Here is a 658,247-nt window from a genome sequence, read left to right as displayed (position 1 = left end):
GGCTTCCATCCTGTCGGGCGAACCCCGAATCCGTGGCGGTGCATTCTACCGAATGCGGCGTATCTGTCAACTGCTCTTTCTCAGCGAACCGAGAAAAACCCCAACAGAAACAGCGCCTTGCGCCACCTTCACCGCCAACAACGTGTGCCCGTCGTCAGCAGCGGATGCGTACTTTACGGATCTCGCCCCTCCCTGACAAGCCTTTTCTGCGACTTTTTTATCTTGCCGTTCAGTGACGCATCAGCACGACCAATTCACGCGGCCCATGCACGCCATACGCCAGCGTCTGTTCGATATCGGCGGTCTTGCTCGGCCCCGAGATCAACAGGGCGTTGGTCGGCATCTGGCCGGCCCAACCATGGCGCTCGACCACATCGAAGAAAGTGTCCTCGATGGTCTCTACGTCGAGTACGGCTATATGTAGTGGCGGCACCAGGCTCAGACGACGCGGCTCGTCCGGTGTAGGCCATAGCCATAGACTGCCGGTTTCGGCGATACCGCCGCGGGTCGATGTCAGCCCGGCGTCCAGCGTTTCGAATTGCTCACGCGACCACGTTTCGATATCGCGGTCGGCATCGACAAGCTCGATTGCTGTCCCTTGCAGCCCAGAACGCGCCTCGCGAGCTACGCCATGCTCACGCCCCAGGCCCAGTCGCTTTACGCCCTTGGCCTGTAGCGTCTCACGCAGCGCGGCGACCCACTCGTCTTTGGAGGCATGAATCACTTCACCATGCACGGAGCTGATCCTGGCCTCGAAACGTTGCAGACGCTCTTCCTGCGACCACCCTCGCCCGGTCACAACGGAAAAATCGGTGTCGGGCACCGGCAGGACTCCATCGGTCCGCTCACGCAACCGTCGCAAGATAGTCTCACGCGCGCTCATTGCTCATCCTCCCGGCCCACTTTGCGACGATGCTGCTTCACCAACGCATGCAATGACGTGCCGGCCGGCTTGGGGGCCTCACGACAGTCGGTCCACGTCCCCAGGCGCGAAGGAGACAAGGTGCGGAACTTGCCGGCTACCCCAGTCCCTGCCCGCCAGGCGCCGGGGTGCGTTGCCAGCCACTGCCAGCCTTTCCAGGCCAGCGCTTCCTTGCGGTCGCGCTTGGCACCAGCGCCTTCCACATTGCCGCGGCCTTCGCCAACGGCTTCCTTGCGTAGACGCACCAGCAGGTCGGGAATGGGTATCTTGACCGGACAGACTTCGCCGCAGGCACCGCACAGGCTGGAGGCACTGGGCAGATCCTTGGTCGCTTCGAGCCCCATCAGATGCGGCATGAGGATGCTGCCGATCGGCCCGGGATAGGTCGTGCCATAAGTATGCCCGCCGACGCGGGTATAGACCGGGCAATGATTCATGCACGCCCCACAGCGAATGCAGCGCAGCGTGTCAAGCAATTCATTGTCCTGGTAGATACTGGAACGACCGTTGTCGACCAGCACCAGATGGACTTCTTCAGGGCCGTCGCGCTCGCCGGGCTTGCGCGGCCCCGAGATCATGTTGAAGTAAGTCGTGACATGCTGCCCCGTCGCCGAGCGGGTCAGCAGCGCATAGAGAGGCGGCACATCGCGCAGGTGTTCGACCACCTTCTCTATCCCGGTCACGGCAATATGTACCGGCGGCACCGTCGTGGTCATGCGTCCGTTGCCTTCATTCTCGACCAGGCAGAGCGTACCGGTTTCGGCCACGGCGAAGTTGACGCCGGAAATCCCTACATCGGCGGCCATGAAACGCTCGCGCAACTGCGCCCGCGCAGCCGCAGTAAGATAGTCGACATCGGTGGTGCGTTCGGTCCCCGTCCGATCATGCATGACATCGGAAATCTCCTCGGTATTGAGGTGAATCGCCGGCATGATGATGTGCGAGGGTGTCTGCTCGTTGAGCTGCACCAGGTATTCGCCGAGATCCGATTCCAGCGCCTCGATGCCCGCAGCTTGCAGATGGTCGTTGAGGTGCATTTCCTCGGACACCATCGACTTGCCCTTGATGACATGCCGGGCGCCGCGCGCCTCGCACAGATCACGAATGATCCGGCACGCCTGCTCGCCATCCTCGGCCCAATGAACGCGAATGCCGTTGGCTTGGCAATTGGTCTCAAGCTGTTCGAGAAGGTCCGGCAACTTGGCCAGCGCACGCAATCGGATGTTGGCGCCCAGCTCGCGAAGGGTCTCGAGGTCCCAGTCGCCGAAAGCCTCACGGCGCTTGCTCATCAGGCCGTCCATCGCGCGCCGGAAGTTGCTGCGAATCTGCGGATTGCCCAGCGCATCATGTGCCTGGCGATGAAATGCCTGCGGTGTATAGATCTGGGGAGAGTCGCTCTGAAAGCTCATGACGTACGCCTCCAGAGATAGCTGGCAATATGCTCGCCACCAACCTGCCCGTCCTGGCCATTCTGCCGCTTACGCTCCAGGCGGCCACCGATATTCATCAGACAGCCGCAATCCGAGGTCACGAAGTGCTCCGCGCCGGCAGCCTCGATGGCCTGAGTCTTGTCTTCGACCATAGCGGCGGAGACTTCGGGGTGTCGTACCGCGAACGTACCACCGAAGCCACAGCACTCGCTCGCTCGCGCCTGCTCTACCAGGGAGACGTTGCCCAATTGATTCAACAGTGCCGGCCCGGTGTCCGCCAGCCCCATTTCACGGCGTGCGCTGCATGAGGTGTGCATCGCCACCCGCTGTGGTTGCCCCTTGTCTTCCAGGCGCACATGGCAGACATGCACGAGGAACTCGGTGAGTTCGAAAATTCGCCCCGCCACGTCTTCGGCCTGACTCGCCCGATGGGAACCGGCAAACAGTTGCGGATAATGGGTACGCATCATGCCGCCGCACGATCCCGAGGGCACGATGATCGGCCAGGGTTCGGGAAACAGGTCGAGCTGCGCCTCGGCCACGGCACGCGCCTCGTCGTGATAGCCCGAGGTGTACGCCGGCTGGCCGCAGCAGGTCTGATCGTCGGGAAATACGACCTCGATCCCCTCGCGCTCGAGCAGGCGAATCCCGTCGAGCCCCGCCTGGGGATAAAACATGTCGATCAGACAGGTGCCGAAAAAGTACACCTTGTCCGGCTTGGGTGGGTACAGCTTGAGTGGCGTCATATCGGATCTCCTCGAACCGGCGACAGGGGCTGCCAGCCGGGCGCGCGGCATTCTAAGGATTGTGATCGCCGCGGTAAATTGGTTTTACCAATTTACCCAAAGTCTTGAAGCACCTTAGAGGCAGACATTGCCACTCGTCAAACGCAAACACTCGGCTCATCGAGAAAATCGACATGAACTTTGGTCTATACATTCATTTGTGGCGCAGTAAGCGCTTATTACGTCAGGAAAACCCTACGCCCGGCGAATTCGGCAGACTCGGAAAAAGAGGTTACTATTGGTAATACCAATTTGGCGTTAGCGGCCCTGACGCGACTTTGTCACAATCGGTGAGCGGCAGGTATTCCCCACCGTTCCATTTCCTCTAGTATCACGAGAACAGCGCATGGTCTATCAGCCGGTTCGCCAGCCGCGCATTGCCGATGTCATCACCGAGCGCCTCGAGGCCATGATCCTCGAAGGCAGTTTGTCTCCAGGGCAGCGCCTGCCCCCGGAACGCGAGCTGGCCGAGCGCTTCGGCGTATCGCGCCCGTCGTTGCGCGAGGCTATCCAGAAGCTCTCGGCACGGGGCCTGCTGACCAGCCGTCAAGGGGGCGGTACGTTCGTCAGCGAGGAGCTCAAGAGCGGCTATAGCGACCCGCTGCTGGAATTGCTCTCGCGCCATGGCGAGTTCCATCTCGACCTGCTCGAGTTCCGCGATGCTCTCGAGGGGATTTCCGCCTACTATGCCGCGTTGCGCTCGACACCGGCGGACAAGGAACTGCTGATCCGACGCTACGAGGAACTCGCTGCATCCTATGCCGAACCCTCCCTGCAGGACGACCCGCACCGCGAAGCCAAGGCCGACGCCGCCTTTCACTTGGCAATCGCCGAGGCCGGGCACAACGTGCTTCTGCTGCACACGATTCGCGGCATTTTCCACTTGCTCGAGAAGAGTATCGTCTCCAGTCTGGCACACCTCTTCGAGCGCCCCGGGGCGCGCGAGCAGCTGATGACCCAGCATCGTGCGCTGCTGGATGCCATCATCGAAGGCCGTGCCGAAGATGCCCGCTCACGCGCTCATGAACATCTGGTCTTCGTCGAAGAAGGCCTGCTCGAGCAGGAACGCGCCGAGACCCGAACACAGCGCGCCTTGCGCCGTGCCCAGGCGCTACCCGAGCGCCCTGAGTAGGGGGGGCCATGCAAGCGACTCGCCTTCCCCGCCTGTGGCGCCATCTGCTCCTGCTACTGATTCCGCTGGGCTTACTGCTGAGCGCCTGGCAGGCAGCCCTGTTGGCTCGCGAGGAGGCGCTGGAGTCGCTACATAAAGAAGCCACTAGCGAACTGCGACTCGCTGCAGCCGGGATTTCCTCGTATCTCTCCCGCCATGATTACCTGCCGCGCCTGCTAGCCAGCCGCGAAACGCTCAAGCGTGCACTGGCCAACCCCGACGACCCGGTAGCGGTCATGAACCTCAACCGCATCTTCGATGAGTTTCGGGCCATCACCGATGTATCGGACATTTATCTACTCGACCGAAGCGGTACTACCCTGGCGGCCAGTAACTGGCACCTGCCGCATAGTTTCGTGGGCCAGAACTACAGCTTCCGGCCGTACTTCCAGCTCGCCATGCAAGGCCAAATGGGGCGCTTCTACGGCCTGGGCACGCAATCCGGCGAGCGCGGCTACTATTTCTCCGCCCCGGTTCAGCTCGATGCCAGCAGTCGGCGTGCCGAAGGCGTTGTGGTCGTCAAGGTGCTAGTCGCTCCACTGGAAGGCAACTGGAGCAGCCAAAATGGCGAACTGCTGGTCAGTGACGAAAACGGCGTCATTTTCATGGCCAGCCAGCCCGACCTGCGCTTGGCCAGCCTGACTCCGCTGGACAGCGCCGTCCAACGCCGGCTCCAGCAGACACGTCGCTACGACGGGGTTCCTCTGGATACGGTCTCGCTCGCCACCTTCGACCTGCGTGCCGATGGATCCCGTCTCGTCCGGTTCGAGCGGGGTCCACTGCACGAAATGGCCTACCTTGCGCTGTCTCGCGAACTACCCTCGCTAGGATGGACAGTGCATATGCTCAAGCCGCTGACCTCCCTGGAGAGTGCCCAGTGGCAGGCCGGCATGCTCGCTGCCGGCCTGTATGGCGTAGTGGTGCTGGGCGGTGGCATCGGCTGGCAGCGCTGGCGTCTGCGGCGCGAACGTGAACTGTTCGCGGAGCGCGAACGTCAGACGCTGGCGGAGGGGCAGGCCCGGGTCCGTGGCATCATCGACCGCACCCGGGCCGGCCTGCTGGTCCTCGACGAGCAAGCGTCACTGGCCTACCTCAACCCTACCGCTCAAGCGATCTTCAGCCACACGCCTGCCAACGTGGAAGGACGCCACCTGACCGAGCTGCTGACCCCCGCCGATGCCCGGCGCGTCCTGGCCCTGCGCCAGCCCCACCCCTCCTCAGCCGTCGAAGTACTGGCGGTACGCCCCGGTGGCGATCTCGTTCCGCTCGAGTTGACCATCAGTCCGTTGGTCAGTCCGCATGGCGAACGCTGGCTGGCGACGGTCTTCGACCTTAGCGAGCGCAAGATCCAGGAGCAGGCCCTCGCCCGGGCTCGCGACCAACTGGAGCAACGCGTCGAGGAGCGAACCCGCGATCTGCTCGACTCCAACCGCCGATTGTCGGCCGAAATCGACGAACGTCGCCGCGCCGAGGCCGAATTGCGCCAAGCCCAGGACGAGCTGATCCAAGCCGCCAAGCTTGCCGTACTGGGCCAGATGGCCGCCGGCATCAATCACGAACTCAACCAGCCATTGGCGGCCATCCGTGCCTATGCTGAAAACGCCCGCGTCTTTCTCGACCGAGGTCGCAGCGAGGCCGCTAACGGCAACCTCGCCCAGATCGTTGAGCTGACGGCCCGCATGGCAGAGATCAGTGCGCAACTGAAGCAGTTTTCGCGCAAGAGCGGCGACAGTCTGACTGCCGTATCGGCCCAGGCTAGCTTCGGTTATGCGCTGCGCCTATACCGCTCACGTCTGACCGAGGCTCGTGTCGAGGTGATTCAGGACTGGCCGGTGGAGGATGTCTGGGTACATGCCGACCTGGTACGTCTGGAGCAGGTGCTCGTCAACCTGATAGGCAATGCCCTGCAGGCCATGAGCGAGACGCCGGCGCCACGTCTCGAGCTGTCTATCGTCGAGGAAAATGGCTGGGTACGGCTCGGCGTCCGCGATCACGGGCCCGGCATCGCCGCGTCGCATCTCGGTCGGGTCTTCGAGCCTTTCTTCACCACCAAGGCCACCGGCAAGGGATTGGGGCTCGGCCTGTCCATCTCGGCGCGCATCGTCGATGACCTCGGTGGACGCCTCGAGGCGAGCAATGCCGCCGATGGCGGTGCACGGTTCAGCGTGACACTACGCGCCAGTGGAGCGGCCAATCCCCCTACCGCAGCCCGCCTATCCCAAACCGGTGCGTTATCACTATGCAAGGAGAATCGCCATGCATGAACCGGCTGCCCCACCGGTATTGATCGTCGATGACGAAGAGCACCTGCGCATCACCGCCAGCCAGACCCTGGAACTGGCCGGGTACCGTCCGGAGGCATTGAGCAGTGCCGAGGCGGCTCTCGATGCCCTGAGTCCCGATTATCCGGGCGTGCTGATTACCGATATTCGCATGCCGGGCATGGACGGCATGGCCCTGCTGCGCGAAGTCCACCGCCGCGACCCCGATCTGCCGGTGATTCTGATCACCGGACACGGCGATATTTCCACCGCCGTCGAGGCGATGCGCGAGGGAGCCTGGGATTTCCTCGAGAAACCGTTTGCCGGAGAGCAGTTGGCCGACGTGGTGCGCCGCGCCACCGAGAAGCGCCAGTTGAGCCTGGAAAACCGGCACCTGAAGGCCGAACTCGATGCCCAGCGCGCCGCACCGGGACCGCGTATCGTCGGCCGCACCTCAGCGATACAGCACCTAAGCGCCATGCTTCAGAGGATCAGTCAGGTAGACGCCGATGTATTGCTGTTCGGCGAAACCGGCGTGGGCAAGGACTTGGTCGCACGTTCGCTGCACGAGCGCAGCCCGCGCAGCGGCCGGCCGTTCGTGGCCATCAATTGCGGCGCCGTCCCCGAGAGCATCATCGAATCGGAGCTGTTCGGTCATGAGAAGGGAGCCTTCACCGGGGCCGTGGAGCGCCGCATCGGCAAGTTCGAGCATGCCAACGGTGGCAGTGTATTTCTCGATGAAATCGAGTCGATGCCGCTGGCACTGCAGGTCAAGCTGCTGCGTGTATTGCAGGAACGCAGCGTAGAGCGGCTGGGCGCCAATGAACCGATCCCCCTCGATATTCGCATCATCGCCGCCACCAAGACCGACCTCAAGGCGGCCGCCGAGCATGGCACGTTCCGCGAAGACCTCTATTACCGGCTCAACGTGGTGACGCTGCCGATCCCGCCGCTGCGCGAACGGCGCGAGGACATCCCGCTGTTGTTCCAGCACTTCGCCGTGGTCGCCGCCAACCGCAGCGGGCTCGAAGCGCCGCCACTCAATGCCGCCGACATATCGGTGCTGATGGCCCACGACTGGCCCGGCAACGTGCGCGAACTGCGCAATCTTGCCGAGCGCTTCGTGCTCCTCGGCGCTGCCTACGATTACCGCCTCGACCAGCTGCTCGAGGGCGCCGATATCGGCACCAACGACATGGCCCTACCCCAACAGGTGGAGCTGTTCGAAAGAAGCTTGATCAGCCAGTCGCTGGCCAACCATCACGGGCGCATCACGACCGTCTGCGAGCATCTCGGCCTGCCGCGCAAGACGCTCTACGACAAGCTACGCAAGTACGGTCTCAAGGCCGAGGACTATCGCCACAATCGCGAGCCCTGAGCCAGCAGGTCGACCAGCACCTGCCAGGGCGGCAACCAGGGGGCCAGTCCGGCAGCCATCATCAGCATGATCACCGAGTTGCCCGGCTCGCGATAATCGAACAGCTTGAATGCCGTGCCAAAGGAGCGCTTCAGCCGCGAGCCGACCAGATCGACGCTATACATCTCGTCGAGCAGCAGGTGAATCAACGTACCTATCACTAGCGCCAACCCATGTGCCCAGGCCATCCAGGCATTCTGCTGCAAGAGCTGGTAACTCACGGCAGTAGTGACCAGCCCACACAACATCGCGGCGAGTAACGAATGCCAGATGCCGCGATGTACGGTGAAACGCTTGAACACCGAACCGAAGGCATAGCGCACCCCCACGTAGAGGCCGCCGCAGGCGACGACCAGCGCCCCCGGGCTCAAGCGATTCTGCAGCAGCAGGGCGCCGCCAACCACGGCGAGTACGGCGAACAGCGTGAAGATCAGCCGGATGGAACGGGAATGATCGGAATCGATATCGGGCAGGATACCGCCGAAGGCGGTCAGCGCCGCCAACGGCCCGGCATCGGCCGCCGACCAAAGGGCAGCATGCCAGCCACTGACGGCAAGCAGCGCGCCACCCGCCACGGCGACGCTGAGATGTGTATGAAAATTGGCCATGCTGCGCTCGCGGTTACTGTATGCAAATCCAGATTATCGCGCAGCATCGCCTCAGAAAACAAACGCTTGAAGTGAGGAATCACCTATCCTGGCCGTCAGCCAGGTATTGATCCTTGAGCTTGACGTAGTTGCCTGCCGTATAAGTGAAGAAGGCACGCTCGCTGTCCTTGAGCGCGCGCAGTGGCTTGGCCGGATTGCCGGCATAGACATGACCGCTTTCCAGCGTCTTGCCCGGCGTGACCACAGCGCCAGCGGCAATGATGACTTCGTCCTCGACCACCACGCCATCCATCACCGTCGCGCCCATGCCGACCAATACCCGGTTGCCGATGGTACAGCCGTGCAGCAGGGCCTTGTGACCGATGGTCACGTCATCGCCGATGGTCAACGGATGGCCGCCGGGATTGAAGTCGCTGGCGTGGGTAATATGCAGCACGCTGCCATCCTGAACGCTTACCCGTGCGCCGATGCGAATCCGGTGCATGTCGCCGCGGATGACTGCCATCGGCCACACCGAACAATCGTCGCCGAGCACCACGTCGCCCAGCACCACGCTGAGCGGATCGACGAAAACCCGCTCGCCCAACCGTGGCGTCAATCCCTGAAAGGTTCGGATCGTCATGCCTCTCTCCTCGTTGTCAGCTCGTCATTTACCACAGCCCGGACACCAGCACGATCACCACCAGCGGGATCGAGACGAAGCGCACAGTGGCCTGCCAGAGACGGAAGCCGCGCTGCCCGGCGTCCAGGGCACGCACCGCCGTGTCGCGCGGCATGATCCAGGCGGCGAAGATAGCGATCAGCACCCCGCCCACCGGCAGAAAAATATCGGTCGGCACGCTGGTCACCAGATCGAAGAACGTCATCTCGCCGAACCAGTGCACATCGGCCATGGCCGAAAACGACAGTACCGAGAGCATGCCCGCCGCCCACACGGCGACCCCGACCAGCGCCGTGGCCCGACCGCGGCGCATCCCGACCCCCTGTAGCGTAGCCACGATCGGCTCGGCCAGGTTGATCGACGACGTCCAGGTTGCCAGTAGCAGGAGCAGGAAGAAGATCGCCAGCCACCAGGCGCCGCCCGGCAATTCGGCAAAGGCGATGGGCAACGTGACGAACATCAGTCCCGGTCCCTCGCCCGGGTCCATGCCCTGGGAGAAGACCACTGAAAAGATCGCGATGCCGGCCAGCAGCGCCACGGTCACGTCGAGCACCGCTACCGCGGCGACGGCCTTGGGCAGGCTCTGATGATCCGGCATATAGGCGCCGTAGGCCATCAGTGCGCAGGCCCCGACAGCCAACGTGAAGAAGGCATGCCCCATGGCATTGAGCACCACCGGCACGCTGATGGCCGACGGGTTGGGGGTGAACAGCCAGGCTATGGCAGCCCCGAAGCCATCGGTGGTGGCCGCATAGCCGGCCAGCACCAGCAACAACAGGTAAAGGAGCGGCATCAGCAGATTGTTGAGTTTCTCGAGACCGCCGGAGACGCCTGCCGCCACCACCGACAAGGTCAGCAGCAGGAACAGGGTATGATTGAAGGTCATGCGCAGGGGATCGGCCAGGAAGACATTGAAGCTGGCACCGATCTCGTCGGGCGTCTGGCCCACGAAGTTGCCGTTGACCGATTCGATGAGGTACTCGATCGACCAGCCCGACACCACGGAATAGAACGACAGGATCAGAAAGACCGTCATGACACCGAACAGCCCCAGCCAGCGCCAGTGCGGCGTCGCTCCGGCCTGGCGGGCCAAATGGGCCAATGCCTGCATCGGACTGCGACGCCCCGCCCGCCCGATCAGTATCTCGGCCATCATCACCGGCAGGCCCAGCAGCAGTACGAAAGCGACATACAGCAGCAGGAACGCCGAACCGCCGTTCTCTCCGGTCATGTAGGGAAAGCGCCAGATGTTGCCCAACCCCACGGCGGCCCCGGTCACCGCCAGTATGAATGCGCGCCGGGAACTCCAGCGCTCCAGTGTCTCGCTCATTGCCCTGCCTTCTTCGGTTATGGCGGCACGCCGCCGCGTGCCGAAGGCGCAAGCCTATCAGGCAAGCCGCCCGACACAATAGCCGCGATGCTAACGCTGGCGGCCTCGATCACGCTGACGCCATACTGACGACGTTGAAACCCATCTGCCGCGCCCGCATCTAATGCAGCAGTCTCCACGTACACGACAAGGAAATCCCCCGTCATGTCCAACAATCCGCTGCTTGAGCGTCACACGCTACCGCCGTTCGGTGCCATCCAGCCCGACCACGTGGTACCGGCCATCGAGCAGATCCTCGACGAGAATCGTGCGGCCATCGACAAGCTGGCCGAGCGGGCCGCCCAGGAACCGCCTACCTGGGAGAGTCTGGCGGCACCGCTGGAAGAGCTCAACGACCGCCTGTCGCAGGCATGGTCGCCGGTGTCGCACCTCAACGGCACCATGAACACTCCGGCCCTGCGCGAGGCGTACCAGGCCTGTCTGGCCAAGCTCTCCGAATACGGTACCTGGCTGGGCCAGCACGAAGGGCTGTTCCGCGCCTACCAGGCTCTCCAGGAGTCGTCGGCGTATAACGCCCTCGATCAGGCCCAGCGGCGCAGCGTCGACAACACCCTGCGCGACTTCCGCCTGGCCGGCGTCGACCTGCCCGAAGACGAGAAGCGCCGCTATGGCGAGATCCAGGCCCGCCTGTCCTCGCTGACCAACAGCTTCTCCAACAACGTGCTCGATGCGACCCAGGCCTGGCACAAGGATGTCACGGATGTCGCCGCGCTCGACGGCCTGCCCGACAGCGCCCTGGAAACGCTGAAAGCCAATGCCGAGGCCAAGGACGTCGAAGGCTACCGCATCACGCTGGACTTCCCCAGTTTCTATCCGGTGGTGACCTTCGCCCACGATCGCGAACTGCGTCGTGAGGTTTATACCGCCTTCGTCACTCGCTCCTCGGACCAGGGCCCCAACGCCGGCGAGTTCGACAACGCCGCCAACATCGAGGAAATCCTCGCCCTGCGCCACGAGCTGGCCCAACTGCTGGGCTTCGAGACCTACGCGGACTTCTCGCTGGCGACCAAGATGGCCGATTCGCCCAGCCAGGTACTCGACTTCCTGACCGATCTGGCCAGGCGTGCCCATCCGCAGGCGCAAGAGGAATTCAACGAGCTGGAGGCCTTCGCCAAGGAGACACTGGGACTCGAGGATCTCAAGCCTTGGGACATGGGCTACGCCAGCGAGAAACTGCGCGAGTCGCGCTATGCGATCTCCCAGGAACAACTGCGCCCCTACTTCCCGGCACCGCGTGTCATCGACGGGTTGTTCAGTGTCACCGAGCGCCTCTATGGCGTGAAGTTCGTCGAGGATGAGGACGCGCCACGCTATCACCCCGACGTGCGCTACTACGAGATCCGCGAGAGCGACATTCCCATCGCCGGTTTCTATCTCGACCTGTACGCACGCGAAGGCAAGCGTGGCGGGGCCTGGATGGACGAGTGTCGGGTACGCCGTCAGCGCGAGGATGGCAGTCTGCAGTTGCCGGTGGCCTACCTGACCTGCAACTTCACCCGTCCGGTGGGCGGCAAGCCGGCGCTGCTGACCCACGATGAAGTCACCACGCTGTTCCACGAGTTCGGGCATGGCCTGCACCACATGCTGACTCAGCAGAGCGTGGCCGATATCTCGGGCATCAACGGGGTTGCCTGGGATGCCGTGGAACTGCCCAGCCAGTTCATGGAGAATTTCTGCTGGGAGCGCGAGGGACTCGACCTGATCGCCGCCCATGTCGAGACCGGCGAGCGCCTGCCCGACGAGATGCTCGAAAAACTGCAGGCCGCCAAGAACTTCCAGTCGGCCATGGGCATGTTGCGCCAGCTCGAGTTCTCGCTGTTCGACTTCCGCTTGCACCATGAGCTCGCCGCACCCAAGGCCAGCGACGTCCAGGCATTGCTCGACGAGGTCCGCGATCAGTGGTCGGTGGTGCCGCGGGTCGACTTCAACCGTTTCCAGAACAGCTTCAGCCATATCTTCGCCGGCGGTTACGCGGCGGGCTACTACAGCTACAAGTGGGCGGAAGTGCTGTCTGCCGATGCCTACAGCGCCTTCGAGGAGGCCGGCGTGTTCGACGCCGACACCGGCATCCGCTTTCGCCGCGAAATTCTCGAGCAGGGCGGTTCACGTGACGCGGCAGAACTGTTCCGTGCGTTCCGTGGCCGCGACCCCAGCGTCGAGCCCCTGCTCCGCCACAGCGGCATCCGTGCCGCCTGACAGGAGATCCGATGTCGACACCCAAGCGTTTCATTGCCGGCGCCGTGTGCCCACGCTGCGCCGCCATGGACAGGTTGCGTACCTGGGAACAGAACGGGATTCGCTATCGCGACTGCGTGGCCTGCGATTTCTTCGAGCAGTTACCGATCGAGGAAGGGGCGGCTCCCGAGCTGACCACCCGGGTCAACCAGGCCCGCGAGTCGCAACGCGAGAACGAAGTCCAGACCGTGCGTATTCTCGATCCCAAAAAATAAGCGACGATGGCTCATCGACGTATAACGCGCCCCGCTCAAGCGGGGCGTTTTTTGTGCGGATTTCCGCACATCACGCCAGAGAATCGTGCGGGTATCCGGACATTCCCGCTCACGCCCCCTTCGACCTTTGTCGCAGAAACAGCACGCCAACCATTTGAAAATAAAGATCTTTAAAAAAAAAGGAACACCGCTTGCGCTAACTCTTGGACAACCTCAATTCACCCAACGATAACGAATCAAGAGGAAATCGCATGTCAGCCAACACTCGTCTACCGCTGTCGCGTATCGCCATGACCCTGGCCTCCGGCGCCTGTCTCGGCGGCCTGCTGGTGGCAACCGCCGCGCAGGCCGACCGCTCGGAGTGGCCCGAGAGTTTCACCGTCGGCACGGCAAGCCAAGGCGGTACCTATTTCGTCTACGGTTCCGGCTGGGCCAACATGATCGCCGACGAGCTGGGAATTTCCGGCGGGGGCGAAGTCACCGGCGGCCCGACCCAGAACCTGGCCCTGGTGCATAGCGGCGATGTCGCTTTCGGCCTGACCACCATGGGCCCGGCGAGAGATGCCATGAACGGCGAAAGCCCGCTGGCACCGGGCGTGGTAATGGACAACGTCTGCGCCATGTTCCCTATGTACGAGACGCCGTTCTCGATCACTGCACTGAGCGACTCAGGCATCACCTCGATTTCGGAAATTCCCGATGGCGCCAGCATCGGTTTCGGTCCAGCCGGCTCGACGTCTGACACCTACTTCCCCGCCATCCTCGAGGAGTTGGGCGTCGACTTCGAACGTCGCAACGGGGGCTGGAGCGACCTGGGCGGCCAGCTTCAGGATGGCCTGATCGACGTCATCGCCTTTGCGGCGGGCATTCCGATTCCGGCGGTCAGCCAGCTCGAGGTCCAGACCGACGTCAATATCATCGAGTTCACCGAAGAAGAGCAGCAGCAGACCATCGAGGCCTTCCCGGTCTCCGCGTTCAGCATCCCGGCCAGCACCTATTCGACCCTCGAGGACGATGCACGTGCCGTGTCCATGTGGAACTTCGCGATTGCCGGATGCGATCTGCCGGAAGATCTCGTTTACGAAGCCACCCGCCTCACCATGGAAAACAACGAGCGGATGCGTGAGATCCACCGCAGCGCAGCAACCACCATTCCCGAGAACGTGGACAAGAACCAGGTCATTCCTTTCCACCCGGGTGCCGCTCGCTGGTACAAGGAAAACGGCTACGAAATCGATGAGTCGCTGATCAAGTAAGCCAGCACCGTCCTGAACGGGGCCGGTACTTGGATGCAGGTACCGGCTCCTGTGGCTTTCACCGCTTTTCTCCAGGTAACGTTCCATGAGCAATACCCCCCATCGTCCCGAGGAACGCATCGGCGACGCCCCCGAGGTGCCGACCGTTGCACAGGGGGTCGACGAGGAAGTCGTCGAGGCCAACCGCCGCCTACTCGCCGGCTGGCAGTGGTGGCTGTTCGCCGCCTTCGCCGTCGGCTACTCCTCCTTCCACCTGCTTTCACTCAATGTCTATCCGCTGGAAACGTGGTCGTTCCGCATCATCCACATCTGCGGGGCGCTGATACTCGGCTACGGCTTCTATGCCGGTGCCCAGTTTCTGGAATCGCGCGAGCCGGCAGGCGCGCGCAAGGGAGTCACCTGGCTGGCCGCGGCTCTACTCATCCCGGCACTCTATTCGCTGGTCCAGGTCGGCCTGATGTGGCAGACGATTCAAGCTGGCGCCATGCGTATCGACCCGGCCGTCGAAACCTGGCATTTCGGCGCACCGCTGATCTTCGCCACCGCCTCAGCCATTGTGCTTTCCTGGTTCTACCGTCAGGCACGTGAACGCATGGGCGTCGCCGATCTGGTCCTGATGGTCTGCGCCCTGGCCAGCGCCGGCTACTTCCTGGTGATCTACAACACGCCGTTGCGCATGTCGACAGGAACCTCGTTCGCACCGATAGGCATTTCCTACGCGGCCATCGCGGGTACCCTGCTGATCCTGGAATTGACGCGTCGTGTGGCCGGACTGGCGCTGGTCGTCATCTCGCTGGTCTTCCTGGCCTATGTATTCGCCGGCCCCTATCTGCCGGGCTTTCTCGGCTATCCCGGCCTGTCGGTCAATCGCTTTTTCAGCCAGGTCTACACCGATGCCGGCATCCTCGGCCCGACGACGGCCGTGTCATCCACCTACATCATTCTGTTCATCATTTTCGCCGCCTTTTTACAGGCCTCGAAGGTCGGCGACTACTTCGTCAACTTCGCCTTCGCGGCTGCGGGACGTGCGCGTGGCGGTCCCGCCAAGGTGGCGATCTTCGCCTCGGGCCTGATGGGCATGATCAACGGCACCAGTGCCGGCAACGTGGTTTCCACCGGCTCGCTGACCATCCCGTTGATGAAGAAGGTCGGTTATCCCAGCCGCAGTGCCGGTGCCATCGAGGCCGCCGCTTCCACCGGCGGCCAGATCATGCCGCCGATCATGGGCGCCGGCGCCTTCATCATGGCCGAGATTACCGGTATTCCGTACACCGAGATCGCCATTGCCGCCATCATTCCCTCCATCCTCTATTTTGCCTCGGTCTATTTCATGGTCGATTTCGAGGCAGCCTACAAGGGCATGCGGGGGATGCGCAGCGACGAGATTCCGCGCTTTTCGCGTCTGGCCAAGCAAGCCTACCTGTTTGCGCCGATCATCATTCTGGTCGTCGCCCTGTTCATGGGCTACTCGGTCATTCGCGCCGGCACCCTGGCCACGGCTTCAGCCGCCGTGGTGAGTTGGCTGTCGCCGCACAAGATGGGCATCCGCTCGATCCTCAAGGCCCTCGAGCTGGCCGGCACCATGTCGATTCAGATCATCGCCGTGTGCGCCTGCGCAGGGGTCATCGTCGGCGTCATCTCGCTGACCGGGGTCGGGGCCCGCTTTTCGTCACTGCTGCTGGGCCTGGCCGGATTCAGCCAGCTACTGGCGCTGTTCTTCGCCATGTGCATCAGCATCCTGCTGGGCATGGGCATGCCCACCACGGCGGCCTATGCCGTCGCTGCATCGGTGGTCGCTCCGGGCTTGATCGGCATCGGCATCCAGCCGTTGGTGGCACACTTTTTCGTGTTCTACTTCGCGGTAGTCTCGGCGATCACACCCCCGGTGGCCCTGGCCTCCTACGCCGCGGCGGGGATCTCCGGCGCCAACGCCATGCAGACGTCGGTGACCTCGTTCAAGATCGGCCTGGCTGCTTTCATCGTGCCCTTCATGTTCTTCTACAGCCCAGCCATGCTGATGGAAGGCAGCGCATTGCAGATCCTGCGCGTCGGCATCACCGCGACGATCGGCATCGTCATGCTCGCCGCCGCCGTCCAAGCGTGGTACTTCGGTCCGGTCAAGGCCTGGGCGCGCCTGGCCCTACTTGCCGGTGCGATCTGCATGATCTATGGCGGCATCTATACCGATCTGATCGGTCTCGTGATCGGGGTGCTGCTCTACCTGATGCAACGCCGCCAACCGGCCGACGGGCACGCGAAGCGTACCGCCAACACGTAACCTTGCTCTCGCGACAACCACCAGACGCCGGCCCCAGGCCGGCGTCTGCGCTCAAGGCTGCCTGCCATTTGGTGCACATAAGTTATATTCGAGTTTGAAAAAGAGCGCGCTAACCCCAACAATCATTGCTGCAAGAAGGCAAACGTCGATCAGGATCGGCGCATTGCGATCTGTGTAACGACAAAGGAGAAGTCACCCATGAAACACGAGTTTCCCGACCTGCCGTACGCCTACGATGCGCTGGAGCCGGTCATCGATGAAACCACGATGCGCCTTCACCACACCAAGCACCACAAGACCTACTACGACAAGTTCGTCGATGCCATTTCCGGTACCGACATGGAGAACAAGTCGCTGGAAGAGATCTTTGCCAGCATCTCCCAGCAGCCGGCCGTCGTACGCAACAATGGCGGCGGCCTGTGGAACCACACTCTCTACTGGAACTGCATGACGCCGAACGCCAAGGAGCCTTCCGGTCCTGCCGTGGATGCCATCAAGGCGAAGTTCGGCTCCGTCGACGAGTTCAAGGATGCCTTCACCAAGGCGGGCGTCGGCCAGTTCGGTTCAGGCTGGGCCTGGCTGGTGGTCACCCAGGGCGGCGAGCTGGAAATCACTTCCACGGCCAACCAGGACAACCCGCTGATGGACGTTGCCAGCGTGCAGGGCACACCGATCCTGGGTTGCGATGTGTGGGAACACGCCTACTACATCAGCTACCAGAACCGCCGTCCCGAATATCTCGACAACTGGTGGAAGGTCGTGAACTGGGACTACGTCAACGAGCTGTACGAAGCGGCCAAATAAGCGTCGCTCGGCCTCGTAGACAGCACGAGAAAGTCCCACGCCAAGGCGTGGGACTTTGCGTTTCGGCTGCGCTGTTGCAGTGCGGCCGTTACTGCTCGATCACGCCACAGGCGACACGCGCTCCGCCGCCGCCCAGCGGCGGTTGCGGTTCGTAGGTATCACCGCCTTGGTGAACCATCAGCGCATGCCCCTGCAGGTCCGACATCTCCAGGCGCGGCGCCACTACCGGTGTCGTGGCGTTACCTTCCTGATCGACCATCAATATCGGCAAATCGCCGAGATGGCCCTCCCGATAGGGACCGTGGTGTTCGCCATCGTTGGGGTTGAAGTGACCGCCTGCCGCTGCCGCTGCAGTCATTTCCCCGTCCTGCTCGGCCGGCTCGCAGCTCGGATTCTGATGCACGTGGAAACCGTGCATACCGGGCGACAATCCGGACAGATCCGGCGTCAGCTTCAGGCCGTAATCGGAGTCTTCGACGGTCACCGTGCCGATGCTGTCACCGACGCCTTCGGCGCTGACCTCGTGAATTTCGATATTCTGCGCAGCGTGGGCGGTGCCAGCCAATAGCGAAACGCCCAACCCCAGTGCAAGCATGCCAAAACGTGCCATGTCATTCTCCTATCCATGGTGAGACGTGCACTTTCAGGCTAGCCAACGGCCTCGCAGGCCGCCAAATCCTCACAGGACAGTTTCGTTGCCACTCGGTTACTTGAGGTTACCGAGCACTCTCAGGGTCGGTCCCGCCTGATTCAGCGTGTAGAAGTGCAGGCCCGGCGCCCCGCCATCGAGCAGACGCCGGCACAGGTTCGATACGACCTCTTCGCCGAAGGCCTGGATACTCTCGCTGTCGTCGCCGTAGGCCTCGAGCTGCTTACGCACCCAGCGCGGGATATCGGCCCCGCAGGCATCCGAGAAACGGGCCAGCTTGGTATAGTTGGTGATCGGCATGATGCCCGGCACGATCGGCGTCTCGACCCCCAGGGCGCGCGCCCGCTCGACGAAGTGAAAATACGCCTCGGCGCTGAAGAAATACTGGGTGATGGCCAGATTGGCGCCCGCCTGTATCTTGCGCGCGAAATTCTGCAGGTCATGCTCGAAGCTCGGCGCCTGGGGGTGGGCTTCGGGATAGGCCGCCACGGCGATTTCGAAATGATCCCCGGTCTCGGCGCGAATGAACTCGACCAGTTCGTTGGCATAGCGCAACTCACCGATGCCGCCCATGCCCGAGGGTAGATCGCCACGCAGCGCCACCAGGCTACTGATACCGCATTCGCGATATTCCTCTAGCAGCTCACGCATCTGTCCTTTATCGCTGCCGATGCAGGACAGGTGCGGCGCGGTGTTGATACCGCACTCACGCACGGACTTGACGGTATTGAAGGTCCGCGCCTGGGTCGAGCCGCCAGCGCCGTAGGTGACCGAGAAGAAGCGCGGATTGCGTTCGGCCAAGGCGTCCCGGGCCTGCAGCAGCTTTTCCCGGCCGGCGTCGGTATTCGGCGGAAAGAATTCGAAGCTGATGCCCAGCGGATGCTCTTGTGCACTCATCGGTCTCGGTCCTCATCGGTGGGGGGATTATCGGAAAGCAGCCATTTTGCCTGCCCCCACGCCGAGGAACCAATGAAAGTTTCGTGCCTGATCTTCGATTTCAGTCATAGACGCGACGCCGCGGTCTCGCAGTCGCCCCCGGTCAGGCACGACTCGCTTTCCACCTGCAACGTGGCGTGGGTAATGCCGAAACGCTCGCGCAACAGGGCCGATGCCCGACGCAGCACCTGCTCGTGATCGACATCGTCATGCACCACCAAGTGCAGGCTGAGCAGGGGATCCTGGGGCGTCAACCCCCAGAGATGCAGATCATGCAGGCTTTCGATGCCATCCAGAGCTTCCAGCTCGCGCCGGATATCATGCGCCTCGATGCCCTCGGGCGTGCCTTCGAGCAGGGTGTGTCCCGAACGCCGCAGGATCTTCCAGGCGCCACGCAGGATCAGTACCGCAGCGAGCACCGACAGGATCGGGTCGGCGGCGTTCCAGCCGGTCATCATGATGATCAGCGAGGCGACGATGGCTGCGACCGAGCCGAGCAGATCGCCCATTACATGCAGCAAGGCGCCATGCAAATTGAGGTTGTCCCGGTCGCCCCGGTGAAGAATGGCGAACACCACCAGATTGATCACCAACCCCAGCACGGCAATGACCAGCATTGGCCCGGCCATCACCTCGACCGGCGAATGCAGCCGCTGGATGGCGGCAATCACGATGCCCACGCCAATGGCCAGCAGCGTCAGCCCGTTGACGAAGGCCGCCAGCACCTGGAAACGCTGATAGCCATAGGTACGGTGCTTGTCGGGGGCTTTGGCGCCGAGGCGAAAGGCGAACCAGGCCAGGGCCAGCGAGACGCTGTCGCTGAGCATGTGTCCGGCATCGGCGAGCAGCGCCAGCGATCCCGACAGCCAACCGCCGATCACTTCGGCCAGCATGAAGCTGCCGGTCAGAATCATGGCCCAGCGAACCCGCTTTTCGCTGTCGGCATTCACCTGGGGGACATGATCGTGGTCATGGCCATGCGAGTGGTCATGTGCATGATCGTGCGTATCCGATCGAGGCATCTCGTTCTCCTGACGACGATTTGCCTCTTCTTGTATTGCCTATAGTCACTCCAGGGTCAAGCGCTGCGCGACAGCCGGCCGCTCCCCACCAGCATCCCGGCCGTGATGAGCAGTGCGGCCAGCGCCAGCAGCGGTGTGGGTTCGGCATAGCCAGTGGCAATCAGCACCAGGGTCGAGAGCAGCGGCGTGAAATAGGCGAGCAGGCCGAGCAAGCGCAGGTCGCCATGCTTGACGCCCACATCCCAGGTAAAGAAGGCACTGCCTACCGGGCCCAGCCCCAGGCCGATCACCCCCAGCCAGCCGATGCCCTGGGGCAGCCGGGTCGGCTCGAACAGCACGTGACAGATCGCCGCCAGGATCGCCGTCGCCAGACAGAAGCCACCGACCGCAGCGGTGGGTACGCCCTTGGCTGCCCGGGAAAGCACCGAGTAGCCGCTCCACACGAAGGCGCAGGCAAAGGCGGCCCCATACCCCAGTGCACTGCCACCGCGGCTGGCATCGCCACCCACCAGCAGTGCCGCCCCGGCAAAGCCGAGCAGCCCGCCGATTACATGGATGGCACGCAGCCGCTCGCCCGGCAGTAGGGCGACAAAGATCACGATGAGCAGCGGCCACAGGTAGCTGATCAATCCCGCATTGGCGGGCGGCGCATTTTGCTGGGCAACGAAGTAGAGTGCGTGGTAGCCGAACAGGCCCGCCACACCCATCAGCCAGACGCGTGGCGGCTGATAGAGCGGCGCCAGTAACGACTCGCCACGCACTCCCAGCCACACGGCGAAGCAGGCGAAGGCAATGGCAAAGGCCAGCGCCGTGAGCAGAAACGGGGGCACCGGCCCGGCGAGTTGAGTCAGCGCCGCCAGCAGCGCCCAGTTGAGGATGGTCGTCGCGCCAATCGCCGTAGCGCGTTGAACGGAGGAATTCGCCATGGCAGGCTCCTGCACGGAAATGCACCGAGTATGCCGCACCTCACGGAGCGGAACTTGTCGAATCCTGACCGCTTGGTGCGCTTGCGCCGCCCCCTCTTCGTCGCCCTGTCATTCCGGTGGTCGAGACGGCATGATGACGGTTTTGACATCATGAGCCATCGCGAATATGCCCGACGTCGACCTGACCCAACCGTTATGGATGCTGCTGGCCTTCGTCGGACTGGGCTGGCTATGCGCCCGTCGTCTGGCCGTCGATCCCCGGCCCATCGCCACCCTGCTGATCTACGTCATCGCCCCGCTGACCTTCTTTCGCGGCCTGACGCTGGGCGGCCCCACGCTGGCCTACCTGGGACTCACTGTCGCCATGTTCCTGCTCGCCAGCAGTCTGTGTCTGCTGGTCAGTCGCCTGGCGCGTCCCTTCTTTGCCCCACAAGAAGCCGCGCTGCTGGCCTTTTCGTCGGGCACCGGCAATACCGGGTATTTCGGCCTGCCCATTGCCATGGTGCTGCTGCCGCCCGAGGGCGTGACCCAGTACCTGTTCTGCCTGCTGGGTATCACGCTGTTCGAATTCACCCTCGGCTTCTATATCAGTGCGCGTGGCCAGTTCTCGGTACGCGAGAGCCTGCAGCGGATCGTCCGCCTGCCGTTGATCTACGCCTTCGCCGCGGCACTACTGGTGAGTGCGGTCGACCTCCCGGTGCCAGGCGCCGTCATGGAAGGGCTCGACTATTTCAAATACTGCTACACGGTGCTGGGCATGATGATCATCGGCATGACGCTCGGCCGGGTGGGCCTGCGTGAAGTGGATGGACGCTTCATCGCCGCCTGCATCGCGGCGCGTTTCGTGCTGTGGCCGCTGGTGAGCCTGGTCGCGGTCCTTGCACTGCAGGCCAGCGTAGGTATCGATGAGCAGCTTGCCATGGTGGTGCTGCTGCTCGGCGTGGTGCCGATGGCCGCCAACGTCGTGGTGGTGGCCATGGAGCTCAACATTCGCCCTGAAAAGGGCGCTATCGCCGTTCTGCTGACGACCCTTGCCGCCCCGCTGCTGATTCCGCTCTACCTGAGCGCATTACTGGCCCTGGTGGGGCCGGCATGATCCTGTCGCCACTGGCGAGGCGACAGGCCGTGCTGGGCGCGAAAGGTTCTCGAGAAGTGAGCGGCATCGGCGAACCCACAGGCGACGGCGATCTCGGTCAGCGAGGCCTGCGGCTCCGCCATCAGCCGGCAGGCTCGCTCGAGCCGGCGTTCGGTCAGCCAAGCGTGCGGGGCCTGACCGACCAATGCGCGGAATTGACGAGCGAAAGCGGCCTCGGCGAGGTGGCAGCGCGCCGCCATCTCGCCGACACGCCAGGGCCGCTCGAGGGTCGCCAGCACCTCCGGCAGCAGGCGCATCAGCCGCAGCCGCGGCATGGCGACTTGGCGCCCGCCACACACCAGGGACGCCTCCAGCCACTCTACCAGTGCCAGATTCCCGGCTCCCGCCAGGTGCCGGGCGCGCTCCCGCAACGCTGGCGACAAGCGGTAGGCCCGGCGTTCGACCAGTGCGCCCATTCCCAATGCGTCGCACCAGGCCACCGGGAGGTCGAGCACTAAACACCGATTGTCCCCTGCGGCCAGGTAGTGATGCACCTCGCCCTCGGCGATGGGCGCCAGCACGCCTGGCGCCACATGCACTCCGCCACGCCCGGTTTCCAGCTCGACGGTGCCCTCCAACCCCACCAGTACCTGATGGTAGGCATGGCGGTCCGTGAGCACCTGCGCAGGGTAGGAACGCGCTTCGCCAAGTGGGCGATCGAGCTCGGCCATCACGCGGGTCAAGAGCCCTGGATATCGACCAGCACCGTCGACGCCGCCGGCCGCTGACGCAGCCGTTCGACATACGCTGCCAGGCGGGGCGCACCGGCAACCAGATCCGATGCCGGCGGATGCTTGAACAGGTAGTCGAGCATGGGCGCGGCAATCGCATCGGCCAGGCTGAAGCGGTCCAGCACCAGGTACTCCCGGTCGCCAAGCTGCGCCTCGAGCAGGCCGAGCGCCTTCTCGACCTGGGGCTGTGCCGCCTCGACCTTGTCCCTGCGAATGCTGCCGTCCTCGCCCTTGGGAAACACGAATTCGAGCAGATAGCGACGGATCAGGGCGTCGTCGACATAAAGCGCCAGTATCGACGTCCACTGGTCGACCTGGGCGCGCTGCCAGGCGTCGTCGCCCTGCAGGGAAACACCCGCGAAGTTGTCGTCCAGATAACGACAGATCGTCGCTGTCTCGATCAGCCTGCGCTCGCCATGCAACAGCACAGGCACCTTGCCGAACGGATGGAGTGCCCGATGCTCCGGTCCGTGAAACTCCACACGCTCACCGTCGATGCGCGTCCCGACCGTGTAGGGGATGCCCTTCTCTTCGCAGCACAACTGCACGCTGCGCACGAAGGTACTGAACTGGGGACCGAAGATATGCACGCTGTCGCTCATGGCAGGCTCCCGAGGGTGGTGACTCGTCATGCGCACAGCGTAACCCAACTTCGTTGCATTGACCCGGGGCATGGCTCGCCGTGTTCATCTCGGGGCATTTTCTGGGATTCGTCACCGACTGAGCGGGTTCTCCCAGACCAACCTGGCTTCCAGACCATGCGGTTGGCGGTTGCTCAAAGAGAGCGTGGCGTGCTGGCGCTGGGCCAGCTCCAGGACGATCGCAAGCCCCAGGCCGCTGCCGGTGGTACGCTGATCCGTGGCGCGCCGGAAACGCTCGGTGACCTTGTCGATCAGCGGTTCGGGAATGCCCGGCCCGGTATCGCGAATGATCAACTGTCGTCGGCCTTCGTTCTGGCTTAGTTCGATGCTCACCTGCCCTCCGTCCGGAGTGTAGCGCAGGGCGTTGTCGAGCAAGTTGCGAAGCAGGATGCTCATTTCCACCGCATCGGCATGGACCTCGAGCCGGGTCGGCCCGTGCACCTCGAGCTGTTGCCCCCGGGCGTGGGCCAGCGGCCAGAAGTCGGCCAGCAACTCGGCCACGATGGGATAGATATCGACTGGCCCGGCCCTGTCCCGAGCCGCTCTCGGCCGGTCGAGCCGGGCCAGGATCAGCAGTTGCTCCACGACTCGCTGCAAACGCTCCACGCCGAGATAGGCTTTGTCGAGAGATATGCCTTCGCCCGCCCGAGCGTTATCCAGATGAATGCGCAACGCCGCCAGTGGGGTACGCAATTCATGCGCGGCGTCCGCCGTGAAACGACGCTCGCGCTCCAGGGTTTCGCCCAGCCGCTCGATAAAGTCGTTCAGCGAGTCACGCAGCCCCTCGATCTCACGCGGCACGGCGGTCTCGATACGGCGCAGATCCTGAGCGCCACGACCCTGGACCTGGTCGGACAGCAACGAGATGGGTGCCAGTCCGCGCCGGATAATGCGCCCCATCAGCCATAACAGCAGCGGCAGCATTATCAGCAGGGGGATCAAATTGTTAAGCGCGATCCGCTCGACGATTTCGCTCTGGAACTCATGTCGCAACCCCATGCTGATCCAGGTCCGGCTGGCGACATCGTACAGGCTGAATACGCGCCACTCCTGGCTGTCGTAGATCTCCCAGCGAAAGCCCTCCTCACGAGGGGCGGGAAATGGGCCACTGTCGTTCCACTCGGCACCGAGCAGACGAGGCGAACCGTCGGCATTCCAGAAGCCGAGCGTCAGCTTGCGTTCCTCCTCGTGATAGAGCGGCGCTGGCGTCTCGCCGGATTCGTCGAGCTGCACTTCGCCATCTTCGTACCATCGCGCCTGATGATCGGGAGTATCCAGGCGATGCGCGAGGCGCGCATAGGCCTCTCGCGGCATGTCCGCCTCGATCTGCCCGGCGACGACCCGGGTATGCAAGCTCAGTTGGGTATCGAGAATCTCTTCCAGTTCGTGGTCGGTAATCAGATAGGCCGCAGTCACCGCCAGTAGCGTGGCAATCGCCAGCACCCACATCAGAGCGCGCGCCAGATAGCGACGAATCGAGATCATGTCGCCTGACTGTCCAGGCGATAACCGATACCGCGTACGGTGACGATCAGCGACTTGGCCAGTTTCTTGCGTAGATGATGCACGTGCACTTCCAGGGCGTTGGATTCCACTTCTTCGCCCCAGCCATACAGCAGGCTTTCGAGCCGCGGACGTGACAGCACCTTGTCGGGATGACGGGCCAGCTCCAGTAGCAGTGCATATTCCCGCCGTGCCAAGACGATTTCCTCGCCTTGCCAGGTCACGCAATGCCGAGCTTCATCGATATTCAGGCTTCCCAATGCAAGAACTTGCGTCGCTCGTCCCTCGGCGCGGCGAGTCACGACACGCAAGCGGGCCAGTAGCTCCTGTAGATCGAACGGTTTGAGGACATAGTCATCGGCCCCGGCATCCAGGCCGCGAATGCGGTCCTCCACGGCATCGCGCGCAGTGAGGATCAGGACGGGCAACGATGCGCACTGGCGAACATGAGTCAGGACCTCCATGCCATCCATGTCCGGCAATCCCAAGTCGAGAATCATGACCGAGAAGGCTTCGTTACAGCCAATGGCGGATACCGCCTCACGTCCGCGCATGAACCACTCCACGGCATAATTCTCGCGCTCCAGGGCCGTCTTGATGCCGTCGCCCAGCAGCGGATCGTCTTCAACCAGCAATACTCGCATGCCTCATCCTCAGGCTTGATCCCATCGCCCTGGCCATATTCTCTTACGGCTTGCTTAGCAGTCGCCATACTAGCCTCCGGCGTTATCATTGTATTTCGCGGCTCACTCTTTTTAAGCTGTAATCAAGCAAGCCAAGGCGGGCTTGCTTCTGCTCGCCGAGTTGCGTGCCGACTGTGTCATCCTTACGGCCTCGCCGTCGACATGCACAGGCTCCTCATGGGCCGCCTCGCCTGGCGAGCCCCAGACCAAGAAGAACATTAAGGAATCGGAACTCCATGCCACAACCACTCGTGTCGGTGATCATCCCGGCCAAGGACGAAGCGGACAGCCTCCCCCATCTACTGGACGAAATCGCCGCTGCCCTGGCTGATGTCGAGCACGAAGTGCTGGTAATCGATGATGGATCGACCGATGCGACATGGTCTCTGCTGGTTCAGCGCGCGGCGGAGGATGACCGCCTGCGGCCACTACGTCATCCCGACAACGCCGGTCAGAGTACGTCGATATGGCAGGCTGCGCACCTGGCTTGCGGCACATGGCTGGCGACCCTGGACGGCGATGGACAGAACGATCCTGCCGATCTGCCTCGTCTGCTCGACAAGGCCCGCCGCGAAGATGTCGCCATGGTTGCCGGTCACCGGGTCTCGCGCCATGACGACTGGCTCAAGCGGGTATCGTCGCATGTCGCCAACCGTGTTCGCTCGGCCTTGCTCAAGGACGACACCCCCGACACCGCTTGCGGCCTCAAGGTGATGCGCCGCGATACCTTCGTCATGCTGCCCTACTTCGATCATATGCACCGCTTCCTACCCGCCCTGGTCCAGTCGCAGGGTGAGCGCTGCATCTCGGTGCCCGTCAATCATCGTGCCCGGCAAGCCGGTCAGTCCCACTACGGGCTGAACAACCGCCTATGGGTAGGGCTCATCGACATGATCGGTGTCATGTGGTTACGTCGCCGCTCACGCCTGCCCGCGGCACTGACTACCCAGCGCGACATCGACGCATCGCCGCGGTCGTCCGACGCGCAGTACGTCAAGGAGCAGGGATGAGTAACGAGTGGCTATGGATGGGCATCGGCTTTCTCGGACAAGCGCTGTTCTCGGCGCGGTTCATCGTGCAATGGCTGGCCAGCGAGCGCGCCAAACAAAGCGTCATGCCGATCGCTTTCTGGTTTTTCAGCCTGGGAGGCGGCGCGACCCTGCTCGCCTACGCCCTGTATCGCCAGGACCCGGTATTCGTGGTAGGACAAGCCGCCGGACTGCTCATCTATTCCCGCAATCTGGTACTGATCCGCAAGGAACGCCAGCATCAGACCAACGACGAGGATGCCGATGCTTGACCGGGCGAGCCTTCCGACACGGCAACGCGTGCCGCGATACCGTCCATGTGGAATGAAACATAGTCGTTGAAGGAAAGCTGTAAGCAATTCTTAAGATTCTGCGGTCACACTGCTGGCATCGAATGCCATTTTTCTATGGCAATGGCCATGGAACTGTCGAACAGGACCGCAAATCATGAGAAGAATGCTTCTGCTCTGTTACGAGGCCCTGGTGGTGATGGGTAGCGAACTCCCGCGCAGCGCCATTCGCTATCTCGTCAACCTGTCACGGAGTGACAAGGTGCAGCATTGGCGACAAGGCCAGCCCGCCCTGTATCCCCAGGCTCGCCGCCAACAACAGCGCCGCACTGGCCAGCATCGCCATCCCTGACGACCGGCCCAGGGTGGGAAACTCGCTTCGCCCGGGCTGGAGCATCGTCACGGCGATGACGCGCAGGTAGTAGAACAGCGATAGTACGGTGTTGATGACGGCGGCTACAGCCAGCCAGGTGTATCCGGCGGCCATCATGGTCGTCTCGAACAGCAGGAACTTGCCGAAAAAGCCTACCAGCGGCGGAATCCCCACCAGCGACAGCAGGGCCAGAATCCATCGCCGCCAGGCGAAAGATGCCACTGCGCATCAGCTGGCGCGGGGCGCTCTCGCGCTGCCCCATCATCAGTTCGCGGTGGGTTCGCACCAGCGTATCGATCAACCGGTCATCCCGCTCCACCAGGACCGGCGCACCCAGCGTCATCAAGGGCGCGCCACGCAGCCACACGGCGGCAAACGGCGTAGGCAGCTGGTCATGCACCCGCTGCAGACCATCGCGCAGGGCGACCGGAATCTCGCCGATCACCAGCAGCACGCTGGCATGACGTGGCGAGTCGACCAGTTCGATCTGCGGCGACAGGGCGAGTGTCGCCAACAAGGCATCGTCGTGACGCCCCCAGACGGGAAACACCGGCACGCACGAGCGCGCCGCCAACTGCCGCAACCAGCTCACTGCCACCGGAACACTCCTTCACGCCAGGCGTAGACGATGCCCACCGACAGGATGGCCAGAAACATGCCCATTTCCATCACCGCCATCATGCCCTTCTCGACGAAGACCACCGCCCACGGGACATGAACATCATCTCCATCTCGAAGGCGATGAGCAGCAGCGTCATGGGGTAGTAGCGGATGTGATAACGGTTCCAGGCATGCGTATCGGGCGTGCCGCCGCCCAGAAACGGGGCACGCTGGGAATAGGTGGGCATTGGCTGGTGGCGCTGGGGTAGCCATTGGATCAGCAACCCGGCAGCGAGTGCCAGCGCCAGAATGATCACGAGCGTCAGCAGTTCCATTGCGCCTCTCGTGTGCTAGAACCGATGTTCCTAACATGAAAAGGCCGGCAGGAACCCTTCGCTGCCGGCCACCGGCCTGCCGATGCTATCAAGCCATGGCCTGGCACTCTTCGGCACACCGCATACAGGCTTTCGCGCACTGCTGGCAGTGATCCATCTCGTGCTTGGCGCACTCTTCGCCGCACTTGCGGCAGATTTCCGCACACAGCCGGCAGACTTCTTTCACGTACTCGCTGTTCTGGGCCATGAACGAGGCCGCCAGGCGGCAGATCTGGGCACACTGCATGTCGAGCCGAATGCACTCGGCCATCGCCTTGACGTCGTCTTCCTGCAGGCAGGACGCCGCACAATAATCGCAGTAGGTCGCGCATTCGTTACAAGCATCAATGCAGGACTTGAACTTCTCGAGATCCATCTCGCTCTCCTGTTTCCATCATGGTCGTTTACGAGTAGGGCAACATCCTCGTGGCAAGCCGCCCCTTCAAGGTGTAGTCACGATACCCGCCATGGGCAAGCTGTGCCCGGGACCCAGGTTTGCCCCTGCCAGGAGACGATATCCTTGACACGGATCAATGCTGCGCGCTCTGCAAGCCTTAAGCTCAGCGGTGTCGCTGGGCGTTTCTATGGGCTATCAGCTCGGGAGGAAAAACAATGGACAAGACAATGAAAGCGGCCGTCGTTCGCGCCTTCAAGCAGCCACTGGTCATCGAGGAAGTGGCGGTACCGCGCCCCGGTCCGGGCGAGGTGCTGGTCAAGATCGCCGCCTCCGGCGTCTGTCATACCGACCTGCATGCAGCGCATGGCGACTGGCCGGTGAAGCCGCAACCGCCGTTCATCCCCGGTCACGAGGGCGTCGGCCACGTAGTGGCGCTGGGTGCCGGTGTCTCCCACGTGAAGGAAGGCGACCGGGTGGGCATTCCCTGGCTGTACTCGGCCTGCGGGCACTGCGAGCACTGCCTGGGCGGCTGGGAGACCCTGTGCGAGTCGCAGCAGAATACCGGCTATTCGGTGAATGGCGGCTTCGCCGAATATACCCTGGCCAAGGCCGATTACGTCGGGCGGCTGCCGGACAACGTCGGTTTCATCGACATCGCCCCGGTACTGTGTGCCGGCGTTACCGTCTACAAGGGCCTGAAGGTGACGGACACCCGCCCTGGCCAATGGGTGGTGATTTCCGGTATCGGCGGGCTAGGCCACATGGCCGTGCAGTATGCCAAGGCCATGGGACTGAACGTGGCGGCAGTGGACATCGACGACAGCAAGTTGGCCCTGGCCAAGCGTCTCGGCGCGAGTCTGACCGTCAACGCCAGGCAGACCGACCCGGCGGCATTCATCAAGGAGTCCATCGGCGGTGCGCATGGCGTGCTGGTGACCGCCGTCTCGCCCAAGGCGTTCGAGCAGTCCCTGGGCATGGTCCGCCGCGGCGGCACCGTGTCGCTCAACGGTTTGCCGCCCGGCGATTTTCCGCTGCCGATCTTCGACATGGTGCTCAACGGCATCACGGTGCGCGGTTCTATCGTGGGCACCCGACAGGACCTGCAGGAAGCGCTGGACTTCGCCGGCGAAGGCAAGGTCAAGGCTACGGTATCGAGCGAACCGCTGGAGAACATCAACGACATCTTCTCGCGCCTGGATCAAGGCCGGATCGAGGGTCGTGTCGTGCTCGACATGAGCGCTTGATCCTTAGTGAGGCCAAAAACGAAGAGGATGGCCGGTCGGCCATCCTCTTCGGGACTGCGTAAAGCAGCGAAGCGCATCACTGACTACGCGGAGCTTACATAGAACCGGCGTCTCTCAAGACCATGTTCTCATCGGTCACTACCGTGTAGTCGGCTTCGTTGTACTGCTCCTGTTTCATTTCGTCGACGCTCAGGTCGGTCTGCCATACCAGCTGATCGTTGTTCATCTGCATTTCGTTCAGCGGTATGATGATTTCCTCTTGACCGAAGCCAAGCACACCACCGCGAGTGACCACAACGGCGACCTCATTGGTATCGTTGGAGGTCACCACCTGGTCGACTTCGCCAAGTTCATTACCAGACGTGTCGAAAACGCTTTGCCCTTGGATATCAGTAATCAGCAGCGCATACAGAGCATTTTGTGACCCTGAGTTCTGTTGCTGTTGTTCGCCTTCGGTTACCTGAACATTGGCGCCTTCGGCTTCTTCGACCGATACATTGGCTTCGGCATCGGAGACACTGACATTGGGATCGGCAGACTCGACCTCAACCTGGGCTTGCCCCTCATCCCGCACAGCGACATCGGCCTGCTCTTGCCCATCCACGGCAACGCGCGGCTTGGCCGGCTGGACCGCCACTTCGGGCTCGGACCGCTCGACGTTCACATCAGGCTGGCCTTGGTTGACCGTGACCTCGGGCTTCTGCTGAACCACCTCGACATCTGGCTTGTTGGTGTCGACCTGCACGTTGGGGTCACGCATGACCACCTCGACTTCAGGATCGGGAACCGTGACCTCGACCGTCGGCTTGGGCTGCGTAACGATGACCTTGGGCTTTTGCTGATCGACGGTTACCTGAGGTTCCGAGGGATCCACCTCTACCTGCGGCGGCTGCTGATCCACCGTCACATCCGGCTCGGCAGGGTCGACATTGACATCGGGCGGATCGGTATCGACGACCACTTTAGGCTGCTGGGACTCGACGACCACCTCTTCCGGATCGTCCATGCTCTGGTCGCCTTCAGCTTCTGCGATGACGACCATGAGAGGTTGAAACTCACTGAGACTGAGCGCCTGATCGCTATCGCGATCGTATTCGCTCAATACCTGATCGCGATTTTGCTGTACGTTGGCGTCACTAAGGCGCTGCTCGAGCTCATCCCACTGGAGTAGCTGATCCCCATTCTGGTCGAGTCGATCGAATTCGGCACTGGCCCTTTGTTCCATCTGTCCGCTTGATTGCTGACCGCCCGATTGCTGCGCAAACGCAGGCGTTATCGCCAATGATGCACCGGCGGCACTCGCCGCTGCGATCTGCAGGCTTAGCTTACAAAGCTTCAGCTTCTTTTCCATGTACATATACCTCTCCTTTTTAGTCAGACAGAGTCCTGCTTACTCGCCTTCTCTGACGGAACTTTAAATACCTCTGGGATTTCGTTTATATGCCGAAATCCTATTTACCTTGGCAGCCATGCGAGCAAAACAACTTGCTCAGGCTTGCTATCAATCGAAAGTCACTTGTCCAAAACCAATTGGCGAACCGAAACACTTTCGTCCTCCTTGGAGCAATACGTTCAAGCAGCCAGCCAATCGGCCAAAACCAAGCCTCTGTGCTGAGCGTAGTCTGCCCCGCGACAGCACTCTTGAAAGTTTTGTGTTCATGGGCATCAAAAGGTGTTTTAGCGCGCGACAAGGTAACTAAAAGATATTTATGGTAAGCAGAAATCACCTTAAGAATTCTCCACAACGCAAATTCGCTGGGCAACTTAACTTTTGGTAATTAACGTTCTTGTCAATTCATCGCTCCCAACGAGTAACAGGCGCATTTACTTAACGAGACCGAGCAGAAACGACTAGAGAAACGGCTGCCATTTACAGCAACTGCTCGATCGGCAGCAGGTGCAACGCTTTGGCCTTCAGGTGTCGCCACAGTCCGCCGGGTTCCTGGTCGGTGGTTTTCCACTGCCCATCGCGACGAGTTGTCCAGCGCAGACCGCCGTCCTCGCCCAGCGTGACCTGATAGCTACGTGTTGGACGCATCCCTTGACGGGCCAGGTCCCAGAGCCGATTTCCCAACTCGCGACTGTCGATCAACAGGCCCAGTTCGCTGTTCCACCACAGCGAACGCGGATCGGCATTGAGCGAGCCGATGAATACGCGGTCCCGGTCGAAGGCCACGGCCTTGGTGTGCAGGCTGGAAATTTCGCCAACTGCACGTGCGGACTGATGCGCCGTGTTGCCCCGCAACTCATAGAGCCGGGCTCCCTGCTTCAGCATGGCCGGACGCCACGGCGTATAGGCACCATGCAGCGACGGTACGTCGGTAGCTTCCAGCGAGTTGGTCAGCACGGTCAGCCTGACGCCGCGCCGCGCCAGCTGTTTCAGGTAATCGATGCCGGCCTGCGTGGGTATCACGTAGGGAGAGATGATCAGCAGCTCCTCGTCGAGACGCCGAAAGGCGCCTTCGAGCTGATCCATCAGGGTCAACTCGAACGGCGGATAGCCGGTTACCGCAAGCTTTTCCGGTGGGTCCCACAAGGCAATGGCCGGTGCCCAAACCAACGAGTCGTGCAGCTGGCGACCGGCTTCGCCGGCCATGCGCCGAAAGGCGGGCTGCATAGCCAGTGCGTTGCCTTGGGCGGCATCCTCAGCGAGCTCGATCAATAAGTCGTACCAAGCATCATCCTGTGCGGATGCGAATTGCCGTAGCGGTACCGCCAGCGGATGATTCCAGAAATTGTCGAAGCTACCCGATAGCGTGGCCACCACCGGGCCGACCGCCATCACGTCGAGGTCGTTGAAGTTGAGCTCGTCGTCGACCTCGAAATATTCATCGCCCAGGTTACGCCCGCCGGTAACGGCCACCGCATTGTCCGTCACCCATAGCTTGTTGTGCATGCGCCGATGCTTGCGATCGAAATTGGCCATCAGCGCCAGATAATAAGTCAAGCGTGTGCTTCGCCCAGCCGTGATCGGGTTGAAGACACGCACCTCGATATTGGGGTGGCTGTCGAACGCCGCCAGCATGGCCTGCTTGTTGCGGCTGGTCGGATCGTCCAGCAGCAATCGAACGCGCACGCCCCGCTGGGCGGCCTGCAGCATCTGCTGCAGCAGGGCGCGCCCGGTACGGTCATTCCTGAGAATGTAGGTCTGGATATCGAGCGTCTTCTGGGCATGGGCAGCCAGCGAAGCCCGCAGGGCGAAGGCCGTCGGGCCGTCCGATACCAGCGTCATGCCGCTGACATTCTCCTGGGTATCGTCTGCCTGGCGCGCCCAGGTGCCCAGATAAGTGTCGCGGGCGGCGTCGTACGGCAATGCCTGGGATGGCATTCTGGTCACATCGACCGAGCTGCAGCCGCCCAGCCACAAGAGACAGGCCACTACCCCCAACCAGTGCCAGCCGCTCATCGCAATGATGCTATCCGACTTAGAAAAGTGGAACGTCATGCCGTCCGATCATCGCTCCACATCGGCGTGGCGAGAGTCTCCCAACAGCCAGGTGACCACCCGACCGATGGACAGGCCTTGGACCAGAATCGAGAACAGTACGATCAGGTAGGTTACGGTGAGCAGGATGTCACGTGTCTCGCCGTCCGGCAACGCCAGGGCCAGCGCCACCGATATTCCACCCCGCAGGCCGCCCCAGGTCAGGATGCGTGCCGAGCCGCGCCGAAAGCCTAACTGCTCGCGCAGTAGCATGACCGGCACGCCGATGGTGGTGAAACGCACCGCCAGGATGACCACGATCAGTCCTGCACAGGCCCATAGATGGGCCAGTTCGAAGGGAATCAACAGCACTTCCAGGCCGATGAGCACGAACAGCAGCGTATTGAGGATCTCGTCGATGAGCTCCCAGAAAGCATCGAGATGCTCACGGGTCGTATCGGACATTGCGCTCTGGCGGGCCTTGTTGCCGATCAGCAGCCCGGCGACCACCATCGCGATGGGACCCGAGATGTGCAGGTGCAACGCCAGCGAGTATCCGCCCAGCACCACTGCCAGCGAGATCAGCACTTCGATGCGGTACTCGTCGATGCTGCGCATCAGCCAATAGGCCAGTGTGCCGATCACCAGCCCCAGCAGAATACCGCCACCGGCCTCCTGCAGGAACAGCTTGCCGGCGTGCATGACGGTCAAGGCCTCGTCGCCTGCCGCCGCCCCCAGCAGCAGCGTGAACACGACGACGGCGACGCCGTCATTGAACAACGATTCGCCAACGATGCGCAGCTCGAGATCGACCGGAGCGTTGGCATTGCGCAGGATACCCAGCACGGCGATGGGATCGGTGGGCGAAATCAACGCACCGAATACCAGGCAGTACATCCAGGGCACCGCCAGGCCGAGCGTTCCAAGCAGGAAATAGGCGGCACTGCCGATGGCCAGGGTCGAGATCACTACGCCCAGGGTGGCGAGAAAGCCGATCGACCAGCGATAGCGACGCAGGCGATCGAGATCGATATGCAAGGCGCCGGCGAATAGCAGCAGCGAGAGCATGCCATCCATCAGCAGCTGGTTGAAATCGATCCGCGACAACAAAACCTCGGCTTGGTCCTCGATGGCCGTGAACCCCAGCCATGCCAAGCCATGCAAGCCCCAGGAAAACGCCAGAGCGATTGCCATCACCCCGATGGTGGTCGGCAGACGCACGAATTGGTGATTGAACCAGGCGAGAATCGCCGTCAACGACACGATGATAGCAATCAGTTCCAGCATGGGCCTTCCTTTGCCATGATTGCCGTCCGACGCAAAAATTGGCCAGACGAAATCCGATGACCGCCTCACGACGGCCATCGGGGGCCTTTTTCTGGTTATCCTATGGCGAGCTTACGAGCATGCCGGCCCTACTGCGACGATGGTTCAGAGGCTGCCTGAGAGGTACTCGTCGAGCTAGCCTGGGATACTCCGCTCTCGCCACCGCCGGAGGGGCTGCCTGACGACTGTTGCTCCGGCGTCTGCTGTTCGGGTTGCGACGGCTGGGCGGAGGGGTCGCTCACCGGCATCTGGTCGTTCGGCGACAAGCCTTCGCCCGTGCTCTCATCGGGCTCCCACATGTCCGATCCCGTGACGCCGCTGGTAGTCCCCGTCGTACCGGTGGCCACGGATGCATCGTTGCCGATCTCGCCCTCATCGAGGGTACTTTCAGCCGACGTTTCCTGAGTGAGCTGCTCTTCGTCGTCACCGCAGCCGACCAGAAGCGCTCCCGTCAGTGCCAGTACCGCCAACAGTGATGTCTTGCCTCGTCCCATGATGCTCTCCTTAATCTCCTAGGGTCTTGACACACTACCATCCAGCGTAGCTTTCCTTGGCTTCCCATACTGAACGGCAGACCACTACACGCTCGTCCCTTGGGCCAAAAGCATTCGCTAAAGTACTACACACGAAGCCCGAGCTCTATCAAAGCAAGCCATGACATGGAAAACGCCGCCCGAAGGCGGCGTGACGTGACGAACATCCGGCACTGCTCAGTAGCGGTATTCGTCCGGCTTGAAGGGCCCATCCACCGGCACTCCGGTATACTTGGCCTGGTCTTCGGTCAGGCGGGTGACCACCCCACCGAAGCCCTCCACCATGTAGCGGGCCACCTCTTCGTCGAGATGCTTGGGCAATACGGTCACACCCAGACCGCCGGCCTTCTCATCGTTGCTGAGATCGGCAAAGCGACATTCGAACAGATGGATCTGGGCGAGAACCTGATTGGCAAACGAACCATCCATGATTCGCGACGGGTGCCCGGTGGCATTGCCAAGATTCACCAGGCGACCTTCGGAGAGCAGGATCAGGTAATCGTCGCTGGTGGGATCGAATTCGCCGGGATCGCTGTCGCGGTAGATCTTGTGGACCTGCGGCTTGACCTCTTCCCAGTGCCACTGGCGACGCATGTAGGCGGTGTCGATTTCACTGTCGAAGTGACCGATGTTGCACACCACGGCACCCTTCTTGAGCGCCTTGAGCATCGGGGCATCGCAGGCATTGATGTTGCCGGTACACGTCACCACCAGGTCGATCTTGCCAAGCAGGTCGCGATCGATGCTCTCGGCACCCTTGTTGATGCCATCGAGGTAAGGGGACACCACCTCGTAGCCGTCCATGCAGGCCTGCATGGCGCAAATCGGGTCGATCTCGCTGATCTTGACGATCATGCCTTCCTGACGCAGCGAGGCGGCCGAGCCCTTGCCCACGTCGCCGTAGCCGACCACCAGCGCCTGCTTGCCGGCCAGCAGATGGTCCAAGCCGCGCTTGATGGCGTCATTGAGACTGTGGCGGCAGCCGTACTTGTTGTCGTTCTTGGACTTGGTGACCGCATCGTTGACGTTGATCGCCGGAACCTTGAGCTTGCTGTCGCGCAGCATCTCCTGCAGGCGATGCACGCCGGTGGTGGTTTCCTCGGAAATGCCGTGGATGTTGGCCAGCAGTTCGGGACGCTGGTCATGCAGCAGCGCGGTCAGGTCGCCACCATCGTCGAGCACCATGTTGGGCGTCCAGCCGTCGGGGCCTTCCACGGTCTGCTCAATGCACCACCAGAACTCTTCCTCGGTCTCGCCCTTCCAGGCGAACACCGGAATGCCGGCGGCGGCAATCGCGGCGGCGGCATGGTCCTGGGTCGAGAAGATGTTGCACGAAGACCAGCGCACCGAAGCGCCAAGCTCGATCAGCGTCTCGATCAGCACCGCGGTCTGGATGGTCATGTGAATGCAGCCGGCAATACGGGCACCGGCAAGCGGCTGCTGATCACGGTACTTGGCGCGAATCTTCATCAATGCCGGCATTTCGGTTTCGGCAATGCGAATCTCGCGACGCCCCCAGTCGGCCAGCCCGATGTCGGCGACCTTGTAGTCATTCTGGGTAGCGGGTTTGGCATTGGCCATTGCTGTCATCGTCTTACTCCATTCCTAGGGAATGGGCGCCGTTGCAATTTGCAACCGCCTGCCCGAGCCTCGTACATGACAAGCCATGCACTGCAGCGCCCCTCGGGCAGCAGCAACAGGAAGGTCGATTTCGGTCGACAGTAAGAAAACTCACATGAGTAGGACGTTTTTTCAATCCTGACCGTCTCTCGAGCCAGCCGGATCGGTGCAAGCGAGCGGCGAAAGCCGCTCGCTTGCACTACGCAGCGACGTTACTGAGTGGATTGCTCTTCTTCCGAGCCGTTGCCGTCATTGATGATGACGTTCGCGTCGCTCTCACCATCTTCATTGGCCGAGGCGTTGCCTTGTGCGCCGTCGCCGTCTTTGATGATGACGTTCGCGTCGCTCTCCTGGTTGGCCGGGTCATTGCCATTGCCGTCTCTGATGACGACGTTCGCCTCTTCCGCTTCATCGACGGAGACGTTGGGTTCCGCCTCGTCGACGGAGACATTGGGCTGATTGGTCGCATCAGCGTTCTGCTCCGTATCGGAAACGGGCTCATCGGGCTGGGCCTGCCCCTGCGTATTCGTCTCTTCTGCGACAGGTTCGGCGACCTCCTCCTCAGGGACGTCGGTTACCGGCTCAGGCTCGGTCACCTCGGTTTCCGTCTCGGTGGTAACGGGTTCCTCATCCTCTCCGCAACCGGTCAGTAGCGCACCCGACAGGGCGAGTGCAGCAATTAGGATCGTGCGCTTTTCCATGACTAACTTCCTCATATCCATTGATTTGGCAGGTCATAATTGCCTCCACCAGCGTAGTTCGACTCCGCCACAAATGCAGCTTACAACGTTCACTACGTTCGTAGGCAAGGCGTTCCTACAATAGAAGCCTACCCAGACCTGGCAAGGCCAGGCAGGTCATTCATCCTCTATGCTGGTCCCGGGCTCGCGATCCATCGTCTCTTCTCCGGGAACATCGGAGTCCGTCTCGTTGCTCTCGCCGGTGTCTCCGCATCCGCCCAGCAATGCCCCGATCAGTAGGAGCGTTGCGAATGGCATCATCTTGCGCTTTTCCATGCATCACCTCCTATCACGCTATGCCACCTTCAACGTAGCTGGCCTGATTCGCTCGCGACAGCTCGCCTTTGCTCAGAAACGCCGACGCCCCGCCAAGCGGGGCGTCGGAATGCGACATATCATCTCACCTTCAGATACCGGCTGCCGCCTTGAGCGATTCGGCCTTGTCGGTCTTCTCCCAAGGGAAGGCAGTGAAGGTCTCGGTATGCGTTTCGCCGCTGACATCGGTCCACGTATAGCTGTGTTCGAACGGCTCGCGACCGAAGTGGCCATAAGCGGCCGTCAGTTGGTACATGGGATGCTGCAGGTCGAGCATATGGGTGATTGCGTAGGGACGCAGGTCGAAATGCTCGCGCACCAGCTCGACGATCTTGTCGTCGGCAATCTTGCCGGTCCCGAAGGTATTGAGCGACACCGAGGTCGGCTCGGCCACGCCGATGGCGTAAGAGACTTGGATCTCGCATCTGTCGGCCAGACCTGCCGCCACGATATTCTTGGCGACGTAGCGCCCGGCATAGGCAGCACTACGATCGACCTTGGACGGATCCTTGCCGGAAAAGGCACCGCCGCCGTGGCGCGCCATGCCGCCGTAGGTATCGACGATGATCTTGCGCCCGGTCAGACCGCAATCGCCCACCGGCCCGCCGATCACGAATTTGCCGGTGGGGTTGATGTGGTAGCGGGTCTTGTCGGTCAGCCACTCGGCAGGCAGCACCTGTTCGATGATCTCGCGCTTGACCATCTTGCGAAGATCGTCCTGATCGATCTCGGGATCGTGCTGCGTCGACAGGACCACCGCTTCGACGGCAATGGGCTTGTTATCCTCGCCATAACGGAAGGTCACCTGGCTCTTTGCGTCGGGACGCAGCCACGGCAGCATGCCCTTCTTGCGCAGCTCGGCCTGGCGCTCGACAAGGCGGTGCGAGTAATGGATCGGCGCCGGCATGTACGACTCGGTCTCATTGGTCGCATAGCCGAACATCAACCCCTGGTCCCCCGCCCCCTGATCTTCCGGCTTGCTGCGGTCGACACCCTGGGCAATATCCACGCTCTGCTTGCCGATCAGGTTGAGGACCCCACAGGTTTCGCCATCGAAGCCGACGTCCGAGGAGTTGTAACCGATGTCCAGGATCACCTTGCGCACCAGCTCTTCCAGGTCGATCCAGGCGCTGGTGGTGACTTCCCCGGCAACGATGGCCACACCGGTCTTGACCAGAGTTTCGCAGGCGACGCGTGCCTGCTTGTCACGCGCGATGATCGCATCGAGTACGGCATCGGAAATCTGGTCGGCAATCTTGTCCGGATGCCCTTCGGAAACGGATTCGGAAGTAAACAGGGAATACTCGCTCATGCGTCCTTGACCCTCTTGGCGTTTGCCCGTCTTGAGCGGGATAAGTGAAACGAAGGGGGAAAACCGGCGCCGCAGGCCAGTGTCAGGCAAGGCGACGCACGACCGGCGCAGAAACGCTGGCCTGGGGCGCAAAGTCTACACGCAAGCCCCATCGGTGCCTAGCGAACCGAGACGTACTCTCGCTTCGCTAGGCACCTGTCGCCGCCATCCGAGGACTTGCGGCTTTCCCACCCCCGCTACGATAGGAGAAATCGCCGCGGCGCGCCTCATTTGATGGATGCCGGCAACTCGGCGACAATAAGCGCCCTGACCCGGCGCCCACACCTTTGGGCGTATCCTGAGGTCTGCCGGAAGTCGACAATGTAGGCACTTCCGGGCAGACCGTAGTCGAACAGGTAGCGGCCAACCCACTGGTGGCTGCCATTGCTGATTTGCCCTAGGCGAGGAGCTATACGATGCCGTCCCGTTTCGAGCTGGCGAACGCCATCCGCGCGCTGTCCATGGATGCCGTGCAGAAGGCCAAGTCCGGTCACCCCGGCGCCCCCATGGGCATGGCCGATATCGCTGAGGTGGTGTGGAACGATTATCTCAAGCACAACCCGGCCAACCCGCACTGGGCCGACCGCGACCGTTTCGTACTGTCCAACGGCCACGGTTCCATGCTGCTCTACTCGCTGCTTCATCTGACCGGCTACGAGCTGACCCTGGAAGACCTGCAGCAATTCCGTCAGTTGCATTCCAAGACGCCGGGGCACCCGGAGCTGGGCTACACGCCTGGCGTGGAAACCACCACCGGCCCGCTGGGTCAGGGCCTGGCCAACGCCGTGGGCATGGCCATCGCCGAGCGCACCCTGGCCGCTCAGTTCAACCAGCCGGGCCACGAGATCATCGACCATAACACCTATGTGTTCCTGGGCGATGGCTGCATGATGGAAGGCATTTCCCATGAGGTCTGCTCGCTGGCCGGCACTCAGGGCCTGGGCAAGCTGACTGCCTTCTACGACGACAACGGCATTTCCATCGATGGCGAGGTCGAAGGCTGGTTCACCGACGATACCGCCAAGCGCTTCGAGGCCTACGGCTGGCATGTGGTGCCCAACGTCGACGGTCACAACCCGGACGAGATCAAGGCGGCCATCGAGCTGGCACGCAATCATGACGACCGGCCCAGCCTGATCATCTGCAAGACCATCATCGGCTTCGGCGCACCCAACAAGCAGGGCTCCGAAGAGAGTCATGGCGCCCCGCTGGGCGATGAAGAGGTTGCCGCGGCCCGCCGTCAGCTGGGCTGGCCGCATGCGCCCTTCCATGTGCCCGAGGAAATCTACCAGGGCTGGGACGCCACCGCTCGCGGCCAGAAGGCCGAGGACGACTGGAATGCGCGCTTCGAGCGCTACCAGGAAGCCCACCCCGAGCTGGCCAAGGAACTCAAGCGTCGCCTCAAGGGCGAACTGCCTGCCACGCTGACGACCGAAAAGATGATCGAGGAGGCCCAGGAACGCGGCGAGACCCTCGCCACCCGCAAGGCGTCCCTGACCTGCCTGAACGAATTCGGTCCGCAACTGCCCGAGCTGTTCGGCGGTAGCGCCGACCTTGCGCCGTCCAACCTGACTTTCTGGAAGGATGCTCGCGCCGTCAACCGTGACCATGCGTCCGGCAATTATTTGCACTACGGGGTCCGCGAGTTCGGCATGGGCGCGATCATGAACGGCATCAGCGCGCACGGTGGGTTCATCCCCTACGGCGCGACCTTCCTGACGTTCATGGAATACATGCACAATGCCGTGCGGCTGGCGGCGTTCATGCATCGCCAGGCCATTTACGTGTTTACCCACGACTCTATCGGTCTCGGCGAAGACGGCCCGACCCACCAGCCGATCGAACAGATGGGCGCGCTGCGCTCCACCCCCAATCTGTCGACCTGGCGTCCGGCCGACGCTGTGGAGACAGCGGCCGCCTGGCATGCCGCCCTGCATCGTCGCGGCGCGCCGACTGCCCTGGTCCTGTCGCGCCAGAATCTGCCCCATCAGCAGCGCGACAAGCATCAGTTGGCCGACATCCAGCGTGGCGGCTACGTGCTCAAGGACAGCGACGAACCGGCCGAGGTGATCCTGATCGCCACCGGCTCCGAAGTGGCCCTGGCCATGGACGCCGCCGATGCACTGGAAGCCAAGGGCAAGGCGGTGCGCGTGGTCTCGATGCCGTCCACCGATACGTTCGAAGCCCAGCCGGCGAGCTACCGCGACAGCGTGCTGCCGCCGTCCCAGCGCAAGCGCGTGGCCATCGAGGCCAGCCATTACGCCTACTGGTACAAGTACGTCGGTCTGGACGGGCGCGTCATCGCCATGGACCGCTTCGGCGAGTCGGCCCCGGCCGCGGACCTGTTCAAGTATTTCGGCTTTACCGTCGACAACGTCGTCGAGCAGGTCGAGCAGTTGCTCGCCGAGTAATCACAGCCACGCGGTTCACAACTGCAGACAGAAAAAGCACGGCCTGGGCCGTGCTTTTTTCGTGGGGCGCAGCATGTGGCTTGGCTGCCGTTCAGAATGCCCAATCCTCGTCTTCGGTCCGCTCGGTACGTCCGATCACATAGGACGAGCCGGAGCCGGAGAAGAAATCGTGATTCTCATCGGCGCCCGGTGAAAGTGCGGCGAGAATCGCCGGACTCACCGCCTCGGTGGCACCGGGAAACAGCGCTTCGTAGCCGAGATTCATCAGCGCCTTGTTGGCGTTGTAATGCAAGAACGCCTTCACTTCCTCGGTCAGCCCCACCTCGTCGTAGAGCGACTCGGTGTAGTGCACTTCGTTATCGTAGAGATCGAGCAGCAGATCGAGGGTGGCATCCTTGACCTGCTGCTGACGTTCGGCAGATTCCTTTTCCAGGGCGCGCTGGAACTTGTAGCCGATATAGTAGCCGTGCACCGCCTCGTCGCGGATGATCAGGCGAATCAGGTCGGCAGTGTTGGTCAGCTTGCCGCGGCTCGACCAATACATCGGCAGGTAGAAGCCCGAGTAGAACAGGAACGACTCAAGGAACACGCTGGCGACCTTGCGCATCAGCGGATCGTCGGTGCGGTAGTGGGCGAGGATCAGCTCGGCCTTGTTCTGCAGGTGCGGATTTTCCTCGCTCCAACGGTAAGCATCGTCGACGTCCCGGGTGGCGCACAGGGTCGAGAAGATCGAGCTGTAGGAGCGGGCATGCACCGACTCCATGAAGCTGATGTTGGTGAACACCGCCTCCTCGTGGGGCGTCACGGCATCCTCGATCAGTGTCGGCGCACCGATCGTGCCCTGGATGGTATCGAGCAGCGTGAGTCCGGTGAACACGCGAATGGTCAACTGCTGCTCAGCTTGGTTGAGAGTGTTCCAGGCCGGCAGGTCGTTGGATAGCGGGATCTTCTCCGGCAACCAGAAGTTGCTGGTGAGGCGATTCCACACCTCCAGATCCTTGTCGTCCTGCAGGCGATTCCAGTTGATGGCATCGACCCGGCTCAAGCGGCGGGCGGCGGTAGCGGGCATATTCATGACGTATGTCTCATTCGGTTGACGTGGCAGGCGTACTGCCACGTTTCCAAGATTCGCGGGCGCAGCAGCTTTGAACGTCAGAGGGTGCAGGAGACGCAACCTTCCACTTCCGTTCCCATCAACGCCGCTTGGCGCAGACGCACGTAGTAGATCGTCTTGATGCCTTTCTTCCAGGCGTAGATCTGTGCGCGGTTGATGTCGCGGGTGGTCGCGGTGTCACGGAAGAACAGCGTCAGCGACAGTCCCTGGTCGACGTGCTGTGTCGCCTCGGCGTAGGTGTCGATGATCTTCTCGGGACCGATCTCGTAGGCGTCGCGGTAGTAGTCCTGATTGTCGTCACTCAGGTACGGCGCCGGATAGTAGACGCGGCCCAGCTTGCCTTCCTTGCGGATTTCGATCTTCGCCGCCACCGGATGGATGCTCGAGGTAGCGTGATTGATGTAGGAGATCGAGCCGGTCGGCGGAATCGCCTGCAGATTGCGGTTGAAGAGGCCGTGCTCCATCACCGAGGCCTTGAGCTCGCGCCAGTCCGCCTGGGTCGGGATGTGGATACCGGCAGCGCCGAAAAGTTCACGCACCCTGGCGGTCCGTGGCGACCATTCGCGCTCGGTGTACTTGTCGAAGTAACTGCCGCTGGCGTAGTCGGACTCCTCGAAGCCGGCAAAGCGTGTGCCCCGTTCGATGGCCAACTGGTTCGAGGCGCGCAGGGCGTGGTACGTCACCGTGTAGAAATAGATGTTGGTGAAATCCAGTCCCTCGTCGGAGCCGTAATGGATACGTTCCCGCGCCAGATAACCGTGCAGGTTCATCTGGCCAAGGCCGATGGCATGCGAACGGGCGTTGGCTTCGGCGATCGACGGTACCGAGCGGATGTCGCTCATCTCGGAGACGGCGGTCAAACCGCGAATCGCCGTCTCGACACTGGTCCCGAAATCCGGCGAGTCCATCACCCGGGCGATGTTCAGCGACCCCAGGTTGCAGGAGATATCCTCGCCGATGCGCCGGTAGCCCAAGTCATCGTCATACTCGGTGGGCGTATTGACCTGGAGGATCTCCGAACACAGGTTGCTCATGTTGATGCGCCCGGCGATCGGGTTGGCGCGGTTCACCGTGTCCTCGAACATCACGTACGGGTAGCCGGATTCGAACTGCAGTTCGGCCAGCGTCTGGAACAGCTCGCGCGCATTGGTCTTGGTCTTGCGGATACGCGGATCGTCGACCATTTCCTGGTACTTCTCGGTGATGCTGATGTCACCGAAGGGCACGCCATAGACACGCTCGACATCGTAGGGCGAGAACAGGTACATCGCCTCGTTGCGCTTGGCCAGCTCGAAAGTGATGTCGGGAATCACCACGCCCAGCGACAGGGTCTTGATGCGGATCTTCTCGTCGGCGTTCTCGCGCTTGGTGTCGAGGAAACGCAGGATATCGGGATGGTGCACGTTGAGATAGACCGCCCCGGCGCCCTGACGCGCGCCCAACTGGTTGGCGTAGGAGAAGGCGTCCTCGAGCAGCTTCATGATCGGGATGATGCCGGAGGACTGGTTCTCGATACGCTTGATCGGTGCACCCAGCTCGCGGATGTTGCTGAGCAAAAACGCCACCCCACCGCCGCGCTTGGAGAGTTGCAGCGCGGAATTGATGGCCCGGCCGATCGACTCCATGTTGTCCTCGATGCGCAGCAGAAAGCACGATACCAGTTCGCCGCGCTGCTGCTTGCCACAGTTGAGGAAGGTCGGCGTGGCCGGCTGGAAACGGCCATGGATGATCTCGTCGAGCAACATCGTCGCCAGCTGCTCGTCGCCGCGCGCCAACGACAGAGCGACCATGCACACGCGATCCTCGTAACGCTCCAGGTAGCGACGGCCATCGAAGGTCTTGAGGGTATAGCTGGTGTAGTACTTGAAGGCGCCCAGAAAGCTCTGGAAGCGGAACTTCACCGCATAGGCCCGCTCGAAGAGCCGCTTCACGAAGGCGAAGTCGTACTGATCGAGAACCTCGCGTTCGTAATACCCCTCAGTCACCAGGTAGTCGAGCTTCTCCTCGAGCGAGTGGAAGAATACCGTATTCTGATTGACATGCTGCAGGAAGTACTGGCGCGCCGCCTCGCGATCGGCGCCGAGCTGCAAACGTCCCTCGCCATCGTAGAGGTTGAGCATGGCATTGAGCGCATGAAAATCCAGCGCTTTCGCCGCGCGGGAGGTCTCGGTCACCGGCGCCTCGTCAGGCAGTTCCAGGGTGTCATTCAGCATCGGCGGTCTCCAGGGTCAAACAGTCGCGTACCTTGAGGACGTCTTCGGGCGTCCCCATGAGTTCGAAGCGGTGCAGCAGGGGCACCTGGCACTTGTGGGCGATGACCCGACCCGCCAGCGCGAAGGCGCTGCCGAAATTGGTGTTGCCACCGGCCACCACCCCGCGGATCAGGGCGCGATTGTGCACATCGTTGAGAAAGCGAATCACCGGCCCCGGCACTGCGGTGCGCGGATCGCCATCGCCGTAAGTGGGCACGATCAGTACATAAGGGCGCTCCACCTGCAGCGATTCACGCCGATTCGACGGGATTCGCTGGGCGGGCAGGCCCAGCTTTTCCACGAAACGTCGGGTGTTGCCCGACTGCGTGGAGAAATAGACCAGATCGCTCATGGCCTGCCCGCTCAGGCCAGCTGGCGGATGCGCTCGGGCCGGAACCCGGACCAGTGTTCTTCTCCCACGACAACGACCGGAAGCTGGCGGTAGCCCAGCGACTCGACATCGCGCACCGCCTCTGTCTCCACGCTGATATCGATCACGCTATAATCGAGCCCCTGCTTGTCGAGGGCGCGATAGGTGGCATTGCACTGCATGCAGTTTGGCTTGCTGTAAATAGTAATGCTCATGATAATCGTTCCCGTAATAACAGCGATGCGCAAAGTAAACAAGAAGAAAGCGCTCCGGCCTCAGCAGGCTGCGGACACCACATATGGTAGCCAATAACGGGATGGGGTCAATATCTTGTAATTAGCCGGGCGATATGCCTAGGTCACGCTTCGTCAACGGGCGTCGCGCAGCAAGTAGTGTTCCAGCCCCCAGCGCAGCGGCCCGACCTGACTGGCCAGCCCCAGCGCGGCCTGACGCAGCACGCGGGCAGGCGGGCGCGCATCGCCATACAGCGAGACTATCGCTTGGGATGCCAGCCACAAGGGGCGAATCGCGCGCCGATGAGCGCGCTCGTAGGCGGACAGGACGGCGGGCGATCCGATATCGCGTCCCCGGCGATGCGCCATGGAAATCTCGCGCGAAAGCCGGTGCACACTGGCCAGCCCGACGTTGAAGCCATGCGCGGTGGCGGGATGCAGGCCGATCGCCGCATCGCCGATCAGCGCGAGACGCTCCGCGACCAGGCGCTGTGCATAGCCGACCCACAGCGGATAGCTGTGCACCTCTCCGACACGCTGCATGTCACCTAGGCAATGGTGATAGAAGCCGCTGACCGTCGCCGAAAACGAATCGACATCGAGCGATTCCAGCCGTTCGGCCTCCGCCGGCGTCAGCGTCATTACCACCGATGAGGTCTGGCCGTTCAACGGCAGGAGCGCCAGGGCCCGCTCGTAACCGAACCATGACCAGGTCAGCTCGCTGTGTGGGCGCTCGTGGGCCATGCGGCATACCAGCACCTTGCGCCCGGTGTCCTCGAGATGGGCAGGCAACCCCGCCATTCGACGAGTCGCCGACATCCGCCCATCGGCCGCCACGACCAGCCGGGCGGCAAGCCGGCGGCCATCCTCGAGACGCAAAATCCGTGCGCTGGGCGATGTCTCGAGCGCACTGACTCCCTGACCGGTGATCAGCGTAATGCGCGAATCGGCCAGCGCGGCCTCGAAGGCGGCTCGCCGGATCACCCGGTTGGGAACCAGCTGACCGATGGTTTGCGACGGCGAACGCTCGGCGCCGGCCAACGTCATGGCTTGCGGCGTGTCACCGTCGCCATTGTAGAGCCGCGCCTCGCGGATCGGCGCGGCGCTGCGCTCGTCGATGCGTTGCCAGATACCGGCCCAGGCGAGCTGCCGACGTGACGTATGGGTCAGGGCAATCTCGCGCCCATCGTCGCCCGGCTCCGCCAAGGCGGTATAGGGAGCGCGATCGACGACGCTCACCGTCAGCCCCATGGCGGCCAGCTCGACTGCCAGGCAGAGCCCCGCCGGGCCGGCCCCGACGATTGCCACGTCGGCCATTGCGTCTTCCGGCATGTCACTCTCCCCTTGCAGCATCGGTCGTTAACGGCTGTCAGTATGGCCGCTCATGATACGCCGTGGCCCTCTCAGCGGCCACGGCCGGTGACGATCGGTCGCGTTGCAACGGCAAACGGCCCGGCAGAGCCGGGCCGTTGCAGCCATCTCACGAATCCCTCCCATCTTAGGCGATGGTGATGTCCTTCGAGAGATAGACGTCCTGGATGGCGTTGAGCAGCTCGACGCCCTCCTTCATCGGCTTCTGGAAGGCCTTGCGTCCGGAGATCAAGCCCATGCCGCCGGCGCGCTTGTTGATCACCGCCGTACGCACGGCTTCACCGAGGTCCGAATGGCCCTTCGAGCCGCCGCCCGAGTTGATCAGCCCGGCACGCCCCATGAAGCAGTTGGCAACCTGATAGCGGGCCAGGTCGATGGGATGATCCGAGGTCAGCTCGTCGTAGACCTTGTCATGGGTATGACCGAAGCCGATCGTGCGATAACCGTGGTTGGTCTCGGCCAGCTTCTGCTTGACGATATCGGCCTTGATGGTGGCAGCCAGGTGGATGGCCTGCCCGGTCAGGTCCGACGACACATGATAATCCGTGCCGTCCTTCTTGAAATCGGCGTTGCGCAGATACGACCACAGCACAGTGACCATGCCCAGTTCATGGGCGCGTTCGAAGGCTTCGCTGACTTCCTGGATCTGACGGCGGCAATCGGGCGAGCCGTAATAGATGGTGGCGCCGACGGCGACACAGCCCATCTCATGGGCCTGCTCGACCTGAGCGAACATGGTCTGGTCGTAGATCGCCGGGTAGGTCAACGTCTCGTTGTGGTTGAGCTTGAGCATCATCGGAATCTTGTGCGCATAGCGGCGCGCCACGGAGGACAGCACACCCAGCGTCGAGGCGACACAGTTGCAGCCGCCCTCGATGGCCAGTTCGACGATGTTCTTGGGGTCGAAATACATCGGGTTGGGGGCAAACGAGGCGCCAGCCGAATGCTCGATGCCCTGATCCACCGGCAAGATGCCGAGATAGCCGGTGCCGGCCAGGCGGCCGTGATTGAACAGGGTCTGCATGTTGCGCAGCACATGTGGGCTACGGTCGTTGTCGATCAGTACCCGGTCGACATAGTCGGGTCCGGGCAGGTACAGATCTTCCTTCTTGAAGCCGGTACAGGTGTGATTGAGCAGGCTGTCGGCCTCGTCCCCCAGAAGCTTGGCAAAATCGGTCATTGTCCTGGTCTCCTCCCTTTGAATGAACTTTGCTTCCCGCTACGACCGGCATCGCGTGCCGTCCCTCATCTTGAAGGTAATCGGCGCCGCGCTCAACTCTACGCTCCATGACGACTCCCTGGCACAGCAGCGCTCAGCACAGGGCCGTCAGGCATAAATTATCCGTCGCGAGGCGCCTATTGAGCGTAGCGGATAAACCCTCTCAGAGGCAGGCCGACAGCCCCAAACCGGCAATTTTCATGGCATCAGTCCTCCGCCAAGGCCGGCAGCAAGACCTTGACCTTGCGCGTCAGCGTGTTGCGCCCCCAACCCAGCAACTCGGCCGCCTCGCCCTTGCGGCCCCCGGTATGCTTGAGTGCCGTCTCGATGAGAATGCGCTCGAAGTCGGGCACCGCCTCCTCCAGCAGATGCGTATGCCCAGCGGCCAGTGCCCGGTCGGCCCATTCGCGAAAGGCGCTACGCCAGTCGCCGCTGGCCGTCTCGGTGCCTTCGACGTCGCGCAACTCGGGGGGCAGATCGTCGACCAGCACTTCACGCCCCGAGGCCATTACCGTCAGCCAGCGACAGGTGTTTTCCAGTTGGCGGACGTTACCCGGCCATGGCAGACGGGTCAGGTGTTCCTCGGCATCCCTGGTCAGCACCTTGGTCTCGGTGGAAAGCTCCTTGGCCGCCTCGGCCAGGAAGTGCTGGGCCAGCCGCGGAATGTCCTCGCGGCGCTCCGCCAGGCGCGGCAGGTGGACACGAATGACGTTGAGGCGGTGGAACAGATCCTCGCGAAAGCGGCCGTCTTCGACCAGTCGCTCGAGATTCTGGTGGGTGGCGGCAATGATACGCACGTCGACCCTGACCGGTGTATGGCCGCCGACCCGATAGAACTCGCCATCGGCCAGTACGCGCAGCAGGCGGGTCTGGGTATCGGGCGGCATGTCGCCGATCTCGTCGAGGAACAGCGTGCCGCCATCGGCCTGCTCGAAGCGGCCGCGGCGCTGCGCGGTCGCCCCGGTAAAGGCTCCTTTTTCATGGCCGAACAGCTCGGACTCCATCAGGTCCTTGGGGATCGCCGCCATGTTCAGTGCAATGAAGGGATTGGCGCGGCGCGGGCTGTGCTGATGCAATGCCTGAGCCACGCGCTCCTTGCCGGTCCCCGACTCGCCGTTGATGAGTACGGTGATGTGCGAGTGGGACAGGCGGCCGATGGCGCGGAAGACCTCCTGCATGGCCGGCGCTTCGCCGATGATCTCGGCGGACAGCCCCTCCGGCACAGCGGCCGGCGCCCGGCGTTCACGGGCATGCGCCACGGCACGGCGCACCAGTGCCAGGGCATCGTCCACGTCGAAGGGCTTGGGCAGGTACTCGAAGGCACCGCCCTGGTAGGAAGCCACCGCACTGTCGAGGTCGGAATGCGCGGTCATCACGATCACCGGCATGTCGGGGTTGCTCTCGCGGATCCTGGCCATCAGCTCGAGCCCGCCGAGCCCCGGCATACGAATATCGGTGAGCAGCACGTCGGGGGGATGGCGAACGAGGTCGTCGAGCGCCGTATCGGCGCGATCGAAGCTAGTGACCTCGAGATCCGGCTGCGCCAGGGCACGCTCGAGCACCCAGCGGATGGCACGGTCGTCGTCGACGATAACGATGCGGGCGGTGTCGGTCATAAAGCCTCCAGCGGACGGGCGGAACGCAAGGCAGACAAGCGCAACGCGGTAATGACCAGTCTCATCAGTGCGTCTCCAGCGGAATCATCAAACGGAATTCGGTACATCCAGGGTGCGAGTCGCACTCGATCAGGCCCTGGTGCTGATGAAGGATCGATTGTGCGATGGACAGCCCCAGGCCACTGCCTTCGGCGCGCCCCGACACCATGGGGAAAAACAGCGTCTCGCGCAGGGTGGCGGGAATTCCTGGACCGTTGTCGATCACTGCCACCTCGCAGACCAGTCGGTGGCGCTCGGCGCCCAGGGTGAACTGGCGACGCGCCCGAGTGCGCAGAATCAGTTGCGGATGCTCAGTGTCGCTCTCTTCCATGGCCTGCACGGCATTGCGCGCCACGTTGAGTACCGCCTGGATCAGTTGGGCGTCGTCGCCACGCAGCTCGGGCAGGCTGGGGTCGTAGTCGCGGACGTAATCCACCCGGGGATGCTCCGCCTCGAGCAGGGCACGGACACGCTCGATGACCTGGTGAATGTTGAGCGCCTCGTGATGCACGAGGTTGTTGGGGCCGAGCATGCGATCGACCAGATCGCGCAGCCGGTCGGCCTCTTCGACGATGATGCGGGTGAACTCCGCCAGTTGCGGGTTGGGCAAGTCACGCTCGAGCAACTGCGCTGCGCCGCGAATACCGCCCAACGGGTTCTTGATTTCGTGGGCCAGGCCGCGGGACAGCACCTTGATGGTTTCCTGGCGCGCTATCAGCGCTTCCTCGCGGGAAATACGCATCAGCCGATCGCGCGGCTCGATCTCCAGCAGCAGTTCGCTCTCGCTCAGCGGCGTCACGGTAAAATCCACCGTCGTCGCCTCGCCGCCGGGCAGGATCAAGACCGCCTCACGTTGGGTAAAGGGGTGCTGTTCGTCCAATGCCTTGCCCAATAGCTCGGCAACGGCGCCGTTTTCCCCCTCCAGACTCTCGAGCCGGGCACCCTGCACGCGGCTCAGACTCACGGCCAGCAGCGCCTCGGCGGCCGGGTTCAACCAGCGCACCCGTAATGCCCCGTCCAGAGTCACCACGGCGGTGGTCAAATGTTCCAGCAAGCGTTGATACATGGCCTTGTTCCGCATAATGGCTTCCCTTCGGGTTAGTCATTGCAAGAAGCGCGCCATCTAGGGATGCAGCGTATTTGCGGAGCCCGCGGCAGTCTGCCTGATCATGTGCGCACCATAACGGTGCATAGCACAACGCACCATGCCCCATCACGCACAACCACCTGTCGACGATTGCAACAAAAACGGGCAGCCCTGCGGGAACTCAGCGACCGGAATCGTTCAGCGGCAAGCCACTCAGATCGCTGGGATTGGCTGGCGAATTGACGCTGGCGCGATGTACGTACAGCGTCACCGGCGCACTGCGATGACGCACCTGCCCGGCGGCATCCAGCAATTCAGCCTGAAGCACGTGCTCACCGCGGTTCAAATTGGTGAGCATGAATGCCTTGGTATGCATCGCCGACTGGCTGATTTCGCCCTCGACCAACAGCCGCACGCGGTGGTCCGGGCGCAGGTCGGGATCGATATCCAATTCGACCTGCACATTGCCGCCATAACCGGTCTGTAACGTCGCTTCATCCTGCGGGGACGCGATCTGGAACGTGGAATAGGGCATGAAGGGTGCGCCAGGGCGACTTTCGCTGTTCCTCAAGCGAGACGAGCGCTCGGCCTGACCGGTGTCATTGCGTTGCGGTACGGAGCTGGCCGCCGGGGTTTCGACATTGAGGGACGGGACGACAGTCAGAGGCTCGAGCTTGATCCGCTCGCTGTTGCCGCGAGGCTGGTCGGTAAAGACTACATTGCCCTGCTCATCGGTATAGCGGTAGACCGTTGCCGCCTCGAGACTGGCCCAGGGCAGCAGGATTCCCAGCAATAGGGAAGACAATCGCCACATGACCTTCTCCTCGATGACCGCGAGCCGATGACCGGCGCCTGACGAACGTAGCCGTAGTGTAACGTAAAAAAGGGCCCCGCCAATGCGGAGCCCTTCATTCACGTCATCCCTACGGGAGCGGACGTCGTCGCTGCTTAGCAGCTGTAGTACAGATCGAATTCGACCGGGTGTGTGGTCATGCGCAGGCGTTCGACGTCTTCACCCTTGAGTTCGATGTAAGCATCGAGCATATCGTCGGTGAACACACCGCCTTCGGTCAGGAACGCACGATCCTTGTCGAGAGCTTCCAGCGCTTGATCGAGGCTGTTGGCCACGGTCGGCACCTTCTTGCCCTCTTCCGGCGGCAGATCGTACAAGTTCTTGTCCATGGCATCGCCAGGATGGATCTTGTTCTTGATACCGTCGATACCCGCCATCAGCATCGCCGCGAAGGCCAGGTACGGGTTGGCGGTCGGATCGGGGAAGCGACACTCGACACGCTTGCCCTTCGGGCTGGCGGTATACGGGATACGGATGGAAGCAGAGCGGTTACGCGCCGAGTAGGCCAGCATGACCGGCGCTTCGAAGCCCGGCACCAGACGCTTGTAGGAGTTCGTGGAAGCGTTGGTGAAGGCGTTCAGGGCACGTGCGTGCTTGATGATACCGCCGATGTAGTACAGCGCCATCTCGGAGAGACCGGCATACTCATCGCCCGCGAACTGGTTCTGACCTTCCTTCCAGAAAGACTGGTGAACGTGCATGCCAGACCCGTTGTCGCCGACCAGCGGCTTGGGCATGAAGGTCGCGGTCTTGCCGTAAGCGTGGGCCACGTTGTGAACCACGTACTTGAGTTCCTGAACCTCGTCGGCCTTCTTGACCAGGGTGTTGAACTTGACGCCGATTTCGTTCTGACCGGCGTTCGCCACCTCATGGTGATGGACTTCCACCGACTGGCCGATGGCCTCGAGGGTGTTGCACATCGCGCTACGAATGTCGTGGAAGCTGTCGACCGGCGGGACCGGGAAGTAGCCGCCCTTGACGCGCGGACGGTGCCCGAGATTACCGCCTTCGAGCTTGGTCGCGTCGGTAGACCAGGCACCCTCTTCGGAGGTGATCTTGTACATGGAGCCCTGAATGTCGGACTTCCAGTGCACCTCGTCGAAGATGAAGAACTCCGGCTCCGGGCCGAAGAAGGCCACGTCGCCCAGACCGGTAGTGTTCAGGTAGGCCTCGGCACGCTTGGCGATGGAGCGCGGGTCGCGGTCGTAGCCCTGCATGGTGGCCGGCTCGATGATGTCGCAACGCAGCACCAGCGTCGAGTCCTCGGTGAACGGGTCGAGGAAACCGGTACCGTCTTCAGGGCGCAGAATCATGTCGGATTCGTTGATGCCCTTCCAGCCTTCGATGGAGGAGCCATCGAACATCTGACCGTTTTCGAAGAACTCTTCGTCGACGGCGCTTGCCGGAATCGTCACATGCTGCTCTTTACCCTTGGTATCGGTGAAGCGCAGGTCAACCCACTTGACGTCGTGTTCCTCAATCAGGGCGAGTGTCTTCTCAGACATGATGTCCTCCACTAATGAGCCCAAGGCTCGAATCGATGGCTTGCGTGTCCAGCGTCACTTTGTAGCATGCCGAGTCAATATTGCCCATGACATGCCCAATCTGGCGATTGAGATGCAGAAGGCGTGCCAAATTGGCGCAACGTTTCTGAAAATTAAAATAAGCCTTTGTTTATAAATAAAAACAAGCGAGAGATCCTGCTTCACCAAGTAGCACCGAAAGTGCTCCACCCCGCCTCATGCAGGTGCATTCACTTCTTGAGCGCACTCATTTGAAACATTAAATTCAGCAAATGCACAATATTGGTGCGCAGGGGCGATCGGCACATGTCCTCGTGACTGAAAAAACCCCTTTACGCCTCCCGAGCCGGCGATAATTATCCTACTCATGCGGTGACACATAAGAAAACCAGTCCTCGCGTTTTCAAAAATCAGTCGCGCAAACATTGAAACTCTTTGAAACCAACGACTACCCTTCATTACATAGCCTCGGGCAGGAATCCCAGTGAGGCTCAGGACGTAAGGAAACGTCTATGTCTATCGTGACCCACAGGCGGCCTGTGCCCATGTCACGGCAGCCGGCCCCGTACCGGACTTCAGGTCGCCAAACAATGAAACACCTTTGCGTCATCATCGATGCGCGTCGCGGCTACTCGCGTCTCGGTCGATGCCTGCGAGCCATCGCCAGAGCCATGAACCACGAGCAAGGCGCCGTCGACATCGTCCTGATTGCCGACAGGGTACGCTCACGTCTCGTTACCCTGGCCGAGCAATACGCGGCGCGTATCGTCAAACTGCCTAACGGGCCGCGCGGGCAGCGTTACAACACCATCGCCAATACCGTGCAGGCCGAGGCTCTGATATTCATCGATGCCTCGGCTGAAGTCCCGCCCGGGTGGTTCGTGCATATCGAAGATGCCCTCAACGACCATTGGAATGCCGTCATCCTGACGACACAGAGCCGTCTTCCGCCCTGGCTGGCACGTTTCTATCACCCCACGGGACGCACCATGGCGCTGGCGATCAGGCGCACCTGGTTCGAGCGCGTCGGCGGTTTCGACCCCGAACTGGACTACGAAGCCGAGCGTGACCTGGCCGGCAGGCTCATGGCCTGTCATGCCCGGGTGTTGCAACACCACCCCAACGGGGACATGCAACACGCCAACTAGGCAGGTTGGCATAGAGCGTCTTAAACTGGACCTAGGAAGCGCGTCGGCGCGTGACCGGGAGAAAACCCTGATGAGGGAGACGTTCCCGGCTCAAGGAGAGAGCCTATGAACGGCCTGGATCTTGCCCAGGATCTGGCCCAGCGTTTGCGAGGCCACTGGCGGCGTAGCTTGGCCGAGCCCCTGTGGGGACGCAGCGCCATCATCATGTTGCACCGGGTACTGCCCAGCGAGCAGGAGGCCCGCCTGCCCCATCGGGCGCCATGGTGCCTGGGTCCGGAGAGCTTCGAGCGCCTGCTGGTCGCACTCTGCGACGTGGCCCGGCTGGTCAGCCTGCCCACGGCCATGCAGGCCCACCACGATCCCAAGGCACGCATCGCCCTGACCTTCGACGCGGGCTGGCGCGACAATGCCGACGTCGCCGCTCCCTTGCTGGAGCACTACGCCATTCCTGCCAGCATCTTCGTCAATACTGCCTGGCTGGGGCGCCCCGGCGGCCATTGGCGCGAGGTGATCGGCGAAGGTCTATGGCAGGCAGGCAATGCGCAGCGCATCCGCGAAGCCATGGGCGATGCCGGCCTGCCCTTGCCGCCCATGCCGCCGTCCCATCCCAACGACGCCTACAGTCGCGCTCTGCTGGCTTACTTCATGCAGCTCGGCCAGGTGAATCCGCAACGTCTGAACATGGTCGCTCAGCAACTCTGCCAGGAACTCGACCAACCCCACCTGGGCATCGACGCGTTCAGCATGCGCCGCCTGGAATCGGGCGGTCTGGTTCGCTTCGGGGCGCGTGGTGTCGACTTCACCGCTTTCGAATGGCAGAGCGACGAACGTATCCGCTGGCAGGTCCAGCGCTCCCGACGCACCTTGGCGCGCCTATGTCGCGAACCGCTACCGGTGCTCGCCTATCCCGACGAACGTCCTAGCGCCCGAATCCAACAAGTCGTCCAGCGCTGCGGTATCCAAGCTGCCCTGGCCGGCGACGGCGGCTGGCTGAATCATCGCAGCAATCCATTGGCCTTGCCGCGCATCGCCATCGCTCAGCCGATAGCCCACAGCCCCGGCAGGCTTTTCGATTACCTGCTTGGCAAGTTGTAACCTGCCTGTCGCATCTCTCTGACACGCTATGCTTCGGCATTCGGCGGAACCTTTCCCCTAGCCGCCTGTCATAGGCACCACTCGCTTATCGCCCATCCCTCGTCCGACCTGCGTCGGCACGAAACCCAACGCGCAAAGCCGCATTTTGACTGCGCTTTTGCCATCGATGGGCGACTTTTCCCGCAACTACCCGTCATGGGAGTGGCAGTAGCCATAGCTCAGCCACTATAATGCGCCCCCTATTTCCCAGCAGGATCGCGTCGTGATCGAGAATCTTCGCAACATCGCCATTATCGCCCACGTCGACCACGGCAAGACCACCCTGGTCGACAAGCTCCTCCAGCAGTCCGGAACCCTGGACCGCAAGACCGAGGGCCAGGAGCGCATCATGGACTCCAACGACCAGGAAAAGGAACGCGGTATCACCATCCTGGCCAAAAACACCGCGATCCGCTGGCAGGCCCCCGACGAACGCGCCTACCACATCAATATCGTCGACACCCCCGGGCACGCCGACTTCGGTGGCGAGGTCGAGCGCGTCATGTCCATGGTCGACTCGGTCCTGCTGCTGGTCGATGCCGTCGACGGCCCCATGCCGCAGACTCGCTTCGTTACCCAGAAGGCGTTCAGCCAAGGCCTCAAGCCGATCGTCGTGGTCAACAAGATCGACCGTCCCGGTGCACGTCCCGACTGGGTCATCGACCAGATCTTCGATCTGTTCGACAACCTGGGCGCCACCGACGAGCAGCTCGACTTCCCGATCATCTACTGCTCGGCGCTCAACGGCATTGCCGGTCCCGATCCGGACCAGCTCGCCGACGACATGACCCCGATGTTCCAGTCCATCGTCGACATCGTCGAGCCGCCCAACGTCGAGCTCGACGCACCGTTCCAGATGCAGATCTCGGCGCTGGACTACAACAGCTATGTCGGCGTCATCGGCCTTGGCCGCATCAAGCGCGGCAGCGTGCGCCCCGGCCAGCAGGTCTCGGTGATCTCCCGTGACGGCTCTACCCGCAAGGGCAAGATCGGTCAGGTCATGACCCACATGGGCCTCGAGCGCGTGCAGACCGAGCAGGCCACCGCCGGCGACATCATCTGCATTACCGGCATCGACGATCTGGCGATCTCCGATACGCTATGCGACGTCGCCGCGCCCGAAGCGCTGCCGCCGTTGTCGGTCGACGAGCCGACCGTATCCATGACCTTCCAGGTCAACGACTCGCCCTTCGCCGGGCGTGACGGTAAGTACGTCACCAGCCGCAACATCAAGGATCGCCTGGAACAGGAGCTGATCCACAACGTGGCGCTGCGTGTCGAACAAGGGGATTCTCCGGAGAAGTTCAAGGTCTCCGGGCGTGGCGAGCTGCACCTCTCGGTGCTGATCGAAACCATGCGTCGCGAAGGCTTCGAGCTGGCCGTGGGCCGTCCCGAGGTCATCATCCGCGAGATCGACGGCGTCAAGCAGGAGCCCTACGAAGAAGTCATCATCGATGTCGAGGAACAGCATCAGGGTTCGGTGATGGAGGAGCTCGGCTACCGCAAGGGCGAGCTGACCAACATGAACCCCGACGGCAAGGGACGCGTGCGTCTGGACTTCATCATCCCCGCCCGCGGGCTGATCGGTTTCCGTGGCCAGTTCCTGACCCTGACGTCGGGCACCGGCATCCTGACCAGCCGTTTCGATCACTACGGCCCGCTCAAGCCCGATGCCTCCATCGAGCGTCGCAACGGCGTGCTGGTGTCGATGGTTTCCGGCAAGGCGCTGGCCTATGCGCTGTACGCCCTGCAGGATCGCGGCAAGCTGATCATCGATCACGGTACCGAGGTCTATGAAGGCATGCTGATCGGTATCAACAACCGCGCCAACGACATGGTGGTCAACCCGACCAAGGGCAAGAAGCTCGACAATATGCGCGCCTCCGGCAACGACGAGAACATCGTCCTGACGCCGCCGGTCAAGTTCTCGCTGGAACAGGCCATCGAGTTCCTGGACGACGACGAGCTGGTCGAGGTCACGCCCAACCACATTCGTCTGCGCAAGAAGCATCTCACCGAGAACGAGCGCAAGCGCGCCAGCAAGAACTGAAATCGGTAACGCAAGCACGCTGGAAAGGGGCCTTAGGGCCCCTTTCTTTTTTGCCTCCCATGGCAACCAACCGGGCTTTCCTCAACGCCCAACGCCCGGCTAAGCTGGGAGAGCCAACGTTCAAACCCAAGGAGGGAGCATGCACAAGCACGTCGAATGGGACACGCCCGGCACGCAGAGTGTCCAGTCATACTATGCCAAGGATCCCAACGATTACGTCGAGCCCCACCCCGGCAGCATCGTCAGCGGGCGTTACCGGGGCGCGAACGTACGTGTGCGCGTCGAGGCCTACCGCGACGCCACCAGTATCGGCGAGGTCGTTGCTCTGATCGATAATAGCGGCGAGCGTCTGAAGCAGTTGGGGGACCTATCCCTGGGCGACATCGTCCGTCTGCCCGACGACAAACGGGCCTTCGAGACTTCGTCTGCCGACGAAGACGACGATTGACCGGCGGTGCGACTGAGGGGGTGCTTGCTGCTGCGTTTCTTTTCAGGTCAGTGCCTGTGTCTGCCCTTCGCTGCCGTACAGGAATATGCGTCCCTTGCCGGCAGCCTTGGCGGCATATAGGGCTGAATCGGCGAACGCCATGACCTCGTCCGGCGTTTCCGCCTGCTCCGGCCACAACGCAACGCCGATACTGGCTCCGACGCTCACTTGCTGGCCGTCGGGCAGCATGACGGGGGCGGAGACGGCCTGGATGACGCGCTTGCCCACCATCTGGACCAGCCAGCGGGCTTTGTCGCTATCCGCCTCGACGATCAGCACGAACTCGTCTCCCCCGAAACGAATGGCGACATCCTCACCCCTCAAGCAGTCACGCAGCCGCTTCGCCACTTCAATCAACAGCCAATCGCCGGCGTAATGGCCGTAGGTGTCGTTAACGCGCTTGAAACCGTCCAGGTCCATGTAGAGGAAGGCGATGCTTCTTTGTAACTGGCGAGCCTTGCCCAGGCGTTGCTCTAGGTGTCGAGTCAAGTAGGCACGGTTGGGCAGGCCAGTCAGCGGATCGGCATTGGCAATGTCCTGGAGTTCATCGATGGCCTGACGCTGGTTCAGGATCTGGCCCACCATGCTGCGCAGCGAACGCGACAGCCTGGCGAGTTCCGGGGAGCTGAGTTCCAGGGGGATCGTATTGGCTCCGGCGCCTTTCCTGACCTCATCGGCAGCGCGGGAAAGCCGGGCCAACGGCGCCGACAGCCGTGAGAGCATGCCCCACCCGGCCAAGGCCACGAAAAGCGCGACGATAAGACCGCCTACTGCGATCTCGACCTGCAAGGTGCGCAACGGGGCAAAGGCAGCCTCTACGGGACGACGAGTCAAGACCGTCCAACCCAGGCCGGGAAAGACGCCCTCTCCATCGCTGCTGGCTTGTCCGGTCAGATAGTCCTTGCCGTCCGGCCAGGTTTCAACGGACCAGTCCGAACCGATGCTGCCAAACGTCCCCTCGGAGGCTAACGAAGTCAGTGGTGCTCCCAGCAGGTCGTGTGGGCCCAGCAAGACCGTACCATCACTCGATACGACGACGACCTCGATATCCTGCGACTTTTCACGGGGCGACAGCATGGAAGCCTTGAGCTTTTCTGCCCACGCCCAGCTCAGATGAACGGCCAAGACACCCGCGAATTCGCCATCCTCGCCGTAGAGCGGTGCCGCGACATCGACAAACTTGATCGCCTCACCACTAGGATTGGGCAGCAGCTGCGCCAACATGACCGCTTCATGTACGTCACCGACCCAAAGTGCCTGGCGCCCCTGCAAGAAAACCGGACGGTGAGCGATGTTGTTGCCCTCGAGCAGCCCATCGGTGGCGGCAATTACCGTTCCTGCCGGGTCGGTAATACCGATCCAGGACGCCACCTCATAGCTCGCCTGCAACTGCTCGATGAGCTCACGCATATGTGCATGGTCTATTTCCGCGGTCAAGGCGTGGACGTCCTGAAGCAATTGAACCTCATGGACGCGCGCCGCCATGCTGCGATCCAGCTTGTCCGCCATTTGATAGGCGGTTTCAGCAAGAGATGAGCCGATCAGGTCATGCAAATGATCTTCGACCTCATGGGAAATCGCCCAACCAAGCAAGGCAATGGCACTAATGACGAGACCCGCGCTGGCCAGAGCCAACCGATTGCCCAGTGAGAGACGACGAAGCATGACAGGGCCTCCCCCGGATGGATGAGATAAGGCATAAAAATAAAGGAGGCATTCTAGCGACAAACGAAGCTCGTCATCCAAGAAAATAACCTAGATCAATCCGCTTCCATTTTTTTTGTAACGCGCGCATTGCATGTATTCCTCTGCCAGGCCAAATCGGCACGCATCCACGCATTCGGGCTTTTCCAATCTCCGGCTGAGCTTCTACGCTAAGACCATGTCACGACAGGAGGACATGCAATGACTGATATGGGAACCTGCTCCTGCCCAGGTTGCGAATACACCGTCACCAGCGAGCAGGCCTCGATTTCCGAAGGAGAGGTCTACTGTTGTACCGCTTGCGCGGCCGGTCACCCGGAAGGCATGGATTGCGTTCACGAGGGCTGTGCCTGTACCGAGCTCAACCGGCCGGCATCGGGCGATCTTCCCCACGAACAGTTCTGAACGTTTCGACATTTAGCGACAGCAAGGAGGCATCATGTCCAGACAAGCCCGTATAGAACCCGTTTTCGCCGCCAAGGACCTCAACGACAAGATCACTGGCTGGGTGGTGATCGACGAATCCCAGCCGGAAAACGAAAATGTCGTTTCCGAGCATGAATCCCAAGCCGAAGCGATACGCGCTGCCGAGGAATTCGAGCAACGCGAGGACTGAAGTCTGCCATGTCGACTTCGAGTCAGTCAGTGATGCACCAAAAAGGCGCGGCTTAGTCCGCGCCTTCGATGTCATGTCTTTTGGCTAGTTGGATGCCACACCACTAGCCGCATCGGAGAGAGCGGTATCGCCCTCGACGGCCTGGTAGTCTTCCTCATTGTAATCTTCGGCTGACTGCTGCAGTTCATCCTCGCTTCGGTTGGTCTGGAGTACCAGATGATCCTTCTGTAAGTTCATTTCCTCGATCGGCAGAGCGACACTTTCGTCACCGATCCCCAGGAAACCGCCGACCGAGACGATGGCGTAAACCTGATTGTCCTGGTTACTGATGGCGACACGCTCGACCTCGCCCAACTCCTGACCATCCTGATTGACGACCTGCATACCCTCGATCTCGCTCACCGGCATGGACATGAGATCGCCCTGCTGCCCGCCTTGCTGGCTACCGCTCGGGTCCTGCTGGGTCATAGATTCCTGCTGGGTCTGCTGTCCTTCAGCCTGCCCCATCTGGCCCTGATCCGGCTCCGTCTGACCGCTCTCCTGAGCCAAGATGCCCATTGACAGGCTGCCGCTCAAGGCGCCGATGGCGATGGCCAATGCTGTCCTTTTCATGACGTTCTCCTTTGTGCAGAAACATAAGTCATGCTGCCTGTACCAAGCTAGACCACACCTTGCGACCTGCACAGACAAAAAGCACACGATAAGTAACTGAGATAATTGGAATAGTGTGTTTATATACAAAATTCAACGCATCGATACAAAACAACAAAAGCACCCCTTAAATCGCTGACGCTGCCAGGTGACTCGTAAAATAAAACATTGCCGCTATCTATTTGAGCGTCCCGTTTCGCCCTACACTGCGCGAAGGGCACTTCTTTCACGTCAGAGTTCACCGCCATGCTCAAGGGCATCGTGTTCTGCTTTGTCTTCCTTGCCGCACAACTGTTTCTTCTCGCCCATATCGATCATCGACTCAATCGATCGCGCAGCGAGATCACCTACCAAAGCCATAACCTACCGGCGCAGAATCGGCAGCGTTTACCCACCGACAAGACGAACTCCGATGGGACGCTGCCTAGCTGAAAGAATGCGGGTTGATACCTAGGCATGCGTAACTAATGAAACCCTCTTGCACACCATCTCAATTGAAACGACATCGGCGCCGTCCACCACTGGGTGAACGGCGCCGATACCCCGCCAGTTACGACGCCTAGGCGGGGGGTTGCATGGAGCTATCGGGCATATTGACGTTGCCCGGCGACTCGCGGTTGAGGTGCAGGTAGTGCATGTGCCGCTCGTACTGGTCGAGAATGTCTTCGATCACCTGATCGCGGGTATAGCCCATCAGGTCGTAGCCTTGACTGCCCTCCATCAGGTACACCTCGATCCGGTAGTAACGACTCTTGGCATGCGGGGTGTGCATGGCAAAGCCGGGCGTGGTGAACCCTTGGCTCCAGACCTGATAGGTAAAGTTCTGCTCCTCGCCGAAGTTGACGTTGAGCGAGAGGTAGTCGTCGCCGTTTTGGGTGCCCTCATGGATCTCCACTTCGACGTTTTCCTCGCTCAGCGAATCCCGCACCGCTTCCATGGCCGGCTTGCAGACGTTATTCATGAAGCGCTGGGCCTCCTTGCGATCGGGAAAGCTCATCGCCCGCTTCAGACGCTGCTGCCAGCCCTGGGCGGCGCCGCGTCCACCGCCGGTGCGCCCGGATAGCTGTCCCGCCAGGCTCGCCTGCCGACTGTCTTCCTTGAAGGCCTCGGTCTTGAGCGCCTGGTACAGCCCGGCGATCATGAAGAACAGCACCACCGAGAATGGCAATCCGGTAATCACCACTGCGCTCTGCAAGGTGGTCAGCCCGCCGGCGATCAGCAACGACAGCGTCAGGATACCGATCACCCCCGACCACAGGATGCGCATCCAGATCGGGGCATCGTGATTGACGTCGGTGAGGATCGACGTGAAATTCGACAGCACCAGCGCCCCGGAGTCACCGGAAGTCACGAAGAACACGATGGCCAGGATGCTCACTGCAATGGTGGTGAAGATCGGCCAGGGATATTGTTCCAGAAACAGGTAGATGCCCGAGGGGGGATTGTCCATGACCTGCTGTCCGAACTCGGTAGCGCCATTCATGGCCATGTCGATGGCGCTGTTACCCAGCAGCGACATCCACAACATCATGAAGATGATGGGCAGCGTCAACGTGCCCAGCACGAAGGTACGGATGGTACGCCCACGCGAGATACGCGCCAGGAACAGCCCGACGAACGGCCCCCAGGCAATCCACCAGGCCCAGAAGAACAGCGTCCAGCCATTGAGCCAGGCGGTGGGCGGATCGAAGGCATAGGTGTTGAACGACAGGCTGATGAAGTCGGACAGGTAGTCGCCGATGTTCATGACCAGCGCGTTGAGCAGGAAGATGGTCTTGCCGGCGAACAGCACGAACAGCAGCAGCGCTACCGCCAGCAGGATATTGAATTCCGATAGCCGGCGAATGCCGCGCTCCACACCGGTCACTGCCGAGATCGTCGCGAACAGTACGATGCACAGCACCAGCACGGCCTGGGTCCAGACACTCTCGGGAATGCCGAACATGTAGTCGAGCCCGAAGTTGAGCTGGATGATGCCGATGCCCAAACTGGCGGCAATGCCGAATACCGTGCCCAGTACCGCGGCAGTATCGACGACGTGACCGATGGTGCCGTAGATGCGGTCGCCGAAGATCGGGTAGAGCGAGCTGCGGATGGTCAGTGGCAAATTGTGCCGGTAGCTGAAGAACGCCAGCGACATGCCTACCAGCGTGTAGATGCCCCAGCCCGATAGCCCCCAGTGCAGGAAGGTAATCTTCATGGCATGGCGCGCCGCGGCGATATCGTCCTCGGGCGCGTTGGGCGCATTGTAGAATTGGGTCAGCGGCTCGGCCAGGGCGAAGAAGATCACCCCGATGCCGATTCCCGCCGAGAACAGCATCGCCGACCATGAAAAGATGTTGAAATCCGGCCGGGAGTGTTCCGGGCCCAAGCGGATCTTGCCATAGCGCGACAGCGCCAGCCCGATCACGAAGACCAGATAGATCACCACGGTCAGAAAGTAATACCAGCCAAAGGTGTTGGCGATCCAGCCGAGGATGGCATTGATGATGTTGTTGGCCTGCTCGGTAGCGATCATGGTCCACAGCGAGAAGGCCACGATGCCGATCACCGAACTGTAGAAGACCACCGGATTCAGACGATCCCGCGCTAGCGACTCGCTATTGTCCTGGGAGCTCATGTGAATGTCCCTGATTGGTCAGTATGAGAGATGATTGAATGTCATGACACATTTTGCACTGTGCCTTATAGCGTAGAGCATGAGTGAGCGTTGACTCATGGCGACTTGGCAGGCTACCAGACGACGCGGAATCTTCTACACTTGCCTGCGATCCATTCGCTTGAATCCCCAGGAGTTGCCGATGCCCGCCTTGCGCCCTTTGCTGGTCGCTGTCTCCCTCACGCTGTTCGCTTCGGCCGCTCAGGGCCAGCCAAGGGCTACCCAGGCAGAGGAATGGCAGGCCTACAGCGAGGCTCTGAACCGCGGTGCGACCCAGGGCGAGATCTGGCGCTATGGTTGGAGTGGCGTCTATGCCGTCGGCCTGGGTATCAATATCCACGAGGCCAGTGAAGCGGAAGACAGCGACGATCGCTTCGACGCCCGGGTAGGCACGGTAAAGTCGGCGCTGGCGCTGGGCGGCACCTTGCTGGACGCCCAGCCGCACGTGTCGGCACGCTATGAACTGGCCGATCTTCGCGACGCCGGCGACCTGCGCGAAGCCCGGGAGCTCATGCAGCAAGTCGCCGCCGAAGAGCGTGAGCGTCGTGCCTGGCAAGCCAGGCTGGACTCACTGATCGTCAATACGCTGGGGGGATTGGCAATCGGCCTGGGTGATGACCGGCCAGGCGACGGTGCGCTCAACTTCGCCACCGGCATGCTCGTCAGTGAACTGCAGATTCGCACCCAGCCGACCCAGGCGGGAAGCGCATTGAACCGCTTCCAACCGGCACGCCTGTCGCTGGGCGATGTCAGCCTCGATTACCAGTATGCCTGGATCATGACCCCCAACCGGGTCGGCATCGATATCCATTACTGAGCGTTGCCAAAAAAGCCGGTGGCTTGCCTGACGCCCCCTAGGCGAGGCCATTTTGTTATGTTATAACCTCCGCCTCATTGTCGGAGTCCCATTCATGGCGCATCGTCACCATCACCGGCCCGATGGGCCCTGCCATTTCTCGTTGATGTCACTGTCGGCACGTCGCCGCTTGATGATCGCCGCGGCGCCGCTGGCCCTGCTGTGGCTGACGGTAGCCTGGGCCATGGGAGCGTGGGGCTGATGTCACGTCTGCGTCTCGATGACCTGTCCCTGGCCCAGGGCGCGCGCACGGTCCTCGAAGGGCTGTCGGGCAGTTTTCCCGATGGTGCGATCACTGCGCTGGTCGGCGCCAACGGCGCCGGCAAGAGCACGCTGATCCAAGGCATCATGGGCATTCTGCCGCCCCTGGCTGGGCGTATCGAGTGCGACGTGCCCAAGGAGCGTCGTGCCTGGCTGCCCCAGCAACTGGCTCTGGATCTGAGCTTCCCGATGAGCGTCGAGGAACTGGTGATGACCGGTAGCTGGCCGACCCGGGGCGCACTCAGGGGCTATCGCTCATCGCAGTATCGTCAGGCCCGCGCCGTGATGCAGCGCCTGGGAATCACTCACCTGTCGCACCGGCCGCTCGGCGAACTCTCCGGTGGCCAGCGCCAGCGCGCCCTGCTCGGCCGCACGCTGATGCAGGAAGCCGAGCTGCTGCTGCTCGATGAACCCTTCGCCAATGTCGACAGCGACACCGTCAACGTGCTTATCCAAGTGCTGCGCGACATGGCCGATCAGGGCTCGACCATTATCGTGGTACTTCACGACCTGGAGCATCTGTCGCGTCTGGCCGATTGCGTGCTGACGCTGACCGGCGGCCATGCCCAGTGGGCCACGCCCCACGAAGTGCTGGAACGCCATGGCGCCATGGACCTGACGAGCCAGGCCCCTTTCGCTCCCCTGAACCTTTCGGACTCCTCGTCATGCTCGACCTGATTACCCCTTTGGCCGACTACGGTTTCATGCGCCGGGCGCTGATCGCCGGGCTGGCCCTGTCGCTGGCTGCCCCACCGCTGGGTGTGTTCCTGATGCTGCGCGGCATGAGTCTGATCGGCGATGCCATGGCGCATGCCATCCTGCCCGGCGTGGCGCTGGGCTTTTTGATGGCGGGCTTTTCATTGCCGGCGATGAGCCTGGGCGGCATTCTCTCCGGACTGGTGGTCGCCGGCCTGGCCGGCGGGGTCTCGCAGATGACCGGTCATCGCGAGGACTCGGCGATGGCCAGCTTCTACCTGATCTCGCTGGCCGCCGGGGTCATGCTCGTCTCGTTGGGCGGCAGCAGCGTGGATCTGACTCACGTTCTGTTCGGCTCGATCCTCGCCGTGGACACCACAGCCCTGCTGCTGATCGCGGCGGTGAGCACCGCCACCGTGCTGCTGCTCGCCATCATGTTCCGTGCCCTGGTCATGGAGTGCCTCGATCCGCTGTTCCTGCGCGGGCAAGGCGTGCGCCCCGGCCTGATACAGGGTGTGTTCCTGGGCCTGGTGGTGATCAATCTGACCGCCGGTTTTCAGACCTTGGGCACGCTGATGGCCGTGGGCCTGATGATGCTACCCGCCACCGCCGCACGATTCTGGTCGAAGCGCCTGGAAGGCCTGATGGGCCTGGCCATCGTCATCGCCATGCTCGCCAGCACCGGCGGACTGTTGCTGTCCTATCATCTCGACCTGCCCTCCGGGCCAAGCATCATCCTGCTGGCCGGCATCGCCTACCTGCTGTCGGCACTGTTCGGCCGTTACAACAGCCTGCTCGTCCGCCTGCGCCGCCGGGCCGCCCCCCTGGACACGGTGCGCAACGGCACGTCATCGACATGACCCGTCACCCCTCACAGAAGGAAATGCCCCATGCGTAGATTGCTTGCCCTCGGTCTGCTTGCCGGCACCACCGGCCTTGCCCTGCCCGCCTGGGCAGACCCGCTGCGTGTCGTCACCAGCTTCAGCGTGCTCGCCGACATGGTCGAACAGGTCGGCGGCGAGCAGGTCGACGTTACGCCGTTGGTCGGACGCGACAGCGACACCCATGCTTTCACGCCCAGCCCCGGCGATGCACGTCGTATCGCCGAAGCCGATCTGGTGGTCTTCAACGGCCTTCAACTGGAAGGCTGGATGGAGCGGCTGATCGAGGCCAGTAGCTATCAGGGTCCCCTGGTCATTGCCAGCAAAGGAATCACCCCGCTGGAGGGCGAGGCGCATGACCACGCTCACGATGGCCATGACCATGAAAGCCACGCACATGAAGCGCACGACCACGCGGACCACGAACACGATGCGCACGACCATGCGGGCCACGATCATGACCATGATGCTCATGAGGCACATGACCATGCCGACCACGAGCGCGAATCGCAGGAGGGACACGAAGGCCACGATCATGGCGACACGGACCCACATGCCTGGCTGGACGTGGCGCGGGCCCAGCAGTACGTGACCAACATCCGCGATGGCTTGATCGAAGCCGATCCCGACCACGCCGAGACCTATCGTCAGAATGCCGCGGCCTATCACGACGAACTCAGCGCACTGGATGACGAGATACGTCGCCTGATGGCGGACATTCCTCCCGGCCATCGCCTGGTCGTCACCGGGCATGATGCGTTCAACTACTTTGCCAATGCCTACGACGTACGCTTTCTCTCTCCGGTGGGCCTGACCACGGCCAGCGAACCCTCCGCGGCGCTGATGGGCCGCCTGATCGACACGCTCGCGGCCAACCGGGTCAAGGCGCTGTTCCACGAGAACATCACCAACCCGGCGCTGATCGAGCAGCTCGCCGAAGAAGCCGGGCTGCCGATTGCCGGCACGCTCTATTCCGGCGCCCTGGCCGCCAATGGCGAAGCCAGCACCTATGCCGGCATGATGCGCCACAATGCCACGCTGATTCACGATGCGTTAGCCAAAAACGCCGAATGAGTAAGGTGTCGCTGCACGCGGCGTCGCGCTAAAGTCCCGATGCCTTTTGCCCGATAATAGGGTTAGCGAGACTGTCTCCAGCCATCCTCTGGTTCCTGTGGCCTGCCTCGCCACTCCCACCCTTCGGAAAAAGCCGCGCACCGCCCCAGTGGCGGTGCGCAGCGTCAGCGAGACCCTTTACCAATGTTATCCCTCAAGCAGAGCGTCAAGCGCCGAATCGCTATCAGTCTCGGCGCCTGCATCGTATTGCTGGTCGCCGTCGGCATTCTGGGGCTGTTCAGCGCCAGTTCCGCCAACCACGCCCTCAAACAGACTTACGACGAGAATCTCGTCACCCTGTCAGAACTCGGCAAGATACGTACCGCGCTGCTCAGCAACCGGGTCAAGATCACCGCCGAGCAACGCGACCGCGACCCGGCAGCGGCGGCAGTGACCAAAGGCGAAGTCGCCGAAAACGATGCTCTCGTTGACCAGGCCTGGGCCAACTACTATCCCGAGCGCGTGAGTACCGCCGCAGAAAAGGCAGCCGCAGAAAAGTTTCACGCCGACATGCTCACTCTGCGTAAGAGCATCGGAAAGCTCAACGATGCCATGATCGCCAATGATTACGAAAAGGCCCGCGAGATCGCGACAACTGCGCTACGCGCCGAGTACCCGCCCGTGCTCAACGGACTTTCTGCCATCATCGATCGCAATCTTGTCCAGGCCGAGCGCAATTATGCGGATTCCAACCAGCATTTCGCATGGCTTCGCAATCTGGTGATCGTCGTCATCCTCTTTGCCGTCGCCATGGCGTTGGGCCTGACCCTGTGGCTTACACGCGGCATCATGACACCGCTCGGCAAGGCGCGTGCCCTGGCCGAGTCGATGGCCGACGGCCGTCTCGACAACTCGATCGACATTACCTGCCGGGACGAATTCGGCGACATGCTGCAAGCGCTCAAGTCCATGGAAACCAAGTTTTCCAGCGTCGTGACCTCGGTGCGGCGTAACGCCGAGTCGGTGAACGTCGCCGCCGACGAGATTGCCCAGGGCAACGACGACCTCAATCGCCGCACCCAGGAGCAGGCTGCCAATCTGGAAGAGACCGCCGCCTCCATGGACCAGATCACTGCCACCGTGCGCCAGAACGCCGACAATGCCAGCCAGGCCGACCAACTGGTACGCGGCGTCAGCCAACAGGCCCAGAAGGGCGGCGAAGTCGTCCAGCAAGCGGTTGGCGCCATGGATGAAATCAGTCAGTCCAGCCGCAAGATCGCCAGTATCGTCGGCCTGATCGACGAGATCGCTTTCCAGACCAACCTGTTGGCGCTCAACGCCTCGGTCGAGGCAGCCCGTGCCGGTGAGCAGGGACGCGGCTTCGCCGTGGTGGCCAATGAAGTACGCAACCTGGCCGGGCGCAGCGCCAATGCCGCCAAGGAGATCAAGGCTCTGGTCGGTGAGAGCGTGTCGCGAGTCGAGGCCGGCTCCTCCCTGGTCGACCAGGCCGGGCAAACGCTATCCGAGATCGTCGCCAGCATCCGCCAGGTCACTAGTCTGGTTGCCGAGATTGCCGTGGCTAGCCGCGAACAGGCGCAAGGCATCGATCAGGTCAACACGGCCGTCACACAGATGGATGCGGTGACTCAGCAGAACGCCAGTCTGGTCGACGAATCGAGCGCCGCCAGCCGCTCGCTGCAGGAACAGGCCAGCGCACTGCTGCAAGAAGTGTCCTTCTTTAGAGGCACGGGCGATGTTTCTGCCCCCCGCCTCGCGCCCGCCTCCCGCCAGTCGGCCACCCCCCGCCAGGCGTCTTCCCGCGGCAGCCAGCGCAACGCACTAGCCACGCGTTCGTCCCAGGACGACTGGACCGACTTCTAGGCTATTCCGGCCTGATGCGTCAGGACCGCCCGGTCGGGCGGTCCTCGCAGCTCCGCGACACTCGGCCGCCGGCACGTTATCCCTGCTACCATGCGCAGGATACGCTCGCGTTCAGGCCGTCTTATGCTGCAATTGACCAACCTTACCAAGACTTACCCCACCCCGCAGGGACCGTTACATGTCCTGGACGGTGTCGATCTTCGTTTGGCTGCTGGCGAAAGCCTGGCACTGATGGGCGAGTCGGGCAGCGGCAAGTCCACCCTGCTGCATCTGGCTGCCGGGCTGGATACGCCGGATCGTGGCGACGTGGTTTTCGAGGGACAATCGGTTTCCGCGCTTAGCGAACCGCGCCGCGCCGCATTACGGCGCCAACGCCTGGGTCTGGTATTCCAGCAGTTCCACCTGGTTCCCAGCCTGTCGGTGGCCGACAACCTGACCCTGCAGGCCCGCCTGGCCGGCCGCGCGGATACGCGTTGGACACAGCATCTGCTGGCCCGGCTGGGCCTGGCCGGCCTCAATGACCGCTATCCCGAGCAATTGTCCGGGGGTCAGCAGCAGCGCCTGGCGATCGGCCGCGCCCTGGCCGCCAAGCCGCGCCTGTTGCTCGCCGACGAGCCTACTGGCAACCTCGACGAGGCCGCCGCCGACCAGGTCCTCGAGCTGCTGCGCGAATTGATCGAGGAGAGTGGCTGCGCCCTGTTGATGGTCACCCATAGTGCGCGTGTCGCCGCCCCGCTCGATCGCTGTGTGCATCTGCAACGCGGACGCCTGGCCGAGGCCGGCCCATGACGACCAACGCAACGCATGCCGGACTGCTTCATACCACCTGGGGCACGCTGTCCAGCCACTACCGACGCCATCCCGGCCAGCTCGCCATGCTGCTGCTCGGGCTGTGGGTCGCCAGTGCGTTGTGGAGTGGGGTTCAGGCGATCAACGCCTCGGCCCGCGACAGCTATGCGCGCGCCGAGTCGCTGTTCAGCGCCCAGCTCGACAGTGTCGTGCGCCGCGACAACCAGCCGCTGTCTCTCGATGCCTACCTGACACTGCGCCGTGCCGGTATGCCAGTGTCGCCGCTGGTCGAGGGAGAGATGACCATCGACGACGGAACGCACCTGCGCGTGATCGGCATCGACCCGCTGACCCTGCCCGGCGAGTCGAGCCTGGCCCGCCAGCAGAGCGACGCCGCGGCGCTGCGCGACTGGATACTGCCGCCGCATCGGGCCCGCATCGCCCCGGAGCAGGTCGAGGCTGCCCGAGACGATTCGCGCTTGCCCCCGCTGGAAACCGATCCCAGCCTGCCGCCGGGTACGCTCATCACCGACATCGGCGTCGCACAGCAACTGCTGGGCGTGGACACGCTGAGCCGGCTGGTCGTCGCGCCCGGACAGTCCCTGGACCTGCCACCGTCCTTGGTACGCCAGTCCGCCGCAGCGTTGGCGTCGCCCGGGCAGCTCACCGACAGTTTTCATCTCAACCTGACCGCCATGGGCTTGCTGGCGCTGATCGTGGGGTTGTTCATCGTGCATGCCGCCCTCGGCCTGGCGCTGGAGCAGCGCCTGGGCATGCTGCGCACGCTACGCGCCCTGGGCGTGCCGGGCCGCACGCTGGTCATTGCGCTGGCCCTGGAACTGCTGGCAATCGGCCTGCTCGGCGCCGTGCTGGGTATCGTCAGCGGTGTCGGACTGGCACGCTTGTTACTGCCCGACGTGGCCGCCAGCCTGGATGCCCTCTACGATACCGATGTGGCCAGCCACTTGGCATTGCCCTGGTATTACTGGCTGGGCGGTCTGGCGGTGACCCTCGGCGGGCTGTTTTCGGCCGGCCTCGGCATGTTGTGGCGAGCCGCTCGTCTCGACATCCTCGCCCTCGGCAAGGCCCAGGCCTGGCGGGCCCGACTGCATCGCCAACTGCGACTGCAGGCCCTGGCCGGTGCCGTCCTGCTGGCAGTGGCCGCATGGCTCGGCTGGCGCCTGGGTAACCGACCCAACCCGCAGGAACTGGCACTGGGCTTCGCCATGGTCGCCGCACTGCTGCTGGGTGCATCGCTGTGGCTGCCGCCGCTGCTGGCCGGTGGGCTGGGCCAGCTTTCTCGGCAGTTGCGCTCACGCCCGCGTCTGCAGTGGGCCCTGGCGGACTTGCAATTGCAGCTCCCTCGCCTGCAGTTGCCAATGATGGCGCTGTTACTGGCGCTTTCCGCCAATCTCGGGGTGGGCAGCATGGTCGGCGGGTTTCGCCTGACCTTCCTCGACTGGCTCGATCAGCGTCTACTGGCGGATATGTACGTGCGCCCGACCGAGGCGCAACACGCCGATGTCATTGCCTGGCTGGAAAACCGCGACGAGGTTCGGGTAATACTCGAAGCGCGCCATGCCGAGGCGCCCCGACTCGATGCCGAGGGACAGGCCACCGGGCAGCCGCTGGCGCTGTTCGGTATCACGCCGGCCGCGGTGATGCAGCGCAACTGGCCACTGCTGGAGACCGCCACGGGCCGCATGGCGGCATGGCAGGCGCTGAGTGCAGGCAATGGCATCTTCATCAATGAGCAGCTCGCCCACCGAGACGGCCTGGCGCCCGGCGACACGCTATACTTGCGTGGCCCGCAGGGCCCCGTGACGCTAGCCATCGTTGCGGTCTATCCCGACTATGGCAACCCAAGTGGCGAGGCCGTACTGTCTGCCTCGTACTTGGCCGAGCGGTTCACGGCGTCCCCTGGCTCGCTGGGAGTCGTGCTACGACCGGATGCGACACGTGACGTTGCAGACCTGCAAGCGGCACTGGGCGAACGTTTCGGTCTGAGCGGCGATGCCGCCGTCGACCAACGCGCCGTGAAACGTACCGCCACCGAGGTTTTCGAGCGCACCTTCGCCATTACCCAGGCACTCAATGTCCTGACCCTGGCCGTGGCCGGCCTGGCCCTGCTGACCACCCTGCTGGCCCAGGCCGGGGCACGGCGCGCTCAACTGGCGCCGCTGTGGGCTCTGGGCGTCTCGCGCCAGCAGCTGATCGGGCTGCAGTTCGGCCAGCTGGTTTCCGCCGCGACGGGCACCGCCCTGCTGGCCATTCCGCTGGGTCTGGGTCTGGCCTGGGCATTGGTGGCAGTCATCAACGTCGCCGCTTTTGGCTGGCGGCTGCCGTTGCATATCTTCCCGGACCAGATCGCCATGACGCTCTTGCTGGCCATGCTCGTTGCCGCCCTGGCCGCGCTGCTCCCCACCTGGCGGCTGTGGCGCGTGCCGCCACGCCAGCTGCTACAGGAGTTTTCCGCTGCATGAAACGCTCGACCCTGCTGTTGCTGTTGGCATCGGTGATCATCGCCGGCCTGGGCAAGGCGTTCTGGCCAACGGCTCCATCGACACACGCCGGCTATGCCGGCCTCGGCGAGCAGGCGAGTGGCTTCGCCCAGGCCGGCCCAGGCCACACGCTGGCCTTTCCCGAGGATCACGGCCCGCATCCCGACTATCGCATTGAGTGGTGGTACCTGACCGCCAACCTGGAGAGTGCCGACGGTCGTCCGTTCGGTGTGCAGTGGACGTTGTTTCGTCAGGCATTGGCGCCCGAGACCGGCGATAATCATGCAACCGGCGACGCCCCCTGGCAGGATCGACAGCTATGGATGGCCCACGCCGCCGTTTCGACGCCAGAGGGCCACCGCTTCGCCGAGAAGTTCGCACGTGGCATGGCCCTGCCTGCCGGCCAAGGGCAGGCTGGCGTGACGGCAGCGCCGTTTTCCGCCTGGATCGATGACTGGTCGCTGACTGCCGAATCGGTCGGCTCGGGGTTCGATCGATTGGCGGTACGCGCCGAGGCCGACGACTTTGCCTATCGTCTTGCGCTGATTGCGCAAGGCCCCTTGGTCCGCCATGGCGAGGGCGGCTTCAGCCAGAAGTCTGCCGATGGCCAGGGCTCGATGTACTACAGCCAGCCATTCTACCGGGTCGAAGGCACGCTACGTCTCGATGGCGAGCCAATCGCCGTGACCGGCCGGGCGTGGCTGGACCGGGAATGGAGCAGCCAATTGCTGGGTGCGACTCAGCGCGGCTGGGACTGGTTCTCGCTGCATCTCGCCGGCGGCGCCAAGCTGATGGCCTTCCGTCTTCGCGGCGGCGGCGAAGGCGACGAAGGAGCCTATCTCTCGGGAAGCTGGATCACGCCCCAGGGCGAGGTGACGGCTCTGGACGAAGAATCACTACGACTGACACCAGTCGAAACGCGCGACGTGGCCGGCCGGGAACTGCCTACGACGTGGCGAGTCGAGGTGCCTGCCCGCGGCCTCGCTGTCACTGTAAGCGCGATTCATGCCGATCAATGGATGGGCACATCGTTTCCCTACTGGGAGGGCATGGTCACGGTGCAAGGCAGCCATACAGGCGAGGGCTACCTGGAAATGACCGGTTACTGATCCACATAAGCAAAGAATTCCGACAAAGTTAAACCAGGTTAATTTAATTGCCCTGCAGGACTGAGACCATGTGCGCCATCGGGCAGGGAGAGGCTCGAACAGGGAAGACCGAGCACAGGGAAGGCTCACGTACCAAGGAAGCACAGGCAGGATGCCTGTGATGACGCAAGGAAAGCAGCGCTAGACCGCCCGGCCTTTTGGCCGGGCTTTTTATTGCTTATTGCCTCAAGGCTTCTTCGGTGAGGTGCATATAGCCCGAATCGAAGTCGCCGAACGCCTTCAACGCTTCCCAGTCATGGATGGTTAGTTGTTTATTGTCGTAGGTGATTAGCCCGTCGCCACGCAGCTTCTGCATCACGCGGTTGGTATGTACCACGGTAATGCCCATGGCATCGGCCAGGTCCTGCTGGGTAAGGGGAAAGTCGATGCAACTGCCCCGAGCCAGACCGGCAGCCCGATGACGCAGTTGCATTTCGCAGAGCAGGTGCGCCAGGCGCTTGTCGGCAGGTCGACCAGTATTGTTGACGAACCACTCGCGTTGCACGGACTCATCGACCAGCGATGCCCAGAACAGGGCATAGGCCAGCGTAATATTGTTTTCGAAAATATAATTGACCGTCTCGCGGGGAATCAGCGCGAATGTAGCCTTTGTCAGCGTGCTGACGGAATGATCCATATGATCGAGCAGGGCGATGTGCACGTCGCAGACGTCACCGGGAATTAGATAACCCAGGATGGCGCGACGTCCATCCGATAGATACTTGTAGCGACAGGCCCAACCGTCGACGACCACATGCACATAGTCAGGACGTTCATTCTCGCAAATGACGTCCTGCCCTCTATCCACGACGCCTGTACGCAGTACCGAGTCCTTGAGTCGCTGCTTGTCCTCTTCTTTCAGCTCGATGAAATTACCCAGCCGATAAAGCAGCGGATCCAGAGCATGGGTGTGTTGTGGCTCCTGGGAAGAACGCCCCGCCCCCGCCCCGGGCGACATCGGCTTGTCCCGCTTATCAACGCGACGCGTCATCAATAAATACCCTCGACTCCCGATAGTGGCTCGGTGTGACTGAATGCATCGGTCAAGGCGTTCGCCCCACGCTGGGACGCGCCAAGTTTTACATAAGTCTGGCGGTCGCAGGCTTTTCTGTCGATATCGATCTGCGGTTGGGTCGGACGATGTCGTCGACTGACGGTCGATTTGCGCTTCACGGTGCCTCATTGGCGTGCGAACTCCCTAACCGTCTAACACTAGCCAAGAGCGTGGATCGCGCCAAGCCAGCCGGACAGGATGAGATGTTGCCCCAGGGTGCGCTAAGCTTTCGCCATCATCAGCAAACGAAGAGGCGGTCATGACCCTATTCACCGAAAAACACCCTAGCGTTGAGGCCCACGTTCCTCAGGAAACGTCCGGGTTCACGCTCAATCACACCATGCTGCGTATCAAGGATCCGCAACGCTCACTGGCGTTCTATAGTCATGTGTTCGGAATGCGCCTGCTGCGTAAGCTGGATTTTCCCGAGATGCAGTTCACGCTCTACTTTCTGGCCCGCCTCGAGGAAGAGGACCAAGTGCCCGAGGATCCCGGCGAGCGCACCATGTGGACCTTCAATCAGCGCAGCGTGCTCGAGTTGACCCATAACTGGGGCAGCGAGGACAAGGCCGACTTCGCTTATCACGACGGCAATGCCGAGCCACAGGGCTTCGGGCATATCTGTTTCACGGTGCCCGATCTGACCACGGCGGTACACTGGCTGGACCGCAACGAGGTGGAATTCGTCAAGCGCCCCGATCAGGGCAAGATGAAGAACGTCGCCTTCATCAAGGACCCCGACGGCTATTGGATCGAGATCGTCGAACCGGCACTGATGACCCAGGCAGGTCGCTAGACAATCTGTACCTATAGACGCCCAAGCATGGCTTGGGCGTCTTGAAAAGCCCGTTATCGCTCAAGAACTGCGACGAAATGCCCTTCCTGTGGCTGCGCATAGGCGAGAGGGGGTGCCTGGTAACCGCGCGGCTTGATGGGATCAGGGACCTCGCTCGCCTGTAGCAAGGCCGAGAAATCACGCTTGAGATCGACGTCCGGCATGGGCACCGCCGACAGGAGTCGCTGCGTGTAGGGGTGCTGGGGGTTGTGCAGCACCTGCTCACAACTGCCGGTCTCGACGATACGCCCACAGTACATGACGGCGACCCGGTGGCTGATGCGCTCGATGACTGCCATGTCGTGGGAGATAAACAAGTAGCTCAGATTCAAGCGCTGCTGCAGGTCTTCCAGTAGCTCCAGTACCTGAGCCTGTACTGACACGTCCAGCGCCGAGACGGCCTCGTCTGCAATGATGACCTTGGGATTGAGGGCCAGGGCCCGAGCTATGCAGATGCGCTGGCGCTGGCCACCTGAGAACTGATGCGGATAGCGTTGCGCGGCATCGACCGGCAGCCCCACCTGCCTGAGCAGTTCGGCGACGCTCTGCTTGCGCTGTGCGGCATTCGCCAGCCCATGTACCAGTAGCGGTTCGCCGACCAGTTCACCGATGGTCTTGCGTGGGTTGAGCGCTGCGTACGGGTCCTGGAACACCATCTGGATATCACGCCATACGGCTTTGAGCGCCTCGCCACGCAGTCCGTTGAGCTCCTGCCCCTCCAGCTTTACGCTGCCGCTGAAGTCGAGCATGTTCATCAATGCCTTGCCCGTGGTGGACTTGCCACAGCCACTTTCGCCAACAATGCCCAGCGTCTCGCCGGCATGCAGCGAAAAACTGACATTCTCCACCGCCCGCACTTCGGTGCGCGTCTCGAAAGGCGAGCGGCGTTTAACCGCAAACCGGACATTGAGATTGTTCACCTCGAGCACCCGCGGGCGCGCCTGCTGCGATGACCGCACATCGGCCGTGCCCAGGCGCGGCACTGCACTCAGCAGTTTGCGGGTATAGGCCGCCTGCGGTGCGGTAAACAAGGCTCGTGCCGTGGCCGCTTCCTCCACGACGCCTTGATTCATGACCACGACCTCGTCGGCCATCTCGGCGACGACCCCCATGTCGTGTGTAATCATCAGCAATGCCGTGTCGAACTCGCGCTGAAGCTCGCGCATCAGCTCAAGAATCTGGGCCTGAATGGTCACGTCCAGCGCCGTGGTCGGCTCGTCGGCGATCAGTACACGCGGCTTGCAAACCATGGCCATGGCGATCATCACGCGCTGACGCATGCCGCCCGACAATTCATGCGGATGTTGCTTGAGACGCTTGTCGACGTGCGGCACGCGGACGGCATCGAGAATCTCGCGCGCACGGCGGCTGGCCTGCCTGCCCTCGACTAGCTTGTGGCGACGGATTGTCTCTTCCAGTTGTTGCCCCACCGTCATCAGTGGATTGAGTGAGGTCATCGGCTCCTGGAATATCATCCCGATCTCGCGTCCACGCAGGCGTTGCATGGCGCGTTCCGGCAGGCTCAGCAGATCCTGTTTATCGAAGAGAATGGCCCCGCTGGGCAGGCGCGCTACCTTGGGCAACAGTCCCATGATCGCCAGCGACGACAACGACTTGCCACTGCCCGACTCACCGGCGATGCACAGGGTACGTCCTGCATACAGGTTGAAGCTCAAGTCGTCGACGACGCGCTGGGTGTGATGCTCGTGAGAGATATCGATCGTCAGACGCTCGACGGACAGCAGTCGAGCGCCCTGCTCCTGCGGGGGAACCATTGTTAATCTCCTCTAATGGCTTACTCGAATACGATCCGTGGCATATAAAACGACACCACCCAGTTGGGCATATCCACGATCTCGCTGATGCGCAGGTCACCGCAGACCGAACACAGCATGTACGCTTGCTCGGCGGGCATGTTGCGGGTCTTGGCCAGCCAGTCGATCGCCCCGCTCAATGCCTGGCGTGCGCCCTCCATCAGATCGGGCCCGATACCGGTGAACACTTCGTAGCCGGCGCCGTCGAGATGACGGGTTACCGGCCCCGGTGTGGAAAAGCGCGGCATGGCCAATGGTGTCTGCTTGATCAGATCGAGGGTGACGGTGACATCCATGGCGCTTTCCAGCGCCGTGCCGCACACCTCGCCATCGCCCTGTGCAGCATGCGTATCGCCGATCGAGAACAGCCCGCCGGCGACTTCCACAGGCAGATAAAGCGTCGTGCCTGCTCCGATATCACGGATATCGAGGTTGCCGCCAATTCGGCGCGGCGGCACGATCGAGTGCGTTCCGGCTTCCGCTGGAGCCACGCCAATGGTGCCGGCAAACGGCTTGAGCGGCACTCGGGCATGTTCGCCAAAGGCCGCCGGCGTCATGCGCTCGGTATCGTATTTCCACAGTGCCAGTGCCGGTTCCTTGAACTGATCGGCCAGCAGTCCGAAGCCGGGGATGTTGGCCGTCCAGCCGAAGCCGGACGGCGTAAAGCTGTCAATCCTGACGGAGAGGATGTCACCTGGCTCGGCGCCATCGACGAAGATCGGGCCGGTCACCGGATTGATCCGGTCGAACGGCATGTCGATTACCGACGTCAGGTCGGATTCCGGAGTGAAATGGCCTCCCGACGAGTCATTGCACTGGAAATCCAGGGTGGTCCCCGGCGCGACGTGCGCGACCGGGATATTGGCATTATCCCACCCATGATGGCAGTGGTGGCCATGAATGGTCTTGATCAGTCCGTTGTCACACATTCACTTCACCCAGATATAGTCGTAGTTGACCGGCACGTGGACCGGGTCGACATAGAGTGCGTCCGCGCCTCCCATGCGCGCCGAGTGCACGGTATAGCGCTGCTCATTGAAAACCGGCACCCAGGGAGCATCGTCCATGGTGGCGGTGAAGATGTCGCCCCACAGCTTGGCGCGGGCTTCCTGCTGTTCGGGCGCGACCATGGCATTCGCCTCGTCGGCCTTGGCGTCGAGTTCCTCGTTGCAGTACCACGCCCAGTTCCAGCCACCCGGAACGGCGCCTTCGCACCCCAGGATCGGACCCCAGAAGTTGGACGGATCGGGGAAGTCGGCGATCCAGGCCATGCCACCCGACCAGATCATCGGGGCCTGGTCCTGCTCACCACCGGCAGCGATCACGTTGGCCTGGGCCAGCGACTTGATCTTGGTGTCGATACCGATTTCCGCCAGATCCTGCTGAATAGCCTGAGCAATGCGCGGCTGGGGGGTGGTATTGGCCACGAACATTTCGGTCTCGAAGCCATTCGGGAAGCCCGCCTCGGCGAGCAGCGCCTTGGCCTTTTCGGGATCGTACGGGTAGCCTTCGTAGCTTTCGTCGTAGCCCGGCATGGCCGGCGGCAGGGGTTGATTGGCCGGCGTCGCACGACCATTGATCACACGGATAATACGCTCCTTGTTGATGGCCATGTTGATGGCCTGGCGCACCTTGACGTTATCCAACGGCGGGATAGTGACGTTCATGGTCAGGTAGCCCGTATGCAGCTGGTCACCGACCACCATCAGTTCCTTGAACGCGGGGTCGTTATTTATTGCCACGAACTGAGCCGGGGGGATGCCGTCGCCGGCGATGTCGACCTCACCGCGATGCAGACGCAGCAGCGCCACATTGGGCTCCTGGCCGATCTCGAAGTTGATCGTATCGATATAGGGGATACCGTCGCGGAAGTAGTCCTCGTTCTTTGCAAATGTCAGCCGCTGGCCGAGTGCCCAGCTGTCCAGCTTGTAGGCGCCCGTTCCCACCGGATGCTTGCCGAAGTCGCTGCCCCACTGCTCGACCGCCTCCCTGGGCACGACCGAGGCAAAGTTCAGCGCCATGAGGTGCAGGAACGTCGCATCCGGGGCACTCAGCGTGATCTGTACGGTGCGCTCGTCCGGTGTGGTAATGCCGCTGAGTTCGGTGGCCTCCCCATTGGCCATGGCATCGAAGCCCTCGATGGCCGAGAAGAAACCGGCCCCGGGGCTCTGCGTCTTGGGGTTGACGGTGCGCTCGAGCGAGTACTTGACGTCGGCCGAGGTCATCTCGCGCCCATTGTGGAACTTAACACCGGGGCGCAATGTGAACGTGTAAGTCAGGCCGTCTTCAGAGATTTCATAACTCTCGGCCAGATCGGTCCGCAGCTCGGTAGTACCCGGCTCGTAATCCATCAGCCCGTCGAACAGGCTCTTGATCATCGACCAGTTCTGCCAGTCGTAGCCGATGGCCGGATCGAGCGTGGCCACATCGTTCTGATAAGTGACGATGATGTCACCGCCCGGCTTGGGCGTTTCCTGAGCGATGGCCTGAGCGCTGATCGCCGTGCACAGCGCAGTAAGAGCAAACCCTTTAAGTGTCTTGTTCATGGCAGGTTCCCTTCAGTCGAGTTTCTACGATTTATTCACGTCGATACGCGGATCGACGAACAGCACGGCCAGATCGGCCACCAGATTGCCCAGCACAATGGCGACAGCCGATAGCGTGGTGACCCCGACGATGATCGGGATGTCGACCTGCTGTATGGCCTGCCAGGCGAGCTGACCCAGACCGGGCCAGCCGAAAACCGACTCCACCACCACCAGCCCACTCATGAAGATGCCAATATCGATACCGATCATTGGAATCACCGGGATGATGGCGTTGGGCAGCACATGGCGCAGGAGTACACGAGCCCGTGTCAGCCCCTTGGCCCGTGCGGTACGGATGAAGTCCTGATGCAGCACATCGATCATCGATGAGCGCACCATGCGCGAGTACCAGCCGCTGCCCAGCACGCCCAGCGTGATCGCAGGCAACAGAAGGTGTTCGACACTGCCGTAGCCACCTAGCGGGAACCAGCCCAGCTGTACGGCAAAGAAATAGAGAGCGAGCATCGCGGCGATAAAATGCGGTGACGACACCCCAATAAAGGAAAACGCCATCAATAGTTGATCGAGCACGGAGTTGCGCTTGAGCGCAGCGATGATGCCCAGCGTGATACCGATCAGCAGTTCGAAGCCGATACCGGCCGCCATCAGTTGCAGGGTCGGCCCGATCCGCGCCTCGAGCAGGGTGGCAACCTCCGAGCGCTGTACATAGGAACGACCGAGATCGCCCTGCAGCAGGTTCATCAGGTAGCGGAAGTACTGTTCGTAGAACGGCAGATCCAGTCCCAGCTGATGCCGGATATTGGCGACCACTTCCGCCGTTGCACTGCGGCCGGCAATCTGCCGTGCAGGGTCCGCCGGGATCAGATAGAGCAACAGATAGGTGATGAACGTCACACCCAGCAGGATCAGCAGCGCATAGGCGATACGTTTGACAATGAACCAGGCCATTAGCGTCTTCCTTTCAGCGTCGGGTCGAGTTCATCGCGCAGGGCATCGCCAACCAGGTTGAAGCTCAGCGACAGCGCGATGATGGCGAGTCCGGGGAACAGCACCAGCCACATCGCCGAGGTGAAGTAGGTCTGGCTTTCGAAGATGATGTTGCCCCAGCTCGGCATGGGCGGCTGCACGCCAACGCCCAGGAAGGACAACGTGGCCTCGAGCAGCACCGTGGTAGAAATACCCAGCGTGGCCCAGACCAGAATGGTCGGTAGCAGGTGAGGCAGCAGGTGCGAGAACAGGATGCGTCGGGCGCTGGCGCCGATGGTTCGCTCGACGGCAACGAAATCCTTGGACGCGAGGGAGATAGTTTCCGAGTAGATGACACGGGCGATCTGAACCCAGTTCACCATGGCAATGACCAGCGCCACGATCCATAGGCTCGGGCGCAGGATGGCGGCCAGGGCGATGGCCAGCAACAGCGCCGGGAAGGCCATCATCAGGTCAGTCAGACGCATCAGCAGTGAGCCGACCCAGCCACGCACAAACCCCGCGATCACACCGACCAGCGTACCGATTAGCACGGCAATGCCGTTGGAGACGATGCCAATGATCAGTGAGGTTCGCGCGCCATAGATGATACGCGAGAGCAGATCGCGCCCCAGCAGGTCGGTGCCCAGCATGAACTCATCGTTGGGTGGCAGTGGCGCCCCCTCGATGGTCAGGCCTTCGAAGAACTGCTCGGTCGGATCGTAAGGGGCGAGCCACGGTGCAAAGACCGCCGCCAGTACCACGATCAGTATGTAGAACAGCGAAATGGCCACAGTCTTGCGCCTGAGCAACGCACGTAACAGTGTCATGGCGTGACGCCTCCCTGGCGAGCGAAGATCGACGATGGATCGAGCAGACTTTGGCAGACCCGCTCGATTGACTGCTGAGTCGACATGGCATGACTGCGCAGGCGCTCGTAGGCTTCCTGCTCGCTGAGTTCGAGCTTGACCATCAGGTGCGCGACGGCCTTGGCGATCACGTCTCGCTGAGCCAGCGTATCGGCCAGCTCGCGATTGGCCGACTCGACCTTGTGCAGCTTGGCGTTAAGCGCTCGGGCCATCATCAGCGTCGTGTACACCGTGCTTTGCGTGATCGGCTTGTTGAGGATGGCGGTCGCGCCCAGACGTATCGCCCGTTGGATCTGGGAAAGCGTCTGGTGATGCGTGACCGCAACGATCGGCAGTCCTTGGGCTCTGACCGCGGCCAGGAGCCGTTCGCTATTGAAGTGATCCAGTTCAACGATGACGCCATTGACCGTATCCAACGCAACCTCGCTGTCGTCGGTCACGGTCCGGCAGCACAGCCCCAGCCGGTCCAGGCATTTCTGGAGCATGTCCTGGGTCCGCTCATCGCAATCGATGAGCAGCAGTTGCGTACGCATGTCCTGACGATCGTACTGGTTCATTTGACGACCCTCAGGTTGGGTGCGACCGACGGGCTGTCGGCCAGGGAGTAGAAGCGGGACAGGCATGTGCGGGTCAGGTAGGGATCGGCCTCCAGCACCTTGGGTTCGCGATGTACGACCTCGAATTGCCCTTCTCTGGCTTCGGCAATACAGCACGGTAGCGACAGGTGGTTGTTGGACGCACTGATCTGCAACTCGCCCATCAAGGTTGGCAATGTGTGCGCATGCACCCAGGCCAGTACACGTTCTGGGTCGTCTCCCCCGGTTGCCTGGCAGGCTTGGGCCAACAGATGAACCGCGTTGTAGGCACTGGTATAGCAATGCGAGAAGGATTGCCGGCCATGTTGCACACGCTGGCTAGCAGCAAAGGCATTGCCTGGCGTATCGAACCAGGGCCCACAGGACAGCAGTTGGATATGCGGCAAGGCCTCGATTTCCGGCAACTCGGACTCGGTAAAATTGCAGCTCAGGACTGGCATGCGCTTACCGCGCCGAGCACAGGCAGCGTTGAGCTGGCGCAGGAAAAAGTAGGACGATTCACCGACCAGGTTGTTCAGTACGAATGCGGCATCCCTGGCGAGGGCCTGCTCGACAATACTTAGGAAATCGTCATCACCGAAGCGGTAGTATTTCTCTGCAATGATGTGCCCACCGGCCGCTTCGACCAGTTCCCGGGCGATGCGATTACTTTCCCAGCCCCAGACATAGTTGGAACCGATGAGAAGCGCCTGCTTGCCGAATTGCCTGAGCGCGTAATCGAGCAAAGGCACCAGGTTCTGATTCGGGCAGCCGCCCAGGTAAACGACGTTTTCACTGCACTCGAATCCCTCATACGGGCTGGCATACCACAGCAGGCCACCGGTTTTCTCGAAGTCCGGCACGATGTCCTTGCGGCTGGCCGAGGTGGTCGTGCCAATGACATGATGCACGCCCCGGTCAAAGAAGCGTTCGACCCCCTTCTGGTAGGCATCGAGCTCACCACGCGGATCGAAATAGTCAGGGCGCAGGGTGACATCATACTCACCGCCACGATTGATTTCGTCGACGGCGTGCCGGGCACCTCTCAATGCACTGCTGCTCATGCGTCGGTAGGTGCCCGAACTCGAGTAGAGAATTCCAATAGGAATGGATAGCTTCATTGTGTTTCCTGCACAAAAAAAGCCTGAATATCCATTGGATATTCAGGCTTCATTGCCATGCTTATTCTTCGTATTTGGACAAGGCTTATAGGGCGAGCCGTGCTGGCCCAGGCTTGATGGAAATACTTATGAAATATTCATGCCAAAAATAAGAAAGCGCTGATGGAATCAGGTAAAAATCATGAAGCGGCTCGGCCGCATTCTTACTGCCCCGTCTGGATTTGCTCCAATAAGGAGCAAATCCCTCACTTACGCACCAAGATGACTCGGTAAGCCAAACGCTTCTTGCACTACCGGCCAGGCCGGCTGTCCGTCGCGCGTTGTCACCCCCTCCAGATACGTTTTCACTTTTTCGGCATTATCACGCATCCAGGCTATGGCGACGTCAGACGCCTCCTGCTTCTTGTAACTGAATTCCAGGATTAACTGACTCTGGTCATCGGCGGTAAAGAGCATTTGATCGAGCAGTTGGACGACATTGGGATTTTGATCCGCGAAGCGCTTGCTAAGCAGCGTACGCACATCGCTACGCCCGCCACCGGGTCCGAACAGGTTCTCGGGATCGTCGAGATAGACGATGTCGTATTCGATATTCATCCAATGGGGAGTCCAGCCGTAGAACAGAATCCATTCGTCATTCTGCGTAGCGCTGTTAACGGCGCTGAGCATTGCCGGCGTAGTGGCCTCATTCAGATCCCAGTCGCCCATACCGTAGGTGTCGTTATCAACCGCACCATTGAGAAGATCGCTAGTCGCCGACCCGGGTTCGATGGAGAACATCTCATGATTGAAGCGCTCGGCGAACTCGGGCTTGTCGATATCACGCGCCGAGGTTACTCCCGCTTCGGCCACATAGCGCGGTACCGCAAAGCCCATACGCGCACCGTCGACATTGTTGCCCAAGTCGACGAGATTGCCCTTGGCGTTGACGGTGTCATACATGCCCTGCTGAGCTGGCAACCAGGCGGCCAAGTATGCGTCGATCTCGCCCAGATTGAGCGCTTCGTAGGTGATCTGGGAACCCAGTTGCTTAGTGCTCGGTGCGTAGCCCAGCGCCTCGAGCAGCTGCGATGCGATCTCGGTCTTCATGGTCACGCCAGGCCATGGCGGCGCAGAGAAGCGCACCTCCGCATCCTGCTGTGCCAGACTATTGGCGGACCATGCCAAGGGGGCGAGACATAATGCAGTACCAACGGTCTTGATCCACGACGGGGACATAACGCACCTCCAGAAAAAATCAGTGTTATTTTTCGAGCCTGAAACTATAACACTGTTTTATTCATTCGCTGTAACGTACGTTCCTCAGGCCCTTCTCCCCACCCCGGCCATACGCGCCGCTTCGACAATTTCGATCCAGTAGCCGTCAGGGTCCTTGATGAAGGCGACATCTTTCATCTTGCCCTGCTCCGGGCGCTTCACGTAGGTGACGTCATTGGCGTCGAACCAGGCAATGGCGGCGTCCAGGTCGGGCACTGAAAAACAGATATGCCCGAAGCCCTGCGGCTCGGCATTGCCGTCGTGATAGGCGACGTCGGATTGCGCCTCGGTGCCCCAGTTATGGGTCAGTTCGAGTATCCCGCGCTGCTGGAACGTCCAGACGGTACGCTCGCCGGCATCCTCGGGAATCGCTTCGTCATCGTCCAGGCGTCCCAGGAAGTAGAGCGAGAAGCGCATTTCCTCGAAATCCAGCTTGCGCAGGACGCGCATCGCGAAGATCCGGGTGTAGAACGCCAGCGAACGCTGCGGATCCCGGATACGCAGCATGGTGTGATTGAGACGAAAGCCGTTGGCCTCGCGGGCCGGGGACTCGACGCCGGGATACTGCTCGCCATTGAAGCTCATGCGGCCGTGCTCCTATCGGGAATTACAGGCAAAGCGGGCGGCCCGGCGCCTGCCGGCGCCGCCCAAGGGGGTCGACACAAAACGGGCGGGGTTACACCGCGCGTTCCTTCATCAGCTTGCCGATGTGCTCGGCCTGGCGGATCGCCAGCGTGACGATGGTCAGCGTGGGGTTTTCCGCCGCCGAGGTGGTGAACTGGCTACCGTCGGAGATGAACAGGTTGGGGATGTCGTGGCTCTGACCATACGCGTTGCAAACGCCATCCTGCGCCTCGGCACTCATGCGGCAGGTGCCCAGGTTGTGGGTCGACGGATACGGCGGCACGCGGTAGACGTCGCGGGCGCCTACCGCCGCATAGAGTTCGCTGCCTTTCCGGTAGGCATGCTCGCGCATCGCCTCGTCGTTGGGATGGTCGTCGTAGTGCACGTTGGGGATCGGCAGGCCATGCTGGTCCTTGAGCTCGCCATGCAGGGTTACGCGGTTGGACTCGCGCGGCATGTCCTCGCCGACCAGCCACATGCCGGCCATGTGCGCGTACTGGTCCATGGCACCGGTGAACGTTTCACCCCAGGCACCGGGATCGAGGAATGCCGCCATGAACGGCAGGCCCAGCGACAGGGTCTCCATCTCGTAGCCACCGACGAAGCCGCGCGAGGTGTCGTGCCTGGCCTCGTCGGAGATGATGCCGGCCATGGTCGTGCCACGGTACATGTGCACCGGCTCGTCGAAGGTGGCGTAGACCGACCCGGTCATGTGGCGCATATAGTTGCGCCCTACCTGGCCCGAACTGTTGGCCAGCCCCTCGGGGAACATTGCGCTTGCCGAATTGAGCAGCAGGCGCGGCGTCTCGATGGAGTTGCCGGCCACGGCGACGAGACGCGCTTTCTGGCGCTGCAGGTTGCCGTCCTTGTCGAAATAGGTGACGCCCGTGGCACGGCCCTTCGTGTCGTGCTCGATCTGCGCCACGTGCGCCTGTGTGCGCAATTCCATATGTCCGGTGACCAGCGCCGCCGGCAGTTCAGTATATAGCGTCGACCACTTGGCGCCGAAACGGCAGCCCTGGAAGCAGAAGCCGCGCTGCTGGCACCCCGGCCGACCATCGCGCGCCTGGCTGTTGATCGCCATGTGCCCCGTGTTGCACGCATAGCCCAGCTTTTGCGCCCCGGCATGCATCACCTTGAAATTGTTGTTGCCGGGCAGGCCGGCGATATCGTTGGTGCGCGTCACGCCCATCTTGTCCTCGGCACGCGCGTAATACGGTGCCAGCTCGTCGTAGCCGACCGGCCAGTCGAGCAGATTGGCATCGTCGAGTGCACCGTAGTGGGTAAGTGCCTGAAACTCGTGAGGGTGAAAGCGCAGGCTGGCACCGGCCCAATGCACCGTGGTCCCGCCCACGGTCTTGCAGATCCAGGTGGGCAGGTTGGGGAAGTCCCTGGCGATGCGCCAGCTACCCGACGTCGTGCGGTTATCGAGCCAGGAGAGCTGGCTGAAGGCCGGCCACTCGTCGGCATGAAAATCGGGGCGGTCATGCAGGGCGCCGGCTTCCAGCACCACTACATCGATGCCCTGCTGGGCCAGCTCGTTGGCCAGGGTGCCGCCACCGGCCCCGGAGCCGACGATCACCACGACACTGTCATCGTCGTGGGCAAAGGTCTTGCGATTCTCGAACTGCGCCATGGCGTGTTCTCCTCAGAAAAGCATCGTCTTGTCGTTATGGTTGCCCAGCTCAGGTTGCCCGGCTCAGGCGCCGGGCATCGGCCCGCTATCCGGCAACGCCGGATCGGGCAGCCAGGTCAGGTCATCGAAGCCTTTGAAGAGATACCCCATGTCGCCCTCTCCGCCCTGATAGCCGAAATGGGCGAAGGCCAGCGGGTTGCTGTACAGCGACACCACGGCGGACGAGCGGATCTTCTCGAAGAACGGCGAACCGGCGGATTCGGCCACGCTGGCCTGTCGCTGCGCTGGCTCGAGGGCCAGCCAGTCGCCGCCGGCCTGGCGATCCAGCGCCATCACGCCATCGCGCAGCAGTGTGAGAATGTTCCGATCGGCGTCGGCCTGGCGGTCGAGGTCCTTGACCACCAATGCATAGACGGCGTCCTCCAGATCACGGTGCGGAAAGACATGGCGGGTGAATTGCAGCAGTATCTCGCCCTCATGAGTCGTGAACTGCTCTGTAGTCACCGCCCAACTTCGGCTCGGCGCCAGCAGGGCGATGGGACCGCAGGCGAAGGCCAGCGTCCCGACCAGCGCACCCCCGCTGGCCTTGAGGAACACACGGCGGGATAAGGGGCGTGAGAACATGGCGAAGTCTCCCCATCATCGGGCTGGCCGCGTTGAAACGTTGAGATGCCGGCCGCCCGTTTGTCGTTGTAGGTTGCGATGCCGGGTGGCATCTTCTTCAGAGAATAGGTGCCGGCCGGAGCGAGCGGGTATTAGCGGGTTACTACATAGCCTAAGGTATAAGCGGACGAGGCCTTGCCAGACACAAGTCGGATGGCTCCTCCCGGTCAATAAGACTAGGTTGATAATGAACACATCATGACGGAACCCTGCCATGTGCCATGTCTATGCCTCGACCGATCCGCAACGCTACGAGAGCACCACACGCTCGGTGCGCCTGCAGGGCAGCGTGACCAGCGTCCGGCTGGAGAACGAGTTCTGGGAGATTCTCGACAGCCTGGCTGCCGAGCAAGGCATGTCGGCGGGGGGCTTCATCAGCAAGCTCTACAGCGAGGTCATCGCCGACAAGGGCGAGATGCCCAACCTGGCCTCGATGCTGCGCGTGGCGTGTGCCGTACACCTGCACTTACGTGCCGAATCGGCGCCTGACCGGAATGCCTCGCCGGATGCATCGCGTCGTCGGGCCTGACCCGATGGCATCGGCAAGACGGAAACCATAATGTGAGACTCACGGCAGAATGCTGAACGTTCCTCGCTGCTATCCCCTGCTGTTTACTGTGTTCCTGCTGTCATTGCTGGTCGGTTGTTCCAGCGGTCCGCGCATGCAGGAAACCATCGTTCCCGCGCCGTCTTCGGATCAGGCACTATCCATCGAGCGCGTCATGATCCTGGCCAATGCCCGCCAGGCCTTGGGCACGCCCTACCGATACGGCGGCGCCAGCAGCAACGGCGTGGACTGCTCAGGTCTCGTGCAGATGGCCTATGGCGCAGCCGGCATTTCCGTTCCGCGCACGGCGGACCAGCAATTCTCGCGCCTGCCGAGCCGGGAGCGGGCCCGTCCCGGCGATCTGCTGTTCTTCGGCTCGGGAAACACCGCAACGCATGTGGGGATCTATCTCGGTCGGCAGCAGATGATTCATGCCCCCGGCGCGGGTCGCGAAGTCACCACGACATCGTTGGCTCTCGATTACTGGCGCAATCGCTTCCTGGGCGCCGCCGGGCCCGCGCCATGAGCACCTGCTACGCCAGTGCTACAGGCATGCGCTACGCTGGCGTGCCATGGGCTACCCTCTAGGGGGTCTCTACTAGTGTTACCTTTGCATGGGTGAAATAGCGCTCAAGCATTTTCTTAGCCACAGGCGTTATTTCCCTTTCCCATTGTTGAGGTGCATGATCGAGAGGTTATGAAAAAGCTGCCTGGCAGCGCCCATTCGTTATAAGGAGTGAAGCATGTCTCTGCGACTCGGCGATATCGCCCCGGATTTCACCCAGGAAAGCACCGAAGGTCCGATCAACTTCCACGAGTGGGCCGGGGATAGCTGGGTGATCCTGTTCTCGCATCCCAAGGATTTCACCCCCGTCTGCACCACCGAACTGGGTGAGGTCTCACGCCTCAAGCCGGAGTTCGAAAAGCGCAATATCAAGGCCATCGGCCTGTCGGTCGATCCGGTCGAGGATCACATCGCCTGGGCCGGCGATATCCAAGAGACCCAAGGACACGGTCTCAACTTTCCACTGCTGGCGGATGCCGATCGTAAGGTCAGCGACCTTTACGACATGATCCATCCCAATGCCAGCGACTCGACGACGGTGCGCTCGGTGTTCATCATCGATCCCGCCAAGAAGGTTCGTCTGACCATTACCTACCCGGCCAGCACCGGGCGCAACTTCCCCGAAATCCTGCGCGTCATCGACAGTCTGCAACTGACCGATGACTACAAGGTAGCCACGCCGGTCAATTGGACGGATGGCGGGGACTGCATCATCGTGCCTTCCGTCAGCAACGAGCAGGCCGCCGAAATGTTTCCGCAGGGATGGGAAGAGAAAAAGCCTTATCTGCGCATGGTCAAACAGCCGAACAAGACCTGACGTTCACGGCTCGGCTCGAAACCGGATCTTACAATCATCCTGTATGTATCGCCTCGCTCTCTTGCGGGGCGATTTATTACCGACTCACGTCGGTTTGATCTAGCACTTTTTATTTAGCCTTACTGCGCAGCAATTACTAATTATCGCCATTTATAAAACAACAAACAGATGACCGGCAAATAAATCAAGCCCAACTACAAGCCAGCTATCAGCCAAACTGACCTTTACGACACCCGCTGGCAATGAAAATAAACGATACAGAAAACAACATTTCATTTCGCTAACACACAAACTCTAAAAGAAAAGAAAGTTAACTTCAGGTTATTTGGAAACTTTCTCAAATAGCTTCTACTGTGATCTCCATAATAATGACTCGCACATTTCATGTTAGCGAGTAAGGGGTGGATATCCTTACTGACAACCGCTCAGTTATCAGTAACTTTCAACCGTAAAGGATTACGATATGTTCCATCATTCCGCGAAACTGCAATATCGCGTCAACGTCGACAAACCCGATCCCCAGTTCGCCATGCTGCTGCAACAGGCCATTGGCGGTGTGGAAGGCGAAATTCGTGTCGCCATGCAGTACTTCTTCCAGGCCATGGGCGCACGCGGCGATGACCGCATCCGCGACATGCTGCTCTCGACTGCGACCGAGGAGTTGTCGCATATCGAGATCCTCGCGCATGCCGTTGCGCTCAACCTGGAAGGTGCGCCTCTGTCCGTGCAGGAAGAGTCAGCCAAGGATCCGATCGTCCACGCTATCCTGGGCGGTGCCAACCCCCGTCACCTGCTGTCTTCGGGCCTCTCGGCCATGCCGGTCAACGCCAACGGCGTGCCGTTCGACATGAGCCATATCTATGCCACCGGCAATGTCGGTGCGGATATGCTTGCCAACGTGACGGCGGAAGCCAGCGGTCGCACCTTGGCGTCACGTCTTTACAACTGGACGGACGACAAGGGCATGAAGGACATGCTGTCCTTCCTCATTGCGCGCGATACCTACCATCAGGAGCAGTGGCTGGCCGTGATCGAGGAGATGGGTGGCATGAAGGCGGCGCTGCCGGTCCCCAACTCCACCCCGGAGGACCATGAAGCCATGGAGCACTCCTATTACTATCTCAACACGTTGATGGACAAGGAAGCGCCCGAAGGCCGCTGGTCCAGCGGTCCGTCACTGGATGGGCGTGCCGAGTACTCGGTCAAGCAGCAGCCCGAGCCGCTCGGCGAGGAGCCCAAGCTGGGCCGGGCGCGCGAAAAATCCGGTGCTCAGAAAGAGCAGATGTAAGTCTGATCCAATCGCACTAGCGATAAGCCCCGGTTTCATGCCGGGGCTTTTTCGTATGAGTGCCACTCCTGTCCCGGTTGATCAAGCCGAGGTGGTCGGGCGTGCCTTGATCGCCACCCGCCGCTCGTGGATGGCAATTGCCAATCCACTGGCGATGATCACGCCGCTACCCACATAGACCCACACGTCGGGTATCTCGCCCCAGAACCACCAGCCCAGGATGACGGCCCAGACCATGGCCGTGTAATCGAAAGGTGCCGCCAGCGAGGCGGGAGCATGCCGAAAGGCCAAGGTAATGCAGGTCATCGCGCCTACGCCCAAAATGCCTGCTCCGACGAAGCCGAACCAGTGCACCGGCTGGGGTGGCAGCCAGATGAACGGCAACAAGGCGGCACTGATCAGCCACGGTACCAACGTGACGTAGAAGACCATCGCCCAGAGGTTCTCGTGGGCACCGTAGCGTCGCGCCGTGATCATCAGCAACGCGTAGCACACGGCGGCACCCACGACGATCAAGCCACCGAGTTGAAAGCCTTCCGCCCCGGGCCTCACCACGATCAGCACCCCGACGAAGCCGATCAGCGAGGCGATGAATGGCAGGCGCCCGACGCGCTCGTTGAGCATCGGTGCCGATAGCAGCGTCACGAACAGCGGCGCGGCAAAGGCGATCGCCGTCGTCGTGGCCAGGGGCAACAAGGTCAGTCCCATGACGAAACAGTACATGGTGCCGGTCGCGATCAGGCCGCGCAGCAGATGCACCCTGGGCCGTCGTGTCGCCAAGGTGCGCAGACCGCCATTGAAACTCGCGATCAACGCGATCAACGGCAGCGAGACCAACGTGCGAAAGAAAATGATCTGTACCGGCGCAAAGCTTTGCCCCAGCCACTTGGCCACCGCATCGCCCAGTGCCAGGCACAGGACACCGAGACACATGTAGGCAATGCCGACCAACGACGATGACATGAGCTTCTCCGTGAGCGGTTATGGCAATGGTTAGCCTTGTGCGCACAATGTCTGTGCCAGCATAACCGATTTGCACCGTCCTGGTGCGCGGTAGGCCACCAAGCTCCAGCGATCAGCTCTCGACCTGGGCCTTCACCTGCTCGACGATATGCGCGCCGATGGGAATCGCCGAGGTCGCCGCCGGCGACGGCGCGTTGCACACATTGACCGTACGCCGGGTGTTCACGAACAGGAAATCGTCGACCAGCTTGCCGTCGTTGGATACCGCCTGGGCACGTACCCCGGCCGGGTAGGGCTCGAGATCGTCCAACGTCAGGCTCGGGCAGTACTTGCGCACCTCCTCGAGATAGCCCTTCTTGTACAGCGAGTTTTTCAACTCGATCAGCCCCGGGCGCAGGTGGGTCTTGAGTACCTTGCGAATGCCCGGATGCCGGAACATGGCCAGCGTGTCGGATAGCGATACGTCGGTCTTGTGGTAGCCTTCGCGCTTCCAGGCCAGCACGGCGTTGGGGCCGACCGTGACGCTGCCGTCGATCATGCGCGTCAGGTGCACGCCGAGAAACGGCATCGACGGGTCGGGAATCGGGTAGATCAGATGGTTGACGATGCGGTTATGCTCCGGCGGCAGACGGTAGTACTCGCCGCGGAACGGGCAGATGGTGAATTCCGGCTCGATGCCCAGCATGCGCACCACGCGGTCGGCCATCAGCCCCGAGCAGGACACCAGGTGGCGGGTGGTGAACTCGCCCCGGTCGGTTTCCACTGCCACTTCGCCGCTACGTTCGTCCAGGCCGATGACCGATGTGGCGTAGCGGATCTCGCCGCCGGCGGCCTGGAAATCGCGGCCCATGGCAGCGGCGACCTCGGCGTAACTGACGATGCCGCTGGAGGGCACGAAGATGCCGCCAACGCCGACAATATTGGGCTCGCGTTCGTGCAGCTCGCCGCGACTCAGCCAGGTGCGCTCCAAGCCGTTGGCCGCGGTGCGCTCCCATAGCGCCTGCATGCGCTGCAATTCGAGGTCGCTGGTCGCCACCAGCAGCTTGCCGCACTCATCGTAGGCGATGCCGTGTTCATCGCAGAACGCCTTGGTGGCACGATTGCCTTCCAGACAGAAGCGCGCCTTGAGACTGCCCGGTGTGTAGTAGACGCCAGCGTGGATCACGCCGCTGTTGTGGCCGGTCTGGTGCCGGGCGGGGCCGTCTTCCTTCTCGACGAGAAGCATCTTCTTGTCGGGATAGGCCCGGATGAGCTGCATGGCGGTGGACAGGCCAAGGATGCCGCCACCAATAATGATGAAGTCGTACACGTGCGCGCCTCGATGGTTCGTTGTGGCAAAATGGCGGCGGCCATGGTCAGGCACGACGCCTCTCGGCTTTGCAAACTCACTCTAGTGCCAGCTTACCCTAATGAAAGACATCCGGCTTTTTCGCCATACGTCGATGTTGGGTATGATGGCAGCCTTCCGCCGCCCTGGAGCTCGCCATGTCTTCGCGCGATTCCGATGCCCACGCGACCGATACTGACGGTCCCGACGTGCCACTCGCCGATCCCGATCGCACCCGCGCGCCGAGCGTGGCTCCCTACCCTGGCCCCGCGGGCGGCTGGGGCGCGCTGCACAGCGTCGGCCGGCATGTCGCGCACAGCCGCGCGCCGCTCAAGGGCATGCGTTCGCTACTCGCCACCAACCAGCCCCACGGCTTCGACTGTCCCGGCTGTGCATGGGGCGATGAAACCGCCACGTCGTCGTTCGCGTTCTGCGAGAACGGCGCCAAGGCGGTGGCCTGGGAAGTCACTGGCAAGCGCGTGACCCGCGATTTCTTCGCCCGACACAGTGTCAGCGAACTGCTCGCCTGGGACGACTATCGCCTGGAGGATCAAGGCCGCCTGACCGAGCCGATGCGCTACGATGCTGCCCAGGATCGCTACGTGCCGATCGGCTGGGATGACGCCTTTGCCCTGATCGCCGAACGCTTGGCGGCGCTGGACGACCCGAACCGGGCGTTGTTCTATACCTCGGGGCGGGCCAGCAACGAGGCAGCGTATCTCTATCAGCTGTTCGTGCGCCTGTACGGCACCAATAACTTCCCCGACTGCTCGAACATGTGCCACGAGGCCAGCGGCGTAGGTATGCAAGCCAGCCTGGGCGTCGGCAAAGGCACGGTTCAACTGGAAGATTTCGAACAGGCCGATGCGATCTTCGTGTTCGGCCAGAACCCCGGCACCAACCATCCGCGCATGCTCGGCGACTTGGCGCGGGCCGCCAAGCGCGGCGCGGCGATCGTCACCTTCAATCCGCTGAAAGAACGTGGCCTGGAGCGCTTCGCCGATCCGCAGGACAAGCATGAAATGCTCACCGGCAGTAGCCAGCCGATCTCCTCGCGCTACTTCCAGCCCAAGCTGGGCGGCGACATGGCGGCGGTGCGCGGCATCGCCAAGGCGCTGTTCGCCCTGGAGGCGACCGGCCGCCTTACGCCGGACCGGGAGTTCATCGCTGCCTATACCCGTGGCCTCGACGCCTGGCGTGCCGTCGTCGAGGCCACGCCCTGGACGACTCTCGAGGCCCAGTCGGGACTGACCCAGGGCGAGATGGAAGCCGCCGCCGAGGTCTACGCCGGCGCCGAGCGGGTGATCGCCACCTGGGCGATGGGTATCACTCAGCATCTGCACGCCGTGGATAGCGTGCGCGAGATCGTCAATCTGCTGCTGCTCGGTGGGCACATGGGACGGCCCGGCGCCGGCGCCTGCCCGGTGCGCGGGCATTCCAACGTACAGGGCGATCGCACCATGGGCATCGACGAAAAGGCCCCGGCCTGGCTGATCGATGCGCTGGAAACGCGCTACGGCGTGCCCATGCCGCGCCAGCCCGGCTACAACACGGTGAATGCCCTGCATGCCCTGGAAGCCGGCCAGGCCGAGGTATTCATCGCCCTGGGTGGCAACTTCACCCGCGCCACGCCGGACAGCATGCGCACCGAGGCCGCCATGCGTCGTACGCGACTCAACGTGCAGATCAGCACCAAGCTCAACCGCAGCCATCTGATCATCGGCGAGGAGGCGCTGATCCTGCCCTGCCTGGGACGCAGCGAGATCGACCGTCAAGGCCCGCAGGGGCTGCCTCAGGCGATCAGCGTCGAGGATTCAATGTCGATGGTGCATGGCAGCGCCGGACGCGTGGAACCGGCTTCCGAGCAGTTGCACTCCGAACCGGCGATCGTCGCCGGGATCGCCGAGGCTACCCTCGCCCGGGTCCTTCCAAGGCGTGACATCGATCCGGCGGTCGTCGACTGGCAGGCACTGAGCGCCGACTATGACCGAATCCGCGACGAGATCGCGGCGGTGATTCCCGGCTTCGCCGACTTCAATGCCCGCCTGCATCGCCCGCGCGGCTTCTGGCTGACCAATGCCGCCAGCGAGCGGCGCTTCGTCACGCCGTCCGGCAAGGCTGAATTCTCCGCTGCGCCGCTGCCGGCGGCAGTGCTTCACCAGCAACTGGAGACGCGCCGCGATGACGGCTGGCTGACGCTGCAAAGCCTGCGCAGCCACGATCAGTACAACACCACCGTCTACGGCTACGACGACCGTTATCGCGGCGTCAAGGGCCAGCGCCGGGTGTTGTTCGTCAACCCGCTGGATATCGAGCGCCTGGGGTTTGCCGATGGCGACTGGGTCGATCTGATCGGGCTGGATCATCAGGGCGAATCGCGTTGTGCCCCGGCCTTCCGACTGGTGGGCTACGACATTCCCACTGGCTGCTGCGCCGCCTACTACCCCGAGACCAACGCCCTGGTGCCGCTGGAAAGTGCCGGGGCCGATACCGGCACCCCGGCGAGCAAGGCCGTCGCCGTACGCCTGCAGCGATCGACTCGCATCGTCTAGGCCAAGTTCAGCTACCCGCCTGGAAGGGCCTGCGTCAAATACTCGGCGCTATATAATCCGGGCTGATGCCCGAGTGTGCGATGCTGGCAGCAATATCCATGCCTTGCAGCGCACCATGGGCAGTCACGAGCAGGGTTGCCACGCCCGCACAGCGCCCTCCCAGAATATCCGTATGCAAGGTGTCGCCTACCATCAACACCCGTTCGCGCGGCACATCCGCCAACCTTGTCAGTGCGGCTGCGAAAGACGCGCCGTAGGGCTTGCCGAAAAATGTCGGCTCAATGCCCGTACGATCGGCGAGGCGATGGGCAAAGTACCCCGGTTCCAGGGAAAGGCCGGTCTCCCTGGGGGCGACCAGATCGGGATTGGCGACCAGCACGGATCGGGGGCGGGCCGCCAGGCTCTCCTCCAGCAAGTCCTGGTGGGCCTGTGTCCACCCCTGGCTGCTCAACAGGATCACGCCGCCCACGCGATCCAGCGTTTCGGACAGCGCGCCGTCCGCCTCACCGTGGAGACTCAGCCCCGTTACCGGCAACTGCTCAGGCAGTGCGTCTGGCGGCGCGACGATGCCCCAGGTCAGCGCTGTCGGGTAATCGGCAAGCGCCCGATGCAGGAGCTCCCGGCTGCAGATCAGGTTATCGGCTGTCAGCTCATAGCCCAGGCGCCGGTATTTTGTGAGCAATGCCTCGGGCGTCGCGGTCGCCGCATTGGAAAGGATCAGGCAGCGCTTGCCGGCGTCTTGCAGTGTCCGAAATCGCTCCACCGCGCCGGGAATCGGTGCCTGGCCGACGTTCAGCACCCCGAACGCATCGAAGATAACGGCATCGAACCGCGCCGTTAACGATCCCAGCGATTCCACCGCCTGGGGCGGGTGGACTGGGCCTGTCAGGCCGGGAAGGCGATGGCGGATGCGCTCATATTCCGCGAAGGCCCACGCCGGGCTCGGCTCAGGCAGTGTCTGGAGAGTGGCTGTCACTGGATAGTCTCTGGATACTACTGCGTTTTTGAAGCACCGCCTGACGCACCCTGGCCGAGCCCCGTTCGGATGCGATGACCGTTGCCAATATCACCACGAAGATCGTCGTCACCTGGTTCCAGGCCAATGTATTCGGGGAAGATTGAAGATTCAACCCGAGGCCCCCGGCGGCGCCGAGGCCGAGAATGGTCGATTCGCGACACTACGTGACAGTGTGTCCAGTTATCTGACTCGAGCGATATCGAAGTTGCAGTTCCACATTATGTCTGTAATTCTGGACGTATGGACAATACAGCTACTATCGAAGCGTTCGCTGCGCTTTCCCAGGCGACGCGCCTGGAGACCTTCCGCTTGCTGGTGCGCCATGAGCCGCAGGGCCTGCCAGCGGGTGAGATCGCACGCCTGCTGGACGTGCCTCACAACACCATGTCGACGCACCTGGGCATCCTGGCACGTGCGGGCCTGGTCGTCTCTCGACGGCATAGCCGCTCGGTGATCTATCGCGCCAACCTGGCACGTATGCGGGAAACGGTGAGCTTTCTGGTACGCGATTGCTGCGCGGGGCACCCCGACCTGTGCGAGCCCCTTCTGCAGGACTTACGCCCATGCAACCCATCCAAAGAGGACGATCTTTCATGATCAGCGTGATCTATCACAACCCGGACTGCGGCACGTCGCGCAATACCCTGGCGATGATGCGCCAGTCCGGCGAGGAGCCGCATGTCATCGAGTACCTGAAAACGCCCCCCTCCCGCGAGAAACTCATCGAGATGCTATCCGCCATGGCCATGACGCCCCGAGAGCTACTGCGCCGCAAGGGGACGCCCTACGATGAGCTGGGCCTGGACAATCCGGCGCTCAGCGACGCTCAACTGATCGATGCCATGCTGGCCCACCCTATCCTGATCAACCGCCCCATCGTGGTAACCGAAAAGGGCACGCGTCTATGCCGGCCCTCTGAAACAGTGCTGCCTCTCCTGACAAACCCGGTGACCGAGTTCACCAAGGAAGACGGTGAGATCGTACGGCTTGGGGGAACCGGCTCGTGACTCTGGATCAGCTACCCAACATTGACCCTGAGCGTCTGCATCCCATCGATATCGACGCATTGGTCGGCCCGGACCAGCCCCGGCATCCACCACGTATCCTGGTGTTGTATGGCTCCCTGCGGGAACGCTCCTACTCGCGATTCGTGTCGGAAGAAGCCAGTCGTTTGCTGCGCTGGTACGGTTGCGAGATCCGCACGTTCAACCCCTCCGGCCTGCCGTTGCCGGACGATGCCGAAGCCAGCCACCCGAAGGTGGAGGAACTGCGCGAACTGGCCGAATGGAGCGAGGGCATGGTGTGGGTCAGCCCCGAACGACACGGCGCCATGACCGGCATCATGAAAACCCAGATCGACTGGATTCCGTTGGCCCTTGGTGGCGTGCGTCCGACCCAGGGCAAGACGCTGGCCATCATGCAGGTGTCCGGTGGCAGCCAGAGCTTCAATGCCGTCAACCAGCTGCGCATTCTCGGTCGCTGGATGCGCATGCTGACCATCCCCAACCAGTCTTCGGTACCACAAGCCTTCAATGAGTTCGATGAAGCCGGGCGAATGCGGCTGTCTCCGCTCTATCTGCGTATCGTCGATGTCTGCGAAGAGCTGGTGAAGTTCACTTGGCTGACCCGGGGCCGAGCAAGCTACCTCACCGACCGCTACTCGGAGCGTGTCGAAAGCGCCGGAGCCGTCTCCAGGCGAGTCAACCAGAAAACGCACTGATAGGAAATGTAGACATGCTGGCCTTTGCGATCTTTCTGGTCACGTTGATACTGGTCATTTGGCAGCCCAAGGGGCTCGGTATCGGCTGGAGCGCCCTGGGCGGCGCTGCGGCGGCGTTGCTGACCGGCGTCGTCAATTGGCACGATGTGGGCGTCGTCTGGCATATCGTCTGGGATGCCACCTTCACCTTCGTGGCGTTGATCATCATTTCCCTGATCCTGGATGAGGCGGGCTTCTTTGCCTGGGCCGCCCTGCATATCGCCCGATGGGGCAACGGGCGGGGACGGTTGCTGTTTCCGCTGATCGTCATCCTGGGTGCGCTCATTGCCGCGGTGTTCGCCAACGATGGCGCGGCGCTTTTGCTGACCCCCATCGTGGTGGCCATCCTGGCGCGGCTGGAGTTCAGCCCCGGCGCGGCACTGGCCTTCATCATCGCGACGGGGTTCGTGGCCGACTCGACCAGCCTGCCATTGGTGATCTCGAACCTGGTCAACATCGTCAGCGCCAACTACTTCGAGATTGGCTTTGATCGCTACGCTCAGGTGATGGTGCCGGTCGACCTGGTGTCGCTGGTCGCCACCCTGCTGGTTCTGGGCGTTTACTTCCGCAAGCAGATTCCACCTTCCTATCAGGTCGAACGGCTAGAGGCGCCGGCAACGGCCATTCGCGATCACCAAGTCTTCCGGGCGGCCTTTCCGCTGCTGATCGTGCTGTTGATTGCCCTGTTCGCGACCGGCCAGTGGGATATTCCATTCGCCTTCATCATGGGCACAGCGGCACTCATCCTGATGGCCATCGCCGGACGGTGGTTTTCGCCTGGGCACGTGCATGTCGTCTCGCTCACGAAGGTGTTGAAGAACGCCCCGTGGCAGATCGTTCTCTTTTCCGTGGGCATGTATCTGGTGGTATATGGGCTGGGCAGTGCCTGGCTCACGGCCTGGGCGGCGGACGTCCTGGTGTGGCTGAGCCGGCAGGGTGACTTCGTGGCCACTCTCGGAACGGGCTTTGCCTCCGCCATTCTGGCCTCGCTGATGAACAACATGCCATCGACCCTGGTAGGCGCGCTGGCCATCGACCAGGCACAGGTATCGAATCAGACACAGCAACTCATGGTCTATGCCAACGTCATCGGTAACGACCTGGGCCCCAAGTTCACGCCCATTGGCAGCCTCGCCACGTTACTCTGGCTGCATGTACTGGCCGGCAAGGGCTATCGAATCAGTTGGGGCCAGTACATGAAGGTCGGGCTGGTGATCACGCCACCGGTGCTGCTGGCCACGCTAGTCGCTCTTGCGCTCTGGCTGCCGGTGATAACACCGCAGTGATACCGCCTAAACCAGATCACGCATCAGCAGGGCAAACTCTACCTGTGCCGTGTCGATAGGCTCACCCGGCACCGGCAGGCGCACGACGTGCCCTGAGCCCGGCGCTGTCGAAATAGCTTGTCCCTGGCGGGTTTCCAGCGCCTCGAGCATGAAGCGCCGGTTGCCGCCGGGCAACATCAGTTCCAGCGTGTCGCCTATCGCAAAGCGGTTCTTGACGGCAACCTCCAACCAGCCGCGGTCGGGATCGTAGGCCAGCGCCTCGCCGACGAACTGCTGGTGCACGCCAATCGAGTGGCCTCGCTCGTAGTTCTGGTATTCATCATGGATATGGCGGCGATAGAAGCCCTCCGTGTAGCCACGGTTGGCGAGGTTCTCGAGCTCATCCATGAGATGCATGTCGAATGGCCGCCCCGCCACGGCATCGTCGATGGCACGCCGATAGACCTGCGCAGTACGCGCCACGTAATAGGCCGACTTGGTTCGGCCCTCGATCTTTAGTGACGTCACCCCCATCGCCGTCAGGCGATCCACATGCTGCACGGCACGCAGGTCCTTGGAGTTCATGATGTAGGTGCCGTGCTCGTCCTCATGGATCGGCATCAGTGCGCCGGGACGCGAGGCGTCCTCGATCAGCGCCGCCTTGTTGCCCTGCCCCGCTGCGGCATCCACTGCGATCAGGTCACCGCAGTCATCGGTCGCAGCCGCCAGGGTGTTGTACTGCCATCGACAGGCATTGGTACAGGTACCCTGGTTGGGATCGCGGCGGTTGAAATACCCCGACAGCAGGCAGCGTCCCGAGTAGGCGATGCACAATGCGCCATGCACGAAGGTTTCGATTTCCAGGTCGGGGCATTCGGCGCGTATCTCGGCGATTTCTTCCAGCGACAGCTCCCGTGAAAGGATGATGCGACGAATACCCTGCTGCTGCCAGAAGCGCGCAGCGGCATGGTTGACCACGTTGGCCTGCACGGAAAGATGGATCACCTGCTCCGGCCAGCGCTCGCGCACCATCAGGATCAACCCGGGGTCCGACATGATCAGCGCATCCGGCCCCGCCTCGATGACCGGCGCCATGTCTCGGAGATAGGTCTTGAGCTTGGCGTTGTGCGGGGCGATGTTGGATGCCACGTAGAACGCCTTGCCGCGCGCGTGCGCATAATCGATGCCGCGGCGGAGATGATCGAGGTCGAAGTCGTTGTTGCGTACGCGCAGCGAATAGCGCGGCTGGCCCGCGTAGATGGCGTCAGCGCCATAGGCTAAGGCATATTGCATGTGCCGGTAGGTACCGGCGGGCGAGAGCAGTTCGGGAGCATTGATCGACATGGATTTGTCCTGACAGCACACGGGAGCATTGGCGGCGCCCATGATACCGGCAGGAAGGTAGTGGCATGGCCCGGCATGTCTGATCCAGATCAATGTCGCAGGCTTTAATGGCTCAGGCGGGCTTGGCCACCATCAGGTAGAAGATCACCATGAACGCCGCGAACGCCGGCCAACCCAGCACGAACCAGATGCGCATATAACGCTCCACCAGGGGCGGTGTCGGCTTGCCTTCACGCAATGCCTCGGCGCATAGATTGCGCACCTGTATCTGCAGCCAGACGACCGGCAGCCAACAGGCTCCTGCAAGCACGTATAACCCCAGGCTCCACATCAGCCAGGTCTGGGTCAGCGGCCAGCCGACCATGTGCACCATGGCCAGACCGCTGAGCGGCTGGATGATGGCCGTGGTGGCGATGAACAGCCAATCGGCAGTCACCAGATAGCGAAAGGTCGCCGCCATTACCTCGAGATTCCCGCCACGCCACGCGCGCAGGGTGTAATAGGCCGAGCCCAGCCCGGTGCCAAATAACAAGGTCGACGAGAGGATGTGCAAGGTCTTCAGCAGGATATACAGACTCATCTGGACGACGCCTCCTTGTGCCCGGGTTCGGTCCATAACAGCCACAGCGTGGCGACGATCAGCACGGCATTCTTGCCCACGGCGGCAAAAGGATCGAACCAGTAGTGCGGCACCACTACAGTAATGATGAGCATGTAGGCGAGCATCAACCCGATCTGTGCTCGCAATGCATGGCGACGCCAGCGGCGCCACAACAAGCCGAGCCCCAGAATAGCATCGAGGAGTGCCCCGCTGATCACAGCGGTAGCAGCGAACCCACCTTCGACGCCGGCCTGCGCCATGATACGCAGCCCCCAGTCGTAGCCGGGCCCGAGACACACCAGCGCCGTCCCGAGCCAAATGGCGACAAGCACGGCCAGCATCACAGGGCGCAACGTTGCCGTGACGCTCTCGCCTCGTGTCGGCCAGTCATGCAGGCGCGCCCGCACTGGTGCTGCACGAAAGCCACACACTTCGGCCAATGCCTCCGGCGAGGCAAGATTGTCATGACGTGATAGCCGCAAGGTCTGCGTGTTCAGGGCGCGCCAGCCAAGACGATCCCCCAACCTTGCACCTGTAGACGCTAGTAGGCGAGGTACCTGAACATACCGCGCCGGAGCCCAGCCCTGTACGCCACGCAACGTATCGATCATCTGCGGAAGCGTCATCGGTCGAGGCCCGACCAGGGGAAGCACGCTCGGGTGTGCCGGCCATTGGCGCAATAGCGCCAGCACAGCCGCCACCAGATCGTCGATATGTACCGCTTGCACCCGGGACCGGGTGTCGAGCAGCGGAATCAGAGGCAAGGGCGAAAGCTGTGTCAGCCAGCCACTGCTGCCCCCACCCCGGCCAATCACCATCGAGGGGCGCAGCACCACGGCAGACACATCCAGGCCAAGCAGGTAGTCATCAGCCACCGCCTTGCTGGCCAGGAACGGCACCTGAGCATGCTCACCCGCGCCCAGCGCCGAGAATTGCAGTATCCGAGCATCATGCCTGGCAGCCAGGTCGAACAGGGCTCTGCTGCCGCGGTCCTGTACCGCCTCAAGCGCATTGGCATCGCTCGTCAGCAGGCCTGCCGTATTGATCACAAGTGCGACATCGACCGGCCAGGTGAAATCCTGGCCAGCATCACCCAGCTTCCCCAGGTCCAGGGATTGCCAGGACACACCGGGTAACTCGGGGCCGCGTCCACTGCGTGACGTGGCGACGACCTGATGGCCCTCGGCAACCAGTGCAGTCAGCAGGTGCCATCCGATGAAGCCACTGCCGCCGACCAGCAGGATGCGCATTAGCGGCATGTGCCGTCAGCGGCTGACACGAACCACGACCTTTCCACGTACATGGCCGCCCTGGTTGAGCCGAAAGGCCTCGGCGGCTTGTTCCAGCGGGAAGGTCTCGGCCACGTTGACGGTCACTTTTCCCTGATCGACCAGATCGGCCAGCGCCTGAAGATCCTCGCCATCAGGGTGTACCCACGCCCACAGGCCTCCGGCCTCGGTCACGGACGGGTCGACGATCGAACCATGCCGGCCGCCATCGCGTAGTACCGTGCGGGTCACGTCGAGAACACCGCCCACGAAATCCACAGCCAGATCGACGCCGTCTGGGGCCAGTTCACGGACGCGCTCGGCCAGGCCCTCGCCGTAAGTCACCGGCTCGGCGCCCAGTTCGCGCAGGTAGTCGTGATTTTTCTCGGAGGCCGTGCCGATGACCCGCGCCCCCTGGCTACGCGCAATCTGGACTGCGAAGCTGCCGACACCGCCTGCGGCGGCATGCACCAGTACGGTGTCGTCCTGTGAAAGCTCAAGGCGCGTCAACAACTGGTAAGCGGTGAGTCCGGCCAGCGGCAGCCCGGCTGCCTGGTCCCAGTCGAGCGTAGCCGGCTTGCGCGCCACGGCGCGCGCTGGCACGGATGTGAATTCGGCAAACGTGCCGCCATGCACGAAATCCTTGCGTGCATAGGCGATGACCTCGTCGCCGGGTTGGAACTGTGGCGTATCGAAACCTACCGACTCGACGACACCGGCCACGTCCCAGCCGGGAATTACCGGGAAGAACGTCGGCATGACCTCGTCGAGGTGTCCGCCCATGATCTTCCAGTCGACCGGGTTGACCGCCACGCTACGCACACGTATGCACACCTCGCCCGGCGGCACCTTGGGCATGGGTTGCTCGGTCAGCTCGAGAATGTCACCGGGCTCACCGTAGCGGCCATAGGTGATTGCCTTCATGACGCCTCCTTTTCATGAACACCGCGATACCGGGCGGAATGCCCGTCGCGTGAGACCAGTGTAGCCGGCTAGAGAGGCATGGCCCGGCACTCCATGAATCGGAGTGTTTGGCAGTCAGCCTCCGGCATCAAAGGCGATTAGGCAAAAGCCGTTGTCTGGAGCGGACGACGCTGAAGGCGGTTGCGCAGCAGGACTTCATCGCTGGCTTCTAGAAAGGAGGCATAGGCACCCGCCGCTTTGCCGGTGCGCTGATTATAGACTTCGTAATACTGACCTTCGGGTGCGGCCGGATGACGAACCGTCCGGACGCGATAGATAGACTTGGGCATGCTGTTCTCCCGTGGCGTCTTGACTCAGTTATCGGCGCCGTGGCGCGATGCTTGAGCCAGTCCTCTTCCGTGTTGAGTTTTTCGGCTTCCGCTTCGGCCTCTTCGGGGTAACTGTGCCGCGTCACGATCCACTCGTCCTTGGGATCGTCATCGTAGCGGCTGTCGCCACCAGCCACTCGGGCAACGGTGCGTCAGCATGATGGTTCGCTTGGGAATGAGTACGACATGAAGGAGCATGGTCATCCTTGATACGTAACGTGTCGCCTTCCTGGCGTCGACTGCTGAACGTTGAGCGACAGATTCGATATCTGCCGGCAAAGCCGCACAAAGAGTAGCGCGTTAGTGAAACGTACGTGTCGTTTTTTTGTGAAAAAAACGTCACAAAACGCTTGCGACAACTTCGTCATCCCTGCGTGGGTGACTGTCCTTTCGCGCCTCTTCACGAAGATAGCCGATGAGTTCCTGAGCCGCCGGTGGAAGCATCTCGCCGCGTCGACTGACGATGCCGTAGTAGTCCAATGGCTTGCCGATGACGCGATTCAAGGTGACATACTGACCGCCTTCCAAGGGGCGACGTAACACCGAACGCGGCAACACCGCCAACGAGTCCGAAGTTTGAAGCAATTGCAGGGTCGCCTGGATGGATGTCGTCTCGACGATATTGGTCGGCGTCGGGACGCCCTCCTCGGCCAGTGCCGCCTCGAATACGCCTCGCATGGGACTGCTCAAGGGATGCAGCACCCAGGGCCAGCGACTGAGCTCGGCCAGCCCCGGCACCTTATTCTGTACGGCCAGGGGATGGTCTCGACGGACCACGACCCGCAACGGCTCGTCGAGCAGCGGCTCGAAGTCGAACAGGTTGTGCTGACTGACGTGGGTCAGCCGTCCGATGACCAGATCGAGGCGTTTGTGCTCCAAATCCAGCAGCAGCCGGTCGCTGGTCTGCTCCTGCAGGCTGACCGACAGCCGAGGCCGACGCCGTTTCAGGCAGGCGATAGCGGCCGGCAGGATCTCCGGAGCAGCCGCCGCGATCGCACCAATCAGCAGGTGGCCGTATCCCCCCTCTCTCAGATCATTGATGTCGTCGACCAAGCGCTCGGCGTCGTTGAGCAGGATCCGCGCGTGACGGATGACCTGCTCGCCCAGTTCGGTTGGGTGCATGGCGCGAGGCAGCCGCTCGAACAACGCAAAACCGAAGTAGTCCTCGAGGTCCTTGAGCATCTTGCTGGCCGCCGGCTGACTGAGATGCATGGCGCGTGCCGCGACGTGCATATTGCGGCTTTCGGCCAGATAGGTAAGTAGTATCAAGTGCTTGAACCGCAACCAGCCGCACAAGTGTAACGTGGAAAGCTTATCCATGATGGGTTCCGGAGACGGGGCAACGATAACTCAAGGGAATCACAATGGCACAAACTTCGATTGGATTGTAATTGCATTATCGCCATAGCCTTGAGCTGGACGGATCCACTCAGTATTCACTGGGCAGGTCGTAGAATAAAGAATAATGCCCGCAGGCCGGGTGACGGAGCGATGCATGCCAACCGTAATCAACTACCTGACCAAGATCGTATTCGGCGAAGAGGCCCTCGATAGCCTTGCCGACGAACTCGCCCAACTGGGCGTCACTGCCCCACTCCTCGTCACCGACAGGGGGCTCGTGCAAAGCGGGCTCATCGAGCGGGTCAAACGAGCCATTCCCGACCCGAGCCGGCTGCCTGTCTACGACGAGACCCCGCCCAACCCGACCGAGGACGCCGTGGAGGCGGCACTGGCACTGTTCCATCAACATGGCTGCGATGGCATCGTGGCGGTGGGCGGCGGATCAAGCATCGACCTGGCGAAAGGGGTGTCGCTACTGGCTACCCATGCCGCCCCACTGCGCCAGTACGCCTTGATCGAAGGCGGTGCGTCACGCATCACTGCCGATACGCTGCCGCTCATTGCCATTCCCACCACGGCGGGCACTGGCAGCGAAGTGGGGCGCGGAGCGCTGATTTCCATGCGCGACCAGCGCAAGCTGGGGTTCATTTCGCCGCACCTGATCCCCTCGGTCGCCATTTGCGATCCTGGCATGACGCTGTCGCTACCTCCCTGGCTGACTGCAGCGACAGGCATGGATGCGATCGCGCACTGCGTGGAAACCTATCTTAGCCCGCGCATCAATCCGCCTGCCGAGGCCATCGCCCTGGATGGGCTGCGGCGTGCCACGGACCATCTTCGTACCGCTTTTCGCCATGGCGATGATCTCCAGGCACGCAGCGAGATGATGATGGCGGCCGTGGAAGGTGCGCTCGCCTTTCAGAAGGGCCTGGGGGCCGTGCATTCCCTCTCACATGCCCTTGGCGGCTTTCATTCGCTCAAGCTGCACCACGGCACGCTCAACTCTCTGCTGCTGCCAGCCGTACTGCGCTACAACGCGCCCGCCTGCGAGGAGAAGTATGTCCAGCTGCGCGCCGCCATGGGGCTTGCCCCGGACGCTGACGTTGCTGCGGCTTTCGAGGCGCTTCATCGGGAACTGGAGCTACCGGGCAGCCTGGCCGAATTGGGAGTGACACGGGAGCAGCTCGACCAGGCCGCCCAATGGGCCGTCGAGGATCACTCCACTGCGACCAATCCGAGACCCGCCACTCGGGAAGATTTCCTGAACATGCTGCTGGAAGTTTACGAGGCCAAATAGCGCCTCGCCGCGTCATGCGGCTCAGTTGCAAGACGGCTCGAACAGGACGTTGCGGCCTAATGACTGCAGCAAGGACGCTGCACCCTACGCGCCTGACCTGATGGAAAGCGTACGACGCCATGTGCAGGCAGTAGACCAATGTCTACCAATAATGAATATTGCGCGCAATATCCATTTCGAACTAGGGTGAGACTGCGCACTGTTTCATTTCTACAATAACGAGGACGCCTCCATGACAGACCGCAACCACAAGACCGTACTCAAAGGCACAGCCGCCGCCCTCCTCCTGGCGCTATCCGGCGCGGCCTTCGCCGAGTACCCCGAAAAGCCGATCACCATCATCGTTCCCTGGGCCGCCGGTGGTGGCACCGATGCCACGGCACGCACCATTGCCAGTGCGCTGGAAGAAGAACTCGGCCAGACGATCAACGTCGTCAACCGTACCGGGGGCAGCGGTGTCGTCGGTCACACGGCGATCTCCACGGCCAAGCCCGATGGCTACACCCTCGGCCTGATTACCGGCGAAACCAACATGATGCATTGGTTGGGCCTGACCGACCTGACCTACAAGGATTTCACCCCGATCGGCCAGATCAATTTCGACTACTCGGGCGTTCAGGTTGCCGAAGATGCCCCCTTCGATTCGCTGGATCAGTTGCTCAGCTCCATCAAGGAGCAGCCGGCCGGCACCTATAACGCTTCCGGTACCGGTCTCGGCGGCGTCTGGCATCTGGCCTTCGCGGGTTTCCTGCTCGACCAGGGCATCGAGCCCAACAAGGTGACATGGATCCCCAGCCAAGGGGCGGCACCGGCCATGACCGAGCTCGTTTCCGGCGGCATCGACATCGTCCCCAGCTCGGTCCCCGAAGCCCGCTCCATGATCGAGGCCGGCAAGGCGCAAAGCCTGGGCATCATGGCCCCCGAACGGCTGGACAGCTTCCCCGATGTGCCCACCGTCAAGGAAGCCATCGGCAGCGACTACACCATCGGTGAGTGGCGCGGCATCGCCGGACCCAAGGGGATGGATCAGGAAATCGTCGACAAGCTCGAACAAGCATTGGAAGCGGCCTACAACAGCGAGACCTATCAGGGTTTCATGTCCAAGCAGGGCTTCGGCACGGAGTGGCGCAATGCCGAGGACTTCGAAACGATGATGGGCGAAATGGACCAGGAATACGGCAACATCATCGAAAGCATCGGTCTGAAAAAATAATAGGGCTTGCCCATGAAAGACATAATTCTGGGGCTGTGTTTCATGGTGGCAGGCATCGTCACGATCTATGTCGCCCGACAATATCCCACGATGCCCAGCCTACAGTTCGGCCCGTCTCTGTTTCCCTCCCTCATCGGGGGAGGGTTTTTTCTGGGTGGCCTGGTGCTGGCAGCCACCCAGTTTCCGACGCTGCGGCAGCGCGCCAGTGAAGGCCGCGTCGCCTGGAGTATCGACTACCAGGCCATTCTGGTTTCCCTGCTCCCCTGCGCCCTGATCGTGTTCTATATCCTGGGCAGCGATTACCTGGGGACCGCTATCAGTCTGACCGCCATGATGTTCGTACTGATGCTGGTGCGCAAAACGCCATGGCTTCTGGCACTGGGTGTCTCCGTGGCGGCATCCCTGGTCATCTATTTCATTTTCTCACGCTACCTGTTGATCCCCCTTCCCGAAGGGCTGATGAGCGTAGGGGGTTAACTCATGGATGCATTGCTCCAAGGGCTTCAGCTCGTCTTCAACGGCCAGACGATGCTGGTGATTCTCGCCGCGGCGGCGTTCGGCATCTTCGTCGGCGCCGTGCCCGGCCTGACGGCGACCATGGCCGTGGCGCTGCTGGTGCCGATCACCTTCTACATGGACCCGACGCCGGCGATCGCAGCGATCGTCACCACATCGGCCATGGCTATCTTTGCCGGCGACATTCCCGGCACCTACCTGAACATCCCCGGCACACCGGCGTCGGCCGCCTACGTCGGCGAATCCTCGCAGTTGGCAAAGAAGGGACGCGCCCGGGAAACGCTGGGCACCAATCTGGTCTGCTCGGTATTCGGCGGCCTGTTCGGGACCGTCATCCTGGTCTTCGTCTCGCCTTCGCTAGCAGAGGTCGCGCTGAAGTTCAGTTCCTATGAGTACTTCTGGCTGGCGCTGTTGGGGTTGAGCAGCTCGATCTTCATCTCCGTTGGTTCCAAGACCAAAGCGTTTCTTTCGCTGATGATCGGCCTGCTGCTGTCCACCGTGGGTCTGGACATGATGAGCGGAGCGCCGCGCTTCACCTTTGGCATTCCCGATCTGATGGCCGGGATCAATTTCATCCCGGTAATGATCGGCATGTTCGCACTCAACGAGATAATGAGCTTCTATGGCTCACGCATCGAAACCCGTAACCCGCCGGCCCTCAGCAAGGACAAGGTGTTCGGGCAGGTCCCCACCCATGTGAAGAAGTACTGGCGCAACATGCTGCGCGGCAGTTCGATCGGCACCCTGATCGGCGCGCTGCCCGGCGCAGGCGCGGATATCGCGGCATGGATCGCCTATGCCGCCGGCAAGAGCCGCTCGAAGGACAAGGCGGCTTACGGCACAGGTCACATCGAAGGGATCGTCGACGCCAGCTCCGCCAATAATTCGGGCATCAGCGGTGCCTGGGTACCTGCGCTGGTGTTCGGCATTCCTGGTGACTCGATTACCGCCATCGTGATCGGCGTGCTGTACATGAAAGGGATGAACCCCGGGCCGACGATCTTCATGGAAGGCAGTGGCCTGGTGTACTCGCTGTTCGTGGTGTTCTTCGTCGCCAACCTGATCATGCTCCCGATCGGCTATCTGGCCATCAAGTCCTCGAAGGTCTTCATCCTGACCCCGCGCAAGATCCTGATGCCGATCATTCTGTGTTTCTGCATCGTCGGGGCATTCTCGATCAACAACTCGATTACCGATGTCTGGATCATGCTGCTCGTCGGTGTCGTGGCCTACATCCTGGCGCGCTGCGACTTTCCCATGGCGCCGGCGATTCTCGGCCTGGTGCTGGGCACCACGCTGGAAAACAGCTTCATGAGTTCGATGCTCAAGTCCAATGGCGATCTGCTGAGTTTCTTCTCGCGTCCGATCAGTGCCTCGCTGGGCGCGCTGGTCATCCTGATCTGGTGTTCTCCGCTGCTGGTACGCCTCTATCAGCGTTACAGGACGCCCCATAACAATCACACGCCGAGGTCATCATGACACGCTACCCTGCCGACCAGCTCAACGAGTGGCTGGTCACGCTTTTCGAGGAGAACGGCGCCGCCCGCAACGTCGCCGAGACGACGGCCCGTATCCTGGTCGAAGGCGATCTGCTCGGTCATCATACCCATGGCGTGAAGCTGGCCAACGGTTACCTGAACGACCTCAAGGCCGGCCACGCCTGCGGCGACCCGCAGCGCCTGGTTATCGAACAGAGCAGCCCGGTGGCTGCCTTGTTCGATGGCAACTACCTGCTCGGGCCCTACCTGGTCCAGCGTGCGCTGGACCACTGCCGCGAGGCCGCCAAGGGCTACGGTATCGGGATCGTCAGCCTCAAGCGTTCGCACCATATCGCCTGCCTGGCGTCCTATCTGGCGCCGCTGGTCGAGGAGAATCTGGTCCCGATCATCATGACCTCGGATCCGGCGGTCGCCTCGGTGGCGCCCTTCGGCGGCACCGAGCGGGTCTACACCCCCAATCCGCTGGCCATTGGCATTCCCGGCCGCGAACAGCCGATCCTGATCGATGTCAGCATGTCGACCGTCACCAATGGCAGCGTCAACAAGGCGCGCGCGGCGGGGCAGAAGCTCGATCATCCGGCCATCCTGACGGCCCAGGGCACGGTGAGCGACGACCCCGAGGACTTCTTCCCGGGCGGCAGCATCCTGCCACTGGGCGGTATGGAGTTCGGCCACAAGGGCTTCGCGCTCGGGCTGATGGTCGAGGCGCTGACCTCCGCGCTCAGCGGCTTCGGCCGCAAGGATGTCCCCACCGGCTGGGGGGCGTCGGTGATGGTCATGGTCATCGATCCCGCACGCTTCGGTGGCACCGACGCCTTTCTCGACGAAACCGATCATCTTGCCCGCCGCTGCTTCAATGCCGGCCAGATCGACCCGCAGCAGCCGGTACGTCTGCCCGGCCAGTCGGGCCTGCGCAGACGTGCCGACTATCTCCGCGATGGCATTCCCTTGCCGGAGGACGTGGTTGCGGACTTGCAGAAGGCCATCAGCGATTCGTCCCTGCGGGGTAGTGTCTCGCTGGGCTGACGAGGTGAATTTTCAGGAGACCGCTCATGACTACCAATGTCACCATTGGCCTGCTCGGCACCGGCATCATGGGCGCCCCCATGGCCGTCAGGCTGGCCCGTGCCGGCTACGTCGTACGGGTCTGGAACCGTAGCCGCGACAAGGCAGCCCCACTCGAGACCGAAGGAGTGTCGGTATGCGACGCGCCCACCCAGGCGGTTCGGAGTGCGGACGTTGTCATCGTCATGCTGAGCTCCGGGCAGGTGTGCGATGACATTCTGCTTGGCGACGATGCGGTGCTCGATGCCATGACGCCGGGAAGCACCCTGATCGTAATGAGTTCGATTCCGGTGGAGAACGCCAGACATCAGGCCGACGAGGCCGAAAAACGCGGCATCCACTATCTGGACGCCCCGGTCTCCGGGGGTGAGAAAGGCGCCATCGACGGCACGCTGGCGATCATGGTCGGCGGCGAGCCGGCTACCTTCGATGCCCTTCGCCCCGTGCTGGCCCACCTGGGCAATCCGGTGCACGTGGGCCCGGCGGGCAGTGGCGAACTGGCCAAGCTCGCCAATCAGATGATCGTGGGCAATACCATCGCCACGGTGGCAGAGGCCCTGCTATTGGCCGAGCGCGGCGGGGCCGACCCCATCAAGGTTCGTGAGGCACTGATGGGCGGCTTCGCCGATTCCACCATCCTGCGTGCCCACGGTCAGCGCATGCTGGACGGCGACTTCCAACCCGGCGGCCCTGCCAAGTGGCAGCACAAGGATACCTCCACGGCCATGGCACTGTCCGACTCCCTGCAGCTCGATCTGCCGGTGACCCGGCTGGTCGATGCGCTGTTCCAGGCCATGGTCGAGCATGGCGATGGCGATCTCGATCACAGCGGCCTGATTCGCGAGCTGCGCCGCCGCAACGCGCTGTTGGAATAGCCCTCATGTGGGGCTAAACGAGGCATTCAGTCCCTGTCGTCCCAACGCAGGTAGGCAGGCAGATCGACCTGTGCAACCTCACGAAACGCCGCCAGCCGCGCCTGCACCTTGCCTTCCGAACGCGCCAGGTGTGAATGCAGGGCCCGCCCGGCCTGGTCCGGCCGGCGGGCAAGCATCTTCTCGAAGACGGTGCGGTGTTCGTCGAAGAAAGGATCCTCCGCCGGCATGTCGAACAGTGCGCCCAGCAAGTGCTTACTGACCAGCAGGATGGGGCGTGTCCGGCGTAGCATCCCCAGGATTTCCGGATTCCCCCCGCGGGCAATCGCCTCATGGTGCAGGTCGTTCTCGAGCGCATCGAGAGTTGCCCCCGGCACGTTGGGGTATTGTCGCGCCGCGTCGTCGAGGCGTTCGAGAAACCGTGCGATTTCCACTTCGGACATGACCTGGCTTGCCTGGCCGATCATGAACGGCTCGAGCTGCAGGCGCGCTTCATAGAGGTGATGAAGACGTGACTCATCGAGAGGAACCACGCTCCAGCTAGTGTACTTGGCCTTCTCCACGACCCCCAACGACTGCAGGTGCAGCAGGATCCGGTGCGTCACGGTCCGGCTGACCTCGAGCGTCTTGGCCAGTTGCAGCTCGTTGAGTTCGAGCCGTCCCTTCATCGAGCACAGTACGACATCGCGCTCCACCGTTTCCGCCATCGAACGCCAGGCATCCTTGCGCTCGATGGCGGCCCGTCCACCGGCTACCCGAAAGTCCCCTGCCGTCAGGGTGCGTCGGATGGCATCGCCCGGGTGTCGCCCCACCAGGTAGCCACGCCCCTCGAAGCGACTGATCGCCCCTTCTTCGTGTAGCCGCCCCAACGTTTGACGCACCGGCGAGCGGCTCATGCCGAACACCTTGGCGATGCTGCCCTCGAGCAATACCAGGCCGGGCTCCAGATGCCCCTTCTCGATGCTGTTGGTCAATGCCTGGTAAAGCTGTTCCTGCAAGGTCTTGGTCATGCAACTCCCGTTAGGATACGGTTCGCCTGTTGTGCGCGCTGCGTCAGGCAGACGATCAGGTCACTGCCCCTACCATCCACGGCACGAACTCGTTGCTGCCGTAGCCCAGTGATTCGCTGGCACTCAGCTCACCCGACGCCACGGCGACGATCCGCTCGAATATCTCGACACCGACTTCCTCGACGCTGGCCTGACCGTCGACGATGACCCCGCAGTTGATGTCCATGTCTTCCTGCATCTTCTCGTACATGTGCGTATTGGTCGCGAGTTTGAGGCATGGCGAGGGCTTGAAGCCGGAGACCGAACCACGCCCGGTAGTGAAACAGACCACATTGGCACCCGACGCGATCTGCCCGGTCACCGACACCGGATCATAGCCCGGGCTGTCCATGAAGTTGAAGCCGGCGACCCGGCGTGGCTCGGCATACTCCAGCACATCGTTGAGGCTGCTGGCGCCGCCCTTGGCCACGGCCCCCAGAGACTTCTCGAGAATGGTGGTCAAGCCGCCGGCCTTGTTGCCGGGCGACGGGTTGTTATTCAGTTCGGCGCCATTGATCTCGGTGTAATGCTTCCACCAGGCGATGCGCTCCAGCAGCTTGGCGGCCACCCGCTCGTCGATGGCCCGGTCCAGCAGCAGATGCTCGGCACCATAGATCTCTGGCGTCTCGCTGAGAATGACGCTGCCGCCGTGCCTGACGATCAGGTCGGCCGCGTGGCCCAACGCGGGATTGGCCGTGATGCCCGAGTAGCCATCGGAGCCGCCGCATTGCAGGGCCACGCTCAGGTGGCTCAGCGGCGCCGGCTTGCGCTCGGCAGCGCCGTAGCTGCGCGCCATCTCGAGTATCTTGTCACGGGCCAAGCCAATGCTGGCCCGGGTGCCGCCGGCATCCTGGATGTTGAAATAGCGGATGCGCGAACTATCCGACAGCCCCGATTTCTCGACCAATTGCTTGACCTGGTTGGTCTCGCAGCCGAGCCCGATGATCAGTACGAAGGCAAAGTTGGGGTGACGAGCGTAACCGGCAATGACGCGCTCCAGAAAGGCAAACCCCTCCGACTCGCTATTCATCGCGCACCCAGAACCGTGCGTCACAGGAACAACGCCGTCGTAGCCCAACTGACGAATCTCTTCGGACGCGTTGAGCGTCTCGGCCGCCACCTTTGCCACGGTCGCAGAGCAGTTCACCGTAGAGAGAATGCCGATATAGTTGCGCGTCCCGACCTGCCCATCGGCGCGATGATAGCCATTGAAGGTCCTGTCGCTCGCGATCACAGGCGTCGGCGACGCTGCACGAAAGCCCTCCAACGAGGTGTCTCGCTCCAGCATCGCGACGTTATGCGTATGGACATGCTCACCCAGGGCGATGTCGCGGCTGGCCCGGCCAATGACCTGGCCATACTTGACGATGTCCTCGCCGCTGGCGATATCGATCAGCGCGACCTTATGCCCGGCATCGACGTTCTGCCGGGCCAGGTGCCCCGCATCGTCGACAGGGGTGGATTCCGCCAGAGCGCGGGTAGCTACCCCCACGTTGTCATTGGCGTGCAAGCGAATGACAGCCGGCGAGTGGTGAATGAGTTGCATGGATGCCTCGTCACGGTCAAGAAAACCTGACTCCATATAATGACTTTTGCACGCAAAGTTCAACAAAAAGGGCACAAAAAGTCTCCCTGCCATTCCGATAACCTAATTCGATCAAGGGAATAAAAAATCGATTGGTCGGTTATTGCTCAGAGCGCTAGCCTCTCCTCTAGAGTCGTTCCCTATCATCACGCTTGGACCACCCACCGGACCCGGAAGAGCCGCCATGCCCATCATCACTCACCTGGAAGCCCGCGATACTCGCTTCCCCACCTCGCGCCACCTGGACGGGTCGGATGCCATGAACGCCGCGCCGGACTACTCGGCGACTTACGTCATTTTGTCCACCGATGCCGGCGATGGCCTTGCCGGTCACGGCCTGACCTTCACCATCGGACGCGGCAACGAGGTCTGCGTGGCTGCCGTGGAAGCGCTGGCGTCACGCATCGTCGGCCAGGACCTGGACACCATCACCGCCCACATGGGCCGGTTCTGGCGCGACCTGACCAGCGGCGACAGCCAGTTGCGCTGGCTGGGCCCCGAAAAGGGCGTCATTCACCTGGCGGCAGCGGCGATCATCAATGCGGTCTGGGACCTGTGGGCCAAGCGCGAAGGCAAGCCGATCTGGAAACTGCTTGCCGACATGTCGCCAGAAGCACTGGTCAACTGTCTCGATTTTCGCTTCGTCACGGACGTGCTCACGCCACAGGAGGCCATCGCCCTGCTACGGCGGCACGCCGATACCCGTGGCGAGCGCGAGCGGGAGATGCGCGAGAACGGCTACCCGGGCTACACCACCTCGGCGGGCTGGCTCGGCTACAGCGAAGAGAAGATGCGCCACCTGGCCCAGGAAGCCTTGGCGGAAGGCTGGGAGCACTTCAAGCAGAAGGTCGGTGGCGACCTGGCAGAGGACCGGCGACGCGCTCAGATTCTGCGCGAGGAGATTGGCTGGCAGCGCTCGTTGATGATCGATGCCAATCAGGTCTGGGACATCGACGAGGCCATCGCCAACGTGCGCAACCTGGCCGAGTTCGCGCCGCTGTGGATCGAGGAGCCCACCAGCCCCGATGATATTCTCGGGCATGCCGAGATTCGCCGTCGCGTCGCGCCGATCGGCGTGGCCACCGGCGAACACTGCCACAATCGGGTGATGTTCAAACAGCTGTTCCAGGCCGGTGCCATCGATTACTGCCAGCTCGACGCCGCCCGCCTGGGCGGATTGAACGAGGTGCTGCTGGTGGTATTGATGGCGGCCAAGTTCGGCGTACCGATCTGCCCGCATGGCGGCGGGGTCGGACTCTGCGAATACACGCAGCATATCTCGCTGTTCGACTATATCTGCGTATCGGCCTCGCTGGAGGGTCGCCTGCTCGAGTACGTCGACCATTTGCACGAGCATTTCGTCGACCCGGTACGCATCCGGCGCGGACATTACCTGGTTCCCGAGGCGCCCGGCTACAGCATCACCATGCATGCCGCCTCGCTCGAAGCCCACCAGTACCCCCACGGCGACGCCTGGCGCTGATACTGTGGAGTGCGGCGCCTGGATGGCGCCGCTATCGCTTTGCTACGCCGATCCTGGCACGCCCCTAGAACGTGCCGGGATAGCTGCCCCCATCCAGCAGGATGTTCTGTCCGGTCATGTACCCGGCATGCATGCTGCACAGGAAGGCGCAAAACGCGCCGAACTCGTCGGCACTCCCGAAGCGCTGCGCCGGGATACCTTGGCGGCGCTGGTCGCGAATTGCCTCGACATCCTTACCGGAGGCCTGGGCAGCGCCTTCCAGCGTCTTGTGCAGGCGTTCGGTATCGAACGGCCCCGGCAGCAGATTGTTGATGGTCACGTTATTGCCGGCCAGTCGCGGCTGGCGGGCCAGCCCGGCGATGAAGCCCGTCAGGCCGCTGCGCGCCCCATTGGAGAGTCCCAGGACGTCGATGGGCGCTTTCACCGCGCCGGAGGTGATGTTGATGACCCGGCCATAGCCCCGCGAGGCCATGTCGTCCACCGTCGCCTTGATCAGCTCGATCGGCGTGATCATATTGGCGTCCACGGCACTCAGCCAGTCGTCGCGCGTCCACTCGCGAAAGTCGCCAGGCGGCGGTCCACCATTGTTATTGACCAGGATATCCACCTGCGGACAGGCCGCCAGGATCTCCTCACGAACCTCGGGGCTGCCGATGTCGCCAGCCACGGTATGGACTTCGATGCCGGGATTCTCCGCGCGCAACTGATCCGCCGTGTCTTCCAGCGCCTCGACGCCGCGCGCATTGAGCACCAGATTGACGCCCTCCTTCGCCAGGGCACTGGCGCAGCCCTTTCCCAGCCCCCGGCTAGCTGCCCCGATCACGGCCCAACGGCCGGCGATACCTAGATCCATGGAAAGCTCCTGATTCTTGTCGTGGATGAATGCAGTACAGACACTATACCGAAACCACGCTCCGGTCATGGCCGGATATCTTGCCGACCAGGCCTGCGCCGGATCGCCTTAAAACGACGACGGGGCCCCGCGGGCCCCGCCGAACGCACCTGTTTGCTTCACTCGCCGAAGTACTGCTCGTGCAGCGAGTCGTAGGTGCCGTTTGCCTTGACCTTGGCCATCGCTGCATTGAATTCTTCGGCCAGTGCGGAGTCGCGCTGACGAAAGGCCGCACCGATACCCGGACCGTAGATCGACTCGGGACCGGTCACCAGCTCGCCGACACGGGAGAAGCGCGGGTCGTCGAGTAGCGTTTCCTGGGCCAAGGGGAAAGCGGTGAACACCAGATCCAGGCGCTGCGCTTTCATGTCGTTGACCACGGCCCCCGAATCCCCATAACGACGAATGTCCGCCTCGGGGTAGAACTGCGTGACGTACTCGTCCTGGATGGTGCCCTGCTGGACGCCTATGGCAGCGCCGGCCAGGTCGCCCTCGGAGGGGTTCCATGACTTCCCATCCTGGCCGACCCAGACCGATGGCACCTGGAAGTAGGGGTCGGAAAACAGCACCTGCCGGGCCCGATCCTCGGTAATGTTCATCGAGGACGCAATCAGGTCGTACTTGCGCGCCAGCAGGCCGGGAATGATGCCGTCCCAGGCCTGCTCGACCCACTCGCACTGGCGCTGCATCTGTTCGCATGCCGCACCGACCAGCTCGACTTCGAAACCGGTGATGGTACCGTCGGGCAGTTTGTACTGGTAGGGCGCGTAGGGAATGTCCACGCCGATACGCAGGGGTTCGTCGGCCTGAGCGGCATGACCCAGCACAGCGGCCAGGGACAGGGCAGTGGTTAGCAGTGTCTTTCGCATCGTCGTTTCCTCACATCTTGTTGTGGTTCGTGAGCGTGTCGCGGCATCCATGCGTGGTTCTGGTTATGTATCCTGCTGTGACGCCAGTTCGCCGAGGGTGACCGAATGAACTGGCGGCCGGATGTGGTAGTAACCGATGGTATCCAGGGGCTGAGACGTGCGCCGCGCCAGTAGGCGGGCAATACTCTCACCGCATTGACGACCCTGGCAGGGACCCATGCCGCAGCGCGTGAACGCCTTCAACTGGTTGGGTCCGGCCGCACCCTGGGCAATGGCGTGTTCGACCTCGCCGCGCGAAACGCTTTCGCAGCGGCAGATCAGCGTGTCTTCGGGCTGGAGGTCGAGCCAGTCCACGGGCAGCCGGAACAGGGTTTCCAGCAGACGGCGTGCCTCCAGGTCACGGTGGCGAGCATGCTGCAGCGCCTGACGCTCCCATCCCAGGGCATCGGGCGTTTCGATGTCGAGCGACGCTAAAACGTCCAGCGCCGCCAAGCATCCTTCGCGCTCGGCATTGAGCGCCCCTCCGATGCCACCGCCGTCACCCGCTATCCATAGTCGTTCGTCGGCAGCCAGCGTCTCGCTGCGTGAGGGCAGAAAACTCTGCTGCCCCGTCTCCCAGCCGTGAGGCAGATTGAGACTGCGGGCCAGTTGCGGCTCGGGCACCACACCGAAATGGGTCAGCAAGAGCGATGCCGGCAGCGTCTTCCAGCTACCGCGATGACGATAGCGAACGCGCTCCACCGCGTTCTCGCCTTCGGCCTGCAACCCATCGACGCCCTGCAGTACGGGGATGCCGGCGCGCCGGAGGGCAGCGACCATGCGCAGGCCCTTGAGCAGATATCCGCGTCCGCGCCAGGCATTCAGCGGCTGGCGCAGCAATGCGCGATAGCCTGACTCGGGGGCGAGATCCAGCACCAATGCAGGTGGCTGGCCCGCCCGCAGGTACTGCCAGGCCAATAGGTAGAGCAGCGGACCACTGCCCGCCAACACCGCTGAGGTGCAGGGCACAAGCGCCCCTTGCTTGAGCAGGATCTGCGCCGCTCCGGCGGTCATCACACCGGGCAATTGCCAACCGGAAAACGGCCAGCCGCGCTCCATGGCGCCACTGGCCAGGATCAATCGGTCGACGTGCCAGGACTGTGCGCCCTGCTGTGTTATCACACCCAAGGCATAGCCGGTGCTTTCTCGGCCGAGCCACCACACGCGGCTTAGAGGCCGGTAGTCGATATCGGCCCGGGTGAAGGTCTCGACCAGCGTGCGGCCACGCAGATAGTCCTCGCCCATCACCACGGCATCGACCTGAGGATCGCCGAGCTGACGGTAAACCTGCCCGCCCGGCGTGGCATTAAGATCGAATACCACGGGACGCAACCCGGCCTCTGCCAGACGTACGGCGGCGGCCATGCCCGCCGGCCCGGCACCGACGATAGCGACATCGGCGCGCCGAAGCTCAGTCATGACGCTCGCCCCCCTGCCGCTCGATATGCATGCCTTCGGCCACCGGCACCAGGCAGCCCTGGCGGTTGGGTTGGCCATCGATGGTGATCAGACACTCATGGCATACCCCCATCAGGCACAGCGGCGCGCGTGAACTGCCGTCATGGTGGCGCCGATACCCCTGCCAGCCATGGACTTGCAGTACAGCGGCCGCCACGCTCAGCGTGTCGGGCACCGACATGGTCACGCCATCCACCCTCACCTGCACCTGGCGTGCCGCCTGACAGGCCCGTTCGCTACGCCGGAACATCGAAGCGTTCTCCTGAAAACTGCGGAAAATCCCTGGCCAGACGATCATCGAGGATCGCCTGCGCCAGCTCGCCGGCATGAAAAGCAGCCAGGGTAATCCCGCTATGGCAGTTGACGTTGTAGGCTCCCGGGCAGGTCGTGGAGGCTTCATACAGCGGATTGCCATCCGGCGTCATGACGCGTAGGGCTCCCCAGGCACGAACCAGGCGCGCCCGGGCCAGACGCGGAAAGATGCGCACCGCCTTGGCGGCCAGGGCGTGCATCATGTCCGGGGTGACACTCTTGTCGAAGCCGGCGTCCTCGTGGGTATCGCCGATCAGGTAGCCGCCGCTGGCCGTCTGGCGAACCTGTGGGGTAGGTAACTGGGCGATCAGCGGCAGACGTTCGGTGACGATGATCTGGCCGCGCAGCGGGCGAACCTCGCCCGACAGCCCCAGCATGGGCGCCAGTTTTCGTGCGCCGAGTCCTGCCGCGATGACGATACGCTCCGCCTCGACCGCTCCTTTGGGCGTCGTCGCCACGAAGCGTCCCTCACGGCGCGCCACGCTCGATACCGGCGTGGCCGGCTGGAGCGTAACGCCCAACGCCAGGCTCGCAGCGTAGAGCGCACGCAGCAGGTAGAGAGGGTTGCAATGTCCGTCGTGGGGCGACCAGGTGCCGCCATGGACGCGTTCGCCAAGCCCCGGCAGGTGCTCGGTCAGTGCGTCGCGACGCAAATATTGCCATTCGAATTCCCGGGCCAGGCGCGGCGAGACTTGCTGCAGTGTCCGGTACTCGGCCTGTCGGGTCGCCGCCTCGTCGGCATCGAGGCAAAGGTCTACACCGCCGCGCTGCTCATATTGCAGATCGACGCCGGTCCGTGCCTGCAGCTCTTCGGCAAAGGCGGGCCAGGCCTGAACGGCATCCAGGCTCAGTTCGGCGTAGCGCGGCATACCCACACCCTTGCCCTGAACCCAGGTCAACCCGGCATTGCCGCGTGATGCGCGCAAGGCATCGTCGCTTTCGTCGAGCACGGTGACCCGCTGCCCGGCCCGCGCCAACCCGTAAGCTGTCGCCATGCCGACCACGCCGCCGCCCACGATGAGAAAGTCCTGCCGCATGCCATCACCTATGCCGTGAAACGCCCCTCGACGATACCCAGCGACAGGATATAAGCTCCAATACCATTTCTTCGCTATCCGATGCTTAGATGTTATGCCTTTGCCACGTCTCAGTGACCGTCAGGTCCAAGCCTTCAAGCACGTCATGGAAAGCGGCACCGTGACCGGCGCCGCCCAGCGCATGCTCACCGCCCAGCCCGGCGTCACCCGCCTGCTCAAGCAGCTCGAGCACGATGTCGGTTTCACCCTCTTCGAACGGGTGCGTGGCCGCCTGGTACCCACGCCCGAGGCGCGCATTTTCTATCGTGAAGTGGCCCGAGTGTGGACCGGCACCGATCACCTGCGGGAAACGGCGCGCCGCATCCGCGAGCGCGAAGTAGGCGGGCTACGCATCAGCGCCATGCCGCTGCTGGGCATGACGTTCATTCCCGACGTGCTGGCCGAGTTCGCCACCGACCATCCCGATGCCAGCCTGGAGCTGAGCACCTACCGCTCCGCGCAGGTGATCGACGAGGTCATCACCCAACGCTGCGACGTAGGCTTCGCCATCGTCGCCGAGGGCGATGAACGGGTCGCTCAGGAGACCTTCCGCCTCGAGAGCCTGTGTGTCATGCCGGCGTGGCATCCCTTGGCCGACAAACCGGTCATCGGGCTGCAGGATTTCCAGGATCAGGCACTGATTCGCTTCGAGACACATGACCCACTACGCATGACGCTCGACCGCTTGTTCGAGCAAGAGAGCGTACAGCCCAAGCATTATTTCGAGGTCTCGCTTGCCCTGCAGGCGACTCGCCTGGTGCGCCGCGGTCAGGGCATTGCCATACTTGACCCGATCAATGCCCGCGCCTTCGGCACAGACGGACTGGCGCTGCGCCCACTGGACTTTGCGCTGGGCGAGGATGTCGCCCTGCTGACGCCCCGCGACCAACCGTGTTCCCAACTGACCCAGGCCTTCATCGGCCTGTTTCGCCAGCGATTGGATACGCAGGGCCAGGCGGTCCATAACATTCCGGCATGACTTTGGCCTGAGTTGGCATTATTGCTGACGGGGAGCGCCTGATAGCGTACGTCTTCCCCCATTGACGAGGCCTCCCCATGACTCGGCGCTACCTGAAGACTCCCATCATGCACCGTGCCGTCGAAGCCAACGGCTTCGTTTTCTTCGGCGGCATCGCCGCCGATGACATGTCACAGGACATGGCCGGCCAGACGCGCCAGGTACTGGATAAGCTCGACGCCTACCTGAGCGAGGCCGGACTCGACCGTACCCGAGTCGTCTCGGCCACCGTCTATGTGTCCGACCTGGGCCTCAAGAAAGCCATGAACGATGTCTGGACGGCCTGGTTCGGTCCCGAACACCTGCCGGCACGGGCCACCGTAGGCGTTGCCGACCTGGGCGAAGACACCTTGCTGGAGATCGTCGTCACGGCGGCGAAAGGCACCATCTGAGTTCCAAAGCCGCCCCTCGAGTCGCATGAGAGGAGGCGGTCATTCATTGCCAGCAGGCATATAGCTGCCGACGCTTCAGGCGCTTGCAGTTACTGGTCATTGCGCTACGTTGCCTTCTAATTGACAGGGAATCATGAGCGACACGGAGGACTGCCCGTGGATCCAGTACGCCTACGCTTCGAGGTCATGCGGGACCTGTATCAATCCCAGCGTGACCGCCGCGAACAGATCCGCAGCAGCGTCGCGACGCCGGTCTCGGCGCTGGCTTTCACCGTTTTCAATCTCTCGACGCTGGCCACCCACTATCATCTGGAACATTGGAACTACCCGGTCAACCTGGCCATCGGCGTGCTGTTCTTCATCAGCGTCGTTCTACTGCTCTCCGGCGCAGCCTTCATCATCAACCTGGAACGGGGCTTCATTTATGTCGATCCCCCCGACCTGAAGGAACTGGTCGAGGCGGAGAACAAGCTCAGAGAACAGGGCGACACGAGCGACGAGGTCATCGCCGCACGGATGCATGACATAATGTCGGGCAGCTACGATATCGTTTACCGTTGGTACTTTGCCGCCAACGAACAGGCCGCCCGGGACCGTACCCGCGGGCTGCACCTCATTCTGATGTCTTTGGGCCTGATCGTCGTGACGTTTGCCCTTCTGCCGTTCCAGCGATAGGGGAGGCCGTATGAAGCTGTTCAAGGGACTGTTCAGCCATGTGCGCCTGCACCGCAAGCCACAGGACATGCCGCCTTGGGTACGCAAGCGCCTGTATGACAACCTCCTGCACCTGATGGAAGACGAGCAGGAGATACAGCGTCTTCTCCAGCTACCTATCAAGCCCCGTCTATGCATCGTCGACGAGGAACGCGTCGCGATGATCCGCCCCTACAATCGCAATCAGCTCAATCTCGACGAGCAGATGCGCAAGGCAAGGGAGGAGAAACAGGGCGAAGACCGGGAAGACGACCAACAACCATGATCCACACTACGTCGTCCTGCATACGTTGGTGACATTTGGCCGCTACGCCGCACGCTTCGCGCCTATACCTCATGCGACAAAGGTCAAGGGCTGGCGCGACCGGGTCATGTCGGCGGAAGACGCAGCGGCGCTGATTCAGAATGGCATGACGGTAGGCATGAGCGGTTTCACCCGCGCCGGCGAGGCCAAGGACGTGGCGCTGGCGCGGCGCGCCGTCGAGATTATCGAGAACTGCGCCGATCCCTACTATCGCCCGGCGCTGCGCGCCTACTTCAGGGAAGCCTGCCGACGCGGCGGTCAGACCCCACACTGTTTGGAAAAGGCATTGTCGTGGCATCAGGCAGCGTTGGAGCACGGCTCGATGCATTCGGTGGTCTAGCTTACTCCCATCAGTCCGGCACTTGCCGGGTCGATGGGAGCCTTACCTCATTGCAACGAAATCGTCAGATTATTGAAATCAATCCAAGCTATTACGACTTTAGTCTTACGCTATTTGCGTAACTGGCCGGTTGGCCTAATAATCCCTCCACATCGTTAGCATGCTAAATTTAAGCTTGCTCTTAAGGAGGATTCATGAAAAAGCTGTTTTCACTCAATGCAGTCGCTGCCGCGACTCTGGCCATCGTCCTACCGTTGACTGCCAGCGCCAATAGCGCGGCCCAGGAACAGGCATTCGAACGTCTCAACCAGCCGACGGCATCTCAGCCGGCTCAAGCAACCAACGCTGCTAGCGTTCAAACTGCTATCAATGTCGGAGGCGGTCAGAGTGCTGCCATGGGCGAAGCGCTGGAGCGCACCAATCATACTGACACATCCCATCGTGCCCAGCAGGAAACCGCTTCGGTCGACCTGGACTGGTCCGGTGACAGCGAAGCGACAGTCGACGCACTACGCCGCGTCCACCAGTCAGACGCCTCCTGAGGTTGCCGAACTCTTGCAAGGCATAGTGTTTCACTGAAGCTTGCCCCTGCCCGTCCCCGGGTGGGGGTTTAACTGTTTGGCATCAACGAAACGATGGTAGTCGATCAGCATCGTCAAACCACGTTGACGCTCCAGACAGCCATTGCTAGTTTATGCCCCCTCTCAGGTGCCCTGCGTTTCGGCGGGGTTAAACGGGAAGTCGGTGCCAATCCGACGCTGCTCCCGCAACGGTGATCGAGTCAAGGCAGCCACGACGCCACTGTGCCTTCAGGCATGGGAAGGCGGCCTGCCCGGTACGAACGCGTGCTTCGTCCCGCTCGTCAGCCCGGATACCGGCCTGGGATTGTATGCCGGCGTTGCGGTGAGCGACCCTGGGCAGGTCCGGACCGGTTCCCGCTCATGGTGTCCTTCCGCTTCACGGCCCCACCCACCCTCGCCGTGCGGGAGCGCTCGGCAGGCAGGAACACACCATGACAAGCAAGAACGCCTCCACCCAAGGCCTGATCGCCCTGAGCCTTTGCTGGGTGCCGCTGGCCGCCAGCGCGCAGGACACCATCAGCGAGACCGATGAGTCTCTGGCTCTCAACCCCGTCACCGTTACCGCCACGCTATCGCCGCGTACCGCCAATGAGACGCTCTCCTCGGTCACCGTGATCGACGAGGAAGACCTCGAGCGTCAGGCGCCTACCAGCCTAGCCGAGATCCTGCGTGGCCAGCCGGGAGTGGATGTCACCACCAGCGGCAGCTATGGCAAGGCCACCAGCGTTTACATTCGCGGGCTCAGCAATGACGCGACCCTGCTGATGATCGACGGTATTCGCCTGCGCTCGGCCACGGCCGGCGGAGCCTCGTGGCAATATCTCGACCCCAACATGTTCGAACGCGCCGAGATCGTGCGCGGTCCAACGAGTAGCCTGTACGGCGCCGACGCCATGGGCGGAGTGGTGCAACTGTTCACACCCGAGGGCGACGGCGACGGCCCCCAACCCAGCTTTTCCGCAGGTACCGGTTCTCACGATACCCAACGCTACTCCGCCAGCCTTTCCGGCAGCCAGGACGGCACCCGCTACAGCTTTGCCGGCAGCCGCTTCACCACTGACGGCACCGAGGTCCGCGAAGATGGCGAGGACAAGGCCTATGACAACACCACCGGCTTCGCCCGCGTGTCGCACACCTTCGATAACGGTGCCGAGATCGGTGCCCTGGGCCTGCGTGCCCGCGGCAACACCGAATACGACGGTGGCGACATGGACTTCGTTCAACAGGTCGCCGGTATCCATGGCGAGATTCCGCTAACCGGTAGCTGGCGCAGTCGCCTGACCCTGAGCGAGTCGCGCGACGAACTCGACAACTTCGCCTCGTATGGCACCAGCGCCTTCAACACGCGTACGCAAACCGCACGCTGGCAGAACACGTTCAATCTGGATCGTCATGAGCTGATCGCCGGCGTCGAGCACAGCGAGGACGAGGTCAGCGGCACCTCTGACTATGCCGAGGACAGCCGCGACAATACCGCCGTATTCGTCCAGGCGCTGCTCGACTTCGCCCCGTTCGCTATCCAGACCGGCCTTCGTTATGACGACAATGAAGCCTTCGGCGAGGAAGTCACCGGCAATCTGGCCCTGGGCTACGCGCTGGATGACGTCCATACGCTGCGCGCCAGCTACGCCACCGCGTTCAAGGCACCGACGTTCAACGACTTGTATTATCCGCAGGACAGTTGGGGATATGTCGGCAATCCCGATCTCGAGGCCGAGACATCCGAGACGCTAGAGATCGGCATTCGCGGTCAATATGCTCGCTATTATTGGGACCTGGCCGCCTACCAGACCGACGTCGACGATCTCATCGCCTGGGCGCCCTCAGCGTCCGACACCTCATTGACCATGCCGCAGAACATCGAAGAAGCACGCATCCGCGGCGTCGAACTCGCCTCGGGCACCGAAGTCGGCGACTGGGCCTTGGAACTGGCTCTGACTTACACCGACCCGGAAAGCCGTAGCGGTGACTACGCAGGCAACACCTTGCCGCGTCGCGCCACCCAGAGCCTGCGCTTCGATGTCGACCGCGAGTTGGGCGACTGGGTGCTGGGCGGCTCGCTGATCGCTCAGGATCATCGCTACGACGACGAAGAGAACGACGACCGTCTGGCCGGCTACGGTCTGCTCAACCTGCGCGCCGGCTGGGAGTTCGCCCCGCTGTGGACCGCCCGCCTGACCGTGGACAACGTGTTCGACAAGCAGTACGAGACGGCTGGCGATTACATCAACGCCGGACGCGCCGCCTTCGTCAGCGTCAACTTCAATCAATGAGCTTTCTATCGCGACCTCCTGTGTCCCCCGCCAGGCATGCCCTGGCGGTATTCGGCCTGGCACTGGCGCCACTCGCCGCCCCGGCCCGGGCCGAGGTCTGCGCTGTCGACGACAGCGACCAGCGAGTCTGCCTCGACCGGCCCGCCGAGCGCATTGCCACGCTTTCCCCCGGCGCCACCGAGCTGGCCTATGCGGCGGGCGCCGGTGACAAGGTCGTCGCGGTGGTGTCCTACAGCGACTATCCGCCCGAGGCAAAGCAAGTCACCTCGGTGGGCAGCCATACCCGACTGGATCTGGAACGGCTGATCGCCCTCGAGCCCGACCTGGCGATCGGCTGGGTCACCGGCAACCCCGACGAGCAACTCGCCAAGCTCGACACCCTGGGCATTCCGGTATTCATGATCGAGCCACGTACCTTCGAAGGCGTGTCCAGCGCCATCGAACGATTGGCCGCCCTGGCCGGTACCGAATCCCGAGGCCGTGCCGAGGCCCAGGCCTTCCGCCAGGGCATGGCCGAGCTGGCCGAACGCTATGCCGAGGCCGACCCCGTACCGGTGTTCTACCAGGTGTGGGACGAGCCGCTGATGACCGTCAACGACGCCCACCTGATCGGCGAGGTGATTTCCCTCTGCGGTGGCAGAAATGTGTTTGGCGGGCTGGAGCGACTGGTGCCGCGCATCGGCACCGAGGCCGTGCTGGCCGCCAATCCCGAGGCCATCGTCGCCGGCGGCATGGGTGAGGAGAACCGCGACTGGCTGACCGCCTGGGAAGCGTATCCCGAGCTGACGGCCGTCGAACGCGACAACCTGTTCTTCGTGCCGCCGTCGCTGATCCAACGTCCTACGCCACGCCTGTTGGAAGGTAGCCGATTGTTCTGCGAGAAGTTGGAAGAAGCACGATCGCACCGCTGATCGTTAACCGTCTGGCATACCGAGGCCCCTCGATGCGCTCACTTGCCCTGCCCCTGACCGCTCTGGCCCTGCTGGCAGCACTGGCTCTAGGGCTGGCGGTCGCCCTCGGCAGCGTTTCACTCGGCCCAGCCCAGCTCGGGGCGGTGCTGGTGGGCCAGGGCGATGATCTGTCACGCACGCTGGTCCTCGATCTGCGTCTGCCGCGCGCCCTGGCGGCCTTTGCCACCGGCGGACTGCTGGCAGTGGCCGGTGCACTGATGCAGGTACTGCTGCGCAACCCGCTCGCCGACCCGTACGTGCTGGGCCTGTCCGGTGGCGCGGCGGTGGGCGCCCTGCTGGCCATGCTTGCCGGGCTGGGCAGCGCACTGGTCTCGGGATCGGCGTTTGCCGGCGCCCTGCTGTCGACCTTGCTGGTGTTCGGGCTGGCGCACGGCACCGGTAGCTGGACGCCCTCGCGATTGCTGCTGACCGGCGTGGTGGTCGCTGCCGGCTGGGGGGCGGTCGTCACGCTGATGCTGGCGCTCAGCCCGGCCAGAGCCCTGCCCGGCATGCTCTACTGGCTGATGGGCGATCTGTCCTATGCGCGAAGCCCATTACCTGGGCTGCTGGTTCTGGCTTCGGCCTGCCTGTTGGCGTTCCCACTGGGACGCAGTCTCAATGTGCTGGCCCGCGGATCGCTGCAGGCCGCTGCGCTCGGTGTGGCGGTACGTCCGCTGGAATGGACCGTCTACATCGCCGCCAGCCTGCTCACCGCCGTCGCCGTCACGATCGCCGGCAGCATCGGCTTCGTCGGTTTGGTCGTGCCACACATGCTGCGACTGGTGCTGGGCAATGACCAGCGCCTGATCCTGCCGGCCAGCGCGCTGGCCGGCGGCACGCTGCTGACCCTGGCCGACACCCTGGCACGCACGGTAATCGCCCCCGAGCAATTGCCGGTCGGCGTAATCACCGCCCTGCTCGGGGTGCCCACCTTTCTCTACCTGCTGCACCGGAGCCGCTGATGGGTTACCTGGCATTGGAGGCGCTGGTCATCGACGTGCCGGGACGGGACGACGGGAGACCATTGGATCTCCACATCGAATCCGGGCAGATATGGGGCGTGCTCGGCCCCAACGGCGTCGGCAAGACCACGCTGTTGCATACCCTTGCAGGCCTGCGTGCCCCGCGTGCCGGCACGCTCCACCTGGACGCCGCCCCTCTGAGCGAACTGGGCCGGCGCGCGGTGGCTCGCCGCCTGGGACTGGTCTTTCAGGAACGCGCCGACGGCTTTCCCGCCACGGTGCTGGAAACCGCGATGATCGGGCGCCATCCGTACCTCTCCCCATGGCAGATGGAGAGCGATGCGGATACCCGCCTGGCCCGCGACGCGCTGGCCCGGCTCGATGTGGCTCACCTCGAGCATCGCCTGGTAGGTACGCTGTCCGGCGGCGAGCGCCAGCGCGTGGCCATCGCCACGGTGCTCACCCAGGCCCCGCAACTGTGGCTGGCCGACGAGCCCACCAATCACCTCGATCTGCATCACCAAACCGCCGTCATGGCGCTGCTCGCCGAGCAGGCCGCCAATGGTCGTGCCGTGGTGCTTTGTTTGCATGACCTCAACCTGGCCGCCCAGTGGTGCACTCATCTGCTGTTGCTCTATCCCGACGGCGAGGCCTGCTGGGGCCCGGCCCGACAGATGCTGGTACCCACGGCACTGGAGCGACTCTACGGCCAGCCGCTGGCCACCACCGACATCGACGGCACCCCCGTCTTCGTGCCGAGGAGAACGTCATGACCTCAGAGGCCCTGCGCGCCAGCGTACCCGCCGCGCTGATCACCGCGCCCGGCTCCGGCCACGGCAAGTCGCTGGTCACTGCCGCCCTGGCCCGCCTGCATCGCAACGCCGGACGCCGCGTGCGGGTCTTCAAGCATGGCCCGGACTACCTGGACCCAATGGTGCTGGAAGTCGCCTCGGGCCATCCCGTCTACCAGCTCCATCCATGGATGACCGGCGAGACCGAATGCCGCTGGCGTCTGGCCGAGGCCGCCCAGGCAGCGGATCTGCTTCTGGTGGAGGGTGCCATGGGTCTGTTCGACGGCGACCCATCGAGCGCCGACCTGGCGGTACTCGCCGGAATTCCCGCGCTGCCGGTGATCGATGCCCGAGGCATGGCCCAGACCTTCGGCGCGCTGGCGCTGGGCCTGGCCCATTACCGCGATGATGTGACGGTTCACGAAGTCATCGCCAACCGCGTGGGCAGTGCACGTCACGTCGAGATGCTCGAGCGGGGACTGCCGCCGGGCCTGCGCCTGCTCGGTGCCATCCCGCGCAGCGAGGCAATGGCGATCCCCGACCGCCACCTGGGCCTGGTCCAGGCAAGCGAACTCGATGATCTCGACGCTCAGCTGGATGCCGCAGCCGACGTGCTGCGCGAGGCCGGGCTGGACCGGCTGCCGATGCCCGTCACGTTCACGGCGACACCACCGGCCCCGTTGCCCCGTCTGCTCGACGGGGTGCGCATCGCCATCGCTCGCGACGCTGCCTTCGCCTTTATCTATCCGGCCAATCTCGATCTGCTGCGGGCGCTGGGCGCCGAGCTGCGCTTCTTCTCGCCACTGGCGGATCCTGACCTGCCCGATACAGACGCACTCTGGCTACCCGGCGGCTACCCGGAGCTGCACACCGCGACGCTGGCCGCCAATCCATCCATGCTGGCGTCGATCCGCGAGCATTACCGTGCCGACAAGCCGATCCTCGCCGAATGCGGCGGGTTGATGGCATGCATGGACACCCTGATCGACGGCGAAGGCCGCCCGCACGCCCAGTTCGGCCTGCTGCCCGGCACGGCCAGCATGGCCGGCAAGCTGCAAGCCTTGGGATTGCAGAGCCTGGCCACGCCCCTTGGGGAACTGCGCGGACACACCTACCACCACTCACGCCTCGAGACCTCGCTGTCACCCCTCGCCCACGCCACTCGTCAAGCGGGCAGCGAGGGCGAGCCGGTATTCCGCCAGGGCAGTCTCACCGCCAGTTATTTCCATGGCTACTTCCCTTCGGCACCGTCGCTGGTCACGGCGATATTCCGTGGGCAGGCATGGGAGCAGCAGGCGCCATGAGCAAGAGCGTCACGCTGATGGTGCAGGGCACCACCTCGGATGCCGGCAAGAGCACGGTAGTGGCGGGACTGTGCCGCTGGCTGGCCCGCCAGGGCGTGTCGGTGGCCCCGTTCAAGCCACAGAACATGGCGCTCAACAGCGCCGTCACCGCGGATGGCGGCGAGATCGGCCGCTCCACCGCGCTGCAGGCCCTGGCCTGCGGCCTCGTCCCGCACAGCGACATGAACCCGGTGCTGCTCAAGCCGCAGAGCGACCGCGGCGCCCAGGTCATTCTGCGTGGGCGGGTGCATGGCAACATGGACGCGCTGGACTATCACGCCTACAAGGCCGAAGCCAAGCAAAGCGTCCTCGCCGCCTGGCAGGCGCTGAGCCAACGCCACGAGGTGATCATTGCCGAGGGGGCGGGTAGCCCGGCGGAGATCAATCTGCGCGCCAACGATATCGCCAACATGGGCTTTGCCGAGGCCATCGACTGCCCGGTACTGCTGGTCGGCGACATCGACCGCGGCGGGGTGTTCGCCCAGTTGGTGGGCACCCTGGCGCTGCTCAGCGAGTCCGAGCGGATACGCACCCGGGGATTCATCATCAATCGTTTTCGTGGCGATCCGGCGCTGCTGACGTCCGGTCTCGACTGGCTGAGCGAGCACACTGGCAAACCGGTCGTCGGTGTACTGCCCTACCTGCCCGGGCTGGTGCTGGACGCCGAGGACAGCCTGGGCCTGAGCGGCAGCCACGAGGCGGGGTCGCTCAAGGTAATCGTTCCCGCCCTGCCGCGCATCAGTAACCACAACGACTTCGATCCGCTACGCCTGCATCCCGGCGTCGAGCTTGAGTTCGTCGGTCCCGACCGGCCGATTCCCGCCGCCGACGTGATCATTCTGCCCGGCAGCAAGAGTACGCGCCACGACCTGGCTTGGCTGCGCCGCCAGGGCTGGCCCGAGGCGATCCGCCGCCATCTGCGCTACGGCGGTCGCGTACTGGGCATCTGCGGCGGCTTCCAGATGCTCGGCGATGTCGTGCATGACCCCGACGGCCTGGAGGGCGAGCCCGGCAGCACCTCGGGGCTCGGCCTGCTGGCCATGCAGACGCGCATGGTTGCCGGCAAGCAGCTGCGCAGTGTCAGCGGCCACCTGAGCGGCCAGGGCGGCGCGCCAATACCGCTCGACGGCTACGAGATCCACAACGGCGTGACGACCGGGCCGGCCCTCCGACGGCCGCTTCTCGACTTGCAGGGCCAGCCCGACGGCGCGATCAGCGACGACGGTCAGGTGATGGGCACCTACGTCCACGGCCTGTTCGACCGTGCCGAGGCCTGCCAGGCGCTGTTATATCGGCTGGGCCATGCCGCCGAGCAGCCAGCCATCGACTACCACAGCCACCGCCTGGCCCAGCTCGACCGGCTGGCAGACACTATCGAGACCCACCTGGACGGGGCTTGGCTACGCAATTTGCTGGGCTTGTAGCCCCAACCCACTCGATCTCACTGTCATGAGCAAATAAGGAATACCGATGAGCGACGATACCCAGCAGGACGCCTATCGCCAGCAGATGGCCCGCAAGAAGCGCCTGATCGAAGCGCGCGTGCAGAAGGCCGACCGCGACCAGGGTGTACTATTGGTCAACACCGGCAACGGCAAGGGCAAGAGTTCGGCCGGCTTCGGCGTGATCGCCCGCGCGCTGGGCCACGACATGCAGGTCGGCGTGGTGCAGTTCATCAAGGGCGCGTTCAGCACCGGCGAGGAAACCTTCTTCCGGCGCCTTCCCGGTGTGGAATATCACGTCATGGGCGAGGGCTTCACTTGGGAAACCCAGGATCGCGACCGCGACATTGCCGCCGCTGGCAGTGCCTGGGAGGTGGCGGCACGCATGCTCAGCGACGAGCGTTATCAGGTGGTGCTGCTCGACGAACTCAACATCGTGCTCAACAAGGAACTGCTGCCCCTCGATGAGGTGCTCGACGCCCTGCGCCGGCGCCCGATCATGCAGCACGTGGTCGTCACCGGACGACATGCACCGCAAGCGCTGATCGAGCTGGCCGATACGGTGACCTGGATGAAGATGGAGAGGCATGCCTTCAAGGCGGGCATTCGCGCACAGAGAGGTATGGAGCTGTGACACGGGGAAGAACGACGCCTGCGCAACATGCCCGAGGCGTCGTATGACGGTCAGACGGAAGCGTTACGCGGTGCCAGGGACGGGTGCCTTTCAGGAGCGTTGAGCCACTCGCCGCATTGCGTGCCTGCACCGGCCCAGTCCTGGCTGACCCGGCTGATGAACAACGAGTCGCCGCCACTGAGCAGCGGTAGCAGACGGTCGCGGAGCGCTCCGGCATTGTCACCGGTCTGGACCAGCCACAGGGAATCCATGACATGGACATGCGGAAAAGCCTCGAGACATTCGTAGAATGCCTGGTATTCCTGAGGCTGGAACAGATCGTAGGCGATGGAGTAGATGGCCATGCTTCATTCCTTGCGTATATGTGGTTATAGGCTTCTTATAGAAATGTAATTTATCGTTAGCGCTTGGTGTCGTTAAAGAAGCGTCTCCCCATCCTAAATGACCGTAACCTTGCTATTCATGTCACTGACTAACGCTTCGTCAACGCATGCCTTGCACCAGTCCATTCCACACATACCACACCCGCTCGGCCATCGAGGCAGCATCCTGGGCCAGCCAGCCAGCCAGATCGCGCAGACGTCGCTCGCCAGCATCGAGGGGCACGATGCCGCGCCCCATCTCCAGCACTATCAGCACGACCAGCAGGCCATGTTCGCGTTCGGCACGGGCCAATGCCGCGAGCGTGTCGGCGAATCGCCTGCGCAGCCGATCGTCATCCTCGGTCTCGTCCAGGGCTGTCGCCAGCCAGCGCTCCCAGCCTTCAACCACTAGCGTCGTGCCCGGTATCGCACGCTGCGGCCATGTCTCCAGATCGTCCCCGGCATAGGCGGTAAGCCAGACGGGGTTGTCGAAGCGCGCTCTTACCGCGGCACGCTTGCCGGCGTAGGCGCCACCGATGAAGCACTGCATTGCCACCCTCCCCGATAGATGAACGTCAGCGTATGGGACTGGCCCGGTTCGATGCTGCCCTCCCAGAAGCCGAGCCCTTCATGGCGCTGACGCAGCGCACGGATCACGCCACCATGGGTGACGACCAGCACACGACCATGCCCTTGCGTCTCGGCACGTGCCAGCAGGTCGTCCATGCCCGCCGCTACCCGGGCGTGGAAGGCGGCTGCCGACTCGCCACCCGGCGGGGCCAGCTCGCCCTGGCTGTCGATCCAGGCCCGGTAGCCGGCATCGTGCTTGAGATCGTCATAGCGCAGCCCCTCGTAGGCGCCGAAGTCGAGCTCGCGCAGGCGGGCATCGAAACGCGTCTCGACGCCTCGATCGTTGGGCAACCCAAGCCCGGTCAGGGTTTGTCGGCAACGCTGCAGGTCGCTGCAATAGACGGCGTCGAACGTCAGCCTCGCCAACGCGGCACGCAACGCGTCGAGGCCATTGTCGATATCGAGCAGTTCGATATCGCGATGACCCAGATAACGCCGTTCGCGGTTCCATGCCGTCAGCCCGTGGCGAACGAGCACCACAGCCAGACGCTCAGCAACAGCCATAGCTCTCCTCCCTCGATGGCGGCGCCCAGGATGTCGCCATTGATGCCGTTGAAGGCGCGCCGCGCCCATAGGCCATAGCCGATCAGAAACGGAACCAGGGCGACGAGCAGCCACGCCCAACCCGGCCAAAGCAGGAAAACCAACGGCAGCGGCCACAATGCCAACAGCAGGTCGCGCTGCCCAAGGTGTTGCTGCCAGGCGCGTGCCAGCCCCTCGGGACGGGCCGCCGGTACCTGGACCAGCAATCCCACCGCCCCCAGACGCGCCAGGGCCATGACCAGCGGCAGCCACGCCAGGCCGGCATTGGTGTCGAGCAACGCCAGCAGCAGCGCGCCCTTCCACAGCAGCAGGAAGACCAGCGCCAGGATGCCAAAACTTCCGACATGCGGGTCTTTCATGATCGCCCAGCGCTTTTCCAGCGGGGCATTGCTGCCTACGGCGTCGGCCACGTCCATCCAACCGTCCAGGTGCAGTCCGCCGCTCAACGCCACCCAGGCACTGAGCAGCAGCAGAGCCAACATCGGTATCGGCAGTACTGCCTGCAGCAGCATTCCGACCATGGCCACGATGCCGCCCAGCAGCAGTCCCACCAGTGGATAACAACGCACTGCCCAGCGGCTGGTCTGAGCATGCCACGGGCATTCGACCGGCACCGGCAGACGCGACAGGAACTGCAACGCCAGCAGGAAACCGTACATCACGGCACGCATGGCCGTTCTCCTTTCCAATAGGCCGGCAGGCCAGCGACGACCTGGACGACCACCTCGGCCTCGGCCACGACCTCGCGGTGCAAACGCTGCAGGAAAGCCACGTAGCGCTGCACCTCGGCATCGCGAACCGGCAACCCCTCGTTGACGTCGTTGGAGACCACCACCAGGTCCAATGCTCGGGCGCGGGCCTCATGCATGACGACACGCAACATCGCCACGCCGGCATGTTCGTTCAGCGAACTGGCATACAGCACCTGGCTGGCCCACAGCGTCAGGCAGTCGAGCAGCACGGTGCTCCGGTCCGCCACCTGACCGATCGCCGTATCGATGGCCACGGGTTCTTCCAGCGTCGTCCAGGCCTCGCCGCGCTCACGACGGTGCCGTGCGATGCGCCCGGCCATTTCTTCGTCCCCGGCAGCACCAGCCGCCTTCGCCGTGGCCAGGTAATAAAGACCACCGCCATGTTCGGCCTGCCAGGATCGGGCCAGCGATTCGGCATAGCGGCTCTTGCCCGAGCGTGCACCGCCACTGACGAAGGCGATCATGACGTCCCCTGCCCCTTTTTCCGCGTCTGCCGCCAGGTTGAGAGAACCGCCAGCAGGCGATCGTTGTCCTCGACCGAACGCACCGCCAGACGCAGCCAGCCATCTTCGAGACCAGGAAAATTATGGGTGTGCCTGGCGAGGATGCCAACGCTGGCCAGAAAGCGCAGCAACGCATCGGTGGAGTGCGGCTGGTGACGATCGCGCAACAGATAGAAATTGACCCGGGTCGGCGACACCTCGAACCCCAGGCGTGTCAACGCCGGTGTCAGACGATCCAGTTCCCGACGCAGCCAGTCGTGAGTCCGCGCAACAAACGCCTCATCGGCCAGCAACGGCGCGACGAGGGCGGCGGCCGGGGCATTGACGCTCCACGGCATCTGCAGTTCGGCAGCCCGGGCGACGATGTCGGGTGCGCCCAGCAGGTAACCCAGCCGCAGGCCGGGAATAGTGTAGAGCTTGGTCAGCGAACGCAGGATCAGCAGATTGGGATACACGGCGAGCAGCGGAATCAAGGATTCGGCAGCATCCTCGACGAAATCGATGAATGCCTCGTCGACGACCAGGCAGGTGCCGTGCGTCCGCCCCGCTTCGAGCAGGCGCTCGATCAGCGCACGCGGAATCAGCGTACCGCTGGGATTGTTGGGGCGGCAAAGGAACATGACATCAGCCTCACGCATGACCTCGCAAGCGCGCCTCTCGTCGAGCGAGAAATCGGCGGCCAGGAAGGCGCTGTGAATGGCGAGCCCGTAATGCCGGCAAGCGCGTGCATACTCGTCGAAGGTCGGCTGGACGATGGCAGCCTGCCGTCCGGCATGCAGGGCGGCAGCCAGGAAAATCGCCTCCGCACCGCCATTGGTCAGCAGTACCTGTGAGGCGTCGAGCCCCTGGGCCTCGGCGATCGCACATCGTGCAGTGTAATAGTCGGGATCGGGATAACGATCGATACCGTGCCAGAGGGACGGCAAGTGCTCGTCCAGCCACTCCGGCGGGCCCAGTGGGTTGAGATTGGCGCTGAAGTCCAGCACCTCGCGCCCGGGCGGCAGCCCGAGCCGCTCCAGCAGCGCCCGAGGCTGGCCGCCGTGGCGCGGCCAATCCTGTGCCGGCACGTCGCGTGTCATGCAATGGCCTCCCATAGCAGTGCCACGATGGCCAACAACAGCACAAAGGCCAACCAACCGGCATGCATGTGGCGGATGGCCCGGAACACGTGCGTGACGGACAACACCTCGCGGGGCGTACCCAGCGTGGCGCGCTGCGAGACGCGACCCTGATAATGATTGGTGCCGCCGAGCTGCACACCGAGCAGGTGCGCCATCATCGCCTCCGGCCAGCCGGCGTTGGGGCTGGGATGGCGTGGCGCGTCACGCCAGGTCGCGACCAGCGCGCCGCGCACCCTGGCATTGGGCACGAGCCAGGCGGCCAGCCACAGGCACACTGCGGTCAGCCGGGCGGGGATCCAGTTGGCGAGATCGTCGAGCTTCGCCGAAGCGTAGCCGAAGTCGGCATGGCGCGAGCTCAGGTAGCCGACCATCGAATCCAGCGTATTTACCGCCTTGTAGGCCAGCGCCAGCGGCGCACCGCCGATGAAAGCCCAGAACAGCGGCGCGGTGATGCCATCGACGGTATTCTCGGCGACCGTTTCCACGCTGGCGCGGGTGATCTCGCCCTCGTCCAGCGCCTGGGTGTCGCGACCGACGATCATGGCAAGCCGTGACCGGGCCGTGACCAGATCGCCACGTGCCAGCGGCCGGGCCACCTCGAGTGCCGCATCGCGCAGCCCCTTGATGGCCAGCGTGGTCGTCAGCAAGGCAATCTCGCCGAGCATGCCCAGCCAGGGGTGCAACCAGGTCAACGCCGCCAACGCCAGCCAAGCGGTCGTGTAGGTTCCCAGCACCACCAGAGCTGTCAGCAAGACACCTCTAATCCGCCGGGCCTGAGAGGAACCATGGTTCCAGGCCCGGTCCAGGCGGGAGATCAGGCGTCCGATGATGACCACCGGATGCGGCAGCCAACGCGGGTCGCCAACAAGCAGATCAAGGGTGATCGCAACCAGCAATAATCCTGACCCGGCCAGGCTGAACGGCTCGACGAGCATGGGATCAGCGCGACTCGCTGTCGGTTACGCCGGCCGAGGCAAAGGTCGCCATCTCGGCAAGCATGCGCGTGGCCGAGACCAGCAGCGGATAGGCCAGTGCCGCGCCGGTGCCTTCCCCCAGGCGCAGGTCCAGATCGAGCAGCGGTCGGGCCTGGAGCGTATCCAACGCCACGCCATGGCCCGGCTCCAGGGAGCGATGCCCGAAAATCATGGCGTCGCGTGCCGCCGGGCACAACCGACAGGCCACCAGGGCGGCCACCGTGGCAATGAAGCCATCAACGATAACCGGCAGGCGATGCGCCGCCGCGCCCAGATAGGCCCCGGCCATGGCGGCAATTTCCAGCCCGCCGAGCTTGCTCACTACGTCCAGCGCATCGTCGGCGTCCGCCTGGCGCGCCGCAATGGCCCGTTCGATCACCGCCTGCTTGTGGACGAGATGCGACTCGGCAATGCCAGTGCCCCGGCCAACCAGGCCATGCACCTCATGGCCGGTCAGAACTGCCAGTACGGCGCTGCTCGCCGTCGTGTTGGCAATGCCCATCTCGCCGACGATCAGGCAGCGGCAGCCGGCCTCGGCCATACGCTCGGCGGCTTGGATGCCGGTTTCGACGGCCTGTACGGCCTCGTCGCGAGTCATGGCGTCGGTTTCGACGATATTGCCCGTACCGGGACGGATCTTGGCATGCACGATGCCATCGCCAGCCAGCTCGGCCGCCACGCCGACATCGATCACTTCCAGCCGGGCGCCGATCTGGCGGGCAAAGACATTGATCGCTGCGCCCCGGCTGACGAAGTTGGCAACCATCTGGGCAGTGACTTCCTGAGGAAAGGCCGACACGCCCTCCGCCGCCACCCCGTGATCGGCGGCGAACACCAACACGCCGGGCGGCGTTACGTCGGGAAAGTCCTCGCCACGGATTTCCGCCAGCTCAATGGCCAGCGTCTCCAGGCGCCCCAGGCTACCGGGGGGTTTGGTAAGCGTGTCGAGATGGGTACAGACCCGGTCGCCAACCTGGCGATCCCGGTCACGAATGCGTGTAAGCGTGTGCTCTAGCGTGGGCGACATGCGCAGGGCTTCTATTCGCTGGCTCGTTTAGGGGGCTGGCACAATGTACGGCCAGGGCCACGGAACGCAGCGAGCTTATCACAGCGAGGCGAATGCAGGACGGGGCGGAAGACAAGGGGGCATTGTACCCCCTTGCCTGCCAGCAGTCAGATTACGACTCCAGGAAGGGATAGTCGGTATAGCCTCGCTCATCACCACCGTAGAAGGTGCTGGCGTCCCATTCGTTGAGCGGGGCCCCGCGGCGGAAACGCTCCGGCAGGTCGGGGTTGGCAATGAAGGCCCGCCCGAACGATGCCAGGTCGCACTTGTCCGCCTCGATGCGCTCGCGCGCCTCCTCGGCCGTGTAGTGCCCGTTGCCGATATAGGTGCGCTTGAAGTTGTCCTGAATGGCCTTGATGACTTCTTCGGGACGCCCCTTCACCAGGTTGCCCTGGAACGAGTCCTCCACCACTTCGATAAAGGCGATGCCGGCCTCGTCGAGTCGCTTGGCAAACGCCGCGAAGGTTTCGACCGGGTTGTCGTCGGCCATGTCATTGAAACTGCCGGTCGGCGTGACACGCACCCCGACCCGGTCCGCCCCCCAGACCTCGGCCACGGCATCCACGACCATCATCGGGAAGCGAAGGCGATTCTCCAGCGAGCCACCGTAGTGGTCGGTGCGCTGGTTGCTCTTGGTGCGCAGAAACTGATCGAGCAGATAACCGTTGGCGGCATGAATCTCGACACCATCGAAACCCGCCCGTTTGGCATTCTCGGCCCCTTGGCGAAACTGTTCGACGACGTCGGGGATCTCGTCGGTTTCGAGCGCCCGAGGCTCGGGTATATCGACCATGCCGGACTCGGCACTGATAAAGGTCTGTGCACCCTCGGGCTTGATCGCCGACGGCGCCACCGGCTTCTCGCCGTTCGGCTGCAGCTCAGGGTGAGAAATGCGACCCACGTGCCAAAGCTGCAGAATGATACGGCCGCCAGCGCCGTGAACGGCATCGACCACCTTGCGCCAACCCTCGACCTGCGCATCGGAATGGATGCCCGGCGTGAAAGCATAGCCCTTACCCTGCGGCGAGACCTGGGTCGCCTCGGCGATGATCAGCCCCGCGCTGGCGCGTTGCCGATAGTACTCGACATTCATGTCGTTGGGCACGTCGCCCGGCTGTCCGGCACGTGAGCGGGTCAAGGGCGGCATGATTACCCTGTTGGGCAGTTCCATTCCGCAAAGCATAAACGGACGGAACAGGATATCTTCCTGATTGGCCATGAGTCTCTTCCTCTGAGATCGTCATAAGTTGCATCAAGCAAGGCTGGCAAGCCGTCCTGGCCGCGTCAATGCCAGCCCTGTTGCCCAAGCGTAAAGAGATTTGCGTGCCGGTAACCCGCCAGCACCGCGGTCCGGAACGACCGTCGCAAACGACCCCGGCTACAGCTGCCGGCGCCAACGGCTTTCGATGGTATCCAGCTCGGCCGGGCCGTAGAGGGCCCGCCCATGATCGCCATAATGGGCCCACAGCTGATCGCCGAAGTCGTAATGCCACCATTCGCTGGGCAGGTTGGTGAACCCCTGCTCACGCATGGCATGGAATAGCAGCCGACGATGATCGCGTGCCCGGACCAGACAATCGTCGAGTTCGCCCTGGTTTTCCAGGGCCGCGGTATGCGAGGCCGGCACCGCCTCGTCGAACAATGTGCCCATGTCCAGCATCAGGCCATCCTCATCGCACAGCGTCACATCGACGGCGCCTCCGGTGAGATGCGGACTCGGCGCCTGCGGGTCGCGACTGGGAACGGAAACGAACTCACGAGTGCGCATCAGCAATTGCTCTTCATCAGCTTCACCATGATGCGAGCGGATCGATTCATAGAGGGTATCGAACAGATATTGCTGGACCCGCCAGGGCCGCCAGCCGTCCAGCACGACCAGTTGCAAGCCCGACGGCAGCGAGCGTGCCACGGCCAGTAGTCGCCGGTAGACGTCTTCACGCACGTAGCATTCGGCGACCGCACCGGGAATGCCCAGCTTGGCATAGGCCGGAAAGACTTTTATGGGTAGTGGCGCCAGGCTCATGGGCACGAGCGGCGCATTATCACCCTGAATGGGCAAGCGGCTGACCGTTTCCCAGTGCGGCTCGGCAAGGGTCGGAATGGGTGGCAGCCGGTCAGCGAGAATCGTAGTGGAAGAAGGGTTCGCCATCATTGTTTATCCAAGCAGGGCCGGCAGCCAAAGGGTCAGGGACGGAAACAGAATCAGCAGAATCAGGACGAAGACAGCCGTGAGCACAAAGGGCCAGATCGTCTTGAATAGTTCGACAATCTCCAGCCGACTCACGGCAGCCGCGACGAACACACAGGCGCCCATGGGCGGTGTGATCAACGCGATGGTGATATTCAGGGTAATGATGATGCCCAGATGCACCGGATCGACACCCGCCATCATCGCCACCGGTGAGAGAATCGGCGTAAGCAGCATCAGCGCCGACACCTCCTCCATGAACATGCCGGTGACAAACGTGATGGCGCTGAGCAGTAACAGAATCAGCAGGGAGTTCTCCATGTACGGTGCCAGGAGCTCGACGAACTGGGCTGGCACCTGGGCATAGGACAATAGCCAGCTGATGGTTGCCGACGCGGCCATGATCAGGAAGATCGCCGAGGTCAGCCGCGCCGTGTCGACGATGGCCCGCCATACGTCGGTCAATCGTAAATTGCCGAGCATGAATCCGCACAAGGCGACGTACAGTGCCGTCAGGGCGCCGGATTCGGTCGGCGTGACGAACCCCAGCACGATCCCGGCAACGATGATGAACGGTGCCACGAGGGCCGGCATTGCGGCAAACGTGGCTTTGGCCAGCTCACTGGCCGCAGGCCAGCGGCCTCGCTTGGCCAGCCCCTTGTGCCAGGCGTACCAGGCGTTCATGGCCATGAACGCCATCCCGAGGATCAGGCCCGGCACGACTCCCGCCAGGAACAGGTCGCCTACCGAGGTATTGGTCAGCGAGGCATAGAGGATCATGAAAATGCTGGGAGGAATGATCGGCCCGATCAGCGAACTACCTGCAGTCAGCCCGGCTGCGAACGCCGTGGAGTAGCCCTCCTTGCGCATCGCAGGCACCAGCAATGACCCCAGCGCAGAGGTATCTGCCACTGCCGAACCATTGACGCCTGCAAAGAATACGCTCGAGACCACGTTGACATGTCCCATGCCTCCCCGCAGATGCCCCACCAACAACCGAGCCAGCCCCATCAGGCGCTCGGTCAGGCTACTGACATTCATCAGGTTGCCAGCGAGGATAAACAACGGGATCGCCATCAGGGAAAAGGCATTGATGCCCCCGAAGAATTGTTGGGGCAGCATGCGAGGAATCATCGAAGGATCGATGAACATGAACCCGACCAGGGCCGTGACCAGCAGGGCCAGGAACAAGGGCAGTCCCAACAGGATGTGCACCAGAAAGACGGCCAGCATGGTCAGGGTCATATCGTTTCCTCCACCTGGGTGCGCAGAGGCGCCGGACCGTACCAGAGTACATGCCAGGCCAGCAGTGCGAAGCCCACTGGCAGCGACATCATGGGAATGGTGCGGCTAATGCCCAGTCCGGAGCTGGTGAACATGGATACTGACTGTGCATAGTCATAACTGATGATTGTGCCGGCTACCGCCAGCCCCAGAGTCAGTAACCACTGATACCAGTTGAGAAGCCGGCAAAGCCCAGCCGGCAATAGCTTTTCGATCAGTGCGACACGCATGTGACCGCCTTCGACCCACACGGCGCCGGCCGCCAGCAGGACACTGCCGATGATCAGATAGCGGGCCAGTTCATCGGTCCAGATCGGGGCGCCACCCGCCAGGTAACGCATGAATACGCCATAAAGAATGACGGCCAGATCGATGAATAGCAGGGTACTGGCGACACACAGCGACAGCGGCCGACTGACGGCCAGAACCCGAGAGCGAAGCGAAGTCATGGGCGTTCTACAAGCAGGAATCAGGAGAGGCAGGGAGGCGACTCCCTGCCGTTTCGAGTGTCGGTTACTGAGCCAGCTCGGTCATTCCGGTATCTTTCAGTGCCATATCGATCCAGCGTTGTTCGATCCCCTGCTCCGTCAGCCAGTCCAGATAGGCCGGCTGGCCCTGCTCACGAAATGCTTGCAGATCCTCCTGCGAAGGTCGGATGACTTCCATGCCCTGTTCTTCCAAATAGGCAATGCGTTCGTCGACCTTTGCTTCGTTGTAGTCCCGAGCCATCTCGTTAGCCTCGGCCACGGCGTCCATGAAGGCTTGGCGGGTTTCTTCATCCCAGCTATCCAGCATCTTGCCGTTACCCACCAGGAACTGGTCCGAATATTGGATATTGGCCAGGGTCAGGTAGTCCTGTACCTCGTGGAGACTGCCCAGAATGATATACATCGGCGGGTTCATTTGACCGTCGGCGACACCGGTACGCAGGGCCATGTAAACCTCGGTCCAGGGGATCGGCGTACCTGACGCACCAAATGCTTCGTAGAGGGCGACCTGGCTGGGGTCCATTGCACGAAAGCGCAGTCCCTCGAAATCCTTGGGTGAGTGGATGGGCTTCTCATTGTTGGTGAATGCCAGGAAGCCCCCCTCCTCGACGACGGCCAAGAGCTCGGCGCCGGTACGCTCACGCAGAGCGTTTTCCACTTCTTGCCAGTACTGACCTTCGTCGAAGAAATTGCGTGCCGCCTCGAAATCCTCGAACAGGAAAGGAATCGCGCTGACATAGATTTCAGGTACGAGAGGAGACATGCCGGCAAAGGAGGCAATGTTCAGGCTAGGGGTGCTCATGACCTGTTCCATGCGGGCCTGCTCTTCGCCGAGCATGCTATTGGGGTACAGCTTCAGCTGGATTTCGCCGTTGGTCTTCTCTGCGACAAGGTCTTTCAAGTTGGTCGCGAATACATGGACGGCGTTCTTGTCGGGGTCAGGCGCACCGTTATAACTCAAGTTCACGGTCGTTTCGGCCTGTGCGGAACCTGCCAGCATGGCGAAGCTCAGGACACAGCTAGAAACCAGCGTTCGCAACGGAAGTCGTGCAGAACATGACATGACAATGTCTCCTTGTTGTTGTTAAGGCATAGGGTTAAACAAAGTTACATGAGACTATGCATTGTCGTGTTGCCTATGCAATCACGATTGCGTTGCCTCAAATGCAACACTTGGCGTTTAGCAGTCTCGGCGCGTCGGCATTGAAAAAGCGCAGCCCTCTTCTCAAATGGGTTACGCATGCCTGGGAAGCCACGGTCAGCTCCCGGCCTACCCGGCTGACGATCTGGGCACGTGCCCCACTGAGTACCGGGTAATCCATGGGCAGGACACGGATCTCACCGTTGCGCACTTCTTCCATCACAGTCAGCTCCGGCATGAATGTCACGCCAATTCCCGAGCGTACGAAGTTCTTGAGCACGGCCACCGAATTCGTGCGTAAGCGGGCATGCAAATGCACCCGCTCCTGCTGCTCCACCAAGCTGACCATCTGGCGCATGCCGAAACAGTTATCCATCAGCCCCAGCGGCCATGCAGTCAGATCGTGTAATGTCAGTGGCCTGTCTTTTGCCAAGAGCGGGTGATCTGCCGGCACGATGAGGTCCAGTGGCTGAAGTGTCTCCACATGACAATGCAGGAGGGGATCGACTGGCGGGGCATAGAGCAAAGCGAGATCCACTTCCATGTCTTTGACAAGCGATATCGCTTCATTGACACCGGCCATGCGCACCTCCAGCTCGATACCCGAAAACGCGGTAAGAAAGCTCTGCAGGGGAGCCGACACCAGGTCGGCGATAAAGCCCTCCCCGACGGCAATCCGCACTTCGCCGCGGCGTAACTCTTGTAACGCCATCAGTCTGGAAAGCGCGGCCTCTTCAGCGGCACGCTGGGCGTGATAATGCTCGACGAGTAGCTTGCCTGCCTGCGTGGCATGCATTCCGCTCCCATGCCTCTCGCATAACGTGATTCCCAGGGTTTCCTCCAGCGCCTTGATTTGCCGGCTGAGCGCTGAGGCATCCACATCGAGATAGGCGGCGGCACGACGTAGTGAGCCACGACGAATGACTTCGTTAAGGTAGGCCAAGGCTCGCTGATTAAGCATGTTTTCTCCAACGAGGCACGATAATCAAGATTAGAGTTATTCTTCGGACCGGGACGGGGATCACCCAACCGGTAAGCAGGAATGTTGTGGCAGGCTGCATGCTTCCCTTTCATCTCGCAACGCATTGTCAACAGAGATTGCAAACGAGCAAATTTAGTTGCGGAGCGTAAGGAGTTGTTTTCATAAGCCCAACGCGACACGACAGCCCATACCCATCACTGCCATACGCTGGCGAACGCGGCTGGTCTTTCTTACAGTAAGAGTGCACTTCGATGGAATATCCGTCGAGGACCGCTGTATCCAATAGGCTCAGGGAGGGTGCCTTTCGATGTCGAATCCGGAAATGTTCCGATCATGTCCTTTGCCTCAAAAGGACGAAGCTTGGGCATTGTTTCTCGACTTGGATGGCACGCTGAGTCCCCTGAAGGAAAAGCCGGCGGACGTGGTGTTGGAAAAGCGCCTGCTGGAACTGCTCAAACAGTTGCACCAACGCCTCGATGGCGCTCTTGCCATCATCAGTGGGCGCTCCATCGACGATCTGTCGCGCCTGCTATCGCCGCTGGAATTACCCTTGGCGGGACAACACGGTGCCGAGCGACGCGATGCGGTGAACGGTTATTCGTTGACCGACCCCGACCATGCCACGCTGCAGGAGGCGCGCGAGGAACTGAGCCGTTTTCTCGATGCGCATCCCGAGTTGGAGCTGGAAGACAAAGGGGCCAGCCTGGCCCTGCATTATCGCAATGCGCCCGACAAGCAGTCGACGATCGAGAAGCAGCTGGAAAGCTTGAGGAAACGCTTGGGAGATGCCCTGATCCTGCATGGCGGCAAGTCCGTGTTCGAGTTACGGACAACCTCTTGCAACAAGGGCGAAGCCATCCATCAGTTCATGCAAGTGACGCCATTCGCCCAGCGTACGCCAGTGTTTCTCGGCGACGATTTGACAGACGAGGACGGCTTCGAGGCCGTCAATGCCTTGGGAGGATACAGTATCAAGGTCGGCCAGGGCGAAACCCAGGCAAGGTATCGGTTGGGCGATACCCAGGCCGTGGAAGCCTGGCTGAAGGCCTGCCTGGAACAATGGCCGGCAGGATCAGCATAAACTAGAGTGAAGTCCGGCATGATCGCGACAGATTGTTTCGGCTAGCTTGGATAGCTACCGACCGGACGTCATCCTGGGTGAGTGCGGGCAGGAAGGCTCGCGCCACCCGCCATTAGCCATAGGTGTTCACATGTCCAAGGAACCGGATAACGAGCTGATTGTCGTCTCCAATCGCGTCCCTTCCCCGAAAAGCTCGGGAGGCAGCCAGGGCGGACTCGCCGTTGGCGTCATGAACGCCTTGCAGAAGAACGAAGGATTGTGGGTCGGCTGGAGCGGCGAAATCGATGAGAATCGCGATGCCCAGCTCAATCACTACGAATTCGACTCGGTACGTTTCGCGACGTTTCCGCTTACCGAGAACGATCACCAGACCTTTTACATCGGCTTCTCCAACGAGGTGCTCTGGCCGCTGTTCCACTATCGGACCGACAAGGTGGAATACGATCGTGAAAATCTGGAAGGTTACCTGCGCGTCAGCCAGCGCTATGCCCGGCACGTCGCTACGCTGGTCGAGCCCCATTCGCGTATTTGGGTGCATGACTACCAGCTGATCCCGCTGGGGCACTTCCTGCGTCAGGCCGGCATCAACGTGCCCATCGGGCATTTCCTGCATACACCGTTCCCTCCCTGGGACGTGCTGCGCATCCTCCCCGATTACGAGAACCTGTTGCGCTATTTCAGCGCCTACGACGTGATCGGCTTCCAGACCAAGTGCGACCAGCGCAACTTCGAAGAGTGCATGCGCCACGGTTTCGATGCCACCTTCCATGAAGACGGCACGATCGAGGTCGAAGGTCGCCGCTTCCGGGCCGAGGCCTACCCCATCTCGATCGATATCGAATCGGCTCAGGAAATGGCGCGCCAAGGCGTGGAAAGCAACATCGGCAAGCGTATGGCGCAATCACTGGCCGACCGCACGATGGTGATGGGCGTCGACCGGCTGGACTACAGCAAGGGCATTTTCAAGCGCTTCCAGGCCTTCGAGCGATTGCTGGAAAAGGCCGAGCACCAGCATGGCCACGTCGTGTTCGTGCAGATATCCCCTCCCTCGCGCACCGATGTCCCGGAGTATGCCGAGCTGCGCACGACGCTGGAGCGTATCGCCGGCCACGTCAATGGCCGCTTCTCGGATTACGACTGGACACCGCTGCGTTACCTCAATCGCGGCTACAGCCGGGAATCTATCCTCGGTTTCCTGCGCCTGAGCCGGGTCGGTTTCCTGACTCCGCTGCGCGACGGCATGAACCTGGTCGCCAAGGAGTTCGTTGCTGCACAGGATCCCGAAGATCCCGGCGTACTGGTGCTTTCCCACCTGGCCGGGGCATCCTGGGAGTTGCAGGAAGGCGCCCTGGTCTGCAACCCGTACGATACCGAAGGCGTCGCCGACATGCTGGATCAGGCCCTGAACATGCCGCTGGACGAGCGAAAGGAACGTTGGCAGCGCATGATGGAGGTGATGCGCAAGAACGACATACACCACTGGTGTCGCCAGTTCCTCGGCGCTCTGGGTGCCGTTGAGCATTAATCCGCTCGAAAAGACACCGGCACACGGATGCCGGTGTCTTCGAAGTGAACACTACCTCAACTACGTGGCGGGATACTGGTCCGTCATGCCAGGTTCTTCGTCATTGAGTTCCTGACAGGCTGCCCGCGCCTCTTCCTCGGTGGCATAGACGCCATATTCCTTGCTGGTTTCGGTGTTGTAGACCAAGTATCCCTCGTCGCGCCGTTGCGAGGCATCGCGACGCGTCGTTTCACTGTCTGGATGTGCGGCTCGGTAACTGTACGGCATGGCTCGTCTCCCCGATGAGTGGTCACTAGCGAAGGTAGGCGATGGCTCGGGCACGCACCAGGCCAAGCGCCAGCTACACTAGTCCGTGACTCGACGATAGCGGCCATGCGCATCGCGTGCTGCACTGGTATACTCCGGCACGTTCGCTGGGGATTGTCGACAAACCCGGACCAACCGATACCGTGCGAGATACAGGGCCAGGCAGCGATTACTCGCCCGCCCCCGGCATGGGACAGGCCGGTTGAAAGGGGGCTCCAGGCATCCCGGATTTTCATCTTCACCGCCCAGATTCGTGCCATCGCTGTGACAAGAGAGGTCAATGCAGACATGTCCAAAACGCCAAAGATCATCTACACGCTGACTGACGAAGCCCCCGCGCTGGCGACCTACTCGCTGCTGCCGATCATCGATGCCTTCACCGACCCGGCCGGTATCGAAGTGGAGACCCGTGATATCTCGCTGGCCGGCCGTATCATCTCGCAGTTTCCCGATTACCTGACCGAAGAGCAGCGTATCGGCGATCATCTGGCCGAACTCGGCGAATTGGCCAAGACCCCCGAAGCCAACATCATCAAGCTGCCCAACATCAGCGCCTCCACGCCGCAGCTGAAGGCCGCCATCAAGGAACTTCAGCAGCAGGGCTACAAGCTGCCCGACTACACCGAAGAGCCCAAGAGCGACGAAGAAAAGGCCATCAAGGCACGCTACGACAAGGTCAAGGGCAGTGCCGTCAACCCGGTCCTGCGTGAAGGTAACTCCGACCGTCGCGCGCCGCTGTCGGTGAAGAACTATGCGCGCAAGTATCCGCACCGCATGGGCGAGTGGAGCAGCGAGTCCAAGTCCCACGTCTCGCACATGAGCGAGGGCGACTTCTATGGCAGCGAGAAGTCCACCACCCTCGGCGCCGCTGGCAATCTCAAGATCGAGCTGGTCGGGCAGGACGGCAACACCACCGTCCTCAAGGAAAAGACCCCGGTCCTCGACGGCGAAGTCGTCGACGCTGCGGTGATGAGCAGCAGCGCCCTGCGCACCTTCGTCGCCGAAGCCATCGACGATGCCAAGTCCCAGGACGTGCTGTTCTCGCTGCATCTCAAGGCGACCATGATGAAGATCTCCGATCCGATCATGTTCGGTCTGGTCGTCTCCGAGTTCTACAAGGAGGTGCTGAGCAAGCACGCCGACGACCTCGCCCAGGTTGGCTTCGACCCTAACAATGGCATCGGCGATCTCTACGCGACCATCACGTCACTGCCCGAAGACAAGCAGGCCGAGATCGAGTCCGACATCCAGGCGCTGTACAACGAGCGCCCGCGCCTGGCGATGGTCAACTCGCACAAGGGCATCACCAACCTGCACGTGCCCAGCGACGTGATCATCGACGCCTCCATGCCGGCCATGATCCGCGATTCCGGCAAGATGTGGGGTGCCGACGATGCGCTGCACGATACCAAGGCGGTGATTCCCGATCGCTGCTATGCCGGCATCTACCAGACCGTGATCGAGGACTGCAAGAAGAACGGCGCCTTCGATCCGACCACCATGGGTAGCGTACCCAACGTCGGCCTGATGGCGCAGAAGGCCGAGGAGTACGGCTCCCACGACAAGACCTTCCAGATCCCCGCGGCCGGCACCGTGCGCGTCACCGACGAGCAGGGCAACGTGGTCTTCGAGCACGCCGTGGAGAAAGGCGACATCTGGCGCATGTGCCAGACCAAGGACGCACCGATCCAGGACTGGGTCAAGCTGGCCGTGACCCGCGCGCGCGACAGCGGTGCGCCCGCCGTTTTCTGGCTGGACACCAACCGCGCCCACGATGCGCAGCTGATCGCGAAGGTCGAGCACTACCTCAAGGATCACGACACCAGCGGCCTGGATATTCGCATCATGGCGCCCGAGGACGCCATGCGCTTCTCGCTGGAGCGCATCCGCGCCGGCAAGGACACCATTTCCGTGACCGGCAACGTACTGCGCGACTACCTGACCGACCTGTTCCCGATCATGGAACTCGGTACCAGCGCCAAGATGCTCTCCATCGTCCCGCTGATGAACGGCGGTGGCCTGTTCGAGACCGGCGCCGGCGGCAGCGCGCCCAAGCACGTCCAGCAACTGCTGCAGGAAAACCACCTGCGCTGGGACTCCCTGGGCGAATTCCTGGCCCTGGCCGCATCTCTCGAACACCTTGGCAACACCTTCGACAACGCGAGCGCCAAGGTGCTGGCCAAGACGCTGGACCAGGCCAACGGCAAGTTTCTCGACAGCAACAAGGCGCCGTCGCGCAAGGTCGGCGAGATCGATAACCGCGGCAGCCACTTCTACCTGGCGCTGTACTGGGCCCAGGCCCTGGCCGATCAGGACGAGGACACCGAGCTGAAGTCGCTGTTTACCGAACTGGCCAAGACGCTGGAAGCCGAAGAGCAGACTATCGTCGACGAGCTCAACCGGGTGCAGGGCAAGCCGGTCGACATCCAGGGCTACTATCACCCCAACGGTGAACTGGCCAGCCAGGCCATGCGTCCGAGCGCCACGTTCAACGCCGCACTGGGCAAGGTGTCCAAGGCGTAACTGTCGCTGGGAACACCGGTGACGTTCTGAATCGCCGGCCGTGACATCGCAGCCCCTGCCTCGGCAGGGGCTGCGTGTTTTCACGCCTCCGCGCATCGACTTGTCGGTGTTTAGATACTGACTAACTCATTGAAAAACAAGCAATGTGAGACGCGAATCCTCCAGGTCGTCGTCGTTCGATGACAGGTTATCGGCCCGATGAGCCCGTTTTCCCTCGCCCCTTCGCAGCACTCATCTCAATGGCAAATATAAACCCCTGTTATGTAAAAGTTTTTATAAACATGGCACCTTCCTCGCTATAGTCAGAGTACGACTGACGAGGGTGGCACGTGCAAACGTCGTTCACCCCAGAACTTTCTCCCCCTCGTCAGTCCACGGATGAATCGCCGCGCCTTCGGGCCAGGGATGCCACGGCATCAGGAATGGATTCCCGCAAGGACGCCCCGTTTGGCATGCGCCGTCAGAGATTGACCGACGACGCATCACGAACAGTGTCAAAGGACGTAATCGATGGCCGTCCTTTGACTCTGTGGGGCCTAGCCCCAGCACGACCCTTCAGTTCCCTGCGTACCTTGGACCGCTCTTGCGGTCCATTTTTTTGCGTGCGTATGCGCCTTTCGTTAGCTGGCTAATCCCATCGGGTTAGGCGTAGAATTCCAGCCCGATCACCGAAAGGACACCCATGATCAAGCTCACCTCGCCGATAGCCGTCGTCGTCCTGGCCGCCATGGTGGCAATGGGACCGCTGGCCACCTCCATGTACCTGCCCGCCTTTCCCGCCATGGCCGAGACGTTCGGCGTCGGCGCCGACAGGATTCAGCTGACCCTGAGTGCCTACATGATCGGCCTGGCGGTCGCTCAGTTGCTGTGCGGTCCGCTGGCCGACCGGTTCGGCCGCAAGCCGCTGCTGCTCATCGGCATGGCGCTGTTCTGCCTGGGCAGCGTGGGCTGCATGTTCGCCGATAGCATCGCCGTGCTGTTCGGCTATCGCTTCCTGCAGGCCTTCGGGGCGGCATCCGGCATGGTGCTGGCCCAGGCCATGATCCGCGATACCTTCGCACCGGTCGATGCGGCGAAGAAACTGGCCTACATGGCCAGTACCACAGCCGTCGCCCCGGCGCTCGCCCCGGTGGCCGGCGGGGCGCTGCTGGTGGCCTTCGGCTGGCCATCGATCTTCCTGGCCCTGGCACTGTACGCTGCGCTGACCCTGGCCGTGGTGGGTGTCGGCCTGCCCGAGTCGTTGCCCCGCGAGCGTCGCCAGACCCTGCATCCTCGCACGGTTGCCGGCAATTACCTGGCGGCGATCAGTCACCGCACCTTTCTCGCCCATGCCTTGGCGGTGAGCCTGATGTTCGCCGGTCACTACGGTTTCATGTCCGGCGCGCCGTTCGTGCTGATCGAACTGTTCGGCGTACCGGAGGCCCACTTTGGCTGGTATTTTCTGTTCGTGGTGGCAGCGTTCATCAGCGGTAACCTGCTGGGCGCGCGGCTGACGGCCCGGGTCGGCGGACATCGCCTGATTCTCGCCGGTGGCAGCCTGCTGGTTCTGGCCGGCGTTCTGGTCGTGTCACTGGTGGCGAGCGGCGCCGACACCGTTGCAGCAATTATCGGCCCGCAGGTGCTCTACGCCATCGGTTCGGGAATGATGATGCCGCAACTGATCGCCGGCGCTTTGGCGCCCTTCCACCACATGGCGGGTACCGCCGCATCGACCCTGGGATTCATCCAGATGGGCTCGGCAGCGGCATCGAGCGCACTGGTGGGACGGCTCTATGACGGCACCGCCCTGCCGATGGTGATGATCATTGCCCTGGCCGGTGCCGGCGCACTGATCGTGTATCTGGCGGTGAATCGGCGCCCGGTGCTGGACGTGGCAAGCTGACACCGAACGACGCCGGTCTCTTGAAGAAAAAAGCCCGCAACGGCAAGCATTGCGGGCAAACTCGTCGGCTGACCACACAGGCAAGATAGCCAGCCGACGACGGGACGCGAAATCAGGACGTCGCCGCATCCAGGTGCAGTTTTCGGGACTGACGCTTCTCCACGTAGGCACGGATGAGCACATAGAACACCGGCGTCAGCAGCAATCCGAAGAAGGTGACGCCGAGCATGCCGGCGAACACTGCCACACCCATGGCCTGACGCATTTCGGCACCCGCACCGGTAGAGAGCACGAGCGGGACCACGCCCATGATGAAGGCAAACGACGTCATCAGGATGGGGCGCAGGCGTAGCCGACATGCCTCGAGCACGGCGCTGACCCGATCCAATCCCTCCAGTTGCTTGTCCTTGGCGAACTCGACGATCAGGATTGCGTTCTTGCACGCCAGCCCCACCAGGACGATCAGTCCAATCTGGGTAAAGATATTGTTGTCACCGCCGGCAATGATTACCCCCGTGATCGCGGAAAGCAGCGTCATCGGCACGATCAGGATCACCGCCAACGGCAAGCTCCAACTCTCGTACTGTGCAGCCAGGACCAGCAACGCCAGCAACACGCACAGCGGGAACACGAACAGCGCTGTGTTACCGGCCAGGATCTGCTGATAAGTCAGGTCCGTCCATTCGAAGGTCATGCCGTTGGGCAGTTCCTCTTCCAGCAACCGGGCGATGGCCGCCTCGGCCTGACCGGAGCTATAACCGGGTGCGGCAGCACCATTGATCTCGGCGGTGGGAAAGCCGTTGTAGTGCATGACCCGGTCAGGGCCCGACGAATGCTGCACATTCACGAAGGTTGCCAAAGGCACCATCTCGCCGGCGGCATTGCGCAGCTTGAGCTGACCGATCTGTTCGGGCTCGAGCCGGTATGCCTGGTCGGCCTGGGCAATCACCTGGTACGTCCGACCGAAGCGATTGAAGTCGTTGACGTACAGTGAACCGAGATAGACCTGCATGGTCTCGAAGATGTCATCCACGGAGACACCATGAGTCTTGGCCTTCTCACGGTCCACGTCGGCATCGATCTGCGGCACGTTGACCGTGAAGCTGGAGAATACCCCGGCCAGCTCAGGCACCTGCCGGCTCTTGGCGATGATGTTCTGGGTCTGCGCGTAAAGCTCGTCGTACCCCAGGCTGGCGCGGTCCTCGATCTGCAGCCGGAATCCGCCAATGGTGCCCAGCCCCATCACCGGCGGCGGCGGAAAGATGGCGATGAAGGCCTCCTGAATGCCCGCGAATTCCTGATTGAGCGCCCCGGCGATAGCATTCGCCGATAGGCTCGGGTCCTGACGCTCTTCGAACGGATCCAGCGTGACGAAGACGATGCCGCTGTTGGGACTGTTGGTGAAGCCATTGATCGACAAACCCGGAAATGCCACGGTGCTCTCTACACCGGGATAGTCAAGTGCCTTCTCCGACATTTCGCGGATTACCGCTTCCGTACGATCGAGTGTCGCGGCATCCGGCAATTGGGCGAATGACACCAGATACTGCTTGTCCTGCTGCGGCACGAAGCCGCTGGGCGTGCTGGAAAAGCCTAGCCAGGTCAGCCCGATCAGTCCCGCGTATACCAGCAGGGCAACCGAGCTGCCCCGCAGGATGCGCCGCACGGTACCCACATAGCCATTGCTGGCACGCTGGAAAACGGCATTGAAGGGCCGGAACAGCCATCTACCGAACAGCCAGTCGAGTAGACGCGAGAAACGGTCCTTCGGTGCGTCATGAGGCTTGAGCAGTACAGCCGCCAGGGCCGGCGATAGGGTCAGCGAGTTGAACGCCGAGATCACCGTGGAGATGGCAATGGTCAGCGCGAACTGACGATAAAACTGCCCGGTGAGCCCCGAGATGAAGGCGGTGGGAATGAATACCGCACACAATACCAGCGCCGTGGCGATAATCGGCCCGGTGACTTCCTTCATCGCCTGGAAAGTGGCTTCCATCGGCGACTTGCCGAGTTCGATGTTGCGCTCGACGTTTTCCACCACCACGATGGCGTCATCGACGACGATGCCGATCGCCAGGACCAGGCCGAACAGCGACAGGGCATTGAGCGAAAAACCGAACAGGTGCATGACCGCAAAGGTGCCGATCAGCGATACCGGCACGGCGGCCAGCGGAATGATCGAGGCTCGCCAGGTCTGGAGGAACAGCACCACGACCAGCACCACCAGCAAGATCGCCTCGAGCAGGGTATGCACCACGGCTTCGATGGACCCACGCACGAAGACGGTCGGATCGTAGACGATGCTGTAGTCGACGCCCTCGGGAAACGCCTGCTTCAGTTCAGCCATGCGCTCGCGCACGGCATCCGATAACGCAATGGCATTCGAGCCCGGCCGCTGGAAGATGGGTATGGCCACTGCCGGCTGATTATCCAGCAATGAACGCAGCGCATACTGGCTGGCCCCGAGCTCGATACGGGCGATGTCCTTGAGACGCACGATCTCACCATTCGTCCCGGCCCGTACGACGATATTCTCGAACTCTTCCTCGTCGACCAGACGCCCCTGAGTATTGATCAGTAACTGGAAGCTGGTGGCATCCGGCGATGGCGGCGCACCGAGCGTTCCGGCGGCAACCTGGCGATTCTGCTCGCGCACGGCATTGACCACGTCCATCGCGGTGAGGTTGAGCGACGCGACCCGGCTCGGGTCGAGCCAGATACGCAGTGAGTAGTCGCCTGCACCGAACAGTTGAACATCGCCCACCCCTTCCAGTCGGGCCAGCTCGTCACGGATGTTGAGCGCCGCATAGTTCGACAGGTAGAGCATGTCGTAGCGCTCATCCGGCGACAGCAGATGGACGACCATGGTCAAGTCGGGCGACGCCTTGTCGGCGGTCACGCCGAGCCGTTGCACTTCCTCGGGCAGCTTGGGCAGCGTCCGGGTCACGCGATTCTGTACCTGCACCTGGGCGGTATCGAGATCGGTGCCGAGTGCAAAGGTGACGGTCAGGGTCATCTTGCCGTCGGCGGTGGACTGGGAGGACATGTAAAGCATGTTCTCCACCCCGTTGATCGCCTGCTCCAGCGGCGCCGCTACGGTTTCGCCGATGACCTTGGGGTTGGCGCCGGGATAGTTGGCGCGCACCACCACCGTCGGCGGCACCACTTCGGGATACTCACTGATCGGCAACTTGAACAGCGAGATGGCGCCGGCGATCAGGATCAGCAGGGAGAGCACTGCAGCAAAGATCGGCCGCCGGACGAAAAAATGGGAGAAGTTCATTGTCGTCGTTCCCTCAATGAACCGTGCTAGCGAGACTGGCGCGCCGCGCTGGCCGTCAGTCGGTTGTCTTCCAGCGACCGCGAAGCCGCCAGGGCAGCGTCGACACGACGCTGCATGCGTGACAGGGTGGCCAGCGTCTCGCTATCGGCCATGGGGACGGTCTCGGCCGTGACCGGCATACCGGGGCGTACGCGCTGGAGCCCGTTGACCACGATGCGCTCGCCAGCCTCGAGACCGCTACGCACGATGCGCAGCCCGGCAAGCTGTGGACCCAGCTCGACATTCCGGTAGGCCACCGTGCCGTCCTCGTTGAGCACCAGCACGAACTTGCGACCCAGATCGGTGCCCACCGCGGTATCCTGAATCAGCACGGCATCGTAGCTGGCGCTACCCACCAGTCTGAGACGCACATAAAGTCCCGGCGTAAAGCGCCCCTCGGGATTGTCGAATACCGCCCGGCCACGAATGGTACCGGTCTGCGGATCGACCCGATTGTCGACGAAGTCCATATGCCCCATGTGGGGGAAATCGCTGTCATTGGCCAGGCCCATGTAGACCGGGCTGGCCTGGCCACGCTGGCCCTGCCGGGTCAGTTCCTGATACTTCAGAAAGGCCCGTTCGTCGGCTTCGAAATAGGCATAAACGCGATCGGTGGATACCAGGGTGGTCAGTACGCTCTCCCCGGCAGTGACGAGATTGCCGGCGGTCACTTCCGCCCGGCTGACGTGGCCATCGATGGGCGCCGTCACTTGAGTAAAGCTGAGGTCGAGTTGGGCCGCATCCAGCGCTGCCTCGAGCGCCGCCACTTCGGCGCGTGCCTGTTGGGCCGCGCTGGTGCGCGCTTCGGCGAGTTCGGCCGAAATGGCATTGCTGGCCTTGAGGCGCTCTCCCCGGCGAGCCTCGTTGTTGGCCCGGTCGGCGTTTGCCCGCGCCTGCTGAAGTTGAGCCTCGAGCCGGCGCACTTCGACTTCGTACGGCCGTGGGTCGATGACGAACAACACATCACCCTTTTTCACCCGGGCCCCTTCCTCGAAGGTCACGGCATCGACGAAGCCGGAAACACGTGGGCGTACCTCGACGGTTTCAGGAGCTTCGAGGCGTCCGGTGAACTCGTCCCATTCCGTGATGTGTTGCCGAACGACCTGCGCCACGCTCACTGTTGGAGCGGGTGCCGTACCATCAGCATGGGCACTGGCCATGACTGACAGCACGAGCACGGTCGCAACTACCTGCAACGCGTTACGCAGATGGAAAAGTTGGTAATCCATGATCTGTACCGCTAATCGCTGGGGGGTTAGCGGATTCTGCAACGCAACATACAAGGTGACTAATCGAACGGGGTAAAAGTCACTATCGCTCAGAATGATGTTGTGCCATGCAGATGACTAGCGTAAGGAGTCGGGATCGCCGACGAACATCTGGATACGTGAACGCAGCCAGCGTTCGGCAGGGTCGTTATCCTGAGCCCCTCGCCAAGCCATGGAGAGCTCGAACGAGGGCGCCTCGAAAGGCAGGTCGTCTTCACGCACGCCACCGCCAGCAGTCAGGACAGCAGCGGCGTAGTCCGGCACGGTGGCGATGATGTCCGTACCGGCCAGCAGCGCGCTCAAGCCATTGAACTGCGGCACGGCCAACACCACGCGCCGCTGGCAGCCCAGCGCCGCCAGCCGCTCATCGATGTATCCGCTCAGGTCACCGGCAAACGACACCAGCGCATGCGGCCGGGCGCAATAGTCCTCGAGCGAGAGCGACCCCGGAATGGCATCGGCACGCAGTACACGCGGCTTGCTGCGCCTAAGCACCTTGCGCTTCGCATTGGCCGGAAGTTCCCCCGTGTAGCACACACCGACGGAGATTTCGCCCGAACTCAGCAACTGGGGCATCAACAGGTAGTTGGCGCGTCTGACCACCAGCACGACATTGGGCGCTTCTGCACGCAGACGACGCAACAAGGGGGGCAATAAGCCGAACTCGACATCATCAGACAAGCCGACACGAAAAACGGCATCGCTGGTGGCGGGATCGAATTCGCTGGTATGGCTCAGTGCATTGGAGATGGAATCGAGCGCCGGCTCCAGATGACGAAAGATTTCTTCGGCCCGGCTGGTCGGCTCCATGGTACGGCCGGTACGGACGAAAAGCGGATCGTCGAAAAGCGTTCGCAGCCGGGCCAGTGCGGCACTGATGGCCGGTTGGCCAAGAAAGAGCTTTTCTGCCGCACGCGTCACGCTCCGCTCATGCATCAGCGTCTCGAAAACAACCAGCAGATTGAAATCGACACGGCGCAGGTCATTACGATTCATGATTCTTCCTTGCAGGCAGTGCCCCGAGCGGCAAAAATCCTACATGAGAGGAAGCGAGTCGAGATCGACCCTCTCTGAACTAACTCTCAACCACCACCGAACCTCGCTTCATTATCAGGCTCTATATCGATTATCGATGGGCATGAATGGCGCCGGCAGGTTATCCCCGATAGAGTTTATGTCCATCAGGCTCGTCTGGCGAGGTGAACGATGCCCCGTGTGATACGTTTTCATCAATTCGGTACGGCGGATGTGCTTCGCTGCGAAGAGCAACCCGAAACGGCGCCCGGTGATGGTGAGGTGCTGGTCGCCACCGAGGCGATTGGGGTCAACTGGTTCGACGTGCTCTGGCGCCAGAATCTGGCACCTTCCCACGCCAGCCTGCCCTCGCGGATCGGTCACGAAATGGCCGGGACCGTGCTGGCGGTAGGTAACGGTGTGGAAGACTTGGCGGTGGGCGACCGTGTGGCGTCATTTCCAGGACACGACCCTGGCCAGTACGGCACTTACGCCGACCGACTCGTGCTACCGCGTTGTTCCCTGACACGCTACCCCTCGATACTCTCTCCCATCGAGGCGAGCGTGCACTACTCACCACTATTCGTTGCCTACTTCGGCCTGGTCGAGCTGGCCAAGGTACGCCCCGAACAGTGGGTCCTGATTACCGCCGCCAGCCAGACCGGGGGACCCTACACGGTGCAACTGGCCAAGGCGCTGGGGGCGCGAGTCATCGCTACGACTCGCTTTGCCGACGACAGGGACTACCTGCGCTCTCTAGGCGCAGAACACGTCATCGTCACGGAGGAACAGGATCTGGTCACGCAGGTCGCCAAGCTTACCGACAAGCGTGGGGTGAATGTGGTGATGGATCCCCTGGGCGGACCTCAGATGGGCCTGATGGGCGACGTGCTCGCCCCGCAGGGGCGCCTGGTGCTCTACGGGCTGCTGGGTGGCAACGAGACCCCACTACCCGCCTGCGAGGCCTTCCGCAAGAACATCCAGTTTCATCTGCACTGCCTGACCAACTTTACCGGCAAGCCCGAGCTCGGCATCCCCCAGGACTGCGAGGCCATTCAGCGCGCCCTCTCGTTCATCGACGGTCTGACCATCGACCGGCAGCTGCTTCCGCAGATCGATCGTGTCTTTGCCTTCGAGGACGTGGTCGAGGCCCACCGCTATCACGAGAAACTGTGTCCACGCCGCGGACGTGTCGTGCTCGAGGTATAGCACTGCCAAGTCACTGACCAAGGTAAAGGGCCACCGCTAAATGCGCTGGCCCCTGTCGTTTGCCGAACGGCGGTCAGGCTGCAGCGTGCAGCGGCCGGGACGGCCCGAAGGTCTCGAAATGGCGCCGGGATGCAGGTACGCCCAGGGCTTCCAGATGCCCATCGACGCAGCTCATGAAGCCCAGCGGACCGACGAAGTAGCATTGTGCCTGGTTATCCGGCAGGTAGCGGGCCAGCAGGCTACGGTCGATACGCCCAGTGTGGTCCGGCGTGTCCCCGGGCCTCGGTCGCTCATAGAGCGTGACGACGCGCATCTGCTGCGGATAACGTGCCTCGAGCGCCTTCACTTCATCGTCGAAGGCGTGGTGCGCACCATCCAGTGCCGCATGGAGATAGGTTACCTCGCGTCCTTGCTCCAGCGCCTGGGCGGCCAGCGACAGCATCGGGGTCTGGCCGACGCCGCCGCTGAGCAGCATGACCGGAGCGCTATTCACATCGAGCGTCAGCTCCCCGGACGGCGGCAACAGCTCGAGGCGATCGCCGACCTTCAGCTTGTCATGGAAATGCCGGCTGACCTGGCCGTCCGCTTCGCGCTTGATGGAAATCCGGTAACTGCGACCATTGGGTGCGGCCGACAGGCTGTAATGACGATAGGCCGGTGCCCCATCGATGGTCAGTTTGACGCCGATGAACTGTCCCGCGGCGAAGTCGGCGACCGGCCCGCCATCCTCGGGTTCCAGCACGAAGGAGCGGATCACCGCGCTTTCCTGACGGGTATCGGCAATGCGGAACGTCCGCGTGCCGTGCCAGCCGCCGGGTAGCGCCGCGAACTGGTGGTAACGCTGGTCTTCCAGCTCGATGAGCAGGCCGGCGAGTTCGCCGTACAATGCACTCCAGGCATCGGCGATCTCGGGCGTCACGGCATCGCCGAGCACCTCGCCGATGGCGGCCATCAGGCATTCACCGACGATGGGATACTGATCCGGACGGATGCCTAGCGATACGTGCTTGCTGACCACGGTGCCCAGCACTTCCTTGGCACGCACCGGATCCTGGCGCAGCTGAACGTAAGCCAGTACCGAACCGGCCAACGCCCGCGGCTGGCTGCCGCTGGCTTGGTGGGCGGCGTTGAACAGGGCCTGCACGTCCGGGTAACGCTCGAACATCAGCGGATAGAATCGCTGGGTGATGGCGTCGAGGTGTTCGGCGACGACGGGCGCAGTATCGGCGACGATGCGTTCCTGTTCGGTCGTGAGCATTGGGCGTCTCCTTCAGGGGAATGATAGTTGTCAGCCCTGAGGGAGCAACGCGCATGCCACTCTTCCCCCTGTCATCGCCACTGCGGCACTCTGCCACACATTCGGCCTGGTGCCTTTGCCACACGGGCGCTCCAGGTCCATGGCCGGTCCTGGCCGGACGCACCAGCGGAACCATCCCGTGTAGAATCGACAAGTTTTCAATTGTCACTTCGACACTTCGTCTACCAGACTATCACTATGACATCGTTTCTGATCACCCTGCGGGACCTGCTCGCCCGCCTGGGCGAAGGACAGTCCACCGAGACACTCCACGAGCATTGGGCGCGGCTGCTCGAGGCGCTGGTCGGGACGTACCCCGCCGACGCCAGCACGCTGATGGTTGCCACCGACGACGGTTTGCAGCCGGTCGCCGTGCTTGGCCTACCCGGCGAGGTCTGCGGGCGACGTTTCACGCTCGCCGCCCATCCGCGCCTGGCAGCCATCGCCGCCCATCGCGGCGTGTGCCGCTTTCCACCGGACAGCCCATTACCCGATCCCTTCGACGGACTGATCGACGAGGATCTCAGCGACGTTCACGACTGCCTGGGCGTGGCCCTGCGCGACGGCGACCGGTTGACTGGCCTTTTGACCCTGGACGCCCTGGAGCAGGGCCGCCTGGCCGACCTCGACGAAGACGAGCTGCTCGCCGCCGCCGGCCTGCTCGGCACCTGTCTACGCCTGGCCACCCAGCTCAGCGCAACCCGCTCGCGTCTCAGCGAAGCGCTCGATGCCGAACGCCAGCCACCTGCACCGGTGCACTGGCACAGCCCGGCCATGCGCCGGCTCGACGAGGCCATCGCCCTGGTCGCGCCCACCGACATGAGCGTGCTGCTGCACGGCGAGACCGGGGTCGGCAAGGAGCGCGTCGTGCGCCAACTGCATGCCCGATCCATCCGTCACCAGGGGCCGTTGGTCCAGGTCAATTGCGCAGCGTTGCCCGAGCAACTGATCGAAAGCGAGCTGTTCGGCCATCGCCGTGGAGCGTTCTCCGGCGCGATCAAGGACCATCGCGGTCACTTCGCCATGGCCGATGGCGGCACGCTGATGCTCGACGAAATCGGTGAACTTCCGCTCGCCCTGCAGCCCAAGCTGCTGCGCGTATTGCAGGAAGGCGAAATCCAGCCGCTGGGCAGCGAACGCGTTCAACATGTCGATGTGCGCATCATCGCCGTCACCAACCGCGATCTGGCCGCCGAGGTCGCCGCCGGGCGTTTCCGTGAGGACCTTTACCACCGCCTGGGCGCCTTCCCTCTGGAAGTCCCCGCATTGCGCGAGCGCCGCGAGGACATTCCCCTGCTCGCCGGCAGTTTCCTCGAGGAGAACCGCATCCGCCTGGGTCTGGCCAACCTGCGCCTGGCCGAGGATGCCGAGCTGGCGCTACTGGGCTGGCAGTGGCCCGGCAATGTGCGTGAGCTCGAACACACCCTGAGCCGCGCCGCGCTGCGCGCCCTGGGCGATACGCTGGCCGCCCAGCGCGAGCCCGAGGACGGCCAGCGCCAGCGGCTCACCGTGCGTATCACCCGCCAGCATCTCGACCTGCCGGCTATGGGTGCCGCATCGACATCTGCGGCGGCACGGCAGCCGACGCCACAGGTTCATGCGTTACCGGTACGCGAGGATGAGTGGACCACGCTGCGCGAGGCCACCGAGGACTTCCAACGCCGGCACATTCGCCGCGCCCTGGCCAGTCATGGCGACAACTGGGCATCGGCAGCCCGCGCCCTGGGTGTGGATAGCGGCAACCTGCATCGCCTGGGCAAGCGCCTGGGGCTGAAGTGATGCGACCCTCTGCCGCATTGCAATGGTCACCATAACTATTGGCTATTTCAGTAACTTGTGCAGTTTTGGCAAGATAGGCCGCCTTTTCGGGACCATATGAAAGGGAGCCAATGGTCAAGAGCTATCTGGGCAAGATGAAAGGCGTGCCCATCGAACGCAGCCGGCCATGCTGGCGTGATGCGCTATGGTCATGGTTCGGGGCGTTCGTCGGCATGGCGGGCGTGGGCTGGCTGAGCGGCCTATCGCTCGAGGCGCACTCGATGCTGATGGTCGGCTCTTTCGGAGCCACGTCGGTACTGCTGTATGCCGCGCCGGAGAGCCCGCTGGCCCAGCCGCGCAACGTACTGGGTGGCAACGTGATCTCGGCGCTGATCGGGGTGCTTAGCTGGCAGTGGCTCGGCGACTCCTGGCTGGCCGCCGCGGTGGCCGTATCGACTGCCATCCTGGCCATGCAGCTCACCCATACCCTGCACCCGCCCGGCGGGGCGACGGCATTGATCGCCGTGATCGGCACCGGCGAGCTCCACTCGCTAGGCTGGACCTACGCCTTCATGCCGGTCGCCGCAGGCTGCATGTTGATGCTCGGCGTGGCGATTCTGGTCAACAATCTCGCCCGCCATCGGCGCTATCCACAGCACTGGTGGTAACGCCCTGCCATGCGTCTGCCGGGCCATTTACACCCGGCGACGCTGGAAGACTCGCAGTAACAGCGGCATCACCATGATCAGAACCGTGATACGCAGCAGATGGTGAGACGTCACGAAAGCCGGATCGATGCCCAGTGACAGCGCCACCAGGCTAAGCTCGGGCGCCCCGCCCGGCATGTAGGCCAGCAGTGCCGCGGCCGCCGAATAACCGGTGAGCGCATGCACCAGCCAGGCGGCGGCGATGGCGATCAGCAGCAGCGCCACCGCCTGAAGCACCGCCATCAACAGGTTCACTCCCACCGTCGCCAGCGACGTTCCCCCGAAACGCACCCCGACCGAGACGCCGATGATGATCTGCGCCAGCGCAACGATGGTCGGCGGGATGGCCGCCTCGGTCACGCCGGTCACGTGCAGTGCACCGGACAGCAGGACCGGTCCGAACAGCAACGGGTTGGGCAGGTGCAGGCGTCGCCCCAGCCACATGCCGATCACGCCGGCCCCGATCAGCAGCAAGGTATCGCCGAAGGCCGGCATGGATAGCCACTCGGCCAGGCTCATTGCCCGAGACTGTACGTTGACATGGCCAATCAGGCTAAGTACCGGCGGGATAGCCAATAGCAAGACCAGAATGCGCACCGCATGGGTCAGCCCCACTACGCGCAGGTCGGCCTGTGAATCTGCCGCCATCATGGTCACCGCCGACACCCCACCGGGGACCCCCGAGTACATCGCGGTATCCATGGAGTAGCCGGCAATGCGCCGGCCGAACCATACTGAGAACGCCATCATCACCGCCGTGGTCAACAGCATCAGGACTAGGCTCGTGCTCCATAGGGCCACGTCGCCGGTCATGTCGGGGGTGAACGCCGCGCCGAGCATCACTCCGATCACCACCAGCACTGCCTTGCGCGACGTGGTGGGCGCACGTAGCCGCACGCCGCCCAGGCTGAGTACAGTGGTCGCGATCAGCGCGCCCAACAGCCAGGGCAAGGGAATCTCGAGCGCATAGGCGATGCTGCCACCGACAGCCCCGATGGCGAGTGTAGGAAGCAATTTGCCGGTCGCGACGCACCGGCCTTTGATCGTGCCAATCAAGGCAACCCCTCTGTCATGTGGTCATTGAAAGCACAGAGCCCGGGATCGGAGGCATACCGATCCCGGGCCCAGCGCCGCCAGAGGATGCGGCAAGTATCAGACGCCGTCCAGCGACTTGCGCGGCAACAGCTTCGGCACTAGCCATGGCAACACCAGCAGCAGTACTGCGGCGATCCACAGCCCCAGCGAGATGCCGGACTGCCACAGGATGCCGATATCCCCGCCACTGATCGACAGGGCGCGACGCAGGTTGTCCTCCATCAGCCCGCCGAGCACGTAGCCGAGAATCACTGGTGCCAGCGAGAAGCCCAGCTTGCGCAGCAGATAGCCGAACACGCCGATGATCAGCATCAGGTAGATGGCCATCAGGTCGGAGTGCAGCTGGTAGACGCCGGCGAAGGCCAGGATGGCGATACCCGGTACCAGCACCCAGCGCGGGATGGTCAATACCTTGGCGAACAGCCCCGCCAGTGGCAGGTTGAGCGCCAGCAGCACCACGTTGCCGATGTACAGCGAGGCGATCAGGCCACCGGCCACCTCGGGGCGCTCGGTGAACATCATCGGGCCGGGCGTGATGTTGTAGAGCATCAGCGCGCCGAGCAGTACCGCCGTGGTGCCGGAGCCCGGAATGCCCAGCGTCAGCATGGGCACGAAGGAGCCCGCCGCCGCGGCATTGTTGGCCGCCTCGGGCGCGGCCAGACCGCGCATGTTACCGGTACCGAAGGTACCTTCCTTGTCGGAGAGGCGCTTTTCGGTGGTATACGAGACTGCGCCGGCCACGGAGGCGCCGGTGCCCGGCAACACGCCGACGATGAACCCGATCAGCCCGCAGCGCAGCATGGTCCACTTGCAGTGCAGCACCTCCTTCAGGCTGACCATCACCCGGCCCAGCGGCGGCATCTCGTCGCTGGCGTCCTTGCGATTGGCGTGCTCGAGCATCAGCAGGATCTCGCTGATCGCGAACAGGCCGATGATCATCACCACGAAATCGATGCCATCGTAGAGTTCGGCCATGCCGAAGGTGTAGCGCAGCACGCCGGTACCGGAATCCACGCCCACCATGGCGATCATCACGCCGAGTACCGCACCGATGGCGGTCTTGATCGGATCCTTGCCCATCATCACCGCCATCGAGGCGAAGGCAAATACCATCAGTGCGAAGAACTCGGCGGGGCCGAACATCACGGCCACCCGAGCAAGCAGCGGTGCGAACAGGGTCAGACCAATGATGGCGATGGTTGCCCCGACGAACGAGCTCACCGCAGACAGGCCCAGCGCGGGCCCGGCCAGGCCCTTCTTGGCCAGCGGGTGGCCGTCGAGCGTGGTCATCACCGCACCGGCGTCGCCGGGCACGTTGAGCAGAATGCTCGACATGCGCCCGCCGTACTCCGCGCCGGTGTACACCCCGGCCAGCAGGATCAGCGCCGACTCGGCCGGCAGGCCGAGCGTATAGGCCAGCGGCATGAGAATGGCGATGCCGTTGATCGGGCCGATGCCCGGCAACGCACCGAACAGCGTGCCGAGTAGTGCGCCCAGAAAAGCCAGCCCCAGGTTGAGGGGGCTCAATGCCACGCCGAAACCGTCTATCAGAAAATCGAACATGCCGGGCTCCTCAGATGAAATCGGCCAGCCAGTAGCCGCCTGGCAAGGAAATTCCCAGTCCTTGGGTGAACAGGTAGTAGCTGCCCAGCGACATCAGCACCGCGGCAATCAGCGCCTTGAGCCAGGTCGCCTCGAACAGCCGGGCCAGGGCCAGTACCGCAAAGAAGGTGGTCACGATGAACCCCAGGCGCGTGAACAGCAGTGCATAGACCAGCAGCACGCCCAGCACCGCCAGCAGCTTCAGTGACAGCGCCTTGTCAGGCCAATGGCCGTTCTCGCCCGGGCGAAACACCAGCACCAGGGACAATGCGGCCAGCACCACCGACAACACGATAGGGAAGGCCTTGGGTCCGACGGGTTCGTAGCTGAAAGGGATCTGCAGGTTGGCGGCCTGGGCGGCGGCAAACGCCGCCAGACCGATCAGGGCGAGTCCCAGGATGCGGTCGGCGGCGAGTTTCATTGTGTCAGACCCACTTCGTTGGCGAGTTGCTTGAACTGGGCGACCTGGTCCTTGACGTAGCTGTCGAAGTCATCGCCGAAGCGCGACATCGGGAACAGTCCGCGCGCGTCGCGCAATTCGATGAACTCCTCCTTCTCGGACAGCGTCTCGAGTTTGTTCACCCATTCCTGATAGGCCTCATCGCTGACCTCCGGGCCCATGTAGTAGCCGCGCCAGATCGGCCACTGCACGTCGTAGCCCTGCTCGGCGGCAGTGGGGATGTCGGCATAGGGCCCGCCCAGGCGCTCTTCGGACAGCGAGGCCAGCACGCGGATCTTGCCGCTTTCCAGATGCGGACGCAGTTCCGACATGTCGCCGGTGAAGACCTGGATATGATCACCCAGCAGCGCAGCCAGCGATTCACCGCCACCCTCGAAGGCCACATAGCGCAGATCGCGCGGTGAGATGTCCGCCGCCTTGGCGGTCAGCGCCGCTTTCATCCAGTCCTGGCTACCCACGGTACCACCGGCACCGAAGACGATCTTGCCCGGCTGGCTCTTGAGGTCCTTCATCAACTCGTCGAGGGTCTGCCACGGCGCATCGGCCTTGACCACGATGGCGCCGTAGTCGGCGCCCAGCGCACCCAGCCAGCGCACTTCGTCGGCGTCGTACTGGCCGAACTTGCCCAGCGCCAGATTGACGGCGGCACCGGTACTTGCCGCCACGATCAGGTTAGGATCGTCGCTACGCACACCGTTGACATGGTTGTAGGCCACGGCGCCGATGCCGCCCGGCATATAGCTGACCATCATCGGCTTGTCGATCAGCCCGGTCTCCTGCAGACCGTTGGCCGCGAGGCGGCAGGTCAGGTCGTAACCACCGCCCGGCTTGGCCGGTGCGATACACTCGGAAGCGTCGGATTGGGCCTGGGCCGTGCCGGCCGCCAGCGCGCCGCTGAGCACCAGCAGCGAGGACCAGTGGCGGAATGCCGAGTTGAATTTCATGGCGGACTCCTGTTTCTTTATTGTGAATGCGAGGGGCTTCCCCTCCCTGCCGTCATCGCGTCGATGACACGAGAGATGCTAGGGACCCAACCTTTCATCAACCTGTCATCCACGCCTCATTCCCGTGAGACTTTGGTCCAATGCGCCTGCTTATCGTCGAAGACGACCCGTTGATCGCCCGCTCCCTCGAACAGGCCCTCGGCCCGTTGGGCAATACCGTCGAGACGTTCTCGCGGTTGAGCGAGGCCCGGGCGGCCCTGGCGCATGGCCACTTCGACCTGGTCGTGCTCGATCTGGGCTTGCCCGACGGCAACGGCCTGATGCTGCTCGCCGCGCTGCGCGAACGCAGCGACACCACGCCGGTGCTGATCCTCACCGCCCGCGACGGCGTCGACGAGCGCGTACGTGGGCTCGACCTGGGCGCCGACGACTATCTGGCCAAACCGTTCTCGCTGGCCGAACTCGAGGCCCGGGTACGCGCCCTGCTGCGCCGCAGCCAGCAGCGCACCGACAACCGCCTGCAGTTCGGCCCACTGTGCTTCGATCCGGCCACGGGGACGGCCACACTGCACGGCGAGCCCCTGGCCCTGCCGCGTCGTGAACTCGGCCTGCTGGAAGGCCTGCTGCTGCATGCAGGGCGCATCGCCCCCCGGGAAATGCTCGAGAACCGCCTGTTCGGCTTCGGCGACGTAGGCTCCAACGCCCTGGAGGTGTACATCAGCCGCTTGCGCAAGCGCCTCCAGGGCAGCGGGCTGCGCATCCGTACCCTGCGCGGGCTGGGTTATCGCCTGGAGGATGACCCGACGTGATCGTCGTCGACGGCACGCTGAAGCGGCGCCTGGGCGTCTGGCTGCTGGCCACTGTCGGCGTACTGGGCGCGTTCCTGCTGGTCGAGGCCTATACCAGCGCACAGCGTGCGGCCGACCGCGCCTACGACAGTCAGCTCGAGGCGGCGGGCCTGACCATCGCCGAGGCGATCCAGTGGCAGGACGGCCGCCCGATCGTGGAGATGCCGGCGGCTGCCTTTCAGATCCTGGCTACCGACCAGCAGGAGCGGGTGTTCTACGCCATCCTCGATGCAGCCGGCCACGAGGTGACCGGCAACCTGAACGGCGCCGTCAAAACGGAGTGGCAGCGCCTGGCCCAGACCGCGCCAGTGTCGATGACCGTCCACCACCATGACACGCCCATCCGTCTGCATGGCCGCGAACTGACCTCGGCCGGCTGGGAGTCGCTGGACCCGGTGCAGATCTGGGTCGGGCATACCCTGTCGGGGCGCGAGGCGCTGGCCGGCGACCTGTTCGTGCGGACCCTGACCCGCTTTTTGTCCATGGTACTGGTTGCCGGCCTGCTGATGCTGCTGGCCATCCGAACCGCGCTCGGCCCGGTGCGCCGGCTGCGCCAGTTGCTGCGTCAACGCGATGCCGACGACGTCAGCCCGTTGCATGCGCGCGTACCCGGCGAGCTTTACGACATGGCGGATACCCTCAACGCATTGCTCGCCCGCCAGCGCGAGGGTCGCGACGCCCTGCTGCGTTTTACTGCCGATGCCAGCCACCAGCTCAAGACGCCGCTCGCCGGCCTGCAGAGCACCAGCGAGCTCGCGCTGCAGAGTGAGCAACCCGGCGTCTGGCGCCACGCCCTGGAGACCGTCCACGACAGTGCGGCACGCACCAGCCGCCTGGCCGGCCAGTTGCTGAGCCTGGCCCGTCTGCGCCATGCCAGCGAGGGTACACGGGACACGGTCGATCTGGCGCCCCTGCTGCGCGATACGGTCATGCAGTGGGCCGAGCGCGACGTCGCCCAGCGCCATGACCTGGGCCTGGCGCCACTCCCCGAGGCGCCGGTGTTCATCCAGGGCGAGCCCTGGTCGCTGCAGGAGATGATCGGCAACCTGATCGACAATGCCCTGCGCTACACGCCGCCGGGCAGCGTGATCACCCTGGGGCTGGAGCGCCAGCCCGGCAGCGTGACGCTCAGCATCGAGGACGACGGTCCCGGCGTGAGCGACGACCTGCTCGGTCGCCTGCATCAGCCCTTCGAACGTGGTGGACGTCAGGACACCCAGGGCTCAGGCCTCGGCCTGGCCATCGTCGACTCCATCGCCCGACGCCACGATGCCAGCCTGGACGTGCACAATGCCCCGGGCCATGGCCTGAGAATCGATATCCGCTTTCCGGCGTTGCCCAAGGAGACCTGACATGCTGCACCGCTGGATATTCTGCCTGTTGCTGGCCAGCCTGATGCCGCTCGCTGCATTGGCCCAGGCCAGGACACCCCTGGTGGTCGAGGCCGCCCTGGACCGCCAGGTCATCGCCCCGCTGCTCGAGGCCTTCGAGCGTGTGCACCCCGATATTGCGTTGGAATACAACGACCGTTCGACGCTGGAGGTCGACCGGCGCGCCCGCGAGGTCCGTCCGGCTCCCGACGTGGTGATCAGCTCCGCCATGCCCTGGCAGCTGGCGCGGGTCAACGAGGGCCTGGCCCAGCCGCTGGTCAGCCCGGCGGCCCGCCGCTGGCCGCAGTGGGCCAAGTGGCGCAACGAAGTGTTCGGTTTCACCTTCGAGCCCATCGTCACCGTCTATCGGCTCGACCTGGTACGCCACATGATTCCGCCCACGACGCATGCCGACCTGCACACCATCCTCACCACGCACCAAGAGCTTCTCCGCGGGCGCGTGACGACCTATTCGCCGGGCCGCAGCGGGGTCGGCTACACCCTGTTCCAGCAGGACGCGCGCTACTCGCCACGCTTCTGGGATCTGGTCGCCGCCATGGGCGCCGCCGAGGTCAGCCTGGAGGACAACACCCAGGCGATGCTCGATGGCCTGACCGAAGGCAGATACTGGGTGGGCTACAACCTGCTGGGTTCCTATGCCATGCACTGGGCGCAGACCCATCCGGAAGTGATCGTGCAGGTGCCCCAGGACTATGCGCTGGTGATGATGCGCATGGCCTTCGTGCATCGTGACGCGCCGCACCCGATGGCCGCCAAGGCATTCGTCGACTTTCTGCTCAGCGTCGAGGGCCAGCGCATCCTCGCCGGCAGCACACCGCTGTTCAGCGTACTGCCCGAGGTCATCGGCCCCTACACCGCCCAACGCCTGCGCGATCAGGTCGGCGAGCGCCTCTACCCGATCCCGATCAACGCCTCGCTGTTGGCGTTCGTCGACCCGCTGCGCCGTAAGGTATTCATGACCCGCTGGAATCGCGAGATTCGCATCCTCGAGCCGTGACGAACGAAAGGGCACCGACCGGTGCCCTTTCGAGACTTTCCTAAGTATGGGCAATGCGTTACTGCTCGAGGATCCACTCCGCCAGGGTATTGGCCTCTTCCTCGGTCACGGAGGGATTCGGTGGCATGGGGATCGGTCCCCACTTGCCTTGGCTGCCATGCAGAATACTGTCAACCAGAATCGCAACGGCATCGTCCTGTCCATCATACTTGGCGGCCACATCGGTATACGCCGGCCCGACCATCTTGGCATCGATGGCATGGCAGGCGGCACAGGCCTTGGTCTTGAAGAGCGTTTCGCCATCCACGGCAAAAGCGGTGGACGACATGGCCAGGACGCTGCCCACCGACAGGATGGCAACGAACGATTTCATCATAGGACCTCCTCGATCCAGCTAAGGGGACGCTGCCGTCCGTGTGGCTCGGTATCTGGCAGCCAGCGTGTTGTCGTTGGTCGAAATGTATCGCGTCTTAACTGTATACACTATTTAAAAAAATAGCATACATTAGCAAGTTTAATTGACTTCCTATGGATGACGCGGAGCGAAACACTGCCTGACCGATCACACCGAACATGACCTAACGCAACAGTCGCCCAGCAGGCGTTCGTATAGTGCGGCCACACTCCTTTCGGACGACCGGATCATGGACCAAGGCAGCTAGAAGTAGGACAAGCCGACCTGGAACAATCGCTCTACGTCATGCAGGCGACGCTTGTCGGTAAGGAACAGAATCAGGTGATCGTCCGTCTCGATGCAGATATCTCGATGCTCCATCATGATATCGTCACCGCGAATGACGGCGCCGATAGTGACACCCTCGGGCAACTTGATGGCGTCGAGCCTGCACCCGACGAGCCGGGAGGTCTTGGCATCGCCATGCGCCACCGCTTCGATCGCCTCTGCCGCCCCCCGTCGTAGCGAATACGCCTTGACCATGTCGCCACGCCGGATGTAAGCCAGGATGCTACCGATGGTGACCTGCTGGGGTGACACGGCCACGTCGATATCGCCGCCCTGAAGAAGATCCACATAGGCCGGGTCGGTGATCAACGTCAGCACCTTGTGCGCCCCGAGCCGCTTGGCCAACAGTGACGACATGATATTGTCCTCGTCGCTGTTGGTCAGGGCACAGAAGATATCGCAATCCTCGATGCTCTCTTCCACGAGCAGGCGCTTGCGTGTCGAACGTCCATGCAGGACCACGGTGTGCTTGAGGCGCTCCGCCAGATAACGGCACCGCGCCTCGTCGGCCTCGATGAGCTTGACCTGATGGCGGTCTTCCAGCTTTTCCGCCAGTCGCTCGCCGATATTGCCTCCCCCCGCGATGGTAATCCGCCGATAACCCCGCTCGGCCTTGCCGAGTTCATGCATCACCGTAGGGGTATCCTGACGCGAGGCCAGGAAAAACACTTCGTCATCCTTTTCGACAATGGTACTGCCATGGGGAATGATGGCCTCACCTTGTCGGTAAATGGCCGCTACCCGTGTTTCCACATTGGGTAGATGGCGGCCGATGGTGGCCAGTTTCTGACCGATCAGAGGGCCGCCTTCGACCGCCCTGACGGCCACGAGCTGGACTCGGCCATCCGCAAAGTCCAGAACCTGCAGAGAGCCGGGATATTCGAAAAGACTGAAGATATTGTCGGTGACCAGTTGCTCGGGGCTTATGATTACGTCCACAGGCACCGCCTTAGGCGAGAACAGTGCCTTTTGGCCGAGGTAGTCCTTGTCGCGCACCCGCGCGATCTTGGTCGGGGTCTGAAAGAGCGCGTTGGCGACCTCACAGGCCAACATGTTGATCTCGTCGGAATTGGTCACGGCGATCAGCAGGTCCGCGTCCTCGCACCCGGCTGCCCGCAGCACGCTGGGATGAGAGGCCTTGCCCGCCACCGTGCGTATGTCCAGGCTGACATTCAACTCATCCAGAAGATCGCAGGCGGTGTCGACGACCGTGATGTCGTGCCCTTCCTGCACGAGATGTTCCGCCAGGTTGCTACCGATCTGCCCCGCCCCCAGAATGAGGATTTTCATAAAAGCACCCCAACTTATGTTGGATCCAGCATAGTTGCGGCGCTTTCCTGTCAGCAATGCCCCCGATTGGTCAGCCGCACTTCGACCAGCCGCAGCCAGTACAGGTCGGGCAACCATCCATCATTACCAGTTCGCTTCGACATTCGGGACAGTGGCCGACGGCGGCGGACACTTCGCCAGCTGGGACCGATGCCGGTGCTTCCTTGGGCGCAGCTTCGTCCTGGGCCGGCGGCTGCCAGGGGTGGCCATGGGTCATACGATGCGCATAACGGCGAACCAGCTCGTCGACCGGCACTTGGTGGCCGTCGATATCGAGGAAGCCGCGCCGGTAGAGGATCTGCTGAATCGACCAGGCGATCGCCGCCACCTCGGAATCGTGAAACATGGGCTTGCCCCAGCGGTTCATGCCACAGCGCACCAAGCCCTTGTCCCAAGCCACCTTGCGCAGGTCGGCGACCGCCTGGGTCACGTAGCCGCCGCGCGCAGCCAGCGACAGGCTGCGCATGGTGGCGGTGATCCACTGGTGTTCGCTGGAGAGCTGACCGGAGGGAAAGAAGAATTCCACCGGGCGTTCGATGACCACCCGCTTGCCATTGACCACGCCCTCCACCGGCATGAACGACACCAGCAAATAGACCTTGCGCCGCCCCTCGGCGCCGACATAGGAGATCTTCTCGGATACTGCTTCCAGCGTCCCCTCGGGGCGCGAAGGGATGCGGACCGTGAGCGGATCCTCGTCGGGGATCGGCGGCGCTTCGGGAACCGCCTTCTTGACGCTGTAGGCGATGATCTTGGAGTTGATTTCGACGGCCATCAGTTGGCTTCTCCAGACAATGGTTGAGTGGCGCAACGCTTCCACTGTTCGGGGCTGACCCGGTCACAAGGCTGTTGAGAGAGCATTGGCTCACCACTTGCCATAGGTGCCCTCCTTCAGCGCGTCATACAGATTGGCCGCGTTGTGCTCCTCGCCGTCGTAGATCACCGTCTCGTCGCCCTTGAGTTCCAGCGTCTCGCCGTTTTCCAGCTCGAACACGTAAGTCGTGCCCTTGAGGTCCTCCTCGCGCACCAGCACGCCCTGGAAGGCCTCGGGGTTGAAGCGGAAGGTGGTACAGCCCTTGAGCTTGCTGGCGTAAGCGTCCAGGTAAAGGTCCTTGAACTGCTCGAAGGGGAACTCGGTGGGTACGTTGACCGTCTTGGAGATCGCCGAGTCGACCCAGGTCTGCGCCGCGGCCTGCACCGCCACGTGCTGCTTGGGTGTTACCGCATCGGCGGTAATGAAATAATCCGGCAAGTCGCTCTCCACCGCGTCCGCCGCGATGAAATGGCGGTAGGCCGCCAGCTCGAAGGACACCACCTCGACCTGCTCCTTGGTCTTGCGCCCCGCCTGGATGACGTTGCGGAAGTAGTGGTGCGAGAATGACGGCTCGATACCGTTGGAGGCGTTATTGCCCAAGGACAGGCTGATGGTGCCGGTGGGTGCGATCGATGAATGATGAGTAAAGCGCGCACCATGCTCGGCCAGCGCCGCGACCAGCTCCGGCTCCACCTCGGCGAGCTTCTGCATGTAGCGGCTGTAACGGGCATGCAGGATGCGCCCCGGCACCCGGTCGCCAACCTCGTAGCCGTCCCGGCCCAGTTCCGGCCGTTCGCGCAGCATCTTGGGCGTGATCTCGAACTCCTCGGCGAGGATCGGCGCCATGCCCTTTTCACGGGAAATTTCCAGCGCCTGCTTCCAGCCCTCCACGGCCAGCACCTGGCTGACCTCTTCGGTGAAGGCCAGCGACTCCGGCGAACCATAAGGCATCTTGAGCATGGTCATGGTCGAGCCCAAGCCCAGGAACCCCATGCCGTGTCGGCGCTTGGCCTCGATCTCGCGGCGTTGCCCGGGCAGCGGCAGGCTACTGATCTCGACCACGTTGTCGAGCATGCGGGTGAAGATCGTCACCACCTGACAGTAACGCTCCCAGTCGAAGCGCGGGTTCTCGCCGAACGGATCGATCACGAAGCGGGTAAGGTTGACTGATCCCAGAAGACATGCGCCTTCTGGCGGTAGTGGTTGCTCACCGCAGGGGTTGGTCGCGCGAATCTCCTCGCAGAACCAGTTGTTGTTCATGCGGTTGACTTGGTCGATCAGGATGAACCCCGGCTCGGCAAAGTCATAGGTCGAGCGCATGATGGTGTCCCACAGCGCGCGGGCGCGGATGCGCTCGACGACGCGGCATGCCACGCGGCCCTCGGCATCGACGGTGTAGCCTTCCTCGATCACCGGCCAGTCGCGGTAGATGACATCGTCGGGGCCGACGTCCTCGGTCTCGCCCGGGTGCAGCGGGAAGACCAGCGGCCATTCGGCGTCGTGCTTTACCGCCTCCATGAACTCGTCGGTGATCAGCAGGCTGAGATTGAACTGGCGTAAGCGCCCCGCTTCGCGCTTGGCCTCGATGAACTCGCGCACATCCGGATGACCGACGTCGAAGGTGCCCATCTGTGCGCCGCGGCGGCCGCCTGCCGAGGCCACCGTGAAGCACATCTTGTCGTAGATATCCATGAACGCCAGCGGACCGTTGGTGCCCGCCCCGGCGCCGAACACGAACGCGCCCTTGTGGCGCAGGGTGGAAAACTCATAGCCGATGCCGCAATTATGGATAACCATCAAGCCATTCTTTCCCGCCAAATAGTTATGCTGATGCTCTACTGTGAAATCGTAAAACTTCTCTCCAATTTCTAGGCCTCTGTTTATTTCTTCAATAGGCCTCAGAGTACGAACAAAGGAAATCAGGCTATTAAGATGTGGGAAGCGTTCTTCCCAGCGATCGAGCCAGACTCTGCTGATCACGCTATTGTTATGATATCCATGGTAGAAACCTAGCAACTGGCGTTCTCGGTGGCCTAGCAGAGGAAACTCATTGGCCAAGGCCTTCGTCAAGGCGGAAGTCATTTGGTAACAGTCGTACTGGCCAGCCTGGGCTGCATACGTGCGTATGCGATTCTTCTTGCCACTGTCAGCCATAAAACTAGCAACACAGCAAAGGAAGTCGGAGTCAGAGATTTTCAACGCGACTCCTCCGCTGTCCTTGACTAGCCTACCTTTATAGACATGACTCCGGGCGGACCTATGAGTTAAACCTGCATTCACCCCAAACAGACCTAACAGACTCTTTAACTCATTTGCAAAAGCTGCGCTCTGCGTGGCGATAGTGGCATTTCCGTTCTTGGTGCACACGGTTCCATCAGTATCGATCAAGCCTGCCAGGAAAGGTAAAAAATGACGATCCGGCCGCTGTGCTACCCAGAGTGGAACTTTAGTTCCCTGAACTTTCTTCCCTATCTGGTTATCAATCAAATCTGCTGCACGGCTAGCTTCGAAGCTCGAAACCGTATAATCCCAGACTGGGGTTCCATTGAGTGTTAATGCAGGTACTACTTTTGCTTGTGATCCACAGAAGTCCCGAAAGAAATAAGCATATTGTTCAACTACCTCGCGCTCTGCTGCACGAATCTTGAATACCAACCTAATACCGGCAGCTTTTGCTTTTTCAGCCCATGCAGAACGAGATGGCTTGTACTGCATTTTTTTTTCGTAGGCGCTTCCATCGCCAAGATGGGCTCCTGCAAACCAGGCTTGTAGTGAGGTTGTTTTATCGGCGGTCCAAGGGAACGCATGATGGACTAGCCCGTCAGTCTCACTAACCTTGCCCGCTGGAACATAGATTAGCTCGCCGTCACGATGCACCAGGACTGGATGATGGATAGAAGTGGTTAGCCTGGCCCCGCCTGACACCAGTTCGATATTTTGCTCCCGTGGGACATGAGTCGCCATGTGTTTTTCGACAGGGCGCATTTCGAAACTTCGGGTCTCGATATCGTAGCAGAGCATTTCTTTATGCAGCTCGTTCACTGCAGTCTCAGCTGTCACTACCCCATGCTCAGTGAGCACTAGAGTATCAGGTGCAACACAGCCCGCCTTGAGCGTCATGCCGGCATCCACCACCGCGCCGAGGATGTCGTGCATCGAGTCACGGATGGTGCGCGACACGGTGCAGTTGATCAGGCTCACCGCCGGCTTGTAATCCTCGGCGCCGGCATTGGACATGATCCGCCCGGCGGGGATGGCGCCGTTCTCCAGCGCCCAGCGGAACCTGGGCAGCCAGGCATCGCGCTGCTCGCCCTCGACGTCGGCCAGGGCACGCGCCACCCGCTCCCAGGTATCGGCCACGTCCTTGTCCACCGGCGTGCCGTGGCGATCCTTGAGCCGGTACTTGGCGTCCCATATGGCTTGAGAGGGCGTCTGCATAGGCACCTCGCTGGACGTTCTGGCGGCCTCGGTGGGCGAGTTCATGGTGGGCTCCCCTAGATGAAAGATGGTTCATGGTTCAGCGATTGGCCAAGCGCCCACGAGCAATGCCGTTCTCCTGCCCATTCGGCAGTCGTGTTCGTCAGCCTGAACTCGGTGTCGCCCCTACGGAGAGACGGCCCATCGTGCCATCGAAAAGGCGGTTAGTGTCTGATTCAGGTCAAGGCAACCGAAGGTTCATGCAAAGGGCACACACAATATATAGTACTAATTACACCCCTTGTTCGGCACATATAGTTATGTTTTGTTTTACGAACGATACAGCGCCTGCGCATAGGAGGGATCAGAGGGGGAAGATAGGCCTGAGCAGATGGCGGGAATGACAAGGCAGAAACAAGCTCAGGATGGCCGGCAGCCCATCCTGAAGCAAAGTGAATCAACGCTCAGGCCACCCGCTCGCGAGGCACGTTCCTGAGATGACTGGCCGTCTGTCCGTCCGGCAACGCCGCAATCAGATCGGCCGCCTCGAGCAGGCGCGGCAATGATACGCCGGTATGCACCTTTCCCCCATGCAATGCATAGAGCAGGTCCTCGGTGGCGGTGTTGCCCGTCGCGCCGGGCGCGAAGGGGCAGCCACCCAGCCCCGCCGTGGCGGCATCGAGCGCCGTCGCGCCATGATGGATGGCAAACAGCGCGTTGGCCACGCCCATGCCGTAGGTATCGTGACCGTGAAATGCCCACTTGAGCCTCTCGTCGCCATGCCGCTCGCGCAGCCGGGTGAAGTGATCCGCCACCTGATAGGGCGAGGCCCGTCCGGTAGTGTCGCACAGCGCGACTTCCATCGAGACGTCCCGCACCGCATCCCGCGCCTTGCCGAGCACCGCATCGACCTGTTGCCAGACGATGGTGCCCTCGTAGGGACAATCGAAGCTGGTGCCCAGGTCCAGGCGCAGGCAGACGACATCCTGCAAGTCGCGCTCGTGCAGCAATTCCACGATGGAGGCCAGGCCCGCCACGGACGCGTCGACGCTCTGGCGCACGTTACCCTGATTGTGGGACTCGGACACCGAGACCACATAGACCAGTTCGCGCAGCCCACTGTCCAGGGCCCGTTGCGCGCCCTTCAGGTTGGGCACCAGCGCCGAGAAGCGCATGGCCGGTCGCCTGGTGAAATGCGCTACGATCTCGCCGGCATCGGCCATCTGCGGAATGGCCCGGGGGCTGACGAACGAGCCGATTTCCAGCCGCGTGATGCCGGCCATGATCAATGCCTCGATGCAACGGATCTTGTCGGCGGTAGGCAGCGGTTCGCGGATCGACTGGAAACCGTCGCGCGGTGCGACCTCGACGATGTCCACGCGCGCCGGTGGGGTCAGGATGGTCATGTCCGCCCCTCCACGTTCAGCCAGTTGATGACACCTCCCTGGGAGAGGATCGCCTGCTGCCGGGGACTGAGCTCATGATGCAGGTAGAGCGTATCGGTAGCGTTGAGCGTGGCAATGATCCGCTGGCCCGCCGCGAGCTGCTGGCGCAGGCCGACGATATGCAGGCGGTCGCCCTGCTGCAGCCGGTCGAGGTCTGTCGGTTCCTCGAAGGTCAGCGGCAACACGCCGAAGCACGGCAGGTTCTGCCAGTGGATACGAGCGATGCTCCTGGCGATGACCACTTGCAAGCCCAGGAAACGCGGCACCAGCGCGGCATTCTCGCGGCTCGAGCCCTGCCCGTAGTTGTCGCCGGCGACGATGACGTGCCCCGCATCGCCACGCTCCCGGGCACGGCGCACGTAGCCGGGATCCACCGTCTCGAAGGTGAACTCGGCCGAGGCGTGGATATTGCTCCAGATCGGCAGTACCCGGGCGCCCGCCGGCATGATGTCATCGGTGGAGATGTTGTCGCCGACCTTGAGCAGCACCGGGGCATCGATCGACTCGGGCAGCGCCTCGAGCGCGGGCAATGGCGGGGTGTTGTCGGTCGCGAGCAGCGACACGCCCCGCGCCGTCTCCGGCGGCAGGGGCGGCACGAACATCTGCTCGTTGGCGGTCATGTCCTCGGGCTCGCGCACCCGCGGATAGGTCATGTCCAGCGTGCGCGGATCGGTAATCACGCCATGCAGCGCCGAGGCGGCGGCGGTCTCCGGACTGCACAGGAACACGCTGTCCTCGCGGGTGCCGGAGCGCCCTGGAAAGTTGCGCGGCACGGTACGCAGGCTGTTGCGCCCCGCCGCCGGCGCCTGGCCCATGCCGATGCAGCCGTTGCAGCCCGGCTGGTGCAGGCGAGCCCCGGCCGCCACGAGCGATGAAAGGTGGCCTTCGTCGATGAGCGCGGCGAGGATCTGGCGCGTCGAGGGGTTGATGTCCAGCGAGACGCCGTTGGCGACGCTGCGCCCCTTGACGATCTCGGCGGCCACCGCGAAGTCGCGATAGCCCGGGTTGCCCGAGGAGCCGATGTAGGCCTGATAGACCGGTTCGCCGGCAACCTCGCTGACCGGCACGACCTTGTCGGGACTCGAGGGCAGTGCGATCAACGGCTCGAGCTGCGCCAGGTCGATACGCTCGTCGACGTCATAACGGCAGCCCGGATCGGCGGCCAGCGGCGACCACTCGGCCTCGCGCCCGCGTGAGGCCATGAAGCGGCGAGTGACCTCGTCGCTGGGAAACACGCTGGTGGTCGCGCCCATCTCGGTGCCCATGTTGGCCAGCACGTGGCGATCCATGGCGTCCAGCGTGTCCAGTCCCGGCCCATGATATTCGAGAATACAGTTCTTGGCGCCCGACACCCCATGCCGCTTGAGCAATTCCAGCACGATGTCCTTGGCACTGACCCAGTCGGACAGCCGGCCGGTGAGTTCGACGCCGATGATGCGCGGCATGGGCAGGTACAGTGGCTCGCCGGCCATGGCCATGGCCACTTCGATGCCGCCGGCGCCGATGGCCAGCATGCCCAGCGCCCCGGCGGCGGTGGTGTGGCTGTCGCAGCCCACCATGCTGTCGCCCGGCTTGCCGAAGCGCTCCATGTGCACGGGATGACTGATGCCGTTGCCGGGGCCGCTGTACCAGACGCCGAGTCGCTCGCAGGCGCTCTTCAGGAACAGGTGGGCATCGGCGTTGATATTGTCCTGCTGGATCAAGGTGTGGTCGATGTATTGCACGCTGGGCGAGGTCTTTACCCTCTCGATGCCCATGGCATCGAGCTCGAGCATAACCAGGGTCCCCAGGATGTCCTGCAGCAGGGCCTGGTCCATGCGCAGGGCGATCTCCTGGCCCGGCACCATCTCGCCCTCGACGAGGTGGGCGCCGATCAGTTTGCGGCTGAGTGTCTCAGGCATGCGAGGCCTCCTTGCCGGCGGCGGGATGGACGAGCCGATACGCCGACTGGCAGGTTTCTATCAGGAATTGCAGGGCCAGCGCGCCGAAACCGATGGGCAACAGCGCATAGGGGTAGACCATGGGCGTGCCGAAGGCGCTCGACACCCGTTCACCGTACTCCCAGGACTGGAAAGTCATCAGCCCGCCCCGCCAGACCAGAATGGTGCAGAACAGCATGCCGATCAGGCCGGTCAGCAGGGCGATCAGGGCCTTGACCCGGACGGGCAGCTTGTCGATGAAGAAGGTGATGCGGATATGCGCGTCGTGGCGCTGCGCCTCGGCCGCGCCGATCACGGCCAGGTAGACCAGCAGGAAGGAGTTGATCTCCAGGCTCCAGCTGGTCGGCGCGGCAAAGAAGTAGCGCATGATGGCGTCGTAGCAGATGGTCAGCATCATGAATGCCAGCACCGCCATCGACGTCCAACGCAGGACGGCCAGCAGGCCGTCCCATCCACGCAAGGCTGGCTTGAGCATGGCGGCCACCCTCACGCCTGGCCGAGCGCCAGCGCGATGGCGCGCTCGCCGACCTCCTGCCCCACCTGCTCCTTCCAGTGGTTCCAGACGTCATGCGTGCTGTCGTTGAACGCTGCCAAGTCCTCCTCGCTGGGCTCGACGACCTTAACCCCGGCCTCCTGCACGGCCGGCCAGTATTTTTCCGGATAGACCACGTCGTTGCAGTGGCTGGCGAAGTTGTCGCTGTACCACTGGCTGGCACCCTGCAGGACCTCCTTCGCCCCGTCGTCCAGCGCATCCCAGCGCGAACGCAGCATGAACGGCGCGACGGTGAACGCGGTCAGCGGCAGTTCGTAGCAGGTGCCGAGCTGCTCGTGGAGGCTACGCCCGTAGACGGTGGAAATGTTGGCCACCGCCGCATCCACCGTACCACGCTGCAGCGCCAGGTAGGTCTCGGAGGAGGGAATGCGTACCGCAGCGATATCGTAGGGCTCCAGCGCCTTGGTGGCCTCGAAGCTGACGATGCGCACCTTCTTGCCGCGCAGCGCTTCCAGCGAGGTGATCGGGCTGGCCTGGGTGCTCCAGATGTATTCGGGCTCGAGGATGCCGCCGCCCGACGACAGCATGTAGAGGTTGTCCTTGGCCAGTTCCTCGTTGATCAGTTGGAACAACGGGCTGTCCTGGGCCAGGCGCTCGGGATTGCGGTAGAGCTCGCCTACCACGCCGGGCAGCCCGGTTATACCCAGAATCGGCAGCGAACGGGTGATGTACGAGGTGGTATGGAACATGAAGTCGATACTGCCGGAACGCAGCGCCGGCAGCTGCTCGTCGGCCTTGAGCAACTGGCCGGAATGGTAGAAATCGACGCCCACCGCCTCGCCGCCGTTCTGCTTGAGATAATCGACGAAGCCGTTGGAGCCGTAGCTCAACGCCTCGTAGGAAGGCGTGATGTAGGTCACGCCGGTCAGGGTGGTGGCGGCCATGGCCGGTCGTAAGAACAGGCGGTGGCCGCCGAACAAGGTCGCGCCGGCAGTGGCGAAGGTACCGTACTTGAGCAGTTCGCGACGGGTGATTGGCATGGTGATTCTCCTTGGCTTGTTGTTGTGGGTTATCACACGTTGAGGGGCCGGACTCACATCAGGCCCGGCAACCAGAGGCTGAGGCCGGGGAACAGCACGAACAGCATCAGCACCAGGAACTGCACCGCCACGAAGGGCAGCGCGCTGCGGATGATCTCCTCGATCGACAGCTCGGGGCACACCCCGCGCAGGGCATACAGGTTGAGTCCCACCGGAGGCGTGACCACGGCAATTTCGAGGTTGAGCACCAGTACGATGCCGAACCACAACGGGTCGTAGCCCAGTGCCTGAATCAGAGGCAACAGCACCGGCGTGGTGACCACGATCAGCGAGACTGCGTCAACGATCATGCCGAGCAGCACCAGCAGCACCATCACCGCAAGCAGGATGGCCCATGGCGGCAGCGCACTGGCGGTCAGCATCTCGGTCAGGATCTGCGGCACCCGCACCAGGTTGAGGTAGTCGCCAAAAATCTTGGCGCAGCCGATGATCAGCAGGATGGCGCCACTGATGCGCACCGTGGAGCCGAGGATCTCGAGCAGCCTGCGCCACGACAGCGAGCGGAACACGGCGGTGGCGATCAGAAACGCCCCCAGCGCACCGATGCCGGCGGCCTCGCTCGGCGTGGCTAGCCCAGAGTAGATCGACCCCAGCACGGCGACCACCAGCAGCGCCGCATGCCAGATGTTGGCGAGGCTGCGGAAGCGCTCGCCCCAGCCGAAGGTCTCGGTGGCCCGTGGCGCCTCACCGGGGCGTACCCGCACCCGCAGATAGATGTACAGCGACAGCGCCAGGGCGAGCACGATGCCAGGCACGATGCCGCCGATGAACAGATCGGCCACCGACACGCTGGACACCGCACCATAGATGATGAACGGCACGCTGGGCGGAATCAGCATCGCCAGCGCCCCGGCACTGACCACCGAACCGGCCGCCAGCGAACGGCTGTAGCCGCGTTCGAGCATCTGCGGCACGGCAATCGAGCCGACGGCGGCGACCCCGGCCAGGCTCACGCCCGAGACCGCCCCGAACATCGCCGAGGCGCCCACCGAGGAGATCGCCAGGCTGCCGCGTAGCCAATTGAGCCAGCGCACGGCAGCCTGGAACAGGCTGGCGCCCACCGGCGTCGCGCCGAGGAAGTTGCCCATCAGCACGAACAGCGGCAGGGCGATCAACTCGAAGCTGTTGAGCTGGCCGAACAGCGACGAGGGCGCGAAGAAGAACGCCAGCGAGCCCTTGGCCAGGTACAGCCCCACCAGCCCCGAGAAGCCCAGCGCCAGGAAGATGGGCATGCCCAGGCCGATCAGGGCCACCAGTGACAGCAGGACGATGACGGTATCGTTCATGATCGCGCTCCGTTCAGATCACGCCGCTGTCGCGCAAGGCGGCGATGCCGGTCGTGTCCAGCCTCAGCCATTCCTTGAGCACGGCCTCGGTGTGTTCGCCCAAAGCCGGCCCGACGTGACGTACACGCCCAGGCGTCGCTGACAACCGCGGAAAAACGTTTTGCATCGGCAAGGGCTGGCCGTGACGATCCGCAACCTCGACGATGGCCTCGCGGGCCTGGAAGTGCGGGTCGTCGAGCATTTCCGGGGCACGGTAGACCAGCCCAGCAGGCACGCCGGCCTCGGCCAGCCAGGCGACGATATCGTCGGCATCGTGCTGGTGGGTCCAGGCGGTCACTGCGTCGTCGATGGCCTGTTGGTTTTCGCCGCGTGCGCGATGAGTGGCGTAATCAGGGTGGTCGGCCAAAGCGGGCTGGCCCATCACCTCGCACAGGCGCCGAAACACTGTGTCCTGATTGGCGCCGATGATCACGTCGCGCCCGTCGCGCGCCGGATAGGCATTGGAGGGGGCGATCTTGGGCAGGAAGCTGCCGCTGCGCTCGCGGATCTTGCCGGTGCGGGCATACTCGGGGATCAGGCTTTCCATCATGCCCAGTACCGACTCGAAGATGGCGCTGTCGACCACCTGACCGCGCCCGGTGCGCTCGCGTTGGTGCAGGGCGACTAGCGCACCGAGCGCGCCATGCACCCCGGCCAGGGTATCGCCCAGCGAGATTCCCACCCGGACAGGCGCGCGGTCGGGGTAGCCGCTGAGGTAGCGCAGCCCGCCCATCGCCTCGCACACGGCGGCGAACCCGGCCCGCGAGGCATAGGGGCCGTCCTGACCGAAGCCAGTGACACGGACCATGATCAAACCGGGGTTGCGCCGGGCCAGGTCGTCGTAGCCAAGCCCCCATTTCTCCATGGTGCCGGGCCGGAAATTCTCGATGAGAATGTCGGCCTCGACAGCCAGGTCGCGCAGGATGGCCTGGCCGCGCGGCTGGCGCAGGTCGAGGGTCAGCGACTTCTTGTTGCGACCGATGACATTCCACCACAGCGGTTCGCCGTTGGCGTCGGCCTCGCCCCACTGGCGCATGGCATCGCCCTTGCCGGGGGGCTCGATCTTGATCACGTCGGCACCGAAGTCGGCCAGCACCTGGCCGCAGTAGGGGCCGGCAATCAACTGGCCGAGCTCGAGTACCTTGAGGTCGGTAAGTGGCGTGTCGGGGAGCATTATTGTTGTAACCCTCTCGTTATTGTGTTCGTTGTCGTTCAGGAGGCGTTCAGCCTCCTCCGGCGTCCTCGAATTTCAGGTGCAGGTCGCGCGCCGCCAGCAGATGGGCGCGCATCACGTTTTCGGCCCACTGGGCGTTGCCCGCCTCGATGGCGATCAGCATTTCGCGGTGATGGCGCATGCTGCGCAGCAAATGGTCGTGCTGGTAGTTCTGCAGGTTGCGCCGTGTCACCGAGGTGCGCACCACCATGTCGAGCACTGCGGCCAGGCGCTGACTGCCCGAGGCGCGGATCAACTCGCGGTGAAACTCGTGATTGAGGGCAGCGATCTCGTTGCGGGCCGAGTCGCTGGCCTGTTCGGCCAACAGTTCCATGCGTTTGGCCAGTTGCTGCAGGTGCTTCAACTGGGCCGGCTGGATATGCTGTGTGGCGCGATGGATGGCGAGCGGTTCGAGCAGCAGGCGGATTTCGAAGACTTCCTGGGCATCCTGCTCGGTCCAGGCCGTGACGCGGGCGCCGTGATGGGGAATCGCCTCCAGCCAGCCTTCGGTGACCAGCTCGCGCAATGCCTCACGGACCGGCGTGCGGCTGACCTCGAGTTCCTTGGCCACGCCAGTCTCGCGCACGTACTCGTGGGGCTGATAGCTGCCATCGAGGATGCGACGTTTGATCGCCTCGTAAACCTGCGCCACCGCCGTAGGATAGGGAGTCTGTTTCGTCGTCACGGGCCGCACCTGTTGCATACAACTTAAGCGTAGATGCCCCTGAATTAGGGCGCGTATTGCGCTTTGGTCGTAAAGTTGTATGCAATTTCCTGGACCACACCGCCTCGGCCCGTACACCTAATGCATCGCGACAAGCTGAAGGGACATCGCGTGGACTACTTTCTGATCAAGCACATTCACATGACCGCTGCGGGCCTCAGTCTGGCGCTATTCAGCCTGCGGGCTTGGTGGTCGGTACGCGAATCGCCGCAGCTGCAACGGCGGTGGGTAAAGCTACTACCGCACCTGATCGATACGGTGTTGCTGACGGCGGGGATTACGCTGATGATCATGCTGCGCGCCTGGCCCACGCAGCACCCCTGGCTGGCAGCCAAACTGATCGGCCTGGTGGCCTACATCGTCATCGGCACGCTGGCGATCAAGCGCGGCCGGACGCCGACGATCCGCGCCGTGGCCTCCCTTGTCGCTATCGCGATCTTTCTCTATATCGTCGGGGCGGCACTGTCGCACCACCCCTGGTCGTGGTGGATGCGGTTTTAACCAGCAGCGCATGTCATTCAACGAAAGTGTCATTTCCGGGTATGAGTCGCCTGCTAGGCTAAGCGAACCAGTGTGCGCATAACGCACATTGGTTCGTTAAACGATAAAAAGAGACTCCTGCCCGATGAGAAAACACCACCCCTTCCTGGCGCTCTCCCTCACTGCTCTGCTGACGTTCTTTGCCCACGCCTCTTTGGCAGACACTCAGGTCGTCATGCTCGGCACGGGTACGCCGGTGCCCAACGGCGAGCGCGCCGGTGCCGGCGTTGCAGTCATCTATGAAGGTGAGGCTTATCTCTTCGACGTGGGTGCCGGTGTCGTCGAGCGCGCCATGCAAGCCGCCGAGAGGCTCGGCATCGATGCGCTGTACCCCACGAACATCGAGCATCTGTTCCTGACCCACCTGCACAGTGATCACGTGTTGGACTACCCAGAGCTGCTGGGCACCTATTGGTGGCGACGCGAAAACCCGTTGCAGGTCATCGGTCCCCAGGGAACACAGGGGATGAGCGAAGGCATGTACACCATGCTGGCGGCAGATACCGAGACTCGCCTGAAGGACAAGAGTCCTGTTACCAATCCCAATGCCGCCTATGCCGACGTGACCGAGATCGCCCAGCTCGGCACGGTCTACGAGACGGAGGATATCCAGGTGGAGGCCTTTCCCGTTTCTCACGGCGACTGGGACCTGGCCTACGGTTACAAGATCACCACTCCCGACAAGATCGTAGTGATTTCCGGCGATACCTCGATCAACCAGGAAGTGGAGAAACAGGCCGCAGGTGCCGACATTCTGATCCACGAGGTCATCAGCCGCACGGGATGGGAGGACTTGCCGAAACAGTGGCAAGACTATCATCAGTACGCCCATACGCTGACCAACGAGTTGGCCGAGCTAGCCAACCGGGCCCAGCCGGACCTGTTGGTGCTCACGCACGTGCTACATTATGGAGCGCCCATCGAGACTGCACTGAAGGAGGTCCAGCGCGATTACGATGGCGAGGTCCGGCTGGCCGACGATCTGGACGTCTACGAGTAGCGCTGGCTTCCGCTAGCGGCAACCAGCGCTTCAGTTCCTGTTACTGCCCGCCATCCTTCGAGGCGGGAATAACCCGGCGATTCGGATCCCAGTTACGACGCGTCGAACATGCCGGCAAACAACGCACTGGACAGGTAACGTTCGCCGGAGTCGGGCAGGATGACCACGATGGTCTTGCCCTGCATCTCGGGTTCGTCGGCGACACGCAGCGCGGCGGCCACGGCGGCACCACCCGAGATACCAGCGAGAATCCCCTCTTCGCGCATCAGCCGGTGCGCCATGGCCATGGCCGTGTCGTTGTCGACCTGCTCGACACGATCGACCAGGCTCAAATCGAGGTTCTTCGGCACGAAGCCGGCGCCGATGCCCTGGATCTTGTGCGGGCTCGGCGTCGGCTCCTCGCCGGCCATCGTCTGGCGAATCACTGGTGAGTCGGTGGGCTCCACCGCCACGCTGACCACCGACTTGCCCTGGGTATGCTTGAGGTAGCGACTCACACCAGTAATGGTACCGCCGGTACCTACGCCGGCCACGAACACATCGACGTTGCCGTCGGTATCGTTCCAGATTTCCGGGCCCGTGGTGCTCTCGTGGATGGCTGGATTCGCCGGGTTGTCGAACTGCTGCAGCATCACGTAGCGTTCGGGATCGCTGTCGCGGATCTCCTCGGCCTTGGCAATCGCGCCTTTCATGCCCTTGGCCGCTTCGGTCAGCACCAGCTTGGCGCCCAGCGCCTTGAGAATCTTGCGCCGTTCGAGGCTCATGCTCTCGGGCATGGTCAGCGTTATCGGGTAGCCGCGCGATGCACCGACGAAGGCCAGCGCAATACCGGTGTTGCCACTGGTGGGTTCGATGATTTCCTTGCCGGGGCCAAGCTGACCCTGACGCTCGGCCTCCCAGATCATACCGGCGCCGATACGGCACTTCACCGAGTAGGCAGGATTACGCCCTTCGGTCTTGACCAGCACATTGTCGTAGCCCAGCCGCCCCAGGCGCACCAAGGGCGTATTGCCGATGGAGAGCGAATTGTCGTCGTAGATGCGTGCCATGCTGGCGTCTCCTGCGAGTGTGTCGGTCGAATGAAACCCTCTGACAATAGCCTCGTCGGCATGTCGTGTCAGCCTGAGTCATTCCTTTCTAAGCCCATTAAAACTTCAGTCCGACAGATATCGGCCGATACCTCCAAACGATTTCCAACCACAGCTCGTTTCGGAGAGGCATCATGCTGTCTCGCTTCAAGATAGGAACCCGGCTTGGTGCCGCCTTTGGTGTCATCACTTTATTGCTGCTGGGCACGCTGAGTGCCGGGTGGCTCGGCTTGAACGGCGTAAAGAATACTGCCGATGACGTGTTGAAAGCCGATGTGGCGCTGGCACTCAACGCGTCCGATGTGCAGCGGCTGGCGCTGGAAGAACGCCGGTACGAGAAGGACAGTTTCATCAATATCGGTGATGCCGAGAAAGTCCGCTCCTATCAGCAGAAGTGGCAGCAAACCCGTGAAAATCTCGCCCAAGCACTACAAGCCGGGAAGGCCCTGGCCGGCACCGAGGAGCTTCGAAGCCTCTACACCGAAGCGGAAGGCGCCTTGAAAGAATATGCCACGGGCTACCAAGCCGTCATGGAAGGCGTGCAGAGCGGCCAATTTCTCGAAGCCGCACAGGCCAATGCAGCATTGAGTACCTATAAGGATGCCATCTATCGACTGGAAGACAAGGCCGACGCCATCGAGGCTCATGCCATGGCCCAGATCGGTAAGGCCAGCGAGATCATCGATGCGAACTATCACTACTCCCTGTCGGGCCTGCTGGGCTTCGCGATTCTGGCGCTGATATCTTCGCTGATCCTGGCATACGTCATCACGAAGAGTATCGTCCTGCCACTACGACGTGCACTCCAAGCGGCCCGGCAGGTTGCCGATGGCGACTTACGTCAAAAGATCGATGTTTCAGGTCAGGACGAAATCAGCGAGCTGCTCACCGCTATGGCCACCATGAGCCGCTCCCTCACCCAGCTTGTCATCTCGTTGCGTCACGCCGGCGAGAGCGTCTCGGTGGGTGCGAAAGAAATGGCACAAGGTAGCCAGGATCTGTCCTCACGTACGGAAGAACAGGCCAGCGCACTACAGGAAACGGCCTCCAGCATGGAAGAGATGGCATCTACCGTGCGCCAGAACACCGAGTCGGCCATCACTGCCGATCGATTGTCGGCCGATGCTTCCAAATCCGCCGAGGCCGGAGGGCAGAACGTAGCGCAGACGGCCCAGTTGATGCGCAACATTGCCGACAACTCGCAGAAGGTCAACGCCATCGTTGGCGTGATCGACTCCATCGCATTCCAGACCAATATCCTGGCCCTGAATGCCTCGGTCGAAGCGGCCCGTGCCGGTGAGCAGGGGCGTGGATTTGCGGTAGTGGCCAACGAAGTTCGATCGTTGGCCAGCCGCAGTGCCGCATCCGCCAAGGAAATCCGCGCCATGATCGAGGAAACGACCACGCAGATCACGGCAGGTGCCGAACAGGCGGAGCGAAGCGGCAAGACCATGAACGAAACCGTCGACGCCATTCGTCAGGTGTCTCTGCTGATCTCGGAAGTCGCCACGGCGACGCGGGAGCAGAATGGCGGTATCGAACAGATCAATGCCGCCATCACACAGATGGACTCCGTGACACAGCAGAATGCCTCGTTGGTGGAACAGGCCAGTGCTGCTGCAGCTTCGTTGGAAGATCAGGCGCAGCGACTGGCGTCGCTTATCGCCACCTTCAAGATCAACGAGACCGAAGAGGACGAAGCCCTTACACGCACGATCTCAAGCCTCCCCTTAGCAAGCCGCTCTACTCTGGCGGCCTTGCCTGGCAGTACAAGTCATCGCGAGAAGACCCAGCCTGCCAAAAAAGCGCTTGCCGAAGAGTGGGCGGAATTCTAACGCTCGATTGCTATGTCTGCTGCCCTATCGCCCCGCATGAGCGGGGCGTTTTTTTCGCTATCGGCTGGAGCAAAGGTGCCCATGCCCTCTGTCACGAGCCCCTCGAAATACACCCCGCGTTATCGTTGGAACTGTTGATGATCAGTACGTGGTCATGCCAATCAACGGCTTGGCGTGCCTGTCCGGGTCAGAGCGGGCCCTGCCCCTGCTTTCCACCAACCCGGTGCCACTGACGGCCGTCTCGAGCGATGAACGTTTCAGCGCTGGCGGGACCGTCCTGGCCGGCCTCGTAGCCATCGACGCGAGGATCGTCCTGCCAGGCGTCCAGAAACGGCTGCACGGCTCGCCAGCCATTCTCGATGGTGTCGGCACGCTGGAAGAGCAACTGGTCCCCCGTCAGGCAGTCGTAAATCAGGGTTTCGTAACCCGTCGAGGACGGTAGCTCGAAGAAATCCTCGTAGGCGAACCCCAACTGGATGGTTTCCATGGCCATCAACGGGCCTGGCCGCTTGGCCTCGAAGTCCAGCCAGATGCCTTCGTCCGGCTGAATCTGGATGACCAGGTAATTGGACTGGGGGCGCTGCGCCTCGCTGCAGCGGAACGGCGCACAGGGTGCCGGCTTGAAACAGATGGCGATTTCCGTGTCCCGGGCCGACATGCGCTTGCCGGTACGCAGGTAAAAGGGCACGCCTTCCCAACGCCAGTTGTCGATCATCAGCTTCAAGGCGGTATAGGTCTCGGTGGTGCTGTCCGCATCGACATCGGGTTCCTCACGATAGCCCGGGGCTGGCTGTCCCTGGAAATGACCTGCCTGATACTGGCCGCGTACCGAGTTGTACCGCGCCTCTTCCTTCGACCAGGGCCGAATGGCGCCCAGCAGCTTGGATTTCTCGCTGCGCAGGGCGTCGGCGGTAAAGGCAGCGGGCGGCTCGATCGCCACCATCGCCAGCAACTGGAACAGATGGTTGGGCACCATGTCCCGCAGCGCGCCGTTCTTGTCGTAGAAGCTGCCACGCTTCTCGACACCGACGGTTTCGGCGGCAGTGATCTGCACATGATCGATGTAATGATTGTTCCAGAGCGGCTCGAACAGCACGTTGGCGAACCGGGCAATCAGGATGTTCTGGACCGTTTCCTTGCCCAGGAAGTGATCGATGCGGTAGAGCTGACTCTCTTCCATGACGGACAGCAGCCGCGCATTGAGCGCCTGCGCCGAGGCCAGGTCATGGCCGAACGGCTTTTCGATCACGACCCGCCGATACTGGGTTTCCTTTTCGTCGAGTAGCCCGGCGGCCCCGAGTCGCTCGGCAATCTCGGCGAAAAAGCGCGGCGCGGTGGCCAGATAGAACAGCGCATTGGCGGTCTCGCTCGTCTGGATGACCTCATCGATCCTGCGGTAGGTAGCGGCTTGGGTGAAATCGCCCTCGATATAACTCAGGCGCTGGGCGAATTCGGGCCACTGGCCGAGCTCGACCCCGCCCGCTTCCCCGTCGTCCGCCTGACTGGCGAGAAAGTCGGATAGGTGCCGGCGAAAGCTGGCATCGTCACCGGGGACGACATCGATGCCCACGATGCGCAGCGCAGGATCGAGCAGGCCGGCGCGTGACAGCGAATAGAGGGAAGGAATGAGCAGGCGCTTGACCAGATCGCCACTGGCACCGAACAGGAACAACGTGGCGGGAGGTGCCATTGGGGCCTGTAGAGGCTGGGAATGAGCCATGAATGCTTTCCTTGCTGAAGGCATGAATGTCGCAACCGCCGTGCACGAGGCGACGCTCCTTGCGGTCGAGCGCGCTCAGGGCTTTGCAGAGCGGCTCTGATGCAGCGAATGCTGAGGATTGTCGCGAAGCAGCTTGCGTGTCACTCCGTTGGTCCAGCCGAAGCCATCCTGCAGCGGATACTCTCCCCCACCGCCGCCAGCGGCCCCCGCCGCCATCGGAGTAAGGTCGTACTTCTCGATGAGCTTGTTCTTGCGCTCGTAGAGTCGGCCGACCATCGCCAGCCAGCGATCCGAAATCGCCTGGGCCAACGAGGCTTCATCGTAGTGATTGAGTCCGCGAATCGCCAACCACTGCAGCGGCGCCCAGCCGTTAGGATGGTCCCATTGCTGGTCGGTATCGATCTCAGTGGTCGCGATCCCCCCCGCGCAGAGCAGCCGTTGCCGGATCACCTTGGCGACACGCCGTGCCTGGTCCCGGTCGGCCAGGCCGACATAGAGAGGCGTGACGGTTGCCGCCGTCAGCATCGTGCAGCGCCGCTCCTGCCGCCAGTCGACATCGAAGAAGGCGCCCTCCCGCTCATTCCAGAACAGCCGCCTGATGGCCTGGGCCCGCTCGCTCGCCTTGCGCCGGAACGCCTTGGCGGCCTCGATCTCGCCATTCAATGCACTGAGTCGGGCGATCTGGGCTTCCAGTTTGTACAGGAAGCAGTTGAGGTCGACCGGCAGCAGGGCCGTGGTTCGAATGCTCGACATCTGCCGTGTATCGTCGAGCCAACGCGAACTGAAATCCCAACCCGAGGCGGCGCCGGCACGCAAGTCGCGATAGACCTCGCTCGCCGGGCGCGTCGACTGCCGTGCCGTCAGCACATCCTCCAGGTAGGCTTCCTCGCGCGGGGTATCTCGCTCGTCCCAATAGCGATTGAGCAGCGTGCCGTCGCTCAGGCGCACGCAGCTACGGTGTGCCTCGCCGCGCGGCAGCGTTTCTGCGCCCGCCATCCAGTAGGCATATTCCTTGTGCAGCTGTGGCAGGTAGTCGTGCGCACGCCTGATCACGCCATAGCGTGCGAACAGGTCGACCATCATGGCGAATAGCGGCGGTTGCGAGCGCCCGAGGTAATAGGTGCGATTGCCATTGGGAACGTGCCCGTAGGTGTCGATCAGGTACGCAAAGTTACCGGCCATGGTGCGCATGAGATGTGGCCGGCCGCTCTCGGCAAGGCCGAGCATGGTGAAATACGAGTCCCAGTAGTAAAGCTCTCGGAAGCGCCCGCCGGGCACGACATAGGCATAGGGCAGCGGCAACAGCGAGGAGTATTCGGGATGCTGTTGGGGATAGCGTATGAGCACATCCCATAATCCATCGATATGCGTGACCAGTGACTGCTCGGGCGGCGAGACGTAGTTGCTGACCGGCTCGCATTCCGGCGTGAAATGATCCATGACGAACGTCGTCAGATCGAACTGTGGGTCCGTCTTGCAAGCTCGGTACGCCGCCAGAATTGCCTCGGGCGCCTTGCGCGGAATGCAATCGACGAAGGTCTTGCTGTCCTCGAACACCCGGCTGCACTGCACATCGACGAACAGTTCCGCGTAACGTTCGGCGGGGGTCAGTGGATCGGCGGGTGCGACCTGCGCCGTGTGGGCCTTCGAATCGTCCATGCTCTTCCCTGCTCGGTACTGGCTTCAGCTGACGGCCAGCAGCGCCTATCGGACAGAGGCCGATACGTCATTTCGGTGGCTGCCGTTCATCTATGTAACCACGCTAGCAGCGTAGCTTGCGAAATGCATGGCGTCAGTCCCGCGCCTCGCCGAGCCTGAAACGCAAGGTGTAATTGTCGAGCAAGGCCGGCATCGGCTGGCTGGCATCCAGGCGATGGGGCGGCTCGAGGCGCACGTCACGATGTTCGATCAGCCTGGCCAGCAAGGTACTGGTCAGCAGCATCACCAGATGGCGTCCTGGGCAGATGCCGGAACCGCCACTGAACGGAACGAGTGGCCAGTCCTTGGCATCGCGAGGCTCGAGCCACAGTTCGGGGCTGAACCGATCCGCATAGTCAAGGTGGCGATCATCGCGATGAAAATACGGCGCGAAGACCAGAATGGACGTGCCGGCCGGCATGGCGCCGGCCGCCCAATGGGTCGGCTCGGTGCTCTCGCGCAGGATCATGGGCGAGGTTGGCCATAGTCGCAGCGATTCGAGGACGCAGGCACGCAGAAAGTTCAGTTCGGGGTGTAGCGTCGCCTTGTCACTAGCGATCTCGGCGCGCGCTCGCTCGATGTGGTCTCGATGAGCGGCAAGAAGTCCCAGGGCGCGAAAGGTCGCCATGCCGGCCGGATCGAAGGCGAACAGCCATTGCGGTACCTGATTCGCCGGTGCGGTCTTTTCGTTGGATCGTGTATTGGCCATCAGCGCGGCCAGGCTTCCAGGCTCGGCACGGCCGAGATGACTGTGCAATCTCTCGAAAAAGCGCTCTTTCAACTGCTTGCGCTTCGGTCGTGCAAACCCCCAGTTGGCATCGGCGCGCAGATCGCCCAAGAGAGTCGTCAGTTCATGATCGTCACGTGCCGAGTCACCCAATACGACCCGGCGCACGATACGAAACCAGGTTTCGATGAACCGGTCCCAGTCCAGCATGCCGCCACGCTCTTGAACGTTCTTGAGCAATGCCTGAGCCTCCTGATCGACCACCGGCAGGAAACGATCGGCCATGCAATGTACCGCATGGCCCATATCCAGCACCGCTTCATTGAAGCGGCGGCGCTCGGCACGCTCACCGCCCCGGGAAATCAACGCCACCTCGGGCTCGAAATGTGCCAACGCGCTGCGCTTGGTACGTTCGTCGGTGGCAAACGGCTCAGGTGTTTCCTCCAGTACACGATGAACATGGTCGGGGTTCAGCACGAGAGCCATGGTCTTGTAGGGCGTACGCAACAGCAGCGGTCCGTCGCCATACGTCTCGCTGAGTTTCTGTAACCGACGCACGGCGCGCCGGTCCAGCCCCAGGCGCTCCGACATTCCCACCACCTTGGGGCGGCGAATGATTGCTCCCTTGGCCAAGGTCGGTATCAGTACAGCGCTGAATATCGAGATCGTCTCCTGGACGGTGGCTTTGGGCAGCGTACCATCGGGTGGTGTTCTAGCCATGTCGCTCCTCTCCTTGTCATCGCAGCAGTTCCAACCCCTGTCCCAGCCAATCCTTGCTGGTCAGCCGAAGATGCTTTCAGTGTAAGTGTAATGCGTTAGGGGGAAGCACCTGCCTAATGCCTGCCTCAGGCTGGCGAGTGGAACAGTCCGACCAGGCTGACCACAATCAGCACCACGCCCAGCACGCGGAAGAACACCTGCGAATCGGCAGCGACGATGTAGCGATGCACGCGCTCGCCCAGCAGGTGGCCAACGAAAGCGCACGGCAACAGCCAGAGATGATGGATCAGCTGCAGATCGACCCCGGCGATGACGAACGACACCATCTTGATCACCACCAGGATGAACCACAGCACGAACAATGTGTCGCGCAGTTGATGCTTGGCAACGTGGTTGGCGAACACCGCCACGATCAGCGGCGCGCCGATCAGTGACGTGCCGCTGACGTAACCGCCCAGAATCAGCAGGACATAGTCCACATACTGATTCTTGCTCCTGAAGGGCTTGTTCAGTGCATAGCCCAGGGCATAGACGATGACGATCCCGAAGATGATCTTGGTCATCAGCTCGGATGGCAGACTGAGCAGCCCCACCACACCGACCAGCTTGGGGATGATCATGATCTTCAGCGCCTTGCCCAGATAACGCCAGTCGATGTTGCCCTGCCCTGGCACTTCGCTGTCGGCAGCCTGGGCCTGCCGATGCCCGCGCCAGGCAATCCAACTGGAGAAGATCAGCAGATGAACGGCAATGATCGGCAGGAAAACCAGCGGCTCATTCGACACCAGCAACAGGAACGGCAGCGCCAGTACCGCCCCGCCGAATCCCAGACTGGTGCGAACGAACCCGCTCCAGGCAAAGATCAGCCCGATGAGGGCGTACTGGTACCAGAGTAGATCGGCCATGGATCGGGCTGCGCCTCCTTGGGTCGGTGACAGGACGCTCAAGAATAGCGCATCTGGCATCACGCTAATGGTTTGCGTCGTAACAGCAAAAAGCCACGCCTTTCGGCGTGGCCCTGTAACGCGGTAATCAGATGATCACTGCAGTGCCGCTTCGTCGTAGTCCAGTTCACGAATCAGTGTCTGCAACATCTGCTCGTCGATATGGCGGCGCTTGCGCAATCGGTAGAGCTCCTTGCGCTGAACCTGGATGGCTTGCAGACGCAGGTCAGTCTCCAGCGCATAGCGCTTGCGGGCGTGGTCGGCCTGGTTGTCGCGCTCCAGCGCCATCGCCTGCAGTTCCTGGCGGTAGGATTCGATGATCTGCGCAGTGACCGAACTCTTCATATCGGCGTCGTCGTCGGCATGCGCGCTCGCCCACTCCTCCAACCACGTGACGGCTGCCTGAGTCGCGGCCTGGCGCGCCTTGAGCAGCTCACGCTCATGCTCTTCCAGGTCGTTGAGCGACAGGAACTTCATGAAGTACGGAATACCCAGCGCACCGACGATCAGCGAGAGAATGATCACCGCAGCGGACAGGAAGATCATCAGGTCGCGGCCGGGAAACGGCATTCCTTCGACGAACAGCGGTACCGACAGGACACCCGCCAGGGTAATCGCGCCGCGCACGCCGGCAACCGAGCTCAGTGTCGTGATCAGCAGCAGCGGCTGGCTCTCGCCGCCCTTGCCGCGCAGCTTGAGCAGGCGGGTCTCGATCCAGTGGTAGGCATAGATGAAGGCGAAACGGATCGCCAGCAGCAACGCCATGATCACCACGGCATAGAGTACCAGTGTGCTCATTGCGTAGCTCTGGGTGGCGGAGTCCTGCCAGACACGCTCGACGATGCCGGGAAACTGCAGACCGAGCAGCAGGAACACCACGCCATTGAAGCTGAAATCGAGCATTTCCCAGATGCTGCGGCTGAGAATGCGGGTGCTGGTCTTCACCGGCAGCATGTCGACGCGGCTCTGCACCATACCGGCGGCGACGGCCGCCAGGATGCCCGACATGCCGGCATGCTCGGCGAGAAAGAACGCCGCGAACGGCAACAGCAGAATGGTCACCACATAGGTCGACGGATCATAAAGGTTACGTGCGGTCATCCACTGCTTGATCTTGCCGACCGTCCAACTCAACCCGCCGCCGATCAGCAGTCCGCCCAGCGCCACCACCACAAACTCGCCGGATACCGAGAGCAGCGAGAAGCTGCCGGAGATCACCGCTGCGATGGCGATCTTGAACGAGACCAGGCCCGTGGCATCGTTCATCATCGCCTCGCCTTCCAACTGGTGCGACATGTGCCGTGGCAGGCGGCCCTGGGCGATGGCGATGACCGACAGCGCATCGGTGGGCGACAGGATCGCGGCCAATGCGAAGCTGGCCGCCAGCGGAATCGACGGAATGAGCCAGTGGATGAAATACCCCATCCCCACCACCGTGACCAGCACCAGCAGCAGGGACATGGCGGCAATCTGCCCGCCGTGCTCGGTGAACTCCTTCTTGGGAATCTTCCAGCCGTCGTAGAACAGCAGCGGCGGAATGAACAGCATCATGAAGATCTCGGGGTCCAGCTCGACCTCCATGCCGAACGGTGGCAGGGCCAACAGGCTGCCCAGCAGGATCTGCAGGATGGGCAAGGGAAGCGGAATGATGTTGGCAAGGATGCGACTGGCGCCAACGGCCAGGGTGAGCAGGAAGATGAGATTGAGTATGTCCATGATGGTGGCGGGGCCGGATAGGTAGCGAAGGAATCTTGTTACCAGTAGCTATCGGCGGCAGAACGGGTCTCTGCAATCTTTCTCGTGACGTCAGTGGCCGCTGCTCTACCGGCGTTGCACCGGTATCTCCCCTGGCGCTGTCTCGGGACAGCAAGCGGGAGTGATTGTGCATAGCTTACGCCTAAAACAGTGTTTTGCTATGCCGCCTACGTCGAAGAATCGGCCTGCCTTGATTGGAGCATCTAGGCGAAAAGGACCTGGAGGCTGATCCGCTTGAGGCATCGCAGCTTGATTACGGTTAACGTACCCCATCGAAACATTATGTTATAACATAATATTGAAAGGATTATCGATAGCCCGACTCGTTCTTACCTGCCCTTCCTCTGGCCGCAATCAGCCACGAGCATCATGCCCATGCCTGAAGGAAACTTAAGTTTTATTCACCAAAGTCGCATCCAGGCGCACTACAGCGCGCCGATATAACAACGATAGGAAGCATTCACTTCTCTTTACGCAGGAGATCCGCTTGATGGCAACAACAACACACAAGTCACGCCGCGGTGTTTCACTCAGTCTACAGAGCAAAGTCCTGTTGCTGGTGCTGGCCCCGTTGCTGCTGGTTACCATTACCCTGATCGGGGTGGTCGCCTACGATCTCATCCAGGCCTCGCGCACTGCATTGGCCGAGCAACGCAGCATGCTGATCGAGTCGCGCAAGGCCGCCGTACAGAACGTGATCGAAACGGCGAAATCCGCCATTGCGCCGATCGTCGCCGAGTCCGGCCCCAACGACGCCGAGGCCCAGGCGCGCGCCAAGGAGATCCTGAGTAGCCTGCGCTTCGACGGCAGCAACTACGTCTTCGTCTATGATTACGACGGCACCACCCTGGTCCAGCCGGTGAAGCCGGAGAGCATCGGCAAGAACGCCATCGAGACGAAGGACAAGCACGGCAACCTGCTGATCAGCGACATGATCGAGCTCGCCAAGCGGGGCGGCGGTCATTACCAGTACGCTTGGCCGCATCCGGCCAGCGGCGAGGTCGAAACCAAGTATTCCTATGCCACCGGCATCGATACGTGGGGCTGGATGCTCGGTGCCGGTACTTACATGACCGAAATCGACGAGGCCATGGCCGCCGTCGAGGCCGCGCAGGCTGCCGAACTGCGCAAGGTCATGACCGCCACGATCCTGATCGGGGCCGTGCTGTTCATCGCTGTGGCGCTCGTCGCTTTCTGGCTGACCCGGCGCACCATCCAGCCCATCCGCCGCACCGCCAGCGCCATGCAGGACATCGCCCAGGGCAAGGGTGACCTGACTCGCCGTCTCGTTGTCGAGAGCCGCGACGAGGTGGGCGAATTGGCCAGTCAGTTCAATGCCTTCGTGGCGCGCATGCAGGAAACGTTGCGTGAAGTGCGCGCCAGCACCCTCCAGGTATCACGAGCGTCGAACGACATCGCCCGCAGCAGCGAGGAGCTGGCGGCACGCACCGACCAGGCTGCCGCCAACCTGCAGGAAACCTCGGCCTCGATGGAGGAAATCACCTCTACCGTCGCCCACAGCGCCGAATCGGCCCAGCAGGCCAATCAGCTGGTTCAGGTCACCTCCGACGTGGCGCGTCAGGGTCAGACGTCGATGGATCAGGTCGAGCGCACCATGAACGACATCGACGCCTCGGCGGCCAAGATTGGCGAGATCATCACCATGATCGACTCGATCGCCTTCCAGACCAACATCCTGGCGCTCAACGCCTCGGTGGAGGCAGCCCGGGCCGGCGAACACGGCCGTGGCTTCGCCGTGGTCGCCCAGGAAGTGCGCACCCTGGCCAGCCGCTCCGGCGAGGCATCGCGCGAGATCCGCGAGTTGATCGATACTTCCGTCGCCCATACCCGCTCAGGTGCCGAACTGGTACGCAGTACCGGCAAGACCATGCAGGAAATCGTCGCCAGTGTGGCGCGGGTGACCGACGTGATCGGCGAGATCAGCGCCGGCACGCGCGAACAGAGCAGCGGCATAGGCCAGGTCAACACCGCCGTTGCCGAGATGGATACCATGACCCAGCAGAACGCGGCCATGGTCCAGCAGACATCGTCTTCCGCCAGTGCCATGCGTGAACACGCCCAACGCCTTAGCCAGTTGATCAACGCCTTCGTGCTCGGCGATGACGCGAGAGATACCGTCGCCTCCCCAGCGACGTCGCAGTCAGCGGCACGGCCGGCCCCGGCGCGCATCGAGAAGACCAAAGCGCCGGTGCAAAGCGACGGCGACGACTGGGAAGCGTTCTGAGCGCGGAGACCTGCTAGGGTAAAGGCTCCGCCATGACAGGAGCCTTTATTCCATGACAACGGAGCTGACTCTGCTGGGCTGGACGCTGGTACTGGCCATCGTCCAGATCCTGCTGCCTGCGATGTGGCGCAACCGGGAAACCGGCGTCGATTACAACACCGGGCCGCGCGACGAGCCCGGCCCACCGATGGGCAAGATCACCGGGCGGCTATTCCGGGCCCAGCACAACCTGTTCGAGACCCTGCCGCTGTTCATCGGCGCGATCCTGATCGCCCATGTCGGCGACCAGACCGGGGCACTGACGCTATGGGGCGCCTGGCTCTACTTTCTGGCCCGCGTCGTCTACGTACCGCTATATGCGCTGGGCATTCCGTGGGTCCGTTCGCTGGTGTGGCTGGTCGCGCTGCTCGGGCTGTGCCTGGTTCTGCTGGCGATCCTGTTCTAAAACGCTCGTCTTTCCGGAAATATGTCTAAGTGCCACGTCGAAATCCATCGGCTACAGCTAACGGCCCAACAGCCATCGCCTGAAGGTCAGCATTGCCTCGGTCTGGTGACGGTGTTCCGGTGAAAACAGGGCCAATCGGCCACGGCTGGGCAATGCATGTGGAAGTGCCTGGATCAGGTTACCTTGAGCCAGGTCGGCCTCGAGCAGGCGGGACCAGCCCAATGTCACTCCCTGTCCCGCTAGAGTGGCGTTCATCAACAGCTGGTAGCTATTGGCACGCAACGTACGCTGGGGGATGGACCAGGCAAGGCCCAGTGCCTCGAACCAGATTTCCCATGTCAGCCAATCGTGATAATGATCCTCGACCACTAACAGTGTGTGCCGCTGCAACAGATCGCAGGCGTCCTGCACCGCTCCATAGCACGTAAGGTAAGCTGGGCTGCACACCGCAATCACATCTTCTGCGTCGAATACCGGTTCGGCAGCGAGGCCGGTCGGCTCGACTTCGCTGGGTACGTGATAATAGAGCCCCAGGTCGAACTCGGCGAGATCCAGACGATGGGGATCCTCGACGGTAAGAATGCGAATGCTGATATCGGGATAGTCGCGTTGGAAGCCAGGCAATTGGCGGGCCAGCCAGATCGAAGCAATGGTTGGACTCGAGGCCAGGGTCAGTTGGCGGTCACCGCCACGCCGACGTAAGCGTGCCGACTCGTCGCCCAGCTCTCGCAACAAGCGTTGTACGACGCGATAGTACTGTTCACCTGCGGGTGTCAGACGCAGGCCATCGTAATCGCGCTCGAACAGGGGCCGTCCGAGATCGGTTTCGAGCCGCTTGACCTGACGACTGATGGCGCTCTGCGTCAGGCTCAGCTCCCCACCGGCCTGAGTGAAACTACGATGCCGCCCGGCGGCTTCGAAGGCACGCAGGCAGGATAGCGGTGGCAGCGCGTCGCGGCTAGACATGGCTCTCCCCGGGGACAGAAGGGAACGGCCCCCGAGGATAGCATGTGTATGGCGGCTCATGACGCCAGGATCAAACGGCGCTACGCGGTACCTGCGTCTGCCAGTGCTGACGGTGTACTTCGTCGCTCCCCTCCCAGGCGATTTGCTCCGCCTCGATATAGAAGGTGTCGGCATCGCCACTGAACCAATAGCGGCTCTCGACACTTACGGCGAAGCGTCCCTCACCTTCGTCACGACCGGCCTTGTAGTACCAGACCATCTCGACCTGCGTGGCGTCGGGGTCCTCGGGGTGGGCGGTATAGCTCTCGCGGCAGTGCTGGTCGACCCACAGCCCGTGGTCGCGAAAGCGCATCGCGCCCAGGTCGTTCTCGACGGTCGTGGTCACGATGCCGCTAGCCACGTCCTCGCACACCGTACGCTTTGGCATGCCTTTGCGTAGCATTTCGATATCGGCGGGCGCTGCAGACTCTGGCGGCGCAAACGGACAATCTACCGGCTCGCCGATAAACGTCGGCAATTCCAGCGTCTGGCTGCCGGGCTGCAGGGTCAGTGCAGCACGTCGACGGCTCGGCCACACCAGCGGAAAATTGGCCGATGACACCGAGACGCGCAAGCGATGCCCGGCAGGTAACCGATAGCCGATCATGTCCAGGTCCAGTGCGACATCCACGGGCTCGCCGGGCGTCAGCGGGCGATGTTCGGCAAAATCCTCGGAAAGCGCCAGGTTGCGCACACCATAGGTGATCATCGCGACCTGGCCGTCGGGTGCGATGTCGTTGAGGCGTACCGTGAGTTGTCCGCAATCCTGGCTGCTGGCCAGGCGCAAGTGCAGGCGCGGCCGGCCGAGGATCGAGACGGTCTGCTTCAGCGGCTCGCTATCGAAGCACAATGCATAGGCATCGTCGCGCCGCTGGTCGGCGGGCAGATCGGGACCGAACCAGATTGCGCAGTATTCGCCCTGATGCACACCGGCGGTCAGCGGCGAGTCGACTGTGTGCGGGACGCTCAAGCTTGCCTGCCCAGAGCGTAGCCCATCGTCGCTCAGCGACCAGAGTTGCGTCTCGACCTGATGGCTCGGCCAACCTTCGGTGCGAGCCCAGACGCCGGGACGTTCGCAATACATGGGCTTGGGCGGCAGCGCATCCTGCAAATAAAAGCTCGCCAGCGGCTCGTCCATCACGCCGGTATCGTGGCCCTTGAGCCAGTAATCCCACCAGCGCAGCGCCTCCTGCAGAAAACCGACTGCCGGATTGGGAATCGCGAAATGCGGATACTTGTGGATCCAGGGCCCGACCATCGCCTTCTTGGGCCCCGGCAGGTTGGCCATCAGGCGTGACACGCTATTCTTGTAGGCATCGCCCCAGCCACCCACGCAATACACGGCGGCTTCGATATCGGCGTAGTTCTCACACACCGAACCGTGGCGCCAGTAGTCGTCGCGGGTGGGATGCGACAGCCAGGTCTCGGCAAGCAGCGGCATGGCCTCGAGACGCTGTTTCCAGAGTTCGCGCCAACGTTCGCCGACCAACAGTGGGTCGGGCACGCCCGCCGAGAAACTGAGCATCGTCGACGCCCAGCCCTGGTTGACGTTGAGCAGATTGCCCCCCTTGTAATGGATATCGTCGGCATAGCGATCATCCGTCGAGCAGAGAGTGATGATCGCCTTGAGCGGTTCGGGCCTAAGGGCAGCGACCTGCAGCGAGTTGAAGCCTCCCCAGGAGATCCCCATCATGCCGAGGTTGCCGTCACACCACGGTTGTGCGGCGATCCACTCGATGACTTCCAGGGCATCGGACTGTTCCAGTGGCAAATACTCGTCGGCCATCAGCCCGTCGGATTCGCCATTGCCGCGCATGTCGACACGCACGCAGGCATAGCCGTGGCCGGCGAAGTAAGGGTGGGTCAAGGCATCGCGCACCGCCGTGCCGTCGCGCTTGCGATACGGCAGGTATTCGAGAATCGCCGGTACTGGCTGGGCGTCGGCGTCCTCCGGCAGCCAGATGCGTGCCGCCAGCCGAGTGCCATCGGCCAAGGGAATTTCGAGATGTTCGATTTCGCGGATGGCGTGCGGAAAGTCGTGCTTGATCAATTTCGTCATTCCTTATCGACGGCAGTCGCTAGAGAGGGATTCGTGACGGACTGGTTATGACTCGCTTTCTGTGCCGGAATCGGGTCGCGCAATGGCGCGGGGTCCTTGAGCCAGATCCACAGCGAGCTGCTCGCCAGCAAGATGATCAACATGGCGGGCAACCCGCCCAGGTTGGAAAGCATCTTGACCCCATCGATGCCCACGAAGCTGACCATCACCCAAGAGACGATGCCGACGATGGTTCCCCAGATCACCTTCATCGGCAGACCGGCATTGAGATCCGAGTCGGCAGTCAATCCACGGGTACACAGGTTACCGATGGCATCGGTGTTGGAGTCGGCTGCGGTGACGTAAGAGATGTAGGCGATGAACAGCAGCAGTGGGATCCACAGGCCGGATAGCGGCAACTGGCGGAACAACTCGTAAAGCACATGTTCCACGCCCTGATCGCTGAGAATGGCGTTCAGGTCCACGCCGGTATGCGCCTGAAAGTACAGCGCCGCTCCAGAAAAGATAATGATCCATACGCTAGCGAACAGCGCCGGGTAGAGCAGATTGACGCGCAGGAATTCGCGTACCGTGTAGCCGCGCGAGATCTTGCCCAGGAACAGTGCCGACACCGGTGCCCAGGCGAACCAGATCGCCCAGTAGAAGATCGACCACCAGTAGGGCCATTGATCGTCGCCGGCCGCCCCGGTGAAGAGACTCTTGGTGAAGAAATTGTCCAGATAGACCCCGAACGATTCCACACCTAGCTGGAGCATGAATATCGTCGGCCCAACGACGAACGTGAACAGTCCCAGCGCCAGCAGCAGCCAGGCATTGAGGGCCGACAACCGTGAAATGCCTTTTTTCAAGCCACTGGCTGCCGAAATGACGAAGGTCACGACGATGATCGCCACGATCACGCCCAGACGCAGCGGCGTGGTCTCGCCACCCAGATACTGGCCGACACCTCCGGCTAGGGTCAGTGCCCCGGTCCCCAGCGTCGAGGCCATGCCGGCGACCAGCGCATATAGCGCCACGGCATCGATCAGCCCGGCGAAGCGCCGAATCCCCACACCGAAAAGTGGCTCGAGCATGCTCGAGATCGAGAAACGCAGACGAAGATTGTAGAACGCCAAGGCAAAGATCAGCGCCGGTACCGCATAGATGGCATAGGGGGTGAATGACCAATGCAGGAACATGGTCGACATGGCGAACAGCATGGCATCACTGGAGCCGGCTTCGAGACCCGACGATGCCGGGGGGCCCATGTAATGATAGAGCGGCTCCGCCGTGGTCCAGAACAGCACCCCCACCGCCAGGGTGGTACACAGCGTGATCGAGAACCAGCGCCAGCGTGACAACAGGGGGGTCGCCTGTTCACCGCCGATACGGATGACCCCCAAGGGAGAAAAATAGACTGCTACGGCAAGCAATAATAGGTAGAGGCTACCCAGACTGAACAGCCAGGAAAATCGATCGAGTATCGCATCGTTAAGTGCGCTGGCAGTCGCCAGAAAAGCCTCGAGATCGACATAGCTGGCGACTACTGCCGCCATCAGAATCAGGAAAGTCGGCCAGAAGACCAACGGCCGCAAGGCGGTCTGCATAGTGTATCTCCGATTATCGTTATCAGTTCATCCCATGCGTAAAACTCATGCGTTACCACTCTAACGTCACGCAGGGCTGCACCATCAAACGATCAATCGGCATGTGGCCATGCGCCGAACGCATGGCTAAGCCAACCGCCAGCCCATGCGATCTCGGCCTCGTCGGTACCGGCATAGCCCAGGACCAGACCGGGTTGACCGGGCCCCTGCAGGTAGTAGCGTGACAACGGAGACAGCGCAATGCTCTGCGCCCGTGCCGCCTCGACTAGCCGGCGCTCCACGGCGTGCGAATCCAGCCGGGCCACCAGGTGCATCCCGGCCTGGCCTCGCGATAGCTCCAGCCCTTGCGCCACGGCCGGCGCCAGTGCGTCGCGCAGGGCGGCCTGGCGCTGTCGATAGCAGGTACGCATGCGGGCCACATGGCGGGCGAAGTGGCCCTCGGCGATGAACTCGGCCAACGCTGACTGGACGACATATTGGCCTTCCCGGTGCAGGCGGGCGTTGGCCCGCCGGAAGTCGTCGACCAGCGCCTCGGGCAGCACCAGATAGCCGAGCCGCAGCCCCGGATAAAGCACCTTGCTGAAGGTCCCCACGTAGATCACCGGCGTATGCGGTGCCAGGCCCTGCAACGAGGCCACCGGCGCCGTGGTGTAGCGGAACTCGCTGTCGTAGTCGTCCTCGACGATCCACGCCCCGTGCCGCTCGGCGGCTGCCAACAATGCCAGACGCCGCGCCTGGGGCATGGTCACGCCGCTGGGGTACTGGTGCGATGGAGTGACGTAGATCAGCCGCGGCGCTGGCGACCCGGCCGGCGCGGCTTCGGGTTGTAGGCCATCGTCATCCACCGCCACGGGAACGACATTCAGGCCCGCCGCCGTAAAACACGCCTGGGCGCCGCCATAACCGGGCTCCTCGATCCAGGCCGTGTCGTCGGGGTCGGCCAGCAGCCGGGCAATCAGCTCGAAACCCTGCTGGGCCCCCTGGGTGATCAGGATCTGCTCGGGACGGCAGTTCACCGAACGCGACAGGCGCAGATAATCGCAGAGCGCCTCACGGAGCGCCGGCAGGCCGCCTTGGGATTGATAGTCGAACCAACGCGTGTCGGCCCGGTGCTGATGACGGCGCAGCAGGCGCTGCCAGCGCTCACGGGGAAAGCGGTCCAATGCCGGCACGCCGGGGGCAAAGGCGCGGTGTCCCGTACTCAGCGTGGCGCAGAAGTCCAACAGCCGCTCCCCGCGTCGCGAAAGCCGCACTGCCGCGGCCGGCAACGGCGTGTCGCGCAGCGTCTGCGGTGGTGCAGGCAACTCAGCGACGAACAGCCCGGCACCCTGGCGCGACTCGACGAAACCCTCCGCGACCAGCCGATCGGTCGCAGCCAGCACCGTATTGCGCCCCAGCCCCAGCGCCCGGACCAATCGCCGTGAGGAAGGCAAAGCGCTCCCAGCGGCCAGCTCGCCGTCCTGGATCCAACCGCGCAGGGCTTCGTACAGACATTGCGCCCGAGGCTGTGCTGTGGATTCCGTCAGGCGCATGGCCAACGCCTCGACGATCCATTCACTACGTGCCCGTGTTGCGCCCACTGGTTCCCCTCAATTGACATTAACTGGCCCTTACTGGGGAACCACTATGCCGCCAGACTGGGCTGGCTGTCACCCGTTGCTGGGCTGGCAGTGCAACGACGCCTTCCATGCCTATAGCTTCGCTATCGACTGACTGGAGACCTGACATGCCGCCCCCGACATCCGCCGTGCTTGCCTTTCCGCCGGACATGCCCGAAGCGACCGCTGCCGCCATGGCCGCCAAGCTCAGCCATCACACCGATGCCTGGGATCTGGCCGAGGATCTGGCCAATGGCATCCAGAGGATCGTGGTCATCGATACCCGCAGTTCGGCGAAGTACTTGGCGGGCCACATTCCCGGCGCCATCAGCCTGCCGCATCGCGACATGACGCTGGATCGCCTGGGCGCGCTGGCGATGGATCGCGTCTACATCACTTACTGCGACGGCATCGGCTGCAACGCCTCGACCAAGGGTGCCTGGCAGCTCGCCCGGCACGGGCTACGCGTCAAGGAGCTGCTCGGCGGGCTCGACTTTTGGAAGCGCGACGGCCATCCCGTCGTCAGCGGCGACGCCCCCGGCGACATGCTCGGCCATGTGCCGGGCGACTGTGGCTGTGCTTGAGGCTTGCCGATGACCGCAACAATCAACGCATTTGGCCAGCCAGTCGGCCACACGGTACCCGACTGGCAGCCTCCGTCGCTGCCGGGGGAAACACTGCTGCAGGGACGCTACTGCCGCCTCGAATCGCTGTCTGCCGAGCGGCACGGTGATGCGCTGTGGGCGGCCTGGCGACAGCCCGACCCGACGATCCCCGCCGATACGCAGGGCGAAGCGCGCTGGACCTACCTGGGTGGCAGGCCCTTCGCCGATGCGGCAGGCTGCCATGCCTGGTTACGACAGTGCGGTGCGGGACACGACCCACGTTTCATGGCAGTGATCGAGGCCGCGAGCGGCGATGCCCTGGGGGCGGCGGCCTGGCTCAACATCCAGCCGGCGCACGGTAGCGTCGAGCTGGGTCATCTCAGCTTCTCGCCCCGCCTGGCCCGCACCCCGGCGGCTACCGAAGCGCTGGTGCTGATGATGCGCCACGTCTTCGACCTGGGATTCCGGCGCCTGGAATGGAAATGCGATGCCCTCAACGCCCCTTCGCGACGGGCGGCGCAACGCCTCGGCCTGCGCTTCGAGGGCATCTTTCATCAGCACCGCGTGGTGAACGGCAGAAACCGCGACAGCGCCTGGTACTCCCTGCTCAATCACGAGTGGCGTCAGCTCATGCCGGTCTTCGAACGCTGGCTGTCGCCGGCCAACTTCGATGCCCATGGCCGGCAACACCAGGCGTTGTCGGCTCTGACCGCGGCGGCACTGGCGCCACGCCCCGACCCCGTTTAATCAACGACCGCCGAGGAAGCTCATGTACCTGCCCCGCCACTTTGCCATGGCCGATCCCGATGCCCTGCGGGCCGTCATCGATCGGCATCCCTTCGCCACGCTGGCCCTCGCCTCGGATCGTGGCGTCATGGCAGATCATCTACCGCTGATCTTCGATTCCAACGGGGGTGAACATGGCGTGTTGCGCGGCCACATCGCCCGTGCCAACCCCCTCTGGCGCGGCGAAGGCGATGCCGAGGCACTGGCGATCTTTCACGGCCCGCAAGCCTACATCACGCCCAACTGGTACCCGGACAAGCGCGAGCACGGCCGGGTGGTGCCGACCTGGAATTACCAGGTGGTACACGCCCGTGGGCAACTGCGCTTCATCCACGATCCCGCCTGGCTCCTGAATGTCGTAAGCGCTCTGAGCGAGCGCTTCGAGCACTCGCGTGCCGTGCCTTGGTCGGTCGAGGATGCTCCGGCCGACTACATCGAGAACATGTGCCGGGCGATTGTCGGGGTCGAGCTGACCGTCACACACCTGACCGGCAAGCACAAGGCCAGTCAGCACAAGTCCGACGCCGAGCGCGAGGCGATCTACCGGGGGCTACAAGCGGAAGATGGCGTCGCGGCGGATGCGGCAGCGTGCCTGAGCGGCAGACTGTCACGCTAGCGCCGCCGGGCATCGCCTGGCCGGGTACGGTATGATGCCCCGCTTCACGCCCCACGATGCCATGGCGTCGTGGGGCGATACGTTGCTTTCTCCGCCATACAAGCCATTCAGGAATACCGATGAATGCGATCGTTCTGGCCATCCTGGTGATGGTCGCCTTGAGTCTTGCCCGCGTTTCCGTGGTCTTCGCACTGATCGTCGCCGCCCTGGTCGGCGGCCTGGTCAGCGGCATGAGCGTCTCCGACGTGCTCGTCGCCTTCAACGATGGCCTCGGTAACGGTGCCACCATCGCCCTGGCCTACGCCACGCTGGGCGCCTTTGCCGTGGCCCTGTCGCGCTCGGGCATCACCGAACTGCTCTCCGCCAAGGCCATCGACAGGCTGCAGCTGGATCGCGGCACCCCGCACCGCACCAGGATCTACTTCGCCCTGCTGGGCATTCTGCTGATCGCCGCGATCTTCTCGCAGAACCTGATCCCCGTGCACATTGCCTTCATCCCCATTTTGGTGCCGCCGCTACTCAAGCTGATGAACCACCTGCACATGGATCGCCGCGCCGCGGCCTGTGCCATCACCTTCGGCATCACCGCGCCCTACATGCTGTTGCCGGTCGGGTTCGGGGCGATCTTTCTCAACGACATCCTGCTGAGCAACGTCAACGACGCCGGCGCCGCCATGGGGCTGAACGTGACGCCCGACATCGTGCCGCTGGCGATGCTGCTGCCCATCTCAGGCATGGCACTGGGTCTGGTCGTGGCGCTGACTCTGAGCTACCGGCGTCGGCGCGACTACGAGGACCGCGACCTGTCGCATGCCGACCAGCGCCATGCGCAGGTCGCCGCCAAGGTCGAGACCGCCAAGCGCCTCGCGCCGTGGCAGAAGGCCGTGCTGGTCGTCGCCATCGTCGGCGCCCTGGTCACCCAATTGGCCTTCGACTCCATGGTGCTGGGCGGCATCCTCGGCTTCGCCATCCTTTCGGTCAGCGGGGTGTTTCGCTGGCGCGAGCAGGACGACATCTTCACCGAGGGCATGCGCATGCTGGCCCTGGTGGGGTTCATCATGATCACCGCTTCCGGCTTCGCCGGCGTGATGCAGGCCACCGGCGAGGTCGAGACACTGGTCCAGAGTTCGGTGGAGGTGATCGGCGACAACCGTGGGCTGGCCGCCCTGATCATGCTGCTGGTGGGGCTGTTCATCACCATGGGCATCGGCTCGTCGTTCTCGACCATTCCCATCATCGCCTCGCTGTACGTGCCGTTGGCCCTCAGCTTCGGCTTCTCGCCGATGGCCACGGTCGCCCTGGTCGGCACGGCGGCGGCACTCGGCGACGCGGGCTCTCCCGCCTCGGACTCGACACTGGGACCCACCGCCGGACTCAACGCCGACGGCCAGCACGATCATATCTGGGAGACCTGTGTGCCGACCTTCCTGCACTACAACCTGCCGCTGATCGCCTTCGGCTGGGTTGCGGCCATGATTCTCTAGTCGCCTCCACGACACGCCCGGCCTGAAAGGCCGGGTTTGCCTCACCCGCCACCGGCACTACAGTGAAGTGAACGCATCCATTCAGGGAGGAAGCACCATGCAACGTCACTGGCTTACGTTCATGGCAGGCTCGGCACTGGCCCTATCGATCGCCGCCACGGCCCACGCTCAGGAAAGTGATGAAGGCGATTTCGCCTATTGGGACACCGATGCCTCGGGCGACATCAGCCAGGAGGAGTGGGATGGTGGCATTGCCAACATCCGCACCGGGATGCAGGCCGAGGAAGGCGGCAGCGCAGACGAGGATGACCGCGCCATCTATAACACGTACCGGGACTACAACGAGGCCGACCTGAACGACGACGACCGCATCGACGAAGCGGAATTCGAGCGATTCCAGGACAACCTCGAGGAAGAATAGTCTTCTCAGTCCGGATTATTCGTCAGTCTGACGCCGTTCAGCTTGGAATACCGTAGGCTTCGCGAGTCGCGAAGCCTTTATCGTTCGGTCTGCTCAACGTGGCTGGGCCAATACTTGCGTCCAGTAAGGCGAATACATCGATCCCGGATCGTCGGCCTTGGCCATGCCCATTTCGGTGAAGGCTTCGTTCATGATGTTGCTGCAGTGTCCCGGGCTCTCCAGCCAACCCGAGACCACGGCGGCGATCGATGCCTGACCGGCGGCGATGTTCTCGCCCACCGCTCGCCATACATAACCTCGGTTGCTGACGCGCTGTTGAATACCCACGCCTTCCGGGCCGGTATGGCTGAAATAGTCGTTCTCGGCCATGTCCTGGGAATGCGCCTCGGCAGCGGCTTCGAGAGTGCAATTCCAGGCTAGCGGTTCCACCGCCGCAAAACGCTGGTTGCCGCATTGCCGAGCCTGACTGCGCGCCTCGTTGATTCTCGACAGCATCTCGCGCTTGCGATCGGTCAGTTCGCAAGCGCCCTGGGCCTGCGAGTCACCCTCCGGCGCACTCTCGGCGGCCCATGTTCCAATGGAAATCATGAGTGCCGATACGCCGATCAGCATCCAGGCAGCAGGGCGTGCTGGAGCGCGACTAGCCACCGAACTTTTCATTCTCGCCCATGTCCGGGGTCGCGTCTTTCTTGATGTTGGCCTTGGCAATCTCGTAGAGCTGGAACGTCTTGCTCTCCTTGGCCTTCCAGTGCTCGCCCATCTGTACCTTGATCTCCAGCAGCGCCACATCCGGGTCGTCCTTGCCTTCGGGGAACCAGGCCGCGATGAAGGGGTTCCAGTATTTCTCGATCAGCTCACGGTCATCGGTCAGGTTGGCCTTGCCCGAGAGCGATACGTACACGCCCTCTTCCTGATCGGAGAAGCTGAGGCAAACGTCGTGATCGCTGGCGGTTTCAAAGACCTTCTCGGCACTGCGACGGGTGTAGAACCACAGGGTGCCGTCGTATTCGTCCTGAACCAGGTGCATCGGCCGGGCACGGGGCATGTCGCCGTCCAGCGTGACCAGCATGCCGACCTTGATGTCCTTGATCATTTTCCAGATCTTCTGCTTGTGCTCGGGGCTGGACATGGTTTCAACCTCCTGTCGAAAACGTACGGCAAAAAGGACACGACGATGCCAATGCAGCGTCGTGTGTCCAGAATCAGCCTAGCTACCCGCCTCGACCTCAGCAAATACGCCCGTGGATAGCATCGTTTGGCAATAAACGTGGGGCATTTGTCATTGCGCCATTTTCCTGCGCTAGCTCACACTCATGACACCCAACCTGCAGGAGCGTGTCGATGCCCAACCGCGCCATTGCCTGCCTGCTTTACCCTAATGTGATGAGCCTGGACGTGACCGGGCCCATGCAGGTCTTCGCCTCGGCCAATGTCGAATGCGAACGGCTGGGCTTGCCGCCAATGTACCAACTGCTGCTGGCCGGTACGGCCACAGGGCCGATAGCCACGTCCAGCGGTATCCGGCTGCATGCCGACACGAGCTGGCAGGCGATGGACGCCACCACGCTGGATACTCTGCTGGTGCCGGGCGGCCAGGGCGTCGATGTACAGCGTCGCGACATGCCACTGGTCGCTTGGCTACGTGACGTCGAGCCCAAGGTACGCCGCCTGGGCTCGGTCTGCTCGGGGGCGCTACTGCTGGCCGAAGCGGGTCTTCTGGATGGCCGTCAGGCCACCACCCACTGGGCGGACCTGGATACGCTCTCCAGCGACTATCCGGATGTCCAGGTCCAGGGCGATCGCTTGCACACCTACGATCCAATGGACGCCGACAGTGCTCACCTTTCCACCTCGGCAGGCGTGACGGCGGGTATCGATCTGGCCCTGGCTCTCGTCGAGGCGGATCTCGGCCGCCCCCTGGCGCTGGCGGTCGCTCAACGTTTGGTGATGTTCCTGCATCGCCCAGGCGGACAGGCGCAGTTCAGTCCGCTGCTGACCTTATCCGCCAACGGCTCGCAGCGCCTGGCCGGGCTGCTGAACTGGATTCCTGCGCATCTTTCGGAGGACCTGTCCATTGAGGCACTGGCCGAGCACGCCAACCTGTCGACGCGCACTCTGTGTCGTCTGTTCAAGCAGGACGTCGGCCTGGCCCCAGGACAATACGTCGAGCGGGTACGTCTCGAGGCTGCCCGCAGCCTGCTGCTCGGCGCCCAGACCTCGGTGGCCAGCGTGGCGCGACTGACCGGCTTCGGGCACCCGGAAAACTTGCGACGCACGTTTCAGAAACACCACGCGATCAGCCCCCAGGCTTTCATCGAACGTTTCGGCTGATGCCTGTCGCGCTGGACTACCGCACGCCTCTATCGCCTCTGCCCGGAGCCTTCCGCCATGCCATTGTTGCTACGCCATCCACCCGTTCTGCGCCTGTTCCTCGCTCAGGCGCTCTATTGGTCCTGCGCCATGATCGGCATCCTGCTGACGTCTCTCGCCGGGCTGGCCCTAGCCCCGCGAGAGAGCCTGGCGACCCTGCCGCTCGCCCTGCTGATGCTGGGCAATCTGCTCGCCATTCAGCCCCTTTCGCAACTGATGCAACGCCAAGGCCGACGCCAGGGCTTTCAATTCGGTGCACTCGCGGGTGTCACCGGCGGGCTCATCTGTGCGCTGGGTATCGGGCAGGCCAGCTTTTTTCTACTGTGTCTGGGCAGCATGACGCTGGGCATCTACCAGGCGTCGGCCATGTATTACCGCTTCGCCGCCGTCGAGTCAGTCGATGCCGCCTTCCAGGGGCGGGCAACGGCTTATGTGATCGGTGGCGGTGTCGTTGCCGCACTCATCGCACCCTCCCTGGGCTCGCTGTCGCGCCATGCGCTGGCCACGCCCTATCTCGGCGCCTACCTGCTGATCGCGGTCCTGGCAGTGATTGCCCTAGGCATTCTCAGTGGCATTCCGGGCAACCCTGTCTCCTCCGCCACCTCGGTACCGCGCGTGTCAAGACGCCAACTATTGACCCGGCCCATTGTCCGGGCCGCCATCCTGACCACGGCCATCGGCCATGGTCTGATGATTCTGGTCATGAACGCCACGCCGCTGGCCATGAGCCTGCATGGGCTGAGTCTCGAAGCCAGCGGTCAGGTCATCCAATGGCATATGCTCGGCATGTTCCTGCCGGCATTCATCGCCGGCCCACTCGTCGACCGACTGGGCAGTCGCCGGGTCGCCTGCATTGGGGCATGCCTATTGGCGTGCAGCGCCGCCATCGCCCTGGCGGGCCTGGACTGGGCACACTTTCTACTGAGCAGCTGCCTGCTGGGGGTTGGCTGGAACCTGATGCTGGTAGCCGGCACCACCCTGCTGGGGCGTGGACATACGTCACCCGAACGTGCCAGCGCCCAGGGGCTGATGGAGTTGAGCAACGGTAGCGTCGCCGCCGTCATGTCGTTCGCCTCGGGCGCTCTGGTGACGACACTGGGCTGGACAGCAGTCAATGCCGGCCTACTGCCTTTCGTGGCTCTGGCCCTGATAGTGCAGCTTGGCAGTACCAGTCGACTACCGGCCAGCGGCTCGACCCCTCGTCCGGATCCAGCCGAGTGAGTCTGGCACCCGCCGCGCCTGGACAACCGACGAGGCCTGGCTCAAGGTATTCCTCTTCTTATCCAGTCTGTCAGGGAAACGCATGGCTCTCACGACCTGGTTACTCTTCGTGGCCGTGGCTACGGTCAGCATCCTCAGCCCCGGCCCAGCCTTTCTGGTGGCGGTACGCAACGGCATGGCCGGTGGCATGCCTCGCGTCGCGCTATCGTCGCTGGGTAACATCTGCGGTCTGCTGTTGCTCGCCAGCGCCGCCGTGCTAGGCCTGGGCGTCGTGCTGACCACCTCCGAAGTGCTGTTTACGGCACTCAAACTGTGCGGCGCCGGTTACCTGATCTACCTTGGCGTGCGCCAGTGGCGTCAACCGAGCCTGGTCGTCACTCGCCCCGTCGCACCGACGCGGAGCCGTGTTCGCGTCTTCAGCGAGGGGCTGCTGGTTGCCATCAGCAACCCCAAGGCGATCCTGTTCTTCACCGCCCTGTTCCCGCAGTTTCTCGATCCTCAACTACCGCTCGCGCCGCAGTTTACCCTCATGGTCGGCACCTTCATGGCGCTGTCGTTCGCCACGCTGATGACCTATGGCGGCCTGGCCAGGCAGATCGCCCGCTGGCTTGGCTCCGCGAAGCGGGCACGCTGGATCAACCGCTTCGTGGGGAGTGCCTTCATCGGCCTCGGTGTCTCGCTGTTGCGCCTGCGCCAGCCCGTGTAATTCTCGCCGTTTTTTTGCGGCAGCGCTCTTGGCTTTTCCGAAACGTCGACGAGCGATGGTAAGACAAGACCGAATCGTTACGTGCTGTCCCGCACCATCAGTTCGAAGCCGATATCGCAGCGTAATGCCTCGCCCCGCTCCCCATCCAGGCGTGCCAGCAGAAACTTGGCCGCCTGGACGCCCATCTCGAAGCGCGGCACCGAGACCGTGGTCAGTGCGGGCGTGAGGCACTCGCTGAGCGGCAGCCCCAGATAACCGGCAATGGCAATATCGTCGGGCACGCGAATTCCCCGGCGGTTGGCTTCCAGGATGGCACCGGCCGCCAGGTTGTCATTGGTGAAATGGATGGCGTCGAGATCCGGGTAGCTCGCCATGGCTTCCGTGAACAGCTTGCCTCCGGTCTTGTAGGAGGCAGCCTCGTCATTCTGCAACAGGCGGCTTCCATCGATGCCTGCCGACTCCAATACCTCGCGATGGCCTTCGTAGCGCTGGAAGGTCCGGTAGTCCCGGTCCATGCGCGACCCCACGTAAGCGATTCGACGATACCCCCGATCGATGAGGTGCCGAGCCATGCAGCGGCCCACCTCGGCGTTGTCGACACCGACATTGCTGTCGATACACGACGTTCCATATTCCATGATCTCGACCACCGGGCGATGACATGCCTCGAGGCGTTGAATCGCCCGCTCGCGGTGGCGCAGCCCGGCAATGATGATGCCTGACGGCGAATAGCCAAGGACCGTGTCGATCAGGGCCGCCTCGCGGTCCAGATCGAAATCTGTCGACCCCAGCAGCAACTGATAGCCGGTATCTTCGAGGGTTTGCTGAATGCCATGAATCACGTCGATGTAGGTCAGAATCGACAGCGAGGGCACGATCACCGGGATCACGCGCGTGCCTGCCGAGGCGAGACCGCCGGCGATCAGGTTGGGCACGTAGCCCAGCGCTTCCACGGCGGCCTCGACGCGCTTGCGTAGCTTGTCCGAGACTTGATCGGGATTGTTCATGACCCGAGAAACGGTAATCGGTGCAACACCGGCATGCTTGGCGACGTCTCCCAGCGTCACACGCCCCACTCCCTGGTGGCGCCGGCGTCCGCGCTCCGCTTTACCCATAGCTTGTTATCCTCGCTCGCTCCATGCATGTCGCAGTGTACCCTACGACTAAAGTTTTGGTAGCGCTACCACCGTTTTGGTAGCGCTACCAAAAATGCCCTGCTAGCTTTTTTCTAGTGCCTCTCCCCATCGTCGCACCGACAACAACAAGAGACAGGAGGACGCCATGCCAGCCCCTGAATCTCCTTTATCGGCGATCCACGTCGCCCAGGCCGCTCCCTGCGGTTCCTCGCCCGCCAAAGCACCCAGGAGATAGTTCACATGAAAGTAACGACCACCAAAAAACTCGCCCTTGCCAGCATGATGACGTTGGGGGTGGCCATGTCCGCCGCTGCCCAGGAAATCGCCATCGCCATCCACGTCGACCCGGCACATGCCATGTTCAAGGTTGGCGAACGCCTGAAACAGTCGATCGAGGAGCAGTCGGACGGCGAGATGAGCGTCACTCTGCTCGGCACCGAGGTCGGTGGCGAACGCGACCATCTGGAAGGCGCCAGCTACGGGGAGTATGACATCGCCCTGGGCGGCTCCATGCCCATGACCCTTTATGCGCCGAAGTTCGCGGCCGCCGACCTGCCCTTCGTCTACGACTCGAGCGACGAGGCCCGCCAGGTCTATGAAGGCGAAACCGGGGAAGCCATCAACGAGCAGCTCGTGGCCAACGGCAACATGCGCCTGGTCGGACTGTCGGCACGCAACCCGCGCAACCTGACCTCCAACATGCCGGTGACGTCACCCGAAGACATCCAGGGGGTGCGCATGCGCGTCCCGGAAATCGCGCCATGGGTGAAAGTCTGGGAGCAGGTCGGCGCCCTGCCCAGCCCCATCGCCTGGCCGGAAGTGTATACCTCGCTGCAGACCGGCGTGATCGAGATGCAGGAAAACCCGGTCGACCTGATCTATGCCGGCAAGCTGTACGAGGTACAGGACTACATCAACCGTACGGAGCATGTGTACTCCTTCTTCCACTGGCTGATGAACGAGGATTTCTACCAGGGCCTGTCCGATGAGGACCGGGACATGCTGCTCTCGGCCATCGACGAGGCCACCCAGTGGGGCGATGAGCTCGTCGCCCAGGGGCAGGAAGAGGTGTATCAGACGCTGAAGGACGAAGGCATGGAAGTCGTCGAGCCCGATGTGGCGGCCTTCCGTGAAGCGGCCAAGCCGGCCGTCGAGGAAATCGCCCAAGGCTACGACCCCGCCGTGCGCGACTACGTCATGTCGTTGATCAACCGGTAACGCCTGCCAGCCCGTGTCGCTCCCTTGGGCGATGCGGGCCACCCCATGCCAGCAGGGAGGCTCCCCGTGACTCCTCGATCCTTTTTCGCCAGTTCACTGACCATCTTCTGGTCCCTGTTGACCACCATCGTGGTCGCGGCCTTCTGCCTGATGCTCACGGTCATGGCCATCCAGGTGATTTCACGCTACACGCTGGGCCTCGCCGTGCCATGGACCGACGAGGTGTCGCGCTATTTGTTCCTCGCCGAGATCTTCCTCGGCTCCGTGCTGGCGCTGCGCTATCAGGAACACATTCGCGTGACGATCGTGACCGATCTGCTGCCTCCCAAGGCAGCACGTCTCGTCGCAGCCCTCGCCGACCTGATTGGCATCGCGGTGCTGCTCATGCTCATGGGCGGGGCCTGGAACATGATGGAGCGTACCGCCGGGGTGTTTGCCAGCACGTTCCGGATGAGCTTCTCGTACGTCTATCTGATGCAGTTCATTGCCGCCTTGCTGATGGTGATTCTGCTGGTCGATCAGTGTCAGCGCCATCTGCGCGGCAAGGCGGCCACTCCCCCTGCCAAACCCTGGAGCGACTGAGCATGGAAGTCTTCGTCATCATGTTCGTGGGCCTGATCGGCCTGCTGATGCTGGGGCTGCCAGTGGCCTTGGCAATGATTGCCTCATCGGCCCTGGTGCTGGGCTATACCCGCGGCTTCGACGCCATCCCGCTCGAGATGATCGCCCAGCGCACCCTCTATGGAGTGAATAGCTTCACGCTGTTGGCCATCCCGGCCTTCCTGTTGATTGGCCGGCTGATGAATGCCGCCGGGATTTCCGATCGCGTCTTCGATATCGCACGCTGCACCGTCGGTCACCTCAAGGGCGGCCTGGGGCACGTCAACGTCTTGGCCAGCATGCTGTTTGCCGGCATGTCCGGCTCGGCCGTGGCCGATGCCGGTGGCTTGGGCGCCGTCGAGATCAAGGCGATGCAGGACGACGGTTTCCCCACGGACTTCAGTGCCGCCGTCACTGCCAGTTCGGCCACGATCGGACCGATCATTCCGCCCAGCATTCCTGCGGTGATCTATGGCGCCCTGGCCAATGCCTCGATCGCCGCCATCTTCCTGGGCTCGATCCTGCCAGGGCTGTTCATGGGGCTGGGTCTGATGCTCATGGTCGCCGTGATTTCCCACCGCCGAGGCTATCCGACCCGCGCCCGCGCCACGCTGCAGGAATTCCTGCGCGCCCTGTCGCGGGGCTCGCTGCCGATGCTGACGCCGCTGATCATCATTGTCGGCATCCTGTCCGGCCTGTTCACGCCCACCGAAGCCTCGGTCGTCGCACTGCTCTATTGCCTGATCATTTCGTTCGGCGTCTATCGCTCGATCAATCTGCGTGAGTTCTTCGACATACTGCGCGCCACCGCCATCGACACCGCTGCGCTGTTATTGATCATCGCCGGCAGTGCTCTCTACAGCTGGGTCCTGGCGCGCTATCAGGTCACGGCACTGGTCGCCGATTTTCTACTGGCCACGGTCACCGACCCGTTGATGCTGTTGCTGTTGCTGAGTCTGTTCATCCTGTTGATCGGGCTGTTCGTCGATTCCGTCCCGGCGCTGTTCCTGCTGACACCGCTGCTGGTGCCGGTGGTCGTGCAATACGGCATCGACCCGGTGCACTTCGGCGTGCTGATGATCTTCAATCTGATGATCGGACTGATCACGCCACCGGTAGGCACCGTGCTGTTCACCATCCAGAAGATCACCAACCTGCCGCTTACGGACCTGATCCGGGCCACGCTGCCCTTCTACATCCCACTGCTGGCGGTACTGATTCTGATCACCTGCTTCCCGTCGATCGTCATGTTCCTGCCGGATCTGGTGCTGCGGTAGCAAGGGAGTCGAGCCAACCACGCAAGGCCAACGTCCTTAGGGACCCATCATGAAGGAGACACACCATGGCGGTATTGATTACGGGCGGCCTGGGCCATGTCGGTTCCTGGGTAGCCCAGATGCTGGCCAGCCAGGGCAAGAAGGTCATCATTTGCGACATGGCGGCGAAGCATTTCGACAGCCTGGGACTCGATTATCTGGAAGCGGTCCGCGACAAGCTGGTGCTGGAAGCGGTCGACGTGCTGGATTACCACACCCTGTTCGAGACGCTACTGACCTACCGCGACGAGCTCGAAGGGGTCATTCATGGCGTCTCGGTCATCGCCGGCCCCAGCTTCCAGCAACGTCCCTTCCGCAATATTTCGGTCAACACCCTGGGGACGCTCAATGTCTATGAGACTTGTCGCATCCTCGGCATCGACAAGATCGTCAACATGAGCTCGGGCGCCGTCTATGGCGACGCGTCGGGCCCCCAACAAGAAACCACCCCTTACAAGGCCACCGACCTCTACGGCGCCACCAAGATCTCCGGTGAGCTGTTCGGCGATCAATACACCGACACCTACGGCATGGACATTCGCCATGCTCGCCTGTTCTTCGTCTATGGCCCCGGCAAACGACCCTCGCACATGCATCAGGTCTATCAAGCCTTGTTCGGGCCACTCGAGGGGCTCCGTGACGTCCAGGCACCCAATGGACGGGACCAGGCCCTGGACTGGACGCACGTCCACGACACCGCGAAGGGCATCGTGCTGCTGTTCGAGAAAGCGAGCGTCCAGGCGCGGCATTTCAACATCTCCAGCGGCGTGACAATAGATCACCAGGCTATCGTCGACGAAGTCGAGCAACTGCTGGGCAAGTCGAGTAACATGCAGCTCGGTCCGGGACCGTTCGTGGTGCGGGGCTCGCCATTGGATATTACGCTCGCCCAAGACGAGTTGGGGTTCCAGCCCGTTTATGTGGATATCAAGAAAGGGCTACAGGATTATTGGCAGTGGCTCAGCCATTGAGCCACATGCGACAGAGTGATGGAGGGAGCCCTCCCATTGGCGACTGTCACTCTCTTGTCATCGTGTAACGGCAAGCTGGTTTTTGTAGGCCATGCACGACAATAACGGAGATACCGCATGCAAATGCTGGCCCTTTACAGCATCAAGGGCGGCGTGGGCAAGACCGCTTCCGCTGTCAACCTGGCGGCGGAGGCGGCCCTTGCCGGCAAGCGTGTCCTGCTCTGGGACCTCGATCCGCAAGCGGCGACGACATTTTATCTGAAGAGCAAGGCCAAGGTGCGCGGCGGTGTCGACAAGCTAGTGAAGGGCAAGGCAACCCTCGACAAGGTGATTCGCGCCACCGAGATCGAGCGTCTCGACCTGCTGCCCGCCTCGTTCGGCTCGCGCGAGATGGACCACCTGCTGGAAGACCGCAAGCCGAGCCGGTTGCGCAAGATCCTCAAGCCGGTCAGCGACGACTACGACCTGGTGCTGCTGGATTGCCCGCCCAACCTATCGATCCTATCCGATCAGGTGTTCTCGAGCATCGATGTACTGCTGGTTCCTGTCGTTCCCACCACCCTGTCCATGCGCACCCTGACCCTGCTGCGCGAGCATCTCGACACCCAGAATCAGACCTGTCCGGTGTGGCCCTTCGCCACGCTGGTCGATCGACGCAAGCGACTGCATCGCGACACGCTGGAAACGCTCCCCGAGCAGTGGCCGTTACGCCTCTCGGCCACGATCCCCTACGCCAGCGTCATCGAACGCATGGGAGTGGAGCAGGCCCCAGTGGCCAGCTTCGCCCGGCGTACCCGGGCCGCCCAGGCCTACACCGCGCTGTGGGAAGAAGTGGCGGGGCGGCTCGGCAACGGCTGAGCGCGCTACAGCAGGAGCTTGACTCCCACCAGCAGGATGATCAGCGCAAACAGTTTCCTGAGCAGATCGGCCGGCAACCGGTGGGCCACGACGACGCCCAGCCTGGCCGACGGCACGCTACATAGCACCATGCCCAGAAAGGCCGGCCAGTAGAGGAATCCCGAGGCGTAGTCGGGCAGTCCGGCATGCCGGTAGCCCGTCGTCACGAAGGTCAGCGCCCCAAAGGCGGCAATGGGAATGCCACAGGCCGCCGACGTCCCCACGGCCCGGGTCATGCTCGCCCCGCTGCGCAGCAACCAGGGCACGCTCAGCACGCCGCCGCCAATCCCGAACAGCGCAGAGACCGTGCCGATCACCGTTCCGGCCCCGAGCGTCTGCAGTGTGCCGGCACCCTCCTGCGATGGGCGGGGCATGCGGGAGAGCAGGAATCTCAGCGCCAGCAAAATCAGGAATACCCCGAACAGCCACAGCAATTGCTCTGCCGGCAGCACGCTCGCCAATACTCCGCCAAGGATCGCTCCGACGATCAGTCCCGGCAGCAGGCGGACCAGCAATCCTTTGGCAACCGCACCCCGCCGCCAGTGCCCGAAGGCCGATGACGAGCCCGTCACGGCGATGGTGGCCAACGACGTGCCGATGGCCATATGCGTCGTGAACGTCGGGTCCATGCCCTGCTGGGCGAAGGCAAACAGCAAGGCCGGGACGATCACGACCCCGCCGCCGATGCCGAACAGGCCGGCGACGAAGCCGGCAACGATGCCGACCAGGGAAAAGTACAGGAACGCGAGCAGCATGGCAGGCCCCGGTTTAGCGTAAGTGTTCGGTCGCGTGCGCCATCAGGACCACTCGGGCTCCCTGGCGCGGTTCAGATCCTTGACGCTCGCCACCAGATCGCTGAACCGCTCGCCCTGAACCAGCACATGGCTACGCAGGGCCTGTTCGGCCGCCTCGGTGTCTCCCGCCTCGATGGCCGCCACGATCCGCCGATGCTCTTCCAGCGACGACTGCATGCGATGACGCACCTTGAGCTGCAGGCGCCGATAGGGCTTCAGGCGCATCTTCAACTGGCGGGCCTCATCGGCCAGAAACGCATTGTGGCTGGCGGCGTAGATGCAGCTGTGGAAGGCTTCGTTCTCGTAATAGTACTCGTCGGTATCGCCATTCTGCGCCGCCTGCTCGCAGCGCACCAGGGCGCCCTGCAGCTCGATCAGCTCCTGGGGCGAGATGCGCCGCGCGGCGAGTCGCCCACACATGCCCTCCAGCTCCGCCATGACCTCGAACATCTCGATCAGCCGGTCGATGCCCACCTGAGCCACGAAAGTGCCCTTCTTGGGCTGCACGATGACCAGCCCACTGGCCACCAGCTGCTGGATGGCTTCACGGACCGGCGTGCGCGAGACGTTGAATTCCTGACCCAGAGCCTCGGGATCGAGGCGCTCTCCTGGGGCACGCCGGCCATTGAGGATGTCGTTTTCCAGCGCGTCCCTGAGCCGCTGCGCATTGGATGGCTTCATGCCGCTCACGCTCCACCTCCCACTCCGATCGCCTGCCACTAACGTCTAGTGGTCAAAGAATTGACATAAATATACTAGCACCGCTATTAAAGTATATATCAGCACTCCTGATATATACCTACACAAAAACAAACAATCACATCGGAGACGCCAACATGAAATCCACTTCACTCGTGGCCCTGGCATCGCTCGGCCTGGCCGCCGCCTTCAGTTCCGCCGCTTCTGCCGAGACTGTCCTGCGTGCATCGCACCAGTTCCCCGGCGGCAAGGGCGACGTCCGCGACGAGATGGTCCAGCTCATGGCCAAGGAGGTCGAGGCGGCGGACGTCGACCTGAAGATTCAGGTCTATCCGGGGCAATCGCTGTTCGATGCCCAGGAACAGTGGGGCGCCCTGGTCCGCGGTCGCCTGGACATGACGGCGCTGCCCCTGGATTACGCCAGCGGCCGGCATCCGGAATTCTCCGCCACGCTGATGCCGGGTCTGGTGCGCAGCCACGAGCGCGCCCAGCGTCTCAACGACTCCGAATTCATGGACATGATCAAGCAGGTGATCGAAGAAGCTGGCGCCCGGGTACTCGCCGATGCCTGGCTCGCCGGGGGGTTCGCCTCGAGCGAGCGATGCATCACTTCACCGGACACCGTCCAGGGCCAGGCCATGCGTGCCGCCGGCCCCGCCTTCGATGAAATGCTCGCCACCGCCGGCGCCTCGATCGCCTCAATGCCGTCCTCGGAAATCTACACCGCCATGCAGACGGGCGTACTCGATGGCGCCAATACCTCCTCCGGTTCGTTCGTGTCCTACCGCATCTATGAGCAGGTCGACTGCCTGACGGCCCCCGGCGAGAACGCGCTGTGGTTCATGTACGAGCCCATCCTGATTTCCCAGCAAAGCTGGGACCGGCTCAACGAGGAGCAACAGAAAGCGTTGACCGAGGCCGGCCAGAAGGCGGAGGAGTACTTTGCCGGTGAAGCGGCCGCCCTCGACCAGAAGATGATCGATGTGTTCGAGGAGAACGGCGTCGAGGTCGTTTCCATGTCGCCGGAAGACTACGAGGCCTGGTTGGCGATCGCCAAGGAAAGCTCCTACAAGACCTTTGCCGAGAACGTACCCAACGGACAAGCCCTGATCGACGCGGCCCTGGCCGTGGAGTGACGTCGGTGCCCGGCCGCCGCTGCCGGGTCCCCCGTTCCCTTGAAACCGCCATGCCAGGCGGTTTCCCCACTCACCGATGAGGGAGACACCATGGCCCATATCTCGAGCCACACGTTACGGCCCAACCGTGGTGTGGCCGGCGCCTATATCCGTGTGATGGATGCCGTTTCCGGCGCCACGGCCGTCCTCGCCGCCGCGGCGCTGGCCGCTGGCGTACTTGCCGTCTGCCACATGATCTTCATGCGTTACGCGCTGGACCAGAGCACCGTCTGGCAAACCGAATTCGCGGTGTTCTCCGTGACCGGCGCCATGCTGCTCGGCGCTCCGTACGTACTGATGACCGGCGGCCACGTCGCCGTGACCGTGCTGCCCGATGCCTTGAGCGGATGGCCAAGGAAGCTCATGCTGCTGGCCGCGTCGTTGGTGGGCCTGGGTTTCTGTGTCGCCCTGACGTACGGCGCCTGGCTGTACGTTCTCGAGGCCTGGCATGGCGGCTGGACGACGGGCTCGGTATGGAATCCACCGCTGTGGCCGGCCCTGCTGCCCATGGCCATTGGCGCCAGCCTGCTCTCGCTACAGTACGTGGCGGAAATCCTGCGCGGGGAGGCCAACCATGGATCCAGTCACTAGCGGCATTCTGATCGTCGTCGTACTGATGGTGCTGATGGCCATCGGCACACCCATCGCCTTCGCACTGGGCAGCGTCTCCCTGGGAGCACTGGTACTCGACCGCGGCATGGGCGAATTGACCTACTTCGGCGAGACCTTCTTCGGCAGCCTTGCCACGTTCAGCTTCGTGGCGATTCCCATGTTCATCCTGATGGGGGCCGCCGTGGCATCGTCGCCCACCGGGCGCGATCTGTATCGCTCACTCGACCTGTGGCTGGGCCGCGTTCCCGGCGGGCTGGCGATCTCCAACATCGGTGCCTGTTCGATCTTCGCCGCGCTGTCGGGCTCGTCGCCGGCGACCAGTGCGGCGATAGGCAAGCTGGGCATCCCCGAGATGCGCAAGCGCGGCTATCCGGATGGCGTGGCGGCCGGCTGCATCGCTGCCGGCGGTACCCTGGGCATCCTGATTCCACCCTCGGTGACCATGATCGTCTATGGCATATCCACCGAGACCTCCATCGGCCGGCTGTTCATCGCCGGTGCCTTGCCCGGCGTCATGCTGGCCCTGCTGTTCATGGCCTGGACATTGATCGCCTGCAAGCTCGCCGGTGGTTATGGCACGCCGAACCCGGTGGCCGAGGCGGCAGCCCAGGTCAAGGACAACGTCGAGGGCAATCTCAAGGCGCTGGTGCGGGTGCTGCCGTTTCTGGTGGTGGTCACGGGTATTCTGTTCGCCCTGTACGGCGGGGTCGCGACACCCTCCGAAGCCGCCGGGGCCGGGGCCTTCCTGTGCCTGGCGCTGGCCATCGTGGTCTACCGCATGTGGCGCGCGAAACCACTCAAGATCATCATGCGCGACGCACTGCGCGAGAGCGTGATGATCATGCTGATTATCGCCACCGCCGAGATCTTCGCCTATGCCCTGTCGTCGATGTTCATCACCCAGACCGTGGCCGGCGCGATCGCCGATCTGGAGGTCAATCGCTGGGTGCTGATGGCGATCATCAACGTGTTCCTGCTGGTGGCCGGCTTCTTCCTGCCGCCGGTGGCGGTGATCGTGATGACCGCGCCGATCCTGCTGCCGATCATCACCGCAGCGAATTTCGATCCCTACTGGTTCGCGGTGATCCTGACCATCAATCTGGAGATCGGGCTGATCACGCCGCCAGTCGGCCTGAACCTCTTCATTATCAAGGGCATTGCTCCGGACATCGCGCTGCGCGACGTCCTGCTCGGCAGTCTGCCCTACGCCCTGTGCATGGTGCTGGGCATCGTGCTGCTGTGCTTCTTCCCCGGCATCGCCACCTGGCTACCCGACCTGATGATGAACTGACCGACACCGACAAGAGAAGCGACCATGAACATGAGCTTTCTGCAGGAACTGTTCAGTACCATCACCCAGCGGGACGCCTTGCGCCGGCAGCGTTCCGACGCTCGGGTTCCGGTCGATAACGAGCGGGTGATCGCGGCGTGCCGGGCGCTGCTGGAGAGCGATGGCGAGGCCTCCAGCATCACCCTGGCCAGCCGCGCCCTCGACCTGTACACGCGGCTCGACGAAGCCGAGAAGCTGCGCTTCTTCGAGCGCCTGACCGGGGAGTTCTCGGCCAACCCCGAGCGTATCGACGAGGCTTACCAGCGTTACCAGGCATCGCGCAACGACGGCGACCTGCAGGCGTTGTTCAATGTCTGCGAGCCAAGCCGCCAGGAAGTGTTGAGACGGCTCAACCTGACCACCGATGGCACTCATGAATTGGTGGGCATGCGTGAAGACCTGTTGAACGTGCTCAAGGCGCACCCTGACCTACTGCCCCTGAACGACGACTTCGCTCACCTGTTCGCGTCGTGGTTCAACCGTGGGTTTCTGGTCCTGCGGCGCATCGACTGGAACACCCCGGCAGCGATCCTCGAACGCATCATCCACTACGAGGCGGTGCACGAGATCCAGGACTGGAACGACCTGCGCCGTCGCCTGGATGCCCGCGACCGGCGCTGTTTCGCGTTCTTTCACCCGGCCATCGGCGACGAACCGCTGATCTTCGTGGAAGTCGCGCTCTACAAGGGCCTGCCCGACCAGATCCAGCCCATCCTCAGCGGAACGCACCGGATGATCGAGGATCCCGAGGTGGCCGATACTGCGGCCTTTTTCGGCATCAGCAACTGTCAGACCGGGCTGCGCGGCATCTCGTTCGGCAATTTCCTGATCAAGCAGGTCGTTCAGGAGCTCAAGCAGGAGTTGCCCAACCTGCGTAACTTCGTGACGCTGTCGCCAGTGCCCGGTTTTCGCCAGTGGCTGGACAGCCTGCAGACGCAAGAGGATCGCCTCGACGACGAAGCCAGCGAGACACTGGCCCTGCTCGAGGACCCCGACTGGCATAGCGACCCGACCAAGGCCGACCGTCTGCGCGAGGTGATCAAGCCCCTGGCGGCCCACTATCTTCTGCAGGAGAAGAACGCCAAGGGCCTGCCGCTGAATCCGGTCGCCCGCTTTCACCTGGGCAACGGCGCGGAATTGCATCGCATCAACTGGCTGGGCGATATCTCGGTCAAGGGTATACAGCAAGCCGCCGGGCTGATGGTCAACTATCTCTACGTGCTCGAAGATATCGAGCGCAATCATGAGCAATACACGACCAACGGCACGATTGCGCGCTCCTCGAGCGTACGCGACCTGAAGCGGCGTGCCCGAAAACTGCTCACGGGAGAAACGGAAAAATGAGCGACAACCTGTTCGAGACGTTCGCGGCGCGCATGCATGCCCGTGGAGACGCCACGTTCATCACTACCCGCGATGGCAGGCACTATTCCTACCGCGAGGCGCTCGCGCATACGGCACGCATTGCCGGCGCACTGCACGCACTCGGTGTACGCTCCGGCGATCGCGTGGCGGTGCAGGTCGACAAGAGCCCCGAAACGATTCTGCTGTATCTGGCCTGCCTGCGCCTGGGCGGTGTCTACCTGCCGCTCAATACGGGCTATACCGCCGAGGAGATCCGCTACTTCCTCGGCGATGCCGAACCGGCACTGTTCGTCTGCCGCCCCGAGGATCTCGGAGCCGCCCAGCACGTCGCCGAGGACACCGGCTGTCCACAGGTCGCCACCCTGGGCACCCGGGCCGACGGCAGTCTGTTGGCGCAGGCCGAGCGAAGCACACCGTTCGAGACCATCGAACCGCGCACCGCCGACGATCTGGCGGCGATCCTCTACACGTCAGGCACCACCGGACGCTCCAAGGGCGCCATGCTGACGCACCGCAACCTGGCCTCCAACGCGGCGTCGCTGGTCGAAGCCTGGCGCTTCAGCGAGCGCGACCGACTGATCCACGCCCTGCCGATCTTCCACACCCACGGGCTGTTCGTGGCCTGCAACGTGGTTCTCATGGCTGGCGCCAGCATGCTGTTCCTGCCGCGCTTCGATGCTGACACGATCATCGAGGAGCTGCCCAACGGCACGACGCTGATGGGCGTGCCGACGTTCTACACGCGCCTGCTTCAGGACGCGCGCCTGACCCGTGAGCTCACCGCCAACATGCGCCTGTTCACCTCCGGCTCCGCCCCGCTGACCGCCGAGACCCACCAGGCCTTCGAGCAGCGCACCGGACATGCCATCCTCGAGCGCTACGGCATGACCGAAACCAACATGAACACCTCCAACCCCTACGACGGCGAGCGCATCGCCGGTACCGTGGGCATGCCGCTGCCGGGCGTGGAAGTTCGCATCACCGATCGCGAAACCCACGAGCCGGTCGCGCAGGGCGAGATAGGCATGCTCGAGGTACGTGGTCCCAATGTGTTCATCGGCTACTGGCGCATGCCCGAGAAGACCCGCGAGGAGCTGCTCGACGACGGCTTCTTCATCACAGGCGACCTGGCGATGATCGACGAGCGCGGCTATGTGCATATCGTCGGGCGCGACAAGGACCTGGTGATTTCGGGCGGCTACAACGTCTACCCCAAGGAGGTCGAGCAGATCATCGACGAGCTCGATGGGGTGGTCGAGTCTGCGGTGATCGGCGTGCCTCACCCCGATTTTGGTGAGGGCGTGACGGCGGTAGTCGTGCGCGAGCCAGGTGCGCAGCTCGACGAAGCGCAGATCCTCGACTCACTGGCCGGACATTTGGCCAAGTACAAACAGCCCAAGCGGGTGTTCTTTGCCGACAGCCTGCCGCGCAATACCATGGGCAAGGTCCAGAAAAACCAGCTGCGCCAGCAGTACCAGGACACTTACGCCAAGGCCCGCTGAGGGCCACACTTCGGCCACGCCCGGCAAGCCCAAAACGACACTCGGCGCCTCCCAGGGGAAGGCGCCGAGTGCGTTTTAAGCGGCGTCTAATCCAAGCAGTTGAAAACTATTCAGTCACGACGATAAGTCCCCACCAACCGACTCATGCCGAGAATGTGCGGTTCGAGCTTATTGAGCAGTTCCGGCTGCGTCAGCCCCTCAGGCAGTTCGGTTTGGGCATCCAGCGCCAGCACCCAGAAATAATACTGGTGCGGCCCGTGGCCTTCCGGCGGCATGGGGCCACCGTAGCCGATGGCACCACCATCGTTGATACCGGCGGTACCCAGCGTCGTGCCCTCTTCCAACGAGGTGACTTCCGCCGGCAGGTTGTAGAGCAGCCAATGCACGTAGCCGTAGCTGCCATCCTTGACCAGCGGCGCATCCGGGTCGTGGCAGATCACCGCGAAGCCTTGCGTCCCCGCCGGCGCATCCTTCCAGCTCAGGGCCGGGGACACATCGTCACCTTCCGCCGAATGGCGCTTAGGAATCGCCCCATTCGGCGCGAAGGCGGTGCTTTCCACGTGCATGCTGGACGGTGCAAAGGGCATAAGATTCCTCCCATGAAACGTAGTGAAAGGTGAATCGAGAAGAAATGATGGCAGCAGTGGAGGATTCAACCCGTCACAACATCAATTATCAAGACTAGGGGCCATTCATCCTACTTTGCATAACGCCCGCATTTGCGGCTGGTTTGGAGCGTAGCGGAAAACCAGTCCGGCAACATGCATTTGTTAGATTCTTAATGCCCCCCATACGACGGATGCCTGATAAATTAAAAATATACTAAACGAGAGTAATGACAGCCTATATAACCATAATGAAAGTAATCTAGATAGCGGTCTTTGCCAAGATTGCCAATACGAAAGCTCCTCAACGATAGCATCTAGATATTCTTCTCTAAGTAACAGATCGAGCCCATGCGTATAAGGCTCTATTTGGCTATTTTTATCTATTTGATCTGGAGTTTGTATATATGGGTCGTAAAACTTGATAACAATATCACTATCTGAGTGATCGCCATCCACACGTTCAGGAGTTAATCCTGCAACGTAGTGATCACAAACGCTCTCAATAGATAGATGCCTTGTATATACATTTCCTACAGGATAAGTCGTGCAGGGCCCTAACCTTTCGCGTAGACCAACTTCTCCATCATCTCTCTTGTATTCTTCAAAGACCTTAAATTTCTTTTTATCCGAGAGCTTGTATATGAACCGTTCTATAATCGCTTGGCCTACGGCATCAAAACCAACTTTATAGCAAGAGCCTCCTTGCATTAAAAAGATTCCCGCTGTTTTATAAGCCATTTTGTGATTTTTTAACTCATGTATATTTTGAGGTGTTATTTCGGAAGTCCTTCCAAGTTTTAGAAACTCGTAGAATATAGATGAGCGAATCTCTCTGATTGGAGCAGCTCTATATTTCTTGTTTTCTTCACCCTCCATGAATGCTTTTACAAAATAGGGAGCCCTTTTACTGTAGATAACGCCAGCAAGAACAAAGAGTATGCCTGAAAGGAATATGAAAGCCATTTGTATAGGAAAATTAAAGTTAACAAATAGAGGCTTGCTTATCGCAAAACTAGCTAGAATTGGAGCCGTTACGATTCCAGCGAGCCCTGCTTTATAAGCTTTTTCGTTCTGGAGACGAGAAATGTTGTGCCAAGAATAGGCTTGCCTTATCTTTTCCCGCTTATAGTTTTCTACAACTGTACGAGGCATGATTTTATGTGTCTCGTAAGGGTACGGATCTAAAACCCATATCAACTTAGATTTGTGTATGAAATTCCTAATTTTCTCTCGGCGTCTATTGCGCTTCACCATTTCATATATTTGCTTTTCTCGATCATTCATTACCTAGTTCACTACTCCTGATAATAAATCTAACGCCCGGCTCACGCGCCGGTTTGCAGCCGCGAAGCGGCGGAAAATCGGTCGCCGTGCAGCCGATTGTTATATTTTTATGGTTAGAAGGGTATGCATCCTTTTGACTACCATCAAAATTGTCAATAGCAAATTCATAACCACCATCATGATTAAAGGCGAAAACAAATATAACTTTAAGTCAATGTCAATGTTCATCTGGCTGGTTGATATTTTTAAGGCATCGCCTGGCAAAAATGTATAAATCAAACAGAAAAAAACCAACACAACCGACGCAACAATCGCATAACAAATATTAAAATACAGTTGCTCTAGAAGCTTCTTCTTTAGCTCAATACTATGCTTCTTTGACTCCGCATTTACATCCCTTAGCTTTTCGCCTTGGTCGTATACGAGAACCAAAACACTCAATAACAAAGCGGTAAATATTGCTCCAAAATTCACCAGGAGCGAATTTGCATCGCTAGTTACCTTTATGCCAAGAAACGAGAGAAGAAAAGCAATAGCTAACGGAATTCCATAGAATGTAAAATAATCAACCAGGCTAACCTTTCCAGAAGAGGCATCATTTAAAGTATTAATATGGCCGGTCACTATCGACCATATGTTGATTTTTGAACTCATGAGCTTGGCACCTCGATCTTCAGTCCTGGGTACATAGTATTTGCGTACTCGCCCACAATATCTCTTACCCATGAGTTAATTTTAACGAAATCTGGTACTCCATCATCCCCAATGAGATCTTCTTCAACTTCTATTTCACACAAGGCACTCGTTTTGTTTCGTCCGACATTGAACGTTCTTCGCTTTCCATCCATCTCAACAACAGTTTTTACCTGCGCACCATAGTCACCCATTATTTCTACAGCCTGCATTTGCTCGCTGTTAGGATTTAAATAATCCCTTAATTTTCCCATCCCGCCTCTCCTTGGTGGTTTAATAATGAGCTCCTGCTCACCGTGACCAAGCAGTCTCACTTGGTCGGCAATGTCGTTTAAGCCAACAAACTTGGTCAATTTTACTTCTTTTGCAGTGGCATCAAGCCATGCATTTACCGCATTATCATATGCAAGGGGATTCATCTGGATAACCAGACCTGTAAGGTCCTTAAAATACTGAGAAAATAGTGTGTAAAATAATGTTTTCACCCCAATTCCTCGGTATGAATGCATAAACGCCATCGCTTCATTGAAACCTTTGGGAATAAAATAGTGAATGTAGTGCTTGATTATTTCTGCATTATTCTTTGCTTTCTCGAAATCGACATCACCAGTTTGCACATTGATAATGTCAGTTTTCATTCCATACGTTCCGACATTGAACCACCCAAATATCTCTCGAGTATTTTCGTTAATACTCAGGGACTCAAACTGATAGACTTGCTTAGAATCCTCAACGATTTTGTAAGCACCAGTATTAGCGTTTAAAAAATCACGAAGAATATAGAAGAGGTCTTTGTCTCCCAGATTATCGAGCGTGCTGTACCGTTCTTCGATTCTTCCCTCTAAGCCTTTATTGAAGCATCGAAACAGGTAAGGCGCGACAGCATGCATTTTTACTTCCTTTAATTTTTTAGTTAAACGTTCAACTGCGTGTAAGGCAGAAAATATAACAGGTATTAGACAGCGCGCTCGTTTTCCTACTTGAACGAGCAGGCGCGTTCATTAATCTTATCTAGCCCGCCCCTTAGGGATTAACTCACCGAGTTTAAATAATATTAATAATGATTCGGCAAGCTATGTAGAATTCGTGTGCCTGCTGCATTTGCAGGCTCGGTCACCTGAAGAGCGACGCCAGCCCTCCATTAACCCCGACGCCGTTTCGGCCACGCTACCGCCAGGCGAAGCACTGAACGCTTCACCGTCTGGGTCATCAGGTTGTATCGGCAATCTCTAAACGGACTTAACCTAACGCGAATTAGCGTCACGTGACATAGCGTTACACGAAAGACGTACACACAAGAGCACCCACGCCGATGAGAGGCGCGGGCGTGGGGTCAGCCTTGCGGGGGGCTTAGCTTACTTAAGAGGGGAAGTTGAACTGGGCGCTTTCCTGAGCGGAGCGCTGCGGCCAGCGTTGGGAGATGGCCTTGCGGCGGTGTAGAAGCGCACGGCGTCGGGGCCGTAGGCGTGTAGCCGCAGGCCCGCTGAGCAGGCCAATCCGCCCACCACCCTGGAGCCCTATGGCTCCGGTAGTGCGAAGCCCACCCGAAGACGTTGTCATCGGACTGCCGCATTTTGCGACTAGCCTGAAAGGATCCTATCCATTTCAGGAGAGTGGCCCTTGCACATCGCCGACGTGACCATGTTTCATGCGCCGACCAGCGGCGGCGTCAGGACCTACCTGCAAGCCAAGCACCGTCGACTCGCCCAGCTACCCGGCGTGCAGGCCAGTCTCATCGTACCTGGCGCCGAAGCCATGCAGCTCGGCAATCTGCATACGTTGCCGGCAATGCACCTGCCTTTCGGCCAAGGCTATCGCTTCCCGCTGCATCGTCGGCGCTGGGCACAAGCCCTGGTGCGCATGAACCCGGATCTGATCGAGGCCGGCGATCCCTACATGACGGCCTGGTCCGCGCTGGATGCCGGACAGCGCCTGGGCGTGCCGGTCGTCGGCTTCTATCACTCCGATCTGCCGCGGCTGATGGGCGACCGGCTCGGTGCCGGTGTGGCACGTCGCCTGGAGCGCTATGTCGCCGATCTCTATGGTCGCTTCGATCGCGTACTGGCCCCCTGCCGCTCGATGGCCGAACGTCTCGGGCAATGGGGCGTACCCAATGTGCACCTGCAACCGCTGGGCGTGGACCTGGATACCTTCCACCCCCGGCGTCGCGATCCCATGCTGCGCGACATGCTGGGCTTGAGCGCCAACACTCGCCTGCTGGTGTTCGCCGGGCGCAACTCGCGCGAAAAGAACATTCCCGAGTTGCTGGCCACCGCGCAGCGCCTGGGCGGTCGCTATCACCTGCTGATCATGGGGCCGCACATGCCACGCCGGGTGCCGGACAATGTCACCGTTTTCAATCGCTACTGCGACAGCGACGAAGTGGCGCGCTGGTTCGCCACGGCCGATGCGCTCATCCACGCCGGCACCCGCGAGACCTTCGGCCTGGTAGCGCTGGAAGCCATGGCCAGCGGCCTGCCGGTGGTGGGCGTGCGCGCCGGGGCGCTGCAGGAAAACATTCCGCTGGGCTGCGGCGTTTTGTGCGAGCCGCACTCCCCCGACGCCATGGTCCAGGCCATTCAGGAACTGTTCCTGAACGATGCCAAGGCGATGGGACGGCACGCCCGCCGCCACGTCGAACGCCACTACCACTGGCACGCCGTGGTCGATACGCTGCTGGGGCACTATCGCAGCGTACTCGGTGACGGCGTGTCGTCAGCCGCTCAGCGACACGGCTGACGCCATGCGCCATGCGTTGTGGCTGTTGCCCGTAGCGCTGGCCGTGGCGCTGGCCATTCCGTTCTTCATCGGCGGGCCGGCGCTGCTGGGTACCTTGCTGGTTTTTCCCGCTGGCACCTTGGCGCTCATGCTGGGGATGATCGGCCTGTGCTGGGTCATCAATGCCTGCCGGCTACGCTTGCTGTTGGCGGAACATGCCCATGCCGTGAGCCCATCCCAGGCTCTGGCGACGGTGATGGCCACCGAATTCGCCTTCTGTGCCACGCCTGGCGGCAGTGGCGGGCCGGTCACGCTGTATGGCCTGCTGGTCCGGCGCGGGATTCCGGCACCTCGCGCCACGGCGGTATTCGCCGCCGACCAGTTGACCGACCTGGTATTCTTTTTGGTCGCGCTGCTGCTGGTCGCCGTGTATGCCACGATGGCCTTGCTCGATTCCCGCCTCGAGGGGTTGATCGGCATATCGATCGGTCTGCTCAGCGTCGTGCTGGCCCTGGCGTGGTTGTGGCTGCGTCACACCTCACGCTTTCTCGCGACCAGCGGCCAGTGGCTCGAGCGGCTGCGCCTGCCCTGGCGCCTGCGCTTCGTCATGGCACGCCGCCTGCTGCGTTTTCGTCGCGCCCTGCTCGCCACGCTCGGCCTGTCCCGGCGTCGGCTGGCGCTGATCTTTGTGCTGTGCTGTATCCATTGGCTGCTGCGCTACAGCGTACTCTATCTGGTCATCGAAGGGCTCGGCCATGACGTGGCCTGGGCGTGGACGTTCCTGGTCCAGATGCTATCGATGGCGGCAGGACAGGCCAGCATGCTGCCGGGTGGCCTGGGCGGTGCGGAACTCACTTCGACGGCCTTGCTGACTCCCCTGATCGGCCTGTCACAGGCCTCCGTGGCGGTGCTGATCTGGCGCTTCGTGACCTTCCATTTCTATCTGCTGGCCGGTGCGCCTGTCTTCGCCTGCCTGTTTCACCGCCAGTTCCTCTCCCGTCGACGCCCGTCGTTGCACCGTTAGCCATCAAAGTACCGCGGTCGTCAACGTGACCGGATACAGCCACAGGCTGACCTTGGCCAATACGAGGCCGATCAGGGCGCCAGCCGCCACGTCGCTCATGTAGTGCAAGCCCAGGCCCACCCGCGAGGCCGCGATCAGCGCCGCCAGCGGGGCGACGACGAGCAGCAGCCAGGGCGCGGTGGCAGCGGTCAGGGTGGTGAAACTCACCGCGTGCAGGGTATGGCCGCTGGGGAAGCTATAGCGATCCAGCGGCGGCATCGTACAGGGTATCGCCGTAAAGGTGATGAACGGGCGTTCGCGACACAGGCGCGTCTTGAGCAGACGATAGACGGTGATCGCGACCACGGCCGTCACTCCGAACTGCACGGCGATCTGCCACCCGGCATTGCCATGAATCAAGGGCTGGCAGCCGATCAGCACTACCCAGGCCGGCCAGTCGCCGAGTCGGCTGGCCAGGCGCAGCAAGGCCAGCAGCGGGCGATAGTGGCAGAACACGGCCAGGCGACGGCAGGCTTGCCACTCGACCAGATCGAGGCGTTCAAATACGGGAAAGCTGCGGTTTACCATGAACCGTCTCCAGTGTCTGGCGCAGAATGTCCAGGTATTGGTCGGCGATGTGCGACCAGCGTTGGCTTTCGACGCGCAGCCGCGCGGCATTGCCCAGTTGGGAATAGCGCACCGGCTGCTGACACAGCGCCACGGCGGCGTCGATGAAGGCCCGCTCGTCGCCGAACGGCACCACTATTCCTGTGCGGTCGTGCTCGATCACCTCGGCGGCGGCGGCGTAGTCGAAGGCAACGACACCCAGGGCGCTGGCCATGGCCTCGTTGACCACGTTGCCGTAGGTTTCCGACATCGAGGGAAATACGAACATATCGGCGCTGGCGTAGTGGCGGGCCAAGGTGTCGCTATCGACGAAGCCGGTGAAGATGGCATTGGGCAGGCGCTTCTGCAGGGCGGCGCGCTGTGGGCCGTCGCCGACCAGGACCGGCAGCAGGTCGGGCTGGCAACGTTGCATGGCCTCGAAGGCTTCGGCCAGCAGAGTGAGGTTCTTCTCTTGGGCCAGGCGACCGACATGCAGCGCCACGGGCTGCTGCTCGGTCACGCCCCAGGTGCGGCGCAGTTCACTGTCTCGCCGGTGAGGCCCGAAATGGTCGGCGTCGATACCGCGCCCGAGAACCTCCACATTCTTGAAGCCCAGCATCCTCAACTCGGCGGCGCGCTGCGCAGTGGGCACCAGCGTAGCCTGAGTGCGATTGTGGAAATGGCGCAGCACCGTGCATACCGGACGCTTCATCCAGCCGACGCCATAATCGCCGGCGTAATGGTCGAAGTTGGTATGAAAGCCGCTGACTACCGGAATGCCCAGATGCCGGGCGAGGTTCAGCGCCGACCAGCCCAGTGGCCCTTCCGTGGCGACATAGATGACATCCGGCCTGGCATGACGCCATAGCGCGGCCATGGCCCGGCGCGACGGCACTCCGATCTGTACGTCCGTATAGCGCGGTACGCGAATGCCTCGAACCTGCAGTTCGTGCTCCATGCCTTCCGCTTGCGTGGGTATCTGCGGCGTCGGGCGTATCAACTGGACCTGCATACCTCGCTGGATCAGCTCGCGACTGATGTGTCCCAGAGTATGGGCGACACCATTGATATCCGGGGCCCAGGTTTCGCTGACCATGGCGATACGCATGCCGTTTCCTCACGTCGTTGGCTGTGCTCGACATAGCTTCTCGGGACTTCATGACGGGGAGACGACAGTGGGTTGAAGAGTCGATGACGCTTGGCCTTTCGGCGCTTTTCCGGTCATGGATTCACCACGCCACGGTCATCGATTCGACATCCAAAATGGATAGGCTGTCATTGACGGAAAGCACTGCGGGGGGAGAGTCAAGCCATGCGGCCTGCAACGGCACGATTTATTGGTCAATTTTTAGCCAGACTGGCCGATAACCCAGGAATGTTGCACGCAAGCCCTTAGCCGTAACTGGTTTGCTGCTCCCTGAGCCTACCGGTCGATCACATCACCACAGAGGAATGAAGCATCATGAGCGCGTTGCCCATACTTCTCGTCTGGGCCCACATTGGCTTCGTCATCACCCGAGGCCTGCATGCCCGACGGCGTATTGCGCATCTGTGCCGAACATGGACCGGCCTGCTGGTCATCCTCGCTGCGGGCCCGCTGGTCTGGTTGCTGGCGCTGGGCGAGATAGGCCGAAACAAGCCGCGCCGCGTCTCGTGTACACGTGGCCGGTCGCTGTGAGACGCCTGCATCACGGATCACAGCCAACCAAGCTTCCTGCCTTGGCGTAGCGCCTTGTCCAACTGCTCCTCGGCGAGCCGATCCAGTACAGCGGCCAGCGCCTGACGTGTAGCATCGTCGAGCTTGTCCGTCTCCTTCACCCATGCATTGAGATTCGCCAGATCGTGCTGGCGCCCCAGGCGCTTGGCAAGCTTCTTGAGACGATCATGCGCATCCTTGCCGGGCTTGCCCTCGACGGCTGCGCGCATCTCCTGCTGATAGGTCAGGTATTTCACCCATTTGCGCCAACGGTGGCACTGAGCGACTTCACGGCTTTTTGCACTCCGCTTGGCCAGACGCTGCACCTTGCTGCGAGTCTGCTTGAGCCCTTTCCTGGTCCGCTTCTGCGTCAGTGGTTCGGCATCCCACTGCTGTGTCTCGTACTCAAAGGCGGCCAACAACGCTTGTCGGTCCGCATCGATGGGTTGCTTGTCGAGCTGGGCCGCCATCGACGCCCGTAGGCGCGCCAGGGGCGGACGCAAGCGCGATTCGACACGCGGCATCACCCAGCCCAGCATGGCATGACGAACCGCCGTTTCCCGCGAGCCTTCCAACGACTTGGCAAGCGTCTTGGGGTTCTCTTCCCGGGCCTTCACCGCCTTGCGCGGCAGGTCGATACGCTGTAACTGCCAGGCTGCACGCAGACGCTTGCAGGTCAGACGCAGCGCATGCACGTCTTTGACGTCCAGTGGCGTGGTGAGCCGTTCGCTGGCATTCGCGATCAGTTCATGCAGGTAGTCCTGGTGTGTCATCGCGCCCCCGTTGACAAGTTGGCAATGCGCCCCGGTTGGGCAGGCCTAACAAACCTTAACATTGCCCACTATAGCGCAGACTCAACGCATACCGCCCCACCCGTGAGTATCATAGCTGCGTCGGTTCGAGGATTTCCCGGGCGATGGCACGTCCAGCAGGGGTCAGGTGCAAGCGTTCGCCCTGCAGGAGGATATGCCCCTGCTCACGGCTTCGCTGCACCACGCGCCGCGCCTTGGCGGTATCCCAGTGCAGGTGTTCGCGTAACGCCTGGGTGACGTTCTCGACCGCCTGTTCCGGCTCGCCTTCATGATTGTACAGGTGGACAGCCAGGGTCCGGTTCTCGTTCAAGCGCCGTTGCCCTCGCCGCCTCGCCACTTGGGCGAGCAGGCCATAATGGGGGCCTGCCAGGAAGGCCAGCAGCAGGAATACGCCAGTCATGACAGCCATCATGCCGCCGATCGACACATCCCACATTACCGCCAGGTAGTAGCCGGACACACTCGAAAGCACCGAGACCAGCGTGCCGTAAACGAACATCAGCCATAACCGGTTGGTCAGCAGATAGGCCGTAGAGGGGGGCACGATAACGAAAGCCACGAACAGCACGGCTCCCACGGCATCGAACGCCGCTACGGCGGTGCCACTGGTCAGCATCAGCAGCGCATAGAACAGCACGCCGGGCGCAAAACCCAGCGCCTTCGCCAGGGGCGCATCGAAGGTGGCAAGCTTGAGCTCCTTGTAGAACAGCAGCACGAAAAGCCCGTTGAGCAGGGTCATGCCGCCCATCGACAGCAATGACTGCGGAACGCGATAACCGCCCAACGTTACGGTGTCGAGCCACACGAAGCCGATTTCACCCAGCAGCACGGTATGGGTATCGATATGCACATCGCGGGCGTACAGGTTGAGCAACAGCACGCCGATGGAGAACAGCACCGGGAAGACCAGGCCGATGGCGGCATCCTTTTTCACTCGCTGCGTGCTGACGAGCAACTCGGTCAAGAACACCGTCAGGATACCGGTGAGTGCCGCCCCCACGATCTGGATAGGGCCACTTTGCTGGTGCGTCAGCAGCCAGACGACGACGATACCGAACACGATGGAATGGCCAATGGCATCGGATAGCATGCTGGAGCCGCGCAGGACCAGGAAGGTGCCGACCAATGACGAGGCGATGCCCACCAGCATGCCGACCAGCATGATCATCAAGGGAATGTTATCGAAGACGGCCGTCAGCATCAGATTTCCTCCCGCCCCAGCGTCTCGAGGATGCGCTCGGCTTCACTGATGCCCGCTGGGGTCAGCACCCACTGGCCCGCCCGGCCCGGCTCTTGCGGTGGTGCTGCATGGCGCTCGACGTAGCCTCGGCGATGCAGCTTGTGCAGGGCTCGCTGGGTGCTGGTGCCATGGTAGGTATCGATCATGCCCTGTCCCGAGCGGTAGGCGGAATCGGCATGGTGAGCGGCGAGCTGGTAGAGCGTGGTCAGTACCTGCTGGTAGCGCAGGCGCCGACGGCTTCTCCGCAGCCGCACGGCCTCCCACAGGAAGCCGCGCCCCGGTGCGAACAGTAGCGAGACGATGACCACGCTCGATACGCTGAGAATGATCAACGGCCCGGTAGCAAGTCCGCGCGACAGGGCGCTTAGCAGGGCGCCGAAGACGCCGCCGCACACGCCGATAATGGCCGCCAGGGTGACCATGCCCTCCAGCCGATGACTCCACTGGCGTGCCGCGACTGCCGGCGCGATGACCATGGCCGCCATCAGCACGACGCCGACCATCTGCAGCCCCACCACCACGGCCAGGGCGATCATCACCGTCAGCAGCACTTCCAGCCAGACTACGGGCAGGCCCAGTGAGGCCGCGAATCCCGGGTCGAAGGAAACCAGCTTGAATTCCTTCCACAGCAACGCCACCAACCCCAGGGCAGCGACAGTAATGCCGCCCATGATCCATAGATCGCTGCGTAGGGTGGCGGCGGCCTGGCCGAACAGGAAGGAATCGAGACCACCCTGCGAGGCATTGTTCATGCCCTGGATGTGAGTCAGCAGTACTACACCAAGGGCGAAGAAAGTGCTTAGCGTGATGCCCAGGCCGGCATCGGTCTTGAGCCGACTGTTGCGGGTCAACACCACCATCAGTAGCGCCGCCAGCGCCCCGGAGACGAGAGCACCGAGCAGAATGCTGCCGATGTTGCGGGTACCGGCAATGATGAAGCCAATACATATACCGGGGAGGGCCGCGTGAGAGAGTGTATCGCCGAGCAAGCTCTGCTTGCGCAGCACGGCAAAACTGCCCAACACGCCACTGATCAATCCCAGCAAGGCCGCCCCGATCACGACATTCTGGATGGTGTAGTCCTGCAACCAATCGAGCATCGTCATGGCAACTTCTCGGTCACCGGCACGTCACGCTCCTGCGGCGGCAGAAATGCGCTCTCGTCGAGCAGGGCAATCTGTCCACCGTAGGCCTTGCGCAGGTTAGTCGCGGTATAGACATCAGCGACCTCGCCCTGGGCAATGACGCGCACGTTGAGCAACAGCAGCCAGTCGAAATAGGTCCGCACGGTCTGCAGGTCATGGTGCACCACGATCACGGTCTTGCCCTCGTCACGCAGCCGCCGCAGGATATCGACGATAGCCTTTTCAGTGGTGGCATCGACCCCCGCCATGGGCTCGTCGAGGAAATAGACGTCGGCGTTCTGGACCAAGGCCCGGGCGAGAAATACCCGCTGCTGCTGCCCGCCGGATAGCTGGCTGATCTGGCGCTGCGCAAAGTCCTGCATGCCTACCTTTTCCAGCGCCTGCATGGCTTCCTGGCGCTCGCGCCGGCCTGGGCGCTTCAGCCATCCCAGGCGGCCATAAAGTCCCATGGTGACCACGTCCAGCGCGGTGGTAGGAAAATCCCAGTCGACACTGGAGCGCTGCGGCACGTAGCCTACGCGTCGGCGCTGCTCCTTGTAGGGCCGACCGAACAGCGTGACGTGGCCCGCAACTGCGGGGACCAGCCCCAACACGCTCTTGATCAGGGTGCTCTTGCCGGCACCATTGGGGCCGACGATGGCGGCCATCACACCGGGCGGAACATCGAAGTCGATATCCCACAACACCGGCTTGCTCTGGTAACTGACGGTCAGGTCTTCGACATGCAGCGCCAGGTTCGGCTCATGCAGCTCTGCCATATTCACGGTCCTATGAATGCGCCCCTTTCGCGTCATCAGGCCTCGGGGCGTCCTCATGTGTTTGGTCGATGGCGATATCCCACCGCTGTGCCCAGCCATTCAAGGCGTCGGGCAAGGCAGGCAGCCTGCCACCCAGTGCTTCGACGATGTGCCGGGTATTGAAATAGAGCATGCCCAGGTAGGTCCCGCCGGCCGTACCGGCCTCCCCCATGGCATCCGAGTAGAGCTGCGCTCCGATCGACACCGGCTGGCCCTGCTGCCTGGCGGCGTTGACCACGGCCTGGACGGTCCGCGGATTGATGGTGCTTTCGACGAACATGGCCGGCACCTTGCGCTCGACGACGACATCGGCCATTTCACGAATATCCGCGATTCCGGTCTCGGTTGCCGTACTGATGCCCTGAATGCCGGCCACCTCGATACCGTAGGCACGCCCGTAGTAGTTGAAGGCGTCATGGGCGGTGACCAGGATGCGTTGCGTGTCGGGAATCGTCGCGATACTGGCCTCGATCCACTCGTGCAGCGCCTCGAGCTGGGCGGCATAATCCTTGGCATTGCGCCGAATCAACGCTTCGCAGCTCGGCCGCTGCTCGATCAGTGCCTCGGCAACGGTCGGAATGGTCTGTGCCCACAGGTCGGCGGCCATCCACAGGTGGGGGTCGATACCGTAGCTGCCCTGAACGGTAATCAGGGCGTCTCTGTCGATGGAGGCGGGGGCCACGGCAAGCGTGGGTTTGATCTCACCGAAGCGCTCCAGCACCTCACCGAGCTGGCCTTCCAGGGTATATCCCGAATAAAGAATGAGGTCCGCTTTCTGCAGGGTGTACACATCCCTGGCACTCGCTTGGTAGAGGTGCGGGTCGACCCCCGGCCCCATGAGGGCCGTTACCTCGACGCAATCGCCTCCGACATGCTCGGCCACGTCGCCGAGCATGCCAATGGTAACCACAACCTTGAGTGGCGGCGGTGCCTGCTGCGCCTGACTCGAGGATGCCCCCAGCAACAGGAACACCAATAGCCCCCATACCAACCCTTGCTTCATCGTCTCTCCAGCTGACCCTGGCTAAACTATATAGCCTTTGCTATATAACTAGGCAAAACCGTGTCACACGTCAAGGCCCGCAATCTCAGCCTTAACTGTATGGCTCGATGTCGCTCAGGTTTCTTTCAGGAATTGCTCGAACGCAGCCAATGTCTCGCCGCTGACATGATGTTCGATGCCCTCGGCATCGATACGTGCAGTGTCGGCACTCACGCCCATACGGCATAGCACGGCTTCGACGATCATGTGACGGCGACGGCTCGCCGCTGCCAATCCTTCTCCCGCTTTCGTCAGAAAGAGCCCACGATAGGGACGCTTGACGATCAACCCCTCTTCGACGAGTCGGTTGAGCATCTTGGCCACCGTCGGCTGGGTCACACCGAGACGCCGGGCGATATCGACCTGGCGCGCCTCGCCCTGTTCGCCGATCAGATCATCGATCAGCTCGACATAATCCTCGAACAGCTCCGTGCGACGGGCATCCCGAGCCTTGCGGAACCCCTCGACATGACTGTCGGGTGCCATCAGGGACTCACGGCTGGCATCGAAGTGGGAGGTCATGAGCTACCGGTAACCTTGAGCAGGGAAAGAACTATCGCACTCCATCATGCCCATGAGGAAAAGGATTGCAACTTTAAAGAGTAGATTGAGACGTGTTCCTGTTTCCAGCCGGCCGTTCGAAATGCGTCAAACTGACGCGGCCGGGCATACGTCAAGCCCCGACCTGGGATAGCATGTGGCGTTTCTTCTTGCCGCGTTGGTTTACTCATGCCGCTTCGTCGTCATGCCCGGGCTTACCGCCACGCTGCTCACCTGGCGCTGATCGCCATGCTGCTGTTGGTGACCGGCCCGGTCATCGGTCAGCTCAGCGCGTTCGACAAATCGGGCCACCACCATTCAGATGTCCCGATGGCGGCCATGGCGCCGGCGCCGCATCATACGCTTGGGGGTGTGATCGACTGGCACGAGCAGTGCGGCTACTGCTCGCTATTCCAACATTTCCCCGTGCTCACCGGCGTTCTGCCGCCCATGGCGCGCATGCCTTTGCCGATCGCAGACGAGCCGAGTGCCGACACGCGCTCGGCGCATGGCAGTCTTGCGGTCTTTCCTCACGCCCTCACCCGCGCCCCACCGTCCGCCGACCGCTGAAACAGCGCAACATCATCGCTGCCGCCAGGGCATAGGGTGTATATGCACGACGACAATCGCCCGTACCGTTGGCGACGGCGGCCATGGCTTGTCCCACCGGCGACAAGCCCCAGTGTGTCCCGTGAGGAATTCCTTCATGTCCCGTACCCGACGCGACGTCAACGATCTCTACCGTGCCGTGTGGCGCTGGCACTTCTATGCCGGACTGATCGCTTTACCTTTCTTGATTCTGCTGGCCGTTACCGGCGCCCTGTATCTCTTCAAGGACGAGGTCGAACAGTGGTGGTATGCCGATACGCTGCGCGTGGAGGCTCAGTCGACGCCACCGGCCTCGGCCCAGGCCCAGTTGAACGCGGCACTTGCGGCCCAGCCGGGCAAGGCGTTTCGCTATGTCACCCCCGCCACCCCTGACCTGGCGACCGAAATCGACATCCGAACTGCCGACGGCGACAAGCGCGCCGTCTATGTCGACCCTTACTCCGGCGACGTGACTGGCAGTCTGCCCTATCGGGGCAGCGTGATGTGGACGATCCGCCAGCTGCACAGTCTCAGCTATTTCGGTACCACGGCGAGCATGATCATCGAGATCGTGGCTGGCTGGACGATCCTGCTGGTGCTGACCGGGCTCTACCTGTGGTGGCCGCGAGGCCAGCGCGGCGGCGTGGTCTCGGTGCGCTCGCGCCCGTCAAAGCGGCTGTTCTGGCGTGACCTGCATGCGGTCACTGGTGTCTTCGTGGGGGGCTTCATCCTGTTCCTGGCCGTGACCGGCATGCCCTGGTCGGCGGTGTGGGGCAGCAAGGTCAACGAACTCGCCAACGGCAATAATTTCGGCTATCCCGACGGCGTGCGAGTCAACGTGCCCATGTCCGATGCCCGACTCGCCGAGCGCGAGTTGACGCCCTGGTCGCTGGAGCAGGCACAGCTACCTGCATCCGCGGAGAGCGACACGTCCGCGATCGGCCTCGATCGTGCCATTGCCCGCTTCGATGCACTGGAACTGACGCCGGGTTATGCGGTCAGTTTGCCCAGCGCCGCCAGCGACGTGTATACCGGCTCGATTTACCCCGACGACCTCAGCCAGCAGCGAGTCGTGCATCTCGATCAGTACACGGGCGAACCGCTGCTCGACATGAGTTACGCCGACTACGGCCCGTTGGGACAGACGCTGGAATGGGGGGTCAATGTCCACTTGGGCCAAGAGTTCGGCATCGTCAACCAAGTCGTCTTGGCGCTGGTCTGCGCCGGAATCGTGCTGCTGTGCGTCGCCTCGGGCGTCATGTGGTGGATGCGCCGCCCCACCGGCCGCCTCGGTGTGCCGCCGGCGCCGCAGGATCCCCGCAAGCTGCGCGGCGTGCTGGCTCTGCTCGCCATCGGAGGGGTGATCTTCCCGCTGGTCGGTGCCTCGATGATCGTGATGGCAACGATCGATGCGGGCATTCGCTACCGGTCGACGCATTCGTCGACCAAGGCCGTGGGTTGACCGGGGATAGCCCATCGGCACATACGCACGTAGAGTATGTTGCGCCCGGGCCGGCTCGTGACGAGCGACCCGGGCCTGCTTCATTGGCATTGCCTGGAGAAAGCCTTCCCATGATGTCCCGTCTGTCTCGACATATTGCGCCCTGGCTCATGCTCATCGGCTTCGTGCCCATGACGGCACTGGCCCATCCGCATGGCTGGGTAGATTATCGGGTGGTCCTGCATTTCGACGATCAGGCCCGCGTCGTAGCCCTGGAACAGGTCTGGAAGATGGACCCATTCTACAGCCTGACTCTGACTGAAGAACTGGCCCGGGCTGCAGGCGAGGAAAGCATGGAGCAACGCCTGGACATGCTCGGCGAGGAAATCGCCCAGAACCTGCGCGGCGAGCATTACCTGACGCACGTTGCACACGCTGGCGAGCGCGTCGATCTGGGGGACCTGCGCGACTATTCCATTCGCCAAAACGACGATCAGCGTCTGACGTTCCGTTTCGTGGTCCCGCTGGCCGAACCGCTAGCGCTCGGAGGCTCACCGCTCACCTGGCAGATCTACGACGATACCTATTACATCGAGTTTCTCTACGACCCGGATGCCGATACGCCGATCGCTCTGCACAACGCTCCCACCGATTGCGCCAGTCGCGTCATCGCTGCGGACCCCGACCCGCAGCGGGTCGCCGACGCGGCGGCGCTGGACAGGGATGCCGCCGCCCCTAGCGGGCTGGGGCGCTTCTTTGCGGAAACCGGAGAGGTGACATGTCCCGCCCTTTAGCCCTGCTGATCGCCCTGCTCCCCCTGCTGGGAGTGACCCTGCTGGCCATGACCGACGCCGGCCAGGCCCTGGCGCAAGCCGTCATGGCACAGACGCACGACTGGCAGCGTGAACTGCATCGCGGCCTGACACTCTCGACGATGGCGCTGTCGCGTCATCCCTCGTTCGATACCAGCCTGAGCCTGATGGCGCTCAGTCTGGGCTACGGGGTGTTCCATGCCCTGGGCCCGGGCCACGGCAAGGCCGTGATCACTGCCTATCTGCTATCGCATCCCACCGCTCTGCGCCGCGGCCTGGTGCTGACCGTGGCTGCTGCGCTGCTGCAAGGGCTGGTGGCGATCCTGCTCGTCGGCGTTCTGGTTTGGGGGATGGGCCTGCTGACCCGCGAGGCCATGGCCCGGACGGGGCTGCTGGAACAGGCCAGCTTTATCGTTCTGGCCGGGCTGGGCGCCTGGCTGACCTGGCGCGCCCTGGTCCGGCTCAAGCGCAGTTTCGAGCGCCTGACGTACAAACCTGACGACGTGGAACCACACACGAATTTTCTGCCGATGGATGGCATGGCTTTCAACAGTATGGGCAACGCCTTCGCCCACGCTGCCCCAATGATGCCGTCAGCTACCCTGCATACCGACACGGCATGCGACCATTGTGGCGGCCATCACCACATCGACCCTGGCGTGACACACGATGCCAAGGAGAGCCTGGGCGCCTTGCTGGCCATCGGCCTACGGCCTTGCAGCGGTGCGGTCATGGTTCTCGGCGTGGCCAGTCTACTGGGCTACTGGTGGGCAGGCGTGCTGGCGGTACTCGCCATGTCGGTGGGCACGGCAATCACCACGTCGTGCCTGGCCATGTTCGCCGTTTTTGCCAGGCAGCGGGCGACCCGGTTGCTGGCGCGCACGACGCCGCACTGGCAGGCGCTGGCCGGCCACGGACTCGCGCTCTGCGGAGGCATTCTGATACTGGCGCTGGGCCTCGGCTTGCTGCTCAGTGCTCCAGAGATGGCCGCAACGGGGCTGCCGGGCGGCCTGCGCTGATACTCGACGCGAAGTCTGCACACAGGATGATTTCGACAGCGATCGCGTTACTCGTCGGACGAGGACTCGCTGCGCGCGGGCGGCATGACCGGCTCCAGGGGAAGCACTTGTTTCGAGGCAGGCGCTGGCTCGCGTTCGTCCGGTTGGCGTATACCGTCGTCGCGTGACGACCTGTCAGAACGAGGCCCGTAACGCCGATTGTCGCTTTCGGGCCCATAGCGACGATCCTCGTACTGGGGGCCATAGCGGCGCACTCCGGGACGCGATGGCTCATCCCGCTGTGATCCAAAGGATGGTCGTTCCGGCCCGGCCTGAGCGACCATTGGCATGACAACTGACCCGGACAGGACAGTCAAACATATAGCTACCGCAGCCAAGTGCCTGGGACACGGGAAGAGGCATGAGGGCTGGGCACCGTGCCCGAGCAGTGAGCCGCCTGTCGTACGGCCTGCCTTGTAGGAACTACGCTCCGGATCGTCTCGCATGCTCGAACCCTCCCATCGGCGTTGCCATCCTGCATCAGGAACTTGCAGAACAGACGGACAAGACGCAGTTGTCAATGGTAGCGAGAGTCCTCCGGCACAAACGAACAAGCCGGCCAAAGGCCGGCTCAAGCGTTCACTTACCCTGTTGTGCGAAGGTTTGTCGGGCAAGTGATTGAAGCATAATGATGATGTATTGCTAATATGTGACAGGTGTTAAGAATGTGCCGTTAGCATTGGCTACATGCGAACCCGGTAACGTTCACGCTGTCGAAATAGCTGATAGAATGGCCTGCCCAGAGCCTTCGCAGGAGAGCCCATGAGCGAAAACTTCAAAGATTTCGAAGATGCCCTGATCTCATCACGAGACGATTTTATCGTTCGCCAGAACAAAGCCATTGAGCATGCCAGAGAGCAGTTTGGCAAAAGAAAGGTGAAGGAGAAGAAACTGGAGCGGCCCAAACCTTTGCGCTCGCAGTCAGTGACGTCTTCCGACAGCTTCAAGACCGGGCATATCGTCCGCTTGGCGGTACGCAGAAAACAAATCGCCCTCGATGAGATGTTCGAGCATAAGTCCGACAAGCTATCGAAGCTGGAAGCCCGTCTGGATGCCGAGAAAGCGGCCAAGAAGGCTGGCTACCCCATCATCGGTTATGTCTATTCGATAGACAAACTATAGTTAGAAAGCATTCGCTATTCAGAGTCGCCGGAGCGCAGGTCGTAGAGAGGCCTCTCTGCACTGTTAGTGCGTACCTCGACAAGTATCTTTCAGGCCTAGCGACCAACCATGGCTACATCCAGTAGCGCCATGCGTTCTCAATGTATCGATGTTTCCCTTTGCCGGGTCGTTATAGGCCAACTTAAGGCAATAAAAAACGGCCGCCCCTTGCCAGGGGCGACCGCCGCTTATCGCGCAGCATCGATAGGCTTATTCTTCGATACGAACCAACCAAGACTCGACAGTCTCGTCACCGTGCTCTTCTTTCCACGCCTTTAGGGTCTTCTGGTTGCCGCCACGGGTTTCCACGACTTCCCCGGTATTGGGATTCTTGTAGATCTTCAAACGGCGCTTGCGGCGTCCACCGCCACTGGTCGGCTGAGACACTTTAGTGTCCGCCGGCTTACCCGGCTGGAGTAGTTCGATAACATCGGCCGCGCTCTTGTCGAAATCTTTCATCAGCGCTTCGAGCTTGTTTTTGAACTCCAGCTCACGCTGAAAGTTCTGGTCGCCTTCAATCTGCTTGAGCTCTTCGCTCAGCTGCTTCAAGAGGCGCTCTTTCTCAACATATTTTTGCAGTGTCGATGACATTAACTTACCCTTCCGAGGAATTTCATATCGATTACGGGAAATATAACAGAGAACCAATAACGCAGCCAACTAGAAATATTTCGGACTCTTGTCCCGTCTTACCCACCATGCGACTTGAGCCAAGCCAACCTATCCTTGATAGAGATTAACCTTCCAATGAATAAACCCAATCTGCTCGTTAGCATTCTAAGCGGATGCGCCTGATGATTGCCTATAGGTCCTTCACCTATGATAATGCCACGCCTTTAACGCATAACGGCGTATCGGCTACGCCAAATGGCCGTATCTCAAAGTTATGCGTATCGTTTTGCTTTGACGCCTTGCAGGCAAAGCCCCCTCGAGTGGCCAACGATTGCACTATCGTTGCCGCTACGTTTAAAACACGATGTGAACCGCATGACCCCCAACGACCTAAAGAAGCTGGTGGAATGGAGAATGCCTTTCGGTAAGTACCAGGGCCGCCTATTGGCCGATCTGCCCGGCCCTTACCTCAACTGGTTCGCTCGCGAGGGCTTTCCCAATGGCGAGCTAGGCGCATTGTTGGCACTGATGCATGAAATCGATCACAACGGACTGAAGGATCTGCTCGACCCGTTGCGCTGAAGAGACAAAATAGTGAAGCGTTGCACCTAGTGAGGGCATGTCTTGCGCTATCCTTGTGCTACCTTGTAGGTAAACAAAACCAACAAGCCAGCGCACGGAGGAGCCTATGTTCGAGGCCTTCGAATTTTCCGCTACAAGCCAGCGTGGCGAGCCCGTCACCTTGGTCGCGTTTCTTCAGTTTACCGAAGATGCCCAGGCAGATGGCGAGACCGCCTACCGCCTCGGGCCGATCCAGCTCTCGACGGCGGACGGTCGTGCCGTGGACTATGTCAGCGGCCAGTTTCCGTTTGTCTGTCAGGATGGCTGCGATGCATTCATGACCGATAACGAAGACGTCTTGAACCTGCTGATGATGTCTCCGCCTGCATCCCAAGTTCGGCTGGGACCGTGGACCCGAGGCCAATCCGGCTATCGCTAAGCCAGGCAGTCGCCGATTGGCGGCTGTTCACTTCCCCGTTGGGAGCGGTTCGGCCAGGATATCCTCGCTGAAGCGGTCCAAGCGCTGAACAACGCGGCTCTGGTAAACATAACGCTATAGGTGAGCGTGCCTCGTGAATGCCCCTGATCAGCGCTTTGCCTAGCAAGTTAAGCGAAACCTCTAGTCGCTCTGCTGCCGAATGTCTTCGCAGATGGCCTGGGTGAGCTCCCGGGTCGTCGCGGTGCCCCCCAGATCCTGCGAATGGACACCGGAACGGGTCAGCCGCTCGATGGCCGCCATGAGCCGCTCGGCTGCCGTGGTCTCGCCCAGATGCTCCAACATCATCACGGCCGTCCAGAAGGCGCCGACCGGATTGGCAATGCCCTGCCCGGCGATATCGAAGGCCGAACCGTGGATGGGCTCGAACATGGAGGGAAAGGTTCGCTCGGGATTCAGGTTGGCGGTGGGCGCGATCCCCAGACTCCCCGTAAGCGCCGCGGCCAGGTCAGAAATGATGTCGGCATGCAGGTTGGTCGCCACCACGGTATCCAGGGTGTCCGGCTTGAGTACCATGCGTGTGGTGACCGCATCGACCAGCTCTCTATCGGTCTCGACCTCGGGATAATCTCTGGCAACCTCGAAGAACACTTCATCCCACAGCACCATGCCGTGTCGCTGGGCGTTGGACTTGGTGACCAGGGTCAGCTTTTTTCGCGGGCGGCTTCGGGCCATCTCGAAGGCGAAGCGATGGATGCGCTCCACGCCTTTGCGCGAGAAGATCGAGACTTCGGTGCCGATCTCCTCCGGCAGGCCGCGATGCACCCGGCCACCATTGCCGGAATACTCCCCTTCGCTGTTCTCGCGAACGATCACCCAGTCGATCTTGTCCGCGCCCTGCAACCGGCTGTTGACGCCGGGCAGCAGCCGGGCCGGACGAACGTTGGCATACTGATCGAAGCCTTGGCAGATCGCCAGGCGCAGGTCCCAGAGCGAGACATGATCCGGCACCTGCTGGCTGCCTACCGAGCCGAAATAGATGGCATCGAACCGGGCCAGTTCGTCCAGGCCGCCCTCGGGAATGTAGTGTCCGTGCTCCAGGTAGTAGTCGGAACTCCAAGAGAAGTCGGTAAAGGCGAAACCCAGCTCCCCGCTTTTCTCCGCCAGGGCCTGCAGCACCTGCTTGCCCGCCTCGATGACCTCGATACCGATACCGTCGCCGGGAATCACGGCGATCCTGTGCTGACGCATGGTGTATATCCTTTGCCGTTGGGCCCTGATTCAAAGATGGGCGTGGAAGACTTTCATGAGTTCGGCCTTGTCCTCGAAGCCGATGCCCGGCCTATCCGGGATGGCGACGAGACCGTCTTCGACCGGCGTGGAGTCGGCAAAACCGCCGAAGGGCGCAAAGACGCGCGGATAGGATTCGTTGCCGCCCAGTTTGAGGCCGGCCGCGATGTTCAAAGCGAACTGGTGGCCCCCATGGGGGATGCACTGGCGGGTTGACCAGCCACGGATATGCAGTTCGTCGAGCATGCGCAGGTATTCGACCAGTCCGTAGGACAGCACCGGGTCCATCTGCAGAATGTCGCGATCGGGACGCATGCCACCATGGCGCAGCAGATTGCGTACGTCCTGGTGGGAGAACAGGTTTTCCCCCGTAGCGGTCGGACCGGCATAGTGTTCGCACAACTGACGCTGCAGGGCATAGTCGAGCGGATCGCCAGCCTCCTCGTACCAGCGCACCCCGTAAGGGGCCAGGCCATCGGCAAACTGCAGCGTGGTCTGCAAGTCGAAACGCCCGTTGGCATCCACCGCCAGGCGCGACGCGTCGCCCACTATCTCGAGCGCGGCCTCGACACGCGATAGATCTTCATCCAAAGGCGCACCGCCGATCTTCATCTTGGTGGCCACGTAGCCCATGTCCAGGTAGTCGCGCATCTCATCCTGAAGACCGCGGATTTCCTTACCGGGATGGTAATAGCCGCCGGCGGCATAGACCGAAACGCGACGGTCCGTTTCACCGTCGCCATGGCGCTCGGCCAATAGCTGCGCCAACGGCTTGTTCTCGACCTTGGCGACGATGTCCCAGATCGCCATGTCAATGACACCTACCGCCACCGAGCGCTCCCCGTGGCCGCCCGGCTTCTCGTTGGCCATTACCGTCGCCCAGACCTTGAACGGATCGAGGTTGCGACCGCTGTCATCCACTAGCGAAGCCGCATCGGCCTCCTGCAGGCGGGGCAGAAAGCGCTCACGAAGCAGGCCACTCTGGGCGTAGCGCCCGTTCGAATTGAAGCCGTACCCCACGACCTGGCGGCCATCGACCTTGGCGTCGGTGTAGATCGCCAGGATGGAGACGTCCATCTTGGCGAACGAAATGTAGGCATTGGCGATATCGGAAGCGATCGAGACCCGCGCTTCCTTGATGTCGGTAATTCGCATGCTTGCTCCTTGTCTTGAGGCCGATAGTGATTGTTCGAGGCTCACGACCAGATGCCGGACGGCAATCTGACATTCAGCACCTGCGTGAAGGCCAGATAGAACGCGCCGATCAGCAGGGCGACGATCGGTACCCACTGGGCGAGACGACGCATCGATACCGACCCCTCCACGCGCGCCAGATACCAGGTCAGACCGAAGAAGACGATGGCCGTGGCCAGCAGAAAGCCCAGCAGGCCGATGGCGTACCACCAGGCGAACAGCACGATGATCATGACCGCCAGGCGCACCGGATTCCCTTCGATATTCACTCGGCGCGCCGCCGGCTTGGTAAAGGCCTTGACGATCAAGGCCAGGGAGATCGCCACGGTGATGACCAGGATGGCACGAGGGAAGATGATGCTCAGTCGTCCCATACTCTCGCGCGGAAACCACAGCAAGGCGGCGAACAGCAGGCCGAACAGACCCGCCGCGAGATCGGTGTTGAGTCGCAGGGTCATGGCGATTGCTCCTCGTCTCGATCGACCTTGGCCATGCGCCCGCTGCGCTCCAGCCATCCGGGCAACAAGGTGGTCGCAACACTCAACACCACCAGGCAGGCCAGGACGATGGACAAAGGGTTGGATACCAGACGCAGCCAGGGAATCGGATCCACGACCGCTGCCAGCATGGTCTGCACGTAACCCTTCTCGGCGATGACCCCGAGGATCATACCCAGCACGATGGGCGCCGCCTGGATGCCGATCAGGCGCAGGAAATACCCCACTGTGCCCAGCAGCAGCATGATGAATACATCAACCATGCTGTTGCGCAGCGCATAGGTCCCCAGAATGGTGACCATGGCGATGCTGGGCAGCAGAAAATAGAACGGCGTCTTGACCACGATGCGGTGAATCAACCGACCGCCCATCAGGCCGACCGGTAGCAGGAACAGCGCCGCGAAGCCCATCGAGAGAATGAAGCCGTTGGTCAGCACACCGGTTTCGGTGAACAGATCGAGCCCCGGGCGCAAGCCATGCATGAGCAGCACCCCGAGAATGATGGCGTCCGGCGGCGCGCCGGGAATGCCCAGGGTGAGCAGGGGTACCATACTGCCGGCTACCATGACGTTGTTGCTTGATTCCGAGGCGATCACGCCGTCGACGTTACCCTTGCCGAACGACGCCGGGTCCTTCGAAAAGCGACGAGCCTCGTTATATGCCACCAGGCTGGTGACGTTACCCCCCGCACCGGGAATGATGGCGATGATCTGACCAATGATGCAGGAGCGGATCAGATTGATGGGCTTGCTGAAGATGTGCTTGCCCATCCGCATGATGGCGGAGCCAGCGCCACCCTGTAACTTGCCACTCTCCGGCAGGGCGCCTCGCCCTTGGGCCGCCATCGAGATCAGTTCGGGAACGACAAACAAGCCGATCAGGGCCACGATCAGCTCGATCCCGCCCTGCAGGGCCGGGAAGCCAAAGATGAAGCGGGTTTCGCCGCCGATCGGCGAGACACCGACAGTACTTAGCAGCATGCCGATACAGCCGCCGAGCAGCCCCTTGAGCAGTGAGCCGCTGGATAGGCTGGCGACCAGGGTCAGCCCCAGCATTGCAACCCAGAACATTTCCGCCGGGCCGAACACCACGGCCAGCCGCGCCAGCGGCGGCGCCAGCAACAGCAGGAAGGCCACCCCGACTATGCCGCCAACGACCGAGGCGATGGTAGCAGCGGCCAGCGCCTCATAGGCGCGCCCTTGACGAGCCATGGGATAACCGTCGAAGGTCGTGGCGATGGAAGACGGCGTCCCAGGCGTATTGATCAGGATGGCGGTAAAGGCCCCACCGTAGATCGCGCCCATATAGACGGCCCCCAGCGCCATCAGGCCCTGCAAGGGCGACATCGTGAAGGTGAACGGCAACAGCACCGCCAGAGCCATGGTCGCCGTCAGACCGGGCAAGGCGCCGATAAATAACCCCGCCGTTACACCAGCCAGGATCGTGATCAGTCCTTCCAGCGTCAGGATCGAAAGCAGCGCTTCCAGTAGCATATCCATAAGCCAACTCCACTGATGACATGACGTGCCGCATACGAGCGGCCAGCAACACCCGACCCTGCAGCTGCACAAGCCACAGGATCGGGAGGTATCATGGATTTACTGGTTGGCTTTGGCTTCTTCGAGGATGGGTTGGTAGGCCGACTTGAGCTGTTGAATGATCTGGTCCACCTCGTCGTCAGTGATATCGGTCATGACGAAGCCGAGCGGCTCCTGCTTCTCGGCGATGCGCTGGTTGGTCTTGGCAAACGCCTCTTCCAGCTTGTTGACGATCTCATCCGGCGTGTCCTTGGGCACGGCCACCCCGCGATAAGCACCGCCGACGATGTCATAGCCGAGTTCCTTGAAGGTCGGCACATCCGGCAGAGCCGGCACGCGTTCCTCCGAGGCCACGGCCAGTACCCGGGCGTTGTCCTGCATCTGCACACCGAGCATCGAATAGTTGAAGATGCCCGAGACGTGGCCGCCCTGCACTGCCGCCGGTAGCGGCCCCGTGCCGGTAAACGGAATGTAGGTCACGTCGATGCCGGCTTCACGCTCCAGGCGCAGGGCACCCAAATGGTTGGCACTAAACGTCCCGCTGCCGCCCAGCGTCACAGCCTGGGGGTTTTCCTTGGCGTACTGGACCAGGTCGTCGAGCGTCTCGAACTGGCTGTCCTTGGGCACTATCAAGGCATTGGGCGTAGTGTGGAAGAAGGTCACGATCTTCCAGTCATCGGTCTCGTAACCGGCATTCTCGCGCATGATGGGCTGGGCGATGATGTGCGGTATGTTCACCCCGATCATCTCATAGCCCGTCGGCTCGGCGTTGTTCTGGAACTCACTCCAGCCCACGGCCCCCCCGCCCCCGGGACGGTGGTTCACATTGACGTCGACACCCAGGATTTCCTCTAGGTGGGGTTCCTGAAAGCGCGCCGTGACATCGGATTCGCCGCCCGGATCAAAGGGAATCGTGTAGGTAATGGGTTGTTCGGGATATTCAGCATAAGCGAATCCGGGGAGGCCTAGCGCGGCCAACAGAGACAGTGAGCCCACCCAACGGGTAGTAGCGAGTTTCATTGGCGTACTCCTTGGTTTTCTTGTGGTCTAGCGATGTCTTCCGCTCGATTGTTCTTGTTGCCGACAGGGCGGAGCGGACGAACGGCATACGCATGCCCGGCAGGACGGTCCGTATACGTACTTCACTTTTTGAAACTAGCCAACTTGTAAAATCTGTCCATTCATAGCGTATAGACATTGGTCGAAAGCGATAGGAAAAGGCACACCGAGATAGCTGGCTCAATCCTTATGTCTATGTTTTTAAATGAAAAGTCTTTATAGAGATTTTATTGTGCGGGGAATAAAACTTGTCATATCAGATATAAAACAATGGTTAGAAACCCAGACCGCTTTTACCCTTCGAATACTCGCCGGCGCGAATTGCCGATATGCTGGCGCATCCGCTGGCAGGCCCGTTCAGCGTCGCCCTCGCGAATGGCCTGAAGTATCTGGACGTGTTCCTGCTGGACTTCCGGTAAATGCTGCCCGGGGCGACGCAAGCCCAGGTTGCGCGCCAGATTCTGCCCGAAATTGATCTGCGGCTTCAGTGACAGCAGTGTATCGGTGAAAAAGCGGTTATTGGTGGCCTTGGCGATGGCCAGATGGAAGCCGAAGTCGGCATCGACACCAAGTTCTCCAACCTGGATGCACTCCTCGAGACGCTGCAGTGCCCGTTCGATCTCCTTGAGTGAAGCAGGAGAAGCATGCTGCGCTGCCAGACGTGCCGACTCCCCTTCCAGCGCAGCACGAAATTCGAAGCATCGCTGCATATCCGCCAAACTTTCCAGAGGTGCGAAGTCCAGCATGGCGCGATCCGGACGGCACTCGACATAGCTGCCTGCCCCCCGCTGCGAACGGACCAGCCCATCTTCGCGAAGACGGGACAAAGCCTCGCGCACAATGGGCCGGGATACCCGGTTCATCTCTGCCAGCTTCGCCTCGGAGGGTAGCCGATCACCTTCACCGTATTCCCCCTGCAGGATGCGTTCGACGATGTCACCATAGACGCGATCGCTGAGTTTGGTGGGGGGTTCCTGCGCCTTCGAAGCATCGGCAGGTGAGGAAATGGCTGCAGCGTTCCAGGAGCGGCCAGGGCGTAGCTTGCTTGTCATGTAGCGACTCGGCAAAGGATGCATGCCTACTAACATAACGCATTTCGCCTTGCTTGAGCGATTGCCGCCGACCAGCTCGAACCGTATGACGTATGAGTGGTAAAAGTAATAGCATCAATCGAGACAGGCCACGGGCGTAGCGCGGTGCCAAAACATCAGCGGGCTCGTTGCAGGCGTCAATGCGCTGCGCATGCTGGAGTCGCCAGGTGAGGCCAGATTGGCCATATGTACCGATGAGTAGCTCCAGGAGGGAGACCTCGTCGTACCCAGGCGCCTGGGCTCATCCGGGCACGCATGTCTTGCCAGTTGGATTCCAGGCGTATCGTCATGTGCACTCTGATACGAGGCACATCCCGTGACTGCAAGAATCAGCAGCGCTGCACCAAGTCGCTTGTTCATCGCCGCCTCCACCGAGACGAAGCTATCTACAGCATAGAGCGGTGTTTGATGCAGTGACGCGGTGGCGTCGTTAGTCTTTAGTCATGAGCCGGTGGCTTGGCGAGTCTGCAATCATTCACCGCCTTGCACCGCAAGATGCGATAACCGCTCGGCGACCGTGGGCACGCTTTCGCCAAGCGGTACGATTCCCTCGTCATCCAGGTGGCGCAAGCACATGAGCAGCACGAGCCCGGCATGGCCCATCGAATCGAATTCGGCGCGAAGATCCTCACGCTGACTATCGCTCGGCGTTTCCGGCTGGTTCCCGCTTCCGTCCTGGAAGACCCGTTGGTAATCAGGCTTCAGGCCGACGTAATTCAGGGATTCTGTGACTGCCTTTCCGAACTTTCCCTCTGCCAGAGTGATGCACTCCGCTTGTGAGCGGGCCAGGGCAACACGCGCGTCGGTGATGGCGGCTTGACGATGCATGCTGTCGATATTGGTTCGCTCGGGTCCCTCGGTGCCGGGAAACCAAACCAATAACGCAACGACGAGCCCGGCAAGAACCAGCAATACGGCAGCTTTCATAACAGCCCCTCGAGAGACATCATCACCACAAACTAACAGAGGTCCCGAGCCATTGACGATCCATGCTCTGCGGTTTTCGAGCCGCTCGCTGCGTGGCGAGGGGTGACACCTGCATCAAGAAGGAATACTGCACTCCGGTCTTGCTATTCTCCAGTCTTGCTATTTTAGCCTGACTGGCGGCTAGCTCCTGGGTAAATACATCTCCCCGCCACGAACGTCTGCTGCGGTTGAAACTCACTATCGAGCAGGGCCACGTCGGCATCGAAGCCGATAGCCAGACGCCCCTTGCTCGCCTGTAGCCCAAGTACCCGAGCCACATTCGTGGAAATCAGGCCCAGGGCCGACTCGAGAGGCAATACACCTTCACGAACCAGGCGTTGCCAATCCGCAATCAAGGCCGTGTTTCTTGCCACTTTCATGCCCAGGTACGCGCCATTGGCATCGAATTCAGGCAAGCTGCCATTGCAATCGGAGCTGATGGTAATGTGCGCCGAAGGAACGCCGCGCTCCAGCAATCGCAACACCGCGTCGAAGCTGGAAAGGCCATCGCCGGCCTCTTCGAACGCCGTGACATCCACACTGGCATTGAATGCCAGCGCATAATCTGCTGCCTCCTCGAGCAAGTCACGATGGCGATTCACATGGGTAGGGATCACCTGGTCGGCGGGGATTTCGGTCTCGGAGAGCAATCTTCGCAGCGGCTCCAGACCCCGCTTTCCATCGCCGACATGGAAATGGCAGATACCCCGTTTGCCGGCCAGCATGGCGCCGACACGTGTATCGCTGACGATCCGTTCGATTTCATCCTGGCGTGGCTGGCTCGAACGATGGTCCGAGATAGCGATTTCGCCCAGGCCGATGACTTCGGGAATCCAGGCCAAGTCGCGCTGGATGTCGCCGGTTAGCGTAGGCGGCGGTACGCGATACGCACCGGTATACATGTACGCTGAAATCCCTTCGCCGCGCAGCCCTCGTACCTTGGCCAGCAGGTCGGCCGGGGAGCGGCTGATGCTGTCGGTGCCAAGCACGCCCACCACCGTGCCGATTCCCATTGCGGCGATTTCCCGGGCCGAAATTTCCGGGCAGCGAGTAACACAACCGCCTTCGCCGCCGCCTCCGGTGACATGCACATGCTGGTCGATGAAGGCGGGAACGGCGATGAGATGGCGTGCCTCCACCACTTGGATAGGCCAGCCCTTGGGAATATCGAGCGCGCTGCCCAGAGCGACGATCTTTTCCCCTGCCATGAGGATATCAGTAGCCTCGAGCCGCTCGGGTGAAAAAACATCGCCTACGCGCAACAGTGTCAGTAGCCCGTCCCGGTGATCGTTGGAAGGCGTCATGGTTGTTCACCTGTGGCATCGTCCTGCTGGGTATCCGGCAAAAACCGTCTCCCGCGAAGGCGTTCGGTGGCGCTCTCGATATCCTCGATCAGCAGTACCAGCAGATCACCCTCCCTGGCCTCATCGAACGCTCTGTCGATGGCCTGACGTTCCTTCAAGACCACCTCGACTCGGCAGTCGCCGGGCACCGACTCCGCCCCGGCACGCAGCAGGCTGGCGGTGTCACCGTCGGGGCGACCACGCGGATCGGTCTCGCAGAGAAAGACGATGTCGTGCATGTTGGCAAGCTGGACACCCAGGCTGAACAGGTCCTCGTCACGACGATTGCCCGGGGCGCTGGCCACGCCAATGCGCCGCTGAGCGGGAATACGGCTGACGAGTTCGCCCAAGGCTTCGAGTGCCGGCACGTTGTGGCCGTAATCGATCAGCACTTTCATGTCGCCAGCATCGATGAAATTGGTACGTCCCGGATTCTGCCCGGGCGTCGAGTGGAACGTTTGCAGGCCCAACTGAATGTCGGCGATGCTGAGCCCTAGGGCATATGCCGCGGCGCTGGCGGCCAGAGCATTGGCAATGTTGAAACGCGCATGGCCTTCAAAGGTAATGGGGGCATCCGCCACGGGAATGATGCTGGCTTCGACATTTCCCTGGCGCATCACGATGCGCTCGTCGTGCACCGTGAAGGCCACCCCATGGTGATGCACATGCTGACGGACAGGTTGGGAGTCGGGGTCGAGAGAGAAGTAGATCACGTCCCCCCTGGCCCATTCCCGGCTCGCCAGCACGCGCGGATCATCGGCATTGAGCACGGCCGTCCCTTCCTGGCGGACGGCATCGATCACCACGCTCTTGCAGCGTGCCAGTTCATCCAGGGTACGAATGTCGTTCTCCCCAAGATGATCGCTGGCAATGTTCAACAGCACACCGACCTGGCACTCGTCGAAGCCCAACCCGCGACGCATGAGACCGCCTCGCGCGACCTCGAGCACGGCATACTCGACGGTGGGCTCGCGGAGTACGGTCGCGGCCGCCTGCGGTCCACTGTAATCGCCGCGCATGATCGTGTGATTGTCGATCTCTATCGCCCCCGTGCAGGCCATGCCGACACTGCGGCCCGACTGACGAAGCAGGTGCGCGATCAGGCGCACCGTCGTCGTTTTCCCGTTGGTTCCGGTCACTGCAACGATAGGGATGCGCCCGGCATCCGCACTGTCAGGAAAAAGCATCTCGATCACATGCTGGCCGACATCGCGGCCCGTGCCATGGGTCGGTGAAAGATGCATGCGAAACCCCGGCCCGGCGTTGACCTCGACCACTGCGGCCGACTGCTCCTCCAGGGGGCGAGACAACGTTTCGGCGAGCAGGTCGATGCCGATGATATCGAGCCCGACCAGGCGGGCGATGCGCTCTGCCGTGTACTTCACTTCAGGATGGACATCGTCGGTGACATCCGTCGCCGTGCCTCCGGTGCTCAAGTTCGCCGTGGGCTTCAGGTAGACGACGTCATCTATCGGGATGACGCTTTCCAAGCTCAGATTCTGCTGGGCGATCAGCCGATGCGTCTGCTCGTCGACGTGGATCTGTGTCAGCAGATTTTCATGACCGACACCGCGACGCGGATCCTGATTCTCTCTATCGATCAACGCCTGTAGCGTCGCCTGTCCATCGCCGACCACATGTGCCGGGCGCCGCCTCGCAGCGGCCACTAACTTGCCATCGATCACCAGCAGTCGATGATCTTCGCCCTTGACGAACTTTTCGACGATGACCGAAGAATTCCGCCGGGATGCAATGCTAAACGCTTCCTGCAATGCCGATTCGTCGAGTATGTCCGTGCTGACGCCGCGACCGTGATTGCCGATCAACGGTTTTACGACGAGGGGATAGCCGATATCGGTGGCGGCTTCGAGCGCCTCATCGATCGAATGGCAAACGCGCCCGCGCGGCACGGGGATACCGGCTTCGCCGAGCAGTCGTTTGGTCCAGTGCTTGTCGTCGGCGATGCCATAGCCGATCAGATTCGTACGACAGGTCACGGTCGCCTGGATTCGCTGCTGCCGGTGGCCGTGCCCCAACTGAATGTAACTACTGTCCTCGTCGAGGCGAGCCCAGGGAATCCCGCGGCGCTTGGCGGCCTCCACGATCGAGGCGGTGGAAGGGCCCAGCATATGCGCGTCGCGTACCTGCTTGAGACGAGTCACCACCGACGAAATATCGATATCTTCGCCATTGAATAGTCGAGCGACGATATCGACGGCTTCCACGCCGGCGGCCAGGCCGCAGGCCTCGTCCCGGTAGCGATAGACGACGTTATAGATGCCGGTATCGTAGGAATCCACCGTCTTGCCGTAGCCCACTGAAAAACCGATCACGTTCTGCAGTTCGATCGCCACATGCTCTACCACATGGCCGGCCCAGGTACCGCGTTCGAGGCGTTCCAGAAACCCGCCAGGCCGCCCTACCGAGCAGCGATGTTCGTAGAGGGTCGGCAGAAGCTCGGTGATGCGTGCGACGATGCCGGGAACGGTGTCGCTCGGCCGCGCTTCGAGTTCACCGATATCCAGGCGCATGTAAATGGCAGGATAGCGACTGTAGTAGTTCGGGCCGCGTAGCGCCCGGTGCTCGAGAATGTTCATCGCGCTTGTCTCTCCGCCAGGATGGCGTTGAGCTCGTCGGCGACGAGGTAACGCCGCGCATCGATATCGTAGCCATGGCCACTGACCATGGCGTGCAGGATCATGTTCTCGATGGCGACCGGCTCGCCCATGCTCAGCTCCGCGATATTGGAACTCGCCAGGTCCCGGCTATCGATGATGATGACGTGTCCCGGGCCGATGGTTTCCAGGATGCGGTTCGGATGAATGATGACACCCGCATCTTCGCCGATGCCGACGCCCAACTGTTCGGGATTGCTGGCCCCCACTTCCATGAGCCGTGTGAATCGACCACGCTCGAGGAAGTGGCTGTCGATGACCATGCCGCGGACGAAGCCCAGACCGAAGGTCATGTTGACCGCCCCCTTGCGCAAGGCGTCTGCCGCCGCACCGTTATAGATCATGGTGCTTGGCATGGCTGCGGCACCGGCACTGGTCCCTGCCACGACGGCACCCGCCCGCAAACGCTCGCGGATGGCCCGCAGCGTGGCCGAACCGCCGAAGACATTGGTCAGGCGAAGCTGGTCGCCTCCGGTGAAGAAAATCACGCCGCTTCGCTGGATCAACCGGACATTGTCGGCATCGGCGGCTTGCTTGCGATCCTGAATGTCCAGCGCATGGATCCGGCTCGCGCCCACGCGAGAGAAAGCCGCTTCGTAGCAAGGCAGGAGCTGTTCGGGAATGCTGCTGGCCGTGGCGATGATGGCGACTTCATCGCTGTCTTGAGGAGCAAGCTCGAAAACCCGTCGAAGGATGGCGAGTTCGGAAGTCTTGTCCTCGGCACCGCCAATGGCCACGATGTGGCCGGATACGGTGGGGGGTTGAGATGCCATATCCCCTTCGTCGCCCAGCGACGCTTTTTGAGAAAACGCTGAATCATTACCGCTACCGGCAATGTCGTAGCGCATGATGCGCTAACCCGCGTCTTCACTTATAACAGCCACGCACTGCCCTAGCCAGGTTAATGACCACTCCCCTGCCTGACCACGTCGTTGCTGTGAAATAGTGAGATTTCCGCGCTCCCGCATATTGCCCCAGCGCAGCAGCGATAACCCGCTATGCTTCGATAAACGGCAATTCCCATGCCTGTCCTGACGCCCGGCATGGGCAAGCTGCCCTCCTTGTCTGCGACCCATTGCGCCTCAGTAGCAAGGACTGCAACTGCCGAGCTCGTGCCAGGAGGCGATCATGAGTGTTCGGAACGTGTTTGTTGTCGGGCTGGATATGCGCAACCGTGAACGGCTCGAAGGTTTGCGAGGGGCCGAGAACTACCGGTTCCATGGAGTGATCGAGCCGGCGGAAGTCTACGACACGGAAATCTTTCCGATCGAAGATATGCTGACTAGCGCCGAAACCCGCCTGAACGAGTTCGATGAGCCTATCGATGCCATCGTCGGCTACATGGATTTTCCCGTCTCGACCATGCTGCCGTTGCTCTGCGAACGCTTCGGCACGCGTTCCACCAGCCTCGAGAGCTTGCTCAAATGCGAGCATAAGTACTGGAGCCGACTCGTACAACGTGAAGTGATCGCCGAGTACATTCCCCGCTTTACCGCCTTCGATCCCTTCGATGACCAGGCACTCCAGCATATCGGCGAGGCAGGGTTGTACTTTCCCTTTTTCGTCAAGCCGATCAAATCGTCGGGCTCAAGACTGGGGTTTCGCATCGACAGTCCCGAAGACTTCACCTATGCCGTAACGCGGCTATGTGAAGGCATCGGTACCATCTCTGAGCCTTTCAACTTCGTACTGGAGCATGCCAATCTGCCTGACGACGTCCGCGCGGTCGATGGCGGCCATTGCATGGCGGAAGAGATCATTGGCGGCTGGCAATGCACGGTCGAAGGTTACGTATTCGAGGGCGATGTCGTCCCGTATGGCATCGTCGACTCGATTCGCTATCCACAAGTCCTGAGCTTTTTCTATTATCGCTACCCGTCCCGCCTTCCTTCCGCCATTCAGGACAAGATGCGGCAGCTCACCCGCCAGATCATGGCTCATATCGGTTATGACAATGCCGCCTTCAACATCGAGTATTTCTGGGACGAAGTGCAAGACCGCATCTGGCTGCTGGAAATCAATACCCGCATCGCCCAATCGCATTGCGACCTGTTCGAAAAGGTCGACGGGGTCAGCCACCAGCAAGTGACCGTCGATCTGGCGCTGGGTCAGGCACCTGACATGCCGAGCCGTCAAGGATGTTTCAAGGTCGCTGGCACGTTCTTCTACCGCGTGTTCTTCGTCGATGCCACGGTCAGCCGAGTGCCGAGCAGCGAGGAAATCGAGGCATTGCAGCAGGCGTATCCCGGCACCCGGATCTCGGTGCAGGTAGAGGTCGGTACGCGCCTGTCGTCCCTTCCCGAGCAAGACAGCTACAGTTTTGCCCTGGCTTACGCCTGGATGGGGGCAGACGACGATGCCGCGCTGGAAGAAAACTATGCACGACTTGCCGAGCAGCTGCATTTCGAGTTCGAGGACATCGTTGGCTAACGGCCCTTCTTCATCGAGGTGAAGCGTAAGGAAAACAGGTAACGCTACAGGGAGCAGGCCATGCATATCGTCAGCGATTTCCCCCGCGACGTCCAGGAGGAAGAAGGCTTCATCACGTTGGCCGATGGCTGCCGACTGGGCGTACGTATCTGGCGCCCGGTGGATGCCGAGAGCGATCCGGTGCCGGCGATTCTCGAGTACCTGCCATATCGCAAGCGTGACATGACCGCGATGCGCGATGTGCAAACGCACGCCTACTGGGCCGGCCATGGCTACGCCGGGGTACGTGTGGACATCCGCGGTAGCGGCGAGTCGGACGGCGTGCTGACCGACGAATACCTGCAACAGGAACTCGACGACGGCGTCGCGATCCTGCATTGGCTGGGCCAGCAACCCTGGTGTACCGGCGATGTAGGCATGATCGGCATCTCCTGGGGCGGGTTCAATGGCTTGCAGATCGCGGCACTGCAACCGCCCGAGCTGAAAGCCGTCATCACGCTGTGCTCGACCGACGATCGTTACGCCGATGACGTCCATCACATGGGTGGCTGCCTGCTCGGCGACAATCTGTCCTGGGCCTCGACCATGTTCGATACCAACACCTGCCCGCCCGATCCGCTGCTGGTCGGTGAGCGCTGGCGGGAAATGTGGCAGGAGCGTCTTGAGGGTAGCGGATTATGGCTGGCGACCTGGCTACAGCATCAGCGCCGCGACGACTACTGGAAGCATGGCTCGGTCTGCGAGGACTTCTCGCGCATTCGCTGCCCTGTCTATGCCGTTAGCGGCTGGGCCGACGGTTACTGCAATGCCGTGTTCCGGTTGCTCGCGGGGCTCGACGTGCCACGCAAGGGCCTGGTCGGCCCTTGGGCGCACAAGTATCCCCACCTTGGCGTTCCGGGCCCCGCCATCGGCTTTTTGCAGGAGTCGCTGCGCTGGTGGGACTATTGGTTGAAGGGCCAGGAAACGGGCATCATGGACGAGCCCATGCTGCGCGTATGGATGCAGGAATCGGTGCCGCCGTCGGCCCGCTATGACATGCGCCCGGGGCGCTGGGTCGCAGAACCGAGCTGGCCATCGCCGCGGATCGAATCGCAGCACTTTCGCCTCACCAGCGGTCATGACCTGATGCCGGCCGCCCAGGAAGCTGCAGTTTCTGGAACACACGACGACGGGACGCCTCTCGCGGTACGCTCGCCGCTGTCGGTCGGGCTGTATGCCGGCAAGTGGTGTTCCTACAACGCCCCGCCGGACCTGCCTCACGATCAGCGCGACGAGGACGGCGGCTCGCTGATCTTCCAAACGGCGCGGCTCGAGCAGGCCATCGAGATTTGCGGGCAACCCGTTGTCGAGCTCGACATCGCAGCCGACCAGCCGGTGGCGATGGTGGCGCTACGGCTCAGCGACATTGCCCAAGACGACAAGGCAACCCGAATTTCCTATGGCCTGCTCAACCTGACCCACCGTGACAGCGACGAATTCCCCCAGCCACTGGAGCCCGGCAAGCGCTATCGCGTTCGCGTACCGCTCAAACACATCGCGCAACACTTTCCGGTGGGCAATGCCATCCGGCTCTCGCTCTCGACCAGCTATTGGCCGCTGGCATGGCCGTCCCCCGTCCCCGTCACACTGACCGTTCATCCTGCCGGCTGTCGACTGATCCTGCCGTGCCGCGAGACCCAGCCTCAGGAAGAAGCGGCACTGACCCAGTTTGGCCCGCCCGAGGCCGCACCGCCGCTAGCGGTGTCCCTGATACAACCGAGCCAAGAAGCGTGGCGAGTGATACGTGACCTGGCCAATGATCGGACCACGCTCGAAGTCATCAATGACCAGGGCACCTTTCGCCTCGATGACATCGATCTCGAACTCACGTCGCGGGTCGTCGAACGCTACAGCTATGCTTATGGCAACTATGACAGTCTGAGCGGCTGGACCGAATGGGAGCGCAGTTTCCGACGCGGCGACTGGATGGTACGCAGCGTGACCCGAACCTTGATGACGTCCAATGCAGACAGCTTTCGCCTGCGTGCGACGCTGGACGCCTTTGAGGGCGACAGCCGGGTCTTTGCCAAGAGCTGGGACGAGGAGATCCCGCGCGACCTCGTTTGAAAGAGGCCCTCGCCTCAGGGCAGGGAGGGCCGCAAATGGACGAACCGCACTAGTTTTGCAACGCCTGCAGGACCGACTGGCAAGACGCCCTCTCACGTTCGGCGTAGAGCGACAGCTCATCGAGTACCTTGCCTTCCAGGGCGGCCTCGAAGGCGTCGCGGTTCGCGTTGCCTGCGTAGGCATCGTTGCGGCCACCGCCGAGGTTCGATTGGAAGATACCTGCGGCACTGACCGGCAGGAAGTCTTCGTAGGTGATCGGTCGAGCCTCCACGAGACCCCGCTCGACCAACGCCTCGATATCCGTGTCGCTCACCTTGCCTGACTTGCGCCCGGCCTCGGTCAACCGATATTCGAAGAATGCCAGCTTCTGACGGCGCAGCTCCGCTTGCGTGTCGGGGAAGTCGCTGAAGACCTCGCCCAGGACGCGCTGATGTTCGGCATTGTCCAGCCCTGCCGTTCGACGACGCGATTCGCCGAGCAGCCGGTCGTAGAGTTCACGACCTTTGGCGGTCAGTGCCACGCCGCGCTGCTCGATTTCACCGAAGCGCGCCGTGTGAGTGCCCTGGCGTTCGCCGGCGAAGCGGATCGATTCTTCCAGCGCCTTGAAGCTGGTCTGGCGCAGCAGGATCGGGCAGTCACGACGCGGGGGGCCCTCGATGACCTCCTTGGGATTCATCCCCGCCTGCGGCATGCGCCGCTGAGCCTCGTCGATGTCCAGGGTGCGCGGTGTCAGGTGATTGATGTGCGGCCCCCGGAAGCAGACCACGTCGGCGATCAACCGGTGCTCGGCGTGAAGCGCCTCGTAGGTGTCCAGATCCACCGTGGCATCCTTGTGCCAGCGGAAGGTTTCCAGCGCCTCGCTCACGAAGCGCTCGGCATCTTCATCGGTGAGCCCGCCCTGCGACTCGTGGCGGGAAATCAGCTCACGTACGCCCGCGGTAAAGATGTCGCGATTGGCGAGGATCCTCGCGGCTCGCTCACGTAGGGCGTCGCTTTCGATCAGCTCGAGACGCAGCAGGGACGTGAACACACGGAAGGGGTTGTAGGCCAAGGCGTCATCGTCGATGGGGCGAAAGGCCGTCGAATGCACGGGCACGCCGGCTTCCGACAGGTCGTAGTAGCCGACCGGAACCATCCCCATCACGGCAAAGAGCCGGCGCAGCGTTGCCAGTTCCGAGGCGGTGCCCACCCGAATGGCGCCATGGCGTTCGACCCCCAGGCGATTCAGCTCATCATAGGACGCCAGGTGCTCGGCCAGCGCCGGGTCACGCTCGAGGGTTTCTTGATTGACCCGATCGACCAGCTCGAGCAGGGTTTCGTACTGGGGCACTTCGGCCTGGTACATGGCCGACATGGCCTTGGAAAAGCGATCGCGGATCTCATTTGGGGAAACGAATGTCTGGTGACTCATTGGCTCATGCCTCCCTGGCGCGCGTAATGGCGCTATATCTTGTAATGGGCAAGTATAAAGTTAATTTTTTGCGGGCCTGACATTAAATCCATCTGGAGGTAACGTAACAAAAGTTACGCCGAGTATCCGGCAAAAGAACGCTTACAACGAAATAACAATCGAGGTCGGTAGCATGGCAGAGTCAGTGTCTCATCACGGCGCGGGTCTGACCCCGGACCAGTTGGACGCCTACTGGATGCCCTATACGGGCAATCGCCAATTCAAACGCGATCCGCGGATCATTGTCGGGGCCGAAGGTAGCTATTTCACCGATGCTGATGGGCGCCGCATCTATGATGGTCTGTCCGGTCTGTGGACCTGCGGTGCGGGACATGGCCGTGCCGAGATTGCCGAAGCGGTCGCGCAACAGCTGCGGCAACTGGACTATGCGCCGGCATTCCAGTACGGCCATCCCAAGGCCTTCGAACTGGCTCATCGCATTCGCGGGCTGACCCCGCCAGGGCTGGATCATGTGTTCTTCACCGGTTCCGGCTCCGAGAGCGCCGACACGTCGCTGAAGATCGCCCGTGCCTATTGGCGCAAGAAAGGCAAGCCTGCCAAGACCAAGCTCATCGGCCGGGCCAAGGGCTATCACGGCGTCAACTTCGGTGGTTTCAGCCTCGGCGGTATCGGCGCCAACCGTACACTATTCGGCCAGGGCGTCGATGCGGATCACCTGCCCCACACTCTGCTGAAGGAAAATGCCTTCACGAGAGGCATGCCCGAGCGTGGCGCCGAGCGCGCCGAAGACCTACTGGAGTTGATCGCCTTGCACGACGCCTCCAACATTGCCGCCGTGATCGTCGAGCCCATGGCCGGCTCGGCCGGGGTGATTCCACCGCCCAGGGGATATTTGCAGCGCTTGCGTGAAATCTGCGACCACCACGATATCCTGCTGATCTTCGACGAGGTCATCACCGGCTTCGGGCGCATGGGGTCTATGACCGGCGCCGAGGAGTTCGGCGTGGTGCCGGACATCATGAACGTCGCCAAGCAACTGACCAACGGCGCAGTCCCCATGGGCGGCGTTATCGTGCAGCGCGACATCTATCAGACCTTCATGGAACAAGGGGGAGCTGACTATATGTTGGAGCTTCCCCACGGTTACACCTATTCGGGGCATCCAGTGGCCTGTGCCGCGGCGCTCGCTGCGCTGGATGTGCTCGAAAACGATCGCCTGATCGAGCGTGTCAAAGAGATGAGCCCAGTCTTCGAGGAGGCGATACATAGCCTCAAGGGCACTCGTTATATCAGCGACATACGCAACTATGGGCTTGCCGGCGCCCTGCAGATCGAGAGCCACCCTGGCGAGCCGGCACGGCGCCCCTATGAAATTGCCATGAAGTGCTGGGAAAAGGGCTTCTACGTACGCTATGGCGGAGATACCATCCAGCTCGGCCTACCCTTCATCGTCGAGCGCGCCGAGATCGACCGGCTCATCAACGTGCTTGGCGAGACCATCGGCGAACTGGCCTGAATTCTCAGCGAATCGCGAATCAGAGCCTCTCGACTGACGTCGCTGCGCAGGCAACGCCAGGATGGCAAAAGTAGCTCAACAATCAGACATGCAAAAACACTAAAGCCCGCCTAAGCGGGCTTTAGTGCTCGAAGCCTTACGGCTCGAAAGCGCAGACTAACCGAAGGTTAGAGAGGCTTGATGTTTGCAGCCTGAAGGCCTTTCTTGCCCTGGGTCACGTCAAAAGAGACTTGTTGACCTTCCTGCAGGGACTTGAAGCCGTCAGCCTGAATTTCTGAGAAGTGGGCAAACAGGTCATCACCACCATCGGAGGGAGAGATGAAACCGAAGCCTTTAGAGTCGTTGAACCACTTAACTGTGCCAGTTGCCATGTTCGAAATCCTTACGCGCTAGGCGCTTTATGCGATTGCCGGGTGCTACCCCAGATGAAGTGGGCAAAACAAGGGATATAACCAGGCTACCGAATGACTCGATTACAACTGACGATATACAACTTGCTACCTACTGAGCGCATCATGCCATAGCGAGCTGGCCCAGTCAACAGGAATGCATCGAGAAAGCTCAACGAGAAGGCATGACAGCGTTTGTGGATCGATCCGATCAGGGGACCGAGGCTATCGGTGCGCTCGGTCACCCCCATCCGTTCGTCTCTCACAGGCAACGCGGGTCCCGGTCAGCGTTCCAGCTCAGCGCCCCTGGGCGCCTCGGCGCAGCCAGTCATGCGCGAAGGCGAGCTTGCGGCGCGCGACGTCCGACAGCACGAAAGGATAGAGATCCGAAAGTCCCATCGAGCGATTGACGTTATTGACACCTACCGCAAGAGAAGCCGCGACGAAGATCAGGCGTTCGGCATCCGGTTCCGCATACGGATCCCAGTTGGGACCCGGTAACTGGGGTGAGGACAGACCCGCTGCAACGAAGCTGTCGGCGATGTCGGTCAGGTGCAGCAGGTGCGCCGTCGTTTCGGCCCAGTCTTCGTGAGGATGCGCAGAGGCATAGGTGGTCAGAAAACGTTTTTCCCAGTCGGGGGGCGGGCCGTCATGATAGTGTTTCTGCAGTGCTTTCGGGTAATCCACCCGCTCGTCGCCGAACATGGCACGAAATGCATCGAGAAAATCAGCGCGCAAGCTGAGTCGCCACCAGATCATATGCGCTATTTCATGGCGCATATGGCCGATCATGGTTCGGTAGGGCTCTTCCAGTGCCTGACGACGGGTGGTGCGTAGCACCGGGTCCGCCTCGGCCACACTGATGGTCACTACACCTTCGACATGTCCCATGGGTACCGGAGTCGGCCCCTCGGCGAGCATGTGAAAGAGCGGACGTACGCCAGGATCCTCCGGCCGGAACCAGTTCCAACGCCCCAGGTTATCGAGTACCCAGCGCTTGGCAGCCTCGGTGTGTGCCCAGTTTGGAATGGCGTTGGGAATGGCGGGGTCGGGAGCAAGTGCCGTCATGGCGCAGGACTGGCAGAAGGCTCCCTGTTCGGGAGCGATCCAGTTGCAGCCGATCACTTCACGATTGATGCAGAAGGGCGGCATGGGCAGAAAGGCCCGTGCCTGCGGGTCGTACGCTACGGGCGTGCCATCTGCAGTGGCGAGGTTGTCGAACCAGAGGGAGCCGGAACCGACGGGATTGGAAAAAACGCGCATATAAGGTCTCCATAATAGGGACCGCAAGGAAGACAGATATAAAGGATAGATGCCCTCCCCTTTAAAGCGAGCGCCAACCCCTCAGTTACCGAGCACCACCGTGCGCCCCGCATAAAGGAACACGCGTCGTTCCAGGTGATAGCTGATGGCTCGCGCCAGGGTCAGGCATTCGACATCACGCCCCTTGGCCACCAGGTCCTCCGGGTAATGGGCGTGATCGACCGGCTCGACGCCCTGCGCGATGATCGGCCCTTCGTCGAGATCGTTGTTGATGTAGTGCGCCGTCGCCCCGACCAGCTTGACGCCCTTCTCGTATGCCTGGTGATAGGGTCTGGCGCCCTTGAAGCCCGGCAGCAGCGAGTGATGAATATTGATGGCGCGCCCTGCCAGCCGCTCGCACATGGCCGGCGAAAGCACCTGCATGTAGCGCGCCAGTACCACCAGTTCCGCCCCGGTCTCCTCGATGATTTCCTGGACCTGCGCTTCCTGCTGCGGCTTGGTCTCGGGAGTGATGGGGCAATGGTAGTACGGCAGGCCATGCCATGCTGCCAGCGACTCGAGGTCCGGATGGTTGGAAATGACGGCGCGAATGTCGAGCGGCAACTGACCGATGCGGTAGCGATACAGCAAATCGTTCAGGCAATGATCGGCCTTGGAGACGAGAATCACGGTCCCCATGCGCTTGCCCGGCGAGGTCAGCTCGAACTCCATGTCGAACTCGGCAGCACGCGGGGCGAAGGCGTCGTGAAATGCCTCGCCACCGAAGCCTTCCACCTCGGGACGAAACTCGGCGCGGATGAAGAAGCGTCCACCCAGCCGGTCGTCGAACGAGTTGAGTTCGGTAATGTAGCAGTGCTGTTCCTTCAGAAAGCGCGTCACCACATCCACCGTCCCCAGGCGGCTGGGGCATTGGGCGGCAAGAATCCAGGTATCGGCCGTTCGGCTCATGGTGTCCCCATGTGTTATTGGCTTGTCAGGGATAAGAAAGGCCGGCACTAGGCCGGCCTGCTAGCTCATCGCTCCACGATGACACCGTACTCCGCGGCGGCGTCCAACAGCCAGCGGTAACAGTAGTCGGCGAAGCTTCTGCGGATCACGAGTTCCCATGTGTCCTCGGCCGGCCGGCGCAGCACGACCGAGGCCTTGGCAAACACCGTGGAGACGCCCTTGCCCACCGGGAAGGCCTGCGGGTGCACGTCGTAGGGCGTGGACTTCATGAGCACGTCACGTGCATTCTCGCCGCGCAGCGTCAGTACGGTCTGGCCGCCACTGACATTGACGATGCTGCAGTGCGCCTGACCCAGCACTTGGCGCAGCTGGCTCTCCAGCGTGAATTCCTCGCCGCCGGGCACGATGACCAGCCATTCGTCGGGGGCCAGCCACTGGATCGAGCGCTCCCCGGCGGCATCCTGCACCAGCGCATTGGGGCGGGCCGGCAACGCCAGCCCCAGCGTCTCGCGCACCGCCTCATCCAGGACGATGGCACCGCCACGCAGGATCAAGTGACCGAGAAACGCCTTCTCGCGAAGCGTCACGCCCGGCCTGGCCTCGCGGGGCGGTGTGCCCTGGCGCTGAAATGACCACGCCAGCGGCGACTCGGCTCCCGGGCTGCCGGACGGCCGGGTATTGAATTCTCTGACGTCAGACATGCTGGCGCTCTCCTTTGGGATCGACGAAAACGGGGCTGACGATTTCGGCCTCATGGACGGTGCCATCGACCATCGGCAAATAGACGGTTTCGCCCATGCGTTCGTGCCCCCCTCTCACCACGGCCAAGGCAAAGCCATGACCCAGCGAGGGGCTGTAGTAGCTGGACGTCACATGGCCCACCATGACCATGGGAATGCTCTGCTTGGGATCGAAGACGATCTGCGCGCCCTCTTCCAGCACCACCTTGGGGTCCTTGGGCTTCAGGCCGACGAACTGCTTGCGATCCGTGCGCCGGGTGTCTGAGCGCGACAGGGCGCGCTTGCCGATCCAGGAGAACGGCTTGTCGTAACCGATGGCCCATTGCATGCCCAGGTCCTCGGGCGTGACCGACCCGTCGGTATCCTGACCGACAATGATCAGGCCCTTCTCGGCACGCAGCACGTGCATGGTCTCGGTGCCGTAGGGCGTCAGATCGTATTTCTCGCCGTGGTCGAACAGGGTCTTCCAGACGTGCATGGCGTAATTGGCCTGCACGTTGATTTCGAAGGCCAGCTCGCCCGTGAACGAGATGCGGAAGACGCGCGCCGGCACGCCGGCGACCGTACCCTCGCGCCAGTCCATGAACTTGAACTGCTCCTTGTCGAGGTCGATGTCGGTGACCTCGGCCAGCAACTTGCGGGCATCGGGCCCGGTCACGGTCATGGTCGCCCAGTGGTCGGTCACCGAGTTGAAGTAGACCTGCAGGTCCGGCCATTCCGTCTGGTGCCAGAGCTCCAGCCACTCCAGGACGCCAGCGGCACCGCCGGTAGTGGTGGTCATCAGGAAATGGTTCTCGCCCAGGCAACTGGTCGTGCCGTCGTCCATGAGCATGCCGTCGTCCTTGCACATCAGCCCATAGCGTACCCGGCCCGGTGCCAGCTTGGCCCACTTGTTGGTGTAGACGCGGCCCAGGAACTCACGCGCATCCGGCCCTTGGATGTCGATCTTGCCCAGCGTCGAGGCGTCGAGGATGCCGACGCGTTCGCGCACTGCGAGACATTCGCGGGCCACCGCCTCGTGCATGCTCTCCTTTTTCCCATTGACGGTGCGCGGGAAGTACCACGGACGCTTCCATTGCCCCACGTCCTCGAACTCGGCGCCGTGCTCGACATGCCACTGGTGCAAGGCGGTGTAGCGCTCGGGATCGAACAGCTCGCGGCAGTGACGCCCGACGATGGCCCCGAAGGTGACCGGCGTATAGTTGGGCCGGAACACGGTGGTGCCCACCTCGGGAATCGAGCGCTTCAGGCAGCGCGCGGCAATCGCCATGCCGTTGATGTTGCCCAGCTTGCCCTGATCGGTGCCGAAGCCCATCGCGGTGTAGCGCTTGACGTGCTCGATGGACTCGAAGCCTTCGCGGGTCGCCAGCTCGATGCCCGCCGCAGTGACGTCGTTCTGCAGATCGACGAACTGCTTGGGCGCGCGCATGGTCTGTTTTTCGTGCGGCACCTGATACAGCGCACAGGCCTGGCCGTCCTGGCGGGCAGCGACCTGAGGCAGTGCCGAGGCGTCAGCGGCAGTGTCGATGCCCACGGCCCGTGCCACACGCGTGCCGACGTCGGCGCCATCGCGAATGACGTCGTTGAGCGGATAGACGCCATGCGCACCACCCGCCGGCGTGAGACCTTTCACCTCGCCAGGCACGAAACCCAGGATATCGTCCCGCCATGTCGGCCGCGAGCCGGTATGCGACGCCAGATGAATGACCGGGCTGTAGCCGCCGGAGCTGGCGATGGTGTCACAGGCCAGCTCCTCGACCTTACCAGCCACCTTGAACAGCTTGGCGTCGATTCGGGCGACCCGGGCGCCGCTGACCCGATCGGCGCCCTTGGCCTCGATCACGGCGCTTTGCGTGATGATGCGGATGCCCAACGACTGCGCCTTGTCGACGAGATCGCCCCTGGGGTTGTCACGCGCATCGACGATCGCCACCACTTCGCGGCCCGCTTCGTGCCAATCCAGCGCGGCGCGATAGGCATGATCGTTGGTCGCGGAGAGGACCAGCTTGCGGCCGGGGACCACCCCGTAACGACGAATATAAGCGGATACGGCGCCGGCGATCAGATTGCCGGGCACGTCGTTGTTGGCGTAGACCAGCGGACGTTCATGGGCGCCGGTGGCCAGCACGACCTGCTTGGCGCGCACGCGGTGCAAACGTGAGCGAACCTGACGACGGCTACCCACTGTGGGTGCGCTATCGGCCAGATGTTCGGTACGCCGCTCGTGCAGCGTCACGAAGTTGTGGTCATGGTAGCCATTGGCGGTCGTGCGCGGCAGCAAAGTCACGGTTTGCATTCCGCCGAGCTCGTTGAGAACACGATCGACCCATTGCACGGCGGGCGCATCGTCGATCAGTTCGCGGCTATCCAGCAGCGAGCCGCCCATCTCCTCCTGCTCGTCGCAAAGAATGACCCGCGCCCCGCTGCGTGCCGCCGTGAGCGCTGCGGATAGCCCTGCCGGGCCGGCGCCGACGATCAGCACGTCACAGTGCTGATTGATGTGGTCGTAGCTGTCCGGATCGGGTTCGGTGGGGCTACGTCCCAGACCGGCGCTCTTGCGGATGTACTTTTCGTAGGTCATCCACAGCGAGGCTGGCGCCATGAAGGTCTTGTAGTAAAAGCCCGGCGGCATGAACGTCCCGCTCAGCTTACCCACCATGCCCATCAGGTCGCGCTGAACGTTGGGCCAGCCGTTGGTGCTGCGCGCCGTGAGCCCTTCATAAAGCCCCTGCTGGGTGGCGCGCACGTTGGGCACCTGGGCCGCTTCGCTGGCTCCCAGCTGGACTACCGCATTGGGCTCTTCCGCCCCGGCGGCGACGATGCCGCGCGGACGCGAATACTTGAAGCTGCGGTTGACGACATCGATGCCATTGGCCAGCAAGGCGGAGGCCAGGGTGTCGCCGACGTAGCCTTCATACGACTTGCCATTGAAGGTGAATTTCACTGTATGGGAGCGGTCGATCCGGCCCCCTTGCGACAGTCGATTGACTTGGCTCATACCCGCGCCCCCTGGTTTGATGCATCTTTCAATGCTTCGCTTTCTGGACGGGCACCCACCGTTTGCCAGCCGCCCGAGGCCGCCTGGACACCGGCCTGCTTGTCTTTTTCAGCAAGGCTTGCCGCCGTCACTGCTGGCTGCTCACCCATCTTGTACGTTTCGAGAATCTCGTAGCTCACCGTGTGCCGGGTAATATTGAAGAACTTGCGGCACCCCAGGGCATGCACCCATAGCTCGTGGTGCACGCCGCGCGGGTTGTCACGGAAGAACAGATAGTCCCCCCACTCTTCATCGGAACACGTCTCGGGATCCGCAGGACGCTGAATGTGCGCCTGCCCCTTGGGATGAAATTCCTCTTCCTCGCGGTGCTCTTCGCAGTAAGGACAGTAGATATGAAACATTTTCCCTCCAACACCGTGGATGAGAGCCATCGTTTTTCTGCGCCAGCGAGCGGTGTGATGGCAAGGCGTTCGGCAAAGAAGGAACCGGAATGTACGTGTTTGTACATGAGGATTCCGACGTGTCGAACAACGCCGCCATCGCGCGGCGCAGCTCGCAGAAACTAGTGTGCGACGCCGGCGGCGCCATGCTCGTCGACCAACGCCCCCGTGTGGAAACGGTCGATGGAAAACGGCGCGGCGATAGGATGCATCTCGCCCTTGGCCAGGCTGGCGGCGAATACGTGCCCCGAACCCGGCGTGGCCTTGAACCCCCCGGTACCCCAGCCGCAGTTGAAGAACAACCCCTTGACCGGCGTGGCCGAGAGGATGGGACACGCGTCGGGACACGTATCGACGATGCCGCCCCACTGACGGTTCATGCGTACCCGCGAGAAGATCGGGAACATCTCGACGATGGCCTGCAGGGTATGCTCCACCGTGCTGTAGCTACCGCGCTGACCATAGCCCAGGTAGCCATCGATCCCGGCGCCGATGACCAGGTCGCCCTTGTCCGACTGGCTGATATAGCCGTGCACATGGTTGGACATCACCACGGTGTCGAGAATCGGCTTGAGCGGCTCGGAGACCAGCGCCTGCAGAGGATGCGATTCCAGCGGCAGCTTGAAGCCGGCCATCTTGGCCAGCACGCCGGAGTTGCCGGCCGCCACGCAGCCGACGGTCTTGGCCCCGATGTCACCGCGGTTGGTATGTACGCCCACCACGCGTCCGTCGAGGATCTTGAAGCCAGTGACCTCGGTCTGCTGGAGAATATCGACGCCCCGCGCATCGGCGCCGCGGGCGAAGCCCCAGGCCACCGCATCGTGGCGTGCCACCCCGGCGCGCGGCTGCCAGGAGGCACCCATGACCGGATAGCGTGCGTTCTTGGAACAGTCCATGATCGGCACCAGTTCCTGCACGCCCTTGGCATCCAGTACCTCGCTGTCGATGCCGTTCAGCCGGTTGGCGTTCACGCGGCGCTGGATGTCGCGCATGTCCTGCAGGGTATGGCCGAGGTTCAACACCCCGCGCTGCGAGAACATCACGTTGTAGTTGAGGTCCTGCGACAGCCCCTCCCAGAGCTTCATGGAGTGCTCGTAGAGGGCCGCCGCCTCGTCCCACAGATAGTTGGAACGCACGATCGTGGTGTTACGCGCGGTATTGCCGCCGCCCAGCCAGCCTTTCTCGATCACCGCGACATTGGTGATGCCGTGTTCCTTGGCCAGGTAATAGGCCGTGGCCAGACCGTGACCACCGCCGCCGACGATGATCACGTCGTATTCTTTCTTGGGCGTGGGGTTGCGCCACTGGCGCTGCCAGTTTTCATGATGGCTGAGTGCGTGCTTGACCAACCCGAAGCCGGAATAGCGTTGCATAGACTTTCTCCTCGATCGGCCCCCTGGGAGCCGCTGACGGACAGGCTTAGGCCACGGAGGTTTGGCTCTCGGCAGGCTCGCTGCTCTGGGCGTCGCCATAGACTGGATAGCGCGCGCACAGCGAGGCCACCTTGTCGCGTACGTCGGCTTCCACCGCGTCGGTGCTGCCCTGCTCGGCGAGCACATCGAGGATGTCGCAGATCCAGCCGGCCAACTGTTCGCAATCGGCCTCGACGAAGCCGCGGGTAGTGACCGCCGGCGTGCCGATGCGCAGCCCCGAGGTGACGAACGGGCTCTGCGGATCGTTGGGCACGGCATTCTTGTTGACGGTGATGTGCGCCCGGCCCAGGGCGGCATCCGCATCCTTGCCGGTCACGCCCTGCTTGATCAGCGAGACCAGGAACAGGTGGTCATCGGTGCCGCCGGAGACGACATCGAAGCCACGCTCGACGAAGACCTGCGCCATGGCACGCGCATTGGCAATGACCTGACGCTGGTAGTTGACGAACTCCTGGCTCATGGCCTCCTTGAAGGCCACGGCCTTGGCCGCGATCACGTGCATGAGCGGACCGCCCTGCTGGCCCGGGAACACCGCGCCATTGAGCTTCTTGACCATCGCCTCATCGGCATTCGCCGACAGGATCAGGCCGCCACGCGGGCCGCGCAGCGTCTTGTGGGTAGTGGTGGTCACCACGTGGGCATGCGGCAATGGGCTGGGATAGAGCCCCGCGGCGACCAGCCCGGCGATATGCGCCATGTCGACCATCAGATACGCCCCGACCTCATCGGCGATGGTACGGAAGCGGCGCCAGTCGACCACGCGCGAATAGGCCGAAAAGCCCGCGATGATCATTTTCGGCCGATGCTCGCGTGCCAGGCGCTCGACTTCCTCGTAGTCGATTTCCCCGGTCTCGGGGTTCAGGCCGTACTGCACGGCGTTGTAGTGCTTGCCGGAGAAGTTCGGCGCGGCCCCATGGGTCAGGTGCCCGCCGTGGGCCAGGCTCATGCCCAGTACGGTATCGCCGGGCTTGACCAGGGCCATGAACACGGCCGCGTTGGCCTGGGCGCCGGAGTGTGGCTGGACGTTGGCGTAGTCGGCGCCGAACAGGTCGCAGGCGCGCTCGATGGCCAGCGCCTCGACCTTGTCGACGAATTCACAACCACCATAGTAGCGACGACCGGGATAGCCCTCCGCGTACTTGTTGGTCAGTTGGGTGCCCTGCGCTTCCATGACGAGCCGACTGGCGTAGTTTTCGGAGGCGATCAGTTCGATATGCGATTCCTGGCGCGCCGTTTCTTCAGCGATTGCCGTGGCTAACGCGGCATCGTAGCTGGCTAAGCGGGCCTGGGGGGAAAAACCGTAGTGAAGCATGTCGCCTCCTCGTCATTCATTTGTTGTCCGGTATTGGCCATGTGTAGCGTCGGAGAATCGAATCTGGCCATCTACGAACGCTATCCTGCCGCGATGGTATCGCTGGCCCCGCAGCCCAAGATGCTTAACGACGTCACCGCTCGGTGTATTTGCGACATGCAGGTCGATAAGACGACATAACATCAGGACGACAAATCACTACGTCGTCAATTTATTATCCAATGTCGCCCATGGATAACTCTCCCTCTTGCGCTTGAGCCACGCTTGAAGTCCAAGCGCACGCTTGGCACGGCCGAACACAAGGTGTCAGAGCACCAACCAATCCGACGTGGTCTTTCTCTGCAAATGTGACCATGGCGAAACGCACAAGAGGAATCAGCATGCCAGACAATCGTGGTGTCGTTTATATCGGTCCGGGCAAAGTCGAGGTGCAGGACATTGCTTACCCCAGGATGGAAGCGCCTAACGGCCGTGCCATTGAGCATGGGGTCATTCTGAAAGTCGTTTCCACCAACATCTGTGGCTCCGACCAACACATGGTACGTGGCCGCACCACGGCGCCGTCCGGCATGGTGCTGGGACATGAAATCACCGGTGAAGTGATCGAAAAGGGCAAGGATGTCGAGTTTCTCGATATCGGCGATCTCGTCTCGGTCCCCTTCAACGTCGCCTGCGGACGCTGCCGCACCTGCAAGGAAGGCCACACTGGCGTGTGTCTGCACGTCAACGACGACCGGGCCGGCGGTGCCTACGGCTATGTCGACATGGGCGGCTGGGTCGGTGGTCAGGCACGCTATGTCATGGTGCCGTATGCCGACTTCAACCTGCTCAAGTTCCCCGATCGCGACCAGGCCATGTCCCAGATTCGCGACTTGACCATGCTTAGCGATATCTTACCGACCGGCTTTCATGGCGCGCTCAATGCCAAGGTTGGCGTAGGCTCGACAGTGTATGTGGCGGGTGCCGGCCCGGTAGGCCTGGCCGCTGCGGCTTCGGCCCGTCTGCTGGGCGCCGCCGTGGTCATGATCGGCGACTTCAATCCCCAACGCCTGGAGCATGCCCGCAAGATGGGGTTCGAGCCAGTGGATCTCAGCAAGCACGATCGACTCGGCGAAATGATCGCGGCGATCGTCGGCGAGCCCCAGGTGGACAGCGCCATCGATGCAGTCGGCTTCGAGGCGGTGGGCCATGGCGGCAAGGAACAACCCGCCGTGGTCTTGAACCAGATGATGGAAGTGACCCGGGAAGCCGGTTCCATCGGTATCCCCGGGCTGTACGTCACCGAGGACCCCGGCGCTACCGAAAAAGCGGCACAGACTGGCAACTTGAGCCTACGCTTCGGACTGGGCTGGGCAAAGGCTCACTCCTTCCATACCGGACAGACGCCGGTGGTTCAGTACAACCGTCAGCTAATGCAGGCGATCCTGCACGGACGGCTCAACATCGCCGAGATCGTCAACGCCCAAGTGATATCCCTGGAAGACGCGCCGCAGGGCTATCAGCAGTTCGATTCGGGCGTGGCGAGCAAGTTCGTGCTCGATCCGCACGGCCTGCTGGGTGCGGCGTAACCGGCCAACCCTGGCCGAACGCAAACAGCTTTCAAAAAAGCCGTAGTCAATTCAGCCCTCATGGCGTTAGCCATGAGGGCTGATTGGCTTGCCTAGGCGTTGGACGGGCTGCTCACCAATAGTGCGCGATGCTCGACGAGGGCCCGCTTCACCAACTCATCCAGTTGCGTCTCCACCCCGGCGTCCCGCTCGAGGGCCTCGAACAGGGTGACACGCATGGACGGCGCCCAGAACTTCTTCATGTGCTCGGCAATCTGCCGACGGGCGTGCTCGGGCTGGGGGTCGGTCGCGAAATAGCTGCCAATCTGGTTGGCCATGTCTACCAGTTTGTCGGGGGTCACCGCCTTGCCTCCTCATCAAGAAACTGCGCCCCTCGCCCGGGGGCAACGGGTCCGCCATCCCTGGCGGCGCTCCCTCCCTGCCAACTCGACAAGGCGTCACACGCCCGCATCGCTTTTCGCTACCGGCGCGGCGTCGCTGCCGGCAGGCAGCAAGCCCCATTGGCGTGCCGTGAACGCGTGATGCTCGCGCTGCCAGTCCGACGGCTGCATCACCCTGGCCACCTCGACCGCCGTCACCTTGTACTCCGGACAGTTGGTCGCCCAGTCCGAGTTGTCCGTGGTGATGACGTTGGCCCCCGAGGCGGGATGGTGGAAGGTGGTGTAGACCACGCCCGGCTGGACCCGCTCGGTCACCGCGGCGCGCAGTACCGTCTCGCCGCTGCGGCTGGCGATGGCCACCCAGTCGTCCTCGACGATGCCCCGGCTCTCGGCATCGCTGGGATGGATCTCGAGCCGGTCTTCGGCGTGCCAGTGCACGTTGTCGGTGCGCCGGGTCTGCGCGCCGACGTTGTACTGCGACAGGATGCGCCCGGTGGTGAGCAATAGCGGCCGCTGACGGCTGGTGCGCTCCGGCGTGGGCACGTACGCGGTGAGCATGAAGCGCCCCTGGCCGCGCACGAACGTCTCGCGGTGCATGATCGGCGTGCCCTCGGGCGCGCTGTCGTTGCAGGGCCATTGAATGCTGCCGAGTTCGTCGAGCCGGGCATAGCTGACCCCGGTGAAGGTCGGCGTCAGGCGGGCGATCTCGTCCATGATCTCGCCGGGATGGGCATACGCCATGGGGTATCCCAACGCCTCGGCGAGCGCCACCGTGACTTCCCAGTCGGCCTTGCCCGCCCGCGGGCGCATGACCCGGCGCACCCGCGAGATGCGCCGCTCGGCGTTGGTGAAGGTGCCGTCCTTCTCGAGGAACGACGCGCCGGGCAGGAAGACGTGGGCGTACTTGGCCGTCTCGTTGAGGAACAAATCCTGCACCACCACGCACTGCATGGCCTTGAGCGCCGCCTGGACATGCTGGGTGTTGGGGTCGGACTGCACCGGGTCCTCGCCCTGCAGGTAGAGGCCGTGGAACTGGCCGGCCAGGGCGGCATCCAGCATGTTGGGCACCCGCAGTCCCGGCTCGGGATCGAGCGTCGCCCCCCAGGCCTGCTCGAACGCCTGACGCGTGACGGTGTCCGAGACATGCCGGTAGCCCGGCAACTCGTGGGGGAAGGAGCCCATGTCGCAGGAGCCCTGCACGTTGTTCTGCCCGCGCAGCGGGTTGACGCCGACCCCGGGGCGGCCGAGGTTACCGGTGGCCATGGCCAGGTTGGCGATCGCCATGACGGTGGTCGAGCCCTGGCTGTGTTCGGTCACGCCCAGGCCGTAGTAGATGGCGGCATTGCCGCCGGTGGCATACAGCCGCGCCGCAGCACGCACGGTCTCGGCCGGCACGCCGAGTTCCTGGCTCAGCCGCTCGGGGGCGTTCTCGGGGCGGGCCACGAACGCGCGCCACTGGGCGAAGCTCTCGGGCTCGCAGCGCGCGTTGACGAACGCCTCGTCGACCAGGCCCTCGGTGACGATGACATGCGCCAGGGCATTGAGCAGCGCCACGTTGGTGCCCGGCTTGAGCGTGAGATGATGCGTCGCCGCGATATGCGGGGAGCGCACCAGTTCGATGCGCCGGGGGTCGGCCACGATCAGCTTGGCCCCGTCGCGCAGGCGCTGCTTCATCATCGAGCCGAACACCGGGTGGGCATCGGTGGGATTGGCGCCGATGACGAAGATCACGTCGGCCTGGTGCACCGAGTCGAAATCCTGGGTGCCCGCCGACTCGCCCAGGGTGGCCTTCAGGCCGTAGCCGGTCGGCGAATGGCAGACCCGGGCGCAGGTGTCGACGTTGTTGTTGGCGAAGGCGGTGCGCACCAGTTTCTGCACCAGGTAGGTCTCTTCATTGGTGCAGCGCGAGGAGGTCAGCGCGCCGATGGCGTTGCGGCCGTGCTCGTCCTGCAGGCGCCGGAACTCGCCGGCCGCATAGTCGATCGCCTCTTCCCAGCTCACTTCCTGCCAGGGCTCGTCGATCGAGCGGCGGATCATCGGCGTGGTGATACGATCGGGGTGGGTGGCATAACCCCAGGCGAAGCGCCCCTTGACACAGGAGTGTCCGTGATTGGCCTTGCCATCCTTGTGCGGCACCATGCGCACGACGTCCTCGCCCTGCATCTCGGCGCGGAAGCTGCAGCCGACGCCGCAGTAGGCACAGGTGGTGATCACCGCGCGTTCGGGCTGGCCTTTCTCGACCACCGACTTTTCCATCAGCGTCGCGGTCGGGCAGGCCTGCACGCAGGCGCCGCAGGACACGCACTCCGATTCGGCGAAGCTGTCGTGGGCGCTCGGCGAGACCATCGACGCAAAGCCGCGGCCGTCGATGGTCAGGGCCAGGGTGCCCTGCACTTCGTCACAGGCGCGCACGCAGCGACTGCAGACGATGCACTTCGAGGGGTCGAACTGGAAATAGGGGTTGGAGGTATCCACCTCGGCGGCCAGATGGTTCTCGCCCGGCGCATAGCGCACTTCGCGCAGACCGACCGCGCCGGCCATGTCCTGCAGCTCGCAATTACCGTTGGCCGAACAGGTCAGGCAATCCAGCGGGTGATCGGAGATATACAGCTCCATCACGTTGCGCCGCAGCGTGGCCAGCCTGTCGCTCTGGGTATGCACGACCATGCCCTCGGCGACCGGAGTGGTACACGAGGCGGGAAAGCCGCGGCGGCCCTCGATCTCGACGACACACAGCCGGCAGGAGCCGAAGGCCTCGAGACTGTCGGTGGCGCACAGCTTGGGGATGGCCAGCCCGGCCTCGGCGGCGGCCCGCATCACCGAGGTGCCCTCAGGCACGGTGACCGGCATACCGTTGATCTCGAGCGTCACCGGCGCGCCGCCGTGGGCGGGGGCGGGGGTACCTAAATCGGGTTCGTAGATACTGACCGTCATGATTGACCTCCGTCAGGCGTGGGCGGTTTCGGCCACCAGGCCAAAGTCTGCCGGGAAGTGGTCGAGCGCACTCAATACGGGAAACGGCGTCATGCCGCCCAACGCACACAGCGAGCCATTCAGAAGCGTGTCGCAGAGCTCACGCAGCAGGGCCACCTGGGCGACATCGGCGCCCTTGTCGCGCTCGGCGATGATGCGGTCGAGCAGCTCGACCCCGCGCGTCGAGCCGATGCGGCACGGCGTGCACTTGCCGCACGATTCGACCGCGCAGAAGGCCATGGCGTGACGCGCCATGTGCGCCATGTCGGCGGTGTCGTCGAACACCACGATGCCGCCGTGCCCCACCGTGCCCTGGGCGGCGATGAAGGCTTCGTAGTCCAGCGGGATATCGAACTGGTCGGCAGGCAGGTAGGCGCCGAGCGGTCCGCCGACCTGGACGGCCTTGATCGGCCGGCCGCTGGCCGTGCCGCCGCCGTAGTCGTAGAGCAGTTCCTTGAGACTGACCCCGAAGCCGAGCTCGACCAGCCCGCCCCGGCGGATGTTGCCGGTGAGCTGGATGGGCAGCGTGCCGCGCGAACGGCCCATGCCGTAATCCCGGTAGAACGCCGGGCCCTTGTCGAGAATCGCCGGCACGCTGGCCAGCGAGATGACGTTGTTGACCACGGTGGGTCGCTGGAACAGGCCCTGGATGGCCGGTAGCGGCGGCTTGGCACGCACCTGCCCACGCTTGCCTTCCAGGCTTTCCAGCAGGGCGGTTTCCTCGCCGCAGACGTACGCCCCGGCGGCACGGCGCACCTCGAGATGAAAGCGCTTGCCGCTGCCCCGCAGGTCGTCGCCCAGATAACCCGCTGCCTCGGCACGGGCGATGGCCTCATCGAGGATGGCCTCGGCATGCGGGTATTCCGAGCGCAGGTAGAGGTAGCCCTGCTCGGCGCCCACCGCCAACCCGGCGAGGGTCATGCCCTCGATCAACAGGTACGGATCGCCCTCCATCACCATGCGATCCGAGAACGTGCCGGAATCGCCCTCGTCGGCATTGCAGACGATGTACTTGATGTCGCCCGGTGCCTCCAGCACCGTGTTCCACTTGATGCCGGTGGGAAACGCCGCCCCGCCGCGCCCGCGCAGTCCCGACTCGGTGACGGCGGCGACGATCTCGGCCGGGGTCATCTCGAGCGCCCGGGCCAGGCCGCGGTAGCCCTCGTGGGCCCGATAGTCGTCGAGACTCAGCGGGTCGGTGAGGCCGACGCGCCGAAAGGTCAGGCGCTGCTGGGCCTTGAGATAGGGGATTTCCTCGGTCAGGCCCTGACACAGCGGGTGCGCCCCGCCACGCAGAAAGTCGGCGGCGAAGAGCCCCGGGACAGCGTCCCGGTCGACCGGGCCGTAGGCGACCCGGCCCTGAGGCGTTTGCACCTCGACCAGCGGTTCCAGCCAGTACAGTCCGCGCGAGCCGTTACGGATCAGCTCGACGCGGATCCCGCGTTCGGCCGCCTGGGCCAGGATGGCATTGGCCACCGCCTCGGCGCCGACGGCCAGGGCGCCCGAGTCACGCGGCACATAGACGCTGATCGTCATGCCGCCACCTCCCTGGCCAGGAGCGACGTGAGCTTTGCCGGGCTCATGCGGCCATGGTAGGCATGCGCGATCTCGACATTGGGTGCGCAGGCGCAATTGCCCACGCAGTACACCGGCTCGACGCCGTCGCCGAAGAGCGCCTTGGCGCTCTCCAGCAGCGCTGCCGATCCCATGGACTGGCAGGCCTCGCCCATGCAGACGCGCACCGACGGTCCCGGCACGTAACGAAAGTCGTGATAGAAGCTGATGACCCCATGCACTTCGGCACGCGACAGGTTGAGGCCGTCGGCGATCGGTGTCACCGCATCCTTTGGAATGAAGCCGAAGGATGCCTGGATCTCATGGAGCACGGGCAGCAGCGCCCCGGGGCGATGACGATGCGACTCGACAATGGTTTCCACGAGTGAGTTAGAGCGCTCGATGTTATTAGTATTGGCAGGCATTGCGCTGTTCTCCTTATCATTCTCGCTGGCGTGACGAGAGACATGGGCATGGCACACCAGGAGGATGTGCCATGCCCATGCACGGTCGTTCGAATTTTAAAAATTCCCTAGAAGTCCACTACCAGGTTACCTTTCGGTCGACTGCAGCAAGACAGGATATAGCCTTCTTCGATATCCTCTTCGGTGATGCCCCCGTTGTGATCCATTTCCACTTCACCGGATTTGAGTCCGACTCGACACGTGCCGCATATACCCATGCCACACGCCTTGGGTATATGCAGTCCCAGCTTCGATGCAGCCGCATGCACTGTCTCGCCAGGCTGGATACGTACGCTTTTCCCCGAACCGGCGAATTCGACGCTGATCAGATCTGCGTAATCGATGTCTTCCGCCTCTGCCTCGGCCTGTTCGGCCAACTCAAGCACGTCTTCACGCACATCCAGGGGAGTCGCCCCGAACGATTCTTCGTGATAATGGCTCATGTCGAAGCCATTGCTACGCAGAATATTCTTGATGGCATTCATGTACGGCGTAGGGCCGCAACAGAAAATCTCTCTCTCAAGAAAATCGGGCGCCATCAATTCCAGCATTGGCTGCGTCAGGTAGCCACGGTAACCGGCCCACGCCTCGCCGATGTCCTCTTTGTTTTCGCATACGATATGTAGCTTGAATTCAGGTATGCGCGAAAACATATGCACCAGTTCACGATGATAAATGACATCGCGTGGCGCCCTGGCGCTATGAATGAATTCGACATCGACATTGGCATTGGTGTCGAAAAACCAACGCGTCATCGACATCAATGGCGTGATGCCTACACCACCGGAAAGGAGCAGGACTTTATCGGCAGGAAAATCTATTGAGTTGAAGTTGCCGACTGGCCCGTGCACCACAAGCTCATCGCCAACTTTAAGATTTTCATGCAACCAATTGGATACCTTGCCGCCCGGGATCCGCTTGACGGTGATCGAGAAGCTGTAGGGAATGGATGGCGAACTGGAGATGGTATACGAGCGCATGATCGGCTCGTTCTCGATCTCCAGCTCCAGCGTCACGAACTGCCCCGGTTTGAAAAAGAACAATACAGGCTGCTCTGCCATGAAGCAGAACGTACGTACATCCCAGGTTTCCTGAATCACCTTGACGCAGCGTACCGAGTGGCGACCGTTGGTCCAGGTCTGGGTCGTGACCGGATTGAAGAAGTTCATTGTCATCGTTATCTCTGCCTGGCAGTGCCGTGGCTATGCCTACACCGTCCCGTAATGTTCTCACGGTCCAGCGCCCTCTCATGCTCGCATTCTGGGTACGCGTTGAACGGCCGACTTGTCTGTCAGCGACACGCACATGCCTCCCTCACCCACTACCGGGTAGCACTACGGTCACTAAGTCGCCGTTACGTCACCTGAGGTCGCGAATAGACAATTGACCGGGTTGGGCATGTACCACAATCGGCCAACAAATACAGTCGCCAGATGACGCCATGCGCCAATGCCAGGCCTTGTACGACAACAACATCAACCCTTAACTGCATCGCCGCTCTCGCGGGGAGGCGGCGTTCCAAAAGGATATTTGGTATGGACCTGATAGCTTCTCAAAAATTGGACGATCCCTTGGCCACGGCTCGCGAGGCGACTGCCGACATGCTGCAGAACAGGGCTCGCACCTTTTCTCTTCCCCAACCCTTCTATAACGATGACAGGCTGTTCGCTCTCGACATGCAGGAAATCTTCGAGAAAGAGTGGCTATTTGCCGGTATGACCTGCGAGATTCCCAGCAAGGGAAACTTCATGACGGTGGATATCGGTAGCAATCCGGTCGTCATCGTGCGCGGTGGCGAGGGGCAGATCCATGCCTTCCACAACGTGTGTCGGCATCGCGGTTCGCGACTGTGCGTGAAGGACAAGGGCAAAGTCGCCAAGCTGGTTTGTCCCTACCATCAGTGGACCTACGAACTCGATGGCCGGCTGCTGTTCGCCGGCAGCGACATGGGCGATGACTTCGACCTCGCCAGCTATGGCTTGAAGCCGGTCCATGTTCGGACGGCCGGCGGCTTCATCTTCATCAACCTGAGCGACGCTCCGCCCGCGATCGACGACTTTCTGGTAACGCTGGAGCATTACCTCGAGCCGTATCAGATGGACAACGTCAAGGTTGCCGTGGAATCGAGCATCGTCGAGCAGGCCAACTGGAAACTGGTCATCGAGAACAACCGCGAGTGCTATCACTGTAACGGCGCCCATCCGGAACTGCTCAACTCGCTGCAGGAATTCGACGACACCGAAGATCCACGCGCCACGCCGGTCTACAAGTCGCTGGTCGCCCGCAAGCAGTCGGACTGGGATAACGAGCAGGTGCCCTGGCAGTTGAAGCGCTTCGGCAAGCGCAACCGCCTGACGCGCACCCCGCTGTTGGACGGCATCGTATCGATGACCATGGATGGCAAGCCGGGCTGCAAGAAGCTGATGGGGCGCTTGACGAGCCCGGACATGGGCTCGCTGCGCATCCTGCACCTGCCCAATTCCTGGAACCACTTCATGGGCGATCATGCCATTGTGTTCCGCGTGCTGCCGCTGGGTCCGCAGCAGACGATGGTCACTACCAAGTGGCTGGTACACAAGGATGCCGTCGAGGGCGTCGACTACGATCCCGAGCAGCTTCGCCGGGTGTGGGACGCCACTAACGATCAGGACCGGCAACTGGCCGAAGAGAACCAGCGCGGCATCAACTCGAAGGCCTACCAACCCGGCCCCTACTCCACGACCTATGAATTCGGCGTCATCGATTTCATCGATTGGTACGCTGAACGCATGCTGGAAAACCTGGAACAGGACACGCCGACCCTGCATCTGGCAAAAGGCTGAGATTCTCTCTCGCCCCTTACCTGGCCCACCTTTGTGGGCCAGGCTTTTTAGGCGGAAGCTGTTGTTAACAACCGGCGAGCGAAGGTCAGCGTAACTCGGGGAGCAAAAAGCGCTCGATAGCCTGTCGTACCGACGGCAGCATGATATCGCTCCGCTCCATCAGGTCGTGGACCAACGCCTCCAATCCCGGCACGCCGCTCTCGAGATACTTGCGACGCGCCATGCGTGCACAAGTATCAGGACAGGCGTCCTCGGGAATGCGAATACCCAGCGCCACCAGGCGCGCCCGGAAATCGTCACCATCGATCAATTCGACAATCATCATGGTCGGATCCTCTTGTTATTGTCGCCGTTTGGCTGCCATTGCCGAAGTTTAACGACAATCTCGCGGCAGTGCGTGCTGCGGCGCGCCGGTAACTACGTCGATGTCGGTTTCAAACAACCACAGCATGCCGTCCCACCCAAGAATGCAATGCAGCTGCACTTGCCGCAATGGCGTGTCGCTTGCACAACAACAAAGAGGACAACTTATGGACCATGAAGATCCAGTCCTGGCTCCTGGCCAGGACAACAAGCAAGTCATGGGGCTGGACTTTCATAACCCCGTCTTCCCGCTTTCCGCTGTCGCCATCCTGCTGTTCATCGTCTATGCCCTGGTCTATCCCGATGCCGCCAGCGTTCAATTGGGACTGGCCAAGACCTGGTCGATCGAAAACTTCGATTGGCTATTCATGATTGCCGGTAACATCTTCGTGGTGTTCTGCATCGCATTGATCTGCCTACCGGTAGGGAATATCCGCCTGGGCGGCAAGGATGCCAAGCCGGAATTTTCCCGCATGTCCTGGTTCGCCATGCTGTTCGCGGCGGGTATGGGCATCGGATTGATGTTCTGGAGCGTTGCCGAGCCGGTCGCCTATTACACCGACTGGTACGGCACCCCCTTGAACATCCCCGCCGGTACGCCGGAAGGCGCCAGCGCGGCCATGGGGGCAACGATGTTCCACTGGGGACTGCACCCTTGGGCCATTTATGCCGTGGTGGGACTGTCGCTGGCGTTCTTCGCCTATAACAAGGGATTGCCATTGACGCTTCGCTCGGCGTTCTACCCTCTGCTCGGCGAGCGTACCCGCGGCTGGGCAGGCCATATCGTCGATATTCTTGCCGTCCTGGCGACCATCTTCGGTCTGGCCACCTCGCTCGGCTTTGGTGCCTCCCAAGCGGCAGGCGGCCTGGCCTATCTTTTCGATGTGCCCAATACCATCGGCACGCAACTGGCCATCATCGTTGTCGTGACCGTCATTGCCCTGGTCTCGGTGTGGCGAGGCATCGATGGTGGGGTCAAGCTGTTCTCGAACATCAACATGGTGATCGCCGCAGCGCTACTGCTCTTCGTGGTCATAGCCGGCCCCACCCTGGCGATCATTGCGGGGATTGGCACCACTACAATGGACTACCTAAGCCACCTGTTGCCTCTGTCGAATTGGGTCGGGCGCGATGACGACACGTGGTATCACGGCTGGACGATCTTCTACTGGGCATGGTGGATCTCCTGGTCACCGTTCGTCGGCATGTTCATCGCTCGTGTATCGCGAGGCCGTACGGTGCGCGAGTTTTTGATCGCCGTACTGCTGGTACCGACGCTGGTCACCCTGGTATGGATGAGTACCTTCGGCGGTACCGCGCTATATCAGGCAGCCAACGGTGTCGGTGAACTGTCCAATGGCATCGGCGACGTCTCGCTGGCGATGTTCCATATGCTCGAACAGCTGCCGCTCACCAGCCTGACCTCGACGCTGGCCATCATTCTGGTCCTGGTGTTCTTCATCACCTCGTCGGATTCCGGCTCGCTGGTCATCGATAACATCACCGCCGGCGGCAAGACGGATGCACCCAAGAGTCAGCGCGTATTCTGGGCCACACTGGAAGGCGCTATTGCCGGCGTTCTGCTGTATGGCGGCGGCAGCACCGCCTTGGGCGCACTTCAGGCCGGTGCAGTGGCCACGGGGTTGCCTTTCACCCTAGTGCTGCTGTTGATGTGCTTCAGCCTCTACATGGGGCTTCACAAGGAACACCGGCTACGTGCGACAACGTCGAAGCCCGCTTCTCTGTAAACATTCCCGTAACTTCGAAGGTAAGTAGTAACTAAATAAGGGATCGCCACTCAGGCGATCCCTTATGTCTTGAACAGACCTGTAAGAAGAGTCAATGCAATGCGACAGAACTCCTATCGGCGTGGCCTCGCCATGGTCTTTACCGGGATCGTCTTCCTCAGCTTCGACAGCCTGTTGATACGCCTCGCCGGCACGGAGGGTTGGAACATTGTGTTTTGGCGGGGCCTATTCATGTTCTGCGCGCTTGGGCTGGCAAGTTGTTTTGGCAACAGGCTGGCCACGCTGCGAACAAATGCCAAGGCCTCGCTGGCTTGCGCAGTGCTGCTCGGCCTGATTTCCAGTCTTTTCGTGCTCGCCGTCATGAACGCCAACGTGGCCAACGTTGTCGTCATCTTAAGCTCAGCCCCCTTGTTTGCTGCCCTGTTCTCACGCGCGTTCCTGCATGAGCAGATACCCTTGCGCACCATGCTGGTGATCGGCGTGTGCATGTTTGGCATGACGCTGGTATTCGTGGGCTCGGAAACCGGGGGTATGTTGGTGGGTAACCTCTATGCCCTGGCAGCCGCCGCCGCCGTTGGGGGCAACCTGACCCTGCTGCGTCGCTATCCTTCGATAGACCGCATCCCGGTCATTGCAGGGGGTGGGTTCCTGTCTGCAGCGATCGCATTGCCCATGGCCCATCCCATGGCACTCAGCGGCCACAGCTATAGCGTACTGGCCCTCATGGGATTGCTGCAGATGCCGCTGGCGACCGTGCTCATCAACAATGCGACTCGCTACCTGCCCTCAGCCGAGGTGGCGCTGTTCTATCTCGTCGAGACCGTCCTTGGCACGCTCTGGGTCTGGTGGCTCCTGGGAGAGTCGCCCACGGCATTCAGCATGCTCGGAGGTAGCATGATCATCATGGCATTGCTGGTCCATGCGTGGCTGGGATTGCGCAGGGAAAGCAACAGCGCACTGCATTGTGAAGGCAGTATTCAATGAAAAAAACCCCACCTGTAACCAAGTGGGGCATGATCCTTCATTCCTTGGCCAGGGCCGACGCCATCAACGCAGCACGCCCTCTTCCTTGAGCAGGGCGAATATCGCTTCGGCCCCCTGCTCCGGGGATACATCGCTGAGCAGCTGTCCGCCACCGCTTTCCGCCTTGGCCGCTGCCGCCTTGAAGCGATCACGGGCCGAGGAGGATTTGACGATCTTGAGCCGCTTGGGCCGCTTGCGTGCCGGTTGTACTTGCCACTTGGCCTGTAACTCATCCATCACGCTGGCACAGGCATACGTATCGAACTCACCGCGTCGTGCCGGACCGAACGCGCTTTGGCGCGCGGCCGGTGCGCTGCTATCCACCGTAGCGATGGCCGGCAAGCGGACACGCAAGCGACGGCGTTTGCCTCGCGGCAATGCCTGCAGCACCGTGGCCACACCCTGCTCGATGCTTTCCACTGCGGCCAGTCCGCTGATCACCGGCCATCCCAGCGCCTCGGATAGAAGATACGGCACCAGACCCGAGCCTTCCCCCGTCTCGGCACGCGTACCCGTGAGCACCAGTTGCGGCGCCATGTCTCGCAGTGAAGTGACCAAGGCCGGAACGACATCAGCTCCTGACGCCTGCTTGATCAGGTTCACCTCGCCAATGCCCATGCCGAGATAGCTGCGTAGGGCCGCTTCGTTGTCAGAGTCATCGACGCTGGCGTGGACCAGGCGGACGGCCGCGCCACTCAGGGTCAGCGCCATTTCCACCGCCCGGGCATCCTGATCGGCGCGCCGTGCACGCGCCGTCAACGGATGGCGCCCCACCGATACCAGGACGGCAACGTTGAGCCCAGCATTGTCCGATGACTTGGCGTTATGCGGCATCGCGATTCTCCTGCTGTTGTTCTCGATAACGCTCGATGCGTGCCACTAGGGCGGCAAGAATTTCACCGGCATCGCCAATTACGGCGAGATCGGCGCGCTTGACCATGTCACAGCCTTCATTGAGGTTGATGGCCACGACCTTGTCACAGCTCTGGATACCCTGAAGATGCTGTATGGCGCCGGAGATGCCCACCGCCACGTAGACTCGCGCGGAAACCCAAGTGCCGGTGGCGCCGACCTGGCGATCCCGCGGCATGAAGCCGTCATCGACCGCCACCCGCGACGCGCCCTCGGTCGCGCCGAGTACTTGGGCGGCGTGATGATAGCCATCCCAATCCTTGACGCCATTGCCGGCTGACAGGATGAATTCCGCCTCGGCCAGCGCCACACTGGCCGGATCGACGGCGACTTCGCCCATGTCCTCGATACGACCGAGCACCTCGGGCAGCGCCTGGGTCAGCTCGACCGGCTGGGCGGCATGGCGCGTCTCGCTGACCGGTTCGGCACACTCCGCCAGCGCCAGAGCCACGCGAGGCATGGCGCGTGTAATGTCGCTCGTGCCTGCGGCACCGCGCGCCGTACAGCGCCATCCGGTGTCGCTATCGGCATCTGCCTCGACCTGCCAGACCTGGGTCGCCGGACGTTCGCCCAGCCGCACGGCCAGCCGCCGGCCCAGTTCGGCCCCGCCGAGCGGGGAATCGGGCAGCAGCCAATAGCGCGGCGCCAGCTCGCGTTCGACACTCTGTAGCGCGGCAATGCGCACTTCCGGCAGGTAGCCCGAGAACTCCTCGCCATCCATATGCAGCAAGCGGTCGACACCGGCCTCGCCGAAAACGCTTTCCTTGTGCTCTCCGAATATGACCGCCAGCACCGCGCCGGGCCGCTCAGCGTCGGCATCGGCCAGTTGGCGTGCCAGCCCCAGCAAGTCACGGTCATGCGACGACAACCGCCCCCCCGGTAGGTCGGGTACCACGGCGACCATAAACGCCGGTGTCTCGATCTCGACGCGGCGGCGCGTGTCCTTGGGCTGTGCCTGGCGGCTGCCGGGCTGGTTCGCGGCCTGTTGCGCGCCACTGCGATCGATGCGCTTGATGCCGTTGGGGCCGATGAAACCCACGGCATGCGGATTGCGGCGTGTCAGTCCGTTGGGCCCCATCCATTCGCTGGGCGAAGCGCCGCCGCCCAGTTCCGCGAGCACCTCGAGATGCTCGGGATGCAGGCGATTGCGTGCGATCCATTCCTTGCGCGGATCGCGGCGAATGATATCGCTCATAGCGTCACCTCCTCCGCAGTGCGGCGTGTCCGCCCAGCCGTATCGTCCCGAGACGCCTTCTCCGTCGACACCTCGACAACCAATGCATCGGCGACCAGCTCGGCGATATCCTTGATTTCGGCTCTGGGCTCCACTACGCCTTCGAGCATCGCCGTGCATTGCGGGCAGCCCACGGCAACCAGTTCGGCGCCGGTCTCGCGCACGTCGTTCATGCGCATATCGGGAATGCGCTGCTTGCCGGGAATATCAGTGATGGGTGCGCCGCCGCCGCCGCCGCAACAGCGCGAGCGATAACCCGAGCGAGCCATTTCCTCGACCTCGATACCGAGCGCCTTGAGCACCGAGCGCGGCGCTTCGTATTCGCCGTTGTAGCGGCCCAGGTAGCACGGGTCGTGATAGGTCACGGTGCCGCCCTTCCAGGCTTTCAGTGACAGCTTGCCGTTCTCGAGCAGGCGATTGAGATAGGTGCTGTGGTGGAACACTTCATAATGTCCGCCCAGCTCGCCATACTCATTCTTGAGCACATGGAAACTGTGTGGATCACAGGTGACGATGTGCGCAAAGCGGTACTGCTCCAGCGTCACGATGTTGCGCTTGGCCAGCGACTGGAAGGTCGCCTCGTCGCCCAGGCGACGCGCCACGTCACCGCTATCGCGCTCCTCGTTGCCAAGCACGGCGAAGTCGACCTGGGCGGCACGCAATACCGATACCAGCGCGCGCAGCGTTCTCTGGTTGCGCATGTCGAAGACGCCGTCACCCAGCCACAGCAGTACCTCGGCTTCTTGCTTGTCGGCCATGAGCGGCAGGTTGAGATCCGCCGCCCAGTGCATGCGCGAGCCGGGATCGAAGCCGCCGGGGTTGTCGGTCGCGATCAGGTTGTCGAGCACCTCGGCGCCCTTGTTGGGGGTATTGCCGTGCTCGAGCGTCAGGAACCGGCGCATGTCCACGATGGCATCGACATGCTCGATCATCATCGGGCACTCTTCGACGCAGGCGCGGCACGTCGTGCACGACCACAGCGTCTCGGCGTCGACCAGCGCCGTCCCCTGTCGCGCCACGATCGGCCCGTGCGGCTCGCCGGCGTGCTCGCCTACCGGCTTGCCTGGGTAGGGAGAGCCCGCGTAGTGGGCATCGCTGCCACCGGCCATGCCGACGACCATGTCCTGAATCAGTTTCTTGGGGTTGAGTGGCTGCCCGGCAGCGAACGCTGGGCACGCCGCCTCGCAGCGGCCACACTGCACACAGGCGTCGAAGCCGAGCAGCTGGTTCCAGGTGAAGTCGGCGGGCTTCTCGACGCCCAGCTTTGCCGAGGTGTCTTCCAGACGCAGTGCCTTGAGCCCGGTGGAACGTCCCTCGCCGCCCTGCTTGTCCGAAAAACGCTCGGGACGACGATGAAAGGCCAGGTGCAGGGCACCGGCGAAGGCGTGCTTCATCGGCCCGCCCCAGGTCATGCCGAAGAACAGCTCGGCCAGGCCCCAGGCCACCACAGCGGCCAGCACTACAGCCAGAACCCACGAACCGGCGTCTTCCGGCAGTATGCCGGCCGTCGGCAGCGTGACCAGGAACACGCCCAGCGAAAAGGCGATCAGGCTCTTGGGCAGACGCATCCAGGGGCCTTTCGACAGCCGCGGCGGGGGATTGCGGCGGCGTTTGGCGACGAACAGACTCCCGACGAACATGCAGGTCGTGGCGGCCAGCAGCGCCCAGGCCAGAATCGTGCTTTCCAGTCCGAAGCCATGCACGACGATGGCCAGTAGGGCGGCCAGCACAAAGCCGCCGGCCGTGGCGACGTGAGTGTTGGACATCGCCTTGTCACGCGCGACGACATGGTGCAGATCGACCAGATAGCGCCGTGGCATCGCGGCCAGGCCCTGCATGAGCGGGACCGGCGAGGGCCGCCCCTGGCGCCACAGGCGAACACGGCGCACGGCGCCGATCGCCGCCAGTGCTAGGGCGGAAAAGAAGAGTATTGGCAGGAGGGTATCGAGCATGATGCTCACCTCGTCTCAGGAGCAACCGTTGGCTTTGGCATCGGGGCTGTCCCGGTGGCAGGCCTCTGCGAGGGCGCTGTGAACCCATCCCTGGGCGCTACATTTGCCATCCATGGCAAATGACCCTCGCTGCGACCTGCCCCCGGCGCCCTCATCGTGCAGCTATCGCTCAGTCAGAAGTCTTTGCATAACCGCAGGGCGTCATAGATCGCTGCATGGGTATTGCGTGGCGCCGTGCAGTCGCCCAGCCGGAACAGCAGGAAGCCTTCGCCGCTCTCGGACAGGCATGGCTGCGGCTCGATCGCGTAGAGCGCTTCGATATCGATCTGCCCCTTGTTGCGCGACTGCCCCTTGAGGGCGTAATACAACGCCTCGTCGGGGCGCACGCCATTCTCGACGACGATCTGGTCGACGACGCGCTCTTCCTGGGCACCGGTGTACTCGTTCTCCAGCACTGCCACCAGCGAGCCGCCCTCGCGATACACCTTGTGCAGCGCCAGATCGGAGGTCATGATCACCTCCTTCTCATAGAGGCTGCGGTAATAGGTCGGGAACGTGGTGCCACCCACCGCCGCGCCGGGCTTGATGTCGTCGGTGACGATTTCGACCTTGGCGCCCTTGTCGGCCAGGTAATCGGCCGCCGACACACCGGCGAACTCGCAGATGGTGTCGTAGATCAGCACGTTCTTGCCCGGCTCCACGGCGCCACTGAGGATGTCCCAGGTGCTGACCACCAGGCTCTCCTCGCGCGATTCGGCATACCCCCATTCGGGCACCTGCGACAGGAACGGCTGGCCGCCGGTCGCCAGGATCACGATATCCGGGCGCAGGTCGGCGATCGTCGCGTCGTCGGCACGGGTGCCCAGCCGCTGATCGACACCGAGACGTGCCAGCTCCAGCTGATACCAGCGGGTAATCCCGGCAATCTGGTCACGCTGCGGTGCCTTCGAGGCCAGAGTGATCTGGCCACCGAGCTGCTCGGCCGCTTCGAACAGGGTGACGTCGTGGCCGCGTTCGGCGCTGACGCGCGCCGCCTCCATCCCGCCGGGGCCGCCACCGACCACGATCACCTTGCGCTTGGGCCCTTCGCTCTTCTCGATGATGTGCGGTACACCCATGTACTCGCGCGAGGTCGCTGCGTTCTGGATGCACAGCACGTCGAGCCCTTGGTACTGACGGTCGATGCAGTAGTTGGCCCCCACGCACTGCTTGATCTGGTCGACCTGATCCATCTTGATCTTGGCAATGAAGTGCGGATCGGCGATATGCGCGCGGGTCATGCCCACCAGATCGACGTAGCCACCCTCGAGAATGCGTTGCGCCTGGTTGGGATCCTTGATGTTCTGGGCATGGATCACCGGTACGCTGACCACTTCCTTGATTCCCGCCGCCAGGTGCAGGAAGGGCTCCGGCGGATAGGCCATGTTGGGAATCACGTTGGCCAGCGTATTGTGCGTATCGCAGCCCGAGCCGACCACGCCGAAGAAATCGACCATCCCGGTCGCATCGTAGTAGGCGGCAATCTGCTTCATGTCGTCGTGGGTCAGGCCATCGGGATGGAATTCATCGCCGGTGATGCGCATGCCGACCACGAAGTCGTCGCCAACCTCGGCGCGCACCGCCTTGAGTACTTCCATGCCGAAACGCATGCGGTTCTCGAAGCTGCCGCCCCATTCGTCGGTCCGCTTGTTGACGCGCGGGCTCCAGAACTGGTCGATCAGGTGCTGGTGCACGGCGGACAGCTCGACGCCATCCAGCCCGCCTTCCTTGGCGCGTCGCGCTGCCTGGGCAAAGTCGCCAACGATGCGCCAGATGTCCTCTTCCTCGATGGTCTTGCAGGTCGAGCGGTGTACCGGCTCGCGGATGCCCGACGGCGACACCAGGGTCGACCAGTTGAAGCCATCCCAGCGTGAACGGCGACCCATATGGGTGATCTGGATCATGATCTTGCCGCCGTGCTTGTGTACCGCATCGGCAAGATTCTGGAAATGCGGAATGATGCGATCGGTCGACAGGTTGACCGAACTCCACCAGGCCTGCGGGCTATCGATGGAAACGATCGACGAGCCGCCGCAGATGCACAGACCGCAGCCGCCCTTGGCCTTCTCCTCGTAATACTTGACGTAGCGCTCGGTGGTCATGCCGCCATCGGTGGCATAGACCTCGGCGTGTGCGGTGCTGACCACGCGGTTGCGGATGGTCTGGTTGCCGATCTGGATCGGCTGAAACAATGCCTCGAAAGCCATCTCGACAGTCCTCAGTTCGCGGGCGTGACAACAAACAGGCCATGATCGTGGCCTTCTTCGGCGGCGCTCTGGACCTGCTCGGCGACGGTGCGCAATTCGCTACCCCGCGCACTGAGGATCTGGTCCATGGCGCCCGCGAACCAGCCGGTGAACATGTACTCTACCTTCCTGTCGACTTTACCCAGTTGATAGACGAAGGCGCTGTGCTCCAGGCGCACCTGCGCCGTTCCCGCCTCCAGGTCGATCTGTTCGGTGATGAACCGGCCCCAGCCACGCTGTGACAGGCGCGTCATGTAGTGCTCGAACACCTCCACGCCACTCAGGCCGTGCAGTTCGGCTTCTTTCTCGCACCAGTGCCAGGCGCTTTTGTAACCTGCGGCATAAAGGATCTCGGCGTACTTTTCGGCACCCAGCGCCTCTTCCACGGCGACGTGATTGTTGATGAAGAAGTGGCGCGGCACATAGAGCATCGGCAACGCGTCGGTGGTCCATACGCCGGTTTCCGAGTCCACTTCGATAGGCAGTTCGGGGGCCATCTTGGTCACGGTCTAACTCCTCGAAATAACATTGTTCTTGGTAGCCGCCATTGGCTTGGCAGTTCGGGGCTGTTCCGGCGACAGGCCTACGCGAAGGCGCTGTGAACCCATCCTTGGGCGCTACATTTGCCATCCATGGCAAATGACCTTCGCTTCGACCTGTCACCAACGCCCCGGTATTGGTCTCTGCTCAATCAGGCACCCCATACCTCTCTCAAGATACGCACCCAGTTCTCGCCCATGATCTTGCGCACCTGGGTCTCGGAGAGGCCGCGCTTGAGCAATGCTTCGGTCAGGTTGGGGAACTCGCCAATGGTGCGAATACCCAGCGGGTTGACGATCTTGCCGAAATTGGTGAGACGACGGGCATAGCCCTTGTCGTGGGTCAGCCACTCGAAGAAGTCATGGCCATGCCCTTGCGTGAAGTCGGTACCGATACCGATGGCATCCTCACCGACGATGTTCATTACGTACTCGATGGCTTCGCAATAATCGTCGATGGTCGAATCGATACCCTTCTTGAGGAATGGCGCGAACATGGTCACGCCGACGAAGCCGCCATGATCGGCAATGAACTTGAGTTCCTCGTCGGACTTGTTGCGCGGGTGCTCCTTGAGACCGGAGGGCAGGCAGTGCGAGTAGCAGACCGGCTTTTGCGATTCGAGAATGACTTCCTCGGAGGTCTTGGCACCGACATGCGACAGGTCGCACATGATGCCCACGCGATTCATCTCGGCGACGATCTCGCGACCGAAGCCGGACAGCCCGCCGTCGCGCTCGTAGCAGCCGGTGCCGACCAGATTCTGGGTGTTGTAGCACATCTGCACGATGCCCACGCCGAGCTGCTTGAAGACCTCGACGTAGCCAATCTGGTCCTCGAAGGCATGGGCGTTCTGGAAACCGTAAATGATCCCGGTCTTGCCCTCTTCCTTGGCACGCGTGATGTCAGCCGTGGTGCGTACCGGGCGCACCAGATCGCTGCACTCGGCCATCAGCTTGTTGGAGGCCACGATATTGTCGACCGTAGCCTGAAACCCTTCCCACACCGACACGGTGCAATTGGCGGCGGTCAGCCCCCCCTTGCGCATATCCTCGAGCAGTTCACGGTTCCATTTGGCAATGATCAGGCCATCGATGACGATGGCGTCGTCGTGCAGTTCGGCAGGGGTCATGGCTACGCTCCAAGCGGTGACTTATGCGGGGAGCATAGCCCTGCCTCGCTATCGATCGGCGCTTGGAAGCGACGGTAAAAATCTCAAAAGCGTCATTGTTTCGTAAACGCGACGAACGTGTACTGCACGGCAGAATTCAGTAGTGCGCGCAAGAAAAGCGCGACAGAAGAGAGAAGGTCGAAAAAGCCGAGCTGCCCATGTCTCGGACAGCTCGGCTAGCAGACACTGAGTGGGATGCAGCGCTGGTCAGCTCAGCAGCGGCACGCTGGCAAAGGTAGGCTCGCCCTGAGCATGAACGAGGGCCAACAACGCACTGAATACAGGTTCGTTTATGGGTGCGCTAGCGGGCCTGAACATAGAGCATTCGTCCCGCGGAGGCACACCCTTGCGCGAGTTCAATCATCGCAGGATGACGCTGGCCGGCAACAGCCGCGGGCCACGCCGTGGGACAGCCGGATGTGATCGTCGAGCAACGCTCGTGCGGCAGCTATGTCGCGGCTCAGTGCCAGCTCGACCAGCTCGCCATGCTGACGGTCGAGCACCTTGCGCACCGCCGGGTTGGGCGGCGCCAGGCGCCGGTAGCGATCGAACTGGTCGTGCAGCTGCTCAATGAAGCGCAGCAACCAGTGCGAGCCGCACGAGGCGAGCAACGCCCGGTGGAAGCGCAGGTGCGCCTGTTCCCACTCCTCCACCCGCTCAGGGTGTTCGTCGGCGCGGCGTAACCGATGGTGTGCCGCCAACAACTGCGACTCCCACTCCGGATCGCCAGCCTGGAACGCCTGGGTCAGCGCCATGCATTCGAGCTGGGTGCGCAGCCCGGCGATATCGTCGAGTTCCTCGAGACGCATCGCCGGCACCCGGAAACCGCGCTGATTGACCTGCTCGAGCAGGCCGTAAGCCGCCAGCCGGTTGAGCGCCTCGCGCAGCGGGCTGAGTCCGACCTGGTAATGCTCCTTGAGTGCACTGATGGCGAGCTTCTCCCCCGCCGCGAAACGCCCGCGAATCAAGTCCTGCTTGAGCGTTTCGAAGATTCGACTCGAGGCCATGTCGCGACTGGCGGATGGCGATATGGTCATGGCGTGGTTCCCATACAGATTTCAGGGTGGCGACGACGGGCGGTTTCGACTCGGCCAAACCGACATGGTGTCACGGCACGGTCGAGACACGCGGCGACGCCCGTGTTGACGTTAGCCAAATCGCGCGCCATAGTCATCTCAATAAAATCGATTTTTTTATTCAAAACGATTTATAACACAACAATCGATCGGAGACGGCATGTTGACGCCTTTTTCCCAGGCAACGCCCTACGCTTCACAGCGCAGCGCCACCTACGCCAAACACGGCATGATCGCCGCGTCCCAGCCTCAGGCCAGCCAGATCGGCCGTGACATTCTCGCCCAAGGCGGCAATGCGGTGGACGCCGCAATCGCCACCGCCGCGGCACTCACCGTGGTCGAACCCACCGGTTGCGGAATCGGTGGCGATGCTTTCGCGCTGGTGTGGATCGCCGACGAGGCCGGCAACGGCGAGCTCCATGGGCTCAACGCCAGCGGCACCGCTCCCGCCGAGTTGACGCCAGAGGCGGTCGCCGCGGCCGGCTTCGAGAGCATGCCGTTGTACGGCTGGACGCCGGTCACCGTGCCCGGCATCCCCGCGGCCTGGGCCGAGCTGTCGCGGCGCTTCGGCAAGCTCGACTTCCAGACGCTGCTCGCCCCGGCGATCCGTCTGGCCCGCGAGGGCTTTCCGGTCTCGCCGGTGATCGCCAGCCTGTGGCAGCGCGCCGAGTCGACCTTCCGCGAACACCTCGTCGATGCCGCCACCGCCGGCTGGTTCGAGACCTTCACGCCGACCGGGCGCGCCCCGCGCGCCGGCGAGTGGCACCGCTGCGAGAACCAGGCGCAGACCCTGGAAGCCATCGCCGAGACCCGCTCCGAGAGCTTCTACCGCGGCGAACTGGCCGCGCACATCGATGCCTTCTCCCGCGAGACCGGCGGCTACCTGCGCGCCGCGGACCTCGCCGGCTACCAGCTGGAGTGGGTCGAGCCGATCGCCGCCGACTACCGCGGTCACAAGGTCTGGGAGATCCCGCCCAACGGCCAGGGGCTGGTCGCCTTGATGGCGCTGCGCATTCTCGAGGGCTTCGAGGTCGACAGCCGCGACAACCCCGAAGTGCTGCACCGTCAGTTCGAGGCAATGAAGCTTGCGTTCGTCGACGGCCAGACCCACATCACCCAGCCCGAGCACATGACCCACAGCGTCGAGGCGCTGCTCGGCGACGCCTACACCCGCGAGCGCCGCGCGCTGATCGGCGAGCGCGCGCTCGAGCCGACCCCAGGCACCCCGCAGGCCGGCGGCACCGTCTACCTGGCGACCGCCGATGACGACGGCAACATGGTGTCGTTCATCCAGAGCAACTATCACGGCTTCGGCTCCGGCGTGGTGGTCCCCGGCACCGGCATCGCGATGCAGAATCGCGGCCACAACTTCAGCCTCGACCCGAGCCACGACAACGTGCTCGCGCCAGGCAAGAAGACCTTCCATACCATCATTCCGGGCTTCCTGACCCGCGACGACGGCACGCCGCTCGGGCCGTTCGGCGTGATGGGCGGCTTCATGCAGCCCCAGGGTCACGTCCAGGTGGTGATGAATCTGGTCGACTTCGGGCTCAATCCGCAGGCCGCACTCGACGCACCACGCTGGCAGTGGATGGGCGGCAAGCGCATCGGCATCGAACATGGCTACCCGGCGCCGCTGGTACGAGCGATGGCCGAGCGCGGCCACGACATGCGAGTCGATCACGATCCGCGCGGCTTCGGACGCGGCCAGATGATCATCCGCGATCCGGACAGCGGCATCTACTGCGGTGGTACCGAGCCGCGCACCGACTCCAGCATCGCGGTGCTGTGATCATGCTACGTACTCAAACACAGCTATTCCTCGCCTTTCTGCGCATCGGCCTGCTCGGTTTCGGTGGCGGCCCATCGATGATCCCTCTGGTTCATCAGGAGGTGGTCAAGCGTTACGCCTGGATGGACGACGAGGCGTTCGCCGACGTGCTGGCGATCGGCAACACCCTGCCCGGGCCGATCGCCACCAAGATGGCCGGCTACATCGGCTACCGGGTCGGCGGCGTGTTGGGCGCGCTCAACGCGGTGGTCGCAGTGATCGTGCCGGTGATCGTGGCGATGATCGCGCTGCTCGGCCTGTACGCCCGTCACGGCGATCAGCGCTGGGTGCAGGGAATGGGCCAGGGCGTGGTGCCGGTGGTGATGGTGATGATGGCCATGCTGACCTGGGATTTCTTCGCCAAGTCGCGAGCCAGCCTCGGCTGGCTGCTGACATTGGTCATGGGCGCCGTCGCTGGCGGGTTGATCTACTGGTTCGACGTGCACCCGGGATTGGTGATCGGGGCGATCCTGCTCGCCGCGTTGCTGCGTCCCGAGCCGCGCCGCACGGCCAATGAGGCGAGCAAATGATCTACTGGCAGCTGTTCATGGCGTTCTTCATCCCCAACATCGTCGGCTACGGCGGCGGCCCGGCGATCATCCCGCTGATCGAGAACGAGGTGGTCGGCCGTTACGGCTGGATGAGTCCCCAGGATTTCGCCGAGACCTTGGCGCTGGGCAATGCCCTACCCAGCCCGATCGCCACCAAGATGGCCGGCTATATCGGCTACGACGTGGCCGGCGTACCCGGATCGATCATCGCCACCTTCGCCACCGTTGCACCCTCGCTGCTGCTGATGCTGGTCGCACTGGGCACGCTGTATCGCTACCGCGACTCGGTCAAGGTCAAGTCGATGAGCCAGTGGGTACGCCCGGTGGTGATGACGCTGATGGCCTATCTGACCTGGCGCTTTCTGGCCGAAGGGCTGGACAACGCCGGCATCTTGCACACCGCGATCATCGGCAGCGTGGCCGCGGTACTGCTTCTGGCGACCCGGGTGCACCCGGCGTTCGTCGTGTGTTTCGGGCTCGCCTATGGCGCCCTGCTACTCGGCTAGCGGGCGACCGGGCTTGCCCGTTCGCGGTTCGGCGACATGCCGCACGGATCGCGCAAGTACTCCCGAAAGGGGGCAATAACGACTCAACGAGCCACAACGATAACCTACAAGGACAAAACAGCCATGACATTCCTTCCCCCGCAGTCAAGCGAATCCCGCTCCACACGCCTCAAGCTGGCTATCGGCGGGCTGGTCCTGGGCACCACGCTCGGCGCCAGCGCCGCAACGCTGGCCCAGTCCGAGGATTATCCCAGCAAGCCGGTGGAATTCATCGTGCCCTGGTCGCCGGGCGGCGGCAGCGACACTCTGATGCGGCTGATCTCCAATCACGCCGAGGAGTACCTGGGCCAGCCGATGCCGGTGATCAACATGCCCGGGGTCAGCGGCACTACCGGCCTCAAGGCACTCTCCAAGCGCGAGCCCGACGGCTACACGGTGGGGCAGATCCATGAAGGTCTGCTGGTCGCTCACCACACCGGACTCACGCCCCTGAACTGGGACGACTTCGAGCCGGTGGCGGCGGTCACCCAGTCGCCCCAGTACCTCACCGTCAATGCCGACAGCCCTTACACCACCTATGAAGAGTTCGTCGACTACGCCAAGGAGCACCCCGGCGAGATCCGCTTCGGTGTCACCCTGGGCGGGGTCCCCCATATCCATGCCGCGATGATGGAAGAGGCCGAGGGACTCGAATTCCGCTACGTGGGCTTCGAAGGCACCGGATCGCGCATTCGCGCCCTGGTCGGCGGTCACATCGACGCCGCCATCGGCGACGTCTCGTCGAGTGGTGAGTTCGTCAAGAACGGCGACCTGCGCTTTTTGGCCGTGGGCAGTGCAGAACGCCAGGAGGAGACCCCCGATGTGCCGACCTTCTCGGAACTCGGCCACCCGGAGCTCAAGCTCAACATCGTGCGCGGCCTGATCGCCCCCAAGGGCACCCCCGAGGACAAGATCGCGGTACTCGCCGACGCCATCCAGGCGCTCTCCGAGGACGAGGATTTCATTCAGGAAGTTAAGAACGCCGGCGCCCAGGTGCATTTCGAAGGTCCCGAGGCGTTCGCCGATTACCTCGAAACTACCGACGAAACCATCGAGCGGCTGTCAGGGAAGCTGGCCAAATGAGCTCGCAGGCTTCTTCACAGCAGACCCGGTCGTCGGACCGGGTCGCCGATACCGACACCCGTCGCGCCAACGCCCTCGCCCACCTGCTGCTGAACGGCGCGCTGCTGGTGCTGTTCGGCGCGTTGTTCGTACAGGCGGGGGCACTGCCCTCGTCGATGTGGGAGCCGCTCGGCGCGGGCAGCTTTCCGCGACTGGTGCTGGCCATCCTGATGCTGATCAACCTGGGCATCATGGCCCAGGAGTGGCGTCACTACCGCGGCGCGCCGAGCGCCGCAGCGGGGCTGGTCAAGCGCTGGCTATGGCGCCACCGGCTGGCACTCGGCGTGCTCGCGCTATTCGCCCTGTACATCGTCGGCGTGCCGATGCTGGGCTTTCGCCTGGCCTCGCTGACGTTTCTGATCCTGGTCCAGCTCGCGCTCGGCGTACGTCGCCCGCGCAGCCTGGCGATCGCCGCGGTCATCGCCGTGACGTTCTCGTTCGGCATCGACTGGCTGTTCCGGGATGTCTTCATCATCAGCCTTCCCCGCGGCCCGTTCAGCTGATTCCAAGGCTTCGCGGCTGCCCTCGAGAGGAGATGCAACATGACGGAAGCGCTGTTCGCCGGCATGGACCAGCTGTTCACGCTATCGACGATGGTCACCATGCTGCTCGGCGTGGTCGCCGGCGTCATCGCCTCGGCGATCCCCGGCTTCACCATCACCATGGCCATCGTGCTGACCCTGCCGCTGACCTTCACCATGGAGCCGTTGCAGGGTGTGGCGACGATGCTCGCGGTCTATGTCGGCGGCTACTCGGGGGGGCTGATCAGCGCCGCCCTGCTGGGCATCCCCGGCACGCCCTCGTCGGTGGCCACCACTTTCGACGCCTTCCCGATGGCGCGCAGCGGCCAGCCCGGCCGTGCCTTGGCGCTGGGCATCTGGGCGTCGTTCTTTGGCGCCCTGGTCAGTGCGATCATCCTGATCATCGCCGCCCCGCCGCTGGCGATGATCGCCGTCAAGCTGGGCGCCTGGGAATATTTCTCGCTGATCGTCTTCGCCATGACGGTGGTCGCCAGCCTGGTCGGCAAGTCGATGCTCAAGGGGCTGATGACCGGCCTGCTGGGGTTGTTCATCGCCACCGTGGGGGCCGACCCGATGATGGGCGTGGCGCGCTTCACCTTCGACGTCGACCTGCTCGCCAACGGCTTTCCGTTCCTGGTGGTGCTGATCGGCATCTTCGCCGTCAGCCAGTTGCTCCAGGAGGTCGAGGACGCCGAGCAGACCAAGCACGGCAAGCAGCTGATTCCCGCCAACGTGGCCTTCAAGCCGCTCGATGCGCTGCGCGAGACGCTGGCCCATCCGGTCAACCTGATCCGCTCTTCGCTGGTCGGAGTGTTCATCGGCGCGGTGCCCGGCGCTGGCGGCAGCATCGCCAACCTTCTGGCCTACGATCAGGCCAAGCGCGCGTCCAAGACTCCCGAGAAGTTCGGCACCGGCGCACCCGAGGGAGTGATCGCTTCGGAGTCCGGCAACTCGGCGACCTCCGGCGGCGGGCTGATCCCGATGATCGCGCTGGGCATTCCCGGCAGCGCCGTCGACGCGGTGCTGATGGCCTCGCTGATGGTTCACGGCATCGGCATCGGTCCGCGGCTGATCCTCGACCACGGCGATCTGGTCTACGGCATGTTCATGGCCATGCTGCTGGCCGCGTTCATGGTGCTGGTGGTATGCCTGTTCAGCATGCGTTTCTTCCTGCGCGTCACCGACGTGCCGCGCTCGGTGATCGTGCCGGTGGTGCTGGTGTGCTGCGTGGTCGGCGCCTTCGCCCTCAACAATCGTGTCACCGACATCTACCTGCTGCTCGGGGTAGGGGTCTTCGGTTACATCCTCAGCAAGCTTGACTACCCGCTGGCGCCGCTGGTGCTCGGGGTGATCCTCGGCCCGATCGCCGAGACCAACCTGCGCCGCGCGCTGATGACCGACGAGAACTGGACGCTGTTCTTTACCCGGCCTATCTCGCTGACGCTGCTGATTCTCGCCGTAGTGTCGGTAGCCTTCGCGATTCGCCACCGGCTGCGCCAGCGTCACGCCACGAACCCCGCCTGACCCGGCCCCTACGGGGGCCGCCTTGGCCCCTTCGGCGACCACGGGAAATCGCTGGTGTCGATTATGATCTGCGTCCCGCCTCACGACTGTAACGTCTCGCGCGATACGTAGCGTCACCGGCCGCCGACGACCAGTGCTGGTGGCATCGCGTAACGGTTGGCCGACTCGCCGGGCAGGCAGGGTGCCCGGCTAGCGAGAAGCGCGCCATATCAACTAGGCTAGACTTCGGCTTGATACCCCGAGGCCTATCCGGCCGCGTCTTCTACTTTTCAGACAGCCCTCCATGACTTCAGATCTCCGTAACGGCGTCCATGCACGCGACAACGACCCACTGCCCCCTTCGCGCTGGCCAAGCGCAATGCCCGCCTGGGTCGGCATCGGCATTTTCATCTATCTTTCGGTGTTCGCCCTCGGCTTTGCACAGCTCTTTCTGGTACCGGTGGTCCTGGCCTTTCTGCTGTCGATGGTCTTCAGCCCCATACGTCGATTCTTCGACAAGCGCGGCCTGTCCCAGGGGTTGTCGGCCCTCATCATCATCACGTGCCTGCTCACCGGCTTGTTCGCGATCGCCGCTGCCCTGGCAGTGCCCGTCAGCGGCTGGATCGACAACGCCCCGCAAATCGAGCGTCGCATCGAGGGACGACTCAACGAGATAACCGGCCCGTTCAGCGAGCTGTTCGAAGCCAAGGAAAAGCTCGACTCGATGGCGGACTCCGATTCCTCGGAGGTGCAGCAGGTCGAAACGCAGGACAACAATCTCAGCCAGAAACTCGCGGCACTCGTGCCCACCGTCATGACACAGTTCCTGTTCACCCTGGTGCTTCTGCTGTTCCTGCTCGCCTCGGGCGACATGTTCTACGAGAAACTCGTGCATATCTTGCCGACGCTGCGCGACAAGAAACGCGCCGTGCGAATCACTCACGACATCGAACGAAAGTTGTCGCGCTACCTGTTCACCATCACCGTCATCAACGCCTGTCTGGGCCTCGTCGTGGCGATCGCCATGTGGGCGTTGGGCATGCCCAGTCCATTGGTCTTCGGAATCATCGCTTTCCTCTTCAACTTCGTGCCCTATCTCGGCGCGCTTGCCGGCATCGTCATTGCCGCCATGGTCGCCGTGGTGTCTTTCGACTGGATCGGTTGGGCGCCGATCGTCGCCGGCACTTATTTCGTTCTGACAACACTCGAGGGGCAACTCATCACCCCTTATTTCGTCGGCCGAAGCTTGCGGCTCAACACTGTGGTGGTCTTTCTGACCATCTCGTTCTGGGCCTGGCTCTGGTCCGTCGTCGGCATGATCGTTGCCGTGCCGTTGCTGGTCGCGGTCAAGACGCTCAGCGAGCATATCGACGGCCTCGAGCCGCTCGGCCACTTTCTCAGCGAACGCCATGCCGAACGGCAGGCGGGCTCGATCGCCGGCGAACACTGACAGCCAGCAATGACGACGCCAGGCCCGTATCGTTTACGAGCCTGGCGTCGGCGATCTTCCCCAAGGCGAACGAGCGATCACCGGACGCAGGTCGGCGGCGAAAAAACCGAGCTGCCCGTGTCTCGGACAGCTCGGCTAGCCGACACTGCGTGGGATGCAGCGCTGGTCAGTTCAGCAGCGGCACGCTGGCAAAGGTAGGCTCGCCCTGCGCATGAACGAGGGCCAGCAACGCACTGGAAACAGGTTCGTTTATGGGGGGCTCGGCCGCCCACCCCTTGACTGCGGTCGGCGAGCCGCTAGCGCGTCCGTAGCGGGCCTGGACACCAGAGCGCTCGTCTCGCGGAGGCACACCGAAATACTCGCGATAACACTTCGAGAAATGAGGTGTCGAGACGAAGCCACACACGGAGGCGACTTCGATGATCGACAACGACGTTTGCTTCAGCAGCTGCCTTGCACGCACCAAACGCAACTTGAGGTAATAGCGTGACGGTGAGCAATGCAGGTACTTCTGAAACAAGCGCTCCAATTGGCGCCGCGACACGTTGACGTAATTGGCCAGCTCATCGAGTTCGATCGGCTCTTCCAGGTTGGATTCCATTAACGCGACGATCTCCAACAGCTTGGGTTGGGTCGTGCCCAATACGTGCTTGAGTGGCACACGCTGTTGATCCTGCTCGTTGCGTACACGGTCGTAGATGAACATTTCGGAAATACCCGCCGCGAGTTCACGGCCATGGTCGCGCCCGATCAGGTTCAACATCATATCCAGCGGTGCCGTTCCCCCAGACGCCGTGAACCTGTCACGGTCGATCGAGAACAGCCGAGTGGTCAGGGCGACCTTGGGGTAGGCCTCCTGCATGGAAGCCAGACATTCCCAATGGATGCTGGTCTCGTAGTGATCGAGAAGCCCCGCCTTGGCCAAGGCCCAGCTACCCGTACACACCGCACCCAGCCGGCGCAACTGACGCGACTGGGACTGGAGCCAGTGTATGTGCTCACGCGTGACGCTATGCTGCGGGCCGACCCCGCCACATACGACGACCCAGTCGAGTGACAGCGGAATGGTGATGGAAGCGTCGGGGGTTACCTGAAGACCATCACTGGCACGCACCGGCGAGCCATCCTGCGTCAGCGTGTACCAGCGATACAACTCACGCCCCGCCAACTGATTGGCCATTCGCAACGGCTCTATCGCCGAGGCGAGAGAAATCAGAGTGAAATTGTCCAGCAATAGAAAGCCAAGGGTTTGCGGAGCTCCTGAACGACTGGTTGCCGCTGCCGAGCCTGTTGCCTGGTCTGATACCATCTTCGCCATCTCCATCATCTTGTTACTCTTGTCGTTTAGTCACGTGTCGATAGCGTCGTTGTTGTTGTTGTGTCTTGCAGATTCAGACGTCGCACGTGCCGTGGTGGCCCCCACTATATGTCGCATATTGACATGAATATAGTGAGTTTTGGCGAGGTTACGCTTCATCTCCGACCCTGAATGTCGCAAATGGAACGACGGATGTCGCCTTGATTCAGCGCGGTCTCATCCGTTCGTATCAGTAAACGAGGTAGGGCCAATCAGAAGGAGGACAAATACCGGCCCTTACACACGTCAGGGCCGGCAATGGTAGGCGTTGGCTGTTGCTTCGCTGCGACGATATGCCAAGGGCTTGCGTCAGCGTCTGAATCGAACGGGTTCTGTAAATGATCTTCTAGGCTCAGGATGGCTGCAACGACGCAGCGCAGGACAAAACGACCGTTGCCCTCTGGCTCTACAGTAGCTTTGGATCAACGGTAACGGGCATGCCAAGGAGCAGAAACGATAGCGTCTTGCCATGACCATCGAGATTCAGTGCGCCGTTGACGCCCCCCTGCAAGACATCATCGAGGACCAGGTTCATCCCACCTAGATTGGGCATCAAGTAGCGATTGATCCGGCTAACGCCACGATGAGAAAAAAGCGCATATACGCGCGACTCGGTGACTTGTTCGACAAGGATGGCGTAGATCTCGGGCCGGTACGCGAACAGTGACAGATTGAGCCGATTACCCTTGTCGCCGGCCCGAGCATGCGCCAGTCGATGCAGGGGTACAGTCACGACCCCATCATGAGCATTAGGTGGCATCCGTTGTACTCCCGGATTCGAAGAGGGTAGCCAGCGTTTCCACATCGCTACGCTTGACCAGATAGGACGCAGTACAAACTCGCTGTAGAAGGTTGCGGCGCACCCCACCGCCCCCGGCCGGGCCGGCGCAGTAGAGCGCCAGCAATTCCTGGGTGGCGCGCTCGGCCCAACGTCGTTCGACATGCTCCACCGCCAAGCGCAGCCGATAGTCTCCATCCACATCGGCCGACTCGTGCTGCAGTGTGCCGGCATCATCATCGAAGACGCTGGCGTGACCGATGATGTCTATCCGCTTGCGCAGTTCTTGGGGCGCCCGGAAGGCCAGCCGCTCGCGCAATACCTGTGCTGCCAGACGCGCCCGGGCCAAGGCATTGGGCCCGGCGTAGGAGATTTCCGCCTCGCCCTGCCATCCTCCCGCGTAGCAAACCGTGGTCTTTAAGCGCGATGGCGCTGGCTTGCCACGAATGCCTTTTACCTCGACCCGGTCGGGACCGACCTGCTCGACCTGGACATTGGACAGGTCGACGACAACGTCGGGAGTAAGGTAGGCAGAAGGGTCATGAACCTCGTAGAGCAGCTGTTCCTTGACCGTTCGCTCGGTGACGCAGCCCCCCGTCCCCGGCGGCTTGGTCACGACCAGCCGTCCGTCCTCCTCGACCTCGATGATCGGGTAGCCCAGAGTGGCGAGCCCCTGCACGTCTTTGACACCCGGATCGGCGAAGTAACCGCCACTGACCTGAGCCCCACACTCCCCCAAGTGACCGGCCATGGTGCCTGCCGCCAGCCGATCCCAATCGTCCCAGGCCCAGCCGAAATGGTGGACTAGCGGTGCGAGAAACAGTGCAGGGTCAGCGACGCGACCGGTGACCACGACTTGGGCGCCCAATCCCAGCGCCTGGGCCAAGGGTGCCGCCCCCAGGTAGACATTGGCCGATATCAGTTGGTCAGGGTCGGGAAGGACCTGGGTCTCGGCTTCCCATAACTGCAGATCCAAGTCGGCCAGCCGCGCCCGGATGTCATCCCCCTGGACCCGCCCGATGCGCACCTCCGTATGCCCGACTTGACGGGCCAGACGCGCGATCACTTCGCAGGCCCCTTCAGGGTTGGCGGCACCGAAGTTGCCTAGAATGGCAATACCATGCTCAAGGCAATCCTTGAGCACCGGGGACAGCAGCTCTTCGAGCAACGGCTCGAACCCCATGCCTGGCGCGTCACGCATGGCACGGTGGGCCGCGGCCAAGGTTCGCTCTCCCAGGGTCTCGAAGGCCAGGGCGCAGGGCTGGCCACGGCGGATCAGTTCGGCGACCACCGGGATCGCTGCGTCAGTTCGGTCCCCGGAAAAACCAGCACCGCTGCCTAGCAGAAAAGTCATGGACGAGTCTCCCGAGCACGTATCGCACCCGCCGCTGCCCCGGGCTTTGTACCGGCCTGCCTACGAACGAGCGCCCGATGCCTGGCATAAAGTCCAACCAGCACCAGCAAGGCGGCCAGCGTCGTAAACCAGCCCGGCGTCAGCGCCAGCACGATGACCAGCCCCAATCCCATGATGTCGAGAACGCGCAGTCCGGTAACCGACACTCGCGACATCAGAGCGGCGAAAGCCGTCACGAAGGCAAGTCCCTGGCAAATGGCCAGCACGATGTCGATCCAGCTTCCGAAGCCGGCCAGGGCCGGATAGATCAGCAACAGGAAGGGAATGACATAGATGGCCGCTGCCAGGCGGACCGACTCCCCGGCGGCGGGCAGCCAGTTGGTCTGAGCAATGCCCGAGGCTACGAAGACCGCAATGCATACGGGCGGCGTAATGACCGATAGCGTGGCGAAATAGAATACGAACAGATGAGCGATTAACGGTTCGACGCCGATCTCAGTGAGCGCTGGCGCCAGCACGGAGGCCACCAGCACATAGGCTGCCGTGGTAGGAATTCCCATGCCCAGGATGAGACAGACGCCACCGACGATGAGCGCAACAAGGAACAGCGATTGCCCGCCAACCTCGACAATCAGGCTGGCCAGGGTGACGCCGATGCCGGTCATGCCAATCATCGCGACCAGAATCTGCGCACCTGCCAGCAGCACACCAATGATCACCATTCCCTTGCCGGCATCGATCAGCCCCGATAACAATCGCCCCGCGATGTCGCGCCATGCAGCCCGTGCCAACATGGCAAAACCGACATAGGACAGCGCCGTCATCAATACACCATAGAAAGCTGCCGTCTGAATCGAGCGCCCCGACAGCACGCCATAAAACAGCCCGCCCAACGCGGCCAGGATGGGTACCAGACGCTCAGGCCGCAGGACCGAAGCCCAACTTGGCAGTTCATCGTCAGGCACCACTTGCAGTCCTCGGCGCTGGGCCACCATATGAATGGTCAGGAAGACGCCAAGGTAGAAGATGGCCGGCAACAAGGCCGCCAGCGCGATACGCACATAACTTTCACCGAGAATCTCGGCCATGATGAAGGCCGCCGCCCCCAGAATCGGTGGGGCGATCTGGCCGCCAGTGGAAGCGACCGCCTCGACACCCGCCGCGAAAGGCCGTGGATAACCCAGGCGTTTCATCATCGGAATGGTAAAGTTGCCGGTGGTGGCGACATTGGCCACGGCACTGCCGCTGACCATACCGAACAGCCCGGATGCCACCGTAGCCACCTTGGCGGCTCCACCGGGTGAACGGCCACTGATACGCAGCGCCAAATCCATGAAGGTCTGGCCCCCGCCGGTATGTAGCAGCAGGCCACCGAACAGCACAAAGGCCGCAATCGTCGTGGCCGCCACGCCCACCAACATGCCCCAGATGCCCAGATCGCCAAGAAACAGGGTCTCGGTCATGAAGGCCGGCCCGAAGCCGCGATGCCCCAAGGGGCCGGGGATATAGGCGCCCAGCAAGGCATAACCCAGTCCGATGGCGACCAGTAACGGAAAGATCCAGCCGATGGCGCGCCGGGATAACTCCAGGATCGCCACGACCAGGGCCGCAGTCATCAGCATGTCCCAGGGCGTGGCCCATGGCAGCTCGACCAGGATACGGTTCTGATTGATGGCGACATAACCGCAGGCCACCACGGCACTGGCTGCCAGCGCCAGGTCGATGGTCACCCCCAGGGGCCGCCACCGAGTCCCGACGCCCAGCGGATAGATGGCGAGACCGAGCAGCAAGGTCAGCGCCAGGAAGACGCTGCGCTGGACCAAGCTATCGAAAGGCCCAGCCGCCGAGGTATACAGAATTAGCCCACCTAGCGCCAGAGCCAGCCCCTTGGTCAGGTAATCGCGCATGCGTCATCCTCCTGGCCGTTACTCGGTCGGCTTTAGGGCCTCAGGAATTTCCAGGCCTTGCTCTCGGAAGTAACGCGCAGCGCCGGGGTGAAGCGGTACGGTGCCAACATCGAGTGTCATCTGCGCCATATTGGCCCCTTTGACCGCCGAAAAGGCGTTGGCCTGCGGTTCGGGGTTTTCCATGACGGCCTTGACGATCTGGTAGGCGGTTTCCTCATCGAGTCCTGGGCGGGCATGCACGGCGACTCCGAACGCCCACGTCGTATAAGGAGGCACGCCCTCCGCCGCACCGGCGGGAATATCGACCACACCGATGTCGGGCATCTTTTCGCGCAACGTCTGCGCCTGTTCGTCAGTCAGCGAGAGCACGCGGATCGGCGTGAAGGTTGCGATATCCATGGTTGAGCCGTCCAGGCGGTTGCCCACACCGGACTTCACGTAACCGGCCAGACGCCCGTCCTTGATAGCGCTCACGATATCGGTGGTCGAGCCTCGCACATAGTCGGGCTGGATCCCCAGTGTCTGCATGACGGCCTCGGTAGTCGCCTCGGTAGCCGAGCCGGTGATACCGGGATTGAAACGCGCCCCCTCGAGCCCCTCGATCGAAGCCACTCCCGAATCCTCACGCACCACCGCATTCTGCGGCGCCACGGTGTAAACCCACAGCAAGCGGCTATCGACGGGGCGGCCTTCGAAGTCATCGAGCCCTTCATAAGCATGGTAACCGGTGTTGGTAGTCACCAACCCCAGATCGATCTGGTTGCGACTGAGCCGCCGCAGGTTATCCACCGTTGCCCCAGTCTCAGCGACCGATGAGCTGATACCGTCCAGTTTGTCGTTGATGATCTGGTTGACGGCTACGAAGTAGCCGTAATGACTCGACGAGCTGGACGTCGAGCCTATCAAGAGGCGTTCTTGGGCGTGGACGAGAGGCGAAGCGGCAAGTACGGCGAGGCTAGCCGCCATGGCGGTGAGTAGCGTTTTCATAATGGCTCCATGGGCTGTCGCGCAGCCCTTGTTGTTGTCTGGCATGGCGCCGGGCGTTCAGCGCCCTCATCTGTAGAGTCGCCGCGAAAAATTATTTTGTATATTGAATAGTTTTTAAGTTTTCTTATATTTATTAAATGAATCCCAGCATCAAGCAACTCAAGGCATTCGTGGCGGTTGCCCACGCACGCAGTCTGGCGGAAGCCAGCGAACGCCTGCATCTCTCTCAGCCCGCGCTGAGCATTGCCATTCGTAAGCTCGAGGATACGGTGGGTGGGCCGCTGTTCGCCCGCACCACCCGTCAGCTGTGGCTCACGCCGGAGGGCGAGGCTTTTTTGCCGGTGGCGATCCGCCTGCTCAACGACTGGATGGAAGCGTTCGAGGATCTCAACGAGCGCTTCATGAAGAAACGCGGAAAAGTCACGATCGCCGCCCTACCGACCCTGGCGGCAGGGTTATTACCCGAGGTCATTGCGACATTTCGTCAGCGACACCCACTAATCAATTTGAGTCTGCACGACGTACTCGCCGACCAGGTCAACCAACTGGTACGCGAGGGGCGTGCTGACCTGGGGTTCTCCGTGGCTCCCCAGCAATCCGATGATTTGGTATTTGAAGCGATCCTGACCGATCGCTATGTCGCCGTCTGTCCGCAGGACCATCCATTGCTGGGTCAGGAGCATGTGAGGTGGGCACAGCTTGCCGAATACCCGTTCATCGGCATCAACCGATTATCGAGCTCACGCCAGGATATCGATAAGATCATGGTCGAGATTGGTCTTCCTCTCGATATCCTCTGCGATGTCAGCCAGATCGCCACTGTGGGGCGCATGGTGGCCGCCGGGGTCGGCATCAGCGTACTGCCAGCGCTGAGCTTTCGTCAGATAGCCGATGACGGAATCGGCCATCGCCCCTTGGTCGAACCGACGATAAACCGGGAGCTGGGCGTCATCATGCGGCGTCGTCACCCGCTCTCGGCTGCAGCAACCGCATTACTCGCGCTGATGCGAGAAGCTAATTAGCAAGCAGCTTGCAGCTTTCTGGCATCATCTCGCGGTGTTTGACCATACATTTTACTCTCTGCTCCTGCCGCTCAACGCGCGGCATAGCCGCCATCCACCGGCAGGATCGCACCGGTCACGAATTGCGCTCCCGGGGATGCCAGGAACAGCGCCGGCCCGACCAGGTCTTCCGGCGTTCCCCAGCGGCCCATTGGTGTTCGGTCGACGAGTTCCGCAGAGCGCGCGGGGTCCTGAGTCAACGCCGAGGTCAGGTCAGTGGCGATCCAGCCCGGCGCCAGCGCATTGACACGAATCCCCTCCGGGGCCCAGGCGATGGCCAGTGAGCGAGTCAACTGCGCCACGCCTCCCTTGGAGGCGGAGTAGGCCGGCACGAAGCCACTGCCGAAGAACGCCAGCATGGAGGCAGTATTAATGATGCAGCCTTCGGCCGCTTTCAGTGCCTCATGGGCCGCCTGACAACAGCGCTGGGTCCCGTTGAGATTGATATCCACCACATCGGCGAAGCCCTCCGGGGTGAATTCCTGCCCACCACGGCGGATCACACCGGCGCAATTGACGAGCACATCGATCCGGGAGAACCGAGAAAAGAACCGGGCGACGGCCTGTTCGTCACGCACATCGAGCTGGTGCTTTCCGGCCTCGAAGTTCAGTGCCATGGCTTCGGTGGCCTCGACTCCCGTTACATGCACATCCGCCGCCTGTGCGGCAAAAGCCCCGGCGATGGCCTGGCCAATGCCCGTGCTTCCCCCTACGACAATAACGGTTCTCATCCTTACCTCTGTCAGCCGCTCTGTGTTGGCGTGGCCTTGCGCGACGCATGGCGCACGGACCACAACGTGGAAACGATGATGGCGACCCACACCAGCAGGGCGAGAATACCCAGGGTGGCGGCGATAGGTCGATCGAACAGCATCAGCAGATCGCCATTGGCCTTGATCATCGAGCGCAGGAAATTGCCTTCGACAATGGGACCGAGAATGACAGCGAGGATCATTGGCCCGATGGGGAAGTCATTCTCTGCCATGACGTATGCCAGCAGGCCCAGCCCCAGCATGAGCCAGATATCCAGCATGCTGTTGTTGGTGGCATAGGCGCCGACAATGCAGAACAGCAGTATCAGGGGATAGAGCACCCCGGACGGCACGGAGAGAATATGCCGCGCACCGCGGACGGCTACCAGCCCCAAGGGCAAGAGCAGCAGGTTGGCGAGCAGGAATACGATAAAGATGGCGTTGACCAATGCGGCATCGGTGGTGAAGACATCGGGGCCGGGCGTTACGCCCTTCATCATAAGTACGCCGATGATGATGGCAGTGATGGTATCGCCGGGAATACCGAATACCAGCGCCGGGATATACGCCCCCGATAGCGCAGCATTATTCGCGGAACTCGCCGAGACCAGTCCCTCCGGGTGTCCCGTGCCGAACTTTTCAGGCGTACGCGATAACTTGCGAGCCAGTGCGTAACTGATCCACGACGCGATATCCGCCCCGGCACCGGGAAGAGCCCCTATCAGTGTGCCGAGCATCCCGCTACGGGCCATTCCGCCCTTGTACTTCCACAATATGCCGCCGACGCCCTCGAAGGTTTTTTTCACCGACGGCGGCGTCGGCAAGGAAACCCTGCCGATTTCGGGCATCCGGCGCAGTAGCTCGGCCACCGCGAACAACCCGATCAGCACTGGGAGAATCGAGATGCCACTGAGCAGTTCGGGAATGCCAAAAATGAAACGCATCTGGCCCGACACCGAACTCATGCCGACCATCGAGATCAGCAGCCCCAGCAACATGGAAATGGCGCCTTTGAGCGGGTCCGATCCCGATACCAAAACGGCGCACGACAGGCCAAGCAGGGCCAGCCAGAAGTATTCGTCACTGGTGAACTGGATGGCGAACTCGGCGACCAGGGGGGCGAAAAAGGCCAGAATCGCCACACCGATGACGCCTCCGATCACCGAGCAGACCAGATTGACCCCCAGCGCCTGGCCGATCCGGCCCTGGCGCCCCATCAGGTAGGCTTCATCGGTATAGGCTGCGGAAGCCGGCGTGCCAGGGATGCGTAGCAGGGCTCCCGGTATGTCGCCCGCGACGATGGCCATGGCAGTTGCCGAGACGATCGCGCCAATGGCGGGTAGTGGGTCCATGAAGAAAGTGACCGGGACCAACAGGGCCGTGGCCATGGTAGCCGTCAGGCCAGGTATGGCGCCGATGAACAACCCGAATATGGAAGCCCCGAGGATAACAGCCAACACCTGCCAATCGAGCACGAGTCCCAGCGCTTCCTGTAATACCTCCATCAGTAAATCACCTCTTCCAGGATGCCCAGCGACAGAGGGACCAGCAGCAGTTCAGCGAAGGTCATCCAGATCAGCAGGGTAGCCACCAGCGCGATAGTCAACGCCAGCCACCAGCGCCCCCCGGTCAGCCAGCCGATCAATACCGTCAGCATCACCAGCGACACGATGGGAAAGCCCAGCACCGGCGTCAGCAGCACGTAGCCGACCACCGCCCCGACGACAGCGAGCACGCAGATCATGGCGTGCTTCAGGGCGACATCACCCTGCCAAGCGAACATGGCACCGCGCGCTTGCCAGCCGCGCAGCGAAAGCACCCCACCCAGCACGACCAGCAGGGTACCGATCAGGGTGGGAAAGGTGCCCGCGCCATAATCCTGGCGCGGGAGCGAGGGGAAATCCCGGGAGGCCCAGACGGTGATGGCGCCAAGTAGCGCCATCAGGATTCCGAGGATCAGGTCGTTGATACGCATGTTCGCGCCTGCTTATTGAGCCAACCCAAGCTTGTCGATGATCTCCTTGTTGTTCTTGTCTGCCTCGGCCATGAATTGCCTGAACTCCTCCGGACCGCGCCATTCTGTGCCGAAGCCGCGCTGCTTCATGAACGTCTGGAACTCCTCGGACTCATAGACCTTCTGGGTCGCCTCGGCCAGCGTGGCGACGACATCTTCCGGCAGCCCTTCGGGGCCGGCCAGGCCGCGCCAGGTTCCCGCCGCCCACGGCTCTCCGGTTTGCTCTTCGGCTGTCGGGATATCAGGGAAGGCCTCTAGTCTTTCACCCGCAAATACGGCCAGCGTGTCGACACGCCCTGCCTGACGCATGGATTCGGACTCGGGCAACGAAGAGAACACGAAGTCCACCCCACCGGCGGCCAGCTCCTGCAGGCCCGGGGCGGCTCCCTCGCTAGGCACCAGTGCAACGGAGTTGGGATCGATGCCCTGCTGGTTGAGGAAGCCGGCGAAGGCCAGATGATACGCCGCTCCCGGGGCCGAGCCGGACACGGTGTACTGGTTGGGATTCGCCTTGATATCGGCCAAGGCAGCATCGAGGCTGTCCCAGCCCGAATCGGCGCTGACGTTGAAGGCGGCTGCATCCAAATTGACCAACGCCACCGGTGTCAGGTCCTCATAGGAGATCGGTGACGTACCGATATGCCGATAGGTGGTGATCTCGGCTGTCGGCAGCCCCAGCGTGTACCCGTCCGGCTTGGCCATGGTCATGGCCGTGTGGCCGACGACCCCAGCCCCACCAGTACGATTGACGACATTGACCTGCTGGCCCAGCTCCTTTCCAAGACCGCTGGCGAGCTGACGCGCAACAGCATCGGTACCGCCACCCGCCGACCACGGCACGATCAGTTGAATCGGTTTTTCCGGATAGTCAGCCTGTGCAGCACCTGCCGACAAGACGAAGGCCAACAGGCCGGTAGACAGGGCAAGCGGCGTTTTAGAGAAAGTCATGGCATGTTCCTTATTGCTTGTTTTTAGAGAAGGTGGCCGTGCTCAGTCACTTAACGGATGAACTGGTCGACGTAATCCCCGCCCAGGCCGCAGGCTTCGTAGTGCTTGCGGCACATGTCGACCTTGGTGAAAACGTCTTCGAAGCCCAGGTGCTTGCCCCAGGGGTCGACGTAGTACATCACGCCATTGACCTGAAAGAGCGTGATCATCTCTTCGACGTCCTCGTCCACAACCAAGGTATGAGTCTCGCCAGGAGGCTCGTAGACATAGCTACCTTCGGTAGCGACCCAATCGTGCTCGAGATAGCGCCATTGTCCCTTGAGCACGACACCATGAACCGGGTTGGGATGGCGGTGGCGACTCAGCACACCGGACTTGCGAACACGCAGCAGATTGACCCAATACCCTTGCGACACGTTCAGACACAAGGGGCGGAAATGCACATTCTCGGCTTGGGGGACCCAGATACGCTCGTCCTCAGGAATGGCATGTGGCACGACGATTTCCATCGCGGCCTCGGCCGGCTGCGGGTATTGGTACGGCATGCGTTTTTGTTCTTCCTGGATATCGGCCATCTCTCCTCCGTCCACAATGTGGACTTATTATTCATAATATGGACAATAAGAAGCTAAGTGACGCTTTGGTCTGCGTCAATGTCAGGTCGGGAACGCTGTATTAGACATTCGTCGCGGAGAAGGGATGAGCGAGAAGAAAGGATCCGATACCCAGCGCCCCCAGGTACAAGGCGCTGCGGCCGTCATCAAGGGCTTGCGCTTGCTCCAGGTCATTCCTGAGCTGGGTCAGGATGCCCACGCTCGTCATATTCAGCAGCGTCTGGGTATGCCCCGCCCCACCGTCTATCGACTGCTCAATACCTTGGAGCAGGAAGGCTTTATCGAGCGAAATCCACTGGGAGGCGAATACGTCCTGGGCCGGCAGCTCATTCACCTTGCCCAGCAGTCACTCAATCGCAGCAATCTACGTGAGCGGGTGCGCGGCCTGATGCATCTCATCAGCAAGGACACCGGTGAAACCGTTCACTTGGGCGTTCCCTATGGCTGCCATATGACATTCATCGACAAGGTCGAGTCGGCGGAAGCCGTGCGCATGGCGTCCTACATCGGCATGCCAGTGCCCATGCACTCGACCTCGGTGGGCAAGGCCTACTTAGCGGCACTGGACGAGGAAAACCGTGAGCAGTACCTTGCCCAACTGCAACTCGACGCCGTGACGGAACGGACACTGACGGACCGGGACGCCCTACGCGATGAGTTGCTGCGTACCCGCCAGCGAGGCTATTCCATCGACGATGAAGAGAACGAAGCTGGAATCATCTGCTTCGGTCACGCGGTGCATGGTGTGGACGGGCGCGCCGCTGGCGCCATCAGCGTCAGTGTGCCCCGCTACCGCTTGCACGATGACAGGGCGGCGCACATCGTTCAAACAATTGCCATGCATTTGAAGGCGCTGAAATAACGCCACGTCCAATCCGACCATCCAGCGGCTCAGTACCCGTACGCCTTTAACCAAGAGTTCAAGCCTATCCTTCTCTGCTACTGAGTAGCGCCTGCACCTCGAGCCGGTCCCCGGCTCATCACACCACTTATCCATCTCCTCTTTTTTGCATAGCCCTGGTATTGACAACACGTCACTGATGTAAATTATTATCATTAACTTATGATAACTACACTCTAACGCCAACCATTCTTGTGCAGAGACGAAAAATGAAACCCTACATACCGCACCCTGCCAGCCATTCCGGCTACGCTATCTTCTCCTTGGCCTTCGCCTCGCTTATCACCTTTTCCGCAGCGCAGGCTGACACTACCGCAGCGCTTCCCACCGCAGGGAAAAGTGATAACGAGGACACAACGGTCGATTTACCGCGTGTTCAGGTGACTGCAGCGCGGCCGATCTCGGCGACCGAAAAGACCGCCAGGGAAGAAGGCTCGGTCACCGTGATCGATGCCCAACGCCTAGACAATACGGTGGCTTATTCGGCTGATGACCTATTTCGTTACGATCCCAGCATACTGACCACCGACAAGGGGCGCTTCGGCCTCGCCGGTTTCAATGTCCGCGGGCTCGACGAAAACCGTATCTCGGTTCAGCTCGATGGCGTCGAGATGGCTGAGAGTTATGGCCCTACCTCGAGCTATCTCGATGCCGGGCGCCTGAGCGCCGATATCGCCTCTCTCTCCAGCGTATCGGTGGTCAAGGGCGGCAATGCCCAACGAGGGTCGGGCTTCAGCTCGGTTTCTTTGCAGTTGCACTCGCCACAAGACTTTCTCGCTCCAAGCGGTAACGACTCCTATGCAAGTGTTCAAGCAGGCTATCGCAGCGACAGCGATGGCGTCTTCGAGAACGTCACGCTGGCCGCACGACGAGGCGATTATGAATCGTTGCTGATCGCCACCAACCGCAATGGCGAAGCGACCGAGAACTACAACGGCAGTGGTAAAAGCGACCAAACCAGCGGCGATGAGCGCACCACGCCCGATCCTGGTGAGGTGGATAACTATGATGTTCTGCTAAAACTTCAGAAGCTCAACGACAATGGACGGGTCGGGATGGTGGCACAAAAGTATCGTGCGACGTCTGACCTCCACCTTTATTCGTTGGAAGATTCCCGCTACAGCGACTATTACACCGACGACACGCTGACGCGCACCCGGTTGGGTATTTATCAGGATGCCGAATACCAGACGCCCTTGTTCGATACGTTCCACTGGCAGATCGACTGGCAACGCACCGAGACGGTCAACGACAGCTCGATGGTCTACAACGGCTACAATCGCCTGGTCGATCGCGACTTCGACCAAACCACCTGGCAGCTCAAGACGGATTTCAGCAAGCAGATCGATGCTGGTATTCCACAGCAACTGGCTTATGGAGTGATCCTCAAGCGTGATGACTACCAGAGCCTCAGCAAAGATTACAATCTGGATGCCGATACGGTGGATAAATCGCGCTTTTCGCCACCGGGCACCGCGACACGCGTCGGGCTCTATCTGCAAGATCGGCTATCGCTGGCGGACAAGCGTGGCAGCCTGACCCCCGCCGTGCGATTCGACCATTACGAGTACGACCTCGATAACGATGGCCTTACCTCACAGTCCTACGACGGCGCCGAGGGTCAGGCACTGACCGGCCAGCTCGGCGGAACCTGGAACCTCACCCCGAGCACCGAGCTATTTGGCAAGATCGGCTTCGGTTTCCGTGCACCCTCCTATGAAGAGCTTTACTACGACTACAACGCGGGCAGAGGCTATCGCATCGTGGCCAACCCCAATCTCGATGACGAGCACAGTCGCTTCGTGGAGTTCGGCATACGCCAGCAAGGCGATCTCGGCAGTGCCGAACTCACCGGCTTCTACACCGACTTCCGTGACTTCATCGAGAGCTCGGTCTCGGTGAGCATCGACCCCGCGAACTACCCTGGCGGGGAGTACACCACCGAAAACATAGACCGCGCCATCATCCGGGGCGCCGAATTCAAGGGCCAACTGGACCTGCACCAGGCCATCGGCACCAAGGAAGGCTGGTATGCACGCACAGCGGCAGCCTATATCGAGGGCAAGAATTTGGAGGATGGCGGCGCGATAGAATCCATCCCACCCATTCAGGCCGTTGCTGCCTTCGGCTACCAGGCTCCCGATCATCAATGGGGCAGCGAACTCGCAGGCACGTTCGTCAACCATGTCAGCGACCACGACGCGGATGATAACTACGCGCCCGCCGCCTATCAGCTCTATGACCTGACCGGATACGTGAGCCTGGGTACCCACCTGACACTGCGTGGCGGCGTTTTCAACGTACTGGACAAGAAATATTGGGTATGGGACGACGTCAGAGGTGTCTCGACGAGCTATGCGGGAATCGAGCGTTATACGCAGCCAGGACGCAACTTTGGCGTGAGCGCCGAGTACGTCTTCTAGACCTCGGGCAGACAGTTCAGGCAGTACGAAAGGAACGGCACCAGCCTTTGCTGTGTGCCGTTCCCTTATCTTGACCGTGGGTTTCAGGATACATCGCGGAGATGACCGGCAGCCTGACCTACCCGAGGCCGTCGGTGGGCCGCTCAAAGCTATTCCGTTGAGGCTACACGCTGTCGAAGCGGTACAGTTAACGGTCGAGCAGCAGCGCCTGGCCACGACCGTCGGGGAAACGCAGCGTGGTGAGTTCGGCACCGAAGACCCGGGTGATCGTTTCTGCCGTCAATACTTCTTCGGCACGGCCATGAGCGACACGCTCTCCCCCCTGCAACAGCCAGACGCGATCGGCATAGCGCGCCGCCAGATTGAGATCATGCAGGACGCATACGATTGCCAGCCCATCCTGATGTGCGCAATCCAGCAGCAATCGCATCAGACGCTGCTGATGACCGATATCCAGTGCGCTGGTGGGCTCATCGAGCAGGAGCATGCCCCCGGAACGTGGCCGCTCGCTGTCTTCACTGCATGCTGCCAGCTGGCATAGAGCACGGGCGATCATGACGCGCTGCGCCTCGCCACCCGAAAGGTGCGTGACGTCTCGCGCTGCCAATGACGTCAACTGCATCGCTTCGAGGGTGTCGGCCAGGCGGCGAGGGGACGGCTCACCGCCGAGTGCCACCAGGTCACGCACTTTCCAGGCAAAGCTTGGCACTTCCTGCTGAGCGACGATGGCTCGCCGAGCCGCCAGTTCGTTTGGTAGCCAGTCGCCGAGTGGGAAACCGTCCAATTCGACACTCCCCAGCTCGGCCTGGCGCAAGCCGGCCAGCATCGCCAGGAGCGTGCTCTTGCCGGCCCCGTTGGGCCCGACGATAGCCAACAAATCTCCAGCAACGATGTGATCGCTGATCGGCATCAGCGCAGGCGTCGAAGTCAGCCCCGCTCCATTCAGTCGCAGCATGCCGGTTCCTTACAGACAGAGCTTAGTGAATCTGGCGGCGCAGCAGCAGCCACAGGAAGTAAGTACCGCCGACCAGGCTGGTCAGCAAACCTACCGGAATCTCGGCGGGACTCGCCAGGGTTCGAGCCAAAGTGTCGGTAATCACCAGCAGCAGTGCGCCGCCCAGCATTGAGGCCGGCATCAACAACCGATGGCCCGGCCCCAGCCACAGGCGCAGCGTATGAGGGACCAGAAGACCGAGAAATCCGATGATCCCGGCCAGCGCGACGCTCAGGCCGACACCGAGCGCTGTGGCGACGATCACGCCGCGACGCAGGCGAGTCGTATCCAACCCGGCACCGAAAGCCGTAAATTCACCCAACTGGAGCAGGTCGAGCCCATGTGCACTACGCAGCAGCAAGACCAATGTCGGTGGAATGACCAGTAAAGCGGCGATCACGCCTGGCCATAGCGAATGCGCCAGCGTTCCCATGCCCCACAGGCTGAGTTGGCGCAACTGTTCGTCATTGGCAATGAATGCCAGCAGCCCGCCGGCGGCGCTGGCCAGCGTGTTGAGCACCAGCCCGGTCAGCAATAGTGCCGTCAGCGTGCCTCCCCCTTGAGCCCGCCGCCCCAGAGCAAAGACCAGTACGGTAATTCCCAGCGCGCCGAGAAAGCCCGCCACGAACTGCCCGTACAATCCCCAGGCGTTGCCTGCGCCACCGAGCAGCACGATCCATACCGACACCGCCAGCCCTGCGCCACTGGCAATCCCCAGCAAGGTGGGATCGGCGAGCGGATTGCGGAACAGCCCCTGCATTGCCGTACCGCTTGCCGCGAGGATGGCGCCAATCAGCACGGCGGCAAGTAACCGGGGCAGGCGGAGTTGCCACCACACGTAACCATCCAACGACGATGGCAGTTCGCCAAGCAACAAGCGTGGCGATAGCCCGACCGAGCCACTGAACGCCGCCACGCCGAGTGCCACCAACAGCAGCAGGGCGAAGCCCCACAGCACACGACGTCGGTGGCGTGTGGCACCGTCAGGCGACTCGCCCGGCTCGGTCACGATGGCCGACTCGCTCACTGCAGCGTTTCCAATGCCCGCCTGAGCTTCAACAAGGTGTCGGGTGTGCGCGGACCGAAGCCCAGCAGCGCCAGGTCATCGAAGATCAGCAGACGTTGGTTGCGACCGGCTGGCGTCAGCGCCATCCCCGGCAGCGCCCAGACACCCTCTTCACCGCCCAGTGCCTGCACGCCAAGGGTCGTGGCAATGATAACCTCGGGCTGATGCGACACCAGTCCTTCCGAGCCGACAGGGCGATATCCGTTGAGCGAGGCAAAGGCATTGTCGATGCCCACCGCCTGCATGATCCCTCCGCCGCCGGTGTCCTGACCCGCCACCATGGGAGTCATGCCCGAATGGCTGAGCAGAAACATGCCGCGAAGGTCCAGAGGCGGCAATTCTCGCAGGGCGTCGATCTGTGCGCTCAACGACTCGGCGAGGGCGTCTCCGCGTTCATCGGCGCCCACTGCAGCAGCCACCTTACGCACCTTGTCCGGGATAGCATCGAGGCGCTTCTCTGCGGGTATGGTGACCATGGAGACGCCACTGGCACGCAATTGCTCCAGAACCTCTTCCGGCCCCGCATCGGCGCTAACGATCAGCCGCTGTGGGCGCAACGAGAGTACACTTTCGGCGCTCAGCCGATGCAGATAGCCAATACTGGGCAGGTCTGCCAGCTCAGGTGGATAAAGCACCGTGTCATCACGCCCTACCAGCGAGTCGGTCGCGTCCAGCGACGCCAGTGTTTCGGCGACATCGCCACCGATCACCACCGTGCGTGGCGCTTCCTGTGCTGACACGGCCGGCATGACGCACATCGAAAACACGACCGCCAAGCTCAGCGCCCACCGAATAATCCGCAACAGAGAAAATGTAGGCCGCGAAGCGAAGGTAGCGTTTCGGCAAAGATACGATCGGTTGGCAAGGTACGCAGGCATGGGAAGCTCAGTGTCGATAAATTAATGCAAATAATAATAATTATCTTTAATCAAAAAACAACTACCCTACGCTCCTCGACGCCCGCTCGATTTCGCGTTCTTGGCACAGCAAAAAAGAAAAGGGCCTGCGATTGCTCGCAAGCCCTTGCTATGACTGGCCCGCCCACACGAAGAATCGGAAAGAGCATGACGTTTATCTGAGTGATGCCTCGTCGTGCTTGGTTTTCGTGAAACACCCCGAAAGCAGGCTCGGTGTCCGACTTCCGGGGTGCTGACCGCTTAGCCGTGCTCCCTGATGTACTCACGCAGCGCCTGGTCAATCCGGCTTTGCCAGCCTGGCCCCTGTTCCTTGAAGTGCTCGATCACGTCAGGCGATAGCCGCATGGTGGTCTTCACCTTGGTAGGAGCCTGCTGACGCCCGCGCTGACCCCGTTGCCGGATAGTGCGCTGGAGATCCACAGGCAGCACGTCACCCATCGGACGCATCTGCTCAACGTCCTCGTCTGTCAACTCCCTGATCTCGCCTTCCTTATCTGTCAGTCGCTTGCTCATAGCGCCTTACCTCTCGTGCATTGGCCTTGCGAAAGCTGATGATCCGAACCCCGCCATCTATCGGCGTGAAGCACACCACATGGACACGCTGGCCGATCCTGCCCAGGGCAACGAAGCGCCGTTCAGGATAGTCGTACCGCATGTCTTCCGCGTACAGCGCCCCTTCCCAGTCGAAGCGCTCCGCCACCGTGAAAGGTAGGCCACGCTCCCGTTCGTTCCGAGCGCTCTTGTCGGGGTCGAATTCTATTCGCATGGTTTAATTGTATGGACAAAAAGAGGCGAAGGATAGTTCGGAATGCGTATACCAAAGGAATTGAAGCCGCAACTGGTTGATGCAGGGGGACTAGTGACTACTGGGGGAGAGGATTGGCTCAGAAACCCAACCAAGGAATGCTTTGAATTACAGCGAGTGATTACCAGTGTGATTACAGTATAAAAAAGAAAAGGGCCTGCGATTGCTCGCAAGCCCTTGATATGACTGGCCTGCCCTATGCCATGGCCATCTAGGCTCAGTGCCCCATTCATGCCACCTTGCAGGGCAACTCCATTAACCAGGTTCATGCCTGCCAACGTGGGTAGCATCTAACATTGGTAGCCCCACGATGGGCAAATAGAGCATTTACCCGCGTCTCGGTCACTTGCTCGACAAGTATGGTGTAGGTTTCTGGGTGGTAAGCAAACAACGATAGATTGAGGCGGTTACCCTTGTCCTCGGCCCGGGAATACGCCAGCCGGTGCAGGGGCACGGTTGCTAGCCCGTTATAAATATCAAGTAACGGCATCGGTGAGACTCCCTGTCTCGAAAAGAGAGGCAAATGCTTCAACATCGGTACGCTTGACCAGATAGGACGCTGTACATACATGCCGTTGTAAGCTACGGCGTACGCCCCTCGCCACCAGCCGAGCAAGCAACTCCTAGGTGGCCCGCTCGAACCAACGTTGCTCAGGATGTTCTACCGCAAGCGAAGCCGATAGTCTCCGTCCCCGTTTGCTATCGCTGAGTCATGCTGCATCGATCCGGCATCGTCATCGAAGACGCTACTATGCCCTATGATACCCAAGCGTTTACGCAGCAACTCCGGAGCCCGGAAAGTCAATCGCTCACTCAGCACCTGTCCTGCCAGACGAGCCTGGGCCAGGGCATTGGGACCGGCGTAGCAAATCTCCGCCTCACACTGCCAGCCACCTTCGCAGCAGACCGTGGTCTTGAGCAGCTGTAATGCCGGCCTCCCTCTGATTCCTCTGATCTCAACCCGGTCAGGCCCCACTTCACTTACGGTGGCCTCGGATAGGTCGGCCACAACATCGGGAGTCAGGTAGTAGCGGAATCGTGAACTTCGTATGCTCCTTGGCCGTCTGCTCGGTCATTGCCCTACCTGTACCCGATCGCTTGGTCACGGTCAGCCGGCCACCCGTCTCAACTTCAATATGTGGTACCCCAGGTAGCGAGCCCCTTCACATCCTTGAAGCCGGGATCGGAAATAGCCGCCACGCCGCCACTGACCTGCCCCCCAAGTGGCCAGCCATAGTCTTCTAGGGGCCGGCTGGCTACCATGCCGCCAAGTCTTCTCAGGAGCTACGGTGCAGTCATTGACATTGCCGCCAGTGGCCTGAAAGCAACAGATAGCCCATAAAGGCCTCGACAGAGAGATGGTTCGGATGCCAGCCCTATGAATAGATTTTGCTTACCAATTGGTAAAGGAACCATCCCTACGACTCAGGTGAGGCGGCTCAGAGAATTTGAATGACTGGCGCTTGACGTACTCTTCGTCGACCTCAATGCCGAGGCCCGGCTTGTCCGACACGGGGAAATCCGCACCGTCGAGTTCCGGTTGGACGGGAAACACGTCTGGAGCATTAAAATTGAGTGTTTCTGCAGGCGTGTTTCGCCATTCCAGCCAAGAGAAATTGGTCACCGCTGCCGCAAGATGGATGCTAGCAGCCGTGCAGATCGGGCCGAGAGGGTTATGAGGCATCAGGTCGATATAGTGTGCCTCGCACCATCCCGCGACCTTCATCGCCTCAGTAAAACCTCCAACATTACAGATATCTATACGACAGAATTGGATAATGTCGTCTTCGATATAAGGCATGAATTGCCATTTAGACGAGAACTCCTCACCAACGGCGAACGGGACATTGGTCATTGTGCGCAATGACTTATAGGATTTCGGCGACTCGTCTCGAATGGGCTCTTCAAGGAAATCCAGAGCCCCGTTGGGCAACTTGTTGCAGAAGGAGGCCGCTTCCGCCACGCTCAAGCGATGATGATATTCCAGACCTAGCGTAATATCGCCCCCCAGAGCTTCCCTGGTCTTGATCACCATCGGGACCGTGTCGGCAATGGATTCCCGAGGTTCATAGGTTGAGGTATTCTCCTGACCGGCGGCCACCAGCCGGATGCATTTCCACCCGTGTTCCTGGAGCAGCTTCGCCTTTTCGACAGTCTCCGCCACGCTGTCGCTGACTATCGTGCCAAAGGTCGGCACTCTATCGCGCTGCTTGCCTCCCAGAAGCTGATAGACAGGGACATTCAGGGCCTTGCCCTTGATGTCGTAAAGCGCGATATCAATAGCACTGATGGCAGCCGTCAGCACACGGCCACCCTCGAAATACTGGCTGCGGTACATCTCCTGCCATATCGCTCCGGCCTGGAACGGATCCTTACCGATCAGGAACTCGCGATAGTGCTCGATGGCCCCCTGTACGGCCTTTTCCCTACCCGATAGCCCTGACTCGCCCCATCCATAAATGCCCTCATCGGTGTCTACTTTGACCAGGAGTTGATTCCTGACACCTACCCAAACGATGTATGAAGTAATGGAAGTTATTTTCATGTGCAAAAACTCCGCTTTATGTATCGGTCAGTTGCTGTTCCTGTGGATGCGCATTTGTTCAAGTAGCAACTCGACGGAGCCGCGTACATGCCTTTCCTCTGTCTCAACGGCTAGCTGGCTTTCCCCGCGCTCGATTGCCTCGATAAGTTGATGATGTTCTTGGCAGATGGCCTTTTTGCGTGAGCGAGGAAGCCCGAAGCGCCTGCTCAGACTATGAAGCATGGCTTCTTGCCGCTTGATGATCTGGCGCGCCTCGGAATTGTAGTGATTGGCATAGATGATGTTATGAAAGGTTTCATTGAGCTCATTGAAACGCTCAAGGTCCGTTTCGATTACCTCGTCTATTTCTTTTTGGATGGCACGTAGTTTTCTTATGTCTTCATCGGTGGCGTAATCCACAAACCAGCGCACCAAGTAAGGCTCTATCAGGATCCTGATCTCGTATATGTTCCTGATGAAATCCTCATCGATAGCCCGAACGCGAGCCCCCTGGTTCTGGGTAATGATTACGATGCCCTCTCCTTCCAGTCGATTAAGCGCTTCGCGAACGGGATTCGTACTTGAACCGTAATATGCAGCCAGCTCGCCGACCTTGAGGCGGGTACCTGGCGCAAGCCGCCCTTCGATGATGTCCTCGCGAATCAGAGTGTGAAGCCGGCGTGAACGAGTGTCTTTGCTTCCCCCCTTGGGGAAAGCGCTATCGGCTCCGTTGCGGGGCGTCACATCTGATTGATTGAGCATGTCGGCACCTGCGGTCAAGTATCATGAATACTTTTTACATCATTCTTTGCGCCAAGAAGATACCACTAAAGTTGAGTTTTAGTTTATTCATCTACTATCTAGTGTGTGCTAAGCAACAAAGATAATGTGCTATCTGAAGTGCGTCGTCCAACAATGAGGATAGAGACAATGTCCCATAAAAGCATGCCACTGAAGAAATTCCTGTCTGCCTGTGTGGTCGCGGGTGTGGGTATCCTGCCTGTTCAGGGATGGGCCGAAACGCAGATCAAGTTCGGCTTCGAGATGTTCAAGGGAGACAATCCGGAATACAACGCCGTCAACCGATTCAAGGAGTACGTCGAAAGCAAGAGCAACGGCGAAATATCCGTAAGGCTTTTTCCAGGGGGGCAACTGGGCACCGCGCGAGAAATGATCGAAATGGTCCAGCAGGGGTCGCTTGAAATGTCCCTGCCTTCCGATGGGGCGCTTGCCGGCTTCTATAGCCCGATCCAGGTATGGTCGATTCCCTATTTGTTCAAGTCTGCACCCGTGGCCTGGCAAGTCATGCAGGGCGACTTCGGGCGTAATATGCTCGACGATATTACCCAGCAGACTGGTATGAAAGCCTTAGCCTTTTCGGAAAATGGCTTTCGCTCGTTCGCCACTACGGGCAAGCAGATCATTACGCCTTCCGATATGGAGGGCATGAAGATCAGGACCATGGAGAGCCCTGTCTACATGGAAATGGTGGAGGCGCTTGGGGCTTCGCCAACACCGATCTCCGGCGCGGAGGCGGTCATGGCGGTCAAGCAAGGGGTCGTTGACGGTTTGGAAAGTCCTCCCGCCGTTCACTACACCGGTGGGGCGGGTGATGTCGTGGATTACTTCACCCTGAATGAGCATGTACTGGGGCTGCACATCGTTATCGCCAGTGGCGACTGGTTCAACTCGCTATCGGCCAGCGAACAGCAGATCATCACCGACGGGGCGAAGCTGCTTGCCGCAACGGAGAATGTCCAGAAAACTGAGGGCGACTGGAAATACTCGAAACTTCTCGAAGAGGAAAAAGGTGTCGAGGTTCATGTCTCTACGCCTGAAGAGAAGGAGCTGTTCAAGGAAAAAACTCAGGAGCCCATCAAAGCATACATTGCCAATCAGGTGGGTGAGGGTCTGGTCAATCAGATTGTCGATGCCGTCAACCAAGCCGAAAAGAGTATGTATGACTGAGATGAGCGGGAGGGCTGTGAGCCCTCCTTTCTTCAGGTATGCACAGGTGTAACGAATCATGCTTGGTAATGTCGCTAAATACCTGGCCAAAAGCTGCGAGATCATCTGCGCCGTGTTGTTGATATTCGTAAGCCTGATCAACGTGTCTCAAGTGGTGGGACGTTATTTTCTGGGAGATTCGATTCCCTGGGGGGAAGAGGTCATGCGGTTTTGCATGATCTGGCTAATGATGCTGGGAAGCGTGGCATGCGTGTACCGGGCGGAACATATGGCAGTGAGTGGTCTGCTGGGTACTGTCAAGGCCAGGCATCGACAGCTTATGCGCAGTGCACTCTATAGCGTGGGTGCGGCATTCTGCCTGGTGCTGGTGGTCTATGGCTGGGATGCGGCCATGAGCAACCGCACCCAGACGGCTGCCGCATCGGGCATCCCAATGATATTTCCTTACATGGCCATACCGGTCGGAGGAATGCTCGTTTTCATAGAAATTGTCCTCAGCTGGTTTACCGGTTTCTCTGACGATGCCGAAGCACAAGCATAGTGGCTTAACGATTCAAAGGTGAAGTCATGCTGATAGTAGCTATATTGGGGCTGGGTCTGATCCTGATCGGTGTACCCATTGCTTTCGCACTTGGCGTCGGTGGTGTGGCAGGCATATGGTTGACGGGACTGCCTCTGCAAGTATCGATCACGCGTTTTTTTGCGGGCGTGGACAGTTTCGTGTTTATGGCCGTTCCGTTTTATATTCTGGCTGCGGAAATCATGAACCGTAGCGGGATTACTACCCGTTTGATTAGGCTTTCCTCCATTTTTACGGGAAGATTTCATGGCGGCACTGCCTACGCCAATGTTGGATCCTCGGTGCTGTTTGCCGGCATTTCGGGCTCTGCTGTGGCCGATACCAGCGCATTAGGCAAATTCTTCATCCACGAGATGCCGCGTGAAGGTTACAGCAAGGAGTATACCGGGGCCGTTACGGTGGCCAGCGCGATCATCGGGCCGATCATACCCCCATCGGGGTTAGCTATCATCATGGCTGCCGTGACGGGGATCTCCGTCATCGATTTGTTCGTTGCCGGAGTAATTCCCGGTTTGCTGATTGGCGGCGCCTGTCTGGGGATTATCTTCCTGCATGGCAGGAACGGCGGTTTGCCTAAGTCAACGTTGGAAGTTACAAGAAAGGAAATTCCTCTATTGGCCGTCGAGGCGCTGCTGGTGGGGTTGCTTCCCGTAGTTATCGTGGGCGGCATGATCATCGGGGCTTTCACCGCGACAGAAGGCGGCGGGATTGCCGTAGCTATCGCCTCTATTCTGGGTGTTTTCGTGTTCAGGGAACTGGACCTCGCCGGTTTCTGGGATGCTGTCAAATCGGCGGCAAGGATGTCCGCGAGCATTTACCTGCTAGTGGCGTGTGCCGCCATCCTCTCCTATGCCCTCAACTTGCTGGGCATCTCCGGCCTGGTCTCGTCGATGGCGCCGTTGTTCGAGTCACAACCCTGGCTGTTCCTGCTGGCCGTGATGCTGCTCATGCTGGTGCTAGGAATGTTTCTGGATATCGGGGCGGCCATCGTCATATTCGCGCCCTTGATCATGCCGCTGGGCGATACCCTGGGCATCGATCCCATCCAGACCTCCATCATTATCATTCTGACCTTGGCGGTGGGGCTGATCACGCCGCCGGTAGGTGTCGTGCTGTTCATTATGATGCGCATAGGGCAGATCAAGATGATGCCCTTGCTCAAGCAACTCTTTCCGTTTCTGCTCGCTGAACTCTTTGCCATTCTGTTGCTTATATTCTTTCCCGCCCTGTCGACATGGCTGCCTAATATATTTAAGTAAAGCCTGTCAGGCAGTGGCTCATAACCTGAAGAATCGAATGGCCGGATCTCCGGCCATAATTAGACATACGGTTAGTTAGTAGTAAGAGAATGTCTTCTAACAAGATCGCTCGAGCCGTTTTTCGACGCTCCTCCCACGCAAAAGCAGACAGATTTATTACCGGAGTACCACATGACGCAGCCACTATCCCACACCTGCAACGGCAGGGGCATTGAAAGATCCAACTTTGGGCAACTGGCCGATGGGCGCAAGGTCGATGCCTATCGTATCGTCAATGCCACCGGCATTGAGATGATCGTCATAAGCTATGGTGGCATTATCGCGTCCTTGCGTACTCCCGATCGAGAAGGCTGCTACGATGACATTGTGCTGGGCTTCGATGCTCTCGATTACTACCTTTCGAAGACATATCGTGAAGCCAATCCTTACTTCGGCGCACTGATTGGTCGTTACGGTAACCGTATTGCCCATGGTCGGTTCTCGCTGAACAGCAAAACCTTCACCTTGGCCACCAACGACGGTCAGCATCATTTACATGGCGGAGAGCACGGCTTCGATCAAGCGCTGTGGCAGATGCAGCCCTTCGACAACGAGGCGGGCCTAGGCGTTACACTGAGCTATTCCAGTGCGGATGGTGAGGAAGGTTACCCTGGGCGGCTGAATGCACAGGTCACCTATACCCTGACCGATGCCGACGAACTGGTGATTGATTACCAGGCGACCACCACCCGAACCACGCCCGTCAACCTCACGCAGCACAGCTACTTCAACCTCAAGGGCGAAGGCAACGGCAGCATTTTAGATCATTGTCTGAAAATCAATGCCGACTTTTTCATCCCGGCCGATACCGGCCTGATTCCTCTCGGCGAGATACGATCGGTGGCCGGCACGCCCTTCGATTTCACTCGGCCGACGGCGATTGGTGAGCGCATCGGGCAAAATAATTCGCAATTACGAGGGCTGGGATATGATCATAACTTCGTGCTCACCCGTGAACCGGGGCACGCCGACAGCTTAATGGTTGCAGCCCAAGTCTGGGAGCCCGATAGTGGACGTATGATGACAGTATCAACGACCGAGCCAGGGCTGCAGTTCTACTCGGGGAATTTTCTCGACGGCAGCCTGACCGGCAAAAGTGGCGGACCCTATACACGCCATTCAGGTTTCGCGCTCGAGACGCAGCATTTTCCTGATTCCCCCAACCAGGCGAACTTCCCTTCAACTCTGCTAGAACCCGGCGCTATCTATCGTTCCCGTACGGTTTACGCATTTTCAATTGAGCATTTATAAATAGAGTGCTTTTCAAACCTACCCTGTAGCTTTTCCAAATAGAGCAGGGAATAGCCCAGCAGCGTAAAGGCATGGTAAATATCGATGCGCCGTTCAATGCAAGAGCGAGCCGCCTCATTCACCCAACCAAGTTAAGATCTGCTCGACAACCCAGCAACGCGATAGCGCCCGCGTCGCTTCCTGTCCATGGTCTCAGACAAAGGCTATGACAGCGATCCACTGCGCCGATACTGCATGCGTTATGGCATATGCCCGATCATCGCCCGGCGCAACATGCACGCCATCCACGGCGTGGCCTGCCTCATCAGTTCGACCGGCCGTAGTATCGCCGTGGAGCGGCTGTTCAATTGGCTGAAGGAAAAACGTCGTCTCTGTCCGCGTTGTGACAAGCTGGCCAATAACTGCGCACCCTAGTGACGCTGGTCTGCATCAAGCGTTGCATGCGGGCCAGCTTTTCAGACAGAACGTAGAACATGTGCCGCCGCAAGGTTATATTGAGAGTGAGGTTTCTTAACGTTATTAAAGTAGAACTTTGATGTGACTAAGAAAACGACAGAGCCTGGCACTGAGAAAGATAAAGAATTGTTTGCACGTGGGCGCTCAGGCCGTATGGTTGCATTGGGAGGTAGCAAGGTGCCACCAGACCAACATGCCTCTCTCGAACAGATCTAGCGGGTTTATGATGAAGCCCATCAGACTTCATTAGAGACCATTTGCCGGCATCGTGAAGAACTGCTTAAGCCATAAGCGCAGCCCTGCAGAGATACAAAGTTTTAGTCAGTCTACACCCTGGTGGAATCGCTTCACTACCCTTCTTCAGGATAACGGCGCGCAGCGGTTTGGCAGCGACTATTGCCCTGGTTAAGACCTACTTATGCGACGGAGCGGCTATCAGACTGACGGGCATATTCTTTTAGGACCCCTTCACCCAGCCTTACCATCCTTTCATCAATGGCTGAAAGGTTAAGCCCTAAGGTTTTCCGTTACGATACTCGCTCTGGCTTCTTTTTCTAAACCGTGCATAATTGCTTCAGTAATCTGCATACCTATCCCATTTAAATTCACTAAACATATTCTTGTAATGTTTTAAAAAATCTTCCCAATCCGAATCTTACATCGTCCAATTATCTCCAGTTCGGCCATCTCCTGCGGCTTCACCAGTTCGGGCTGGGAATGCGTGTTGTCACTGATGAGCATCAGCGCCCCATGGCAACACGCTGCACGTGCTTGATCCGCAGCTCATCCCCCATACGCAGCAGGAACACGCCATCCGGCGTGCGCTGCGAGCGGTCGACCAGCACCAGGTCACCGTCGCGCGGGGTCTCCTCCATCGAGTCGCCACGCACTTTGGGACCAACGATCTGCGCCGGTTCCAGGCCCTCGGCTTCCAGCTGGGCAGTCTCGAAATAGAGTGTGCTTTCTATGTTTTCGGCATCGGACAGCCGTCCTGAACCCGCAGCGGCTTCGATGTCATAAATGGGCATGGTGAAACGATAGACGGCGGAAATGTTACTCGAAACCCACATCAGCAACCTACATCGAAGCTAAGCATTTTCGCTTATTCTCTATAAGCACAATGCGATACAAGACAATACCATGCAGTAGAGCAGAAGGTTGGGCTGACTATCCTTCTAGCTGGCAGCTAATCAGGCGCACCGTGCCAAAGCGCGGCTAACGCTCAAACCATGTAGGCCCAGCGTATCTTGAACTCAACGGCTGGCACAGAAGAAAAGAAAAGGGCCTGCGATTGCTCGCAAGCCCCTGATATGATTGGCCCGCCCTATAGGATTCGAACCTATGACCTTTGCCTCCGGAGGGCAACGCTCTATCCAGCTGAGCTAAGGGCGGACACTGACCGGTAGACCGGCCCCGCCTGCGACATGAACGCGCAGACGACGCGCGTCATCCTACCCGTTCCTGCTAGGCACTGTCCAGTGCGGACGCGGCTTTCGCGCCATTGAGTCAACATTCCAGCCCCCAAGTGGCGCGGTTTGTCGCATTTTCTTGCACAAAGGGTTGTCGTTATACTGTCGACGCTTTGCGCCCTCGGGCCAAGAAAAATATCGATGACAGGACCGTACGAGGTGGTGAGAGTGACTTACAAGAAACTGTTCGTGGGGGCTCTGGCCGCTTTGGGCCTGATTGCCGGTATGACGGCCTCGGCGCAAGAAGGCGACATGTCCCGTGAAGCCATTGCCGAACGGCTCAAGCCGGTCGGTCAGCTCTGCCTGCAGGGCGATGAGTGTGGCGCGGCGGCCGTCGCCCAGGCCAGTCCCGCTAGCGAGGGCCAGTCCGGCGAAGAGGTGTACACCAGCGTGTGTGCCGTCTGCCATGCCGCCGGCGTCGCCGGAGCACCTGTGCGTGGCGAAGCCGCCGACTGGACCGCCCGCCTCGAGAAAGGCATGGACACGCTCTACGATCACGCCATCAACGGCTTCAATGCCATGCCGGCCAAGGGTGGCAACCCCAACCTGACCGATCGTGAAGTGAAGGATGCCGTCAACTACATGACCGAACCGGTCCGCGGCGAGGACGTGGCCATCGACACGGGTGAAGGCGAAGCGGCGCCTGCCGCGGAAGACGATGCCGCTCCGGCCCAGGCCGAAGAAGGCCAGCAGGTCGCCGCCGCCAGTGGAGGTAGCGATGTCGACGGCGGCGCCATCTATGACCAGACCTGCATGGTCTGTCATGACGCCGGCATCGCCGGGGCCCCCAAGCTCGGCGATGATACGGCCTGGGCACCGCGCCTGGAGAAGGGCATCGAGACGCTCTACGACCATGCCATCAATGGCTTCAATGCCATGCCGCCCAAGGGGGCCAACCCCAGCCTGTCCGATGCCGAGGTCGAGGCTGCGGTCGATCACATGGTTTCCACCGTCCAGTAACGACTGGCTCGTTCAGCCTTAAGCACGACGGCGCGCCACTGGCGCCCCGTTTGCATTGCATGTCCTAGCCTTTCGCGCTCAGCCGAGCAGCGAGCGCAGCCCAGCGATGGCATCCTTGCCGCGCGCCTGCTTCTTGTCGGGGTCTTCCTTGTCGGCGCGGCCTTCCCATTCGAGATCGTCTTCGGGCAGCTCGTCGAGAAAGCGGCTGGGCACGCAGTCCATCAGCTCGCCGTAGGCCTTGCGCTGGCGCGCCAGAGTCAGCGTCAGGGTCTGACGGGCGCGGGTAATGCCCACGTAGGCCAGGCGGCGCTCCTCCTCCACCGTGCCGGCCTCGATGGAGTTGCGGTGCGGCAACAGCTCCTCTTCCAGCCCCATCAGGTAGACATGCGGAAACTCCAGCCCCTTGGAGGCATGCATGGTCAGCAGTTGCACGCGGTCGGAGTCGTCCTCTTCGGCCTGTTGCTCGAGGATGTCGCGCAGCACCAACCGCGAGATGGCTGACTGGACATCGTCGGTTTCCTCACCCTCTTCGCGCTCCATCGACTTCTCGAGCTGGTCGATCAGCGTCCAGACGTTGGCCATGCGCCGCTCGGCCACGGTCGGCGCACTGGCATTCTGGTGCAGCCAGGCCTCGTAGTCCATGTCGCGCATCATCTCGCGAATCGCGGCAATGGCGTCGCCCTGGTCCATGCGCTTGCGCACCCCGTCGATGAAATGCGTGAAGCGCGACAGACGCTCCACCGCACGCGCCGGTAGCGTCTGTTCCAGGCCCAGTTCATGACAGGCGGCGAACATCGAGATGCTGCGCTCGGTGGCGTAGTTGGCCAGTTTCTCCAGCGTGCCCGGGCCGATCTCGCGACGCGGCACGTTGACGATGCGCAGAAAGGCATTGTCGTCGCCCGGATTGATCAGCAGCCGCAGGTAGGCCATGGCGTCCTTGATCTCGTTGCGCGAGAAGAACGAGGTGCCGCCGGAAAGCTTGTAGGGAATCTGGTAGTGCTGCAGCTTGAGTTCGAGCAGCCGGGCCTGAAAATTGCCGCGGTAGAGCACCGCGAAGTCGCGCCACTCGGCGCGCTCCTTGATGCGCCGGGTGAGAATCTCGCTGGCCACGCGCTCGGCTTCGGCTTCTTCGTGGCGGTTGACGACGATACGAATCGGCTCGCCCGGCCCCATGTCGGACCACAGTGTTTTCTCGTAGACGTGGGGGTTATTGGCAATCAACGTATTGGCGGCACGCAGGATTACCCCGGTGGAGCGGTAGTTCTGCTCCAGCTTGATTACGCGCAGGCGCGGGAAGTCTTCGCCCAGGGTGACCAGGTTCTCGGGGCGTGCGCCGCGCCAGGCATAGATCGACTGATCGTCGTCGCCGACCACGGTGAAGGTCGCGCGCTCGGCCATCAGCAGGCGCACCAGCAGATACTGGCTGACGTTGGTGTCCTGATACTCGTCGACCAGCATGTACTGAAACTTGCGCCGCCAGCGCGCCAACGCTTCGGGATCGCTTTGCAGTAGCACCACCGGCAGCAGGATCAGATCGTCGAAGTCGACGGCGTTGTAGGCCTTGAGGTGGCGGTTGTAGGCCTCGTAAAGGCGCGCCGCGTACTGTTCGTCCTCGTCCGCCGCATGCGACAGCGCCTGGCCGGGCAGCACCAGATCGTTCTTCCAGGTCGAAATCTGGCTCTGCACGCGATTGATCTGGTCGGCGTCGACCTGGGCATCCTTCTGCATCAGGTCGCGCAACAGCGCCTTGGCATCCTCGGGATCGAACAGCGAAAAGCCCGCCTTGTAGCCCAGCGTCTTGAGTTCGCCACGGATGATCGTCAGGCCCAGCGTGTGGAAGGTCGACACCGTCAGTCCGTGCCCTTCCTTGCCCTTGAGCAGCTTGCCCACGCGCTCCTTCATCTCGCGGGCCGCCTTGTTGGTGAAGGTGACCGCGGCGATCTTGCGCGCGCTCATCCCACACTCCTGGATTAGATAGGCAATCTTGGTAGTGATCACGCTGGTCTTGCCCGAGCCGGCGCCGGCCAGCACCAGACAAGGGCCGTCGATGTAGCGCACCGCTTCCTGCTGGCGCGGGTTGAGCTTGGCGAGGCGTTGCTGGATCGACATAAGTTACTCGTGGCCCTGCGGGGCTCCGAAAGGCGTGGACATGTCCAGGGTATCCGGATGGCTGGCCCCGGCGAACCCCAACTGACGCCACGCCTCGAAGACGAGAATCGCGCAGGCATTGGAAAGGTTGAGGCTACGACTGTCAGGCAACATCGGAATGCGCAGGCGCTGAGCGGGTGGCAGCGCATCGAGCATGGCCTGCGGCAGGCCACGGGTTTCCGGGCCGAACACCAGCGCATCGCCGGGCCGATAGGCCGGCTCATGGTAACCGGTCCGTCCGCGGGTGGAAACGGCGAAGACCCGCTCGGGGACGACATCGCGAACGAAGCATTGCCAATCGGCATGCAACGTCACCCGTGCCCACTCGTGGTAGTCGAGTCCGGCACGTCGCAGGCGCTTGTCGTCCAGTACGAACCCCAGCGGCTCGATGAGGTGTAGACGAAACCCGGTATTGGCGCACAGCCGGATCAGATTGCCGGTATTGGGCGGAATTTCGGGTTCAAAGAGAACGATATCGAGCATAGGGGGTAACCGAGTCGGCAAGCAGTGAGGCCGACGTCAATCGGCGCCCCTGCGGGGCGCCGATGTAGAGTGAAATGCATCTTCGCTGGGCAATACGCAGCCGTGCTGGGGCCTGTCAGAAGCCGACGCTGACGCCAAAGGTCGGACCGCTATGCAGCGTATGCTCACCCTCGTTTTCGAAGTCGGTACGATAGTAACGATAGCCGGCGTGCAGATATGTCTGCGACACGAGATTGACGCGGACTTCGGCGCCGTACTGGTAGCTCTTCTCGATATCGCCGTGGCTCAGCCCTTCCGGGGCATAAAAGCCATAACCCCCAACCGAGGTCAGCGGGATCGGCGTATCGACAAAGGCCGAACCACCCAGGCCCAACGCGCCGCCATCGCCATAGTAGGCGTCCTGATACTGATAGCGACCACCCACTGCCAGATCGATGCCCGGCAGATAGGGCGAGAACATCAGCGAGCCGGAGTAGATATCGACATCATGACCGCTATCTTCTGATGTGAAGTAGCCGACACCGGCACGCAATGTCGGGGCAATCGACTGGCTAGCCTCGACACCGAAAGAATCTGAACCACCGGAGGCCGAGAGACTGAGTGCCTGCGCCTGCAAAGCTACGCTTAGCAGGCCCACGGAACCCAGCAGCGCGAGAGTACGTTTCATGTCATGTCTCCAGAGTACCGAACCGAAAGGCAGCCGCTCTGCGGCATCATCACCACGAGCATAGTGCTTAGAAGTTCAGATGTACGCCCACCAACGGCCCGTTATCCAATGTCTCGCTGTCGCCATTGCCGAACTCGGCACTGACCCGGCGATAGCCGACATAAGCCTGTACGTTGTGGGCCACGCGGTAGCGTGCCCGGGCACCGAACTCAGAACCATGATCGAAATCCTGGTAAGTCAGCGCTCCCGGCGTGTAGACGCCATAACCGCCCACCGATAGCTTGGGCACAGCGGGCAGATAGACATAACCGTAACCGCCCAGCCCCAGGCCGCCGCCATCGCCCTGATCGCTGTCGTAGTGGCTCCAGCGCGGCCCCGCACCGACTTCATAGTTGCGGGTGGACTCGGTACCCATGAGTTGGATACCGGCGGCAGTGAGATCGCCGTTATCGTCGCTGCTGAGCAGGCTGCCACCCAATTCGATACCCGGCATGAGCTCGCCGCTGGCCGCGAACCGGGCCGCCTCGTTGTTGATGTTCACGTCCAGGCCGGAGGCCTGTGCCAGGGAGACCGTCAGAGTCAGGCTGGCCACGCCGGCCAAAAGGGAAACTGCTTTCATTGCTGAATTCTCTTGGATACGTTCTTCTACGCGCTGACGACGCCGTAGCGTGCCCGGTAATCGCGAATGGCCGGGGCATAGGGCTTGAGCTCGTCGCCGGCCTGGGTCTCGAGGTACTCGAGGACCTGATCGAGGGTGACGATACTGATCACCGGCATGCCGTAGCGGGCCTCGACCTCTTGGATGGCGCTTTGGCTCTTCATGTCATCGCCAGCTTGCCCGCGCTCCTGGCGGTCGAGGGCGATGACCACCCCTGCGGCCTGTGCGCCAGCCGCATCGATCAGTTGCATGACCTCGCCGATGGCGGTCCCGGCAGTGATCACGTCGTCGACGATCAGCACCTTGCCCTTGAGCTCGGCGCCGACGATATTGCCACCTTCACCGTGCGTCTTGGCCTCCTTGCGGTTGAAGGCGAACGGCATATCGCAATCATGATGGTCGGCCAGGGCCACGGCGGCACTCGCGGCGAGCGGAATTCCCTTATAGGCTGGACCGAACAGGACATCGGCACGGAGGCCGCTGTCGATAATCGCCCGAGCGTAGAAACGCCCCAGACGAGCCAGTGCCGAGCCGCTACGAAACAGGCCGGCATTGAAGAAATAGGGACTGACGCGACCGGATTTCAGGGTGAATTCGCCGAACTTGAGCACGCCCTGCTCGATGGCGAAGGCGATGAACTCACGCTGATATGCTTGCAAGTGGCCGGCCACGGATGCCTCCCTATCACATTTATTAGTCAGGGCCATTTACCCAAACGTCGAAAGCTCGGGTATAATACACGCGCGACGAAAAAGGGACCATGTATGAAAATCGCCAGCATCAATGTTAACGGGATTCGCGAAGCCGTCGAGCGGGGCTTTCTCGACTGGCTGGCCGACCAGGATGCCGACGTCGTCTGCGTGCAGAACCTGAAGGCCAAGAGCTTCGACCTCGACGACAGCATCCTCTACCCCGAAGGCTACGAGGGTTACTTCCTCGACGCCGAGCAGGACAACTTCTCGGGCGTAGGCCTGTATTGCCGCAAGATTCCCAAGGCCATCATGTACGGTCTGGGCTTTCCGGAGTGCGACAACGAAGCGCGCTTCCTGCAGGCCGACTACGACCGCTTCAGCATCGCCAGCTTCCTGATGCCCGATGGCAGCGATTACGCCGCCAAGCAGGAATTCATGGCCCAGTATCAGGAATACCTGAGCAAGATGGCCCGCAAGCGCCGCGAATACATCATTTGCGGCACCTGGCACATCGCTCACAAGACGGTGGACCTGGCCAACTGGGCCGACAACCAGACCACGCCCGGCTTCAAGCCGGAAGAGCGCGCCTGGATGGATCAGATGTTCGGCCCCACCGGTTTCATCGACACCTTCCGTGAGATCAATCGCGACGCCGGCGAGTACACCTGGTGGCCGAAGCTCGACCAGGACGTGCCGCGCAACCGCCAGGAAGGCTGGCGCATCGACTACCAGATCGTCGGGCCCAACTTCCGCCGCCATGTCGTCGACGCCTGGATCGATCGCGAAGCGACTTTCTCCGAGTACGCCCCGCTGATCGTCGAATACGATCTCGATCTATAACCACAACCTCGATCGCCAAGAATCAGGTTCATCGTCGCAGCACGAACAACGCCGGCCCCAGGCCGGCGTTGTCGTATCCGCTGATCAATCGCGCAGGCCCAGCGCCTCGCGCTGATGGGCGAACAGCTCCGCGCCGGCCTTTTCGGCCAGGTCGAGCATGGCATCGAGTTCGCCGCGCGAGAACGCCATCGCCTCTGCCGTGCCCTGCACCTCGATCAGGCCGCCGCTCTCGGTCATCACTACGTTCATGTCGGTGTCCGCGGCACTGTCCTCGGGATAGTCGAGATCGACCACCGGGGTTTGCTTGAACACGCCCACCGACACCGAACTGACCAGCTCCTTGAACGGGTCGGTCTTGATCAGCTTCTTGCGCTGCAGATAGCGGATGGCATCGACCAGCGCCACGCAGCCGCCGGTGATCGACGCGGTGCGCGTGCCGCCATCGGCCTGGATTACGTCGCAATCGACGGTGATGGTGAATTCGCCCAGCTTCTTGAGATCCACCACCGCGCGCAGCGAACGGCCGATCAGGCGCTGGATTTCCAGCGTGCGACCACCCTGCTTGCCACGGGTCGCCTCGCGGCCGCCGCGGGTATGCGTGGCGCGCGGCAGCATGCCGTACTCGGCAGTGATCCAACCCTGACCCTTGCCACGCAGCCAGCGCGGCACGCCGGGCTCGACGCTGGCGTTACACAGCACCTTGGTATCGCCGAACGCCACCAGCACCGAGCCCTCGGCATGGCGGGTATACTCGCGGGTCAGCGTGATCTCACGCAACTGATCGGGCTGCCGTCCGCTGGGGCGCTTGAACTCCGTGGGCATATCGTCTCTCGTAATCGCTTCACTGAAAGGGCGCCATTCTACACACTCCGGCACCATTACGCGGACGAACCTGATTACCGCTGGCGCTCGTCACGCGACAAATCCGTTACACTGGAGCTTTTATCGCTGGGCACCCTGCCTTCAGCCTGAAAGCTGGCTGAACGATCAGCGAGCGAGAGCACACCGGTTCGAGGAAACTGACATGACCCACAGCATGACCGCCTTCACCCGGCAGACCCGCGACGCCGATTGGGGCAGCCTGCAACTGGAACTGCGCTCGGTGAACCAGCGCTACCTGGAACCGCACTTTCGCCTGCCGGACAGCCTGCGCGATCTGGAAACGGCCTTTCGCGAAGCGCTCAGAAACCGCCTGGCCCGCGGCAAGGTGGAATGCCACCTGCGCTTCGAACCGGCGGCCAGCGGCGAATCGCTGAGCGTCAACCGCACGCGCCTGGCCGAGCTGGCCCGCGCCCTGCACGAGGTGCGCGCCGAACTGCCCGATGCGGCCATGCCCAATGCGCTGGAACTGCTCGACCACCCCGGCGTGGTGGAAACGCACGGCATCGACCTGGAAATCGTCCAGCGCGAGGCCAAGGCGTTGTTCGACGTGGCGCTGGACGACCTGATCGCCGGCCGCGCCCGCGAGGGCGAACGTCTGGCCGAGCTGATCCGCCAGCGCCTCGACGGCGTGCGCATCCAGGTCGCCGAGGTCCGCGCCCTGCTGCCGGACATCCTCGCCCGCCAGCGCAGCCAACTGCTCGAACGCCTGGAAACGCTCAAGGCCGAGTTAGAGCCCCAGCGCCTGGAAGCCGAGATCGCCCTGCTCGCCCAGAAGGCCGACGTCGACGAAGAACTCGACCGCCTCGAGACCCACGTCACCGAAGTCGAGCGCCAGCTCAAGCAGAAAGGCCCCGTCGGCCGCCGCCTCGACTTCCTGATGCAGGAACTCAACCGCGAAGCCAACACACTGTCGTCCAAGTCTATCGTCGCCGAAAGCACCCGCTGCGCGGTAGAGCTCAAGGTGCTGATCGAGCAGATGCGCGAGCAGATCCAGAATATCGAGTGAATACTTGCCTTCGGGATGCCTCTGCGCATCCCGATCCACCTCCCTCCACTACGCTGAAAATTGTTTCTTCTCCAATGACTAAAGCTGGCCATTATTTCTAGTAGCCGCTTCATTTGACGGCCATTTGATCGGCCCAGCCTAGGCACATAAGGAAGAGTAAAAAATATAATTGTATCAGCGAGTTAATAAAATCCGCTCATTTGATGGCTAACCGGTAATAGCACATTCTTCCGGAATCCCACGCACACGACCCTTCCACCCCATGCGCTACGCTAAAGGCTGTTTCTTACCGACCAGGAAACGTCCATGCCCATCACCCTCTACGCCCATCGCCTCTCCCAGCCCTGCCGGGCAGTCGAAATAACGTTGCGTGAACTCTCGATCGATTACGACTTCCATGAAGTCGACTTTGCCGGTGGCGAGACCCGTACGTCCGAGTATACAGAGATCAATGCGTTTCAGACCGTGCCAGCGCTGGTGGATGACAACGATAAGGGAGGGCGGCTCACACTCGGCGAAAGCCAGTCCATCATGATGTACCTCTGCCGCACAGCCCCGGGACAGGAGACTGCACGGCAATGGTATCCGGGCGATCAGGACGCGATGCGCACGGCACAGATCGATCAGTGGCTAGCCTGGCACCACGGCAATCTGCGTCGCTTCGATATGTTTCATCACATCATGAACCTGCACCTGACGTTGCCGATGCTCAAGCGTGAGATTCAGAACACCTTGATTGCGCCTTTACAGGCGGGGCTGAACCAGGGGCTTGTCACCCTTGAGGCACATTTCGAACGCCAGCATCACGACGCGCACCCGCCAACGGTGCTGGGCGATGAACATCCCACCCTTGCCGATCTCACCATGAGCTGCGAGCTCTATCAGATCAAGACGGCGGGCTACCGGTTTGGGCGCTATCCACAAGTCACCCGGTGGCTGGAAGGCATGGCCGACCGGGCGCATTTCCGGGACGTGTCGAAGGAGGTCGATACGCTGGGGCAGGAGATTCGTGAGCAGAGTGGTGCCTATCTAGCGCTGGATAAAGCGTTTGGGTGAGATCAAAGGCCAATATCACCAAGTGTGGCGTTAAGCGACTCTATACCGCTACGCTCTCGCAGCGCCCAACTCACCGAGGCCCGCATGGCAGTCACGGAGTCGCCCCTCCCCGCCACATCCAACCTGGCGCGCTACAAGGTCATTCTTGCCGGGATCAGCGCGCTGATTCTGACGGTCGGGCTGGCCCGTTTTGCCTATACGCCCCTGCTGCCCATCATGCGCGACGGCGCCGGGCTGTCCGATGTGGCCGGGGGCTGGCTGGCGACGATCAATTACCTGGGCTACATGAGCGGCGCGCTGCTGGCCTCTTGTATCGGCCGGCTGTCGGTCAAGTTCACGCTCTACCGCGTGTGCCTGGTGCTGGCTGTCGTCACCACACTGGGTATGGGCCTGACCGACAATGTAGTGCTCTGGGCCGCTCTGCGTTTCGTTGCGGGTGTCTCGAGCATCGCCGGGCTGCTGCTGGCTTCGGGCCTGGTGCTCAACTGGCTGACTCGTCACCACCATAGGCAGGAACTGGGGCTGCATTTCACCGGCCTGGGACTGGGGATCGTGGTGTCCGGCCTGGCGCTGGCGAGCATGATCGAGTGGACGAACTGGGCTCAGCAATGGATCGGTCTGGGTCTGCTGGGCCTCGTGTTCTTCGTGCCGGCGTGGCGCTGGCTCCCTGCGCCGCCGCCCATCTCCACCAAGCAGACCGCCAAGGCGCTCCAGGGGCCATCAAGACGCTGGCTGGCGTTGATGATTGCGGTCTATTTCTGCGGCGGGTTCGGCTATGTCGTCGGCGCCACCTTCATTGTCGCCATCCTCGAAAGATTGCCCTTACTGGCTGGCGAAGGCAGTTGGGTATGGGTGATCGTCGGGCTGGCCGCCGTGCCATCCAGTTTCCTCTGGGATCGGGTAGCCAGAGCCCTGGGGCCGGTCATGGCACTGTTGATCGCCTATGGACTGCAGACGGTATCCTTCGTGTTGCCGGTGGTGTCCACCGCCACTTTCGTCAACCTGCTCAGTGCCGTGCTATTCGGCGGCACCTTCGTGGGCGTCGTCAGTTTGACGCTGACGTTGATCGGCAGTCGCTATCCGGCCAACCCGGCCCGCGCCATGTCGCGTCTTACTCTGAGCTACGGCGTGGCACAGGTGGTGGCGCCAGCCATGACCGGCTATATCGTCGCCTTCACCGGCAGCTACCATGGTGCCCTGCTGGTGACGACCGTGGTAATGATCGCCGGAATGGGGCTGCTGCTGGCGCTGCATCGGGTGACGCCGCCTATGCCCGAAGCAGGCTGAGCGCCCTCTTATAGAGACCGCTCCATACCTAGTCTCGGTTTAGCAATTCAATATAAGCGCTGTAGGCGTAGACGCGATTGCGCTTCTGACCGGTGAGCTCACGCACGACCTGTAGCCGGTTTTCCAACGCGTCCAAAACCTTGCCTATAGTGGCATGAGTCAGACCTGTTTCCCGGTGCAACGTGGCGATGTTCGCTACCGGATGACTGAAAAGTGCTTCCAATATCTGATTGGCAGAACCTGCCAGGCGGCCAAGCTCGGTTAGCCTTGCCTTGTCCTGAGCCAGTAGCGCATTCAGGGCCTGCGCCGTTGCCACTGCATGATTGGCGGTATCGGCGATGGCATCAACGAAGAAAAGCAACCATGCCTCCCAATCGCCGGTAAGGCGCACCTTCTGCAGGTTTTCGTAGTAAGTCTGGCGGTGACGTTTGAAAAATACCGAAAGGTACAGCAGCGGCTCCTTCAAGATTCCCGCCTGAACCAGTATCAGAGGAATCAGGAGACGCCCAAGCCGACCGTTGCCATCCATGAAGGGATGAATGGTTTCGAACTGGACATGCGCCAGCGCGGCCTTGATGACTGGTGCAGTAGACGCTGGCTGATCATTGATGAAGCGTTCGAGAGCGCTCCAACAGTCAGCAAGGTAGTTGGCCGGCGGCGGCACGAAGACCGCCTCGTCGGCTCGGTGCCCCCCGATCCAGACCTGATTCTGACGAAGCTCACCCGGGCGGCGATGCGTTCCTCGGCCATGAGTCATCAATGCCGCATGCAGTTCGAGGACGAGGCGGATGGTGATGGGATGCCCCTCACGGATTCGTTGAATGCCGAGGGTCAACGCACGGACATAGCAGGAGACTTCCTGTACGTCGTTCATCGGTACGCCAGGGGTGCCCTCCATTTCATACACCATCAGGTCACTCAGCGACGACTGTGTGCCCTCGATCTGAGAGGACATGACCGCCTCTTTACGTACATAGCTATAGAGAAACAGCTGGGCATCCGGTAACAGTACGGAGATACCATCCAGGCGCCCGAGGGCGACCAGCGCTTGCGACAAGCGTTGCTGCAGTTTGTCATCCAGCCTCAACGGCGGATCAGGCGGCAATGCAGCGGGCACGAACGCCTGGCAATTTACGCCTCCAGCCACACTGGGCACGTAATGTCCGGTGAGTCCACGCTGCATCAGAGATCCCAAGGAAGTTAAAATACTGCGCCTACTATTTCATTTTTAACCGTAAAGTAAAATAGTAGTCTACGTTATTTCAACTTCCAACTTCACTGCATCTCGTAGCCGACATGATTGTGGCTATGCTGATTGAGCATGCCATTGCCAGGGAGGGACTTCATGGCCATCGATTCAGCCACTGCCAGCGAACTCATCGACATCGTGCGCCGCGCCGCCAAAGCGGAGATCCTGCCGCGCTTTCGCAATCTGGACCCCGAGTCGATCCAGACCAAGACCTCGCAGGAGGACCTGGTGACCATCGCCGACCAGCGCGCCGAGGCCTTCATCCAGCGCGAGGTCGCCGAGCGCTTTCCCGAAGCGACGATCATCGGCGAGGAGGCAACCTCCGCAGACGCGTCGATACTCGACCGGATCGCCGAGGCCGAAATGGCGGTGATCATCGATCCCATCGACGGGACGTGGAATTTCGCCAGGAACCTGACCCAGTTCGGGGTGATCCTGGCCGTGGCCAGCCGGGGCGAGACGGTATTCGGCCTGCTCTACGATCCGGTGATGGACGATTGGATCATGGCCCATCGTGGCCAGGGCGCATTCTACGTACGTCCGGACGGTACCGAGCGGCAGCTAAAGGTGTCGGAGCGTGAGAATCTCGCGGAGATGACCGGCTTCACGTCGCTGCGCCTGTTTCCGAAGGAGTTGCAGTATCGGCTGGCGGCGACCTTCCCCGACTTCAGCCGCATGATGAGCATCGGCTGTGCCTGTCACGAGTATCGCACCCTGGCCAGTGCCTTCGGCGAGTTCAGCCTGATCGGCGCGCTGATGCCGTGGGACCATGCCGCCGGCGTGCTCGTGCATCAGGAAGCCGGTGGCTATTCGGCGCTGCTCGATGGGCGGCCTTATCAGCCGACGATCCATCAGGGACGGTTATTGCTGGCCAACAGCCGCGACACCTGGGAGCAGTTGCGCGAACGTTTCGCGTTCATGGTCTGAGCGTGTTTCCCGACACGGCGGCGATGGCTGCCTCCGGGAACAGGCCTGCGTGAAGGCGCTGTAAACCTTCCCTAGGCGCTACATTCGTCATCCCTGACGAATGACCTTCACTTCGACCTGTCCCCCGGAGTCACGCTGGCGGACACTGCTTGCCCGTAATCCACTGGCTTCAAGCCTGCTCGGGTACCGGCGCCGCCTTGGCCCGCTCGATACGCAGCCCCAACAGGAAGATCAGCAGGCCACCCACGGCGAGTACTGCGCCCACCAGGCCGGTGGTCGACCAGGCGAAACCGAGCTTGATCGTGACCCCGGCCAGCCAGGCGCCGAGCGCATTGGCGCAGTTGAACGCCGCATGGTTGAGCGAGGCGGCCATGGTCTGGGCGTCTTCCGCCACGTCCATCAGGCGGGTCTGCAGGGCCGGCCCCAAGGCCATGCCGGTACCGACCAGTCCCACGAACAGGATGCCCAGCCACACTGAGTTGGCGGCGAAATAGAACCCGCCCTGAACGATGACACACCAGATGAGAATCACCGGAATTGCGCGCAGCAGGTTCTTGTCGGCGGCCCGCGCCCCGACCAGGTTGCCGATGATGGTGCCGATGCCGAAGATCGCCAGCACCAGCGGTCCCAGCGATTCCTGCATGCCGGCCTGCTCGGTGAGCGTGGGTACCACGTAACTGAATACGGCGAACATGCCGCCGAAGCCGATGCAGGCCACCCCCAGGGTGAACAGCACACGCTGCTTGATCAGCGCTGTCAGCTCGCGCTTGGGGCTGGCCTGGGTATCGCCGGGCTGCGAAGGCACCCATAGCAGAATCAGCAACGCCGTTATCAGGGCAATGACGCCCACACCGGCGAAGGCGATCTCCCAGCCGAGCAGGTTGCCCGCCCAGGTGGCCAGGGGGGCGCCGGCGAGAATCGCCACGGTAAGCCCTAGAATGACCCGGCTCACGGCCCGGGCGCGCTGTTCGATGGGTACCGCTGCGGCGGCAACCAGCGCCGCTACGCCCAGGTAGGCGCCATGCGGTAGCCCGGCGATGAAACGCAGCGCCACGAAGGACCAGAATCCCGGTGCGAAGGCACTGGCCAAATTGCCGATAGCGAACATCAGCATCAGGCCGATCAACAGCGCCCGCTTGGGCACGCGTGCAGCCAGCGCAGAGATGATCGGCGCTCCCACGACCACGCCCAGCGCGTAGCTGCTGATCGCATAGCCGACATCGGGCACGGCCACCTGCAGGTCGTTGGCCACCCGATTCATGAGCCCCATGATCACGAACTCGCCGGTGCCGATGCCGAAAGCGCCCAGCGCCAGGGCCAGTTCGGCCAGCCGAGGATGAGCGGCGGCAGCGTCGCGCATCGCGCGGGAGACAGCGTTCATGGTATGACCTTTATGTGAAGAATGCTTAGACGCACCCCGGCCTACGAAGCCGACGGCACAAAACGACGATCCGGTCAGCCGTTCGCGTATGACGCAGGCCGTTATGTACCGGAAAAAGCGAGGATACTCTCAGAATACGACGAAAGTATAAAAGAACTTCTGTTTATCGCGCGATTGAAAATCTTTATGTCCAACCGTTGAGGATCGCACCCCAAGGCGGGCGCAGTGGAAATGCGCCCGCTCTCTACCGGGTATCGCTCAGTTGTCGCGCCTCAGGCGGTCCTGATCGACCAGGGCAACGTTTCGCCGGCACGGAACGGTACCAGGCGGTGCGCGTCGCCGATGATGTCCGGCACCTGGCGCGGTTCGCGAACCAGCTCGATGGCGTCCTCGTTGGGCGCCAGCCCGTAAAAGCGCGGGCCGTTGAGCGAGCAGAACGCCTCGAAATGCTCCAGGGCGTTTTCCTCCTCGAACACGCTGGCGTACACCTCCAGCGCCGACGGCGCGTTGAACACCCCGGCACAGCCGCAGCTGGTCTCCTTGGCAGCGACCACATGGGGCGCCGAGTCGGTGCCCAGGAAGAGCCGTGGGTGGCCGCTGGCGATGGCCTGGCGCAACGCCTGCTGGTGGGTGCCGCGCTTGAGGATCGGCAGGCAATAGAAGTGTGGGCGAATGCCGCCGACCAGCATGTCGTTGCGGTTGTGCGCCAGGTGCTGCGGGGTGATGGTCGCGGCGAGATAGTCGTTGCCCTCGCACACGTACTGGGCGGCATCCATAGTGGTGATGTGCTCGAAGACGATCTTGAGTTCGGGGAACTGACGGCGGATCGGCTCCATGACCTCGTCGATGAACGCCTTCTCGCGATCGAAGATATCCACTTCGGCGTGGGTCACCTCGCCATGGATCAGCAGCGGCATCCCCAGGCGCTGCATGGTCTCGAACAGCGGATAGATCGCCTTGACGTCGCGCACGCCATGCGCGGAGTTGGTCGTGGCATTCGCCGGATAGAGCTTGGCGGCGGTGAACACGCCCTCGGCATGGCCGGTCTCGAGCGTCTCGGCGCTCACGCTCTCGTTGAGGTAGCAGGTCATCAGCGGCGTGAAATCGTCACCGGCCGGCAACGCCGCCAGAATGCGCGCCCGGTAGTCGCGGGCCGCGGCGACCGTGGTCACCGGCGGCACCAGATTGGGCATGACGATGGCGCGGCCGTAGAGCCCGCTGGTATAGGGCAACACCGTCGCCATCAGGTCGCCATCGCGCAGGTGCAAGTGCCAGTCGTCGGGGCGGCGGATGCGTAACGTGGTGGCGGGGGCTGTCATAGCGGGCTCCGTGTGAAAACTAAGAAGAGGACGATGCCACGGCCTGGCGTCGTTTTACCAATAATACCAGTGCCACGGCCGCAAGTAGCGCCACCAGCGCGGCGAAACTCACTCCCGTCGTCGCCAGGCCAAGGAATCGTGCGGTCAGCCCGATGCCCACCACCGGGATCGAGATCGCCACGTAGGCGACGACGAAGAACGTCGAGGTCACCGTGGCGCGCTGATCGCCGGGGCTGGCCGAAGTGACCAGTCCCAGGCCGGCGCGAAAGGCAATGCCCTGTCCCAGCCCGACGATGATCGCTCCGCACACGAACAACGGCAGCGAAGCGATACCGATGCCGCCCCCCACCAGAGCCACGCCGAGGATCACCACCGCACAGCCCAGCGGCAACCGCCAGGCCCCGGCAACGCGATCCTGCACACTTTGACCGATCGTGGAGGCGAAGAACACCACGCCGACCACCACGCCGATCAGTAACCGATTATCGTAGCCCAGCACTTGGCTCATGAAGGCCGGCGCAGTGGCGGTAAAGAAGCCGAACACCGCGAAACCGGCGAACGCAGCGATGGCGGCGGGTAGAAATACGCCGCGCACCTCGGCCGGTACGCTCAGGCGTTGCAGACTCAGGCGCGGATGAGCGGGCCGGTTCACCGTCTCGCGGCTCCACCCCACCGCGATCATGGCGAGTGCCAGCAAGCCGATATGCACGGCATAGGCCAAGTGCAACGGCCACGGCGCATACTCGCCAAGCAGCCCGGCGACTACCGGCCCCAGGCCCAGCCCTCCCATGTTGGCGGCGGTGGCCACCAACGTAGCGAGCGACTTGCGCCCCTCGGGTGCCAGCTCGATCACCGCCACGGTCGCCGTACCGGTGAAGATGCCCGCAGAAACGCCCGACATCACGCGCCCGGCCAACAAGGCTGCGAGACCTTCACCGGTGAGAAAGATCACGTCGCTGAGTGCGGCGGCGACGAGACCCGCGAACAGCATCGGACGCCGCCCAAGCTGGTCCGACCAGCGCCCGGTGAGCAGTAGCGCGGCGATCACGCCCACGGCGTAGGCGGCGAAGATCACCGTGATTATCAGCTCGGAGAAACCGAACTGCTGGCGGTAGAGCGGATATAGCGGCGTCGGCAGGGTCGTGCCCAGCATGGTCACCAGGAAGGCGAAGGCTGCCCCGAGAAAGGCCAACCGCGACGAGGTCCCGCCGAAGAAGGAATCGGACATCATGAACATCCTTGTTACGAGTCATCCAGTCGCAACAGTGTAGGGCGAGCGGGACAATATGCGATAATGCGCGTTTCCCTTGTAGCGTCTCAATCGGACACCCGCTCATGTCCCACGGTACTCTCTACATCGTTTCCGCGCCGTCCGGCGCCGGCAAGACCAGCCTGGTGCGCGCCCTGCTCGAACGCGTCGACGACATCCAGGTCTCGGTATCGCATACCACCCGCGCCATGCGTCCCGGCGAGGCCGACGGCGTCAACTATCACTTCGTCGACGAAGCCACCTTCAAGCGCATGATCGAGCGTGGCGACTTCTTCGAGCACGCCCGGGTCTTCGACAACTACTACGGCACCTCGCGTCCGGCGGTTCAGGCCCTGCTTGCCGCGGGCACCGACGTGATCCTCGAGATCGACTGGCAGGGCGCGCAACAGGTCCGTAAACAGATGAACGGCGTGGTCTCGGTGTTCATCCTGCCGCCATCGCGCGAGGCGCTACGCGAGCGCCTGTCGGCTCGCGGCACCGACGACACCGCTGTGATCGACCGGCGCATGCGCGATGCGATCAGCGAGATGTCGCATTTCGACGAGTACGAGCACATCATCGTCAATGACGACTTCGAGGACGCCCTGGCCCAGCTGGTCGGGCTGATTCTGTCCGAACGCTCGCGGCTCGAGCGTGTGCGCGAACGCCAGGGCCCGCTCATTCAGGCGCTCTTGTCACGCATCGAAGGTGTCGAGTAGACTGGCGGGTCCTACCCCGCGATCATGCGTAGCTGTCCCTTCGGACGGATACCGATCACGTTGTCGTATCACGCTTGTACAGCAAACCAGGATATTTTTCCCATGGCGCGAGTTACCGTTGAAGATTGCCTTGATCACGTCGAAAACCGTTTCAAGCTGGTGATGATCTCGACCCAGCGTGCACGCCAGCTGGCGCGCGGCTCCCGCGATGCGTTGCTGGCGTGGGAAAACGACAAGCCCACGGTCATGGCGCTGCGCGAGATCGCTGCCGGCAAGATCGACGAGAACGTCCTCGACGAGCCCATCGAAGCGCCGGTGCGTTCGCGCCCCGAACCGCCTCACATTGCGGATAACGAGGCGTAAAACATCCGCGTGCGATGCCGAACGATAACGCTTATTCGGCAACCCCGGCCCATTGCCGGGGTTGCAGCGCCGGCCGTACGGTTGCAGGATACGTAATAATACGGTCCAAGTTTTCTGGATACGAGGTTTCTGGATAGGCGCGCCGAATGTTCACCATCGATGACCTTGCCGACCGCTTGGCCGGCTACCTTCCCCAAGACGAGATCCAGCAGGTCAAGCGCGCCTTCTATTACGCCGAACAAGCCCACGACGGCCAGCGCCGCCGCTCCGGCGAACCCTACGTCACCCACCCGCTCGCCGTCTCAAATATCCTCGCCAACATGCACATGGACCATCAGAGCCTGATGGCCGCCATGCTGCACGACGTGATCGAGGACACTGGCGTATCCAAGGCCGCGCTGGCCAAGCAGTTCGGCGAACCCGTGGCGGAGCTGGTCGACGGCGTCTCGAAGCTGACCCAGATCACCTTCGAGGACAAGGCGGTCGCACAGGCCGAGAACTTCCAGAAAATGGTCATGGCGATGTCGCAGGACATCCGCGTGATCATCGTCAAGCTCGCCGACCGCCTGCACAACATGCGTACGCTGGGTGCCCTGCGTCCCGACAAGAAGCGCCGCATCGCCCGCGAGACGCTGGAAATCTACGCGCGCATCGCCGGCCGCCTGGGCATCAACACCATCCGCGTCGAACTCGAAGACCTGTCGTTCCAGGCCATCCACCCGATGCGCGCCGAGCGTATCAAGCGTGCCGTCTCCAAGGCCCGCGGCAACCGCCGCACGATGATCCGCCAGGTACAGACCAGCCTGCAGAACTGCCTCGACGACGACGGCCTGCCCGGCACGGTGGTCGGCCGCCAGAAACACCTGCTGTCGATCTATCGCAAGATGCACGACCAGCGCAAGCCGTTCGCCGAGATCATGGACGTGTTCGGGTTTCGCATCATCACCGAGGATGTCGATACCTGCTATCGCATCCTCGGCGCGGTGCACAACCTCTACAAGCCGGTCCCGGGGCGCTTCAAGGATTACATCGCCATCCCCAAGGCCAATGGCTACCAGAGCCTGCACACCACGCTGTTCGGCGCCAACGGCATGCCCATCGAGGTACAGATCCGCACCCGAGAGATGGAGGCGATGGCCAACAACGGCATCGCCGCCCACTGGCTCTACAAGGCCGGCCAGACCGAGCGTCCCATCGCCGCCGGCAGCCACGCCCGGGCCCGCGAATGGGTACGCGGCCTGCTCGAGATGCAGCGCCATGCCGGCAATCCCCTGGAATTCATCGAACACGTCAAGAACGACCTGTTCCCCGACGATATCTACGTGTTCACCCCCAAGGGCGACATCATGGAGCTGCCGCAGGGGGCCACGGCGGTGGACTTCGCCTACACGGTGCATACCGATATCGGCAACAGCTGCATTGCCTGCCGTATCGATCGTCATCTGGCGCCGCTGTCGACGCGCCTGGAAAGCGGCCAGACCCTGGAGATAATCACCGCGCCGGGGGCCCGTCCCAACCTGGCCTGGCTGAGCTTCGTGGTTACCGCCAAGGCACGCTCGGCGATCCGCCATGCGCTCAAGAATCAGCAACGCACCGAATCGATACAGCTCGGCCGACGTCTTCTCAACAAGGCCTTGGCGGACTACGAGACCAGTCTCGAGGAGCTGCCCGGCGAGCGTCTGCCGCGCGTGCTCGAGGAGTTCGATCTCAAGCACGCCGACGACCTGATGGAATCCATCGGCCTGGGGACGCGCATGGCCTATGCCGTGGCCCGACGCCTGACCGAGAGCCAACCCAGCGGAATGCTCTCCGGCGATATCAACGGCCCGATGGAAGGCCCGGTGGTGATCAGCGGCACCGAGGGCATGGTGATCAGCTTCGCCCGCTGCTGCCACCCGCTGCCTGGCGACCCGGTGGTCGGTCACCTGTCGGTGGGCAAGGGCATCGTCGTGCATCGCATCGACTGTCGCAACCTGGAAGAGCTGAAGCGCGACGATCCCGACAAGCTGTTCGCCCTGGAGTGGTCCACCGAGATCAGCGGTGACTTCCCGGTGGCGCTGCGCATAGAAATGGAAACGCGCCGCGGCCTGGTTGCCGAGTTGGCCAGTCTGGTCACCGACGCCGACGCCAATATCGAGCGCATCGGCATCGAAGAGCGCGACGTTCGACTGTCGATCGTCAACCTGACCCTGGCAGTGCGCGATCGTGTGCATCTGGCCCGGATCATCAAGCGGATTCGCAACCTGCCCCACGTCGGCAAGATCCACCGCGTCCGCAATTGAACCCTTGACTCGCCCTGCCGTGATCGCCACGGCAGGGCGAATGTTTTCATCGCTAACGGAACCCGGCCAGACCGGAACAACGACAACGCAAGGAGCTACCCATGAGCAACAAGGCCGTCATTCACACCGACAAGGCCCCCGCCGCCATCGGCCCCTACTCCCAAGCCATCAAGGCCGGCAACACCATTTACCTGTCGGGTCAGATTCCCCTAGACCCGCAGACCATGGAGCTCGTCGAGGGCGATATCGCCGTCCAGGCCCGCCAGGTCTTCACCAATCTACGCGCTGTCTGCGAGGAGGCCTCCGGCTCGCTGCAGGACATCGTCAAGCTCAACCTCTACCTGACCGATCTCGACGACTTCGCCACCGTCAACCAGATCATGGAAGAATTCTTCCAGGCACCCTATCCGGCACGCGCTGCGGTCGGGGTGAAGGCACTGCCCAAGGGCAGCCAGTTCGAGGCCGAAGCGGTGATGGTACTGGGCGACTGACGGCTCGCTGACATCCATGCCTCAGCGCCTGTTCTTCGCCGTGTGGCCCGACGATCCGGTACGTACCCGCCTCGCCGGGCTGGCCGAACAAGCCCGACGCCGCTGCGGCGGGCGGCGGACTGCAGACGACAAGCTGCATCTCACCCTGGCCTTTCTGGGTGACGTCTCTGCGCCCCAGGCCGATGAACTCATTGCATTGACGCAGCGGCTGGCCGGCCCCGAGGGCACCTGGACTCTCGACCGGCTCGGCCAATTTTCACGTGGCGGTATCGTGTGGGCAGGTAGCGAGGCCGTGCCCGAGGGGCTGATGCGTTTCCAGGCCGAACTCTGGGCATCCTTGGCCACGCTGGGCTTTACTCCTCCCCAGCGCGCTTTTTGCCCGCACGTGACGTTGCTGCGCCAGGCCCGCCAGGGTGCGCTCCCGGAGGCCGCCACCGGGTATCTGCCGCTGGCCTGGACATACCGGCGTGCCGCCCTGGTACATTCGCGCATCGACGGCCCAAGGCATCGCTATGTCACGTTGGCGCAGACGCGCGCGCACGACCAATGAGCGATTGCCGTCATGCCATCCTACTGCCACCGTGGCTGCAGGAAACCAGGAATCCGCAGAAGAAAGGAAAGGAATCATGCTAAAATCCATCAGCGCCCGGGCCCTGTTGGGAAGCCTGCTGCTAGGCGCCACACTGAGCATACCCGCACTCGCAGAAGCGGATCTTTATGTGGCGGTGGGCAAGAACAACGAGTCCGAGCCCAGCGTAAAACTCGAACTCGACCGCGAGTACAACCTGGCCCATTGGCAGCCGGGGCTGTCTCTGCGTCTGGCCGGCGGCGTTCTGCTGCTGCCTGGCGACGAGGGCGACGGCAATGCCGCGCTGATCGTCACGCCGGCATTTCGCTACACTTTCGCCGACACGGCCACGCGGCCCTTCGTCGAAGCCGGTGTTGGCGGCGCCCTGTTTCTGGATACGCACTATGAGGGACGCGACCTGTCCACCGCGTTCCAGTTCGAGGATCGCGTGGCAGCCGGTCTGCATGTGGGTCGCGGCGAGGTGGCAGTGGCCTTCACGCACTACTCCAATGCCGACATCAAAAAACCCAACAACGGCCTGGATATCGTCACATTGGGGTATCGTCACCCGCTGTGATGGGGCATGGCAGGTGCAGAGCACCTGCCGCTGGTTTTTCGGCCGCCGCCGTCAGGCCTTTTCCGGCTCGGGCGCGGACTGCTCGCAGGCCAGCACATGGGCGTAACCTTCGCGGTAGGTCGGATAACGGAAACGGTAGCCGGTCTTGCACAGTCGGGTGTTGTCGCACCGCTTGCTGGAGCGACGCCGCAACGGCGACTGGATGGTCTCGAAGGATTCGACCTTGAGACGCTTGGCCAGCCAGCCCATCACGTCATGCAGCGGGACCGGTTCACAGTCGCTGGCCAGATACACGTCTTCCAGCGGCTTGCCGTTCAGCGCCATCTCGATAAGGTGCGCCAGGATGCCCACGCAGTCGTCGCGATGGATGCGGTTGGAGTACATCGGCGGGTTGGACGCCGCCATGCGTCCCTCGCGAACCTGACGGATCAGCCGGTCGCGGCCCGGGCCGTAGATGCCCGAGAAGCGCACGGCGGTACCCGGCAGTGCATGCTTGATGAGCGCCTGCTCGGCCTTGCGCATCAACTGGCCCGAGAAACCGCGTGATTTGGTTTCGGCATTCTCGTCGACGATCTCGCCGTCCTTCTGGGCATACACGCTGGTCGACGACACGAAGAACACCCGGGTAGGCTTGTGCTTGCGCCCGCCCAGTTCGTCGAGTACGGCCTTCAGGCCATCGACGTAGGCTGCCTGATAGGCCTGTTCGTCGAAACGGTCGGCGCTGGCGATGTAGACGACGGCATCCGCATCGGGCAGCGTCGCCAGCCCGGCGGGGTCGGTGAAATCCAGCGCCAGCGGCTCGATGCCGGTGTTGGCGAGGGGCTGAGGGTTGCGACGCACGCCGATAACGCGATGGCCGGCGTCGACGAGCTGTCGGCCGAGCGACGTTCCGATGTCGCCACAGCCGAGGATCAATGTCGTGTTCTTCACCTTTACCTGGCTCCTTGGTAAAACGATCATATCCATATATTTGCGATAGGAAGCCCTTGCGGGCCCAACCATGACTCTAACAGAACTCAGGTACATCGTAACCTTGGCGCAGGAACGTCATTTCGGACGAGCCGCCGAACGCTGCTTCGTTTCGCAGCCGACGCTATCGGTGGCGGTCAAGAAACTCGAAGAGGAACTGGGCGTGGCCCTGTTCGAGCGTTCCAAGTCGACCGTTCAGGTGACGCCCTTGGGGGAAAAGGTCGTCGAACAGGCCCAGCGCGTGCTCGAGCAGGCCAGCGTGATCCGCGAACTGGCCAACGAGGGCAAGGATCAGCTGTCCAGCCCATTGCGTATCGGTGCCATCTACACCATCGGTCCCTACCTGTTCCCGCATCTGATTCCCGAGCTGGCCGAGTCGGCACCGCGCATGCCGCTATACATCGAAGAGAACTTCACCGCCGAGCTGCGTCGCAAGCTGCGTAGTGGCGAGCTCGACGCGATCATCGTGGCGCTGCCTTTCACCGAAGCCGACGTGGTCACACGCCAGCTTTATGAGGAGCCTTTCGAGGTGCTGATGCCCAGCGATCACCCATGGACGGCCAAGGCCACCATCGACAAGGAAGATCTGCTCGGCGAACGATTGCTGCTGCTCGGTGAAGGCCACTGTTTCCGCGAGCAGATCCTCGAGGCCTGCCCGGCCATCAATTCTCATCTCAACAGTCCGACCAACACGCTGACCGCCGAAGGCGGATCGCTGGAGACCATTCGCCACATGGTGGCTTCCAAGCTGGGTATCACCGTGCTGCCGCACTCGGCGATCGGTACCGGCCATTACGAGTCCGGCATGCTCGAAAGCCGGCCGTTCACTCCTCAGGCGCCGAGCCGTACCGTAGCGATCGCCTGGCGGGCCAGTTATCCACGGCCCAAGGCCATCGACGCCCTGATCAACGCCATCGAACGATGCTGCCAGGAACAGCCGGTACCCGCCCCGGCATGACCGATACGCTGCTGTCGCAGCCGGTCACCGCGCTTGCCGGCGTCGGTGAGGCGCTGGCCGCCAAGCTGGCCCGCTTGCGTATCGAGCGGGTCGCCGATCTGCTGTTTCATCTGCCGCTGCGTTATCAGGATCGCACCCGCCTCACGCCGATCGCTACCTTACGTGCCGGGCAGGAGGCCGTCGTCGACGGTGAAGTCTCGGCCGCCGACATCGTCAAGGGCCGTCGTCGCAGCCTGCTGGTGCGTCTCAAGGACGGCTCGGGCATCCTCAGTTTGCGTTTCTTTCACTTCTCGCCGGCGCAGCACAAGCAGTTCGTACGTGGCGTGCATGTGCGCTGCTTCGGCGAAGCCCGCGCCGGCGCTACCGGGCTCGAACTCTACCATCCCGAGTACCGCCTGCTCGGCCAGGGCGATGCGCCGGTAGACGAGCACCTGACGCCGATCTATCCAACCACCGAAGGCCTCGCCCAGCCGCGCCTGCGCGGGCTGATCGTCCAGGCATTGAAAGCCCTCGACGAGGCCCCCGAGACGCTGCCGGACGGCATTCCCGAACCGCTTCGCGAACGCTTTCGCCTGCCCGGCCTGCACGAGTGCCTGCGTTACCTGCACGAGCCGCCGCCGGACGCCGATGTCGAACGCCTGGCGGCCGGCACGCATCCCACCCAGCGGCGCCTGGCGCTGGAAGAGCTGCTCGCCCATCAGTTGAGTCTGCGCCAGGTACGCCTGCGCATCCAGACCGACGGCGCGCCGGCGCTGCCGTCGGGGCGCGGTCTGCAGGCGCGCTTTCTCACTCAGTTGCCTTTCTCGCTGACCGGCGCCCAGCGCCGCGTGCTCGACGAGATCGCGCGTGACCTGGAAACCCCGGTTCCCATGCTGCGCCTGGTCCAGGGCGATGTCGGTTCGGGCAAGACGGTGGTCGCGGCGATGGCCGCCCTGCAGGCAATCGCCGGCGATTGCCAAGCAGCGGTGATGGCACCCACCGAGATCCTCGCCGAGCAGCACTTTCGCAACTTCCGCGACTGGTTCGCCCCGCTGGGCATCGACGTGGCGTGGTTGGCCGGCAAGCTCAAGGGCAAGGCACGCCTGGATACCAAGGCAGCCATCGCCGACGGACGCGCAAAGGTGGTGGTCGGCACCCATGCGCTGTTCCAGAGCGACGTGCACTTCAAGCGCCTGGGCCTGGCCGTCGTCGACGAGCAGCACCGCTTCGGCGTGCACCAGCGCCTGGCGCTGCGCCAGAAGGGCGAGGCGGGGGGACTCACGCCGCATCAGCTGATCATGACCGCCACGCCGATTCCACGCACCCTGGCGATGAGCGCGTATGCCGATCTCGATCTGTCGGTGATCGACGAGCTGCCGCCGGGGCGTACCCCAGTGCAGACCGTCGCGGTACCCGACGAGCGCCGACCCGAGGTGGTATCGCGCATCCGCAATGCCTGTGCCGAGGGCCGTCAGGCTTATTGGGTGTGCACCTTGATCGAGGAGTCCGAGGCCCTGCAATGCCAGGCTGCCGAAGCGACCCGTGACGCCCTGACCGAGACCCTGCCGGAACTTGCCATTGGCCTGGTTCACGGGCGCATGAAGGCTACCGAAAAGGCCGAAGTCATGGACGCTTTCAAGAGCGGCGAGCTCGATCTGCTGGTCGCCACCACGGTGATCGAGGTGGGTGTCGACGTGCCCAACGCCAGCCTGATGATCATCGAGAACCCGGAGCGGCTGGGCCTGTCGCAGCTTCATCAGCTACGTGGCCGGGTCGGGCGTGGCGGTACCGAGAGCTTCTGTGTGCTGCTCTATCATCCACCGCTGTCGGCACATTCTCGCCAGCGCCTGGGCGTGATGCGCGAAACCACCGACGGCTTCCGTATCGCCGAGAAGGATCTCGAATTGCGCGGTCCCGGCGAGGTGTTGGGCACCCGTCAGACCGGTCTGGCACAGATGAAGATCGCCGACCTGGAGCGTGACCGCGACCTGCTCGAGCGTGTCAGCCCGCTGGCGCGGGCACTGCTGGAAGAGGCACCGGACGCCAGCGAGGCATTGATTCAGCGCTGGCTGGGGGAGGAAGCGGGGCGCTACGGCCAAGTCTAGGCGTTTGCTTGGGGCAACAAGGCTACCGGGCTGATGTTGGCTTCCTGTGCCGCCAGGCGGGCGGCAGTATCGCGCAATGGCAATAGCTGTCGGCTGATCAGGGCCAGTTGCGTCTGCACCAGGCGCCGTTCGTCGCTGGGCTCGTCGGCCGCCATGGTCTCCAGCGCCGTCGCTCGCGCCTCGGCCGATTCGAGGGCCGGCATCACGCTGCGTGCTCTCAGCTGCGCGGCGATCGTCTCGACATCGTCGACGATGGCTTCGGCCATGGCCCGCAGTTCAGCATCGTCGGCCAGCGCCCGTGTCTCGCCGCGGTGGGCCCCGAGCGCGGACAAATAGCTGAGCAGGGTATGGGAATTGCCGAGAAAGCGGAAACCCACCTCGGCATCCTTGCGGAAGTGACCCGGTTCGAGACGCACATTGGCCAGCAGGGTCGACAGCGCGGCGTCGGCGTTATGGGCGTTGCGTCGCGCCAGGCGATAGTCGAGGTCGTCCTGCTTGCCGTCGACGTACTGGCTGAGGATCTCGCGCAGATAGCGGCTGCTGGCCTCGAGGGCAGCGGCGCCTTGGCGATGCAGGCGTCGCCCCTGCCAGTCGGGCAGGATCAGCATCACGGTCAGGCCGGCGATCAGCCCCCCCACCAGCGTATCGAACAGGCGCGGCCAGATCAGCCCGAAGCCGTTGCCGACCTGGTTGAAACAGCACAGCACCAACAGCGTGATGGCGGCGGTGGCGATCACGTAATGTCGGGCCCGGTTGGCAAAGAACACCACGCCCGCCGCCACGGCGATCGACAACTGCACCCACTGACTCGGGAACAGCGTAATCAGTGCCCAGCCGGCGATCAGCCCGATCACCGTGCCCAGCACGCGCTGCCACAGAAAGCGCCGCGTGGCACCGAAGTTGGGACGGCACACGAACAGGCCGGTCAGCAGGATCCAGTAGCCCTGCTTGGGATGCACGAGCAGCAGCACCCCATAACTGACCACCAGCGTCACCGCCAGACGCACGGCGTGACGAAAGATCGGCGACGAGGGAGTCAGGTGCGACTGCAGGCGATCGCGGATGTCGCGCAGCCCCTGCGGCGATCGATCGTACAGGCTGTTGTCTTCCTGATCGGGCCTCACGTCGGGATTCTGGGCCCGGGAGAGTTGCTGCTCCAGGGTCGCCAGGTTGTCGGCCAGCGCCTCCAGCGAGCGCAACAGACCGCGCCATTCGGGACGCTGCTGGGCGCGCAGGTAATCGAGCGAGGCGTGCAGGTCGTTGAGTGCCTGCTCGCTCTGGCCGTGATCGAACGCCTGGCGCATCAGCAGCGCCCGCGCCAGGGACCGGCAGGCGTTGCCCTGCTGCTCGAGCAGGCGCTGGCAGCGGAACAGCACGTCATGGTGAAAAAACGTTTCCGCCAGCTTGCCGTAGGGGTAATGCGAAGAACTGGCCCGCTCGTGAATGTCCTGGGCAATGAAGTACAGCCGCAGGTAACGATTGAGCTTGTGCGCGCTGCGCTGTCCCTCCAGGCGTCGAAAGATCATCTCCTTGGCCTGATTGAGCGCATTGACCACCTTGCCGTTCTGCTCGGCCAGCGCCAGCCGCCGGGCCTCGATATCGACGCCGCGTACCGGCTCGAAAAGCAGTGCCTTGAGCTGCAGGTACTTGCCCAGTTCACGAAACAGCAACGCCATGCTCAGCTTGAGCGGCTGCCGCGAGAACAATGCGCTCCAGACGACCGAAATCGCTCCATACCAGGCCGCCCCACTGACCAGCAGCAACGGCTCGCGCCAGAGCTCGTCGAAGGCCACGCCCCCGTGGCGCTCGATGGCGATCATGGTATAGATCGCCAAGATTAGTGTGGCGTAGGAAATCGTGCCGTAGCGCTGGCCCACCGCACCAAGCATGGTCATGCCGAAGGCGGACACTGCCAGTCCGAGGGCGAAGGCCCAGGGATGACCGAACAGCAGTTCCACCGACAGCGAGGCGATAATGAAGCAGGCCAGGGTCACGCCCAACGCCTTTAGGCGCCCCTGCCAGTTGTCGTCGGTCTCGGCCAGGGCACTGGCGATGATGCCCAGAATCAGCGGAATCAGCAGGGAAACGTCGCCCAAATGCCAGTTGACCAGCATGGCGCCCGACAGGGCGATGAACACTCGCAGGCTGTAGGCGAAAGTGTCCAGAGTCCAGAGACGTCTCAGCGGCTGATCGAGCAGGCGAGGCAACATGCGTAGTGGTCAGGGCCTTGTGGCTGGCGAGGAGGATCCCCTTCGGGGGCATTGCGACTTTAGTATAACGCTGCCGGCCGCCGGGCGGGAACGTCCACGGCGCCGCTGCGTCTCAACGCATGACTGCCAGCAGGCGCTGCAGACGCGTCAGGTCACGGGAGTCTCCCACCAGGCGCACGCGGCCGTCCATCAGGCCATCGAGAAAGGCACGCTGGGTTGGGCGACGCAGTATCGCCAGTGCAGCGTCGCTATCGCGAAAGCGCAGCTCCAGGTCGAGATCCACCGGCAAGCCGGGCGCCGTGCTGATCGCCGAAGGCGTCATGCGATAGTGACGGGCGATGCTCAGATCCTCGGTAGCGATTCCCCAGTCCAGCCGCTTGAGGTCGCTGAGCGTTTCACGAAAGCGCCGATTGCCGCGACGGGCACGCTTCAGCATCAGACCAAGCACCCATAGCATCAAGCGAAGTTTCATGCGGCCTCCAGGCATGGCGTAATCGCCCCGCAGCCGACGTGGACACCACGTGAGCCGACGTATGACGAGTGGCTAGGATGGCAAAAGGGGGGAATGCCGGCGTGAACCGCCGGCATGCGCCGAACGTCGGGCCATCCTACCCGATGTCCGGCGCCATCAACCGAGCTTACTTGGACACGGCGTCCTTGAGCGCCTTGCCGGCCTTGAAGGCCACGGTCTTGCTGGCCGGAATGGTCAGCGACTCGCCGGTCTGGGGGTTCTTACCGGTACGTGCTGCGCGCTCACGCACAGTGAACGAACCGAAACCGATCAATGACACGTCCTGACCCTTGGCCACGGATCCGGTGATCTCGTCGAGGATGACGTTGAGGACCTGGCTGGCCTTGTCCTTGGAGAGATCGGCACGCTCGGCAATCGCCGCGGCGAGTTCTGGCTTACGCATAAGAAGGAGCCTCCTGATTGGCTGTAGCAACGGCGGAAAAAGTCCGCCAATTCTTATTCTTCGACAAAGGGATAAAGCTAAGCCTTCGCAGCATGAGAACGCTCACGAAGGTTAAGACGACACTAGACTAGCAATGCCGGCGCGGCTCGCGCCAGTTCGACTTTCCTCCGCACGCAATCGCCTGTCAACGCAAAACCAATCAAACGTCCGTCCTTGTCCTCGGCGAGGGCACTCATGGCATGTCCTTCGCCTTCGATTCGCCAACGTTCCGGAGCGGTCTTGGGCGGCAGAGCCACTACCGGGCAAGCCGGTGTCTTGACCAGAATCGGCCAGGCCCCGTAACTGACCGGTGTCGGCGTGCCGCTCAGGGTCGCCGCCAATGCCCGGGCGCTGGCCTGCAGCGGCTGGACGTACATGGCGTTGACGCCGTCGACGCAGGCCACGTCGCCCAGCGCGTAGATTCCGGCGACCGAGGTCTGCAGGCAACGGTCGGTGTGGATACCCGAGACACTGGTCTCGAGCCCCGCGGCAATCGCCAGTTCACTGCGCGGCGCCAGTCCGGTGGCGACCAGCACCAGATCGGCGTCCAGCCCGTACCCATCGTCGAGCGTCAGCCGAACATCGCCGCCTTCCCCGGTCAGCGTCTGCAGGCTACGTCCGAGGTGCCATTCGATGCCGATATCGGCCAGGCTCTCGCCCAGCACCCGACCCAGCGGCTCGGGCAGCAGGCGCGCCAAGGGCGTGGTTTCGGGTGCGACCACTGCCACTGCATGCCCACCGGCACGCAGATCGTTGGCGAACTCGCAGCCCACCAGGCCGGCGCCGACGATGGCGACGCGCGCCGGGCGCCCCAACTGGGCGAGCGCTGCGTGGAAACGCCGATAGTCGTCGAGATCGTTGATGGTGAACACACGTGACATGAGCGCATCGGGAATGGCGAACGGAGCCCGAGGCATCGCGCCGGTAGCCAACACCAGCTCACCGTAGGCGAGACGTTCGGCGCCGATCGTGAGCTCGCCGGCCTGCGTGTCGATCGCCTCCACCCAGGTATGCGTACGAACCACGGCATTGAGCTGATCGGCGATTTCCAGGGCCGAGCGAGCCGCCAGGCGCTCGGGCGGCATGCGCTTGCCAAAGCCGGTGGACAGCAGCGGCTTGGAATAGTCATCGCCGCTATCGGCGGTGATCAGGGTGATCGGACGCTCGGGGTCGCGGCTGCGCAATTGACGGGCCAGGCCCAGGCCGGCCATGCCGGTGCCGAGGATGGTCAAGGGTGCGCTCATGACGCTCCTGGAGGTGGCTAATGGGTGCTGAATCCGCATGTTACACTACCGCCCGGCGTTTGACCCGGGAGCCCACGGTGCATCATCACGCGTTCATTTCCTTGCCCTCGCTCGCCTGGCGACCTGCCGCTGCCTGGCGGCCGGCCATGAGTCCCGCATGGTGGCGCTGGGTGGCGTCGACCGACTCACTGACGGCACGTCTGGTCGATGCTGCATCGGGCGATTTTCAGGTACGCCTAATTTCGCAGCGTCTCGTTCGGCCTCGCCGCGACGAGGCACTGGCACTGAACGTTTCTCCGGCGCGTTACGTCTGGTGTCGCGAGGTGGCCCTGTGCGCCGGCAGGCGACCTTGGGTCATGGCTCGCTCCGTCGCCCCCCTGGATGCGCTGCATGGACAGCGCATGGGCCAGCTCGGCGAACGTTCGCTGGGTTCCTGGCTGTTCCGCCAGCCGGGCTTGCAGCGTGGCCCAATCAGTGTCACCTCGGCCAGTCCCTGCACGCTTCCCAGCCTGTGGGGGCGACGCTCGGAGTTTCGTCACGGGCGCTTGCGGATATTGGTTCAGGAGTTTTTCCTGGCGCGCATGGCGGATGAATTGGGTCTGCCTTCACGCTAGACTGGCCGCGACCGTTTCCGGAGGCCTCCATGACCAAAGCTACGCATCCCCGCGGAATCGCGCGCTTGCCCGACTTTTTGCACCTGACCCGGCTCGACCGACCGATCGGGACATGGCTGTTGATGTGGCCGACGCTGTGGGCGCTGTGGATCGCCGCCGAGGGCCTGCCACCGCGCGACATCCTGCTGATCTTCGTCGCCGGGGTCTACCTGATGCGCGCCGCTGGCTGCGTGATCAACGATTACGCCGACCGCCATTTCGACGGTCACGTCAAGCGCACCAGGACGCGTCCGCTGGCCACCGGGCGCATCAGTGAGCGCGAGGCCAAGGGCTTGTTCGTCGCGCTGGTCGCTGCCGCCTTCGTCCTGGTCTGCTTCACCAACCTGTTCACCGTGATGCTGTCCTTCGGCGGCGTGGTGCTGGCCTTCATCTATCCGTTCATGAAGCGTTACACCCATCTGCCCCAGCTATTCCTGGGCGCGGCATTCTCCTGGGCGATTCCCATGGCCTTCGGCGCGGTGACCGAATCGGTCCCCACGGAAGCCTGGCTATTGTTCTTCGCCAACGTGGCCTGGACGGTGGCCTACGATACCGAATACGCCATGGTCGACCGCGACGACGATCTGAAGATCGGCATCAAGTCCACCGCCGTGCTGTTCGGGCGTCTCGACTGGCTGATGATCGCCCTGCTACAGGGGGTGACGGTGCTGCTACTGATGATCGTCGGCGGTGAACTGCGTCTGGGCGGCTTCTATTGGGTGGGGCTGGCCGGCATGACGGCGATCTTCGTCTATCAGCACTGGTTGATTCGCGACCGCTCACGGGAGCGCTGCTTCCGGGCCTTTCTCAACAATCACTGGGCGGGATTGACGCTATGCGCCGGGCTGGTGCTGGATCTATGGCCGGCGGTATAGTCGTGTCATATTGCTGTCATATTGTCGCGGTGTAATCGTCACTGTCCTGTCATTGCGGATACGCAAGGAAACGCATCCGTCCACTGCTCGAGGCCAGGTGAATGACTTCGAAGACCGTTCTGATCGTCGATGACGAAGCCTCCATTCGTGAAATGATCGCGGTGGCCTTGGAAATGGCCGACTATCGCGTGCTCGAAGCGGACAATGCGCAAGCGGCGCATGCCATCGTGGTCGACGAGAAGCCCGATCTACTGTTGCTGGACTGGATGATGCCCGGCACCAGCGGCATCGAACTCGCCCGTCGCCTCAAGCGCGAGGAAACCACCGCCGAACTGCCGATCATCATGCTCACCGCCAAAGGTGAGGAAGACAACAAGATCCAGGGGCTCGAGGCCGGCGCCGACGACTACATCACCAAACCGTTCTCGCCCCGCGAACTGGTGGCACGGCTCAAGGCGGTGTTGCGCCGGACCACGCCACGCGGCATCGAAGAGGCCGTGGAGATCGACGGTCTACTGCTCGATCCCGCCAGCCATCGCGTCTCCTCCCACGGCCAGGCATTGGAGATCGGGCCCACCGAATACCGCCTGCTACAGTTCTTCATGACGCACCAGGAACGCGCCTACACCCGTGGACAACTGCTCGATCAGGTATGGGGCGGTAACGTCTACGTCGAGGAGCGTACCGTCGACGTGCATATCCGCCGCCTGCGCAAGGCGTTGGGCGACCCTCACCAGCAGATGATCCAGACCGTGCGCGGCACCGGCTACCGCTTCTCGGCCAGGGTCTGATCGGAGCGCCATGTACTACTGGACCAATGAACTCTGGCGACTGGCCTATCTGGTCGGTGGCCTGGGGCTGTTGGGCTGGGTACTCGGCGAACCGGGCTGGGGATTGGCTGCCGGCTTGGGGCTGTTCGTGTTCATCCATCTGCGCCATCTGCGCCAGCTCTATGTATGGCTGGCACTGCATCCCGGCCAGGAGCCACCGGCGGGTACCGGCGTATGGGGCGATCTGTTCGACCGTCTGTACCGCTATCAGAAGGGCCAGCGCCAGACCCAGGAACGCCTGCGCGACATCATTCGTCGCGTACAGGACTCCTCGGAAGCCATGCGCGACAGCGTCGTCATGCTCGATAGCCGCGGCGACCTGGAATGGTGGAACTCCGCCGCCGAACGCATGCTCGGCCTGCAGACTCGCCACGACCGCGGCCAACACATCACCAACCTGCTGCGCGATCCGCGTTTCATCGAGTATTTCAACGCTCGCGATTATCGTGAGCCTCTCACGCTACCCTCACCGATCCGTGAAGACCTGATCCTGCAGTTCCAGATCACCCTATACGGCGACGACGAACGCCTGGTGATGGCCCGCGACATCACCCGTCTGCATCGCCTGGAGCAGATGCGCCGCGATTTCGTCGCCAACGTCTCCCACGAGCTACGCACCCCGCTGACCGTGCTCACCGGCTATCTCGAGACCTATGGCGAGTATGCCGACCAGTTACCGCCACGCTGGCAGCGTGGCATCACCCAGATGCAACAGCAGACCACGCGCATGCAGAACCTGGTCACCGACCTATTGCTATTGTCGCGTCTGGAAACCGATCATCAGGTCGAGCAGGCCGAGCCCATCGACATTCCCGCCCTGCTGGAGAGCATCCGCCAAGACGCTGACTCGTTGTCCGGCGATCGGCATACCCTACGTGTCGACATCGAGGAAACCGCTCGTCTATCGGGCGTCGCCCAGGATATCCGCAGCGCCGTCTCCAACCTGGTGTTCAATGCGGTACGCTACACGCCAGAAGACAGTACGATTACGCTGCGCTGGCGAGCGTACCGCAACGGCGCGGCGCTGGAAGTCGAAGACGACGGCGAGGGCATCGATCCGGTGCACATTCCACGCCTCACCGAACGCTTCTACCGCGTCGACAAGGGGCGCAGTGCAGAAACCGGCGGCACTGGCCTGGGACTGGCCATCGTCAAGCACGTGCTGCTGCGCCACGGCGCCCAGCTGGAAATCGATTCCCACCCCGGCGAAGGCGCGCTGTTCCGCTGTGTGTTTCCGGCCGAGCGCCTGGTGAAAGAGGACGGCGAAGCGGCTCAGGCCGGCTCGCGGCGCATGGCACAGGCCGCCGGCAGCGGGCAGTTACCGCAGTAATCGAGGCCGGGCAGCTTGTAGCGCACGCAGCAGACGCGACGCAGCGACTCGGTGTCGCCTGCGGCATTCTCGACCTGACGCACCGGGCGATAGAGAGGATTGCGCTCGCCGTCGGCGAAGCAAGGCAGGTTCATCAGATGCGCTCCGTCATTGACGGCGGAAGGCCGCTCGGGCAAGGCCTGGAGCTGGTCGATCAGGTAGGCGTAATAATGGCCGGCATTGCTCCACAACGCCTTTTTTCCGATCCCGGTATGCGCCGTCATGGCCGCAATGGCGGGGCCCAGCAGATCGTCCATCAGCGGACGCAGACGTGCCTCGACATCGCCCTGCGCCACCTCGATACCCTCGCCTTCATGGGCAACCACCAGCCGCTCCGCCAACCCCAGCTCGTCAAGCTGCACGCCCAGCGTGTCGAACGTCACCGGCAGACGCCGGTCGAGCAGCAGGTTGGCAGCTACCGGCAGGGAGACCGTATACGCCAGGAAATACTTCGACCATTGCGACATCAGCGCACGCCGGTCGGGGCGGCGATAAACCGGCGTCATGAACTCGACGGCGTAGCGCTCCAGTACCTCGTCCAACCCCTGCGGGCTGAAAAGCTGCTGCACCGGCACGACCTCGCCCCTGGCCTGTGACGGTAACAGGACCCGGTCGTGTAAGGCGGCAAACGGCCCCTGAAACAGGGCGGACAGTGTGGGCAGCATGGGCACGGCCTGTTAGGCGAATGCTTATGCATGTTAGATGAAAGTCATTCTCGAAACCACCCTATTGAAGCAGCAGAGAAGGTCTTCATGCCGGCATCGGCAGGAAGCCATTGACCTCGAAGCCGGACTTTTCAAGCGTATCGACATAGCCCAGCGTGGCAATGCTCTTCCCGCGTCCGGTCAACCCAAGCATCCACCGTCAGTGTACGGTCAATCCTGCATCGACGACGAACGCCTGAGCGGTACAGCCGCGGCTATCGTCGGCCGCCAAAAACATCGCCATGGCGGCGATGTCATCGGGTAATAGGCGAAACCCGAGGGCCTGCAGGGCGAGGAATTCGGCATCCTGCTCCGGCGTGCGCCACAGCCGCTGCTGCTTATCGGTCACCACCGCGCCAGGGACCAGGCTGTTGACTCGGATGCCATGGGGCCCAAGCTCCCGGGCCAGCGTGCGTGTCAGTCCATGAATGCCCGCCTTGGCAGTGGTGTAACCGCTCATGGCCGGATTGCCACGCATCCATGCCACCGAGCCCAGGTTGATGATCGTGCCGCGTCCACGTTCACGCATGCCATGCGCGGCTGCCTGGGCAGCGAAGAAATGCGCTCGCAGGTTGATGGCCTGGCTGCGGTCCCAGTCCGCCGGCTCGATCTCGAAGAATGCCTGACGCCGGTCGTCGGCGGCATTGCTGATCAATACGTCGATCGGCGCTTCGCGCTCCAACGCCCTCAGCGCAGCGCGCAGCGAGTCGATATCGGTCAGGTCGCAATGCCGATAGCGCAGGTCCGGTAGCCGTTCGCCCAGGGCGCTTGCCGCCGAATCATCGATATCCAGGACCGTGACGCGCGCCTGTTGGGCGGCAAAAGCCATGGCCAGCGCTGCGCCGATTCCCGAAGCGCCGCCGCTGATCACCACGTGGCGCCCGGCCAGCGACGGATAGCGGGCGCGCAGGCTGGCGCTCAGTGGCTCCCACATCAGCCGCGTCCCCGGTCGAGCAGCGCCGCCAGCGGCTTGCCGTCCAGCGATGCCGTGTCGAGACTCAGCAGCTCGGCGAAGGTGGCGCCGGCGTCGTCCATGCGCTGGATGCCGGTGGCAGTGTCTAACGGTAGCTGCGCACCGGCGCGGATGCCCTCGCCATGGAAGATCGCCAGGCCCTGGTTGGAGGCGAACGCCGTACTCGCCGTGGGCACTTGGGGGCCATGATTGGCGCCGGCGCTGGTCACTGGTGCTACGGTATCGCCTCGGCTGTTGGTGCCCCAGACGAAGCCCGGCGCGTAGGCGAACAGCACGTCACCCATGTGCTCGCCCCAGTAGCCCAGCACACTGGCATCCTGCTTTTTGACCGCCAAGGCCACTGCATTGCATTCGCCCTCGGGCGTGTCGACGTACCAGGTGGTCAGTGCCTTGAGAATGCGGGTCTGTACCTGATCGACCTCCGCGGCATCGACGACATCGCGATTGACGAAAATTTCAAGTCCCCCGCGTTCGTCCTTGAGGAAGGCGCGGCTGCGCTCGGCAATCGCCCGACCGTGGGCATCGAGGCTGCACAGGTCGAACTCGGCCAACCGTCGATGGATGTCGCACAGATAGCGATTGGGCACGTCGCCATGATCGGAGGCGAGCACGATCACGGTGTCGTCGCGCCGTCCCGCCAACAGCTTGCCCACGGCGTCGTCCAGAATCCGATAGGAGCGACGGATGACGTCCAGGTAACGCGCCTGCTCAGCCGAGGTATAGAATGCCGACGCGGGATCGCAATAGGCCAGGCAGGTGTGGTGGGTTTCGTCGTTGAGACGAAACACGGTGGCGAACAGTTGGAAGTCTTCTTCGTTAAGCAGTGTCAACGCGCTGTCGGCGAGCCACTCCAACTGATAACGCCCCTCCTCGAAGCTGGTCTCGAAGTAACGGATATCGGGATCGGCCGACACCGTCCACTTGGAGATGAACGGCCCATGACGCTGAGTCAGGCGCGCGGCCAGCGCCGGCTGGTTGCTTGACTTGCCGGGTGCGGTAATCTGCGACTGCAGCAGGTCGAGCCGACCTTCACCGGCATCGTAAGCGAGCAGCTTGAATCGCACATGGCCACTCTCGTCACCGTCTACGACGGGAAGCCATTCGCTCCAATCACCGACACCCAGCTCGGCCTGACTATCTCCCATTTCGAGGGTCAATCGAGTCGAGCCCTGAGGCGTCAGCGTTACCGCCAACGGCTCGCCACGGTTGACCGGGATGAGGGCAAGATAAGCGTCACCGGTACGCTCGATGGCGAATCGGTTGTGCTTGTGATGATGGGCCAGGGTTCCGCTCGGCGGCCAGCCCAGCGCCTCGTTCTGGGGTGATTCCGCCCATTTTTCCAGGTGGGTGCTGTGCAGGCAGGCTGGTGCCAGTTCAATCGGTGCCGGTCCGGCGGCGCTCCAGAACGGCGCGAAGCAGAAGTCCTCATCGCCGGCGGGCAGCAGGCTCTCGGGGAAGTGGACCAGCGCGGCGCGTTGGCCGGCTGTGCGCATCAGCTCGAGCAAATGGCCGGTGCCGCGCGGCGGCATGCGTTGGCCGATCCAACTGGTGCCGGGTGCCTGGCCAGTGAGAAAGGCAACGAAGTTGGTGTCGCCCCAGGTCGAGATGTAGGGTAGCAGCCGGCTCGTGCCTCCCTCGTCACGCAAGCGCCGGATGTTGGGTAGCACGCCCTCGGCACAGAAGCGTTCGACGAGTTCGGGAATCAGTCCATCGACTCCCAGCAGCAATATTTTCTTGGCTCGATTGGTCATACAGCGTCCTTTTTCAGAAGCGGCGATCAAGCGTCGATGCGATAGCGGTCGATGACGCTTCGGTCGATCTCGATACCCAGACCCGGCTTGTCGAGCACCTCGACGCAGCCGTTGGCATTGAGCTGGAACTCACCACCGATCAGTTCCTGACGGAAGGGATGCGCCGATTGGTCGTACTCAAGCATCGGCTCGTCGGGCGTCAACGACAGCGGCTGAGGAGGCAAGCTGGCAATGAACTGCACCGCGGCGGCCAGTCCGATACCGGACCCCCACACGTGCGGGATCAGCGGCACGTGCCAAGCCTGGGCCAGCGCGGCGATCTTCTGGCATTCGGTGAGCCCGCCGGCGGCGCCGAGATCCGGCTGGATGACATCCAGCGCGCCCTCGCTGATCAGGTCGCGGTAACCGATCTTGGTGTATTCGTTCTCGCCAGCAGCGATCCAGGTACGCGAGATGCCCTTGAGCTCGCGGTAGCCATGACGGTTTTCCGGGCTCAGCGGCTCCTCGAACAGATGCACGCGGGTGTCTTCCAGCTCCATCAGGATGCGCCGTGCCGCCGCCACGCTATAGGCGCAGTTGGCGTCCATCATCAGCGTCACGTCGTCACCCACCGCCTCGCGCACGGCGCGCATATCGCGAATGTCCGCCTCGATACCGAAGCCGGTCTTGAGCTTCATCGCCCGGTAGCCGTTGGCCTGATGGCGCAGCGCCTCCTCGACCACCTCCTCGGGGTACTGGCCGTCCTTACGGCGATAGAAGCCGGTGGCATAGGGGCGGATCTCGGTGCGGAACGCGCCGCCCATTAGCCGATGGATCGGCTGCCCCAGCGCCTTGCCGGCCAGATCCCACAGCGCGATATCGACAGCCGCGATACCGAACAGCGCCACACCCTTCTGGCCGTAGGGCCGGGTGTGGTTGTACAGCGTTTCCCATAGCACTTCGCGATCGAAGATCGAACGGCCAATCACTAGCGGCTTTAGCGCATGCTCGACGATTGCCTGAGCGACCTGCGGCGGCTGCAGGCCGTGATTGACGCACTCGCCCCAGCCGACCAGGCCGTTGTCGGTATGGATTTCGACCAGCATCGCAGTACGCTGGTGCACCCAGCCCTGGGAGAAGGCGAACGGCTGATCCAGCGGCGCGGCCAGCACATGAGTCTTGAGGTCGGTAATGATCATGACAACTCGCTCATCGAGGAAGTGGAAGGTTGGGCCTGAGTTATCCAGACTTGGATGCGAGCGGCGCCAAACGCCGATAACGCGCCACGAGCAGGCGATAGAGGCCGTAAAGCACCAACAGCACGGCCAGCGTGACGCCGATCACGGCGGTCAAGGAGCCTGACGACGATGTCAGCCCGAGTGGCGACAGCGCCGCGTAGATCAGCACCAGCAGCGCCACCAAAGCCCAGCTGGCGTGGCGGGCATAGCGCCAGGGAGTCACGTCGACCTCCCGGGTATAGGTCAGCACGAAGGGGGTCGATAGGGGTTTCAGGTAGCGCACAAGGCTCATCACGCCGAGCATCAGGACGAAATTGAGCCCGACCAGCACCAGCCAGTGGACCTGTACGAAGCCCAGATCGTCACCCAGCACGAAGTGCGTGACGTAGAAGAACGCCATGCCGAAGGCCAGGCCGAGATAGCCCGCCAGCGCTGGTGCACGCTTAGAGATCACCCCGAATAGCACCACGGTGAAGATCGGTACGTTGATCACCGCCATGATGGTGCGCATCAGCGTGTAGAGGCTGTCGGCACTGGCGATGAACGGCGCGATGACGATGCACAGCACGATGGTCACGATGGCGAACAGCCGGCCCACGGCGACGGTCTGGCGGTCGCTGGCATCGGGACGAATGAGCTGCTTGTAGAGGTCCAGGCTGATCAGCGTCGACAGGCTGTTAACGCCGCTATTGAAGGAGCTCAGGATTGCGCCGAACATCGCGGCACAGAAGAATCCGGTCAGCCAGGTCGGGAGTATCGCCCGTACCAGCACGGGGTAGGCGGTATCGGCGTTGAGTGCGTCGCTGCCCGGTTTGCTGGGAATGTCCAGCAGACCGTGCTGGAACAGGTGGTAGGCGATGATCCCCGGCAGCACCAGCATGAACACGCCGACGATCTTGAGAAAGCCCGCCGCCAGCACGCCCTTCTGGCTCTCGGCCAGGTTCTTGGCGCCCAGAGCGCGCTGCACGATGGCCTGGTTGGTACACCAGTAGAACAGGTTGATGATGATGACCCCGGAAATCATACCGTACCACGGGATGTTGGCATCGTCGCTCAGGCCCACGGCGTTCATCCGTTCGGGGGATTCGGTCACCAGCGTGTGGAAGCCGGTGCCGAAATCGCCATCGCCCAGCGTGTAGAGTCCCAGGATCGGCACCAGTAGCCCGGCGATCAGCAGCCCGATGCCATTGATGCTGTCCGAAACCGCCACCGCCTTGAGACCGCCGAACACTGCATAGATCCCTCCGATGACGCCGATGGCTATCACCATCAGCCAGGTCGTCGCTGTCTGGCCGGTACCCAGCAGGCCGCTGATGTCGAACAGTTGGCCCAGCGTGATGGCGCCGGCATAGAGCACGAACGGCAGGAAGCCGATGACGATGGCATAGATGAAGATCAGCGACGCCACCACGCGCATGCGCTTGCCGAAGCGGTTTTCCAGAAACTGCGGAATCGTGCTGATCCCCGAGCGCAGATAACGCGGCAGGAACAGGAACGCCAGCGCGATGAGCGCCAGGGCCGCCATGGTTTCCCAGGCCATGACGTTGGCACCGTTGCTGAAAGCGTTGGCGTTCAACCCGGTGAGCTGCTCGGCCGAGATGTTGGTCAGAAACAGCGAGCCGGCGATCACCGTCCAGGTCAGGCTGCGCCCGGCCAGGAAGTACCCGGTAACCTGGCTCAGGTCTTCCCGGCGGGTCTTGAGATAGGCGATGACGGCGACCAGCGCCGTGAAAAATAGAAACGACACAAGCGTCAGCATGGTGATACCTCGCAGGTTAAGCCTTGTAGTTATTCGATGACGCGAGTCGATGTCTGGCGACGGCGCGCTAATTTGGCGCGCCATTGCATGAACGACGACCACAGCGTCCAGACGAGGAACAGGCCTATCAGCACGAACAGCGTCGTGGCGATGCCGCTATGGGTGAAAAAGGACAGGAAGTCACCGCGCGAGATCAGCAGTCCGCGGCGCAGCGAGCTTTCCAGCGCCGGCCCCAGCACCATGCCGATGACCAGCGGTGCCAGAGGATAACCGCCCCGCCGCAGTGCGTAGGCGAGAATGCCGGTCAGCGCGGCGACCACCAGATCGAGCGGATTGCCGCGCACCGATGCCGCACCGATGAAGCTGAACATCACGATGCCGGCCATCACGAAGCCCAACGGCAACTTGAATAGGTAGCGGAACAGCCCGATGGAGGGTTTGCTGAGAATCAACATGACCACGTTGACGATGATCAGCACCACGAACAGCGCATAGACCGTCTGTGCCTGATCCGCCATGAGACGCACGCCCGGCGTGATGCCGTGGATGACCATCGCCCCCATCATCATCGCCGTGACCACGTCGCCGGGGATGCCCAGCGCCAGGGTCGGAATGAAGGCGCTGCCGGTCACCGCGTTGTTGGAGGATTCCGAAGCGATGATGCCATCCGGCTCGCCCTTGCCCAGCTGTGCGCGGCGCGGCGAAAGTTTCTGCGCGGTGGCGTAGCTGATAAAGGCCGCCGCCGCCGCGCCGGTACCCGGCAGCGCACCGACGAAGCTGCCGATGAACGAGCCGCGCATCAGCTCGATCAGGCGTCGGCCGATCTCGCCCAGCGGCGGGAAACGCAATCGCGCCTCGGGAATCACCGTGGCCTCTTCATCACGCGCCGAGAAGCGGACGAATATCTCCGATAGCGCGAAGGCCCCCACCACCACCGGGATCAGATCCAGCCCCGAACTCAGCGCCTGGGTGCCGAAGGTGAAGCGATCGGCGCCGGTGATCGGATCGCTGCCGACCATCGAGAAGAAAAAGCCCATCATTCCGCATAGCAATCCCTTGAGAAGGCTGCCACGCGAAATCCCGACGATGCACAGCATCGCCAGACAGACCAGCGCGAAGACCTCGATCGAGCCGAAGTTGACGGCGAACTTGGCCAATTGCGGTGCACAGAAGATCAACAGCACGCAAGAGAGCACGCCGCCGAAGAAAGAGGCGAAGGTCGCCCACCCCAGCGCCTCGTCGACGCGGCCTTGCTGAGTCATCGGATAGCCGTCGAAGGTGGTCGCCGCCGACTGCGGCGTTCCGGGCGTGTTGATCAGAATCGCCGTGATAGACCCACCGTAGACCGAGCCACAGTAGACGCCGATCAGCAGCGCCATGCTGGTGATGACATCGAGCCCAAAGGTAAACGGCAGGAAGATCGTCAGTCCAACCACCGAACCAAGGCCGGGTAGCCCGCCAATGACAATGCCGGCCCAAGTGCCGATCACGATCGCCAATAGCGCCTGCCAAGTGAAGGCATCACCCGCCGCCGCGAGTATCACGTCCATCTCAGATCACCCCGCTATTCATCATTGCCGGCAGGCGGATCAGCAGCACATGATGGAACAGGAACCACAAGCCGCCGCCGATCAGCACCGTACCCACCAGCAACGGCAGCGGTCGGCGCACCCGAAACAGCCACAGTGTCAGCGCCACCAGCACCAATGCCGGCAATAGAAAGCCGAGCGTGTCCACCGTCACGGCGGCCACCAACACCGCCCCCATCAATAACGGCAGCGGCGACAACGATGGTTTTAGGGGCGGCGCGCGGCGCAACGCTTCGACAATCACCAGCGACAGCGCCATCGCACACCAGATTGCCAACACTACGCGGGGCACCAGCATGGCACCGTCCGGTCCGTTCCAGGCCACGACCGAGAGACCGATGCCGGCGGCCAGCAGCGCCAGCGCGAGCCACAAGCGGGGATGAGTCAGGGATGCGAGCATGGGCTCTCCTCCTGGAGCGAATCGTTACTGGGTCAGGCCGGCGTCCTGCAGTACCTGCTTGTTGGCTTCGAAGCGCCTCTTCACGAAAGCCTCGAAATCGTTCGGACCGAGATAGGCGATGCCGGCCTTGGCCTTCTCGGCGAAAGTCCTGAAGCGTTCGGATTCGACTGTGGCCTTGCAGGCATCGGCGTACTGCGCGGCCCGCTCTTCCGAAATGCCCTTGGGCGCCACCACGCCCTGCCAGACGGCGAAATCCAAGGCAGGCAGGCCGAGCTCGTCGATGGCCGGCACGTTCTCGTAGCCCTTCACGCGCTGTTCGGCGAAGACGGCCAGCGGGCGCAGGTCATAGTTTTCGAGGATGGTCTCGGTGTCGGCCATGATCTGGATCTCGTTGCCGGCGAGCGCGTTCATGGCCGGGCCCGAGCCACTGTAAGGCACGTGCTCGGCCTTCAGATCGCTGTTGACCACCAGCGCCGCCATGGCCAAGTGCGGCAGCGTGCCGGGGCCGGAAGAGCCGTAGAGAAACGGATACTCCTGCGACTGCTCTACGAGTTGCTGAAAGGATTCGATATCGGAGGATTTCGAGACCATCAGGAACATCGGGTTGGAGACGGTACGGCAGATGTAGGTGAAGCTATCCGGGCCGTAGGAGAGTTCCTTGAGCGACGGCTGGATACTCAACGAGCCCGCCGGCGCATATTCGATGATGTTGGGATTGCCCTCGCTGCCGGCGACCTCGGCCGTGCCTACCGTGGCACTGGCACTGGCGACGTTGCGCACCACCGAGGTCACCCCCATGTGCTGCGAGAAGACTGGTTCGAAGCTTCGGGCAACGATGTCTGTCGCTCCGCCGGCGGCGAACGGCACGACGATATCCAGCGTGTCGGCGGCCAATGCCGAATGAGTGGCGCCGGCCAGCGTCAATGCAGCCAAGGAACAACGCAGTGATTTCATGGCGAACTCCGTATTTCGTAGCGCTACGAAATTGATCGTGTTGTTTTCGCCGGCCCGGTCGCTTCTCTTGTACCGAGCGGCGCTATGTAGTGATCCTCTGTTTACGCTAGTTATCGTAGCGCTGCGATTTTTGCTCTACAATCGATCCTCGTCGTCCATTCGTCGTAGTTGCAGTACGTGAACAGGGGTCTGCCATGGCACGATCACGATCGACACATCGACCCCGGTACACTATCGAAGCGGTCACGACGAGAAGCTAAGAAGCGTTCATGCGAAGGAATAAGGACCAAGGCCGTGGCAAGACGCAGGCGCAGTTCACAACGAGTCACCATGGGAGAAGTCGCTCAACTGGCGGATGTGTCGCCGAGCACGGTGTCTCTCTACATGCGGCGCCCGGATGAGGTTTCCCCGCGACGCGCCGAGAAGATCCAGTCGGCGATCGACCGACTGGGGTATCTACCCAACACCATGGCCGGGGGACTGGCCTCGTCGCGTTCCAATGTCATTGGCGTGATTGTGCCGACCATCACCAATTCGTTCTTCTCGGCCACGCTCGAGACCTTGGAACGCCACCTGCGTAACGCCGGGTATCAACTGCTGATCGGCAACACCGAGTTCGACGAGTCGCGCGAAGAGGAACTGATCCGCTCGATCATGAGCTGGAATCCGGCCGGGCTGGTGTTGACCGGTTTCCTGCACAGTCGCAAGTCACTCTCGCTGCTAGCCCACAGCGATACGCCGATCGTCGAGATGTGGGACTACGGGAGACCGGGGCTGGATATGGTGGTCGGGTTCTCACACCACGTCAGCGGTAGTCTGGTGGCCGAGCATATGGTCAACAAAGGCTACCGGCGTACTGCCTTCATCAGCACCAACTTCCAGCGCGATGTGCGCGCCGGCGATCGCTATCACGGCTTTTGCGAGACCGTCGAAGCCGCCGGCGGCCAAGTCGTGCTGCGCCAGCTCTCGGGGCGCAGCGATACCGAGGAAACCGGTCGTCTGGTCGGAGAACTGATGGCCGAACACCCCGAGACCGAAGCGATCTGCTGCTCCAATGACATGGTCGCCCTCGGTGTGATGTTCGAATGCCAGCGGCGGGGCTGGTCGATCCCCGACCGCCTCGCCGTAGCCGGCTTCGGCAACCAGGACTTCACCGCCAGCACCGTGCCGCCGATGACCAGCGTCGAGCCGCCGCGCCTGGAGATCGGCCGGCACATCGCCCGGCTCTTGCTGGCACGTATCAAGGGCGATCTGCCGGAAACCGAGAAACGGCTCGATCTGGGGGTCAGACTGATGGCTCGCGGGAGCACCTGACCGGCCAAGCGACCTGCGCTTGCCCAGCGCTCACGTGCGCATCGGCAACTGGCGATAATGCTGCTGCCACATCAGCACCGAGCCGGCCACCGCCCCGGGCAGGAAGATGAGGTTGGCCAGCGGTATCCAGGTCGCCGCCAGTATCCAACCGCCGAACGTCAGCGTCGGCCACCAGCGGGCACGCAGGCGACGCCGCATGTCCTTGAAGCTGACTTGGTTGTTGTCCATCGGGTAGTCAAGGTAGGTGATCGCCATCATCCAGGCCGAAAATGCCGCCCACAGGAACGGCATGATCAGGTTGAGGCCCGGCACGAAACCAAGCACGAACAGCAGTGCCATGCGCGGCAGGATGTAACCCAGCTTGACCATTTCACGCCCCAGCGAGTCGATGGCAGTCCGCGTGAAGCCGCGATCGTCGCTGGGTGGCTGGCCGGTGACGCGCAATTCGACCTTTTCGGCGAGGAACCCATAGAACGGCGCCGCTATCAGATTGGATACCAGCGTGAAGGTAAAGAACACCACCACGATCAGGCTCAACACCAGCAGCGGCCAGATCAGCCACTCGAGCCAGTTCAGCCAACCCGGCACCTTGAGCATCCAATAGTCTATCCAACCACCGAAATTGTTGATCAGATAGACGACCGTGCCCGCATACAGAACGAGATTGACGAGAATCGGCAGGAAGACGTAACGGCGCAGGCCCTTCGACAGTACCAGTCGGGTTCCCTGCGCCAGGGCGCCAAACGCATTGAGCATAGTGAGCCTTTCCGTTGCAAAAAGGCCTAACTCTTATGCTTGCCGACCTCATCGTCAAGCTTGTCGCTCGCCGTGTGGCGCACATCGAGCCCCTTGACCAAGTAGATGACGTACTCGGCCAGGTTGTCGGCATGATCGCCGATCCGCTCCAGCGCCCGCAGGATCCACATCACGCTGAGGATCGAGCTGATCGAGCGCGGATCCTCCATCATGAACGTCATCAGCGAGCGCATGGCGGTGGTGTACTCGCTGTCGACGGTATCGTCCTCGTGCACCACCTTGATGGCCAGCTCGGTATCGAAACGCGCGAAGGCGGTCAACGCATCGCGCACCATGCGCCGCACATGCTCGCTGATGTGGCGTACCTCGACGAAGCCGCGCGCGTTGCGTCCGGACTCCACCAGGGCCAGGGCGTTGCGGGCGATCTTGTTGGCCTCGTCGCCGATGCGCTCGAGATCCGAGGTGGCGCGGATCACCGCCAGCACCAAGCGCAGGTCGGACGCCGCCGGCTGGCGGCGGGCCAGCACCCGGGTCGCTTCCTCGTCGATCTTGATCTGCATGTCGTTGACGGCCTTGTCGTTGTCACGCACGCGCTCGGCCAGGTGGCTATCGCCTTCGAGGAGGGCCTCGATGGCATCCTGGACTTGCTTCTCGACCAGGCCACCCATCGCCATCAGGTGGGTCTTGAGCTCCTCGAGCTCGTGGTTGAACTGCTTGGAAATATGCTGGCTGTGAGTATCGCTGGTGATATCCATAACTGACTCCTCGACCGCAGGGTTAATTCATACGGCCCGTGATGTAATTTTCGGTACGCCGTAGCCGGGGGTTGGTGAACAGGTTGTCGGTGGCGGCATACTCGACGAGCTCGCCATCCTGCAGGAATGCCGTGTAGTCCGAGACCCGCGCGGCCTGCTGCATGTTGTGAGTGACCAGGATCAGGGTCAGCCGCGACTTGAGCGAGCGGATCAGTTCCTCGATCTTGAGTGTCGAGATGGGATCGAGCGCCGAAGCCGGCTCGTCGAGCAGCAGGACCTCGGGCTGTACCGCCAGGGTCCGGGCGATCACCAGACGCTGCTGCTGACCGCCGGACAACGTCCAGGCCGAACTGTGCAGACGATCCTTGACCTCGTTCCACAAGGCTGCCGACTCGAGCGCCCACTCGACGATCTCGTCGAGAACGCGCTTGCGCTTGATGCCCTGCAGCCGTACGCCGAAGGCCACGTTGTCGTAGATCGACATCGGAAAAGGATTGGGCGTCTGGAAGACCATCCCTACCCGGCGACGCAGCTCCGCCACGTCGACCTCCGGCGCATGGATGTCCTGCCCCGCCAGAACGACCCGCCCCTGGTGGCTGACTTCCTCGTTGAGGTCGTGAAGGCGGTTCAGGACGCGTAGCAGGGTCGACTTGCCACAGCCCGACGGCCCGATGAACGCCGTCACCCGCTGGCATGGGATGCGCAACGTCAGGTCGCGCAGTGCCGGTTTGCCGTCATAAGCCAGTGAAAGCCCTTCGATCTCGAAGCAGCTGGCCTCGCTGGCAAAGTCGGTCACCGCCGACGCCGATGTCGGTGTCACTCGGGAGGACAAGGTGGCTGACAACGTCGACTGGCCTCTTAACGATTCAGGGCACGATGCCGTGCCCGCAGATGATGACGAAGAAATATTGCAGTTAGGTTAAGCACCACGATAACCACGACCAGCAACAGTGCGGTGGCATAGACCAACGGTAGGGCCCGTTCGACGTCGCCCCCCTGAAAGCCGATATTGTAGATATGGTAGCCCAGGTGCATGAACTTGTTGTCAAGATGCAGGAAGGGGAACTCACCGTCCAGGGGCAGCTGCGGTGCCAGTCGCGCCACGCCTACCAGCATTAGCGGCGCCACCTCGCCGGCGGCCCGCGCCACGGCCAGAATCACCCCGGTGAGCATGGCCGGCACGGCCATGGGCAGAACGACCCGGCGCAGCATCTCGTAGCGGGTGGCACCCAGCGCCAGCGCGCCTTCGCGCTGCTGGACGGGAATCCGCGCCAAGCCTTCCTCGGTGGCGACGATCACCACCGGCAGGGTGAGCAGGGCCAGGGTCAGCGATGCCCACAGCAGACCACCGGTGCCGAAAGTCGGCGACGGCAGACGCTCACTGAAGAACCAGCTATCGAGCTGGCCGCCGATGCCGTAGACGAATACTCCGAGGCCGAACACGCCATAGACGATGGAGGGCACCCCGGCGAGGTTACGCACGGCAATGCGCACCAGGCGGATCAGCGGGCCCTGGCGGGCGACCTCGTTGAGGTAGATGGCGGCCAGAACGCCGAAAGGCGTGACGATCAGCGACATCAATAGCACCATCATCACGGTACCGAAGATCGCCGGCCAAACCCCGCCTTCGAGATTGCCGGCCCGCGGCCCCTCGCTGAGAAAGGTCCCTACGCCGCGCGCCCAGTGCAGCAGCTTGTCGACCCAGGACATGGCATTGGGCCGCCAGACGGCCAGCACGCCGGCCAAGGGCTGTTCCAGCCGACGCCCCTCCACGCTCTCCAGAATCAGCGTGTCCCGCTCCAGGGCGGCATCGAGTTCGGCCCGCCGTTGACGGGCCGTCTCCCAACGCTCGATCAGCTCGGCCCGTTGCGTCGGGTCCACTTCGCCCGTGTTACGCAGTGCCACCAACCGTCTCGCAACGGGCTCGACGACCTCGTCGCTCAATTGCCGACGCTGTTCGCGCAGCGCCTCGACGCGCTCGAGCCTGGCGTTCAGGGCCTGCCATGCCTCATCGTTATCCAAGGTCAGCGGTGCTGCAGCGTCCGACTCGCGGATCGCCACCAGGCGTCCCAGGAACTCTCCCCAGTGCTCGCGTTCCATCACCAATACGTCCTCGGGACGCTGGCGACTATCGATCGTCTCGATATCGACCCAGCGCCAATAGCTACCATCGAGGTCGCGATTGCCGGTTCGGTAGAGCGCATCGGCCTGGGGATCGCCGGCCACATGCTCCTGGCGCACCCACTGCCCGGCGAAGCGTTCCCCCGATTCCAAGGTGACGACCTCGACCGGCGCCGGCCAGAAATGCGCCAAGCCGCGGCTACCGAGAAGCACCAGCAGGGCCAGGAGCGCCAACAGGGACAGCGCAACGCTACCCGCCGCCAGCCACGGCCAAACGCCTTCGCCGCGTCGACGCCATAGGCTCATGCGCCGGCCCCCAAGTGACGGTAACGGCGCTTGAGGCGCAGGCGCACCACCTCGGCCAGCGTATTGACGCAGAAGGTGAACACGAACAGCAGCAGGGCGCTCAGGAACAACAGCCGGTAGTGGGTACTGCCCACGGCGGCCTCGGGCAGTTCGATGGCCAGGTTGGCCGACGCCGAGCGCAATCCCTCGAAGGGACTCCATGACATCAGCGCGGTGTTGCCCGTCGCCATCAGCACGATCATGGTCTCGCCGACGGCCCGTCCGGCGCCGATCATCACCGCCGAGAAGATGCCCGGGCTCGCGGCCGGTAGCAACACCCGCCACAGCGCCTGCCAGCGGGTCGCGCCCAATGCCTGGGCACCTTCGCCCAGGCTACGCGGAATACCGGCCAAGGCATCCTCGGCCAAGGCGTAAATGGTGGGAAATACCGCGAAGCCCATCGCCAGCCCCACGATCATGGCGTTGCGACTGGCGTAATCGAGACCCAGCCGGGTTTCCAGCCAGGCCCTCAGGTCGCCGCCAAACACCAGCGTTTCCAGGCCTGGCGCGATCTGCATGGCCAACCAGATAAGCAGGGCCAGCCAGGGTATTAGCCAGAGTCCCGCCCAGCCCAGTGGCAAGCGTGCACGCAATGCGTGGGGCAGACGCACCCAGAGCGCGCTGCCCAGCCACATGCCCAGCGGCAGGATGACGATCAGGGCCAGCGCCCCGGCCAGATGCCTCTCGACGTAGGGCGCCATTACCAGACCGGCGACAAAACCGATGACTACCCCCGGCAGGGCTTCCATCAGTTCGAGGGCCGGCTTGATACGCGAGCGCAGGCGCGTCGACATATACACGGCGCTGTGTGCGGCGGCGCCCAGCGCCAGCGGAATCGCAAAGACCAATGCCCAGGCCGCGGCCTTGAGCGTGCCCCAGGCCAGCGGTGCCAGCCCGAAACGAGGCTCGCTCTCGACGCCGCTGGCGGCGACCTGCCAGCGATGCAACGCGTCGTCATGGCCTTCGTAGTGCACCGGTGTCCATAAGGTGTCCCAGTTCACTTCGGCATGTTCGGCAGCGATGGCGAAGCGGGTCAGGCCGGTGTCGTCCAACCACCAGAGGGCACGGCCATCGGCACGGAAGTCTACCGCCTGAGGGAGTCCATTCGCTGTCTGGCCATGCCAGCGCCGTCCCGCCACGGCCTGATAGAGAGCCAGTTGGCCCTCGCTATCCATGGCCAGCGCCAGGCGTCGCGCGGGAAACGCCAATAGCGCGGCAATCGGTGCATTGCCCACGCCTTGATAAGGCTCGGTGGCGAGCAATGGCATCGCCTCGCCACGTGCATTCAGCCAGCGCCGCACGCCACCTTCACTGTCCCCGACCAGCAGGGTCTCGCCGCCGACCAGGTAGCTCAGGGCAGTGATTCGCCGACCCTCCGTCACGCCTTGTACCTGGCCCAACCTCTGCGGCACGGACGATGCCAGAGACCAGACCGAGAGCTGTGCGCCTTCGGCGAGTACCAGGCGTCCCTCGTCTCCCAGTGCCAGGTGGGATGCCGTCTGCGGAATGGCGTGGCGCGTTGTCACCGCTCCAGCGGATCCGATGAGGGCGGCCACGCGACCTGTCTGGCTACGACCGGCCAGCCGCCAGGGCCCGTTGTCATCGCCTTGCAGGACCAGTTCGGTGACTGGCTGGCCGGCAAACAGGGCGTGACGGGTCGCTTGCGACCACACCGGACGTGCATCGTCGCCACGCGGCACCAGGATGACGTCTCCCTGACTCAGGCCGAGCGCCAGGCGTCGCGATGTCTGGGCCGTGCTGGCAATGGTCTGTCCCTGCAGCAGCGCCTCCGCTAGCGGTGCATCAGGCACGAGCGATTGGCCCGCCGTGCCCTGCCAGGCCTTCCCTTGCCTGTCCAGTAAAGAGACCTGGCCGGCGTCATCGACCTGTATCCAGACCACCCGATCGGCCTGCCCACTGTTCAGGGAAAGCGCTGGTGACTCGCTATCGACTCGGGCCGGAGAGAACAATGGTGCGACTTCCAGTGCCAGAAAAACCCCGATCGCCAGTACCGCTGCAATCACGCCGATGCCTCCGGCGCTGATCAACAGCGTCGCCAGACGGTCGCGCGAGTGCCGCAAGCGACGTCGCAGGCGCGAAGCAGGCGTGGAAAAATCGATCATGACTCAGAGTTCCGGCGCTCAAGCATGGAGCAGCAATTTACGACAGTTTCATGTCAGTCGGATGACATGCGTTCCACGGGCACTTCCAGGCCCAGCGTACGCCGGGCCTGAGCCAATGTCGCCTCGGGTAACGGCACGAAGCCCGACTCGCGTACCAGGGCTTGCCCACCGGGCGATAGCACCAAGTCGAAGAAAGCGCGTTCCAGGGGTGGCAACTGCGTTCCGGGCGGCAGATTGACGTAGAGATAGAGTGGCCGTGCCAATGGGTAGCGACCACTGATGGCGGATGACATGGTAGGCGCGATACGCTCGCCCCGAGCGTCGATCAGCGCCAGCGGTTTCACGGCCTGGGTCAGATACCCCATGCCCGCATAGCCGATGCCGGCCGGGCTTTCCGCCACGGCCGCCACGACGGCCGACGAGCCGGTGTACTTGTTGACCCGCGGCCGGAAATCGCCATGACACAGCACGTCGCGCTTGAAGATCGCGTAGGTGCCGGATGCCGACGTTCTGCCATGCAACTCGATGGGGCGCTCCTTCCAACGTCCCGATAGCCCCAGCCCCCCCCAGTGCGCCAGGCTCGGGCCGCCGCCGCAACGATACGTATCCGAAAACAGAGCGTCCAACTGCGTCAGACTGATGGCTTGCAGCGGATTCGTGCGATGTACGAAAACGGCCAAAGCATCGATGGCGACAGGGACCGACAGGGGAGCGTAGCCGTAACGCTCGATGAAGGCCTCGCGCTCGGACGGCGTCATCCGACGCGACATCGCGCCGATCCGGCTGGTGCCCTGCACCAGCGCCGGAGGCGCCGTTGCCGACCCGGTGGCCTGCAGCTGTACGCTCACGCCGGGATGGCGCCGTTCGAAGCGCTCCCCCCAGGCCATCATCAGCTCGGCCAGGGTGTCCGAGCCGGTAATGTCCAGATTGCCGGCTATGATGTCCTGACGCTCCGCCTGGCCCAGCGCAGGCAACGACACTGCCAGCCAGATCAGCAACCACCACAGGTTCGGAACCCGGCGCCGCTCGGTCATGACTGTCTCCATTGACGTGGTTCGCCATGCCGACCTATGCCGGGGACCATGGCGAGGGTTAAGATGGCCGCACTTCAGCGTGACAATAACAACCGTTTGGAAGCGAGCCGATCATGACCGACCTCGACGACGTACCCGCACCCCAGGGCGACCTGACTCTCAAGCTGCTGGCGACCCGCCAGGACACCAACGTGTATGGCGACATCGCCGGCGGCTGGCTGGTCAACCAGATGGACCAGGCAGCCGAGCTTTGTGCGGGACGTCTGGCCCATGGGCGTACCGCCACGGTGGCCATCGAAGCCATGGATTTCCTGTGTCCGGTGCGTGTCGGGTCCGTGGTCAACATCTTCACGGCCGTTCGCGACGTCGGGCGCAGCTCGATCAAGATCGATGTCGAAGTGTGGATCCGCCCGCCCCACGAACGCAGCCCCGATGAACTCTACAAGGTCACCGAGGCGCGCTTCGTGATGGTGGCGCTGGATGACAACGGCCGCATCCGCGCCGTCCCGGACCGGTAAGCGCCGCTCGCTTTCGCGATGCTCGCCGCTGGCCCTTACTTCACCATTTCGCGGTTCTTGAGATACGCGAACTCGCCCACGTCAGTGTAGGGCTTCACGAACTGCTGGAACTCGCGGTAGGAGTCGTAGATCTTCTTCGAGGCGGGATCGTTGGCGGTCTGCTCCTCGAGTACCGCCTGCGAAGCTTCGGCCAGCGCCTTGACGACATCGTCCGGCAGTTGCTTGAGCTGGACGCCATGCTCGTCGACCAATGCCTTGAGCGCTTCGGCGTTGCGGTAGGTGAACTCATCGATCATTGCCAGGTTCGCCGAACGGGCGGCCTCGGCCACCACCGCCTTGAGGTCGTCGGGCAGCGAGTTCCAGGCGTCCAGATTGACGGTGCCCTCGAGAATCGCACTGGGTTCGTTCCACGCCGTGGTGTAGTAGTAGTCGGCGACCTGATGCAGGCCGAAGGCCAGATCGTTGTAGGGCCCAACCCAATCGGCAGCATCGAGCACGCCGGTCTGCATCGAGGTGAAGATCTCCGAGCCCGGCATGTTGACCGCCGTGGCGCCGATGCGGTTCATGACCTCGCCCGCCAGACCCGGCAGGCGAATCTTGAGCCCCTGCATGTCTTCCATCGAACTGATTTCTTTCTTGAACCAACCGGCCATCTGCGTGCCAGTGTTACCCACGGCGAATGGCTTGAGGTTGTGCTGGGCATAGAGCTCGTCCCACAGCGCCATACCGTCGCCCTGATAAAGCCAGGAGTTGGTCTCGATGGTGTTCATGCCGAACGGCACGGCGGTGAAGAATTGCGCCGCCGGGACCTTGCCACGCCAGTAGTAGGATGCGGAATGGCCCATCTGCGCGGTGCCGCTGGAAACGGCATCGAAAACCTCGAGCGCCGGTACCAGTTCCCCGGCCCCATACACGTCGACCTGCAGGCGACCGCCGGACAGCTCGCCGATGCGGCGGGCGAAATCGCTGGCGCCGGTCCCCAGCGCAGGGAAATTCTTGGGCCAGGAAGTCACCATCTTCCAGCGAATGGGTTCCTGTTCCTGCGCGCGGGCAGTGGTGACGAAGGGGGCAGCGACGGCGCCGGCCGCACCGGCACCGAGAACGGAAAGAAACTTGCGGCGTTGCATGCGAACGTGACTCCTGACAAGCGTTTATTGTGTTCCGAAACGGAAAGCAAGTGTCCAACAAAACGGTTGGCGACGGCCAGGTAACGCCATCGCCAGACTGAAAGCCAAGCCGGAGAGTATGCGCGAAGGCCGAATTGGCCGACAAGTTGCGTCTCGTGACTCAAGGCGATTTTTTATCGCCGTCCCGCTGGCGGTTGCCGCTGCGTACCAGCCAGTAGCAGGCCCCCAGGCCAAGCACGCCGGCAGCCAGGGCGAATATCTTAATCGGCTCGATGGCATCGAGATCCATGACCATGAACTTGCGCACCACCGCCATGATCGCAATCAGCACCACGATCTCGACATGGATGAAACCGCCGCGCTCGCTCATGGTGCGCACGATGGAGTTGTTGAACTCCATGGCGATCAGCACGGTGAGAATCATGTCGAAGACCGCCTGGAAAACCCGGTAATCGAAAGGGTCGCGAGTCTGCACGAACAGCAGATCGAAGACGTGCAGGACCAGATAGTATATCGCTACCAACACCACACCGCTGATGGCGATGGTCAACACCAGCGAGACCAGGCGCTCGAAACGCTGATAACCGGAAAGCTGCGGCCAGTTCTCGAGCAATTCGGGAAACCATTTCTTCATAGTGGACGCCTCATAGCGGTGTCAGCTTGGCGAAGCCCAGCACCAGCCACTTGTCGCCCTCACCCTCGAAACTGACCTGGACCCGTGCACGTTCCCCTTCGCCTTCGGCATTGAGAATAATGCCCTCGCCGAACAGCGGATGGCTGACCCGCTGTCCCAGCGACAGTGACGGCAGGTCGCCACCCGGCGAGACCGAACTCTGCTGTGACAGCCCGCGCCCGGGACGCGTTGCCGTGACAGGCCGCGAAACCTGCCCTCGCAGACGCACCTCCTCCAGCAGTTCCTCGGGCAATTCACGCAGGAAACGCGACGCACGCTGGAAGGTTTCCTTGCCATGCAGCCGGCGCAGCTCGGCATAGGTCAGGTAGAGCTTGTGCATGGCGCGAGTGACGCCGACATAGCACAACCGACGCTCCTCCTCGAGGCGACCGGGTTCCTCCATCGACATCTTGTGCGGGAACAGGCCTTCCTCGACCCCGGCGATGAACACCACGGGAAACTCCAGCCCCTTGGCGGAGTGCAGCGTCATCAGTTGCACGCCATCCTCGAACTCGTCGGCCTCGTGATCGCCGGCGTTGAGCGCCGCTTCGGCCAGGAATGCCTCCAGAGCCGCCATGCCCTCGCCGGCTTCCGGCAGTTCGAAGACATCGCCCTGGGTGAAGGCACGTGCAGCCGTGACCAGTTCCTCGAGGTTTTCGACCCTCGCCTGGCCCTTTTCGCCCTTCTCGCTGCGGTGATGCTCGACCAGCCCGGACACCTCGTTGACGTGATCGATGATCTCGTGAAGCGACATGCCGGCAGTGTCGTTATCGAGTCGCTCGATGAGGTTGGCGAAGGCGGTCAGGGCATTGCCCGCACGGCCCTTGCAGGTGCCGTCGCTGACGCTGTCGTGCAGCGCCTGCCACAGCGAGACGCCCTGGTCACGGGCGCGCTCGCGCAGGATCTCCACGGTACGCGTGCCGATGCCGCGGGCCGGTACGTTGATTACCCGCTCCAGCGAGGCGTCGTCCTCGCGGTTGAGCAACAGCCGCAGATAGGCCAGCGCGTTCTTGATCTCCAGACGCTCGTAGAAGCGCTGCCCGCCGTAGATGCGATACGGCATGCCCTGGCGAATCAGGGTTTCCTCGATGACCCGAGACTGGGCGTTGGAGCGGTAGAGGATGGCGATGTCGCGGCGACTGACGCCTTCGTCGACCTTTTCCTTGATGGTGTCGACGATGAAACGCGCCTCGTCCAAGTCGTTGAAGCCGGCATAGACGGAAATCGGCTCGCCCTTGGCTCCCGCCGTCCACAGTTCCTTGCCCATGCGCCCCGCATTGTGGCTGATCAGGGTGTTGGCGGCGTCGAGGATGGCACTGGTCGAGCGATAATTCTGCTCCAGGCGTACCGTGCGGGTATTGGGGAATTCCTGCTCGAAGCGACGGATGTTCTCGACCCGCGCCCCCCGCCAGCCGTAAATCGACTGGTCGTCGTCGCCGACCACGGTCAGCCCGGCACGGTCGCCGGCGAGCAGCTTGAGCCAGGCGTACTGCAGCGTATTGGTGTCCTGGAACTCGTCGACCAGCAGGTGGGCGAAGCGCTCCCGATAGTGCGCCAGCAGACGCGGATTGTCGCGCAGCAGTTCGAGGCTACGCAGCAGCAGCTCGCCGAAGTCGACCAGCCCGCCGCGCTCGCAGGTCAGTTGGTAGCGCTCGTAGAGCTCGACCATCTGGCCCATGTAGGCGTCGCCGTGGGTCTGTACCTGATGCGGGCGCAGCCCCTCTTCCTTGCAACTGGAGATGAAGTACATCACCTGACGCGGCGGATAACGCTCATCGTCGATGTTGTGATCCTTGATCAGGCGCTTGATCAGGCGCAGTTGGTCATCGCTGTCGATGATCTGGAAGTGCTGGGGCAGGCGCGCATCCTGCCAATGCGTGCGCAGCAGCCGATGAGCGATGGAGTGAAAGGTGCCGACCCAGACGTTGCGCAGCGACAGGCCGAGCAGCGCCTCGAGGCGCGTGCGCATTTCGCGTGCCGCCTTGTTGGTGAAGGTGACCGCGAGAATGGCATAGGGCGAAAGCCGCTCGACCTGCATCAGCCAGGCGATGCGATGCACCAGCACCCGGGTCTTGCCCGAACCGGCGCCGGCCAGTACCAGCATGTTGCCTAGCGGTGCGCTGACGGCTTCGCGCTGGGCGGGATTGAGATCGTCGAGCAGCGACGAAACGTCGCCTGGAGATACGTCGTTCATGGAACGGCTGTCGGCGTGTCGAAATGGACCCTCAGCTTACCATATCCCCTTGGGTGAGATGGCGATGCAGCTCTGCTTCATAACGTTAGCAATGACACTGTGCAGCCAGTGTCACTCGGACTCGGGGAAGCGCAGCGGGTTCAAGCTCCGCTTCACCGCCTTCAATTGCTCGGCCAGCTTGGGTCCACGGGTCTTGGCCACGCCCACCGCCAGTACGTCGATCAATGCCAAATGGGCGATACGCGAACTCATCGGTGTGTATATCTCGGTGTCTTCAAGCACGTCGATGTACAACGGCAGCGTCACTTCGCCGGCCAGCGGCGAACCGCTCGGGCACAAGCCGATCACGGTCGCTTCGGCATCGCGCGCCATGCGCACGCTATCCACCAGCGCCCGGGTGCGTCCGGTCTGTGAGATCGCCACCACCACATCGCCCTCCTTCAGTGTCGCTGCGGACATGTTCTGCATGTGCGGGTCGGCATAGGCCGAGGTGGATATCTGCAGGCGGAAGAACTTGTGCTGGGCATCGAAGGCTACGGCGCCGGACGCGCCGAAACCATAGAACTCGACACGGTTGGCCATGGCCAGGGCATTGATCGCCTTGCTCAGCGACTCGATGTCCAGCCGATCGCGCACCGACAGTAGCGTACCGATGGTGGAATCGAAGATGTTGTGGGAAAACTCGGCCACGCTGTCGCTGTCGTTCATCGAGAACTGGGCGAACTGGCTGCCGGAGGCCAGCATTTGGGCGAGGCGGAGCTTGAAGTCCTGAAAGCCGCTGCAGCCCAATGCACGGCAGAAACGCACCACTGTGGGTTCGCTGACCTTGGCTTCGGTGGCCAGATCGACGATCCGCATGTGGATGACTTCTTCGGGATTTCTCAGCACGAAGCGCGCCACTTTCTGCTCGGAGCGACGAAAGTGCTCCATGCGGCGTCTCATTTCATCGAACAGGGCACGGCTCACGTTTCGCTCCCGGGGCTTTGGAATGGCATGGCGCAACTGCAGTATGCCCAAAACGGGCGCGTGTGGGGTAATTTTGCACGACTTGGCGTCAACGTAATGATTTTGTCAACTGAGTTATAGTAAGTAATGACGTGTCCTCAACGACACCTCTTGGCAGAACAGGAGAGTTGATCATGCGTAACGCCGAACCACTGGTCTCCGTGAAACACGAACTCCTCGACATTTTCATGTCCATGCAAGTCGCCGAACACGAAGCGCGCAAGAAACATGCCGCCGTGCGCCACCTGAGAGCCCGCCGCGGCATCGAACTGCACAAGGAATTCAAGCGTCTGGAACAGGACATCGCCGACCTGAACGACGATCTGCTGGGCTAGCGATGCCCTGAAATGACTACGCCCCGGTATGCCCCGGGGCGCAGTGGCGTCGGTTCAAAGACTGCCGACGAAGACCACGATGACGCCGATCGGTGCGATGAACCGGGCGGTGATCGACCACAGCGTGGCTCCGGTACCGGAGAGTCCCAACTCGCGGTGCACGCTGTCACGGTCCAGGCACCAGGCGGCGAACACGATCGCTCCGAGACCGGTCAATGGCAGCATGAATTTGCTGGTCAATGTATCGAGCAGGTCGAAGGTATTGAGACCGAAGGCCAGCGGATCGCTCCACACGTTGAACGACAGCAGTGCGGCGATGCCCAGCGCCCAGGCGCCTGCCCCCGCCACCAGCGACGATCCGACACGACCCAGCGGAGACCGCTCCTCGACGAACTCGACCACCGGTTCCAACAGCGAAATGGCCGAGGTCAGTGCCGCGAAGGTCAGCAGCAGGAAGAACATCAGCCCCAGGATCGTGCCGCCGGCCATGTTGCCGAAGGCCAGGGGCAGCGTGACGAAGATCAGGCCCGGTCCGGACGCCAGGTCGAGGCCATTGGCGAACACGATGGGGAAGATCGCCAAACCGGCGCCCAGGGCAATGACGGTATCCATGATCACCACGGTTCGCGCCGTCCTGAGCAGGCTGACGTCCTCACCGAGGTAGGAACCGTAGGCCATCATGATGCCCATCCCCAGCGACAGGGTAAAAAAGGCGTGCCCCAAGGCGGCGAGTACGGTACCGCCAGTCAGCTTGCTCCAGTCGGGATTGAACAGGTAGGCCAACGCTTCGCCAAAGTGACCGGTGGTCATGCCATAGCCGACCAGAATCAGCAGCAGCACCGCCAATGCCGGCATCATGGTGCGAACCGCGCCTTCCAGGCCCTTGGTGACGCCGCGGGCAACGATGCCGATGACCAGCAACATGAACATCGAATGCCAGGCCAGCATCATGCCCGGATTGCCCAGCATGCCTTCGAATAGCGCGCCGATGCCATCGGCGTCCTGTCCGCTGAAGCTGCCAGTGACCGAGCCCAGCGTGTAGGACAGCGACCAGCCGCCGATCACGCTGTAGAACGACAGGATCAGGAAGGCCCCCAGCACCCCACTGACACCGACCACGGTCCATAAGCCGCTGCGACCGTTGAGTCGCGCCTGTTCGGCCATGGTGTTGATCGGGTTCTTCTGGCCACGTCGACCGATCAACCACTCGGCGACCAGGATCGGCAAGCCGATGAAGGCGATACAGATCAGGTAGATGAGCACGAAGGCGGCGCCGCCGCTCTCCCCCACCATATAGGGAAATTTCCAGATGTTGCCCAGGCCGACCGCTGACCCCGTTACCGCAAGAATGAAGGCCAGCCGGGAGGACCAATGCGCGTGGAGCTGTTTAGACATAATTCACCCTGAGAGTACGTGACGTCATCGATCGATCGGATGCAATGACGGCTTGTCGTTGTTGGGTCACGTCTTCTGTGTCACGGATCGCGCGAAACAGACAAGGCATGACAGGATCCTGCAGCCCGAGGTCATCGGTAAATCATGGGCGAAAGGCAAGGTAGGACAGCGCCCCATGAATGGAGCCGACTCACTTGCCCCGATTTGCCCATCGGGCTGCCTGCCGCAGGCAGGATCACCGCCGCGTTGCACCGCTTCATACGGGTCCGGGTATGGACGCAGCCTGGCACGGTGCAGCGCGTCTACTGGCCACTGGAAAACGGAGGGAATACCCCACCTTTCCAGCAAGAATCGCCAAATAAACGCAAGAAGCCGACAAAACTATCGGAATGTTGCGTTAATGGCCAGCCTCGATGCCGATAACGTCAATAGATTAGAAAAGCGTGTTCTGGCACTCCCCGGGAAATTCGTTCAGCTCGGGTAGGCCGGTAGCCGCTGACAGCCGCGAATGAAGATGACGAGCCAATTGCGGCGCCAGCCGATTGTCCGGTGTATGCACAAAAAGAAAAGGGGTTTTCCCCTGTTTTATCCACAGATCGAGGCGTTCGATCCACGGCTCGAAATACCGCTCGTTGATCGGCCAGTCGAAGTGACCGATGAAGCGAACGATCGGGTTCGATGCCGTGGAAAGTACGTGTAATGGACGTTTTGGCTTTTCCTGCTGAGCACGGTAGAGGCGTGAATCGTTTTCCGCCGGCGTGGAAAACAGCGGCCTGACATCCAGCATGACTCGATCCACGCCATGAGTTATCAACAGGCGGTTGAGTTGCTGTTCAGCCGACCCCTTGTGGAAAAATTCACTGGCACGCACTTCGACGGCGCAGGGAATGGACTGTGGCCAACACGCCAACAGATTTTCCAGTTGCGGTAACTCATCGGGGCCAAAATCCCGCGGCAACTGGATCATCATCGGACCAAGTCGATCATGCAACGGCGAGAGGCGATCCAGAAACGCCTCGAGATCGTGTTCGATACCGACCAGGCGTCGTTCATGGGTCAGACTGGCCGGCAGCTTGAAACAGAAGCGAAAGTCGGCGGGGGCCTGACGGGCCCATGCATCGACCGTCTCCGGGCGCGGGGCGCCACTATAGAACGTGGTGTTACCCTCGACGCTGGAGAAAACGTGGGCGTAGTCCTCGAGAAATGCCTCCGTTGGGGCGTGGCGGGCGTACAATCCGCCACGCCATTCGGCATTGGCCCACATCGGCAGGCCGAGAAAGAGTTTGGTCATGCTCTGCTCCTGCCCCCTATTACCGAGACATATGCTTAACGGGCCTGTCGCATCGCTTCACACCGCAGGCAAGTGACGACAGGTGACTTTGGCCGCTCTGCGTGAGCCAGGCATCATAGACGCTTCTATCGTTTCGCTCGACAAGGCAACCCATGGCAACCGACTCCCACAACGCCATTCATACTACGCTCCAGCGTGTGTTCGGCTACGACCGGCTACGCCCCGGTCAGGAAGCGACTATCTCGGCGGTAGTTGCAGGTCGTTCGGCGGCGGCGATCTTCCCCACCGGGTCGGGCAAGTCGCTATGCTACCAGTTGCCGGCGCTGCTGCTGCCTCACCTCACACTAGTGATCTCGCCGCTACTGGCGCTGATGCAGGATCAGCTGGCGTTTCTTGCCGGCCGTGGCGTGGCCGCTGCCAGTATCGACTCGGCCCAGAGCCGCGAAGAAGCCAGTGCGGTAATGACGCGAGTGCGACGCGGCGAGATCAAGGTGCTGATGATCTCGGTCGAGCGGCTCAAGAACGAGCGCTTTCGCCAATTCATCGCTCAGGTGCCGATTTCGCTAATGGTGATCGATGAAGCGCACTGCATCTCGGAGTGGGGCCACAACTTCCGACCCGACTATCTCAAACTACCGGATTACCAACGTCAGTTCGCGATCCCCCAGGCCCTGCTGCTGACCGCTACGCCGCAGGTCATTGCCGACATGCAGGCCCGCTTCGCCATCGCTGATGACGACGTGATCGCGACCGGCTTCTATCGTGCCAACCTCAACCTGCTGATCGAACCGGTGGCGAGCGGCGACAAGCAGCGCCGTCTCGTCGAATGGCTCAGTCCCCGCCTGCAGGCGGGACGGGAACAGCCCAGTGTCGTCTACGTTACCCAGCAACAGAGCGCCGAGCAGCTCGCCACCGCACTCGCCCGACATGGTCTCGATGCGCGTGCCTATCATGCCGGTTTGCCCACGGAGACGCGCGATACGATCCAGCGCCAGTTCATGACCGGCGAGGTAGCCTGCATCGTCGCCACCATCGCTTTCGGTATGGGCATCGACAAGGCCGATATCCGCAACGTAGTGCATTTCGACCTGCCCAAATCGGTCGAGAACTACAGCCAGGAGATCGGCCGCGCCGGACGTGACGGCCGTCCCTCCGACTGTCTGGTGCTAGCCAATCGCGATGCACTCAACGTGCTGGAAAACTTCGTTTACGGCGACACCCCTGAGCGCGACGGTATTCGCCGCGTACTCGAAGAGATCGCCGCGGTTCAGGACGGCTCAGGCGAATATCGCTGGGAACTGACGCTCAATGCACTGTCCCAGCACAGCAATATCCGCCCGCTACCGCTAAAGACTCTGCTGGTCCAGCTCGAACTGCGCGGCGTGATCGCCCCACGCTTCAGCTATTTTGCCGAGTACCGCTACAAGTACCTGCGCGAGCCCGAGGCATTGGTCGCAACGTTCGAGGGCGAGCGCCAGCGCTTCGTTCAACTGCTCATCGAGACGTCGAGCCGTGCCAGGACCTGGTGCAGCGTCGATTTCGATGCGCTCTATCAGCGTGGCATCAAGGCTGGCATCAACGCCGAGCGCAGCCGCGTGGTCAGTGCGTTGGAATACTTCAACGACAAGGGCTGGATCATGCTCGAAAGCAAGCAGATGACCGAGGTCTATGCAGTCACGCCGACACCGCTTGGTATCGATGCCTTGAGTGCAGAACTGCACGGCTACTTCAAAGCTAAGGAAGATAGCGAAATCGCCCGAATCAATGCCATGCTGGCGCTGTTCGAAAGCGATGCCTGTCTGAGCCATCGACTGGCGCGCTATTTCGGCGATACGCAGGCTCCCGAGCACTGCGGCCATTGCTCGGTATGCCAGGGGCAAGTCGCTCGGCTACCGCCACCCGTGCCGCTGCCACCGCTCGAAGCGCAGTCATTCGCCGCGTTGTGCGGCGAACTCATAGCGCGTCATCAAGCGACGTTCGGGGGTCGGTTGCCCGGCGTCGAGCTAGTGACGCGCTTTCTCTGCGGTATCGCCACGCCGCTGTTCACGCGCTTGAAGGCCCGCCAGATCAAAGGCTTCGCTCAGTTGGAAAGCTACCCCTACGCCGAGGTACGCCGATGGGTCGCGGGTCATCTCGCAGGCGATCGGTAAGCGAGAAAACGCCCTACCCCGACTGACGAAACCACTACAGTCGAGGTAGGGCGATAACGGTGCTCGCCGCGACACTTACTCCACGGTGACCGACTTGGCCAGGTTGCGGGGCTGGTCGACATCGGTGCCCTTGAGCACGGCGACGTGATACGACAGCAGTTGCAGGGGCAAGGTATAGAGAATCGGCGCCAGCGCCTCGTCGACATGCGGCAGGCGCAGCACGCGGACACCCTCGGTTTCCGTCAGGGACACACGCTCGTCGGCGAACACGAACAGCTCGCCACCGCGGGCACGCACTTCCTGCAGATTGGATTTGAGCTTTTCGAGCAGTTCGTCGTTGGGCGCCACGGAAATCACCGGCATCTCGCTGTCGACCAGCGCCAGCGGCCCGTGCTTGAGCTCCCCGGCGGGATAGGCCTCGGCATGGATGTAGGAAATCTCCTTGAGCTTGAGCGCGCCTTCCAAGGCAATCGGATAGTGCGCACCGCGGCCCAGAAACAGCGCATGGTGCTTTTCCGCAAAGGCCATGGACAACGTTTCGATATCGCCGTCGAGACCCAGCACCTGGCCCATGAGCTGCGGCAGTTCGCGCAGGGCCTGAACGACCCGGGCCTGGAGCGCGTCGTCCATGCCGCGCATGCGGCCCAGACTCAGGGTGAGCAGCATCAAGCCGACCAGCTGGGTGGTGAAGGCCTTGGTCGAGGCCACGCCGATCTCGGGCCCGGCCTGGGTCAGCAGGGTCAAGTCGGATTCGCGCACCAGCGAACTGCCGGGCACGTTGCAGATCGCCAGGCTACCCACATAGCCGCGATCCCTGGCGAAACGCAGCGCCGCCAGGGTATCGGCGGTCTCGCCGGACTGCGACAGGGTCACGAACAGCGTGCCCTCGGGGACCACCACTTGGCGGTAGCGGTATTCTGAGGCGACCTCGACCTGGGTGGGCAGGCCGGCGTACTTCTCCAGCCAGTAGCGCGCCACCAGGCCGGCATGGTAGCTGGTGCCGCAGGCAATGATATGGATCTGGCGCACCTGGGCGAACAGCGCCTCGGCCTCCAGACCGAAACTGCGCACCAGGGCATGGCGTTCGGTCAGGCGGCCTTCCAACGTGGCGGCAATGACCTGCGGCTGCTCATGGATTTCCTTGAGCATGAAGTGCCGGTAGCCGTCCTTCGTGGCCGCACCGTCGCCGTGTTCGAAGGTCTGCACCGGACGCGTCTGGGCGTTGCCCGACGCCTCGTAGATGGCGATGTCGCCGCCCTTGGCAAGACGCACCACGTCGCCTTCCTGCAGATAGATAAAGCGGTCGGTGACCGGCAGCAGAGCCAGTGGGTCAGAGGCAAGGAAAGCCTCCTCGATGCCCACCCCGACGACCAGCGGGCTGCCCTTGCGGGCCCCGACGATCACCTCCGGCTGGTTCTTGTGCATGACCGCCAGGGCATAGGCGCCATCGAGCATGGCCACGGCACTCTGTACCGCCGTCAGCAGATCCTGGCTGCGGTTGAACTCGCGAGCCAGCAGATGCGCGACGACCTCGGTGTCGGTCTCGGAAGTGAACACGTAGCCCTGGCCTTCCAGCTCGGTTCTGAGGGGCTCGTGATTCTCGATGATGCCGTTGTGCACCACCGCCAGGCTTTCGCCGGACTGATGCGGGTGGGCATTGCGCTCGTTGGGCCGCCCGTGGGTCGCCCAGCGCGTATGAGCGATTCCCACCGTGCCGATCAGTGGCGACTCGTCCAGGCACGCTTCCAGTGCCGCCACCTTGCCAACGGCCCGTTGACGGTTGAGGCGTGCATCGCGAGACAGCACGGCCATGCCGGCCGAATCATAGCCGCGATATTCGAGGCGCCTGAGCCCCTCGAGCAGAATGTCCTGAACGTTGCGTTCGGCCACTGCCCCCACGATTCCACACATCGTCTTTACTCCTTGGATTCCTGCTTGGGCTGCTTGCGCGGGCGCGACCAGTCCGCCTTGGTGATCTGTCGGGTGCGGGCTACGCCCAGCGCTCCGGCTTCGACGTCCCGATTGATCGTGGATCCGGCACCGATGGTGGCCCCATCACCGACCCGCACCGGCGCGACCAGCGCCGTGTTGGAGCCGATGAATGCGCCATCGCCGATCTCGGTGTGGTGCTTGTTGGTGCCGTCGTAGTTGCAGGTGATGGTCCCGGCGCCGACATTGACGTCACGTCCCAGCCGGGCATCGCCGACATAGCTGAGGTGATTGATCTTGCTGCCCTCGCCGACCCGGGCATTCTTGGTCTCGACGAAGTTGCCGACCTTGGCCTGGCGGGCCAGCTGCGTACCGGGGCGCAGGCGTGCGAAGGGGCCGACCCGGCAGTCGCCGTCGAGCACGGCGCCATCGAGCAGGCTGTGCGCTTCGATGACGCAGCCCGGCCCGACTCGGCTGTTGCGGATGATAGTGTACGGTCCGATGCGCACCCCAGCGGCCAGTTCGACCTCGCCTTCGAAGACGCAACCGACATCGATCTCGACATCCTGAGCGCAGCGCAGGCTGCCGCGTACGTCGAGCCGCGCTGGATCGGCCAGCGTCACGCCCTCGGCCATCAGTCGTTCGGCCTCGGCCAGTTGGTAGGCGCGTTCCAGACGGGCCAGTTGCAGGCGATTGTTGACGCCTTCGACCTCGGTAGCGGAGGCCGGTTGCGCGGTGGCGATGGCGGTGCCTTCCCCGGCAGCCATGGCAATGACGTCGGTCAGGTAATATTCGCCCTGGGCGTTGTCGGACGACAGACGGGGCAGCCAGCGCCGCAGCTGGTCAGCGGTCATGGCCATGATGCCGGTGTTGCACTCGCCGATGGCGCGCTCGGCCTCGGAGGCGTCCTTGTGTTCGATGATCGCCACCGCCTCGCCCCGGGCGTTGCGCTTGATGCGCCCGTAGCCCGTCGGATCGGCCAATGTCACGGTGAGCAATGCCATGCGCCGCTCATCGACCTCGTCGAGCAGCGCCGCGAGCGTGTCGCGCCGGATCAGCGGCACGTCACCGTACAGTACCAGCACCTTGCCATCGCCGAGGCCGTCCACGGTCTGAGCCACGGCGTGGCCGGTGCCCTTCTGCTCGGCCTGTACGACGAACCGCAGCGGGCATTCGGCGAGACGTTCACGTACCGACTCGCCGCCATGCCCGATCACCACATGCAGCCGATCGGCGCCCAGTTGCGTGGCCGTGTCGATCACGTGGCGCACCATCGGCTTGCCGGCCACGTGATGTAGCACTTTCGGCGTGGCCGAGCGCATGCGGGTGCCCTGACCCGCGGCGAGAATCACTACGTCGAGCGTCATGCCCTACCCTTATCCAGTTCATCGATCATAGGCCATTCTAAACCCGCCACTGCTGCATACCAACGCTGCAGCGATGCCGAAAAAGAAATACCCCGTGGATCGGAGGATCCACGGGGTAAATACTCGTACGACAAGGCAAGCCAGGTCTAGCGCCGGCCGCCTTTCTGACGCAATTTTTCCAGCGTACGCAACTGGGCCACCGCCTCGGCGAGCTCCGCCGTCGCCCTGGAGTAATCCAGGTCCGACTTCTGCTCGTTGATGGAGCGCAAAGCCTCCTTGCGTGCCTCTTCCGCCGATGCCTCATCAATATCATGAGCACGGGTCGCGGTATCGGCCAGCACCGAGACAATGTTCGGCTGCACCTCGATGAATCCGCCGGTGACGTAGTAGATTTCCTCCTCGTCACCTTCGCGAATCACCCTCAGCGGCCCCGGTTGCAACTCGGTCAACAGCGGTGTGTGACCGGCAAGGATCCCCAGTTCTCCCATCACGCCGGTGACGACGAGCTGATTGATCTCTCCGGAGAAGAGCGATTGCTCGGCGCTGACGATCTCGCATTGGAAGCTGTTCGCCATACCTTAGTCCTCTAGCGTGAGTGGCCTCACTTCATGTTGTTGGCTTTCTCGACGGCTTCGTCGATGGTGCCAACCATATAGAAGGCCTGTTCCGGCAGATCGTCGTATTCACCGTCCAGAATGCCCTGGAAGCCGCGAATGGTGTCCTTGAGCGAGACGTACTTGCCGGGCGCACCGGTAAAGACCTCGGCGACGAAGAACGGCTGCGACAGGAAGCGCTGGATCTTACGCGCCCGGTTGACCGCCTGCTTGTCCTCGTCGGACAGCTCGTCCATCCCCAGGATGGCGATGATGTCCTTGAGCTCCTTATAGCGCTGAAGCACGTTCTGTACGCCTCGCGCCGTGTTGTAGTGCTCCTCGCCGACGACCAGCGGATCCAACTGACGCGAGGTGGAATCCAGCGGATCAATGGCCGGATAGATACCCAGTTCGGCAATCGAACGCGCCAGTACCACCGTGGCGTCAAGGTGGGCAAAGGTCGTGGCCGGCGAAGGGTCGGTCAAGTCGTCCGCAGGTACATAGACGGCCTGAACGGAGGTGATCGAGCCGGTCTTGGTGGAGGTGATGCGCTCCTGAAGAACCCCCATCTCCTCGGCCAGCGTAGGCTGGTAACCCACCGCTGACGGCATGCGGCCCAGCAGTGCCGAGACTTCAGTACCCGCCAGGGTGTAACGATAGATGTTGTCGACGAACAGCAGAACGTCACGGCCTTCGTCGCGGAACTTCTCGGCAATGGTCAGGCCGGTCAGCGCCACACGCAGGCGGTTGCCGGGCGGCTCGTTCATCTGACCGTAGACTAGAGCCACCTTGTCGAGAACGTTGGACTCCTGCATTTCATAGTAGAAGTCGTTACCCTCACGGGTACGCTCACCGACACCGGCGAATACCGAGTAACCACTGTGCTCGGTGGCGATGTTACGAATCAGCTCCATCATGTTGACGGTCTTGCCGACACCGGCACCACCGAACAGGCCAACCTTGCCGCCCTTGGCGAACGGGCACACCAGGTCGATGACCTTGATACCGGTTTCCAGCAACTCGTTGGACGCTGCCTGTTCCGCGTAGGTCGGTGCCTTGCGGTGAATCGGCATGCGCTCCTGCTCACCGATCTCTCCCGCTTCGTCGATCGGCTCGCCTAGCACGTTCATGATCCGACCCAGGGTTTCCTTGCCCACCGGCACGGAAATCGCGGCTCCCGAGCCTTCAACCTCGAAACCACGCTTGAGGCCTTCGGTGGAACCCATGGCAATGGCTCGAACCACCCCGTCGCCCAACTGCTGCTGGACTTCCATAATGGTCCCGGTGTCCGAGACCTTCAGCGCGTCGTAGAGCCTGGGCACGTCGTCCCGCGGGAACTCTACGTCAATCACCGCGCCGATGATTTGTACGATACGTCCGCTCATCTTGGTTCCTCTTAACCTGCAAATGAAACCTGCTTAGCCTCACCGGCGCTTATACTGCGGCGGCACCACTGACGATCTCGGAGAGTTCCTGGGTAATGGCCGCCTGGCGGGCCTTGTTGTACGCCAGTTGCAAATCGTCGATCAGGTTGCCGGCGTTATCGGTCGCGTTCTTCATCGCGATCATCCGCGCCGCCTGCTCGCAGGCTGCATTCTCCACCACCGCCTGATAGACCTGGGACTCGACATAACGCTTCAGAAGCGCATCGAGCAGGTACTGGGCGTCCGGCTCATACAGGTAGTCCCAACTCGTCGTGGGACGGGCTTGTTCATCTTTATCGTCGGCCTGCTCAGCGACCAGGGGCACCAGCTGGCGAATGGTCGGACTCTGGGTCATGGTGTTGACGAACTCGTTGTACACCACGTAAAGCCGATCCAGCTCCCCTTCATCGAAGGCATCCAGCATCACCTTGACGCTACCGATCAGGTCCTTGGCTTCCGGCGCTTCGCCTATACCGCTCTTGGCTGCCATGAGATTGCCGCCATACTTGCGAAAGAAGCCACTGGCCTTGCTACCGATAGCAACAAAGTTGACTTCGACGCCCTTGTCTCGCCATTGCTTGACGTCCTTGACCACTGCCCTGAACAGGTTGACGTTCAGGCCACCGGCCAGACCGCGATCACTGGACACGACGATATAACCGACACGCTTGACTTCACGGTCGATCATGTAGTCATGGCGATATTCCGGGTTCGCCTCGGCAATATGGCCTACGACCTTGCGGATCTGCCTTGCATAGGGCTGGCTGGCCGCCATCCGATCCTGTGCCTTACGCATCTTCGACGCAGCGACCATTTCCATGGCGCTGGTAATCTTCTGCGTATTCTTGATGCTCCCAATCTGGGTGCGAATCTCTTTTGCAGCTGCCATAGCGATCTACCTCATTCGTGGCCCTCAGGGAAATCACTGGCCCGGGCAAACCGGGCCAGAAGGATTACCAGGTCTGAGTGGCCTTGAATTGCTCGACGCCAGACTTGAGACCATTCTTGATCTCGTCGCTGTAATCGCCGGTCTGGTTGATCTTGTCCAGCAGCTCGCCATGCTCGGCCTTCATGTAATCGTGCAGAGCCGCTTCGAAGTCGAGCACCTTGTTAACCTCGACGTCGTCCAGGAAGCCTTCGTTGGCAGCGAACAGCGACAGCGCCATTTCAGCCACGGACATCGGCGAGTACTGCTTCTGCTTCATCAGTTCGGTGACACGTTCGCCGTGCTCGAGCTGTTTACGAGTTGCTTCATCCAGGTCGGAGGCAAACTGCGAGAACGCCGCCAGCTCACGATACTGCGCCAGCGCCAGACGCACACCGCCACCCAGCTTCTTGATGATCTTGGTCTGTGCCGAGCCACCTACACGAGAGACTGACAGGCCAGCGTTGATGGCCGGGCGAATCCCTGAGTGGAAAAGGCTGGTTTCCAGGAAAATCTGACCATCGGTGATCGAGATGACGTTGGTGGGAACGAACGCCGAAACGTCCCCCCCCTGGGTCTCGATCAGCGGCAGCGCGGTCAAAGAGCCAGTCTTGCCGGTAACTTCACCGTTGGTGAACTTCTCGACGTAGTCGGCATTGACACGCGCGGCGCGCTCGAGCAGACGCGAGTGGAGATAGAATACGTCACCCGGATAGGCTTCGCGGCCCGGCGGACGCTTGAGCAGCAGAGAAATCTGGCGATAAGCCCAGGCCTGCTTGGTCAGGTCGTCGTAGACGATCAGCGCGTCTTCACCACGGTCGCGGAAGTACTCGCCCATGGAACAACCGGCGTAAGGTGCCAGGAACTGCATGGCAGCCGGATCGGCGGCACCGGCAGCGACGACGATGGTATGCTCCATCGCGCCGTATTCCTCGAGCTTGCGAACCATGCTGGCAATAGTGGACTGTTTCTGGCCTACGGCAACGTAGATACAGGTAACGCCCTTGCCTTTCTGGTTGATGATGGCGTCGATCGCAATGGCGGACTTACCGATCTGACGGTCACCGATGATCAGTTCGCGCTGGCCGCGGCCGATCGGCACCATGGCGTCGATCGACTTGAGGCCGGTCTGGATCGGCTCATCGACGGACTGACGGGTGATGACGCCCGGAGCGACCTTTTCCACCGCATCGGTCATCTTGGCGTTGATCTCGCCCTTACCATCGATGGGGTTGCCCAGCGCGTCGACCACGCGGCCGACCAGTTCAGGGCCCACCGGGACTTCGAGGACACGACCGGTACACATGGCAGTCATGCCTTCTTCGAGCTGCTGATAGTCGCCGAGCACGACGGCACCGACGCTGTCACGCTCTAGGTTGAGCACCAAACCATAGATGTTATTGGGAAACTCGATCATTTCACCGAACATCGCTTCCGCCACACCGTGAATCTGCACGATGCCGTCGGATACGCTAACGATGGTGCCCTGGTTACGGGCTTCGGTCGCGACATCCAGCTTTTCGATACGCTGCTTGATGATGTCGCTGATCTCGGAAGGATTCAGTTGCTGCATGCCATGTCCCTCAGACTCAGACGGAAAGTGTGTCGCGTAGGCGGGCCAATCGACCACGTACCGACCCGTCGATCACGGTGTCGCCGGCGCGCAGGATGACGCCGCCCAGCAGGGCGCTGTCCACCTGAGTGGTAATGGAGATTTCGCGGTTCAGGCGCTTGGCCAGGGCACTCGCGAGCTTGTCTTCCTGCTTGGCATCCAGCGGGAACGCAGAGACGATGGTCACGTCCATGCGTCTTTCCTGCTGGGCCTTGAGCAGTTCGAATTGCTCGGCAATGTCCGGCAGCGCCACCAGGCGGTTGTGTTGGCCGAGGGTCCGGAGGAAGTTCTGCCCCTCCTTGCCCATCGCATCGCCGCAGACCTCGATGATCACATCGGCCTTATCGACGCCGGACAACCGGGGGTTGTCCATCACGCGGGCTCGCATATCGGCATCGACAGCCACCTTCGCTGCCAACGCCAACATGTCGGACCAGGCCTCTAGCGCCCCCTGGGCGTGCGCGAACTCGAACGCCGCCTTGGCGTAAGGTCGGGCAACGGTAGACGTTTCAGCCATGGGTCACCTCCTCAAAGCTCGGTAGCGAGTTTGTCGACGAGCTCGCGGTGTTTGGCCTCGTCGATGGAGGATTCCAGGATCCGCTCCGCCCCCTCGATGGCGAGTCGTGCAACCTGCGCACGCAGCTCTTCCTTCGCGCGGTTGATCTCCTGATCGATTTCAGAACGGGCGCTGGCAATCATGCGCTCGCCTTCCAGACGGGCATTCTCGCGCGCCTCCTCGATCATCTGGTTCGACCGCTTGTGGGCCTGCTCAAGAATCTGCGCTGCCTGCTCCTTGCTTTCACGCAGAGTCTCGTTGGCCTGTTGCTGGGCCAGTTCGAGATCGCGGTTAGCACGGCTGGCAGCGTCCAGACCATCGGCAATCTTCTTCTGGCGCTCCTGCAGTGCCTGGATTAGCGGCGGCCACACATACTTCATGCAGAACCAGACAAAGATCGCAAAGGCGATCGTTTGCCCGATAAGCGTCAAATTGATATTCACAGGAATGTACCTCTGACAGTTTCGTGGCGACCGGATAAGACAGACCGAGCGTCAAAACGCTCGGCATGTCGTATTAACCGGCAACAACGAAGATCAGGTACATTGCGATACCAACACCGATCATCGGCACAGCGTCAAGCAGGCCAGCCATAAGGAAGGTTCGAGTCTGCAGCAGGGGACCCAATTCCGGCTGACGAGCAGTCGCTTCGAGCAGCTTGCCACCTAGAATCGCAAAGCCAATGCCGGTACCGAGTGCGCCAAGACCGATCATGAGAGCAGCGGCAATGTAGATAAGTTCCATGGGAGTAACTCCTAGTTTTTAGTCAAGGTTAAGGTGTAGCTAGGTTATGTTGAAACCGTGTCAGTGTTTCTCGTGCGCCGAACTCAGGTAAACCACTGTCAGCACCATGAAGATGAAAGCCTGTAGTGTGATGACCAGAATGTGGAAAATGGCCCACGGTACATTCAGTGTCCATTGGATCCAGAACGGCAACAATGCAATCAGGATAAAGATGACTTCGCCAGCATACATGTTGCCAAATAGTCGCAACGCCAAGCTGATGGGCTTGACCAGTAGCTGGAGCACTTCAAGAAACAGATTGAAGGGCACCAGCGACCAATGATTGAAAGGAGTGAATGACAGTTCCTTGGCGAAGCCACCCGCTCCCTTGATCTTGAAGCTGTAGAATATGATCAGGCAGAACACGCCTATGGCCATGCCGAATGTCGCGTTGGGGTCGGTCGTCGGAACGACCTTCATGTAGTCGACCCCCAGTTTGGCAAAGACCCCTGGCAACCAGTCGATCGGAATCAGCTTCAGTGAATTCTGGAGAAATATCCACACGAACACTGTCAAGGCCAAGGGTGCAATCAACGGACTACGGGTATGAGGCCCCTGAAACGTGGTCTTGACGGTATCGTCAACGAACTCTACCACCATCTCGACCATGTTCTGCAGGCCACCCGGTACGCCGCTACTGGTCGCGGAGTTGGCAACCTTGCGGAACAGGCCAAGAAAGATGACCCCCATCAGCACGGACCAACCGATGGTATCCAGGTGAATAGCCCAGAACCCCATTTCGCGTGCCTCTTCAGCACCATGGGCGATCGACCAGCCATTTTCTGGATGCAGGCCGAAGGTCAGGTTCTGCAGGTGGTGCTGAATGTACTCAACAGAGGTTACATTTTCGCTTGCCATGGATCTGCCTCAATTCCGGGGGAGCGATCTGCCGTGCATTAGCCAGGGTGCTAACCAATGCACAAACGATGTCGCCACATAAGCACAAAAAAACAAAGCTGGGTTTGAGGGGGGCACTGTGGCAAACACGAGCGCAAACAGAGCCACCGTCAAACCGAACTTACCGGCCTCAGCGGTGTAGAGGCTTCTTGTTATGATGCGGGCATGGCTTACGTTGCTTACCAGGAACATACGCCATGCGAAATAGAGGTTAGGCACGATACCTACTACGCAGCCCGTCAGAGCGGCAAAAGCAGCCTCTCGACCTGCCGCCACAAGGCTAGCAGCGATGAGCATAACCGCCATCAAGCTCTGAAACAGAAGGATCCGATAAAGCCTGGGGCGCTTGTACGCCGCGGGGATCGATTGCTGCGTCCGATGCAATTTTCCGGGCCCGATGTTCACCTCGTTGACCAGGGTCATCCTCATGGTAAATCCCGGCGGATTATAGGGGAGCGGGGATCACCCTTCAACCGATCATGCACCGAAATTGCTCGAACTTTAGCGACCTTACAACCAATAGGTAACGATCTGCATGGATAAATCGTTATCATGCTAAACAGTCATTGGCCTCGCTGGACTAGCGAATATGCGCCAGGATGCCGTCGAGTTCATCGAGACTGCCATAGCGAATGGTCACTCGCCCGTTTCCCTTGCTGCCATGCTGGATGCGCACCGGCGCGCCCAGCAATTCGCCCAGCTGGGTTTCCAGCCTGGCGACATCGGCCGTGGGTTTGTCGGTCGGTTTCTCACTGGGCTTGCCCTGCTGAAGTTGCTTCACCAAGGCTTCGGTCTGGCGTACGGTGAGCTCCTTGGCCACGACCTCATGTGCCGCCCTGCGCTGTTTTGCCGCAGGCAGGGTTAACAGGGCACGCGCATGTCCCATGTCGAGATCGCCCCGCTCGAGCAGCGTCTGCACTTCAGGATCGAGCGCCAGCAAGCGCAACAGGTTGGCGACCTGGGCGCGCGACTTGCCCACCGCATCGGCAACCTGCTGTTGAGTCAGCTCGAACTCATCGAGCAGGCGTTTCAGTGCCATTGCCTCCTCGACCGGATTGAGGTTCTCGCGCTGAATGTTCTCGATCAGCGCCAGGGCCAGCGCAGTCTGGTCGCTGACGTCGCGGACCACCGCCGGAATGTCGTTGAGCTCGGCGAGCTGCGCGGCACGCCAGCGACGCTCGCCGGCGATGATTTCGTAGCGGTCTTCGCCGATCGGCCTTACCACGATGGGCTGCATCACGCCCTGGGCGCGGATCGAATCGGTGAGTTCCTCGAGCGCCTCGGGCTGGATCTCACGGCGTGGCTGGTACTTGCCCCGGCTCAGTTGTTCCAGTGGCAGGCGGACCAGGCGTTCATTGCTATCCTCGACGACGGAAGCGCCTTCGGCGAGTGTGGCACTATCGAGCTGACCATCGGCATCGAGCAGTTCACGGCGGCGGGCACCGGCGCCTATCAGGGCATCCAGACCACGTCCCAGGGCACGTTTACGAGTCATGAGCGTTCCTACGAGGCGTTTCCCGAATCATAACGACAAGCGACGGATCAATTCCTTGGCCAGCACCCGATGGGCCTGGCTGCCACGCGAGAAGCGTGCATACTTGGTGACGGGCAGCCCATGACTGGGCGCTTCGGCCACGCGTACGTTGCGCGGAATGGTGGTTTTGAGCAAGGTGTCACCGAAGTAATCGCTCAACTGCTTGCTGATGTCGCGCGTCAGACTGTTGCGGTTGTCGTACATGGTCCTCACGATACCGAACACCTGCAGCGTCGGATTCACGCTGGCCCGAATCTGCTCGACGGTATCGAGCAGCGCCGACAGGCCTTCGAGGGCATAAAATTCGCACTGCAGCGGGATCAGCACGCCATGCGCCGCGGTCAGGCCGTTGAGCGTGAGCATGTTGAGCGATGGCGGGCAGTCGATCAACACCACATCGTACTCGCGAGCGATTCCGGCAAGCGCATCGTGCAGGCAGCGTTCGCGACCGTCACGGTCGAGTAGGTCGACTTCCGCCGCGGTGAGGTCGGCATTGCCAGGTAGCAACGCGTAGCCGGCCTCGGGGCAATCGAGGATCACGTCGACGGCACGCTTGTCGCCGAGCAGGACGTCGAGCACGCTGCCATCCAGTTCATGCTTATCGACTCCACTGCCCATGGTGGCATGCCCCTGGGGATCGAGGTCGACCAACAGCACGCGGCGATCGAGGGCAGCCAGGGCGGCGGCCAGATTGACTGCCGTGGTGGTCTTGCCGACGCCGCCCTTCTGGTTGGTCAAGGCAATGATCTTGGTCACGAACGACTCCCTTCCCGACTCCCCGTCAAAATGGTTTTCCCGGCGCGCCGTAGACGCAGCAGTTGGCGGCTGGCCTCGTCGCCGGGTACATGCAACTCACGTCGCTCGATCAGCATGATGCTGTCCGGTAACGCCAAACTTTCCTGTTCGGCGGCGCGGCCCTTCATCGCCAGCCATTCGCCATCGTCGGCGAGCAGCGGCTCGGTGAGCGCGACGAAGTCGGTCAGGCTGGCGAAGGCCCGTGAGATGATCTGCTCGAACGGCGCCTCCACGCGATACGCCTCGACCCTGGCCTGTACCGGAGTCACGTTGCCCAGGCCCAGTTCGAGTACCGCCTGGCGCTGGAAGCGGACCTTCTTGCCATTGCTGTCGAGCAGCGTAACGGCCAGCTGCGGATCGAGGATCGCCAGAACCAGGCCAGGCAGGCCGGGACCCGAGCCCACGTCCAGCAGTCGCGGGCCGTGCACCAGCGGCAACACCGACGCACTGTCGAGGAGGTGACGGGTCACCATCTCCTCGGCCGAACGTACCGCGGTGAGGTTATAGGCGCGATTCCACTTGTGCAACAGCGCCAGTAACGCCAGCAGACGATCATGCGCCTGGGCATCGGCGTCGATGCCCAGTTGGGCGAGTCCACTGACGAGACGGCGCTCACACTCCGGCGTCATGCATTCACCGCGCGACGGTCATCGAGCAGACGGCGCTTCTTGAGGTGAATCAGCAGGATCGATACTGCCGCTGGGGTGACACCGGAGATGCGCCCGGCCTGAGCCAGCGTTTCGGGACGCGTCGCGGCGAGTTTCTGGCGAATCTCGTTGGACAGCCCCTCGACCCGGTCATAATCGAGGTCCGCCGGCAGCGGTGTCTGCTCATGACGCTTGAGCTTGTCGATCTCGTCCTGCTGACGATCGATATAGCCCTGATACTTGGCCTGGATCTGGACCTGCTCGGCCACGGCCTCGTCGCTCACCGGCTCGCCCTTGAGTACGGCGACATCGGCATAGACGAGCTCGGGACGCTTGAGCAGCTCGAATAGGCTGTACTCCCGGTTCAGCGGCTTGGGCAGCTTGGCGTTCAACTGATCGGCCTCGGCGGAACGGGGCTGGACCCACGCCGACTGCAGGCGTGCAGTCTCTCGCTCGATGCCTTTGCGTTTGGCCTCGAAGGCGGCCCAACGCCGATCGTCGACCAGGCCCAGCCGACGGCCGGTTTCGGTCAGGCGCAGATCGGCATTGTCCTCGCGCAGCAGCAACCGGTATTCGGCCCGCGAGGTGAACATACGGTACGGCTCCTGAGTACCCATGGTGATCAGATCATCCACCAACACGCCGAGGTAGGCCTCGTCGCGCCGCGGTGCCCAGCTGTCCTGCCCGAGTGCGCGTCGGGCAGCGTTCAGACCAGCGAGTAGTCCCTGGGCCCCGGCTTCTTCGTAGCCGGTGGTACCGTTGATCTGACCGGCGAAAAACAGGTTGTGGATAAACTTGGTTTCCAGCGAATGGCGTAAATCGCGCGGATCGAAGAAATCGTATTCGATGGCATAGCCCGGCCGCGTGATGTGGGCATTCTCCATCCCTTTGATCGAGCGAACCACCTGTAACTGCACGTCGAACGGCAACGAGGTGGAAATTCCGTTGGGGTAGAGTTCGTGGGTGTCCAGCCCCTCGGGTTCGATGAATACCTGATGGCTGGTCTTGTCGGCAAAGCGATGGACTTTGTCCTCGATCGAAGGACAGTAACGCGGCCCGACACCTTCGATGACCCCGGAGTACATCGGCGAACGATCGAGATTGGCAAAAATGATCTCGTGAGTGCGCTCGTTGGTGTGCGCAATGTGACAGCTGACCTGCTGTGGATGCATTGCTTGCGAGCCGAGATACGACATCACAGGTGTCGGCGTATCGCCGGGCTGCTCCTCGAGCATGGAGAAATCGACGCTCTTGGCATCGATACGCGGTGGCGTCCCGGTCTTGAGACGCGCGACACGAAACGGCAATGCGCGCAGTCGCTGAGCCAATGCATTGGCCGGCGGATCGCCGGCGCGGCCACCGGCATGATGGTCCAGCCCGATGTGGATAACTCCACCCAGGAAGGTACCGGTACACAGCACCACGGTCTCACCGAGGAAACGAATCCCGGTCTGGGTAACGGCGCCGCGAACCGTGTCGTTCTCGACGATCAAGTCATCCACACCCTGTTGAAACAGGGTCAGGTTGGGCTGGTTCTCCAGCATGCCGCGAATGGCCGCCTTGTAGCGTACACGGTCGGCCTGGGCGCGCGTGGCACGCACGGCCGGCCCCTTGCGCGCATTGAGCACACGAAACTGGATGCCACCACGGTCGGTGGCCAATGCCATGGCACCACCGAGCGCATCGATCTCCTTGACCAGATGGCTCTTGCCGATTCCGCCGATCGCCGGGTTGCAGGACATCTGCCCCAGCGTCTCGATGTTGTGTGTCAGTAATAGGGTCTGACAGCCCATGCGGGCAGCGGCCAGTGCGGCTTCTGTTCCCGCATGGCCACCGCCGATGACGATGACGTCAAAGCGGTTGGGGTAATCCAAAATGCACCTCGACTTGCGCCTGTCGGCGCGCCGGTTTTGGCAGGTGAGGGTAAATAGCCGCCCAGTATAACGTCCCTGTGGGTAACCGTCAGGGGTTTTCCACATGGCGTTTTCTCAGAGCCATTTGTCATTCATTAATAAAAATAGAGTTAAAGAAAAGAAGTTCTGTTGTGGTTGTTACTACTAGTGTGGATACTTTTTGTGGATAACCTAAAAAACCATAAATATCTCATTGCGTTGCATTGTTAACCAATCGTGGGAAAAGCGGTCAGTGAGCTGCGGAAATCATGCCGTGAGACTGTGGATGGAACATGACCTTATCCACACGCGGCTTTATGCCCCGCTTATCCACCTGTGCCTACCGTGGCTGTCATCAGGGTGATTAACAACACGGATCAAGACGGGGAAAGCCAGGCATGGCGGGGGCAACAGGACGATTTTTGGCTGCTGAAGCGGAAAACTATCCACAGGCCAAAAAAGTGCCTGTGCATAGCGGAAAGAAGCCAGTGACGAGAGGGCTGGATAAAAAATGCCCGCTTCAAGAGCGGGCGTTCGGTCACGAGGAGAAGCGCGAATCAGTGCTTGAGCACGCGGGACAGGAACGACTGAGTCCGCTCATGGCGAGGATGATCGAAGACTTCATGAGGTGGCCCCTGTTCGACGATGCGACCGCCATGCACGAAGATCACCCGATCGGCGACTTCTCGGGCAAAGCCCATTTCATGGGTGACGATCATCATGGTCATGCCCTCGTTGGCGAGTTCACGCATGGCATCGAGTACTTCGCCAATCATTTCCGGATCGAGCGCCGAAGTGGGCTCGTCGAACAGCATAAGACGCGGCTCCATGGCCAGGGCGCGGGCCAACGCCACGCGCTGTTGCTGACCGCCGGAGAGCTGGCTGGGATACTTGTCAGCCTGATCCTCGATGCCGACGCGGGCTAGCAGCTTTTGCGCAGTGTCCAGCGCCTTGTCGCGAGGCCAGTTGCGTACCTTCATTGGCGCCAGGGTGACATTGTCGAGCACCGACAGGTGCGGAAACAGGTTGAATTGCTGAAAGACCATGCCGACTTCGGTACGGATGGTCTGCAGCGTTTTGCCGCTCTTGCCGTTGGGCAGCAGTTCGTTGCCGTCGACCACGATGCGCCCGCCTTGGAACTCCTCGAGACCGTTGACGCAGCGAATCAGTGTCGATTTACCGGAGCCGCTGGCCCCGACGATGACGACTACCTCGCCGGGGGCGACTTCCAGGTCGATGTCCTGCATGACATGCAATTTGCCGAAGTGCTTGTTGACCTTGTCGAGACGGACGATGGGCTCACGGTCGTCGGTCTGGCGCGATGGGGTATGGGTTGCTTCGCTCATGTGTTTTCTCCTCACTGTCCGACCAGGCCGCGGCGTTCGATCTGGCGCAGAGCGAAGGACAGGCTCAGTGTGATGGCCAGGTACATCACGGCGACCATGAAATAGACCTCGAGGGCCGTAAACGTCGTGGCGATGTAGATTTGGCCCTGGCGAACCAGTTCACCGACCCCAATCACCGAGAACAGCGAGGTGTCCTTGATACTGACGATACCTTGATTGCCGAGTGCCGGAATCATCCGCCGGAAGGCCTGCGGCCAGATGATGTAGCGAAATGCCTGGGCGCGCGACAGGCCCAGCGAAAGGCCGGCCTCGCGCTGGCCCTTCTCGATGGACTGAACGCCGCCGCGTACGATTTCCGAGATGTAGGCCCCGGCGTTGAGGGCAATGGCGGCGATGCCGGCGGTCAGGGCGTTGATCGGGCCGCCAATGATCTGAGGCAGCCCATAGAAGATGAACAGTACCTGGACCAGTACCGGGGTGCCGCGAAACACTTCGATGTAAGCGATTGCCGGCCAGCGCAGGATGGCAATCGGACTGATGCGTAGCAGGCCGAAGACGATGCCGATGATGAAGCCGATGGCCAGGCCACCGAAGGAGATCAGCAGCGTCCAGGGTATCCCTTCCAGCAGGTAGGGAATGGAGTCGATGGCCGCCTGCCAATCGAACTGGAAAGTGACGTCCACGTCGGTTCTCCGTACGGGCCCGCCGAACAGGGCCCTGGTTTTTTGGAATGGAAACGCAACGGGGCCGGGCGCTTGGCCACCCGGCCCCGTTCATCGCGGCGAAGTGAGGTTACTGTGAAGCGCCGTCCTCGCTGGGCGCCTCGCCGAACCACTTCTTGTAGATTTCGTCGTAGGTGCCGTCTTCCTTCATGGAGGCGAGTGCCTCGTTGGCAGGCTCGAGCCATTCGCTGCCGGAGGTGAAGGCGATACCGTACTGTTGACCTTCATAGAGCGGCCCAACCACCTTGGCACGGCCTTGCCCCTGGGTCTGGGCGAAATAGCCGACGTTGGGGGCATCGTAGAAGACTGCGTCGACACTGCCGCCCATCAGTGCCATGTACATGTCGGCGCTACCCGGGTAGGGCTTGATGTCCGCTGCGTCGCCGAGGTTTTCCTGCAGGAAGTCATAGCTGGTGGAGCCGATCTTGGTACCGATGCTCATGCCTTCCAGATCGCTGATTTCATCGACGCTGTCGTTGTTGGCGGGCACCAGGATACGCAGGCCGGAGTCGTAATAGGGATCGCTGAAATCGACGATCTTTTCGCGCTCGTCGGTGATGGTGATGCCGGCGATGGCCAGATCGGCGTTGCCGGTCTGCACGGCGGGGATGATGCCGTTGAAGTCCATGGTGCGCAGGTCGAGCTCGAAGCCGGCGCGATCGGCGATCTCGCGCAGGATGTCCATGTCGAAACCGACCATTTCACCGGTGTCCTTGTCCATCATCTCGAAAGGGACGAAGCTGGGATCGGTGACGGCGCTGACGGTTTCCTGCGCGGAAGCGACGGTGGCGATGCCGAGTCCCGCCGCCATGGCAGCGGCCAGAGAGACCCGTTCTAGAACATTCTTTTTCATGGAGTTCCCCACTTAGAAATTTTATTCATGGAACACGCCTTTTACCTTGGCGAGTTCGGGGGAAACCGTCAAGTAACAGAAAGGATGACGCCGGACTGACCGGCGTGAAGAAAAATAGCCAAGTCAGACCATGAACGAGGCGCCGCAACCGCAGGTCGATGTGGCGTTGGGGTTCTTGATCACGAAGCGGGCACCGGCGAGGCCCTCCTCGAAATCGACCGTCGAACCCACCAGATATTGATAGGACAACGGATCGACGACCATGCCGACATCGTCGATAGCGATCACGGTATCGTCGGCAGCGGTCTGCTCGGCGAAATCGAACCCATACTGGAATCCCGAACAGCCACCACCGGTCACGAATACACGCAGCTTGAGGTCGGGATTGCCTTCTTCGGTGGCCAGGGCACGCAGGCGGCGAACGGCCGCATCGGTGAGTAGCAGGGGAGTGGGGGCAAAGGATTCGGCACCGCTCATGAGATGGGAGCCTCCGAAAGTCGACAGAAATAGAACCCGATATTATCCACAAAACCTAGCAAAAGGGTCAACTTTTACCAATGGCACCGGGCCATCGCGAGACAGATTGAGACGCTGATCTACAAATATGATACACAAGGTAAAGGTTAGCGCTCCTCAGGGAAGGGTGACGCGGCGCAGCCAGTTTTTGCAATGATCGTAAGGAACGTGTCTTGTCTCGTCTGCCCTTGCCCGATCTTAGTCTCGAGCGTTTCCGGCGCCAACTGGCCAGCGTCGATGCCCTACCGCAGCTTTGCGTGCTGGGGGTAGTCTCGGGACTGCTGGCCGGCGGCGTAATGGTCATCTTCCGGTTGCTTCTCAGCCTGGGTGCCTGGCTGCTGATGCCGCATGGAAACATCGAATCTTTCGAGATGCTGTCTCCCTTCCTGCGCTCGCTGCTGCCGATAGTGGCTGTCAGCCTGATCGGTCTCTGGCTATGGCGTCAGCCAGCCCAGGCACGCAAGGTCGGTATTGCCCATGTCATCGAGAGGCTCAGCTACCACCAGGGGCGTTTTCCGCTACGCAACTGGATCAATCAGTGGTGGATCGGGATAGTTACCGTGGTGGGTGGGCTTTCTGCTGGGCGTGAGGGGCCGGCAATCCATCTGGCCGCGGCAGCGTCCAGCGGGCTCGGACAGCGTATGCGCCTGCCTCATAACAGCTTGCGGGTACTGGTTGGGTGTGGCACCGCGGCTGGCATATCAGCTTCGTTCAATACGCCTATCGCCGGGGTCATCTTCGCCATGGAAGTGGTGTTGATGGAATACACCACGGCCGGTTTCTTGCCGGTGATTCTGGCATCGAGCACAGGGGCAGTCATCGCACAGCTGGTTTATGGCAGCGATCCTGCATTCCAGGTACCCCCGGTAAGCCTGGGGTCGCTGGTCGATCTGCCGTGGATCCTCCTCACCGGATTGATCGTCGGCCTTCTTGCTGGTTTATTCGTCCACATTGCCCGCAGCGGTCCACGGTTGGAACGTGTACCCGGATGGTTGCGTCTAGCCATGGTCGGTGTGTCCGTTGGCGCGGTGGCCTGGTGGTATCCTCAGGTCCAAGGCATGGGTTATGACACCTTGGGCGCCACATTGACCGGCGATGTGGCCATAGACGTACTTATTGCTGTCGCTATCGGCAAGCTGTTGCTGACTGCCGGCGCCGTAGCTTGTGGGGTGTCGGTCAGTATCATCGGTCCGGTGTTGGTGATTGGTGCGGCGGCGGGAGCCCTATGCGGGATGCTGGGAGGCTGGCTGTGGCCGCAGGTCGCCTCCGAGGCTGCACTCTATGCCATGCTGGGCATGGCGGCGATGATGGGCGCCGTATTACAGGCACCGCTGGCAGCATTGATGGCGCTGCTCGAGCTGACCCATAATCCCAATATCATCCTGCCAGGCATGCTCTCGGTCTCGGTAGCCGTACTCACCTCACGTCAGCTCTGTGGTTGCCAAGGATTCTTCATCACCCAGACGCAACACGGCCTGCATCGTTTACAGCAACCATTGATGCAGGCTCTCTCTCGAGTCGCCGTACCGGCTGTCATGGAACGCAGCTTGGCCCGCACTCAGCGTATGATCAGTCGTGAGCAGGCCCAAGCTCTGCTCGAAGACAAGCCGACCTGGTTGGTGATCACCCGTTCCCAAGAAGAGAAGACACCGATTGCACTGAAAGCAGCGGACCTGGCACGTGTAATGCTCGACGAGCAGTGGGCTGACGAGGAATCCTTCGACCTGCTGGAGATTCCAGGCCAACGCCTGGAACTGGCGCCCATTCACCTGCAGGCTACCCTCAACGAAGCGTTCGAGCGCCTCAACGAGTACGGTGTGGATGCGCTGTACGTACAGCACACGACCGCCCCGCTGATTCAGAAGATTTCGGGTATCATCACCCGCGATGCCATCGAGAGTTACTACCGCTACAAGCGCTGATCCCAAGAATCGAGACTGCTGACTGCAATAAGGAGATGCAATGTACCTGTGGGTAAAAGCGTTTCACCTGGTCGCCATGGTCACCTGGTTCGCCGCCCTGTTCTACCTGCCGCGACTGTTCGTCTATCACGCCATGGCTCGCGACAAGAACGACACTCAGGCGATGGACTACTTCACCGTCATGGAGCGCAAGCTGTTTCGCGGCATCATGACCCCCTCCATGGTTGCCGTCATCGCGCTCGGCGCCTGGTTGCTGTTCATGGCCCCGGGCTTTCTGAGTCAGGGCTGGCTGCATACCAAGCTGCTGCTGGTCCTGTTGCTGGTGGGTTATCACCACATGTGTCTGGCCTACATGAAACGCTTGGCCGCTGGTACCTGCACCAAGTCGCATACTTATTTCCGTTGGTTCAACGAGGCCCCGGTCATTGCCCTGATCCTGATCGTCATCCTCGCCATGGTTAAACCCTATTGATGCACGGTGCCAAACTTCCCGTGGTTCTCGTCTTGGCAGGACACGACCCAACCGGCGGAGCCGGCCTGGTTGCCGATGCCGAGACCGTGCTGGCCTGTGGCGGTTGGCCGGTCACGGTGCCAACCAGCCTCACGGTGCAGAGCACCCACGACGTGTTCAATGTAACGCCCTGCGCCCCCGATGGCATTCGCGATATGGCCTGGGCCCTGCTCGACGAGTTCGACGTAGCAGCGATCAAGGTTGGTCTGATCGCGGACGAGGCGAGCCTGGACGCCATCGAGGATGTGGTACGCGCCTGTCCCGGAATTCCGCTGGTCATCGATCCGGTGCTGCGCGCCGGCGGTGGGAAAGACTTGTCCACAACCGCATTGATCGACGATTTTCGTCATCGGTTACTACCGCTTGTGGATATCCTGACGCCCAACCGTCACGAGTTGGCGAGATTGGCGGGGGAAGATGCCGGTAGCGATGTCGATCGGGTCGTCGCCCTGCTGTCACAGGGCTGCCAGGCGGTGTTGGTCACTGGTACTGACGATCCGCCACCGGAAACGCCGGACGATACCGTAATACATACATTGCATACTCCCGAAACCAGCCGGCAGTGGCGCTGGTCCCGTTTGCCGGGCCAGTTTCACGGTTCGGGCTGCACTCTGGCGTCGGCCGTGGCGACTCGCCTGGCCGTGGGAGAAAGCCTGGTGGCGGCCTGCGAGCAGGCCCAGCAGTTCACTTGGGAAAGCCTGCGACACGGCTGGCAACCGGGAACGGGGCAGGCCTTGCCCAGACGGTGGAGACCATGACCGACAAGCGACACGACTGGACCCGTGGGGTCTATGCGATTACCGATGCCCAACTGCTATCCAACGACAGGCAATTGCTCGCTGCGTGTCGAGCGGCGCTGAACGGAGGACTGGCCCTGCTTCAGTACCGTGACAAGTCCGGCGATCTGAGCCATCGTTTGCGTCAGGCACTGGCGCTGGCCATGATGTGCCGCGACGTTGCGGTGCCGCTGATCATCAACGACGATCTGGCCCTGGCGCGACGTTTGCGCGACGATGGATTTACCGGCGTTGGCCTGCATCTCGGGCAGGAGGATGGTTCGCTGCGCGAAGCGAGGGAAGTGCTGGGTCCCGAGGCGATCATCGGGGCCACGTGCCATGCGAGTCTTGCACTGGCCGAACGGGCAGCCAGCGAGGGGGCCAGCTATCTGGCCTTCGGCCGATTCTTCGCTTCGAAGACCAAGCCCGAGGCACCACCGGCAACGCTCGATCTGCTGGCCGAGGCTGGACGCTTCGGGCTGCCAAGAGTAGCGATAGGTGGCATCGATATCGATAATGCCGGATTGGCGCGCAGCGCGGGAGCCGAGTTGCTGGCCACGGTCCATGGGGTGTTCGGTGGTGACGATCCCGAAGCCCGGGTTCGAGCCATCAACGCACGCTTGGCAGCGTATCCATAGGTTATCCACAGGCCGTCAACGTAAAGTTATTCGACCTGTCCAGAGGTTTATCCACAAATTCGCAAATAGAGGCATCCAATGACCACTTCCGCACAGCTCTTCGAACAGGCCTGTCGCCATATTCCCGGCGGAGTGAACTCACCGGTGCGCGCCTTCAAGGGGCTGGAGCGGCCGCCGGTCTTCATCGAACGCGCCCAAGGGGCCTATCTGTTCGATGTCGAAGGCAAGCGTTATATCGATTACGTGGGCTCGTGGGGACCCATGATCACCGGCCATGCCGATCCCGACGTCCTCGCGGCGGTTCGCGAACGTCTCGATGCCGGCCTGTCCTTCGGTACCCCGACCGCCATCGAGACCACCATGGCCGAGCTGATCTGCGAGATCATGCCGTCGATGGACATGGTGCGCATGGTCAACTCGGGTACCGAGGCGACCATGTCGGCGATCCGTCTGGCACGTGGTCACACGGGACGTGACAAGATCGTCAAGTTCGAGGGTAACTATCATGGCCATTCCGATTCGCTACTGGTCAAGGCCGGTTCCGGTGCGCTGACCCATGGCGAGCCCAGTTCGCCCGGCGTCCCCGCTGCGCTGGCCGAACACACCATCACGCTGCCCTACAACGACAGCGAGGCGGTGCGGGAAAGCTTTGCCGAAATCGGCGACGAGGTGGCCTGCATCATCGTCGAGCCGGTCGCCGGCAATATGAACTGCATTCCCCCCGTGCCTGATTTTCTGGAAACGCTGCGCACGGTTTGCGACCAGTATGGCAGTGTGCTGATCTTCGATGAGGTAATGACCGGTTTCCGCGTAGCGCTGGGCGGCGCGCAGGCGCATTACGCCGTCACCCCCGATCTGACCTGCCTGGGCAAGATCGTGGGTGGTGGCATGCCGGTCGGCGCATTCGGCGGCAAGCGCGAGATCATGGAAAAAATTTCGCCGCTGGGCCCGGTCTATCAGGCCGGTACGCTGTCAGGCAATCCGCTGGCCATGGCCGCCGGCATTACGCTGCTCACCAAGGTAAAGGAACCCGGTTTCCATGCGGCCTTGGCCGAGCGTGTCGAGACGCTATGCAGCGGCCTCACGGAACGCGCCAGGGCGGCAGGCGTGGAAATGATCACACAACAGGCCGGTGGCATGTTCGGCGTATTTTTCACCGGCCAGTCGCGAGTGGAGAACTTCGCCCAGGCCACCGCCTGCGATGCAGCCATGTTCCGGCGCTTCTTTAGCGGCATGCTCGACCATGGCGTCTATCTGGCACCGTCCGCCTATGAGGCAGGATTCATGTCCAGCGCGCATGGCGATGCGGACATCGCCGCGACGTTGGATGCCGCGGAGCAGGTTTTCGCCGGGCTGGCCAAGGCCTGACAGAGCGACGGTCATTCTAGGGAGAGAACGCATTGAGTCAGGCACTGATCCAGGCATTGAACGATGCCGCATGCTACGACCATCCCGTCGACGCTATCGAAATCATCGAAACGCATATCTCGTGGGTGGTGCTGACCGGGGAGTATGCCTACAAGCTCAAGAAGCCGCTGGATTTCGGCAGTTTTCTGGACTTTTCCACCCTCGACAAGCGTCGTCGGCTGTGTGCCCAGGAAGTCCAGCTCAACCGGCGGCTGGCTCCGTCGCTGTATCTGGAAGTCGTGCCCATCTCGGGCAGTCCCGAGGCGCCGCGGATCAACGATGCCTCGGCGCCCTTCGAATATGCAGTGAAGATGCGTCAGTTCAGCAATCGTCTGTTGTTCAGCAACCTTCAGGCCAGCGGCGACCTGTCGCTGGAGCTGCTCGACGATCTGGTCGATCAACTGGTGATCTTCCACGAGGGGGCGCAGCGCCTTCCCGATGACGGTGACGACTGGGGCTCGCATGAGGCCATGCAGCGCATCATGGAGCGCGAGTTCGCGCTGATCGCGCCGCGTCTCGAGGGCGATGCCGATCGCCGCCGGCTGGATGTCCTGCATACCTGGGTGTCGGAGGCCCTGGAGCGCTTCAACGACGAGTTCGTGAGGCGGCGGCGCGAGGGTTACGTTCGTGAAACCCATGGCGACGTGCATCTGGGCAATGCTGTGCGTCACGAGGGGCGAGCACTGATGTTCGACGGCATCGAGTTCAACGAAGAGTTGCGCTGGAGCGACGTCGGTGCCGACCTGGCGTTTCTGCTGATGGATCTCGAGACGCGGGGCGAGGAAGCTTTCGCTCACCATGCCCTGAATCGCTACCTGGAGCTGTCCGGCGATTACACATTGGTGCGCTTGCTGCCATTCTACAAGCTGTATCGTGCCCTGGTGCGTGCCAAGGTGGCCATTCTGCGTTATCACCAGCCGGAGCTTCACCCTGCGGATCGACCGGCGGTCATGGCCAGCTATCGTCGATACATCGATCTGGCCGAGCGCTATACGGAGTTCACCTTCCCCTATCTGGTGATCGGGGTCGGTGTGTCCGGCAGTGGCAAAAGCCGCTTTACCGGAGAAATGGTGCGACGCCTGGGCGGGGTTCGTTTACGTTCCGATGTGGAGCGCAAGCGCCTGTTCGGTTTCGATCCACAGGCTCGTACCGCCGAACAGGGTGTGGATATCTATACCTCCGAGGCGACTCGCCAGACCTACATGAGCCTGGCGCAATTGACCGGTGTCCTGCTCGAATCGGGGTTGCCAGTGTGTATCGATGCGACCTGTCTGCGCCGCGATCAGCGCGATCTGCTACGCCAGCAGGCGGTCGGGCGTGGACTGCCGGTACTAATGGTGAGTTTCGAGGCCGATGAGGCGACACTCAAGGCGCGAATAGAAAAGCGTGCACGGCGCGGCGGAGATCCCTCCGAGGCCGGGTTGGCCGTGCTCGAGCGGCAACTGGCCTGCTTCGAAGAATTCACCGACGAGGAGCGACTGCACCTTATCCATCTGGACACCACGGCCGAAAACGCCAACCTGACATTAGTGGGGATGATTCAGGAACACCTGCGCCTGAATCGGCCGTGAGAAAGCGCGGCCGGTGTCCAGTGTCAGAAAGGGGTAAAGAGTGACGGAGCATCCGCTTTTCTCGATAATATGCCATGCTCCGTGTGCGGATTATTCGCTCTTTCTATGCCGGGAGTGGGAGTGGATGGGCGGCAAGGGGCCTAGATTCTGACGTGCCCAATTCATTGCCTGGATCCTATTGTGCACCTTGATTTTGCGAAAGGTGTTGTAAAGGTGAGACTTGACCGTATGTTCGCTGACGAAAAGCTTGTCGGCGATTTCCGTGTTCGAGGCGCCAGAACCCAGCAGGCTAATGATTTCCTGTTCGCGATGGGTCAAGCTGCAGACCGGGCGATAGGCGTTGAGCTGCTGGCGACGATAGAACTGGATCAGTCGAGTCATCAATGACCGAGACATCCATAGATCGCCCTTGAGTAGAGCGTCGATACCCTTGCAGATCAGCTTAAGACTGTCGCGGCGGTAGAACACGCCGTGCAAGTGCAAGGCGGCGAGGATCTCTGCCGCGTGATCCTCATCGCGCAGATTGAAGGCGGCCAGAATGACGTGTTGGCATTCCACCGTATGGTGGTGCCACTGCTGCATGCTGTTTTCGTCCACATGGTCGGCATCGAGCAGCACCAGTTTGTTCTCACATTCGATGTCATCACTGACCTCGTGGGGCCCGACTGCCGATATCTGAAGTCCCAGCTGTTCCGATATGTAATCCATGAATAGCTGCGACTGGGGATTACAATCAGTGACTAGAAGAATCTTCGCGTTCCCTTGGCTCATGGTCCTGCTCCTGAAGTGTGACTAGTTCCGTTAAGTTACTGCATCCCTACTGCCATGAGGCTGCACTATAAAGGTTGTCGCTTTTTCACTTTTTGTAAAGCAATGTTACTGAAAAAAGGATATGAAAAAAACAACTGCACATCGGCGTTACTATGCATTTTTGTCGTGTAGCCCGAAGCCGCAAGGCACCAGGCCGCTAACCCAACGGTATGACTTATCCTGCCATGATTTCTATCAGCTCTTATCGTGGTAAGAAACTAGTTATTTACCAAATTCATGCATGAGAAATTGCATCTTGGTTTTATGGTTAAATAGTCAAGTACGTGCTCACTGCGGCGCTAGCCCGTAAAATAGGCAGATTTTCGAGGAGGAGTTTCCATGACCGTGACGCAGTCGCTCGTGCTGGCCAGTGGCAATCGTGGAAAGCTGAGAGAGTTCGATGAACTCCTGGGGCCATTGGGCTATGCCGTGCATCCCCAAGCGGATTTCGACGTCCCCGAGGTTGAAGAAACCGGGCTGACCTTCGTCGAGAATGCCTTGCTCAAAGCCCGCGAGGCGGCACGTGTCAGTGGCCTGCCGGCATTGGCCGATGACTCTGGGCTATCCGTCGATGCCTTGCAGGGCGCGCCGGGTATCTATTCGGCCCGTTATGCTGGCGAGCCCAAGGACGACGAGGCCAACAATTGCAAGCTTCTCGAGGCGCTGGCAGAGATTCCCGAAGGTCAGCGAACCGCTCGTTATTGGTGCGTTCTCGTCCTGCTGCGGCATGCCGAGGATCCGGTTCCCGAGATCGTTCAGATGAGTTGGGAAGGGGAAATCCTGGCGTACCCGCGGGGGACGGGAGGATTCGGTTACGATCCGCTGTTCTGGGTACCCGAAAGTGGCATGAGTGCCGCCGAGCTCAGCGCCGAGGAGAAGAACCGCTTGAGCCATCGGGGCAGGGCGCTGCGCCAGTTGGTCGATAGGTTGCGCTGATGTCAATGCTGCCTCCGCTTGCCCTCTACATGCATGTACCCTGGTGCGTGCGCAAATGTCCCTACTGCGATTTCAATTCTCATGGCATCGGACGTGGCGCCACGCTGCCGGAAGAGGCCTATCTCGAGGCATTGCTGGCGGATCTCGATGCTGACGTCGCGCTGGCCGGCGAACGTCCAATCGCCAGTGTGTTCATCGGTGGTGGAACACCCAGCCTGATGTCGCCAGCATTTTACGCGCGGTTCTTCTCGGCCTTGTCGCAACGGTTGCCGTTGGCCGCGGACTGCGAGGTCACGCTGGAAGCCAACCCCGGTACCGTCGAACAACAACGCTTCGCCGGGTATCGAGACGCGGGCATCAATCGCCTGTCGATCGGTGTGCAGAGCTTTCAGCCCAAGCAGTTGGAGGTCTTGGGGCGCATCCATAGCGGTGACGAGGCAAGGCGGGCTGTCGAGAGCGCACGACGGGCAGGGTTCGACAACATCAACCTGGACCTGATGCATGGCCTGCCGGGGCAGACGCTCGACCTGGCACTGGACGATCTGGAGCAGGCACTCGCCCTATCACCTGAGCATCTTTCTTGGTACCAACTGACCCTGGAACCCAATACCGAATTCCATTCGCATCCGCCGCGGCTGCCCGAGGATGATCTGCTCTGGGACATTCAGGATGCCGGTCATGCCCGGCTCGAGCAGGCCGGCCTGACACGCTATGAGATTTCCGCCTATGCCCGGCCGGGGCGCCGGTCGCGACACAACCTCAACTATTGGCGCTTTGGTGATTACCTTGGCGTTGGTGCCGGCGCGCATGGCAAATTGAGTCGCTGGGTCGATGACCAACTTATCATCGAACGGCGCTGGAAGAGCCGCCAGCCCGAAGCCTACCTGCGACGCATGAACGATCCACGCGGTTTCGTGGCTGGTCATCAGCGGATCGAGGAAGACGAGTTGCCTCTCGAGTTCGCCATGAATGCACTGCGCCTGGTCGATGGGGTCGACATGACGACCTGGACCGCGTCGACGGGGCGTTCGGCATCGTCCATGGAAGAACGTCTGACGTCACTGCGCCACCAAGGATTATTGGTGCAAGACGCCGATCGGATGCAGGCCACTCCTCAAGGCCTGTTATTTTTGAACGATCTTCTCGCCCGGCTCGCTCAGCAGAGTGAGGCGTGAGAAGAGGACCCATGCAGGAAAGGAGTTTGCAAAGGATGACCAAACAGTTCTGGCTGGCACTACCTCTGGCTACTGCCGTAGCGATGACCGGTTGTACGACGACGGATCCCTACTCAGGCGAAACTCAGCGTGCCAAGGCGACTACCGGGGCCGGGATTGGAGCGGCTGTCGGGGCCGTTGCCGGGGCACTGAGCGGAGACGGCAGTTCGAGTCGCCGCGACCGGGCCGTGATCGGCGCCGCTGTGGGGGCCGCTGCCGGCAGCGGCATCGGCTATTACATGGACCGCCAGGAAGCCCAACTGCGTGAGCGCCTGCAGGGTACCGGCATCGGCGTTGAGCGTCAGGGCGACAATATCGTACTCAACATGCCAAGCAGCGTGACGTTTGGCTTCGACTCTAGCGAGATCACGCCTGAAGCGCGTCAGGCCCTGAACGATGCGGCGGCCGTCATGCAGCAGTATCCGGAAACGCGCATCACCATTGCCGGACACACCGACAGCAGCGGCTCCGATGCTTACAACCAGCAGCTTTCGGAGCGCCGGGCTCAATCGGTAGGCAACTACCTCATGCAGAACGGCGTCGCTGCGCAGCGCCTGACCATGGTGGGATATGGCGAAAGCCAGCCGGTAGCCAGCAACGCCAACGAGCAGGGGCGTGCGCAGAATCGCCGCGTCGAAATCACGCTCACTCCCATGCAGCAACAGATCCAACAGCAGCAATAAGAACGCCTTCGCGCTACCATCCTGTGTTGCCAGGGCCCGTCGATCTCGGCGGGCCTTTTTCTTTGGAACATCGCCATGCTTGCCTATCAGCACGCCTATCATGCCGGTAACTTTGCCGATGTGCACAAGCACTTGACGCTGTATGCCACGCAGCGGAATTTGTTACGTAAAGAATCATCGGTTACGTATGTAGACACTCATGCCGGTCGGGGTCGTTATCCTCTGGCCGGAAAGGAGACGCAGAAACTCAAGGAGTACCAACAGGGAATTCTTCCCCTCTGGGAAGCGCGACGGGCATTGGGCGATAAGCATGATCTGCTCGAGGCGTGGTTTGCGGGACTGGATCGGGCTCAGGAAAGCCGGTCGGGACATGCGCTGACCCATTACCCGGGCTCGCCGTGGTGGCTAACGGATAGCCTGCGTAAGCAGGATCGACTCAGCCTGTTCGAGTTACATCCCGGCGAACACGATCATCTCGAGGCCCAGCCATGGCCGGTCAACGTGCGGCGCATTCACGCGGATGGCCTAGCGGGACTACGCCGATTGCTGCCGGTATCGACTCCCCGGCTGTGCGTACTGATCGATCCCAGCTACGAGCGCAAGGAAGACTACGCCGAGGTTGCCGACACGCTGGCCTACGTGGCCCGCAAGGCGCGTCATGCGCAGGTGGCGATCTGGTATCCCCTGTTGCCGGCGGGACGCCATCAGACGCTACTGGAACACGCACGAGACGCAGGCTTGCGAAAGTTATGGCGTAGCGAGGTGCGTCTGCACCCCCCCGGGGAGAGTCACGGCATGTACGGCAGCGGCATGCTGCTGTTCAATCCACCCTGGGGGCTGGACGAGACCTTGAATCGGGTATTCTCCGACGTGGTCGGCCTTTGGGGCCGAGAGGCCACCCACCGCGGCGACTGGTGGGTGGAGGAATGAGACCTGGCCCGGCTACTTGCCGATGCAGAACTCGCCGAAGATCTTGCCCAGCAGGTCGTCCGCGCTGAACTCACCGGTGATCTCGCCCAGCGCCTGCTGGGCTGCGCGCAGGTCTTCGGCCAGTAGCTCTCCCGCTCCATGGCCCTGCAACTGCGCTTCACCATTGGTTAGTGCGTCATCCGCCCGGTCCAGGGCATCCAGGTGACGACGCCGTGCGGAGAATCGGCCTTCCGTGGTGGCGCTGTAGCCCATCACGCTTTTTAAATGCTCCTTCAGGTTATCCACACCCGCTCCGGTCTTTGCGGACAAACGCAGGGTCGGCGGGGTTGTGGATAAATCGATACCCGGAGGCTCCTGACTCGCATCTATCTTGTTGCGCACCAAGGTGAGCCGCGACGGATCGGACAGCCTCTCCACGAACTCGGGCCAGATCGCCATGGGATCGCTCGCCTGGTTGGCGGCGGCATCCACCAGTAACAGCACGCGGTCGGCCTTCTCGATCTCGGCCCAGGCGCGGGCCACGCCGATCTGTTCCACGGCGTCGGGCGTGTCGCGCAGGCCCGCCGTATCGATGACGTGCAACGGCATGCCGTCGATATGGATATGCTCGCGTAGCACGTCGCGAGTGGTGCCCTCGATGTCGGTGACGATGGCGGTGTCCTGCTCGGTCAGGGCATTGAGCAGACTGGACTTGCCGGCATTGGGACGCCCGGCGATCACCACGCTCATTCCCTCGCGCATCAGCGAGCCCTGGCCCGCCGCCGCACGCACACCGGCAAGTTCCTGGCGGACCCCGTCGAGCATGGCGGCAACCCTGCCGTCTGCCAGAAAGTCGATCTCCTCTTCGGGAAAATCGATTGCCGCTTCGACGTACATGCGCAGCTCGACGAGGCGTTCGACCAGGGCAGTGATCCGCTGCGAGAACTCGCCCTGCAACGAGCGTAGCGCATTCTCGGCAGCGGCCCGCGAGCTGGCATCGATCAGATCGGCAATGGCCTCGGCCTGGGCCAGATCGAGCTTGTCGTTGAGGAAGGCGCGTTCGGAGAATTCACCGGGCCTGGCCAGACGTGCCCCGAGCTGGACGCAGCGCTCGAGCAACAGGTCCATGATTATCGGACCGCCATGGCCCTGGAGCTCGAGTACGTCCTCTCCGGTGAAGGAGTTGGGGCCGGGAAAGTACAGGGCGATTCCCTCGTCGATGATCCCCCCTTCGTGGCCCGCAAAAGGGCCGTAGTGAGCGTGACGAGGTGGCGGGCAGTGTCCCAGTACCTGGCTGGCGATCTCGCGGCTGGCAGGCCCCGAGACGCGAATGATGCCGACGCCGCCACGTCCGGGTGGCGTGGCCAAGGCGGCAATGGTGTCCTGGGTATAGAGAGGGCTATCGGGCATGAAAATTCTCGACGTTTGCCGACATTGTCGCGAGGAGAGGCCTTAAACGCCAGACCCCCGCACGGGGCGGGGGTCTGGCTAGGCAACAAAACCTACTTGGTCTTGTTGGCTGGGGCCGGGTCGGCCATCAGCTTGCGCGTGATGAACCACTGCTGCAGGATCGAGATAGTGTTGTTGACGATCCAGTAGATGACCAGGCCGGCCGGGAACCACAGGAAGAAGAACGTGAAGACGATCGGCAGCATCTTCATGATCTTGGCCTGGGTCGGATCCGGCGGTGTCGGGTTCAACTGCTGCTGCAGGAACATGGAAATGCCCATCAGGATCGGCAGCACGAAGTAGGGATCCTTCACCGACAGGTCGTCGATCCACAGGATGAACGGCGCATGGCGAAGTTCGACGGACTCGAGCAGCATCCAGTAGAGCGCGATGAAGACCGGCATCTGGATCAGAATCGGAAGACAGCCGCCCAGCGGGTTGATCTTCTCCTTCTGATAGAACTTCATCATCTCCTGGGACATCTTCTGGCGATCGTTGCCGTACTGCTCCTTGATGCGCTGCATCTCGGGTCCGAGCTTGCGCATCTTGGCCATCGACTTGTAGGCGGTGGCGGAGAGGGGGAACAGCACGAGCTTGACGACGACCGTCAGCACCACGATCGACCAGCCCCAGTTGCCGATCACGCTATGGATCTTTTCGAGCAGCCAGAACAGCGGGTTGGCGATGAACCACAGCCAGCCGAAGTCGACGGTCAGCTCGAGATACGGGGCGACTTCTTCCAGGCGCTCCTGCACTTTTGGCCCCAGATACAACGTGGCGTCCAGTGTCGCCTCGCTACCCGGCGCAATGGTATGGGTCGGGCTGGCAAAGGCGGCAACGTTGCGGTCACGGGCATCGGTTGTCGCGTAGTAGAGGTTCTGCTGGTCCTGGCCCGGAACCCAGGCAGAGACGAAATAGTGCTGAATGATCGCGACCCAGCCACCTTGGACGTCCTGATTGTTGAAGCTTCCTTCCTGGATCTCCTCGAAGTCGACCTTCTCGTAGTGACTTTCGGGTGAGGAGTAGGCGGCGCCGAGGAACGAACTCATGCCCATGGAAACGCCACTGGTCGGGTCCGGACTGTTGTCGCGGGCCAATTGGCCGATGAAGCGGGCCGTGACCGGTTCTTGGCTTTCATTGGCCAGGTGATAGCTGACGTTTACCGCGTAGCTGTCGCGTTCGAAAGTGAAGCGTTTGATGATATCCACACCGCTGACTTCAGCGGCGAGATCGACGGTCAGCCTTTCTTCGTTGGGACCGAGTCGGTAAGTGGTCCGCTCCGGCGTGAAAGCGATGCGTCCCTGATGATCCTCCAATTGCAGGCCGGACTTGGCGACATAGCTGCGCACCTGGTTGTCGGACAGCAGCACGAAGGGATGCTCGGAATCCTGGCTGCGCAGATGCTGCGGCAGTGCCGCGTAAACGATATCGCCACCTTGAGGATCGATGCGTACGTCGAGTACGTCGGTGGCGACCTGGACGAGGCTGCGGCGATTATCGGTCGTACCCTCGCCCGGCATATTGCCGCTGGCGGGGCTAGCCGTGGCGTCCGTTGGTGCCGCCAAGCCTTGTTCATCCGTCGCGGCGGCGTCATTGCTGCCAGGCGGTGCTTCGCTAACAGTAGGGGCGCTAGGGACGTTGACGTTAGGCTGGCCGTAATCCTGATTCCATTGGATTACCAGCAGGTAGGCGAGTACCGCTAGCGGTATCACGAGAAGAAGTCGTTTTACATCCATGGGGATCTGCCCGGTGGGGTGATGGATCAATCTGGCGGCTTCGTTCAGCACCGATGACCGGAATGGGCATGACGAGGCCGCGCTGCTGCTGTCCGGTCAAGAGAGTGAGGAGACGGCCATTTGCTTGCGGACATCCTTCTCCAGTCGACGCCACATGCCGTAAAGCTGGCGATGCAGTGTCTCGTTGTCCAGATCGTTAACGCCACGGCGTGCCAAAACGACGATATCCACAGCGGGCAAGCGATGTTGCTGCAGACGAATGGATTCGCGCACGAGGCGTTTCAGGCGGTTGCGATCGACGGCCCGACGAACGTTCTTCTTGCTGAATACCAGCCCCACCCGTGGATACCCCAGCGCGTTGTCACTGGCCAGTGCCAGCAACCCCTTGCCATGGATCTTGTAGGAGGCCTGGTCGAAGACGCGCCGATATTCCCCGGCGGTCAGCAGACGCAGTTGCCGGGGAAATCCCTGACAGGACATTTGCAACCGGGATCAAGCGCTCAGACGCTTGCGACCCTTGGCGCGACGACGCGCAATGACCTGACGGCCATTCTTGGTGGCCATGCGAGCGCGAAAGCCGTGCACGCGCTTGCGCTTCAGAACGCTGGGCTGAAAAGTGCGTTTCATAACTGCTGTTTCCCACGTGGTTAAGTGAACGAGAGGTCAAACGGAGTGCCCGGGTTCCGAACGGGAACCCGGGCGGATTCGGTTCAAGGTCGGGAATTCTAGTGAATTCGCAAGCTGCGTGCAATTTTTACGCGCATTTTATCCACACGTGGTTTTGACACGTCTGGCTCGAAGGCGTTTCAACCGCACGTCGAGCTTGCGTCATCGGAGCGCAATGTAATCCACGCTATCCATACATTCACTACAATAACGTTTGGTTTCTTAATGATGTTGTTATTAATACTGTGAGCAATATATGTGGATAAGCGTTAAAAACAATTTATAATTAATGCGTTACGGCGATAACATCGCTGTGGACGACCTGCGTGCAGGCGGTGTGCCGCACGGGGATATCGGTGTGGATAATTTTGGATTCATCCACAGGCATGACTTATCCTTCCTTATATACCTTACCTGTCCACCTGGCTGAAGAGTAGTTTTCCACAGGGAGAAATGGCTTGGCAGCGTGTGGATAACTCACTCCGAGAGCGATACAATGCCCGGTCATTCGCTAACTGGATGGTGAGGTCGCGTGTCGGTCGCTCTTTGGCAACAATGTCTTGGCTTTTTGCAGGACGAGCTGAGTTCACAGCAGTTCAATACCTGGATTCGCCCTTTGCAGGCGGAGGAAGGTGACACCAACGAGCTAAGCCTGTTGGCGCCCAACCGCTTCGTTCGCGACTGGGTCAGTGACAAGTACCTCAAGCGCATCAACGAATTGCTGCGTGAGCTGTCGCCGGCGAAACCTCCCAAGGTCATTCTGGCGGTCGGCAGCCGGCGTGCGGCACCCAGTCCTCAGCCCCGCGACCTGGGCAGTCCTGTCTCGGCCAGTCGTTTTCAGCAGCCGTCAGCGCCGGCCGTGCATGCTTCACCGCGTGGGGACTATGCCGACGAGCAGGAGATAGAACAGCTGCGTGAGGAAACGCCCCGGCGAGGCGCAGCAGGGGAGCGGCAGGTTCAGGTCGAAGGTAGCCTCAAGCACCAGAGCGGTCTCAATCCCAACTTCACCTTCGATACCTTCGTGGAAGGCAAGTCGAACCAACTCGCACGGGCCGCCTCGCGACAGGTGTCGGAAAATCCCGGCGGTGCCTACAACCCGCTGTTCCTTTACGGGGGCGTCGGCCTGGGCAAGACGCACCTGATGCATGCCGTCGGCAACCAGCTCGCCGGACAGCGCGAAAATGCCAAGGTCATCTATCTGCACTCGGAACGCTTCGTGGCGGACATGGTCAAGGCGCTACAGCTCAATGCCATCAACGATTTCAAGCGCTTCTATCGCAGCGTCGATGCGCTATTGATCGATGATATCCAGTTCTTTGCCGGCAAGGAGCGCTCCCAGGAGGAGTTCTTTCACACCTTCAATGCGCTGCTCGAGGGGGGACAGCAGATGATCCTCACCTCGGACCGCTACCCGAAGGAGATCAGTGGTGTGGAGGAGCGCCTCAAGTCGCGTTTTGGTTGGGGACTGACGGTGGCGATCGAACCGCCTGAGCTGGAAACGCGCGTGGCGATCCTGATGAAAAAGGCCGACCAGGCCAAGGTCGATCTGCCCCATGATGCGGCATTCTTCATTGCCCAGAAGATTCGTTCCAACGTGCGCGAGCTGGAAGGCGCGCTGAAGAAGGTGATCGCCGATTCCCACTTCATGGGCAAACCGATCACCCAGGATTTCATTCGCGAGTCCCTGAAGGATCTGTTGGCCCTGCAGGACAAGCAGGTGGGCGTGGATAACATCCAGCGCACCGTGGCCGAATATTACAAGATCAAGGTTGCCGATTTGCTCTCCAAGCGGCGCTCGCGCTCTGTCGCACGGCCGCGTCAGGTCGCCATGGCGTTGGCCAAGGAGTTGACCAATCACAGCCTGCCGGAAATCGGCGATGCCTTCGGCGGTCGCGACCACACCACCGTGCTGCATGCCTGCCGCAAGGTTCTGGCGCTGCAGGAGGAGAGCGCCGATATCCGCGAGGATTACAAGAACCTGCTGCGATTGCTGACCAGCTGACACACGGCAGTCATCGTCATGCGATGGCACAATGATGCCCAGGAACCCAGTCCAAGAGTGGAGCCTTCATGAAATTTTCCATCTCCCGCGAAGCGTTGCTGCGTCCGCTGACGCTGGTCGCCGGTGTGGTCGAGCGTCGCCAGACTTTGCCGGTACTGTCCAATGTGCTTCTCGAGGTACGCGATAGCCAATTGTCTCTGACCGGTACCGACCTCGAGGTCGAACTGATCGGACGCACCGAGCCCAACACGGTCGACGAACCCGGATCGGCGACCGTACCGGCACGCAAGCTGATGGATATCTGCAAGTCGTTGCCGGATCAGTCCGAAATCAACTTCAGCCTGGAAGAGGGGCGCGCGGTGCTGCGGGCCGGTCGCTCTCGGTTTACCCTGTCGACGTTGCCAGTGGCTGAATTCCCCAATATCGAGGATGGCCAGAGCACTCAGGAACTCAGCCTGCCGCGGGGCACGCTGAAACATCTCATCGACTCCACGGCCTTCGCCATGGCGCAGCAGGACGTGCGCTACTATCTCAATGGTATGCTGCTGGAGCTGGGCCATCATATCGTGCGCACGGTGGCAACCGACGGGCACCGTCTGGCAGTCTGTTCGCGGTCGGCGGATATCGATATCGATCCGGTGCAAAAGCTGATCGTGCCTCGCAAGGGCATCCTCGAGCTGGCCCGTCTGCTGGACAATAGCGATGAACCTGTCAACCTGACGCTGGGCGCCAATCATGTCCGTGCCCACACCGGGGAGTTCACCTTTACCTCCAAACTGGTCGACGGCAAGTTCCCCGATTACGAGCGAGTCATTCCGCGTGGTGGCGACAAGGTCTTCATTGCCGAGCGCGCCGAATTGCGCCAGGTTCTGTCGCGCACCTCGATTCTCTCCAACGAGAAGTACCGCGGGGTACGTCTGAACCTGGATGCAGCAAACCTGCGTGTCATGGCCAACAACCCGGAGCAGGAGGAGGCCGAGGAGAACGTTTCCATCGAGTATGATGGGGCGGCCATGGAGATCGGTTTCAACGTCGGCTACCTGATCGACGTACTCAATGCCCTCGGCGAGGATCGCGTGCAGATGACCCTGTCCGATCCCAACAGCAGCGCGATCATGGAAGAGCCGGGCGGTGGCGATACCCTGTACGTCGTCATGCCCATGCGTCTCTAATCCCTTCCGACCGGCGGCGCCTTCGTGCGCCGCCGCCGAGCGTGACGATGCCTCTCGATCGTTTGACCTTTCTGGGCCTGCGTAATCTCGATTCGCTGGACATGCGTCCGGCGGTTGGAATCAACTTGATCTTCGGCGCCAACGGTAGCGGCAAGACCAGCGTGCTGGAAGGCGTGCACATGTTGGGCATGGGACGCTCTTTCCGCACGCAACAGATCAAGAATGCCATTGGCCATGATAGCGATGCCCTGGTGCTGCATGGTCGCCTGGCGGGGCCGCCTCCGCTGCCTTTGGGCGTACGCAGGCAGCGGACTTCCAGTGAGTTGGAAATGCGCATGGGGGGCGAGCGTGTTGCCCGTGTGGCGCAACTGGCCGAAGCCCTACCCCTGCAGCTGATCAATCCCGATGCTTTCCGCCTGCTCGAAGGCTCGCCAGCCTCCCGGCGCGAGTTTCTGGACTGGGGTGTGTTTCACGTGGAACACGACTTCTTTAGTGTCTGGAAAGGGTTTCGACGGGCATTGAAACATCGGAATGCCCTGCTTAGGCATGATAGAATTGACGTTCAGTCCATCAAGGTCTGGGAGCGCGAACTCGTGCAGTGGAGCGAGCGGCTCGACGCACTGCGTGAGGCTTATGTAGAACGCTTTCTGCCGGTCTTCGAGGAAACGCTGGCAGGGTTGCTGCCGTTGCCCGGTCTGACATTGAAATATCATCGGGGATGGGATCGCAGCCGCCCGCTGGCCGATGTGCTGGACCAAGGGCGCCTCAGCGACACCCAAATGGGGTTTACCCAGCAGGGACCGCAGCGTGCCGATCTGCGTATTCGATTGGCGCGTCGTCCGGCTGTGGAAGTGCTGTCCCGAGGCCAGCAGAAGCTGGTGGTCAGTGCCATGAAGCTGGCACAGGGGCGCCTTCTGGAAGCCATGACAGGGCGAACCTGCGTGTATCTTATCGATGACCTGCCCGCGGAGCTGGATCTCGAGCATCGTCAGGCATTCTGCCGCTGGCTCGAACGCATGCAGTGTCAGGTCTTCATCACCAGCGTCGAGCGCGAAGCGCTTGCCGGTCTGTGGCAGCCGGAAACCTCAGTCGCAACGTTTCACGTGAAACAAGGGCGGCTCGTAGACCATGGACAGTATGACTTCACGACGGAGTAGCCAATGAGCGAACAGGCTTACGACTCATCGAGTATCAAGGTTCTCAAGGGCCTGGATGCGGTACGCAAGCGTCCAGGTATGTACATCGGCGATACCGACGATGGGACTGGTCTGCACCACATGGTGTTCGAGCTGGTGGATAATTCCATCGACGAGGCATTGGCGGGTCATTGCAGCGAGATTCGTGTCATCATCCACCCCGATGAATCGGTCACAGTGAGCGATAACGGGCGCGGCATTCCCACCGACATTCACTCGGAAGAGGGGGTGTCGGCGGCAGAGGTGATCATGACCGTGCTGCATGCCGGTGGAAAGTTCGACGACAACTCCTATAAGGTTTCCGGTGGCCTGCATGGCGTCGGGGTCTCGGTAGTCAATGCGCTCTCCGAGGAACTCAAGCTGACCATCTGGCGCAGCGGCGATGTCTACGAGCAGACCTACCAGCACGGGGTGCCACAGGCGCCGCTGGCGGTGGTCGGCCAGACCGAGCAAAGTGGCACTCGGGTACATTTTCGTCCTTCCCAGGAGACCTTCACGCACATCGAGTTCCACTACGACATACTCGCCAAGCGACTGCGCGAACTGTCGTTTCTGAACTCCGGTGTGGCCATCCGGCTGCTCGACGAGCGTAGCGGCAAGGAAGAGCTGTTTCATTACGAAGGTGGTCTCAAGGCGTTCGTCGACCATCTCAACACCAACAAGACCTCGCTGAATCCGGTATTTCACTTCAATGTCGAGCGTGAAGATGGCGTAGGCGTCGAAGTGGCGATGCAGTGGAACGACACTTTCGCCGAAAACATCTTTTGCTACACCAATAACATTCCGCAGCGTGATGGCGGGACGCACCTGGCCGGGTTTCGTGCGGCGCTGACACGTTCATTGAACAACTACATCGAGGCCGAAGGACTGCTCAAGAAGGCCAAGGTCAACACCACTGGCGATGATGCCCGTGAAGGCCTGACGGCGATCGTCTCGGTCAAGGTGCCCGATCCCAAGTTCTCCTCTCAGACCAAGGAGAAGCTGGTTTCATCAGAAGTCAAGACGGCCGTCGAGCAGGAAATGGGACGGCAGTTTTCCGAATATCTGGTCGAACGCCCCAACGAAGCCAAGGCGATCGTCAACAAGATGCTCGATGCTGCGCGTGCCCGCGAAGCGGCGCGCAAGGCGCGTGACATGACCCGCCGCAAGGGCGCGCTGGACATTGCTGGACTACCCGGCAAGCTGGCCGACTGCCAAGAGAAGGATCCTAGCCTGTCCGAACTCTACCTGGTCGAGGGCGATTCGGCGGGCGGCAGCGCCAAGCAGGGCCGTGACCGGCGTACCCAGGCGATCCTGCCGCTGAAAGGCAAGATCCTCAACGTCGAGAAGGCGCGCTTCGACAAGATGCTCTCGTCGGCCGAAGTGGGCACGCTGATCACGGCCCTGGGCTGCGGCATCGGGCGAGAGGAGTTCAATCCCGACAAGCTGCGCTACCACTCGATCATCATCATGACCGATGCCGATGTTGACGGTTCGCATATCCGTACGCTGTTGCTGACGTTCTTCTTCCGTCAGATGCCGGAGCTGATCGAGCGTGGCCATGTGTTCATCGCCCAGCCGCCGCTCTATAAAATCAAGCGCGGCAAGCAGGAGATGTATCTCAAGGACGAGCAGGCCCTGCTCGACTACCTCACATCGACTGCCCTGGATGGGGCGCGTCTGCATGTGCAGGCCGACGCGCCGGGAATTGGCGGCGAGCAGCTCGAGGGACTGGTCGGGCAGTACCGTGACGTGATGAAGCGCATCGATCGGTTGTCGCGCGTCTACCCCAACGAGGTGCTGCGCAAGATCGTTCATGCGACCACCCTGAAGGGAGAGGAGAGCCTCAAGGATCGCGTGACCATGCAGCACTGGATCGAGTTCCTGCAGGCTGAAATGGATGCGCTGGTGGCCTACGAGGGCGGCCCGCGCCATGTCTTCCAACTTCAGGAAGACATCGAACGCGGCATTTTCCTGCCGAGCGTGGCTCTCACGGCCCATGGCGTGACGACGGATTATGTCTGGGGCCTGGATTTCTTCCAGAGCGTCGACTATCGCGCCATGGCGGCACTGGGCGAGACGCTCAATGGTTTGCTGGAAGAAGGTGCCTATGTATCGCGGGGCGAGCGCAGCAAGCCGGTAAGCAACTTCTACGAGGCCCTTGAATGGCTCATGGCGGAAGCCCAGCGAGGCTTCTCCATCCAGCGCTACAAGGGTCTGGGCGAGATGAACCCGGATCAGCTGTGGGAGACCACCATGGATCCCGATACGCGTCGCATGTTGCGCGTGACCATCGAGGACGCCGTAGCGGCCGATATGATGTTCAACACCTTGATGGGCGACGAAGTCGAACCGAGGCGTGACTTCATCGAACAGAATGCGCTGGTGGCCAACTTGGACGTATAAATCGCCCGACGCAGCATTGGGTGGCTAGCTGGGCCCGGTCTCGCAAGAGACCGGGCTTTTTCATGGTCACTCAGATTGCGGCACCCAGCAGTGCAAATTGCTGCGCAGCAATTTCGCTGGTTTCGTTCGGAAGAGGTATTTATAGAGGGTAGCTCTAGAGCGGGCTGTGCTTATTCAGAATCGGTCCGGTGACAGCCGGCTGAAAGGAATCGGCGTTTTCAGCGTATGTTTCACGTGAAACATACGACGCTCTCGTGACGCATGCAGCTCAGGGGTAGAATGCATAAGCACGTTTTGCTTGGGCAGGGCTCGCAAACGAGCAATTGCTGAGATGACGGCGTCGGGACAAGAGCGAAAGGTTAGAGATGGATGGTCAACCCGGCAGCGTTACGACGATTGCCCCTCGATCCGTAGCAACCACCGTATGTTCATATTGCACGACAGGGGCGAAGGGCTCGCTATAGAGGGTCCAGCCGTCGTCTCCCTCTGTGGCCCAGCGACCGCCCCTCGACAGGAAGGGCTCGATGGTTAGTACGAGTCCCTTGTTGATACGTCGCTTTTCGCCCCGTGTAGGCCAGGTCGCAATCTCCTCGGGGTATTCGTGCAACGATCGACCCACACCATGGCTGGCGAGATTGCGGATCAGCGTATAGCCACGATCCGCAGCAAAACGTCCGATAGCCGTTCCGATGCCCGCTAGTGGCTTTCCACTACCAACCTGTGCAATTCCGATCTGCGTGGCACGCCTGCCGTCACGACAGAGACTGTCTAACGAGGGAGTTACAGGTGCGACACGATAGGTCGCTCCGGTATCTGCAAAGTAGCCGTTTTTCGATGCCGATACGTCGATGTTGACCAGATCACCTGGCATGATCACTCGCTTACCCGGGATACCGTGAGCAATTTCTTCGTTTACGCTGATGCAGGTCGTTCCCGGGAAACCGTAACTGGATTGCGGCGCGGACAAGGCTCCTTCACGCTCCAATAGACCTTTACCGATTTCATCCAATTCCCGCGTCGTCATGCCTGGTTCCATCGATGCCGCCATGGCCTGCATGGTATTGGCGACAATGCGACCGATTTCCTTTAGGCCGTCCAGTTCGCTCTGTTTCGTGACCGTCATTGCTGGGCCGTCCTCCAAGTGAAAGACAGTTAGCGGTAGTGCCGGGGATGTCTACCTAGCTCGTTGCCCGGCATTCGCGCAATGTCAGAATATGGGGCTATGACTTCCCCGAATCGATTACAGATGTTGCGGCGAGCCGGCCGGCTGAAGAAAGTAAGCGAACGCAGCCAGGTCATCGAATATCTGTGCATCGCCAAATCCTCCCTCGGCCTCCGTTCGTTTGCCCTTGCCGGTGCGTACCAGCACGCGATGGCAACCCTTGCTTTCGCCTGCCTGCAGATCGCGCAGGCTGTCGCCAACCAGCCAGGCGCCATTGAGGGTTTCTAGCTTCAACACATTTTGAATCTCGTCGAGTAGACCGACACGCGGTTTACGACAGAGACAGTCATCGTCGGGGCCGTGTGGGCAGTAAGCGATATGCATGATGTCGCCCCCGGCCTCGCGAACGAGCGCCAGTAAGCGCTCATGCATGCGGGCCAGTTCCGCCTCATCGTAGTAGCCTCGGGCGATACCGGACTGGTTGGTCGCCACAGCGACCATCCAACCATGCCGGGCCAGGTGGGCGATGGCCTTGATGGCCTGAAGGTAGGGCTTCCACTCATTGAGGGACTTGATATAGTCATCGGAATCCTCGTTGATGACGCCATCGCGGTCGAGGATCACCACTTTCTGCGGTGCCAGATCGTAGGGCTGTGTTGGCAGCGGCTGCCGGCTCATGGTCAAGAAGCCTCCCGTCATGTTTCACGTGAAACATTAGTGTCTGAGATTTACGTTTCACGTGAAACAACACTTATGAAAAAGGCCGGCAGACGCCGGCCTTCGTCTTTCGCTCAATATAGAGAATGCGTTATTGCTGCAGTTCGGCAATGTCCGCGACTTCGAGGAACAATCCTTGCAGGTTGGCCAGCAGGGCCAAACGATTGCGACGTACGGCCTCGTCATCGGCCATGACCATCACCTTGTCGAAGAAGGTGTCGACCGGTTCGCGCAGCGCGGCCAGGGCATCCAATGCCTCGCTATAGCGGGCCTCGGCGAACAGCGGGGCGACTTCACGGCGACGAGCCTCGAGGGCATCAGCGAGGGCACGCTCGGCATCTTCGACAAGTAACTCGTTAGCTACGTGAGAAGACACATCGCCGCCTTGCTTGGCCAGAATGTTGGAAACTCGCTTGTTGGCCGAGGCCAAAGCAGCCGCTTCCTCGCGCTGGCTAAACGCGTGCACGGCACGGATACGGCGGGCGAAGTCCAGCGGCCGGGTGACCGGACGCGAGCGCACGGCGAGATAAACCTCGACGGCAATGCCTTCGTCCTGGGTCCAGGCACGGAAACGGTCGAGCATGTACTCGAGCACTTCCTCGACCAAGCCCTCGGCCTTGGGCAGGTCGCGATGCTGGGCGGCGGCCTGCGTGAGGAGTTCACGCAGGTCGAGATCGAGCTGGGCCTTGATCAGTATATTGAGAACGCCGATGGCGGCACGCCGCAGGGCGAATGGATCCTTGGCGCCGGTGGGGCGCTGACCGATACCGAAAATACCGGTCAGGGTATCGAGCCGGTCGGCCAGCGCCAGGGCCAGGCCGGTCTTGGTCTGCGGGATAGTGTCACCGGCGAAGCGCGGCAGGTACTGTTCCTGCAGGGCCATCGCGACGTCCTCGGGCTCGCCGTCGTGGCGGGCGTAGTAACAGCCCATGATGCCCTGCAGCTCGGGGAACTCGAGAACCATTTCGCTGACCAGGTCGCACTTGGCGAGCTGGGCGGCACGTGCTGCATGCTCGCTGTCGCCCTCGATGCGTTCGGCGATGTAGCGGGCCACGGCGGCGCTACGTTGGGCCTTGTCGGCCAGGGTGCCGAGCTTCTGCTGGAAGACCACGCTGGAGAGGCCGTCGCGACGCGAGGCGAGGCTACGTTTGAGGTCGGTCTCGTAGAAGAACGCGGCGTCGGCCAGGCGCGGGCGGATGACCTTCTCGTTGCCTTCGATGACTTGCTGCGGATCGCGGCTGTCGATATTGGCGATGGTGATGAAGCTCGGCTTCAGCTTGCCGCTTTCATCGAGCAGGTGAAAGTATTTCTGGTTGGCCTTCATCGACGAGACGAGGCACTCGGCAGGCACCTCGAGGAAGCGTTCGTCGAAGCTGCCGGCCAGCGCCACTGGCCACTCCACCAGGCCATTGACCTCATCGAGCAGGTCCTCGTCGATCACCGCCGTAGCCTCCTGGACTTCGGCTTCGGCCAGTACCTGTTCGCGGATGCGTTCGCGGCGTCGCCGACTATCGGCAAGCACATAGGCATCCTCCAACGCCGCCAGATAGTCGTCGGCATGGCTCAGGGTGATGGCCTGCGGCGCATGGAAGCGGTGACCATGGGTCTCGCGGCCGGCTTTCAGGCCGAGGATCTCGGCATCGATCACGTCATTGCCGTAGAGCATGACCAGCCAGTGCACGGGGCGCGAGAACTCGATGCGCGAGGCCCCCCAGCGCATATTCTTGGGGACCGGCAAGGCGGCAACCGTATTGGCGACGATCTCGGGCAGCAGCGACGTTACCGCTTCGCCGGATTGCTCGAAGCGATAGCCCAGCCAAGTGCCTTTATCGGTTTCGAGATGGATCAGTTCGTCGACGCTTACGCCACAGGAATGGGCAAAGCCCTGAGCGGCCTTGGTCGGCTCGCCATCCTTGAACGCTGCCGCCAGAGCCGGGCCGCGGCGTTCGACCTGACGATCGGGCTGCTTGTCGGCGAGGTCATCGATCTGCACGGCCAGGCGGCGCGGCGTGGCGTAGGCACGTACGTCGCCGAACTCGACCTCAGCGTTGCGCAGTCCGGCGGCAATGCCGGAGGCCAGTGAATCGGAAAGACTGTCGATGGCGCCCGGCGGCAATTCCTCAACGCCCAGTTCGACCAGTAAAGTGTTGGCGGCCATGCTTACGCATCTCCCTCTTCGGCTAGCGGCTCTTGGGCAAGTAGTTCCTGGCGCAGGGCATCGGGGGCCATGGGGAAACCGGCGGCCTTGCGCGAGTCAAAATAGGCGTGGGCCACGTCACGGGCCATGGTGCGCACACGCAAGATGTAGCGCTGACGCTCGGTCACCGAGATGGCGTGACGGGCGTCGAGCAGGTTGAAGGTGTGTGAAGCCTTCAGCACCATTTCGTAGGCGGGCAGGGGCAGGTTGGCCTCGAGCAACTTGGCACATTCGCTTTCGAGGTGGTCGAAGCCGGCGAACAGGGTCGGTACATCGGCATGTTCGAAATTGTAGGTCGATTGCTCGCGCTCGTTCTGCAGGTAGACATCGCCGTAGGTAACCCGAGAACCGTCGGGCGCCAGGGTCCACACCAGGTCGTAGACACTATCGACGTCCTGCAGGTACATGGCGATGCGCTCGAGCCCGTAGGTCAGCTCGCCGGTCACCGGATAGCACTCGATGCCACCGGCCTGCTGGAAATAGGTGAACTGGGTCACTTCCATGCCGTTGAGCCAGACTTCCCAGCCCAGGCCCCAGGCGCCCAGGGTGGGCGACTCCCAATTGTCCTCGACGAAACGGATGTCATGTACCAGCGGGTCGAGACCCAGACGTTCGAGGGAGCCGAGGTAGAGTTCCTGAAAGTCGGCTGGGGAAGGCTTCATTACCACCTGGAACTGGTAGTAATGCTGCAGGCGGTTGGGGTTTTCGCCGTAGCGCCCATCGGTAGGGCGACGCGACGGTTGCACGTAGGCGGCATTCCAGGTTTCGGGGCCGATGGAGCGCAGGAACGTGGCCGGGTGGAAGGTCCCGGCGCCGACTTCCATGTCCAGCGGCTGCATGATCACGCAGCCCTTTTCGGCCCAGTACTGCTGCAGGGCGAGGATCAGGCCCTGAAAGGTTGTCACGTCTGGCGTCGACTGTGTCATTGGTGAAGCACCGTTGGCCCATGAATTCATAAACCGTCGAGTATACAATCAGCGGCTAATCGGTTATAGGCACCGGGGGAGAATGTACCTGCGCTTCGATCATACGGCGTTGAATACCTCCTCAAGATGCACATTCACTAAAGCAAACTCCGCTTTCTCGTCAGTCTTCGCCTTGTCTGACCATCGCTCGAAGACATTCTCTGATCAGCTGCGGAGTGACAACAGAAGAGGGAGAGACATGATCGTAGTGACGGGCGGCGCGGGTTTCATCGGCGCCAATCTGGTCAAGGCGCTCAACGCGCGCGGCCGCAACGACGTGCTGGTGGTCGACGACCTGAGCGACGGCACCAAGTTCGTCAACCTGGCCGGCTGCACGCTTGGCGATTATCTCGACAAGGATGATTTCCTACGTCGCATCCAGGCCCAGATGCATGGCGAGGATGGCGGTCTGCCACCCATCGAGGCCATTTTCCACGAGGGCGCCTGCTCGGATACCACCGAGTGGAACGGCAAGTACATGCTCGAGAACAACTTCGAGTATTCCAAGGTTCTGCTGCACTATTGCCAGAAGCGCGGCATTCCGTTCCTGTACGCCTCGTCGGCGGCTACCTATGGCGGCAGCGAAGTGTTCGTCGAGGCGCCCGAGCATGAGAAGCCACTCAATGTCTACGGCTACTCCAAGCTGCTCTTCGACCAGTACGTGCGTGCGCGCTGGCACAACTTCACCAGCCAAGTGGTGGGTTTCCGCTATTTCAATGTCTACGGGCCGCGTGAACAGCACAAGGGCAAGATGGCCAGCGTCGCCTACCATCACCACACCCAGGTGCGCCAGGGCCAGAATCCGCGTCTGTTCGGGGCCTGGGACGGCTACGAGGCGGGCATGCAGAGCCGCGATTTCATCTATGTCGGCGATGTGGTCGACGTCAACCTGTGGTTCCTCGACCATCCAGAGCGGTCCGGTATTTTCAATCTGGGCACCGGGCGTGCCGAGCCGTTCAAGGCCATTGCCGAGACGGTGATCGACTATTACGGCAAGGGCGACATCGACTACATCGACTTCCCCGACGAGCTCAAGGGACGCTATCAGAGCTACACCCGTGCCGACATCTCGCGCTTGCGCGAAGCCGGCTACAGCGCCGAGTTCCGCACGGTACGCGAAGGCGTGACTGCCTATCTGGAATGGCTCAATGGCTGAGACGGTGACAGCGGTCGGCGAGCGGATTCTGGTCGTGGGGCCGTCCTGGGTCGGCGACATGGTCATGGCTCAGAGCCTGTTCAAGACGCTCAAGATGCACCGCCCCGGCTGTTCGGTGGCGGTGCTGGCACCGGGATGGTCGCAGCCGATCCTCGAGCGCATGGCGGAGGTCGACGAGGCTGTTGGACTCGACGTCAAGCATGGCGAATTCGGCTGGCGGTCCCGTCAGGCGCTGGCCCGTTCGTTGCGTGGACGCTTCGACCACGCCATCGTGCTGCCGCGCTCGTGGAAGTCGGCGTTGGTGCCGTTCCTGGCAGGGGTACCGCGGCGCACGGGGTTCACTGGCGAGCAGCGTGTGCTACTGCTCAACGAACGGCGACGATTGGACAAGACGGCACTCGATCAGACCGTCAAGCGCTTCGTGTCGCTGGGCCTGCCCGAGGCGCAGGCGGCGCGTGGCGACTTTGCGATTCCCCGGCCCCATCTGGAGGTCGATGCCGCCAACCTCGCTACGTTGCAGGCCAAGCATGGCCTGGGCGAACGGCCGGCGATCGCCATGATGCCGGGCGCCGAGTTCGGCCCTTCCAAGCAGTGGCCGCTGGAACATTTCCGCCGCCTGGCCGAACAGCTGGTTGACGCGGGTTTCGAGCTTCGGGTGATGGGCGGACCCAAGGATGCCGAAGCGGGCGAGATCATTGCCGGTGGGTTGGCGTATGCGTTCAATCTGTGTGGTCGTACACGCCTGGCCGATGCCGTCGATCTGTTGGCCGATTGCCGCCAAGTGGTGACCAACGACTCCGGACTGATGCATGTCGCGGCGGCTGTCGGCACTCGAATCCATGCCATCTACGGATCGACCTCGCCGCGTTATACGCCGCCACTGACCGACAATGCCTGTATTCATACCCTGGCGCTGACCTGTTCGCCGTGCTTCGAACGTACCTGCCCGTTGGGCCACACCCATTGCCTGCAGCAACTCGCCCCCGAACGCTTGTTACGTGCCATTCAGGGGTAGCGTCGGGCTAGCCGCTGACGTCGTCGGCCTGCTTCCACAGGCGCTGCTGCAGCGCGCGCTCCTCGAGCAGGCGCTCGTTGAAGCCTTCCAGGCCGTGGCGTTCGACCAGGGTCTGGGCCGGCGATAACAACGATGCGCCCAACCCCGCCCGATGCGAGGGGACCTTGAAACCCATGGCCTCCAGCAGGGTGGGCAGGGTATCGACGGTCGACGCCTCGCGCTGGATCACGCCTTGGGGCAGGCCATTGCCGAACATGATCAGGGTGTTCTCGCGTGGTCCCTCGATCAGGCGCTGCCAGGCGGAATTCTTCATCGACAGGTGGTCGCTGGCCACCACTACCAATGTATTCTCCAGCAAGCCCTCGGCCTCGAGACGCTCTATGAAGCGACGCGCCAGGAAGGCGCTGCATTGCACCGAATAGAGGATGTCGACACCGTCGAACTCGCCCTGATGGTCGTAGCAAGACTGCGCCGGATAACCGTAGGGCGGATGCCCCGACAGGGTCAGTCCGACAAAGGCGAACGGGCCGGTTCCCGCAGCCAGTTGACGAACCTCTTCGAGAGCCATGTCGAGCAGCGAGTCGTCGTTGATGCCCCAACTGTTGACGTACTCCGGATCCTCCAGGCGCTTTTCGAGCTGTTCGCGCCCGAACATGCGATCGAAGCCATGGCCCTTGTAGAACAGGCCTTTGCCGGCGAATGCCAGACTGGCGCCGCCCATGAACGTTTGCCGATACCCCTGTGCATCGAGCAGGTCGCCGAGACAGTTAACGCCGGGCACTACGTGATTTAGCGGCTCGAACTGGTTGTCGTGAATCAATCCCGCCGGCATCAGCGGCGTGCCGCACTGACTGGCGATCATCCCGCCCATGGTCCAGCCAGTGTTCTCGATCTGTCGCACGCCGTGGAATACCAGACCGCGCTGGCCGAGCGCCTCGAGATCGTCGTAGACATCGCCAAAACGGGCTTCATCGGCATAGGTGCCTTCGATGCTTTCCAGATAGAGCAGGATCAGATTGGGCGGGTTTTCCGGTGCCGCCTCGATGGTCGGCGGAAAGTAGCGCCGGTCCAGCCAGGCCCCGTCTTCGGTGACGATGGCGGCCCCTTGGCGGGTGATGCCGAACAACAACGGGTTGAAGGCCAGCAGAAACATCACCAGCACCTTTTCGAGCAGGCGCCAACGGTGATCGACGCGCACCAGCCAGGTGAAGGCGGCCAGCATGAGCAGGCCGGCCAGGGTGTGCACGATGGCGATCAGAATTCGCCCGGTGCCGCCATGGTCGGTCACGCCTGCCTGAAAATGGAAGACGATGGCCGGGAAGTCCACCTTGCCATAACTGTCGGAGACGTAGACGCACAGCCACCACAGCGCCAGGGGAAGCAGCGACCAGGGCCAGACTTTGTCGGGGGCTCGGGCCTGTTTCGGTGCCCCCCAGCGAAACGCCCAGGCCAAGGTCAGCCAGAGCCCCAGGATGGGTAGCGTCAACAGGTGGGGCAGGGCGAGCACGGTGGTTGTGGCATAACCGAGACACAGCCCGAGAAGGGTCAGTGACGGCCATCGATACCCGGGATGACGAATCGACATCGTTGCAGTGTCCTCTCAGCAGTGCCGAAAGAGTAACAAGCCTGTCGTGGAATTGTCATAAGCAAACGGGACGGTCATGCCTCGTCGGGGACCAGCAAACGGCGATACAGCGAGAGGTAGCGCTCGGCCATGGCGGCTGGCGTGAAGCCTTCCAGACGCTGCCGGGCCCCGGTCGTGAGACGTAGGCAACGCTCCGGGTCGTCGAGCAGGTCGACGATGGCCCGGGCCAAGGCACCAGCATCGTTGGCCGGCACCAGCACGCCGCTGCGGTCATCGACGACGATGTCGGGAATGCCGTCGACATCCGCGGCGACGATCGGCACGTCGTGGTCCATGACATCGAGCAGAATCGAGCCCAGCCCTTCGTTACGGGAAGGAAAGGCGAACAGCGCCATGGCCTCGAGATAGTCGCCGACGTTGCTGCGAAAGCCCTCCCAGACGAGGTTGTCCAGGTCGGCGCTTTCCTGCTTGAGCGCCGCCTCGTCCTCGCCTTGCCCCAGGCACACGAACAGCAGTTCGGGATGCGACTCGCGCAGCTGACGGGCGGCGTCGATCAACAGACGCTGGCCCTTGTGGCGGTCGACCAGGGCGCCGATATGACCGACGACACGTCGTCCGGCGAAGCGTTGGCGCAATGCCTCGACCTGTTGTGAGTCGCTGGGCAGGTGCGACAGGGCACTGGGAATGCGCGCGATGGGGCACCAGGCCAGGGCATCGAGATGCTGTTCGATGATCCGGGAGATCGCCACGGCGCAGGCGGCCGAGCGATAGGTGAGTCGATTGAACGGCTTGTTCCTGACCGGCTGCGGTACGCGCCGGGTCAGGAGATATGGCGTGCCGCGCAGCCGCCGGTGCAGGTAGGCCCAGTGCACGGCCTTGGCCTCGTGGGCGTGAACCAGGTCGGCGCGCGCGCCGCGGAAATGGCCGGCCAGCTGATGGTCGGCATGCAGGATGGCGACATCCACATCGGCCAGCGCCTCCGGCAGCGGCGAATCGTGGCGGCAGACCAGGCTCTGGCCGATGCCATGTGCCGCCAGGGCGCGAATCAGCAGCACGGTCTGGCGTTCGCCACCGCGAAAGCCCTTGGCGAGATTGACGTGGCGCACATGCAGTGGCGTGGACGACGTCACCATACCCGGTCGAAGTCCTCGCTCTCGCGCACCTTGCGGTCGCGCTGGTACTCGAGCAGCTTGGCGTACTTGAGGTAAGCGTTCACTGCGGCGGAAAGGGCTACGGAGACGCCATCGATGCCCGACATGAAGCCGCGCTGGAAGACGTACTTGCGCACGAAGGCATTGGCGCCGTGCACGAACGGCGACAGGGCGTTGGCCCGCTTGCCCTTGAGGTACATGATCTTGGCTGCGCGGGTGGAGAAGCGGCCGCTGGCCTTGGTGAACAGCTCGCTCAGGTTGGCGAACGAGTAGTGCTCTATATCGGCATTCAGTCTGTCGACGTCCCGGGTCGTGACCGAGGCGTGCTGGCGGCTGTCGGAAAAGCCGCTGCGCTCGCGGTCGTAGAGGCGGATGCAGTAGTCGGGATACCAGCCGCAGGTCCGGATCCAGCGCGAGCCGACGAAGTTGCGCCGGCGCAGGGCAAAGCCCGCCCGGGTCGTCGTGTCCAGATCGAGCTGCAAAATGGCTTGCACGGCGTCGTCGGTCAGGCGTTCGTCGGCGTCCAGCGAGAGTACCCAGCGATGGCTGGCCCGGGCCGGGCCGACGTTCTTCTGCGGTCCATCGCCGAGGTAGGGCTGGGCGATGACCCGGGCGCCGGCGCGTTCGGCAAGTTCGCAGGTGGCGTCGCTGGACCCGGAATCGACGACGATCAGCTCATCGCAGACGCGTGCCAGCGATGCCAGGCAAGCCTCGATATTGTCGGCTTCGTTGAGCGTGATCACCACGCCGGTAATGGCGGCCATGGGTTCCTCTCGTTGTGTAGCTCGCCGGCTCCGGGCACTTGAGAATCCGGAAGCTTCGGGGTGGAATACGTTTCATCCGGCATGTCGATAGCCATGCAGAAGACGCCGTAGTGTCGCCTCGCCCTGGCCGGGTGCAAAACGCTCCAGGGAACGCTGCAGCCGCTTGAGGTTGGCCTCCTGCCAGTTGCCCGGGGCGCGCAGGCGACAGCGGTCGAGATCGATCAGCCAGACGCGCTCATCGGGGGTGATCAATAGATTGCGTGCATTGAGATCGACGTGATCGAGCCCCGCCTCGTGGAAGCGCCGCAGTGTCTCGCCGACCCGGGCCAGCAGTGCATCGTCGGCTTCCGGGAGCATGTCTGCCAGCGACCGGGCACCCATCAGGCGCTCGGTCAGCAGCCCGGCCTGGTAGGTCAGGCCATGTCGCCACACGCAGCCGGCCACCGGCGTGGGGACCGGCAGGCCACGCTCGTGCAGGGCCGCAGTCAGGCGCAGTTCGCGAAAGGCCCGGGTGCGCTCGAGGCCGGCCCATACGTAGTGCGTCTCGCTGAGGCGGGCGGCGAAACCGCCGCGCAGGTAGCTACGCAACACCCATTGCTCATCGCTTGGCAGGACCGACGCGGCGGAGACGAACAGGCTGGCGCCGCGCCCCGGCGCCTGGCCGGTCACGGCATCGCGGGCCTGCCAGAAGGCGGGGGTGAACCAGGCGGGCGTGATTTGTGGCGCAGCCATGGCGTCACATAGAATGCCGGCATCGTATAGAATGAAAGCTTTTCCCGTCTGGAGCGTTGCCAACCGCATGAAGCGTCCTCTGCCCGAGCGCCCCGCACATATTTGCGTGTTGCGGCTTTCCGCACTGGGCGATGTTTGCAATCTGGTGCCCACCGTGCGCGCCCTGCAGCGCCAGTGGCCGGAAGCCCGTCTTACCTGGATCGTCGGCAAGGGCGAGCACAGTCTACTTTCTGGCCTGTCCGGGGTCGAGTTCGTGGTCTACGACAAAGCCACCGGTCTGGCCGGCATGCGCGAGATCTGGCGCCAGCTCGCCGACACGCCCTTCGATGTCCTGCTGCACATGCAGCAGGCCCTGCGCGCCAGTGCACTGTCGCTGGGGCTCAAGGCCAAGGTGCGGGTCGGTTACGACAAGGCGCGCGCCAAGGACTGGCAGCATCGCTTCACTCATCGCCAGTTGGATCCGCACCCGCGCGCCCATGTCCTCGAATCGTTCATGGACTTCGCTCGTCTGTTAGGGGTCGATCCGGCCTATACCGAGCGTCTCGAGTGGAACCTGCCGGTGCCCGAGGAAGCCTTCGCCGAAGCGGCGCGATTGAGTGGCGACGCGCCCTATGTGCTGATGAGTCCTTGCGCCAACCCACGACTGCGCAACTTCCGCAACTGGTCGCCGGAAGGCTATGCCACCGTTACTGAACACCTCTGGTCGCAGCACGGCCTGAAGACGCTGCTGACTGGCGGCGGCAGTGTCCAGGAGCGTGAGATGGGCGAGCGTATCCGCGCCCTGACGCCTGACGAGGCGGTGATCGACGCCATCGGCGCCAGTTCGTTGAAAGGGTTGCTGGCGCTGATCGCCCGGGCGCGCTTGGCGGTCGCCCCCGATTCGGGACCGGTGCATATGGCCAATGCCCTGGGTACGCCTACCGTGGGGCTCTACGCCACGACCAATCCCGACCGTGCCGCGCCTTACCTGTGGCGTGACTATGTGGTCAATCGCTATCCCGAGGCGGTGCGCGCCTACCTGCACAAGGATCCCGAGGCCATCGCCTGGGGCGAGCGGGTGCGCCATCCCGATGCCATGTCCCTGATCCGTGCCGAGGATGTCATCGCCCAGATCGAGGCGCTGCTGGCGCTTCCTCGCACCGCTACGCCGGAGCCTCCGAATGAAGCTTGATCTTACCGCCCTGGAACAAGCCCGCCTGCTGGTCGTCGGCGACGTCATGCTCGACCGTTACTGGCATGGCGGCACGTCGCGCATCTCGCCGGAGGCGCCGGTACCGGTGGTGCACGTCGGCGAGTCCGAGGACCGGCCCGGCGGCGCGGCCAACGTCGCGCTCAACATCGCTTCGCTGGGCGGACATGCCGCGCTGGCCGGTCTGGTCGGCGATGACGAGAATGCCGATCTGCTCGCGCAGCGTCTGGAAACCGCAGGCGTGAGCACTCACTTTCAGCGTAGCGACGCAGTTCCCACGATTACCAAGCTGCGCGTGATGAGTCGCAACCAGCAACTGATCCGTCTCGATTTCGAAGAGAGGCTCGGCGACATCGATACCGCCGAGCTGCTGGGCAAGGTCGAGGCGGCGCTGCCCGACAGCGACGTGGTGATTCTCTCCGACTACGGCAAGGGCACGCTCAACCGCGTCGAGTCGCTGATTGCACTGGTCCGCGCCGCCGGCAAGCGTGTACTGGTCGACCCCAAGGGCAGCGATTTCACCCGCTATCGCGGTGCCAGCGTGATCACCCCCAACCTCGGCGAGTTCGAGGCCGTGGTCGGCCACTGCCGCGACGACGCCGAGCTGGCGGAGAAAGGCGAACGGCTGCGCGCCGAGCTCGAACTCGAGGCATTGCTGGTGACCCGCAGCGAGAAGGGCATGACCCTGATTCGCGAAGGCCATGCGCCGCTGCACCTGCCGACCCACGCCCGCGAGGTGTTCGACGTCACGGGTGCCGGCGACACGGTGATCGGTGTGCTCGGCCTGGCCCTGGCCGCCGGTCATGCCTATCCCGAGGCAATGACGCTGGCCAACCTTGCCGCCGGGCTGGTGGTCGCCAAGCCGGGCACGGCGACGCTCTCGGTCGCCGAACTCTACACCGCCCTGCACGGCGACAAGCTGGCGGAATTCGGCGTGATTGCCGAGCCGGCGCTGGTCGAGGCGGTGCGTGCCGCCCAGGCGCGTGGCGAACGCGTGGTGATGACCAATGGCTGTTTCGACATCCTGCATGCCGGCCATGTCGCCTACCTGGAGCAGGCCAAGCGCCTGGGTGACCGGCTGATCGTGGCGGTCAACGACGACGCCTCCATCACTCGCCTCAAGGGGCCGCGGCGGCCCATCAATCCATTGGCGCGGCGCATGCAGGTGCTGGCCGGCCTGGGAGCCGTGGACTGGGTGGTGGCCTTCGGTGAGGACACGCCGGCGCGCCTGATCGAGGCGGTGCTGCCCGATGTGCTGGTCAAGGGCGGCGACTACAAGCCCGAGGCCATCGCCGGCGGCGAGGCGGTCATCGCCAACGGTGGCGAGGTCAAGGTACTGGGCTTCGAGGACGGCGTGTCCACCACGGCCATGATCTCGACCATCCTCGACCGTGAACGCTAAGCGCCGCGTGTCGTCGGCACCGCCCAAGGGCTGGGCGCGCTGGCTCTACAGCGGTGCGCTGTATGCACTCTCACCGCTGATCTGGCGGCGGGTGTGGCGTGAGCAAGTAGCCACTCACTCGCGTTGCGAGCGGTTGGGAAGCGTGCCGGGAGCAAATGCTGCCACACTGTGGCTACATGCCGCCTCGGTGGGCGAGGTGATCGCCGCCCGGCCGCTGATCGAGGCGCTGCGCAACCGCTATCCGGCACACCGACTCGTCGTGACTACCATGACGGCGACCGGTGCCGAGCGTGTCGAGGCGCTGTTCAAGGACGAAGTGATTCATCACTTCGTGCCGCTGGACTTCCCCGGTGCCTCTCGGCGTTTCGTGAGTACGCTTGCGCCGGAGCTGGCGATCTTCTTCGAGACCGAACTGTGGCCCAACCTGCTCGAGGCCTGTCATCGCCAGGGCGTGCCGGTGGCAGTGGTCAACGGCCGGTTGTCGGCACGCGCCATGCGCGGTTATCGGCGTCTCGGTGCGCTGATGATTAATGCCCTGGCCAAGGTCGACTGGCTGGCGGCGAAATCCAGCGAGGATGCCGGGCGCTTTCGCGAACTGGGCATGCCCGGGGAGCGTGTCGATGTGGTGGGATCGCTCAAGTTCGATATCGACGTGGATGCGCGGGTGCATGGCGAAAGTGAGCGCTTACGTACATCATTCGGCACGCGACCGGTATGGATCGCGGCCTCGACTCATCCCGGCGAGGACGAACAGGTGCTGGCGGCCCATCGCCGCGTTCGTGGGCAGTATCCCCATGCCCTGTTGATCCTGGTGCCAAGACATCCCCAGCGCTTCGACGACGTGGCTGCGCTGTGTCGGGAACGGGGCGAGAGCCTGGCGCGCCGCTCGCGCAGCGAGCCCGTACAGGGTGAGACGACGGTCTACCTGGGCGATACCATGGGCGAGCTGATGAGTCTCTACGGTGCCGCCGATGTGGCCTTCGTCGGGGGCAGCCTGGTGCCGGTCGGCGGTCACAACCTGCTCGAGCCGGCCATCCTGGGCGTGCCGGTGCTGAGTGGCCCCGAGCTGGCCAATTTCAGCGACGTCGCCGAGGTGTTGCATAGCGCCGATGCCCTGATGGAAGTCGCTGATGCCGAGGCCCTCGGCGCAGCAGTGAGCGACCTATTCGCGTCGTCCGAGAAACGGCTGCGCCAGGGAAAGGCCGGGAAAGCGGCGGTCATGGCCCAGCGTGGTGCGCTGGTGCGAACGCTGGATGGCCTGGAAAGGCTATTGCCGCGCCCATCCCGAGTTACCGACACGGAACGAATGAATTCTCAGTAGCATTGGGCAGAGCCGTCCATGAACCTATTCCACAAGAGCCGCAAGCTTCGCTATTACTCCGCCGGTCTGTTCCAGCTGCTGGCCCCGGACGCGCTTTTTCGCTACCGCCTGGATCGGATTCTTGCCGGCCATCAGGATCTCGACGATGTCCTCGAACGGGTCAATTACTATAACAAGCGCGAGACCCCCTTTACGCTCGATACGCATGCGCAGCGGATCGCCGACTTTCGCTACGAGCGGCGAGGCACCTACTACCTGGACGCGAAAAGCGTGGTGCGTTATTTCGATCCGGCATGTCGCTTTGCCTATCGTTTCGGCGATGTGACCCAGGTGCCCGATGTGCCTTCCTTCGTCAAGAGCCGGCCCATCGTCGGCGACAACGCCAATGCCGTGCTGCTCAAGCTCAATCGCATCCGCCACTACAATTTCATCGACGACCCTCAGCCCTTCGAACGCAAGCGCAACGCAGTGGTATGGCGGGGTAAATGCTTTCACGAGCAGCGCCGCTCGATCGTCCGTCGGCTACACGACCAACCGGCGATGGACATCGGGCAGACCGATCCCAAACTCAAGTCGCAGCCCGACTATCGGCCCTTCATGTCCATTCGCGACCAGCTGCGCTACAAATTCGTGCTGAGCCTGGAGGGCAAGGACGTCGCCACCAACCTCAAATGGATCCTGGCGTCGAATTCGCTGTGCCTCATGCCCCGGCCGCGATTCGAGACCTGGTTCATGGAAGGCCGCCTGGAGCCCTATCGGCACTATGTCCCGTTGCGGGACGACTGTGCCGACCTCGAAGAGAAAATGGACCACTACGCCACGCATACCGACGAGGCGCTGGAAATTGTCGCCAATGCCCAGCAGCACGTGGCACAGTTCAAGGATCGCCGGCGCGAGCGGCTGGTCTCGCTGCTGGTGGCCAGGAAGTACTTCGAATTGTCGGGCCAGCTCTAAGCAAGCGAGGTGTTCCATGCGCGTCACGGTCTACAGTGCCCAGCCCTACGATCGGCAGTTCCTCGAGGAGGTGCGCGCTGCGCACTTCGCCGAGGCCGGGATCGAGTGGCGATTCCAGGCCGCGACCCTGAATGCCGGGACCGTGGCGCTGGCGAAGGACAGCGAGGCGGTGTGCGTGTTCGTCAACGACGTACTGGACGCCGAGGTGCTCGAGGCGCTGGCCCACGAAGGCGTCAGAGCCGTGGTGCTGCGCTGTGCCGGCTACAACAACGTCGATCTGGATGCCGCAAAGCGTCTGGGGCTGTTCGTGGCCCGGGTACCGGCCTACTCGCCGGAGGCGGTCGCCGAGCATGCCATGGCGCTGATCATGACGCTGAACCGCAAGACCCATCGTGCCTACAACCGCGTACGCGAGGGCAACTTCTCCCTCGATGGCCTACTCGGCAGCACCCTGCACGGCAAGACCGCCGGGGTGGTCGGCACCGGACGCATCGGTCTGGTCATGGCCAGGCTGCTGCAGGGCTTCGGTTGCCGGGTGCTGGGCTACGATCCGTTTCCCAACCCGGCCTTCGATACGTGGGGCGAGCGTGTCGATCTCGATACGCTGCTGGCGCAGGCCGACATCGTCTCGCTGCACTGCCCGCTGACCGAAGACACCTATCACCTGATCGATGCCCCGGCCCTGGCGCGGATGAAGCCCGGTGCGATGCTGGTGAACACCTCACGCGGCGCGCTGATCGACACCCAGGCAGTGATCGAGGCGCTCAAGTCTCGCCAGTTGAGTGCGCTGGCCATCGACGTCTACGAACAGGAAAGCGAGCTGTTCTTCCACGATCACTCGGCGGAGTTCATCGACGACGACGTCTTTGCCCGGCTGATGACGTTTCCCAACGTGCTGGTCACCGGGCATCAGGGCTTCTTTACGACCGAGGCGCTGCGCGAGATCGCCGAGGTCACCTGCAGTAACCTGATCGCCTACCGCCAGGGCGAAAGCGGCCCCAACCGTCTGGCGTGATCCCTGGGCCTGTCTGACCTAAGCGATGATGCGTTCCACGCCACGTTCGGTGCCGAGCAGCAGGACATCGGCGCCACGTGCGGCGAACAGGCCGTTGGTGACCACGCCGACGATATTGTTGAGGTCGGCTTCGGTGCGTTGCGGATTCTCGATCAGGAAGTCATAGCAGTCGAGGATCTGGTTGCCGTTGTCGGTGACTACCCCATCACGATAGACCGGCGTGATGCCGCGTTTGACCAGCTCACGAGCCACGTACGAACGCGCCATGGGAATCACCTCGATGGGCAGCGGGAAGCCGCCCAGCACCTCGACGCGCTTTGAGGCGTCGGCGATGCATACGAAGCGCTTGGCACAGGCGGCGACGATCTTCTCGCGGGTCAGCGCGGCGCCGCCGCCCTTGATCATTTCCAGCTTCGGGTTGATCTCGTCGGCGCCGTCCACGTAGACCGGCACGCTGCCGACATGGTTGAGCTCGAATACCTCGATGCCTTGGGCCTCGAGACGCTCGGCGGTGGCCTGTGAACTCGCCACGGCGCCCTTGAAATCGTCGCGTAACGCGCCCAGCAGGTCGATGAAGTGGTTGGCGGTGGAGCCGGTGCCCACGCCGATCACCGTGTCGTTGCCCAGCAGGGGCTTGATTTCGTCGATGGCGGCGGCCGCAACTGCGCGCTTGAGTTCGTCCTGGGTCATAGATGGCTCGTGGCTGAATGGCAAAGATGCCATTATAGGCGAGCCCATCGCCCCGGTTGAATGGTGTCAGGCCAAGACGCTGGACGCCGGGGCGCCGCCTTTGCTACCAATAGGGGTTTTCCCAGCCCCGGTCCCGCGCGATCTCTCAGGACACCAGGATGCTCGAAGACACCGTCAAGAAGATACTCCAGGCCCGCGTTTACGAGGCCGCCCGCGAAACGCCGATTTCCCCGGCCCCCTTCCTTTCCCGCCGTCTCAACAACCGGATCCTGATCAAACGCGAGGACCTGCAGCCGGTTTATTCCTTCAAGGTGCGCGGTGCCTACAACAAGATGGTCATGCTCACCGATGAGCAGAAGGCCAAGGGCGTGATTGCGGCGTCGGCGGGCAATCATGCCCAGGGGCTCGCCCTTGCGGCGAAGAAGCTGGGGGTCAAGGCGGTGATCGTCATGCCGCGTATCACGCCGGACATCAAGGTCCAGGCGGTGCGTGCCCGCGGTGCCAAGGTGGTGCTGCGCGGCGATGCTTTCAGCGAAGCCCTGACCCATGCCCGAGAATTGATCGAGGAGCATGGCTACACTTACATTCCGCCGTTCGACGACATCGACGTAGTCGCCGGCCAGGGTACGGTGGGTATGGAGATCCTGCGTCAGCAGACCGGGCGTCTCGATGCGATCTTCGTACCGGTGGGCGGCGGCGGGCTGATCGCCGGCGTGGCCGCCTACGTCAAGTACCTGCGCCCCGAGATCAAAGTGATCGGCGTCGAGGCCGAGGACAGTGCCTGTCTCAAGGCGGCGCTTGATGCCGGCGAGCGCGTGGTTCTCGACCAGGTCGGCGTGTTTGCCGAGGGCGTGGCCGTGGCGCAGATCGGCGAAGTGCCGTTCGCCATCGCCCGCGATCTGATCGATGGCGTGATCACCGTCAACACCGACGAAATGTGTGCAGCGGTCAAGGATATCTTCGAGGATACCCGCGCCGTGTCGGAAACCTCCGGCGCCCTGTCGCTGGCCGGGCTCAAGAAGTACATCCAGCAGACCGGTGCCGAAGGCGAGACGCTGCTGTGCATCAATTCCGGGGCCAATACCAACTTCGATCGCCTGCAGCATATCGCCGAACGCACCGAACTCGGCGAGCAGCGCGAGGCGATCCTGGCGGTGACCATTCCCGAGCGGCCGGGCAGCTTCAAGAAATTCTGTCGCACCATTGGCAAGCGCATGGTGACCGAGTTCAACTATCGCTATGCCGACCCCGAGGATGCGCACATCTTCGTCGGTGTGCAGGTCAAGCCTGGAGGCGAGGATCGCGCCGAACTGATCCGCAAGCTGGATGACGCCGGCTACCCGGTCGAGGACCTGACCGACAACGAACTGGCCAAGCTGCACATTCGTCACCTCGGCGGTGGCCGGCCCAAGGAGCACTTCGAAGAACAGGTCTACCGCTTCGAGTTTCCCGAGCGTCCCGGTGCACTGATGAACTTTCTCACCCATCTGCCGGCCGACTGGAACATCTCGCTATTTCACTACCGCAATCATGGCGCAGCCTATGGCCGCGTGCTGGTCGGTATGCAGATCCCCAATGGCAATCGCAGCCATGTCGAGGAGTATTTCGACCGGATCGGTTATCGCTACTGGAAGGAAACCGATAACGCCGCTTACCGCCTATTCCTGGCCTGAATCGAAACGTGACGATAACGCCGGAAAAACTTTCGGATATGAAGTGTTTCATCGCGAAAGTTTTTCCGGCGCCTGCCGATAAGTGTTTAAAGGCTGCAAACGACGAAGTTAGTAACCGTTCGCTTACATTGTGGGCGCCGTGTGGTCTGGGCTGGCGTTGAAGCAAACGTTAATTAACCAGTTGTCATTCTTTTTGCGTAGCCCTATAGTCGCCCCTGTTATCTGGGGGTAGGTATAACGACGACTTTTCACGGAGCGGTTAATGAAGCGCAAGCCCGATCTGGTCATGGCTCTGGTACTGATTTTCGGTCTCGGTGTGGTGGCAACCGGTTATGCTCAGACATTCGTAGGCACCTGATCGGTGCCCGGTTCGCGACACTGCATGGGTCACGAGCCGAGGATGGACAACACGATTTCGGACCGGCAGGCGATACGATCGCCTGCCGGTTTTCGTTTTTACGCTCTGCCTGAAAATGCCTGCGCTTGGCCACACGACATTGAAAGCTGGCTCAAAAGGCACGCATCAACGCAGTCGGTCGGGACGTACGACTCGAGCATCGCTGACGATGGCATCGAGCGGGACATCCCATGAAGCCACCGGCAGGCGCTCGACACGCTGGCAGTCATGAGCCACGCCGATCAGGCGGGGACGGGGCCGACGATAACGCACGAAGGCGAAGCTACGGTCGTAGAAACCGCCACCCATGCCCATACGATTGCCGTCATCGTCGAAGCCGACCAGCGGGAGCAGGACCAGATCCAGCGCCCAGGGCGGTAGTTGCCGGGCGCGGTGGGCACCGTGGCGGGTGTGTGGCTCGCGAATGCCGAAACGGTTGGCCACCATGGGGGTGTCTGCATGATAGTGCACGAACCACAGGCGGTTGTCGGACAGCGGACGAAGCACCGGGAGGTAGACCTTGGCACCGCGGCGTTTCAGCCAAGGTAGCAGCACGGTGACGTCGATCTCGCCATCGTTGGGCAGGTAGATGGCGATACGCCGGGCGCGCTGGACTTCCGGCAGGCCGCGTAGGCGCTTGCCTAACGCATTGGCAGCTTGGCGGCGCTGAAGCGGCGACAGGGCGCGACGGCGCTGGCGTAGTTCGCGACGCAGGGCCTTTCGCCGTTGATGCTGGGACAGGCTATCGGTAATGGAAACGGTATCGAAATCCACGGCTGACCGGCAAGGCGTTGAGACGGAACACAGGAAATTCGGCAACATGTGCCGATTCCCATGGTGGGATAGGAGTTCCCCAGAGTGCCGTTGTCGCTCTGGCCCTTGAACCCACTGGTTCAAGGTGGGTGGCCGCAGGCAGGCCGTCAGGCTTTCCGTCGCGCGGACATGCACACAGGCCTGCCTAGCTATTGGCCCCCTGGGTACTGCGCATAGGCTCGAGGGACTTCAGCGACTGGCGCACACCCCAGGGAACGTCTTCATCCTAACAGAGGCTGGAGGCGCTCGCCAAAGATATGTGCCGGGCTGTCACGATGTCGGCTCCTTGGGCCCGGGCATACCGCTGAGCGCCTGGCCGAGGCGCTCGTTGAGTCGGGCCAGGTTCTCTTCGCCGGCGCGATGCTCGTCCTGGATGCGAATCAGGTCATGAGCGATATTGAGAGCGGCCATGATCGCAACCTTCTCCGAGTCCAGCCCCTTGCCGCGGGAATGGATGCCATGCATGGCGCGGTCCAGATAGCGCGCGGCCCGTTCCAGCTGGGGACGTTCCTCGGGTGGGCAGGCGATGACGTAGCTGCGCCCCAGCAGGGTGATCTCCGTCGTCGAACGCTTGTCATCGCTCATGGCTGGCTCCTGAGGGCTGGGGTGGGCCAAGGCAGGGCCCGATACGGTAAGATGCAGATAGTTTCGGCCACTATAGAGAGGCGGTATGGACCGGTCAATGCAGCGGGTCCTGGCACGCCCTGGCCGCCGAAATCCCCCACTCGTCACGGATAACCATGTCGATCATCAACGACCAGCACGACTTTTCCAGCATCGCCAACGTTTTTCTGGTGCACGGCAGCCTGCAGTCACCGGCATTCCTCGACGGCCGCCTGGCGTCCGGCCTGGCATTGCACGATTTATCCGCCGATGCCTGGCTCGAGGAGGTCTGCGCCGCGATGGGCGTCGAACAGCCCAAGGATCGCGAGCAGGGTGAGGTTCTGTTGGGGTGGCGCCGCCAGGTCCTGGAGGCGCTTTCCGCGGCGGAGCTCAACTACGAGCCGCTATTGCCGGACGACATGTTTTCGCTGGCCGAGCGCGCCCGTGGGCTGCGTGAATGGACCTTGGGCTTTCTCGAAGTCGTCGGCGAGGTGAGCGGCGAGACTCGCGATGCCTGGTCGGCCAACCTGCGCGAGGCCATCGAGGACCTGGAGGTGCTTGCCGGCATCGATGATCTGGCCCTCGAGGACGATGCCGAGAACGAGAACGACCTGTTCGCCCTGACCGAACACGCGCGCATGGCGGCGATGCTGCTGTATACCGAGCAGCATCCGGGCCGCCCGCAGGTGGAACAGGTCGATGACGAACCCCAGCAATGAGGAACGCGAATGCCACATGACATTCTGCCGCGTCCCGCGGCCATCGGCCTGGACGAATACCGGCACCGTCGTCAGGCTCTGATGGCGACCCTGCCGCCACGCAGTGCCGTCCTGCTGCCTGCCGCCTCGTTGGTTACGCGCAGCAACGATAGCGAGTATGCCTTTCGTCAGGACAGCGATTTCCACTACCTGACGGGCTTTCCCGAGCCGGATGCGCTGCTGGTGCTGCTGCCCGGCCGCGCCGAAGGCGAGACCGTGTTGTTCTGTCAGGACAAGGACCCGGCCAAGGAAGCCTGGACCGGCATCCGCATTGGCGCCGAAGGCGCCGTGGCGCATTACGGTGTCGATCAGGCGTTCGAGAATGCCGAACGCGACGAGCGCCTGAGTGAGCTGCTGGATGGCCGCGAGGCGGTCTACCTGCCGCTGGACGACGAGGCGGCGGTTGCCCTGGCCGAAGAGGTGCGTCGCGATCTCGGCGCCCGGGCGCGCCAGGGCGCCGAGGCCCCCCGGGCACTATGTGACGTAACGCATCTCATCCATGAACGGCGTCTGATCAAGAGCGAGGCCGAGCTGGTCCTGATGCGCCATGCCGGCGAGATCTCCGCCCGGGCGCATGTGCGCGCCATGCACACCAGCCGACCGGGCCTATACGAGTATCACCTGCAGGCCGAGCTGGAGCATGAGTTCCTATGGCAGGGCGGGCAGGCACCCGCCTATAGCACCATCGTCGGCGGCGGTGCCAACGCCTGCGTGCTGCATTACATCGAGAACGCCAGTCCGCTTCGCGACGGTGACCTGGTGCTGATCGATGCCGGGGTAGAGTTCGACCTCTATGCCGGCGACATCACCCGCACCTTCCCGGTCAATGGCCGCTTCACAGCGGAGCAGCGGCGCGTCTACGAGATCGTGCTGACCGCCCAGGAACGGGCCGTGCAGGCCGTGGCTCCCGGCGTCACGCTGGCCGAAATTCATCAGGGTGTGGTTCAGGATCTCACGGCCGGGCTGATCGAGCTGGGTCTGCTCGAGGGTAGCGTGGAAGAGCGGGTCGAGGATGACAGCTATCGCCGCTTCTATCTGCACTCCACCTCTCACTGGCTGGGACTCGACGTGCACGATGTCGGTGGCTATCGCCGCGATGGCGAGCCTCGGCGGCTGGAGCCGGGCATGGTGCTCACCGTGGAACCCGGCCTTTATCTCCCCGAGGACGACGACATTCCCGAGGCCCTGCGTGGCATCGGCATTCGCATCGAGGATGACGTGGCAGTCACCGCCGAGGGGCATGAGGTACTGACGTCGGGGGTGCCCAAGCGAGTCGCGGACATCGAGGCACTGATGGTCAATAATTGAGCGGCTATCACGAGCATCATTTTTGAATACGTAATATACGTAACAAGGATAATGGCTATGCGAGGCAGGACGTGAATCACTCCGAGCGCGTGGATATCGCCATCGTCGGCGGTGGCCTGGTGGGGGCAAGCCTGGGTTGTGCGCTGGCGCCGCTGGTTCACCGGCATGGACTGCGGGTTGCCGTCATCGAGGCCAACGCGCTGCCCGCCGACGGGATGCAGGGCTACCAGCCCAGTTTTGATGCCCGTGCCAGTGCCATCGCCCAAGGCTCGCGCCGACACTTTCAGACCCTGGGGGTATGGGACGCGCTATCACGCGAGGCCCAGCCCATCGAGACGATCCACGTCAGCGAGCGTGGCCGCCTGGGAGCGACACGCCTCACTGCCGGCGAGCTGGGGGTCGATGCACTGGGCTACGTGCTGCCCAATGCCTGGATGGGACGGGTGCTGCACGACCGGCTGGCGGATATCGACCTCGACTGGCACTGTCCGGCGCAGGTCGAGAATATCGCGGCGGCGGCGCAGGGGTATCGCTTGCAGTTATCCGATGGCAGCGAACTCAGTGCAGGGTTGACAGTCCTGGCCGATGGGGGGCGTTCCGGGCTCAAGGAGCGCCTGGGCATCGCCAGTCATGAAGCGCCCTACGAACAGGCGGCGCTGATCACTACTCTCGAGGTCAGCCAGCCGCATCGCGGCGTGGCGTATGAGCGCTTCACGGCCGATGGACCCATGGCCCTGCTGCCGTTGACCGGCAACCGCATGGAACTGATCTGGACGCATGCCGCCGGTGAAGAGCGCGAAACACTGGCGTTGAGCGACGGCGAGTTCCTGGCCAGGCTGCAGCGGGTCTTCGGCGAGCGGGCCGGGCGCTTTCGTCGCGTCGGGCGCCGCCATGTCTATCCGTTGACGCTGGTCACTGCCGAGGAAAGCGTTCGCCCCGGCCTGGCCGTGCTGGGCAATGCCGCGCATGCCCTGCACCCTGTGGCGGGGCAGGGCTTCAACCTGGCGCTGCGCGGCGTGATGGATCTGGTGGCGGCACTCGACGCTGGCATCGAGTCGGGGCAGTCGCCAGGTGCCATGGCGGTCATGAACGACTTCGAGGCCCGTCGCAATCTCGATAGGCGCAACGTGATCCGCTTCAGCGACGGTCTGATCCGTCTGTTCGGAGTGGCGAATCCGTTGCTGTCGCATGTGCGGGCGGCGGGGCTGGTAGGGCTGAATCTTGCAGGCCCGCTGCGCCGAACGTTCGCAAGACGGGCGATGGGGCTGGAAAGATAAAACCACAGGGGAGTGCCATGAGCGAAACGCAGACACAGGCAGAAGTGATCGTCGTCGGTGGTGGCCTGGTGGGGGCATCGCTGGCGTGTCTGCTGGGCGAGGCCGGGGTGGCGGTGACGGTACTCGATGCACGTCCCGGCCCGCTGGATGGCGAGGCGGTGGGGCGGGGCCAGCCGGCGCAGCGGGTCAGTGCGGTCACGCCTGTCAGTCAGCGTCTGCTCGAGCGACTCGGGGTCTGGCCGGCCATGGCGGCACGTCGGGTGACGCCTTACACCGGCATGCAGGTGTGGGACGCCGAGGGTAGCGGCGAGATATCCTTCGACGCCGACCAGGCCGGGACCGACGTACTCGGCCACATCGTCGAGAACGATGTCATGCTGGCGGCGTTGGAGTCGCGACTGGCCGAGCTGCCCAGTGTCAGCCAGATATTCGGGGCGCGCCTGAACGGGTTGCAGACCACGGCCGTGGGACGGCGTCTGATCCTTACCGACGGCCGGCACTTTTGCGCACCGCTGGTGGTGGCCGCCGACGGGGCGCGCTCGCAGTTGCGCGAACTAGCCGGGATCGACGTAGCGTCCCACGAGACCGGCCATGCGGCATTGGTAACGACCGTGCGCACCGGGCGCGGGCACGGCGGCATGGCCCGGCAGGTATTTCTTTCCGGCGGTCCGTTGGCCTTTCTGCCTCTGAGCGTGGCAGGCGACGACCGCTACTGCTCCATCGTCTGGTCGGCTCCGCCAGCGGATGCTGCCCGGCTGTGTGCGCTGCCACGCGAGGCGTTGGGGCGCGAACTTGCCGCCGCCTTCGAGCAGCGCCTGGGCACGGTAGAGCCCATCGACGATGCCGTGCACATCCCGCTGACCCAGCGCCATGCCGGACACTACGTCGAGCCGGGGCTGGCGCTGGTGGGCGATGCTGCGCACAGCATCCATCCCTTGGCCGGCCAGGGCGTGAACCTGGGCTTCATGGATGCCGCCGTCTTGGCAGAGGAGCTGATCGAGGCGCGGCGGCGAGGCGCCGAACTGGGCGATGTGCGCATCCTGTCGCGCTATGCACGTCGACGGCGGGGCGATAATGCGGCCATGCTGGCGCTGATGGACGGTTTCCGACTCCTGTTCGGGGCCAGGCATCCGGCATTGCGCCTGGTGCGCAATGTCGGGCTGTCCGGCGTCGATCGCCTGGGGCCGGTCAAGCGGCTGTTGATGCGCCAGGCGATCGGAGAGCGCGGTCGATTACCGGCCTCCTGCCGCTAGTCACCGATTATAACGCTCCTGCAGCACGTGCTTCTGCGTGCCCGCCGGGGCAGGACTGCGCCAGGGCGCTGTGAACCCCTCCATGGGCGCTACATTCGTCATCCATGACGAATGACCCTGGCTTCGCCCTGTCCCCGTCGTGGTGGAGTGGCTTTGCCTAGTCGGCCCTGTCGCGCCCCGTGAAACGCGGCTCGAGGACGTTGAGCGCCTTGAGCAGGTTGAGCGCCTCGCCCAACTGATAGTCCTGCACCGGGTCGCCGGAGGGACGCGCCCCGAGGCTTCCGCCGTTGACGTTCTCCAGATGCCCACGCAGGTCCGCTTCGCGGATCTCCAGGCCCGACGACTCGGCGATTTCGAGACGGCCACGCACGACTTCGACATCCGGCTCGATGCCCTGGGCCTGGATCGAACGGCCATCGGGGGTGAAGTACAGCGCCGTGGTCAGCTTGACGCCGTCACCGTTGCCCAGCGGCATGACCTGCTGCACCGAGCCTTTGCCGAAGCTGCGCGTGCCCATGATGATCGCACGTTGCTGATCCTGCAGGGCGCCGGCAACGATTTCCGCCGCCGAGGCACTGCCGCCATTGATCAGCACGACGACGGGCACGTCCGGGGCCGCCCCATTGGGTGTGGCGCTAAAGCTCATGTCGCTGTCGTCGAGGCGGCCTTCGGTGTAAACGATCAGGCCGTCGTCGAGGAACGCGTCGGCCACTTCGATGGCCCCGTCGAGCACGCCACCGGGATTGTTGCGTAGATCGAGAATCAGGCCTTTGAGGGGCGCCTGTTCTTGCAGATCGGTCAGCGCCTGGCGAATCTGCTCACCGGTGCGGTTCTGGAACTGGCTGATGCGCAGGTAGCCGTACCCCGGCTCGAGCATCTCGCTCTTCACACTGTCGCTGCGGATGACCTGGCGCGTCAGAGTCACCGTACGCGGGGTGGACTCGCTACTGCGCAGGATGGTCAGCTCGATGTCGGTACCGGCTTCGCCGCGCATCAGTGACACGGCTTCCTCGAGCGACAGCCGATCGGTGGGCTGATCGTCGATGCGCAGGATGGTGTCGCGGGGCTGTAGGCCGGCCTCGGCCGCCGGGGTGTCGTCGAGCGGCGCAATCACCGTCAGCTGGCCGTTCTGCATGCCTACCTCGACACCGATGCCGCCGAACTCGCCCTGGGTGGATTCACGCAGGGCCTGGAAGTCTTCGCTGTCCAGGTAGGCCGAATGCGGATCGAGCTCACCGAGCATGCCGCGCATGGCGTTGCGCAGCAGGGAGCTGTCGTCGACTTCCTCGACATAGGCGCGCTTGATGCGTTCGAAGACCTCGGCAAAGGTCTGGATATCGGCTACCGGCAGGTCGTCCGTGGCCTCGCTTTCGGGCGCTGCGAGCGTGACGCCCGGCAGGCTGAGCAGCAGCGTCGGCAGTAACCAGGTCAGAAGGGGAAGGCGCATGCTCTCTCCGGGTCATGGCGGTTAGGGGCCCAGCATAGCGTTACGGCTGGCATCAGTTCTACATCATGCGCTGTCAGCGCTTACTTACCCAGGTTCGTGGATCGATCGGCTCGCCGCCACGTCGCACTTCGAAATAAAGGCCCGGGCTGGGGCGGCCGCCGGTATTACCGACCGCGGCGATCACCTGGTCGTTCCCTACCCGGTCGCCGACACCGACATCGAAGCGCTGGACATGGGCATAGAGCGACATGATGTCGTCGCCGTGATCGATGATCAACAGGTTGCCGAAACCGCGCATCCAGTCGGCGAAGACCACGCGGCCGGCATGGATGGCACGTACCGGCGTGCCCTCGGCGGCGGCGATCAGCAGGCCGTTGCGATTGACGCCATCGCCGCTGCCGAAGGTGGAAACCACCTTGCCTTGCACCGGCCAGGGCAGCTTGCCCTGGGTCTTGGCGATCGCCGTGGACGGCGGAGGCTGTTCGAGCCGCTTGAGCTCGCGGCGCACCTGCTCGAGCACGCGCTCGGCGTGGGCGCGGTCCTGACGCAGGTCCTCCAGGCGCGACTGCTCGCTGGCATAGCGGGCGTCGAGTTTGGCCACCAGGGCCTGACGCTCGCGCATGCGCGACGCCAGCGCGGCACTCTGCGCATCGAGCTCGCTGACCAGCGTATCGAGTCGGGCTCGACGCTGGGTCAGGGAGGCGCGGTTGTCGGCCAGTTCCCGGTCGAGACGGGCCAGGGCCTCGATGCGCTCCCGGCGCGCCTCGGCGAGATAGTTGAGGTAGGTCTGCATACGATCGAGACGCGCCGGCTCGTCCTGGTTGAGCAGCAGCTTGAGCTGGGGCGTATCGCCCAGACGATAGAGCGCGGCGACCTGCTCGCCCAAGGCTTGGCGCTGAGCGGCCTGCTGGGCCTGCAACTCGCGTTGCCGGGCCTCGAGGGAAGCGATCTCGTCGTCCAGTTGGCGCCGCTCGGCTTGCAGGGTATCCAGGCGATGGTGAATCTCTCCCAGCGCCGTCTCGACTTTCTCGAGTTGCCGCCCGGCATCGCTGCGTGCCGCACGAGTATCCTCGAGACGCGTATCGAGAGCCTGGATGTCGTGCTTGATGGCATCGACCCGGGCCTTGGCATCGCCCTCACTGGGACGCTCCTGGGCTGCAGGCATGCCCAACGGTGTCAGGACGAGCAGCGCCGCCATCGTGGCGGCGCGCAGTGGACCGGGACCAGGCATGGCGTTCAGCGGTACTCGATCAGCACATTGCCGGTCATTTCGTCGGGGATCGGCTCGCCCATCATGGTCAGCAGCGTCGGCGCGATGTCGCACAGACGACCATCGTCACGCAGGCTGGCCTGGCGGCGAGTGACGTAGACCAGCGGCACCTGGAACGTGGTATGCGCGGTCTGCGGGTTGCCGGTCTCCGGGTGGACCATCTGCTCGGCATTGCCGTGATCGGCGGTGACCAGGCATTCGCCACCGGCGCGTTCGATCGCCTCGACGACCCGGCCCAGGCAGGTGTCGACCGCCTCGATGGCCTTGACCGCAGCATCGAAGTCGCCACTGTGGCCGACCATGTCGCCGTTGGCGTAGTTGCAGACGATCAGGTCGTACTTGCCGGCATCGATGGCATCGACCAGCACGTCGGTGAGCTCGAAGGCGCTCATCTCGGGCTTCTCGTCGTAGGTCTTGACGTCCTTGGGGGAAGGGATCAGTTCACGGGTTTCACCGTCGAACTCCGCCTCGCGGCCGCCGGAGAAGAAGAACGTCACGTGGGCGTATTTCTCGGTCTCGGCGATGCGCAACTGGGTCATGCCACGCTTGGCCACCACTTCGCCCAGGGTATTGTGCAGATCCATCGGCGGGAAGGCGCTCGGGGCGGGAATGTCGGCGGCGTACTGGGTCAGCATGACCAGCCCTTGCGCGGCCAGCTTGGGGCGTGCCTGACGAGTGAAACCGTCGAAGTCGTCCTCGACGAAGGCGCGGGTCAATTCGCGGGCGCGGTCGGCGCGGAAGTTCATGAAGAGAGCGGCGTCGCCATCCTCCATGACCACCGGCGTGCCGGCTGGCCGGATGCTGGTTGCCGCCACGAATTCGTCGCTCTCGCCGCGCTCGTAGGCGGCGTCCAGGCCGGCCTCGGCGGACTCGGCACTATAGTCGCCGACGCCTTCGGTGACCACCCGGTAGGCCTGCTCGACACGCTCCCAGCGATTGTCGCGGTCCATGGCGAAGTAGCGACCCACGATGGAGGCGACGAAACCGTGCTCTTTGCCGACCAGTGCCGCCAGCTTGGCGTTGGCGCGCTCCAGCGAGGGACGGGCGCTCTTGGGCGCGGTGTCGCGTCCGTCGAGGAAGGCGTGGATATAGATGCGCTTGGCGCCGCGCTGCGCCGCCAGCTCGGCGATGGCCAGCACGTGATCCTCATGGCTGTGCACGCCGCCGGGCGAGAGCAGGCCGAGCAGATGTACCGCCTTGCCCGCCTCGACCGCAGCATCGATCGGAGCGGTCAGCGCCTCGATGTCGGCGAGTTCGCCATCCTCGATGGCCTTGGTGATGCGCGTGAAGTCCTGATAGACGATGCGTCCGGCGCCGAGGTTCATGTGACCGACCTCGGAGTTGCCCATCTGGCCGTCGGGCAGGCCGACATGCTTGCCATCGGTATGCAGCAGGCCGCTGGGGTAGGTCTGCTCGAGGCGATCCATGACCGGTGTCCTGGCGGCATACACGGCGTTGTGGTCGGGTGACTCGTTGTAGCCATAGCCGTCGAGGATGATCAATGCCACCGGACGTGGGCGGGTAGCGGTCGTGTCTGTCATTGGGGGCCTCGCTTTGCTGTACGATAGGTTTCGCCTTGGCGGGGTGTTCCGGTGTGTCGCGAAGCGATCGCGCATGACTTGCTGAGTCTTGCACCGGCGTCCCTGCACGGTTTCACGGCATACACTGTCTTGCTGCATCATAACGCAGGCAGGTCGCAGGCGTCATAGCCTGCGCGAGTGACGGACGCATCGCCATGGCTTGTGTATACTGGGCGCGCCCGAAATAAGGGTAGACCTCAACAAGAGTTATCCGGACCCATGATCGATCAGCTGTTCGAATTCGTGCAGAATCACCCGCTTCTGGTGGGCGCGTTTCTGATTGTGCTCGTGGCATGGCTCGCCTACGAGTTCCAGCGCGGCAACCACGGCGTCGACTCCAGCCAGGCAACGACCCTGGTCAACCGCGAGGACGGCATCATCGTCGACATTCGCGACGCCAACGATTTCAAGGCGGGCCACATCGCCGGCGCACGCAACATCCCCCAGAGTCGCCTCGACGACCGCATGTCCGAGCTCGAGAAGTTCAAGGACAAGCCGGTGATCGTCGTCTGCAAGCATGGCCAATCGTCGGGACTCGCCGTGGCCAAGCTGACCAAGGCCGGCTTCAGCCGGGCGGTCAAGCTCAAGGGGGGGATGGCCCAATGGCAGGCCGATAGCCTGCCGGTGGTCAGGAAATAAGCACGCAACGCATCGCATAAGGAATCATGAGCATGGCGGAAGACAACAATCAGGCTGCACAAGGCCAGAACCAGCAGCTCCAGTTTTCGCTGCAGCGCATCTACATCAAGGACATTTCCTTCGAGTCGCCGAACTCACCGGCAGTGTTCCAGCAACCGTTCAAGCCCAAGGTCGGTCTGGACCTGAATACGTCCAGCGAGCAGGTCGGTGAAGACCTCTACGAAGTCGTCATCAAGGTCACCGCCCAGGTATCGCATGCCGAAAGCGGCACTACCTCGTTTCTGGTCGAGGTCGAGCAGGCCGGGCTGTTCCGCATCGCCGGACTCCAGGGCGAGCAGCTCGACCATACCCTGGGTGCGTTCTGCCCCAACGTGCTGTTCCCCTATGCACGCGAGTGCATCGACAACCTGGTCAATCGCGGCAGCTTCCCTCCGCTGATGCTGGCGCCGGTCAACTTCGAGGCCATGTACGCCCAGAAGAAGCAGCGCCAGGCCGAAGGTAGCGATACGGCCCAGTAAATGGCAGGCACCATGTCAGGGCCGCGCATCCATGTCGATGCCGAGCTGACCGCCGACCTCGAGCTGACCCTGCCCGAGGGTGCGGCACGCCATGTCGCGGCCGTCCTGCGCCTGCGCGAGGGCGCGCCGCTGACGCTGTTCGACGGCCGCGGTCACGAGGCGGTGGCCGTGCTCGTCGAGGCTACACGCAAGCGGGTGGTGGCGCGGATCGACAAGGTCGTGCTCGGGCGCGGCGAGTCGCCGCTGGCCGTTCATCTGGGCCAGGCGATCTCCAAGGGAGACCGCATGGATTATGCCATCCAGAAAGCCGTTGAGCTGGGCGTGGCGGCGATCACGCCGTTGTATACCGAACACGGCGACGTGCGCTTGAAGGGCGAGCGCGAGGCCAAGAAGCTCGCCCACTGGCAGAACGTGGCCATCAGCGCCTGCGAGCAGTGCGGGCGCGCCAGCGTGCCGGCCGTACATGCCCCACAGTCACTGGCCGACTGGCTGAAAGCGCGCGACGAAGCGCTGCGCCTGGTGCTGCACCCGGCCACCGAGTCGACCTGGCAGACGGCGGTGAGCGTGACCAGTGCCGCGCTGCTGATCGGCCCGGAAGGCGGGCTCTCCGCCCCGGAAGTCGAACAGGCCGGCCAGGCCGGCTTCATGTCGCTGACTCTCGGTCCGCGCATTCTGCGTACCGAGACGGCGCCGGTCGTCGCGCTGACACTGCTGCAGCACCATTTCGGCGATCTGTAGTCCTACGCTGACTGCCACACTCTACTTCTCTTGCAGGATATTGCCATGTCCCGGACATCCCAAGGGCGTACTGCCGATGGACCGCGGGTTGCCGTCGGTGAAGTCGCCTATCTCACGGTGGTGACGGTCAACGAGACCGGCGCCTTTCTGGATTGGGGCGGACCCAAGGATCTGTTGCTGCCCTACGGCGAGCAGCGTTTCCGACCCGATCCCGGCAAGCGTGTGCTGGTCATGGTCCGCGAGGATGCCCAGGGCCGGCCGATCGCCTCGATGCGTCTCGACCGCTTCCTGCAGGATGTCTCCGAGGGGTTGGCATCGGGGGATGAAGTCGAGCTGATCGTCGCCGAGCGCACCGATCTCGGCTACAAGGCGGTGGTCGATCATCGTTACTGGGGTCTGCTCTATCACGATGCGGTGACCCAGCCGCTGCGTCGTGGCCAGCGCCTGACCGGTTACGTGAGCCGGGTGCGCGACGACGGTCGCCTGGACCTGGCGCTGATGCCGCCGGGCGCAGCGCGCCTGGACGTGGTCGGCGACAAGGTGCTGGCCGCCCTGCGCGAAAGCGGCGGTTATCTGCCGTTGAGCGACAAGAGTTCGCCAGAGGCGATCAAGGCCCGGCTCGGCGTCAGCAAGAGCGCTTTCAAGCAGGCCATCGGCCGGCTCTACAAGCGCCGCCTGATCGTCATCGAGGAGGGCGGCATTCGCCGTCAGTTCGACGAGGCGGGCGACTGACGAGGTCCAATTCGGCCTTGGTCCCGTTCTATGGGCTGCGCCATACTGCGCCCATCGTTTTTTTCTGCCATGGAAGCCCAACCATGAGTCAACCCGCTCTCAAGATCGGCGTGGTGATGGATCCCATCGAGGCCATCGCCTACAAGAAGGACACCACCATGGCGATGCTGTGGGCCGCCCAGGACCGGGGCTGGTCGCTGCATTACATGGAGCAGGACGACCTGTTCCTCGCCAATGGTCGCGCCATGGCGCGCATGCGCGACCTGACCGTCTATCGCGATCCCGACCACTGGTACGCATTGAGTGAGCCAAACGCCAGGCCATTGGCCGATCTCGATGTGATCCTGATGCGCAAGGATCCGCCCGTCGACATCCAGTTTTCCAATACGGTTCATTTGCTGGGGTTTGCCGAGCGCGAGGGTGTGCTGGTGGTCAATCCCACCCGCGCGCTGCTGGAGTGCAACGAGAAGCTGTTCGCCCAGCAGTTCCCGCAGTGCAGCGTGCCGACCACGGTGTCGAGCAACGACAAGGTGCTGCGTGCCTTTCATGCCGAACATGGCGACGTAATCTTCAAGCCGCTCGATGGCATGGGCGGCACCGGAATCTTTCATGTCCGTCCGGAAGGCCGCAACCTGGGCGCGATCATCGAGATGCTCACCGAGCGCGGCAAACACCAGATCATGGCCCAGCGCTACATCCCCGAGATCAGCGCCGGCGATACCCGCATTCTGCTGGTCGATGGCGAACCGGTGCCCTATGGCCTGGCACGCGTACCGATGGCCGGCGAGACCCGTGGCAACCTGGCGGCAGGCGGACGTGGCGTCAGCCGTGAGCTGACCGAGCGCGATCTGTGGCTGGTCGAGCAGGTCAAGCCGACCATCAAGGAAAAGGGGCTGATGTTCGTCGGGCTCGATGTGATCGGCGACTACATTACCGAGATCAATGTCACCAGCCCGACTTGCGTGCGTGAAATAGACGATCAGCGCGGCACCGACATCGCCGGCCTGCTGATGGACGCCATCGTGCGTCGGCTGGGAGCGTAGGCAGGGCCATAGCATGGCGGGATCGCCGGGTAGCCTTGTGCGCCGTGTACCCATCGGGCGTCGGCATCGTCAGCTGGCGGCGTGGGCCGCTGCATTGGCATTGCACGCGCTGGCATTTGCCGGCATTGCCGCCTGGCAGATCGACAGCGAGTGGGCCCCTCGCGAGCCGACCAGTCTCGACGTGGTGCTGGTCACCCAGCCGTCCGTCGATCCCGGCGCGGCCCAGGCCATCGCCGAGGTCGACCAGCAGGCCAGGCACCGCGACCGGGCCGCTACCGAGCCCGATCGGCCGACTGCCCCGTCGGCGCCTGTCGAGGCCCCGGCCCCGCCACCACCTGCGGTGCCTGATGAACCGGCGCCGCCAGCCGCCAGCGAATCACCGGGCGAGCCACCTGCATCGCCCGAACCCGACACGCCGCCGCGTCCCGAGCCCGCCGACGAACCGGTTACGCCGCCTGTGCCGTCGCAGCCCCAGGCACCGGCCGAGCCGGCCAAGGCCCGAACCGCCCCCAGCGGCCAGGCCCTGCTCGCCCAGGCGACATCGAGCATCCGCGAGCGGGGCTTCGAGGCTGCGCCATCCAGCGGCGCGACTGGCGATCGCGATCAGCAGGCCGCCCGGCGGGCCGCCGAGGCACGCTATATTGCGGACTGGACCCGGCGCGTCGAGACCTACGGCAATCGCTTCTACCCGGCGCCGTCCGAGTTGGAGGGCCAACTGCGAATCCGGGTCGTGATCGGCCGCGACGGTCAGATACGCCAGGCAGAGGTGATACACTCATCAGGGTATCCCGAACTCGACCAGGCCGCGTTGAAGACGATTCAGGAAGCGGCGCCCTACCGGCCCTTCGATCGAGGCATGGGCGACCGCGACTCCCTGACCATCACGCGGGTCTGGCGTTTCGGCAAAGGGAATAACTTCGGCGTACGTTGACGCCCAGGAGGCACATGCAAAGCTTGCGCAACCATTTCTTGCTGGCAATGCCTCACCTCGAGGATTCCAATTTTGCCGGCAGTCTCAGCTATCTGTGCGACCATGACGAGAATGGCACCATGGGCATCATCGTCAACCATCCGCTGGATTTGACGCTCGATGTGCTGTTCGAACAGGTCGACATCGACGCCGACGAGTGCCCGGTGCGCGACACGCCGGTGTACTACGGTGGGCCGATCCACAAGGACCGAGGTTTCATTCTCCACCGTGGCAGCAGCGAGCCATGGGATTCGAGCATCCAGGTCGCCGATGACGTGGCGCTGACGACCTCGATGGACATGCTGCATGCCCTGGCCGCCGGCAAGGGGCCGGAGACCTTCCTGATCTGTCTGGGCTGTTGCGGCTGGGAGGCGGGCCAGCTCGAGAACGAGCTCAAGGAGAATACCTGGCTGACCGTCGAGGCCCAGCCGGGCATCATCTTTGATCTGCCGCCGGAACAGCGCCTGAATGCCGCTGCGGGAATTCTCGGTATCGACCTGAACCTGTTGACCAGCCAGATAGGGCATAGTTGATGGCAGGGGCGGGGCAGCGGTTGATCCTGGCCTTCGATTTCGGCACGCGGCGCATCGGTGTGGCGGTGGGCAACGAACTGCTGGCCAGTGCTTCGGCACTGGAGCCGCTCCCGGCCCGTGACGGTATCCCCGACTGGAACGTGGTGACACGGTTGGTCGAGGAATGGCGGCCGGATCTGTTCGTGGTCGGCTTGCCGCTCAACATGGATGGCAGCGAGTCCGAGATGAGCCTGCGTGCCCGCAAGTTCGGCAAGCGGTTGTATGGGCGCTACGGCAAGCCCTGCGAGATGGTCGACGAGCGTGGCTCGACGTCCGAGGCCAAGGCCATCGCCCGCGAGGCCGGCCATCGCGGCAACTACCGCGAGGAAGGCGTCGATGGCCTGGCTGCACAGTTGATCCTCGAAGGTTGGTTTGCGAGCAACGAGGGTCTGCCGTCACGTCGTGAGTGACATGACGTCGCACTCAGAGTTCGCGATCGTCCACGCCCAGCTTGTGCGGCACGAACCATTTGACGTCGCGCAGGCCCTTGTCGATCTGATCCTCGACCTCGAGCAGCGTGGCGAAGATCGCCATGCGCACGGGAATGCCATTGTCGGTCTGGCGGAAGATCGCCAGGCGCGGGTCGCCGTTGAGATCGACGTTGAGGTCGTTGGCGCCCGGGCGGCTGTCGCGCGGTAGCGGGTGCATGACGATGGTGGTGTCGTTGCAGCGCTGGTCGAGAAAGGCACGGTCGATGGTGAAGTCCTGCGACACGCCGGCGAAGCTTTCCATCATCTCCTCGGTGAAGCGCTCCTTCTGGATGCGGGTGGTGTAGATCACGTCCAGATCGCCGAAGTCGCTGGCCAGGCTGTCGCGCAGCTCGACCCGGTGCCCGCGTGAGGCGACCAGATCGACGAGATGGCTGGGCATCTCCAGTCCGGGCGGCGAGACCAGCGTGATGCGCATCGGCGCATAGAGCGACAGCAGCTTGATCAGTGAATGTACGGTGCGTCCGTACTTCAGATCGCCGGTCAGCAGTAGATGGGCGCCGGCCAGCGTCTTGCCCAGCCGGGCGAACTCCTTGTCGATGGTATACAGGTCGAGCAGCGCCTGGCTGGGGTGCTCGCCGGGGCCGTCGCCGCCGTTGATCACCGGCACATTGGTCGCCTGGGCGAATTCGGCCACCGAGCCCTGGTCGGGGTGGCGCATGACGATGGCGTCGCAATAGCCGCTCATCACCCGGCTGGTGTCGTAGAGCGACTCGCCCTTGGCCATCGACGAGAAGGTGAAGCCGGTGGTGTCGCAGACGCTGCCGCCCAGGCGACAGAACGCGGCATGGAAGCTCACACGGGTGCGTGTGCTGGCTTCGAAGAACAGGTTGCCGAGCACGGCGCCTTCCAGCACCCGGGTGATCTTGCGGCGCTGGGCGATAGGCTCCATGCGGCTGGCGACGCGCAGCAGGTGATCGACGTGATCGCGGGACAGGGAATCGACGGAGAGCAGGTGGGAACTCATCGCAGCGGCCTCGGCATGACGGTGGCAATAAAGTGGGGCTAGTGTAACCGTCCTGGCCGCGGACATCACTGCGAGGTACTGCAGGCCTCGCTTGTCGTCGTCGAGTGCGCTTTCTATCTTCAGTAGGCCATGAGAGTCATCGGCGCCGACGGAGAATGGCGCCTTTTCCCACCAGTGCGACACAGGAGTGCATGCACATGGCCGACGAAAAGTTTCCTCCCCAACACCAGGAACAGCCCGGCGACGAATACGAGATGCAGCCGGAACCGGAATTCATCCGTACCAGCTATCGCGGCACGGACAAGCTCAAGGACAAGGTGGCGTTGATCACCGGCGGCGACAGCGGCATCGGGCGTGCCGTGGCCGTGCACTATGCCCGCGAGGGTGCCGATTGCGTGCTGGTGTATCTCGATGAGGATCGCGATGCCGAGGACACCAAGGCGCTGATCGAGGCGGAAGGCCGCCGCTGCGAGCTGATCAAGGGCGATGTCGGCGATCCGGCGTTCTGCCGCGAGGCCGTCGACAAGGCGTTGCAGGCCTTCGGCAAGCTCAACATTCTGGTCAACAATGCCGCCGAGCAGCACGCCTGGGACGACATCACCCAGATTCCCGACGATCAGCTCACGCGTACGTTCCAGACCAACATCTTCAGCCATTTCTATATGATCAAGGCGGTCCTGCCGCACCTGAACGAAGGCGATACGATCATCGGCACTTCATCGATCAACGCTTTCAAGGGCAATCCCTCGCTGATCGATTACAGCGCCACAAAAGGTGCCATTCAGGGACTGGTGCGCTCGTTGGCCACACCGCTGGCCAGCCAGGGCATTCGCATCAATGCCGTGGCGCCCGGTCCGGTCTGGACCCCGCTGATCCCGGCCAGCTTCCCCGAGGAAAAGGTCCAGGGCTTCGGTGGGCAGGTGCCCATGGACCGTGCCGCTCAGCCCAGCGAAATCGGGCCTGCGTACGTTTACCTGGCCAGCGAGGAGTCCTCCTACGTGTCGGGCCAGACGCTGCATCTCAACGGCGGTGTCGTGCTCAATACCTGATGATTCGACGCCACGTGTCGAACCGAAACGGCCTCGGTCATCACCGGGGCCGTTTCATGAATGAAACCTAGGAAGCGTCGTTCAGGCGCGCTTGGAAACCTCTTCCAGCGTGGGCAGGTGTCCTCCGATCTGCACGGTGATTTCGCGAGCGGCACGACTAACCAGCCCTCCCAGCTCGGCCAGGCGAGACTCGGGAATGCGCGCAACCGGACCGGAAACCGAAATCGCCGCGAGGGGATTGGCATGTTCATCGTGGATCGATGCCGCAACGCAGTGCAGGCCGATGGCGTGCTCTTCGCGGTCACAGGCGTAACCTTGGCGACGAATTTCGGCTAGGCCTTCGCGCAGCCGGGAGGGTGTGTCGAGGGTGTTCTCGGTCACCCGGTTGAGCCCGCGTGCCTGCAGTATCTTTTCCACGTCGCGGTCGGGCAGCCAGGCCAGCAGGGCCTTGCCGACCCCGGAGGCATGCAGTGGCGCGCGCGAGCCCAGGCGGGTGATCATGCGCATCATCTGTGGCGACTCGCTCTGGGCGAGAAATACCGCCATGCCTTCGTCGCGAATGCCCAGATTGGCGGTCTCGCCGGTGTCCTGGGTCAGGCGACGCAGGAAGGGACGGGCGGTGGCCACGAAGTCCCGCGCCTCGAGAAAGGTATTGCCGACCTGAAACGTCTTGACGCCGATCTTCCACAGGCCCAGGTCGCTATCCTGGATAATGAATCCCTGCTTGTGAAGGGCCTGGAGCAGGCGGTGCGTGGTCGAGGGTGCCAGGCCAACGATCTGGGCGATATCGGACAGGCCCAGCCCGGACGGCGCTGCCGCCAGTCCTTCGAGGATATTCAGTCCGCGCACCAGCGATTGGCTGTGTCCGCTACTGCTCTTACCGGATCCTGCCGGGCGACCGACCGGTTTGCGTCTGGTTTCCGTCACGCCCAAGTTCTCCTCACAACGCGTTCCACTGGCGTTCAAGAATACACGCTCGCAACACGACTGTCCGCCCTGGCGGAATGGGTTTCCATTTTGCGATTCAACGCCGGCAAGACCTTGAGTGGCAAGGACGGTCTAGTCGGCGACGCGGTCGTCCAGACGAAACCGGGCGATACGATTGATCTGCTCGATGGCGGTGCGGCGCTCTTCGGCAGGCGTATGCTCCAGGCGAGTCTCGAAGGCAGCGAGAATCCTGTGACGATCGCTGCCCTTGACGGCCATCACGAAGGGAAAGCCGAAGCGGGCCTTGTAGGCCTCGTTGTGGCGATGGAAACGTTCGAACTCCTCCGCGGAGCATTGATCGAGCCCGGCACCGGCCTGCTCACGGGTCGAGTCGGCGGTCAGCTCGCCCTGTTTGGCGGCCTTGCCGGCCAGGTCCGGGTGGGCCCGTATGACGTCGAGCTGACGCTCGGCCGGGGCTTCCCGAAGTATCCGACCCATGAGCTCGGCCAGGCCTGCCGGCGTGTCCTGCGCCTGATCCAGGCCGGCATCCCAGGCAAGTTCGGCGACCCAGGGCGAATGTTCGTAGATGTCGCCGTAGTGACTGACGAAAGCGTCCCGGTCCAAGGTGCTGGGGCGGGGAGAAAGACGTGGTTCGGTCATGCTTGTTGTCCTTGGCTAGCGAATGGTTCGAGAAACGTTAATATAAAACTGTATACAAAAAAACTTTGAACTGTATCGCTTTTGGCGTTAAAACGGTCTTCATATAATAGCGGCATCGGAGCATGTCGCTATCGCCCGATATGACCGGAACAAGAGGAGCGCCACCATGGGACGCCTGACGACACATGTGCTGGACACTGCCCGGGGCTGCCCGGGACACGGTCTGCGTATCGAGATCTTCCGTATCGATGAAGGGCAGCGCACCCGGCTCGGCGAGGTGACGACCAACGATGATGGACGCTGCGACGCCCCGATTCTGGAGGGCGACGCCTTCACTGCGGGAGAATATGAACTGCTGTTCCATGCTGGCGAATATCTGGACGCCCAGGGCGACAAGGGCAGCTCGCCGCGTTTTCTGAATCGCATCCCGCTGCGCTTTGGCGTGTCCGATGCCGGCCAGCACTATCATGTGCCGCTGCTGCTCTCGCCCTTCGGCTATTCGACTTACCGGGGCAGCTAGTCGCGCCGGCGACGAATCCAACAATAAACCGCTCGAGACGAGAGCCAATTATGGAAGCGTATCTCCAGGATTTTCTTAACATGCTGCTGCGCTGGCTGCATGTCATTGCCGCCATCGCCTGGATCGGCGAGTCGATCTACTTCGTCATGCTGGATAACAGCCTACGCCCACCCAGGGCGGCCGAGGACCAGCGCAAGGGGATCTTCGGCGAGATGTGGGCGGTCCACGGCGGCGGCTTCTACCATAACCAGAAATATGCCACGAGCCCGGACAAGCTGCCGGACGACCTGCACTGGTCGTTCTGGAAGGCCTACACCACCTGGCTGTCGGGTTTTGCCCTGTTCATCACCCTGTACCTGGCCAATCCCGAGTTCTACCTGATCGACCCTGCTGCCAACTGGGCCTGGGCCGCCAACATGACCGGTTGGCAGGCCAATCTCGTGGCGTTGCTGTTCCTACTGGGAGGCTGGGTGATCTACAACGAGCTGTGCAAGCGTCTCAGCCCCAACATGGAGCGCGACGGCCTGCTCAGCGTGGCGGTGGCCGTGATGATGGTCCTGGTCGCCTACCTGAGTACGCAGATATTTGCCGGGCGCGCTGCCTTCCTGCTCACCGGGGCGGTGATGGCCACGGCGATGTCGGCCAACGTGTTCTTCTGGATCATTCCCGGCCAGCGACGCATGGTGAAGGCCATGAAGGCCGGCGAGACGCCCGATCCGCTCGATGGCAAGCGCGGCAAGCAGCGCTCGGTGCACAACACCTACTTCACGCTGCCCGTCGTGCTGCTGATGCTCAGCAACCATTATTCGTTCATGTATTCGCATGAGCATGCATGGCTGATCATGACGCTGTTCATCTTCGCCGGGGCGTTGATCCGCCAGTTCTTCGTGCTGATGCATGCCGGCAGCATCAAGCCGGCCTATCCCGTAGCCGGGGTCGTGTTAATCCTGCTCAATGTGTGGATCGCCGCGCCCAGCGGCGGCAATGCGCCGGCTGCAGGAAATGACGCTGCAGCCATGGAAGCCGCCGATACCGGGCCCGACCTGGAGCAGGTGCATGCCATCATGGATGCGCGCTGCGTGCAGTGCCATGCCCAGACGCCCGAGCATCCTGGGTTCACTGCCGCACCGGCCGGCGTCGTTCTGGAATCTTCGCAGCAACTGCTCAGTCAGATCGCGCAGATCAAGCAGGTCGTCGCCAGCGGCTACATGCCATTGGGTAACATGACCCAGATGACCGACGAGGAGCGCGAGGCGATTGCCGCCTGGCAGGCGCCGTGAGCCCAACGTCTGTGCGGGGCGAGTCGTCGATTGCCTGCTTATGCATATACAATGGGCCCATCGACGAGAAGAGTGGGAAACCTGATCATGACCGAGCCCCAGCACACGACTGACAGTGTGGGCAACGGCAGCGACGACACGGTGCCCAAGCGACGCCGTGGCAAGAACGGTGACGGGGCCGAGCGTCACGATGCCATCTACCGCACCATCAGCGATGCCATCGTCGAGCACAGGCTGCGCCCCGGTGCGCGCCTGCGCGAGGATGCCTTGGCCGAAGTGTTCGGCGTCAGCCGTACCGGTATCCGCAAGATTCTCCAGCGTCTCGCGCTGGAGCACCTGGTGACGCTGACCCCGCGGCGCGGCGCCAGCGTCACCCGGCCCACCGCCGAAGAGGCGCGCGATGTCTTCGCGGCCCGGCAAATGGTGGAGTGTGGCGTCATGGAAGCCGTGGCGCGGCGGATGACCGCAGCCGACGCTCGCGAACTTCGCGACCTGGCGGCGCGTGAACGCAAGGCATTGAAAAGTGGCGAGCAGAGCACGGCGATCAAGCTTTCGGCCGAGTTTCATGAACGCTTGGCGCAACTATCGGGCAATACCGCGCTGGCCGAGTTCATCGGCCGGCTGTGCTCGCGTTCCTCGCTGATCCTCGCCGTCTATGGCTCGTCGGGTCACCTGGGCTGCGAGTCCCACGATCACGACGACCTGATCAGCTACCTCGAAGCCGGCAAGGCGGATCGCGCCACGGCGTTCATGGGGCGTCACCTCAAGGCCATCGAGGCATCGTTGTCGATCGACGAGCAGGAAGACGAAGTGCCGGACCTGCGCCAGATCTTCGCATTGTAACCCCTGCCTTTCGGACGCATTGCCCCGGTCAATTCCAGCCGGGGCGATGTCGTTTCAGGTGTGGTCTTTGGGAGCGGGGGCAGGAGAGCCAGCCAGGGCGACGTCCTGACGCATCAGCCCGTAATAGAACAGCCCACCCAAGGCCGCGCCGATCAGCCAGGCGTAGCCACCCAAGCTGCCCAGCGCCGGTACCAGCACCGTGGCCAGCGAGAACACGGCGGCCATGCCGAAGGCGGCCAGCGCCTTGCGATTCCAGCCCTTGGTGTAGTGATAGGCGCCGTCGGGACTGGAGGAGAACAGCTGCTCCATGTCGAGTTGCTGACGCTTCACCAGATAGTAGTCGGCGACGATGATGCCGTAGAAGGGGGCAATGATGGCGCCGATGGCGTTGACGAAGCCGGGAATGCCGATCTGGCTGATTACCGCGACCCATAGGCCGCCGATAAAGAAGGCCAGGATCGCCGTGATCAAACCGCCGACACGGAAACTGATCCTGCTGGGGAACAGGTTGGCCAGGTCGTAGGCCGGCGGAATGAAGTTGGCCACCAGATTGATGCCCACGGTTGCCGCGAAAAAGGTCAGGGCGGCGACGATGGTCAGCGGCAGGGAGTCGACACGTGCGACGATATCCGCCGGGTTGGTCAGCGCCTCACCGAACAGCACGATCGTCCCGGCCGTGATGATCAGCGCGATGAACGAGAAGAACGCCACGTTCAGCGGCAACCCCAGCAGGTTGCCGAGCTTCATCTGGCGCTCGCTGGTCACGAAGCGGCTGAAATCGCCGAAGTTGATCACTACCGCCGCGAAGTAGGCGATCATGGTGCCGACGATGGCCAGGAAGGCGCCGATGCCGCCACCCTCCGTGCCACTGCCCTGGAAGATGCCGCCGATGGCGGGGATCAGTTCGCCACCGGCCTGATACCAGACCACGCCCATCAGTACCAGCATGACCACATAGACCAGCGGACCGGCCCAGTTGAGGAAGCGCTTGATGGGCTCGATACCCTGCCAGAAGATCGCCATCTGGAACACCCAAACGATGGCGAAGGACAGCCACGCCACGCCCGACAGACCGAGGAAGGTGGCGCCTTCGCCGCCGCCGAACAGGGCGGTAATCAGCAGCGCCACGGCGGTCGAGGCGAAATAGGTCTGCACGCCGTACCAGAAGATGCCGATGATCGCACGCAGCATCGCCGGCAGGTTGGCGCCCTTCACTCCCATGCTGGCGCGCACCAGGACCGGGAAGGGAATGCCGTATTTCACGCTGGGCCGCCCCGAGAGATTGACCAGGAACATCACCACCACGCCGGCCAGGATGATGGCCGCCATCACCGCCCAGCCGTTCAGGCCATAACTGAGAAACAGCGACGCCGCCAGGGTATAGCCGAACAGGCTCTGGATGTCGTTGGACCAGACGTTGAATATCTCGAAGGCGCCCCAGTTTCTGTCCTGGGGCTTGAGCGGAGCCAGGTCGGCGTTGTACAGCGCCGGGTCGATGTTGCGGATCGCTAGGTCGTTGTCGGACATATCGTTCACTCGTTGTTCTTGGTGAGGCGCCTCGTTCGACTAGGGACGAACGGGGGTGCAGGAGCTGTATATCGTGTCGGGCATCGATTCACTGACAGAAGCGCTGACAGGGCGCCCAGTAGCGCATCAGCAGCAGGTAGATCAGCCCCGCGGGGATCAGGCTGGCATACCAGGAGATCGACGACACGCTCAACGCCACGGCGGCGCCGACCAGCGAGGCGATGATTGCCGCGTAGTTCACGCCCCGGTAGGGCCCGGCTTCGTCGTAGAGCTTGTCGACGTCCAGCGTACGCCGGCGGATCAGGTAGTAATCCACCACCAGCACGGCGAAGATCGGGCCGAGGAAGGCCGAGTAGGTCTGCACGAACAATTGCAGGCCGGCCGCCGACTCGTCCTTGACCAGTTCCCAGGGGAAGGTGGCGAAGGCCAGCAGGCCGACGACGACCGAGGCGGTACGGTACTTCAGCTTGAAGGTGTCCATCAGCACGTAGGTCGGCGGCACCACATTGTTGAGCACGTTGGTAGTGACCTGGGCGAAGGCGATGAACAGCAGCGTGGTCATCAGCAGCGGCGTATTGTCCACGGCGTTGGCGAACACCTGGATGGGGTCGGCCACGCCGGTCGCCTCCGAGACCATGAAACCGATCAGGCCCATGAACAGGGTGCACGGCAGGATCGACATGGAGTACAGCGTGGTCAGCAGGCCCGGGCCGCTGCCGTGCTTGAGCTCGCGGGAATAGTCGCTGACGTTGAGCATCATGGTGCTGTAGATACCCAGAAACAGCATGGTCGCGCCCCAGAACGGCAACCCCCAGCTGCCTTCCATGGTCAGCAGGCTGGCGGAAAGCTCGCTGCCGTAGCGCTCGACGGTGCTATAGAACATGTAGACCAGCGAGCAGAGGATGAAGCCGCTACCGATGTTCTCCAGCCACTTGATGCCCTGGAAACCCAGTACCGACAGGCCGATCTGCAGCAACTGGAAGGCAATGAAGTAGAACACCAGGTTGTCGAAGCCGAACAGCGTGGCCGAGACCATGTTCAGCGCGCCGGCGCCGATCCAGCTCTGGAAGCCGTACCAGACGATGGCGGGCACTGCGCGCACCAGGCCGGGAAAGCGCGTGCCACTGAAGCCGAACGCGCTGCGCGCCTGGACCATGAAGGGAATGCCGTACTTGTAGCCGGCCGCGCCATTGAGGGTCAGCGCTATCCCGATCACGAAGCAGCCGATGGCGATGGCCAGGGTCGCCTGCAGCAGGTTGAGCGTACCCACCACGCTCGAGCCCATGGTGAAGGTACCGATCGAGACGCACCCGCCGAACCACGCCAGCAGGTAGGAGAAACGCCCCATGATGCGGGTTTTCTGAGGTGCCAGCGATTCTTCGCCGGCGGCCTTGGTGGCGGTGGGTGATTGCAGGGCTGCAGTCACCCCCGGAGCCGCCCGGGGAGGAAGGGACGGGTCATGCATGATAGTTACCTCGCAAGGGATGGTTATCCATGTTGTTGTCACTTACCGGGACTACCGGTAAATGTTCTTGCGGCGTGCTGCATGTCATTGTTTTTATGGATCGCTCAAGCGATCTCAGTCGTTCTTCAGGTGCGAAAAGCGCTCGAATTCCCCACTGAACGGCTTGGGCCGCGGAAAGGCCAGGTCGCCATGCTTACTGGTACCCAGCCCCAGCCCGACCAGCGCCTCGGCCAGCTTGACCGCGGCAGTGACGCCTTCGACGACGGGCAACCCCACGGCCTCGCTGATTTCTTCGGTCAGGTCGGCCATGCCGCCACAGCCCAGCACGATGGCGCCGATGCCGTCCTCGTCGCGGGCGCGACGGCACTCGGCGATCACCCGGTCCAGGGCGCTGGCCCCGTTGTTCTCCAGGTCGAGCACCGGAATCTCGGCGGCACGCACCCGGCGGCAGTGATGGGCAAAGCCGTAGCTCTGCAATAGATGCTCGGCGATGATGCCGGTGCGCCCCAGCGTGGTGACGATGGAGAAGCGCGTACTAATCAGCGTGGCCATGTGGAATGCCGCTTCGGCGATGCCGATCACCGGCGCGCGGGTCAGTTCGCGGGCGGCGAGCAGCCCCGGGTCGCCGAAGCAGGCGATGATATAGGCATCCACCCGCTCGCGCTCGCCGGCGCGGATTTCGTCGGCGACGCCCACGGCACTGACCGCTTCGTCGAAGTGGCTCTCGATGGAGACCGGACCACTGGCCGGGTTGGTGGCGGTGACCTGCGTGCCCGGCGCGGCGATGCGGCTGGCCGCCTCGCCGATCTTGCGAGTCATGCTCGCCGTGGTGTTGGGGTTGATGACTCTGAGGTGCATCGATGATCCTTGGTAGCGAATGCCTTTTGTTCACGATAAAAAGTGTTCTTGTACACAAAGTAAGGCAAGGTTCTTGTCAGTGCAACGGGCACTTGCGGTCATGTTCCCCGTGAACCAGCCGGGCATATAGGCCGCCAGGTCTTGCAGCAAAACTGAATACAGGCTAGGTTTTAATTGTATACTTTATCGTGGTCATGCTGTGTCGAGTGCCGTTCCACTCCGCAACGATGGCCGACAACAAAAGGAATCCTGCCATGACGTCAGGAAGAGACTCCGGTTATCCCCGTGACCTGATCGGTTACGGCGGTACGCCACCCCAGGCCAACTGGCCCGGACAGGCCCGTATTGCCGTCCAGTTCGTGCTCAACTACGAGGAAGGTGGCGAGAACTGTGTGCTACACGGCGACAGCCACTCCGAGAAGTTCCTGTCCGAGATCGTTGGCGCCGAGGCCTACCCCGAGCGTCACTTGAGCATGGAATCGATCTATGAGTATGGCTCACGCGCCGGCGTCTGGCGCATCCTCAACGAGTTCGAGCGCCGTGGCCTACCGTTGACGGTCTTCGGTGTGGCCATGGCGCTCGAGCGCAATCCCGAGGTTGCCCAGGCCTTCAAGGAGCTCGGCCACGAGGTTGCCTGCCACGGCTGGCGCTGGCTGCACTATCAGGGGATGCCGGAGAACGTCGAGCGCGACCACATGCAGCGTGCCATCGAGATATTCCAGACGCTCTACGGCGAAAAGCCACTGGGCTGGTACACCGGTCGCGACAGCCCCAACACGCGTCGTCTGGTTCTCGATCAGGGCAGTTTCCTCTACGACAGCGACTACTATGGCGACGATCTGCCGTTCTGGACGCGCGAGCAGGACAGTCAGGGCGAGACGCACACCCACCTGGTGGTGCCCTATACCCTGGATACCAACGACATGCGCTTTGCCACGCCGCAGGGCTTCAATACCGGCGAGCACTTCTTCACCTACCTGCGCGACGCCTTCGACGTGCTGTATGCCGAAGGCGAGGAGTCGCCCAAGATGTTGTCGATTGGCTTGCATTGTCGCCTGATCGGCCGCCCCGGACGCTTCCGTGGTCTGCAGCGCTTTCTCGACCACATCGAGTCCCACGATCGGGTCTGGGTCACGCGCCGCGTGGACATCGCGCGCCACTGGGCGGAGCATCACCCGTGGCAGGGTTGAGACGCGGCTCGGCCGTCACAGTCATTATCGGGTAGACTCGAATCGCGCGTTCCGGTGCATGTTAGGCCGGAACGTTAGGGGGATTCGGGGCTACAGGGACTGTCATGACACCACAACCGCACATTGGCCAACGCATTCACGCGCAATTCGAAGAACTTAGCGCCCAGGAGAAGCGTGTCGCTGGCTTCATCCTGGACCATTTCGATGACCTTGCCGTCTACAGTGCCGCCGATCTGTCGCGCCTCACCGGGGTGTCCAAGTCCACGGTTAGCCGACTGTTCAAGCGCTTGGGCTTCGCCAGTTTCCAGGCCGTACGGGCCCACGCCCGGGAGTTGCGCAGCCTGGGCGTACCATTGGTCACCGATGCACGTGCAGTGGGCAATGACGGAGAGCGTTTCAGGCGGCACGCACAGCGCGAACTCGACAACCTAAGCCGCTGTTTTGCTGATATCGCTCCCCAGGACTTCGCCGAAATTATCGACTTCCTGGACGTGGCCCGGCGCATCGTCGTGGTTGGCTTTCGCAACAGCTATCCCTTGGCGATGCACTGTCGCCAACAATTGATCCAGGCCCGCGAACAAGTGAGTCTCGCCCCCGAGCCCAACCAGTCGTTGGCGGAGGAATTGGCTGGGCTGACTTGCAACGATATGGTCATTGTTTTCGGGTTCCGGCGCCGTCCGAGCATCTTCGATGCCATGATGAAGGCGCTCGATACAATGCCCTGCCGTGTCCTGCTGGTTGCTGACCCCAGCGCCAAGAAGTATGGGAAAGGGATTGATTGGCATTTGGAGTGTCCGCTCGATAGCGTGTCGGCTTTCGATAGCTATGCCAGCGCCATGAGCCTGGTCTGCCTACTGGCCAATGGGCTGCTTCACCTACGCTTGACCGTAGGCCGCCACCGTATCGATACCGTGAGCGATCTCTACCAACGTCTGGAAGAGCTTTCAATATAGCCTCCACCAAGTCGCGCTAAACCGGTGCAAGCCTGTTCCTGATGGCGCCAGTCTGGTGCCTCTCGGCCATACTCCTGGCTTCTATATTCTGCCTTTGCCTCTCTAGCCCCCGTTTTATACGCAAACGTTGCCTGTTGGCATGAGGATTGCTGGTTAGTGAAACGAAAGTTTCTTGTTGGCTGCATGTGGGACAGTTGTTGCAGCCATGCTAATCAACTGACTCCAAGGGAGTTCTTTCATGCACAAACCGCAGCGGATCCTCAAAACTTTCAAAGGCGCTCTGGCCTCCGGCTTGCTGGTGCTGGCTTCGATTTCCGCTATTGCCGCCAGCACATCGGCGCTGGCCAGCAGTCTTGCCGATATCGAACAACGTGGCACCCTGCGTGTCGCCGTGCCCCAGGATTTCCCCCCATTCGGTTCGGTGGGTACCGACTTGCAACCTCAGGGCTACGACATCGACATGGCCGAGTATCTGGCCGAGCAGATGGACGTAAACCTCGATTTGGTCACGGTCACCAGCGCCAATCGTATCCCGTTTCTGCAGACCGATAAGGTCGACCTGGTGATTTCGAGCCTGGGCAAGAACCCCGAGCGGGCCGCCGTAATCGATTTCTCGGAGGCCTACGCCCCTTTCTTCCTTGGTGTGTTCGGCACTGAGCAGGCGGAACAGATCGAAGAGCCGGCAGGTCTGGCTGGCAAGACGATCGGGGTGACCCGAGGCTCGGTCGAGGACATGGAACTCACCGGGCTTGCGCCTGGCGATACGACGATCAAACGTTTCGAGGACAATGCAACCACCATTTCCGCGTTTCTCTCGGGACAGGTCGATTACATTGCTACCGGCAATGTCGTTGCGGCGCAGATTGCCGAGCGCGAGAGCCAGCGTGCCCCGAAAATGGTCTTTCAGATCAAGGATTCGCCCTGCTATATCGGCTTGAGCCAAGGCAATGACGAACTCAAGGCCAAGGTCAACGCGTTGATCGAGCAGGCCAAGCAGAACGGAACGCTTGAATCGCTCTCTCAGAAGTGGTTCCACACCAGCCTGCCCGAAAGTTTCGGAAGCTGAGGTGGTGATGGAACTGGATTTTTCCACGCTCGTTCCGTATGCCGGGGAGCTGGTCCAGGGTTTCGTCACGACCGTCGTACTGACTGCAATCAGCACGCTTGCCGGCCTTGGGCTGGCAAGCCTCGTGGCGTATGTGCGTAGCGGGAAGGCCAGCCTACTGGGGCGGATGCTCGGCGGTTATGTCGAGGTGACTCGAAATACGCCCTTCATCGTCCAGTTGTTTTTCCTGTTCTTCGGGCTATCGGCGCTGGGGTTCAAGATCAGTGCATTGTTCGCAGCTTTTCTGGCAATGACCCTCAACCTGGGCGCCTACTCGGCAGAAATCCTGCGCGCAGGTATCGAGGCAACCGACCGGGGGCAGTTGGAAGCGGCTAGGGCGCTGGGCATGTCGCGGCTGCAAAGCTATCGCCATGTCGTACTGATTCCTGCGTTTGCGCGTATCTATCCGGCTCTGACCAGCCAATGCATCATCGTTATGCTGGGCTCTGCGGTGGTCTCACAGATCTCCGTATTCGACCTTACCTATGCGGCCAATTTCATCCAGTCGCGTAATTTTCGCGGTTTCGAAGTGTACCTCGTCGTCACGCTGATCTACTTGCTCCTGGCGGTCGGCATGCGTCAGGCCTTCGGATTTGTCGGGCGGCGGGCGTTCGCCTTCAGACAAGGAGGTAACGCATGATCGAGTTCACTTTGTGGGACATCGTTCGCAATCTGCTTCTGGCTGCGCGCTGGACTATTGTATTGTCATTGATCGCCTTCGCCGGCGGAGCGACGCTGGGCATGCTGTTGACCTTGCTGCGGCTGTCCAGTCTCAAGCCACTCAGGCTGCTGGCCAGTGTTTACGTCGATCTGTTTCAAGGTACGCCGCTATTGATGCAGCTTTTCCTGGCCTTTTTCGGTGCCGCGGCGCTGGGGTTCGACGTTTCGGCATGGACGGCAGCGAGCGTTGCACTGACGCTGTTCACCAGTGCCTTCCTCTGTGATATCTGGCGCGGTTGCGTCGAAGCGGTTCCCAGCGGTCAGTGGCAGGCCTCGCGCGTGCTCGGCATGAATTACATGCAGTCGATGCGCCACATCATCCTGCCGCAAGCACTGCGTCTATCGGTTCCCCCCACCGTGGGCTTTTCGGTACAAGTTATAAAAGGGACCGCGCTGGCTTCGGTGATCGGCTTTGTCGAACTGACCAAGGCCGGCACCATGCTCAATAATGCCGCGTTTGCCCCCTTCACCATTTTCGCACTGGTGGCGCTGGTCTATTTCGCGCTGTGCTATCCATTGTCCTGCTATGCGCGTCACCTGGAGAGAAAGCTCTATGGCTCTGGTATCCGTTAACGATCTGCACAAGTCTTTTGGCGATCTCGAAGTGCTCAAGGGGATCGACCTGGATGTCGAGGCTGGCGAGGTCGTTGCCATTATCGGGCGCAGCGGCTCGGGCAAGAGCACTTTCCTGCGTTGCCTGAACCAACTCGAGCGGCATGACAAAGGCACGATTCGCATCGCTGACCAGTATCTCGACGGAAAAGCGATGTCACCCGGCGAGCTGAGCAAGAACGTCGGCATGGTATTCCAAAGCTTCAACCTTTTTCCGCACAAGACGGTCGGCGAGAATGTCATGCTCGCTCCGGTAATCGTCCGGCAGGAAGACAAGGCCAAAACCGAGCGTGTGGCCCGCGAGGTGCTCGACAAGGTTGGCCTGCTCGAAAAATTCGATGCCTATCCCGCCCAGCTTTCCGGAGGGCAACAGCAGCGCGTGGCGATCGCACGCGCCCTGGCCATGAATCCCAAGGTACTGCTTTGCGACGAGGTAACGTCGGCACTGGACCCGGAACTGGTGGGCGAGGTGCTGCGTGTGTTGGAAGCCTTGGCCCGGGAAGGCATGACACTGATACTGGTAACGCATGAAATGAAGTTTGCTCAGGATGTCAGTAATCGGGTGGTGTTCATGCATCAGGGCCGTATCCACGAGCAGGGCGATCCGCAAACACTATTCAAGGATCCCAAGACGGCCGAGCTTCGACAATTCATCGCTTCCGTGCTGTAAAAGACAGATGGTGCTGGGCCGAATCCGAGAGGGCATGGGAGCGGCTTGTTCTGGATAGGCATTGTTTGTATACAATGCTAGCTGATATTGTCTTCTACGCCCCTAACCTTACTGGCTCTGATAAGACGGCAATGCGGCTAGCCAGCGCTGGCATCACGTGCTCTCGGGTACGGCAGCCCCGCTTCTGAAAGACAAGGAATAAAATGGCACAACGAACCTATTACTCCCCCAAGGGCGGCCTGCCCCCCCAGACGCAGATGCTGTCTGACCGGGCGGTTTTCACCGAAGCCTACGCGATCATTCCCAAGGGTGTGTTGCGCGACATCGTGACCAGCTACCTGCCGTTTTGGGAGGGCACTCGGTTGTGGGTATTGTCGCGACCCATGTCGGGATTCTCCGAGACGTTTTCGCAGTACATCATGGAAGTCTCGCCGGGTGGCGGCAGCGACAGGCCGGAGTTGGATAGCGGCGCCGAGGGCGTACTGTTCGTGGTGGAAGGCGAGCTAACGTTGATCCTCAGGGGCGAGCGTTATGTCATGCAGCCGGGCGGTTATGCGTTTTTGCCGCCGGGATGCGACTGGCAGGTCCGGAATGCCAGCGACCAGGTGGTGCGCTTCCATTGGATCCGCAAGGCCTATGAACATGTCGAGGGCATCGAGGTGCCGGAGGCCTTCGTTACCAACGAGAACGACATCGCGCCGACGCCGATGCCGGAGACCGACGGCGTCTGGGCCACGACTCGCTTCGTCGATCCGACGGATCTGCGTCACGACATGCACGTGACCATCGTCACCTTCCAGCCCGGCGGGGTGATTCCCTTCGACGAGACGCACGTCATGGAGCACGGCCTCTACGTGCTGGAAGGCAAGGCCGTCTATCACCTCAATCAGGACTGGGTGGAGGTCGAGGCGGGAGATTACATGTGGCTGCGCGCGTTCTGTCCGCAGGCATGTTATGCCGGTGGCCCGGGACCGTTCCGTTATCTTCTCTATAAAGACGTGAATCGCCACATGAAGCTCAATGCCTCGTCGGCTTACCGTGGACGCTGAGGAGAAACGCATGCTGGAACTCACCGCACAGCCGCTGACACCGGAGGCCTTCGCGCCGTTCGGCGATGTCATCGATACGCGTACGGCCGACTACTTTCCCATCAATGCCGGACGCACCCGCCGCTATCACGATCTGGCCAGGGTCGAGACGCTGGGAGACGAGGCACATACGCTGATCAGCATTTTCGTCAGCCAGCCGGTCGAGATGCCGCTGACGCTCGGTTTTCTCGAACGCCATCCGCAAGGCAGCCAGGCGTTCATGCCATTGCACGAGGAGCGTTTCCTGGTCGTGGTGGCGCCGCCCGGCGAGTCGATCGATCCGCAACAGGTACGCGCCTTCGTTACCGACGGCCGGCAGGGCGTGAACTACCGGGCCGGCACCTGGCATGCCATTCAGTCGGTGCTCGATCGTGAAGGAGAGTTCCTGGTCGTCGACCGTGGCGGGCTGGGGAACAATTGCGACGAGCATCCTCTGGAAGTGCGCGTGTCGCTGAGCTGAGCGTACCACGATAAAGCCCGGCGAGCGTGCCATTCACCGGGCCGTTTGGTTGCAACTCAGTTCCAGGGACCGGGATACTTCGCATAATCGAAGGCCGGCAGCTGCTTGACCTCTTCCGAGGAGTACGAAATCTGGTACGAACTGGAACCCGGGTTCCAGTCCTGCTCGTAACCATAGAAGGGGTAAGCATACGGACCTTGACCGTAGCGTTCCTCCGACGGATCGATGACCAGCGCCTGCAGGATGCCTTCCTTGGAAAACAGCGCATTGGTCACGTAACCATAACCCTCGCCATCATCGATGCTGGCGTAGTCGTTGAGCAGGTCGGTGATTTTCCAGGTACGTGGCCCGGTCATCACGTCGTCCTCTACTTGGTTTGCATGACTGAGGTCTTGACGTGTCACATACGCTTCGTCGAACAGCCCGTAGTCATCGATATTATCCTCGCTGACAGGTGCCCGTATGCCGGTATCGGTCAGTTCGATTTCCTGCCAGGGGATTGCGACATGGGTATCGCCGATATCCCAGATACCACCCACCTCGGCAATCAGCGCAACGATCCGATTATCCTGGTTGAGGATGGCATTCTCGACGCTGCCGATCTCATCGCCATTGGCTCCGAGAACATCCGCCTCGAGCAATCGGTCGGCACGCATGCCGCCACTCTGGTAAAGTTTTTGGTAATTCCACTGACCAATTGGACGGATATTACCCTGCTTGTTCTGTGCCGAGGCGCTCTGTGATTGATTTGCTTGTGAGCTATTGCCTGCTTGATTGTTAGCTTGATTATTGTTTTCCTGGGCACTTGCTGGCGATAAATAAAAACTGGAAAGAAAAGAAATAGTCAGTACAGTGGCGCTCTTCTTGAACCTTGACATGTAACTCTCCTTGAAATTTAAGTTGCCGAGTTGAACGCAAAAAAGCGAGAGATAAGATCTCCCGCTTTATCGAGCTTTGGACATGGAAGCGTATTATATGTCCCAGAAACCTTCGTCACCGGCATCGTCCTGGAAGGCGCCGTATTCGTCTTCGTCGAGATCGCCGCTGTCATCTTCGTCGTAGGTATTATAGATGCCTTCGCCATACTCTTGCTCATCGAGCATGTTATCGTCATTGGCATCCCAGCTATCGAAGGTGCTTTCGTCATCGAAGCCGGCGTCCCATTCTTCGTAATCGATGGTGCCACTACCATCGGCATCCCAATCATTGAAGCTGTTATCCTGAGCGAAAGCACCACCAGCACTTAGCAGGGAGAAAGCGACGAGAGTGCCGCCAATACCGTGAATCCAGTTGCGTTTCATGCGTACCTCCTTGATGCAGATAACGATGAGAGGCAATATCGGTTGGTCCGTAAACCGAATTACCTGCCTATTGCCAAAGGTCGATGAGTATTGCTTTGTTCAACTGACGACTTAAAGCTAGGTTGGTTTTCGAGATAAAATCAAATAAACATAATTTAATTTGGGTTTTGTTTTGTTGTGTTGAGTAAATTTCCGCCTTGACTATCACATTAGTCAAGGCGGCTATATATGTGTTGAAGTTACGTTTTTTCAGGTAAGCGAAGAGGGTCCGGGCGTCAAGACGGGCTCAACCGTGTGCTCCATTCTTTCGCGCTCCTGGTTCAGCCTGGACAAGGCCTCGGCGCTACTGACCCGGGAGGCTGGCGTGACCAGGCTCACTATCACACCACCGAGGGTGGCGACGAGCACGGCGGGAATGCTGGGGTTGCCCCAGAAAGCGCTCCAAGCGTCGGTGGCGATCACCAGAAGCGAGGTGATCGAGGCGCCGAGCAGCGTGGCTACCGCGCCCTGCCAGTTATAGCGTGGCCAGAAGCGTCCCAGGATGCCGCACACGAACATGCCGGCAAGGACGGTGGAGATCATCTTGGTGATATAACCGATGACATTGTCGGAGGTCAGGGCGAACAGCAGGGCCAGCCCGATGGTGGCGACCAGCGCCAGGCGTGAATAGAGCACGACGTTACGTGCCGAAGGCGTACGACCTGTAGCCAGCACATAGAGATCCCGGATCAGTGTCGAGACTCCGGCGAGAGCATCCGAGCTGGCACTCGACATGGTGGCGGACAATCCTGCGACGAGCAGCAGCAGGCCCAGACCCAGGGGGAGTATCTCGGTAGCCAGGAAGGGGAAGGCGAAGTTGCTGTTGTCGAGATCAGGATTGAGGGCATGCGTGGCCATGCCGATAACGGCGGGAACGATCGAGAACGCCAAGTACAACCCGCCGGTGATCAGAAACGAGCGGCGTACCGACCCCACCGACTTGCCGGAGTAGATGCGTTGGCGGAACGACGGCGTGGCCAGCACGCCAACGGCGATCACGGTGGCCAGCGAGAGTGCCGGCAGCCCACCGATTTTGTCGATGCCCAGGAAACCGGTTGCCGCAGCATCCATGCCAGCGTTCAGGCCGTCGAAGCCGCCTACCTCGATCAGTGCCAGACCCGCCATCAGGAAAAAGCCAAAAAACAGCACGATGGCCTGGATGGTATCGGTCCATACGACGGCCATGTAGCCACCGATGACGCAGTAGACGCCGAAGCCGAGCGCCACGATTACTTTAGCCAGGTTGGGGTCGATATCGGCCATCCAGGCCAGATACAGTCCGCCACCGAGGATGTGCGCGCCCAGCCAGCCGATACAGGCCAGGTAGATCAGCACGGCGACGATATTGCGCACGATGCGGTTGGCTCCAACGTAGTAGGACAGCTCCTCGCTCATGGTCATGAAGCGTAGGCGGCGTACCGGTGCGAAACATATCGCCAGCAGCAGTACACCGACGGCACCGCCGATACCATAGAGTGCGCCGGCCCAGCCGTTGCTGTAGCCGAACCCCACCGCACCCATGCTCGAGCCGGTGCCGACCATGGTGGCTACGGTGGTGCCGACGGTCAGAAACAACGGCACGCTGCGCCCGCCGAGGAGGAAATCGTCGCCTGTGCCCCGGCTATGGCGGGATACCCACCAGCCGAAACCGATCATCAACGCGATGTAGACAAAGAAGGTGCCGAGAAAGATATGACTGTTCATACAGGCCTCTTATACTTGTTGGCTCGGTCGTTGCCGCGACCGAGGCAGTGGTAGGAACGTGGTTACCGCTGTAGCGAGTGGCGTCGGGGCCTTGCCGGGCCTCGGCGCCTTTTTGTTGCCTGTGTCCTTGCCCGCAGGTTGCCGCCCTTGGGCTGTGATGGTGTCTGCGATAGCGTTTAGGCGCGATCGGCGCGATAGCACTTGACGTCGACCTCGACCTTGCAGTCGACCACCAGGTCCTGAACGCTACAGATGCGCGCCGGCGGGTGGCCGCCGAAGACCTCGGCGAAGACCTTGTTGAACGAGGCGAAGTAGCGGGCGTCGGTGAGCACGGCGGTAACGTGAACCACGTCCTCGACGCCGTATCCGGCCTCGTGCATGATCGCCAGGCAGTTGTCGAAGGCCAGCCGGGTCTGCTCGACGATGCCGCCCTCGACGACTTCACCGTCACGCATCGGTGTCTGCCCGGATACGAATAACCATCCCCCGGCCTCGGTGGCTCGGGCGAAGGGCAGTTTCTGACCACCGGTGCCAATGCCACCTTCCGTACCGTAGCGCTGAATACTCATAGGGTTGTCTCCTTTGTTTGTGGGGGTGTGGGTAGCGGTGAGAGCCGCTGATAACGGCGCAATAGCCGGCCGGCACGTTGACCGGTGGCCGCGCCCTCCCGATAGCCGATCACACCGTTGACCATCACCATGACGATGCCCTGGGCTGCGGCTATGGGGCGGGTGTAATCGGCAACATCTGCAAGGCGGGCAAGATCGAACAGGGTCAGGTCGGCATAGGCCCCTTCACGGACCACGCCACGGTCCTCCAGTCCGAACTGCGCCGCGGAAAGACCGGTCATCTTGCGAACGGCCTCGGTCAACGGCAGCAGCTGCAGGTCGCGGCTGTAGTGGGCCAGGACTCGCGGAAAGGCCCCCCACAGCCGAGGGTGAGGATGTGGGTCGTTGGGCAACCCGTCGGAGCCGATCATCGCCAGCGGATGAGCAAGTATGCGACGCATGTCCTCTTCGCTCATGTTGTGGTAGACCGCGCCGGCCGGCTGCAAACGTCGCGCGGCTTCCAGTAGGGTCACGTCCCATTTCTCGGCGATATCGCGCAGCGGGCGCTGTGCCATCTCGGGGTGTGAGTCCGACCAGGTGATGAAGATCGTTATCTCATCGGTGACCTGGCCAAGGTCCAGCGTCGATGAGCCGGCGGTATAGGGATAGCAGTCGCAATGCACACGCTGATTGCGCGCCGCGATTTCGAGCTTGTTCAGTGCTCGCGGCGCGCCTCCCCAGTTGCCGGCACCCGCGCACTTGAGATGCGAGATCACCAATGGTGCCCGGCCATGGCGAGCGGTGGCGAAGGCTTCATCCATCGCCTCGTGCAGGCCGGCGAATTCGTCACGCAGGTGCGTGGTATAGATCCCACCGGCGTCGCCCACCTCGTCAACTAGGGAGCGAATCTCGGTATCAGGCGCGTGGAAGGCGTTGCGGTAGGCAAGGCCTGTACTCAGCCCCAGGGCGCCGGCATCGAGCGACTCGCGTAGTGCCTCACGCATCCTGGCGATCTCGGTGTCGTTGGCGGGGCGGGCGAAGTCGCCCATTACCTGGCTGCGCAGGCTGGTATGACCGATCAGGGCGGCGACATTGACCGAGGGACGGGCAGCATCCACCGCGGTGGCGTAGGACTCGAACGTGGGGTAACGAAAATCCTCGGCGCGTCCCAGAAGGTTCATCGGGTCGGGCACGTCTTCTTCGAGGGTCACCGGGCTGGCGCTGATCCCGCAGTTGCCGACGACTACCGTGGTCACGCCCTGGGAGAGCTTGGGCAGCATCTCTGGCGTGCGAATGACGTTGGTGTCGTCGTGCGTATGCACATCGATAAAGCCGGGAGCCAGACACAGGCCCTCCCCGTCGATCAGTGTCGCAGCCTCGCTGCCATGCAGTTTCCCTACGGCAACGATGCGCTCACCGCAAATCGCCACGTCGGCCCGGAAGGGAGCGGCACCGGTGCCGTCGATAACGGTGGCGCCGCGGATCAGCGTGTCATAGGCCATATTCAGTCTCCCAGCGGTTGGCGGTCGCCGCCACCGCGATGCGCGTCGAGGGTGATCTTGAGCCGGCGCAGCTTGGCGCGGGAGCGATCCTGATGGCGAAGGGCCAATTCCAGCGCCAGTACGTCGATGGCTGCGAGCATGGCGTAGCGGGATGCCGAAGGGTGATAGATGAAATCGGTTTCGCGAGCAGCTACGGGCAACACCACGTCGGCAGCATTGGCCAGCGGCGAGCCGTGAGCGGTGATCGCCACCACGCGGGCATCGTACTGGCGAGCGATTAGCGCGGCATCGACCGTTTCGGGGGTGTAGCCACTCACTGATAGGGCCACGACCACGTCGTCGTGCTCCAGTGTCGAGGCGACCATGCGGGGCAACAACGACTGCGGATAGGCACTGATGGCGTAGCCTAGCCGTACCAGGCGAAACTGAAGCTCCTGAGCGAGCATGGTCGAACCGCCGCCGGCACCGAAGACGAGAATCTGGCGGGCACCATCGAGCAGTTCCACGGCGGTGGATACGTCGGCCTTGTCCATCAGCTCGCGGTTGAGTGCCAGGGTCTGGGAAGCGATGTCGTAGACGGCATGGAGACCGTCGACCTCACCGGCATCCTGGATGAAGCGCCGACCGGCAGCTAGCGAACGGGCCAGGCGCAGCTTGAGGTCACGGACATTATTGCAGCCGACGGCGCGGGCGAAGCGGGTCACGCTGGCTTCACTGACTTCGGCACGTTCGGCAATCGCATTGATGCTGGCTTCGCTAACGAAATCGATGTCGGCAAAGATCAGCTCGGCGACCTTCTTTTCGGCATCGCGCAGCCCGGCAAAATCATGGGTGATACGCGAGAGGATGTCGATGTCCTGGGTCACCACTGTCTCCTGGTCTGAGAGGCGTGGAAGCGAATGGCTTGCCTAAGAAACAGACTATGTTAATTTCTAACTTAAAATCAAATACTGTGATATTTAATATCTCAACGAGTGTCGACGACGACAGCAGCGCTGCACCTGACGTGCTGTGGAGGAGGGGATTGCAAATGCAGGAAACGAAACGAAAGGCCAACACCACGACGTTGGGGAACAAGGGTACGCCCGAGACAGCGGATTCGCTGCTGGCCGGGGTCAGCCTGCCGGCAGCAGCGATCTTCGAGGCACCTCTGGCGCATAATCTGGCGTGGATGCAGCGCTTCGCCGCGTCCCATGGGGCGTATCTCGCACCGCACGGCAAGACCACCATGACGCCGGCATTATTTCGAAGGCAGCTCGAGGCCGGCGCCTGGGGCATTACCCTGGCCACGGCGCCCCAGTGCCGAGCGGCCTTTGCCGCCGGCGTACGGCGCCTGCTGATGGCCAACCAACTGATCGGCGAAGCCAACATGGCAATCGTCGCCGGGTTGATCGATGCCGGCGCCGAAGTCTATTGCGTGGTCGATTCCATCGCCAATGTCGAAGCGCTGGGCCGGTTCTTCGCGGCACGCGGGCAGACGCTCAATGTGCTGGTCGAGCTGGGTGTGCCGGGAGGGCGCACTGGTTGTCGAACGCTCGAACAGGCTCTCGACGTGGCGCATGGCGTCGCTGCCCAGCCGACGCTGCGCCTGGCCGGTATTGAAGGCTACGAGGGTGTAGTGCACGGCACGGACCCGGTACCGGCGATTCGTGACTACGCTGCGCAATTGATCGCCTGTGCCCAGCGCCTCGACCGGGAAGGCTTGCTCGCGGTAGAGGCACCGATCGTCACCGCTTCGGGATCGGCCTGGTACGATTTGATCGCCGAGGCGTTCGATGCCGCCGACCTGCGTGAACGGTTCACGCCGGTGCTACGCCCGGGTTGCTACGTGGTGCATGACCATGGCCTGTATCGTGACGCGCAACGCGGCGTGCTCGCACGTCGCCCTGAGCTGCATGAGGGCCTGCAGCCGGCTCTGGAGGTATTCGCGCAGGTACAGTCGTTACCCGAGCCGGGACTGGCGATCGTCGCCCTGGGCAAGCGTGACATTGGCGCCGATCAGTTGCCCGAGCCGCTGCGCCGCTACCGCGAAGGCGGCAGCGTCGACCATACGCTGGACGTGGTGGGGTGGCAGGTGACCCGACTGATGGATCAGCACGCCTTCATTGCCCTGCCGGAAGGCGCCGGTGATGTCCGGGTAGGGGATATCGTGGCATTCGGGGCATCGCACCCATGCCTGACATTCGACAAGTGGCGTCGGATCTGTCTGGTCGATCGACGGCTGAACGTCACATCGGTTTTGGAAACCGCGTTCTGAGCCAAGTAAAAGGCGCCTTTACGGATTAGCGCGCAGAAGAGTTCTGCAGAATGCTCAATCCAGTGACGGCGCCCAGGATCAAGGCCATGCCCGCTACCTGCGGTAAATCGAGCGCCTCGCCCAGTACGAACAGGCCGAAGAGTGCGGCGGTAACGGGCTCCACCATGGCGACGATCGAGGCCGTGGTAGGCAGGGTATGCCACGCTTCACGCTAGCCGACGATGAGCGCAAAAAAAGCCCCCCGGAGGAGTGATGGGGGGCCAAGCTTGCTGGAGGAGCAACAAGAATCACATGTGATCTCGGGGAATGGTGCGTTCCCAATTCTCGGAGTAGACCCGATAACCGTCTTCATAGGCATCGAGTTCGGCATGCACCTCGAAGTCGGTGCGTGTGCATGTCAGCACCGTACGTGTCACGACCTCGATATCCCAGTCGTCACGCTTGAACCCACGCTCGGTATAGGTCTCGCCGCGTACCGAGGTGAAGTCGTCATCGACGAAGGAGTACCATTCACGGGTACTGCGACGAATCTCGGTACCGATCTCGTCGATGCGAAAGCCGCCTTGGTCGTTGACGACTTCCATCGTCGACTGCTTGCGGGCGAGATCGCGATGCAGCAGCCAGTTGTGTTCGCTGGGCTCCAGGCGCGTGGTCTCGACCGTCGGGGCTTCCTCGGGTTCGCCGAAAGAGCTTAGCTTGACGTCTTCGGCACGCGGCTGGCGCACCGGCAGATGCAAGGCGCTCTTGGCCGGATAGATGGTCAGTTCCACGGGTTCCGGCGGTGCCCAGGCCAGCGGCCAGTAGGAGGTCGACACCGACACGCGCAGCTGATGTCCCGGCTGGAAATGATGGGCAATGCCGTTGAGTGGCACCCTGACACGATAGCGTTTGCCCGGTTCCACGTGTTCGGGATACGCGTCGCTGTCGCGATGCGACAGATTGAGCAATCCGTAGGTGATGCGTGTGGATTTGCCGTCGGGCGCGACATCGGACAGGCGTACCGCCACCATGGCCTGGGGCTTGTCCGCGCTGAGCTCGAATTCCAGCTCGGGGCGGCCGGCAATCTCCAGCGGCTCGTCGAGTACCGGACCGCGGAACACCAGAGAACCGCCGTCTTCCTCGCGCTGGTCACCGGGCAGGTCGGGTGTGGCCGCGTAGGAACACCACTTGCCGGCGGATTGGCCGACGCTCAGTGGCGACTTCACGGTCAACGAGACTTCATCGACCGTATCGTCGAGCGGAGCATCCTCCTCGCCTTCCTGGCCTATCCGGTGCGGCCCGAGGGGATAGCGCCGCTGTTCGATGTTCGGCGATGGCCACTGTTCCTCGCCGATCCAGCGACCCGGACGGTCCTCGTAGGCGTTGTCGGGCGGCACGTAGTCCTGCTGCCAGGCACGCAGCATGGGCTCATCCATGATGCCGGTGTCCTTGCCCTTGAGCCAGTGGTCCCACCAGCGAAGAGCCTCCTGCAGGAAACCAATGGCCGGTCCGGGAATGCCCTGGTGCGGGTATTTGTGGCCCCAGGGACCGATCAGGCCGATACGCGGTACCTCGAGATGCTCGAGCAGGCGGAACACCGTATTGGTGAAGCCGTCTGCCCAGCCACCCACGGCAAATACCGGGCACTGGATCGCGTCATAGTGCTCGCAAAGCGAACTCTTGCTCCAGTACTCGCTGCGGCGTTGATGGCTCAGCCAGGCATCCAGCCACAAGCCACTGCCCTTGAGGCGCTCGAACCACATGTCACGCCAGCGATCGCCGACGATGTCGGGATCCGGCGGCAGGCTGTTGAAGGCAAACATGACGGTGGCCTCGGAGAGGTTGTCGCCGAGCAGGCAACCACCCATGTAGTGCATGTTGTCGGCGTACAGGTCGTCGCTGGAGCAGACGCTGATGATCGCCTTGAGTTCGGGGGGCCGCTTGGCCGCCACCTGCAGGCTGTTGAAGCCGCCCCAGGAGATGCCCATCATGCCGACGTTACCGTCGCACCAGGGCTGGTTGGCGATCCAGGCGATGGCATCGACGGCATCCTCCTGCTCCTGCTGGGTGTACTCGTCGACCACCGTGCCATCGGAGTCCCCGCTGCCGCGCATGTCCACCCGCACGCACACATAGCCATGGCCTGCCATGTAGGTATGATTGGTGGCATCGCGCCCGCGAGTCAGGTCACGCTTGCGATAGGGGATATATTCCATGATCGCGGGCAACGGGTTGTCCTCGGCGCCCTCCGGCAGCCAGATACGCGCGGCCAGTCGCGCCCCGTCGCGCATGGTGATGAACGTATTCTCGATGATGCGGACTTCATAGGGGTACGAAGTGACCGTTTCCATCGTTCCTCCCTTCATCAAAGTCAGTTCGGCAAACAGGTGTCAGCAAGCGCTCGTCACTCGATAGGGTCGAACTCGAAGTGCAGGGCTTCCAGGCAGGCGTGGTAACGCTCCCTGATCTCTTCGTGACTGTCAGCGCCCAGGTAGATGGTGCCGAGGTGGTAGGAGAAGCTGTCCTGGTTGGAAAGATCGCTCAAGTGCATGCCCGGCTCGACATCCAGCTTGACCTTGGTGCCGGGAAAACGCTCTCTGAGCTTCTCGAGTTCCGCCAGGCTGGGCACACGCTTGACGATGGCATCCTCGTGCGGCTGATGAATGATGCACTTGGCTGCCACAGGAAACTGACCCTGGCGATTGGGCATCGAGGGGCGCTGACCGAGCGCGATATCGATGGCCACTTCATGGTTGGACATGCCGTCGACCATGATGAACATTTCACTGTGCGACTGGGAAATGCGTGTATTGAATTCGACCAGCCATAGCTTGTCGTTTTCCTCGTCCCACATGAACTCGGCATTGAAGCAGCCATTATCATAGCCGATGTGTTCCAGAAATCGCCGGCAGGCATCGATCATCTGGCGCTGGATGCGCTCCGGCATGCCAGAGGGATACTCGAGCCTGTCGTAAGGCGCCGGACCTTCGTCCTTGGGCTGATCGAACACCCCATGAACGTTGAACTCTCCACGGTAGACTGTGCCTTCGGGAGCCCCTTGCACGCCTGAGATGATCTGCTCGGCAATGCAGGTATTGCCATTGGCCTGCTGGATCTCCGGTGGCAGCTCGGCATGCTCCAGCGCCTCGTTGAACGGGTTGCCGAAATGGCGGATATGCTTGCGGGTTTCCTCGATGGCCTCGTGGAATTGCTCGTCGTTCTCCACCTTGAAGCCAAGCTGCGAAGAAAACGCCTTGACTGGCTTGAGCCAGAAGGGGTAGTCGAGAGTGACCTGTTCCAGCGGATTGTCGACGAACGGATCGACACTGCAGAAGTCGGGCACCATCTCCGGGATGACCTTCTGCTGCTCGAGACGGCTCCAGTACTTGTGCTCGCACTTGAGCACGCTTTCCAGCGGGGGCGCCGGAATGCCGAATTCCCGGCACAGGATCGGCACCAGCACGCTGGTCGGGAAGTCCCAGTGCGCGATGATGGCGTCGACGCTACCGGTGAACTGCTTCAGTTCGTTCAGTTGCTGGCGAGCCTTGATCAGTACCTTGTTGAAGGAGAGGTTTTCCGGCTCGACGAGTGTCGGTACGTCCAGAAGCCCGTGAATCGAAAGCTCGTCGGCGTTGCGTAGGGTCTCCAGCTCGATGCGCTGCAGTTCCTCCAGCGCAGGGATGAACACATTCCTTTTCATCTATCTGCCTCCATGGCGTCCTTGGAAAAGCGCTTGGCTGACCCCTCATTTCCCTCTAGTCAACGTCTTTCACTTATTGGGCAACGTAGTCAGGTCAAGCGGCAATTGCTATGCCATGTACCTGTTTGAGCGCAAACGTTACCTTTTGGAACGCCATGAAACGTGCAGGTAACCATGATGCGAATAAGCGGTGAAGGTGCAATCACCTAACGGCAATGCAGCGTTGCAGCTCTGTTGGCTACGGGGGGTGGAAAATCTGAGAGGTGATAATTACAACTCTTGCTAAATATATGCCTGCAAAAGAGTGTGAAGCATATTTCCAGAGTGGCTGGTCAGGCAAAGAAATGTTCGGATTAACAAGTTGATTCAAATCAATTTTCCAGGTTTTTAATAAGTTATTTATATATCGGAATTAGGTTTTCATAATATTGTCATCGTTGGCTTTGTTAGACAAAGCCTTTACAATTTTATATTTTGCTTTAAACCCAATCGATACGTTTAACCCGTGCGCCTAGATGGGCGCCTGGTTAGGCCTCGGTTGCTGTAGTGGAGGCGCATCATGCCCGGACAGGAGGAGGGACTTACCCCAAGCAACGGACTGCCGTTACTGCCTGGCTCGCTGCAGGCCAATCTGTTGGATGCCATCGAGGCGCCAACGATCAGCGTAAAGAAAAAGCACCTGCTCTGGCAGGCAGACAGTGAACCTTCCATGTTGTACATGGTGCAGAGTGGATGGGCCTATACCTATCAGACTCACGATGGCGAGCCGACCAACGTGATCGATGTGTTTATCCCTGGCGACCTGATGGGCATACGCGATGCCTCCTTGCCGCGGCATACCACGACAGCGGCCATGTTGACCGAGGGAACGATCAGCGTGTTGACCAAACATCAGTTGCAGCGTCTCTTCGAGCGCTCGCCGGCCTTGGCCATGGAGATCCATTCGCATGCCATTCGGCAACAGGAAGTGCTCACCAACCGGCTGGTCAACGTGCTGGGCAATGATGCCCGCTGCCGCATCGCGCATTTTATCGTCGAAATCTACTATCGCCTCAAGGCGGTCTATCGCCATATCGGCACCGACTTCCCCTTTCCTCTGCTCCAGAAGCACATCAGTCTGGCGCTGGGTCTGACCCATGTGCATGTCAGCCGTCTGCTCAAGGAGCTGGAAGGGCAGAACGTCATTCGCAAGACCCGACGTTACCTGGAGGTTCTGGACATGGAGCGGCTGGCGGAGATGGCCAACTATCCCCTCGATACGCTACCCGGTGCCGACATGGGCAAAGCGCTGCATGTCCAGGCTTCCACTGCCCGGAAACCTGCCGACGCCTCCGGGCAGAAGACCCAAGCTTGAGGACGGGGTTGCGATTCGACGTTGTCGTCCAAAAAAGCTTCATAGTTAATCTGGTTTAAATACGTAGCGGCTTAACTATGCGAAGGTGGCTTTCGTCGAGCAGGGAAGAACGACCGGTGCATTGGCACGCGGTACACGGAAGTACCCTCGGTCGCAAGGAGGCTCGACAGGACAGGCAGTGATGCACCGTTCAGAGCCCGGCTTCGGCCGGGCTCATTTCGTGTCGTTCAAGATGATGGCCAGTCACTCGCTAGTTCCCAACAAAAACGTCGCCCCGGCAGAAACTGCCGGGGCGACGTGTCCAACCACCAGTGGGGGATCAGTCCTGGTAGTTGGTTTCCGAATAGAGCACGCGGATGCGCAGGGTGTGAGCGACTTCCTTGAGCGCTTCGAGCGCCTGCGGGCCATAGGCCTTGTCGACGTCGATGACCACGTAGCCGACCTTCTCGTTGGTCTGCAGGTACTGGGCCGAGATGTTGATGCCGTTCTCGGAGAGTACATGGTTGATCTCGGACAACACGCCGGGCACATTGTCGTGGATGTGCAGCAAGCGATGCTTGTCGGGGTGCGCGGGTAGCGCGACCTCGGGGAAGTTGACCGAGGTGATGGTGGTGCCATTGTCGGAATAAGTGATCAGCTTTTCCGAGACCTCGATGCCGATGTTCTCCTGAGCTTCCAGGGTAGAGCCACCGATATGCGGGGTCAGGATCACATTGGGCAGACCGCGCAGCGGCGAGACGAACTCTTCGTCGTTGCCCTTGGGTTCGACCGGGAAGACGTCGATGGCCGCACCTAGCAGCTTGCCGCTCTTGAGCGCTTCGGCCAACTCCTCGATCACTACCACGCTGCCACGCGAGGCGTTGATGAGAACGCCGCCCTGCTTCATCAGGGCGATCTGTTCCTTGCCGATCATCCAGCGAGTGGAAGGCAGATCCGGAACGTGCAGGCTGACCACGTCGGCACGTGCCAGCAGCTCTTCCAGGCTGCCGACCTGGCGGGCGTTGCCCATCCCCAGCTTGGTGACCACGTCGTAGTAGATCACGTCCAGGCCCAGCGATTCGGCCAGGACCGAAAGCTGTGCGCCGATGCTGCCATAGCCGATGATGCCCAGCGTCTTGCCACGCACCTCATGAGCGTTCTTGGCGCTCTTGAGCCAGCCACCGGCATGCGCGCGAGTGCTCTTTTCGGGGATGCCGCGCAACAGCATAATGGTTTCGGCGAGCACCAGTTCGGCGACCGAGCGGGTGTTGGAGTAGGGTGCGTTGAAGACGGGAATGCCGCGCACCAATGCCGCGCTCAGATCGACCTGGTTGGTGCCGATGCAGAAGCAGCCCACCGCCGTAAGCTTTTCGGCCGCGGCGAACACACGCTCGGTGAGGTGGGTGCGCGAGCGGATGCCGATGAAGTGGACGTCGCGGATCTTCTCGATCAGCGACTCCTCGTCCAGCGACGTCTGCAGGTGCTCGATGTTGGTGTAACCGGCGTTCAGTAAGTTATCCACCGCGGACTGGTGGATGCCCTCGAGCAGCAGGATCTTGATCTTGCTCTTGTCCAGGGACGTCTTGGCCATTGTCGAATCAACCCTTACGGCGGCTAGTGCCGCGCTCTCTCAGTATGGTTTTTTAGCCTGTTGGCGAGTGTGCTTCGCAAAGACTACGGCCCAAGGCAGGAGAGGTGAGGGCCTCGCTGTGAAAAGTGATGCGCCAACAGGGGGCTTATCGTAGCACAGCCGCGTCATGGCTGGATGAAAATGCCTGGGCTTGTGCATGAAAGGGATGCACGATGGTTCTCCGAACGCCATGCCGGGACGGCGCGTCAGGTAAGGGAGCGTGTATACTGTGCCCCCTGGATTCCCGATGGGTTGCTTACGTGGCATCCTGCATTCGACCGGATTCACCAGGGCCATCTGGCAGGCCCGTAGCGATGAGCGAGATGTCATGGCAGACAAGGAGAATGGGAGCGCGGATTTCGCCGCCACGCTCGATAGGCTCGAGGCGTTGGTCGGACAGTTGGAGTCCGGCGAGCTGTCGCTGGAGGCTTCGCTGACCGCCTTCGAGCAGGGCGTACGCTTGACTCGCGATGCCCAAAAGCGCCTCGACGAGGCCGAACTCAAGGTACGAGCCCTCATCGAGCGACCCGACGGTTCGCTCGATGAGGTGCCGTTCGAATCCCCCACGGTGCCCCCGGAGGCCGGCAATGATCGATGAACTGGCGGAACTGCCGCTGCGTCTGGATGCCGATCGCGCGCGGGTCAATGCAGAACTCGAAGGACTCTTCGAACATCGTGACGTGGGTGCCGAACGTCTCGAGGCGGCAATGCGTTATGGCGTGCTGGGCAATGGCAAGCGCCTGCGCCCGGTGCTGGTCTATGCCGCCGGGCGTGCCTTGGGCGCCAGCGACGAGGATCTCGATCCGGCGGCCGTCGCCGTCGAATTGATCCATGCCTATTCGCTGGTCCACGACGATCTGCCGGCCATGGACGACGATGACCTGCGCCGAGGCCAGCCGACCGTGCATTGCGCCTTCGACGAGGCCACGGCCATTCTGGCCGGCGATGCGCTACAGACGCTGGCCTTCGAGTACCTGGCCGATGCCGGCCACGTTCGCCTGGGGCCTATGGTGCGCGCCCTGGCCCAGGCGGCCGGTCGCGACGGCATGGCCGCCGGCCAGGCACTGGACCTGGCCTCGGTCGGCAATGCCCTGGACGTCGATAGCCTGGCCCGGGTGCATAGCTACAAGACCGGGGCGCTGATCCGCGCGTCGGTACGCCTGGGGGCGCTGACCGCCGTGCCCGAAACCGATCCACGGGTCATTGCACTCGACGAATATGGGGCCGCGGTCGGGCTGGCTTTCCAAATCCAGGACGATATCCTCGACGTGACCGGCGACCCGGCCACCCTGGGCAAGGCATCCGGTGCCGATGCTGCCCGCGACAAGCCGACCTACCCCTCGTTGCTCGGCCTCGACGGGGCGCAAGCCAGGGCTCGTGCGCTACTCGACGATGCCCTTGACGCCCTGGCGCCGCTGGGCGAGGCCGGGGCGCCCTTGGCGGCGCTGGCAAAATACATGATCGAGCGCGACTACTGATAAGAGCCTCTATGAAGCTGTTCGACGAGATTCCCGTCGAGCGTCCGGCTACGCCGTTGCTCGACACCATCGACACGCCCGCAGCCCTGCGTAGCATGAGTACTGCCCAGTTGCGTACGCTGGCCGATGAACTGCGTGCTTACCTGCTCTACAGTGTCGGCTGTAGTGGCGGTCACTTTGGCGCCGGGCTGGGGGTGGTCGAGCTGACCGTGGCCCTGCATCATGCGCTGGAAACGCCTTATGACCGCTTGGTATGGGATGTCGGTCACCAGGCCTACCCGCACAAGATTCTCACCGGACGTCGCGAGGCGATGACCACCATTCGGCAATATGGCGGATTGGCGGCGTTTCCCAAACGTGGCGAGTCGGAGTACGACACCTTCGGCGTCGGCCATTCCAGTACCTCGATCAGTGCCGCGCTGGGCATGGCGTTGGCTGCCCGCACCCGCGGCGAGCAGCGCCGCGTCTGTGCGGTGATCGGCGATGGCGCGCTGACGGCGGGCATGGCCTTCGAGGCGTTGGCGCATGCCGGCCACGTCGATGCCAACCTGCTGGTGATTCTCAACGACAACGAGATGTCTATCTCCGAGAACGTGGGCGGCATGGCCACCTACCTGGCGCGCATCCTCACCAGTACGCCGTACATCACGGTACGTGAGGGCGGCAAGAAGGTCCTCTCCAAGCTGCCCGGAGCATTGGAATTGGCGCGGCGCACCGAGGAGCACGTCAAGGGCATGGTCAGCCCGGCGACGCTGTTCGAGGAGATGGGCTTCAATTATATCGGCCCTATCGACGGCCATGACCTGTCGGGGCTGGTGCATGCCCTGCGTACCATGCGCGACATGGATGGCCCGCAGTTCCTGCATATCAAGACCAGCAAGGGCAAGGGCTTCCGGCCGGCCGAGGCCGACCCGATCGGCTATCACGCCATCACCAAGCTGGAGAAGGTCAATGCCGCCGAAATCGGGCAGGGCGGACCTCAATCGCCGGCTGCGCAGACACCGGCACCCGCCAGGCCCGCGCCGTCCAGCGGTGCGCTGCGCCCCAAGCCGCGCAAGTTCTGCAATGTGTTCGGCGACTGGCTGTGTGATATGGCGGCGGCGGACGGGCGCTTGATCGGCATCACCCCGGCGATGCGCGAAGGCTCGGACCTGGTGCGCTTTTCGCAGGAATTTCCCGAGCGCTATTACGACGTGGCGATCGCCGAGCAGCATGCAGTGACGTTGGCTGCGGGGATGGCCTGTGAGGGCATGAAGCCGGTGGTGGCCATCTACTCGACGTTTCTTCAGCGTGGCTATGACCAGTTGATTCACGACGTTGCCGTACAGCATCTCGATGTGACCTTCGCCATCGACCGCGCCGGGCTGGTGGGCGAGGACGGGCCCACCCACCATGGTGCCCTGGATATGTCCTACCTGCGCTGCATTCCGGGCATGGTGATCCTGGCCCCGGCCGACGAAGCCGAGTGCCGCGCCATGCTCAGTGCCGCCTATCATCATCCGGGGCCGGCCGCGGTGCGTTACCCGCGCGGCACCGGGCCGGGCAGCGAGATTCCCGCGCACCTCGATGCGCTGGAGATCGGTCGCGCCGAGCGGCGTCGCAAGGGCAGTAAAACTGCCCTGCTGGCCTTCGGCAGTCTCAATACACCCGCTGCCGAAGTTGCCGAGTGTCTTGACGCCACGCACTACAACATGCGCTCGGTAAAACCGCTCGATCGTCAGGCGGTGCTCGAGGCGGCTCGCGAGCATGACCTGTTGGTGACGCTGGAAGAGAGTGCGGTAGCGGGCGGTGCCGGCAGCGGCGTCAACGAACTGCTGGCCGGCGAAGGCGTTCAGGTGGCAGTGCTCAACCTGGGTATTCCCGACCGCTTCATCGAACACGGCAAGCCGGCTCAGCTGCTGCATGAATGCGGACTCGATGCCGAAGGCATCGAAGCCGACATTCGTCGCCGCCTTGCCGCGATGCAGGAAGGCGTGCCGCCCGAAGCCGGGAAATGAACTTGCCGCCATGACACCAACGAGGAAAACATGCTGATAGCGGTAGTGATAGGTGGCCTGCTGGGCTATTTGATCGGTCGCCTGCCGGGGCTGCTCATTGGCGCTGCGCTCGGCTACTGGCTGGCGCACCGTCTGCGCAAGAGCATCATCGGCAGGCTGGCCCAGGCCCAGAACCAGTTTCTGGATTCCATCTTTGCGGTCATGGGCTGTCTGTGCAAGGCGGATGGGCGGGTGACCGAGGACGAACTGGAAGTCTCCCGGCGTTTGTGGGAGCGCCTGCGCCTGAATGAGGCGCAGCGTGCCCAGGCGCGTACCGCGTTTACGCGAGGCAAGGCGGCGGATTTCGACCTGGATGCCGAGCTGGCCAGGGTGCGACGTGTCACCGGCGGCCATCGTGGCATGCTGCAGCTGTTCCTTCAGGTCCAGCTCTCGGCAGTGGCTGCCGATGGCCAGATACACCCCGCCGAGCGGGAAATGTTGCTGAGGGTAGCGCGGGGCCTGGGCTTTTCCGAGGCGGAAGTCGCCCAGATGGAGGCCCTGCTGCGCGGCGGTGGGTCCCAGGCGGCGGGCGGGGCTCCCTCCGGCCAGGCGCTGGAAGACGCTTACCGTGTGCTGGGGGTGAGCGCCGATACCAGCGATGCCGAGATCAAGAAGGCCTACCGTCGTCTGATGAGTCAGAATCACCCCGACAAACTGGCCGGCAAGGGTCTGCCGGATAGCATGCGCGAGATGGCGGAGCAGCGTACCCGTGAGATCGGCAATGCCTACGAGCTGATCAGAAAGGCACGCGCCGTCAACGCCTGACGACGCCTCGCTTCACGCGTTTTCGGAAGTCGCAGTACTGGCGGCTTCCTCGTCTTCGGCATCCAGAAATCCCCCGGACTGATGTCGCCACAATCGGGCATAGAGCCCGTCGTGCCGAAGCAACTCGTCGTGAGTACCCTGCTCGACGATCCGGCCACTATCCATCACCACCAGGCGATCCATGGCGGCGATCGTGGACAGCCGGTGAGCGATGGCGATTACCGTCTTGCCGGCCATCAGGCGGTCGAGATTCTCCTGGATCGCCGCCTCGACGTCGGAATCCAGTGCCGAGGTAGCCTCGTCGAGAACCAGGATCGGCGCGTCCTTGAGCATCACCCGGGCGATGGCGATGCGCTGGCGCTGGCCGCCCGAGAGCTTGACGCCACGTTCGCCGACGTGGGAGTCATAACCAGTGCGTCCCTGGATATCGCGCAGGCCGTCGATGAAGCTGGCAACGTGGGCCTGCTCGGCGGCCTGGCGCATCATCGCTTCATCGGCATCGGGACGACCGTAGCGCAGGTTGTCGCGTACCGAGCGATGCAGTAGCGAGGTGTCCTGAGTGACCATGCCGATGTGCGCACGCAGGCTCTCTTGGGTAACATCGGCGATATTCTGACCGTCGATCAGGATGCGCCCGCCCTCCAGATCATGGAAGCGCAGCAGCAGATTGACCAGGGTCGACTTGCCGGCCCCCGACGGGCCGACCAGGCCGATCCTCTCGCCGGGACGAATGGCCAGCGTCAGGTCGTCGATCACCCCGCTGCCCTTGCCGTAATGAAAGCGGATATGATCGAAATGCAGCGCGCCTTCGGTGACTCTCAGCGGCTTGGCGTCGGGGCGATCCTCGACATGATGCGGCAGGGCGATGGAGCTGATGCCGTCCTGCACCGTGCCGATGTTCTCGAACAGCGCCGACACTTCCCACATGATCCACTGCGACATGCCCCACAGACGCAGCACCAGGCCGAGAGCGACCGCCACTGCACCGATGCTTACCGCCTCGTTCAGCCACAGCCAGATCGCTAGCGCGCCGACACTGAACAGCAGCAGCGAATTGAGCACGTAGAGCGTGCCGTAGAGCCCCGTGACCAGGCGCATCTGACGATGCACGGTCGTCAGGAAGCCGTGCATGCCTTCGCGGGCATAGGCGGCCTCGCGGCGGGCGTGGGAGAATAGCTTGACGGTCTGTATGTTGGAATAGCTGTCGACGATGCGCCCGGTCATCTGCGAGCGGGCATCGGCCTGATCCTTGGAGACACGGCCGAGAATGGGCACGAAGTAGCGAAGCAGCAGCAGATAGCCGACCAGCCACACCGCTAGCGGCACCGCCAGGCGCCAGTCGGCGATCCCGACCAGCACCAGCGTACCGAGAAAATAGACGGTCACGTAGTTGAGTACGTCGAACAGCTTGATCACGCACTCGCGAACGGCCAGCGCCGTCTGCATCAGCTTGGTGGCGATGCGGCCGGCAAACTCGTCCTGGTAGAACCCCATCGACTGCTTGAGCAGGTAGCGGTGCGTCTGCCAGCGGATGCGCATGGGGTAGTTGCCCATCAGGGTCTGCTGGTTGATCAGCGAGTGCCCCATCACCATCGCCGGCAGCCCGACCAGGATCAGCAGGGCCATCCCGGCGAGTTTCCAGCCCTGGTCGGCCAGGAAGGTCTCGCGCTGCTGCGACGACAGCCAATCGACGATATTGCCCAGAAAGCCGAAGATCCACACTTCGGTGATCGCGATCGCCGCCATCAGCAACGCCGACGCGGCCAGAAACGGCCAGGCGCCACGGGTGTAGTGCAGGCAGAACGCGATCAGGGTGTCGGGTGGACGGCTCGGCTCCTCCGCAGGAAACGGGTCGAGACGATTTTCGAACCAGCGAAACATAAAATTCCCTCATTCAGGGTAACGACGGCGTACCAGCTACGGTGAGATAACGGCCGGGGCATTGCCGACGAGATTATAGGGTAACGCCAGGCGGGCTTGGCGCAGTGCATGTGCCCACCATGTCAATCGCGCCAAAAGATAAGTCAGTCGCTGCGATTCTCCCAGCGATGCATAGAGTTCGCCACGTGTGCCGAAGCGTTCATGAGCGTGTGCACAGCTTATCGGACGGCCCAGGGGCATTGCCTGACATTCGGCGAACGATAAGCGCAACTGATCCACCCATGTTGAATCCGTAAGTTTACCTCCGTAGACAATGAACCCAATCGGCTTGGCCTGCCATGCCGCTTCGGTGGCTTGTACCATTCGCGACCATGCCGGCTCCTGGTCGAGGCCTTCCTCGGCGGAGAGCAGGAGAAGAAACATGTCTGCACACTGCAAGCGTTCGCTCAGCGTGGATTGAACGGCATTGGGCCGTGGCGAGGCAGGATATACCGGAACCTGTCGCTGGTTCACGATGACATCGAACGCGACCTGACGTCTTGCCAGCTCTCGCTGGGCCCAGCCAGCGACTCGATCCCGCAAGTGCCCGAGCCGACTGTCGCCAAGCACTAGAGCCAGCCGCAACGCAGGACCGTCGAAGGGTGGCTTGGCGTAGGGGGGAGGCGGTGCAACATGCGTCATGGCGGCAGTACCTGGCAAAAAGGACAACTAGCAGGCACTCTAATTCCTCAAGTTAACTTGAAGTCAAGGCATGACGCAGAGAAAAATCGATCCCCACAAACAGGCGCTCTCTGTGGGAGAAGTGGCGGCACGCAGCGGCGTACCCGTTTCCACGTTGCATTTCTATGAAGCAAAAGGGCTGATAACGAGTCGCCGCAATGCCGGTAACCAGCGCCGCTATTCACGCGACGTGCTGCGTCGTGTGGCAATCATCAAGATTGCGCAGCGCACGGGGGTTCCCCTGGCGGAGATTGGTGAGGCGCTCAGGACGCTACCTCCAGGCAGGGTGGCAAGCGCCGCGGACTGGAAGACATTGTCGGCGCATTGGCGAGCCTCGTTGCAGGCGCGTATCGATGATCTCGTCAGGCTGCGGGATCAGCTCGACGGCTGTATTGGCTGTGGCTGTCTCTCCCTGGCGAGTTGTCCGCTACGCAACCCCGATGATGTGCTCGGAGCCACAGCCTCCGGGGCCAGGCGGCTGGAATCCTGACACGCCTCACGCCGAATCGGGCAGGACGGCGGTGTACACGGCGAAGTAGTGGCAGACGCTGCCGCCAAGCACGAACAGGTGCCAGATGGCATGGTGAAAGGGAATGGCACGGATCGCATAAAAGATGACGCCGACCGTGTAAGTGATGCCACCGGCCACCAGCAGGGCCAGTGTGGTATCCGACAGATGATGGCCCAGCTCGCCGGAGGCGATCACGATCAGCCAGCCCATGACCAGGTAGACGATCACGCGCAGTATGCCGAAGCGGTGTGGCCAGCGCAGCTTGAGGGCGATGCCGCCGAGCGCCAGACCCCAGATCACACCGAGCAGCGTCCAGCCCAGCGGACCACGCAGATTGACGAGCAAAAAGGGCGTATAGGTGCCGGCGATCAGCGCGTAGATCGCGCAGTGGTCGAGCACCTTGAAGGCGCGTTTGAGGCGGGGATGGCGTATGCCGTGGTAAAGCGTCGAGGCGGTGTAGAGCAGCACCAGGGTGATCCCGTAGAGGCTGACTCCGGCGATCTTCCAGGGATCGACGTTCGCTGCCAGGCAGGTCAGCACGATGAGCACGATCATCCCGGCCAGGCTGAGTACGGCGCCGATACCGTGGCTGATGCTGTGCAGAAGCTCCTCGAACACGCCATATTCGCCGTCATGCTCAGGGCTTGATCGCGGCATCGCGAGACCTCCTGAAATCGTCGTATCGTTCGGCAGTCATCCGATGGGGCTGACGGTGGGCTTGACCTTGCCGGCCCCTCACGTCAAGCGTAGCTCAGGACTTGCGATCGATATCCACGTCGCGGGCCAGCGTGAAATCGTCGAGCGCCATCATGTGGCCCAGCTTACCGGCCTTGGTGGTCAGGTAGCCCTCGTTGTGCGGGTTGAGTCCGGTGGTCAGCGGCAAGCGTTCGGCAATGGTCACGCCGTCACGGGTCAGTGCATCGACCTTGCGCGGATTGTTGGTCATCAACTTGAGGGCATTGATGCCCAGGTGGTCGAGCATCGGCACGCACAGGTCGTAGCGACGCAGGTCGGCACCGAAGCCCAGATGCTCATTGGCTTCCACCGTGTCGTAGCCCTGATCCTGCAGATGATAGGCGCGAATCTTGTTGAGCAGACCGATACCGCGGCCTTCCTGGCGCAGGTAAAGCAGCACGCCACGCCCCTCGTCGGCGATGCGCTTGAGGGCTTCCTGCAGCTGGTAACCGCAATCGCAACGCATCGAGAACAGCGCGTCGCCGGTCAGGCACTCCGAATGCACCCGCCCGAGCACCGGCGCACCGTCGGCCACGTCACCCAGTGTCAGGGCGATGTGATCCTTGCCGGTAGCCTCGTCCTCGAAACCATGCATGGTAAAGGTGGCCCAGGGCGTGGGAAGCTTGGAGGCGGCGATGAAGCGGATCGACACGATATACCTCGATAGACGCGGACAACTGCCCGGATAAAGGATCGTATTATAACAGGCGACCGGCCCCATCCGTTACAATGGCGGCAAATTCGCGAGGTGACGAGAGCCCCGATGGAACTCAAGAACGACCGTTTTCTCCGTGCCCTGGCTCGTCAGCCGGTGGACCGCACGCCCGTCTGGATGATGCGCCAGGCCGGCCGCTACCTGCCCGAGTACCGTCGGGTGCGTGGCGACGCGGGCAGCTTCATGGATCTGTGCCGCGACGCCGAGCGCGCCTGCGAGGTGACGCTACAGCCACTGGATCGTTACCCGCTGGATGCCGCCATCCTGTTTTCCGACATTCTGACCATTCCCGATGCCATGGGGCTGGGGTTGTACTTCGAGACCGGCGAAGGCCCGAAGTTCCGCAAGCCGGTGCGCACCGGCGAGGACGTCGCGGCACTGACGCTGCCGGACGCCGAGCGCGACCTGGGTTACGTAATGAATGCAGTCTCCACTATCCGCCGCGAACTCAATGGTCGGGTACCGCTGATCGGCTTCTCGGGCAGCCCGTGGACACTGGCGACCTATATGGTCGAAGGCGCGTCGAGCAAGGACTTCCGCCATGTCAAGTCGATGCTCTACGGCAACCCCGACGCCATGCACCAGTTGCTCGACTTGCTCGCTCATGCGGTGACCGACTATCTCAACGCGCAGATTCGTGCCGGCGCCCAGGCGGTGCAGATCTTCGATACTTGGGGCGGCACGCTGTCCACCCCGGCGTATCTCGAGTTCTCGCTGCGCTATATGGAGCAGATCGTCGCCGGGCTGATCCGCGAACACGACGGTCGCCGCGTGCCGGTCATCCTGTTCACCAAGAACGGCGGCCAGTGGCTCGAGCATATCGCCTCGACCGGGGCAGACGCCGTGGGGTTGGACTGGACCACGGAGCTGTCCGATGCCCGGACCCGGGTGGGGCATCGCGTGGCGCTGCAGGGCAACCTCGATCCCAACGTGCTGTTCGCCCATCCGGCAGCGATCCGTGCCGAGGTGGCCCGGATCCTCGATAGCTACGGCGAGGGTACAGGACATATCTTCAACCTGGGGCATGGCATCAGCCAGTTCACCGATCCTGACCATGTGACGGCCTTCATGGAGGCCCTGCACGAGCTCAGTCCGGCCTATCACGCTTCATGATCTGGCGCGCGGGGCTTCGCGACCGGCGGCTATGGGCAGCGGCGGCGATCGCCGCCGCAGTCGCCATCGCCATTGGTAGCCTGACGCCGGGCGACGAGATGCCGCAGAACCTGCCCTGGGACAAGTTCAACCATTTTGCCGGTTACGCGGTACTGGCGTTACTGACCGGGCTGGCAGGGTGGCGAGGCTTGTTTGGCTGGGGGGTAGTGTCAGTCTACGGTGTCGCCATCGAGCTCGCCCAGACCGCCGTGCCTGGGCGACTCGGCGCGGACCCTGCCGACATGCTGGCCAATGCGCTGGGCGCGGCGCTGGGACTGTTGTTGCTGGCTGCAATCCGTCGCACTGTCCTGAGTCGAAACTAACGGCCGAGCCGAGCGTTTGTAGCGCATGCCATGGTCGCGGCGCTCTCGGTCCCATCTTGCCATGTTTTGGGGCGCCTGCAGTTTTTCTGCCTCGTTCTGGCGCATTAATACTGACTTTCTCCTTTGTTACTGTTCCGAAACATTACGTTGATTAAGGGTGTAACGTACTTTGGGGCAAATTGGAACACTCCTTGCTAGCGTAATGAGGACATGCACATGCATGCATCACAATGACAACGCTAGGGAGTTGATTCCACCATGCAAAACAAGAACAAGCGCCTGTTGTTACTGACCGCTTCCCTGGTTGCGGCTTCTGCCTCGACGTCTCAGGTACAAGCGGCGACGCTTGACGATATCAAGAACAGTGGCGAAATCCGCTGCGGAGTCAGTACCGGCCTACCCGGCTTTTCTTCTCCTGACCAGGATGGCAAATGGCAGGGCATCGATGTCGAGGTCTGTCGTGGCGTAGCAGCTGCCGTGTTTGGCGATCCCGAAGCGGTAGCTTTCGCACCGCTGACCGCCAAGGAGCGCTTCACCGCCCTGCAGTCCGGCGAAATCGACGTACTCTCGCGCAACACCACCTGGACCGCCACCCGCGACAACTCGCTGGGCCTGAACTTCACGGGCGTCAACTTCTACGACGGCCAAGGCTTCATGATCCGCAAGGATCTGGGAGTCGACAGCGCCACCCAGCTCGACGGCGCATCCATCTGCGTGCAGTCGGGAACCACCACCGAACTCAACATGGCCGACTACTTCAAGGCCAACGACATGCAGTACCAACAGGTCGCCTTCGATACCTCCGACCAGACCGCCCAAGGCTTCGACAGTGGTCGCTGCGACGTGCTGACGTCCGACTCCTCCCAACTGGCGGCCCTGCGTCTGCAGCTTTCCGATCCCTCCAGCGTGGTGATCCTGCCGGAGCGCATCTCCAAGGAGCCGCTCGGTCCGGTAGTCCGTCAGGGTGACGATCAATGGTTCGATATCGTCAAATGGTCGCTGTTCGCCATGCTCAACGCCGAGGAGCTGGGCGTAACCAGCGAGAACGTCGACCAGATGCGCGACAACCCGCCGAACCCGGACGTTGCTCGACTGCTCGGCCAAGACGGCAATTATGGCGAGCAACTGGGACTGTCCAACGACTGGGCTTACAACATCATCAAGCAGGTGGGTAACTACGGCGAAGTGTATGCCAGCACTGTGGGCATGGACTCACCGCTGGAAATCGAGCGCGGCATCAATGCGCTGTGGACGGATGGCGGTATCCAGTACGCACCGCCGGTGCGCTGAACCCTGACGCAGACATCAGGCCCGCTCCCGACACAGCAATGCACTATTGGCTGATCGGGGCGGGTGTCAAGGCATCGCGTGCCCACAAGGTACGCGGTGCACTTCTCATTGCTGAATAGAGACAGAGCATGTTGCGTCCATCCACCTCCATTCCACGGCGCGGTCGTGGTCCGCTGTGGCGCGATCCTGCCACACGCGCCCTGATCGTCCAGGTGCTGCTGTTCGTGGCGTTGGCGGCCGTGATCGGCTTCCTCGTCCACAACACCATGACCAACCTCGAGGAACGTGGCATTCGTACCGGCTTCGGCTTCCTCGACGAACGTGCCGGTTTCGCCATTCCCCAGACCCTGGTCGAGTACTCTAGCGACGACTCCTACGGTCGCACGTTCGTTATCGGCCTACTCAACACCTTGCTGGTGTCGTTACTGGGAATCGTGGCGGCCACTATCATCGGCTTCGCGGTGGGGATTGCCCGCCTGTCGCCGAATTGGCTGTTGGCCAAGCTGGCGACCGTATACGTTGAGATCTTCCGCAACATTCCGCTACTCGTACAGATCCTGTTCTGGTACTTCGCCGTACTCCAGGCGTTACCCTCGCCCCGGCAAAGCCTGTCGCTGTTCGATGCCTTCTTCATCAACGTGCGGGGTCTGGTGGTTCCCGATCCGCAACCGCTGGAAGGCTTCGCGGCTACGCCCTGGGCGTTGCTGGCTGCCATTGTGGCTACTCTCGTTCTGGCCGTCGTCGCCCGCAAGCGCCAGGCGCGAACCGGCAAGGCATTGCCAATGTACTGGCTGGGAGCGGCGCTCATCATTGGGCTACCGCTGGCCGTGTTCCTGGTTACCGGGATGCCGCTGGAGTGGTCGATGCCTGAAATGGCCGGTTTCAACTTCCGCGGCGGCATCAACGTCATGCCGGAGTTGCTGGCTCTGTGGCTGGCGCTGTCGATCTACACAGCAGCCTTCATTGCCGAGATCGTGCGCTCGGGTATCCAGTCGGTGCCGTACGGTCAGATCGAGGCGGCGCGCTCGCTGAGCCTGCCCAGCAGCATCTCGCTGCGCAAGGTCGTGTTGCCCCAGGCCATGCGCGTGATCGTGCCGCAACTGACCAGCCAGTATCTGAACCTGATCAAGAACTCTTCGCTGGCTACCGCCATCGGTTATCCCGATATCGTGGCGGTCTTCGCCGGCACCACGCTCAACCAGACCGGCCAGGCGATCGAAATCATTGCCATGACCATGGCCGTCTATCTGGTGATCAGCCTGGCTGTCTCGCTGCTCATGAACATCTACAACGCACGCACACTGTTGAAGGAGCGCTGAGATGACGTCCTTTGCTGCCAACACCGAAATGATCGCGGCCCGCGAAGCGCCGGATCAGCGTCGCGGCGTGGCGGGCTGGCTACGCGCCAACCTGTTCTCCGGGCCGATCAACTCGGTCGTTTCGGTCATCACCATCGTCATCCTGGCGAGACTCCTGTGGCCGTTCATCGAGTGGGCGATCGTCGACGCCGACTGGCTCGGTTCCACGCGCGAGGACTGCACTGGCGAAGGGGCCTGCTGGGTGTTCATCTCGGCGCGCTTCGAATCGATCGTCTATGGCTTTTACCCCGAAGCGGCACGCTGGCGCGTCGATATCGTGTTCGCCATGCTGGCGGCGCTGATCGCCTGGTTGGCGATTCCGCGGCTACCTGCCAAGCGTTGGGTCGGACTGTTCGCGCTGGTCGGTTTTCCGCTCGTCGCCTATTACCTGCTGGTCGGAGGGCACTTCGGCCTGATGTACGTGCCGACGCGAGAGTGGGGCGGTCTAATGCTGACCCTGACCGTGGCCACGGTAGGCATCGTCGGCTCGCTGCCGATCGGCGTACTGTTGGCCCTGGGCCGGCGCTCGAGCATGCCGCTGGTCAAGGGCGTGTGCGTGCTCTTCATCGAGTTCTGGCGCGGTGTGCCGTTGATTACCGTGCTGTTCATGGCTTCGGTGATGCTGCCGCTGTTCGTGCCTTCGGAAATCGAGTTCGACAAGCTGCTGCGTGCGCTGATCGGCATCATGTTCTTCTGGAGCGCCTACATGGCCGAGGTGGTGCGCGGTGGTCTGCAGGCCATCGACAAGGGCCAGAACGAAGCCGGACAGGCGCTGGGGCTGGGCTACTGGCAGCGCATGGGGCTGATCGTCCTGCCTCAGGCACTGAAGCTGGTGATTCCGGGCATCGTCAACACTTTCATCGCCCTGTTCAAGGACACCTCGCTGGTGCTGATCATCGGCCTGTTCGACCTGCTGGCGATCATCCGCGCCGGGCTGACCGATACCAACTGGCTGGGGTTCGCCACCGAAGGCTACGTGTTCGCCGCGCTGGTGTTCTGGATCTTCTGCTTCAGCATGTCGCGCTATAGCCAGTACATCGAACGAAAACTGCACACTGGCCATGAGCGTTGATGCGGCACGGCACAAGAAACAATTTCGAGGACAACGACAATGAACACTCCGGCTGCAAGTGCCAGCAACGGGCCGATGATCGAGATCAAGCGGCTCAACAAGTGGTACGGCGACTTCCACGTACTGCGCGATATCGATCTGACGGTAACGCGCGGAGAGCGCATCGTCATCTGCGGCCCGTCGGGCTCGGGCAAGTCGACGATGATCCGTTGCATCAATCATCTCGAGGAACATCAGCAGGGCGAGGTCGTGGTCAACGGCATCGCCATGACCCAGGACGTCAAGCGCATCGAACAGATCCGCCGTCACGTTGGTATGGTGTTCCAGCACTTCAACCTGTTCCCGCACCTGAGCGTGCTCGAGAACTGCTGCCTATCCCAAGTGTGGGTGCAAAAAAAGCCGCGCGCCGAGGCCGAAGCGACGGCCATGGAGTATCTCGAACGCGTGCAGATCGCCAACCAGGCGCACAAGTATCCCGGCCAGCTTTCCGGCGGCCAGCAGCAGCGCGTGGCGATTGCCCGCGCGCTGTGCATGCGCCCCGACGTGATGCTGTTCGACGAGCCCACGTCGGCACTCGACCCCGAGATGATCAAGGAAGTACTCGACGTCATGATCGAGCTGGCCCACGAGGGCATGACCATGCTTTGCGTGACCCACGAGATGGGCTTTGCCAAGACCGTGGCCGACCGGGTGATCTTCATGGATCAGGGCCAGATCATCGAAGAGGCGCCGCCGGAGAGCTTCTTCAATAACCCGCGCTCCGAACGTACCCGGCTGTTCCTCAGCCAGATTCTTGGCCACTGAGCGCAAAGTCCGGGCGCCAGCCTAGAGCTTGGGCTCCTGGTGCGATGCCACGGCCGTTTCGCTGTCCGTATCATCGCAGGATGATCGATGCTCGCTGTCGTCGGCCCGGCGTGCGGAGAAAGGGCGGCGCGGCTTGATCACCCGGGCGTTGCCGACGGCCTCTTGGTCGAGAATCGCCGCCTGGCCGGTCGGTCGGGCGTCGTTGACCCAGGTCTCCTGCGGGTCATGCACGCCCGGGCGGCGGTCGAACGAACGGGTCATCACGGCGCCGGGCATGATGCCCTGACGCAGCGTGCCGGCAATATAGTGCGGCAGCATGAACAGATCGGCCAGCAGGCGCAGCCCGACCATGGCGAGCAGCAGCAGCCCGCCGCCCAAGGCCAGACTCGGCCAGGCTTCACGCCAGCTGATCTCGCTCAGCCAGGGGGTTTGCCAGGCAAGCCACAGGGCGCCATTGAGCACTAACGCCACCTGGGCCACCAAGTGGCAGAAGACTACGGTGCGTCGCGGTAGCGGGCGACGCAGCAGAAAGAAATTACGCATTGTCCAGGACTCTCTCCAAGGTTCGGCATCGCTCGATGTCGACCCGGTTGCACCGGGCGCTCCTTGCCGGTAAGTGAAGACTAACATCTATTCGAAGCCATGGGGCTAGCGGCAGCCGCTCGTTGATGCTGCCTCGTGTAGCTTTTTGTTCTGTGTTGTGTGCAGAGGTTCCATTAGCCGTCTTACGCTTCGACAAGCCAGGTGGCGTTAGCTACGGTTCATGAGACGGAGCGAATTAGCACCTGGCATGGAATGCCGCGGCACGTATCGCTTTCTGTCCTCGAGGCATTCCGGTTCGAACCCGAGGGGTTCTATGCGTAGCGTACGCATACCACAGTGGCCAGATTTTCTGCGTGAGTCCGGTCATCGATAACAGCTCCGTCATCAGGACATCGGTCGCGTCGACCGAGGTGAAGGAATACCCAGCCCGCCCCCCGTGACTGGCGGGCCCCGATGAGGAGCCAAGCGTCCCATGGCCAAGGACAATGACTGCACGATCGTCTTCGATGGTAAGCGTCTGTCAGGCAAGAAGGACATGCCACTGGTCGATTTTCTTGAAGCCCATGATATCGATCTGCCACACGTTTGCTATCACCCTTCGCTCGGCCCGTTGGAAACCTGCGATTCCTGCTGGGTCGAAGTCGATGGCGAGCTCAAGCGTGGTTGTACGCTGAAGGCCCACGAAGGGCTGACGATCACCAGCCAGAACGAGTTTGCCGTGTCCGCCCGCCACGAGGGCATGGATCGTTTGTTGAGCAAGCACGAACTCTACTGCACGGTATGCGAGAACAATACCGGCGATTGTACGTTGCACAACACCATGGCCGAGATGGGCATCCCCATCCAGCGCTACGAGTTCCAACGCAAGCCCTACGAGAAGGATACCTCGAGCCCGTTCTACACCTACGATCCCGACCAGTGCATTCTATGCGGGCGCTGCGTGGAAGCCTGCCAGAACGTCGAAGTCAACGAGACACTGTCCATCGACTATTCGATGGAAAATCCGCGTGTACTGTGGGATGGCGGCAAGGACATTGATGACTCCAGCTGCGTGCACTGCGGGCACTGCGTCACGGTTTGCCCATGCAACGCGCTGATGGAAAACACCATGCAGCCGGATGCCGGGCCGTTCACCTCGATGCCCCAGTCGCTCAAGCGGCCGATGATCGACATCATCAAAACCATCGAAACCACCACCGGAGCCACACCGGTCACCGGCCTGTCCGAGATGGACATGCATTGGCGCCAGCCCGAGATCAAGCGCACCAAGACAGTGTGCACTTACTGCGGTGTCGGTTGCTCCTTCGAGATGTGGACCCGCGACCGGCATATCCTGAAGGTGCAGCCCGTCGTCGACGCGCCGGCCAATGGTATCTCGACGTGCATCAAGGGCAAGTTCGCCTGGGATTTCGTCAACAGCGAGAAACGTCTGACCATGCCGCTGATCCGCGAGAACGGTCGCTTCCGCGAGGCTGGCTGGGACGAGGCGCTCGATCTGGTCGCCCGCCGCCTGATCGAAACCCGCGACAAGCATGGGGCGGACAGCCTGGGCTTTATCGGCTCGAGCAAGGCGAGCAACGAGGAAGCCTACCTGACCCAGAAGATCGCCCGTCTGATCGTCGGTACCAACAACGTCGACAACTCGTCGCGCTACTGCCAGAACCCGGCGACCAAGGGGCTGTTCCGTACCGTTGGCTACGGCGGCGACGCCGGCTCCATCGAGGATATCGAAAAGGCCGAGGTAGTGGTCATCGTCGGCAGCAACACCGCCGAGAACCATCCGGTCATCGCCTCGCGCATCAAGGCGGCACAGAAACTGCGTGGCCAGAAGGTGATCGTCGTCGATCCACGCAAGCACGAGATGGCCGAACGTGCCGACCTGTTCCTGCGTCCCAACGCGAGTACCGATCTGATCTGGGCCTCGGCACTGTCGCGTTACATGTTCGAGCACGGCTACGCGGATCAGGAATTTCTCGACAAGTGGGTCAACAAGGTCGATGAGTACCGTGAGTCGCTGGAACCTTTCACGCTCGGGTTTGCCGAGCAGAAGACCGGTCTTTCCAGACAGGAGCTGGTCGAAGCAGCCGAGATGATCGGCAAGGCAAAGAGTGTCAGCCTGCTATGGGCGATGGGCATCACCCAGCACAGTCATGGCTCGGACACCAGCACGGCGCTGTCGAACCTGCTGGTGGTGACCGGAAACTACGGCAAGCCCGGGACCGGCGGCTATCCGATGCGCGGCCACAACAACGTCCAGGGCGCCAGCGACTTCGGCTGCCTGCGCAACATGTACCCAGGCTACGAGAAGGTCTCCGAGGACTCGGCCCGCGAACGCTGGGCCAAGGGCTGGGGTGTGCCCAAGGAGCAGCTCTCCGACAAGGTCGGCGAAGGCAACTTCCTTATGGTGCAGTCCGCCGCCGAGAACAGGCTCAAGGCCATGTACATCATCGGCGAAGAGACAGCGTTCTCCGATGCCGACTCGCACAATGTGCATTCGGCATTCACCGACCTGGATTTCCTGGTGGTGCAGGATATTTTCCTGAGTCGCACCGCCGAGTTCGCCGATGTGGTGCTTCCGGGCACGCCCAGCGTCGAGAAGGAGGGCACCTTCGTCAACACCGAACGGCGCATCCAGCGCTTCTACGAAGTGCTGCCGCCACTTGGCGACAGCCGCCCCGACTGGCGCATTCTTACCGACCTGGCGGCGCGCATGGGACATGACTGGGGCTACACACACCCTTCACAGATCATGGAGGAGTGCGCCAGCATCTCGCCGATGTTCGCTGGGGTGACCTATGAACGCCTCGAGGGCTGGAAATCGCTGCAGTGGCCGGTCCGGGCCGATGGCAGCGACTCGCCATTACTGTATACCGACGGTTTCCCCAACGAGGACGGCAAGGCCAACCTGCATCCGCTGGAGTGGAAGGAACCGGAAGAAGCGCCCGATGACGAGTACCCGCTATCGATGGACAACGGCCGCATGCTCGAGCACTTCCAGGCCACCAACCAGACCGGCCGCGGGCCACGCATCTGGGAAGAAGCGCCGGGCTGGTTCGTCGAGGTCAGTCCCGAACTGGCGGCGGAACACGGCATCGAGGAAGGCACTTGGGTGAAGCTCACCTCGCGGCGCGACAGCATCGAGGTGCGCGCGCTGGTCACCGACCGGGTCAGCGGACACACCCTGTTCCTGCCGATTCACCAGGGCAAGCCGGGGGTCAATGCGCTGACCGGCGAGCATCACGACCCCGATGTGGATACGCCGGCTTACAAGGAGACGGCGGTCAAGCTCGAAGTGCTGCCTCGCGAGAAGGGCGCGCCGCCGCTCAAGCACAACAACTATCGTTATGGCCACCGTACGCCGCGCAAGGGCGTCGAGGTGGAGGTCAAGTGGGCCAGAAGCGACTACGTGGCACCGCCCGAACATTTGTCCAATCCGAGGAAAATGTAATGGCAGAACGAATTTCCCATGACGTGACGCCGCCCAAGATCGGCCCTGATGCGCATGAAGAGCTGGAACGTCTATTACAGACCCTGCATGAGCACGGCGTACTGCGCTTCGCCAACGATGTGGTGGGCGCCAACCCACAGATCGCTCATGTGTTGGTCAACGGCCTCAGCAAGCCAGGCACGCTCAACGCCATCCAGAACGTGTCGGTGCTGGGCATGGTGCTATCGCGTATCGAGCCCAGCGACTTCTACCGGGTAACCTTTGCCCTGCGCGATGCCGTGGAGCGTGTCAGTCAGCATCATCCCGAGCGGGATGGGCATGATTCGCCGGGGGTCGGTGGCGCCTACAAGATGCTCCACGACGAGCAGCTCTGGCACGCCATTCTGCCCATCATCGATGGTCTCAAGGCGTTTGCCGAGCGGCTCGACACTCCAGTGGACAAGCCGGTATCGGATTACACCGGCAAGCCGACCAGCGGACCATGAGCGAGCCTGGGTGGACGGTGTGCGGTTTGTGTCACACGCCATCATCACCCATGCTTGATGGCAAGCGCCATGATGGCGAATGCATGTCGACCGAGGGCGCTGTGGCAAGACAGCATTGGAACGGAAGTTTACGCCGGAGGGCGTGACGATGATTGCAAAGGAGGTGTTATGAAGCGCTACATCATTGCCGCGGATGCCGCCCGGGCGCGGATCTTCACTCAGGAGAAGAACGGCGACGTTCAGGAAATCGATAGCCTGGTGCATGGAGAGAGCCGCGAGCATCCCGGCGACTTGCGCACCGGAGGTAGCGGCGGTGTAGACGACTCGGCTGGCCAGGGGATACGTCAGTCGGACAAGTCCGTCACCACCATGCAGAACGAGTCATTGGTCTTCGCCAAGGAAGTCGCCGAGTACATGCGCAAGGCACGTACCCAGAACCAGACGGACAGCTTCATCATATTCTCAGCCCCCAAATTTTTGGGAGACCTGCGTGAGAAGCTGGACAGTGTGACTCGTGGCATGATCGTCAAGACGGTGGACAAGGACGTATCCAAGGACTCGGAACACGAGATTGCCGATAAGCTGCGCAATCTTTGATTCCTTCCGGGCCGCAGTTCCTGCGGCCCGCTGTATTGCTTTCCTCTGCTTTTCCTGCCTCGGCCAATCGCAGCGTTATCGCATCCTTTCTTTGATTCAGAACAGCGAATGCAGTATTAGCCTAAAGTTTTCTTGACATTTGTCGATAGCATTCACCCTAAACTGTCGATGATCGAGAACGCTAAGCATGCTGTCTTCCCTGAAACGCCGCATCCAATTGGCCTGTGCAGGCATCATTGCGATTGCCATGGCGCTGGTCGCCGGGGTGGGTTACGTCACTATCCAATCGCATTACGAAGCTACCATCGAGAAGAACCTGACCACCGTGGCTACCAGTAGCGCCGCTACCATCGAGGAGTGGGTCGCTGCCCGACGCAGCATGATCGGTGCTGCGCGCAGCCACGTGATGGGCGACGATCCCGTTCCTGCGTTGGTGCAACTGGCCGAGTCGGGCGGCTTTCTCTCTACCTATATCGGCAAGCCCGACGGGAGCCTGATCACTTCCGATGGCTGGGTGCCGCCTGCCGACTATGATCCGCGCAAACGTGGCTGGTACCAACAAGCCGTCGAGCATGGTGAAACCGTCGTCGCCATGCCCTATGTGGATGGCAACTCGGGTCAGGTCGTTCTGCCGTTTTCGACGCCTGTCGAGAAGAATGGAAAACTGCTGGGCGTGATTGGCGGCGATGTGGTTATCGATGCCATCGTCAAGGACGTCGCCGCCATTCAGCCGACGCCGTCGAGCTTCGCGTTCCTGAGCACCGATGGCGACACCCTCATTGCCCATCCCGATCCCGAGCTGACCCTGGAGTCGCTGACGCAACTGAGCCCGGCGCTAAGCGAGACATTGATCTCCGCGCTACGCAACGATGGTGGTTGGCGGAGTATCGACATCAATGACCAAGCCACACGTCTGGCCGTGACGCCCATTGCCGGCACCGATTGGGAGCTGGGTGTTGCGCTCGATGAAAGCGAAGCGCTGGCCGGACTCCACGCCATCATCAAGTCCTCGCTGATCACGCTGGTCCTGGTTACCCTGATCGCTTCGGTGCTGTTGGGGTTGTGGCTCAAGCGTGCCTTCGGCGGCCTGGAGCGGGTACGCGATGCGCTGGAGAACATCGCCAGCGGCAGTGGCGACCTGACCCGTCGGCTGTCGGCCAGCGGGCGCGACGAGGTGGCGCAGATCGCCGATGCCTTCAATCGTTTCGTCGACAAGATGGAGCGCGTGTTGATCGCCATTCGCGACAGTAGCGAGTCGGTCAGCGTGGCCTCCAGCGAGATCGCCCAGGGCAGCCAGGACCTGTCGTCGCGCACCGAGACCACGGCCTCCAACCTGCAGGAGACCTCGGCCTCGATGGAGCAACTGACCAGCACCGTCGAGCATACCGCCGACTCGGCGCGCCAGGCCAACCAGTTGTCGCTGTCGGCTTCGGAAGTCGCCTCGCGTGGCGGCGAGGTGGTATCGCAGGTGGTGCACACCATGGGCGACATCGACGCCTCGTCGCGCCAGATCGCCGAGATCGTCTCGGTGATGGACGGCATCGCCTTCCAGACCAACCTGCTGGCGCTCAACGCCTCGGTGGAAGCCGCGCGTGCCGGCGAGCAGGGTCGCGGCTTCGCGGTGGTCGCCGGCGAGGTGCGCCAGTTGGCCAGCCGCAGTGCCGATGCCGCGCGCCAGATCAAGGAACTGATCGATACGTCCACCGCCAAGACCCGCGCCGGTGCCGAGCTGGTACGCGCCGCGGGCGAGACCATGGACGAGATCGTCGCCAGCGTGGCGCGGGTCACCGAGGTGCTCGGCGAGATCGGCGCCGCCACCAGGGAGCAAAGCCAGGGCATCGGCCAGGTCAACCAGGCGGTGGCCGAGCTGGATCGCATGACCCAGCAGAACGCCGCGTTGGTCGAGGAGTCGGCGGCCGCTGCCGATCAACTCCAGGAACAGGCGCTGCGCCTGACCCAGGTCGTCGGGGCGTTCACGCTGTCACGCACGGTCGAACGCTCGCCAAGCCCGCTGCTGGCGTCGCCACGCCAGGCAGCCCTGCAGGAGGAATAAGATGCATTTCAAGTCCTTGCGCACTTTCGTTACCACATTGGTCGGCGCCTGTATCCTGGCCGTCGTTGTCGCGCTGGTCGTTTATTCACTGATCGCCAATTCACGCTCGCAGGCGTTGGTGGAAAGCCAGACCAAGGAATTGCTCGAGCGCAACATCGAGGCCCGCCTCACCGCGGTCGCCTCGGCGCAGGCCGAGCGCATCCAGGGACAGATGGAACACGCCCTGACGCTGGCCGAGAACCTTGCCGAGACCAATGCCATGTTCGGCCTGCTTGACGACGAAGATCGTGCGCAACTGACCTTGAGCCGCCGTGAACTGTCTTATCGAGTGCGCCAGACCGTGGTCGCCAACCCCGAACTGCTGGATGCCTTCATCGGCTGGGAGCCCGACGCGTTCGGGAGCGATGCGTTCTATGCCGGCCGCGAGGGGCTCGGTTACGGCGATGATGGTCGTTTCATGCCCTGGTGGTATCGCACCGAGAGCGGCGACGTGGAAGTGTTGCCGCTGGGCGAGACCATGGAAAGCGAGACCCGGCAGCCCAGCGGTGTGCGTGAGGGTGAGTACTACCTGTGTCCGCGCGAGACGCTTGCGCCCTGTATCATCGATCCGGCGCCCTACGACTATAACGGCGAGACGTTGATGGTCACCTCCTTCAACGTGCCGGTCATCGTCGATGGCGAGTTCCGGGGCAGCGCCGGTGTCGATCTGTCCGTCGACTTCATCCAGGCCATGCTTGGCGAGGCCAACCAAGCTCTCTACGACGGGGCTGGCGAGATGGCCCTTATCGCCTCGCGGGGTGGCGTGACGTCCTATACCGGGGACGAAGCGTTGCTCGGCAAGCCCATGGGCGAGGCGTTCGATGCCGCCCTGCAGGCGCGCATCGCCGAGGCGCAGAGTGGCGAGATGGTACGGCATGTCGATAGTGAAACGGGCATGATCGAACTCTACTGGCCGTTCACCATCGGCGATGTCGGCACGCCCTGGGTGCTGATGATCCGTCTGCCCGAAAGTGCCGTCATGGCCGGTCTACATGGTTTGCAGGCGCAGATGCAGGATCAGCGTGAGACCGATGCGCTGGGCATGACCCTGATGGGGCTACTGATTGCCGGCCTGGGATTGGTCGCCGCCTGGCTGGTGGGTGGCAGCATCGCGCGTCCGCTGCGCCAACTGGCCGAGCGCATGCGTGACATTGCCAGCGGCAACGGTGACCTGACCCAGCGCCTGCCGGTGCGTGGGCGCAACGAGAGCGCCGAGCTGGCCGTGCAGTTCAATGCCTTTGCCGACAAGATGAACGACGTGCTGCTCGACGTGCGCAGCAGCAGCGAGTCGGTCAGCGTGGCGGCGGGCGAGATCACCCAGGGCAGCCAGGACCTGTCGTCGCGTACCGAGACGGCGGCCTCCAACCTGCAGGAGACCTCGGCCTCGATGGAACAGCTGACCAGCACCGTCGAGCATACCGCCGAGTCGACGCGTCAGGCCAACCAACTGTCGCAGTCGGCTTCGGAAGTCGCCTCGCGCGGCGGCGAGGTGGTGTCGCAGGTGGTAAATACCATGGACGACATCGACGCCTCGTCACGCCAGATCGCCGAGATCGTCACGCTGATGGACGGCATTGCCTTCCAGACCAACCTGCTGGCACTCAACGCCTCGGTGGAAGCCGCGCGTGCCGGCGAGCAGGGCCGCGGTTTCGCGGTGGTCGCCGGTGAGGTACGCCAGCTGGCCAGCCGTAGCGCCGATGCCGCGCGCCAGATCAAGGAACTGATCGATACGTCCTCGGCCAAGACCCGCGCCGGCGCCGAACTGGTGCGGCGGGCCGGCGAAACCATGGACGAGATCGTCGCCAGCGTGGCGCGGGTCTCCGACGTGCTAGGCGAGATCAGTGCCGCCACCAAGGAACAGAGCCAGGGCATCGGCCAGGTCAACCAGGCCGTCGCCGAGCTGGATCGCATGACCCAGCAGAACGCCGCGCTGGTCGAGGAGTCCACGGCGGCTGCCGACCGGCTCGAGGAGCAGGCGGTGAGACTGACTCAGGTCGTCGGTGCGTTCACCTTGGCGCCCCGGAATGGGCGACATACCGATATGGTGTTGCCTGTACCGGCCCAGCCTTCAGCGACGCGGGCACTTAGCCGCGATGATGCCTGACGGCTGAGCCTTACCTCAACGGCCCGGAATTCCGGGCCGTTTTCTTTGGTACGTCTGCCCTCTAGGGAACGTAAGGCAGTTCGATCTCGTCACTGCGCCGGACACCTTCGGTCATCTGCTGACATAGCCGCACGAACTCGCGCATGCCGGTGGCCAGATATTTATGACGGTGCCAGATGAAACTGAACTGGCGACGCAGGTCGAGCTGCGGGGTGGAAACCGGCACCAGGCTGCCGCGCCGAAAGGCGTCACGCAGCGCCAGGCGCGAAACGCAACCGATGCCCAGCCCCGACTCGACGGCGCGCTTGATGCCTTCGGTGTGCTCCAGCTCGAGCAGGATGTTGAAGCGGCCACGCCGATGGCGCATGGCGTGTTCCAGGGTCAGCCGCGTACCCGAGCCCTGCTCGCGCATGATCCACGATTCGCGCAACAGCTGATCGAGGCCCACGTCGCCGGTTTGCGCCAACGGATGGCGAGGTGAGCAGAACACAGTGAGCTCGTCCTCGACCCAAGGCTGCATCACCACATCCTCGTGCTGGCAATCGCCCTCGATCAGACCCAGGTCAAGCTCGTGCTGGACGATATGTTCGATAATCGAGGCGGTGTTGCGTACATGCAGACGCACCCGGCTGCCGGGATGACGCTGCATGAAATCGCTGATCAGCAGGGTTGCCAGATAATTGCCGATGGTGAGTGTGGCACCCACGTCCAGCGAGCCGATGCCGCGCTGGCCGCGCAGCAGTTCCTCGATCTCTTCGGCGCGGTCGAGCAGGGCGACCGCCTTGGGCAGCAGCTGAAAGCCCAGCGCATTGAGCTTGAGCCGTTTGCCGATGCGGTCGAGCAACTGGCAATCGAACTGGCGCTCCAGCTCCGCCAGGGCGGTACTCGTCGCCGACTGGGACAAGGCCAGGGCGCGTGCGGCGTGAGACACGCTCTCGTGCTGGGCAACGGCAACGAACACTTCGAGCTGGCGCAGGCTGTAGCGCATGATAGGGTTCCGGAAAGGCTCGTATATCAGGATTGCAGATAAGCCATATCCAGACAATCCATTTAACAGATAAACACCATCATCTTAGAATAGTTGTATCGGCACGGTGCGCTGCCTTATGCATTTTGGGAATGGTTACAGGAGATCGTCATGAGCAAGTTTGCCCTGGAAGAGGTCCTCAGCGTTCATCACTGGAACGATACGCTCTTTAGCTTCCGCACGACACGCGAGCGTAGCCTGCGCTTCAAGAACGGCCAGTTCGTGATGATCGGCCTGGAAGTCGAAGGCAAGCCACTAGTGCGCGCTTATTCGGTGGCCAGCCCCAACTACGAGGATCACCTCGAGTTTTTCAGCATCAAGGTTCCCGATGGCCCACTGACTTCACGTCTGCAACATCTCAAGGTCGGTGACCAGATCATGGTCAGCCGCAAGCCCACCGGCACGCTGGTGACCGACGATCTGCTGCCCGGACGCAACCTGTACATGCTGTCCACCGGCACCGGCCTGGCACCGTTCATGAGCCTGATCCAGGATCCCGAGGTCTACGAGCGCTTCGAGAAGGTCGTGCTGATCCACGGCGTGCGTAACGTCAGCGAGCTGGCCTACGCCGACTTCATCAGCAAGGAACTGCCGGCCCACGAATATCTCGGTGAGGAAATCAGCGAGAAGCTGGTTTACTACCCGACCGTGACCCGCGAAGAGTTCCACACCATGGGCCGCCTGACCGACCACATTCGCAGTGGCAAGCTGTTCGAGGACACCGGGCTGCCGGCGCTCGATCCCAAGCAGGACCGCGCCATGATCTGTGGCAGCCCGGCGATGCTCGACGAGACCAGCGCGATGCTCGACGATTTCGGCTTCAAGATCTCGCCGCGCATGGGCGAGCCGGGAGACTACGTGATCGAGCGCGCCTTCGTCGAGAAGTAATAGGACGCTCGACTACGTTTGAGTGGAATGGAAAAACCCACGGCCTGTGCCGTGGGTTTTTCGTGAGCGGAGCAGCGGACTCTATCTTAGACCGCGTCCTTGCCGGTTTCGCCGGTACGGATGCGGATGACCTGCTCGAGCGGCGAGATGAAGATCTTGCCATCGCCGATCTTGCCGGTATTGGCGACCTGGGTGATAGCCTCGATGACCTGATCGGTCAGCGCGTCGTCCACGGCGACTTCGAGCTTTACCTTGGGCAGAAAGTCGACGACGTACTCGGCACCCCGGTACAACTCGGTATGACCTTTCTGCCGGCCGAAGCCCTTCACTTCCGTGACGGTGATACCCTGCACACCGATGTCGGAAAGAGATTCACGGACATCGTCGAGCTTGAATGGTTTGATGATAGCGGTCACCAGTTTCATCGTTCTTCCCTCGCAGCCTGTTATCTGATGCGACCCGCGGCGGTCGCCGGTTCACGTATGTTGCCCTAAAGCATACACCCGCTGGACCAAGGAATAAAAAAGCCCCCGAAGGGGGCCAAGGGAGCACGCCAGCTCATTCGTTGCGTCGGCCTTACTTGTTGCCGCCGACGGTAAACTCTGGATAGGCCTCCAGACCGCACTCGGCCAGGTCGACCCCTTCGTATTCTTCCTCTTCGCTGACCCGCACGCCCATGATCGCCTTGATGATCAGCCATACGATCAGGCTGGCGATGAAGACCCAGGCGAAGATACCGACGATACCGATCAACTGAGCGCCGAAGCTGGCATCGCCGTTAGTGAAGGGCACCACCATCACGCCCCAGATACCGGCCACACCGTGGGCGGAGATGGCGCCGACCGGATCGTCGATCTTGAGCTTGTCCAGCGAGACGATGGAGACCACCACGAGCAGGCCGCCGATGGCACCGATAATCGTCGCGCCCAGGCCGGTTGGGGAGAGCGGATCGGCGGTGATCGACACCAGGCCGGCAATCGCACCGTTCAGCGCCATGGTCAGATCGGCCTTGCGGAACCAGATCTTGGCCAGGATCAGCGCGGCAATGACGCCACCGGCGGCGGCGGCATTGGTGTTGAGCAGCACCTGGGCCATGTTGTTGGCGGAGGCGACATCGGACACCTTCAGCTCGGAACCGCCGTTGAAACCGAACCAGCCCATCCACAGGATGAACGTGCCCAGCGTGGCCAGCGGCATGTTGGCACCGGGGATCGCGTAGATGGCGCCGTTCTTGCCGTACTTGCCCTTGCGCGGACCGAGGATCAGTACGCCGGCCAGCGCGGCAGCGGCACCGGCAAGGTGGACGATGCCGGAGCCGGCATAGTCGGAATAGCCGACTTCTGACAGCCAGCCGCCACCCCAGGTCCAGAAGCCTTCCACCGGATAGATGAAGCCGGTCATGATCACCGCGAAGGCCAGGAAGGCCCACAGCTTCATGCGCTCGGCCACGGAACCGGAGACGATGGACATGGCGGTGGCCACGAACACGACCTGGAAGAAGAAGTCGGCGCGGGCGGAGTAGTAGGGCGCATCTTCGCTGCCGTTGAGTACGGCGTCGACGCTGTTCTCGCTACCGATCAGGAAGCCGAGGTTGGGTAGGATGCCGCCGGCATCGCTGGAATACATGATGTAATAGCCGACCAGCAGGTACATCGTACAGGCAATCGCAAACAGTACGATGTTCTTGGTCAGGATTTCTGCCGTGTTCTTCGAGCGTACCAAACCTGCTTCCAGCATCGCGAAGCCGGCGGCCATCCACATGACCAGCACGCCACAGATGAGGAAGTAGAAAGTATCGAGCGCGTAGTTGAGCTCTGTCATCGTTATAATCTCCTAAGTCCAGCGCCTTAAACGGCGTCGGGCCCACGTTCGCCGGTGCGTATGCGGATCACATCTTCCAGGGGCGTGACGAATACCTTGCCGTCACCGATCTTGCCGCTGTTGGCGGATCGGGTGATGGCATCCAATACACCCTCGACGCGCTCATCGTCGACCGCGATCTCGATCTTGACCTTGGGCAGAAAGTCCACGACGTATTCCGCGCCGCGATAGAGTTCGGTGTGCCCCTTTTGCCGACCGAAGCCTTTCACTTCGGTGACGGTGATGCCCTGTACGCCGTTGTCGGCCAGGGCTTCACGGACATCGTCCAGCTTGAATGGCTTTATTATGGCGGTGATGAGTTTCATCCCTTGTCTCCGTTGTCGGACTGCGCCCTACTAAACTGGCGAATGCCATGCCATGCTGGGAAATCTTTTTTATTATCAAATAGATAATTTCTAATTAAAAAGTGAGCGAACAAAATCGGGGCAATCGGGTCCGCCAGGGCGCACCATGTTGGTGCTGCCGCTTTTGTGCTTTGCGCCATGATTGCGCATGCGCCATTCGGCGTCCTTGCGTATGCTTGAGGGCAGTTCACAGGAAAGGAGCCTATTCGATGGCAAGCAACGACCGGTTCAGTCGCCTGGCCCAGCAGATCGGCGAGCGGCTTCAGGAAGCGTCCCATGCGCCCGAAGAGATCCAGCGCAGCGTGCAGAGCGTCATGCGCGGCGCCTTCGATCGTATGGAACTGGTATCTCGCGAAGATTTCGATATTCTCATGGACGTACTGCAGCGCACCCGATCGCGCGTCGAGGCCCTGGAACGCCAAGTGGCAGCCCTGGAAGCCGCTATCGACGAGAAATCGTCGGCTCCCGCATCGCCCGCCGTGGTCACGGCCGATACCGTTGCGCCGCCAGCCGAGGATGCGGGCGCTGGCGAGACGAGCCAGACCGGCGATCTCGCCAGCAAACGGACCGATCTGGGCACCGATGGCGGCAAGACGCCGTAAAATTTCGGCCGGGCGCGCCCAAACTCGGTGCATGTACCGAATCCATTCATTCAAGGCTCCACGCTAATCCGCCTGACGGAAGAGCGGAAATGGAGCCCGCTGACGAGGGGGTGCCATGGCGTTAGCCATCATTGCGACCCGGGCGGGATTGGGACTGGAAGCTCCGGAAGTATTGGTCGAGGTCCACCTGTCCAATGGCCTGCCGGGGTTGACCCTGGTCGGCCTGCCCGAAACCGCGGTCCGCGAAAGTCGCGAACGGGTGCGTAGTGCCCTGCTCAATGCCGGCTTCGAGTTCCCCAATACCCGACGCATCACCGTCAACCTCGCTCCCGCCGATTTGCCCAAGGAGGGCGGCCGCTTCGATCTGCCCATCGCGTTGGGCATCCTGGTCGCCTCCGAGCAGATTCCGGCCACCGCCCTGGAGGGACTCGAGTGCCTGGGCGAGCTGGCCCTGGACGGCCGGCTGCGCCCGATCAACGGCGCATTGCCGGTGGCGCTGGCCGCCAAGGTCGCCGGACGGCGCCTGTTGCTGCCCGCGGCCAACGCCGACGAAGCCGCCTTGGCCGGCGAACTGGCGGTGTTCCCGGCCGAGCATCTTTCCCAAGTCGTTGCCCATTTGCTGGGCCAGGATCGTCTCGCCGAACACCGCCTGCATCAGCCGGCCTTGCCGGAGCGTACGGTACACGATCTGGCCGATGTGCGTGGCCAGCATCAGGCGCGTCGCGCCCTCGAGGTTGCTGCGGCGGGTGGTCATAACCTGCTCTTCGCCGGCCCACCGGGGACCGGCAAGACCATGTTGGCCAGTCGCCTGCCGGGCATCTTGCCGCCGTTGTCCCATGACGAGGCGTTGGAGGTCGCGGCGATTCGCTCGGTATGTGGTATGGGCCTGCTAGAGCGCTGGGGCGAACGGCCCTTTCGCTCGCCTCACCATACCGCCAGTGGCGTCGCTCTGGTGGGAGGCGGTTCGAAGCCGAGGCCCGGCGAGATTTCACTGGCACACCACGGGGTGCTGTTTCTCGACGAGCTGCCGCAGTTCGACCGAGGCGTCCTCGAGGTGATGCGCGAACCCCTGGAATCCGGTCAGATTCACATCGCCCGTGCCAGTCATCAGCGCTGTTTTCCTGCCCGTTTCCAGCTCGTTGCCGCCATGAATCCGTGCCCTTGCGGGCATCTCGGCGATCCTCGCCAGTCTTGTGTATGTACACCCGCCCAGGTACAGCGCTACCAGGCGAAACTGTCCGGTCCTTTACTGGATCGCATCGATCTGCAGGTCGAGGTGCCTGCATTGCCGCCCGAGCAGCTGACCTCGCCAGCGCTCGGCGAGAGTTCGGCCGCGGTGCGCGAGCGGGTGCTGGCCGCCCGTGAGCGCCAGCAAGCGCGGGGTTCGCTCAATGCCCGCCTGCCGGGACGCGAGCTGGAGGCTGCCTGCGCACTGACGAGCGAAGAGCGCGCCTGGCTGGCCGATGTACTGTCTCGTCTGAAACTGTCGGCACGCGCCTATCATCGGGTATTGCGTGTGGCATTGACGCTGGCCGATCTGGCTGGCGAGTCGCGCCCGACGCGCCCGCAACTGATGGAAGCCATCGGCTATCGCCAGCTCGACCGGTTACGTGGAGGGAACGAAACACCGCAGGCCGTTGCCGGTCGATAAGAGGACAGCAACAAAGAGTGCAGGGAGGCACGATGGAAAACAGCAATTCCCGGATTGCCGCGATGGATGCCGCCGCCCTGATCGAGGCTTATGCAGCCGGGCGGCTCTCACCGGTGGAAGTCATCGAGGATACGCTGGCCAGGATCGACCGCGAAAATCCGGCCATCAACGCGTTCTGTCATGTCGATCATGAAGGGGCTCTGACGGCGGCGCGCGAAGCCGAGACTCGTTGGCGTGCCGGCAAGCCGCTGGGGCCGGTCGACGGTCTGCCCGTGACCATGAAGGATCTGACACGTGTGCGCGGCATGCCGGCGCGCGAGGGTACGTTGATTTCCGACCCCGCGCCCTGCCAGGAAGATGGCCCTCCGGCGCGCATGATGCGCGAGGCCGGGGCCATCATACTGGGCAAGACCACGACCCCCGAGTTCGGCTGGAAGGGCGTCACCGACAGCCCACTCACCGGTGTGACCTACAACCCCTGGGATACGCGACTGACCCCGGGCGGCTCGTCGGGAGGCGCTGCCGCCGCCTGTGCGCTCAATCTGGGGGTATTGCACCAGGGCGGCGACTCGGGTGGCTCCATCCGGATCCCGGCCTCGTTTACCGGCACCTTCGGCTTCAAGCCGACCTTCGGGCTGGTACCGCAGTGGCCGCCCTGTTCCTTGCCCTCGATGTCGCACCTGGGACCGATCACCCGCACCGTCGACGATGCGATCCGCATGCTCAACGTGGTGGGGCGTTACGACTCCCGCGACAGCTACGCCGTCGCTGCTGCGCCGGACGATTGGGGCGAGGGGGTCCAGGCGCCGTTGGCGGGGATGCGCATCGGCTTGATCACCCGGGCGGAGCGGGTCGCTGTCGATCCTCAGGTCACCCTAGCCACCGAGCGTGCTGCCAGGCAGCTCGAGGCGCTCGGTGCCGAGGTCGTACCCGACGACCTGGACCTGCACGAGGCGGGCGAGGCCTTCAAGATTCTGTGGTACTCCACCAGTTGGCGCTTGTGCAGCCAGATGACCGAGGGTGAACGTCGCCAGATCAGCGAGGGGCTGATGAAGAATGCCTGGCGCGGCGAATCCTTTAGTGCCAATGACGTGCATGCCGCCCAAGAGGCGCGCGCCATGTTGACGGCGCGTTTCGAGGCGAGTTTCCGCAATCGTTTCGATCTGTTTCTGATGCCCAGCGTCGCTGTGCTGCCGTTCACGGCAGGCCAGGAAGTGCCGGAAGGACGGGGCATGAGCGATTGGATGGATTGGACCCCATTCACCTATCCATTCAATCTGACCCGGCAACCGGCAGCCTCGGTGCCGTGCGGATTCAGCGAGGAAGGCCTGCCTATCGGCTGCCAACTGGTCGGGGCGCGGTTCAACGACCGTGCCGTGCTTCGCGCCAGCCGCGCCTTCATGCAGGCAGTGCCGCCACGCTTTCCTGTCCGCTCATTCGCTAACGGCAAGAGAAACGCCTAATGCCCGAATTTCTTTCTGATATGTCTTTGACGTTTGCCATTGGCCTGTTCGCTTTCTGCACCCTGGTGATTGGCATCGTCGGCACACGCCTGACACGCACGGTCGATGAGCTGGCCGATCGTACAGGGCTGGGCGAAGCCATTGCTGGCGCGGTTCTGTTGGGCATGGTCACCTCACTCTCGGGCATTATGGTGTCGGTTAGCGCTGCGTGGGGGGGACGCCCAGAACTGGCCATGAGCAATGCCTTGGGGGGAATCGCTGCACAGACGCTGTTTCTCACCGCAGCCGATGTGGCGCACCGGCGTGCGAATCTGGAGCATGCCGCGGCGTCTATCGGCAATATCATGCAGGGCACGCTACTGCTGTGCTTGTTGACGCTGTTGTTGATAGGGCGCTTCTCGCCGGAAATCACCATCTGGCATGTGCATCCCATCACGCCCTTGCTGTTTATCGCTTACCTGTACGGTTTGCGAATCGTTAGCAAGGCCCAGTCGGATCCCATGTGGAATCCGGCACGTACTCGGGAAACGCTGATCGATGAACCCGACGAGGCCAACCAGCAGCGATCCCTGCCCGGCATGATCGTGGCGTTTTTGCTCATGGGGTTAGGGATCGGCATTGCCGGTTGGCTACTCGAGCGGAGTGCCACGGTCATCGCCGAGGAGACCGGCATCAGCCAGGCAGCGGTCGGCGTTCTGCTGACCTCGGTGGCGACCTCGTTGCCTGAATTGGTGACCACCGTAGCCGCGGTTCGGCGTGGGGCGTTGACCTTGGCGGTGGCAGGCATCATTGGGGGTAATGCCTTCGACACATTGTTCGCGGCCGTGGCCGACGTCGCTTATCGCGAGGGTTCCATATACCACGCCATCCCCGATGCCGTATCGCTCTGGGTAGCCCTGTCCCTGCTGATGACCGGTGTTCTGCTGGCCGGCCTGATCCGGCGTGAAGAGCAAGGACCAGGACGTATCGGTTTCGAGAGTGTGACGATCATCGCCTGCTATATCGCGGGCGTTGCGATGTTGGTGCTAGGCGGAGAAGGATGATCACTGGGTGCGTAGGACCTTTTCCAGTACCGTCAGCCGGCCGGGGCGCAGGGCGTCTTCCACGGCACTGATGCGCAGCACGTGGCCCAAGGCCGGGTGCGGCGGGCGGTGGATAAGACTCCCGGCCTCGAGCAGTTCACGATGCACCCGGGCCGCCATGTCGGCCTCGGGCAGGCGGATGGCGACGAAGTTGGTGTCGCTGACGGGCACGTCGGCGCCCAACTCGCGCAGCCAGCCGGCCAGGCGCTCGCGACGTGCAATCACGGCATCGACGTGTTCACGCGTCTCGGCGGGGTGATCCAGCACCGTCTCGGCGGCAGCCAGCGTCAGCGACGACACTGCATAGTGAATCCTTACCTTGTGCATGATCTCGATGGCCTCGGGCTCGGCAATCGCATAGCCGATGCGCAGGCCGGCCAGGCCGTGGGCCTTGGAGAGCGTGCGCAGGCGAATCACGCCGGGCCAGGCGACGCCAGCGGATAGCGCATCGGCATCGGGACGAAAGTCGTGGTAGGCCTCGTCGAGCAGTAACGTGCATTCTGCGGGCAACGCCGCGCGTAGCCCGGCAATGGCGGCATCGTCGTACAGGTGGCCGCTCGGGTTGTCGGGGTTGGCCAGGTAGACCAACTGCGCCGAGTGGGCATTCGCTGCCTCGGCCAGTGCCTTCAGATCGGGGGCCAACAGTCCCGACTCGTCGCGGTAGGCGACCTCGTGCAGCGTGCAGCCCTGGCCCACGGCGAAATAGCCGAACGTCGGGTAGGTGCCGGCGCTCGCCACGACAGGGGAGCCGGCTTCGCAGGTGGCGCGCAGCGCCAGGGCGATCAGGCTGTCGGCGCCGGCATCGACCAGCAATGCCTCCAGTGGTGTGCCAAGGGCCGCTGATAGCCGCTGGCGTACGCCCATCGCTTCGGCATCGCCATAGCCCCGGGCCAGCTCGCTCACGGCATTGCCGAAGCGCGCCGACAGGGCGCGGTGAGGCATGTCCAGCCCTTCGTTGGAGCCCAGCTGGTGCGGAATGGCGTACCCCAGGCGGCGTTCCAGGACCTTGATGCCCGGAAAGGGGTTATGCGGGCCGTCGCGGTAGATGTGGCGAGCGTAGCGGGGCATGGCGGTTCTCGCGATTTAGCGGATGAACGGCCATTGTGGCCGCTGGGCCGGGACATGCAAAGCCCGGGCGAGCCACGCTACAGGGCACTGGCATCCAGCGCGCCGCTGATGATCTGGGTCCAGTGCGGTGCCGCATCGTCCGGTCGGCGCAGGGCCAGTTCCAGGCGATAGGGCAGCAGCTCGCGGTCGGATAGGGTCAGGGCCGGTCCTTCGGCCAGCAGGCGACTTTCCAGAAGCCACTGATTTTCCGGCAGCGTGGTGTCGGCCATCGTCGGTGTCCAGTCGAGTACCTGGGGGCCATCCTTGCGGGCGAGCAGGGCGCGGGTCAGGGTTTCGCGAAAGCGCTCGGTATCGACACCCAGCTCGGTGTCGATCTCGGGCAGCGTCAGCAACAGCACGACCTCATCGGCGGGGACCGACCAGTTGGGCTGGGTGACGGCCGCGGCGGCGGCACGTTCGCCCAGTCCATAGAGCGCCTGACGCTGGGTCTGCGGGCGCTCCGGCTGGCCGGCGCAACCCGCCAGGAGCAGGACGAGCAGCAGGTAACGGGGCAAGTCACTCAGACGATGCATCATAGGGTGGCCGACGATGAGGATGCGGGAGAAGGCGTAGGTCCACTGGCGCATGTCATGTCTTCCAGAAAGGCATCGAGTTCCTCGAACAGCAGGTCGCGGATCGGCTCCGCCTCATTGACCAGATGGTGTCGCGCTTCCGGGTGGCGATGGATGCGCGCCCGAGGAAACTTGCTGGCAAGTACTTCCAGGTTCCACTGCCAGTCCACGGTCAGGTCCTGTTCACCCTGCAGGATCAGCACCGGCAACTCGCTCGACGGCAGCGCCAGCATGTGCGCCATCCAGCGGCGCATGGCGGCGACCCAGGTCAGCGTCAGGCGGTCGGGCTGCAGTGGGTCGTGATCGCGCAGGAAAGTGGCGAAATCGTCGTCGGTGGAGTTGGCGCGATACTTGCGGGGAATCGAGCGGATGAACGGGCTGGCCAGGCGATGCAACCAGTTCGATTGCGGCCAGCCCCACGGCCTGACCAGCGGCGCCAGCAGCACCAGTGCCTGCCAGGGCGAGGCCGAACCGCGGCCGAGCGCATCGGTGGCGAGAATCGCCGCCCCGGTGCTCTGACCGACCCCGATCCACGGTCGGGGTGCCATGTCGCGGTCTGCCAAGTGATTCTGCAGCGCTTGCAGGCAGGCGCCGTACTCCTCGAAATCGTCGATGGTGGCACGCTCGCCGCTGGACAGGCCATGTCCGGGCAGGTCCCACAGCACGACTCGCCAGCCTTGGCCGAGCAGGCGTTCCAGCAGGTGACGGTAAAGCCCCAGATGATCGAAGTAGCCATGCACCACGAAGGCGGTGCCGCGCGGTGTCTCCGGCGACCATACCTGGGCCCAGAGGCGGTATCGTTCGGCATCGATGAAACCCGCGTACAGGCCCACGTCTTCCTTGAGCAGCGGGGCCAGACGGTAGTGATCGAGGTAATCCACCAGGGCGGAGGCCTGGGATTCGCCCACCCGGGCCAGCGGCCCAAGTGCTTGCAACGGTGCGAAATCGGTCATCGCGTTCTCCCTGTACCTCTCCATGCTAGCCCGCTTTACTGACGAACACGACACCCCGAGCATCAACGGCTTTCTTAGTCATTGGTCGAGCGGTACACAATTTTCTCTCTGTTTGGTTATTATATGGAAGAGATTTCCATAAACGTGGCAACCACAACGAATCGTCTAGCAGGGGAAGGATCGTATCGCTAGACGGCAGCGCAGTAGGAGAGGATTTCCATGACTCAACGCATCTCTCGCCATCGTCTCCAGGTGGCCGCCGAGCTCGACCGCTTTCTCAACGAGGAAGCCCTGCCCGGGACCGGCGTGGACGCCGATGCCTTCTGGTCCGGGCTCGACGCCCTGATCCACGATCTCGCGCCCACCAACCGCGAATTGCTCGCCGAGCGCGAGCGTCTGCAGGGTGAACTCGATGCCTGGCACAAGGCCCATCCGGGACCGGTACGCGACCTGGCCGGCTACCGCGAGTTTCTCAAGCGGATCGGTTATCTGGTCGAGGCGCCGGCCAAGGTCGAGACGACCACTCGCAACGTCGATCCCGAAATCGCCGTGCAGGCCGGGCCGCAGCTGGTGGTACCGGTCAGCAATGCCCGCTACGCCCTGAATGCCGCCAATGCGCGCTGGGGTAGCCTGTACGATGCCCTGTACGGCACCGATGTCATCAGCGAGGACGACGGCGCCGAGAAGAGTGGCGGCTACAATCCCAAGCGCGGCGCCAAGGTCATTGCCTATGCGCGCGGCGTACTCGATCAGGCCGCGCCGCTGGCCGAAGGCTCGCACAAGGATGCCGTCAGCTACACGCTGCGCGACGGCAAGCTGATCGTCGGCCTCGAAGGTGGCAAGGAAACCGGCCTCAAGGACCCGGCCCAGCTGGTCGGCTTCCAGGGCGATGCCGCCCAGCCGCAGGCGGTGCTGTTGGCCAATCACGGCCTGCATCTCGAAGTGCAGTTCGACGCCGCCCACCCGATCGGCAAGACCGACCCGGCAGGCGTCAAGGACGTGCTGGTGGAGGCGGCGATCACCACCATCATGGATTGCGAGGATTCGGTAGCCGCCGTGGATGCCGAGGACAAGGTCCACGTCTACCGTAACTGGCTGGGCCTGATGCAGGGCGATCTCGAGGAAGAGGTCAGCAAGAACGGCAAGTCGTTCATGCGCCGTCTCCACGACGACCGCACCTACACCACGCCCGATGGCGACACGCGCACCTTGCCGGGCCGCTCGCTGATGTTCGTGCGCAACGTCGGCCATCTGATGACCACCCCGGCGATCCTCGACGGTAACGGTAACGAGATCCCCGAGGGCATGCTCGACGGCATCGTCACCAGCCTGATCTCCATGCACGACCTCAACAAGGGCGGAGCGACCGGCACCCAGAAGACCAACAGCCGCAGCGGGTCGATCTACATCGTCAAGCCCAAGATGCACGGGCCCAGGGAAGTCGCCTTCGCCAATACGCTGTTCGGGCGTATCGAGGACGTGCTGGGGCTGGAGCGCGATACGCTGAAGATGGGCATCATGGACGAGGAGCGGCGCACCACCGTCAACCTCAAGGCCTGCATCAACGAGGCGACCTCGCGCGTGGTGTTCATCAACACCGGTTTCCTCGATCGCACCGGCGACGAGATGCACACCGCGATGGAAGCCGGCCCGATGCTGCGCAAGGGCGACATGAAGGGCGCCAAGTGGATCGCCGCCTACGAGAAGAACAACGTCCAGGCCGGCCTGGCCTGCGGCCTGCGCGGCCGCGCCCAGATCGGCAAGGGCATGTGGGCGATGCCCGACCTGATGGCAGCCATGCTCGAGCAGAAGATCGGCCATCCCAAGGCCGGCGCCAATACCGCCTGGGTGCCGTCGCCGACTGCAGCGGTGCTGCACGCATTGCATTACCATCAGCTCGATGTCGCGGCACTGCAGCAGGAGATGGAGCGCCAGGGCGAAGCCGATCTGCTCGACGACCTGCTCACCGTACCGGTGGTCGAGCGAGCCGAGTGGTCGGCCGACGACATCCAGCAGGAACTCGACAACAACTGTCAGGGCATCCTCGGCTACGTGGTGCGCTGGGTCGAGCAGGGGGTGGGGGCGTCCAAGGTGCCCGACATCCACGATGTGGGCCTGATGGAGGACCGCGCCACGCTGCGTATCTCTAGCCAGCACATCGCCAACTGGCTGTATCATGGCGTGGTCAGCGAGGCGCAGGTGCGCGAGACGCTGGAGCGCATGGCCGGCGTGGTCGACAAGCAGAACGAGGGCGACGCCAACTATGTGCCGATGACCTCGCACTTGAGCGAGTCGACGGCTTTCCAGGCCGCCTCGGACCTGATCTTCAAGGGTCGCGAGCAGCCTTCCGGCTACACCGAGCCGCTGCTGCACCACTGGCGCGCGGTGCACAAGGCGAAGACCGCCTGATAACGACACGCTGAATAAGGCGTATCAGCAGAATGCCCCGCTCCGGCGGGGCATTTTTTGTGAACCGAAGCCGGCCAATGGCTGTGCGACGCGTGACGCTTACGCTATCGTTACTCACGAGCCCGCACCCACCCGTTCGTCGCGCAGGGAGAAGCATCGCATGACCGTCATGACCGCCGCCGCCATCGAGGAGTTTCTCGATGAGGTCTTTCCCTATCGACAGGGAACCATCGAGGGAATCGATGCGATGCGGGCCACCATGAGCCTGGCCATCGAGGACGAGCATCTGCGCCCCGGTGCCTGCGTATCGGGGCCGAGCATGATGGGCCTGGCCGATGTCTGCCTGTATGTGGCGATCCTGGCCGAAGTCGGCCCCGAGGCGATGGCGGTGACCACCGACTTCAATTGCCATTTTCTGCGCCGCGCCCGCGGCGACCGCGACCTGATCGCCAACGCCCGCATCGTCAAGCTGGGGCGTCGCCTGGTGGTCGGCGAGGTGGAGCTGTTTTCGGCCGGCGACGACGAGCCGGTGGCCATCGTCACCGCCACCTACGCTCTGCCGGATCGGGACGATTGACTCGCCCGGTCAGTCGGCGCCTTGGCCCGCCATGCGGTGATCGCCAGCATCAGCCAGCCGGCCATCAGCAGCAACCCGCCCAGCGGCGTGATCATGCCGAGACCGCGTGTGCCGGCCAGCGCCAGCAGGTAGAGCGACCCCGAGAACAGCACGATGCCCGCCCCCCACAGCCCCAGCACGAGCGACTGCCCCTTTAGCGGCATTTGCTGACGCCAGATGAGTACGCCGAGAATCGCCAGGGTATGCCACGCCTGGTAGCGCACGCCCGTCTCGAACGCTTCGAGCAGCGATGCCGAAATGCGGCCTTCCAGGCCGTGAGCGCCGAAGGCGCCGGCCATGACCATGACCAGGCCGCTCAGGGCCGCGGCGACCCAGGCTGAACGATGTCGCATCAACTTGTCTCCCGACTGCTACGCTGACCCATGGTCAGATAAAAGTTCGATTCGCACGCTGGCATTTCGTCAGGCGTGTCGCGCCGCTATCATGCCTGCCCCAGCGGCAATGATGCACCATCTAGGTGCAAGCCCGGCCCAATGACGATGATAGGAGACTCAAGTCATGGAATCCCTTGCCTCGCTGTTCGCCCCGCTGCGCGACGGCATGTACGCGGTGATGACGCCCCTCAGCGATTTTATCTGGAGTTATATTCTCGTCTACCTGCTGCTGGGGGCCGGCCTGCTGTTCACGATCCTGACTCGAGGCATGCAGTTTCGTCTGTTCGGGCATATGGCACGGGTGACGTTCACGGCTCGCGGCGCCGGTGAAGGCGTCAGCGGTTTCCAGGCCTTTGCCACCTCACTGGCGGCCCGCGTGGGTACCGGTAACCTGGCCGGGGTGGCCATTGCCCTGTGGGTCGGTGGCCCGGGCGCGATCTTCTGGATGTGGATGACGGCGCTGGTGGGCTTTGCCACGGCCTTCGTCGAGTCGACCCTGGCCCAGGTCTACAAGCACCGCCACGAGGACGGGGTGTTTCGCGGCGGTCCGGCCTATTACATCGAACGCGCGCTGGGCTGGCGCTGGCTGGGTGCGCTGTTCGCCATCTTTCTGCTCATCGCCTATGGTCTGGCCTTCAATGCCGCCCAGTCCAACACTATCGCCCAAGGGATGAATGGCGCCTTCGGCATTCCCAATTGGCTAAGTGGCGTAGCGCTGGTCGGGGTGGTTGCCCTGGTCATCTACGGTGGCCTGAAGTCCGTGGCGCGCACAGCCGAGAAGATCGTCCCGATCATGGCCGTCGCGTATCTGCTGGTGGCGCTATGGGTCCTGTTCATGAATCTTGCCGAAGTGCCCGATATGCTGGCGCTGATCGTCAAGAGTGCATTCGGCTTCGGTCCGGCCGTGGGCGGTGCCGTGGGCTATTCGATCAAGGTGGCGATGGAAAACGGCATCAAGCGCGGCCTGTTCTCCAATGAGGCCGGCATGGGCTCGGCGCCCAACGCGGCTGCGCAGGCGACGGTCAAGCACCCCGCCGCCCAGGGGCTGGTACAGTCCTTCGGGGTATTCATCGACACACTGATCATTTGTACCTGCACTGCAGTGGTGATCCTGTTGTCCGGCGTCTACGAACGGCTGTTGAGTACGTCGGCCGGCGATTCGATCGAGGGGATCAAGCTGACCCAGGACGCGATGGTCGACCATCTCGGCAGTTTCGGCGAAATATTCATTGCCATCGCCATCCTGCTGTTCGCCTTTACCTCGATCATCGCCAACTTCTCGTTCTCGGCGGTCAATATCGAGTATCTGTTCCGAAGTCACGCACGCAAGGCCGTACAAGCCCTGCGCCTGGCCGTGCTGGCGATGGTCATGATCGGCGCGCTGGCCAATCTCGAATTCGTGTGGCGCTTCGCCGACCTGTCCATGGGCCTGATGGCGACCACCAACCTGTTTGCCATTCTTTTGCTGGCTCCGGTGGCTTTGCGCGTGCTCAGAGACTATGAAAATCAGCGGCGTGACGGGGTCGGCGAGCCGGTGTTCGATCCCCAGGTACTCAAGCGCCCGGAGCTGGTCGATGCCGATGTCTGGCCACCGAAGGAGACCGACACGGCGTCCTCGAAGGATGTCCGCTGAGGTATTTGGCGTTAAACTATGGACCCGTCGTGTGACGGGGCTTCCCGAACGATGAGGCTGCTATGCAGATTCAGCTAAACGGCGATCCTCGCGCTTTCGAAGACGAACCGACGATCAGCGAGCTCATCGCTTCCCTGGGCCTGACCGGCCGACGCATCGCCGTCGAGGTCAACGAAGAGATCGTACCGCGCAGTCAGCACGCCGAGACCCGCCTGGCCGATGGCGATCGTGTGGAGATCGTGCATGCCATCGGTGGCGGCTAGGCGCGATGTGCTGACCGCTGTAACCCAATCATGCTGTGTCGCGCCGCTCCGGCCGTCCCTGACTGCAGGGCGACAGGTCCGGCGCGACCGTTAGCGCCTTTCTGGAGACGCCTCATGTCTGAACGTATGGACATCCCCGCCGACCAGCCCTGGCTCGTTGCCGGACGCGAGTTCACTTCGCGCCTGTTGGTCGGCACCGGCAAGTACAGAGACCTGGACGAGACCGCTGCGGCCATCGATGCCAGCGGCGCCGAGATCGTGACCTTTGCGGTGCGGCGCACCAACCTCGGCCAGAATGCCGACGAGCCCAACCTGCTAGATGCCGTCTCGCCCGAACGCTACACCCTGCTGCCCAACACCGCGGGCTGCTACACCGCCAAGGATGCGGTGCGCACCTGCAAGCTGGCCCGCGAATTGCTGGATGGCCACAACCTGGTCAAACTCGAGGTGCTGGGTGACGACAACACGCTCTACCCCAACGTGGTCGAGACCCTCAAGGCCGCCGAAGAGTTGGTCCGCGACGGCTTCGACGTGATGGTTTATACCAGCGACGATCCGATCGTCGCCAAGGAACTCGAGAAGATCGGCTGTAGCGCAGTCATGCCGTTGGGCTCGTTGATCGGCTCCGGCCACGGCCTGCTCAATCCGGCCAATCTGGCGCTCATCCTGGAGCATGCCAATGTGCCGGTGCTCGTCGATGCCGGGATCGGCACGGCGTCCGACGCTGCCCTGGCCATGGAAATGGGCTGTGCCGGCGTGCTCATGAATTCGGCCATCGCCCACGCCCGTCAGCCGGTGCTGATGGCCAGCGCCATGCGCAAGGCAATCGAGGCCGGACGCGAGGCCTTCCTCGCCGAGCGCATGCCGCGGCGTCAACGTGCCGAGGCCTCGTCGCCGATGGCCGGACGCATCAACCGCTGATCCCCGAGAGACTCAAGACCGCTGCATGAACAATGACCGTTTGAACGCCGACTCGGGACGAACTGCCCAGTCTACCGTGGCCGAGCCTCCCCGGCGCGGCATCAAGAGCTATGTACTGCGTGCCGGGCGCATGACCGCGGCCCAGCAACGTGGCCTGGATGAGGTCTGGCCGCGGCTGGGCCTGTATGTCGACGATGGTCGGTTGGACCTCGACGCCGTATTCGGTCGCCAGGCGCCTCGCGTGGTGGAGATCGGCTTCGGCATGGGCGCCTCGCTGATCGAGCAGGCCGAGACGCACCCCGACACCGATTTCATCGGTATCGAAGTGCATGCGCCCGGGGTGGGCAAGCTGCTCGACGAGGCCGACAAGCGCGGGCTGACCAATCTGCGCGTCTACCGCGACGATGCCCTGGAGGTGCTGACGCGTTGCCTGCCCGAGGCGAGCCTCGATGGTCTGCAGCTGTTCTTCCCCGACCCTTGGCCGAAGAAGAAGCATCACAAGCGACGTATCGTGCAGCCGGCCTTCGTGGAACTGGTACGCAGCCGCCTCAAGCCCGGCGGTACGTTGCACATGGCCACCGATTGGGAAGCCTATGCCGAGCACATGGCCGAGGTCATGGCCGCGGCGCCGGGTTTCCGCAATACCGCCACCACCGGCCCCTACGTGCCGCGGCCCGACTTCCGTCCGCTGACCAAGTTCGAGCATCGCGGGGCGCGTTTGGGACATGGCGTATGGGATCTGATTTACCGGCGCTGCGAGTGATCTTCACTTGAACAGGCCACTCAGGAGCCGCTCCCCGGAGCGGCTCTTTGTTTATCGGCGACTCGTAGCCTGACAGGATGACAAAAGAAAGCCGCTCCAGGAGGAGCGGCAAAGACCGTGACTAGCTTGATGAGGAGAAACCATTAGCGGGAACCTGACTTCTCGCCGATGGATGTGACGTCTCGCGACATCACAAATAAAAGATAATCATTATCATTACTACCGTCAAGCCGAACCGGCAACTTTCTTACGGACAATGTGATGAGCGAGCGCCAGGCGACATATCCAAAAAAGAAAGCCGCTCCAGGAGGAGCGGCAAAGACCGTGACTAGCTTGATGAGGAGATAACCATGGCAGGGAACGCCGCGCTTTCAGCATCCTCTGCGATGGAAAGTAGCGCCTGGCGAGCGCCACAACTTCAAGGTAAATCATTCTCATTTAATCCGTCAAGGCAAACGAGAATATTTTTTATTCGCCTTTAGCCTGACAGGGACAGCCAGGCCGGCAGGGTCAGCATGGCCAGCAGCGTCTGTCCGGTGATCAGCGCGGCCATCAGTTCGGCATCGCCCCCCAACTGGCGCGCCAGGATATAGGCCGACGTCGCGGTCGGCAGGGCGGCAAACAGCAGCACTACGTCCCGGCTCACGCTATCGAGCCCCAGCAGGATGGCCAGGCTCAGCACCAGGGCCGGCATCAGTGCCAGCTTGATCAGGTTGGCTGCCCAGACGCCGCGGTCGAGACGCAGCAGCGCATGCGGACGCAGGGCGACGCCCACGGCGACCAGCCCCATGGGTAGCGCAGCACGCCCCAGCAGGGCGATGGCCTCACCGCTCCAGCCGGGTAGGCCGATGTCGCTGAGGTTGAGAGCGATGCCCGCCACACAAGCCAGAATCAGCGGGTTGCGTACCAGGGCGGCCAGGCTCTTGCCGAGGCTCGACGGGCCCAGCGTGCCGGCTGCCACGAAGCTCGCCACACAGAGTACATTGACCACCGGCACCATCAGCGCCACTGCTACGGCGGCGACCGTGACGCCTGCCGTGCCATGTAGCGCTGCAGCTCCCGCCACGCCGACATAGGTGTTGAAGCGCAACGCACCCTGGAAGACCGAGGTAAAGGCCGCCGCCTCGAGACCGAGGCGCGCACGCCAGCGCCAGAGCAGGATGGCGAACAACCCCATGCTACCCAGCAGGGCCAGGGCGACGCGAACGACCGGGACCTCGGCGACATTGGCCGTGGCCAGGGTCGAGACCAGCATGGCGGGAAACAGCACGAAGTAGATCAAGCGCTCGAGCGGCGGCCAGAACCCGTCACCGGGAAAGCGACACCCGCCCAGAACGGCACCCAGCAGAATCAATAGAAACAGCGGCCCCAGAGCGCCTTCGACGCCGGTCATTTCGTCTCCTTAGCATGGCGACCCATGCGACATCGTTTCGCAGGGGAAATGGCGACAAACGCTGGTAAGCTTACCCGTTTCCGCCTACCAATGGCTTTTCGAGTATCGCCATGTCCCGTCAAGACGACGATAACGCGCGCTCGCCGCTGCTCAAGCTATTGATCATCGTGACACTGGCCACCATCGTGGTGGCACTCTGGTACTTGGTCGATTATTACGTACGCGGCAGTACCGAAGACATCACCTGGTATCCGCCCCAGGTTCCCTGCGACTTGCACCGCAGCGCCTGCCAGGCCGATCTGGGCGTGCATGCCGATCTGCGCTTGTCGCTGGGCAAGGAGCTGCAGCCGCTGACACCGCTGGAGATCGACGTGCACCTTCACGGCGTCGAAGCCGAACAGGTCGTCGTGGAATTCGTGGGACGCAACATGTACATGGGACTGAACCGCTACGTTCTCGATGACATGGGCGACGGGCACTTTCGCGGGCTGGGGCAGTTCGGTATCTGCAACGAGGACATCATGCCCTGGCGCGCCCAGGTGATGATCGAGACCGCCGACGGACTCAAGGGCAGCTGGTTCGATGTCGACATCCGAAGGAGAGCGTCATGAGCCGGGGATTCGGACGTCGCTGGCCATGGCTGGCGCTGGGCGGCGTGGCGTTGATCGCTGCGCTGGTCCTTGCCTGGGCATTGCAACAGCTGTACCGCGACGCTGATAGGATGCCTCAGGGTGGTCCGATCGAACTGCCTTCTACTGTCGGTGAGTTCTCTCTCGCCCGGCTCGATGACGATCAGTTGGCCGTGGTGTTCTTCGGCTACACGCATTGTCCCGATGTGTGTCCGATGAGCCTGTCGGTGATGCGCCAGGCCCTGGCCCGGCTGGACCCAGAGACACGTCAGCGTGTCGTGCCGCTGCTGATCTCGGTGGATCCGGCACGTGACGATCTGGCGCGTTTACGGCAATACGTGGGCTTTTTCGGACCGCAGTTCATCGGCGCGACGGGCAGTCAGGCGCAATTGAGCGATATCGCCGATCGCTATGGCGTGTTCTGGCGCAAGGTGGAGGCCGGCGACTCGGCCATGGGCTATACCGTGGATCACAGCGCCTCGCTGTTCATCGTCGACAGCGATGGCGAGATTCTCGAACGGGTGATGTACTCGCCGACACCGGGGCTGCTGAGCGAGGCGCTCGGACAGGTGCTGGCCGCTCACCGGTAACAGGCGAAGCGAAATTCGTGGCTAGATACCGGCCAAGTGATCGACCATGGCCTTGATTGCCTGAACCTGGCGGCCCTGGCGAGTGTCGTAAAGCGGATCGCGTTGCCAACTGCTTTCGTCGTAGCCCCACCAGTCCCAGCATGCCTTGGGGTTGGGCAGACTGGGTTTCGCCTGGGGATAAAGCACCACGATACGGTTGGCTGCCGCCCAGGCGTTGAGACCCGACTCGCGGACAAAGGCCTCGCCAATCTGTGCGGCACTCATGTCGCATCCATGTAGCGCCACGGTCAGCGCACAGCTCGCGCCTTCCTCGCACACCTTGGGCACATACACGTAGCCCTGATCGGCCAGCCGGCGCCCATCATAGAAGGGGGACTGGTCGAAGGGCATCAGCATGCCGCGTTCGTCGCCGGTGGGTGGTTGCAGGTCGTCGCCGTAAAGCCATTGCAGCGCCTGTCCGGCACCGTCCATGTCGCAGCCCAGCAGGTAGGGGCTGCCGCCCAGGGCGCAGTCAACTGCCGCTGGCGAAGATGCCACCGGCCAGCCATGAGCGGCCCGGGGAGACTTCACCGTCTTCAGTTGCACGTCGGGGTCGCCCAGCCAGGTGCGGTACTGCTCGGCGAGTAGGCTGCCGAGCTGCGGGTCGAGCGTGCCATCCTGGTCGCCGTGCCAGAGGTAGACTCGTTGCCGGGCAAGCTCATCGGCAGCGCCGACGAGACCGTTATCGGCATAGTCGGCATGGCGTGACTGGAGGGACTCGAGATCGGGTGGACCGAAGCGCGTCTGCATGCATTGCGTTAACGCCTGCGACAATATGCCTTGAGCGCACCCCCAAGGGCCGGCGGCGAACACCGCCAGCCCCGAGAAACGTGCCGGCCAGGCAACCGCCAGCTGCGTCGCCATGTAACCGCCCGACGAGACGCCCATTGCGCTGATGGCGTCGCGCTCGATGTTCATCACCGGCAATGCGGCCGCCGGGCTCGTCGCAGACTCGGCCAGGGACGCGGCTGGCATGGCCAGCATCAGGACCGCGCTCAGGGCCGACGCGTTCACGCCAGATTAGCCTTGGTCGCTGGTGGCGTCGTCGCTATCGCCACCGGCCGGCTCGACACCCAGCAACTCGACCTTGAAGGACAGCGTTTCGTTGGGGCCGATCGGGCCACCGGTGCCAGCCTGACCGTAGGCCAGGTCGGACGGCAGGTAAATCATCCAGGTATCGCCGACGCTCATCATCTGCAGGGCTTCCTGCCAGCCTTCGATCACCTGATCGACCCGGAACTCGACCGGCTCGCCGCGCTCGTAAGAGCTGTCGAAGACTGTTCCGTCGAGCAGCTTGCCCTCGTAGTGGACCTTGACGTTATCCTGAGGCCCGGGCGTCGCGCCGTCGCCGGATTCCAGCTCCTTGTACTGCAGGCCGGAATCGGTGACCTTGACGCCTTCCTTCTCGGCGTTCTCGGCCAGGAACTTTTCGCCTTCGGCCTTGTTGGTTTCGGCGGCCTGCTTGGCCTTGGCCTGCTGCTCGGCCATTTTCTGCTGCTGGAACTGGGTGAGGGCCTGGGCCATCTCTTCCTGGCTCATTTGCAGCTCATCATCGGCGTAGACGTCTTCCAGAGCCTGGGTGAAGGCGTCGATGTCGAGGTTCTCGACATCCTGGGAGAGGCTCTGACCAAGCGTGACACCGATGCTGTAGCTGAGCTTTTCCTGATCACTCTCGGGAGCCGCCAGGACGAACGGTGCGGCGCTCATTGCTGCAGTGAATGCAGCGGCGGTCAGTAGGGTTTTCATAAGGCTCCTCTGGAATCGATATGCCTGCGGTTGCACTGTTGTAGGGCCTGTCTACCGGCCCGAAACCCTAGGACTCTAACAGGACGTCGAGGGTTCCGCACTCGCGGCATCGATCAGCCGGGTCAGGGCCGGCTCGGCGCTGGAAGGCAGGGCGGGAATCAGGTGACGCAATTGAGCGTCCAGCGTATCGCCGGGCTGTATACGGCAGACGCCGCGTCCCGGCTCGGCGAGACGGGCCAGGCGAGCCAGCGCTTCACGTTCTGCCAGCAACTCGGCCCGCTTGATCGTCTCACGTAGCTGCGCCACGTTCTCGTCATGCAGCGCAATGGGCTTGAGCGCACGGCGCTGGGCTCGCAGCGGGTAGGTATAGTGAGACTGCCAGTCGCGTACCTCGGCCAGGTGCGTTGCGATATCCTCCGCTGGGTGCAGGCCGCGCTGAAACAGCCAGCAAGCCCATAGCAGCTCGCAGACGTCAGCACCGGCCTCGTCCTGCAGCGTCAGGCAGGCTTGCGCTACGCCGGTACGCCCATACAGGGACAGCGCGTAAGCCCATAATTGGGTAGAATCGTCACTCATTTTTTACGCGGCCTTCGTCGCCGTTCCCTCATCGCTTTATTTCGGAGTCGGCATGATCGCACTGCGCCAACTGGCCCTGCAACGCGGCACCCAGCTCCTCTTCGAAGAGGCCGAGCTGACCCTGCATCACGGCCACAAGGCCGGTATCGTCGGTCCCAACGGGGCCGGCAAGTCGAGCCTGTTCAAGCTGCTGCTCGGCGAACTGGTCCCCGACCAGGGCCAGATCGAGTTGTCCGGCGGCCAACGCATCGCTCACATGGCCCAGGAGATAGAGGCACTGGATCGCTCGATCCTCGATTACGTCCTGGATGGTGATGTCGAGTTGCGGCGTACCGAGCGCGAGTTGGATGAGGCGCAGCAGCGCAATGACGCTCACCGCGAGGCCGAACTGCACGGCGAGCTGGAGGCATTGGATGGCTACAGCGCGCCAGCACGGGCCGCCCAGCTGCTGGTCGGTCTGGGCTTCACCCAGCCCCAGCTCGAGCAGCCATTGTCGGCGTTTTCGGGGGGCTGGCGCATGCGTGTCAATCTGGCGCGTACGCTATTCATGCCATCCGATCTGATGCTGCTCGACGAGCCCACCAACCATCTGGATCTCGACGCCCTGCTGTGGCTCGAACAGTGGCTCGTGCGCTATCCCGGTACGTTGCTGCTGATATCCCACGATCGCGATTTCCTGGATGCCGTCTGCGATCACATCGTGCATTTCGACCGGCGGCGTCTGGTGCTTTATCGCGGCAATTATTCGACCTATGAGCGCACCCGGGCCGAAAAGCTCGCCCAGCAGCAGGCCGAGGCCACCAAGCAGCAGGCGCGCCGCGAGGAGATAGAGCGCTTCGTGGCACGCTTCAGGGCCAAGGCCACCAAGGCGCGCCAGGCCCAGAGTCGTCTCAAGATGCTCGAACGCATGGAGACCATTGCCGTCGCCCATGTCGATTCGCCATTTCACTTCACGCTGCCGTCCTCCGACAAGACGTCGCATCCGCTGCTGGTCCTCGACCAGGCGGCCCTGGGCTACGCCACGCCGCTGCTGGACGACGTCAAGCTGACCCTCCTGCCCGGCCAGCGCATCGGGCTGCTGGGGCCCAACGGGGCGGGCAAGTCGACGCTGATCAAGTCGTTGACCGGCGAATTGCCGTTGCTCGCCGGCAAGCGGGTGGCCGGTGAGCACTTGGCGATCGGTTACTTTGCCCAGCATCAGCTCGAAGGGCTCGATCTGACGGCCACCCCTTTTCTCCACGTGCAGCGCTTGTCGCCGAAGGCCAGCGAGCAGGAGATCCGTAACTTCCTGGGTGGGTTCGGCTTCAAGGGCGACGATGCCTTCGGCGAGGTCGGGTGCTTCTCGGGCGGCGAAAAGGCACGCCTGGCGCTGGCCTTGGTTGCCTGGCAGAAACCCAACCTGCTGCTGCTCGACGAGCCCACCAACCATCTCGATCTGGAAATGCGCGAGGCACTGACCGAAGCCTTGGCCGGCTTCGAAGGCACGGTCATCATCGTCTCCCACGACCGTCACCTGCTGCGCGCCACGGTCGACGAGTTCTGGCGGGTGGCCGATGGCACGGTCGCGCCGTTCGATGGCGACCTGGAGGACTACCGTGCCTGGCTCAAGGCACGCCTGGAGAGCGAACGCCGTGAGGCGCGCACGGACAAGACTGACGAAAACGTGCCGGTTGTGGATCGCAAGGCAGCCCGCCGCGCGGCAGCCGAGCTACGCGACAAGCTGCGCCCGCTCAAACGCGAGCGCGACAAGGCTGAGCGCGATATGACCCAGGTGAGCAACGAGCTGGCCGTGGTAGAGGAACGACTGGGCGATGCCGAGTTGTATACCCAGGCGTCGCGCAAGGACGAGTTGACGACATTGCTGGCCCGTCAGGGTGAGCTCAAGACTAGACTGGCAGCCCTCGAGCAGAGCTGGCTCGAAGCCGAAGAGGCGCTGGAGCAGCTCGAGGCCGAGCTTACCGCCGAGTGACGAGGACGAGCGATGAGGCAAAACGTATGGGCGGCGACGATCGTGGCCGCGGCACTCGGACTGGCCGGTTGTGAAGACGCTCGCCTGACGCTGGACAACTACCAGCAGCTCCAGGCGGGCATGAGCCGGGCCCAGGTCGAGGCGATTCTCGGCGAACCCAGTGAATGCTCCGGCGCGGTCATGATCGACAACTGCCTGTGGGGCGACGAATCACGCTTCGTCCAGGCACAGTTCGTCGCCGGCAAGGCCATGACCTATCAGTATCAAGGACTGAAGTAGATAAGCAACAGGCTGCCGGATCGGCAGCCTGTCTCATGGCAAGGCATGACTGGCCGGATCAGTGCCGGTGGCGCATGAAGGGCGCTGGGCGTGCCCGCAGGGCGATACCGGTGTCGCGCAACACGTTGCCGCAATCCTGGAATAGCCGGAGCATATAAGTCGACATGCGGGTGAAAGCATCTCCGGTGGGAAACGACTTGTCGCCATGCTTCATGAAGTAATTCAAGGTGGCCAACAAATCGAGTTCGTCACGCGAGACGCAGGGCGATTTGGGGCCGAGCAGCTCGAATTCGCCTCGACTGTCCAGGGCATTCTTGATCAGCTGGACGAAAGGAGAGCTGTCGTCCGGATGGATGCCGATCCGCTCCAGAAGGGGATCCACATCGGCCAGCTGGGAATCCGCTTGCTTGATGGCCCTGAGGGCGCGTAACAGTTCCTGCTCGGATTTCGAGCATTGTGCCTTGAGAAATAGAACATTGCCTTTCATCGCTAATGCCTTCCCATGATCGGTGGTGTGGCGCCGCAGTGCAGCATCCGGTAGCCAGTACCTCCGATGCCGTTCAACGTGCTATGCAAGTGAACTTGTTTCAATATCTATGCGACTAGTAAACAAGATTAACCATGGTTGAATTATGGCGTTTCACTAGGGGGATTCCCACCTTCTTCTCCATGAAGATTGCCTATGGAGGCGATTGCCAATCGCGATGTTGGGGTGACTTGGCTGACAGGCGATGCAGCGCAAGGCTGCCGACGGCAGCCTTGGCCTTGGGAAAGGGACGACGCTTATTCGGCGTAGATCATCTTGCGCGTCATACCTCCATCGATGACGAACTCCTGGCCGGTGATGAAGCCGGCCTCATCGCCGGCCAGGAAGGCCACCGCGGCGGCAATGTCCTCGGGCTCGCCGATGCGGCCGACGGGATGCTGGTCGCGATCGATGGCTCGATGCTCAGGTGAGCTGCGCTGGTCACTCTTCTGCCAGGGTCCGGTCTCGATCCAGCCGGGGCAGATGGCATTGACGCGCACCTCGGGTCCCAGGCTGATCGCCAGGGCGTGGGTCATGGCTAGCAGGCCACCCTTGGCGGCCGCGTAGGCTTCACAGTGTGGCTCCGATTGCAGGGCGCGGGTCGAGGCCATGTTGATGATACTGCCGCGGCGGGTACGCAGGTCGGGAATCGCCGCTCGGGTGCATAGGAAAGCTCCGGTCAGGTGGCTGTCCTGCCAGCGCCGCCAGTCGGCCAGCGCCAGCTGCTCCAGCGGCCCGGTCTCGGGATCGGCGATGCCGGCGTTGTTGACCAGCAGGTCGAGGCCGGGCGGCTGGTTGGCTGCCCCCTGCCAATCGCGCAGGCGGGCGAAGGCCGCATCCACCTCGGTCTCGTGGCCATTGTCGGCCATCAACGGCAGCAGCGGCGACGAGGGGTGAGCGGCATCCAGCTCTGTCAGGGCATCGCCGTCGCGATCCAGGGCGGCGACGCGCCAGCCGCGCGCCAGCAGGTACTCGACGATGCCGCGCCCGATTCCCTGGGCGCCGCCGGTAATCAAGGCGAGTCTTGAGTTGGCCATGGGTAGGCGTCTCCGGATTGGCGTTTCAGGTTTCCAGCAGGAACGTGACGGGGCCGTCGTTGAGCAGGCTCACCTGCATATCGGCGCCGAACTCGCCGCTGGCGACGTGGGGCCAGGCATGACGTGCCTGGGACAACAGGTAGCCGAACAGGCGCTCGCCGTCGGCAGGGGGTGCGGCGCTGGAAAAGCTCGGGCGCAGCCCCTTGCGGGTATCGGCCGCCAGGGTGAATTGCGAGACCAGCAGCAGCCCGCCCCCGATCTGCTGTAAATCGAGATTCATCTTGCCAGCGTCGTCACCGAATACACGATAGTGCAATAGCTTGTGCAGCAGCTTGTCGGCGTGTGTCTCGTCGTCGCCTTTCTCCACGCCGATCAGGGCCAACAAGCCCTGATCGATAGCGCCCACCGTATGCCCGCCGACATCCACCCGGGCGTGACTGACACGCTGTATCAGTGCTCTCATTGCTGCTCCAATAAAAAACCCTCGTCCGTAGACGAGGGTAGCATGGCTAAGCGGTTCCGCTCAGTTGGCCAAATTGGGCAGGAACAGCGAGATCTGGGGGAACACGATGACCAGTGCCGTCGCCAACAGCAACAGGGCGATGAACGGTGGGGTGCCCTTGATGATGTCCAGATAGGGTTTTCGGAACACCGCCACCGCCGTGAAGATGTCACAGCCGAAGGGTGGCGTGGCCGATCCGATCGCCGCTTGCAGCGTGACCAGCACGCCGACATGCACCGGGTCGAGGCCGGCGGTCTCGATCGCCGGGGCGAATACCGGCGACAGGATCAGGATGACCACGATCGGATCCACGAACATGCAACCGACGAAGAAAGCGATGGCGATGACGATGAGTAGCGCCAGCGGATTCTCGGAGAGAAACGGAATATAGCCGCCGAGAACGGCATCGGGAATCTTGGCGAACGAGATGATCCACGAGAAAGCGGCGCCGGCGGCAACCAGGATGAACACCACGGCAGTGATCAGGCCGGTACTGAAAGCGACCTTGGGCAGATCGCTGAACGAGACGCCGCGGTAAATGACCATCTCCAGCAGCAGGGCATAGAGCACCGACACGGTAGCCGCCTCGGTGGGCGAGAACATGCCCGAATAGATACCGCCGATGATGATGACCGGAAAACCGGCCGGCAGGCTGGCGCGCTTGATGGCATGCCATCGCTCGGCCCAGTTCTTGCGCGGCAATGGCTCGATGCCCAGCTTGTGGGACTTCCAGATGCAGTACACCGAGAACAGTACCAGGATCAGCAGGCCCGGCAGAATGCCGGCGATGAACAGGTCGCCCACCGAAGTACCGGTAGCCACGCCGTAGATGATCATGCCGATCGAAGGCGGGATCAGCAGCGCGATGTCCGAGGCGTTGATGATCAGGGCGATGGTGAACTTGTCGCTATAGCCGGCATCCAGCAGGCGCGGGCGCAGCGGACGTCCCATGGCGACCACGGTGGCCTGGGTCGAACCTGACACGGCGCCGAACATGGTGCAGCCCATCGCGGTGGTTACGGGTAGCCCACCCTTCCAGTGACCGACGAAGCTCTCGATGACATCCAGCATACGCTGGGCGGTGCTGCCCTTGAGCATGATGTCCGCCGCCAGGATGAACATCGGCACGGCGGTCAGCACTACCGGCTGCAGCCCGCCGATCATCTGCTGGATGGCCAGTTCGGGTTTGAGAAAGCTGAAGCCGCTCAGCAGGATGGCGAAGGCGCCGGCAAGCAGCGGAACCAGCATCGGCAGCCCCAGCAACAGCAGGCCGACCATCATTAGCACAATCCACATGGGCGAGAATCCTCGTGTTCTTGTTGGTTCCCTGGTGTTACAGGCTGGTTTCGCTGAGGTCGCCGCTTTCGGCATCGATCTCTGGCGTTTTCCACGACATCCAGGCACCGCGGCTCAGCAGGTTGCGCATGATCGCCATAAAAAACTGCACGGCGCCGAGGCCCAGTCCGATGGGCACGATGGAATAGAGCACATCCAGAGGCCAGCGCAGCGATGGGGTAACGCGCCCGGAGTCGGCCAGGCTGCCGACATACTTGAAGGCCAGCCAGGCCAGCCAGCCGAGCAACGCACAGGTAACGATCTGCCCCGCGACCAGCAGCCACTTGCGCAAGGTCTCGCCGGCCATGTCGAGCAGGGCGGTCACCCGGATGTGACGGCCGACCCGGGCGCCGTAACTGATCCCCAGGAAGGTCAGCCAGATCTGCAGGATCTGCATGATCTCTTCGGTAAAGGGCAGGCTGTAGTTGAAGAGGTTGCGGCCGATCACGTTGGAGAAACTGGCGACGGCCATGCCGATGACGCAACCGGCAATCAACCAACGCTCCACGATGGCCATCAGGCTATCCGCTTTGTCTAGTCCTCGAGCGACACTCAATAATCCCCGCGGTAAATGGCTCAGTGACTGCTCTCGTTCTTCTTCGGGTGTGGCCATGAGCGATCCTTGTTCTAAAGAATGAAAGTGCGGCCTGCGCTATTTGACTATTATCATAATGATAAATAATGGAGCTTTGGCAAAGCCTCTACCAATCTGTTATGTATGTATCACACCACCTCGGAAAAGGGATAACAACCATGTTCAAGAAAGCTGGCCTGATTGCCGCCATTGCTGCTGCTGGAGCCATGTCTACTAGCGTAGCTCAAGCGGAAACTTGGCGTTTTGCGCTTGAAGAAGTGGATGGCAGCGTACAGGACGCCTACGCGGAAGAATTCAAAAAGCGTATCGAGGAAAAATCCAACGGTGACATAACGGTCGAAATCTACCCCTACGGGACGCTGGGTACCTCTTCGCAGCTGACCGAACTCGTGCAGCAGGACGCCATTCAGCTCGCCTTTGCATCGCCCGGCCACTTGGCCTCGGTGATTCCCGAAACCGGCGTGTTCACCCTGCATTTCCTGTTCTCGGACGACAACGAGATCAACGAGCAGGTGCTGGGCAACTCCGAGGCCATCGGCATGCTCGAAGAGGCCTATAACGAGCAGAACCTCGAACTGCTGGGCGTCATCCCCGAAGGCTGGATGGTGTGGACGGCCGACCGCCAGATCCAGACGCCTGAGGACATGGAAGGCTTCAAGATCCGCACCATGACCTCACCGATCCTGGTCGAGTCCTATCGTGCCTATGGTGCCAACCCGACGCCAATGCCTTACTCCGAAGTCTATTCGGGGCTGCAGCTCGAGCAGATCGACGGGCAGGTGAACCCGATCTTCGCCATCGAGGAAATGAGCTTCTACGAAGTCCAGGATTACATGATCCAGGCCAAGCAGGCGCAGTTCATCACCACGCTGGTAGCGGCCCAGGACTTCTACAACAATCTGCCCGAAGACCAGCAGCAGATGATCGATGAAGTCACCGACAACATGCGCAGCTATATCTTCGAGAAGCAGGCCCAGTTCAATGAAGAGCGCCTGAACACCATCGAGGAAAACAGCGACATTCAGGTTTCCACGCTGACCGACGAACAGCGCGATGCGTTCCGTGAAAAGAGCATGCCGGTACGCGATACGTTCATCGAGCAGGCGGGTGAGCGGGGCAAGCAGATCCTCGAAACCCTGCAACAGGATATCGAGGCGGCCGAACAGGAGAAGAGCGGTAGCTAAGCGGACCGCCTTTCCCGGCATGATGCAAAAGACCCGGCGAATGCCGGGTCTTTTCGATCGTACCGAGGCGGGATCAGAGCGGAACTCGAAGCCTCGCCGCTACCAGGCGCGACACACCATCATATCGCAGTGCGGTTCGGCGAGCAGGCGCTCGGTCAGATGACTGTCGCGTCCCAGCCGCATCTGGCTGCTGAGCGCCAGTAGATCGGGTGGCTGACGACGTAAGCGGTTGAGCAGCGCCTCGCCGGGTTCGCCCTGCTCCAGTTCCAGTTCCAGCTCGGGTACGTCGCCGAGTTCGTTCATCATCTGGTCGATCTCGCCCTCGAGTTGCTGGCGGAGCCGCTCCACCTCGCGATCGCGCCACTGCGCATAGCCGCTATTGGAGCCGAACTCCTCCTCACCCGGGATATGCCAGGTATGCAACAGGGTCAGGCGGGCATCGGGAAAACGCATCAGGGTCTGGCGCAGGGTATGCCGACAGGCCAATGAGAAGTCCACCGGCACCAGTATGTCCTGCCACTCCTGGCTGGCGGCGTGGCTGATCAGATAGACCGGGCAGGGCGCGCCACGCATGACCCGGGCCAGCGTGGTGCCGCCCACCAGCTCCGGCTGCCCCCGCTTGCGATGCGCACCCAGTACGATGGCGCTGGCCTGGCGTTCATGGGCCTCGCGAATTATCTCTACGTAGGGCGACCCGGCCACGGTCTGGATCAGGGTCGGTGGCGCTGGCAGGGCATAGTCCTCGCGCAGCTCGGTCATCAGCCGCTCCATTTCCTCGATGACCGCCGTCTCGAGATCGCGCAGCGCCTGGCGAGGCAAGTGTGGGTCGAGAACGTGCAGGACATCCAGCTGAGCACCGTTATCCACGGCCAGGCGGATGGCACGGGCAAACGCTGCCCGGTTCTCGGCGGACAGGTCGCAGGCAAACAGCAATGTCTGTGGCATGACGCTTCCCCCCGGTCGTTGACGGTCGATCATGTCCGAGTCACGCACCGGCACGCCATGGCGGCCGGCTACCGTAGCATCAGCATGGCCAGCCACCGAAGGTCCTGCAAGTGGAACGGCTCGGCAGATTACCACCAGGCATGGAAGTGATGTACCGGCCCCCGGCCCTTGCCGACATCGAGACGCTCGCTTTCGTGCAGTGCCTGGCTCAGCCATACCTTGGCGCGCTGCACGGCACTGACCAGCGCATCGTCGTGGGCCAGGCAGACAGCGATCGCCGAGGAGAGCGAACAGCCCGTGCCATGCAGGTTCTCGGTAGGGATGCGCTCCGCTTCCAGCCAGCTGCTGCCCTCGGCGGACGCCAGCAGGTCGGGGCAGCGCTCACCCTGAAGATGGCCGCCTTTCAGCAATACGTTTGGCGCGCCCAGGGCCAGCAGGCCCGGTACCATGGCTTCCATGGCATCGGCGTCCGAGGCACGGGGGCGGTCGAGCAACACGGCGGCTTCCGGCAGGTTGGGGGTGATCACGTCGGCCAGCGGGACCAGCACATCACGAACTGCACGAATGCCGGCATCGTCGACCAGTACATCCCCGCTCTTGGCAACCATCACCGGGTCGAGCACGACCCAGCGCGGGCGTTGCCGGCTCAGTGCATCGCGGATCGTTTCCGCGACTTCCAGGCTGGCCACCATGCCGATCTTTACGGCATCGATGCGCACGTCGTCGAGCAGCGTCTCCAGCTGAGCGGCAATGAAATCGGCAGGCACCGGGTGCACTCCCGTCACGCCTTGCGTGTTCTGCGCAGTCAACGCCGTAATCACGCTGGTGGCGTAGGCGCCGAGCGCCGAGAATGTCTTGAGGTCGGCCTGGATGCCGGCACCGCCCGAGGGGTCGGAGCCGGCAATGGTCAGCACGTTGGGGATGCGGGAAGGTGTGGTCATCGCGGTGATCTTGTGGCCTGCAGAAATCCTATAGCCTAGATGATTTCGATGTATCACGGCCACGTTACCGACCTCTGACAAATCTCTAATGATCTCCTACGCTTAATCCAGACGAATGAAAACAGGGCGGTTCGACGAAGTCGCCTGTGCCGCGAGACGGCTGGCTGCGGCCTTTTCGAGCGTAGCCTGATGAGGAGGAGTATGGAGCAGAACGCCGCAGCGCTGATTGCCCAATACTGGGCCGTCGGGCTTTTCGTGGTCGCCGTGATCGGCCTGTGCGCCTTCATGATTGGCGCTGCCAGCCTGCTGGGCGGCCGCAGTCGCGGTCGTAGCAAGTCCCTGCCATTCGAGTCCGGCATCATCGGCACCGGCAGTGCGCGTCAACGCTTCTCCATCAAGTTCTATCTGGTCGCGATGCTCTTCGTGATCTTCGATATCGAGGCCGTGTTCCTGTTCGCCTGGGCCGTTTCCGTGCGCGAGGTCGGCTGGGCCGGCTTCTGGGGCGCGGCGGTATTCATCGTCATCCTGCTGGCCGGGCTGGTCTACGACAGCCGGGTCGGGGCGCTGGACTGGGCGCCGACGGCGCGTCGCAAGCGTCAGGATGGCGAGGCTTGAGATCGTGACCGGACCCGCTCGAATCCGCGTTTACTTCGACTGTTTTATCGCTTTGTCATGGGAGGAGTCGCATGGCGTATACCCTGACGCGTGCCGATGACGCGCTGGCGGCGGACAACGCCCGCTATCCGCTGGGCGAACGCCAGCGTGTGGAGGACCCGCTCGACCAGCAGGTCCATCGCAGTGTGTTCACCGGCAAGCTCGAGGAAGTGCTCCACTCGGCAGTCAACTGGGGGCGCAAGAATTCCCTGTGGCCCTATAACTTCGGCCTGTCGTGCTGCTACGTGGAGATGACCACGGCGTTCACTGCACCCCACGACATTGCCCGCTTCGGCTCCGAGGTCATTCGCGCCTCGCCCCGCCAGGCGGACTTCATGGTCATCGCCGGCACCTGCTTCATCAAGATGGCGCCGGTCATTCAGCAGCTCTACGACCAGATGCTGGAGCCCAAGTGGGTCATCTCGATGGGCTCGTGCGCCAATTCCGGCGGCATGTACGACATTTATTCCGTGGTGCAGGGCGTCGACAAGTTCCTGCCGGTGGATGTCTACGTGCCGGGATGTCCGCCGCGCCCCGAAGCGTTCCTGCAGGGGCTACAGTTATTACAGGACTCCATCCAGGAGGAGCGGCGTCCGCTGTCCTGGGTGGTCGGCGATCAGGGCGTCTACCGTGCCGAGATGCCATCGCAGCGCGAGAAGTGGCGCGACCAGCGCATTCAGACCACCGAGCTGCGTACCCCCGACAGCATCTGAAGCATCGTTGGATTGAGCAGGGAGAGCTGCACGAGACATGAGCGTCGCCACACCCCATGATACGACCGCGAACGACGCGCAGGCCGATCCGGTCGTCGTTGCCCTGATGCAGCGCTTCGGCGAGCGGGCCTTCGTCGAGCAGGCCACCCTGATCGGCATGCCGGTGCTGTGGGTCGCGCGTGACAGCCTGATCGACGTGCTGCGCTTTCTGCGTGAAATGCCCGAGCCGTTCGAGATGCTGTTCGATCTCTCGGCCACCGACGAGCGCCTGCGCGGCAATCGTCAGGGCCTGCCGGATTCGGATTTCACGGTGTTCTACCAGCTGCTGTCGGTTTCGCGGAATCGCGACATCATGCTCAAGGTGGCGCTCGCCGAGAGCGACCTGGAAATCCCCAGCAGCGTCTCGCTCTACCCCAACGCCAATTGGTACGAGCGCGAGGTGTGGGACATGTTCGGCGTGACGTTTCATGGTCACCCGCACCTCACCCGGATATTGATGCCGCCGACCTGGATGGGGCATCCGCTGCGCAAGGATCACGCCGCGCGAGCCACCGAGTTCGACCCATACACGCTGACCGTGGAGGGCCAGGACAAGGAGCAGCAGGCGCTGAAGTTCGATCCCGAGGCATGGGGCATGCGCCGCGGCGGTGAGAACAGCGAATTCATGTTCCTCAACCTCGGCCCCAATCACCCTTCGGCCCACGGCGCCTTCCGCATCGTATTGCAGCTCGAGGGCGAGGAGATCATCGACTGCGTGCCCGACATCGGCTACCACCATCGCGGTGCCGAGAAGATGGGCGAGCGTCAGTCGTGGCACAGCTACATTCCCTACACCGACCGGGTCGACTATACCGGCGGGGTGATGAACAACCTGCCCTACATCCTGGCGGTGGAAAAGCTCGCCGGGATCACCGTCACCGACCGGGCGCGCACCATTCGCGTGATGATGGCCGAGCTGTTCCGCATCAGCAGCCACCTGCTGTTCCTCGGTACCTACCTGCAGGACCTGGGTGCCATGTCGCCGGTGTTCTATGCCTTTACCGACCGCCAGAAGTCCTATGAGGTCATCGAGGCGATCACCGGCTTTCGCATGCACCCGGCGTGGTTCCGTATCGGCGGTGTGGCCCAGGACCTGCCCAAGGGGTGGGATCGCTTGATGCAGGGCTTCGTCGACTGGATGCCCAAGCGCTTGAAGGAGTACGAGCGGGCAATGATGGAGAACGCCATCGTCCGCGAGCGCACCCGCAACGTGGCGGCCTACTCCACTGCCGAGGCGCTGGAGTGGGGCGTCACCGGGCCCAACCTGCGTGCCACCGGTTGCAACTATGACCTGCGCAAGACGCGTCCCTACTCGGGCTACGAGAATTTCGACTTCGAGGTGCCGTTGGGCGGCAACGGTGACGCCTTCGACCGTGGTCAGGTTCGCATCGAGGAGATGCGCCAGAGCCTGCGCATCATCCAGCAGTGCATCGACCACATGCCGGCCGGCGACTACAAGGCCGACCACCCGCTGACCACGCCCCCGCCGCGCGACAAGATGCTGCAGCACATCGAGACCCTGATCACGCACTTCCTGCAGGTGTCGTGGGGGCCGGTGCTCAAGCCCAACGAGTCGCAGCAGATGATCGAGGCCACCAAGGGCATCAACAGCTATTACCTGACCAGTGACGGCAACACCATGAGCTATCGCACGCGCATCCGTACGCCGAGTTTCCCGCATCTGCAGCAGATTCCCGCGGTGATGCGCGGCGGCTTCGTGCCGGACCTGATCGCGCATCTGGGCAGTATCGACTTCGTCATGGCCGACGTGGACCGCTGAACATGAATTCGACCGCCGCTACCCGCAACGACGCAACCATCGCCACCGACGGCGATGCCTTCGCTCTGCATGACGACGACCGTCATGCCATCGAGCACGAACTGGCGCATTACGAACAGCCCCAGGCGGCCTGCATCGAGGCGCTGAAGATCGTCCAGCGTCGCCACGGCTGGGTGCCCGACGGGGCGATTCCGGCGATCGCCGGGGTGCTGGGCGTAGGCGCGGCCGACGTCGAGGGAGTCGCCACTTTCTATAGCCTGATCTTCCGCCAGCCGGTAGGGCGCCACGTGATCCTGGTCTGCGACAGCAGCTCGTGCTTTCTCACCGACTACGAGGCGCTGTATGACGCCCTGGCTGAGGCGCTCGGCATCCAGTTCGGCCAGACCACGCCCGACGGGCGCTTCACCTTATTGCCGGTCTGCTGCCTGGGGGCCTGCGATCGCGGCCCGGCGCTGATGATCGACGACGACACCTATGGCCCCGTCGATCCCGGCGACGTGGCCGAGCTGCTGGAGGCCTACGCATGACGACAAGTCGACCTGCGCTTCGCTCCTCGTTGCGTTATCGCTGCCAGCTACGCCAACCGGCCGCCGAACGACGTGCCGAGACGCACCCGCTGACCTGGCGGCTGCACGATGACAACAGTCCGGTCGGGTATGACGAGTATCTCGACAAGGACGGCTACGCCGCCGTGCGCGAGGTGCTCGGCAGGCAGTCGCCCGACGAGGTGATCGGTCAGGTCAAGGAAGCCAACGTGCGTGGTCGCGGCGGTGCCGGCTTCTCGGCGGGCATGAAGTGGAGCCTGACCATGAAGGGCGAGGGCATTCCGCGCGGCTATCTGGTCTGCAACGCCGACGAGATGGAGCCGGGCACCTTCAAGGATCGTCTGCTGCTCGAACAGCAGCCGCATCTGCTCATCGAAGGCATGATCCTCGGCGGTTATGCCAACAACTCGCGCTACGGCTATATCTTCCTGCGTGGCGAATACGTCGAGGCGGCCCGTGCCTTGACCCAGGCGCTGGAAGAGGCGCGTGCCGCCGGCTGGCTGGGCAACGATATCGCCGGCAGCGGCTTCGATTTCGATATCGCCCTGCATACCGGTGCCGGACGCTACATCTGCGGCGAGGAGACGGCGCTGATCAGCTCGCTGGAAGGCAGCCGCGCCAACCCGCGTGCCAAGCCGCCGTTCCCCGGCCAGTCGGGGGCCTGGGGCAAGCCCACCGTGGTCAACAACGTCGAGACGCTATGCAACGTTCCGGCGATTCTGCGCCATGGCGTCGAGTGGTACCAAGGGCTATCCGGCGGACGCAGCGACGACGGCGGCACCAAGCTCTACGGCGTCTCCGGACGGGTCAACGATCCCGGCCTCTGGGAGCTGCCGATCGGCACCACCGGTCAGGAGCTGCTCGATCTGGCCGGCGGCATGCGCGACGGCAAGGCGCTGAAGACCTGGCTGCCGGGTGGTGGCAGTACCGGTTTTCTGCTGCCGGAACACCTCGAGCTGCCGCTCGACTTCGACACCGTCGGTCAATACGGCAGTCGCATGGGCACCGGGCTTTTGACCGTGGTCACCGAGGAGCAGAGCGTGGTGTCGCTGCTGCGCAATCTGGAACAGTTCTTCTCACGCGAGTCGTGCGGCTGGTGCACGCCGTGCCGCGACGGCCTGCCGTGGGTGGTCAAGATCCTGCAGTCGATCGAGCGCGGCGAGGGCGAACAGGGCGACATCGAGCTGCTCGAGGATCTCGCCGTCAAGCTGGGGCCGGGCAAGACGTTCTGCGCTCACGCGCCTGGCGCGGCGATGCCGTTGCAATCGGGGCTCAAGCATTTCCGGGACGAGTTCGAGCGCGGCATCTCGCATCGACCGCGGGCCGCCCACGAGGATCCGATACCGGTGGGGGAAGTATGACGCTGGCAGGTGCAGGGGAGAGGCATTGATGGCGACGATTCATGTGGATGGCAAGGCCTACGAGGTCGACGGCTCGGACAATCTGCTCCAGGCCTGCCTGTCGCTGGGGCTCGACATTCCCTATTTCTGCTGGCACCCGGCGATGGGCAGCATAGGCGCCTGCCGCCAGTGCGCGGTCAAGCAGTACAAGGATGCCGACGACACCAAGGGCATGCTGGTGATGTCGTGCATGGCGCCGGCCAAGGACGACACGATCATTTCCATCGACGACGACGAGGCCCGCGACTTCCGCGAGAGCGTCATCGAATGGCTGATGATCAACCATCCCCATGATTGCCCGGTGTGCGAGGAAGGCGGCCACTGCCATCTGCAGGACATGACCGTGATGACCGGGCATGACCGGCGCCGCTATCGCTTTCGCAAGCGTACCCACCGCAACCAGTATCTCGGCCCGTTCATCGCCCACGAGATGAACCGCTGCATTACCTGTTATCGTTGCGTGCGCTTCTACCGCGACTATGCCGGCGGTGGCGACCTCGGCGCCTTCGGCGCTCACGACAACATCTATTTCGGACGCCATCAGGAAGGCGTGCTGGAGAGCGAGTTCGCCGGCAACCTGACCGAGGTGTGCCCCACCGGGGTATTCACCGACCGGACCCACTCGGAGCGCTACACGCGCAAGTGGGATCTGCAGTTCGCCCCCAGCATCTGTCATCAATGCGCGGTGGGCTGCAATATCAGCCCCGGTGAGCGCTACGGCGATATTCGACGCATCGAGAACCGTTATCATGGCGAGGTCAATCGCTACTTTCTGTGCGATCGGGGACGCTTCGGTTACGGTTATGTCAATCGCAGCGATCGGCCGCGGCGTCCCGAATGGCGTGACGAGAGTGGCCACGAGCCGGTCATGCTCGAGGTGGATGCGGCCCTTGAACGCGCCGCCGACCAGCTGCGTACCGCCCAGCGTGTGATCGGTATCGGTTCGCCACGCGCCAGCCTGGAAAGTAACCACCAATTGCGCGAGCTGGTTGGCGCAGACAACTTCTCGACCGGCATCGTCGCTGGCGAATTGGCCTGCCTGAACGCCATGAACCGTCTCAATCGCGAGACCGGCGTGGCCACGCCGACCCTGCGCGAGGTGGAGGCGCACGATGCGGTACTGATACTCGGCGAAGATCTGATCCAGAGCGCCGCCCGCTTGGGCCTGGCGGTGCGCCAGGCGGTACTGGGACGCCGCGATACGCTCGCCGAGCAGCGCGGCATTCCCGGCTGGAATGCCGAGGCGGTCAAGACGCTGGGCCAGGATACGTTCCATCCGCTGTTCAGCGCCTACCCCACGGCGACCGGGCTCGACGCCATCGGCGAGACGACCTGGCGGCTGGCGCCGGACGACATCGCCCGCCTGGGTTTCGCCGTCGCGCATGCGCTCGACGACACGGCGCCGCCCGTCGAGGGGCTCGACCCGGCCATGCGCGACGAGGCTGGGCGCATCGCCGAATCGCTCTTGGCGGCCCAGCGGCCGTTGATCGTCAGTGGCGGCTCGCTGGGCTCGCAGGCCATCATCGAGGCTGCTGGCAGCGTGGCCCGGGCACTGTCCCGGCGGGCCAAGCAGGCCGGCCTGACGCTGGTGCGCCGCGAGGCCAACAGCACCGGCGTTTCGCTGCTCGGCGGCGAGTCGCTGGAGTGGGCGCTGCACGCGCTCGAGACAGAGCAAGCCGATGCGGTCATCATCCTCGAAAACGATCTCTACCAGCGCTTGCCGCGAGGACATGTCGATGCCGCCCTGGACGCGGTCGATACCGTCATCGTACTCGATCATCAGCGCACCAGGACCTGGGAACATGCCCATCTGGGCTTGCCGGCGGCGACCTTCGCCGAGGGCGACGGCACATTGGTCAGTCTCGAAGGCCGTGCGCAGCGCTTCTTCCAGGTGTTCGATCCGCGCTATATCCGCCCCGAGACGCGCATCCACGAAAGCTGGCGCTGGTTGCACGTGCTCAAGGCGGGGCTCGAACAAAGAAGCGGCGTGGACGTCACCCTCGACGCGGTGACCCGGGCATGTGCCGAGCGACATCCTGCGTTGGCCGGCATCGTCGATGCCGCACCACATGCCGACTACCGGGTCGAGGGGCTGAAGCTGGCCCGCGAGCCGCACCGTTATAGCGGGCGCACGGCGATGCGCGCCAATCTGGACGTCAGCGAGCCCCGCGCACCGCAGGATCCCGACTCACCGTTCAACTTTTCCATGGAGGGTTATAACGGCTTTCATCGGCCGCGTCGGGAGGTGGCCTTCGCCTGGGCGCCGGGCTGGAATTCGCCGCAGGCCTGGAACAAGTTCATGGATGAGGTCGGCGGCCATCTGCGCGCCGGTGATCCCGGCGTGCGCCTGCTGGAGCCGCAGCCCGGCGATTACGCTTACGCCGAGGGCATACCTTCCGCGTTTGCGCGCCGCGACGAGGCTTGGCAGGTCGTCGTGCTGCCGCGTCTGTTCGGTGGCGAAGAGACGTCGCTGCGGGCCGCCCCGATAGACGAGCGCGCTGCACCGCCGACCCTCACCCTGGCCGCCGAGGACGCTCAGCGCCTGGGGCTTGGCGAGGGCGAAGCGGTGCTACTCGAGACCCAGGCGGGACGCGTGGTGCTGCCGTTGCACTCGTCCGAAGGCTTCCCGGCCGGCCTGGTCGGCCTGCCTGCGGGCGTCTCGGCGGATGTGGTTTCGGGCGCATGGGGCCGGTTGCATGCCGCAGGCGCAGATGACGTCGGCAATGCGTCCGATGCCGGCAAGCCATCCCGTATCGACCGTGAGGAGGATCGCCCATGAGCTGGTGGACACCGACGCTCGAGGCGTCGCTCATCGCCATGCTGCAGGCGTTGGTCATCCTGCTCGGGGCGGTGCTGCTGGGCGCGGCGATGACGGTGGTCGAGCGCCGTCTGCTCGGCCTGTGGCAGGATCGCTACGGCCCCAACCGCGTCGGTCCGTTCGGCTCGCTGCAATTGGTCGCCGACATGCTCAAGATCTTCTTCAAGGAAGACTGGATCCCGCCGTTCGCCGACCGCACGCTGTTCGTGCTCGCCCCGGCCATCGCCATGGCCTCGCTGCTGCTGTCGTTCATGATCATCCCCATCACTCCCGGCTGGGGCGTAGCGGATCTGCACATCGGCCTGCTGTTCTTCCTCGCCATGGCCGGCATCAATGTCTATGCCGTGCTGTTCGGCGGCTGGTCGAGCGGCAACAAGTATGCGCTGATCGGCGCCATGCGCGCCTCGGCGCAAACGCTGTCCTACGAGGTGTTCATGGGGTTGGCGCTGATGGGCGTGGTGGCCATGGCCGGCACGTTCAACATGCGCGAGATCGTCAATGCCCAGGAAGGCCTTTGGTATGTCATCCCGCAGTTCTTCGGCTTCTGCACCTTTCTGATCGCCGGCGTTGCCGTGACTCACCGAGCGCCCTTCGACCAGCCCGAGGCCGAACAGGAACTGGCCGACGGCTACCACGTCGAGTACTCGAGCATGAAGTTCGGCATGTTCTTCATTGGCGAGTACGTCGGCATGGTGCTGGTCTCGGCACTGATCGTCACGCTGTTCTTCGGTGGCTGGCATGGGCCGCTGCTGCCGCCCATCGTGTGGTTTGCACTCAAGACGGGATTCTTCCTGGTGCTGTTCGTCCTGCTTCGCGCTGCGCTGCCCAGGCCGCGCTACGACCGGGTGATGAGCTTCGGCTGGAAGGTCTGTCTGCCGCTGACGCTGATCAACCTGCTGGTGACGGGGGCAGTGATTCTTCTCGCCTCCCCGCAATGACACGTTCGAACGTAAGGAGTCACGGTATGTTCATGTGGCTGATCAAGGGCACCTGGTCGCAGCTGCGTACGCTGGGCATGGTCTTCATGCACAGCTTCCGCAAGCGAGAGACCCACAACTATCCCGACGAGCCGGTGCCGCTGCCACCGCGCTATCGCGGGCGCATCGTGCTGACCCGCGACCCCGATGGCGAGGAGCGCTGTGTGGCCTGCAACCTCTGCGCCGTCGCCTGTCCGGTGGCGTGTATCTCGCTGCAGAAAGGCGAAAAGGAGGACGGCCGCTGGTATCCCGAATTCTTCCGCATCAATTTCTCGCGTTGCATCTTCTGCGGCATGTGCGAGGAGGCTTGTCCGACCTCGGCGATTCAACTGACGCCTGACTTCGAGATGAGCGAGTACCGTCGCCAGGAGCTGGTCTACGAGAAGGAGGACCTATTGATCAACGGACCCGGCAAGGATCACGACTACCACTTCTACAAGGTGGCCGGGCTGGCGATCGCCGGCAAGGACAAGGGCAAGGCGCAGAACGAGGAAGCGCCCATCGACGTCAAGACTCTGCTTCCCTAGTGCCTAGATTAAGGAAAAAGACATGGAAGTAGCTTTCTACCTCAGTGGCTTGGTCGCGGTGCTGGCAACCTTGGGGGTAATCACCAATCCTAACCCGGTGCGCGCCCTGCTGTATTTGATCGTCTCGTTGATCGGCGTGGCGATGGTGTTCTTCTCCTTGGGCGCGCCGTTCGCCGGGGCGCTGGAAATCATCGTCTATGCCGGGGCGATCATGGTGCTGTTCGTGTTCGTGGTGATGATGCTCAACCTCGGCGAGGCGGTGGTGGCCCAGGAAAAGGCCTGGATGAGCCCCGGCACTTGGCGGGGGCCGGCGGTACTGGCTGCACTGCTGCTGGCGACGCTGATCGTCACGCTGTGGCGGGGCGACATCGGTATGGTGATTGCCGGCGAGACGCTGACCGCCAAGGCGGTGGGGACGACGCTGTTCGGTCCCTGGCTGCTGATCGTCGAGCTGGGCGCCATGCTGCTGCTGGCGGCGCTGGTGACGGCATCCCACGTGGGGCGGTTGTCGTCCACGCCGCAGGCGTCAGGGCGCGATTCGAGCGGAAAGGAGGGGGCATGAGCGGCATTCCGATGGAGCACGGCCTGATTCTGGCGTCGGTCCTCTTCGCGCTGGGACTGGTAGGGCTGATGGTCCGACGCAACATGGTGTTCGTGCTGATGAGTCTGGAAATCATGCTCAATGCAGCGGGACTGGCCTTCATCGTCGCCGGCACGGCCTGGGGGCAACCCGAAGGCCAGGCGATGTTTCTGCTGGTAATCACCCTGGCGGCGGCCGAAGCCAGTGTGGGGCTGGCGCTACTGATCCAGTTGTACCATCGCTTCAAGACGCTGGATATCGATGCCGCCAGCCGGATGCAAGGATGATGGAGCTGCCGATGTCGCTGTTTCTGCCTCTGACCTTCCTGTTTCCCCTGGCGGGCACGCTGATCCTGGCGTTGTCCCGTGGCCGGCTGGGGGGCGTGGACAGTGCTTGGATCGGTGTGTCGAGCGTCGGTTTGGCCGCTGTAGTCACGGCACTGCTGACCTGGACCTACCTGGCCTCACCGGGCGTCTACGAGGTGACGCTGTGGACCTGGATCGCCGTCGGCGACTTCCAGCCCACCATCGGCCTGGCCCTGGATGGCCTGTCGCTGACCATGCTCGGCATCATTACCGGCGTGGGGTTCCTGATTCACCTGTTCGCGGCCTGGTACATGCACGGCGAGAGTGGCATCACGCGCTTCTATGCCTACATGAACCTGTTCGTGTTCAGCATGATCCTGCTGGTGCTGGGCGATAATCTGCTGTTGCTGTTCCTCGGCTGGGAGGGGGTCGGCCTGTGCAGCTACCTGCTGATCGGCTACTACTACCAGACCGCGGCCAATGGCTGGGCCGCCTTCAAGGCGTTCATCGTCACGCGCATCGGCGACGTGTTTCTGGCTATCGGCCTGTTCCTGCTGTTTCGCGAACTGGGCACGCTGGATATTGCCGAGCTGCTCGAGCGGGCGCCGCAAGTCTGGGCCGAGGGCGACGCCACGGTGGAACTGGCGGCCCTGCTTCTGCTGGGCGGCGCGCTGGGCAAGTCGGCGCAACTGCCGCTGCATACCTGGCTGGCCGATGCCATGGCCGGCCCCACGCCGGTCTCGGCGCTGATCCATGCGGCGACCATGGTCACCGCCGGGGTCTACCTGATCGCCCGGCTGCATGGTGTGTTCCTGCTGGCGCCGGACGTGCTCTATCTGACCGGGGTGATCGGAGCGCTGACCCTGCTGCTGGCCGGCTTCGCCGCCCTGGCGCAGACCGACATCAAGCGCGTGCTGGCCTATTCGACCATGAGCCAGATCGGCTACATGTTCCTGGCCCTGGGTGCGGGCACCTTCGATGCCGCCATCTTCCACCTGATGACCCACGCCTTCTTCAAGGCGCTGCTGTTCCTCTCTGCCGGGGCGGTGATCGTCAGCTGCCACCACGAACAGGACATGCGCCGTCTGGGTGGGCTGTGGCGCCGCCTGCCGCTGGCCTACGCCGGGTTCGTGATCGGTGGGGCGGCGCTGGCCGCGCTGCCGCTGGTTACCGCCGGTTTCTACAGCAAGGACGAAATCCTCTTTCAGGCGCTGCTGACCGGCCACGGCGGGTTGTTGCTGGCGGGGCTGATCGGTGCATTCCTGACCTCTATCTATACCGTGCGGCTGATCGTCACTACCTTCCATGGCGAGCCGAAGAGCGACAAGGCCCGGCATGCCGAACCCGGGCGCGGCCTGGTGCATGGCGTGCCGCTGGTGGTGCTGGCGGTGCTCTCGACATTTCTGGGTGCCTGGATCACGCCGCCGCTGGAAGGCGTGCTGCCGATGGCGGAAGAGGCCGGACATGGAGCGTCGCACACTACGCTCGAGATCGTGGCGGCCGGGGTTGCCCTGGCGGGCATCGCGCTCGGGATGTGGCTGTTCCTGGTTCGGCGGGCGTGGCTGCGGGATCAGGTCGCCCAGGGCTGGGGCGCGCGGCTACGCACGTTGTGGTACACCGCCTGGGGGTTCGACGCCTTCTTCGACCGCACCCTGGTGCGTCCGTACCAGGGGATGGTGGCTAGGCTGCGCGGTGACCCCATCGACCGAACCGGCAGTCGAGTTGCCTGGCTGGTGGGAGTAATGCACCGGGGGCTATCGAGAACGCAGACCGGGCGGCTGCGCTGGTATGCCACCTCGATGGTGATCGGCGCCACTGTGGTAGTGCTGTTATTGACTTTGGGGGCGTAGTGTCGGCCTGCATACCGACGCCGCTGGGGGAGCCGTGATGACAAGACGACAAGGAATGCGACACCTATGACGCTGGTCTGGCTGATTCTGATTCCCTTCATTGGCGGGCTGCTGTGCTGGAAGGCGGAGCGCTGGGGCGAGATGGCCCCGCGCTGGATTGCGCTGGGGACCATGGGGCTGGTACTGCTGATCACCCTCGGGCTGTGGTTTCAGGGCGAGTATCACCTGCCCGATCCGACCGCTTCCAGCGAGGCGGTGCGCTGGTCGATGGAATGGCGGGCGGCGTGGATTCCCCGCTTCGGTATCGAGTTGCATCTGGCGTTGGATGGCCTGTCGCTGGTGCTGATCGCCTTGACCGGCTTTCTCGGCGTGCTGGCGGTGCTGTGTTCCTGGAACGAGATCGTGCGCCGTGTCGGCTTCTTCCATCTCAACCTGCTGTGGATCCTCGGCGGGGTGGTCGGTGTGTTCCTGGCCATCGACCTGTTCCTGTTCTTCTTCTTCTGGGAAATGATGCTGGTGCCGATGTACTTCCTGATCGCCCTGTGGGGGCACAGCGGTTCGGAAGGCAAGACGCGCATCACCGCCGCCACCAAGTTCTTCATCTATACCCAGGCCAGCGGGCTGCTGATGCTGGTGGCGATCCTGGGCCTGGTGTTCGTCCACCACGCCAACACCGGCGTGTACTCGTTCAGCTACGATGACTTGCGCAACACGCCACTGTCCGACGGCTTGGCGATGTGGCTGATGCTGGGCTTCTTCATTGCCTTTGCGGTCAAGCTGCCGGTAGTGCCGCTGCACGGCTGGCTGCCCGATGCGCATGCCCAGGCGCCGACTGCGGGCAGCGTCGATCTGGCGGGCATTCTGCTCAAGACCGCCGCCTACGGCATGCTGCGCTTCGCCCTGCCGCTGTTTCCCGAGGCCTCGCAGGCCTTCGCCCCGGTGGCCATGGCGCTGGGCCTGATCGGCATCTTCTACGGGGCGGTACTGGCCTGCGGCCAGCACGACGTCAAGCGGCTGATCGCCTACACCAGTATCTCGCACATGGGCTTCGTGCTGATCGGCATCTATGCCGGCACCGAACTGGCCCTGCAGGGCGTGGTCATGCTGATGGTGGCGCACGCTTTCTCGGCAGCCGGGCTATTCATTCTCAGCGGCCAGCTCTACGAACGCCTGCATACCCGCGATATGCGCGAAATGGGGGGGCTGTGGGGGCGCCTGGGCAGCCTGCCCGGGTTCTCGCTATGTTTCGTTGCCGCGTCGCTGGGCATGCCGGGCACGGCCAACTTCGTCGGCGAGTTCATGGTGCTGTTCGGTAGCTTCCCGGTGGCCCCGTGGGTGGTGGCGATCGCCAGCGCCGGGCTGGTCCTGGCGGCCATCTACTCGCTGCTGCTGATGCAGCGCATACACTTCGGACCCGCCCAGGACGACGCGCCGCTTGCCGGGCTCGATCGACGCGAATTCCTCATGATGCTGGGTCTGCTGGCCTTGGTACTGCTGTTCGGCCTGTATCCGCAGCTGCTGCTCAATACCACCGACGCCGCCATGCTCGAGGTACAGCGTCTGTTCGGCGCCGCTGACACGCTCATCACCACGCTGCCGATGGGGGTCGCATGACACTGACCTTGACGCACCTCGTTGCGCTGCTGCCGTTGATTCTGGTCTGTATCACGGCCATCGCGGTGATGCTGGGGATCGCCTGGCGACGCCATCACGCTGGGACCGCGGTCGCTACTGTCGTCGGACTCAACCTGGCGCTACTGTCGCTGCTCATCGTGTGGCAGGTGGCGCCGCTCGAGACGCCGCTGCTGGCCGTGGATGGCTTGGCGATGTTCGCCGCCGTGCTGATTCTCGTCTCGTCGCTGGCCTGCGCCACGCTGGCCCACGCCTATCTGGAGCACTACCAAGGCCCGCGCGAAGAGTTCTATCTGTTGCTGCTGTGCGCCGCCGCCGGTGGACTGGTGCTGTCGGCCAGCCAGCATCTGGCCACGCTGTTCTTCGGTCTCGAACTGCTGTCGATGCCGCTCTACGGCATGCTCGCCTATACCTTCCACGAGCGTCGCTCGCTGGAGGCCGGCATCAAATACCTGGTGCTGTCGGCGGCGGGCACGGCGTTTCTGCTGTTCGGCATGGCGCTGTTGTATGCCCAGACTGGCCGTCTGGACCTGGCTGGCCTGTCGGCGGGCCTCGTCGAGGGGGTTGGTGCCTGGGGACTGGCCGGTGCCGGGCTGATGCTGGTGGGACTGGGCTTCAAGTTGTCGGTGGTGCCGTTTCACCTGTGGACGCCGGACGTCTACGAGGGCGGGCCGGGACCGGCGGCGACGTTTCTCGCCTCGGCCAGCAAGGTGGCGGTGTTCATCGTGCTGTTGCGCCTGGTGCTGTCGGCGCCGGCCTTTCAGGATGCCTGGCTGCATGACGTGCTGGCGGTCCTTGCGCTGATCACCATGCTGGTCGGCAACCTGCTGGCGTTGACCCAGTCCAACCTCAAGCGCCTGCTGGGCTATTCGTCGATCGCCCACTTCGGCTATCTGCTGGTCGCGCTGGTGGTCGGCGACGGGCTGGCGGCGGAGACCGGCGCCGTCTATCTCGTCACCTATCTGATCACCACGCTCGGCGCATTCGGGGTGGTAACCCTGCTGTCGAGTCCCTATGGCGGCAGCGATGCTGCGGGGCTACACCACTATCGCGGCCTGTTCTGGCGGCGTCCCTACCTGACAGCAGTGCTCACCGTGACCATGTTGTCACTGGCCGGCATTCCCTTCACGGCGGGCTTCATCGGCAAGTTTTACATCATCGCGCTGGGCGTCGAGGCCGGTCGCTGGTGGCTGGTCGGCGGCATCGTCGTGGGCAGCGCCATCGGGCTGTACTATTACCTGCGGGTAATGGTCACGCTGTATCTGGTCGAGCCGGGGATGCAGAGTCGTGATGCGCCCAATGACTGGGGCGTACGCGCCGGTGGGATGGTTGTGCTGGGGCTGGCGCTGCTGGTGGTCCTGCTGGGCATCTATCCGGCGCCGATGATCGAGTGGGTGCGGATCATGGGTACCTTGTCGGGCTAGGCATGAGCCTAAAAAAAACCGGGCCCGCTCAGCGGGCCCGGTGATCGAAACGAACCTGGCTTTACTGCTGCTGGCTCGTGGTAGTGTCGCCGTCCGGTTTGCGGGCGTTGTAGTACGCCTGCTCGGAAATGGCATGGTAATTTTCGACCTTGTCCTGGAAGGCGCTGTACGAGTCGTAGATCTTCTTGGCCATTTCGTCCGTCTCGGCCAGTTCGGCGACGACATCGTGAGAGTGCTTCTTGGCTTCGGCCAACACGTCATCGGGGAAGCGGCGCAGCTCGACGCCATGCTCCTCGACCAGCGTCTGCAAGGCGTCGTTGTTGCGTGCGGTGTATTCGTTGAGCACCGACAGGTTCACGTCATGCACGGCGGTCTTGAGGATGGCCTGCAAGTCGGCCGGTAGCGAGTCGTAGGCTTCCTCGTTGACGATGGCCTCGAACATCACGGTCGGCTCGTGCCAGCCCGGATAGTAGTAGTAATCCGCCGCCTGATGCAGACCGAAGGCCAGGTCATTGTACGGTCCGATCCATTCGGTGGCATCGATGGCGCCGGACTGCAGGGAGGTGAATATCTCGCCGCCGGGCATGTTGACGATGGCTACGCCCATGCGGTCCATGACTTCGCCACCGAGGCCCGGCATGCGCATCTTGAGTCCGTCGAGATCGGCGACCGAATTGATCTCCTTGTTGAACCAGCCACCCATCTGGACGCCGGATGCGCCGGCGGTCATGACATCGACACCGAACTGGTCGTACAGCTCGTTCCAGAGTTCGATACCGCCGCCATACTGCAGCCAGGCATTCATTTCCTGGGCGTTCATGCCGAACGGCACGGCCGCGAAGAACTGCGCGGCCGGAGCCTTGCCCTTCCAGTAGTAGGAGGCGGAATGGCCCAGCTCGGCGGTGCCTTCGGCAACCGCATCGAAGACCTCGAAGCCCGGCACCAGCTGGCCAGCGCCGTAGACGTCGATGGTCAGGCGGCCATCGGACATCTTGTCGACCAGTTCGGCCAGGCGCTCCGGCCCCTGGCCGACACCCGGGAAGTTCTTCGGCCACGAGGTGACCATCTTCCACTTGTAGGTATCCTCCTGCGCGTGGGCAGGGTTATCGAGGGCAGTCGCCAGGCCCAGTCCGGTGGCGGCACTGGCCATGGCGATGACGGCGGCAAGAGACTTGAGTTGCATAGCGCATTTCCCCTTATTGTGTCGTTGAGCGCAGCGTGCGCCTAGGGTGGTCATCGTGCGGCGATGAGTGGATGCTCACCGCCGGCACATACAATCGGTCTGGATCGTTCCCCCTTAGAACTGCTCTGGGAGCCAGGTTGCCAGCTCCGGCACGAAGGCCAGGGCGACCAGCATGCCCAACTGCAACACGATGAAGGGAACGACGCCACGATAGATCGCCGTGGTGGGCACCATGTCCGGCGCCACACCGCGCAGGTAGAACAGCGCAAAGCCGAACGGCGGCGTCAGGAACGAGGTCTGCAAGTTGATGGCAATCATGATGCCCAGCCAGATCGGATCGAGGCCCATGGCCAGCAGCACCGGACCGACGATCGGCACCACCACGAAGGTGATCTCGATGAAGTCGAGGATGAAGCCGAGCAGGAAGATCACCAGCATGACGATGATCGTTGCGCCGATCACGCCGCCGGGCATGTTGTCGAACAGGTGCACGACCAGTTCCTCGCCGCCGTAGGCGCGGAACACCAGCGAAAACAGTGCGGCACCGATCAGGATCAGGAACACCATGGTGGTGACGTGAGTCGTCGAGCGCACGACTTCCTGGAGGGTGGCGAAATCCAGCTTACGGTAGGCCAGGGCCAGAACCAGTGCGCCGAAGGCACCCACCGCCGAGGCCTCGGTGGGCGTGGCGAAACCGCCGAGGATCGAACCCAGCACGGCGATGATGAGTACGATCGGTGGTACCAGGCCCTTGAGCAGCAGGGTAAACAGGCTGCCCTGATGACCGAGCTCTGCCATCAGTTCCTCGCGATCGGCGGGGGGCGCGGCGGAAGGCTTGAGCCAGGCCACGACGGCGACGTAGATGATGTACAGCACGACCAGGATCAGACCCGGGACGATGGCGCCCATGAACAGATCGCCCACCGAGACGGTCTTGGGGCTGAAGATACCCATCGACAACTGCGCCTGCTGATAGGCGGAAGAGAGTACGTCGCCGAGCAGCACCAGGGCGATGGAAGGCGGAATGATCTGGCCGAGGGTGCCGGTGGCACAGATCGTGCCGGTGGCCAGCGACTGGCTATAGCCGCGCTTGAGCATGGTCGGCAGCGACAGCAGCCCCATGGTGACCACCGTGGCACCGACGATACCGGTGGACGCCGCCAGCATCATGCCGACGATGGTCACCGAGATGCCCAGGCCGCCGCGCAGCGAGCCGAACAGCAGCGCCATGGCGTCGAGCAGGGTCTCGGCGACCTTGGACTTTTCCAGCAGCACGCCCATCAGTACGAACAGTGGCACGGCCAGCAGCGTCGAGTTGGACATGATGCCGTAGAGGCGGTTGGGCAAGGCAGACAGGAACGCAGGATCGAAGTTGGCATCGATGCCGAGGGCATCCAGCCCTAGGCCCAGGCCGGCGAAGGCCAGCGCAGTTCCGGCCAGCGACAACGCAACGGGATACCCGAACATCAGCACGATACAAATGACGGCAAACAGCACGAGCGCCATGTAGTCGAACATTACACGCGCTCCTCGAGGTGGCCGTCGTCATGGGCTGGCGGCGTGATGCGCCCGGCAATGATCAGGGCGTTGCGGATCAGTTCGGCGATACCCTGCAAGATCATCAGCCCGGCAAACGCGGGAATCAGCGTCTTGAGCAGGAACACGCCGGGAATGCCGCCGGTGTCGGGTGAGCCTTCGAGGATGGCCCATGACTTGCCGACATAGCCCAGGCTCGAGACGAAGATGAAAACCATCACCGGGAACAGCAAAAAAAGTGTCCCGAACAGGTCGACCCACGCCTTGCGACGTGCCGAAAAGCCCCGATAAAAAATATCGACGCGGACGTGACCATCGTGTTTCAAGGTGTAGGCAGCGGCGAGCAGGAAGACCAAGGCATGCATGTACATGACCGATTCCTGCATGGAAATGCTATTGAAATTGAAGATGTAGCGCAGCACCACAATCAGGAACTGGATCAGCATCATCGCGAGAATCAGCCAGGCAAGCGCCTTGCCCAACCGCTCGGTGACGATGTCGATCCAGGCCAGGGGGGCCGGCACGGACGAAGCACGATTCATGGAACCCTCTCAGTCTTGGCGTTTTGCGCCGTTATTTTGCTGGAACGTCATGCCACTGCCCAGAACGGCAGTCGCTCGACACGCCAGGGGGCCTATCTTCGCACAGTCCGGCTTGTGGCCGTGATGGTGGCGATGGCCGCGCTTCACGCAAAATCTACGCTAGCGTGAACGCTGGCCATCGTCAGGGCAATGGTTCATTGGTCTGACAACGCGGGAATGGCCTGGCGACAGGCGTCGGGAAGTTGAATGTCCACGGCCAACGGCAAATGGTCGGAAGCCAGCGGATCCAGCGCCATGATCTCGCCTGCCTCGAGGGAAGACGACAGGAGAATGTGGTCCAGGGCTCGGCTCGGCTGCCAGGAGGGATAGCTCAGCAATGGGCGTACCGGATGCAGCGGCAATGAAGTACAGAACCGTGAGTGGGAATTCAATTGGTCCGGCGTGCAGTTGAGATCGCCCATGACCACGACGTGCTTCAGCGGCATAATTATCTCGCTGAGATAGTCCAGCTGGCGCACGCGGCCACGGTGGCTCAATGCCAAGTGGGCGACGAACACATGCAGGGCATCGGGTCCTTCGCCGTAGCGGGCATGGATGGCACCGCGGCCGGGCAGGGTGCCGGGCAGCCGGTGTTCTTCGACATGGTCCGGCGTCATGCGCGACAACAGGCCATTGCTGTGCTGGGCCACACGACCCAAATTACGGTTCAATTGCTGATAGTGAAAGGGCAGGCCCGCACGGTGGGCGAGGTACTCCACCTGGTTGACGTTTCCCGAGCGAAAGCTGCCACCGTCGACCTCCTGGAGGCCGACGATGTCGAAGCGGCCAAGCACCTCACCGAGCAGGTCAAGGCTTCCCTGTCGCTTGGCGTGGGGCAGCAAGTGCTGCCAACTGCGGGTGATGTAGTGATGATAGGCCGATGTATGAATGCCGACCTGCAGGTTGTACGTCAGCAGGCGCAGCGTGTCTGCACGGCCTTTATGGATGGCACGCGCGTGCATCGCGTCACTCTCCCTGGTTGTTGCGTTCGCTACGCACCTGCTCGACAAGGGCGCCGGCGATCTGCGGCATGTTCTCGAGGCTGCCCGCACTGCTGGGGGTAATCACGTAGCGACCATCGACGACCAATGCCGGTACGCCCATCAGCTTGTAGGCGCGCATCTTGGCGTGGGCCCGGTTGATCTGGCTCTTGACGCCGAACGAGGTCAGCGCATCCTTGGCTTGCTGTTCGCTCACGCCATAGTTGCTGAAGAATTCGGCGATCTCGTCGGCATCGGCGAGTTTGCGCCCGTCCTGGTGGATGGCGTCGAAGAAATCGCCATGGAGCTTGTCGAGAATGCCCAACTGCTGGGCAGCATAGAAGGCCGTGGCGTGGGTCGTCCAGACATCGCCCATGGTTGCCGGCAAGCGCTGGAAGGTCACATCCTCCGGCAATTCGGCCACCCAGGCATTGAGCGGATCTTCCAGGTTGTAGCAGTGTGGGCAGCCGTACCAGAAAACCTCGGTCACCTCGATCTGCCCCTCGTCGACACTGGTTTCCACCGGCTCGTCGAGCACTTGGTAATCCTCGCCCGCGACCGGGGCGGCCATGGCCATCGTCGAAAGGCCAAGCCCGGCAATCACTGCGATCCAGTGTTTCAGCATGTGCCACGTCTCCTTGATGTACTTAACGGTTCTCTGCCTAAAGGTATCAGAATCTCGGCCCAGGGGCTGTGCCTGTGACCGATATCGTCTTTGAACGCGAACCTACGAGGCGGTTCCCAGGCCGGAACGGCACAAGGCGGCCCCGGCCGCCTTGTGGAATGAGGTACGTGAAGCGGGTGGGGTTCAGTTCAAGCCATACACATAGTTGGCCACGGCTTCCATGTCGCTATCGCTCATTTTGGAGGCGATGTCGCGCATGATGGCGTTGGGGTCGTTGTCGCGCTCGCCGCTGGCGAACGCCTTGAGCGTGGTCACGGTGTATTCGGGATGCTGGCCGGATAGCGCCGGGTAGCGGGCCGTGTCGATGCCTTCGCCGGTCGGCGTGTGGCAGGCCATGCAGGCGGGGATGCCTTTGGCGAGGCTGCCGGCCTTGTAGAGTTCGAGGCCGCGCTGGGCGAGCTCGGGATCGGCCTGGCCCAGACTGGCGGGCTGGTTGGCGAAGTAGGCGGCCAGGTCGGCAATGTCCTGATCGCTGAGATTGTCAACGATGCCGGCCATCTGCGGCACCGGACGCACGCCGTCGCGAATGTCGACGATCTGCTTGAATAGATAGTTGGGTTGCTGGCCCGCCAGGTTGGGAAACGTCGGCGCTGCGCTGATGCCCTGCTGGCCATGGCAGGCCGCGCAGACCTGGGCCTTTTCGCGGCCCGCGGAAGGGTTGCCCTCGACCTGAGCGTGAGCTGCGCCCACCAGACCCAGAGTGATAGCCAGGCTTGCCAGTAACTTTCTCATCGCTAATCCACTATGCCGTTTGATTATGTTTTGTCTGGTTGGGAGGCTTGCGTGCCAAAACCGTCAATGCACCAAGCGTTCGCGACTGCCGTGTACCGGGTGGTACACTAGCCCGGCCCAGGGCGACATCATTGCTGGGGCAGTATATCGAATCCCCCCGGTGGCGTGAATGCGGCCAAATTGCCGCACTTGGCCCATGATGGCCCCCCCACCGCTGCTCGCCGCTTAGCCAGGAAGAGACTCGCCGTGACCCGCCTCAACTACCACGCTACCCGTTTCATGACCAGTGCGCCGACCTTGGCGATGTGCCCGCCCGACGATGGCCGAGAGGTCGCCTTTGCCGGGCGCTCCAATGCCGGCAAGTCCAGCGCGATCAATGCGCTGACTCAACAGAAGGCGTTGGCCCGCACCTCCAAGACGCCGGGTCGCACCCAACTGATCAATTTCTTTAGCGTGGGCGACGACACCCAGAGCCGGCTGGTCGACCTGCCCGGCTACGGCTTCGCCAAGGTGCCCGAGAAGGTCAAGCTCGAGTGGCAGCGTCACTTGGCGGACTATCTGCAGCGGCGTGCGTCGTTGCAAGGGCTGGTGCTGCTGATGGACGTACGTCATCCATTGACCGAATTCGACGAGATGATGCTGGGCTGGGCCGACGAACAGGACATGTCCGTACATATCCTGTTGACCAAGGCCGACAAGCTCAAGCCCGGGGCGGCCAAGAGCAGCCTGCTGCAGGTGCGTCAGCGCCTGCGTGAGTGGGAGGACCTGGTCAGCGTCCAGCTGTTCTCGGCATTGAAGAAGCAAGGACTGGATGAGGCTAGGGCGCGTCTGGACGCTTGGCTAGCGCCCTCGCTATCCGAGACGCTCGAGTAGCGCAGGTAGCTCGCGCACATGGGCGAGCCGGTAGACTCCGTCTGGAAGTGTTCCTGGATCTTCGCCGCGCTTGTCGATCCAGGCCACACGCATCCCCAGTCGCCAGGCAGGCAAGACATCCTCGTTCCACGAATCGCCGACATGCAGCGCCCGTGACGGGGTGCTGCCCAGGCGCGCCAGCGCCGCCAGAAACGGCCTTGCATCGGGCTTGGGCGTGAGCATTTCACCGGCGGCAATGATCACCGAGAAGTGATGGGCGAGTTCCAGGCGCCTGAGGTCGGCGTTGCCATTGGTGATGGCTGCCAGTCCATAGCGTGTCCGCAGTGCGTCGAGCATCGGCACGACTTCGGGGTAGGGCGTTAGTTCGTGGCGCAGGGTCAGGAAGCGCTCGATGGCTGCGGCTGCCCAGAGATGAGCGGCACTGCGCGGCAGACCGAATTCCTCGAGCAATTCGATCAATGCGCGCTCGCGCAGCCAGGTGAAGTCGCCGCGCCGCAGCGGATGCCGTCGGGCCACGTCCAGGCGGCGCTGCAGGTAATGTTCCAGCGTATAGCCTTCGCCATAGCGGCCCAACCGGCGCAGGGCCTCGTCGACTACGGTCTCGTCGAGCCATACAGCCAAAGTATCGTCGAGCCAGGCATGATGTTCCCGCTCGGCGCGCTCCATTATCGGATGGTTGTCCCAGAGAGTGTCGTCGAGATCGAAGGTCAGGGTGTCGATGGGGGACATGGCGTGGACCTCAGGCGGTTGGGTCGCCGCCGGGCGCTTGACGCTGGCGGCGGGCGCGTGGGTGGGCGGCATCGTAGGCACTGGCCAGGTGCTGCCAGTCAAGCCGGGTATAGACCTGAGTGGTGGCCAGGTTGGCGTGGCCCAGCAGCTCCTGAACGGCACGCAGGTCCTGGCTGGATTCCAGCAGGTGGCTGGCGAACGAGTGGCGCAGGCGGTGCGGGTGCAAATGCTCCGGCAGGCCGCGGGAGACGGCGCTTTCGGCCAGGCGTTGCTGAATGGCGCGATGGCCAAGGCGTCGGCCGCGTTGGCCGACGAACAGCGCAGGTTCTTCTGCCCCGGCGAACTCTCCCCGCACCGCGAGCCAAGCGTCCAGTGCCTGGCGGGCACGCCGGCCGACGGGAACCTGACGCGGCTTGTTGCCCTTGCCCAGCACCCGTACGCGGCGTGCATCGAGGCTGGCGAGGTTCAGTGCAGCGAGTTCGGCCAGGCGCAGGCCGCACGAGTAGAACAGCTCGAGCATGGCCTGGTCACGAATCGCCAGTGGTGACTCATCGTGCGGGACATCGAGGAAGCGGGCCAATTGATCGACATCCACGGGACGTGGCAAATGTTGCGGCTGACGGGGCGTACGCACGAGCTTGACGGGATTGAGCGGCAATACTCCTTGCTGCATCAGCGCCTCGGCGAAGCGTGACAGGGCGGCACGGCGCCGGGCCAGACTGCGCGGGGCCAGGCCGCGGCTGCGCTCGCGGGCCAGGAAGCGCCGTACCAGCGCAGCATCGAGTGCCTGCCACTCGCTGACACCCTGCTCCACAAGGTAGGCCTGCAGTGCCGCCAAGTCACGGCGGTAGGCGTCCACGGTCGCAGGGCTGGCCTGTTGCGCCAAGTGGGCCAGAAAGCGTTCGACGGCCTCATGCATAGCTCACCTGTCTCACTGGTCTTGGGTCAACCGCACCATCAGACGCACCACGACATCGCCGAGATACTCGGTAAACAGCGTGTCCAGGCTGGCGCGAAAGTGCTCGGTGTCGTGACTGGCCAGGATCAGGTAGCCGAACGGTTCGCCGAGCGACAATCGGGTCAGCGCGCAGGAACCTGCCTGAGCCGGGGGCTCGATGTGCGGTAGCAAGCGCTGCCAGTCCTTGCGCGACAGGCGCCGGCAGCGGCTGGTGCGGCCATCGAGCAGGGCGGCGAGCCGGGTTCCGGCGGCATCGTCGAGTATGAAACGCGGCGGCTGGGGCGGCTGCGGTTCGCAATCGGTCAGGCTGGGAGCGCACCACAGCGCCACCGATTGAGTCCGGAAGCGTTCGGAAAGCTGGGTCGCCAAGGCCTGACCCAGTGCATCGCTGCTCTCGGCCTCGAGGAGTGCCAGGATCAGTTCGCGGGTGCGCCGATATTGCGACTCGTTGTGGCGGGCCGACTCCAGCAACTGTTCGAGGCGCCACTCGGCGCCTTCGGCCCGTTCGCGCAGGTCAAGGACCAGGCGCTCCAGGAGTGAGATTGCACCCTGGGTTTCCGGATGCGGCACCTTGAGTTGCTGTAGCAACCCTTCGCGCCCGACGAAGAAATCGGGATGCCGGGCCAGCCAGCGAGCCACCGCTTCCGGGGACAGCGACTGACGGGGATCGGGGGCTTGGGCTTGGGACATGATGGTTACCTCGTGATCGCACGGCACTCAGCCGAGCGGCACTCGACCGTCGAACACCCGCACAGCGGGGCCGGTCATGAACAGGGGCTCGCCGTCGCCGGCCCACTCCAGGGTCAGCGTACCGCCGGGAAGCTCGACATCCACCGGGCTCTCCAGCAGGCCCTGGCGAATGCCGCTGGCAACGGCGGCGCAGGCGCCGGTGCCGCAGGCCAGCGTTTCGCCGGCGCCGCGTTCGAAGACGCGCAGACGAACCGCATGCGTCGAGACGACCTGCATGAAGCCGGCGTTGACCCGGCGCGGAAAGCGCGGATGAGACTCGATTGCCGGCCCCAGCCGTTCCACCGGTGCGCTGTCGACATCGTCGACCCTGAGGACGGCATGGGGGTTGCCCATCGACACCACGCCGACCTGCAGCGCCTCGCCGTCGACCTCCAGATCATGCAGCGGACGATCCTCGGCGGCATCGAAGGGGACCTCGGCCGGGGCGAAGCGCGGCGCGCCCATGTTCACGCGCACCCGGCCGTCGTCCTCGATCGTCAGGGTCAGCGGACCGCCCCGGGTCTCGACGCGGATCTCGCGCTTGTGGGTCAGGCGCTGATCACTGACGAAGCGCGCAAAGCAGCGCGCCCCGTTGCCGCAGTTTTCCACCTCGCTGCCATCGGCGTTGTAGATGCGGTAGCAAAAGTCCATGTCGGGGTCGCGTGGTGGCTCGACGACCAGCAGCTGATCGAAGCCGATACCGAAATGACGATCGGCGAGCTGACGGATGCATGCCTCATCGAAGCGCGCCCGCTGGGTGACCAGATCGACGACCATGAAGTCGTTGCCCAGCCCGTGCATCTTGGTGAAATGCAGCAGCATCAGCGCGTCTCCGGCAACAGCGTTTCTCCGGCCCACAGGTCCTCGAGACGTTCACGGCGGCGTACCAGGTGTGTGCGGTTGCCATCGACCATGATCTCCGCCGGGCGCGGGCGGCTGTTGTAGTTCGAGGCCATGACGAAGCCGTAGGCCCCAGACGAGCGTACCGCCAGCAGATCATTGGCCTCCACGGCCAGCTCGCGATCCTTGCCCAGGAAGTCACCCGTCTCGCAGACCGGGCCGACCACGTCGTAGGTCGCGGCGTCGCGCGGTGCGCGGGTGTCGACCGGGATGATCGCCTGCCAGGCCTGGTAGAGCGACGGCCGGATGAGGTCGTTCATGCCGGCATCGACGATGGCGAAGTTCTTGGTCTCGCCGGGCTTGAGGTACTCGATCCGGGTCAGTAGTACGCCGGCGTTGGCGGCGATCGAGCGTCCCGGTTCGAACAGCAGGGTCAGGTTGCGCTCGCCATCCCACGCCGAGAGCCGCTCGAGCAGGGCACGGGCGTAGTCGAACGGCGCCGGGGGCTTCTCGCCCTGATAGGGCACGCCGAGACCGCCGCCCAGGTCGAGATGGTCGATATGGATGCCGCGCTCCTTGAGCCGGTCGAGCAATACCAGCAGGCGATCCAGCGCGTCCAGGAACGGCGACAGTTCGGTGAGCTGCGAGCCGATGTGGCAGTCGATGCCCACCGGATCGACGTGGGGCAGGGCCGCGGCGCGTTCGTAGACGTCCACTGCCTGGTCGATGGCGATGCCGAACTTGTTGGCCTTGAGTCCGGTGGAAATGTACGGGTGGGTGCGGGCGTCGACATCGGGATTGACGCGCAGCGACACCGGGGCGATCTTGCCCAGGCTGGCAGCGACGGCATTCAGTCGCTCGAGTTCCGCCAGTGATTCGACGTTGAAGCACTTGATGCCGACGTCCAGTGCACGGGTCATCTCGTCGGCCTGCTTGGCGACCCCGGAAAATACTACCTTGGCCGGATCGCCGCCGGCAGCCAGCACGCGTTCGAGCTCGCCCTGCGAGACGATGTCGAAGCCGGCACCCAGGCGGGCGAGCAGGTTGAGCACGGCCAGGTTGGAATTGGCCTTGACCGCGTAGCAGATCAGGTGCGGATGGCCGCCCAGTGCCTCGGCATAGGCCCGGTAGTGGCGTTCGAGCGTCGCTCGCGAGTAGACGTAGCAGGGCGTGCCGAAGCGTTCGGCGATCTGGGCGAGCGGGACGTCTTCAGCGTAGAGCACGCCGTCGCGATATTCGAAATGGTCCATCGTCATTCCCTGGCGCCGGACGATGCGGTGTCGCCGGCGTCTAAAGCGTTGTCTTGGCCAGCCTCGGACTGGCTCTCTTCGGGCTGGCTTTCGTAGCTGCCCGCCGGGTCGTAGGTTTCTGCGGCTTCCTCGTCACCCGGCAGGTAGAGCGGGCCCTTCTGGCCGCAGCCGGCAAGCAGGGCCAGTGCCAACAAGAGCGCGGCCAGGGCCGAGCGTGAGCGCATCTCAGTCTTCTCCCGTCATGGCCTGCAGGGCGTCGCGCGCGCGCTGCGCAGCGGCGCGAACCTGATTCGGCGCGGTCCCGCCGATATGGTTGCGTGCGGCTACCGAGCCTTCCAGGGTCAATACCTCGAAGACATCGTCGCCGATGACATCCGAGAACTGGCGGAGTTCATCCAGGCTCATCTCGGAGAGATCCTTCTTCTGGGCGATGCCGTAGGCCACGGACTGGCCGACGATCTCGTGAGCGTCGCGGAAGGCCACGCCCTTGCGCACCAGGTAATCGGCCAGGTCGGTGGCGGTGGAAAAACCGCGCCGGGCCGCTTCGCGCATGTTGTCCGCCTTGGCCTCGATGGCCGGCACCATGTCGGCGAATGCCTTGAGGCAACCCTTGACGGTATCCAGGGTGTCGAACAGCGGTTCCTTGTCTTCCTGGTTGTCCTTGTTGTAGGCCAGCGGCTGCGATTTCATCAGCGTCAGCAGACCCATCAGGTGACCATAGACGCGCCCGGTCTTGCCGCGCACCAGTTCGGGCACGTCGGGGTTCTTCTTCTGCGGCATGATCGAGGAGCCGGTGCAGAAGCGATCGGGCAGATCGATGAAGTCGAACTGGGCGCTGGTCCACAGCACCAATTCTTCGCTCATGCGCGACAGGTGCATCAGCAGCAGGCTGGCGAAAGCGGTGAACTCGATGGCGAAATCGCGATCGCTGACCGCATCCAGCGAGTTTTCGGCGGGACGCTCGAAGCCCAGCAGTTCGGCCGTGACGTGACGATCGATGGGATAGGTGGTGCCGGCCAGGGCCGCCGCGCCCAGCGGCATCACGTTGACCCGCTTGCGGCAGTCGCGCAGGCGCTCGTGGTCGCGGGCGAGCATTTCCTGCCAGGCCAGCAGGTGATGGCCGAAGGTCACCGGCTGGGCGGTCTGCAGGTGAGTGAAGCCGGGCATGATGGTGTCGGCTTGGCTGTCGGCCAGCTCGATCATGCCATGGCGCAGGCGGGCCAGTTCGGCATCGATGGCGTCGATCTCGTCGCGCAGATAGAGACGGATATCGGTGGCCACCTGGTCGTTGCGCGACCGACCGGTATGCAGCTTCTTGCCGGTAATCCCGATCTTTTCGGTCAGGCGCGCCTCGACGTTCATGTGTACGTCTTCGAGCTTGACCGACCACGGAAACTCGCCGGTTTCTATCTCGCGCTCGACCTCGGCAAGGCCGCCAATGATGGCGTCGCGCTCGTCGGCGGTCAGCACGCCGACCCGCTCGAGCATGGTGGCATGGGCAACCGAGCCGCGGATGTCGTGATGATAGAGGCGACGGTCGAAATCCACCGAGGCGGTGAATTTCTCGACGAAAGCGTCGGTGGGTTCGCTAAAGCGGCCACCCCATGACTGGTTGGTCTGCTGGCTCATCGGGCGTAGGCGTCCTGCATTGTCACTGAAAGCAATGAGTGTACCAGAGTCGGCGCCACTGGCGAGGCCGGGCGGAGGCAATGCAGGTAGCGATTTTTCCTTGCTTCGCGACTGCTTTATGATGAAAGGCAATGGGCCATGACCATGGTCGCCTATCGTGTCGGCGCGAACGCCGTCCATTCCATTGCAGGGAGACTGACGTGTCCGCCATCACCAAGCTTCGTATCGCCACGCGCAAGAGTCTGCTCGCCCTTTGGCAGGCCGAGTATGTGCGCGACCGCCTCATGGCGCTGCATCCGGGTCTCGAGGTGGAGCTGGTTGCGATGTCCACCCGGGGCGACAAGATTCTCGATACGCCGCTGGCCAAGGTCGGCGGCAAGGGCCTGTTCGTCAAGGAGCTCGAGGAGGCGATGATCGACGGTCGCGCCGATATTGCCGTGCACTCCATGAAGGACGTGCCGATGCATTTCCCCGAAGGGCTGGGGTTGTCGGTCATCCTGGAAGGCGCCGAGCCTACCGATGCCTTCGTCTCCAACCGCTATGCCAGTTTCGATGACCTGCCCAAGGGCGCCCGCGTAGGCACGTCGAGCTTGCGCCGGGGCCTGCAGGTCAGCGAGGCGCGTCCCGACCTGCAGGTGCTCACGCTGCGCGGCAACGTGCAGACTCGCCTGGGCAAACTCGATGCCGGTGAGTTCGATGCCATCATCCTGGCGACGTCCGGGCTACGCCGTCTGGAGCTCAGTGACCGCATCACCATGGAACTGCCGCCGGAAATCTGCCTGCCGGCCTGCGGCCAGGGCGCGCTGGGCATCGAGTGCCGCACCAATGCGCCGGAGTTGCTGGCATTGCTGACGCCCCTCGATCACCCTGAGACGGCGACTCGGGTGCGCGCCGAACGGGCCATGAACACGCGGCTCGAAGGCGGTTGCCAGGTGCCTATCGCCGGCCATGCCATACTCGAGGGGGATACGCTCTGGCTGCGCGCGCTGGTCGGCATGCCGGATGGCTCGAAAGTGCTGCGCGCCGAAGGGCGAGGCTCGGCCAGCGAACCCGAGACACTGGGCATCCGGGTCGCCGAGGACCTGCTCGACCAGGGCGCTGGCGATATCCTGGCTCAGGTCTACGGCGAGTACTGATGGCATCGACCCCCAGGGTACTGATCACACGCCCGGGCAAGCGCGCGCAGCCGTTGCGTCAGGCGCTCGAGGCCATGGGTGTCGAGGCGTTGCCGGTTGAGGCGCTACGGCTGGAGGCCTTGCCTGAATCGCCGGAGACACGCCAGGCGTGGCTCGACTTCGACCTTTTTCAGCGCGTCGTGGTGATCAGCCCCTTTGCGGCAGAGTGTCTTGCTGCAGGAATCGACCGCTACTGGCCCCAACTGCCACAGGGGCCTAGCTTCTACGCGGTGGGGGCGGGCACGGCCAAGGTGCTGCATGAAACCCTCGGTGTGCGTGTTCATCTTCCGCCGGCGGATACCGTAGACAACAGTAGCGAAGCCTTGTTGCGCCTGCCGTCGTTGCAGCGCCTGAACGAGCAACGTGTGTTGTTGGTAGCCGGTGAAGGAGGCCGCACCATGCTGGCGGATAGCCTGGCCCAGCGAGGAGCGAGGCTGACCCGGCTGGCGCTGTATCGACGTACGCCGGTTGAGCCTGATGGACCGGGCGCGCAATATCTGAAACAAGGTGATTTTTCTGCATTGGTGGTGACTAGCGGCGAATTGCTCGAACATCTGGCAGGATGGTGTCCTGCCAAGGCGTTGAACCAACCGCTAATCGTTTCTAGTCAGCGTTTGGCTACACTGGCCCACACGCTGGGCTATTTGCGTCTTCATGTGGCGCAAGGCGCCACGCCGGCCGCCCTGGCGGCAGCCGTGGCCGACGCCTGTAACCTGGATGGCGCCGATCATGATGATCTTGAAAAGGGCTAGCAACAGATGAGCAAGCAAGAGCACGATCAGGACGAACAACGTGCGCCTTCCGGCGCGGGAAAGGGCGAATCCCCAGGCGACGCCGCGAAGGAACCGGCCACGGACAAGGGGGCGGCAGCCCAGTCCGGTAGCGGCCAGAGTGCGTCGACACCGGAAAAGAACGACAAGGGCGAAGGGGCGGATACTGCCAAGCCGGCGAAGCCAGACGCCAATCGCCCGGTGACGGGCAGTACGCCTTCAGGAGCGACCAAGGGCCAGGATGCCAAGCCAGGTAAGTCTCAGGACGCCAAGCCGGAACCGGCAAAGACGGGCACAGGTAGCAATGGTCCTGCCAAGCCCGGCGGCAAACCCAAGGAGACGGATTCCAAGCCGGTTCCTGGCAGCACTACCGCCACGCCAGGTGGCGGTAGTGCAGGTACGGCTGCTCCTCGCCGTGCAGGAGGTCACAGTGGGGGAAGCGGCGGCAAGGCCGGCATCGCGGCGCTGGTCCTGGTCATCCTGCTGGCGCTGATCGCCGCTCTCGCCGGCTGGTGGGGCTGGCAGAAGCTGCAGGCTCAGCAGGCACGGCTTTCCCAACTGTCGCAGGTCCAGAGCAGCACCAGTGACAACGCCGATGCCATCGAAGAGCTGCGTTCGCAACTCAGTGGGCGCGATCAGCAGCGCCAGCAGGCCGTGCAGGACCTGCGCAACGAGATGCAGCAATATCGCCAGGAGGTGAACCAGACGCTCGACGACGTGCTGGCGAAGCTGGCCGAGGAGCAAGAGACCGATCCCAACGAGTGGCTGTTTTCCGAAGTCGAGTATCTGTTGCGCCTGGCCAATCAGCGCTTGCAACTCGAGCGTGACGTGAATGGAGCGATCTCACTGCTGCGTACCGCTGATGAGCGCCTGGCTCAGGCCGACAACCCGGCGCTAACTCCGGTGCGGCGCGCCATTCAATCCGAGCTGGGTGAGCTGCAATCGGTGCCCAACATCGACCGTACGGGGCTCTACCTGCAATTGATGGCGCAACAGCAGCAGCTTGCCAAGCTGCCCTTGCAGCAGGACATCGAACAGATCGCCGCCGAGGGAGGCGACACTTCCACGGTCGAGGGTGCCTGGCAGCAGCAACTGTCGCGTCTGTGGCAGGAGATCAAGGAGTTGGTCGTCGTGCGTCGTCATGATCAGGCCCTGGAAGCCCTGATGACGCCGGAGCAAGAGTCCTACCTGCGCCAGAACGTGCGGCTGCAGCTCGAGCAGGCCCAGTTGGCGCTGCTCCAGGCAAACCCCGAGCTTTATCGTGCCAGCCTGGAGAAGGCGATCACCCTGATCGAGGGCTACTACGACACCGACAGCGATGGCGTCCAGCAGGTCCTGGACACGCTGCGCTCATTGATGGACAAGACGATTCGTCCCGAGCTGCCTGATATCAGCGAGTCGCTGCAGGCCCTGCGAGATTTCATGACACGTCGCCAAGGCGGCGGGAATGGTGACGCATGAGAAAGCTGATACTCATCGTCGTTATCGGCCTGGCCCTAGGTGCCTTGCTGGGTCAGCTGATGCAGTCGCTGCCCGGCTACTGGCTGGTGCGTGTAGGCGATACGTCCTTCCAGACCTCGTTCTGGTTCGGACTCGTGGTGCTGCTGGCCGTATTCGTGGTGTTGCATTTCGTGCTGCGCCTGCTGACGCGCATGCGCCGCCCGGTCAGTCGTCTCAAGGTCTGGAACAGCCGCAACCGCAACCGCAATGCCATGCGTCGTACCGTGCGTGGCCTGGTGGCGTTGGCCGAAGGGCGCTGGAAACGCGCCGAAAAGGCATTGACCAAGGCGGCGGACGACTCCAGTACGCCACTGGTCAACTACCTGTCCGCCGCGCTGGCCGCACACTATCAGGGGCGCTACGAGCAAGCCGATACCTTGCTGCGCCGTGCGCACAACAGCACCGAAGGCGCCGATACCGCCGTCGGCATGGTTCAGGCCCAGCTGATGCTCGACCGCCAGCAGTTCGAGGAAGCGCTGGCGACGCTGACGCGCCTCGAGAAGCAACTGCCCGAGCATCCGCAGGTGCTCAAGCTGCTCAAGCAGGCCTATCTGAGCGTCAACGATTGGGAAGGCATCCGCCGGCTGATGCCGCGCATGGCCCGTCAGCAATTGGTCACGCAGGAGGAGCGCCACGAGCTGGAGCAGCGCGCCTATCGCGAGCTTATCCTTCAGGCGGCGCGTCACCCCAGCGATGTCGAGCGGGTCCGCAACCTATGGGCAGACATGCCCGATCACCTGCGCAGCGATGTCGAGCTGGTAGGGCTGTATACCGAAGCGCTGGTGCGCGGCAAGGAGGAGGGTATCGCCGAGCGGTTGTTGCGCCACTCGCTCAAGGAGCGCTGGGACAGCCGCCTGGTGCTACGCTACGGACTGCTCAACGTCGATCCCGGGCGCCAGTTGGCCTACGCCGAGAAATGGTTGCAGGAACGCCCCAACGATCCCGATCTGCTGTTGACCCTGGGTCGGTTGTCTTTGCGCAATGCCTACTGGGGCAAGGCGCAGGAATACTTCGAGGCCAGTCAGCGCCAGCGCCCGAGCGGTGTGGTGTGTGCAGAGCTAGCGCGGCTGTTCGCCAACCTGGGCGAGCACAACAAGAGCCAGCTTTATTATCGTCAGAGTGTCGAGCTGCTCGACAAGTCGTTGCCGGCGCTGCCGCAACCCAGCGACAGCAACCGCTAGTCCGACATTCGCTTTGCTCTCCTGGGCGCCGCATGGCGCCTTTTTTTATGCTGCTGCAACGTTCGTCATGGCGGCACCGTGCGCCATGCAAAAGGGCTGCCGAATCGGCAGCCCTTTTTCTCTCCTCTTTCGGGTCACTCTTCGTTCAGGCGACGCGTTCAGCGTGCCTGGGGGGCGTCCACGTCGTCCGCATCCGGCTTGCGGTGGGAGGGATCGTTGACCCGGTAGGTCTCGGTACCCGACGTGTCGGGCTGCTCCGGCTGGGCCTCCACCGCCTGACGACGATCCTCGGCTAGGCGTAGATGGGCCGGCGGTGCCGTACCGTCCTTGTTCTCGCCGAAGTACAGCGTGGTATGCGGGAACGGGATCTCGATGCCGGCGGCATCGAAGTGCATCTTGACCAGACGGTTGTAGGCGCGCCCCACGCCCCACTGGTCGCCGGGCGTTGTCTTGATGATCACGCGGATATTGACCGAACTGTCGGCCAGTGCGGTGACCCCCGCCACGGTGAGCGGCGCCAAGAGCTTATGACCGAATTCCTCGCTGGTCTTGAGTTCCTCGAAAGCGGCCTGCAAATGCTCGATGGCATGGTCGATGTTCTCGCGGTAGGCGATACCGTATTCGCCGACGTGGTTGCCGAACTCACGCATGTAGTTGGAGACGGTATCGACGCTGGAGAACGGCACGATGTGGTAGGTGCCGGACAGATCGCGAATGCCCACCGAACGGATGCTCAGGCGCTCGGCCGTGCCGGTGATGCCGCCCACCGAGACCACGTCGCCGGTGTTCATGGCGTTCTCCACCTGGATGAAGATGCCGGTGATGATGTCCTGTACCAGCTTCTGTGCACCAAAGCCGATGGCCAGGCCCAGCACCCCGGCACCGGCGATCAGCGGCCCGATATTGATGCCGATCTCGGCCAGCACGATCATGCCGGTCATGGTGATCAAGGCGATGGCCAAGGCATTGCGGAACAGGCTGAGCAGCGTCTTGGCGCGGGCGGAAGGCTCGCCGGTGCCGGTCTCGGGACTCAGGCGATGCTCGATCAGGCTGGCCAGAGCGATCCACAATGCGGCTGCCACGACCAGGATGATGATCACGTCGATCAGCTTGCTGACCGTGCCCGCACCGGCATCGGTGGCATACCAGGCGGCCAGATCGAATACGCCCCAGGCATTCAGAACCAGCAGTACCACCGTAATCAGAATGATGGCGCGGATCACCTTGAGAAAGGTAGGGATATAGGCGTTCAACCGCACCTCGAGCTTGGGCAGCTTGCGGCGCAGGTCATCGGAAAGCGTGATGCGCTTGCCGATCAACTGGGTCAGCACCCCGGAGAGCAGTAGGCCGATGCCGACGATGATCAGCGTCTGCAACGTCGCCAGCATGACGCTGGGCAGCGCATCCTCGGGGCGTACGATGCTCAGCAGCAGGACGACCAGGAAGTAGGCGATGGCAAGCCAGTGCCAGAGTTTGGCCAACAAGTTCAGGGCGACGCGTGAGGCGCTCATGCTGGCCTTGGCGGCACGCGCTTCCAGCGCATGGCGCAGCTTTAGCCGGTTCTTCAACACGAAAACGGTCGCATAGACGAAGGCCAGCAGCATGATGACCAGGCCGATGCCGCGCCCCAGCGCGGACGAGAGGTAGAAATTGACGATAGGAACCACGACCAGCATGCCGTAGCCTACGAAGCCGGTCAGTGTCGCCAGCCAGCGGTTCCAGTGTGCAGCCTCCTGGGTCGAGGCCGGCAGCAGGCGCAGGCCCTCGTAGCGGGACGAGAACAGCATTCTGATTGCCGCCTTGATCAGTTCGATGATCAGGAAAGCATTCAGGAACAGCGAGGCGCGTGTCGAGAGTTCGCCTGTTTCGCCGATGGCGAAGGTGGCGATCAGGTTGCCACCGACGTAGGCCAGTGCCACGACGACGACATCGATGAGGGCGGCGAACGCTACGGCAAGGATGATGCGTAACAGAGGGCTGCGACCGCCGCTATGCTGTGACCAATGACTGACCCGGCTGAATAGCGGCCTCGCCAGGCTGCGTAGTATCACGAAGGTGGCAAAGGTCGCAACGATGACCAATGCCAGGTTCAGGGCCGCATCGGTGATCTCGGCCATACTGATTTGTGGCCCCGCATCGGGATCGGCCGACGTAAAAAGGGTGCTCAGCGCATGGGTCAGGGCGGTGAATTGTTGCCCCAGGTCACTGGCGACTCCGCTGGTGGTTTCGGCTAGACGTCGGGCTAGGGAAGTATCGGCCGGGGTGGGTTCGCCGGCGGCTTCCTGTGCGGCAAGCTCGCCGGGAGCCTCGATGCTTGCGCCAGCGTCATCACTTGCCAGGGTGCGTAACTGCCCGATCAGGCGCTGGCGGGTGGCGTCATTCTCGAGTAGGTCGGCCAGGGTAGAGTAGGCCATCGTGTCGCTGGCGGTGTCGCTCGCTGTGGTCTCTGCCTGTTGAGCCAGGGCCGGCATTGCCACCAGTAGCAAAATGAGCGCAAGCCAATGGCTCAATCGAGCTTTCAGGCGCGGTAGTAACACTACAGACCTCCATGTTGGCGGGATCAGCCCGCATCGTCTCACGAGTTAATGTCAGGGGTGAGTTCGGACAGGCGCAGAGCGCTGAATACCGGCTTTCAAGCCATGCTGCCCCATTCGCATGATACAGGCTCTAGTTTGACGGTTTGTTAGTGAATAAAAAAGTTTTCCTGTACCTAAGTTGTACAAGCAGAATTTTTCTGACAGGGTATAATGAGAACGTTGCATTGCTAGGAAAAGGAAAGCCCAATGCTCAAGGTAACGCTGGAATTGCGCTGCAATGTGTGCGGCGGTGAGCGCTTCATGCTTCCCACGTTGGACGAAGCGGAGCAGGACGTGCGTTGTGCCGACTGCCATGCTTTCAAGTGCCGGAGCGATTCGCTCGAGGAGACGATGGCACATGCCAAGCAACGTAGGTTGCCGCAGTACGGGCAGTGGGGCCGTCTCGCCTCGTAAGCTGCTGCAATCGCCTTCCCTGAGATAGGCAAGCATGCGGTAACTGGCCACCGATAAGGTGGCTTTTTTGCCTATGCTTCTTCGGCCGCCAGTATGAACGCCTTCACTATGGTGGCGGTTACGCATATCAGCGCATCTCACATCTCGCCATGAGTGCTTTTCATCTCGACGGATAGCCAGGCGGGTGCCACGCTTGTTCTGAGAAGCCAGCCAGCCTGGCCGGGGAAGGGATTCGTCGAGAGGCACGAAATGAACGCTGCTGGAAGCCGCGCACTTTATATATGTCGTCATTGTCAGTCCATGCTCTACATGGAAGCACTGACACCCAACAAGCCATGTTGCCCGCACTGCCTTCAGGTCGACTATGATGCCGTCAAGGTCCCTGCTTACACTCAGGCCTCGCAGGCCATTGGCTACATGCTGACCTCCGCAGGTATGCAATGGACCCAAAGCGCTCACTAGGCGGACTACGCAAGTACGGTTATTTCTTGCTATGTAGTCAATTTCCTACAAGCATGGCTAACTCAAGTTAAACACAATGCTGGCATGATTTGGCAGAATGTAATGCATGGGGTCACGGAGAGACCCCTAGGCAAGGATGCCACAACAGCCAGGAAGGCTGATATGCCCAAGGATGCACGGACAGGATGTCCGTGAGGGAAACAAGGAAGGTGGCGCTCGAAGCGCTCAGAAAGCCCGGCCGCAAGGCCGGGCTTTCTTACGTCTGGCCTTGGGGTTTCTCCCTGCGACGTTGCCTTGTCTCACTGGCCAACACACCTGCCCAGCCCTCTGCGGTCATGCTTCATATCCCGGCTTTTCCAACTTCCCCAGCATGGCTTGCAGCTCGTTGGCTAGAAACCGCGGCTCCACACATTCGTCGAGATGCCCCGAGGCGAAGCGCAGAAAGCCCAGGGCGGCATGAGACAGGCGCTGGTCGAGGCGGACGATGAACTGCCAGTAGCTTTCTACCGGGAAGTCCCGCACCGGCAGGATCGCCAGGTCGGGGTGTTCCGGCGGCAGCACGTGCTCGGATAGCACGGCCAGGCCCAGGCCCGCCGCTACACCCACGCGGATCGCCTCGTTACTCGCCATTTGCAGGGTCGGGCCCAGCGACAGGCCATGTTCCTGTAGCCAGCTCTCGAACAGCATGCGGGTTGCCGAGCCAGGCTCGCGAAGCAGAAAGCGCTCATCCAGAAGCTCGCTCATCGCCACTTGCTCCCGTCCGGCGAAACGGTGGGTATACGGTGCCACCACGACCAGCGGGTTGCGCAGGAAACGGCCGGCCAAGGCCTGTGCCAGCGAAGGAGGGTGGCTGAACACATAGAGATCGTCGTCCTGGTGTTCGAAGCGCGTCAGTACTTGGCGGCGATTGCCAATGTGGAGAGTGACGTCAACTTCGGGAAAGGACTGGCTGAAGGGGCCGAGCAGACGTGGCAGCACGTACTGCGCAGTGCTGACCAGGGAGATGCTGAAGCGTCCCCGCTTGCCGCCACGTAGTGCAGTCAGGTAATCCTGAAAGTCGTCGAAGCGGCCGAGCACTTCGCGACTGGCCCGATAAAGTTCCCGTCCCGCTTCGGTCGGAGTCAGGCGGCCTTGTCTATTCTGCAGTAGCGATTCACCCACCGCTTCGGTCAAGCGTCGAAGCTGCTGCGAGACCGTCGGCTGAGTCAGATGAAGCTGGCGCGCTGCTTCGCTGACCGAGCCCGTGCGCACTACAGCGGTGAATACCTGAAGAAGTCGGAAGGTGAGGTGACGAACGTTCATTGGCGTCCTCTATGTCGATTCATAGAGTATTATCCATACTGGGTTGGCTAAGAATTTATTAGAGCCAATATATCACGCTCTGCATAATCCGCAGCCTTGCCTTTGCCTGCGAAAAGAGAGTGATTCATGCCCGATATCGTGGTGATGTTTTTCCTGCTCGGCCTGTTGGCCGGCGTACTCAAGTCCGACCTGGCGATTCCCAAGGCTGCCTACGATACCCTGAGCCTGTTGCTCATGTTGACCATCGGTCTCAAGGGCGGCATGGCGCTTTATGGCAATCTCGGTTGGTCTGTCGTACCGGAACTGTTATCGGTGGCGGCACTTGGCGCGCTGATCCCGCTGGCGCTCATGCCGGTGTTGCGTCGCTTCGTGCGTCTGTCGCCGGCTGACAGCGCCAGCCTGGCGGCCCACTATGGCTCGGTCAGCGCCGGCACCTTTGCCGTGGCCCTCGCCTTTGCCGAAGGGCGCGGCTTGCCTATCGGTGCGGAGGTCACTCTTTATCTGGTGATGATGGAGTTGCCGGCGATCATGGTCGCCATCGCGATTTTCCGCCGCTATCGCGGCAGGCAGTCCGGCGAGGCCATGCAGGGAATCTGGCACGAGACATTGACCAATCGCGGCGTGATACTGCTCGCTGGCGGTGTGGTCATCGGGGCCATGTATGGTCCAGCAGAGGGGGCCAGCGTCACCAATCTTCTGACCGGTGCCTTTCATGCCGTGCTGGCTCTGTTTCTGCTCGAAATGGGACTTACCGCAGCGGAAACCCTGCGCCCCATTCCCTGGCGGCACTGGCGGCTACTTGCCTTCGCCCTGGCTGCGCCGCCTGTGCTTTCCCTGGTGGGTATGTCGGTCGGCCTTGTCCTGGGGCTGCCTGTCGGCTCGGTGCTTATCCTTACCGCACTCGCTGCCAGTGCCTCCTATATTGCCGCACCAGCAGCGATGCGTACGGCCATCCCCGAGGCGAACATCGGGCTGGCGATGCTTGCCTCCCTCGGTTTCACCTTCCCGCTGAATGTAATAGTGGGCATCCCGCTCTACCATCAGTTAATTCTGTGGGCTACGGCTTAGGAATCCGCGAGGACGTTGGTTGGAAAGCCGTGGCTAGCCTGGCCTGCAGGGCCAGGCCGGTTCCGGTGGCATCAGCCGGTTGGGTTTGTTTGGCGCCAGGCCCCCCATGGATGGGGCATGCAACGTCACGGTTGAAATGTTCAGGCAACAAAAAAGGGCCGCGAGGCCCTTTCTAGTGCGGTTTCAGAGACTTTCTGGGATGTCCTGAAACCAGTTGTTGGTGGAGGCGGCGGGAATTGAACCCGCGTCCGCCGACACTCGCTCTTCGGCTCTACATGCTTAGGTCCGTCTTTTGATTTAGCGGCATGAACTCCGACGGGCAGGATTTCATACCGCGATCCTTCTAAGTGTTAACGGTTAACGGGAAGGCGCCGTCAACCGCGATCCTATCAGCTTTAGCTCGTCTCCCCTCCACGATGGATAGGCACATCGCTTTGGGGCCAGGCTAACTACCAGCAGTTTTTAAGCTGCCAGAGCGCCCTGAGCGTAGTTTTCGTCGTTTGCGACTATTTAGTTGTGATGTTGGATTTACGAGATACATCACGCTCTCGGCATGCACCTAGGAGGTTGTCGTCGGCGTCGAAGCCATGTCGCCCCCGGGTAACCTGTATATGTTAACAGGTAAGGGTGGTGGGTTGCAAGTTCAACCCCTACTACTCCCCTTATTTACTCTCACGCATGATACGTGCCTTCTGGCGATTCCAGTCGCGCTCCTTTTCGGTGGCGCGCTTGTCATGCTGCTTCTTGCCGGTCACCAGGGCCAGCTCGCACTTGATCAGGTTTTTCTTCCAGTACAGCTTGAGTGGTACGCAGGTATGTCCCTTGTCCTGGGTACGCGAAAAGATCTTGGCGATCTCCTTGCGATGCAGCAGTAGCTTACGGGTCCGCGTCGGATCGGCCACTACGTGCGTGCTGGCAGTGTTGAGCGGCGTAATATGGCTACCCAGTAGCCAGGCTTCGCCATCCTTGACCAGGATATAGGTATCGGTGAGCTGGGCCTTGCCGGCACGCATGCTCTTCACTTCCCATCCGGCCAGGGCCAATCCGGCCTCGAAGGTCTCTTCGACGTGGTACTCGAAGCGCGCCTTCTTGTTGAGGGCGATGACGTTGTCACCTACCTTGGCTTTTTTCTTGGCCATGCGTCCTCGTGTCTCTCTGTGCCAATGTCCGCCAGGCCTCCGATATGGGGTGAGGCATGATATTCTTCAAGGCCTTGGCGTCGAAGTTTGCCATGATACGCTTAACGGTTCGTCTACCATAGTACGCAGGTTGCGCCGGGCTAGCACGGCGGTTCCGGTTCATTGAAGATAGCGGAGAGAGGCATGCCTACGGTCAATCGGTCCGCCCTGGTGCGGCATTCCGCCCAGACCATGTTCGATTTGGTCAACGATTTCGAGAGCTATCCGGAGTTCCTTCCCGGCTGCCGCCGTGCGCGGCTCATCGAGCGGGATCGGGAACATCTGGTCGGAGAACTGACGCTGGCCAAAGCCGGGGTCGAGCAAAGTTTCATTACGCGTAACGACTTGTACGAGCCTGAACGTATCGAGCTTTCCCTGGTGCAGGGGCCGTTCAAGCGGTTGAATGGACAATGGCTATTCACGCCGATGGGAGAGCAGGCCTGCAAGGTCAGCCTGGAAATGAACTTCGAATTCTCCAATCGCCTGCTGGGAATGGCCTTCGGCAAACTGTTCAGCCAAGTCGCCGGTCAGTTGGTCGATGCCTTCACCCAGCGAGCCGACGAGGTCTATGGACGCTGACTCTTTGGCGGCAGGCGACGCGAAGTCCACAGCGGCAGTAACCATCGAAGTGGCCTTCGCCCTGCCGGATCGACAGAAGATCGTTACCCTGGCGGTGAAGCCCGGCACCACGGCTCGTGAAGCCGTGAGGTTCGCCGATATGTCCCGATACTTTCCTGATCTCCCCGAGACCACCTTTATCCAGGCGCCACTCGGCATCTTCGGCAAGCGCTTGCGCGATCCCGAACGACATGAACTTCAAGCCGGCGATCGCGTCGAGATCTACCGGCCGCTGCTCATCGATCCCAAACAGGCACGCGCCAAGCGCGCGGCTGATGCCTCTCGCTAGCCGGAATCATCCATCAGAGAGGATCCTCTCCCGTGGTGGGAATGCTCTGCGGCATGGTCGGAGTGGCAGGGTCGCCCTCATCCATGGCCGGACCGATCTCGGTGTCCGTCGAGAGGTTCATGTCGGCCTGCATATCGCCGTAGGTCTCGATGTCCGCCAGTCGATCGCCGTCGAAAGTCAGCGTCACGCGGCGCTGCTTGACGTCGCCATACGCCTCGTCGAGACGATAGACATAATCCCACTGGTTGGCGTCGAAGGGTGCCGGCAACAGCGGACTTCCCATCACGTACTGGACCTGTTCGCGGCTCATGCCCGGCTGCAGTTGGCTGACCATGTCCTGCGTCACCAGGTTGCCCTGGGGTAGGTCACGCTTGTAGACGCCGAGATAACTGCACCCACTCACCATCGAAAGAGCGAGTGTGAAAGTGACTGTTTTAATCAGATTTTGCATTTGCCCCTATCTTTCACTATCGTTTGCAATTGGTCGATTATACTCGAGTCAATAAGTTACTGCGAAGAGCAACCATGGCCGATAGAAACCAGGAATTACGCAAGGCAGGTCTAAAGGTCACCTTGCCCCGAGTCAAGATTCTGCAGATCCTGGAGGCGACTCGCGAAGAAGATCTTCACATGAGTGCCGAGGATGTTTACAAGGCACTTCTCGACGCGGGCGAAGACGTTGGCCTGGCAACAGTGTATCGCGTATTGACGCAGTTCGAATCTGCCGGTCTGGTGGTGCGTCACAATTTCGATGGCGGCCATGCCGTGTTCGAAATGTCGCAGGAAGAACATCACGACCACATGCTGTGTCTGGAAACCGGTGAAGTCGTCGAGTTCTATGACGCCGAGATCGAGCGTCGCCAGCGTGAACTCGCCGAGGAGCGAGGTTTCGAGCTGGTCGATCACGCCTTGGTGCTTTATGTGCGTCCCAAAGGCTCTACTGCGACGCGTCGCCAGGAAGGCGGTGGCGGTACTCACCGCCGTTGAGCAGACGCCCATAGCAGCAACATAGAAAACGCCGCGGCCAATGCCGCGGCGTTTTTGTGTGCTGCCAGCAAGGCATGTGGCTAGTGGTGTTGATGCTGACTGGCATCCAGCATTTCGCGCGCATGGGCCAGGGTGCGGTCCGACAGGTGCACGCCACCCAGCATGCGGGCAAGCTCGCGAACGCGGCCGGCTTCATCGAGCAGGGCCATGTAGGTCAGCGTTACGTCATCCTTGGCCTGCTTTTCGATGTGCAGGTGCTGGTGGGCTTGGGCGGCGACCTGGGGCAGATGGGTGACGGTCAGGACCTGGCCTGACTGGCCGAGTCTCCTGAGAAGTTGCCCGACGATTTCTGCCGTGGCGCCGGAGATACCCACATCGACTTCGTCGAATACCAGGCTGGGAATGGTGCTATGGCTGGCCGCGACGACCTGAATGGCTAGGCTGATACGTGACAGTTCCCCGCCCGAGGCGACCTTGGTCAGTGGGCGGGCGGGCTGCCCCGGGTTGGCGCTGATCAAAAAGCGGGCGCTGTCCATGCCGTCCGGTTGCGGGGTTTCCCGGGCCGTGACATCGATCTCGAAGCTGGCCTTGCCCATGGCCAGGAAGCCGAGCTGATCCTGAACTTCCTTGGCGAAGGAGGTAGCCGCCTGGCGGCGTGCGTCTCCGATAGTGCGGGCGCGCATGCGGTAGTCGTCGCGCACCGTTTTGACCTCGGCCGTCAGCGCTTCGAGGTCGGTGTCGCCGCCTTCCAGCGAGTCGAGTTCGGCACGCAGCTTGCCATGCAGTTCGGCCAGTTCTTCGGGCAGGACGTGATGCTTGCGAGCGATGCGGTGCACTTCGCCGAGGCGTTCCTCGACGTCGGCCAGTCGCGCTGGGTCCAGCTCAGTGCCGTCGACGAAATGATGCAGCTCGCGGGCCGCTTCTTCGATCTGGATACGCGCGTCGCCGAGCATGGTGCAGGCTTCGGCGAGTGGGCCGCGGCTGGCGCCGGGCAGGTTGCCGAGACGAGTCAGCGCCTGATGCAACAGGTTTAGGGCGCCGCCCTCGTCGTTATCGCAGCAATCGGCGGCGAACTGGGCCTCGCGCAGGATTTCCTCGGCGTGCGCCAGTTCCTCCTGCTCCTGTTCCAGCGCTTCGAGTTCCCCTTCGCTCAGAGCCAGCGTGTCGAGTTCTTCCACTTGGTAGCGCAACAGTTGACGACGCGCCTGGATCTCGTCGCTGGTGTCGGACAGCCGCTTGAGCTTGCGGCGCAGCCCCTGCCATTGCCGATACAGCTCGCCCAGCTCGGCGACGGCGCGGGTTTGGCCCGCGAAGTCGTCGAGCAGGCGAAGATGGGTCTCTTCGCGTAATAGCGCTTGATGAGCATGCTGGCCGTGAATTTCGATGAGGTGTTCGCCGAGCTCCTTGAGATCGCCCACCGTACACGGTTGACCGTTGATCCACGCCTTGGAGCGGCCGTTGGCGGTGATTACCCGTCGCAACAGGCAGTCGTCGCTGGGCAGTTCGCGAGCGTCGAGCCAGGCCTGTGCCGCCGGCAGGCCGGCAATGTCGAAACGCGCGGTGATGTCGGCTCGCCTGGTACCGTGGCGTACGCTACCGGCATCGGCACGCTCGCCCAGGCTCAGGCCCAGTGCGCCGAGCAGGATAGACTTGCCCGCCCCGGTTTCGCCGGTGATGGCAGTCATGCCGCCGTGCAGATCGAGGTCGAGTCTGTCGACGATAGCAAAATCGCGAATCGCAAGCTGTACCAGCATGGCCACCTCCGGGCGCGTCTCGGTTCCTGGTCGTCAGGTTTCGCTGTCTGTGCGTTTATACAGTAGCTCATGCCTGAGCTTCAATCACTCTTGTGTCGCATCCGCGCCACCCCTTGAGTTCGTCGGTGGCAACCCCATATAGGGGCAAACCGCCAATCAACGCGGCCTGCGGGCCGTTTGACGTTTCAGGAGAGCGACATGGCCAAAGATCCACAGACGCGTATGGACGAGGAGCTCGAGCGCAGCGAACACGACGCCGAGCCCCAAGCCGAGCCCCTTGAAGGCCAACTCGACGAGGCCAGTGCCGATACCGACGAACAGGCCGTGGCCGATGAGGATGTGGGTGGCGCCGATACGCCTGCCGATCCTGAAGCCGAGATACTGGCAGCCAAGGTCGACGAACTCGAGCAGGCGCTCAGTGAAGCCAAGGACCAGGCGTTGCGCACGGCTGCCGAGGCCCAGAACGTGCGCCGCCGCGCCGAGCAGGACGTGGAGAAGGCGCGCAAGTTCGCCCTCGAGAAGTTCGTCAAGGAGTTGCTGCCCGTGGTCGACAGCCTGGAAAAGGCGCTCGAGTCGATGGGCGAAGATGCCAGCGAGGCGCACCGTGAAGGGGTGTCGATGACATTGAAACTGCAGCTCGACACCCTGGCCAAGTTTGGCGTCGAGTCCGTCGAACCGCAGGGCGAACCGTTCGATCCGCAGTATCACGAAGCCATGGCCATGGTGCCCAATCCCGATCTGGAGCCCAACACCGTTATGGATGTGATGCAAAAAGGTTACCTGCTCAATGGCCGTCTCGTTCGTCCGGCCATGGTGGTGGTCAGTCAGGCAGCGAAATAGTCAATTGTCAGGGGAGCGGCCCTTCAGCCCTTGAAAGGTTCGGCCGAGTCCCCACATAGACGACAAAGACGCGGCGAAAGTCGCACTGAACAGGCAAGCAACGAATCTTCGAGGTGATTATGGGACGCATCATCGGTATTGACCTGGGGACAACCAACTCCTGTGTTGCCGTGCTCGACGGCGACAAGCCGAAAGTCATCGAGAACGCCGAAGGCGCGCGCACCACGCCGTCGATCATCGCCTATACCGACGACGGCGAGACGCTGGTCGGCCAGGCGGCCAAGCGCCAGGCGGTAACCAACCCGACCAACACTCTGTACGCGATCAAGCGCCTGATCGGTCGTCGCTTCAAGGACGACGTGGTGCAGAAGGACATCAAGATGGTGCCCTACAAGATCGCGGAAGCCGACAACGGCGACGCCTGGGTCGAGGTGAAGGGCAAGAAACTGGCTCCGCCGCAGGTCAGCGCCGAAGTGCTCAAGAAGATGAAGAAGACCGCGGAAGACTACTTGGGTGAGACCGTCACCGAAGCGGTCATCACCGTACCGGCCTACTTCAACGACTCGCAGCGTCAGGCCACCAAGGACGCCGGTCGTATCGCCGGCCTCGAGGTCAAGCGCATCATCAACGAGCCGACCGCGGCTGCGCTGGCCTACGGCATGGACAAGGCTCGCGGCGACAAGACCATTGCCGTGTACGACCTGGGTGGCGGTACCTTCGATATCTCGATCATCGAAGTGGCCGACGTCGACGGCGAGACCCAGTTCGAGGTGCTGGCCACCAATGGCGACACCTTCCTGGGCGGTGAAGACTTCGACCTCAAGCTGATCAACTACCTGGTCGACCAGTTCAAGGCCGACAGCGGTATTGACCTGTCCGGCGACAACCTGGCCATGCAGCGTCTCAAGGAAGCTGCCGAGAAGGCCAAGATCGAGCTGTCCAGCGCGCAGCAGACCGAAGTGAATCTGCCGTACATCACGGCCGACAACACCGGTCCCAAGCACCTGAACGTCAAGATCACGCGTGCCAAGCTCGAGTCGCTGGTCGAGGATCTGGTCAAGCAGTCGCTGGGTCCGTGCAAAACCGCCCTGGCTGACGCCGGTCTCTCCAACGCCGAGATCGACGACGTCATCCTGGTCGGTGGTCAGACCCGCATGCCGCTGGTGCAGTCCAAGGTCGCCGAGTTCTTCGGCAAGGACGCCCGCAAGGACGTCAACCCGGACGAAGCCGTGGCCATCGGTGCGGCAATCCAGGGCGGCGTGCTGGGCGGCGACGTCAAGGACGTGCTGCTGCTCGACGTGACTCCGCTGACGCTGGGTATCGAGACGCTGGGTGGCGTGATGACCCCGCTGATCGAGAAGAACACCACCATCCCGACCAAGAAGACCCAGACCTTCTCGACCGCGGATGACAACCAGACGGCGGTGACCATCCACGTGCTGCAGGGCGAGCGCAAGCAGTCCAGCCAGAACAAGTCGCTGGGACGCTTCGATCTGGCCGATATCCCGCCGGCACCGCGTGGCGTACCGCAGATCGAGGTGGCGTTCGACCTCGACGCCAACGGTATCCTCAACGTGTCCGCCAAGGACAAGGCCACCGGCAAGGAGCAGTCGATCGTCATCAAGGCCTCCAGCGGTCTGACCGACGAGGAAATCGATCAAATGGTCCGTGACGCCGAGGCGCATGCTGCCGAGGATCAGAAGTTCGAGGAACTGGTTCAACTGCGCAACCAGGCCGACGGCATGATCCACGCCGCGCGCAAGACGCTCGACGAGGCGGGCGACAAGGCAAGTGCCGATGAGAAGGAAAAGATCGAGAACGCGATCAAGGAACTCGAGGAAGCGCTCAAGGGCGACGACCAGGAGGCCATCCAGGCCAAGCTGGACGCTCTGACCGAAGCCTCTGGTAGCCTGGCGCAGAAGCTTTATGCCGAGCAGTCCGAGGCCGCTCAGGGCGGTGCCCAGGCCGGCGGCGCCAAGCAGGAAGACGATGTGGTCGACGCCGAGTACGAAGAAGTCAACGACGACCAGAAAAAGCAGTAACCACAACGTCTGACACGGTAACGGCGGCGCGGGGGCAAACGACTCCCGCGTTGCTGTTTCCGTGGACCCGACACGGAGGCGGACAGATCCATGTCCAAGCGTGACTATTACGAGGTGCTGGGCGTCGAGCGCAGCGCCGATCAGAAAGAGATCAAGAAAGCCTACCGGCGCTTGGCCCAGAAGTACCATCCGGACCGCAACCCGGACGACGACACCGCCGCGGAGAAGTTCCGCGAGGTCTCCGAGGCGTATGAAGTCCTCACCGACAGCGAGAAGCGGGCAGCCTACGACCAGTTCGGCCATGCCGGGGTCGACGGCCAGGCCGGTGGCTTTGGCGGTGGCGGTTTCGGTGGGGCCGGAGCCGGTGGCTTCAGCGACATCTTCGGCGATGTCTTCGGCGATATTTTCGGTGGCGGCGGCGGTGCCCGACGCAACCCCAATGCGCCGCAGCGTGGCGCCGACATGCGCTACAATCTCGAGCTCGATCTCGAGGACGCGGTGGCCGGCACCACCGTCGATATTCGTGTGCCGCGCCATGTGGAGTGCGGTCATTGTGACGGTAATGGCGCCGAGCCCGGCTCCAGCAAGGAGACTTGCCCGACCTGTCACGGTATGGGCCAGGTGCGTATGCAGCAGGGCTTTTTCGCCGTGCAGCAGACCTGCCCGACCTGCCACGGGCGCGGCGAAGTCATCAAGGTGCCGTGCCGCGAATGTCATGGCGAGGGTCGTGTACGTGAGACCCGGACCCTGTCGGTGAAGATCCCTGCGGGGGTCGATACCGGCGATCGCATTCGTCTCAATAACGAGGGCGAGGCGGGCGCCAACGGCGGTCCGCCGGGCGATCTCTACGTTCAGGTGGCGATCAAGTCGCATCCGATCTTCGAGCGTGACGGCCGTCACCTGCATTGCGAAGTGCCGATCAACTTCGTCGATGCTGCGCTCGGCGGTGAGCTGGAGGTGCCGACACTGGAAGGCCGGGTGAAATTGAAGATTCCACCCGAGACCCAGACCGGCAAGCTGTTCCGCCTGCGTGGCAAGGGCGTCAAGCCGGTACGCGGTGGTCCGCCTGGCGATCTGATCTGCAAGGTGGTGCTGGAAACCCCGGTCAACCTGACCGAGCACCAGAAGGATCTGCTTCGCCAGTTTCAGGACAGCCTGGGCAACGGCAATACCCACTCGCCCAAGAAAGACGGCTGGTTCGACGGCGTGAAGAAATTCTTCGAGGACATGAAGCCCTGACCTTGGGGTACGATGTGTCACTCGACGTGATAGGCAACGAAAACCCCCGGCGTATGTCGGGGGTTTCGCATGTGTGAGCCGAAGAAACGAGACAATTGGCTCTGTGCCGGCATCGTGCTTCAGCTCGATGGGCGCATGACGGAAGAGGAGCGGTAGGGGGCATGGAAGGAAATACTGATAAACCGCTGGCCGGCATCCTGCTCAGGCTCCTATCCGGTGTGCTGTTCACTGGCATGATGGTGTGCGTGAAGGCCGTGAGCATGGAGGTGCCGCTGGGGCAGACCGTGTTCTTCCGCTCGGCCTTTGCGCTGCTGCCCATCGTGATCTTCATGACCTGGCGGCGGGAGTTTCCCCGGGCTCTGGCCACGCGTCGGCCGCTGGGCCATCTGGTGCGCTCGGGGCTGGGCGCGGCGGCGATGTTTGCCTCCTTCGCTGCAGTTGCGCGGCTGCCGGTGGCCGAGGCGACGCTGCTGGCACAGTTGTCACCGGTAGCCATGGCCGTGGGTGGCGTGGTGCTGCTTGGCGAGCGCTTTACCCGGCATCGGGCAGCAGCGTTCGCCCTGGTGCTGGCGGGCGTAGTGGCCTTGGTGGCGCCGGACCTGAGCGGCAATCAGGATCAGGGACGCGTGCTGGGCTATGGGTTGGGCGTGCTGGCCGCGCTTCTGACAGCGGGGGCGCTGGTGACGGTACGGCGCATCTCACGCACCGAGACGGCCGCCTCCATCGCCTTCTACTTCGTGCTGGTCACGGCACTGGCCGGACTGGCCTCTCTACCGCTGGGCTGGGTGGCCGTGTCCGGCGAGACGCTGGGGCTGCTGGTACTGGCAGGTCTGTTCGGCGGGGCCGCGCATATCTGCATGACGCTGGCGCTGCGCTACGCCGAGGTTTCACGCCTGGCGCCCTTCGAGTACGTGGCGCTGGTCTGGCCGGTGCTGGCCGACCTGCTGATCTTTGGGTTGGCGCCGTCCAGCGGTTTCCTGGTGGCGCTGCCCCTGGTGCTCGGCGGGGTGGGCCTGGCGGCGTTGGAGGGGCGTCGCCTCAGATGGCCCCTTCGACAATGAGCTGGGGCAGGCCGCGCGAGCAAGGTTCGATACGCGCCTCGACCTGATAGACGCGCCGCAGGAGCTCGGGCGTCACCACCTGGTCGGTGGGTCCGCAGGCGATGAGTCGGCCGCGCTCGAGGACCATGGCCTGATCGGTGAAGCGCAGTGCGTGGCCAAGATCGTGCAGTGCGGCCATGATCAGCATCTGCCGCTCTTCGGCCAGGCGGCGCAGGATCGTCAGCAGACCGAGCTGACGATTGAGGTCGAGTGCGGACGTGGGTTCATCGAGCAACAGGATCTCGGGTTCTTGAACCAATGCCTGTGCAGCACTCAACAACTGCCGTTGCCCGCCACTGAGGTTGCCGATGTCGCGTTCGCCGAGGGCGGCGATTCCCAACTCATCGAGGGCCCGGTCGACATGGGCCAGGTCCTCGCTCTGCACTTTCATCCCGCGCCCCTGCATGCGCGCCAGCAGTACCGCCTCGTAGACACTGAGCACGGCGCTGGCGCCGGTGTCCTGCGGCATGTAGGCCACCGGATTCGGCGTGCGTGCCCCGGTGATCCTGACGTCGCCATTGCCCTTGAGCATGCCGAAGATGCGTCGGAACAGTGTCGACTTGCCGGCGGCGTTGGGGCCCAGCAGCGCCACGACCTGACCGCCCTGGAATTCGGGCGTGGAAACGTCGGAGAGTATTTCCTGGCGACCGTAACTCGCCGATAAGCGGTCGAGCTGAAGCGTTACCATGCGGACTTCCGGTGGCTGAGGACGAGGAAAAGGAAAAAGGGTATTCCCACGAGCGAGGTGATGATTCCGATTGGGATGACCGTGCCGGGAATGATGACCTTCGACAGGACCGACCCGATGGACAGCAGAAGCGCCCCGCAGATCGCCGAGCCGGGCAGGAAGAAGCGCTGGTCTTCCCCGAGCAGGAGACGCGCGATATGCGGCCCGACCAGGCCGATGAACCCGATAGTGCCCACGAAGGCCACGGCGATGGCGGCGAGAAGCGACACGAGCGCCAGGACTTCGAGGCGTATCCTGCGTGGATTGACGCCCATGGAGGCCGCCTTGGTGTCGCCCAGGCGCATGGCGGTCAGCGCCCAGCCATGACGCACCAACAGCGGAGTCACGGCCAGCAGGATGCCGAACGTGACCCAGAATTTGGGCCAGGTTGCCTTGGTCAGGCTGCCCATGGTCCAGAAGACTACGGCCGCCACGGCCTGCTGGCTGGCGAAGAACTGGATCAGTCCCATCAGCGCGTTGAAGATGAAGACCATGGCGATCCCCAGCAGCACGATCGTTTCGATGGTCACCCCACGCCTGAGGCTCAGTGCGTAGATGAACAGCGACGTCAGCATGGCCATCAGGAACGCATTGATGGGAATCACGTAATCGACGAAGGCAGGCACGAAGGCTACACCGAATGCCAGTCCCAGCGCGGCGCCGAAGCTGGCGCCTGCTGAGATGCCCAGTGTGAAGGGGCTGGCCAGCGGGTTGCTGAGGATGGTCTGCATCTGTGCGCCGGCGATCGACAGGCTGGCACCGACCACGAGCGCCATCAGCGCCACGGGCATACGGATGTCCCAGAGAATGACGCGGACCTGCTCGCTGACGGATCCGGGCATGAAGAGCGCGGTTACGACCTCTTCGAGGCCATACCGGGCAGGGCCTAGCGCCAGGTCGGTGCACAGGCTCAGGAAAAGCGCCAGCGTCAGGCCGGCAAGAATCAGCTGGCGTCGCAGGACGAGGGCGCGGTAGTAGGCGCGTCCCCCGGGCAGGCCGGTTTGTACAGAAGCCTCACTGCTCATCGAGCGAGACCCAGTAGCCGGGCCGGTAGTCGACGGGCAGGAACCGCTCGTGCAATTCCTGCATCGTGGCCTCGGGGTCGAGGTCACGGAAGAGTTCGGGATGGAACCACTTGGCCAGTTGCTGGACAGCCACGAAATAGTAGGGGCTGTTGTAGAACTGGTGCCAGATGGCGTGGAAATCGTTGTTCTCGACGGCCTTGATACCCGTCATGGCGGTGCGCTCCGTCAATGCCTCGAGTTTGGCGCGGGCTGCCTCCGGATCGGCTCCCGGACCGACACCTACCCAGGCACCGCCAGGCACATAGGCATCCCAACTGCCACCGGTCACCACGACATGGTCGGGGTTGGCCGCGATGATCTGCTCGGGGTTCAACGTGCCGAACGTGGCGGGAATGATATCGGCAGCAATGTTGTTGCCACCGGCGAGTTCGACGTACTCGCCGAAATTGCCGTCGCCGAAGCTCATGCAGCAATCTTCCGAGTAACCTCCCGCGCGGTCGACGAACACGTCGGGGCGTTCGGGGTTTGCGCTACCGATGACGTCCGTGACGCGCTTCATCTGAGCTTCGGAGAAGTCGATGAACGCCTCGGCCCTGTCTTCCTCGCCCATAAGCTGGCCCATCAGGCGCATGGAGGGAATCGTGTGCTGGAGCGGATCCTCACGGAAGTCGACATAGACGATGGGAATCCCCAGCTTGGCCAGCTTGTCGTCATAGCTGGCTTCCTCGGTGGCTGCCTTGGCTTCGATGTTCATGAAGACCACGTCTGGCTGGAGAGCTGCAGCCTGCTCCACGTCGAACGTGCCATCCTTGAAGCCACCGAACGTGGGCAGCGTCTTCAACTGCGGAAACTCGGCGGCATACTGGGCATAGTTGTCGGGGTCGGCTTGCGGGAAATCCTCGCGCCAGCCCACGACACGCGCAAAGGGGTTTTCCGGCTCGAGCACGCTGAGAAGATAGATCTGTCGTCCCTCGCCAAGGATGATGCGATCCACCGGGGCGTCGACGGTCACCTCCCGGCCAGCGATGTCGGTCACGGTGAGTTCCTTGGCCGGTGCGGCCGCGCAGACCAGGGCGAGAAGTGAGCCGCTGACGATACTGAACAGTTTTTGGGCCATGTCCGTTTATGCTGCCTGTAATTCTCGAGGTGAAGGGCCAGGGGCACGCCGGGCCAGCCTGGGCTTGCAAATGCATTCTCATTCTGACGGCATTGCAGGGCCACGCCGGCTGGCAAGGGGAAATGCCGAAGATATTAATGCGGATTATTCTTGTTTTCAAGGAAGGGCGGTAGCTCGAAGCAGCTCAGCAGCGTTTCCTGGACCAGACTGAAGTTGTCGTCGCTGACCATCAGGTAGCGATTGTCGCCAAGCCGCGTCAGCCCCTCGAAGTTATCCAGCCGCCACCCCTCGCCGGTGGAAAGCTGCACGAGCGTATGTGCCGCGGCCGTGCCGTCGCCGTTCAGCCGGACGGAACGCAGGCTGATGATCAGCGGGGCCGGAGGCGCGAAGGCGCGCTCCAGCGCCAACAGGCCGCCGTCGTAGGTTTCCAGCGCAGTCAGAGCACTGCCGGTGGCATCCGCCAACGGATAGGTCCATTCCTGACCGGTATTCACTGCGAAAAGGCGGGTGGCCTTTTCGGGCATGCCGGACGGGGCGCTTTCCAGGCCGACGATCGCTCCTTGATTCGGGTGCCTGCCAAGCGCCTCTGCGCCACGGTTGTTCTCGGCGCCACGCAGTCCATGGAAGTAGAGCGGCTGGCTTGCCGGCGTGCCGTTGGGATAAAAGCGTTGCAATCGGTGGTCGCGCTCGAAGCCGATCAGCAGGACGGAATCGCCACGCACGCCATTGTCGCCCCGCTGCACGATCAGCGACTCGGCATCGGCGGCGGCCTCGGTCAGGGCATGACCTTCTGCGTTGCGCAGCACATAAGTCTTGAGTGGCTCCAGGCCGGTCAGCTCCTTGCCGTTGAAGATTGGACGGGCCCGATGCAGCCAGCCGCGGTCCGATATCATGTAGAGCAGGCCTTCGTCGGCATCCCAGGCCAGGTCAGAGAGGCCACCCGTTGGCGTGTCGTCCTGCCAGCGGCCCGGCAGCTCGAGGGTGCCGCACCAGGTGATGCCGGATGGCGGCGTATCGACGTTGGGCGTGACCAGGCTGGTGCGGTGGGTGTCTCGCGCGCAACCCGCCAACAGCGTGAGCAGGATCGGCAAAAGGAACAGGGACCGGCGTCGCATGATGACTCCTTTGTGCGCGTTATCCTTCGAGCCTACGTCATCGGCGTGGCGTCTGCATGACAGACGCCCATGTTCAGCATTGGTATACTTGCCTGATTCATCAGACATAGCGTAGGAGTCCGCATGAGTCCCACCCACCCTCGCGTCGCCATCGTCGGTGTTGCCGGCCGCATGGGCCGCACGCTGGTTGCCGCCGTCGAGCAGGACACCCAGGCTTATCTGGCGGCCGGCATTGTCGAGCCTGGCAGTTCACTGGCAGGCGCCGACATTGGTGAGCTGGCCGGGCTCGGCAAGCTGGGGGTGGCGGTCAGCGACTCTCTAAATGCCGTGGTCGACGACTTCGATGTGTTGATCGATTTCACCGCGCCGCAGGTCACCCTGGCCAACCTGGCTTTCTGTGCCGAGCACGGCAAGCGCATCGTCATCGGCACCACCGGTCTCGACGAGCAGGAACTCGCACAGCTCGATGCCTACCGGGATCGCGTACCGATGGTCTTCGCGCCGAACATGAGCGTGGGTGTCAACCTGACCCTCAAGTTGCTGCAGACGGCGGCAAAGGCGCTGGGCGACGAGGGCTACGATATCGAGGTGATCGAGGCGCACCACCGCCACAAGGTCGATGCACCGTCCGGCACGGCGCTGAAGATGGGCGAGGTCGTCGCCGAGTCGCTGGGACGTACCCTCAGGGAGCACGGCGTGTTCGCCCGCGAAGGGCAGTGCGGACCGCGTTCGGACAAGGAGATAGGCTTCGCCACGGTGCGCGCCGGGGATATCGTCGGCGAGCACACGGTGATGTTCGCCACCGAAGGTGAGCGTATCGAGATCACCCACAAGGCATCGAGCCGCATGACCTTCGCCAAGGGGGCGGTGCGAGCGGCGCGCTGGCTTGCCGACCAACCGGCCGGTCGCTACGACATGCAAGACGTTTTGGCACTAAAGGGGTAGTCTCGCCGCGCTGAATCCTGTAAACTCCAGCCAATTTGGCCGGGCTTCGGTAAGCCAGCAGGGCCTCGTGTGCCGAGCAGAACAACAAGCGGGATGAAACCGGTCTTTTTTCAGGTTTCGTCCCGCTTTTTTACGACCTGCGCGTATGGCGAATCCGACGTTTCGTCAGGTCCATCATACAGAAGGCCTTTTCAGCCGCCAGCGACGGCGGGCGGCATCCAGTCTTACGAAAGCAGTGGAGGACGTTGCGTTGAACAGACCCGCAATACTGGCCTTGGAAGATGGCAGCGTATTTCATGGCAGCGCCATCGGCGCCGATGGACAGACCAGCGGTGAGGTGGTGTTCAATACGGCCATGACCGGTTATCAGGAAATCCTTACCGATCCCTCCTATGCCCGACAGATCGTTACTCTGACCTACCCGCACATCGGCAACACCGGAGTGAATGCCGAAGACGTCGAGTCCGACCGTATTTACGTGGCGGGTTTGGTGATCCGCGACCTGCCGCTGCTGGCCAGCAGTTTTCGCAGCGAGCAGACGCTGGACGCCTATCTGAAGAGCCAGAACATTCTGGGCATCGCCGACATCGATACCCGCCGCCTGACACGCATCCTGCGCGACAAGGGCGCCCAGAACGGTGCGATCCTGGCGGGCCCAGAGGCCGAGGGCGACGATGCCGTCGAGCGCGCGCTGGCCGTGGCTCGCGAGTTCCCAGGGCTCAAAGGCATGGACCTGGCCAAGGAGGTTTCCTGCAAGGAGGCCTATGAATGGAACCAGGGCGAATGGGCGCTGGGGGCGGGCTACGCCGATGCTGCCGCTGGTGAGCGTCCGTACCATGTCGTGGTCTACGACTATGGCGTCAAGTACAACATTCTGCGCATGCTGGCCGAGCGTGGCTGCCGTCTGACCGTGGTGCCGGCGCAGACCCCGGCCAGCGAGGTGCTGGCGATGAACCCCGACGGCGTGCTGCTGGCCAATGGCCCGGGCGATCCCGAGCCATGCGATTACGCCATTGCGGCGAGCCGCGAAATCATCGAGACCGATATACCGACCTTCGGCATCTGCCTGGGGCATCAGCTGCTGGCACTGGCTTCCGGCGCCAAGACGGTGAAGATGAATCACGGCCACCATGGCGCCAACCACCCGGTTCAGGATCTGGATACCGGCTACGTGATGATCACCAGCCAGAACCATGGTTTCGCTGCCGACGAGACCAGCCTGCCGCCGACGCTGCGCGCCACGCACCGCTCGCTGTTCGACGGCACCCTGCAGGGCATCGAGCGTACCGATCGCCCGGCATTCAGCTTCCAGGGCCATCCCGAGGCGAGCCCGGGACCGCGCGACGTGTCGCCGCTGTTCGATCGCTTCGTGCGGATGATGAAGGAACGCCGCTGAGCCTCCGTTACCGTCATCCAGACCTGTTTTCACCGAATTAGCCGCGGGAATCGTCATGCCCAAACGTACCGACATCCAGAGCATCCTGATCATCGGCGCCGGCCCCATCGTCATCGGCCAGGCGTGCGAGTTCGACTACTCCGGCGCCCAGGCCTGCAAGGCGCTGCGCGAAGAAGGCTTCCGGGTCATCCTGGTCAACTCCAACCCGGCAACCATCATGACCGACCCGGTCATGGCCGACGCCACCTATATCGAGCCGATCACTTGGCAGGCGGTGGAGAAGATCATCGAGAAGGAGCGTCCGGATGCACTGCTGCCCACCATGGGCGGACAGACCGCGCTCAATTGTGCTCTCGACCTCGACAAGCACGGCGTACTGGCCAAGTACGGCGTGGAGATGATCGGCGCCAATGCCGACGCCATCAACAAAGCCGAGGATCGCGACCTGTTCGACAAGGCGATGAAGAACATCGGTCTCGCCTGTCCCAAGGCCAAGGTGGCGCATACCATGCAAGAGGCCTGGGAGATCCAGGCCGAGCTGGGCTTTCCGACCATCATCCGCCCCTCCTATACCATGGGCGGCTCCGGTGGTGGCGTAGCCTACAACAAGGAAGAATTCGACGAGATCTGTCAGCGTGGCTTCGAGCTCTCCAACAACCATGAGTTGCTGATCGACGAGTCGCTACTGGGTTGGAAAGAGTACGAGATGGAGGTCGTTCGCGACAGGAACGACAACTGCATCATCGTGTGTGCCATCGAGAACTTCGATCCTATGGGCGTGCATACCGGCGACTCGATCACCGTAGCTCCGGCGCAGACGCTGACCGACAAGGAATACCAGATCATGCGCGACGCCTCGCTGGCGGTGCTGCGTGAGATCGGTGTCGAGACCGGCGGCTCCAACGTGCAGTTCGGCGTCGACCCGCAGACCGGGCGCATGGTGGTCATCGAGATGAACCCGCGCGTATCGCGTTCCTCGGCGCTGGCGTCCAAGGCCACCGGCTTCCCGATCGCCAAGATCGCTGCCAAACTGGCTGTGGGCTATACCCTGGATGAATTGCAGAACGACATCACCGGCGGCAAGACCCCGGCGTCCTTCGAGCCGTCCATCGATTACGTCGTCACCAAAATTCCGCGCTTCACCTTCGAGAAGTTTCCGCAGGCCAACGATCGCCTGACCACACAGATGAAGTCGGTCGGCGAGGTCATGGCAATTGGCCGGACGTTCCAGGAGTCGCTGCAGAAGGCATTGCGCGGGCTGGAAACCGGCAACGATGGGCTCGACCCCAAGATTACCGATTTCAGCGACGACAATCTGGCGTTGATCAAGGGCGAGCTGCAGGCCGCCGGCGCCGAGCGCATCTTCTTCATCGCCGATGCCATGCGCGCCGGCATGAGCGTCGACGAGATTTTCACGCTGACCAACATCGATCGCTGGTTCCTGGTCCAGCTCGAGGATCTGATCCTCACCGAGCAGGACGTGGCCAAACGTTCGCTGGCCGAGCTCAGTGCCAATGCGCTGTTCCGCCTCAAGCGCAAGGGCTTCAGCGATGCGCGCCTGGCCAAGCTGCTCGGCGTCTCCGAGAAAGAGTTCCGCCGCGCGCGCCAGAAGCATGGCATCCGGCCGGTCTACAAGCGCGTCGACACGTGTGCCGCCGAGTTCGCCTCGCATACCGCCTACATGTACTCCACCTACGAAGAGGAGTGCGAGGCCGCTCCCAGCGACCGCAAGAAGATCATGGTGCTGGGCGGCGGGCCGAACCGCATCGGCCAAGGCATCGAGTTCGACTACTGCTGCGTCCACGCCGCGCTGGCGATGCGCGAAGACGGCTACGAGACCATCATGGTCAACTGCAACCCGGAGACCGTCTCCACCGACTACGATACCTCCGACCGTCTCTATTTCGAGCCGGTGACCCTGGAGGACGTGCTGGAGATTGCCGACAAAGAAAAGCCGGTCGGTGTGATCGTCCAGTTCGGTGGCCAGACGCCGCTCAAGCTGGCGCGCGAGCTCGAAGCCGCCGGCGTGCCGATCATCGGCACCACGCCGGATGCCATCGACCGTGCCGAGGACCGCGAACGCTTCCAGCAGATGATCGAAAAGCTGGGCCTCAAGCAGCCACCCAACGCCACGGCGCGCAGTTTCGAGGACGCCTTCGCCAAGGCCGAGACGATCGGTTACCCGCTGGTGGTGCGCCCGTCTTACGTGCTGGGTGGCAGGGCCATGGAGATCGTCTACAGCGCCGACGAGCTGGAGCGCTACATGACCCACGCGGTCAAGGTCTCCAACGACTCGCCCGTGCTGCTCGACCACTTCCTCAATGCCGCCGTCGAGGTCGATATCGACGCGGTGTCCGACGGTCAGCAGGTGGTGATCGGCGGCATCATGCAGCACATCGAGCAGGCCGGCGTGCACTCCGGTGACTCGGCATGCTCGCTGCCGCCCTACTCGCTACCCAAGGACGTTCAGGACGAGATGCGCGATCAGGTCAAGCGCATGGCCGTGGAGCTCAACGTGGTGGGCCTGATGAACGTGCAGCTGGCTTGGCAGGATGGCGAGATCTATGTCATCGAGGTCAACCCGCGCGCCTCGCGGACAGTGCCGTTCGTCTCCAAGTGCATCGGCACTTCGCTGGCACAGATCGCTGCACGTTGCATGGCCGGCAGCAGCCTGGAGGGTCAGGGCTTTACCCGCGAACTGATTCCAGGCTATTACAGCGTCAAGGAAGCGGTATTCCCGTTCAATAAATTCCCCGGGGTCGACCCGATCCTGTCGCCGGAAATGAAGTCCACCGGTGAGGTGATGGGCAGTGGCGAGACCTTCGCCGAAGCGTTCTACAAGGCGCAGCTCGGGGCGGGCGAGGCGATTCCCAAGCTCGAGGGCGATCGCACTGCATTCCTGTCGGTTCGCGATCCGGACAAGGCGGGCGTTATCGAGGTCGCGCAATCTTTGCTAGCATTAGGGTTTGATCTGATCGCTACTCGCGGTACCGCCCAAGCGCTCGAAGAGGCCGGTTTGCCGGTCAAGGCCGTCAACAAGGTCTTCGAGGGCAGGCCGCATATCGTCGATATGATCAAGAACGACGACGTGGCCTACATCGTCAACACTACCGAAGGCCGCCAGGCGATCAACGATTCTTCCGTGATCCGTCGCACCGCGCTCGCACACAAGGTGCCCTATGCCACGACGTTGGCTGGGGCGCGTGCCGTTTGCATGGCGCTCGAGTACGGCAATGAAATTACCGTGCGGCGGCTTCAGGAATTGCATGCAGGAGCCAGATCATGAACAAGGTCCCGATGACCGTCGTAGGCGAACAGCGCCTGCGGGACGAGCTCAACCAGCTCAAGGGAGTGGAGCGTCCTCGGGTAATCAATGCCATCGCCGAGGCGCGTGAGCATGGCGATCTCAAGGAGAACGCCGAATACCATGCCGCTCGGGAGCAGCAGGGGTTCATCGAGGGGCGCATTCAGGAAATCGAGTCCAAGTTGTCCTTGGCTCAGGTGATCGACGTCACCAAGATGCCCAAGACCGGTAAGGTGATTTTCGGCGTCACTGTCGAGCTGATCAATCTGGATAACGATGAGGAAGTGCGTTACCAGATCGTCGGCGAGGACGAGGCCGATATCAAGGCCGGCAAGATATCGGTGACTTCACCGATCGCCCGCGCACTGATCGGCAAGGAAGAGGGTGACGTGGCGCTGGTGCGTACTCCTGGCGGCGAGGTCGAGTACGAGATCTCGAGTGTCGAGCACCTGTAAGTCTTCGGTCAGCGCTACTAAGTCGCAAGCGATTACGAACACCCCAAGGCAATGCCTTGGGGTGTTTGGTTTGGTGCTGAACTTACCGCGCTGCCGCCTGTCTCAGTGTCTGCCGTGGTGGGTTTCGAAGCGCTTGACGTTGGACAGCTTGGGATTGGCCTTGGGGTTGCGGCGGTAGAACAGCGCCATCTTGCCGATGATCTGGATGATCTCTGCACGCGCATCGGCGGCAAGTTCTTCGATGACCTGGCGGCGAATCTCGCGGTCGCCCACGGCCAGCTTGATCTTGATCAGCTCATGGTCGGTCAACGCACGATCGAGTTCGGCCATGACGCCTTCCGACACGCCGTTTTCCGAAACCGTGACCACCGGATCGAGATGGTGGCCGATGCTGCGAAATGCTTTCTTTTGTGCCTGTGACAAGCTCATGGTATCGTGGCTGTTCCCGGTTGGCGTGCATTGCTTGGTGGCGGACGCCGCGATGACACGAACGCCGCAGCGGCTGAACGCGTCATGGTACGGCGAAAGTCGAGTCATGCAAAGCGCCGCTTTGTCGTACAGTCACAGTCATGGCGTACCGGGTTGCCTTCCATTGCCATTCCAATGTCCGGGATGCATCCCGAACGAATCAGGTGAACTCGTGGCTCGAACTTCCTCCAGCAAGAGCAGCGCAGGCTGGCTCAAGGAACATTTCGACGATCAATACGTCCAGCGCTCCTGGCAGGATGGCTACCGCTCGCGAGCCAGCTACAAGCTTCTCGAGATCGACGCCAAGGACAAGCTGTTCAAACCGGGCATGACGGTGATCGATCTGGGTGCCGCACCGGGTGGCTGGAGCCAGATCGCTGCCGAAAAGGTCGGGCCGGCAGGGGTAGTGATTGCCTCGGATATCCTCGAGATGGATGCCCTGGCCGGTGTCGATTTCGTGCATGGCGACTTTACCGAAGACGCCGTGCTCGAAACCATACTCGGTGTCCTCGCCGAGCGCCCGGTGGATTTGATCATTTCGGACATGGCGCCCAACATGAGCGGCATGGCGGCCATTGACCAGCCGCAGGCCATGTATCTAGTAGAGTTGGCTCTGGATCTGGCGCGCCAGACGCTCAGGCCCGGTGGAGGCTTTCTGGCCAAGGTCTTCCAGGGCGAAGGATTCGACGACTTCCTGAAGGAGCTGCGTGGCAGCTTCACGCGGGTGGTCACCCGCAAGCCGGAGGCATCGCGAGCGCGCTCCCGCGAAGTCTATCTGCTGGCGGAAGGTTTCAAGGGCTAAGCTTGCAAACATGGTTGAACGCCCCCACGTGGTGTAGTGTCAAACATGGGCACGCTTGGCAGTCAGATTATGCAACGAGGGTATTGCCTTGAATGACATGGCGAAGAACCTGATTCTCTGGTTGGTCATCGCAGCGGTCTTGCTGACGGTGTTCAACAACTTCAGCGTCGATAGCACGACGCAAACGATGAACTATTCGCAGTTCGTCGAACAGGTCCAGGAAGGGCAGGTCCGTACGGTCACCATCGATGGCTATACGATCACGGGTGAGCGTGAGGACGGTTCGCAGTTTCAGACCATTCGTCCGGCGGCCCAGGATCCCAAGCTGATGGATGATCTGTTGGCGAACGACGTCAACGTGATCGGCAAAAAGCCCGAAGAACAGAGTCTGTGGACACGGCTACTGATTGCCAGCTTCCCGATTTTGATCATTCTGGCCATTTTCCTGTTCTTCATGCGCCAGATGCAGGGTGGCGGTGCAGGCAAGGGCGGGCCAATGAGTTTCGGCAAGTCCAAGGCCAAGCTGCTTTCCCAGGATCAGATCAAGACCACCTTCGCCGATGTCGCCGGTTGTGACGAAGCCAAGGAAGAGGTCGAGGAACTGGTCGACTTCCTCAAGGATCCCAGCAAGTTCCAGCGCCTGGGTGGCACCATCCCGCGCGGCGTGTTGATGGTAGGCCCGCCGGGAACCGGTAAGACGCTGTTGGCCAAGTCGATCGCTGGCGAGGCCAAGGTCCCGTTCTTCTCGATCTCCGGGTCCGATTTCGTCGAAATGTTCGTGGGTGTCGGCGCCTCGCGCGTGCGTGACATGTTCGAGCAGGCCAAGAAGCAGGCGCCTTGCATTATTTTCATCGACGAGATCGATGCAGTGGGGCGCTCGCGCGGTGCAGGCATGGGCGGTGGCAACGATGAGCGCGAACAGACCCTCAACCAGCTGCTGGTGGAAATGGACGGCTTCGAGGCCAACGAAGGCATCATCGTCATTGCCGCCACCAACCGCCCCGACGTACTCGATCCGGCACTGACACGCCCGGGACGCTTCGATCGCCAGGTGGTCGTTGGATTGCCCGATATCCGTGGTCGTGAGCACATTCTCGGCGTTCACCTGCGCAAGGTGCCGCTGGGTGAAGACGTCAAGCCGAGTGTGATCGCTCGCGGTACGCCGGGCTTCTCCGGGGCGGATCTGGCCAATCTGGTCAATGAGGCGGCTTTGTTTGCCGCGCGCCGTAACCGCCGTCTGGTCGGCATGGAAGAGCTCGAGCTGGCCAAGGACAAGATCATGATGGGCGCCGAGCGCAAGTCCATGGTCATGACCGAGAAGGAAAAGCTCAATACGGCTTACCACGAGTCCGGCCACGCGATCATCGGTCTGCTGATGCCCGAGCACGATCCGGTCTACAAGGTCACGATCATTCCTCGCGGCCGAGCACTGGGCGTGACTATGTTCCTGCCCGAAGAGGATCGTTACAGCTTGTCCCGTCAGCAGATTCTCAGCCAGATCTGCTCACTGTTCGGGGGGCGTATCGCTGAAGAGATGACGTTGGGGCCGAACGGCGTCACCACCGGGGCGTCCAACGACATCAAGCGTGCCACCGAACTGGCCCATAACATGGTGGCCAAGTGGGGGTTGTCGGCGGAGATGGGGCCGATCATGTACGACGAGGACGAGTCCCACCAGTTCCTCGGTGGCCCCGGTCAGGGCGGCGGTAAGCTCAAGTCGGGCGAGACCACGACACGTCTCGACCAGGAAGTGCGTCGCATCATCGACGGTTGCTACAATCAGGCCAAGCAGTTGCTTGAAGAGAACCGTCCCAAGCTCGATATGATGGCCGAGGCTTTGATGCAGTACGAAACCATCGATGCCGATCAGCTCAAGGACATCATGGAAGGCCGCAAGCCGCGTCCGCCGAAAGACTGGGATGACAACAACACGGGCCGTGGCTCGCCAGTTAGCGAACAGCCCAGTGCTCAGGAGCGTCCCGACGAAGGTTCCGACGCGGACGGTAGCGGAGAGGATGACGATGACCGCGCACGGCGTCCGTCCGATCCCTTGGGTGGCCCGGCCGGACACTAAAGTCCGCGCTTGGCAGCTAGGCGCCCTGCGGGGCGCCTAGTGTCGTCATGAAGGTGAGTTTCCCGCCAACCGGGTTTTCGAATGACTGAGTTTCCCTCCAGTGCCGTTCTGCAATGTGGACGGCACTCCCTCGACCTATCTCGTCCTCATGTCATGGGGATCCTCAACGCCACGCCAGACTCCTTTTCGGACGGTGGGCGCTTCGACGCCGTCGATGCTGCCCTTCGGCATGCCGAGCGAATGTTGGCCGAAGGTGCGTCACTCATCGACGTGGGCGGCGAATCGACCCGGCCCGGGGCCGCGCCGGTTTCGCTGCAGGAAGAGCTGGATCGTGTGGCTCCGATCGTCGAGCGCCTAGTCAATGAGTTCGATGCACTGGTGTCGGTGGATACCAGCTCTCCGGAGGTCATGCGCGAAGTCGCCACCCTGGGGGCGGGCATGCTCAATGATGTACGCTCCCTGCAGCGGCCCGGTGCGCTTGATGCGGCAGCGGCCAGCGAGCTGCCGGTATGCGTGATGCATATGCTGGGGGAGCCTGGCGACATGCAACGCGATCCTCGCTACGACGTGCCGGTCGAGAAAGCCGTGGTGACATTCCTTGCCGAGCGGGTTGCAGCCTGCGAAGCGGCTGGTATCGCCCGCGACCGCCTGCTCGTCGATCCCGGCTTCGGCTTTGCCAAGACTCTCGAGCACAATTTGCGCCTGCTCAAGCGCATGGACACACTAGCCTGCCTCGAATTGCCCGTATTGGTCGGCATGTCGCGCAAAAGCATGATTGGCAAGGTGCTCGATCGCCCCGTCGAGGAGCGCCTGTGGGGCGGGCTGGCGCTTGCGGCGCTGGCAGTGGAGCGAGGTGCTCGTATCGTTCGCGTACATGACGTCGGCCCCTGCGTGGACGCAGTAAACATGACCTGGGCCGTGCTACAGGAAGGCGCTAATCGATGACACAACGCTATTTCGGTACCGATGGTATCCGTGGCACGGTCGGAGAATATCCGATCACCGCCGATTTCATGCTCAAGCTGGGTTGGGCCATGGGGCGCGTGCTGGACAAACAGCGCGGGCGCGCCAAGGTGCTGATCGGCAAGGACACGCGTATTTCGGGCTACATGTTCGAATCGGCCCTCGAGGCCGGCCTGTCGGCGGCGGGTGTGGATGTCTCGCTGCTCGGCCCGATGCCCACGCCGGGCATCGCCTATCTGACCCGTACGTTCCGGGCCGATGCCGGCATCGTGATTTCCGCCTCGCACAATGCATATCAGGATAACGGCATCAAGTTCTTTTCGGCTGAAGGCACCAAGCTGCCCGACGACATCGAGATGCGTATCGAGGATGAGCTGGAGAAGCCGCTGGAAACGGTGCCTGCCGACCGGCTCGGCAAGGCGGTGCGCATCAACGATGCAGCGGGGCGCTATATCGAGTTCTGCAAGTCTACCGTGCCGCATCGTCTGTCCCTGCATGGCCTGAAGATCGTTCTCGATTGTGCGCATGGGGCGACCTACCATATCGCGCCGAACGTGTTTCGTGAGTTGGGCGCACAGGTCAGCCTGGTCGGGGCGGATCCCGACGGCTTGAACATCAACTATCGGGTTGGCTCGACACATCCAGCCTCCTTGCGTGCTGCGGTCATCGAGCGCGGCGCCGACCTGGGAATCGCTTTCGATGGCGATGGCGACCGGGTGATTCTGGTGGATGCCGATGGCCGCGAGGTGGATGGCGATGACATCCTCTATCTCATCGCCAAGGATCGTCATTTGCGTGGCGAACTGGGCGGGGGCGTGGTGGGCACGCTAATGAGCAACTTCGGTCTGGCTGCCGCGCTGGAGTCGATGGCAATACCTTTCGAGCGTGCCAAGGTAGGCGACCGCTATGTCATGGAGCGACTTGCGGCCAATGGCTGGCAATTGGGCGGGGAGTCGTCCGGACATATCGTCTGCGGCCACGTGCAATCCACCGGTGACGGTATCGTCTCGGCCCTGCAGGTGCTATCGATCATGGTCAGTCAGGGCCAGTCCCTGGCCGCGTTGCTCAAGGATTTCGAGAAGGCGCCGCAGGCGCTGATCAATGTGCGTCTGAAGCCCGGGACCGACAAGCGAGCATTGCTCGAGAGCGAGCCGGTCCAGGCGTCGGTCGCCGCCGTGGAGGCGGAGCTCGATGGCAGCGGCCGGGTGTTGCTGCGCCCATCGGGTACCGAGCCGCTGATCCGGGTCATGGTCGAAGGGCGTCCGCACTTCGATGTAACGGCCCTGGCACAGCGTATCGCTATCGATGTCGAGCGCCTGATGGACTAAACGCATGCGGCCCGCGGTTGTCTTGGTCGGGACGCTCCTATAACATTTCGCACCACTTTGAGGAAGGGATTTGCTCATGCGCATGCCACTGATCGTCGGGAACTGGAAGATGAACGGCTCGCTGGAGCTGGTCGAGCAGTTCGGGACTGCCTTTGCCGAGACGGGGCTGCCCTCATCGGTGGAAGTGGCGCTGATCCCACCTGCGCCCTATCTGGCGGCGATGCAGGCGGCTCTGGCCGGTACCCCGGTCGCTCTGGGGGCGCAAACGCTCAGTCCCGAGCCCAAGGGGGCGCATACCGGCGAGATCAGCGCCGCGATGCTCGACGAGTTCGATGTGCGTTATGTGTTGGTCGGCCACTCCGAGCGCCGCTCGATGTACCATGAGGACGATGCGGCGGTGTTGGCGCGGGCCAAGGCGGCACTGGCGGCCGGACTGGTCCCGGTGTTGTGTGTCGGCGAAACGCTCGAGCAGCGCGAGGCGGGACAGACAGAAGCCGTAGTGCTCGGTCAGCTCGAGGCGGTGTTCGATGGCCTGGATGACGAGCAGCGTAAACGCCTGGTAGTCGCTTATGAACCGGTCTGGGCAATCGGCACCGGGCGTACGGCGACACCGTCGCAAGCCCAGGAGGTGCATGCCGCAATTCGTGCGCGCCTTGGCGAGTATGACGGCGACTTGGCCGAGAAGCTTCGTCTGCTGTACGGCGGCAGCATGAAGGCCGACAATGCCGCCGAGCTGCTTGCCGAACCGGACATCGACGGTGGGCTTATCGGGGGCGCATCGCTCAAGACCAACGAATTTCTAGCCATATGTCAGTCAGCAGGTTGAAAACATGCAAATCGCGATTCTTATGATTCACGTGGTCATTGCCATCGCATTGGTCGCGCTCATCCTGCTGCAGCAGGGCAAAGGGGCCGAGGCCGGTGCCGCGTTTGGCGGTGGTGCTTCACAGACCGTCTTCGGTTCCCGGGGGAGCGGCGGCTTTCTGGCCAAGCTGACCGGTGCCTTGGCGGCGGCGTTCTTTGCCACGTCGCTGGCGCTGGCCTACTTCGCCTCGCAAGCCGGCGACACGTCGGTGCAGGGCATTCCCGATGCCGAGGTGATCGAGCAACGCAATGCGGCGCCGACACTTGACGATGGGGCACAAAGTATGGATAATTCTGCGCCAGCGCTAGAGGAGAGCGGAGAGTGATCTCCACGCCTCAATCGTAGTGCGAGTCGGCAGTTGTCATGCCGGCTCACGAGAGGAAGGCGCAATGTGTAATGCCTGATTCTCGTCCCCTGATGCCGAAGTGGTGGAATTGGTAGACACGCTATCTTGAGGGGGTAGTGACCTTATGGTCGTGGGGGTTCAAGTCCCCCCTTCGGCACCATCTGAAGATTGCCTGGTTGCAGGCGTTCAGAAGCACGATTGGCGCGATGTGGCGATGCGCTTTCCTTGACCCAAAGGCGAGCGAGTTCCTATAATCGCCAAGCTATGATGCGGGGTGGAGCAGTCTGGTAGCTCGTCGGGCTCATAACCCGAAGGTCGTCGGTTCAAATCCGGCCCCCGCTACCAAGTTTTATGTGAAAGGCCCCTTCCTCAGAAGGGGCTTTTTGTTAGCGGTCCGTTCCGCTGGCACCAACGCCAATCAGCCACCTAGCTTTTTCCTTACTCCCGGTCAGGTGCCTGATGCAACTGCAGTAGGAGCCTTCGTCTGTGGCTAGCAACAAGAACGCTGCGCTGGATGCGCTGATCGAGCCGGTGGTAACGTCCATGGGCTTCGAGCTCTGGGGTATCGAACACATGTCCCAGGGTAAGCACTCACGTCTGGTGATCTATATTGACCGTCCTGAGGGGATCACCGTCGATCATTGTGCCGATGTCAGCCGTCAGGTCAGTGGCATTCTCGATGTCGAAGATCCGATTCCCGGTCAGTACCAGCTCGAGGTGTCGTCGCCGGGGATGGATCGACCGCTTTTCACCTTGGCGCAATTCGAGCGCTACAAGGGCAATACCGTGTCGTTGCGTCTGCGTGCCCCCTTCGAGGGCCGGCGCAAGTTCAAGGGGCTGCTGGCCGGTATCGACGGCGACGAGGTGTTGCTGCACCTCGACGGCGAGGAATACTGCTTTCCCATCGATAGTATCGATCAGGCGCGGGTGGTCCCGCAGTTCGATGCATAAGAACTGTTTTCTGGCGAGGCTTAAGGCATGAGCAAAGAGATTCTGCTGGTCGTTGATGCGATCTCGAACGAGAAGGGCGTGCCCCGTGAGGTGATCTTCGAAGCGGTCGAGTCCGCACTGGCCAGTGCGTCGCGCAAGCGTTTCGAGGGCCAGGAGGTCAGCGTCCGCGTCAAGATCGATCGCACGACCGGTGACTACGAGACGTTTCGTCGCTGGGTGGTGATCGAGGACGACGAGTTCGAGAATCCCGATGCAGAGATCAAGCAGACGTTTGCCGAGCAGCGCGATCCCCCGCTGACCTTGGGCGACGTGGTCGAGGAGCGGATCGAGAATGCCGCGTTCGGGCGTATTGCAGCGCAGACCGCCAAGCAGGTCATCGTGCAGAAGGTTCGCGAGGCCGAACGCGCCCAGATCGTACGTCACTATGCCGAGCGCGAAGGCGAGCTGGTTGCCGGTACGGTCAAGAAAACAACACGCGACGGGCTGATCATCGACCTGGGCGACAATGCCGAGGCGTTTCTGCCGCGCAGCGAGATGATTCCCGGTGAGCGCTACCGCATGAACGAGCGGGTGCGTGCCCTGCTGTGGAAAGTCGACGCGGAGGCGCGTGGCTCGCAACTGATCCTGTCGCGTACGCGTCCCGAGCTGATCATCGAACTGTTCAAGATCGAGGTGCCGGAAATCGCCGAGCAGCTCATCGAGATCAAGGGAGCGGCGCGTGATCCCGGCTCGCGGGCCAAGATCGCCGTCAAGACCAACGACAAGCGCATCGACCCGGTCGGTGCATGTGTCGGCATGCGCGGTTCGCGTGTGCAAGCGGTGTCCAACGAGCTGCAGAACGAGCGCGTGGATATTATCCTATGGGACGACAACCCGGCACAGTTGGTCATCAACGCCATGGCCCCTGCCGATGTCGCTTCCATTCTCGTCGACGAGGACACCCATTCGATGGATGTCGCCGTTGCCGAAGACAATCTCGCCCAGGCTATCGGTCGCAGCGGTCAGAACGTGCGGTTGGCCAGTGAGCTGACGGGTTGGGCACTCAATGTGATGACCGAAGACGAAGCCGAGGGCAAACGCGAACAAGAGATCGATAGCCTGGTCGAGTACTTCATCAATCACCTCGAGATCGACGAGGAGTTGGCTCGGGTACTGGTCGAAGAAGGCTTTACCTCCCTCGAGGAACTGGCTTATGTGCCCATCGAGGAGATGCTGGAGATCGAAGAATTCGATGAAGACCTGATAGAAGAACTGCGCGCACGCGCCAAAGACGAGCTGTTGAACCTGGCAATCGCTTCCGAGGAAGTCCTGGATGGCGCCCAGCCCGCCGAGGATCTGCTCGAGATGGACGGGATGGATCGACACCTGGCCTTTACACTGGCCAGCCGTGGCATCGTCACCATGGAAGATCTTGCCGAGCAGTCCATCGATGATCTCAAGGACATCGAGGACGTGGATGAAGAGCGCGCCGCGGCATTGATCATGACCGCCCGTGCGCCCTGGTTCGAGAGTGAACAGTAACTAGGTCACGGGCTCAGGAGGGTCGTAATGTCAGAAATGACAGTTAAAGATTTCGCAGTCAAGGTGGGGCGTGATACTTCCCGCCTTCTGGAACAAATGAAAGACGCGGGGCTTCCGCACAAGAGCGAAGGCGATGCTGTCTCCGAAGAGGATAAGCAGCGATTGCTCGATCACCTCACCAAGAGTCATGGCGGCGATGGGCGTGCTCCCAAGAACCGCATTACCTTGACGCGCAAGACCAAGAGTCGCATCAAGAGCGGCGACCGCGGCAAGACTATCGAAGTGCAGGTTCGCAAGAAGCGTACCTACGTCAAGCGCGACGAGGACGAGGCGGCTGCCAAGCCCGAGCCGGTCGAGCAAGGGCCGCGCCAGCTGGTCGGCGACATGGCGGATACGCAGGCACGGGCTCAGGCCGAAGAGGTGCGTGCCGCCGAGGCGCGGGCTGCCGAAGCGCGTGCCGCTGAAGAGGCTGCCAAGCAGGAAGCCGAGCGTCAGGCGGCGGCAGACAAGGCGGAGACGGCCGAGCAGCCGGCACGCAAGGCGCCCGAGCCTGACGTGCCGACCGAGCTCGAGCTGCCGGATGACGAAGGCGGCGGTGAGGCGCCGGTCGTCGAGGCGCCGCCCAAGGAGCCGCGTAGCGAAAATCGTCGTGCCAATGCGAAGAAAGGCGCGGCCAAGAAAGGTCGCCATGAGACCAGTCGCGACGAAGATCGCGAAGAGCGCAGCGAGCGTCGGCGCGGTAGCGGCAAGAAGGTCAAGCGTGCCGAACGGCGTGGTACGCGTCGTGGCCGCGATACCGGCGGCGGTGGCAAGCACGGCTTCCAGAAGCCGACGCAGCCGATCGTGCGCGAAGTGGCTATCCCCGAGTCGATCAGTGTTGCCGATTTGGCCGACAAGATGGCGATCAAGGCCAACGAAGTCATCAAGGCCATGTTCACCATGGGTGCGGCGGTGACCATCAACCAGACCATCGACCAGGACACGGCGGCGATCGTCGTCGAGGAAATGGGCCACAAGCCCAAGCTGGTCAAGGACGATGCACTGGAGACCGAAGTTCTCGAAGGCATCTCCTACGAGGGCGAGGAAATCACGCGGGCGCCGGTCGTCACCGTGATGGGCCACGTCGACCACGGTAAGACCTCGCTGCTCGACTATATTCGTCGCACCAAGGTGGCTACCGGCGAGGCTGGCGGCATTACCCAGCACATCGGTGCCTATCACGTCGAGCACGAAACGGGCGATGTCACCTTCCTCGACACACCGGGGCACGCAGCGTTCACTGCAATGCGTGCACGTGGTGCCCAGGCGACCGATGTGGTCATCCTGGTGGTGGCCGCCGATGACGGCGTCATGCCGCAGACCGTCGAGGCCGTCGAACACGCCAAGGCGGCGGGTGTGCCGTTGGTGGTCGCGGTCAACAAGATCGACAAGCAGGGCGCCGATCCGGATCGCGTCAAGAACGAGCTGTCGCAGCATGGCGTGATCTCCGAGGAGTGGGGCGGCGATACGCAGTTCGTCCACGTCTCGGCCAAGACCGGTGAAGGCGTCGATGCACTGCTCGAAGCAGTGCTGCTGGTCTCCGAAGTGCTCGAGCTCAAGGCCGTTCCCGATGCGCCGGGCAAGGGCGTCGTGGTCGAGTCGCGTCTCGACAAGGGCCGCGGTCCGGTGGCTACCGTGCTGGTCCAGAACGGTACGCTGCGGCGTGGTGACATCGTGCTGGCAGGGTTGCACTACGGCCGTGTACGTGCGCTGACCAACGAACTCGGCCAGCAGGTCGAGTCGGTGGGGCCGGCCATGCCCGTCGAGATCCAGGGCCTGGATGGAACCCCGGAAGCCGGTGAGGACTTCATGGTCCTGGCCGACGAGAAGAAGGCGCGTGAAGTCGCCAACTTCCGTCAGGGCAAGTACCGCGAGGTGCGTCTGGCGCGTCAGCAGAAGGCCAAGCTGGAGAACATGTTCTCGCAGATGGGCCAGGACGAGGTGGCCAAGGTCAATATCGTCCTCAAAGCCGATGTGCAGGGGTCCCTGGAAGCGATCCGTGGCGCGCTCGAAGAGCTGTCCACCGGTGAAGTGGAAGTTGCCGTGGTGTCGTCCGGGGTCGGCGGTATTACCGGTACCGATGCCAACCTGGCGCTGGCCAGCGACGCCATCGTGGTCGGCTTCAACGTGCGTGCCGACGCCGCCGCCCGGGAAATCATCGAGCGCGAGGGTCTGGATCTTCGCTACTACAGCGTCATCTACCAGCTCATCGACGAGGTCAAGCAGGCCATGAGCGGCATGCTGGCGCCGGAGTGGAAGGAAGAGATCGTCGGTGTGGCCGAAGTGCGCGACGTCTTCAAGGCGCCCAAGATCGGTGCCGTGGCGGGCTGTATGGTCATCGAGGGCACCGTGTACCGCAACAAGCGAATTCGTGTCCTGCGCGACAACGTGGTCATCTACGAAGGCGAGCTGGAGTCCCTGCGCCGCTTCAAGGACGATGTCAACGAAGTACGCAATGGCATGGAATGCGGTATCGGCGTCAAGAACTACAATGACGTCCAGGTCGGCGACAAGATCGAGGTCTTCGATCAGATCAGGGTCGAGCGCAGCCTGTAACGCGCCGAGGAGAGCAAGCTGATGCGCGAGTTCAAGCGTACCGATCGGGTGGCCGACCAGCTCCAACAGGAGCTGGCGGTACTCATCCAGCGTGAAATCAAGGATCCGCGCCTGGGCATGGTCACCGTGAGCGGCGTCGATGTCAGTCGCGATCTGGGCTATGCCGACGTCTACGTCACCTTGCTGGGCGACAACGATGCCGAGCGCATCAAGGAGAACCTGACGGTGCTCAAGCGCGCCGCCGGTTTCCTGCGCAGTCAGATCGCTCAGCGCATCAAGCTGCGCCATGTGCCGGAGTTACGCTTTCATTACGACGCAAGCGTGGCGCGTGGACACCAGCTGTCGTCGCTGATCGATCAGGCGGTCGAGTCCGATCGTGCTCGCAATGGTAGCGAAGATCCGAGCTCCGAGGACGAGCGCTGATGGCGCGACGTCGCCGCGGCCTGTCGGTCAACGGAGTGCTACTGCTCGACAAGCCCCAGGGCATGTCGAGCAACTTCGCTCTGCAGCGCGTACGCCGCCTGTTCCAGGCGCAAAAGGCGGGGCATACCGGCACGCTGGATCCCATGGCCACCGGTTTGCTGCCAGTGTGCTTTGGCGAGGCGACCAAGTTTTCCTCGCATCTGCTGGAGTCGGACAAGGTCTATCGAACCCGGCTTCGCCTGGGTGAGACCACTGACACCGGCGATGCCGAGGGCACCGTCATCGAGCGTCGTCCGGTCAGGCCCTTCAGCGAGACGGACGTCGAAAATGTGCTGGCACGTTTTCGTGGCTCTATCGAGCAGGTCCCGCCGATGTACTCGGCGCTCAAGCATCAGGGGCGTCCGCTCTACGAACTGGCCCGGCAGGGCAAGTCGATTGAGCGTGCACCACGGCGTGTGACGGTTTATGATACGCGCCTTCTTGCCCGCGACACCGAGGGATTCGATCTCGAGGTGGCTTGCAGCAAGGGCACCTACATCCGGACCTTGGCCGAGGACATCGGGCGTGAGCTGGGCTGTGGCGCTCATATTACCGCACTGCGAAGACTAAGGACCGGTCCCTTCGGCGCCTCTGCCGAAGAGAGTGGGGGCACTGTCGCGAACGCTGATATGTTAACCCTGGAACGGATCGAGGAGCGGGAAGATCAGGCGTCCCGGGAAGCCTTGCTGCTACCCATGGACGTGCTGGTATCGCACTTGCCGAAGATCGAGGTCGACGACACTGCAGCGAGCCGGCTGTTGCAGGGCCAGCGCGCCAGGATAGACACCGTCGGACTGGCTCAGGACGACTTGGTGAGATTGTACCGTGACCAGGCGTTTCTGGGCCTGGTCACCGTCACGGCGATGGGTGAAATTGCACCGCGTCGTCTGGTCGCCACCGCAGGGTAGGCGATCACGGCCGCCAAACTACGGTGGCCACACCATGGAGACTGCAAATATGCGTGGTCTCCGACATTCATCGTTTAGGCATATTGCTTACTGGAGAGACAGATGGCACTGACTGCTGAGAAAAAGGCTGAAATCGTCCAGGAATACGGTCGTGGCGATAACGACACCGGTTCCCCCGAAGTTCAGGTCGCCCTGCTGAGCGCCAACATCGATGGCCTGCAGGATCACTTCAAGACCAACAAGCAGGATCACCACTCCCGTCGTGGTCTGATCCGTATGGTCAACCAGCGTCGCAAGCTGCTCGACTACCTCAAGCGCAAGGATCTCGAGCGCTACCAGTCGCTGATCCAGCGCCTGGGCCTGCGTCGCTAAGACCGCAACGTCGCAAGACCTTTCGAACAAGCAACCCTTCGGGGTTGCTTGTTCTTTTATGGGCCGCTGGTAGCTCTTGACCCCGTGAACTCCTAAAATGGTCGCCGAGTCAAAAGGCCCAAACATGAAACAGACAAGTTGAAGGAAGTCACTGTGAATCCGGTCAAGAAAACATTCCAGTACGGTCAGAGTACCGTCACCCTCGAAACCGGGCGTGTCGCCCGTCAGGCCACCGGCGCCGTGCAAGTCACCATGGGTGGAGCCGTGGTGCTGTGTACCGTCGTGGCCAAGAAAGAGATGAAGCCGGGCCAGGACTTTTTCCCGCTGTCGGTGCACTACCAGGAAAGAACGTACTCGGTGGGCAAGATTCCCGGTGGCTTCTTCAAGCGCGAAGGGCGTCCGACCGAGAAGGAAACGCTGACTTCGCGCCTGATCGACCGTCCGATCCGTCCGCTATTCCCCAAGGGCTTCATGAATGAAGTCCAGGTCGTGTGTACCGTGCTGTCCGCCGACCGTAGCCAGGATCCGGACATTGCCGCGATGCTTGGCACCTCGGCAGCGCTGGCGATCTCCGGTGTGCCATTCAGCGGCCCGATCGGTGCCGCACGCGTGGCGTTTAGCGAAGATCGTGGCTATTTCCTCAACCCGAGCGTCGATGAGCTGCAAGCTTCCGAACTCGACATGGTCGTGGCCGGCACCGAGAAGGCCGTGCTGATGGTCGAGTCCGAAGCCAAGGAACTGCTCGAGGACGAAATGCTGGGTGCCGTGCTTTATGGCCATCAGGAAATGCAGGTCGCCATCCAGGCCATCAACGAATTCGTCGCCGAGGCCGGCAAGCCCAAGTGGGACTGGCAGCCGGAGCCCGAGAACACCGTGCTCAAGGGTGCCGTGACCGAGGCTTTCGAAGCCAAGGTCGGCGATGCCTACCGCATCATCGACAAGATGGCACGCCAGGATGCACTGGCTGCACTCAAGGCCGAAGCGATCGAGCTGCTCGCTAGCGGTGAAGAGAGCAAATTCACTCCCGAGGAAGTCAACGCCGCCTTCGCCAGCCTCGAGAAGCGGGTGGTGCGTGGTCGCGTCATTGCGGGCGAGCCGCGTATCGACGGACGCGACAACAAGACCGTGCGTCCGCTCGACATCGAAGTCGGTCTGCTGCCGCGCACCCACGGTTCCGCACTGTTCACGCGCGGTGAAACCCAGGCGATGGTCATCGCCACACTGGGTACCTTGCGCGATGCCCAACTGATCGAGTCGCTGGAAGGTGAGCGCAAGGATCGCTTCCTGCTGCACTACAACTTCCCTCCGTACAGCGTGGGCGAGGCCGGTTTCATGGGCAGCCCCAAGCGTCGTGAAATCGGTCATGGCCGCCTGGCGCGCCGTGGGGTCCAGGCCATGCTGCCCAGCGAGGAAGCCTTCCCTTACACCATTCGCGTGGTGTCCGAAATCACCGAGTCGAATGGCTCGAGCTCCATGGCCTCGGTATGCGGCTCCTCGCTGGCCCTGATGGATGCCGGCGTACCGCTCAAGGCGCCGGTGGCGGGGATCGCCATGGGGCTGGTCAAGGACGACGAAGGCTTCGCCGTACTGACCGATATCCTCGGCGACGAAGATCATCTCGGCGATATGGACTTCAAGGTCGCCGGTTCTGCCGAAGGTGTCACCGCGCTGCAGATGGACATCAAGATCGAGGGGATCAACGAGGAGATCATGGAAACTGCTCTGCAGCAGGCCCATGACGCTCGCTTGCATATCCTCGGCGAGATGAACCAGGTAATCGCCCAGAGTCGCGAAGAAGTTTCCGTCAACGCGCCGTCCATGGCGACCATCAAGATCGATCCGGACAAGATTCGTGACGTCATCGGTAAGGGTGGCGCGACGATCCGCAAGATCTGCGAGGACACCGGCGCGTCCATCGACCTCGACGACGATGGCACCGTGCGCATCTACGCCGACGACAAGGCTGCCGCCAAGCGTGCCATCGATACGGTCCTCGGCATTACCGCCGAAGCCGAGATCGGTAAGCTGTATCGCGGCAAGGTGGTGCGAATCGCCGACTTCGGCGCGTTCGTCAACTTCATGCCCGGGACCGACGGTCTGGTACACATCTCTCAGATCGTGCCGGAGCGCGTCAACGACGTACGTGACTTCCTCAACGAAGGCGACGAAGTTACCGTCAAGGTCCTCGACATCGACAATCGCAACCGCGTGAAGCTGTCGATCAAGGAAATCACCGCCGAGGAAAAGGCTGCCTTCGAAGCCACCTTGGCCGAGTAAGAGCCGAGTAAGTCAGCCACAGCGACACGCTGACAGATAGGCAGCAAGACAACGCCCCTGCAGGTTTAGGCCTGCAGGGGCGTTTTTCATGGATAACCAGCGTGCTTTATCTTTCGATGGCCAGGGCGACCCCCTGCCCTCCGCCGATACACAGCGTGGCCAGGCCCTTCTTGGCATCGCGGGCAATCATTTCATGCAACAACGTGACCAGGACACGGCAGCCCGATGCGCCGATGGGATGACCCAGTGCAATCGCACCGCCATTGACGTTGATCTTGCCGGCATCCCAGCCGAGTTCCTTGTTGACCGACAAGGCCTGGGCGGCAAATGCCTCGTTGGCCTCGATCAGGTCCAACTCGTCGATGGTCCAGCCGGCCTTTTCCAGGCAGCGCCGCGTCGCTGGGGCTGGGCCGATGCCCATGATCGCCGGATCGACGCCAGCATTGGCGTACGCCTTGATGCGGGCCAGCGGCTCCAGGCCGAGCTCGCGAGCCTTGGCTTCGGAGCAGAGCATGGCCACCGCCGCCCCGTCGTTGATCGAGGAGGCATTGCCGGCGGTGATCGTGCCGTCCTTCTTGAAGGCGGGTTTCATGCCTGCCAGTTTGTCGGCCGTCGTGCCCTTGCGTGGACCTTCGTCGGTATCGAAGACGAGCGGATCGCCTTTGCGTTGGGGAATCTCGACAGGCACGATCTGGCTCTTGAAGCGGCCGCTGTCGATGGCGTCGCTAGCCTTCTGCTGGGAGGCGGCGGCGAATTCGTCCATCTGCTCGCGGGTGATGCCGTACTTCTCGGCCAGATTTTCGGCCGTAATGCCCATGTGGTACTGGTTGAAGGCATCCCACAGGCCGTCATGGACCATGGTGTCGATGGCCTTCCAGTCGCCCATGCGCTGACCGGTGCGTGAATTGGGCAGCACATGTGGCGATAGCGACATGTTCTCCTGGCCACCGGCAAGTATCAGATCGGCATCGCCAAGACGAATGGCCTGGGTGGCCAGATGCAGTGCCTTGAGTCCCGATCCGCAGACTTTGTTGATGGTCATGGCGGGAACGGCATCGGGCAGTCCGGCCAGGATAGTGGCTTGGCGTGCCGGATTCTGGCCGACCCCGGCAGTGAGCACCTGTCCGAGCAGCACCTCGTCGACCTGGTCAGGCGACACGCCGGTGCTAGCGAGAATATCCTTGATCACCTTGGCGCCCAACTCGGTGGCAGGGAGCGTGGCGAGTGAGCCGCCAAAGGTACCGATGGCGGTGCGGCGAGCCGCGACGATGACCACGTCTTGCATGCGAAACTCCTTGAAACGAGGGCAGACGACTACATCCTCAGCATAGGAGTGGTTGTGCATCGCGACAATCGCTAAAAAGTGGCATCTCGATGCGTATATTGGTCGGGGTTGCGTCGGGTGGAGAAGACGCTCGGGTCTGACCACCATCCATGGCGGCCGGGGTGGGGAGCCGTTTGGGATCAGGCGACCTGGACGGGAATGGCGCGGCTGGTGTGGCTGACGTGATTGCCTTCTTGCAGATAAACGAGAGTCGGTTTGTGGTCATCCAGCTCGCTTTCGCTGTAGTGGGCGTAGCTGCAGATGATGATGCGATCATGGACACTCGCCAGGTGGGCGGCGGCGCCATTGATCGAAATGATCCGTGAGCCTTCTTCGCCACGGATCGCATAGGTCGTGAAGCGCTGGCCGTTTTCGACGTTATAGATCTGGATCTGTTCGTTTTCACGGATGCCGGCCATATCGAGCAGTTCCCCATCGATGGCGCAGGAACCTTCATAATTGAGCACGGCATGGGTAACGCGGGCCATGTGCAGCTTGGCCTTGAGCATGACGGTATACATCGCTGTCCTCTTCGCTGTGTAACGCCCTATACGCCACGCACGAACCCTAGCGCGGCAGGGAAACCTTGAGATTGTCGATCAGGCGGGCAGTGCCCAGGTGCACGGCACCCAGCAACACGGCATCGCGGGTCGTATCGTTCACCGGGCCAAGATCGTCGGCGCGGCGCAGTTCCAGATAATCGGGCTTGAGACTGCCATGGGCGAGCTGAGCGAGTGATTCACGCAGGACATCATCGGGCGACTGGCCAGCCTCCAAGGCATCGCGCGCTTGGCACAATACCTGGTAAAGGCGCGGTGCCTGGGCGCGCTGGGCGTCGCTGAGATAGCCGTTGCGCGACGACAGGGCCAATCCGTCGTCGGCGCGCACGGTCGGCACGCCGACGATCTCGATCGGCAGGTGCAGGTCGGCGACCAGCTTGCGGATGACGGTAAGCTGCTGATAATCCTTCTCGCCGAAACAGGCGACGTCCGGCTGTACCAGGTTGAAGAGCATGGCGACGATCGTGGCCACGCCTTCGAAATGGCCGGGGCGGCGCGCGCCACACAGGCCCTCGGAGACCCGGGGTACGCGAATGATGGCCTGATCGTCCAGGCCGTTGGGATAGAGCATCTGGCTGGTCGGCGTGAACACCATGTCGCAGCCGGCTGCCTCGAGCGCGGCCTGATCTTCGGCCAGGGTGCGCGGGTAGCTGTCGAGATCCTCGTTGCGCCCGAACTGCAACGGATTGACGAAGATCGTGGCAATCACCACGTCGGCGCGAGCCCGAGCGGCTTCGACCAGGGCCAAGTGCCCTTGGTGTAGGTTGCCCATGGTGGGCACCAAGCCGATGCGCTTGCCCTGGCGACGAGCATCTTGCACTGCACGGCGCAGTGAAGGGATATCGCTGAGAGTGAGCAGAGACATCAGAAACTGTGCTCCTCGGTAGGAAAGCTACGGGTCTTGACGGCCTCGTGGTAAGTGCGGAACGCGTCTTCGATCGATCCGGAGTCGGTCAGGAAGTTCCGCGAGAAGCGCGGAATCCGCCCCAGGCTGACGCCGAGTACATCGTGCATTACCAGAATTTGACCATCGACCTCGGGGCCGGCGCCGATCCCGATGACAGGAACGTCAATGGCATCGCGCATCGCCCGGCCCAGGCTGGCGGGGACGCACTCCAGCAGAATGATCGATGCGCCAGCGGCAACCAGCTGACGGGCATCGTCGATGATCCGCTCGGCATGCGCTGCATCCCGGCCCTGAACCTTGTAGCCACCCATCTGATGGACCGTCTGGGGAGTCAGGCCCATGTGCGCGCAGACGGGAACGCCGCGCCGGGTCAGCTCGCGGATGCCATCCGCCAACCAAGCCTCGCCCTCGATCTTGACCATCTCGGCACCGGCACGCATCAGAGCGCCTGCATGTTGCATGAGCTGTTCCAGGCTGGCATTGCTCATGAACGGCAGGTCGGCCATCAGCAGGCTGCGTCCCTTGCCGCGGGACACGCAGCGGGTGTGATAGCAGATATCGTCGATAGTGACGGGTAGGGTGCTGGCATGACCCTGCAGCACCATGCCCAGGGAGTCACCGACCAATAGCACGTCGATGCCGGCCTGGCTGGCGGCATGGGCGAACGAGGCATCATAGGCGGTCAGGCAACTGAACGGCTCGCCGGCGCGCTTGGCTGCCTGCAGCGTGCTCAGAGTGACGGTTTTCATGGCTTCAGGTCTCGTCTCCTGTGGCTGGCGTTGCTCACTGTGATCGTGGATGCTGAGTAGCTGGCGTTACCGTTGTTGTTACTGTGCACTGGCGACAGTGTGGATCGGTAACAAAAGCCGCACAACTCTACCTTTGGGGTGACAGACGCCGCAAGCGGCCATCCGTGACGCGGGCCAGCAGGTGCGGCAATGGCGTCCCGGCGACGATCAGGTCGGGAGCAATATCCGCCAGAGGCACCAGCACGAAGGCGCGTTCGCGCATATGCGGATGGGGCACCTTCAAGCGTGGCAGGTCGAGGCACAGGTCGTCGAACGTCAACAGGTCGAGATCCAGTGTTCTTGGTCCCCAGTGACGCAACCGGCGACGTCGATGGGCCTGCTCCAGGGCCTGAAGCTGGTCGAGTAGCGCCAGCGGCGACAGGCAGGTCGATATGCAGGCCACGGCGTTGACGAAGTCGGGCTGATCCTGCGGACCGACGGGAGCGCTGGCATAGCATGGCGATGCCTTGACGAGGTGGGTCAGGGGGAAATCGTCCAGCGCAGTCAGCGCTTGTTCGATCCGCCGCTCAGGACCGTCGAGGTTACTGCCCAAGCCAATATAGGCGACATGCATCAATCGTAACCGGGAGAATTCTTGCGACGCCGTCGGCGCGGCCGGCGCTTGCGAACGTCGGGCTGTCCGGCCGGGTCGCTATCGATCTTGCCCAGTAGACGACGCTGTTCATGGTCGTCGGCCTGCTGGAAGGCCTCCCACCAAGCGCCCAGCCCGGCGGGAATCTCGCCGGCGGTCTCGCGCAACAGGAGGAAGTCGAAGGCCGCCCGAAAGCGAGGATGCTCGCGGGTCTGGAAAGCCCGCTTGCCGCGCCGCTTGGGTAGCCGGAGCTGAAGGTCCCAGATGTCGCGCATCGGCAGGCTGAAACGCTTGGGGATGGAGGTATGCTGAAGCTGGCGCGATACGGCCTGATGCGAGGCGGTCTGCTGGGCCGGAATCGGAGGCATGCCGTCAGCCTGTAGTCGCTGATAGCGTAGCTGGACGCCCGGCCAGAGCAGGGCGGCAAACAGGAAGGCGGGGGTCACCGGGCGCTCTTCCTGGATGCGAGAGTCGGTATTGGCCAGGGCCTGAACGATCAGCTCCCTGGCCCAGGGCAACTCGTCCATGGCCTCTTCCGCCTCGGGAAAGAGCATGGCGAACAAGCCATACTCACATAGCATATGGAACGTCTTGACGGCATAGCCCGAGAGGAACAGCTTGAGAACCTCCTCGAACAGGCGGGCCGGGGGAATCTGCAGCAACAGCGGTGCCATTTCGCGAATCGGTGCTTCGGTGGCCGGGGCAAAGGCAAAGTCGAGCTTGGCAGCAAAGCGAATGGCACGCAGCATACGTACCGGATCCTCACGGTAACGCGTCTCGGGGTCGCCGATCAGTCGCAGCGTACGGTTCTCGATGTCGTCTAGCGCGCCGGCCCAGTCATGCAGCGAAAAGTCGGCAATATTGTAATAGAGCGCATTGACGGTGAAATCGCGGCGCAGAGCGTCTTCTTCGATATTGCCCCATACGTTGTCGCGTAGCAGCAGGCCTTGCTCGGATTGCTGAGCCAAGTGTTCGCCGTGATCGTCATTGGGGCGACCGCGAAACGTAGTGACTTCGATGATTTCGCGGCCGAAGCGGACGTGTACGATACGAAAACGGCGGCCGATGATTCGGGAGTTGCGAAACAGGTCGCGTATCTGTTCGGGCGTGGCATCGGTCGCCACGTCGAAGTCCTTGGGAGTCTTGCCGAGAATGGCATCGCGCAGGCAGCCGCCGACGAGATAGGCATCGAAACCCGCATTGTGCAGGCGATAGAGCACCTTCAACGCGCTATCACTGAACATTTGGCGCGAAATCGGATGATCTTGTCGAGGGATGATTTTCAGCGTCGGCACATTGCCTCGGCTGTCCTGATTGTTACCGAATAGGGTCTTCAAACCTTCACCGGAATAGTGAAAAAAGCGGCTAAATCCTTTGAGCATTCCGCGATATCGGCTCGCCATGGACTGAAGGGCCCAGTGTAGCGGAGCCGCAGGGGCTTGCAAAGTCTTGTCAGCCGTGGCTGATATGCCAGCGAAGCATGTAGAAAGGGGAGGCTCGTAAGCCTCCCCTTTTAAGCAAATCATTCAGCATCCGTGCTGATGTTTCTTCTTCGTGATGGCGCATCGCCTTGAATACGCACCACAGTCACCAATCCGATAGTGCAGGCAAGCAATCTTCTTGTCGTTGTTGATCTTCCTGGTGCGACCGTCTCGTATTCAAAACAATAATCCAACCACGACGGCAGGGGTTCTGCCTCCCTTCGGCTTGTTGTCGTTGTGACCGAAGGTGCGCCTCTGATGGAACCTGTAGTTATTGTTGATTCCATTCACGGAGCGTCGCGTCCCGATAAGGTTACCGGTCGACCAACCTATTGTTTTTTTTGGAGTTGGCTCGCTCGTTTCGACGCTTGTCGTTGTCACGTCGGTGCAAGCGATTGTTCATTCCAGCATTTGTGATTGTTTTTGCTGGTGTTTGTCAGGTCCACGTTTTGTTGTTGTTCGTGACCTTGGGCATCTGGTTGTTGTTTTTCTTACAGTGGATAGTGCACTCCCTATGCCATTTGTATTTTATTCTTTTAAAATCATAAAGATATATTGTCAGGCCTGGTGGGGGTTCGTAACTACCCTGGCATGTGTTACCCCGAGTGGTGCAATTTGGGGAAGTCGCTGTGTGAGATGGTAACAAAATGGTGCAGTTGAGCAGGTTGTTTCATGCTAACTGTTAGAGTGCTAAATGATTCGCTGTCTTATACCTTTGTCGCGTGAAGGCCGGAACTGACGTCAGGTGGAACGGCTGCGAGGACTCTTCTTGCGAGGGATACCCAAGCGTTGGCGGCGTTCCCACAGGCATTTGCGACTGATGCCCAGTTTCTGGGCGAGCTCGGTCTCGCTCATTTGGTCCTGATGCTCGAGCACGAAATGCTGGAAATAATCCTCCAAGGAAAGATCTGCTTCATCATCGCTCGCCGCAGGCTTGGGTGTCGGTGCCTTGGCCGGGGGATAATGCATGCCGGTGGCCGGCTTGAGGCCCAGATCGTCGGGGTGAATGAGGTTGCCCTCGGCCAGAATCACACCGCGCTCGAGGGCGTTTTCGAGTTCGCGTACGTTGCCAGGCCAGGGATAGTCGCGAATGTCGCGCCGGGCGGCTCGCGACAGTTTCAATCCCTCGCGCCTATGGCGACGGCAGGCACTCCCGAGCAGCACGTCGGCCAGCTCGAGGATGTCGTCTTCACGATCACGCAGCGGTGGTAGGTCGATCTGCATGACATTGAGGCGATAATACAGATCGAGACGGAACTCGCCGCTCTTGGAAAGCAGGTTCAGGTCACGATGTGTGGCGGCGATCAGGCGGACATCGACATGGCGGGTCTCGATCGAGCCGACCTTGCGAATCTCGCCTTCCTGCAGTACACGCAGCAATCGGGCCTGGGCGTCGAGGGGCAGCTCGCCGATTTCGTCCAGGAACAGCGTGCCGCCATCGGCTGCTTCCACCAGCCCGGTGCGCGCAGCGCTGGCCCCGGTAAAGGCCCCCTTCTCGTGGCCGAACAGCTCGGACTCGATCAGCGTTTCCGGAATGGCCGCGCAATTGACACAGATCAGGGGAGCCTTGGCACGCCGGCTCTGGCGATGAATGGCGCGAGCCACGAGTTCCTTGCCGGTGCCGGATTCGCCCTGGATGAGTACGGTGACATCCGCTGGCGCCGTCTTGCGAATGCGCGTATAGACCACCTGCATGGCCGGGCAATGGCCGATCATTTCCTGCGGCGGGGTGTCGGCGTGCTCCGATGTCGGCGTGCGGCTGGTCGTATGCGCCTCCAGTGCCTTGGCCACGGTGTCGAGCAATTCACCCTGATCGAAAGGCTTGGCGACATAGTCGACAGCACCCAGCTTCAAGGTATCTACGGCGGAGCGCATGCTGGCATAGCTGGTCATGATCACTACCGGCGTGGGGGCGGCGGCTTCGATCAGAGCGGTCCCTGCTTCGTCGGGCAGCCGCAGGTCGCTGAGGATCAGGTCGAAACGTCGAGGGTCGTGCTCTAGCGCCTCGGCTACCGAGCCGGCTTCGCTGATCTGGTAGTCGTGGCGCTCCAACAGCCGACGCAGGGCCGTGCGAATGATGGCTTCATCGTCAACGATCAAAATCCGGGGCATCGGAGTCTTTGCCGTCCTGTTGTGTTCGGGGCAGCCACACGTAATGCGGGTACCAAGTGTGCGATCCTGACTATGGCCATGATGCTCATGAACGATTCGATAGGCCAGAGGTCGCCCGAGCCCGGTTTCCTGACCGGGGGCAGGCGACAGCAGCGACTCGCCGGCGGCGGGAAACGGCATGGTGCAATAGAGGTTCATGGCCAAGGTCGCAGAAGATTCGCCTTCAGTCTATGGAGCGGTCGTCCTGGCCTCAACTCGACCTGTGTCTAGATTGTGGGCGGAACTCTGAAGACGTCAGGTCGCAGACGCGCGACATCCCAATCGGCGATGGCGACGGCGAGCTGGTCGGTGACCGGGGCGCTGGCCAGTTCGGCGGGTGGCGTCTGGTCGAGGGCGAGCAGCGCGTGATGAAGCAACGGGCGTGCCGCGTCGTCGTCGGTGGGCAGGGCCGGAGCCAGGTTCTGCTTGGAGAGCTTCTGGCCGTTGCCGGCCACGATCAATGGGAGGTGCAGATAGCGGGGCTCGGGCAGGCCGAGCGCAACCTGCAACTGGCGCTGCCAGGGCGTGTTGTCGAGCAGGTCGTGGCCACGCACTACATCGCTGATGCCCTGGTCGGCATCGTCGACGACCACGGCCAACTGGTAGGCCCATAGACCGTCCTTGCGCTTGAGCACCACGTCGCCGAGCTGAGCCGGGTCGAAGGTCTGTTCACCGAACAGACGATCCTGCCAGACCACCGGGCTCAGGCCGAGATCGCTGCGCAGACGCCAGGCCATCGGCTTGTCGGGCTCGCAGGCAGCTTTGCGGCACCAACCGGGATAGACGGCATGTTCGCGCCACTGCTTGCGCGAGCAACTGCACGGGTAGGCCAGACCCTGCGACACCAATTGGTCCAGGGCGGCCTGGTAGGTGGCGTGTCGAGCGCTCTGGTAGCGTACCGTCTCGTCCCACTGCAGACCGAAGGCCTCGAGCTGGCGCAGGATTTCGCTATCGGCGCCCGGCGGGCAGCGGGGTGGGTCGATATCCTCGATGCGTACCAGCCAGGACCCGCCGACATGGCGGGCATCGAGAAAGCTCGCCAGGGCGGCGATCAGCGAGCCGAAATGCAAGGGGCCAGAAGGTGTCGGGGCGAAGCGGCCTCGATATCCGGACATGATGTTCTCGCCTGATGAATCGGAACGCAAACGGGCGCCGCGAGGGCGCCCGTGCGGAAGCGGAGCGGCGATCAACCGCCGAGCTGCTTTTCCTTCAGCTCCGCGAGGGTCTTGCAGTCGACACACAGCGTGGCGGTGGGACGCGCCTCGAGACGACGAATGCCGATCTCGACGCCACAGGCTTCGCAGAAGCCATAATCTTCCTCGTCGATTTTCTCGATCGTCTCGTTGATCTTCTTGAGCAACTTGCGCTCGCGATCGCGAGTACGCAGTTCCAGGTTGAAGCCCTCCTCCTGGGTAGCGCGATCGGCAGGATCGGCATAATTGTTGGCGTCTTCCTGAAGATGACGCACGGTGCGATCCACCTCTTCCATGAGATCCTGTTTCCAGCCGAGCAGGATCTGACGGAAGTGCTCCAGTTGCTTCTCGTTCATGTATTCTTCACCCGGCGCCGGCTCGTACGGGGTGAATTTTTTCGGCGCATCCGCCTTCTTTTCTGCTACTGGCATGGGGCTGCCTCATTCCTCAAGTGACTTGGGCCGATGCCCGGCCTGTCAGGTCGCGGTGAAACGACAGGGGCCAAAGCGACCTGCTGGGTGGCATGCCCACCCGAAGCCTTGCTTATTTAGCGAAAAAGCCAGCCGTTTGCAACCGCTCTTCGAACGGATGACTGCAGAGTTTGACCACTGTCGGTTAAGATGGGCGGTTTGACGTCACTAGGCAGCATTGGTTCAAGGCAAGGAGTCGGCATGAGCTGGAGCTCACGTATCGAAGGCGTCGCCCCCTTCCATGTCATGGGGTTGCTGGAGCAGGCCCAGGCCCGCGAGGCGGCGGGACATGACGTCATTCATCTGGAAATCGGCGAGCCCGACTTTCCCACGCCCGAGCCGGTGATCGCCGCTGGTCAGCAGGCCTTGGCCAACGGGCAGACGCGTTACACGCCGGCAGCGGGCCTGCCGGCATTGCGCGAGGCGATTGCCGGACATTACGCCGAGCATTTCGGGGCGCGTATCGACTCGGCGCGCATTCTCGTCACGCCCGGGGCCTCGGGGGCACTGCTACTGGCCAGCCAGCTACTGGTGCAGCGCGGCGATCGAGTCCTGATGGCCGATCCCACCTACCCCTGCAATCGTCATTTCATGGCGTTGGCCGAAGCGGCTGTCGATGCCGTGCCGGTGGGGCCCGACAGTGGCTGGCAACTCGACGCGGCGCTGATCGATGCCCACTGGCGCGACGCCACGCGTCTGGCCATGCTGGCCACGCCGTCCAATCCGACCGGCCATGCCCTCGATGCGCCACGCCTCTCGGCGGTGATCGATACCGTGCACGCACGGGGCGGCACGCTGCTGGTCGATGAGATCTACCAGGGGCTGACCTACGACGTCGCGCCGGTATCCGCCGCGGCGCTCAGCCCGGATGCTTTCGTGGTCAACAGCTTCTCCAAGTATTTCGGCATGACCGGTTGGCGATTGGGCTGGCTGGTCGCGCCCGAGGCAGCCGTCGAGCCATTGTCACGCCTGGCGCAGAACGTCTTTCTGGCGGCGCCGACACCGTCTCAGCATGCTGCGCTGGCTGCGTTCGGTCCTGAATGCCGCGAGGAACTCGAGCGTCGGCGGCGTGAGCTGCATTGCCGGCGCGATGTGCTGCTGGCCGGTCTCGAGCGGTTGGGGCTGGCGCCGTCGCAGCCGCCACAGGGCGCCTTTTACGTGTGGCTCGACGTCTCGGCGTACACCCGCGACAGTCGGGCCTTCTGCCAGCGTCTGCTCGAGGAGGAGAACGTTGCCATCACGCCGGGAATCGATTTCGCCGTGCAGGGCGGTGAGCATCACGTGCGCATCGCCTTCACCAACGAGACTGCACGCCTCGAGGAAGCCCTGGTGCGCCTCGGGCGCTTCCTGGCCCGGCAGTCGACTCCGGCATGAACTATCCGTCACTCGTCCCGGGCATCCTGCGCCGGCGTTACAAGCGTTTTCTGGCTGACGTGGAACTCGCCGATGGCGAGGTCGTCGTCGCGCATTGCCCGAATACCGGCTCGATGCGCGCCGTCAATGTGCCGGGGTGTCGCGTGTGGCTGGCGCCGAGCACCAACCCGGCCCGCAAGCTGGCCTGGACCTGGGAACTCATCGAATTGCCGCAGGTTGACGGTAGCTCGGCCCTGGCCTCGGTGCATACCGGACGCGCCAATGCCATCGTCGAGGAAGCGCTGTTGGCGGGAAATATCCCGACACTGGCCGGCTATGCCTGGCTGAAGCGCGAAGCCAAGGTGGAGGGAGCCAGACTCGACTTCAAACTCGATGACCCGCAGCGTGGTACCGCCTACGTCGAGGTCAAACAGGTCACGCTCAAGGAGGAGGATGGCCATGGCTACTTCCCCGATGCAGTGAGTGTGCGCGGCACGCGTCACCTCGAAACCCTGGCGCAGTTGGCTGCCAATGGCCAGCGGGCCGTATTGCTGTTCTGTGTGGCGCATACCGGAATCGATGACGTGGCACCGGCCGCACATCTTGATCCGACATACACCGAGGCGCTGCGGCGGGTCAGTCAGGCCGGTGTCGAGGTGCTGGCCTATGCCTGTGACGTGGAATGCAACGAGCAACGGCCGGTTGCCATTCGCCTGGGTCGAGCGTTGCCGGTCGCTCTACAGCGTGAGCTGGCGACGTTCAGCTTGACCGGCGACAAACCGCGAGCGAGGTAACGCAATGCAGCGACGCGAATGCCTGCGCGCCCTGGCCCTGCTGGCCATGACGGCAGCACTGCCCGGTCTGGCCTCGGCTCGCCAGAACGATGCCTTGTATCGGATTCGCGACTTGCGTCGCGGCACATGGCTGACCGGCGATGCGCTGCTGGCCGAACTGGCCCGCGCCTCGGCCGTGATTGTCGGCGAGCGTCACGACAATGCCGAGCATCATCGCCTCGAGCGCTGGCTGATCGCGCAATTGGCCGCACGAGGCGTGCTGGGCGGCGTAGTGCTGGAAATGCTGGACCCGGAACAGCAGCGCACGCTCGAGGGGGTTCCCGGCGTTCTGCTGGCCGAGCTGCCGGAGCCCGAACTCTTGGCCCTGCTGGACTGGCAGCGGGACTGGGACTGGGCCGCCTACGGGCCGCTGGTGCGCCAGTCGCTCCAGCTTGGTGTGCCGTTGCGTGCCGGCAACCTGACTCGCGAGACGATCCATGCCCTGGTCATGGCCAATCAGGTCCCATCCTTGCCCGAGCGCGTTGCTCGTGCACAGCGCCAGGCGATCGTCGAAGGCCATTGCGGCCTACTTCCCGAGTCGATGCTGGATGGCATGCTGGCGGCCCAGGTGGCTCGCGATCGAGCCATGGCGGCAGCCTTGGCTGCACTGCCATCGACCTCGGTGCTGGTCTGTGGCAGTGCTCATGCGCGTCGCGACATCGGCGCGGCCTTGCATGCCGAGCCAGCGCCATTGTGCCTGGGGTTGGTGGAGCTGGCGCCCGGCCAGGACTGGCTCTCGGCACTGCCGGACAGTGTCGATGACGGGCCGGCGTTCGATATCGCCTGGTTCACGCCCCCCGCCGTCCGGCACGAGGATCCCTGTGCCGCGTTGCGTCAGCGTTTTTCTTCGTAGCGGTCAGGCTCAGTCGACGAAGAAGCGCTGGATGAAAGCCACCTCGGCCGGCGCCTTGTCGCGGTCGTAATGGACATCGAGGTTGAAACGCATCGGCTCGCCCCGCTGAATGGGAAAGACCGCCAACTGATAGATGGACCCTTCTTCCCTGATCGTGCGGAACGACAATGGCTGCGACTGGCCGGCAAGGTTGCCTACGCGGCCCTCGACCGTGGCCGCGACCGGTTGGCTCGAGCCGTCGGGCTGGGTTTTCAGCACGCTGACATTGAGCAATGCGGTGCGCTTGCTGCGCTGAATGTCGTAGGCCGCCGCGACTTCGGGAGTGAGAAAGCTGGTATTCACGGCGCTGTAGTGGATCTGGTAGCGACCCACATGCTCGACCTGCTCTGCCTGCGCCACGCTGGCTAGCAGCCACAGCAGCGTCAGGCCGATGAGTCTTGCCATAGGGGATGGCGTCGATACCCGTTTCATGGGCTGTCCTTTCTCGATGGGCTCACTGCGATGGGTTCAGTCGGCCGTCGGCTTGCCGCGGCTGACACGAAAGACCGCCGTCTCGCCGAACAGGTTGGGCCACAGGCGAGTGGTCCAGTTGCCTTCGTGATCGCCGTTGCCTACCGCCCGATCGCTGATGATCAGACCCTTGTCCACGCACAGTTGTTCAAAATCGTTGAAGGTCGACAGGTGAATGTTGGGGGTATCGTACCAAGCGTGCGGTAGCGACTTGGAGACGGGCATGTAGCCCTTGAAGCCCAGATAGAAGCGATGGCGCCAATAGGCGAAGTTGGGAAAGGTGATGATGCACTCGTTGGCGACACGCAGCATCTCGTCGAGCATCTTGTCAGGGCGGCGCAGCGCCTGTAGCGCCTGAGTCATGACGACCAGATCGTAGGCGTTGTCCTCGAAATTTGTCAGTCCTTCGTCGAGGTCCTGCTCGATGACACTGACGCCTCGTTCCACGCAGGCGGTGATCCCGTCGGGGTCGATTTCCAGGCCGTAGCCGATCACGCCCTTGTCGCGGCCCAGTGCCTGGAGCAGCGTGCCATCGCCACAGCCGAGATCGAGAACGCGAGCGCCTTGCGGTATCCAGTCATAGATCAACTTGAGATCGGCGCGCATCATTTGTCCTCCGCCCGTGCGATATCGCGGGCTATGCGTTTCATGAATCCCCCGAATACGGCCTGATAGCGTGCATCCGGCAACAGGAAGGCATCATGACCGTGCGGCGACTCTATCTCGGCATAGCTGACCGGCTTGCCGGCCCGCACCAGCGCATCGACCAATTCCCGCGAACGCTCCGGGGCGAAACGCCAGTCGGTAGAGAAGCTCATCACCAAAAACGGACAGCTGGCCGGCGCGAGTGCCGCTGCCAGGTCGCCGCCATGGGCAGCGGCCGGGTCGAAATAGTCCAAGGCCTTGGTCATCAGCAGATAGGTGTTGGCATCGAAGGCGGTCGAGAACATGTCGCCCTGGTAACGCAGGTAGGACTCGACCTGAAATTCGACGTCGTAGCCGAAGTTGAGCTCGTCGCTGCGCAGATCGCGGCCGAACTTGGCGCCCATGGAATGCTCGGACAGGTAGGTGATATGGCCGACCATGCGCGCCAGCTTGAGACCGCGCTTGGGCATGGTGCCGTGTTCGGCGTACCAGCCATCATGGAAGTCGGGGTCCGAGCGGATCGCCTGGCGGGCAACCTCATTGAAGGCGATGTTCTGTGCCGACAGGCGCGGTGTGGCGGCGATGACCACGGCGTTGGCGATGCGCTCGGGATAGGCCAGCGACCATTGCATTACCTGCATGCCGCCAAGACTGCCACCGACCACCGCGGCAAAGCGCTGGATGCCGAGGCGATCGGCGAGGCGAGCCTGGCTGTTGACCCAGTCAGCCACCGTCATGACCGGGAAGTCCGGTCCCCACTGACGACCGGTCTCGGGATTGGTGCTGCAGGGGCCGGTGGTGCCGTGGCAGCCGCCCAGGTTGTTGAGCGAGACGACGAAGAAGCGGTTGGTGTCGATGGTCTTGCCGGGACCGATATGGGCGTCCCACCAGCCGGGCTTGCGCTCGTCCATGCTGTGGTAGCCGGCGGCGTGATGATGGCCGGACAGGGCATGACAGATCAGGACCGCATTGTTGCGTTCCACGTTGAGCGTGCCATAGGTCTCGTAGATCAGATCGTAGGCCGGCAACGTCTTGCCGCAGGCCAGGGCCAGCGGCTCGTCGAAGTGCGCCTGCTGGGGCGTCACCAGGCCGACCGAATCGGCGGGAAGCGTGTCGGGCATTTCTCTATGTTATCCAGTATCCAGCATGAGGCGAGTTGAGGGTCGTCGACCCCGTTTCCGGGGAAACGACGAGGCCCCGGCGAGTGCCGGGGCCAGGCGGCCGGCTTGCCTCAGAGGCCGACCAGGGCGCCGGACACGCCGGCAGCACGCGTCAGCGAGCCTACCACGATGCCGTCGATCAGATTGATGGCGATGAATACCACGATCGGCGAGAGGTCGATCATGCCCAGCGGCGGAATGACCTTGCGCACCGGCGCCATGATCGGCTCGACCAGTTGAAAGATCAGCAGCGCTCCAGGATGGCTGGCCTGAGGTGCCACCCAGCTGAGGATGATCATGCCGATCAGGGCGAAGAAGTAGATCTTGAGAATCGCACTGGCCAGGGCCGCGAGCGAGGCGATGGCGACGCCGCCGAGGGGCGGCATGGTGCCCAGCGCGATCTGCACGATGGCGATGATGCTGATGGCCTTGATGATGAAGCCGGCCCCCAGGGTCGCCAGGTCGAAGCGGCCGACCGGACGCAGGAAACCCTGCAGTGGTTTGACCACCGGCTGGGTGACCTTGACCACCGATTGGCTGAGCGGGTTGTAGTAATCGGCCCGGGATGCCTGCAGCAGGAAACGCAGCATCAGCAGGAACAGGTAGATGTTGATCAGTGTGTTGACCAGCATCAGGCCGGCGCTTCCTAATTGACTGCCCATGGGGCTCCTCCGTGTGGAATTTTGAAATGATTCAGTGTTTCTTGCCGAGCTCCTCGGCCATCTCCCGGGCGCGCAGGGCACAGGCCTCGGTGGCCTTGTCGAACAGTTCGCGCAGACCGCCGTCCTCGAACGTCTGAATGGCTCGCTCGGTGGTGCCGCCGGGCGACATCACGTTGCGCTTCAGGCGGGCCGGGTCGAACTCGCTCTGCTGGGCCATGCGGGCGGCGCCGAAGCCGGTCTGCAGGGCCAGGCGCCGCGCACTCTCGGCGGGCAGGCCGAGTCGCTTGCCGGCTTCTTCGAGGGCCTCGAAGACCAGGAAGAAATACGCCGGCCCACTGCCGGAGACGGCGGTGACGGCCTCGAGCAGGGATTCGTCATCGACCCATTCGACGATGCCCACGGCTTCGAGCAGCGTGGTGGCCAACTGACGCTGATCATCGCTGACCCGAGCGTTGGCGTACAGCCCGGAGGCACCGGCACCGACCAGCGACGGTGTGTTAGGCATGCAGCGGATCACGGCAAGTCCGCCACCCAGCCACTCGTCGAGCGTCTCCGCGGTCAGGCCGGCGGCGACCGAGACGATCAGCGGCTTGCGCGCCTGTACCGCCGCGCGCAGGCCTTCGCACACCTCATGCATGATCTGCGGCTTGACGGCGAGCACGACCACGTCGGCGTTGGCCACGGCGACGGCATTGTCGGTGCTGGTGCGGATACCGTAGCGTTCACGCAACGGGGTCAGGAAGGTCTCGTCTGGTGAGGTCGCGGTGATGGCATCGGCCGGGTAGCCGCCATCGATCATGCCGCCGAAGATGGCGCTGGCCATGTTGCCGGCGCCGATGAATGTCACTTGGCTTGCCATGCGTTGGGTCCTCTGTCGTTTGGGCAGTTATGTATCGTGCGTGTCACGGGCGGGGCGCACGGGCACCGAAGATGGCCGTGCCCAGGCGTACCAGGGTAGCGCCTTCCAGTATGGCGGCTTCGAGATCGTCGCTCATGCCCATCGACAGCGTGTCCAGGGGAGCGTGAGGGTAGCGCTGACGCAGCGTGTCGAGAAGCTGGCGCAACCGGGCCAGCGGGCGTCGCTGGGCGGCCATGTCCGTGGCCGGTGCGGGAATCGCCATCAGGCCGCGCAGGCGCAGATTGGGCAGGGCCACGATCTCGGCGGCCAAGGCCTCGAGGTCTTCCGGCTCGACGCCGGACTTGCTCTCCTCGCCGCTCACGTTGACCTGCAGACAGACATTCAGCGGGCCCAGCGAGGCCGGGCGCTGCTCGGACAGGCGCCGGGCTACCTTGGCGCGATCGATACTGTGCACCCAGTCGAAGTGCTCGGCCACGGCTCGGGTCTTGTTGGATTGCAGCGGACCGATGAAATGCCAGACGATCTCCGTCAGGTCAGCGAGCTCGGCCTGTTTGTCGAGGGCTTCCTGCAGGTAGTTCTCGCCGAAGTCGCGTTGACGGCAGGCATACGCCTCGCGGATCAGCGCGGCGGGCTTGGTCTTGCTCACCGCAAGCAGGCGGGCGTCGTCGGCGGGGCGTCCGGCGCTCTCGAGGGCATCGGCCAGGCGCTGTCGCGCACGCTGGAGTGATTCGCGGACCTGAACGTCTGGCATACTGGACTCGACCTATATAACAAAGCAGGGGACCGCATGGATATTACCGAACTGCTGGCGTTCTCGGCAAAGCAGAAGGCCTCGGATCTGCATCTGTCCGCCGGGTTGCCGCCGATGATCCGCGTCGATGGCGACATACGGCGGCTCAACGTGCCGGCCATGGAGGATCGCGAGGTCCGCAAGCTGATCTACGACATCATGGGCGATCGGCAGCGACGCGACTATGAGGAACACCTCGAAACCGATTTCTCTTTCGAGGTGCCCGGCGTGGCTCGCTTTCGTGTCAATGCCTTCAATCATGGGCGCGGCTCGGGGGCGGTATTCCGTACCATTCCCTCCGAGGTACTGACCATGGAGACACTGGGACTGGGCGACGTGTTTCGTCGCCTGGCATCGTTGCCGCGCGGTCTGGTGCTGGTGACGGGGCCGACCGGTTCGGGCAAGTCCACGACGTTGGCGGCGCTCATCGACTATATCAACGAAACGCGATACGACCACATCCTGACCATCGAGGATCCGGTCGAATTCGTGCACACCAGCAAACGCAGTCTGATCAACCAGCGCGAGGTCCATCGCGACACGCACAGTTTCAGCCAAGCCCTGCGCTCGGCACTGCGCGAGGATCCCGATGTGATCCTGGTTGGCGAGCTGCGCGATCTGGAGACCATTCGACTGGCACTGACCGCCGCCGAGACCGGCCATCTGGTTTTCGGTACGCTGCACACCACCTCGGCGGCCAAGACCATCGATCGCATCATCGACGTATTCCCCGGGGACGAAAAGGCCATGGTGCGTTCGATGCTCTCCGAGTCGTTGCAGGGCGTGGTGTCGCAGGCCCTGCTCAAGCGGCAGAATGGCGGGCGTGTGGCGGCCCACGAGATCCTGCTCGCCACGCCTGCAATACGCAACCTGATTCGTGAAGACAAGGTGGCGCAGATCTACTCGGCGATCCAGACCGGCGGCAACCAGGGCATGCAGACCCTGGATGCCGCACTGGCGCGGTTGGTGGCGGAGAACGTGGTCGCCCGCCAGGAAGCCCAGACCAAGGCCAAGGGCCTGCTGCCCGAAGCGCATTGATTCAACCGCAGGCGGCTGCGGCCGATAGTGACCAAGGGATACCTGGGAGGAAGGCGGGCATGACGCCGAAAGAGTGGCTGGATCAGTTACTGGATATCATGGTCGAGAAGCAGGCATCCGATATGCTCATCTCGACCAGTGCACCGCCCAATCTTAAGCTCAATGGCAAGCTGGTACCGCTGGGCGACAAGCCGCTGTCCATCGCCCAAGTGCGCGAGCTGGTGCTGACGGCGTTGCCCGACAACCTGCGTGGTCGCTTCGACGAGGAGCGCGAGGCCAACTTCGCGCTCAGTCTGCAGGGCAAGGGGCGCTTCCGGGTCAGCGCCTTCTTCCAGCGTAGTCAGATGGCCATGGTCATCCGGCGCATCGCCTTCGATATTCCGCGCCTCGATGCGCTCGGCCTGCCGTCGACGGTGGGCGATCTGGCCTCGATCAAGCGTGGCCTGGTGTTCGTGGTCGGCGGTACGGGAACCGGCAAGTCGACCACCCTGGCGTCGATGATCCAGCAGCGCAACGAGACGCTGGGCGGCCACATCATCTGCATCGAGGATCCGATCGAGTATATCCATCCGCACCGACGCGCCATCATCAACCAGCGCGAGGTGGGCATCGATACCGAATCGTTCGAGGTGGCCCTGAAGAATACGCTGCGCCAGGCCCCGGACGTGATACTGATCGGCGAGATTCGCACCCGCGAGACCATGGAGCATGCCCTGACCTTCGCCGAGACCGGGCATCTATGCCTGGCCACGCTACATGCCAATAATGCCAACCAGGCGCTGGATCGCATCATCAACTTCTTCCCGCCCGAGCGTCACGATCAGATATGGCTGGACCTGTCGCTGAATCTCAAGGCGGTGGTGGCTCAGCAGCTTCTGCCGGCCGCCGATGGCAAGGGGCGTCATGCGGCCATCGAGATCATGCTGCGTTCGCCGCTGATCAGCGACCTGATCCGCAAGGGCGAGGTGGGAGAGATCAAGAATGTCATGGCGCGTTCGCGCGATCAGGGCATGCAGACCTTCGATCAGGCGCTCTATGAGCTTTACCAAGCCGGCAAGATCAGCGAGGACGTGGCACTGGTGCATGCCGACTCGGCCAATGAGCTGCGCATGACGATCAAGTATGGCGCCGGTGCACAACAGCAAGGGAGCGACGCCATCGATGCACCGAGCCACTTGTCACTACGCGATGGCGATGATTTCTGATCTATGTTGGCTATCGTTCTCAGGCGCTGTAGACACCACCGAGAACCCGCGGGCCGCTGGCGCCCGTCACGGAGGGCAGATTACCCGGTAGGTTTTCCAGACGCCGCCAGGCCAGCCAGGCGAAGGCACCGGCTTCCAGCCAGTCCGGCGACCAGCCGACATCCTCGCAGCGCAGCAGGCTCAGGTCCGGCAAATGTCGGGTCAGCCGCTCTAGCAGGTCGCGGTTATGGGCACCGCCGCCGCAGGGGATCAGACGCATGGGTCCCGAGGCATCCTGCTGACGCATCGCCTGATCGACGCCCAAAGCAACGCTGGACGCCGTCAGCTCGGCCAGCGTGGCCTGCACGTCTTCCGGCGCTTCGCGGCCTGTCAGGTGGCTTTCCAGCCAATCGAGGTGAAACACTTCGCGGCCGGTACTTTTGGGCGGTGGCCGACGGAAGAAGGGCTCGTCCAGCAAGCGGGCCAGCAGGGCATTGTCGACCCGACCGCTGGCCGCCCAGGCGCCATCGGCATCGTAATTGCCTGGCCGATGGCGGGCGTGCCAAGCATCTAGCAGTGCGTTGGCCGGGCCGGTGTCGAAGCCAATCACCGAGGCATCGACGCTGTCCGGTGGAAGCAGAGTGAGATTGGCGAAGCCGCCCAGATTGAGAATCAGGCGCCACTCCTGTGGGTCACTGAACAGGGCGGCATGGAAGGCTGGCGCCAGTGGGGCAGCCTGGCCGCCGGCTGCCAGGTCGCGGCGCCGGAAGTCGGCGACCACCCGGCAGCCGGTGAGCTCGGCCAGCAGACTGGGGTTGTCGAGTTGCCAGGTAAAGGCTGTCGCAGGGTCTTCGGCGTAGCCGTAGGGCGCATGCTCGATGGTCTGGCCGTGGCTGCCAAGAGCGGCAATATCCTCGGGCCGGGTCCCGCTCTTGATGAGCAGTTGAGCGACTGCCTTGGCTTGAAGCCGACAAAAGGCGGCTTCCGCCTGGGCGAGTTCCGCGAAACTCACCGTCTGCCCGTGGCACAGGGCCAGCAACTGTTCGCGAAGCGTCTCCGGCATGGCGAGACCGACGGCATCGATCAAGGCCGCTGGGCCTTCACCGCAGCGCACCAGTGCTGCGTCGATACCATCCAGGCTGGTGCCGGACATCAGGCCGACAAATAGGGGCATGCTCACTCCTCCTTTGCTGAGCGCTCAACCACCGAGTCAAGACATGCTAACATCCCGCCCCAATCGCACAGACAACCGTTTTCAGTGGAGAAGGGTACGATGACCGACGTCGCCGATGCGCTGGCGCTGCTCAAGCGCGGCGCTCATGAAATCCTGCTCGAGGACGAACTCGAGAAAAAGCTCGCTTCCGGGCGCAAGCTGCGTATCAAGGCCGGCTTCGATCCTACCGCCCCCGACCTTCACCTGGGCCACAGCGTGCTGCTGACCAAGATGCGTCAGTTTCAGGAGCTGGGACACGAGGTCATTTTCCTGATCGGTGACTTCACCGGGCGTATCGGCGACCCCACCGGCAAGAACGTGACCCGTAAGCCGCTGACCGAAGAAGAGGTCCGGGCCAATGCCCAGACCTATAAAGAGCAGGTGTTCAAGATCCTCGATCCCGAGAAGACCGAGGTGCGCTTCAACGCCGAATGGTTCAGCGCAATGAGCGCTGCCGATATGATTGAGCTGGCCGCCCAGAGCACCGTGGCGCGCATGCTCGAGCGCGACGATTTCGAAAAGCGCTACAAGGCCAATCAGGCCATCTCCATCCACGAATTCCTTTATCCGCTGGTCCAGGGTTACGACTCCGTAGCGCTGAAAGCAGATATCGAGCTCGGCGGCACCGACCAGAAGTTCAATCTGCTGATGGGACGCGAGATCCAGAAGCATTTTGGCCAGGAGGCTCAGGTCGTCATCACCATGCCATTGCTCGAAGGGCTCGACGGTGTGCAGAAGATGTCCAAGTCGTTGGGCAATTACGTCGGCCTCGACGAGGCGCCGGGAACCATGTTCAACAAGCTGGTTTCGATGCCCGATAGTCTGATGTGGCGCTATTACGAGCTGCTTTCGCTGAAGAGCAACGAGGAAATCGATGCCCTCAAGCGCAATGTCGACGCTGGCGCCAATCCACGTGACGTCAAGATGGAGCTGGCGCGTGAGCTGATCGCGCGCTATCACGGCGACGACGCTGCGGCCAATGCACATCGCTCGGCGGGCAACCAGCTGGCGGAAGGCGAACTGCCCGAAGACCTGCCGGAAGTGAGTGTCGATTTCGAGGGCAATGCCCAGGCTCCCATCGCGGCGGTGCTCAATCGGGCCAATCTGGTCAACAACAGTGCCCAGGCCAAGGACATGCTGGGTAACGGTCGCGTCAAGGTCGATGGCGAAGTCGTCGCCCGCGATTGCATGCTCGACACCGGCAAGTCCTACATCATCCAGGCGGGCAAGAAACGCTATGCCCGTGTCACGCTGACTTGATATGCGTGTCGTAAGCATCGATCGACGCCCGCCCTGTGCGGGCGTTTTGTTATCCACACCCGGTTGCCTGTCGGCGCAGGAAACCCGCTGTGGATAACGTCGTCACGCGAAGGGGTGACGACGGCATGACATTTACGACAATTTTTTGTGACGAAGGACTTGCCAAGTCGCCTGGCGATCCGTAAAGTACGCATCCGCTGCTGACGACGGGCACACGTTGTTGGCGGTGAGGGTGGCGCAAGGCGCTGTTTCTGTTGGGGTTTTTCTCGGTTCGCTGAGAAAGAGCAGTTGACAGATACGCCGCATTCGGTAGAATGCACCGCCACGGATTCGGGGTTCGCCCGACAGGATGGAAGCC

At 62.3% G+C, this 658,247-nt stretch carries 609 protein-coding genes, 3 tRNA genes, 2 other RNA genes, 1 pseudogene and 2 riboswitches; of the genes and pseudogenes, 278 read left to right on the top strand and 337 right to left on the bottom strand.

Annotated elements, in window-relative coordinates:
- On the top strand, positions 1 to 196 hold a 196-nt coding region (locus MHM84_RS09475; RefSeq protein ID WP_239265257.1), incomplete at its 5' end, for a hypothetical protein.
- A 33-nt stretch (positions 197 to 229) separates the two neighbouring features.
- Here the strand turns inward: MHM84_RS09475 and MHM84_RS09470 are convergent.
- From MHM84_RS09470 to MHM84_RS09460, 3 genes are read right to left on the bottom strand one after another with little or no spacing between them, the layout of a single operon-like run.
- Entirely contained in the window at positions 230 to 883 is a 654-nt protein-coding gene (locus MHM84_RS09470) for a lactate utilization protein C (RefSeq protein ID WP_239265255.1), read from the bottom strand.
- A complete protein-coding gene (locus MHM84_RS09465) occupies positions 880 to 2,331 on the bottom strand; it encodes a LutB/LldF family L-lactate oxidation iron-sulfur protein (RefSeq protein ID WP_239265253.1) in 1,452 nt (483 codons plus the stop codon). The genes MHM84_RS09470 and MHM84_RS09465 overlap by 4 nt, the downstream gene beginning before the upstream one ends.
- Positions 2,328 to 3,098 carry a (Fe-S)-binding protein gene (locus MHM84_RS09460; RefSeq protein ID WP_239265251.1) on the bottom strand — a complete coding sequence of 257 codons (771 nt, stop codon included), beginning with the start codon at positions 3,096 to 3,098 and terminating at the stop codon, positions 2,328 to 2,330. Before MHM84_RS09460 ends, MHM84_RS09465 begins: the two co-directional genes overlap by 4 nt.
- Before the next feature lie 385 nt (positions 3,099 to 3,483).
- Between MHM84_RS09460 and MHM84_RS09455 the strand changes: the two genes are divergently transcribed.
- The 3 genes from MHM84_RS09455 to MHM84_RS09445 are packed head-to-tail and all read left to right on the top strand — an operon-like array spanning position 3,484 to position 7,947.
- Complete coding sequence (locus MHM84_RS09455) at positions 3,484 to 4,269, top strand: GntR family transcriptional regulator (RefSeq protein WP_239265249.1); 786 nt, start codon at positions 3,484 to 3,486, stop codon at positions 4,267 to 4,269.
- 8 nt (positions 4,270 to 4,277) lie between these two features.
- On the top strand, positions 4,278 to 6,572 hold the full coding sequence (locus MHM84_RS09450) for an ATP-binding protein (protein ID WP_239265247.1): 2,295 nt from the start codon (positions 4,278 to 4,280) through the stop codon (positions 6,570 to 6,572).
- Positions 6,565 to 7,947 (top strand): sigma-54 dependent transcriptional regulator, encoded by a 1,383-nt coding sequence (locus MHM84_RS09445; RefSeq protein WP_239265245.1) that lies wholly within the window; start codon positions 6,565 to 6,567, stop codon positions 7,945 to 7,947. Before MHM84_RS09450 ends, MHM84_RS09445 begins: the two co-directional genes overlap by 8 nt.
- On the opposite strand, the gene MHM84_RS09440 is transcribed toward MHM84_RS09445, so the two are convergent.
- The 3 genes from MHM84_RS09440 to MHM84_RS09430 form a co-directional block, all read right to left on the bottom strand.
- Entirely contained in the window at positions 7,923 to 8,594 is a 672-nt protein-coding gene (locus tag MHM84_RS09440) for a metal-dependent hydrolase (RefSeq protein ID WP_239265242.1), read from the bottom strand. The two genes, MHM84_RS09445 and MHM84_RS09440, sit on opposite strands and share 25 nt — an antisense overlap.
- A gap of 79 nt (positions 8,595 to 8,673) precedes the next feature.
- Positions 8,674 to 9,216, bottom strand: coding sequence for a gamma carbonic anhydrase family protein (locus MHM84_RS09435; RefSeq protein ID WP_239265240.1), 543 nt, complete (start codon positions 9,214 to 9,216; stop codon positions 8,674 to 8,676).
- Positions 9,217 to 9,244: 28 nt separating this feature from the next.
- Positions 9,245 to 10,585, bottom strand: coding sequence for a sodium-dependent transporter (locus MHM84_RS09430; RefSeq protein WP_239265237.1), 1,341 nt, complete (start codon positions 10,583 to 10,585; stop codon positions 9,245 to 9,247).
- Positions 10,586 to 10,789: 204 nt separating this feature from the next.
- On the opposite strand from MHM84_RS09430, the gene prlC reads away from it, so the two are divergent.
- The 5 genes from prlC (at position 10,790) to MHM84_RS09405 (ending at position 17,433) form a co-directional block, all read left to right on the top strand.
- Positions 10,790 to 12,841, top strand: a complete 2,052-nt coding sequence (prlC, locus tag MHM84_RS09425) for an oligopeptidase A (RefSeq protein WP_239265235.1) — start codon at positions 10,790 to 10,792, stop codon at positions 12,839 to 12,841.
- 11 nt (positions 12,842 to 12,852) lie between these two features.
- On the top strand, positions 12,853 to 13,095 hold the full coding sequence (locus MHM84_RS09420; protein WP_239265233.1) for a YheV family putative zinc ribbon protein: 243 nt from the start codon (positions 12,853 to 12,855) through the stop codon (positions 13,093 to 13,095).
- A gap of 290 nt (positions 13,096 to 13,385) precedes the next feature.
- Complete coding sequence (locus MHM84_RS09415; RefSeq protein WP_239265325.1) at positions 13,386 to 14,351, top strand: TAXI family TRAP transporter solute-binding subunit; 966 nt, start codon at positions 13,386 to 13,388, stop codon at positions 14,349 to 14,351.
- 85 nt (positions 14,352 to 14,436) lie between these two features.
- Entirely contained in the window at positions 14,437 to 16,629 is a 2,193-nt protein-coding gene (locus tag MHM84_RS09410; protein WP_239265231.1) for a TRAP transporter fused permease subunit, read from the top strand.
- A 198-nt stretch (positions 16,630 to 16,827) separates the two neighbouring features.
- Positions 16,828 to 17,433: a superoxide dismutase gene (locus tag MHM84_RS09405; protein ID WP_239265229.1), complete on the top strand. Its 606-nt coding sequence runs from the start codon at positions 16,828 to 16,830 to the stop codon at positions 17,431 to 17,433.
- Positions 17,434 to 17,521: 88 nt separating this feature from the next.
- Here the strand turns inward: MHM84_RS09405 and sodC are convergent, their stop codons facing one another.
- From sodC to MHM84_RS09385, 4 genes are all read right to left on the bottom strand, one after another.
- Positions 17,522 to 18,043: a superoxide dismutase [Cu-Zn] SodC gene (gene sodC, locus MHM84_RS09400; protein WP_275445716.1), complete on the bottom strand. Its 522-nt coding sequence runs from the start codon at positions 18,041 to 18,043 to the stop codon at positions 17,522 to 17,524.
- 96 nt (positions 18,044 to 18,139) lie between these two features.
- On the bottom strand, positions 18,140 to 18,979 hold the full coding sequence (gene metF, locus MHM84_RS09395; RefSeq protein WP_239265227.1) for a methylenetetrahydrofolate reductase [NAD(P)H]: 840 nt from the start codon (positions 18,977 to 18,979) through the stop codon (positions 18,140 to 18,142).
- A gap of 104 nt (positions 18,980 to 19,083) precedes the next feature.
- On the bottom strand, positions 19,084 to 20,040 hold the full coding sequence (locus MHM84_RS09390; protein ID WP_239265225.1) for a cation diffusion facilitator family transporter: 957 nt from the start codon (positions 20,038 to 20,040) through the stop codon (positions 19,084 to 19,086).
- Positions 20,041 to 20,096: 56 nt separating this feature from the next.
- Entirely contained in the window at positions 20,097 to 20,966 is an 870-nt protein-coding gene (locus tag MHM84_RS09385) for an EamA family transporter (protein ID WP_239265223.1), read from the bottom strand.
- Between the two features lie 166 nt (positions 20,967 to 21,132).
- Between MHM84_RS09385 and MHM84_RS09380 the strand changes: the two genes are divergently transcribed.
- A complete protein-coding gene (locus MHM84_RS09380; protein WP_239265221.1) occupies positions 21,133 to 22,062 on the top strand; it encodes an AEC family transporter in 930 nt (309 codons plus the stop codon).
- Here MHM84_RS09380 and MHM84_RS09375 read toward each other — a convergent pair.
- The 4 genes from MHM84_RS09375 to MHM84_RS09360 form a co-directional block, all read right to left on the bottom strand.
- A complete protein-coding gene (locus MHM84_RS09375) occupies positions 22,023 to 22,772 on the bottom strand; it encodes an AraC family transcriptional regulator (RefSeq protein ID WP_239265218.1) in 750 nt (249 codons plus the stop codon). The genes MHM84_RS09380 and MHM84_RS09375 overlap by 40 nt on opposite strands.
- A gap of 8 nt (positions 22,773 to 22,780) precedes the next feature.
- Entirely contained in the window at positions 22,781 to 23,434 is a 654-nt protein-coding gene (locus MHM84_RS09370) for a glutathione S-transferase family protein (RefSeq protein ID WP_239265215.1), read from the bottom strand.
- 111 nt (positions 23,435 to 23,545) lie between these two features.
- Positions 23,546 to 24,958, bottom strand: coding sequence for an ATP-binding protein (locus MHM84_RS09365; protein WP_239265213.1), 1,413 nt, complete (start codon positions 24,956 to 24,958; stop codon positions 23,546 to 23,548).
- The gene (locus MHM84_RS09360) at positions 24,955 to 25,620 is read right to left on the bottom strand and encodes a response regulator transcription factor (RefSeq protein ID WP_239265210.1); all 666 of its coding nucleotides are present in this window, start codon (positions 25,618 to 25,620) and stop codon (positions 24,955 to 24,957) included. The genes MHM84_RS09365 and MHM84_RS09360 overlap by 4 nt, the downstream gene beginning before the upstream one ends.
- 275 nt (positions 25,621 to 25,895) lie before the next feature.
- On the opposite strand from MHM84_RS09360, the gene MHM84_RS09355 reads away from it, so the two are divergent.
- Complete coding sequence (locus MHM84_RS09355; RefSeq protein WP_239265208.1) at positions 25,896 to 26,669, top strand: glycosyltransferase family 2 protein; 774 nt, start codon at positions 25,896 to 25,898, stop codon at positions 26,667 to 26,669.
- Positions 26,666 to 26,959, top strand: a complete 294-nt coding sequence (locus MHM84_RS09350; RefSeq protein WP_239265206.1) for a lipid-A-disaccharide synthase N-terminal domain-containing protein — start codon at positions 26,666 to 26,668, stop codon at positions 26,957 to 26,959. The genes MHM84_RS09355 and MHM84_RS09350 overlap by 4 nt, the downstream gene beginning before the upstream one ends.
- Positions 26,960 to 27,224: 265 nt before the next feature.
- Here the strand turns inward: MHM84_RS09350 and MHM84_RS09345 are convergent, their stop codons facing one another.
- The 3 genes and pseudogenes from MHM84_RS09345 to MHM84_RS09335 form a co-directional block, all read right to left on the bottom strand.
- Positions 27,225 to 27,524 carry a hypothetical protein gene (locus MHM84_RS09345; RefSeq protein WP_239265321.1) on the bottom strand — a complete coding sequence of 100 codons (300 nt, stop codon included), beginning with the start codon at positions 27,522 to 27,524 and terminating at the stop codon, positions 27,225 to 27,227.
- A gap of 414 nt (positions 27,525 to 27,938) precedes the next feature.
- Positions 27,939 to 28,198: pseudogene (locus tag MHM84_RS09340) on the bottom strand (NADH-quinone oxidoreductase subunit A).
- A 175-nt stretch (positions 28,199 to 28,373) separates the two neighbouring features.
- The gene (locus MHM84_RS09335) at positions 28,374 to 28,700 is read right to left on the bottom strand and encodes a four-helix bundle copper-binding protein (RefSeq protein WP_239265204.1); all 327 of its coding nucleotides are present in this window, start codon (positions 28,698 to 28,700) and stop codon (positions 28,374 to 28,376) included.
- 236 nt (positions 28,701 to 28,936) lie between these two features.
- Here MHM84_RS09335 and adhP point away from each other — a divergent pair, with 236 nt between their 5' ends.
- Entirely contained in the window at positions 28,937 to 29,965 is a 1,029-nt protein-coding gene (gene adhP, locus MHM84_RS09330; RefSeq protein WP_239265202.1) for an alcohol dehydrogenase AdhP, read from the top strand.
- A 94-nt stretch (positions 29,966 to 30,059) separates the two neighbouring features.
- On the opposite strand, the gene MHM84_RS09325 is transcribed toward adhP, so the two are convergent.
- From MHM84_RS09325 to metK, 8 genes are all read right to left on the bottom strand, one after another.
- Complete coding sequence (locus tag MHM84_RS09325; RefSeq protein WP_239265200.1) at positions 30,060 to 31,316, bottom strand: PRC-barrel domain-containing protein; 1,257 nt, start codon at positions 31,314 to 31,316, stop codon at positions 30,060 to 30,062.
- A gap of 519 nt (positions 31,317 to 31,835) precedes the next feature.
- Positions 31,836 to 33,410: a phospholipase D family protein gene (locus tag MHM84_RS09320; RefSeq protein ID WP_239265198.1), complete on the bottom strand. Its 1,575-nt coding sequence runs from the start codon at positions 33,408 to 33,410 to the stop codon at positions 31,836 to 31,838.
- 9 nt (positions 33,411 to 33,419) lie between these two features.
- The gene (locus MHM84_RS09315; protein ID WP_239265196.1) at positions 33,420 to 34,676 is read right to left on the bottom strand and encodes a sodium:proton antiporter; all 1,257 of its coding nucleotides are present in this window, start codon (positions 34,674 to 34,676) and stop codon (positions 33,420 to 33,422) included.
- A gap of 128 nt (positions 34,677 to 34,804) precedes the next feature.
- On the bottom strand, positions 34,805 to 35,209 hold the full coding sequence (locus MHM84_RS09310; RefSeq protein WP_239265194.1) for a hypothetical protein: 405 nt from the start codon (positions 35,207 to 35,209) through the stop codon (positions 34,805 to 34,807).
- 216 nt (positions 35,210 to 35,425) lie between these two features.
- Entirely contained in the window at positions 35,426 to 36,838 is a 1,413-nt protein-coding gene (gene ahcY, locus MHM84_RS09305) for an adenosylhomocysteinase (protein ID WP_239265192.1), read from the bottom strand.
- A gap of 17 nt (positions 36,839 to 36,855) precedes the next feature.
- Positions 36,856 to 36,939, bottom strand: a riboswitch (S-adenosyl-L-homocysteine riboswitch).
- Positions 36,940 to 37,080: 141 nt separating this feature from the next.
- Positions 37,081 to 37,569 (bottom strand): hypothetical protein, encoded by a 489-nt coding sequence (locus tag MHM84_RS09300; protein WP_239265190.1) that lies wholly within the window; start codon positions 37,567 to 37,569, stop codon positions 37,081 to 37,083.
- Positions 37,570 to 37,725: 156 nt separating this feature from the next.
- Positions 37,726 to 37,884: a hypothetical protein gene (locus tag MHM84_RS09295; RefSeq protein ID WP_239265188.1), complete on the bottom strand. Its 159-nt coding sequence runs from the start codon at positions 37,882 to 37,884 to the stop codon at positions 37,726 to 37,728.
- 130 nt (positions 37,885 to 38,014) lie between these two features.
- Entirely contained in the window at positions 38,015 to 39,235 is a 1,221-nt protein-coding gene (metK, locus tag MHM84_RS09290; protein ID WP_239265186.1) for a methionine adenosyltransferase, read from the bottom strand.
- A gap of 455 nt (positions 39,236 to 39,690) precedes the next feature.
- Here metK and tkt point away from each other — a divergent pair, with 455 nt between their 5' ends.
- Entirely contained in the window at positions 39,691 to 41,685 is a 1,995-nt protein-coding gene (gene tkt / locus MHM84_RS09285) for a transketolase (protein ID WP_239265184.1), read from the top strand.
- Positions 41,686 to 41,776: 91 nt separating this feature from the next.
- Here the strand turns inward: tkt and nrdF are convergent, their stop codons facing one another.
- From nrdF to glnA, 10 genes are all read right to left on the bottom strand, one after another.
- Entirely contained in the window at positions 41,777 to 42,754 is a 978-nt protein-coding gene (nrdF, locus tag MHM84_RS09280; RefSeq protein WP_239265319.1) for a class 1b ribonucleoside-diphosphate reductase subunit beta, read from the bottom strand.
- Positions 42,755 to 42,837: 83 nt separating this feature from the next.
- Positions 42,838 to 45,012, bottom strand: a complete 2,175-nt coding sequence (nrdE, locus tag MHM84_RS09275; protein ID WP_239265182.1) for a class 1b ribonucleoside-diphosphate reductase subunit alpha — start codon at positions 45,010 to 45,012, stop codon at positions 42,838 to 42,840.
- Complete coding sequence (gene nrdI / locus MHM84_RS09270) at positions 45,002 to 45,403, bottom strand: class Ib ribonucleoside-diphosphate reductase assembly flavoprotein NrdI (protein ID WP_239265180.1); 402 nt, start codon at positions 45,401 to 45,403, stop codon at positions 45,002 to 45,004. Before nrdI ends, nrdE begins: the two co-directional genes overlap by 11 nt.
- An 11-nt stretch (positions 45,404 to 45,414) precedes the next feature.
- The gene (nrdH, locus tag MHM84_RS09265) at positions 45,415 to 45,636 is read right to left on the bottom strand and encodes a glutaredoxin-like protein NrdH (RefSeq protein WP_239265178.1); all 222 of its coding nucleotides are present in this window, start codon (positions 45,634 to 45,636) and stop codon (positions 45,415 to 45,417) included.
- 153 nt (positions 45,637 to 45,789) lie between these two features.
- Entirely contained in the window at positions 45,790 to 46,986 is a 1,197-nt protein-coding gene (gene ubiM, locus MHM84_RS09260) for a 5-demethoxyubiquinol-8 5-hydroxylase UbiM (RefSeq protein WP_239265175.1), read from the bottom strand.
- A 166-nt stretch (positions 46,987 to 47,152) separates the two neighbouring features.
- The gene (locus tag MHM84_RS09255) at positions 47,153 to 48,205 is read right to left on the bottom strand and encodes a class I fructose-bisphosphate aldolase (RefSeq protein WP_239265172.1); all 1,053 of its coding nucleotides are present in this window, start codon (positions 48,203 to 48,205) and stop codon (positions 47,153 to 47,155) included.
- A 245-nt stretch (positions 48,206 to 48,450) separates the two neighbouring features.
- On the bottom strand, positions 48,451 to 49,860 hold the full coding sequence (gene glnG / locus MHM84_RS09250; RefSeq protein ID WP_239265170.1) for a nitrogen regulation protein NR(I): 1,410 nt from the start codon (positions 49,858 to 49,860) through the stop codon (positions 48,451 to 48,453).
- 64 nt (positions 49,861 to 49,924) lie between these two features.
- On the bottom strand, positions 49,925 to 50,965 hold the full coding sequence (gene glnL / locus MHM84_RS09245) for a nitrogen regulation protein NR(II) (protein ID WP_239265168.1): 1,041 nt from the start codon (positions 50,963 to 50,965) through the stop codon (positions 49,925 to 49,927).
- A 202-nt stretch (positions 50,966 to 51,167) separates the two neighbouring features.
- Positions 51,168 to 51,800: a DUF4124 domain-containing protein gene (locus tag MHM84_RS09240; protein WP_239265166.1), complete on the bottom strand. Its 633-nt coding sequence runs from the start codon at positions 51,798 to 51,800 to the stop codon at positions 51,168 to 51,170.
- Positions 51,801 to 51,934: 134 nt separating this feature from the next.
- Entirely contained in the window at positions 51,935 to 53,344 is a 1,410-nt protein-coding gene (glnA, locus tag MHM84_RS09235; protein WP_239265164.1) for a glutamate--ammonia ligase, read from the bottom strand.
- Between the two features lie 608 nt (positions 53,345 to 53,952).
- Here glnA and MHM84_RS09230 point away from each other — a divergent pair.
- The 4 genes from MHM84_RS09230 (at position 53,953) to MHM84_RS09215 (ending at position 58,142) form a co-directional block, all read left to right on the top strand.
- Positions 53,953 to 54,510 (top strand): glycosyltransferase family A protein, encoded by a 558-nt coding sequence (locus MHM84_RS09230; RefSeq protein WP_239265162.1) that lies wholly within the window; start codon positions 53,953 to 53,955, stop codon positions 54,508 to 54,510.
- Positions 54,511 to 54,615: 105 nt separating this feature from the next.
- Positions 54,616 to 55,605, top strand: a complete 990-nt coding sequence (locus MHM84_RS09225) for a polysaccharide deacetylase family protein (protein WP_239265160.1) — start codon at positions 54,616 to 54,618, stop codon at positions 55,603 to 55,605.
- A gap of 262 nt (positions 55,606 to 55,867) precedes the next feature.
- Positions 55,868 to 57,694 (top strand): translational GTPase TypA, encoded by a 1,827-nt coding sequence (typA, locus tag MHM84_RS09220; RefSeq protein ID WP_239265158.1) that lies wholly within the window; start codon positions 55,868 to 55,870, stop codon positions 57,692 to 57,694.
- Between the two features lie 139 nt (positions 57,695 to 57,833).
- Complete coding sequence (locus MHM84_RS09215; protein WP_239265156.1) at positions 57,834 to 58,142, top strand: hypothetical protein; 309 nt, start codon at positions 57,834 to 57,836, stop codon at positions 58,140 to 58,142.
- A gap of 42 nt (positions 58,143 to 58,184) precedes the next feature.
- Here the strand turns inward: MHM84_RS09215 and MHM84_RS09210 are convergent, their stop codons facing one another.
- A complete protein-coding gene (locus MHM84_RS09210; RefSeq protein ID WP_239265154.1) occupies positions 58,185 to 59,846 on the bottom strand; it encodes a diguanylate cyclase in 1,662 nt (553 codons plus the stop codon).
- A gap of 240 nt (positions 59,847 to 60,086) precedes the next feature.
- Here MHM84_RS09210 and MHM84_RS09205 point away from each other — a divergent pair, with 240 nt between their 5' ends.
- Positions 60,087 to 60,290, top strand: coding sequence for a metallothionein (locus tag MHM84_RS09205; protein ID WP_239265150.1), 204 nt, complete (start codon positions 60,087 to 60,089; stop codon positions 60,288 to 60,290).
- Between the two features lie 34 nt (positions 60,291 to 60,324).
- Positions 60,325 to 60,501 carry a hypothetical protein gene (locus MHM84_RS09200; RefSeq protein ID WP_166671043.1) on the top strand — a complete coding sequence of 59 codons (177 nt, stop codon included), beginning with the start codon at positions 60,325 to 60,327 and terminating at the stop codon, positions 60,499 to 60,501.
- A gap of 84 nt (positions 60,502 to 60,585) precedes the next feature.
- On the opposite strand, the gene MHM84_RS09195 is transcribed toward MHM84_RS09200, so the two are convergent.
- Positions 60,586 to 61,113 (bottom strand): PRC-barrel domain-containing protein, encoded by a 528-nt coding sequence (locus MHM84_RS09195; RefSeq protein WP_239265147.1) that lies wholly within the window; start codon positions 61,111 to 61,113, stop codon positions 60,586 to 60,588.
- Positions 61,114 to 61,398: 285 nt separating this feature from the next.
- Here MHM84_RS09195 and MHM84_RS09190 point away from each other — a divergent pair, with 285 nt between their 5' ends.
- Positions 61,399 to 61,584, top strand: a complete 186-nt coding sequence (locus MHM84_RS09190) for a hypothetical protein (RefSeq protein WP_239265144.1) — start codon at positions 61,399 to 61,401, stop codon at positions 61,582 to 61,584.
- A gap of 127 nt (positions 61,585 to 61,711) precedes the next feature.
- Here the strand turns inward: MHM84_RS09190 and betT are convergent, their stop codons facing one another.
- Positions 61,712 to 63,772, bottom strand: coding sequence for a choline BCCT transporter BetT (gene betT / locus MHM84_RS09185; protein WP_239265141.1), 2,061 nt, complete (start codon positions 63,770 to 63,772; stop codon positions 61,712 to 61,714).
- 181 nt (positions 63,773 to 63,953) lie between these two features.
- Between betT and MHM84_RS09180 the strand changes: the two genes are divergently transcribed.
- From MHM84_RS09180 to MHM84_RS09140, 9 genes are all read left to right on the top strand, one after another.
- Positions 63,954 to 64,628, top strand: coding sequence for a hypothetical protein (locus tag MHM84_RS09180; protein WP_239265139.1), 675 nt, complete (start codon positions 63,954 to 63,956; stop codon positions 64,626 to 64,628).
- 94 nt (positions 64,629 to 64,722) lie between these two features.
- Complete coding sequence (locus MHM84_RS09175; RefSeq protein ID WP_239265137.1) at positions 64,723 to 64,869, top strand: hypothetical protein; 147 nt, start codon at positions 64,723 to 64,725, stop codon at positions 64,867 to 64,869.
- A complete protein-coding gene (locus MHM84_RS09170) occupies positions 64,869 to 65,606 on the top strand; it encodes a metal ABC transporter ATP-binding protein (protein ID WP_239265135.1) in 738 nt (245 codons plus the stop codon). The genes MHM84_RS09175 and MHM84_RS09170 overlap by 1 nt, the downstream gene beginning before the upstream one ends.
- Entirely contained in the window at positions 65,594 to 66,484 is an 891-nt protein-coding gene (locus MHM84_RS09165; protein WP_239265133.1) for a metal ABC transporter permease, read from the top strand. The genes MHM84_RS09170 and MHM84_RS09165 overlap by 13 nt, the downstream gene beginning before the upstream one ends.
- A 30-nt stretch (positions 66,485 to 66,514) precedes the next feature.
- Complete coding sequence (locus MHM84_RS09160) at positions 66,515 to 67,579, top strand: zinc ABC transporter substrate-binding protein (RefSeq protein ID WP_239265131.1); 1,065 nt, start codon at positions 66,515 to 66,517, stop codon at positions 67,577 to 67,579.
- 183 nt (positions 67,580 to 67,762) lie between these two features.
- Complete coding sequence (locus tag MHM84_RS09155; protein WP_239265129.1) at positions 67,763 to 69,439, top strand: methyl-accepting chemotaxis protein; 1,677 nt, start codon at positions 67,763 to 67,765, stop codon at positions 69,437 to 69,439.
- A 123-nt stretch (positions 69,440 to 69,562) separates the two neighbouring features.
- Entirely contained in the window at positions 69,563 to 70,228 is a 666-nt protein-coding gene (locus tag MHM84_RS09150; protein WP_239265127.1) for an ABC transporter ATP-binding protein, read from the top strand.
- Entirely contained in the window at positions 70,225 to 72,711 is a 2,487-nt protein-coding gene (locus MHM84_RS09145; protein WP_239265125.1) for an ABC transporter permease, read from the top strand. Before MHM84_RS09150 ends, MHM84_RS09145 begins: the two co-directional genes overlap by 4 nt.
- The gene (locus tag MHM84_RS09140) at positions 72,708 to 73,838 is read left to right on the top strand and encodes a lipocalin-like domain-containing protein (RefSeq protein ID WP_239265122.1); all 1,131 of its coding nucleotides are present in this window, start codon (positions 72,708 to 72,710) and stop codon (positions 73,836 to 73,838) included. Before MHM84_RS09145 ends, MHM84_RS09140 begins: the two co-directional genes overlap by 4 nt.
- A 217-nt stretch (positions 73,839 to 74,055) precedes the next feature.
- On the opposite strand, the gene MHM84_RS09135 is transcribed toward MHM84_RS09140, so the two are convergent.
- Together MHM84_RS09135 and MHM84_RS09130 are read right to left on the bottom strand one after the other, a co-directional pair.
- Positions 74,056 to 74,868: a Crp/Fnr family transcriptional regulator gene (locus MHM84_RS09135; RefSeq protein ID WP_239265119.1), complete on the bottom strand. Its 813-nt coding sequence runs from the start codon at positions 74,866 to 74,868 to the stop codon at positions 74,056 to 74,058.
- Complete coding sequence (locus tag MHM84_RS09130; protein ID WP_239265116.1) at positions 74,868 to 75,050, bottom strand: hypothetical protein; 183 nt, start codon at positions 75,048 to 75,050, stop codon at positions 74,868 to 74,870. The genes MHM84_RS09135 and MHM84_RS09130 overlap by 1 nt, the downstream gene beginning before the upstream one ends.
- 140 nt (positions 75,051 to 75,190) lie before the next feature.
- On the opposite strand from MHM84_RS09130, the gene gloA (MHM84_RS09125) reads away from it, so the two are divergent.
- Positions 75,191 to 75,727 carry a lactoylglutathione lyase gene (gloA, locus tag MHM84_RS09125; RefSeq protein ID WP_239265114.1) on the top strand — a complete coding sequence of 179 codons (537 nt, stop codon included), beginning with the start codon at positions 75,191 to 75,193 and terminating at the stop codon, positions 75,725 to 75,727.
- A 53-nt stretch (positions 75,728 to 75,780) separates the two neighbouring features.
- Here the strand turns inward: gloA (MHM84_RS09125) and MHM84_RS09120 are convergent, their stop codons facing one another.
- From MHM84_RS09120 to MHM84_RS09070, 11 genes are all read right to left on the bottom strand, one after another.
- Positions 75,781 to 77,541 (bottom strand): ABC transporter ATP-binding protein, encoded by a 1,761-nt coding sequence (locus MHM84_RS09120; protein WP_239265112.1) that lies wholly within the window; start codon positions 77,539 to 77,541, stop codon positions 75,781 to 75,783.
- Between the two features lie 20 nt (positions 77,542 to 77,561).
- A complete protein-coding gene (locus tag MHM84_RS09115) occupies positions 77,562 to 78,509 on the bottom strand; it encodes an acetamidase/formamidase family protein (RefSeq protein WP_239265110.1) in 948 nt (315 codons plus the stop codon).
- Positions 78,510 to 80,126, bottom strand: coding sequence for an ABC transporter substrate-binding protein (locus tag MHM84_RS09110; RefSeq protein WP_239265108.1), 1,617 nt, complete (start codon positions 80,124 to 80,126; stop codon positions 78,510 to 78,512).
- Positions 80,127 to 80,150: 24 nt separating this feature from the next.
- The gene (locus MHM84_RS09105) at positions 80,151 to 81,077 is read right to left on the bottom strand and encodes an ABC transporter permease (protein WP_239265106.1); all 927 of its coding nucleotides are present in this window, start codon (positions 81,075 to 81,077) and stop codon (positions 80,151 to 80,153) included.
- On the bottom strand, positions 81,077 to 81,925 hold the full coding sequence (locus MHM84_RS09100) for an ABC transporter permease (RefSeq protein ID WP_239265104.1): 849 nt from the start codon (positions 81,923 to 81,925) through the stop codon (positions 81,077 to 81,079). The genes MHM84_RS09105 and MHM84_RS09100 overlap by 1 nt, the downstream gene beginning before the upstream one ends.
- Positions 81,922 to 82,521 (bottom strand): ANTAR domain-containing protein, encoded by a 600-nt coding sequence (locus MHM84_RS09095; protein WP_239265102.1) that lies wholly within the window; start codon positions 82,519 to 82,521, stop codon positions 81,922 to 81,924. The genes MHM84_RS09100 and MHM84_RS09095 overlap by 4 nt, the downstream gene beginning before the upstream one ends.
- The gene (locus MHM84_RS09090) at positions 82,518 to 83,660 is read right to left on the bottom strand and encodes a transporter substrate-binding protein (RefSeq protein ID WP_239265100.1); all 1,143 of its coding nucleotides are present in this window, start codon (positions 83,658 to 83,660) and stop codon (positions 82,518 to 82,520) included. The genes MHM84_RS09095 and MHM84_RS09090 overlap by 4 nt, the downstream gene beginning before the upstream one ends.
- Positions 83,661 to 83,909: 249 nt before the next feature.
- Entirely contained in the window at positions 83,910 to 84,878 is a 969-nt protein-coding gene (locus MHM84_RS09085) for an ABC transporter substrate-binding protein (RefSeq protein WP_239265098.1), read from the bottom strand.
- An 84-nt stretch (positions 84,879 to 84,962) separates the two neighbouring features.
- The gene (gene gloA / locus MHM84_RS09080; RefSeq protein ID WP_239265095.1) at positions 84,963 to 85,502 is read right to left on the bottom strand and encodes a lactoylglutathione lyase; all 540 of its coding nucleotides are present in this window, start codon (positions 85,500 to 85,502) and stop codon (positions 84,963 to 84,965) included.
- Between the two features lie 91 nt (positions 85,503 to 85,593).
- Positions 85,594 to 87,177 carry a GMC family oxidoreductase gene (locus MHM84_RS09075; protein WP_239265092.1) on the bottom strand — a complete coding sequence of 528 codons (1,584 nt, stop codon included), beginning with the start codon at positions 87,175 to 87,177 and terminating at the stop codon, positions 85,594 to 85,596.
- A 63-nt stretch (positions 87,178 to 87,240) separates the two neighbouring features.
- On the bottom strand, positions 87,241 to 87,801 hold the full coding sequence (locus MHM84_RS09070) for a tat (twin-arginine translocation) pathway signal sequence (protein ID WP_239265090.1): 561 nt from the start codon (positions 87,799 to 87,801) through the stop codon (positions 87,241 to 87,243).
- A gap of 253 nt (positions 87,802 to 88,054) precedes the next feature.
- Between MHM84_RS09070 and MHM84_RS09065 the strand changes: the two genes are divergently transcribed.
- The 4 genes from MHM84_RS09065 to MHM84_RS09050 all read left to right on the top strand — a co-directional run bounded on the left by MHM84_RS09065 (position 88,055) and on the right by MHM84_RS09050 (position 91,057).
- On the top strand, positions 88,055 to 88,369 hold the full coding sequence (locus MHM84_RS09065; protein ID WP_239265088.1) for a ribbon-helix-helix domain-containing protein: 315 nt from the start codon (positions 88,055 to 88,057) through the stop codon (positions 88,367 to 88,369).
- Between the two features lie 49 nt (positions 88,370 to 88,418).
- Complete coding sequence (locus tag MHM84_RS09060) at positions 88,419 to 88,913, top strand: C40 family peptidase (protein ID WP_239265086.1); 495 nt, start codon at positions 88,419 to 88,421, stop codon at positions 88,911 to 88,913.
- Positions 88,914 to 89,130: 217 nt separating this feature from the next.
- The gene (locus tag MHM84_RS09055; protein ID WP_239265084.1) at positions 89,131 to 89,769 is read left to right on the top strand and encodes a peroxiredoxin; all 639 of its coding nucleotides are present in this window, start codon (positions 89,131 to 89,133) and stop codon (positions 89,767 to 89,769) included.
- Between the two features lie 463 nt (positions 89,770 to 90,232).
- Positions 90,233 to 91,057, top strand: coding sequence for a manganese catalase family protein (locus MHM84_RS09050; RefSeq protein WP_239265082.1), 825 nt, complete (start codon positions 90,233 to 90,235; stop codon positions 91,055 to 91,057).
- 81 nt (positions 91,058 to 91,138) lie between these two features.
- Here MHM84_RS09050 and MHM84_RS09045 read toward each other — a convergent pair whose 3' ends face one another.
- The gene (locus MHM84_RS09045) at positions 91,139 to 92,020 is read right to left on the bottom strand and encodes a DMT family transporter (RefSeq protein ID WP_239265080.1); all 882 of its coding nucleotides are present in this window, start codon (positions 92,018 to 92,020) and stop codon (positions 91,139 to 91,141) included.
- A gap of 112 nt (positions 92,021 to 92,132) precedes the next feature.
- Positions 92,133 to 93,329, bottom strand: a complete 1,197-nt coding sequence (gene lhgO, locus MHM84_RS09040) for an L-2-hydroxyglutarate oxidase (protein WP_239265078.1) — start codon at positions 93,327 to 93,329, stop codon at positions 92,133 to 92,135.
- A gap of 176 nt (positions 93,330 to 93,505) precedes the next feature.
- Here lhgO and MHM84_RS09035 point away from each other — a divergent pair, with 176 nt between their 5' ends.
- Positions 93,506 to 95,899: an FdhF/YdeP family oxidoreductase gene (locus tag MHM84_RS09035; RefSeq protein ID WP_239265076.1), complete on the top strand. Its 2,394-nt coding sequence runs from the start codon at positions 93,506 to 93,508 to the stop codon at positions 95,897 to 95,899.
- A 34-nt stretch (positions 95,900 to 95,933) separates the two neighbouring features.
- Here MHM84_RS09035 and MHM84_RS09030 read toward each other — a convergent pair whose 3' ends face one another.
- Positions 95,934 to 96,875, bottom strand: coding sequence for an HAD-IIA family hydrolase (locus tag MHM84_RS09030; RefSeq protein WP_239265074.1), 942 nt, complete (start codon positions 96,873 to 96,875; stop codon positions 95,934 to 95,936).
- 282 nt (positions 96,876 to 97,157) lie between these two features.
- Here MHM84_RS09030 and MHM84_RS09025 point away from each other — a divergent pair, with 282 nt between their 5' ends.
- Genes MHM84_RS09025 through MHM84_RS09010 form a run of 4 tightly spaced genes read left to right on the top strand, consistent with a single transcriptional unit; the run spans position 97,158 to position 99,962 of the window.
- Entirely contained in the window at positions 97,158 to 97,514 is a 357-nt protein-coding gene (locus MHM84_RS09025) for a metalloregulator ArsR/SmtB family transcription factor (protein WP_239265071.1), read from the top strand.
- A complete protein-coding gene (gene arsC / locus MHM84_RS09020; RefSeq protein ID WP_239265068.1) occupies positions 97,511 to 97,924 on the top strand; it encodes an arsenate reductase (glutaredoxin) in 414 nt (137 codons plus the stop codon). The genes MHM84_RS09025 and arsC overlap by 4 nt, the downstream gene beginning before the upstream one ends.
- Positions 97,921 to 98,637: an arsenical resistance protein ArsH gene (gene arsH / locus MHM84_RS09015; protein ID WP_343218280.1), complete on the top strand. Its 717-nt coding sequence runs from the start codon at positions 97,921 to 97,923 to the stop codon at positions 98,635 to 98,637. Before arsC ends, arsH begins: the two co-directional genes overlap by 4 nt.
- Positions 98,638 to 98,651: 14 nt before the next feature.
- On the top strand, positions 98,652 to 99,962 hold the full coding sequence (locus tag MHM84_RS09010) for an arsenic transporter (RefSeq protein ID WP_239265066.1): 1,311 nt from the start codon (positions 98,652 to 98,654) through the stop codon (positions 99,960 to 99,962).
- 6 nt (positions 99,963 to 99,968) lie between these two features.
- On the opposite strand, the gene yegQ is transcribed toward MHM84_RS09010, so the two are convergent.
- The 6 genes from yegQ to MHM84_RS08980 form a co-directional block, all read right to left on the bottom strand.
- Positions 99,969 to 101,279 carry a tRNA 5-hydroxyuridine modification protein YegQ gene (gene yegQ / locus MHM84_RS09005; RefSeq protein ID WP_239265315.1) on the bottom strand — a complete coding sequence of 437 codons (1,311 nt, stop codon included), beginning with the start codon at positions 101,277 to 101,279 and terminating at the stop codon, positions 99,969 to 99,971.
- A gap of 118 nt (positions 101,280 to 101,397) precedes the next feature.
- Positions 101,398 to 101,865, bottom strand: a complete 468-nt coding sequence (locus MHM84_RS09000; protein ID WP_239265064.1) for a DUF2269 domain-containing protein — start codon at positions 101,863 to 101,865, stop codon at positions 101,398 to 101,400.
- The gene (locus tag MHM84_RS08995; protein ID WP_239265062.1) at positions 101,862 to 103,145 is read right to left on the bottom strand and encodes an SDR family oxidoreductase; all 1,284 of its coding nucleotides are present in this window, start codon (positions 103,143 to 103,145) and stop codon (positions 101,862 to 101,864) included. Before MHM84_RS08995 ends, MHM84_RS09000 begins: the two co-directional genes overlap by 4 nt.
- A gap of 6 nt (positions 103,146 to 103,151) precedes the next feature.
- Positions 103,152 to 104,078 carry an NADP-dependent oxidoreductase gene (locus tag MHM84_RS08990; RefSeq protein WP_239265060.1) on the bottom strand — a complete coding sequence of 309 codons (927 nt, stop codon included), beginning with the start codon at positions 104,076 to 104,078 and terminating at the stop codon, positions 103,152 to 103,154.
- 137 nt (positions 104,079 to 104,215) lie between these two features.
- The gene (locus MHM84_RS08985) at positions 104,216 to 104,407 is read right to left on the bottom strand and encodes a hypothetical protein (RefSeq protein ID WP_239265058.1); all 192 of its coding nucleotides are present in this window, start codon (positions 104,405 to 104,407) and stop codon (positions 104,216 to 104,218) included.
- Between the two features lie 378 nt (positions 104,408 to 104,785).
- The gene (locus MHM84_RS08980) at positions 104,786 to 105,766 is read right to left on the bottom strand and encodes a LysR substrate-binding domain-containing protein (RefSeq protein ID WP_239265056.1); all 981 of its coding nucleotides are present in this window, start codon (positions 105,764 to 105,766) and stop codon (positions 104,786 to 104,788) included.
- 175 nt (positions 105,767 to 105,941) lie between these two features.
- Between MHM84_RS08980 and MHM84_RS08975 the strand changes: the two genes are divergently transcribed.
- The 6 genes from MHM84_RS08975 to MHM84_RS08950 all read left to right on the top strand — a co-directional run bounded on the left by MHM84_RS08975 (position 105,942) and on the right by MHM84_RS08950 (position 112,252).
- The gene (locus tag MHM84_RS08975; RefSeq protein ID WP_239265054.1) at positions 105,942 to 107,084 is read left to right on the top strand and encodes an iron-containing alcohol dehydrogenase; all 1,143 of its coding nucleotides are present in this window, start codon (positions 105,942 to 105,944) and stop codon (positions 107,082 to 107,084) included.
- A 232-nt stretch (positions 107,085 to 107,316) separates the two neighbouring features.
- Positions 107,317 to 108,297, top strand: coding sequence for a tripartite tricarboxylate transporter substrate binding protein (locus tag MHM84_RS08970; RefSeq protein WP_239265052.1), 981 nt, complete (start codon positions 107,317 to 107,319; stop codon positions 108,295 to 108,297).
- Between the two features lie 12 nt (positions 108,298 to 108,309).
- Complete coding sequence (locus MHM84_RS08965; protein ID WP_239265050.1) at positions 108,310 to 108,774, top strand: tripartite tricarboxylate transporter TctB family protein; 465 nt, start codon at positions 108,310 to 108,312, stop codon at positions 108,772 to 108,774.
- Positions 108,775 to 108,777: 3 nt separating this feature from the next.
- Positions 108,778 to 110,292, top strand: a complete 1,515-nt coding sequence (locus MHM84_RS08960) for a tripartite tricarboxylate transporter permease (RefSeq protein ID WP_239265047.1) — start codon at positions 108,778 to 108,780, stop codon at positions 110,290 to 110,292.
- Positions 110,289 to 111,338, top strand: a complete 1,050-nt coding sequence (locus tag MHM84_RS08955; RefSeq protein ID WP_239265045.1) for an Ldh family oxidoreductase — start codon at positions 110,289 to 110,291, stop codon at positions 111,336 to 111,338. The genes MHM84_RS08960 and MHM84_RS08955 overlap by 4 nt, the downstream gene beginning before the upstream one ends.
- Positions 111,339 to 111,364: 26 nt before the next feature.
- Entirely contained in the window at positions 111,365 to 112,252 is an 888-nt protein-coding gene (locus tag MHM84_RS08950) for an NAD(P)-dependent oxidoreductase (protein WP_239265043.1), read from the top strand.
- 26 nt (positions 112,253 to 112,278) lie between these two features.
- Here MHM84_RS08950 and MHM84_RS08945 read toward each other — a convergent pair whose 3' ends face one another.
- Both MHM84_RS08945 and MHM84_RS08940 read right to left on the bottom strand, forming a co-directional pair.
- The gene (locus tag MHM84_RS08945) at positions 112,279 to 113,259 is read right to left on the bottom strand and encodes a GntR family transcriptional regulator (protein ID WP_239265041.1); all 981 of its coding nucleotides are present in this window, start codon (positions 113,257 to 113,259) and stop codon (positions 112,279 to 112,281) included.
- Positions 113,260 to 113,314: 55 nt separating this feature from the next.
- Positions 113,315 to 114,844, bottom strand: a complete 1,530-nt coding sequence (locus MHM84_RS08940; RefSeq protein ID WP_239265039.1) for an altronate dehydratase family protein — start codon at positions 114,842 to 114,844, stop codon at positions 113,315 to 113,317.
- 223 nt (positions 114,845 to 115,067) lie between these two features.
- Between MHM84_RS08940 and MHM84_RS08935 the strand changes: the two genes are divergently transcribed.
- Positions 115,068 to 116,366 (top strand): L-fuconate dehydratase, encoded by a 1,299-nt coding sequence (locus tag MHM84_RS08935; RefSeq protein WP_239265037.1) that lies wholly within the window; start codon positions 115,068 to 115,070, stop codon positions 116,364 to 116,366.
- A 64-nt stretch (positions 116,367 to 116,430) separates the two neighbouring features.
- Here the strand turns inward: MHM84_RS08935 and MHM84_RS08930 are convergent, their stop codons facing one another.
- The 5 genes from MHM84_RS08930 to MHM84_RS08910 all read right to left on the bottom strand — a co-directional run bounded on the left by MHM84_RS08930 (position 116,431) and on the right by MHM84_RS08910 (position 120,973).
- Positions 116,431 to 117,219 carry an SDR family oxidoreductase gene (locus MHM84_RS08930; RefSeq protein ID WP_239265035.1) on the bottom strand — a complete coding sequence of 263 codons (789 nt, stop codon included), beginning with the start codon at positions 117,217 to 117,219 and terminating at the stop codon, positions 116,431 to 116,433.
- 158 nt (positions 117,220 to 117,377) lie between these two features.
- The gene (locus MHM84_RS08925; protein WP_239265033.1) at positions 117,378 to 118,127 is read right to left on the bottom strand and encodes a transporter substrate-binding domain-containing protein; all 750 of its coding nucleotides are present in this window, start codon (positions 118,125 to 118,127) and stop codon (positions 117,378 to 117,380) included.
- Between the two features lie 63 nt (positions 118,128 to 118,190).
- The gene (locus MHM84_RS08920; protein ID WP_239265030.1) at positions 118,191 to 119,585 is read right to left on the bottom strand and encodes an NAD(P)/FAD-dependent oxidoreductase; all 1,395 of its coding nucleotides are present in this window, start codon (positions 119,583 to 119,585) and stop codon (positions 118,191 to 118,193) included.
- Entirely contained in the window at positions 119,578 to 119,874 is a 297-nt protein-coding gene (locus MHM84_RS08915; RefSeq protein WP_239265028.1) for a (2Fe-2S)-binding protein, read from the bottom strand. The genes MHM84_RS08920 and MHM84_RS08915 overlap by 8 nt, the downstream gene beginning before the upstream one ends.
- Positions 119,861 to 120,973, bottom strand: a complete 1,113-nt coding sequence (locus MHM84_RS08910) for an FAD-dependent oxidoreductase (RefSeq protein ID WP_239265026.1) — start codon at positions 120,971 to 120,973, stop codon at positions 119,861 to 119,863. The genes MHM84_RS08915 and MHM84_RS08910 overlap by 14 nt, the downstream gene beginning before the upstream one ends.
- Before the next feature lie 94 nt (positions 120,974 to 121,067).
- On the opposite strand from MHM84_RS08910, the gene MHM84_RS08905 reads away from it, so the two are divergent.
- The 13 genes from MHM84_RS08905 (at position 121,068) to cobO (ending at position 132,756) form a co-directional block, all read left to right on the top strand.
- Entirely contained in the window at positions 121,068 to 121,991 is a 924-nt protein-coding gene (locus MHM84_RS08905) for a LysR substrate-binding domain-containing protein (protein ID WP_239265023.1), read from the top strand.
- A gap of 77 nt (positions 121,992 to 122,068) precedes the next feature.
- Positions 122,069 to 122,422 (top strand): RidA family protein, encoded by a 354-nt coding sequence (locus MHM84_RS08900; RefSeq protein WP_239265020.1) that lies wholly within the window; start codon positions 122,069 to 122,071, stop codon positions 122,420 to 122,422.
- Between the two features lie 156 nt (positions 122,423 to 122,578).
- Complete coding sequence (locus MHM84_RS08895) at positions 122,579 to 123,097, top strand: hypothetical protein (protein ID WP_239265018.1); 519 nt, start codon at positions 122,579 to 122,581, stop codon at positions 123,095 to 123,097.
- Positions 123,098 to 123,107: 10 nt separating this feature from the next.
- The gene (locus MHM84_RS08890; RefSeq protein WP_239265016.1) at positions 123,108 to 123,401 is read left to right on the top strand and encodes a hypothetical protein; all 294 of its coding nucleotides are present in this window, start codon (positions 123,108 to 123,110) and stop codon (positions 123,399 to 123,401) included.
- 106 nt (positions 123,402 to 123,507) lie between these two features.
- A complete protein-coding gene (locus tag MHM84_RS08885) occupies positions 123,508 to 123,780 on the top strand; it encodes a hypothetical protein (protein ID WP_239265014.1) in 273 nt (90 codons plus the stop codon).
- Positions 123,781 to 123,974: 194 nt separating this feature from the next.
- A complete protein-coding gene (locus MHM84_RS08880) occupies positions 123,975 to 124,322 on the top strand; it encodes a hypothetical protein (RefSeq protein WP_239265012.1) in 348 nt (115 codons plus the stop codon).
- A gap of 147 nt (positions 124,323 to 124,469) precedes the next feature.
- Positions 124,470 to 124,678: riboswitch (cobalamin riboswitch) on the top strand.
- 114 nt (positions 124,679 to 124,792) lie between these two features.
- Positions 124,793 to 126,634 carry a TonB-dependent receptor gene (locus MHM84_RS08875; protein ID WP_239265010.1) on the top strand — a complete coding sequence of 614 codons (1,842 nt, stop codon included), beginning with the start codon at positions 124,793 to 124,795 and terminating at the stop codon, positions 126,632 to 126,634.
- Between the two features lie 41 nt (positions 126,635 to 126,675).
- Positions 126,676 to 127,545, top strand: coding sequence for a cobalamin-binding protein (locus MHM84_RS08870; protein WP_239265313.1), 870 nt, complete (start codon positions 126,676 to 126,678; stop codon positions 127,543 to 127,545).
- Between the two features lie 32 nt (positions 127,546 to 127,577).
- Positions 127,578 to 128,546, top strand: coding sequence for an iron ABC transporter permease (locus MHM84_RS08865; protein WP_239265008.1), 969 nt, complete (start codon positions 127,578 to 127,580; stop codon positions 128,544 to 128,546).
- Positions 128,546 to 129,319: an ABC transporter ATP-binding protein gene (locus MHM84_RS08860; RefSeq protein WP_239265006.1), complete on the top strand. Its 774-nt coding sequence runs from the start codon at positions 128,546 to 128,548 to the stop codon at positions 129,317 to 129,319. Before MHM84_RS08865 ends, MHM84_RS08860 begins: the two co-directional genes overlap by 1 nt.
- A complete protein-coding gene (locus MHM84_RS08855) occupies positions 129,316 to 130,641 on the top strand; it encodes a cobyrinate a,c-diamide synthase (RefSeq protein WP_239265004.1) in 1,326 nt (441 codons plus the stop codon). The genes MHM84_RS08860 and MHM84_RS08855 overlap by 4 nt, the downstream gene beginning before the upstream one ends.
- Positions 130,638 to 132,104, top strand: coding sequence for a cobyric acid synthase (locus MHM84_RS08850; RefSeq protein WP_239265002.1), 1,467 nt, complete (start codon positions 130,638 to 130,640; stop codon positions 132,102 to 132,104). The genes MHM84_RS08855 and MHM84_RS08850 overlap by 4 nt, the downstream gene beginning before the upstream one ends.
- A gap of 46 nt (positions 132,105 to 132,150) precedes the next feature.
- Positions 132,151 to 132,756, top strand: coding sequence for a cob(I)yrinic acid a,c-diamide adenosyltransferase (gene cobO / locus MHM84_RS08845; RefSeq protein WP_239265000.1), 606 nt, complete (start codon positions 132,151 to 132,153; stop codon positions 132,754 to 132,756).
- Between the two features lie 50 nt (positions 132,757 to 132,806).
- Here the strand turns inward: cobO and MHM84_RS08840 are convergent, their stop codons facing one another.
- The 14 genes from MHM84_RS08840 to MHM84_RS08775 all read right to left on the bottom strand — a co-directional run bounded on the left by MHM84_RS08840 (position 132,807) and on the right by MHM84_RS08775 (position 144,769).
- The gene (locus tag MHM84_RS08840; RefSeq protein ID WP_239264997.1) at positions 132,807 to 133,100 is read right to left on the bottom strand and encodes a hypothetical protein; all 294 of its coding nucleotides are present in this window, start codon (positions 133,098 to 133,100) and stop codon (positions 132,807 to 132,809) included.
- Between the two features lie 139 nt (positions 133,101 to 133,239).
- Positions 133,240 to 133,668, bottom strand: a complete 429-nt coding sequence (locus MHM84_RS08835; protein ID WP_239264995.1) for a bifunctional adenosylcobinamide kinase/adenosylcobinamide-phosphate guanylyltransferase — start codon at positions 133,666 to 133,668, stop codon at positions 133,240 to 133,242.
- Complete coding sequence (locus MHM84_RS08830; protein WP_239264993.1) at positions 133,620 to 134,252, bottom strand: histidine phosphatase family protein; 633 nt, start codon at positions 134,250 to 134,252, stop codon at positions 133,620 to 133,622. Before MHM84_RS08830 ends, MHM84_RS08835 begins: the two co-directional genes overlap by 49 nt.
- Positions 134,204 to 134,962, bottom strand: coding sequence for an adenosylcobinamide-GDP ribazoletransferase (cobS, locus tag MHM84_RS08825; protein WP_239264991.1), 759 nt, complete (start codon positions 134,960 to 134,962; stop codon positions 134,204 to 134,206). The genes MHM84_RS08830 and cobS overlap by 49 nt, the downstream gene beginning before the upstream one ends.
- Positions 134,950 to 135,507, bottom strand: coding sequence for a bifunctional adenosylcobinamide kinase/adenosylcobinamide-phosphate guanylyltransferase (locus tag MHM84_RS08820; RefSeq protein ID WP_239264989.1), 558 nt, complete (start codon positions 135,505 to 135,507; stop codon positions 134,950 to 134,952). The genes cobS and MHM84_RS08820 overlap by 13 nt, the downstream gene beginning before the upstream one ends.
- Positions 135,504 to 136,625, bottom strand: a complete 1,122-nt coding sequence (gene cobD, locus MHM84_RS08815) for a threonine-phosphate decarboxylase CobD (RefSeq protein ID WP_239264987.1) — start codon at positions 136,623 to 136,625, stop codon at positions 135,504 to 135,506. The genes MHM84_RS08820 and cobD overlap by 4 nt, the downstream gene beginning before the upstream one ends.
- Positions 136,622 to 137,602: an adenosylcobinamide-phosphate synthase CbiB gene (gene cbiB, locus MHM84_RS08810; RefSeq protein ID WP_239264985.1), complete on the bottom strand. Its 981-nt coding sequence runs from the start codon at positions 137,600 to 137,602 to the stop codon at positions 136,622 to 136,624. The genes cobD and cbiB overlap by 4 nt, the downstream gene beginning before the upstream one ends.
- A gap of 4 nt (positions 137,603 to 137,606) precedes the next feature.
- Entirely contained in the window at positions 137,607 to 138,668 is a 1,062-nt protein-coding gene (cobT, locus tag MHM84_RS08805) for a nicotinate-nucleotide--dimethylbenzimidazole phosphoribosyltransferase (RefSeq protein ID WP_239264983.1), read from the bottom strand.
- Between the two features lie 151 nt (positions 138,669 to 138,819).
- A complete protein-coding gene (locus MHM84_RS08800; RefSeq protein ID WP_239264960.1) occupies positions 138,820 to 139,926 on the bottom strand; it encodes an alkene reductase in 1,107 nt (368 codons plus the stop codon).
- 159 nt (positions 139,927 to 140,085) lie between these two features.
- A complete protein-coding gene (locus MHM84_RS08795; protein ID WP_239264958.1) occupies positions 140,086 to 140,859 on the bottom strand; it encodes a M15 family metallopeptidase in 774 nt (257 codons plus the stop codon).
- Between the two features lie 3 nt (positions 140,860 to 140,862).
- A complete protein-coding gene (locus MHM84_RS08790) occupies positions 140,863 to 142,140 on the bottom strand; it encodes a TRAP transporter large permease (protein ID WP_239264956.1) in 1,278 nt (425 codons plus the stop codon).
- Complete coding sequence (locus tag MHM84_RS08785; RefSeq protein WP_239264954.1) at positions 142,137 to 142,628, bottom strand: TRAP transporter small permease; 492 nt, start codon at positions 142,626 to 142,628, stop codon at positions 142,137 to 142,139. Before MHM84_RS08785 ends, MHM84_RS08790 begins: the two co-directional genes overlap by 4 nt.
- A 64-nt stretch (positions 142,629 to 142,692) precedes the next feature.
- A complete protein-coding gene (dctP, locus tag MHM84_RS08780) occupies positions 142,693 to 143,667 on the bottom strand; it encodes a TRAP transporter substrate-binding protein DctP (RefSeq protein ID WP_239265311.1) in 975 nt (324 codons plus the stop codon).
- A gap of 160 nt (positions 143,668 to 143,827) precedes the next feature.
- A complete protein-coding gene (locus MHM84_RS08775; protein ID WP_239264952.1) occupies positions 143,828 to 144,769 on the bottom strand; it encodes a LysR family transcriptional regulator in 942 nt (313 codons plus the stop codon).
- Between the two features lie 388 nt (positions 144,770 to 145,157).
- Between MHM84_RS08775 and otsB the strand changes: the two genes are divergently transcribed.
- Together otsB and MHM84_RS08765 are read left to right on the top strand one after the other, a co-directional pair.
- Positions 145,158 to 145,871 carry a trehalose-phosphatase gene (otsB, locus tag MHM84_RS08770; protein ID WP_239264950.1) on the top strand — a complete coding sequence of 238 codons (714 nt, stop codon included), beginning with the start codon at positions 145,158 to 145,160 and terminating at the stop codon, positions 145,869 to 145,871.
- 130 nt (positions 145,872 to 146,001) lie between these two features.
- Positions 146,002 to 147,396 (top strand): trehalose-6-phosphate synthase, encoded by a 1,395-nt coding sequence (locus MHM84_RS08765; protein ID WP_239264948.1) that lies wholly within the window; start codon positions 146,002 to 146,004, stop codon positions 147,394 to 147,396.
- A 60-nt stretch (positions 147,397 to 147,456) separates the two neighbouring features.
- On the opposite strand, the gene MHM84_RS08760 is transcribed toward MHM84_RS08765, so the two are convergent.
- The gene (locus MHM84_RS08760) at positions 147,457 to 147,663 is read right to left on the bottom strand and encodes a hypothetical protein (protein ID WP_239264946.1); all 207 of its coding nucleotides are present in this window, start codon (positions 147,661 to 147,663) and stop codon (positions 147,457 to 147,459) included.
- Between the two features lie 327 nt (positions 147,664 to 147,990).
- Here MHM84_RS08760 and MHM84_RS08755 point away from each other — a divergent pair, with 327 nt between their 5' ends.
- Together MHM84_RS08755 and MHM84_RS08750 are read left to right on the top strand one after the other, a co-directional pair.
- The gene (locus tag MHM84_RS08755; RefSeq protein WP_239264944.1) at positions 147,991 to 150,225 is read left to right on the top strand and encodes an NADP-dependent isocitrate dehydrogenase; all 2,235 of its coding nucleotides are present in this window, start codon (positions 147,991 to 147,993) and stop codon (positions 150,223 to 150,225) included.
- 682 nt (positions 150,226 to 150,907) lie between these two features.
- Positions 150,908 to 152,107 carry a multidrug effflux MFS transporter gene (locus MHM84_RS08750; protein ID WP_239264942.1) on the top strand — a complete coding sequence of 400 codons (1,200 nt, stop codon included), beginning with the start codon at positions 150,908 to 150,910 and terminating at the stop codon, positions 152,105 to 152,107.
- Between the two features lie 112 nt (positions 152,108 to 152,219).
- Here the strand turns inward: MHM84_RS08750 and MHM84_RS08745 are convergent, their stop codons facing one another.
- The 3 genes from MHM84_RS08745 to MHM84_RS08735 form a co-directional block, all read right to left on the bottom strand.
- Positions 152,220 to 155,390, bottom strand: coding sequence for an efflux RND transporter permease subunit (locus tag MHM84_RS08745; RefSeq protein WP_239264939.1), 3,171 nt, complete (start codon positions 155,388 to 155,390; stop codon positions 152,220 to 152,222).
- A 26-nt stretch (positions 155,391 to 155,416) separates the two neighbouring features.
- On the bottom strand, positions 155,417 to 156,658 hold the full coding sequence (locus MHM84_RS08740; protein WP_275445713.1) for an efflux RND transporter periplasmic adaptor subunit: 1,242 nt from the start codon (positions 156,656 to 156,658) through the stop codon (positions 155,417 to 155,419).
- A gap of 117 nt (positions 156,659 to 156,775) precedes the next feature.
- Complete coding sequence (locus MHM84_RS08735) at positions 156,776 to 157,693, bottom strand: LysR family transcriptional regulator (RefSeq protein WP_239264937.1); 918 nt, start codon at positions 157,691 to 157,693, stop codon at positions 156,776 to 156,778.
- Positions 157,694 to 157,903: 210 nt separating this feature from the next.
- On the opposite strand from MHM84_RS08735, the gene MHM84_RS08730 reads away from it, so the two are divergent.
- Complete coding sequence (locus tag MHM84_RS08730; protein ID WP_239264934.1) at positions 157,904 to 158,920, top strand: zinc-dependent alcohol dehydrogenase family protein; 1,017 nt, start codon at positions 157,904 to 157,906, stop codon at positions 158,918 to 158,920.
- Positions 158,921 to 158,993: 73 nt separating this feature from the next.
- Here the strand turns inward: MHM84_RS08730 and hmpA are convergent, their stop codons facing one another.
- The gene (hmpA, locus tag MHM84_RS08725; RefSeq protein WP_239264931.1) at positions 158,994 to 160,178 is read right to left on the bottom strand and encodes an NO-inducible flavohemoprotein; all 1,185 of its coding nucleotides are present in this window, start codon (positions 160,176 to 160,178) and stop codon (positions 158,994 to 158,996) included.
- Positions 160,179 to 160,415: 237 nt separating this feature from the next.
- On the opposite strand from hmpA, the gene norR reads away from it, so the two are divergent.
- Positions 160,416 to 161,996, top strand: a complete 1,581-nt coding sequence (norR, locus tag MHM84_RS08720; RefSeq protein WP_239264929.1) for a nitric oxide reductase transcriptional regulator NorR — start codon at positions 160,416 to 160,418, stop codon at positions 161,994 to 161,996.
- Between the two features lie 110 nt (positions 161,997 to 162,106).
- Positions 162,107 to 162,643, top strand: coding sequence for an HPP family protein (locus tag MHM84_RS08715; protein WP_239264926.1), 537 nt, complete (start codon positions 162,107 to 162,109; stop codon positions 162,641 to 162,643).
- Positions 162,644 to 162,670: 27 nt separating this feature from the next.
- Here MHM84_RS08715 and MHM84_RS08710 read toward each other — a convergent pair whose 3' ends face one another.
- The 4 genes from MHM84_RS08710 to MHM84_RS08695 form a co-directional block, all read right to left on the bottom strand.
- A complete protein-coding gene (locus MHM84_RS08710; RefSeq protein ID WP_239264924.1) occupies positions 162,671 to 163,696 on the bottom strand; it encodes an AbrB family transcriptional regulator in 1,026 nt (341 codons plus the stop codon).
- 138 nt (positions 163,697 to 163,834) lie between these two features.
- Complete coding sequence (locus MHM84_RS08705) at positions 163,835 to 165,340, bottom strand: tripartite tricarboxylate transporter permease (protein WP_239264922.1); 1,506 nt, start codon at positions 165,338 to 165,340, stop codon at positions 163,835 to 163,837.
- Positions 165,341 to 165,350: 10 nt separating this feature from the next.
- A complete protein-coding gene (locus MHM84_RS08700; RefSeq protein ID WP_239264920.1) occupies positions 165,351 to 165,800 on the bottom strand; it encodes a tripartite tricarboxylate transporter TctB family protein in 450 nt (149 codons plus the stop codon).
- The gene (locus MHM84_RS08695; RefSeq protein ID WP_239264918.1) at positions 165,797 to 166,783 is read right to left on the bottom strand and encodes a tripartite tricarboxylate transporter substrate binding protein; all 987 of its coding nucleotides are present in this window, start codon (positions 166,781 to 166,783) and stop codon (positions 165,797 to 165,799) included. Before MHM84_RS08695 ends, MHM84_RS08700 begins: the two co-directional genes overlap by 4 nt.
- Positions 166,784 to 166,923: 140 nt before the next feature.
- Between MHM84_RS08695 and MHM84_RS08690 the strand changes: the two genes are divergently transcribed.
- From MHM84_RS08690 to MHM84_RS08680, 3 genes are read left to right on the top strand one after another with little or no spacing between them, the layout of a single operon-like run.
- A complete protein-coding gene (locus MHM84_RS08690; protein WP_239264916.1) occupies positions 166,924 to 167,592 on the top strand; it encodes a response regulator in 669 nt (222 codons plus the stop codon).
- A complete protein-coding gene (locus tag MHM84_RS08685; RefSeq protein WP_239264914.1) occupies positions 167,589 to 168,983 on the top strand; it encodes a sensor histidine kinase in 1,395 nt (464 codons plus the stop codon). Before MHM84_RS08690 ends, MHM84_RS08685 begins: the two co-directional genes overlap by 4 nt.
- A 1-nt stretch (position 168,984) precedes the next feature.
- On the top strand, positions 168,985 to 170,019 hold the full coding sequence (locus tag MHM84_RS08680; protein WP_239264912.1) for an ABC transporter substrate-binding protein: 1,035 nt from the start codon (positions 168,985 to 168,987) through the stop codon (positions 170,017 to 170,019).
- A 58-nt stretch (positions 170,020 to 170,077) separates the two neighbouring features.
- On the opposite strand, the gene MHM84_RS08675 is transcribed toward MHM84_RS08680, so the two are convergent.
- From MHM84_RS08675 to MHM84_RS08625, 11 genes are all read right to left on the bottom strand, one after another.
- On the bottom strand, positions 170,078 to 170,392 hold the full coding sequence (locus MHM84_RS08675) for a c-type cytochrome (protein WP_239264910.1): 315 nt from the start codon (positions 170,390 to 170,392) through the stop codon (positions 170,078 to 170,080).
- 285 nt (positions 170,393 to 170,677) lie between these two features.
- Complete coding sequence (gene trkA, locus MHM84_RS08670; protein WP_239264907.1) at positions 170,678 to 172,051, bottom strand: Trk system potassium transporter TrkA; 1,374 nt, start codon at positions 172,049 to 172,051, stop codon at positions 170,678 to 170,680.
- A 70-nt stretch (positions 172,052 to 172,121) separates the two neighbouring features.
- Entirely contained in the window at positions 172,122 to 172,865 is a 744-nt protein-coding gene (locus MHM84_RS08665) for a ribonucleoside-diphosphate reductase (RefSeq protein ID WP_239264905.1), read from the bottom strand.
- 90 nt (positions 172,866 to 172,955) lie between these two features.
- On the bottom strand, positions 172,956 to 176,387 hold the full coding sequence (locus tag MHM84_RS08660; RefSeq protein WP_239264903.1) for an adenosylcobalamin-dependent ribonucleoside-diphosphate reductase: 3,432 nt from the start codon (positions 176,385 to 176,387) through the stop codon (positions 172,956 to 172,958).
- A gap of 398 nt (positions 176,388 to 176,785) precedes the next feature.
- Complete coding sequence (locus tag MHM84_RS08655) at positions 176,786 to 177,727, bottom strand: hydroxymethylglutaryl-CoA lyase (RefSeq protein WP_239264901.1); 942 nt, start codon at positions 177,725 to 177,727, stop codon at positions 176,786 to 176,788.
- Positions 177,724 to 179,667 (bottom strand): aconitate hydratase, encoded by a 1,944-nt coding sequence (locus MHM84_RS08650; protein WP_239264899.1) that lies wholly within the window; start codon positions 179,665 to 179,667, stop codon positions 177,724 to 177,726. Before MHM84_RS08650 ends, MHM84_RS08655 begins: the two co-directional genes overlap by 4 nt.
- A complete protein-coding gene (locus tag MHM84_RS08645; protein WP_239264897.1) occupies positions 179,660 to 180,181 on the bottom strand; it encodes a TRAP transporter small permease in 522 nt (173 codons plus the stop codon). The genes MHM84_RS08650 and MHM84_RS08645 overlap by 8 nt, the downstream gene beginning before the upstream one ends.
- A gap of 11 nt (positions 180,182 to 180,192) precedes the next feature.
- The gene (gene dctP, locus MHM84_RS08640; RefSeq protein WP_239264895.1) at positions 180,193 to 181,239 is read right to left on the bottom strand and encodes a TRAP transporter substrate-binding protein DctP; all 1,047 of its coding nucleotides are present in this window, start codon (positions 181,237 to 181,239) and stop codon (positions 180,193 to 180,195) included.
- A 53-nt stretch (positions 181,240 to 181,292) separates the two neighbouring features.
- Positions 181,293 to 182,585 carry a TRAP transporter large permease subunit gene (locus tag MHM84_RS08635; protein WP_239264893.1) on the bottom strand — a complete coding sequence of 431 codons (1,293 nt, stop codon included), beginning with the start codon at positions 182,583 to 182,585 and terminating at the stop codon, positions 181,293 to 181,295.
- Between the two features lie 13 nt (positions 182,586 to 182,598).
- Positions 182,599 to 183,798 carry a CaiB/BaiF CoA-transferase family protein gene (locus MHM84_RS08630; protein ID WP_239264891.1) on the bottom strand — a complete coding sequence of 400 codons (1,200 nt, stop codon included), beginning with the start codon at positions 183,796 to 183,798 and terminating at the stop codon, positions 182,599 to 182,601.
- A 49-nt stretch (positions 183,799 to 183,847) separates the two neighbouring features.
- Positions 183,848 to 184,522, bottom strand: coding sequence for a GntR family transcriptional regulator (locus tag MHM84_RS08625; protein ID WP_239264889.1), 675 nt, complete (start codon positions 184,520 to 184,522; stop codon positions 183,848 to 183,850).
- Positions 184,523 to 184,672: 150 nt separating this feature from the next.
- On the opposite strand from MHM84_RS08625, the gene MHM84_RS08620 reads away from it, so the two are divergent.
- Positions 184,673 to 185,062 (top strand): SirB2 family protein, encoded by a 390-nt coding sequence (locus MHM84_RS08620; RefSeq protein ID WP_239264887.1) that lies wholly within the window; start codon positions 184,673 to 184,675, stop codon positions 185,060 to 185,062.
- A 124-nt stretch (positions 185,063 to 185,186) separates the two neighbouring features.
- Positions 185,187 to 186,101, top strand: coding sequence for an MBL fold metallo-hydrolase (locus MHM84_RS08615; protein ID WP_239264883.1), 915 nt, complete (start codon positions 185,187 to 185,189; stop codon positions 186,099 to 186,101).
- A gap of 92 nt (positions 186,102 to 186,193) precedes the next feature.
- On the opposite strand, the gene cysK is transcribed toward MHM84_RS08615, so the two are convergent.
- Positions 186,194 to 187,150 carry a cysteine synthase A gene (gene cysK, locus MHM84_RS08610; RefSeq protein ID WP_239264880.1) on the bottom strand — a complete coding sequence of 319 codons (957 nt, stop codon included), beginning with the start codon at positions 187,148 to 187,150 and terminating at the stop codon, positions 186,194 to 186,196.
- A gap of 173 nt (positions 187,151 to 187,323) precedes the next feature.
- Between cysK and MHM84_RS08605 the strand changes: the two genes are divergently transcribed.
- Entirely contained in the window at positions 187,324 to 189,024 is a 1,701-nt protein-coding gene (locus tag MHM84_RS08605; RefSeq protein ID WP_239264877.1) for a methyl-accepting chemotaxis protein, read from the top strand.
- Between the two features lie 187 nt (positions 189,025 to 189,211).
- Here MHM84_RS08605 and zwf read toward each other — a convergent pair whose 3' ends face one another.
- The 5 genes from zwf to MHM84_RS08580 all read right to left on the bottom strand — a co-directional run bounded on the left by zwf (position 189,212) and on the right by MHM84_RS08580 (position 196,549).
- Entirely contained in the window at positions 189,212 to 190,744 is a 1,533-nt protein-coding gene (zwf, locus tag MHM84_RS08600) for a glucose-6-phosphate dehydrogenase (RefSeq protein ID WP_239264875.1), read from the bottom strand.
- Positions 190,745 to 190,819: 75 nt separating this feature from the next.
- Positions 190,820 to 192,403: an alpha,alpha-trehalase TreF gene (treF, locus tag MHM84_RS08595; RefSeq protein ID WP_239264872.1), complete on the bottom strand. Its 1,584-nt coding sequence runs from the start codon at positions 192,401 to 192,403 to the stop codon at positions 190,820 to 190,822.
- A 133-nt stretch (positions 192,404 to 192,536) separates the two neighbouring features.
- Positions 192,537 to 193,889 carry a cytochrome P450 gene (locus MHM84_RS08590; protein WP_239264870.1) on the bottom strand — a complete coding sequence of 451 codons (1,353 nt, stop codon included), beginning with the start codon at positions 193,887 to 193,889 and terminating at the stop codon, positions 192,537 to 192,539.
- A 125-nt stretch (positions 193,890 to 194,014) separates the two neighbouring features.
- Positions 194,015 to 194,794, bottom strand: coding sequence for a sulfite exporter TauE/SafE family protein (locus MHM84_RS08585; protein ID WP_239264867.1), 780 nt, complete (start codon positions 194,792 to 194,794; stop codon positions 194,015 to 194,017).
- Between the two features lie 135 nt (positions 194,795 to 194,929).
- Positions 194,930 to 196,549, bottom strand: coding sequence for a Na+/H+ antiporter (locus tag MHM84_RS08580; RefSeq protein WP_239264865.1), 1,620 nt, complete (start codon positions 196,547 to 196,549; stop codon positions 194,930 to 194,932).
- 529 nt (positions 196,550 to 197,078) lie between these two features.
- Between MHM84_RS08580 and MHM84_RS08575 the strand changes: the two genes are divergently transcribed.
- Positions 197,079 to 198,833, top strand: a complete 1,755-nt coding sequence (locus MHM84_RS08575) for a methyl-accepting chemotaxis protein (RefSeq protein WP_239264862.1) — start codon at positions 197,079 to 197,081, stop codon at positions 198,831 to 198,833.
- A gap of 52 nt (positions 198,834 to 198,885) precedes the next feature.
- On the top strand, positions 198,886 to 199,278 hold the full coding sequence (locus MHM84_RS08570) for an MAPEG family protein (protein ID WP_239264861.1): 393 nt from the start codon (positions 198,886 to 198,888) through the stop codon (positions 199,276 to 199,278).
- A gap of 57 nt (positions 199,279 to 199,335) precedes the next feature.
- Here the strand turns inward: MHM84_RS08570 and MHM84_RS08565 are convergent, their stop codons facing one another.
- From MHM84_RS08565 to MHM84_RS08550, 4 genes are all read right to left on the bottom strand, one after another.
- The gene (locus tag MHM84_RS08565) at positions 199,336 to 200,244 is read right to left on the bottom strand and encodes a LysR substrate-binding domain-containing protein (RefSeq protein WP_239264859.1); all 909 of its coding nucleotides are present in this window, start codon (positions 200,242 to 200,244) and stop codon (positions 199,336 to 199,338) included.
- Positions 200,245 to 200,314: 70 nt separating this feature from the next.
- The gene (locus MHM84_RS08560; protein ID WP_239264857.1) at positions 200,315 to 202,333 is read right to left on the bottom strand and encodes a CocE/NonD family hydrolase; all 2,019 of its coding nucleotides are present in this window, start codon (positions 202,331 to 202,333) and stop codon (positions 200,315 to 200,317) included.
- Positions 202,334 to 202,338: 5 nt separating this feature from the next.
- Complete coding sequence (locus MHM84_RS08555; protein WP_239264855.1) at positions 202,339 to 203,928, bottom strand: BCCT family transporter; 1,590 nt, start codon at positions 203,926 to 203,928, stop codon at positions 202,339 to 202,341.
- Between the two features lie 92 nt (positions 203,929 to 204,020).
- The gene (locus tag MHM84_RS08550; protein WP_239265308.1) at positions 204,021 to 205,460 is read right to left on the bottom strand and encodes a PLP-dependent aminotransferase family protein; all 1,440 of its coding nucleotides are present in this window, start codon (positions 205,458 to 205,460) and stop codon (positions 204,021 to 204,023) included.
- Positions 205,461 to 205,654: 194 nt separating this feature from the next.
- On the opposite strand from MHM84_RS08550, the gene MHM84_RS08545 reads away from it, so the two are divergent.
- The 5 genes from MHM84_RS08545 (at position 205,655) to MHM84_RS08525 (ending at position 209,438) form a co-directional block, all read left to right on the top strand.
- A complete protein-coding gene (locus tag MHM84_RS08545; RefSeq protein ID WP_239264853.1) occupies positions 205,655 to 206,110 on the top strand; it encodes a rhodanese-like domain-containing protein in 456 nt (151 codons plus the stop codon).
- Between the two features lie 9 nt (positions 206,111 to 206,119).
- Positions 206,120 to 206,878: a GNAT family protein gene (locus MHM84_RS08540; protein ID WP_239264851.1), complete on the top strand. Its 759-nt coding sequence runs from the start codon at positions 206,120 to 206,122 to the stop codon at positions 206,876 to 206,878.
- 22 nt (positions 206,879 to 206,900) lie between these two features.
- A complete protein-coding gene (locus MHM84_RS08535; protein WP_239264849.1) occupies positions 206,901 to 207,533 on the top strand; it encodes an FMN-binding negative transcriptional regulator in 633 nt (210 codons plus the stop codon).
- 119 nt (positions 207,534 to 207,652) lie between these two features.
- On the top strand, positions 207,653 to 209,017 hold the full coding sequence (locus tag MHM84_RS08530; RefSeq protein WP_239264847.1) for a Na+/H+ antiporter NhaC family protein: 1,365 nt from the start codon (positions 207,653 to 207,655) through the stop codon (positions 209,015 to 209,017).
- Positions 209,018 to 209,114: 97 nt separating this feature from the next.
- Positions 209,115 to 209,438 carry a hypothetical protein gene (locus tag MHM84_RS08525; protein ID WP_239264845.1) on the top strand — a complete coding sequence of 108 codons (324 nt, stop codon included), beginning with the start codon at positions 209,115 to 209,117 and terminating at the stop codon, positions 209,436 to 209,438.
- A 93-nt stretch (positions 209,439 to 209,531) separates the two neighbouring features.
- Here the strand turns inward: MHM84_RS08525 and MHM84_RS08520 are convergent, their stop codons facing one another.
- Positions 209,532 to 210,086 carry a CAP domain-containing protein gene (locus tag MHM84_RS08520; RefSeq protein ID WP_239264842.1) on the bottom strand — a complete coding sequence of 185 codons (555 nt, stop codon included), beginning with the start codon at positions 210,084 to 210,086 and terminating at the stop codon, positions 209,532 to 209,534.
- The gene (locus MHM84_RS08515; RefSeq protein ID WP_239264839.1) at positions 210,079 to 210,567 is read right to left on the bottom strand and encodes a pyridoxamine 5'-phosphate oxidase family protein; all 489 of its coding nucleotides are present in this window, start codon (positions 210,565 to 210,567) and stop codon (positions 210,079 to 210,081) included. The genes MHM84_RS08520 and MHM84_RS08515 overlap by 8 nt, the downstream gene beginning before the upstream one ends.
- Before the next feature lie 212 nt (positions 210,568 to 210,779).
- On the opposite strand from MHM84_RS08515, the gene MHM84_RS08510 reads away from it, so the two are divergent.
- From MHM84_RS08510 to MHM84_RS08500, 3 genes are all read left to right on the top strand, one after another.
- Positions 210,780 to 211,769 (top strand): DJ-1/PfpI family protein, encoded by a 990-nt coding sequence (locus MHM84_RS08510; protein WP_239264836.1) that lies wholly within the window; start codon positions 210,780 to 210,782, stop codon positions 211,767 to 211,769.
- Positions 211,770 to 211,826: 57 nt separating this feature from the next.
- A complete protein-coding gene (locus MHM84_RS08505; protein ID WP_239264834.1) occupies positions 211,827 to 213,029 on the top strand; it encodes an MFS transporter in 1,203 nt (400 codons plus the stop codon).
- An 82-nt stretch (positions 213,030 to 213,111) separates the two neighbouring features.
- Positions 213,112 to 213,735 carry a LysE family translocator gene (locus MHM84_RS08500; protein ID WP_239264831.1) on the top strand — a complete coding sequence of 208 codons (624 nt, stop codon included), beginning with the start codon at positions 213,112 to 213,114 and terminating at the stop codon, positions 213,733 to 213,735.
- Between the two features lie 77 nt (positions 213,736 to 213,812).
- Here MHM84_RS08500 and MHM84_RS08495 read toward each other — a convergent pair whose 3' ends face one another.
- Complete coding sequence (locus MHM84_RS08495) at positions 213,813 to 214,850, bottom strand: LacI family DNA-binding transcriptional regulator (protein ID WP_239264830.1); 1,038 nt, start codon at positions 214,848 to 214,850, stop codon at positions 213,813 to 213,815.
- A gap of 261 nt (positions 214,851 to 215,111) precedes the next feature.
- Between MHM84_RS08495 and MHM84_RS08490 the strand changes: the two genes are divergently transcribed.
- The 5 genes from MHM84_RS08490 (at position 215,112) to MHM84_RS08470 (ending at position 219,834) form a co-directional block, all read left to right on the top strand.
- Positions 215,112 to 216,089, top strand: a complete 978-nt coding sequence (locus tag MHM84_RS08490) for a TRAP transporter substrate-binding protein (RefSeq protein ID WP_239264828.1) — start codon at positions 215,112 to 215,114, stop codon at positions 216,087 to 216,089.
- 66 nt (positions 216,090 to 216,155) lie between these two features.
- Positions 216,156 to 216,671, top strand: coding sequence for a TRAP transporter small permease (locus MHM84_RS08485; protein ID WP_239264826.1), 516 nt, complete (start codon positions 216,156 to 216,158; stop codon positions 216,669 to 216,671).
- Between the two features lie 2 nt (positions 216,672 to 216,673).
- Positions 216,674 to 217,966 (top strand): TRAP transporter large permease, encoded by a 1,293-nt coding sequence (locus MHM84_RS08480; protein WP_239264825.1) that lies wholly within the window; start codon positions 216,674 to 216,676, stop codon positions 217,964 to 217,966.
- Between the two features lie 65 nt (positions 217,967 to 218,031).
- Positions 218,032 to 218,976 carry an NAD(P)-dependent oxidoreductase gene (locus tag MHM84_RS08475; RefSeq protein WP_239264823.1) on the top strand — a complete coding sequence of 315 codons (945 nt, stop codon included), beginning with the start codon at positions 218,032 to 218,034 and terminating at the stop codon, positions 218,974 to 218,976.
- A 117-nt stretch (positions 218,977 to 219,093) separates the two neighbouring features.
- Positions 219,094 to 219,834 (top strand): AAA family ATPase, encoded by a 741-nt coding sequence (locus tag MHM84_RS08470; protein WP_239264821.1) that lies wholly within the window; start codon positions 219,094 to 219,096, stop codon positions 219,832 to 219,834.
- A gap of 5 nt (positions 219,835 to 219,839) precedes the next feature.
- On the opposite strand, the gene MHM84_RS08465 is transcribed toward MHM84_RS08470, so the two are convergent.
- Positions 219,840 to 220,628 (bottom strand): sulfite exporter TauE/SafE family protein, encoded by a 789-nt coding sequence (locus MHM84_RS08465; protein WP_239264819.1) that lies wholly within the window; start codon positions 220,626 to 220,628, stop codon positions 219,840 to 219,842.
- A 42-nt stretch (positions 220,629 to 220,670) separates the two neighbouring features.
- Positions 220,671 to 221,348, bottom strand: coding sequence for a GntR family transcriptional regulator (locus MHM84_RS08460; RefSeq protein ID WP_239264817.1), 678 nt, complete (start codon positions 221,346 to 221,348; stop codon positions 220,671 to 220,673).
- A gap of 155 nt (positions 221,349 to 221,503) precedes the next feature.
- Here MHM84_RS08460 and dctP (MHM84_RS08455) point away from each other — a divergent pair, with 155 nt between their 5' ends.
- The 5 genes from dctP (MHM84_RS08455) to MHM84_RS08435 all read left to right on the top strand — a co-directional run bounded on the left by dctP (MHM84_RS08455) (position 221,504) and on the right by MHM84_RS08435 (position 227,350).
- Positions 221,504 to 222,502, top strand: a complete 999-nt coding sequence (gene dctP / locus MHM84_RS08455) for a TRAP transporter substrate-binding protein DctP (RefSeq protein ID WP_239264815.1) — start codon at positions 221,504 to 221,506, stop codon at positions 222,500 to 222,502.
- Positions 222,503 to 222,592: 90 nt separating this feature from the next.
- Positions 222,593 to 223,132, top strand: coding sequence for a TRAP transporter small permease (locus MHM84_RS08450; RefSeq protein ID WP_239264812.1), 540 nt, complete (start codon positions 222,593 to 222,595; stop codon positions 223,130 to 223,132).
- Positions 223,116 to 224,444 (top strand): TRAP transporter large permease, encoded by a 1,329-nt coding sequence (locus MHM84_RS08445; protein WP_239264810.1) that lies wholly within the window; start codon positions 223,116 to 223,118, stop codon positions 224,442 to 224,444. Before MHM84_RS08450 ends, MHM84_RS08445 begins: the two co-directional genes overlap by 17 nt.
- 24 nt (positions 224,445 to 224,468) lie before the next feature.
- The gene (locus MHM84_RS08440) at positions 224,469 to 225,827 is read left to right on the top strand and encodes a malonyl-CoA decarboxylase (RefSeq protein WP_239264807.1); all 1,359 of its coding nucleotides are present in this window, start codon (positions 224,469 to 224,471) and stop codon (positions 225,825 to 225,827) included.
- Complete coding sequence (locus MHM84_RS08435) at positions 225,824 to 227,350, top strand: malonyl-CoA synthase (RefSeq protein WP_239264805.1); 1,527 nt, start codon at positions 225,824 to 225,826, stop codon at positions 227,348 to 227,350. The genes MHM84_RS08440 and MHM84_RS08435 overlap by 4 nt, the downstream gene beginning before the upstream one ends.
- Positions 227,351 to 227,460: 110 nt before the next feature.
- Here MHM84_RS08435 and MHM84_RS08430 read toward each other — a convergent pair whose 3' ends face one another.
- The 4 genes from MHM84_RS08430 to MHM84_RS08415 all read right to left on the bottom strand — a co-directional run bounded on the left by MHM84_RS08430 (position 227,461) and on the right by MHM84_RS08415 (position 230,825).
- Positions 227,461 to 227,937: a YbhB/YbcL family Raf kinase inhibitor-like protein gene (locus MHM84_RS08430; protein WP_239264802.1), complete on the bottom strand. Its 477-nt coding sequence runs from the start codon at positions 227,935 to 227,937 to the stop codon at positions 227,461 to 227,463.
- A gap of 183 nt (positions 227,938 to 228,120) precedes the next feature.
- Positions 228,121 to 229,110: a hypothetical protein gene (locus tag MHM84_RS08425; RefSeq protein WP_239264799.1), complete on the bottom strand. Its 990-nt coding sequence runs from the start codon at positions 229,108 to 229,110 to the stop codon at positions 228,121 to 228,123.
- 231 nt (positions 229,111 to 229,341) lie between these two features.
- On the bottom strand, positions 229,342 to 229,896 hold the full coding sequence (locus tag MHM84_RS08420) for a hypothetical protein (protein WP_239264797.1): 555 nt from the start codon (positions 229,894 to 229,896) through the stop codon (positions 229,342 to 229,344).
- Positions 229,893 to 230,825, bottom strand: coding sequence for a hypothetical protein (locus MHM84_RS08415; protein WP_239264795.1), 933 nt, complete (start codon positions 230,823 to 230,825; stop codon positions 229,893 to 229,895). The genes MHM84_RS08420 and MHM84_RS08415 overlap by 4 nt, the downstream gene beginning before the upstream one ends.
- A 730-nt stretch (positions 230,826 to 231,555) precedes the next feature.
- On the opposite strand from MHM84_RS08415, the gene MHM84_RS08410 reads away from it, so the two are divergent.
- Both MHM84_RS08410 and MHM84_RS08405 read left to right on the top strand, forming a co-directional pair.
- On the top strand, positions 231,556 to 232,674 hold the full coding sequence (locus MHM84_RS08410; protein ID WP_239264793.1) for a glycosyltransferase family 1 protein: 1,119 nt from the start codon (positions 231,556 to 231,558) through the stop codon (positions 232,672 to 232,674).
- Positions 232,675 to 232,678: 4 nt separating this feature from the next.
- Positions 232,679 to 233,677, top strand: coding sequence for a lysylphosphatidylglycerol synthase transmembrane domain-containing protein (locus MHM84_RS08405; RefSeq protein WP_239264791.1), 999 nt, complete (start codon positions 232,679 to 232,681; stop codon positions 233,675 to 233,677).
- A 3-nt stretch (positions 233,678 to 233,680) separates the two neighbouring features.
- On the opposite strand, the gene MHM84_RS08400 is transcribed toward MHM84_RS08405, so the two are convergent.
- Together MHM84_RS08400 and MHM84_RS08395 are read right to left on the bottom strand one after the other, a co-directional pair.
- Positions 233,681 to 234,244 (bottom strand): phosphatase PAP2 family protein, encoded by a 564-nt coding sequence (locus MHM84_RS08400; RefSeq protein ID WP_239264789.1) that lies wholly within the window; start codon positions 234,242 to 234,244, stop codon positions 233,681 to 233,683.
- Positions 234,216 to 235,370 (bottom strand): glycosyltransferase family 1 protein, encoded by a 1,155-nt coding sequence (locus MHM84_RS08395; protein WP_239264787.1) that lies wholly within the window; start codon positions 235,368 to 235,370, stop codon positions 234,216 to 234,218. The genes MHM84_RS08400 and MHM84_RS08395 overlap by 29 nt, the downstream gene beginning before the upstream one ends.
- A 354-nt stretch (positions 235,371 to 235,724) precedes the next feature.
- Here MHM84_RS08395 and MHM84_RS08390 point away from each other — a divergent pair, with 354 nt between their 5' ends.
- Positions 235,725 to 235,940, top strand: coding sequence for a hypothetical protein (locus MHM84_RS08390; RefSeq protein ID WP_239264785.1), 216 nt, complete (start codon positions 235,725 to 235,727; stop codon positions 235,938 to 235,940).
- A gap of 17 nt (positions 235,941 to 235,957) precedes the next feature.
- Here the strand turns inward: MHM84_RS08390 and MHM84_RS08385 are convergent, their stop codons facing one another.
- The 6 genes from MHM84_RS08385 to mntR all read right to left on the bottom strand — a co-directional run bounded on the left by MHM84_RS08385 (position 235,958) and on the right by mntR (position 241,516).
- Entirely contained in the window at positions 235,958 to 236,731 is a 774-nt protein-coding gene (locus tag MHM84_RS08385; protein ID WP_239264784.1) for a CHAD domain-containing protein, read from the bottom strand.
- Positions 236,732 to 236,840: 109 nt separating this feature from the next.
- Positions 236,841 to 237,971 carry a metal ABC transporter permease gene (locus MHM84_RS08380; RefSeq protein ID WP_239264782.1) on the bottom strand — a complete coding sequence of 377 codons (1,131 nt, stop codon included), beginning with the start codon at positions 237,969 to 237,971 and terminating at the stop codon, positions 236,841 to 236,843.
- Entirely contained in the window at positions 237,971 to 239,116 is a 1,146-nt protein-coding gene (locus MHM84_RS08375) for a metal ABC transporter permease (RefSeq protein WP_239264780.1), read from the bottom strand. The genes MHM84_RS08380 and MHM84_RS08375 overlap by 1 nt, the downstream gene beginning before the upstream one ends.
- Positions 239,113 to 239,913, bottom strand: a complete 801-nt coding sequence (locus MHM84_RS08370) for a metal ABC transporter ATP-binding protein (RefSeq protein ID WP_239264778.1) — start codon at positions 239,911 to 239,913, stop codon at positions 239,113 to 239,115. Before MHM84_RS08370 ends, MHM84_RS08375 begins: the two co-directional genes overlap by 4 nt.
- Before the next feature lie 10 nt (positions 239,914 to 239,923).
- The gene (locus MHM84_RS08365) at positions 239,924 to 240,955 is read right to left on the bottom strand and encodes a zinc ABC transporter substrate-binding protein (RefSeq protein WP_239264775.1); all 1,032 of its coding nucleotides are present in this window, start codon (positions 240,953 to 240,955) and stop codon (positions 239,924 to 239,926) included.
- Between the two features lie 114 nt (positions 240,956 to 241,069).
- Positions 241,070 to 241,516 carry a manganese-binding transcriptional regulator MntR gene (gene mntR, locus MHM84_RS08360; protein ID WP_239264772.1) on the bottom strand — a complete coding sequence of 149 codons (447 nt, stop codon included), beginning with the start codon at positions 241,514 to 241,516 and terminating at the stop codon, positions 241,070 to 241,072.
- A gap of 207 nt (positions 241,517 to 241,723) precedes the next feature.
- On the opposite strand from mntR, the gene MHM84_RS08355 reads away from it, so the two are divergent.
- From MHM84_RS08355 to MHM84_RS08335, 5 genes are all read left to right on the top strand, one after another.
- Positions 241,724 to 242,104, top strand: coding sequence for a DUF2946 domain-containing protein (locus MHM84_RS08355; RefSeq protein ID WP_239264769.1), 381 nt, complete (start codon positions 241,724 to 241,726; stop codon positions 242,102 to 242,104).
- A 136-nt stretch (positions 242,105 to 242,240) separates the two neighbouring features.
- Positions 242,241 to 243,584 carry a PepSY domain-containing protein gene (locus MHM84_RS08350; RefSeq protein WP_239264766.1) on the top strand — a complete coding sequence of 448 codons (1,344 nt, stop codon included), beginning with the start codon at positions 242,241 to 242,243 and terminating at the stop codon, positions 243,582 to 243,584.
- A 110-nt stretch (positions 243,585 to 243,694) separates the two neighbouring features.
- Entirely contained in the window at positions 243,695 to 244,357 is a 663-nt protein-coding gene (locus tag MHM84_RS08345; protein ID WP_239264764.1) for a DUF1007 family protein, read from the top strand.
- Complete coding sequence (locus MHM84_RS08340) at positions 244,342 to 245,394, top strand: nickel/cobalt transporter (protein ID WP_239264762.1); 1,053 nt, start codon at positions 244,342 to 244,344, stop codon at positions 245,392 to 245,394. The genes MHM84_RS08345 and MHM84_RS08340 overlap by 16 nt, the downstream gene beginning before the upstream one ends.
- Positions 245,395 to 246,195: 801 nt before the next feature.
- Positions 246,196 to 246,555, top strand: coding sequence for a hypothetical protein (locus MHM84_RS08335; RefSeq protein ID WP_239264759.1), 360 nt, complete (start codon positions 246,196 to 246,198; stop codon positions 246,553 to 246,555).
- Positions 246,556 to 246,804: 249 nt separating this feature from the next.
- Here the strand turns inward: MHM84_RS08335 and MHM84_RS08330 are convergent, their stop codons facing one another.
- Positions 246,805 to 247,185, bottom strand: coding sequence for a histone-like nucleoid-structuring protein, MvaT/MvaU family (locus MHM84_RS08330; RefSeq protein ID WP_239264757.1), 381 nt, complete (start codon positions 247,183 to 247,185; stop codon positions 246,805 to 246,807).
- A gap of 396 nt (positions 247,186 to 247,581) precedes the next feature.
- Here MHM84_RS08330 and MHM84_RS08325 point away from each other — a divergent pair, with 396 nt between their 5' ends.
- Both MHM84_RS08325 and MHM84_RS08320 read left to right on the top strand, forming a co-directional pair.
- The gene (locus MHM84_RS08325) at positions 247,582 to 247,788 is read left to right on the top strand and encodes a DUF3820 family protein (protein ID WP_239264755.1); all 207 of its coding nucleotides are present in this window, start codon (positions 247,582 to 247,584) and stop codon (positions 247,786 to 247,788) included.
- A gap of 106 nt (positions 247,789 to 247,894) precedes the next feature.
- Positions 247,895 to 248,206, top strand: a complete 312-nt coding sequence (locus MHM84_RS08320) for a hypothetical protein (protein ID WP_239264753.1) — start codon at positions 247,895 to 247,897, stop codon at positions 248,204 to 248,206.
- Between the two features lie 180 nt (positions 248,207 to 248,386).
- On the opposite strand, the gene MHM84_RS08315 is transcribed toward MHM84_RS08320, so the two are convergent.
- The 10 genes from MHM84_RS08315 to MHM84_RS08270 form a co-directional block, all read right to left on the bottom strand.
- Complete coding sequence (locus MHM84_RS08315; RefSeq protein WP_239264751.1) at positions 248,387 to 249,454, bottom strand: tartrate dehydrogenase; 1,068 nt, start codon at positions 249,452 to 249,454, stop codon at positions 248,387 to 248,389.
- A 30-nt stretch (positions 249,455 to 249,484) separates the two neighbouring features.
- Complete coding sequence (locus MHM84_RS08310) at positions 249,485 to 250,648, bottom strand: mandelate racemase/muconate lactonizing enzyme family protein (RefSeq protein ID WP_239264749.1); 1,164 nt, start codon at positions 250,646 to 250,648, stop codon at positions 249,485 to 249,487.
- 41 nt (positions 250,649 to 250,689) lie between these two features.
- Complete coding sequence (locus MHM84_RS08305) at positions 250,690 to 251,145, bottom strand: tripartite tricarboxylate transporter TctB family protein (protein WP_239264747.1); 456 nt, start codon at positions 251,143 to 251,145, stop codon at positions 250,690 to 250,692.
- Positions 251,142 to 252,683 (bottom strand): tripartite tricarboxylate transporter permease, encoded by a 1,542-nt coding sequence (locus MHM84_RS08300; protein ID WP_239264745.1) that lies wholly within the window; start codon positions 252,681 to 252,683, stop codon positions 251,142 to 251,144. The genes MHM84_RS08305 and MHM84_RS08300 overlap by 4 nt, the downstream gene beginning before the upstream one ends.
- Before the next feature lie 99 nt (positions 252,684 to 252,782).
- On the bottom strand, positions 252,783 to 253,742 hold the full coding sequence (locus tag MHM84_RS08295) for a tripartite tricarboxylate transporter substrate binding protein (RefSeq protein ID WP_239264743.1): 960 nt from the start codon (positions 253,740 to 253,742) through the stop codon (positions 252,783 to 252,785).
- A 332-nt stretch (positions 253,743 to 254,074) separates the two neighbouring features.
- Complete coding sequence (locus MHM84_RS08290) at positions 254,075 to 254,833, bottom strand: FadR/GntR family transcriptional regulator (RefSeq protein WP_239264741.1); 759 nt, start codon at positions 254,831 to 254,833, stop codon at positions 254,075 to 254,077.
- Between the two features lie 510 nt (positions 254,834 to 255,343).
- Positions 255,344 to 255,799, bottom strand: coding sequence for a hypothetical protein (locus tag MHM84_RS08285; RefSeq protein WP_239264739.1), 456 nt, complete (start codon positions 255,797 to 255,799; stop codon positions 255,344 to 255,346).
- 164 nt (positions 255,800 to 255,963) lie between these two features.
- On the bottom strand, positions 255,964 to 257,142 hold the full coding sequence (gene iadA / locus MHM84_RS08280) for a beta-aspartyl-peptidase (RefSeq protein WP_239264735.1): 1,179 nt from the start codon (positions 257,140 to 257,142) through the stop codon (positions 255,964 to 255,966).
- Entirely contained in the window at positions 257,139 to 259,778 is a 2,640-nt protein-coding gene (gene cphA, locus MHM84_RS08275) for a cyanophycin synthetase (RefSeq protein ID WP_239264733.1), read from the bottom strand. The genes iadA and cphA overlap by 4 nt, the downstream gene beginning before the upstream one ends.
- Entirely contained in the window at positions 259,775 to 260,629 is an 855-nt protein-coding gene (locus tag MHM84_RS08270; protein ID WP_239264731.1) for a cyanophycinase, read from the bottom strand. The genes cphA and MHM84_RS08270 overlap by 4 nt, the downstream gene beginning before the upstream one ends.
- A gap of 355 nt (positions 260,630 to 260,984) precedes the next feature.
- On the opposite strand from MHM84_RS08270, the gene MHM84_RS08265 reads away from it, so the two are divergent.
- Complete coding sequence (locus MHM84_RS08265; protein WP_239264729.1) at positions 260,985 to 262,286, top strand: ATP-grasp domain-containing protein; 1,302 nt, start codon at positions 260,985 to 260,987, stop codon at positions 262,284 to 262,286.
- A 60-nt stretch (positions 262,287 to 262,346) separates the two neighbouring features.
- Positions 262,347 to 264,392 carry a CocE/NonD family hydrolase gene (locus tag MHM84_RS08260; RefSeq protein ID WP_239264727.1) on the top strand — a complete coding sequence of 682 codons (2,046 nt, stop codon included), beginning with the start codon at positions 262,347 to 262,349 and terminating at the stop codon, positions 264,390 to 264,392.
- A gap of 49 nt (positions 264,393 to 264,441) precedes the next feature.
- Here the strand turns inward: MHM84_RS08260 and MHM84_RS08255 are convergent, their stop codons facing one another.
- Positions 264,442 to 265,803, bottom strand: a complete 1,362-nt coding sequence (locus MHM84_RS08255; RefSeq protein WP_239264725.1) for a VOC family protein — start codon at positions 265,801 to 265,803, stop codon at positions 264,442 to 264,444.
- Between the two features lie 172 nt (positions 265,804 to 265,975).
- Here MHM84_RS08255 and MHM84_RS08250 point away from each other — a divergent pair, with 172 nt between their 5' ends.
- Positions 265,976 to 267,319, top strand: a complete 1,344-nt coding sequence (locus tag MHM84_RS08250; RefSeq protein WP_239264723.1) for an aspartate aminotransferase family protein — start codon at positions 265,976 to 265,978, stop codon at positions 267,317 to 267,319.
- Between the two features lie 167 nt (positions 267,320 to 267,486).
- Here the strand turns inward: MHM84_RS08250 and MHM84_RS08245 are convergent, their stop codons facing one another.
- The 8 genes from MHM84_RS08245 to glyA form a co-directional block, all read right to left on the bottom strand.
- A complete protein-coding gene (locus MHM84_RS08245) occupies positions 267,487 to 267,690 on the bottom strand; it encodes a cold-shock protein (RefSeq protein ID WP_239264721.1) in 204 nt (67 codons plus the stop codon).
- A 315-nt stretch (positions 267,691 to 268,005) separates the two neighbouring features.
- Complete coding sequence (locus tag MHM84_RS08240) at positions 268,006 to 268,971, bottom strand: putative zinc-binding metallopeptidase (protein ID WP_239264719.1); 966 nt, start codon at positions 268,969 to 268,971, stop codon at positions 268,006 to 268,008.
- An 81-nt stretch (positions 268,972 to 269,052) separates the two neighbouring features.
- The gene (purU, locus tag MHM84_RS08235) at positions 269,053 to 269,919 is read right to left on the bottom strand and encodes a formyltetrahydrofolate deformylase (RefSeq protein ID WP_239264717.1); all 867 of its coding nucleotides are present in this window, start codon (positions 269,917 to 269,919) and stop codon (positions 269,053 to 269,055) included.
- A 65-nt stretch (positions 269,920 to 269,984) separates the two neighbouring features.
- A complete protein-coding gene (gene soxG, locus MHM84_RS08230; RefSeq protein WP_239264714.1) occupies positions 269,985 to 270,620 on the bottom strand; it encodes a sarcosine oxidase subunit gamma family protein in 636 nt (211 codons plus the stop codon).
- Positions 270,613 to 273,657, bottom strand: a complete 3,045-nt coding sequence (locus MHM84_RS08225; RefSeq protein WP_239264711.1) for a sarcosine oxidase subunit alpha — start codon at positions 273,655 to 273,657, stop codon at positions 270,613 to 270,615. Before MHM84_RS08225 ends, soxG begins: the two co-directional genes overlap by 8 nt.
- Entirely contained in the window at positions 273,654 to 274,058 is a 405-nt protein-coding gene (locus MHM84_RS08220; protein WP_239264709.1) for a sarcosine oxidase subunit delta, read from the bottom strand. Before MHM84_RS08220 ends, MHM84_RS08225 begins: the two co-directional genes overlap by 4 nt.
- 161 nt (positions 274,059 to 274,219) lie before the next feature.
- Complete coding sequence (locus MHM84_RS08215) at positions 274,220 to 275,470, bottom strand: sarcosine oxidase subunit beta family protein (protein WP_239264706.1); 1,251 nt, start codon at positions 275,468 to 275,470, stop codon at positions 274,220 to 274,222.
- Positions 275,471 to 275,516: 46 nt separating this feature from the next.
- Positions 275,517 to 276,842 (bottom strand): serine hydroxymethyltransferase, encoded by a 1,326-nt coding sequence (gene glyA, locus MHM84_RS08210; protein WP_239264703.1) that lies wholly within the window; start codon positions 276,840 to 276,842, stop codon positions 275,517 to 275,519.
- Positions 276,843 to 277,222: 380 nt separating this feature from the next.
- On the opposite strand from glyA, the gene fdhA reads away from it, so the two are divergent.
- Positions 277,223 to 278,410 (top strand): formaldehyde dehydrogenase, glutathione-independent, encoded by a 1,188-nt coding sequence (gene fdhA / locus MHM84_RS08205; protein ID WP_239264699.1) that lies wholly within the window; start codon positions 277,223 to 277,225, stop codon positions 278,408 to 278,410.
- Between the two features lie 92 nt (positions 278,411 to 278,502).
- On the opposite strand, the gene MHM84_RS08200 is transcribed toward fdhA, so the two are convergent.
- The 5 genes from MHM84_RS08200 to MHM84_RS08180 form a co-directional block, all read right to left on the bottom strand.
- Positions 278,503 to 278,751 carry a formate dehydrogenase subunit delta gene (locus tag MHM84_RS08200; protein WP_239264696.1) on the bottom strand — a complete coding sequence of 83 codons (249 nt, stop codon included), beginning with the start codon at positions 278,749 to 278,751 and terminating at the stop codon, positions 278,503 to 278,505.
- Positions 278,752 to 278,847: 96 nt separating this feature from the next.
- Complete coding sequence (gene fdhF, locus MHM84_RS08195; protein WP_239264692.1) at positions 278,848 to 281,724, bottom strand: formate dehydrogenase subunit alpha; 2,877 nt, start codon at positions 281,722 to 281,724, stop codon at positions 278,848 to 278,850.
- Positions 281,725 to 281,736: 12 nt separating this feature from the next.
- Positions 281,737 to 283,299 carry a formate dehydrogenase beta subunit gene (locus MHM84_RS08190; protein ID WP_239264689.1) on the bottom strand — a complete coding sequence of 521 codons (1,563 nt, stop codon included), beginning with the start codon at positions 283,297 to 283,299 and terminating at the stop codon, positions 281,737 to 281,739.
- Positions 283,296 to 283,742, bottom strand: a complete 447-nt coding sequence (locus MHM84_RS08185; RefSeq protein WP_239264686.1) for an NAD(P)H-dependent oxidoreductase subunit E — start codon at positions 283,740 to 283,742, stop codon at positions 283,296 to 283,298. Before MHM84_RS08185 ends, MHM84_RS08190 begins: the two co-directional genes overlap by 4 nt.
- Before the next feature lie 107 nt (positions 283,743 to 283,849).
- Positions 283,850 to 284,956, bottom strand: coding sequence for a hybrid-cluster NAD(P)-dependent oxidoreductase (locus MHM84_RS08180; RefSeq protein WP_239264684.1), 1,107 nt, complete (start codon positions 284,954 to 284,956; stop codon positions 283,850 to 283,852).
- A gap of 360 nt (positions 284,957 to 285,316) precedes the next feature.
- Between MHM84_RS08180 and MHM84_RS08175 the strand changes: the two genes are divergently transcribed.
- The gene (locus MHM84_RS08175) at positions 285,317 to 286,603 is read left to right on the top strand and encodes an aromatic ring-hydroxylating dioxygenase subunit alpha (protein WP_239264681.1); all 1,287 of its coding nucleotides are present in this window, start codon (positions 285,317 to 285,319) and stop codon (positions 286,601 to 286,603) included.
- Between the two features lie 85 nt (positions 286,604 to 286,688).
- Here MHM84_RS08175 and MHM84_RS08170 read toward each other — a convergent pair whose 3' ends face one another.
- Positions 286,689 to 286,928, bottom strand: a complete 240-nt coding sequence (locus MHM84_RS08170; RefSeq protein ID WP_239264678.1) for a hypothetical protein — start codon at positions 286,926 to 286,928, stop codon at positions 286,689 to 286,691.
- Between the two features lie 205 nt (positions 286,929 to 287,133).
- On the opposite strand from MHM84_RS08170, the gene MHM84_RS08165 reads away from it, so the two are divergent.
- Together MHM84_RS08165 and MHM84_RS08160 are read left to right on the top strand one after the other, a co-directional pair.
- Positions 287,134 to 288,714: a BCCT family transporter gene (locus MHM84_RS08165; RefSeq protein WP_239264676.1), complete on the top strand. Its 1,581-nt coding sequence runs from the start codon at positions 287,134 to 287,136 to the stop codon at positions 288,712 to 288,714.
- A 99-nt stretch (positions 288,715 to 288,813) separates the two neighbouring features.
- Positions 288,814 to 289,698 (top strand): DMT family transporter, encoded by an 885-nt coding sequence (locus MHM84_RS08160; protein ID WP_239264674.1) that lies wholly within the window; start codon positions 288,814 to 288,816, stop codon positions 289,696 to 289,698.
- A gap of 63 nt (positions 289,699 to 289,761) precedes the next feature.
- On the opposite strand, the gene MHM84_RS08155 is transcribed toward MHM84_RS08160, so the two are convergent.
- The 7 genes from MHM84_RS08155 to MHM84_RS08125 all read right to left on the bottom strand — a co-directional run bounded on the left by MHM84_RS08155 (position 289,762) and on the right by MHM84_RS08125 (position 298,865).
- Positions 289,762 to 290,571, bottom strand: coding sequence for an electron transfer flavoprotein subunit beta (locus MHM84_RS08155; RefSeq protein ID WP_239264671.1), 810 nt, complete (start codon positions 290,569 to 290,571; stop codon positions 289,762 to 289,764).
- A complete protein-coding gene (locus tag MHM84_RS08150; protein WP_239264669.1) occupies positions 290,561 to 291,844 on the bottom strand; it encodes an electron transfer flavoprotein subunit alpha/FixB family protein in 1,284 nt (427 codons plus the stop codon). The genes MHM84_RS08155 and MHM84_RS08150 overlap by 11 nt, the downstream gene beginning before the upstream one ends.
- Positions 291,841 to 293,835 carry a (Fe-S)-binding protein gene (locus MHM84_RS08145; protein WP_239264666.1) on the bottom strand — a complete coding sequence of 665 codons (1,995 nt, stop codon included), beginning with the start codon at positions 293,833 to 293,835 and terminating at the stop codon, positions 291,841 to 291,843. The genes MHM84_RS08150 and MHM84_RS08145 overlap by 4 nt, the downstream gene beginning before the upstream one ends.
- Positions 293,836 to 294,008: 173 nt before the next feature.
- A complete protein-coding gene (gene dgcA, locus MHM84_RS08140; RefSeq protein WP_239264664.1) occupies positions 294,009 to 296,081 on the bottom strand; it encodes a dimethylglycine demethylation protein DgcA in 2,073 nt (690 codons plus the stop codon).
- 11 nt (positions 296,082 to 296,092) lie between these two features.
- The gene (locus MHM84_RS08135) at positions 296,093 to 296,626 is read right to left on the bottom strand and encodes a 4-vinyl reductase (protein ID WP_239264661.1); all 534 of its coding nucleotides are present in this window, start codon (positions 296,624 to 296,626) and stop codon (positions 296,093 to 296,095) included.
- A gap of 185 nt (positions 296,627 to 296,811) precedes the next feature.
- Entirely contained in the window at positions 296,812 to 297,789 is a 978-nt protein-coding gene (locus tag MHM84_RS08130) for a dipeptidase (protein ID WP_239264658.1), read from the bottom strand.
- A 395-nt stretch (positions 297,790 to 298,184) separates the two neighbouring features.
- A complete protein-coding gene (locus MHM84_RS08125; RefSeq protein WP_239264656.1) occupies positions 298,185 to 298,865 on the bottom strand; it encodes an FCD domain-containing protein in 681 nt (226 codons plus the stop codon).
- 199 nt (positions 298,866 to 299,064) lie between these two features.
- Here MHM84_RS08125 and MHM84_RS08120 point away from each other — a divergent pair, with 199 nt between their 5' ends.
- The 7 genes from MHM84_RS08120 to MHM84_RS08090 all read left to right on the top strand — a co-directional run bounded on the left by MHM84_RS08120 (position 299,065) and on the right by MHM84_RS08090 (position 306,427).
- Complete coding sequence (locus MHM84_RS08120) at positions 299,065 to 300,696, top strand: gamma-glutamyltransferase family protein (protein ID WP_239264653.1); 1,632 nt, start codon at positions 299,065 to 299,067, stop codon at positions 300,694 to 300,696.
- 2 nt (positions 300,697 to 300,698) lie between these two features.
- A complete protein-coding gene (locus MHM84_RS08115) occupies positions 300,699 to 301,265 on the top strand; it encodes a chromate transporter (protein ID WP_239264649.1) in 567 nt (188 codons plus the stop codon).
- Positions 301,262 to 301,792, top strand: a complete 531-nt coding sequence (locus tag MHM84_RS08110; protein WP_239264646.1) for a chromate transporter — start codon at positions 301,262 to 301,264, stop codon at positions 301,790 to 301,792. The genes MHM84_RS08115 and MHM84_RS08110 overlap by 4 nt, the downstream gene beginning before the upstream one ends.
- A gap of 123 nt (positions 301,793 to 301,915) precedes the next feature.
- A complete protein-coding gene (locus MHM84_RS08105) occupies positions 301,916 to 302,914 on the top strand; it encodes a tripartite tricarboxylate transporter substrate binding protein (protein WP_239264644.1) in 999 nt (332 codons plus the stop codon).
- Positions 302,911 to 303,456, top strand: a complete 546-nt coding sequence (locus MHM84_RS08100) for a tripartite tricarboxylate transporter TctB family protein (protein WP_239264642.1) — start codon at positions 302,911 to 302,913, stop codon at positions 303,454 to 303,456. Before MHM84_RS08105 ends, MHM84_RS08100 begins: the two co-directional genes overlap by 4 nt.
- A gap of 39 nt (positions 303,457 to 303,495) precedes the next feature.
- Positions 303,496 to 304,998: a tripartite tricarboxylate transporter permease gene (locus tag MHM84_RS08095; RefSeq protein WP_239264640.1), complete on the top strand. Its 1,503-nt coding sequence runs from the start codon at positions 303,496 to 303,498 to the stop codon at positions 304,996 to 304,998.
- A 283-nt stretch (positions 304,999 to 305,281) separates the two neighbouring features.
- Positions 305,282 to 306,427: an AI-2E family transporter gene (locus MHM84_RS08090; protein ID WP_239264638.1), complete on the top strand. Its 1,146-nt coding sequence runs from the start codon at positions 305,282 to 305,284 to the stop codon at positions 306,425 to 306,427.
- Positions 306,428 to 306,593: 166 nt separating this feature from the next.
- On the opposite strand, the gene MHM84_RS08085 is transcribed toward MHM84_RS08090, so the two are convergent.
- The 5 genes from MHM84_RS08085 to MHM84_RS08065 all read right to left on the bottom strand — a co-directional run bounded on the left by MHM84_RS08085 (position 306,594) and on the right by MHM84_RS08065 (position 312,810).
- Positions 306,594 to 307,736, bottom strand: coding sequence for a GlxA family transcriptional regulator (locus tag MHM84_RS08085; protein ID WP_239265305.1), 1,143 nt, complete (start codon positions 307,734 to 307,736; stop codon positions 306,594 to 306,596).
- Between the two features lie 454 nt (positions 307,737 to 308,190).
- Positions 308,191 to 308,517, bottom strand: a complete 327-nt coding sequence (locus MHM84_RS08080) for a hypothetical protein (protein WP_239264636.1) — start codon at positions 308,515 to 308,517, stop codon at positions 308,191 to 308,193.
- 16 nt (positions 308,518 to 308,533) lie between these two features.
- Positions 308,534 to 309,916, bottom strand: coding sequence for an acyclic terpene utilization AtuA family protein (locus tag MHM84_RS08075; RefSeq protein WP_239264634.1), 1,383 nt, complete (start codon positions 309,914 to 309,916; stop codon positions 308,534 to 308,536).
- Positions 309,913 to 311,823: a TRAP transporter fused permease subunit gene (locus MHM84_RS08070; RefSeq protein WP_239264632.1), complete on the bottom strand. Its 1,911-nt coding sequence runs from the start codon at positions 311,821 to 311,823 to the stop codon at positions 309,913 to 309,915. Before MHM84_RS08070 ends, MHM84_RS08075 begins: the two co-directional genes overlap by 4 nt.
- Before the next feature lie 18 nt (positions 311,824 to 311,841).
- On the bottom strand, positions 311,842 to 312,810 hold the full coding sequence (locus MHM84_RS08065; RefSeq protein WP_239264630.1) for a TAXI family TRAP transporter solute-binding subunit: 969 nt from the start codon (positions 312,808 to 312,810) through the stop codon (positions 311,842 to 311,844).
- A gap of 137 nt (positions 312,811 to 312,947) precedes the next feature.
- Here MHM84_RS08065 and MHM84_RS08060 point away from each other — a divergent pair, with 137 nt between their 5' ends.
- A complete protein-coding gene (locus tag MHM84_RS08060) occupies positions 312,948 to 313,832 on the top strand; it encodes a LysR family transcriptional regulator (protein WP_239264627.1) in 885 nt (294 codons plus the stop codon).
- Between the two features lie 71 nt (positions 313,833 to 313,903).
- On the opposite strand, the gene MHM84_RS08055 is transcribed toward MHM84_RS08060, so the two are convergent.
- The 5 genes from MHM84_RS08055 to MHM84_RS08035 are packed head-to-tail and all read right to left on the bottom strand — an operon-like array spanning position 313,904 to position 318,160.
- Positions 313,904 to 314,602: an SDR family oxidoreductase gene (locus tag MHM84_RS08055; RefSeq protein ID WP_239264624.1), complete on the bottom strand. Its 699-nt coding sequence runs from the start codon at positions 314,600 to 314,602 to the stop codon at positions 313,904 to 313,906.
- An 11-nt stretch (positions 314,603 to 314,613) separates the two neighbouring features.
- Positions 314,614 to 316,128 (bottom strand): tripartite tricarboxylate transporter permease, encoded by a 1,515-nt coding sequence (locus tag MHM84_RS08050; RefSeq protein ID WP_239264622.1) that lies wholly within the window; start codon positions 316,126 to 316,128, stop codon positions 314,614 to 314,616.
- Complete coding sequence (locus MHM84_RS08045) at positions 316,128 to 316,598, bottom strand: tripartite tricarboxylate transporter TctB family protein (protein ID WP_239264620.1); 471 nt, start codon at positions 316,596 to 316,598, stop codon at positions 316,128 to 316,130. The genes MHM84_RS08050 and MHM84_RS08045 overlap by 1 nt, the downstream gene beginning before the upstream one ends.
- Before the next feature lie 12 nt (positions 316,599 to 316,610).
- Positions 316,611 to 317,585, bottom strand: a complete 975-nt coding sequence (locus tag MHM84_RS08040) for a tripartite tricarboxylate transporter substrate binding protein (protein ID WP_239264618.1) — start codon at positions 317,583 to 317,585, stop codon at positions 316,611 to 316,613.
- Between the two features lie 50 nt (positions 317,586 to 317,635).
- Positions 317,636 to 318,160, bottom strand: coding sequence for a 2,4'-dihydroxyacetophenone dioxygenase family protein (locus tag MHM84_RS08035; protein WP_239264616.1), 525 nt, complete (start codon positions 318,158 to 318,160; stop codon positions 317,636 to 317,638).
- 124 nt (positions 318,161 to 318,284) lie between these two features.
- On the opposite strand from MHM84_RS08035, the gene MHM84_RS08030 reads away from it, so the two are divergent.
- Positions 318,285 to 319,061 carry an IclR family transcriptional regulator gene (locus MHM84_RS08030; protein ID WP_239264614.1) on the top strand — a complete coding sequence of 259 codons (777 nt, stop codon included), beginning with the start codon at positions 318,285 to 318,287 and terminating at the stop codon, positions 319,059 to 319,061.
- A gap of 248 nt (positions 319,062 to 319,309) precedes the next feature.
- The gene (locus tag MHM84_RS08025; RefSeq protein ID WP_239264612.1) at positions 319,310 to 321,523 is read left to right on the top strand and encodes a TonB-dependent hemoglobin/transferrin/lactoferrin family receptor; all 2,214 of its coding nucleotides are present in this window, start codon (positions 319,310 to 319,312) and stop codon (positions 321,521 to 321,523) included.
- 187 nt (positions 321,524 to 321,710) lie between these two features.
- Here the strand turns inward: MHM84_RS08025 and MHM84_RS08020 are convergent, their stop codons facing one another.
- The 8 genes from MHM84_RS08020 to MHM84_RS07985 all read right to left on the bottom strand — a co-directional run bounded on the left by MHM84_RS08020 (position 321,711) and on the right by MHM84_RS07985 (position 328,591).
- Complete coding sequence (locus MHM84_RS08020; protein ID WP_239264610.1) at positions 321,711 to 322,478, bottom strand: ATP-binding cassette domain-containing protein; 768 nt, start codon at positions 322,476 to 322,478, stop codon at positions 321,711 to 321,713.
- A 22-nt stretch (positions 322,479 to 322,500) separates the two neighbouring features.
- The gene (locus tag MHM84_RS08015; RefSeq protein ID WP_239264607.1) at positions 322,501 to 323,544 is read right to left on the bottom strand and encodes an iron ABC transporter permease; all 1,044 of its coding nucleotides are present in this window, start codon (positions 323,542 to 323,544) and stop codon (positions 322,501 to 322,503) included.
- Positions 323,541 to 324,332 carry an ABC transporter substrate-binding protein gene (locus MHM84_RS08010; protein ID WP_239264604.1) on the bottom strand — a complete coding sequence of 264 codons (792 nt, stop codon included), beginning with the start codon at positions 324,330 to 324,332 and terminating at the stop codon, positions 323,541 to 323,543. The genes MHM84_RS08015 and MHM84_RS08010 overlap by 4 nt, the downstream gene beginning before the upstream one ends.
- Positions 324,333 to 324,740: 408 nt before the next feature.
- Entirely contained in the window at positions 324,741 to 325,013 is a 273-nt protein-coding gene (locus MHM84_RS08005) for a BrnA antitoxin family protein (RefSeq protein WP_239264601.1), read from the bottom strand.
- Positions 324,991 to 325,266 (bottom strand): BrnT family toxin, encoded by a 276-nt coding sequence (locus MHM84_RS08000; RefSeq protein ID WP_239264598.1) that lies wholly within the window; start codon positions 325,264 to 325,266, stop codon positions 324,991 to 324,993. Before MHM84_RS08000 ends, MHM84_RS08005 begins: the two co-directional genes overlap by 23 nt.
- Positions 325,267 to 325,966: 700 nt before the next feature.
- Positions 325,967 to 326,281: an acyclic terpene utilization AtuA family protein gene (locus MHM84_RS07995; RefSeq protein WP_239265302.1), complete on the bottom strand. Its 315-nt coding sequence runs from the start codon at positions 326,279 to 326,281 to the stop codon at positions 325,967 to 325,969.
- 417 nt (positions 326,282 to 326,698) lie between these two features.
- On the bottom strand, positions 326,699 to 327,850 hold the full coding sequence (locus tag MHM84_RS07990) for a mandelate racemase/muconate lactonizing enzyme family protein (protein ID WP_239264595.1): 1,152 nt from the start codon (positions 327,848 to 327,850) through the stop codon (positions 326,699 to 326,701).
- A 27-nt stretch (positions 327,851 to 327,877) separates the two neighbouring features.
- Positions 327,878 to 328,591 (bottom strand): GntR family transcriptional regulator, encoded by a 714-nt coding sequence (locus MHM84_RS07985; protein WP_239264592.1) that lies wholly within the window; start codon positions 328,589 to 328,591, stop codon positions 327,878 to 327,880.
- Positions 328,592 to 328,759: 168 nt separating this feature from the next.
- On the opposite strand from MHM84_RS07985, the gene MHM84_RS07980 reads away from it, so the two are divergent.
- The 4 genes from MHM84_RS07980 (at position 328,760) to MHM84_RS07965 (ending at position 332,926) form a co-directional block, all read left to right on the top strand.
- On the top strand, positions 328,760 to 329,797 hold the full coding sequence (locus tag MHM84_RS07980) for a DctP family TRAP transporter solute-binding subunit (protein ID WP_239264589.1): 1,038 nt from the start codon (positions 328,760 to 328,762) through the stop codon (positions 329,795 to 329,797).
- A 58-nt stretch (positions 329,798 to 329,855) separates the two neighbouring features.
- Positions 329,856 to 330,338: a TRAP transporter small permease gene (locus MHM84_RS07975; protein ID WP_239264586.1), complete on the top strand. Its 483-nt coding sequence runs from the start codon at positions 329,856 to 329,858 to the stop codon at positions 330,336 to 330,338.
- Between the two features lie 26 nt (positions 330,339 to 330,364).
- Positions 330,365 to 331,636: a TRAP transporter large permease gene (locus MHM84_RS07970; protein WP_239264583.1), complete on the top strand. Its 1,272-nt coding sequence runs from the start codon at positions 330,365 to 330,367 to the stop codon at positions 331,634 to 331,636.
- Positions 331,637 to 331,807: 171 nt separating this feature from the next.
- Positions 331,808 to 332,926 (top strand): aldose epimerase family protein, encoded by a 1,119-nt coding sequence (locus MHM84_RS07965; protein ID WP_239264579.1) that lies wholly within the window; start codon positions 331,808 to 331,810, stop codon positions 332,924 to 332,926.
- A gap of 1,196 nt (positions 332,927 to 334,122) precedes the next feature.
- On the opposite strand, the gene MHM84_RS07960 is transcribed toward MHM84_RS07965, so the two are convergent.
- Positions 334,123 to 334,452, bottom strand: coding sequence for a S24 family peptidase (locus MHM84_RS07960; protein ID WP_239264577.1), 330 nt, complete (start codon positions 334,450 to 334,452; stop codon positions 334,123 to 334,125).
- Between the two features lie 245 nt (positions 334,453 to 334,697).
- Positions 334,698 to 334,774: transfer RNA gene (locus MHM84_RS07955), tRNA-Arg, on the bottom strand.
- Positions 334,775 to 334,992: 218 nt separating this feature from the next.
- On the opposite strand from MHM84_RS07955, the gene MHM84_RS07950 reads away from it, so the two are divergent.
- Positions 334,993 to 335,811 (top strand): c-type cytochrome, encoded by an 819-nt coding sequence (locus MHM84_RS07950; RefSeq protein WP_239264575.1) that lies wholly within the window; start codon positions 334,993 to 334,995, stop codon positions 335,809 to 335,811.
- 78 nt (positions 335,812 to 335,889) lie between these two features.
- On the opposite strand, the gene rep is transcribed toward MHM84_RS07950, so the two are convergent.
- The 5 genes from rep to pyrE form a co-directional block, all read right to left on the bottom strand.
- Entirely contained in the window at positions 335,890 to 337,920 is a 2,031-nt protein-coding gene (rep, locus tag MHM84_RS07945; protein WP_239264573.1) for a DNA helicase Rep, read from the bottom strand.
- Positions 337,921 to 337,923: 3 nt separating this feature from the next.
- The gene (trmL, locus tag MHM84_RS07940) at positions 337,924 to 338,442 is read right to left on the bottom strand and encodes a tRNA (uridine(34)/cytosine(34)/5-carboxymethylaminomethyluridine(34)-2'-O)-methyltransferase TrmL (protein WP_239264571.1); all 519 of its coding nucleotides are present in this window, start codon (positions 338,440 to 338,442) and stop codon (positions 337,924 to 337,926) included.
- 115 nt (positions 338,443 to 338,557) lie between these two features.
- The gene (locus MHM84_RS07935) at positions 338,558 to 339,109 is read right to left on the bottom strand and encodes a YfaZ family outer membrane protein (RefSeq protein WP_239264569.1); all 552 of its coding nucleotides are present in this window, start codon (positions 339,107 to 339,109) and stop codon (positions 338,558 to 338,560) included.
- A 67-nt stretch (positions 339,110 to 339,176) separates the two neighbouring features.
- Entirely contained in the window at positions 339,177 to 339,728 is a 552-nt protein-coding gene (locus tag MHM84_RS07930) for a YfaZ family outer membrane protein (protein ID WP_239264567.1), read from the bottom strand.
- A gap of 26 nt (positions 339,729 to 339,754) precedes the next feature.
- Positions 339,755 to 340,438, bottom strand: coding sequence for an orotate phosphoribosyltransferase (gene pyrE / locus MHM84_RS07925; RefSeq protein WP_239264565.1), 684 nt, complete (start codon positions 340,436 to 340,438; stop codon positions 339,755 to 339,757).
- A gap of 93 nt (positions 340,439 to 340,531) precedes the next feature.
- Between pyrE and MHM84_RS07920 the strand changes: the two genes are divergently transcribed.
- Positions 340,532 to 341,299, top strand: coding sequence for an exodeoxyribonuclease III (locus MHM84_RS07920; RefSeq protein WP_239264563.1), 768 nt, complete (start codon positions 340,532 to 340,534; stop codon positions 341,297 to 341,299).
- A gap of 84 nt (positions 341,300 to 341,383) precedes the next feature.
- On the opposite strand, the gene rph is transcribed toward MHM84_RS07920, so the two are convergent.
- Positions 341,384 to 342,121, bottom strand: a complete 738-nt coding sequence (gene rph / locus MHM84_RS07915; RefSeq protein ID WP_239264561.1) for a ribonuclease PH — start codon at positions 342,119 to 342,121, stop codon at positions 341,384 to 341,386.
- Between the two features lie 202 nt (positions 342,122 to 342,323).
- On the opposite strand from rph, the gene MHM84_RS07910 reads away from it, so the two are divergent.
- The 3 genes from MHM84_RS07910 to MHM84_RS07900 all read left to right on the top strand — a co-directional run bounded on the left by MHM84_RS07910 (position 342,324) and on the right by MHM84_RS07900 (position 345,530).
- Positions 342,324 to 343,187: a YicC/YloC family endoribonuclease gene (locus MHM84_RS07910; protein WP_239264558.1), complete on the top strand. Its 864-nt coding sequence runs from the start codon at positions 342,324 to 342,326 to the stop codon at positions 343,185 to 343,187.
- Positions 343,188 to 343,493: 306 nt separating this feature from the next.
- Positions 343,494 to 344,243 carry a glutathione S-transferase family protein gene (locus MHM84_RS07905; RefSeq protein ID WP_239264555.1) on the top strand — a complete coding sequence of 250 codons (750 nt, stop codon included), beginning with the start codon at positions 343,494 to 343,496 and terminating at the stop codon, positions 344,241 to 344,243.
- Between the two features lie 84 nt (positions 344,244 to 344,327).
- Positions 344,328 to 345,530 (top strand): YbfB/YjiJ family MFS transporter, encoded by a 1,203-nt coding sequence (locus tag MHM84_RS07900; protein ID WP_239264553.1) that lies wholly within the window; start codon positions 344,328 to 344,330, stop codon positions 345,528 to 345,530.
- A gap of 28 nt (positions 345,531 to 345,558) precedes the next feature.
- Here the strand turns inward: MHM84_RS07900 and MHM84_RS07895 are convergent, their stop codons facing one another.
- Complete coding sequence (locus MHM84_RS07895) at positions 345,559 to 346,713, bottom strand: Fic family protein (protein ID WP_239264551.1); 1,155 nt, start codon at positions 346,711 to 346,713, stop codon at positions 345,559 to 345,561.
- A 162-nt stretch (positions 346,714 to 346,875) separates the two neighbouring features.
- On the opposite strand from MHM84_RS07895, the gene MHM84_RS07890 reads away from it, so the two are divergent.
- Positions 346,876 to 347,706: an inositol monophosphatase family protein gene (locus MHM84_RS07890; protein WP_239264549.1), complete on the top strand. Its 831-nt coding sequence runs from the start codon at positions 346,876 to 346,878 to the stop codon at positions 347,704 to 347,706.
- 169 nt (positions 347,707 to 347,875) lie between these two features.
- Here MHM84_RS07890 and MHM84_RS07885 read toward each other — a convergent pair whose 3' ends face one another.
- The 3 genes from MHM84_RS07885 to MHM84_RS07875 all read right to left on the bottom strand — a co-directional run bounded on the left by MHM84_RS07885 (position 347,876) and on the right by MHM84_RS07875 (position 351,637).
- Complete coding sequence (locus MHM84_RS07885; RefSeq protein WP_239264547.1) at positions 347,876 to 349,087, bottom strand: MFS transporter; 1,212 nt, start codon at positions 349,085 to 349,087, stop codon at positions 347,876 to 347,878.
- Between the two features lie 272 nt (positions 349,088 to 349,359).
- Positions 349,360 to 350,406 (bottom strand): dihydroorotase, encoded by a 1,047-nt coding sequence (pyrC, locus tag MHM84_RS07880; protein ID WP_239264545.1) that lies wholly within the window; start codon positions 350,404 to 350,406, stop codon positions 349,360 to 349,362.
- A gap of 19 nt (positions 350,407 to 350,425) precedes the next feature.
- Entirely contained in the window at positions 350,426 to 351,637 is a 1,212-nt protein-coding gene (locus MHM84_RS07875; RefSeq protein WP_239264543.1) for an MFS transporter, read from the bottom strand.
- Between the two features lie 104 nt (positions 351,638 to 351,741).
- Between MHM84_RS07875 and gmk the strand changes: the two genes are divergently transcribed.
- The 6 genes from gmk (at position 351,742) to MHM84_RS07845 (ending at position 356,655) form a co-directional block, all read left to right on the top strand.
- A complete protein-coding gene (gene gmk, locus MHM84_RS07870) occupies positions 351,742 to 352,374 on the top strand; it encodes a guanylate kinase (RefSeq protein ID WP_239264541.1) in 633 nt (210 codons plus the stop codon).
- A gap of 102 nt (positions 352,375 to 352,476) precedes the next feature.
- Positions 352,477 to 352,737 (top strand): DNA-directed RNA polymerase subunit omega, encoded by a 261-nt coding sequence (gene rpoZ, locus MHM84_RS07865; protein ID WP_239264539.1) that lies wholly within the window; start codon positions 352,477 to 352,479, stop codon positions 352,735 to 352,737.
- A gap of 146 nt (positions 352,738 to 352,883) precedes the next feature.
- On the top strand, positions 352,884 to 355,019 hold the full coding sequence (spoT, locus tag MHM84_RS07860) for a bifunctional GTP diphosphokinase/guanosine-3',5'-bis pyrophosphate 3'-pyrophosphohydrolase (RefSeq protein ID WP_239264537.1): 2,136 nt from the start codon (positions 352,884 to 352,886) through the stop codon (positions 355,017 to 355,019).
- A gap of 101 nt (positions 355,020 to 355,120) precedes the next feature.
- On the top strand, positions 355,121 to 355,510 hold the full coding sequence (locus tag MHM84_RS07855) for a RidA family protein (protein ID WP_239264535.1): 390 nt from the start codon (positions 355,121 to 355,123) through the stop codon (positions 355,508 to 355,510).
- Between the two features lie 16 nt (positions 355,511 to 355,526).
- Positions 355,527 to 356,060 (top strand): RNA 2',3'-cyclic phosphodiesterase, encoded by a 534-nt coding sequence (gene thpR / locus MHM84_RS07850; RefSeq protein ID WP_239264533.1) that lies wholly within the window; start codon positions 355,527 to 355,529, stop codon positions 356,058 to 356,060.
- A gap of 76 nt (positions 356,061 to 356,136) precedes the next feature.
- Positions 356,137 to 356,655, top strand: a complete 519-nt coding sequence (locus tag MHM84_RS07845) for an acyloxyacyl hydrolase (RefSeq protein ID WP_239264530.1) — start codon at positions 356,137 to 356,139, stop codon at positions 356,653 to 356,655.
- 51 nt (positions 356,656 to 356,706) lie between these two features.
- Here MHM84_RS07845 and MHM84_RS07840 read toward each other — a convergent pair whose 3' ends face one another.
- Positions 356,707 to 357,585 (bottom strand): SDR family oxidoreductase, encoded by an 879-nt coding sequence (locus MHM84_RS07840; protein WP_239264528.1) that lies wholly within the window; start codon positions 357,583 to 357,585, stop codon positions 356,707 to 356,709.
- A 70-nt stretch (positions 357,586 to 357,655) separates the two neighbouring features.
- Here MHM84_RS07840 and MHM84_RS07835 point away from each other — a divergent pair, with 70 nt between their 5' ends.
- Positions 357,656 to 358,582: a hydrogen peroxide-inducible genes activator gene (locus MHM84_RS07835; RefSeq protein ID WP_239264525.1), complete on the top strand. Its 927-nt coding sequence runs from the start codon at positions 357,656 to 357,658 to the stop codon at positions 358,580 to 358,582.
- The gene (recG, locus tag MHM84_RS07830; RefSeq protein WP_239265300.1) at positions 358,579 to 360,666 is read left to right on the top strand and encodes an ATP-dependent DNA helicase RecG; all 2,088 of its coding nucleotides are present in this window, start codon (positions 358,579 to 358,581) and stop codon (positions 360,664 to 360,666) included. The genes MHM84_RS07835 and recG overlap by 4 nt, the downstream gene beginning before the upstream one ends.
- Here the strand turns inward: recG and yccS are convergent.
- The 4 genes from yccS to MHM84_RS07810 all read right to left on the bottom strand — a co-directional run bounded on the left by yccS (position 360,663) and on the right by MHM84_RS07810 (position 365,073).
- The gene (yccS, locus tag MHM84_RS07825; RefSeq protein ID WP_239264522.1) at positions 360,663 to 362,876 is read right to left on the bottom strand and encodes a YccS family putative transporter; all 2,214 of its coding nucleotides are present in this window, start codon (positions 362,874 to 362,876) and stop codon (positions 360,663 to 360,665) included. The two genes, recG and yccS, sit on opposite strands and share 4 nt — an antisense overlap.
- Before the next feature lie 112 nt (positions 362,877 to 362,988).
- Positions 362,989 to 363,348: a hypothetical protein gene (locus tag MHM84_RS07820; RefSeq protein ID WP_239264519.1), complete on the bottom strand. Its 360-nt coding sequence runs from the start codon at positions 363,346 to 363,348 to the stop codon at positions 362,989 to 362,991.
- Positions 363,349 to 363,514: 166 nt separating this feature from the next.
- A complete protein-coding gene (locus MHM84_RS07815; protein WP_019018826.1) occupies positions 363,515 to 363,790 on the bottom strand; it encodes an HU family DNA-binding protein in 276 nt (91 codons plus the stop codon).
- Between the two features lie 122 nt (positions 363,791 to 363,912).
- The gene (locus MHM84_RS07810) at positions 363,913 to 365,073 is read right to left on the bottom strand and encodes an FAD-dependent oxidoreductase (RefSeq protein WP_239264516.1); all 1,161 of its coding nucleotides are present in this window, start codon (positions 365,071 to 365,073) and stop codon (positions 363,913 to 363,915) included.
- A gap of 20 nt (positions 365,074 to 365,093) precedes the next feature.
- On the opposite strand from MHM84_RS07810, the gene MHM84_RS07805 reads away from it, so the two are divergent.
- The 4 genes from MHM84_RS07805 (at position 365,094) to phoR (ending at position 368,761) form a co-directional block, all read left to right on the top strand.
- Entirely contained in the window at positions 365,094 to 365,687 is a 594-nt protein-coding gene (locus MHM84_RS07805) for a chorismate lyase (protein WP_239264514.1), read from the top strand.
- 29 nt (positions 365,688 to 365,716) lie between these two features.
- Entirely contained in the window at positions 365,717 to 366,601 is an 885-nt protein-coding gene (gene ubiA / locus MHM84_RS07800) for a 4-hydroxybenzoate octaprenyltransferase (RefSeq protein WP_239264511.1), read from the top strand.
- Between the two features lie 101 nt (positions 366,602 to 366,702).
- Entirely contained in the window at positions 366,703 to 367,392 is a 690-nt protein-coding gene (phoB, locus tag MHM84_RS07795; protein ID WP_239264508.1) for a phosphate regulon transcriptional regulator PhoB, read from the top strand.
- A 10-nt stretch (positions 367,393 to 367,402) separates the two neighbouring features.
- Positions 367,403 to 368,761 carry a phosphate regulon sensor histidine kinase PhoR gene (phoR, locus tag MHM84_RS07790; protein ID WP_239264507.1) on the top strand — a complete coding sequence of 453 codons (1,359 nt, stop codon included), beginning with the start codon at positions 367,403 to 367,405 and terminating at the stop codon, positions 368,759 to 368,761.
- On the opposite strand, the gene fhuF is transcribed toward phoR, so the two are convergent.
- From fhuF to MHM84_RS07750, 8 genes are all read right to left on the bottom strand, one after another.
- Positions 368,704 to 369,465 carry a siderophore-iron reductase FhuF gene (gene fhuF / locus MHM84_RS07785; RefSeq protein ID WP_239264504.1) on the bottom strand — a complete coding sequence of 254 codons (762 nt, stop codon included), beginning with the start codon at positions 369,463 to 369,465 and terminating at the stop codon, positions 368,704 to 368,706. The two genes, phoR and fhuF, sit on opposite strands and share 58 nt — an antisense overlap.
- Before the next feature lie 199 nt (positions 369,466 to 369,664).
- Positions 369,665 to 370,438, bottom strand: a complete 774-nt coding sequence (locus MHM84_RS07780; protein WP_239264502.1) for an SDR family oxidoreductase — start codon at positions 370,436 to 370,438, stop codon at positions 369,665 to 369,667.
- Entirely contained in the window at positions 370,438 to 372,228 is a 1,791-nt protein-coding gene (locus MHM84_RS07775; RefSeq protein ID WP_239264499.1) for an alkaline phosphatase family protein, read from the bottom strand. Before MHM84_RS07775 ends, MHM84_RS07780 begins: the two co-directional genes overlap by 1 nt.
- Positions 372,229 to 372,254: 26 nt before the next feature.
- Positions 372,255 to 373,406 (bottom strand): mandelate racemase/muconate lactonizing enzyme family protein, encoded by a 1,152-nt coding sequence (locus MHM84_RS07770; RefSeq protein WP_239264497.1) that lies wholly within the window; start codon positions 373,404 to 373,406, stop codon positions 372,255 to 372,257.
- Between the two features lie 40 nt (positions 373,407 to 373,446).
- Complete coding sequence (locus MHM84_RS07765; RefSeq protein ID WP_239264495.1) at positions 373,447 to 375,204, bottom strand: solute:sodium symporter family transporter; 1,758 nt, start codon at positions 375,202 to 375,204, stop codon at positions 373,447 to 373,449.
- A 29-nt stretch (positions 375,205 to 375,233) separates the two neighbouring features.
- Entirely contained in the window at positions 375,234 to 376,754 is a 1,521-nt protein-coding gene (locus tag MHM84_RS07760) for a tripartite tricarboxylate transporter permease (RefSeq protein ID WP_239264493.1), read from the bottom strand.
- Between the two features lies 1 nt (position 376,755).
- Entirely contained in the window at positions 376,756 to 377,193 is a 438-nt protein-coding gene (locus MHM84_RS07755) for a tripartite tricarboxylate transporter TctB family protein (protein WP_239264491.1), read from the bottom strand.
- A 24-nt stretch (positions 377,194 to 377,217) separates the two neighbouring features.
- A complete protein-coding gene (locus MHM84_RS07750) occupies positions 377,218 to 378,147 on the bottom strand; it encodes a tripartite tricarboxylate transporter substrate binding protein (protein ID WP_239264489.1) in 930 nt (309 codons plus the stop codon).
- A 330-nt stretch (positions 378,148 to 378,477) separates the two neighbouring features.
- Here MHM84_RS07750 and MHM84_RS07745 point away from each other — a divergent pair, with 330 nt between their 5' ends.
- On the top strand, positions 378,478 to 379,461 hold the full coding sequence (locus MHM84_RS07745; RefSeq protein ID WP_239264487.1) for a LacI family DNA-binding transcriptional regulator: 984 nt from the start codon (positions 378,478 to 378,480) through the stop codon (positions 379,459 to 379,461).
- A 30-nt stretch (positions 379,462 to 379,491) separates the two neighbouring features.
- On the opposite strand, the gene cysZ is transcribed toward MHM84_RS07745, so the two are convergent.
- From cysZ to MHM84_RS07715, 6 genes are all read right to left on the bottom strand, one after another.
- Positions 379,492 to 380,217 carry a sulfate transporter CysZ gene (gene cysZ, locus MHM84_RS07740; RefSeq protein WP_239264485.1) on the bottom strand — a complete coding sequence of 242 codons (726 nt, stop codon included), beginning with the start codon at positions 380,215 to 380,217 and terminating at the stop codon, positions 379,492 to 379,494.
- A gap of 26 nt (positions 380,218 to 380,243) precedes the next feature.
- Positions 380,244 to 380,972 carry a phosphate signaling complex protein PhoU gene (phoU, locus tag MHM84_RS07735; RefSeq protein ID WP_239264483.1) on the bottom strand — a complete coding sequence of 243 codons (729 nt, stop codon included), beginning with the start codon at positions 380,970 to 380,972 and terminating at the stop codon, positions 380,244 to 380,246.
- A gap of 22 nt (positions 380,973 to 380,994) precedes the next feature.
- Entirely contained in the window at positions 380,995 to 381,768 is a 774-nt protein-coding gene (gene pstB, locus MHM84_RS07730) for a phosphate ABC transporter ATP-binding protein PstB (protein ID WP_239265298.1), read from the bottom strand.
- A gap of 62 nt (positions 381,769 to 381,830) precedes the next feature.
- Positions 381,831 to 383,399: a phosphate ABC transporter permease PstA gene (gene pstA / locus MHM84_RS07725; protein WP_239264481.1), complete on the bottom strand. Its 1,569-nt coding sequence runs from the start codon at positions 383,397 to 383,399 to the stop codon at positions 381,831 to 381,833.
- On the bottom strand, positions 383,396 to 385,561 hold the full coding sequence (locus MHM84_RS07720; protein ID WP_239264478.1) for an ABC transporter permease subunit: 2,166 nt from the start codon (positions 385,559 to 385,561) through the stop codon (positions 383,396 to 383,398). Before MHM84_RS07720 ends, pstA begins: the two co-directional genes overlap by 4 nt.
- Before the next feature lie 53 nt (positions 385,562 to 385,614).
- Positions 385,615 to 386,595 carry a phosphate ABC transporter substrate-binding protein gene (locus tag MHM84_RS07715; RefSeq protein ID WP_239264476.1) on the bottom strand — a complete coding sequence of 327 codons (981 nt, stop codon included), beginning with the start codon at positions 386,593 to 386,595 and terminating at the stop codon, positions 385,615 to 385,617.
- 113 nt (positions 386,596 to 386,708) lie between these two features.
- Here MHM84_RS07715 and MHM84_RS07710 point away from each other — a divergent pair, with 113 nt between their 5' ends.
- On the top strand, positions 386,709 to 387,113 hold the full coding sequence (locus tag MHM84_RS07710) for an acyl-CoA thioesterase (RefSeq protein WP_239264474.1): 405 nt from the start codon (positions 386,709 to 386,711) through the stop codon (positions 387,111 to 387,113).
- A gap of 35 nt (positions 387,114 to 387,148) precedes the next feature.
- Here the strand turns inward: MHM84_RS07710 and MHM84_RS07705 are convergent, their stop codons facing one another.
- The 4 genes from MHM84_RS07705 to hexR all read right to left on the bottom strand — a co-directional run bounded on the left by MHM84_RS07705 (position 387,149) and on the right by hexR (position 392,073).
- Positions 387,149 to 388,240, bottom strand: coding sequence for a TRAP transporter substrate-binding protein (locus MHM84_RS07705; protein ID WP_239264472.1), 1,092 nt, complete (start codon positions 388,238 to 388,240; stop codon positions 387,149 to 387,151).
- Between the two features lie 160 nt (positions 388,241 to 388,400).
- Positions 388,401 to 388,874 (bottom strand): phosphate-starvation-inducible PsiE family protein, encoded by a 474-nt coding sequence (locus tag MHM84_RS07700; RefSeq protein WP_239264470.1) that lies wholly within the window; start codon positions 388,872 to 388,874, stop codon positions 388,401 to 388,403.
- Between the two features lie 10 nt (positions 388,875 to 388,884).
- Positions 388,885 to 391,107: a DNA helicase II gene (uvrD, locus tag MHM84_RS07695; RefSeq protein ID WP_239264468.1), complete on the bottom strand. Its 2,223-nt coding sequence runs from the start codon at positions 391,105 to 391,107 to the stop codon at positions 388,885 to 388,887.
- Between the two features lie 111 nt (positions 391,108 to 391,218).
- Positions 391,219 to 392,073, bottom strand: a complete 855-nt coding sequence (hexR, locus tag MHM84_RS07690) for a transcriptional regulator HexR (protein WP_239264466.1) — start codon at positions 392,071 to 392,073, stop codon at positions 391,219 to 391,221.
- Positions 392,074 to 392,246: 173 nt separating this feature from the next.
- On the opposite strand from hexR, the gene MHM84_RS07685 reads away from it, so the two are divergent.
- Positions 392,247 to 392,447, top strand: coding sequence for a hypothetical protein (locus MHM84_RS07685; RefSeq protein WP_239264464.1), 201 nt, complete (start codon positions 392,247 to 392,249; stop codon positions 392,445 to 392,447).
- Between the two features lie 54 nt (positions 392,448 to 392,501).
- Here the strand turns inward: MHM84_RS07685 and MHM84_RS07680 are convergent, their stop codons facing one another.
- On the bottom strand, positions 392,502 to 393,842 hold the full coding sequence (locus tag MHM84_RS07680) for a sodium-dependent transporter (RefSeq protein ID WP_239264462.1): 1,341 nt from the start codon (positions 393,840 to 393,842) through the stop codon (positions 392,502 to 392,504).
- 433 nt (positions 393,843 to 394,275) lie between these two features.
- Positions 394,276 to 395,133, bottom strand: coding sequence for a DUF72 domain-containing protein (locus MHM84_RS07675; RefSeq protein ID WP_239264460.1), 858 nt, complete (start codon positions 395,131 to 395,133; stop codon positions 394,276 to 394,278).
- A 152-nt stretch (positions 395,134 to 395,285) separates the two neighbouring features.
- Between MHM84_RS07675 and MHM84_RS07670 the strand changes: the two genes are divergently transcribed.
- Positions 395,286 to 397,283 carry a RecQ family ATP-dependent DNA helicase gene (locus tag MHM84_RS07670; protein ID WP_239264458.1) on the top strand — a complete coding sequence of 666 codons (1,998 nt, stop codon included), beginning with the start codon at positions 395,286 to 395,288 and terminating at the stop codon, positions 397,281 to 397,283.
- 75 nt (positions 397,284 to 397,358) lie between these two features.
- Here MHM84_RS07670 and glmS read toward each other — a convergent pair whose 3' ends face one another.
- From glmS to erpA, 19 genes are all read right to left on the bottom strand, one after another.
- On the bottom strand, positions 397,359 to 399,194 hold the full coding sequence (gene glmS / locus MHM84_RS07665) for a glutamine--fructose-6-phosphate transaminase (isomerizing) (protein ID WP_239264455.1): 1,836 nt from the start codon (positions 399,192 to 399,194) through the stop codon (positions 397,359 to 397,361).
- A gap of 5 nt (positions 399,195 to 399,199) precedes the next feature.
- Entirely contained in the window at positions 399,200 to 400,579 is a 1,380-nt protein-coding gene (glmU, locus tag MHM84_RS07660; RefSeq protein WP_239264453.1) for a bifunctional UDP-N-acetylglucosamine diphosphorylase/glucosamine-1-phosphate N-acetyltransferase GlmU, read from the bottom strand.
- 146 nt (positions 400,580 to 400,725) lie between these two features.
- On the bottom strand, positions 400,726 to 401,154 hold the full coding sequence (locus tag MHM84_RS07655) for a F0F1 ATP synthase subunit epsilon (RefSeq protein WP_239264450.1): 429 nt from the start codon (positions 401,152 to 401,154) through the stop codon (positions 400,726 to 400,728).
- Between the two features lie 26 nt (positions 401,155 to 401,180).
- Positions 401,181 to 402,557 carry a F0F1 ATP synthase subunit beta gene (gene atpD / locus MHM84_RS07650; protein WP_239264448.1) on the bottom strand — a complete coding sequence of 459 codons (1,377 nt, stop codon included), beginning with the start codon at positions 402,555 to 402,557 and terminating at the stop codon, positions 401,181 to 401,183.
- 49 nt (positions 402,558 to 402,606) lie between these two features.
- Positions 402,607 to 403,485, bottom strand: a complete 879-nt coding sequence (atpG, locus tag MHM84_RS07645; RefSeq protein WP_239264445.1) for a F0F1 ATP synthase subunit gamma — start codon at positions 403,483 to 403,485, stop codon at positions 402,607 to 402,609.
- 64 nt (positions 403,486 to 403,549) lie between these two features.
- Positions 403,550 to 405,094, bottom strand: coding sequence for a F0F1 ATP synthase subunit alpha (gene atpA, locus MHM84_RS07640; protein WP_239264443.1), 1,545 nt, complete (start codon positions 405,092 to 405,094; stop codon positions 403,550 to 403,552).
- A gap of 16 nt (positions 405,095 to 405,110) precedes the next feature.
- Positions 405,111 to 405,650, bottom strand: coding sequence for a F0F1 ATP synthase subunit delta (locus tag MHM84_RS07635; RefSeq protein ID WP_239264441.1), 540 nt, complete (start codon positions 405,648 to 405,650; stop codon positions 405,111 to 405,113).
- A gap of 11 nt (positions 405,651 to 405,661) precedes the next feature.
- Positions 405,662 to 406,132: a F0F1 ATP synthase subunit B gene (locus MHM84_RS07630; protein WP_239264437.1), complete on the bottom strand. Its 471-nt coding sequence runs from the start codon at positions 406,130 to 406,132 to the stop codon at positions 405,662 to 405,664.
- A gap of 73 nt (positions 406,133 to 406,205) precedes the next feature.
- Positions 406,206 to 406,433, bottom strand: coding sequence for a F0F1 ATP synthase subunit C (atpE, locus tag MHM84_RS07625; protein WP_239264434.1), 228 nt, complete (start codon positions 406,431 to 406,433; stop codon positions 406,206 to 406,208).
- Positions 406,434 to 406,493: 60 nt separating this feature from the next.
- Positions 406,494 to 407,330 carry a F0F1 ATP synthase subunit A gene (gene atpB / locus MHM84_RS07620; RefSeq protein WP_239264433.1) on the bottom strand — a complete coding sequence of 279 codons (837 nt, stop codon included), beginning with the start codon at positions 407,328 to 407,330 and terminating at the stop codon, positions 406,494 to 406,496.
- 9 nt (positions 407,331 to 407,339) lie between these two features.
- Positions 407,340 to 407,798, bottom strand: a complete 459-nt coding sequence (locus MHM84_RS07615; RefSeq protein ID WP_239264430.1) for an ATP synthase subunit I — start codon at positions 407,796 to 407,798, stop codon at positions 407,340 to 407,342.
- 151 nt (positions 407,799 to 407,949) lie between these two features.
- Positions 407,950 to 408,864 (bottom strand): ParB/RepB/Spo0J family partition protein, encoded by a 915-nt coding sequence (locus MHM84_RS07610; RefSeq protein WP_239264428.1) that lies wholly within the window; start codon positions 408,862 to 408,864, stop codon positions 407,950 to 407,952.
- Positions 408,865 to 408,891: 27 nt separating this feature from the next.
- On the bottom strand, positions 408,892 to 409,659 hold the full coding sequence (locus MHM84_RS07605; RefSeq protein WP_239264425.1) for a ParA family protein: 768 nt from the start codon (positions 409,657 to 409,659) through the stop codon (positions 408,892 to 408,894).
- A complete protein-coding gene (gene rsmG, locus MHM84_RS07600; protein WP_239264423.1) occupies positions 409,656 to 410,327 on the bottom strand; it encodes a 16S rRNA (guanine(527)-N(7))-methyltransferase RsmG in 672 nt (223 codons plus the stop codon). Before rsmG ends, MHM84_RS07605 begins: the two co-directional genes overlap by 4 nt.
- Positions 410,324 to 412,219, bottom strand: a complete 1,896-nt coding sequence (gene mnmG, locus MHM84_RS07595) for a tRNA uridine-5-carboxymethylaminomethyl(34) synthesis enzyme MnmG (protein WP_239264420.1) — start codon at positions 412,217 to 412,219, stop codon at positions 410,324 to 410,326. Before mnmG ends, rsmG begins: the two co-directional genes overlap by 4 nt.
- 575 nt (positions 412,220 to 412,794) lie before the next feature.
- Positions 412,795 to 413,583, bottom strand: a complete 789-nt coding sequence (locus MHM84_RS07590; protein ID WP_275445708.1) for an amino acid ABC transporter ATP-binding protein — start codon at positions 413,581 to 413,583, stop codon at positions 412,795 to 412,797.
- An 11-nt stretch (positions 413,584 to 413,594) separates the two neighbouring features.
- Positions 413,595 to 414,266, bottom strand: coding sequence for an amino acid ABC transporter permease (locus MHM84_RS07585; RefSeq protein ID WP_239264418.1), 672 nt, complete (start codon positions 414,264 to 414,266; stop codon positions 413,595 to 413,597).
- Positions 414,267 to 414,375: 109 nt separating this feature from the next.
- Complete coding sequence (locus MHM84_RS07580) at positions 414,376 to 415,158, bottom strand: transporter substrate-binding domain-containing protein (protein ID WP_239264415.1); 783 nt, start codon at positions 415,156 to 415,158, stop codon at positions 414,376 to 414,378.
- A gap of 123 nt (positions 415,159 to 415,281) precedes the next feature.
- Complete coding sequence (gene erpA, locus MHM84_RS07575; RefSeq protein WP_239264412.1) at positions 415,282 to 415,635, bottom strand: iron-sulfur cluster insertion protein ErpA; 354 nt, start codon at positions 415,633 to 415,635, stop codon at positions 415,282 to 415,284.
- 212 nt (positions 415,636 to 415,847) lie between these two features.
- On the opposite strand from erpA, the gene MHM84_RS07570 reads away from it, so the two are divergent.
- From MHM84_RS07570 to MHM84_RS07545, 6 genes are all read left to right on the top strand, one after another.
- Positions 415,848 to 417,596: a chloride channel protein gene (locus MHM84_RS07570; RefSeq protein WP_239264409.1), complete on the top strand. Its 1,749-nt coding sequence runs from the start codon at positions 415,848 to 415,850 to the stop codon at positions 417,594 to 417,596.
- 40 nt (positions 417,597 to 417,636) lie between these two features.
- Positions 417,637 to 418,068 carry a protoporphyrinogen oxidase HemJ gene (gene hemJ / locus MHM84_RS07565; protein WP_239264406.1) on the top strand — a complete coding sequence of 144 codons (432 nt, stop codon included), beginning with the start codon at positions 417,637 to 417,639 and terminating at the stop codon, positions 418,066 to 418,068.
- On the top strand, positions 418,068 to 418,865 hold the full coding sequence (locus tag MHM84_RS07560) for a hydroxymethylpyrimidine/phosphomethylpyrimidine kinase (RefSeq protein ID WP_239264403.1): 798 nt from the start codon (positions 418,068 to 418,070) through the stop codon (positions 418,863 to 418,865). Before hemJ ends, MHM84_RS07560 begins: the two co-directional genes overlap by 1 nt.
- Positions 418,862 to 419,521 (top strand): thiamine phosphate synthase, encoded by a 660-nt coding sequence (gene thiE, locus MHM84_RS07555; protein WP_239264401.1) that lies wholly within the window; start codon positions 418,862 to 418,864, stop codon positions 419,519 to 419,521. The genes MHM84_RS07560 and thiE overlap by 4 nt, the downstream gene beginning before the upstream one ends.
- A gap of 78 nt (positions 419,522 to 419,599) precedes the next feature.
- Positions 419,600 to 420,889, top strand: a complete 1,290-nt coding sequence (gene hemL, locus MHM84_RS07550; RefSeq protein ID WP_239264398.1) for a glutamate-1-semialdehyde 2,1-aminomutase — start codon at positions 419,600 to 419,602, stop codon at positions 420,887 to 420,889.
- Between the two features lie 32 nt (positions 420,890 to 420,921).
- Positions 420,922 to 422,499: a bifunctional aminoglycoside phosphotransferase/ATP-binding protein gene (locus MHM84_RS07545; RefSeq protein ID WP_239264396.1), complete on the top strand. Its 1,578-nt coding sequence runs from the start codon at positions 420,922 to 420,924 to the stop codon at positions 422,497 to 422,499.
- Between the two features lie 90 nt (positions 422,500 to 422,589).
- Here the strand turns inward: MHM84_RS07545 and MHM84_RS07540 are convergent, their stop codons facing one another.
- A complete protein-coding gene (locus tag MHM84_RS07540) occupies positions 422,590 to 423,270 on the bottom strand; it encodes a LuxR C-terminal-related transcriptional regulator (protein ID WP_239264394.1) in 681 nt (226 codons plus the stop codon).
- Positions 423,271 to 423,648: 378 nt separating this feature from the next.
- On the opposite strand from MHM84_RS07540, the gene MHM84_RS07535 reads away from it, so the two are divergent.
- The 4 genes from MHM84_RS07535 to rlmJ all read left to right on the top strand — a co-directional run bounded on the left by MHM84_RS07535 (position 423,649) and on the right by rlmJ (position 427,072).
- Positions 423,649 to 424,245 (top strand): XTP/dITP diphosphatase, encoded by a 597-nt coding sequence (locus MHM84_RS07535; protein ID WP_239264392.1) that lies wholly within the window; start codon positions 423,649 to 423,651, stop codon positions 424,243 to 424,245.
- On the top strand, positions 424,245 to 425,420 hold the full coding sequence (gene hemW, locus MHM84_RS07530; RefSeq protein WP_239264390.1) for a radical SAM family heme chaperone HemW: 1,176 nt from the start codon (positions 424,245 to 424,247) through the stop codon (positions 425,418 to 425,420). Before MHM84_RS07535 ends, hemW begins: the two co-directional genes overlap by 1 nt.
- 35 nt (positions 425,421 to 425,455) lie before the next feature.
- Positions 425,456 to 426,142, top strand: a complete 687-nt coding sequence (locus tag MHM84_RS07525; protein ID WP_239264388.1) for an OmpA family protein — start codon at positions 425,456 to 425,458, stop codon at positions 426,140 to 426,142.
- Positions 426,143 to 426,217: 75 nt separating this feature from the next.
- A complete protein-coding gene (gene rlmJ / locus MHM84_RS07520; protein ID WP_239264386.1) occupies positions 426,218 to 427,072 on the top strand; it encodes a 23S rRNA (adenine(2030)-N(6))-methyltransferase RlmJ in 855 nt (284 codons plus the stop codon).
- 12 nt (positions 427,073 to 427,084) lie between these two features.
- Here the strand turns inward: rlmJ and mnmE are convergent, their stop codons facing one another.
- From mnmE to rpmH, 4 genes are all read right to left on the bottom strand, one after another.
- Positions 427,085 to 428,461: a tRNA uridine-5-carboxymethylaminomethyl(34) synthesis GTPase MnmE gene (gene mnmE / locus MHM84_RS07515; RefSeq protein WP_239264384.1), complete on the bottom strand. Its 1,377-nt coding sequence runs from the start codon at positions 428,459 to 428,461 to the stop codon at positions 427,085 to 427,087.
- Between the two features lie 92 nt (positions 428,462 to 428,553).
- Positions 428,554 to 430,236, bottom strand: a complete 1,683-nt coding sequence (yidC, locus tag MHM84_RS07510) for a membrane protein insertase YidC (RefSeq protein WP_239264382.1) — start codon at positions 430,234 to 430,236, stop codon at positions 428,554 to 428,556.
- A 96-nt stretch (positions 430,237 to 430,332) separates the two neighbouring features.
- Positions 430,333 to 430,716, bottom strand: coding sequence for a ribonuclease P protein component (gene rnpA / locus MHM84_RS07505; RefSeq protein ID WP_239264380.1), 384 nt, complete (start codon positions 430,714 to 430,716; stop codon positions 430,333 to 430,335).
- Between the two features lie 12 nt (positions 430,717 to 430,728).
- Complete coding sequence (rpmH, locus tag MHM84_RS07500) at positions 430,729 to 430,863, bottom strand: 50S ribosomal protein L34 (protein WP_019019264.1); 135 nt, start codon at positions 430,861 to 430,863, stop codon at positions 430,729 to 430,731.
- Between the two features lie 571 nt (positions 430,864 to 431,434).
- On the opposite strand from rpmH, the gene dnaA reads away from it, so the two are divergent.
- The 4 genes from dnaA (at position 431,435) to gyrB (ending at position 437,657) form a co-directional block, all read left to right on the top strand.
- On the top strand, positions 431,435 to 432,904 hold the full coding sequence (gene dnaA / locus MHM84_RS07495; protein ID WP_239264378.1) for a chromosomal replication initiator protein DnaA: 1,470 nt from the start codon (positions 431,435 to 431,437) through the stop codon (positions 432,902 to 432,904).
- Between the two features lie 68 nt (positions 432,905 to 432,972).
- Positions 432,973 to 434,076: a DNA polymerase III subunit beta gene (dnaN, locus tag MHM84_RS07490; RefSeq protein WP_239264376.1), complete on the top strand. Its 1,104-nt coding sequence runs from the start codon at positions 432,973 to 432,975 to the stop codon at positions 434,074 to 434,076.
- Positions 434,077 to 434,123: 47 nt separating this feature from the next.
- Positions 434,124 to 435,233 (top strand): DNA replication/repair protein RecF, encoded by a 1,110-nt coding sequence (gene recF, locus MHM84_RS07485; RefSeq protein WP_239264373.1) that lies wholly within the window; start codon positions 434,124 to 434,126, stop codon positions 435,231 to 435,233.
- A gap of 3 nt (positions 435,234 to 435,236) precedes the next feature.
- Positions 435,237 to 437,657 (top strand): DNA topoisomerase (ATP-hydrolyzing) subunit B, encoded by a 2,421-nt coding sequence (gyrB, locus tag MHM84_RS07480; RefSeq protein WP_239264370.1) that lies wholly within the window; start codon positions 435,237 to 435,239, stop codon positions 437,655 to 437,657.
- A gap of 373 nt (positions 437,658 to 438,030) precedes the next feature.
- On the opposite strand, the gene map is transcribed toward gyrB, so the two are convergent.
- From map to glyQ, 4 genes are all read right to left on the bottom strand, one after another.
- Positions 438,031 to 438,780, bottom strand: a complete 750-nt coding sequence (map, locus tag MHM84_RS07475) for a type I methionyl aminopeptidase (protein WP_239264367.1) — start codon at positions 438,778 to 438,780, stop codon at positions 438,031 to 438,033.
- Between the two features lie 117 nt (positions 438,781 to 438,897).
- Positions 438,898 to 439,497: a D-glycero-beta-D-manno-heptose 1,7-bisphosphate 7-phosphatase gene (gene gmhB / locus MHM84_RS07470; protein WP_239264365.1), complete on the bottom strand. Its 600-nt coding sequence runs from the start codon at positions 439,495 to 439,497 to the stop codon at positions 438,898 to 438,900.
- Positions 439,498 to 439,627: 130 nt separating this feature from the next.
- Entirely contained in the window at positions 439,628 to 441,694 is a 2,067-nt protein-coding gene (gene glyS / locus MHM84_RS07465; protein ID WP_239264363.1) for a glycine--tRNA ligase subunit beta, read from the bottom strand.
- Between the two features lie 2 nt (positions 441,695 to 441,696).
- The gene (gene glyQ, locus MHM84_RS07460) at positions 441,697 to 442,659 is read right to left on the bottom strand and encodes a glycine--tRNA ligase subunit alpha (protein ID WP_239264361.1); all 963 of its coding nucleotides are present in this window, start codon (positions 442,657 to 442,659) and stop codon (positions 441,697 to 441,699) included.
- Positions 442,660 to 442,897: 238 nt separating this feature from the next.
- On the opposite strand from glyQ, the gene rfaD reads away from it, so the two are divergent.
- Together rfaD and waaF are read left to right on the top strand one after the other, a co-directional pair.
- Positions 442,898 to 443,854: an ADP-glyceromanno-heptose 6-epimerase gene (rfaD, locus tag MHM84_RS07455; RefSeq protein WP_239264359.1), complete on the top strand. Its 957-nt coding sequence runs from the start codon at positions 442,898 to 442,900 to the stop codon at positions 443,852 to 443,854.
- The gene (waaF, locus tag MHM84_RS07450; RefSeq protein ID WP_239264357.1) at positions 443,847 to 444,869 is read left to right on the top strand and encodes a lipopolysaccharide heptosyltransferase II; all 1,023 of its coding nucleotides are present in this window, start codon (positions 443,847 to 443,849) and stop codon (positions 444,867 to 444,869) included. Before rfaD ends, waaF begins: the two co-directional genes overlap by 8 nt.
- A 7-nt stretch (positions 444,870 to 444,876) precedes the next feature.
- Here waaF and MHM84_RS07445 read toward each other — a convergent pair whose 3' ends face one another.
- The 4 genes from MHM84_RS07445 to MHM84_RS07430 form a co-directional block, all read right to left on the bottom strand.
- Positions 444,877 to 446,454, bottom strand: a complete 1,578-nt coding sequence (locus MHM84_RS07445; RefSeq protein ID WP_239264355.1) for a sulfatase-like hydrolase/transferase — start codon at positions 446,452 to 446,454, stop codon at positions 444,877 to 444,879.
- 74 nt (positions 446,455 to 446,528) lie between these two features.
- Positions 446,529 to 447,587, bottom strand: coding sequence for a glycosyltransferase family 4 protein (locus tag MHM84_RS07440; protein WP_239264353.1), 1,059 nt, complete (start codon positions 447,585 to 447,587; stop codon positions 446,529 to 446,531).
- Positions 447,581 to 448,369 (bottom strand): glycosyltransferase family 2 protein, encoded by a 789-nt coding sequence (locus MHM84_RS07435; protein WP_239264351.1) that lies wholly within the window; start codon positions 448,367 to 448,369, stop codon positions 447,581 to 447,583. The genes MHM84_RS07440 and MHM84_RS07435 overlap by 7 nt, the downstream gene beginning before the upstream one ends.
- A 72-nt stretch (positions 448,370 to 448,441) precedes the next feature.
- Entirely contained in the window at positions 448,442 to 449,170 is a 729-nt protein-coding gene (locus MHM84_RS07430) for a 3-deoxy-D-manno-octulosonic acid kinase (RefSeq protein ID WP_239264349.1), read from the bottom strand.
- Between MHM84_RS07430 and MHM84_RS07425 the strand changes: the two genes are divergently transcribed.
- The 5 genes from MHM84_RS07425 to MHM84_RS07405 are packed head-to-tail and all read left to right on the top strand — an operon-like array spanning position 449,169 to position 454,982.
- Positions 449,169 to 450,272, top strand: a complete 1,104-nt coding sequence (locus tag MHM84_RS07425; RefSeq protein WP_239264347.1) for a glycosyltransferase family 9 protein — start codon at positions 449,169 to 449,171, stop codon at positions 450,270 to 450,272. The genes MHM84_RS07430 and MHM84_RS07425 overlap by 2 nt on opposite strands.
- Complete coding sequence (gene hldE, locus MHM84_RS07420) at positions 450,262 to 451,692, top strand: bifunctional D-glycero-beta-D-manno-heptose-7-phosphate kinase/D-glycero-beta-D-manno-heptose 1-phosphate adenylyltransferase HldE (protein ID WP_239264344.1); 1,431 nt, start codon at positions 450,262 to 450,264, stop codon at positions 451,690 to 451,692. The genes MHM84_RS07425 and hldE overlap by 11 nt, the downstream gene beginning before the upstream one ends.
- Positions 451,682 to 453,013 carry a lipid IV(A) 3-deoxy-D-manno-octulosonic acid transferase gene (waaA, locus tag MHM84_RS07415; protein ID WP_239264342.1) on the top strand — a complete coding sequence of 444 codons (1,332 nt, stop codon included), beginning with the start codon at positions 451,682 to 451,684 and terminating at the stop codon, positions 453,011 to 453,013. Before hldE ends, waaA begins: the two co-directional genes overlap by 11 nt.
- Positions 453,014 to 453,031: 18 nt before the next feature.
- The gene (locus MHM84_RS07410) at positions 453,032 to 453,967 is read left to right on the top strand and encodes a glycosyl transferase family 90 (RefSeq protein ID WP_239264340.1); all 936 of its coding nucleotides are present in this window, start codon (positions 453,032 to 453,034) and stop codon (positions 453,965 to 453,967) included.
- A 16-nt stretch (positions 453,968 to 453,983) separates the two neighbouring features.
- On the top strand, positions 453,984 to 454,982 hold the full coding sequence (locus tag MHM84_RS07405; protein ID WP_239264338.1) for a 2-hydroxyacid dehydrogenase: 999 nt from the start codon (positions 453,984 to 453,986) through the stop codon (positions 454,980 to 454,982).
- An 18-nt stretch (positions 454,983 to 455,000) separates the two neighbouring features.
- Here MHM84_RS07405 and rpiA read toward each other — a convergent pair whose 3' ends face one another.
- On the bottom strand, positions 455,001 to 455,672 hold the full coding sequence (gene rpiA / locus MHM84_RS07400; protein WP_239264336.1) for a ribose-5-phosphate isomerase RpiA: 672 nt from the start codon (positions 455,670 to 455,672) through the stop codon (positions 455,001 to 455,003).
- Between the two features lie 140 nt (positions 455,673 to 455,812).
- Between rpiA and ilvA the strand changes: the two genes are divergently transcribed.
- Positions 455,813 to 457,345, top strand: coding sequence for a threonine ammonia-lyase, biosynthetic (gene ilvA / locus MHM84_RS07395; protein ID WP_343218283.1), 1,533 nt, complete (start codon positions 455,813 to 455,815; stop codon positions 457,343 to 457,345).
- Between the two features lie 523 nt (positions 457,346 to 457,868).
- On the opposite strand, the gene MHM84_RS07390 is transcribed toward ilvA, so the two are convergent.
- The 3 genes from MHM84_RS07390 to MHM84_RS07380 all read right to left on the bottom strand — a co-directional run bounded on the left by MHM84_RS07390 (position 457,869) and on the right by MHM84_RS07380 (position 459,140).
- Positions 457,869 to 458,564 carry a 5-formyltetrahydrofolate cyclo-ligase gene (locus MHM84_RS07390; protein ID WP_239264332.1) on the bottom strand — a complete coding sequence of 232 codons (696 nt, stop codon included), beginning with the start codon at positions 458,562 to 458,564 and terminating at the stop codon, positions 457,869 to 457,871.
- Between the two features lie 24 nt (positions 458,565 to 458,588).
- Positions 458,589 to 458,773: non-coding RNA, 6S RNA (gene ssrS / locus MHM84_RS07385), on the bottom strand.
- A gap of 52 nt (positions 458,774 to 458,825) precedes the next feature.
- The gene (locus MHM84_RS07380) at positions 458,826 to 459,140 is read right to left on the bottom strand and encodes a cell division protein ZapA (RefSeq protein WP_239264330.1); all 315 of its coding nucleotides are present in this window, start codon (positions 459,138 to 459,140) and stop codon (positions 458,826 to 458,828) included.
- A 155-nt stretch (positions 459,141 to 459,295) separates the two neighbouring features.
- On the opposite strand from MHM84_RS07380, the gene MHM84_RS07375 reads away from it, so the two are divergent.
- The 4 genes from MHM84_RS07375 to MHM84_RS07360 all read left to right on the top strand — a co-directional run bounded on the left by MHM84_RS07375 (position 459,296) and on the right by MHM84_RS07360 (position 463,754).
- Entirely contained in the window at positions 459,296 to 459,877 is a 582-nt protein-coding gene (locus MHM84_RS07375; RefSeq protein WP_239264328.1) for a UPF0149 family protein, read from the top strand.
- A 9-nt stretch (positions 459,878 to 459,886) separates the two neighbouring features.
- A complete protein-coding gene (pepP, locus tag MHM84_RS07370; RefSeq protein ID WP_239264326.1) occupies positions 459,887 to 461,224 on the top strand; it encodes a Xaa-Pro aminopeptidase in 1,338 nt (445 codons plus the stop codon).
- 71 nt (positions 461,225 to 461,295) lie between these two features.
- Complete coding sequence (ubiH, locus tag MHM84_RS07365) at positions 461,296 to 462,501, top strand: 2-octaprenyl-6-methoxyphenyl hydroxylase (protein WP_239264324.1); 1,206 nt, start codon at positions 461,296 to 461,298, stop codon at positions 462,499 to 462,501.
- Positions 462,498 to 463,754, top strand: a complete 1,257-nt coding sequence (locus tag MHM84_RS07360; RefSeq protein ID WP_343218282.1) for a UbiH/UbiF/VisC/COQ6 family ubiquinone biosynthesis hydroxylase — start codon at positions 462,498 to 462,500, stop codon at positions 463,752 to 463,754. The genes ubiH and MHM84_RS07360 overlap by 4 nt, the downstream gene beginning before the upstream one ends.
- Before the next feature lie 157 nt (positions 463,755 to 463,911).
- Here the strand turns inward: MHM84_RS07360 and MHM84_RS07355 are convergent, their stop codons facing one another.
- The 3 genes from MHM84_RS07355 to gpmI form a co-directional block, all read right to left on the bottom strand.
- Positions 463,912 to 465,201, bottom strand: coding sequence for a S41 family peptidase (locus MHM84_RS07355; protein ID WP_239264320.1), 1,290 nt, complete (start codon positions 465,199 to 465,201; stop codon positions 463,912 to 463,914).
- A gap of 73 nt (positions 465,202 to 465,274) precedes the next feature.
- Positions 465,275 to 466,432, bottom strand: coding sequence for a peptidoglycan DD-metalloendopeptidase family protein (locus MHM84_RS07350; RefSeq protein ID WP_239264318.1), 1,158 nt, complete (start codon positions 466,430 to 466,432; stop codon positions 465,275 to 465,277).
- A 5-nt stretch (positions 466,433 to 466,437) separates the two neighbouring features.
- Positions 466,438 to 468,012, bottom strand: a complete 1,575-nt coding sequence (gpmI, locus tag MHM84_RS07345) for a 2,3-bisphosphoglycerate-independent phosphoglycerate mutase (protein ID WP_239264316.1) — start codon at positions 468,010 to 468,012, stop codon at positions 466,438 to 466,440.
- A gap of 258 nt (positions 468,013 to 468,270) precedes the next feature.
- Between gpmI and MHM84_RS07340 the strand changes: the two genes are divergently transcribed.
- From MHM84_RS07340 to ruvX, 8 genes are all read left to right on the top strand, one after another.
- Positions 468,271 to 468,690, top strand: coding sequence for a rhodanese-like domain-containing protein (locus MHM84_RS07340; protein WP_239264314.1), 420 nt, complete (start codon positions 468,271 to 468,273; stop codon positions 468,688 to 468,690).
- A 32-nt stretch (positions 468,691 to 468,722) separates the two neighbouring features.
- Entirely contained in the window at positions 468,723 to 469,208 is a 486-nt protein-coding gene (gene secB, locus MHM84_RS07335; RefSeq protein WP_239264312.1) for a protein-export chaperone SecB, read from the top strand.
- Between the two features lie 12 nt (positions 469,209 to 469,220).
- A complete protein-coding gene (locus tag MHM84_RS07330; RefSeq protein WP_239264310.1) occupies positions 469,221 to 469,946 on the top strand; it encodes a 16S rRNA (uracil(1498)-N(3))-methyltransferase in 726 nt (241 codons plus the stop codon).
- A 45-nt stretch (positions 469,947 to 469,991) separates the two neighbouring features.
- Positions 469,992 to 470,678, top strand: coding sequence for a S1-like domain-containing RNA-binding protein (locus MHM84_RS07325; RefSeq protein WP_239264307.1), 687 nt, complete (start codon positions 469,992 to 469,994; stop codon positions 470,676 to 470,678).
- An 83-nt stretch (positions 470,679 to 470,761) separates the two neighbouring features.
- Entirely contained in the window at positions 470,762 to 471,721 is a 960-nt protein-coding gene (gene gshB / locus MHM84_RS07320) for a glutathione synthase (protein WP_239264304.1), read from the top strand.
- A gap of 13 nt (positions 471,722 to 471,734) precedes the next feature.
- The gene (locus MHM84_RS07315) at positions 471,735 to 472,652 is read left to right on the top strand and encodes a TonB family protein (protein WP_239264301.1); all 918 of its coding nucleotides are present in this window, start codon (positions 471,735 to 471,737) and stop codon (positions 472,650 to 472,652) included.
- A gap of 14 nt (positions 472,653 to 472,666) precedes the next feature.
- The gene (locus MHM84_RS07310; RefSeq protein ID WP_239264298.1) at positions 472,667 to 473,224 is read left to right on the top strand and encodes a YqgE/AlgH family protein; all 558 of its coding nucleotides are present in this window, start codon (positions 472,667 to 472,669) and stop codon (positions 473,222 to 473,224) included.
- Entirely contained in the window at positions 473,224 to 473,673 is a 450-nt protein-coding gene (gene ruvX / locus MHM84_RS07305; protein WP_239264296.1) for a Holliday junction resolvase RuvX, read from the top strand. The genes MHM84_RS07310 and ruvX overlap by 1 nt, the downstream gene beginning before the upstream one ends.
- 13 nt (positions 473,674 to 473,686) lie before the next feature.
- Here ruvX and MHM84_RS07300 read toward each other — a convergent pair whose 3' ends face one another.
- Positions 473,687 to 474,718, bottom strand: coding sequence for an aspartate carbamoyltransferase (locus MHM84_RS07300; protein ID WP_239264294.1), 1,032 nt, complete (start codon positions 474,716 to 474,718; stop codon positions 473,687 to 473,689).
- Positions 474,719 to 474,915: 197 nt separating this feature from the next.
- Between MHM84_RS07300 and MHM84_RS07295 the strand changes: the two genes are divergently transcribed.
- Positions 474,916 to 475,767 carry an SDR family oxidoreductase gene (locus MHM84_RS07295; protein ID WP_239264292.1) on the top strand — a complete coding sequence of 284 codons (852 nt, stop codon included), beginning with the start codon at positions 474,916 to 474,918 and terminating at the stop codon, positions 475,765 to 475,767.
- An 81-nt stretch (positions 475,768 to 475,848) separates the two neighbouring features.
- On the opposite strand, the gene MHM84_RS07290 is transcribed toward MHM84_RS07295, so the two are convergent.
- On the bottom strand, positions 475,849 to 476,694 hold the full coding sequence (locus tag MHM84_RS07290) for an IclR family transcriptional regulator C-terminal domain-containing protein (protein WP_239264290.1): 846 nt from the start codon (positions 476,692 to 476,694) through the stop codon (positions 475,849 to 475,851).
- Between the two features lie 132 nt (positions 476,695 to 476,826).
- Entirely contained in the window at positions 476,827 to 477,354 is a 528-nt protein-coding gene (uraD, locus tag MHM84_RS07285) for a 2-oxo-4-hydroxy-4-carboxy-5-ureidoimidazoline decarboxylase (protein WP_239264287.1), read from the bottom strand.
- 166 nt (positions 477,355 to 477,520) lie between these two features.
- On the opposite strand from uraD, the gene uraH reads away from it, so the two are divergent.
- From uraH to MHM84_RS07270, 3 genes are all read left to right on the top strand, one after another.
- A complete protein-coding gene (gene uraH / locus MHM84_RS07280; protein WP_239264284.1) occupies positions 477,521 to 477,874 on the top strand; it encodes a hydroxyisourate hydrolase in 354 nt (117 codons plus the stop codon).
- A 50-nt stretch (positions 477,875 to 477,924) separates the two neighbouring features.
- Positions 477,925 to 479,154 carry a urate hydroxylase PuuD gene (locus MHM84_RS07275; protein ID WP_239264281.1) on the top strand — a complete coding sequence of 410 codons (1,230 nt, stop codon included), beginning with the start codon at positions 477,925 to 477,927 and terminating at the stop codon, positions 479,152 to 479,154.
- Between the two features lie 87 nt (positions 479,155 to 479,241).
- Positions 479,242 to 479,997: a GntR family transcriptional regulator gene (locus MHM84_RS07270; protein ID WP_239264278.1), complete on the top strand. Its 756-nt coding sequence runs from the start codon at positions 479,242 to 479,244 to the stop codon at positions 479,995 to 479,997.
- 54 nt (positions 479,998 to 480,051) lie between these two features.
- Here the strand turns inward: MHM84_RS07270 and MHM84_RS07265 are convergent, their stop codons facing one another.
- From MHM84_RS07265 to MHM84_RS07255, 3 genes are all read right to left on the bottom strand, one after another.
- On the bottom strand, positions 480,052 to 481,524 hold the full coding sequence (locus tag MHM84_RS07265) for an NCS1 family nucleobase:cation symporter-1 (protein WP_239264276.1): 1,473 nt from the start codon (positions 481,522 to 481,524) through the stop codon (positions 480,052 to 480,054).
- Between the two features lie 88 nt (positions 481,525 to 481,612).
- Positions 481,613 to 482,989 carry an NCS1 family transporter gene (locus MHM84_RS07260; RefSeq protein ID WP_239264274.1) on the bottom strand — a complete coding sequence of 459 codons (1,377 nt, stop codon included), beginning with the start codon at positions 482,987 to 482,989 and terminating at the stop codon, positions 481,613 to 481,615.
- A gap of 114 nt (positions 482,990 to 483,103) precedes the next feature.
- Positions 483,104 to 483,847, bottom strand: a complete 744-nt coding sequence (locus MHM84_RS07255) for an aspartate/glutamate racemase family protein (protein WP_239264272.1) — start codon at positions 483,845 to 483,847, stop codon at positions 483,104 to 483,106.
- A gap of 254 nt (positions 483,848 to 484,101) precedes the next feature.
- Here MHM84_RS07255 and puuE point away from each other — a divergent pair, with 254 nt between their 5' ends.
- The 8 genes from puuE to MHM84_RS07215 all read left to right on the top strand — a co-directional run bounded on the left by puuE (position 484,102) and on the right by MHM84_RS07215 (position 490,645).
- Positions 484,102 to 485,037 (top strand): allantoinase PuuE, encoded by a 936-nt coding sequence (gene puuE / locus MHM84_RS07250; RefSeq protein WP_239264270.1) that lies wholly within the window; start codon positions 484,102 to 484,104, stop codon positions 485,035 to 485,037.
- A gap of 104 nt (positions 485,038 to 485,141) precedes the next feature.
- On the top strand, positions 485,142 to 485,990 hold the full coding sequence (locus tag MHM84_RS07245) for a MurR/RpiR family transcriptional regulator (protein ID WP_239264268.1): 849 nt from the start codon (positions 485,142 to 485,144) through the stop codon (positions 485,988 to 485,990).
- Positions 485,991 to 486,228: 238 nt separating this feature from the next.
- Positions 486,229 to 487,056 carry a transporter substrate-binding domain-containing protein gene (locus MHM84_RS07240; RefSeq protein ID WP_239264266.1) on the top strand — a complete coding sequence of 276 codons (828 nt, stop codon included), beginning with the start codon at positions 486,229 to 486,231 and terminating at the stop codon, positions 487,054 to 487,056.
- Position 487,057: 1 nt separating this feature from the next.
- Complete coding sequence (locus MHM84_RS07235; RefSeq protein ID WP_239264264.1) at positions 487,058 to 487,735, top strand: amino acid ABC transporter permease; 678 nt, start codon at positions 487,058 to 487,060, stop codon at positions 487,733 to 487,735.
- Positions 487,732 to 488,388 carry an amino acid ABC transporter permease gene (locus MHM84_RS07230; RefSeq protein WP_239264262.1) on the top strand — a complete coding sequence of 219 codons (657 nt, stop codon included), beginning with the start codon at positions 487,732 to 487,734 and terminating at the stop codon, positions 488,386 to 488,388. Before MHM84_RS07235 ends, MHM84_RS07230 begins: the two co-directional genes overlap by 4 nt.
- Complete coding sequence (locus MHM84_RS07225) at positions 488,369 to 489,097, top strand: amino acid ABC transporter ATP-binding protein (RefSeq protein WP_239264260.1); 729 nt, start codon at positions 488,369 to 488,371, stop codon at positions 489,095 to 489,097. Before MHM84_RS07230 ends, MHM84_RS07225 begins: the two co-directional genes overlap by 20 nt.
- 203 nt (positions 489,098 to 489,300) lie before the next feature.
- Positions 489,301 to 490,146 carry a bifunctional allantoicase/(S)-ureidoglycine aminohydrolase gene (locus tag MHM84_RS07220; RefSeq protein ID WP_239264257.1) on the top strand — a complete coding sequence of 282 codons (846 nt, stop codon included), beginning with the start codon at positions 489,301 to 489,303 and terminating at the stop codon, positions 490,144 to 490,146.
- Positions 490,147 to 490,156: 10 nt separating this feature from the next.
- Entirely contained in the window at positions 490,157 to 490,645 is a 489-nt protein-coding gene (locus MHM84_RS07215) for an ureidoglycolate lyase (protein ID WP_239264254.1), read from the top strand.
- A 56-nt stretch (positions 490,646 to 490,701) separates the two neighbouring features.
- Here MHM84_RS07215 and MHM84_RS07210 read toward each other — a convergent pair whose 3' ends face one another.
- The 6 genes from MHM84_RS07210 to MHM84_RS21575 form a co-directional block, all read right to left on the bottom strand.
- Positions 490,702 to 491,523 carry a PRC-barrel domain-containing protein gene (locus tag MHM84_RS07210; RefSeq protein ID WP_239264251.1) on the bottom strand — a complete coding sequence of 274 codons (822 nt, stop codon included), beginning with the start codon at positions 491,521 to 491,523 and terminating at the stop codon, positions 490,702 to 490,704.
- 93 nt (positions 491,524 to 491,616) lie between these two features.
- Positions 491,617 to 491,946 (bottom strand): hypothetical protein, encoded by a 330-nt coding sequence (locus MHM84_RS07205; RefSeq protein WP_239264248.1) that lies wholly within the window; start codon positions 491,944 to 491,946, stop codon positions 491,617 to 491,619.
- A 249-nt stretch (positions 491,947 to 492,195) separates the two neighbouring features.
- Entirely contained in the window at positions 492,196 to 493,689 is a 1,494-nt protein-coding gene (locus MHM84_RS07200; protein WP_239264245.1) for a sodium:solute symporter family protein, read from the bottom strand.
- A gap of 176 nt (positions 493,690 to 493,865) precedes the next feature.
- The gene (locus MHM84_RS07195; RefSeq protein ID WP_239264242.1) at positions 493,866 to 494,258 is read right to left on the bottom strand and encodes a RidA family protein; all 393 of its coding nucleotides are present in this window, start codon (positions 494,256 to 494,258) and stop codon (positions 493,866 to 493,868) included.
- Positions 494,255 to 495,739 (bottom strand): D-aminoacylase, encoded by a 1,485-nt coding sequence (locus MHM84_RS07190; RefSeq protein WP_239264239.1) that lies wholly within the window; start codon positions 495,737 to 495,739, stop codon positions 494,255 to 494,257. Before MHM84_RS07190 ends, MHM84_RS07195 begins: the two co-directional genes overlap by 4 nt.
- 2 nt (positions 495,740 to 495,741) lie before the next feature.
- Positions 495,742 to 496,605: a MurR/RpiR family transcriptional regulator gene (locus MHM84_RS21575; RefSeq protein ID WP_239264237.1), complete on the bottom strand. Its 864-nt coding sequence runs from the start codon at positions 496,603 to 496,605 to the stop codon at positions 495,742 to 495,744.
- A gap of 164 nt (positions 496,606 to 496,769) precedes the next feature.
- Between MHM84_RS21575 and MHM84_RS07180 the strand changes: the two genes are divergently transcribed.
- Entirely contained in the window at positions 496,770 to 497,996 is a 1,227-nt protein-coding gene (locus MHM84_RS07180; protein WP_239264235.1) for an amino acid deaminase, read from the top strand.
- Positions 497,997 to 498,021: 25 nt separating this feature from the next.
- On the opposite strand, the gene MHM84_RS07175 is transcribed toward MHM84_RS07180, so the two are convergent.
- The 3 genes from MHM84_RS07175 to MHM84_RS07165 all read right to left on the bottom strand — a co-directional run bounded on the left by MHM84_RS07175 (position 498,022) and on the right by MHM84_RS07165 (position 501,675).
- A complete protein-coding gene (locus MHM84_RS07175; protein ID WP_343218281.1) occupies positions 498,022 to 498,189 on the bottom strand; it encodes an EamA family transporter in 168 nt (55 codons plus the stop codon).
- A 94-nt stretch (positions 498,190 to 498,283) separates the two neighbouring features.
- Positions 498,284 to 500,326, bottom strand: a complete 2,043-nt coding sequence (locus MHM84_RS07170; protein ID WP_239264233.1) for a CocE/NonD family hydrolase — start codon at positions 500,324 to 500,326, stop codon at positions 498,284 to 498,286.
- A 53-nt stretch (positions 500,327 to 500,379) separates the two neighbouring features.
- Positions 500,380 to 501,675 carry an ATP-grasp domain-containing protein gene (locus MHM84_RS07165; RefSeq protein WP_239264230.1) on the bottom strand — a complete coding sequence of 432 codons (1,296 nt, stop codon included), beginning with the start codon at positions 501,673 to 501,675 and terminating at the stop codon, positions 500,380 to 500,382.
- Positions 501,676 to 502,234: 559 nt separating this feature from the next.
- On the opposite strand from MHM84_RS07165, the gene MHM84_RS07160 reads away from it, so the two are divergent.
- Entirely contained in the window at positions 502,235 to 503,029 is a 795-nt protein-coding gene (locus tag MHM84_RS07160) for a Crp/Fnr family transcriptional regulator (protein WP_239264227.1), read from the top strand.
- A gap of 319 nt (positions 503,030 to 503,348) precedes the next feature.
- Here the strand turns inward: MHM84_RS07160 and serA are convergent, their stop codons facing one another.
- The gene (serA, locus tag MHM84_RS07155; protein WP_239264224.1) at positions 503,349 to 504,599 is read right to left on the bottom strand and encodes a phosphoglycerate dehydrogenase; all 1,251 of its coding nucleotides are present in this window, start codon (positions 504,597 to 504,599) and stop codon (positions 503,349 to 503,351) included.
- Between the two features lie 367 nt (positions 504,600 to 504,966).
- On the opposite strand from serA, the gene MHM84_RS07150 reads away from it, so the two are divergent.
- From MHM84_RS07150 to djlA, 4 genes are read left to right on the top strand one after another with little or no spacing between them, the layout of a single operon-like run.
- Positions 504,967 to 505,236 carry an exodeoxyribonuclease VII small subunit gene (locus MHM84_RS07150; protein ID WP_239265294.1) on the top strand — a complete coding sequence of 90 codons (270 nt, stop codon included), beginning with the start codon at positions 504,967 to 504,969 and terminating at the stop codon, positions 505,234 to 505,236.
- Positions 505,226 to 506,116 (top strand): (2E,6E)-farnesyl diphosphate synthase, encoded by an 891-nt coding sequence (ispA, locus tag MHM84_RS07145; protein WP_239264221.1) that lies wholly within the window; start codon positions 505,226 to 505,228, stop codon positions 506,114 to 506,116. Before MHM84_RS07150 ends, ispA begins: the two co-directional genes overlap by 11 nt.
- 11 nt (positions 506,117 to 506,127) lie before the next feature.
- Complete coding sequence (gene dxs, locus MHM84_RS07140) at positions 506,128 to 508,113, top strand: 1-deoxy-D-xylulose-5-phosphate synthase (RefSeq protein WP_239264218.1); 1,986 nt, start codon at positions 506,128 to 506,130, stop codon at positions 508,111 to 508,113.
- A 30-nt stretch (positions 508,114 to 508,143) separates the two neighbouring features.
- A complete protein-coding gene (gene djlA / locus MHM84_RS07135) occupies positions 508,144 to 508,917 on the top strand; it encodes a co-chaperone DjlA (RefSeq protein ID WP_239264215.1) in 774 nt (257 codons plus the stop codon).
- Between the two features lie 12 nt (positions 508,918 to 508,929).
- On the opposite strand, the gene MHM84_RS07130 is transcribed toward djlA, so the two are convergent.
- Together MHM84_RS07130 and MHM84_RS07125 are read right to left on the bottom strand one after the other, a co-directional pair.
- Positions 508,930 to 510,798: an ABC transporter ATP-binding protein gene (locus MHM84_RS07130; RefSeq protein ID WP_239264212.1), complete on the bottom strand. Its 1,869-nt coding sequence runs from the start codon at positions 510,796 to 510,798 to the stop codon at positions 508,930 to 508,932.
- A gap of 36 nt (positions 510,799 to 510,834) precedes the next feature.
- A complete protein-coding gene (locus MHM84_RS07125; RefSeq protein WP_239264209.1) occupies positions 510,835 to 511,479 on the bottom strand; it encodes a hypothetical protein in 645 nt (214 codons plus the stop codon).
- 70 nt (positions 511,480 to 511,549) lie between these two features.
- Between MHM84_RS07125 and soxR the strand changes: the two genes are divergently transcribed.
- Positions 511,550 to 512,008 (top strand): redox-sensitive transcriptional activator SoxR, encoded by a 459-nt coding sequence (soxR, locus tag MHM84_RS07120; RefSeq protein ID WP_239264206.1) that lies wholly within the window; start codon positions 511,550 to 511,552, stop codon positions 512,006 to 512,008.
- A 6-nt stretch (positions 512,009 to 512,014) separates the two neighbouring features.
- On the opposite strand, the gene MHM84_RS07115 is transcribed toward soxR, so the two are convergent.
- Together MHM84_RS07115 and ribA are read right to left on the bottom strand one after the other, a co-directional pair.
- Positions 512,015 to 512,686, bottom strand: a complete 672-nt coding sequence (locus MHM84_RS07115) for a hemolysin III family protein (RefSeq protein ID WP_239264204.1) — start codon at positions 512,684 to 512,686, stop codon at positions 512,015 to 512,017.
- Positions 512,687 to 512,780: 94 nt separating this feature from the next.
- The gene (ribA, locus tag MHM84_RS07110; protein ID WP_239264201.1) at positions 512,781 to 513,416 is read right to left on the bottom strand and encodes a GTP cyclohydrolase II; all 636 of its coding nucleotides are present in this window, start codon (positions 513,414 to 513,416) and stop codon (positions 512,781 to 512,783) included.
- Between the two features lie 111 nt (positions 513,417 to 513,527).
- Between ribA and hemE the strand changes: the two genes are divergently transcribed.
- From hemE to MHM84_RS07080, 6 genes are all read left to right on the top strand, one after another.
- Positions 513,528 to 514,592, top strand: a complete 1,065-nt coding sequence (gene hemE / locus MHM84_RS07105) for a uroporphyrinogen decarboxylase (protein WP_239264198.1) — start codon at positions 513,528 to 513,530, stop codon at positions 514,590 to 514,592.
- Entirely contained in the window at positions 514,589 to 514,954 is a 366-nt protein-coding gene (locus tag MHM84_RS07100; protein ID WP_239264195.1) for a VanZ family protein, read from the top strand. The genes hemE and MHM84_RS07100 overlap by 4 nt, the downstream gene beginning before the upstream one ends.
- A 258-nt stretch (positions 514,955 to 515,212) precedes the next feature.
- Positions 515,213 to 516,244, top strand: coding sequence for an amino acid ABC transporter substrate-binding protein (locus MHM84_RS07095; protein ID WP_239264192.1), 1,032 nt, complete (start codon positions 515,213 to 515,215; stop codon positions 516,242 to 516,244).
- A gap of 128 nt (positions 516,245 to 516,372) precedes the next feature.
- Positions 516,373 to 517,563, top strand: a complete 1,191-nt coding sequence (locus tag MHM84_RS07090; protein WP_239264189.1) for an amino acid ABC transporter permease — start codon at positions 516,373 to 516,375, stop codon at positions 517,561 to 517,563.
- 28 nt (positions 517,564 to 517,591) lie between these two features.
- Positions 517,592 to 518,674: an amino acid ABC transporter permease gene (locus MHM84_RS07085; protein WP_239265292.1), complete on the top strand. Its 1,083-nt coding sequence runs from the start codon at positions 517,592 to 517,594 to the stop codon at positions 518,672 to 518,674.
- Positions 518,675 to 518,749: 75 nt separating this feature from the next.
- Positions 518,750 to 519,478, top strand: coding sequence for an amino acid ABC transporter ATP-binding protein (locus tag MHM84_RS07080; RefSeq protein WP_239265290.1), 729 nt, complete (start codon positions 518,750 to 518,752; stop codon positions 519,476 to 519,478).
- 21 nt (positions 519,479 to 519,499) lie between these two features.
- Here MHM84_RS07080 and MHM84_RS07075 read toward each other — a convergent pair whose 3' ends face one another.
- Positions 519,500 to 520,021 (bottom strand): hypothetical protein, encoded by a 522-nt coding sequence (locus MHM84_RS07075; protein WP_239264187.1) that lies wholly within the window; start codon positions 520,019 to 520,021, stop codon positions 519,500 to 519,502.
- Positions 520,022 to 520,493: 472 nt separating this feature from the next.
- Here MHM84_RS07075 and fdhF (MHM84_RS07070) point away from each other — a divergent pair, with 472 nt between their 5' ends.
- The 5 genes from fdhF (MHM84_RS07070) (at position 520,494) to MHM84_RS07050 (ending at position 528,747) form a co-directional block, all read left to right on the top strand.
- Positions 520,494 to 523,469 (top strand): formate dehydrogenase subunit alpha, encoded by a 2,976-nt coding sequence (gene fdhF, locus MHM84_RS07070; protein ID WP_239264184.1) that lies wholly within the window; start codon positions 520,494 to 520,496, stop codon positions 523,467 to 523,469.
- Positions 523,469 to 523,954 (top strand): DUF1641 domain-containing protein, encoded by a 486-nt coding sequence (locus MHM84_RS07065; RefSeq protein WP_239264181.1) that lies wholly within the window; start codon positions 523,469 to 523,471, stop codon positions 523,952 to 523,954. Before fdhF (MHM84_RS07070) ends, MHM84_RS07065 begins: the two co-directional genes overlap by 1 nt.
- A 168-nt stretch (positions 523,955 to 524,122) precedes the next feature.
- Positions 524,123 to 524,551 carry a host attachment protein gene (locus MHM84_RS07060; protein WP_239264178.1) on the top strand — a complete coding sequence of 143 codons (429 nt, stop codon included), beginning with the start codon at positions 524,123 to 524,125 and terminating at the stop codon, positions 524,549 to 524,551.
- Between the two features lie 187 nt (positions 524,552 to 524,738).
- The gene (locus tag MHM84_RS07055) at positions 524,739 to 526,604 is read left to right on the top strand and encodes a methyl-accepting chemotaxis protein (protein WP_239264175.1); all 1,866 of its coding nucleotides are present in this window, start codon (positions 524,739 to 524,741) and stop codon (positions 526,602 to 526,604) included.
- 1 nt (position 526,605) lies between these two features.
- A complete protein-coding gene (locus tag MHM84_RS07050) occupies positions 526,606 to 528,747 on the top strand; it encodes a methyl-accepting chemotaxis protein (protein ID WP_239264172.1) in 2,142 nt (713 codons plus the stop codon).
- 61 nt (positions 528,748 to 528,808) lie between these two features.
- Here MHM84_RS07050 and MHM84_RS07045 read toward each other — a convergent pair whose 3' ends face one another.
- The gene (locus MHM84_RS07045) at positions 528,809 to 529,735 is read right to left on the bottom strand and encodes a LysR family transcriptional regulator (RefSeq protein WP_239264170.1); all 927 of its coding nucleotides are present in this window, start codon (positions 529,733 to 529,735) and stop codon (positions 528,809 to 528,811) included.
- Between the two features lie 150 nt (positions 529,736 to 529,885).
- On the opposite strand from MHM84_RS07045, the gene MHM84_RS07040 reads away from it, so the two are divergent.
- A complete protein-coding gene (locus MHM84_RS07040) occupies positions 529,886 to 530,662 on the top strand; it encodes a ferredoxin--NADP reductase (protein WP_239264167.1) in 777 nt (258 codons plus the stop codon).
- 86 nt (positions 530,663 to 530,748) lie between these two features.
- Here MHM84_RS07040 and glnK read toward each other — a convergent pair whose 3' ends face one another.
- From glnK to MHM84_RS07020, 4 genes are all read right to left on the bottom strand, one after another.
- A complete protein-coding gene (glnK, locus tag MHM84_RS07035) occupies positions 530,749 to 531,087 on the bottom strand; it encodes a P-II family nitrogen regulator (protein WP_019019171.1) in 339 nt (112 codons plus the stop codon).
- A 151-nt stretch (positions 531,088 to 531,238) separates the two neighbouring features.
- Positions 531,239 to 532,492, bottom strand: coding sequence for an ammonium transporter (locus tag MHM84_RS07030; RefSeq protein ID WP_239265288.1), 1,254 nt, complete (start codon positions 532,490 to 532,492; stop codon positions 531,239 to 531,241).
- Positions 532,493 to 532,509: 17 nt separating this feature from the next.
- Positions 532,510 to 532,848: a P-II family nitrogen regulator gene (locus MHM84_RS07025; RefSeq protein ID WP_239264165.1), complete on the bottom strand. Its 339-nt coding sequence runs from the start codon at positions 532,846 to 532,848 to the stop codon at positions 532,510 to 532,512.
- Positions 532,845 to 533,027, bottom strand: a complete 183-nt coding sequence (locus tag MHM84_RS07020) for a hypothetical protein (protein ID WP_239264162.1) — start codon at positions 533,025 to 533,027, stop codon at positions 532,845 to 532,847. Before MHM84_RS07020 ends, MHM84_RS07025 begins: the two co-directional genes overlap by 4 nt.
- Positions 533,028 to 533,096: 69 nt before the next feature.
- Here MHM84_RS07020 and MHM84_RS07015 point away from each other — a divergent pair, with 69 nt between their 5' ends.
- The 4 genes from MHM84_RS07015 to MHM84_RS07000 all read left to right on the top strand — a co-directional run bounded on the left by MHM84_RS07015 (position 533,097) and on the right by MHM84_RS07000 (position 537,646).
- A complete protein-coding gene (locus MHM84_RS07015; RefSeq protein ID WP_239264160.1) occupies positions 533,097 to 533,489 on the top strand; it encodes an accessory factor UbiK family protein in 393 nt (130 codons plus the stop codon).
- A 115-nt stretch (positions 533,490 to 533,604) separates the two neighbouring features.
- Complete coding sequence (locus MHM84_RS07010) at positions 533,605 to 535,140, top strand: YifB family Mg chelatase-like AAA ATPase (RefSeq protein ID WP_239264158.1); 1,536 nt, start codon at positions 533,605 to 533,607, stop codon at positions 535,138 to 535,140.
- Between the two features lie 32 nt (positions 535,141 to 535,172).
- Positions 535,173 to 536,603: an amidase gene (locus MHM84_RS07005; RefSeq protein WP_239264156.1), complete on the top strand. Its 1,431-nt coding sequence runs from the start codon at positions 535,173 to 535,175 to the stop codon at positions 536,601 to 536,603.
- Positions 536,603 to 537,646, top strand: a complete 1,044-nt coding sequence (locus MHM84_RS07000) for a sodium:calcium antiporter (protein WP_239264154.1) — start codon at positions 536,603 to 536,605, stop codon at positions 537,644 to 537,646. Before MHM84_RS07005 ends, MHM84_RS07000 begins: the two co-directional genes overlap by 1 nt.
- On the opposite strand, the gene MHM84_RS06995 is transcribed toward MHM84_RS07000, so the two are convergent.
- The 3 genes from MHM84_RS06995 to MHM84_RS06985 all read right to left on the bottom strand — a co-directional run bounded on the left by MHM84_RS06995 (position 537,647) and on the right by MHM84_RS06985 (position 540,317).
- The gene (locus MHM84_RS06995) at positions 537,647 to 538,753 is read right to left on the bottom strand and encodes an aminotransferase class I/II-fold pyridoxal phosphate-dependent enzyme (protein WP_239264152.1); all 1,107 of its coding nucleotides are present in this window, start codon (positions 538,751 to 538,753) and stop codon (positions 537,647 to 537,649) included. It abuts the gene before it with no gap.
- Between the two features lie 77 nt (positions 538,754 to 538,830).
- Positions 538,831 to 539,379, bottom strand: coding sequence for a hypothetical protein (locus tag MHM84_RS06990; protein WP_239264150.1), 549 nt, complete (start codon positions 539,377 to 539,379; stop codon positions 538,831 to 538,833).
- Positions 539,325 to 540,317 carry an alpha/beta hydrolase gene (locus MHM84_RS06985; protein WP_239264148.1) on the bottom strand — a complete coding sequence of 331 codons (993 nt, stop codon included), beginning with the start codon at positions 540,315 to 540,317 and terminating at the stop codon, positions 539,325 to 539,327. Before MHM84_RS06985 ends, MHM84_RS06990 begins: the two co-directional genes overlap by 55 nt.
- A 219-nt stretch (positions 540,318 to 540,536) precedes the next feature.
- On the opposite strand from MHM84_RS06985, the gene MHM84_RS06980 reads away from it, so the two are divergent.
- Positions 540,537 to 542,726 carry a malate synthase G gene (locus MHM84_RS06980; RefSeq protein ID WP_239264146.1) on the top strand — a complete coding sequence of 730 codons (2,190 nt, stop codon included), beginning with the start codon at positions 540,537 to 540,539 and terminating at the stop codon, positions 542,724 to 542,726.
- A 160-nt stretch (positions 542,727 to 542,886) separates the two neighbouring features.
- Positions 542,887 to 543,303, top strand: coding sequence for a PaaI family thioesterase (locus MHM84_RS06975; RefSeq protein ID WP_239264144.1), 417 nt, complete (start codon positions 542,887 to 542,889; stop codon positions 543,301 to 543,303).
- On the opposite strand, the gene MHM84_RS06970 is transcribed toward MHM84_RS06975, so the two are convergent.
- Positions 543,276 to 543,695, bottom strand: coding sequence for a DUF423 domain-containing protein (locus tag MHM84_RS06970; RefSeq protein WP_239264142.1), 420 nt, complete (start codon positions 543,693 to 543,695; stop codon positions 543,276 to 543,278). The two genes, MHM84_RS06975 and MHM84_RS06970, sit on opposite strands and share 28 nt — an antisense overlap.
- Before the next feature lie 166 nt (positions 543,696 to 543,861).
- On the opposite strand from MHM84_RS06970, the gene MHM84_RS06965 reads away from it, so the two are divergent.
- From MHM84_RS06965 to trmB, 4 genes are all read left to right on the top strand, one after another.
- Entirely contained in the window at positions 543,862 to 545,370 is a 1,509-nt protein-coding gene (locus MHM84_RS06965; RefSeq protein ID WP_239264139.1) for an alanine/glycine:cation symporter family protein, read from the top strand.
- Positions 545,371 to 545,432: 62 nt separating this feature from the next.
- Positions 545,433 to 545,633, top strand: coding sequence for a sulfur carrier protein ThiS (thiS, locus tag MHM84_RS06960; RefSeq protein WP_239264136.1), 201 nt, complete (start codon positions 545,433 to 545,435; stop codon positions 545,631 to 545,633).
- A gap of 114 nt (positions 545,634 to 545,747) precedes the next feature.
- On the top strand, positions 545,748 to 546,554 hold the full coding sequence (locus MHM84_RS06955) for a thiazole synthase (protein WP_239264134.1): 807 nt from the start codon (positions 545,748 to 545,750) through the stop codon (positions 546,552 to 546,554).
- A gap of 25 nt (positions 546,555 to 546,579) precedes the next feature.
- Complete coding sequence (gene trmB / locus MHM84_RS06950) at positions 546,580 to 547,317, top strand: tRNA (guanosine(46)-N7)-methyltransferase TrmB (RefSeq protein ID WP_239264132.1); 738 nt, start codon at positions 546,580 to 546,582, stop codon at positions 547,315 to 547,317.
- A 478-nt stretch (positions 547,318 to 547,795) separates the two neighbouring features.
- Here trmB and MHM84_RS06945 read toward each other — a convergent pair whose 3' ends face one another.
- The gene (locus MHM84_RS06945) at positions 547,796 to 548,710 is read right to left on the bottom strand and encodes an AEC family transporter (RefSeq protein WP_239264130.1); all 915 of its coding nucleotides are present in this window, start codon (positions 548,708 to 548,710) and stop codon (positions 547,796 to 547,798) included.
- 110 nt (positions 548,711 to 548,820) lie between these two features.
- On the opposite strand from MHM84_RS06945, the gene MHM84_RS06940 reads away from it, so the two are divergent.
- Positions 548,821 to 549,321 carry a hypothetical protein gene (locus tag MHM84_RS06940; RefSeq protein ID WP_239264128.1) on the top strand — a complete coding sequence of 167 codons (501 nt, stop codon included), beginning with the start codon at positions 548,821 to 548,823 and terminating at the stop codon, positions 549,319 to 549,321.
- The gene (locus MHM84_RS06935) at positions 549,318 to 549,929 is read left to right on the top strand and encodes an SCO family protein (protein ID WP_239264126.1); all 612 of its coding nucleotides are present in this window, start codon (positions 549,318 to 549,320) and stop codon (positions 549,927 to 549,929) included. Before MHM84_RS06940 ends, MHM84_RS06935 begins: the two co-directional genes overlap by 4 nt.
- Positions 549,930 to 549,950: 21 nt before the next feature.
- Here the strand turns inward: MHM84_RS06935 and MHM84_RS06930 are convergent, their stop codons facing one another.
- The 3 genes from MHM84_RS06930 to MHM84_RS06920 all read right to left on the bottom strand — a co-directional run bounded on the left by MHM84_RS06930 (position 549,951) and on the right by MHM84_RS06920 (position 552,290).
- Positions 549,951 to 550,982, bottom strand: a complete 1,032-nt coding sequence (locus MHM84_RS06930) for a PHB depolymerase family esterase (protein ID WP_239264124.1) — start codon at positions 550,980 to 550,982, stop codon at positions 549,951 to 549,953.
- Positions 550,983 to 550,988: 6 nt separating this feature from the next.
- Positions 550,989 to 551,714 carry an FKBP-type peptidyl-prolyl cis-trans isomerase gene (locus MHM84_RS06925; protein WP_239264122.1) on the bottom strand — a complete coding sequence of 242 codons (726 nt, stop codon included), beginning with the start codon at positions 551,712 to 551,714 and terminating at the stop codon, positions 550,989 to 550,991.
- Between the two features lie 75 nt (positions 551,715 to 551,789).
- Complete coding sequence (locus MHM84_RS06920; RefSeq protein ID WP_239264120.1) at positions 551,790 to 552,290, bottom strand: TIGR02444 family protein; 501 nt, start codon at positions 552,288 to 552,290, stop codon at positions 551,790 to 551,792.
- Between the two features lie 52 nt (positions 552,291 to 552,342).
- Between MHM84_RS06920 and MHM84_RS06915 the strand changes: the two genes are divergently transcribed.
- Entirely contained in the window at positions 552,343 to 554,259 is a 1,917-nt protein-coding gene (locus MHM84_RS06915; protein ID WP_239264117.1) for an ATP-binding cassette domain-containing protein, read from the top strand.
- Positions 554,260 to 554,271: 12 nt separating this feature from the next.
- Complete coding sequence (gene bamE / locus MHM84_RS06910; RefSeq protein WP_239264114.1) at positions 554,272 to 554,538, top strand: outer membrane protein assembly factor BamE; 267 nt, start codon at positions 554,272 to 554,274, stop codon at positions 554,536 to 554,538.
- Between the two features lie 58 nt (positions 554,539 to 554,596).
- Here the strand turns inward: bamE and MHM84_RS06905 are convergent, their stop codons facing one another.
- From MHM84_RS06905 to MHM84_RS06885, 5 genes are all read right to left on the bottom strand, one after another.
- Positions 554,597 to 555,025 (bottom strand): hypothetical protein, encoded by a 429-nt coding sequence (locus tag MHM84_RS06905; RefSeq protein WP_239264112.1) that lies wholly within the window; start codon positions 555,023 to 555,025, stop codon positions 554,597 to 554,599.
- A gap of 296 nt (positions 555,026 to 555,321) precedes the next feature.
- Positions 555,322 to 556,101 (bottom strand): SDR family oxidoreductase, encoded by a 780-nt coding sequence (locus MHM84_RS06900; protein WP_239264109.1) that lies wholly within the window; start codon positions 556,099 to 556,101, stop codon positions 555,322 to 555,324.
- Positions 556,102 to 556,126: 25 nt separating this feature from the next.
- A complete protein-coding gene (dtd, locus tag MHM84_RS06895) occupies positions 556,127 to 556,564 on the bottom strand; it encodes a D-aminoacyl-tRNA deacylase (protein ID WP_239264107.1) in 438 nt (145 codons plus the stop codon).
- A 60-nt stretch (positions 556,565 to 556,624) separates the two neighbouring features.
- Positions 556,625 to 557,899 carry a TRAP transporter large permease gene (locus MHM84_RS06890; RefSeq protein WP_239264104.1) on the bottom strand — a complete coding sequence of 425 codons (1,275 nt, stop codon included), beginning with the start codon at positions 557,897 to 557,899 and terminating at the stop codon, positions 556,625 to 556,627.
- Between the two features lie 37 nt (positions 557,900 to 557,936).
- Entirely contained in the window at positions 557,937 to 558,551 is a 615-nt protein-coding gene (locus MHM84_RS06885; RefSeq protein ID WP_239264102.1) for a TRAP transporter small permease, read from the bottom strand.
- A 140-nt stretch (positions 558,552 to 558,691) separates the two neighbouring features.
- On the opposite strand from MHM84_RS06885, the gene dctP (MHM84_RS06880) reads away from it, so the two are divergent.
- Entirely contained in the window at positions 558,692 to 559,717 is a 1,026-nt protein-coding gene (dctP, locus tag MHM84_RS06880) for a TRAP transporter substrate-binding protein DctP (protein ID WP_239264100.1), read from the top strand.
- Between the two features lie 99 nt (positions 559,718 to 559,816).
- Here dctP (MHM84_RS06880) and MHM84_RS06875 read toward each other — a convergent pair whose 3' ends face one another.
- Together MHM84_RS06875 and thiD are read right to left on the bottom strand one after the other, a co-directional pair.
- The gene (locus tag MHM84_RS06875; protein ID WP_239265286.1) at positions 559,817 to 560,662 is read right to left on the bottom strand and encodes a universal stress protein; all 846 of its coding nucleotides are present in this window, start codon (positions 560,660 to 560,662) and stop codon (positions 559,817 to 559,819) included.
- 128 nt (positions 560,663 to 560,790) lie between these two features.
- Positions 560,791 to 561,603 carry a bifunctional hydroxymethylpyrimidine kinase/phosphomethylpyrimidine kinase gene (thiD, locus tag MHM84_RS06870; protein WP_239264098.1) on the bottom strand — a complete coding sequence of 271 codons (813 nt, stop codon included), beginning with the start codon at positions 561,601 to 561,603 and terminating at the stop codon, positions 560,791 to 560,793.
- Between the two features lie 201 nt (positions 561,604 to 561,804).
- On the opposite strand from thiD, the gene MHM84_RS06865 reads away from it, so the two are divergent.
- From MHM84_RS06865 to nuoN, 13 genes are all read left to right on the top strand, one after another.
- Entirely contained in the window at positions 561,805 to 562,218 is a 414-nt protein-coding gene (locus MHM84_RS06865; RefSeq protein WP_134018052.1) for an NADH-quinone oxidoreductase subunit A, read from the top strand.
- A gap of 71 nt (positions 562,219 to 562,289) precedes the next feature.
- Entirely contained in the window at positions 562,290 to 562,970 is a 681-nt protein-coding gene (locus MHM84_RS06860) for an NADH-quinone oxidoreductase subunit B (protein WP_239264095.1), read from the top strand.
- A gap of 37 nt (positions 562,971 to 563,007) precedes the next feature.
- Positions 563,008 to 564,789, top strand: coding sequence for an NADH-quinone oxidoreductase subunit C/D (nuoC, locus tag MHM84_RS06855; protein WP_253562102.1), 1,782 nt, complete (start codon positions 563,008 to 563,010; stop codon positions 564,787 to 564,789).
- A gap of 2 nt (positions 564,790 to 564,791) precedes the next feature.
- Entirely contained in the window at positions 564,792 to 565,316 is a 525-nt protein-coding gene (gene nuoE / locus MHM84_RS06850) for an NADH-quinone oxidoreductase subunit NuoE (protein ID WP_239264093.1), read from the top strand.
- Entirely contained in the window at positions 565,313 to 566,695 is a 1,383-nt protein-coding gene (gene nuoF, locus MHM84_RS06845; RefSeq protein WP_239264090.1) for an NADH-quinone oxidoreductase subunit NuoF, read from the top strand. Before nuoE ends, nuoF begins: the two co-directional genes overlap by 4 nt.
- A 28-nt stretch (positions 566,696 to 566,723) precedes the next feature.
- Entirely contained in the window at positions 566,724 to 569,513 is a 2,790-nt protein-coding gene (gene nuoG / locus MHM84_RS06840; RefSeq protein ID WP_239264088.1) for an NADH-quinone oxidoreductase subunit NuoG, read from the top strand.
- Positions 569,510 to 570,490: an NADH-quinone oxidoreductase subunit NuoH gene (gene nuoH / locus MHM84_RS06835; RefSeq protein ID WP_239264086.1), complete on the top strand. Its 981-nt coding sequence runs from the start codon at positions 569,510 to 569,512 to the stop codon at positions 570,488 to 570,490. Before nuoG ends, nuoH begins: the two co-directional genes overlap by 4 nt.
- Before the next feature lie 26 nt (positions 570,491 to 570,516).
- Positions 570,517 to 571,056, top strand: coding sequence for an NADH-quinone oxidoreductase subunit NuoI (gene nuoI / locus MHM84_RS06830; protein WP_239264083.1), 540 nt, complete (start codon positions 570,517 to 570,519; stop codon positions 571,054 to 571,056).
- 22 nt (positions 571,057 to 571,078) lie between these two features.
- Entirely contained in the window at positions 571,079 to 571,618 is a 540-nt protein-coding gene (nuoJ, locus tag MHM84_RS06825) for an NADH-quinone oxidoreductase subunit J (protein ID WP_239264081.1), read from the top strand.
- Complete coding sequence (gene nuoK / locus MHM84_RS06820; RefSeq protein ID WP_239264078.1) at positions 571,615 to 571,923, top strand: NADH-quinone oxidoreductase subunit NuoK; 309 nt, start codon at positions 571,615 to 571,617, stop codon at positions 571,921 to 571,923. The genes nuoJ and nuoK overlap by 4 nt, the downstream gene beginning before the upstream one ends.
- A gap of 11 nt (positions 571,924 to 571,934) precedes the next feature.
- Positions 571,935 to 573,791 (top strand): NADH-quinone oxidoreductase subunit L, encoded by a 1,857-nt coding sequence (gene nuoL / locus MHM84_RS06815; RefSeq protein ID WP_239264076.1) that lies wholly within the window; start codon positions 571,935 to 571,937, stop codon positions 573,789 to 573,791.
- Positions 573,792 to 573,857: 66 nt separating this feature from the next.
- Entirely contained in the window at positions 573,858 to 575,405 is a 1,548-nt protein-coding gene (gene nuoM, locus MHM84_RS06810; RefSeq protein ID WP_239264073.1) for an NADH-quinone oxidoreductase subunit M, read from the top strand.
- A complete protein-coding gene (gene nuoN / locus MHM84_RS06805) occupies positions 575,402 to 576,847 on the top strand; it encodes an NADH-quinone oxidoreductase subunit NuoN (RefSeq protein WP_239264071.1) in 1,446 nt (481 codons plus the stop codon). Before nuoM ends, nuoN begins: the two co-directional genes overlap by 4 nt.
- Positions 576,848 to 576,908: 61 nt before the next feature.
- On the opposite strand, the gene MHM84_RS06800 is transcribed toward nuoN, so the two are convergent.
- From MHM84_RS06800 to MHM84_RS06775, 6 genes are all read right to left on the bottom strand, one after another.
- Positions 576,909 to 578,030 carry a TRAP transporter substrate-binding protein gene (locus tag MHM84_RS06800; RefSeq protein WP_239264069.1) on the bottom strand — a complete coding sequence of 374 codons (1,122 nt, stop codon included), beginning with the start codon at positions 578,028 to 578,030 and terminating at the stop codon, positions 576,909 to 576,911.
- Between the two features lie 114 nt (positions 578,031 to 578,144).
- Positions 578,145 to 579,548: a TRAP transporter large permease subunit gene (locus tag MHM84_RS06795; RefSeq protein ID WP_239264067.1), complete on the bottom strand. Its 1,404-nt coding sequence runs from the start codon at positions 579,546 to 579,548 to the stop codon at positions 578,145 to 578,147.
- Positions 579,548 to 580,108 (bottom strand): TRAP transporter small permease subunit, encoded by a 561-nt coding sequence (locus MHM84_RS06790; RefSeq protein ID WP_239264065.1) that lies wholly within the window; start codon positions 580,106 to 580,108, stop codon positions 579,548 to 579,550. The genes MHM84_RS06795 and MHM84_RS06790 overlap by 1 nt, the downstream gene beginning before the upstream one ends.
- 194 nt (positions 580,109 to 580,302) lie before the next feature.
- A complete protein-coding gene (locus tag MHM84_RS06785) occupies positions 580,303 to 581,109 on the bottom strand; it encodes an endonuclease/exonuclease/phosphatase family protein (RefSeq protein ID WP_239264063.1) in 807 nt (268 codons plus the stop codon).
- Between the two features lie 4 nt (positions 581,110 to 581,113).
- Complete coding sequence (locus MHM84_RS06780) at positions 581,114 to 581,752, bottom strand: thiol:disulfide interchange protein DsbA/DsbL (protein ID WP_239264061.1); 639 nt, start codon at positions 581,750 to 581,752, stop codon at positions 581,114 to 581,116.
- A gap of 183 nt (positions 581,753 to 581,935) precedes the next feature.
- Positions 581,936 to 582,544 (bottom strand): c-type cytochrome, encoded by a 609-nt coding sequence (locus tag MHM84_RS06775; protein WP_239264059.1) that lies wholly within the window; start codon positions 582,542 to 582,544, stop codon positions 581,936 to 581,938.
- A 279-nt stretch (positions 582,545 to 582,823) separates the two neighbouring features.
- On the opposite strand from MHM84_RS06775, the gene yihA reads away from it, so the two are divergent.
- The gene (gene yihA, locus MHM84_RS06770; RefSeq protein ID WP_239265279.1) at positions 582,824 to 583,417 is read left to right on the top strand and encodes a ribosome biogenesis GTP-binding protein YihA/YsxC; all 594 of its coding nucleotides are present in this window, start codon (positions 582,824 to 582,826) and stop codon (positions 583,415 to 583,417) included.
- On the opposite strand, the gene MHM84_RS06765 is transcribed toward yihA, so the two are convergent.
- From MHM84_RS06765 to argH, 7 genes are read right to left on the bottom strand one after another with little or no spacing between them, the layout of a single operon-like run.
- Positions 583,397 to 584,146 (bottom strand): HAD family hydrolase, encoded by a 750-nt coding sequence (locus MHM84_RS06765; protein ID WP_239264057.1) that lies wholly within the window; start codon positions 584,144 to 584,146, stop codon positions 583,397 to 583,399. The genes yihA and MHM84_RS06765 overlap by 21 nt on opposite strands.
- 10 nt (positions 584,147 to 584,156) lie before the next feature.
- Entirely contained in the window at positions 584,157 to 585,065 is a 909-nt protein-coding gene (locus MHM84_RS06760; RefSeq protein WP_239264054.1) for a tyrosine recombinase XerC, read from the bottom strand.
- 12 nt (positions 585,066 to 585,077) lie between these two features.
- Positions 585,078 to 585,794 carry a DUF484 family protein gene (locus MHM84_RS06755; RefSeq protein WP_239264052.1) on the bottom strand — a complete coding sequence of 239 codons (717 nt, stop codon included), beginning with the start codon at positions 585,792 to 585,794 and terminating at the stop codon, positions 585,078 to 585,080.
- A 27-nt stretch (positions 585,795 to 585,821) separates the two neighbouring features.
- Entirely contained in the window at positions 585,822 to 586,655 is an 834-nt protein-coding gene (dapF, locus tag MHM84_RS06750) for a diaminopimelate epimerase (protein WP_239264050.1), read from the bottom strand.
- On the bottom strand, positions 586,655 to 587,923 hold the full coding sequence (gene lysA / locus MHM84_RS06745; RefSeq protein ID WP_239264048.1) for a diaminopimelate decarboxylase: 1,269 nt from the start codon (positions 587,921 to 587,923) through the stop codon (positions 586,655 to 586,657). Before lysA ends, dapF begins: the two co-directional genes overlap by 1 nt.
- A gap of 2 nt (positions 587,924 to 587,925) precedes the next feature.
- A complete protein-coding gene (locus MHM84_RS06740) occupies positions 587,926 to 588,147 on the bottom strand; it encodes a lipoprotein (protein ID WP_239264046.1) in 222 nt (73 codons plus the stop codon).
- A 1-nt stretch (position 588,148) separates the two neighbouring features.
- Entirely contained in the window at positions 588,149 to 589,552 is a 1,404-nt protein-coding gene (gene argH, locus MHM84_RS06735; RefSeq protein WP_239264044.1) for an argininosuccinate lyase, read from the bottom strand.
- 200 nt (positions 589,553 to 589,752) lie between these two features.
- On the opposite strand from argH, the gene hemC reads away from it, so the two are divergent.
- The 4 genes from hemC to MHM84_RS06715 are packed head-to-tail and all read left to right on the top strand — an operon-like array spanning position 589,753 to position 594,178.
- Positions 589,753 to 590,688 carry a hydroxymethylbilane synthase gene (gene hemC / locus MHM84_RS06730; RefSeq protein ID WP_343218279.1) on the top strand — a complete coding sequence of 312 codons (936 nt, stop codon included), beginning with the start codon at positions 589,753 to 589,755 and terminating at the stop codon, positions 590,686 to 590,688.
- A complete protein-coding gene (locus MHM84_RS06725) occupies positions 590,688 to 591,479 on the top strand; it encodes a uroporphyrinogen-III synthase (protein WP_239264041.1) in 792 nt (263 codons plus the stop codon). Before hemC ends, MHM84_RS06725 begins: the two co-directional genes overlap by 1 nt.
- A 6-nt stretch (positions 591,480 to 591,485) precedes the next feature.
- Positions 591,486 to 592,958: a uroporphyrinogen-III C-methyltransferase gene (locus MHM84_RS06720; protein WP_239264038.1), complete on the top strand. Its 1,473-nt coding sequence runs from the start codon at positions 591,486 to 591,488 to the stop codon at positions 592,956 to 592,958.
- Positions 592,955 to 594,178, top strand: coding sequence for a heme biosynthesis HemY N-terminal domain-containing protein (locus tag MHM84_RS06715; RefSeq protein ID WP_239264035.1), 1,224 nt, complete (start codon positions 592,955 to 592,957; stop codon positions 594,176 to 594,178). Before MHM84_RS06720 ends, MHM84_RS06715 begins: the two co-directional genes overlap by 4 nt.
- Before the next feature lie 158 nt (positions 594,179 to 594,336).
- Here the strand turns inward: MHM84_RS06715 and ybiO are convergent, their stop codons facing one another.
- Positions 594,337 to 596,649, bottom strand: coding sequence for a mechanosensitive channel protein (ybiO, locus tag MHM84_RS06710; protein WP_239265273.1), 2,313 nt, complete (start codon positions 596,647 to 596,649; stop codon positions 594,337 to 594,339).
- A 312-nt stretch (positions 596,650 to 596,961) separates the two neighbouring features.
- On the opposite strand from ybiO, the gene MHM84_RS06705 reads away from it, so the two are divergent.
- Positions 596,962 to 597,168, top strand: coding sequence for a hypothetical protein (locus MHM84_RS06705; RefSeq protein ID WP_239264032.1), 207 nt, complete (start codon positions 596,962 to 596,964; stop codon positions 597,166 to 597,168).
- Positions 597,169 to 597,963: 795 nt separating this feature from the next.
- Here MHM84_RS06705 and MHM84_RS06700 read toward each other — a convergent pair.
- A complete protein-coding gene (locus MHM84_RS06700) occupies positions 597,964 to 598,932 on the bottom strand; it encodes a LysR family transcriptional regulator (RefSeq protein ID WP_239264029.1) in 969 nt (322 codons plus the stop codon).
- A gap of 126 nt (positions 598,933 to 599,058) precedes the next feature.
- On the opposite strand from MHM84_RS06700, the gene MHM84_RS06695 reads away from it, so the two are divergent.
- Complete coding sequence (locus MHM84_RS06695) at positions 599,059 to 600,000, top strand: sodium-dependent bicarbonate transport family permease (RefSeq protein WP_239264026.1); 942 nt, start codon at positions 599,059 to 599,061, stop codon at positions 599,998 to 600,000.
- Positions 600,001 to 600,218: 218 nt separating this feature from the next.
- Here the strand turns inward: MHM84_RS06695 and ssrA are convergent.
- Both ssrA and smpB read right to left on the bottom strand, forming a co-directional pair.
- Positions 600,219 to 600,598: a transfer-messenger RNA gene (ssrA, locus tag MHM84_RS06690) on the bottom strand.
- A 64-nt stretch (positions 600,599 to 600,662) separates the two neighbouring features.
- Positions 600,663 to 601,139: an SsrA-binding protein SmpB gene (gene smpB, locus MHM84_RS06685; RefSeq protein ID WP_239264024.1), complete on the bottom strand. Its 477-nt coding sequence runs from the start codon at positions 601,137 to 601,139 to the stop codon at positions 600,663 to 600,665.
- Between the two features lie 183 nt (positions 601,140 to 601,322).
- Here smpB and MHM84_RS06680 point away from each other — a divergent pair, with 183 nt between their 5' ends.
- Together MHM84_RS06680 and MHM84_RS06675 are read left to right on the top strand one after the other, a co-directional pair.
- Positions 601,323 to 601,757, top strand: a complete 435-nt coding sequence (locus MHM84_RS06680; protein WP_239264022.1) for a type II toxin-antitoxin system RatA family toxin — start codon at positions 601,323 to 601,325, stop codon at positions 601,755 to 601,757.
- Positions 601,747 to 602,085 (top strand): RnfH family protein, encoded by a 339-nt coding sequence (locus MHM84_RS06675; RefSeq protein ID WP_239264020.1) that lies wholly within the window; start codon positions 601,747 to 601,749, stop codon positions 602,083 to 602,085. Before MHM84_RS06680 ends, MHM84_RS06675 begins: the two co-directional genes overlap by 11 nt.
- Positions 602,086 to 602,098: 13 nt before the next feature.
- Here MHM84_RS06675 and MHM84_RS06670 read toward each other — a convergent pair whose 3' ends face one another.
- The gene (locus tag MHM84_RS06670) at positions 602,099 to 602,536 is read right to left on the bottom strand and encodes an outer membrane protein assembly factor BamE (RefSeq protein WP_239264018.1); all 438 of its coding nucleotides are present in this window, start codon (positions 602,534 to 602,536) and stop codon (positions 602,099 to 602,101) included.
- A gap of 74 nt (positions 602,537 to 602,610) precedes the next feature.
- Here MHM84_RS06670 and fur point away from each other — a divergent pair, with 74 nt between their 5' ends.
- Positions 602,611 to 603,072, top strand: coding sequence for a ferric iron uptake transcriptional regulator (gene fur / locus MHM84_RS06665; protein WP_239264015.1), 462 nt, complete (start codon positions 602,611 to 602,613; stop codon positions 603,070 to 603,072).
- 80 nt (positions 603,073 to 603,152) lie between these two features.
- On the opposite strand, the gene recN is transcribed toward fur, so the two are convergent.
- Positions 603,153 to 604,826 (bottom strand): DNA repair protein RecN, encoded by a 1,674-nt coding sequence (gene recN / locus MHM84_RS06660; protein WP_239264014.1) that lies wholly within the window; start codon positions 604,824 to 604,826, stop codon positions 603,153 to 603,155.
- Positions 604,827 to 605,024: 198 nt separating this feature from the next.
- Between recN and grpE the strand changes: the two genes are divergently transcribed.
- The 4 genes from grpE to MHM84_RS06640 all read left to right on the top strand — a co-directional run bounded on the left by grpE (position 605,025) and on the right by MHM84_RS06640 (position 610,008).
- A complete protein-coding gene (grpE, locus tag MHM84_RS06655; RefSeq protein WP_239264012.1) occupies positions 605,025 to 605,666 on the top strand; it encodes a nucleotide exchange factor GrpE in 642 nt (213 codons plus the stop codon).
- Between the two features lie 119 nt (positions 605,667 to 605,785).
- Positions 605,786 to 607,708, top strand: coding sequence for a molecular chaperone DnaK (gene dnaK / locus MHM84_RS06650; protein WP_239264009.1), 1,923 nt, complete (start codon positions 605,786 to 605,788; stop codon positions 607,706 to 607,708).
- A gap of 90 nt (positions 607,709 to 607,798) precedes the next feature.
- Positions 607,799 to 608,947 (top strand): molecular chaperone DnaJ, encoded by a 1,149-nt coding sequence (gene dnaJ / locus MHM84_RS06645; protein WP_239264006.1) that lies wholly within the window; start codon positions 607,799 to 607,801, stop codon positions 608,945 to 608,947.
- 161 nt (positions 608,948 to 609,108) lie between these two features.
- Positions 609,109 to 610,008, top strand: coding sequence for a DMT family transporter (locus MHM84_RS06640; RefSeq protein ID WP_239264003.1), 900 nt, complete (start codon positions 609,109 to 609,111; stop codon positions 610,006 to 610,008).
- Here MHM84_RS06640 and MHM84_RS06635 read toward each other — a convergent pair.
- The 4 genes from MHM84_RS06635 to MHM84_RS06620 all read right to left on the bottom strand — a co-directional run bounded on the left by MHM84_RS06635 (position 609,986) and on the right by MHM84_RS06620 (position 614,031).
- Positions 609,986 to 610,735, bottom strand: a complete 750-nt coding sequence (locus MHM84_RS06635) for an ABC transporter ATP-binding protein (protein WP_239264000.1) — start codon at positions 610,733 to 610,735, stop codon at positions 609,986 to 609,988. The two genes, MHM84_RS06640 and MHM84_RS06635, sit on opposite strands and share 23 nt — an antisense overlap.
- Positions 610,729 to 611,799, bottom strand: a complete 1,071-nt coding sequence (locus tag MHM84_RS06630; protein ID WP_239263997.1) for an iron ABC transporter permease — start codon at positions 611,797 to 611,799, stop codon at positions 610,729 to 610,731. The genes MHM84_RS06635 and MHM84_RS06630 overlap by 7 nt, the downstream gene beginning before the upstream one ends.
- A complete protein-coding gene (locus MHM84_RS06625) occupies positions 611,789 to 612,916 on the bottom strand; it encodes an ABC transporter substrate-binding protein (protein ID WP_239263994.1) in 1,128 nt (375 codons plus the stop codon). The genes MHM84_RS06630 and MHM84_RS06625 overlap by 11 nt, the downstream gene beginning before the upstream one ends.
- A gap of 134 nt (positions 612,917 to 613,050) precedes the next feature.
- The gene (locus MHM84_RS06620; protein WP_239263991.1) at positions 613,051 to 614,031 is read right to left on the bottom strand and encodes an esterase-like activity of phytase family protein; all 981 of its coding nucleotides are present in this window, start codon (positions 614,029 to 614,031) and stop codon (positions 613,051 to 613,053) included.
- Positions 614,032 to 614,154: 123 nt separating this feature from the next.
- Here MHM84_RS06620 and dapB point away from each other — a divergent pair, with 123 nt between their 5' ends.
- The 4 genes from dapB (at position 614,155) to greA (ending at position 620,131) form a co-directional block, all read left to right on the top strand.
- Positions 614,155 to 614,976: a 4-hydroxy-tetrahydrodipicolinate reductase gene (gene dapB, locus MHM84_RS06615; RefSeq protein WP_239263988.1), complete on the top strand. Its 822-nt coding sequence runs from the start codon at positions 614,155 to 614,157 to the stop codon at positions 614,974 to 614,976.
- 250 nt (positions 614,977 to 615,226) lie between these two features.
- On the top strand, positions 615,227 to 616,372 hold the full coding sequence (carA, locus tag MHM84_RS06610; protein WP_239263985.1) for a glutamine-hydrolyzing carbamoyl-phosphate synthase small subunit: 1,146 nt from the start codon (positions 615,227 to 615,229) through the stop codon (positions 616,370 to 616,372).
- Between the two features lie 55 nt (positions 616,373 to 616,427).
- Positions 616,428 to 619,658 carry a carbamoyl-phosphate synthase large subunit gene (gene carB, locus MHM84_RS06605; protein WP_239263982.1) on the top strand — a complete coding sequence of 1,077 codons (3,231 nt, stop codon included), beginning with the start codon at positions 616,428 to 616,430 and terminating at the stop codon, positions 619,656 to 619,658.
- Positions 619,655 to 620,131 (top strand): transcription elongation factor GreA, encoded by a 477-nt coding sequence (greA, locus tag MHM84_RS06600; RefSeq protein ID WP_239263979.1) that lies wholly within the window; start codon positions 619,655 to 619,657, stop codon positions 620,129 to 620,131. Before carB ends, greA begins: the two co-directional genes overlap by 4 nt.
- A gap of 102 nt (positions 620,132 to 620,233) precedes the next feature.
- Here the strand turns inward: greA and yhbY are convergent, their stop codons facing one another.
- Positions 620,234 to 620,560, bottom strand: a complete 327-nt coding sequence (yhbY, locus tag MHM84_RS06595) for a ribosome assembly RNA-binding protein YhbY (protein WP_239265270.1) — start codon at positions 620,558 to 620,560, stop codon at positions 620,234 to 620,236.
- Between the two features lie 211 nt (positions 620,561 to 620,771).
- Here yhbY and rlmE point away from each other — a divergent pair, with 211 nt between their 5' ends.
- The 15 genes from rlmE to pnp all read left to right on the top strand — a co-directional run bounded on the left by rlmE (position 620,772) and on the right by pnp (position 636,063).
- Positions 620,772 to 621,401: a 23S rRNA (uridine(2552)-2'-O)-methyltransferase RlmE gene (gene rlmE, locus MHM84_RS06590; RefSeq protein ID WP_239263976.1), complete on the top strand. Its 630-nt coding sequence runs from the start codon at positions 620,772 to 620,774 to the stop codon at positions 621,399 to 621,401.
- A gap of 88 nt (positions 621,402 to 621,489) precedes the next feature.
- Entirely contained in the window at positions 621,490 to 623,475 is a 1,986-nt protein-coding gene (gene ftsH / locus MHM84_RS06585) for an ATP-dependent zinc metalloprotease FtsH (protein ID WP_239263973.1), read from the top strand.
- Positions 623,476 to 623,556: 81 nt separating this feature from the next.
- Positions 623,557 to 624,420: a dihydropteroate synthase gene (gene folP, locus MHM84_RS06580; protein ID WP_239263971.1), complete on the top strand. Its 864-nt coding sequence runs from the start codon at positions 623,557 to 623,559 to the stop codon at positions 624,418 to 624,420.
- Positions 624,417 to 625,766, top strand: coding sequence for a phosphoglucosamine mutase (gene glmM, locus MHM84_RS06575; RefSeq protein ID WP_239263968.1), 1,350 nt, complete (start codon positions 624,417 to 624,419; stop codon positions 625,764 to 625,766). The genes folP and glmM overlap by 4 nt, the downstream gene beginning before the upstream one ends.
- Positions 625,767 to 625,842: 76 nt before the next feature.
- The gene (gene tpiA / locus MHM84_RS06570) at positions 625,843 to 626,592 is read left to right on the top strand and encodes a triose-phosphate isomerase (protein ID WP_239263965.1); all 750 of its coding nucleotides are present in this window, start codon (positions 625,843 to 625,845) and stop codon (positions 626,590 to 626,592) included.
- Positions 626,593 to 626,596: 4 nt separating this feature from the next.
- A complete protein-coding gene (gene secG / locus MHM84_RS06565; RefSeq protein WP_239263962.1) occupies positions 626,597 to 626,956 on the top strand; it encodes a preprotein translocase subunit SecG in 360 nt (119 codons plus the stop codon).
- A 94-nt stretch (positions 626,957 to 627,050) separates the two neighbouring features.
- Positions 627,051 to 627,137, top strand: a tRNA-Leu gene (locus MHM84_RS06560).
- A 108-nt stretch (positions 627,138 to 627,245) separates the two neighbouring features.
- A tRNA-Met gene (locus MHM84_RS06555) sits at positions 627,246 to 627,322 on the top strand.
- Positions 627,323 to 627,463: 141 nt separating this feature from the next.
- A complete protein-coding gene (gene rimP / locus MHM84_RS06550) occupies positions 627,464 to 627,928 on the top strand; it encodes a ribosome maturation factor RimP (protein WP_343218278.1) in 465 nt (154 codons plus the stop codon).
- 27 nt (positions 627,929 to 627,955) lie between these two features.
- Complete coding sequence (gene nusA / locus MHM84_RS06545; RefSeq protein ID WP_239263960.1) at positions 627,956 to 629,449, top strand: transcription termination factor NusA; 1,494 nt, start codon at positions 627,956 to 627,958, stop codon at positions 629,447 to 629,449.
- Between the two features lie 27 nt (positions 629,450 to 629,476).
- On the top strand, positions 629,477 to 632,044 hold the full coding sequence (gene infB, locus MHM84_RS06540) for a translation initiation factor IF-2 (RefSeq protein WP_239263957.1): 2,568 nt from the start codon (positions 629,477 to 629,479) through the stop codon (positions 632,042 to 632,044).
- 21 nt (positions 632,045 to 632,065) lie between these two features.
- Positions 632,066 to 632,467, top strand: coding sequence for a 30S ribosome-binding factor RbfA (gene rbfA / locus MHM84_RS06535; protein WP_239263955.1), 402 nt, complete (start codon positions 632,066 to 632,068; stop codon positions 632,465 to 632,467).
- Positions 632,467 to 633,414 carry a tRNA pseudouridine(55) synthase TruB gene (gene truB / locus MHM84_RS06530; RefSeq protein WP_239263953.1) on the top strand — a complete coding sequence of 316 codons (948 nt, stop codon included), beginning with the start codon at positions 632,467 to 632,469 and terminating at the stop codon, positions 633,412 to 633,414. The genes rbfA and truB overlap by 1 nt, the downstream gene beginning before the upstream one ends.
- A 102-nt stretch (positions 633,415 to 633,516) precedes the next feature.
- Positions 633,517 to 633,786 carry a 30S ribosomal protein S15 gene (gene rpsO / locus MHM84_RS06525; RefSeq protein ID WP_019019075.1) on the top strand — a complete coding sequence of 90 codons (270 nt, stop codon included), beginning with the start codon at positions 633,517 to 633,519 and terminating at the stop codon, positions 633,784 to 633,786.
- Positions 633,787 to 633,939: 153 nt separating this feature from the next.
- Positions 633,940 to 636,063, top strand: coding sequence for a polyribonucleotide nucleotidyltransferase (pnp, locus tag MHM84_RS06520; protein ID WP_239263951.1), 2,124 nt, complete (start codon positions 633,940 to 633,942; stop codon positions 636,061 to 636,063).
- Positions 636,064 to 636,169: 106 nt separating this feature from the next.
- On the opposite strand, the gene MHM84_RS06515 is transcribed toward pnp, so the two are convergent.
- From MHM84_RS06515 to dksA, 9 genes are all read right to left on the bottom strand, one after another.
- Positions 636,170 to 637,348 (bottom strand): acetyl-CoA C-acetyltransferase, encoded by a 1,179-nt coding sequence (locus MHM84_RS06515; RefSeq protein WP_239263949.1) that lies wholly within the window; start codon positions 637,346 to 637,348, stop codon positions 636,170 to 636,172.
- Positions 637,349 to 637,527: 179 nt separating this feature from the next.
- Positions 637,528 to 637,908 carry an aspartate 1-decarboxylase gene (gene panD, locus MHM84_RS06510; protein ID WP_239263947.1) on the bottom strand — a complete coding sequence of 127 codons (381 nt, stop codon included), beginning with the start codon at positions 637,906 to 637,908 and terminating at the stop codon, positions 637,528 to 637,530.
- Positions 637,909 to 637,954: 46 nt separating this feature from the next.
- Positions 637,955 to 638,806: a pantoate--beta-alanine ligase gene (gene panC / locus MHM84_RS06505; RefSeq protein ID WP_239265264.1), complete on the bottom strand. Its 852-nt coding sequence runs from the start codon at positions 638,804 to 638,806 to the stop codon at positions 637,955 to 637,957.
- 5 nt (positions 638,807 to 638,811) lie between these two features.
- Positions 638,812 to 639,603, bottom strand: coding sequence for a 3-methyl-2-oxobutanoate hydroxymethyltransferase (gene panB / locus MHM84_RS06500; RefSeq protein WP_239263945.1), 792 nt, complete (start codon positions 639,601 to 639,603; stop codon positions 638,812 to 638,814).
- 127 nt (positions 639,604 to 639,730) lie between these two features.
- The gene (gene folK, locus MHM84_RS06495) at positions 639,731 to 640,216 is read right to left on the bottom strand and encodes a 2-amino-4-hydroxy-6-hydroxymethyldihydropteridine diphosphokinase (protein ID WP_239263943.1); all 486 of its coding nucleotides are present in this window, start codon (positions 640,214 to 640,216) and stop codon (positions 639,731 to 639,733) included.
- Positions 640,216 to 641,616 carry a polynucleotide adenylyltransferase PcnB gene (pcnB, locus tag MHM84_RS06490; RefSeq protein ID WP_239263941.1) on the bottom strand — a complete coding sequence of 467 codons (1,401 nt, stop codon included), beginning with the start codon at positions 641,614 to 641,616 and terminating at the stop codon, positions 640,216 to 640,218. Before pcnB ends, folK begins: the two co-directional genes overlap by 1 nt.
- An 840-nt stretch (positions 641,617 to 642,456) precedes the next feature.
- Positions 642,457 to 643,827 carry a sigma-54 dependent transcriptional regulator gene (locus MHM84_RS06485; RefSeq protein ID WP_239265261.1) on the bottom strand — a complete coding sequence of 457 codons (1,371 nt, stop codon included), beginning with the start codon at positions 643,825 to 643,827 and terminating at the stop codon, positions 642,457 to 642,459.
- A 266-nt stretch (positions 643,828 to 644,093) separates the two neighbouring features.
- Positions 644,094 to 644,981, bottom strand: a complete 888-nt coding sequence (gluQRS, locus tag MHM84_RS06480) for a tRNA glutamyl-Q(34) synthetase GluQRS (RefSeq protein WP_239263938.1) — start codon at positions 644,979 to 644,981, stop codon at positions 644,094 to 644,096.
- Positions 644,982 to 645,052: 71 nt separating this feature from the next.
- On the bottom strand, positions 645,053 to 645,490 hold the full coding sequence (dksA, locus tag MHM84_RS06475) for an RNA polymerase-binding protein DksA (RefSeq protein WP_239263935.1): 438 nt from the start codon (positions 645,488 to 645,490) through the stop codon (positions 645,053 to 645,055).
- A gap of 240 nt (positions 645,491 to 645,730) precedes the next feature.
- On the opposite strand from dksA, the gene MHM84_RS06470 reads away from it, so the two are divergent.
- Genes MHM84_RS06470 through MHM84_RS06460 form a run of 3 tightly spaced genes read left to right on the top strand, consistent with a single transcriptional unit; the run spans position 645,731 to position 648,568 of the window.
- Positions 645,731 to 646,903: an aminotransferase class I/II-fold pyridoxal phosphate-dependent enzyme gene (locus MHM84_RS06470; protein ID WP_239263932.1), complete on the top strand. Its 1,173-nt coding sequence runs from the start codon at positions 645,731 to 645,733 to the stop codon at positions 646,901 to 646,903.
- Complete coding sequence (sfsA, locus tag MHM84_RS06465; RefSeq protein WP_239263929.1) at positions 646,900 to 647,676, top strand: DNA/RNA nuclease SfsA; 777 nt, start codon at positions 646,900 to 646,902, stop codon at positions 647,674 to 647,676. Before MHM84_RS06470 ends, sfsA begins: the two co-directional genes overlap by 4 nt.
- Before the next feature lie 4 nt (positions 647,677 to 647,680).
- Positions 647,681 to 648,568, top strand: a complete 888-nt coding sequence (locus MHM84_RS06460) for a ChaN family lipoprotein (protein WP_239263926.1) — start codon at positions 647,681 to 647,683, stop codon at positions 648,566 to 648,568.
- A 9-nt stretch (positions 648,569 to 648,577) separates the two neighbouring features.
- Here the strand turns inward: MHM84_RS06460 and MHM84_RS06455 are convergent, their stop codons facing one another.
- From MHM84_RS06455 to MHM84_RS06430, 6 genes are all read right to left on the bottom strand, one after another.
- Complete coding sequence (locus MHM84_RS06455; RefSeq protein WP_239263923.1) at positions 648,578 to 649,039, bottom strand: DUF4426 domain-containing protein; 462 nt, start codon at positions 649,037 to 649,039, stop codon at positions 648,578 to 648,580.
- Positions 649,040 to 649,075: 36 nt separating this feature from the next.
- Positions 649,076 to 649,684, bottom strand: a complete 609-nt coding sequence (gene metW, locus MHM84_RS06450; protein WP_239265259.1) for a methionine biosynthesis protein MetW — start codon at positions 649,682 to 649,684, stop codon at positions 649,076 to 649,078.
- Complete coding sequence (locus MHM84_RS06445) at positions 649,684 to 650,844, bottom strand: homoserine O-acetyltransferase (RefSeq protein ID WP_239263921.1); 1,161 nt, start codon at positions 650,842 to 650,844, stop codon at positions 649,684 to 649,686. The genes metW and MHM84_RS06445 overlap by 1 nt, the downstream gene beginning before the upstream one ends.
- A 110-nt stretch (positions 650,845 to 650,954) precedes the next feature.
- The gene (locus tag MHM84_RS06440; RefSeq protein ID WP_239263918.1) at positions 650,955 to 651,545 is read right to left on the bottom strand and encodes a YggT family protein; all 591 of its coding nucleotides are present in this window, start codon (positions 651,543 to 651,545) and stop codon (positions 650,955 to 650,957) included.
- A gap of 31 nt (positions 651,546 to 651,576) precedes the next feature.
- Complete coding sequence (proC, locus tag MHM84_RS06435) at positions 651,577 to 652,404, bottom strand: pyrroline-5-carboxylate reductase (protein WP_239263915.1); 828 nt, start codon at positions 652,402 to 652,404, stop codon at positions 651,577 to 651,579.
- 43 nt (positions 652,405 to 652,447) lie between these two features.
- A complete protein-coding gene (locus MHM84_RS06430) occupies positions 652,448 to 653,155 on the bottom strand; it encodes a YggS family pyridoxal phosphate-dependent enzyme (protein WP_239263912.1) in 708 nt (235 codons plus the stop codon).
- Between the two features lie 36 nt (positions 653,156 to 653,191).
- Here MHM84_RS06430 and MHM84_RS06425 point away from each other — a divergent pair, with 36 nt between their 5' ends.
- Together MHM84_RS06425 and MHM84_RS06420 are read left to right on the top strand one after the other, a co-directional pair.
- Complete coding sequence (locus tag MHM84_RS06425; RefSeq protein WP_239263910.1) at positions 653,192 to 654,232, top strand: type IV pilus twitching motility protein PilT; 1,041 nt, start codon at positions 653,192 to 653,194, stop codon at positions 654,230 to 654,232.
- Between the two features lie 59 nt (positions 654,233 to 654,291).
- The gene (locus MHM84_RS06420; protein ID WP_239263907.1) at positions 654,292 to 655,437 is read left to right on the top strand and encodes a PilT/PilU family type 4a pilus ATPase; all 1,146 of its coding nucleotides are present in this window, start codon (positions 654,292 to 654,294) and stop codon (positions 655,435 to 655,437) included.
- A gap of 19 nt (positions 655,438 to 655,456) precedes the next feature.
- On the opposite strand, the gene MHM84_RS06415 is transcribed toward MHM84_RS06420, so the two are convergent.
- The gene (locus MHM84_RS06415) at positions 655,457 to 656,590 is read right to left on the bottom strand and encodes an anhydro-N-acetylmuramic acid kinase (protein ID WP_239263905.1); all 1,134 of its coding nucleotides are present in this window, start codon (positions 656,588 to 656,590) and stop codon (positions 655,457 to 655,459) included.
- Positions 656,591 to 656,689: 99 nt separating this feature from the next.
- Between MHM84_RS06415 and tyrS the strand changes: the two genes are divergently transcribed.
- The gene (gene tyrS, locus MHM84_RS06410; protein WP_239263902.1) at positions 656,690 to 657,889 is read left to right on the top strand and encodes a tyrosine--tRNA ligase; all 1,200 of its coding nucleotides are present in this window, start codon (positions 656,690 to 656,692) and stop codon (positions 657,887 to 657,889) included.
- A gap of 132 nt (positions 657,890 to 658,021) precedes the next feature.
- Here the strand turns inward: tyrS and MHM84_RS06405 are convergent.
- Positions 658,022 to 658,247 (bottom strand): hypothetical protein (locus MHM84_RS06405; protein WP_239263900.1); only part of this gene is annotated, 226 nt, incomplete at its 5' end.

It is taken from the genome of Halomonas sp. McH1-25 (genome assembly GCF_022348165.1).
GTDB lineage: Bacteria > Pseudomonadota > Gammaproteobacteria > Pseudomonadales > Halomonadaceae > Modicisalibacter.
This window is presented reverse-complemented; position numbering and strand designations above follow the sequence as displayed.

Bases quoted from the DNA above. Each gene is read 5' to 3' on its own strand.
- MHM84_RS09470 (WP_239265255.1), bottom strand. From the start codon at position 883: ATGAGCGCGCGTGAGACTATCTTGCGACGGTTGCGTGAGCGGACCGAT.
- MHM84_RS09465 (WP_239265253.1), bottom strand. From the start codon at position 2,331: ATGAGCTTTCAGAGCGACTCTCCCCAGATCTATACACCGCAGGCATTT.
- MHM84_RS09460 (WP_239265251.1), bottom strand. From the start codon at position 3,098: ATGACGCCACTCAAGCTGTACCCACCCAAGCCGGACAAGGTGTACTTT.
- MHM84_RS09455 (WP_239265249.1), top strand. From the start codon at position 3,484: ATGGTCTATCAGCCGGTTCGCCAGCCGCGCATTGCCGATGTCATCACC.
- MHM84_RS09450 (WP_239265247.1), top strand. From the start codon at position 4,278: ATGCAAGCGACTCGCCTTCCCCGCCTGTGGCGCCATCTGCTCCTGCTA.
- MHM84_RS09445 (WP_239265245.1), top strand. From the start codon at position 6,565: ATGCATGAACCGGCTGCCCCACCGGTATTGATCGTCGATGACGAAGAG.
- MHM84_RS09440 (WP_239265242.1), bottom strand. From the start codon at position 8,594: ATGGCCAATTTTCATACACATCTCAGCGTCGCCGTGGCGGGTGGCGCG.
- MHM84_RS09435 (WP_239265240.1), bottom strand. From the start codon at position 9,216: ATGACGATCCGAACCTTTCAGGGATTGACGCCACGGTTGGGCGAGCGG.
- MHM84_RS09430 (WP_239265237.1), bottom strand. From the start codon at position 10,585: ATGAGCGAGACACTGGAGCGCTGGAGTTCCCGGCGCGCATTCATACTG.
- prlC (WP_239265235.1), top strand. From the start codon at position 10,790: ATGTCCAACAATCCGCTGCTTGAGCGTCACACGCTACCGCCGTTCGGT.
- MHM84_RS09420 (WP_239265233.1), top strand. From the start codon at position 12,853: ATGTCGACACCCAAGCGTTTCATTGCCGGCGCCGTGTGCCCACGCTGC.
- MHM84_RS09415 (WP_239265325.1), top strand. From the start codon at position 13,386: ATGACCCTGGCCTCCGGCGCCTGTCTCGGCGGCCTGCTGGTGGCAACC.
- MHM84_RS09410 (WP_239265231.1), top strand. From the start codon at position 14,437: ATGAGCAATACCCCCCATCGTCCCGAGGAACGCATCGGCGACGCCCCC.
- MHM84_RS09405 (WP_239265229.1), top strand. From the start codon at position 16,828: ATGAAACACGAGTTTCCCGACCTGCCGTACGCCTACGATGCGCTGGAG.
- sodC (WP_275445716.1), bottom strand. From the start codon at position 18,043: ATGGCACGTTTTGGCATGCTTGCACTGGGGTTGGGCGTTTCGCTATTG.
- metF (WP_239265227.1), bottom strand. From the start codon at position 18,979: ATGAGTGCACAAGAGCATCCGCTGGGCATCAGCTTCGAATTCTTTCCG.
- MHM84_RS09390 (WP_239265225.1), bottom strand. From the start codon at position 20,040: ATGCCTCGATCGGATACGCACGATCATGCACATGACCACTCGCATGGC.
- MHM84_RS09385 (WP_239265223.1), bottom strand. From the start codon at position 20,966: ATGGCGAATTCCTCCGTTCAACGCGCTACGGCGATTGGCGCGACGACC.
- MHM84_RS09380 (WP_239265221.1), top strand. From the start codon at position 21,133: ATGCCCGACGTCGACCTGACCCAACCGTTATGGATGCTGCTGGCCTTC.
- MHM84_RS09375 (WP_239265218.1), bottom strand. From the start codon at position 22,772: ATGGCCGAGCTCGATCGCCCACTTGGCGAAGCGCGTTCCTACCCTGCG.
- MHM84_RS09370 (WP_239265215.1), bottom strand. From the start codon at position 23,434: ATGAGCGACAGCGTGCATATCTTCGGTCCCCAGTTCAGTACCTTCGTG.
- MHM84_RS09365 (WP_239265213.1), bottom strand. From the start codon at position 24,958: ATGATCTCGATTCGTCGCTATCTGGCGCGCGCTCTGATGTGGGTGCTG.
- MHM84_RS09360 (WP_239265210.1), bottom strand. From the start codon at position 25,620: ATGCGAGTATTGCTGGTTGAAGACGATCCGCTGCTGGGCGACGGCATC.
- MHM84_RS09355 (WP_239265208.1), top strand. From the start codon at position 25,896: ATGCCACAACCACTCGTGTCGGTGATCATCCCGGCCAAGGACGAAGCG.
- MHM84_RS09350 (WP_239265206.1), top strand. From the start codon at position 26,666: ATGAGTAACGAGTGGCTATGGATGGGCATCGGCTTTCTCGGACAAGCG.
- MHM84_RS09335 (WP_239265204.1), bottom strand. From the start codon at position 28,700: ATGGATCTCGAGAAGTTCAAGTCCTGCATTGATGCTTGTAACGAATGC.
- adhP (WP_239265202.1), top strand. From the start codon at position 28,937: ATGGACAAGACAATGAAAGCGGCCGTCGTTCGCGCCTTCAAGCAGCCA.
- MHM84_RS09325 (WP_239265200.1), bottom strand. From the start codon at position 31,316: ATGGAAAAGAAGCTGAAGCTTTGTAAGCTAAGCCTGCAGATCGCAGCG.
- MHM84_RS09320 (WP_239265198.1), bottom strand. From the start codon at position 33,410: ATGACGTTCCACTTTTCTAAGTCGGATAGCATCATTGCGATGAGCGGC.
- MHM84_RS09315 (WP_239265196.1), bottom strand. From the start codon at position 34,676: ATGCTGGAACTGATTGCTATCATCGTGTCGTTGACGGCGATTCTCGCC.
- MHM84_RS09310 (WP_239265194.1), bottom strand. From the start codon at position 35,209: ATGGGACGAGGCAAGACATCACTGTTGGCGGTACTGGCACTGACGGGA.
- ahcY (WP_239265192.1), bottom strand. From the start codon at position 36,838: ATGACAGCAATGGCCAATGCCAAACCCGCTACCCAGAATGACTACAAG.
- MHM84_RS09300 (WP_239265190.1), bottom strand. From the start codon at position 37,569: ATGGAAAAGCGCACGATCCTAATTGCTGCACTCGCCCTGTCGGGTGCG.
- MHM84_RS09295 (WP_239265188.1), bottom strand. From the start codon at position 37,884: ATGGAAAAGCGCAAGATGATGCCATTCGCAACGCTCCTACTGATCGGG.
- metK (WP_239265186.1), bottom strand. From the start codon at position 39,235: ATGAGCGAGTATTCCCTGTTTACTTCCGAATCCGTTTCCGAAGGGCAT.
- tkt (WP_239265184.1), top strand. From the start codon at position 39,691: ATGCCGTCCCGTTTCGAGCTGGCGAACGCCATCCGCGCGCTGTCCATG.
- nrdF (WP_239265319.1), bottom strand. From the start codon at position 42,754: ATGCCCGCTACCGCCGCCCGCCGCTTGAGCCGGGTCGATGCCATCAAC.
- nrdE (WP_239265182.1), bottom strand. From the start codon at position 45,012: ATGCTGAATGACACCCTGGAACTGCCTGACGAGGCGCCGGTGACCGAG.
- nrdI (WP_239265180.1), bottom strand. From the start codon at position 45,403: ATGAGCGATCTGGTCTATTTCTCCACGCAGTCGGGCAACACCCGACGT.
- nrdH (WP_239265178.1), bottom strand. From the start codon at position 45,636: ATGAGCATTACTATTTACAGCAAGCCAAACTGCATGCAGTGCAATGCC.
- ubiM (WP_239265175.1), bottom strand. From the start codon at position 46,986: ATGCCGGAAGACGCAATGGCCGACGTGGCAATCGTCGGGGCCGGCCCG.
- MHM84_RS09255 (WP_239265172.1), bottom strand. From the start codon at position 48,205: ATGACCGATTTTGCCAAGCTTCTGGGGGACGAGGCCGACAGCCTGCTC.
- glnG (WP_239265170.1), bottom strand. From the start codon at position 49,860: ATGACCGACACCGCCCGCATCGTTATCGTCGACGACGACCGTGCCATC.
- glnL (WP_239265168.1), bottom strand. From the start codon at position 50,965: ATGTATCAACGCTTGCTGGAACATTTGACCACCGCCGTGGTGACTCTG.
- MHM84_RS09240 (WP_239265166.1), bottom strand. From the start codon at position 51,800: ATGTGGCGATTGTCTTCCCTATTGCTGGGAATCCTGCTGCCCTGGGCC.
- glnA (WP_239265164.1), bottom strand. From the start codon at position 53,344: ATGTCTGAGAAGACACTCGCCCTGATTGAGGAACACGACGTCAAGTGG.
- MHM84_RS09230 (WP_239265162.1), top strand. From the start codon at position 53,953: ATGAAACACCTTTGCGTCATCATCGATGCGCGTCGCGGCTACTCGCGT.
- MHM84_RS09225 (WP_239265160.1), top strand. From the start codon at position 54,616: ATGAACGGCCTGGATCTTGCCCAGGATCTGGCCCAGCGTTTGCGAGGC.
- MHM84_RS09215 (WP_239265156.1), top strand. From the start codon at position 57,834: ATGCACAAGCACGTCGAATGGGACACGCCCGGCACGCAGAGTGTCCAG.
- MHM84_RS09210 (WP_239265154.1), bottom strand. From the start codon at position 59,846: ATGCTTCGTCGTCTCTCACTGGGCAATCGGTTGGCTCTGGCCAGCGCG.
- MHM84_RS09205 (WP_239265150.1), top strand. From the start codon at position 60,087: ATGACTGATATGGGAACCTGCTCCTGCCCAGGTTGCGAATACACCGTC.
- MHM84_RS09200 (WP_166671043.1), top strand. From the start codon at position 60,325: ATGTCCAGACAAGCCCGTATAGAACCCGTTTTCGCCGCCAAGGACCTC.
- MHM84_RS09195 (WP_239265147.1), bottom strand. From the start codon at position 61,113: ATGAAAAGGACAGCATTGGCCATCGCCATCGGCGCCTTGAGCGGCAGC.
- MHM84_RS09190 (WP_239265144.1), top strand. From the start codon at position 61,399: ATGCTCAAGGGCATCGTGTTCTGCTTTGTCTTCCTTGCCGCACAACTG.
- betT (WP_239265141.1), bottom strand. From the start codon at position 63,772: ATGAGCTCCCAGGACAATAGCGAGTCGCTAGCGCGGGATCGTCTGAAT.
- MHM84_RS09180 (WP_239265139.1), top strand. From the start codon at position 63,954: ATGCCCGCCTTGCGCCCTTTGCTGGTCGCTGTCTCCCTCACGCTGTTC.
- MHM84_RS09175 (WP_239265137.1), top strand. From the start codon at position 64,723: ATGGCGCATCGTCACCATCACCGGCCCGATGGGCCCTGCCATTTCTCG.
- MHM84_RS09170 (WP_239265135.1), top strand. From the start codon at position 64,869: ATGTCACGTCTGCGTCTCGATGACCTGTCCCTGGCCCAGGGCGCGCGC.
- MHM84_RS09165 (WP_239265133.1), top strand. From the start codon at position 65,594: ATGCTCGACCTGATTACCCCTTTGGCCGACTACGGTTTCATGCGCCGG.
- MHM84_RS09160 (WP_239265131.1), top strand. From the start codon at position 66,515: ATGCGTAGATTGCTTGCCCTCGGTCTGCTTGCCGGCACCACCGGCCTT.
- MHM84_RS09155 (WP_239265129.1), top strand. From the start codon at position 67,763: ATGTTATCCCTCAAGCAGAGCGTCAAGCGCCGAATCGCTATCAGTCTC.
- MHM84_RS09150 (WP_239265127.1), top strand. From the start codon at position 69,563: ATGCTGCAATTGACCAACCTTACCAAGACTTACCCCACCCCGCAGGGA.
- MHM84_RS09145 (WP_239265125.1), top strand. From the start codon at position 70,225: ATGACGACCAACGCAACGCATGCCGGACTGCTTCATACCACCTGGGGC.
- MHM84_RS09140 (WP_239265122.1), top strand. From the start codon at position 72,708: ATGAAACGCTCGACCCTGCTGTTGCTGTTGGCATCGGTGATCATCGCC.
- MHM84_RS09135 (WP_239265119.1), bottom strand. From the start codon at position 74,868: ATGACGCGTCGCGTTGATAAGCGGGACAAGCCGATGTCGCCCGGGGCG.
- gloA (WP_239265114.1), top strand. From the start codon at position 75,191: ATGACCCTATTCACCGAAAAACACCCTAGCGTTGAGGCCCACGTTCCT.
- MHM84_RS09120 (WP_239265112.1), bottom strand. From the start codon at position 77,541: ATGGTTCCCCCGCAGGAGCAGGGCGCTCGACTGCTGTCCGTCGAGCGT.
- MHM84_RS09115 (WP_239265110.1), bottom strand. From the start codon at position 78,509: ATGTGTGACAACGGACTGATCAAGACCATTCATGGCCACCACTGCCAT.
- MHM84_RS09110 (WP_239265108.1), bottom strand. From the start codon at position 80,126: ATGAACAAGACACTTAAAGGGTTTGCTCTTACTGCGCTGTGCACGGCG.
- MHM84_RS09105 (WP_239265106.1), bottom strand. From the start codon at position 81,077: ATGGCCTGGTTCATTGTCAAACGTATCGCCTATGCGCTGCTGATCCTG.
- MHM84_RS09100 (WP_239265104.1), bottom strand. From the start codon at position 81,925: ATGACACTGTTACGTGCGTTGCTCAGGCGCAAGACTGTGGCCATTTCG.
- MHM84_RS09095 (WP_239265102.1), bottom strand. From the start codon at position 82,521: ATGAACCAGTACGATCGTCAGGACATGCGTACGCAACTGCTGCTCATC.
- MHM84_RS09090 (WP_239265100.1), bottom strand. From the start codon at position 83,660: ATGAAGCTATCCATTCCTATTGGAATTCTCTACTCGAGTTCGGGCACC.
- MHM84_RS09085 (WP_239265098.1), bottom strand. From the start codon at position 84,878: ATGTCCCCGTCGTGGATCAAGACCGTTGGTACTGCATTATGTCTCGCC.
- gloA (WP_239265095.1), bottom strand. From the start codon at position 85,502: ATGAGCTTCAATGGCGAGCAGTATCCCGGCGTCGAGTCCCCGGCCCGC.
- MHM84_RS09075 (WP_239265092.1), bottom strand. From the start codon at position 87,177: ATGGCGCAGTTCGAGAATCGCAAGACCTTTGCCCACGACGATGACAGT.
- MHM84_RS09070 (WP_239265090.1), bottom strand. From the start codon at position 87,801: ATGTTCTCACGCCCCTTATCCCGCCGTGTGTTCCTCAAGGCCAGCGGG.
- MHM84_RS09065 (WP_239265088.1), top strand. From the start codon at position 88,055: ATGTGCCATGTCTATGCCTCGACCGATCCGCAACGCTACGAGAGCACC.
- MHM84_RS09060 (WP_239265086.1), top strand. From the start codon at position 88,419: ATGCTGAACGTTCCTCGCTGCTATCCCCTGCTGTTTACTGTGTTCCTG.
- MHM84_RS09055 (WP_239265084.1), top strand. From the start codon at position 89,131: ATGTCTCTGCGACTCGGCGATATCGCCCCGGATTTCACCCAGGAAAGC.
- MHM84_RS09050 (WP_239265082.1), top strand. From the start codon at position 90,233: ATGTTCCATCATTCCGCGAAACTGCAATATCGCGTCAACGTCGACAAA.
- MHM84_RS09045 (WP_239265080.1), bottom strand. From the start codon at position 92,020: ATGTCATCGTCGTTGGTCGGCATTGCCTACATGTGTCTCGGTGTCCTG.
- MHM84_RS09035 (WP_239265076.1), top strand. From the start codon at position 93,506: ATGTCTTCGCGCGATTCCGATGCCCACGCGACCGATACTGACGGTCCC.
- MHM84_RS09025 (WP_239265071.1), top strand. From the start codon at position 97,158: ATGGACAATACAGCTACTATCGAAGCGTTCGCTGCGCTTTCCCAGGCG.
- arsC (WP_239265068.1), top strand. From the start codon at position 97,511: ATGATCAGCGTGATCTATCACAACCCGGACTGCGGCACGTCGCGCAAT.
- MHM84_RS09010 (WP_239265066.1), top strand. From the start codon at position 98,652: ATGCTGGCCTTTGCGATCTTTCTGGTCACGTTGATACTGGTCATTTGG.
- MHM84_RS09000 (WP_239265064.1), bottom strand. From the start codon at position 101,865: ATGAGTCTGTATATCCTGCTGAAGACCTTGCACATCCTCTCGTCGACC.
- MHM84_RS08995 (WP_239265062.1), bottom strand. From the start codon at position 103,145: ATGCCGCTAATGCGCATCCTGCTGGTCGGCGGCAGTGGCTTCATCGGA.
- MHM84_RS08990 (WP_239265060.1), bottom strand. From the start codon at position 104,078: ATGAAGGCAATCACCTATGGCCGCTACGGTGAGCCCGGTGACATTCTC.
- MHM84_RS08985 (WP_239265058.1), bottom strand. From the start codon at position 104,407: ATGCCCAAGTCTATCTATCGCGTCCGGACGGTTCGTCATCCGGCCGCA.
- MHM84_RS08980 (WP_239265056.1), bottom strand. From the start codon at position 105,766: ATGGATAAGCTTTCCACGTTACACTTGTGCGGCTGGTTGCGGTTCAAG.
- MHM84_RS08975 (WP_239265054.1), top strand. From the start codon at position 105,942: ATGCCAACCGTAATCAACTACCTGACCAAGATCGTATTCGGCGAAGAG.
- MHM84_RS08970 (WP_239265052.1), top strand. From the start codon at position 107,317: ATGACAGACCGCAACCACAAGACCGTACTCAAAGGCACAGCCGCCGCC.
- MHM84_RS08965 (WP_239265050.1), top strand. From the start codon at position 108,310: ATGAAAGACATAATTCTGGGGCTGTGTTTCATGGTGGCAGGCATCGTC.
- MHM84_RS08960 (WP_239265047.1), top strand. From the start codon at position 108,778: ATGGATGCATTGCTCCAAGGGCTTCAGCTCGTCTTCAACGGCCAGACG.
- MHM84_RS08955 (WP_239265045.1), top strand. From the start codon at position 110,289: ATGACACGCTACCCTGCCGACCAGCTCAACGAGTGGCTGGTCACGCTT.
- MHM84_RS08950 (WP_239265043.1), top strand. From the start codon at position 111,365: ATGACTACCAATGTCACCATTGGCCTGCTCGGCACCGGCATCATGGGC.
- MHM84_RS08945 (WP_239265041.1), bottom strand. From the start codon at position 113,259: ATGACCAAGACCTTGCAGGAACAGCTTTACCAGGCATTGACCAACAGC.
- MHM84_RS08940 (WP_239265039.1), bottom strand. From the start codon at position 114,844: ATGCAACTCATTCACCACTCGCCGGCTGTCATTCGCTTGCACGCCAAT.
- MHM84_RS08935 (WP_239265037.1), top strand. From the start codon at position 115,068: ATGCCCATCATCACTCACCTGGAAGCCCGCGATACTCGCTTCCCCACC.
- MHM84_RS08930 (WP_239265035.1), bottom strand. From the start codon at position 117,219: ATGGATCTAGGTATCGCCGGCCGTTGGGCCGTGATCGGGGCAGCTAGC.
- MHM84_RS08925 (WP_239265033.1), bottom strand. From the start codon at position 118,127: ATGCGAAAGACACTGCTAACCACTGCCCTGTCCCTGGCCGCTGTGCTG.
- MHM84_RS08920 (WP_239265030.1), bottom strand. From the start codon at position 119,585: ATGACTGAGCTTCGGCGCGCCGATGTCGCTATCGTCGGTGCCGGGCCG.
- MHM84_RS08915 (WP_239265028.1), bottom strand. From the start codon at position 119,874: ATGTTCCGGCGTAGCGAACGGGCCTGTCAGGCGGCACGCCAGGTGCAG.
- MHM84_RS08910 (WP_239265026.1), bottom strand. From the start codon at position 120,973: ATGCGGCAGGACTTTCTCATCGTGGGCGGCGGCGTGGTCGGCATGGCG.
- MHM84_RS08905 (WP_239265023.1), top strand. From the start codon at position 121,068: ATGCCTTTGCCACGTCTCAGTGACCGTCAGGTCCAAGCCTTCAAGCAC.
- MHM84_RS08900 (WP_239265020.1), top strand. From the start codon at position 122,069: ATGACTCGGCGCTACCTGAAGACTCCCATCATGCACCGTGCCGTCGAA.
- MHM84_RS08890 (WP_239265016.1), top strand. From the start codon at position 123,108: ATGAAGCTGTTCAAGGGACTGTTCAGCCATGTGCGCCTGCACCGCAAG.
- MHM84_RS08885 (WP_239265014.1), top strand. From the start codon at position 123,508: ATGTCGGCGGAAGACGCAGCGGCGCTGATTCAGAATGGCATGACGGTA.
- MHM84_RS08880 (WP_239265012.1), top strand. From the start codon at position 123,975: ATGAAAAAGCTGTTTTCACTCAATGCAGTCGCTGCCGCGACTCTGGCC.
- MHM84_RS08875 (WP_239265010.1), top strand. From the start codon at position 124,793: ATGACAAGCAAGAACGCCTCCACCCAAGGCCTGATCGCCCTGAGCCTT.
- MHM84_RS08865 (WP_239265008.1), top strand. From the start codon at position 127,578: ATGCGCTCACTTGCCCTGCCCCTGACCGCTCTGGCCCTGCTGGCAGCA.
- MHM84_RS08860 (WP_239265006.1), top strand. From the start codon at position 128,546: ATGGGTTACCTGGCATTGGAGGCGCTGGTCATCGACGTGCCGGGACGG.
- MHM84_RS08855 (WP_239265004.1), top strand. From the start codon at position 129,316: ATGACCTCAGAGGCCCTGCGCGCCAGCGTACCCGCCGCGCTGATCACC.
- MHM84_RS08850 (WP_239265002.1), top strand. From the start codon at position 130,638: ATGAGCAAGAGCGTCACGCTGATGGTGCAGGGCACCACCTCGGATGCC.
- cobO (WP_239265000.1), top strand. From the start codon at position 132,151: ATGAGCGACGATACCCAGCAGGACGCCTATCGCCAGCAGATGGCCCGC.
- MHM84_RS08840 (WP_239264997.1), bottom strand. From the start codon at position 133,100: ATGGCCATCTACTCCATCGCCTACGATCTGTTCCAGCCTCAGGAATAC.
- MHM84_RS08835 (WP_239264995.1), bottom strand. From the start codon at position 133,668: ATGCAGTGCTTCATCGGTGGCGCCTACGCCGGCAAGCGTGCCGCGGTA.
- MHM84_RS08830 (WP_239264993.1), bottom strand. From the start codon at position 134,252: ATGGCTGTTGCTGAGCGTCTGGCTGTGGTGCTCGTTCGCCACGGGCTG.
- cobS (WP_239264991.1), bottom strand. From the start codon at position 134,962: ATGCGTGCCGTGATGTACGGTTTCCTGCTGGCGTTGCAGTTCCTGTCG.
- MHM84_RS08820 (WP_239264989.1), bottom strand. From the start codon at position 135,507: ATGATCGCCTTCGTCAGTGGCGGTGCACGCTCGGGCAAGAGCCGCTAT.
- cobD (WP_239264987.1), bottom strand. From the start codon at position 136,625: ATGACACGCGACGTGCCGGCACAGGATTGGCCGCGCCACGGCGGCCAG.
- cbiB (WP_239264985.1), bottom strand. From the start codon at position 137,602: ATGCTCGTCGAGCCGTTCAGCCTGGCCGGGTCAGGATTATTGCTGGTT.
- cobT (WP_239264983.1), bottom strand. From the start codon at position 138,668: ATGTCGCCCACGCTAGAGCACACGCTTACACGCATTCGTGACCGGGAT.
- MHM84_RS08800 (WP_239264960.1), bottom strand. From the start codon at position 139,926: ATGGCCAATCAGGAAGATATCCTGTTCCGTCCGTTTATGCTTTGCGGA.
- MHM84_RS08795 (WP_239264958.1), bottom strand. From the start codon at position 140,859: ATGATGGCGAACCCTTCTTCCACTACGATTCTCGCTGACCGGCTGCCA.
- MHM84_RS08790 (WP_239264956.1), bottom strand. From the start codon at position 142,140: ATGACCCTGACCATGCTGGCCGTCTTTCTGGTGCACATCCTGTTGGGA.
- MHM84_RS08785 (WP_239264954.1), bottom strand. From the start codon at position 142,628: ATGACTTCGCTTCGCTCTCGGGTTCTGGCCGTCAGTCGGCCGCTGTCG.
- dctP (WP_239265311.1), bottom strand. From the start codon at position 143,667: ATGCTGGCAGGTTCCGCACAGGCCGAAACGACCGTGAACTTGAGTTAT.
- MHM84_RS08775 (WP_239264952.1), bottom strand. From the start codon at position 144,769: ATGCTTAATCAGCGAGCCTTGGCCTACCTTAACGAAGTCATTCGTCGT.
- MHM84_RS08765 (WP_239264948.1), top strand. From the start codon at position 146,002: ATGTCCAAGGAACCGGATAACGAGCTGATTGTCGTCTCCAATCGCGTC.
- MHM84_RS08760 (WP_239264946.1), bottom strand. From the start codon at position 147,663: ATGCCGTACAGTTACCGAGCCGCACATCCAGACAGTGAAACGACGCGT.
- MHM84_RS08755 (WP_239264944.1), top strand. From the start codon at position 147,991: ATGTCCAAAACGCCAAAGATCATCTACACGCTGACTGACGAAGCCCCC.
- MHM84_RS08750 (WP_239264942.1), top strand. From the start codon at position 150,908: ATGATCAAGCTCACCTCGCCGATAGCCGTCGTCGTCCTGGCCGCCATG.
- MHM84_RS08745 (WP_239264939.1), bottom strand. From the start codon at position 155,390: ATGAACTTCTCCCATTTTTTCGTCCGGCGGCCGATCTTTGCTGCAGTG.
- MHM84_RS08740 (WP_275445713.1), bottom strand. From the start codon at position 156,658: ATGGATTACCAACTTTTCCATCTGCGTAACGCGTTGCAGGTAGTTGCG.
- MHM84_RS08735 (WP_239264937.1), bottom strand. From the start codon at position 157,693: ATGAATCGTAATGACCTGCGCCGTGTCGATTTCAATCTGCTGGTTGTT.
- MHM84_RS08730 (WP_239264934.1), top strand. From the start codon at position 157,904: ATGCCCCGTGTGATACGTTTTCATCAATTCGGTACGGCGGATGTGCTT.
- hmpA (WP_239264931.1), bottom strand. From the start codon at position 160,178: ATGCTCACGACCGAACAGGAACGCATCGTCGCCGATACTGCGCCCGTC.
- norR (WP_239264929.1), top strand. From the start codon at position 160,416: ATGACATCGTTTCTGATCACCCTGCGGGACCTGCTCGCCCGCCTGGGC.
- MHM84_RS08715 (WP_239264926.1), top strand. From the start codon at position 162,107: ATGGTCAAGAGCTATCTGGGCAAGATGAAAGGCGTGCCCATCGAACGC.
- MHM84_RS08705 (WP_239264922.1), bottom strand. From the start codon at position 165,340: ATGTTCGATTTTCTGATAGACGGTTTCGGCGTGGCATTGAGCCCCCTC.
- MHM84_RS08700 (WP_239264920.1), bottom strand. From the start codon at position 165,800: ATGAAACTCGCCGCCGACCGCATCCTGGGACTCGCCCTGATCGGTCTG.
- MHM84_RS08695 (WP_239264918.1), bottom strand. From the start codon at position 166,783: ATGAAATTCAACTCGGCATTCCGCCACTGGTCCTCGCTGCTGGTGCTC.
- MHM84_RS08690 (WP_239264916.1), top strand. From the start codon at position 166,924: ATGCGCCTGCTTATCGTCGAAGACGACCCGTTGATCGCCCGCTCCCTC.
- MHM84_RS08680 (WP_239264912.1), top strand. From the start codon at position 168,985: ATGCTGCACCGCTGGATATTCTGCCTGTTGCTGGCCAGCCTGATGCCG.
- MHM84_RS08675 (WP_239264910.1), bottom strand. From the start codon at position 170,392: ATGAAATCGTTCGTTGCCATCCTGTCGGTGGGCAGCGTCCTGGCCATG.
- trkA (WP_239264907.1), bottom strand. From the start codon at position 172,051: ATGAAAATCCTCATTCTGGGGGCGGGGCAGATCGGTAGCAACCTGGCG.
- MHM84_RS08665 (WP_239264905.1), bottom strand. From the start codon at position 172,865: ATGGCCGTCGAAATCAACTCCAAGATCATCGCCTACAGCGTCAAGAAG.
- MHM84_RS08660 (WP_239264903.1), bottom strand. From the start codon at position 176,387: ATGAACTCGCCCACCGAGGCCGCCAGAACGTCCAGCGAGGTGCCTATG.
- MHM84_RS08655 (WP_239264901.1), bottom strand. From the start codon at position 177,727: ATGACCATCCTGACCCCACCGGCGCGCGTGGACATCGTCGAGGTCGCA.
- MHM84_RS08650 (WP_239264899.1), bottom strand. From the start codon at position 179,667: ATGCCTGAGACACTCAGCCGCAAACTGATCGGCGCCCACCTCGTCGAG.
- MHM84_RS08645 (WP_239264897.1), bottom strand. From the start codon at position 180,181: ATGCTCAAGCCAGCCTTGCGTGGATGGGACGGCCTGCTGGCCGTCCTG.
- dctP (WP_239264895.1), bottom strand. From the start codon at position 181,239: ATGCCAATCACCCGTCGCGAACTGCTCAAGTACGGTACCTTCGCCACT.
- MHM84_RS08635 (WP_239264893.1), bottom strand. From the start codon at position 182,585: ATGAACGATACCGTCATCGTCCTGCTGTCACTGGTGGCCCTGATCGGC.
- MHM84_RS08630 (WP_239264891.1), bottom strand. From the start codon at position 183,798: ATGCTCCCCGACACGCCACTTACCGACCTCAAGGTACTCGAGCTCGGC.
- MHM84_RS08615 (WP_239264883.1), top strand. From the start codon at position 185,187: ATGAGAAAACACCACCCCTTCCTGGCGCTCTCCCTCACTGCTCTGCTG.
- cysK (WP_239264880.1), bottom strand. From the start codon at position 187,150: ATGGCACGCATCTACGACGACAATTCGCTCTCCATCGGCAATACGCCC.
- MHM84_RS08605 (WP_239264877.1), top strand. From the start codon at position 187,324: ATGCTGTCTCGCTTCAAGATAGGAACCCGGCTTGGTGCCGCCTTTGGT.
- zwf (WP_239264875.1), bottom strand. From the start codon at position 190,744: ATGGCTCATTCCCAGCCTCTACAGGCCCCAATGGCACCTCCCGCCACG.
- treF (WP_239264872.1), bottom strand. From the start codon at position 192,403: ATGGACGATTCGAAGGCCCACACGGCGCAGGTCGCACCCGCCGATCCA.
- MHM84_RS08590 (WP_239264870.1), bottom strand. From the start codon at position 193,889: ATGGCTAGAACACCACCCGATGGTACGCTGCCCAAAGCCACCGTCCAG.
- MHM84_RS08585 (WP_239264867.1), bottom strand. From the start codon at position 194,794: ATGGCCGATCTACTCTGGTACCAGTACGCCCTCATCGGGCTGATCTTT.
- MHM84_RS08580 (WP_239264865.1), bottom strand. From the start codon at position 196,549: ATGGACATACTCAATCTCATCTTCCTGCTCACCCTGGCCGTTGGCGCC.
- MHM84_RS08575 (WP_239264862.1), top strand. From the start codon at position 197,079: ATGGCAACAACAACACACAAGTCACGCCGCGGTGTTTCACTCAGTCTA.
- MHM84_RS08570 (WP_239264861.1), top strand. From the start codon at position 198,886: ATGACAACGGAGCTGACTCTGCTGGGCTGGACGCTGGTACTGGCCATC.
- MHM84_RS08565 (WP_239264859.1), bottom strand. From the start codon at position 200,244: ATGTCTAGCCGCGACGCGCTGCCACCGCTATCCTGCCTGCGTGCCTTC.
- MHM84_RS08555 (WP_239264855.1), bottom strand. From the start codon at position 203,928: ATGCAGACCGCCTTGCGGCCGTTGGTCTTCTGGCCGACTTTCCTGATT.
- MHM84_RS08550 (WP_239265308.1), bottom strand. From the start codon at position 205,460: ATGCGCCTGACGGAATCCACAGCACAGCCTCGGGCGCAATGTCTGTAC.
- MHM84_RS08545 (WP_239264853.1), top strand. From the start codon at position 205,655: ATGCCGCCCCCGACATCCGCCGTGCTTGCCTTTCCGCCGGACATGCCC.
- MHM84_RS08540 (WP_239264851.1), top strand. From the start codon at position 206,120: ATGACCGCAACAATCAACGCATTTGGCCAGCCAGTCGGCCACACGGTA.
- MHM84_RS08535 (WP_239264849.1), top strand. From the start codon at position 206,901: ATGTACCTGCCCCGCCACTTTGCCATGGCCGATCCCGATGCCCTGCGG.
- MHM84_RS08530 (WP_239264847.1), top strand. From the start codon at position 207,653: ATGAATGCGATCGTTCTGGCCATCCTGGTGATGGTCGCCTTGAGTCTT.
- MHM84_RS08525 (WP_239264845.1), top strand. From the start codon at position 209,115: ATGCAACGTCACTGGCTTACGTTCATGGCAGGCTCGGCACTGGCCCTA.
- MHM84_RS08515 (WP_239264839.1), bottom strand. From the start codon at position 210,567: ATGTCCAGCCCCGAGCACAAGCAGAAGATCTGGAAAATGATCAAGGAC.
- MHM84_RS08510 (WP_239264836.1), top strand. From the start codon at position 210,780: ATGCCCAACCGCGCCATTGCCTGCCTGCTTTACCCTAATGTGATGAGC.
- MHM84_RS08505 (WP_239264834.1), top strand. From the start codon at position 211,827: ATGCCATTGTTGCTACGCCATCCACCCGTTCTGCGCCTGTTCCTCGCT.
- MHM84_RS08500 (WP_239264831.1), top strand. From the start codon at position 213,112: ATGGCTCTCACGACCTGGTTACTCTTCGTGGCCGTGGCTACGGTCAGC.
- MHM84_RS08495 (WP_239264830.1), bottom strand. From the start codon at position 214,850: ATGGGTAAAGCGGAGCGCGGACGCCGGCGCCACCAGGGAGTGGGGCGT.
- MHM84_RS08490 (WP_239264828.1), top strand. From the start codon at position 215,112: ATGAAAGTAACGACCACCAAAAAACTCGCCCTTGCCAGCATGATGACG.
- MHM84_RS08480 (WP_239264825.1), top strand. From the start codon at position 216,674: ATGGAAGTCTTCGTCATCATGTTCGTGGGCCTGATCGGCCTGCTGATG.
- MHM84_RS08475 (WP_239264823.1), top strand. From the start codon at position 218,032: ATGGCGGTATTGATTACGGGCGGCCTGGGCCATGTCGGTTCCTGGGTA.
- MHM84_RS08470 (WP_239264821.1), top strand. From the start codon at position 219,094: ATGCAAATGCTGGCCCTTTACAGCATCAAGGGCGGCGTGGGCAAGACC.
- MHM84_RS08465 (WP_239264819.1), bottom strand. From the start codon at position 220,628: ATGCTGCTCGCGTTCCTGTACTTTTCCCTGGTCGGCATCGTTGCCGGC.
- MHM84_RS08460 (WP_239264817.1), bottom strand. From the start codon at position 221,348: ATGAAGCCATCCAATGCGCAGCGGCTCAGGGACGCGCTGGAAAACGAC.
- dctP (WP_239264815.1), top strand. From the start codon at position 221,504: ATGAAATCCACTTCACTCGTGGCCCTGGCATCGCTCGGCCTGGCCGCC.
- MHM84_RS08450 (WP_239264812.1), top strand. From the start codon at position 222,593: ATGGCCCATATCTCGAGCCACACGTTACGGCCCAACCGTGGTGTGGCC.
- MHM84_RS08445 (WP_239264810.1), top strand. From the start codon at position 223,116: ATGGATCCAGTCACTAGCGGCATTCTGATCGTCGTCGTACTGATGGTG.
- MHM84_RS08440 (WP_239264807.1), top strand. From the start codon at position 224,469: ATGAACATGAGCTTTCTGCAGGAACTGTTCAGTACCATCACCCAGCGG.
- MHM84_RS08435 (WP_239264805.1), top strand. From the start codon at position 225,824: ATGAGCGACAACCTGTTCGAGACGTTCGCGGCGCGCATGCATGCCCGT.
- MHM84_RS08430 (WP_239264802.1), bottom strand. From the start codon at position 227,937: ATGCCCTTTGCACCGTCCAGCATGCACGTGGAAAGCACCGCCTTCGCG.
- MHM84_RS08425 (WP_239264799.1), bottom strand. From the start codon at position 229,110: ATGCCTCGTACAGTTGTAGAAAACTATAAGCGGGAAAAGATAAGGCAA.
- MHM84_RS08420 (WP_239264797.1), bottom strand. From the start codon at position 229,896: ATGAGTTCAAAAATCAACATATGGTCGATAGTGACCGGCCATATTAAT.
- MHM84_RS08415 (WP_239264795.1), bottom strand. From the start codon at position 230,825: ATGCATGCTGTCGCGCCTTACCTGTTTCGATGCTTCAATAAAGGCTTA.
- MHM84_RS08405 (WP_239264791.1), top strand. From the start codon at position 232,679: ATGCGCCATGCGTTGTGGCTGTTGCCCGTAGCGCTGGCCGTGGCGCTG.
- MHM84_RS08400 (WP_239264789.1), bottom strand. From the start codon at position 234,244: ATGGTAAACCGCAGCTTTCCCGTATTTGAACGCCTCGATCTGGTCGAG.
- MHM84_RS08395 (WP_239264787.1), bottom strand. From the start codon at position 235,370: ATGCGTATCGCCATGGTCAGCGAAACCTGGGCCCCGGATATCAATGGT.
- MHM84_RS08390 (WP_239264785.1), top strand. From the start codon at position 235,725: ATGAGCGCGTTGCCCATACTTCTCGTCTGGGCCCACATTGGCTTCGTC.
- MHM84_RS08385 (WP_239264784.1), bottom strand. From the start codon at position 236,731: ATGACACACCAGGACTACCTGCATGAACTGATCGCGAATGCCAGCGAA.
- MHM84_RS08380 (WP_239264782.1), bottom strand. From the start codon at position 237,971: ATGCTGACGGCCGTCTTCGATAACATTCCCTTGATGATCATGCTGGTC.
- MHM84_RS08375 (WP_239264780.1), bottom strand. From the start codon at position 239,116: ATGACGATGCTCGATTGGTTGCAGGACTACACCATCCAGAATGTCGTG.
- MHM84_RS08370 (WP_239264778.1), bottom strand. From the start codon at position 239,913: ATGGCAGAGCTGCATGAGCCGAACCTGGCGCTGCATGTCGAAGACCTG.
- MHM84_RS08365 (WP_239264775.1), bottom strand. From the start codon at position 240,955: ATGAAGCAAGGGTTGGTATGGGGGCTATTGGTGTTCCTGTTGCTGGGG.
- mntR (WP_239264772.1), bottom strand. From the start codon at position 241,516: ATGACCTCCCACTTCGATGCCAGCCGTGAGTCCCTGATGGCACCCGAC.
- MHM84_RS08355 (WP_239264769.1), top strand. From the start codon at position 241,724: ATGCCGCTTCGTCGTCATGCCCGGGCTTACCGCCACGCTGCTCACCTG.
- MHM84_RS08350 (WP_239264766.1), top strand. From the start codon at position 242,241: ATGTCCCGTACCCGACGCGACGTCAACGATCTCTACCGTGCCGTGTGG.
- MHM84_RS08345 (WP_239264764.1), top strand. From the start codon at position 243,695: ATGATGTCCCGTCTGTCTCGACATATTGCGCCCTGGCTCATGCTCATC.
- MHM84_RS08340 (WP_239264762.1), top strand. From the start codon at position 244,342: ATGTCCCGCCCTTTAGCCCTGCTGATCGCCCTGCTCCCCCTGCTGGGA.
- MHM84_RS08335 (WP_239264759.1), top strand. From the start codon at position 246,196: ATGAGCGAAAACTTCAAAGATTTCGAAGATGCCCTGATCTCATCACGA.
- MHM84_RS08330 (WP_239264757.1), bottom strand. From the start codon at position 247,185: ATGTCATCGACACTGCAAAAATATGTTGAGAAAGAGCGCCTCTTGAAG.
- MHM84_RS08325 (WP_239264755.1), top strand. From the start codon at position 247,582: ATGACCCCCAACGACCTAAAGAAGCTGGTGGAATGGAGAATGCCTTTC.
- MHM84_RS08320 (WP_239264753.1), top strand. From the start codon at position 247,895: ATGTTCGAGGCCTTCGAATTTTCCGCTACAAGCCAGCGTGGCGAGCCC.
- MHM84_RS08315 (WP_239264751.1), bottom strand. From the start codon at position 249,454: ATGCGTCAGCACAGGATCGCCGTGATTCCCGGCGACGGTATCGGTATC.
- MHM84_RS08310 (WP_239264749.1), bottom strand. From the start codon at position 250,648: ATGCGAATTACCGACATCAAGGAAGCGCGGGTCTCGATCGCTTCCGAT.
- MHM84_RS08305 (WP_239264747.1), bottom strand. From the start codon at position 251,145: ATGACCCTGCGACTCAACACCGATCTCGCGGCGGGTCTGTTCGGCCTG.
- MHM84_RS08300 (WP_239264745.1), bottom strand. From the start codon at position 252,683: ATGGATATGCTACTGGAAGCGCTGCTTTCGATCCTGACGCTGGAAGGA.
- MHM84_RS08295 (WP_239264743.1), bottom strand. From the start codon at position 253,742: ATGAAACTCGCTACTACCCGTTGGGTGGGCTCACTGTCTCTGTTGGCC.
- MHM84_RS08290 (WP_239264741.1), bottom strand. From the start codon at position 254,833: ATGACAAGCAAGCTACGCCCTGGCCGCTCCTGGAACGCTGCAGCCATT.
- MHM84_RS08285 (WP_239264739.1), bottom strand. From the start codon at position 255,799: ATGAAAGCTGCCGTATTGCTGGTTCTTGCCGGGCTCGTCGTTGCGTTA.
- iadA (WP_239264735.1), bottom strand. From the start codon at position 257,142: ATGACGCCTTCCAACGATCACCGGGACGGGCTACTGACACTGTTGCGC.
- cphA (WP_239264733.1), bottom strand. From the start codon at position 259,778: ATGAACATTCTCGAGCACCGGGCGCTACGCGGCCCGAACTACTACAGT.
- MHM84_RS08270 (WP_239264731.1), bottom strand. From the start codon at position 260,629: ATGGCATCTCAACCCCCCACCGTATCCGGCCACATCGTGGCCATTGGC.
- MHM84_RS08265 (WP_239264729.1), top strand. From the start codon at position 260,985: ATGAGTGTTCGGAACGTGTTTGTTGTCGGGCTGGATATGCGCAACCGT.
- MHM84_RS08260 (WP_239264727.1), top strand. From the start codon at position 262,347: ATGCATATCGTCAGCGATTTCCCCCGCGACGTCCAGGAGGAAGAAGGC.
- MHM84_RS08255 (WP_239264725.1), bottom strand. From the start codon at position 265,803: ATGAGTCACCAGACATTCGTTTCCCCAAATGAGATCCGCGATCGCTTT.
- MHM84_RS08250 (WP_239264723.1), top strand. From the start codon at position 265,976: ATGGCAGAGTCAGTGTCTCATCACGGCGCGGGTCTGACCCCGGACCAG.
- MHM84_RS08245 (WP_239264721.1), bottom strand. From the start codon at position 267,690: ATGGCAACTGGCACAGTTAAGTGGTTCAACGACTCTAAAGGCTTCGGT.
- MHM84_RS08240 (WP_239264719.1), bottom strand. From the start codon at position 268,971: ATGCGCGTTTTTTCCAATCCCGTCGGTTCCGGCTCCCTCTGGTTCGAC.
- purU (WP_239264717.1), bottom strand. From the start codon at position 269,919: ATGAGCCGAACGGCCGATACCTGGATTCTTGCCGCCCAATGCCCCAGC.
- soxG (WP_239264714.1), bottom strand. From the start codon at position 270,620: ATGTCTGACGTCAGAGAATTCAATACCCGGCCGTCCGGCAGCCCGGGA.
- MHM84_RS08225 (WP_239264711.1), bottom strand. From the start codon at position 273,657: ATGAGCCAAGTCAATCGACTGTCGCAAGGGGGCCGGATCGACCGCTCC.
- MHM84_RS08220 (WP_239264709.1), bottom strand. From the start codon at position 274,058: ATGTTTCATATCTACTGTCCTTACTGCGAAGAGCACCGCGAGGAAGAG.
- MHM84_RS08215 (WP_239264706.1), bottom strand. From the start codon at position 275,470: ATGCAACGCTATTCCGGCTTCGGGTTGGTCAAGCACGCACTCAGCCAT.
- glyA (WP_239264703.1), bottom strand. From the start codon at position 276,842: ATGCTTCACTACGGTTTTTCCCCCCAGGCCCGCTTAGCCAGCTACGAT.
- fdhA (WP_239264699.1), top strand. From the start codon at position 277,223: ATGCCAGACAATCGTGGTGTCGTTTATATCGGTCCGGGCAAAGTCGAG.
- fdhF (WP_239264692.1), bottom strand. From the start codon at position 281,724: ATGACGGTCAGTATCTACGAACCCGATTTAGGTACCCCCGCCCCCGCC.
- MHM84_RS08190 (WP_239264689.1), bottom strand. From the start codon at position 283,299: ATGACGATCAGCGTCTATGTGCCGCGTGACTCGGGCGCCCTGGCCGTC.
- MHM84_RS08185 (WP_239264686.1), bottom strand. From the start codon at position 283,742: ATGCCTGCCAATACTAATAACATCGAGCGCTCTAACTCACTCGTGGAA.
- MHM84_RS08180 (WP_239264684.1), bottom strand. From the start codon at position 284,956: ATGACAATGAACTTCTTCAATCCGGTCACGACCCAGACCTGGACCAAC.
- MHM84_RS08175 (WP_239264681.1), top strand. From the start codon at position 285,317: ATGGACCTGATAGCTTCTCAAAAATTGGACGATCCCTTGGCCACGGCT.
- MHM84_RS08170 (WP_239264678.1), bottom strand. From the start codon at position 286,928: ATGATGATTGTCGAATTGATCGATGGTGACGATTTCCGGGCGCGCCTG.
- MHM84_RS08165 (WP_239264676.1), top strand. From the start codon at position 287,134: ATGGACCATGAAGATCCAGTCCTGGCTCCTGGCCAGGACAACAAGCAA.
- MHM84_RS08160 (WP_239264674.1), top strand. From the start codon at position 288,814: ATGCGACAGAACTCCTATCGGCGTGGCCTCGCCATGGTCTTTACCGGG.
- MHM84_RS08155 (WP_239264671.1), bottom strand. From the start codon at position 290,571: ATGCCGCATAACGCCAAGTCATCGGACAATGCTGGGCTCAACGTTGCC.
- MHM84_RS08150 (WP_239264669.1), bottom strand. From the start codon at position 291,844: ATGAGCGATATCATTCGCCGCGATCCGCGCAAGGAATGGATCGCACGC.
- MHM84_RS08145 (WP_239264666.1), bottom strand. From the start codon at position 293,835: ATGCTCGATACCCTCCTGCCAATACTCTTCTTTTCCGCCCTAGCACTG.
- dgcA (WP_239264664.1), bottom strand. From the start codon at position 296,081: ATGGCTTTCGAGGCATTGTTTCAGCCGATCCAGATCGGCAACCAGACC.
- MHM84_RS08130 (WP_239264658.1), bottom strand. From the start codon at position 297,789: ATGACCCCTGCCGAACTGCACGACGACGCCATCGTCATCGATGGCCTG.
- MHM84_RS08125 (WP_239264656.1), bottom strand. From the start codon at position 298,865: ATGACCATATCGCCATCCGCCAGTCGCGACATGGCCTCGAGTCGAATC.
- MHM84_RS08120 (WP_239264653.1), top strand. From the start codon at position 299,065: ATGTTGACGCCTTTTTCCCAGGCAACGCCCTACGCTTCACAGCGCAGC.
- MHM84_RS08115 (WP_239264649.1), top strand. From the start codon at position 300,699: ATGCTACGTACTCAAACACAGCTATTCCTCGCCTTTCTGCGCATCGGC.
- MHM84_RS08110 (WP_239264646.1), top strand. From the start codon at position 301,262: ATGATCTACTGGCAGCTGTTCATGGCGTTCTTCATCCCCAACATCGTC.
- MHM84_RS08105 (WP_239264644.1), top strand. From the start codon at position 301,916: ATGACATTCCTTCCCCCGCAGTCAAGCGAATCCCGCTCCACACGCCTC.
- MHM84_RS08100 (WP_239264642.1), top strand. From the start codon at position 302,911: ATGAGCTCGCAGGCTTCTTCACAGCAGACCCGGTCGTCGGACCGGGTC.
- MHM84_RS08095 (WP_239264640.1), top strand. From the start codon at position 303,496: ATGACGGAAGCGCTGTTCGCCGGCATGGACCAGCTGTTCACGCTATCG.
- MHM84_RS08090 (WP_239264638.1), top strand. From the start codon at position 305,282: ATGACTTCAGATCTCCGTAACGGCGTCCATGCACGCGACAACGACCCA.
- MHM84_RS08085 (WP_239265305.1), bottom strand. From the start codon at position 307,736: ATGGTATCAGACCAGGCAACAGGCTCGGCAGCGGCAACCAGTCGTTCA.
- MHM84_RS08075 (WP_239264634.1), bottom strand. From the start codon at position 309,916: ATGACTTTTCTGCTAGGCAGCGGTGCTGGTTTTTCCGGGGACCGAACT.
- MHM84_RS08070 (WP_239264632.1), bottom strand. From the start codon at position 311,823: ATGCGCGATTACCTGACCAAGGGGCTGGCTCTGGCGCTAGGTGGGCTA.
- MHM84_RS08065 (WP_239264630.1), bottom strand. From the start codon at position 312,810: ATGAAAACGCTACTCACCGCCATGGCGGCTAGCCTCGCCGTACTTGCC.
- MHM84_RS08060 (WP_239264627.1), top strand. From the start codon at position 312,948: ATGAATCCCAGCATCAAGCAACTCAAGGCATTCGTGGCGGTTGCCCAC.
- MHM84_RS08055 (WP_239264624.1), bottom strand. From the start codon at position 314,602: ATGAGAACCGTTATTGTCGTAGGGGGAAGCACGGGCATTGGCCAGGCC.
- MHM84_RS08050 (WP_239264622.1), bottom strand. From the start codon at position 316,128: ATGGAGGTATTACAGGAAGCGCTGGGACTCGTGCTCGATTGGCAGGTG.
- MHM84_RS08045 (WP_239264620.1), bottom strand. From the start codon at position 316,598: ATGCGTATCAACGACCTGATCCTCGGAATCCTGATGGCGCTACTTGGC.
- MHM84_RS08040 (WP_239264618.1), bottom strand. From the start codon at position 317,585: ATGACTTTCTCTAAAACGCCGCTTGCCCTGTCTACCGGCCTGTTGGCC.
- MHM84_RS08035 (WP_239264616.1), bottom strand. From the start codon at position 318,160: ATGGCCGATATCCAGGAAGAACAAAAACGCATGCCGTACCAATACCCG.
- MHM84_RS08030 (WP_239264614.1), top strand. From the start codon at position 318,285: ATGAGCGAGAAGAAAGGATCCGATACCCAGCGCCCCCAGGTACAAGGC.
- MHM84_RS08025 (WP_239264612.1), top strand. From the start codon at position 319,310: ATGAAACCCTACATACCGCACCCTGCCAGCCATTCCGGCTACGCTATC.
- MHM84_RS08020 (WP_239264610.1), bottom strand. From the start codon at position 322,478: ATGCTGCGACTGAATGGAGCGGGGCTGACTTCGACGCCTGCGCTGATG.
- MHM84_RS08010 (WP_239264604.1), bottom strand. From the start codon at position 324,332: ATGCCGGCCGTGTCAGCACAGGAAGCGCCACGCACGGTGGTGATCGGT.
- MHM84_RS08005 (WP_239264601.1), bottom strand. From the start codon at position 325,013: ATGAGCAAGCGACTGACAGATAAGGAAGGCGAGATCAGGGAGTTGACA.
- MHM84_RS08000 (WP_239264598.1), bottom strand. From the start codon at position 325,266: ATGCGAATAGAATTCGACCCCGACAAGAGCGCTCGGAACGAACGGGAG.
- MHM84_RS07990 (WP_239264595.1), bottom strand. From the start codon at position 327,850: ATGAAAATAACTTCCATTACTTCATACATCGTTTGGGTAGGTGTCAGG.
- MHM84_RS07985 (WP_239264592.1), bottom strand. From the start codon at position 328,591: ATGCTCAATCAATCAGATGTGACGCCCCGCAACGGAGCCGATAGCGCT.
- MHM84_RS07980 (WP_239264589.1), top strand. From the start codon at position 328,760: ATGTCCCATAAAAGCATGCCACTGAAGAAATTCCTGTCTGCCTGTGTG.
- MHM84_RS07975 (WP_239264586.1), top strand. From the start codon at position 329,856: ATGCTTGGTAATGTCGCTAAATACCTGGCCAAAAGCTGCGAGATCATC.
- MHM84_RS07970 (WP_239264583.1), top strand. From the start codon at position 330,365: ATGCTGATAGTAGCTATATTGGGGCTGGGTCTGATCCTGATCGGTGTA.
- MHM84_RS07965 (WP_239264579.1), top strand. From the start codon at position 331,808: ATGACGCAGCCACTATCCCACACCTGCAACGGCAGGGGCATTGAAAGA.
- MHM84_RS07960 (WP_239264577.1), bottom strand. From the start codon at position 334,452: ATGTGGGTTTCGAGTAACATTTCCGCCGTCTATCGTTTCACCATGCCC.
- MHM84_RS07950 (WP_239264575.1), top strand. From the start codon at position 334,993: ATGACAGGACCGTACGAGGTGGTGAGAGTGACTTACAAGAAACTGTTC.
- rep (WP_239264573.1), bottom strand. From the start codon at position 337,920: ATGTCGATCCAGCAACGCCTCGCCAAGCTCAACCCGCGCCAGCAGGAA.
- trmL (WP_239264571.1), bottom strand. From the start codon at position 338,442: ATGCTCGATATCGTTCTCTTTGAACCCGAAATTCCGCCCAATACCGGC.
- MHM84_RS07935 (WP_239264569.1), bottom strand. From the start codon at position 339,109: ATGAAACGTACTCTCGCGCTGCTGGGTTCCGTGGGCCTGCTAAGCGTA.
- MHM84_RS07930 (WP_239264567.1), bottom strand. From the start codon at position 339,728: ATGAAAGCAGTTTCCCTTTTGGCCGGCGTGGCCAGCCTGACTCTGACG.
- MHM84_RS07920 (WP_239264563.1), top strand. From the start codon at position 340,532: ATGAAAATCGCCAGCATCAATGTTAACGGGATTCGCGAAGCCGTCGAG.
- rph (WP_239264561.1), bottom strand. From the start codon at position 342,121: ATGCCCACGGAGTTCAAGCGCCCCAGCGGACGGCAGCCCGATCAGTTG.
- MHM84_RS07910 (WP_239264558.1), top strand. From the start codon at position 342,324: ATGACCCACAGCATGACCGCCTTCACCCGGCAGACCCGCGACGCCGAT.
- MHM84_RS07905 (WP_239264555.1), top strand. From the start codon at position 343,494: ATGCCCATCACCCTCTACGCCCATCGCCTCTCCCAGCCCTGCCGGGCA.
- MHM84_RS07900 (WP_239264553.1), top strand. From the start codon at position 344,328: ATGGCAGTCACGGAGTCGCCCCTCCCCGCCACATCCAACCTGGCGCGC.
- MHM84_RS07895 (WP_239264551.1), bottom strand. From the start codon at position 346,713: ATGCAGCGTGGACTCACCGGACATTACGTGCCCAGTGTGGCTGGAGGC.
- MHM84_RS07890 (WP_239264549.1), top strand. From the start codon at position 346,876: ATGGCCATCGATTCAGCCACTGCCAGCGAACTCATCGACATCGTGCGC.
- MHM84_RS07885 (WP_239264547.1), bottom strand. From the start codon at position 349,087: ATGAACGCTGTCTCCCGCGCGATGCGCGACGCTGCCGCCGCTCATCCT.
- pyrC (WP_239264545.1), bottom strand. From the start codon at position 350,406: ATGACAGCCCCCGCCACCACGTTACGCATCCGCCGCCCCGACGACTGG.
- MHM84_RS07875 (WP_239264543.1), bottom strand. From the start codon at position 351,637: ATGATGTCCGATTCCTTCTTCGGCGGGACCTCGTCGCGGTTGGCCTTT.
- gmk (WP_239264541.1), top strand. From the start codon at position 351,742: ATGTCCCACGGTACTCTCTACATCGTTTCCGCGCCGTCCGGCGCCGGC.
- rpoZ (WP_239264539.1), top strand. From the start codon at position 352,477: ATGGCGCGAGTTACCGTTGAAGATTGCCTTGATCACGTCGAAAACCGT.
- spoT (WP_239264537.1), top strand. From the start codon at position 352,884: ATGTTCACCATCGATGACCTTGCCGACCGCTTGGCCGGCTACCTTCCC.
- MHM84_RS07855 (WP_239264535.1), top strand. From the start codon at position 355,121: ATGAGCAACAAGGCCGTCATTCACACCGACAAGGCCCCCGCCGCCATC.
- thpR (WP_239264533.1), top strand. From the start codon at position 355,527: ATGCCTCAGCGCCTGTTCTTCGCCGTGTGGCCCGACGATCCGGTACGT.
- MHM84_RS07845 (WP_239264530.1), top strand. From the start codon at position 356,137: ATGCTAAAATCCATCAGCGCCCGGGCCCTGTTGGGAAGCCTGCTGCTA.
- MHM84_RS07835 (WP_239264525.1), top strand. From the start codon at position 357,656: ATGACTCTAACAGAACTCAGGTACATCGTAACCTTGGCGCAGGAACGT.
- recG (WP_239265300.1), top strand. From the start codon at position 358,579: ATGACCGATACGCTGCTGTCGCAGCCGGTCACCGCGCTTGCCGGCGTC.
- yccS (WP_239264522.1), bottom strand. From the start codon at position 362,876: ATGTTGCCTCGCCTGCTCGATCAGCCGCTGAGACGTCTCTGGACTCTG.
- MHM84_RS07820 (WP_239264519.1), bottom strand. From the start codon at position 363,348: ATGAAACTTCGCTTGATGCTATGGGTGCTTGGTCTGATGCTGAAGCGT.
- MHM84_RS07815 (WP_019018826.1), bottom strand. From the start codon at position 363,790: ATGCGTAAGCCAGAACTCGCCGCGGCGATTGCCGAGCGTGCCGATCTC.
- MHM84_RS07810 (WP_239264516.1), bottom strand. From the start codon at position 365,073: ATGAGCGCACCCTTGACCATCCTCGGCACCGGCATGGCCGGCCTGGGC.
- MHM84_RS07805 (WP_239264514.1), top strand. From the start codon at position 365,094: ATGGGTGCTGAATCCGCATGTTACACTACCGCCCGGCGTTTGACCCGG.
- ubiA (WP_239264511.1), top strand. From the start codon at position 365,717: ATGACCAAAGCTACGCATCCCCGCGGAATCGCGCGCTTGCCCGACTTT.
- phoB (WP_239264508.1), top strand. From the start codon at position 366,703: ATGACTTCGAAGACCGTTCTGATCGTCGATGACGAAGCCTCCATTCGT.
- phoR (WP_239264507.1), top strand. From the start codon at position 367,403: ATGTACTACTGGACCAATGAACTCTGGCGACTGGCCTATCTGGTCGGT.
- fhuF (WP_239264504.1), bottom strand. From the start codon at position 369,465: ATGCTGCCCACACTGTCCGCCCTGTTTCAGGGGCCGTTTGCCGCCTTA.
- MHM84_RS07780 (WP_239264502.1), bottom strand. From the start codon at position 370,438: ATGTGGGAGCCACTGAGCGCCAGCCTGCGCGCCCGCTATCCGTCGCTG.
- MHM84_RS07775 (WP_239264499.1), bottom strand. From the start codon at position 372,228: ATGACCAATCGAGCCAAGAAAATATTGCTGCTGGGAGTCGATGGACTG.
- MHM84_RS07770 (WP_239264497.1), bottom strand. From the start codon at position 373,406: ATGATCATTACCGACCTCAAGACTCATGTGCTGGCCGCGCCGCTGGAT.
- MHM84_RS07765 (WP_239264495.1), bottom strand. From the start codon at position 375,204: ATGCTGACGCTTGTGTCGTTTCTATTTTTCACGGCGCTGGTCGCCGTC.
- MHM84_RS07760 (WP_239264493.1), bottom strand. From the start codon at position 376,754: ATGGACGTGATACTCGCGGCGGCGGGTGATGCCTTCACTTGGCAGGCG.
- MHM84_RS07755 (WP_239264491.1), bottom strand. From the start codon at position 377,193: ATGCTCGCATCCCTGACTCATCCCCGCTTGTGGCTCGCGCTGGCGCTG.
- MHM84_RS07750 (WP_239264489.1), bottom strand. From the start codon at position 378,147: ATGAAATCACTGCGTTGTTCCTTGGCTGCATTGACGCTGGCCGGCGCC.
- MHM84_RS07745 (WP_239264487.1), top strand. From the start codon at position 378,478: ATGGGAGAAGTCGCTCAACTGGCGGATGTGTCGCCGAGCACGGTGTCT.
- cysZ (WP_239264485.1), bottom strand. From the start codon at position 380,217: ATGCTCAATGCGTTTGGCGCCCTGGCGCAGGGAACCCGACTGGTACTG.
- phoU (WP_239264483.1), bottom strand. From the start codon at position 380,972: ATGGATATCACCAGCGATACTCACAGCCAGCATATTTCCAAGCAGTTC.
- pstA (WP_239264481.1), bottom strand. From the start codon at position 383,399: ATGAGCCTATGGCGTCGACGCGGCGAAGGCGTTTGGCCGTGGCTGGCG.
- MHM84_RS07720 (WP_239264478.1), bottom strand. From the start codon at position 385,561: ATGATCGATTTTTCCACGCCTGCTTCGCGCCTGCGACGTCGCTTGCGG.
- MHM84_RS07715 (WP_239264476.1), bottom strand. From the start codon at position 386,595: ATGACCGAGCGGCGCCGGGTTCCGAACCTGTGGTGGTTGCTGATCTGG.
- MHM84_RS07710 (WP_239264474.1), top strand. From the start codon at position 386,709: ATGACCGACCTCGACGACGTACCCGCACCCCAGGGCGACCTGACTCTC.
- MHM84_RS07705 (WP_239264472.1), bottom strand. From the start codon at position 388,240: ATGCAACGCCGCAAGTTTCTTTCCGTTCTCGGTGCCGGTGCGGCCGGC.
- MHM84_RS07700 (WP_239264470.1), bottom strand. From the start codon at position 388,874: ATGAAGAAATGGTTTCCCGAATTGCTCGAGAACTGGCCGCAGCTTTCC.
- uvrD (WP_239264468.1), bottom strand. From the start codon at position 391,107: ATGAACGACGTATCTCCAGGCGACGTTTCGTCGCTGCTCGACGATCTC.
- MHM84_RS07685 (WP_239264464.1), top strand. From the start codon at position 392,247: ATGCGTAACGCCGAACCACTGGTCTCCGTGAAACACGAACTCCTCGAC.
- MHM84_RS07680 (WP_239264462.1), bottom strand. From the start codon at position 393,842: ATGTCTAAACAGCTCCACGCGCATTGGTCCTCCCGGCTGGCCTTCATT.
- MHM84_RS07675 (WP_239264460.1), bottom strand. From the start codon at position 395,133: ATGACCAAACTCTTTCTCGGCCTGCCGATGTGGGCCAATGCCGAATGG.
- MHM84_RS07670 (WP_239264458.1), top strand. From the start codon at position 395,286: ATGGCAACCGACTCCCACAACGCCATTCATACTACGCTCCAGCGTGTG.
- glmS (WP_239264455.1), bottom strand. From the start codon at position 399,194: ATGTGTGGAATCGTGGGGGCAGTGGCCGAACGCAACGTTCAGGACATT.
- glmU (WP_239264453.1), bottom strand. From the start codon at position 400,579: ATGACGCTCGACGTAGTGATTCTCGCCGCGGGTCAGGGCACCCGCATG.
- MHM84_RS07655 (WP_239264450.1), bottom strand. From the start codon at position 401,154: ATGGCGAACAGCTTCCAATGCGAGATCGTCAGCGCCGAGCAATCGCTC.
- atpD (WP_239264448.1), bottom strand. From the start codon at position 402,557: ATGAGCGGACGTATCGTACAAATCATCGGCGCGGTGATTGACGTAGAG.
- atpG (WP_239264445.1), bottom strand. From the start codon at position 403,485: ATGGCAGCTGCAAAAGAGATTCGCACCCAGATTGGGAGCATCAAGAAT.
- atpA (WP_239264443.1), bottom strand. From the start codon at position 405,094: ATGCAGCAACTGAATCCTTCCGAGATCAGCGACATCATCAAGCAGCGT.
- MHM84_RS07635 (WP_239264441.1), bottom strand. From the start codon at position 405,650: ATGGCTGAAACGTCTACCGTTGCCCGACCTTACGCCAAGGCGGCGTTC.
- atpE (WP_239264434.1), bottom strand. From the start codon at position 406,433: ATGGAACTTATCTACATTGCCGCTGCTCTCATGATCGGTCTTGGCGCA.
- atpB (WP_239264433.1), bottom strand. From the start codon at position 407,330: ATGGCAAGCGAAAATGTAACCTCTGTTGAGTACATTCAGCACCACCTG.
- MHM84_RS07615 (WP_239264430.1), bottom strand. From the start codon at position 407,798: ATGAGGATGACCCTGGTCAACGAGGTGAACATCGGGCCCGGAAAATTG.
- MHM84_RS07610 (WP_239264428.1), bottom strand. From the start codon at position 408,864: ATGACTCGTAAACGTGCCCTGGGACGTGGTCTGGATGCCCTGATAGGC.
- rsmG (WP_239264423.1), bottom strand. From the start codon at position 410,327: ATGACGCCGGAGTGTGAGCGCCGTCTCGTCAGTGGACTCGCCCAACTG.
- MHM84_RS07590 (WP_275445708.1), bottom strand. From the start codon at position 413,583: ATGAGCGAAGCAACCCATACCCCATCGCGCCAGACCGACGACCGTGAG.
- MHM84_RS07580 (WP_239264415.1), bottom strand. From the start codon at position 415,158: ATGAAAAAGAATGTTCTAGAACGGGTCTCTCTGGCCGCTGCCATGGCG.
- erpA (WP_239264412.1), bottom strand. From the start codon at position 415,635: ATGAGCGGTGCCGAATCCTTTGCCCCCACTCCCCTGCTACTCACCGAT.
- hemJ (WP_239264406.1), top strand. From the start codon at position 417,637: ATGTACCTGTGGGTAAAAGCGTTTCACCTGGTCGCCATGGTCACCTGG.
- MHM84_RS07560 (WP_239264403.1), top strand. From the start codon at position 418,068: ATGCACGGTGCCAAACTTCCCGTGGTTCTCGTCTTGGCAGGACACGAC.
- thiE (WP_239264401.1), top strand. From the start codon at position 418,862: ATGACCGACAAGCGACACGACTGGACCCGTGGGGTCTATGCGATTACC.
- hemL (WP_239264398.1), top strand. From the start codon at position 419,600: ATGACCACTTCCGCACAGCTCTTCGAACAGGCCTGTCGCCATATTCCC.
- MHM84_RS07540 (WP_239264394.1), bottom strand. From the start codon at position 423,270: ATGAGCCAAGGGAACGCGAAGATTCTTCTAGTCACTGATTGTAATCCC.
- MHM84_RS07535 (WP_239264392.1), top strand. From the start codon at position 423,649: ATGACCGTGACGCAGTCGCTCGTGCTGGCCAGTGGCAATCGTGGAAAG.
- hemW (WP_239264390.1), top strand. From the start codon at position 424,245: ATGTCAATGCTGCCTCCGCTTGCCCTCTACATGCATGTACCCTGGTGC.
- MHM84_RS07525 (WP_239264388.1), top strand. From the start codon at position 425,456: ATGACCAAACAGTTCTGGCTGGCACTACCTCTGGCTACTGCCGTAGCG.
- rlmJ (WP_239264386.1), top strand. From the start codon at position 426,218: ATGCTTGCCTATCAGCACGCCTATCATGCCGGTAACTTTGCCGATGTG.
- mnmE (WP_239264384.1), bottom strand. From the start codon at position 428,461: ATGCCCGATAGCCCTCTCTATACCCAGGACACCATTGCCGCCTTGGCC.
- yidC (WP_239264382.1), bottom strand. From the start codon at position 430,236: ATGGATGTAAAACGACTTCTTCTCGTGATACCGCTAGCGGTACTCGCC.
- rnpA (WP_239264380.1), bottom strand. From the start codon at position 430,716: ATGTCCTGTCAGGGATTTCCCCGGCAACTGCGTCTGCTGACCGCCGGG.
- rpmH (WP_019019264.1), bottom strand. From the start codon at position 430,863: ATGAAACGCACTTTTCAGCCCAGCGTTCTGAAGCGCAAGCGCGTGCAC.
- dnaN (WP_239264376.1), top strand. From the start codon at position 432,973: ATGAAATTTTCCATCTCCCGCGAAGCGTTGCTGCGTCCGCTGACGCTG.
- recF (WP_239264373.1), top strand. From the start codon at position 434,124: ATGCCTCTCGATCGTTTGACCTTTCTGGGCCTGCGTAATCTCGATTCG.
- gyrB (WP_239264370.1), top strand. From the start codon at position 435,237: ATGAGCGAACAGGCTTACGACTCATCGAGTATCAAGGTTCTCAAGGGC.
- map (WP_239264367.1), bottom strand. From the start codon at position 438,780: ATGACGGTCACGAAACAGAGCGAACTGGACGGCCTAAAGGAAATCGGT.
- gmhB (WP_239264365.1), bottom strand. From the start codon at position 439,497: ATGAGCCGGCAGCCGCTGCCAACACAGCCCTACGATCTGGCACCGCAG.
- glyS (WP_239264363.1), bottom strand. From the start codon at position 441,694: ATGGCCGCCAACACTTTACTGGTCGAACTGGGCGTTGAGGAATTGCCG.
- glyQ (WP_239264361.1), bottom strand. From the start codon at position 442,659: ATGACACAGTCGACGCCAGACGTGACAACCTTTCAGGGCCTGATCCTC.
- rfaD (WP_239264359.1), top strand. From the start codon at position 442,898: ATGATCGTAGTGACGGGCGGCGCGGGTTTCATCGGCGCCAATCTGGTC.
- waaF (WP_239264357.1), top strand. From the start codon at position 443,847: ATGGCTGAGACGGTGACAGCGGTCGGCGAGCGGATTCTGGTCGTGGGG.
- MHM84_RS07445 (WP_239264355.1), bottom strand. From the start codon at position 446,454: ATGTCGATTCGTCATCCCGGGTATCGATGGCCGTCACTGACCCTTCTC.
- MHM84_RS07440 (WP_239264353.1), bottom strand. From the start codon at position 447,587: ATGGTGACGTCGTCCACGCCACTGCATGTGCGCCACGTCAATCTCGCC.
- MHM84_RS07435 (WP_239264351.1), bottom strand. From the start codon at position 448,369: ATGGCCGCCATTACCGGCGTGGTGATCACGCTCAACGAAGCCGACAAT.
- MHM84_RS07425 (WP_239264347.1), top strand. From the start codon at position 449,169: ATGAAGCGTCCTCTGCCCGAGCGCCCCGCACATATTTGCGTGTTGCGG.
- MHM84_RS07430 (WP_239264349.1), bottom strand. From the start codon at position 449,170: ATGCGGTTGGCAACGCTCCAGACGGGAAAAGCTTTCATTCTATACGAT.
- hldE (WP_239264344.1), top strand. From the start codon at position 450,262: ATGAAGCTTGATCTTACCGCCCTGGAACAAGCCCGCCTGCTGGTCGTC.
- MHM84_RS07410 (WP_239264340.1), top strand. From the start codon at position 453,032: ATGAACCTATTCCACAAGAGCCGCAAGCTTCGCTATTACTCCGCCGGT.
- MHM84_RS07405 (WP_239264338.1), top strand. From the start codon at position 453,984: ATGCGCGTCACGGTCTACAGTGCCCAGCCCTACGATCGGCAGTTCCTC.
- rpiA (WP_239264336.1), bottom strand. From the start codon at position 455,672: ATGACCCAGGACGAACTCAAGCGCGCAGTTGCGGCCGCCGCCATCGAC.
- MHM84_RS07390 (WP_239264332.1), bottom strand. From the start codon at position 458,564: ATGTTGCCGAATTTCCTGTGTTCCGTCTCAACGCCTTGCCGGTCAGCC.
- MHM84_RS07380 (WP_239264330.1), bottom strand. From the start codon at position 459,140: ATGAGCGATGACAAGCGTTCGACGACGGAGATCACCCTGCTGGGGCGC.
- MHM84_RS07375 (WP_239264328.1), top strand. From the start codon at position 459,296: ATGTCGATCATCAACGACCAGCACGACTTTTCCAGCATCGCCAACGTT.
- pepP (WP_239264326.1), top strand. From the start codon at position 459,887: ATGCCACATGACATTCTGCCGCGTCCCGCGGCCATCGGCCTGGACGAA.
- MHM84_RS07355 (WP_239264320.1), bottom strand. From the start codon at position 465,201: ATGCGCCTTCCCCTTCTGACCTGGTTACTGCCGACGCTGCTGCTCAGC.
- MHM84_RS07350 (WP_239264318.1), bottom strand. From the start codon at position 466,432: ATGCCTGGTCCCGGTCCACTGCGCGCCGCCACGATGGCGGCGCTGCTC.
- gpmI (WP_239264316.1), bottom strand. From the start codon at position 468,012: ATGACAGACACGACCGCTACCCGCCCACGTCCGGTGGCATTGATCATC.
- MHM84_RS07340 (WP_239264314.1), top strand. From the start codon at position 468,271: ATGATCGATCAGCTGTTCGAATTCGTGCAGAATCACCCGCTTCTGGTG.
- secB (WP_239264312.1), top strand. From the start codon at position 468,723: ATGGCGGAAGACAACAATCAGGCTGCACAAGGCCAGAACCAGCAGCTC.
- MHM84_RS07330 (WP_239264310.1), top strand. From the start codon at position 469,221: ATGTCAGGGCCGCGCATCCATGTCGATGCCGAGCTGACCGCCGACCTC.
- MHM84_RS07325 (WP_239264307.1), top strand. From the start codon at position 469,992: ATGTCCCGGACATCCCAAGGGCGTACTGCCGATGGACCGCGGGTTGCC.
- gshB (WP_239264304.1), top strand. From the start codon at position 470,762: ATGAGTCAACCCGCTCTCAAGATCGGCGTGGTGATGGATCCCATCGAG.
- MHM84_RS07315 (WP_239264301.1), top strand. From the start codon at position 471,735: ATGGCGGGATCGCCGGGTAGCCTTGTGCGCCGTGTACCCATCGGGCGT.
- MHM84_RS07310 (WP_239264298.1), top strand. From the start codon at position 472,667: ATGCAAAGCTTGCGCAACCATTTCTTGCTGGCAATGCCTCACCTCGAG.
- ruvX (WP_239264296.1), top strand. From the start codon at position 473,224: ATGGCAGGGGCGGGGCAGCGGTTGATCCTGGCCTTCGATTTCGGCACG.
- MHM84_RS07300 (WP_239264294.1), bottom strand. From the start codon at position 474,718: ATGAGTTCCCACCTGCTCTCCGTCGATTCCCTGTCCCGCGATCACGTC.
- MHM84_RS07295 (WP_239264292.1), top strand. From the start codon at position 474,916: ATGGCCGACGAAAAGTTTCCTCCCCAACACCAGGAACAGCCCGGCGAC.
- uraD (WP_239264287.1), bottom strand. From the start codon at position 477,354: ATGACCGAACCACGTCTTTCTCCCCGCCCCAGCACCTTGGACCGGGAC.
- uraH (WP_239264284.1), top strand. From the start codon at position 477,521: ATGGGACGCCTGACGACACATGTGCTGGACACTGCCCGGGGCTGCCCG.
- MHM84_RS07275 (WP_239264281.1), top strand. From the start codon at position 477,925: ATGGAAGCGTATCTCCAGGATTTTCTTAACATGCTGCTGCGCTGGCTG.
- MHM84_RS07270 (WP_239264278.1), top strand. From the start codon at position 479,242: ATGACCGAGCCCCAGCACACGACTGACAGTGTGGGCAACGGCAGCGAC.
- MHM84_RS07265 (WP_239264276.1), bottom strand. From the start codon at position 481,524: ATGTCCGACAACGACCTAGCGATCCGCAACATCGACCCGGCGCTGTAC.
- MHM84_RS07260 (WP_239264274.1), bottom strand. From the start codon at position 482,989: ATGCATGACCCGTCCCTTCCTCCCCGGGCGGCTCCGGGGGTGACTGCA.
- MHM84_RS07255 (WP_239264272.1), bottom strand. From the start codon at position 483,847: ATGCACCTCAGAGTCATCAACCCCAACACCACGGCGAGCATGACTCGC.
- puuE (WP_239264270.1), top strand. From the start codon at position 484,102: ATGACGTCAGGAAGAGACTCCGGTTATCCCCGTGACCTGATCGGTTAC.
- MHM84_RS07245 (WP_239264268.1), top strand. From the start codon at position 485,142: ATGACACCACAACCGCACATTGGCCAACGCATTCACGCGCAATTCGAA.
- MHM84_RS07240 (WP_239264266.1), top strand. From the start codon at position 486,229: ATGCACAAACCGCAGCGGATCCTCAAAACTTTCAAAGGCGCTCTGGCC.
- MHM84_RS07230 (WP_239264262.1), top strand. From the start codon at position 487,732: ATGATCGAGTTCACTTTGTGGGACATCGTTCGCAATCTGCTTCTGGCT.
- MHM84_RS07225 (WP_239264260.1), top strand. From the start codon at position 488,369: ATGGCTCTGGTATCCGTTAACGATCTGCACAAGTCTTTTGGCGATCTC.
- MHM84_RS07220 (WP_239264257.1), top strand. From the start codon at position 489,301: ATGGCACAACGAACCTATTACTCCCCCAAGGGCGGCCTGCCCCCCCAG.
- MHM84_RS07215 (WP_239264254.1), top strand. From the start codon at position 490,157: ATGCTGGAACTCACCGCACAGCCGCTGACACCGGAGGCCTTCGCGCCG.
- MHM84_RS07210 (WP_239264251.1), bottom strand. From the start codon at position 491,523: ATGTCAAGGTTCAAGAAGAGCGCCACTGTACTGACTATTTCTTTTCTT.
- MHM84_RS07205 (WP_239264248.1), bottom strand. From the start codon at position 491,946: ATGAAACGCAACTGGATTCACGGTATTGGCGGCACTCTCGTCGCTTTC.
- MHM84_RS07200 (WP_239264245.1), bottom strand. From the start codon at position 493,689: ATGAACAGTCATATCTTTCTCGGCACCTTCTTTGTCTACATCGCGTTG.
- MHM84_RS07195 (WP_239264242.1), bottom strand. From the start codon at position 494,258: ATGAGTATTCAGCGCTACGGTACGGAAGGTGGCATTGGCACCGGTGGT.
- MHM84_RS07190 (WP_239264239.1), bottom strand. From the start codon at position 495,739: ATGGCCTATGACACGCTGATCCGCGGCGCCACCGTTATCGACGGCACC.
- MHM84_RS07180 (WP_239264235.1), top strand. From the start codon at position 496,770: ATGCAGGAAACGAAACGAAAGGCCAACACCACGACGTTGGGGAACAAG.
- MHM84_RS07170 (WP_239264233.1), bottom strand. From the start codon at position 500,326: ATGGAAACGGTCACTTCGTACCCCTATGAAGTCCGCATCATCGAGAAT.
- MHM84_RS07165 (WP_239264230.1), bottom strand. From the start codon at position 501,675: ATGAAAAGGAATGTGTTCATCCCTGCGCTGGAGGAACTGCAGCGCATC.
- MHM84_RS07160 (WP_239264227.1), top strand. From the start codon at position 502,235: ATGCCCGGACAGGAGGAGGGACTTACCCCAAGCAACGGACTGCCGTTA.
- serA (WP_239264224.1), bottom strand. From the start codon at position 504,599: ATGGCCAAGACGTCCCTGGACAAGAGCAAGATCAAGATCCTGCTGCTC.
- MHM84_RS07150 (WP_239265294.1), top strand. From the start codon at position 504,967: ATGGCAGACAAGGAGAATGGGAGCGCGGATTTCGCCGCCACGCTCGAT.
- ispA (WP_239264221.1), top strand. From the start codon at position 505,226: ATGATCGATGAACTGGCGGAACTGCCGCTGCGTCTGGATGCCGATCGC.
- dxs (WP_239264218.1), top strand. From the start codon at position 506,128: ATGAAGCTGTTCGACGAGATTCCCGTCGAGCGTCCGGCTACGCCGTTG.
- djlA (WP_239264215.1), top strand. From the start codon at position 508,144: ATGCTGATAGCGGTAGTGATAGGTGGCCTGCTGGGCTATTTGATCGGT.
- MHM84_RS07130 (WP_239264212.1), bottom strand. From the start codon at position 510,798: ATGTTTCGCTGGTTCGAAAATCGTCTCGACCCGTTTCCTGCGGAGGAG.
- MHM84_RS07125 (WP_239264209.1), bottom strand. From the start codon at position 511,479: ATGACGCATGTTGCACCGCCTCCCCCCTACGCCAAGCCACCCTTCGAC.
- soxR (WP_239264206.1), top strand. From the start codon at position 511,550: ATGACGCAGAGAAAAATCGATCCCCACAAACAGGCGCTCTCTGTGGGA.
- MHM84_RS07115 (WP_239264204.1), bottom strand. From the start codon at position 512,686: ATGCCGCGATCAAGCCCTGAGCATGACGGCGAATATGGCGTGTTCGAG.
- hemE (WP_239264198.1), top strand. From the start codon at position 513,528: ATGGAACTCAAGAACGACCGTTTTCTCCGTGCCCTGGCTCGTCAGCCG.
- MHM84_RS07100 (WP_239264195.1), top strand. From the start codon at position 514,589: ATGATCTGGCGCGCGGGGCTTCGCGACCGGCGGCTATGGGCAGCGGCG.
- MHM84_RS07095 (WP_239264192.1), top strand. From the start codon at position 515,213: ATGCAAAACAAGAACAAGCGCCTGTTGTTACTGACCGCTTCCCTGGTT.
- MHM84_RS07090 (WP_239264189.1), top strand. From the start codon at position 516,373: ATGTTGCGTCCATCCACCTCCATTCCACGGCGCGGTCGTGGTCCGCTG.
- MHM84_RS07085 (WP_239265292.1), top strand. From the start codon at position 517,592: ATGATCGCGGCCCGCGAAGCGCCGGATCAGCGTCGCGGCGTGGCGGGC.
- MHM84_RS07080 (WP_239265290.1), top strand. From the start codon at position 518,750: ATGATCGAGATCAAGCGGCTCAACAAGTGGTACGGCGACTTCCACGTA.
- MHM84_RS07075 (WP_239264187.1), bottom strand. From the start codon at position 520,021: ATGCGTAATTTCTTTCTGCTGCGTCGCCCGCTACCGCGACGCACCGTA.
- fdhF (WP_239264184.1), top strand. From the start codon at position 520,494: ATGGCCAAGGACAATGACTGCACGATCGTCTTCGATGGTAAGCGTCTG.
- MHM84_RS07065 (WP_239264181.1), top strand. From the start codon at position 523,469: ATGGCAGAACGAATTTCCCATGACGTGACGCCGCCCAAGATCGGCCCT.
- MHM84_RS07060 (WP_239264178.1), top strand. From the start codon at position 524,123: ATGAAGCGCTACATCATTGCCGCGGATGCCGCCCGGGCGCGGATCTTC.
- MHM84_RS07055 (WP_239264175.1), top strand. From the start codon at position 524,739: ATGCTGTCTTCCCTGAAACGCCGCATCCAATTGGCCTGTGCAGGCATC.
- MHM84_RS07050 (WP_239264172.1), top strand. From the start codon at position 526,606: ATGCATTTCAAGTCCTTGCGCACTTTCGTTACCACATTGGTCGGCGCC.
- MHM84_RS07045 (WP_239264170.1), bottom strand. From the start codon at position 529,735: ATGCGCTACAGCCTGCGCCAGCTCGAAGTGTTCGTTGCCGTTGCCCAG.
- MHM84_RS07040 (WP_239264167.1), top strand. From the start codon at position 529,886: ATGAGCAAGTTTGCCCTGGAAGAGGTCCTCAGCGTTCATCACTGGAAC.
- glnK (WP_019019171.1), bottom strand. From the start codon at position 531,087: ATGAAACTGGTGACCGCTATCATCAAACCATTCAAGCTCGACGATGTC.
- MHM84_RS07025 (WP_239264165.1), bottom strand. From the start codon at position 532,848: ATGAAACTCATCACCGCCATAATAAAGCCATTCAAGCTGGACGATGTC.
- MHM84_RS07020 (WP_239264162.1), bottom strand. From the start codon at position 533,027: ATGGCGCAAAGCACAAAAGCGGCAGCACCAACATGGTGCGCCCTGGCG.
- MHM84_RS07015 (WP_239264160.1), top strand. From the start codon at position 533,097: ATGGCAAGCAACGACCGGTTCAGTCGCCTGGCCCAGCAGATCGGCGAG.
- MHM84_RS07010 (WP_239264158.1), top strand. From the start codon at position 533,605: ATGGCGTTAGCCATCATTGCGACCCGGGCGGGATTGGGACTGGAAGCT.
- MHM84_RS07005 (WP_239264156.1), top strand. From the start codon at position 535,173: ATGGAAAACAGCAATTCCCGGATTGCCGCGATGGATGCCGCCGCCCTG.
- MHM84_RS07000 (WP_239264154.1), top strand. From the start codon at position 536,603: ATGCCCGAATTTCTTTCTGATATGTCTTTGACGTTTGCCATTGGCCTG.
- MHM84_RS06995 (WP_239264152.1), bottom strand. From the start codon at position 538,753: ATGCCCCGCTACGCTCGCCACATCTACCGCGACGGCCCGCATAACCCC.
- MHM84_RS06990 (WP_239264150.1), bottom strand. From the start codon at position 539,379: ATGCGCCAGTGGACCTACGCCTTCTCCCGCATCCTCATCGTCGGCCAC.
- MHM84_RS06985 (WP_239264148.1), bottom strand. From the start codon at position 540,317: ATGACCGATTTCGCACCGTTGCAAGCACTTGGGCCGCTGGCCCGGGTG.
- MHM84_RS06980 (WP_239264146.1), top strand. From the start codon at position 540,537: ATGACTCAACGCATCTCTCGCCATCGTCTCCAGGTGGCCGCCGAGCTC.
- MHM84_RS06975 (WP_239264144.1), top strand. From the start codon at position 542,887: ATGACCGTCATGACCGCCGCCGCCATCGAGGAGTTTCTCGATGAGGTC.
- MHM84_RS06970 (WP_239264142.1), bottom strand. From the start codon at position 543,695: ATGCGACATCGTTCAGCCTGGGTCGCCGCGGCCCTGAGCGGCCTGGTC.
- MHM84_RS06965 (WP_239264139.1), top strand. From the start codon at position 543,862: ATGGAATCCCTTGCCTCGCTGTTCGCCCCGCTGCGCGACGGCATGTAC.
- thiS (WP_239264136.1), top strand. From the start codon at position 545,433: ATGCAGATTCAGCTAAACGGCGATCCTCGCGCTTTCGAAGACGAACCG.
- MHM84_RS06955 (WP_239264134.1), top strand. From the start codon at position 545,748: ATGTCTGAACGTATGGACATCCCCGCCGACCAGCCCTGGCTCGTTGCC.
- trmB (WP_239264132.1), top strand. From the start codon at position 546,580: ATGAACAATGACCGTTTGAACGCCGACTCGGGACGAACTGCCCAGTCT.
- MHM84_RS06945 (WP_239264130.1), bottom strand. From the start codon at position 548,710: ATGACCGGCGTCGAAGGCGCTCTGGGGCCGCTGTTTCTATTGATTCTG.
- MHM84_RS06940 (WP_239264128.1), top strand. From the start codon at position 548,821: ATGTCCCGTCAAGACGACGATAACGCGCGCTCGCCGCTGCTCAAGCTA.
- MHM84_RS06935 (WP_239264126.1), top strand. From the start codon at position 549,318: ATGAGCCGGGGATTCGGACGTCGCTGGCCATGGCTGGCGCTGGGCGGC.
- MHM84_RS06925 (WP_239264122.1), bottom strand. From the start codon at position 551,714: ATGAAAACCCTACTGACCGCCGCTGCATTCACTGCAGCAATGAGCGCC.
- MHM84_RS06920 (WP_239264120.1), bottom strand. From the start codon at position 552,290: ATGAGTGACGATTCTACCCAATTATGGGCTTACGCGCTGTCCCTGTAT.
- MHM84_RS06915 (WP_239264117.1), top strand. From the start codon at position 552,343: ATGATCGCACTGCGCCAACTGGCCCTGCAACGCGGCACCCAGCTCCTC.
- bamE (WP_239264114.1), top strand. From the start codon at position 554,272: ATGAGGCAAAACGTATGGGCGGCGACGATCGTGGCCGCGGCACTCGGA.
- MHM84_RS06905 (WP_239264112.1), bottom strand. From the start codon at position 555,025: ATGAAAGGCAATGTTCTATTTCTCAAGGCACAATGCTCGAAATCCGAG.
- MHM84_RS06900 (WP_239264109.1), bottom strand. From the start codon at position 556,101: ATGGCCAACTCAAGACTCGCCTTGATTACCGGCGGCGCCCAGGGAATC.
- dtd (WP_239264107.1), bottom strand. From the start codon at position 556,564: ATGAGAGCACTGATACAGCGTGTCAGTCACGCCCGGGTGGATGTCGGC.
- MHM84_RS06890 (WP_239264104.1), bottom strand. From the start codon at position 557,899: ATGTGGATTGTGCTAATGATGGTCGGCCTGCTGTTGCTGGGGCTGCCG.
- MHM84_RS06885 (WP_239264102.1), bottom strand. From the start codon at position 558,551: ATGGCCACACCCGAAGAAGAACGAGAGCAGTCACTGAGCCATTTACCG.
- dctP (WP_239264100.1), top strand. From the start codon at position 558,692: ATGTTCAAGAAAGCTGGCCTGATTGCCGCCATTGCTGCTGCTGGAGCC.
- MHM84_RS06875 (WP_239265286.1), bottom strand. From the start codon at position 560,662: ATGCCACAGACATTGCTGTTTGCCTGCGACCTGTCCGCCGAGAACCGG.
- thiD (WP_239264098.1), bottom strand. From the start codon at position 561,603: ATGACCACACCTTCCCGCATCCCCAACGTGCTGACCATTGCCGGCTCC.
- MHM84_RS06865 (WP_134018052.1), top strand. From the start codon at position 561,805: ATGGAGCAGAACGCCGCAGCGCTGATTGCCCAATACTGGGCCGTCGGG.
- MHM84_RS06860 (WP_239264095.1), top strand. From the start codon at position 562,290: ATGGCGTATACCCTGACGCGTGCCGATGACGCGCTGGCGGCGGACAAC.
- nuoC (WP_253562102.1), top strand. From the start codon at position 563,008: ATGAGCGTCGCCACACCCCATGATACGACCGCGAACGACGCGCAGGCC.
- nuoE (WP_239264093.1), top strand. From the start codon at position 564,792: ATGAATTCGACCGCCGCTACCCGCAACGACGCAACCATCGCCACCGAC.
- nuoF (WP_239264090.1), top strand. From the start codon at position 565,313: ATGACGACAAGTCGACCTGCGCTTCGCTCCTCGTTGCGTTATCGCTGC.
- nuoG (WP_239264088.1), top strand. From the start codon at position 566,724: ATGGCGACGATTCATGTGGATGGCAAGGCCTACGAGGTCGACGGCTCG.
- nuoH (WP_239264086.1), top strand. From the start codon at position 569,510: ATGAGCTGGTGGACACCGACGCTCGAGGCGTCGCTCATCGCCATGCTG.
- nuoI (WP_239264083.1), top strand. From the start codon at position 570,517: ATGTTCATGTGGCTGATCAAGGGCACCTGGTCGCAGCTGCGTACGCTG.
- nuoJ (WP_239264081.1), top strand. From the start codon at position 571,079: ATGGAAGTAGCTTTCTACCTCAGTGGCTTGGTCGCGGTGCTGGCAACC.
- nuoK (WP_239264078.1), top strand. From the start codon at position 571,615: ATGAGCGGCATTCCGATGGAGCACGGCCTGATTCTGGCGTCGGTCCTC.
- nuoL (WP_239264076.1), top strand. From the start codon at position 571,935: ATGTCGCTGTTTCTGCCTCTGACCTTCCTGTTTCCCCTGGCGGGCACG.
- nuoM (WP_239264073.1), top strand. From the start codon at position 573,858: ATGACGCTGGTCTGGCTGATTCTGATTCCCTTCATTGGCGGGCTGCTG.
- nuoN (WP_239264071.1), top strand. From the start codon at position 575,402: ATGACACTGACCTTGACGCACCTCGTTGCGCTGCTGCCGTTGATTCTG.
- MHM84_RS06800 (WP_239264069.1), bottom strand. From the start codon at position 578,030: ATGCAACTCAAGTCTCTTGCCGCCGTCATCGCCATGGCCAGTGCCGCC.
- MHM84_RS06795 (WP_239264067.1), bottom strand. From the start codon at position 579,548: ATGTTCGACTACATGGCGCTCGTGCTGTTTGCCGTCATTTGTATCGTG.
- MHM84_RS06790 (WP_239264065.1), bottom strand. From the start codon at position 580,108: ATGAATCGTGCTTCGTCCGTGCCGGCCCCCCTGGCCTGGATCGACATC.
- MHM84_RS06785 (WP_239264063.1), bottom strand. From the start codon at position 581,109: ATGCACGCGCGTGCCATCCATAAAGGCCGTGCAGACACGCTGCGCCTG.
- MHM84_RS06780 (WP_239264061.1), bottom strand. From the start codon at position 581,752: ATGCTGAAACACTGGATCGCAGTGATTGCCGGGCTTGGCCTTTCGACG.
- MHM84_RS06775 (WP_239264059.1), bottom strand. From the start codon at position 582,544: ATGAGAAAGTTACTGGCAAGCCTGGCTATCACTCTGGGTCTGGTGGGC.
- yihA (WP_239265279.1), top strand. From the start codon at position 582,824: ATGACCAGTGCGCCGACCTTGGCGATGTGCCCGCCCGACGATGGCCGA.
- MHM84_RS06765 (WP_239264057.1), bottom strand. From the start codon at position 584,146: ATGTCCCCCATCGACACCCTGACCTTCGATCTCGACGACACTCTCTGG.
- MHM84_RS06760 (WP_239264054.1), bottom strand. From the start codon at position 585,065: ATGCATGAGGCCGTCGAACGCTTTCTGGCCCACTTGGCGCAACAGGCC.
- MHM84_RS06755 (WP_239264052.1), bottom strand. From the start codon at position 585,794: ATGTCCCAAGCCCAAGCCCCCGATCCCCGTCAGTCGCTGTCCCCGGAA.
- dapF (WP_239264050.1), bottom strand. From the start codon at position 586,655: ATGCTGCTGCATTTCACCAAGATGCACGGGCTGGGCAACGACTTCATG.
- lysA (WP_239264048.1), bottom strand. From the start codon at position 587,923: ATGGACCATTTCGAATATCGCGACGGCGTGCTCTACGCTGAAGACGTC.
- MHM84_RS06740 (WP_239264046.1), bottom strand. From the start codon at position 588,147: ATGCGCTCACGCTCGGCCCTGGCCGCGCTCTTGTTGGCACTGGCCCTG.
- argH (WP_239264044.1), bottom strand. From the start codon at position 589,552: ATGAGCCAGCAGACCAACCAGTCATGGGGTGGCCGCTTTAGCGAACCC.
- MHM84_RS06725 (WP_239264041.1), top strand. From the start codon at position 590,688: ATGGCATCGACCCCCAGGGTACTGATCACACGCCCGGGCAAGCGCGCG.
- MHM84_RS06720 (WP_239264038.1), top strand. From the start codon at position 591,486: ATGAGCAAGCAAGAGCACGATCAGGACGAACAACGTGCGCCTTCCGGC.
- MHM84_RS06715 (WP_239264035.1), top strand. From the start codon at position 592,955: ATGAGAAAGCTGATACTCATCGTCGTTATCGGCCTGGCCCTAGGTGCC.
- ybiO (WP_239265273.1), bottom strand. From the start codon at position 596,649: ATGCCGGCCCTGGCTCAACAGGCAGAGACCACAGCGAGCGACACCGCC.
- MHM84_RS06705 (WP_239264032.1), top strand. From the start codon at position 596,962: ATGCTCAAGGTAACGCTGGAATTGCGCTGCAATGTGTGCGGCGGTGAG.
- MHM84_RS06700 (WP_239264029.1), bottom strand. From the start codon at position 598,932: ATGAACGTTCGTCACCTCACCTTCCGACTTCTTCAGGTATTCACCGCT.
- MHM84_RS06695 (WP_239264026.1), top strand. From the start codon at position 599,059: ATGCCCGATATCGTGGTGATGTTTTTCCTGCTCGGCCTGTTGGCCGGC.
- smpB (WP_239264024.1), bottom strand. From the start codon at position 601,139: ATGGCCAAGAAAAAAGCCAAGGTAGGTGACAACGTCATCGCCCTCAAC.
- MHM84_RS06680 (WP_239264022.1), top strand. From the start codon at position 601,323: ATGCCTACGGTCAATCGGTCCGCCCTGGTGCGGCATTCCGCCCAGACC.
- MHM84_RS06675 (WP_239264020.1), top strand. From the start codon at position 601,747: ATGGACGCTGACTCTTTGGCGGCAGGCGACGCGAAGTCCACAGCGGCA.
- MHM84_RS06670 (WP_239264018.1), bottom strand. From the start codon at position 602,536: ATGCAAAATCTGATTAAAACAGTCACTTTCACACTCGCTCTTTCGATG.
- fur (WP_239264015.1), top strand. From the start codon at position 602,611: ATGGCCGATAGAAACCAGGAATTACGCAAGGCAGGTCTAAAGGTCACC.
- recN (WP_239264014.1), bottom strand. From the start codon at position 604,826: ATGCTGGTACAGCTTGCGATTCGCGATTTTGCTATCGTCGACAGACTC.
- grpE (WP_239264012.1), top strand. From the start codon at position 605,025: ATGGCCAAAGATCCACAGACGCGTATGGACGAGGAGCTCGAGCGCAGC.
- dnaK (WP_239264009.1), top strand. From the start codon at position 605,786: ATGGGACGCATCATCGGTATTGACCTGGGGACAACCAACTCCTGTGTT.
- dnaJ (WP_239264006.1), top strand. From the start codon at position 607,799: ATGTCCAAGCGTGACTATTACGAGGTGCTGGGCGTCGAGCGCAGCGCC.
- MHM84_RS06640 (WP_239264003.1), top strand. From the start codon at position 609,109: ATGGAAGGAAATACTGATAAACCGCTGGCCGGCATCCTGCTCAGGCTC.
- MHM84_RS06635 (WP_239264000.1), bottom strand. From the start codon at position 610,735: ATGGTAACGCTTCAGCTCGACCGCTTATCGGCGAGTTACGGTCGCCAG.
- MHM84_RS06630 (WP_239263997.1), bottom strand. From the start codon at position 611,799: ATGAGCAGTGAGGCTTCTGTACAAACCGGCCTGCCCGGGGGACGCGCC.
- MHM84_RS06625 (WP_239263994.1), bottom strand. From the start codon at position 612,916: ATGGCCCAAAAACTGTTCAGTATCGTCAGCGGCTCACTTCTCGCCCTG.
- MHM84_RS06620 (WP_239263991.1), bottom strand. From the start codon at position 614,031: ATGCGACGCCGGTCCCTGTTCCTTTTGCCGATCCTGCTCACGCTGTTG.
- dapB (WP_239263988.1), top strand. From the start codon at position 614,155: ATGAGTCCCACCCACCCTCGCGTCGCCATCGTCGGTGTTGCCGGCCGC.
- carB (WP_239263982.1), top strand. From the start codon at position 616,428: ATGCCCAAACGTACCGACATCCAGAGCATCCTGATCATCGGCGCCGGC.
- greA (WP_239263979.1), top strand. From the start codon at position 619,655: ATGAACAAGGTCCCGATGACCGTCGTAGGCGAACAGCGCCTGCGGGAC.
- yhbY (WP_239265270.1), bottom strand. From the start codon at position 620,560: ATGAGCTTGTCACAGGCACAAAAGAAAGCATTTCGCAGCATCGGCCAC.
- folP (WP_239263971.1), top strand. From the start codon at position 623,557: ATGACTGAGTTTCCCTCCAGTGCCGTTCTGCAATGTGGACGGCACTCC.
- glmM (WP_239263968.1), top strand. From the start codon at position 624,417: ATGACACAACGCTATTTCGGTACCGATGGTATCCGTGGCACGGTCGGA.
- tpiA (WP_239263965.1), top strand. From the start codon at position 625,843: ATGCGCATGCCACTGATCGTCGGGAACTGGAAGATGAACGGCTCGCTG.
- secG (WP_239263962.1), top strand. From the start codon at position 626,597: ATGCAAATCGCGATTCTTATGATTCACGTGGTCATTGCCATCGCATTG.
- nusA (WP_239263960.1), top strand. From the start codon at position 627,956: ATGAGCAAAGAGATTCTGCTGGTCGTTGATGCGATCTCGAACGAGAAG.
- infB (WP_239263957.1), top strand. From the start codon at position 629,477: ATGTCAGAAATGACAGTTAAAGATTTCGCAGTCAAGGTGGGGCGTGAT.
- rbfA (WP_239263955.1), top strand. From the start codon at position 632,066: ATGCGCGAGTTCAAGCGTACCGATCGGGTGGCCGACCAGCTCCAACAG.
- truB (WP_239263953.1), top strand. From the start codon at position 632,467: ATGGCGCGACGTCGCCGCGGCCTGTCGGTCAACGGAGTGCTACTGCTC.
- rpsO (WP_019019075.1), top strand. From the start codon at position 633,517: ATGGCACTGACTGCTGAGAAAAAGGCTGAAATCGTCCAGGAATACGGT.
- MHM84_RS06515 (WP_239263949.1), bottom strand. From the start codon at position 637,348: ATGCAAGACGTGGTCATCGTCGCGGCTCGCCGCACCGCCATCGGTACC.
- panD (WP_239263947.1), bottom strand. From the start codon at position 637,908: ATGTATACCGTCATGCTCAAGGCCAAGCTGCACATGGCCCGCGTTACC.
- panB (WP_239263945.1), bottom strand. From the start codon at position 639,603: ATGAAAACCGTCACTCTGAGCACGCTGCAGGCAGCCAAGCGCGCCGGC.
- folK (WP_239263943.1), bottom strand. From the start codon at position 640,216: ATGCATGTCGCCTATATTGGCTTGGGCAGTAACCTCGACGGTCCTGAG.
- pcnB (WP_239263941.1), bottom strand. From the start codon at position 641,616: ATGCTCAAAGGATTTAGCCGCTTTTTTCACTATTCCGGTGAAGGTTTG.
- MHM84_RS06485 (WP_239265261.1), bottom strand. From the start codon at position 643,827: ATGCCCCGGATTTTGATCGTTGACGATGAAGCCATCATTCGCACGGCC.
- gluQRS (WP_239263938.1), bottom strand. From the start codon at position 644,981: ATGTCCGGATATCGAGGCCGCTTCGCCCCGACACCTTCTGGCCCCTTG.
- dksA (WP_239263935.1), bottom strand. From the start codon at position 645,490: ATGCCAGTAGCAGAAAAGAAGGCGGATGCGCCGAAAAAATTCACCCCG.
- MHM84_RS06470 (WP_239263932.1), top strand. From the start codon at position 645,731: ATGAGCTGGAGCTCACGTATCGAAGGCGTCGCCCCCTTCCATGTCATG.
- sfsA (WP_239263929.1), top strand. From the start codon at position 646,900: ATGAACTATCCGTCACTCGTCCCGGGCATCCTGCGCCGGCGTTACAAG.
- MHM84_RS06460 (WP_239263926.1), top strand. From the start codon at position 647,681: ATGCAGCGACGCGAATGCCTGCGCGCCCTGGCCCTGCTGGCCATGACG.
- MHM84_RS06455 (WP_239263923.1), bottom strand. From the start codon at position 649,039: ATGAAACGGGTATCGACGCCATCCCCTATGGCAAGACTCATCGGCCTG.
- metW (WP_239265259.1), bottom strand. From the start codon at position 649,684: ATGCGCGCCGATCTCAAGTTGATCTATGACTGGATACCGCAAGGCGCT.
- MHM84_RS06445 (WP_239263921.1), bottom strand. From the start codon at position 650,844: ATGCCCGACACGCTTCCCGCCGATTCGGTCGGCCTGGTGACGCCCCAG.
- MHM84_RS06440 (WP_239263918.1), bottom strand. From the start codon at position 651,545: ATGGGCAGTCAATTAGGAAGCGCCGGCCTGATGCTGGTCAACACACTG.
- proC (WP_239263915.1), bottom strand. From the start codon at position 652,404: ATGGCAAGCCAAGTGACATTCATCGGCGCCGGCAACATGGCCAGCGCC.
- MHM84_RS06430 (WP_239263912.1), bottom strand. From the start codon at position 653,155: ATGCCAGACGTTCAGGTCCGCGAATCACTCCAGCGTGCGCGACAGCGC.
- MHM84_RS06425 (WP_239263910.1), top strand. From the start codon at position 653,192: ATGGATATTACCGAACTGCTGGCGTTCTCGGCAAAGCAGAAGGCCTCG.
- MHM84_RS06420 (WP_239263907.1), top strand. From the start codon at position 654,292: ATGACGCCGAAAGAGTGGCTGGATCAGTTACTGGATATCATGGTCGAG.
- MHM84_RS06415 (WP_239263905.1), bottom strand. From the start codon at position 656,590: ATGCCCCTATTTGTCGGCCTGATGTCCGGCACCAGCCTGGATGGTATC.
- tyrS (WP_239263902.1), top strand. From the start codon at position 656,690: ATGACCGACGTCGCCGATGCGCTGGCGCTGCTCAAGCGCGGCGCTCAT.